We start from the raw sequence: 922,746 nt of genomic DNA, 5'->3' as shown, positions 1-922,746 counted from the left end.
GAGCGGTTCGACCTGAGTGCGGTCATAGAAGCGCAGGACTTCACCGCGCTGGAAGCGATCCGCGCAACCTCGCGCGATGCCGCAATCGAGGGCGTCATGCTCAAGCGCCGCGACTCGCCCTATGTCGGCGGCCGCCGTGCGGGTCTCTGGTACAAATGGAAGCGCGATCCGCTGACCGCCGACTGCGTCATGATGTACGCGCAGCGAGGCTCGGGGCGCCGCTCGTCCTATTATTCGGACTATACGTTCGGCTGCTGGACCGAGGACGGCGAGCTGCTGCCCGTCGGCAAAGCGTATTCCGGGATTACGGATGAAGAGCTGAAAATGCTCGACAGCTTCGTCCGCAATCATACGCAGAACCGTTTCGGCCCGGTCCGCGAGGTCGAGAAGACGCTGGTGCTGGAGATCGCGTTCGATTCGCTCCACGATCTCGAAACGTCACAAATCGGGCGTGGCGATGCGTTTCCCGCGGATCGCGCGGATCAGGACGGACAAGCCCGCGGCGGAGGCCGATCGGATCGAGACGCTCAAACGGATGATCACGTAATCCGCGCGTCATGAAAGCGCATGGGAGGGCGGCCTATCGCCGCCCGATCGTAATACGCATAAGAATGGTCCGGTGAACATGACGAAGCATTCCCGCACCGTCGTGGCACGGCGCGTCCGCCGTGGCGCCTGGGTCACCGGGATCATCTCGGGGATCGTCGTGCTGTTCGTCTACCTCGCCGGCTATTTCGACCGCGATCCGGTGCATGTGTATCCGGCGCTCGGCGTGCACGCGTCCGGACCGCCGCCAATCGCGGTGGTCAATTTTTCGGGCGACATGGGGCTGCGCTTCCTGCTCGGCGCATCGACGTCGCGGGGGCTGACCGAGCACGGCATCCCGGTCGTCGGGATCACCACGCCCGCGCTGTTCGCACATCATGTCACGCGCGCCGAGCTCGATGCGATCATCGCGGAGGGCATCCGGACCGCGCTGGCGCGGACCGGCGCGAAGCGGATCGTGGTAATGGGGCAGTCCTACGGCGCGGATATCGTCCAGACCGGTCTCGCCAACCTGCCGGCGGCCTTGCGCCCCCGCGTTGCCGCGATCGTGCTGATCCTGCCGGGGGACACAGTGTTCTACCGCGCCGATCCGTCCAGCCTGCTCTACGATCATGGCACCCCCGACAGCATGGGGGTGACGACGGGGAACCAGCTGACCTGGGCGCCGGTCACGTGCATCTATGGGGTGGAGGAAACCGACAGCCTGTGTCCGCTGCTGACGACGCCGAACGCGCGGAAGATCGGGATGCCGGGGGGCATAATATCCGTCACGACGCCGATGGCCTGCTCGCGCATGTGCTGACCGCGATCCGGTCGGTTTCACCCTAGGCCGGCGAAGCGTTCGACTGATGGTCAGGCCGTGATGCGCGCGATCAACGCCATTGCGGCCTGGGGAGCACGCACCTTCGCACCGTTGATGAAGAACATAAACGTCTCACGGGGCTGGTTCGGCGGCGTGGCATCCTCGACATAGGGTAGCCCCTGCGGTCTGCCACCAGCAGCCCAGATCTTCGCTTTGCCGGCCCAGTCGTCGAGCGCGGTCGGGGCGTAGCCGGCGACGAAGCGCTCCTCCGCATCCTCCAGTCGCGCATAGACGAAGTCACCGGTGATGTCAGCGATCGCCGGGTATTCGGCGGATTGCGCGAACACGATCGCGACCCCCGCATCGCGGCACATCGCGACGAATTCGGGCACCGCGAAACTCTCATGCCGGACCTGGACCGCATGACGCAGCGCGACGCCGTCCTGCCGATCGGGCAACAGTTTCAGGAACGCGGCGAAATCGTCCGCATCGAAAGTCTTGGTCGCCATGAACTGCCACAGGATCGGCCCGAGCCGGTCGCCGAGTTCGACGATCCCCTGCCCGGTGAACCTGGCGATCGACTCCCCCGCCTCCGCGAGCACCTTGCGATTGGTGCAATAGCGCGAGGCCTTGAGCGAGAAGACGAACCCGTCGGGCACCGCCTTGGCCCAGGCGGCGAACGTCGCGGGCTTCTGGCGGCCATAATAGGTGCCGTTGATCTCGATCGCGGTGACGTGACCGGCCGCATAGTCGAGTTCGCGCTTCTGCGGCCATTTCTCGGGATAGAAGGTCCCGCGCCACGGCTCGTAGGTCCAGCCGCCAATACCGATTCTGATGGTCATGCCGTATGTCTAGCGCGTCGGCGGCCGCGCTGGCGACATCGCTTCGGCGTTTTGGCGCAAAACCCCAAAAACCCCGACGGCCTGCGCCATCGGGGTTTCGTACCGCCTGAACGACGGGGCGGCGGATCCGATCGGCATCGTCATCCTTTGGGGGCGATGCCGATGCCGGGGCTCGGATTACTGAAGCAGCTTCAGGACGCTCTGCTGGCTCTGGTTCGCCTGGCTGAGCATCGCCGTCGATGCCTGGCTCAGGATCTGTGCCTTGGCGAGCGCAGTCGTTTCCGACGAGAAATCGGTGTCTTCGATGCGGCTCTTGGCGTCCGACAGGTTGGTGGAGTTGGACGTCAGGTTGTTGACCGCCGACTGGAGCTGGTTCTGCGCCGCACCGAGGTTCGCACGGCGGTTCGAGACGTTCGAGATCGCGGTGTCGTAGTCGGCCAACGTGCCTGCCGAACCGCCGGTGGTCACGACCGTGCCCACGCCGGTGGCAGCAACGGAAAGATCGCCGCCGAGGTCCAGCACAATCGCATCGGTCGAGTTCGCGCCGGCCTGGATCGAAACCTTGCCGTCGGTGCCCGCACCCGCCTTGCCATCAAACAATTTGACGCCGTTGAAAGCGGTGTTCGACAGGACGTTGGTGATCTGCGTCGACAATGCGTCCTGCTCTGCCTTGATGTTCTTCTGATCGTCCACCGAATACGTGCCGTTGCCCTTCTGGACTTCGAGTTCACGCATGCGCTGGAGGTTGTTGGTGACCTCGTCGAGCGCGCCCTCTGCGGTCTGCGCCATCGAGATGCCGTCGTTGGCGTTGCGGATGCCCTGGTTCATGCCCTTGATCTGCGACGTCATCGACGACGAGATGGCGAGGCCGGCGGCGTCGTCCTTGGCCGAGTTGATGCGCTTGCCGGTCGACAGACGCTCCATCGACGTTGCGAGCATGTTCGAAGCCGAGGTCGAAGCGTTCTGGGCGCGCAGTGCCGAGACGTTGGTACCGATGACAGTCATTGCGAAATCTCCGTGAATGTTCAGACGATCCGCGCCGCCCCCATGGCGAAGTCCCGTGCCGTCAGAGTGAGTAACGGCCGGGTCGAAGCGGGCTTTAGAAAAAAATTGCAGGCCCCGACCGCGTTCGGATCGCCTCGCACGTAGGCGGGACGCGTGCTCGCAGGCAGGACGCGCGTGTGGGTGAGCCCGTGTGTCCGCGCGAACGCGCCCGGATAAAATTTGCCGGCAGACGGCAGCGTTTAACCACAAGTTTACCACCAATGCCCCAATCGACGAATCGTCCAGGGGGAACACCATGCGTTCGATTTTTCCATCAGCCGCAGTCACTTCGCGGAAATACGCGCTCGTCTCGTCGCTGCGCGCGCAGGGTTTCGGCGTGGGCTCGTTCGCCACCGCCCAACCCGGCCCGAACGATCTGTTCCTCGTCGCGGATGGCGAGGGTATCACCGCCCCTGCCCGCACCGTCGTGATCGGCTGCGAAGGCCGCGAAGTCACCCCGTCGCGCGCTGGCGCACCGGCGCGGATCAGCTTTGCCGCCGAGGATACCGCGGTCGGCAACGGCTTCGCGCGTGCCCTGATCGGTGGCCCGGAAATGCCGACCGCCGCAGACCCCGAGTCGCTCGCGCTGCTCGCCCTCGCGGAGCGCGTCGCCACCGCCGACATCACCGTGCTGATCAACGGGCCGACCGGCACCGGCAAGGAAGTGCTTGCTCGCGCCATCCACAATGGCTCCGCGCGGAAGGACAAGCCGTTCATCGCGATCAACTGTGCTGCGCTCCCCGAATCGATGCTCGAGGCGCTGCTATTCGGCCACCAGAAGGGTGCGTTCACCGGTGCGTCGTCGGGCGGCGACGGATTCTTCCGGGCAGCCAATGGCGGCACGATTTTGCTCGACGAAATCGCCGAGATGCCGCTCCAGTTGCAGGCGAAGCTCCTCCGCGTGTTGCAGGAGCGCGAGGTCGTGCCGCTCGGCGCGTCGGTGCCGCAGCCGATCGACGTCCGCGTGATCGCCTGCGCCAACCGCGACCTCCACGCCGAAGTCGCTGCCGGTCGGTTCCGCGCCGATCTCTATTACCGCCTCGCCGTGTTCCCGCTCGCGACCAAGTCGCTGGCCGAGCGCCCGCAGGACATCCCCGCGCTCGCCGCGACGCTGATCCTGCGTCACGCCGGCAGCCGCAACGTCATTCCCTGGCCGAGCCATGCGGCGATCGAGCTGCTGATGCTGCACGACTGGCCAGGCAACGTCCGCGAACTGGAGAACGTGATTCAGCGCGCGCTGCTGTTCTGCGGCGGCGACACGATCGAGGCGAACCACATCGTGTTCGATCGCCCGGTGACGATGACGTTCCAGCGCACCGTGGCCGTGACTCAGCTCGCGCCTGTCACGGCACCGTCGGAACCCGAGACGCCCCCGGGACTCTGGGTAACATCGTCCAGATGAGCGAATTCGCCGCGATCCGCGAGACGCTGAGGGCGTGCAACGGCAGCCGGATCGAGACCGCCAAGCGTCTCGGCATCTCCGAACGCACGCTGCGCTATCGCCTCGCCAAGGCGCGCGAGCAGGGTGACGATATCGGCAGTGTCCATAACTGGGCCGCCTCGGCATGAGCGGCGTCTCGGGCATCGGTGGCGGCGCAATGAGCGTCGACCGCGTGATGGCGCTGCGCTCGCAGATCCTCGAACGCAACCAGGCGCTGTCGCGCGCCGGGGCGGCCGGGAACGTCGCACCGACCGAAACGGTCAAGCCGACCAGCTTTGCCGATTCGATGGAAACCGCGCTGAAGAGCGTCAACGACGGCCAGACCCAGGCCGCCAAGCTCAGCGAAAGCTATGAGCGCGGCGAGACGGTCGACATCGCGAAAGTGATGCTCGCCCGCCAGCAGGCGTCGGTTGGGTTCGAGGCGACGTTGCAGGTCCGCAACAAGCTGCTGTCCGCCTACAAGGATATCATGAGCATGCCGGTCTGACATGAGCACCGCACTCATCCCCACTTCGCCCGGCGGCACCGAACGGTTCGCCAACCCCCTCCAGCAGATCAAGGGCGCGTTCGCGCAGCCCGCGGTTCGTCGTTCGTTGCCGATGGCGCTGATGGTCGGGCTGATCGCAGCCGCCGCGCTCGCGTGGATGAGCCTGTCGACGCCGACGCAGAAGACGCTGTTCAGCGGCCTGCCCGACTCGGACAAGGCTGCGGTCACCTCCGCGCTGACCACGGCCAACATCAAGAGCCATATCGACGAAGGCACCGGCGCACTGACCGTCGGCGAGGAAGACTATAGCCGTGCGAAGATGCTGCTCGCGGGCCAGGGCCTGCCGAAAGCAGCACCGGGCGGCTACGCGATCCTCGACCAGTTGCCGATGGGCGTTTCCCGCGCGGTCGAAGGCGAACGCCTCCGCCAAGCGCGCAGATCCGAGATGGCGAAGTCGATCGAGGAGATCGACGCCGTCGCCGAGGCACGCGTGCATCTGGCGATGCCCGAAGCGTCGGTGTTCGTCCGGGACAATGCCTCGCCGTCCGCGTCGGTGATCCTGAAATTGCAGGGCGGGCGTTCGCTGAGCGATGCGCAGGTCAGCTCGATCATCAACCTCGTCGCCTCGTCGGTGCCGGGGATGAAGCCCGAGGCCGTGACGATCGTCGACCAGATGGGCGCTTTGCTCACCAAGGCCGGCGGCAACGACGGCGCCGGTGCAGCCAGTGACGCGCGGATCGATATCCAGCGCCGCGTCGAGGACAAGTATCGCACGCAGCTGATCGCGCTGCTGACGCCGCTGGTCGGCGCAGGCAACTTTACCGCGGAAGTGCAGGCCGACGTCAATCTCGACGAGAGCCAGGCAACGCGCGAGAGCTATGAAAAACAGGGCGTCCTCCGCGCCGAGACGGGCAACTGGACCGGCAACCAGAAGGACGGCGCGGGCGCTGCTCCAGGCGGCATTCCCGGCGCGCTGAGCAACACGCCACCCGCCGCCAGCACCTTGTCGACGCCGCAGGCTGCGACCGGCAATCCCGGTACGGCCGCACAGCCGGTCGCCGGTGGCCCCGCCCCCGACGCGATGAAGCAGTCCGACCAGTATCAGCGCGCCTATGACCTCGGTCGCGAAGTATCGGTCACGCGTGCCACGCCGGGCGGGGTCAAGCGCCTGTCGGTCGCCGTCCTGCTGCGCGATCCCGACAAGGGCCGCCGCACCGCGATGGAGATCAACCAGATCAGCGATCTCGTGAAGAGCGCGGTCGGCTTCGATCAGGCACGCAACGACAACGTCACGGTCATCAGCCGCAAGTTCGCGGGTGCCGCCGATACCGCTGCCGGCCCCGCCTGGTACGACAATGCGTGGCTGCCGGTGCTCGCGCGCAACGGCACCGCGATCCTGATCGCGCTGCTGGTGCTGCTGCTCGGCGTCCGTCCGATCGCCAAGGCGCTGATGAAGAAGCGCGACGAAGCGACGTCGCGGCCGGCGCTGGGCCAGCCGATCGGCGGGGTCGACGGCGAAGGTGGCGTGACCGGGATCGGTGTCGCCGCCCCAGTCAGCCTCGACCAGCTCGAAAACACGCGCGGCTATGACGACCGGATCGGTGCGGTCCGCGGCTTCACCCGTGACAATCCCACGCGCGCAGCCCTCGCCGTGCGCGACATGATCAAGGCCGACGCGAAGTGAGCGACGTTGCGATCCGCACCTACACCGGCGTCGAGCGCGCCGCGGTACTGATGATGCTGGTCGGCGAGGAGGAGGCCGCCGCCATCCTCCAGAAGCTCGACCCCGAGGAAGTGCGTCAGCTTGGCGCGGCGATGTTCAAGGTCGCCGACGTGTCCGAGCAGGAAGTCGAGGACGTGCTCGACGATTTCGTCGGCCACGCACGCGAGCGCACCGCGATCGGCTTCGACCCGCGCCCGCAGATCGAGGCGGTGATGAACCGCGCGCTTGGTCGCGAAAAGGCCGAGAGCGTGCTCGCGCGGATCACCCCGGCCGAAGCCGCCTGCGAACTCGAGCTGCTCGACTGGCTCGACGCGCCCGAGATCGCCGCGATGATCGAGAAGGAACATCCGCAGATCGCCGCCGTCCTGATCGCCAATCTCGACGCGTCGATCGGCGGCCAGGTGCTCGAGCTGCTGCCGGATGCGGTCCAGCCCGACATTCTCCATCGCATCGCGCGGCTCGGGCCGATCACGCCCGAGGCGGTCGATACGCTGCGCACCTTGCTCGCCAACCGCACCGCTTCCGCGCCCGGCGGCGCCGGCGTTACGTTGGGTGGCACGCGCGAGGCCGCCAAGATCCTGTCGGGCGCACGAAAAGCGACCGAGCAGCGCGTCATGCCGAAGCTGTTCAAGATCGACCGCGAAGTAGCGAAGGCGATCGAGGAAGCGATGTTCATCTTCGACAATCTGCTCGACCTCGACGACAAGAATCTGGGCACGTTGATCCGCAACGTCGACAGCGAGATCCTGACCAAGTCCTTGAAGGGCGTCGACGAGACGATCCGCAACCGCTTCCTCGGCTGCATGTCGGCGCGCGCCGCCGACGGTATCCGCGACGAGATGGAAGCGCGCGGGCCGATGAAGCTCGCCGAAGTGCTCGAAGCGCAGAAGGCGATGATCGCGATCGCGCGCGGCTCGCAAAGGACGGCACGATCCAGATGGGCGGGGGCGAGGACGATTATGTCTAACGGGTTCACGGCGGGCTTCGCGTCGCGCCACACGACGACCGCGAACATCCTGGCCAGCGCGTTCGCACCGCCGTCCGGCTTTGCCGCCGCGGATATCCGCGAGCGCGCGACGGTGCGTCCGGCTACCTTCGCGTCCCCGAACTTCACGACGGAGCCGAGCGCCCCGAAGCATTTCAGCCCGGCGGACAAGGACGTGAACCCGACCGCCGGCTGGGATCCGCTCGATCCGGTCAGCGAGTCGTCGTTCATCGATCCGCTCGCCGACGCACATGCCGCCGGCTATGCAGAGGGTCTCGCCGCTGCTGCTGCCGCCGCGCGTGATGCGGGCGCACGCGACGCGGCCTTGCTCGGCGACCTTGCGACCGCGCTCGGCGCCGACCGGATCGACCGCGAACGGATCGCAGGGCAGCTCCGTCAGACCGTGCTGTTCCTCGTCTCGAAGCTTGTCGGTGAAGTCGGTATCGCCCCCGACGTCCTCGCCGGCCGGATCGAAACCGCCGCCGAACTCCTGTCCGACTCCGCCGAATTCGCGCTGCTCCGCGTCCACCCGGACGACGTAGCGCTACTCGAAGGCCGCCTGCCGAAGACAATCTTCGCGGCCGGTGATCCCGGCGTCGCGCGCGGCAGCTTCGTGCTCGAAAGCGCATCGACCATCGTCGAGGACGGCCCCGAGCTCTGGCTCGACCAGTTGGCGCACGCGATCGACCGCGTGCCGGTGCCCAAATGTTGAACCGCTTTACCGCCGATTATCTCGAAACCCTCTCCAACGCCGATTTCGTCGCCAAGCCCAAGGTTTCCGGCCGCCTCGCGTCGTTCGATGGGCTCCTGATGGAAGCGGTCGGACTGACATTGCCGGTCGGCACCGTCTGCCAGGTCGGCGAGGGCGATGCGAGCGTCGAGGCCGAGGTCATCGGCTTCCGCAACGGCCGCACCTTGATGATGAACCTTGGCGGTGCCGCCGCGCTCCTCCCGCGGGCGCCGGTCAAGCCGATCGGCGCGCCGGGCGAAGCCGAAGTCGGCGCGGCATTGCTCGGTCGCGTCGTCGACGGCGCCGGCAAGCCGATCGACGGGCTCGGCCCGATCCGCGGCGCCGGTCGCTGGCCGCTTGCCGGCAAACTCCAGTCGCCACTCGACCGTGGCCGCGTACTCGAACCGCTCGACGTCGGCGTTCGCGCGATCAACGGCCTGCTGACGATCGGCCAGGGCCAGCGTGTCGGCATCATGGCGGGCTCGGGCGTCGGCAAGTCGGTGCTGCTCGGCATGATCGTCCGCGCCGCGCAGGCCGACGTGATCGTCATCGGCCTGATCGGCGAGCGCTCACGCGAAGTCGCCGACTTCCTGGAAACCAAAGTCGCAGGCGCAGCGCGGAAACGTTCGGTCGTCGTCGCAGTCCCCGCCAACCACTCGCCGGTCCTCCGCATCCGCGGCGCGCTCCGCGCGCATGCGATCGCCGAATCCTTCCGCGACGAGGGCAAGAAGGTCCTGCTGATCATGGATTCGCTGACCCGCGTCGCGCATGCCGGCCGCGAGATCGGCCTCGCGCTCGGCGAACCCGCGTCCGCGCGGTTATCCCCCGAGTGCCATCGCGATGCTGCCGAACCTGATCGAGCGCGCCGGCGTCGACGTCCACACCGGCGGATCGATCACCGCGATCTACACCGTGCTGGCGGACGGCGATGACGGCAACGACCCGGTGGTCGACTCGGCCCGCTCGATCCTCGACGGCCATATCGTCCTCAACCGCCAGCTCGCCGAGCGCGGCGTGTATCCGGCGATCGACATCGGCCCGTCGGTCAGCCGTGTCATGACCGATATCGTCGACGCACCGCATGCCAAGGCTGCACGGACCTTGCGTCGCCACCTCGCGACCTATGAGGAAAACCGCGATCTCGTGCTGATGGGTGCCTACCGTCACGGCGCCGATCCGGCGATCGACGCGGCGATCGCCTGCCACCCGGCGGTCATGGAATATATCCGCCAGGATGCCGACGAGACCGTTTCGCTGAACGACGCCGTCGCCGAGCTGACCGGCGTGTTCGGCGGCTGAGATGGACAAGCGCGGCAAGACCCTCGCGCGCATCCACCGCGTCCGCACGCTCCAGCTCGGGCTGACCCGCGCCGACGAAGCGCGCGCGCACGACAAGTTCGCCAGCGAACAACTCTTGTCCGGGCGTATCGCGCTGCTCGTCGAGGCGGTCGCGCCGGTCCACGAGACGCAGGTCGCGGTATCGCTGGGCGCCGCCGCGCATTACCGCGAACGCCTGCAGAAATCCGCCGACGCCGCAGTCGAGCGCATGCAGGCGGCCGAACACCAGGTCGACCGCGCCGCGGAAGCGACGCGCGCCGCCAAGCGTGATCAGACCGCGGTCGAGAAGCTGCTCGCACGCGCCGACGCCGATGCTGTGCTGAAGGCGATCCGCGCAATGGAGGAATCGCCCGCCTTCCGAAGGGTTCGGCACGATCCTTGCTGAGCGGGAGCCGACGGCGCCATACCGCCACCCGAACGAGTATCCTGCATGATCCAGACCGCGACTCTTTCTCCCATGCTGCCGGCCCAGGCGCGGTCGACGACCGTGCCAAATGGTCCGACACCGGGCGATTTCGCGGGTTCCTTCGCGCAGGCGAACGACGACGCTGCCGCGGAGGGTGCGCCGACGACGCCGGCTCCGATCGACGCGATCCCGGCGCTGTCGGCCGGCACGATCGTCCGGCAGGACGCCGCCGCGACCGGCAACACCTTGCCGACCCCGATCGTGACGGAGGCCGCACAGCCGATCGTCCCGGCGATCGTCACCCTCCTCGCCGAACCGCTTGCGGCAGGTCTGCGCCCGACATCGCCAACGCTCGTACAGCCAATAATCCCGGCAACTCCGGAGCCCGCGACGCCTGACATCGTCAAACGCACCATCGCCCCGCGTCCGAGCCCCAGTGCGGCGCGTCCCGCGGCGTTCGCGATCGCGCCCCGCGGCGGCAAGGCCAAGAACGACACCCCGACGACCCCGTCGGACGACACCGCCGACGCGACACTCGCCGATCAACCGGCCCTCCCCGATCAGCCCATGATCGCGCAGCCCACGCTCGCTCCTCCCCTTGCGCAGGCAAACCCGGACATCCCGCTAGTCGCGTCCCCCGCACCTTCGCAGCCCCCGAAGCCGCCAAGATGATCGTGGCCGAGAACGCCGTCGTCCCCGCCGGATCGGCGATTGTTGGCGCGAAACCCAGCGCTACCGGTGCGGCGGACGCAAAGCCTCTCGTGGCGGCGGAACCGGACCTCACGACCTCGATCACCCCGGCCCCCGGCAATCCCGCAGCGCGACGAAGCTCGCACAGGCCGAACGGGCTGTGTCAACAGCGATCCCCGTCGCGCCACCCGCACTTCTGCAAAATCCGATCGCGCTACGCCCAGTCGCACAGCCCAGCGCCCTACCCGTCGCCACAGCCTCGCCGCAACCTGCGGTGGGAGCCGTCGACCGTAGCCAGATCTCTCCGCGAAAGGTCACGCCGGTCGCCCTGACGCCCGCCACCCCGGTCATCACTACGCCCGTCGCGCCACCCGCACTTCTGCAAATCCCGATCGCGCTACGCCCAGTCGCACAGCCCAGCGCCCTACCCGTCGCCACAGCCTCGCCGCAACCTGCGGTGGGAGTCGTCGACCGTAGCCAGATCTCTCCGCGAGAGGTCACGCCGGTCGCCCTGACGCCCGCCACCCCGGTCATCACCACGCCCGTCGCGGCTCCGCCGTTGCAGATCATGGCGCTAGCGGGGACCGTGCCCGTCGCACCACAAATCTCGAGCGTGAGTCCCCCACTTGGTCTTGCGTGCGAACCCGGTTCGACCGCGCAATCGTCGCTGCCAGCACCAGACGCCGACACCGCGCCGGCCACGCCGCGCTGGGTCGCGACCGACGCGACGACCCCGGTGGCGCTAACGCTCGCGCAGCCTGCCGCGATCCAGCCGCAACCGGGCACCGTCGCGTCCGCCAGCCAGGTATTCGGCGCCGCGATCCAGGCCGCCACCAAGGCGCGCGACGAGCGCGACACGCCCGATCCGACCGCGCCATCGGTCGCTGCCGGAGCACCTATATCGGCGCCTGCGATCAAGACCGCCGAGGCGCAACAAGCCCCGCTCGACATGCGGCAGGAGCGCTGGCCGCACGCGATGATCGAGCGCATCGAGATCTTGCGCGACGCCGCCGATGCGACCGATACGCGGATCCGTCTGATCCCCGACGCGCTCGGCGCGATCAACGTCTCGATGCGCAAGGATGGCGAAACCGTCCACGTCCATTTCAACGCCGAGCAGGCCGCGACCCGGACGCTGCTGGCCGACGCACAACCGCGCCTCGCCGAGCTGGCCGAAGCGCGCGGACTTAAGCTTGGCCAAGGCGCGCTCGGTGACGGCAATGCCGGCTCCGGCCAGCAGCGCGCGCCCACCCCATCACAGATTCCGAATCGCACGACGACGACGGCCGCGATGATCGCGGACGCCGCCGACGACACCCGAATCGCTTGACCCGAAGGACCCTGACATGAGCGACAAAAGAAACTTCAGACGCCGCCCCGAAGAAGAAGGGCAAGATGAAGACGATCCTGATCGGCGGCGTTGCGCTGCTGGTACTGGTCGGCGGCGGCGTCGGCGCGGGCGTCTATGCGTCGAACGCCGGGCTGCTTGGCGGCGGCCATGCCGAAGTCGACGACGGCAAGCCCAAGCTGGTTCCCAAGAGCGAGCAGAAGCATGCCGGTGAGGGTGGCGAAGAGAGCGGTGGTCATGGCGGGGGCGAGGAGGCCGCGCCTGAAAACCACGGGATGAAGCCGCCCGCGGGCGAGGGCGGCGATAAATACGCGTCGACCTATTACCCGATGGAGAAGGAATTCACCTCGAATCTCCAGGACTCGGCGCACTTTGTCCAGGTCGGCATCGCGGTCGCCACGCCGTACGACGACACGGTCATCACCAACCTCAAGACCAACGACATCGCGGTCCGTTCGGCCATCCTGATGGCGCTCGGCGACACTACCGAAGAGCAGGTGATGAGCAGCGACGGCAAGCGTCAGTTGCAGGTCCGGCTGGCCAAAGCGATCAACGATACGCTCAAGCAGAAGGAAGGCTTCGGCGGCATCGGTAACGTTTACTTTACCAGTTTCGTTGTTCAGTGAGGCATGGTTAACGAGGCCTCAGCAAAGACACGCGAGCGACGCGACCGGGATCGCTCCGGCGCGCCCCAGGGCGGCGTGCTGCATCAGGGCGTGCTCGGCGGGGCCAAGCTCAATCCGTTCGGCGACCTGCATTCGTTGCAGCATCTCTCGGCGCGCTTTGCCCGCGGCCTGCGCGCCGTGTTCGAGCCTTTGCTGCGCCAGGAAGTGCGCTGCTGGGCCGAGCCTCTCGTGGTCCAGCGCTTCACCGACTACCGCGCCGAACGCAGCGATGCGCTGACCGCGTGGCTGCCGCTGATCATGACGCCGGGCATGGCGCAGGCGCTGTGCATCATGGACGGCAAATTCGTGCTCGAGATGCTCGACATGTTCTTCGGTGGCACCGGCGCTGCGCCGCACACGTTGCCGACCGAGTTCTCGCCCGCCGCCGAAGCGATGGTTGCGCGGATCGGCCAGATGATCGCCGCGCCGCTGAAGACCGCGTGGGAGCCGATGGCGCGGTTCGACTTTCAGCCGACGCGTGTCGAGGTGAACCCGGCGATGATCGCCGATCTCGACGGCGAGGACGCGATGATCGTCACGCGCTTCGGGATCGCCACGGGCGTCGCGAAGCCGGTGTTCCTCGACCTCGTCTACCCCGTCTCCGCGTTGAAGCCGCATGCGCCGTCGCTGACCGCCAAGGTCGTCGGCAAGTCGGCCGAGCCCGATCCGGCGTGGCGCACCGAGCTGACGCGCGCGGCGATGAACGTGCGCTTTCCGATCCGCTCGGTGCTCGCCGAGCCGGTCGTCAAGCTGACGATGCTGATGGACCTGAAGCCCGGCGACGTGATCCCGATCACCATCTCGGGCGACGTGCCGGTGATGGTCGGCAACAACCGGCTCGGCTGCGGCACGGTCGGCACATCGAACGGCTTCGCCGCCATCCAGCTCACCTCGATTACACGTTTCGACGAAGGATTTGCAGCATGAACGACATGACCGGAGGCTTCCCAGTCGACGCCGCCGTGGCCGCCAATTTCCGGCTGCTCCAGGATGTCGACGTCAAGCTGACCGTCGAGATCGGCTCGACCAGCCTGACGCTGCGCGAGTTGCTAGCGCTGGGCGAATCCAGCGTGATCGAGCTCGATCGCCAGGCCAACGAGTTGTTGGACGTGTTCGTCAACGGCACGCTGATCGGCCGCGGCGAAGTCGTCACGGTCGGCGAGCGCTTCGGCGTGCGGATGACCGAGCTCGTCAGCCCCGACAAGCGCGGCTGAACCCGATGCTCTGGACCTATATCCTCAAGCTCGTGATCCTGCTGCCACTGGTGTGCGGGCTGATGTTCGGCTGCCTGTACCTCTGGCGCAAGTTCGAGAGCCGGATCCCGGGCAAGCCCTCGACGCGGCTGATCGGCGTCAAGGAAACGATGATGATCTCGCCGGGCCTGCGCCTTGCGGTGATCGATTTCGAGGGCCGCCGGCTGCTCGTCTCGGTCGGACGCGGCGGCGTGCACCTGATCGACAAGGTCGACACATGAGCGCGGCTGTTCGTCCGACGGTGACGCGCAAGGGCTCGGGTCCTGCCCTGTTCGTAGCGCCGAAGCGCTCTTCGTTTTCCCGCGAACGCGGGAATCCAGGAGCCACGAACGGTGCGCTGCTTGGTCCTGGGTCCCCGCGTTCGCGGGGAAACGGGTGGGTTTGGGTCCTGCTGGCGATAGTCCTCGCGCTATTCCTAGCAATGCCCGCCTTCGCACAAGCCGTCCCTGCCCCGACCAACCCCGCCGTCGGCGACGCCGTTGATCGCGCGCTTGGCCAGCTTGGTGGTCAGGCCGCAGGCAATACCGGCCAGAGCGGCTCGCTGTCGCTGTCGCTGCAAGTCCTCATCATCATGGGGCTGCTCACGATCCTGCCGGGGATCCTGCTGATGATGACCAGCTTCACGCGGATCATCATCGTGCTCGCGATCCTGCGCCAGGCGCTGGGGCTGCAACAGACGCCGCCGAACCAGGTGCTGCTCGGGCTGTCGCTATTCCTGAGCTTCTTCATCATGGCGCCGACGATCAGCCAGATCAACACGACCGCGATCCAGCCGTATGCCGCCGGGCAGCTCGCCGGCACGCAGATGATCACGACGGCGGGCGTCCCGCTGCACGCGTTCATGGTCAAGCAGACGCGGATCAAGGACGTCACGATGTTCGCGCAGATCGCGAAATCCGGCCCCTATGCGACGCCGACCGACATCCCGTTCTCGGTACTGCTCCCCGCGTTCGTCACGTCGGAACTGAAGACCGCGTTCCAGATCGGCTTCCTGATCTTCCTGCCGTTCATCGTGATTGATCTCGTCGTCGCCACCGTCTTGATGTCCCTCGGCATGGCGATGCTCAGCCCGACGATCATCTCGATGCCATTCAAGCTGCTGCTGTTCGTGCTGGTCGACGGCTGGGCGCTGACGATGGGCAGCCTCGCCAACTCGTTCGCGACCTGAGACCATGGACGCGCAATATTTCCTGACGGTCGCCAATCAGACGATGTGGGTGCTGGCGCTCGCCAGTGCGCCGATCCTGATCCCGGCGCTGCTGGCTGGGCTGATCCTCGGGATGATCCAGGCGGCGACCTCGATCAACGAGCAGACGCTGTCGTTCGTGCCGAAACTGGTGGTGGTGGCGGTGTCGATCCTGATCTTCGGGAGCCTGATCCTCGGGCTGCTGAGCGATTTCACGATCGGGATCTTCGAGCGCATTCCGGATCTCGTGAAATGAGCGCACTTGCTGCTCCCCTTCCGCTGGCGGGAGGGGTTGGGGGAGGGTGTGCCTCACCGACCGGACGCCAGTACGTACGTCGCGCCCTCCCTAACCCCTCCCGCGAGCGGGAGGGGATTTTACAGTGCTAGGCTTCGGCCTCTCGATCGAGCCGCAGCTGTGGGCGCTCGTGTTCGTGATGATCCGCATTGGTGCGACGTTCATCGCCGCGCCGGTGTTCGGGTCCGTGTCGGTGCCGCTGACCGTGCGCGTCACCTTGTCGGGCGCGATAGGGTTCCTCGTCCTCGCGGCGCACCCGATCGTCCCGCCGCAGAACATCTTCGCGGTCACCACGATCCTCTCCGCCGCCGCCGAAGCGCTGGTCGGGCTCGCACTCGGCTTCGTCCTCCAGATCGCGTTCGCCGCGCCGATGATCGCGGCCGAAGTCATCGGAGGCGCGATGGGGCTCGGCTTCGCCTCCTCGATCGACCCTCAGAACGGCAAGTCCTCCCCTGCCCTTGGCCAGTTCTTCTCGATCATGCTGACGCTGCTGTTCCTGTCGGTCGACGGGCACCTGATCCTGATCGACCTGCTCGTGAAGAGCTATGACGTCCTCCCCGGTGCCGCCTGGATCGGCGTCGAGCGGCTAAAGGCGATCGCGTTCTTCGGTGGCTATGCGTTCCTCGCGGGGCTGCTGCTCGCGTTGCCAGTGGGTTTCCTGCTGCTCTGCCTCAACATCGTCGTCGGCATGCTGAGCCGCGCCGCGCCTTCGCTCAATCTGTTCGCAGTCGGCCTCCCCGCCAGCCTCGCGGTCGGCGTCGTCACGCTGGCGATCGCGTTCCCGACGATGGGCGATTACATGCTCGTGATCGTCCGCGAAGGCCTCGCCGCCACCGAAAACCTGGTGCTCGGCTGATGTCTGAAGACTCGGGCGAAAAAACTGAAGCACCAACCGCAAAGCGCAAGAAGGATGCGGTCGAGAAAGGCGACATCCTCAAGTCGCGCGACTTCGCCACAGCGCTCAGCATGCTCGCCGGTGTCGCCTGGCTGATCTATGCCGGCCCGACTCTGATCACCGCATGCAAGGCGATCATGAGCTCCAGCTTCCAGTTCACGCATGCGGACGTCGAGGATTTCTCGCCGTGGCGGCCGCTGATGGAAGCCGGCGGCAAGCTCGCGCCCTCGCTCATCACGCTGTTCATCGTCAGCATCGGCGCCGCGATCCTGAGCCAGGCGGGGCTCGGGTCGCTTGGGTTCAACGGCGGCCTGCTCGCACCCAAATACAGCCGTGTCGATCCAGCGGCTGGAATCAAGCGCATCTTCGGCGCGAACGGCTGGATCGAGCTCGGCAAGTCGCTGCTGAAGGTCATCCTGCTCGGCACGATCGGCGGCTGGATGCTGTGGAACGCGGCACATTCGACGATGGGCCTCGCCTCGTCCGCCGATCTCAACCAGGCGCTGTCGACGCTCGGCGGGATCTTCAAGGGGATCCTGATCGCGATGGCGTTCGGGCTGTGCGCGATCGCCGGTATCGACCTGCCGATCCAGATCATCCGCCGCCTGGGCAAGATGCGGATGTCGAAGCAGGAGGTGAAGGACGAGCACAAGTCGACCGAGGGCAATGGCGAGGCGAAGGGCCAGATGCGCGCGAAGATGCGCGCGATGGCAAGCGGTGGCCTGCGCAAATCGGTCGCCGAGGCGCATGTCGTGCTGACCAACCCGACGCATTTCGCCGTGGCGCTGCGCTATGATCGCGGCAAGGACCAGGTGCCGGTGGTGGTCGCCAAGGGGCGCGGCGCCACCGCGCTCGCGATCCGCGAACTTGCCGCAGAAGGCCGGGTACCCGTCCTCGAATATCCGATGCTGGCGCGTGCGATCTATTACACCAGCAAGGAGAATCAGGAGGTCCGCGACGACCTGTACATGGCGATCGCGACGGTGCTCGCTTTCGTATTCGGGCTGAACGCGGCGGCGGGCAGTACGGCCGGCGGGGTCCAGCCGTTCGTCACTGTACCGAAGGACGCCCGCTTCGACGAAAACGGCATGAAACAGGCCTAAACATCGCCGCCAAACGGTCGTTCTTACAGACGAGCGCGCACGTGCAGGAATTTCGCCATGGTAACATCGACCACCAGCACGACGGGGACACCGACCCCAACGTCCACCGCGTCCGCGGCACAGACCGCGATCAACACCGCGACACAGGCACTGCTGACAGGGCTCAGCGCGGGGTCGGGCGTCGACACCGGGACGCTGGTCACATCGCTGGTCGAGGCGCAGTTTGCCGCCCGCTCGGCAACGCTGAAATCCAAATCCGACACGCTTACCGCGCAGATCTCGGGCGTCGCGTCGCTCAAGAGCACGATGACCGGCTTCTCCACCGCGCTCGCCAATCTGGTGAAGGGCGGCAGCTTGCAGACCCAACCAACCAGCTCGAACGCCGCAATCCTGTCCGCCACCGCACAGTCGGGCGCGAAACTGTCGGGGCTGTCGGCCAGCGTCACCGTCACGCGCCTCGCCACCGGCCAGGTCGCGCGGACGACGAACCCCGTCGCCGCCGCCAATCGCACCGCATCGCTCGGCACCGGCGCGCTGACGCTCAACGTCGGCGGGGGCGCAAACGTCGCGATCAATATCGGCGACGGCAGCATCGACGCGATCGCGGCGGGGATCAACGCGTCGAAGAGCGGCGTCACCGCCTCGGTCGTCACCGATGCGCAGGGCGGCGCGTATCTGTCGGTCAAGGGCGCAACCGGCAGCGCCAACGCGTTCACGCTGAAGGGCGCCACCGGCAATGCGCTCGACATCGGTGGCAGTACTGCGACCAAGACCAGTCTGGTATCGACCGCACAGAACGCCAAGCTCACCGTCGACGGGATCGACGTCGAACGGCCGAGCAACACCGTCAGCGATCTGGTTTCCGGCGTAACATTGCAGTTGAGCGGCGTGTCGACCGTCCCCGTCTCGCTGACCAGCACGGCGCCGACCGATGCGCTGACGCAGGCGGTCAACGACGTCGTCACGACCTATAACGAGGTCCTGAAGACGATCACCGAGCAGACCGATCCGATCACCGGCAATCTCCGTGCCGACCCTGCCGCCAAGTCGTTGTTGAGCTCGCTGAAGGCGTTGACCTCGAAGCCACTGGTTGGCGGCGCGACCGCCGGTCTCCCGCGGACGTTGGCGGAACTCGGCGTCGCGACCAATACGGACGGCACCCTGCGCGTCGATTCCACGCTGCTCGCGAAGCAGCTCGCGGCCTATCCCGACACCATCGAATCTATGTTCGCACCGTCGGGCACCAATGCGCTCGGCCTTTCGGCGACGCTGACCGCGCTGACGACCAGCGCGACCAGCACGCTGACCGGGCTCGGCGCCTCGACCGTGCGCTATACGGCGGCGCAGTCCGATGTGACCAAACAGCAGGACAAGGTGACCGACCAGTCGGCGCAGCTGACAACACGGCTGACGCAGCAATATGCCAGCATGAACTCGCGCGTGTCGGCGTATAAATCGACGCAGACGTTTCTTACCGGCCAGATCGCCCAGTGGAACAAGAGCTCGTGACCTACGCCTCCACCCTCACGCGCGACCCGTTCGCGACCTATCGCCAGATCGACGCGGTCGGCCACACCGCAACGGCGGACGGCCCGGCGCTGGTACAGCTGCTGTACAAGGAACTGGTCGCAGCGTTGCGGGCAGCCGCCTGGGCGTGTGAAAAGCGCAAGTTCGCGGTCAAGAGCGAGCGCATCACGCGTGCCACCGCGATCCTGTTCGCGCTGGAGGCCGGCCTCGATTTTGAAAAAGGCGGCCAGATTTCTGAGACGCTGGCGCGGCTGTATGGCGGCGCGCGGAAGACGGTCATCAACGCCTCGCTCGGCCATGACCCCAAGCCGTTCCGCGATTCCGCGGACATGCTCGACGAGATCGCCCAAGCCTGGCGGACTGCCAGCGCCGCCTGAGCTTCCAATCCTCCCCCGCCAGGGGAGGATCGAGGTTAGAAGTCCTACCTCTTGAACCAGTGGCGGGCGGAGAAATACCCGATGACGCCCACCGCGATCACGAGGCAGGCCGCGGCGATCGCATCGAACGCCCACGGCTCCTCGGCATAGGGCAGCCCTTTTACGTTCATGCCGTAGAGGCCGGTGAGAAATGTCAGCGGCAGGAACACCATCGCCGCGATCGAGATGATCAGCGAGCGGTTGTCGATCTGCTCCGCGCGCAGATCGGTCAGCGTCTCGTGGACCAGCGCCGCGCGTTCGCGGATCGACTCCAGCTCCTCCGTCATCCGCGCGGCGCGATCCGCCGCCGCCGCCAGATGCAGCCGGTCGTCGTCGGCGAGCCAGTCGCCGGGCAACGCCGCCAGTTTCTCCAGCGCCGCGCGTTGCGGGCTGAGGAAGCGCTTATAGCCGATCGCCGCCACGCGGACCTTGCTGACGGTGCGGCGCAGTTCGAACACGCGGTTGGCGTCGAGCTGTTCCTCGCAATCGTCGAGCTCGTCGCCGAGCGTCGCGACGTCGGGATCGAGGTCGGCGGTGATCGCGGTCGCAAACGCGGCGATCAGATCGCCCGGATCACGGATTTCGCCGCGCTCGACCATCTTTTCGACCTCGCCGACCGCGATCAGCGGTTTGCGCGTGACCGAGAAGACTCGGCCCTTCACCGCCCAGATCCGCACCGAGGCGAGCATGTCGGAGGTATCGAGTTCCTCGTGCGACCGCCCGCGCAAATTGAGGAACGCGCCCTCGCCGACCGCTTCGCACCGCGGGCGCGTCTCGGTCGCAGTCAGTGCGTCGACGACGTAATCGAGCAGCTTGGCCTCGTCGCGCAGCCATGTCTGGGCATGCTCGGCGGTGGTCGACAGATGGACCCAGACGAGGTCGGCGGTACAGTCGAGCGCCTCCTTCACGCCAACGCGCGTCGCTTCGCCGTTGGTGATGCGGAAGCCGAAACCGCTCATCGCGCCATCTCGACCGCGACGGTGAGGCCCGTGCCCGGATCCGCCGGCATCGCAGCGCAATACCGCGCGGCGTCGGCACGCGCACGGTCGAGGATCGCCGCGGGCACGTCGGGGCCGTGGTAGACGCGGTCGGCGCTGGCGAGCGCACGCGCCTGGCGCAACGTCAAATCCTCGGGATCGTCAGACAGCAGGACGAGGGTAATCGCCACGTCACGCACCGCAGCGGGCGCGTCCGTCGGCGCCAGCCACGCATCGACGTCATGCGTCGGCGACAGTGGATCGAGCATCCCGCCCGCCCCCATCGCGGTCGCCAGCGCCCGGCGGCGCTCGCCCATGTCAGGCCAGCGCGTCCGCAACGCACCGCGTGCCGCCTGCAACGCGAGCGCAAGTTTGCCGAGATCGGCGGGCACGATCGCCTCCAGCCGCTGACGCAACGCCGCCGCCAGCCCGGCCGATACGCCGCTAGTGCCGATCGCGATCAGCACCGGTGCGCGGTCGACGATCGCCGGCAGCGTGAAGTCGCACAGCGCCGAGCGGTCGACCGCATTGACCAGGATCCCGCGCGCCTTCAGCCGCGCGACTGCCGCCAGCGCCTCGTCCTCGTCGTCGATCGCGACGATCGCTAGAGACGCCGCCGCATCCTCGCCGACCACATCGGCCCCAGCCCTATCGAGCAACCGCCGCTTCGCATCCGCCGCCTCGCCCTCGCCCAGCAGGATCACCGGGCGCCCCGCTAGCCTTACGAACAGCGGCAGGCTTTGTAGCGGGGGCAGCGGAGCGGGCGATGTCACCGCTTGAGCCATTCCGGCACGCGCTCGGCGGCCAGGATCGTCTCCGGATGAATGCGATCCGCAACCACTGCGAACCGGTCGCCGTCGACCAGCACCTCAGGCACCAGCGCGCGGCTGTTATAGGTCGACGCCATCGTCGCCCCGTATGCGCCCGCGGTCCGGAAAATCCCGAGATCGCCCGACTTCACCGCGTCGATATCGCGCCCCATTGCGAAGGTGTCGCCGGTCTCGCACACCGGCCCGGCGATGTTCGCCATCATCCGCTCGCCGCTCGGCTCGACCGCGACGAAATCGTGATACGCATCGTACATTGCGACGCGCGCGAGGTCGTTCATCGCCGCGTCGACGATGACGTACGGGTTCACGACGCCCGGCTTCACCCAGATGACCTCGGTCAGCAGCACGCCGGCATTGCCCGCAATCACGCGCCCCGGCTCGAACATCAGTTCGACATCCCAATCGGCGGTCGCGCGCGCAACCATCGCGCCATAGTCCGCCGGCGACGGCAGTACGTCGTCGGGCTTGTAAGGCACGCCGAGCCCGCCACCGAGATCGACGCGGCTGATCGTGTGACCCGCAGCGCGCAGTTCCGCGACCAGCTCGCCGATGCGCGCATAGGCGGCCTCCAACGGTGCGAGATCGGCGAGTTGGCTGCCGATGTGGATCGCCACGCCGCGCAGATCGAGCCCGTCATGCTTCGACAGCCGATCGAACATCGCCACCGCCTGATCGATCGCGACGCCGAACTTGTTCTCCTTGCGCCCGGTCGAGATTTTCGCGTGCGTGCCGGCATCGACGTCGGGGTTCACGCGCAACACCGCCGGCGCGCGTTCGCCGCGAGCATGCGCCAGCGCGGCGAGGACTTCGCCCTCCTCTTCCAGCTCGAGATTGAACTGGCCAATGCCCGCATCCAGCGCCTGCGCCAGTTCGCGGCGCGTCTTGCCAACACCCGAGAACACGATGTCCGACGCCGGGATCCCCGCCGCCAGCGCGCGCTGCATCTCGCCCGCGGAAACGACATCGGCACCATAACCCTCGTCGGCCAGCACCCGGAGCACCGCGACGTTGGGGTTCGCCTTGATCGCATAGGCCAGATGCACGCGCCCCGCAGGCTTCAGCGCATCGCGAAATACCTGCGCATGGCGGCGAAAGGTGGCGGTCGAATAGACGTAGACGGGCGTGCCGACGGCCTCGGCGATCGCCGGCAGGGCGACGTCTTCGGCGTGCATCACACCGTCACGGTAAGCGAAATGGTCCATGGATCAGGTCTTCAATTTGGCGGCGGCAGGTCGAACTCGTCGCTGCGGCGCTCGTCGGATTGGGTGAGCAGCTCGTCGCTGCGCTGCGGACGTTGCTGCGTGGTCGGCGCGAGCAGCTGCGCGGCGGTCGGCGGGGTCTTCGCACCGTAAGGCGCGACCGGGAGCGTCTTGCCCTCCGCCGGCACCAGGCCGTCCGCCGCGCCGCAGCCCGAAAGAGCCAATGCCAGTCCCGCCAATCCCAGAAGCCGTTTCATGCTATCTCTCCCCGCGCAGCGCGGATCGCCGCGCGCACATTGTCCGGCGCGGTGCCCCCGAAGCTGGTCCGGCTGGCGACCGACGCATCGACCGAGAGCACGCCGTACACGCGTTCGTCGATCCGCGCATCGATTGCCTTCAGGTCCTCGATCGGCAGCGCATCGAGCGCGACCTTGCGCTCCTCCGCCAGCTTCACCGCGCGCCCAGTCACATGATGCGCCTCGCGGAACGGCAGCCCCGCCTCACGCACCAGCCAGTCGGCGAGATCGGTCGCGGTCGCGAAGCCGCTCTCCGCCAGCCCGCGCATCCGGTCAGTGCGGAACGTCGCGCTCTCGACCATGCCGGTCATCGCCGCGATCGACAGCGCGAGCAGGTCGTGCGCCTCGAACACCGGTGGCTTGTCGTCCTGCATGTCCTTCGAATAGGCGAGCGGCAGGCCCTTCATCGTCACCATCAGCGCGGTCATGCAGCCGAGGATCCGCCCGGCATGCCCGCGCACCAGTTCGGCCGCGTCGGGGTTGCGCTTCTGCGGCATGATCGAACTGCCCGTCGACCATTGATCGCTGAGCGCGACGAACCCGAACGGCTGCGACGCCCACAGCACGAACTCCTCGGCGAGCCGCGACAAATGCAGCGAGGTCTGCGTCGCGGCGGTCAGATACTCGATCGCGAAATCGCGGTCGCTGACGCCGTCGAGCGAATTGGTCATCGGCCCGTCGAAACCGAGGGCGGCGGCGGTCATCTCGCGGTCGATCGGAAAACCCGTCCCGGCCAGCGCGGCCGAGCCGAGCGGCGACCGGTTCATTCTTGCGCGGGCATCGGCAAACCGCCCGACGTCGCGCGCGATCATTGCGTGATACGCCATCAGGTGATGCCCGAGCGTCACCGGCTGCGCGGACTGCAGGTGCGTGAAGCCCGGCATAACGCTCGCCGCATGCTCTTCCGCGCGGGTCAGCAACGCAGCCTGGAATCCGGCCAGCGCCGCCAGCGCCTGGTCGATCGCGTCACGCACCCAGAGGCGGAAGTCGGTCGCGACCTGATCGTTGCGCGAGCGCGCGGTATGGAGGCGACCCGCCACCGGCCCGATCGCATCGGCCAGCCGCGCCTCGGTCTGCATGTGGATGTCCTCGAGGACCAGATCCTCCTCGACGCCGTGCTCGGCATAATGCGCCGCGACCGCGTCGAGCCCCGCCGAGATCGTCGCCGCGTCCTCGGCTGAAACGATGCCCTGTTTGCCGAGCATCGCGACATGCGCCTTCGAGCCGGCAATATCCTGCTGCCAGAGCCGCTTGTCGAAGGGAATGGAGGCGTTTATCTCGCGCATGACCGCGGCTGGCCCCTCGGCGAACCGCCCACCCCACATCGAATTGGAACCGTCCATGGTCTTGCGTCCTGTGTTCACTTCGCGCCCAATCGTCTGTCTGGTGGGAATGGGCCTGCTGGTCGCCGGCTGCGATAGGAAATCGCCCGCGCCGGAGCAAGCGAACGTCGTCGCAGCGAACACCGTCTCCGCTGACGAGGTTACGTCCGCCCCCGCGCCCGACGAAGCCACCGGTCCTGCCACCAGCACCGAAAAGCTCGACCGCAGCCACAAGGGCGAGACCGGACCGACGGTTGCCTTCACCGCGCCCGACGGCAAATCGGTCACGCTCGCCGCGTTCAAGGGCAAGCCGCTGCTGCTCAACATGTGGGCGACCTGGTGCGCGCCGTGCGTCGCGGAGATGCCGACGCTCGACGCCGCGGCGAAGTCGCTCGCGGGCAAGGTCCAGGTGATCGCGGTCAGCCAGGACTTGCAGGGCGCGGAGAAGGTGACGCCGTTCTTCGCCGCGAAGAAGTTTTCGACGCTGAAGCCCTATCTCGACCCGAAGCTCGGTCTCAGCCTCGCCTATCAGGCGAACCTGCCGACCACGATCCTCTACGATTCGGCAGGCAAGGAAGTCTGGCGGATGACCGGCGGCTATGAATGGAACACGCCCGAGGCAGCCAAGCTGATCGCCGAGGCGTCGTAGCATTTGAAAGAGTTGGGATTTGTGCCGACCCGCCTTGGTGACGAGCCAAAGGTTGATGGCGAGCCGGCACGTGCATCCTAACGCATGATTGAGCGAAAAACGTGCAAGTCGGATAGAGAATGGTTCAAATGCGATGAGCCGAGCCTTGTCGCGGGTGTCCTTTCGAAGTGCCGCCATCGGCCACGAATGCGCAGGTGGTTGCTTGCCCGACCGTTAACCCTTTAGGGGCATGCTCGGTCTGTTATGCCGCCAGCCCGGTGAAGGGGGATGAGATGGAAGAACCCCGCATCGATCGTCTGTCGAACCGGCACCGCGACGTGCTGCGCGGCGTGGCCGCGTTGCGCAAGACCAAGCAGATCGCCGTAGAGCTCGGTATCGCGCCAGGCACCGTCGACGGCTACATCGCCGACGCGGTCCGGATTCTCGGCGCGACCGATCGCGGCGATGCGGCCCGCATGCTGGCTCGGCACGAACGTATTGATCCGCTGTCGGACCCAAGGGCGCCGGGCCCCGGACAATCCGGGGGCAATCTTCATGGGTGGCAGCTCCCGCGGCATCGATGCCACAGATCGCTCAGCCGGTTGTCGAACCGGAAGCTTTCCAAGATGCCGGTGCGGACCGGGTGGGCCAAGATGCCGGTGCACCCCAAAGGCCATCGTTCGCGGGACTGCTTCCGATCAGGCGTACAGGACAACGCAGCAACGACCTATCGGTCGCGGCCCGCTTGCTCTGGATACCGGCTATCGCAGTGATCCTCGCGGTGGGCTTCGGCATGCTCGCAAGCGGTCTCAACGTGCTCGCCGAGCTGATCGAACGGCTAGGGCACGTGTCCGGCTAATCGATCGAGAAGGCCGCCATCGGCGGATACTTGCATGGACACTCAGCTGACGCAGACCGCCACCGATATCGGCACCCTGCTGAACCGGCTCGAAGCCCAATTGACCGAGGCCTTTGCGATCTGCTCGCACCTCGCGGTTGCCACGACGACGTTCGGCGGCAGCGCCGGCGTCACGCCGCGGATCGCCCAACCCGTCGTCCAGGAACTTGGCGGCGCCATGGCGGCGATCGCTCAGGCACAGGGTCATGTGATCGCCGCGCATCGCAGCGCCGAACGGATCGGCAAGTTCGTCGGTTTCGGCGATGGCCTGCCCAAACCGGATCAGGCATTCTTCACCGGTGCGGACATCAGCCATCTCTCGATCGTCGCCGCGGCGGCCTGACCTCGAACTCGGTCGCGCCCCGTGATCCACGTCCTGGTCTATTACGCGGTTGCGCTGGCGACATGCTGGTTCGCGTTTCGCCATGGTGGGCTCCCCGAACGGATCGTTGCGGCGGCGTTCCTGCTCGCTGCGATCCTGTCGAGTCTGCTGGCGTTCACCGCGCGGCCCGCATTCCGGTCGGTCGATACCGCATTGCTATCGATCGACCTGGCGCTGCTGGCCGGATTGGTCACGGTGGCGCTGTTCGCGAACCGGTTCTGGCCGATCTGGATCAGCGCGCTGCACCTGCTCGCGATCGCGGTGCACGGCGTCCGCGCATACGACCCGGACCTTGTGCCCTGGATGTACGCCGCGGCGATCAGCAAGATCGCCTATCCGATGTTGGCTCTGTTGGTGGTCGGCACCGAGCGCCACCGCCGCCGACGATGGTCGCATGGCTGCGATCCGGACTGGTCCAGCGCGTCAAGATCGCCCTGACCGCCGAATCTACACCGACCCCGACACCGACTTCTAAATATGGATCGACGCCGATGAGCGACCCCCTTCGTTTGCGTTACCCAGCGCACCACCCCTTGCCCGACACCTTACCGCAGGAAGGTACGCCACCACAGATGCCGCTTGGTGACGCTCCCCCGGCGACACCCCCGGGTAACGGGGCTGGATCGGGTATCGAGCCGCCATCGCCGACCGAACTCGACCGCGCCCGCGCCCTGCTTCATCAGCAACGCGCCCGATCGGCCGCATTCGCGTCGGCTCGGGCGCTGTTCCAGGATCCCGCATGGGATATATTGCTCGGGCTGTTCGTCGCCTACGAAGAGGGGTCACCGCTGACGATCGACGCGGTGCAGGCCGCCACCGGGCTGTCCGAAGTGACGATCCGACGCTGGCTGCTGACACTCGAGCATCGCGGGTTGATCACGTGCTGGCCGCACACCGCCGCATGGCCGCAACGTTCGCTCGGCCTGACCGACGAAGCCCTGACGATGATGCTGCAATTCCTGCAGGAAATTTAGGAAGCGTGTCCTTTGACACGAAAACTTGCCCTCTCAGGTCAGAACATATCGTGATCTGTCAAAACCAAGTGACAAAGCTTTTGACCGATCAGCGAGAATTTTGACACCGATTTGTCCGGCGCGGTTGAGTTAGGATTACAGGCCGGTTGTGGGAAGGTCGGCATTATGCCGCCACCGTCAAAGCCGTCAGGGCCCGGTAGAGCGGGGCATGGTGGCCCTCGAAAAGCTTGGCTATTCGTGCACCGACTTGCCGGCGCTCGCCCAACGCGGTCCGATCAGATTTGAGCTTGGGCGGGCGTCCGAATCGGACTCCCTCGCCTCAGCCGTCAACATACCGAATGACGCAGATTCCATCGTTGCTTTGACCACTGGCCTCGCCACGCGGTTCGATGTCCGCCTTCGAGCGAGCACCACCTACAATTTGCTGCAACCGATCCATACCTGACAAGCCCGCAATTGAGTCCATGCTATTGGCAAGGACTGTGCGTCGATGCTCGTTGCGGGATCCGCGTCATTCCGGACCGAGATACTCCAGCAGCATCGTGATTAGTGAACGCAGCTCCCCCGGAGCTTCTCGCTCTTCGCTGCGTGTTGAATCTCATACCGGTCCGCGAGTTCGAGAACGGCTAGCATGACCGCATCCGAATGGCGCATCAGCACCACTAGCCCCGCTCCGCTCGGACCGTTCCTCCCATAGAGCCAGTTTTGCACCGTCCGCGCGTTCGCTCCCGTAAGACGGGCGATATGCTTCACTTTCGCCGGGGATGTGCCGAAATCCCGACGCAGCGCGTCGGCGATGACACTGGCGAATGACGCCACCGTGTCTGCGGCCGGATCAATGGGAAACTTGTTTCCGTCTCCCGCGCGAAGTTTTCGGTCCTTATCCGACAACGACATTCCATCCTCCCGCGAATAGAGAGACGTCAGTCGGACACGGGAGCGACACGCCCGTGACAAGCGTCAGGAAAAGCGGTGCGGGAAGAACCTCCGGACATGAAGCTGGTGCGGGCCGCTCAGTACGTGCGCATGTCGACCGACCTTCAAAAGTACTCGACCGAGAACCAGGCCGAAGCGATCGCGGCATATGCCGCCAGGCGGGGCATCGAAATTGTCCGCACCTATGCGGACGAAGGTCGTAGCGGACTGAACATCGCCGGACGCGATGCGCTCAGACGTCTCATCGACGACGTGCAGAGCGGCAAGGCCGACTACGACGCGATCCTCGTCTACGACATCAGTCGCTGGGGGCGCTTCCAGGACGCGGATGAGAGCGCCTACTACGAATTCATTTGCCGGGAACGCGGCATACACGTCCACTACTGCGCGGAGCAGTTCGACAACGACGGCAGCTTCCAGGCGAACGTAATCAAGACCGTCAAACGGATGATGGCCGGCGAATATAGCCGTGAACTGTCCACGAAGGTCTTCGCGGGGCAGTGCCGCCTAATCACTATGGGCTATCGGCAGGGCGGCCCCGCAGGATACGGCCTGCGTCGACATCTTGTGAACGAGCGCAACGAACCAAAGACGCTCCTCGCAGCCGGCGAACAGAAGAGCCTCCAGACGGACCGCGTCATCCTTGTGCCGGGACCGGACATCGAGATCGAAACGGTGCGTCGGATATACCGATGGTTCGTACTCGAGCATAGGTCGGAGCGCGAGATCGCGACCGCCCTCAACGGCGAAGGCTTCGTCACCGATCTGGGCAAGTCATGGACCCGCTCCGTCGTCAGGCAGATTCTGAGCAACGAGAAGTACATCGGGAACAACGTCTACAACCGCGTCTCCTTTAAACTGAAGAAGCAGCGCGTGGTGAACCCACCGGACATGTGGATCCGGCGGATCGGTGCGTTCGAGTCGATCGTCGATCCGGGGCTGTTCGAAGCCGCACAAAAGATCCTCGCTGAGCGCGCCCGGCGCTTCTCGGATTCCGATCTCCTGACCATGCTGTCGGACCTGCTCTCCGCCAAAGGCGTCCTGTCGGGCATGATCATCGACGAGGTCGAGTCGATGCCATCAACGGCTGCCTATAGACATCGGTTCGGCAGCCTGCTGCGGGCATACCAGCTGATAGGCTACACCCCCGACCGCGACTTCCGCTACGTCGAGACCAATCGCCAGCTTCGCCTGATGCACCCCGAGGTGGTCGCCAGCACCGTCTTGGGCATCGAAGCGGTCGGCGCCCATGTCTCGGTCGACGGAACGACCGATCTGCTCGTCGTCAACCACGAGGTGACGATCGCGCTCGTTATCGCTCGATGCCGGACGACCGCCGCTGGATCGCTACGCTGGCGGGTCCGCCTCGACGCTGGTCTGCGGCCCGACATCACAGTGATCGTTCGCCTTGCGCCGGACAACAGGACGGTGCGCGACCACTATCTCCTTCCGTGGATTGATCTCGGTGCCGAGCCGCGTTTCGGCATGGGAGAGGACAACGGCATCATGCTCGATGCTTATCGCGCCGAAGACCTCTCGCCGCTGTACCACCTGCTGCGCCGTCACGCCGTGGAGTACGCTCTGTGACGCCCGACATAATCGACATCTCCATCGCGTCGATCGAAGTGCTGAACCCCCGGGTACGCAACCGGAAGGTCTTCGAAGAGCTCGTCGAAAGCATACGCGCGGTCGGACTCAAGCGCCCCATCATGGTCAGGCGTTCACCAATCGGCCAGGGCTTCGAACTAATCTGCGGGCAAGGTCGCATGGAGGCATTCGTCAAGTTGGGCGCAACCGCGATCCCAGCCATCGTCATCGAAGCCACGCGCGACGAATGCTACGTAATGAGTCTCGTCGAGAACATGGCGCGCCGCAACCTGTCCCCGCTCGAGCTAATCCGCGAAGTGGGCGTGCTACGGCAGCGCGGCTACAGCCATACGGAGATCGCGCGGAAGGTGGGCTTCAGCCCCGAGTACGTCTGGACGATCAACTTCTTGCTTGAGAAAGGCGAGGAACGGCTGCTGGACTCCGTTGAACGTGGTGTCATTCCACACACCATCGCCGCCGAGATCGCCCGTGCCGACGACGCGCAGGTGCAGCGGGCCCTTACGGAGGCGTACGAAGCGGGGTCGTTACCGGGCGCTCAGGTTCTCGCGATCCGGAGGATCGTCGATCAGCGGAACCTGATCGGCAAAGGCATCAAGTCCGTTCGAAGCGGACCGAAACGCAGCCAGCCCACAACCGCCGCTGCGCTCGTCCGCGCCTACCAAAAGGAGGTCGAGCGCCAGCGGCTTCTGGTGAAGAAGGCAACGCTAACGGAAGGACGTCTCACGTTCATCGTCGGCGCGATGGGCAAGCTGCTGGCGGACGAGCATTTTGTCACGCTTCTTCGAGCCGAAGGGCTGGCCAGCCTCCCTCATCCTGTTGCTCAGCGCCTTGGCATCGCCGGGGACCCGACGTGACAGATCCGATCCGGATATCGTTCGCTCGCGAGGTGTTGGACCTTCGTCTTGACGCGATCCTGCCGGTCCGCCCCATGACGGTCCGCATAGTCGAGTCGAAGCGCTATGTCCGCATCGCAACATCGGTGCGTAAGATCGGCATCGTCGAGCCACTGGCCGTCACGGTCGCCGATAAGAACGGACGGCACATGCTGCTCGATGGCCATCTTCGTCTGCATGCGCTCCGCGAAGCGTCCGTGGAGTCGGCTCCGTGCATCGTCGCTGACGACGACGAAGCCTTCACCTACAACAAGCGGGTGAATCGTCTGGCTACGGTGCAGGAGCACTACATGATCACGCGTGCCCTTGATCGCGGGGTACCGGCCGCCATGATCGCAGCGGCGCTGGGCATGGACGAAACGCTGGTCGCCCGCCGACGGACCATGCTCGACAGAATATCCTCCGATACCGTCGAGATACTCAAGGACAAGCACGTCAACGCGGTCGTCTTCGACATCCTCCGCAAGCTGAAGCCGGAGAAGCAGTTTGCCGCGGCCGAGATGATGGCGGCGATGAACAACTTCACCGCCAGCTACGCTCGAGCGATCTTGGCCGCGACCCGCCAGTGCGATCTCGCCAAACCCGATCAGCCGAAGAAGATACTTGGCGTCACGCCGGAACAGATGGCGCGGATGGAACGTGAACTCGAAACGCTCAATGCCGATTTCCGTGCTCGGGACTCCAATTTCGGCGACGACGTTCTCGAACTCGTGCTGTCGTCGCGCTACTTGAAACGGTTGATCGGCAACGACAAAGTCGCAAGCTATATCACTTCAAGGCATCCTGAAATTATGAGCCAGTTCCAAGCCATAGTTGACGCGACCTCTCTGGACGCCAGCTGAGGCATTGCTCGGAAGTCGCCTGAGCCGTATTCAACATCTGTACTGATCGACGATCGCCGTTGGGCCGGAGCTCGAAGATTTAAGGCGAAGTTGCCCCGGTTCTGGCAGCTGTAACGGTAGGGTCGCTACGTTCAGTTAAATCTTGACCGGCGCGGTCCAGCCGATCCGCGCAAGCGTGCCGAGCAAGGTCGAGCGCGGCACCTTGAAGCTTCGGCAGACTGACGCCTTGCTGGCCCCTCCCTCCAACGCGGCAGTAATCCGTTCGAGCGTTTCGGCCTCGATCATCGGCGGTCGGCCACCTCGGCGTCCTCGGCGTTTGGCTGCGGCCAGTCCTGCCATTACCCGCTCGCGTGTCAACGCCCGCTCATATTGCGCCAATGCGCCAAACAGCGAGAACAGCAATTCGCCGTGCGGCGTGGTCGTATCCATCTGCTCAGTCAGCGACCGGAACGCGATGCCCCGCAATTTGAGGTCTGTGACGATCGTCAGCAGGTGAGGCAGCGAGCGCCCAAGCCGGTCGAGTTTCCAAACGATCAGCGTGTCGCCCGCGTTTAGATAGTCGAGACAGGTTTTCAGCCCTGGCCGATCGTCGCGCGCGCCGGATGCCTTGTCGGTATACAGATGACGATGATCGACGCCGGCCGTGACCAGCGCGTCGCGCTGGAGATCGACCGTCTGGCGATCGTCGGCCGACGAAACCCGCATATATCCGACCAGCATGTACGACAAACCCTCGAAAGCATGTTCTCGTACACCCTACCAAAGCGACAGGGTTTGTCGATCATTAAGGGCTAAGGCGCGGGTGGTTCGGCAAAAGCGTAGCACGGGGGTGTCGGCTATCATGTGTTTTCCGACAGTCTCAAAACGCTGCGGCAGCCTATACCAGCGTCATGACCAAGATACCGGATACGGACAAGAGATCGCAGGTTTCACCGGAATCCTCATTTTTGCACCTGAACAACAGCGCCCGGCATCATCGGGTCGCCCGGAGCAATGACGAGGTAACGGCGCATGTCGCCTTTCGCGTCGCTGACGATCTGGCGGAGCGGTCCGAGCGTGTTTACTATCGCGCCGCCCGCCGGATTGGTCATGAACTTCGCCAGAGGCTGGATCACGCCGCTGCCGTCAGCGTGGGAGGATAGTCCAAGGACATAGGGCATCTTTGGGCTGAGGCCCGCAACCGCCGCCTGCAAAATCTGGACCTGGCCTTGATCGAACAGCGTGACCTGGCTGCGCCCAGTCCCGGATAGAGTCAGCTGGATCTTCATGCCGGCCTGCGCGAGCGGCACCAGGTTTGCACGGCCATCGCCTACCGGCACCGCGCCGGGAACATATGCCACGCCTTGCGGCCCCTGACCGATTGGAATCGTCGCGATGACGGTGTTGCTTGCTGTGTCGATCGCCGCGACCGCATCGGCGTTCTCCAGCCCGACATACATCCGCGTGCCGTCGCCCGACGGCCATAGGCCGTGCGGGAGCGCGCCGACCGGGATGCTCGCCACCTGCACAAAGTCAGTGGTGCGGAACACCTTCACGACATTCTCGGTGCCGACCGTCACAAAGGCGAACTGGCCGTTCTTATTGCGGGCGATATTGACGTGGTTGGTGATCGCGCCGGTATCGAACGTCTTGAGCACTGCGAAGGGTGGCTTGGCGTCAAACACCATGACCTTGCCGACGTCCTTGAGCGTCAACCAGACCTGCTTACCGTCGGGCGTCGCGGCGATGTCAGGGCAGAACGGGCTCGCCTGCTTGACGCGACCGACGATCTTCTTCGAGGCGGTGTCGATCACAACTGTCTCGGGCGAGAAGCTCGAACAGACGTAACCGTATTTCCCGTTTGGCGAAAAGATCGTCATGCCGGGGCCATTAGGAACGGGGATGCGCGTGGTCGGCGCGAAGGTCTTACCGTCGAGCACCTGGATATAATCCTCGCCGCGCACCGCGACCCAGACTTCGCGACCGTCGGGACGGAAGAACGCCTCGTGCGGCGAGCGACCGACATAGGTGGTGTGCTTCACGGCATTGGTCGCAGTGTCCATGAACGTCACCGAGTTCGACCCGATCGAGATCACCGCTAGCGTCTTGCGATCGGGCGAGAAGCCCATGCCGTGGACGAGCAGCTGTCCCTTGTAGAGCGGGCTGAGATTGGCGGGGGTCTGGTCGCCCAACCTGATGACGCCGAGCAGCGTGTTGGTCGACGGATCGATCACCGACACGGTGTTGGAGAACTGGTCCGAAGTGTAGAACCGGTCGTGCGCGCTGACGGGGACGTCGGGGGTCGCGTTCGGCACTTGCTGTGCAAACGCAGGGCCCGAGAAACACAAGGCGGCGCAGGCGGTTAGGGTGAAACGCTTCATGGACGGTCTCCGTGATGGGGGTGACCGGTCGCGGTCGGTTCGGTGTGAGGCGGCAACGCGCCGCCTTCGGATAAGATGCCCTGCATCACCGCGATTTCCTGACGCTGTTCGACGATGATTCCCTGGGCGAGCCGGCGCAGGCGTTCATCCTTGCCGAACCGCAGTTCGACTTCGGCCATGTCGATCGCGCCCTGATGATGCGGGATCATCATTTTGGCGAAGTCGCGATCGGGATCGCTCGAATAACCGGTCATCATCGCGCCGTGCATCCGCGCCATCGCCGCATTCATTGCGGACGCGAAACCGTCCGTTTGCGCTAAAGCACCCGTCGATACGGACACGGCTATCGCCGTTAGCAAAGCCGTGCGAAATTTCATCGTCATGCCTTTAGTGTTCCCATTTATGACACGCGAGCGATCAACGCCGAGCGTGACAGCGTAATGATCGCGGCGCAGCCGTCGATCCAACGCATAAGCATGGTTGTTCTGATCATCTAACAAGAACGGTAGGCGATCTATGATCGCGTTTTCGTATTGAAACCATCGCGACCATGCGTTGGACGCAGGGGACATATCGGTCGATCTAACGGCATCGGACTGGCACGATCACCCGCCGGATCCGCGATAAGGATCAAACGATGAAAGCTGCGATCGTTTTGGTTGCCGCGATGTTGGCCTCCGTAGCGCCAGTCCCGGTGATCGCTCAGGCCTATTGGGCTGCACCTGCGGCGGACGACTTTCCCTACGATATCAAGGCGGTTCAGGCACCGTGGTCGAAGGCTGATATCGACCTCAGCCATCATGACCGGATCTATGTGTCTGACCCTACATCGACGAAGATCGTTGTCATCGATCCTGCAGCGGGCAACGAACTGGGACGCATCGACCTCGCCAAGAGCGCGATAGCTGAGCCCAGCTTTTCCAGCCCGAACGTCCAGCACCTGGCTGCAACGCGTGACGGGCGGACCCTGGCGGTATCGGTATCAGCGCAGCACAGTGTGACGCTCGTAGATCTGGCCACGAACACGGAACGAGGCCGGACCGTGTTCCAGACGTCGCCTACCGCCGTCGCGTTTACGCCCAATGGGCACGAACTCTGGGTTTCGCTCGGCGATGAACATGCCATCGCGGTCGTGGATCCTAAGACCGCGCGGGAGATCACCCGCGTACCAGCAAGTGGCGGAGCGGGCGCGACCATCCTGTCACCAAACGGACGCTATGCCTTTGTATCGCTTACTGAAAGGCCGTCCATCCTGGTTGTCGACGTCGAGCATCGGCGCGTCGTCGGACACGTTGCCAGCACCGGTGCAGGTGCGGGAGCAATCGCGGTCTCGCCAGATGGCAAACAGATCTGGGCGACACGCCGCGAGAGCGGCACGACCACGGTCTTTGCTGCCAAACCGCCGTTTGCGCTACGCGAAGTGATAAACACTGGTCCAGCAACGGGCGCGGTCAACTTCGCCCAGCGCGCAGACGATTCCTTTGCCTATGTCAGCGTTGGCGGCGATCAACCTGCAATCAAGGTCTATAGAACCGACAGCCTGGAGGCTGTGGCAACCGTCCCGCTACAAGCGGCTCCGAGTGCGGTTTGGCCGTCGGGCGATGGTACGAGGATCTATGCCAGCCTGGCCGGAACCAACAAGGTCGCTGGGATCGACACGCTGACGTACACCACCGTGTCGACAATCCCGATCAGTACGGATGCGCAAAGCCTGATCTACGTTCCTGGTGCCGTGCGATCAGGAAAAGGTCTCGCCAATCTGGTGCCATCCGGGCGCGATGCGGCGCTTGCCCTGGCGACGCGTTGATCGGTCTTACACCGTCTGTAATTTCCCAAGGAAAGCCCTTTCCAAAATGACCAAGCCCCCCGTCAGGATCGCGATCAGCGGTGCCGCAGGACAAATTTGCTATTCGCTGCTCTTCCGGGTCGCGCAGGGTGACGTGTTCGGACCGGACCAGCCCGTTATCCTTCAACTGCTCGACGTGCCGCAGGCGATGGACGCCGTAGGCGGCGTGGTCATGGAACTGGAGGATTGCGCGTTCCCGCTACTGGCAGGTGTGATCATTACTGATGATCCGATGGTGGCTTTCAAGGACATCGATGCGGCCATGCTGGTTGGGTCTCGTCCCCGCTCAAAGGGCATGGAGCGCCGTGATTTGCTCGCTGCCAACGCAGCGATCTTCAAGACGCAGGGTGCAGCATTGGACGCAGTGGCCAAACGTGACGCCAAGATCCTGGTCGTCGGCAATCCCGCCAACACAAATGCCTGGATCCTTGCGCAAAGCGCACCGGGTTTCCCTGCCGAAAACATCACGTCGATGATCCGCCTCGATCACAACCGCGCGCAGGGACAGCTTGCGGCCAAGGCGGGTGTCGGTGTCGATGCGATTACAAAGCTCGTCGTCTGGGGAAACCATTCGCCGACGATGTTTGCCGACTGGGGGAATGCCGAACTCGACGGCCAAAAGCTTGCCGACCGTATCGGAAACGAGGCCTGGTACCGCGAAACCCTGATCCCCACCGTTGCGCAGCGCGGAACCGCGATCATCGAAGCACGGGGTGCGTCCTCGGCCGCGTCGGCCGCAAATGCAGCGATCGACCATCTGCGCGACTGGGTGCACGGCGCAGGCGATAATTGGGTGTCGATGGGCGTGGTGTCAGATGGCTCCTACGGTATCCCGCAAGGACTGGTGTGCGGCGTGCCGGTGCACTGCATGAGCGGTGGGTATGCGCTTATCGAAGGCCTTACCTTCGATCCGTTCCAGCGATCGATGCTCGATCGCACGATTGCCGAACTGGTCGATGAACGTGAGGCGGTTATCGACATTCTGAAATGACCAATCGGTATATCTGATTGGAATGACGGTAATCTTCGGTTGGTTCGATTGATCTCCTTTCCCTATCATTGGGGCAAGGAGATCGGGCATGACCCTCGAACAACTCAGGATTTTCGTCGGTGTCGCAGAGCGCGAGCACATGACGCGCGCTGCCGAAGCGCTCAATGTGACGCAGTCGGCCGCAAGCGCTGCCATCGCCGCGCTAGAAGCTCGGCACGGCGTGCCGCTGTTCCACCGGGTCGGCCGCGGGATCGAACTGTCCGAAGCGGGCCGCATGTTTCTGATCGACGCGCGCGCCGTCCTTGGCCGTGCGGCGAGCGCGGAACTTGCACTGGCCGAATATGCCGGGCTGGAGCGCGGCACACTGCGGCTGGTCGCAAGCCAGACGATCGCGGGCTATTGGCTACCCCGCCAGCTAGCGGGGTTCCATGCGCGCTACCCCGCGATCACGATCGAACTGGCGATCGACAACACGGAAGGGGCCGCGGCGCGCGTGCTCGACGGCGCAGTCGAGCTCGGCTTCGTCGAAGGTGTGATCGACGAGCCCGCGCTCGCGCATTGGACGGTCGCGAACGACCGCATGGTGCTGGTTAGCAACCGCGCTGCCGACACGATCGACGAGGACTGGATCCGCGCCGCGCGCTGGATTGTCCGCGAGCAGGGATCGGGCACGCGCTCGTCGTTCGAGGAGGTGTTGCGCCAGCGCGGCGTCGATCCGTCGGACCTCACCACCGCGCTGACCCTGCCGTCGAACGAGGCGGTCCGCAGCGCGGTCGAGGCTGGCGCAGGCGTCGCGGTCCTGTCGCAGCATGTCGTCGCACCTGCAATCGCGGCCGGAACGTTGCACGATCTGCCGCTCGGTCTGCCGCGGCGTCCGTTCTACGCGCTGAGGCACAAAGAGCGCTATCGTACCCGGGCGGCCGATGCGCTGACCGATCTCATCAAGGAGACTGGCAAGTGACCGCCGATTTGAAACCCGTTCTCGATGGCCTGAAGCCGCTCAGCCGGCTCGACTCTCCACGCGAGATGATCCGGCAGTTCACCCCCAACTGGTTCGCCGCGACGATGGGCACCGGCATCCTCGCGCTGGCCTTGCCGCAGGTTCCGGGGGTCGGCGCATCGCTGCATCGGGTCGGCGAGGCACTGTGGTATTTCAACATCGCGCTCTTCACGCTGTTCGTTGGGCTCTACACCGCGCGCTGGACGATGTTCGGGCACGAGGCGCGGCGCATCTTCGGGCACAACACCGTATCAATGTTCATCGGTACGATCCCGATGGGCCTCGCGACGATCATCAACGGGTTCCTGGCGTTCGGCCTGCCGCGGTTCGGCGCCGGCGTGATCCCGATCGCCGAGACATTGTGGTGGATCGACGTCGCGATGTCGCTCGCCTGCGGTGTAGCGATCCCCTACCTCATGTTTACCCGGCACGAACATTCGCTCGACGGCATGACCGCGGTGTGGCTCCTGCCAGTGGTCGCGGCCGAGGTCGCAGGCGCGAGCGGAGGCCTGCTCGCACCGCATCTGGCGGACGCCCATCATCAGTTCGTTGTGCTGGCGACCTCCTATGTCCTGTGGGCCTATTCGGTGCCGGTCGCGTTCGGCATTCTTGCGATCCTGATCCTGCGGATGGCTCTCCACAAGCTGCCGCACGAGAGCATGGCCGCCTCGAGCTGGCTCGCGCTCGGTCCGATCGGCACCGGTGCGCTCGGGATGCTGGTGCTCGGTAGCGACGCGCCCGCGATCCTCGCCGCCAACGGCTTCGGCCAGATCGGCGCAGTGGCGCAAGGAATCGGCACGATCGCCGGGCTGTTGCTCTGGGGCTTCGGCCTGTGGTGGCTGGCGCTCGCGACGCTGATCACGATCCGCTACTGGCGCGCGGGTATCCCGTTCAACCTTGGGTGGTGGGGCTATACCTTCCCGCTCGGCGTCTACACGGTCGCGACCTTCAAGCTCAGCACGACGCTCCAGCTCGGCTTTTTCGGGATCGTCGGCACCGTCCTCACGATCGCACTCGCCGCGATGTGGCTGCTGGTCGGCGCCAAGACGGTCGCAGGCGGCTGGCGCGGAAACCTGTTCGTGTCGCCCTGCATCGCCCAAGCCAATTAAAGGGCCGAACTGATCGTCCTGCCGGATCGAACCGGCGCATCCGATCGACCCGTACCGGGCAGACCGGCGGACAGGTCGCGCATACAGATCATGACAGAAACGGGAGAATGTTGGTGGACAGCCTGGATATGAAACTGGCGCAGGAGACGAACCGCCGTCGCTTTCTCGCAGAGGCTGCGATCGGCAGCGGCGCGCTGATCGCCGCACCCGCGCTGGCGCAGAGCATGGTCGACCTGCATCTGCCGGGTGGCCCATCGGAACGGCCGATGACCAGTGCGTTCCCCGGCAAGGGCAGCATGATCCTCCAGCGGATCCACCCGCCGCTGCTGGAAACGCCGATGAGCGTGTTCAATGGCGACGTCTTTACGCCGAACGACCAGTTCTTCGTCCGCTGGCACTGGGCCGACATTCCGACCGCGATCGATGTCGAGGCATTCCGGATCAAGGTGCACGGCGCGGTCACGCGGCCGCTGTCGATCTCGCTCGCGCAACTGCTGAAGCTGCCGCGCGTCGAGCTGGCGGCGATCAACCAATGCTCGGGCAATTCGCGTGCGCTGTTCCAGCCGCCCGTCGCGGGCGCGCAGTGGCGCCACGGGGCGATGGGCAACGCCAAATGGCTAGGCGTGCGGCTGCGCGATGTGCTCGACATCGCCGGCGTGAAGCCGGGCGCGGTCGCGGTACGGTTCGGTGCGCTCGACCAGCCGGTGGTTGCGGGCGCACCGGATTTCGCCAAGTCGCTGTCGATCGACCACGCACGCGACGGCGAAGTGATGCTCGCCTTCGGGATGAACGGCGAACAGGTGCCGCTCCTCAACGGCTTCCCGGTCCGGCTAATCGTACCCGGCTGGTATTCGACCTATTGGGTCAAGATGCTGAACGACATCGAGGTGCTTGCCGCGCCCGACGACGGTTACTGGATGGCTAAGGCGTACAAGATCCCTGACACTCCAGGCGCGAACGTGCGGCCTGGCCAGAAGGATTTCCCGGCCGTCCCGATCAACAAGATGATCCCGCGCAGTTGGGTCACGAGCCTCGACGAAGGGCAGGCGATCGCGTTCGACCGGTCGATCCCGCTGGGCGGCATTGCGATGGGCGGCGATTGCGGCGTCGCCAAGGTCGATGTGTCGACCGACAACGGCAAGACCTGGTACAAGACGACGCTCGGCCCCGATCACGGCAAATACAGTTTCCGCCGCTGGGACGCGCAGGTGCCGCTCACGCATGCGGGTCCGACCAGACTGATGTCGCGCTGCTGGAACACCGCCGGCATCGCGCAGCCGATGACGCCGATCTGGAACCCGGGCGGGTTCATGCGCGGCAACATCGAAACCACCAACATCGTCGTCGGCTGAGGAGCGCTCCCCCATGAAAACGCCTTCCATCGGCACGCTGTCGTTCGGGTTCGTCGGCGCGACCGTCGTTCTTCTGCTCGCGATCGGTGCCCCGAACAGCCGCGTCGCCCCGCCGCCTGCCGCCCCGACCGCACCACCGCCGCCAAGCGTCTCGGCGCGCGGCTTCTCGCTGGCGTCCACTACGGTCGATCTCCCGACCGACGAAGGCCAATATCCCGCCGGCCCGCATGCCGACGTCATCAACGCCAACTGCACCTCGTGTCATTCGGCGAGCATGGCGCTGAACCAGCCGCCACTCTCTTCCGATCAGTGGACCGCGGAGGTCACCAAGATGCGCGAGGTCTACAAGGCTCCCGTTGCACAGGCTGACGTGCCGGCGATCGTTGCTTATCTGACCGCCATGAGCGCAAAGCAGCCGGGCGCCGCGAAGGGCAAGGCGCAAGACCCCGATCCGAAGGCTGCGCCCGACGTATCGGGGGATCAGGCTAGGCCCATCAACTCACGGCACGCGGTTCTGCGCGCGAAGTGCTGTGCAGCGTGTACGTGTCTCGCGCAGTGTTGCATTGGGGGCAAGGCCGTTCGCGGGCACCTTGGGTATCGCAACGCGCTGCGACAGGTAGATGCCGTTGTGGCCCGAGCAGAGATAGGCCACGAAACAGGCGACGGCGATCGGCACCGCATAGCCGGCGCCGAACAGTTCGATTCCCATGAAGGTGCAGGCGAGCGGGGTATTGGCGGCCCCGGCAAAGACCGCGACAAAGCCGATCGCGGCGAACAGGCCCGTCGGCACGCCCAAGAAAGGCGCCAGCGCGTTACCGAGCGCTGCGCCGATGAAGAACAACGGCGTGACTTCACCGCCTTTGAAACCCGCGCCGAGCGTAACGACGGTAAACAGGAGCTTGATCGCCCAACTCCACGGATGCGCGTCCGGTCCGAAGAAGCTGGCGATGGTAAGGCTGTCGGGCCTCGCTGCCAGGACACCCAGGCCCAGATAGTCGCGCGTGCCGAACAAGAAGACGAGCGCGATAACGAAGACCCCGCCGATCACTGGACGTAGCGGACCATAGGGAACAATCCGCTTGAGCCATCCCCCGACCAGGTGGTTGGCTTCGGCGAAGGCCAGACCAACCAGTCCGAATATGATCCCCGCAACACCTGCCTTCGTCACGAGCAGCGCATCGACCGGTATCGACGCGCCGATCGGGTAGACACCGTGATGGATACCCCAGGCGAGGCACGTCCAATCTCCGACCAGCGCCGCAACGAGGCAAGGCACTAGCGCGGAGTATTCGACGCGGCCGATCGCCAGCACTTCGAGCGCGAAGACCGCGCCTGCGATCGGCGTGCCGAAGACCGCGCCGAACCCGGCTGCGATACCCGTCATCAACAGGATGCGCGTGCCGCCCGCATCGAGGCGGAGCGCGCGGCCGAAACCGCTGGCAAGGCTTCCGCCCAATTGGACGGCGGTGCCCTCACGTCCGGCCGAGCCACCGAAAAGATGCGTCACCACTGTGCCGAAGAAGATGAGCGGCGCCATCCGCAGAGGCACCCCGCCACCAGGCTCGTGGATCTGCTCCACGATCAGGTTGTTGCCGCCCTCCACCGAGCGCCCGGTGAGATGGTACAGTAATCCGACAACGAACCCGCCCACCGGCAGCAGATAGAGCAGCCAAGGCGACGCAAACCGCAGTCGCGTAACGGTATCGAGACTCAGCAGGAACGCCGCACATAGCGTCCCGACGAGTGCCGCCATGGGCAGCAAGATCAGCGCCCAGCGCAGGACAGAGATCGCATGGTCGTGACGATCGCGCATGAATGCCGCGACGTTCAGCGTGCCGACGAGATTGCGAAAGGCAGCGCGCACAATTCCTCCTTGCTGCCTGAAGGCGCCAAGTAGGAATCATCAGCTCTTATCAGAGCGGTTCGGCCAAATTGCCCGGCAGAAATCCATTGCCAAAGTCGATCTATGAGACGTTTGCCCCAACCGTCAATGGGCATGTTGGTCGGGCAAATGCTCGGACCGGGCAGTCGGCAGCGTCTATCTAAGCCCGTTATTATGTACCGACCCCGGGTACGCTGCATGCGGGACCGATCGGCTTTGGCCCACGTCGTTTTTGGGCTTCGTCACAAGGGGGTGATACCGCACGAAAGCCGCGGATGCGCTGCGGGGTCTGATCGGCTCGCAGCAAACCTAGGGATGGCTGCTACGAGCGTGCCGTCCAGATGCCGACGAGCGCGGCCAGTGACACGAGCATGAGAAACCCGTTCATCACTAGGAGCAACGTCGCTGGCAGGCGCTTGATGTCCGGTCGTGGCGGCGGGGCGCCTGCGCCCATCTCTCGCCACACCGCAGCGGCGAAGCAAAAGGCGCTGAACAAGATCAGCATGGTCCCGGTCGCCGTCGCCAGCCACGGGAACACGACGTCCTTGAGCAGCGCGCGCGCCGATACCGGAAGCGAGCGCCGCCAGTCCGGTACGTACCCAGGCAGCATAGGTGCGTTCGCCGGCGAGGATGGTGCGGTCCGCGGCAAGCTCTGTGCGACGGTCGGCGCTGTCCACCTGCTGGACTGCGCTGTCCTTCAGCTTGCTCGCGCTCTCCGCCAGCTTCGCATGGGCCCGATCGGCGTCGTGCGGCGCGTCCATCAGCCAGCGGTAACGGCGATGCGATGCCAGGCAGTCGAGAGATAGCCGGCGAAGTTCCAGATCGCCTCGGGCCGTTCGGGCTGCATCTGCCCGGCACCGTCAACGGCGCGCACGATCAGGACGTGGAGTCCGGGAGACAGATCGACCGTGACGTGCCACTGCGTCCAGCTCCAAGGCGCATCGGGTTTTGCAGTCAGTTCCGCCTGCAGCCAGTCGGTGCCGCCATTGACGGAGACCTCGACGCGCGAGACCGCTCGGCCGAAGGCGACCGCATAACCCGCGATTTCGCACGCGCCGGCGCTGACATGCGCGCCGTCCACCGGCGCGCAGATCGCAGCATTGAGCGGCATCTCCTCGATAGTCAGACCCCGATCCCAGTCCGCGTCCTCCTTCGCTACCGATGCCGGAAAGAGCTTGTAGTCCTTGGCCTGGATCGGCGCATCGGACGGGCGATCGCGCACCTCGATGCGCGTCAGCCACTTGGCGCTACGAACGCCCGCATAACCCGGCACGACGAGCCGCAGCGGTGCGCCATGTTCGGGGGCCAGCGCCTCGCCATTCATGGCCCAGACGATCAGCACGTCGGGCTCTAGCGCCTTGGCGATCGAGATCGAGGCACCGAACAGTGCTGTCTCACCATCGACATCCACGTTGTCGGCCCCCGTAGTGCCGACGAACGACGCGCCGTCCTGGATGCCGGCTGCGGCGAGCACGTCGCACAGTGCGACGCCGGTCCACGCCGCATTGCCGATCGCGCCCACGTCCCAGGGATCGCCCGAAGTCTTCTCCACGTCTTGAAGATGTGCCCGACGATTGCCGGCGCACTGCATGGTCGCGGTCACTGTCCGGGTCGCAAATGCCGTTTGAAGTTCGGCAACCGTGTAGGAGCGCGGGCGGTCGACTAAGCCGTCCAGCGCTATACGATGATCGTCGGCCAGCTCCGGCGTAGGTCCGTGGCTGCGGATGTAGAAGTTCGCCTGCGGCGTCAGGAAGGACGTGATCAGTTTATCCGGGGGCGTTTCCGCATTGAGCGGCTCCGGACAGCGGAGGATCAGATTCTGTTCGGCGCGATCGGATGCGGTCATGCAAGCGGCCTACCATGATGAAATCAGTAGCGAAATCGATCGTTTTGCTGGGCGATGTCACCCAGACTCTTTCGATAGCCTATCCCTTTCTAGACGGCGGGGGAGCGATCACCATGCCGTCGCGCGAAAGGCGCCGAGCGCCAGACAGCCTTTCCCGTAGATCGTCGCGATGTGGCTGGACTTGCTACGACGGCTTTGTCCCAAAAGTCGTCGCTAGGTACTAGGGATGACGGAAAACCCTGTCGCCATCGCAGATGCGCGACAAACGGGTTAAGCGGCGAAGGGCTGCAACGATCATGCCGCTGTGGTTCCTACCACGGTGTCAGCTAACGAGCAGACCCGGTAAGAGCTGTTCGGCCTCAGTACGGCTGAACAAGCCCGAAGCCTGAGGTTTAACCCCATGAGTTCTAGCGAAATTGCCAACTGCGCGCCGGTACAAACCTAATTTTCGGCTCATCTCACTCGTGCTGATATACCTTCGGGCTAATTCATGGGCCGTATCCATAGTTATCTCCCGAAAAGCGGGACCGGGCCCAAGCAGGAACTCCGAATGGCGACTAAAATGCGGGGGGCTGATGTTCATCATTTCAGCAAGGTCGGATTTTGTTACCATGCAGCCGCTCCAATCCATGCCTTCGGTCTGCTGAAAACATTCGAGTAAGAGAATGCTCTCAGATCTAACCGTTATACGTTGCGCCAATGGCTCGTCCCCATCAACCGAGCTTGCCGCCAAGTCGCCCTCCGCAATCGCTTCAAGCACTCTCGCCCAGGGCTTTGAATAACCGCCAATCCCCCGCATTGCCTCTGTAAGCCTAATTGGATACTCCCCTTTTGACGGGCTTAAACGGCGAGACAACTTGCCGTGGAAGGCCTCCAAACTGTCTCGGCACACTGCGAGCTGCTGAGAGTCTCCACGGCCCGGCGGTACGGATGCAACTGCTACCAAGCCGAGATGAGCCAATTCGCGGATAGCGTACGTCGGCGTACCGAGCATCTCGGCGGCATGAACTAAACGCCGGCGAGTCTTTTTGCGGGTGAGCATTGGCGCCACCGCTTCTCGATCGACGAGAACCTGCAACCTGATCCCGTCGAGCGCCAGGAACGAAGGCAGCTTGCCCGCTTTGCGCATTTCGAAAAGGGTTGGCCGGTCCGCACCGGTCAATTTCGTCATTTCCGCGATGGTAACGCCACTTGAGCGTGCGGCCCGGCATCGCTCAACGAGTTGGGAAAGAACCTTCTGGACGACAGGCGACAGTCGCGGATCGTCGCGATCGCACAGCACTCGATAAAATGCTTTGCGGGTACTCCCACCTTTCTCGCGACCACCGACGTTAAGCTTTTCGGCGACATGCTGCTCGATCGCGCCAGGCCAGCCAGCTAGAAAGGGCCATGTCGCTGCAAGGGCCGGAACGACATGGTTCCGGGCGCTGTCGAGACAAAGCGATCTGTCGCCGAACAAGGAAGTCACCCGCCGGTCGACGACTGGAGCGAGCGTGCAAGCGAGTTCGAGCAGATGTCCACCGTTCAACTCGGCCAAATCAGGTGGCAGATGACACCGGGCGATTCGTCGCCTGTCCGGGTCATGGTGTATCAAGCCGACGAGCATCCCGAGACATTCACGCAGGTTTTCGGGCACTGGTATTGCCTGGGCCCGCGTAAGTGGTTCTGCGCAATAATCACATAGGTCGATGCCTGCGGTGCGTCGCCAGATCTGACGGCGACGGCAGGACGGGTTCGGACAGTGCTCTTCAAGATACTCCCATGTTTCAGTGCATATCGGGAGTTGGCGGACCTGCCATAGGCCACGATGATGCGCGGACATCGACAATGCCTTGGGTGAAAAGCGCCTGTAGGAAAATTGTAGAAATTCCCGAGGTACGACCGTCCCGAAGAGATTGAGCATTCTTGCATCGGGTGACCATAGCGGGGAATGCAACCGGGTGATTTCAGGACTGACCCCCAGACAGTCGGCAAGGATTTCCAGACCCGTATCGTCGCAGAAGGAGGCATGAGGGCGGTCCGATTGAATGTCACCCGTGACCTCGGTGATCTTCGCCATTCGCGGCATGTGATGAGCCGCCGCAACGCGCGCGACATAGCCATCCAACGATTCCCCCGGGATTATCGGAAGGACGCGCGTTACGCGCCAAGGCGAAAGAGCGGTGCTCATTGCCCAGCCTGCCTGAGAAACGGGTTGCTCAGGCAGAAATCACGGGGGATGCAGTAGCTATCGACTGCCTCTGCCAAATCGTTCCGATCGATGGAGCCCCGGCCATCGTGCAGGGCAACCGCCATGGCGGCACGCACGATCTTGCAGATGCGCCGCACCCTGCCCGCCGATGCTTCCCAAAGCGGTCGCGCAATACCCTCGTGCGTAAGACCCGACAGGCAAGCCAGAATGCCTGCATCCACCATCGCATCGTCCAGATCGGCCAGGAAGCTTACGAAGAGGGCGCGGTCTCCTTTCGTGTCCCAGCGTAGCGGCGACAGATCGATGTCATCGTCAAGCCGCTCCATCAATTCAGGTACTTGGGCCAGGACCGAACCGGCATCTTCCGAGCCGACAAAGGCTACCGGCGCGATACCAGCGTCCATGATCTTTTCGCGGATTGCCGTGGCGATCGAACGGCTCATTCGAGGTCTACGTGCGGCGCGGTTGAACTCATCGAAGACGACGATCTGCACACCGCAGCGTCGCATCTCAGCGATCGCTCTTGGCCAGCGCGCCTTTTCGGTGCCAACGTCCGGCCTAGCTGCTCCGAGAGCCTGCAGGATTGAGGTTGGCAGGGAGTCGGTCGTCCCTGCCCCAGCTGTCTCGACATGGAGCAACGGTTTGCAGCCCTCGTCGGCCGATATTTCCAGGAGACGGCGAAGTGCAACGATGGACTCGGTTTTGCCGCAACCATGGGGCGCGACAATCATGGCTCCCCCGCAAGAAGCGTGTGCCGGACGGCCTATCGCTGCAATGCGCATTTCATCAAGCGCTGCAACAACCGCCGTCTGAGGTGGGTAATCTACGCGAATGGCATCAAACCGCGCCTTGGCCTTGCCGACGCGGGTGGCTGCGCTGGCGGTCGTCTCCTGCTCGGGGGCAGAGCTGAACCGTTCGGTCATTGGTACCCCCTTGGTCATAGGCAGCCGGCGCTTGCGAGCCGGGGCGTCGAGTTCGATTTGCCCCGTCGCAGCATGCTCACGGCGACGTTCGAGCGCCGATTTGGCCGGTTTGGTACGCGGATCAGGTCGTGATGAGAGGATGTCCTGGTCGAGCGAGGTCAACCGTGCGCGGTCATTGGCGATGAAATCGCCAAGCGTTACCGAAGAGGGCGTCGCTTGAACCAGATCAACGATGTTTCCTGTAGTTTGCCTTATGCGTGGCACTTCGATGAGGGTGGCCAGGCGCTTTCGTGAAGCTGCAAGGTCGCCAGGGCTGATGTTACGGATAGCGTCAATGAGATGCCCGCGGGCGTTCATCCGCTCCTCCTGCGTGTTGAACGCCAACCCCTGCTTTTGCGCCTCGCGTTCGATCTGCTCGTGCAGCCACAAGGGCATGCCGCTGCTGTATCTCTCATCTGCGCACGTTAGTTCGACATATTTGCGGGTCTTGCGATTCCAGACATGGATGCGACTGATATCCATACTGTCGTAGCGGAACTCGACGGTCGCGGTGGCATCGCTGCGCCGCTGGCGGCGCGGCTCGATGGGCACGAGGTCGCGCAACAGTTCCGGCACCGCCTGAATCTCATGATAGCGCAGGTTAAAGGCGCGGATGCCGGAGGGAGAAAGCTGTGCGCCGGAGCGTACCTCCATCACGTCGCGTGAAAATGATGCAAAGTCCGCGAAGTCGTTGATGCCGAAGCGATTGATGTCTCGTTCGAATACCAGCGCGGGCTGCTGGCTACCCAGGCCGTCATGCGGCTCGACATTGTACGATGCTATGATCTGGTTCGCGATCGCCTCCAGCTCATCGAGCATGACGATGGCTTGAGCCTCGGCGTCGTAACCCCAACGTCTGGCATCGTTCAGCGTTAATGCTCGCCCTGGCAGCAGACGGGTTGTCTGATCATTCAGGGTTTTGATCGCACGCTCGCCGATCGCTCGGTAGGTTGGCTGCTTGATCGGGCAGAACCGAACGGAAAATCCCGCATCCCGCGCTGCCGCTTCGAGCGTGTGGCTACGAAATTCGACGGCGTTATCGAGGATCAGGCAGCCCGGCTTGCCGCAAAGCATTGCAAGAACCGGATATCGGCTTGTCATGGCCGGCGGGGGACGTTTGGGCAGCACGATGCGCCGCAATATCTCGCTGACCGACCATCGGCACGGATCTTGGAAGGTGATAAGATGGCCAACGATGGCGCGACTTTTGACGTCGATAGCGAGTGTCAACCACGGTCGTCCAAGAACCATCTGAAGGGCCGGACATACGACATGTACGTCGAGCCAAGTGTGATCCACTATCACATACTGCATGACGAAATCAGCCGCGAGCGGCTTGCCCGCTCCTAACCAATCCTGTTTGACCGCCTCTACCTCTATGGAGGTGGCCAAGGTCTTGTCCGACTCTAGTTCGTTGAAACGGCGTCGCACGGTGCGCTCTGAACAGACCTCAAAAGGCTCGTGCGGCTTGTCAATGGATGGGTGACGCCCGTCATTCACCAGATTGAGCTGATAGGCATAATCGGCATGGATGTCCGCGACGTTGCGCCCCGCCTTCCTGCCCTCGAGCACGCATGTCCAGAGGAGCTGCTGATCGATGCTGCCGTTGGGCGAACGAAGGATGCGCCTGCCGGACAGCGGAACCATGTGACGAGGATGGCGATTTCCGATGGTGCCGCGGTTCTTTCGCCAATTCTTCACCGACGATGCAGAAGGTTTTTGTCCGAATTGATGGGCCAACTCGGGCGTCCAGCAATCGTCGAGGGCGGCCTCAATAGCGCCGATGCCTTGCGGAACGCCCCGTTCGTCCAGCATCTGGCAGGCAGTCGCCATGCGCAAAGCGCGGGAAGAGATCGCACCCGCCTGATCGCGTGTCCATTCTGCGCTATCGTTGTAATTGCGGATTGTGTCGGATGAACGCGGTGTCCGGGTCACAGCATCTCCACCGTGCTGCATCAGCTGGAATTGCTCGACGGTCGGCAATTCGAGCGATCCGTCCTTCTGCTCGTACTTGAGGATCTCGCCCGTGATCAGGTGGGTAAGCTGGACCCGGCCGTGAGCATAGGCCGGATGATATTCGGCTCCGCGAACATCGACGATCGCGCCGGGAGAAAAGCGGATGTGCGCCATGGAATTTTAACCTTTCGGGACGCGCCAGGAGGTGGCCGGCATCGGAACGATGCCGGCGACAGGCGCTTCGGATCGAGATTGGATCGTGGCCCAGACCATTGAGGAGATTGGATCCCGGGCAGACACCGCCGCCTCAGTGAATGGTCACCGGCGTAGTATCCAAGAGCGAACGGGTAAGGTCGATTTCAATGCGCCGAGCAACCGTCAGCGCCTGAATCACGGCTTCGCCGGTGCGGGGGCAGTTAGGCGCGATCGCTTTGGCGGCGCTTCCGAAGGTAGCATTCGTGCCCACCAGCCGTTCGTGAGCTTCCAGACGCTCCAAATGCTCCGGTAGGATCGTCACGAACCTGCGTGAACAAAACATCATTACATTGCGACGATGAACGAGGCTGTCCCAGATCTGGTGGCGGAGGATGACCTTGAACCGGATGCCGCGCTCATCACAAATTTCATGAACCGCCGTCAGCTTCGCGCGATACTCCGGATCGGCAAGATCACGCTCATCTCGCTTGATCTCTATAAGCGTGACGGTGCCATCAGGTGCAACCAGCTCGACGTCGATGGTGTAAACCTGCTTTTTGCCTCGCCGCGTGAATTCAAAGCGCACAGATTCTGACGCGACCCGAACCACCGTGAACTCCACCTCGGCGCGTGTCAGGAAATCGTACTGCGCCGCACCCTGCCAGTGGAGAACACGTCCGGCCTTACGGCTTGTGTACCAGCCATTTTCATGCGTGAGTCCGCCGTTGAAGGTGCGCAGCGCGCCGCCATCGTCAGCCCGGATCATCCGCACATGATGCGCATCGCTATGTTTGTCGCGGGTGAAACTGGCAATCGGGGCGCTATTAGCACTGGATGCTGGGTCTGCCACGTAAGCATGGCCTGTGGTTTTGAATGTCATCGATCGTTCCTTCCATCTCGCAATCGGATGCGATGGACGTGAGGGGGCATGATCCGGGGGGGCCGAACCTTGACAGGTTTCACGGAATGAAGGAGATCAGGGGCAGTAAGGTCCTTGATCTTCTATGGGCCTCGCTGGTTGCACCCGGCGGGGCCTTTTCATTTCCGTAGCTTGTAATAGTTCCGCGCGTTCGCGCGGCTATCTGCTACGACATCATCGATCACCTCCGGCTGGTTGCGGATAATTCGCAGGCCAGAGCTGGGCAGGCGTAAAGGCTGCCGCTGCGGCGATGGCCTCTTCCACCCGGCGCGAGCGCACGAGGCCTTTGGAAACTCTGGTGACAGTGCTGGGACTGACGCTCAAATCACGGGCGATCTGCGACAGCGAAGTGCCACGGCGCTCCAGCGCCCATTTGATGTGCCCGTGCCAATCTTCGCCGCCCATTGTCTGCCTCACTGGGAAGTCGTTTGCGCCAAGTCGCAGCGGCGCTTTGCCCTCACGACCCACAAGCGATTTGAATCATGAAACCATGCGTCCGTCAATTAGTTATGGTGTCAATATAAATGGCCAAACTGTTTACAAGTGTTGACGAAAATATATTTCGTAACCCTTCTCTGATATATTCGCTTTGCGATATCTTCAAATTAAATCATCATGTTTTATATTTTTCATCAGTGGTAATAACTTTGTAATGTGATTAAGTACTACGCCAGTAATCACATGTGCTTATAATTGTATTCTGTAATATTGCCTCGGCGCCGAGCATCAAATTGTCCGCTTGCAACGCATATTAAACATGACAACCTGGTTCTTGGAAGCATCTGAAAAATTGATTTTCGAGACGCTCTCGACCTGCCTAAAGTCGATGCAGACACGGCCTACTGGTCACAAGTCAGTATCATGGGAAGCGGCTGCACACGTCGCACTTAGCCACCAATCCTGGTGGAAAACGGAAGGGCCGCTTTCGGCGCTGAGGTGGTGTAAGCGGCCGTTCGTTCACCCGCGGTGGTACAGCAGCAGCTTGTCCTAGAAGTGGACGTTCGACGCGGGCTGCCTTGATGCTGAAAGCCGTCGTTAGCCTGCTCAGCTCACCGGCGTTCGCTGCTGGGTAGCCTGCCGGATCCTCGAGTCTATAGAGACGGAGAGCTCGACTATGCCGGTCTCGAAACGATTTGTTCGCAGAATGGCTGGATAGAGAGGGCGCGCCGACGCGGCTAAAAATTTCGCACGTCCCTAAAGATCTTGAAGATGCGTAAGATGCCATACATTATGTATGACATGATTGACGAAGCAAGCACCATTTCAGCGGCCCAATGTCGGGCGGCACGCGCACTTTTGGAATGGAGCCAAGAGCAATTGGCGGTCAATGCCCGCGTCGCACGGCCAACCATCGCCGACTTCGAGCGCAGCACCCGCTTTCCCATGCGCAACAATCTTCTTTCGATGATCAGCGCTTTCGAGGCAGCCGGCATCGGTTTCATCGCGGAGACGGACAGCGATGGGGCGGGAGTCCGGTTTCGTCACGTCGAACTCGAGTATAGCAAGTCGCTCAAGGTGCGGGGCGACGATTTGGTCGTCGCGGCCAAATATCGCGGCGTCCGGATCGATATTGTCGTACCCGCAGAACTGCTCGACGACATCGATCGCACGCCAGTCGGGACGGTCGAAACCCGGCGCCATTCGGCACAGGAGCATCTGCATCAATTGCTCGTCGCAGCCGAACGTCACTTGCAGCGGACCGGGGCGGGGGGCGCAGAGATTGTTCTGACGGTCGGCGATTTTCCGGACGGTACATTCTGATGGCGAGCGTCGCGGGTACCCCGGTGGTCCGGGCTCCGATGCGCGCCGGCGGTCGGGCGACCGAGGCGGGCATGGCGTTCCAAGCCGAGGTCGCCACCTGGATAGCTGCACATATCCTTGCCCGATTGCCGATCGGTGGACGTTTCGGGATTAACAATGTTGCGCTCCCGACCGCGATCCGGCTCGAAACCGGCGAGGGCCTCGATGATATCGAAGTGACCCAGTCCGATGGAGGCGCCATCCAGCTTCAGTGCAAAACGACTGCGACGCTTGCGACCGGCGAGAAAGCGCCGCTGACAAAGACCGTAGGCCAACTTGCGCGGAGCGTCGCGGACGCCAAACAGGGCGCTGGGTTGCCCAACCTTACGAGCAATGTCGCGGTCCTCGCGGTCCATGCGCGGGCTGCTGCGACGCTCGACAAGCTTGAGAGCGGCCTGCGCGCCTTCGATCTCGGCGGCGCCTGGGACATTACGCTCGCCCAGCGTAATCTTGCGGAACTGACCGCTCTTGACGCATTCGCGACGATCGCTCGGCCGGCATGGCAGACGCACCGCGGTATTGCGGCGTCCAGTGACGACCTTGTCGACATGGCACGCATCTTCGGCGTGCGTCGCTTCAACATGGACGAGGGCGAGGCCGATTGGCGCGAAGCGTCGCGCATTCTCGGGCGTAACGTGTTTGGCGACGAGGCCGCTGGCGACGCCCCGCTCCGCGACCTCAAGGGTATCGTCCGCGCGTTGATCGGAAATGGCGCCCCGGCCGATCGGTCCGGCTTGCTGCGCGCCTTGCGGACATTGGGATATGCCGACATCGCACCGGCGGATTTCGCAGCTGATATCGCGCGTCTTGGGGCGGCGACGGATCAGGAACTGGAACGTCTCGCACTCCATACGCGCCTGCCGATCGCAGGCGGTCTCGCGCTGGCACGCGGAAGCGACGGTCCTCTGGACGCGGCCATTCAGGCCGGGTCGATGCTAGTGATCGGTGAGCCCGGTGCCGGCAAGACCGGAGCGCTCGTCGGCAGCGCAAGACGCCAGCGTGATGCGGGCGACGCACTCGTTTTCCTGTCGGTTGATCGCTTTCCCGGCGTCGCCATTGCCGCGGACCTGCAATCCGAACTCGGTCTAGGGCACCCGCTTCTCGACATTCTCGCCGCCTTTCCGGGCGCGGGGCGCAAAATCCTGATGATCGATGCGCTCGACGCCGCGCGGCGGCCCGGCCGAAGCAGTGTTCGCGACCCTCATCGAAGCGGTGAGCAGCCGGCTCGACGATTGGATCGTCATCGCGTCGATCCGGACCTTCGACCTTCGCAACGGCCGCCGCTATCGGTCGGCGATGGCGGGCGCCCCGCCGGACCCTCATCATGCCGATCCGATGCTCGCGAGTGTTCGGCACTTTCTCGTGCCGCGCCTCGCGGAAACCGATCTGAGAAACCTTAGCGGCGCGTCGTCCACGCTCGCCGACCTGTTCGCGGCTGCCCCGCCTCCACTGCTGGTTTTGCTCCACAATATCTTCAACCTGTCGCTTGCCGCACAGTTGCTGTCCGATGGCGCGAGTCCGGCGAGCTTTGGGGCGATACGCAGTCAATCGGGGCTCATTGACGCTTATGAGGACGAGCGGCTCAGTTCGACACTGATGCAGCAAGCGGCGGCGAGAACTGTCGGGGAGATGGCAGCGCGAGGCGCGCTTGCGATCCGCAAAGTGCTCGTGGCACATGCATCGCTGGATGCCGTCATCCAGTCGGGCGTGCTGGCCGAGGCCGGCGACCTCGTCAGCTTTACGCACCATGTTCTCTTCGACCATGTCGCCGGCCGCTTCTTCCTCGAATGGGATATTCCCACCCGGCTGATCGTGCAGGTCAGCGGCGACAGTTCGCGCGCCCTGATGCTCGCGCCGGCACTACGCTTTTCGGTCGAGCGGCTGTGGCGCGGCGATGCGCCGGGCCGGCCCGCGAGCTGGGCTCTTATCTGTACCATCTTCGCTGCCCCGAACATCGATCCGGTCGTCGCCAATGTCGCGTTGCGGACCGCCGTCGAAAATGTCGAGACTTCGGCCGATATCGATGGCCTCGTCGCCCGCATCGCATCCGATCCCGCCGCCGCGGGGCTGGCGACCATGCTGGCGCGCCTCTCGCGCTTCGTCGGTATCGAGATCGATACGGCCGGGTCGGTAGGGCCGGATCATGCGCTCGCCTGGGCGACCTTGGCAGCGGCCTCCATAGCCCAAGCCGATAGGGCGCTGAGCGATCCAGCGCGTTTCCTACTCCATGCCCTGTTCGACAAGGCGGACTTCTCGGATCCTGCTTTGCTTGCGGTGTTCGGAACGGCGGCGCGCGCCTTGCTGACCTTCGCTTGGGCGAGCGATCCGCCAATGCCCTCGACGGTCACCAACGCGATCCGGTTTACCGGGCTTAGCTTCGCATCGGACCCTGCGGCGTCGCAAACCCTGCTTGACCGCATCCTGCGTGAGCCGCACTTTTCGGCGCATGCCGATCAGGAGGCGACTTGGCTCGCAGAGCAGATTTTGCCGATCGCGCGATCGAAGCCGGACTTTGCCGGCGAGATATACCGCACCTTGTTCACTCAGCAGATTACCGACGACGGCACATCCTGGCTTGGCGGCGCGCCGAGCCGGATCATGCCGCTTTCGTCGAACCGCCGACAGGATTACCAGCATTGCCGCTGGCATCTCGGCGGCGCGCTGCGCGACTTTCTATCGATCTCGGTCACACATGCCACCCGCGCACTAATTGACGCGACACTGGGAAAGAGGTTGAGCGATGGCTTCGCCGAGGGTGACAGTATCGTCGTGGCGTTCCCCAACGGGACGAGCTTCGCACTCGCCGACCGCGATTACGGGATGGAAGCTTGGGACGAGCCCGACGAGGATCGGCCGGTCCAGGACGACGATATGGTCGCGCATTTCGTGAGCTTTCTGCGCGCCGCAGATCTGGATGACTATCGCGCGGCTGTGCTCGCGGCAGCCTCGGAACGAAGTTCGGGGACCGTGTGGTCCCGCATCCTCGGGGTGGGTGCCGAGCGCGAGACCGATATCCGCGTCATGCTTTGGCCCTATGCGACCCACCCCGAGTTGCTGCGCCATTCCGACACGCTTCGCGATGCTGTCCGCCTGATCGCCGCCGCTTATCCCGATCGCGATCTGTCGTCGCGGCAGGCATTCGAAGAGCAGGCACTGGCGTTCGACACATTCGAAGACGAATATGAGCGCGCGCACTGGCGGCGGACACTCAGTCGTGTGCTCGGTCTCGTGCCCGACGTGCTGATCGCGACCGACGGAATGCGCAACCTGCGCACCGAGCTCGAGGCCGGCGAGGGGCTCGAGGACAATACGCCGCTTAGCAGCTTCAAAGTCAGTTGGGGCGAACATACGGGCTATTATCGCGAGATGCTGACGCGCGAGGGCGCTGATCTCGAGAACGGTCCCGAGGGCGCCGTCCTCGCTGCGTCGGACGCATTGCATGCGCTGGTCGGCGGCACCCCATCGGCGAGCGATGTGCCGGCGCTGGCCCAACTGTGGGCCGATACGATCGCGCTGGTCGGTCAGCTTGATACGCATGGCGATGACCTGCATGACCGCATCATTCGCTCTGCCTGGGGGCATGTCTCGAACGCGGTCGAGCGGCTTGCGGAGAGCCCGGCTTATCAGCCAGGCGATGACGGCCTGCCATCGCTCGACGTCCTGATGGCATTGCTCGACCGATTGTCGGCCAGCGTGTTTCCGGAAGTGAAGGAAACACAGGCGTGAATCTCAGCTGGGGGAATTGGGACGTGCGTGTCTATGCCGCCGAAGCCTGGTTATCGCTCGCACCACGCTTTGCCGCGGAACACCCGCATATCGTCGACATGCTTGAGTCGATGGTGGCCGACCCGGTGCCCCAGGTGCGGCTGCAGGTCGCCCGCAGTCTGCAGGTGATCAGCGATGCGGCTCCGGAGCGAATGTGGGCGATCGCCTACCGTGTCGCCGCCGAGGAGCAGCATGACGGCGTGCTCGCGTCGTTCCTCGTCAGCTTCCTGCGAAAATTTACTTGGCAGGATCCGGACCATTGCGAAGCGATCGTCGAGATCGTGCGCGCGCGGCTACCGATCGTGCCGGTCGATCCCTCCAGCAGCCGCGACGGCGTGCAAAGCGCCCTCGGCGGCTTCGTCGCGCAGCTCTGGGCCGGGCAGGGGCGTCCCGCCGCCCGCGTCTGGCTAGAGGCCTGGTCCGCCGATCCGATCACCTATGGCAATCTCCTCGACAGTTACTCCTCGCAGCTGCGCGGGGCCTTCTTCCACCGCTACGACGGATCGAAGGAGGATGACGCCAGTGCCATGACCGACCGGGCGCAGGAAGGGCTCGACATGATCCTGAGCGCCGCGACGCGCGTGTCTGCCGAGCATTATGCGATAGCGATGGACGAATCCGCCGGAGCGGACGACCGGAAGGCAGCCGGCCAGGCGTATCAGATGGCAGAACGGGTCACCCACCATGCGATGAACCAACTCTATTTCGGGTCCGGCGCGCATGCCAATGAGCAGAACCCCGCCCTAGGGTTGCCGACCCACGCAGCGATGGCGCGGTTCCTTACGGACTATGCCGCGATCCTCGAACTGCTCGCGGTGTCGGGCTATCCCGCCACGGTTCATCATCTGATCGAGCTTTACGAATATCTAATCCCGGGCGCCCCGTCCGCCGTGTTCGACGCGATCCACAGTGTGTTACTTGGCTCTGCTGCGCGAGAAGGCTATCATCATGAAAGCCTTGGCAATAGCGCGGTTGTCCGGCTGATCCGCCGCTACATCGCCGACTATCGTTCGATCTTCGAGGACCAGGCCCGCCGCACACATCTCGTCGAGATCCTTCAGCTCTTCTCCGATGTGGGTTGGGCAGAAGCACTCAAGCTCCTCTACGATCTGCCTGATCTGCTGCGTTAGTTTTGGCTCGCCGCCACTCTCCCATCTCAAGACACCCCTCGCGGGCCGCAAGTATTGATGACCGATCGATCTTCCAAGGAATACTAACGATGAGTTGCCGATATTGAGAGCGAATTAGCTAGGCAGATAATTCACATCTGGATTCTGTGGCGCCTCAATTGACGAACCACCGTCTGCTTTGCACATCAGCCGGCCAAACCCTGCCTGTCGATAGTCGACCAGTTTCGGCCGTCGAGTAGCCCCTGAACCAATGACCGGATTTGGAGAAGGCTTAAGCCGCCGTGAACGTCGGCTTCTGGGTCTTAGGCGCACAGCTCCCTAATCCGCCGCATATGATCTTGTAGGAATCTCTCTCGGGGCGAAGCGCGCATTTCATCCCAGCGACTTTACCTCTTACCAGCCATCTCAGCCCCACATCCCAGAGAAACGCGGCGATCTCGAGCCAACAAGGGGAAGCACGCCCAAGGCGTACTCTTGTCACAGAGGTCCGGTTTCGGTGTCAAAGGATAAAGCGCTGGATGCCCCGTGAGGATTCGAACCTCAATAGGCGGTATCAGAAACCGCAGTCTTACCATTAGACGACGGGGCATCAGCGAGGGCGCGATCTAGGCGGGCAGTTTCGCGCTGTCAACGCCAAGATGATGCCGATCCGCCAGTTCGCTTGCGTAATCGCGCCGCCGCGCTACATTCGTTGCCAAGCACCGGGCGGGTATTTTCCCGCAGCGGCAGATATAGATAGCGAGTTTTGCGGCGATGGGGGATGTTTCCACCCGAATGCCGTTCCGGCAGGGCTCTCCTGCCCGTCCGGCGGCGACCCGGCCCGGTCGAGGGCGGTGGGCCGATGCGCAGGCGTTTGCCGCGCTGGATCTCGGCACCAACAATTGCAGACTATTGATCGCGCGACCGCAGGCTGGCGGCTTCGCGGTAATCGATGCGTTCTCGCGAGATCGTCCGGCTCGGCGAGGGCCTGGCGTCGACCGGCAAGCTGAGCGATGCGGCGATCGAGCGGACTATCGCCGCCTTGCGCGTGTGTTCGGAGAAGCTTCAGCGCCGCAACGTCACGCTCGCGCGGTCGGTGGCGACGGAGGCGTGTCGGCAGGCGTCGAACGGCCCCGCATTTATCGCACGCGCACTGGCCGAGACGGGGATCCATCTCGACATCATTTCCGCCGAGGAAGAGGCGCGACTGGCGGTGCTCGGTTGCCATGCGTTGATCGAGCCGGGGGAAGACCCCGCGCTCGTGTTCGACATCGGCGGCGGGTCGACCGAGCTCGTGCTGGTGGACACTTCGACGCCGATCCCGACCGTGCTCGACTGGCACTCGGCGCCGTGGGGCGTGGTGTCGCTGACCGAGCATGCCGGTGGTGGCGAGGGCGAGGACGGTCGCCGCGCTGCCTATGCGCGGATGCGTCAGGTGGTCGCGGACAGCTTCGCGGGGTTTGCCAGCCGCCTGCCCCGGCATATCGAACGGCCGCGGCTGCTCGGCACCAGCGGCACGGTGACGACGCTCGGCAGCGTGCATCTCGGGCTCAGCCATTACGACCGCTCGGTGGTCGATGGGCTGATCGTGCCGGCCTCCGCGATGCGGAAAATCAGCGCCGACCTTTCCCATATGTCGATCACGGAGCGCGCCAAGCTGCCGTGCATCGGCAACGAGCGCGCCGACCTGGTGGTCGCGGGCTGTGCCATTCTGGAGACGATCATGGATTTGTGGCCCGCCGAACGGCTCGGCATCGCCGACCGCGGTATTCGCGAGGGCATCCTGCGCGGATTGATGGGTTCGCCCAAGCCCGGCAAAGCCACCGGAGTCGCGGCATGAGCCGGGGCGGTTCCGGCGGGCACGTCCGCGTCCTCACCGCACGGAAGCGGACCGCACAGTCGACGCGCTGGCTCGAGCGGCAGCTGAACGATCCGTATGTGAAGCGCGCCAAGGCCGACGGCTATCGCAGCCGCGCCGCGTACAAGCTGATCGAGCTCGACGAGCGGTTCGAGTTGATACGCGGCTCGAAGCGCGTGGTCGATCTCGGCCTCGCGCCGGGCGGCTGGGCGCAGGTGATCCGGCGGCGGATCCCCAAGGCGACGGTCGTGGGCATCGACCTGTTGCCGGTCGATCCGATCGAAGGCGTGACGATCTTCGAGATGGATTTCCTCGACGACGCAGCCCCCGGCAAGCTGATCGAGGCGCTGGGCGGCGCACCGGACCTGGTGCTGTCGGATATGGCGGCGAACACGGTCGGGCATCCGCAGACCGATGCGTTGCGGACGATGGCATTGGTGGAAACCGCGCTGCACTTTGCCTGCGAGGTGCTCGAGCCGGGTGGCACGTTCGTGTCGAAGGTGTTCGCGGGCGGCGCCGATTCTGGAGCTGGTCGCGGAGATGAAGCGCAACTTCAAGACGGTGAAGCATGCCAAGCCGCCGGCGAGCCGCAAGGGGTCGGTCGAGTGGTTCGTGGTGGCGCAGGGGTTTAAGGGTCGAGACCCGAAATAGCGCAGCTATTTTCGGACAAGTCGAAAGCCCGGCCAGCGTTGCGCAGCAACGACTGACGACGCGGCTTTGCCGTGGCGCTCTACCTTGGGGTGATACCGAACGCGACGTGAGTAAGCATGTTTCCCCGCGAAGGCGGGGATCCAGACTGGGCTCCCGCCTTCGCAGGAGAACATGGGGTGGGCAGTTAGCCCGTCTGAAACTTGGCTCGTAACTCGCGTCATCGTCATCCTCGCGCAGGCGGGGATCCATATACTCAGGCGTCTGCGATCCTTTGTGAGGTTAGCCAGTATGGGTTCCCGCCTCCGCGGGAATGACGGCTTTGGGCCGGACCATCCCACGCGTGCCCTCACCCTTCCCACGGCGAAGTCGCCGCGGGCCCCTTCCCTCTCCCCTTCAGGGAGAGGGTATAGAAAAAGCCCGCGGACTTGGGTCCACGGGCTCTCTTTATTTCGCGCGCCGCGGCAAAGCCGCGTCGTCGGTCGGGCGATGCCCGCCGGCCGAGGGTGCGGCCGAGACGTGGATTAGCGAGCTAATCCACTGCCTTACCCTTCGTAATCCGCTCCAAGATTCTGGTTCCGCGGCGGCGCAGCGGCGGTAAGCCGCAGAGCCTCGGCCGAAGCGGCCAGGCTGCCGACGGCATCGACCTCGTCGTCATCGTCGACGCGAACCTTCTGCAGGCCCTGGATGACCTGTTCCTTGAGATGCGCCGGCTTGACGTTCTCGTCGGCGATCTCGCGCAGCGCGACGACCGGGTTCTTGTCGCGGTCGCGGTCGAGCGTCAGTTCGGCGCCGCCCGAGATCTGGCGCGCACGCTGGGCCGCGAACAACACCAGGTCGAACCGGTTGGGGATCTTGTCGACACAATCCTCGACGGTAACGCGCGCCATGCGGCTTCCTTCGTAACAACGATAGAATGAGAATGCGTCGCCTACGGGGGGTAGCCCGCAAAGTCAAGAATTGCGCGGATCAGCGTCCCTGGGTTGCCACCCGAGCCCCCCATGTCCATCACGCACGCCATGGACGATCCCACCGAACAGCCGACATTCGCCGTCGACGGCAACCAGATGACGCTGCTCGATACGGGTCCTCGCCGTCTCGACGCGGTGCTTGCGCTGATCGACGGCGCCGAGCGGACCTTGCGCGTGCTCTATTACATCTACGCCGACGACGAGTCCGGCAAACGCGTCAACGCTGCGCTCATCGCCGCCGCCAAGCGCGGTGTGGACGTCGCGCTGATCGTCGACGGCTTCGGCAGCGACGATGCGCCGCATGCCTTCTTCGAACCGCTCGAAGCCGCCAACATTTCCGTGTGCCGGTTCTCCGCGAGGTTCGGTCGCCGCTATCTCCTGCGCAACCATCAGAAGCTCGCACTCGCCGACGAAGCGCGGATCATCATCGGCGGCTTCAATATCGAGGACGATTATTTCGGCACCGCCGCCGAGCAGGCTTGGCGCGATCTCGGTCTGCTGGTCGAGGGACCGGCAGCAGGGCGGCTCGCCGGCTATTTCGACGCGCTGAAGGACTGGATCCACGAGCCCAAGAACAAGCTGCGCCGGCTGAACGCGGCACTGTCGCACTGGAGCGAGACCAAGGGCGCAACCCGGTGGCTGATCGGCGGCCCGACGCGCAAGCTGTCGCCTTGGGCACGTGCGGTCCGCGACGACATGCGCGCCGGGCGCCGTATCGACATCATCGCAGGGTATTTCACGCCTAGCCCCGCCCTGCTGCGGCGGCTCGACAAGGCCGGACGGCGGCAGGCCGACGTGCGGATCGTCACCGCGAGTAAATCGGACAACAACGCGACGATCGCCGCCGCGCGGTTCACCTATGCGGGGTTGTTGCGCAAGGGCGTGCGGTTGTTCGAGTATCAGCCGACCAAGCTGCACACGAAGCTCTACGTGATCGACGACGCGGTCCATATCGGCTCGGCGAACTTCGACATGCGCAGCCTGTTCATCAATCTCGAGCTGATGCTGCGGATCGAGGATGCGGCGTTCGCAGGCCATGTTCGCGGCTATATCGAGGGCGAGGTCGCGAAGTCGACCGAGGTGACCAAGGCGCTGTACCAGGCGAACACCGGCTGGCTGCAGCGGATCAAGCAGCTCGGCGCGTATTTCGTGGTCGCGGTGGTCGACCCGAGTTTGTCGCGCGGGCTGAACTTCGGAATCGACGAGTAGCGGCGCGCTCGTGCCAGCCTGCCGACCCAGTACTCCAGCCTGTCAATCCGCTCCCCGGTTACATCCCGTCACACCAGCAACCCGCCCATACTCCGTCACCCCAGCGAAAGCTGGGGTATCCCCGTTGGCGCATGCCGGGACTCGAACCGGGATACCCCAGCTTGCGCTGGGGTGACGGGGCGCCGTTGGGAGCCGGGGGTGAAGTTCGCGTTTGGGGGAATGGCGCTGGTCAGCCTATTCGGCGCCGACGGCAAAGCCGCCGTCGGACGGGTTCGGCTAATTCTAGCCGACCCGCCGGCCGGGCCTGACGCTGCGCTCCGCTATCGCTTTGCGCATCGGTGCGGACTTGGCCGCGCTTGCGTCAGTCCTTCCACGCCCAATACAGCTGTGCCGGGGCACGTTCCACCACTCCATATCGTGGTCGATCGATGTGAAATGCGGGGTCAGGAAGTCCTTCACCTTGGGCGAGAACTGATAGACCAGGAATGCGCCACCGGTGCGCAGAACCGAGTGAGTCGCGGTCGCGATCGCCGGGCCGACACCGGGGGGCAGCGTCGAGAACGGCAGCCCGGACAGCACGTAATCCGCCTTCTCGAAGCCATGATCCGCGACGATCGTCTCGACCTCGTCCGCCGACCCCAGCACTGCGAAGAAGCGCGGGTCGGTGATCGTGTGGCGCAGATACTGGATGAACTCGGGGTTCGTATCGATCACCACCAGCTTGGCATCCGCCGCCATCCGGTCGAGGATCGGGCGGCAGAAGGTACCGACGCCGGGGCCATATTCGACGAACAGCTTGCAGTTCGCCCAATCGACCGGACCGAGCATTTTCCGAATCAGCTTGTCCGACGACGGCACGATCGATCCGACCATGACCGGATGTTTCAGGAAACCGGAAAAGAACATCTGCCACGGGGACGGCACGCCGGCAGGGCGGCTGCGTGCACGCCGGGTGGCGGTGGTCGAACTGGGCATCGTGTTCCTTACGATCAGGGGTCCCGCACGGTGGCGGAGCTTTGCCCCTCCCGTCGCACGAATTCCGAACGCGTTTCAAGGGCCGCGGGTTGCATGCGGCGACGAACCGAAGTGGAAGTCGTGCGGCGACAAGTGGTTCCGGCGATCGGCCAACGCCGTTGCCAAGCCCGCGCCATCGCTTAAGCACGGGCCATGCACGATGATCGAACAGGAGAGGTGGCGGTCATTTTCGTGTCGTTTCGTAACGGCGCGGACATGAACGGTTATGCCACGGCCGCCGCGGCGATGGATGCGCTTGCCGCCGCACAACCCGGCTATCGTGGGGTCGACAGTGCGCGCGAGACGGACGGCATGGGAATCACCGTCAGCTACTGGGCGGACGACGCCGCCGCGATCGCGTGGCGCGATCACCCCGAACATGCGGCGATTCGCGATCGGGGCCGAGCGCTCTGGTACGACCGCTATTCGGTGACGGTCGCGCGGGTAGAGCGCGCGTATCAGTGGGCGCGACCAGGATCGGCCCGATGATTAGCCCAGTGACCAGCGGGGCGCCCGAAGGCCCGAAGATCGACCGCCGCTTCGCGCTGATGTTTCTCGTGATGCTGACGATCGCGGCGGGCAACACCGCGCTGCAATCGGTACTGCCAGCGCTGGGGCGATCGCTCGGGGTCGCCGACAGCGCGGTGGCGGCGGCGTTCTCGGTCTCGGCGCTGCTGTGGGTGATCGCCGCGCCGTTCTGGGCGAATCGGTCGGACAAGCACGGTCGACGTGCGATGATCCTGCTCGGCGTCGGCGGGTTCAGCGTCTCGCTGACCTTGTGCGGCGTGTTCCTGCTCGCCGGGATCAACGCCTGGATCGGCGGCACGACCGCGTTCCTGTGCTTCATCGGTGGCCGGCTGATCTACGGGACGTTCGGCGCTGCTGCCCCGCCGGCGGTACAGGCGCTCGTCGCCGGCGAGACAACGCGGGAAGAGCGGACGAAGGCGCTGACATTGCTCGCCTCGGCATTCGGGCTCGGCACCATATTAGGGCCGGCGATCGCGCCGTACCTGATCCTCGGCTCGATCGCCGGGGTCGAGATCGGCCTCGCGGGCCCCGCGTTCCTGTTCGCGGTGTTCGGCGTCGCGGTGTGGATCACCGTGCGGCGGATGCTGCCCGATGACAAGATCGTCGCCCCGCACGAGACGCACGGCGCGAGCTCGGCCTATCCCTCGATCGGCGGCGCCCCGACCGGCGCGTCGGTCGCCGCCGCCACCGGATCGCATGTCGAGCATGTCGGCTACACCGATCCCCGCATCCGCGCCTGGATGATCGCCGGACTGGTGATGGGCCACGCGCAGGCGATGACCGGGCAGGCGATCGGCTTCCTCGTGATCGACCGACTCCACCTCGCCCCTGCCCTCGCGCTCGAGCCGACCGGCATCGTCCTGATGATGGGTGCCGGCGCCGCACTGCTCGCGCAATGGGGCATCATCCCGCGTCTCAACATGACACCGCGGCAACTCGTGCTGACCGGGCTGGTGCTGGCGGCGGCGGGCACCGCGCTGACCGGTATCGCGACATCGCTCTACACGATCGCCACCGCCTATGCGCTGGCCAGCCTCGGCTTCGGCTTCACGCGACCGGGGTTCACGGCGGGCTCTTCGCTCGCGGTGGGCGCCAACGCGCAAGGCTCGGTCGCGGGCAAGGTGACGTCGATTAACGGCGCCAGCTTCGTGCTGGGCCCGTCGATCGGCGTCGGACTATACGAGGCGCAACACTCGCTGCCCTATCTGGTCGCGGGCGCGGCATGCGTCGTGATGATCGCCTATGCCTGGGTGTCGCTGAAGGATGCCAGGGACAGTTAGAACGGGTCGACCCGAAACGCATTTCGGGCGCACGCATTATCGTTACGCGTGCGCCCTCCACTCGGTCCGGCGGCGCTCGTGTTCCGGTCTACCGCCTCGCAACCGGCCGCTATTTTGCGGAAACCATGATGCAGTACAAAAGCACCGGCACGCCGATCAGCAGGATCATCAACAACAAGTTCATCTGGATAAGTCGGTTCAGCCATTTCGGCCGCTGCACGGAATGCTCGTCCGCATCCGCTTCCGAATAGTCTTCGACGATATCCATGTCGAACTTGTTGGAAAAGAAATGCCTTGGCCGCATCCGCAAGAAGGGCCGAGGTGAACGAGCGCGATCGTCTATATCCTGGCGCACCGACGGATGATCGCCGGATTTCGAGGCCGAGTCTGACATTATGTGGTTTCCGTTTACTCGAGATCATGGGCGTGCAGAGCACGGCCCAAAGGTCAGATCGAATAAAGCCCGAACTCGAACGGCCTATAGCCGCGAGCTCGGGCTAACCACGTGCGGCGAGTTGCCCGGAATGGTCGCGGAAACGCTTATGTGTCGCGGGGGCGTACATGGAAGTTACATCGGAGCCGGATGAGGTAATGTCAACGTATAGCGGCGCAGACACGGATCGCCGATGGGTAGCCCCCTCCGCCGGGAGGGGGCGCTAGTCATTCCGCACTTTTCGCGGGAAAGGCGAAACCGATGGGCTGGATCGCCGTCGCGTCCTGCTTGAGACGGGCGGCCATCTGTTCGTATTCGCGTTCGGTCTCCGGCGTGACGCTGGCGCGCGACTCCTTCAACGCGCCCTCGAAGTCGGCCATCGTCACGTCGGTCGAATCGATCGAACGGCGCAACGCCACCAGGCCGGCGCGGCGGACGACGTCCTCCAGATCCGCACCCGAGAAACGGTCGGTACGGTCCGCCAGACGATCGAGATCGACGTCGGACGCCAGTGGCATCTTCTGCGTCTGGATTCCGAGGATGCGACGGCGCCCGGCCTTGTCAGGAACACCGACATAGACGAGCTCGTCGAACCGGCCCGGCCGGAGCAACGCCGGGTCGATCAGGTTCGGCCGGTTGGTCGCGCCGATCACCACGACCGACTGCAGTTCCTCCAGCCCGTCCATCTCGGCGAGGATCGTATTGACGACGCGCTCGGTGACCTGCGGCTCGCCTGCGCCAGAGCCACGTGCGGGCACCAGCGAGTCGAGTTCGTCGATGAAGATCACGCACGGTGCAACCTGGCGTGCGCGCTGGAACAGGCGGGCGATCTGCTGCTCGCTTTCGCCGTACCATTTGCTGAGCAGGTCGGACGATTTGGTGGCGATGAAATTCGCCTCCGCCTCGCGCGCAACCGCCTTCGCCAGCAACGTCTTGCCGGTGCCGGGTGGGCCGTAGAGCAGGAAGCCCTTGGCCGGGCGGATGCCGAGCCGGCGGAACGCGTCAGGGTTCTTGAGCGGGAGTTCGACGCCCTCCTTCAGCCGCATCTGCGCGTCGTCGAGACCGCCCACATCCGCCCAGCGCACGGTCGGCGCCTGCACCATGACTTCGCGCATTGCCGATGGCTGGACGCGCTTCAGGGCGCCGAGGAAGTCCTCGCGCGTGACCGACAATTCGTCGAGCACTTCGGGCGGGATCGTCCGCTCCTCCAGATTGAGCTTGGGCATGATCCGACGCACCGCCTCGATCGCCGCCTCGCGGGTCAGCGCGGCGAGATCGGCGCCGACGAAGCCGTAGGTGGTGCGTGACAATTCATCGAGATCGACACGATCGCCGAGCGGCATGCCACGCGTGTGGATGCCGAGGATCTCGCGACGGCCACGTTCGTCCGGCACGCCGACGACGATCTCGCGATCGAACCGGCCGGGACGACGCAGCGCCTCGTCGATCGCCTCGGGACGGTTGGTGGCCGCGATCACGACGAGGTTCGCGCGCGATTCGAGGCCGTCCATCAGCGTCAGCAACTGCGCGACGAGACGCTTTTCCGCCTCGCCCGACACCTGGCCACGCTTCGGTGCAATCGAATCGATCTCGTCGATGAACACAATCGAAGGGGCTGCCTTCGCCGCTTCCTCGAACACTTCGCGGAGACGTGACTCGGATTCGCCATAGGCGGAGCCCATGATCTCCGGACCGTTGATCAGGAAGAACTGCGCGTCGGATTCGTTAGCGACGGCGCGCGCGAGGCGGGTCTTGCCGGTGCCGGGAGGGCCATGCAGCAACACGCCCTTCGGTGGATCGACGCCCAGCCGCTGGAACAGTTCGGGGTAACGGAGCGGCAGTTCGACCATCTCGCGCAACTGGTCGATCGTCTGCGCCATGCCACCGATGTCGTCATAGGTGACGTCGGCGCGGCGTGCGGCCTGCGGCTCCTCATATTCGGAGCGCAGTTCGATCTCGGTATTCTCGTCGATATGCACGACGCCCTTGGGGCTCGCGGCGATCACCGCGAGGCGGATCTCCTGGAGCGCGTACGCCGGCGCGTTCATGAACTGTTGGACGTTGGGCGGCATGTTGCCGACCCGCTGATGCCCTGCGGTCGCGACGATATCGCCCTGGCAGATCGGCCGGCCGAGGAAGGTGCGCTTGAGTGCGTTGGTCGAACCCTGAAGGCGAAGGTTCTGCTGCGCGGGGGCAAAGACGACGCGCGTCGCAGGCTTCGATTCGGCTTTCCGCACTTCGACGAAATCGCCCGAGCCGACGCCGGCGTTGGCACGCTGGAGGCCGTCGATGCGGAGGATGTCGAGCCCTTCGTCCTCCGGATACGGGCCAACTGCCCGCGCGGGCGTGTTCTGCTTGCCGAGGATCTCGATGACGTCGCCTTCGCCGATGCCGAGCGTCGCCATCAGCGCGCGGAAGGTGCGCGAGGCCGCGGCCACTATCCTCGGGACGCGCATTGGCGACCTGGATTTTCCGCGTTGGGATTTCGCTGTCGGGCATGTCGACTCCATTCGAACTCGTAGCGCCTGAGATAGGGCGCCGGTTCCGATGGTTCGAGGCCTTGAAATCGCCTTCCCGGATGGAAAACGCACAAAAAAAGGGCCGGCCAATAAAGGCCAGCCCATGAAAGTTTTTAGGAGAGGATGCCTGAAAGGCGAGGTCTTTTTGCGGCGAGACGGTTCATGTTGCAAGTGCGAAGGGATCAGCTACGATTGCGCTAACTGCAATCGTATGGCTGAATGCGTCCTGCGGTCTTTGTCACACGCGTCGAGTCGAAAGAGGAATCATGCGCAGGCTGCCGCCACTGGGGGCTATCGAGGCGTTCGTGCAGGTCGCGCGGCTGGGGTCGATCAAGGCCGCGGCCGAGGATCTGGCGCTGTCGGCGCCTGCGCTCAGCCGGCGCGTGCAGAGCCTGGAGCGCTTCATCGCCAAGCCTTTGTTCGCGCGCAGGCATCAGGCGATGGTGCTGAATGCGGATGGCGAGCGGCTGCTGGCTCAGATCGCCCCGGTGCTCGATTCGCTATCCGATGCGGTCGAATCGTTGACCAGCACGACCGAGGTGCTGCGGCTGCGGCTCGGCATCCTGCCGCTCTACGCGTCGCAGAAGCTGTTTCCGCGGCTGGGTGAGTTGCGCAACGCGCATCCCGAACTGCATCTCGACATCGATACCGCGGCGCATCTGGTGTCGCGGCTCGGCGACGGGCTCGACGCTGTGATCGCCCTGTCGCGCGAGATCGATCCAGCGTTTTACGCACGGCGGCTCGATCGCAATTCGGTGTATGTGATCGGTGCACGCAGCCTGCTCGACCGCGCCGATCCGGTTACGCGCCCCGAACAGCTCGCGACACTGACCGCTCTGGTCCACCGCGACATGCCGGATACGTTCACCGCATGGCGGCATTCGGCGGGGCTCGACGATATCGAGCCGTTGGCGATCGATCATTTCGATTCGGGCGCGCTGATGCTGGAGGCGGCCGCCCAGGGGCTTGGCGTCGCGTTCATGCACGCCAGCCATTTCCAGGACGCGAACGATCCGCGGCTGGTGCGGCTGTTCGATATCGAGGTGGAGAGCCCGTACAGCTACTGGTTCGTCTGCCGCCCACGGGCATTGCAGAGCAAGCCGGTGAAGCTGTTCCACGACTGGCTGATCAGGACCGTAGCGGAGGTCTAACCGCTACTCCCCTCCCGCTTGCGGGAGGGGTCGGGGAGGGGCGTGGCTCACTGAACGGAAGCCGGTACGTACGTCACGCCCTCCCCTAGCCCCTCCCGCCAGCGGGAGGGGAATTCAGCTCACGTAGCGCGGCTTGTTCGCTGCTATCCCTGCCCCCTGCGGTCCCCTGCCCCCTGTCCGTCACCCCAGCGAACGCTGGGGTATCCCAGTTGGGAAGCGGCGAGGCTCGAATCGGGAGATCCCAGCTTTCGCTGGGATGACGGGTGAGGTTTGGAATAGGGATTGGGAGGAAAAGGCAACGCCCGCGACTTCCTCCAAACCCGAAGCGCGACACGCTCCAACCCCGAAGCGCGTCGCGGCAAAGCCGCGCCGTCGGACGGAGCTTTGCCCCGCCGGTGGGCTTCGGCTGTCTCCGGCGCAGCTATGCTGCGCCGGAGACAGCCTTCAGCTCAGGCCGCGCGTGCCTTCACGATCTTGCCAGGCGTCTTCGGCGGCTCGCCCTTCGGCAGCGCGTCGATCAGGTCCATGCCGTCGGTGACTTCACCCCAGACGGTGTACTGCTTGTCGAGGAAGCGTGCGTCGTCGAACACGATGAAGAATTGCGAGTTCGCCGTGTCGGGCTGGTTGGTGCGCGCCATCGAGCACACGCCGCGGACGTGCGGCTCGGCCGAGAATTCCGCCTTGAGGTTGGGCTTGCTCGACCCGCCGGTGCCGTCGCCGCGACCACCGTCACCGCCCTGCGCCATGAAGCCCGGGATCACGCGGTGGAACGGCACGCCGTCGTAAAAGCCTTCGTTCGCCAGCTCGGCGATCCGCTCGACATGCTTGGGTGCGAGATCGGGGCGGAACTTGATCGTGACGTCGCCGCCCTCGAGGGTCAGCGTGAGCGTTTCTGGGGTGTCGGCCATTCATGTTCTCCTGAATTGATGCGCGGCAGATAGGGAGCCGCACTCCGACTGGCAAATGCGCACGCGTCGCGTTAGGCCCCAACCGACCATCTTTTAAGGGAGGCAGCCATGAGCGAACTCGAGCTTCCCGAGCCCGAAACCGATACCGCGCCCGAGACTCAACTCGATCGCGACGACCATTTGCGCCCCGAATTCGTCCGGGCGGTGCTCGATGCGGTAGAGAACGGCAACGACGAGGCGGCGCGTGCGCTGGTCGAGCCGCTGCACCCGGCCGACATCGCCGATCTGTTCGAACTGACCCCGCAGGAGGATCGCGCCGCGCTGGCACGCGCGGTCACCGATCTGCTCGGCGGCGACGTGTTCGCCGAGATGAACGATTACGTCCGCGAGGATCTGATCGATGCGCTCGAGCCGCACCAGGTCGCCGATCTCGCGTCCGAACTCGATACCGACGATGCCGTCGCGATCATCGAGGACATGGACGAGGACGAGCAGCGCGCGGTGCTGCGCGCGCTCGATCCCGACGATCGCGCCGCGATCGAGGAGGCACTGAGCTACGCCGAGGAGTCCGCCGGTCGCCTGATGCAGCGCGAGCTGATCGCGGTGCCCGAGCATTGGACGGTCGGCGACGCGATCGATTACCTGCGCGGCCACGAGGAACTGACGACCGATTTCTGGGAGATCTTCGTCGTCGATCCCGCGCACAAGCCGATCGGCACCTGCCAGCTGTCGTGGATGCTGCGCACGCCGCGCGGGATCGCGATCGCCGACGTGATGAAGCGCGAGCAGACGCTGATCCCGGTCGACATGGACCAGGAGGAAGTCGCGCTCCGCTTCCAGAAATACGCGCTGATCTCCGCCGCGGTGGTCGATCACGGCGGCCGGCTGGTCGGGATGATCACGGTCGACGACATCGTCCACATCATCTCCGAAGAGGCGGGCGAGGATACGCTCCGGCTCGCCGGTGCAGGCGATGGCGACATCAACGAGCCGATCCGGCTGACCGTGCGAACTCGGTTCACGTGGCTGGTGGTCAATCTCGGCACCGCGATGGTCGCGTCGTCGGTCGTCGGGCTGTTCCAGGGGACGATCGCAAGCTTCGCACTGCTGGCGGTGCTGATGCCGATCGTCTCGGGGATGGGCGGCAACGCCGGCACGCAGACCCTGGCGGTGGTGGTACGCGCCCTCGCAACCAATCAGCTGACGAGCTCGAACACCGCGCGGATGATCGGCCGCGAGTTCCGCATCGCCGCCGCCAATGGCGTGATGCTGGGCGCGCTGATCGGCTGTGGGACCTATCTGATCTTCCACAACGTCAATCTGTCGATTGTGATCGCCGCGGCGATGCTCACCAACAATCTGACCGCGGGCTTAAGCGGCGTGCTCGTACCGGTGACGCTCGACAAGTTCCGGATCGATCCCGCGGTGTCGTCGGCGGTGTTCGTGACGACGATGACCGACACGATGGGGTTCTTCTCGTTCCTCGGGCTCGCGTCATTATGGGGCCTGCACGGTTGATCGGCCGGTTTTAAGGCCCATTTCCAACGCCATGCCGCTCCACCTCACCAAAGTCGCGTTCGGCGCGGAAAGCGTCGACCATCTCGCCGAGCGGCTCCGCCTGCGCGGTGAGGAAGGGCCGGTGTTCCTCACGACCCGGTATCTACCCAAGCGGCATGAGGAGGTCGCCGGCCAGGGATCTATGTTCTGGATCCTCAAGCACCAGCTGATCGCCCGCTCGCCAATCCTCGGCTTTGGTGAGGCGGAAGGCGGCCGCGTCGCGATCCACATCGATCCCAAACTGGTGCTGGTCCAGGCCCGTCCCAAGCGCGCGCACCAGGGGTGGCGGTATCTGGAGGACGCGGATGCGCCGCTCGATCTCGGCGGCGACGCGACCGGACTCGACGTGATGCCGCCTGCGTTGATGACGAAGCTGGCGGAGTTGGCGCTGATCTGAGGGGGCGGGTTACTTTTCCCGCCGATGACCTACCGTTTAGCCGTCATGCCGACCCTTAGATGGTTTCGGGAAAGGCGGTCCCGGCATTCATCCAAATTCCGTCATCCCAGCGAAAGCTGGGATATCATCGTGCGGCAGGCGTCATCTGCCTCGTGGGATACCCCAGCTTTCGCTGGGGTGACGGATTTGAGGGGAATGCGGATACATACGGGTTGGCTCGGCCACGCAGAAGCCGATCTGTAAAAGCGGGCGAGAATAGGTTGGCAAACTTGCCCATGTTTCCCTCAGGGAGCGGATCCTGCCGACCCTGCGGCCCTCGCCACGCCACACACGACCGGCCCGCCAGCCGCGGCATCCACCCGGCATTTCGCGTTCCCGGTGACCGTAACCGACCCCAGCCCGCTGTTCGTCACCTGCGCCGTATAGCGCGCCGCCGCCTTCGTCTCGCCGACGCCGTCGAGGTGGACGGTCAGGTCGTTGACCACCAGCGCCGACGCGTCGATCGCGCCCGGCCCGCTCGTCACCAGTCTCGCCCGGGCGGCCCTGCCCGCGAGCGTCATTTGGCCGGTGCCGATCACCGTCGCGTTCAATTGATCGGTATCCGCCGCCGCCAGCGCCAGGCTCCCGTTCCCGCTGACCGTCACGTCGACGCGCATCCCGCGCATCTTCGCGATCGTCAGCCGCCCGCCGGCCTCGACGCTGGCCGAGGTCAGCCCGGGCGTCGACAAAGTGATCACGATCGGGCCCGAGCCCCCTTGCGCGGCTGTTCGCCCCAGCCGCCGGTGCCTTTGCGTACCGACAGCGTGGTGCCATCGACGCGGACCGCCACGCTTTCGGTCGTGCGGGAATCGCCGGTGATCGTCGCGCGGGGCGAGCCGATCGTGACCCGCACCTCGAACGGCCCCTCGACACGGACCCGATCGAAGCTGCCGACCGAGACCGTCCGGCTCGCCGCGGATCCTTGCGCGAACGCCGGCGAGGACAGGAGCAGCAGCGGTGCGAGCAGGTATCTCATGGGCCTATCGTCGCCGCTTCACCGCCCCCGCGCAAGTCGAACAACGCGACTCAGCGCCCGCAGCTGACGCTCCCCGAGCCCATCTTCGAAATCGTGCAGCGCGATTTCGGCCCGAGATCGACGTCGCCCGAGCCCATCATGTCGACCTTGGCCGGACCGTCGACGACCGCGCGGACGCTGCCCGATCCGGCGATCTCGACCTTGGCCGACTTCGCCTGGAGCCTCGATGCCTCGACATTGCCCGAACCCGCGATCTCCACGCTCAGATCGCGTGCGGATCCGCTGGCGCGCGCGGTGCCCGAGCCCGCGATCGAGAATTTCGCCGATTCCACCTGCACCGCGGCGATCGTCAGATTGCCCGACCCTGCGATGCCGCCCTCGAAGCCGCTACCCTCGACGCGGTCCACCGCCATGTTGCCGGAGCCGGAGACGTTCGCCTCGGTCAGCCGCGGCAGCGTGACGTACACCTTGACGTTCGCCCCCTTGCTCCAGCCGAAGCCCGTCCCGTTCTTGCGGCCGATGTCGAGCGTCGCGCCGTCGCGTTCGATCCGGAGCCGGTCGAGCTGCTCGCTCGGCCCCTCGGCGCGGACCGAGAAGCCGGTACCGACGCGGACGTCGACATCGTCCGAACCGCGCAGGTCGATCTGGTCGAAACCGGTGACCTGGAAGGTGCGGGTCGTGCCCGCTCCCGACGCGGCGACCCCGGATCCCTCGCTGTCGCCGTTCCAGCTGAACGAGCAGGCGGCGAGAGGTATGATCAGCCCGAGCGCAAGAAAGTTCATCGCATCCTCCTGTGTATTGTTCAAGCAATACACCTGATCGCAGAGGCTGCAAAGCGAAATTACACGGGCGGCAGATGTGAGCTCCCTAGTATCCTCCCCCGCCAGGGGGAGGTGTCGCCGAAGATGACGGAGGGGGAGGGCACGGAACAGGGGTTACCCTTTCCGCCCCCTCCGTCTGGCAAGTGCCAGCCACCTCCCCCTGGCGGGGGAGGAATCCCAGCCCTCAGCGCCTCTTGCAGGGGTAGGCGTCGCGCAGCGCATCGCGGACGACGAAGGACGGCGCGCCGGTGCCCGTCTTCTTGGCTCGTGCGCGCAGATACTTCCGCACCGTCGCCGCGACCTCGATGTTCGAGGCGCGGGCCGGCAGCGGGCAGATGTCGCCCGACGCCGACAGCGCGTCGAATTCGCCGAGGATATAGCCGGTACAGAAATTGGCGGTCGGATCGCCGTCCTTGCCCTGGCAATATTCCAGTAGCTGCTGGGTCGTGAGCGAACTCACCACCACCGGCCGACTGGCAGGTCGCTCGGCAGGGCGATCCGCGGCGGCGAGTGCAAGCATCAGCAAAATCATGACGGTCCCTTCGCGCCGGGCATTCTAGCTGGCGGCGGCAGCGCTGACATAGGGCAGCAGGCGCACCCGGGGGAAGACGTCGTCGAGCGATTTGGTGTCGGGCAGGATATAGACGACCCCGCCCTTCTTCTGGAACAGCGGCGTGAGCTTGCCGGTATAGAATTTGGTGCCGACGTTGATGCAGCCGAAACTGATCCGGTTGTCGTCGGGAGTCGGCGATTGCAGCCGCTCGACGCGGTGCTCGCTCTTATGCGTGGTGATCACCGCATGCAGCGCGACCGAATTGGCATAATCGACCCAGATCACGCGCTGGTGACCGAAGGCACGCCCGAATTTGCTGACAAAGCGTCCTGCCGGTGTGGTCCGCTCGGCAGGCCCGATGTCGGCAAGGTTCTTCGCACCGACCCCGGGAGACGAGATCGTCCCCGATCCCGACGCCGAGCAATACCGGCGTCTGGCCGAGAAACTCACCCTTCGCGCTGAACAGGAGCAGCAACGCAGCCGGCTTGTCGATCACGACATAGGGCAGGCCCTTATTGTCATGCTCGGCCGCGATCCACGCGAGCATGCGACTCGCCGGTTCGGACTGCGGGGGAGCAGCAATGGCGGCGCCACCACGGCCACGGCCTTGGCCTTGCTCTTGCTCTTGCTCTTGGTCCGCGAACTCGCCGGGTCCTTGGCCTTGCGCGCCTTGGCCGCAACCGGCGCAGCCTTCGTCGGAGCGGCCGACACTGGTGCAACCAGCGCCAGCGTCAGCCAAGCGACCGCGGCCGTACGGCAAACGCGACGGAACAGCCCCGTGGACCAGATGCCCGGGATCAAAATGGGCGTGTCCAACCGGGCCGTCCGTCGATGCAAGCGCGTGCGAAGATAGACTTAGCCGCGCGGCTTGCGCTGGCGCTGCTTGGCCTGCATCTGGACCTGCTGGTCGATACCGTCGACACGACCGGTCAGCTGATCGACGCGCTGGCCGTTCTGCTGCGACTGGCCGGCAGCCGCCTGAGCTTGAGCAAGTGCCTGGCCGGAGGTGCCCTCGACCGTGCGCAACTGCCCATCCAGGCCGTCGATGCGCGTGTTGACCACGGCGATCTGCTCGCGGACGAAGCCCTTCGTGGCGCAACCGCTAAGGCCGATACCGGCGATGAGGATCAGAGCGACCGTCGGGTATTTTGGGAGATTCGTACGCATAGACTTAACCTTTCCAAACATGGATGGCGTCAGTCAGCGGAGAGTCGATGGAATAACAATCGATATCCGGCGAGACGTTCGCTCCGTGCGGCGAGAGTTAGCCAGCGATGGAGCCTGCGACTGAATTTGAGGCGTAACGAGACTGCCAGTCGCTTTCTTGATCTGTAGCAAGGTTACGTTCAGATTAGCGGAACGAACGATCTATATAACAACGGATACTTGCAATACTTGCCCCACCCCCACTTGCACCACCCCGGCGAAGGCCGCGGCCCAATTGCGAGACGTCGCCAACTTAAGGCCGCGCTCCGTCACTCCAACCTTTCCAATTGGGCCCCGGCCTTCGCCGGGGTGGTGGGAGAGGTGCGCTGAGATCCTCCCCCGCCAGGGGGAGGTGGCTGGCTCTTGCCAGACGGAGGGGGAGGTAAGGGCAACGTAGGTTCCGTGTCCTCCCCCTCCGTCACCTGCGGTGCCACCTCCCCCTTGCGGGGGAGGATCGTTGAGTTCCCTGCAAACGAAAAAGGGCGGCCCCGCGGGACCGCCCTTTCGTCTCGGCAAAGTACCCAGCAGTTAAGCCGGCACCTTGTCCTTGTTATAGATCGCCGCGGCCGCGCGCAGGATGTCGAGGATCTTCTCCTGCGCCTTGGGCTCGTCGAGCTCTTCCATCGCGGCCAGTTCGCGCGCGAGGCGGCTGGTCGCGCCTTCGAAGATCTGGCGCTCGGAATAGCTCTGCTCGGGCTGGTCGTCGGCACGGAACAGATCGCGGACCACTTCGGCGATCGACACGAGGTCGCCCGAGTTGATCTTCGCTTCATACTCCTGCGCGCGGCGCGACCACATGGTGCGCTTGACCTTGGGCTTGCCCTTGAGCGTATCCATCGCCTCGCGCATCGTCTTGTCCGACGACAGCTTGCGCATGCCGACGCTTTCGGCCTTGTTGGTCGGCACGCGGAGCGTCATGCGCTCCTTCTCGAACCGGAGGACGTAGAGTTCCAGTGTCATGCCGGCGATTTCCGAGCGCTGGAGCTCGATCACACGGCCGACCCCGTGCTTGGGATAAACGACGAAATCACCGACATCGAAGGACAGTGCCTTGGCAGCCATTTGGGGCCTTTCCGGATCAGGCCTCGCCGCGACGCCTCGACGAAGGACTCGTCGCTGCTGCATCGGGGGAGGGATAGGTCTGTACGTCAAGCGGATGACGTGAATCATCGCGCCCGTCGCGGACCCATCTAGCAGCTTGGCAACAAAATTACCAGCCGAACGTGGCAGACGGCTTGCCCTTTTCGGGATTCGCCGCCTCTTATCAGTCGCCTGCGCCGGGCTCGGGCGAGAAATACTTGTCGAACTTGCCCTCGACACCCTTCATCGCGTCGGCGTCCGGCGGCGTCTGGTTGTCGTTGCGCGTGACGTTGGGCCATTGCGCCGAGAACGTCGTGTTGAGTTCGAGCCACTGCTCCAGCCCGCTCTCGGTGTCGGGCAGGATCGCCTCGGCGGGGCATTCGGGCTCGCACACGCCGCAGTCGATGCACTCGCTGGGATTGATCACCAGCATGTTCTCGCCTTCGTAGAAGCAATCGACGGGGCACACTTCCACGCAGTCCATGTACTTGCAGCGGATGCAGGCATCGGTGACGACGTAGGTCATTGCAGAACTCCTGGGCCGGATTCCTTTCCGGCGACGAACGCGCCAGCGACTATGCGTGCCTGCCCCTCGCGTCAATCATAGCAAGCCTTCTGCGAGACGTTATCACGCTTTGTCGTTCCGATCACACCCTGCCCAACACCCCTCCGTCATCCTGACGAAAGTCAGGACCCAGGATACCAAGGGCAGCGTCTGTGGCTCTGGGTCCTGACTTTCGTCAGGATGACGGCGGTCGCTTATGTCGAGCCTAGTCGGTCACTCGGAAGCCGGACCACGGATGGTACCGGCAGGCGTCCTCCCGGCAATCAAATCCTGATAGCATCCCTGAGCCTCGGGCGCCGGCCCGCGCCGCGCCGGCAACGCCTCGACCCGGATCACCCGCACCTGATCGGCCACCGCAAACGTCAGCACATTACCCACCCGCACCGGGCAATGCGCGCGATCGATCGGCCGGCCGTCGATCCGCAGATGCCCCTTCTCGGCGATCGCCTGCGCGGCGCTGCGCGTTTTCGCGAGCCGCACGAACCACAGAAACCGATCGATCCGCATCGCGCCTTCAACCATGGCGAACCAGTGCAGCCAGCCCGGCAAACGCATTCTGCCGCGACGGATCGATCGGGGCAGGGACGACGGCGCGTGCGGGCGGACGACCGCGCCAGACCCAGCGCGGCGTGTCCCCCGCCAGCGCCTTGAACCCGAGTTCGGCCATCAACCGCTCCAGCGACGCCGCATCGACGCCGATCGAGGTCGCCAGCGCCGGATCAGGCGCAAACGGCGTACGACCCTGCCGCGAGATCGTGCGCGGCCCGGGCGATCCGCTCGATCAGGTCGACGCGCACCGCCTGAAGCCCGAGCGGACGGAACCCCGCCTCAAGAACCGCACCCTCGCTGCCACGGGCCAGCACCGTAGCGCCATCACGCGGAGCGATGATCGTCACCCCGCGGGCCGCGGCGAGGATACGCCGCCACCGCGCCGACTCGGGCTTGAGCAACCGCGCATCGAACAGATCGAGCGCCCCGACCGTGATCCCGATCTTGCGCAACCGCTTGCGCTCCTCGGGATCGATCGCGTCGAGCGCGAGCCGCATCGGCAACCGCGGCAGGATACCGCCAGCCTCTTCGATAGCACTGGCGATCGCGCGCAACGCCGGCGTCGCGTTCGGATCCCGGCTCAATTCGGCAAGGTGGACCAGCACCGCGATCCGCCGCTTGAGCATCCCCGCGAGCCACAGTGCCAGCCGCGCCTCGATCCGCTCCCGCGCAGGCTTGTCCAGACAGTCGAGCGAGCGATCGAGGATCAGCTTCGGCCGCGCGAACGACGGCCCCGCGCCCAGCTTGGCGACCGGATGCCCCGCCCAGACGATCTGCGCCGCATCGTCGAGCGTGATATCGGCGTCCGGCGCATCGACCAGCGACTGCCCGCGCCGCGATCGCTCGCCGGTCAGCCGCTTTTCCGCCGCCGCCAGCAGCAACCTCTTGTCGCTCGCCCGCGCATCCGCCGCGACGGTAAAGCGGAACCCGTCGAGGCGACCGATCGGATGATCCTCGACCATCACCTCGCCCTCGGGCCCGATCACCACCGGCAGCGCGCCCGCATCCGCGCCGATCTGACGCATCAGCGCGGTCGTGCGCTTGTCGACGAACCGCTGCGTCAGGCTGGCATGCAGCGCATCCGACAGCCGCTCCTCCAACGCCGCCGTGCGGGCCGCCCATAAGGTCGGCTCGGCCAGCCAGTCGGCGCGCTGCGCGATATATGCCCAGATCCGCGTCGCCGCGATCCGCCCCGCGATCACCGGCACGTCGCCCGCCACCGTATCCAGCCGTGCGATCTCGTCGGCGAACCACTGGTGCGGGATATGCCCGCGCCCCTCGCTCAGATGCCCGAACACCCGCGACACGAACCGCGCATGCGGATCGAGCCCGACTTTCCGAAAATCGGGCAAGCCACACGCCGCCCACAACCGCGCAACCATCGCCGGATGCCGCGCCCGCTCGCGCACCCAACCCTCCTCCGCCAACCGCTTCAACACACCTAGGTCGAGCGCCTGAGGCGCGGCGCGCAGGACGCCCGCAGGCGGCCGCGCCTCCAGGCTCGCCACCAGCGCATCGATGCTGGAAAAGTCAGGCTCGCCCTGCCGCCAATACAGGTTCTCGAGCCGCGGAAACCGGTGCTCCTCGATCGCCAGCACTTCCTCGGGCAGGAACGCGCCGGGGCCGTCATCCGACAGCGCGCCGAACGTGCCGTCGCGCTGATGCCGCCCCGCACGCCCCGCGATCTGCGCCATCTCCGCCACCGTGAGGCGACGCTGGCGCTTGCCGTCGAACTTGTTGAGGCTGGCGAACGCGACATGCGCGACGTCCATGTTGAGCCCCATCCCGATCGCGTCGGTCGCGACCAGGTAATCGACCTCGCCCGCCTGGAACATCGCCACCTGCGCGTTGCGGGTGCGAGGGAGAGAGCCCCCATCACCACCGCCGCACCACCGCGAAGACGCCGCAGCATTTCGGCGACCGCGTAAACCTCCTCCGCCGAGAACGCGACGATCGCCGAGCGCTTGGGCAGCCGGCTGATCTTCTTCGCGCCGGCATAGGTCAGCGTCGAAAAGCGCGGCCGGTTGACGATCTCCGCGCCGGGAACGAGTTTCTTGATCATCGGTCGCAGCGCCTCGGAGCCGAGGATCATCGTCTCCTCGCGCCCCCGCGCGCATCAGGCGATCGGTAAAGACGTGACCGCGCTCGGGATCGGCGCCCAGTTGCGCCTCGTCCAGCCCGACGAATGCGACGTCGCGATCGGGCATCGACTCGGCGGTACACAGGAACCAGCGCGCATCGGGCGGCACGATCTTCTCTTCGCCGGTGACCAGCGCCACGCGGTTCGCGCCCTTGATCGCGACCACCCGGTCATAGACCTCGCGCGCCAGCAGTCGCAGCGGAAAGCCGATCATGCCGCTGGAATGCGCACACATCCGCTCGATCGCGAGGTGCGTCTTGCCCGTGTTGGTCGGGCCGAGGACCGCGGTCACGCCAGCGGAGACATCGTCGCTCATGGCCGACAACATCGGGGGTAAAGCGGGCGTGCGCAATGACCTGCGCGCAATTGCGTCGCCGGACGCCCCGCAGAGTCGGTCGGGTCGAGGCTGGCGCGCGTTGACCATCCCAGCCAACACGCTAGGCCGGGACCATGGCAAAACCCGACCGCCTCGCCCGCCTCGACGCCCAGCGCGAGGATCTCGAAACCGACTATCGCGCGACCTTGATCGCCGCGCTGGAAAAGACCGCCGCCGGTTCGCTCGGGTTGTTCAATCGCACGACCGACCGCCGCGTCCGCGCTGCGATCGCCCCGACGATCGACGCGCTCACCGAGATGGGCGGCGACATCGCCGCGATGCGCGATCGCCTGATGATGGAGCCGTTCGCACTCCACCGCGACTTCTTCGCCGCCCGCGGCCCGGTCAGCGCCAGCGCGGTCGGCGAGCAGAAGGAAGCGCGGTTGTGGCTCGACCGGCTTAAGGCATAGTCAGGACAACGGCACCGCGCCCTACCCCTCGAACCGCCACCCGACATTGGTCCCCGCGAGGAATGGCACCACCGCCGTCTCCCCCGTACCGATCGACGCCGGCACCTCGGCATCGCCGCGCACCAAAGTCACAGTCCCCTCGTTCAATGGCAACCCATAGAACCGCGCGCCATGCTCGGACGCGAACCCCTCGAACTTGTCGAGCGCCCCCTCCTCGTCGAACACGCGCAGATACGCTTCCAGCGCGAACGGCGCGTTGAAGATCCCCGCGCAGCCACAGCCCGATTCCTTCGCGCCGACGACATGCGGCGCGCTGTCCGTCCCCAGGAAGAACCGCGGCGATCCCGACACCGCCGCCGCACGCACCGCGAGCCGATGCGTCTCGCGCTTCAGCACCGGCAGGCAATAGGCGTGCGGCCTGAGCCCCCCATCGAACAGCGCGTTGCGGTTGATCATCAGGTGCTGCGGTGTGATCGTCGCGCCGATCGGATGATCCGCCTCGGCCACGAACGCCGCCGCCTCCGCGGTCGTGATATGCTCAAGCACGATCTTCAGCCCCGGATACTCACGCACCAGCGGCGCCAGCGTGCGCTCGACGAACACCGCCTCGCGGTCGAAGATGTCGATCGACTTGTCGGTCACCTCGCCGTGGATCAGCAGCGGCATGCCGATCCGCTGCAGCGTCTCGAGCACCTCCGTCAGCGCGCGGATATCGGTCACGCCGTGCGCCGAATTGGTGGTCGCATGCGCAGGGTACAGCTTGCACGCGGTGAACACGCCCTCGGCATAGCCACGTTCGAGCTCGGCGGGATCGGTGCTGTCGGTGAGATAGCACGTCATCAGCGGGGTGAAATTCGCCCCCTCCTTCGCTACCATCCAGCGCCGCCATGATCCGCCCGCGATACGCCTTTGCGGCGTCGATCGAGGTCACCGGCGGCGTCAGGTTGGGCATGATGATCGCGCGCGAACTGCCGCGCGGTATGCCCCGCCACCGCCTCCAGCATCGCGCCATCGCGCAGGTGGACATGCCAGTCGTCGGGGCGGCGGATCGTGAGGCGCTCGGTCATGTCGCCCTCCTATCGGCCTGCGCAGCGAGATGCCAGACGCCGCCCGCTTGGAAATCGCGCCCCGCACACTAGGTGGTAGGCATGGACCAACCCGCACCCGTAACGATGCCCGCAACGATGTTGCCAGATCGCAGCGTGATCCGCGTCGCCGGCGAAGACGTGCGGGGCTTCCTCCAGGGGCTGGTCACCGCGGACACCGCGTTGCTGACCCCCGACACACCCGCCTGGGCCGCACTCCTGTCGCCGCAGGGCAAGGTGCTGTTCGACTTCATTCTCTGGGCCGACGGCGACGACGTGCTGATCGACGCGGAGGCCGCGCAAGCCGAGGCGCTGACCAAGCGCCTGACGCTCTACCGGCTGCGTCGCAAGATCACGCTCCAGCCCGACGACGCCAGGGTCCACTGGTCCCCGACCGGCATTCAGGGCGTCCCCGACCCACGCCTCGCGGAACTCGGCCGCCGCTGGCTCGCCCCCGCCGGCGACCCGGCAACCGGCTGGCACGAGCATCGTCTGTCACTCGGCGTCACCGAGGGCATCGCCGAACTCGGCAGCGGCGAGACGCTCTGGCTAGAATGCAACGCACGCGAGCTGAACGGCGTCAGCTTCACCAAGGGGTGTTACGTAGGCCAGGAGAACACCGCGCGGATGCACCACCGATCGAAGGTCAACCGCCGCCTCGTCGTCGCCCCCTTCACCGAACCGAGCGCCCGCACGCGGGTCGCCTACCCCGACCTCGCCCTGATGGTCGAACACCGCCGCGTCGAGTCGCTCGGCGACGCGCTGACGCCACCCTGGCTAGCCGCAGCACTGGTAGAAACGCCCTAACGAGCCCCCCACGATCCTCCCCCGCCAGGGGGAGGTGGCACCGAAGGTGACGGAGGGGGAGGACACGAAACATGCGTGGCGCCAGCCTCCCCCTCCGTCTGGCAAGGACCAGCCACCTCCCCCTTGCGGGGAGGATTACTGGCTCCGGCACTCAAGAGTTGGCGCGCGCCCAGGCGCCCGCATCCGCCACCTGCCCCGCATCGGGCGTCACCCTGGTATACAGCACGAACTGCTGCACCGCCTGCAACGTCGCGACATCCGCGCCGGTAATGCACCGCTTCCCCGCCGCCGCCGCCGCGCGCAGAAACGGCGTCTCGATCGGATACTGCACCACGTCGAACGCCACCTCGCAGGCCGCAATCATTGCCGCCGGAAACGCCAGCGCCTCGGCATCCGCCCCGGTCATCCCCAGCGGCGTGACGTTGATCAGCAACGCCGCCTGCTCCTCGGCCACCGACGCCCAGCGATACCCATAGAGATCCGCCAGCGCGCGCCCCGCCCGCTCGTTCCGCGCGACGATCGCCCCGTCGCGGAACCCGCTGTCGCTGAGCGCCGCCGCGACCGCCTTCGCCATCCCGCCCGAACCCTGGACGACGAACGGCATCGCCCGATCCAGGTCCGCGACCAGGTCGACCACCGCGCCGTAATCGGTATTGTGCCCGGTCAGCACCCCGTCGTCGTTGACGATCGTATTGACGCTGTCGATCGCGCTCGCGGTCTGCGCCAGCCCGTCGAGCAGCGGGATCACCGCCTCCTTGAACGGCATCGAGATCGCACACCCACAGATCCCCAGCGCCCGGATCCCGCCGATCGCCGCGTCCAGATCGGTGGTCGAGAACGACTTGTAGACGAAATCCAGCCCGGTCAGCTCGTACAGCCGGTTATGAAACCGCGTCCCGAAGTTCCCCGGTCGCGCCGACAGCGACATGCACAGCCGCGTATCCCGGCCAATCAGCGGCTTCATCTGCATCTCCTCGGTAGGCTGGCTCCACTACAGCTACGAACCGCCACGGTGAAGCGTCGATAGAGGTGTTCACGCGAAGGCGCGAAGGCGCGAAGATGTCGGCCCCAGCCAAGCGCTCCGCCTCCCGCACCTGCGGCAGCCCTGAAAATCCCGTGAGAGAGCCCCGCTACACGCGTATCCTCTTCGCGCCTTTGCGCCTTCGCGTGAATACATCGACGTTCCGCCAAACACCGCCGTCGCGAACGGTCCAAGCGTTGATTTTGTTCGCGCGGAGACGCGGAGGCGCGGAGAGTAAGAAGCAGGTTTTGGGCAGCGTTTCCCGTCATCGCCCCGCCTCGGCGAAGCCGATCATCGAAAGCCGCATTCGCGGGTGCGCTCACCCGGAAAGAGCCATCTCCACTCTTACTCTCCGCGCTTCCGCGCCTCCGCGTGAACAAAATCGACGCCGGCCCAAACCGCCGTCCCCGCAACCAACAAGCTGATGCGCGACGCACAAAAGAAAAGGGAGGCCAGCTTGCGCTGACCTCCCCGATCTTCATTCCGTAACCGACCCGAGAGCCGGTTGGCGAAAGTCTTACTGGCCCGAACCCGGACCGTAGGTGACTTCCACGCGACGGTTCTGCACTTCGCGAACGCCATCGGCGGTCTCGACGCGCGGACGGCTCTCGCCGAATGCTTCCGTCGAGATGACGCTGTCCGGGATGGCATGCGAAGACAGATATGCCTTCACGCCATCTGCGCGACGCTGCGACAGACCGACGTTGTACGAAGCCGAACCCGACTTGTCCGCGTGACCTGCGAGCATGACCTGTGCGTTGCCGCACGACTGGTACTGCGTGATCGCGTTGTCGAGGATCGACGCTGCCTCTGGCGTGATGTCCGACTTGTCCCATTCGAAGAACACGATGAACGGACCAGGCGAGCAGACCACTTCGACCGGCGCCGGCGGCGGCGGAGGAGGCGGGGGAGGCGGCGGCGGCGGCGGCGGCGGCGGCGGCGGAGCAGCAGGCTCGCCGAAGTTGTACGTCACACCACCAAGGATGCTGTGCGAACGATAGCGACCGTCGAACACGCGGTTCGAAACGTCGACCAGCTTGACGTTCTCGGCGTTGAAGAAACGATACTTCAGCGTCGCGTCGATGTGGTCGGTCAGCGGTGCACGGATACCGGCCAGGCCCTGATACGCGAACACGGTGTCCGAGTCGTTCAGGAAGTCGCCGTTGTTGTTGAGTGCATACTGCGCCTTGACGCGAGCAACACCAACACCACCGCCGACAAAGCCCTGGATGCCATCGTCCGGACCGAAGTCCAGAAGGCCGTTCAGCATGAAGCTGAGAGCCGACGACGAACCGCCAGCGTAGTCATAGCTACCTGCACCCGCGTTACCGCGAACACCGGTTGCACCGAACGTAGGCGTGGTCGTGGTCGACGAGTAGCCGTCCACGGTTGCCTTACGGTAGCCGACTTCGGTTTCAAGGCGGAAACCGCCAAAGTCGTAGCCCATTACGGCGTCGACATCGTAACCATAGTCATGATCGACCGAACCGGCATTGTTCAATGCGCCGATATCATAGTCGATGTCTTCAACGATCATCGCACCGCCTTCGACGCCTACGTACCACGACTTATCGCGGGCGAGGGCGGGAGTGGCGAGTGCGGTGGAGGCGAGTGCCAGAACGACGGCAAGCTTCCGCATACTAATCCCCTTTCATGAGTGTCACACGGACATCGCAAACTCCCTATCCTCGGGCTTGTTTCCACGCAAGTTCACAAAAGTTAGAGGTGTTGCCGGAACGACACAGTTTTTGGGGTGTTTCAGGCCCCAATCAACCCGTGGCCGCGTAAACAGCCCAATATGGCGATAATTGCCGCCCGCGCCTGACTGTCGACGACGGTACCCCCAGTCGGATCGGGAATCGCCGCCCGCCGCGGGCCGACCACGTCGACTCCACCGATCGAGACGCGCGACCCTGCCAGTACCCCGATCGTCCAGGCCCCGCCGCCGAACCGCGCATATTGGCCATCGGCGATGCTCCACACCGTCATCCCCTCGCGCGGTACGACGAACCGCCACCCGCCGCTCGTCCAGCCCGCGATCGCCCGCGCCTGCCCGGCCCAGCCACCGGTCGGCGCGGCACCGACGATCCACGCGCTGCCCGCCACCGGCGCGACCGGCGGCGCATTGGTTCCCACCGCCAGCACGCTCGCCTGCACCGCCAGGTCGAGCAGCGCGAGCGCCTCGTTATGCGTCGTTTCCTTCTGCGCCTGTCCCGGCTGCAGCAAAGGCAACCCGCACCAGCACCCGATCGAGCACACCCCAATCGCCACACCGCAGCGAATACCCGGTCGGAACCTCGCCAGCATACCCGCCGGCCCGCAGCGCCAAAGCCACCAGCCCAACACAATCGAGCCCGTCCAGCCCTCGCCCATGCAATCGAAACCGCGTCCCCACCGCCGCAACGGCAGCCTCCGCGCCGAAACGACCGCCAGCCCTTGCGCGGACGACGCGGAATCCCCCGCCGTCACCCAGTCGTAATCCTCGAGCTGCAGCACATCGAACGCCGGACTCGCCCACCCCACCGGCATGTTCGCGCGCTTGGCCTCAGGCGCGGCAGCATCCAGCACGGTCGGCAGATAGGTCAGCAGATGCGACACGCACCCCGGCGCCTGAGCCTTCGCCGCCGCCACCAGCGCAGCGGTCGACGCCGCCAGACACGCCCCCGCGGCCTCCAGCGTCACCACCTGCGCCGCCGTCTTCGCCCCCGAATGCTCGCCATCGCCACCGGCGCGAACGCCGCCATCGCACTCGTGTCATAAAGACACGGCCGCCCATCGGGCATCACCCACCACCACGGCTCGCCCACCTGGAACTTCGCCGCCCCCCCCGCCACGGCGATCCCCATGAACGCCCGCGCCACCGCCTGCAGATACCCCATCGCGCCACCATGCGCCGGCGACAACAGCGTGGACGGCGGCGCCCACCCGGTCAGCGCCGGCGACCCATCGGCGGCGCGCTGCTTCCAGTCGTTCCAGCAATGCGCATCGAACAGCTCGTAACTCAGCGACCAGATCACATCGAAGCCCAGCGCCGTCGCCCGCGCCGCAAAATCCCGATGCCACGCCGCACACGCCGCGTTCAGCACGCCCCCGGCCAGCGACACGTAAAACCCGCCTCCTGCCGCCGCGAGCCGGAAATAATGGCTCATCCCCACATACTGCACGATGCTCCCGCGGTATCCGCCGCCACCAACCGCACCATCCCCGCTCTCCCAGCAATAGGACCCGTCAGAACGCGAAAAGGCCGGCGACACCCGAGGCTCCCACCCCGACCGTCCCGGCCTCTCTCCCCCCGAGCCATCAGCCCGGCCCGCAATTCTTCAGCGTTCCCGTTATGTACCAAACGAGCGTGACGATGTCAAGCTATTTAACCGATTTGGTTATAGGCCTGCTTCGCTAATCTTTGGGCCATGTCCCAGCCGGCCAGTCCCGTGCGGTATGGATCACATGCAGGATCGATATTTCTTCCCGGTCGCCACGTACGGTGATCGCATAGGCAATCACGTACGCCAGCCCCGTCACCGATTTTTCGAAAGTACCGCCAACCCGCCCCGGACGCCCGGTCGGGATAGCCCCAAGCGCAGCGCCCGCATCACCGATCCTAGCCGCAACCCGGTGTGCGGCGTCAAGGTTATCCGCTGCAATATAGGCGAGTTGCGCCACCAGATCGTCCAGTGCATCGCGAGACCAGACGACGGTCCGGGTCAACCACCCGCCTTGTCGCCAACGTTGTCGCCAACCTTGTCGATCGCCGCATGAAGCGCACGCATGGCATCGTCATGCCCGATCACCCGACCAGCCTCGACGTCATCGAGCCCACGCCGAATACCAGCAACGACGGCAAGCTCACGATCGACATACCCCGACACAGCCATTGCCGCGAGATCCGAAGGACTCTGCTGCGTATCCTGCGCCAACCGCCCCAGCCGCGCCTTGAGCGCCGACGTCACCCTGATCGTCATCGTCGTGCTGCCGCTCATCACCGAACCTTCGCTCCAGACTTCACGGCACATACCACAGCGCCGGAACTGTACCAACGCGCGGATGCACGACGATGCCAAACTACCCTGCTGAATCGACCCAATCCTGCAACTCGCTTTGAGCAAAAGCAGCATGTTTCCCCGCGAAGGCGGGGACCCAGTCCGGGCTCCCGCCTTCGCGGGAGAACAAGAGGATGCCAGCGATTATCTCACGGGCATTGACCAATCCCTCGTTAGGTTATTCTGGACAGAGCGGGAAGCGGATCGTTTGGCGATAGTGACACGTCATGCAGGGATGGAGAACCACGCGCGATAATGCAGGTCGCGCTACGCGTGTCATAATCGTGAGAGGGGCGGACCGGGCATACGGGGTAAACCGCGCTCACTCTTGTTGGAATTACCTTCTCGCAAATCTCTATCAATTTTAGGCCGTCGGGAGGTACCTACTTCGAACCAATTCCCATCGACGAAGAGATAACAGGATCAGTTCTTATTGATTTAGGAATACTAGCGCTTCGCCCTTTCTGAATAAGGCGCTCTAGGAAGGCGGAGCCAATCGCAAGCAGGATCATCACAACGAACATAGTTGTTGCAATTGCTTTATATTGCCAGTCGTCTGGCTTTAGTGAATAGGCGGTGCTCAGTGCGCGAGCGAGTAGGCCGGATAATCCAGTGCCAAAGCCCATTATCAGGATTGGCAGGACTGAGCTTCGCGCTATGGCAACCCAAAGCCGTCCTGAAATTGGAAACTCCGTGAGCCCATGCGGCAATCCTTTAATAGTACCCGTTACCGCTAGCGTATTTCGGGGCGAAGACTGTGCAATGTGAAGGACAAAACCGTCGCCGGGATCAAGGAAGTCAAACAAAATCTTCGCCTGATTGTTTTCGCATTGTTCGACCTTTACGTTTAGCACAGTTCTTGAAACCACAGTTGCATGGCAGACTAGTAGCCTACTATCGTCAGGGACCTTAACCATTAAAGGCTGAGAGCCTACCACCTGATCGTAGTTTATGGTGGTATTACCAGAGTTCCAGATTCCAACCCGTCCTGCTGTTAGGCGAGTTATCTCAATCCCTTGATATTTGATATCAAGATCGGACTGCCAAGTTGGATTGTTCACTGTAAGTATTTCGACTTCGACTTTGACGAATGAGAGGCTGTTTCGAATTAGACTGCGCCGGTAAAGGATAACGGACAGAATGATGCTAAACAGCCCGATAGCGGTTCCAATAACGAGAGATACCCACGGCCTTTCGGCAATCTCTATCAGTCCCTGCATCATTTCCCCGTCTCCCGCTTCTCAAAGAGGGCAGCACGGAGGCGCACCCGAAGCAAGGGCCTTATCAAAATCCGGGGCCGTCTTGCCTCAGCTAGTACAAAGGGCTAACATAATGGTCCCGACGCCGAAATAATTATCCTTTGTTTTCGAGTGCTTACGGGGATTTTAACCGATCCCCCTCGGCTCCACCGGCGTGCACCACTTTGCGGGACTTTGCTAAACAGTCGGCGCTCTGATTGGAGTGTTCCAGCCCAGCAATCACGACCTATCACGCAAGGCTGCAGCCGCTTCAACGAAACGGCTGCTCCCCCTCACCGAGTAGGCACAGGCTCCGCGCCTGAATAATCATAAAACCCGCGGCCAGTCTTCCGCCCGAACCACCCAGCCTCGACATACTTCACCAGCACCGGCGCCGGCCGGAACTTCGGATCGCCCGTCCCCTCGAACAATACCCGCGTAATCTCCAGGCACGTATCCAGCCCGATGAAGTCCGCCAGCGTCAGCGGCCCCATCGGATGGTTCAGCCCGAGCTGGCAGGCGAGGTCGATATCGCGCACGCTCGCCACGCCCTCGCCGAGCGCGAAGCACGCCTCGTTGATCATTGGCATCAGCACGCGGTTGACGATGAAGCCCGGCGCGTCGTTGGCATGCACCACCTGCTTGCCGAGTTTCTCCGCAAACGCCTCGACCGCCGCCACCGTCGCGTCCGACGTCGCGAGGCCGCGGATCAGTTCGATCGGCCGCATCACCGGCACCGGATTGAAGAAATGCACCCCCATGAAGCGCGCCGGATCGGGTGCCGCCTGGGCGAGGCGCGTGATCGGGATCGACGACGTGTTCGACGCCAGGATCGCGTCCGGTCCCAGCACCTTGCCGACCTCGGCGAAGATCTGACGCTTCACCGCCTCACGCTCGGTCGCCGCCTCGACGACGATCGCACAATCGCCCATGTCCGCGACACTCGCGACCGGCTCGATCAGCGCCAGCGCCGCATCGCGCGCGTCCCCGCCGATCTTTTCCTTCTCGACCAGCCGGCCAAGCGCCTTGGCGATCCCCGCCTTGCCTTTCTCGGCCGCCTCCAGCGACACGTCCGCCAGCAGCACGCGGTACCCCGCCTGTGCCGAAACCTGCGCGATCCCCGCGCCCATCTGCCCTGCACCAATCACACCGATCGTCTGCACATCACTCTCCTGATTTGTTGCCCCCTCCCTAGCCGCTTTTCCCCGCGCTGCCAGCGCGCTAGGCTGCAAGTATGCTGTGCAAACCGATCTTTTCCGCCCTCACGCCCCTCCTGGCCCCCCTCGTCATGCTGCCGCTGATGACGGCCTGTTCGCCGAGCCAGCCCACGCCGCAGCCCAAGGCCGACTCCGCGCCCGAGGCCAAGACCAAGCCCGCTCCCGCAGCCCCGACGGCACCACAGCCGACCGACACGCACGCGCCGCCCAAGCCCGGCGCCACGAAGACCTTCACCGACTGGACCGTAGGCTGCGACAACGCCCTGCGTTGCACGCTCGGCTCGCTCCTCCCCGACGCGAGCATCGGCCAGGACAATCTCACGCTCAACCTCGTGCGAGAGCCCGGCCCGGTCGCGAACGGCGGCGGCAAGATCTCGCTGGCGATCGAAACCCGCAACGATCAGGCCGCCACCAAGCGCCCGCCCGCCAGCTTCGCGGTCGACGGCAAGCCCATAGCCCTGCGCGACGCAACCGCCCTTGCCGCCGCAATCGCCAACGCCCAATCGCTGAAAATCCTCGACGCCAACGGCGCCACGCTCGCCACGCTCTCGCTGAAAGGCGCCGCCGCCGCACTCCGCTACATCGACGCGCAACAGGGTCGGGCGGGCACCGTCGACGCCATCGTCGCCAGAGGCCCCGCCGCCTCGCGCGCCGACGCCAGCCCTCCCCGTCATCGCCGCGATCGCGCCCTCGGGCGCCGCCGCCAAGCTCACCGCCGCGCAGATCGCGACGATGCGCAAACGCGGGTCGTGCGATATCGGCAACTTCCCCGATGGCGCCGACCCGACCCAGTTCGCAACCGAAGTTCACGCGCTAGGCGGCGGCAAGTCGCTCGCGATCCTCCCCTGCTCGACCGGCGCATACAATCTGATCGGCGCGCTTTTCATCATCGACGGCGCCACGATCACGCCGGCCCAGACCGACGCCCCCTCCGGCTTCGAGGAAACCGGCGCCAACTCCGCCACGCCGGTCAAGAGCGTCGTCAACGGCAGTTTCGAGAACGGCGTCCTCACCAGCTACGCCAAGGGCCGCGGGCTGGGCGACTGCGGCGTGCACCAGAGCTTCGTCTGGGACGGCACCCGCCTGCGCCTGTCCGAGCAATCCGAAATGGGCGAATGCCGCGGCAACATCGACTACATCACGACCTGGCGCGCGAAGGTGGTGCGCTAACCCTCTCCCCTTCAGGGTCGGGTCGGGATGGGGCATTGCCAAATAAGGCACCACTCGTTCGAACGACAAGCTCGGCAACGGCACTGCCCAGCTAGAGACCCCACCGCACGCACAACCGCTTGCTTCTCGCACGACGGCAATGGTTCGAATGGAAAGGAAGCGGAATGGCCACCTTTCAAATCCCGGGAGTAATCTTCGGCCAATGGCATTTCGCGAGCGCCACAACGGCAATGAACGGAAACATAGCCTTGATGACCGTTCCAGCGCTCGCCTTCGTCAAAAGCATGACCACGGGGATTTGCAGCCCGAAACTGATATAGAGATCGCCCGGCAAGCTGAGACTGGTAGTAAAGCCCCCAAATCCGACCAGGGAACCAGCAATCCAAAACGGCTTTCCCTTAAGGCCGGATATCTTGCTGATGTGCCATATCGCAACCAAACTCACGCCAATCGACACGGCAGCAAAGACGACGACAAAAATTTGAGATCCATTCATCGGCGGCGCACCCAAAGCGCTAATATGCACAACACCGCAAATGTCCGCAATTGAGCGATGCTGACGTCCCGCTGATCACCGCCGACTGCGCGCCACTTAGGGCGCCGGCCGCTCCACCTGAGCCTCGGCCAGATACACCCCGAACAGCCCCTCAGGATCGGTCCAAGCCGCCACCGGCGTCCACCCCCGACCGCAACAGGATCCGTGCATCCCGCTCGCCATATTTATGCGAGTTTTCCGTGTGGATAGAGTCACTTGCAGACATTTCGAATGTCCGCCCATCGACGGTAAACGTGACGTCGCGCACCGCCTCCAGATGCATCTCGATCCGCGCGCGATCGTCGTTCCACACCGCCTTGTGGCGGAACGCGTCGACCGGAATGTCGCCGTCCAGCTCACGGTTGATCCGCTCGAGCAGATTGAGGTTGAACGCCGCCGTCACGCCCTGCGCATCGTCATACGCCGGGACGAGCACGTCCTCCGCCTTGATCCGGTCCATCCCGATCAACAGCATCGCGCCGACGCCAAGCGACGTCCGCATCGCGCGCAACAGGTCGACCGCCATCAACGGGATCATGTTGCCGATCGTCGACCCCGGAAAGAATCCGAGCTTCGGCGTGTCGGCGATCGTCTTGGGCAAGCTCAGCGGCCGCATGAAATCGGCCTCGAACGGCAGCACGAGAAGGTCCGGGAACTGCTCGCCCAGCACCTTCGACGATTCACGCAGGAAATCGCCCGAAATATCGATCGGCACGTAGACTGACGGCGCGACGGCATCGAGCAGAATCGGCGTCTTGGTCGAAGATCCCGACCCGAACTCAACGACCGCACGACCTTCGCCGGCCAGCGTCGCCACCTCCGGACACGCGGTCTCCAGGATCGCCCGCTCGGTCCGCGTCGGATAATATTCGGGCAGGTCGGTGATCTTCTCGAACAGCTCCGAGCCGCGCCGATCGTAGAACCACCGCGCCGGAATTGCCCGCGGCCGCCGAGCGAGCCCGTCCAGCACGTCCGCACGGAACTGCGGATCGGCCAACGTCTGCTGGCCGTCCTCGATCTCAGGCTTCAACATCAGATATCTTTCGCGAGGCGCACGCCGGTGAACTGCCACCGTTGATGCGGATAGAAGAAATTGCGGTAGCTCGCCCGCGCATGGCCGCGCGGCGTCGCACAGCTCCCGCCGCGCAGGATGAACTGCGAACTCATGAACTTTCCATTGTATTCGCCGACCGCGCCCGCCGCCGTCACGAACCCGGGATAAGGCCGATACGCGCTGCCGGTCCATTCCCAGACGTCGCCGAAGAACGCCGGTCCGCCCGCGGAGGGCCGAGGCTCAACCGGTCCGGCGACATCCATCTGGTTGCCCCCGTTCGCGTCGTGCGAGGCCGCCGCCGCCTCCCATTCGAACTCAGTCGGCAACCGCGCGCCGGCCCAGCTCGCATAGGCATCCGCCTCGAAAAAGCTGACATGCGTCACCGGCGCCGCCGGATCGATCGCGCGCCGACCATCGAGCCCGAACCGCGTCCAGCCCGCCTCACCCTGCTCCCAATAGAGCGGCGCGACGATGCCCTCGGCCTTCACCCACGCCCAGCCATCCGCCAGCCAGTGCCGCGCCTCGGTATAGCCGCCATCGGCAATGAACGCCGCCCATTCGCCGTTCGTCACGGTCCGGTCCGCGATCGCATGCGGCACCAGCAAGGCGGCGTGACGCGGGCCCTCGCAATCGAACGCGAAGCCCTCGCCGTCATGCCCGACCTCGACGATCCCGCCCTCATGCGCGATCCAGCCGATCGGCCCTGGCATTGCGACCGGGACTTTCCGCGCCGCCGGCCACATCGCCGGCTCAAACGGGTTCTCCGAAAACATGTGAAGGATGTCGGTTACCAACAATTCCTGGTGCTGCTCTTCATGATGGCACCCGAGCGCCACCAAGTCTCGCGCCTCCTCCGGCAAATCCGGCAGTGCCTCCAGCAACGCAGCATCGACATGCGCGCGATACGCCCGCACCTCGTCGATCGACGGCCGCGTCACCATCCCGCGACGATCGCGCGCGTGACGCCGCCCCTCGGCCTCGTAATAGCTATTGAACAAAAACGGGAAGCGCTCGTCGTGCAGCACATAGCCGGCGACATGATCGCGCAACACGAACGTCTCGAAGAACCACGTCGTATGCGCCATGTGCCACTTGGTCGGCGACGCATCGGGCATCGACTGCACCGTCGCATCCGCATCCGACAGCGGCGCCGCGAGCGCGAGCGTCAGGTCGCGGACGGCGGCAAACCGCTCGGCCAACGGGGACGTTTCCGGCAGGCCTTCGCGGTCGGGACGAACGGGATTGGGCATCGATCTCTCCTCAGTTCTACGTCGAGCGAAGCGACGTTGGAACGCGAGCGACGATACGCGCCTAGTCGCGCGTGGCCCCCGGTCGCCAAAGAACGTCTCCGGCGCCGTTTTGGTTCACCGCCCGCGATGCCACGAACAGGAAATCCGAAAGCCGGTTAACATACGCTAATGCGGCCGGATTGAGCGGCTGCGTCTCGCTCGCACCGACGGCGGATCGCTCCGCGCGACGGCTGATCGCGCGCCAGGTGCAGTGCGGCGGCTTCGGCCGATCCTCCCGGCAGGATGAAGCTGCGCAACGGGGCAAGATGCGCGTTCAGCGCATCGATCTCGCGCTCGAGCCGGTCGACCTGCGACGGCACGATCCGCAACACCATCTCGGACGGCGCGAACGGATCACCGCCAGCCTCGTCCGTGCCGGCCGGAGTCGCCAGATCCGCGCCGAGATCGAACAAATCGTTCTGGATCCGGGTCAGCGCCGCCGCCATCGGCTGGTCGCCCAGCGCGATCACCGCCAAGCCGATCGCCGAATTCGCCTCGTCGACATCGCCGATCGCCTGCATCAGCGCGCTCGATTTCGATACGCGCGATCCATCGACGAGCCCCGTCGTGCCGTCGTCCCCCGTCCGCGTGTAGATCTTGTTCAGCTTGACCATGAATCTTCCAGATTGAAACGCGGTGAGGCCCCATCACCCAACGCTAACGCCACCCAACGACGAAGTCGGGACCCAACGAAGAAATTCCGTACCCCACAGCACTCGAACCCAGCGCGCCACAGCACCCCAATCCTGCGCCCCGCAGCCCCCGAACCCCGTGCCCCACAGCCCCCGTCACCCCAGCGAAAGCTGGGGTATCCCTCGTGGTTCGCGACGCCCACCCAACAACGAGATTCCAGCTTCCGCTGGAATGACGGCAGAGTGCGAGCGACGTAGCCCCAATTGCAGTCGCCTTAGTTCCGCCCCGCCGCGAACAGGATCACCACCACGATCAGGATCGCGAGCGCTTGGAAGAAGATCCGCTGCTGCATCATCCGATTCGATTTCAGCGACGCGGCACTCGGCCCGCTGCCGTCGCGGACCTGCGCCGTGCCCTCCTGCAGGAACGACACGACGCCCCGCACCAGAGCCACGACGGTCGCGATCATCGCCGCGATCAGGAGGATGACGAGGAATGTGTTCATGGCCCGAGTGTAAGCGCGCACCGGCGGGGTAGCAATGGCGTACCCGATGCCGGGAAATGACCCATGTTGCCCGGAAGCCTCATGGTGCCAACACCGTTGCGGAATGCTGTGCGGACGGCGCACATGGCGCATGCTCTATCTCGCGCTCAAAGCCCTGATTTCCGGTATCCTGATCGCCGCCGCATCGGAACTTGCCAAGCGCTATCCCGGCTTCGGTGCGCTCGTCGCATCGCTGCCGCTCGTGTCGGTGCTCGGCATGATCTGGCTCTGGCACGACAAACCCGATCCCCGAACAATGGCCGCGCACGCCGGCGCAACCTTCTGGTACGTGCTGCCCTCGCTACCGATGTTCCTGCTGATCCCCGCGCTGTTGCGACATGGTGTACCCTTCTGGATGTCGCTGGCGGCGGGCTGCGTACTGACGATCGCGCTGTACGCGGCAATGACGTGGGCAGCGCCGAGACTGGGGATCGAGCTGTAAAAGCACCACCCCGGCGGAGGCCGGGGCCCAATTGGGAAAGCAGAGGTAACGGAGCGATGCGTTACGCCAGCACTGTCCCCCAATTGGGCCCCGGCCTCCGCCGGGGTGGTACAACATTGGAGCCGCCGCGCTGCCACCATGTTTCCCCGCGAAGGCGGAGACCCAGACTGGGCTCCCGCCTTCGCGGGAGAACAAGGAAGTGCAGGTGCGCGGCGTTGCGGCCGCACCGTGTTCGGGGGTATCGGCACCACTCAGTTCAGGCGCTCACTTGGCTTTCGCTTAGCAGGCCGCGATCACCCCCCACTCCGCACCCGAGCCGCCAACACCGCCCCATCCTCCCCCGCCGCCCGCATTTCCGCCAACGACAACGCCCCATCGCGCTTAGCCAACCGCCGCCCCGCCGCATCCACCACCAGCGGATGATGATGATAGCGCGGCACCGACAACCCCAGCAGCGCCTGCAACACCCGGTGCACGTGCGTCGCCGCAAACAAATCCACCCCGCGCACCACGTCCGTCACCCCCTGCGCGGCATCGTCGAGCGTCACCGCCAGGTGATAGCTCGCCGGCGCATCCTTCCGCGCCAGCACGACGTCGCCCTGCACCATCGGAGCCGCAACCACCGCCCCGACCGTCGCGTCATGCCACGACACTGCGCCGACCTCCGCCACCGCCTTCGCCATATCCAACCGCCAGCAACACGCCCCCGTCCGCGCCGCAACCTCCGCCGCCGAAAGCCCCCGACAAATCCCCGGATAGACCGGACCGACCTCCCCCTGCGGCGCAGAGGCACTCGCCGCGATTTCCGCCCGCGTACAGAAACACGGATACACGAGCGCGCGCCTTCAACCCTTCCATCGCCGCGTCGTACGTCGCCAGCCGCTCCGACTGAAACACGAGCTCGTCCCATCGCAACCCAAGCCACGCCAGATCCTCGAGAATCCCATCGACGAACTCCGGCCGACTCCGCGTCCCATCGATATCCTCGATCCGCAGCACGAACCGCCCGCCCCGCTCGCGCGCAAAGTCGTGCGCGCGGATCGCCGACGCCGCGTGGCCCAGATGCAGCCGCCCGGTCGGGCTCGGCGCGAACCGCGTCACGACACTCACCGCGCTTGACCGACCGCTACGCGCCGTGCTGTCATGCTGCCGTCATCGCTACCGTCCATAGGGCGCTCTGCGAAGCCTGAGTGGGAGGAGCCGTGTTTCACCCCGATCTGATGCGTCATCCGGATGGTTGTCCGGCGCTCGTGCTGAATGCCGACTACACGCCGCTTTCCTACTATCCGCTCAGTGTCTGGCCGTGGCAAACCGCGGTCAAGGCTGTCTTCCTCGACCGTGTCGACATCGTCGCCACCTATGAACGCGAAGTCCGCAGCGCCAATTTCGCGCTGAAACTGCCCTCGGTGATCGCGCTCAAGCAGTTCGTCCGACCGTCGCAATTTCCCGCCTTCACCCGCTTCAACCTGTTCCTGCGCGACAAGTTCACCTGCCAATATTGCGGCAAGCTGCGCGATCTCACCTTCGACCATGTCGTCCCCCGCGCGCAAGGCGGGCGTACCACGTGGGAGAACGTCGTCACCGCCTGCTCGCCCTGCAACCTCAAGAAAGGCGGGCGCACGCCGAAACAGGCGGCGATGCCGCTGCATATCGAGGCGATCCGCCCGACCAACTGGCACCTCCAGGAACACGGCCGCAGCTTCCCGCCCAACTACCTGCACGACACGTGGCACGACTGGCTCTATTGGGACATCGAACTCGAGGCCTGACGGCATCGATACGACGGGAGATTCTATGCAGGTGAAACTGGTAGCGGCGCTCGCCGCGACGGGAATTCTGGTGTCCGCGTGCGGCAACAAGGACGAGCAGCGCGCGCAGGCCGACGCCAACGCGGTCGGCTTCGTGCCGCCCTCGGTGACCTCGCGGCTCGACTTCGGCGCCAGCATGGAACGGCGTTTCCGCACGCTCGACCGCAACGGCGACGATCGGGTCACCAAGGACGAACTCCCCTCGCCGAATGCCCGCATCAAGGCGTTCGACCGCAACAAGGACGGTGTCATCACCGCGATCGAATGGAGCGAAGGCACGCTCGCCTGGTTCGACAAGATGGACCTGAACCACGACGGCACGGTCACGTCGGAAGAGCGTGCGGAGTCACGGAAGCGCTGATCGACGCAATTAAGTGTCGACGACGACCGGTTCGACACGACAAATATACCGCATGAGGTTGACCTGATCCCTGCCGCAGCGCAGCAGGGAATCATGGCAAGCCTCCCCGCAATCGCGAACAATTCCGACATCCGCTTCCTCGGCAAACTGCTCGGCGACGTCATCCGCGCCTATGGTGGCGAGCGCCTGTTCGCGGCCACCGAGACGATCCGAAAAGCCTCGGTCGAGCGCCACCGCGACGCCTCCGAAGGCAAGCCCGGCGACGATCGCGCGGTCGATCTCAGCCTCGAAAAGCTCAGCCTCGACGAGACGCTCGATTTCGTCCGCGGCTTCATGCTCTTCTCGATGCTCGCCAATCTCGCCGAAGACCGCCAGGGCATCGCCGCGGAGGACGGCGCCGACCTCGCCTCCGCAATCGCGCAGCTTGAATCCGAGGGCATCGACCGCGCCCAGATCCGCACGCTGCTCGACCACGCACTGATCGCCCCCGTGCTCACCGCGCACCCGACCGAAGTGCGGCGCAAAAGCATGATCGACCACCGCAACCGCATCGCCGAGCTGATGGCGCTGCGCGATCTCGGCCGCGACACCACGCCGGATGGCGACAGCGTCGACGACGCGATCCTCCGCCAGATCGCTTTGCTCTGGCAAACCCGCGTCCTGCGCCGCGACCGCCTCTACGTCACCGACGAGGTCGACACCGCGCTCAGCTATCTGCGCGACGTGTTCCTCCCCGCGCTTCCCGCGCTCTACCAGCGCTGGGACCGCGCGCTCGGCGAACGCACGCCCAGTTTCCTGCGCCCCGGCAGCTGGATCGGCGGTGACCGCGACGGTAACCCCTATGTCACCGCGGACTCGCTCAAGACCGCGCTGTCGAAGGCGAGCGAGGCTGTGCTCGGTTATTATTGCGACGCGGTGCACGCACTCGGCGCCGAGCTCTCGATCTCGACCGAACACGCCCCCGCCGACGCCGCGGTGCAGGCGCTCGCCGACGCCAGCGGTGACGATGCCGCCAGCCGCAGCGACGAGCCCTATCGCCGCGCGCTCTCCGGCATCTACGCCCGCCTGTCCGCGACGCACGATGCGCTCACCGGCAAGCACGCCCCCGCCCCGGCCGCCTCGTCGGCGAGCCCTATGCCAACCCCGCCGACTTCCGCGCCGACCTCGTCACGCTCGCGCACGGCCTCGGCATCGCGCTCAAGACCGGCGGCGCACTCGGCCGGCTGATCCGCGCGGTCGAGACGTTCGGCTTCCACCTCGCCACCTTGGATCTCCGCCAGAACAGCGCCGTCCACGAACGCGTCGTCGCCGAACTGCTGAAAGTCGCCGGCGTCGAGGACGAGTACCTCGCGCTCGACGAAGACGCGCGCGTCGCGCTGCTCCGCCGCGAGCTTGCCAACGCCCGCCCCCTCACCTCGCGCTTCGCCGAATATTCCGAAGAAACCGCCAGCGAACTCGCGATCGTCCAAGCCGCCGCCGATGCGCACGCCGCCTACGGCCCCGCGTGCATCACCAACTACATCGTCTCGATGGCGCAGTCGGTCAGCGACCTGCTCGAAGTGAACCTCCTGCTCAAGGAAGTCGGCCTCTACCGCCCCGGCGAAACCCCGACCGCCGCGATCATGGCGGTCCCGCTGTTCGAGACGATCGGCGATCTCGAAGCCGCCCCCGCCGTCATGACCGCATGGTTCGCGCTCCCCGAGATCGCGACCATCTCGAAGACGCGTGGCCATCAGGAAGTGATGATCGGCTATTCGGACAGCAACAAGGACGGCGGCTATCTCACCTCCACCTGGCAGCTCTCGAAAGCCTCGACCGCGCTAAAACCCGTCTTCGCAAAGGCCGGCGTCGGCATGCAGCTGTTCCACGGACGCGGCGGCGCGGTCGGCCGCGGCGGCGGCTCGGCGTTCCGCGCGATCCGCGCGCAGCCCTCGGGCACCGTCCAGGGCCGCATCCGCATCACCGAGCAGGGCGAAGTCATCGCCGCCAAATACGGCACGCGCGACGCCGCGATGACCAATCTCGAAGCGATCGCTTCCGCCACTCTGCTCGCAAGCCTCGAGCCCGAACGCCTCTCCAACGCCGACAATGCCAGCTTCTCCGCGGCAATGGACAAGCTCAGCGACACCGCGTTCCACAGCTACCGCGACCTCGTCTACGGTACGGAGGGCTTCCGCACCTTCTTCCGCCAGATGACCCCGATCGCCGAGATCGCCGGCCTCAAGATCGGCAGCCGCCCCGCCAGCCGCACCAAGTCCGACCGCATCGAGGACCTCCGCGCGATCCCGTGGGTGTTCAGCTGGGCGCAGGCTCGCGTCATGCTCCCCGGCTGGTACGGGGTCGGCCGCGCGATCGCCGATTTCGAGGACAAGGCGCTGCTGAAGGACATGGCGCAAGGCTGGCCGCTCTTCGCCTCCGCGCTGGCGAACCTGGAGATGGTGCTGGCCAAGTCCGACATCGGCATCGCCGAACGCTATGCCGGGCTCGTCGAGGACGACAAGCTCCGCGAGATCTTCACCACGATCCGCGACGGCTGGCACCAGACCCACGACGGCCTGCTCACGGTAACGGGCCAGTCCCGCCTCCTCGAAAAGCACCCCGCCCTAGACGCCTCGATCCGCCTCCGCCTGCCGTATATCGAGCCGCTCAACCTCCTCCAGATCGAACTGATCAAGCGCCGCCGTGCCGGCGAGGACGACCCTCGCATCGGCGAAGGCATCCTGCTCTCCATCAACGCCATCGCCACGGCCTTGAGAAACAGCGGCTAATCCTCCCCGGAACGGGGAGGGGGACCAGCGAAGCTGGTGGAGGGGGCGTGCGGCAAAAGTACCAGCCGTGAGACTCGCCTTACCCGATCGCAGCGCCCGGTATCGCTCCGACACAGCCGTAACGCTTGCGGCGCTCCCCTCCACCACGCCGCTACGCGTCGCGGTCCCCCTCCCCGTGCCGGGGAGGATAAAACGGCGCAGCGACATCCTCACGCACCCGCATCAACCGCCCGGTCCCCCGGTCCAGCAAAGCCCAGGTCGTAACCGCCTCCAGCTTCACCCGCCCATCATCCCCGACAAACCGCACATGCCGATCGAACCGAGCCCCTTAGGCGCCCCCTCGACCCAAGTCTCACCAACGACCGTCTCCCCCGCGACAACACTCCCACGGTAATCGATCTCATGCCGCGTCACGACCCACACATACGCCAGCTTATGCTCGGCCGGCGCCACCGCCTCCCAATGTGCAGTCGCGATGGCCTGAATCCACTGCACCCAGACCGCATTGTTCACATGCCCAAGCTCGTCGATATCCGCGTCCTGCGCCGTTATCGAGAGCGTGAACCGGCTCACCCCGCGACGCCCAGCTGCCACAGCACGAACGCGTGCTCCTCCGCACCCTCACGCAGCGATTCGAACCGCCCCGACTTGCCGCCATGCCCCGCGCCCATGTTGGTCTTGAGCAGCAACACATTGTCGTCGGTCTTCATCAACCGCAGCTTCGCCGCCCACTTCGCCGGCTCCCAGTACGTGACGCGTGGATCGTTGAGCCCGCCGGAAATGAACATCGGCGGATAAGCCTGTGCCTTGACGTTGTCGTACGGCGAATACGACCGGATCAGCGCGAACGCCGCCTCATCTTCGATCGGATTGCCCCACTCCGGCCACTCGCCCGGCGTCAGCGGCAGGGTCTCGTCCAGCATCGTATTCAGCACATCGACGAACGGCACGTCCGCGATCACCGCACCCCACAGTTCGGGATCGGAATTGACCACCGCCCCCATCAGCTCGCCGCCAGCAGACCGCCCCGCGATCGCGATCTTCCCTGCCGACGTCCACTGCGCATCGACCAGCGCCTTCGCCACATCGACGAAATCGTTGAACGTGTTCGCGCGCTTCTCCAGCTTGCCATCGAGATACCATTGCTGGCCCAGATCATCGCCGCCGCGGATATGCGCGATCGCATAGGCGAACCCGCGATCGAGCAAGCTCATCCGCCCCGTCGAGAAGCCCGGCGGGATCGCATAGCCGTACGCGCCATACGCATAGAGGAACAAAGGCGCCGACCCATCGCGAACGAACCCGGCCGGATACACGATCGAGACCGGGATCTCCGTCCCGTCCCGCGCGACGATCTTGAGCCGCTCGGTCGCGTATTTCGCCGCGTCATACCCGCTCGGGATTTCCTGAACCTTGAGCATCGTCCGCTCGCCGGTATCGACGTCATAATCATACACCGTCCCTGGCGTGACCATCGACTCATACCCAAGCCGCAGCACCGTCATGTCGTATTCGGGATTATCCCCCAGCCCTGCGACATAGCTCGCCTCGGGAAAGTCGATCCGCTTGCCCTCGGTCGGCGTCTCGTACCGATGAATCGCGATCTGATCGAGCCCGTCCTCGCGCCCGTCGACCACGAAGAAGTCCTGATAGCACTCCACCCCGGTCATGTAGAACGTCGGGCTCGCCGGGATCAGTTCGGTCCAGGCATCCGGCTCCTCGACCAGCGCAGTGCACAGCCGGAAATTCGGATCGACGTCGTTGGTATGGATGAACAGCGTCCCGTCATGCTCGTCCACATCATATTCGCGGCCCACCTTCCGCGCCGACACGAGGATCGGCACCGCCAAAGGCTCGTGCGCAGGCAGCAGATACAGTTCGCTCGTCACATGGTCGCTGGTCGCGATCACGATCCACTTGCGCGAACTCGTCTCGCCGACGCCGACGCGGAAGCCCTCGTCTTCCTCGTGGAACAGCACGACGTCCTCGGAGATCGGCGTCCCCAGCCGGTGGAACCGCGCATTGTCCGTCCGCCACTGCTCGTTTGCCAGCCCGTACAGGAACCCCGCGTCGTCCGCGGTCCAGACGATCTCGCTGAGCATCCCCGGGATCACATCGGGCAGGTGCTTGCCGGTATCCAGATCCTTGACCCGAACCTCGAACCGCTCGCTCCCGTTATCGTCGATCGCATAGGCCAGATAGCGCCCGTCGTTGCTGACCGAGAACGCGCCGAGCCGGAAATACTCATGCCCCTCCGCCAGCGCCGGCTCGTCGAGCAGCAGCTCGTCCTCACCCCTGCAACGGGTTTCCGCCACCATTTCTTGTACTGCCCGCCGGTCTCGTACGCAGTCCAGTAGAGCCAATCGCCATCCTTCTGCGGCACCGAGGATTCATCCTCCTTGATGCACGCCTTCATCTCTTCGTAGATCGTATCGGTAAGCGCTTTGTGCGGCGCCATCTGCGCCTCGAAATACGCGTTCTCTGCTTCGAGATACGCCAGCACGTCGGCGTCATCGACCTCCGGATAGTTCGGATCCTTCAGCCACGCATACGGATCCTCGATCGTCACGCCATGCGTGGTGAAGCTGTGCGGGCGCTGTTCGGCGATGGGGGCGTGGTCATGCAGCGGTGTTAGCCGGGCGGAGGGTGGAAGCCAAACGCTGCGGCGTTGCAAGCGTGACGGCCGACCCAGCCAACACCACCCCGGCGAAGGCCGGGGCCCAATTGGAAAGGTTGCACTAACTGCGCGCAATCCTCCGTTATTGCCGTCCCCCAATTGGGCCCCGGCCTTCGCCGGGGTGGTACAAAACTTCGGTGGCGCCCCTAACTCTGTTTCCCCGCGAAGGCGGGGACCCAGTCTGGGCTCCCGCCTTCGCGGGAGAACAAGGGGGCCGTAAATGTGGTTCGTCAGCCCTGCGAGAAAGCCACCCGACGAAGCTCCCCGCCCGCACCCGCTGTCCTACACATCTGCCTTCTGTCACAACGCCCGGCATGACCGTGACCGCCCGATCCGCACCCCTATCCATGCCGTCGCACCCGTCCGCAACGCCCACCAGGGGCAAGTATTGAAACGTCGCCAGCGTCTGCACTTTCTATACTTCACTTTTGACGAGAGACCGAACCGATGAACCCGACCGCCCGCTTAGCCGACCGCCTCGCGGCCCTCCGCGCCCAGCTAACCACCGATAATCTCGACGGTTTCGTCATCCCGCTCACCGATGAACACATGAGCGAATATGTCGGCGGCTACGCGCAGCGCCTCGCCTGGCTCACCGGCTTCGGCGGCTCGGCCGGCACTGCCGTCGTCCTCGCCGATCGCGCCGCGATCTTCACCGACGGTCGCTACACGATCCAGGTCCGCGAACAGGTCGACGGCGCGCAGTGGGACTACGCCGACGTCCCCCAGACCAGCCCCGCCGCCTGGCTCGCTAAGCACGCCCCAGAAGGCGGCCGCATCGGCTACGACCCGTGGCTCCACACCGGAATTTGGGTCGCCGAAGCCACCACAGCCCTCGCCGACCGCGGCGCCACGCTGGTAGCGGTCGACGCCAACCCCATCGACGCGATCTGGGCCGACCGCCCCGCCCCCTCCCCCGCCAAGCTGACCGTCCAGCCCGACCAGTTCACCGGCGCCTCGTCCGCCGAAAAGCGCGCGAAGATCGCCGACTGGCTCTCCGAGCAGAACGCCGACGCGGTCGTCCTCACGGCACTCGATCTCGATCGCCTGGGCACTCAACGTCCGTGGCGGCGACGTCGATCACACCCCCGTCGCGCTGTCCTACGCGATCGTGAGCGCGGACGGCACCACCGACCTGTTCGTCGCCCCCGACAAGCTCGACGACGCGGTACGCCAGCATCTCGGCAACGCGGTCCGCCTCCACGACCGCACCGCCTTCGCCGCAACCCTTGCGACCTACGCCGGCAAACGCGTCGCCGCCGACCCCGAACGCGCGGTCGCCGCGATCACGCAAGCGCTGCAGACCGGCGGCGCGAAGATCCTGCCGCTGCGCGACCCAGTCGTCCTCGCCAAGGCCATCAAGAACCCGGTCGAGATCGCCGGCCACCGCGCCGCCTCCGCCCGCGACGGCGCCGCGCTCGCGCGCTTCCTCCGCTGGGTCGAAACCGAATGCGTGAAGGGGGCAAACCGAACTCAGCGCCGCCGCCAAGCTGCTCGCCTTCCGCGAACAGACCGGCGTCCTCAAGGACACCTCGTTCGACACGATCTCCGCCACCGGCCCGCACGGCGCGATCCCGCACTACCACGTCACCGAGGAATCGAGCGCGCCGATCGAACCGGGCCAGCTCTACCTGATCGACTCCGGCGGCCAATATGCCGACGGCACCACCGACGTGACCCGCGTCATGCCGATCGGCGAACCGACCGCAGAGATGCGCGACCGCTTCACCCGCGTCCTCAAGGGCCATATCGGCATCGCCACCGCGGTTTTCCCCGACGGCACGATGGGCGGCCAGATCGACGCCTTCGCCCGCCGTCCGCTCTGGGAAGCCGGCCTCGATTTCGGCCACGGCACCGGCCACGGCGTCGGTGCGTATCTCGCGGTCCACGAAGGCCCGCAGCGGATCGCCTCGCCAAATTACCTCGGCGGCGCGGCGATGGAGCCCTTACGCGCCGGCATGATGCTCTCCAACGAGCCCGGCTACTACAAGGCCGGCGAATACGGCATCCGCATCGAGAACCTGATCCTGATCGAACCCCGCGCAATCCCCGGCGCCGACCGCGCAATGCTCGGCTTCGAGACGCTCACCTTTTGCCCGATCGAACGCTCGCTGATCGAGCCGACGCTGCTGACCGCCGAAGAGCGCCAATGGGTCGACGACTATCACGCGCAGGTGCTGGCCGTGCTGACCCCGGAAATGACCGATACGGAGGATCGCGCCTGGCTCGCCGGAAAATGCGCAGCCCTTACTTGACCGGCTCGTCACCAGTCGCGGGCGCGGCGCTTACCGCACGCGCCTGCGCCTTCCGCCGTCGCAGGTTTTCCCGCAAGGCGGCGGCCATGCGCTCCGCCTTTTCGGCCGCCTTTCTATCCCGATCATCCATAAATCCGCCCTACATCGCCGCACGATAGCTTGACAACCGCGCCGCCCTCGTCTCTTAGCCCCACTCCGCCGGCAGCGATGCCGACGAGTGCTGCCGTAGCTCAGTGGTAGAGCGCATCCTTGGTAAGGCTGAGGTCGTGAGTTCAATCCTCACCGGCAGCACCAGTTTTTTGACTTCTCTCCCGCAGCGGGCGCCCAACGAGCACCCTGCGGAGAGAATCGTCACCCTAGAACTCCATGCTTGCAAGTTCGGCATTTGGAGCCCGCCACCGGCAGAAATGCCGCTCGCGCGAGCGTTTTTAGGGTCCCTGGCTAACCCCGAGCTTGTCACCACGTAAGCACCGCACCCCTTCGAGGTAGGCCACTCCGGTTTTATGTCTCGGTTCGATGGCACGTGCTAGCATCTCCCGGAAGCTCTTGTGTTGCTCAAATGCAACACCATCTTTTGGCCAGATACCGAACCATCCCACAGGAATTCGTCATGAACATCGACAAATTCACCGACCGCGCGAAGGGCTTCCTGCAATCCGCGCAGACCGTCGCGATCCGCATGAACCATCAGCGGATCGCGCCCGAACATCTGTTGAAGGCACTGCTGGAGGACGAGCAGGGCATGGCCGCAGGGCTGATCGCGGCCGCGGGCGGCGACGCCAAGCGCGCGACCTCGGAAACCGATCTCGCGCTGGCCAAAATCCCCGTCGTGTCCGGCTCGGGCGCGCAGACCACGCCGGGGATCGACAACGACGCGGTGCGCGTCCTCGACCAGGCCGAGCAGATCGCAAGCAAGGCGGGCGACAGTTTCGTTACCGTCGAGCGCCTGCTGGTCGCGCTCACGCTCTCGCTCAACACCGCCGCGGGCAAGGCGTTGAAGGCCGGCGGCGTGACGCCCGAGGGGCTCAACACCGCGATCAACGCCGTCCGCCAGGGCCGTACCGCCGACACCGCGGGCGCCGAGGACCGCTATGATGCGCTCAAGAAATTCGCGCGCGACCTGACGCAGGCGGCGCGCGACGGCAAGCTCGACCCCGTCATCGGTCGCGACGAGGAGATCCGCCGCACCATCCAGATCCTCGCCCGCCGGACTAAGAACAACCCTGCGCTGATCGGCGAACCCGGCGTCGGCAAGACCGCGATCGCGGAAGGGCTAGCCCTGCGCATCGCCAATGGCGACGTGCCCGATACGCTGAAGGATCGCCGGCTGATGTCACTCGACATGGGCTCGCTGATCGCGGGTGCGAAATATCGCGGCGAGTTCGAGGAGCGGCTGAAAGGCGTGCTCGACGAGGTGAAGGCCGCCGAGGGCGACGTCATCCTGTTCATCGACGAGATGCACCAGCTGATCGGCGCGGGTAAATCCGAGGGCGCGATGGACGCGGGCAACCTGCTTAAGCCGGCGCTTGCACGCGGCGAATTGCACTGCGTCGGCGCGACCACGCTCGACGAATACCGCAAGTACGTCGAGAAGGACCCCGCGTTGCAGCGGCGGTTCCAGCCCGTCATGGTCGGCGAACCGACCGTCGAGGACACGATCTCGATCCTGCGCGGGCTGAAGGAGAAGTACGAGCTCCACCACGGCGTGCGGATCACCGACGGCGCGATCGTCGCCGCCTCGACGCTGTCGAACCGCTACATCACCGATCGCTTCCTGCCCGACAAGGCGATCGACCTGATGGACGAGGCCGCGTCGCGGATCCGGATGGAAGTCGAGTCGAAGCCCGAGGCGATCGAGAATCTCGACCGGCGGATCATCCAGCTCAAGATCGAACGCGAGGCGTTGAAGCGCGAGACCGATGACGCGTCGGTCGACCGGCTCGACACGCTGGAGGGCGAACTCGTCAATCTGGAGGAGCAATCCGCCGAGCTGACGACGCGCTGGAAGGGCGAGAAGGACAAGATCAACGCCGAGGCGCGGGTCAAAGAACAGCTCGATGCCGCACGGCTCGAGCTGGAGCAGGCGCAACGATCGGGCGATCTCGCCAAGGCAGGCGAGCTTTCCTACGGCACGATCCCGGGGTTGCAGCGCCAGCTCGACGAGGCGGCGGGGGCGACCAAGGGCGCGATGCTGCGCGAGGAAGTGACCGCGGACGATATCGCCGGCGTGGTCAGCCGCTGGACCGGCATTCCGGTCGAGCGGATGCTGCAGGGCGAGCGCGACAAGCTGCTCGCGATGGAAGCGACGATCGGCAAGCGCGTGATCGGCCAGGCGCATGCGGTGAAGGCGGTCTCGACCGCGGTGCGGCGCGCGCGCAGGGTTGCAGGATCCGAACCGGCCGCTCGGGTCGTTCCTGTTTCTCGGGCCGACCGGCGTCGGCAAGACCGAGCTGACCAAGGCGCTGGCGGAATTCCTGTTCGACGATCCGTCGGCGATGGTCCGCATCGACATGAGCGAGTTCATGGAGAAGCACGCGGTCGCGCGGCTGATCGGCGCCCCTCCGGGCTATGTCGGGTACGAGGAAGGCGGCGTGCTGACCGAGGCGGTGCGCAGGCGGCCGTATCAGGTGATCCTGTTCGACGAGGTCGAGAAGGCCCACGGCGACGTGTTCAACGTGCTGTTGCAGGTGCTCGACGACGGGCGACTGACCGATGGCCAGGGGCGCACGGTGGATTTCAGCAACACGCTGATCATCCTGACGTCGAACCTCGGCAGCCAGTACCTCGCGAACATGGCGGAGGGCGACGACGTCTCGTCGGTCGAGCCGCAGGTGATGGAGATCGTCCGATCGCATTTCCGGCCGGAATTCCTCAACCGGCTCGACGAGGTGATCCTGTTCCACCGCCTCGGCCAGTCGCACATGGCACCGATCGTCGACATCCAGGTATCCCGCGTCGACAAACTGCTCGCCGACCGCAAGATCGTCCTCGACCTGACGGATGCCGCGAGAGCATGGCTCGGACGCGTCGGCTATGATCCGGTGTACGGCGCGCGGCCGTTGAAGCGTGCGGTGCAGCGCTATCTGCAAGACCCGCTCGCCGACATGATCCTGCGCGGCGAGGTCAAGGACGGCTCGACCGTCAAGGTCGACGAAGGCGACGGCAAGCTGGTGCTCCAGGTCGCCTAAGCGGAGCGAGAGCGGCGTTACCAACGCCGCTCTCGCTCAGTCGCCGATCTGCGCGCGAAGATCATAGCCGTTCGCGTCTGCTACAGGGAAGAACGCGCGCAGGACGTCGCGCTCCACCTCGGTGAGATACGGGTTCCAGACATCGAAGATTAGGATCGCACGCAGTTGATCGGAACGGTTCCACGCCTCGTGTTCGATCGTGTCGTCAAACGCCCACGCCTCGCCGACCCGCCATTCGCGCGTCTCACCGCCGACCCGGAACCCGCATTTGTCGGGTACGATCAGCGGCAGATGGATGATCGCGCGAACGTTGCTGACGCCGGTATGCGCGGGAAGGCGCGTGCCGGGTCGCAGCAGTGAAAAGAAAACGGAGGGTGCGCGGGCGGGCAAGTTGGCGAGCGGCAGTGCCTCGATCGCAGCGGCGGTCTGCGGACAGCGCGCGCAGGCGGCATCGTCACGAACGCCGTTTTTCCACAGGTGGAACGCACCCCAGTCGAGCCGGTTGTCGAGCGCCGACCATTTGTTCTCGGGCGTGCCTGGCTGCATCACTACATAAGGCTGGATGCCGGGCGAGTCCGCCGCCAGTAGCGCCTCCAGTTCGGTACGGATGATGTCGGTCTGCGCTTCGATCTGCGCGAGCCACGGAAAATGCGCGCGATCAAAGAACTCATCGGCGGGTAGGAACGGGACGTGCAGGCCGGAACAGATGTTCGTGTATATCCGCCGCCGCCCGATCAACGCGTCGATGCACCCGTCGACACGCCGCCGGTCGCCGGCCGCAATGCCGTCGCGCAACCGGGCAAGGCCAGTGTCGACCGCCTCGGCAAACGCCGCCTGCTGTCGCGCGACGAAGGCATGCGCGTGTGCCAGCATCGTATCGATCGCGGGCGTGCGCTCTTCGAGCAGCACCGACATCGCCAGGACCCCGCTCCAGCGTTCGGCGGCGCGATCGTCTTCACCGCGTCGCTCGAACAATTCGGCAAGCCGTACCAACGCCATGAAATGCCGCTGGTCGATCGCCAGCGCGCCTTCCAACGCGGCTTGCTCGCCGTCGTCGTTGCCACTCTCGCGCATCGCCGTGGCCAGATTGATGTGCAGTTCGGGCGCAACCGGATCGGCGGCGATCGCCCGCCGGAACAGGGCGGCAGCTTCGATCGGTGCAGCACGCGCCAAAGCCTGTCGTCCCAGGATATTGAGCGCAAGCGGATGATCGCCGGTCGTCGCCAATACGAGGCGACATAACCGCGCCGCCTCATCGGCATTTCCCGCTCGTTGCGCCTGCCTCGCCGCACCCAGAAGAGTCTCGATCTCCCTATGGCCCACAATTTGATTCATGCCCGCCCGTGCCCCCAAAATCGCGACCAAGCTTACCGCGATTGCACGGGTGGACAAGCGACCGTTTCGTTGCGCAGTTGGGCTATATGGTCAGTCCAACATCCCCACAGTTTCCAACGCTTGCAGCAGCGGTAGCCGCGACGGCATACGATGCCGAATGGCTGGCGCACCGCTATGACCCCGTCCAGGATGCCGTCCACCTTCTGCCGGTCTCCCGCGCCGTGCATCGCACATCGATTTTCCTGACTGAGGAACATCTGCCCGACGACCTGGAGCCGCTGGTTTTACCACGCCGTGCGATCATCGCTGCGGCGCCGCCGACCGCCCCGCTCCATTTCGTGTTCCACTCGGCCTTTTGTTGTTCGACGCTGGTCGCGCGCGCGTTTGACCGTCCCGGTTGGGCGATGGGACTGAAGGAGCCGACGATCCTCAACGATCTGATCGGCTGGCGGCGTCGCGGCGATAAGGGCCCCGACATGGCGAGCGTACTCGACGACGTACTCACCCTGCTGGCGCGGCCGTTCGCACCGGGCGAGGCGGTGATCGTAAAGCCGTCGAATGCGATCAACGCGCTCGCCGCGCCAATCCTGACGCTGCGTCCGGAGTCGCGTGCGCTACTGCTCTACGCGCCGCTGCGGACGTATCTCGGATCGGTCGCCAAGAAGGGTATCGACGGGCGGCTCTGGGTGCGCGTGCTGTTGCTCGGGCTGCTCGACGACAAGCTGGTCGATCTCGGTTTTGCGCCACGCGACTATCTCGGCCTGACCGATCTCCAGGTCGCCGCGGTTGGCTGGCTCGCGCAACAGATGCTGTTTGCGCGGCTGGTCGAACGGTTCGGGGCGGAGCGGATAAGAACGCTCGACAGTGAGAGCCTAACGGGCGATCCAGCTGGGACGATGCGCCGATTGGCGACGCTGTTCGGCCTCGATCTGGATGATGCGGGTCTGCACGAGATCGTGACGGGTCCGGCGTTCACGCGCCATTCCAAGCTCCAAGCGGATTTCGGGATCGCGGATCGTGCCGAGGAGCACCGCGACGCTGCCGACACGCATGCAGACGAGATCGAAAAGGTCCTGGTCTGGGCGCAGGCGGTCGGTGCCGCCGCCGGGGTTGCGCTCACGCCCCTGCCCCCCTCGTCGAGATGCCGCGCCGCTGACCGCATCCGGTCGAGACGCCTTGCGGCGGAGGCGCGTGCGATCAGCCGCAGGGCTGTCCCATCGACACATCCTTGCAGGACGAGCTCCCGGTCGACTGGCGCAGCAGATCGCGATCGCGCTCCCATTCGGCCTTGGTCTTGCAGATGCGGTAACCATCGACCAGCGACCCCGTCCGGATGAATTTCTTGCAGATCATCTTGGCGCCCGGATCGGCGGATTTTTCACCGACGTCCTTCTGCGGCGGTGAAGCTACGGCACTGGCGGCGATCGGCATCAGCAACGCCGCGGCGACGAAGAAACGCATCATGGTCGAGTCCCTTGCATACCTGGGTGCAGTACCCCCAAGACTTGTGGCAGATCAGACGACAGTTCGAAAAGGCTAAATATGCGACAGACGGGAAGCCGCAGACCAACCACCGCGCGCGATCCGATATTGCGCGCGAAGATCGACCGCGCACTGGCGGGCAATGCGATCGCGCAGGCTGCGAAATTGGCTGAAACCGCGCTCGCGCGGGGCGATGTCGACCCGATGCTGCTCAATCTCGCCGCGTGGCAGCGCGAAGAGTCGGGCGATTACGCGGGCGCGCATCGCCTGCTCCGGCAGGCGCTCATACTAGCGCCGGGGGATCCGCTGATCCTCGGCGCGATCGGCGCGGTACTGCGCAAGGAAGGGTTGCTCGACGAGGCTGCAGCGGTGCTCGACCAGGCGCTTGCAGTTGCGCCGTTTCACGCAGCGACGTGGCTCGAGCGCGGCTATGTCTACGATGCGTTGCGATCCTGGGCGGACGCGAAGGTCAGTTACGCGCAGGCGCTGGCGCTCGATCCGATGCTGGCACCGGCGTTGGCCAAGCTCGCGGACGGGGCCGCGAAGGACGGGGATGCCGCAACCGGGCGCCAGCTCGCGGATCGCGCGCTGGCGATCGACCCGCGCGAGCCGACCGCTTTGTGCGCACTGGCGACGATCGACATCGAAGCGCGCGACGGGACGGCAGCGGAAGCGCGGATGACCGCCTTGCTCAAGACCGCGGTGAAGGGCGATGATCGCACCCGCGCCTTCACGCTGCTCGGCGACGCGCTCGACCGGCAGGATCGGACGCGGGACGCGTTTGCCGCCTATGGTCGCGCGCAGACGAATTTCCGGTCGATCTACACTGCACAATTGTCACCGACCGCGGACCGCCCCTCGCATCGCAGCTTTATCGAGACGATCGCGGCACAGGTTCGCGATACGCCCCCCGCCCCCCGCGCGATCGTCGACGGTGCGGTTGCCGGTGCGGCGGCGCGACACGTGTTCCTGCTCGGTTATCCGCGGTCCGGCACGACACTGGTCGAGAACGTGCTGGCGAGCGCACCCGACGTCGTCGCGCTCGAGGAACGCGATACGCTGGTCGATACCGACGAGGTGCTGGTCGCGAACGACGGGACGATGCCGTCGCTCGATACGCTCGACCTCGCGACGATCGACGCGTTGCGCGCGGCTTATTGGCGGCGGGTGACGACGATGGCGGGCAGCGTCGTCGGCAAAACGTTCGTCGACATGAACCCGTTCAACGGGATCAAGCTGCCGATCATCGCGCGACTATTTCCCGACGCCAAGATCCTGATCATGCGCCGCGATCCACGCGACATCGTGCTCAGCTGCTACCGGATCAACTTCACCCCGAGCACCGCCGCATGGGCGTTCAGCGATCTGGTGGAAACCGCGCGCCATTACGATGCGCTGATGCAGTTGACCGAATTGTGCCGCGGCCGCCTGCCGCTGGCGTTTCACGAGGTCCGGTACGACCGGCTGGTGACCGACTTCGAGGCGACCGTGCGCCATCTCGCCGCGTTCCTCGACCTGCCCTGGACCGAGGACTTCCGCAAATTCGATCGCACCGCGCAGACGCGTGGCGTGCGCACCGCCAGCGCGACGCAGGTGCGCCGCGGTCTGTTCGACGGACGGGGGCAATGGCGGCGTTATGCCGACAACCTCGCACCGGTGCTGCCGATCCTCGCGCCCTGGGTCGAACGCTTCGGGTTCGACGCCTGAACGGAGAGCAGGGCGAAGACCCGGGAAACACACAAAAAAGGGGCTGGCCGAAGCCCGCCCCTTCTTCAGACGATCGGTGCGATCCGATCAGAACTTCATGCGTGCGCCGAACTGGAAGCGGCGACCGATCGCGTCATAGGTCGACGGGAAGGTGTTGCCGCTGTTGAACGACGTCGAACCGATCGTGCCACCGACGATCGGAGGCGCCTTGTCGAGCAGGTTGGTGACGGTGACCGTAAAGTCGAGGTTGTCGCCAACGCCGATGCGGGTCGCCAGATCGAGGTAGTTATACGCCTTGATCTTGCCAAAATCGACGACTTCGCCAGCGAGAGCGCCCGAGCCGATCGTACCGGCGAAGGCGGTGACGCCGTCTTCGACCTTCATGCTGCCAACGTGACGCCACAGGAGCGAGATGTCCGCAGGACCGAAGGTCAGCGTGGTACGCTGGTTCCACGTGAACGCGGGCTGGAGCGAACCTGCCGCCGAGCTTGGACCTGCCGAGCCCGGCGAACCGCAGTTGCTGCTGTAGAGCCCGACGCACTCGCGATACTGCGAGATCGGCGTTGCCTTGAACTTCGAGCGGTTCGTCCAGTTGCCCTGGAAGCTGAGGTTCAGCTTCGTGAAGCCGAGATCGCGGCGATAGTTCGCACCGAGATCGATACCGTCGGTCAGGATACGACCCTGGTTCGATGGCGTGAAGTTCAGACCGCCCGTCGTTGCAGGATCGCCATCGAGAGCACCCGTGACGGGGTTGCGACGGATCGCCGTGCAGAGCGGGTTCGAAGCGCTGGCTGCGTTGACGTTGACGGCGCCACCGGCTGCGACGCCCTGACCGAAGCATGCATCGATCGCGTCACCAGGCAATGGCTGTGAAATCGCATTGCGGATACTGATGTTATAGTAATCGACCGTGATCGACAGACCCGGAATGAAGTGCTTCGGCTGGATGACGACGCCGAACGTGTAGGAGTCCGATGTTTCCGGACGCAGTGCCAGGCTGCCGGAGAACGTTGCCGCCGGCTGTCCTGCAGTCGGGTTCCGGATCAGGCCGATCGAGGCTGCCGGAGCACCCTGCCCAAGGCAGACTGCTGCCAGATTGGCGTTCGTTGCAGGCCCAGCATACGTTGCCGTCGTGCGGCACGGATCCTGCGCCAGGTTGGTCAACCCGACGCTCGATGGCGAGAATAGCTCGGCGATGTTCGGCGCACGAACCGCACGCTGATAGTTGCCGCGCATCTTCAGGCCATCAAACGGCTCCCAGCTACCGCCGCCCTTGTAGGTGGTCGTGTTGTAGCTCGGGTTGTTGTCCGCGAACACCTTGTAGTCCGAATAGCGCACGCCAGCTTCGACCGTCAGGCTGCGGAAGAACGGACGATCCGCGATCAGCGGCGCGATCAACTCGCCATAGCCTTCGACGACTTCATAACCGCCGTTGAAGTTCAGGACTGCACCACCGGCGCCGCCGAGCTCACCCGCGGTCTGTGACAGCGTATCGGCGCTCTGCGAGCCCTTGTACTTGCGATACTCGGTCCCGGCAGCGAAGCCGACCGGCTCACTCGCCAATGGCGACGAGAAACCGAAATCACCGGTCAGCAGCGCGCGGGCCTGGGCCAGCGACGCGAACTGACGGGTCGTGCTGTCTGCCGTCAGATACCCGATCTGATTGGGCGTGATCGAACCGTCTGCACCGAAGATGTTGAGCGGAACGCAACCGCTGCCTGCGTTGGTGCCCGCACCGCCGGCGGCGAGGACAACCGTTTGGCCGCTCGCATTGACGGTCGTGACCGCAGGCGAAGCCGCGAGGCAGCTCGTCGTGTTGGTCGCGAACAATGCCGTGCGCGCACGCGACGCCAGCACATAACCCGACTGCGTCTGGCGGTTCTCCGACTCACCATAGCCACCCGACACGTCGAGGTTGATCGAGTTCGTGATCCCGATCTTGGCGCCAGCGTGGTAATCGAAGATCTGCGTGACGAACTGCGAGAGACGCGGACCGACTTCGGTGCTGCGACGACCGATCGTCGTCGTGATCGCGCGGAAGTTCGGGTCAGAGAGGCTCGTCGCCGATGCCGCTGCGGTGCACTCGGCCGCCGTCAGCTGACGGTTGATCAAAACAGGCGTACCACCGCCCGGGAACGAATATGCCGGGTTGGCAGCGCAGAATTGCGCGCGCCGTTGCCGGCAGATACGGATTGCTGAGCGGGATGAGTGCGGACGTGCCGAACAGACCCGACGGTGCAATCACCGTGTTGACGGTGTTCTTCGAGAACATACCGCGCGTGTAGACTTGGACGTTGTCGGCGACATCGTAATGCGCGGCAGCGTACAGGTTGTAGCGCTTGAACGGCGTCTGGAACACGTTGTACGGATTGAAGTTGAAGCCGTCGCGCGAGGCCACATACGGACGCAACGTACCGGTCTCCGGCACGAGCGCATTCTGTGCGCTGCCAACCGTGAAGCGGCCTGGAACCGTCGTGCCCGAACCACCACGACCACCCGAGGTCGATGTGTAGTTGTTGAACGAGATGCGACGCGAACCCTGATAAATCGGGTCCGACTTCTGGTAGCCGATCGAGAGCACTGCGTTGCCCTTGTCATCAGCGAAGTTGCCGCCGATGGTCAGGTCCGCACGGGTCGACGCGCCATCGCCCTTTTCGGTGATGCCCTTGGAGAGGTTAAGCTCCATGCCCGAGAAATCGGAGCGGGTGATGAAGTTGACGACACCCGACACCGCGTCGGCGCCATAGGTCGTTGCCGCGCCGCCGGTCAGCGTGTCGACACGCTCGATCAGGGCCAGCGGGATGTTGTTCAGATCGACGCGACCGACCGTGCTCGATGGGACGATACGCGTGCCGTCGAGTAGGACGACGTTGCGGAAGTTGCCGAGACCGCGAAGATCGACGAACGACGCACCGCCGTTGCCGTTGTTGACGTTCTGGCCGATCGACGCGACGACGCCCGGAAGATCGCGGATCAGCGACTCGGCGTTGCCCGACTGACGCAGCGCGATCTCTTCCTGGCCGATCACTGCAACCGGGCTAGACGAAATCAGGTTCGGGTTACGGATCAACGTACCGGTGACGACGACTTCGCCCGTGCTGCTCGCGTCTGCGGGAGGCGCCGATTCCTGGCTCGAAATGCCAGCGGCGGGGGCCGCGGCGTCGGTGCTCTGGATGCCCGTCTTGGGCTGGCTGGCGGGATTGGCGTCCTGCGCGAAGGCGGGATTGGCAGCGATCACGGCGCCGACCAGCAAGGTCGAAGCCAACAAGCGCGAACGATATGGAGCAAGCATGAAAAGTCCCCTTTCATGATCCGTTGTCCGGACCATCTTCCGACGTTTGCCGGTTAGATGTTGCGTTGCGTAATCGAATTGCGACGGTTCGCCAACGGCGCCGTAACACTAGCGACATATTATTGCGGATTGTAGCAAGCGCGCCACACTCCCCTTCGCTCGACTTGTCGACCCAGCAGGATCGGCATAGCGTGATGGCGAGGAAAATTGCGGGGAAAGCGGGATGACCGGACGGATTCTAATGGCTTCGATCGCCTTGATATGCTGCAGCGGCGAAGGCACGGCACAGGAGATGTCGAGCGGTAAAGTCATGGAATCGCTGTCGCATTGCCGCGCGATTTCCAGTGCCGAATCAAGGCTTGCCTGTTTCGACGCGGCGGCGGCTGCGATCGAAACCGCGGTCAAGGCGAAGGACGTCACGATCGTAGACCGCCAGGATATCCGAAAGGCGCGGAAATCGCTGTTCGGTTTTTCGGTGCCCCATATTCCGCTGTTCGGTGGCGGCGACCGCGACGACGGTCCCAAGACCGACGACTTCACCGAGCTGAACACTACGATCGCAAGCGCACGACCGATGGAGAATGGCCGGATCGAGCTCCGGCTGGCGGACAGCGAGGCGGTCTGGATGACAACCGATCCGATGTCGTTCCCGCCAAAGGCCGGCGCCAAGGTCCGTATCCGTCAGGGTGCGATGGGCAACTACTTCATCGCGATCAACGGCGAGCGCAGCGTGCGTGGCATTCGGGTGCGCTGAACACCGCCGCGATCACGTACCCGACGGTCAAACGGCGAGCGGAATAGCTCGCAGCGTCGCCAGTGCGGACGAGGCTTCTGTCTCGCGCGCGGCGATCCAGCGTTCGGCTTCGTCGAGATCGACGGAGAGCTCGGCCTCGATATCGTTACGGCGCGCCAAGCGATCGGCGTTTCCGAACGATTGTGCCGGGTTCTTCGAATAGGTCGCGAACAGCGCCCCCGACACGGGCTTCGATCTCGCGCGGTGACAGCGGTACGCCGAAATGCGCCGCCGCCGCGGTCAGGGCGGTGGTCGGATCCGCGAAGAACGTCTCTGCATCCAGGCTGCGCGCGTTCACCATGCCCCCCGCCGCGTCGGCGTATAGTTGCATCTGGGCGAGCCACAGCGCAGCCGCGCGCTGGGCATCGGAAGCATTGTGCAGCGCGCCGATTGCCCCGCCGACATGCTTGCCGAGCTGCGTCGTGACATTGCGGAGCCACGTCCGATGATTGTCGCTGCGCAGGATGGCAAACAGATACTCGCGCAACGGCAGATACAGAAAGATCATCGGCGCGCCGGGCGTTGCCGCGCTGATCCGGGGAGCAGGAAGTTGGTCGGGACGTTGCCCTTGACGATCGTTGGCAAGTCCGGGCGGTAGCGTTTCGACAGCATCGCGGTCGTCAGCGCCAGTCGTCCATCGGGTGGGCCGAAGGCGAGTTGGCGCAACGCCTGAGGCTCGCGCAACACGAGGTTCGCGTCGGCGTCATCTAGCGCACGTGCGAGCAGCGTCGATCCGCAATGCGCGACATGCATGATCCAGCCGGTCGGCAAAGACGCCGGAATGCTTTCGATCAATGCCGCAACGGGCACCCGCAGCGCACCGTCCTCAGCCGGCGAAATCCGCGCATCGAGGAAGATCGACCGGTGATAGGCGGCCCGGTCCATCGGCACGAACACCGCGGTGTCGCCGTCGAACGAATGCAGATAATGATCGGGCGAAGCGTAGAGATCGGCCAGCGTCAGGGTCATCGTCGCGGGTATAGCTCCGCTGCCGGATTGCCGCTATCCCTGCCCGGCCATGCCAAAGATCCACGCTCCCGAGCCCGGCCGCCCCTATGTGCTGGTCGAACCCGCAGACGAAGCCGGGATCCTCGATATCGACCCGGCGCAGATCGTCGCGCTCTACAAGACGCACGGCGCGCTGCTGGTGCGCGGGTTCGGCGCCGATGCTGCGCAATTCCGGCGGTTCGCGGGCAAATTCTGCTCGACCTCGGTGATGAACGAGAGCCCGGGGCGGCGACCAATCGAGCCGGAGTTCAACATCCATACCGTCGATGGCGGGACCGGGGCGTTTTCGCTTCACCCCGAATTGTCGCGCGAACCGTGGAAGCCCGACGCGGCGTTCTTCGCCTGCCTGTCGCCGCCGTCGCGTGGTGGTGAAACGCTGGTCTGCGATGGTGTCGCGCTGGTGAACGCGCTGCCCGACGCGCTGCGCCGCCTGCTCGAGGATCGACGGCTGCTGTATATCAAGCCGACCTGGCCCGCGTTGCTCGACTTCTGGCTCGGCGATCCCGATCCGAGCGACGCGGTGCTGGCTGCGCCGCCGCCGTCCTGCCCGTATTCCTTTCGGCGGATCGAGGGACAGGTGTTGCGGATCTTCACGCGGCCCGCATTGCATCGGCCGATGTTCATCGATGCGCAGGCGTTCGGCAATTTCCTGCTGTTTGCACGGTTCAACAACAACCGCCCCGATTTTCCGCTGCTCGACGACGGCTATCCGGTACCCGAGCCGTGGCTGCAGGCGATCAAGGCGGCGGGGGACAGCGTCAGCGCCGCGGTCGCCTGGCAGGCCGGCGACGTGCTGATGCTCGACAACACGCGCTTCATGCATGGGCGCAGGCCGATCCTCGACGCGAGCGAACGGCTGATCGCGACGTTCTTCGGCTATGTGAACTTTGCCGAACGCGATCCGGAGGAACCGGTCGATCCGCCGTGGCGGCGCGGCGATTTCTATCCGCCGATCCCCCCGGCCTGCAACGCTAGCCGCCGGGCATCGGCCCGGCGAGCAGCAGCGGATCGAGCTTGGCGTCGTTCCAGCGCAGGCTCCAGTGGAGATGCGGGCCGGTCGCGCGGCCGGACATGCCGACCGCGCCGATCGGCTGGCCCCTGGTCACGCGATCGCCGACCTTCACGTCGATCCGCGACAGATGCAGGAACGCGCTGTTGAGGCCCATGCCGTGGTCGAGCATCAGCAGGTTGCCCTCCAGCGTGAAGGGATGGTCGGCCGCGAAGATCACGACGCCGGCCGCCGGCGCGCGCACCACGGTCCCCGTCTCGCGCGCGATATCGATCCCCGAATGATAGGATCCCGCCTCGCCGTTGCGGTAGATGCGCTGCGATCCGAACAACGTCGAGATCCGCCCTGTCACCGGCCACGCAAATGCCCCTCGCCAGCCATCGGAGGAGGCGGAAATCTTCCGTGCATCGACGATCTGCGCGAGCTCGCCAGGACGGATGCGCGCGAATTCTGCCTCGGGGACGGGATATTTGGGCAGGGTGGACAGCCGCGAGATGTCCCAGCTTCGGGGTGCGATCGTCAGCGATTGCTGGATCGTGCGACCGTCGGCAAGTGTCGCGCTCAGCATCGCTTGCGGGCCGGCGTCGCGGTCGAAGCCGGCGAGGAAGCGGCCGTCGGGGGCCAGCGCGATCGGCGTGCCGTTCAGCATGACGGTGCGCGTTCCGGCGGGGGCGGTCCCGAGGATCAGTCCGCCCTGGCTGAGCGTGCCGGTCCAGCGAAAGGGGCTCGCAGTTGCGGTAGTTGGCGGCGGCGCTTGCTGGGCGGTGGCGCTGGTCGCGGCCAGCAGGACGAGCACCGCCGCCCGGATCATCGCGGCGCCATCGCTTCGCTGGCGGCGGCGGCGGTGGCGTAGGCTTCCTGGCGCGCGACGCTCCAATAGCGCAGGTCTTCGAGCGCGATGCGGTGGCCGGTGGCGGCGCAGGCGACGTGGTCACCGGGGCTGAGGACGCGGAATCCGTTCGCCATATAATGCAGGCGCGCGGCGCGGTCGGAGTTGGACATCAGCATTGCGAGAACTCTTCTTTACAGCAGGGTCGGCTGGCGTGGCGCCGGATCGGGCGCGGCCTTCGCCTTGGGAGCAGGATAGGTTTTGGCGGCGGGGCGCTCAAGGCCGGTGTCCGTGACCGCATCCACCACGCCGTCGCGGAAGTGAAGCGTCAGCGTCCCCGCGTCGCGCGCCGATTTGGCGGAGGCAAGCGTCTCGCCGCCGGGGCGAGCGGTAACGCGGGCATAGCCCCGGTCGAGGATCGCATCGGGGTTGAGCGACTGGACGAGACGCCACGTCGCGTCGAGCTGCGCGCGTTTGGCTTCGAGCTTGCGCTCCAGCGTGGCGGGACGGAGTGCGGCACCCGAACGATCGAGACTGCCCCGCGCGAGCGTCAGCCGCCGCTCAAGCCCGCGATCGAGACGCTGGCCAAAGTCGTCGGCGCGCTGGCGCTGAGGCCCGAGCAACTGGTCGCGCTTTGGCAGCAACCGGGCCAACGCATCGAGCCGCTCGCGACCACGCTCGACGTGGCGGCGCGCGCAGCGCTCGGTGCGGTTGCGGTGGCTGTCGATCGTCAGGCGGAGGTCGGCGAGCACCGGCACCGCGATCTCGGCGGCGGCGGTCGGCGTCGGCGCGCGGAGGTCGGCGGCGAAATCGCACAAGGTCGTGTCTGTCTCATGCCCGACGGCGGAAATGATCGGGATCGTGCACGCCGCCACAGCGCGGACGACGATTTCCTCGTTGAACGACCACAGATCCTCGACCGAGCCGCCGCCGCGCGCAACAATGACAAGGTCGGGGCGCGGCACCGGACCGCCGGGGACGATCGCGTCGAACCCGCGAACGGCGGCGGCGATCTCGGCGGCGGAGCCCTCACCCTGCACCTTGACCGGCCAGACGATCACGTGCGTCGGGCAGCGATCCTCAAGCCGGTGGAGGATGTCGCGGATCACCGCGCCGGTGCCCGAGGTGACGACGCCGATCACCTTCGGCATGAACGGCAGCCGCTTTTTCCGCGTGCCGTCGAACAGTCCCTCGCCCGCGAGCTTCGCCTTCAGTTTCTCGAGCAGCGCCATCAGCGCGCCGGCGCCGGCCAGCTCCATCCGCTCGATGACGATCTGGTATTTCGAGCGGCCGGGATAGGTGGTGAGCTTGCCGGTCGCGATCACCTCGATGCCGTCCTGCGGCACGAACGCGAGGCTCGACGCATTGCCCTTCCAGATGACGCCGTCGATCACCGCCTGGTCGTCTTTCAACGACATGTAGCAATGCCCGGAGGCGACGCGCTTCCACCCGGAGATCTCGCCACGCAGGCGGACATGGCCGAACTCGCCCTCGACCATCCGCTTCAGCTTGAACGCGAGTTCGCCGACCGACATGGCGAGTGCGTTGTCGCCGGCGACCGGCTCGGCTACCAGCCGCCCCATGTTTGCCACCATGTCGCTGGACAATTCATCGGAAAAGGGATCGGGCATGAACGTCCTGCTGCTGGGCTCGGGGGTCGCGAACATGCGCTCGCGTGGAAGCTGGTGCAATCTCGCGGCCTCGATACGCTGTATGCCGCGCCGGGCAACCCCGGGATCGCGCGCGTTGCGACGCTCGTGCCGCTCGATGCGACGGATCACGCCGCGGTCGTCGCGTTCGTCCGCGAGCATGAGGTCGGTCTGGTCGTGATTGGACCCGAAGCGCCGCTGGTCGACGGGCTGGCGGACTCGCTGCGCGCTGCGGACGTCCCCGTGTTCGGGCCGTCGAAGGCGGCGGCGCAGCTGGAGGGGTCGAAGGGCTTCACCAAGGATATGTGCCTGCGGGCCGGCATCCCGACCGCGGGCTATGTCCGCGTGAAGACCCGCGAGGAGGCGGATATCGCGCTTGCCCGCACCTTCTCGCTGCCGGTCGTCATCAAGGCGGACGGGCTCGCCGCGGGCAAGGGCGTGGTGATCGCGTTCAGTGCGGCCGAAGCCGATGCCGCGCTAGACGCGCTGTTCGCCGACGGGGAAGCCGAGGCAGTGATCGAGGAATTCCTCGAAGGCGAGGAGGCGAGCCTCTTCGTGCTGACCGACGGCGTGTCGATGATGCCGTTCGGCTCCGCGCAGGACCACAAGCGCGTCGGCGAAGGCGATACCGGGCCGAACACCGGCGGGATGGGCGCGTACAGCCCCGCGCTCGTGCTGACGCCAGCGCTGGAGAAGCGCGCGATCGACGAGATCGTCGCGCCGACCGTCGCTACGATGGCGGCGGAGGGCATGCCGTTCTCGGGCGTGCTGTATGCCGGGCTGATGCTGACGCCGCAGGGGCCGAAGCTGATCGAGTATAACGCGCGGTTTGGGGATCCCGAGACGCAGGTGCTGATGATGCGCTTCCAGGGCGATTTGCTCGCGACGATGCTGGCAACCGCAGAAGGGCGTCTCGGCGATATGCCCGCGGCGCAGTTCAGCGACGAGACTGCGTTGACGGTGGTTATGGCGGCAGAGGGGTATCCGTGGACTCCCAAGGCCGGCGGATCGATCGTCGGATTGGATTCTGCGCGGGCTGCGGGCGGCACGGTGTTCCACGCAGGCACGCGGCTTGAGGACGGTGGGCTGGTCGCATCGGGCGGGCGCGTGCTCGCGGTGACCGCGACCGGCGACGATGTCGCAACGGCACAGGCGAACGCCTACCGCGCGGTCGAGGCGATCGACTTCGCGGAGGGATTCTACCGCCGCGACATCGGCTGGCGAGAGATCGCGCGCGGCGCGTAATCCAGTCCTGATCCTCCCCCGCCAGGGGGAGGTGGCTGGCGCTTGCCAGACGGAGGGGGAGGAAACCCCTGTTTCGTTTCCTCCCCCTCCGTCACCTTCAGCGACACCTCCCCCTTGCGGGGGAGGATCGTCAGGTACGAGCCAGCCGATTTGATCTCGCCGCCCGCAGCGCGCGGCGCTACGGTATAGGAATGAACGAAACTTCCGCGACCTCCGCCTCGGGTCTCAGCCTGCTGCCCGACGGCATCGCCACGCTGACCGCGATCCACTTCACGATCATCGCCGTGGTGGCGATCCTTGTGGTGATCGGCCTGATCTGGGGCATCCGGGCCAAGCGCAGCCGCACGAAGGCCACGCACGACGTGATCGCCAACGCCAAGGAGGCCGGCGTTCCCCCCACGCCGATCGACGCTGAACCCGAAACGCGCACGGCCTCGCAGGCTCAGGTACAGGCGCAGAAGGTCGCCCCGGTTACGCCGCCCCAGGTCCAGCCCCCGGTCCAGCCCCCGGTCCAGCCCCAACCCGAGCGCCCGCCCACGGTTCGTACTGCCCCTGCGCCGATCGCCGACACGCCCGCCTCTGACGTCGCACCAACGCCGGACCGGATGGCCGACGAGCCGATCGCCGCGGCTGCGCTGCTGGAGGCCAGCCCGGCAACCGAAATAGCGCCGCCGACACCTCTCGAACCCGCTCCAATTGCGCCGGCGCCGGCACCGGTGGCACCCATCGAGTCGACACAGCCGGCACCATCCTATGCAGACGACCCCGTCACGCAGTTGAAGGGACTCGGCCCGAAGGTCGCCGCACAGCTCGGCGCGCTCGGCGTTGCGACGATTGGCCAGATGGCGGCGCTGTCGGAGAGCGAAGCGCAGCGCATCGACGCGCAACTCGGCAACTTCACCGGACGGATGGGCCGCGATCGCTGGATCGAGCAGGCGCGGCTACTCGCGGCGGGCGACAAGGCCGGGTTCGAGGCGGTGTTCGGCAAGCTGTGAGCCACGCGCTCGGACGCATGACAACGCATCGAAGGGGTGCCGCGGGCCTGATCAGTTAACCGCGACCCTCGGCGGAAATGACGATTGGCTCTATGCTCCACGCGCGCCGACGGGCATGTCGGGCGCGCCACATCTCGATGTAGGAGAGCGGCGGATAACAGGGCGATGAGTGCACATGCTGGTAACGATAAGCGCAATGCTGTTGACGGCTGCCCCCGTTCACGCGACGGCCGCGCCGATATCGTTGCCCGGCGATGCTGCGAGTGCAGCGCTACCCGGCGCGGTGCTGTCGCCCTTCGCGGGTGACTTCCCGGCGGTCGCGTCGATAGCGGTTTCGCCGCTTGCCCTGGCCGCGTCGCTTCCTGCGATCGAGATCCTCCCGCAGGGGCTGCCGACGCAGGACATTCCGCCGGTCGGCCCTGCGCCATTGGGGACCCCGCCTGCCCAGCGGACCCCTAACGACATCCCCAAGGACATCGTCGTCACAGGCCGCAAGGAGACCGCGGGAGATCCGTTGCGCGCGGTCAACGCCGAGTCGTTCGCGGTGACGCAGAAGGTCGACGACGCCGTGATCGGGCCGGTCGCGCGGACCTACAAGAACAACGTGCCGAGCCCGATCCGCCGCGGAATCCACAATTTCCTCTATAACCTGCGCGAGCCGATCGTCTTCCTGAACTTCCTGCTCCAGTTCAAGCCGGGCAAGGCGGCGGAGACGGTCGGGCGGTTCGCGATCAACACGACCATCGGCGTCGCCGGCGTGCTCGACATGGCCAAGCGCAAACCGTTCCACCTGCCGCGACGCTCGAACGGGTTCGCCAACACGCTGGGCTATTACGGCGTCAAGAACGGCCCGTTCCTGTTCCTCCCGATCGTCGGGCCGACGACGATCCGCGACCTGTTGGGCGGCGCGGTCGATCGCCTGATCCTGCCGGTCGGCGTCGGTCATCCGTTCACCAGCACGTCGTACACGGTGCCGGCGGGTATCCTCGGCGCGCTCGATCACCGGTCCGAGTTCGACCAGACGTTGAAGGACCTGCACGACAATTCGCCCGATCCGTACGCGGCGACGCGGTCGTTCTACCTGAACCGGCGACAGGCGGAGATCGACCACCTCCACGGCCGCGTCGAGGGTGATCCTGCGGGCATGTCCGGGCCACCGCCGAGTGTCGTGCCGTTCGTGCCGAGTGACCTGGAGCCGGGGGCTAAGCCAGTTTCGGAAGTACCGGCGGAGAGTTCCAGCGCGCCTGCCGTTGGTGAACCCGGAGTTGACCCCGCGGTTGCGGCTCCAGCCGTCGACGCAAAGACCGAGGCCGAGATCTCGCCCGTAAACGAGAGCGGAGGCTTACCATCCCCTTTCCGTTCGTGCTGAGCAGAGATCTGCGCGCGGACCAAGACCACGATATCGGCCGCCCTTCTCCGTTCGTGCTGAGTAGAGACCGAGTAGCTCCGTCAGGAGCGTATCGAGGGCTCGTATCGAAGCACAGGTTCCGAGCGCCCACCCATCCTTCGATACGCCGCTTCGACAAGCTCAGCAGCTACTCAGGACGAACGGAAGGGAATCAGGACGGTCTGCGAACCGAGCAGGCGGCGAGAAAACCATCAGTCCGCCCCTCAGGTACCGTACTCCGTCACCACAAAAGCCCGTCACCCCAGCGTACGCTGGGGTCTCCCAATTGGGATCCGTCGCGCGCAAAACGGGGAGATCCCAGCTTTCGCTGGGATGATGGTTGTTAGGAAGTCTCGCCAGCCGGAGCGGAGCGGATCAGAAGTATCTGTACGCCGGTTTTGCATCTGAACTTCGCCCAAGCACCCACGCCCGGCGGAGTCCTCAGACTTCGCTCACCAGCAACTTGTCGATGCGCCGCCCATCCAGATCGACGATCTCGAACTTCCAGCCCTGCTCGACAAAGCTCTCGCCCTCGCCCGGCAGATGGCGGAACACCGACAGCGCCAACCCCGCAACGGTGGCGTAATCACGATCCTCAGGTAGGTCGATGCCGAGGCGATCGGCGAGGGAGTCCGCCGCCATCGTCCCCGCCACGAGCAACGAGCCATCGTCGCGCACCACGACCGAAGGCGCATCGTCCGGATCCGAGTCCGACTTGAACTCGCCGGCGATCGCCGCGAGCAGGTCGGCGGGCGTGACGATGCCTTCGAAATGGCCGTATTCGTCGTGGATCAGCGCCATCGGCACTTCGGCCTCACGGAGCGCCAGCAGCGCATCCATCGCGTCGATCTGGTCGATCACGACGGGCGCCTTGCGCATCAGCGCGCGCAGGTCGATCGGCTCGCCGCGGAACAGCGCCGCGGCGATGTCGCGCGCCTGGACGACGCCCTTGACCGCATCGATCGAGCCTTCGCCGACCGGCAGGCGGGTATGCTGCGACGCGAGCAGCGTCTCGCGGATTTCGTCGGGCCCCCAGTCGCAGTCGAGCCAGTCGATCTCGGTCCGCGGCGTCATCACTTCGCGCACCGGGCGATCCGCGAGGCGGACGACGCCCGAGATGATCGAGCGCTCATGCTCCTCGATGATCCCCGACTTCGACGCCTCAGCGACGATCATGTGAAGCTCTTCGGCGGTGACGTGCTCCTCCGATTCGCGGTTCAGGCGCAGCGCGCGAAAGATGAGCGCGCTGGTCGAATCGAGCACCAGCACGATCGGCGCGGTGCCGATCGCGAGCCAGCGCATGACGGGCGCCATGAACGACGCGATCGCCTCGGGCGCGCGCAGTGCGAACTGTTTGGGGACGAGTTCGCCGATGATGAGCGAGGCGTAGGTGGTCAGGCCGATGACGATCGCGAAGCCGGCGGTCTCCGCGGTCGAGGCGGACAGCCCCCACGCCTGCAGTCGCGCGGCGGTCGGCATGCCGAGGCTGGAGCCCGAATAGGCGCCCGCCAGGATGCCGATCAGCGTGATGCCGATCTGGACGGTCGAGAGGAACTTGCCCGGGTCGGCGGCGAGCACCAGCGCGGCGCGCGCCCTTCTTGCCCGAACGCGCCATCGCCTCGAGCCGCGCTTTCCGCGCGGAGACGATCGCGAGTTCGCTCATCGCGAACACGCCGTTCAACGCGACGAGCGCGAGGATGATCGCGACGTCGATCCAGGGGAAGGGGGAAGCGGTGCCATTGGCTCGCCGCCTCTTTGCAGGACAACGGCCCGTCGCACAACCGTCCTTGCGCATGCTCGACATTACGCCGCCAAGATGGTCAGGCTCGGTTCAGTGCGCAGGCGGAACAATCGTCGCGACACCGGGTTATCGGCCGTAACGGGCATAACGCCGTCCTCATCATGTCTCAGGGAGATTATCTATGAAAACCAAGATGTTCGCAGGCGCCGCACTGGCCGCACTGATCGCCACCAGCGGCTGCACCACCGATCCAGAGACCGGTCGCCAGACCATCTCGAAGACAGCCCTAGGCGGTATCGGCGGCGCATTGGGCGGCTATCTGCTCGGCGACGTCGTCGGTGGACGGCATGACCGGACTGAGAAGCTGCTCGGCGCCGGCATTGGCGGTCTCGCGGGTGCGGGCATCGGTGCGTACATGGACAAGCAGGAGCGCGACCTGCGCGCGCGCACTGCCGGCACCGATGTACAGGTGATCCGCCAGGGCGACGATCTGGTGCTCAACATCCCGTCGGGCATCACCTTCGCGTATGACAGCGCCAACGTGCAGCCGCAGTTCCAGCGGACGCTCGATCAGGTTGCGGACACGCTGTCGCAGTACAACCAGACGTACATCGACGTGTACGGGCATACCGATTCAACGGGCAGCGACGCGTATAATCAGACGCTGTCCGAACGCCGTGCGCGGTCGGTCGCGGATTATCTGGCGGGGCACGGCGTGCAGACGGCGCGTATCGGCACGCGCGGCTACGGCGAAACGCAGCCGATCGCGTCGAACGATACCGATGCGGGGCGCGCTGCGAACCGTCGCGTCGAGGTGAAGATCGTGCCGATCACGCAGAACGACCTGCGCCAGTAAGGGAGCGGCTGCGGCTGATCCTCCCCGCCAGGGGGAGGTGTCGCCGAAGGTGACGGAGGGGAGAACACGGAACAGCCGTTTCGCTTTCCTCCCCCTCCGACTGGCAAGCGCCAGCCACCTCCCCCTGGCGGGGGAGGATTATTGTTTAGAACAGCCTGCCCCCATTCGGGACTTGGCCGGTCGGCGAAATCAGCACCACTTTCCCATCCGCGTCGGGGAAGCCGAGCGTCAGGACTTCGGACATCATCGGGCCGATCTGGCGCGGCGGGAAGTTGACCACCGCAGCGACCTGCCGGCCGACCAGAGTCTCAGGCGTATAATACTCGGTGATCTGCGCGGACGAACGTTTCACGCCGATCTCCGCACCAAAATCGATCCGCAGCTTGATCGCGGGTTTGCGCGCTTCGGGGAAGGGTTCGGCCTCGACGATCGTGCCGACGCGGATGTCGACCTTCTCGAAGTCCGGATACGCGATCACCTCAGAAATCGACATTGTCGTAGTGCGCCGGGGTGAGATCAGCTCCATCCGTTCGGACAGCAGCGGACGGAAGCTCGGGCGGCTCTTGAAGCCGCGATACCAACGTGCGGTCTGGTCGTGGCCCTTCCAGTCGATCCCGCCGAGATAATCGGTGACCGAGATCTGCGCGGCGGCCGCCAGATCGGCGAGGCTCATCGTCGCGCCGCCAAGCCAGTTCCGGTGATCGAGCAAGTAATCCATGTAGTCGAGGTGCCCGACCGCGGCCTTCATCGCCTCGCGCAGGCCCTTCGCATCGGGCGCGGTGCGGTGCGCGAGGCGCTTGACCATGCGTTCGTGGAGCAAGGGCCCGGTGACATCGCGGTAGAAATGGGTGTCGAACCACGTGACCAGCCGGCGGATTTCGGCGCGGTTGGTCGCGGTGCCGTTGATCATCGCCGCCTTCTCGACGGTTTCCTCGAAGAATTCGCAGATCGCCATCGAATCGATCAGCGGGGCGACGCCGCGCGACGCGTCGACCATCACCGGGGTCTGGCCGGCGGGGTTCATGTCCATGAACTCGTCGCGGCGATCCCAGGGCGATTCGCGCACCAGTTCGTAGCCGACCCCCTTCTCGCCCAGCAGCAGGCGCACCTTTCGCGAGAAGGGACACAGGGGGAATTGATAAAGCTGCCACATGCCATCCGTTTAGGCGGTGGGGGGCGGCTGTGTCACTAGCGCGGGCTGGGTGGCGTGGCGTTTGTGGCGATTAGATTTGTTCGCGCAGAGGCGCAGAAAGCGCGGAGGTGTTGCGCTTGTTGCGAAGCTCGCATTTCTGCAACGCGCGTTGAAGTGCAGAGAGCCCGTACCGGACGATACAGCTCCGCGTCCTCTGCGCCTCTGCGCCTCTGCGCGAAACCAACTTACTACACCACCCCGGCGAAGGCCGGGGCCCAGTTGGAAAGGTCGCGGTAACGAAGCGCCGTCCTTCGTTAGCGACGTCCCCCAACTGGGCCCCGGCCTTCGCCGGGGTGGTGTGAGGTTTGGCGTTACTCCGCCGCCACCAATTCCGCGCTGTCGTCGACCGGATGGCTCAGGCGGGTCAGCATTTCCTTCGGGACGATCTGCCAGAAATGGCCTGCCACCCGGTCCCAGTCCTCAAGCAGGCCCTTCGACCATTTGCTGTCGGTATGGTCCGCATGATCGCGCACCAGGTCGAGCAGCACGTCAGCCCAGTGGAGCGACTTCACGCGGTCCCAGGTGATGTTCTCGGGGTTGGCGCGCTTCGCGAACACGCCGTCGGGATCGTAGACGAACGCCATGCCGCCGGTCATGCCCGCGCCGAAGTTCGCGCCGACCGCGCCGAGCACCACGGCGATGCCGTTGGTCATGTACTCGCACCCGTTCGCACCACAGCCTTCGACGACCACGATCGCGCCCGAGTTACGAACCGCGAAACGCTCGCCCGCCTGCCCTGCTGCGAACAGCCGGCCCGAGGTTGCGCCGTAGAGCACGGTGTTGCCGATGATCGTGTTGTCCTGCGACGCCAGCGGCGAACTCACCGCCGGCCGCACGATGATCGTGCCGCCCGAAAGCCCCTTGCCGACGTAATCGTTCGAGTCGCCGAACACCTCCAGCGTGATCCCCTTGCACAGGAACGCACCGAGCGACTGCCCCGCCGACCCGCGCAAACGGATCGTCACGTGGTTGTCCGCCAACGTCGACATCCCGAACTTCCGCGTGATCTCGCTCGACAGTCGCGTGCCGACCGCGCGGTGCGTGTTGCGCACCGAATAGGTCAGCTGCATCTTCTCGCCGCGCGAGAACACCGCCGCCGCATCCTTGATGATCTGCGCGTCGAGGCTGTCGGGCACCTCGTTGCGGAACGTCGACAGCGAGAACCGACGCTGCGAATCGTCGGCATCGACCTTCGCCAGGATCGGGTTGAGATCCAGATCGTCGAGATGCTCCGCCCCGCGGCTGACCTGCCGCAACAGCTCGGTGCGGCCGATCACGTCGTCGAGGCTCTTCACGCCGAGCCGCGCGAGGATGTCGCGCACCTCTTCGGCGATGAAGGTCATCAGGTTGATGACCTTCTCGGGCGTCCCGACGAACTTCTGGCGGAGCGCGTCGTTCTGCGTGCAGATGCCGACCGGGCACGTGTTCGAATGGCATTGCCGCACCATGATGCAGCCCATCGCCACCAGCGACAGCGTGCCGATCCCGAACTCTTCCGCGCCCAGGATCGCGGCGATGACGATGTCGCGCCCGGTCTTCAGCCCGCCATCGGTGCGCAACCGCACGCGACCGCGCAGGCCGTTGAGCGTCAGCACCTGGTTGACCTCCGACAGCCCCATTTCCCACGGCGTGCCCGCGTACTTGATCGACGTCTGCGGCGACGCGCCAGTGCCGCCGACATGGCCGGCGATCAGAATCACGTCGGCATGCGCCTTCGCCACGCCCGCCGCGACCGTACCGATGCCCGCCGACGAGACGAGCTTCACGCACACCCGGGCGCGCGGGTTGATCTGCTTCAGGTCGTAGATGAGCTGCGCGAGATCCTCGATTGAGTAGATGTCGTGGTGCGGCGGCGGCGAGATCAGCGTCACGCCGGGCGTCGCATGGCGCAGCTTGGCGATGAACTCGGTGACCTTGAAGCCGGGCAACTGACCGCCCTCGCCGGGCTTGGCGCCCTGTGCGACCTTGACCTCGATCTCCTCACACGCGTTCAGATATTCCGCTGTCACGCCGAAGCGCCCGCTCGCGACCTGCTTGATCGACGAGTTCGCGTTGTCGCCGTTCGCGTAGGGCACGAAGCGCGACTTGTCCTCGCCGCCCTCGCCCGACACGGCCTTCGCGCCGATCCGGTTCATCGCGATCGCCAGCGTCTCGTGCGCCTCGGGGCTCAGCGCGCCGAGCGACATGCCCGGCGTCACGAAGCGCTTGCGGATCTCGGTGATCGCCTCGACCTGGTCGACCGGCACGCCCTCCGCGGGAAAGTTGAACTGGAGCAGATCGCGCAAGTACACCGGCGGGAGGTCGGACACGCCGCGCGAGAATTGCAGGTAGCTCGTATAGCTGTCGGTCGCGACCGCGGTCTGGAGCAGGTGCATCAGCTGCGCGGAATAGGCGTGCGTCTCGCCGGTATGGCGCTGGCGATAGAAGCCGCCGATCGGCAGCGTCGCGACCGCCGGATCGAACGCCGCTTCGTGGCGATCGGTCGCGTTGACGTGGAGCGAGGCATAGCCCTCGCCGCTGATCTTCGCGGGCATGCCGGGGAACAGGTCGTTGACCAGGCTGCGCGACAGGCCGACCGCCTCGAAATTATAGCCGCCGCGGTAGGACGAGATGACCGCGATGCCCATCTTCGACATGATCTTGAGCAGCCCCTCCTCGACCGCGACGCGGTGGCGGCGGAGGCATTCGGCGAGGTCCAAATCGCCGAACAGCCCGCGCGACTGGCGATCGACGATCGCGGCTTCGGCGAGATAGGCGTTCACGGTGGTCGCGCCGACGCCGATCAGCACGGCGTAATAATGCGTGTCGAGGCACTCGGCCGAGCGGACGTTGATCGACGCGTAGGACCGAAGCCCGCGGCGGACGAGGTGCGTGTGCACCGCGGCGACCGCGAGCACGCCGGCGATGCCGACGCGGTCTTCGCTGATCGCTTCGTCGGTGAGGAAGATCTCGCTCTTGCCCTGGCGGACGGCCTGTTCCGCCTCGTTGCGGATCCGCTGGATCGCCGCGCGCAGCTTCTCTGGGCCGCCGCCGACGTCGAACGTACAGTCGATCTCGGCGACCGCGTTACCGAAATGCGCCTTCAGCCGCGACCAATGCTCGCCCGTCAGCACCGGCGAGTCGAGCACCAGCACGCGCTCGCGCTGGTCGCGCACGTCGAGGATGTTGGCGAGGTTGCCGAACCGCGTCTTCAGCGACATCACGTGGCGCTCACGCAACGGATCGATCGGCGGGTTGGTCACCTGCGAGAAATTCTGGCGGAAGAACTGGCTGATCAGCCGCGGCTTGTCCGAGATGACCGCGAGCGGCGTGTCGTCGCCCATCGACCCGATCGCTTCCTTCGCGGATTCGACCATCGGCGACAGGATCAGTTCCATGTCCTCCATCGTCTGCCCCGCCGCGACTTGGCGACGTGCGAGTTCGGCGCGGTCGTAGCGGACGATCGCGTCCTCGACCGAGGGGAGATCAGCGAGCGTGTGGAATTCGCCGATCATCGCGGCATAATCCGCCTCGCCCGAGATACGATCCTTCACTTCGCGATCCTGGAGCAGGCGACCTTCGTCGAGGTCGACCGCGATCATCTCGCCCGGCCCGAGCCGACCCTTGGCGACGATCGTCGATTCGGGAACGACGACCATGCCGCTCTCGGAACCGACGATCAGCAAGCCGTCCGACGTTAGCGTGTAGCGGAGTGGACGTAGCGCGTTGCGGTCCATGCCCGCGACCGCCCAGCGACCATCGGTCATCGCCAGCGCGGCGGGGCCGTCCCACGGCTCCATCACGCTCGCGAGATACTGGTACATCGCGGTATGTTCAGGCGGCATGTCCGGGCTGGCGGCTTCGGGCACGAGCATCAGCTTGGCGGTCGGCGCATCGCGGCCCGAGCGGCAGATCGCCTCGAACACGGCGTCCAATGCGGCGGTGTCGGACGCGCCGGCGGGGATCACCGGCTTGATGTCCTCCGAATTGTCGCCGAACGCGAGGCTCGCCATCCGGATTTCGTGGCTGAGCATCCAGTTCTTGTTGCCGCGGATCGTGTTGATCTCGCCGTTGTGCGCGAGGCAGCGGAACGGTTGCGCCAGCCACCATTGCGGAAAGGTGTTGGTCGAATAACGCTGATGGAAGATCGCGACGCGGCTCTCGAAGCGCTGGTCGCACAGGTCCGGGTAGAAGACCGACAGCGATTCGGCGAGGAACAGCCCCTTGTAGATGATCGAGCGGCACGACAGCGAGCAGATGTAGAAACCCTGGATCTGCGCCGCGATCACGCGCTTCTCGATCCGGCGGCGGACGAGGTACAGCGTCTTCTCGAACTCGGCGGCGTCCTGCTCCTCGGGCAAGGGCCCGGCGATCATGATCTGCTCGATCTCGGGGCGCGTCGCCTGCGCCTTCTGGCCGATTACCGACACATCGACGGGCACCTGCCGCCAGCCATAGATGGTGTAGCCCGCCTCGATGATCGCGCTCTCGACGATCGTCCGGCAATCCTCCTGCGCGCCAAGATCGGTGCGCGGGAGGAAGATCATGCCGACCGCGAGACGGTTCGGCCGGACCTTGTGCCCCGACGCGGCAACCGCGTCGTCGAAGAAGCGCAGCGGCAGGTCGATGTGCAGACCCGCGCCATCGCCGGTCTTGCCGTCGGCGTCGACCGCACCACGGTGCCAAACGGCCTTAAGCGCATCGACCGCGGACTGCACGACACGGCGCGACGCACGGCCGTCGGTGGCGGCGACGAGGCCCACGCCACACGCATCGCCCTCGAATTCGGGGCGGTACATGCCTTCAGCGGCGAGGCGGGCGCGTTCGGTTTCGTTGGTCATGCCAACCATTCCTTCTTGTCGACGTAGGTGAGCGCGCGCTGGGTAGCGGCGCGGAGAATGTCGGTGGCCTGGACCGCCTCGACCAGCTTGGCGAACCGCGCCTCGCTGGTCAGCGGATAGTCGTGGACCAGACGATTGCGCAGTTTGACGACTGCCATCCAGCCGTCGGCGCTATCGATGATCCGCAACGACTCCATCCGGTTGGCAACGTCGCGGGCGTACATGTCCTTCGTATCCACGGCGCGTACCTGGAGGATGGTGCGGAACAGCCGCATCAACTGGTCTTCCAATTGCTCGACCGTTTTCAGCAGCGCGCGCGATCCGACGCGTCCGTGTTCCGTCATCGCCTCGAACGCCGTCAGATCGGTCGGCACGGTACCGAGCAACCGCATGTCCTCGTCGAGAGCGACGTTAAGCGACCGCACCCGCTCGCAGATGATTTCGAGGATGTCCTCTTCGGGTTCCGTCACAGCACGATCCCATCGCGATAGGCGATGCGCTCGAACCCACGCGGCGTACCGCCACGGATGGTGAGCACCACATCGACCTTTTGCGGATCGATCTGTTGAAACAGCCTGTCCTCGAATTTCCCGCGGGCACGCCCTTCGTCTGCAACGTCATCGACCTCGATGTGGAGATCGATGTCGCCGCCGCGCTCGCTGTCGTCGATCCGGCTGCCGAACAGGCGCACGACCGCAGTTTCGCCGAACGTCTCCGCAGCGGCCTCCTTGATCGCCGCGACCTCTTCGGGTTTCAGCCTCATGCCGCGACCTTCGCGTTGGCCGCCTTGGTCTTCAGCCATTTGTGCATCGTCGCGGCGACGTCGCGGCCGTCGCGGATCGCCCAGACGACGAGGCTCGCGCCGCGGACGATGTCGCCCGCCGCGAACACGCCGTCGAGCGAAGTCATCAGCGTCTTGCCGTCGACCAGTACGGTGCCCCAGCGGCTCACGCCCAGTTCGGGCGTCGCGAACAACGTCGGCAGGTCCTCGGCGTCGAAGCCGAGCGCCTTGATCACGAGATCGGCGTTCACCGAATAGTCGCCCGCGGGATCCGGTTCGGGCGCGCGGCGGCCGCTCGCGTCGGGGGCGCCGAGACGCATCTTCCGGACCTTCACGCTCGACACCACGTCACCGCCATCAAAGCTCTGGGGGCCGGACAGCCAGACGAACTCGACACCCTCCTCCTCGGCGTTGGCGACTTCGCGCTGCGAGCCGGGCATGTTGGCGCGGTCGCGGCGGTAGAGGCACTTCACCGACTTGGCGCCCTGGCGGATCGCGGTGCGGACGCAGTCCATCGCGGTGTCGCCGCCGCCGATCACGACGACGTCCTTGCCCTCGGCATTCAGGCTGCCGTCGTCGAACGCGGGGACGGCATCGCCGAAGCCCTTGCGGTTCGAGGCGACGAGGAAGTCGAGCGCCGCAACCACGCCGTTCGATCCGCCACCGGGCAAGTCCATCGCGCGCGCCTTATAGACGCCGGTCGCGATTAAGATCGCGTCATGGCGCTGGCGTAGGTCGTCGAGGCGCGCATCGTGACCGACCGCGAAGCCCTCGTGGAAGACGATGCCCGCCGCCTTCAGCCGCTCGACGCGGCGCATGACGATCGGCTTTTCAAGCTTGAAGCCTGGGATGCCGTAGGTCAGCAATCCGCCGGCGCGATCGTAGCGGTCGTAGACATGAACGTCATAGCCGTGCCCACGCAAATATTCCGCTGCGGTCAGGCCAGCCGGCCCCGCACCGATCACGCCGACTGACTGGCCGCGTGACTTGCCGGGCACCAGTGGCTCGACCCAGCCATTCTCCCAGGCGGTGTCGGTGATGAACTTCTCGACCGAGCCGATCGTGACGGCGCCGTGCCCGGTGAATTCGATGACGCAATTGCCTTCGCACAGCCGGTCCTGCGGGCAAATCCGGCCGCAGATCTCGGGCATCGTCGAAGTCGCGTTGCTGAGTTCGTACGCCTCGCGGAGGCGCCCTTCCGCGGTCAACCGGAGCCAATCGGGGATGTGGTTGTGCAGCGGGCAGTGGACCGAGCAATAGGGCACGCCGCACTGCGAACAGCGCCCGGCCTGCTCCTCGGCAGGTTCGACCGCGTAGCGCTGCGCGATTTCGCGGAAATCGTCGGCCCGCTCGTCCGCAGTGCGCTTGTCGGGATAGGATTGCTCCCGGCCGACAAATTTGAGCATCGAATCGTTCGCCATGATAGCCTCCGACAGCCGCGTTATTGCGCGATCGGAGGCTTGTCACGACTAAATCAACATATACGACAGCTGTAATGCCCTATATAGCTATTTTTTACGTCCCCTTCTTTGGCGGACATTCTGAACTGTAATTATTTGTACCGATCCGGACTTACTTGCTCAACAGCCAGATCAACGCCGCTGAACCGGCTACGACACGGTATAGCGCGAACGGGACAAAGCCGTGCTTGGTGACGATGCCAACAAACCACTTCACCACCAGCAGCGCCACGACGAACGAGACCGCCGCGCCAATCGCGATCGCGCCCAGCCCGACGCCACCGCCGCTCGCGATCGCATCGCGGTTCTTCAGCAGCTCGAGCGCACTCGCGCCCAGCATCGTCGGGATCGCAAGGAAGAAGCTGAACTCCGCTGCGGTCCGCCGCTCGACGCCAAGCGCCAGTGCGCCGAGAATGGTCGCGCCCGACCGGCTGACGCCCGGGACCATCGCCAAACACTGCAAGAAACCGATGCCGATCACCGTCTTCAGCGGAATGTCCGCGACGCCGCTGATATCGCTACGCGGCGCGAACCGCTCGACCGCTAGGATCGCGAAACCGCCGACGACCAGCGCGATCGCGACGACCTCGGCATTGCCGAGCAACGACTCGATATATTTGTGGAGCGCGAGGCCGATCACCGCCGCCGGAATGAACGCGACCACCAGATTGCGCAGGAACAGCCACGATTTCGGCTCGCGCTTGATCAGCCCCATGCCGACCGCCCAGAACGTCCGCCAGTACAATACGACGATCGCGAGGATCGCGCCGAGCTGGATGACGACGTTGAATACCTCCCAGCGGCCTGCATCATAGCCAAGCAGACGTGTGGCCAGGATCAGGTGGCCGGTCGACGAGACGGGCAGGAATTCGGTGATCCCCTCGACGATGCCAAGGAGGATGACGGTAAGAAGGTCGGTCAAGCAAGCGCTCCAGCGTCTTGGGTATCAGGCAGGCAGGGACAGCCTAAACGTCAGACTGCGCCGCGGCCGTCGAGCAATTCGGTCGGCGTCGCAGCGCGGGTCGCCGCACGACGGCCGAACCGCCCGGCCTTGCGAAAGCGCACCAGCCAGCCCGGCGCGACCGTCGACAGCGGCGTCGCCTCGATCCCGAAGGCCGCGAGACCATCGGTACCGGTAACGACATTGTCGCTCTGCAGCATCGTCCACTGATCCTTGGTGATCGGCATGCCGGGCAGGAAGCCGGCCTTGGCGATCATCGCGCCGGCAAAGTCCGGCAGCTCGACGATCGAGGGATTGCGGCCGATCGTCGTGGCGATCCAGCGGATGAGGTTACCCATCGTGATGATGTCGGGCCCGCCGAGTTCCAGCGTCTGGCCGCCGTACGTCTCGGGATCGGACGCGGCTGCAACCACCGCATCCGCGACGTTGCCGACAAACACCGGCTGGAACTTGGCGCCCGCGCGCAGCACCGGCACCACCGGCGCCTTGGCGATCATCCCGGCAAAGCGGTTCACAAACTGGTCTTCCTGGCCGAACACGATCGACGGCCGCAGGATCGTCGCGTTGGGGAATGCCTCAAGCACCGCCGCCTCGCCCTGCCCCTTCGACTTGCCGTACGCCGACGCAGACTCCGGATCCGCGCCGATCGCCGACACATGCACCAGCGCGCCAACGCCAGCCTTCGCCGCAGCCTGCGCGACCGCCTGCGCACCAAGCGCCTGGATCCGCTGAAAATCGCCCGCCAGCACGCCGACCAGGTTCACCACCACGTCCGAGCCGTGCACCGCATGCGCGATCGTCTCGGGCTTGGTGACATCGGCACCGACGAACTGCGTCTGGCCGAGCCCACCGAGCGGTTTCAGGAAGAACGCTTGCCGCGGATCGCGCTGCGCGATGCGGACGCGTGCGCCCGTCGCTAGCAGCGCCTGTGCGACATAGCGGCCGACGAAACCGCCACCTCCGATCAGCGTCACCAGTTTGTCGTTCATCGCCCGTCCGTCCACTTTGTTTTGCCTGCTCATTCGCGAATAACCCCTTGCCCCAGCAAGAGGCGTGTTGACAAGCATCGCGACCCTCCCCTAGAGGCGCCCTCCTACCCCGTGCCCGGATGGCGGAATTGGTAGACGCACCAGCTTCAGGTGCTGGCGATCGCAAGGTCGTGGAGGTTCGAGTCCTCTTCCGGGCACCATTTTCCAAATGCGTTTGGAAATCCAGATGTCGCGCTTAGCGTACCGTTTTTGATTGGCCTAAGTCTGCGACCAGATGGAATCCGAGCGGTTCACGTGACACTGACTGAACTCTTGGCGCTATCAGGTCGACGCGGCCGCATGAGATCGCCGCCACCAGCCCTGATCTGTCCGATCTGCACCTCGCGAACTACTGATACGGCGCGCCGGGACCTGTTCAATACGGATATGCCTATTCGGTAACTCCCGAAAAAGGCGCCACCGTTAATCTGCAGATGCTCGATTCCGCCGGCGTCAACCACACTCTTTACGTTGCGGGTTTACGTTGCCGGCGATACCGACCACATCAGAACGGCAGCCATCGGCTCTTGTGCGTAAGATTCATATACCCGACGTTCACGCCTGCGCGCCAGCCAACGCCTAGCCGGATCGGAATCAAGACGACGTTGCCGCGGCGAAGGTAGGTCGCAGCGAGATCCCCCACGAGATAGAGGCGCCCTTCGACCGCGGGAAACCGCTTGTAGAGCTCTTCCGTGTCATAAAGATTGTAGACGAGCACGAAGACTTTGTTGGCGTCGCCACCGACATCGAAGCCCACCGAAGGCCCGGTCCAATAGACCGGCTGCTGGCCCTCGACCTTGTGGCTCATGATACCCGAGCCGTACCGCACGCCGAGAATGAACGCTCCAGAGGCCTCGCGCCCGGCGATATAAGCGTTGGGCTGACCTTGGTCCTTCAGTATCTTTTCAAGCAGCCCACCAAGTCCGGCCGCCCCTTTGCCGAACACGCCTTCACCGGCCGCCAGCAGATCATCGCGCTCGTAGGTGTCGGCGGCCTGCATCGTCGCTTCGGCGCGCGTTTCCGGGGCCTGCTGGCTAGCAGGCGGGGGAGGCGTAGGAGTAGGACCTGCCTGAACAGGGGCTCCACATAGGTCGGGCGCGACGGCTGCGTCGCCGCCTGGCCGCGTGATGGCGTGGAATATGCCTGCGCGGAAAGGTCGCCATCGATCGCCTGGTTTGGATCGATCGTGCGGACCTGCGCCGACACGGTGCCCCCACAGAGGGCCGCCGCTAAGGCGCCAAGGCCAAGCCAGAAGCTACGCATGTCGATCGATCCCCACACTATCAAGGCACCCTGCCAACGGTAGGTTAACCGACGCGTGCCTTGCCGTGCAATGAACGAGCGCCAAGTACGTGTCGAAATCGGGCGAAGTCGGGCCAATTCGGGATGAGCGACGCGTTTGTCGGCCACACCCACCAAACCAGCGGAATTCGCGCAAACCGCCATTACAGCCGTTGCTCAGTACGCCGACCCTCGCTATAGCCCCGCATCTGCTGCAGCCGGAGACGTGGGTGAGTGGCTGAAACCAGCGGTTTGCTAAACCGCCGTACCGGGTTTACTGGTACCGAGGGTTCGAATCCCTCCGTCTCCGCCATTTCTGTATCAAAATTCGCTTTTTCTCGATGGGTCGCAAGGCGAACCGGAGTGCCTATCCCTGCAATTTTCGCGTCGATAGAGTACGGATTGAGGGATAAATTCGGCGGCACGTCCCCCTCCTTACGCGGACTTAGGTCGGCTACCGGAAACGAGCCGTGGAACAGCCGATTATCGGACGGCATCCGCCGTTAGCGAGTGATCCGCGTGACGTGACCCATTTTCCGACCTGGCCGCGCGGTGCCCTTGCCATATAGATGCAGGTGGGCGCCGGACTCCGCGAGAAGGTTTTCCCAGCGATCGGCGTCGTTCCCAATCAGATTTTCCATCGTCGCTTCACGCCCGGTCAGTGTCGTCGCACCCAGCGGCAAGCCACAGATCGCGCGGATGTGGTTTTCGAATTGCGAGCACTCAGCGCCTTCGATCGTCCAGTGGCCGGAATTGTGTACGCGGGGCGCCATCTCGTTGAACACCGGGCAGTCCGCACCGACGAAGAACTCGCACGCCAATATGCCGACATAGTCGAGTTCGGCTGCGATCCGCTGTGCCAGCGCTGCAGCTTCGTCGGCTTGGGCCAGCACGGCGGCGGGCGCGGGGACGGACGAGTGGCGGAGTATCGCGTCGCGGTGGACGTTGAGTGGCGAGATCGTAGCGCGCGATGCTGCCGTCGAGGCCGCGGGCGATCAGGATCGAGAACTCGTGTTCGAACGGCACGAAAGCTTCCAGCACTGCCAGCCCGCCGATCGCGTCCCACGCGGCTTGCGCCGCGGCGGGCGTGTCGATCTTGACCTGACCCTTGCCGTCATAGCCGAATCGCGCGGTCTTGAGGATGGCGGGGGTACCGATCGCCTTCAGGCCTGCCTGCAGGCTTTCGAGGCTGTCGACCGCAGCCCAAGGTGCCGGGCGGCCGCCGACGCTCTCCACGAAGCGTTTTTCGCCGATCCGCTCCTGAGCGACGCGGAGCGCGCGGGGGCTCGGGTGAACGGGGACGCGGTCTGCGAGCCATTCCACGGGCTCGACTGCGATATTCTCGAACTCGTAGGTGATGACGTCGCAGGCGTCGGCGAAATCAGCCAGCACGATGCGATTGTGATAATCGGCGCGCGTCATGGTCGAGGCGGACTGTGCGGCGACGCTCTCCTGGTCGGGCGCGAGGACGTGCGTGTGATAGCCGAGTTGCGCCGCGGCGGTGGCGAGCATGCGGCCGAGCTGGCCTCCGCCGAGGATGCCGATGGTCGATCCGGGGGAAGCGGCGTCATGTCAGCGTCTTTCAGGCTATCGTGCTCAGATGGGGTCGGTCGCGACGGCGTCGGTCTGTGCGGCGCGCCAGACTTTGAGGCGCTCGGCCAGCGCATCGTCGGACGTCGCGAGGATCGCGGCGGCGAGCAGGCCTGCGTTGATGGCGCCGGGCTTGCCGATCGCGAGCGTGCCGACCGGGATGCCGCCGGGCATCTGGACGATCGAGAGCAGGCTATCCATGCCCTTCAGCGCCTTCGATTCGACGGGGACGCCGAGTACCGGGAGGTGCGTCATCGAGGCGGCCATGCCGGGAAGGTGCGCCGCGCCGCCTGCGCCGGCGATCACCACCTTAAGGCCGCGATCGGCGGCGGTGGTCGCGTAGTCGTAGAGGCGTTGGGGCGTCCGGTGCGCGGAGACGACCTTGGTCTCGTAGGCGACGTCGAGCGCGTCGAGCGTCTCGGCGGCGTGGCGCATCGTCTCCCAATCGGAGGTGCTGCCCATGATGATGCCGACTAGAGCCATTTCCGTCCCCGGATCAAAGGAGCGCCGTGCCTAGCGATGGGCGGGGGTTAGGGCAATGTTTTGGTGGGTGGATGGTATGTGCCACGCAAAACTGCACCACCCCGGCGGAGGCCGGGGCCCAATTGGGAAACGGAGCTAACCGGTGGCAGCGCTCCGTTACTGCCACCTTTCCAATTGGGCCCCGGCCTTCGCCGGGGTGGTGCTACTCAAGGGCGGCGTCAGCGCTCGCTGAGGTAGTAGCGGTCCGTCGCGTTCAGGTCGGCGTCGAGTTCGTAGACGATCGGCTGACCGGTCGGGATCTCGAGGCTGGTGATCTCGTCGTCGGGGATGTTCGACAGGTGCTTCACCAGCGCGCGGAGCGAATTGCCGTGCGCGGAGATCAGGATGCGCTGGCCGTCCTTGAGCGCGGGGGCGATCCGCTCGTCCCAATAGGGGAGGACGCGGGCGATGGTGTCCTTGAGGCTTTCCGTCTTGGGGATGGCGATGCCGGCGTAGCGGCGGTCCCTGGACAGGTCGAACTTGCTGTCGTCCTCCAAGACCGGGGGCGGGACGTCGAAGCTGCGGCGCCAGATGTGGACCTGCGCGTCGCCGTGCTTGGCCGCGGTCTCCGCCTTGTCGAGGCCGGTGAGTCCGCCGTAGTGCCGCTCGTTCAGGCGCCAGTCCTTCTCGACCGGGAGCCAGAGCCGGCCCATCGCCTCCAGCGCGATGTTGAGCGTCTTGATCGCGCGGGTCTGAAGGCTGACGAAGGTCTGGTCGAAGTCGAGGCCCTTGGCGGCCATCAGCTCGCCTGCGGCCTTGGCCTCGGCCTCACCCTTGGCGGTCATGTCGACGTCCCACCAGCCGGTGAAGCGGTTCTCGAGGTTCCAGGTGGACTGGCCGTGGCGGATCAAGACTAGGGTCGGCATTCGGGCTCCTGGGATGGCGCGGGTTGGTATCAACAACTATCCGTCATCCTGACGAAAGTCAGGACCCAGGGTAACGGGACGTCGCCCATCTTGGCTCTGGGTCCTGACTTTCGTCAGGATGACGGCAGATACGGTATGCCGTGGGCGATCAGATTTCGTCGATCATGCCGGCGAGCGTCTCGAGCATCGCATGGGCGAGCTGTTTCGAGCGCTCGGGCGACCAGCCGAATTCGGGATCGGCGTTGGCGTCGTGATCCTTGAACGGCATCTCCAGCGTCATCGACACCGCGCCGAAGCGCTCGGCGAGCTGGTTGGTCGACATCGACAGGTTCGCCGAGCCCGGTGCGGACTTGGGATAGCCCTTCTCGGTCTGGAAATCGGGCGTGTGCGCCGCGAGCCGCCGGCCGTATTCGTAGAACTTGTCGCCGTGCGCGTCGGTCCAGAGGGGATGCCTTCGAAACCGGCGATGAAGTTCGCGGGGATCGCCTCGTCGCCGTGGATGTCCATCGCGACGTCGACGCCAGTCAGGTCCATCGCGTTGCGGACGCACAGGACCTCGGGGCTCTTCTCAGGCGTCGGCGTGTGCCATTCGCGGTTGAGGTTCACGCCCACGGCATTGGTGCGCAGATGGCCCCGGCGCGTGCCGTCCGGGTTCATGTTGGGGACGACGTTGAAGGTCGCTTTCGCCAGCAGGTCCGCGGTGATCGGATCGGCCGAATCGGTCAGCCGCTCCAGCGCGCCTTCCATCCACCATTCGGTCATCGATTCGCCGGGGTGCTGGCGACCGTAGATCCAGACCTGCTTCGGCCCCGACCCGATCGTGAAGCAATCGATCCCCTGCCCGTCGAGCGACTGGCCGAGTTCGCGGTGCGCGACGCCCGGCAGCAGCGCGGTGCGCGCCACCAACGCCTCGTGCATTTCCATCGTGTACGGCGCGAAATACGCGAACCAGGCGAGATCGGTATCGGCGGTGAAGTCGAATTCGAGCACGCCATTCTCATAGCGCGTCTCGATCATCCGCCACGCCTGGCGATCGGTGCTGGCGCGCGTCTTGTAATCCGGCCAACCGAACGGATAGGCCGACTTGCCCGCATTCAGGATGCGGTAGGTCAGGGTGCGGCCAGCCGCCCCGCCACGCGGAAATAGAACCACTGGAAGAAATCGGACTGGAAATCGGTGACGATCTCGAGGTCGATTCGGTCTCCCTCGATGGCGACAACACGAATGTTGCCGCCATCGAAGGCTGCATTGATGGTGACGGGGCTCATGGTCTGTAGGGTCATTTCACCTGAATAGTGCGACCGGACTCGCCGGGGAACCCCATGAACAAGGCGCGAGCGAGCTTCCCGGCCTGGATATCGGTCGTCGCGTCGGCCTTGCGGGCATCGGCGAAGGTCTGCGCGCGGCCTTCCCAGACCGGCGACTGGTCGGCGCTGCGCTTGATCGTCACCGACAGCTCGGAGACGAGGATTGCGGTACGACCGCCGCCACCGATCGGGAAGCCGACCCCGCCGCCGAGCCCGACACCGCCGCCGCCACGACCGCCGCTGAAGCCCCCGCCGCCGAGACCGATGCTGAACGGCGCAGGCTTGGGCGGCCCGGCCTGCGTGGTACGGGTGAAGCCCACGGTCGCTACCAGCAGCGGCTTCGCGCCCGGTGCGGGGACGCTATAGCCGGCCTTCAGCAGTTCGCCCTGTACGGCGGCGGCGTAGGTCTTGAACTCGAGGCTGGCGGGGCCGCCGCCGGTGAGCGGCTGCACGGCGATCGTCCCGCGGTCGATCGGCTCGCCGAGATGATAGCGCAGCACCTCGGTCGGGGGCAGCGACGGGCCAGTCGCGCACGCGGTGAGGGATGCGCTTGCCAGCGCCAGGACCAGGATCGAACGAACCGCCATCGGGACTTCCTTAGAATGTTGCGCTATAGTAACGCTCCGACCAGCCGAGTGGGTTCCCGGATGGTAGGAGCGTGTCCGTTGCTTGACTTGGACACACCCCGCCATTAGGCGATCCCGTCTTTCCGCACACCTAGATTTGAAAAGAAGCGAATCGATCATGAAGATCCGCAATTCCCTGAAGTCGCTCAAGGATCGTCACCGCGATAACCGCGTGATCCGTCGTCGTGGCCGTACCTACGTCATCAACAAGACCAACCGTCGCTTCAAGGCACGCCAGGGCTAAATTCCTGGTTACCGCCGTCATTTTTGACGTCGGTCGTGTTCTTTACGACTGGGATCCGCGGATCCTGTACCAGCGCCTGATCGATGACGATCGGGCGCTCGACGCGTTCCTGCGTGATGTCGTGACGGTCGACTGGCATTTCCAGCACGATGCTGGCCGCGACTTCGCCGATACCTCGGCGGAGCTGGCTGCGTTGTATCCGCAGCATGCCGCGCTGATTGCCGCCTGGGGGCCGCGATTCAACGAGAGCATCGGTGCGCGAATCGCTGGGATGCACGAGATCGTCGAGGAGCTGGACGCGGCCGGCGTACCGCTGTTCGCGATCACGAACTTCAGCCACGAGTTCTGGCCACCCTTCCGCGCGTGAAGCCCATCTGTTCGACAGGTTCCGCGACGTGGTCGTGTCGGGCGAAGAGAAGATGGTGAAGCCGGATGCGGCGATCTATCGGCTGGCGTTGGCGCGGTTCGGGTTGGCGGCGGCAGACGCGGTGTTTGTCGATGACAATGCGGCGAATGTAGCGGCGGCGCAGGCATTGGGAATCGAATCGGTGCTGTTTACGAACGCCGCGGATTTCCGTGTGCGATTGGTCGAGCTCGGGCTCCCGATCGCCCAGCATCCGTCATCCTGACGAAAGTCAGGATCCAGAGCCACTAGCGTCGAGGCCTATTACTCTGGATCCTGACTTTCGTCAGGATGACGGCGTGGGGTCGTTTACTGACTCAGCGAAACCGACTGGCGCAAATTGGCGATCGCGGTCTCCTGATCCGCGACCGGCGGCTCCGGGGCCACGCCACCCTCGAAATCATCCGTTACCGTCACTGTCGTCCCTAGCGTCGTGACCCCGAACAATTGCTTCGCAAAGCCGAGTGGTACGCGGATGCACCCGTGCGATGCGGGAAGCCCGGATTCCGGCCCGCGTGGATTGCAATCCCGTCCCAGGTCAGGCGCTGCATGAACGGCATCGATGCGTCATCGTACAGGCTCGACTTATGAACCGCGTTCTTCTGCAGGATCGGATACGTGCCGAGCGGGGTATCCTTGCCATCCTTGCCGCTGGAGATCGTAGTCGCCGCAATCATCGTCGCGCCTCGATAGACGAACGCACGCTGCTCCAGCAGACTAATGACGATGCTGACCGGCTCGCTAGAGCCGTTGTCCTTCCAGACGAATTGGTTCGGCGAGAGCTCGGTCGCGGCCTGCTCAATCGGCATCGCCGCGATCGCGGCGGCCGATGCGGCCCACACGGGTTGACCCGCGAACAGCGCGAACATCAACCCCATTGCCGTAGCAGACTGCACGATCCTGCTCATCTCTTCGTAGCTCTCCGAGTCTCGATATTGCGTCCAACGCACGATTCTCCAGAACGTGCCGTCGCGCCGCTGAGTCGACGAAGCGACCCCAAGCCGGGGTAGTTCGAGGGAACGGACCCACAACCAGTGGAAATGGTTGCAGAATATTCACCGAAAATCGGCTATACGTTCGGTCACGGGAACTGGGGCAATTACGGGAAAATCGATGCACGACGAAGGTCTTGTGCGCGAACGACGCGCGCTTCTGAAGAACGGTTTGGTTTTGGCGGGGGCACTTGCGGTACCGGGGGCGGTATCCGCTACGCCACATCTTTCGCGGGCGCTGACTGCGCGCGATCTGAAGCCTATGACGCAGCCACCGCTGCCGCGGACCACGGTCGCGGTCACCTCGCCGCGGGTGGTCCGGCCCGATCTGCTGCGCCAGGCGATGGCATCGCTGAGCCGTCACGGTAGCCGCATCCAGCATCACGACCGGATCGCGATCGCCGATTTCGCGGCACCGTCGGGCAAGCCGCGGTTCCACTTCATCGATCTCGCCAGCGGACGCAGTACCTCGTTGCTGGTCGCGCACGGCAGCGGCTCGGATCCGGCGCATACCGGATATCTGGAGCGCTTCTCGAACCGCTTCGGCTCGAACGCCTCGTCCGAGGGCGCGTTCGTCACCGACGATTATTATGTCGGCAAGCATGGCCGCTCGCAGCGTCTGATCGGCCTCGATCCGACCAACGACAACGCGCTCGATCGCGCCATCGTCGTGCATTCGGCATGGTACGCGAACAAGGACATGATCGAGAGCCACGGCATGCTCGGTCGCAGCCAGGGCTGCTTCGCGGTCGGCGAGCGCGATCTCGACCAGGTGTTCGCGCGGCTTGGTGCCGGCCGGATGATCTACGCGGCGAAGGTCTGAGCCGTTATCCCAGCGAAAGCTGGGATATTCCGATTTGACGGGCGTCATCCGCCTCGTGAAATACTCCCGCCTTCGCTGGGGTGACGGTGATGGGTGAAGTGGCAATTTCTCCGGCGGATATGTTCGTCGTTACCCCATCGCGCGGCGCGGCGCGGCCCTGCCCCGCCCCGCCACCTACCCGGCGGTCTGTGCCATCCGGCTCTGCTCCATTCGCCGACGCGCGCGGCGTACGCCGCCGATAAATCCCGACCACAGCAGCGCCTCGAACCCGGCATAGCCAAGCCCGAGATGATCGGGTCGTACCGCCAGCACGTCGCCCAGCCGCACCGTCCCCGCGCGCAACCCCGCGCGGCCAATGTCGCCCCAGCGTCGCGCCGTCTCCCAGCGGATCAGGCGGATATCGTGGGCCGAGCAGTCGTGCGTCGCGAGAAAATCCGCCTGGATCACGCTCAGCGCGCTCCCCAACGTCGCCAGCGCGGCGCGGTCAGGAACGGGGCGCTTGGCCATGCTGTGTTGGACGATCAGACCTGCGACCCGCGCGGCGCGTTCGTCGAACAACCGCGCATAGCGTTCGGTCAGCACGCGCACGGACGCCGCCTCCATGATATCGACGAACCGCTTCGACACGCCGCCGGGATGGACGCGGTACAGCACCAGAGCCTCGTCCAGCCGCGCGATTGCGCCGAAATGCTGGATCCGCTGATACAGGTCGAAATCCTCGGCATAGAGGAGTTCCGGTCGGGTCACAGGATCGAGCCGCCGGGCCACCTCGGTCCGCATCATCGTCGATGACCAGACCAGCGGGTTCTCGATACAGGTCAGCCACGCGACCAGCGCGGGCGTGGTGGTCGGCGCATAGCTGGACGGACCGACCACGCCTTCGGTCAACAACTCGGCGGCAGTGCCCAGCAATACCGTGTCCGGATGCGAGTCGAGATACGCCACCTGACGCGCGAAGCGATCGGGGCGGCAGATATCGTCATGGTCGAGCGCGGCGATGTAGCGCCCACGTGCCTCCGCAAACCCACGATTGCGCGCCTTCACCGGGCCGCCGTTCTTCGCCATCACGACCAGTCGCACGCGCGGATCGGGCCAGGCGCGTATCACCTCGCGCGTGTCGTCGGTCGAGCAGTCGTCGACCACGATCACTTCGAAATCCCCGAACGTTTGCGCCGTGAGACTGGCGAGCGTCTCCTCGATCAACCCTGCACCGTTGTACGCCGCCATGACGACGCTGATCACCGGTACGCCCGCGCGCGCATCGACGGTCGGATCCTGCCGAATGTCGCTCTGCATTCCCGTCGAACTCACGCTGCTGCCATTACCTTCGATGTCATCACCTGATCGACGATCATGAGGCCCACATCGTTCTGCCATAACCACAAGCCATTCGCCTGCCCCGAAAAACTACGTTCCCCACCGAGCGGCCCCCACGGCACGAACCCGGCGGCGAGCCCAAGCCCGTACAGTCCCGAAATCGGCGCTTCGTCGGCATCGACGATCCGGCAATGGCGATCGACCATTGGTTTGCCGTCATGCGCCGCCAACGATATCGGCAGGCCGTCGCGGTCGACGATCGGCAGTGCGATCGGTCGATAACCGAGCGCCGCGATCACCAGATCCGCCTGTTCGACGACTGCGCGCGCGTCTTCGTCGCCATCGCCTTCGCCATCGCCGGCTATGCGGTGCAACGTCATGCGGGGATCGGGCGCGCGACCGTCGATGCCGAGCATCCTCAACACCAGATCGCGCGCCTCAAGGCGAAATCCTGCAAGACGATAGACGAACCCCGACACCGGGCAGACGTCGTCGGGGCCGAAATCGGTGAACCCTTCGGCGTGCGCCGCTTCGATCGAATGATAGAAGGGGCGCAGCGGACGGCGGTGCAGCAGCGTGATGGCCCCCGCCCCCAGCGGCAGCGCCGGCTGACTCTTAAGCAGCAGCGCGATCGTCGTCAGCGCGCTGGTCGACCCGCCGATCACAGCGATCTTCGGGTTGCGCTTGCCGGTCAGGATATCGGCGACCTTCTCGAACCCGCCGACGGTCAGAACGTCGTCCGACTGGAGCAGCCGTCCGCTCGCGAGATCGACCAGGCTGCCGCCCGCAACGCGCTGCGTTGCGAGCCGGTCGAGCGGCTGGTGACCGCCAGTCGCGATGACGACGTTGCGTGCGAGCTGGTCGAAGACATGCCCGTCGGCCAGCCGGAGGACCTGTACGCTCCACAAGCCGTCGCCGACCCGTTTCGCGCCCAGTGCCTCGTGCCCGGTCAGCACGGTGCCGCCATTCTCGCGGACGATATCCGTCAAGCGATCGCCGGTCGCACGCAACAGCGGCCCGACCTCGGTCAGCGGTACGCCGAGTGCACCCTCATGCGCGGCGACCGCACGCCCGGCGGGGTGATCGACGAGCCGCGCGAGTTCGGGATGCACATTGTCGCGCACTGCCGTTAGGAAAGTCTGCGCGGTCGAATCGGAGGTGATCGCGTAGCGCCCGAGCCGGCCACCACCGATCGCGTTGCTGCGCTCGATCACCATCAGCCCCGACGCGGCCAGATCGGGTAGCAGACCGCGCTTCGTCGCCGAGGTCAGCATCGCCGTTCCTGCAGGGCCACCGCCGACTACGATGACCGACGCGATCGCACCACCGGGGCCGCGTACCGACGCCCGTCGGTCGAGCGGCTGGACGATCGCCGCGCACGCCGATGCCAGCGCGGTTGCCGCCCGCCGCGCATCGTCGATGGTCATCGCATCGGTAATCGGCAACGACAGCATCCGCCCCGCGATCCTGTCCGCAACCGGCGTCGGCTCGATCATCGCGGTCGCCTGGAACCACGGCTGTTCGCCGAGATGCGGGCTAAAATACCGACCGCAGCCAACGCCGTCCGCCTCGATGCTCTCGACGATCGCGTCGCGGTGGTGCGCGATATGCTCGGAGAGCAGCACCGGCATGAACTGCATCGCGCGGCGGCGACCTGACACCGCCTGGAACTGGAAATCGGGCAGCGTCGCGCGGTAGGTATCGTCCAGTTCCGCACGATGCCCGGCAATCGCATCGATCTCGGCGAGCTTGGCCTGCGCGATGATCGCGGTGATCTCGGGCAGCTTGGCGTTGATCCCGGGCAGCGTCGCATTGCGGCTGCCCTCGAAGCCGAAATTGCCCATCGACCGCAATGTCGCGATCAGGTCGACGTCGCCGCTGTGGATCAGCCCCCTCGCCGACCGCGAACGTCTTGGTCGCGTGCATCGAATGGACCACCGCGAACGGAGCGCGCGCGCCAAAGCCAACTCCCGCATCGTCGAGCGTCCCCAGCGACGAGGCCGCATCGACCACCACACCGACGCCGTAGCACCGCTGGAAATGCACGTAGCGGTCGAGGTCGATCGCGTTGCCGAAGGTCGCATAGGGCACGACCACGCCGATCCGCTCACCGTGTCGCTGGAGCAGCCGCTCCTCTTCCAGCGCGCAGGCACCCCAATCGTCAGGATCGATATCGCAGACCAGCGGCGTCAGCCCGGCCCACGCCGCCGCCTGCGCGGTCGCGGCGAAGGTGAGCGCGGGCATCAGTGCCAGCGTGCCCTGTTTCGGGTTCAGACCGCCCGTCCGCATCCCCGACGCGTGGCGGATTGCGAGCATCAGCCCGAGCGTGGCGTTGCCGACCGCGAGGCATGCACCGTGGCCGCCGAACAGCTTTTCGGTCACCCCGGCCTCGAACGCGCGAACCTCCGGGCCGTTGTTGCTGAACACCCCCGATGCCTCGACCCGACGCAGCGCATCGAGGTGCTCGCTCAGCCGCGGCGGGTTCGGCGCGATCAGGGGAGGCGTTTCATCGGCGATCCGGTCTGTTGTGCGACAGATCTATGACCCACCGCCTCCTAAGAACCAGTTACGCGAGCAAACGCCAATATATGCAAGATAGTCATTTCCTTACATCACCCCGGATCGCGTCCGGGGTGATGCAGGACTTTCAGCGTACCAGTGGCAAGCTGATATAGCTTTCGTCGGGACCTGCGACGGTGATCTTCTGCGTTGCCTTCACGTAATCCTTGGGTTGCGCGAAGAAGATGTTCGGGACGAAGGTCTGCGGGTTACGGTCGTAGAGTGGGAACCAGCTCGACTGCACCTGCACCATGATCTTATGCCCCGGCAGGAACACATGGTTGGTGGTCGGCAACGCGAACTTGTACTTGAGCGGTACGTTAGCCGCGATCGGCTTGGCGACGGCGAGATCCTCGCGGTAGCGCCCGCGGAAGATGTCCATCGCGATGGACAATTGATACCCCGCCATCGCCTTTTCGCCGGGATAGACGTCCGGATACACGTCGATCAGCTTCACCACCCAGTCGCTGTCGGTGCCGCTGGTCGCCGCGGTCAGGTTCACTTCCGGAACACCGGCGATCGTCGTCGGTGTGGTCAGCGCGTCGGTGGTGAAGGTCAGCACGTCGGGACGGCCGGAGACCGCGCGCTGATCGTCGACGAGCCACTGTTTCCAGGTCGATCCGCTCGCATAGGTCGGCAGCGTCGGGCGCACGCGGTAGCTGACGGGCGCGGCCGGGTCGGAGATATAGTCCGCCGTCGTCGCCGCGCCGCCGGTGGCCTGGAAGCCGAGCGCGCCGCCCGGCTTGAGGTAGAGCGGCGTGCCCGCCGTGGAAGCGGTCGGCCAGCTCTGGAGCTTCTGCCACTCGTTGCGGCCCGACTGGAACATCGTCACGGGCGCGACGTCCATCGCCGGCTGGTCGCTCTTCAGATAGTGAGCAAGGAATGGCGCGAGGACGTGCCAGCGCCACCATTTGGCCGTGTCGGCGTCCCATTTGATCGCACCCAGCGCGCTGCCGTCGCGCACCTCCTGGCCGTGATACCAAGGCCCCATCGACAGATAGACCATGTCGTTGGCGGTGTCCTTGGGCTCCAGCGCGCGGTAGACCGCGGGCGCGCCGTAGATGTCCTCCTGATCCCACAGGCCGCCGACGATCAGCGTCGGCACCTTCAGCGGCTGGCCGGCAAGCACGGTGTCCATCGCCTGCGTCGACCAGAACGAATCATAGGCGGGATGCTGCGTGATCTTGCGCCAGAAGCCGAGCTGTTCGAGCCCCTGCGCCTTGCCGATCGCGCCCGCCGAGCCGCCCTTGAGGTAATAGTCGTAATCGTCGGCGGTGTCGGTGATCCACGGCGTGCCGGCGTCCTTGGTCGCCTCCTGGCCGAGCACGTACGGCATCATGCCCTCGCGGAAGGCGCCGTTGTGGAACCAGTCGTCGCCGCGCCAGCCGTCGACCATCGGGTTCATCGGCACCGAGACCTTCAGCGCCGGATGCGGGTTGATCAGCGCCATCAGCGGCAGGAAGCCGTCATAGCTTATCCCGCTGATACCGACGCGGCCGTTCGATTCGGGGACGTGCTTCACCAGCCAGTCGATCGTGTCGTAGGTGTCAGTCGAGATCGTCGGTCTTGGCCGGGTTCTGTGCAGTCCCGGCGCGCGCGGGTTCATCATGTAGATGCCCTGCGATCCGTGCATCCCGCGGACGTCCTGGATCACGCGGATATAGCCCGCCGCGGCGATCACGTCGGCCGCGCCGTCGCCGTTTTGAAGTATCCCCGCATAGGTGCCGCTGTCGACCTTGGTCTGGCCGTCGGCGTCATAGGGCGTGCGCGTCATCAGGATGCCCGCGTCCTTCGCGCCCTTGGGCACGACGATGACGGTGTGCAGCTTCACCCCGTCCCGCATCGGGATCTCGACGACTTTGCGCACATAGTCGTAGCCGACGTCGCGCGGCGCCATCTTGGCGGGGCGCTCGTCGTAATTCTGTGCGGTCGCGGGGGCGGTTGTAGCGACGGCAAGCGTAGCAAGCGCGCAGGCTGTGAGCAGACGAGTCATCGATTTCATGTTCTTCTTCCTTCCCTCCCGGACCGAAAAAGAAAAAGGCTCGCCTTTCCGTGCGGAAATACGAGCCCCTCCCATAGTAGCTAGCGAATCGATCGCGTGATCACCCTCCGCCGAATATCGTTACCCCAGCGAACGCTGGGGTCTTCCGCTTGGCGGGTGCCGGTGGCCGTTCGATGAGATCCCAGCTTTCGCTGGGATGACGATGTCGCGGTGGATAACGATACTCGCCCAAAACCGTCACCCCAGCGGACGCTGGGGTCTCCCGCTTGGCGGGTGCCGGTGGCCGCTCGATGAGATCCCAGCTCTCGCTGGGATGACGGGGCCTCGGGAGGGTCTGGTGCCACGCTCTTTCGACTACTCCGTTACGCGGTCCGCGTACCGGTCAGCGGGAAGCTGCCGAACGCGCCGGCTGCGACGCTGCCCTTGAGGACGTCATCCTCGACGGTCGCCTTGCAGTCGAGCGTCATTGGCATCGGCACGGTCATGCTCTGCTTCCAGGTGATCGTGTCGCCATCGACGTCGCCGGTAACGTCCATGCCGCCCATCGCGCCCGACACCGCACCGGTGAAGGTGCTGCCGGCGCTGTTGACGGTCAGCGTCATCTTCTGGTCGCCCAGCGGCGATTTGACCACGCAATCCCAGCTGCCATCGACGTTTGCCATTATTCTCTCTCCTGAAGCACCGCCCGGAACGCCCGGGCTCTGCAATTATTTGGCGCCGGCAACCGACGCCGCGGGGATGACCTCGACCGGCAAACCGATGCTGTCAAGCTGCGGCCGCACCGTCTTCGCATCGCCGACCACGACCCAGATCGTCTTCTTCGGATCGAGCGCCTGCTGGATCGCAGTGTTGAGTTGCGGCAGGTTAAGTCCCTGGTATCGCTGCGTGATCGTCGCGTAGTAATCGTCGGGCCGCTTCAGCAGGTCGTTCTGCTGCATTGCGCTGAGCACCGCGTCGGACGTCTCGAAATTGCCCGACAGCGAACGGATCGCGCCGTTGATCGCACGGTCGAACTCGACCTGCGTCATCGGCTCCTTGCCGAGGAACGCGCCGATGTCGCCGCGCAGTGCCGCGATCGACGGGCCGGTCTGGTCCGCCTGCACCGGCGCCGACAGGACATAGGGTGCGGCCTGCTCGTTCTGCTGGAAGCGCCCCGACACGCCGTACGACCAATGCCTCGTCTCGCGCAGGTCCATGTTGACGCGACCGAGGAAGCTGCCGCCGAGCGCATCGTTTGCGGTCGCGATCGGCAGCAGGTCCTGCGTGCCCTTGAGTCCGGTCGGCACGCCGGCGACGATCAGCGACTGCGGGCTGTCCGGCCGGTCGATCAACACGATCTTCGGCGCGGACGGCGTCACGCTCGCCGGGAACTGCTTCACGCCCGCCGCACCTGTCGGCCGCCACGACCCGAACCGCGCATCGAGCGCCGCCTTCACCTCGGCGAGCGGACGATCGCTAACGACGAAGATCTTCGCCTTGTCGGGCCGCAGCCACGCCTGCTGGAACGCGACCAGATCGGCACGCGTCAGCGCCGCCACCGCCTTCGGATCGCCACTGCCCTGCGCCTTGGCATAGGGCGATGTCGGCCCGAGCAGCTTCGGCAACACGCGCGTCGCCACCCCCTGCGGGCTGGTTAGCTCCTGTGCGATCTGCGCGAGTTGCTGGTTCTTGACGCGCGCGACCTCGGCGTCGGCGAACGCCGGGTTCTGCGCAATGTCCGCGAACAGGTCGACCGCCGGCGCCAGGTTCGCACTCGGCACCTGGAGCGACAGGAAGGTCCGGTCGTTCGATGCGCCCGAACCGATATCCGCACCCAGACGCTCCTTGGCTTCCGCCAGCGCGAGCGAATCGCGTGTCGCGGTGCCCTCGTCCATCATCGACAGCGTCAGCTTCTGCGTGCCGAGCTTGGTGGGCACGTCGGCCGCGACGCCAGCATCGAAGCTCAGCACCGCCTGCGTCACCGGCACCGCGTCGCGCTGCGCGTAGACCAGCTCGATACCGTTGGTCAGACGGGTGCGCTCGACCTTCGGGAAGCTGAGCCCCGCTACTGTGCCGACCGCCGGCAAGGCGCCACGCGTGCCCTTCGGCGGCGCTTCGGGCGCGGGCACCACATCGGCCTTGGGCGGCACGACCGCATTGGCATAGGCATCGCGCGCGCCGGGCACGACGGTCAGCGAATAGGCCGGACGCGACAGCCACTTCGCCGCCGCCGCACGGACGCTAGCGGGTGTTTCCGCTGCAAGCTGGAGCAGCTGTTTCTTGTAGAAGCCCGGATCGTTCGAATACAGCGCACCCTCGGCGAGCGTCACCGCCTTGCCGCCGAACCCGCCGACCGATTCAAGCCCCTCCATCTTGCGCGCTGCCGTCGTTGTCGCGACGCGGCTGACCTCGTCGGCGGTCGGGCCGTTCTTGAGGAAGTCCGCGAGGATCTCGTCGATCCTCTTGGTCACCAGCGCAGGGTCGACGCCCTCGCGGACGATCGCCTGGATCTCGAACATGCCGAGCTGGCTGAAGCTGCTGTTCTCGGCGGAAATCCGCGTGACCAGCTTCTCCTTCTTGACCAGCGCGGTATCGAACCGGCTGCTGGCGAGACCGCCGAGGACGCCCGCCGCGACGTCCAGCGCGGTGCCGTCCTTGTCGTTCAGGCCGGGCACCACCCAGTTGCGGCTGATCATCACCGCGGCGACGCGGTCCTTGATCGTCTCGCTGACCGGCGCGGGCAGGGTCGGGATCGGCGCGGGCGGGACGATGCTCTCGGGGCCCTTGGGGATGCCGCCGAAATACTTCTCCGCGAGCGTTTTGGCGGTTGCCGCATCGACGTCGCCGGCGAGCACCAGCACCGCGTTGTTCGGGCCGTAATGATCCTTGAACCAGTCCTTCACGGTCTGCAGCGAGGCCGCGTCGAGATCCGCCATCGAGCCGATCGTGGTGTGGCCGTAAGGGTGATCCGCCGAGAACAGCCCTTCGGTGATCTTGTACTGTGTCAGGCCATAGGGCTGGTTGTCGCCCTGGCGCTTTTCGTTCTGGACGACGCCGCGCTGCTCGTCGAGCACGCCCTGCGTGATCGCGCCGGTCAGATAACCCATCCGGTCGGATTCGAGGAACAGCGCGCGGTCGAGCGCCGCGGTCGGCACCGTCTCGAAATAATTGGTGCGATCGAAATAGGTGGTGCCGTTGAAGTCGGTGGCGCCGACCTGTTTCAGCGGCTCGAAGAAATCGCCGGGTGCGTTCTCGGAGCCGTTGAACATCAGATGCTCGAACAGATGCGCGAAGCCGGTCTTGCCCTTCGGCTCGAACTTCGACCCGACGTTATACCAGACGCTGACCGCCACGACGGGCGCCTTGCGATCGGTATGGACGACAACGCGCAGGCCGTTCTTCAGCGTGAACTGCTGGTACGGAATATCGACCGACTTGACCAAATCGGCGACCGGAGCAGGGCGCGCTGCGGCCGTCTGCTGCTGCGCCTGTGCGGCGGGAACCAGGAAGGCCGCGAGCGATACGCCGGCCAGAACGGTAAATTTCGACATCATGTGCAATCATCACCCCGGTTTGTCTGTTGCAGGCAACATACGCACGCCGATCCCGACGGCAACAAGGATCGCGAAATCAATCGGTAACGGGCCGATCGGGTAGCTCCGCAGCAACCGGTCCGCTATCCGGCGGCATGAGCCGAGCGCCATCGAGCAGAACACTGCGCCTGAAACGCGTCCTCACCCGGCGTAGCGGCCTCGCGGTGGGAACAGCCACCACCCTCGTTTCGCACGACTTGGTTTCGACTGTCGCGATCGCACCACACAGGCGCGACAGATGATCCGTCCCGAGATTTCGGCGCGTCAGATCGGCATGCAGGGTCAGCCGCTCGCGATCGTCGATGGTTTTCATCCCGACCCCGATGCGCTGCGTACCCATGCCGCCACGCATGCGTTCGAGCAGGGTCGCAACCATTATCCAGGGCTACGCGCGCCGCTGCCGGCGGGCTATCTTGCGGCGATCCGACCCGCGCTGACGGCGGTGTTGTCAGGAGTATTCTATCACAATGCCGGGTTCGCGACGATCGACGCGAGCTATGCGATGGTGACCATACCGGCCGATCGACTCACGCTGGCGCAGCGGCTGCCGCATGTCGATGCGGTCGATCCCGGTCGCATCGCGCTGGTGCACTATCTCAGCCCCGAACGGCGCGACGGAACCGCATTCTATCGACACCGTGCGACGGGTACCGAAACGGTCGATGCCGTACACGCACCGGACTATTACGCGCGCCTCAACGCCGAGCTGGCGCGCGACGGCCTGCCCGAGCCATCCTATATCGCCGGCTCGACCCCCTTGTTCGAGCAGATCGCGCAGGTCGAGGCCCGCTATAACCGGGCCGTGATCTATCGCAGCGCATCGCTGCACAGTGGCCTGATCGCACCGGACACCGTGCTGAGCGAGGATCCGCTGCAAGGACGCCTGACGATCACTGCGTTCCTGTTGCTCGACTAAAGCGGGGTCGCCGGACGCCACTCGGCGCCGGGCGGATCACCTGCGTGTTCGACGCGACGCGCCACCGCTTCATCGCGACGTGCCACCGGAATAGCGCCGTTTAAGTCGACTTTAGCATATTTTACGGCAGAGGACTGTCATCCGTGCACTGTGCGGCGATCCTGGTCGGCGATTCCTTGTCGACGCCCCGGTTCGACGACCTCCTCGACTACCCCTTCAACCATCAAGGCAGCGCGCGTGTTTCTACGGGACGATCAGCGGTATGAACTGGCCGGCGTCGCGGTGACGCGGGGCCCTGTCTTGCGCATGCCGTCATCGGCAACACTGACGCCGCGCGAGTCGCCCGTCGACATTTTGCGCGGTGCGGCAACACGGATCGACTGGGTTCCGGACCTGGGCGCGCGGATCGGCAGCCTCGACTGGTGGCGCGGGTTGGCGACGTGCACGGCATTGTGCGCAGCAAGCTGGGCGTTGTCGCCGGGGATCAAACCACTGGTCGGTGCGGTGCCGCCACCGCTTGCCGGCGCGGAATGGGACGAGGCCCGCGCACAGGGCATTACCGCGATCGGTCAGGGGGCAGCGACCGGCCGGCGAATGGCCGCCAACGACCTTGTCGCACCGCTTGCCGAGGTCCCCGAACGGCCGACGGTCGAGCTCTCCGCGACACTCGGCCAGGGCGACCGGCTCGATCGCGTCCTGATGCGCGCGGGGGTCGGTCGTCCCGATGCCGATGCCGCCGCCGCCTTGGTCGCGCAAGCGGTACCGCTCGACGACATCGCCGCGGGAACACGCATCGCGCTGACGCTTGGTCGACGCCCTGATCGCACCGTTACCCGACCGCTCGAAGCGCTCGACTTCCGCGCCCGGTTCGATCTGGGGCTGGCTCTGGCGCGCACCGCGACCGGGTTGGCGATGCACCGCAAGCCGATTGCGATCGACGCGACGCCACTGCGGATCCAGGGGCTCGTTGGATCGAGCCTGTACCGATCGATGCGCGCCGCCGGGGTGCCGGCCAAGGCGGTCGAATCGTACATCAAGGCTATTGCTACGCGCGTGTCGATCGGTCGCGACGTCGACCCGGCGGACAGTTTCGACCTGATAATCCAGCGCCAGCGCGCAGCGACCGGGGAGACGCGGATCGGCGACCTGCTGTTTGCCGGGATCGATCAGGGGCGACACAAGGTGCAACTCGTCCGCTTCGGGCCGGGCGGCGCGGATGCCGATGGTGGTGGCGACGGCGATGCCGGCGCCCCGCCGCGGACCGATGGCTGGTTCGACGCGAACGGCCAGACCGAGCGGCGCGCCGTGTCCGGCTTGCCCGTATCGGGGCGCATCACCTCGAACTTCGGCTTGCGGATGCATCCGCTGCTGGGCTTCACCCGCATGCACAAAGGCCTCGACATCGGCGCGCCCTATGGTGCGCCGATCCATGCCATGACCGACGGCATCGTCGCGTTCGCGGGACGGACCGGCGGCTATGGTAACTTCGTAAAGCTGATGCATGGCGGCGGCATGGCGAGCGGCTATGGTCATATGAGCCGGATCGCAGTGTCGTCGGGCACGCGCGTGCGGCAGGGACAAGTCATCGGCTATGTCGGATCGACGGGCATGTCGACTGGCCCGCATCTCCATTGGGAGGTGTGGAAAAACGGCGCCGCGATCAATCCGCGCAGCGTGTCGTTCGCCAGCGTCGCGCAACTGTCGGGCGCGAGCCTGCGCGCGTTCCGGGCGAAGGTGGCGGCGCTGCTAGCGGTGCGGACGGGGACCTGACGGCAGCCCGTCAATCCTACCACGCCAGAGGAGATGCCGCCGACAGTGGCGGAGGGGCGGATACGAAACACGGGGTCGTGCTTGCCACCCCCTCCGTCTGCCACGCGCCAGCCATCTCCCCCTGGCGGGGAGTCTCCGCAAATCGCGCCTAAGCTTTGCCCGCCATCTTCGCCTTGAGATCCGCGAACGCGTTGGCGGGGCGAAACTCGTCCTCGCTGATCACCCCCGCCGCCGCCAGCGCCGCCGCCGCATTGGGCCCGCGCGGGAACGGATCGATCGCCAGCGCCAGCGTATCGGCCGCCGCTTCGCCCAGATCGATCGCGCCCCCTCGATCGCCACCGTGTCGAGCGCATCGTCGGACAGTTCGACCTCGTCGCCTTCCGCCACCAGCTGTTCCACGAACAGCAGCGCGACCGGTTCGTCGATCCTGGTATCAAGCGGCTCGTCGGTAACCGAGCACGCCTGCACCGCAGCCCCGGTGACGCGCCCCTTCACGACGATGCCGCTGTCGGTCCGCTTGATCCCGAACCGTGCCTCGAGTCGCGCGATCGATACCATCGCGAAGCGCTTCGCCAGCGCGGCACGCTCGTCCTCGTTGGCGACGATCTCGACGATCCGCTCACGCTCGCCGATCGTGTCGAGGCGTTCGGGGCGGCTGAATTCAGCCTTGTTCATACCAGGCCTCACGGTAGCTCTCCTGCGAGCAGTTTCATCATTGGCGTATTTTCTAGCGCGGCATGAAACGCCATCAGCGACGTCCGCACATGCACCAGCGCGGCATCGGCCGGCGTTACCCCTCGATACAGGTTTCGCAGCAGCGCTGGCGTGATATCTCCAGCCGCCAGTCCATCCCGGTATGCGCCGAGTCGGCCGCCGAGCATGCTCATCATCTTGCCGATATGCTTGCCGACGATGATGTCGCCGATCCCGATTTCACGCAATTGGCCGTCCATGTCGTCGACAAAGCGTTCGGCAAGGCGCGCCGCGGGCTCGCCACCGGCGGGTTCCGCCTCGAGCCGTAGCATGACGACCGCAAGCAGAGTCGCGATCATGTCGAACCGGCCGTCGACGGTGTCCGGCACCGCGCCGTCCCGATACCAATGCTCGGCACGCGCCCGCGTCACGACCGCGGTATACAGCGGCAGCGCTTCGTCCGGCTTCTCGCCGAGCAGTCTTCCCAACCAGCTCAATCCGTCGTCCTTCGACCATCGACCGCGCACCGACTTGTTTGCCCGCGCATCCTCGCATATCGAGGCGATCGGCGGCCGATGCAATCGCATCGCAACCGTCACGTGTTTTCGCGTGCCCCGGTTGGGAGTTTATATGAGCGTGTTTTCCGCCCGTACGGGTCTCGCCGCCGCGCTTGCGGTCGTTACGCTTGCCAGCGCGGGCTGCACCCAGTTGCGCTCGCATCAGGGGTATGTCGTCGACACTGACCTGGTCAACTCGGTCCAGCCCGGCGTGGATAACCGTCAGTCGGTGCTCCAGACGCTCGGCAAGCCGACGCTCGCGGGTCAGTTCGACCAGGGAGATTGGTATTATCTCGCACGCGACAGCCGCAACCTGGCGTTCCGCAATCCGCGGCCCAACGCGCAGATCACGCTGCAGATCAGCTTCGACCAGAAGGGGACCGTCACCGCGATCCGTCGCGGCGGGCTCGATCAGGTTGCCTCGGTCAAGCCGTACGGCAAGACCACGCCGACGCTGGGTCGCGAACGCGGCTTCTTCCAGGATCTGTTCGGAAACATCGGTACGGTCGGCGCTGCGGGTGCCGGCGGCGGCGGTGGCAATGGCGGCAACACCGGCGGTGGTGGGCGCGATCGTCCGTAATCAAGGCTGAGTCCCACCGGTTTGGCCGTACCGCCTGCTACGCATCGGTACGGCCGGGCCGGAGTGGATCGGCGCCGATCCCGAAAGGGGTGGGATCGCGGACGTAACGCCTCGCGATGACGATGGTTCGCAGGCCCCGCCCAAACCTGCATATTTTGAGTGACTCAGCGCCATCACTTGCGCCGCGGAGACCGCCAAACATCCGTTTCGGATCGGACTGAATCCGAAACGGACATATGCTGCTGTACCTCGTCGTCGGGGGTACGCCATGCTCGAGTCGTTCTGGATCATCGACGGCTTGGCGCGGGAAAGTTTGCTGTTTGCCGGAGTCGGGCTTTTTCTTGGCGGCATCGACGACCTGCTGGTCGATCTCGTTTTCATCGTCCGTCGGATTCGGCATGGCGCGCGTCCCCGGCTGACGCTCGCGACTCTGCCGCCGCCACGATGCATCGGCGCGATCGCAGTGTTCGTAGCGGCATGGGACGAGGTGTCGGTAATCGGCGGCATGTTGTCGACCGCGCTGGATCGCTATCGCCATGACGATTACCGGATCTATGTCGGTGTCTATCCGAATGATCGGGGCACGATCGATGCCGTTGCCGCGATCGCCGAGCATGATGCCCGCGTCAGGATCGTGATCGGGCCGCGCGACGGTCCCACGACCAAGGCGGATTGCCTCAATACGGTGTGGCATGCGCTCGGCCGCGACGATGCCCGTGAGCACCGGCATACCAAGGCGATCGTGCTGCACGACGCCGAGGATGTCGTGCATCCGCAGGAACTGCGTGTCTTCGATTGCCTGATCGATCGGTACGATGTCGTGCAATTGCCGGTCCTCCCGCTCGTCCATCACGGTGCTCGGCTGGTGTCGGGACACTATGCCGACGAGTTTGCCGAGTCGCACGCGAAGCAGATCGTCGTCAGGACCGCTTTGGGGGCGGGAATGCCGCTAGCCGGCACCGGCTGCGCGATCGCACCCGACATGCTTGCCAGGATCGCGTTCGCGCGCGGCGGCAATCCGTTCGACGCGACCAGTCTAACCGAGGATTATGAACTTGGCTTGCGGCTGGCGGAGCTTGGCGCGCGCTGTATCTTTGCGCGGGTAGCAGCGGACGATGTCGGTGCAGTCGTCGCCGTGCGCGCCTATTTCCCCGGTACGATCCGCGAGTCGGTCCGCCAGAAAACACGGTGGATGAACGGCATCGCGCTAGCCGGTTGGGATCGGACCGGCTGGGCGAGGCCCCGCGCCTTTGCCGACCACTGGATGCGGATGCGTGATCGGCGGGCACCGCTCGCCGTCGTCATTCTCGCGGTCGCCTATGTCGGGATGCTGGCTTGGGCATTGTCGATGGCGGCGCATCACTTTGCGGGCCAGGCAATGCCAGCGCTCGACCGGTCCCATCCGATCGCGCTCTGGCTGTTCATCGCCAACGCCGTCCTGCTGGCGTGGCGGCTGGGATCACGGATGGTGTTTACGGGTCGCAGCTACGGCGTTGGCGAAGCCTTTGGGCGCTTCCCCGCTTCATCGTCGGCAACTGCGTCTCGTTGCTCGTCGCGCCCTGCGCGGTGGCGCGCTACATCGCCATGCTGCGGGGCGCAGCGCCGGTATGGGACAAGACCCGTCATGAATTTCCCGACGCCCCCGCAGCGTCGATCAGCGCATGCCACGGGTTCGGACCGAGCGTTCCAGCACCGGGATGACCGGCGGGCGGCCGTTGCGATTCCTTGCGCTGACGCTGGGTGGCTGGGTGTTGGTCAGGATTGCGGTACTGTTGTCTGAGATCGAGCCCCGTCAACCCTTGCCCATCCGCCCAACCTTAACGAAGATACTGGTACCGCCCGCCGCCGCGACGGTATTTCCCGCCGCCGCGACGGTATTTCCCGCCGCCGCCGTATTCCCCGGTCCGCGCCAGATCGCATTCGTCATCCCGCCGTTGAGCGATACCGTCGTGACGCCCGCCCCGCCCGCCATCGTTTTCCGGGCGAAACCGCGTACGGATGTCGCGCTGCCCCTAGGGTATCCGGCTTGCCGGAAACCTGGTCGCTGGACCACATCGCCGCCCAGTCTTTCGGGCAGCAACCTCCCGGCCGAACCGACGCACCGCCTTTCCTGTTAGCGCCGTTCGTGGTTCGCGGCGCGAGTCGGCTGAACGGTAGTGCATGGCTGCTGGTACGCGGGGGCCCGGCCGGTACCGTCTCCGGCGGCCAGCTCGGCGCTTCGCAGGCGGGGCTGCGGATAACCTACGCGATCGACGCTGCCCGCCGGTTCGCACTGTCGGCCCGGGTCGCCGCCCCGCTCGAGGGCCGCGGACGCGAAGCCGCGGTTGGAATCGAGTGGCAACCGACGAGGATGCCGATCCGCCTGATCGTCGAGCACCGTTTCGTTCTCGATGGTGGCCGCAACGGACCGACGATCGGCGTGCTCGGCGGCTATGGTCCTGCCGATATCGTCCCCGGTGTCCGTCTTGAAACATACGGGCAGGCCGGTGCGATCGCCCGCGACGGGCTCCAGACGTTCGTCGATGCCTCGGCTCGGCTGACCCATCCGCTCGGCACCGTCGCGACGGCCCGTCTCGATATCGGCATCGGCACATGGGCGAGCGCGCAACGGGCTGCCGAACGTTTCGACATCGGACCATCGGTCGTCGCCACGCTGCCGATCGCGCATAAATCGCTCCGCCTGACGCTCGACTGGCGCGAGCGGATCGCGGGCGGCGCGCGTCCCGGCTCGGGACCGGCGCTGTCGATCGGCAGCGACTTCTGATCCCGTGTCCAAACACCGGGATCGGTGCCCAGTCCAGCCTAGCCCCGCGCGCAATCCGGTGTAACGCTGCTAACGTGGATCTGTATCTCCCCGTCGCCAACCTGTCGGTCAACGCGCTCGTCATCATCCTGCTCGGCGGGGGCGTCGGGCTGTTGTCGGGCATGTTCGGGGTGGGTGGCGGGTTCCTGACGACGCCGCTGCTGATCGTCTACGGCATCCCGCCGACCGTCGCCGCCGCCTCGTCCGCAAGCCAGGTGACCGGCGCGAGCGTGTCCGGCGTATTCGCGCATTTCCGCCGCAAGGGCGTCGATACCAAGATGGGCGGGGTGCTGGTCGCAGGCGGTATCCTCGGTTCATTCTTCGGTGCGTGGCTGTTCCGGCTGCTCCAGCAAAGCGGGCAGATCGATACGGTGATCGCGATCGTCTACGTTCTCATGCTCGGCTCGATCGGCGGCCTGATGGCGAAGGAGTCGATCGGCACGATCGGTCGCGCGCGCACCGGGCGTCCGCCGAAGGCGCGCAAACGCCGCCATCACCCGCTCGTCGCCGCGCTTCCGCTCCGCACGCGGTTCTACGCCTCGGGGCTGTACATCTCGCCGCTCGCGCCGCTCCTGCTCGGCTTCTTTACCGGCATCCTGACCATCCTGCTTGGCATCGGCGGCGGCTTTATCCTGGTCCCCGCGATGATCTACCTGCTCGGCATGGCGACCTCCGTCGTGGTCGGCACCTCCTTGTTTCAGACGCTGTTCGTGACCGCGGTCGCGACGATGGTCCATGCAACGACCACCAAGGCGGTCGATATCGTCCTCGCCGGGCTGTTGCTGCTCGGCTCGGTCGTCGGCGCGCAGATCGGTGCGCGGTTCGCGACCAAGTTCCGCCCCGAATATCTCCGCCTCGCGCTTGCGGTGATGGTGTTGCTGGTCGGCGCGCGCATCCTGCTCGGGCTGGTCTGGCGGCCCGAGGAGATCTTCTCGGTCACGCTGTCTTGAGAAAGTGGCCAATTCTGGCATTCGCGCCGCTGCTGATGGCGCAGGCGAAGCCCGTGCTCGTCCCGGACGTATCGCAGCGCAATATCGAGATCGCCTACAGCTTCACCGGTGCAGAACTCCTCCTGTTCGGGGCGATTCTCTATCCCGGTGGCCGCCTGCCAACCGGCGAGCAACCGACCGACGTCGTCGTCGTCGTGAAGGGGCCGACCCAGTCGATCCTGATGCGCGAGAAGGAGAAGGTCGCCGGAATCTGGGTCAACGCGTCAAGGCTGCGCTACCGGTCCGCACCGAGCTTCTACGCGATCGCCTCATCCAAGCCGATCGACCGCCTCGTCGACGATCGGACGCGCGCGATCTACGAACTTGGGCTCGACAGCCTACAATTGTCGCCCGCCTCCAGCGCCCCCGCCGACACGCAGGACCGCTTCCAGAAGGGCCTCGTCGACCTGAAACGACGTGCCGGCCTCTATTACGAGGCGCCACGGGCGGTCGAGATCACCGACGGCGTGCTATACCGGGCGCGCGTCTCGATCCCGGCGCGCGTACCGGTCGGCCGCTTCACCGCGGAGACGTTCCTGATCCGCGACGGACGCGTGCTGGCAGCCGCCGTGCGCGACATCGACATCCGCAAATCCGGCTTCGAACGCTTCGTCGCTCGCGCCGCGGATCGCTCGTCGGTCGTCTATGGTCTGGTCGCGGTTGCCCTCTCGGTCTTTCTTGGTTGGGCGGCGGGCTGGATCGCGCGAAGGGTTTAGCGTTCCTTCACCATCCTCACCGGATGTTTACGGTCTTGCGTGCAAGACATTGGGTAAATGACTGGGGATCTTGCCAGAATGAGTGAAATGCCGGGACCCGATGCCTTCCTGCGCGCGCCATCGCCGACCAGTGGTTCCGTCGGCATGGTACCGCCTGCCCCGATCGGCGTCATCTTCGCGATCGCTGGATCGAGCAGCCGTGTGTTGCTCGACCGCGCGTCGATCGGTGCGCTGTGCGACGATCGCGACCCCGTTGTCGCGGCCGCAGGTCAGGTCGGCGGTCAGGTGAAGATGCGCGTTGGCACGACGTGGCTGGTCGCCAACATCCGGTCGCTCAAGCTCGAAGACAATGCCGGCACCTGCATCGCCGCCGACATCGACTTTCTCGGTGAGGGCGACGAGGAACGCCTGACCGGCAAGCTCTATCGGTTCCGTCGCGGTGTGACGCGGTATCCGATGCCCGGCGCCGAGGTGTACCCGATCACCACGTCGGACCTGCAACAGGTCTATGCCGCCGAGGATCGCGCCAACATCACCGTCGGCACGGTGTATCCGACCAGCGACATCCCCGCCGCGCTCTATGTCGACGCGATGCTCGGCAAGCATTTCGCGCTTGTCGGATCGACCGGTACCGGCAAGTCGACCAGTGCCGCCTTGATCCTCCACCGAATCTGCGAACTCGCGCCGCAGGGCCATATCGTGATGATCGATCCGCATGGCGAATATGCGGCTGCGTTCAAATCGAACGGTGCGCTGTACGACGTCTCGAATTTGCAAATGCCCTATTGGCTGATGAACTTCGAGGAGCATTGCGAGGTTTTCCTCACCAGCAGCGGGTCCGCGCGGCAGTTCGATGCGGACATCCTCGCCAAATGCCTGCTCGCCGCCAAAGCCAAGAGCCGTCTCGGTCAGGAGATCGCCAAGCTGACGGTCGATGCGCCCATTCCCTATCTGCTCAGCGACCTGACGACGATCATCAGCGCCGAAATGGGCAAGATGGACCGCGCCGGCGACACCGCGCCGTATCTACGCCTGAAAACCAAGATCGACGAGATCAAGGCGGACCCGCGCTATGGCTTCATGTTCTCGGGGATGCTCGTCGCGGACACGATGGCGAGTTTCCTAAGCCGGATCTTCCGTCTGCCCGGCGACGGCAAGCCGATCTCGATCATCGACGTCTCGGGCGTGCCGTCGGACATTACGTCCGTGGTGGTCGCGGTCCTTGCGCGGATGACGTTCGACTTTGCGATCTGGTCGCGCAACGAACCGCAGCGCCCGATCCTGCTGGTCTGCGAAGAGGCGCATCGCTACATCCCCGCCGGCCAAGAGACGAGCAGTGCGGTCGGTCGCATCCTCGGCCGGATCGCGAAGGAAGGCCGTAAGTACGGCGTGTCGCTCGGCCTCATCACGCAGCGCCCGTCGGATCTGGCGGAAGGCGTGCTGTCGCAGTGCGGCACGATCATCGCGATGCGCCTCAACAACGACCGCGATCAGGCGTTCGTCCGCGCGGCGATGCCCGAGGGTGCACGGGGCTTCCTCGATTCGATTCCCGCATTGCGCAATCGCGAATGCATCATCTGTGGCGAAGGCGTGACTATCCCGATCCGCGTTAGTTTCGACGGGCTCGAGGAATCGAAACGTCCGGCGTCGGGCGACCCACTCTTTTCCGAACTCTGGCGCGACGTCGGCGGCGAAGACCAGATCATCGGCAGGACGATTCAGCGCTGGCGGGCACAAGGCAAATAGACCGCCGGTTTTAGCCCCGCGTGGTCAATCCGCGTCGGGGCCTAAGGTCGGATCGAGATCGCGGGGGCGGATGAATCGGGTCAGGCGGGCGGTGGCCGACGTGATATCCGCCCAATCCCCTTCAAACTGGAGCTCGGCGATGCTGGCGGTCGGATATTTGTCCTCGACCGCATCGCGCAGCGGGTCGGCCCCGTCCTCCACCAGCATCAGGACGAGATCTTCCAACCCCGGATTATGCCCGATCAGTAGCGCGCTCTCGGCTTCGGCCGGGAAGCCGTGCACCACGTCGAGCAACGTCGCTGCCGACGCGAGATACACGCGACGGTCCAGCGTCGGCGCGATCGTCCGACCATAGCCCGATTCGATCTGCTCCAGCGTCTCCGATACGCGCACCGCGGGCGACGCGATCGCATGATCGAACGCCAATCCCAGTGATCGCATATGCCGACCGACCATCGCCGCGGCGCGCTTGCCCTTGGCGTTGAGCGGGCGGTCAAAATCGCGCGCGACCGGATCGTCCCAGCCGGACTTGGCGTGGCGCAACAGCGTCAACGTCTTCATGGCAATCCTCAAGCCGGTTCGCGGCTTTCATGCCCTACCGGGGCCCGTGAGGAAAGCCGGCTCGCGACTCGGGCCACCGCTTCTTCGAGCGTGACGCGGGCGATCGGCACCCCCGGCGGGAACGCGCTGAGCAGCCGCGACGGCATCGCGGCGGACAGCATCACGAACACACCGGAGTCGTCGGCGCGCCGGATCAAACGTCCGAACGCCTGTGCGAGCCGCGCGCGAACGAGGCGGTCGTCATACGCCGAACCACCACCGGCCAGACGCCGCGCCGCGTGCAGCACCGAAGGTTTCGCCCAGGGCACCCCCTCCATCACCACAAGTCGCAGCGACTCGCCGGGGACGTCGACGCCGTCGCGCAGCGCATCGGTGCCGAGCAGCGATGCGCCCGGATCATCACGGAAAATATCGACCAAGGTGCCGGTGTCGATCGGATCGACGTGCTGCGCGTGGAGCGGCAGGCCTTCGCGCGCGAGGCGATCCGCAATGCGCCCGTGCACGCCGCGCAGGCGCCGGATCGCGGTGAACAGCCCGAGCGTGCCGCCACGGCTGGCCACGATCAGCTGCGCATAGGCGTTGGCAAGCGCACCGATATCGCCACGCTTCACGTCCGTGACGATCAAGACTTCGGCCTGCCGCGTATAGTCGAACGGGCTCTTCGCCTCGAACCGCGCCGCCGGGCGCAGCAGATGCGGCGCACCGGTACGGGCTTCGGCCACCTCCCAATCGCCGCCGCCGGTCAGCGTCGCCGAGGTGACGAGTGCACCGTGCGCAGGCTTCAGGACGATCTCCGCGAACGGGCGGGTCGGGTCGAGCCAGTGGCGGTGCAGCCCGATATCGAACTCGCGGCCTTCGATCCGGTCGACCGCGAGCCAGTCGACGAAATCGCCATCGACCGGTCCGCCGACGCGCGCGAGCAGCGACAGCCACGACGCCACCGTCTCCGCGCGCCAGCCGATCGACGCGATCGCGCCTTCGACTCGGGCTCGGGCGGGTGCGTCCATCCAGTCGGGGGCTTCGGCGAGCACGGCTTCGAGCCGGCGGCCAAGCGTGACGAGCGGGCGGACGAGCGCGTCGAGCGCGGCGGCGGCGGGCGCGGCGGCCTCGATCAGCGTCGCATCGGGCTCGGCGAGTTCGGTCTCCAGGCCATAGCCCGCATCGCCCGGCTGCTCGGCTCTTGCGTAGGTGAGCCCACGGACGGCGGCGAGCAGCGTCTCGATCGGCCCGAACGGCGCGCCTTCGCCAAGACGTTGCAACCAGCCGTCGGACGCCAGAGCCCCCGCCGCCGTCACCGCGTCGGAGATCGCCCTTGCCCCCTGTTCGTCGTAGCTGGCAAGATCGGACAGCCGTGCGGCGAGCCCCCGCCTACGCCCACGACCGCTCGATTCGGGGCCGAGAATCCAGCGGCGCAGTTCGATCGTCTCGGCGCCGGTCAGCGCGGTCGCGAACATCGAATCGGCCGCATCGAAGATGTGATGGCCCTCGTCGAACACGTACCGCGTCGGTCGGGTGGCGAGTTCGCGCCCTCTCGCGGCATTGACCATCACCAGTGCGTGGTTGGCGATGACGATGTCGGCGTCGGACGAGGCGCGCGCGGCGCGCTCGATGAAGCATTTCCGGTAGTGCGGGCAGCCGGCATACACGCACTCGCCGCGCCGGTCGGTCAGCGCGGTCGAGCCATTGCGGCGGAACAGGGTGGGCAGCCAGCCCGGCAGGTCGCCGCCGACCATGTCGCCATCCGCGCTGTAGGCGGCCCAGCGTGCGACGAGATGCGCGAGGATCGCCGCGCGCCCCGCGAACCCGCCTTGCAGCGCGTCCTCAAGGTTGAGCAGGCAGAGGTAATTCTCGCGGCCCTTCCGCGTGACGACCTTGGCTTTCCGGATCGCCGCGTCGGGATACAAGCGCGCGGTTTCCTGCCCCAACTGCCGTTGCAGCGTCTTGGTGTAGGTCGAGATCCACACCGCGCCGCCGGCCTTCTCCGCCCAGAGCGACGCGGGCGCGAGATAGCCCAACGTCTTGCCAATCCCGGTGCCGGCTTCGGCCAGGACGAGGTTCGGCGTGTCGCGCATCGCTCGCGGGGCGAAGGCGGCAGTGGCGGCACCGGCATAAGCGCGCTGGCCGGGGCGTTCCTCGGCACCGTGGCCGGTGAGGTCGACCAGCCGGGCCTCGGCATCACCCGGCTCGATCGTCACGGTACGTGGGGCTGGCCGCGGCGCATGCTCCTCCCATTCGGGCAGCGACGAGAACAGCCAGCGTTCGTTGACCGCAGGCTTTTTCAGCCGCTCGGCAACGACCGGCGCCCACGGCCAGCGCAACCGGAACAGCGATTGCGCAGCGGTCCACGCGCCCTCCCGCTCGGGCCAGTCGTCATCGGTGAGCGCCAGCATCGCCTCGGCCGCGCGCAGCAGGAACGGCGCGACCTCCGCATCCTCGGTCGGCACGTCGAGGCCGGTAACCCGCGCGATCCCCTTCGGCGTCGGCACCGCGAACTGCGCGGGACGAAGGAAGGCGTAGAGTTCGAGCAGGTCGAGCCCCGACAGGTCGGGATACCCTAGCCGCTGCCCGACCAGCGGCGCATTGAGCATGATGACCGGCGTATCGGCGGCGATCCGGATCGCCTCGCCTCGCCCGATCGGACGCGCACCCTCGGCGTTCGCGATCCAGATGCCGGCGTGGCTGGCGTGGAGGGCGGGATAGGGGAGCGGCATCCTGGCGACCTTGCTGCAACGAGAACGAAAGGGCAACCTTTTGTGGAAGGGGATATGGTCAGCGGTGCGCAGGACCCCGATCGGGGATGCCCCGCCCCCGCCCGTCATCCCAGCGAAAGCTGGGATATTCATGGGGCAGGTGCTGCGATCCCCACGGGGATATCCCAGCTTTCGCTGGGATGACGGGGGGCATCGATACGCGAACTTATCCAAATTCGCCGTTACGCAACCGGTACGGTTCACATGCGTTGCGCACTTATCGATACTGGCCTTTACCTACATCAACAGGGACGATCATCATGCGGAAGTTTCTCATGGCGCTGAGCGCGCTCTCGCTCGCAATCCCGGCCGCCGCCGTGATTCCTACGGGCAAGGCCGAAGCACGCTCGAAGCGTGAGTATCGCGGCCATGACCGTCGTTACCGCGCAAAGCGTTGCCGCCATTCGAGCGGCACGACCGGTCTTGTCGCAGGCGGCGTCGGCGGTGCGGTGCTCGGCAATGCGGTCGGCGGCGGCTTGCTCGGCACGCTCGCCGGCGGCGCAGCGGGTGCGCTCGGTGGCCGTGCGGTCGACCGGACGATCACCGCGAAGGATCGTTGCCGCTAAGACGCATGCGGCGGTGGGGTGACGGACACGGGCGCAGGCGCTAATCGCCGAACGCTATGACCGATGACATCCGCACCGCCGCCCTCGAGTCCAAAGCCTGGCCATACGAGGAGGCGCGCAAACTCCTCAAGCGGTATCCGAACGGCAAGTCGGGCAATCCGATGCTGTTCGAGACAGGCTACGGACCGTCGGGCCTGCCGCATATCGGTACGTTCAACGAGGTGCTGCGCACGACGATGGTGCGCAACGCGTTCCACGCGCTGAGCAATACGCCGACTCGGCTGATCGCGTTCTCGGACGATATGGACGGTCTCCGGAAAGTCCCGGACAACGTACCCAACGGCGACATGCTGCGCGAGCATCTCGGCAAGCCGCTGACGCAAATCCCCGATCCGTTCGGCACGCATTCCAGCTTTGCCGCACACAACAACGCGATCCTGCGCGACTTTCTCGACCGCTATGGCTTCGACTACGAGTTCGCGTCGTCGACCGAATATTACACCGGCGGGCGTTTCGACGAGGCGCTGAAGGGTGTGCTTCGCCATTTCCAGGGCATCCAAGACGTGATGCTCCCGACGCTGCGGGCCGAGCGTCGCGCGACCTATTCGCCGGTGCTGCCGATCTCGCCGACCAGCGGCATCGTGCTGCAAGTGCCGATCGAGGTGATCGATGCGGAGACGGGCCTGATCGCGTTCGAGGATGAGGGCCAGCGGATCGAGCAGAGCGTGCTCGGCGGCAAGGCCAAGCTGCAGTGGAAGGTCGACTGGGCGATGCGCTGGGTTGCGCTCGGCGTCGATTACGAGATGGCGGGCAAGGACCTGATCGATTCGGTCACTCAGTCGTCGAAGATCGCGCGCGTGCTCGGCGGCCGTCCGCCCGAGGGCTTCAATTACGAGATGTTCCTCGACGAGAATGGCGAGAAGATCTCGAAGTCGAAGGGCAACGGGCTGAGCTTGGAGCAGTGGCTGACCTACGGCCCCGAGGAATCGCTGGCGTTCTATGCCTACCGCGAGCCGAAGAAGGCGAAGTCGCTGCACATGGGCGTGATCCCGCGCGCGGTGGACGACTATTGGCAGTTCCGCGGCAATTATGCCGCCCAGGACCTGAAGCAGAAGCTCGGCAATCCTGTCCATCACATCCACGACGGCAAACTGCCGACGGGCGAAATGCCGGTGACGTTCGGATTGCTGCTCAACCTCGTCGGCGTGATGGGCGATGCGAGCAAGGAGCAGGTCTGGGGGTATCTGGCGAATTACGTGCCCGATGCTTCGGCGGCGAAATATCCCGAGCTCGACCGGCTGATTGGCTATGCGCTGGCGTATAGTCGCGATTTCGTCGCGCCGACGTTGAAGCGGCGTGCGCCCGAAGGCGTCGAGGTCGCGGCGCTGGAGCGGCTCGATGCGGAGCTCGCCGCGTTGCCGGCGGAGGCGAGCGCGGAAGACATCCAGAACATCGTCTACGAGATCGGCAAGACCGGCGGTTTCGACAATCTGCGCGACTGGTTCAAGGCGTTGTACGAGACGCTGCTCGGGTCCGAGCAGGGCCCGCGGATGGGGAGCTTCATTGCGCTGTATGGGGTAGCGAACTCGCGCAAACTGATCGCCGAGGCGTTGGCTCGGTAAGGCTGCTCTGGCAGACAGATCCACCCCGGCGGAGGCCGGGGCCCAATTGGGATACGCGCTTAACGGAGCGCAACGTGTCGTTACTCTGACCTTTCCAATTGGGCCCCGGCCTTCGCCGGGGTGGTGCTCTCATCCTGCAAGTTCGCACCGGACCTCGACAAGAAATAGAGAACATATTAGCAACAGGCCCGCCTCCCCCGATTCGGAAACCGGCATGTTTCATCGACCGATCGCCCGTCATCGCCTGTTCTTCGCGATCCGCCCACCATTTCCGCTAGCGCGCCAGATCACCGAGGCGGCGGCGTGGTTCGACGGTCCCGCGCAGAAGCTGCGCCCCGAGCATCTCCATGTCACGATCGACATCCTCGACGACCACGACCGCGTCTCGACCGCGCTGGAACGCGACCTGAAAGCGATCGGCGATGCGGTCGAAGCGGCGCCGTTCGCGCTCCAGTTCGACACGGCGGTTGGCAGCGATCGATCCATCGCGCTGCGTCCGCGCCACAAGAACGCCTCGCTCGCGGCACTGCATCAGCGGATCGCAGTAGCACGCGAGTCGGCGGGGCTGTCCCAGCGCGAAGGCTATCGGTTCAGCCCCCACATGACGCTCGGCTACCGCGACAGCGCGCCGTTCACGCAAGCCATCGCGCCGATCGGCTGGACCGCGGACGCATTCGTACTGGTCCACAGCCATGTCGGCCGGACGCGCCACGATGTGATCGGCCGCTGGCTGCTGAACGGCGACGACGATCGGCAACTGGCGCTGTTCTAAGCGCTCGAATTTGCCGAACGCGCGCGACCCGGTAGGACCCATAGGGCGATCGGTCGGTTCTTCCCCCGTGACCGCTCACCAAGGAGCAACGATGCGACTGTTCTTCGACGAGTCCCAGCGGACCCACGCACCAGTCTGGGAACTGCACAACGGCGCATTCACGGCCTATGCGGAGGCTCCCGCGCGCGTCGATGCGATCCTGCGCGCGCTCGGTCCGGTCGAGGCGCCGGAAGATCGTGGCGAGGCGCCGATCCTCGCGGTCCACCCCGCGCCATACGTCGCGTTCCTGAAGGATGCGGCCAGACTTTGGCGCGAAGCGGGACGCGAGGGCAACGCGATCCCCTACACCTTCCCGATCCGTGGCCGCCGTCCGCTAGACCTCACCCGTATCGACGCGCTCATCGGCGCGCACAGCTTCGACGCGACCACGCCGATCACGCCGCAGACCTGGGCCGCCTCCTACGGCAGCGCGCAGTCCGCGCTCGCCGCGACCCACGCGGTGCTCGACGGCGATCGCGCGGCATTCGCGCTCTGCCGCCCGCCCGGCCATCATGCCGGCGCGGATTATTGCGGCGGATACTGCCACCTCAACACCGCCGCGATCGCCGCGCAGGCTGCGCGCGACGCTGGCGTCGCGCGCGTCGCGATCCTCGATATCGACTATCACCACGGAAACGGCACGCAGGATATCTTCTATACGAGAGGCGACGTGTTCTACGCGTCCATCCACGCCGATCCGAAGACCGACTATCCCTTTTACTGGGGCCACGCAGAGGAAACCGGCGAAGCCAACGGACATGGTACGACACTGAACCTGCCCCTCCCGCAAGGCACGCAAATCGACGCGTTCCGGGCCGTGCAGACCACAGCGCTCGACGCGATCGCCGCGTTCGATCCCGGCCTGCTCGTCGTCAGCTTCGGCGCGGACACGTGGGAGGGCGATCCGATCTCGCATTTCAAGCTGACCACGCCCGACTACGCAGTGCTGGCCGCTGACATCGCGGCTCGCGAGTGGCCGACCGTCATCGTCATGGAGGGCGGATACGCAGTCGACGCGCTTGGCCACAACGTCGCGAGTTTCCTGCGTGGCTTCTGAAGCGCCGATTGCGCTCAGGACGCCCGCCTACCGCCGGCTCACGCTGGCCATGCTGTTCGCGGGGTTCTCGACCTTCTCGCTGCTGTATTCGGTGCAGCCATTGCTGCCGCTTTTCGCCGCGCAGTTTGGGCTGACCGCGGAGGGCGCGTCGCTCGCGGTGTCATTAGCGACCGGGCCCTTGGCGATCGGCATCCTGTTTGCCGGGTTCGTGTCCGACCGCGTCGGCCGGCGTCCGCTGATGATCGCGGCGATGTTCGCGGCGGGGGCGCTGACGCTGGCGGCGGCGGTCGTGCCGGGGTGGAGCGGGTTGCTCGTGTTGCGCTTCCTGACTGGTGTTGCGCTCGCAGGCGTGCCGGCGGTGGCGATGGCCTATGTCGCAGAGGAGGTTGATGCGGGCTCGGTCGGTGCGGCGATGGGGCTGTATATCGCGGGCAGCGCGCTCGGCGGGATGGCCGGGCGGCTGGTCGTGAGCATCGTCGCCGATCTCGAAGGCTGGCGCTGGGCGCTGGCCGCGGTCGGCATCGCCGGCCTCGCGATGGCTGAGGCGTTTCGCCGGCTCGCGCCAGCCTCGCGCAATTTCACGCCGAGCGTGGGACGGCCGGGGGCGCTGCTGCGGAGTGCCGGATCGCTGTTCACCGATCGCGCAATGCCGCTGCTCTATCTCGAGGCGTTCCTGCTGATGGGCGTGTTCGTCACAATCTATAATTACGCAGGCTTCCGGTTGATGAGCCCGCCCTACGGCCTCAGCCAGGCGGCGGTCGGCGGCGTGTTCCTGCTCTACGTGCTGGGCTCGGTGAGTTCGGCGAAGTTCGGGACGCTCGCCGGACGACTCGGGCGACGGAAGGTCTTCTGGATCCCCGTCGTTCTGCTGATCGTCGGCGTCGCGCTGACCGCGATGACGCCGCTCGTGCTGGTGATCGCGGGGATCGCGGTCGTGACGGTCGGCTTCTTCGGCGCGCATTCGATCGCAAGCGCCTGGGTCGGCAGGCGCGCGCAGGGTTCGCGCGGGCAGGCGGCGGCGTTCTATCTTTTCTTCTATTATATGGGGTCGAGCGTACTGGGATCGGCCGGCGGCTTCGCCTGGACGCATGCCGGATGGCCGGGGGTGACGGCGTTCTGTTTGCTGCTCGGCGTGGCGGCGTTGGTGATCGGGCTGGTGCTGCGGACGGTGCCGCCGCTGGTGGTGGAGCCTCCTGTGCCGCAGCGGATGCCGGATCCGTGACATCCCTCCATCCGTCATCCCGACCATTCCGTCATCCCAGCGAAAGCTGGGATATCATCGTTTGACCCACGTCATCTGATACGGAGGAATACCCCGGCTTTCGCTGGGGTGACGGGATCTGGCGGGTTTGGTCGAAACTCGAGCAACGAGCACTCGCCCCTTCTACCGCGACGCCACGTCCGTCGCGTCGACCGGCGGCATACCCACCATTCCCTTCGCGACCGCTTCGACCCGCTCCATGACGCGGAGGACGTTGCCGCCGGACAGTTTCGCCAGATCGCCGTCGCTCCAGCCCCGCCGCGCCAGTTCCGCGAACAGCAGCGGGTAGCCGTCGACGCCCTTCATCGCGATCGGCCCGGTCCCTTGATCCCGTCGAAGTCGCCGCCGATCCCGACATGATCGTGACCCGCGATCTTCGCGATATGCTCGACATGATCGGCGACCGTCGCGGCGGTGACCTGAGGCTCGGGATGCGCGGCGTCCCACGCCACCAGCGGCGCTGGCGATTTGGCGCCATAGACCCCCGCCGGCACGCCGACCGACTTCGCATAGGCCGAGCGCGCGACGTCCCAGGCGCGCCATTCGGCCGACAGGAACGACGGGTAGAAGTTCACCATGACCACGCCGCCGTTCGCGCCGATCGCCCGCAATAGAACGTCGGGAATGTTGCGCGGCGCGTCGGCGATCGCGCGCGCTGGAGTGCGAGGCGATCACCGGCGCCTTGGTCGCGGCCAAGGCCGCGGCCATCGTCGCGTCCGAGACGTGGCTGACGTCGACGATCATCCCGATCCGGTTCATCTCCGCGACCACCTGCCGCCCGAAATCGCTGAGCCCGTTGGCGCGCGGTGCGTCGGTCGAGCTGTCCGCCCAGTTCAGGCTCTTGCCGTGCGTCAGCGTCATGTACGCGACGCCAAGCGCGCGATACTGACGCAGCACCGACAGCCGCCCGTCGATCTGGTGCCCGCCCTCGACGCCGATCAGCGACGCGATCCGTCCCGCCTTTTCGATCCGTCGGATGTCGGCGGCGGTGGTCGCGAGTTCGAACGTCGTCGGGTTCGCTGCGACGAAGCGGCGGACGATATCGATTTCCTCCAGCGTCATCTCGACCGCGCGCGGCGCGTCGGCGGGAATGTAGACCGACCAGAACTGACCGCCGACATGACCTTTGCGCAGACGGGGAATGTCGGTCTGCAACGGGTTCGGCAGCCGTGCGGTGTCGACCGAAAGATCGACCGCCTCGACCTTCGCGTCGTGCAGATCGCGGATCTCCCAGGCGAGGTCGTTATGCCCGTCGATCACCGGACTCCGCTCCAGCAGGCGTTCGACTCGCCGTGATACGGCAGCGTCCGGGCTAGCCTGCACGGCCAGCAACAGGAATGCGGCGATCATGTCTTGGTCCCCAATAGCGTCCGCTTCATCCTGAAGGAGCTGTTCGCGTGCGACAAGCCGGGTAAGGCGCTCGCCGGACGCAGACGGAGGGGCGTAATTGGACACGGGAACGGCCGGAACGGCGCGCGGGGCGGACAGCCGCCTCTCCACCGCGATCGCGATCGCGCGGCTGACCGGGATCATGGGGATCGTCTATGTCCACGCCTGGACCGGGCGGACCGCGGAAGAGCTGGCGGCGGTCGCGTTCAGTTGGCAGGCGGTTCTCCGTACCGTGCTGAGCGAGATGTTCGGGCGCAGCGCGGTGCCGCTGCTCGGCATGATCTCGGGCTGGCTGGTGGTCTCGACCGCGACGCGCCGAAGTTACGGCCCGTTCCTGCTCGGCAAGGCGCGGACGATCCTGCTCCCGATGGTCCTGTGGAATGCGATCGCGATTGTGCTGGTCGGGGCGGCAGCAACGTTCGGCGAGCTGAAGGCACCGACGCCGTCAAGCATCGGCTGGACGCTGAACGAACTCGTGCCGCTCGTCCACGCCAACGACATCAACGTGCAGATGCCGTTCTTACGCGATCTGTTCGTCTGCATGATGCTCGGGCCGCTACTGGTGCGCGCGTCGAGTATCTGGCTGGCGCTGGTCGCGCTGATCGTGGTCGTGTGGGGCGTGTCCGGGGTGCATGTCCCGCTGCTGTTGCGACCGCAGATCCTGCTGTTCTTTACCGCCGGGATCGCCGCGCGGCGGTTTGGCGTGGCGGAACGGGTGGCGGGGTGGCCGGTCGCCGTGTGTGCGTTGCCGTTCATAGCGCTGATGGCGCCGCGACTCTGGACCGCGTTGCTGGGGAACGTCTTCTTCGACGCGCATCCGCATGCGATCGCGGCGTTCGACATATTGTTTCGTTTTGCCTCGGCGGTGCTGTTCTGGCGGGTGGCCTGGGCGCTCGCGGGGAGCGGTGTCGCGGATCGACTGCGGGCGGCTGAACGCTACGGGTTTCTAGCCTTTTGCGATCATCTGGTGCTGTTGTGGTTGTTCGGGCCGATGATCGGGCTGGCTACCGGCGCGCTGGGAGCAGGGCTGTATCCGGCGTATCTGCTGGTGCAGCCATTGCTGGTGCTTGGAGTCACGATCGTTCTGGGGCGGGGATTGATGACGGTTTCGCCGGCGTTGGCGCGTGTGCTTAGTGGCGGGCGGCTGGTGCGGTAGGCTTCAATTACCGCGTGACGACGGATCGAGCTGGTTCACCCATTCCTGGTTGTGGACGACGGTCGAGCGGACCGGGCGGCCGGCGGCGTCGAGCCAGGGGCGGTAGCGGAAGCGGAGCTCGATCAGGCGACAGGTGGTCGCGTCGAGCACCGCGTTGCCGCTGGAACGCGTGACCAGGCAGTGCGTGACTTGGCCGTCGGTCTCGACCGTATAGCGCACGCCGACGATCCCGCCCGCGCCGATCACCGCCTCCGCATTGGGGAAATCCTTGTTCTTGAAGCGGCCTTTCAGGAGACGGGGCGGGGTTTCGTCGCCACCGTCGCCGTCGCCATTTCCGGAGCGACCGCTGCCGGTGCCGTTCCCCTCACCACCAGCGCCTGTACCCGGTCCGGGGACTGGCGCGGCGCCGGTCGTGGCGTCGCTGCCGGGGCCGGGTTTGAATGCGGCAATGACCGGCGGTGGCGGGACGATCGGGGGGACGATCGGCTTGGGGACGACGAGTTCGGTCGCCTTCGAGCGCAGGTTCGCAGGGGACGCTGTACCTTCGGGACGGTGGCTTTTCGCGGGGCGGGGGATGATCTTTTCAGGCGGCGGCGGTGGAGGCGTGGGACCGACGGCGAAGGTTTTCAGTGCGTCGGGGATTGTGCCGGGGATGCTCACGCCGAGACCCAGGACCAGTGCATAGCCGATGACGGCGCAGAGTAGCGCCGCGCTGGCCGCGGACATCAGGCGGTCGCGCGGGTTCGAGTGGGCGCCGTACATGCTGGGTAATTGGGGAGGCGTGCGGTGGGCGGCAACTGGCTGGCGGCGGGAACCATCGCGATCAGAAGGTCAGCCCTTCCGGGGTTCGTTGGTAGGCGGCAGGGTATAGACTTCGGCTGACGCGCTTGGTTTTCGACGCAGAGCCCTCCGATATTACAAGCACCTCCCCGGCGAAGGCCGGGGTCCAGGTGGAAAGGTTGCTGTAACGAAGCGCTACGCTCCATGAGCAACGTCGCCAACTGGGCCCCGGCCTCCGCCGGGGTAGTGCTTGCATGGGTGCGAATAGACCTCATTTTGTCGCGTATCGGTTCGGCGTCGGCAGACCTGTACGTTCGGCAGACACTAGAACGGGCGGCGCGACCAAGTCACACCGCCCGTTCTTGGCACGCGCCGCGGGAGTAAATCCCGCGTCGTCGGTCGGCGCTGGAGCGCCGCCGGCCGGGCTTGCTGTTGCGCTTGGCTTCGCCTTGCGAAGCGGCGTTGCCTACAGCTTCGCCGTCAACTCCGGCACGATCTTGAACAGATCGCCGACCAAGCCGATGTCCGCGACCTGGAAGATCGGAGCGTCCTCGTCCTTGTTGATCGCGATGATGACCTTCGAGTCCTTCATCCCCGCGAGATGCTGGATCGCGCCGGAGATACCGACCGCGACATACACTTCCGGGGCGACGATCTTGCCGGTCTGGCCGACCTGATAGTCGTTCGGCGCATAGCCCGCATCGACCGCGGCGCGCGAGGCACCCACACCGGCGCCGAGCTTGTCCGCCAGCGGATCGATCATCGCGTGGAACTGGTCGCCCGAACCGAGCGCACGGCCACCCGAGACGATGATCTTCGCGCTGGTCAGCTCGGGACGCTCGTTCTTGGCGATCTCTGAGCCGGCGAAGGTCGACAGACCCTTGTCGCCGGTCGACGCGACCGCTTCGATCTCGCCCGAGCCACCCTCGGTCGCAGCCTTGGCGAATGCCGTACCGCGGACCGTGATGACCTTCTTCGCGTCGGTCGACTGCACCGTCGCGATCGCATTGCCGGCATAGATCGGCCGCGTGAACGTGTCTTCGCTCTCGACCGACAGGATGTCGCTGATCTGCATGACGTCGAGCAGCGCGGCCACGCGCGGCGCGATGTTCTTGCCGTGCGTGGTCGACGGCGCGACGAAAGCATCGTGGGTGCCCATCAGCTCGACGATCAGCGGCGCGACGTTCTCGGCAAGCGCATGCGCGAACGCCGCACCGTCGGCGACGTGCACCTTGCCGACGCCGGCGATCTTGGCGGCTTCGGCAGCGACGCCGTCGACGCCTTGGCCGACAACCAGCAGATGGACTTCGCCGAGCTGCGATGCGGCAGTCACCGCCGACAGCGTGGCATCCTTGACGGCCTGACCGTCATGTTCGACCCAGACGAGCGTCTTCACTTGGCGACTCCCATTTCCTTGAGCTTGCCGACCAGCGCGTCGACATCGGCGACCTTGATCCCGGCCGAGCGCTTGGCGGGCTCGACCACCTTCAGCGTGGTCAGGCGCGGCGTCACGTCGACGCCGAAATCGGCCGGCGTCTTCTGCGCCATCGGCTTCGACTTCGCCTTCATGATGTTCGGCAGCGACGCATAGCGCGGCTCGTTGAGGCGAAGATCGGTGGTGATGATCGCGGGCAGCTTGAGCGTGTCCGTCTCCGCGCCGCCATCGACTTCGCGAGTCACGTTGACCGAACCGTCGGCGATCTCGACCTTCGACGCGAACGTGCCCTGGCCCCAGTTCAGGAGGCCGGCGAGCATCTGTCCGGTCTGGTTGTTGTCGTCGTCGATCGCCTGCTTGCCGAGGATGACGAGGTCGGGCTTCTCTTCCTCGACGATCTTGGCGAGGATCTTCGCGACGCCGAGCGGCTCGACCTTGGTCTCGCTGACGACGAGGATCGCACGATCGGCACCCATTGCGAGCGCGGTCCGCAACGTTTCCTGGCTCTTCTGCTCGCCGATCGAGACGACGACGATCTCGGTCACGCCCTTGTCCTTGAGGCGGATGGCCTCTTCGACCGCGATCTCGTCGAACGGGTTCATGCTCATCTTGACGTTCGCCAGATCGACGCCCGTTCCGTCCGCCTTCACGCGGGGCTTCACGTTGTAGTCAAGCACGCGCTTGACCGGCACCAGCACCTTCATCGGGATTCCTTCCAAGGTGGATATAGTTCGTTCGCTGACGGCGTTACCCGGCGGCGTTGGCGCGACAGATGGCTGTTTTACGTCGTTTTCGCAAGTGCGGTATGGAAACATCACCATGCCGTAGCGTCACGCCGATCCACCTGTCCGACCAGTCGTGATACCAACGAAAAAGGGCCCGGACGTTTCCGTCCAGGCCCCAATTTCGCACAATCAGTATGCAGTTGGTAGCGGTTAGGCCGCGACCTTCTGCACCTCTGCGACGATCTTCTTGGCTGCATCGCCAAGGTCGTTCGCCGGGACGATCGCGAGGCCGGAGTTCGCGAGGATCTCCTTGCCCTTCTCGACATTCGTGCCCTCGAGGCGGACGACCAGGGGCACCGAGAGGTTCACTTCCTTCGCTGCGGCGACGATGCCATCGGCGATGATGTCGCACTTCATGATGCCGCCGAAGATGTTGACCAGGATGCCCTTCACGTTCGGATCCGCGAGGATGATCTTGAACGCCGCCGTCACCTTCTCCTTGTTGGCGCCGCCGCCGACGTCGAGGAAGTTGGCCGGGAACATGCCGTTGAGCTTGATGATGTCCATCGTCGCCATCGCCAGACCGGCGCCGTTGACCATGCAGCCGATGTCGCCATCGAGCTTGATATAGGCGAGGTCGTACTTCGACGCCTCGAGCTCGGCGGGATCTTCCTCGGTCTCGTCGCGCAGTTCGAGCAGGTCCTTGTGGCGGAACAGCGCGTTGCCGTCGAACGCAACCTTCGCGTCGAGCACCATCAGCTTGCCGTCGTTGGTGACCGCGAGCGGGTTGATCTCGATCTGCTCGGCATCGGTGCCCATGAACGCGTCATACAGCTTCGACGCGGTGTTCGCGGCCTGCTTGGCGAGATCGCCGGTGAGCTTCAGCGCAGCAGCGACGGCGCGGCCGTGATGCGGCATGAAGCCGGTCGCCTGGTCGATGTCGATCGACTGGATCTTCTCGGGCGTGTCGTGTGCGACGGCTTCGATGTCCATGCCGCCTTCGGTCGAGACGACCATCATCACCCGGCCGGTGGTGCGGTTGAGCGTCAGCGCGAGGTAGAATTCCTTGTCGATGTCGACGCCGTCGGTGACGTACAGGCGATTGACCTGCTTGCCCGCGTCGCCCGTCTGGATCGTGACGAGCGTGTTGCCGAGCATGTCGGTCGCGGCCGCGCGAACCTCGTCCTCGGTCTTGGCGAGGCGGACACCGCCCTTGGCGTCGGGGCCGAGCTCAACGAACTTGCCCTTGCCGCGGCCACCGGCGTGGATCTGCGCCTTGACGACATAGAGCGGTCCGGGAAGCTTCTTCGAGGCCTCGACGGCCTCCTCGACGGTCAGTGCCGCGAAACCGGCAGGCACGGGGACGCCGAACTTGGCCAGCAGTTCCTTGGCCTGGTATTCATGGATGTTCATCGGGAAGGCTCCACGCAATTTTTAGGAAACTCGGGAATTGGTTGGGCGTAAAGCACAGGGCGGCCAGCAAATCCACCCTTAAGGCATATGCACTTGCGTCTCGTTCTCAATAGACGCTTATCGGGCTGAGTTGATCTGGTTTTCTTGGGACAATTCGCCTTTCGCCGTCGCGCCTTACCGCCCCTATATGCAGGGCATGGCGATCTGGCTCGGCATCCTGCTGTTCCTCGGACCGTGATCGGCATGGAGGCGTTCGCCTATGCCGCGCACCGCTGGGTGATGCATGGCTTCGGCTGGTTCCTGCATGAAAGCCACCACCGTGCGCGCCATGGCAATTGGGAATTGAACGACCTCTACGCGGCGATCTTCGCGGTGCCGTCGTTCGTGCTGCTGCTCGGCGGCGTGCAGCTCGGCTGGTGGCCGGGGTTCGCGTGGATCGGCGCGGGAATCGCGGCCTATGGCGCGATCTATTTCGGGTTCCATGACGTGATCGTGCACCAGCGCATTCCGACCCGGTATCTGCCCAAGTCGAAATACATGAAGCGGATCGTCCAGGCGCACCGGCTCCACCACGTCGTCGAGACGAAGGAGGGCAATGTCAGCTTCGGCTTCTTGGTTGCACCCAAGCCAGAAGATTTGAAGGCCGAACTCAAGCGTCGGTCACGTGCGGGCATCCGCGCCCCGGTAAAGTCGCGTGCTGCTACATCTCAAGCTGCCGAATCGTAAGGCGTTTGGAGATTGGTAACCACTTGGGGAGCAGTGTCCCGGACATGACACAGCCCGTCCCCATCCCCCCGCCGAACCGAAGGGCGAGGAACTCCGTCAGGCGCTACGCAAGGCCGTAAAGATGCGTGCGCATCTGCGTGATCGGGGCCAGACGCGATTCGAGATCGAGGTGACCGACCTGTCGCTTTCGGGATTTCGCGCGGAGACTAGCTTTACGTTGTGGCCGGGGACCGTGGTGTGGCTGACGCTGCCGGGTCTGGCGGCGCTGGAGGCGGTGGTCGCGTGGCGTGACAAGTTCAAATATGGCTGCGCATTCGCCAAGCCGCTGCACCCTGCGGTGTTCGAACACATCGTTGCGCTGAGCCAGCGATAGGACGCTAGCTTGTTCTCCTGCGAACGCAGGGGCCCAGAATTGCTCTGCCCCGCCTTTGGTTACCCTGGATTCCTGCGTTCGCAGGAAAATAGCTAGGGACGTCGGCAAAGCCGCCGTCGGTCGGTTCGGTGTTCCCGAACCGACGGCCGATCCGGACGCTGCTCACTATCGAGCACCGGCGCGGACCTTGCCGCGCCTGCGTCCGTCTTCAGTCGAACAAACTCGACACGCTCGTCTCGTCCGCGATCCGCTTGATCGCCTCGCCGAGCAGCGGCGCGATCTGGAGATGGCGGATTTTGCCATGCGCGCCCTTGATGACGTCGTGGTTGCCGATCGAGTCGGTGATTACCAATTCGCGCAGCTCCGAGCCTTCGACTCGCGCCACCGCACCGCCCGACAGCACGCCGTGCGTGACATAAGCGACCACGTCCTCGGCACCCGCTTCCTTCAGCGCCGCCGCCGCGTTGCACAGCGTCCCCGCCGAATCGACGATATCGTCGATCAGGATGCAGAAGCGCCCCTCGACCTCGCCGATGATGTTCATCACCTCCGACTCACCCGCACGCTCGCGGCGCTTGTCGACGATCGCAAGCGGCGCGTTGTCGAGTCGTTTGGCGAGCACGCGCGCACGGACCACGCCGCCGACGTCGGGCGAAACCACCATCAGGTTCTTGCCCTTGAACCGCGCGAGGATGTCCGCCGACATCACCGGGGCCGCATAAAGATTGTCAGTCGGGATATCGAAGAATCCCTGGATCTGGCCGGCATGCAAATCGACCGATAACACGCGGTTCGCGCCAGCGACGGTGATCAGGTTGGCGACTAGCTTGGCCGAGATCGGCGTACGCGGGCCCGGCTTCCGGTCCTGCCGCGCATAGCCCATGTACGGGATCACCGCGGTGATGCGGCGCGCCGACGCACGCTTCAGCGCGTCGATCATGATCAGCAATTCCATGAGATTGTCGTTGGCGGGATAGCCGGTGGACTGGATCACGAACACGTCCTCGCCGCGGACATTCTCGTTGATCTCGACGAAGACCTCCTCGTCCGCGAACCGCCGCACGCTGACGTCGGTCAGCGGAATCTCGAGATAGGCGGAGATTTCCTGCGCCAGCGGCAGGTTCGAATTGCCGGTCATCAGTTTCATGAAGCTATTTCCCGCTCGATATTCCGCACCCCTTAGGCGCAGCTTTCCGTTGGTGGAAGGGTTTGCCCGTCGCCGCGCCGCTCCGTACAGCGGCGGGATGACCGTGATCACTCGTTTCGCCCCCTCGCCCACCGGCCGCCTGCATGTCGGCAACATCCGCACCGCGCTCCACAACTGGATGTTCGCGCGAGCAAAAGGCGGGAAGTTCGTGCTCAGGATCGACGATACCGATCCAGAGCGCAGCGAAGAGCGCTTCGTCGACGCGATCCGCGCCGATCTCGACTGGCTCGGGATGACGCCGGATGCGGAGGAACGGCAGTCCGCGCGGTTCGCTCTGTACGAGGCGCGGTTCGCGGCGCTGGTCGCCAGCGGGCACGTGTATCCGGCGTATGAGACGACGCAGGAACTGGATTTGAAGCGCAAGATCCAGGCTGGGCGCGGGTTGCCGCCGATCTATGATCGCGCTGCGCTGGCGTTGGATGACGAGGCGCGCGCGAAGCTGGAGGCGGACGGCGTGAAGCCGCACTGGCGGTTCAGGCTCGATCACGACTCGGCGATCGCGTGGGACGACCTGATCCGCGGCGTGGCACATTTCGAGGCGAAGACGATGAGCGATCCGGTGATCCGGCGCGCGGACGGATCGTGGCTGTACATGCTGCCGTCGGCGATCGACGATGCCGAGATGGGCGTGACGCATGTGGTGCGCGGCGAGGATCACGTGTCGAACACCGCGCTCCAGTTGCAGATGTTCGCCGCGCTTGGCGTCGCGCCGCCGCGGTTCGCGCATGAGGCTTTGCTGACCGGCGCGGAGGGCAAGCTGTCGAAGCGGCTCGGGTCGCTCGGCGTCGACCATTTCCGCGAGGTCGGGATCGAGCCGCAGGCGGTCCGCGCGCTGCTGGCGCGGATCGGGACGAGCGACCCGGTCGAGCCGATCGCCGACGCCGCGCCGCTGATCGCGGGGTTCGACTTCGCGCGGTTCGGAAGAGCGCCGGCGCGGTTCGACGAGGCGGAACTGGCGGCGCTGAACGCGCGGATTTTACACGCGCTGCCGTTCGAAGCGGTGGTTGAGCGGTTGCCCGAGGGGATGGATGTGGCGGCCTGGGAGGCGGTGCGGCCGAACCTCGTGACGCTGGCCGACGCAGCGGATTGGTGGGGCGTGATTGAGGGACCGATCGTGGTCGAGGGCGACGTGGAGGCCGAGTATCTCGATCAGGCGCTGACAGCGGCGGGGGAGATCGATTGGTCGAGCGACCCTTGGCACGCGCTGACTGCGCGGCTGAAGGCGGAGACCGAGCGGAAGGGCAAGGCGCTGTTCCTGCCGTTGCGGCGCGCGCTGACCGGCCGCGATCATGGGCCGGACATGGCGGCGCTGCTGCCGCTGATCGGACGGGAGCGGGCTTTGGAGCGACTCGCAGCGCGGTGATCTCGCGGTCACCGACAAAGTTCGACCCGTAAAGCATGTTCTCCCGCGAAGGCGGGAGTCCAGTCTGGGCTCCCGCCTTCGCGGGAGAACAAGAAGGGCGGGCCGGCGGTCGATCCGAGCGAATCGGATCATCCCTCGTCGCGATAGGGAAGCCCAACCCTTCCCAAGCACCACCCCGGCGAAGGCCGGGGCCAGTTGGAAGGGTCGCAGTAACGAAGCGCCGGGTTCAGTTAGCAACGTCCCCCAACTGGGCCCCGGCCTCCGCCGGGGTGGTGGATGTATCGACGATAGGTGCTGCCCAACTGGCCGAACCGGCACGTCAGACCAGTCCGCCGTGTCCGCCGTGTCCGCCGTGTCCGCCGTGTCCGCCGTGTCCGCCGTGTCCGCCGTGTCCGCCGTGTCGCAAACGTCACTGGCGCCGATCAGACGCCAATCGGTCAGCGTACGCCCCGTCCCTACCTCCCCAACCCCTTGCCTCTGAAATGTAATGATGTACCATCCCACCCGGCGGTACCTATCTCGCCGCCATCCTCGAAGAGAAACAGGGGAGACGAACCATGTACGCGGATCGACCAAACCGGACGGGCGGATTCAATCCCGGGAGCCTCGGCGTCGCGCTGGCTATCAACTGCGCGGTGATCGGAGCCTTGTTCTTCGCGGCGCCCAACGTGCTGCCATTCGTGCCCAACAAGCCGCTCGTCACCTACGTGCCATACACACTGCCACCGCCGCCCGAGCCAACCCCGCCCGCCGAGCCGCTGATCCGCCAGCAACCGCGCCCCGCGCCGCGTCCCGATGCGCCGATCACAATAGTGCAGATACCGCAAACCGACGGCTTTACGGTCGCCCCGGATCCGATCCCCTACACGCCGCCAATCGGGATCGAACGCACCGGAACAGGCACTGTCGCGGTCGATCCTCCCAAGCCTGCCCCCGTGTTCGTCCAGCCGGGCATCGACCCACGCTACGCCGCCGATTTCCAGCCGAGCTATCCATCCGAGGAACGCCGCGCCGAACGCGAGGGTCGCGTCGTCGTCCGCGTGCTCGTCGGCACCGACGGCCGGGTGAAACAGGTCGAGCGGGTCAGCGCGACCACCGACGCGTTCTACCGCGCGACGCTGGACCGGGCGCTGGCCAAGTGGCGGTTCAAGCCCGCGACGCGCGACGGCGTTCCGGTCGAGGCATGGCGATCGATGGCGCTGACGTTTGTCCTCCAGAACTAAAGCTTAAGGGGCGCGGGGCTGGCCTAGCCGGCTCCGTCCCCCTATCTTGGCGCGCATGGGCTTTTTCAGTCGCTTCACGCCGATCGTCGCCTATCGCGACCTGCGGCTTTTCCTCAGCCAGCGCCGGCCGTACGAACTCATCTTTCTCGTGGCCGCGCTCGGCGTCACCAGCTTCCTGATCTACGCGTTCATGAAGGATTCGTACGTCGAGAAGGAATATCGCCCGAAGATCATCTATGTCGAGCAATGGCCCGCGGATCGCACCGACGCGCAGATCGTCGCGCAGCAAAAGATCGACGCGCCGATCAAGGCCAAGGCGCTCGCCGAGCAGAAGGCCCGCGAGGATGCGCAGCGCGCCTCGTTCAAGCGACTCGACGACAAGCTCAAGGCGATGGGAATCTGACCGACTCGCGCTGGATGGGGGCTGCACTGACGCTCGCCGAGCGCGGTCGCGGCAGAACGGCGCCCAACCCCAATGTCGGCTGCGTGATCGCGCGCGACGGGCGCGTCGTTGGACGCGGCTGGACGCAGCCGGGTGGTCGTCCGCATGCCGAGGCAATGGCGCTGGCCGAGGCCGGTGCGAAAGCACAGGGGGCCACGGCTTACGTCACGCTCGAGCCCTGCGCACATCAATCGTCACGCGGGCCGGCCTGCAGCGAGCTTCTGATCGAGGCTGGCGTTGCGCGCGTTGTCGCAGCGCTTGAGGATCTCGACGCTCGAACGTCCGGCCAGGGGTTCGCGCGGCTTCAAGCGGCAGGCATCATCGCCACGCGCGGCATTCGCTCGGACGAGGCCCGTCGTTCGATGGCGGGGTTCCTGACGCGGCAGGCACTCGGCCGCCCCCATGTCACCTTGAAGCTGGCCACCTCGCTCGACGGCTGTATCGCGATGGCGGACGGATCGAGTCGCTGGATCACCGGCCCGGAGGCGCGGGCGCACGCCCATCTCGAACGGAGTCGGCACGAAGCGATTCTCGTCGGGCGCGGCACGTACGAGGCCGACGCACCGCGACTCGACGTGCGATTGCCGGGCTTGGAAGAGCGCGCGCCGAAGCGCGTACTCCTGTCGACCAAGCTTACCGTTTCCCCCTCCCCTTCCCCCGTCATTCCAGCGAAAGCTGGAATATCCCCGTTGCCGGCCACGACGGAGCCTCACGGGGAGACCCCAGCTTTCGCTGGGGTGACGGAATTGGGGCGGGTGACAAAATAACGATTGCAGACGGAATGATCGTGGAGCGAGGAGTTGGAGCAGATGGCCACGCAAATTGGACCGTCATCCCCTCCCATTCTGACATCGCCACCCTCCCCAATACCGACCACATCCTCGTCGAAGGCGGCGCGGCCGTAGCGTCGGCGTTCCTGTCCACGGACTTGGTCGACCGTATCCTCCTCTACCGTGCACCGATCCTGATCGGCGGCGGCAAACACGCACTCCGCGACATCGGCCTCACCGACCTGACCGAAGCGCATGGTCGCTGGGCGGTCGTCGATGCGCGGCAACTTGGCATGGACAGGCTCGAGGTCTACGAGCGCGAACGAAACGAGGCATAATGTTCACCGGAATCGTCACCGATATAGGCACCGTTACGCGCGTGGAGTCACCAGGCGATACGCGCGTCGTCGTCGCGACCGCCTATGATACCGCCACCGTCGATCTCGGCGCGTCGATCTCCTGCTCGGGCGTCTGCCTGACTGTCGTCGATAAAGGCCCCAGCTGGTTCGCGGTCGACGTCTCCGGCGAGACGATCAGCCGCACCGCCGAGGACCAGTGGACCGAAGGCCGGAAGTTCAACCTCGAACGCGCGATGAAGCTCGGCGACGAACTCGGCGGTCACATCGTCACGGGGCATGTCGACGGCCTCGGCACCGTCGTCGCGGTCAGTGAGGAAGGCGGCTCGCACCGCGTCACGATCCGTGCCGGCGCCGACATCGCGCCGTTCATCGCGCCCAAGGGTTCGGTCACCGTCGACGGCGTCTCGCTCACCGTGAACACCGTTCAGGACATCGATGGAGAGGTCGAGTTCGGCCTCAACATCATCCCGCATACCTGGAGCGTCACCACGCTCGGGACGATCCACGTGGAACAGTCGGTCAACATCGAGATCGACGTCCTCGCCCGCTACCTCCAAAGAATGGAGCATTACCGTGCCTCTGCCCGCTGAGCTTGCCCGTCTGAAGCACGGCTATCTGTCGAGCCCCGAAGAGATCATCGACGAGGCGCGCAATGGCAGGATGTTCATCCTGGTCGACGACGAGGATCGCGAGAACGAGGGCGACCTCGTCATCCCCGCGCAGATGGCGACGCCGGAGAAGATCAACTTCATGGCCAAATACGGCCGTGGCCTGATCTGCCTCGCGCTGACCCGCGACCGCACCGAGGAACTCGGGCTCGAACTGATGAGCCGCAACAACGGCACCCGGCACGAGACCGCGTTCACCGTTTCGATCGAGGCGCTCGAAGGCGTTACCACCGGCATCTCGGCCGCCGATCGTGCGCGCACTATCGCGGTGGCGGTCGATGCGACCAAGGGCAAGCCGGACATCGTCACCCCCGGCCACGTCTTCCCGCTGGTGGCGCGCGACGGCGGCGTGCTTATCCGCGCCGGCCATACCGAGGCGGCGGTCGACGTCGCGCGGCTCGCCGGGCTCAACCCCTCGGGGTGATCTGCGAGATCATGAACGAGGACGGCACGATGGCGCGGATGGACGACCTCGTCACCTTCGCGCAGTTCCACAACGTCAAGATCGGCACGATCCGCGACCTGATCGCCTATCGCCGCCGCCACGATCACCTCGTCGAGAAGCGTGCCGAGGCCAAGTTCACCTCCGAATGGGGTGGCGACTGGACCGCGCTGACGTTCTGGAACAAGGCGACCGGCACCGAGCAGGTCGCGCTCGTGAAGGGCAAGATCGACCCGGCCAAGCCGACGCTCGTCCGCATGCACGCGCTGTCGCCGTTCGCGGACATCTTCGGCGAATCGGGTGACCGGGGCCGCATCCTCGCGCGCTCGATGCAGATGATTGCCGACGAAGGCGCCGGCGTGATCGTCGTCATCAACCGTCCGCGCAGCAATACCTTCACCTCCGCGGTGATGAAGAAGGCGGGCGCGGAGATCACCCCGGACATGGAGGAACTGCGCGACTACGGCGTCGGCGCGATGATCCTGACCGAACTCGGCGTCCACGACATGGTGCTGATCACCAACACGCACCACACGCTGGTCGGGCTCGACGGCTACGGCCTGTCGATCGTCGGTGAGCGGCGGATCGCTTCCCTGGATACCGAAGAAAGCTCCAACTAATGGCCCATCTCCTCATCGTCGAAGCACGGTTCTACGATCATCTCAACGACCTCCTCGTCGAAGGTGCGAAGGCCGCGATCGAAGCCGCCGGTCACACGCACGAGACGATCACCGTGCCCGGCGCGCTCGAAGTCCCCGGTGCGATCGCGCTGGCGGCCGAGAGCGAGACGTTCGACGCGTATGTCGCGCTGGGCGTCGTGATCCGCGGCGAGACCTATCATTTCGAGATCGTCGCGGGCGAGAGCGCACGCGGGATCATGCAGCTGACGATGGACGGCTTGGCCGTCGGCAACGGCATCCTGACGACCGAGAACGAGGCGCAGGCGCTTACGCGCGCGTCCGACCGAGGGCGACAAGGGTGGTGGTGCGGCGAACGCGGCGCTGGCAATGCTGGCGTTGAAGGACCGATTCATCGCGTGAGATGGGCGCGTGGGTGAGGTAATCAACCTGCGGCTTGCACGGAAGCAGCGGGCTCGGGCCGATGCCGCGGTGCGCGCGGATCGGAACCGGCGGGTGTTTGGACGGACGGCCGCGGAGAAGGCAGCGGAAGCGGCTGTGAAGGCTCGGATGGACAGGACGCTGGATGATGCAAAGCTAGAAAGCCCCGCACCCGACAAACCTCCGGAATAACCTCAACGTCACCCTTCCCCTGACTAAGGATGAGCGTGGTACTCAGCGTTGTCCCTCGAAATTCTCTTCGCGAACGCCGCGCCTGCGATCCTCCCCGCCAGGGGGAGGATCGTTTGAGTGGCGTCGTGCGGCACGATGCCCTTCCTTGTTCTCCCGCGAAGGCGGGAGCCCAGTCTGGATCCCCGCCCTCGCGGGGAGACAAATCCTAAAATAGCGGCGGACGCCGCACTCTCCGCCGCCCCACCGCAGGAACGTCGCGACCGCCGCGCCGTTATGCCCCCGTAACAAAGGGGCCATCATGATTTCGGATGCGAATGCGACGCTGCTCGCCAAGCTCGGCTTTGCCGCGCGCGGGGTGGTCTATATCCTCGTCGGATGGTTCGCGGTCGATGCGGCGCTGCACGGTGGCGAGATCGCCGACAACCAAGGTGCGATCGGATCGATGGCAGGCGGACCGCTCGGGCCGGTGCTGCTCGGAATCGTCGCCGCCGGGCTGCTCGGCTATGCGATCTGGCGACTGACCGAGGCTGCGGCGAACCCCGAGCAGATCGGTCGCGATGCCAAGGGCAGCCTCAGGCGGATCGGCCATGTCGTCAGCGGGATCGCGCATCTGATCCTCGCCTGGACCGCCGCCAAGCTCGCCATGAAGACCGGATCACGCGATGCTGCCGTTTCGCCCGGCGATGAAAGCGCACGCGACTGGACGGCATTGCTGCTCGACCAGCCGGCGGGACGCGTTCTGGTCGGCGCCGTCGCGATCGGGATCCTCGTCGCAGGTTTCCAGCAGGCGCAGAAGGCCTGGCGCGGCGACTTCATCCACGATTTGCGCGGCGATGCCCCCGCCCCCGGCTATGTCTGCACGATGGGCCGGATCGGCTACGGCGCACGCGCGCTCGTGTTCCTGATCGTCGCAGGGCTGTTTGGCCTCGCCGCCTGGACCGCGCATGCCAGCGACGCAGGCGGCGTGGCGGAGGCTTTGGAACGACTACAATCGCAACCGGGCGGCAAGTGGCTGCTCATGCTGACCGGGATCGGTCTGGCGCTGTTCGGCGCATACAGCCTGATCGAGGCACGCTTTCGCCGGCTCCACGTCGACCTGCCGGGCACCGATTGAACCGAACGACAGCATATCGTTAAGATGCGGCGCTTAACGAAGATCAGTATGTACACGATTACCTTCGACGTTCCGACCAAGACGCTCACCATTGTTACCGAAGGGTTCTGGTCGCTAGCGACGACTGCGGCATTCTCCGCCGAGCTGCTCGCGCGGGGCACCGCTGCTCGCCTGTATCACGGCCGGTTCGTCGTGCTCGCCGACCTGCGCAAGGCGGCGATCCAGCCGTTGAAGGTGGTCGATGCGCTGGAGGCGATGATGCCCAAGGCGCTCAAGGTGACGTCCGCGCCGATCGCAGCAGTGGTCGCCTCGCATCTCGCCAAGTTCCAGACCGAACGCTATCTGAAGGCCGAGAACTGCCGGACCTTCCTCGATATCGACGAGGCGAAGGCATGGCTTGCGGGCGACGGCCACGCCGCCTGACGGGCTTTCAGTCCTGCGGTGCGGTCTCGAGCAACGCCGCCTCGACCTCTTCGATCGTGATGCCGAACGCGCCAGCGAGCCCCGACAAGGACGCGCCTCGATCGGCAAGCGTGCGGATTCTGGCAGTATCTACGATCGTCTTGTAGCTGCGCGTGTCGCGGTCGGTCTTTGACTCCGCGCCACTACGCGCGAGCGCGCCCGAACGGCGGCGTTTGGAGATCTTCAGCGCCTCGACGTCGTTGGTCGGCGGCGCATCGAGCCGCGCTTTGATCCGCTGATCCTCCTCGATCCGCCGGCTTTCGCGGGCGCGTTCGCGCTCCTGGGATTGGAGGTCACGTTGTGCGGCACGCGATTCGGATCGCTGTTCGGACGCGGCAAGCCGCTCCTTCGCGCGCTGCTCGCGGCCGTTGGCACGCTCCTCCGCGCACTTTGCGGCACGGTCGGCGGTGCCGGGCATGAGCGGCCCCGTTCCCCTGCCGCCGCTCGGCCAGCCGTCGCTCATTACACATCCTGTCGTCACCGGTGCGCCGTACGACGCGGAGGCGCGCTGCTAGGCGATGGTGGCGCGGGTGACTAGGGGGTCGTCCCTCACGATCCTCCCCGCCAGGGGGATGTGTCGCCGAAGGTGACGGAGGGGGAGGACACGGAACGACGGTTTGCGCGGGCCTCCCCCTCCGTCAGGCTGGCGCCTGCCACCTCCCCCTTGCGGGGGAGGATCGAGCGTCGCCCGTCGTCAGGCGTTCGCAGTCTCGAGCGCGGGGTAGTCGATATAGCCCTCGGGACCCTGGCTGTACCACGTCTTCGCATCGTCCTTTGCGAGCGGCGCGCCGGTGCGCAAACGCTCGGGCAAGTCGGGGTTCGCGATGAACGGACGACCGAAGCTGATCGCATCGGCATCACCCGTGTCGAGCTCAGCCTGCGCCTTTTCCAGCGTATCGTAATCCGAGTTCACGATCAGCACGCCCTTGAACACTTTCCGGATCGCCGGGCTGAGCTTTGGCACATCGGTCTTGCCGAACGTGCCGTCGGGGCCGGGCTCGCGCAGTTCGAGGAACGCGATGCCGAGGTCGGATAGCGCCTTGGCGGCGGCGGTGAACAGCGGCTCGGGGTTGCTGTCGTCGACACCCTGCGAATCACCGTTCGGCGACAGGCGGACGCTGGTGCGGTCAGCTCCTGCGACCGAGATCACGCGCTCGGCGACTTCGCGGAGCAGGCGAACGCGGTTCTCGATCGAGCCGCCATATTCGTCGGTGCGGAAATTGGCGTTGTCGCGCAGGAACTGGTCGATCAGATAGCCATTCGCCGCGTGGATCTGCACGCCGTCAAAGCCGGCCGCGAGTGCGTTCCTGGTCGCCAGCTCGTAGTCGGCCAGCAGGCGCGGGATCTCGTTGGTCTCGAGCGGACGCGCGACCTCGAAATCCTTCTTGCCCTCGAACGTGTGCGCCTGGCCTTCGGTCGCGGTTGCCGACGACGACACGGGCTGCGTCTCGTACACCGACGAATGGCCCTGGCGACCCATGTGCCATAGCTGCGCGACGATCCGGCCGCCAGCGGCGTGGACCGAGTCGGTGACGGGCTTCCACGCGGCGACCTGCGCGTCGGTCCACAGACCCGGCGCGAACGGCCAGCCGAGGCCTTCGCGGCTGATGCCGGTGGCTTCCGAGATGATCAGGCCGGCGCTCGCCCGCTGCGTATAATACTCGACCATCATGTCGGTCGGAACGGCATCCTTGTCGGCACGCCCACGCGTGAGCGGCGCCATGATGATGCGGTTCGGCGCGTCGACGGCGCCAAGGGTAATCGGATCGAATAGGCTAGGCATGGAAGCTCCTTATTGGCCTGACGGGGGGAAGATAGGAGGCTACAGCGCGGCATGCATCGCCCCGACCCGCAAAGATTATCTAGCGCGCCCGATACGCCGCGCGGTTTGACGACGGAGGCGAACAGTGTCGCTGCGCCGGGACTTATCGCCTTTGTGGCGCTGGTGGTGGCGAACGTCGCGCTGGCGTTCGGGCCGTGGTTCGTGCGCGCGACCGAGGTCGGGCCGGTGGCCGCGGGGTTCTGGCGGCTGACGCTGGCGGTGCCGTTCCTGGTCGTGCTGGCGGTCCAGCAGGGCGCGCGACCGGTCCGGCTCGGGTGGAAATTGTGGGTGGGGCTGCTCGCGGGCGGGGTGTGCTTCGCGGCCGATCTCGGCACCTGGCATCTCGGGATCCTGCGCACCACGCTCGCCAACGCCACGCTGTTCGGCAACGTCGCGACGCTGATCTTCCCGATCTACGGGTTCCTGATCGCGCGCAGCTGGCCGACGCGGACGCAAGGTTTCGCGCTGGCCCTGGCGGCGGCGGGCGGTGCGTTGCTGCTCGGGCGGTCGTATCAGCTCGATGCGAAGAACCTGGCGGGCGATCTGTTCTGCCTGCTCGCGGGGCTGCTCTACACCGTCTATTTCGTCCTGATGGCGCGCGCACGGGCGACGCTTGCACCGCTGTCGGCGCTGACGCTGGCGACCACGGCAGGGATCGTGCCGCTGCTCGTGTTCGCGCTGGCGATGGGCGAGCGCGTGCTGCCCGCGCATTGGGGGCCGCTGATCGGGCTTGCCTTGTGCAGCCAGGTACTCGGGCAAGGGCTGATGATATATGCGCTCGGGCGGTTCACGCCGCTGGTGATCGGCATCGCCCTGCTGATCCAGCCGGTGGTCGCCGGCGTGGTCGGCTGGCTGGTGTACGGCGAACGGCTCGGCGCGGCCGATCTGGTCGGCGTCGTGATGGTGGCGGTCGCGCTAGTGCTCGTCCGCCGGGGACCGCCCCCGATCGCGCTCCCTCTTGAAGACGCGCTTGATACGCCTGATTTTGAACGGCAGGAGACGGTATGACCCAGGACCTTACGCTCGACGAAATCCGCGCAAAGCTCGCCCCCGGCATCGCCGCCAACGCGGCGTTCGACGGTTGGACCGATGCCGCGCGCGACATGGCCGCGCAGGCCCAGGGAATCGACACCGACATCGCCGCGCTCGCGTTCAAGGACGGGCCGGTCGACATGATCGACGCGTGGTTCGCGCATATCGATAGCGTCATGCTCGCCGCGGTGCCGCCAGAGAGGCTGGCGCTGATGAAGGTCCGCGAGAAGATCACGGCGCTGGTCGAGGCACGGCTCAAAGCGACGTCGATCGACCGCGAGTCGCTGCGCCGCGCGCTGGCGATCCTCGCGCTCCCACAGAATCTGGCGAAGGCGACGCGGCTTGGGTGGCGGACGGTCGACACGATCTGGCGCGCGGCCGGCGACGTCGCGACCGACTATAACTACTACACCAAGCGGACGATCCTGCTCGGCGTGTATGCGTCGACGATCACGGTGTTTCTCGATGACGAGAGCGAGGGGCTTGCCGAGACGCGCGCGTTCCTTGGTCGCCGGATCAACGGGATCATGCAGTTCGAAAAGGCCAAGGCCGGGTTCCTCAAGCGTACCGAACACGGTTTCAGCCTGTCGCGATTCGTCGGCCGCCTGCGCTATCCGACGGCTTAAGGGATTTAGCGCGCAGGACTGCCAAAGATCCGTCATCCTGGGCTCGACCCAGGATCCAGAGCCAGGAACGACGCGCTTTGTAACTCTGGATCCTGACTTTCGTCAGGATGACGGGACGTCGAGACGGTCGTGACCCGCGGCGGTTAGGGCTTTCCTTCTCGGGGCGTTACTGATAATCAGTCGCATCATGGACACTCGCCCCGATCGTTCCGTCAGCCTCGAAACGCTGCCTCGCAAGCAGCATGCGATTGTCGCCGCGATCGAATGGGCGCGGCTCGCTGGGCCGGAAGCACGCCGGCTTCGCGAACTGGGTTTCGACGAGGGTGTCGATGTCGAGGTCCTGCACCGCGCGACGCTGGGCCAGGGCCCGATCGCCTGCCGGATCGGCCGGATGACCGTCGCGCTCCGTCGTGCGGTCGCCGGCGCGATCCACGTCTCGCCAATGCCTGCAGCGGCAGAATAACCTCATAAAATGAACGCAGCACCGCTGGTTGCGCTGGTCGGCAATCCCAATGCCGGCAAGAGCGCGCTGTTCAATGCGCTGACGGGTGCGCGCCAGAAGGTCGGCAATTATCCGGGCGTCACTGTCGAGCGGAAGGTCGGGCGTCTGATGCTCGACGACGGCCGACTGGTCGAACTGGTCGACCTCCCCGGCGCATACAGCCTCGAACCCTCCTCCCCCGACGAGCGAGTCACCCGCGACGTCGTCACCGGCACGCAGGACGGCGAGCGCCTTCCCGATGCGCTGGTCGTCGTTGTCGACGCCGCCAATCTCGACAACCATCTCCGCTTCACGCTCCAGCTGATCGCGCTCGGCCTGCCGGTCGTCGTCGCGCTCAACATGGTCGATCTTGCCGAGCGCGACGGGCTGAAGCTCGATCCCAAGGTGCTCGAACGCGAACTCGGCGTGCCGGTCATCCCGACCGTCGCGGTGCGCAAGCGTGGCCTCGACGAACTCAAGGCCGCGCTCTCAAGCATCGTCGTCAACGGACCGATGCGCCTCCGCAAATCCGACGGCAGCGTGCAGGACGACATCGTCACGCTCCAGCGCCGCGCGCCAGATCGCAACATCCGCGACCGTGTCCGAGACGCAGGTCCGTCGCTGGACGCACATGCTCGACGCGGTCGCGCTGCACCCCGTCGCCGGGCCGATCCTGCTGCTGGCGATCATGTTCCTGATGTTCCAGGCGGTGTTCAGTTGGGCACAGCCGTTCATGGACGCGATCGATGCGGGCTTCACCGCGTTGCAGGGGTTCCTGACCGCCGAACTGCCCGATCTCGCTGCTCCGCTCGCTGCTGGTCGACGGCGTCATCGCGGGCGTCGGCGCGGTCATCGTGTTCCTGCCGCAGATCCTGATCCTGTTCCTCTTCATCCTCGTGCTCGAAGCTAGCGGCTACATGGTCCGCGCGGCGTTTCTGATGGACCGCGTGATGGCGAGCGTCGGGCTGTCCGGCCGCGCGTTCATCCCTTTGCTGTCGAGCTTCGCCTGCGCGATCCCCGGGATCATGGCGACGCGGACGATCGACGACGAGAAGGACCGCCTGACCACGATCCTGATCGCGCCGCTGATGACGTGCTCCGCGCGCCTGCCGGTCTACACGCTGATCATCGGCGCATTCATTCCCAACACGCAGGTGCTGCCGTTCGTCGGGTTGCAGGGGCTGGTGATGCTCGGGCTGTACGTGATGGGCATCGTCGGCGCGTTCGTCGCCGCGCTGGTGCTGCGCCGGACGGTGACCAAGGGCGTGTCGTCGGGCTTCATGATGGAGATGCCCAAATACCAGTGGCCGCAGTGGCGCGACGTCGGCATCGGCCTGTGGAGCCGCGCGCAGATCTTCCTGAAGCGCGCCGGTGGCATCATCCTGACCTCGACGATCATCCTGTGGGTGTTGCTGAGCTTCCCCAAGCCGCCCGAACAGCCCGCCGGCGCGCCAAAGATCTCGGCGGTCGATTATTCGGTCGCCGGGCGGATCGCCAACGGCATCGCGCCGGTATTCGCGCCGATCGGCTTCAACCGCGACATCGTCCTCGCGCTGATCCCGGCGATGGCCGCACGCGAAGTCGCCGTCGCGGCGATCGGCACGGTTTACGCGATCGACGATCCCGCGAGCAACCAGGGCGGCAAGGCGATGATCGAGAACCTCCGCGGCCGCTGGAGCCTGCCGACCGCGCTCGCCTTCCTGATGTGGTTCGTGTTCGCGCCGCAGTGCATTTCGACCATCGCCGTCACCCGTCGCGAGACAAATGGCTGGAAATGGCCGGCGTTCATGGTTGGCTATTTGTTCGCCGCCGCCTACATCATGGCTGGCATTACATACTGGCTGGCGGTGTTCGCCGGCCTCTGAGGGGCATCATGGCAGGCAGCGTCAACAAGGTCATCATCGTCGGCAATCTGGGTCGCGACCCGGAGAGCAAGGCGTTCCAGAACGGCGGCAAGGTCGTCAATCTGCGCATCGCGACATCCGAGTCCTGGAAGGACAAGATGTCGGGCGAGCGCAAGGAAAAGACCGAATGGCATTCGGTTGCGATCTTCAACGAAGGTCTCGCGAACGTCGCCGAAAAGTATCTCCGCAAGGGCTCGAAGGTCTATATCGAGGGCGCACTCCAGACCCGGAAGTGGCAGGACGCGCAGGGCCAGGACAAGTATTCGACCGAGATCGTGCTGCAGGGCTTCAACAGCGTCCTGACGATGCTCGACGGTCCGAACGGCGGCGCAGGCGGTGGTGCAGGCGGGGGTGCAGGCGGCGGCGGTGGTAGCCGCGGCGGTGGCGACGACTGGGCCGGCGGCGGTGGCGGCAACGACTTCGGCGGTGGTTCGTCGGGTGGCGGCGGCGGTTACGGCGGCGGTGGTCGTGGCGGCAGCGCACCTTCCGGTGGCGGTAGCGGTGGCGGCGCCCGCGGCGGCAGCTTCGGCCAGACCGGTGGCTTCTCGGACGATCTCGACGACGACGTGCCGTTCTAAGCTCAATGACGACGCTGTATTCCGTTCCTACGACCGCCACGTTCGACGAGGCCGAGCGCTCCCGCGTGATCTCGGCCTACGACGTTGCCGGTGCGCGCGCGAAAGGCCAGCTGGACGATATCGTGTCGTTCGCGGCCGAATTGTGCGACGCGCCGGTCGCGTTGCTGAGCCTGGTCGAGGAGGAATATCAGCGGTTCCTCTCGCGCACCGGCACCGATCTCGAACAGACGCCGCGCAGCATGTCGTTCTGTGCGCACGCGATGCACCATCACGAAGTCATGGAGGTGGCCGACGCGCGCACGGACCCGCGCTTTACCGACAATGCGCTGGTGACGGGCGAACCCTATGTGCGTTTCTATGCCGGTGCGCCGCTGGTCTCGAGCGAAGGCGTACCACTCGGTGCGCTGTGCGTGCTGGCGCCCGATCCGCGCGAGGGGCTAACCCGGTTCCAGCGCGACGGCCTGACTCTGCTCGCCAAGGCGGCGATGGGGCGGCTCGACGACCGCCGTACCGCGCGCGAACAGGCGTTTGCCGAAGCCGAGGCGCGGCGGACGCTCGAGGCGAGCGACCTGCGGTTCCGGACACTCGCCGACACCATGCCGCAGATGGTGTGGTCGACGCTCCCCGACGGCTTCCACGATTATTTCAACGCGCGCTGGTACGAATTTACCGGCACGCCCGTCGGGACAACCGACGGCGAAGGCTGGAACGACATGTTCCACCCAGACGATCAGGACCGCGCCTGGGCCGTCTGGCGCCAGTCGCTCGACACCGGCGAGCCGTACAACATCGAATACCGACTCCGGCATTTCGACGGCACCTACCGCTGGGTGCTTGGTCGAGCGCTACCGGTGCGCGACGAAAACGGCGCGATCCAGCGCTGGTTCGGGACCTGCACCGACATCCACGAACAGAAGCTGGCCTACGAAGAGCGCGAGATCATCAGCCAGGAGCTGAGTCACCGCATCAAGAACATCTTCGCGGTGATCGCAGGGCTGATCGCCTTCGCCGCACGCGGCAAACCGGAGTTCGCCGGGATCGCGACCGACCTGCGCCACCGCATTACCGCGCTGGGTCGCGCGCACGACTTCGTCCGGCCCCACAGCGCGAACTCGCGACCATCGGCGGCGCAGAACAGCCTTCATGGGTTGTTGCAGGAGCTGTTTGAGCCGTATCAACGCGTCGACGGCATGCGCGTGATCGTATCGGGCGACGACGTGACGATCGACGATCGATCGGCTACGCCACTCGCGCTGCTGTTCCACGAGCTGGCGACCAACGCGACCAAATATGGCGGGCTCGCGACCGAAATGGGCACCGTGCAGATCATCGTGGCGGCGATCGGAGACACGGTGACGCTGACATGGAGCGAAAAAGGTGGCCCGGCCGTGACCGAACCGACCACGCCTTCGGGTTTTGGTACGCAGCTCATCGAAATGAGCGCAGTGCGTCAGCTCGGCGGCAAGATCGAGCGCACATGGAATAGCGCGGGCCTGACCGTGGCCGTGGATATCCCGAAAGCCGCCTTCAGCCGTTAACGAATGCGGATGATATCGTCGTGGATGACCGGTTGCTCGTCACAGGCGAGCGCGGCGGCCGCCAAGATTGCTGCGTCGCTGAACGGTTTGCGGATGTAGCCAAGGCATTCCGCATCGCCGATCTGAGCGGGATTGGCGGTGACGAACACGACTTTGACGCCGTACTCGGCTGCCATCCGCTTGGCGATTTCGGGTCCGGTCGGTCCGTCACGCAGGTTGATGTCGACAAAGGCAAAACTGCAACCCGGCGCGGCCGCGATCGCGCTCTCGCGATCGGCCGCGATCCCCGCCACGCCGTATCCGGCATCAGTGAGGATTCTCTCGAGGTCGAGTGCGACGAAAATCTCGTCTTCGACAATGAGGGCGGTCTTGGTCATCGGCGTGTTAACCGGTCGCCGACCGATCGGTTCCGCGCCGATACTGATCGCCATCAATATCGGGCGACATAGTGTTACATTTATCGCGGCGCCGTTACCGCCGCCCTTAACGCCGCAGCAGGAAGACTGCGTGCTCGGCGAGCAGATTGGCAGCGCCCGCGCCGGTCCGCTTGTCACCCGACAGGAACCAAGCGTCCTCGACGATGATCCCACGCGCTTTCACGAAGGCGCGGAAATCGTCGATCGTGACGTGGTGGATGTTGGGCGTGTCGTACCAGCTTTCGGGCAATTGCCGCGTCACCGGCATGCGGCCACCCCACAGCAACGACAGCCGCACCCGCCAATGCGCGAAATTGGGAAAGCTGACGAACGCGCGCCGGCCGATCTCGCAACAGGTGATCGAGCACGAGATCGGGCGCGCGCGGTCTGCAGCGTCTGGCTGAGGATCGCATAGTCGAAGCTCGCGTCGGGATAGCCCGCAAGGTCGATGTCCGCATCGCCCTGGATCACCGACAGGCCGCGTGCGACCGCCGAGGCGACGTTGTGCGCGTCGATCTCCAGTCCGCGCGCGTCGACCTCGCGCGTGTCGCGCAGCGCCGCCATCAGCGCGCCGTCGCCACAGCCGATATCGAGCACGCGACTGCCCTGCGCGACGTTCTCGGCGATGACGGCAAGGTCGGTTCTGAGAGTCATGGTGCGGTCCGTAGCTGCTCGGCGAGGCCGGGGGCGAGCCGTTCCATGTAGCGATCGGCGCGGACCAGCGGGTGGAAGCCGAGCCCCGCATAGACGCCGTGCGCGTCGGCAGTGACGAGGCCAATCCTCCGCAGTCCTGCGAACGAGGGGTGATCAAGGAACCAGCTGACCATCCGCCGCCCCAACCCCTGCCCGCGCACGGACTCCTCGACCCAAACGTCGGCGAGCCACGCGAATGTCGCGTGATCGGTGATCATCCGAGCGAACCCGACTTGCGTTTCGCCCTGATACGCACCGAGGCAATGCGACCCCGCGATCGCGCGTTCGACCAGCGACCGCTCGATCCCCGGCGACCAATAGCTGCTCGCCAGCCAGCCATGGATGCGGTCGATCTGCAGCTTGTCCACGTCGTCCGAAAGGAGGATCGTCATCGCCCCGCCCTCAAGAAGCCGTCGACGACCCGGTTGAGATCGGGGGCCTCCAGCAGGAACGCATCATGGCCGTAGGGACTCGACAGCTCGACGAAGCTCACCGGCGCGCCCGCAGCGTTCAAGGCTTGGACGATCGCGCGGGATTCGGCAGTCGGGTAGAGCCAGTCGGTGTCAAAACTGACGAGGCAGAACCGCGCCTTGGTCGCGCGGAACGCGTTGGCGAGCATCCCGCCATGCTCCTCAGCGAGATCGAAATAATCCATCGCCCGCGTGATGTAGAGATACGAGTTCGCGTCGAACCGGTCAGTGAAAGCGAGGCCCTGGTGCCGCAGATAGCTCTCGACCTGAAAATCCGCGTCGAACCCGAATGATTTCGCATCGCGTGCTTGCAGCCGACGCCCGAATTTCTCGGTCAGCCCGGCTTCGGACAGATAGGTGATGTGCGCTGCCATCCGCGCCACCGCGAGCCCGGCGGTCGGCGCGTCGTCGTCGTGATACTCGCCCCCGCGCCAGTTCGGATCGGCCATCACCGCCTGCCGGCCGACCTCGTGAAACGCGATGTTCTGCGCGGTATGCCGTGCGGTCGAGGCGATTACGACGCACGCCTTCACGCGGTCGGGGAAGGTCGCGGGCCAGCTCAGCGCCTGCATCCCACCCATCGATCCGCCGACCACCGCGTGGAGCACGCCGATGCCGAGATGGTCGAGCAGCATCGCCTGCGCGCGTACCATGTCGCGAGATCGTGATGACCGGGAACCCCATCGCCCAGGGCCGCCCGGTCGCCGGATTGATCGTCGCGGGGCCCGACGAGCCCATGCAGCTGCCCAGCACGTTCGCGCAGACGACGAAATGTCGCGCGGGATCGATCGGCTTGCCCTCGCCGACCATGCGGGTCCACCAGCCGGGCTTGCCGGTGCGGGGGTGATGCGAGGCGACGTGCTGGTCGCCGGTCAATGCGTGGCAGATCAGAATGGCGTTCGAGGCATCGGCGTTGAGCGTACCGTACGTTTCATACGCGATATCGACCGGCGACAGCAGCACGCCGCCGTCGAGCCTGAGCGGCCCTGGCAGCATGACGCGCCGCGCGAGGCCGAAGCGCTGGTCGGTGTCGTGGTCGGTGCTGGGGCCGATGGCAGGCGTGTCGAGCATGCCGCGCGCTACCATAAGCGCCCGCGAACATGCCAGCGCTGCGTCCTCGATCCTCCCCCGCAAGGGGAGGTGGCTGGCCCTCGCCAGACGGAGGGGGAGGACAGGAACACAGCTGTTGCGTCGCCCTCCCCCTCCGTCGCTGCGCGCCACCTCCTCCTTGCGGGGGAGGATAAGTCAGTCCGACGATCCGTTCGCCTACACCACGCACAAACATTGCCACCGCGGCACCGTGCCCGCTATGTCCCGCGACCATGACAAACATCATGCCCGCACCCGCGCCGAAGCCCTGGATCATGGGGATCGCGCCGTACACGCCCGGTCGCTCGACGACCGACGATGGCCGCACGGTGATCAAGCTGTCGTCGAACGAAAACCCGCTCGGCACCAGCCCCGCCGCGAAGGCCGCGTTCGACGCCGCCGACCGGACGCTGGAACGCTATCCCGACGCCGGCGCGACCGCACTGCGCGAGGCGCTGGCGGCGCATTACGACCTCGATCCAGCACGCGTGATCTACGGCACCGGCTCGGACGAGATCCTGCATCTGGTCGCGGGCGCCTATGCGGGCCCCGGCGACGAGATCATCCACGTCCGCTACGGCTTCGCGGTGTACGAGATCGCGACGCGCCGGGTAGGCGCCGAGCCCGTCATCGTCGACGACCGCGACTATGCGACCGATGTCGACGCGATCCTCGCTGCGGTGACGGAGCGTACGCGCGTCGTGTTCGTCGCCAACCCGAACAACCCGACCGGCACGTTCACGCCGCGCGGAAATCGCGCGGCTGCATGCCGGGCTGCCGAAGTCGGTGCTGCTGGTACTCGATCAGGCCTATGCCGAATATCTGTCGCCCGAGGAGGACGATGCCGGCCTTGCGCTGGCGATGACCGAGGCGAACGTGCTCGTCACGCGGACCTTCTCGAAGATCCACGGGCTTGCTGCCGAGCGGATCGGCTGGGGCTATGCCTGTGCGCCGATCATCGATGCAATGCACCGCATCCGCGCACCGTTCAACGTGACCACCGCGGGCCAGGCCGCCGCCGTCGCCGCGATCGCCGACACCGCCTTCGTCGAGGCAACGCGCGCGCACAACGACACGTGGCGCGGCTGGTTCGTCGAGCAGATCGGGCAGATGGGCAATGCCGGGCTTCGCTGCGTGCCGTCCAAGGCGAACTTCGTCCTCGTGCTGTTCGAGGGCAAGCTGACCGCCGACGCCGCGTATCACGGGCTGATGGAGGCGGGCTACATCGTCCGCTGGCTGCCGGGCCAGGGCCTGCCTAACGCGCTGCGCATCACGATCGGCACCGAAGAGGAAACGCGCGGCGTCACCGCGGCATTGCGCGCGCTGGTCGAAGCCGCCTGATGCTGCCGTTCGCGCGCGTCACGATCATCGGGCTGGGACTGATCGGCTCGTCGGTGGCGCGCGCGATCCAGGCGGCGATGCCGACCGTCCGCGTCACCGGCTACGACGCCGATGACAGCGTGCGCGAAACCGCGGACCGGTTGCAGTTCTGCGACGACGTCGCGGACTCGGCGGGGGCGGCGGTGATCGACGCCGACCTCGTGATCCTGTGCGTGCCCGTGGGCATAATGGGCGACGTCGCGCGCGAGTTCGCGGCCGAGCTCCCCGCCGACGCGGTCGTCAGCGACGTCGGCAGCTGCAAGGCCGAGATCGTCCGCGCACTGACAGAGGCGCTGCCCGACGCGACCGTCATCCCCGCGCACCCGGTGGCGGGCACCGAGCGCTCAGGCCCCGAAGCCGGCTTCGCGACGCTATTCCGCCACCGTTGGTGCATCGTCACGCCCCCGAGGGCGCCGACCCGGTCGCGGTCGAGCGTGTCTCCGAATTCTGGCGTCGCCTCGGCGCGCAGGTCGAGACGATGGCGCCCGAGCATCACGACCGCGTTCTCGCCGTCACCAGCCATCTGCCGCACCTGATCGCCTACACGATCGTCGGCACCGCCGGCGACTTGGAGGAAGTGACCCAGTCCGAGGTCATCAAATATTCCGCCGGCGGCTTCCGCGACTTCACGCGGATCGCGGCGTCCGACCCGACGATGTGGCGCGACATCTTCCTAAACAACCGCGAGGCGGTGCTGGAAATGCTCCAGCGCTTCTCCGAGGATCTGAGCCACCTCCAGCGCGCGATCCGCTGGGGCGACGGCGACGCGCTGTTCGACCTGTTCACGCGGACCCGGGCGATCCGGCGGAGCATCGTCGAACAGGGTCAGGACGACGACGTGCAGGATTTCGGGCGGACTCACGGGTAAATCTTCTACCACCCGGGCGCAGGCCGAGGCCCAATTGGGTAGGCCAGCGTAACAACGCGCAGCGCATATTAGCGACGTCCCCCAATTGGGCCCCGGCCTCCGCCGGGGTGGTCGGCTGTTGGGAATAGCCTTCCGAACTTAATCCAGCGCGTTCATCGCCGCATGAACTCGCTCCTCAGCCTCCTCACGCGGCAGGCCCGGCGGCACCACCTCGCCGAACCGGAAGGTAATCACCCCCGGCAGCTTCGGGCCCTTCCGCGGCCACACCAGCCCGCTGTCGCACGCGATCGGCACGGTCGGCATTTTCAACGCACGGTACAGCCCGGCAAACCCTGGCTTGAGCGGCGGATGCTCGCCCGGCGACACCCGCGTCCCTTCCGGAAAAATCAGAATCGAGCGCCCCGTCGCCTTCGCCGCGGTCGCCTCGCGCATCATGCTGCGCATCGCCGTCGCCGACGCCTCGCGGTCGACCACGATCGCGCCGTAGCGCCGCGCCGCCCAACCCCAGGCCGGGATATCCGCCAGTTCGCGCTTCAGCACGATCGCAGGGCCGTCGAGCAGCGCCTGCAACTCGAGCGTCTCGAACATCGCCTGATGCTTGCACGCATAGAAAGCGGGCTCGGTCGGCCGAGTCCCTTCGATCCGGATATGCACGCCGAGAATCACCCGTGCGCACCAGCGATGGAAGCGCGTCCAGATCGTCGAATGCACGATCACGGCCCGCGATCCGAACAGAGCGGAAATCGGCACGGTCACCACGATCGGTACCGAGATCATGTAGAAAATGAGCATGAACGCCCAGTTGCGCAACCAAATCATCCGCCAAATCCAATCCACAACGCGATCCGGCGAAGGATCAACTTGTTGTATTCGTTGACCAAGGTCCCGAGCCGCGGCGTACCCGGCACGCCATCGCCGAGGATCACGACATTCTTGTCGAGCGCCGCCGAAAGCTCCATCCGCGCCCGCGCCACATGCCAGTCCGACGTCACCAACCGCACCGACCGGTATTTGTGCACGCGCACCCACTGCGCGGTCTCCTCGGCATTCGACCGCGTATCGACCGCGTCCGCGCCTAGATCGATGCAGCACGCGAACAGCGCGGGCGACGTCCGGTATTCGAGAGCGAGATCGATCGGCCGCACCCCCGGCGCGACGCCCGTCACCAGCATCCGCTTCGCTTGGTGATCGCGCAGCAACGCGATCCCGCGATCGATCCGGCCCGCTCCGCCGGTCGGCACGACGATTGCATCCGAGGTGAAGCCGTTCAGGGGCTTGGGCAGCATCAGCATGAACAGCGCAAAGCCGAACGCCCAGGCGAGCGCCATGATGCCGAACAACCGGACGATCACAGGATGTGCCTCAGCGCACGGACGATCGTGACGCGCGGCGAGCGTGGCGAGGACGACGAACGCGACGGGCAACAGCGCGAGCACCACCCAGTCGACCCCGCCAAGCGTCACCCCGCCGAGCAGGTCCGAGCCGAGCCCATGCAGCCGGATGCCGATGAACGCGACCACCAGCAACGCCACGACACCCCCACCGACGCCACCGATCGTCGCGTCGAGTGCGATCCGCCGCTGGAACAGCCGCGCGACCTGAAGATCGGTCGAGCCGAGCATGTGCATCACCGCGATCGTGGCGCGATGCGTCTGGAGCCCCGCACGGGCGGCGAGTACCACCACCGCGGCGGTCGCGCTCGCCATCAGCAGGACCAGCGCCAGCGCGAGGAACGTCAGCGTGCGCATCACGTCGTTGACCGGCGACATCCAGCTTTCGTGCCGGTCGACGCGGACACTTGAATTCAGACGCCGGACCGTGGCCGCAACGCGCGACGCGGCGGCCTCGTCATGGTCGGCAAGGTCGACGTCGATCATCGCCGGCACGGGCAATTGCGGATCGGCGCCGTCGGAGCCAAGCCAGGGTTGCAGCAACCGTGTCAGCTCCGCGCGATCGACCGGCGTCGCCGTCGCCACCGCCGGCATCGTCCGCAAGGCAGCAAGGACACGGGCGGCGGCGACGTCACGGCGGACCGGATCGCCATCGACGACCTGCACCGTCAACCGCCCCGCCAACTGCCGATCGAGCAGCCGCGCAGCCCCCGCGGTCGCAAGTCCCAGTGCCGCCGCGAGCATCGTCAGGAACAGCATGATCGCCATCACCCACGTCATCGCGCGTAGCCCGCCCGCTTCGTCGAGCACGCGGCGTTCGGCCGACGACCGGGCTTTGGTGGCGCGGCTCATCATTCGGGCCGTGTCGGCGGATAGCGGAGCGCGCCCGTCGGATCGAGCAGCCGCCCGCGATCGAGTCGCATCATCTGCGCGCCCGGAATCCGCCCCAGCAGATGGAAGTCGTGCGTCGCGACCACCACCGTGGTGCCGAGCTTGTTGAGCGATTCGAACAGATGCAGCAGCCGCTCCGCCATGTCGGGGTCGACATTGCCGGTCGGCTCGTCCGCCACCAGGATCTCGGGGCGAGCGATCACCGCGCGCGGATCGCGACCCGCTGTTGCTCGCCACCCGACAAGGTCGCCGGTCGTGCATCCGCCCGGTCGCCGAGTCCTACCCAGGTGAGCATCTCGCGCACCGGTTGCTCGATATCGGCCTCGGGCATCCCCGCCACGCGCAAAGGCAGCGCGATATTGTCCCAGGTCGACAGGTGCGGGACCAGCCGAAAATCCTGGAACACCACGCCGATCCGCCGCCGGAACCCTGGCAGCCGGTCGCGCGACAACACCACCGCATCCTCGCCGAACAGCCGGATCACGCCGCGCGTTGGGCGTTGTGCGAGGTACAGCAGCTTCAGCAACGAGGTCTTGCCGGCACCGCTCGCGCCGGTGAGGAAATAGAATGCACCACTGCGCAGCGTGAAGCTGAGGTCCGACAACGTCTCGGGGCCTGCGTCCGGACCCAAGCCGTATCGCAGCCCGACATTTTCGAATTGGACGATATTCGCCATGACGTGGTTGCGCCCGCTCTCGCCCGCTTGATGCCCGTGCCAATGCCCGTATTGGCGCTTTCGCATGAAAGCGCGCGCCGCTTCAAGCTTGCCACATAGACGGGCAGCGTGCTTATTCGGAACATGAACGGTCGCGCTCCGGCGGCCGCTGGTGAAGCGTCTCCATGATCCTCCAATGTCCCGAGTGCAGCACGCGCTATCTGGTCCCCGACAGCGCGATCGGCGGCGAGGGACGCACCGTGCGCTGCGCCAATTGTCGACATAGCTGGTTCCAGGCGCCCGCACCGGTGATCGAGGATGCGCTAGAAATCCCGGCCGCGACGCCGCTCGCGCCCGTGCCGCCGCCGCTCGCGCCGCTGATGCGGACGCCGGACCCGGTCGAGAGGTTCACACCGTTTTCCGCTGCGCCCCGGCCCCAACCCAGATCGCGCCGGAACCAGCCTTTGCGCCTCCCGAATTCATCGTCCCGGATTATACGTCGGTCGTCGAGCAGCCCCCGTATACGCCACCGCTGAAGCCTCGGCGCAATACGGCCCGGTGGTGGACCGTCGCCGCGGTCCTGGCCGGGCTGTTGATGCTGATCGCGGTCGGATCGATCGTTTATCTCGGCGCGCCGGGCGTGGTGGCCAAACTGGGATTCGGGCTTGGCAGCGCAGAGACGCCGTTGCGGCTGCGTGACAATCCGATCGAGCGACGCGAGCTGGAGAACGGCTCGGAGCTGTTCGCGGTCAGCGGCCAGGTGACCAATCCGTCGGACCAGCGCCAGCGCGTCCCCGATATCCGCGCCGAACTCCGCGATGCGCAGGGACGGCTGGTGTATAGCTGGACGATCACGCCGCAGCAGCGGACGCTGGCACCGGGCGGTGCCGTTGATTTCAACTCGGCGACGCTGAACGTGCCGCCCAACTCGAAGCGGCTCGAACTGAGCTTCGCGGGTGAGGCGACGCGCTAGCTCTACGATCCTCCCTGACGGGGAGGATCAAGTCAGCCCTCCCCGTCAGGGGAGGATCGAGTCAGCGCCGCAATCGTCGGCTTACGATCCAGAAGCGGCCGCCGTGCAGGATCGCGGCGGTCAGCATGCCAAGGCCAGAGGCGTAGACCAGCGCCATCGGGCCGACACCCGCGTGCACCATCCACCAGCCAGCACCGCCGGTGACGACGAAATACGCGACGATGCTGTTCACCCCTGCCACGACCTGATCGCCGAGCGAGCGGAGCGCGTAGACCAGCACCACTTGCGCGCCGTCGAACAGAATGAACGGCGCCCAGACCGGTAGCATCGCCAGCGCGACAGTATGCGTGGCGAGGTCGGCCGGAAACGCCGCGACGATCGGCCCGCGCGCAACGATCAGGACGATGCCGCACAGGCCGAGCGCGAGCATCGACAGCCCGGTCGCGATCAGCGCGCGGGAGATGCCCGCTCTGGGATCGCCTTCACCGACTGCATTGCCGACGCGGACACCGCAGGCGGAGCCGAGGCCGAGCGCCAAACCGAACGTGACGTTGTGAACCGAGAACACGATCTGGAACGCATGCGCGACATCGTCGCCGAACTGCGTCGACAGCGCGATCAGGATCGAGAAGCCGGCAAGTTCGAGGCCGGACGCGACGGCGGGGACGATTCCGAACACCGCGAGTGCGGCGATTCCGGCCGGCACTCCGCGCCATGCCGCGAGGTCGATTCGCCGGACTCCGCGCTCCTTCGCGCGGCAGGGTCAACGCCGCCGCGATCATCCCGACCGCCCCCAGCCCCGACGCGATCGCGGTCGCCGTCGCTGCGCCAACCGCTCCCATTGGCGGCAGCCCGAGATGGCCGCCCGACATCGCCCAGGCCAGCACCGCATTGAGCGGCAGTATCGACAAGTTCACCACCGCGACACGCCGCGGTCGGCTGACGCCCTCCAGGAAGAAGCTGGCGGCGACGATCATCAGCTGCGGCGGATAGGTGAACGCCATCACCCGCACGACCCGCCCGGCCGGCTCGACCAGCGCAGGCGCGACACCGATCCCGGCGAGCATCGCGTCCGCGAAGACGAACATGACGACTCCTACGACGAGCCCGAGCAGTAACCCCAACACCAGCCCTTCGCGGAGCACCTGCCCGGTACGCGGCAGATCCCCCGCCCCATCGGCACGTGCGGTATGGACGAGGACGCCCGACAGCCACGCAAGCCCGGTGACGATCGCGATGAACGTCATCGAGCGGCTCGCGCCGAGCGCCGCCACCTCGTGCGCGCCGACCAGCCCGACGACGATCACGTCTGTGACGTGCAGGATCGTCCAGTTGAGGCTGGTCAGCATCACCGGCCACGCGAGCGCGAGCACGCGCCGCGTTTCGGCTCTGGTATCGGTCGAAAAAGGAAGCGGGGCATCGTTTGCGGTACCGGACGAACGGTTTTTCGCAAAGGCCGTTGCGTAGCGTTCAAACCCTTGCTAGTGGCGCTCGCCTACCAGATGCCGGGTCCGCCCGGTGATGTTTCATGGGCGGCCATGGCGGAACTGGTAGACGCGCAACGTTGAGGTCGTTGTGGGCGAAAGCCCGTGGAAGTTCGAGTCTTCTTGGCCGCACCATTTTTTCTGATGAGCGTAAATACCCCCTTCGAGGGCCCCCTTGCTGCGCGTGTGCGTTGGCTTGCTTGGAGGAATTTGCATGAGTTCGATCGACGACACGATCATCGATACGCCCGAGGGCCCGATGACGTTTGCGCAGTGGAAAAAGAAGAACCCGGTCCAGCTGCCCTCGCGCCGGACCAAGGGGAAGAAGCTCCCGAACAAGGTGAAGCTGACCACCGACGGGAAATAGGCGGACAACATACCCCTCCCGCTTGCAGAAGGGGAGCAAGTCAGTGCCGCTCGTGCGAACTCCACGACCCCTGCTTCGCCCGGATCATCCGCGCCTGAAATTTCACCCGTTGCCAGAACGTTGCATCGTCGAGCCGCCATTGGCGAATCGCCTGCGTCGCCAGCGTCTCGATCAACGCCTCGCTCGTCGCTGCGTCCTGCATCGCGAATGCTCGTGCGAGATCCTCGACGCACGGACCATGATCGGTAAAGTCGCGCGGCAGCGGCATTGGGACGGGTTGGTTCGGCGTCGGCATAGGTCTCTCTCCCTGTATTATCCCCGCCCGCCGAACAGCGCGCGCGTTGCGCCACCGATCGTCGCTTGGTCGAATTTCAACCGCATCGTCACGTACGGCCCCTGCCGCGTGTAGCGGTCGTCCTCAAAATCGCGGTCGCGGTAGCCCGATACGTTATAGCCTGCGGTGATCCACGTGTTCTGCGCAGGCGAGACGCCGACCGACGGCCCGCCGCTCCACGACCAGGCGCCGCGCGACCAGGCATGCTGCGCCGATCCGCTCACGCCGATATCGAACCGCGTACCGATATCCTGGCGCAGCTCGAACCCGGTGACGTCGATATACCCGTCATAGGTGTCGTCGGCGAACCGCCCCGCGACGTATTTCGCGCCGTAATACAGCGTCGCCTCGGTCCCGTGGCCGAGCCCTTCCGGACCGGTGCGATAGTTCACCGCGAGGTTGTTGATGATCCGCGACGTGACCTGATCGCCGCCGCCATGGGCGGGTACGCCGAGGGCATTGGAGTCGGTGAACCCCGCATCCGCGCTCTCATGCCGCAGCTCGAGCCGTTCGAGCACCGACCAGCGGCTGTCGAGCGGGCGGAACGCAAGCGCCAGATCGGCGGTGGCATAGGTCGCGACCGCGCCGCTCTTGTCGGTGATCGTGTACGCCTTGATGCTCGACGCGAGCGTCTTGCCCTGCCCCAGCGTGCGCAGGAAGTTGGTGGTGATCCCCCAGCGATCGCCGCTGTCGGCATTGCGGTATTCGAGCCGCCCGTTCACCGACCAGCGTGCCTGGCGATAGGTCGCGCCCAGCGTCATCGCAGCGTAATCGCCGTTGGTCTGGTCCTGCCCGACATAACCGCCCGAGGTGACCGGCTGGAACGCATTGACCACCGCACCGTCGGGAATCTTGCCGTTCAGCGTGTTGCTGGCATCGAGCGTGCCGTCGACCGTCCAGTGCTTGCCGAGCGGCACCGACTGGCTGAGGCCGTATTGCGCATAGGTCCGCGCGCCGTTCTCGCCGATCGCCTGCTGGTTGAGCGTGCTCATCAGCTTGGCACCGGTCCAAGGCGCGACGTCGACGCCGAACTGCTTGGTATGCGCGACATAGCCGTCGCCATTGGCGATCTCATACCCGCCGATCAGGCGGATGCCGGGCTTGATCCGGTAGGCGAGCTGGATCTGGTGGCGCACCGGGAAGTCGACACTGTCGCTGTCGCCGCCGGGCGCAAACTGCGTCTGACCGGTCACCGTCAGCGTGTCGCCGAACAGCGCCTGGCTGCCGCCGAGCGTGAGCAGCCGGCTGTCGCGGTCCTTGCCGTCGATGCCGCGATCCGCCGCATACTGGCCGCCGACGAAGATCGTGCCCGTGTTGCGCCGATATTCGAGGCGGACGTCCGCGGCGGTCCGCGTCCCCGCGCTGTCGAGTTGCTGCTGGTGCCAGGCGACCCCCGTCAGGCTGATCCGGTCGGTCAGCCGCAGGCGACCATCGAGCCCGAATTTGCGCGTACCCGCTTCGACAAGGTTCTGCTGGCCAACGCCGAACGCGGTATCCTGCTGACGTGCATACGCGAGCAGGTCGAGCTTCGTCCCATGATGATCGACCTCGGCGAGATAGGCGAGCCCCTGCCCCAGCCCCTGCCGCCCACCCTTGGCGATCTCGCCGCGCAGTTCGGTGGTGGCGGTCACGCGCGCCTTGATATCGGCGCCGAGCACGGTGGCCTTGCCGACGGTCTCGTCGCGGATGACCGCGACGCCGACCTCGACCCGGCCATCGGCCAGCTTGGTCGCAACGCGCCCAGCGGCGGCGAGCTTCGACGACTTGCCGCCCTCGACCTCGTAATCCGCGACGATGAAGATCGGGTTCAAATTGCCGTCGCGGCTGAGGATCGGCTGGCGGAAGCGGACCGTGCCCATCGACGTATCGATGTCGTAGTCGATGTGGCGGGTCAGTTCGGTGCTCGAGACGATCAGCTCGGAGCGGAAGCGGTCGCGCTTCTCGAGCCGCAATTTGTCGCTGTTCGGGACGATGTTGCGCCCCGACAGCCGGTATGGCCCGCTCAGGCCGTTGCCCTGGATCTCGTCGCGCGAATACAGCGTGTCGGTGTTCGCCGCGAACCCGGTCGCGCGCACCCGCTTGCCCTCGTACGCCGCCTTCACGCCGTTGAGCGTACGGCTGTAGCGGGTCAGCTGCGCGTCGGTGAAACCGGTCTCGAAATCGCCAAACAGCGCATAGAATTCGCGACGCTCGAGCCGCAGGTACAGCTTGCGGCGGGTTGCCGCATCATAGCCCTGGCGCGAACCGTCGCCATAGACGGTGTAATAGCGGTCGGGGTCGATCGTGCCGAGCAGCCCGCGGTCGGGATCGTATTTGCGATCGCTGTCATAGGCGATCGTCGCCAGCCATGAGCCCTTGACGCGACCCTTGGCGTAGAAAGCGAGCTGGCCGTCGGTGACGACGCTGTTACGCTGCGACCGCGGCAGGCCCGATTGGCGCTTGCTGAGCATGTCGTAGCCAAGCGAGCCCGCGCCGAACCCGACCACGACCCAGTCCTTGGCGGACGCTGCGAGCCAGGCGCGAACCTCGTTGGCGTGGACGACCTTATCCTCGGTCAGCGAGACGACGACGTGAACCGCGCCGGCCTGCGTGGTCGGCTGGAGGGCGATGAAGGCTAACCCGTCGTCACCGACCACCTGCGCAGTGGTGGACGAGCGTTCGCGGCCGGCAAGCTGACGCCCCTGTTCGAGCTCGGCCTCGACTGCGGCGGTATAGGGCTGGTCGACGGTGAACGGGACGAGCGTGCCGGCGCGAACCGGGCGACCGGTCTTGTCGGTGACGCGGATCGCGATCAGCGGGCGGGTCAGGCCATCGGCGACGAGCCGGCTGCTGGCCGCGTCGAATACCGCGCGGACGCCGGGGCCGGAATAATACACGACGCGCTGGAGGGTCTTCACGACGCTGCCGTCGGCGGCAAGAATGCGGGCATCGAGGCGATTGTCGCCGTCGATCAACGGGATACCCGTCCAGCGCGACACCGCGATATCGGTGCCATCGCGTGTGTCGGTACCGTCGAACGCGAGGGGCTCGACCTGCTTGCCGTTGATCGTGAGCGCGACGCGCTGGCCGGGCATGTGCTTGATGACCGCACGGATGATCGGCGCGCGTGGGTTGTGGTCGGCGGTCGGGAACAGCCAGTCGATGCCGGCCGCCTGTTCACCCGTCAGCCAATCGCGGCTCCCCGCGGCGATGGCGGCATCCGGGACCGCGACGGGAAGCCCGGCATCCGCCGCCTTGGCCTTGCCGGTCGGCTTCAGCTGGAAGTCGACGCGCTTCAGCAACCCGCCCCCACCATCATTGGCGCCCTCGACGAAGCGCGAGATCGGGCTGTTCGCTTGGCGTGTGTCGATATCGCAGGCGACCGGCACGTGCGTCGCGGGGATGCTCGACGTGTCGATCTGGACGACGTGACGCCCAGCGCGGACGCCCTCGAAATGGTACAGCCCGTCGCGGTCGGTGGCGACGAACGTGCCGTCCTCCATCAGCAGGCGGATTCCGGGCACGCCCTTGCGCTTGTCGACGGGATCGCCGCAATTCCCCTCGGTGACGCGGCCGATGATCGTCATCGCGTCGGTGAACAGCAGCGGGCGTAGACGCACGGACGCCGCGGCTTCGTTGCTGGTAATGGTACCCTGCCCGGCGACGCGCGCACGATTGAGCGCTTCGCCGGTCGGGGCGCCCGGTGCGATGCTGACGACGTATTTCAGCTCGGTCGAGGCACCGGCGGCGAGCACCGGGATGACGAAATCGAGGTTGCGGCCATCGCTCGACACGGTCGGCTCGTCCCCGCCGCGCGGAATTACGTTCGTAGCGCAGACCGCGGGGCAGCGTGTCGGCGACATGGAGCCCGCGGGCCGGGACAGAGTCGCGGTTGGTGATCCGCAGCAGATACTGGACAAAATCGCCCGGCGACGCCTCACGCACCGAGGCGACTTTGGTCAGCAGCAGCGTGCCCGCGCCGGGGCTGTCGAGCGGAATGTCAGCGGAGAACGGCTCGGGTGTCGACAGCGTCAGCGAGCCGCCGAAACTCGTGTCGTTGAGAATGAACGGCCTGCCCTGCGGGTCCTTGAGCGCGGCCAGCGTGGCGCGGTCGACGGTGGAGGGCGCGGTATAGGTACCGGGTGGCGCGACCTTGATGAAATAGCGCCCCGGCGCCGTCAGCGGGAAACGATAGCGCCCGGTCTCGCCAGGATAGACGCGGCCGCCGGCGTCGGTGACCGCTTCGCCGGTGACGACGGTGGAAGGATAGCGGCTGACGCCGTCGTCCCCGAACACGGTCGCGGGCTGGCCTGTCTCGTCGACCAGCGACACGGTCGTGCCGTCGATCAGCGCGCCGGTCCGCGAATCGAAGGTGTAGCCGGCCGGGTCGATCAGCAGCGACGCCATTGAAGCGAGGCTGTAGCCGTCTTCGGAAAAGCTGAGCTTGATCGTCGCGCCGCGCTGGTTGCGAATGTCGCATGCGGCGAGTTCGGGATGCTTGCCGGTCGCGCTGGCGGGGATGCCGCCGGCGAAGATCCCGCTGTCGACGGCGGTTTCGGTCAAGGTCAGCGTCGTGTGGATCGTGCCGACGTCGACATCGATGACCGACGTCTCGCGCAGATCGGGATCGTGGTTGCCGGCCTGGTTGTCGAGCACGAGGATCATGTCCGCGTAGATGTCGACCGCGGCGACCCAGGGTGATGCGGCGTAGGTCGCAGCGTCGATCGGCGACGGCGTGAACAGGAGCGATGGCGCGGTCTGGCACTTGGCGCCGGTCAGCTCGTAATTCGGCGGCGGCAGGTGAAAGGTAAGCGTCGTCGGACGCTTGGCGCGGTTCACGTCGAGCGCGACCGTATTGGACGGGATCGCACGCACGCCGGAGTCGCTGGCCGCATCGTCGAACGACAGCGTCGCGGTATTCTGGATACGCGTCTGGGCGCTCGCCGGCAGGATACCGATGACAAGCCCGATCAGCGTCAGGAATAGGGCGCACAGGCGCAAGAGGCGGCGGAAGCTGGGCATCAAGGGTCCGCTCCCGGCACGCGTCCTTCACGCGCGCCGGGATCGGTCGGTCCTTTCGGGTGCGAGGGTATGGGTTTAGTTGATCGTCACGCGGAACGTCGCTGCGACCGATGTCCCGCCGAGCAGGACCGGGATCGTCGCATTCACCGTCTTCGTGTTCGTGTTGAACGAGCCGGTATAGTTGAGCACCGGCACGGTCACCGATCCGTCGTCCGCCAACGGGACGCCGCCGACGATCCCCGTCAGCAGGCATGTATTCCCGAGCGCGATCGCGCCGATCGCGAGCGAGTTGGTGACATAGGTGGTGTTGGCCGGGATGACGTCGGTGAGCACGACGTTGGACGCCGGCGTGCCGACCGTGCCGTTGTTGACGATCAGGCAATATTGCACGACCGCGCCCGGGATAGCTTTTGGCGAAAGGGCAAGGTTGACCGGATCGTTCAGCACCAGTTGCGACTTGGCGACGCTCAAAGCGACATTGCGCGTGGTGATCTCGTAGCCGAGCGACGCGCGGCCCTGCCCGTTCAGCGCAACGTCGCCGCCGAGGCCATCGGAGTCGTTGTCGGCAAAGACCACATCGACGACAGCATCGTCGTTCGGGGCGACGCTGGCCGCCAGCGGCAAGCCCTGCGCGGCTGCATCACCACCCGCCGCGACCTGTGCGATCAGCGTGATGCCGGCAAGCGCGTTAGCCTGGTTGTTGGGAATGTCGGCGACGATGAAGACGACCGCCGACTGATCGGCACCGAGCTCGTTGATGTAGGTCACGGTATCGGTCCCGGCGTCATAGGTGCCGTTGCCGTTCGAATCGACGTAGATGTGGATATTGGTCACGTCGAAATTGTCGCCGGTGAACAGGTTCGTGATCGGCGTCTGGCTCGACGACAACAGGAAATCCTGCGTGCCGTTGGTGTTGTTGGTGACCTTGAACGTCGTAACCGCCGCGGTCTGGCCGATCGCCACCTGTGTGTTGTTCGGCTGGTTCGCGATCACGGTCAGGTTGACCTTGCGATCGACCACGAAGCTCGTCGTGTTCGACGTCGCCGACTGCTGGACGCCGTTGACCGAGTAGCTGGCCTGCGCAGTGTTGGTGACCGACGTGCCGGCGGCAGTGCCGGCGGGCCCCGGTGCCTGCGCACTGGCTGTATTGGTCGCGATACCAAGCGACACGACCGCAGCCGTTCCGGCCATCAGCGTGCGAATTACCCCTTTTGCGTACATTCCGAATTATTCCTTCTGTGTAGATTGCGAGAGCTGGGTCGACGGAGGCGCACTCATTTCAGGACGGCCTGGAACGCGAACTGACCTTGCGAACCGGCCGCTAACGGGCTTGCGAGGCGCCACCGGACGCTGGTGACATCGTTGGGGCTCGCCGGGCGCGTGCTGCCGTCGAGGCTGCGGACGCGCAGCGTGGCGAGCGAACCGAAAGTCTTGCCGTCGACCGACACGTCGGGTGCCGGCGAGCCGGGATTGGCCGAGCGATAGGCGATCTGCCGCGGCAACGGATTGTCGAGCACCACGTTGCTCAGTGGCTGCGTACCGGTGTTGCGATAGGCGAGTACGAAGATGACCTTGTCGCCCGGCGTCACCTTCGACGGTTTCACCAGCGCGATCCGCGTGGTGCCGTCGGCGGCTGCGGCGCGGCTTTCGACCAGGATACTGCTGGTGACCTGCAACGGCCCTGCGGCCGCGGAGGCGACGGCAGCAGTGGCCGCCAGGACGGCGGCAATCATCGGACGCGTGATCATGACTATGCTCCTCATTGAATCTTGGCTTTGAACTGGACGGTGTGGACGGACGCCGCGGCGACCTGCCCGAGCGCGACGGCGATGCCCGGACCTTGTGCGCCACCAGCCGGTGCGCCGCCGGTCGCATCGAAGCGGCCTGCGTCGCCGTCCGCGGCGTCGCTCAGCAGCGCGCCATCGAGCGTCAGGCTGCCGGGGACGAAAACCGTGCCCGCCGGGATTGGATCGGCGATCCGCGCGCCGGTGACGGCATCGGTGAAGCGCGCCTCGAGCGTATAGGTGATGACCGAATCGCGAACCGCGTTCTGCGATCCATCGGCGGCGCGCACCGACTGGCTCTTGATCAACGCAGGACCGGCACGTGCGCTGGCCAGTGGGACGACCACGCTGGCAGTGGCACCGGTCGGCCCGACGACCGCGTCGCCGCCACCGTCGCCGCGACCGGCATAGCCACTTCCTGGCACACCCGACCCGGTCAGCGCCCGCGCGGTCATGGTCAGTGTGGCATCGGCGACGGACTGTTCCGCGGTCCCGACCAGGACCGCGAACACCGTGATCGACTGGCCCGGCGCAAGCGCCGGTACCGTCGCGTCGACCGGTGGGAGGTCGATGGCAGGATCATAGCGTCCGTTGCCATCGGCATCGATCGCCAGCGTGCGCAACGTCATCGCTGGGGACGAGATGCTGGTCGCCAGCACGAACGATTCGGTCCCATTGTCGGCATTGGTCAGGACGAACGGGATGATCGTGGGCAGTGCGGGCGGCGGCGCAACCGTGATCACGCCCTGCCCTTCGCGCACCAGGCGGGTGTCGAGCCGTTCGGCGACGATCAGCGTGACCGTGTTCGAGGTGACGGACCGGGTGCCACCGTCCATATCGTACCGAAGATTAGCGGTGTTGAAGATCACGGTGCCCGCCAGGCTTTCCGCGCGTGCGGCGGACGGGGCGGCAGCCATAGCGAAGCCGGTCGCGATCATGACGATCGCGAAGAGCGCAGCGACGCTCGCACGGGTCCGATTTGTATCAGCCCGTATCTTCAAGATGACGCCTGCGCGCAATGTGTTCCCCACCCTTTGATGGGGAACAGATCAAGCACCTGGCCTTAATCAAATGCTACGAAATCGTAACGGTATGTTTTATGAGCAAACTTGACATATTTGCGACTAAATCGGTTATGATAAATCAGTCAGGATCAATCGACCCGATCTGCTACGTTTTTGTCTCTATTCCGATATAAAGTCGAAATAGGCCTATCAAAATGCCCGGATCAGCGGCGACGCAGCGCGCGAAGATAACCGCGCATCGCCTGGTCGCCACTATGGCTCAGCGAAATTTCGACACGTCGCCGATCTGTAGGGTCGATTACCCGATCGATCAGCTTCAGCTTGTGCAGATGTTCGATCCAGCGCTGGGACGTGGTAACCGGCGCATCGGACATGCTGACCAGCGCCTTGATGTTCATCGGCTGGCGTTCATCCCGCGATACGAACAGGGCGAGCAACATATCCCAGGCTGGCTCGTGAAATAGCTCGGGGGTAGGAAACGACGTCGCAGCCGTCGATCGGCAAGCACCGCCTCGGCGTGCGCTACGAGTTCCGTCTCACTGGGCTCGGCACCGACTGGTTCCGGATCCGCAGCATGGGCAACGCGGCCGTTGAATTCTTCAGCGACCGCCGAAAGCTTGGCGGTCAGATCCTTGATCAAATCAACTACCGACTCGTTCTTCACCAAACACTCCCTTGTCCGTCTTCAACGAGGTAATCGACCCATTGATCCGGTACATCGGACGGGTCGCACCGCCTTTGCCGTCCTTTTCAGCGGGTAGCACCGCGGGACCATTGTCAGCGCAAACTCCACGTCAACATGACAGGATTATCGGCAGTTTCCATGCAAAAATGGACTGTTTCCGGTATAACCCTACACATTGAAGCGATATTTTCACATTTGACCGGGGTATGCGCGCCATTGTGGGTGCAATAGATTGAATCTAACTAACCATTGTGGTTTTATCTGTATTGATTTGGCGCAATTCACACACCTATCCGCCATCAATACTATGGTATACTTTCGATCCACCGCGATAGGATGCCTGAAACCACCTGTGTTTGAGGACATCAGCTTGCAAGGGGATCCATTGATGGCCGCGACTCGAATATATGCGCTACTGCAAGAGGCGTGCGCTGCGCTGGAAGCGTCTGAGGACCATGCAATCGCGGCCTATGTTGGTTTCGCGATGGCGCTGGTCGAGGAAAAATACGGGGTCGGACACGACCATCTCGAAAGCGTCGGCTGCGACTGACCATGCGATCTGGCGTGACGGTGGTGGCTGCGGCAATTCGCCGTTTACGACTTTTCAGATGAACATGACGGATTGCGACGCGAGTTGTTTTCGGGGAAGCATGCGGATTGTCGGCCGCCGCGACGTCTATGTTCGTCGACCGTGCGTTGAGTGTTCGACCCACGTGTCCTCGCACGTGGATGAAAGGACGTCGTACCCGTTTCCATGCCCGCTCCACCAACCGACACCTCTCAGCAACTGCCTGCGTATTTAAACGCTGTCGGGACCGCTGTTCCCGATCATGACATCCACGCAGCGTTCATCGCCTGGGCGCGCGAGCGGACCGGTGCGCGATCGACCAAGGTGTTCGACCGGATGGCCTCACGGTCGGGTATCGCGCATCGCTGGTCGGTCTTGCCGCCGACCGCGGATGGCGGCTCGCCAGTCGACGATGCTGGTTTTTACGCAACCGAACCACATCCCGGCACGGCTGCAAGAATGACGCTGTACGCCGAGCATGCGCCCGCTCTGGCGATCCGCGCGATCGAGGCGTTGCGCAAGCAGATCGCCGTCGAGGGCATTACGCATCTGGTGGTGGCGAGCTGCACCGGCTTCGTCGCGCCCGGCATCGACCAGATCATCGCGCGCCGGCTTGGGCTGTCGCCCAGCGTCGAACGGCTGCTGATCGGCTTCATGGGATGCTACGCGGCGGTCGTTGCGCTGCGTAACGCGCGTCACATCGTCCGCTCCGAGCCCAAGGCGCGCGTACTCGTCGTGACGGTCGAACTCTCGACGCTGCATCTCCAACCTGCCAACGACATCGAGCCGTTGCTGGCGATGCTCCAGTTCGGCGACGGCGCCGCGGCCGCGCTGGTCACTGCGGACGCGACCGGGATCGAACTCGGCACGCCGTTCGCCGCCGCGCTGCCCGATACCGAAACGCTGATCCGCTGGGACGTCACCGATGCGGGGTTCGCAATGCATCTGTCGGGCGAGGTGCCCGCGCGGATCGCGACCGCGCTCGCGGATGCCGCATTCCGAACGATCGTCAGCGACGGCCAGCCGCCCGAGACGATCGACGGCTGGGCGGTCCATGCCGGCGGGCGATCGATCCTAGACGCGGTCGAGCATGCGATGCATCTGAACCCTGAGGCGCTGGCGGCGTCGCGTCAGGTGTTGGCGGACAATGGCAATATGTCGTCGGCGACGTTGATGTTCGTGTTCGAACGCCTCCTGGCCGGGCCGCCGATCGGGCGCGGCGTCGCGCTGGCGTTCGGGCCGGGCCTGGCGGCGGAGGGCTTCGGGTTCCGGAGCGCGGTATGAGCCTCGCATCATCCAGCCTAGCCGTTCGCAGCCAGGCCGAAGAGCTGATGGACGCCGACGATCTCGACGCAGCGACTTATGCCGATGTGGTCGGCGATTTAGCGACCGTGAACACCGTGACGATGGCGCGCCGACCGACGCTCGATTTCCTCGATCGGGCGATCAAAGGGCGGACACGATTCCGGTTGCTCGATGTGGGTTTCGGTGACGGCGATATGCTGCGGCGGATCGCGCGCTGGGCAAAGGCGAAAGGCATCGAGGCTGATCTCGTCGGCGTTGATCTCAACCCGCGCAGCGAGCAGGCGGCGCGCGTGCACGGCGGCGATATCCGTTATGTCACGGGCGACTATGCCGATCTCGCCGACGAACCTTGGGACGTGATCGTCAGCAGTCTCGTCGCGCATCACATGACGCACGACCAGCTCGTCGCGTTTTTACGGTTCATGGAGCGCCACGCGACCGCGGGGTGGTTCGTCAACGATCTCCACCGCCACGGGTTCGCACACTGGGGGTTCCCGATCCTGGCCACGCTCGCGCGCTGGCACCCGATCGTCCGGCATGACGGCACACTATCGATCGCGCGCAGCTATCGTCCCGACGAATGGCCACCGTTGCTCGCGGAAGCCGGCGTCACCCAGGCGAAGGTCCGCCGCATCTTTCCGTTCCGGTTATGCGTCGAACGCCTGCGCTGATAGTCGGCGGCGGGCTCGCCGGGGCCGCGACTGCGATTGGCCTCGCGCGCGCTGGGCGACCGCACCTGCTTATCGAGCGATCGCGTGAGACGGGCGATGCGATCTGCGGCGGGTTCCTGAGCTGGCGGACGCTCGAGACGCTGGCCGGGCTCGAGATCGATCCCGATACGCTCAATCCGCAGCGCGTGACGCGCGCACGTATCTTTGCAGGCAACCGCCGCGCGGAAGCTGCCCTGCCCCACCCGGCAGTCTCGGTATCACGCCACCGCCTCGATACCGTCCTACTGGCCGAAGCCAAGCGGCTTGGAACGCCGATCGAGCGCGGTGTCACCGTCCGCGAGATCGATGGCACGACCGTGCGCCTCGCCGATGGTGCGACGATCGCGACCGACGCGCTGTTCCTCGCGAGCGGCAAACACGACGTTCGCGGCATGGCCCGCCCCGAGGAGGCGCGCGGCGATGATCCGACCCTGGGAATACGGGTACGCGTCACCCCCTCACCGGCTCTGGCCCAATCGCTCGCGGGCAGCATCGAGTTGCATCTGTTCGACCGCGGCTATGCAGGACTGGCAATGCAGGAGGACGGCACCGCGAACCTGTGCATGGCGGTACACCGCTCGCGGCTTCAGGCCGCCGGATCCCCCACACAACTGCTCGAAGCGCTCGGCCGCGAGATGCCCGCACTTGGTGAATGGGTCGCGCTGATCCCCCCAATGCCTCGATCGATGCGATCGCCAATGTCCCCTATGGCTGGCGCCAACGTACCGGCGTCGACGCGGTGTTCCGGCTCGGTGATCAGGCCGGCGTCATCCCCTCGCTCGCCGGCGAAGGCATGGGGATCGCGCTCGCCAGCGGAGTCGCGGCATCCGCCGCCTACGCAAAAGGCGGCTCCGAAGCAGGGGTCATCTGGCAGGCCGACTTCGCCCGCCGCCTGGCTCGCCCTATCGGTATCGCCAGCATCGTCCGCCATATCGCCGAGAGCGAACGCGCGACGTGGCTGCTACCGTTGCTGCGCCCCTCACTGATCCAGGTCATCGCCAACGCAACCAGAATGAGCCAGTCTTGAAATCCGTCCCGCCAGCACGAGATGCATAGTCATGGACCAGCTAAATCTTTCCGAGGCCGAGTGGCGCAAGCGGCTCACGCCAGAACAATATCACGTGCTGCGCGAGGCGGGCACCGAGCGTGCGTTCGCAGGGGCGCTCAACGACAACAAGGCCGACGGCATCTACCGGTGCGCGGCGTGCAGCAACGAGCTGTTCGACAGTGCAGACAAATATGATTCCGGTTCGGGCTGGCCGAGCTTTACGCAGCCGATCGGCCCCGACGCCGTCACCGATCACGCCGATCGCAGCCACGGCATGACGCGCATCGAAACGCGGTGTGCACGTTGCGACAGCCATATGGGGCATGTTTTCCCCGATGGCCCGCCACCGACCGGCCAGCGCTATTGCATGAATTCGCTGTCGCTCGAATTCCGACCGCGCAAAGCGAACGCTGCGGCCTGATCGCGCTTGTAGGGCAGCAACGGAACGCGTAATTCTGCGGCCACATGGCCCGTACGCGTTCTGCTTCACCGTCCCGTCGGCCCCCGTCTCCCCCGGCGTCACGCTGGCGTCGGCGGTTGGTCGTCTTTATTCAGGTTTGCATAGGGGTAGGCCTGCTCGCGCTCGGCGCGCTGGCGATCGCGGTGTATGTCGCGATGTCGCAGCTGCCGAGCTTCGACAGCCTGAAATCGTCGCCCAACGGCCAGATGATCCGCGTCCATGCCGCCGACGGCACCGTGATCGTCTCGATGGGGCCGAGTTTCGGCGAATGGCTGCCCTATTCGCAGATTCCGCAGGTGATGCGCGACGCGACCGTGTCGGTCGAGGATCGCCGCTTTCGCTCGCATATCGGCATCGATCCGGTCGGCGTCGCGCGGTCGGTGAAGGTGCGGTACGATCGCGGCCACTGGACGCAAGGCGGGTCGACGATCACGCAGCAGCTTGCGCGCACCGTTTTCCTCAACAATCAGAAGAAATTCGGACGAAAATTCCGCGAGGCGATCCTGGCATTCGCGCTCGAATGGAAGTTTAGCAAGGACCAGATCCTCGAACTGTATCTGAACAAGGTCTATTATGGCGGTGGTGCCTACGGGATCGACGCGGCATCGCGGAAGTTCTTCGGCCACGGTGCGGATCATCTGAGCCTTGCCGAGGCCGCGGTGATAGCAGGCCTCGTGAAGGCGCCGTCGAATTACTCGCCGACCGCCGATGCCGAAGCCGCGGTGGGCCGCGCGGGCGTGGTGCTGGAGACGATGCGCGAGACGGGCGCGATCACCGCCGAGCAGGCCGCCGATGCCGATGTCAGCGGGCTTAAGCTTGCGCCGGAGCCCAAGCAGAACAGCGTCCGCTACTTTACCGACTGGGCGCTGCCACAGCTCGATACGCTGATCGACGAGACGACCGAACCGCTCGAAGTCTGGACCACGCTCGACCTGACGATGCAGCGCCAGGCCGACGATGCGATCCGCGCGAATGCACCACCCGGAGCTCAAGGCGCTCTGGTCGCGCTCGATCGTGGCGGCGAAGTGCGCGCGATGGTCGGCGGCAAGGATTACGTTTCGTCGATCTACAACCGCGCGACGCAGGCGGTCCGCCAGCCGGGCTCGTCGTTCAAGCTGTTCGTCTACCTCGCCGCACTCGAGGCGGGCCACAAGCCGGAGGACTCGATCGTCGACGAACCCGTCATGATACAGGGCTGGAGCCCGCGCAACGATTCCCGCCGCAATTCCGGCGCGGTCAGCTTGCGCACCGCGTTCGCCTATTCGCTCAACACCGTGGCGGCGAAACTCGGCCAGGAGGTCGGCTTCAACACGGTCGCCGACATGGCACGGCGCTTCGGGATCACCACGCCGGTCAACGTGCATCCGTCGATGGTGCTCGGCACCTCCGAAGTCCGCGTGATCGACATGACGCGCGCATTCGCGAGCGTCGCCAACAAGGGCGTCGCGGTGACGCCGTACGGGATCACGCGCGTCACTGCGAACGGCCAGACGATCTACACCCACGAGGTCGACCGCAGCCATGTGCTGGTCGCGCCCTATGTCGCGGCCGAGATGACCGACCTGTTGCAGACCGCGGTCAACACCGGCACCGGCCGCGCCGCGCAGATCGGCCGTCCGGTCGCGGGCAAGACTGGCACCACCACTGCGTCGAAGGATGGCTGGTTCCTGGGCTTTTCGAGCGGCATCACGACGGGCGTCTGGATGGGGCGTGACGATGCCAAGCCGATTGCCGGCCTGCACGGCGGCACCGCGCCAGCCAAGGCCTGGGCGGCGTTTATGAAGCCTGCGACCGCAAGCCGTCCGATCGAACAGTTCGATACGCAGGTGACGTTGCCCGAATGGCAGCTCGAACCCGACGAGCAGAGCTATTTCGGCCAGCCCGACAACGGCCAGATGGCGGTCGACGCGGATGGCAATCCGATCGAACAGGATGCGGCACCGGTCCCAACCGATGCGCAGACTGGCGACACGATCCCGCGGCCGGATGCGGATCAACCGGAAGCGCCGGTGACACCGCCGCAGCAGTTGAACCAGGACTGGATCGATCGCGTCACCGGGCGTGAGCGGCGCGATCCCTCGTCACCGGCGGGGCGCCAGCCGCTCCAGCGCGAAATGCCCCGAGACGGGCCACGCGATCAGGTCCAGACGCAGCGTTTCCAGAGCGATCGCCCTCAGGAAGACCGTCCAAACCAGTGAAGCTCCGCGCCATGCGAGCGTAGCCAGACGCGCGGGCGTCGGGTCTTCGCCGTAGAGCTGCTCGACCAGCGCGTGGAAGACCGGGGCGTGGTTCATGTGGACACGGTGCGCGACTTCGTGCGCGACGGTGGCCCGGCGGACCCAGCTTGGCGCAAGGATTAGGCGCCAGCTGTAGCGGATGACGCCGCTCGATGCGCAGCTACCCCAGCGGCCCTTGGCATCGCCAACCGCGACCTGCGCGACGCTGACCTTCGCCTTGGCGGCATATTCGGCGGTTTCGGTTTCCAGCACGGCGAGCGCGGTGCGTTTCAGCCAGGCTTCGACGCGCCGCGGGATTGTTTCAGGCGGGCCTGACAGCGACAGCACCGAGCCTTCGCGAACGACGGTGCGGCGGCTTCCGAGGGTCCATTCGATCGTCAGCGGTTCGTCAGCGACGGTGAGGACCGCACCGGGCACGAACGGACGCGGTGAGGGGAGCAAGGCGCGCTGTTCGGCGATCCAGCCCGCCTTGTCCTCCGCCCAGGCCAGTGCCTGCTTCAGCGCCGCGCGTTTGGGCAGGACGAGCTTTGCCCGGCCGCTCGCGGGATCGATCGACAGTCGCGCGCGGCGGGCTCGCGGGTGGCGGACGATCTCCAGGCCTTCGATCACCGTCTTAAAGCTCGCGATCGATCACGTGATATTCGAGCTCACCGGCCTCGTCCTCGCTGATCGTCCAGCCGCGGACCGATTGCTTGGCGCGGTGGACCGCCTCGCGGTCGCCGCAGACGAGGTAGTGCCATTCGGGCAATTGCTCGCCCGCCGCGCGTAGGCGGTACGCGCAGGTCGATGGCAGCCAGTCGATCCCGCGGACGTTGCCGGTCGTCAGCCGCACGCACTCGGGAACATAGGCGTGGCGGTGGCGATAATCGGAGCATTGCCCGCTGCGGCGATCGAGCAGGCGGCACGAGACGTTGGTCGCGACGAGCTCGCCGGTATCCTCGTCCTCGAGCTTGTGGATGCAGCATTTGCCGCAACCGTCGCACAATGCTTCCCACTGGCCGCGATCGAGCTGGTCGATCGGCGTGTCTTCCCAGAAGCGCGCGCTCATCGGGCCCAGCGCTTGATTTCCGTCACCACTGCGTCGGGCCCTTGTTCCTGCGGCAGCAAAGCGAGGGGCTTGCCGTCCGGGTCCATCAGATAGGCCTGGCGCGAGTGGTTTACGAGGTAGCCGCCACCCGGCGATGGGTCGCCCTTGCTCGAATACACCGCATATTCGGTCTTGATCTTCGCGATCTGGTCATCGGTACCGGTCAAACCGACCATCCGCGGGTGGAACGCCGAGACGAACTGCTTGAGCACCGCGGGCGTATCGCGCACCGGATCGACCGTCACGAACACCGGCACGATCTTGGCGGCGAGTGCAGGGTCGCTCGTCTCGAGCTTTTTCACCGCGGCGCCGATCGCCTGGACATCTGTCGGACACACATCGGGACAGAAGGTGTAGCCGAAATACATGATCCGGTATTTGCCGGCAAAGCTGCGCTCGGTGACGAGCTGCCCGTTCTGGTCGGTCAAGGTAAAGGCGCCGCCAATCCGCGCGCCTTCGAGTGGCGGTTTAGCAGGGGGCGCGGACGTGTTGCACGCAGATAACGCCAATACCGGCAGGGCGAGCGCGGAGAGGATGAAACGGATGTTCATGATGCCTCCAGCCTTGATCTGTTCGCTACTGCGGCGCAAGCGTTGCCCCATATCCAGGACGAACCAAGGAAGTTTCTCGATGCGTATTCGCCTGATCCTCGCTGCTACCCTTCTGACGCCTGCGCTCACCTGCGTCGCGGCGCCCGCGTTCGCGCAGGGTCAGTCGGAGGGGTACAAGTTCCTGTCCGCCGTGCGCGATGCGAAGAACAACGAGGTGCTGGAGATGCTCGGCAAGCCCGGTAGCAATATCATCAACACGCGCGACGTGACGAGCGGCGAGGGTGCGCTCCACATCGTCATCAAGCGCGGCGACGAGGTGTATCTGCGCTTCCTGCTGCAAAAGGGCGCAGATGCGAATTTGCGCGACGGCAAGGGCAATACGCCGCTGCTGCTTGCGGTGACGCTGGGGCAGACGGGCATGATCCCGATCCTGACTGCGGCAGGGGCGAACCCGAACCTGGCGAACTCGGCCGGCGAAACGCCGCTGATCCGCGCGGTGCAGCGCCGCGATGTCGGGATGATCCGGACGTTGCTGACCGAGGGAGCGGATCCCGATCAGGCGGATATCATGGCTGGCATGTCGGCGCGGGACTATGCCAAGCAGGATGGGCGTAACCCGATCGTTACTAAGATCCTCGCGGATGCGCCGAAGAAGGTGAAGAAGGCGGTGTCGGGGCCGAAGTTCTAACTTCTGATCCTCCCCGGGCAGGGGAGGTGGCTGGCTCTTGCCAGACGGAGGGGTGTTACGCTCTCGATAGCGCGCTAGCCCTCCGTCAGCCCTGCGGGCTGCCACCTCCCCTCATAGGGGAGGATTATGGGCCTAGAACGCCAACCCGTCCGCGTCCGGGTCCATCTGCGCGATCAGCCGCCGCGCCGCGCGCCGCGCGAACGCCAGCGTCCCGCGCTTGCGAATATGCGCGGGGAGGGGGTGGTATGCGCCTCGCGGACGATCGCCGCGTCATAGCGATCCGCAACGATGATCCCGGTCCGCTCCGGCAGAAAGGCGGATCCATGCAGCGGCCCGACATCGAACCCCGCCGGGACAGCCCAGAAATACCGGTCACAATGGCCGAGATAATCGGGCCACTTGCCGTCGCCGAGCAGGTCGGCGCGCGACACCTTGATCTCGACGATGACGATCTGCCCGCGTGCATCGACTGCCATCAGGTCGGCACGACGGCCGCCGTCGAGCGGGACTTCGGTCATCGCGGTCAGGTCGTGACGCAGTAACATCCGGATCACGCCGCGCGCCACGTCGGCAGCGCAAAGCGGCGATCCCGGTTCGTCGATGCAGGAGTCCGGCGGCATATCGAGCATGCCCCGGAAATAGAACAATCCGCGAACGAGGCAAGCTCATTCACGGACTGTTGTCTGGATCTCAGGGAAAACGCCTAGCCAAATCGCCTTCCCTATCCCGTTCGTGCTGAGCGAAGTCGAAGCACCTGCGTTCGGTGCACACCTTTCGACTTCGCTCAGGGCGAACGGGGGAAGGGCAAGGGGTAGAAGGTTGCTTGAGACGGATGGTCTCAGCGATAGAAGACGTGGTTGCCGATCGAGGCGACTTTGATAGCGCGGACTGAAGGACGTCGATCGGCGGTGTTGAAGTACAGCGCCTTGTCGGCCGGACTGTTCCACGCGCTGGCGAGCGCGACCTTGGCGACTGCGATCGCAGTGCGATAGGCGGCGCCGGCGTTGATATTGGGGATCTGGCCGCCGCGAACGAAGCTGAACTGGCCACGCTGCTTGACGACGCCGCAGACGTTGGTCGGGAAACGACCCGACTTGGCGCGGTTGATGATAACTTCGGCGACCGCGAGCTGGCCGGTCAGCGGCTCGCCCTTCGATTCGAAATAGATTGCGCCGGCAAGGCACTGGAGCGCTTCGTCGGCGGCGGCGCTATCCTGCGCGGCAACGGCCTGGGCGAGCGTGTCGAATTCTTCTTCCTCGGCAGCAGCGACCGGCTCGACTGCTGCAACGGTGGCTGCGGCGGGAGCGATCTGCGGAACATTCTGCGGGGAGAGGGCGTTTAGATTTGCGAGAGCGGTAAGATTGACCGTGGAACGATCGAGACCGGTCGCCTGACCGGGTGCGCTGTTGCCGAGCAGGCCGGCGAGAGAGAATGTCATGGCTGCGATGGTCGCGGCCCGCTGCAAAATCGTCATTCAAACTTATTCAGGTGCGGTTGGACCGTGGAAGCAATCGTACGAGCCGATCGTCCAGGCATCCCCCGACTGCGTAACCGATCCGGATCGCACCCGTCCGGCACAACGCCAATCAATGTTGCAATTCCCCTCTATTGGGGGGCTTTGGAGTCAATCGTCGAGGATCGTTTCAGCGGCGAACCGTTCCGCCGCTGCGATGTCCACCTCCACAACCCACAAATCGGGGTCGCGAGCACGCCTGCGCCGCCAATAGCCGTCGAGGTCTTCGGGCGGGGTCGAATCGATCAACGCAGTCCGTCCATCGGGCCCGATTCCGCGCTCCAGCAGGCGGGGAGGAGCCCCTTGTCGACCGCAATGACGAGGATCGCGCCGCCCTGCGCGTCGCCTTTCGCCATCACCGCGCCGAAGCCGCCGGCGCCGTTGACGCGGCGAAGGAGGGCGCTGACGAGCACACCGCTGGGCACCCTGCCGCTCATGCCGGCGCCCGGTATCCAGGCAGCCCGGCGAGAGGGATCCGCGAGCGCATGAACGTGCCGGTACCCCGCGCCGCCTCTTCGCCTTCCGCATCGATCAGCCGCGCGTCGGCGACGAACACACGTCGCTTGCCGCTGATCCAGCGTCCCTCGGCAATCACCGGCCCGACCTTCAGTGGGCGGGTGAGCAGCAGGTTGAACGCGGTCGTCAGCAGGAAACGATCGGTGACGAGGCTGTTCGAGGCGTAGAATGCGGCGTCGTCGAGCATTTTGAAATAGCTCGTCCCATGCGCCGCCCCGCCAGCGTGATAATGGCGTTCGTCGATCGTGAAGTGGATCCGCGCGACACCGGCTTCGGGGATCTCCAGCGAAGACTCGAAGAACCGATTGATCGGCGCCTGGGCGTAGAGCGATTCCAGCGCGCGGAAATGCGCGTCCGCGCCTGCAGTGTTGGGAGTGTCAGACATCTGCGTCGCTCGCGAACAGCAAACTACCGTTATCCTGACGAAAGTCAGGACCCAGAGCCACGAAGCGCATCGATCGGTTACTCTGGATCCTGACTTTCGTCAGGATGACGGGGGAGAGCTTAGGCGGCATCGCGGACCTCGTCGGCAGTGAACAGCGCGTAGAGCGCGTCGGGCGAGCCTGCACCGCGCAGCTTCTCGAGGAACGCCTTGTCGCGCAGCCGCCGCGAAACACGCGCGAGCGCCTTCAGGTGCACCGCCCCCGAATCGGTGGGGGACAGCAGCATGAAAACGAGGTCAACCGGCAGATCGTCCACCGCCTGGAAATCGACCGCCTGCGCCAACCGCACGAACACGCCGGTAACCTGCGCCAGCCCGTCGAGCTTGGCATGCGGGATCGCAACGCCACCACCGAACCCGGTCGAGCCGAGCTTCTCGCGCGCGCCTAGTCGTTCAGAGATCATCTTCGCATCCGCATCCACGATCTCGCCGGCGATGGCTGCGATATGTTGGAATACCGCTTTCTTGTTGGTGGCGATCACGCCCGTCTGCACCGCGTCGGGACGCAGCATATCGCTGAAATCGGTCATGGTCTTCATGTGTCTCGATACGCCCCCGCGCGCGTCCGCCTTAGCGGGTTGCGCGGGGGCGTAAAGGCGCAGGCGTGAGACCGGCGCCTTTATGGACCCTTCTTTACTGGGGAGGGAGGCCGCGCCGGTCGACGCGGCCCGCTGTGGCTCGACCCAACCGATTGTGCCGTCGCCGCGCTTGTAGACCATGTTGTGCGCGCCGGTACCCGCATTCTTGAACAGCAATGCCGCGGTGTTGCGCAGATCGAGCATCATCACCGCGTCGGACACGCTGGCCTCGGGAATGTCGACGCGCGTTTCGGCGATGATCAGCGGTGCATCTGCAACATCGTCCTCCTCGACGCTTTCCTGGAACAGCGTGTAGCCGGCGTTATCATAGCCGTTGCTCTCGGCCATTGCGACCGCTTCGCCGGCGTGGCGATCCTTCAGGCGGCGCATGTAGCGGCGGAGCTGGGTTTCGATCTTGGCCGCTGCACCATCGAAGGCGGCGCGCGCATCATATGCGTCGCCGTGTCCCTTGAGCACGAGGCCCTTCATCACATGCGCGACGATATCGCATTTGAAGCCGGCATCGTGCGGTCCCTTGCCGAACGTGACCTCGGCCGAAATGGCGCGTGAGAAATACTTGTCGGCGATACCCTGGAGTCGGTCTTCCACGTGGCTGTTGAGTGCTTCGCCCGTGTCAACCTGGTGACCAGAAATCCGGATATCCATTATCGTCTCCTTGTCGGCGTTACAGTCTCGAGCGGTCCTGTTGGCTCCACTCTGCCAGCGTCATCCGGACGCCACGGCCCCCAAATCGGATCCTTGATCCCCTTCATAAACGCTGCATGGGCCGCAAGGTCTCCCTCGCTCACCGCGAAAACACGCGGCGGACGAACGACCCGAGGCGCCTGTGCGACGATCGGAGTCGACGCGTTGCTGCCGATGTCACTGAGCAGCCCGAGGCCGATCTGCCGGCCGCCCATCAGCTCGACATAGACCTGCGCGAGCAACTGCGCGTCGAGTAGCGCGCCGTGGAGCACGCGGTGGCTGCGATCGATCCCGAACCGCGAGCAGAGCGCGTCGAGCGAATGCTTGGCGCCGGGGTGGCGGCTGCGCGCGATCTGCAGCGTGTCGACCATCCGTTTCATGTGGATGATCTGGCGGCCGCATTTGGTGAGCTCGCCGTTGAGGAACGAGAAGTCGAAGCCGGCATTGTGCGCGATCATCGGCGCATCGCCGACAAACTCGAGCAGGTCGTCGACCGCGTGCGCGAATTTCGGCTTGTCGGACAGGAACTGCGCGCTCAGCCCGTGAACGTTGAATGCCTCGACCGGCATGTCGCGCTCGGGGTGGTAATAGGCGTGGAAGGTGCGCCCGGTCTCGACCCGGTTGACCATCTCGACGCAGCCGATCTCGACCATGCGGTCGCCCCCGGAAAAGCTGAGGCCAGTGGTTTCGGTATCGAAGACGATCTCACGCATCCCGATGGTATCGGCTCAGATTTCCAAGGATGCAAGCACCGCCCGGACTTGCGCGCGTGTTGCGTCGAAGCTCGTATCGGTGTGGACGACATGGGCCGCGCGCGCGTTTTTCCGCATCGGGGGTCTGGCGGGCGAGGATAGCGGCAAGCTTCTCCGCGGTCATGCCGGGGCGGGCGAGGACACGCGCACGCTGGACGTCGGGGGCGGCGGAGACGACGACGATCAGGTCGACGTTGCGGTCGCCGCCGGTCTCGAAGAGGAGAGGGACGTCGAAGACGACGTGTTTGCCCGCGTGCTTAGCGAGGAAAGCGCCGCGCTCCTCGCCGACGGCGGGGTGGACGATCGCCTCAAGTCGCTTGATCGCGGCGTCGTCGCCGAACACCGCTGCGCCGAGTTTCGCGCGATTGATCGCGCCGTTCACGGTCGAGCCGGGGAAGGCGGCCTCGATTGCGGGGACCAGCCGGCCACCGACGCCCTGCAACCGATGCACGGTTGCATCCGCGTCGAACACGGGCACGCCTTCGTCCGCGAACATCGCGGCGACGGCGGACTTGCCCATGCCGATCGAGCCGGTCAGTCCGATGATCATTTGATCAACAGAGTCCGAAGATCCTCGTCTCGATCCCGCGGTGGTTCCACGTGGAACAATATCTCGAACGCGACCGCCGCTTGGCCGATCAGCATCTCCAACCCGTCGACCGTTTCCAGATCGCGCGCACGCGCCGCCTTGAGCAGACCTGTTTCGAGCGGGGAGTAGACGATGTCGTAGACCAGCGAGTCCGGATCGAGTGCGCCGAGATCGATGTCGAGCGGCGGCTGACCCGCCATGCCGAGCACGCTGGCATTGACCAGCAACCGCGAGGGCGGGGCGGCAGGACCGATCGGCAGTGCCTGCCCCTTGAGCCCGAACGCCGACAGCAACGCCGCACCCTTTAGCGGATTGCGGTTGAGGATCGTCACCGGGCCAACACCCATCCGCGACAGCGCGAACAGGATCGCGCGGGCGGCACCACCTGCGCCGATCACCGTGACGGGCTGGCCGGCGATGTCGAGGTCGTCGATCGGTGCCCAGAATCCGGCGGCGTCGGTATTGGTGCCGATGCAGTCGCCAGCCTGGTTGCGGAACACGGTGTTGATCGCGCCGATCGTCCCTCGGACGTTGCCGGGGTCGGAGACGTGGTCGAGCGCGGCGAGCTTGTGCGGCATCGTGATGTTGCACCCGCGCCAGGCGGGGTCGGCCTTCCGCTCGGCGAAATAGGCAGGGAGGTCTTCAGTGGTCACGAGCTTGTGGCGGTATTCCGCGTCGATCCCGAGCGCGTCGAGCCAAAAGCCGTGGATCAGCGGCGATTTCGACTGTGCGATCGGATCGCCGATCACTTCGGCATAGGGACGGGTCATGCAAGGCTCCGGTGAACTCGGTTTAGTCGTTGTATTCACATAAATAGGCACGCCACGCTCCCCGTCATCCCAGCGAAAGCTGGGATCTCCCCGTTTGGCGGGCGTCGTCCGCCTCGGGAGAAAGCCCAGCTTTCGCTGGGGTGACGGACGGGGGCGGGTGCAGCGTAGAGAGCGTGTTTCTAAGCCGGCAGTTCGCCACGCACGCGCAGGAAACCGAGCACGTTCAACAGCGGCATACCAAGCACGGTGAACTGGCTGCCCTCGATCTTGGCGAATAGTTGCGCCCCCGGGCCCTCGATCCGGTAACAGCCGACGCAGCCGGAAATCGCCGGCCACTCCGCATCGAGGTAAGTCTCGATAAACGCCTCCGATAGCGGCCGCACATGCATCTTGGCGCGCTCGACATGCCGCCAGATCGCCTGCCCGTTCTCGACGATCACCGCGGCACTCCAGAGATCATGCCGCCTGCCCGACATCAGACGAAGGTGTTCCGCCGCGTCGGCCCGGTCGATCGGCTTGTCGAGGATCGTGCCATCCTCCAACGCGACTAGCGAGTCGCTGCCAAGCACCAGATACCCCGGCATCCGCGCCGACACCTTCAACGCCTTCAGCTCCGCCAACGCATCGGCGAGGTCGCGCGGGGAAAGGTCGCGCAACGCCGCCTTCGCCGCATCCTCGTCCACACCCGCGAAGGTCGCTTCGAACGGCACCCCCGCAGCCGTAAGCATCGCCCGACGCGACGCACTCTGCGAAGCGAGGATCAGGCTCATGCCTCCACCTTTGCGACGTCGTCGCTGCGCCGCTGGTTGCACAGGGCAATGATCGCCGCCGCGGTTTCCTCAATCGAACGCCTGGTGACGTCGATCACCGGCCAGCCATTGTCGGCGAACATCCGCCGAGCAAAGGCGAGTTCGCGCATCACCGCTTCCTCCTCGACGTAGGACGTGTCGGGCTGTTGGTTAAGCGACAGCAGGCGGTTACGGCGGACCTGGATCAGCCGGTCGGCGCTAGTCGTGAGGCCGACGATCAGCGGGTTCTTCAGGCCATAAAGGATCTTCGGCGGCGGGCTCTCGACCACGATCGGAATATTCGCCGTCTTGTACCCGCGGTTGGCGAGATAGATCGAGGTGGGCGTCTTCGAGGATCGCGACACGCCCGCGAGGACGATATCGGCCTCTTCCCATTCCTCCCACGCGATCCCGTCGTCATGCGCGATCGTCCATTGGATCGCATCGACGCGCGCAAAGTAGGCGGCGTCGAGCACATGCTGGCGCCCCGGCCGGGCCTTCGCCTGCTGGCCGAGCAACCCGGACAGCGCATCGTTCACCGGGTCGAGCGGTGCCACCGCGGGCAACCCCAACGCCAGGCACCGTTGCTCCAGGATCCGCCGCGTCGCGGGGTTCACCAGCGTGAAGATCACCAGCCCCGGATTCTGCGCGATCTCCTGCAGAATGCGCTCGAGATGCGCCTCGGTCCGGACCATCGGCCAGAAATGGCGCACGGTCTCGACGTCGTCATATTGCGCCAGCGCCGCTTTCGCGATGTTCTCCAGCGTCTCGCCGGTCGAATCCGACAGCAGATGAAGGTGGAGCCGCATCATCGGCGTTCTATCCCCAGCGGGCGGGTCCGTGGGTGTGGATCTGTGGGTAACATGGGGAGAACGGCTAGCGTAACTCGTCCCCCTCGCCAAGCGACCCTCGCGCCGTGGATAACAGCGATACTATCCACACGCTCGCGCACAGCCGCTGATTTTGTCCACAGGCTGTGGGTAACGGGGAGCCTTGAATCGAATCAGCGCGTTTGTGGCGGTGCGAGCGGGTCAAGCTGTTGGCAATTCGGGGATCACCGCATAAGTCCCGGGTTCAACCGCCCAACCACTGCAACAACCTATTTCTAGAATCTTCTTATAGTAGAAGAAGGGTGCTCCGCTGACCGATCCGACCCCCATTACGCCTGCCTTCAAGCCGCTCCTGGCGACTCTTCGCGGAGAGCGTCAGGCCGTGCCGCCGCTGTGGCTCATGCGGCAGGCGGGGCGGTATCTCCCCGAATATCGCGAGCTGCGCGCGGAGAAGGGCGGGTTCCTCGCGCTCGCGACGGATCCCGACGCCGCAGCCGAAGTCACGCTGCAGCCGATCCGCCGATTTGGGTTCGACGGATCTATCCTGTTCTCGGACATCCTGATGATCCCGTGGGCGCTCGGGCAGGATTTGAGTTTTGGGGTCGGCGAGGGGCCGCGGCTCGAGCCGGCGCTGGTCGACCATGCGCTCGATCGATTGCAGCCGGTGATGGGGCGGCTGGAGCCGGTCTACGGCACCGTCGCGAAGGTCGCCGCTGCCTTGCCTCCCGAGACGACGTTCCTGGGCTTTGCGGGGTCTCCCTGGACGGTCGCGACCTATATGGTGGCGGGGAAGGGCTCTAAGGATCAGTCCGAGACGCGGCGTTTCGCGTATCGCGACCCCGAGGCGTTCGGTGCGATCATCGATGCGATCGAAGACAATACGGTCGAGTATCTCGCGCGACAGGTCGAGGCGGGCGTCGACGTGGTGCAGCTGTTCGATAGCTGGTCGGGTTCGCTCTCGCCTGCGCAGTTCGAGCGCTGGGTGATCGCGCCGACCGCGTCGATCGTCGAGCGCCTGCACGAACGTTGCCCCGGCGTGCCGATCATCGGCTTTCCGAAGGGGCTGGGGGCAAGCTTCCGGCTTACGCGCGCGAGACGGGTGTCGATGCGATCGGGCTGGACGAGACGGTCGATCCGGTCTGGGCGCATGCGTCGCTGCCTGCGGACATGCCGGTGCAGGGCAACCTCGATCCGCTGGCGTTGATCGCGGGTGGGGCGGATCTCGATGCGGCGATCGACCGGATCCTGGCGGCGTTCGTCGAGCGCCCGCACGTCTTCAACCTCGGCCACGGCATCCTCCCCGACACGCCCATCGCGCATGTCGAGCAGCTGATCGCCCGCGTAAGGAGCACGACATGAGCGGTTTTCTCGGCGCTGCCTATGACTGGGTGAAGGCGGCGCATCTGATCTTCGTGATCTTCTGGATGGCGGGGCTGTTCATGCTGCCGCGCTATCTCGTGTATCATCAGGAGGCGTTGGCGGCGGGCAACACGACCGAGGCGGCGAACTGGGTCGAGCGCGAGAGCAAGATCCGGCACATCATCCTGACGCCGGCGATGATCGTCGTCTGGGTGCTGGGGATCGCGCTGGCGTTGAACCTCGGGCTGGCGGACGGCGCGCCGGGGCTGGGGTGGCTGCACCTGAAGCTGGTGCTGGTGCTGATCTTGTCGGGGTATCATGGCTGGGCGGTCGGCTATGCGAAGAAGCTCGCCGCGGGGAAGCCGACGCTCACCGGCAAGCAACTGCGGATGCTAAACGAGGTCCCCGCGCTGGGGGTGACGCTGATCGTCGTGCTCGCGATCGTGAAGCCGTTCTAACCTCCTGATCCTCCCCCGCCAGGGGGAGGTGGCACCGGAGGTGACGGAGGGGGAGGCACACGCGACAGCCGTTGCCGTTTGCTCCCTTCCGTCTGGCGAGGGCCAGCCACCTCCCCTGGCGGGGGAGGATTGAAGGGCCTCTCGTCCCCGCTTGACTAACCCGCCCCCCAATTCTAACCCCTGCTCCCAACACGGCCTCCTGGCGTCCTGCCCGGTCGTGGGTTCCAGTAGACTCGTCTCGCCCAGTTCCGCTTCCCAAGCGCACCGCCGACCGAGCGTTCTCCCGTTGATTGCTATCCGGAAATCCCCATGCATCTCAAAGACCTGAAGAAGAAGAAACCCGCCGAGCTGGTCCAGCTGGCCGAGGAACTGGGGGTCGAGAGCGCCTCGACGCTGCGCAAGCAGGACCTGCTGTTCGCGATCCTGAAGGTGCAGGCGGATAATGGCGACCAGATCATGGGGCTCGGCACGATCGAAGTGTTGCCCGACGGCTTCGGCTTCCTGCGCTCGCCGGAATCGAACTATCTCGCCGGTCCCGACGACATCTACATCTCGCCGAACCAGGTGCGGAAGTTCGGCCTGCGCACCGGTGACACGGTCGAGGGCGAGATTCGCGGGCCGAAGGATGGCGAACGCTATTTCTCGCTGGTGAAGCTGACTGCGGTCAATTTCGATGATCCCGACGTCGTCCGCCACCGCGTCAATTTCGACAACCTCACGCCGCTCTATCCCGAGAGCAAGCTGACGCTCGATCCCGCCGACCCGACCGTCAAGGACAAGTCGGCACGCGTGATCGACATCGTCTCGCCGCAGGGCAAGGGCCAGCGTACGCTGATCGTCGCACCGCCGCGCGTCGGCAAGACGGTCATGTTGCAGAACATGGCCAAGGCGATCACCGACAACCACCCCGAGGTGTTCCTGATCGTCCTGCTGATCGACGAGCGCCCCGAGGAAGTCACCGACATGCAGCGCAGCGTGAAGGGCGAGGTGGTCAGCTCGACCTTCGACGAACCCGCGCAGCGCCACGTGCAAGTCGCTGAAATGGTGATCGAAAAGGCCAAGCGTCTGGTCGAGCACAAGAAGGATGTGGTGATCCTGCTCGACTCGATCACGCGTCTCGGGCGTGCCTACAACACCGTCGTGCCGTCGTCAGGCAAGGTCCTGACCGGTGGTGTCGATGCGAACGCGCTGCAGCGTCCGAAGCGCTTCTTCGGTGCCGCGCGCAACATCGAGGAGGGTGGTTCGCTCTCGATCATCGCGACCGCGCTGATCGATACGGGCAGCCGCATGGATGAGGTGATCTTCGAGGAGTTCAAGGGGACCGGTAACTCGGAAATCGTGCTCGATCGCAAGGTTGCGGACAAGCGCATCTTCCCGGCGCTGGACGTCGGCAAGTCGGGCACGCGCAAGGAAGAGCTGCTGGTCGACAAGGCCAAGCTCTCCAAGATGTGGGTCCTGCGCCGCATCCTGATGCAGATGGGCACGATCGACGCGATGGAGTTCCTGCTCGACAAGATGAAGGATCTCGAAGACCAACGAGAATTTCTTCGACAGCATGAATCAGTGATCGAATGCGGCCCGCTGCACGCTGCAACGGGACTCGCATCGATCCGGCCGGCGGGGCAGGGCCCCGACCGACGACATGGGCTTTGCCCATGTCCGGCCAAGCAAAAGCGGCACGCGAGAGCAATGGCTTTCGCGTGCCGTTTCGCTATTAAACGCCCTATAATCCGTCACCATCGCTCGCCGCTGGTGACCCACGTCACCGGGAGCTGACATCTTGAGTATCATCGCCATGCTGGCCGCCGCCGCATCGAGCACCGCGGGCCCCGGCTCGCCGCTGGAAATCTGGCAGCATATCGTCGCCGACTTCTCCAACCTCGGCGACCCGAAGGCGCTTGCCGCGTTCGGATCGGTCCTGATGATCGACCTCGTCCTCGCGGGCGACAACGCGATCGTCGTCGGTGCACTCGCCGCTGGTCTCCCCGCCGACCAGCGCAAGAAGGTCATCCTGATCGGCATCGGCGCGGCGCTCGTCCTGCGCATCTTCTTCGCGTTGATCGTCACGTGGCTGATGGGCATCGTCGGGTTGATCTTCGCGGGCGGGCTGCTGCTGCTCTGGGTGAGCTGGAAGTTCTGGCGCGAAATCCGCGAGGGCGCGGAGAACGCCGGCTCCGATGAGATCGAGGGCGACGAGCGATCGGGTATCCGCTCGTCGAAGGGCTTTGCGAGCGCTGCCTGGGCCGTCGCCGTCGCCGATGTCTCGATGAGCCTCGACAACGTCCTGGCGGTCGCCGGTGCGGCGCGAGAGCATCCTGGCATCTTGGTCATCGGCCTGCTGCTGTCGGTCGCGATGATGGGCCTCGCCGCGAACTACATCGCGCGCGTGATCAACAAGTATCGCTGGATCGCGTATATCGGCCTCGCAGTGATCCTCGTGGTCGCGCTGAAGATGATCTACGAGGGCTGGGTCGGCACCGGCGAGACGCTCGGGATCATTTCGCTGCTGCGCTGATCGCGGGGGCAGTTGGGATAAGAGGGAGGCCTCGCCGGAACCGTCCGGCGAGGCCTTTTTCATGTCTGTCGTCGGCGCCCGTCACCCCGGAACACGGGTGACGGGGAGGGCGTGGTTAGCCCAGATTCTCCGCGAAGAACTTCGCCGTCCGCTCGTCTGCCAGCTTGGCCGACGCATCCGACCGCCGCTCGCCGAACTCGGTCGCGAAGCCGTGGTCCTCTCCCGCGTAATCGTAGATCGTCACCTTCGGGTGATCGTCGAGCCCGGCGTGCATCGCTGCCTGCGCAGCCTTGTCGACGAAGTGATCCTCCTCCGGCACGTGCAGCAGCACCGGGTGTGCGATCGCGTGCTTTTCGCCGAGCAAGCCGTCGATCCCGACGCCGTAATAGCCGACGCTTGCATCGACGTCGGTCCGTGCCGCGGTCATGAACGCCAGGCGCCCGCCGAGGCAGTAGCCGACCACGCCGACCTTGGCGTCGTCACCGAGCTCCGACCGTACCGCGCGGAAGCTCGCCTCGATATCGGCGATACCCTTGTCCTGGTCGAACTGTCCCATCAGTCCGAGCGCACGATCCATCTCGGGCTTGATGTCCGGGTCGAGCTCGATGCCCGGCTCCAGTCGCCAGAACAGGTCGGGCGCGATCGCGAGATAACCGGCCTCGGCGAGCGTATCGCACTTGCGGCGGATCCCGGCGTTCACGCCGAAAATCTCCTGGATCACGACGATCGCCGCCTTTGGCGTGCCCGCCGGCGTCGCGCGATACGCGGTGAATTCGCCATCGCCCGCGAGCGTGGCGATCTTGGTAGTGTTCGTCATAACAGTCCTCCTGGCGGCCGCTCGTGGTCGAGCAGCCGGGATTTGGTGATCGGGCCTTCCCCCGCGGAGTACGCACCAAGCGCTCCGCCGGCTCCAAGGATTCGGTGGCAGGGGACGATGATCGGAAAAGGATTGCGTTCGCACGCCTGGCCGATCGCGCGTGGACTGGAGCCGATCGCCTTGGCGAGCGTGCCGTAGCTGGCGGTCTGCCCGTAGGCGATGTCGACGATTGCCTGGCGGAGGTCGGCACCGCGCGGGGTAGGGGACAGCGCAAGTGGCAGGTCGAACACGGTCAGCCGTCCGGCGAAATACGCTTCCAGTTGGCGGAGTGCTTCGAGGATCGCGGGGGCATCGCTTGTCGAAGCATCCTCCACGCCGATATCGATCGCGTCGATCCGGTCCCCGGTGCCGGTCACCCGGACCAGACCGATAGGCGTTGCGATCGAGGCGGCATCGCGCGCATACATTCCCCCGCTATGCAGCGCCGCGATGGACCGCTCAAGCGTCATCGAGGGTGCGTCACATGAAGATGAATATCGAGATCGAATGCACCCCCGAAGAGGCGCGGCGAGCGGTCGGGCTGCCCGACCTGACGCCGATCCACGACCGCTATATCGCGATGATGATGGAGGCGATCCCGGACGGTCAGATCAAACCCGAGATGCTCGAATCGATGATGCGCGGTTGGCAGCCGATGGGCGAGGCGGGGATGGCGATGTGGAAGCGCCTGTTCGACAGCGCGACGAAAAGCGGCTGAGTTTCCCGTGAAGACGATTTTCGCGGTATCGAGCGGACGGCCGCCAGCGGCTATCGCCGTCGTTCGCGTGAGCGGGGCCCAGGCGTTTGCCGCGGCCGAGGCGCTGGCGGGACCATTGCCGGTGCCGCGCCATGCCAGCCTCCGGGGACTGCGGGACGCAGATGGCGCGCTTCTCGATCGTGCACTGGTGATCGTGTTTCCGGGACCGGGGACCGCGACCGGCGAAGACCTGGTCGAGTTTCACTGCCACGGCGGTCGTGCGGTGATCGCTGCGGTCGAGCGTGCGTTGTCGGAGATGCCAGAGTTGCGGCACGCCGAGCCTGGGGAGTTCACACGCCGTGCTTTGATCAACGGGCGGATCGACCTGACCGAGGCGGAGGGGCTCGCCGATCTTCTCGAAGCCGAGACCGAGAGCCAGCGCGTCGCGGCTATGACGGCGGCGGAGGGTCGGGTGAGCCAGGCCGTTCGCGGTTGGATGGACTCGGTCGCCATGCTGTCCGCGCGGATCGAGGCGATGCTCGACTTCGCCGACGAGGACGACGTTGCGAGCGATACTGCCGCGTTCGATGCGATCGTCTCGGAGATCGCCGCGCTCGCTGCGCAGATCGAGGCGGTGGTCGATGTCCCGCCGGTCGAGCGGCTGAAGGACGGCCTGCGCGTGGTCATTGGCGGTCCGCCCAACAGCGGCAAGTCGACGTTGCTCAACCTGCTCGGCGAGCGCGATGCGGCGATCGTGTCGCCGATCTCGGGAACGACACGCGACCGGATCGATGTGCCGGTGATGCGGAACGGTGTCGCCTATGTGCTGACCGACACCGCGGGTTTGATTGACACGCTCGACCCGATCGAGGCGATCGGCGTCACGCGTGCGGAAGGTGCGATCGCCGCGGCGGACATCGTGATGTGGCTGGCCGATACCGCGCCGCCCCGCGCCGATGCGATCTGGATTCATGCGCGCGCCGATTTGCCGGGGCGGGGAGAGTTGCCTTCCGGCCGGACATTGGCGGTCTCGCAAAACGACCTGGGATCGCTCGATGCTCTTTGGGGGAACTGCATCGGCGAGCGATTGCGATGCTGCCGCGTGGCGATGAGATCGCATTGAAGCAGCACCAGCGCCGGCAGTGTGGTTCGGCGGTCGAGGCTCTTCGGTATCGAAGCTCGGATGCGCTTATCGTCGCGGAACACCTTCGACAGGCTCGCGCGATCCTTGCTGGCGTGCTTGGGCTCGACGCAACCGGGGAGATGCTCAACGCGTTGTTCGGACGTTTCTGCATCGGTAAGTGATGTTCCACGTGGAACATCTTTGACGCGTCGGTCGTGGCGTTCTACGGCCGTGACATGTTCGATGTAGTGGTGGTTGGCGGTGGCCATGCCGGAACCGAAGCCGCAGCCGCAGCGGCGCGGAGGGCGCGCGTACTGCGCTCGTGTCGTTCGACGCTGCGCATATTGGCGCGATGTCGTGCAATCCAGCGATCGGTGGGCTCGGTAAGGGGCATATGGTTCGAGAGGTGGATGCGTTCGACGGGATGATCGGGCGCGCGGCCGATGCTGCCGCAATCCATTATCGTATGCTCAATCGGAGCAAGGGATCGGCGGTCCAGGGGCCTCGGGTTCAGGCGGATCGCCGTCTTTATTCGAGAGCGATCCAGGCGATGCTGGCAGCCACGGAAGGGCTGTCGATCGTGGAGGGCGAGGCGACGGCGTTGCACTTCGACGGTAATCGCGTGGCTGGCGTAGTGTTGGCGGATGGCGCGATCGTGGCGGCACGAGCGGTCGTGCTAGCGACCGGCACGTTCCTGGGCGGACGTATCTTCCGAGGTGACGATCGCGAGGAAGGGGGACGGATCGGCGAGCGTGCCGCCAAGCCACTCGCGGACCAGTTGCGCGCTCGGAACCTGCCGATGGCGCGGCTGAAGACGGGGACGCCACCGCGGCTCGACGGTCGCACGATAGACTGGGCCGCGCTTGCCGAGCAGCCGTCGGACCTCGATCCCTGGACGATGTCGCCGATGACTCGCACGCGGCCGCTCCCGCAGATCGCGTGTGCCATCACGCGTACGACGGACGAGACTCACGCGATCATCCGCGATGCGTTTCACCGGTCGCCACTGTTCACCGGCGCGATCGAGGCGGCGGGGCCGCGTTACTGTCCGTCGATCGAGGATAAGGTACATCGGTTCGGTGACCGGGACGGGCACCAGGTTTTCCTCGAACCCGAAGGGCTCGACGATGCGACGGTCTATCCGAACGGGTTGTCGACGTCGCTGCCGGCCGAGGTTCAGGCGGCGATGCTGGCTAGCATTCCCGGGCTCGAGCGTGTGACGATGACGATGCCCGGTTATGCGGTCGAGTATGATTATATCGATCCGCGGGCGCTCGATACGCGGTTGGCGCTGGGTGCGATCGAGGGGGTGTTCTGCGCGGGGCAGATCAACGGCACGACGGGGTATGAGGAAGCGGCGGGGCAGGGGCTCGTTGCCGGGCTGAATGCCGCGGCGTACGCATGCGACCTAGCGCCGGTGATCCTCGATCGCGCGTCGAGCTATCTTGGGGTGATGATCGACGACCTCACGCTGCAAGGCGTGACCGAGCCGTATCGGATGCTGACCGCACGCGCGGAGTTCCGGTTGTCGTTGCGCGCGGATAACGCCGAGACGCGGCTGGGTGGGATTGCGGAGGCGGCGGGGTGTCTTGGACCCGAGCGGTTGGCGCATCAGCATGCGCTGGCCGAAGACCGTGCTCGCTTCCGGTCGGCTCTCGATTGCGAGCGGACCGCGACCCACGTGGCCGATCAAGGTGTTGCGATTGGTCGCGATGGCGCGCGGCGGACTGCGTTCGACTGGCTCCGGTTCGAGGGCGTGACGCTCTCGCATGTCGCGCCGGACGCGGCGGCGGGCATCCCGACGGCGGTCGTTGACGAAGTGTTAGAGGACGCGCGCTACGCTCCGTATATCGAGCGGCAGGCGCAGGAGGTCGCGCGGTTGCGGGCCGACGAGGCGATCCGTTTGCCCGACGACCTTGCCTATGACCGCGTGCCGGGTCTGTCGAACGAGATGATCGATCGCCTGAGCGCTGCGCGACCGACCTCGCTGGCGGCAGCGGCGCGGGTGCGGGGGATCACCCCGGCGGCGTTGTCCGCGGTATTATTGCATACGAAACGAGTGCCAGCATGACCGAAGACGACGCACAGAGCTGGACCATCGAGCGGTTCGGGGCGGCAGCGACCGAGCGCTTGAACGCGTTCGTGGCGATGGTCGTCGAGGAAGCGCCGCATCAGAATCTGATCGCGCCGTCGACGATACCGACGATCTGGGATCGGCATGTGGTGGACTCGCTGCAGCTTGTTGCGCTTGCGGGGGCAGATACCTCCGCGAAACGCTGGCTCGATATCGGCACTGGCGGGGGTTTCCCGGTATGGTCGTTGCGCTGGTTCGGGAGGGGCCGGTCGATCTCATCGAACCTCGTCGTCGTCGCGCGGACTTCCTCCAGTTGTGTGTCGCTCGGCTTGGGCTCGGCGAACAGGTCCGCGTTCATGCCTCGAAGGTGGAGAATGCCACGGCCGACGCTTCGATCATTTCCGCCCGTGCGGTCGCGTCGTTGCAAAACCTTTTGCGTGGCGCGGCGCACTGCGCCACAACGGAGACGCGGTGGTTGCTTCCTCGGGGGCGTTTCGACGAGGAGGAGCTGGCCGCGCTCAAGCAGCATTGGCGGTTTATGTTCCACGTGGAACAAAGCGTCACGAACCCGGAGTCGTCAATCGTGGTTCTGGATCGGGTAAGCGCGCGATGATCACCATCGCGGTCGCCAATCAAAAGGGTGGGGTGGGCAAGACCACCAGCGCCATCAACCTCGCGACCGCGCTGGCCGCCACGGGGATGCGCGTGTTGCTGGTCGATCTCGATCCGCAGGGCAACGCGTCGACGGGGCTCGGCATCGGCCATTCGCAACGCGAACGGTCGAGCTATGACGTGTTAATCGGTGAGACGTCGATCGAGGAAGCGGTCGTGCACACGCGCGTGCCGCGGCTTGATATCGTCCCGGCGACGGTCGACCTGTCGGGCGCGGAGATCGAGTTGGTCGATTTCGACGCGCGTACGCACCGTCTGGATCGTGCGGTGAAGGCGGCGCAGGGGCCGTGGGATATCGCGCTGATCGATTGCCCGCCGTCGCTGGGGCTGCTGACGATCAACGCGATGGTCGCGGCGGACTCGCTGCTGGTGCCGCTGCAATGCGAGTTTTTTGCGCTTGAAGGGTTGTCGCAGTTGCTGAGTACGGTCGAGCGAATTCGCCAGCGGTTCAATCCGGGTTTGTCGATTCTGGGGGTGGCACTGACGATGTTCGATCGGCGGAATCGCCTGACCGACCAGGTCTCGGCGGATGTTCGCGCTGTGCTGGGCAAGGTCGTGTTCGAGACGGTGATCCCGCGCAACGTGCGGCTGTCGGAGGCGCCTAGTCACGGATTACCGGCCCTGATCTACGACCATCGGTGTTCGGGGTCGCAGGCGTATATAGCGCTAGCCCGTGAGCTTATCGGGCGGCTTCCGGCAACTGCGCAGGTTGCGGCATGAGCGACGGTAACAAACGCGGCCGTCCGGGGCTGGGCAGGGGGCTCAACGCACTTCTCGGCGAGATGGCGCGCGAGACGCCGGTGTCGGCCGATGGTGCGGCGCAGCAATCGTCGGGTGTGCGGATGCTGCCGGTCAGTTCGCTGTCGCCGCATCCCGATCAGCCGCGGCGGCATTTCGATGAGGCGATGCTCGACGAGCTGGCCGCCTCGATCGCGTCGCGGGGGCTGATCCAGCCGATCGTCGTGCGGCCGCATGGGCATGACTACCAGATCGTCGCGGGTGAGCGGCGCTGGCGGGCGGCGCAGCGCGCGCGGCTGCATGAGGTGCCGGTCGTCGTTCGCGACTTCGACGATGCCGAGACGCTCGAGATCGCGCTGATCGAGAACATTCAGCGCGAGGATCTCAACGCGATCGAAGAGGCGCAAGCGTATCAGCGGCTGGCGGGCGAATATGGCCACACGCAGGAGGTGCTCGCCAAGATCGTCCACAAGTCGCGCAGCCATGTCGCGAACCTGCTGCGGCTGCTGGAGTTGCCGGCGCAGGTCCAGTCGCAGGTGGTCGATGGATCGCTGTCGATGGGGCATGCCCGGGCGTTGCTGGGGTCGCCCGATGTGGAGTCGCTCGCGGATCAGGTCGTGTCGCGGGGGTTGTCGGTGCGCGAGACCGAGAAGCTGGCGCGGGATGCGAAGCCTGGGCGGAGTCGTGGCGGTGGTGGTGGTTCGTCCGAGCCTCGGGTGCCGGATGCGGATATCGCGGCGTTGGAGCGGCAGTTGGCGGATCTGCTCGGGTTGCAGGTGAAGGTGGCGCATTCCGAGACTGGGGGGACGCTGACGTTGAGTTACTCGACGTTGGACCAGCTCGATATGGTGTGCCAGCGGCTTACGGGTGGGGCGATCTGAGATGCGGCGGATCTCAACCCCGTTCGTCCTGAGTAGCCGTCGAGTAGCGGCATCGCCGCGTATCGAGATGGCGTATCGAAGGACAGGTTGGCGCGCGGAACCCATGCTTCGATACGAGTCCTCGATACGCTCCTGACGGAGCTACTCGGTCTCTACTCAGCACGAACGGGGAGGGGGCAGATGCGTTAGTTTCGCCGGGCGATCGCTTGGGAAAGCGCTACCACCGCCGCCTCTGCCACCACACCGCCAGCATTTCCCGATGCCATGATCGCGCGCTCGGCGGTTCGGACGCGCTGGATCGCGGTGGCGAGCATTACCGGCGACCAGCGCCGCAAGGACCGCGCGGTGCTGGCCTCTTCCTTGAAGAACACGCGGTGGCGTTTCATCACGGCGTCGACCGCTTCGCCGCGGTCGATTTCGCCGCGCATGTCGGCCAGCGCGATCAGGCGACGGACGAGCTGGCGGAGCCATGGGATCGGCGGCGTCCCGGCTTCTTCGAGGACGGCGAGTTCGGCACCGAGATCGTCGACCCGGCCTTCGATCACCGCATCGATCGCGCGGCCCATTTCCGCATCGCCGAGGTCTGCACCGACCGCATCGAGTGCATGGTGATCGAGGTCCGCAGGCCGATCGGGCGCGGCGTCGAGGTACAGCGCAAGCTTCTCGATCTCGCGCGACATGACGGCGCGGTCGCCGCCGGTCGTATCGACCAGGCGGCGGGCGACGCCGGGGGCGGGGCGGAGGCCGTTCTCGTTGGCGATCGTCGTCGCGAGGCGCTCGGCGTCTTGGGCGGTCGGGGCGTAGCAGGCGAACGCCATCGCGCGGGGAGTCGATCGCGAGCTTGACGATCTTGGCGGTCGATTTGACGGTCGGGGCGATCGCGACGACGGGGTTGCCGACGCGTTCGGCCGTCAGGAGGTTGGTAAAGGCTTCGAGGCTTTCCTCGCCTGCCGAGGCGACGCGGACGAACCTTGCACCGGCAAACAGTGAGAGCGACGCGGCTTCGTCGGTCAGCCGGCCGGGGTCGCTCTTGAGCGTCGAGCCGTCGAGATCGACGCGTTCGGCGTCCGCGCCCATCGCCTTTGCCAGCACGCGCGCCAGGTCGCTAGCGCCGGCCTCGTCGGGGCCGTGGAGCAGGTACAGGCGGATGTCACCGCCCGGTTTGGCCAGCGCACCGCGGATCTGGCCGGCGCTGGCCTTCACTTTGCGGGCGTGGTGGCCTGCGCCGCGGCGACCGCAGGCGTGTTGCGTGCATATAGCGCAACGCGCGCGACGATCTGGTCGGCGACGATTTGCGACAGGCGTTCGAGCGCAGTGTTCTCGGCCGCGATCGTCGCATATTCGGAGCGGACGACGTCGATGCCGGCGTCGGAGCCGGCGGTCGCGTCGAGCAGCACCGAATTGTCGCCGATCCGCACGAGTTGATAGCGCGCGCGCAACGTGCGGCGTTCGCGCGAGACGCTGTCGTCGGTGCGGACGCCGAGGCCGCTTATCGCGTCGTCGAGGCGGATGTCGATCCGGTAGAGCGCCGGTGCACCGTTCGACGGCAGGCGGTCGCGCAACGCGGTGGCCATCAGCCAGCCGTTCTTGCCCGCGATCGGTGCGATCTCGACCTGGCCGAGTGCGCCCGCGACCGGCCCGCTGCTGCCACCCGCGTAGAGCGGATGCAGGCCGCAGCCCGACAGCACCGGCGTCAACGCAAGTACGCTGAGGATCGCTAGGCGCTTCATGCGACGATGTTCACGAGACGGTCGGGCACGACGATCACTTTCCGGGGCGGCTTGCCCTCGAGCAGGCGGACGATCTTCTCGGAGGCGAGCGCGGCGGCTTCGACCTCGTCCTTGGCTGCGCCCTTGGGGAAGACGAGCGTGTCGCGCAGCTTGCCGTTGACCTGCACCGCGATCGTGACCTCGTCGTCGACCAGCATCGCCGGATCGACGATCGGCCAGGCGGCGTCGGCGATCAGGCCGTCGTTTCCAGCGGTCGCCCAGGCTTCCTCGGCGACATGCGGGACCATCGGGCTGACGAGCAGCAGCAACGTGCGGACCGCCTGTTCGCGGTCTGCAGAGGGCGCTGCCTTCTCGATCGCGCTGCACAGCGAGTAGAGCCGCGCGACCGCCTTGTTGAACTGCAAGGCATTGATATCGCTCTCGATACCTACCGTCGTGCGATGGCAAAGTTTGCGCAAGGCGATGTCGTCGCCCTCGGCCTTGGCGTCGTCGTCGGACTCGATCAGACGCCAGAGACGCTGGACGAACCGCCACGCGCCTTCGATGCCGGATTCGCTCCACGGCAGATCGCGCTCGGGCGGCGAGTCGGAGAGCACGAACCAGCGCACCGCGTCGGCGCCATACTGGTCGACGATCGGCTCGGGATCGACGGTGTTCTTCTTCGACTTCGACATCTTCGTCACGCGACCGACCGTCACGGGGCCGCCGGTCGCGATCTCGATATATCCCGCATCGGTCTTGCGGACCTCGTCGGGAGACAGCCACTTCGTCTTCACAGGCGCGTCGCTCGAATCGTCGTCGTCCATGTCGGCTTCCGGCTGCGCGTCGTCGGCGTAACCTCGGCTGTACGTCTCGTGCGTGACCATGCCCTGCGTGAACAGCCCGGCGAATGGCTCGGCGATGTCGAGCATGCCGATATGCTTCAGCGCGCGCGTCCAGAAGCGGGCGTAGAGCAGGTGCAGGATCGCGTGCTCGACGCCGCCGATATACTGGTTGACCGGCAGCCACTTCTCCGCGCCCGTCCGGTCGAACGGCTTGGCGTCCGGCTGGCTGGCGAAGCGGATGAAATACCACGACGAGATCGACGAACGTGTCGAGCGTATCGGTCTCGCGCCGCGCGTTGCCGCCGCAAGACGGGCAGGCGACGTGCTTCCAGGTCGGATGGCGATCGAGCGGGTTGCCGGGGACGTCGAAGCTGACGTCCTCGGGCAGCACGATCGGCAGCTGGTCCTTGGGCACGGGCACCGCACCGCACGCGTCGCAGTGGATGATCGGGATCGGCGTGCCCCAATAGCGCTGGCGGCTGACGCCCCAGTCGCGCAGGCGGAACACGGTCGTGCCCTTGCCCCAGCCTTCGCCCTCGGCGCGCTCGATCACGACGCGCTTGGCGTCCTCGATGTCCATGCCGTCGAGGAAATGCGAGTTCACAAGGCTGCCGGCGCCGGTCCAGGCGGTGTCGCCGACGAACACGGGGGCCTCGTCATCGCCTTCGCTGACGACGCGCTTGACGGGCAGGTCGTATTTGCGCGCGAAATCCAGATCGCGCTGGTCGTGCGCGGGGACGCCGAACACCGCGCCGGTGCCGTATTCCATCAGCACGAAGTTCGCGATGTAGACCGGGAGTTCCCAAGCCTTATTAAGCGGATGCACCGCGCGGAGGCCGGTGTCGAAGCCTAGCTTCTCCTGCGTATCGAGCTCGGCCGCAGTGGTGCCGCCACGCTTACACAGCGCGATGAACGCAGCTGCATCGGGGTTCGTCTCGGCGATGGCGCGCGCGATCGGGTGATCGGCTGCGACCGCGACGAAGCTGGAACCGAACATCGTGTCCGGACGGGTCGTAAAGACCTCGACGAATTCCTCCCCGGAACGGGGAGGGGGACCATCCGCAGGATGGGGGAGGGGCTGTCGGCGGGCGCTGCCGTATGTGGCGCGCCCCCTCCACCTCCGGCTTCGCCGGCGGTCCCCCTCCCCGTGCCGGGGAGGAGTTGGAACTTGAACTGTAGACCCTGGCTGCGGCCGATCCAGTTCTCCTGCATCAGCTTGACCTTGTCGGGCCAATGTTCGAGCGCACCCAGCCCGTCGACCAGCTCGTCGGCGAAGTCGGTGATCTTCAGGAACCACTGCGACAGCTTCCGCCGCTCGACCAGCGCGCCCGAACGCCAGCCGCGACCGTCGATCACCTGCTCGTTGGCGAGCACGGTCATGTCGACCGGATCCCAGTTTACCGCCGATTCCTTGCGATAGACCAAGCCAGCCGCGAACAGGTCGAGGAACAGCGCCTGCTCATGCCCATAATATTCGGGCTCGCAGGTCGCCAGCTCGCGCGTCCAGTCGAGCGCAAAACCGAGGCGCTTCAGCTGCGCCTTCATCGTCGCGATGTTGGCGCGCGTCCAGGTGCCCGGATGCACGCCCTTTTCCATCGCCGCGTTTTCGGCGGGCATGCCGAACGCGTCCCAGCCCATCGGATGGAGCACTTCCATGCCCTTCATCCGACGGAACCGCGCGAGCACGTCGCCCATCGTGTAGTTCCGGACATGCCCCATGTGGATGCGCCCCGACGGATAGGGGAACATCTCGAGCACATACGAGCGCGGCTTGGTCGACAGGTCGTCCGCGGCGAACGTCTTGCGCTCGTCCCAGACCTTCTGCCACGCCGCGTCCGCCTTCAACGCATTGAAACGCGACGCCATTATATCAGTCCTCAGCCCGCGATCGAGGCGCGGCGCAGGTCGCGGGCCTTGGTCAGGATGATGTCCTCGAGCTTCTGCGTGGTCGCGGCCTGGACCGGCGACGACACCCACTGGCCGTTGCGGTTGACTTCGCGGAGGGCGGCGACGCGCAGTGCATCGGCGCGCAGATCCTGGTCGAGGATCGACACGGTCACCTTCATGCGCTCGGTTGGCGTCTGCGGATTGATGTACCAGTCGGTGACGATCACGCCGCCATTCGAGTCGGTCTGCAGCAGCGGCATGAAGCCCAGCGTGTCGAGGCTCGCGCGCCACAGGTAGCTGTTGACGCCGATCGTCGTGATCTTCGACGCGGCGAGATCCGCCTTGGGACGCGCCGATCCGCCGCCGCAAGCGACGAGAGGCAGGGCAAACAGCACGACTGCGATACGCGAGCGGCGGAACATGGGCATCATCCTGGCAAGAAAATCAGCCCTTGCTCTACAGGCGTGCCCGCGCGCCCGCAAGCAGACGCCCGCATGCGTGAGAGGCGGGGCGTCGAACGGCCGATCCCGTTTCGATATGCCCGTTGCGGTAGCGCTAACGCGGCGACATGTGTGCTGATTGCAACACTGTCCGACAATTCGGCGACGAAGGGTGGGAATGCGCGGTTCTGCGGCCTTTGCTGTGGATCAATTCATGTTAGATGCTGTTTAACAGGATCCGATTACGGGATTCGAAGGACAGATTCGTTGTGATGACGCGTGGGGGAATTTTCGGGGTGGTTGCCGGGGCGCTTGTCGCCACCGCCGCAATCGTCGCGCCCGCCTTCGGCGCCAGCGAACAGCCCGCCCGGATCGCCAAGCATAACGTCGCTGCGGTTCGCGGTATCGGATCGTTTACGCCAGCCGCCGCCGACCCCCGCCTTGCCGCGATGTTCGCGCGCGGTGGCTTCGACGCCGGCAGCTTCCGCTTCACGCCTGCCGAAACGCGCCAGGATAACCGCGCGGTGACCGTCGCGGTCCGTGCGCAGACCAACCGCGGTATTGCCAACACGGCCAGCCTCGCTTCGACCACGCCGACGGTCGGTATCGCGCCGATCGCGTATAACCTCGGCATGTCGGTTGGCTGGAAGCGGTTCGCGATCTCGGGCGACGTGAACAAGCTCGATCTCGGCGGTCTGCCGGGTAGCCGGGAGGCTGCCGACCTTGCGGTGAGCTATAGCGCCAAGCGGTTCAGCGGCACGGTGAAGGCGGCGGCGGATCGTCCGCTGGCAAATGCACCGCGACTCGTCGAGGAAGCGCCGAGCTACTCGGTCGATCTAGGCGGGTCGTACGCGCTGACCCGGAGCCTCGCGGTCACCGCCGGCGTGCGTTACCGTTCGGACCGCGAGCGCTTCGTAAAGGTCGACGACGATCGCCGCGATAGCCAAGCCGTGTATCTGGGCACTGCCTTCCGCTTCTAAGGTTTGGCAGGATTTGCCGTGGTTGCGGCGTAAACCTGCTTACTCGTTCTCAACCATCGTCGCCTCTGGCATCTCTGCCTCTCCCGTTGGGAGAGGGAACGGGGCCGCGGCCGCTTGGTCGTAGGAATGATGAGGCTGATCTGAACCCAGACGATTCGAAGCACCTTCCACAATTCGTCACTCTAGCAAACGCTAGGGTCTCTCTCGAAACAGATGACGCTAGCCTCAGGGACGAGATCCCAGCTTTCGCTGGGATGACGGGGTGGGGGGTGTCTTGCCCCAATAGCGGGAGCGCGCAGGACTAGCGGAGCCACGCATCGATTGCAGCCCAGCCGTGAAACCCGAATCGCTGTATCCGCCGCCACCGCAGCGCGTCCATTCCACCCAACGCGATCACCGGTACTCCAACCCCGCGGGCGATCCGCATCGCCCGCGCCGGACCCAGCCCAGCCGCCTCTGCATGCGACCGCGTGGCATAGACCGGCGACACGAACAGCGCGTCCGCCTTGGCGCGCTGCCCGGCGAGCGCTTCGGCACGCGTATGCGCCGGCCAGGTCCTGATGCCGCGCGTCCTCGCCCGACCATGCACGCCGTCCGCCCGCATCGAAGACACCCCCGCGACGACGACGATCAATCGCCGCGCCTGCGCCAGTCGTAGAACCCGCCGTAGCAATTCCCGTCGCTCGCCCGCTGGCGTTGCATAATGCCGAAACACCACGCCCGATCCGGGCGGCAACCGTCTCAGCGCCGGCCATAAAGCGTCACTCATCCGCTCGTCGGTCATCAGCCAGCGTGTGGGAATGGGGTTACGGCGGGGCACACCGCTGCCTATAGCGCGCGGCATGATAGCTGACGACACCACGCCGCTCGCATCCATCCGCACCCGGATCGCCAAGGCCGCCGAGATTGCCGATCGCCGGATCACAGACGTGACATTGATCGCGGTCTCCAAGACGCATCCGGTCGAGGCAATCGAACCGCTGCTCGTCGAAGGCCAGCGCGTGTTCGGCGAGAACCGTGTGCAGGAAGCCTCCGAGAAATGGCCAGCGTTGCGCGAGAAGTATCCCGATGTCGAACTGCACCTGATCGGCCAGCTTCAGTCGAACAAGGCCGCCGAAGCCGTGGCGCTGTTCGATTGCATCCATGCGGTCGATCGCCCGTCGCTGGTCACTGCGCTGGGGAAGGCGATGGAGACGAGCGACCGTCGTCCGGACTGTTTCCTCCAGGTCAACATCGGCGACGAACCGCAAAAGGGTGGCTGCGCGATTGCCGACCTGCCTGCGCTGGTCGAGCAGGCGCGTGCCGCCGGCTTGCCGATCGCGGGACTGATGTGCTTGCCGCCCGCGGATATCGAGCCGGCACCGTATTTCGCGCTGCTGGCAAAGCTCGCGCGCGATCACAGGCTGACCGGCCTCAGCATGGGCATGTCCGACGATTTCGAGACCGCGGTGACGATCGGCGCGACTCACGTCCGGATCGGCAGCGCGCTGTTCGGCGCTCGGGGGACGGGCGCATGAGCATTGCGGTCCGGTTCGACGCACTGCTGTTCGACTTCGACGGCGTGCTGATCGACAGCGAAGCGGTCGGAAACCGCCACATTGCGGAGTGGCTGACCGCCGCTGGGCACCCAACGACTCCCGACGAGTCGATGGCGAACTTTATGGGGCTTGCCGGCCCGCACTTCATCGATGCGATCGAGCGCTGGATCGACCGGCCGCTCCCCGACGATTTCTACGCCGCGCGCAAAGCCGAAGATGCGCGCGTGATGGCGACAGGTGTCGACGCGATCGAGGGCGCGGTGTCGTTCGTCCGGTCGCTCCCCGCCGATCTACCCAAGGCGATCGTCTCGTCGAGCCCAGTTAGCTGGATCGCGAGGCACCTTGAGCATATCGGCCTGCGCGATGCGTTCGGAGACCACCTCTACAGCGGCCGCGAGCACGTGACGAACGGCAAGCCTGCGCCCGACCTCTACCTGTTCGGCGCACGGCAACTCGACGTGGATATCACGCGGACGGCGATCCTCGAAGACTCGCCGGTGGGTGCGACCGGCGCGGTGGCGTCGGGGGCTATGTCATCGGTCTGTCGGCGGGATCGCACTGTAATGCGGAGCACGGCGCGCGGCTGAAGGCTATCGGCGTCGATGCCCTGGCGGAGAGCTTCGACGACGTTGCGCGGTTGCTAGGATAAACTAGATCCCGGTTCTTAAAGTCAAGGACAAGCCAGCCGGTATCCCGTTCCGATGATTACACCTCCCCGGCGAAGGCCGGGGTCCAGTGGCGGAACGGGAATAACGGCGAACGGACCTTCGTTACATCGGCCTTCCCAACTGGACCCCGGCCTTCGCCGGGGAGGTGCTCGCTCGAGGGATACGCAAACTCAACGCGTCCGCAGCGACCGCTAGCCCCGCCCCCGACGCCAGATCGCGCCGATCCCCGCGACCAAGTCATACGGGATCGCCGCCGCCTCTCGCGTCCGCATCTTGAGCTGGTACCGCCGGCTCCCGCCATGCGGCACGTGGATCACGCTCGCGGACATGCCGAGCATCGCGAACAGCATGCGGATGCGCGGCTGGTGATAGCCGTCGGTGCAGATCATGCACTGCGCATACGCGCCGGCGCGGGCGAAAGCCGTCGCCGCGACCACGCTCTGCAGCGTATCCACGCTCGCCTCGTCGAGATAGATCCGCGACCGGTCGACCGTCTCCGCCAGCATTTCCGCCATTACCGAAGCCTCGGACGGCCCATGCGTGCCCTTCGCGCCCGAGCAGAACAGGTCTGCATCTACATACCGCGCCGCCGCCGCTGCCGCGAACGCGATCCGCCGCGCAAGCGTCGGGCTCGGACTGCCATCGGGACGAACGGCTGCACCGAACACCACGATCAAACGGCGCGAGGGAGGAATCTCGGTCAGAACTGATGCCCCGTGCGGTCGCGCTTGGTCGCGAGATACTGTGCGTTGTGCGGGTTTGCCGGCAGGAAATGTGGCACCCGCTCGATCACCGTCACGCCCGCCGCTTCAAGCCCAGCCACCTTCGCCGGGTTGTTCGTCAGCAACCGAATGTCGCGCTGCCCGAGCAGAGTCAGCATCCTCGCGGCTACCCCGAAGTCCCGCGCATCGACCGCAAAGCCGAGCCGCGTGTTCGCGTCGACCGTGTCGTACCCCTGGTCCTGCAACGCATAAGCGCGAAGCTTGTTGACCAGCCCGATCCCGCGCCCTTCCTGCCGCAGATAGAGCAGGATACCCCAGCCACTATCCCGGATCGCGTGGATCGCGGCGTGCAGTTGTGGCCCGCAATCGCATTTGAGGCTGCCCAGCACATCGCCCGTCAGGCATTCGCTATGCAGCCGGACCAGCGGCGGCTGGCCGTTGGGCTGGCCGATCAGCAGCGCGATATGCTCGTCCGCACTCTCCGGCGAGCGGAACGCGACGATCTCCGCATCCTCCGCGCCCTCGACCGGGAGGCGCGCGCGGCCGCGAGCGTCAGTCGTGTGGCGTCCTCGTGCGCTTCTATGTCCGCGCGCGTGATCCGAACCTCGGGCTCGCCAGTGCCGAGGAAGAAAGCGGGTAACAACCCGGCAATCCGCGCCAGCCGCAACGCCGCCGCCGCCGCGTCTGGATCGGTCAGCGCGACCGTCTGGAACGGCCCCTTCATGGGAGTCGCCAGATCGAATTGCGGATCCGCCAACGCGGTCGCGGCGGCGAAATCGATCCACGGCGCCCGATCGACCAGCACCGGCTCGGTCGGATCGGCGGCGGCCAGTTGGTTTGCGAGCTTCAGCGTCGCAGCTCGCCCCGACGAGATCAGCACGCCGCCATTTCCTTTCGGATCGAACGCGGCCAACCGGTCCGCATCCGCCGTTTCAACCGCCAGCAGCACCAGCCCGTCGATCGCGATCGGCCAACCGCGCCGGAGCGCATCGACCGCGCGGGCGGCGGCGCGCGGATCACTCAAAACGCGAACTCGGTCATGATCGGCACGTGGTCGGACGGTTTCAGCCAGCTCCGGCAGCGTTCGTAGACGTGGTGCGACACCGCCGCCTCGGCAGCGGTACCCGTCGCCCACATGTGATCGAGTCGCCGACCGCGATCCGATGCTTCCCACTCCTTCGCGCGGTAGCTCCACCATGTGAACAACCGCGCGGGGGCGGGATGAAAGCGGCGGCCGAGATCGACCCAGTCGCCCGCCGCCTGCAACTTGCCGAGCGCTTCGACCTCCACGGGTGTGTGGCTGACGACGTCGAGCAACTGCTTGTGGCTCCAGACGTCCGATTCGAGCGGGGCGATGTTGAAGTCGCCGACCAGGATGGTCGGGCCTGGCAGCGTTTCGGACCAGGTCGTCATGCGCTCGATGAAATCGAGCTTCTGGCCGAACTTCGGGTTCATCTCGCGGTTCGGGACATCGCCGCCAGCTGGGACGTAGACGTTCTCGAGCCGCACGCCGTTTTCCAGCCGGACGCCGATATGGCGCGCCTCGCTGTTCGCCTGCCAGTCGAAGCGGTCGTCCTCGACGATCGGGACCCGGCTCAGGATCGCGACACCGTGGTGCATGCGCTGGCCGTGCAGGACGATATGCTCGTAGCCGAGGGCGCGGAACGCCGCCAACGGGAAGTCGCCGTCGATGACCTTGGTCTCCTGCAGGCACAGGATGTCGGGTTGCTCATCACGCAGGAACTGCTCGACGATGGCGATTCGGAAACGGACCGAGTTGATGTTCCAGGAGACGATCTTCACGGCCGCGATGTAGCGTTGCGAGGAGGTGGGGACAAGGAAGCGTCTGGAGGCTTCGGAAGAAGGGAGAAGGCGCCATCGGCGAAGCCGCTGTCGTCGACCGGGCCCTGAGAAGAGTGGGGCCCGCCGGTCGCGCTTGAACGAGTCAGGCAAATCTTTTGCCTGCCGCTCTACGCGAAAGACCCTCGCTCCGGGGGCATGGAGCGAGGGCCAACTCAGCGTTCGTCACGCAGGCAGACTGTGGGGAAACCATCCGGGCAACAGGGGAAAAATCCCGAATGCCTCACATCCGCGAGCCACTCATTAGGGTGCGAAACCTGTCGCTGGCATGAATGACCAGAAAGTTTTGTTACTTTCTTCCACCGACGGTGCGTGGGTCGTTCCAGCGGAAGGTGTTGTCGCTGACGGCCACGCCGAATTTCTGGTTGGTCAGCCGGATCGTCGTCCGGTTGTTCTGGCTGTCGAGCGCGACCCAGCCCTGCAGCATCAGTCCGCCCGGCGCGCCCGGGTTGCGCACGAACACTAGCGTGATCCGACCATATTCGGGGTGCTTCGGATCGTTCGCCTCGACCGACACAATCCGCTGGTCATAGCCGGGGACGAGCTTGGCATAGCGGGTGATGTCACGGGTCGGATCGAGCAGCACGCCCAACGGCGAATTCTTGATCGGCCAACGCTGCACCTGCTTCACCGAATAATCGATGAAGGTCAGCGCGCCGCCCTCCGCAACGATCAGGATCGGCACGCCCTTCTCATACTGGAAGCGCAGCTTGCCGGGCTTCTTCAGCGTCAGCACGCCGGTCAGCACCTTGCCATTGCGATCCGCCTGCGAGAAACTGGCGGTCATCGTCTCGACGGACTGCAGATGCTTCTGCACCGCGGCCAGATCGCCGGTAGCCTGCGCGGCGATTGGCGCGGGTATGGCGGCAACCGAGAGAGCGGCGATCGTCGCGATCACCGCGGGGCGGGAATTGAACATCATAATCTCCTTGGAACGCGGACGATTGCCCGCCCGCGCTTGAACCGCCACTGAATTCGATCTGCGGCCACCACACAACCGCATCCGTCATCCTGACGAAAGTCAGGACCCAGGATCAAGCAGGGCAGCGGGTGTTACTCGGGATCCTAACTTTCGTCAGGATGACGGGGGCGGAGGGCCGGCGGCATGTAAAGTTGATCGTCCGTTACAGCGTGATCGCAGCCTTCATCCCGAGCACGCCGACGTCGTTCGCGTCATGCACCCCGCCAGGATTGTGGATGAACTGCACGTTCGGCCGCAATTCGAGCCACCGCGTCGGGTGGACGCTGTAGTAGATTTCCGACGCATACTCCGCATCCTGTACCGCTGGTCGCGTCGGATCGAGTTCCTGCCCCTTCGCAACGCGCCCGTTCACGTTGGTCCGCGCCACGCCGAAGCCGAGAATGTCGCCCGGCCGCCACGGCACCAGCCCTTTGTAGAACAGCCCGGCGGCGATCTGGTTGTCGGTGGTCGAGGTCGCGCGGTCGGCCTGCGTCGCGTTGAGGAACACGCTGAGCCCGGTCACCGACTTGCCGTCCTTCGACGTACCGGTGATCTGCTGCTGGAGATTGAAATACACGCCGTAGCGCGCGTCGTGGCGGAGCGGCGCCATTCCGGTGATCGCGATCGGCTGGCGGTTCACGTCGTAGAATACGTCATCCCCGTTCGATGTGTTGACCCAGCCGCCAACCTTGTACGCGCCCACGCGGCCGTCGTTATCGCCGCGATGCCATTCGGCCTCGACCGGAATCAGCGCGCCGGTTGCACCGTGGAACCGGCCGATCACGAAGTCCTTTTCGAGGTTGCGCGGGTTCACCTCATAGGCGGCGGTCTTCAAAGTGAGGTGGTCGTTGACGTCGTAGCGCAGCCGCGCGCCCCATTGCCCGACCGGCCAGTTCTGCCAGTAATCGCCGACCAGATTGCCCGGCTGCGCGCCGCAGAAACTGAGGTTCTGGAAATAGCAGGAGAAGACCGCGAAATCCTCGCCTGGGTTGGTGCGACCGATCTTCAGTTCGAGCTTTTCGCCGAGCGTCTGCTCGTACCAGAATTGCGTCAGGCGCAGCGTCTGGCCGCGGCCATACACTTCCTGCACCTGTTGCAGTACGCCCAGATTGGCGTCCGCGCCGAGATCGCGACCGCGGCGATAGGTGAGCGTGGCCTGGAACGCGCCGCCCTTGAGTCCGACGACCTTGTCGAGATCGAGCAGCACGCCGACGTCGAACTGGCCGGTCTCGCGCAACAGTTTCCGGTCGCCGCCTGCGAAATTATACCCGCTTTCCGACGCATAGCGCGCGCTGACGCCGATCCCGCGGTCCGCCAGGCGTTTGCGGATGTCGAACCAGTCCGCGAACAGGCCGGGCGGCGGGGTGCGCTGCGTATCCGCGGTCAGCGCGGACGGCGACAGATCGCTGTCACGGCGGACACCCGAACGGGGGCGGTGCTGGGTATCTGTGCTGGTACTGCCCGGAGTCTGCTTCGGGATATCCTGCGCCGAAACCTGCCCGGACACGGCAAGCGCCAATGCCCCTGCACACAACCGCCGATACCCCATCACGCTCACCTGCTTTTCGTAACTTATATCAGCTCCGTATACCGGCCGTCGGTGGTTCGAAACCCTTGTCCGCGCGGGAAAGTTGGTGGCGGGCGGCCCCTCCTAGTTCTCCCGCGAAGGCGGGAGCCCAGAGTTCCAAACGACATCGTTCGTGGCTCCTGGACCCCCGCGTTCGCGAGGGAACAGAAGGTTTCTCGAAGGACGGCTGGTATCGGTTTCCCAACGCTAGATCGCATGCCCTTCGGTATCGCGGAGCACTTCGCGCCGCCCGACATGATCCGGGCGGCCGACGATGCCGTCCTTTTCCATGCGCTCGATCAACCGCGCCGCGGAATTATATCCGATCCGCAACTGGCGCTGCAGCCAAGAGGTCGACGCCTTCTGCGATCTCGCACACCAGCTGGATCGCCTGGCGATATTGCTGGTCCTCCGCCGAATCCTCTCCGGTCGGCGAACCCTCCAGCGCGAAGCTCTCCTCGGGCTCCTCGGTGACGGAGGAGATGTAATCGGGCAGCCCCTGCGAGCGCCAATGATCTGCCACCAGCCGCACTTCGTCATCGGTCACGAACGGCCCATGCACACGCACGATACCCTTGCCGCCCGGCATATACAGCATGTCGCCCTTGCCCAGCAGCTGCTCCGCGCCCTGTTCACCGAGAATGGTCCGCGAATCGATCTTCGACGTGACGTGGAAGCTGATCCGCGTCGGTAGATTGGCCTTGATGACGCCGGTGATGACGTCGACCGATGGCCGCTGCGTCGCCATGATCAGGTGGATGCCGGCCGCGCGTGCCTTCTGCGCGAGCCGCTGGATGAGGAATTCGACTTCCTTGCCCGCGGTCATCATCAGGTCGGCGAGCTCGTCGACGATCACCACGATTTGCGGCAAAACGTCGTATTCGAGCTTTTCCTCCTCGTACATCGGCGCGCCGGTATCCGGGTGATACCCCGTCTGCACCTTCCGTCCGAGCGGCTGCCCCTTGGCCTTCGCGCCGCGCACCTTGTCGTTGAAGCCGGCGAGGCTGCGCACGCCGACGGAGGACATCTGGCGATAGCGATCCTCCATCGTCTCGACCGCCCATTTCAGCGCGCGCACCGCTTTCGCGGGATCGGTCACGACCGGCGACAACAGGTGCGGAATGTCGTCATACATGCTCAGTTCGAGCATCTTCGGATCGATCATGATCATCCGGCACTGGTTCGGCGTCAGCTTGTACAGCAGCGACAGGATCATGCTGTTCAGGCCGACCGACTTGCCCGAGCCGGTCGTGCCCGCGACCAGCAGATGCGGCATCGGTGCGAGATCGGCGATCACCGAATCGCCCGCGATGTTCTTGCCGAGGATGATCGGCAGCTGCGCCGACTGGTCCTCGAACGTCTGGCTGCCGACGAGTTCGTGCAAGCTCACCGCCTCGCGCCGCGCATTCGGCAGCTCGATGCCGATGACGTTGCGCCCTGGAATCACCGCAACGCGCGCGGAAATCGCGGACATGTTGCGGGCGATATCGTCGGCCAGCGCGATCACCCGGCTCGCCTTGACGCCCGGGGCGGGCTCGAGCTCGTACATCGTCACGACCGGCCCCGGTCGCACCTCTATGATCGACCCCGTCACCTTGAAATCGTCGAGCACGTTCTCAAGCAGCCGCGCGTTGCGCTCGAGGCCCGCCTTGTCGATCACATTGCCCTGGCTCGGCGGCGACGGCGTCAGCAGGTCGAGGCTCGGCAGCGTGAAATTGTCGCGCAAGTCGAGCGACGACTGGCGCTCCTTGGGTTTCGCCTGCGACGGTGCGTTCTGGCGGTCGGCGATGACAGGCGCAGGGCGCGGATCGGGCTCGGCGATTGCGCGCGGCTCGACCGGCTTGCGCGTCAGCGTCAGCGGCTCGTCGTTATCCTCGTCGATTTCCGCAAAGCCGTCATAGCCCAGCGCCTCGGTGCGATTGCGGCGGGAAAGCGCCATTTGCGCTCGCCAAGATCGATCTCGATGCTCTTGCCCCAGACGATCGCGCCCGCGACCGCCGCGACCAGACCGACCGCGCGGGCGGACCAGAGTTCGGCGACCGGCTGGCCGATGAAGCTCAGCCCCCAATGCACGACGCTCGCGACGGACAAGCCGATCACGCCACCCCAGCCGGCGGGCAGCGCCAGCACCGACGATCCGGATACGAACGCGAGCGCGCTCGCCATCAGCGCGACGCCGATCGCCGCGCCGCGCACCATCCGCAGCCAATGCCCCAGCGGCAGGTCGCGCCACAATCGCATGCCCAGAATCGGACCGATCGGCAGCAGTAGCGCAACCGCCGGCCCAAACAGCGTCAGCGCAATATCGGCGAACCATGCGCCCGGCGGTCCCACCAGATTGTCGGGATAGGCGCCCGACGCGGTGTTGAGCGCAGCATCGCTCGGGTGATAGCTCGCCAGCGCCAGCGCCATCAGCAGCGTGCCGACGAACAACGCGATCGCCGCGATCAACGCGCCGCTGCGGACGGCACCCGCCTTCACCGTCTCACGCCACAAGGCTGGCTGCGCGCGGCTGGCCATGACCCGTATTCTCCAGTTGCAGTATAACTCAGAAATGCATCGCCCTCGGCAGGCTCAACGTCAAGGTAACCACGCGACAACACGGGTTAAGCTGCGCCCGGATCGTCGTTGGCAGCGACCGGCTGGCGGGATAAAGCGACGCCATGGACACAGATGTACTTATCCTCGGTGGCGGGCTGGTCGGCGCGACGCTCGCCGTGGCGCTCGGCGTGCACGGCATTTCGACGATCGTGATCGACCCGGCCGACCCCGCGGTGACGCTGGCGCCGGGCTTCGACGGCCGCGCCTCCGCGGTGGCGAGCGCAAGCCACCGGATGCTCGACGCGATCGGCATCGGCGCGACGCTGGCGGGGCAGGGCTGTGCGATCCGCCAGATCCGCGTCAGCGACGGGCTGGAGCCGGGCGCGCTCGATTTCGTGCCCGACGCCGACGATGGCGCGCTCGGGACGATGTACGAGAACAAGCTGCTCCGCCGCACGCTGTTCGACGCCGCGACCGCCGCGCCGCATGTCGATCTGCGCATGCAAACCCGCTCGACGTCGGTCGATCGCGCCGAATCGGGCGTCACCGTCATGCTGGACTCGGGTGACACGATCCGCGCACCTCTGATGATCGCCGCGGAGGGCCGCAATTCGCCAACGCGTGAGGCCGCCGGGATCACCATCGCGCGCTGGTCCTACGAGCACACCGCGATCATCGGCGCGTTCCACCACGAACTGCCGCACGGCGACGTGGCGTACGAAATCTTCTATTCGAGCGGCCCATTCGCGCTGCTCCCACTCCCCGACGATGCCGACGGCCACCGCTCCGCGATCGTCTGGACGGTCGATGCGAAGAACGCCCCTGGCATGCTGAAGCTTGGCAACCGCGCATTCCTCGCCGAAGCGGAAAAGAGCATGGGCGGCTTCCTCGGCGCGCTGTCGATGGCGACGCCGCGGTCGAGCTATCCGCTCGGCTTCCACCACGCCGCGCGCATCACCGACACGCGGCTTGCGCTGGTCGGCGACGCCGGCCACGGTATCCACCCGATCGCCGGGCAGGGCCTCAACCTAGGCTTCCGCGACGTGGCAACGCTCGTCGAAGTCCTCGTGGAGGGCAAGCGCCTCGGCCTCGACCTCGGCGACGCCGCGCTACTCGCACGCTACCAGCGCTGGCGCGGGCTCGACACGTTCATGACCGCGGCCGCCACCGACACGCTCACCCGCCTGTTCGGCCTCCCCGGCAAGACCGCCAGCGCCGTCCGCCGTTTCGGCATCAGCGCGGTCAACGCCATCCCGCCGCTCAAGGATCGCTTCATGGCCGAGGCACGCGGCGAAAGCGGCGATCTGCCGAAACTGCTGCAAGGGCTTACCGTGTGAGGCGCGCGATCTGCCGATCGTGAACGCGGGACAGTAGGGTCAACGCGAGACCTGCGCCGATCAGGCACATCAGCATGTCCCATTGCGTATCCCAGGGATCGCCCTGCGTCCCGAGGAACGCATCGGCGCCCTGACCGAGCGCAACGGCCGCCCCGAACTCGATCAGTTCGTATAGCGCGCTGACGGATAGGCAGTAGGCGAGCACTTTGATGGTGAGCAGGCGGCGCGACGCGATGCTGCCGGTTCGCACGAGCACTTCGCGTAAGGCGATGGCGGGGACGAATCCCTGCATCAGATGCCCGAAACGATCATAGGGATTGCGCGTGAGATGCAGCATGTCCTGCACCGTGAAACCGATCGGTACGCGGGCGTAGGTATAGGCACCGCCCAGCATCAGGACGAGGCCGTGCAGCGCGATCAGCAGCAGTGCCAGATCGGTGAAGATAAAACGGCGGCGCAGTGCGATCAGTATCGGAAACGTGATCAGGACTGGTGCGATCTCCATCCACCACGTCGCGCGGTCGAACGGCGCCCAGCCCGACCCGACAAGCCCAAGTCCCCAAACCGCGCCGAGACTCCAGAGGCGGCGGTCGGTCGATGGCATTAATCCGCTACGTGTCCGCCAAGTTGCCGCGCTTCCTCGACAAGCATCACAGGGACGCCGTCTTTGATCGGATAGGCCAAGCCCGCGGTGTCCGAAATCAACTCCTGCGCCGCTTCGTCATAGCGCAGCGGCGTCCGCGTCATCGGGCAGACCAGGCGTTCGAGCAGCCAAGGATCGAGCGTGCTCACTGCAACGTCACCGATTCGTCGCCGTCGTGCCGGCCGAAAAACTGCATCAGCTGGATGATCAATTCCGCGCGTTGCTCGATATTCGGCGCTTCCAGCAACGCCTGTTTCGCGGCCGCGTCGAACGGCGCGATCTGGGCGATGCCGTTGACCAAGCTCTCGTCGTCTAGCCGTCCGACTGCATCCCAATCGACCGCATAGCCCTGCATGTCGGCGAACCGGCGCGACTCCATTTCCAGCGATGAGCGCCGTCCAAGCGACAGCGCGTCGTCCTCGATCAACGGCAGCAATTCCGCTTCGACCTGTCGGAACGCGGTCGTCACGTCCAACTCGCGGACGATCCGGAACAGCGCGATGCCCTCGAGCACGACGTTGTACCGCCCGTCGTCGAGCGCCTCGACCTCGGCGATCTTGCCCACGCAGCCGATGTCGTACAGCGCATTCGCGTCATCGTTCGGCCCGCCGCGCGGCTGGATCATGCCGATCCGCCGATCACGTGCCATCGCGTCACTGATCATCGCCCGATAGCGCGGCTCGAACATGTGCAGCGGCAGATGCATGCCGGGAAACAGCAGCGACCCCGGCAGCGGGAAGATCGATAGCCGCGTGGTGGCGCGAGGGGGCGACTCGGTGGTCATCCGAACAGGATCGCAGACAGACGCCGCCGCTGTCCAGACACCCACGGGTCTTCGAGCCCGACGACTTCGAACAGCTTCAACAATTGTGTCCGCGCCGCGCCCTCGTTCCAATCGCGCTCGGTGGCAATGATGCCGAGGAACGTGTCCGCGGCGGCATCACGGTCGTTCGCCGCCATCTGGCCATTGGCGAGCGCGAACCGGGCCTGCAGATCGTCGGGGTTCGCCTCGACTGCGGCCAGCAGCGGCGACAGGTCCGCGACCGGCGGGGCCGACTGCGCGAGCGCGAGTGCGGCTTGTGCGCGGGTAATCGCGGGATCCTTAGCGATCGCCGGATCGAGGTTCGCCAGCCAGTCGCTCGCCTCGTCGAGCTGCCCGGTCGCGACCAGCGCGCGGACGAAGCCGGCATGGACCTGCGGATGCTCGGGCGCGATCTCGGCGATCTCGCGGAAAATCCCGAGCGCACGCTCACCGTCACCTGCGGCGAGCGCCTCTTCGCCCATCGCGATCAAGGGCTCGACATCGGGTGTGGCATCCGCCGGCTCGGCCTCGATCGGCAGCTGCTTGAGCAACTGGTCGAGGATCACGCGCAACTGCGATTCGGTGCGCGCGCTGGTCATGTCGGCGACCAACTGGCCCTGGAACATCGCATAGACGGTTGGGATCGACTTGATCTGGAATTGCGCGGCGATGAACTGGTTCTTGTCGGTATCGACCTTCGCCAGCACGACGCCCTTGTCGGCATAATCCGCCGCGACCTTCTCCAGCGTCGGCGTCAGCGCCTTGCACGGCCCGCACCATTCCGCCCAGAAATCGATGATCACGAGCTTCGTCATCGACGGTTCGACGACATCGCGACGGAACGCCTCGACGGCGTCCTTCTCCGCGGGGGACATTCCAAGCGTGGCCAAGTTCAACTCCCGTGTGGTTCTAGCGCGCTATTTGGGGGGCGGCGGCGGCGAATGCCACCTCTGGAGCCAACCTGTAGAGCATCGCGGTCGAAATTCCACGCGCCGCCGCCGCCGTTGAAACGGTCCGTCGATCCTTGGTCGGTTACCGTCGGTACATCCCCATCGGTCCGTCCCCCTCAAACCCGTCGCCCTCAAACTCGTCACCTCAAACTCGTCACCTCAAACTCGTCACCCAAACCCGTCACCCCAAACCCGTCACCCCAAACCCGTCACCCCAAACCCGTCACCCCAAACCCGTCACCCCAGCGAAAGCTGGGGTATCCCCGTGAGGCGCTGGTCGCGTGCCACGTGAAATACCCCAGCTTTCGCTGGGGTGACGGGCGTAGGATTCGAGACGGGCGTAAGGTTCGAGACGGGCGTAAGATTCTAAAGGAGATCGGCATCCGTGACTTGACCGGCAGCCGTGACCGGATTGGAATCAATGAAAGTCGCGCGACTTCGGCAGGACTCGTACGTCGCGGGGATGCGTCGCGCGGGTGGTGTGCGCGGGCATCCGGGCTGCGCGTGAGGACCGGGCGGATCACCTCGTCGACACGTGCGAGCGGCGGTTCCAGCGCGTGATCCTCCGACAGCAGCCGCAGCATCTCGGTGCGATCCTGCACCCGTGCGGTCATAAGGTGCGTGACGCCTTCCTCGCTGCGCTGGATCACGCCCTCCAGCACCATCAGCCGCGACGCCATCACCGCGCGGCGGTTCGCCTCGAAATCGCGTGCCCACATCAGTCCGTTGGTGACGCCGGTCTCGTCCTCGATCGTCACGAAGATCGCATTGCCTTTGCCCGGCCGCTGACGGACCAGCACCACCCCGCGACCTTCGCACGCCGCCCGTCCTTGGTAGCGTTGGCCTGCGCACTCGACAGGATACCTTCGGCCGCGAACCGTTCGCGGAGAAAGCTCATCGGATGCGCTTTCAGCGACAACCGCGTCGTCTGGTAATCCGCTGCCACCTGTTCGGAGAGCGGCATCGCCGGCAGATGCGCATCGGGTTCCTGGCCGAGTTCAGGCACGTCCGCGGCAGCGAACAGCGCAAGCTGCTTTGGCGGTGTCCTGCGGACGTCCCACAACGCCTCGCGGCGCTCCTTGGCGATCGATCGGAACGCGTCGGCGTCGGCGAGCAGGTTCATCGCGCGCTGTGGCAGGTTCGCCCGCCGCGCGAGGTCCTCGATGCTGGCGAACGGCGTGGTCCGGACGCGGACGATCTCGTCGGCCCAGTCCTGTCGAAACCCATCCACCTGCCGAAAGCCGAGACGCAAATCCTCCCCGGCACGGGGAGGGGGACCATCCGCAGGATGGTGGAGGGCGCGCGCCGCAAACGTACCGCCTGGAAGGGGGAAGCTAAAACCGGGCCGTCCGTAACGAGCCCAGCCGCAAACGGTCCGTCCGCTGAAGCCCCCCTCCACCCCGCTTCGCGCGGTTCCCCTCCCCGTGCCGGGGAGGATTCAAGCGAATTATCCCAACCACTCGCATTCACATCGACCGGCAGCACGGTCACCCCATGCTCGACCGCATCGCGCACCAACTGCGCCGGCGCATAAAACCCCATCGGCTGCGAATTGAGCAACGCGCAGCAGAACACCGCCGGGTGAAAGCATTTGATCCACGACGACACGTACACCAGTCGCGCGAACGACAGCGCATGGCTCTCGGGAAAGCCGTACGACCCAAACCCCTCGATCTGCTTGAAACACCGCTCAGCGAACTCGCGCTCATACCCCCGGCCGACCATCCCGCCGATCAGCTTGGCCTGGAAATTATCCATGCCGCCTACCTTGCGGAACGTCGCCATCGCTTTCCGCAACTGGTTCGCCTCGTTCGGCGTGAACCCGGCCGCGACGATCGCCAGTTTCATCGCCTGTTCCTGAAACAGCGGCACGCCGTAGGTGAAGCGGAGCAGTTGCTTGAGTTCGTCGGGCGGCCCGAACTTCGGATCGGGCGAAGGATATTCGGCCACCTCCTTGCCGCTGCGCCGCCGGAGATATGGGTGCACCATGTCGCCTTCGATCGGCCCCGGCCGGACGATCGCGACCTGCACGACCAGATCGTACAGCACGCGCGGGCGCAACCGCGGCAGCATGTTGATCTGCGCGCGGCTCTCGACCTGAAACACGCCGATGCTGTCGCCCTTGCACAGCATGTTATAGACCCGGTCGTCCTCAGCGACTGCGATCGTATCGAGCTTGTGATCGCCGTGGTCATGCTCGCGCATCAGGTCGAACGCCTTTCGGATGCACGTCAGCATCCCGAGCGCGAGGATATCGACCTTCATCAGCCCGAGCGCGTCAATATCGTCCTTGTCCCATTCGATGAAGGTGCGGTCCTCCATCGCGCCGTTATGGATCGGCACCATCTCATCGAGCCGCCCTTGGGTGAGAACGAACCCGCCGACATGTTGCGACAGGTGGCGCGGGAATTCGAGCAGCCGGTCGACCATTTCGCGCAGCCGCGCGATCTCCGGATTGTCGATGTCGAAGCCGGTTTCGGCAAACCGCTGTTCCTGGAAGCGGTTCGAGAAACTGCCCCACACCGTGCTCGTCAGCCGCTGCGTCACGTCCTCGGTCAGTCCCAGCGCCTTGCCGACCTCGCGTACTGTGCTCTTCGGCCGATAATGGATGACGGTCGCGGCGATCGCGGCGCGGTCGCGACCATAGCGGCGATAGATATACTGCATCACCTCCTCGCGCCGCTCATGTTCGAAATCGACGTCAATATCCGGCGGCTCGTCGCGCTCGCTCGACACGAACCGCGAGAACAGCAGGTCGTATTTCATCGGATCGACCGAGGTGACGCCGAGCAGGAAGCAGACGACCGAGTTGGCGGCCGAGCCGCGTCCCTGGCACAGGATCGGGGGATCCTGCGCGCGCGCAAACCGGACGATGTCGTGCACGGTCAGGAAGAAATAGGCGTATTTTCGCTCGCGAATCAGAGCGAATTCTTCGTGGAGCAGCGCCCGCATCTTCTCCGGCACGCGGTAATCGTAGCGTTCCAGCGCGAGCTGCCAGACATGATGTTCGAGCCAATCCTGTGCCTCCCAGCCGGCCGGAATCGGTTCGTGCGGATATTCGTATTTGAGATCGTCGAGCGTGAAGGCGATCCGCGACAACAGGCGTGCGCTCTGCGCCACCGCATCGGGGCGATCGCGGAACAGCCGGGCGATCTCGGTCTCGGGTTTCAAATGCCGTTCGCCGTTCGCGGCGAGCAACCGCCCGGCCTTGTGAATCGTCGTGCGCTCGCGGATGCAGGTGACGACGTCGTGCAGATCGCGGTCGTCGGGATAGGCATAGAGCGCGTCGGTCGTCGCGAGCACGGGAACGCCTGCCGCATCGGCAATCCGACTAAGCCGCGCCAGTCGCCGCCGATCGCGACCGCCGCGCGGCATCGTCACGCCGAGCCAGACCGCATCCGCGCCCAGTCGCCTGACCGCGCTAAGGACCGTCGCCAGATCGCGCTCTCTCCGTTCGGGCAGGGCATCGCCGTCCGGCAGCGGCGACACGGGGGTCGCGCCCCGCGCGCTGCTCTTAGGCATCACCACCAGCATCATGTCGGCATGATGCGCGATCAGGTCGCCGAGCCCGAGGATGCAGCCACCCTTTTCGGCACGCCGGTTACCGACCGTCAGCAGCCGCGTCAGCCGCCCCCAGCCGCGTCGGGTCGAAGGGTAGGCGACGATGTCCGGCGTACCGTCTTCGAAGACCAGCCGCGCACCCACCACCAGGCGGAAATCGATCGGCGGCATTGCCATGCCGAGCAGGCCGTCGCGTGCCTTCTTCAACGCCTGATGCGCGCGAACCACGCCGGCAACCGTGTTGGAATCGGCGATCCCGATCCCGCTTAGTCCCAATTCCACCGCGCGCCCGACCATCACGCCGGCATCGCTCGCCCCATCGAGAAACGAGAAATTGGTCGCGGCGACGAGTTCGGCGAACCCGGTCATGGCGCCGCGCCGCTCACGCGAAGACGCCGTGGAGGTACCAGCGCGGCGTCTCCATCTCGGAATACAGGCCGTGGCGGAAGATCCAGAAGCGGCGGCCGCGGCGGTCCTCGATACGGTAGTAATCGCGCGTCGGGATGTCCTGGCGGCGCCACCATTCGCCGGCGATCCGCTCCGGCCCTTCGCTATGTGCCACGTCGTGGACGGTGCGCCGCCAGCGAAAGCGGTGCGGCGGGCCGTCGGGGACCTCGGCCATCATCGACTCGATCGGCTGCGGCGGGTCGAACAGATAGATCGGGCGGAGCGGCGGTTCGCCGGTTTCGGGCGCGATCCACGGTGTCGGGGCAGGGGCCTCGGCGGCAGGCAGCATCAGCTCGGCCTGTTCGGGAATATGACTGTCGCGCGCCGAGAACCGGCGGACGCGCGCCCGGCCCAGCCGCGTGCCGAGCTGGTCGACGAGTTGCGCGACCTCTCCCTTTTGCGCCTCGCCGCCTTCGAGCTTCAACTGCGAGGCGTCGAGTTTCTCGGCCAGCGCGACATCGAGCCGGACCAAATCATAGCCGAATCCGGGATCGAGCGGATCGGCGAGGCTGTCGATCCGCTCGCGGAACAGCCGCATCAGCAGCGCGACGTCGCGTGTCGGCTGGCCAGTCTCGATCCGCAACCGTTGGACCAGACCGTCGGCGCGAAACAGGCGCGCCTCCCAGCGGCGACCGCCTTCGTGGCGCTCGGCGAGTTGACCCGCCGCTTCGCCCGCCAGGTCTGCCAGCATCTCCAGCGCATATTCGGTCCGCGCGATCGGTTCGGCGAAACGCCGTTCGACACCGATTTTCGGCACGGTGCGGCGCGCGACGATCGGCCCCTTCACCGACCCGTCGAGCCGGCGAATCATCATCGCCGCCTCCTCGCCGAACCGCGCCGCGATCGTCGCCAGCGGCCGCGCCATCACATCGCCGACCGTCTTCAGCCCAGCGCGCGACAAGGCGGTGGTCGCATCCTCGTCGAGCCCCAGTGCAGCCACTGGCAACCGCTTCACCGCGCGCTTTTCATCGGGGGCAGGTGCCCCCGCATACCGGGCCAGCGCGCGCGGTGTCGGGCGTGTCGCCGAACGCATGGCGCACCAGCAGCCCCCGCCGCGCGAGGCGCTCCTCGAGATCGGCGGCGAGGCGACGCTCGCCCTCGAACTCGTGCACGCACCCGGCGATGTCGAGGATCAGCCCATCGGGTTCGTCGAGCGCGACCGACGGCGTATAGCGCTGGCACCCGTCGGCGAGTCGCTCGAGCCATTCGTGATCAGCATGCGCGTCATGATCGTACACCTCCAGCTCAGGGACGCGCGCGGGCATCTGCTAACGTCAGCCCCGGAACGAGTCCTGCCCTCATAGCTTCTCGGTCGAGCGCCTTCAGCCTGACGCTGCCCGACACCGTCTCGACGAACGCGATCGGCGTCTCAGCCCGTCCGACGAACAGATGCGGCCGCATCGTCCGCAGCCGCTCGATCGGCAGCCACGGGAATACCAGCGCCAGGTATCGTCTTGGAATCACCAAAGGCGAAGGCGGTATTGTCGAAGATATACGCGTCACGGTCCCACTCCACACGCCAGCGAAGCCCGGCTTGGCCTCCGCGTCGACGCAGCAATTCGATGTCGAAGGTAGGTTTGCCCGGTGCGTCGGCCTCCAGCGGTCGCGATCGACACGCCGCAACCTGCCAGCGTGACGCCGCCGCGCTCGGCACCGGGTCTGCACCGATGCGCAGGCTGAGGATCGTCACGCCCGAGGCTTCGGCGGCCAGCATCAGCCGCCGCGTCGCGGTCAGGTCGATCTTCGGTGCACGTCCCCAGGACTCGATCAGCAGCGTACCAAGCCCGTGGCACCGCGCGGCGTCGGCGGCGGCGCGCAGTAAATCCGTTTCGTTCTCGACCAGCCCAAGCACCAGCGACGACACGTCGAGACCCATCTCGACCAGCCCGGTCGCATGTAGCCGCCCGCCCTGGCGTTCGCTCGCCTCGGTCCGCAACCACATCACCGGCGCCGCCCGAGCCGCCAGAACTGACGCAATCGCGAACCCCGCGCCGCTGGCCGAGTCGTCCACGGTGGCGAAAATCTCATGCAACTGCGCCTTCGCCAAACCGCCCGTCAGCCACGCATCGTCTGCACGATCATCCCCCTGAGCCGGTATACCGGTCGTGGCGATCCGCTTCAGGCGGGCAATCAAGGCGGACGACTCGTTCACAATTGTTCTTGTAATGTTCTACAGGGGAGTCGCCAAGCGGAATCTCGCATCGACTGATCGGTTGGTGCGGCGCACAATAAATTTGGCGAATTTCGCTATAATATCGAAAAGGCGCTTGCCGATCTCGAAACCTCGGGCTAACAGCGCGCCTCACCCAGTCACCGTGTCGCTTCAGACCGGAGACATAGGCGCCAGAGCGGGCGTAGCTCAGGGGTAGAGCACAACCTTGCCAAGGTTGGGGTCGAGGGTTCGAATCCCTTCGCCCGCTCCAGTTTTCTACAGTGAATACACACTTAGAGGCTGGCCGCCGGGGCCGAGGGTATCCTCATATAGCTTTTGGTAATCGAGGGTTATTGGCTTGCAAGCCCGAACCTAGCGCATTGCCGCTTGGGTAACGACATCGTGAGCGTTGCACAGCCTCGCCAGTCTCGAGTTCGGTAACGCATGCCAGGGGAGGCATGACTCTGGGCTGCTGAACGTCGAAAACTATCAGCTTCTCCCGCCGATAGTGTCAGGGCCTCTTGATCGAGCCGCTGAAAAAGCTCGTCGGACGTCATGATTACAGAGCGTTGCGAGACCACCCGTTTCAATGAACCCCACGCCGGACTCATTTCTCGCTGCCGCGCATCAGCCTTGAGTTCAGGCTTTGCCCGGCAAGGATGTTGGACGTCTCGACCGATAAGGGAAAATGGTGCCCGGAGACGGGGTCGAACCGCCGACACTGCGATTTTCAGTAGCTTAGTCGTGCCTTTATCTTATTGTAAAATAATGATTATTTCTAGTCCGTGCTAGGAAAGTGCTAGCTTTAGGCGGTGGGGCAGGGGGCGATACCGGTCAAAAGTCAGGGAGAATGGAGCATCTCGTCCCAGATCCTTCCCTCACATTTGCGTCCATAATGAACGCAGTCACGTGTGCACGGCAAACACAGGGTTGATTACAAAGCGATCGTGCCCGCATATCCGGACAATTACCGGATAATTTGGGCGTTAGCAGTGGCCCATACGGTTCGTTGGGGTGGATGAGAAACGATGGCCGTTGAAATGGACGCTGAGAATGCAAGCGAGTTCTGGCCGCTTCTCGATGGCAGCTTGCCCCCTAGCTTGTTCGCCGACGAACATCTTCGCAGCGTATTATTTGAGTACCTGCCACTATATTATCAGTGTAGCGCAGCGACGATCCGCCAAGGCGTTAAGGCGCATCTTAAGAGGACCGCTCCCGGTAGTCCCAAGCCGTTGGGTGCCGACCAGTTGGTGCGGGACCGTAATATGGCGTCACTGTTCGGCAATTTGCCCGCAGCGAGAGACCGCGCAGGCGAAATCGGGTTCGTAGCCGAGGAGGGTTATAATAAGCGCGGGCGGAACGGTACGAGGGGGCGTCTGCTACCTCCGGTTTTTTCGTTCGCAGAATTGATTTGGACGGGCTACCGCAAGGCTCCAGACATGTCCCTATTGTATGACTGGTTAGTAGAGGCCGGTGAGGAGCGGCCGAATTTAGCGGGTAGAACTTTTTTAACAGCTAAATCGCTTACGTCTGCGATCGCCGCGGAAAAATGTCCCGTCACGCTCGATAACATTTGGCTCTCACGTAGCATTGTACTGTTCGCGTCACTGTTGCCGGCCGACGAATGCCTCCAGTTGCTATATACCGCCGCCAATCTCGGGTGCCGCCCGGTAAGCGAAGCTTATTTCAATGAGGATCTTGCAACGGCAGTTCCGACTTCAGTCTCAACTCAAGGCGCGAGCGAGGCAAGGTCTGTCGTCGCCTCCCTACCTCGTCGGCCCAAGCTGGCCGCGCCTGAGCTGGTTTCGCCGGGAAAGTACGACATTTCGCCGGAGACGCTACAATGGCTTGAAGCGCTGGACGCTGTCACTCATGACATGCGCAATGCGCGCCTCGCCGCCGAGCAGGCCTTATGCCAGGATGCAACGGTCGCCCTTGATGGCCCCGCCGAATCTTGGCAGGCGATCGTCGAAGCAGTCGATCTGTCACGACGCAGCACCGCTGCTTTAATTGATACTGTGAAGCTCGGTAGTGCCCGTCAAGCTTCCATGTACGATGAACTAGACGAATTGCTTGGAACATCTTTCAAGGATGCATTCGTAGCAGCGTCCATCGATCATGAACGACTTGTTGCGGAACTGACTTCGCTCGACACGATCACAAACGCACTTCACCAAGTTCGGCCAAGTATCGACCTTCTCTCCAGCTGGCGTATGACTATTGGTAGTGAAACCTTAGCCGTAGCCGGTAAGCGTTTGGTGCGTGCCGCCGAAAAGGAGGTGGCTCGTCGTAACACGGAAAATGAATTCCGCGAGGACGTGTTGGCTTACGTTACTCAACAGCCAACCGAGGAAGTTACAGCTTTCCTCGGTGAACTCAATTCTATGGCATTGGCCGCGGTTCTTCCGGTGTTTCTTGATGCGCCGTGGATTGTCGGTGGGGCAATTATATTTCGATTGCTGATTGATCAAGGCAGTGACGAGCTGGATAGCCCTTTATCGTATGTGTCGACAGCACCGAAACTAGTTCGTCGGGCAATGTTGCAATTCGTAGATCCAGCTTCGTCGTCTTGCGACGCATATCCCAGTTTCCGCCGAATTGTCGCACTTGAGCGGTTCCGAGACATCCTAATGTTTGGTCCGCTAGCCCAAATTGGCGATCCTTCGTCGGGGTTAAGTGATGCCAATCTGGTAGGGCGATCGATCCACGAACTGATCGAATGTATTAGCAGCAATCTCGACATACTTGACACCGGCGTTGATATTATTCGGATGCTGCGTAGACCTGCTGAGCAGGCAGAAGCAGCAAAGTCACTAATTAGCTACATTTTGGCTCCAGCTACAATGAGCGGAACATTTCGGCGTCTGCGTGAACAGGCGCGCGAGCTTCTCCTTCTTCCTCTATTGGATGCGACAGAAATCAACACCGTTCGTGCGGCGGCACTAGCAGGAGAATTGAACTCAGGCCGTGCCATCGACTCGGTATTAGGAGCGTTTCAAAGCGAACGACCCGACGATCGAATCGAGAGCCGGCATCGTGAGCAGCTAACACGCTACCTCGATCAGGCGGGGCAACTTTTGAAAGATTACCTAGCTGAAGCTAGCGATCAACCGGATGCCAGGCAGCGATCTTATCGCCAAGAACTGTCTATCATACAAAAGAGACTACGTGACGATGGAGACGCAGCCACGATTGAATGGCTGGAGTCAGAGGTTCGTTTGATACTAGAAGGTGCGGATCAAGGCTTAGACCATCGAACACTTGTAGGCGACACCACTCCCATAGCTGAGCGGGAGTGGTCCGCGACTGATCGGGACTGGGCGACCTCCTTCATAGATCTACCTGAGTTCCACGGTCCCGTGGCGCCGAAGCCTCTGGAAATAGCGGCAAGCGTCATGCGTTGGAAAGGTAGAGGTGTGGTCCCCTCAACGCGCGACATTGCGGACTATCTCGTCGATCGGCGCGCGTTCAGCGAGGCACTCCGTCTAGCGCGCGAACGTGGGGATACCATTGCTCAGTCTGCCATATCCACCTCAGCTCAACCTGCAGTCGAAGCGATAGAAGCCAGAGCTCGAACAATATTACGCGAAGCCGGCGAGGACGTCTCCGCAATAGATTTCGATCAAGATGCGTTCGAATCCGCGCTGAGCAGGCTCGACGTTGACGCGGCGTCGGATCTGCTCGACTTTTGGCAGCTTGCTATTCTAGAACGTGAGGAGCAGCGCGCCAACAACCTGCGGGATCCTGAAGCGGGCGTGAGACTGCAAAAGACAATTGCTCGCTTGAACGCTGCAGGCGTCGACACCCTCGACGAAACGATGTCCCTTACCGAACTGGAGGCAGCTTGGCAGGATATTCTGTTGGACCGCCGTGCCGAGCGCGCGCATTTGGTAGAGGTTGCTAGCAAGCTTGATCCAGTGTCCTCCATTCTGTCGAGTTTGACCACCCCTCTATCCGTCTTCGTTGGGCGCTGCGATGATCCGCAACTGTGGCTTGAAGCCTCGGTATCGTCCGATTTTACGCTCTTGGTTACTGAGGCTGTTCAAAAGCTTGCAACCTGGATAGAAAACTCTCCAAACTTTCGTGACGAAGAGCAGTCCGCTCTTACCAAACTGTCAATATGGTACCTTGATTTTGTTATTGAGAGATCTCTATCTTTGCATGAACAGTATGTTGCCGAGGTGCTGCAGTCGGCCTTCGATCGGCTGCTAGAAGTTGCGGACACGATTATTCAAGCGCAGAGACCGTCCGACTGTGTATCACTGTTGTTGGAGAGCGGGGAGCTGAGTGCGCCTCCTGTCGAACACCTGCCAGTCACAACTGAATCATCTGAAGCGGCGCAGTTTGACGCGAGCGATATCCCAGACGCGCTCGCCCTTCCAGACCTTGTGTCGGCAGATGTCACAGCTTTGCCTGAGCAGCTTATCGCGGCAATCCAAGCGCAGGATTGGTCTCTGGCGCACGAGGTCTGCCATAGCGTTGCGAAGACAGCAGGAACTACGCAAGCTGCGCGGTTGACGGCCATCGGCCAGGCGATAGATTCACTTAGTGACCATGCCACGATCCCGACTGCTGAAGTGGCGGACATCTTCCCTTCGGCTGCGGCTTGGCTTTCTAATCCGCGCGACGGTGCCGCTGATATAGGGGAGTCGAAGCGGACGGACATTGCCTTCCAACTTCTGTCGGGCGCCGTTGCGGCTGACAGCGAGCAGGAAATGCTGCGGAAGTCCGGCGCGGGCGGCTCTTGGGCGGAGATCCTCGGCCGGGCTTCACCATTTCGCCGGATGCTCACGACAGGGCTGCCATCGCGAACCGGTCGGGTTCTAGAGGCGCTCGTATCAGGGCCTTTGGCGCTTCCCGTGGCCGAACGCCTCTGGGACGCGGCAACGAACCTTAGCGAACCGCAGACGTATCGTATCCCGTTACTGAATCTGCTCAATGACCATGGCGCGCATGAGGTGATTATCAAGCTCGCGCAACGTCACGAAGCCGCCATAGTGCCCCGCCTTTCCCAGCTTTTCGAAATCCGCGCTGTCGCTCTCAACCGACCGGACCTGCTGCCTGTTTCACAATCACTAGCAGAGCACCTTGCAGGGCAAGCGAAGGGCGCGCCGTTCAGAATGTTCATCAAGAACCTTCCGAGTGCATCTCAAACCAGCCAACCTACTCTCAGAGTTAGCTTCGACGGGTCGATCCAGCTTCGTCCGCCGGCCGACAAGACGGGTGGCCTCGACCTACCGATAGTCGTGACTCCCGAAGGCTTGGTTCCTGCTAAACTCTTTGCGAGGCTTTTCGCGGAAGATGATGTCATTTTTGCTGATGAGAGTCGTTACAAAGAGCTGTCGAGTAATCCTATCTACTTCGCGACGGACTATGCTGTTAATTTGCGTTTTGGACCGAGCTGGTTTGGACCGGAAGCTGAGCGTCGTGACAGCATTCGTATAAGGATTGAGGCGAAGACGGTAACCGACGATCTGATCGTAGAAGATGCTGTCTGCACCGTGCGACCGGTAGATCGAGGACGTGCGTCGAGCCGGGTCCTGAACATCGACACGTTGATGGACCTCTATCCGGGGGTGGCAAACACACCGGTAGTGGACGACGCTTTCATCGGTCGGTTCGACGAAATAGAAAATCTTCATCAGTTTCTTGTGTCCGCAAAGAATCCTAGCCCAGTCCTCCTCAGTGGAATGAGGCGCGTTGGCAAAACTTCACTTCTTTATGCTTTCCATAAGCGTTGCAGCCAAGTCACTGGATCTGGCGCAATCAGCATTTATCAGACGCTTGCTGAACGTAAGGTTGAATTGTCTTCGTCGGAGCACACGGTTGCCGGCGTCTTCTTCAAGACGATCCAGCACGGCCTGGTTCGCCCCAATCTTCCCGCTGATGATCGGAACCACGCACTTTGCGCGCGCATCCGGCAACATTTCAACAACGATTGGAAGGAAGTGCGCCGTGCGATCCAGGACTGCTACGATGAGGACAGTCTTTCGAGCTCGCTGATTATGCTAGTCGAGCGGCTGCGCGAATGGACCGGGTCGCAGGCGCGCTTTGTCTTTCTTCTTGACGAGGCGGAAGCTCTGGTCGCCCCCTACCAGATGGGCGGCCGCAAAAGGATAGAGCTCGAACAGCTGCTCCAGAGCCTTCGTGAAGTTTCGCAGACAAGCACATCTATCGGCATCCTACTTTCTGGTAGCAATCACATGAACGTGTTTGCTCGTGAATACAAAAATGCGTTCTTTGGAAGCAGCCAGTCCATAGAGCTCGAAGGTTTCGCCGAAGTCGAGACAGCTTCGCAAATAGTCGCTCCAAAAGGAATTGAAAGCTTCGTGCAGTTCGACTCGGCAGCGATCGAATATGCTTGGAGCTTGTGCGCTGGCATGCCTCAGTTCCTCTGGCAGATCGGGGCAACCACTGCCCTGCAGGTTAAATCTGGTCCCGCTAGCCGAAGCGACATTCGCGCCGCTGTCGCGACCTTAGTGGGCGCAGACAAGTCGAAGCTGCCTTTCAAAGCTTATGAGATGCTTGAGCCGATCGACAGCATGCTGTCACTCGAGACCGCGCGGGAACGTGATCTGCTCTGGATGCTGCTCTATCGTGTTGCTCAGGCGAGTTCGTTGGCGCTTCAAGATGCAGCCATTCCTTTTGTAATTGATCAGGCACTGGTGGCGGTGGACGATCGTCTCGCATGGCGAAAACGCTTGGGAACATTGGTCGACTTGAAGGTCTTGCGTATGGATACATCGTCAAGCGTCCGTTTCCGGGTGCCCTTCTTCGCCGAGGGCTTTCGGGCACCTAAAAACTGGCAGGAGTTCAATATCCGCCAGCAGCAGGTCGCAATATGAGACGGGATTGTGACTGGTTCGCAATGCGAGCCGAGACAATTTGGAGAGCAAAACCGGGCCGCTCGATGCTCGTGATGGTTCCGCAGGGCTGCGACGAAGCAGGATCTGCCAGGCTCGTGCAGCAATGGGTTGATGGGCATTTCTGTATGCCCGCAAGCTATTCGAACCATACCCCTATCTGCATCAACTTGGTCTCGGATGGTCTTGAATCCAGCGCGCATTTTGCCAGTGCAATTTGTCAGGCGATTGAAAAAAGATTGGCGATCAAGGTCGATACCTGTGCCCAAGACTTCCCGACTGACATTCTGCAAAATAGTATTGAGGCGGCGATCGAGGCGGGCGCCTATCCAATTTTAATGATTGAGCGCTTCCACGCTTTTGCCAGTATTCGGGACGGGGGTATGGCGTCCATGCTGTCGCGGCTCAGGAGTATGGAAAGCGACGGTCAGCTGACGACCCTCGCGTTTTCACCAATTGGCTATGACGCCATCCGACGTTTGATGGACAGCGAGCAGCCCTTTTTGAACTCGGTCTATGGCGATATGCATGACGAGGCGATAATGACGCCGCTCGGCAACGCCGATTTCCTTGCTGAAGCCGCGTCGCGCAACGTTGACCAAGCCACTGCCCATCGCCTTTTCAGCCTAGGCGGCGGTCCAGACACCGTGTTCGTGGCGCTGTTGGATCTCGCGCCATGCGATCGCATGACATTGATCAGTCAGTGCGCCGCGCGCTCGGGTCCCGCGATTGACCGGTTCCTGGCGCGAGTTCTTCCAGCAGGTGCGGAATCCGAGCATCTCCTTGCCAACCTCGCAGTGGGACGGGTCAACGCTGCGCAGGAAGCTGCTTTGCTGAACCATCCCCTGTCTAACTTCTTGTGCAAGCGGAACAGTGCGGGTGAGCTTGTCTGCGCGAGCCCGGTAATCGCTCGGCGCATTCTGACAAAGGATCTTTCGATCTGGGCTCAATATGGACAATGCCTGCAGTCGATGGAGGCATCAGATTTCGTAGCTGCCGCCGAGATGACGCTGACGATGAGCGACCAACACCCAAGGCTCGCGACATTTCGGAACCTGGTCGTGATCCGTGGCGCATTGACAGCCGTTCCTGGCCGGGGCTTGCTTGGATTCGATTGGCAGGCTGCAGCAGACGCTTCAAAGCGCATCCGGCAGATCGGCGCACCTGGGCTGGAAGCCTTTCGAGGCTGGTTGGACGTCGTCGATCAGGCAACTGCCCTAATAGTAGATCGCAAATCCGTGCGCCTACAGGCTGATCTGTTCACGCGACGTGCCGCTGAGAAGGCTGTCCGTCATCTGCTTTTGTTCATGATGAGTGCATTGGTAGAAGCCGCCGGTAAACTGGTCGATCCAGCCAGCAGAGTTCATACACTTGTGAACCTGCCGGAAGCGATCCTGCAGTCGCTTGCTTCGGGCTATTGCGAAATCGATTATGCGAACCCGCCGGAAGTTCCTCCCGAAGCGGACTATGACCGATATTTCAATGCAAAAGAGGCTTTCGCCTTCCCGCCGGCTAGCATGAAATTAACGCTGGGCGCCCTACTCGTCATCGTCCCAGCGCTGCTCTCACAACGTATGGAGCGGTCAGATAATCAGCTGACGGACCCGGAAAAGATCCGGCCGTTGCAGCAGAAGCTTGTCGATGCAGTAAGGAACCCTGCGTCGCACACGATCGCAAATTTTTCATCGAAGGATGCCGTTTTACTCGAAGAACTTAGCCGCGCTTGGCTTGGCGAGTGGTGCGGCTTCGAAGGTCTTTCTTCCGCGGCCGAGCTTCCGATTGCGTGCTTGGCACCTGACGCAGAACAATTAAGGTGCATCTTGACCGAGTGATCAGGTCTCTCGGTTGCACAATAAATTCGCGATGAGCAACAGAGCGGATAGCTGGAAGAAAGCACGGTGACGCAATCCGAAGGTGCGCCCGATCTTAGCTAAGACCCGCGTCTTAGGCTAAGACAACGATCCTGTTGATCGCATGGGTTAAAACCGGCATAGAGGCTGCGCGTTGGTGAAGCGGCATACGCCGTTTTTGCTCTGATCCGACCGCCGCCTTTCGTGGGCGGCCGGCGCAAGCCGAAGGATCGCCCCTAGGTAAACGGGCCTAGGCGAACCGCCAGGAACGCAGGGCGGGCTTCTCGACACCGATGAGGTGCCGGGGACGCCCGTGTCTTGCCTGCGCACCACGACTGTCTCCGACATCTCCTCCGTATCGAGATACGCTCGCTGCGACCGGAGACAACCAATGCTACTTTCCAACGGGCCGACGCCGTTCGACCTCATCCTCGATTTCAACGAGCGGTTCGGCCGAGCGGTAACTGCGAGCAAGCAGAGCGAACGTGATAAGCTGCTCGTGCAGGCGGGCGGATTCCTGCATCTCCAGCAGTTGGGAGGCTTAGCTAAGACAGGGGAAATAGACGGCGAACCGATCTATCAAGCTGCCGATGCCATCATGTCTTTGTTTGCTGAGCGGAACATCAAGAACAAGGTCGACGTATTCAACCATTGCTCGCAGCTGGTCCTGGGTTATGTCGTGGACACCATCACGGACAAGGTCGCCAAGAAAGAGGCACGCAACCTCGTCGACCGAGGCGCAAAGCTGTTCAAGGCGCTCCACTATTTTGCCTTTGCCGATCCCGCAACCTTTCCTTCTGACGAGGTTGCGCTTGCGGACTGGATCGCGGCTAATGGTGGCATCGACGGCGTAGTGGGAGCCCATAAGGAGGCTCTGGGCGGCGGCGAAGGTGATATTAGCGAAGAAGTCGTCGATTTCGATCTCGATCAGTTCGGCCGGGCGCTTGATATCAACGGAATTACCGCTACGCCCGCCTTACCATTCGCCCCCGACATTACTCTGAGCATCACGCGAATGGGTAGCGACGGCAATATGCGGATCGTACCGCTTTCTGCTGTCCCGGCCAGCGTCATCGGTCAGCTCGCTCCCTATCTGCCGGCGCTAGATGCAGGACTGCCGGATCAGGTTCGGTATTGGGCGAACGTATCGACCGTCTGCATGATGTTTGATCGGCAGGTTAGCGATGAGGTCGCGCGACCGGATGAAGAGACGTACGCGGGTAGCAGCATGATGCCCAGCTTGCCGATCGTGATGCTCACCGGACGGTCTGCTCTGACAGTCGCCGCATCGCGCGTTGCGGCCGGCGTGGTTGTACGTGTGACCGGCAAGGTCGACACCGTGTTGCCGGCCGGCGAGATGAGCTGGCCTTACCATTTCAACGGCAGCGCGACGAAGAAGCTGATGGGGCAACTCGCGGGCGGAGTGTCGAGGGCGTCGTTTAATGGCGCGCGGTACAGCAAGGACACCCGCCTATTGACCTTTGAGAGCCGGAATGAGCGCATCAAGCCATTCTCTGTGCGTGCGTTGCCACTGTTGTCGTTCGGTTCCTCGAAGCATTCTCGTCAGTGGACCATCGATATACGATCGTTTTCGGCGACTGGCACCTCACAGGTCGAGTTGGAGAACGGGAAGCTCCCGGACCTGCTGACTAAATTTGCTGTGAAAGCCGCGACAGGGCGGCACGCGACGGTAGTGAAAATAACCAAGGGCAACCTGACGTTCGCGCAAGGCGACAAGGCCGCCCCAGTGTCGATACCGGCGGTGGGCGACCGTTCAGGTATTGCAACGATTTCCAGCGTCGATCTATTCCGGGTCGTCAATGTGATCAATGAAGTCGGTCCGATCTCGGTGAAGATCAGCATCGACACTGGCGGACTGGTCGAATTCGACTGCGAGACGCGAGTAGCGCGATATCAACTGTTTGTGCCCACGCTACTCGAAGGCGGGGTACGAAATCCGGCTATGTTCGAGCGTGTAGAGCGACCTCGCTCTTGCCCGGCCGCTGATGAAGCTGCGTCTGCTTCTCAAGACGCCTCAGCCGCCAACCAGCAAGCTGCCTGATACTCCAACTCCGGTGCCTGCGGGCACCGGCATAGGGATGCCGACATGACAAAACTCTACACGGGCGCGCCGTACAATGAGCGTGCGACCTTCACGAACGCGGGTCAGCCTCGCACGCATGGCTTTATAAATCGGCCGGATGCCAGCGTCAGGCCGATGGGGTTGCCGTCTTGGTTGTCCAAGGTTGCCGATCTCGATTACCTCGACCCGACGAACCCATTTTTCCACGTTGATCGAGCCCTGTTTTCACTAGGACATTATCTTGGCGCGTCAGTGCCAATGGGTATGTTTAGCCGGCGTCCCGGATGCGGCGTCACGATCCTCGGCGATAGTGGCGGGTACCAGCTGCTGAAAAATCCGGCTCTCTGGCGTGGCGATGCGACACGTCAGTGGGTCGTAACCGCTCTAGAGCACCACACAGACGAGGCTATGACCCTCGATATTCCAAGTCGCGGCGTCGCGGCCGGAACACCATGGCCAACGTTTAGGGCGGCGCTCGATATCACCGTTGAGAATCTCAAATATTTCGATCGCCACCGAGTTGGGAAGACGCGCTACTTAAACGTCCTTCAGGGCGAAAACCGTAGTGACGCCCTCGCCTGGTATCGTGAGGTAAAATGGTTTCCGGCAGGCGGATGGGCTTTTGGTGGCAAGATGCGCGAGGACTTCTCACATCTTTCCGACATGCTCGTGCGAATTGCTGACGACGGCTTACTTACGCCGGATCAGAACCGTATCCATGTCCTTGGTATGGCTGATATTGGATCGGCGGTTGCGCTGTCTGCAATTCAGCGGGGTCTTAGGAAGCGCCTAGGCGACGATGACCTGCTGATTACCTTCGACGTTTCGTCGCCAACCTTGCTCGCATCTCAGAGGCAAGCTACCGGGTTTCCACGCGTATCTAGCAGCTTGTTTAGCTCGACAAACTTCTTTCCCCAGGTTGTTGATCGGCCAGGCTACGCCACTGTACCGTTCCCCATTCGGCATACCGCTGTGGGTTCTCGCATGTTGATGGGTGAACTGTGCGTGCCAAGACCTAAATCGATCGCTCGCACCGATTGGGACGGACTTAGTGAAGAGTTGCTGATCCATCACAACGTCGAAGCTTTGCTGTTCGCAATCGACGCCGCGAACAGCATTATGGAACTGCATCCAGTCGACGCTTCCGCGCTCGCCCCTAGCTGGGTGGTAAACAGCTACCAGGCGCTCATGAACGCGTGTCAGGCGAAAGACCCACTAGCTTATTTGAGACCGGCGATGGCAGACCTTCGGCGGATGTAGGGGCCTCCGCGATTCAGTCACGGCGCCGGCGTCATATCGTGACGGCAATCGACGGATAGCTTGTTCAGGTGCCGATAGACGCTCGCGCGGCCGACGCCCATTTCACGGGCGATAGTCGCCGGTGGTATCCCTGCCGCCATCAGTGTTCCAATGCGAGCCGTATCGATACTAGGCTGGCGACCGCGATAGACCCCATTCGCCTTGGCACGTTCGATGCCGTCCCGCTGCCGGTCGCGGCGGATGTCGGCCTCGAACTCAGCTACTGCACCGAGGATCGACAAGGTAAGCTTGCCAGTGCTGGTCGTCGTGTCGATGCCAGACTGCTGGATCACGCGAAATCCGCATCCCTTGGTAGTCAGCCTTTCGATTAGGCGGTGTAGGTCCACCACCGATCGCGCCAAGCGATCGAGACGGGTTACCGCCAGAACGTCGCCGTCGCGCACGAAGTCGATCGCATCCCCCAGGGCCTCACGCCCTTCGACTGATCGACCACTACGCTTCTCCGCAAAAATCTTTACGCAGCCGGACGCAGTGAGGTGCTCGTGCTGTACTTCGAGGCTCTGGCTGCTGGAACTGACGCGCGCGTACCCGATAATCATCGCATCTCCTGTCTCGGAAGGGTGTAGACCTATGGCACGATGCGTCTCGGAAGCGCTGCGTCAACCTAAAGGAGACGCTGAACGCGTCTCGGCTACATGTCTCGGTCGAGTAAACCTGAAAGCGACTAACGCTGTACTCCCGATAATCCCCGTAGTGACGCGTCGTTAGATAGTCCCTAGTGCGGAATACGCGTGCCGACGTCAGTTCATCTATTCTGTCTTACTCCCTGCGGAAGATGTGGCCGGCGGCGCTGCGGGTAAAGCCGCTATTTGTTGCACTACGGAAGCGGCCTTGCCACTCATGATGGCCAACCTGTAGGCAGCTAGCGCCGCGCCAACTAGCAAGACAACTGCATAGACCGTTAAGAAGTATCCGACCGCTCCCGCGAGGCTGGAGAGTATGAGTCGGACCGTTGCGGTACTAGCTTCCGTCAGAGGCAAAAGCCCAACACCGTCGATGAATAGAGTGGATCTGTTCGCGAGTGCGAAGATGATCGCGGAAGTCTGAACCAAGATGAAATGCAAAAAGGTGGCATTAACTATTCTGAGGTTGGTTGAGCGGCCATCAGCGGTAGGAACGTTAAGCGCTGCCAACAAGCGTTCATTTGCCAAACTAAAAATCAGCGCATATGCGCCAAGGCTAAAACCAAGAAGGTTTGGCAAAAGCGATAGTGGCAGATCGGTCCAGTCGGGTTTGAGCCAAGCCGAATAAGATGCTCCGGCTACGGCAACTGAGAAGTGAAGGAGCGGCGAACGGAAAAAGTCACGCCAGCCTCCATAGTCGCGCCAATAACGCGACAAAGCTCCCCACAAACCCCTGTAGCTGGCCGGCAGCCTCATCCTTGGTTCGCTTCCATGCCACGCCGTAAACGGTCAAAAGCGGTCGCTTCACTTTCTACCTCAGGATCATATCGCGTCTGATCGACGCGCGGGCTATCTCGCGTCGATATCCGGACATGACCATCGCCGTTGTAACCACGCGCTTCGATTTCGCCGTTAGTGAGGGCTGCCGTGCCAAGCCTTCGAAGGCTTGGCGTCTCCTGCAATGATCCCCCGGGCGGCGCTGTGTAAGCAACTTCAATCCGTTGCGCGTGAGCCGCAGCAAGCTGATTATCGATTTGCCCCTCGAGATCATCGCCCCATATGTCGGGATTGGGGCGGTCGATTATGAAGCGAACGCTCTTCAAACGCCGCAGGGTAAAGATGCGATCAAGAGACGCACGATCTTGCAGGATGCTGATTTTCACCGATCCGAAGCGATCCACGATTGCGCGTTCGTCCGAGAGCGCACGGAAAATCACCTCCGCGCTTCGTGGGGTTAGTTGTCGCCCTCCGCTGTACTGCTCGAAGGTAAGCAGATGCTTCTGAATGTTTATGCCAAATCGAAACGCCGACGAATTCGGATGGGCGTTTGCCGGAATACTGATCTGTCGGAGTAGATCAGGATCAGCGTCGTCTAAGCTGTTTTCATCGAACCAGCGGCTTTTTGGATCAATCTTCGTAAAGGTGCGAAGGTAGCCGGTGATCAGGCCCTTCTCGGCACCGCGTCGATCGAGAAGTGTTATCATCCCGAACCGGTCACCTCGAATACGAACCGGCATCCGCAGACCATAAATTGCCTGTAGGTATTCGTCGTAAAGCTCGGGTGAATGCGGGTGTAGCCGAATGTTTAACGCGCCGACCGCCAGCTTCAATTCTTTCGCCACGTCCCCCCCAATCGCATTTGCGGGTAGAACTATGCCAGCGTCGGGTCAGCGGCAAGCCGCCTGTATGGTGATAATCAAATGCCGTTGCGTCAGCGGCATTGCGTTAGTGCCCGTGACATAACGCGGTGGGCGAGGTCGCCCGCGAGGGCTTCGACGGGGCTTCCGGTTCCCGCACGAGCCATATCACGCAGGCAGATGGCGAGTTTAAGCAGCGAGTGCAGGCTCGGCTTCGCCCCGGAGCAGCGCAAGTAATCGTAGTACCGTGGGGAGTGGCCGAGAAAGACGGTCGAAAAGACAGCGTGGCTCTGGGCCGCGCCCGTGCCTTTCAGGAACAAGAATACGTCATCGAGGATCATAGCAGCGTGCCTCCATTTGTGGGAACGCTCGTATTTATCGGTAGGCCCTTCAGATCGTTCGTGATGATAAATAGAATAATACGAGCCGACTAACGGAACTTGGTCAAATGGAGAGCAAGATGGCACAAGCCACATTGCCCGCAACGACGGGCGAAAAATATCGGGTCGAATGTGTTCGCTGGATGACCGATTTCAATCCTGACCTGTTCGTTACATTCGTCTTCAACCGGGGGATCGGCATGGATGAAGCGCAGGTGGCGCTGGAGAAGTTTCACGGGCACCTTGATCGCAAACTAATCGGTCGCGCGTTTCTGCGCCGCCCTGAAAAGCGAACGAATTATATCGCGACCATCGAAAAGCCGGACACCAACATCCACATCCATGCGCTTTTCAAGATGACCGGTATCCAGAAGCTGCGTTTTTGTCTGATTGCCGATGGCATATGGGAAAGCATGGTCAAGGGCGGTAATCTCGACATCCAAGCCGTCCACAATGCGGAAGGCGTCGCAGATTATATCACGAAAGAACTTCGACCCCAAACGAGTGATCGTCTTCTGCTGCCACGGCACAGGGAAGTTTCGTCCTCTCGGTAAATGTCGGGGGCTGCCGCCGCGCGAGGCCCTACGGTTTATCGACATATCATGCAGAACGCGGGCCGCTGATCGTGGGCCGCAGTGATAACTATCACCAGATGATATTGAAGATCAAGAAAGTAAGTCGAGAAATGATAAAGCCAAGGTAAACATGATAGCAGTAGAATTAAAAGTAAGATAGCGACGGATAAATCATAAAATGACGGCTAAAACGTGTTCATGGCGGAATAATTATTTTTGGGTATTTAATGACATCTTCCGCCAATCTCCGGTCGCTCTCAGGAGCGAAGGCATTAAGACTTGCTAGTCACAAATTGCAAGGAGATGCCCATGTCGATCCTTAAATCACTCAAGCTGGTTGCAGCTGCCCCGGCTAATCCAGGCACTGCCGAGCATGGTTTTCGTGCCAAGCTCCTCCAGTATCTCGCCGAACAGAAGGCACTAGCCGAGGCGGAAATCGCCGGAACGGCGTTTCGGGCAACCAAGAAGGTTACGCGCACCGACGAGGCGGGGCAAAAAGTCCGCGTCGAAGCGGCGCGTCATGTTCGCAAGGGTTGGTTCGCTGATGCCGGTGGCAAGATGTTCTTCCAGCTTCGCTACGGCAGCAAGCCGCTCGAATTCGCCAAGGGCATGAACGCTGTTTCAGTCCAAGACGTTAACGAGGTGCCGGACATCATCAGCTCGATCATCGAAGCGATCAACGCTGGCGAACTCGACCCGCAGCTGACCGCTGCCATTGCGGAGCGTAAGGCGAACTTCAAGCCGAAGGCGAAGAAGGCGACAAACTGATATGGCCGACGAGATGAGGCGGGCCGCGATCGCGGCCCGCCTCAACGATCGTCTGCGAAGGACCGGTGGCGGCGGCGAAATATGCCTGAGCTGTGGGGTCACGGCCTTGCCCATTGAGGCTCAGTTGGAGGTCTTCCTAGCCGTCCAGATGTTTACCGATTTCTCGTCAGAAAACGATCCGCACGGCGAACATGATTGCGCGTTCCTGAGTGCGGCAGGTCAGCAGATTATCTGGAAGATCCATTACTACGATAGGGGGCTCAGCTTCCGATCACGCGATCCGGCCAGTTCCGCCCTGACGCGCAGGGTTCTTACGATCATGTTGGTAGAGGAATGCTGACGATCTACGCCATCACGTTAGTAGACGAGGCAAAGTAAAAAATAAGACGCTTTACTAATAAAGTATTCGGAGATGAGAATGTAAAAGTGCACTAATATTAGGCAATAGTAAAAAAGCCACCAATTACATCGCCGATAGAGTCATTTCATATCAACGAGTATTTTGGCTGTGAGAGTGTCACGGAAAAGCCATCGCTTCATTACTGCCGAAATACGCGGGACAAATCGAATATACTATGCAAGCCCGGGTTATTAATATCGTTTCGTGTAAATCCAATGATTGCGTCGAATAGCCATACAGGATGAGTATCCTGCCCATCGCGCATTATTTTCAGAGTAACTACCGGATCGACATACTCTGCGGCGTGGGTCTCTGCATGAGTATTTCCAATGAGAACGCAGCTGATAGCTCTCTGCGGACAATCGTGTTTGTAGCGAGCGAACCTCAGCAGCTGAGCCATTCCCTTTTTCACATCGTCGGTCCGGTCTAAGCCCGGCAGCTCTTTCGTGTTCGCAACTCGCTTCTCCACGGAAACGCCGTCTTCCCTAACAGAGAAGTTGCCACACCCAAATCGGTGCCACCGCGTGTCACGAGGTTCATTTACCCACGCTCGGTAGCGATCAAGGTGCAACTTCCAATTCTGGACGATGGTCTCAAGGTGGTTTGGATCCCCTAAAAGCGTGGCTAGTTGTGGCAGAGGCCACACGTCACTATCCAGAACAGTAGGTGGAGTTATGGGCAAGTGATAGTCAGATGCCGCAAGATATATCGTCATGTCCTTTGCGTCTCTTGCGCTAATCCGATGCCAGCGATGCCCTCCCAAGCTGGGCGCTGCTGAAAGTCCAATTCTCAGCGGGTAAACGATCAGCGGCTTAGCCTTAACTTCTCCGAATATCAGGTGCTGTTCGCTGGCAAACGTGAGGTCAAACTCTCCCCTGATCCCGCCGCCGTCACGCATCACTATTTCAGGAGCTGTTTTCAAGAATACGCCCCGCAAGATCGCTTTAAGGATCTTGATGCCAAAATCGCCAATAGCCCTACCACCTGGTTTGGCGAGGCGTTCGACACGAGGATAATCCTTAAACGGAAAAGAGCCGCGTGGCTCGGCCTTCCGTACGGCGTCCGGGAGGTAGCATTCGTCCAGCGGCTTCCCCTTCGCGACGCAGTGGGGGCACATCCACGTGAGTGGGAAAAATGCTTGAGTTTCGTCGCAAACTACTGCGTCTGAGACGAACTCCGCCGATTTTTGAAGGCCATTGGTATAAAGCCCGGTGGCGCAAAGGTCGAAAAGTGCGGCGAGGTAAATGCCACTTTCTACCTCATTAAACCAAGCGGATGCCCTTGCACGGATCACCCCGTCAATGAAGATCTTTACGATATCGTCAAGCGCTCGATCGATCGCGTCCAACGGCGCCTGCTTCTGAAAGCCAGCTTTCGCAAAAAGTGCGGGTTCTAAAAGGGCGTAAGACTGGCATCCCAAGCGGTAGACGCATTGCTGACACGGCCCTTCCTTCGCAGTGCGCCCTTTACGCACGATAGGGGGCGAACCGCCAAGCGGAGAAGTGATCGATGGTAGCATTTTCAACCGATTTTGCGCGTTGAGCAATCACCTATCAGACGGTCGAGAATCCGTCCATCCGGGGGCGGGTTGGTTGACCCTCCTTCTGGCAGATTATAAGGACGCGACGACTGCAGAGAGGGTGCTCGTGGAATTTTGGGTTACGCTAAAAGTTGATTTTGAATGTGCTAATGAGCGACGCCTTGCCGAGTTGGAGCTTACGGCAATCTTGGGGCAAGATGTTTCCATCAATCGAGGCGATACGATAGTCTATCCGGTGGAGCAGCCAAAGGTCCTCTGCGACGCCGAATATCTTTATGTAATTGCTGGCGACGTTAACTTAGGGAAGGCCCTAAGGCGTTTGTCTTATTGGCATTCTATTATATTAAAACGGCACGATCTCGGTCATGTCGATGCAAAACTGCGAAATCTGTTGGTCCGAGAAACGCAGGATTACGTAGAAATACTGACGGCCTCGACCTTGCTTGAGAGATCACCGTACCTTAACTTTGACATTACGAAGATTACGGCGAAGGAAGGGTATCTGCTAACCGGCGACACGAATAGCCTGGCGGAAACGAGGATTAAGGTCAAAGGCGCGCATGATCGCAAGAGGAACGTGTATCTATCTCACGACTTCCACAAATATAAGGCGAAGTTCTTTCCGAGAATGGCAAGGGCGCTTATCAATATAACGTGCCCGGACGATAAAGATATATTGCTTGACCCTTTTTGCGGTAGCGGGACGGCAAACGTAGAAGCCACGATTATGGGCCTATCTTCTGTAGGTACCGATATCGATCCGTTGTCTGTGTTCATATCCCAGCAAAAGTCGAATCTTGAATTGAATTCCAATGAGGACGTTATATCTGCTTTGTGCAATATACCTTCCGTAGTTGGAGACGTGAAAGCTATATTCAAGCTTCCTAAGTTTTTACTTCGTGACCGCGCTGTTCATCTAACGGGGGCAGTCGCAGAGGCAATTGAAGCTGAGGTAGGGGAGGTTCTAAGCCGTGCACAACAAATAAAGAATGCGCATGCGAAATCTTTGGCGCAACTATGCATTAGTCACGCTTTGGCCACAAAGATCTCGTTGAGGTGGATGGGGACGGGTGACAATAGGTTCTCCGTAGAAGTTAGCAAAAGAAGCTTTACCGCTAATTTTCATAGCCAGATTAAATTAATATTTACCCGTCTTAAGCAGTATATCTCGATGCGAGATGCGGGTGTTATTAGTAACTCAGTCACTCCAGTCTTCAAAGTCGCGGATATTGCGGATCTGCCATTACCTAGCGGATCGATCTCCGGTATTGTGACATCCCCGCCATACCTGCCCGCATCCTCCGGGCGTGAAACATATTTGAGAAGCAGGGCAGCTTCGCTGATCGCACTTGGGCTGATGTCAGAAGAAGAGGTCATTGCTCGTGAAAGCGGCCTTATAGGCAGTATTATGGCAAAGCCAGACTTCAAAGCAAAGCTGCCGAAGGATGTAATTAGACTGGTCGAATGGATGCAGCCTCAACGCGCTAGAGGTCCGAAGGCTTTACCGACGTTGGCGTATTTTGAAAAGATGATCCTGGCTCTTGAACAGATGGCCCGTGTCTTAGAGCCAGGTGGAAAAGTGGCTTTTGTAGTAAGTAGATATCACTCGTTTTACGAGTTAGCTACAAAGGTAGTGGTCGAAAAATTCGATATGGTAAAAAATATTGTTGAATTGATTGAAGAAAGCGACGGCGCAATCCCGTTCAAATTCATTGAGTCGATCAACATAGAACTTGGAAAGGCGGATTTTAAAGCTAGGCCGGCCGGGCAGAATGCTTATTTCGAGGCAGTCATACTGCTGCAGAGGCTGTGACCGCGATAGGCAGTTAAGCCGAACATCGTTGGTGCTACGGCCGAGCTACATGGCGCGTTGAAACAGCTTACCCGCGGGCCGGGCCGATCGCGCGTTTCGTTGCAGTGTCCGTCTTACCATCCGACCAGCGTTCCAGTGGGTCACGGCCCCCGACTGGCCGGCCGCGCTGCTCGCTCCATCCAATCAGTTGCCCAGCGCGATCCCGATACTCCTGCTTCATCATTTGCCTCCTGCTGTAAGGCATCGACTCAAGTGCCTCAACGGGGAGGCGTAAACACCGGGATGAACCAACGTATCAGCGCGAGCGCCCCTGTGAGCGCCTCTGGCGGCCATGGCTTGTACGACAGTCCGACGATCGGTGGTGGCCCTGTACGACCCGCGCAAGGGGAGTTTACACCCATGCAGGGCGAAGAGCGTCCTTGAACTGTTCAACGCTGACCTGCCCGTAAAATTTATCGATCATGTCTGGGCTGGTGCCAGCGTTCCGCGCGAGGACAAAGACGTCGACGCCGGACCGTATCTGCTGCGAGATATAGAAATGTCGGAAACTGTAGCTATCTCGCTTCTTCCCACGATGGTCCGTCCTAAGGTTCGCAGCTTCGAGAAGGGCGGTCAGGCTGTTGTTCAGCGACGTAAGCCGGTTGCCGCTGACTGATGCGAATACGGGGTCACTATCGGTCGGCAAATTGTTATGATCCCGCTTCCAGAGCATCCATAACAGGTCGAGCGCTGCAAGCGCGCCGTGGTGCGGGATGAACTCTCGAAACTTAGCTTTGCCGCGCGCCATCAGGCGAATATCGCGTTTGCCGATCGGCGCGCCGATGCCCGCGCGGTACCCCAAGACGTCGCCCCAATTTAAATTACGTAGTTCGGTCGGCCGCATTCCGGAGTTCGCGGCAAGGGTAACGTATGCGTAGAGAACCGTTCGGTCGCGCCGAACTTCTTGATTGATTGCCGGGTCAATCATGCGTTGCTCGGCCAAGGTCCGCAATCGCTCAATCTCGGCGGCAGAGAAGCTAGGTCTTGGCGATGGCGGAACTCGGGGCGTATCGACATCGGGAATCTGGCTCTGATTAATGTATCCCCACTTCGCCGCCTGTCGAAAAAGCTGACGCAGCACCACCGCTTCGCCGCGCTGCGTGCTTAGGCTCGGTACGCGGCGCATGTCGGTCGCCGGCCGTTTGACGCGCCGGCCTTTCCGTTCATATTCGATATGAGTTTGATCTTTGCCGGGGCCCGTAATCCAGAAGCTTTTCCGCCAATCAACGTAGCGCGTGATATCCGCGTCAGTGATTGCATCGATCGCTTTGCCATCAAAATAGGGAATGAAATAGCGCCGCACCAACGGTTCGATGCGGTCGGCTCTATCGAAGCGCTTCTCGCCGAGACGAACAAGCTCGTGCATATTTTCGATAAATTCTTCGGCAATCGTCCGGAAAGTGCGCTGGACGGCCTTCAGACCGTTTTCGCTACGATACTGCGCCTCGTGCCACATTTTCGATGCAACGCGCCGCGCCTCAGCTTCATCGGTCGTCGCAAGCGACTTCCTGATCTGCCCTTCTCCTCGGATACTAAACCGTGTCCACCAGACGGTGCTGCCGGTTCGCCGAAATATTGCGAACGGCTCCTTTGCCGAAACTCGGCTTACTTCCATGCCTGATATGCTCCCAAAGCGTCGCGCTCGCTGGTTTGCGGAGTGCGCTTACCGTGCTTGCAACGTGCTAAATCGACGGCGGCTGACGTAGCGCACCTAGCGTTAACGCATTGAAACCGCTGAAGCCCCGAAAAAGCACGTGCTAGCACTGTGCTACCATAAGTCCGCTCACCAAGGAGAGCGAGAGCATCTCTAAGTCGCTGTAAAAATTGAGGAAAAATGGTGCCCGGAGACGGGGTCGAACCGCCGACACTGCGATTTTCAGTCGCATGCTCTACCAACTGAGCTATCCGGGCACGTCCGGTCTGGGACCGGAGAAGTGTCCGACCTTGCGATCGGAAGGGCGCGTTTAGTCGGGGTCTTCGGCGCTGTCCAGCCCCGTTTGCGAGATTGCGCGACCGGGAATGCGATACCCTTCGCCGAGCCACTGCAACAGGTCGCGGTCGCGGTGGCGGCTCGAACAGAACGGCTTGTATTCCGGGACTGCGGGCTGGTCGCAGATCGGGCATTTGACGATTGTCATCGTGCGCTCTCCAGTTCGTGAACGACGCCGGTGCGGCGCGCGAGTTCCGCGAGCCAGTCGGGGCGCATCATCAGACACGTGTGGACTGCTGCGGGCAAGGTGTGGCGGCGCGAGGCGGTCGGCGGGGTGCGTTCGAGCGTGCGGATCGCCGCTCGGGCCGCGGCGCCTATCGGATCGGCGCGGAGGATCTCGGGGATCGACGCGCGGGCGTGCGCGGACGATCTGGAGAAAGCCGAAGCCGTTCATCGCGGTGCGCTCGAACGGTTGCGGCAGTGATTCGTCGATCGCGGCGGCAACGGCGCTGCGTTGCGCCTTGCCGGCGAGGGTCGGGAAATCGATGCCGATCGAGCCGCCGATACCGTGTCGGCGAGATCGCGCGCCACGGCATGCGCGGCGGCGATCGCGAGCGTATCCAGCGGCGGTGCACCGTCGACATCGAACAACGTCATCGCTGGCGTCGGCGAAAGCCGCAGCGCGCCAAGCGGGAAGACGATCTCGCCACTCACGGCCTCGTCGAGCAGTTCGGACCAGCCTGCCGCCTCTAGCGCATCAGGTTCGTGCGCGCGGGGGCTGTGAACGGGCAGCCCGGTCGCCATGAGGCGCTCGTACAGCGTCGGGGCGGGGCAGGGGGGCAGGTCGCTCGGAACCGCCTTAGCGAGCTTCGCGCGGCCGGCCTCGGGCAGCGCCTCGCGGACGATCTCGACAGTCAGGCTCGCGCCTTGTGTAATGCCGGGGGAGATAGTTGATCAGCGCCTCGCCGCCATCAAGCGTGACGCGACCACGACGACCCGGAAGCAGTTCGACCAGACGCGCGCGGGCGACGAGGCCGACCTTCAGCGCGGTGCTGTCGTCCAACTCGATCGCGGCTTCGAGAATCTGATCATCGTCCACCAGCGCAGCGCGCGCTTCGCCGATGCCGGCTTCGTAGAGCCATTCAGGCCCGGTTTCAGGCAAGCGCGACGCCAGCCGTTTTCAGCAACGCACGCGTTTCGAACAGCGGCAGACCGACGACACCCGAATGGCTACCCGACAGGAAGCGCACGAATGCCTCGGCACGGCCCTGGATCGCGTAGCCGCCGGCCTTGCCCAGCCCTTCGCCGCACGCGAGATAGTCGTCGATTTCGGCAGGCGACAGCGGCTTGAACGCGACGATCGTGTCGGCGATGCGCGTGCGCACCTTGCCGGTCGCGTCGATCACGCAGACCGCGGACAGGCAGTGATGACGCCGGCCCGACAGCTTGCCGAGCAGGTCGCGCTGGATCTCCAGCGTGTCGGCAGGCGGCAGGATGCGGCTGCCGAGCGCGATCGTCGTGTCGCCGGCGAGCACGATCTCGCCCTCGGCGCGCGCGACCGCACTGGCCTTTTCCACCGCAAGGCGGAGCGCATAGGCGCGGGGCAGCTCGGCCTTGCGCGGCATTTCGTCGATATCGGGAGAGGCCACGCGCGACGGTACGACGCCGAGCCGCGCGAGCAGATCGCGGCGGCGGGGCGAGGAGGAGGCTAGAACCAGCACAGGTGCCTCGATGCTTGGGCTACGCAACCGCACGAACGGCGCGCGGCGCTTATTTGAAGCGGTAGGTGATGCGACCCTTGGTCAGATCGTACGGCGTGAGTTCGCACAGCACCTCGTCGCCGACCAGCACGCGGATGCGGTTCTTGCGCATCTTGCCGGCGGTGTGACCGAGAATCTCGTGGTCGTTTTCGAGCTGAACCCGGAACATCGCGTTGGGGAGGAGTTCCACCACGCGGCCGCGCATCTCGAGCAGTTCTTCCTTGGCCAAATATAATCTCTGAATTGGGGGAATTTCGGGACGAGCGCCCTTACCGCAGGTTCGCGAAAAAGGAAAGCTGGACGCGCAACGCACGACGCTCGCGATATTACTCGCGGACGCCGCCTCAAGCCTGCCACGTCAATATGGGGGAAAATGACGATTCGGCAATGGGCAGGACGATAACCCCGAGTTCTCAAGCGGCGCGGCGAAGCGTGTGGCGATCGCCATCGACAGCGACATGGCCAAGCCGGGCCAGCGCGGCGAGCGTCGCGGCGATCCGCGGGCGAACCTTCTGGCCTTGCGCATACCGGCGTGCGATCTCGTCGCTGGTCAGCCCGACGCCACCGCGCAGATCGGCGAGGACAGCCGCAGTCTGGCCGATCGCATCGCGCGGGAACTGCGGTTTGCGAAGTGGCGCGGCGGGTAGGTCCGCCTCGATCTGCTCCGCTCGCGCGGGCAGCGGCAGCGCGGTAAGCCCGGCGCGCGCGATCTGGTAGTCGGGGCGTAGCCAGCGGACGCGGCCCGCCTTTTCTTCGGCGTGACGCGCGGCGTTGAGCGCGACCAGGCGCGCGACGATGTCGGTGTCGCTGAGATCTGCAGGCCAGCCGTACGCGGTGGCGACGGCCGTATCGATGCGGTCGTGGAGTTGCGCGAGGATATCGACGCGACCGCGTTGGCGCTGGTCGTGTGCAACGGGATCGAACGCAGATCCCGAGCGAAGTCGTGCGAGCAGATTGTAGAGTCCGGTCATCGTCAGGTCGGTCTGCGTGTCGAGCACGTCCTTGCGCGCGACATCGAGTTCCTCCGCGAGGTCGCCGATCACAGTGCGCTGATCGGGCGTGGCATCGGGAAACGGAAACGGATCGGCAATCCGCGACTTGGTGTAGCGATGCCCCTGCTCGAACCGCGCGACGCCGATCAGCCCGCAATTGGCATAGGTCCATTGCAGATGCGCGCGCGACGAGAGCACGCCCAGCGAGAACCCGTCGTCCAGCGCAAAGCAGACGACCATGTGGTCGGGCGTCGTCGTCGCAGGCAGAAATTGCAGGATGCGGTGCTTGGCCGTCTCGGTCGTGCCGATGTAGCGCGACAGGTCGTGCAGCGCGGGACGGAACGTGCGGCGCGGTTCGCCGAAGATCCACCACCGATCCTTGAAGGCTGTGCGCCGATTGGTATCGCGCACCGGTTTCACGGTCATCAGCAGATGCTGGTAAATGGCCGGGAATATCGTGCGCAGAGCGGTCTCGTCATGACCATAGGCATCGATGATCCATCGGTTACTGAGATGACGAACAAGATCCGCGCCGCCGACATAGGGCTTGATTATGCCGGTCGCCGCAGGGGGCGAGATCGCGAGCAGATGGTGCGCTTCTGCCGCCGTCAGGACGAACCCGCGGGCTGCCAGCATCATGCCGTTGCACGACAGCCCGTCATTGGCGACGAGCGCGAACGCCGCTGCCGCGTTTGCACCGATCGAAAGGTCTGCGTTGATCCTGCCGCTCGTGGCCGCGAAGCCGAGCATCGGGGCGTCGGTATCGAGCCCGTGTTCCGCGACGATCTGGAGACGCTGACCGACCGGCACGCCGCGTTCGACCACGGTCATCGCGATCCGCACTGCCGCGGCGTCGGTGGTCGCCTTGGTCCAAGGGTGGTCGGGGATCGCAAGCACGATACCGATCGGTACTGGGGCTGCGAGCCGTTTCGTGATGACGCGTTGGCTGAATTCCTGCGTGATCGAGTTTGTCGTGACGAAGCCGAACCGCTTGAGCCGCGTATCTGCTTCGGTCAGGCGTTCGGCGGCGCGATCCCACCAATACATCACGAAATCGGCCGATCGGTTGATCTGCGGATGCGCCGTCCACAGCGCCGTCAGATAGCGTTCGCCAAACGCGCTGCGCATCGCCGCACCCTTGCCGATAAAGGGCGGATTGCCGACGATATACTCCGCATCCGGCCAATCGGGGCGGCGCGGATTGGTCAGCGTGCCGTCTTCGGCGACACGGTCATGCGCGAGGACGGCGTCCATCGTCGCGATATTGTCGAGCTTCTCCAGCACCGGGTCGGCGATCGTCCGGCGATTGCGCAATTGCCACTGGAGATAGCCTAGCCACAGCACGAGCTCGGCGATCGCCGCCGCGCGCGGTTCAGCTCGATCCCGAGGAAATGGCGCGGATGAACGGTGGCGGTCTCCAGCGCGAGCGCTTCCTGGCCACCGAGATCGGCGAGCACTTCGAGCACGTCGCCCTCCAGCCGCTTCATCAGTTCGAGCGCGACGTAGAGGAAGTTGCCGGTACCACAGGCGGGGTCGAGCACCGTCGTCGCGGCGAGACGTTCGTGGAAATCATGCACTGCCCGGATCGCCACCGCGGGACGCGACAACCGCTCGCGCTCGACCGTGCCGAGCACCTGCGTCTCCCATTCGCGCTGAAGCGGCTCGATGATCGTCGCGATCACCAGCCGTTCGACATACCGCGCGGCGTGTAGTGCGCACCGAGCCGCCGCCGCTCGACCGGATCGAGCGCCTGTTCGAGCAGCGTGCCGAAGATCGCGGGCTCGACCTCGGTCCAGTCGTGACGCGACGCTTCGAGCAGTTCGCCGATCTCCTCGCGTTGCAGCGGGATCGCGGTACGTTCGGCGAACAGGCCGCCGTTGAAGCGCCGCACCGTGCACCGCATTGCCAGCGAATACCCGCCGGTGTTCATCGCGCTCCACAGATCCTCCAGCATCGGCGCGAAGCTCGACGGATCGTCGCGCGCGTCGATCAGCATCTGCGTGAAACTGCCGCGATCGAGCAGGTTGGCACGCTGCGCGAACATCGTGAACAGGCAGCGCATCAGGAAATGCGCGACCGGCTCGGGCGCATGGCCACGATCCTCCAGCCGCTTGCTCACTTCGGCCAGGCGCCGGGCGATGTCGCGGGTTACGATCGCCGCGTGGCGGGCAGGATCGAGCGCGTGCGGATCGAGCCAGATTTTCCGCAGGCGATCGCGGATCGCCGGATCACGCAAATCGTCGAGATACAGGCGGAAGCCGGCACGGTCGGGGAATTGCCGGTACGCCTTGCCCTGGCCCGAGAAGTCCGCGAACAATTCGATCGCGTGGCCGACGTCGCAGACCAGGATGAATGGCGGCCAGCCGTGATCGGTCGGGAGGGCGCGAGCATATTGTTCGGCCTGCTCGCGGGCGTTGCGCATCAGCACGTCCCAACTTCGATGCGCGCTGCGCCGGCCGCGACGGTCGGCATCGTCGGGAGGCGGCAGGCCAGGCAGCGAAGCCTGTTCGGGGCTGGCAACCTCCTTGGTCCCACCGCGTTCGCGGCTTTGCTTGGCCTCGAGAACGAAGCAGCCGCGCCGATACAGGTCGATTCGGCCGTTGCGCTGGATGCCTCCGATATCTTGGAGTCGGACGGCACGTTCGAAGACATAGTCGTTGCGGTTGTGCGTCGCGTCGGCGGGATCGGGCACCGGCACGCCGATCAGCCGGCAGAGTTCGGTGAGGAAGAGGGGGAAGTTGGCGCGCTCGGCCCCGCCTTCGTTGGCTCTCCAGCGCGTGATGAACGCGTCTATGTCCGTCGAAGAAAGGACGTTGGAAGAGGCTGCGACCGGGGTGTTCATCCGGTCGCAGACTAAGTGCAATCAGTCGGTCGTCATCCGGAGGTGGGTGCGATCCTGCGCCAATCCGCGAATGTTCCGTAGGCGACTGCTCCGAAACGGATCAGCTGGCTTCGCCACCGATTAGCGCGGTCGGCGGTAATAGTACGAAGGGCGACGCGGCAAAGCCGCGCCGCCGGTCGAGGGCGTCGGGCCCCCGCCGGCCGGTCGCGCTTGCTGCGGCTTCCGCCTCAGCCTCCGCCGCCAGCCAGCGCCGCGAGCAGCAGCAGCGCGACGATATTCGTGATCTTGATCATCGGGTTCACCGCGGGGCCGGCAGTGTCCTTGTAGGGGTCGCCGACCGTATCACCGGTGATCGCCGCCTTGTGCGCCTCGGAGCCCTTGCCGCCGTGATGGCCGTCTTCGATGTATTTCTTGGCGTTGTCCCAGGCGCCGCCACCGCTCGTCATCGAGATCGCGACGAACAGCCCCGAGACGATCACGCCCAGCAGCATCGCGCCAAGCGAGGCAAAACCGGCGGCCTGGCCCGCGACCGCGGTGATGATGAAATACACGGCGAGTGGCGACAGCACCGGCAGCAGCGAGGGCACGATCATCTCGCGGATCGCCGCCTTGGTGACGAGATCAACTGTCCGTGCGTAGTCAGGGCGGCTGGTGCCGAGCATGATTCCGGGGTTGTTGCGGAACTGCTCGCGGACTTCCTCGACGACCGCGCCCGCCGCGCGCCCCACCGCGGTCATTCCGAACGCGCCGAACAGATACGGGAGCAGTGCGCCAAGCAACAGGCCCACGATGACGTACGGGTTGCTGAGGCTGAAATCGACCGTGACGTCGGGGAAGTACGTAGCAAGATCGGTCGTGTAGGCGCCGAACAGCACCAGCGCGGCGAGTCCGGCCGAGCCGATCGCATAGCCCTTGGTGACCGCCTTGGTAGTGTTACCGACCGCGTCGAGCGCATCGGTCCTCTGCCGGACGTCGTCGGGCAGCCCGGCCATCTCGGCGATCCCGCCTGCGTTGTCGGTGACGGGTCCGTAGGCATCGAGCGCGACGACCATGCCGGCCTGCGCGAGCATCGCCGTTGCCGCAAACGCAATGCCGATGATCCCGGCCAGCTGGTACGCGACGATCACGGCGACGACGATCACCAGCGTCGGCAGCGCGGTGGATTCGAGGCTGATCGCGAGGCCCTGGATGACGTTGGTGCCGTGGCCGGTCTCGGATGCCTTGGCGATCGACTGGACCGGGCGGTGATTGGTGCCGGTATAATATTCGGTGATCCACACGATCAGCCCGGTGACGACGAGCCCGATCATCATCGACCAGAACAGGTCCATGCCGGTGAAGCTCTGCGTCAGCGAGGGGGCGGCTTGCGTGGTGAGATCGTCGGTTGCGGGATCGAGGAAGCCTGCGCCGCCGATCACGCGGTGAAGGTCGCCGAGCACGTACTGCGTTGCGAGGTAGATCGCCGGGATCGACAGGATCGTCGAGGTGAAGAAGCCCTTGTAGAGCGCGCCCATGATGCTGCCGCCACCGAGCCGCACCATGTAGGTGCCGATGATTGAGGTGACGATGCACACGCCGCCGACGAGCAGCGGGAGAGTCATCAGCCGCATCAGCTCGGCGCCGCTCGCCTGGATCAGCAGCGCGATCGAGATCATCGTGACGCCGAGCGTGACGACGTACGTCTCGAACAGATCGGCCGCCATGCCCGCGCAGTCGCCGACGTTGTCGCCGACGTTGTCCGCGATCACGGCCGGGTTGCGGGGGTCGTCCTCGGGAATACCCGCCTCGACCTTGCCGACCAGATCCGCGCCGACGTCCGCCGCCTTGGTGAAGATACCGCCGCCGAGCCGCGCGAAGATCGAAATCAGCGAGGCGCCGAACGCGAGCGCGGTGAGCGCCTCGACGATGATCCGGTCGTTGGGCGCATGGCCTGCGGGTCCGGTGAGGTACCAGAAGAACGCGCTGATCGCGAGCAGGCCGAGGCCCGCCACGAGCATGCCGGTTACCGCGCCCGATCGGAACGCCAGCGTCAGCCCGGCCTGCAGCGACGTGCGCGCGGCCTCCGCAGTGCGGACGTTGGCGCGGACCGAGATGTTCATGCCGACATAGCCGGCGACACCCGACAGCACCGCGCCGATGACGAAACCGATCGTCGAGATCATGCCGAGCGTGAACAACAGGATCGCCGCGACGATGACTCCGACGATCGCGATGGTGGTGTATTGGCGCCCGAGATAGGCCTTCGCGCCTTCCTGGATGGCGGCGGCGATGTCCTGCATCTTTGCGTTGCCGGGGGAGGCTGCGAGCACCTGTCGACTGGTGACGAAACCATATAGGACGGCGATGACGCCGCAGATCATGGCCAAATAGACGGTCGTCATACGGCGCTATCCCTATTGTCAGGTCCTCTCCGGTCCCGACTTTGCCGAGTCCCGAGGGGAGAGCCTATCAGTGCAGGGGTATTGCGCAAGTTATCCGCGTGGGCTGTGCTCGTAGCCTAGACTTGGCGGTAGCGGGACGGGGCGGCCCGAGTCGTGGAGGGTAAGCCCCGCGCCGGTCGAGAACGTGCCGATCCGAGCGGCGTCGGTAACGAAATCTTGCGGTGCAGCAAAAGGAGTTGGTAGTCGTCTCCCGCTGTGACTGCGGCGAGGCGGTCGCCGGAGAACGCGCGATAGGCGTCGGAAAGCGGGATGCGCGCGAGGTCGATACTGACGGCGAGGTTGCTGGCGAGCGCCATGCGGGATGCGTCGATGAGCAGACCGTCGGACACGTCCATCATCGCGTGGACCTGGGGGCCGAGGATGCGGCCGTCGACGAGCCGTGGCTGCGGGCGCCGGTACGCGGCGAGCAGTTCGGCGGCGCCTCGCTTTCCGAGGGCAATGGCTAGCCCGGCACCGGCGTCGCCGATCGTGCCCGTGACGTAGAGCGCATCGCCTCCCTGCGCGCCGTTCCGGGCAGGGGCGGCGGCATCGCTGCCGAACGCGGTGATGGTAAGGATGCGGGGGGCGTTAGGGGAGCGTCACGGTGTCGCCGCCGATGATCCGCGTGTCGAACGCGTCCAGGACCTCGGTCAGTCCTTCGAGGAACGCGCGGTCCCAAACGTTGTCACCGAGCGGGTAGTTGAGGAGGATGCCTTCGGGCTTGGCCCCCTTCGCGGCAAGGTCGGAGAGGTTAGTCGCGACTAGCTTCCACGCGATGTCCTGCGCGGGGTCGGTCGGGAGGAAATGCACGCCTTCGACCAGCGTGTCGGTAGTAACGACGAGCGGGCCCGCGTCGAGCAGCGCAGTGTCGTCGTTAAGCCCGCGTGCCGCCGGATGCAGCGGGAGCGCGCGTAAGGCAGCGATGAACTCGTCCTCGGTCACGCAAATCCTCCCCGGAACGGGGAGGGGGACCGTCCGCAAAGCGGAGGGTGGAGGGGGCGTGCCGCGAGCGTTACGCCAGCGGGGTGTCTTCCGGCCGCGAAAGAAGGTCCGTAACGCTCAACCACCGGTACGCTTGCGGAAGCCCCCTCCACCATGCCGCGCATGGTCCCCCTCCCCGTGCCAGGGAGGATTTAGGCACGCACCTCTTTCGCGATCCCGTCGAGCAACCCGTTCACGAACCCCGACTCCCGCTTGTCGTAGAACGCATGCGCGACGTCGACATATTCGCTGATCACCGCGGCCACCGGCACGTCCTTGCGCGCGAGCAGCTCGTACGTCCCGACGCGGATGATCGCCTTCATCGGCTTGTCGAGCCGCGCGAGCGTCCAGCCCTTGGCGAGCTTGCCCTCGATCAGCACGTCGATCTCGCCGGCGCGCGCGTTGGCGCCGGTCACCAGGTCGTCGAAGAAGTCGACATCGGCCTCGGCATATTCGACGTCTTCGATCGTCGCGCCGAGCCGGTGCTGGTGGAATTCGTTGAGCAGGACGGGCATCGCGGTGCCCTCCATCTCGTGCTGGTAGGTCGCCTGGACGGCGGCGAGGCGAGCGGCGGCACGCGCCTTGGTGCGGGGGGCGGTTCGAGTCATAAGAGGTTGCCTGTAGGCGCGGGGGCTGTGTGTCAGCCCTTTGCGTTTCGGTGCGGGGAGTCGAAGAAGATTGGTTCACGCGGAGCCGCGGAGGTGTGGACCTTGCCGCGCAGCGGCTTCCCAATCATCCGCCGATGAGGAGATCGAAGCGGCTGCGCCGCGCGCAACATCTCCGCGTCTCCGCGTGAACCAATCTAACTGTTCAGCCGCAGCCGCAACGCCACCGATTTTGCGTGCGCAGGTAGACCCTCGGCGTTTGCCAAAGCGACCGTGGCAGGGCCGAGCTCGCGCAACGCGGCTTCGTCCAACGCTAGAAAACTGGTGCGCTTCATGAAGTCGAGCACCGACAGCCCGCTGGCAAACCGCGCCCGGCGGCCGGTAGGAAGGACATGGTTGGGGCCAGCGACGTAATCGCCGATCGCCTCTGGCGTGTAGCGGCCGAGAAAGACCGAGCCGGCGTGGCGGATGCGGTCGAAGAAGCCTTGCGGGTCGGGAATCGCCAGCTGGAGATGCTCGGCGGCGAGACGGTCGACCAGCGGAACCGCGTCCGCCAGCGTCTCGACGACGATGATCGCGCCATTGGTATCCCACGCAACCCGCGCGACAGCTTCAGTAGCAAGGTCGCGCAGTTGGCGGTCGATCGCGGCCACGACCTTGTCGGCGAATGCCGCGTCGTCGGTGAACAGGATCGACTGCGTGCTAAGATCGTGCTCGGCCTGGCTGAGCAGGTCGGCGGCGGTCCATTCCGGGTCGTTCAGCGCGTCCGCGACGACGACGATTTCGCTCGGGCCAGCGACCATGTCGATGCCGACGACGCCGTAGACCTGGCGCTTGGCTTCGGCGACCCAGGCGTTGCCGGGGCCGGTGATCACGTCGACCGGCTCGATCCGGCCCGCGCCGTATGCAAGCGCCGCAACCGCCTGAGCGCCACCGACGCGCCACACTTCATCGACGCCGGCGAGATGCGCGGCAGCGAGAACGAGTGGGTTGATCTGGCCATCTGGGGTCGGCGTGACCATCGTCAGGCGCCCTACCCCCGCGACCTTAGCGGGGATCGCGTTCATCAGCAGCGACGAGGGATAGGCGGCACGGCCGCCGGGGACGTAGATGCCGGCGGCATCTACCGGTAACCAGCGCGCGCCGAGCCGGACGCCTGCGGAGTCAACCGAGTCGCTGTCGAGCGGGCGCTGTTTCTCGTGATACGCGCGGATGCGAGTTGCGGCGAGTTCGAGCGCGGCGCGGAGGTCCGGATCGAGTGCGTCGAACGCGGCCTTGCAGTGGGCGGGGTCGATCTGCCAGCCAGTGGCTTCCAGATCGTGGCGGTCGTGCTTCTGCGTAAGATCGCGGACCGCGGTTTCGCCATCGCGGCGGACCGACGCGATGATCGCGGCGACGTCCTGCGTGACGCCAGCGTCGGATTCACGGCGGTCCTCGACCAGCGCGGTGAAGCGCGTCGCGAAGTCCGAGTCGGATGTGGAGAGGCGGATCACATTCCCCTCCCGCTTGCGGGAGGGGTCAGGGAAGGAATGACATAGCCTCGCACGGTGCGATCGGGGCGGGCGTGCCCTCCCCGACCCCTCCCGCAAGCGGGAGGGGAGCAGAAGGTTAGCGCTCATGCCGCGATCTCCTGCGCTTCGACCGCACGGCGGAATGCCTCGACCAGCGGCACCACCCGGCTGCGCGTCTTCATCGCGGCACGGTTAACCACCAGGCGGCTCGTTACCTCCATGATCGTCTCGACCTCCACCAGTCCGTTCTCCAGCAACGTCCGCCCCGAAGACACGAGATCGACGATCCGCGGCGCCAATCCCAAGGTCGGCGCCAGTTCCATCGCGCCGTTGAGCTTCACGCACTCCGCCTGCACGCCACGGCTGGCGAAATGCGCGGCCGTCACATGCGGATATTTGGTCGCGACACGGACATGGCTCCAGCCGCGCGGGTCGTCCTGTGCGGCCATCTCGGCAGGTTCGGCGACCGACAGCCGGCAATGCCCGATACCCAGATCGACCGGCGCGTAGAGCTCGGAATAGCCGAACTCCGCGATCACGTCCGACCCGACGATCCCCAGTTGCGCCGCCCCGTGCGCGACGAAGGTGGCGACGTCGAACGCGCGCACCCGGATCAGCGAGATCGCCGGATCGTTGGTCGCGAACCGCAACGCGCGTGAGTTCTCGTCGGAGAACGACGCCTCAGGATGCACCCCGGCGCGCGAGCAACGGCAGGGCCTCGGCGAGGATGCGTCCCTTGGGGACCGCGATGATGATCTGGGAGGGTGGGTAAGAATCTGGCACGTGCCGGGCTTTACGGGGGGCATGGCGGGTGCAACAACGTGCGTATGGCAAATGTAATGGCAAGTTGCTCCGCGTTCGGAATTCAGGCGGGCTATTGCGCCGCGATGGATGCGCCGATCACGGCGCGGGTTTGCAGCGCGCTGGCGGAGTCGCTCGATCGGGACAGCGAGACGGGGCGGCGGGTGCTCGACTGGGCGGGCGAGCCGGTCGCGGATGCCTTGGCGTTACGGCTGGTGGGTGGACTGCACGCACTGCATCGCGCGGGCGTCGATCCGGAGCTTTCTGCCGTATTCGCCGGCGTAGAAACCGACTCGGCGCGAACCGTCGCGATACTAAAGGCAACGCTCGTGACACAGGATGCGGCGTTGCTGCCGTGGCTCGACGGACCGCCGCAGACCAACGAGGCGGCACGGTCCGCCGGAATGTTGACCGGAATATTGCATCTGGCCGAGCGGTACGGGCCGCGGTTCGAGGTGCTGGAGATCGGATCAAGCGCGGGGCTCAATCTGCTGATCGATCGCTATCGGTTCGATCTTGGCGGTGTGAATGTCGGGCCATCGGCATCGCCTGTGACTATCAACCCCGAATGGCGGGGCGCGCCGCCGCCAAGCGCTCCGGTCGAGATCGGGTCGACACGCGGCGTCGATATCCACCCGGTGGACGTCGCCGATCCGGCCGCAGCGGCGCGGCTCGAGGCGTATGTCTGGGTCGATGCGGTCGAACGACAGACGCGGCTGGCCGCGGCGATCGCGATGGTGCGCGAGGGCGGCGTCGATCTGGCCGAAGGCGATGCGGCGGACTGGGTCGAGGCTCGGTTGGCCGAACCGCAGCCCAAAGGCGTTACGCGCGTGCTGATGCATTCGGTGGTGTGGCAGTATCTGCCAGCGACCTCCCGCGAGCGGATCCGGGTCGCGATGGACGCAGCGGGCGCGCGCGACGGTGGAGCGACCGCTCGGCTGGGTGATGATGGAGCCGAATCGCGATCTGCACCGCCACGAGGTCCGCGTACGCGGCTGGCCGGGGGAACGGGGGATGGAACTGGTTGCGCTGACGCATGCGCATGGCGCCTGGGTCGAGGGGCTCTCGGCGCCGTACGAGACACGAGACTACGTCATGCGACGTGGCGCCTACGAGAAGGACTGAGGCACCAGATACGAGGGCGGCCCGGGATCGCTCCCGGGCCGCCCAAACTTGGTAGAAGGTCTTAGTAGAAGAAGCCGTTATTGACCTGGGCGACGCGGCCGTTGCGCGTATCGACCAGGACGACGTCACGACCGTAGCGGACCCAGCGCTGATACCCATAGGCCGGGCGCGACAGGCGGTACGTCTGATAGTCGTTGATCCAGTATTGGCGACCGTAATAGTTCGGTGCGAACCGGTAGCCGACGCTCACCGGACGATAGCGATAGCCGCGCGGCCCGACATAGGCGGGGCGGCGGTAGACGTTACCGTGCGTGCGGCGATAGTCGCGCCAGTCCTCACGCGCTTCGCGACGGTCTTCGCGCAGTTCCTGACGGGCTTCGCGGACGTCGCCGCGGTCGCCGTAGCGGCGTGCGCGCTGCAGGTCGCGCTGGCTCTCGCGGATTTCGCGCTGGTCGCGGCGGACTTCGCCGTAGCTCTGTGCGGTGGCGAAGCTGGGGACGAGGGTGGCGGCGGCGACGGCCGCGAGGATCATCTTACGCATGGCTGCTCTCCTGTGTTCGGTGCCGAATCAACGGCATGAACGGGGTTTTGCTCCCCTGCCGCTGAACGATCGCCGAATGTGGTGGTCAGGATTTAGACAGGTGCGCGCTCGGGTCGTGCGCTGATCGCTTCACGACATAGCTCACGCCGTTCGACGCCCGCGTAAATGCTCTGCCAGTCCCGTCCCCGCCCCATCCGTCATCCCAGCGAAAGCTGGGATCTCCCAATTCGGGTCGCAGCACCTGCCACCATGAGATCCCAGCTTTCGCTGGGATGACGGATTTGGGGGAGGCGATCACCTCCGTGGCGTGTCCTCCCCCTCCGTCGCTTTCGGCGCCACCTACCCCTTGCGGGGGAGGATCGAGAGGGTTCTCAGATTCCCCAGCGGCGCATTGCGGCGATCACTGCGTCGGGTTTCTGCCACGGTACGAAATGGCCTGCATCGATCTTCTCGATCGTGAGGTCGGGGACATAGGCGGCGAGGTCGAGTTGGCTTGGGAGCAGCGCGCTGTCCTGCATACCCCAGATCACCAGCACCGGCATCCTAGTCGGCGGAAACGGCGCATCCAGAAACGCGGGGCGGGGCGGCGTTTCGTCCATTGCGGGGACGACGATCGCGCTGGCGCGGTACCAGTTGAGCATCGCGGTGATCGCGCCGGGCTGGCCCCATTCGTCGAGATAGGCGGCCTTGTCCTCGGCCATCGCGGCGAGATCGGCGTGCTTCGAGAAACTGGTGTCGAAGAAGGGTTCGAGACCTATCGACTCGATGTGCTTTTCGAGGTCGGGGTTGCGGAACGCGCGGATATACTGGCTGGCGGCGCGCTGTTCGAGGTCGTCGAACATGGTGCGCTGGAAGACGAGCGGGTGGGGGGCGTTGATGATGACGAGCCTGGCAATGCGCTCGGGGTGGCGCAGCGCCGCCATCCACGCGACCGCGCCGCCCCAGTCGTGGCCGACCAGCGTGAAACGGTCGATGTTCAGGTGATCCGCGAGCGCGATGAGGTCGGCGACGATCTTGTCGGGGGTGTAGCTGTCGACGCCCTCGGGCTTTGAGGAGCGCGCGAAGCCGCGTTGGTCGGGGGCGATGACGTAGTGGTCGCGAGCGAGGTCGGGGGCGATGGCGCGCCAGGTGCGGTGTGATTCGGGGAAGCCGTGGAGGAGGATGACAGGCGGACTCGCCGGGTCGCCGCTGATCGCGACGTCCAGGGTTACGCCAGTGGATAGCGCGATGCGTTGCAGGTTCGACATCATTCCCCTCCCGCTTGCGGGAGGGGTTAGGGAGGCCTACCCGTCGCGCTGCGCCTGGATCATGCCCTCCCCGACCCCTCCCGCAAGCGGGAGGGGAGATACGCCTTCTACTCCCCTCCCGCTCGCGGGAGGGGTTGGGGGTGGGCTCGCGGCTAGTTTCAAACGGAGTGCTCCGCGATGGCGCGTGCCCACCCCTACCCCCTCCCGCTTGCGGGAGGGGAGAGATCAGGGATAGCTGACCGTCTTCGGGATCGCGGGAATTTCGATCCATTCCTTTTCGTCGCCGGGTACCTTCGGGAAGTTGCCCGCATTCCAGTCGCGTTTCGCCTGTTCGATGCGGTCGCGGTTCGAGCTGACGAAGTTCCACCAGACATGGCGCGGGGTCGTGAAGGCGTCGCCGCCGCAGAGCATCGCGCGGCCGCCATGCGCAGACCGTAGCGTTGCAGATATGCCGGGGCGGAGAACGTAAAGGACTTGTGGCTCGAGCTTCACGCCTTCCAGCGTCGCCTCGCCCATTGCGAGGTAGATCGCGCGCTCCTCGGCAGCTGCGTCGATCGGCACGCTCGCGCCCGGGTCGAGCGCGATGTCGGCGTAGATCGTGCCCGAATAGGTCGTCGTCGGCGCGGTCTGGCCCCAGAGGCTCCCCATGATGATCCGCGAGCGCGCGCCGTGCGCCTCGATCGTCGGCAGCTGCGCCTTGGTGACGTGCTCGAACGCGGGGTCGATCTCCTCGACCGCCTCGGGCATCGCCAGCCAGGTCTGGATGCCCGACAGGTTCGGCCCTTCGGCACGCTCGTCGCCGGGCGAGCGTTCGGAATGGACGATGCCGTGGCCCGCGGTCATCAAATTGACCGCGCCCGGCTCGATCCGTGCCTGCGTGCCGAGCGAGATCGCGGTGGTCGATCGCGCCGTCGAACAAGTATGTGACGGTCGACAGGTTGATATGCGGGTGCGGCCGCACGTCGATGCCTTGGCCCACGTCGAGATGCGCCGGGCCCATCTGGTCGAAGAACAGGAACGGCCCGACCATCGTCCTTTCCTTGTTCGGCAGCGTGCGATGGACCTTGAACCCGCCGAGATCGTGCGTCGACGGCAGGATGGTCTGGAGGACGAAATCATCGAGCATGGCGCTATCCCTTGGCAGGTTCCGTGGCGTCGAGAAGTTCGACCAGGTCTGCGGGATAGAGCGTTTCGTGAAAGCCCGCGATGTCATTTCGAGAAAACCAGCGGTGACCGACGAGCAGTTGCTTCTCCTGTTCGGTGAGATTGCCCGCCTTCACCTCGCAGGTGTCGACGTCGATCCGGAAATAGCGTTCGTCGGCGGTGACCTCGACGCCTTCGAAGGTGAGGAAATCGATGGTGCGTTGCGCGACTTCGGGGCCGCAGTCGATGTCGAGGCCGACTTCCTCCCACAGTTCGCGGCGGGCGGCAGCGGCATAGCTCTCGCCGGGATCTACCGCGCCGCCGGGCGTGCACCAGAGTGGCGGGCGATCGGAGGGGGTGAAGCGGAACATCAGGACGCGGTTTTCGCCGTCGACGAGGAGGATGCGCGCGGCTGGGCGTGGGGTTCTCATAGCCCGACGCACCTCCCCGGCGAAGGCCGGGGGCCAGTTGGGAGACAGGGGTAACGATGGACAGCCCGTCGCCATATCGACCTTTCCAACTGGACCCCGGCCTTCGCCGGGGAGGTGCTGACCAGGAAGGTGCTGATTGTGGGGAGGCTGCCAAGCCTCATACCGCGTCGAGTTCCGGATAGGCGCGGAAGATGCCGTCGGTGTTGAACGCCAAGCGCCGGTCGCTTTTCAGATACGCCTTGATGCCCGGCAGTCCCGCGACCTGATCGTGGATGCGGACGAGGTTCGGGTAGTCGGGTTCGAGCGTCTTCATCCGCTTCGGGAACATGTACCGCAGCCCTTCGATCACCTGGAACAGCGAGGTGTCGGCATAGCTCCACTTGTGATCGATCAGCCAGTCGCCCGGATTGGCCTGCGCCGCATCCTCCAAATGACCGAGATACTTCGGCATCCGTTCCTCGCGGAACTGTTTCGCCGCCCGCGCGGCTTCGGGTTTCTGGTCGTCGTAATAGTCCATCATCGCGACCGGATGGTGGACGTTGTGGACCTCCGCCACGAGGTCGGCGATCGTCAGCTGGAGCTGGTTGAGCCACAGCCGGTCCGCCATGGTCGACGGCGCGAGACCGTGACGCTCGCCGAGATACATCAGGATGTTGGCGACCTGCGCGATGACCAGGCCGTCGAGTTCCAGATAGGGCGGCGCGAACGGCGTTCGACCCGTGCGGTCGTTGAGATCGGCCATCAGGCCTTCCTCGCCAACGCCGCGCGCGCAATCCTCGTAGGCGATCTCGGCGCCTTCAAGTGCGAGCCGGACGAACTCGCCGCGCCCCTGGATGGAGGGCCAGTACCAGAGCTTGTACGCCATCAGATTTCCCCGGGTACGCGGGCCTTGATAGCAAGCGCGTGGATCTTCGTGCTCAACAGTTCGGCGAGCGCCTGGTTCACGAGGCGTTGGCGCGCGACGCGATTAAGGCCTTCGAACTTCGGGGTTTCCACCTCGACGCGAAAATGCGTCTCGCCGGTGCCGTCGTCGCCCATGTGGCCGGCATGGAGCCCGCTCTCGTTGACGACGACCAGGTGCGTCGGGGCGAGGGTCGCGGTGAGGCGGGCGGTGATCTGGTCCTGTACGGAGCCGGTGGCGAGGTCTGTCATGCTCCCTATATAGCCCGTTTTGGAAGCGCGGGGAGCCGGTGGCGGACGACGATCGAAAAGAGCGCAAGGAACGCCCCAGCCCACGGTTTCACGGCCGCGTTGAAGGGACCGGGCGCGTCTGCATGTGGCGCGACTGCGAGGAGCCCGGCGAATTTCGCGCGCCGCCACTGGAGGGACCGAGCGATGGCGGCCCGCCGCAGTTCCGCTGGTTCTGCCTGGAGCATGTCCGCGCGTTCAACTCCGGGTATAATTTCTTCGACGGGATGACCGCGGACGAAATCCATCATGCGCAGCGACCGATGGCGGGCTGGGAGCGCGAGACGCGGGCGTTCGCGCATGGCGGCGGCGATACGCCGCCAAAATGGGCGGACTTCGCCGATCCGATCGATGCGATCGGTGCACGGTTCGGCGAGCGGATGGCGGCGGCGCGGAAAGACGGCCGCGTGCTGTCCGACGGCGAACGGCGCTCGTTGCGCGTGCTCGGATTGGGGACCGATACCGACCGCACGCAACTGCGCAAACGCTACAGCGAACTCGTGCGGCGCTTCCATCCCGACCGCAACGGCGGCGACCGCGCGCACGAGGCCGACCTGCAAAAGGTGATCGCGGCCTACCAGCACCTGAAGGGCGCAGCGGCGTTCGCCTGACGCGTCGGCGTTCGGGTCGCGCCGCTGCTCCGCCGGGTCAGTTCGGCTGGGCCCCGCCCATCGTCGCCGCCGCGGCGGCCATGTCCATGAAGAACGGTCCCCAGCCATGCCCGTCGAGGTCCTCGAAGGCGCGGCTGTACATGAAGCCCATGTCCTCGGGGTCGTGCAATTCGCGTCCGCCCGCCGCCAGGGCCGCTTCCGTAATCGCATCGACCTCGGCTTGGCTGTCGAACGACAGGGCCAGCAGCACGCCGCTGGTCGTCTTCGCGTCGATGATCTGCTTGGACGTGAAGGTCGCATAAAAGGCGCGATCGAGCAGCATCACGGAAATCGTGTCGGACCATGCCATCGCCGAGCCCTGCTCGTTCGAGAACATCGCGTTCCGCTCGAACCCGATCGCTGCGTAGAATGCGGTCGCGGCCGCCACGTCGGCGACCGGCAGGTTCAAGAATATGGCCTTGCCCATGGCGGCTCTCCTGTTTCGACTCGGTTTCGCACCGGTGTTTGCATTGCATGCTCGCAATGGTTACTTAAAACAACTATGAAGTTAGAAAATATAACTGATGCCTCGTCGAATCGATGGTACGACGATGCGTGCGGCACCGCGATGGCGCTCGAACTGGTGGGAGAGCGCTGGTCGCTGCTGGTCGTGCGCGAACTGATGTTCGGTCCGCGCCGGTTCGGCGAACTGAAGGCCGACCTCGGCGGCATAAGTGCGAATGTCCTGACACAGCGGCTGGCGGGACTGGCGCGCGCCGGCATCCTGATCCGACGCATGCTCCCGTCGCCGGCCAGCGTGCAGGTCTATGAACTGACGCCCTGGGGGTATGAGAGCGAGACCGCGATCCGCGAACTCGGTCGATGGGCGGCGCGGTCGCCTGCGCATGATCCCACCCTACCGCTCAGCGCGGCCTCGCTGATGCTGTCGTTCCGGACGATGTTCTCGCGGCAGCGTGCCGATGGCTGGACCGCAGTCGTCGGTTTTCGGCTGGGCGGCGAGGGGTTCGTCGGGCGGGTCGATGGCGACTGGATCCATGTCGTGCGCGCCGACCCGTCGGCAGCGGACGTCACGTTCGACGGCGATCCGATGACGATTGCATCGCTCGTCTATGGCGCAAGGCCCTTTCGCGATGCGGAAGCCGCGGGCACATTGCAGATCACCGGGAACCGTGCGCTCGCCGAGCGGTTCGTCACACTCTTTCCGCTACCGGATAAGGTCGCGGTTGAGTAACGCCCCTCGCTTGTCCTAGAGCGGTCGGGAACACGAGGCCAACATGACCGATATCCCGAATACCCAGCCCGATAGCCGCGAGACCACGATCCTCGACGCACCCGACCGCATGGTGAAGGTGCGCGAGATGTTCGGGATCGATTCCGACATGGAAGTGCCGGCGTTTTCCGAAGCCGATGAGCGCGTGCCCGATCTCGATCCGGCGTACGTCTTCGATGCCGACACGACGCTCGCGGTCCTTGCCGGCTTCGCGCATAATCGTCGCGTGATGGTCCAGGGCTATCACGGCACCGGCAAGTCGACGCATATCGAGCAGGTCGCGGCGCGCCTGAAATGGCCGTGCATCCGCATCAACCTCGACGCGCACATTAGCCGTATCGACCTGATCGGCCGCGACGCGATCGTGCTGAAGGACGGCCAGCAGATCACCGAGTTCCGCGAGGGCCTGCTGCCCTGGGCGTTGCAGACCCCGACCGCGCTGGTGTTCGACGAGTACGACGCCGGCCGTCCGGACGTGATGTTCGTGATTCAGCGCGTGCTGGAGACCGAGGGCAAGCTGACGCTGCTCGATCAGAACCGCGTGATCCGCCCGAACCCTTGGTTCCGCCTGTTCGCGACCGCCAACACGGTCGGCCTCGGTGACACGAGCGGGCTGTATCACGGCACGCAGCAGATCAACCAGGGCCAGATGGACCGCTGGAACATCGTCGTCACGCTCAACTACCTCCCCGCCAAGGTCGAGGCGCAGATCGTGCTCGCCAAGTCGGGTGAATACGACAAGCCGGACGGCAAGAAGGTCGTCGAGAACATGGTCCGCGTGGCGGACATGACCCGCAAGGGGTTCGTCAACGGCGACATCTCGACCGTGATGAGCCCGCGTACGGTGATCACCTGGGCGCAGAACGCGCTGATCTTCGGCGACGTCGGCTTTGCGTTCCGCCTGTCGTTCCTCAACAAGTGCGACGAGGCAGAGCGGCCGCTGGTCGCCGAATATTACCAGCGCGTGTTCGGCAAGGACCTCCCCGAGAGCGTGGTGGGTAAGGCCTGAGCCTTTGGCCAACGAAACCCCTCTCGATCGTTTCAAGGCGGTTCTTGCCGGCACCGCGCGTGCGATTTCGGAGGAGCCGGAGGTCGAACTCGCCTTCACCGCGGACGCGCCGACCCAGAGCGGCAAGCACATCAAGGTGCCGATGCCCGCGCGTGCCCTGCCGCTCGAGCAGGTCGCCGAGGCGCGTGGGTTCGCGGACGGTTTCGCGCTGCGATTGAAGCATCACGACATCGCGCTGCACAACCGTGCGGCGCCGGTCGAGGCGGTTGCGCGCGCCGTGTTTGATTCGGTCGAAACCGCACGGGTCGAGGCGCTTGGGTCGCGCGGTTATGCGGGGATTACGGAGAACCTTGAACGGGCGCTCGACGTTCGTTTGCGTGCAGACCCCATCACGCGCGCGCAACCGTGACGAGGTGCCGCTGTCGACCGCGCTCGGCCTGATGGTCCGCGAGCGGCTGACCGGGCAGGAATCGCCTGCGATCGCCGCACCCGGTCTCGCGCTGGTGCGCGAGTGGATCGAGAGCAAGACCGATCTTGATGCACTGGCCTATGCGCTCGACGACCAGAAGGCGTTCCAGGGCCTTGCGCGAAAAATGTTGCAGGAACTGGAGCTGGTCGAAGGCGATCAGGTCCCCGAGGAAAGCGACGAGGGCGGCTCCGAGGACGAAGGCACCGACGAGCAGCAGCAGGACGAGGGCGACGAAGGCGACGACCAGGGCGAGGATGGCCAGGGCGAAGTCGAGGCGCGCGGCGAGCAGGCCGAGCAGCAGAACGAGGAAAGCGACGGCCAGGAGCAGAGCGACGAGTCGATGGACGACATCGACGGCGAGCCCGGCGACGACGGCGAGGAAGGCATGCAGCCGGTCCGCCCGAACCGCCCCTTCGCGGACATGGGCGGCGCGTTCGACTACAAGCCGTGGACGACTCAGTTCGACGAGGTGATCGCCGCCACCGAACTGTGCGACGCCGACGAACTGGCGCGGCTGCGCGGCTATCTCGACCAGCAGCTCGTGCACCTGCAGTCGACCGTGTCGAAGCTCGCAAACCGGCTCCAGCGGCGGTTGATGGCACAGCAGTCGCGGTCATGGGATTTCGATCAGGAGGAGGGCATCCTCGACGCGGCGCGCCTCGCGCGTGATCGTCAACCCGACTTTGTCGCTCAGCTACAAGGCCGAGCGGGAGACCGACTTCCGCGACACCGTCGTGACGTTGTTGATCGACAATTCGGGATCGATGCGCGGTCGTCCGATCTCGATCGCGGCGATCAGCGCGGACATCCTCGCGCGCACGCTGGAGCGCTGCGGTGTGAAGACCGAGATTCTCGGGTTCACGACTCGCGCGTGGAAGGGAGGGCAGAGCCGCGAGACGTGGCTCGCCGCCGGGCGGCCGCCGCAGCCGGGGCGCCTCAACGACATCCGCCATATCGTCTACAAGCGTGCGGACGAGCCGTGGCGGCGCGCGCGCAACTCGCTGGGCCTCATGATGCGCGAGGGGTTGCTGAAGGAGAATATCGACGGCGAGGCGCTGATGTGGGCGCACGCGCGGCTGGTCGCGCGGCCCGAGGAACGTCGTATCCTGATGGTGATCAGCGACGGCGCGCCGGTCGACGATTCGACGCTCAGCGTGAACTCGGGATCGTATCTCGAGCGGCATCTGCGCCAGGTGATAGGCTGGATCGAGAGCAAGTCGCCGGTCGAACTGGTCGCGATCGGCATCGGTCACGACGTCACCCGCTATTACGCGCGGGCCGTGACGATCATGGATGTCGAACAGCTTGGCGGCACGATCATCGAACAGCTGGCTTCGCTGTTCGACACCGAGTGACCGACCAGTGATCGAAGCGCCCGCGGGCGGGTTCCACGGGCCCGTCAAGCGCTCGATCACGATCGCCGGCCACCAGACCTCGATCAGCCTCGAACCCGTCTTCTGGCGGGCGCTCGAAGCCGCTGCGACGCGTCTTGCCTTGCCCCTGTCAGCGCTCGTCGCCGAAATCGACGCAATTCGCATCGTTGCGGATAATCCGCCGAACCTCGCTAGCGCGTTGAGAACATGGCTGTTCGATAATCCAGGTTGAGAACTACTCGCATTAGCGTTGACAGTGCGAACGACTCTCAATAGCGAGCCCCTCAGAACAAAGGGGTTTGTCTATGTCGCTACCTTCGCCGCGTGCATCGTTGCCGCGCTCGTCCTCTGTGCCGGCCTTTCTCGCTTTGTCGTGCGTCGGCGCCTTCGCGACTGCGCCGGCCTATGCCGCAGATGCCGACAAGTCGGCCGCGCCGGTGACCGATGCGCAGCAGCGCGAGGAAATCCTCGTCAACGGCCAGCGCCTGCACGACGAAGGTCCCAAGCAGGTCGCGCCGCTGGTGAACACGCCGCGCTCGGTTATCGTCCTGCCGCAGGAAGTTATCGAGCAGACCGGGTCGAACAGCCTCGCCGATGCGCTGCGCACCGTGCCCGGCATCACCTTCGGCGCAGCGGAGGGCGGCAATCCGATCGGCGACCGCCCGTTCATCCGCGGTTTCGACAGCCAGGGCAGCATCTATGTCGACGGCGTCCGCGATCTCGCCGCGCAGACGCGTGAAGTGTTCGCGGTCGATTCGGTCCAGATCGTCCGCGGCTCGGATTCGACGCTCGGCGGGCGCGGCTCGGCTGGCGGCACGATCAACATCCTGTCGCGGCTGCCGCAGCTCGACAATTTCGGATCGCTCAGTGCCAGCTACGGCGAGGCGGATTACAAGCGCATCACCGGCGACGTGAACCTCAAGGTCTCCGATACCGCCGCGTTCCGGATCGAGGGGATGTGGCACGACCAGGACGTCGCCGGCCGCGATGCGATCTGGCAGAAGCGCTGGGGCATCGCGCCATCGTTCGCGGTCGGGCTCGGCACGCCGACCCGGCTGACCGCCAGCTTCTATCACATGGAGAGCAGCGAACTGCCCGACAGCGGCATTCCGTATCTCTATACGATCGCCAACCATCCTGGCACCGGCAACGTCACGACGCAGCCTGCGCTCGGCACTGTGACGACCGCCAGCGGCCAGACCGGCTACGTCTCGCGGAAGAACTTCTACGGGCTGGCCGCGCGCGATTTCCGCGATGCGACCACCAACCAGGCAACGCTCCGCGTCGAGCATGATTTCGGCGGCATCACGCTGCGCAACACCGCGCGCTACACGCACAGCGACCAGAGCTATATCTTCACGCTGCCCGACGACAGCCAGGGCAATGTCTATGGTACGACCGCCACGACGACCAGCGGGGTCAATGCGGTCACCGGCGGTACCAAGGTAACGGGCGGCGGCTATGTCTGGACGCGCGGCAACACGCGCTACGGCTATAGCGAGAGCATCGTCGACCAGACCGATCTGTACGGCAAGTTCAACACCGGCGGCATCGAACACAGCTTCTCGCTCGGCACCGAAATCTCGTGGGAGAAGACGCGGCGCGGTACGTTCGTGTCGGCCAACGGCTCGACGATCAGCCCGCGCTGCGACACGGTCACGATCGCGCGCTCCTATTGCGTGAGCCTGTTCGACCCGAACCCGTATGCGCCGTGGGTCAATTACACGAGCGACACGTCGACCACCGCGACACCGATCGTGAAAGGCGCGACCTCGACCGAGACGCAGAACGACGCGAATACCAAGGCGGTCTACGCATTCGATTCGATCACGCTCATGCCGTCGCTGATCCTGAATCTGGGCGCGCGTTACGACCGGTTCGAATCCACCATCACGCTGCCGGGCGCGACCCAGACCAAGGTCAAGCGCGTCGACAATCTGTTCAACTGGCAGGCCGGCCTGGTGTTCAAGCCGACGTCGGAAACGAGCCTGTATGCCAGCTATGCGACCGCCGCGACGCCGCCCAACAGCCTGCTCGGCGAAGGCCGCGAGGATAATTCGATCACCGTCGCGACGCTCAGCCTGCTGAAGCCGCAAAAAACCAAGTCGTACGAGGTCGGCGCCAAGGCCAGTCTGTTCGGCGAGAAGCTCCAACTCGGTGCGGCGGTATTCCAGACCGAAATCTCGAACGCGCGCGTGCTTGATGACACCAACACCGCGTCGTTCATCGGCGAGACGCGGATTCGCGGCTTCGAATTCAACGTCAGCGGGACGATCCTGCCCGGCTGGACGGTGTTCGGCGGCTTCACGCATCTCGATCCTAAGATCATCGATGGCGGTTTCACGACGCTGACCGCCGCGGCGATTACGACGACTGCAAACGGCGTTACCACGGTGATCCAGCCAGCCCGGACGATCGGCGTCGTGTCGGTCAACACCGGCAAGCAGGTTCCGCAGACTGCGAAGAACAGCTTCACCGCGACGACCAACGTCAACGTGACCAAGCGGCTTCAGATCGGTGGCACCGCGCTGTACATGGACGAGCAGATTGGCGGCTATGCGGACAACCGCACTGCGACGCAGAATGCTGCGGGGGTGGTCACGGTCAACGCTGCGACCAAGGTGCTGACGCGCAGCATTCCCGATTACTGGCGCTTCGATGCGCGCGCGAGCTACAAGCTGACCGACAATGTCGACCTCAGCGTCAACGCGCAGAACGTGACCAACAAGACCTATTTCTCGCAGACCTTCACCAGCCACTATGCCGCGATCGCCGCGGGCCGGACGATCTTCGGTACGGTAAACCTGCGGTTCTGAGGCCATGACGGCGATCGATACCCTCACGCCCGCCGCCATCGCCGCGCGCCTCTCCGGAAGTCCGGAGGAGCGCGCGGCGTTCGTGCGCGAGGCGGCGGATGCGGGCGTGGCGGAGGCGCAGGCGGTGTACGGGCAGATGCTTCTCGACGGCACCGCCGTCGCTGCCGACCGACAAGCGGCGCTCGGGTGGTTCACGAAGGCCGCGGCGCAGCATCACGTGATGGCGCTCAACATGGTCGGGCGTTGCTACGATCTCGGCTGGGGCACGCGCGTCGACAAGGCGCGCGCGGCCGAATGCTACCGGATCGCGGTGGAGCGCGGGCTCGACTGGGCGATGTATAATTATGCGACGTTGCTTGCGCTGGGCGAGGGCGTTGCCGAGGACAAGCCGGCTGCGCTGGCGTTGCTGGAGAAGGTCGCTGCGATGGACTCGGGGCTCGCCAGTGCGAAGGCGATCAACTTCGTCGGCAGTTTCGCGGAAGACGGTTGGGCTTGCGAGCGCGGCATGACGCGTGCCGCGGCATGCTATGCGACTGCGGCGGAAGGCGGCGATTTCCGCGGCTGCTTCAATCACGCGCGCATGCTTGGCGCGGCGGGGGAGATCGAAATGGCACTTGGTTGGCTGAGACAGGCGGGCGCACGGGGCAACGCGGCATTCCTCGCCAAGGCCGAGGCGTGGCTGGCGGCGAGCGATATCCCGGCGTTCCGGACGTCCGGCGTGGCGGCATTGCGCGAGGGGGCAGTATGCTGATCGCCATTCCAGACGTGCTCGATCCGACCGAGGTCACGCGCGTCCGAGCGCTGATCGATGCGGCCGAGTGGATCGACGGTAACGCGACCTCGGGTCCGCAATCGGCATTGGCCAAGCGCAACGAGCAACTGCCCGAGGACTCGGCCGCAGCGCGCGAGGCCGGCGGGATTATCCTCGACGCGCTCGGCCGCTCCGCGCTGTTCGTCGCCGCCGCGCTGCCGCTGAAAGTCTTCCCGCCGCTGTTCAACCGCTACGCCGGCGGCCAGGATTTCGGCCTGCACGTCGACAACGCGATCCGGATCAAGCGCGGCTCCGACTTCCGGATCCGCAGCGACTTGTCGGCAACACTGTTCCTGGCCGAACCGGAAACCTATGACGGGGGCGAACTCGTGATCGAGGATCAGTTCGGCCCGCAATCGGTCAAGCTGCCCGCCGGCCATATGGTGGTGTATCCGGCCTCCAGCCTGCACCGCGTCGCGCCGGTCACGCGCGGCGTGCGCGTCGCGTCGTTCTTCTGGCTGCAGTCGATGGTCCGCGACGACGGCGCGCGGCGGATCCTGTTAGATCTCGATCAGGGCGTGCAGGCGGTCGCGGCCGCGCAGGGGCAGGGCGATCCGGCAACGGTGCGGCTGACGGGGGTGTACCATAATCTGCTGCGCCGCTGGGCGGATGTTTGAGCGCACATGACGGAAAGGGGATGGATGGACTTGGCTACGCCCGCCATGCCACGCTCCACGAACGGGGGAATATTCGATGAGTAAACTGGCGATGCGACGGGCCTGGTTTCAGGTCCATAAGTGGATCGGGCTGATCCTCGCGATCCTGATCATCCCGCTGTCGCTGAGCGGCGCGGCGCTGGTGTGGCATGATGCGCTCGACCGGATCGTCGATCCGAGCCGCTATGCGGTATCAGGGACGACAGTGCTCAGCCCGGACGCCTATGTCGCCGCGGCGGCGGCCCGGCTCACACACGGCGAGCGGATCGCGATGCTGACGATGCCCGAGGACGGCGGCCCGGTAGTGATTGCGGCAGCGGCGGCGGGGAGTGCGCCCAAGCGGCCGGGGCCACCGCAGCGGACGATGGTGTATCTCGATCCGCCGACCGCGCGTGCTGGAGGTTTCGCCCTCGAATGGTGGGCTCGTACGGTTCCTCCACGTGCTGCACGGGAGCCTGCAACTCCCCGGCGTCGGACGTTCGATCGTCGGCTGGATCGGCGTGGCGATGATGGTGTCCTGCTTTACCGGGCTGTGGCTGTGGTGGCCGACGATCGGCAAGTGGACGCGCGGGCTGCGGTATCGGCGCCATCGCAACGTCGATACCAACCTGCATCACCTGTTCGGCTTCTGGATCGCGCTGCCGTTGTTCGTGCTGTCGCTGACCGGCGCATGGATCTCGTTTCCGCAGTTCTTCGGGAAGCTCACCGGCGAGGCTTCGCGGCCGAGGGGCGGGCCAGATCGCGGCGCGATGATGCGTGCGAAGCCGCTCGCGAAGCCGGCTCAGCCGCTCGACGTGGCGATCGGCAAGGCGCGGGCGCTGGCAGGTGGCGCACCCTTGCGCAGCGTGGCGTGGCCGACCGATCTCAGCGCGGACTGGACCGTGACGTTCTCGCGCGGGGGGACGCCGGTCGGGGTGAAGATCGCCGACGATACCGGTGGCGCGACCGCGGCGCCGGCGCGGCCTCAGGGCGGTGTGGGGCGGTGGATGCGGCGGATCCACGATGGCACCGACATGGGCGCGTTGTGGCAGGTGATCATCTTTATCGGCGGAATATTGCCGGCGGTGCTGGCGGTGACCGGCGTGATCATGTGGTGGCGCGCCCGGGGCTGGAAGGCGGAACTGGCAGCGCGGCGGGCTGCGTAAACTTTCCCTCGCCCCTCCGGGGAGAGGGAAGGAGGAGCTCTTGCGACGGGAGGGTGAGGGGCTGTTGGGATCAGCATCCCGAGCCTCATGCCCCTCACCCTCCCACACGCAAGCGCGTGCGGGCCCCTCCCTCTCCCCGGTGGGGAGAGGGGGTTTAGTTACCGTCCCAGCAGCACCCGCGCTTGCCCGGCAATCTGTGCCAGCATCGCCGCATTCGGCACCGCCGCATGGCGCGCGCGGTCGATGACCGCTTTGAACTGCGCCACGCGCGTGGCGTTTGCCGTCAGCCACGCCTCGACCGCACCCTGCGGATCCTGCGCCCCACGCCGCGCGAGGAACTCGAGCCGCAACTGCTGGAAATCGCGCGCGAGACCGGCGATCAGCAACCGCTCCCACGGATCGGTAGGGCTGATCCGCGCAGCATTTGCCTGTGCCCAATCGAGCCCGAGCGCCTGCCCAAGATGCGTGAACGCGCGCGTGAGCACGGCCTCGTCGAGCGCCATCCGCTCGCCGAGATCGGCCAGCCCGACCGCGCCGTCCATCTCGAACAGGCGGACGACCTTCCGCACTAGGTCACCCGGCGCGCCGACCGTTTCGAGCTGCCCCGCGATACGGCTGCTCTGCGCGCTCGCCTCTTCGAGGAGCAGCGCCGCGGTCTGGCTGTCGAGCTGCGTGATGCCCTTCGCCAGCCGTGCGAGCACGTCGCCCGGTGCCGTCCCCGGCGCCGATACGCGCAACAGGTCGGCGATCTGCGAGCGCGTTGCGACCGCTACCTCGTCGAACAGCGCGATCCTCGCCGCCTCGGGCATCACCGCGGTCTCGATCTCCGCCCATAGCGCCGGCAGGTCGAACAGGCGCTCGGCGACGACGAACATCGCTGCGATATCGCCCATCGCTGCGCCTTCCTCTTCCGCCAGCTCGAACGGATAGAGAATGCCCAATCGGTTGACGATCCGGTTGGCGAGCTTGGTCGCGACGATCTCGGGCCGCAGCCGGTGCTCGTCGATCGCGGTCGCAAAGCGCTCGCGCATCGCTGCGGGGAAGGCGGCGTGGAGGTCGGGCTTCAGCGCATCGTCCTTGGCGATGTCGCCATGCTCGATCGCATCCTGCAACCCGAGCTTGGCGGTCGCGAGCAGCACGGCGAGCTCGGGACGCGTGAGCCCCAGCCCATCCTGACCACGACGGAGCAGGATATCGTTCGACGCGAGCCCCTCGACCGCACGATCGAGCCGCCCGGCGCCCTCGAAGATCTCGATCACGCGGACATAGCTCGGCATCGCCACCGCGCCGTCCGCCTCGGCAATCGACAGCGCCAGCGTCTGGAGGCGGTTGTCCTCCAGCACTAGATGCGCGACGTCGTCGGTCATGCTAGCGAGCAGCGTGTTGCGGTCCTCGTACTCCAGCCGCCCCTCGATCATCTCGCGGTTGAGCGCGATCTTGATGTTGACCTCGTTATCCGAGCAGTCGACGCCCGCCGAATTGTCGATGAAGTCGGTGTTGATCCGCCCGCCCCGCGCCGAGAAGGCGATACGCGCCGCCTGCGTGACACCCAGGTTCGCGCCTTCTCCGATTGCGATCACGCGCAGATCCTCCGCGTTGACGCGCAGCCGGTCGTTGGCCGGATCGCCGACCGCGACGTTCGCCTCGGACGCGGCCTTCACATAGGTGCCGATGCCGCCGAACCAGAGCAAGTCCGCCGGCGCCTTGAGAATCGCCGAGATCAACGCGCCTGGCTCCATCTCGCTCACCGTCACGCCGAGCGCAGCCTGCACCTGCGGCGACAGCTTCACCACCTTGTCGGTCCGCGCGAACACGCCGCCGCCCTTCGAGATCAAGCTGGCGTCGTAGTCCGCCCAGCTCGACCGCGGCAGCGCGAACATCCGGTTGCGCTCTTCCCAGCTGGTCGCCGGATCGGGATCGGGATCGAGGAAGATGTGGCGGTGATCGAATGCCGCGATGACCTTCAGCGTCTTCGACAACAGCATGCCGTTGCCGAACACGTCACCCGACATGTCGCCGCAGCCGACCACGGTGATGCTCTCGCTCTGCACGTCGAGCCCGCGTTCGGCGAAATGCCGCTGAACGCTGAGCCACGCGCCCTTGGCGGTGATCCCCATCGCCTTGTGGTCGTAGCCGACCGAGCCCCCGGAGGCGAACGCGTCGCCGAGCCAGTATCCCCGTTCGAGCGCCAGCGCGTTCGCCACGTCGCTGAACGTCGCGGTGCCCTTGTCGGCCGCCACGACGAAATACGGGTCCTCGCCGTCGAGGATCGTCACGCCCTCGGGATGGACGACCTTGCCCTCGACGATGTTGTCGGTGATCGACAACAAGGTGCGGATGAAGATCCGATAGCTCTCGGTACCCTCTGCCAGCCACGCGTCGCGGTTAGACGGCGCAGGGAGCTGCTTGGGATAAAGCCACCCTTCGCGCCGGTCGGCACGATGACCGCGTTCTTGACGCGCTGCGCCTTCATAAGCCCCAGGATCTCGGTGCGGAAATCGTCGCGACGATCGGACCAGCGCAGACCGCCACGCGCAACCGGGCCGGCGCGCAGGTGGATGCCCTCGACGCGCGGCGAATAGACCCACACCTCGCGCCAGGGCACAGGGGCGGGGAGGCCGGGGATCAGATGGCTGTCGAGCTTGAACGCGAGCGCCTCCGATGCGGCGGGCGTAAACGCGTTGGTCCGCAACGTCGCCGCGATCAGGTTGCGATAGGCGCGCAGGATACGGTCGTCGTCGATCGCGGTGACCGCGTCGAGCCCGGCTTCGATCGCCTGGTCCGCCTCGATCGCATTGCCGGGATGATCGGGGTGGTGGACCGCGGTGAACCGCGCGATCAGGGCGGCGGCGACCTTCGGCGCACGGCGCAACGCGTCGACCACGGTGGTCAGACCGTACGGAAGCCCCGCTTGGCGCAGGTACCGGAACCACGCGCGGAACAGCACCACGGCCTCGGGGCGCATGCCGAGTTCGACGATCAGCCGGTTGAACGCATCGTTCTCCGCCGCGCCCTCCAGCACCGCCGCGATCGCGCCTTCGAGCACGGGCGCGTCGCTCTGCTGCGCGGCATCGTTCGCCTCCAGCACGAAATCATGCACGAACGGCACGCTGTCGTCGCGCAACCGCGTCGGCAGTTCGCCGATCACGCGGAAGCCGAAATTCTCCAGCACCGGGACTGCGTCGGACAGGGGGAGGGCGCCACCCAGCTTGTAGATCTTGAGCTGCGGATCCGCACCGGCCTCGCCCGGGACGAGGCGCACACCGCGCGCTTCCGGGTCGGCCAGCGCGGCGATCCGCTGGATGTCCTCGGCGGCCTCGGCGGGCGTGCTGAGGTTGCGGTAATTCTGCGGGAACGCCGCCGCCCATTTCAGCGCAAGCCGTGCGGCGCGCGGCGGCGGCAACGTCTCGACAAGAGCCGCCTCGACGTCCGACACCCAGCCGCGCACCATCCGCTGCAACCGGAGCGCGAGCGGCGCGACGTCGGGCATCCGGCCATCGCCGCGCAGGTCGAGCGTATAGCGGATCATCGCGACCTCGCCGTCCTCCAGCGCGATCGACCAGTTGAGCACGCTCGCATTCGCCGCCTCCGCCAGCATGTCGCCGATCGCGACGCGGCGGCTGGTGGTGACGTCGTCGCGCGGCAGCCAGACGAACCCGAACAGGTGTCGGCCAAGTGCCGATTCCACGAGCACAAGCGCCGGCCGCGGCCGATCCGCCAGACTCATCGCGGTCAGCGCCAGATCCTCCAGCGCATCGGGCGCGAACGCGATCACGAGGTCGTGCGGCAGCGCGGTGAACGCGTGCGTCAGCGCCTTGCCGGCATGACCGCGCGGATCGAAGCCGAACTTCGCCTTCATCGCCGCGAGGCGCGTGCGCAACACCGGCACGTCGCGCGGCATCGCAGCCAGCGCGGCGCTGGTCCACAAGCCGCTATAGATCGACAGTCCGGCGACCGTCGCGCCTTCCATTACCGGCACGACGACGAGGTCGAGCGGCACGGCGCGGTGGACGGTCGAAATCAAATTCGACTTGAGTAGCAGCGGTGCATCGTTGCCCGCCTCGAACCACTTGATCGCGAGTGCGCGCGATGCCTCGGCGAGGATCGGTACGCGATGTTCGTTGCGCGCGATCCCCAGCGCGGCATGACCGCTGCCGTCACGGTGCCAGATCTGGTGCCCGAGCAGCGTCAGGTGCCCGCCCAGGAACCACTGCAACAGCGCCGCGCCCTCGCCCTCGGGCAGCTTGGCGATATCGTCGTCGAGCGCCGCCTGCATCGCGCGCCAGTCGGTCACCGCCGCGCGGACGTCGGCCAATACGGCGGTCAGGTCCTCGATCAGCCCGCGACGGTCGCGTGCGTCGGCGCGCTCCATCTCGAGGTAGATCATCGATTCGGGGCGACCCGCGCTCTGGCCGTCCGCGTCGATCGCGTGGAGCGTACCGTCGGGCGTCCGCGTCGTGCGAACCACCGGGTGGATGATCCGATCAACCGCGATGTCCTGCGCGCCGATCGCCGCGGCGATCGAATCGACCAGGAACGGCATGTCGTCGTTGACGATCGCGAGCCGCATCCGCCGCCGCGTGTCGTCCGCGCTGATCGGCTCGATCGCGATCGCCGGCGCGCCGTCGTCGCGGTGCGCGGCAGTCGCCGCGACGAACGCCGCGGCCTGCGCCACCTCGCTCGCCCCGAAGTCCTTGAGTTCGCCCGGAAGGGCCCGTTCGGTCAACCGGCCCGCGAGGGTCTCGGTGAGCGTCTTCAACGATTGGTTCGCCATAGGTCAGGGCCTATGCGCCCCCCGTTCGCCTATCTCAACCCTTGTGGCAGGTGCGAAGAATAATGCTGCATCGCACCTAAGATACGGACCGTTCGGCGGCCGCGATCGACGCGAGATCGCCGTCGAACCCGCCCAGAAAGCTTGCGAACCCGCCCGCCGGCACCTGATGCCGCTGGGCATGCCGCAACACTGCCGCGAACGTTTTCAGCCGCGCCGCCTCGAAAGTCGCGCCGAAGACCAGCGTAACGATCTGCATCATCACGTCGGCCTGGCCTGGCAGGCAGGCGGCCTTGAACAATGTGGCGAAATCGCCGTCGTCGTGCTCGGCCGACACCGCAAGATCATGCGCCCGACCCAGCGTCCGGTGGAGCGCCGCCCGACTACGCGCTTCGGCAGCCCGGACCTGCGCCGCACTCTCGCGCGCCATCGCCAGTTGCTCGCCAAGTGGACCAGCCACCACATACTCGTCCGGCAACGGATCATCGAGTACCAGCGTCTCCACGGGCGCCGGCTCGGCAGGCATGACATCGAACCCACCACTCGGACCATCGGCCCAGACCTGCGCGGCGGCCCCCGCGACGCGGGAATTGCCCTGAACCGCCGCATCGAGCTCCGCCGAAAGCGCCGCCTGCAGATCGGCGTCGGCGAGTTCCTTCCAGTTGATCACGCCGTAGATGAAATCGATCGTCACCCCACCCGACGCGAACGGCATGAGAATCCCGCGATACAGCGTCGTCCGCCCCCGGCTGCTGACGAATTCCGCTTCGAAACCGATCGGCGCGCGATTGGCGATGATCTGCAGATAATGATCCGTCAGCCGCGACAGCAGCGAGCGGCTCGGCACGTCGGCGATCGTCGCGATCGGCCCTTCCAGCCCGCATTCCTCGCGCAGCGCGCGGCCGAGATACGCGATCTTGGGGTCGCCCATGCCATGGCTGAAATCGAGCAGCACGCTGTGCGGGCCGAAATCGGTGATCGTCTCGGGCTCGAGGTTCGCGATCGACGGATAGGGGCGTCCGTCGAGCAGCGACACCCAGTGATTATACGCGCGGACATGCATGCGCCGCTCGTCGCCACCGAGATCGAACATGATGTCGTTGACGCCCGCATCGGTCGAACCCCCAGCATCCGCCATCGTCCGATCCGACGGTCCTGCGAACGCCAGTATATCTGCGCCCGCTGCGCGTCCGTGCTCTACGCTGCGTGCCGTCGTCATGCCCAAAGATCCCCGTATCGTCGCCATGCTTGTGCACCGCGCTTGGTAAACACCGGGTAAACTCGCAAACCGCTTGTCAGCCCGCAAAACCGCTGGTAGTTGCCGCCACCTCGACCGGATACGTCCGTCGTCGGGCCGCTTTAGCTCAGCTGGTAGAGCATCGCATTCGTAATGCGGGGGTCACAGGTTCGAGTCCTGTAAGCGGCACCATCTACTTTATGGCACTTCCACAAGGGAACAGCGGCGGCTTAGGCTGAACGGTCTTTCCGATGGGTAGCCGTTTGGGTCCTGCTTGGGGCGCTTTGGGTAGGGACTGGGCTCGATCCCGAATACTGGTTACTGGGCACCCCCGCCGCCAAGGGCGTTCGCTATCGTTCCCAAGGGCACCGCGAGAGCCTGATAACAAGAGATTGCCGCGAAGTACGCGATTCCCAGTGCAGCCATGACAACGCATACGAATTGAATCGTGGACGAGCGCTGTCGATTTCGTTCGGCGCGTTGGGTCACACTTTGAACTGGCTTTTCCCGCGTCAGACTACGCCGGGACGCCGACGGACGGCTCTTCAGCACGGGTTCGTTCACGAGGGCGGCTATGTTAACGGGATCCTGCGTCTGCACGCCGAAGCGGCTTCCACCCTTCCAAACTACTCTGCCGATGATCACCAGTGTCCCACGTCGAATGTCGACGTAAGTGCCGATGGCCGGCGGGTTCGTGCAAGAAATGAGCAAGCCCTTGTTAGACACGTCATGAATGCACCCGTCTGACCACTTACCGCTTATATTCAAGCGACATAGCACGGAGAGCTCTTTTAAATGCAGCAACAGTTATCTAGCCCACCGTCTGGTTGATCATGATCGGTATCTTAACGCGAGCGGAGTTCTAATCAGGGTATGCGCTTCTTCAGATCGCTTCCGCCCCCGCCCGACGACTTCCCGATCGCGATCGGCTCACCGTTGAGCATCACGCGATAGAGCCCGGACTTGCCGATGAGGGTTCGGGGCGGATCGGTGAAGCCGCCGGGTATGTGCGCCCATCGGACATCCCATTGCGCGAGGGTGAAGCCGCCGATCAGAACTTCGGCGTCACTGGCTAAGTAAGTCATTTCAAATATCCTCGATGAGCCGTCAAAGGCGGCCAAAAAAATAATGAATGCGAGAATATCCCCTCCGCCCACCGACCGAAGTCAGTGAACGGAGGGGGAGAAAGTTGATCAAGCCGGTTGAGCCTGCTTGGCGGCGCCCGCCTCGACCGCGGCGATGAGCGTGTCCTGACTAAGATGGGCATAGCGGCTAGACGAAGCCACATTGGCGTGTCCAAGCACCTTGCCGACCGCGAACAGATCGACGCCGGAGTTGACCATGAAGCTGGCGGCGCTGTGGCGTAGATCATGAACCCGCAGCCCCGGCAGCGAAGCGGTGTCACGAGCGGTCTGCCATCCGTGCTTGATCGTCGTCAGGTGCTTCCTCGGGTCCTTCTGGCTGGGGAACAGGAACACCGCGCCGGTCGCCTTCGGCAGGTGCTCGATGATGTCCACCGCCGCCCGGGCCAAGGGCACATGTCGAGACCGCCCCGTCTTCGAGGTCGGCACGTGCAGTGTGCGCCGCTCAACGTCCACGTGCTCCCAGCGGGTCGACAGCAGTTCCGACACCCGCATTCCGGTCAGCAGCAGCAGACCGACCACAGCCGCGAGTTGCGGATTGCGGGACTTCTCGGCGGCTGCGAGGAGGCGAGTAGCTTCGGCGGACGTCAGATACCGTTCGCGGGCGTTGTTGAGTGGCTTGCTCTGGACGCCCCGGACCGGGTTCCGTTCGCATCCGGGAACACCCCATCTCGCGCCCAACTCGAACGATCTGCCGAAGATCGCCTTGATCTTGACGACGGTTGCGGGCGCCAACCCTTCCGCCCTCTTGTCCGCCAGCCAGTGAGCGACCGCACGGCCGTCGATTTCGGTCAAACGCATCTTGCCCCACTTCGGCAGAATGTGCAGCCGCATGTAACCCTCGGTCGTGTCGTACGAGCGCTGGTGAAGCTTGGCGTCCGCGAGGTGCTGCGCGGCGAGCTCGGAGTACACCGGAACCGCCTTAGCCTCCGCCTTCCGCGCGCTGGGGTCACCGCCCATCACGACCTCGGATCGAAGCTTCTGCGCGGCTTTCTTCGCGGCGGCAAATGTAATATCCTCGAAACGTCCTATCTTGAACTGCTTTTGTCGGCCGGCTTGGTCAAAGCGAATGTAATAGCTTTTACCTCCACTAGATCTACATTCCAGTACAAAGCCAGTAACTGTATCATCATAGTAGTCCGTCTTGCGTTTTCCTGGCTCGCATTGGGCGAGCAGCGCTGAAGAATTTGTCAGTGTTAACTTGGGCATGAACTGAATCCTTTGTGTTGGTGCGTCGGCGGGGAGCGGCTGAAGGCCTCGGCACGCTGGGTGGGGTTGAGGGCTACGGGCCGGCGGGTCGGCGCCGTGAGCTTAGGCAAATCACGTTCTGATAAAGGCTGGACGTGGACGGGCTGCGTGGTCGGACCGCCCCGAACGTGGTTGCGCACGGGCATCGGATCGAGACGCATGAGACCGGACACAAACCTTCAGCCAGCCGGGAACGAAGCCCGGGGGTGGAACCGGGACAACGCGAAACATTCCAAGTGGTTGGCGAACGCCGGGCCGGTGGTGGGGGGAGGGGCGGCGGCGCGGGGGATTTCTGATACACCCCGACGCCCGGTCGACCTGTCCCAGGGGTTTTCAGAATTGCTACCCCTCCCCCACCTACTCAGTCAAATTTTGACCTATGACCTTCCGATTTCGCCGGGGGCGGCAGGTCCAAAGCTCGATGGTACTCGTGACCGGAACCGGTCGGGTGGCGCGCGAGTCTGCCGCCGCTCTGAAAGAGCCGATGATCGCATTGCATCTGCCGCGGGGGAACGTGCCGGCTGAAATCGTGGCGGCGGCGATGGAGAACTGACGCGGGCGGCTTGTGCACTGACCCCGGTCGTGTGCGAGCCGTGTTCGTTAAACCCGATTGGCTTGTTCCAGGAACGCGACAGAGCAGGTTCTGCGAAGTTGCCCCCGCCGCCTGCGGCTGGCGTTCCCAGCCTATTAAAAAGGGGGGCGTGAGGGTAAGGCCTCGTGAGAGCTCACCTGTTCATGATCGTCCGTGGCCGAGCGGGCGAATGCCGTGATCCGTGGAAGGGCAACCATCAGACGGCCTGTAGCATCAGTGGCTAGTCCGGCTGGCATCGGCCACCGCGTTTAGGCAGCCCGCAAGCACCTCCCATTGTCGATACTCATCAGACTGCCCCGGTGAAGTCTTCTGCATACCCGCTGCCACGATCTCGCAAGCACCCATTTGCCCGTAGTCGGCCATCAACGCGAATGCCTGTTCCCATACGTCCTGCATTACGCGGACAGCCAATCGGACTCGGCATCGTCCACCGCGGCGAACATGTCGCCTTCAGCCTGCATGGCGCTGAGATGCTTACGCACGGCTTCAGGGTTTCCGTTGCGCGGGAAACGGCGGTCGGCGACGTATGGGGTGTCGGTGGTGCGACCGTACGCAAGCTGACCGACTTGGGAATCCATACCGCCGGGGCTCTGCGCGAGATGCCGATGAAACAAGCGCGTGCTGTCGGCACTGTCGTGCTCGAGCGGCTGGTGGCGGAGCTTCGCGGCGTGCCGTCAAACGCGGTTGAGGCGGTCGAACCGCGGCGTAAGGGCATGGCTGTAACCCGGTCGTTTGGAACGCCGATCTGCGACTTCGAGCGGATGATGGGCGCGTTGTCGCAATACGCGCTGCGGGCCGGCGAGAAGTTGCGAGCGCATGGGTTGGTCGCTGCCCGCCGCCTCACGACATTCTTTCACACGAACAAGCACAAGCCGGACCGTCCGCAATACGGCGCCTCGCGGATGGTGACGCTGCATCCGATGACGAACGATAGCCTCGAACTGATCGCGGCGGCAAGACGCGGCGCGGAGAAGGCATGGCGTGACGGTTACGCCTACACGAAGGCCGGCATCATGCTCGACGATCTGCTTCCTGAAAGTGAGCGGCCGCGTACGCTATTCGAAGAGGATACGACGAAGCGGGACCGGCTGATGGGGGCGCTCGACGCGATCAATGGCAGGTTCGGCACGTGGACGGCCGTGACGGCGTCGCAGGGGTTCAAGCGCGAATGGAAGATGCGGTCTGAGATGCGGTCGCCGGCATGGACTACGGACATAGCGCAGGTGCCGACGGTCCGCGCATAAGCAGGTTTGCTGTCTCGAACGAACGGTTAGTTTCCGGATTTATTGGACATCGAAAGGGCGTCAGCGGCTATCGCGACCGCGGAACTCAACGCCAAATGTCTGACACGACAAACGCGTGATCGTTCGTTTCCGCGAGGCTCCAGGCCCGATCAGCAAACCGCTCCGCTTCGATGTAGCGCTCCTCTTTCTCGACTGGACTAGTAGCAGAAACTGATGCTGCGTGCGCCACACTTTCTGCCATAAGTAGTTGATCAATCATTTGTTTTTCGGCTGCGATGGATGGCATGACATTTCCAATACGATGACAAATGGTCAGATCACATCAGTAACGTTTCAAGGTAACATTTGGACTACGGAGAATGCAGTTCCGGCTTACTTATTATAATGTTCATGACGTCGCCGGGCATCGATTATCTGGAGCGAGTAAATGACGCGATTTGACGTATCGACGACACATACAGGGTTTGACCGTAACAACAGCGTCGTCCCACTTCGGGATCGACCCGATTTGTTCTCCTTGCCGCCCCAGCTGCCATCGGCAACACCGTACAGAGAGCTTCGCCAATCCAAGACGGCGAACGCTCGGCATCCCGCCCGCGGCATCTGAGGTGTCACACGGAGCGGGCGGGATGTTTCATGAGATTTTAATCGTGCCGTCGTATCTAGCGATCGAGGCCCTGCTTCCAGTGTCGAGTACCCTCAGCGCCCCGCTCAGTTCAGTCACACGGACATGCGGGGCGCATTCACCTGCTCCGCTCGTCCGTCGCCTTTGGTACGGCCGACGTTGCCGGCCACATGTCTTGGTGAAAGAACAGCTCGGCTTCGTTAAACGGTAGCAAGCCTAAGACATGTCCCGCTGGCGTCCAACCGGCCTGCCGAAGAAACGAGACGCCAGGGGCATTTTGCGCTGCGATCGAGATGAACACTCTGCCGCTCAATACAGTATTTAGCGCACCCATTAGCGCCTGCGCGATACCCCGACGGCGGTGCGCATCGTCAACCACTAGCTTATTTACATAGTCCTTGCCGATGCAGCCGCCCTGCTGCCAAGCGACGTAGCCAACAACGACGTCATTTGTTTCAGCGACGAGCATTCGTCGCTCGACAATCTCCGCGATCCGGTCGCCAGGGAACGAGTCGAAGGCCATTATCGGAGATAAATCATATGGCTCCGCGATTCGAGTAGTAATCATTGTCGCTCCTTGGAATGGATTGACGCCTTACCGCACTATGTCAAAATACATGCAAGACGCAGACGACTCGATTTCGCGGCTTGAAGCCTCTTTAGACTCACTTTCACAAGACAGTGTAGCCGGCCAGTGCAAGGAAGCTCGTAATGACGGTTCGATCCTTCAAATCCGCCAGCCCAGGATGGACGGGCAAGGAGCAGAGAACTGCTGCCCGCATTTTAGTCGATTGGGAGGCATCGGTCGCTACTGACGAAGCTAGTTCGTGTGTGGTAAAGATCACGGATTGCACCAATCGCGGTTGCCGTATCGAGACCAATCTAGCCGCTACCGTCGGCACCTTTATTCGCATAGCGATACCGAAGTTCACAGACGTAGAGGGTTGGGTCGCGTGGAGTAGCCCATCGGCCATTGGCGTCGACTTTGCGCATCCTCTGCCAAGCAAGGTCCTCGAGTATATTATCGAGAGGAACGATCCGTTTTGAACCATATTCGACCTACCGTTCGAGCCAGGACTGATCGGCAAACTGGTTTCCAATAAAGCCACCGTTTCGTTTATTTAAACCAATCCGGGTTATTGTGGCGCAGAGACACAGATCTCGAGTATGCGTATGGGGAGCATGCCGCGCCCCACTCGGATCCGCGCACACCGGGTGGGGCGTACATTTCCTTACGTTACCTGATCAGGACGCCTCTTGGGGGGGGCTTTAACCGGTCTTCATTATCCGATCATTGGCTAGCGATCCCACGATGACTGAACGCGAGGTCTGGTTACGAGCGGCCCAAATCGTTCAAGCCCATGGGCATTCCGCCCCGAAGGCGGTGCTCAATTCTCTCGGTGACGCCCTGTCCAGTCCGAAAGGCTGCGATGATTGGCAACGTGTTGCCCTTGCGGTTGATATGATCTTATTTGCTCGCCCGCAGTAATCAGGCGTTGGTCTCCGAATACGGGGAAGCGGGACAGGCTGATGGACCACCCGCCGCGATCGCTGGCAAGCGCGGGACGTGGACCGCGGTGACGGCGTCGCAGGGGTTAGGCGCGAGTGGAAGATGCATTCAGAGACGCGGTCGCCGGCGTGGACGACCGACATCTCTTAAGTACCGTCGGTGCGTGCTTAGCTCACGCCTTGCTTGCGCGCGCCGATGATCATTGCCCGAGCAATCTGGCGAACCGCATCATCATCATCTTTGGTTTCGTCTGTTGCCGGGTCGCCGAGATGGTCGAGGCTTTGCTCCATGAAGTCGAGCAGGCCGGCGTGGCGTGCCTCAACAAATTCCATGAGCTTGAACAGCAAATGCTCGGTGGCGATCTCGCGCTGTCGCGTCTGTGTGGTGGTGTCGTTAGCCATTATTTTATCGCCTGCTCAGAAGCGTCAAACTCGGCGAACGCCTCTTTCACTTCGCTGGCAGTAGCGTCATCAGCCACCTCAACGGTTACGACCACCTTGCCGTTCAGTTCCGCGTCGTCGCGAGCTTCCGGGCTTGGTTCGCCGGCCTTATTGTCTGAACCGTCTTCGGCAATGCCAGCGGTGTTGTCATCTCCATCTACCGTGACAACGACCTTCGCACGATTGATCTCAAATTGCTGGACCAGCCGCTCAACAGTCATATCCGCTTCACGCCTGGTATCGAATTTTGCAGTCAGTTTCATAATGCCACCTTCAAGCCGGCATGGCTTGAATGGACAACTTCTCAGGCCGAATGTGGTGCCATGCTGCTTGCCGTTCATACCGCAGAACGGCTTTGGCGCGCGAAGGACGTCCGCGACACTGATGGATCAAAGGCGCGAACGACGTTAGCTTTCATCTTAGCCGTCCGAGGGCGGTCGATTAACAGGGTGGGGCCATGAAGAAACTCGCATCGCTAATGGGCCGCTCGTTTCTGCTCGTCGCGGTAATCTACTTCCTCACCGTCACTACATCAGGTCTCATTTTCGAGATTGCAGAGGGTAAGTATGACGCGGTGGACTCCTTCTGGTGGGCATTCACCACGGCGACCACGACGGGCTATGGCGATATCTACCCCGTCACAAAGACCGGTCGGGCCGTAGCGCTCTTCCTCATGCATTTCGGTCCGGGTTTCGCCTTCCCGATGATGACGGCAATCATGTCGGCCAAGCTGATCGTGGATAGTAACGCATTCACTCACGGTGAGCAGGAGCAGTTGAAGGAAGACATCACAGCGATCCGGGGAATGATGACGCCGACCAGAGACGGGAGCTTTGCCGCGGCAGCCCGACTTGAGGCTGACATGCGGCGCTACCTGCACGATAAGGAGCCGACCCGTCGCGCCCAGTGCCTGGATGAGTTCCGGCAGCGGATGGCCCTGACGCCCTGGGCGGAAGCTGGACAACGGTCAAACAGCGATAGAGGAGATGAATTATCCGACGGGAGATGACACGTAACGGGACCTGGACGACAGACACCCGCGTCAAAATATCTACCTGAGAAGCGAGTTCGCATGCCCCACGCTAGCAATATCATTTACTGCGACGGACCTGAGAGCCCGCATGCGTTCGACGTCGTACCTCTCCAGCCGCGCAACGGCAGCCTCGACGCCATGTGCCCGGTCTGCAAGGGGCGCGGGCAGTGGAATACCGAGATCGATCTCGTCAGCTTTCGGTGCAAGCGAACGGCATGCGATCGGTGCCACGGGGCGGGCTGGGTGGAAACGGGAACCGATCCGATCGGCTTACCCGATATTGAAGTTTCGCCGGAAGGGTATCCCCGTTGGACGATCCGCTTCGAACCCAGCGACACGGAGATGGAGATTGATCCGGCTCAGCCCGGTTTGACGAAAACGTGAGACCTCCTGCCTGACCATCTTTAAATCAGCAGAGGGGTCGTCGTGCGTGTCGGAAACACTGGCCCCCGCACCGTCATCCGGTCCGCTGGATAGGGCCGCTGCAGCGCCAGCACGTCGTCATAACTTCCGGTCAGCCACCGCTCGTGATCACTAGCCTGCAGGATCGTGATCATCGCCTTGGGGTGTATCGGCGCCACCAGTTCGTTCGCGTCGCAGGTGACCATTGCGAAGTAGCGCCCATCGCCGACCTGTCGCCAGAAGCCCGCGATCGCGAACACGGGTTGGTCGGTCACCCCGAACCACATCTCCCCCTTGATCGGCTTCTTGCCGTCGCCGAGGTCGGTGGGCTCGCGCGCCCATTCACAAAACTCGGTCAGCGGGATCAGGCAGCGGTTGGCCGGATCAGTGACCAGCGACCGCCATTGCGGGAGATGCAGCGTGCGCACGTTGGTCTGCGCAACTTTGCGGCCGGCCTGTTTCGCCTGCCCCGCCAGGACGTCCCATTCCATAACGTCGAGCCCGCGGCGGTCACCTTCGTTCCGCACGACATACGCCCGACCGAACGGGCGCAGTTCCTTCGGATCGAACCGATTGTCCATCGGCTTATCGGCAAGCCATTCTGCACCGAAACGTTCGGTGATGGTTTCCGGTTCGCCGTCGAACCTTGCTCGATTGCACATTACAGGTTCACCCGACCGACAAGCGCGCCGATCGCGATCACGGAGACAATGATCGCCCAGCCCTCCCAGGTTCGGGGAGACCAGCCGATGCCCACGACCTTGGGCTGAAACCATTCGCGGGGGTGGTTCATGACGGCTCCATATGATGGGCGTTCCTCAATCATGGGAACAGGCGCTCGCTCTCGAAAGTCAGGTAAAATCTCTCTTGCTCACGGCAACGCCCCAGTTCGATGCCGCCCGGTTCGCCGACGTGCTGGTCACACTCCAGATCTTTCCAGCATACTCGCCCGTCGCCTTCCACCGCCCCGGTTCAATTTCCTGGACGTACACTTCTATGCGTAGCCCATGGACCGACACCTGCCGCTTCATGAATCGCTCCCACCTCCGCCGGATTTGATCATTCGGCCACGGGTAGCCTCCAGATTGCCGATTGTCTCCGGTCACGTACTTCGAAACCGCCCCTGACGATGCCGTCGGTAACGACTCGACCTGACAAGGGAGAGAGGGCGAGCCGGCCAGTCACTTTCCGGGCACCTGGCTGAACGGAAACGCAAAAGCATGCGTGAGGTTCGCTGGTAAACGGCTCGCTCCTGGCGGAATCCAAGGACGAGCCGACCAGGGTATGTTGGGGTTACACTGGCCGGATAGATACGCGCCTACGAGCGGGTTCGCTTCACGTAGTAAGGAACGCACAATCATACCGGGCCTGCGTGGAGCACTGGCGCGCCGTCGTTCAGTTAAAAAAACGGCCCGCCCAAAGGTCACAAAGAGCGAGCCGGCCGGAACGTGCATTTGGGAGGATCCATCCCGGCGATCCAGATACGAACTCACAAGAGCTACGGTTTCACCATAATAACGGCCCGCCTCAAGCGCCCGTGTAAACGCGAGGCGGGCCGGCTGGTTCGGCTGGAGTAATCCGCACCAGCCATGAGCAAACCGACGAAGCGCACAAACGCCCCATCCTCGGACAAAAGAAACATGACAAGCCACCGCGGCCAGCGATCGGCGCTAAACGCCCGTCCGACAAACTAGCCCCGCCAAGACCGGACCACAGCATTAGGTTGTCGCAACGGTCTGATCTATGTTCCCACAATGAAGCCCAGCAAAGTTCAGCCGTACCTGGAACGTACCTTAGGTCGACCTCTGACGGTGGATGAGTTGGCCGCGATGACCGCCGCACGCGCAGCGAGCTTGGACGGGGGCAACGCGGTGCAGGCGATGCGCGCCGCAGTCCACGCCGCAGTCAGCGATCGGTTACGAGCACTAAATCCTTGAACCAGGCAGTATGCATCGTTGCGCCCCGACCGTTTAGGATTTGAATAGAGGTGGCGAAGCAAAGCTTACCGGATAAAATTTCAGCTGCCATAATTTCTCGGGCACCTGCAGTGGCCACCCGAATGGCGTCGTTTAGGTCCACTGCCAAGAACCCTTCATCGTCGGCTATCCGGGAACCCGGCTCGTTCAGATATAGGAAATATCGTTGCATCTCGTCCGTATGAGGAATCGAGCCGCCGACGTCCTGAACCGGTGATAGGATAAGCAGGAATAACACCGGTCAACCCAAGCGTCTGAATAGCCCTCCATCGATCCGAAATGCACTCCCATCGGGCGTCGGAACGCAGCCGTTGACGAGCGGACTAGGACGACGCAGTTTCGCGAGGCCCGGTCCTCGGGCAGGAGAATACCAGATGCGTAAACTGCTGTTCGCTGCCGCTTCGCTATCCCTGCTCGTCGGGGCGCCCTCGATGGCTGCGCCGTGCAAGGACGCTAAGGGGCGCTTCACCAAATGCCCGAAGGCGCCGGTCAAGACGGTTCGGTGCAAGAGCGCGAACGGTAAGTTCGCGAAGTGCGGCACGGCTGGCGCCAAGCCAGTCTGAACAAACCGGCGCGGGCATTTCGACCCGCGCCGTTCGATTACTTCTTGATGGTGACCGGCGCCGCTACCGGGACAACGGCGGCGGGAGCTACGACCATCGGCGCGGCTGTCCCAGAGAATGCAACCGACACATCCTCGTCGATGAAAGCGGTGACAGGCGTACCCAGCGGTATGTTCGCGCTGGTTCCAGTCATGAAGAACCCTGCGATTGGGATGATAACAAGCGACCCGACAACGGCCGCGGTTCCCGTAGTGCCCTTGTCGTCCAGTTGCCCGGACATCCGGATCTGTCGACCGTTTGCACGAACGTAGAGCACACGACCGTTGATACGGCCCGACTTGCCCCACATGCCCTTGTTACGGACCTCAGTGACTTCGCCGGTCGCGGGACTGCCAGCCGGTATCACCACGTTGCCGTCGATCATCACGTTCTCAGCCGTCTCAAGCTGGAAACGCTGCCCGACCTTCAGTTTCTTGCCCAGCGTGGTCAGCGGTTCGCTCATTTTAAGCGGAACCGAGGTGCCCGCGCGTAACGTACCAGAGGCCGTCGCTGCGGTCGTCACCGGCGCTGTCTGCGCCTGAACCGCAGGCGTGGCCATGGTAAGGGCGCCCGCGAACGCGCTAACTGTAAATTTCATTAAATAACCCCTCCTGATTCGGCCTCCCCAGGCCGATAATCTAACCGAAGTCTTTCTAATCTAAGGGGTCAATCAAAACTCGAACCGATTTGATACTTTGTATTTAAACGACACATTCGCCACGAATATAGATCAAGTATGCCCGCACCGCGGAGCGCGACGGAACAAATCACCCCGCACAGAATTTTAGTCTGCCTAGTTCAGAACGAACGACAGGGGATCGAAAATGAAGAAGGCATTCGTTATCGCAATGGCAGCCGGGCTTGTCTCGCTGTCGGCATGCAACTCCAGCCCACGCGAGCAGGCAGCCGATAACATCGAGTCCAACACTGAGGCTGTCGCAGATAACCTGGAAGACGCTGCGGACAACGTGAGCAACGACGCGGCCGAAGCGCGCCTCGAGAACAAGGCGGATGCCGTCCGTGCAACCGGTCAGAACCAAGCTGACGATATGCGGACGAACGATCCCGACACTAACCTGTCGAACGGTATCTAGTTTCACGAGACAGAACGAGCCGCTCCCAAGCACAGCTCGAACTGGAAGGGCGCCTAGGGAAACTTAGGTGCCCTTTTCGTTTGGCCGCCTGTCATGAAAACGTGCCGGCGCCGATCGAGGCGGAATTCGCGAAACGCGGCCTGTCGCCCTACGCGACCTTCAACTGATGGCGGGCGTCATCACCGCCGAACGGATCGCTGACCTGATCGAGCAGGCCCCCGGCTGGGCGCTGGTGGCGCTGACGGTGCCGCAGGAGCGGTTGCGGGCGGACGCACGAAGGGAGGTTGCTGAACACGTCTACAGCGCGCTCTACCGGCCGATGGATGTTGAGGCGGGGCAGCTTCGTTTGCCGCTGTAGGCAGGCGAATTGCGGCGGACTTCCGGGTCGATCTGTAGGGGCGCCTCGTCCGCAGTCGCCCAATTGTCGCCGTTCAGCGCCGTATCGCGGCGCCTGGAAGCCGTCGTTCATTCAGGATGTAGGACAATGTTGGCCGCAGTATCGGTTGCCCCCGATCTGACGCAGGCATAGAGTAACGCGGCTTTATAGGTGGGGAACCAGACCATGAACGCTACTGATGAACTTCGTCGGGCTAGACCAAAGCACCTCTTGATTGCAGCAGTGCTCGTCCTCGTGACGATCACGCAATATGCTGGCTTGAAAGACGCTGTACGCGACTTTGGTCATGGCTTCCGGGATGGTATCGGTGGGCACTAAGCCGAGCCGACTCCGAGCACTGTCGCCTACCGGAAGCCTAAAGTAGCTTGACCGCTTTCCCCTTCCATCCCGGCCGTTCTGTTTACGCTCAATTGCGGACGTTGCCCGCGTATGACATATATTTGGATGAACGGGAGCTATCGATGTCGAGTTGGATCAGGCGGCTGAAAAACCGGATGCCTCCACGACTACGGATGTTCTTCGCAAGGTTGTTTCTGCTGGTTGCCACTTGGCTTGCCGTGACCGGTGCGATCGAGATGATTCGAGGCAACGCTACTTTCAGCCCGCTAGTTTTGACGGGCTTGGTTCTAGGATGCGCTTTAGCTGCCATCTTCAAACCTGTTCCGCTCGATTACCGTCAGCCCGCGGAATAGATCGCTTGCAAGGGGACGCTCGCTAACCTTCCCATCCCGGCATTCCGCTTCCGCCCAGAGTAGGACGTTCCAGTGGGAAACTCGCGGTCTCGAAAGCGGACATCCGTTCATAACTATGACCGCGCACGCAACGTCCCTGATCGTGATGCTATCAGCTGACGCGCATTCCCGGCGGTACTAGGGCGGAACACTTCTCTGCAAATTCTTGGCGGAATGCGGCGGGTGCTACTGGAAAAGTGCGCGAATTGCCGTTGTACGTCGCAACTAGTGGCGCGCCGTTCTTTAGTGCCAACAGTACGGGATCGCTGATCGCAAACTGGATTTCGAAGGCCGTTTGATCTCCGATCATTCGTAGATCGGGATTGGCAGAACGCGTTGCGGTGCCAAAACTCAAGGACATCGCAGGCTGGGGCCATCTTTGCGCTGTCGTGAATCCTCTAACCTGAACGGTGGTTTGCGTACCGCTGCACGTCATAATGAAGCTTGGTTTGCCTTCCTCGTAATAACTGATCGCAGGACGGGTTGTGGTCATTCCTGCAATATCCCACTTCGCCGAGCTTTCGAGAGGCATAATCGGAAGCAGGAGGGTGGCGAGGACGGCAATCATGAACAGGTCCTTTGCAGTGACGCAGTAGCATGGATACTATCATCGAATGCCGCTTAGCCAACAGTAATCGCGATCAAAGCCATGAGCCAATTCACGGGCTTTACAGCGACCAACGAACGGCAGGAAACCTCGGGTTCCGCCGATGCAAAAGCCTGCATCTGGGACGTCCATTAAGTGGCTGATTTCCTGGGGTGCGGCCCCAAAAGCGGTCCTTCCGCTTTCCTTCCCAAACCGGACATTCCGTTTTCGCCCAGACTCAGACGTTCGGGCGACCAATCTTGCTTTCGCATAACGGCCATTCGTTAATCGCGGTAAATGTGTCACGGTTGGTGGTTAACCGAAATCGCGTGGACTAAGCATCAAACAGGTTACGACGCGGCCGTGCAACATGGGTAAATGACCACTAGTCGGCGTTCCGACATACTGAGGGCATGCAGCGATATTTCGTCAATGTGTCCGAATATGGTCGCTGGATCACAGACGATGACGGATTTCTCGCCCCCGGGCTGGAGGTTGCTCGGCAAATGGCTATCGCGGGGGCCCGCGAGATCATGGCGGCTGACATCTTAAACGGCAAACTATGCGTATCGACAACGATCGAGATATTGAATGAGAATAGGATCGTTCTGGATCGCGCGTGGTTCAAGGACTTTGTTCACGTATCTGACGGCTAATCGCAGAGTTTATTGCCAAACGCATGGCTTTTACAGCGTCGCGCTTTCCCTCCGTCAGAGCCCTGGCTTCGTTCATAGCTTGGACTTCAAACGGGGTTAGCGGTCGCCCGAAGATCCGTTCGAAGTGGCCCTGCAGCTTGCTCGGTTTCATTTCGCGAGAATAACAAATTTCGGATTTTTCGATACACTATATGTTAGGCAATTGCCGTGGAAAAATCCGATGCAGTCGGCGCGCGCATTCCGTGATAGCTTTCCTGTAGCGAGCGTCTGAAGCCGCCAGTCCGCTTTCCTTTCCCCTTACAAGCTTGCCTCGGTGATAGCGAAAGGTGACATCAGCGGAACGGGTATGGACATTTTAGTAACATTGCCCGTTAATCAGAATGTGATTGGGGCCGACTCCATTGACAGGCGCATGTCCGGCGTTGTTCGAAAAGACTGTCTTGCGCGTGAGAACGCGTAAACCGCAATGGCTCTAATCCGCATCATAAACTTGCGGAAAGGCAGTAATGGGCTGGGGAGGTTTTCGAGCCTCCCCTCTATCTTTCTGCCAGACGGCTTTGAAAAATTTATGTCCCGTACGCTGTCCGCTAATTTCTGGTGACAACTACGTTGCCTCTGGACCGCTAAGCGGTCAGTCCGCTTTCCTTCCCAGACCGGCCGTTCCGCTGTCGCCCAATCTTTGCCGTTGCCCGGTCCGATTGCATTTCCTGATTGCAGACGATCGATCAGGCTAGGTTGCCAGCGGCAGACCTCGAGCCCGCAACCTCCGGTTGTAAAAGGTGCTCCCGCCGATTGAGCTTCGCTAACGTTCGACGATACCGTATGCGCATCGTTGCCGCAAAACGCTTAGAAGGCAATATTCGTCGGAGTTTTCCTGGATTCCTGACTTTGGCCGCCGGTTCATTGTTCGAACTTGCATTGTCGAGCCGATACTATGAAGTAGAGAGAGAAGCTCTACAATGCCGTAAGGCTCGTCTGTTCCTAGTCATAACTTTTGATGCTAATATATGTGGATAATTCAAATCCGTTGAGGAGGGAACAATGCCTGCTGCTCATTGCGTATCATCGCTCGAAGGGACGATACTGCACGCAGATCAAGGTTTTCTCGACCTGCTGAAACGTCGTGAAGACGAAGTGATCGGAATATCCTATCGTCAAATTACGGATCCTCGGGATCTGGAACGAAGCGCCGACATGCTAGCGCTATTAAAAGAAGGTGCCGCCCCTGTTCGATTGCAGAAACGATACCTGCGACCTGACGGCACCTCCATCGCGGCAAATCTGCTTGTTACCCGCTTCTCGGGACCTGATCGTTTGATAAGTACGCTGTTCTGGCATGATAACGGCCGCGACCCGCCACCGGCTAGGCTATGGGAGGCAGCGCTTCGGATACGTCATGTACACGACGCTCGTATCAGGCTGTTCGGTGCCGATCTAAGCACTGATCCGATCGGATCAGTGCTCATCGGCATCTACTTGGCCGAGGCCGAGGGCAGGAGCATTGGGCTGTCCAAGATCGCAACATATGCAGGCATCGCAAACTCGACCGCTGCTCGGTGGATCGAAGTGTTGCAGCAGCGCGGGATCGTTGAGGGAGAACACGACGCAACGATTGACCTCCGGTTGAGCCAATCAGGATTAGACCGAGTGGAGGCAATGCTGGCGACGGTTTACGAGGCAGGCGATGCGGCCGTCATGTTGGCGTAAAGTTCGTGCATAAACCCACGGGCAATGGGTTGCGCGGGGGGCGCCTAGCCACTGGACCTATCGCTGCTCAAATCGAAAGTGCCAAGCTTAACTCCGATCAATCCCATACAGGTAGCATCAGCCTGCTGTCTTGATCTAGATTATTCCCGCTAGACCTCACGGTGCGCGTTGGAATGCGAGACAGGAGGCCGAGGATGACTCTCGACCAACAGAACAGATTGAAGGCGCTTCTACTGGAAGCGCTGATAATAGCCGATAAAATGGAGGGGCATGATGTTCTCGCCCTCTATATCGTCCAGGCACTAGATGCCCTGACGCCCAACGTCCGACGGTAAAGGTCTAGCCTCAGGTGTTCCGCCTGCCTTACCAGAAGTGGTCAGGCTGCTTTCGTTGCGTATCGGCCATTCCGCTTGCGTTCACACCTGGACGTTTATGCAGGCGATCTACGGTCCGCGATAATCGTCTGCGCCGGACAATGCGCCTCGTGCGGACCAAGCTTCGCGACGAAACAATGCTCGTTATCCTAACTCGCGTCTGGTTCAATCGGCAGATAGTATCGAGGCGATCCTGTCCGCAAACCCCTTCAGCATCGAAACTTTGCCGAGACCAGCTAGCTTCCGTGGTTCGGGATCGATGGCGCAAAGAGTGCCATAGAACGAGCCGTCGGTGAGGACGATGGGAAGTGAAACATAGCTCTTAAACCCGTATAGGGCCGGAGCGGGATGGCTTAGCCACTTCGGATTTCCCGCCACGTCGTCTATCACCACAGTATTACCGTGCTCGCGTATGTCGTTGCAGATAGTCGTTGAAACCCTCAGTTCCTCACCCGGTGACATCCCAAAGTCGATTTGATCGACGACTTGACAGGCAATCCAGCGTGTATCGGTAACACGAGCAAGGGCGACAAACCCCATTCCGGTTGAAGCGGCGACTTCGTCTAAAATCTGGCGGATACCGTCGTCATCACCGTCGCGAGCGACGCCAGCTGCAAATTCATCACGCATACTCGTCGTTACCGGTCCCGCGGGGGACGGCAACTGTTCCCAACCGTCACGCATCAATTCGTTTTGCGTAGATGCCGCTTTACCGAATTGGTGGCGAACTCGGTGTCTCGCACTCCCAGATTGCGTTTCCGTCGTTTGATGCAAAGCAAGGATTGCTACTTTAACCTTCGTACGGCTTTGCCAACGCTGAAACCGGAAAGCCACGCGAAACGCTCTGACATTTTGTCTTGAATTTCAAAGGGGCATTGGTCCGGAACGCCCTCGCGTTGACCGCTTCTCAAGCCCGCTTCATACGCATCGCGTAACAATGGTTCGTCTGGTTCCATTGGATGGTAACGCTCAAAGGCAGAAATCGGATTGAGCGAGATCAATACAAATTTGTGCTCGAAGGCGAATCTCGTTTTACGCCCCAGTTGCAGCGCGATCATGGGATTTAAAAGGCATACGCATTTCCATTTCATCATCGTTTTGACGTCGCAGCGTTGTGTCGGCTATCGCCATCGGCGTTCCCGAATGCGGAAAGTCCGCTTTCCTTCCTTAGGTGTTTAGTCCCGGCATCTGGTGGATCGGATCGATGATGAACCTATCGGGCTCTGACGTCCAGATTTTGGCGATGTATTCGTAAGGCGTGAGGCCACTTAGCGTCTTGAGCCGGCGGGCGAAATTGTAGGCTGCCATGAAGTCGGCGAGGTGCACCCGCAACTGCTCGTGGCTCTCGTAGTGAAAGCGTTTGACGGTCGCTTCCTTAATCGTGCGGTTCATCCGTTCGACCTGACCGTTGGTCCAAGGATGGTTCGGCTTGGTAAGCCGGTGCTCGATGTCATTGGCTTCGCAGATCATGTCGAAGCGCATCTGCCGCGACCAGGCGGTGTTCCGGTTACGCGGCTGCTCGGCGAACTGGATGCCGTTGTCGGTCAGGATCGTGTGGATACGGTAGGGCACAGCCTTCAGCAGGTGTTCCAAGAACTCCCACGCCGTTCGCCTGTCAGCCTTGTCGACGAGATGGGTGACCGCGAACTTACTCGTGCGGTCGATGCCGACGAACAGGTAGAGCTTGCCTTCGGCTGTCTGAACCTCGGCGATATCCATGTGAAAGAAGCCGATCGGGTAGCGCTTGAAGCGCTGTCGATTAGGCTTGTCGCCCTCGATATCTGGCAGACGGGATATGCCGTGCCGCTGCAGGCAGCGGTGCAGCGCTGAGCGTGTCAGATGCGGGATCGATGGCTGCAACGCATAGAGGCAATCGTCGAGCGGCAGGAGTGTGTGGCGCCGGAATGCGACGACCGCGGCCTCCTCGGCTTCGGTCAAGGTCGTGGAGTGAGGGGCCTTCGGCCCGGTCTTTAAATCCTCAACCGTCGCTCGCTTACGCCACTTCGCCACCGTCTTCGGGTTGATCCCGAGCTCCCGGCTCAGCGTCGAGAGCGAAGCTTGCGATCGCTGTATTGCTGCTCTGACGGCGTGCGTGGTCGTGGCGCTCCCGTGACGTACCTGTCCCATGCTGCTTCCTTCCATTCTAACGAAAGGATCGCACCATCAAACCGTGGGATCAAACACCTAGCGGACGTCCAATGCCCTATCAGCACCGGTCCGAAGCACCCGTCAGCTTGGCCAGCGCGTGCGTGGCTCGTCGAGGGCGAGCGCCGTGGTGGTCGCGTCTCGTTCGTCGATGGCGATCACGTGTTTGGCAGAGAATGGAAGCTCCGTGCCAAGCCAAAACTCGTCGTTCTCGGCGACGGTATCGGGTTCGTTATTTAGAACACCAAGATACCCGTCTGATGTCCGCTCTCGGACAAGCACCCACATCCGCTCGAATGAGACATTCCCATCCGCATTGTCGACATTTATGCAAAAAATAAGCTTTGCATGATCGCCAGCTTCAAGGCTTTCTCGCCTGTCTCGCTCAGGTATCCAGAAGGTTTCAGGCGCGTCGGCATGGTAGGCCTCCCCGTCCTCAAGGCACCACCCGTCGATCTCGAAATCTGGCTCGCGCATCGGACGACCTTAGCGCCGTCGCGAGGGTCTGCAACGACTGCTTGGGACGCTTTGGCTAGGGAAATGGCTCACCTTAAACCGTGCTAGCGGCATAGTCTGCATCGGGCATGGCGGATGGTGTCAGTCGAGAAACTCCCGGCTGAGCTGCGCTAAAAGTGTTTCGCGCGTACGAGTTTCACGCTCCCAAATCGTCAAAACTCGCCACCCGGCTTGGGAAAGTGCATGAGCCTTTTCCGCATCGCGCTGGATGTTCCGCTCAAACTTGGCGTTCAGAACTCCACGCGCGCCTTCGAGGTGCGTGCCGAAGTCGGTCTCGGCACCCCATTGCAAGGAACGATGCGGCTTCCAAAGACGGGAGCTCGAGATTCATGACAACCGTTGAAAGTAGAGGTTTCGACCCAAAGGTCCTTTGCTCTCGTACTATCACCCCGATCGAACACTCGACCGGGCCGTTTGGACCATGAGGTTTCCACGCCTCGACCCACGATTCGCTCGCGGGCCGTAACCTACTGTCCGACATCCCGCATGGTATGCAACTCACACACAGTCTTTTTGACGTGGCGATTGCGGATCTCGAGCGATCGACGTCCTAGAAAAATTTGAAAAGGCGTAATCCGGGTGCTGCCTATCGCCGGCGTTAGAATGGCCCTGAAGCCATCCGCAGCTGAACAGGTTGTGGTAGACTTGGTGACCCTTCACGACCTCGAAGCTCGCGGTCGCGATCCGCTGTCGATCCATGTCGGCGAACTCGCGCGCCACCCTGCTCCTCCTCCAGCGTGCGGGCATCGAAGTAGAGCTCGAGCAGGCGCTTTTGCAGGCCCTTGGGCGTCAGGCGGGTCTGGAGACGGGTGTCGACGTGACGCGAGTAGACACCGCGTTCGTCGGCGACGTCATCTTCGGGTTGCGCGAGATCGGCGATCTCGTCCGACTCTTCCGCCGGCACGTCTTCGCCGGTTTGCTCACCGGCGGGTGCCGCCTTGCCCGCGAGGAACGAGAAAGGGCGCGCCTCACCGACGAGCATGCGGAAAATCTCGCTGCTGATCTCGTCGACGACTTCGACCGCTTTCGCGCCTTTCGCCGGGCGCGGCATGTTGAGCAGACGGTTCCTCGCCGAGAGATCGAGCAGCTCGGTCCGCGCGCGATCCAGCTTTTCATCTATGGGAAGGTCGCTCTGGAATACCGAAACGGTCGGCTCGTCCTGCTCGATACTCGGTACTGTAGCCAATCTCCGCCCCCACTTCGCGATACTTGCGACAATAAGGCGCGAAAAGGCGCATCATCAGGCGGTCCCCGCACGGGACGGCGGCGCGGTCGGTCCGCTCGGCGTGCTGCGCGCGGAAATAGCCCGCAAGCGCGGTCACATGCCGATCCGCAAGCTCATGGAGAAGGCCGCGCCCGCGGTGCAGGCGTTGAAGCCGGTCTTCATGATGAGCCCCTTGTCCGTGGCGCAGTTCCTGGCGCCCGGCCTGTTCGACTTCGATCTGCTGGTCATGGACGAAGCGAGCCAGATCCAGCCGGTCGACGCGCTCGGTGCGGTCGCCCGCGCGAAGCAGGTCGTCGTTGTCGGCGATCCCAAGCAGCTGCCGCCCACCGCCTTCTTCTCTAAGATGACCGGCGGCGGCGCAGACGATGACGACGATGCAGGCACCCGCGTCACCGACATCGAAAGCATCCTAGGCCTGTTCACCGCGCGCGGCCTGCCGATGCGGATGCTGCGCTGGCATTACCGTAGCAAGCACCAGTCGCTGATCGCGGTCAGCAACCGCCAGTTCTACGAGAACAAGCTGTTTATCGTCCCCAGCCCCTACACAGCCGAAGCCGGCATGGGCCTGCGCTTCCACCGCATTCCGCAAGGCGTGTTCGATGCCGGCGCGACGCGGACCAACATGGTCGAGGCGACCCGGCCCTTATCTCATCGGCATCGAGTGCGATGGCGCATCATATCACGACGCCCGCTCGGCCCGCGATCGCGATCGGCTTCGTCAGTCGGTCCTCGAGAGCCACGGCTGGACGATCCACCGCATCTGGAGCACCGACTGGTTCCAGCGGCCCAAGGAACAGATCGACCTCGTCATCGCACGGATCGAGGCGGCCAAGGCCGAGCATGATTCCCAGGCCGCCGGCGGAAAGGCCACGCGTGCCGTGAACGTCGAGATCACGACGCTAGAACGCGAAGGCTTTACCGAGGTCGGCTTGGCGGCGCCCGACGTGCAGCCCTCGAACACCCTATACGAAGAAGCCGAACTCACCCGACCCTCGCATCTGTTCGGCGAGCTTCACGAGACGCCGCGTGGCGCGTTGTCAATGCTCGCGGAAGAGGTCGTGCGGATCGAGGGCCCCGTCCACGCTTGCGAAGTCATCAATCGTATTCGCGACGCATGGGGACTGAAGCGAGCCGGCCCCCGTATTCAGGAGGCAGTCGAAGCGGCGATCGCGGTGTCGGTCCGCGAAGGCCGCATCACCGACAAAGACGATTTTCTTGACCTGCCGAGCCGGACGCCAAAGGTGCGAGACCGCAGCACGGTTCGCTCAGCCTCGCTGCGAAAGTCTGACACGCTGCCGCCGGCTGAACTCGAAATCGCGATCCTCGACGTGGTGCGGATCAACTACGGCGCGACCGACGACCAGGTCATGCAAGCCGCCGCCCGTGCCGTCGGTTTCAAGTCGACCAGCAGCCAGCTGCGCGACCTGCTGGCGGACGTGATCGCCGCAGCGATCAAGGGCGAGCGACTTGCCCGGCAAAGCGGCATGCTCGTGCTCGGGTCTGCGGCGTCCGGCGAGTGAGGAAGCGACCCTGCCGTCTGCGCCGCAACGTGTTGCAGAATCCAGTCCGCTCGGCCAGGACCGCGGCGTGAACAGCACGCCGGAAGCACGGGCCCGGGCGGTCATCGACGGGCAACTCGCGGCGGCGGGATGGGTGGTGCAGGACCGCGCCGACATGAACCGTCTCGCCGCGCCGGGAGTCGCGGTGCGCGAGTTCCCCCTGGCGACCGGGCCCTGCGACTATCTCCTGATCGTCGCGGGCAAGGCTTGCGGCGTGATCGAGGCCAAGCCGGCGGGCACGACGTTGTCCGGCGTGACCGAGCAAGCCCGGGGCTATCAGCCGCAGCCGCAGCAGATACTGGCGGCCTGGAGCACACCGTTTCGCTTCGATTATCAGGCGACGGGGACCGAGATCCTATTCTCGGATCGCGTCGACCCCTTCACCGCTCGCGTCGGGTCTTTGCCTTCCACCGGCCGGAAACGCTGCACGAGTGGCTGAAGGCGGGATCGTCGCTGCGTGCGCGCCTCGTCGACATGCCGCCGCTGATCACCACGAACCTGCGCGACTGCCAGGTCGAGGCGATCGAAGGGCTGGAGGCGTCGCTCGGCAGCGACCGGCCGCGCGCATTCGTGCGGATGGCGACGGGCGCGGGCAAGACCTTCACCGCCGCCACGCTCGCCTATCGCCTGCTCGCGCACGCCGATGCCCGGCGCATCCTGTTCCTGGTCGATCGCAACAACCTCGGGCGGCAGGCGGACTTTCAAGGTGATTTTTACCTAGTCAAGGTCGCTTGGCCGTCACTCAAAGCTCGATACTACGGGCGCAAACCGTTTCCCGCCTACGTTCCGGTCGGTCACAGCATGCGTTGCTCCATTACAGAATTAAGGGCTGGCCTCCGTGCGGCCGAGAATAGCAGAAGTTATTAAATTGCGCGCCGGCAAGCCTAATATACGAGCATGGCGTGTTTTAGCCGTCGCCATAATAGGCGATGTTGGTCTGGCCGCCATGCGCCATGAAGCCGGTGTTCGTCTCGGTCTTGCCGGCATGCGGGTTGGGGTAGGATCCGCGGCCGCTCTCGCCGCCTTCGCTGCGGCCATGGACGTTTGCGCCATGGTTGCCGCAGGGAGCGTCCGAGGCGCCGTCCGGTGCGCCCTTGCTTGCCGAATTGCCGGGAACGGGGGTCTGAACCTTGTCACTCATCGGGACGTCCTTCTGAAGGGAGCGGATCGAAAACAGACCGACTCGATCCGCTCGACAGGAGCGGACCGGGTCGGGAGGGGTTACGGTCGCAGCACGACCTTGATGACGCCGTCCTGCTTGTCGCGGAACTTCTGGTACATCTCGGGCGCATCCTCGAGACTGGCTGGGTGCGTCACGACGAAGCTCGGGTCGATATCGCCCGCCTCGATCCGCGCGAGCAGCGGCTTGGTATAGGCCTGGACGTGCGTCTGGCCGGTCTTGATCGTCAGGCCCTTGTTCATCATCGCGCCGATCGGGATCTTGTCACCCATCCCGACATAGACGCCGGGGATCGAGATCGTGCCACCCATCCGGCAGCTCATGATGGCCTCGCGCAGGACGTGCACGCGGTCGGTCGCGAGGAAGGTCGCCGCCTTCACCTTGTCGATCACCGCGTCCATCGCGCCATGACCCGACGCCTCGGCACCGACTGCATCGATGCAGCTGTCCGGACCGCGACCCTTGGTGCGGAACTGGAGTTCGTCATAGACGCTGTCGACTTCGGCGAAGTTAATCGTCTCCGCGCCGCCGGCCTCGGCCATGGCGAGACGCTCGGACACCTCATCGATCGCGATCACGCGGCCCGCGCCGAGCATCAGCGCGGAGCGGATCGCGAACTGTCCGACCGGACCACAGCCCCAGATCGCCACGGTATCACCCGGCTCGATCTGAGCATTCTCGGCGGCCATGTAGCCGGTCGGGAAGATGTCGGAGAGGAACAGCGCCTGCTCGTCGGTGACGCTGTCGGGCACCTTGATCGGGCCGATATCGGCCATCGGCACGCGCAGATACTCGGCCTGGCCGCCGCAATAGCCGCCCAGCATGTGGCTGAACCCGAACAGGCCGGCGGGCGAATGGCCCATCGCCTTGATCGCCATCTCCGAGTTCGGATTGGTCCGCTCGCAGGCCGAGAACAGCCCCTTGCGACAGAAGAAGCAATCACCGCAACTGATCGTGAACGGCACGACGACGCGGTCGCCAATCTTCAGATTGGTAACTTCGGAGCCCAGTGCGACGACGACGCCCATGTTCTCGTGGCCGAGAATATCGCCCGCCTGCATCGTCGGCTGGTATCCGTCGAGCAGATGAAGGTCGGACCCGCAGATCGCGCAGGCCGTAACCTTGATGATCGCATCGCGGGGATGCTTGATCTCGGGATCCGCAACAGTATCGACCCGAACATCGCCTTTTCCATGCCAAACCAGTGCGCGCATCAGAATGTCTCCGTTATAGAATTGCAGTATGATGCTCACGCGCGACAGGGCAGCTCATCAGACATGACTCGGCAATGGCGCAAATGCCGCCCGATCATCATCAACACTATGCACTGTCGCTGCGAAGTTCCGGCTGCCACGCAGATGCGTCGTCGCCGTCGGTGTGAGCGTATTCTGGGGAGTATAGCGATCCGGACAGCATCATCGTTCCTGCTGAAGGCCAATATCTGCCATTTATATTTCATACTGATTGGTATCAACATCGATATGTTTAAATCGAAGTGTTCGGGCAACGCGAAAAACTACGCATAACAATGACTTGCCAAGCCGCATTGTTAGAGAGATGTCGTTGCGTTGGCGATACAGAAGCTATCGATTGCTCCCTTAAACGACGAAGCCTAGCCAAGATCGCCTAAGTTGGGTCAATTCGGAGTGTGGACCGTTAGGACGCTATCGCACTCTGTCGACTCCGTTCTCCCGCTACGCCTTCAAGGGCGCTGCGGTGTTCCGAATGGCGGATGCACGACTTCAGATCCGGGATAGTCTCATGCAGATCAAAGCCATTCTCTTTGATATCGACGGTACGCTGGTCGACACCAACGACATGCACGTCCTTGCCTGGGAGGAGGCGTTCGCGACAGTCGGCGCATCGTTCGACCGCCAGATGATCCACGACCAGATCGGCAAGGGGACCGACATGCTCGTGCCGACGCTGCTGCCCGATGCGGACGAGGATCAGCAGGAAGGCCTCGGCGACACGCACGGCGCGATCTTCAAGGCGAAGTATTTGAAGACCGCCAAGCCGTTCGCGCAGGCGCACGACCTGCTGGCGCACGCGCATGGTCTCGGCCAGCAAGTCGTATTGGCCTCGTCGGCCTCCGAGGCGGAACTCGACCATTACATAGACCTGCTCGACGCACGCGACCTGATCGCCGCGACGACGAGCAGCGACGACGTCGAGAAGACCAAGCCCGCGCCCGACGTCTTCGCGACAGCGCTCGAGAAACTGCCGGGGATCGATCCCGCCGAGGTGATCGTCGTCGGCGATACGCCCTACGACATCGAGGCTGCCGCCAAATGCGGGATCGCCGCGGTCGCCGTCCGATCGGGCAAGTTCAAGGACGAGCAGCTGCGCACGGCAGGCGCGATTACGATTTACGACGACGTGGCGGCCTTGCTCGCCGACTATTTACGCTCGCCGCTAGGACGCTGACTGATTGTGTCGATCGGCGAGCGCAAGCGGCGCGAGAAGCGGTAGTTTGCACGTTCCAGTGAAAAGGACGCGCCGCATGGCAAGCACGAGTTTAGGGATTACTTACCGCGAGACGTCTCGATCACCAGCGGCGGCCTCTGCATAGCGACCCGCCAAGAGTGTCGATTGTTCGCGAACCGCCGAAGTTCGGGCGCGGGCAGCCGACTTCTAAAGTTGCTATCTCACACGGATGAACGAGCGTCTGAAGTTGGGAAGCGGGAAGGGCGCGCAGCTGGGATGGGACGAAAACAGCCCGTCCGCTTTGGGAGGCTGGTGGCGATGCCAAACATTGGGCAGATGACGTTTTTCCCAGAAGGAATCACATTTCGGGAACGTCCATTGCGGTCAGTCTATTTCCCTTCTGGCTGCCCCGTGGGACAGGCGGCGTGGAGCGTATCAGGTTTCACCATGGCAAGGGTTCTGTTGAAAGCTGCGGCGTACTGCGAGGCCGCTGCCTCGCACGATTGCTGAACTCTCATGGTGCGTGGCGGCCCCGCATAGGCGTCCTGCAGGTACTTGAACAGTTGATCTGGGTCTTGGGCAGTAAAGGCTGGGTAACAACTCTTAATCCCGGGCACCGTCCGATAAACAACAGTGCCGTTGGAAATGCCGGTGTAAAATCTCGGTTGTGGCAAACCCGCGGCAGTCATGGCGTCTTTGACCCCATCCCGTTTGGAATAGTCAGCAACACACGCTTTGGCGCTTCGTAGAGCAGCTATAACCGCTTTCTGTATCGCTGGTGACTGCCTATCGAACCATGCCTTTTCATCAGGCGCTATCAACCGCGTGCGCTCTGGTCGCAGTCCTTGAGCCACCAACGACCCGGCAAGCGTAGCCGACACAATCCCTATAAATATCGATGCGCCCCGGTCCATCCAGCCCCCCTGAGCGTCAGTTGCCGAGCTTGCTCCCACTGCGCGTAAACGTCCATCTCCGGGGCACCACCGGCCGTTATCGCAAGCTCACTTTCCGGTACCGAGCGGGTTGCCCTGTCGGTTGGCAGCGTGATGTCGGTCGGGCCGCCCAAAAGGGCGATCTTCCTTTACGAAGCGTCCTGCACGTCCTTCTCGAACACGAGTGCGAGGTAAAGATTGGCGAGCGCATAGTGGCTCGAACACGCGTTCGGGTCCTCCGTCGCGGCAGCCATCTCAAGCTCCATTTCGGCGCGACGCTCGTAATAGCGTCGATCCTCATCCGTCACCACAATCCGCCTCCTGCGCGGTTCGAGCCGCGTCCTTCCTTGTTTGCGCGATCGCTCGCGTTTGGCGGGTTCCTAAACCTTGGACTGGGCTATCACAAGGTTAATTGTTCACTTTCTGTTCTTGCGCTCTGTAGAGCTAACCGGAGAGGGAATCGGCTCATGAGTAGCTTGCGGCTCCACCAAATACCGTTCGAGTGGCGTCTCGCGAAGTTCCGTTCTTCCCGTGTCGCACGTCGGCTAATTTCCCGTCGCCTGCGCATGGCGATATGGAGGAACCGGGTGATGGCGGGTGCCGGGATGAACGACGGCGATCTGGCGGTATCATGGCGATCGCGCCCGGCATTGCCTCGATCGCAATGTGGTCGCCCAATCTGGATCAGCACGGCAATTCGATGCTCAACGCCCGCACCGCTGGTCCGTCTTCGGTCCCCGGATCGTCTGAATGGAGCGTCTCCACACACGCTTGCCGACGAAGCCAAGCTCGCTCATGATCGTGCAAAAGGGGGACGCGCGTGAACAAGTGGGTGCTGATAGTGGCGCTGGTCATGGCAACGCCGGTCACGGCGCGGGATCTGGGCGTGCCGGCCGACAAGGGCTGGAAACACGCCGAAACCGGCCTGATTCTCATGCCGCAACTGGCCGGTCTTTCGCGCACGACGCTGACCGATGCGACCGAGACCGAGCATGACGTGGCGGCGCAATATGACGTAGCGGACAAGAGCGTGTTCGCAACGATCTATCTCTTCCACCCCGCGATTCCCGATGTGGCGCTATGGTTCGATCGGTCGCAGACCGCACTCGAAACGCGCGACATCTTCCGCCATGCCGCCCCGGCAAGCGCCGATCCGATCGCCTTCGCCGCGACGAACAGTGGCACGGCAACGTCCCTGCGCCAGGTCTATGCCTCACCCGGCGGCGCATATCGGAGTACCGCCCTCGCGGTCGTGCCGGTCGGCGAATGGATTGTCAGCATCCGCATGAGTGCGAAGACGCTGACCGCGGACCAGCTCGACGCCAGCATGCAACAGGTGATCAAGGCCGTCCGTTGGCCGCCCTCAACTACCATCGCAACCATCGCGGCAGCTCCGGTCAAGACTTGCGCCACGCCGATGACGTTCACCAAGGCCAAACAGGCCAAACCGAACGGTGGCGACCTGCTGATGTCACTGATGGCCAGCACCATGGCAGCAAAGGCAAAAACGGAGGAGAAGCCGACTGCGCCCGTGCCGCAACCGAACTGGTGTCGTGACGGCACCGCAAGCACCGAGTACGGCGTCTATCGGTCGAGCGCGAGCACGGGTGGTTACATCATGGCACTCTACGATGCCGGTCGGGTCGTCAGCGTCTATCCTTCGCTGATGGGCCAGATTGACAAGAGCGGGACCTATGCGGTGTCGCTGGAGGATGTCGAAAGCACGACGTCCGTCTTTCCATCGTTCACAGCCCTGCCCTCGCCCAAGCAGGTGTGGGATCTGGTCGGAAGCGGCAAACGCAGCGGTACGATGAAGGGCAAGCAGATGACGATCGACCCGAAAGTTTTCTGACCAGGGCGCCTGCCCGAACCGAAGGGTCAACCGCGATTGATACGATCGATCAGCGCGGGCAGTTTGGCGAGGCTTCCCAGCGTCTCGAAACGATCGGAATCCTCAGGGGGCGTCGCATGTTCATGAGCCCACGCGCCGTCCTGTGGAACATAGGCCGCCCATGCCCCAGCCTCCAGCGCCGGACGCACGTCGGAGCGCATCGAGTCCCCTGCCATCACCACCTCGGCAGGCTGCACCGCATAACGCTTGAACAGCCGCGTGAAGGTATCGGCGGTCTTGTCGCTGACGATCTCGACACCGGCAAACCGATCGCCGAGGCCAGATGCGGCAAGCTTCGCCTCCTGATGCAATAGGTCGCCCTTCGTGACGAGGACAAGCCGCCCGCGATCCGCCAAATCCTCCAGCGTCTGCGCGATCCCGTCGAACAGTTCGACCGGGTGCGCAAGCAGTGACCGGCCTGCCGCGAGGATGTCCGCGACCATCGTCGGTTTCAGATCGACACCGCAAAGCTCGACCGCGGTCTCGATCATCGACAGCGTGAAACCCTTCGCGCCGTAACCGTAAAGCGGCAGGTTGCGCGCCTCGCACGCTTCCAGCGTCGGGCGGGCGACCTGCGCGTCGGCGAACGGCCGCAGCATCTCCAGCAGCGCATCCTCGGCCGCATTAAAGTGCCGCATGTTGTGCCAGAGCGTGTCGTCGGCATCGAGGCAGATTAGGCGTATCGTCATGGCCATATTTTACACCCGGCATTTTGCCGCACCATGACTATTCGCCGACAGTGCGCGCCGTAAACCGTCAAACCAGGCTGTTCGTGGCAGGCCAACCATACTCACGCAGCAGGATCGATATGATCGCCACTATGCTCTGCGGAATCTTGCTCCGCGGCCAGTCGCGAGCAAAGTGGAACAGTCAACAGAATTTATCGTATAACAAAGTTTGCCTCCGTTTTAGTGCATACTGACATTCATAATATCATGCAGACGAGTATTTTCCTCCCAGGGCGAATCACCCAAAAAGGAGAGTATGATGCCAACGCAAAAACAGATCGCGGAACTTGCCCACTCGCTCCACGATCGGAAGATCATCAATCTCGATACATCGATGCGCGACGCCCTCAGTGTATCTTCGACGGTTCTGAATGATCCGAACGTCGTCGCCGACTGGAATGTCGTCGGTGGGTCCCACTATTTCCTGGTTACGGGAATTCAGGGCGGCCTGGAAAAGGTCGCAAACCCGTCGACCATCGGAAAGACGATCGCTCAGCATTGAGAATCACTGACATAATGGCGTTTCGTCTTCGCATCATGGCCATGACGAGGCGCCATTATACATATGAGCAATGTCATGGCCGATAAGACCGTCGAAGACGAATGCATCACGATCGAACTGGTAAAGTACTTCTTGTCGGTCAGGCCGCTTATCGCCAAGTTGGACGCGATAGACGCCGACACGTTTCAATCCCAAGGGTTGCGCGCATCGAAGGTCATTTCCGAAATCCTGCTGTTCTTCGAACTGGCGGAACCGGTCGTCACGCGCGCCGGTCAGCTTCGCGACCGCGTCGTGGCATTCGTTTCATGGGCGGTGCATGAGGTGTGTACTGAGGCATTTATTGCCAACGCGGAACGGCGGCCAGCCGAGGCAAGCCGGTTCGGTATCATTCTATTGTGCGCGCGACGCTATGGTGTGTGCTTGCCTATGCTGGCGCGGATCGAGGCACTGATCCGGTCGCCCGGATATTTCGGCGTCGAGCGGCTCCCGTTTCGGCATCACGAAGCGACATGGCTGTATGAGCGGGTGACGAACGTTGCCGTCGCCGAACATCTTGTATGCCGGTCATCGCTCTTGTCGCGATTTACGCACCCCTCGATGATGGCGAGGACGGATCTTTATGCAAAGACGCATTCGGCGATGTTCGAGACCGATTTTGGCCGTCGCCGATCGGAGCACTGTACGATATTCCCCGACGTGGCGATCGCGCTGGATCACGATCTGGCCTATACGTTCTGCGATGCGGACTGGGATCTCGTCGGGGAAATCTGCCTGACGCAGGTGTTTCTGGAATGTCGCGGCGCGACCTTCCATCAGGCAGACGCTGCCCTGAGATCAATATACAAGAAATTTGGCTTTGTACCGTCGATTACATTCGACAGTAGGACGGCGAACTCTTTGCCACAGCACGACGCCGATCTCTATCGCTTCATTCATTCCTATCACACCACGTTGGTATTCGGGTTGCTGATAGTGTGTGCCGCCAATGCCATTCCCGCTCGCATCGAGACGTCCGATATCGAACCGGCGAGCGGAAATGTCTTGGCTGCGATCGTCGAGAAATTCGGTGTTTCGGAATTGGACTATGGGCCGATGAACGAAGACTGGTTTTCGGATGATTTCGGGATGGGGTTGGACATGCTGATCGATGGCTATGCGACGCGATGCTACGTTAGTCACGGCCTTGGCGATGCTCGCGCATTGCTCGAGCAATGCGCGGAACACGCGGGACCATTAGCGCGCGACTCACACGCCTTTTACGCGCGCTTCTGATCACCCACCGGTCGAACCTACGCCGATGCGTCGAACTCGTTAAACGCGGAGCGCACTTCGTCGGCGGTGGCGTCATCAGCGACGTCGACCGTGACCACGACCCTGCCGTTCAACGCGGCATCATCTCGCGTCTCTTGGCTTGATGTGCCAGCAGCGGCGTCGGCGCCGGCATCTTCGGTGCCCGCGGAGTTCGCCTCGCCATCCGGGGCAACCAGGACCTTGGCACGATCTATGTTGAATTGCTGGACCAGCCGCTCGACGGTCATCTCGGCTTCACGGCGCGTATCGAATTTTCCGGTCAGTTTCATGGTCATCTCTCCAGCCGGTATGGCTTTCTGGAACAACCATCCAGATCGCCGACGGTGCCATGCGGCACGGCTTTTCGTTACACCAGCGCGCAGCGATTGACGTGATCTGTCACAGGCTCTTACCGTGGCGACCATGCCAGGCTTTGAAAGCCGAACCCTGCTCGACTGGAATAGTGCATGCCGCAACGCGCGCTCAAGCCCGACCAACGCCTTCGCGAACATCTCGAAGATGCGCTGGTCGAGGCGGAGCAGCTCGGCTGGACGGTCGTCGCGGCGCTTATATCCGAAGCGCTCGATGCGATGGATTCGCCGTTGGCAAATACAGCGTAGAATTGGGCTGGGTTTTTGGCGGGATTGAACCCGAGAAGCCGTAGCAAATTGCATCGAAATGGAGGTTTCTGTTCGGTCGGTTTGCATTTGTACGAAAAAGAGAGGGTTCACGCGTGATCGAGGCAAATGGCCGACCTCGATAGTATTGCCATATGAAAATGGTTTGCTAACCCGCCGCCGGGGGAGAGAAATATGCAGGCGGGGGCGGCGTTTGTCGTACATGGACGATCGGGACAGCGTGACGGTTCGGATCTAGGATCGGACCGGGCGACGACTGCGCCGGTGCATGCCACGCCATATCGTGGCGACATCGATGGTCTGCGCGCGATCTCGGTTATTGCGGTCATCATCTATCATCTGTTCCCGACCCGCTTCCCGGCGGGCGGGTTGGGTGTCGATATCTTCTTCGTCATATCGGGATATCTGATCGGCGGGATCGTCCTTGCCAGCGTTGCGGCGCGGCGGTTCACCTTTGGCGATTTCTACCTGCGACGCCTGCGCCGGATCGCACCGGCGTTCGTTGTGATGATCATCGCCACCACGTTGGTTTCGACGATCCCGCTCTATCCCCAGGAGCTGGCGAGTTTCGCCACCAGTGCGCTGGCGGCGCTGGCGTGTGTCGGCAACATATTCTTCTATTTCACATCGGACTATTTCGCGGCCGACAGCGCGACCTTGCCGTTGCTGCATACCTGGTCGCTGGGTGTCGAAGAACAATTCTACCTGGTATTTCCGTTCCTGCCGTTGCTGATCGCGCATTCCCGGTGGAAACGATGGCTGGTGCCGATCATGACGGCGACGGCACTGCTCTCGCTGGCGGTGAGCATCGCCTATGTCCGGACGAACGCCGCAGCGGCATTCTATCTTCTGCCTAGCCGGTGGTGGGAATTGATGGTCGGCGTCCTCGCATCGCAGATGCGGGGGGACTGGCTGACATCCCGGCCGCTGACGCGCTTGGCCTCCGCCGCGGCAGGGCTGGGTCTGATCGCCGCCTCCCTCCTGCTGGTACGGCCCGAGCACGGGTTTCCGGGGCTGGTCGTCGTGCCGGCCTGCCTGGGAGCGGCGCTGGTTCTGATCACCGGTCAGGGCACATCGACGATCGTGCATCGCGTGTTGAGCGTTTCCCCGGCGCGCTATATCGGCCTGGCGTCCTATTCGCTGTATCTCTGGCACTGGCCGGTCATCGTTCTCTACCGCCAGCACCGACTGATCGGCAAACTGCTGATACGGGACGCGGTCATCGTTCTGATCGTGACGGCGATCCTCGGATTTGCGTCCTGGAAATTCATCGAAGGCCCCTTTCGCGGAAAGATGGCACCACGCCGACTGGGCGCATGGTGCGGCGGGCTGATCGCCATCGCAGCGCTGTTGCAGGTCGGTATCCTGGCGACCGGCGGCCTGCCGGAACGATTTTCCCCGACGGTTCTGGCGATAGCAAGCGCCGGGGGCCAGTCCGGATCGATGCCAAAGCCCAAGGCGAACTGCTTTCTCACCAATCAAAGCAGCGTTGGCGACTTCGACAAGATCCCATGTCTCGCGCGGGAACAGGGCAAGCCCAATTGGCTGCTGGTGGGAGACAGCCATGCATCGATGATGTGGCGTGGGTTATCGGTGGTACTGCCACAGGTGCATTTCCAGACTGCGGTCGTGTTCGGCTGTGAGATGCCGCTCGATCCGCGGCCGACCGGTCGCGTGTGCGACGACCTGATGCACCAGGTGCTGGTCCGCGACCTGGATACCGCGCGGCCCGATGCGGTGCTCGTGATCTGGCGCTGGATCCGGTTGGATATTCCCGCGCTGAAACGGCTGCATGATCGGCTTGCGGGCAAGGGCATCGCGCTGATCGTCATGGGGCCGACCCCGGAATATTCCATGCCGGTGCCCCGGATCATGGCAGAGAGCGTCAGGCGAAGCGATCCGGGACTGCTGGCACGAACCATCGAACCGCGCCTGTGGAAAAACGATCGGGAACTCGCGGCACAGGCGAAGGCGATCGGGTTTACCTATCTTTCGCCGCTCAAGGCGATGTGCCCCAAACGGCGCTGTATCGTCGAGAGCGCCGACGGCGGGCTGCTATATTTCGATGCCGGTCACTATAATCAGGTCGGTTCGCAGACCGCCGTGCGTCGCTTGATCGCGAACGATGCGTCGCAGGGATGGCCCCTGCGACAGGCATTGGCGGACGCGAGCGCGCCGACCTACTGAGCCCAGGGAGGGGGCGGAGTCGGGTGGTTCTCGTCGACCCGAAGCCCCCTCGGTTGGCGACTCCCATCGATAGCGCGGGGGCTGGAGGGAAGGCCCGGGTCATTCCCCCAGCAGGCGCCGATATTCGGCCTCCGCATGGCCATAGGTGTCTGCGGCGAGCAGCATCAACTTGGCGCGATCGCGAACGATCACGCGGCCACGAACCGCCCGGATCGCCTGCTCCTCCTCGAGCCGGTGGAGCGCATCGGTGATGCTGCTCCGACGGACGCCAAGCATCAGTCGAAACTCCTCATGGGTCATGCAGATGTCGTCGTCGCGGACGCGATCGTGATACAGCAGGATCCAGCGTGCCATGCGCCGCTCGATCGAATGCGCGAGCGACGAGACGATCGTCCGTCCCATCTGGATCATGAAGACGTTGACGAACCGCAACAGCGACAGGCGCAGCGTGGTGCTCTGCTCGGCGAGCGTAACGAAGCGCTCGGCCGAAATCCGCAAGGCCTCGCCGCGTTCCGCCCGCATCACCACGTCATAGGGCGATCGTGTCGTGCCGAGCAGCAATGGCCAGCCGATGCACCCTTCGGCACCGATCAGCCCGACGGCATAGCGATGCTCGCCTTCGAGCGCGTCGAGCACCCCGGCGATACCCTCTTCCGGGAAGCACAGGCTGTCGATCACATCCCCTGCATGCGACAGGGTATCGCCGATCGAAAACGGCACGCGGGTCAAATGCGGTGCAAGCAGCGCGAAGTCGTCGGTGCTCAGGCTGCGCAGCAACAGGTTCTTGGTATCGCCCTGTTGGATGTGCTCGATCAACACATCGGGTTCGGCGGTTCCCAATACATTCCACGTCATCGTTGCTTCCCGGAAAAAGGCCCGCTCCTCAAAGGGATCGGGGCTGTGTCCGGTTCCGTACCGCAACCATTGTGTCAAGACCGGGGTTGCTGCCTCTAGATAACAGGAGGCTCCATGACACTTTCCCTCAAGCAGGCGCTCGCCCGTAGCGTCTTCGCATCGTCGCTGGTGTTGACCGCTGGTGGCGCCATCGCGCAGTCGCCGCGGTCGATTTCCGCACCGCCACCACCACCGCCCGCCGCAACCGCGACGCAGCCCGCAAAGGCCGCGCCCGACATGCAACAGGTGCTCGATGCACTCGCGGCACTCGGCGGCAAGCCGATCGAGACGCTCACGCCGGCAGAGGCACGCCAACAGCCGTCGGCAGCGGACGGAGCCAAGGCCCTGATGGCGAGCAAGGGCATGCCGACCACGCCCGACCAGAGCGTGACGACGCAGGACATCCCCTATGGTGCCGATCCCAAGCAGTTCGCCCGGATCTACAAGCCCGCGACCGCCGGTTCCGCAAATGGCGCGCGTGCAGCCCGCTTGCCGGTCCTGGTCTATTATCATGGCGGTGGCTGGGTGATCGCCGACGTCGATACCTATGACGCAGCCCCGCGGGCGATGGCCAAGGCGCTCAACGCGATCGTGGTATCGGTCGAATACCGGCACGCGCCGGAGTTCAAATTCCCGGCGCAGCATGACGATGCCGCCGCCGCGTATCGCTGGACGCTGGCGAATGCCGCGTCATGGGGTGGCAACCCCGCGAAAATCGCGATCGCGGGTGAAAGCGCGGGCGGCAATCTGGCGGTCGCGACCGCGATCTACGCGCGCAACAACCGCCTGACGATGCCGCTACACATCGTTTCGGTCTATCCGATCGCGAACAACGATGCGTCGTTGCCGTCGCGCCGTGATTCCGCGAATGCCAAGCCGCTCAATGCCGCGATGCTGCAATGGTTTGGCTATTACTATCAGTCGAGCAAGGCCGACGCGCAGGATCCCCGGCTGAACCTCGTTGCCGCCGATCTGCGTGGCCTGCCGCCGACCACGATCATCAACGCGCAGATCGATCCCCTGCGCTCCGACGGCGAGACGCTGGCGCAGGCGATGCGTTCGGCGGGGGACCGGGTCGAACAGCGCACCTTCCCCGGCGTGACGCACGAATTCTTCGGGATGGCGAAGGTGGTGCGCGGCGCGAAGGACGCCAACGACCTGGCGGTTGCACGGCTGAAGGCGGCGTTTGCCGGCGCCCCGCGCAAGCGCTGAGGCCAACCGATAAGACCGGCCGATAGGACGCGTCGATGCCGGCGCGTCCCATCTCTTTACGATCACTGAAAGGCAAAGACATGGTCAACGGACCGATCCGCTATAGCGCCGACGTCGAGCAGAAGCAGGACGACGAGCAGGCGACCGTCGCCAAGCTCAACGACGCGTTCGATATCATCCTCGAGCGCACCGCGGAGGATTACGGCCATGCGGTTCGGTCGGTCCACGCAAAGTCGCACGGACTGCTCGAAGGCGAGCTGACGGTCGATGCGAACCTGCCCGCGGAGCTGGCGCAGGGACTGTTCGCCACGCCGGGTGTGCACAAGGTGCTGATCCGTCTCTCGACCAATGCGGGCGATATCCTGCCCGACGTCATCAGCCTGCCTCGCGGCCTGGCGATGAAGGTCTTCGATGTCGAGGGTGAGCGACTGCCGGGCGCCGAGGGCAGCGCGCAGGATTTCGTCATGGTCAACGGCCCGGTGTTCCAGGCCAAGACCGCAGAAAAGTTTCTCGGCAATTTGAAGCTTCTCGCCAGAACGACGGACCGTATGGAGGGCACCAAGACGGTTGCCTCCGCGGTGTTGCGCGGGGTCCGGCATGCTCTCGAAGCGGTCGGCGGCGAATTGCCGAGCGGACTGAACTCGCTTGGCGGTGCGCCCAATTCGGAGCCGCTTGGCGATACCTATTATAGCGCCACCGCGTTCCGATATGGTGACTATATCGCCAAGTTCAGCCTGGCGCCGGTCGCACCGGACATGACCGCGCTCACCGGCAAGGAGATCGACGTCGACGGGCGCGAGAACGCGATCCGCGAGGAGGTCCGTGCCGAGGTGCGTGGCATGGATCTCGAATGGGAATTCCGGGTCCAGCTATGCCGCGATCTCGACGCGCAGCCGGTCGAGGACGCGACCGTGCAATGGGACGAGCAGGATGCGCCGTTCCTCCGCGTCGGCACGGTGCGCGCGGCGGCACAGGATAGCTGGAGCGACGATCATGTCCGTCGCATCAACGAGGAAAGCCGCTTCAGCGTGTGGACCGGCATCGCCGCGCATCGCCCGCTGGGCAACATCAACCGCGTCCGCAAGGACACGTATCGCCATTCGGCGGACTTCCGTGCGCGCACCAACGGATGCCCCTATCACGAGCCGGTCGCGCGCGACGCCGGGGCGGGGCAGGGCTGATGCGCGCCGCGCCGTTTCCGCCCGCGGACATGCCCGCCGAGCTGCGTCCGTTGCATGACGAGATGGGCGCTTACATCGCCGAGCATCTCAAGGGGTTCGTGTCGCGTCGGGACGACGGCGCCCTGATCGGGCCGTTCGCCCCGATGCTGCGCTTCCCCGCCTTTGGTCGCGCGGCGTGGACCTATACCAAGGCGCTGATCGATAACGCGACGCTACCCAAGGCCGCGCATGAGGTTGCGATCCTCGTCACAGGCGCGGCGTTCAATTCGCGGTACGAACTGTACGCGCATGAGCGGGTGGGGGCGGCCGTCGGCTTGAGCGATGCAAAGGTCGCGACGATCGCGGCGGGCCAGCGTCCTGCCGACCTGACCGAGGAAGAAGCCGCCGCCTACGACGTTGCGGCCACACTGGCCGGCGGCCGCCAGCTCCCGGCAACCACCTACCGGCGCGCGGTTGCCGCATTCGGCGAGGAGCGCACCGCCGAACTGATCTATCTGGTCGGCGGCTATTGCCTCGTCTCGCTGCTGCTCAATGCCTACGACATGTCGGTGCCCGGCCGCGAGGAAAGCCTGCCCGACGACCGGGGGAACGACGCATGAGCACCAGACGGACCATGGGCGCGGTAGCAGGTGGGCTCGTTGCCGGGCTGGCGATCACGGCCTTGCTGATGCGCGGCGAGAAGGCGACCGGGACACCGTCGGAACTCGTCGATCTCGAACGGACGACCGCGCATAAGCTCGGGCTGGCGACTCCCCGGCGGATCGGTTGGCGGCGCCGGGTGAGCAGGCGATCGTGCAGGGCGGGCATCTGCTGCTCTCGGCGGGCGCGGCGATCGTCTATGCTGCGGCGACCGACGAGGACAGCGACGTGCTGGTGTCCGGGATCGGTTTCGGCCTGGCGTTCTACGGGGCGATGCACTGGCTCGTGGGGCCGTTGCTCGGCGTCAAACCTCCCGAATGGGACGCGGATTCGAGCACGATCGGCCTGCACACGCTGAACCATGTCGGTTTTGGCCTGGCGACCGCGGCCGGGGCCAAGCTGGCGGCGCGCGCATGACGCCGCGATGGCGCACGCACGGAACATGGCGCGTGATGCCGAAACCCGAGTCTTGCACGCACATCGAGGCGCACTGACATGCCGATCATCACTACCGACACGCTGGCGATCGCCTATACCGATACGGGCCCGCGCGGGACAGCCGGTGCTGCTGATCCATGGCTGGCCGGACGATGGCTCGACCTGGGACGCGGTCCTGCCGATGCTCCACGCCGCCGGCTTGCGCACCATCGTGCCGACGCTGCGCGGTTTCGGCGAGACCCGGTTCCTGGCCGCGGAGACGCCGCGGACCGGCAACAGCGCAGTGCTGGCGATGGACATGATCGCGCTGATGGATGCGCTCGGCATCGAACGGTTCATGATCGCGGGACATGACTGGGGCTCGAATACCGCCGAAGCGCTCGCGGTCGGCTGGCCCGACCGGGTCGCGCGACTGGCGATGCTCGCCACGCCACCGCGTCTCGGCGGCATGCCGACGCCGCCGTTCGCGCAGGCGCAACGGCAATGGTATCACTGGTTCATGGCGACCGGGCGCGGTGCGCAGGCGGTCCGCGACGACCGCAAGGGGTTCGCGCATATTCACTGGGAGAACTGGTCGCCGCGGGGCTGGTTCGACGAGGCGACGTTTCAGCGGGTCGCGCGATCCTTCGACACGCCCGATTGGGTCGACGTCACGCTGCACAGCTACCGTGCGCGGTGGGACGAAGCCGAGCCCGATTCCCGCAGCCAGTGGCTCGAGGACAAGGTGAAGGCGACCGAGACGCTGTCGTTGCCGGCGATCTATATCCAGGGCGCGGTCGACGGCGTGAATCCACCCGCCGCCAGCAAGGCGGTGCCGAGCAAATTCGTCGGTCCGTTCGCCTTTGTCGAACTGTCCGGCGTCGGCCATTTTCCCCAGCGTGAGAATCCGCGCGCGGTCGCCCGCCACCTGATCCAGCTTTTTACCGGCACCCCTGCCGATCTTTCCGATACCGTTGACCGGAGCCTTTTGATGTCCAAGACCAAGCCCTTCCTCGCCGGCGCTGCTGCAATCGCGGTGATCGCCGCCGCCGCGATCGGCGTCGCGCAGGCCCGGCCGCGCGGTGCCAGCGCGTTGACGCAAGTCGCGCAGTTCGATCACCAGGCGACCGGCGTCGCAGTCACCGCCGATGGCCGCCGCTTCGTCAATTTCCCGCGCTGGACCGACGACGCGCCGATCTCGGTCGCCGAAGTGATGAAGGACGGGTCGCTGAGGGCCTATCCGGATGGCAAGTGGAACAGCTGGCGCAACGCCAAGTCGAACGAGATGCCGGTCGGCGATTATTTCGTCTGCGTGCAGTCGATCGTGCCCGATGGCCACGGCAATCTTTGGGTGCTCGATCCCGGCGCGCCCGGCAACGAGAAGATCCTCGAAGGCGCGCCCAAGCTGGTCAAGATCGATCTGGCGACGAACCGCGTGACGAAGGTCATCAAGGTGCCGCTCGACGTCGCGTTGCAGGGTACCTACCTCAACGACATCCGCTTTTCTCCCGACGGCCGGACCGGGTACATCACGGACTCGGGCACACGCGGTGCGATCATCGTCATCGATCTCGAAACCGGCAAGGGTTTCCGCGCGCTCGATGGGCACGGGTCGACGCAGATCGACAAGAGCGTGACGGTGATGACCGACGGCAAGCCGCTCGTCCGCCCCGACAATCGCCAGCCGGCCTTTGCCGCCGACGGCATCGCGATCTCCAACGATGGCAAGACGCTCTACTACCAGGCGCTCACCGGCAAGACGTTGTATGCGATCGACACCGCGCTGCTGCGCGACGGCGTCAGCGAGACGGACCGCGCGGCGGGCGTGAAGACGGTGGCACAGACGCACGTCGCCGACGGTCTGTGGATGAGCAAGGCGGGGGTCCTCTATATCTCGTCACCCACCGACAATGGCATCACCCGGCTGGTCGGCGATCATGTCGAGCCGGTGCTGACCGATCCGCGCCTGCGCTGGCCCGACACCTTCTCCGAAGGCGCGGATGGCCGCATCTATGTGACCGCGAGCCATATCCAGGACACGAGCTGGTTCAAGCCGGGGGCACCAGCATCGCTTCGTACCGAGCTGTTCTCGTTCGTCCCCGGCGCCGCCAAGGGCAAATGAGGGTTACATGACCTGTCTGCCCTACAGCGACGCCATCGAGACGATCCAGCCGAACGAGCAGGAGTCGATCGACGGTATCATCAAGGGCATGGCGCACCGTCGAAAAGCGCGAGCATCATGCAGTGCGGCCCAGCCATGCCAAGAGTTCCGCGTGCGTCGTCGGCGACCTGACGATCCACGCGGGTCTTCCCGCCGAACTCGCTCAGGGTCTGTTCGCAAAACCGGGCACGCATCCCGTGGCGGTTCGCATCGCCCAAGGGCTTGGCGAGACGCTGCCGGGGCACGTCGCCGACATCCCCGCCTGATCACCGTTCCGTCGATGTCTTTTATCGGCGGAGCGGCCGGGCCATCATCGCTATGTTCAGGTTCGCGTGCTATATATTACGCGTGACGACAGCGATTCCCCATACCTACGCCATCGGCATAGAGCCGGACGACATCGACTTCATGGGTCACGTCAACAACGCGAACTATCTGAAGTGGGTTCAGGCCGCAGTGATCGACCATTGGCAACGCCTCGCGCCCGCCGAAGCGGTGGCCGGGCATCTCTGGGTCGCGCTCAAGCACGAGATCACCTACCGCAAGCCGGCGTTCCTCAACGACGACGTCATCGCAACGGTGTTGCTCGAGAAGGTCCAGGGCGCGCGCGCATTCTACGAGACGATCATCAAGCGCGGCGAGGATGTGCTCGCCGAAGTGAAGTCGAGCTGGTGCTGCCTCGATGCGGAGACGCTGCGGCCATCGCGGCTGGCGAACAGCGTGGTCGAGCATTTCTTTCCGAAGGACCCGGCGGCAGCCTGATTGCGACCACCACCCCGGCGGACTTACCACCCCGGCGGAGGCCGGGGCCCAGTTGGAACGTCGGAAGTAACGGCTCACAGTCCTTCGTCATCGCTGTCCCCCAATTGGGCCCCGACCTTCGCCGGGGTGGTACAGTAGGCGGTAGTCTCCGCTAAATTACCTCGTACGGCACCGCCCCACGCTTATCCGGATCGACCCGGATGTCACTCGCCGCCGGTGGAAACGCCCGCTGGTCGCAGTCCGTCCGCAAGCAAACCCGACACGAAGATCCGATCGGCGTCGCGATCCCGCCCGTCCCCAGCGCATCCGCATAGATGAACTCCGATGCGTTCGCCTCCTCGCACCCGAGCGCTACCGCATAGCGTCGCGCCGGCCGCGTATACGTCTCGGACGGTTTCACCAGCCCCTTCGCCATCGAGACGTAGCGGATGCCGTCGGTCGTCTCGATCAGCTGCGTCAGGATTCGGTCCGGAATCGCGACCGCTTCATGAACTATCCACAACGGACACGCTCCCCCGAACCGCGCGAACTGCAACCGCGTGGCGGAGTGCCGCTTCGTAATGTTCCCCGCCATGTCAACCCGGCAGAAGAAGAACGGAATGCCGAGCGCGCCCGGCCGCTGCAAGGTCGACAGCCGATGACACGTCTGCTCGAAACTCGTCCCGAAGATCCGCCGCAACCGGTCGATATCGTGGCGGACACTCCGCGCCTCCGTCCGGAAGCGGGTATAGGGCATGACGATCGCCCCCGCCGCGTAGTTGGTCAGCCCCGCGGTCAGCAGCGCGCGCGCCGTCCCCGATGCCATTTCCGATGCCGCGACGATCCCGCCGATGACGTCGCCAAACTCGTGCCGCGCGACCTGATGCGCGAGCGAGAACAGCGTCGTCTCGCCCGGTTGCGACCCGTCGAGCCGCAATGTCGCGCCGTCATAGTCGCGCAATGGTGCGGCGAGCGCGCCCGAGATCGCGACGGACACGCCGCGCGCCGCAAGCCGAGCCTCCAGCGCGGCAATTCGGTCCGCGCCCAAAGTCTCGCCAATCTCCTCCGCACGCCGGTCGAGCGTATCCACATAATTACCTGCCGCGTGAAACCAGTCGCGCACGTCCTCCCACGGCAACAACCCCGGCGCGCCCGATCCGGCCACCAACCGGTCGTCGAGCGCCCGCAACTGCTCCTGCGCGCGGCGATACGCGTCGTGCATTGCGACGAGCCGTTGCGCCAACAACGGCTGGTGCTTCACCGCCCGCCGCACCGCGGTCTCGTCGAGCGCAGGCGCCTCGACGCTCGTATCCGACACCGCCTCCAGCGTCGCGATCAGCAACGCCGTATCGTCCGCCGCGTCGATGCTCCCCCAATCCGCCGGAAACTCGCGCGCGAGCGTGATCAGCACGCCCTCGGTCACCGGCCGGTCGCCATTCTCGATCTGCGAAAGATAGCTCACCGACAGGCCGATCCGCGCCGCCATCGCCGCTTGGCTAATCCCGAGGACGCGGCGCAGGTCGCGCAGGCGGTGTCCGACGAAGAGGCGACGTGCAGGAAGGGTCATCCCTCCGCCTAGTTTGCAAACATTACGTCGGCAAGTTTGCAACATTGCATTTGCGCATAGCATCCCGCTCTGTGAAGGCAGTCAGCAGGACGGAGAGACGATGTCATCGACGATCGAAGAGCTTGAACGCCGCCGCGAAGCCGCCAGAGTCGGCGGAGGCCTCAAGCGGATCGCAGCGCAGCACGCCAAGGGAAAGCTCACCGCGAGGGAGCGCCTTGACGTGCTGCTGGACGAGGGGTCGTTCGAGGAGCTCGACATGTATGTCGAGCACAACTGCGTCGATTTCGGCATGCAGGACCAGGTGATCCCCGGCGACGGCGTGGTCACGGGTTCGGGCACGATCAACGGCCGCCTCGTCTTCGTCTTCAGCCAGGATTTCACCGTGTTCGGCGGTTCACTCAGCGAACGTCACGCGCAAAAAATCTGCAAGGTGATGGACAGCGCGATGAAGGTCGGCGCGCCGATCATCGGCCTCAACGACAGCGGCGGCGCGCGCATCCAGGAGGGCGTTGCCTCGCTCGGCGGCTATGCCGAGGTGTTCCAGCGCAACGCGCTTGCATCCGGTGTCGTGCCGCAGCTCTCGCTCATCATGGGCCCGTGTGCCGGCGGCGCGGTCTACAGCCCCGCGATGACCGACTTCATCTTCATGGTGAAGGATTCGAGCTACATGTTCGTCACCGGTCCCGACGTCGTCAAGACGGTGACCAACGAGGTCGTCACGCAGGAGGCGCTCGGCGGCGCGGTGACTCACACCACCAAGACGTCGGTTGCCGACAACGCGTTCGAGAACGACATCGAAGCGCTGCTTGCGGCGCGCGACTTCTTCGATTTCCTGCCCGCGTCGAACCGTGACGGCGTCCCCGAGCGCCCGACCGCGGACGAATGGGACCGCATCGAGGAGAGCCTCGACACGCTGATCCCGGCGTCGGCGAACCAGCCCTACGACATGCACGAGCTGATCCGGAAGACCGTCGACGAAGGCGATTTCTTCGAGACGCAGCCGGCGCATGCGGCCAACATCATCACCGGCTTCGGCCGGATCGAAGGCCGCACGGTCGGCTTCGTCGCGAACCAGCCGATGGTGCTCGCTGGCGTGCTCGACATCAACAGCTCGAAGAAGGCAGCGCGGTTCGTGCGCTTCTGCGACGCGTTCGAGATTCCGATCGTGACCTTCGTCGACGTCCCCGGCTTTCTGCCCGGCACCGCCCAAGAGCATAACGGCATCATCAAGCACGGCGCGAAACTCCTGTTCGCCTATGCCGAGGCGACCGTGCCGAAAATCACCGTCATCACGCGGAAAGCGTATGGCGGCGCATACGACGTGATGGCGTCGAAGCACCTGCGCGGCGACTTGAACTACGCATGGCCGACCGCCGAGATCGCGGTGATGGGTGCGAAGGGCGCAGTCGAGATCATCTTCCGCGGGAAAACGCCGGAAGAGATCGCGGAGCGCACCGCGGAATACGAGGCGCGGTTCGCCAACCCGTTCGTTGCCGCGTCGAAGGGCTTCATCGACGAAGTGATCCAGCCGCACTCGACGCGCCGCCGCATCGCGCTGGGCCTACGGAAGCTCCGCGGCAAGGCGCTGGAGAATCCGTGGAAGAAGCATGATAACATCCCGCTGTGACCCGGTACGTCACGTGGACCAGTCCTTGACGCGTCGACTCGGCGAAAGCCAGGGACTCGGGTCGCAAGGGACGGGCTTGCGGATTGAGGTCCCAGCCTCTGCTGGGGTAATGACGTCTACGGGGACGGAGGTTTGATGCTCGCGTTTCTCCTGCTCCTGCAAGCCACTTCGCCCACGCCCACGCCAATCTGGAAGCTTGCCGACCGCACAAATTCGGCGGGCGTGCGCAGCATCTCGGCTTCGGTCACCGGTAACGACGGCCTCTCGCGCTTCGTCGTGAAGTGCGACGTCGCCTCCGAGCCGATCGTGTCGATCCAGTTCATCCAGCCGCAACCGCTCGGGTCGGGCGCCGACAAGCTGGTTGCGGTGCGCTTCGATGGTGGGCCGGCATTCACCTATAACTGGCAGTTTCCGGGGACCGGTACTTACATCGCCGATCCCGCGGCGATCACCAAGCTGACCAGTTTCCTGGTGAAATCGAAGACGGTGCGGGTCGAGACGACCAACGGCGCCAGCTTCGCGGTACAGGCAAACTTCGTCGCGCCGACCGGTGATGCGATGATCCGGCAGGTGCTCGGCGTCTGTGGCTATACACTCGGCGTCGTCCCGCCGGTGCCGGCCAAGCCCGCCGCGGAGCCAGCGGAATGACGCGTTGTATCGCGATCGTCCGCACATTATCATGTCATGATAAGGAGTCATGACATGCAGACCGAACGCGTGACGTTTTTGACCTCGCCCGATCACAAGGCAGCGCTCGATGCCTTTGCTGCCAGCAATGGTAAATCCGTCGGCCATGTCCTCCGGGAAGCTTCGACGCGATATCTCGCGACGGAGGATCGCGCCGACGGGGAGGATGAGAAGGCGTTCGCGCTGATCCTGCCGGAGATCGAGGCGATGCTGCCGCAATGGCATGCGAAGATCGATTCGATGGAACAGTCGATCGACCGCGCGCTGGAAGCGATCGATCGTGCGCTGGCGGGCGACCCGGTGCCGATGAGCCACGCCGCATGAGCGCGACCGAAAAGGCGTTCGGCGTCATCAAGGCGTTGCTGACCTATCAGGAGCGGCTCGATGGGCTCGACGCGAAACTCACGGGGCTGAGTGCCGGCTTGGCGCGTCTTGCCGACAGCCACGTCGCCTTGCGCGAGCGTGTCAGCCGTATCGAAGGGTTGATCGAGGGCGCCGCGATGGCGCGCCGGACGCCCGACAGCCCGAGGATCGAAGGATGACCGCCATGCTGGGCCGGCTCAACCATGTCGGGGTCGCGACTCCGTCGATCGCGAAGTCGGTCGAGACGTATCGCCTGCTGCTCGGCGCGACTGCGATCGGCGAGCCGTTCGACCTGCCCGCGCAGGGCGTGAAAGTGTGCTTCATCGATGCGCCGAACACCCAGATCGAGCTGATCGAGCCGTATGACGAGAGTTCGCCGATCGCCGGCTTCCTGCGCAAAAACCCGGCGGGCGGGCAGCATCATGTGTGTTTCGAGGTGGCGGATATCCATGCCGCAGTCGCCGACCTGAAGGCGAAGGGCGCGACCGTGCTCGGTGAACCGCGGATCGGCGCGCATGGGACGCCGATCGTGTTCGTGCACCCGAAGGATTTTGGCGGCATGCTGGTCGAATTGATGGAGACGCCGGGCGATACCGGCGCGCACTAGGAGGGATCTGATGGCCGCGTACGAGCATATCCTGAGCGAGCGGCGCGGCGACGTGCTGGTGCTGACGCTCAACCGGCCCGACCGGCTGAACGCCGCACCGCCGGCGATGTTCGAGGAATTGCGCGCGGCGCTGAGCGATCTGGGCGGCGCGCGGGCGGTGCTGATCGCTGGTGCGGGACGGGCGTTCTGTTCGGGGGCGGATGTCGGCGGCGGAGCGCTAGGTTCGGACAATCCGGGCGAGGCGACGTTCGCCGCGCTGACCAACAGTTACAATCCGACGATGGCGGCGATCGCCGATCTGTCGGTGCCGGTGGTGAGCGCGGTGCGCGGCCCGGCGGCGGGGATCGGCTGCAGCCTCGCGCTGGCCGCCGATTTCTGTGTCGCCAGCGAGACCGCGTATTTCCTCCAGGCGTTCGTGAATATCGGTCTGGTGCCCGACGGTGGCGCCTCGTGGATGCTGCCCCGCCTGATCGGCAAGGCGCGAGCAACGGAGATGATGATGCTTGGCGAGCGGGTGCCGGCGGCCAAGGCGCTCGACTGGGGGATGGTGCACAAGGTCGTCGCGGACGACGCACTCGATGCGGAGGCGTTCGCGCTGGCTGAGCGGTTGGCGGCGATGCCGACGGTCGCGCTCGGGCTGATGCGTCGGGCGATAACCACGGCGTACGAGACGGATTACCCCACCGCGATGCAGGCCGAGGCGGCGAACCAGCGTGACGCGCGGGTCTGCGGACTCGATGGAGGGCGGTCGTGCCTTCCTCGAGAAGCGCAAGCCGGTGTTCACGGGCAAGTGACCTCCGCAGCCAACACCACCCCGGCGAAGGCCGGGGCCCAATTGGGCAACGGCGCCTTGGCTGGTGCGGCGCTCGATTACTTCGACCTCTCCAATTGGGCCCCGGCCTCCGCCGGGGTGGTGTTCTTCGCATGACTGACAAACCGAACCCCACGCTCGCAGACTGGCAGGCGCTCGCCGCCAAGGAAGTAAAGGGCGCCGATCTCACCTGGCCGACCCCCGAAGGCATCGACGTCAAGCCGCTCTACACCGCCGCGGACGTAACCACCGACCCCGGCCTCCCCGGTTTCGCCCCCTTCACCCGAGGCGTCCGCGCATCGATGTACGCCGGCCGCCCCTGGACGATCCGCCAGTACGCCGGCTTCTCCACCGCCGAAGCCTCGAACGCGTTCTACCGCCGCAACCTCGCCGCCGGGCAGAAGGGCCTGTCGGTAGCGTTCGATCTCGCCACGCACCGCGGCTACGACTCCGACCACCCCCGCGTCACCGGCGACGTCGGCAAGGCTGGCGTCGCGATCGACTCGGTCGAGGACATGAAGATCCTCTTCGACGGCATCCCGCTCGACAAGATGTCGGTCAGCATGACGATGAACGGCGCGGTGATCCCGATCCTCGCCTTCTTCATCGTCGCCGGCGAGGAGCAGGGCGTCGACCGAAAACTGCTCGACGGGACCATCCAGAACGACATCCTCAAGGAGTTCATGGTCCGCAACACCTACATCTACCCGCCAGAGCCGAGCATGCGGATCATCTCGGACATCTTCGGCTACACCAGCCGCGAGATGCCCAAGTTCAACAGCATCTCGATCAGCGGCTATCACATGCAGGAGGCCGGGGCGACGCAGCTCCACGAGCTCGCCTTCACGATCGCCGACGGCATGGAATATGTAAAATACGGCGTCGCGTCCGGCCTCGACATCGACAAGTTCGCCGGGCGGCTGTCGTTCTTCTTCGCGATCGGCATGAACTTCTTCATGGAGATCGCCAAGCTCCGCGCCGCCCGCGTCCTCTGGCACCGCGCGATGACGCAGCTCGGCGCGCAGGACGAGCGCTCGAAGATGCTCCGCACGCATTGCCAGACGTCGGGCGTCTCGCTCACCGAGCAGGACCCGTACAACAACGTCATGCGCACGACGATCGAGGCGATGGCGGCGATGCTGGGCGGCACGCAGTCGCTCCACACCAACGCGCTCGACGAGGCGATCGCGCTGCCGACCGACTTTTCCGCACGGATCGCGCGCAACACGCAGATCGTGATCCAGGAAGAGACGGGGATGACCAAGGTCGTCGATCCGCTCGGCGGCAGCTATTATATCGAGAGCCTGACGCAGTCGCTGGTCGATGGCGCGTGGGCGTTGATCGAGCGGATCCAGTCCGAGGGCGGCATGGCGAAGGCGGTCGCGGCGGGCTGGCCCAAGGCGATGATCGAGGAAGCCGCCGCCGGCCGCCAAGCGCGCGTCGATCGCGGCGAGGACGTCATCGTCGGTGTCAACAAGTACAAGCTCGCCGAACAGGACGCGATCGAGATCCTTGACGTCGACAACGTCGCGGTGAGGGCGGGCCAAATCGAACGCATCAACCGGGTCAAGGCGACGCGCGACGAGGCGGCGTGCCGGGCTGCGCTCGATGCGTTGCGGGAGGGCGCGCGATGCGGAAATCCTCCCCCGGCGGGAGAGGTGGCATCGCGCAGCGATGACGGAGGGGTTGCGCCCCATCGAGAGGGCGATACCCCTCCGTCAGTCGCCAGCGCGACTGCCACCTCCCCTTCCAGGGGAGGATCGGAAACCAACCTTCTCGCCCTCGCCGTCGAGTGCGCCCGCGCCCGCGCCACGCTCGGCGAAATCTCCTCCGCGATGGAAGACGTGTTCGGCCGCTATGGCACGCAGCCCACCCCCGTTTCCGGTATCTACGGCGGCGCCTACGAAGACGACGCACGCTGGACCCGCCTCACCGACGGCGTCGAAGCCACCGAGCGCCGGATGGGCCGCAAACCGCGCATGCTCGTCGCCAAGATGGGCCAGGACGGCCATGATCGCGGCGCCAATCTCGTCTCGTCGATGTTCGGCGACCTGGGCTTCGAGATCGTCCCCGGCCCACTCTTCCAGACCCCCGCCGAAGCCGCCGCGCTCGCGCTCGAAAAGGACGTCGACATCGTCGGCGCCTCGAGCCTCGCGGCGGGGCACAAGACGCTGATCCCCGAACTGATCGGCTATCTCCGCGAGGCGGGGCGCGCGGATATCAAGGTGATCGCGGGTGGCGTTATCCCCGCACAGGACTATCAGGCGCTGCGCGACGCCGGGGTGCAGGCGATCTTCGGCCCCGGCACCAACCTGATCCAGGCCGCCGAGGACGTGTTGAAACTGCTCGGCCACAACATGGCACCGGAAGAGGAACGGGTATGACCATGCGCACCGCGGTGTTGGCGATCGCGCTGACCGCTTTCAGTATCGCGCCAGCTGTGGCGCAGGAAACCGCGCCGACCACCGGTCGCTCGATCTCTACGATCGCGCAGGTCATGGTGAAGACGCGCGACGGCAAGGCGATCCCGCTCGGATCGCGCATCAAGCCGGGCAAGCCCACCCTCGTCTCGATCTGGGCGAGCTGGTGTCCGCCGTGCATCGCCGAAGCCCCGTATCTGAACAAGATGCGCCAGGAATTCGGCAGCGGGTACAACTTCCTCTACATCAACCGCAGCGAGGGTAACCCCGATCGCACCCAGCCGCCCGCCGCGATCGCGCAATTCCTGCAACGCGCAGGCATGAGCGACATCGATTACGTCGTCGCTGACGTCGATGCGTATCGCCAGATCATCGGCAAGGACATCAAGGACATCCCCGACGGCAAGGTCGGCATTCCGCGCGTCTATCTGTTCGATGCCAAGGGGCGGCAGGTCCACACCGCCTACGGCTTCGGAGACGGCGGCGGATCCGAACTCGAAGCGCGCGTGAAGCGTGCGATGGCGGCCAAGTGACATCGCCCACCAGTTACGTCGCCGCGCGCAGGCGCTATGCGACGACGCGAAACGACCAGAGACCAAAGGCCGCATGATGATCGAAACCCTCCTCCGCCCCTCCGTTGCGACTGGCGTCGAGCCCGCTGTTGTTGCTGCTACGCCGAGCGTCCGTATCGACTGGACCCGTCCCGAGATCGCCGCGCTGTTCGACCTTCCGTTCGACGAACTCATGTTCCGCGCGCAGACCGTCCACCGCGCGCATCACGCGATCGGCGAGGTGCAGCTCTGCACTTTGTTGTCGATCAAGACCGGCGGCTGCCCCGAAGATTGCGGCTATTGCTCGCAGTCCGCATCGTCCGACTCCGGTCTCAAGGCGGAAAAGCTGATGGACGTCGACGCCGTCCTCGCCGACGCCGCGCAGGCCAAGGCCGCCGGATCGCAGCGTTTCTGCATGGGTGCCGCCTGGCGCAACCCCAAGCCGCGCGACATGCCGAAGGTCGTCGCGATGGTCGAGGGCGTCCGCGCGATGGGGCTCGAGACGTGTATGACGCTCGGCATGCTCGACGCGGACCAGGCGAAGCAGCTCGCCGATGCCGGCCTCGATTACTACAACCACAATATCGATACCTCGCCGGAGAATTACGGCAACGTTATCACCACGCGGACCTTCGGCGACCGGCTGGAGACGTTGGCGAACGTCCGTGACGCGGGGATCTCGGTCTGCTGCGGCGGGATCGTCGGGATGGGCGAGACGCGCAGCGATCGCGTCGGCTTCGTCCACGCGCTCGCCACGCTGCCGCGTCACCCGGAAAGCGTACCCGTCAACGCGCTGGTCCCGGTCAAGGGCACGCCGCTCGGCGACATGCTCGCGGGAACGCCGATGGCGCAGATCGACGATATCGAGTTCGTCCGGACGGTTGCCGTCGCACGCATCACGATGCCGCTCAGCATGGTGCGGCTGTCGGCCGGGCGCGAGAGCATGTCCGAGGCGACCCAGGCGCTCTGCTTCATGGCGGGCGCGAACTCGATCTTCACCGGCGATAAGCTGCTGACCACCGGCAACGCCGGCGACAGCGCCGACGCGACGCTGCTGGCCAAGCTGGGGATGAAGCCGATGGTCGGCCCCGAGCCGATGCGGGAGGCCAAGACATGCTGCTGATCGCACTTTTGATGGCCGCCGCGCCGATGCAGTCGCAGGCGACGATGAACGCCTCCGCCGGTACGAGTTACGCGCGGGCGGATGCGGCGATGGCGGCGCAGTGGAAGCGGACCTACGCCTACATGAAGGGTCGCGACGCGCAGGACGGGTCGCGTGGCGGCGGGTTCGGCTATGCTGCCGCGCTGCTGGAGAGCCAGCGCGCGTGGCTCAAGTTCCGCGATACGCAGTGCGTGATCGAAGGTGGGCAATACGCGGGCGGTTCGGCGCAGGGCATGACGATTGCCGGGTGTCGGACCGACCTGACGCAGGCCCGCACGAAGCAGCTCAAGACGATGATCTGGTACCAATAACCAGTCCGCACCCGGACCGCGTCCGGCAAGACGGCACAGAGTAGGGCGAGTGATGTTCAAGAAAATCCTGGTCGCCAATCGCGGCGAGATCGCGTGTCGCGTCATGCGGACCGCCAAGGCGATGGGCATCAAGACCGTCGCGGTCTATTCCGACGCCGACGCGCGCGCCGCATGTGCTGATGGCCGACGAGTCCGTGCGACTCGGGCCGGCACCCGCCGCGGAGAGCTATCTCAAGGCCGAACTGATCCTGCTCGCCGCCAAGGAAACCGGCGCGGACTGCATCCATCCGGGCTACGGCTTCCTCTCCGAACGCGAGAGTTTTGCACTGACCTGTGCCGAGGCCGGGATCGCGTTCGTAGGGCCACCCGCGAACGCGATCGCCGCGATGGGCGACAAGATCGAATCGAAGAAGCTCGCCAAGGCGGCCGGCGTCAACGTCGTCCCGGGCTATCTCGGCGAGATCGACAACACCGATCACGCGGTCGAGATCGCCGGCGGCATCGGCTACCCGGTGATGATGAAGGCGTCGGCCGGCGGCGGCGGCAAGGGCATGCGGCTCGCCTACAGCGAACAGGACGTCCGCGAGGGCTTCGAGGCGACCAAGCGCGAGGGGCTCGCCAGCTTCGGCGACGACCGCGTGTTCATCGAGAAGTTCATCGAAAGCCCGCGCCACATCGAGATCCAGCTGATCGGCGACCAGCACGGCAACATCGTCTATCTCAACGAGCGCGAATGCTCGATCCAGCGCCGCCACCAGAAGGTCGTCGAGGAGGCCCCGTCGCCGTTCGTGACGCCCAAGATGCGCAAAGCCATGGGCGAGCAGGCGGTCGCGTTGGCGCAAGCGGTGGGGTATTTTTCGGCGGGGACGGTCGAGCTGATCGTGTCGGGTGCGGACACGACGGGGGAGGGGTTCTACTTCCTCGAGATGAACACCCGGCTCCAGGTCGAGCATCCGGTGACGGAAGAGATCACCGGGCTTGATCTGGTCGAGCTGATGATCCGGGTTGCTGCCGGCGAGCCGCTCGGGTTCGGGCAGGACGAGGTGAAGCTGAACGGCTGGTCGATCGAGAACCGGGTGTATGCCGAGGACCCGTATCGCGGGTTCCTGCCGAGCATCGGGCGGCTGGTTCGGTACAACCCGCCCGAGACTTCGCCCCTCCAAACCCCGTCACCCCAGCGAAAGCTGGGGTATCCCGGTAATGGAGCAGGCGGCTCGAACGGGGAGACCCCAGCTTCCGCTGGGGTGACGGACATTATGGGGGCGGATGGGATCGGTTCCGGGGGACACGGCACCGCCGCGGAACCCCGCGTCCGCGTCGATGACGGCGTCCGCGAGGGCGGCGAGGTCAGCATGTTCTACGACCCGATGATCGCCAAGCTCATCACCTGGGCCCCAACGCGAGACGGCGCGATCGCCGCGCAGATCGCCGCACTCGACGCGTTCGAACTCGACGGCCCCGGCAACAATATCGATTTCCTCTCGGCGATCATGCAGCACCCGCGCTTCCAGTCGGGCGCACTCACCACCGGCTTCATAGCCGAGGAATATCCCGACGGCTTCCACGGCGCCCCTGCCGACGTGTCGCTCTTGAAGACACTCGCTGCCGTCGCCGCCTTCGCCGCCACCGCGGAAGCCGATCGTGCGCGCCGTATCGACGGCCAGCTCGGCAAGCGCCTGCGTCCGCCGGCGGATTGGGTGGTCACGATCGACAAGACCGACCACGCAGTGACGGTCTCGACCGACGGCATCATGGTCGATGGCGAAGACCTCGATCTTGCGCTCGAATACACCCCAGGCGACCGTATGGTCGTCGCGGACGGTCACGGGGTCGATGGCGACGAGCACATCACGATCCGCATCGCCAAGGCCCGCGCCGGCTTCAAGCTCACGACCCGCGGCGCAAGCCACGTCGCGCGCGTGCTCCCGGCCCGCGTCGCGCCCTACACCGCGCACCTGATCGAGAAGGTCGCGCCCGATCTGTCGAAGTTCCTGATCTGCCCGATGCCGGGGCTGCTGGTGCGGCTCGACGTCGCGGCGGGCGACAAGGTCGAGGCGGGGCAGCCGCTGGCCGTGGTCGAGGCGATGAAGATGGAGAACATCCTCCGCGCCGAGAAGACCGGCACGGTGAAGTCGGTTGCCGCGAAGACGGGTGATAGTCTCGCGGTGGATCAGGTGATCCTCGAACTGGACTAGCGACGCGCCGCCCAGTTCTGCTCCAACCAACGCCCATCCCGCCCCGTCATGCCGGACTCGTTCCGGCATCCACCGCTCCGCACATCCGAGAGACTTCAGTGTGCGGGTCCGTAGGCCCCGGCCTCCGCCGGGGTGACGGAACGGGGTGGAGGGATGTTCGTGACAGCGACTGCTGGATAAGCGATCCGTACTACTGTTTCCCCGCGAATGTTTCCCCGGGAAGGCGGGGACCCAGACTCGGCTCCCCCTTCGCGGGAGAAAAAGGAGGCGAGGGTGATCGCCATGTGTCCGGGATCGCCCTCCACTAGCTCCACCCCGGCGGAGGCCGGGGCCCAGTTGGGGGCCGGTGATGATGAAGGCCGGCGCTTCGTTACAGCGACCTCTCCAACTGGGCCCCGGCCTCCGCCGGGGTGGTGCGGGTGGTAGGCAAACGCACCACCCCAAAGCGGCGCAGATAGCCGCGGCGATAGTGCCCCGACCCGAGCTTAGCGCCGCCCCCTCCCGTTTCGCCTCCCGCCACTGTACAGCACCCCGGATGACCCTCCTCCGTTACCTCGCCGCGCTCCTCCTCGCGGTCACCGCCGTCACCGCGCTCCCCGCGATCGCGCAGGACGAGGCGAAGGTCGCGACCGTCGCCGCCAGCCTGACCCAAGCCTCGGCCGAACTCCAGGCGATCGACGACGCCACCCCCACCGCGCGGGACGACAAGGCGCGGCAGGCGTTGCGGGATCGCGCGCAGGTCGTGCAGACCACCGCTGCCGACGCGGTCCGCACGCTCACGCCTGAGATGGCGCTCGTTCAGGCGCGCGTGACCGAACTTGGCGCCGCCACCCCAGGCGTTGTCGAAGCGCCCGAGATTCGCCAGCAACGCAAACTCCTCGCGCAGAGCCAGTCGGCGATCGACTCGGCGATCAAGCGCGCGCGCCTGATCGGGATCGAGGCCAAGCAGCAGATTGACGACATCGGCGCGGCCGAGGCGGAGGAACTCGGCCAGCAATTGTCCGAGAACACCGGTTCCCCGCTGTCACCCACGCTTTGGGCCGCGATCGTCGATCACTTGCCCCGCGACACCGCGCGACTGACGCGGTTCGCCAATGTCGAGGTGCGTCAGTTCGGCACGCGGTTCGATACCCGCGCGGGTACCGGCCTGCTCGTCGGGATGCTCGCCGCGCTGGTGCTGCTCGTGCCGCTGCGGCGCTGGCTGCACGGCGTCGGTCGACGCTATGCCGCCAACCATACGCCCGGCGGCCGTCTGCGGCGTTCGGCCTATGCGTTGTGGCTGGTCGTCATCGGAACCGCGCTGCCGGGGTTTGCGGCGTGGGCGATCGTCGCGTCGTTGCGCTGGGGTGGGCTCGTCTCGCCCGCCTGGAGTCGGTTCGGCGCGATCTTCGTCGGGATCTCATGGTTCTGCGCATTCGTGTCGTCGCTCGGCGGCGCGCTGTTGCTGCGGACCCAGCCGACCTGGCGGTTGTTGCCGATCGGCGACGCTGCCGCGCAGGCGCTCAGGCCGTATAGCTGGATGGCGGCGGCGCTGATCTTTTTCGGGCAGCTGCTGATCGCGACCAATCTGCTGATCGGCGTCAGCGCGCCCGCGTCGAGTGCGGCCAACGCGGTCGTCGCGCTTCTCCATATCGTGTTGCTCGGCGCGATCCTGGTGACGCTCGGCCGGTTGCGCGCCGCCGCGCTGCCCGATCCGTCGAAGCCTGCGCGCAACACGCTGCTCGCGATCGTCGCCACGCTCGTCTGGCTGGTGCTGATCGTCGCGCTCGGCGCCGGGCTGATCGGCTATGTGAATTTGGCGCTGAAGGTTGCGACGTGGCTGGTCTGGGGCGCGATCGTCGGCGCGAGCCTGTACCTGATGATGACCTTCACCGACGATGCGTGCCGGACATTGCTGTCGAGCGGGAACCGCCTGGGTCGCTCGGCGAACAGCGGGTTCGGCGTCGACAACAAGACCGTCGACCAGATCGGCGTGCTGCTGTCGGCGGTGCTGCGGCTGTTGCTGATCATGCTCGCGGTCGGCGCGGTGATGGCGCCGTTCGGGGCAGGGGTGGGCTCGGTGTTCGAGCTGTTCGGCACGGTCGCAAGCGGCATCACGATCGGCCAGGTTACGATCTCGCCGGGGGCGGTGCTGCGCTCGATCGCGGTGCTGTTCGTCGCGCTGGCGATCATGCGCGGGCTGCAGCACTGGCTGGTGAACAGCTATCTGCCGACCACCGCGATGGACGCCGGCGCGCAGAATTCGGTGACGATGGTCGCGCGCTATGCCGGCATCATCGCCGCGGTGCTGTGGTCGCTCGGCGCGCTCGGGATCGGCATGGAGAAGCTGGCCGTGGTGCTCGGCGCGCTGTCGGTCGGGATCGGTTTCGGTCTGCAGGCGATCACGCAGAACTTCGTCTCGGGGCTGATCCTGCTCGCCGAGCGCCCGGTAAAGATCGGCGACCTCGTCCGGATCGGCAACATGGAGGGCGACGTGAAGCGCATCAACGTGCGCTCGACCGAGATCCAGGTCGCGGATCGCTCGACGCTGATCGTGCCCAATTCGGAACTGATCACCAAGACGATCCAGAACATGACGCTGGCCGCCCCGATCGGCCGGATCCAGCTGCAATTCTCGGTGCCGCTCGAGGAGGATCTGGACGCGGTGCGGACGATGCTGTTCGCGGCGTTCGCGGAGAAGCACGAGGTGCTCGACGATCCCGAATCCAAGGTGTTCATCGATTCGATCGACGCCGGCCGCGCAAAGTTCAACTGCTTCGCGTACGTGGCGAGCCCGCGGGACGCCTATCCGATCCGCAGCGAACTGCTGTTTACGCTCCTCCGCCAATTCCGCGAGGCGGGCATCGAAGTCGGCTCGACCGCGACCAAGATGGAGCTGATCGGCGCGCTGCCGGGCTCGCCCGTTGCCGATCAGAATATCGGTCAGAACTCCGATCAGAACGCCGATCAGAATAGGGCGTAGGGCAGCGACACGCTGAAGCTCGACCCTGCCGCCATCGTCCCGCGCGGGCGGATGCGGATGGTGGTGACCGCCTTGGGCGTGGTGGTCGGATCATAGGTCCAGCTCGTCCCGCCGTTCGCCGAGAAATCAACGTCGTCGGTCGCGCTCGCGGGGGTGGCATAGGTCACTGCCAGCGACGATGCGGGCGATCCCTCCGCAGTGGTCACGAACGCGGTCGAGGCGGTCCCGTCGCCGTCCAGCGCGACCGCGGCGCGGGTGGGAGTCGGGAGCACCACGGCCACCGAGTTGGCGTCGACCGCGACGATGTCGGGGTTGGTCAGCGTGATCGTCGTGCGCTGTTTGCTGCCGGGGATCGCGCGCGGATTGTTGGTGGTCGAGATCGGATCATAGGTCGTGCGCGTGGTGATGACGACCGCCACCGGCCTGGCCGAAACGACCATCGTAACGTCGACCTTGGCCGAGGTGACGGCGCTGCTCTGGTCGAGCGTACCCGCACACAACGAACCGACGCCGAGCAGCGAACAGAAGCGCCATTCCCAGCCGATCGTGAAACTGCCCTTGTACGTGCCCGGCGCGACGGCGGTCAGCGACGAGGGGCGGACATGGACTTGGACGTTGCGCGCCGATCCACCGAGCAGTCCGAGCAGGTTGATGATGCCGCCATTCATGTAGACGAACGGCGTGCCCGGCGTGAACGGATAGGTCCCGGCGCTGTCTGCGGCAACGACATAGCGTGCGGTGACGGTATCGGCGACGTTGGTCGAGGTCAGCTTGAACCCGTCCGCGCTGGTCACCGTCGCGCGCAGGAAATTGCCGGTCAGCAACGATATGACCGTGGAGGGGCAATCGAAGCCGCCCGGCACGGCGCTGTACGGCGGCGCACCGGCGACCAGCGCCGGGGGGAATAGGTGCCGAGCGCGGTCGGACCGGTATTGGTGACCGCGCACGCCGCCCAGGCCGAGGACGGCGTGCAGGCCACGAGGGCGAAGAACAGTTTCGTCAATCCGGTCGTCAACGCGTCGGCCCCCAGGCACAAGATAGGCGGAGATCCTTGGCCGGCATTCGTTAATGCGTTTTGAAGAACCTGTTTCGGGTCTTTCCGTAGGTCGAAATGGCCTGCGATGGCCTTGCCGGGGCCGCCGAAACATTCGAAACAGCCGGCATGACGATCGCCCCCTCCAAAACCCGCCCCAGCACCGTCCTCATAGCAAGCGTCGCGACCGCGGCGCTGGCGGGGCTGTTGTTCGGCTTCGACACCGCGGTGATCGCGGGCGTCACCGGCGCGCTGAAGGCGAAGTTCGCGCTGAGCGAGGCGTGGCTCGGCTTCACCGTCTCGTCGGCGCTCTGGGGAACGCTGATCGGTGCGCTGTTCGTCGGTATGCCCGGCGATCGCTACGGCAGCCGCAACGTGCTGCGGATGCTCGCCTTCCTCTATGTCGTCACCGCACTCGGCTGTGCATTGGCGTGGAACTGGCACAGTTTCATCGGCTTCCGCTTCATCAACGGCATCGCGATCGGCGGCTCGTCGGTGCTCGCACCAGCCTATATCGCCGAGCTCGCACCACCAGCACAGCGCGGGAAGATGGTCGGCGGATTCCAGTTCGCGGTCATCCTCGGGATCCTGCTCGCCTATGTCTCGAACGCGATCATCGGGTCGCTCGATCTCGGCGATGTTGAATGGCGGTGGAAGCTCGGGATCGTCGCCGCCCCGTCGCTGGTGTTCTTCGCGCTGCTGTTCCGCATCCCCAATTCGCCGCGCTGGCTGCTCGCCAAGCGGCGCGATGCGGAGGCGAAGGACGTGCTGGCGATGGTCGGGATGAGCCCGGACATCGCGCGGCGCGAACTCGATGCGCCGAAGGGCGACGCTGCGCTCTCCTGGACGCGCCACCGCAAGCCGATCACGCTCGCCTTCCTGGTCGCGATGTTCAACCAGTTCAGCGGCATCAACGCGTTCCTCTATTACCTTAACGATATCTTCAAGGCGTCGGGCGGCAGCCTCTCGCCCGATCTGCAGGCGGTGATGATCGGCGTCGCCAACATGGTCTTCACGCTGCTCGGGATGCTGCTGATCGACCGGATCGGGCGGCGTACGCTGCTGCTCTGGGGCTCGGCGGGGATGACCGGCGCGCTCACCGTCGGCGGGCTCGCACTACTGGGAGTCGTGCCGCACGAGCTGCTGCTGCCGTCGCTGATCGTCTTCATCATGTTCTTCGCGCCGGGCTCGGGCGCGGTGATCTGGGTGTATATCTCGGAGGTCTTCCCACAGAACGTCCGTGCGCGCGGATCGAGCATCGGCTCGTCGAGCCATTGGGGCTGGAACGCGGTGATCGCGCAGGTCTTCCCGATCGCCGCGGCGTGGTCGGCCGGACTGCCGTTCCTGTTCTTCGCCGCGATGATGGCGGTGCAATTCGTGACGGTGTTCCTCTACTTCCCCGAGACCAAGGGCGTGCCGCTGGAGGAGATGGACGGGCTCATGGCGCGCTGATCGGTCGTCGAACCGGCATAATCCTGCGACAATTCGCGGCTAGGCGGGCACCGGATCGACGGTCGATCATCGGGGTAACGGGTATGCGTAAACTGGGTCTGGTTCTGGCGGTGAGCATGCCCGCGATGGCGGCGGCGCAACAGGCGCCGTCGACACCCGCCGCCGATGCCGCGTCCGCCCCGCAGACGCAGACGCAGACGCAGACGCAGACGCAGGCGCAGGAGCAGGACGAGGGCGCCGAATCCGAGGAGATCGTCGTCACCGGTTCGCGCAAACTGCCCGGCGCGGTGATTGGCGACATTCCCCCCGACCAGACGCTGGGCCAGGCCGAGATCCGTTCCTACGGCGTCAGTTCGATCTCCGACTTGCTGAGCGAACTGAGCCCGCAGACCACTAGCGGACGCGGCAGCGGTGGCGCGCCGGTGGTGCTGCTCAACGGCCGCCGCATCTCCAGCTTCAGCGAAATCCGCGACATCCCGACCGAGGCGATCCAGCGCGTCGAGATCTTGCCCGAGGAGGTCGCGCTCAAATACGGCTATCGCGCCGACCAGAAGGTCGTGAACTTCGTGCTACGCCGCCGTTTCCGCGCGGTGACCGCCGAGGCGGTCGACAAGATGCCCACCGAAGGCGGCAGCAATTCGCCCGATGCCAAGCTCGACCTGCTCAGCATCGCGCGCGATCGCCGGGTCAATCTGCATGCCGAATACACCTCGACCTCGGCGCTGACCGAATCCGAGCGTGACATCGCAGCGCCCACGCCGACCGCGACCAGTGCGGTCGGCGCGGACAGCGTGATCGTCGACCAGCGACCGTTCCGCACGCTTCAGTCGGCCAGCAGCACCTTCACCGTGAACAGCGTGTATGCGCGCAACATCGGCAAGGTCGGTGCGACCATCAACGGTCGCCTCGAATCGACCGACAGCCGCAGCCTGAACGGCCTGCCGGTCGCGACGCTCGATGTCGGCGGCACCACCCCGGTGTACCGGGCGCTCAACGACGATGGCTTCCTGCCGCTCACCCAGCGCACCGCGTCGATCGCGGCGCATCTCGGCACCACGCTCAACGGCGATATCGGCACGTGGCGCTGGAACGTCACGGGCAATTACGACCGTAGCGACACGCAGACCTTCACCGAGAATGGAGTGGACGCCAGCGCGTTCCAGGCACGGCTCAGGGCAGGCGATCCGACCGCCAATCCGTTCGCGCGGCTCACCGCCGGCGATATCGGTGCCGCCGCCGGCAACCGCGCCTATGCGACGCAGAACACCGGCGAGATCGACGCGGTCGCGAACGGCAACCTGTTCAGCCTGCCCGCGGGCGCGGTCTCGACGACGATCAAGTTCGGCGGACAGACCGCGGATTTCGACAGCCGTTCCTACCGCGCCGGCCTGACGCAGCGTGGCCAGGTGTCGCGTGATACCGTCAACGGTCAGGTCAATGTCGATCTGCCGCTGACCAGCCGGTCGAAGGACGTGCTGCCATCCCTCGGCACGCTGTCGGCGAACTTCAACCTCGCTGAGGATCATCTGTCGGACTTCGGCACGCTGACGACGCTCGGCTATGGTGCGAACTGGTCGCCGATCGAGGGCGTGCGCGTGATCGCCTCGGTCACCGACACCGACGAGGCACCGACCGCGCAACAGCTCGGTAATCCGTCGATCACCACGCCCAACGTCCGCATCTTCGATTACGTCCGCGGCACCACCGCGACCGTGACGACGATCAGCGGCGGCAACCCCGGGCTCGTGTCGGACAACAACCATGTCAAGAAGGTCGGGGTGACGTTGAAGCCGTGGTCCGCCAAGGATTTGTCGATCACCGCGAACTATGTCGAGAGCCGGGTCGACAATCCGATCGCCGCCTTCCCGTCGGCGACTGCGGCGATCGAGGCGGCATTCCCCGATCGATTCACGCGCGATGCCGCGGGCAACCTGCTGCAGGTTGACAGCCGTCCGATCAATTTCGCGCGCAGCGACCGCTCCGAACTGCGGTGGGGGATCAATTTCTCCGCGCCGCTCAAGTCGAAGATCCAGAAGGAGCTGGAGGCGTATCGCGCCGGCACCGGCCCCAATCCGTTCGAGGGGATGCAGCCGCCCGGCGGTTTTCGTCGTCCGGAAGGGGCGGGCGGCGATGGCCGGCGTGATGGTCCAGGCGGGGGCGGTCCGGGCGGGGGCGGTCCGGGCGGTGGCGGTCCAGGCGGCGGGCGCGGCTTCGGCGGTCGTGGCGGGCAGGCCGGCGGCCGCCTGCAGTTCGCGGTCTACCATACCTGGCATTTCACCGATCGCGTACTCGTGGCGAACGGCGGCCCTAGCCTCGACCTGTTGAACGGCGACGCGATCGGCAACAGCGGCGGCCAATCGCGCCACGAACTCGAGGCGCAGGCGGGCTATACCAACAACGGCCTCGGCGCACGGATCTCCGCCAACTACGCGACCGGCACGCGCGTCAATGGCGGCACCGCGGCGGCACCCGAGACGCTCAACTTTGGTGGCTTGGCGACCGCCAACGCGCGGCTGTTCGCCGATCTCGGCCAGCGGCTCGAATGGGTGAAGGCGCATCCGTGGTTGCGCGGCATGCGGATCAGCCTGTCGGTCGACAACGTGCTCAACACGCGCCAGCGCGTGACCGACGCGACGGGGGCGACCCCGAACAACTACCAGCCGGATTACCTCGACCCGCTAGGCCGCACCGTCCGCCTCAGCATCCGCAAGCTCTTCTTCTAAAACGAGGCCCTCTCCCCTGCGGGGAGAGGGAGGGGCCCGCCGCTCTTGCGGTGGGAGGGTGAGGGGAGTGAGGCACGGGACGTCGACCCAAACCACCCCTCACCCTTCCGTCGCCAAGCGGCTCCTCCCTCCCTCTCCCCAAAGGGGCGAGGGCAGTTAAAGCCCCACCTCTCCGGCCAGCCACCGCGCCGCCGCCTCGGGCGTCTGCTTGTCCGCATCACGATCGACCCGGTAGTTCGCCGCGCGCATCGCCTCCACCGGGATCCGCCCGACCACCGGCTTCAGCGCATCCACGAACTTCGCATCCCCAGCCCGCTTCGGCGCGACCATCAGGATGGCGTCATATCCCGGAATCGCCCGCCGTGGATCGCTCAGCACCGCCAGACCATCCGCCGCGATCCGCCCATCCGACGAGAAGGCCGAGATCACATCGACATTCCCGCTCTCCAGCGCGCGGTACATGAAGGTCGGGCTGTACGGTGTCGTCTTGGCGAACCGCAGCGGATAGGCGCGCTTCACTGCCGCCCATTCGGGCCGCTCGAGAAACTCCAGATCGCTGCCGAGCGTCATAGCCGGCGCGGCCTTCACCAGATCGTCGAGGCTGGCGATGCCCTTCGCCTTGGCCACATCGCCCTTCATCGCGAACGCATACGCATTCTCGAACCCGAGCGATCCGATCAGTCCGACATCGTGCTCGCGCTTCGCCCATGCACCGATCGCCGCGACCATCGCGCCGTGCTCGGGTACATCGTTGCGCTTCATCTCGTTCGCCCAGATCGTCCCGGCGTAATCGACATACACGTCGATATCACCGCCCGAGAGCGCGCCGAACACCACCGCCGAGCCCAGCCCATCGCGATACTCGACGGTATAGCCGGCGCGCTCGAGCCGATCGCCGATCAGCCGCGCAAGGATATATTGCTCGGAAAAGTTCTTGGCGCCGACCACCACCGTTCGGTCGCCACCACTTTTCGGCCAGAGTGGCAGCGTCGCCACCGCGGTTCCCGCCACCAATACCGCGGTGCACGCGATCCACAACCACCGCCGCCGCGCGAAAACCATATTCGATCCCGCCGATCAGCGCGTCGACCGCCAGCGCCAGCGCCGCCGCGGACACGCAGCCGGCAAGGACCAGCGCCCAGTTCTGCGTCTGGAGCCCGGCAAAGATCATGTCGCCGAGACTCGGCTGGCCGACCGTCGTCGACAGCGTCGCCGCGCCGATCGTCCACACCGCCGCGGTGCGGATGCCGGCGATCAGCACCGGCGCGACCAGCGGTGCCTCGACCAGCCGCAGCTTCTGCGCGGGCGTCATGCCCACCGCATCCGCCGCCTGGATCACGGCGGGATCGATCCCGTGCAGTCCCGCCACCGCGTTGCGGATGATCGGCAGCAACGCGTACAACGTCAGCGCAATCAGCGACGGCAGGAAGCCGAGCGCGGGGATCCCGCCGCCGACCAGCGCCGACAGGCTGAGCAGCAGCGGATAGAACAGGGCCAGCAGCGCGAGGCTCGGGATCGTCTGCACCAGGCTCGCAAACCCGAGCGAGACGCGCGCGACAGTGGCGTTGCGCGCCGACCAGATCCCGAGCGGCAGGCTGATCGCGATCCCCAGCAGCAGCGCCGATGCCGACAACAGGACATGAGCGGCGAGCAATGGCGGCACGCGACCAAGCGCATCGAGAAACGCGCTCATGCGACCAACGCCTGAAGGCGTTCGGCCTGCGCGCGCGGCACCTGCACCAGCGCCTGCGCGTCGTCGCCACCCTTGCCCGCGACCAGTTCGGCGGGGGTCGCATCGGCGACGATCCGCCCCGCCTTCATCACCAGCACGCGGTCGGCGAGCAGCAGCGCCTCCGCCATGTCGTGCGTCACCAGGATCGTGGTCAGCCCGAGCCGGTCGTGCAACTCGCGGATCCGCGTCCCCAGCGCGTCGCGCGTCACCGGATCGAGCGCGCCGAACGCCTCGTCGAGCAGCAGAAGCTTCGCCCCGGGTGCTAGCGCCCGCGCGATTCCGACGCGCTGGCGCTGGCCGCCCGAGAGCGCCTCGGGCATCCGCTCCGCGATATCGCGTGGCAGGTCGACGAGATCGAGCAGTTCGCCGACCTTCGCCCCATCTCGAACGGCATCCTTGCGCCCCGCAATCCGCAATCCGATCGCGATATTCTCGGCGATCGTCATATGCGGGAACAGGCCGATATTCTGGAAGACATAACCGATCCGTCGGCGCAGGTCTGGTGCAGGCTCGGCGGCGACGTCGGCGCCATCGATCGTCACGCGGCCGTCGCTTGGTTCGACCAGCCGGTTGATCGTCTTGAGCAGCGTCGACTTGCCCGATCCCGACGTCCCGACCAGCGCGACGAAGCTGCCGCCGGCGATCGTCAGCGAGACCGCATCGACCGCGATCGTCGACCCGTAGGTCTTGGTGACGCGTTCGAAAGCGAGCGCGGGGGAATTGTCTGGCATCTGCCTGCAGGATGCGGGAAACATACCGGAAAATCAAATCATAGAGAGAGGCGTCATGACCGAGCAGAGCATTTTCATCACCGGCGGCGGATCGGGGATCGGTCGGGCGACGGCGCAGCTGTTCGCGCGGAAGGGTTGGCGTGTCGGCCTGGCGGACGTCAACGTCGCCGGCCTCGCCGAAACCGCCGCGCTGCTCCCCGCGGGCATGGCGACCACCTACCCGATGGATGTGCGCGACCGCGATGCGTGGGTGGCGTGCCTCGACGCGTTCGTCGCGACCACCGGCGGGCGCCTCGACGTGCTGTTCAACAATGCCGGGATCGGCTCGGGCGGCCCGCTCGCGGAGACCGACTTCGCCGAGATCGACCGGGTGATCGCGATCAACCTGGTCGGCGTGCTGAACGGTGCGCGGATCGGCTATGCGTATCTCAAGCGCACGCCGGGATCGTGCCTACTCAACACCGCCTCCGCGTCGGCGATCTACGGCTCTTCGGGGTTAGCCCCCTATTCGGCGACCAAGTTCGGCGTCCGCGCGATCACCGAGGCGCTCGACGGCGAATGGGCGGCGGCCGGCATCAAGGTGCGCTCGATCGTGCCGAGCTTCATCGACACGCCGCTGCTCGATTCGGGGGCGGGGGAAGCAACCACTCGATCCGCGAGACGGTGACCGGCGCGGGGCTCGAACTGACCGGCGTCGACAAGGTCGCGGACGCCGCCTGGGCCGCGGTCCACGGCGACAAGGTCCACACCTATGTCGGCAAGACCGCGCACCGCATGGCGTTTGCGGCGCGGTGGATGCCGGGGCGCTGCGCAAGCGGATGCGGCGGGATCTTCGCGAGACGTGACTCTCATCCTCCCCCGTGAGGGGAGGTGGCAGCCACTTGGCTGACGGAGCGCGCGCTATCGACAGCGGATCACCCCTCCGTCTGGCTGCGCCAGCCACCTCCCCTGCAAGGGGAGGGTAGGAAGGTCAGGCGTCGCCGACGATCGCGTCGATCGCTTCGGCCATCTCGATATCGCGTGGGGAAAGACCGCCCGCATCATGCGTCGTCAGCAGAATCTCCACCCGGTTCCAGACGTTCTTCCACTCCGGATGGTGGTTCGCGCGCTCGGCGATCAGCGCGACCTGCGCCATGAAGCCGAACGCCTCGACGAAATCGGCGAACACGATCGTCCGCGTGATCGCATCGCGCGCATCGTCGTAATCCCACTCGTCGAGCCCATCGAGCGCCTCGGCCCGCTCGGTCTCGTTCAGTGCTTCGATCATTCGCGTGTCCCTTGCCGCTATCCTCGGGCAACGACTATGGCTGACGACATGAGCGGGCAAGCAGCAATACGGGCAGAGGCGCGCGGCGAAGCACCGGACGCCGACGCGATCGAGGCAATCGCGCGTGCGACGATCGCCCGGTTGCCGGCGCAGTTCGCGATCGATCTCGGCGACATCGTCTTCGCGGTCGAGGAATACGCCGACGACGAGACGCTCGCCGCGCTTGGCCTGGAGCACCCGCTCGATCTGTCGGGGCTGTATCATGGTCGCCCGCTCGGCGAGAAATCGTCGATGGATACCGGCGCGATGCCCGACCGCATCGTGCTGTACCGCCGCGCGATCCTGGAGGAGTGGATCGACACCGGCGTCCGCCTCGACGATCTCGTCGCGCACGTCACGATCCACGAGATCGGCCATCATTTCGGCCTCAGTGACGACGACATGCACGCACTTGAAGACGCGGCGGAAGATTCGGCGGAAGATCCGGCCACGTGACCCTCGGCTTTCGCGACGTCGCGTGCATGCGGGGCGGAAGAATGCTCTTTTCAAACGTCTCGTTCGATCTCGGTCCCGGCGAGGCCGCGATCGTCACCGGCCCCAACGGGATCGGCAAGTCGAGCCTGATCCGGATCGCCGCTGGCCTGCTCGCACCGTTCGAAGGTGCCGTGACCTGTAAGGCGGACAAGGCGTTGCTCACCGAAGCGAGCGCGCTCGACACCGATCGTTCGCTCGTGGCGGCGCTTCGGTTCTGGGCGACCCTCGACAGCGCCCCGATCCAGACGCACGCGTTGCCCGCGCGATGCAGGCGCTCGATCTGGACGCACTGGCCGACATTCCCGTCCGACTCCTGTCCACGGGACAACGCCGTCGCGCCTCGATCGCCCGTGTCGCCGCGACCGGCGCGCCGGTCTGGCTGCTCGACGAACCCGCCAACGGGCTCGACCTGACCTCGATCACGCGGCTCGAAGCGCTGATCGCCCGACATCGGTCAAGCGGCGGCATCGTGCTGGTCGCCACACATCTGCCGCTGTCGCTACCTGGCGCGCGGGAGATCGCGTTGTGATCGCGCTGATCCGCCGCGATCTTCGCCGCAGCGTGTCGAGCGGCGGCGCGACCTTGGTCGTCGCGTTCTTCCTGCTGGTGGCGACGCTGTTCCCGTTCGCGATCGGCCCCGACGCCGCGCTGCTCGCCAGGATTGGCGGCGGCGTGATCTGGACCGCGGCATTGCTGGCTGCCTTGCTCCCGGTCGAGCGGCTGATCGGTCCCGATCTGGAGTCCGGCGTGTTCGACCAGTTCGCGGTGCGCGGTCTGTCGATGACATTGGTCGCGGTGGCCAAGACGATCGCGCACTGGCTGAGCTTCGGTCCGCCGCTAATGCTCGCCGCGGTGATTGCCGCGGGGCTGCTCAACCTCTCGGGCGAAACGCTGCTCCGCGTCGAGATCGGCCTGCTCATCGGCACGCCGGGTCTGGCGGCCCTCGCGGTCGTCACCAGCGCGCTGGTCGCGGGCGTGCGCGGCGGTGGTGCGGTCACCGGGCTGGTGATGCTCCCGCTCGCGGTGCCACTGCTGATCTTCGGCGCCGGTTCGCTCGACCCGGCGGGCGGCGCAGGCGCGATGAAACTGCTCGCCGCGGTCAGCCTCGTGCTGGTCGCGGGCGCACCGTTCATCGCCGCCGCCGCGATCCGCGCCGCGCTCGATTAAGCGGCGACCGGCGCGCTCGGGTCGTCCTCACCCTCGCCGCCTCCAGCGTCTCGCCCTCTCCCGGGGAGAGGGAAGGCACGCGCGCTTAGTTGAGCGTCGTCATCTCGACGGGCTTGCCCTTGGTGGTCGGGTTGGACGCATTGGCCTTAGGCGCTTTTTCGGCCTTGGGTTTGCGGACTTCCTTGCTCGACTTCTTCTGGCTCTTGGCCATGACGACACCTCATGGGGCGGAAGGCCCCGCATCATCCTACACCGTTGCGACAGCGCGCGCGCCTCTTATCGAAAGACGCTTATTGGAGCAGGCGCAATGTCGCTTCGTCCGCCGACCCGTCGAAGAACCGGTCGAGTGCCGCGCGGAACGGCGTCGGGTCATCGGCGACCGACGCGAACAGCGTCATCGACGATCGCAGCTTCACCGCATCGATATCGCCAAGGATCGTCGCGGCCGAACCGTGCGCGGCGGTCACGGCCTCGGTCGCTTCGAGCAGGCGCGGCCCGAGGACCGGATGCGCGAGATACGCCCGCGCCTCGCTCGCATCGGCGATCGCATAGGTCCGCGCCATCATGCTCTGCCCTAGACCCGCGATCTGCGGGAAGATGAACCACATCCAGTGGCTGCGTTTCGCACCGGCGTGCAGTTCGGCAAGCGCCTGCGGGTATACGCCGTGCTGCGCGGTAACGAAGCGGGTCAGATCGTGCGGCATGTCCTCGAAATGCATGTCTGCGAAATGGTCGCGATCCTCCTCGACGCAACCCCCGACAAGGCCGATGCGTTGGTCGACCAGAAGAGGAATGCGCATGAAGACGATGGTGCTGATCGCGATGCTCGCACTTCCGCTGCTGAGCGGCTGCGGCAAGAAGGACGATCCGACCGATACGCTCGCCGCGAGCAACTTCACGCCGCCGCAGACGCGCGCCGACACCGATCCCTGGCCAGGCACAGACCACGCCGATCACCGCCTATGTCGGGAAATACCCGCATGACGCGGTCGGCGGCGTCGATTTCTTCGACCGTACCGATGTCGCGTCGGGGCTGGTCATGGCGGTTGGCGATGCGAAACTGCGCGAGACGATCCGCGGTCGCTCGGGGCCCGAAACGCCGGTGTTCAAGATCGGCGAGCGCGTCGCGGCCTGGGGCTGCGAGGAGCATAATTGCGGCGATCACAACTGGACCGTGATCGTCGACAGCAAGGCCGCCAAGACCCAGGTCTGCTACCATGATGCCGCGACGATGGGCACACGGAGCGACTGGTATGACGGCGCGGCTCCCGTACGCCGTGCCGAAACCTGTCCCTCGGAAGGATAAGCGATGCTCGAACACATCCCGGCGTGGCTCGGCCACGCGATGAGCGGTCTGCGTGCGGGCGCCGAAAAGCTCGCCATCGTGCAGCTTGGCAACCGGTTCGAGACGCTCGACCTGACCAGCCCGGCATTCGCGCATGAGAGCCGGATGCCGCCGCGTTTCACGGCCGATGGCGAAGGCGTGTCGCCGCCGCTCGTCTGGAGCGAACCGCCGGCCGGCACCACGCATATGGTCCTGATCGTCGAGGATGCCGATGCACCGACGCCACAGCCGCTCGTTCATGCGATCGTCTGGGGCCTCGAGGCCGATGCGGGGCGTCTTGCCGAAGGTGCGATCGCCGCCGATGGCGAGGGCGATGCGGCAGGACGCGACGTTGGCCGTAATTCCTATCTTCGCGAGGGATGGCTGCCACCCGATCCACCGAGTGGGCATGGCGATCATCGATATGCGTTTCAGATGTTCGCGGTTGGTGCGGGCGCTGAAGACGTCGGCGCGACACCCGGACGCTCTGCGGTGATCGACGCCATAACCGGCCATGTGCTGGCAGCGGGATTGTTGATCGGTACCTATTCGCGCGAGGCGGAGGCACCGGTCGGGCCGGTGGGCTTGGGTGCGCCTGCATGACGCAGGGCGGCGGTGGCGGTTTGGCCCTGGGGCTGAACCGACGCTGCCAAGGTCGGCTCAGACCAGCGTCGTCCCGCTATGCGTGACGATCAGCAAGAGGGTAGTCGAGAAGGCGGCAAGGCCTATGAGAATGCTGCGACCCATGATGGTTCTCCGTGACGTGAGGATCAGGCGATCGGGATGATCGGCGTGGCGGTGCTGACGGCGATCGCGGCGAAGACGATCGCACCGACGAACGAGCAAGCAATACGCTGGACGGTTTCGAAACGGATCGACATGAGATTTTCCTTCGAGTGTCAGGCGCCGGACCATCCGGCTGCCGATATCGAATGAATTGCACGGTGCGTGCCAGTTTCGTAACGTGTTGAACCGCCGTGGATTTCTGATTTGCCGACGCTTCGAGTGGTAAAACGCACCACGAAACCATCGTAAATTCCGCCAACTTACGGGATCAACCGGCGCAGACTCGATCGCGTCCCTGTTTCTTGGCGGCGTACAACAGGCGGTCGGCCCGCAAGAACGCGATTTCGGCGACCTCGTCGGCATGGATCGCCGTCACGCCTGCGGAAAACGTGATGGTCCCGAGCGCGGTGTCGGTCTCCCGGTTGCGGAAGCGCTTCGCGGCCACGACCGCGCGGACCGAATCGAGCAACTCGGCCGCCTCCGCCAGGCCCAGCCCCCCGAGCAGCACGGCGAATTCCTCGCCGCCGTGGCGCACGACCAGGTGCGGCGCGCATTCTGCGGCCATGGCTTGGCCGATCGCGACCAGCACCCGGTCGCCGACGCCGTGGCCATGGAGGTCGTTGACGCGCTTGAACCGATCGATGTCGCAGACTGCCAGGCAGTACGGACCTGCGTCCAGATCGCGCGCGGCATAGGCTTCTTCGAAGGCGCGTCGGTTGGGCAGGCCGGTCAAGACATCGCGTCGTGCCGTATCCCGGGCTTCGGCCAGTTTGGCGCGTAGCGCATCGGTTTCCGCCGTGGCCAGCGCCAGCCGCACCTCGCTGTCGTGGATCCGCGCGATCATCGAGCTCGTGATGCGGGTGATCTCGTCGAGTTCGGCCAGATGCGTGATCGCCGCCGCGCTTTGCGCGAGTTCATGGCCGAAACCTTCGGTCTCGGCCTGCATCGTTCGGACGATCTGCGCGAACCCGTCGACCTGCTGCTGCGTCTCGATCACCAGCGCGATCGCCGTGTCGGTCCGCATCTCGAGACTGGGCTCGGCGGGCGCCGCTGCATCGGCGTCGGTGCGTGACAGGACGAGGGGAGGGCCCTGTACCACCTGCCCGCCGAGTCGCTCGATATCGTGTCGGGTCAATCTGATGCCGAGGTCGGTCTGCTGCCGGACGGCTTCCGCCAACTCACTGTCAGGCGACGATAATACGGCAAAGGCGAAGGCGTAATGGGCGGGATCGGCGCTGAGTTTCTGCGCGTCGAGGAACCTGCCGATCCGTTCGAATATCGTCTCGTTCGGAAATGACCCGGCCATAGTTCTGGCCGCCTGTACGTCGCGCATCTCGTCCCCCGAGTTCTCGCAGTCTCCGATAAACCCGAAAGCGTTAGGATTAAGTCACCAAACCGGCAGGTAATTGCCGGTTCGATGACTATAGGCCGGTGACGACCGAGCCTCATCCATCAAGCGAGAACAACGCTCCGTGTTCGATGGCTTACTTGCCGGTGAGTTTCTCGACTGCGGCAAGTGTCGTCGAGACGTGCGCCGCGGGGTTCATATCGTCATGGACGAACGCGATGCGACCGTCCTTGGCAATGACGTAGCTGGTCCGCTTGGTGATATCGCGACCCGCCATCTGCTTGCCGAGCGCGACGTCGTAGCCCTTGACGACGCCCGGCCCTGCGCTCGCGACCGCGAACTTGCCGGCGCACTTCTCGGCCGAGAACTTGCTCAGCGTCTCGACATTGTCCGCCGACATGCCGATCACCGTCGCGCCCGCCTTGGTAAACGCCGGAATCGCCTCCGCAAAGGCATGCGCCTCGGCGTTGCAGCCGCCGGTGTACGCGGCGGGGAAGAAGTACAACACGACCGGGCCCTTTTTGAGCTGCTCGGCGAGATGGACCGTGAACACCTTGCCGGCGATCGCGCCACGCGTCGTAAAGTCCGGAGCCCGGGCGCCGGGTGCGAGCGCGGCGAAGGCGGGCGTTGCGGCGAGAAGAGCGGCGGCGGTGAGAGTCGAGACGAGGCGCATGGACGATACTCCGGTTGGATTGCAACGACCTACGCCGACGTGAGCGTTCCGTCCATTGCTCCCTGCGCCAGGGGCCGATAGGCAGGGGCCATGCCAGTCACCCAAGCCGATATCGACCTCGCGCACCGCCTCGCGGATGCTGCGGGCCACGTCATTCGACCCTATTTCCGCCACGAGCACGGGGTCGAGATCAAGGACGACCAGTCACCCGTGACGCGCGCCGACCGCGAGGCCGAGGCCGCGATGCGCCGGCTGCTCGACGCCGAGCGCTCGGGCGACGGCATCATCGGGGAGGAGTTCGGCGAAAAGCCCGGCGTCACCAACCGCAAATGGGTGCTCGACCCGATCGACGGCACGCGCAGCTTCACCGTCGGCCGGGCGATCTTCGGCACGTTGATCGCGCTGGTCGAGGATGGCTGGCCGGTGCTCGGGATCATCGACCAGCCGGTTCAGCGCGAACGCTGGGTCGGTGTCGCGGGCCGCCCGACGACGCTCAACGGCGTGCCGGTTCGCACCCGCGCCTGCCGCGAACTCGCCGGCTCGACGATCGCCACGACCAGCCCGCATCTGTTCGAGGACGGCGATGTGCAGCCCTATCTCGCGCTGGTCGCGGCGATCTCGGGCGGCAATCCGCGCCAGGGCCCGGTCTATGGCGGCGACTGCTACAATTACGGCCTGCTCGCGAGCGGCCATCTCGATGTTGTGTGTGAATCCGGTCTCAACCTCTACGACTTCGCCGCCCTGGTGCCGGTGGTCGAAGGCGCTGGCGGCATGATGTGCGACTGGAACGGCGACCCGCTGACCGCCGCCAGCGAAGGCCATGTGTTGGCGATCGGCGACCCCGCGCGCATGGACGACGTGCTCGAGGCGATGCACCGGTTGCAGGGTGAGGAGCACGATCACGACGGGCACGACCACTAAAAGTCCCCCTTCCGTCATCCCGGCGGACGCCGGGACCCACGGACACGGAGCGCTAGCCGTCTAAGCGGACCCCGGCGTCCGCCAGGTTGACGGGTGGGAGTGCTGGAGACGCAGCCTCGGTTCGGAACCAAGTCGCAGGTACGCCGGACTAACCCAAGCGGCGCGCACGGTTCAGACGAACGGGGTTCCAACCAGCCCGCCGCATACCGCGAAGCCCCGCTCACACCCCCATCCGTCATCCCGGCGGACGCCGGGACCCATGGACGCGGAACGCTAGCCATCTACGCGTGCCCACCATCGGCAACGGTGCCCGCTTAACGCCAGGATGAGCGATCTAGGGAAGGGAGGACCGTACAGTTGGTCCCCACGCCCTCAGAAGATCCCCAGAAACTTCTTCCGCTGTGCCTTGCCCTCGGAGCGGGTTGACTTCCCGTCCTCGGCCTTGGCCGTCGTCCCATGCCCCACATCATCGCGCGGCTGACCCTTGGTAGTTCGCTGCGCGGCGGCCGTCGCCCCGGCCAGTACCGGGCCGCAGGCGGTCGACTTCGCATCGCCGACATCGACGAACGCCAGAATCCCCGCGACCGGCGTCGCGACCAGCGCCAGCCCGAGCCCGCTGCCGACGCGCGCGAGCAGGTCCTTCGAGATCACGTTGAGCTTCGGCGCAGCGAACATCCCGCCAACACTCACGGGCGACTGCCCAGCAAACAGGCTGAACTTCTTCGAATCCGCGCGAAACGCGAGGTCGACCGCCTCGTTGCGAAAACTGAACCCGCCACGCCCGACGATCACGTTCTTGCGGGTATCGATCAGGATCGGGTCCGCCGCCGCGACACCGCCGCGCACCGTGAAACCGATGAGCCCGCAATTCATCTGCACCGGCTCGTCGAGCTTCCCCTGGAACATCCGTTGCGCAAACGTGCCGATGTCGAGTTCGGCGAGCTGCACATTGCGCACCGAAAGCGCCCCCGACGGCAGCACGAACGCAATCCGCCCGCGCGACGACGCCAGCGAATCGTGGATCGAGTCGCCGCGGCCATCAAGCTTGATGCGACCCTTGACGGTCCCGGTCGTCCCGGCCTCGGTCAGGCCATACCCCTTGAGCAGCCGACCCAGCGGCGTCGGCGCGAGGCGGATGTCGTAGGACACTGCGCTTGGCCGTGCGCGCGTATCGAAGATGACGTCCGAGGCAACGTTGCCGCGCGCCATCGAGAAGGTCAGCGGCGACAGCGCCAGCCGCCCGCGTTCCAGGTCGAGCGTCAGGTCGATGTTGGAAATCGGCAGGTTGCGCGACTTCACCACACCGATCGTCCATTTCAGGTCGGCATCGAAAATCTGCATCGTCGCAACCGGCAGGTTCCCGTCGGGCAGCAGGCGCTGCGGTGCAGCCCCCGTCGCCGCGGCGGCTGCCACCGCACCCTTCGACTCGACGATGTCGGGATTGAACCCAATGAACGGCGCCGCATCGATGATGTCGAGACTCTTGGTCGTGAGCACCGAATCGAGATGGATGCGCTCGCCGTTGGTGATCGTCAGCTTGCCCGCAAGATCGGTCCGGCCTGCAAAGCCGCGCAGGTGCGTGAAGGCGTATTCGTCGCCCTGCTTGATGAGTTGCGCGCGCAGTTTGTAGGTCCGCGTGTTCGGGATCGCGACGTCGATCACGCCCAGCAGCGTCGACAGATTGGTGCCGCGTGCGGTGACGGCGAGCGGCACGTTCTCGACATCGGCGATGCTCGGCAGCGTCCCCGCGACGTCGATGATATTCCCCGCCGCCCGCGCTCGCGCGACCAGCTTGTTCTGCCCGCGATTGGCGGTCGCGTCGGGCGACAGCAACTGCGCGGTCACGGTGAACGGCGTCTCGCGCAACCGCCCCTTGCCCGTCAGCCCAACCGCACGACCGATCGTCGCGTCGACCGAGCGGATGTCGGCGACCTCGAGGTCCGCCAGCACGCGCATCCGCGGATCGAGATAGCGCACCGTCGTGCCCGTGACCGTGGCGACATCGATCCTCGGGAATTCGAGCGGCTTGCCACCCTTCTTGTTCGAGAACGTCCAGGTGTTGGCAGTGTGCGCTGCGTTCCACTCGAGATCGACAGCACCGTTGACCAGGTCGAGCCAATACAGCCGCCGCTTGCCGAAGATGAGCGACAGCGGCGCGATCCGCGTGTCGAGCTTGTCCGCCTGGAACAGGTTCGGCTTGCTCGCCCAGTCGGGGTTCGAGAGCGTGAAGTTCTCCGCGTACAGCTTGATGCGGAACGGCGCGAAATAGAGCTGGAAGTCGCCGCGCACGGTCAGCGTCCGGTGCGTGAGCGAGCCGACAACGCGCTCGAACGGATGCTTCAGGAAACGCCCCTTGGTGATGTACAGCACCAGCCAGATCGCGACGATGACCGCGACGATCCCGAGCAGGATGTTGCGCAGTATCCGCCGCTTGCGACGTTTTTGCGCGGCGGCTGCTTCCGGGGCTGCGGAAGGGGTCTCGATCGGCTGCGTCGGGCTGTCGTCCATGTTTCGCCTATCGCACGACAGCCGCGTCAGTTCCACAACGGTTGATATGGCGGATCATTGCGTCTATGCGCCCCGCTTCCTCGAAGGGAACGCGTTCGACGAATCGCCCGGCCAGTGTGGGCTGCCGCGGCGATTTCAGCGTCCTCCTTCGTAACCGAAAGGATAAAAATGCCCAAGCTGAAGACCAAGAGCGGCGTCAAGAAACGCTTCAAGCTCACCGCCACCGGCCTGCTCAAGCACGGCGTCGCCGGCAAGCGTCACCGTCTGGCGCATCACAACGGAAAGTACATCCGTCAGAACCGCGGCACCAAGCTGCTGTCGAAGGCCGATACCGCAGCAGTGAAGGCCTGGGCGCCTTACGGCCTGCGTTGAGCTGAGAAGGAATTAGACAATGGCACGCGTAAAACGGGGTGTTACCACCCGCGCCAAGCACAAGCGTATTTTGGTTCAGGCGAAGGGCTATTATGGCCGTCGCAAGAACACCATCCGCATCGCCCGTCAGGCCGTCGAGAAGGCCGGACAGTACGCTTACCGCGACCGCAAGGTTAAGAAGCGCACGTTCCGTGGCCTCTGGATCCAGCGCATCAACGCGGGCGTCCGCGCCGAGGGTCTGACGTATTCGCAGTTCATGCACGGCGTGAAGCTTGCAGGGATCGAACTCGACCGGAAGGTCCTGGCCGACATCGCCATGCACGAGGGCGCTGCATTCAGCGCTATCGTCGCCCAGGTGAAGGCGGCGCTTCCCCAGGCCGCGTAATTCGCGACTGAGGTGAGTTTTGGGAGGGCGTCGGTGGGAGGCCACCGGCGCCTTTTCTGCGTTTGAGGCGGAGCACTGCCCGCCCTCAAACCGTCATTCCCGCCTACGCGGGAATGACGTAGTTGTAGCGAGGGGATAGCGGATGGACTGGCAGCCATGTGTCTACATCCTCGCCAGCGGTCGGCATGGTACGCTCTATATCGGCGTCACCTCCAACCTGCTCGGTCGCATCCACCAGCACCGCGAAGGCTTGATCAAGGGCTTCACCTCCCGCTACGGCATCCATCGGCTGGTGCACTACGAAATGGCCGACACGATGGAAGCGGCGATCACGCGCGAAAAGCAGCTGAAGAAGTGGAACCGCGACTGGAAGCTGCGGCTGATCGAAGAGGGCAATCTCGATTGGGACGATCTGGCGATAGGGTTGGGCTTCCCGCCTTTCCGTCATTCCCGCGAAGGCGGGAAACCATAACCGCTACGGTTATGACGATCGAACCGGTAGCGCATATGGATCCCCGCCTGCGCGAGGATGACAAATTCTTCGCGGGAATGACAAGTAGAGCGATAGAGACGCGCGAAATTAGGATGGCGAAACAGTGACCGAAGACCTGAACCAGATGCGCGACCACATGCTGACGGCGATCGCCGCCGCATCCGGGCTCGACGCGCTCGATGCGTGCCGGGTCGAGGCGCTCGGCAAGCAGGGCACGATCACCGCGCTGCTCAAGACGCTCGGCAAGATGACGCCGGACGAGCGCCTCGTCCAGGGCCCGCTGATCCAGGGCCTCCGCGAAGCCGTCGCCAACGGCATCGCCGAGCGCAAGGCCACGCTCGAACGCGCCGCGCTCGACGCGCGCCTCGCCAGCGAAACGCTCGACATGACGCTGCCCGCCGACGCCACGCCCGCCGGTACGATCCACCCGGTCAGCCAGGTCATGGACGAACTTGCCGAGATCTTCGCCGACCTTGGTTTCGCGGTCGCGACTGGTCCCGAGATCGAGGACGACTGGCACAACTTCACTGCGCTCAATATTCCTGAGTCCCACCCGGCGCGTGCGATGCACGATACGTTCTATATGGCGTCGTCAGATGGTAAGTTAGACGACGCTGATGCGGGCGACGGTGAGCCCGCGAAGCGGATGCTGCTCCGCACGCACACGTCGCCGGTCCAGATCCGCACGATGCTGAGCCAGAAACCCCCGATCCGCATCATCGCGCCGGGCCGCACCTACCGGTCGGACTCGGACGCGACGCACACGCCGATGTTCCACCAGGTCGAGGGCCTCGTGATCGACAAGGGCATCACGCTCGGCCATCTGAAGTGGACGCTCGAAACCTTCGTGAAGGCGTTCTTCGAGCGCGACGACATCGTCCTCCGCCTGCGCCCCAGCTACTTCCCGTTCACCGAACCCTCGGTCGAGATCGACGTCGGCTACACGCTGGTCAAGGGCAAGCGCGTCGTCGGCGGCGCCGAGCCCGATGGCTGGCTCGAGATCCTCGGCTCGGGCATGGTCCACCGCAAGGTGATCGAAGCGTGCGGGCTCGACCCCGACGAATGGCAGGGCTTCGCGTTCGGCTGCGGCATCGACCGCCTCGCGATGCTCAAATACGGCATGGACGATCTCCGCCCGTTCTTCGACGGCGATATCCGCTGGCTCAAGCATTACGGCTTTTCGAGCCTCGACGTCCCCACCTTGTCCGGCGGAGTCGGCGCATGAAGTTCACCCTCAGCTGGCTCAAGCAGCACCTCGAAACCAACGCCACGCTCGACCAGATCGTCGAGGCGCTGACCCGCATCGGCCTCGAAGTCGAAGGCGTCGAGAACCCCGGCGAGAAGCTGGCCGCGTTCAAGATCGCCAAGGTGCTCAGCGCCGAACGCCATCCGCAAGCCGACAAGCTCCAGATCCTGTCGGTCGATGCCGGTAACGGGCCACTCCAGGTCGTCTGCGGCGCCCCCAACGCTCGCGCCGGTCTGGTCGGCGTGTTCGGCGCACCCGGTGCGTACGTCCCCGGCCTCGACGTGACGCTGAAGCTCGCGAGCATTCGCGGCGTCGAATCCAACGGCATGATGTGCTCGACGCGCGAACTGGAACTCGGCGAAGACCATGACGGCATCATCGAACTGCCCGAAGACGCCCCGATCGGCACAGCGTACCCCGACTATGCCGGCCTGACCGACCCGGTCATCGACGTCGCGATCACGCCCAACCGCCAGGACTGCATGGGCGTCCGCGGCATCGCGCGAGACCTCGCCGCCGCCGGCCTCGGCACGCTCACCCCACTGACGTTCGACGCGTTCACGAGCGAGGGCGCAGGTCCGGACGTCCGCACCGACGACACCGCCGGCTGCCCGGCCTTCTTCGCCCAGACCGTCACCGGCGTAACCAACGGCGAGTCCCCAGAGTGGATGCGCCGCAGCCTCATCGCGATCGGCCAGAAGCCCATCTCAGCACTCGTCGACATCACCAATTACCTGATGATCGACCTCGGCCGCCCCTTGCACGTCTACGACCGCGCAAAGCTCTCCGGCGGCCTCGTCGCGCGGAAAGCAAACGACGGCGAGCAGGTCGTCGCGCTCAACGGCAAGACCTACACGCTCGACGCGACCATGACCGTCATCGCCGACGACACCGCCGTGCACGACATCGGCGGGATCATGGGCGGCGAGCATTCGGGCGTCTCCGCGGACACCACCGACGTGCTGATCGAATGCGCCTATTTCGATCCCGACCACATCGCGCGGACCGGCCAGAAGCTCACGCTCACCTCCGACGCGCGCAGCCGCTTCGAACGCGGCGTCGACCCGGCGTTCCTCGAAGACGGCCTCGCGATCGCCACTGCGCTCGTGCTCCACATCTGCGGCGGCACGGCGAGCGACGTCACCCGCTCGGGCGAACCCCCGCTAGACCCCCGCGTGATCCACTACGATCCGCGCCTGAGCGCAGAACTCGGCGGCCTCCACGTCGCCCCCGAACGTCAGGCGCGGACATTGTTGTCGCTCGGCTTCACGATCGGCGCGATCAAATCGGCGGACGCGTTCAGCGATGCGCTGTTCTCGACGATCGAGGGCAAATGGCCGGTCACGATCCCGACCTGGCGCCGCGACGTCGACGGCCCCGCCGACCTCGTCGAGGAAGTCGTCCGCATCGAGGGCATCGACAATATCCCCTCGACGCCGCTCCCCCGCATGCCCGGCGTCGCCAAGCCGACCGCCACGCCCGAGCAGAAGCTCGAACGTCGCGCACGCAGGGCGGCCGCTGCCCGAGGGCTCGACGAAGCGGTAACGTGGAGCTTCCTTTCCGAAGCCGAAGCCGCGCCTTTCGGTGGCGGCGCGTGGACGCTCGCCAACCCGATCAGCGAAGACCTCAAGGTCATGCGCCCCTCGCTACTTCCCGGCCTGCTCGCAGCGACCGGCCGGAACCTCAAGCGCGGCCAGCAGAGCGTCCGCCTGTTCGAGATCGGCCGCCGCTATCTGGCCGACGCCGAGCGCGTGACGCTAGGCGTCGTCCTCGCCGGCGACCGCCGCCCCCGCGGCTGGCGCGATGGGAAAGCGGCGAGCTTCGACGCGTATGACGCGAAGGCCGAGGCCTTGGCCCTTCTCGCGGCCTCGGGTGCGCCGGTCGATAATTTGCAGGTGATGGGCGAGGCCGGCGACGCATGGCACCCTGGGCAGTCGGGCACGCTTCGCCTCGGGCCGAAGACGGTTCTGGCGAGCTTCGGCATGCTCCACCCGTCGGTGCTGAAGGCGTTCGACCTCGACGGCGCGGTCGCCGCGGTAGAAGTGTACCTCGACGCGATTCCGCCCAAGCGCGCGTCTGGCTTCGCCCGCCCGGCCTACACGCCGCCGGCGCTGCAAGCCGTCCGCCGCGACTTCGCATTCCTCGTGCCGGCGGCGCTCGCCACCGACACGCTGGTCCGCGCGGTCAAGGGCGCCGACAAGGTCGCGATCGTCTCGGCCCGCGTGTTCGACGTGTTCACCGGGGCAGGGGTCGAGGACGGCCACAAGTCGGTCGCGGTCGAGATCGTCCTGCAACCGACCGCCAAGAGCTTCACCGACGAAGAGATCAAGGCGATCGCCGACAGGGTGGTCGCGGCGGCGGCCAAGCAGGGCGCGAGCCTGAGAGGATAACGCTCCCCGAAACACCACCCCGGCGAAGGCCGGGGCCCAAGTGGAAAGGCCGGTGTAACGGAGCGATGCCCTACGTTATCACCGTCCCCCAATTGGGCCCCGGCCTTCGCCGGGGTGGAGTGAGGTGGGGTGAGGTGGAGTGAGGTGAGCGTTTTGAAGCCTCGCGCGTTTGAGGCTCACGGAAGGAACCGCATGACCGACCTGATCACGATCGCCAACGACCACCTCACCGCGCAGATCAATCCGCACGGCGCCGAGCTCACCCACCTCCACGACGCAGCCGGCCGCGAGCTGATGACCAACGCCGACCCGGCCTATTGGACCGGTCACGCCCCAATCCTCTTCCCCGTCGTCGGCGTCGTCAACGAAGGCGTCATCCGCCTCGACGGCCAGGCCTACCCGATGCAGAAGCACGGCTTCGCGCGCCATTCGACGTTCGACGTCGTCGCGCAGTCGGAAACCTCCGCCACCTTCCGCCTCACCGACAGCGAGGAAACCCGGAAGGCCTACCCGTTCGCGTTCGCACTCGACATCGTCTTCACGGTAGACGGCGCGACGCTGACGCTCGAGGCGCACATCCACAACCGCACCGACGCCGCAATGCCGGCCAGTTTCGGCTTCCACCCCGCCTTCGCGTGGCCGCTGCCGTACGGCGAGCCCCGCGCAGACCACCGCATCACGTTCGACGCCGACGAGCCCGGCAAGCTGAAGGCGATCAGCCCCGACGGCCAGATCGCGGTCGACGAACGCCCCTCACCGGTCGAGGACCGCGTGATTGCCCTGCGTGACGAGCTGTTCGCCAAGGATGCGCTGGTCTGGGACCCGATTCATTCGGACTCGGTGACCTATGGCGCCGAGACCGGGCCGCAGTTGCGGATCGCTTTCCCCGATACGCCCAAGCTCGGCATCTGGACCAAGCCCGGTGCGGCCTATGTCTGCGTCGAACCGTGGCACGGCATCGCCGACCCCGAAGGCTATACCGGCGACTATCGCGACAAACCCGGTGTGTTCGAGGTGGCCGCGGGGGGCACGAAGCGCATCGAGATGAGCGTGACGCTCTTAGCCGATCACTGACGACCCCCCTCCCTGCAAGGGAGGGGCAGGGGGTGGGTCGGTTTCCGCATCACGGCACGGTTGCGACCAAAGCTGACCTACCCACCCCCAACCCCTCCCTTCCAGGGAGGGGGGAGCGTTGCGTTTGGGGAGCAGAGGCGCTCCTGCCACCGGTCCTCATCCAAGCCCCCTCTGTCCTACACGCCTCGCATCTGCCAATAGCACGCGATGATCGCCGCATGCCGCCTCCTCCCGATCCCGCCGCGTCCCGCGCGGGAAGGGGATTGCGAGCGGCACGTAGCCTGAACTTTCTTACCTTCCGAGCCCAGACTCGGCGCACCGGACCTTATCATGACCCAATTTCCCCGCCGCACCTTCGCGATCATCTCGCATCCCGACGCCGGCAAGACCACGCTGACCGAGAAGCTCCTGTATTTCGGCGGCGCGATCCATCTCGCCGGCGAGGTGAAGGCGCGCGGCCAGACCCGCCGCGCGCGCTCCGACTGGATGAAGATCGAGCAGCAGCGCGGCATCTCGGTCACCTCGTCGGTGATGACGTTCGAGCGCCAGGGGATCACCTTCAACCTGCTCGATACGCCAGGCCACGAGGATTTCTCCGAGGACACGTATCGCACGCTTACGGCGGTCGACTCGGCCGTGATGGTGATCGACGCGGCCAAGGGCATCGAGCCGCAGACCCGCAAATTGTTCGAGGTTTGCCGCCTGCGCAACGTGCCGATCATCACCTTCGTCAACAAGGTCGACCGCGAGGGCCGCGATCCGTTCTCGCTGCTCGACGAGGTGGCCGAGATGCTCCAGCTCGACGTCTGCCCGATGAGCTGGCCGGTCGGCATGGGCGGCGAGTTCGAGGGCGTCTACGATCTCTACGCCAACACGCTGAGCCGCCCCGAAGGCGACAGCCGCGAGTTCATGGGCAGGGCGATCCCGTTCACCGGCATCGACGATCCCGAACTCGCCAAGATCCTCAGCCCCGAAGCGATGATCCGCCTGAACGACGAAGCCGAACTCGCGCAGGGCGGCTATTCGAGCTTCGCCCCCGAGGCGTATCGCGCGGGCAATTTGACCCCGGTCTATTTCGGCTCGGCGCTGAAGGACTTCGGTGTCGCCGAACTGATCGCCGCGCTCGCCGACTATGCCCCGCCACCGCGCGCAGCCCGCCGAGCCTGCGCCCGTCTCGCCGGACGAGCCCGAAGTCACCGGCTTCGTGTTCAAGGTGCAGGCGAACATGGACCCCAACCACCGCGACCGCATCGCATTCATGCGGCTGTGCTCGGGCGTGTTCAAGCGCGGCATGAAGCTCACCCCGACCGGCCACGGCAAGCCGATCGCGGTCCATTCCCCCATCCTGTTCTTCGCGCAGAACCGCGAGCTCGCGGACGAGGCGTTCCCCGGCGACATCATCGGTATCCCCAACCACGGCACGCTGCGGGTCGGCGACACGCTCAGCGAAAAGGCCACGATCCGCTTCACCGGCCTGCCGAACTTCGCGCCCGAAATCCTGCGCCGCGTCGTGCTGAAGGACTTCACCAAGACCAAGCAGTTGCGCAAAGCCCTGGACGACATGGCCGAGGAGGGGGTCACGCAGGTGTTCTACCCCGACATCGGCTCGAACTGGATCATCGGCGTCGTCGGGCAGCTCCAGCTCGAAGTGCTGCTGTCGCGGCTGGACGCGGAGTACAAGGTCGCGGCGGGGCTTGAGCCCGCGCCGTACGAGACCGCGCGGTGGATCTCGGCGGAAGACCCGCTGGAACTCAAGACCTTCGCCGAGATCAACCGCGGCGCGATGGCCAAGGACCGCGACGGCAACCCCGTCTTCCTCGCCAAAAGCGCGTGGGAAGTGAATTACATCGCCGAGCGCTATGCGAAGATCCGCTTCGCCGCGACGCGCGAGCGATAGGTTACCCGCTGATCCTCCCCTGTGAGGGGAGGTGGCAGTCCGCGGGACTGACTGAGGGGTTGTGCGCTATCGAGGGGGTGTCACCCCTCCGTCTGGCAAGTGCCAGCCACCCCCCGTGCAGGGGAGGATCACCCGTAAAATTCAGTCCGCCGCCAGCGCCTCGGCGAGCATATCGCGGATCGCGCGCAACGCGGTCATCGGCGACTCGGCCTGCGCGACGATCTCGCCCGGTCCCGGTATCGCACCCGCACCCTTCTCCCCCGCCAGCAACTGCTGGACGCCGCGCACGGTATAGCCCTCACGGTTGAGATACTGGTCGATCCGCCGCACCAGTGCGACGTCCTCGGCGCGGTAATAGCGCCGGTTGCCCGCGCGTTGCAGCGGCTTCAGCTGGGGAAAGCGCGTTTCCCAATAGCGGAGGATGTGCTGCGGAAGGCCAGTGTCGCGCGAAAGTTCGCCGATCGTCCGAAACGCCGCACTGGCCTTTTGCCCCCCGGCATCGGGCAGTGCGTCGTCGGTATCAGGCATATCGGGTGTCAGTCGGCACCGACGATGCGTTCCCGCATCATCTGGCTTGCGCGGAACGTCAGCACGCGGCGCGGCGCGATCGGCACTTCGATGCCGGTCTTGGGGTTACGGCCGACGCGCTCGCCCTTGTCGCGCAGCACGAACGTGCCGAATCCCGAAATCTTGACGTTCTCGCCCTGCGACAGCGCGCCGCACATCTCGGTCAGGATCTGTTCGACAATCTTGGAGGAATCCGAACGTGACAGCCCGACCTCCTTGTGGAGCGATTCAGCCAAGTCGGCCCGCGTCAAAGTACCCGTCGTCATGATCATCAAGCTCCCACACTCGGCGAACCTCCTACACAAGCACGTCGGCGACCGGAAGAACTTTTGTTCTACAAGCGAATCGATACGTTTCGAACGGCTTAGAAGCGGATAACTGCAGCGCCCCAGGTGAAGCCGCCGCCCATCGCTTCGAGCACTATGATCTGCCCCTGCTTGATCCGTCCGTCGCGTACGGCGACGTCCAATGCGAGCGGTACGGAAGCAGCCGACGTATTGGCGTGCTGGTCGACTGTGACCACAACTTTCGCCGGGGCAAGACCCAGCTTCCGCGCGGTCGCGTCCAGGATACGCGCGTTCGCCTGATGCGGCACGACCCAGTCGACCTGGTCCGATGCCAGCCCCGCCATCGCCAGCGACTCCGTCATGACCGAGGCCAGATTGGTCACCGCGTGGCGGAAGACCTCGCGGCCCTTCATGCGGAGCTTGCCGACCGTCCCGGTCGTCGAGACGCCGCCGTCGACGTAGAGAAGCTCGTTGTGGCGGCCATCGGCGTGCAGCTTCGTCGTCAGGATGCCGCGGCCGCCTTCGTCCACGGTGTCCTGCGCTTCGAGCACGATCGCACCGGCGCCGTCGCCGAACAGCACGCAGGTCGTCCGGTCTTCCCAGTCGAGGATGCGGCTGAACGTTTCCGCACCGATCACCAGCGCGCGCTTGGCGACGCCGCTGCGGATCATGCTGTCGACCACCTGGACCGCGTACAAGAAGCCCGAGCAGACCGCGGCGACGTCGAACGCGACGCAGTCGTCGATGCCGAGCATCGCCTGCACCTTGGTAGCGCTCGATGGGAAGGTCTGGTCAGGGGTCGCGGTGGCGAGCACGATCAGGTCGATACTCTGCGCCTCGATACCGGCCGCGGTCAAAGCCGCGCGGCACGCGTCAGCGGCTAGCGTCGCTGTCGTTTCGCCTTCGCCGGCGATGTGGCGGAAGCGAATGCCGGTGCGTTCGACGATCCACTCGTCGCTGGTGTCGACCTGTTCTGCGAGTTCTGCGTTGGAGACGCGACGCGCAGGCAGGGCGGAGCCGGTGCCGATGACGACCGAACGGATCATGCCGCCTTCCCCACGCTGCCAAGATCATCGGCAATTCGCCGAACCAGGTCGTTGCGGACCATCTTCGTGGCATTGCCGATCGCGGTCGCGACGCCGCGCTCGGTGGCGCCGCCGTGGCTCTTCACGACGATGCCGTTGAGGCCGAGAAACACCGCGCCGTTATGATTGTTCGGATCGAGATGATCGCGCAGCAATTCGGTCGCCGGGCGAGAGATCAGGAAGCCGAGCTTCGACCGCACCGAACTACGGAACGCGCGCTTGAGCAGGTCGGCGACGAATCGCGCGGTGCCCTCGGCGGTCTTCAGCGCGATGTTGCCGGAGAATCCGTCGCACACGACCACGTCGACCTCACCGCGCGACAGCCGGTCGCCCTCGATGAAGCCGTTGAACTGCATGTCCACGGCCGGCGTCGCGCGCAGCTGGGCCGCTGCGTCGCGGATCTCGTCCGTGCCCTTCATGTCCTCGCTGCCGATATTCAGCAGCGCGACGCGGGGGTGCGGGATGTCGAGCGCGGTGCGGGCATAGGCGGCACCCATGATCGCGAACTGGACGAGATTGCGCGCATCGCACTCGGTGTTCGCGCCGAGATCGAGCATAACCATATCTGTATCGCCCAAGGTCGGCAGACGCGCGGCGAGCGCCGGCCGGTCGATCCCGGGCAGCATCCGCAACGACAGCTTCGCCATCGCCATAAGCGCGCCGGTATTGCCCGACGACACCGCGGCAGCGGCGCGGCCCTGTTTCACCAGGTCGATCGCGATGCCCATCGAGGTCTTCTTGGCACGCCGGATCGCCTGGGTCGGCTTTTCGCTCGACCCGACGACTTCCGGCGCGTGGACGATCTCCGAATTCTGCGACAGGTTCGGATGAGCCTTCAGCCCCTCGCGAATCGCAGTTTCGTCGCCGACCAGCAGAAAGCGCATGCCCTCGAATTGATGACGCGCGAGCGCGACACCGGCGAGCATCACTGCCAGCCCGTCATCGCCACCCATCGCATCGACCGCGATCCAGCCGCTGTCGGGCATCATCAATCCTTCGTTCAAGTTAGAGGTTCCGGATGGAAGCCTCAGCCCTCGATCGAGAGGATTTCACGACCGTTATAGTGACCGCACGAACCGCACAGGTTGTGCGGACGCTTCAGTTCGCCACAATTCGGGCATTCCTGGAACGACGCGATCGTGAGCGAGTCGTGGCCACGGCGCATGCCGCGCTTGGAGGGCGAGGTTTTTCTTTTGGGGACGGCCATTTCGGCACCTTGTTCAATCTAAAGGTCGGGGCTCCGAGTACGCCCGGACACGGAACTCGGCAACCGACATGAATGCCGGCCGCCTGAAGCAACCCATGCGGCCTGACGCTCGCGAAGCGTGGCGCTATAGCGATTTCGTCCCGCGTTGCAACCATTGGTCACCAGTGGCAGGACCCCGGCAGACATCCAACGAGGGGCAACGCCGTGATATTACCCGTAACGCTGACGATCGCCGCGGCTGCTGCCGTCGTCAATCTGTGGCTCGCCTTCCGAGATCGTGCCGATGCGCGTGAAGGGCAACGTCCTGATCGGCGACAATGGCGATGCGCGGTTGCAGGGGCGGATGCGCGCGCATGCGAACTTCACCGAATATGCGCCGTTCATTCTGATCCTGATCGGGTTGATCGAACTCGCAGGCGGATCGACCCTCTGGCTGTGGATCGCGGGCGCGGTGTTCGTGATTGCGCGTGTAGCGCATGCGTTCGGGATGGATCGGACGACGTCGAGCGTACCGCGGGCAGGCGGTGCACTGGCGACGTGGGCGCTGATGGCGTTGCTCGCCGGCTGGGCGCTGACGATCGCGTATCAAGCGAACGCAGTGCCGGCCGCCAAGACCTTCCAGGTCTTGCCGTCGGGGTCGCAGGCATGAGCGCGCGCTATCTTCTTGCCGCCGCCACGCTGCTCGCCGCGTCGCCCGCGGTTGCCCAAGTTTCTCCCGAACGCCTGTCGGCCGACGTAAAGACGCTCGCCTCCGATGCGTTCGAGGGGCGCGCGCCCGGCACCCCCGGCGAGACCAAGACGATCGACTGGCTGATCGCGCAGTTCAAGGCGATGAAGGCGCAACCCGGCGGGCCGAACGGCAGCTGGACGCAGCCGGTGCCGCTCGTCCACACCCGGATGGCCTCGGGCACCGTCCGCGCCGGCGATACCGCGCTGGTGCAGGGCAGCGACGTCTATCTGAGCACGGTGCGCGGGGTCGACCGCGTCGCGATCGCGGGCGCGCCGATGGTGTTCGTCGGCTACGGGGTCAGCGCGCCGGAACGCGGCTGGGATGACTTCAAGGGGCTCGACCTCAAGGGCAAGGTCGCCGTCTTCCTCGTCAACGATCCCGATTTCGAAGCGGTCGCCAGCGATGATGCGAAGGGCAAGTTCGGCGATCGTCGGATGACCTATTACGGCCGCTGGACGTACAAATACGAGGAAGCGGCGCGGCGCGGTGCGGTGGCGGCGCTGATCGTCCACGACACACCGGGGGCGGGCTATGGCTGGAGCACGGTGACGGCGCCGGCGGGCGAGAATTACGACATCGTCCGGAAGGACCCCGAATCGCGGGTGATGCTTCAGGGCTGGCTCGAAGGTGGCGCGGCGACTCGTCTGTTCGCAGCCTCCGGCCTCGACCTCGCGGCACTTCGTAAAGCCGCGCGGCGGAGCGACTTCCGCCCGGTCGCGCTGAAGCAGGCGTTCACCACCGACCTGCCGGTCAAGCACGACACCGCCGTAAGCCAGAACGTGCTCGCCAAGCTCCCCGGCACGAAGCACGCGGACGAGGTCGTGATGTTCGGGGCGCACTGGGACGCCTACGGCATCGGTGCCCCCGACGCGCAGGGCCGCACGATCCGTCCCGGCGCAAACGACGACGGCTTGGGTGTGGCCGGCGTGCTCGAACTCGCCCGCGACTTCGCCAAGGCCCCCCGCACCGACCGCAGCCTCGTCTTCGCACTGTGGAGCGGCGAGGAACGCGGCCTGCTCGGCTCGGAAACCTATGCGGTGAACCCGGTCTATCCGGCGGCGAAGACGGTCGCCAATCTGACGCTCGACATCCTCCAGACGGCAGGCCCCGCAAAGGACGTCATGCTGGTCGGCGCCGGCCAGAACTCACTGGAGGACATGCTGGGTGACGCTGCAAAGGCCCAAGGCCGCGTCGTGACACCCGAAGCGCTCCCCGAGCGCGGGCTGTTCTACCGCGCCGATCATTTCTCGGTCGCGCGCCGCGGTGTGCCGACGTTGCTGCTGATGGCGATCAGCGGCGCCCCCGATCTGGTCACGGGTGGTCGGACTGCGGGGCAGGCTTGGCTCGACGGGTATATGAAATGCTATCACCAGACGTGTGACGCGTGGGGCGCGGACTGGGATCTGCGCGGCGCGGCGCAGGACGTGGATCTGTTCCAGACGATCGGGACTAAGCTGGCGAGCAGCCGGTTGTGGCCGGAATGGCGCGACGGGTCGGAGTTCAAGTCGGTGCGGGGTGAGACGGCGGGGGAGCGGAAGTAAGCCCGTACCCTGCTCTGGCAACCACCCCGGCGAAGGCCGGGGCCCAATTGGAAAGGTTGCAGTGACGGAGCGCTACCTACCCAATCTACGTCCCCCAATTGGGCCCCGGCCTCCGCCGGGGTGGAGTGATTGGGAGGGTGGCGCTTCTTCTTCTCGTTCCCCCGCGAAGGCGCGAGCCCAAGGTTACGGGCGCTATCGCGTGGTATCCTGGACCCCCGCCTTCGCGGGGGAACAGCTTAGGGGAGGGTAGCAGCTACCCCGCCAAAGCCCGATCGCTCACGAACATATTCGTCGCCCGCTCATGCGCGAACGTGCTCGCCGGGCCATGTCCCGGAATGAAGCTCGTATCGCTCCCCAGCGGCCAAAGCTTCTCGACGATGGACTTCACCAGCGTCTGGTGATTGCCCCCAGGCATGTCCGACCGCCCGACCGAGCCCTGGAACAGCACATCCCCCACCTGCGCGAACTTCGATGGCGCGTGGTGGAAGATCACGTGCCCCTCGGTATGCCCTGGCGTCTCGTACACATCGAGCACGAGATCCCCGACCGACACCGTGTCGCCCTCCACCAGCCACCGGTCCGGCTCGAAATTCACCCCCGAAATCCCGTATTTCGGCCCGTCCTGATCGAGCCGCTGCAACCAGAACCGGTCCGCCTCGTGCGGCCCCTCGATCGGCACGCCGAGATCGTTCGACAGTCGCTTGGCACCGCCGGCATGATCGATATGCCCGTGCGTCAGCAGGATCTTCTCGACCGTGACCCCCGCCTGTTCGACCGCGGCCATGATCCGCGGCAGGTCGCCGCCCGGATCGATCACCGCCGCCTTCATCGTCGCGGTGCACCAGAGGATCGTGCAATTCTGCTGGATCGGCGTGACCGGCACGATGGCAGCACGGAGCGGGGGCGCAGCGCGGAGGGGAGGATTTGTCATGCCGCTGAAATAGGATAGCGCACCGGTTGGAGCAATCGCCGCTTGCGGTTTGCCCCGTGCCCCGTGCAACAGTCGCGGCGATGTGGACCGCGCCCTTCGTTTTGTTCGATGACGCCCGCGAGGGGGCGCTCCGGCACGATTGTACCGCGATCCCGTCCGGATCGTCCGCGCCGATACGCTCGCCGAGGTTGGCCCCGCGCTCGACGCGCTCCGTGACGCCCGCGGGGAAGGGCTCCACGCCGCCGGGTATCTCACCTACGAAGCCGGCGCCGCGCTCGCATCGAAGCCGGTCGACGTCCGCACCGAAGGACCGCTGCTGTGGTTCGGTCTGTTTGCCGGCTATGAAACGATCGCCGCGCAAGACGTCGCCGCACTGCTCCCCGATCCCGCGGGCGCATGGACCGGCACACCCCGACCGCTGATCGACCGCGACACCTACGACGCGAGCCTGTCGCGCGTTCTCGACCTGATCGCCGCAGGTGATATCTACCAGGCGAACCTCACCTTTGCCGCCAGCGTGCCGTTCGTCGGCAACCCGCTCGCGCTCTATGCCCGGCTGCGGCGCCAGGCGGGGGCGGGGTACGGCGCGCTGATCGACACCGGCGAGACGCGCTTCCTGTCGCTCTCCCCGAACTTTTCTTCGCACTCGACGGCGACACGCTCACCTGTCGTCCGATGAAGGGAACGGCACCGCGAGGCGATACGCCCGACGCCGACCGCGCGCTCGCCGAAGCGCTCGCGGCGGACCCGAAACAGCGCGCCGAAAACCTCATGATCGTCGACCTGATGCGCAACGACCTGTCGCGGGTCGCGCGCCACGTCGCGGTCCCGGACCTGTTCACCGTCGAGACCTATCCGACCGTCCACCAGATGACCTCGACCGTCACCGCGACCCTGAAACCCGATTGCGACGCGGTCGACGTCCTGACCGCATTGTTCCCGTGCGGATCGATCACCGGCGCCCCCAAACAGCGCGCGATGGAGGTCATCGCCGAAGTCGAGCACGCGCGCGTCCGCAGCATCTACACTGGCGCGATCGGCCGCCTCGATCCGAACGGCGACGCGATCTTCAACGTCGCGATCCGGACGTTGGCAATTCAAGACGGCAAGGCGATGATGAGTCTCGGCTCGGGCATCGTAGCCGACAGCGACGCCGACGCGGAATGGGCGGAATGCCATGCCAAGGGCGCGTTCGTCACCGCCGGCCAGCGCCCCTTCGACCTGATCGAGACGATGGCGTTCGACCCTGACGAAGGTTTGACCCGCCTCGAAGCCCATCTCGCGCGGATGAAGGCCAGTGCCGAGGCGCTCGGCTTCACCTTCGACCGCCACACCGCGCGCAACGAACTGCAAGCCGCAACCTTCCGGTTGCGCGGGCCCCGCCGCGTCCGCCTGCTACTGAGCCCATCGGGCGCGATCGCGATCGAATCCGCGCCACTGCCGCAGTCCCCTGCGCAGGCAACCGTCGCGATCGTGCCCTTGCCGGTCGCCGCCGCCGACTTCCGCCTGCGTCACAAGACGTCCGCGCGAGACTTCTACGACGATGCTCGCAAGGAAGCGGGGACGTTCGAAGTCGTGTTCGAGGATGCCGACGGCTTTCTTACCGAAGGCAGCTTCACTTCGCTGTTCGTGCCGCGCGGATCGGGGCTCGCAACCCCGCCGCTACGGCATGGCCTGCTCCCGGGCATCCTCCGCGCCGATCTGCTCGAATCGGGCCGCGCGATCGAGGCGCCGATCACCCGCGCCGACCTCGCCCACGGCTTCTTCATTGGAAATGCGGTTCGCGGGCTGATTCCGGCTATCGTTACGGTTGCGAATTCGGCCAAGCGGAGCGTATAGCGCCCGCGAATTCCGCGGCGACGCTCGCGGACAACCGCAAAGGTTACACCATGCACGCATCCGCCGCGCTCGGCCGCATCAGCCCCTCGCCGACGCTCGCGATCACCAGCCGCGTCCTCGAACTGAAGCGCGCAGGCGTCGACGTGATCGGCCTCGGTGCGGGCGAACCCGATTTCGACACGCCGGACTTCGTAAAAGAGGCCGCGATCCAGGCGATCCGCGACGGCAAGACCAAATACACCAATGTCGACGGCACGATCGAGCTGAAGCAGGCGATCGTCGCCAAGTTCGCGCGCGACAACAACCTCACCTACACCACCGACCAAATCAGCGTGAACGTCGGCGGCAAGCACACCCTGTTCAACGCGATGGTCGCGACGATCGATCCGGGCGACGAGGTCGTCATCCCCGCGCCGTACTGGGTCAGCTATCCCGACGTCGTGCAGTTCGCGGGTGGCGTACCCGTCATCGTCAAGGCGGGCCCCGAGGTCGGCTACAAGCTCGATCCCGCCGCGCTCGATGCCGCGATCACGCCGAAGACCAAATGGGTGATCCTCAACTCGCCGTCGAACCCGACCGGTGCCGGCTACACGATCGACGAACTGAAGGCGCTCGGCGCGGTGCTGGCGAAGCACCCGCACGTGTGGATCTTCGCCGACGATATGTACGAACACATCGTCTATGACGGCTTCAAGTTCGCGACGATTGCGGAAGCCTGCCCCGAACTGTTCGAGCGCACGCTGACCGTCAATGGCTGCTCGAAGGCCTATGCGATGACCGGCTGGCGGATCGGCTATGCGGGCGGCGCGGCGTGGCTGATCAAGGCGATGGCCAAGCTCCAGTCGCAGTCGACCTCGAACCCGTGCTCGATCGCCCAGGCGGCGGCGGTGGCGGCGCTCAACGGTGACCAGTCGTTCCTCGCCGAGCGCAACACCGCGTTCCAGGGCCGTCGCGATCTGGTCGTGGCGATGCTCAACGAGATCGACGGCATGCATTGCCCGACGCCCGAGGGTGCGTTCTACGTCTACCCGTCGTTCGCCGCGCTGATCGGCAAGACCACGCCGAACGGCCGCCTGATCGACACCGACGAGGCGATGGTCGGCTATCTGCTCGACGACGCCAAGGTGGCGGTGGTGCAAGGTGCGGCGTTCGGCCTCAGCCCCGCGTTCCGGATCAGCTACGCGACGTCCGACGCGCTGCTCCGCGAGGCCTGCACGCGCATCCAGACGGCGTGCGCTGCACTGAAGTAACTGCTCGATCCTCCCCTTGCGGGGGAGGATTCTAGGTTCGAGCAACATTCGAGACACGCGGCGACATCTCTCGGCAATCCTGCCGGGCGATACCTGCTGCACGATGAACGCATCGGCCACGGCGCGTTAATCGAGAGTTTCTAAAAACGACATTGTGGTTGGCCGGCATCTCTACGACATGCCGGTCCGTAGCTGACGCTGACCTATCCGGCCGGCGCCATCACTGGGTTTCATTGGGATCGCATCATGCGCAGCATCGTAAAGTCGAGTTTCTTCTGGCAGTTCAGCGGTGGTTTCGTCCTCGGCGCCATCGGCTTGCTCGCCCTCCAGCCCGCCGAAGCCCGCCAGACCTTCGCCAGCCATTTCGAGCACAGCGCCTCCGCCACCGCGCGATAACCCCCACCTGATAACTGCGGCGGCGGCCTAGCGAAGCGCAAGCGCAACCCCATGTATCAAAACATGAAAAAGCCGCTTCTCGCCACGCTCGCCGCCGTCGGTATCGCCGGTGCGTTTATTGCCACCGGCACCGCGCAAGGCGCCCGCGCCGTCGTCATCCCCGCCGTCAAGACCGACCTGCCCGCTGCGCCCGGTATCCAGACCGCGGTGCTCGCCGGCGGCTGCTTCTGGACGATGGAAGCAGTGTTCGAGCATGTGAAGGGCGTGAAGGCCGTCACGACCGGCTATGCCGGCGGCACCAAGGCGACGGCGACTTACGACCAGGTTTCCGCCGAGACGACCCGGCATGCCGAAGCGATCAAGATCGCCTACGACCCCCGCGTGGTCAGCTACGGCACGCTGCTCCGCGTCTATTTCTCGATCGCGCACGATCCGACGACGTTGAACCGCCAAGGGCCGGACAGCGGCACTAGCTATCGCTCGGCTATCTTCCCGCAGTCACCGGCCCAAGCACAGGTTGCCCGCGCGTACATCGCGCAACTCGGTGCCACGCATGCGTTCTCCGGGCCGATCGTGACGAAGCTGGAGACGGGCGCGTTTTATCCGGCCGAGGCGTATCACCAGAATTTCTACGACCGGAATCCGACGCATCCGTATGTCGTGATGTGGGACAAGCCGAAGGTAGCCGCCTTCCGCGCAGCGTTTCCGACCATTTCTAGCTGAGCGGACACCTGCTGTCAGAGCCACCACCCCGGCGGAGGCCGGGCCCAATTGGAAAGGTCGAAGTAACGGCGGCCTAACCTCCGTTATAAAACGCTCGCAATTGGACCCCGGCCTTCGCCGGGGTGGTGGCCTTTTATCTGATCAGCGACAAGCGTCAGGCAGCAACCGGGAACCGCAGCATCCGGTCCGCCACCGGCACCATAGCCTCGGCGCCTACCCCAACCGCGCGCACGATCTCAGGATGGTCCACATCCAGCCCGCCAGTCAGCGACCCGAACGCCGGCAATATCAGCTTAATCGCCGTCGCCACGAAACACCGCCGCGCAACAGACTTCCCCCGCACCCGCAGCCGGAGCTTCGGATGGAAATGCCCCGACAGTTCCGGTCGCGTCTCCGCCCGGTCCGCTTCATGCCGCAGCACCAGCCCGTCGACGACCACCTCGTCCACCACCTCCCCGCCACACCGATCGAGGATAGCCGGATCGTGATTGCCCGTGATCCACGTCCACCGCGTCCCATCGGTCATCGCCCGCAGCATGTCCTGCGCGCGCTGCGGCAATCGCTCGCACCCGTCGCTGTCGTGAAAGCTGTCGCCCAGGCACCAGACTTCGCGCGCGCCAGTCGCGGCGACCAGCGCGGTAAGATCGGCCAACGTCGCGATCGAATCATACGGCGGCAGCATCTGGCCACGCTTGGCGAACCAGCTCGCCTTCTCGAAATGCAGGTCGGCGACCAGCAGCGCACGCCGCTCCGGCCAGAACAGCGCGCCTTGCGCCAACGCCAGAAGCGCATGCCCGCCGAACGAAAAGGGAACCATCCGCCCGCCATGCCGCCCCCGCCTTGCCGAATCAACCCGTCATCGGCGCGAACCGGGTGGGGCTTGCGCATGCCCCCAATCGGCGTAAAGCGCGCCGTCCCCTCAGGAGGAGCGCTCTTCGCGCCATGACGTCCGTCGCCGGAACACCCCAAACTGCCGCTGTACCGGAAACGCCTGGCGATCTGTCGGCGGCGCATCTGCATCCGCACCCCGCCCTCGCCGCCTTAACCGTCGGCGCGATCGGCGTGGTGTTCGGCGATATCGGCACCAGCCCGCTCTATGCGTTCCGCGAGGCGCTCGGCCAGACGTCCGCAGGCGGCATCGATCCGACCGAGATCCTCGGCGTGCTCAGTCTCGCATTGTGGTCGCTGTTCCTCGTCGTCACCGTCAAATACGTCATCTTCCTGATGCGCGCCGACAACCAGGGCGAAGGCGGGGTACTCGCGCTCGCCGCGCTTGCCCGGCGTGCGCTCGGCATGCGGTCACGGATCGCGATCGTGCTCGGCGCGGCGGGCGCGTCGCTGTTCTACGGCGATGCGATCATCACCCCGGCGCTGTCGGTGCTGTCCGCCATGGAGGGCCTGCGGACCATCCCCAGCGCCGCACACATCTTCAACGAAGGCGTCGTCCGCGCGCTGACGATCGGTATCCTGATCGGGCTGTTCCTGATCCAGTCGCGCGGCACGGCGCAGGTATCTAAGCTGTTCGGCCCGGTCTGCATCCTCTGGTTCGTGGCGATCGGCGCGCTCGGCATCTGGCACATCGCCGACGAGCCCTCGATCGTCCGCGTGTTCCTGCCGACCTACGGCATCTCGTTCCTCGCCACGCACGGCGTTACCGGCCTGTTCGTGCTCGGCGCCGTGTTCCTGACCGTTACCGGCGCCGAGGCGCTGACCGCGGACATGGGCCATTTCGGCAAGCTGCCGATCCGCATCGGCTGGTTCTTCCTCGTCTTCCCGGCGCTCGCGCTCAATTACCTGGGGCAGGGCGCATTCGCCTTGTCGCGGCTCGAGGATGCGGCGGCGCGCGGCGTGCCGTTCGTCAATCAGGACTGGTTCTTCCTGATGGCGCCCGAATCGCTGCGCCCCGCGCTGATCATCCTCGCCGGCTTCGCGACCGTCATCGCCAGCCAGGCGGTCATCACCGGCGCGTTCTCGCTGACGCAACAGGCGATCCAGCTCGGGCTGCTCCCACGCCTGCGCATCCGCCAGACGTCGGCGGTGTTCGCCGGTCAGATCTACCTCCCGGCGATCAACTGGCTGTTGCTGATCGGCGTGCTGGTGCTGGTGATCCAGTTCAAGACGTCGTCGGCGATGGCGGCCGCGTACGGCATCGCGGTGACCGGCACGATGGTCGTCACCACCTTGCTCGCCTACATCGTCGTCCGTCATCGCTGGAACTGGTCGCGCCCGCTTGCCCTGGCGGCGATCCTGCCGTTCCTGACGCTCGACCTGATCTTCTTCGGCGCCAACATCCTCCGCGTGATCGAGGGTGGCTGGGTGCCGCTGGTCATCGCCGCCGCGATCGGGCTGATCATCTTCACCTGGGTGCGTGGCAAGAAAATCGTCAGCGCGTTCGAGAAGCGCCAGAGCATCCCGCTCAGCGATCTTGCTTCCGCGCTGGAAAAGCGCCCGCCCGAACGCGTCTCGGGCACCGCGGTGTTCCTGACCGGCAACCCGCATGCGACGCCGGGCGCGCTGCTGCATAACCTCAAGCACAACAAGGTGCTCCACGAGCGCAACCTGATCGTCAGCATCCGCACCGCGGATCGGCCGTTCGTCGAGGAGTCCCAGCGTGCAAAGGTGGAACGCGTCGACGACAATTTCTCGATCGTCGTGCTGACCTACGGCTTCATGGAATCCCCCGACGTGCCGCGCGATCTCGGCGTCGGCAACAAGACCGAGCAACTCGGGCTCGACCCGATGCGCACCTCGTTCTTCATCGGCCGCAACACGCTGAAGCCCGACGCGGAAAAGGGCATGCCGCCTTGGCAGGACCGGATCTTCCTGTTCCTCCAGCGCAACGCCAGCGACCCCACCGACTTCCTGAAGATCCCCCCGGCAAGGTGCTGGAACTAGGCGAACAGGTCACGGTGTAAGCCGAAAGCGGGGCGGACGGTTAGCGCGTACTCCCTCGCCCCTACGGGGAGAGGGAAGGGGCCCGCGGCGCTTGCCGTGGGAAGGGAGAGGGGCGTTGGGACGCACGGTCTCGAGCCCCAAGCCCCTCACCCTTCCGTCGCCTGCGGCTCCTCCCTCCCTCTCCCCGAAGGGGCGAGGGAAGGCCTCGTTACCCAGCGAACGCCTTCACCAACCCGAACAGATAATCCCGGCTAACAAAACTCCCTCGCCCCTCCGGGGAGAGGGAAGGGGCCCGCGGCGCTTGCCGTGGGAAGGGAGAGGGGCGTTGGGAGTCACCGTCCCGAGCCTCACGCCCCTCTCCCTTCCGTCGCCTAAAGGCTCCTCCCTCCCTCTCCCCGAAGGGGAGAGGGAAAGGACGTTCACCCAGCAAACGCCTTTACCAAGTCGAAGAGGTAGTCGCGGCCGTCGTACAGCGAAGCCACCCGAATTCGCTCGTTGAGGCCATGAATACCCCCCATGTCCTTGTCGATGAAGACGCCGGGTGCCCCGTAGACCGGGATTCCGATCGCCTCGAAGAAAATGCCGTCGGTCGCCCCGGTCGACATCAGTGGGAGAATCGGCAGGCCGGGGAAGTGCTTCGCCGCGACCTTGGTCACCGGGCCCATGATCTTCGGATCGAGCGTCGGCGGGATCGCGGTCGGGCGGACCGGCTGGTTCGCGGTCACCGTCACCTTCGCCCCCGCCAGTTCCTTCAGCTTGGCGAGCGTGCCCTCCACCGTCTCCCCTGGAAAGATCCGGCAGTTGATGTTCGCCGTCGCGCGCTGCGGAAGCGCGTTCTCGGCGTGCCCCGCGCTCAGCAACGTCGCCACGCACGTTGTCCTGAGCGTCGAATGCATCGCCTTGTCGCGACTGACGATCGCATCCGCCGTCTTGTCCTCGGGGTTCGCGAGCAGCTTCGTGATCGCATCCCCCATCTCGCCCGGCATCGCCTTCGCGCTGGCCGCGAAGAACGCCTTGGTCGTGTCGGTGAACTTCACGGGGAACTCGTAGCCCTGGACTGCCTTCACCGCATCTGCGAGCTCGTAGATCGCGTTCTCGGGGATCGGCTGCGAGCTGTGCCCGCCCGGGTTGGTGGCGAGGAACGTGTAGTTCTGCGCCGCCTTCTCGCCGACCTGGATCGCGAGCAACTGGCGCTTGCCGTTATCGTCGAGCCGCCCGCCGCCGCCCTCGTTCAGCGCGAACTCGGCCGCGATCAGGTCGCGCTTCGACTTCGCCAGATACTGCGCGCCGTTCCACGCGAAGGTCGTCTCCTCGCCGCAGGTCAGCGCGAGCTTGATCGTCCGCTTGGGCTTGTAGCCGGACGTCTTGAAGCGGATCATCGCGTCGGACCAGATCGCCGCCTGCGCCTTGTCGTCGACGGTGCCGCGCGTAATAATAGCCGCCTTCCTCGATCAGCTTGAACGGATCGCGCACCCAATCCTCGCGCTTGGCCTCGACCACGTCGAGATGCGCTAGCAGCAGCATCGGCTTGATCGACGCGTCCGATCCCTTCAGTACCGCGACCAGCCCACCGTCCTTGGGGTGCTCCGGCACCGAGAAATAGGTGACGTCGGCGTCTGCATAGCCCGCCGTCTTCAGCCGCGCGCCGATCTGTGCCGCGGCCTGCGTGCAGCTGCCGGAGGATATGGTCGTGTTGGTCTCGACCAGCTCCTTGTAGAGCCCGAGAAACGCCTTCTGGTCGGGCCGCGATTGCGCCTGTGCAGTAACAGGCGTGGTCAAGATCGCCGCCGTGAGTAGCCAGCCAGTCGCGCGCATCGTCGTCCCCTTGTTCGTTCCGGTACAGAGAGTTGCAGCGAACAGGCGCCGACGCAACCTCGACGCCGCGGCGCTCACCGTCGGCGTGTTCCGCGCGGCAAAGTGAGCCGCACCTCGCGGTTGGCAAAGTCGATGTCGACGCGGCGGAACAGTTGCAGCACGTCCATCCCGAGCAGCATCGCCGGGCGCTCGGACAAGCCGAACTGGCGGAACGGCGGCGCATCGATCGCGGTGAACGCGACGGGCAGGTCGCCGAGCGTCAGGCTGCCGATCGAGACGCGGTCGATCGTGGTGTAATCCGCGACCACGGTTTCGCCGGTGACGCCGGTCAGCGACACGGGCTGCGACGCCCCCGCGCTGCCGAGGCCCTTGCGCGTCACCTTCCGGCGGAGCGCGGCATTGGCCATGCTGACCGAGGTGCCGGTGTCGAGGATCACGCGGATACGGATGCCGTTGCAATAGGCGTCGGTGACGACGAGCTGCCCGAACAGGCTGCGCGCGCGGATGACGATTTCGTCGGGGGCGGCGCGTTCGCGAGTCTGACGTTTGTGGGAGGGGGTGACGGTCATCGTCTTCGTGTCGAAGTCGATCCCCACCGCATGATCCTGCAACATGTCGATCCCGAGCAACCCGCGCGCCGAGGTTGATCGCGCTGATCGCAGGGGCCTCGATCGCGGCGCTGCCGATGACGCTGACCTTGAGCGAGGGGATGATGACGGTACCGATGCTGTCCGATCCGGTCATGCCGGTGACGCGGACGGTCCGGCCGGGGGCAAGGCCGAGCGTCGCGGCGAGTTCGCGGGCGATGACGGTACGCTGCGCACCGGTATCGACGACGAAGGGGAAGGGGCCGGCGCCGGCGATCGTTACCGGTACCGTCATGCGGGTTTCGTCGTCGCCAAACAGGAGCGTGGCGGGGTCGGGCTCTGCTGCGGATGCTGCACTTGGCGGGGGTGCAGCATTTGTGCGCGGGAGCGCTGCGTCCTGGGCGCTGGCCTGGGCGGCGATGGCTAGCAGTAGTGGGGCTAGACACCTGTGCATGCTGTAAATGCTGCGCCTGAATTCACGCGCGTGCAACTACCGTTGTTAAGGACGAACGTCCCTCTCAAACGCTACCACCCCAGCGGAGGCCGGGGCCCAATTGGGGGAGGTCGCTAATGGAGGGCAGCGCTCCGTTACGGCCACCTTTCCAATTGGGCCCCGGCCTTCGCCGGGGTGGTGTTTCAACGTGGGCAGCCGCCGCCCCTCAATCCGGCCGCATCGCGTCGGCGATCATCGCCTCCGCCTCGATCAGCAGCGCATCGTCCGAGCTGTTCGTGGCCACCTTCTCGCGCCCGATCAGCGTCAGCACCGGCACCGCGAGCGGCGTCACGCGCTCCAGATCGACATGCACCATCGTCGCCGCCGCGCGATCGAGCAGCGACGCCAGCCGCCCGACATCGGTCATCCGTGCCCGCGCATCCGCCCACGCCGCTTCCAGCAACAGATGCGTCGGCTCGTACTTGCGCAGCACGTCGTAGATCAGGTCGGTCGAGAACGTCACTTGTTTGCCGGTCTTGCGCTTGCCCGGATGCTGGCGCTCGACCAGCCCGCCGATAACCGCCACCTCACGGAACGCGCGTTTGAGCAGATGCGATTGCTGCACCCATTCGACGAACTCGTGTTCGAGGATATCTGCCGAGAACAACGCCGCCGGATCGATGATCTTCTCCAGCCCATACACCGCCAGCGCATAGTCATTCGCGACGAAGCCAAGCGGTTTGAGCCCCTGCGTCTCCATCCGCCGCGTGATCAGCATGCCGAGCGACTGGTGCGCGTTCCACCCCTCGAAGCTGTACGCGACCATGTAATGCCGCCCCTCGCGCGGGAACGTCTCGACCAGCAACTGGCCGGGCTCGGGCATGACCGACCGATACGCCTGCATCTCCAGCCATTCACGCACGTCGTCGGGGAAGCGCGCCCAGTCGCCGGGATGCGCGAGGAAGCCACGGACGCGGTCAGCGAGGTTGGTCGACAGCGGCATCCGGCTGCCGCCATAGGTCGGGATCCGCGCGGGCTTCGACGTCGCACGCACGACCAGATCCTCGAGGTCGATCTTCATCACCTCGAGGCTCAGCCCGGCGAAGAAGAACGTGTCGCCGTGGCTCAACTGCGCCGCGAACGCCTCCTCGACGCGACCGAGCACGCGGCCATTGCCGAACCGCACGTTGAGCATCGTCGCCTCGACGATGATGCCTGCATTCAGCCGGTGCTGGCCGATGAATTTGGGGTGGCTGACGCGCCACGTCCCGTCCGCGTCCTTGGTCAGCCGCTTGAATCGGTCATACGCCTTCAGCGAATAGCCGCCGTCGCTGATGAAGTGCAGCACGCGCTCGAACGTCTCGGTCGGCAGCGCCGAATAGGGGAGCGCAGAGCGGATCTCTTCGAGCAGGTCGCCCTCGCGAAACGGTGCCGCGCACGCACACGCCATCACGTGCTGCGCCAGCACGTCGAGCGCGCCGACGCGAAAAATGTCCGCATCGAGTTCGCCCGCCTCGACCGCGTCGAGCGCCGCGCGCGCCTCGAGATATTCGAACCGGTTGCCCGGCACGACGATCGCCTGCGACGATTCGTCGAGCCGGTGGTTGGCGCGACCGATCCGCTGCAACAGCCGCGACGACCCCTTCGGCGCGCCCATCTGGATCACGCAATCGACATTGCCCCAGTCGACGCCCAGATCGAGGCTCGACGTAGCTACCAGCGCACGCAGCTTCCCCTCCGCCATTGCGTTCTCGACCTTCCGCCGCGCCTCCTTGGCCAGGCTGCCGTGGTGGACGCCGATCGGGAGGTTTCCCGCATTCACCTTCCACAGATCCTGGAAGATGAGCTCCGCCAAACTCCGCGTGTTGCAGAACACGATCGAGGTCTCGTGCGCCTCGATCTCGGCCATCACCTGCGCGGCGGCATAGCGGCCCGAATGTCCCGACCACGGCACGCGGCCCTCGGGCAGCAGGATCGCGATGTTGGGATCCGCGCCGGGCTCGCCGCGGACCATCGCGACCTGGTCGATATCGCCGTCGGGGGCGAGCCACGCGCGATAGCCATCCGCATCTGCGACCGTGGCCGACAGCGCGACGCGGCGCATCCCCGGCGAGATCGTCTGCAACCGTGCCATGCAGAGCGACAACAGGTCGCCGCGCTTGCCGGTCGCGAACGCGTGCACCTCGTCGACGACGATCGTGCGGAGATTATCGAACATCGTGATGCTGTCGGGATAGCTCAGCAGCAGCGACAGAGACTCCGGGGTCGTCAGGAGAATCTGCGGCGGCTTGATCCGCTGCCGTGCCTTGCGGTCCGACGGCGTGTCGCCGGTGCGCGTCTCGACGCGGATATCGACGCCCATCTCGTCGATCGGCGTCAGCAGGTTGCGCTGCACGTCGACCGCGAGCGCCTTCAACGGTGAGACGTAGAGCGTGTGCAGGCCCGTGGTAGGCGCCTCGATCAGTTCGGCAAGCGTCGGCAGGAACCCGGCGAGCGTCTTCCCCGCGCCGGTCGCCGCCACCAGCAGGGCATGATGCCCCGCGCGGCCCTCGGCGAGCATCTCGAGCTGATGCCGCCGCGGCCGCCAACCGCGTGTGGCAAACCAGTTTTCCAAGGGGGAGGGAGGTCGCTCACGGCCTGTTCACGCATCGTCGTCATATGGGGGCGTCGCGCCGCACCGCTATGGACCGCGTGCGGAACGACCGCCACTTTGGCTAAAGCTCTGTTGTGAAAGACGATCGGTGTCGCTTTTTCGTTATCTCCTGCCCCTACCGTTGCTCGCACTCCTGCCGTTCGCCAATGCCACTGCCGCCAACAAGTCGTTCGTCGGCGGGGGCGGGATGGTCCGCTTGTCCTACGCCTCCAGCCTGACGCCGACGCGCAATTTTGCAGGCCGGCCGCTGATGAACAGCGGCTGGCGACAGATGTGGGATGGCGCCCCGGTCGGGCGCGGCGTCGGCATCGTCCGCTTCTGGCAGGTCGCCAAACCGACCGATGGCCAGGGCCAGGTGACCGAAATGATCCAGGTCGGCTTCAGCCGCAGCGCAGCCGTGGTGGCGACCTGCGGCACCGAAGGACTGGTCTCGGGGCATGCGAAGCGGCTTCCCAACCGGATGCTCGGCGGCCACCGCTGGACGGTCTATACGAACGGCGATGCGGGCATGAGCCAGCAGGTCAACGCGACCAACTTCCGCAGCGTCATCAACGGCGCCTGCTATGCGATCGACCGCGTCACCTATGCGGTACGGGCGGCGAACCCCGCGAGCCGCAACGCACCGACCCAGGCGGTGGCCGCAGCGCGGATGGACGCAATCCTCGCGACGATCAAGGTCGGCGGTCGGCGCTGATCGATCCTCCCTTTGGCGGGGGATGACGACGTAGGGCGGTGCATACGCCGCCGACGGGACCGCACCCCTACGTCACGCGTTACTGCCGCATGGCAAAACTTGGCGACTGGCTCGAACCGCATCCGCACGGCATCCTCGTCAAGCCGATCGACGCGTGGATCGACCCGTCGATCCCGACCGCGAAGGCGCTCGTCACGCACGGCCACGCCGATCACGCACGTGGTGGCCACGAGGCGGTTTGGGCCACGCCGGAAACGCTGGCCATCATGGACGCGCGTTATGGCCCACAAGCCGGCAACCCGGTCGCGTATGGCGAGACGATCCGGATGGGAGAGGTCGATATCGGCTTCGTCCCCGCCGGCCACGTCCTCGGCTCCGCGCAGATCGTGCTCGATTACCGCGGCGAGCGGATCGTCGTCTCGGGTGATTACAAGCGCCGCGCGGATCCGACCTGCACGCCGTTCGAGCCTGTCAAATGTGATGTCTTCATCACCGAGGCGACGTTCGGCCTTCCTGTGTTCCGCCACCCCGACACCGGCGACGAGATCGACAAGCTGATCGCCGCGCTGCACGCCAACCCCGATCGCTGCGTCGTCGTTGGCGCCTATGCGCTCGGCAAGGCGCAGCGCGTGATCGCCGAACTGCGCGAGCGCGGGCATGAGGCGCCGATCTATATCCACGGCGCGCTGCAAAAGCTTTGCGACCTGTATGCCGAGCATGGCGTGCGGCTTGGCGAACTGCTCCCGGTGGCGGACGCGAAGAAGGCGGATATGGCCGGGCACGTCGTGATGTGCCCGCCCGGCGCGCTCAACGATCGCTGGTCGCGGCGGCTGCCCGATCCGATCACCGCGATGGCGAGCGGCTGGATGCGGGTGAGGGTCGCGCGCGGCAGAAGAACGTCGAACTGCCGCTGATCCTGAGCGATCACGCCGACTGGGACGAACTGACCGCGACGCTGACCGAGATCGCACCGAAGGAGGTGTGGGTGACGCACGGCCGCGAGGATGCGCTGGTCCACTGGTGCATGACTCGTCAGATCAAGGCGCGCGCGCTGGCGCTGGTCGGGTTCGAGGACGAGGACGACTGAGGCCTTGCGCTTTGCGGAGGCTGCGGCAGGATAGGGCATTGCTTCTGTCGCAAGGATATTCCGTGGCCCGTTCGACCAAGTTCGCCGCTCTGTTGGTATTAGCGCTCTCGACCACTGCCATCGCGCAGGACGCGCCGAAGAAGGACAAGTCCGAGAGCAACGCCGATCGGATGAAGGCCGAGGCGGAGGCGGACTACGCCAACGCGCCGGTCGCCGAGCAGGAGGTCAAGTCGAAGGGCCGCGTCACGGTCGGTGGCAAGTCGCTCGGCTATACCGCGACCGTCGGCACGCTGACGCTGCGCGATACCGAGGGCAAGCCGACCGCCAGCCTGTTCTACACCGGCTACACGCTCGACGGCGTGAAGCCCGGGACCAAGCGGCCGGTGACGTTCTTCTACAATGGCGGGCCGGGGTCGCCTAGTTTCTGGCTGCACATGGGCTCGTTCGCGCCGGTCCGGTTGCGCACCGCCAACCCCGAATATATCAAGCCCGCGCCGTACGACTTCGGCCCCAACCCCGACACGCTGCTCGACAAGACCGACATGGTGTTCATCGACGCGGTCGGCACCGGCTATTCGCGGCCGCTCGGCGACACGAAACCGTCCGCGTTCTACGGCGTCGACGAGGATGCCGACGCGTTCGCCAAGGGCATATTGCGCTACGCCACCAAATACGGCCGCTGGAACAGTCCGAAGTTCCTGTTCGGCGAGAGCTACGGCACCACCCGGTCGGGCGCGCTCGCGTATCAGTTGCAGGATCGCGGGATGGCGCTGAACGGCGTCGTCCTGCTGTCGTCGATCATGAACTATGGCTACCGCCAGCCGGGGCTCGACGAGATCTATCTCAACTATCTGCCGAGCTATGCGGCGAGCGCCTGGTATCACAACCGCCTGCAGAACCGCCCCGCCGACGTCGCCACGATCGTCGCCGAAGCGCGGGCGTTCGCGACCGGGCCGTACGCGGCGGCGTTGTCGAAGGGGCAGACGATCTCGGACGCGGAACGCGATGCGGTCGCCACCCGGATGAGCCAGTTGATCGGGATCTCGCCCGACTTCATCAAGCGCGCCAACCTCCGCATCGATCTCGCCCGCTTCCAGAAGGAATTGTTGCGCGATCAGCGCCTGACGCTCGGGCGGTTCGATTCGCGCTACACCGGCGTCGACAGCGATGCGGCGGGCGAGCGGCCCGAGACCGACGCGTCGGACACCGCGATCGCCGGCGCGTTCATCGCGACGTTCAACGACTATGTGACGCACACGCTCGGCTACAAGACCGAGATGCCGTACCGCCTCAGCGCGCGCGATGCGCCCGGCTGGACGTGGAACTGGAAGCACGACGCGCCGGGTCGCGGTGGCCAGTCGCAGAATAATCCCAACACCGCGGTCGATCTCGCCGCGGCGATGCGCGAGAATCCGTATCTCAACGTGCTGTCGATGAACGGCTATTACGACATGGCGACGCCGTTCTTCGGGACGGAGAACGACCTGGGGCACATGATGCTCGATCCGTCACGGCAGCGGAATTTGGCGTTTCGCTATTATCCCGCGGGGCACATGACGTATCTGAACCCCGAGGCGCTGCACCAGATGAAGGCGGACTTGGCGCGCTGGTACGATCAGGCGGTCGGCGAGGCGCGGAGTGCGACGCCGCCGGGTGGGGCGAGTGTTTCGGGTGCGGAGGATTCGGGGCAGGTGCCCAACTGAGCCATTCCGTCATCCTGGGCTCGACCCAGGATCCAGAGCCAATGGCGCCGTCCTTTGGGGCTCTGGATCCTGGATCAAGTCCAGGATGACGGAGCCTACCGAACCCCTCCAGCGCCTTCGCCCGGCGGCGTTGCACCGAACTGCCGATTCCCAGCGCCTCGCGGTATTTCGCGACCGTCCGCCGCGCGATGTCGAAGCCTTTGGCGTTGAGCAACTCGACCAGCGTATCGTCCGACAGGATCTTCGCGCCCTCGGTATCGATCAGCGCCTTGATTGCGGATTTCACCGCTTGAGCCGACACCGCCTCGCCGCCGTCCGCCGACTGGATCGCGCTCGTGAAGAAGTATTTCAGCTCGTACAGCCCGCGCGCGCACGAGACGTATTTGTTGCTCGTCACGCGGCTGACGGTCGATTCGTGCATCTCGATCGCGTCCGCCACCTGGCGCAGCGTCAGCGGGCGGAGATGTGCGACGCCCTTCAGGAAGAACGCCTCCTGCTGCTTCACGATCTCGGTCGCGACCTTGATGATCGTCCGCTGGCGCTGGTCGAGCGCCTTCACCAGCCAGTTCGCGCTCGCGAGGCAGTCCGACAGCCACGCCTTCGACGCCTTGTCCTGCTGCCCGCCCGACAACTCGGTGTAATAACTCCGGTTGACCAGCACGCGCGGCAAAGTCGACGCGTTGATCTCGATAGCCCAGCCTGCTTTCGTCCGCGCCACGAACAGGTCGGGGGTCACCGACTGCGACGGCTCGCCGCCATAGCGACAGCCGGGCTTCGGATCATAGCCGCGCAGCTCGCGGATCATGTCGGCCATGTCCTCGTCGTCGACGTCGCACATCCGCTTGAGCCGAGTCAGTTCGCCACGCGCGAGCAGGTCGAGATTGTCGATCAACCGCGCCATGCAGGGGTCGTAACGATCCGCCTCGCGCGCCTGCAATGCAAGGCACTCGGCAAGATCGCGCGCGCCGACGCCGGTCGGGTCGAACGTCTGGATCGTCGCCAGCACGCCCTCGACACGGACCAGCGGCACGCCAAGCTGGTTGGCGATGTCGAGCAGCGACACGGTCAGGTAGCCCGCCTCGTCGATCTGGTCGATCAGGTGCGCAGCGATGAACGCGTCCTCGTGCGGAATTGCGGGCCCGGCTTGCGCGAGCAGGTGATCCGCGAGGCTCAGGCTGGTATCCGCGAACGCGTCGAGATCAGGGCCGTCCTCGCCGCCGGCACCGCCCGCGCTCGCGCCGGTCATCGAGAGCGCGCCGTCCATCCCGCTGCCGCCGTCGGCGACGCTGTCCTGCTGGTGGCTTTCGGTGGCGTAGTCGACGTCGAGCGTCGGTTCGTCGCCACTACCCGTGCCCGCGACGAGTTCGTCGGCGGCGACGCGTTCGTCGCGGGCTTCGGGGGCGGGTTCGCGGTCGGGGGCGTCACTGTCTTCGGCGGCGCTGGCCTCAAGCAACGGGTTGCGCTCGACTTCCTCGGCGATGAAACCCTCGATCTCGAGGTTCGACAGCGCCAGCAGCTTGATCGCCTGCTGGAGCTGCGGGGTCATCACCAGCGATTGCGACTGGCGGATGTCCAGGCGGGGGGCGAGGCTCATGCCGGGGAGTCCCGCAGAGAGCCGAACAACTCAATTCCGTCACCCCAGCGAAAGCTGGGGTCTTCCACGATCAGAGCGCGCGCCCTCACCGGGAGATCCCAGCTTTCGCTGGGATGACGGGTGGGGGTGGGGGCTGGGAGGAGGGCGGCATAAGCTTAAAGCGAGAAGCCTTCGCCGAGATACAGGCGGCGGACATTGGCGTCGGCGACCAGTTCTTCCGGCGAGCCCGAGAACAGCACCCGGCCGTCATAGATGATGTACGCGCGGTCGACGATTTCGAGCGTCTCGCGGACATTGTGGTCGGTGATCAGCACGCCGATATCGCGCCGCTTCAGGTCCTTCACCAGGTCGCGAATGTCGGCGATCGAGATCGGATCGATGCCCGCGAACGGCTCGTCGAGCAGCATGATCGACGGATCCGCCGCCAGTGCGCGCGCGATTTCCGCACGTCGCCGCTCGCCGCCCGACAGCGCCATCGCCGGTGCCGCACGCAGCCGGGTCAGGCCGAACTCCTCCAGCAGCGTATCGAGTTTCCGCTGGCGCGCCGCCTTGTCGGGCTCGGACAGCTCCAGCACGGTCAGGATGTTCTTTTCGATCGTCAGCCCGCGGAAGATCGACGTTTCCTGCGGGAGATAGCCCAGGCCGAGGATCGCGCGCCGGTACATCGGCAGCTTCGTGATGTCCTCGCCGTCGAGCATGATCCTCCCTGAATCAGGCTTCACCAGACCCATCACCGAATAGAAGCACGTTGTCTTACCCGCGCCGTTGGGCCCGAGCAGGCCGACCACTTCGCCGCGCCCGACCGACACCGACACGTCGGTCAGCACGACGCGCTTGTCGTAGGACTTGGCGATCGAGACGACCTGAAGTCCGTTGCTGACGGGCGGCTCCGAGATCGGTTCTACGGCTTCGATCGGGGGCAGCGTGGTGGCGTCCATGGGATCAGGCCCTCGCAAAAGTCAGTCGCCGGCGCTCCGGCTGGAGGTTGGCGGCAAGAGGTTGGCAGGAAACATGCATGAGCGCGCCGCCGGAGGGAAGCCCCCGCGGACACGCTCAAGCGATCAGTTGCGCTTGGGGACCGAGAAGGTGCCGGTCACGCGTCCGCCCGATTGCGTCACCGTGCCGCCACCGGTGGTCGCGCCGGTGCTGCCGCCGACCGACGAGCCGTCGATCACCGCGCGACCGGTGTCGAGATTCATCGTCAGGCGCCCGCCATTGACGACGTTGCCGCCCTGGTTGAGCGTCACCGCGCCGAGCATCGTGATCACGCGCTTGTTGAGGTCGTAGATCGCGTACTGGCTCTTGGCGGTCTGGTCGGGCCGCCTGACCGTGACGCCGCCCGACGCGTCGAGCCGCGAGACCTGCGGGTTCCCGCCGATCACCTGGCCGGTATACGCGACCGTCATCCGCGCCGAGTTCAGCGTCATCTCGGCCTGCTTGACCGCGACGTTACCGGTCAACAGCGCACGGTTCGCCTTGTCCTGCAGCTCGATGTGATCCGCGCCGAAATCGATCGGAGCGTTGGAATTGTGCGCCTGCTGCGCGACCGCGGTCGTGGACAGCAGCAGGGCGGACAGGCCGGCAAGGATGTGGGTAGCGCGCATGGCGGCTATTTCGGCCCTCTGGGGATGATCCGCAAGCGCGCATTGCCATCGAGCGTCACGGTGCGCTCCTCCAGGTTCGCACGCAGCTTGTTCGCGCTGAACGTGCCCTGCTGAACGGTGCCGGTCGCAGCCCCCGCTTTCGAGCGTGCGCGCCTTCATGTCGATCGTCGCGTTGGTGGTCTTCAGGTCGTAGCCGCCCGCCGCGGTGGCGTTGAGCGGGCCGAACAGCTGCACCTTCTCGGTGTCCATGTCGTAGCGACCGGTGTTCGCCTTGATGTTGGCGGGGCCGTCGGTCAGCTGGATCTGCGCGGCGAGCTGATTGAGCTGGACGATCGGTTCGGCCGAGCTCTTCTGAATCGCGGACTTCGCATCGAGCGTGAACGACTGGCCCTTCGAATCCTCGCCGCGATAGCGCGCGGACTGGATCTTCATCCGCTCCTGCGCGACGTCGACCTTGTTCTTGTCGAGCAGGAACGACACGTCGCCGCCCGCGGTCAGCGGCGCCATCACCAGGAACGCCGCCAGCACGCCGATCGCGGTCGGCAGCGCGACGCGCGCGATCGCCACGAATCGATCGTGGCTGCCACCGGGCGCAGCCCAGTCCTGCCGCGCGGTGCGTGCGCGGCGGGCGACGGGTGAGGGCGGCGGAACGTCCATCAAGCGTGCGCGAAAATGTCGATTTCGGGCCAGCCGGCGAGATCGAGTGCGGCGCGGGTCGGCAGGAAGTCGAAGCACGCCTGCGCGAGCTCCATCCGGCCTTCGCGAATCAGTCGCTTGTCGAGCTCGGTCCGCAAGCGGTGAAGGAAGCGCACGTCGGACGCCGCGTAGTCCTTCTGCGCGTCGGACAGTTCGGGGCTGCCCCAGTCGGACGATTGCTGCTGCTTCGAGATATCCTGGCTGAGCAGTTCGCGGACCAGTTCCTTCAGGCCGTGGCGATCGGTATAGGTGCGCACCAGCCGCGAGGCGATCTTGGTGCAATACACCGGCGCCGCGACGACACCGAGATAATGCTGGACGGCGGCGATATCGAACCTTCCGAAATGGTAGAGCTTCACGCGCGCCGGGTCGGCCAGCAGCGCCTTCAGATTGGGCGCGTCATAACCGGCACCCGCGGCGAAGCGGACAAGATGCTCGTCGGGGCCACCGTCCGAAAGCTGGACGAGGCAGAGCCGATCGCGCGGAGTGATCAGACCCATCGTCTCGGTATCGACGGCGATCGCGGCGCCGGCCGCGAACAGATCGGCGGGGATGTCGCCTTCGTGGAGATAAACTGTCATGACGGTGGCCGTAGCGGTCCGCGGCTGAACGCTCAATGGCCCAGTCATAGGCAGTGGTGTCGAATCGGGCGATAAGATGGCCCGCCTAGCGCACCTGCGACGAGCCGTGGCTTACAAGCGACACTTGCGCCAGTATCGATCCAAATCGCGCGGCGTAGGACAAGAATCTATTCGCGACGGCTTGTAATTTGCGCTAAGGGTCTCCTCAAGGCGCAAAAGGTTTCGCGCTGGAAAACCCGCGTTCGTCGTCCGGCACAAGGGTTTTGAGAAATTTGCGGGCGAACCGGGAAGACGAACAGAGCTTATGGGTTTCGATAAAGGTGGCCGCGGGAACCGTGGCGGGCGTGGCCGCGACAAGCGCGACAGCTTCGGCGGCGGCGACAACGAGTTCGGCGGCGGCAGCAGCTTTGGCGGTGGCGGCGATCGGTTCGGCGGCGGCGGTAGCAGCTATGGCGGCGGCGGTGGCTCGAGCTACGGCGGCGGCGGTGGCAGCAGCTACGGCGGCGGCAGCAGCTTCGGTGGCGGCAGCGGCGGTGGCGGCGGTGGTTACCGCGGCGGCGGCGGTGGCGGCGGCTTCTCGGGCGGTGGCGGCGGCGGCGGTGGTCGCGGCATGCCTCCCCAGGTGGTCGGCGAAGGCACCGGCGTCGTAAAGTTCTTCAACGCACAGAAGGGCTTCGGCTTCGTAGTTCGCGATGACGGCGGCGAGGACGTGTTCGTCCACATCAGCGCAGTCGAGCAGGCCGGCATGGTCGCGCTCGCCGAGGGTCAGCCGCTCGGCTTCACGCTCGTCGACCGCGGTGGCCGTATCTCGGCAACCGACCTGAAGATCGACGGCGAGCCGATGGCCGTCACCGATCGCGGCCCGCCGCGTGACCGTGATGCCGGCCCGGGCGCGCCCCGTGGTGGCGATCGCGACCGTGACGGTGGTGCAGGTGGCGCACAGCGTCAGCTCACCGGCGAGAAGGCGACCGGTACGGTCAAGTTCTTCAACGCGATGAAGGGCTTTGGCTTCATCCAGCGCGACGACGGACAGCCTGACGCATTCGTCCACATCTCGGCCGTTGAGCGCGCCGGCATGGCGACGCTGAACGAGGGCGACAAGCTCGAGTTCGAGCTCGAGGTCGATCGTCGCGGCAAGTACGCAGCGGTGAACCTGAGCGCAGGCGGCTGATAGCTGGCTGCCCCAGAACGCTGATCGTACCGTGTTCGGTAGGATAATGATTGCGGCCGGTCTCGCTATGGCGGGGCCGGCCGTTCTCGTTTCATCGTCTTTTTCGTCCGCCGCGCCTGCGCAGACGCGCGTGCCGGTGCTGTCGGCGACGATCGTCGCGCGCTATCCGCACGACCGCACCGCATTCACCGAAGGGCTGCTCTGGCACGACGGCGCGCTCTACGAGAGCACCGGGCAGGAGCGCCAATCCGACGTCCGCCGCGTGTCGCTCAAGGACGGCAAGATCTTGGCGAAGGCGCAAATCGACCCCGCGCAGTTCGGCGAAGGCCTAGCGCTGTGGAAGGACGAACTGGTCAGCCTCACCTGGCACGACGGCATCGCCCACCGCTGGGACATCCGCACGTTGAAGCCTAAAAGCCAGAACCGCTACACCGGCGAGGGTTGGGGCCTGACGAGCGATGGCGTGTCGCTGCTCCAGTCCGACGGCAGCCCCGACATCATCTTCCGCGATCCGCTGACACTTGCCGAACGCAAGCGCGTCGCGGTAACGATCGACGGTCGCCCGTTGCGCGACATCAACGAGCTCGAATACGTCGACGGCGCGCTGCTCGCCAACGTCTGGCATACCGGCTTCCTGGTCCGTATCGACCCCAAGACCGGTAAGGTCACGGCAGTGGTCGACCTGCGCCCGTTGGTCGCCGAAGTGGCTGCTACCGACCCCGAGGCGGTGCTCAATGGCATTGCGTGGGATGCAAAGGCAAACCGGCTATTCGTGACGGGCAAATATTGGCCAACGCTGTTCGAGATCAAGGTCGCCGCTACGCCGTAAGCGACGCTTGTTGCGGCGCTATCGCCCAAGGGCATGGCTGGCCGATCAAGCGATCAGTTGCCGGCACCTGCGCCTGGCGTTCGAAGATCTCAGACTCCGTCCGCCGCGGATGTCTCCGGCGCGACGATCTCGGGAACCGGCGTCGGGATCACTACCGGGGCGGGTTGTGGCTGACCCGCCTGGCCGATAAGCGCGGTGTTCTCGATCACGTCGAGCGCCTGGCGTGCGGTGACGTAGCGGCGGGCGGCATCCATCCAGTTGCCGGCCTGCGCCGCCCCGGGCAAGCGCGCCACTTCCGCCCTTGCCGCCTCGACCTGCCCCGCTTCGAGCAACCGGCGAACGCGCGCGAGGCGGTCGGCGGGCATCGGCGAGGGCGTGCCGGCCTTGCGCAGTACCACCAGCGAATCGATCTGGTGCTGGATCGTGTCGAGCCAGCCCTCGCCGGTCGAGGTCGTGATGTCGGGCGCGATCGTGTCGAGGCCCTGGCGGAGGTCCTCCAGCGTCACCGGTTGGCGCGCGGCCTGGATCAGCAGCATCGTCGCGCGCGGCTGCGCCTGGCCGAAGCGCAGGCGAAGCTGCTCCTCGAGATAGCCGAGCCCGACCCCGCGATCGAGCGCGCGTCTTGCCGCGAACGCGACCATCAGCCCTTCGGCGCGCGTCGCCTGCCCGCCGGCGGCACTGGCATCGGTGGTGATCGCCGCGGTGCGCGCCTCGAGCGCGGTCAATTGCGCCGCCAGCGTCGCCTCGCGCGTCGCCAGCACCGCGGTATCGACCGGCGCAGCGGCCTGCGGCTGGCCATCGGGGCCGAGTGGCTGCGACGGGATATACCCGGTCGCGGACGACGAAGCCTTTTGCTGCGCGGTCGTCGAAGCGGCGGTCGAATGGGTGAAGCCGAACCAGGGCACCGTCTTGGCCGCATACGCCATCAGGCCAAGGCCCGCGACGAACGCAAGCCCGACCAGGACGAGGATGACGCCCATTTTGGGTCCGCGTGCCCGTGGGCGATCGGTAGGCACGTAGTCGCTCATGGCGTGCTTATCCCCGCCGCGCGCCGGATGGTCAATCGTGCGTGTGTTCGCAGACGCAGCAGCGGTTGCGACAACCGCGGAATCGCTCGGTTCGGGCGCGATCGACACGGCGCCCCAGCCTGTCCCGGCGGCGTCGCCGACCGCTCGGCTGATCGCGACCAGCGCCATGCGAGACCGGTCCGCGCCGGCGCCATCGACGAGTTCGGCCAGCCGCGTTGCGGCGCGGGCGGAATGCACCAGGACCACCGTATCCTCGAACGACCGCGCGACGTCCGCCGGGACCGGTGCGGCGTCGCTCGCGTAGACGGTGACCGCCTCGACGCCGTCCTCGGTCGGCGCCCGCTCGCGCCCGGCGAGATGCAGCAACCGCGCGAAACCCCGATCACGCGCCTCGGCCACTACCGCGCGCGCATCCTCGCCGCCCGTCACCGCGACCGCGAACCCGGCCTCGCTCGCTGCCGCCGCGGTCGAGACACCAACCGCGACGACCGGCAACCGCTTGAACAGGTCCAGCCCGGTGCCGCCATGCCGCACCGCGTTCGCGCTCGTCAGCAAGAGCCCGTCGAACCCGGTCGGGTTGGGCGGCGTCCAATAGACCGGCACGACCGCGAACAGCGGGACCTGCCGCACCTCCAGCCCGAGCGTACGCAGCGCCGTCGCGGTGCGCGTATTGCCGGGCTCCGGCCGCAGCACCACCACCATGCGGGTCATCGGGGCATCATGCGGCGAACAGACGCCGGACGCTGGCGGGCGCGCGGGTCAGCAGATCCTCCGCCAGCGCCGTCCCGAGATCGTCGTCGACCGTGCCCTCGATCGATCCCGCGACGTCGCACGCGCCGTCCTCGGCGATCAGTTCGGCGCGCAACGTCAGCGTCTCGCCCGCGAGCGACGCCAGCGCCGCGACCGGCGAATGGCAGTCCGCCCCGAGCCGCGCGAGCAACGCACGCTCGGTCAGCACGCACGCACTCGTATCGCGGTGGTCGATCGCCGCGACGATCTCGCCCGCGGCGCTCCCGGCGAGCACCTCGACCCCGACCGCGCCCTGGGCAGGCGCGGGCAGCATCACGTCGGTCGGGATCGCATGACCGTCGTCGCGCCCGAGCCGGTCGAGCCCCGCCGCCGCCAGCAGCGTCGCATCCATCTCGCCGCTCGCCACCCGGCCGAGCCGCGTGTCGACGTTGCCGCGGATCAGTACGATCTCCAGGTCCGGCCGCAGTCGCAGCATCTGCGCGCGGCGCCGCGGCGAACTCGTGCCGACAACCGCATGCGGGCGCAGATCGGCGAGCGTCTCCGCGCCGATCAGCCGGTCTCTGACGTCGGCCCTCGGGAGCATCGCCGCGATCTTCAGCGTCGCCGGTCGGATCGTCTCGACATCCTTCATCGAATGCACCGCGCAATCGATATCGCCGTCGTGCAGCGCGCGATCGAGTTCCTTGGTCCACAGCGCCTTGCCCCCGATCTCGGCGAGCGCGCGATCCTGCACGCGGTCCCCAGTCGTGCGGATCACGACGATCTCGACCATCTCGGGCGACCAGCCATGCGCCGCGCACAGTGCATCGCGCACCATGCCCGCCTGGGTGAGCGCCAGCGGCGAACCGCGCGTACCGAGCCGAAAACGAGTCATCCGGTGGGCCATGCAGAAAGGAGCCCCCTTCGACAAGCTTCTCGCACCCCTATACAGACACGCGATGATCATTCTCGGCATCGAATCCTCCTGCGACGAAACCGCCGCCGCGCTCGTCACCGGCGACCGTCAGGTCCTCGCGCACCGCCTGCTGGGGCAGGAAGCCGCGCACGCCCCGTTCGGCGGCGTCGTCCCCGAAATCGCCGCGCGCGCATGTCGAGGCACTCGAGCCGCTGATCGTTGCCGCTCTGGCCGACGCGAAGCTGAGGCTCGCCGATGTCGACGCGATCGCCGCGACCGCCGGGCCGGGGCTGATCGGCGGCGTCATGGTCGGGCTGGTCACCGGAAAGGCGCTCGCGCACGCTGCAGGTAAACCCTTGATCGCGGTGAACCATCTCGAAGGGCACGCGCTCTCGCCGCGGCTGTCCGATCCCGATCTCGAATTTCCGTATCTGCTGTTGCTAGTGTCCGGCGGGCATTGCCAGTTGCTGCTGGTCGAGGGCGTCGGCGCGTACCGGCGGTTGGCGACGACGATCGACGATGCGGCAGGCGAAGCCTTCGACAAGACCGCCAAGCTGCTCGGTCTCGGCTTCCCCGGCGGCCCCGCGGTCGAACGCGCTGCGGCACTCGGTAACCCCAAGGCGGTCCCGCTGCCCCGTCCGCTCAAAGGCTCGGCCGAACCGCATTTTTCGTTCGCGGGCCTGAAGAGCGCGGTCGCGCGCGTCGTCGGCCAATATTCGCCTGAGGACCTCGCCGCCTCGTTTCAGGCCGCGGTCGTCGACTGCCTGATCGACCGCACGACCAAGGCACTCCGCACCTCGCACGGCGCCACCGCGCTCGTCGTCGCAGGCGGAGTCGCCGCGAACACCGCGGTCCGTGGCGCGTTGCAGACGCTCGCCAGCGCCCACGGCCTCCGCTTCGTCGCGCCGCCGCTCTGGCTCTGCACCGACAACGCCGCGATGATCGGCTGGGCAGGCGCCGAGCGCTTCGCCGCCGGCCTCACCGACCCGCTCGACGTCGCCGCGCGCCCACGCTGGCCGCTCGATCCGAACGCCGAAGCGGTGCGTGGCGCAGGAGTGAAGGCATGAAAATCGGCGTCATCGGCGGGGGTGCCTGGGGCACTGCACTCGCACAGGTCGCCGCGCACGAAGGCCGCGACGTCGTCCTCTGGGCGCGCGAAACCGCGGTCGTCGAGTCGATCAACGCGCATCACGAAAACAGCCTCTTCCTCGCCGGCGTCGCGCTCTCCCCGACGATCCGCGCCACGGATGATCTCGCCGCACTCGCCGACATGGACGCGATCCTCGTCGTCGCGCCCGCACAGCACGTCGGCAGCGTCCTCGCCGCCGCTCCGGTCGGTCGCATCCCGCTCGTCCTGTGCGCTAAAGGGATCGAGGCCGGGAGCAAAAGACTTGTCGGCGAAGTTGCGCGCGCGGTGCATCCGGACGCGCCGATCGCGGTCCTTTCCGGGCCCACCTTCGCGCATGAGGTCGCCGCTGGCCTCCCCACCGCCGTGACGCTCGCCTGCGAAGATGCCGACCTCGGCGAACGTCTCGCGACGCGGTTGGCAGCGCGCCATTTCCGCACCTACGCCTCGACCGACGTCGCCGGTGCGGAGATCGGCGGCGCGGTAAAGAACGTCCTCGCGATCGGCTGCGGCGTGGTCGAGGGGCAGGGCTCGGCCAGAACGCGCGCGCTGCCCTGATCGCAAGAGGGTTCGCCGAAATGACGCGCTTCGGCCTAGCCCGCGGCGCCCGCGCGGAAACGCTCGCCGGGCTGTCGGGGCTGGGCGACCTCGTCCTGACCTGCTCCTCGACCAGCTCGCGCAACTTCTCGCTTGGCGTCGGGCTGGGGAGAGGCGACTCCGCGGCGACGTTGCTCGCCGACCGCCGCACCGTAGCCGAAGGCGCCTTCACCGCCCCCGTCCTCCGCGAAGCCGCGCGCGATGCGGACGTCGACATGCCGATCACCGAAGCCGTCTGCCGCCTGCTGGAAGGCGCGCCCGTCAGCGACGTCATCGGCGACCTGCTCGCCAGGCCACTCAAGGGCGAGGCGGGTTAAATTCGATCCTCCCCTTTGAGGGGAGGTGGCTGGCGCTTGCCAGACGGAGGGGTGACACCTCTTGATGGCGCGGATACCCCTCCATCAGCCCAAGCGGGCTGCCACCTCCCCTCAAAGGGGAGGATTAGAAGTCTACCGCAACACGCGCGCCGCCAGCCCCGAACAGTCTGCATCGCTCGCCGTCGGCCCCTGCTTCCCGGTAATCGCCCGCCCGATCGCCTTGAAGATATTCCCCACCGACTTCACTTCCGGCGGGATCGTCACGGTCGGCCGCTCGATCGTCCCCGTCATGTACGCCGACCCCGGCAACCGCAGCAGCGCATGCTGTTTCGGGGTGCCCGTCAGCCGAATGTTCAGCGTCTCCCCAGGAAACACCACGCTCCCCTGGCCGCGCAACTGGCTGGCGGTGGTATCGACGATCATCGGATCGACCCGCCCGTGCCCGCCCGTCACATCGAGCTTCAGCACCACGCACCGCAGCCCCGCCCGCTCGCCATCCTTCGCCAGCAATGCCCGCGCCGCATCGAAGCCCAACGCCGCGGCGATCCCCTGCGGCAGTTGCCCGTCCCGCGCGACGAACCCGATCGTCCCGTTCGACCGCCCGACAGCGGCACGGATGGTCTCGCCCGGCCCCTTAAGCCGCACCCGCGCGCTCACATTCCCGCTGAAATCGCCGCCGCCGCCCGCCAGCGCCTGCACGCTGCTGCCTCGTAGCCGCAGGTCGATATCGACCGTCGGCACCTTCCGGTCGCCGCGCTGGTCGACCGTCACCTTGCCGGTGACATTGCCATGCGACAGCCGCGCGACCAGATCGCTCAGCGTCAAAAGCTGGTGATCGATCGCCAGCACGCCCTTGGCGGACAGGATCGGCGACGCGCCGTTGCCGCTTACGATCCGGCCGATCCGAAACCCCATCCGCGCATCGGTTCTGTCGATCTTGCCGATATCGATCCGCGTGTTCGGCACCAGCCGCGGCCCGATCGCGCGTTCCAGCGCAGCGCCCTCGGCCTTGCCCTCGTCCGATGCCAGATCGCCGAAATCGAACTGCCGCGACACGATGTCGCCATCGACCTTGCTACGCCCCGCCTGCTTGTCGACGGTCACGTGCCCCGCGAAATCGGAGCGCCCGACCACGCCCTTCAACTGCGTGACGGTCCATTTCGGCTGGTCGTGGCGGACATGCGCGCTGAACGACACCGGCTGCGTGCGGAACAGTCCCGCCTCGATCACTGCGTCGATCAGCTTGAGATCGGACGCGCGCGCCGTCACGTCGAGGCTCATCGCGTCGGTATCGAGCGGCCGGTCCATCAGCCCCTTGGCGGCAATCGATAGAGCATCGCCATCGATCGACGCGGTGAACGGCCAAGGCTTGCCCTGGAACGTCTCCACCGAAGGCCCCGCCACCGCGATCCGCACCGCCGCCCCGCGGATCGTGCCCGACCCGTTCGCGCGGATACCGTGCACCGGATCCGACACGAACCGCGCCGTGACGAAGCGGTCCTGCTTGTCGTCGCGATACTCGATCACGCTGTCGCTGATCGTCAGCCCGTCGAGGTCGGTCGAACTGCCGCCGCCCTTGGGCTTGCCCGGCCGCTCCCAGTTGGTCCGACCGTCCTTGTCGCGCACCAGCACCAGATGCAGCCCGCGCGCCTTCACGTCGCGCGGCCCGAACGCGCCCTTCAGCAAGCCCATGCCAGAGAACGTCGCCTCCGCCTCGCGCAGGTCAACGAAATCGCCTTTGCCCGCCCAATCGGCCTGCGGGATGCGCACGTTCGTGATCCGGATCGTGGGGTTAAAGCCGAACGCGTCGACCCGCTCGATCCCGCCGATCGTCACCGGCCGTCCGAACCGCGCAGTCAACTGCCGCTCGATCACGCCCTTCAGCGATCCCCACGGAAACGCGGCAAGCCCCACCAGCCCCAGCACGAGCACGCTCGCGACGACGATGCCGGTGACTTTAACCCAGCGTTTCTCGAAGAATCCCCTCATCATAGCGGCGACGCGCCGCCAGGGAAATCGTTCCGCCTGCGTCAGGACCGCTGCCGCAGATTTCGCGCGTCATCCTGACGAAAGTCAGGATCCAGAGCCGAATACGGTGCCGTTCGCGATCCTGGGTCCTGACTTTCGTCAGGATGACGGGAGATCAGAAATCGATCGCCATGCCCTTCAGCTCCCAATCGCCATAGCGCGTAGGATCGCGCGGCTCGGGGTCCTTGTCGGGCACGATCGCCTCGGGCTTCGGCACCGGCGTATTCTTCGCCAGATATTCGGGTGGCTTCAGATGATCGGGGCGCTGGCCCATCGCGGCTCTCCGGATTTGCGTGTTGGCGTCGTAACCGCCACATGGGCCCTGTCGCGCCGCTTTGCCATAACAGCCGCGCTGCAAACCGAACGCGAAGGACCTTCATATGCCCGACTACACCCACGCCCCCGAGCCGCTCGGCGTCCCGACCCGACGCGCCGCGCTCCGCCTGCTCGACGCCGTCCTGCGCCGCGGCGAGTCGCTCGAATCCGCCTTGCCGGCCGCGACCCGCGCGATCCACGGCCCCGATCGTGGCCTCGCGCATGCGATCGCCGCCGAGACGCTGCGCCGCCTGCCCGATCTCGACGCGATGATCGATTCGGTCACGAAGACCAATTTGCCCGACGACGCGAAGGCGCGGATGGCGTTGCGGATCGCGCTCGTCCAGGTGCTGATCCTCGGCACCCCCTCGCACGCCGCGATCTCGACCGTGTTGCCGCTGGTCGACGGCGGCCCGCGCAAACTCGTCCACGGCGTGTTCGGCACGCTGTTCCGCGCCAACATGCTGCTCCCCGAGGTGCCGACGCTGCCGGCCCCCGTCGAGCTGCGCTGGGAAGCCGCGTGGGGCGAGGAGATGGTCGACGCCGCCGGCCGCGCGATCGCGCAGGTGCCGCCGCTCGACCTGACGATCGCCGACCCGTCCGAAACCGAAGGCTGGCGCGAGAAACTCGGCGGCGAAAGCTTCATGCCCGGGCATCTGCGTCTGGGCGACCACGACTCCGTCCCCGACATGGCCGGCTTCGGTGACGGCGCCTGGTGGGTACAGGACATCGCCGCCTCGCTCCCCGCGCGCCTGCTGGGAAAAGGGGAGGGCCACGTCCTCGATCTCTGCGCAGCCCCCGGCGGCAAGACGCTCCAACTCGCCTCCGCAGGCTGGACCGTCACCTCGGTCGACAATTCGCAGAGCCGGATCAAGCGCCTGCGCGAGAATCTCTACCGCACGCATTTGAAGGCCGAGGTCGTCAACGCCGACATCCTCGAATGGGCCCCCGCCGAGCCCGCCGACGCGATCCTGATCGACGCGCCGTGCAGCGCCACGGGCATCTTCCGCCGCCACCCCGACGTCCTCCACCGCGTCCGCCCCTCGATCATCGCCGAGACCGCGGCGTTGCAGGCGCGGATCTTCGCGAGGGCCGCGGACTGGGTAAAGCCGGGCGGCACCTTGGTCTACGCGACCTGCTCGCTCGAACCGTCGGAAGGCGAAGCGCAACTCGACGCGTTCCTCGCGGCGCGCAGCGACTATTCGATCGCCCCGGTCGACCAGTCCGAACTCCCTGCCGGCATCACGCCGACGGAAGCGGGCACAATCCGCACACTCCCCGGCATGCTCGCCGACCAAGGCGGCTGCGACGGCTTCTTCATCGCAAGATTGAAGCGCATCTAAGCAATTCTCCCCTGGAAGGGGAGGTGGCGCGAAGCGACGGAGGGGTATCGCCCTGTCGAGAGCGCGTCACCCCTCCGTCACCTGCGGTGCCACCTCCCCTTGCAGGGGAGAATCGACGGGGACTTCGCACCGCGTGAATCCCACGCTAGGACAATCCCATGCAACCCGTCCGCATCGCCCCCTCGATCCTCTCCGCCGACTTCGCCAAACTCGGCGAGGAAGTGCGCGCCATCGACGCGGCCGGCGCCGACTGGATCCACATCGACGTGATGGACGGGCATTTCGTCCCCAACATCTCGTTCGGCCCCGCGGTCATGAAGTCGGTCCGCGGCGTCACCACCAAGCCGTTCGACGTCCATTTGATGATCTCGCCCGTCGACGCCTATCTCGACGCGTTCGCGGAGGCCGGCGCCGACTGCATCACCGTGCACTACGAGGCCGGCCCGCACATCCACCGCTCGCTCCAGCACATCAAGGGCCTCGGCAAGCGCGCCGGCGTCGTCATCTGCCCCGGCACGCCGGCCAAGATGCTCGACTACCTTATGGACATGGCCGACCTCGTCCTCGTGATGAGCGTCAACCCGGGCTTCGGCGGCCAGAGCTTCATCCCGAGCCAGCTCAAGAAGATCACCGCGATCCGCACGATGATCGAAAAGAGCGGCCGCGCGATCGATCTCGAAGTCGATGGCGGCGTCGATGCCGAATGGGCCAAGCGCTGCATCGACGCCGGCGCAGACGCGCTGGTCGCTGGCACCTCGGTGTTCCGCGGTGGGCCGTCGCAATACGCCGCCAACATCGCCGCGTTGCGGGGGTGAACCAACCGCGTGATCTTGTAACCGATCCCGCCCCCGACGGGATCGACGAAGGCCGCCGCCTGATCCGTCTCGGCGGCGACAAGGGGTTGTCGCTCGCCGACCGGCTGGCCGAGCGCTTCCACCGCCTGACGTGGCGCACCCCGCTCCACACGCTCCGCCTCAAGGGCCGCTACCCGCTGAAGCTGATCGCGGTTCCCGACGACCCCATCCTCGGCGACATCCCCCGCGGTACGATGCTGCTGGAAGGCGTCCTCTCGTTCCGCGGCGAAGCGCGCGATATTGAGACGCTCGACCTCGCCAAGCCGCTGCCCAAACCGTTCGCCGAGTACCTGCACAGTTTCGCGTGGCTGCGCGACCTGTCGACCGTCGCGACCCGTGCGCGGGGCGCCCCGATCGCCGAATACCTCATGGGGCTCTGGCTGACCGCCCATGCCGACACGCAAGGCGGGATCGCGTGGCGCCCCGATATGTGGGGCCGTCGCATTCTCGGCTGGACCGCGCACGCGCCGCTGATCCTGTCGTCCTCCGACCAGATCTACCGTTCGAAGGTGCTCAACGCGCTCGCAAAGGGCGCCCTCCACCTCGATCGCAATGCCGACAAGGCGCCGGCGGGTGCCCCGCGCATCGCCGCCTGGTGCGGAGTCGTCGCCGCTGGCCTCCTAATCCCCGGCGGAGAACCAAGGCAGGCGTTCGGTGAAGCCGGCCTGCTCCGCGCCCTCGGCACCGGCCTGTTCGACGATGGCGGCTCGGTCTCGCGTAGTCCGGCGATGCTGCTCGACTCGATCCAACTGCTCACCCTGCTCCAGGAAAGCTACGCCGCGCGCAGCGCCGAACTCCCGGAGACGGTCGCGGTCACGCTCACCCGGATGGTTGCGGCGCTGCTCGGCGTCGCGCACGCCGATCGCGGCCTGTCGAGCTGGCAGGGCGGTGGCCCGGCAAGCGAAACGCAGGTCGCCGCGGTCATCGAAGCCAGCGGCGTCCGCACCCGCCCCCTCCGCCAGGCGCGCGACTGGGGCTATCAACGGCTCGCCGCCGGCACCGCGGTGCTGATCGTCGACGCTGCCCCGCCGCCGATCGCCCGCCTCGTCGAAGGCGGCTGCGCCTCGACGCTGGCGTTCGAATTCTCCGACGGCCCGGCGCGGATCGTCGTCAATTGCGGCGGCGCAAGAGCCGGCATCGCGCAACTCCCGCCCGCGATGGTCGAGGGCCTGCGCTCGACGGCCGCCCACTCCACGCTGACGATCGCCGACAGCAACTCGACCGCGATCCTCACCGACGGCACGCTCGGCCGCGGCGTCGGCGAAGTCGAACTGAGCCGCCAGGAATCGGACGCCGCCAGCCGGATCGAGGCGAGCCACGACGGTTACGTCCGCCGCTGGGGATTCCTACACCGCCGCCAGCTGATGCTCACCGGCGACGGCCGCGAACTCCGCGGCGAGGACGCGCTGTTGCCGCAAGGCCGCAAGCGCCGCGCCGGCCTGTCGCTGTTCGCGATCCGCTTCCACCTGGGGGAGGGCGTGCAGGTCTCCCCCACGGCGGACGGCCTCGGCGCGATCCTCCGACTCCCCGGTGGCCCGCTCTGGCAATTCCGCTGCCGCGGCGGTGCGCTGGTGGTCGAGGACAGCGTATGGATCGACGCCGACGGCCGCCCGGTCGCGACGCAGCAGCTGATGATCATGGGTGAAGCTGCGGCGGGTGGCGCGAGTGTGAGCTGGGCGCTGAAGAAGGCCTGACCTAACGTCTGCCGGCGTGCACTTCGAAGACCCACGCCAGCCAACCCACCTCCGTCATCCTGACGAAAGTCAGGACCCAGGATACCAAACGACCATCTTCGTGGCTCTGGATCCTGACTTTCGTCAGGATGACGGGAAATGGTGGACGGGGAGTCACTCGCACGGCCCCCTGTTCCCCGACGGCAACCAACGCTAAGGCACCGCCGCACGGCGACCCCCCGACGAAAGACCCTCATGACCAGCATCCCGATCAAGCGCGCGCTCCTGTCCGTCTCCGACAAGACCGGGATCGTCGATCTCGGCAAGGCGCTCGCGAGCCACGGCGTAGAACTCGTCTCCACCGGCGGTACCGCCACCGCGCTCCGCGCCGCCGGCCTGGAAGTCCGCGACGTCAGCGAACTCACAGGCTTCCCCGAAATGATGGACGGCCGCGTGAAAACGCTCCACCCGATGGTCCACGGCGGCCTGCTCGCTGTCCGCGACGACGCCAGCCACGCCGCCTCGATGGCCGAGCACAAGATCGGCGCGATCGACCTCGTGATCGTCAATCTCTACCCGTTCGAGGCCACCGTCGCGAAGGGCGCCGACCGCGACACCGTGATCGAGAACATCGACATCGGCGGCCCCAGCATGGTGCGCTCGGCCGCCAAGAACCACGCCTATGTCGCGATCGTCACCGACCCCGCCGACTATGCGCTCGTCTCCGGCGGCACGACCACGCTCGACGACCGCAAGAAACTCGCAGCAAAGGCCTTCGCCACCACCGCCGCCTATGACTCGGCGATCGCAACGTGGTTCGGCACGGTAGATCAGGCCGAGGAATTCCCCGCCACCCTGCCGATCACGCTCAAGCGCGGCGACACGCTTCGCTACGGCGAGAACCCGCACCAGTCCGCCGCCTTCTACACCGCAACCGGCAGCGTCCGCGGCATCGGCCAGGCGCGCCAGCTCCAGGGCAAGGCGCTCAGCTACAACAACCTCAACGACGCCGACGCCGCGCTCGAACTCATCGCCGAGTTCCGCGACGCCGAGCCCTCGGTCGTGATCGTCAAGCACGCCAACCCCTGCGGCGTCGCCACCGGCACCACGCTCGCCGAAGCCTATGCCGCGGCGTTCGCCTGCGACACGGTGTCGGCATTCGGCGGCATCATCGCCGTCAACCGCACGCTCGACGCCGAGACCGCGCGCCAGATAACCGGCATCTTCACCGAAGTCGTCGTCGCCCCCGACGCCGACGAAGAGGCGATCGCGCTGTTCGCCGCCAAGAAAAACCTCCGCCTGCTCCTCACCGGCGACCTCCCCGATCCTGCCCGCCTCGGCTTGACGGCGAAGTCGATCGCCGGCGGCTGGCTCGTCCAGGGCCGTGACAACGGCACGCCGGGTGAGTTGAAGGTCGTCACCAAGCGCCAGCCGACCGAGCAGGAGCTTATCGACTGCCGCTTCGCCTGGACGGTGGCCAAGCACACCAAGTCTAACGCGATCGTCTACGCCAAGGACGGCAGCACCGCAGGCATCGGCGCCGGCCAGATGAACCGCCTCGAATCCGCGCGCATCGCCGCGTGGAAGGCGAAGGACGCCGCGGAGAAGGCCGGCTGGTCCACACCGCGCACGATCGGCTCGGCGGTCGCCTCGGATGCGTTCTTCCCGTTCGCCGACGGCCTGCTCGCCGCGGTAGAGGCCGGTGCGACGGCGGTGATCCAGCCCGGCGGCTCGATCCGCGACGCCGACGTCATCGCGGCGGCGGACGAAGCCGGCTTGGCAATGGTCTTCACCGGCATGCGCCACTTCCGCCACTGAGTTCGACCCTCACCACTCCGTCATCCCCGCGAAGGCGGGGACCCATATTGGCGAACCTCTGCGATTATCTCCAAAGAGAGCCAGTATGGGTTCCCGCCTCCGCGGGAATGACGAAGGTGTAGCGGCTGCCCATAAAACAGGCACCCGCACCGCGCTGCACAAGTTTTAACCCCAAAACCTCCGCTGCCCGCCCGCAAGCACACCTCACCCCTCCACACCCCAACTGGCACGCACATTGCGAGGCACCTCCCGTAACAAGGGGAAGGGGCGCGATGAAACTCGTCATTGCCATCATCAAGCCGTTCAAGCTCGACGAGGTGCGCGAAGCGCTCACCACGATCGGCGTGGCGGGCATGACGGTCACCGAGGTCAAGGGGTTCGGCCGTCAGAAGGGCCAGACCGAGATCTATCGGGGGGCCGAATACAGCACCAACATGGTGCCGAAGATCAAGATCGAGGTGGTCTGCGCCGCCAGCCTCTCCGACCGTGTGGTCGAGGCGATCCAGGCATCGGCGAACACGGGCGCGATCGGCGACGGCAAGATCTTCGTGCTCGACGTCGGCCAGGCGGTACGCATCCGCACCGGCGAGACCGATGATTCTGCCCTGTGAAGATGAACGACGTGAGGGGGGACATGATGAAGCATGACATGAAGACAGCCGCCTCGGCGGTTCTGGGGTTCGGCGCGGCGATGATCGCCGCCGCACCCGCCTGGGCCCAGGACGTCGCGACACCCGTAGCCCCGGTCGTCGCGCCCGTGGTCGCGACCGTGAACAAGGGCGACACCGCCTGGATGATGACGTCGACGCTGCTGGTGTTGATGATGATCGTCCCCGGCCTCGCGCTGTTCTACGGCGGTCTGACCCGGTCGAAGAACATGCTGTCGACGATGACTCAGATCGGCGCGGTCGCGTGTCTCGCGATGCTGTTGTGGGTCATGTACGGCTACACGATGGCGTTCGGCGACGGCGGCGGCGAGTATATCTCGGGCTTCGGCAAGGCGCTGCTCCGCGGCATCACGCCCGACTCCACCGCAGCCACCTTCACGGCCGGCGTCGCGATCCCCGAATATGTCTTCATCTGCTTCCAGATGACGTTCGCCGCGATCACCGTCGCGCTCGTGCTCGGCTCGGTCGTCGAGCGGATGAAATTCTCGGCGGTGATGGTGTTCGCCATCGTGTGGCTGACGATCGTGTATTTCCCGGTCGCGCACATGGTGTGGGCATCGGGGGCAAGTTCTTCAAGATGGGTGCGCTCGATTTCGCCGGCGGCACCGTCGTCCATATCAACGCCGGTGTCTCGGCGCTGGTCGCGGCGCTGATCCTCGGCAAGCGGATCGGCTATCCCACCGATCGCATGGCGCCGCACTCGCTGACGATGACCGGGATCGGCACCGGGCTGCTCTGGGTCGGCTGGTTCGGCTTCAACGCCGGCTCGGCGCTCGAGGCCAACGGCTCGGCCGGGCTTGCGATGCTCAACACCTTCGTCGCCACCGCCTCGGCGGGGCTCGCCTGGATGCTGATCGAGCGCGTCAACGGCCACAAGGGTTCTGCACTCGGCTTCTGCTCGGGCATCATCGCCGGTCTCGTCGCGGTCACCCCGGCGGCCGGCAACTCGGGCCCGTTCGGTGCGATCATCCTCGGCGCGGTCGCCTCGGTGGTCTGCTATTACGCGGTGACGGTCCTCAAGCCGAAGCTCGGCTATGACGATGCGCTCGACGCGTTCGGCATCCACGGCATCGGCGGCATGATCGGCGCGATCGGCACCGGCATTGTCTACTCGCCCGCGTTCGGCGGCCCCGGCAAGCCCGATTTCAACATGGGCCACCAGTTGTTCGTCCAGATCGCGGCGGTCGCCACGACCATCGTCTGGGCGGCGATCGGCACCGTGATCGCGATCTACATCGCCAAGGCGCTGACCGGCTTGCGGGTTTCCGAGGAAGTCGAGCGCGAAGGCCTCGATCTCGGCGAGCACGGCGAACGCGCCTACGACTAGTTCGGTAGCGGGCCGACCGAGCTCGCACCCACGACGTTCCTCCTGCGGACAACCTTGGCTCGGTGTGGCAACACACCGGGCCATTTTTGGTTTCGATCGAAGTGGTACTTCGATCGAGTGTGAGGAGGGGTGAGCGCACCTCCCCTGTTCTCCCGCGAAGGCGGGAGCGCAGGACCAAGCAAAGCTGCGAGGGGTGAAAATCCCCCTCCCGCTTGCGGGAGGGGTTAGGGGAGGGGCCGACGTACGTACTGGCGTCCGGTCCATGAGGCTAACCCCTCCCCGACCCCTCCCGCAGGCGGAAGGGGAGCAGAAGAGTGCCACTTCGGTCGGCGCTCAAGTCCTATGCGCCAGCTCCTCCCCGGCGAAGGCCGGGGCCCAATTGGGGGACGTCGATGACGACGGGCGGTCTTTCGTTATTGCCGTCCCCCAATTGGGCCCCGGCCTCCGCCGGGGAGGTGAGGAGCCCCAATACGCCCAGCGCAAACATCCCAACCTGTCCTTCGATACGCCGCTTCGACAAGCTCAGCGGCTACTCAGGACGAACGGAAGGGGGAGCAGGGCGAGAGAGAGAGGACGGGGAAGCGTAAGCCGCGGCCCAGCGAACCGCGCGCCTAAACCCGCACGCTCTTCGGCGCCAACCGGCGAATATCAAGCACGTCCACCTTCGCCAGCATCACCGCACCCAGCGCCCGGTCGCCGGTCTCGACGAGGATACCATCCTGCGTAGCTCGCACCGTCCGCCACGCGACCTCGCGCACCGCCAGCCGCTTGCCGATCCGCTTGACCGCAGCCACGCGCCCGTCATCCGCGATCGCCAGCGCACCCTGGCCATCCGCGCCGACCACCGCGCCCGCCACGGCAAATCCGGCGAGTTGCGCCTGCGCCGCGTCCGCCGCTTCTTCGGGCGTCTCGATCTTCACCACGCGTCGCGCCCGCATGATCGCCCAGCCGGCGAGGACGATCAGCAAGACGATAGCGACGCCGCCACCGATGACAGCAGGCCCGACCAGAATGGGCCCGATCGCGACAGGCGTCATCGCGGCCCTGCGAGCGCGTCCAGCATCGGTCGGATTCCGCGCAGGTCGTACCCGGCGTCCTCGGCCTGCGCGAGCAACAGGTTCGGGTTCCGACCCGCCTTCGCCGCCGCCAGCGCCCACAAATTACAGCTCCGCGTCCCCGAGCGGCAATACGCCAGCACAGGCCCGTCCGAATCGGTCAGCGCCTGCGTCATCGCGTCGATCTGCGGATGCGAGAAGCCCGCATGCGTCACCGGAATCGAGACATATTTCAGCCCGGCCGCTTCCGCCGCCGCGCGGATCGCGTCACCTGAAGGTTGCCCCGCATCTTCGTCGTCCGGCCGGTTGTTGACGATCGTCTTGAACCCCGCCGCGGCAATCTCCGCGACCTGCTCGACCGCGATCTGTGGCGCGACCGAAATACTTTCGTTTATTTGCCGTATCATGCGGACTCGCGGATGACCTGGAGGAAGGCATCCCCATAGGCGTCGAGTTTCCGCGCGCCAATGCCTGATAACAGGCTGAGCTCGGCACGCGACGATGGCCGCTGCCGCGCAATGTCACGCAACACCGAATCGTGGAAGATCACATACGGTGGAACGCCCGCTTCCTTCGCCAGATCGCGCCGCCGCACGCGCAAAGCCTCGAACAGCGGATCATCGACCGGGTTCGGCGTCGCGCCCGGCGCGGCCTTGCGCCGCCGCTCGCGCTTGGGCGGAACGACGATCGACACCGCCGCCTCGCCCTTGAGGATCGCCTTCGCCGCCGGCCCGAACTCGAGGCCCCCATGCGGATTGGTGCGCAGCGCATCCTTCAGCATCAGCGCGCGCGACACCGGTTTCAGCAACGCCACTTCGTCGCCCTCGACGATCCCGTACACCGACAACGCCTCGTGCCCGTTCATCAGGCTCCGCTCCGACGAAACGCCGGTCAAAATGCCCTCGATATAGCCGACCCCGAACATCTGCCCGGTCCGGAACACCGCCGACAGGAATTTCCGCGCGGTCTCGGTCGCGTCCACCGCATCGACGTTACCGAGGCAATTGTCGCAATTCCCGCAATCCTCAAGCCGCTCCTCGCCGAAATGCTTGAGCAGGATCCGCCGCCGGCACCCGGCGGTCTCGACCAGCCCGCCCATCGCCGTCAGCCGCTGGCGTTCACCCGCCTGCCGCTCAGGCTCGACCTCGCCGATCCGCTGCCGAGCGCGCGCGAAATCCTCGGCGCCCCAGAACAGGTGCGCGATCGCCGGGTCGCCGTCACGCCCCGCGCGCCCGGTCTCCTGATAGTAAGCCTCGATCGACTTCGGCAGCCCGGCATGCGCCACGAACCGCACGTCGGGCTTGTCGATCCCCATCCCGAACGCGACCGTCGCGCAGATCACCATGTCCTCGCTCGCGACGAAATCCGCCTGGTTCTTCGCCCGCACCTGCGGATCGAGGCCAGCATGATAGGCCCGCGTCGGCCGCCCGCTCCGCCCCAGCGCCTCCGCCAGCTTCTCGGTCGCCGCGCGCGTCTGCGCGTACACAATGCCCGGCCCCGGGATCTTCTCGAGGATGTCCGCGATCTGCCGATTGACGTTGTCGCGCCCCGAAATCGCATAGCGGATGTTCGGCCGGTCGAACCCCGACACGATCAGCCCTTCCTGCGAGATCCCCAACTGCTCGAGGATATCGGCGCGCGTATGTGCGTCAGCCGTCGCGGTCAGCGCGAGCCGCGGCACATCCGGAAAGCTGTCGAGCAAAGGCCGCAGCAACCGGTAATCCGGCCGGAAATCATGCCCCCACTCGCTAACGCAATGCGCCTCGTCGATCGCGAACAGGCTGATCCGCGCTTGGCTCAGGAGGTTCCGAAAACTCTCGTTAGAAGCGCGTTCGGGCGCGACATACAGCAGGTCCAGATCGCCCGCCCGAAACCGCGCGATCGTCTCCTCGCGATTGGTATCTGCGCTCGTCAAAGTCGCCGCCTTGATCCCGACCGCGGTGGCGGCCCGCAACTGGTCATGCATCAACGCGATCAGCGGCGACACGACCACGCACGTCCCCTCCAGCATCGTCGCCGGCAACTGGTAGCACAGCGACTTGCCCGCCCCGGTCGGCATGACGGCGAGCGTCCGCTGCCCCGCGAGCACCCGGTCGACCACATCGCGCTGCACGCCGCGGAAATCGGGAAAACCAAAGATGCGCTGGAGATCGGGAAGGGGGTCGAGTGCCATTGCCGTCTAGGTAGCGATCCTCGGGACGATGTCGAGGCGGAGGGGGCTATTCGTGAAGCAGCACCCAGGGGTTAATATCCTGACCCTCTTAGGGATCACCTCCCCGGCGGAGGCCGGGGCCCAGTTGGAAAGTCGGTTGTAACGATACGATGTCCCCAGTCACCACCGATGCCCAACTGGACCCCGGCCGCCGCCGGGGAGGTGCTTCTCCAATTATGCAACGCCAAGATTAGCCATATTGCTAATTAGCCTAACTCCTAATATGCATCCTCCATGGACTCGGTCTTCGACGCCCTCGCGCACCCTACGCGCCGCCGGATTCTCGAACTGCTGAAGGGCGGCGCGATGACCGCCGGCGCGCTTGCCGATGCGTTCGCGGTGTCGAAGCCGACCATGTCGAACCACTTTGCCAAGCTGAAGGCCGCCGGCCTGATCCAGGCCGAAAACCGCGGCACGTCGATCGTCTACACGCTCGACCTGTCGGTGATGGAGGAGGTGGTGATGGGCTTCATGGGCCGGCTCCGCGTCGGCGACGCACACGCAAGGGGGACACATGCGCTACCGAAACCTGATCATAGCCTCGGCACTGACCACCGTCGGTCTCGCGATCGTCGCGGCCGTCGCGCTGGGTAGATTGCCCGCCGGTACGCAACTCCCGACGCACTGGGGGCCCGACGGTCTCCCCGATCGCTTCGCCAACGCCGGCACCGCGTTGTTCATGCCGGCCGCGCTCACGATCGCAATATCGCTGATGATGGCAGCGCTGCCCTCGATCGAACCGATGCAGGACGAGCTCGAGCAATCCGCGCCGCTCTATCGCACCGGCTGGGTCGGGCTGCTCGGCATCATGATCCTCGTCGAGGCGATGGTCGCCGCGCCCGCCTTCGGTCTCGCGCTACCGCCCACGACGATGCTCGTCGGGATCGGCGCGCTGTTCGTGATGCTCGGCAACGTCCTGCCCAAGTCGCGCCCGGGCTTCTTCGTCGGCATCCGCACGCCGTGGGCGATCATAGACCCCGACAACTGGATCGCCACGCACCGCTATGGCGGCCGGATCATGATGGCGGCGGGTTTCGCGCTGATCCTGGTCGCGGTGCTGCCGATGCACAGCGAAAACCGCACCTCGTTCGTCATCGCGCTGATGCTGGTGACGGTCGCGACGCCGATCCTCTATTCCTTCCTCTACTGGCGCCGCACTCGCCGCGCGCAATAGATCGAGATCGGGTCGGGTTCTCGCGGTCCGCTCATGGACCGCCGCAACTTCCTGCGCATCCTCCCCGTTCAATCCGGGGGGACGCGCATGGAACTGAACATCAGGCTGGCCGAACTGCAGAAGCGCACGATCGAACACCGCGAAGTCCTGCTGACCGAGGAGGCGGCGAAGACCGCGCTCGTCATGCCGTTTCTCCAGTCGCTCGGCTACGACGTCTTCAACCCGTCCGAAGTCGTCCCCGAATTCACCGCGGACGTCGGCACCAAGAAGGGCGAAAAGGTCGACTACGCGATCTGCGCAGGCGGTAAGGTGTCGATCCTGATCGAGTGCAAGCCGTCCTCGGTCCAGCTCAACGTCAACCACGCCGGGCAATTGTTCCGCTATTTCAGCGTCACCGACGCGCGGCTCGCGGTGCTCACCAACGGCGTCGTCTACCAATTCTATTCGGACATCGAACGCCCGAACAAGATGGACGACAAGCCCTTCTTCACCTTCACGATGGACGCGATCAAGCCCGGCGACATCCGCACGCTCGAGAAATTCACCAAGGCCGCGTTCGACATCGACAAGATCGTCCAGGAGGCGGGCAACCTCAAGACGCAGTCGCTGATCCGCCTCGAACTGGAGAAGGAGTTCGCCGAACCCTCCGACGAGTTCGTCCGGATGATGGCGCAGCGCGTCCACGGCGGGCGCCTGACGCCGGCGATCAAAGACGGGTTCGCCAAGCTGCTCGCGCCAGCGATCGCCGCGCTGATCCGCGATTTCGTCAACGAACGCCTGTCGTCCGCACTGAAGGCGTCGAGCCCGGTCGAGGACCTGCCGCCGGGTGCGTCCGACGACCCCTCCGATGGCGATGGCATCGTCACCACCCAAGAGGAGATATCCGGCTTCCACATCATCCAGGCGATCGCCTCGCGACTCGTCGACCCGAAACGCGTGATCGTCCGCGACGCGAAGTCGTACTGCGCGATTTTGCTCGACGACAATAACCGGAAAACAGTCGCGCGGATGCACTTCAACGGCATCACCACCAAGTATCTCGGCATGTTCGCCGGCAAGGACGAGACGCGGCATCTGCTGTCCGACCTGACGCACATCTACCAATATTCGAGTGCGATCGAGGCAAGGTTGCGCGAGTTGGATCCCTCGATCCCGGCGTAGTCCGGCATGGAATGAAGCAACGCCTCACTTCCGTTCCCCGCGAAAGCGGGGGCCCAGGACCAAGCCGTGCCATCGCCCCTGATTCCTGGGCCCCCGCGTTCGCGAGGGAACAGAAGCGTTAGTGCACTCCGCGCTACTCGCCGTTAGCGCTCCACCCAGCACCCAACCACCACCCACCCCGACGAAGGCCGGGGCCCAATTGGAAAGGTGGCAATAACGACGCGCTGCCATCAGTTAGCAACGTCCCCCAATCGGGCCCCGGCCTTCGCCGGGGGTGGCGGGGGTGAGTCTACTCTCCGTCATGCCGGGCTCGTTCCGGCATCCACCCGTCCCAGAGCTCGAAACGTGAGAGTGCGCGGAACAGTGGACCCCGGAACAGGTCCGGGGTGACTGAGAATAGTGTGGCGAGTGTTCGCCGTTACAACAACCGCGGTGGGCCGCCCCTACTCCGCCGCCAACGCCCCATCGTCATCCCCCGCGCGCTCCTGCGCCTGCCGGTTCCACATCTCCGCATACACGCCGCCCTGCCGCAGCAAGTCCGCGTGCGTCCCCTTCTCGACGATCCGCCCCGCCTCCAGCACGACGATCTGGTCCGCATGCACCACCGTCGACAGCCGGTGCGCGATCACGATCGTCGTCCGCCCCCGCTCGATCGCCTCCAGCGTGTCGAGGATCTCCGCCTCGGTCCGGCTATCCAGCGCCGAGGTAGCCTCGTCCAGGATCAAGATCGGCGGGTTCTTCAACAACGTCCGCGCGATCGCCACGCGCTGTTTCTCGCCACCCGACAGCTTCAACCCACGCTCGCCCACCCGCGTCTCATACCCCAGCGGCTGGCGCTCGATGAACCCCGAGATCGCCGCCCCCTTCGCGGCAACCTCGACCTCGGGCATCTCCGCGCCCTCACGCCCGTACGCGATATTGTACCCGATCGTGTCGTTGAACAGCACCGTATCCTGCGGCACAATCCCGATCGCGGCGCGCAAGGACGCCTGCCGAACCTCCGAGATATCCTGCCCGTCGACGGTAATCCGCCCGCCCGTCAGGTCGTAGAACCGGTACAACAACCGCGCGAGCGTCGACTTGCCCGCACCCGACGGCCCAACGACAGCCAGCGTCGATCCCGCCGGCACATCCAGCTCCAGATCGCGCAGGATCGGCCGCCCCGCATCATACCCGAACGACACCCCCTCGAACCGGACATGCCCCGCGCTCACCGCCAGCGCAGGCGCGCCCGGCGCATCCACCACGGTCGCGGGCGTATCGATCAGGTCGAACATCGCCGCCATGTCGAGCGCACCCTGCCGGATCGTGCGATACACCATTCCCAGCAGGTCGAGCGGCCGGAACAGCTGCGCCAGCAACGTCGACACGAACACCACGTCGCCCGCCGACGCCTCGCCGCGGCTCCACCGCCACACGACGAAGCCCATGCCGCCCGCCAGCATCACATTGGTGATCAGCGCCTGGCCGAGGTTGAGCCACGCGAGCGAATTCTCGCTCTTCACCGCCGCCTCGGAATAGGCCGTGATCGCGCTGTCGTAACGCCGCGCCTCCCGCTCCTCCGCGCCGAAATACTTCACCGTCTCGAAGTTCAGCAGCGAATCCACCGCATGCGCGACCGCGCCGGTATCGAGGTCGTTCATCCGCGCCCGCAGCGCATTGCGCCAGTCGGTCACCATCCGCGTGAAAAGGATGTAGCCGACCACCATCACCACAGTCGCGACGACCAGCGGCCAGCCGAACTTGGTCCAGAACAGCCCGAGCACCAGCACCAGTTCGAACACCGTGGGCGCGATGTTGAACAGCAGAAAATACAACATCGTATCGATGCTCTTGGTGCCGCGCTCGACCACCTTGGTGACCGCACCCGTCCGCCTGGACAGGTGAAAATCGAGGCTCAGCGCATGGAGATGGCGAAACACCTGCGCCGCCAGCCGCCGCGACGCGTCCTGCCCGACGCGCTCGAACACCGCGTTGCGCAGATTGTCGAACAACGTCGTCCCGAACCGCGACGCCGCATACCCGACCACCAGCAACACGACGAGCGTCAGCGCCCCGCGATTGTTCCCCGCCATCCGGTCAACCGCGTATTTCAGCGTAAACGCTGCGCCAAAGACCTGGATGAGCTTCGACGCGATCACGAGCAGCATCGCGACGACGATCCGCGCCTTCAGCTTGGGCTGCCCCGCCGGCCACAGAAACGGCAGGAAGCGGCGGAGAGTCGGCAGCAACGGCTGGTCCGCGCGGGTGGAGGTGTAGGTATCAGGGGGCATGGATCGACGCGATGTAGGCGCAGTCAAGCCCCGGTGAAAGCAGTTGGGGGAACAATCCTGCCACTTCGTCGCTTTTATCGATACGTCCTGCCGCAACGGCACGCTCGTAATTGGGCCCGCAACCGGAGAGTGAAATGGAACCGCTGTTCTACGTCATGGCGATCATGGGTTGCGGCGACGGCAATGTGAACTGCACCGAGGCCCGCGTGATCCCGTCGCGCTACGAAACGATGGCGCAGTGCCGCGCGGCGCTGCCCGACCAGCTGGCGCGAAACACCGATGTTCCCTACCCGATGATCGGCGCGAATTGCCGTGCGCAGGGCCAGTTGATGGCAAAGACCGGCAAGGCGAAGTCGTAGGGCTAGACTGTTTCCCCGCGAAGGCGGGGGACCCAGACTGGACTCCCGCATTCGCGGGAGAACAAACTAGCCGGCAGTGATCACCTAGGTCGCGTCCACAACCGAGCATCCCTCGGAGCCCGCGGATACAGGGTCTCCCGCCGCGCGGCCTCTCGCGCCGCCTTGGCGATAAACCCCAGTTTTTGCATCCCTGACGTGGTCACCCGGTGATCCCACGCATGCTCGCGCCGAGCCGCCACGGTCCGCCCGATCGCGCCGTAAATTCCCGCCGCCGACAGCACCGCCCACGCCGAGCGGAACGACAGCGCCGGCGTCCCCTCGCGCGCACTCGTCTCGAACGCCGCAGCCCGATCCGCCATCCGCTTTGTCAACACCGCGAGCCGCGAGCGGAACGGCGGCTTCATGTGCTGCCCCGGCGGAAAGTCCATCTCGACCAGCCAGTCCTCGGGCAGGTAGCACCGCCCGACCCGGTCATCCTCCTCGACGTCGCGCGCGATATTGGCCAGCTGGAATGCCATCCCCAGGTCGCATGCGCGGTCGAGCGTGTCCTCGTCGTCGGGATCGACGCCCATCGCGATCGCCATCATGCACCCGACGACGCCCGCGACATGGTAGCAATATTTGTAGAGGTCGTTCTCCGACCGCGGCCGCCACTCGCGCGCATCGAGCGCGAAGCCCTCGACGAGATCGCGCGCGAACCGCTTCGGCAGCCGGGTTTCGGCGGCGAATATCCGCAGCGCATCGAACGCCGGCTCACCGACGACTTCGCCTGCCAAGGCCCGCTCGGTCATCGCCGACAGCGCAACGAGCCGGGCAGGGGCATCCTCGACCACGGTCATGCCATGGCCATGATCCTGCCCATCGGCGATATCGTCGCACCGCCGGCACCACGCATATAACAGCCAAGCCCGCTCGCGCGTCGGCTTGTCGAACAACAGGCTGGCGGCAGCAAAACTCTTCGATCCACGCGAGATCGATTCGTGCGCGGTAGCGACGATCGCCTCGCGCGAGGGGAGGGGGTGAATCACGAGATCACCCGGACAACTACCACCCCGGCGAAGGCCGGGGCCCAATTGGAAAAGTTGGAGTAACGACGCGCAACGCGAACCAATTCATGTTCCCCAATTGGGCCCCGGCCTCCGCCGGGGTGGAGCAGGGTGTCAGGATGTGGTTCGAACCTCACAAATCCGACGCGTTCATCCGCACGATCGGCTGCGTCGGAACATGGTCCGCCATCCGGTCGAGCAGCACGTCCAGCGTATCCGCCACGATCAGCAGATCACGGTGTTGCGGCCGCAAGAATCCAACCTCGCCCATCTTCTCCCAGAACGCGATCAGGTGGTCGTAATACCCAGCGGTATTCAGCAACCCCACCGGATCCGCATGATAGCCAAGCTGCGCCCAGCTCAGCGCCTCCCACAACTCGTCCATCGTCCCCGTCCCACCCGGGATCGTCACGAACCCGTCGGAAAGATCGGTAAACATCTGCTTCCGCTGATGCATGCCGGAGACAACGTGCAACTCGGTTAGCCCGCGATGCGCGACCTCGGCGTCGACCAGCGCCTGCGGGATAACCCCAATAACCTCGCCGCCGCCCTCAAGCGCCCCATCCGCGATCGCGCCCATCAGTCCGGTCCGCCCACCGCCATAAACGAGGCCGATCCCCCGCTCGGCAAACGCGCGTCCGAGCGCCCGAGCGCCCTCGATATAGGTGGGATCGGCCGGCGTAGCCGACCCGCAATACACAGCAAGTCTCTTCATCCCGCCTCGCTAGGGGAAGCGCGCAGGGTGCGGCAAGGGAAGATTTTGTTCGCGCAGAGGCGCAGAGGCGCGGAGATGTACCGCTGGTCGCGCAGCGACTGCCCGATCACCTTCGACGAACAGATAGTTGTGTCTGCCGACCGAAAAACCGGATGCAACAATCGCCGCGCCTCCGCGCCTCTGCGCGAACAAATTTCTTACTTCTCGCCCTCAAGCATCAACCGAGCAGTCGCCTTCGCACTCCCGACAACCCCCGGAATCCCAGCCCCCGGATGCGTCCCGGCGCCCACGAAGTACAAATTCGGAATATGCTCGTCGCGATTATGCACCCGGAAATACGCGCTCTGCGTCAGCACCGGCTCCAGCGAGAACGCGCTACCCAGATGCGCGTTCAGATCCTGCGCGAAATCCTTCGGCGCGTACGAGAACTTCGTCACGATCCGCTCATGGATGTCCGGGATCAACCGCCGCCCGATCTCGTCGAGGATGCGCTTCTCCAGGATCGGCGCGATCTCGTCCCAGTCGACCGGGAACTTGCCCAGATGCGGCACCGGCGCCAACGCATAGAAGGTCGAATGCCCCTCGGGTGCCAGAGACGGATCGGTCACCGTCGGATGATGCAGGTACAGCGAGAAATCTTCGCTCAGCACGCCGTGGTCGTAAATGTCCTCGAGCAGCCCCTTATAGCGCGGCCCGAACAGGATCATGTGGTGCGGGATACCCGGCCACGTGCCCTTGATCCCGAAATGCACCACGAACAGCGACGGCGAATATTTCTTCCGTTCGAGCGAGCCCGTCTTGCGCTTCGCACTACGCGACGTCGCCAGCAGGTCGCGGTACGTGTGCATGATGTCGCTGTTCGCCGCGATCGCGTCCGCCTGCGCAGACCAGCCGCTAGCGCAGGTCACGCCCGTCGCGCGGTCGCCCAGAGTCTCGATCGACGTCACCGGATCGTCGAGCCGCAGCACGCCGCCCAGCCGTTCGAACTGGGTCACCAGCGCCGCCACCAGCCGGTTGGTCCCGCCGCGTGCGAACCACACCCCGCCATCACGCTCCAGCTTGTGGATCAGCGCATAGATCGCGCTCGTCGTCATCGGGTTGCCGCCGACCAGCAGCGTATGGAACGACAAAGCCTCGCGCAATTTCTCCGACTTCACGAAGCTCGACACGATCGAATAGACCGACCGCCACGCCTGATATTTCGCCAGCGCCGGCGCCGCCTTGATCATCGACCCGAAGTCGAGAAACGCGACATGGCCGAGCTTTTCATAGCCCTCGTGAAACACCCCGGCGGAGTAATCGAGGAACTTCAGATAGCCTTCCCAGTCGCCCGGATGCAGCCGCTCGATCTCCGACCGCATCAGCGTGTCGTCGTTGGTGTAGTCGAAGTTCGTCCCGTCGGGCCAGTTCAACCGGTAGAACGGCAGCACCGGATCGAGCGTCACGTCCTCGCTCATGTCGCGCCCGGTCAGCGCCCACAATTCGCGCAGGCAATCCGGATCGGTGATCACCGTCGGCCCCGCATCGAACGTAAAGCCGTCGCGCTCCCAATAATAGCCGCGTCCGCCCGGTTTATCGCGCGATTCGACGATCGTCGTCTGCACGCCCGCGGATTGCAGCCGGATCGCGAGCGCCAGCCCGCCGAAACCTGCGCCGATGACTATTGCGGTCTTCATGATGACATACTGCCTGCGATGGCGCGGACGGCGCGCACGATGGGGACGGGGGGCTTGCCGGTCAGAACGCGCGCCTTGTCGGCAAGGGTCGAACGTCCGGCATAGAAACGGCCGATGAGCGATGGGGATAGGCGGTAGAAGCGCTCGAGGATGCGGTAGCGTTCCTCTGGTTCCGCCGCGCGGAACAACATCGTGTCGAGCATCCGGTAGAAGCCGCGCGACTTCCACGTCGCGCGCCACCGCATGCGTCGCGTCGTGGAGTTTCGCTCCTGAGAAATCATTGCGCCCCGCCAGCATAGCCGCAGTCCGAACCGCGTCGGGCAGCGAGTACCCCGTGGTCGGGTGGAACATCCCTGCGCGCATGCCAGCTTTGGCGACATGCGCGCCGCCCGAGCGCCAATAGGCCTCGAAATCGCCGCCCATCGCGACCGGCAGCACGCCGGACTCTTCGCGCACGACGTTGTCGACCGACCAGCCGCGCGCGGTGACATACGCGTCAATCCGATCGCCCAGCACCGGGATATCGAGATCGGGCGTGTCGCTATAATAGGTGTCCTCGACGAACATCCGGTCCGCGCTGAACGGCAGGCAATAGACGAAGCGATACCCGTCGATCTGCGGAATGGTCGCGTCCATCACCATTGGCTTTGGCGCCTCGTGCGGCGCGCTCAACGCGAGTTCGCGCCCAAGGAACTTCTGCCACGCCAGGTCGAGCAGCGACAGGTCGCCCGGCCCGCGCGCGTCGATCACGCCGGTGGCTTCGATCCGGTCGCCATCCGCCAGCACCACCGCGGTCGCGCTCGCGCCCGATACCTTCCGCCCGAGCATCAGCGCATGCGCAGGGAGCACCCGGCGGACCTCGCGGTCGAGCCGCTCGCTCTCGATCGAATAATAGGTTTCATCGATCGTCCGCGCATGCGCTGGAAAGCGCACGTCGTAGCCCTGCCACGCATGCACCACGAGCGGGGCGACGATCCAGCGATCTCCTTGCGCCACGTCGCTGCCGAAGAACGACCAGAGGTGATTGCCGCCAACGACCTGCGCGGAGTCGATCAGTCGTACGTCGAGCGCAGGATGCTTGGCCTTGAGCGCCAGCGCGATCATCCCGCCGGCCAAACCCGCGCCAACGATCGCGACGTCGCAGGAGATCGTCGATGCCATGCCTCCGACTAGCGCAAAGCGAGAGGCTCGAAAACAACCTTTGCAAACCAATCACCGCCGAAGACAACCTGCATCGTCGGATGATCCTCCCCCGGCGGGGGAAGATCGAAGGATTGCGGCGCCTTTGCCGTGAGAAAGGCGAGGGCAGGGGGTGTTCCCCTCAACCCACCAATGCCGCTAGCCTGCCTCCATGCGCACACTCATATCCGCCCCGACACTCACCACCGCCCGCCTGACCCTGACCGGCCACGCCGCCACCGACCTCGAAGACTGCGCGGCGATGTGGGCCGATCCGCGCGTCTACGCGATGATCGGCGGCCAGCCGCGATCGCGCGAAGACGTCTGGATTCGTCTCCTGCGCGCGATCGGCCAATGGACGCTGTTCGGGTACGGCAGCTGGGTCGCGCGCGACGCCGCCGGCCGCCTGATCGGCGAACTCGGCCTGATGGAAGCGCGGCGGGCGATTGAGCCCCAAATCGACGCGGCTCCGGAGGTGGGCTGGACCCTTACCGGCGACGCGCAAGGCCAGGGCTACGCTTCCGAAGCGCTCGCCGCGATCCTCGCCTGGACCGACGCGCGTATCCCCGCGACGACCTGCATCATCGACCCCGCCAACGCTCCCTCGATCCGACTCGCCGAACGGCTAGGCTATCGCCTGCGCACGCAAGGCACGTACCGGGACGCGCCGATCCTGATCTTCGACCGCACCGCGCGCCGAGAGGATCCCGCGATCAGCGCTGCGCAGTGACGACCGGTTTCTGCACCGAGGCGATCGGCATCGGATCGCCCGCGCGGTCGTAGAACGCCATCAACACCAGCCCCAGGGCCAGGATGCCGCCCGAGATCACGTAGATCAGCCCCTTCTTGTTATTGCCCGTATCCAGGTCGGTATCCCCGCGCGGCGCTGTGGTTTGCCATGCATCACTCTCCGAATAGGCAGGTCATCCTGCTCTGACACGAAGGCTATCACGATTCCGCGCACTGCATAGAGCCTATTGCAACGGTAGGAGGGTCGCCCGGATAACGTACCAAGCCTCGGCACCCGCGGAAGGCAGGGTATGTCGAGATGCAGGCGGCCCCAAAGGAACTTGCCCGGACGAACCAGGCCAGCATGTCCTCTACGTATCCCGGTTGCGGATCTCGGTCCCAGACGCGCCTCGCCGTCACCACCCCTTTTATGGATTGACGGCATACCTGCCCCAAACCGCCGAATGCGTCCGAAGGGTCGATGTGCGCCTCGAGACTATGTAAACTGACCGAAATCGACGTTTATAAGTATGGATGGCGGGCAGCAATGTCTCTGGCCGTTACCGCCCATGACACCCGCTCGGAATTTGCCGCATACAGATCGGTCATAACCGACGTATGTCACAACGCATTTCGAACGGGTGCCACGACATCGCGGGCTTAGTTGGCCGTAACCGTAAAGAACGGATCATAGGAATATGTCTTGCCCGACATCGAAATGTTCAGGCTGTACTGGTATTTTGCAGATCCCGTCCCCTCATTGATGACGCATGTCCAGTAATCGACGCCCGCAGGTGTTTTCTGCTGTTCGAGATTCTGGAAGATTCCGTCGTTGACGCACTGTCCGGTGAACCCGGTAATCGCGATATTGTCGCTCGGATTGATCGGGTAAATCGTCCAGACGGGTACGTCGCCCGCGTCGCACGGCGTGTTCAATTCGTTCCCTGCTTCGGCCGTACCTTCATACCCGGTCGTATCGATCATATATAACCCCTGGGTTATAGTCGTTCCGCTCGCAGTGGACTGTGCAGTTTCGACGTCGACGGCAATCATGATGTTGATCGTGGACATGCTTCATCTCCTAAGCTTCTTGTTAGAAGATAATAGATCAGCATCAATTACGACTCTAATCAAATGTGCGGTCAATGTTCAATTCGGATTATGTTGTTAGATATCTACGTAATTTGAGAAAATAACTACTGGATAAATGTAAATCTATTTAAAAAGTTCATAATTAATGAACGAGTCAATTTTATTAACATGTACTTCGGCGCCAGAATAAGTCTTTTGATCACCAGGCTTTAACCGGCGCTACGCTGGCTGGTGCTAGCAGGGTATGCGGATGGCGCGCTTCGGAACACTATTGTTCCATCGCCGATACGCTATGACGGCGCCCTGAAAACCGATCGGTATCGGTTCGATTCGGTGGCTCGGTCCGTTCCGGCAATATCGACTCCGATCGATGGGCCCGAGCCGGTTATGCCATTACCCAAAACCCCGAATTCCCGTATAAGCCCCTCATGAGGCTCGCCATCGTCCTCTCCGCGATCGCGATGACCGCGATCGTCGGCATCCGGTATCTCATCGTCTCCGGCGCGTTCGCAGCCGCGACGCGCGCGTCATCTCGGGCTCTATCGCGGGCTCGACGCGCAGATGCGGCGCGAGATCTGGTGGAGCATCGCCTCGGCGGCGATCTACGGCGTGCCCGCAGGGATCGTCGCCTGGGGCTGGCAGAATCGCGGCTGGACGCAGATCTACACCGACGTCCACGCCTACCCGCTCTGGTATCTGCCGGTCTCCGTGCTTGCCTTCCTGTTCGCGCACGACACCTGGTTCTACTGGACGCATCGCTGGATGCATCGGCCGAAGCCGTTCAAGCTCGCGCACGCGGTGCATCACGCCAGCCGCCCGCCGACCGCGTGGGCGGCGATGGCGTTTCACCCGATCGAGGCGATCACCGGTGCTGTGATAATTCCGCTACTGGTGTTCCTAATTCCGATCAATGTCGGCGCACTGGGTCTGGTACTGACGATCATGACCGCTATGGGGGTAACCAATCACATGGGGTAGGAGGTTTTCCCCCGGTTCATGTGGCGGGGCGCACTGGGCGGCTGGCTGATCACGGCGAGCCATCATCAGCGCCATCACGAACAATACGGGTGCAACTATGGCCTCTATTTCCGCTTTTGGGATCGGCTCTGCGGCACCGACAAGGGACTCGGCGACTTCACCAAGGCGCACGCGAAGGCTGCCGCTCGCAGTAGCGGGCACGCTGGCATGGCTGACGCTGGCAGCGGCGGCTCCCGTCACGCGGCTTGACGTCGAGATCGACAATCTCCGTTCGGCAAAGGGCATGATCCGGATCTGCCTCACCGCCGACCCGGACAATTTTCCGGCCTGCGTCGACGACGCCAATGCGCTGACCCGGTCGATCCCGGCGAGCGTCCATACCACCAGCTTTCCCGGCTTGCCGCAGCGCGGCTATGCGCTTGCGGTGATCCATGACGAGAACAGCAACGCGAAGCTCGATACGATCGCGGGGATCCCGCGCGAAGGCTATGGATTCTCGCGCAATGCCGCGGTCCGGTTCGGGCCGCCGCGCTTTTCGGCGGCCCGGTTCATGCTCGCCGGTGATGCCGAAATGCAACAGGTGAAAATGCGTTACATCTTCTGACCGATCGTAACGGACCGAAAACGAAGGCGCTGCGTTTTGCGCTGGAACCTTTTTGTCCGGAGCATTTCCTTGCGCGCATTCTCTATCTTCACGTCTGCCGCAATCGCGGTGCTCGCGATCGCCACGCCGGCACTCGCCCAGACCGATCCCAACCCGTCGCCGACGATCACCGATCCCAAGGACAACAACCGCGTCACGGTCGCGCTCGGCGTGGTGTCGATGCCCGATTACGAAGGTGCGGACAGCAATTCCTTCACCCCCGCCGGCGCCTTCGTCGGCACAGTGCGTGGGCATGACTTCTTCCTCCGCGGCACGCAGCTCTATTTCAACCTGATCCCGAACACGGGTGAGGTCGGCACCAATTTCGAACTGGGCGTGATCGGTGGCGTCCGCCGCGACCGCACCGGCGATATCGACAACCGTCAGGTCCGCGCGCTTGGCAAGATCGATACCGCCTATGAACTGGGTGGCTATGTCGGCGTCGCCCGGACCGGCGTCATCACCAGCGACTATGATACGCTCACCGCGCGCGTCGCCTATGTTCATGACGTCTCGGGCACTTATGACAGCTACGTCATCACGCCGCAGGTGAACTACACCACGCCATTGTCGGTCCGTACGCTCGTCTCGCTCGGCGTCGCCGCGGATTACGCCGGTAAGGGCTTCGGCCGGACCTATGCGGCGGTGACGCCGATCGGTACGCTCGCCAGCGGCCTCCGGACTTATGACGTCAACGACAGTGGCTTCCGCCGCGTCAACGCATCGCTGTTCGTGGTGCAGAGCCTGTCGGGCGATCTCCGCCACGGTTTCGGCGTCGGTGCCGGCGTGCTCTACGGCCGCATGGTCGGCAAGTACAAGGATACCCCGATCGTCGCCGACGTGGGCAGCGCGGACCAGTGGCTCTACGCGCTGGGGCTGACCTACACCTTCTGATCTGAGGCCGGCTGATCCGAGGCTGGCCGATCCGAGGCCGGCCCAAATGATACTGGGCAAACTTCGAGACCCATCGATCCTCCCCTGGCGGGGAGGATCGATGGGTCTCGAACGTCCACATTCCAGTACATCGTGTCCGAGCGGCTTCCGGAAGCGCCAACCCCAAGCGTCACTCCGCCACGCTGACCAACCAAGCGTGCGAACTGCCCAGCCGGAGCTTCCGAAGCTCCCGCAACCCACCCCCCCCGAGCGACTCGCAAGATCACCCCGCCGCCGCTCCACCACGTCTGAAATTTATTTCACAACATTGCCGTTAAGGCTGCGTCCATTTCCCGCTTGCGTCCGTTCCTCAAGCTGGACGGCATCATTATGCCCGCAATAGAGCGCGTTACGAGTTGGGCCTTGGCGACAGGGTGTTACTCTCATCGGTCCGGATTGTTCGATTGTTTCAATAACTCCGACGTCTGCAACTACAAGGGGAGGACCCTGATATGACCGAGAGCGTGCACCTGATCGAAGCCCTCGATGCGCGAGTTGAACGGCGCAGCGAGCGGCGTGAATTCTTTAAGACTGCGCTCGGCGCCGCTGCGGTCACCGCGGCCGGTGCGACCGCATTGTCCTTTTCCAGCTCGGCGGCGGCGCAGACCATCACCGACGCGGACGTCCTGAATTTCGCGCTCAACCTCGAATATCTCGAGGCGCAATTCTATTCCTACGCCGCCTACGGCACCGGGCTCGACAATAGCCTGCTCTTGGGCACCGGCACGCAGGGCGCAGTCCGTGGCGGTCGCCAGGTCACCTTCACCGATCCGATCGTGCAGCAATATGCGCGTGAAATCGCACAGGACGAGATCGCCCACGTCAAATTCCTGCGCACCGCGCTCGGTTCGTCGGCGGTCGCGCAGCCGGTGATCGACGTCAGCGTCTCGCCGACCAGCGCCTTCTCGGTCGCGGCCCAGGCCGCTGGTCTCGTCCCCGCCGGCACCGCGTTCGATCCCTATGCGTCGGACGAGGCATTCCTGCTCGGCGCGTTCATCTTCGAAGACGTCGGCGTGACCGCATACAAGGGCGCCGCCCCGCTGCTCACCAGCAAGGCGTACCTCGAGGCGGCTGCCGGCCTGCTCGCGGTCGAGGCGTATCATGCCGCGATCGTCCGTACGACGCTGTACGGCAAGGGCATCGCGACGCCGTCGCTGCGCACGTCCGCAGATGCCATTTCGAAGGCGCGCGACAGCCTCGACGGCGGTGGTGCGAACACGACGATCTTCGGCACCAACGATATCGACCAGGGCATCTCGTCGTACAGCGCGACGCCGATCAACCTCGCCACCACGCAGGCGGCGGTGACCGTGTCGAACATCGTCCCGCTCGACAGCAACGGCGTCGCCTACAGCCGCTCGGCCAGCCAGGTGCTCAACATCGTCTATCTCAACAGCGGTGCAGCGTCGGCAGGCGGGTTCTACCCGAACGGCATGAACGGCAACATCAAGACGAGCACCGCGGCAGCCTGATCTTCTCAGCCTCGCCCAACGCTCTTCTTCGCTATTCAGGGGATTAACCCAATGACCGATCTCAATACCAAGCTCGAAATATTCGACGCGATTGCCAGCCGTCGCAACGAACGCCGCAACTTCCTCCGTTTCGCCGGTGGCTCGGCGCTCGCCATCGGTGGCGCCACGCTCCTGTCGGCATGCGGCAGCGACGATTCCGATCTCGCACCGACCCCGACTCCGGGACCGGCGCCGGTTGCCGCGCTCAACGATGCCGACGTGCTCAACGTCGCGCTGAACCTCGAATATCTCGAAGCGCAGTTCTACGCGTTCGCGGCATTCGGTGTCGGCCTGAACGCCAGCCTGTTGACCGGCATCGGTACGCAGGGTGCGGTCACCGGCGGCGCACAGGTGCCGTTCCAGGATGCCGTGGTGCGTGAATATGCGCGCGAAATCGCGATCGACGAAGTCGCGCACGTCGCGTTCCTGCGCACTGCACTCGGCAGCGCAGCCGTTGCGCAGCCGGCGATCGACATCTCGGTCGGCACGGCAGCCGCACCGGGCGCGTTCACGGCGGCCGCCCGCGCGGCCGGCGTCATTGGCGCAACGGGCGTGTTCAACCCCTATGCCGACGACAACAGCTTCCTGCTCGGCGCGTACATCTTCGAGGACGTCGGCGTGTCGGCCTACAAGGGCGCAGCACCGCTGATCGCCAACAAGACCTATCTCGAGGCGGCCGCCGGCATCCTCGCGGCAGAGGCGTATCACGCAGGGCTGATCCGCACGATCCTGTACCGCAAGGGTCTGCAGACGCCGAACCCGATTCCGTCGCTCATCACTGCCGCCAACCAGATCAGCGACGCGCGCGACAGCCTCGACGGCACCGTCACCAACACGACGACGGGCGTGATCGGCGACGACGATCAGGGCATCACCGGGTCGGATCCGACGATCTCGAACATCGTGCCGACCGACGCCAACGGCCTCGCCTACAGCCGCTCGGTCGCTCAGGTGCACAACATCGTCTACCTGACGCCCACTGCGAAGATCGGTGGCGGCTTCTTCCCCAACGGGACCAACAACCGCCTCGATTCGCTGCGCACGAGCGGCGCCAACGCGTGATCGTCGTCACGAACTGAAACAGGAAAATCCGGGTCGCGGCGCTCATCGGGAGCGTCGCGGCCCCTCGTTTGGGGAACGACCATGACCAACTTCACGAAGCTCACCATGCTCGCCGGCCTCGCCGCCGCGGGCATTTTTGCCGTTCCGGCCGCCGCGCAGGACATGACCACCGACCGCGACAGCAAGCCGTTCTCGGGCGTCTATATCGGCGCCGCCGGCGGCTATGACGTCCAGGGCAACGACATCGGCTCGTCGATCCTGTTCGATCGCAACAACGACGGCAATTTCAGCGACAGCGTCAACACCATCACCGGCGCCAATGCCTTCTCGCCGGGCTTCTGCAACGGCTCGGCCCGCACCGCGGTGCCCGCCTATGGTTGCCGCAACGACGACGACGGCTGGTCGTATTACGGCCGTGCAGGCTTCGACGTACAGCGCGGCGCGTTCGTGGTCGGCATCGTCGGCGAATTCGGCAAGTCCGAGATCACCGACAGCGTCGCCGCCTTTTCGACCACGCCCGCCAGCTACACGATGGCGCGCAAGCTGAAGTGGGAAGGTTCGGCGCGCCTCCGCGCCGGTCTCGCCGCGCGCAACACGCTGTTCTACGCCACCGGCGGCGCCGGCTATGCCAAGATCGACAACCTGTTTTTCACCACCAACACCGCCAACGCGTTCGCAGCCACCGGCTCGGACAAGCGCTGGGGCTATGTCGGCGGCGGCGGCATCGAGCAGAAGCTGACCAAGAACATCTCGATCGGCATGGAATACACCTACCACCAGTACAAGGACGACGACGCCCGCGTCCTCGTCACCGCTGGCAGCGCGATCACCGGCAGCCCGGTTCTGCTCGCGAACAACCCGTTCGTGCTCGCCCCCAACACCGCGGGCACGGCCTTCCGCCGCAGCGACGACCAGTTCCGCTGGCACTCGCTGCGCGGCACCGTGTCGTTCCGCTTTTAAGTAGAAGCACCCTCCACCTCCCGTTCGCCCTGAGCGAAGTCGAAGGGTAAGCCCCAAACGCAGGTGCTTCGACTACGCTCAGCACGAACGGGGAGGGGGACGCGATCGCGTATGCACGTGGAAAAGGCCGCTGCCCCAAACCGGGCAGCGGCCTTTTCTCGTTTCAGCGAACGTGCGCTGGCTATTAAAACTCACCACCCACCCCGCTACCACCCCGGCGGAGGCCGGGGCCCAGTTGGAAAGGTGGAAATAATGGAGGATCGCCGATCGTTACCGCCGTCCCCCAACTGGGCCCCGGCCTCCGCCGGGGCGGTGAACTTCGATCGGCAGGATGCCCAACCGAGACCCACGCGCACTTCCCTCGCGCACCTCGCACCCCCAAATTCCCCATTGCACCCCACCCCAACCCCCCTATGCTCACCCCACCCCGGGGAGCGCTTTATCCGCGCTTGAGAGGAAGGCAGGAGCCTTCGACCCGCTGAACCTGATCCGGTTGATACCGGCGGAGGGAGGGAGCGGTCGCCACAGAACCGCAGTCCTTGCTCCGAGACCCGTAGGAGCAAGCGCATGGCCGATTTCGAAGCACGCACCCCGACAGCAGATATCGGCGTAACCACCGGCCCGATCCGAGGCTCCCGGAAAATCCACGTCGCGGTCCCCACCAGCCCCGACGTCCGCGTCGCCATGCGCGAAATCGTCCTCGACCCAAGCTGCTCCGAGCCCCCCTTACGCGTCTACGACACCAGCGGCCCCTACACGGACCCACGCGCGACAATCGACATCAACGCCGGCCTCCCCCAACTCCGCCGCAGGTGGATCGAGGCTCGCGGCGACGTCGAGAGCTACGACGCGCGTGAAATCCGCCCCGAGGACAACGGGCAGTTGGGCCCAGACCGCTCAGGCGGCGTCCCCCAATTCCCCGGCAGCATCAAGCGGCCCTTGCGTGCGAAGGCAGGCCAGAACGTCAGCCAGATGCACTACGCCCGCCGAGGCATCATCACCCCCGAAATGGAATATGTCGCCACGCGAGAGAACCTCGGCCGCGCGATGCTGAAGGAGTACAAGCGCGACGGCGAGTCCTTCGGCGCAAGCATCCCCGACTTCGTAACCCCCGAGTTCGTCCGCGATGAAATCGCCCGCGGCCGCGCGATCATCCCCAACAACATCAACCACCCCGAATCCGAACCGATGGCGATCGGCCGCAACTTCCTCGTCAAGATCAACGCCAACATCGGCAACTCCGCGGTCGCCAGCAACGTCGCCGCCGAAGTCGACAAGCTCGTCTGGTCGATCCGCTGGGGCGCGGACACCGTGATGGACCTCAGCACCGGCCGCAACATCCACGACACCCGCGAATGGATCCTCCGCAACTCGCCGGTACCGATCGGCACCGTCCCCATCTACCAGGCGCTCGAAAAGGTCGGCGGCGTCGCCGAGGACCTCACCTGGGAGATCTTCCGCGACACGCTCATCGAGCAGGCCGAACAGGGCGTCGACTACTTCACGATCCACGCCGGCGTTCGCCTCGCCTACATCCCGATGACCGCCAAACGCGTCACCGGCATCGTCTCTCGCGGCGGCTCGATCATGGCGAAATGGTGCCTCAGCCACCACAAGGAGAGCTTCCTCTACGAGCGCTTCGACGAGATCACCGAGATCATGAAGGCGTACGACATCGCCTATTCGCTCGGCGACGGCCTCCGGCCCGGCAGCATCGCCGACGCCAACGACGAAGCGCAGTTCAGCGAACTTTTCACGCTCGGCGAACTCACCCACCGCGCGTGGAAGAGCGACGTCCAGGTCATGATCGAAGGCCCCGGCCACGTGCCGATGCACAAGATCAAGGAGAACATGGACAAGCAGCTTGAGGTGTGTGGCGAGGCACCGTTCTACACTCTAGGACCACTCACCACCGACATAGCCCCCGGCTACGACCACATCACCAGCGGCATCGGCGCCGCGATGATCGGCTGGTACGGCACTGCGATGCTTTGCTACGTCACGGCGAAGGAGCACCTCGGCTTGCCGGATCGCGACGACGTGAAGGTCGGCGTGGTCACGTACAAGCTGGCCGCCCACGCGGCGGATCTGGCGAAGGGGCATCCGGCGGCGCAGATGCGCGACGATGCGCTGTCACGTGCGCGCTTCGAGTTTCGCTGGCGCGATCAGTTCAACCTGTCGCTCGATCCCGACACGGCGGAATCCTATCACGACCAGACGTTGCCGGCAGAGGGTGCCAAGACCGCGCATTTCTGCTCGATGTGCGGCCCTAAATTCTGCTCGATGAAGATCACGCAGGAGGTCCGCGACTTTGCCGCCAAGCAGAACGCGCCGGCGGATACGTTCCTAGCGGCGGATGTCAATGCGGGGGACGCAGAGCGGGCGATCTTCGCGACCGGCAGCGACGCGGAGAAGGGCATGGCCGACATGAGCGAGAAATTCCGCGCGAAAGGCAGCGAGATCTATCTGCCGGCGGAGTGATCGCAGACACGGTGCGATCCTCTCCCGCCAGGGGGAGGTGGCTGGCGTTTGCCAGACGGAGGGGGAGGACACGGAGCGGATGTTTCGCATGCCTCCCCCTGCGTCGCTGCGCGCCACCTCCCCCTGGCGGGGGAGGATCATTGAGCTAGGCTGGCGCGGCCGCCGGCGTGGCGGTCGAGGCGGCAGGCGAGTTCGAGTTCTAATAGCACCGTGTGGACGACTGCGGGGCTTAGGCGCGACTGGCGGATGAGTTCGTCGATCGCGACGGGGACGGGGCCGAGCAGGTCCATGATCCGGCGGCGGTCTGTGTCGCTCGCGTCTTCGGCGGGGGAGCTTGCATAGGCGTCGATCGGTGAGCGGACCGAGCGCGGGTCGAACGGGCGGATCTGCTCGAGGATATCGGCGGCCGATTGCACCAGCGTGGCGCCTTCGCGAATCAAACATGCGGTAGTTTACACGCGTCGTAACCTGCTGTTTTACGGGCGTTTCTACCCTCGTAGGCCACGTTGCAGCCGCTTGAAATAATCGTCCGTTCCCCACTTGGGAATCGTAGGCGGCAAGGGCGTCGGGGCTATGCGACTCGGCCTTGCTCCGCACTTGGTGCAGCGCAGGTAGCCGGGCAGATTCTCCAGCGAGACGTTGACGCGCTTAGGGAATGCCCAACGGGCAAACAGGTCCCGATGAACGACTCCTTTGTGACCGCAGGAGCCGCAAACGCATCCCACGTTGGCATTGGCTCGGCTGAAATCGTTCAGGGAGCGAAAACAGACATTGCCCACGTCAAAGCGGTAGCCGAAGCTGCTGGGTATCGGTGTTGATGGGCTGGTAAAGAGCGCTGTAAACGTGTTGCGCCAATTCCCTCTGGGCGTCTTCACGCAGACGTTCGTTAGGCATCGTCAGACCGATCTTAGCCCAGGCAGGAGCCTCGGCAATCAATTCGCTGATTCGTTCTGCTGTGATGGTGCTTGCCATACCCGACTCCAATCCATGCCCACTATGGAACAGAACGGGAACGTATGGCAAGCGTTCCACTATTGGTTGAAGGTCTGGTTCGTGCTGAGCGACGATCGAAGCGATCTACGCAAACGACGCAATCGAGGCGATCCAGAAGATCATCAAGCGACGAAGGAAGGAATCGACGCTTTTTCACTCCTTTCGGCAGGTGTCGCGAGACGAACGGATGGAAATGGCCGGCATTCATGGTTGGCGATCGGTTCGACTCGCCGTAGAACAATGACTGTCATGCCCTCCGACCTCAAAGTCCGGTGGCAATGACCTTCACCAAACCGGTCCAAGGGGAGGTGTTGAGTGGGTAGGAAGACGGTCTCCGTCCAAGGTGGCGCTCCCTTCCAGAAGGATCGCACGCGCAGTCTTCCTACCCGCTTTCATCTTTGCGCGATCCTGCGCGTCAGACAAGCTAATTGCTGTGTTCTGAGACGGCTTTGCCGTGAATCGATGACACGTCAGGATTGAAAGCCGTAGCGGGCCATGACCTCAAGGGCTTCCCTTTGGGTCTTTTCCTGTGGTGTCTCAAAGAAAACGAACAGGCCGTCTTCGATTGCCTGAGGGGCATCCCCGGCCTGAGTGAGCAGCTTGCCGCTGGGTCGAGTGCCTTCGTATTTGCGGGCGTTCAGGCGCTGATACATTTTGGCCGTGCGCTTGATCTCCTTCACTGGGTCCATTGCCGTGCCCGTGAACACGACCGGTGAGGTAGTGCGATGGACCTGAACGATGTGCGTGGCCGCCAAACAGCCATGCTCCATGCGGTATTCGTCCAACTGCTCCGCGAGGATCGAGGCCAGCCGCGCATACTGGGCTTGGTCAATCGTGCTGGTCAGCGGGAAAACGATCGTGATGGTGTTGCCGCTCTTCGCCTCGGTATCGATGAGGAAGTGACCCCAACCCAGATCCTCAGCCCTGTCGTGTAGCCGCTGAACAATCTCGGTGTCGTCGCGGCTCAAAGCGTATTCAAGCATGATGGCGTTCGCACCGATGAGGTTGCTCGCGACGTTCGTTCCCTTGCGCCATGAGGCGAACGACCAGCCCGTTGGCTCGTCGGCGTGGTTGTGTAGCTGTCGGATCAAGCCGTCCATGTAGCCCTGAATGGGAGCGCAGTTCTCGTCTGCGTTGCTGAGGCAAGCCTTATAGGTATCCACGCCGGTAAAGCATCGTGCGGACTTTTCGAAGCGGCTCAGTGTAACTGTCGTCATGTAGATTCTCCATTGTAAGCATTGCGGGTCTGTCTTCCCGTCAAGTATTTATGGAGAAACCCCGAAAAGTGCCCTGAAACGGGGTCAAACGGGCTGATTTGATAGATACGGGATGACAAACTCATCCCGTGCCGGTCTTGGCCTCGTAAAGACTTTCGAGGGCTGCAAACTAACAGCCTATCTTTGCCCCGCTGGTGTGCCGACGATCGGCTATGGGCGAACAACCGGCGTCAAGCTGGGCCAGAAGATCACGCAGGCACAGGCCGATGCGTGGGTGGTTGAGGAGTATGACGAGTTCGAGGCTCGGGTTCGTCGGATCGTCCAAGTGCCCCTGACGGCCAATCAACTAGGTGCGCTGACCTCGTTCGCATACAATCTGGGATCGGGCGCGCTTGCGTCCTCTACGCTCCTCAGACTGCTCAACGGGGGTGATTACGCGGGTGCCGCAGCGCAGTTCGGGCGCTGGAACAAGGCAGGCGGTAAGGTGCTTGCAGGGCTTACAAAGCGACGTGCCGCAGAGGCCGCGCTGTTCCTCAAGGCGTAAGTAATACGTCCCCTGAGGACATTCCCGGACTGCTCAACCGTCCAATAAAAAACCCCGGAAAGCCGTTAAGCCTTCCGGGGGTTTCTTTTACGCCGCCACCTTTTCGCCAAGAGCCAACTTGAGCGCGATATCCTTGCCCAAATCGTTGACCTTCGAAAGCAAGCTGGCACCGCGCTTGCGGGCCTTTGCCTCGAAGGCATCCTTAGTGAGTTCTTCTGACGTGATGATTACGATGTCGTCGCCGTCGCGCTCGAAAACCAGAACGCCATACTCTGTGGAGGAATCCACAAGAGCAGGCTTTGCGATCTTGAACACGTCAGGCGCATTGCGGTTAAGTCCCGCCTTCAGCTTTGCCTCAGGCGTGAACCCCTTCGTAGCGACTCCGTTGTCCTCACGGTCCATCTTTTCAATGGCCTTGAGGTAGCGAAGATCACCATGCACGGCACCACGAATGGTGTCGACAACCTCGTCAGCAGGAACGCCGTTGAGCTCGAAATAACGGAAGTAATTTGCATACTTCTCCGCGCTGCGATCGGGCGTGAAGATGCTGTTCAAGACATTCCACTTCCCAAAAAGCAACTTCGTAACTGGAAGCCACTGGTTTGCAGTTCCGCTGGGCAGCTTCAAACCGGCCTTTTCCAAAGCCGCTTTGTAGAACGCCTTGTTCTCGTCATCGAGGATGATGAGACGCGAGACGCGATATGCCTCCTGAACCTGATTCCAGACGACTTCCCATCCCTTAATCTGGAAGTCCTGCATCGTCGTTTCGTCCGAGGCCATGCGGCCCTGAAAGTCCTGAACGAGCAGTTCAACCGGGTTGAGTGCCAGAGTCTCGGTGGTGGTGTTGTTCTCGATCGACATAATATGGTTCCTTTGCCAGCTTGGTGATCGAGCAGCCGTGCACGTCATTACTGACGCAACTCCCGATCTTCAGCGTATGGTAAGGACAAGCCTTGTCGGCCTGAGGCACGGCCCCAGGTCTCTGACCAACCGCTGCGCTGATCTGCAAAGGACTTTCATCCCAGACATTGCCGCCACTAAGAGTGACGACTGATTACCCAGCCAGCTTGCGAACCTATGTCTGTCAAAGAGCGTCTGAGGTTGCCCTCAGACATTCGGCTTATCGGGCAGCAGGTAAACGCCGGGTAAACGGATGCGGGGTTCGTGCGGCGCGGGCTCCCTCGGCGCAGCCAGCCTTCTCTCAACACCTCCTGGGGATAAGCGGAGCGTTAGCCGTCCGCAGGACTACTGGGTCTGGCGAAAGCCAGAGCGATTACCTGAGAAGCCATGTGACAAGCGGGTTTCCCGTGCGAGCACCTGAGCAACGCGAAGGCGCGGAGCACGCGGGAACCGCGTGGCACTACTCATTCCATGTGATTTTGGGGGTTAGTCAATGGGATGGGTGTAATTACTCTACAGAGTAATATACCTATTCTATTGGTTAATCACCAATGTCACGTGGGATGACCTACTTAATACTATATAAACCTACTCTATTGGATAGAGGGATATAGACGCCAGAGCCCCGCAGGCAGCATAGTATGAATATGGACCGTATGAGCCCATTCTAAGAGATTCCAGATAAATAGATCGGACACAGAGCATCACCCAAGTGTTCCAGATAGTTTAGGTTTCCGGCCCAACCGGATTACGTGAACCCCAGCGGTTGGTGATGCTCCCGCTGGGGTTTCCTGTTGAAAGAGCATCACATGACAGACATTCAGAATCTATCGCAGAGGCTAACAGCCTACCTGCAATCGTGGCACACCACGGCTACTAACAAACAGATTGCCGCTGGTATCGAAGTTGATCTTCCGTTTCAGGACTTCGTTGACCTCTTTGCTCCTGAGCAGCTTGACAGCCTACAGCGCGCAATCGACGCGAACCGTATCCGCTACCAGATGCGTGACACAAATCCTTTTGCATTCGTGCTTACATGGAAAAGCTATGCAGCCTGCTCTACGGGGAAGCTGAGCAAGGAAACCGCAACGGTCTGCTCGCGCCAGAAAAGTGCCCAGATCAATTTGCCCCAAGCCGGTGATAAGCTGCGCGACGGCCACAAGCAGGCAATCTCAGAAGCCCTTACCGGCCTCACCAAGAGTGACGAGCATAAGAAGGCCATTGGTGAAGCCAATAAGGGCAAGGCCAAAGAGCCGTGGACCGAAGAGCGTAAACAGGCGCGTCGCGCTCAGCTCGCGGCAAAGAAGGCCACCCAGACTCTGCAGCGCAGGGCCGCTGAAACTGCCGCATGGGAGCGCCTACAGGCATCGCGAGGTGACGCATGAGGCTGTCACACGACGTGGCGCAGAGCACCGAAGGGTATCAGGTTTTCAATCTCGAATTGCCTGTGGACGATGCCGATGCAGACTCCTACGCAAAACATCATGCGGCGCTAGAAGTCGGCGCAGACCTATCAGTCGATTACAGTGCTTTGAATGGCTACCAGCGTGCAAAGTGGAATGCTGCGTATAATCAGGCGCTGAAAACCGAAGCTCTCAGGCGAGCATTCAAATCCCCCGAAATTGTCTGGCTAGTTAAGCAGGATGCTGGGTTTGACGTTTACCCGTTCAGTTGGACACCAACCATCAACTATCCAAAACTCGCAATATGCGTCGGCGACAAGAAGATCGCGATGCTTTTCAAGCTGACGTTCGGCTAATACCCTTCCTTAAGGTGAAGTCAAACTGTGCGGCGTCGTATGATATCGAAACCGCCCTTTAGTCCTTCGAGCTTTTCGTTGAGTTCGGCTGCTGTAGCTGCGACGTCAGCAGGGTGGAGGTTGTTCACGCGCTCTGGTAGATCACTAAATGCTACGAGAGAATCGAACGCAGCGAATAGAAGCGGATCCGCATGAGGAAAATCTAACATCCTTCTTGCCCGCTGGTTTTGTTGATTTACGAAATTAATCCATTGAGACTTTTCGGTATTACGATCATCCGGACCCATAACGGCTCTAAGAAATCGCTGATTGGCGTCCTCGAGAATCTCGATGATACGAAGACCGGAAGAGACAAGCGAATTATGGCGGTCGTCCTCGTAGCGAGCGGCTCGGACCTCGGCGTCAGAAGCCCTCGCCTCGGCTCGAACGGCACGCCGTCTTTCCATAAATGCGACGTAGAGAGCTCCGCCACCGACAATCACGCTTCCTGCACCTGAAACCCAGTCTGCTACATTTCCCCAGTCGGCGGCATTTGGACAAAACATGCAGAGATCTTCCAGTCGTTCGCGCTTGACCATCTTCTTAGCACTGGCGGGTTGGAAGGCTATCTTCGTCAGGCGTCGGGCGTCTTGGGATCGCTGGCCGCAAGATAGCTCTTGGCGAGATTCTGCAACATGGTTTTTGCCCACGTGCGCGCCATACCGATGACGCCCACGCCGAGCGCGCCAATGCCCATGCCGGTGAACGTCGAATACATGATGGTATATTGGCGGTCGTAGATGATGGTCCCGGTGAGCAGCACGGATAGCAGGGTAACTAGGATCTCAAACACCATGACGCGCTTCTTGCGGCTAGGCGTCGTAATAGCGATGCCACGGACGATGAGAGCCGCGAGACAGCCGCACATAAGCGGTGCCCAGACCTCATAGGGTGTGGCTGTTTGAGCCGTCGCCAGACCCGCCGTTCCAGCCGACGTGAGGACGAGGCCGGTCAGGCTGATACGGTCGAACACTCCCGTATTTAAGAGAAAGCCCGTCCTAGAGCGACCGACGCCGCGAAGGCCGCACATAGGAACGAGACGCCAGCGAAGCGGCTTAGACGTGGCCAACGATTATCGGCCCAGACCAACGCGACGGGTGTGTTGCCCTTTGCCGCTCATCAGTTCCTCACATGGCAAGGACGCAAAGACGCGATCCGTTGGGAGGCTTGGCGCAGCGGCATGACGACGCCAGTGTTGATGTTGACGGCGTATCTCGATCGCCGTGACGTGACCCCCGTTTTTTCCTCCAGTTGGAGCTAGAGTCCGACCCCGGAAAGGGACGGACAGATGAAGCGGAAGCAGTTTTCGGAAGAGCAGATCATCGGCATCCTGAAGGAGGCCGAGGCGGGCGCGGTAGTGACGGACCTGTGCCGGCGGCACGGGATGTCGAGCGCGACGTATTACGCGTGGAAGGCCAAGTTCGGAGGGCTGGAGGTGTCCGACGCGAAGCGGCTGCGAGCGCTCGAGGAGGAGAACGCCCGGCTCAAGCGGCTGCTGGCGGATACGATGCTCGACAACGCGGGTCTGAAGGACCTGCTGTCAAAAAATGGTGACGCCTGCCGCGAAGCGGAAGCGGTCGCGCATCTCCAGACGGCGCTGGGGATGAGCGAGCGGCGGGCGTGTGCTGTCGTCGGAGCGGATCGCAAGAGCATGCGGTACCGCTCGTGCCGGGGAGATGATGGCGACCTGCGGTCGCGATTGCGTGAGCTGGCGCAGCAGCGCCGGCGGTTCGGCTATCGGCGGCTGCACATCCTGCTGCGCCGGGACGGCATCACGATCAACCGCAAGAAGACCCAGCGGCTCTACCGCGAAGAGGGTTTGACGGTGCGTCGTCGCAAGGGACGCAAGCGTGCTGTCGGCGCGCGGGCGCCGGCCCCCGTGCTGGCGCTGCCCAACCAGCGCTGGAGCCTGGACTTCGTGCATGACCAGATGGCCACGGGGCGGCGGTTCCGCATCCTCAACATCGTCGACGACGTGACACGCGAGTGCTTGCGGGCGGTGCTCGACACCTCGATCTCGGGCAAGCGCGTGGTACGCGAACTCGCTAATCTGATCGCCGAGCGCGGTGCGCCCAAGATGATCGTCAGCGACAACGGGACCGAACTGACCTCGAACGCGGTGCTCGCGTGGTCGGGCGATGCCGGCGTCGAGTGGCACTATATCGCCCCGGGCAAGCCGACGCAGAACGGGTTCGTCGAGAGCTTCAACGGTCGCATGCGCGACGAGTTGCTGAACGAGACGCTGTTCTTCACCATCCGCCAGGCGCGCGCGATCCTCGCGCGCTGGGTCGACGACTACAACACTGAGCGGCCGCACTCCTCGCTCGGCTACGCCACACCAGCGGCCTTCGCCGCCGAACTCGAAAAGCAACGGGCGGGTTTAAACCCGCCCGTTGCTTCACCCGCGCTCCTGCGCGACAACAACGGTCGGTCTCTGGTTGCCGCTGGATGAAAAACGGGGGTCACGTCAGCCGGAGCATGATGGAAGCCCGCTATTGCAGGACCGGACAGCGGGACACGCATGAGCATCGCCGGCACTTCCAAGGCCAGGTCGATCGCATCGAAAATGAATGCGGTTTCCAACTGGACGAACTAGCGGGGGATGGGATGGTCGTCGGCCAGAAGAGCTTACTCACTTAGAATGACAAATTCGGTGGCCGCCGTTGGGCACAGTCAAATCACTCGGGGGCAGGTAATTTGTTTAGAAGCGACGGTAACGTATTCACGTTCTCGGGCAACGTCGGTGGCGACCCGCTACCAGTGCTCGCAGCATTACATACAGTGCTTACCAAGCAGGGATACTCTGACGTAGTTCTAGATTTTGAGCAGGCCACATTTGTGTCCGCCCCTTACATATTACCGATTGTTGTTATGTGCCGAAAATACCGGCTAAGTGACTTCGACTTTGATTTGATTCTACCCTCGCTTTCGACCGGCGCACGCCTTCTTCAAAATACGGACTGGGCTCACTTGATCGATCCCAAAACATACGGATCGATGGCTGGTGCAAGTAAACGAAATCTCTCTGCAACTGCCTTCGCAACAGCTACGCAGGCTCACGACGCGGTGGATACGAGTATTAGAATGGTGCTCGGATTAGTAAGCGGGTTGGATCGGAGCCGGATTGTTGCTCTCCAATGGGCAATTGACGAGGTAGTTGATAACGTCCTCAACCATGCCGCATCGCCAGTGGGAGGCATCATACAGGTTATGACCTATCCAAAGCGCAAGCAAATCGAGTTCTACGTTTGCGATGCGGGCATGACCATACCTCGTTCCCTACGGCAGTCCGAGTATGGATATGATAACGACGCGATTGCACTACGTCAGGCAATCAACGAAGGGGTTACAAAAAACAAACAGACGAACCGCGGGAATGGATTGTTTGGCACATTTAGGTGTTGCGAGGTCAGCGGCGGCGAGTTTGATATTTTGTCGGGCAACGTGTCTCTGAAAAATCGACCTGCTAGTCGATATCACTCGGCAACAACCATCGTTAAGACTGCTCCAATACCATTCAACGGCACTTTTGTTAGGGCTTGCATCAACTGGGACTACAACCGACTGTTAGAGGAGGCTCTAGTCTTCAAGGGCAAAGCTCATGTGCCATCGTTTGATATAATAGAGAAATACTACGAGGCTGACGATGACAGCATTCTTTTCAAAGTAAAGGAGGAAAGCTATTCGTTCGGCACGCGGGAGGCGGGCCGCGAGTCTAGAAATAAGGCCGTCAACCTCATGGACAACTTCACGGTCCCCGTGACGTTCGATTTTGAGGAGGTCTTTGTCATATCGAGCAGCTACGCAGACGAGGTTTTTGGAAAGCTGCTTGTTGAGCTTGGCGAAGACAGGTTTAACGCCCTCTGCCGCTTTACCAATATGGACCGAACAATTAAGTTGCTGATCGACCGAGCGATCCGCCAGCGGCTTCCCGAAGCTAATCAAGCCATTAACTGAGGTTCAGGATGGCCTTAATGAAATCCGAGCCTGGCAGGAATGCGCGAACAAGGACGCGCATTCCTGTAGGTTCAAGCGTCAGTTTCCCCGCAGACTGGCAATGTCTTCCACCGACATCAGCTTACCCCAGCGATGGGCCATGCGGTGGCAGTTTGAGCAGAGCAAGGCCAAGTCCGACAGCTTTGGCACCGTGCCGGCCTTGACCGTATGGATGGGCTTCTTGTGATGCACTTCGATATAGTCAGCCCCGCGCTCGCCGTAGGCTTTCTCGAAATCGAAGTCACATGCCTCGCACGCGAGGGGTAGGCCGGCGTTTCGAATGCTCGCCTTCTTTCGGCGCACATTGATTGGGCTGCGTTCGTAGCGGCGATGCTTGCGATATTCGTAGCCACCCTCAGCCGCAAGGTCGGCATCCATGTCATCTGAGAATGCTTCTCCAACCTCAATCCCATTCTGGATACTCAAACGGATCGCGGATGCAGCCTCACGCAAACGATCGGGCTTCCCCGACCACTCCTGCCAGACGATCGCTTCTAGCTTGGCTCCTCGCTCCATTCCTTTGTTGCCCTTGGCCAGTTGGCTAGGGTCATACCGACGGAAATTCATCATCTTGAGGTAAACGCCATCGCCGTTTCGAAAGCGCGGAGGCACTGCCCGGCCTAGTTGCCCGGCTCTTTTGCGAAGAAGGTCGGATACTTCCGCAATCGACTTGCTCGTCTTTCCCGGTTGAGGGCTACGAAAGTAAAGATCAAGCGCGAGAATCATCTCCTCGCGATCCCAATTCACTTTCCCTTCGGTATAATCAAATCCGTGCTTTTCCAGCACAGGGATCATTGTTGCCAATCCGCCGCTATAGCCGCGATGCTCCATGGCTAGGTCGCCTATCGATCGATAGTGTGCCGCGTTGACAATTGCCTTTGACGGATAGAAGCCACCTTCCCACACGACATGGTAGTCCACGTTTTTGTCGGATCCGCCCCATTTTTGATGGAACTTGCCTGCTCCTAGTGTCCGATACTCTTCTAGGGTTTCCAAAATCGAACCCTTCGTTACGTCTGACAACGACACGCAAACCCCCTCCTAGTTTCCCGCGGTTGTAGCGTGAAGCCACCGCGCGGCGAAAGCCCGGTATCAAATCTCAGGTTACCTTATAGAAATCCTAAGACTCGCAGGGCACCGTGAGAAAGGGGCGTATGCCCTCCGCCAAACCGTTTGATCCAAAGAGCAACCGATCTTTGGACTTGACGCATTCTTTTCTGAATATCAGTTCAATCTACCAAGTCGCACCTCTACCAGTCACACTATAGACCAGACTCTGCAAATCAACCGATCAGGCAGTCACCTAGATATCTTTTTATCTTTGCGACGAACCGTTGCTGTTTGGGGTGCCATGCGGCTTTACGTAGGAGGTTGCTCTACTACCCATTCACTATGTTGTCATACCTGTCAAAGAGCAAGCCAGGCCAATATATCTTTGGCTCTTGACATCATTCTTTTCTGACTGACCAACCACTGATTAGGTCTGGTTTAGATAGATTGTCCATACCGCCAATGAGTGGTTGATTTGCTCTATTGCGAGTATAGTGTGACTGAGCAGGAGTGAGACTATTTGCAGACCCAGACAACAAAAGAGTTCAACGACTCGTCGCATTCTGGCTGACGGTTTTTCACTTGATGTTATTTTGCTAGGGTGGAGGTATGACTTCCTATCTAGGCCCACATAGTCTCGAATGAGACTACCGCCACAGTGACCATACTACCTAGGCAACACACCGACTGATTGACTGATCGGGGGTCAGGAACATGGGCGTCGCACAGGGTCTATTAGGCGCTCTGCTACCCAACTACCCTAAGGCCAGCCCTTGACCCTCACAGACCCTTACAGGGGATCACTTATGTATTAGAGGCCCAGAGCCATTGCACGGCACAGATGCTGCTCTACCTCGTCTGCATCAATGGATAGAATGAGGTCTTTTAAGTCCTGAGGCATTGGCTCACTGGGAGTGTGGTAGATGGCCCGCATGAGGTTGCCCAGCCAGTTGTGGTAGCCTGTGTTATCAACGATCAAATACAACTTCATGATAATCCCCTTTGGTTATCCTGCTTGTAAAGTCGTCCACTGGTGCAATCTACTGAAGACTTTAGAAGTCCGTTAATCGTCTTGCTCTGGGTCTTCGATTACATTGCCATCAATGACTGGTCCACCAAGGCCCCACTGGGGCATGGACACCGAGACCGCGACGTTCTGGTCCACCTGTAGGCTGTCGCCCCATGCCTTGCGATTGGATCGAGCCGCGATCCATTTGATGTTGTCGCTGAGCAGCTTCTTGGCCGCGTCACTCAGAGTGGTGTCGTAGGGGATCTCATACAGCTTCTCGACCTGAGCCGATTGCCCATGCGAACTGGCGATGGCTAGGCGCTTGTCGAATTCCTCATCGATCGCCGCGAGGTTGCGGATGGTTGCGGCGTCGACACCGATCTCACGGCAGACGGTGGAGAGGATATGGCCGCCACGAATGCGGTAGAGAATGATCTCTTTGTGCTCCTCGCTGACCCGACGCCACGCATTGGTGTCGCTCTCGGCTAGGTTGCGATCTGCCAGCTCACTCAGGGTCTTCGCGCTCTCGGCGGTCCGGGCCGCGTATTGGATCGCTCGCTTCGATTGTTCGTCCAGCTTGGGTAGTTTCTTTTGTGCCATACAGCTATTTAGAGGAACGGTTAGAGAACGGGGGTCTGGGTGTCGGCAGTCGAGGAGCTATTTGAGGCAGTAAAGGAATTCGAGCGGATCGCATCTATCGGTGTTGAGCCATCAGTCGAAGGACCGATCCAAAAACGGATTGATGCATGTAATCAGGTCGCTGAAGCATTCTCTAAATCATGGCTTGGCTACCATTCGAGAGTTTACCAAGAAGGCTTGAAGGCGCGTCCGGGGGCGCGGTTCGATAGCCAATGGGGCCTCTCAAACATGCGATTTGGGGAGTCTCGCGGCCAGTGGGGTGAGTATGATCCCGAAGGCGTAAAGGCTGAGATTAAGAAATTATCAGGCAACCATGACTTTACGGCGATAAACCGGCGTGTAAGCGAAGCTGACAAAAAACTCGAACGGATCAAAGGCGATGTGGTTTCGATCCTCTCGACCGCGATCGCCGAGAAATCGGATGATTTTTTAGCGAAACTGAAAACGGACATTGAGGGGATCGAGTCAGCATCTTACCGAGATGCCATACTATTTTACAGGCCATCTGGACAATTCATCTCGTCAGATACGATTGCGCTTACCGCTGGGCTCGTTACGCCGCCTCATATCGAGATGCTAGCTGAGGTGGTTTCAATGACTACGGTGTTCGGCGCAGCAAATAACGCCGCTGACATCACTCGAAAGGCTGCGTCTCATCTGGAGCGTCGTGCGAAATCGGCCAAGAAGACGTCTCGGGTTGGAACGAATGTCTTCCTTGGGCATGGGCGGTCGTTGCTCTGGCGTGAACTCAAGGATTTTGTTGAAGATCGTCTGCATTTGCCAGTTGATGAATTCAACCGTGTTCCCGTCGCAGGCCTAACTAACATCGCACGCCTTTCCGAGATGCTCGATGCTGCTGCCGTGGCGTTCGTCATCATGACTGCTGAGGATGAAACTGCCGAAGGTAAGCTACAGGCCCGCATGAACGTCATCCACGAGGTGGGTCTGTTCCAGGGGCGTTTAGGGTTCACCCGAGGGATCGTCATGCTCGAAGAGGGCACTGAGGAGTTCTCAAACGTCCAAGGCCTCGGCCAAATTCGTTTTCCCAAAGGGCAAATTAGTGCAGCGTTCGAACAGGTGCGCCTCGTTCTCGAGCGCGAGGGGCTTCTCGAGACAAATTGAATCGCATCAGGGAGTAGACGTGAATGGCTGACGAGCGAACGCTCGCGACGGAAGTTCGCGAGTTTTTTACGAACATAATTACCGGACAGAACCGGTATATAAACACAGCGATAGCCCAGACGGTTAACACAAACGTAGGCAGCGTGCAGTTTTACAGCGTGTTAGCGACTGTAAAAGCGAATTGCGACCAGCTTATTGATGATATTAACGCCAGTCGATTGAAGGGCGGAAGTAAGGCGCTGTATTCAGGAGCCGTAACGTCGCTGGCAAATTACCTATCACTAGAGTCCTTGCAAACCCTCACAACGGATAGCTTAAAAGGCGAGAGTCAGGCATTTCAATACCTTACATTGGTCGACGATGTTCTTGATCCTTTGGACAATCGCGACATACCGGTCGACTTTTTAACAAACGTCGCCGCTCAGGCTCAGGGAATGCTAGATGAGCTTGATGCCAGCGGAGTCGATGACCGCCTGAAGGCTTTCTTGTCGAAGCAGATTAAGCAGTTCATGTGGAGCATCCAGACCTTTCAGATTGTCGGAATCGAAGGGCTGACGAGGGCCTGGGGGGCGATGGCAGCAGAGATCGCCCGTTCTCAGGGTATGCAAGGCTCGCGAAAGACCGAGGCGCAAAGCTGGTATAGAAAGGCTCTACCTGTGCTTGGCGCGATTGGCCTTGCTGTTACCTCCGCAAGTGCGACGGTCGAACAGGCGGACAACCTCCTCACTCATGGCAGTCACATCGTTGCGGTAGTTACCGGGGCTGAGCACGGTGACGCCCCTGCGGACAAGAAGGATAGCCCTGCTGAGGAATCACCGACCGAGAAGAAATAGCTGGTCGGGGCGGCGGCTCATCGCCGCTCCGCTTCAGCGACCGAGTCGGTAAGCCAAGGGCAGTAGTCGATCATCGCTGCCGCAACGCTCTCAACATATATCTCAGCTTTATCTGCGCCACGATCGATCCGTCCGCGCCATTCCTTGGATGCTTTCCTCCAAAGCCATTGGTGCTCTTCTTTCCATCCCTTCAATTGGCCAGTTTCCGTCTGGCCAATCAGGTTGACCAAGCCTAGCTGATCCAGTGAGACGTCGTCAAAATGCTCATCGTGGTGCGTAGAGTTGCGCTGCGCGATCTCCTGCTTGAAGACCCGCTTGAAGTCCTTGATGATAGTTCCCGTATTGAACTCGGCCGGTGCGATTGTATCGCTCAGCGCGTTCATCATCTTCTTCAAACGCTCGCTGAACTCATACACGCGACTGAAATATAGCTCGACCATGTAGCGCAAATGGTCCTCGGTCGTAATACCAAGTCGAGGATTTGGAGCGTGCCGGAGATATGAGGAGCAGGCGCGCATACCTCGAACAGTGGCGTTGAGGTGTAGCCAAGCCATCATCGCAGCGTGCTGTTTATCAATCTCGGGTGGAAGAGGGAAAATGGATGGCAGGTCTATTGGCTTTCGCTGCCCGTCGTCATGGGACAGCGTGAACGAGATTTTAGCCCGGTTCCATTCCTTCCATCCCGGCAAGGCTTGCAGCCGGTCAGACCATTTGACGAGCGCATCATAGACTTCGTGGCTTCGGTTCAATCCTCGTCATCCACAAATAGCCAGATATTCGGATCGCTGAGTATGTCCTCTGCATCCCGGTCATCAATGGTTTTTGCTGCCCATCCCACGGGATCATGGGTCGTGCCAAAGAACCAGATATAGCGGCGGTTCATGTCGCCACTCGCTCCGGGTTCAGCCGTCCAGTAATAGGAGTCGCGGATCTCTTCGTTCATGTCCTCCAGGTCGGCCATGACATCGCGGAAGCTCTGGTCATCCGGTGGATTAGCCACGAGGTGCTTTATGAGGATCGCACCGCTGGGTAGGTCGCGCTTCTGGATGCGAGGGCCATTGTTCTTTGCATACAGTGCGGCGCTGATGTGGAACCGCAGCTTGCGACATTCTTCCTCGCTCATGCCCAGATAGCCCAACACCTGCTCCATTTTATGGGCGAGGTGTTTGTCGGGCTGCTGGCGAGTGCGTAACTGGCAATTGAAGCAGTCATAGCCCGTGCTGCCGTCGGCATTCACAAAGATAGCGCCGCGCTGCCTCGTATCCGGCGCATGGCCTAGATGAGTGCAAGCCGGACAGTTAAAGGTGTATTTGGTCCCCGTGGCTATCTGGTAGCGGCGAGATCGGGGCGGCAAGTGGGCCAGCAAGGCATCACGAACATAGTTGGGGCTCATCGGGCTGATCTAACGGCGAATCGTCGCCCAACAGTTAAGGGGCCGGCTCTCCGTGGAAAGCCAGCCCAGTAGGTTATTCCGCCGTAGCTTCTTCGGTCTTGCGCTTACGCGGTGCGGGCTTGGCCGCTGGTGCGTCGGCCTTGGGGGCGTTCGTCTGACCCGGCTTGCGACCAAGACCGATGCTCTTGGCCATCGTGCGACGTGCCTCAGAGTAGGCAGGAGCGACCATGGGATAATCGGCCTTGAGGTTATACCGATCGCGGTATTCCTGAGGCGTCATGCCATTGGTCGCGAGGTGACGACGGAGGGTCTTGTAGGGCTTGCCGTCGATCATGCTGATGATGTGGTCAGGGCTGCTCAGCGACTTGCGCGCCGTTACGGCACCTACGTATTCTTTGGGCTCGTCCGATGGTGCCGCGGCTACCTCGTTCCCGCCCACTAGGGACTGAACACTGGCGTGCATCTGGGCGAGAAAAGCCGGCACGTCATCGGCGGTCGTGCGCGTGTTGGGATTGCTCAACCAAGCGATCGTCAACTCCGTGGCGAGTTCAACAGGATTGGGGGCGTAGGTATCATCAGTCATGTATTGCTCCAGTTCGGCGTTCATCTAAGTATCTGATAGGCGGATGACAACTGCGGCCATTTCGCGGTAGCCGTTCAAGGTGATTACACAACCTCAGGGCATTTTGTGGTAGCTTCGTATCATGGCGACAGCAGGGGCAGGGATACGATGCGGTGGAGTGCAGTGGTTGCGTGTTCGGCATTATTTTTAAGCAGTGCCGTTAACGGTCAGGACTCGGCCAAATCCCCTGACGGTGGTTACTCGGTTTCTGTAGTTCCGAACGGTGAAGGTGACGAGAACGGTTCCGGCGCTCAGGCAATTGTCCTTTACGGCGCAAGGGGCGGCGTCCAACGCCGCCTGCTAGTGTCTAGGTGGAACGGCGATTATTCGCGCAACCTGGCCGGCCTATCGCGTCCGCTGTTCTCACTCGATGGCGGCTACGTCTACTTCAGCAGCACCGATGCCTCCCCAAACTCCGCATACGTTCACCGGTTCGACCTAAAGCGGAACGCGATCAAGGCGGTATGCCCCGGCTTAGCGCTGCGGGTGATGCGAACTGGGCCTTACCGCGGATACCTGATCGTCCAGACGCACCGCTATTGGGACCGGCCTGAGGGAGGCTCCTACAATCCAGTTTTCCTCACCCATCCGTCGGGTCGAAAGATCATGATGGTGCCGGGAAGTGACAACGACGAAGGCGAACTTGCCGTTGATCCATGGCTAGCAAAGATGAATTGGCGTGCTTGGTAGGCGGCCATTGAGTGATGGCCGCGCAAGAGAGGAGAAGCGGTATGCGTCATATATTGATGGCAGTAGGACTGATCGTTTGTTCTGGGATGGCAAGCGGGGAGCCGATCGGACGATGGTTCTCTGGATACGGCCAGGGCACGATGGAATACGGCCTCAAGAACGACAGCGCAGGAAGCGACTACTTCTATATCGCGTGTCCTTACGACGGCGCGACAATCAGCTTTACGGTCGGCGGCAAGAACCCCCGTCCCCTGTCCACGGTGATCGTGGTTGTCGGCGCAGAGGAGTATGAGCTGACTACCGACAAGTGGGGCCAGTTTCGCACAACCTCGCACGTAAGCTACGACATATTTCGGTCACTTTGGGCCTCAATGCGCTCAGGTTCCGCCATGAGAGTTCGACTATCGTCGGGACAATCAACCGCGTTCACGCTAAAAGGTGCTGCGAAGGTATTGCCACGAGACCAGTGTGAGACAGGCTTTGAGAAAAGCTAAGACATGAAAAGTCGGCAGCATTTTCAGCTTGTCGGTCTGGTTTTGGTAGGAATGGCCGTCAGACGATTGCAGATATGCTGGGCAACACAGGAGTTCAGCAGATGCGCGCGCCGATTAAGAAGCAGTCCGAGTTTGAAACTGTTCTGGATTACGCCAGCAGGACCAGCCGCCCCCATATGTATCGGTTGATGATGTTGCTGAGCATTAAGCTGGGCCTGCGTCCCATGGAGATCGCGGGGCTAGATACTAGCTGGTTCCGCGGTGACGAACTCCGCATCCCGCTCGGCCACAGCAAGCGCAAGCAGGGCCGCAGCCTCCCCTGTGCAGCGAGATTCTGGAAGCGTTGGCCGCCCACATGCAGGGCAGCGCGGGGCGCGTATTCCGCAACAAGGCAGGGGACGTGTTCACGGCCAACGGGATCAGCGAAGCTATGCGGCGGCTCTACAAACTCGCAGGGGTTGAGGGCTCCTGCTACAGTGGTCGTCGGACCCTTGCGACCAGCCTCGTAGATCGGGACGTGAATATCGCCATCGTTAGCAAGGTGCTCGGCCATAGCAGCATCGCGACCACGCAATCCTACGTCGGCGTAACCGACAATATGATGCGTCGGGCACTTTATGCCTGAAAGCGGTTGCTCTGAAAGTCAGGCGATGTCTTTTAGTCCTAACAGCAGCAGCGTTGCTGCACTAGCTGGAGACTTAGAATGGACTGGAAAAAGACCGTAAAGCCCGCTCACACGGTCGAGGGCTTCGCAAAGGCCAAGGCCGCTGGATCAGCGCGCACGGCATCGGCGGTCGTCATGGCCAGCATCGATAAGCAGATCGAGTTGTTCAACAAGCCCAAGGTCGAGGGACGCAGGACGTTCCGCGTTGAGGGCGACAACGTGGCCTTCATGATCCGCTACGCCAACAGCCCACTCAAGTTGGTCGGTGAGGAAAAGGAACTAGCTGTTCCTCAGGCGCAGTTCGTGGAAGTGTTGAAGGCCATAAAGGCCGACATCGAGAAGGGCGCATTCAAGGACCAGCTTGAGGCGATCGAGAAGCAGGTCAAAAGCCGCAGCGAGCGGATGGGCGAGACACGCCGGAACAAGAAGACTGAATGAAAAACCCTCACTAGGAGTGAGACGATGCCCCGGCCGGTGCCGGGGCTTCCTGTCTGGGCAGCGAGGGTGCCGTTGTGAACGTAGACTCCTTGGAAGCGCTATTCGTTGGGAACGCTGACTTCGAAGAAGTCGAGGCATCACAGGACGTATTCTGCCCGTTTGAAGCGGTGGGGATGGTTCGGCAGGAAATACGGCACGGCCATTTTCTAGCCTACGCTCTCGATCCACAACGTCCGCATGGCTTCGGCACAGAATGCCTCAGGGCTTTGATGCGAACAGCCGCCCACGCTCAGCGGCAAGCCGACACCAACGGCCAAGAGGGGTTTCTCACCCCTCTCGACGTGCATCTGATGGACTTTGAAAAAGCGCAGGTGCGGCGAGAGTGGCGAAGCATTGATCTCGTCGTGGTTGTCGGGGATGAGAAGCTGATCGTAGCGATCGAACTCAAAATCGACGCTTCTGAACACAGCGGTCAGCTACGTCGCTACCGTAAATTGGTAAGTGAGGAATGGCCGGTCAGCGCGGGCTGGCGGCACCTCTTCCTGTTTGTAACCAAGCATGGCGATGACGCCAGCGACGCGGACGGCGAGGGTTGGCTAACAGTTCCGCTTGAGGCGGTTGCCCGCGAACTTGACGGGGTGGCAGGGAAGCAAATCGGATCGGCCGAGGCCCGAACGCTGCTCGCCTCATATCTAGCCATGTTACGGAGACATCACTTGCCGAATGAACATCTGGAGCGGCTGGCGGCGAAGCTGTGGGGCCAGCATCGTGAAGCGCTGGAGTTTCTGATGGAGCATCGTCCCGACGCCGACGAAGGGCTCTATGGTATGCTGTATGCGGCACGCGATGACTTGGCCGCCGTCATGTCGAAGGCGTCCGGTATGACCGTCATCACCGACGATAGCCCACCAAGCAACATGCGCTTCGCAATTCAGGATTGGGACCAGTTGCCTGATTTCCTCACGGCGCAGAGGTGGACGAGCAGTAATCGACTGATGCTAATCGAGATCCAGCGCAGTGGAGATAAACGCCACATTCGAATTCGCTTAGTCATTGGACCGGGTGAGCAGGAGGCGCGGCTTCGATACTATCAGGCACTCGCAGATGCAGGGGTGCAGGTTAGCAAGCGTGCCAAATTATCACCGCAATGGACACGCGTAGCGTCTAGAAACCTCGTCAGTTCACTTTCTGAAGAGACGGAGGACGTTGCTGGGTTGTTTGAAAAGGTAGTTGCCAAGATCGGTGCATACGCGGGCGAGATCCTGCCGTCATATGATAAAGCACTTGACGCTCTAAATGGGGAAGGCCGAGCCACTTAAAGTGGCCCGGCTCCCATGCTTACAAAGCCCATCCGGGAAATTGACAGAAACCCCGGCTGGCTATCTACTTAGCTAGGCTACGATTCTCCCCTTTGCCCTCGCTTCTCTGGCGTAGGCGCTGAGCGACTTATCGGCCTTGAAGTGGATATCGCGTTCTACGCGCAGCCCTCCCGGTCCCACGACCTCCCAAATCTCATCGAGGGATATGTAGCCAAGTTCAGGGCTACCCATGTCGGCCAGTCCAAACGCCAGTCCGTCATCGTCCAGTTCTGACAACAACCATGTCGCCCCAGCCCAAGGCAGGAATATCTTGCATACGGGTTCGAAGTCTCGCTCACGCCGAGTGCCCTTGAGGGGTAGCTGCTGGTGATGATTGGCGTTGAGTTTTTGGACAATCTCTGGCGTGAGTATCGCGATTAGTTCTGAGTTCATGTGGCTTACTCCTTGTTGCCACCAGAACATCAAGCGCCACATGGAGGGCAAATAAACCAAAGAATGGCATCACGGCAAAGACATCAGAAATCTGACTGGTAGAACAAATCTGGTGTAGGAAAGGATGCCAAAAGGATATTGATAGAGTGGGCAAACAGGAGTTGCCCACATGCTTACACAGATCGACCTCAACGCATTCGCAGACTACGCACTCAACACGTTCGACTACAGCGCAGACTTCGAGGATGATGCTTTCGCGGTTACGTTTGAGGGCGCTCGCATCTACGTGGAGCGTAAGCGCAACCACTTCGCAATCCACATCGGCTCCGACACCCACAAGCTGCCGCGCTGCTAATGCCGCCGATTAGCCAAGCTAACCCGCGCTTAATGCGCTTTCTGAAGCAGCGGCGAACAACTCACATTCGACCGGCCAACGACAAGCTGACTACGTGGGTCCAAAGACAGCGCCAGAGACGCCCGTAGAGCCCCGCACAAGCCCAGACAGGTAAGCGCAGCTATCCAACGCTGCGCTTACCTGTCTCGGTTATCCTGAGGGTTCTTAGGACCCGTATTTCCACTTCTGCTCCGATGGGTCCACGACCAGTCGCGCTGGCTGCTCCATCCGGTTGCGAACATCATCAACCATCTTTGCTGGACCGGGCAGGCCCCTGTGGAGGTCGAGCCGGTTACGCAGGTCCACTGGCTCCCCAATGGGTTGGCCGCGCTGGTCGAAGCGCCATGCCATCATACCGTTTTGCAACATCACGGTCACAACGCCATCGGCGGCAAAGGTGCTGCGAGTGAGGAACGCGAGTGCCTGTTTCACCCTGACCCTCGCACTGTATCGGGCTTCCTTGTCCTCGCTGTTGATGCTGTCCTTGACCTCGCGGACTCTGGCCAGATGTTCGATCGGGTTAGCGCCGCCGCGCTGGCGCGATAGCTCATCCTGCATTTCGCGCAGTTTGGCCTCCTCTACGTCGATCTCCGCTTCGATCTCTGCCGCTTTGACCGCTAGGGCTCGAATGAAATGCTCACCCAACGTGTCCACGATGGATTGCAGGTTCTGGCGCTTGCTTTGAAGCAGCCGTTCGGCTTCCGCTACGTTAGCGGCCATGGCCGCGACATGATCGGGGACAGTGAACTTCTTATCGTCAATTGCGACCGCCAGCACGGCATCAAGAATGGCTGGCTCCAAAGACTCATACCTAAACGTCTTGTTGTTCTCGCATTCGTGCTTTCGACGGTTGTTGTTGCACCTCAGATAGCTGCGGTTGACCCCACTGACATAGCTGAGTTTGCGACCGTCCAGCTTGCTTTTGTGATTAGTTGGTCGACCGGCCTTCTGCTGGCTCTGGAAATACATGGGAGCGCCACAGGTGCAGAAGGCTGAACCGGAGAAGAGGTTGCTGACATTGGCCTCCGCTGGCCCTCCTGAGAACCGGCGCAGCTTGCGAACAGACTCTACGCGCGCAAACAATTCGGCTGGAATGGCCTGAGGATAGTGGTCGGGCTTCACGATGCCTTTGCTGGTTTCGTTGATGCCGCCATGGGTTCGCGACATGGGGATGTATTCGCCAAGCACGGCACGATTGGTCAGCAGCTTGTGGAGATAGGCCGTGTTCCAGCCATTGCCTTTGTCCTTTTTGCCGACTGACCAGCTTGGCTCCTTACGCGCATTCAGCATGGCCACGATGCTGGGCAGACCATGCCCCTCAACATACAGGTCGAATATCTCGCGCAGCACTGCGCTGCGATGTGGATGCAGGACCACATCGTCGGTCTTGCAATCGCGCATCATCCAACCGGGTGGCAAACCGATCTTTGCCTTGCGATCACCGGCCTCAATGGCCTTGATCTTCTCGGACCAGTTGAACAGCCCTCGCTCACTCTTTTTGTTGCTCTCCTCGCGAGCGCCCTCACTCTTAAACACCAACTCCATGATGGTGCCGCCGTCGATGCGCTGACCGGCTGGATAAAAGCGGTCGCCGTCGATGGTCGCGACACTGACGCCGTTTTCCACGCAGACTTTCAGGAAGGCGTGAACCTCTTCCCAACCCTGGCGGCTTATGCGGTCGAAATGCTCGCAAATGAAAACAGCGCCGTTTCGGTAAAAGCCCTTCTCGGCTTGCCGTTCGAACGCATACAGCTCGCCACCCTCAGACCGATTCGCGCCATGGAACGCTGAACGGCCTTTGTCGGAAATCTCGCGGTCAGGATCGTGCAGCCATCCCTTTTTTCTGCGTAATCTCGGCCATTTTGAAACTGCCGAACAAGCGAGGTGCCTCGCCCTTGTTCGAGCGAGGAATAGCGGGCGTAGATAAAAGCGGGGAGCGTCATAACCAGAGTTAAAGCGTCTGCGGACCCGTAGGGCAACTCCATTATGCTTGATGAGCAGGTTGCAGCCCTGCGCGCGGGGATCGAGCGGGCTGCCGGGGACGGCCATGACCTCGCGGCCGGACTCGTTGGCGAGCCGCGCGGTGATCAGCGAGCCGGATTTGGGGACCGCCTCGACCACTACGGTGCCGATCGCGAGACCGGCGATGATGCGGTTGCGCGAGGGGAAGTTGCGCGCCTTGGGTTCGGTGCCGGGGGGCTGTTCGGCGAGGAGGACGCCTTCGGTGGCGATGCGTTCCTGCAACGCGGTGTTGTCGGGCGGGTAGGCGATGTCGATGCCGCTGGCGATGACGCCGATCGTGGCACCGCTGGAGCCCGCGCCGAGCGCGCCGATGTGCGCGGCGGTGTCGATGCCGCGGGCTAGGCCGGAGACGATCGTCGTGCCTTCTTCGGCGAGTTGCAGCGCCAATTGTCTCGCGAAGCGGCAGGCGGCGGCGGACGCGTTGCGCGCGCCGACCATCGCGATGCAGGGGCGGGTGGCGTGGGTGAGGTCGCCGCGGAAAATCAGCGCGGGGGTGCGGTCTCGATCTCGGCGAGCAGGCGGGGATAGTCGGGATCGTCGAGGAACAGATAGCGCGCGCCGAGCTTGGCGGTGGCGGCGATTTCGCGTTCGGCCAGCGCCGCGTCGGCGATCCGGGGACTGCGTCCGCCGCCGCGTTGGGCGAGCATGGGGAGCGCTTCGATTGCGGCGTCGGCGCTGCCAAAGCGGGCGATGAGCTGGCGATAGGCGACCGGTCCGATCCCGGTCGTGCGGATGAGCCGAAGTCTTGAGACCGTCGGGTCAGTCACTCGTTTTCCGGCTGGAGCCGATGCGCGGCTCGGTCCCCGAGAACAGGCGCTCGACGTTTTCGCGGTGCTTCCACAGCACGATCAGGGCGAGTGCGAGGAGCAGCAGGACGAGGTCGAACCGGCCGAACAGCGCGGCAGCAAACGGCGCGCTGAGCGCGGCGGCCATGCCGGCGACCGAGGAGATGCGAAGGCCTGCTAGAAGGCCCAGCCACACGACCGCGTAAACGAGCCCGAGCGGCCAGTAGAGCGCGACGACGATGCCCATGAGCGTCGCGACGCCCTTGCCGCCCTTGAACCTGAGCCAGACCGGGTAGCAATGGCCGATGAACGCGCCGGCTGCCGCGAGTAGGGCATTGCCGGGGAACAGGTGCGCGACCAGCAGCACGGCGACCGCGCCCTTGGCCATGTCGAGCAGCAGCGTGGCGGCGGCGAGGCCCTTCCGCCCGGTGCGCAATACGTTGGTGGCGCCGATGTTGCCCGAGCCGATCGTCCGCAGATCGCCTGCACCGCCGGCGCGCGTGAGGATGACGCCGAACGGGATCGAGCCGAGCAGGTAGCTGAGCACGAGCGATAGCGTGGGCGCGACCCAGAGAATTTCCGTCTGCAAGTATGTCCCCCGTTCCGAGGGCGCTTATAAACGACGCGGGGCTGACGGCAAATGGCGTCGAGCGGGTGCCGACCTCACAGCACCCTCCGTCATCCTGACGAAAGTCAGGACCCAGAGCCACGGAGGACAACCCTTGTAACCCTGGGTCCTGACTTTCGTCAGGATGGCGGGGGGAAGGCTCTGGTTTGCTTAAGGCGTTCCGTCCTAAGGCGCATGGATGGACACGCGCCCCATCCTGTTCTTCGATTCCGGTGTCGGCGGGTTGTCGATCGTCGGGCCGCGCGCGGGGCGCTCCCCGATGCGCCGTTCGTCTACGCCGCCGACTCGGCCGGGTTTCCCTACGGCACGAAGAGCGAGGCGGAGATCGCCGCCCGCGTGCCGGTGTTGCTGGGGCGGTTGGCGGAGCGGTATCGGCCGCGGCTGATCGTGATCGCGTGCAACACCGCCTCGACGATCGCGCTGCCGGTAGTGCGCGCGGCGCTCGACCTGCCGGTGGTCGGAACGGTGCCCGCGATCAAGCCGGCCGCGCTGCTGTCGAAGACGCGGACGATCGGCGTGCTGGGGACCGAGGCGACCGTGCGGCAGGCGTATGTCGACGATCTGGCGGCAAGGTTCGCGGGCGATTGCACGGTGCTGCGCTACGGGTCGGCGGCCTTGGTCGAGATGGCGGAGGCCAAGTTGCACGGGCGAGCGGTGGCGCCTGAGCGCTATGTGGCGGTGCTCGACGGGCTGTTCTCGCAACCCGGCGGGGAGCGAATCGACGTGATCGTCAACGCCTGCACGCATTTCCCGCTGGTCGAGGCGGAGCTGGCCATGGCGGCACCCGGTGTGCGGTTCGTCGACGGTGGTCCCGGGATCGCGCGGCGGATCGTTCACCTGATGCAGGGCGAATCATGGTCGGGCGCGGGCGAGGGCATCGCCGTCTTTACCCGGTTGGGCGACGACGAAAATGCGCTCGGACCGGCTTTGGCGGCACGTGGATTCGGCAGGATCGAGCAGCTTTAAGCGTTAACCTGGGACAATGTGGCACCTTGCTTCGCGGGCGCATCGTGGCAATGTGCACCCAGGATGAGGAAAGCGATCACCGTAAGAGCGGTATTGCGCTGGAAACGAGTGAAAGCGAGGCGTAGTGCCCAAGCGTATGATTACCAACGGCATCACGGCAACGGATTCCATCTCGGGTCCGCGAGTCGATTATTCGCGCGTGTTTACGCAGGCGATCGACCGGTTGCATGCCGAAGGGCGCTACCGCGTGTTCATCGACATCCTCCGCAACAAGGGCGCTTTCCCGAACGCGCGCTGTTTCGCCGGGCATAACGGGCCCAAGCCGATCACGGTGTGGTGCTCGAACGATTACCTCGCGATGGGCCAGCACCCCAAGGTGATCGCGGCGATGGAAGAGGCGCTGCACGACGTCGGCGCGGGCTCGGGCGGCACGCGCAACATCGGCGGCAACACGCATTACCATGTCGACCTGGAGGGCGAACTCGCCGACCTGCACGGCAAGGAAGCGGCTTTGCTGTTCACGAGCGGGTACGTTTCGAACGAGGCTACGCTGGCGACGCTCGCCAAGGTGCTGCCGGGCTGCATCATCTTTTCGGACGAGCTGAATCACGCGTCGATGATCGCGGGGATTCGCAACTCGGGCTGCGAAAAGCGGGTGTTCCGCCACAACGATCTCGCGCATCTCGAAGAGCTTCTCGCGGCCGAAGATCCGGCGGCACCGAAGCTGATTGCGTTCGAGAGCGTGTATTCGATGGAGGGCGACATCGCGCCGATCTCGGCGGTGTGCGACCTTGCCGACCGGTACAACGCGCTGACCTATTGCGACGAAGTCCATGCGGTTGGGATGTACGGCGCACGCGGCGGCGGCATCTCGGAGCGGGACGAGGTCGCGCACCGGATCACGATCCTCGAGGGGACGCTGGGCAAGGCGTTCGGTGTGATGGGGGGCTATATCGCCGCCGATCGTACGATCGTCGATGTGATCCGCTCGTACGCACCGGGGTTCATCTTCACGACGTCGCTGTCGCCGGTGCTGGTTGCTGGCGTGCTCGCGAGCGTGCGGCATCTGAAAAGCTCGAGCGTCGAGCGCGAGGGGCAGCAGGCGTCGGCCACGATGCTGAAGGCGATGCTGAAGGACGCCGGGCTGCCGGTGATGCTCGGCGATACGCATATCGTGCCGCTGATGGTCGGCGATCCGGTCAAGGCGAAGAAGATCAGCGACGTGCTGCTCGCCGAATACGGCGTGTACGTGCAGCCGATCAACTACCCGACCGTGCCGCGCGGCACCGAGCGGCTGCGGTTCACGCCGGGCCCTGCGCATACCGAGGCAATGATGCGCGAACTGACCGACGCGCTGGTGGAGATCTGGAGCAGGCTGGACTTGCGCAAGGCCGCCTGAGGCTGGTCTCGTCTAGGCGGAGCAGCGATAGCTAGTCGATCGTGATGGTGCCGTCGGTGCCGGGGACGTCGAGGGCTTCGCCAAAGCCGACCGAATGGAAGCGCGTATAATCGCCTTCCACAGGTTTGGCGTAAACGTGGACCACGGATCTGCTGCCATCGACGACCCAGTAATGCGGAATGCCACCGCGCGCATAAGCGAAGCGCTTCATCGTGGTGTCGCGCGCAACCGACGTTTCCGCGACTTCGACGACGAGCAGGAAGTCGGCGGCGAGCAACAGGCGGTTTTCTTCAACCGATGTACGTAGAACTGCGACGTCGCAACCAAGCACCGTATCGTTACCCAGATCGACGCCGGCCTCGCCAACGATTCTCGACTCAGCAAATAGACGCGACAGGCGAATGGCAATCTTGGCCTGGCGCGACGCGTGCGCAAACTGGGGCGGGTTCATCCGGACGAGTTCCCCTTCGACCAGTTCGACCTTCATGTCGTCGAACGCGCCGGACTCACCCATGCTCAGGAACTCGACGGTGGTGAAACGCGCCATTTCCTGCCGATCGGTGCGGAGACTCGCGGCGGATGTGTTCATGACCGATGCGTACCATGAATCGAGCCAACCAGCGAATCGTGCGGCGTGGCCTTAAAGCGAGGCGGCGAGCATCGTCAGGACGCCGAGGCCGAGCGACAACGGCACGCGCAGTGCCATCCAGCCGGGCGGGGCTATGCCGACGCGGACCAGGGCTCGGTCGACGAGCAATGCACCGATCAGGCTGATGCCGAGCACGATGAGCGAGGGGCCGGGCCAGCGCAGGCCGACCATCCAGGGCCAGGCGGTCGCGAGCGCGACCAGCGAGGGCGCTACGCTGGCGAACCAGAGCCAGCGCGGCGGCGAGTCGGTGCGTGCGGCGAGGCCCCACCAGAGACCGCCAAGGAAGCTCAGGATGATCGCGGCATAGGCATAGGCGATCGCCAGCGCTGAGAACCGGCTTTGCGGATCGCCGCCCAGCAGCAGCGCGACTGCTCCAAGTTGTGGGAGAAGTCCGCTCAGCCCGAGCAGGCGCGCGATCGGCGGGATGCCGCCGGTCGCGGCGGGTCGCGCTGTCATCAGACGGGCATCAGACGCGCGCGACCACGCCGGTAGCGACGACCGGGCCGGTCGGCAGGCCGGTCGGCGAACCGCCGAGCGGCTCGACCGAGATCGCCAGCGTCGCGCCGGGCGCAATGCGACCGCGGTCGACGCCCTTCGGTGCCAGCGACGTCGGACGTCCCGAGAGCAGGCCGAGCGAGTGCGGCACGCCGTCGCCGCCGATCACCCAGAGTTCCGCGACCCGCGCATTCGGAACGCCGGGACCTGCCGCGACGCGGAGCGCGCCGTTCGCAGGATCGAAGACCGCGGCGACGGGCGACTTCGCATCGCCGAGCATCGCAACGAGCACGCTCGACGCGCGGGCGACGGGGACCGGCTGTGCGACGGGCACGGTCGGTTCGGGGCGAACCATGACGAACAGCAACAGCGACGCGGCGATCGCGCTGGTGACGGCCGCGAGTGCGGGCCAGGCGAAGCGGCTGGTCTTGGCGGGAGTTGGACCGTCGAGGCTGGCTTCGATCCGCGCGGCGAGATGCGGCGGGGCAGCGTATTCCGGCCATAGGTCGAACAACGCGGCCAGACGCGACCGCCACCATTCGACCTGCGCGGCGAAACCGGGTTCGGCGAGCACGCGGCGCAGCGCTGCTCCGCGCTCCTCGCCTTCGAGCAAGCCGAGCGCAAGTTCGGCGGCCGCCACATCTTGGGGCACGCCGGTGTCGGGGATCGGATCAACCATCGAGGCAATCCTTCAGGCGGGCGAGACCACGGCGGACCCAGCTCTTCATCGTACCGAGCGGGACCGCACGTTTCACTGCAAGTTCGGCATAGGTGACGCCGTCGAAGAACGCGGTGCGGATCGCGTCGCGCTGCTGCGGTTCGAGGCCATCGAGGCACTCGATCAATTCGCGCGACGATTCGCTCGCCAGCATCCCGGCCTCAGCGCCTTCGCCGGGATCGGCAATGTCGGGCGCATCGTCCAGCGGGCTGGTGCGGCGGACGCCCTGCGCGCGCTGCCAGTCGATGGCGCGGTTGCGCGCGATCGTCGCCAACCAGGTTATCGGGCTCGCGCGGCCGGGTTCCCAGGCACCGGCGCGTTTCCAGATCGTAAGATAGACCTCGTGCAGCACATCCTCCGCGGCTTGGGCGTTGCCGCAGATACGATGGGTGATGCCGAAAAGCTTCGCACTGGTCAGCGAATAGAGCTCGCGAAACGCGTCGCGGTCCTCTTGCCCGGTGCGCAGGAGCACCTCGGAGAGATGCGCGCGCCGCGTCCGCATTTGAAAAGGCCATGGTCACGATCCGGAACCTAGCGGCTAAGTCGCTCGCGGCAATAGCCTTCGCCGGGCTTGACGGTGAGGCAGTCGGTTTTGCCGAACAGATATTTCAGGCCGGTCGCGTCGCCGTTGGTCGGGCGAAGCGTTTCGCGTATCCCGCCGCGATCGAAGGATATCGTGTCGCCGGTCGCGGTGCCGTCGAACTTGCCCTTGTTGTCGAGGTCCCACTGCATCGTCAGCGCGTAGTGGCCGGGGGTGTCGGTCGGCGCGACGTCGAGAACCATGCCTTCGACGCCGATCCAGCGGCCGGTGTAGTCGGGCGCGGGTTTGGGCTTGGGCGCGGAGAGCTTGCGGTCGACCGATCCTGCGGACGTCATGTTGCCGTCGCTGCTGGTGTCGGGGGCGGGGCCGGAGCAGGCTGTCAGCGCGGCGGCGGCGAGCAGGGTGAGGGCTTTCATGGATGTCTCCTTGAGGACGGGGGCGACAGTCAATCTTTCGATCCTCCCCCGCAAGGGGGAGGTGGCGCCGAAGGCGACGGAGGGGGAGGGCACGGAACAGATGTTGCGCTTACCTCCCCCTCCGTCTGGCAAGCGCCAGCCACCTCCCCTGGCGGGGGAGGATCGCTTAGACCTGCGAACAGGTGTGGCAAATTCCGGCTCGGGTGGGTAAGGGGCTGGGCACCCGATCTCCCGTCACAGGATTACGCCAGGTGCGCATCGCCATCGCGTCCGATCACGCCGCCGTTTCGTTGAAAGCGGTGCTCGCAACGTGGTTGCGGGAGATGGGGCATGATGTGCTCGACCTTGGCCCTGAAGGCACCGCCAGCGTCGATTATCCTGACTATGGTTTCAAGCTTGCGGCCGCGATCGCCGATGGTCGCGTCGAGCGCGGTATCGCGCTGTGCGGCTCGGGGATCGGCATCTCGATCGCCGCCAACCGCAATCCAGCCTGCCGCTGCGCGCTCGTCTCCGAACCGCTGTCGGCGAGCCTTGCGCGCGTGCATAACGACGCCAACGCCATCGCGATGGGCGCCCGCCTGATCGGCGAGGAAATGGCCAAGGCGTGCGTCGAAGCTTTCCTGTCCGCCGATTTCGCCGGCGGCCGTCATCAACTCCGTGTCGACAAGTTAAAGGTCCCCGCATGAGCACCCAGCCCCGCGAACTCCATGACGTCCAGCCGGACGGCTTTTTCACGCGTACTCTCACCGATGCGGACGCTGCCGTTTTCGCCGGCGTTGCTGCCGAACTCGAGCGCGAGCAGACGCAGATCGAGCTGATCGCGTCGGAGAACATCGTCTCGAAGGCGGTGCTCGAGGCGCAGGGTTCGGTGTTCACGAACAAGTACGCCGAGGGCTATCCGGGCAAGCGCTATTACCAGGGCTGCGCGCCGTCGGACACGGTCGAGACGCTGGCGATCGAGCGCGCCAAGCAGATCTTCGGCTGCGGGTTCGTCAACGTGCAGCCGCATTCCGGCGCGCAGGCGAACGGCGCGGTGATGCTGGCGCTGGTCAAGCCGGGTGATACGATCCTCGGCATGAGCCTCGATGCGGGCGGTCACCTGACGCATGGCGCCAAGCCGGCGATGTCGGGCAAGTGGTTCAACGCCATTCAGTACGGCGTCGACGCGACCACGCATTTGATCGACTACGATCAGGTCGAGGCGCTGGCGGTCGAGCATCAGCCGAAACTGATCATTGCGGGCGGCTCGGCCTATCCGCGCACGATCGACTTCGCGCGCTTCCGGGCGATCGCGGACAAGGTCGGCGCGTATTTCATGGTCGACATGGCGCATTTCGCCGGGATCGTCGCAGCCGGCCTGCACCCGACGCCGTTCGGCCACGCGCACGTCGTGACGACCACCACGCACAAGACTCTGCGCGGTCCGCGCGGCGGCATGATCATGACCAACGACGAGGCGCTGGCGAAGAAGTTCAACTCGGCGGTGTTCCCGGGGCTCCAGGGCGGGCCGCTGATGCACGTGATCGCGGCGAAGGCGGTCGCGTTCGGCGAGGCGCTCCAGCCCGATTTCAAGAGCTACATCGCGGCCGTCGTCGAGAACGCGAAGGTGCTGGCGGCAACGCTCAAGGAGCGTGGCTCGGACGTCGTCTCGGGCGGCACCGACACGCATCTCGCGCTGATCGACCTCACGCCGCTGGGCATCACCGGCCGCGATGCGGATGAGGCGCTGGAGCGCGCAGGCATCACCTGCAACAAGAACGGCATCCCCAATGATCCGCTGCCGCCGGTCAAGACCAGCGGCATCCGCGTCGGCTCGCCCGCGGGCACGACGCGTGGGTTCGGGCCGGCGGAGTTCCGCGAGATCGGCAACATGGTCGCCGACGTGCTGGACGGCCTCGCGAAAAAGGGCGAGCATGGGGACCCGGAAGTCGAGGCGGACGTTCGGACGCGTGTTCGTGCACTCTGCGCGCGCTTCCCGATCTATCAAGGATAAGACATGTCGAAGATCGATGACATCCAGAACGACATCAAGGCGACCCCCGGCCTCGGCAAGAGCATGGCCAAGTGGAGCGCACTCGGCGCAGTCGTGGCGATCCCGGTGCCGGTGATCGGCCCGATCTTCGGCGCACTCGCGGGCGCGGGCTACGCCTATTACAAGGGCAAGAAGAAGGTCTGAATGCGCTGCCCCTTCTGCGGACATGAAGACAGCCAGGTAAAGGACAGCCGCCCCACCGAAGACGGGGCGGCGATCCGACGTCGGCGCCAGTGCGAAGGGTGCGCCGCGCGTTTCACGACGTTCGAGCGCATCCAGTTGCGCGAGCTGTTCGTGTTGAAGAGCGAGGGGCGGAGAGAGCCGTTCGACCGGGAGAAGCTGCTCCGGTCGCTGTCGATCGCGACTCGGAAGCGGGCAATCGAGGCTGGGCGGATCGAGAAGCTGGTGAGCGGGATCCAGCGGCGGCTGGAGACGCTGGGCGAGAACGACGTCACGTCGAAGCGGATCGGCGAGATGGTGATGGACGGGCTCAAGGGGCTCGATTCGGTGGCGTATATCCGGTTTGCGAGTGTGTACCGGGATTTCAGCGAGGCGAAGGACTTCGAGGCTTTTGCCGGGAGTGTGGAGGAGGTCGGGCGAGCGGAGTGAGTTTGGCTTGTCCCAGCTTGTCCTCGTTCATCTCGTCGTCGTGCAGTCTCGTCGTCGTTCAGCCTTGCCCAGGCTAGTGTCCGCACCGCTGGCAGCATCGCAAACTTTACCTTATCGGCGGTTCCTCCACCCCTCCCGTTCGTCCTGAGTAGGGACTGAGCGCGGCGAAGGCCCGTATCGAAGGACAGGTTGCATGAGCTTTTACGCCTACATGCTCCGCTGTTTCGACGGCAGCTATTACATCGGCCACACCGACGCGCTCGAACGCCGGATCGCGCAACATCAGCACGGTGAGCTTCCCGGATATACGCACAACCGGCGCCTGGTCACGCTGATGTGGTCGCAGGATTTCCCGAGCCGGATCGAGGCGCTCGAGGCCGAGCGGCAGTTGAAAGGCTGGACGCGGGCGAAGAAGGAAGCGTTGGCGGCGGGCGATTGGGCCGCAGTGCGCTTACTCTCGCGCAAATCCTTCGATACGGGTCTTCGGCTTCGCTCAACCCCTACTCAGGACGAACGGGGTGGGGTGGGTGAGCGGGATGGTTTGTCCAAGCACGATGAATTGGCTGAGCCGGACGACTTTGGTGAGCATGGCAAGATTGGTGGATTTGGCGACGTGATTGACGAAAACATGACGAGTACGGGCGCGGTTAGCGACAGCTATGTGGTCTCGGATGGGGTGGGGGTGGTCGATGCTGCCACCCCACCCCCGTCATAATCCTCGTCCGCCCCCAACTCGGCGAAAACATCGGCAAGGCCGCGCGCGCCATGCTGAACTTCGGCCTCACCGAAATGCGCCTCGTCTCCCCGCGAGACGGCTGGCCCAACCCCTCCGCCGGCCCCGCCGCCAGCGGTGCCGACATCGTGCTCCAGAACGCGAAGGTCTACGACAGCGTCGCCGCCGCCACCGCCGATTGCGCGCAGGTGTTCGCCACCACGGTTCGCAAACGCGGCGTCACCAAGCCGGTCGTCACCCCCGAACAGGCGTCGGCAGATATCCACGCCGCCCCCGGCCGCTCCGCGATCCTGTTCGGACCCGAGCGCTCCGGCCTCGAAACCGACGACGTCGCGGTGGCGCGGACGATTATCACGGTGCCGATCAATCCGGAGTTCGGCTCGCTGAACCTCGCCCAGGCGGTGATCCTCGTGGCCTATGAATGGTCGAAAGGCCTCACCGCCGACCGCGAGCTGTCGCAGCCGTCGATCAACCCGATCATGCCGCCTCGCCCCGCAGGAGGAGCTCGACGGGATGATCGGGCAGCTCGATGCGATGCTGATGGGGGCGGGGTTCTTCCACCTGCCCGACAAGATGCAGTCGACGCGGCGGACTCTGCGGACGTTGCTGACGAAGCCGGGCTGGTCGAGCCAGGAGATCCGAACTCTCCGCGGCGTGCTGTCGTCGCTGGCGGGGAAGCGGCCGCGAGCCTAGCGCCGGTCGAAGGCGGCGAGTTCGTAGGCGATCGAGGCTTCAACCAGGCGTTCCCACAAATCCGCGACCACGGCCTCCGGCACGCCCAGTCTCACCGCCTCGGCCCGCGCATTGTCGATCACCTGTGTCTTCCGATCCTCGTCGCGGACGTGCCCACGCTCCGGCTTGATGCGTGCGGCGGCGTCCATGTACGCGAACCGCCTGGCGAGCAGCGCGACCAAGTCGCGGTCGAGCGCGTCGACGCCTGCGCGGACGTCGGTCATGGTGGTGCAATCTGGGCCGGGGAGAATGGTCATGCGCCGTCTCTTGCCGAGCCCCATCCGGCCTGTCCAGCTTGACTCTGGACCGCCCCCGTCTAGGCGCCCGCCTTCGCAATGGCCCTGCACCCCGGTGAAGCGGTGGCCCTGCCCTGTCTGGACATCCGTCTCGTACAGCCAGCAGAGCGATACCGGGAACAACGTTGTTAGCATTTGCCAAGGACTTACTATGTCGAAGCGTCAAAGCGCGAAGTACAAACTCGATCGCCGTATGGGCGAGAACATCTGGGGTCGTCCCAAGTCGCCGGTCAACAAGCGCGAATACGGTCCAGGCCAGCACGGCCAGCGCCGCAAGGGCAAGGTCAGCGATTTCGGTATCCAGCTGCGCGCCAAGCAGAAGCTCAAGGGCTATTACGGCGACGTGACCGAGAAGCAGTTCCGTGCGTGCTACCACGAGGCTGCGCGTCTGAAGGGCGATACCTCGCAGAACCTGATCGGCTTGCTCGAGCAGCGCCTCGACATGATCGTCTACCGCGCCAAGTTCGCACCGACGATCTTCGCGGCACGCCAGATCGTCTCGCACGGCCACATCCGCGTCAACGGCGTGAAGTGCAACATCGCCTCGCGTCGCTGCTTCGTCGGCGACGAGATCACGCTGGGTTCGAAGGCGCAGGAAATGGCGCTGGTTATGGAAGCGCAGAGCCTCGCCGAGCGCGAGATCCCCGATTACGTCGCCACCGACGGCGCCGCCAAGGTCACCTTCACGCGCGTCCCGACGCTCGACGAAGTGCCTTACCCGGTGAAGATGGAACCAAATCTGGTCGTCGAGTTCTACTCGCGCTGATCTGTCGGTACGATCGATACGAGGAAAAGGGCGGTCCTGCGGGGCCGCCCTTTTTCGTTGCCCCTTGTCGCTTCGTGGACATGCGCGCCGGGCTTTGCCAGAACGCGCGCAACCAAATGGGGAAATGACCATGCGCGCTGCCATCCTGCCTCTCCTGCTGCTCGGGACCGCCGCGTCCGCGCAGACCACGCCTGCGATCTCGGTCGAGACGTTGAAGACCGTCACGCAGGTGCTGTCGTCGGACGCGTATGAAGGCCGCGCGCCGACTACGCCTGCGGAGGCTAAGACGGTCGCGTACATCGTCGAGCGGATGAAGGCGGCGGGGTTGAAGCCCGGCAATAAGGGATCATGGACGCAGGACGTGCCGATGGTGGAGATCACCGCGGGCAACGTCGCACCGTTCAGCTTCACCGGCGGCAAGACACCCATCAGCCTCGCCTATCGCACCGACATGGTCGCAGGCACCTACCGCGTGGCGCCAAAGTCTGCGGTGGCGAACAGTGACGTGGTATTCGTCGGCTACGGCATCACCGCGCCCGAAAAGGGCTGGGACGATTATGCGGGCACCGACGTGAAGGGGAAGACCGTGGTCATCCTCATCAACGATGCCGACTGGCAGACGATGTCGCGCGAGGGGCCTTTCGAGGGGCGCGCGATGACGTGGTACGGGCGCTGGCCGTACAAGTTCGAGAATGCTGCCAAGCACGGCGCGGCGGCGGCGATCATCGTCCACGATACCGAGCCGGCCGCGTATCCGTGGGCGGTGGTGCAGTCGTCCTGGACCGGGCCGCAGCTCGAGCTGGACGAGAAGGGCGATCATCTCGACCAGTCGCAGATCGTCGGCTGGATACAGCGCGCGGCGGCCGAGCGCGTGTTCGCGAGTGCGGGGAAGGACTACGCTACGCTGGCGGCGGCGGCGAAGGTTAAGGGGTTCAAGGCGGTACCGCTCGGGCTGAAATTCGGCGGCGGGTTCGACAACACGATTAAGCGGCAGGCGTCTAAGAACGTCATCGGCGTGCTGCCGGGGACGGCGGCGCCGAACGATTATGTGATGTATTCGGCGCACTGGGATCATCTCGGGCGTTGCGACGCGGTCGATGGCGACGACATCTGCAACGGCGCGGCGGACAATGCGAGCGGTGTCGCAGGGCTGGTGGCGCTGGCCGAGGCTCAGGTGAAGGCGGGGCCGGCCAAGCGCTCGATCGCATTCCTAGCTGTGACGGCGGAAGAGTCCGGGCTGCTCGGGTCGCGCTATTATGCCGAGCATCCGATCTATCCGCTCGCGCATACCGTCGGCGGCGTGAACATGGACGTGCTCAACGTCGACGGGCGGGCGAAGGACTTCGTGCTGACCGGCGCGGGGAAATCGGAGATCGAGGATCTGGTGAAGCCGTTCGTTGCTGCCGAGGGCCGTGTGATCGGTGTCGAGGCTAACCCGGAGCGCGGCGGCTATTACCGGTCGGATCACTTTAGTTTCGCCAAGCTGGGCGTGCCGATGCTTGATGGCGGCAGCGGCGAGGACCTTGTCGTTGGCGGTACGGCGGCGGGGCATGCGGCGCGCGAGGATTATGTCGCGCACCGGTATCACAAGCCCGCGGACGAATATGATGCGAAGTGGGACTGGTCGGGTGCGGTCGAGGATTTGACGATCTATTACGGGCTCGGGCGCAAGCTCGCAGACGATACCAGTCTGTGGCCGAACTGGTATAAGACCGCCGAATTCCGCGGCATCCGTGACCGCGATCGCGCAGGAGCCAAGTAAGTGACCCCGACGACTACCGCAGTCTCTACCCCCGCCGAATGGGCGCACCACAAGGCCGTCTGGATCGGCTTTCCGAGCCATGCGGACCTGTGGTTGGAGGATCTGGAGCCCGCGCGGGACGAGGTCGTCGCGTTTGCCAAGGCGGTGCACGCCGGCGGCAAGGGCGAGACGGTGATCCTGGTCGCCGCCGATGTCGGGTCGGCGACCACCGCCAAGAAGCTGGCGCCGTTCGCGGACGTGGTGGTCGAGCCGTTCGGCGATATCTGGCTGCGCGATACCGCGCCGATCATCGTCGGCGACGGCAGCGCGCGGGACTTCCGGTTCAACGGCTGGGGCGGGAAGTACGACCTGCCGGGCGACGACACGATCGGGCAGCGGCTGGCGGAAAATCGGAACACGCGGGTCGAGGCGTGCGACTGGGTCCTCGAGGGCGGTGCGATCGATGGCGACGGCACCGGGACGGTCGTCACGACGCAGCAGTGCCTGCTCAACCGCAACCGCAATCCGTCGCTGACCAAGGCGGAGATCGAGGCGCGGCTGGCGTCCGATCTCGGCTATACCCGCGTGGTGTGGCTGGGCGACGGACTGGTCAACGATCATACCGATGGCCATGTCGACAACCTCGCGCGGTTCGTCGGCGAGGGACGCGTGGCGATCCCCAAGGCGACCGACAACGATCCGAACTGGCAGGTGTACCAGAACGCGGCGCGCGACGCCGAGGCTGCCGGGCTGGAGGTCGTGACGATCCCGTCGCCGGGCCGCGTGCTGCGCGACGAGGAGGTCGTGCCGGCGAGCTACATGAACTTCTACATCGGCAATGCCGCGGTGGTGGTGCCATTGTACGGCGCTGAGAACGACCAGGCGGCGGTGGTGGCGATCCAGGCGCTGTTCCCGGATCGCGAAGTGGTCGGGCAACGTGCGGATCATATCCTGACGGGTGGCGGGAGCTTTCACTGCATCTCGCAGCAGATTCCGGGGTAATTCCGCCGATTGTGACGGGCGATAACCTCTGAACTAACCACCACCCCGGCGGAGGCCGGGGTCCAATTGGGGGACGTAGCCAACGAAGGATTGCCCTTCGTTACTCCAACCTTTCCGATTGGGCCCCGGCCTTCGCCGGGGTGGTAGCCAAGAGGCCTAGTTCAGCAGCTCCAGCGGGCCCAAATTGCTGTGGGGAGTGTCAGGCCGCGCGCTTCTTCGCGGACGCCGAGTTCGCCGACTTCGACTTTGCCCGGCAGGTCCGCGAAGACCTGGTTCAGCAACTCGCCGATCGCCAGCGCCGACATCCGGACCGCGTAGACCGTCAGGAACAGGAACCGCGAATTCTCGTCGAGCAGCTTCCGGCAATCGGCGATCAGCTTCGGAAGGTCCTCTTCAAGCCGCCAGACTTCGCCCTCCGGCCCACGCCCATATTTCGGCGGGTCGAGCAGGATTCCATCATACCGCCGCCCCCGCCGCACCTCACGCGCGACGAACTTCGCCGCGTCGTCGGTCATCCAGCGGATCGGCGCGTCGGCCATGCCCGACAGTTTCGCGTTGGCCTTGGCCGCCTCGACCGACTTCTTCGACGCATCGACGTGCACCATGCGGACGCCCTTGGTCGCCATCGCCAGCGTGCCGACGCCGGTATAGCCGAACAGGTTCATGCATTCAGGCGAGTCGAGCCCCGCGACGCGCTCGCGCATCCAACTCCACACCGGCGCCATGTCGGGGAAGAAACCGAGGTGGCGGAACGGGGTGGTCTGCGCGGTGTACGAGACCTCGTTCCACTTTAGCGTCCAGCCTTCGCGTGGGACGGGCTCCGAAAACTCCCAGCGACCGCCGCCGTCCTCGTCCGAGCCGGGGACGAATTCGCCCTGCGCCTGCCAGTCGGTCGAGGCGGGGGCCCACATCGCCTGCGGCTCGGGCCGGATGAAGCGGAATCGGCCATAGCGTTCGAGCTTCTTGCCGTGACCGGAGTCGATCAGGCCGTAATCCGCCCAGGGTTCGCCGATGAGGGTATGCAGCTTCATGCCGACGGCTTCGCGCGCTCGGTGATGTAGGCGGTGATCGCGTCGAACGTCGCGGGCAGCGTGGCGTAGCGTTCCTCGCGGTCGAACAGGTCGCCGACGCGGGTTGGCAGCGAAGGGCGGACGCCGGTGGCACGCTCGACCGCGTCGCCGAACTTGGCGGGGTGCGCGGTGGCGAGTGTGACGATCGGTACGCCGGCGGGGACTTCGGTGCGCAGCGCGGCGGCGAGGCCGATCGCGGTGTGCGGGTCGATCACTTGCCCCGCATGCTCGTGTGCCCAGCGCATCGCCAGCGTCATGTCGTCGAGGTCGATGCGCTCGCTCTGGAAGAGGGCCGATGCGCCCTGCGACTGTGCGTTGGTCAGGCGCATGGCTCCTGACGATTCGAAGCCTGCCATCTGCGCGGCCAGCGCGGCACCGTCACGATCGCCGAGATCGAACAACAGGCGTTCGAAGTTCGAGCTGACCTGGATGTCCATCGAAGGCGTCGGGGTCTGCTGGACGCCGCCTTTCGAGTAATCGCCGGTGCTGAGCGCGCGGTGGAGGATGTCGTTGACGTTGGTCGCGACCACCAGCTTGGCCACCGGCAGCCCCATCTTCGCCGCGACGTACCCTGCGAACACGTCGCCGAAATTGCCGGTCGGGACCGCGAACGCGACCTCGCAATCAGGCGCGCCGAGGCGGACGGCGGCATAGAAGAAATACACCACCTGCGCCATCAGCCGGGCCCAGTTGATCGAATTGACCGCGGACAGCGCGAACTTGGTCGAGAAGGCGCGATCGTTGAACATCGCCTTCACGAGCGCCTGCGCATCGTCGAAGCTGCCTTCGATGGCGATGTTGTAGACGTTGGGGCTGAGCACCGTGGTCATCTGGCGGCGCTGGACATCGGAGATGCGGCCGACCGGGTGGAGCATGAAGATGTCGATCCCCTCGCGTCCCGCGACCGCGTCGATCGCCGCCGAGCCGGTGTCGCCGCTGGTCGCGCCGACGATCGTCAGGCGCTTGTCCGTGCCGGCGAGGAAGCGTTCGAAGAACAGCCCGAGCAGCTGGAGCGCGACGTCCTTGAACGCGAGCGTCGGGCCGTGGAAGAGTTCGAGCAGCCACTGGTCGTGGTCGAGCTGGACCAGCGGGACGACCGCGGCGTGCGAGAACCGGCCATAGGCCTGTTCGCAGAGTGCCTTCAGTTCCTCGCGTGTCATCGCGTCGCCGACGAACGGGGCCATCACCGCGACCGCCGTGTCGACATAGGACAGCCCGGCGAGCGCGGCGATCTCGTCGCGGATCATCGTCGGCCACGCGTCGGGGAGGTAGAGGCCGCCATCGGAGGCGAGACCGGCGAGCGTCGCCGCTTCGAAATCGAGGATCGGCGCCGAGCCGCGGGTGCTGATGTAACGCATGGCCAAGCCGGTTAGCGAATGGGGGGAGGCGACAAGCTTTCGGGCGAGTACGGTGGGCGATCCCGTCGGTTCCCAGTCCCGAGTCCCTTACCTCAGCGGCAGTCCGTTGCCCCTAGCCCCATTCCGTCACCCCAGCAAAAGCTGGGGTATCTCACGAGGCAGATGACGCGTGCCACACGGGGATATCCCAGCTTTCGCTGGGATGACGGTGGTTGGTTTGCCGCGTTATCGTACGTCTAGTCCCGTTCGTGACCTGCGGCGCAGCGCGATGGTGTAGATGATCGCGGCGATGGCGGCGAAGAAGAACCACTGGCCTGCATAGGCGAGGTGGTTGTTCGGGACCGACGCGATGTCGGGCTTGCCGTTGGGGCTGAGGCCGGCCTGCGGGGTGTCGGCGACCAGCATCAGGCGTTGCGGGGTGTGATCGAACAGTGATCCGATCAGCGAACGGCCGTCGGGTGCGTGGCTGATAAAGCCGGAGACTTCGCCGCCAGCCCAGGCGATCTTCGCCATCGGGTCGCGAGTGGTGCCGAGCTGGACGATCATGCCAGGGCCTTCCGCGCCGGTCCGGCACTCGGCGATCGCGCGGAAGCCGGATTTGCCGGCGCCGGCAAGTTTGATCTCGGGCGGCTGGAGGCAGAGGCCGGAGGCGCGGCGGAAGAGGAGCGTCTCGTCGGGGAAGCGCGGGAAGGCCATGGGCGGCTTGGCAGGGTTGGCGGCGAGCTGGGCGAGGAACGCTTCCTTTTTCGGGAGGCGGTCGAGGAGTTGCCACAGGCCGAGGCCGATCATCGCCGCAATTGCGAGCGTGACGAGGATGGTGGGGATGATCGGGATGCGTCTCGTCACGGGTCGATTCGGCCTTCGCGGGCTGCGTTGCGGTATTCGGCGGACATGAGGGCGCCCTTTGCCGCTCTTAGGGACAACACGACTCCGCCGGCGGTAAAGGGGATCCAGATCAGCATGTGCAGCCAGAGCGGAGGGTGGACCTTGAGTTCGAGCATGATTGCGAGGGCCACGACGACGGCGCCGAGAATCAGCGTCAGGAACGCGGCGGGGCCGTCGCCGACGTTGAACTTGCTGAAGTCGAGCCCGCAATTCGGGCAGCGGTCGGCGAAGTTGGACCATTTCGCGAAGAGCGTGGGCTTGCCGCAGCGAGGGCACAAGCCTTTGAGCGCGACCTGGGCGATCGTGGGGGCGTTGGCGAGCGGGTATGGGTCTTCGGTCATGCGGTCAGCGCTCCACCTCTTTGTTTCCCCGCGAAGGCGGGAACCCAGACTGGGCTCCCGCCTTCGCGGGAGAACAAGGGGCGGCGGGATCGTTGGCTTGCGGCAGTGCGATACCGGCAAAACCCACCACCCCGGCGGAGGCCGGGGCCCAATTGGGGGACGTTGCCAACGGAGGACCGCGCTTCGTTACCGCAACCTCACCAATTGGGCCCCGGCCTTCGCCGGGGTGGTAAGTAGTAACCCTCAACCGCCGTGGACGGGGGCGCCCCAGCCGCCCCAGACGTAGACGGTGACGAACAGGAACAGCCACACAACGTCGACGAAATGCCAATACCAGGCCGCCGCTTCGAAGCCGAAATGCTGCTTCGGCGTAAAGTCGCCGCGGTACGCGCGGACCAGGCAGACGATCAGGAAGATCGTGCCGATCAGCACGTGGAAGCCGTGGAAGCCGGTCGCCATGAAGAACGACGCGCCGTAGTTGATGCCCTTGAACGGGAACGGCGCGTGGACGTATTCATACGCCTGGATCGAGCTGAACAGCGCGCCGAGGATCACTGTCAGCCACAGGCCCTTCAGCACACCGTCGCGGTTGCCGACGCCGATCAGGCCCCATAGCCCGGTCTTCTCGCCGCCGCGCTGGTTGTGGATCAACGCATGATGCGCCCACGTCACCGTGGTGCCCGACGTCAGCAGGATCAGCGTGTTGAGCAGCGGCAGTTCGAACGGGTTGATGACCGTCAGGCCCTTGGGCGGCCACTGCGCGACGATCGCCGCGCCGCCTTCGACCGCGCGCGTGACGGTGCCGTCGGCAAACGTCATCGCGGTCGGGAACAGCGAGAAGTCGAAGAACGCCCAGAACCAGCCGACGAAGAACATCACTTCGGAGGCGATGAACAGGATCATGCCGTAGCGGAAATGGAGCTGGACGACCGGCGTGTGATCGCCCGCATGCGCTTCCTTGATGACCTGCGCCCACCAGCTGTAGAAGGTGAAGAGCAGCCCGGTCAGGCCGATGAAGAAGATCCAGCCGCCGCCGTTCGGCTTGTCGATATGGCCGCCGTGCATCCACATGATGCCGCCGACCGCCATGATCAGCGCCGAGAACGATCCGACCAGCGGCCAGATGCTCGGCGGCAGGATGTGGTAATCATGGTTCTTGGCGCCGGCCATCGGTACTCCCCTATTTTCTTTGAAACCGTTCTAGCTGGCTGTTTTCGCAGAATCCACCGGGTAAAACGTATAGCTGAGCGTGATCGTCTGGATATCGGCGGCGTCGGGATCGGTGAGGATCTTCGGATCGACGAAGAAGATCACCGGCATCCGAGCGGTCTCGCCGGGTTTCAGCGTCTGCTGGGTGAAGCAGAAACACTGGATCTTGGTGAAATACTTGCCGGCCTGCGCGGGCTGGACATTGAACGTCGCGGTGCCGGTAAGCGGCTTGTTCGACGTGTTCGTGGCGGTGAAGAACGCCATGTCGCGCGCGCCGACGTCGATCGTGTCCGAACGATTCTCGGGCATGAACTTCCACGGCAGCTTGGGGCTGACGTTGGTATCGAAATCGACGGTGATCTTGTGGTCTACCGCACCAGGCGCTGCGAGCCCGCGGTTGGTGGTGCCATTGAGCCCGGTCGCGGCGCAGAACAGGCGGTAGAGCGGCACGCTGGCCCAGGCGAGGCCGGTCATGAAGCAGATGAAGAGCACCGCGAGCGCCGCAGTACGATTGGTGCGCGACATGGCCTTCCAGCCAGCCATCAGTGCGGCATCCCCGCGCGGATCTTGGCGATCGAGATCGCGAAGACGAGGATTACGAATGCGCCCAGGAGGATGGCCATCACGCGCGCTCGACCGCGCTGGCGGCTGCGGATGAGATCTTCCTCGCGGATGGGATCCGGCATGCTCATGCGAACCACCGGTCGACGACCAGCGCGCCGAACATCACGAACAGATACAGGATCGAGTATTTGAACAAGGCCTTCTCCGGCTTCATCAGGTCGTCGGCATGCGTGGTGCGCTTGGCGACGCGGACGGCGAGCAGCGCGAACCAGCCGGTCAGCAGGACCGCGGCGATGCCGTAGATCGGCCCCGTCAGCCCGAGCGGCCAGGGCAGGATCGCGACCGCCGCCATCGGGATCGTGTAAAGCCCGATCTGCGTCCGCGTGGTGCGTTCGCCCGACACGACGGGGAGCATCGGCACGCCAGCGGCGGCGTAATCGCTCTTCATGAACAGCGCGAGCGCCCAGAAATGCGGCGGCGTCCAGAGGAATACGAACAGGAACAGCAGGACGGGGAGCAACGCGACATCACCGGTCGCCGCGGCCCAGCCGATCAGCGGCGGGAACGCGCCCGCGGCACCACCTATGACGATGTTCTGCGGCGTACGGCGCTTGAGCCAGACGGTGTAGATCAGCACGTAGAACAGGATCGAGACGGTCAGGATCGCAGCGGCGACCGCGTTGACCGCGAACCCCATGAACAGGACCGAGAATGCGCCTAAGCCGACGCCGAAATGGAGCGCTGCCTGGCGTTCCATGCGGCCATCGGGGAGCGGGCGCTTCTGCGTGCGGCGCATGACCGCGTCGATGTCCGACTCGTACCATTGGTTGAGCGCTCCCGCCGCGCCCGCGCCTAGCGCGATGCAGAGGATCGCGGTGAAGCCGATCACTGGATGCACGCCAACGGGCGCGGCCAGCATACCGCAGAGCCCGGTGAAGACGACGAGCGTCATCACGCGCGGCTTGGTCAGCGCCAGGAAATCGCGCCAATGCGCCGGTGGCAGGAGGGGAGTTGCGGGAGTCATGGTTCGGGTACGCTATACGCGTTGAAAGGCTTGGGGGAAAGCGGCGTGGCTTGGTGGCGCACGCCTGATCTTCGTCACATGGTTGTCAGGCTCTGCGCTCTACCACCGTCACCCGAGCGAAAGCTGGGGTCTCCCGCGTCTGTCGTGACAGGAGTCTCAGGATGATACCCCAGCTTTCGCTGGGTGACGGGGTCGAGGGGTGCTGTTTCGCTGGTTCGTTAGCGGGACTCAGCCGGATGGGCGCCCCGCGATCCGACGTGGCGCGGCGGGGGAGCGTTCTCGTGTCGACGCCAGCGGTGCTGCCTTATCCAAAAAACGCCCCGGGTTTCCCCGAGGAGTTCTTTTGCTTGGCTGGCCCCGACACGGGAGCGAGTCCCGTGTCGTCGGACGCGGCGTTGCCGCGCCGGCCGGGCGGGGGCCTGATGGCCCTGTTCCGCCTTAATCGATCCGCGGCAGCGTCTCGAACTGGTGGTACGGTGGTGGCGAGGAGATCGTCCACTCCAGCGTCGTCGCACCATCGCCCCAGGGGTTGTCGCCCGCTGGCTTGCCCGCGACCAGCGACCAGATCAGGTTGACGAAGAACACCACCATGCCCGCGGCCATGATCATGTAGCCGACCGAGGCGACCGTGTTCCAATGCTCGTACTGCGGCGTGTAGTCCGGGATGCGGCGCGGCATGCCCTGAAGGCCCAGGAAGTGCATCGGAAAGAACATCACGTTCACGCCGACGAAGAACACCCAGAAGTGCAGCTGGCCGAGGAACTCGTTGTACATCTTGCCGGTCATCTTCGGGAACCAGTAGTAGAACCCGGCGAACAGCGAGAAGACCGCACCCAGCGACAGCACGTAGTGGAAATGCGCCACCACATAGTAGGTGTCCTGCATGTAGTCGTCGATGCCGCCATTCGCGAGCACGACGCCGGTCACGCCGCCGACGGTGAACATGAAGATGAACCCGATCGACCACACCATCGGTGTCTTGAAGGTGAGCGAGCCGCCCCACATCGTCGCGATCCACGAGAAGATCTTGATGCCGGTCGGCACCGCGATGACCATCGTCGCCGCGGTAAAGTACATCTTGGTGTTCACGCTGAGGCCGGTGGTGAACATGTGATGCGCCCACACGACGAACCCGACCACGCCGATCGCGACCATCGCATACGCCATGCCGAGATAGCCGAAGACCGGCTTGCGGCTGAACGTCGAGATGATCTGGCTGACGATGCCGAAGCCCGGCAGGATCATGATGTAGACTTCGGGATGACCGAAGAACCAGAACAGATGCTGATACAGGACGGGATCGCCGCCGCCGGCCGGATCGAAGAAGGTCGTGCCGAAGTTACGATCGGTCAGCAGCATCGTGATCGCAGCGGCGAGTACCGGCAGCGCGAGCAGCAGCAGGAACGCGGTGACGAGCATCGACCACACGAAGAGCGGCATCTTGTGCAGCGTCATGCCCGGCGCGCGCATGTTGAAGATCGTCGTGATGAAGTTGATCGCGCCGAGGATCGACGATGCACCCGCGAGATGGAGCGCGAGGATCGCCATGTCGGTCGACGGTCCGGGCTCGCCGTAGGTCGAGAGCGGCGCGTAGAGCGTCCAGCCGTTACCCGCGCCACCGAAGAACGGCGAGGCCAGCAGCAGCGTGAAGGCGGGGATCAGCAGCCAGAACGACACGTTGTTCATCCGCGGGAACGCCATGTCCGGCGCACCGATCATGATCGGCACGAACCAGTTGCCGAAGCCACCGACCATCGCCGGCATGACCATGAAGAACACCATGATCAGGCCATGCGCGGTGATCAGCACGTTCCAGAGATGGAGCGATTCGTCGAGGCTGGCGGGGCCGCCGTGGAGCATGCTCGCCCAGCCCTGCAGATACTGGATGCCGGGATGCGCGAGCTCGGCGCGCATGAGCCCCGAGACCGAGCCGCCGATGATCCCCGCGACGATTGCGAAGATCAGGTACAGCGTGCCGATGTCCTTGTGGTTGGTCGACATGAACCAACGCGCGAAGAAACCCGGCTTGTGATCGGTATCATGATGGTCGTGCGCTTCGTGGGACACGAAGGCCGACGGGGTGAGAGCGGTGTCGGTCATCTTACTGTCCCGCGTTGCCGGCGCCGGCCGGATTTGAGGTGGCGCCCTGCGTCGTCGCAGGGGCTGCGGTGGTCACATTTTCCACGGGGCCGGTGGCGTTGGCGGTTTCCGCGGCCTCCTCGACCTTCGCCGCGGAGCCGTCGGCGCCGGGCTGCGGAATGACCTTGTCGGACGCCTTGCCGGGGGTCGGCATCGTGCCGCCCTTGGCCTTGACCCATGCCGCGTATTCGGCGGGCGGAACCGCCTCGACCGCGATCGGCATATAGCCGTGGCGCGCGCCGCAAAGCTCCGAGCACTGGCCGAAGTACAGGCCGGGCTTTTCGATCGTGAAGCTGGTCTCGTTCAGGCGACCGGGGATGGCGTCGAGCTTGATCCAGAACGCCGGGACGGCCCAGCTGTGGATCACGTCGTTCGAGGTCGTGATCAGGCGGATCGGCACGCCGACCGGGAGGACGATGCGGTTGTCGGTGGCGAGCAGCTTGGGGCCGTCGGCATCGGTCCGCGGACGCTCGCCGGCGGCGACGTCAGCCTTTTCCTTCAGCATGTTGGCGGTGATCTCGAAGCCGCCATTGTCCGGATACTGGTAGGTCCAATACCATTGGTTGCCGATCGCCTTCAGCGTTACGGCACCGGATGGCGCCGGCTTGAACTGGGCTTGCAGCAGGCCAATCGAGGGAACTGCGATCAGGACGAGGATCACGACCGGCGCGAGCGTCCAGATGATCTCGATGAAGGTGTTGTGGCTGGTCTTCGATGCGACCGGGTTGCGCGCCTTGCGGTAACGGAACGAGACCCAGAACAGCAGCGCGAGGACGAACAGCGAGATGATCGTGATCGTCGGCACCAGGATCGAATTGTGCATCCAGTGCGCGAACTGGCCGTTCTTGGTGACCTGCGGCTGGAGCCCGAACAGGCCGTCGGTAGGCTGGCCGATCATCGGCTTGACCGTCATCGCGGGGGCGCCGTCCATCGCCAGCTCGGGGCTGGATGGGTTGGCGGTCGGGGTCGCGGCTGCCGTGGTCGGCGCGGTGTTCGACACGCCACCCGGCGCCGCAGCGGCCTGCGGTGTTGGCGTTGCCGTAGCTGCTGGCTGGGCCGCATGCCCGGCGACACCACCGAGACTCGCCAGTGCGAGCCCCGCTGCTATCGCAAATCCTCTCATCCCCATCTTGCGCATCGTTATTCTTGACCCCGGTTTATAGCGAACCCGAATTCACGGACGCGCGGATGTCTGCTTATCATTTGGGAAGAGCTATACCCAGCGGGGGGCTCGCCTCAAGCATTGTCTGGTATGGGCCCTTCAGGCGCCCGTACTAACCGCCCGTCATCCTGACGAAAGTCAGGATCCAGAGTAACAACTGTCGACCCGCGTGGCTCTGGATCCTGACTTTCGTCAGGATGACGGGGTAGGTGACGTGTGATGCCTGAAGCGCCGGTTCTCGTTGCACGCGGTTTCGCGCGCTCGTATCAGCGCGGCAGACTATTTGGAGCAATGACCCGCGATGACCGAAGACGACGTGCTCGCCGAATTCCGCGCTGCCGAAGCGTTGCTCGAAGGGCATTTCATCCTGTCCTCCGGCCTGCGCAGTTCGCGCTACCTGCAATGCGCGCGGGTGTTGATGGACCCTGCGCGGGGCGCCCGGTTGTCGGAGGCGCTGTTGGCGTCGATCCCGGCGGAGTTGCGCGCGCAGATCGATATCGTGGTCTCGCCGGCGATGGGCGGCGTCATCGCCGGCCACGAAATGGGCCGCGCGCTTGGTGTCGAGGCGATGTTCCTCGAACGCCCCGACGGCGTGTTCGAACTGCGTCGCGGGTTCCGCCTCGCACCCGGCCAGCGCGTGCTGATGATGGAGGACGTCGTCACCACCGGGCTTTCGTCGCGCGAGGCGATCGCGGCGATCGGGCGGGCTGGCGGCGTGACGGTCGCGGCGGCGGCTCTGGTCGATCGCTCGAACGGAACGGTAGATCTGGGCGTGCCGTTCTTCCCGCTGATCCGGCTCGACGTGCCGACTTATCCGGCGGATGCCTTGCCGCGCGAACTGGCCGCGATCCCTGCGATCAAGCCCGGCAGCAGGGCTGCGGCATGAGCCGGGACCTGCGCCTTGGCGTCAACATCGATCACGTCGCGACCGTCCGGAATGCGCGGGGGCGGGGTATCCTGATCCGGTGCGTGCGGCTCTGGTCGCGGCGGCGGCGGGGGCGGACGGGATCACCGCGCATCTGCGCGAGGATCGTCGGCACATCACGGATGACGACATCGCGCGTCTGTCGGCCGAACTGACGATCCCGCTCAACCTGGAGATGGCGGCGACCGACGAGATGCTCGGCATCGCGCTGCGTCACAAGCCGCACGCGGCGTGCATCGTGCCGGAGAAGCGCGAGGAACTGACCACCGAGGGCGGGCTCGACGTCGCCGGGCATTACGACCGGATGGCGCGGCTGGTCGATGCGCTGGCGGGGGCGGGCATCCGGGTGTCGCTGTTCATCGAACCGGATGTGCGGCAGATCGAAGCGGCGGTGCGGCTCAAGGTGCCGGTGATCGAACTGCATACGGGCTTGTATGCGGAATTGTCAGGCCAGGTGCGGACGGTGGAGTTGCGGCGGCTGACGGATGCAGCGGCGCTGGCGGCGAAGAACGGCATCGAGGTGCATGCGGGGCATGGCCTGAACTACGACAACGTCGCACCGATCGCGGCTATCCGGCAGGTTCGGGAGCTGAATATCGGGCACTTCCTGGTTGGCGAGGCGCTGTTCGTCGGGCTTGGCGAGGCGGTTCGGCTGATGCGCGAGGCTATGGATGCGGCGCGGTAGTAAGGCAGTTTTGTTCGCGCAGAGGCGCAGAGGCGCGGAGCAGAAGAGGAGGCTGGTCCGTGGCTGGATTCTCTCGCGTGCTAACTCGATCTTGCCGCTCTTGCGGCCCTCATACTCTCCGCGCCTCTGCGCCTCTGCGCGCAAATCTAATTTTGTCTTCCGACTCCAGGCGTCGCGATGATTATCGGGCTCGGGTCCGACCTGTGTAACATCGAGCGGATCGCCGCGTCGATCGAGCGGTTCGGCGAGCGGTTCGAGCGGCGGGTGTTTACCGATGTCGAGCGGGCTAAGGCGGCGCGGCGGCCTTTTACCAAGGCGGGGACGCTGGCGAAGCGGTTCGCGGCCAAGGAGGCGTTTTCCAAGGCTGTCGGCACCGGGTTTCGCGCGGGTGTGTTCATGCGCGATATCGGCGTGGTCAACGCCCCCAGCGGCGCACCGACGCTGGCGCTGACCGGGGGCGCCAAAGCGAGGCTTGACGCGTTGACCCCCGAAGGCCACGCCGCACGCGTACATTTGACGATGACGGATGATCATCCGTGGGCGCAGGCCTTTGTGATCATCGAAGCTATACCTCTGATATCCCCGGACATGCGCCAGGATACGAATCGATGAAGGACGCGGCGTTGGACGGCAACGAGTTCCCCGAAAAGCCCCTCGCGCAGACCGCGGCCGATACAGCGCCACCGGTTGGCATCACGCCTGAAACGGCCCGCCGCCGCGGCACCGACTGGTGGGGCGAGGTGAAGGGCATATTCTGGCTGATCCTGGTCGTACTCGGCTTCCACAGCTTCATCGCCAAGCCCTTCTATATCCCCAGCGAATCGATGCTGCCGGGCCTCCGGATCGGCGACCGCCTGGTGGTGACCAAGTTCGCCTATGGCTGGTCGTTCGTGTCGCCGACGATCCCGAACCCGGTCGCGATCTTCAAGGGCGTGGTGCTGCGCCAGCAGGAAGACAGCTGGAGCGTGTCGCTGCCGTTCATCCACGGCCGGTTGTTCGGCTCGCTGCCGACGCGCGGCGACGTGGTGATCGTGACGCCGCCGGGGACGCATAACGACTATATCAAGCGCGTCATCGGCTTGCCGGGCGACAAGCTGGCCGTACGCCGCGGGATCGTGTTCCTCAACGGCGTCGCGGTGAAGCGGGGCCCCTTGCACGACACGCTGATCCCGGTCGACACCAACAGCCCGTGCAGCGAGATCGACTATCCCGGCGCGCGAGACGTTGCCCGACGGTCGCGAGATGTGCCGCCTGCCGACCTATACCGAAACGCTGCCCAACGGGCGCCGTTACGAGACGATCGATCTGGAATCGGACAGCCAGGGCGACAATTTCGCGGAAGTTACGATCCCCGCGAACCACGTCTTCCTGATGGGCGACAACCGCGATCGCTCGGCCGACAGCCGGTTCGCGCTGAGCCAGCTCGGACTTGGCGGACCCGTGCCGTACGAGAATCTCGGCGGCCGTGCGGAGTTCATCACCTTCAGCCTCGACGGCGATGCGACGTTCAATCCGCTGAGCTGGTGGAGCTCGCTGCGCTCGGATCGCGCGGGCACCTCGCTGCACCCCGCCAAGGCGAACTGAGATGGCCGAGACCAAAACCGTGGACGAACTGAGCCCGGTAGAGATGCGCGATCCGTTCCTGCGCAAGGAACTGAAGCGCGCGGCGATCTGGCTCGGGCTTGCCTGCGTGATCGCGCTGCTGATCGTGCTGGTCCAGCCGCTGCTGATCATCTTCGCCGGCGTCGTATTCGCGGCGTTGCTCGATGGTGGCGTGCGGCTGCTCGGACGCGTGCTGCCGATCGGGCGTGGCTGGCGGTTGATGATCGTCGTGCTGCTGACCTTCGCGTTCCTCGTCGGCACGTTCGTGCTGACCGGGGTGCAGGTGACCGAGCAGGTGACGCAGCTGCGCTCGACCCTGGAATCGCAGGCCAATCGCTTCACGGGCTATCTGACCTCGCAGGGGCTGATGCCGGGCGCGTCGGACGTCAACGGGATCGTCAAGCAGGCGCTCGGCTCGGTCGGGCGCGTGACGTCGTGGGTAGGCAGCGCGATCGGCGCGATCACCAGCATGTTCATGATCCTGATCCTCGGGCTGTTCATCGCGATGGACCCGGGGACGTACTCGCGCGGGCTTCAGTGGATGGTGCCACTCGATCTCCGCCCCGAGTTCGCCAGGACGCTGGTGAAGATGGGCGCGACGTTGCGGCGGCTGCTCGCCGGACGCCTGCTCGGGATGGCGGTCGAGGGTGTGGCGAGCGGCATCGCGCTGGCGGTTGGCGGCGTGCCGATGGCGATGCTGCTCGGCATCATCGCGGGGATCCTGGCGTTCATTCCGAACGTCGGCGCGATCGTGACCGGCGTGCTGATGGTCGCGGTCGGGTTCAGCGCGGGCGTCGACACGGGGTATTGGGCGATCGGCACGTATTTGATCGTCCAGACGATCGACGGCTATGTGATCGTGCCGATGGTCGCCAAGCGCACGGTCGACCTGCCGCCGGCGCTGACGCTCGGGGCGCAGATCATGGCGAGCGCGCTGTTCGGGATTTTGGGGCTGGCGCTGGCCGATCCGATGACCGCGATGATCAAGACCGCGCTCGAGCGGCGGTCGGAGCGGGAAGAAGAAAAGGCCGAGGCGGGTGAGGCTACGGCCTGATCTGATTTAGCGCCGCCTCCCACGCAATGCGGGTCCAAGCCCACCACCCGTCATCCCCGCGGACGCGGGGACCCATACTGGCAAACCTCGGAGGATATGGTTCCTCGCTTCCGCGGGGATGACGGAAGGTGGGGGCCGGACCGCCAATGAGGCGGGGGAAGACGTAAGGCGCTAGCGCCTCACCAATCGATCGAAGAGCGCGAGATAGCGGTCGGCCGAGTCCGTACCGGGCTGCGGGACCGGCTCCGGCCTTTGCGCAGAGGGCGCTAGCCATGCATCCAACGCTGCGATCAGCCCGGCCGCATCGTCCCGCGCGACGATCGTACCGCGATCCGCGCGGTCGATGATCTCCGCTACCGCAGCACTCGAATCCGTCGAAATCACCGGCCTGCCGACCGACAGCGCCTCGCGCAACACGCCGGGCACACCTTCATAATCCGAGGTCAGCACGACCACCTGCGCGCGCGCCATCACCGGCAGCGGATCGGTGCTGTGCCCGAGCAAGCGAACACGGTCCCCCAAACCAAGCGCGCGAATCTGCATTTCGATCGCCCCCCGCTCGTCGCCTTCGCCGAGGATCACCAACGGGATGGTGCGGTCCGCTAGCAGCGGCAGCGCGGCGATCAGGCGGTCCCAGCGTTTCTGCGGTTCGAGCCGCCCCACGCCGAGGATGTAGCGCGCGGGCAAATCCGGCGTCTCCCCGGGATCGGCACCGCCGGCGGGTTCGGGATGATGCTCGTGCGGCCGACCATGCGCGTCGCCCGCGCCGCCTCGTCCGCCGTCGCCGGTGTCATCGCGACAAGGTGATCGAGGAAGTTTCCGTGCCGCGCGAGCCAGAGCTGGTGCGCCGCGTGCATCAGCCGGCCGTGATCGGCGCGCGGGGGCGTTGGACATCTTGGCGACGATCGGTGGGCACGCCTTGCCAAGCCGAAGCCGGGTCCAAGCCGCGATGCCGGTATAGAAATTGCCCGGGCAGAAGATCACGTCCGGGGCGAGCCGCTGCACGACCTTCGGCAGCGTAAGCAGCCGCGAGGGCGAAACGATCTCAAGCCCCTCCGGCAGTTCCGCCGCCAGCGGCCCGGCAATATCCTCGATCGCGAGCGTCACGCGTCGCCCCGCCGCCAGCCAGCCGCGCGCGAGCCGCAGCTGCGCACGCTCGACCCCGCCGCCGCGCAGGTCCTCGGCATAGGTCAGGATGTGTCGGGCGAGCGGTGGTGGGGACATCACTGAAATATGGCGGTCATCATAATGCGCGATTGGTAGAGCGGAGATCGCGACCGAATGAAACCGACTTTGCGTGCACGCGTGCCGACGGGCGGCTATTGGGCCGATCGAGGGGCGACGGAATGGCTTGAGGACCGGCGATTGAACACGCGTGCGAACACTGCCGATACCGAGGGCTATGCCGATATCGCCCGTGCCGGCCTGGAGCCGCTGAAGACGATCGGCAGCCGCTGGCCGGCGATTATCGGCGCGGTATTGACGCTGGCGATGATCGCCGGGCTGGGGCGCGAACTGCTGGGGCATGGGCTGGCCGGACTCACGCGCTCGGTGCCGCACGATCCGCGTTTCTACCTGTGTTTCGGCCTGCTCTATATGTCGCCGCCGACCGGGGATTACGTCATTTTCCGCCGGCTGTGGGGCATCCCGCTCGGCGGCCTCGTCGCGCTGATCAAGAAGCGGATCGCGAACGAGGTCGTGTTCGGATACTCGGGCGACGCGTATTTCTATGCCTGGGCGCGAGCCAAGGCGCGGATGGTGGCGTCGCCGTTCGGTGCGGTGAAGGACGTCACGATCCTGTCGGCGATCGCGGGCAATGCGATCACGCTGCTGCTGGTGGCGATCGCGTTGCCGCTCGGCCGGCATCTGCTGACGCACGATCAGTTCCGCACCGTGCTGGCATCGGCAGGGGTGACGCTGGCGATCTCGCTACCGTTCCTGATCTTCTCGCGCCGCGTATTCTCGTTGCCGAGGGCGAAGCTGTGGTGGGTGTTCGGGATCCACTGTATCCGGCTGCTGTGCGGATCGGTGCTGATCGCGTTCGCGTGGCATTTCGCATTGCCGGGCGTGCCGATGGGGATGTGGCTGTTCCTCGCCGCCGGGCGCCTGCTCGTATCGCGCCTGCCGCTGGTGCCGAACAAGGACCTGTTGTTCGCCAATATCGCGATCCTGCTGATCGGGCAGGATCAGGCGCTGTCGGAATTGATCGCGTTTACGGCGGCGGCGACCTTGCTGGTGCATGTCGGTCTGATCGTGCTGTTCGCCATCCACGCGGCACTCGATCGGATTCGTGCATGATTCGTTATGGGTTGGCTCTGGTTGCTTCGGTCGTTTCGGGGGGATCGGCGGGCGCGCAGGTTCTGGGCAGCGATGCGGCGGCGTGCCGGCCGGGGAAGGCCCGGCGATCGCGGTCGAGATTACCGGGCTGAAGGATCGCACGGGCGAGTTGAAGCTCGAACTCTACCCGGGCGAGGAAGCGGATTTTCTCAAGGACGACCGCGTGCTGATCGCGGCGGGCAAGACGTTTCGGAGGGTCGTGGTGCCGACGCCGCCAACCGGGTCGCCGATCCTGTGCATTCGGGCGCCGCGGCCGGGCCGCTATGCGCTGTTGCTGACGCATAATCGCGACGGGAAGAACAAGTTCAGCTTCTGGACCGACGGCGCCGGGTTCGCGAGTAACGTGAAGCTCGGTCGGTCGCGCCCCAAGGTCGAGCAGGCGCTGGTCGAGGTCGGCGCGGGGGTGACGAGCGTGCGGATCACCGCGCAATATCTGCGCGGGCTCGGCGGGTTCGGGCCTGTCACGCCATGAGGGCCGAGGGTTGAGAATCGTCCCATGAGAATCGTCGACGTCAACGAGTTCTACTCGCCGACCGGCGGCGGCGTGCGGACCTATGTCGATCGGAAAACGGGGATCATGGCGGACATGGGCCATGAATTGATCGTCGTCGCGCCGGGCAAGGAAGACCGCGTCGAGGAGCGGCCGGGTGGCGGGCGGATCATCTACCTCAAGTCGCCGGGCATGCCGTTCGATCGTAACTACGGGCTGTTCTGGGATGAAGGCGCGATCCACCGCGTGCTCGACGATCTCGATCCGGACGTGGTCGAATGCTGCTCGCCGTGGCGACCGGCGTGGTTCGTCGGCGACTGGGAGGGACGCGCGGTGAAGTCCTTCTTCATGCACAACGACAATATCGCGGCGTATGCGCAGCGCTGGTTCGCGGGCGTCGCGAGCCATGACCAGATCGAGCGCGGGTTCGCCTGGTACAGCCGGTACATGAACCGCTTCCTCGAGAAATACGACGTCGTCGTCACCAACGGCCCGGCGCTGGAAAAGCGATTGCGCGCGAGGGGTGCGGATCGATGCGGCGATGCCGCTGGGGATCGAGCGCGGGCATTTCTCGCCGGAGCTGCGCGATACGCGGTTGCGCGGGGCGTTGCTGCAGCAGTGCGGGTTGCCGGAGGACGGCATGCTGTTGCTCGGGCTTGGTCGGCATCACGGCGAGAAACGCTGGCCTTTGGTGGTCGATGCTGTGGCGCGGGCGGGAGCGACTTTGCCGGTCGGACTGATCCTGATTGGCGCGGGTGCGCAGACCAAGGCGATCCAGCGGCGGATCGGCGGGTCGCCGCATATCCGGATGTTCGCGCCGGTCTATGATCGCGAGCGGCTCGCGCGGATCATGGCGAGCTGCGATGCGCTGATCCACGGGTCGGAGGCGGAGCCGTTCGGCCTGGTCGCGTCGGAGGCGATGGCATCGGGCCTGCCGCTGATCGTGCCGGATACGGGTGGCTGCGCGGAAGTCGCCGACCGCCACGCCAGCGAGCTCTACGCGGCGCGTGATGCGGAGAGCGCGGCGGCGGCGATCGGGCGGTTGTTCGCGCGCGACCCCGCGTTGCTGCGGCGCGCGGCGGCGGTGGCGGCGCGGCATGTCCGCAGCGACCGCGAGCATGCGGTCGAGCTCATGGACTATTATGCGGGGCTGGTCGCGGCGAAGCAGGGGTGTGGGCTGGCGGCGTGAACGCGGTGAAGCGCGTGCCGGGGATCGGGATCGGCTCGTAACCGGCGTCGCGTGCGGCGGTGGCGAGGGCTTGGTCGAGGCTGGCATCGCCGCTTGTCGCGGGGCCTTCGCCTCCGGTTAGGATCGTCGATCCGTCGAGTCTCATGCGCGCTCGCGAGATCAGGTGGAGCGCGTGTTCTTGAGTTGCGTCGAGCAGCTTGGTGCTGCGGAAATAGAAGGGGCCGGTCGCGAAGGCGGGATCGGGCTGGCGGTTCGCTGCAGGGAGGATTTGTGGGGATAGCGTCGCGATCGGTCCTGCGAGTCCGTGTTGGTCGAGGACGCGGCCGACCGCTCGGCCTTCGCGGAGTACCTGTGTGAGCGACAGGCCATCCGAATCTGCCAGCGCTGCGATGGAGGGGGCGATGCCGGCGGCGGCGAATACGGCGAACGCGATTCGCCACGCGCGGCTTGGGGGCGGGATCAGCGATAGGCGGACGAACAGGGCTGGCAAGGCTGGGAGGAGATATTGCCGCCAGGTTGGAAACGGCAGGAGTGCGGCGATCAGGCCGGCGAGGATCAGCCAGTCGAGCAATCCGATTGTGCGGCGTTGCCATGCGTCGCGCGCGACCAGGGCTAGCGCGGGCAGGGCTGCGCCGAGTGCGAGGAACTTGAGCGTGTCGATCGCCTTGGCGGGGAGCGACATCTTCCACGGGCGGAGCGCGTAATATTCAGCGGGGCCGCGGGCCGGGAAGGTGAAGGTGCCGAACACGAATCCGGCCGGGCTGGTCACATAGGTCCAGGCGACGAAGGCGACGGCCGGGAGCGTGCCGAGCAGGATCGCGGCTGGGCGATGGCGGCGGTCGACCAGCGCGTAGAGGCCGTATGCCAGCGCGGGGAACGCATAGGAGATCTTCGCGGCGGCGGCGCTGGCGAGGAGGAAGCCGGCTAGTGCGGCGGTTTTGCGCGTGGTGGCGGGGCGGACGATCAGGGGGAGGGCTGCGGCGAGCAGGGCTGCGGGGAGCGCGTCGTTACGGGCTGTGCCGATGCTGAAGAGGAGGATGTCGCAGGTTGCGAACAGCGCGGCGCAGGTCAGGGCGGCTTTGGGTTTGGCGCCGAGGGTGCGGGCGGCGGTGTGGACACAGGCTATCGTTGCGATGCCGAGCAGGGCGTTGAGGATGCGTAGGGCTGGCCAGGTCCAGCTGCCGGCTAGAAGTGCGACGGGCGCGAAGAGATAGGGTTGGAGAGGGGTCTGTAGGTACGCGAAGTCCCGGTAGGGGAGGAGGCCGTGGGCGGTCAGCGCGGCGGCGGCGACGTATTGGCTTTCGTCGTGGTCTACCGGGCGGAGGAGGGCGAGGGTGATGAAGAGGATCGCCAGCGCTGCGAGCATCAAAAGTTTGTTCACCCGCGAAGGCGGGTGCCCAGACTGGGCACCCGCCTTCGCGGGTGAACAAGGCTGGTTCGGGAAGCGCTCCATTACTCAGCCCCACCCCGGCGGAGGCCGGGGCCCAATTGCGGGACGTTTATGGTTGAGGGCGGCGCTCCGTTACATTGGCCTTCCCAATTGGGCCCCGGCCTTCGCCGGGGTGGTGGCGTGTGGGGCACAGCTCAGGCTTTTACCGCGGTCAGGAAGTAATCGAGGCTTGTCGAATCGCTCAGCGTGAACCCAGTAGCCGGCGAGAAGCTCAGCCCCCGCGTGTCGGTCACGCGAAGCCCTGCATCCTTCAGCAACGCGGTCAGTTCCTCGGGCGTCAGGAACTTGTTCCAGTCGTGCGTGCCCTTGGGAATGACGCCGGCACCTTCCGCCACGGTGATCATCGCCAGCCGCGACAACGGCGTGCGGTTGGGGGTCGACAGGATTAACAACCCGCCCTCCGCCAACGTCCGCGCGAGACCGCGCACGAAGCCGGCAGGGTCACTGACATGCTCGATCACCTCAAGGCTGGTGACGAGGTCGAATTGTCCGACCAGCCCCTCGACTCCCCCGCGTGGTAATCGATCGCCAGACCGCTCTGCGCCGCATGGATCTCCGCCACCACGATGTTCTCCGGCGCCGCATCGATCCCCGTAACCTCTGCACCGAGACGGGCGAGCGGTTCGCACAGCAACCCCGCACCGCAGCCAACATCGAGCGCGGTCTTCCCCTCCAGCGGGGTGAAGGTCGAACCATCGCCACCCCAATGCGCATCCACCTGCTCGCGGATATAGCGCAGCCGCGGCGGGTTGAGCTTGTGGAGCGGGGCCGAAGAGCCCTTTGGATCCCACCAGTCCTTTGCCATCGTGCCGAAATGCGCGGCCTCGCGCGGATCGATTGTTGCGTTATTGTGCGTGTCGCTTGCCAGTATCATGCGCGCTACCTATCAGGGCCGCCGCTTCGACCCAAAGGGATTTGCGCTGCCAATGGCCCGTATCGTGATGAAATTCGGCGGGACGTCGATGGCTGGGATCGAGCGTATCCGCAACGTCGCCGCGCGTGAAGCGCGAAGTCGACGCCGGCAACCAGGTCGCCGTCGTCGTTTCCGCGATGGCGGGCGAGACCGATCGGCTGGTCGGTTTCTGCCGCGAGGCGTCGTCGCTGTACGACGCGAAGGAATATGACGTCGTCGTATCGGCCGGCGAGCAGATCACGAGCGGCTTGCTCGCGATCGCTCTGCAGGCGGCCGGGTGCAAGGCGCGGTCCTGGCTTGGTTGGCAGTTGCCGATCAACACCTCGGACGCGCACGGATCGGCGCGCATCGGCGAGATCGACACGGCCGCGCTCGACGCGAGCCTCGCGGACGGCGTCGTCGCCGTGATCCCCGGCTTCCAGGGCGTCGCGGACGGGCAGCGCGTCACGACGTTAGGTCGCGGCGGGTCGGATACGTCGGCGGTGGCGATGGCGGCGGCGATGAAGGCCGATCGCTGCGACATCTATACCGACGTCGACGGCGTCTACACGACCGACCCCAGGATCGTGCCCGCGCGCGGAAACTGAGCAAGGTCACGTATGAAGAGATGCTGGAACTCGCCAGCGTCGGTGCCAAGGTGTTGCAGACGCGGTCTGTCGGCCTGGCGATGAAGGAAAACGTGCGCGTGCGCGTGCTGTCCTCGTTCGAGGACGGCGATACCAATGATGGTCACCGCGGCACGTTGATCGTGGGCGAAGAGGAAATCGACGATATGGAACGCCAGCTCATCACCGGCATCGCGCACGACAAGAACGAGGCGAAGATCACCCTGACTCAGGTCAGCGATCGGCCCGGCTCGGTCGCGGCGATCTTCGCGCCGCTCGCCGATGCGGGGATCAACGTCGACATGATCGTGCAGAACGTCGCGCATTCGACCGGCTCGACCGACGTGACGTTCACGGTACCCGCAGCCGATCTCGCGCGCTCGCTCGACGTGCTCGACAAGGCGAAGGACGCGATCGGCTATGCGACGATCGTCCACGACACGCGCGTCGCCAAGGTGTCCGTCGTTGGCGTCGGGATGCGCAGCCATGCGGGCGTCGCCTCGACGATGTTCACGACGCTCGGCGAGCGCGGGATCAATATCCAGGCGATCGCGACGTCGGAGATCAAGGTCAGCGTGCTGATCGAAGAGGATTATACCGAGCTTGCAGTGCGCGTGCTGCACACGGCGTACGGGCTCGATGCCGAGGATGCGGCTTGAGTCGCAACGCCGTCACCCCAACGTGCGTCGTCACCCCAGCGAAAGCTGGGGTCTCCCGCGGCAAGGGCGCGCACTATCACCGGGAGATCCCAGCTTTCGCTGGGATGACGTATAGAGTTGGGATAGCGGACGTGATTGCAACGACAAACAGGGTTGCGACGACGGGGATGGATGCATGACGATCGGTACTGAGCGGCTGCAACGCCGGATGGCGCGCGGCGCCGCGTTCCTCGGGTCGGAGGTCGCTATTCTGGGCGGCGCGATGTCCTGGGTGAGCGAGCGTCACCTCGTGTCGGCGATCTCGAACGCGGGCGGGTTCGGGGTGATCGCGTGCGGCGCGATGACGCCCGCTTTGCTCGATACCGAGATCGCCGCGACCAAGGCGATGACCGACAAGCCGTTCGGCGTGAACCTGATCACGATGCACCCCGACCTGTTCGAGCTGATCGCGGTCTGCACCAAGCACAACGTCGGCCACATCGTGCTCGCCGGTGGCCTGCCGCCCAAGGGCAGCATCGAGGCGATCAAGGAGACGGGCGCCAAGCTGATCGCGTTCTCGCCGGCGCTGGCGCTCGCGAAGAAGCTGATCCGCAGTGGCGTCGATGCGCTGGTGATCGAGGGGATGGAGGCTGGCGGCCATATCGGCCCGGTCTCGACCAGCGTCCTCGCGCAGGAGATGCTGCCCGAGATCGCCGAGCAGGTCCCCGTGTTCGTCGCCGGCGGGATCGGTCGCGGCGAGGCGATCGCGGGCTATCTCGACATGGGTGCGGCGGGCGTCCAGCTCGGTACGCTGTTCGTCTGCGCGACCGAATCGATCGCGCATGCCAATTTCAAGAAGGCGTTCATCCGCGCCTCGGCGCGCGATGCGATCGCCAGCGTGCAGATCGATGCGCGGCTTCCGGTTATCCCGGTGCGTGCGCTGAAGAACGCATCTAGCGAGTTGTTTACGGCGAAGCAGCGTGAGGTTGCCGGGCATCTTGACGGTGGCCGCGTGGAAATGGCCGAGGCGCAGTTGCAGATCGAGCATTACTGGGCGGGTGCGCTGCGTCGTGCGGTGATCGACGGCGACGTTGAGCATGGCTCGGTGATGGCGGGCCAGTCGGTCGGCATGGTCAAGCGCGAGGAGCCGGTGGCGGACATCATCGGCGGGCTGATGGCGCAGGCGGCGGCCGCGCTGGAAGCACGCGCGGTTTGACGCACCTCTGATCCTCCCCGGCGGGGAGGTGGCAGCCCGCTTGGGCTGACGGAGGGGTGATCCGCTATCGAGAGGGCATCACCCCTCCGTCTGGCAAGCGCCAGCCACCTCCCCTGGCAGGGGAGGACTTTGAGGGTCGCGTCTCCTAGCTGCGGTCATCCCCGCCCTTCGATATGCACACAAACCACCCCGGCGAAGGCCGGGGCCCAGTTGGGGGACACCCGTGACTGAGGTGGCGCTCCGTTACCGCAACTTTTCCAACTGGGCCCCTGCCTTCGCCGGGGTGATGAAGTGGCGGGTGAGGTTCGCGCCGGATCACGTTCCTCGCGCCAAGCCACCCCCCCAACCCCGCCCCTCTCCACTCGCCGCAAACCGCGTACGGCTTACGTCTCGTTAACCTAATCCCCGCCATAGAGTGTCCCGTCGGGGGACGTCATGAGGTGGTTGCGATGAGTCGTCGGTTTGCTTTGCTGTCCGTTACCGCGCTGGTCCTGCTGGCCGGCTGCGCCCAGAAACCACGGACTGTGGCTGCCGTTGCGCCGCCCGTGATCATGCTGCCGGTGCCTGCCCCGGTGATGCCGAAGGGCGCGTCGCCTACGATCGTCATTCCGGTCGCCCTCGCCGACGGCACCTATCCGACGCCCAATCGCAACCTGACGACGTCCGCCAAGGTCTGGCATCTCCGCGCTGCGCTCAACGTCGCCGCGCTCGCCTGCCGTGGGCCGCAGGAATTGACGATCGTCGCGGGCTACAACGCTCTGCTGTCGGCGCAGAAGCCGATGCTCGCTAAGGCCGAGGCGACCTATGCCAGCGAATACAAGTCGGGCGGCGGCGACTGGCAGGATCGCTACGACGATTCGATGACGCGGCTGTACAACTTCTTCTCGCAGTCGCCCGCACGCGACGAATTCTGCGCCGCGGCAGGCACGGTGCTCGCCCAGAGCGCCGGTCTGACCGCCGAGGCCTTGCCCACGTTCGCCGCGCAGAACCTGCCCGTGCTCGAGCGGCCGTTCACCGATTTCTACCGCGCGGTCGATGCATGGCGCGGTCGCACCGTGCGTCCGGTTCAGCCACAACTGGCCGTCTCGCGCCAATATGCGTCGAACATGACCGTGCAGCCGATCACGCAGGCCCGGCTCCAGCCGATCTCGCAGCCGGTGCCGCCGGCGCAGCCCCGCTTGAAACTGGACCCGAGCGTCTTCCAGTAATCAGGTCTTGATAGGCGATCCGATCGACCAGCTATGGCCGAACGGATCGCGCACCTGACCGTAGCGATCGCCCCAGAACTGGTCGGCGACGGGCATCGTCACGATCGCCCCCGCTGCCACCGTGCGGTCCATCCAGGCATCGGTATCGTCGACCTGCAAGTGCAGCGTGATACCGGTGGGTTCGGGCTCTGCGTGCCCGCGCCATTCGGGAAACTCGTCGCACAGCATCAGCCAGCCATCGTTGATCCGCAGGCTCGCCTGCATCAGCCGGACGCCGTCCTCCGCGACGTTCGTCTCGACCAGCGTGGCGGCGAACGCGGCTTCGTAGAACGCCAGCGCTTCGCGGCCGCGCTTTTCGCGGATGATGAGGAACGGTGTGATTCCGCTGGTGGGACGATCGGCCATGCGAGTCTCCTGCGTTTGAAGCCGGCACGCTAGGCGCGTCGCGCGGCACCGGCCAGCGCGAACCACGAAGGCAAAGCTTGGCTTCATGGCAAAGACTGGGTTAACAGCCGCGGGAATGGCTGAGGTTTCAGATCGTCCGGCGGAAGGCCGCTTCGAAGGGCGCGAGCACCGGTTTCCGGTGCGCGTCTATTTCGAGGACACCGATCTGTCGGGCGCGGTCTATCACGCGAATTACCTGCGCTACATGGAACGCGCGCGGTCGGACATGTTGCGGGTCGGCGGGATCGACCAGCGCGCGACGTTCGAGGCGGGCGAGGGCTCCTACGCGATCGCCAGCGTCGCCATCCGCTACGCCGCGCCGGCGAAGCTCGACGACGCCTTGCTGGTCGTCTCGCGGATACGCCGTGTCCGCTCGGCCGGGGTCACCATTCATCAAAGGGTCATGCGCGACGGGCTTGTCTTGGCCGAGGCGGACGTGGTGGCGGCATTGGTCGCGCCCAATGGCCGCCCACGCCGCCAGCCGCGCGCCTGGATCGATATCTACGAACGCCTTGTCTGGCAGGGGGAAGCATGAATCCGGTGTTAACTATGGATAGCGCGACGCTGTCGCCGATCCACTTGTTCCTCCAGGCCGACTGGGTGGTGAAGGGCGTGATGATCGGGCTGCTGCTCGCCAGCATCTGGACCTGGGCGCTGATCGTCGCGTTCTGGCGGCGGATCGGCAAGACGCGCAAGGGCATGACCCGGTTCGAGCGCGATTTCTGGAAAGCCGAGGATATCGACGTCTTCTACAAGGCGGAGGGCGAGAACGACCTGCCGTCGGCACGCGTGTTCGCCGCCGGGGTTACCGAGTGGCGGCGCTCGACCGCGGGCGGCACTATCGACAAGAGCGGCACGCGCGAGCGGCTGGCGACCACCATGGGCGCGGCAGTCGCGGGCGAGATCGACAAGCTGTCGGACCGGCTGAACGTGCTGGCGACGGTCGGCTCGGTCGCGCCGTTCGTCGGGCTGTTCGGCACGGTCTGGGGCATCATGCGAAGCTTCACCAGCATCGCCGCGGCGCAGAACACGTCGCTCGCGGTGGTCGCGCCGGGAATCGCGGAGGCACTGTTCGCGACGGCGATCGGCCTGTTCGCGGCGATCCCAGCGGTGATCGCGTACAACCGGTTCTCGCACGGCATCAACCGGATCGAGGCGAGCCTGAACCGGTTCGCGGACGGCTTCCACACCACCCTCTCGCGCCAACTGGACGGCTCGCGATGAGTGCGACGCAAATCCTCCCCGGCACGGGGAGGGGGACCGCGACGCGCAGCGGCGTGGTGGAGGGGTTCTCCACGTCGTACAGCGTCCGTGGGGCGAGGCGCTCTTCGCGCCACAGCATATGACGCACGCCCCCACCACCAGCTTCGCTGGTCCCCCTCCCCGCGTGCGGGGAGGATTTTAGGTGGCGATGAACCTTCCTTCGTCCCGGGGACGCGGCCGTCGCGCACCCATGGCGGACATCAACGTCACGCCGCTGGTCGACGTGATGCTGGTGCTGCTGATCATCTTCATGGTGACTGCGCCGTTGATGACCGCGGGCGTGCCGGTGAACCTCCCCGACGCACGCGCGAAAGCGCTCGACCAGGAGCAGAAGCCCGTCGAGATCTCGATGGACGGCACCGGCGCGCTGTTCATCGACAAGGATCAGGTGACCGACGATGCGCTGCCGGTTCGGCTTGCCGCGATCGCCGCCAGCCGAGCGGTCGGAGACGAGCCCCAGGTGCTGCTGCGCGCGGACCGGAAACTCGATTACGGCCGCGTGATGCGCGTGATGGGCGAACTCAACCGCGCCGGGCTGAACCGCGTCGCGCTGGTGACCGTCGAGGGTAACCAGAACTGATGGCTGGCTGATGGACCGTTCGGAGAAGATCGGCCTTGGCGTCGCGGTCGTCGGGCACGTCCTGCTGTTCGGCGCGCTGTCGCTCGGCTTTCTCGGCGCGCCCGAACTGCCGAAGAAGATCGAGCAGCAGCCGATCGACGTGAGCCTCGTTCCCGACGTCGCGCTCGAGGCGACCGCGCCGCAATCGGTGGAGACGCCGGCCGAGTCGGTCGCGCCGGACGAAGGTGCGCCCGAGGATGCCGCGCCGCCTGCTCCGGAAGAAGCCGAGCCCGAGCCGAAGCCCGATCCCGTGCCGCCTGCGCCGCAGCCCAAGCCCGCACCACCGAAACCTGCGCCCAAGCCGCAGCCGACACCCGAGCCGAAGCCTCAACCCAAACCCAAGCCCGCGCCGCCGAAACCCGTCGCAAAGCCCGCGCCGGTCCCGAAGCCCGTCGTGAAGCCACAGCCCAAGGCCGAGAAGGCGCCACCCGCCAAGGCCGCGCCCGCGAAGTCCGCGCCGACCAAGGCTGCAGCGAAACCGAGCGCCACGCCCGCGAAGACGTCGTCCTCCGCGTCGTCGGCCAAGCCCGCCAAGCCATCCTCGACCAAGGGCAGCGGCTCGACCGCCGAGGCGAAGGCGTCGCGGCCGCGCGGCTCGCGGCTCGGCGACAATTTCCTGAAAGGTCTGTCGGCCGATCCGTCGCCGAGCAAGTCGGAAGCGCCCAAGGCGGCCAAGCTTGGCGCGCAGGCGGCGGCGAACATCGGCTCGGCGATCCTGCGGCAGGTACAGCCTTGCGCCAATCGCCAGGTCACGCCGGGGCCCGGCGCCGAGCGGATCCGCGTGACGATCAACCTGAAGCTTAATCGCGACGGCACGCTGAAGTCGCGGCCGACGATCAGCGGTCATGCCGGCGTCGACGACGACAACCGGCGCTATGTCGACCGCGTCGACGATCTGGCGATCGCGACCTTCGTCGGGTGTTCGCCATTACGCGGTTTGCCCGACGACCTGTATGACGTGCAGAACGGCTGGAGCAATTTCAGCCTGCGCTACAAACTTCCCGGCTGAGGATGTCCGTTATGACTCGATCGATCCTGGGGTTTTTCCCTTTGCGCCAGCTGCTTCCAGTTGAGAAACACCACCCCGGCGAAGGCCGGGGCCCAATTGGGAAGGTCGATGTAATGATGCGCAACGTTTCCTCAGCGGCGTTCCCCAATTGGGCCCCGGCCTCCGCCGGGGTGGTGTTAGGTCGGCGTATGACTCGATCGGTACTGGCTTCGGTTGGGCTGCTCGCGTTCGTCTCCGGTACCGCCAGCGCGCAGGACGCACCCGCTCCAGCGCCGCAGCAAGCCCCCGCCGATCCAGCCGCCCCAGCCCCGGCAGGCGATCAGTCCGGCGGCCTCGTGGTCGACGTCACCGGCGGTATCTCCGCGCCGATGCCGATCGCAATTCCCGTCATGCCGACGTCCGCCGTCGTCTCCACCCCGGCAGGCTCGACCGACGTGCTCGGTCGCCAGCTCGCCGACATCGTCACCAATGATCTGCGTAACTCCGGCCTATTTACGCCGCTTTCCCCGGCCAGCTCCGCCCGATCACCTTCCCCGAAGTCACCGCACCGGGGTTCGACTATTGGGGCAGCACCGGCGCGCAGGCACTCGTGCAGGGCTTCATCCGTGCGAATGGCGACGGCAACCTGACGGTCGGCTGCTACCTCTACGACGTGTCGTCGAAGGCCGAGCTGACCCGCACCGGGTTCGTCGTCCCCCCTCAGACTGGCGCCGCGCGGGGCATAAATGCGCGGACATGGTCTACACGCGCCTTACCGGCGAAGGCGCGTACTTCGACAGTCGCGTCGTCTATGTTTCCGAGACCGGCCCCAAGGGACGCCGGATCAAGCGGCTCGCGATCATGGATCAGGACGGCGCCAATCACCGCTTCCTGACCAACGGCCAGTCGATCGTGCTGACCCCGCGGTTCGCGCCGAACCAGCAGTCGATCGTCTATATGAGCTATCTCAACAATCGCCCGGCGATCTATGTCTACGACATTGGTTCGGGCAAACAACGCCTGGTGGTGGCGAACGCGAACCTGACGTTCGCACCACGCTTCTCGCCGGATGGGCGCAACATTCTGTTCTCGATGGCGCAGGGCGGCAATACCGACGTCTATCGCGTGTCGTCGCAGGGTGGCACGCCGCAGCGTCTGACCAACTCCCCGGGGATCGATACAGGCGGGAGCTACTCGCCGGACGGCTCGAAGATCGTGTTCGAGAGCGATCGCTCGGGCGGGCAGCAGATCTACGTGATGAACGCGGACGGCTCGAACCAGCAGCGGATCAGCTTTGGCGGCGGTCGCTATGCGACGCCGGTGTGGAGCCCGCGCGGCGACCTGATCGCGTTCACCAAGCTCGGCGGCGGCTTCCGCATCGGCATCATGAGCCCGAGCGGCGGCGGCGAGAAATTGCTCACCAACGACTGGCAGGACGAGGGGCCAAGCTGGTCACCGAATGGTCGCGTGATCAATTTCTATCGCTCGGGACGCGGCAGCGGCGGCAAGGCGGACCTCTGGTCGGTCGACCTGACCGGCGTCAACGAGCGGAAGATTCCGACGCCGCTCGACGGCTCGGATCCCGCCTGGGGCCCGCTTCGTCCGTAAACCTGCTATGGGGGCATAACGGGGAAACGTGATTTTCTACGGGAGACTATCTATGTCGAAGCTTTCCAACATCTTGCTGGCGTGTACCGCGCTGATCGCGGTTTCGGGTTGCGCGAAGAAGCGTCCTGCCGTGTTGCCGCCGGCGCCGGTCGACAACAACGCGCCGGTCGATCCCAATGCCGGGATGAACAACGGCAATGTCGGCGGCGCGATCGTGCCGGGGTCGGATGCCGACTTCCAGCGCTCGGTCAGCTCGAACACGGTGAATTTCGGGCTCGACATGTACGACATCGATCCGACCGCGCGCGCGATCCTCGACAGCCAGGCGCAGTGGCTCGCCAAGTTCCCGAACCAGCGCATCACGATCGAAGGCCATGCCGACGAGCGTGGTACGCGTGAGTATAATCTCGCGCTCGGCGATCGTCGGGCGAACGCGACCAAGAACTATCTGGCCGCCAAGGGCGTGTCGTCGTCGCGGATGACGACGATCAGCTATGGCAAGGAGCGGCCGGTAGCGATGGGCTCGGACGACCAGAGCTGGGCGGCGAACCGCCGTGCGGTCACGGTGGTACTGAACTGATCTGACTTGTCCCTCTCCCCTGCGGGGAGAGGGAGGGAGGAGCCGCTTGGCGACGGAAGGGTGAGGGGCTTTGGGACCGACGGTCCGAGCCTCAAGCCCCTCACCCTCCCACGTGCAAGAGCCCGCGGGCCCCTCCCTCTCCCCGGCGGGGAGAGGGTAAGTGGCTCAGCCCAGCGCCTTGTCGAGCAGTTTCGCCAACCGAATACCCCCACGGCGAACCTCTTCGCGCGACACCGGCACCATCCTGGCGATCGTGGCATCGTCCATCTTCACCCGCGCCGGCACCGCACCACACGCGTCCCCGCCAAGCGCCGCCGCATACGCCTCATGCGAGGCTTCCCAGCTCTCCCGGCTCCAGTCGACGACCGTCCCCGCGCCGATCTTCGCGCGTTCAGCCGCGGGATAGCGCCTTACCAGCGACGGTGGCGTCGAGATCGCGCGCTCGGCCAGCGGCCCGTCCCAGATCGAATGCAGGTTGAATCGCGACGGGCCGTAGATCCCGTAATCCGCCTTCACGTCGTTGCCGCCCTTGTCGTGGCGGTCGCCAGCGTGCAGCGGCTGGTGGAGATCGCCGACGAAGTGGATCAGGAATGCGAGTGCGACGACGCGGTCGCGGGGCAGCGTCGACTTGTCGCGGAGCATCTTCACGTCGCGGTCGATCTGGTACGAGACGCAGTCGCCTTCCTTGCACGCCGGCGTCAGGTCGAACGGCGCGCAGATATCGACGTTCTGGTAATGCCAGCTGTACGCAAAGCCGAAGCGCGTCGATCCGTCGTTCAACTTCAGCGGCTTGATGCAGTCCGCCCAGACGCTGGCCTCCTCGATCGTACCCGCGGGGCAGGTCGGCGTGTCGAGCAGCGCCTGTTGTGCAAGCAGTTTGCGGATCGCGGCCTTGGTCTTCGGCGTGACGTTGGCATAGGCGATCTGCGCAACGGTCTGGTGGCCGTACTCCCAGAACGCGGTGGCAGGGGAGGCGAGACCGGTAACGGCCAGGGCGGCGAGGAGATAGCGCTTCATGGCGGCTCGTTAGCGTAGATCGCGACGGTCCGGCTACCCTCGGACGACGCGCGTCCACGGTACATGCCAACGGTGTTGAAACCCCATGCCATGTCGCCGTCCGGCCCCGCGACGATCACCCCGCCGGTGCCGCCGAGCGCCTTCACTTCGGCGAGCACTGCGTCGGCGGCGACTTGCAGCGATTCACCTGAGAGGCGGACACGCGCGGCAATCTCATGCCCAACGCCGACGCGGAGGAAGAACTCGCCCGAGCCGGTGCACGATACCGCACACGCGCGGTCGTCGGCGAAGGTACCCGCGCCGATCACGGGCGTATCGCCGATCCGCCCCCAGCGCTTGCCGGTGACGCCGCCGGTCGAGGTCGCGGCGGCGACATGGCCGTGCGTATCGCAGGCGACCGCGCCGACCGTGCCGTATTTCATGTCGACGTCGAACCCGCCGCCATCGGCCTGGAACTCGGCGAATTGCCGGCGGCGTTCGTCGGTCGCGAACCAGTCGGCATCGGCTTGCGGCAATCCGCGACAGCGCGAGAACGCGTCCGCGCCCTTGCCGGCGAGGAAGACATGGCGCCCGTCGTCGAGGATTGCGCGGGCGAGGCCGACCGGGTTGCGCGTCGCGGTGGCCGCGGCGACGGCACCGGCTGCGCGGGTGCGGCCGTTCATGATCGCGGCGTCGAGTTCCAGCGTGCCGTCGTGCGTGAAGACCGCGCCGCGCCCCGAGTTGAAGTGCGGGTCGTCCTCCAGCACGCGGACCGCCGCCTCGACTGCATCGAGCGCACTGCCGCCGTCCGCGAGCACTCTCGACCCTGCGTCGAGCGCACGCGACAGGCCCGCTCTCGCACCCGCATCCTGCTCGGGCGAGACCATCTCGCTGTCGAGTTTGCCGGCGCCGCCGTGGATGACGAGGGTCCAGGTCATGCTGAGTCTTTCGAGGGTAGGGCGCGGAGGCCGATGAGGGGACGGAGCGGCGCGATGCTGCGGCCGATGACGTAGAACGCAATGCAACCGATCGTCGTCGCCACGAGCAGGCACGCGAACTCCGCCCAGCCCGGCAGGCCGGCGGGGAGCAGCGCGTACATCACGAGGACGATGATCGTCTGGTGGATCAGGTAGAACGGGAACACCGCCTCGGTCAGCGTGCGGCGCCAGCGATGGTCGCGGTTCCAGTGGCGCTCGGCGATCCCGATCAACGCGACGATCGCACCCCATTGCTCAAGTGCGTGCGCGACGCCGTAGCCGGGGTAGATCCAGCGCGGCGCGACGATGTCGCCGGGCCATTCGAGCTCGACGCCGATGATCGCGATATAACCGAGCACTGCGGCGATCGCGCCGATCTTCCACCAGCGCGCGATCGCCGCCATTGCGGGCTCGGAGCGGGCAAGGCCGAAGCCGAACAGGAAGGCGGGGAAATAGGTGACGTGCGCGACCCAGTCGCCGAACAGGGCTTGCGATTCCGCGGCCATCTGGAACCACCAGGCGTGGACGAACACGAGCCACGCGACCGGCAGGACGAGCACGGCCCAGCTGCCGAAGACCCAGTCGAACGCGCGTTGCAGCCAGTCGCCGCGGACGACGACCAGCCCGAGCGTCAAGAAAGTCGTGTAGACCCAGAGATAGACGACGAACCAGAGGTGGTTCCAGGTCGGCAACGACAGCCCGGCGAGCTTGCCGAAGCGGAAATAGTCGTGGCTCCAGAACGTCAGATAGCTGCCGGCATAAGCGTGCTTGGTAACCAGCTCGACCCAGGGTTGCGGCGGGACGATCACCGCCATGCCGAACAGCAGCGGCACGAGCAGGCGGTAGCAGCGGTTGGCGAAGAATCCGCCTGTGCCGCTCGACCGGTTGAGCAGCGCGCGGCTGGCATAGCCCGAGACGACGAACAGCAGCGTCAGACGCCACGCGTTGCTCGCCAGCATCGGCAGCCGCACCCAGTCCTCGACGTGGAGCGACTTCACATGGAAGTTCCACGGCACGAAGACCATGCCGATATGGTAGAGGATCAGCAGCGCGAACGCACCGATCCGCAGCCAGTCCATGCCGTAATGCCGGGTCATCGCGCGGCCCTACGGGGCGGGGGCCGGTGCCGCAAGCGTCGGGCGGCTAAGGCGTTCCCCGCGCCGGTTCACGCCTTCATGCGCGGCGTGCCCATGAAGTCGCGCTTGCCGATCGGCACGCCCTGCGCGCGCAGGATCGCGTAGGCGGTGCTGGCGTGGAAGTAGAAGTTGGGTTGCGAGAACGACAGCAGGAAGTTCGCGCCGGTGAACGGCATGACGAACGTGCCGAACTCGAACGTGGTGTCGTTGTCCGCGAGCGCGTCGAACGTCTCCCGGTCGATCCCCTCCAGCGTGGCGATCGCATCGCGTATCACGCTGTGGAGACCCGCGAAGTCGGTCGGCCAAGCCGATCGATCGGGCGAGAAGGTGCCGCAGCGGACGCCTTCGATCCCGCCGACCGAATGCGCGGCGCACGACTTCACCTGATAGCCGAACGGCAGCATGTCGTCGGCGAGCTTCGCATCGATCAGCGTCGCGGGTTCGATACCCTTCTCGACGGCGAACGCTTCCGCCTTGTCGAGCAGCGCGTCGACCGCGCGGAGAATCTGGAGATTGGAGGGAATCGTCGCATCGTACAGGGACAGGGTCATCGCGTTCGCTCCTAAAGCCGTGCGCCGCTATGGCCGACGATCGCTACTCGGGCCAGCGATGTTCCGTTCCAGCGCGCAAGTCGCTATATAGGCCTCGAACTCCCGAGGAATCCCCATGTCCCTTCGTCCCTGGCGCGATATCACCCGCCGCAAGAGCCGCCAGATCATGGTCGGCAACGTCCCCGTCGGTGGCGACGCGCCCGTCACCGTGCAGACGATGACCAACACGCCGACCGACGACGTCCGCGCGACGGTCGACCAGATCCGGCGCTGCGAAGACGCGGGCGTCGACATCATCCGCGTCAGCTGCCCCGACGTCGAATCGACCGCCGCGCTGAAGCAGATCGTCCGCGCGAGCCGCGTGCCGATCGTCGCGGACATCCACTTCCACTACAAGCGCGCGCTCGAAGCAGCCGATGCGGGCGCGGCGTGCCTGCGGATCAATCCGGGCAATATCGGCTCAGCATCGCGCGTGAAGGAGGTCGTCGATGCGGCCAAGTCGAATGGCTGCGCGATCCGGATCGGCGTCAATGGCGGTTCGCTCGAGCGGCATCTGCTCGAGAAATACGGCGAGCCTTGCCCCGATGCGCTGGTCGAGTCGGCGATGGATCACATCAAGCTGTTGCAGGACCACGACTTTCACGAGTTCAAGGTCGCGGTGAAGGCGTCCGACCTGTTCCTCGCGGTGGCGGCGTATCAGCAGCTCGCCGAACAGGTCGATTGTCCGCTCCATCTCGGCATCACCGAGGCGGGCGGGTTCGTCGGCGGCACGGTGAAGTCGGCGATCGGGATGGGCAGCCTGCTCTGGTACGGGATCGGTGACACGATCCGCGTCTCGCTCTCGGCCGAACCGGAGGAGGAAGTCCGCGTCGGCTTCGAGATCCTCAAGGCGCTCGGCATCCGCAACCGCGGCGTCCGCGTCGTGTCGTGCCCGTCGTGCGCACGGCAGGGCTTCGACGTGATCCGCACCGTGCAGGCGCTGGAGGAGCGGTTGCAGCACATCCGCACGCCGATGTCGTTGTCGGTGCTTGGCTGCGTCGTGAACGGGCCTGGCGAGGCGCGCGAAACCGACATCGGCATCACCGGCGGCGGCAACGGCAAGCACATGGTGTACCTCTCGGGCGTCACCGACCACCACGTCCAGGACGCCGACATGGTCGACCACATCGTCCAGTTGGTCGAAGCGAAAGCCGCCGAGATCGAAGCGGCCGACGAGGCGATGGCTGCACTGGTGCCGGTGGCGGCGGAATAAGCGGCGTGGTAGGGTCACACCTCGCTGGAGGTGATCATGACCTATCACGCTAAAGTCATCAGTGGGCAGATCGCCCTGCCTCTCGAACTGCGTCGCGATGCGGGTATCGAAGATGGCGATTCGCTGGTCATCGAACTCAACCCGGACGGCACCCTGACGATGAAGACCTACGCGCAGGTCGTGCGCGAGGTGCAGTCCGAATTCCGATCGATGGCAAAGCCTGCCGATCGTAATCTGGTGGACGAATTGTTGGCGGAACGTCGCGCCGATGCGGTCCGCGAAAACGCCGAGATCGAGGACTGGCGGACGCGGCACACCGCGTGACCGTCGTTTTCGACGCGTCGACCATATTGGCTATCCTGAAGAACGAGCCCGGCGCCGACGTCGCGATCGAGCATGCGCGCGGCGCGATGCTGTCGAGCGTCAATCTGGTCGAGGTGCGCAGCAAGCTGTTCGAGATCGTGTCCGACGTCGATGCGGTGATCGCGAATCTCGATCGGCTTGAGATCGTGATCATGCCCTTCACTGTAACCCAGGCTAAGATTGCCGCGGATCTGTGGCCTATCGTCAAAGGCAAGAACGTGTCGATTGCCGACCGGGTCTGCCTGGCCTTGGCGATCGATCAGGCTGCGACCTTGTGGACTGCGGACAAGGATTGGGTCACGCTCGGCCTCGATCTGGATATTCGCCTGTTCCGATGACCTCGCGCACCGTTTCGCCCGCCCTGGCCTTTGCGGTCGCCGCGCTTGGCATCGGCCTGTTCTCGATGATGGACGCGGTGATGAAGTCGCTCGTCCTGGCGATCGGCGTCTATAACGCGCTGCTGTGGCGGCAGATGATCAGCGTCGGCCTTGGCGCGGTCGCGTGGAAGCTCGGGAACAGCGGGCGGCCGTCCGCGCGCGCTCAAGCTGCATCTGGCGCGCGGACTGGTGACGACGGCGATGGCGGTGCTCTTCTTCTGGGGGCTCGCACGCGTACCGATGGCGCAGGCGATTTCGCTGACCTACATCGCGCCGATTCTCGCGCTGCTGCTCGCGGCCGTCACGCTGGGCGAGCGGGTCGGGTGGAAGACGTTGGTCGCATCGATCGCTGCGCTTGGCGGCGTGCTGGTGGTGATGATCGGGCAGGGGCGCGAGGTGCCCGGACCCGAGACGTTTCATGGCACGCTCGCGATCCTCGGCTCGGCGGTGCTGTATGCGGTCAACCTGGTGATCGCGCGGCTGCAGAGCCAGGCGGCGCGGCCGGGCGAGATCGCGTTCTTCCAGGCGCTCGTGATCACCGCGACATTGGCGCTCGCGGCGCCCTGGCTCGCGGTGGTGCCCGAGGCTGTGCAATGGCCCAAGCTCGTGCTGGCCGCGGGGCTTGCGACCGCCTCGCTGTGGCTGCTCGGCTGGGCGTATGCGCACGGCGACACCGGGTTCCTCGCGACCACCGAATACACCTCGTTCGTCTATGCCGCAGTGCTGGGTTTTCTCGTGTTCGGCGAGCGGGTATCGGCGTTCACGCTGGCGGGCGCGGCGATCATCGTCGTCGCGTGCCTGTACGCGGCGCGGCGGCGTGACATCGCGCAGACATCGATCGAGGCTAGTGCATGACCCATATCCGTTCCGCGACCCCGGCCGATGTCGGCACGATCCTGCGCTTCGTCCGCGAACTCGCCGCGTTCGAGCGCGAGCCGGATGCGGTCGAGGCTACCGAGCCGATGCTGGCGGAGGCGCTGTTCGGGGAAAAGCCGGCGGCGGAGGCTTTGATCGCGGAGAATGCCGAGGGCCCGCTTGGATTTGCGCTGTTCTTCCACAATTTCTCGACGTGGACGGGCAAGCGCGGGCTGTATCTGGAGGATTTGTACGTGACGCCGGAAGCGCGCGGGCAGGGTGTCGGCGGTGCGTTGTTATCGCATCTGGCTGGCGTGGCGCTCGATCGCGGCTGCGCGCGGTTCGAATGGTCGGTGCTCGACTGGAATGCCGATGCGATCGCGTTCTACCGGAAGGTTGGCGCGGTCGGGATGGAGGACTGGACGATCCAGCGGATGACCGGGGATGCCCTGGTGAAGCTGGCCGGGCGGTAGGACTAGGGCGGATCGCGGGTTAATCTGCCTGCTATCTCACCCCTTCACGTCGATGTTCATCGCGATCGAGATGCGGTCTCGGGTGCCGAGATGCGGGCGGACGCCGTGGCGGAGCCAGGCGGGGAACAGGACCAGATCACCCGCCTCGGTCGGCAGGCGGCGCTCGACCGGTTGCGGCTGGCCGTCGATCCCGACGAGTCGGAAGCCGGGCAGGCGCATGAACGGCACCGGAAAGCGTGGGTCCTCGAAGAACAGCTCGCCGCCCGCTTCGCCTTCCGAGGGCGGGACTCCCATGTCGATATAATAGACCGCCGCCCACAGCACGCCGGGATGCGCGTGGCTCATGTTGAGCGCGCCGGGCGGGGAGACGTTCGCCCACATCTTGACGGTCCATTCGACCGTCGCCGCATCGCGCCCGTCGAAATGCGAGGCGCGCTTCGCCATTTTCACCGCGGTGTCGGCGAGCGCAGTCGCCGCCGCGCCGCCCCAGTCGAGCATGTCGGTCGCCGAATGCCAGCCCCCGACATTTGATCTCGCCAAACTCGGCGCGGCGGCGTGACGATCGAGGATCGCCGACCGGAGCGCGGCGTTCAGCGCATCCGCATCGGCCAGCCGCCCGTGCAGTATCGGCGTCTCGTATAGTCCGATCTGCGCCGCGCGGACGCGGATGCCATCGAACGCACGAGACGCCGTTGTCATGCGATCAGCGCCCTGCGGTGTCGTCCGCGTTCATCGGCTCTTCGCCCTTGGCCTTCTCGGCGTTGTAGCGCTCGATCGCCTCGATCGTCACGCGCTTGGCTTCGTCGGCGTCGCCCCACTTGCCGACCCGGACCCACTTCGTCTTTTCCAGGTCCTTATAGTGCGTGAAGAAGTGCTCGATCTGCTCGAACACGATTTCCGGCATGTCGCCGCGCTCGCCGATGTTCGCATAATACGGGAACACCGCGTCGACCGGGACGCAGACGAGCTTCTCGTCGCCGCCGGCTTCGTCCTCGAGGTTCAGCACCGCGATCGGACGCGCACGGACGACGCAGCCTGGGATGAACGGCGAGCGTGCGATCACCAGCGCGTCGAGCGGATCGCCATCGGGGCTCAGCGTGTGCGGCACGAAACCGTAGTTCGCCGGATAGCGCATTGGCGTGTGCAGGATGCGATCGACGAACAGCGCGCCGCTGGCCTTGTCGAACTCGTACTTCACGGGCTCGCCGCCGGTCGGGACTTCGATGATGACGTTGAGGTCTTCGGGCGGGTTCTTGCCGGTCGGGATGAGATCGATACGCATGGCGGTCCTTTCAGAATATGACGGTGCCGGCGCTCCTCGTCTGGGGAGCGACCGGCACCGGTAAGTCAGTGGCTGGTCAGCGCGGCGTCAGCAGCTTGTCGAGCCCACCGTCACCTGTACCGACCTTCTGAAGCCGCGGATAGCGCGGGCCGTCGTGGTAATCGAGCGAGATGTCACGGAATCGGTCATTGTTCTTTACAGTGAGACGAATCGGTAGCTTCGTTCCCTGCGCGGCGACGATCGCCGCCTTGATCCGGTCCGCCGAATAGGCCTCGCTGTTGACCGCTTCGATCTCGGTGCCGACGTCGAGGCCCGCCTTGAACGCGGGGCTGTCCCAGATCGACGAGGTGACCACGCCTTCCTTGTTGATCACCATGCCGAGCGAATAGCTGACATCGGTGCCGCGCGTCTTCTCCGCCTGCTTCAGATACGGGCTCTGCTCGGGGCCGTAGACCAGCTTGTAGCCGTTCATCGCAAAGCCGTTGATCGGCGCGGGCTTGCCCGTCTCGGTCAGCCGCGTGTTCAGGAACGTCGCCCAGTCATAGGGGACGATGCCGTTCAGCGTCTTCGCGACATCGGCGAAGGTATAGGTCAGCTCGCCATAGTCGCCGTCACGAACGCCGAAGAAGGCACGCGCGAAATCGTCGATCGACTTGGTGCCGTTCGACTTCTGGCGGAGCATCGCGTCGACCTCCATCCAGACCATCAGGCCCTCGTTGTAATAATCCTCCGACCGCTGCCAGCTGGTCCAGCCCTTGGGCTTGCGCGCCGAGATGACGGGATCATTCGTCGTGTCGATCAGCGGACGCCACTGGCGACCGGGTGCGGTGTCATAATTGCCGAGGATCGAGGCATAGCCGTCGAGCGTGTCCTGCTTGCTGACCAGCCCCGAGCGCGCCTGGAGCACATAGCCCCAGAACTGCGTCTGACCTTCATAGACCCACAGCAGCGAATCGCGCATCGGTGTGCGGAAATCGGGCGTCCACAGGTCGGCACCGCGGCGGAACTTGCCGTCCCAGCTATGCGTGTATTCATGCGGCAACAGGTTGCGCGCGGCGGCCCCCGTCTCCCATTCGGTGAAATAGCCCGGGCGAACGCCGTTCTCGGAACTACGATGATGCTCGAGGCCGATCCCGCCGAGCTGATCGGTGATCGACAGCAGGAATTCGTAATGATCGTAATGCTGCGCGCCGAACGTCTTCACCGCCTGGTCGACGAGGCGCTTGTGCGCGTCGATCTGCTCGGGTTTGGCGGCGAGCTGGTCGGGACTGTCCGCGAACACGTTGAGGTCGACGCGGGGGAGAGCGGCCAGACCTTGCCGTACTTACCCGCCAGCGTCGGCGAATCGACCAGGATCTCGTAGTTGGTCGTGTCGTAGCTGTAGGTCGACCCCGATACCTTCGCCGGCACCGCGCCCGCCGCGGTCCAGCCGGTCGGGTAGGTGACGGTCATCTTGATCGGGATCTGGCGGGTGAAATATCCGGCCGGATAGAGGCTGACGAGATTCGGCTCGAGGCTGATCATCGTCGGGGTCATCACCACGCGGCCCTGGTCGCCCTTGGTCGCGGAGATGAACTGGAACTCGGCAACGACGCTCTTCGCGCCAGTCGGGACGTCGATATGGAACGCGAAAACGTCGACGGGATCGCGCGTCCAGGGGAGGATCTTGCCGTTCGCGCGGATCACGAGGCCGGCGAGCTTCTCGATCTCGCCGCGCGGGGAATGCGCGCCGGGGAGCCACTTAGGGTAGAGCAGCGCCATCGGCCCGGACTTGGCGACCGGGATCGTCTGCTTGACGCGGAAGATGCCGCGCTCGGTGTCGGTCGCATCGACGTCGAGGAGGAGCGTGCCCGGATAGGGCGTGTCGACCGCGTCGGGGATCGTGTCGACGAACGGTACCGGCTGTGGCGCAGTATTGCCGGCGGGAACCTGCGCCACCGCAGGAACAGCGGACGCGAGCAGGGATGCGACGAGAAGCTTGCGGATCAAAGGAAGGGCCTTCCGGCTGAGAGACGATGACACGAGGTGTAATCGCGATAAAGGGCAGCCGTCCAGTCCTTTACCGAGATGGGAAGGTGCGCCCCATCACGACACGGTCCGCAGCGATCGGCACTCCGTCCTTCAGTGTGCCTTGGGCTTTTTCACCGCATGCAGACCCAGCGCGATCGCACCACCCAGGATCAGTCCGACGATCCCCGAGAAGAACGCGTTCATCGCCCAGTTCACGGCGCCCTTGGCGAACGGCACCGCATGCGAAGCAGCCTCCGCGGTGTCGTGGATCCAGTGCGGGAGCGTCGTGAACCCGAACTCCTCGATCCCGTGGACGATGATCTGGCCGCCGACCCATACCATTGCTGCCGTGCCGATCACCGACAGCGCCGACATCACCAGCGGCATGCCCTTCACCAGCCCGCGGCCGATCGCCTGCACCGCCGCGCTGCTGCGCTGCGCCAGATGCAGGCCGATGTCGTCCATCTTCACGATCAGCGCGACGACGCCGTAGACGCCGATGGTGATGACGATCCCGACCAGCGCCAGGACGATCGCCTGCTCCCAGATCGGCTTGGTCGCGACGTCGGACAGCGCGATCACCATGATCTCGGCCGACAGGATGAAGTCGGTGCGGATCGCGCCCGAGACCTTCTGCGCTTCGAGCGTCGCCGCATCGACCGGCGCCTCGACGACCTCCTCGGCATGCCCGCCACCGAACGCTTCGAGGATCTTCTCCGCGCCCTCGAAGCACAGATACGTACCGCCGAGCATCAGCAACGGCGTCAGCAGCCACGGCGCGAATGCGCTCAGCGCGAGCGCCGCGGGCAGGATGAAGACCAGCTTGTTGCGGAACGAGCCGAGCGCGATCTTCCAGATCATCGGCAGTTCGCGCTTGGGCTCGAACCCGACCATGTAGCGCGGCGTCACCGCGGCATCGTCGACCACCACGCCGATCGCCTTGCTGCCCGCCTTGCCGGTGGTCGCGGCGATATCGTCGAGGCTGGCGGCGGCGAGCTTGGTGATCCCGGCAATGTCGTCGAGCAGTGCGACCAATCCTGTCGGCATCGATGGTGTCCTTCGCGTAAGTATCGGCGCTCGGTAACGTGACAGGATTGTCATGCAACGGCTTTCGCACTTGCGGTAGTGCGCGGCGGGCGGAATGGTTGCAGCCGACGCGACCCAAGCGACAGGACGGATCATGACCCCCTTCCCGAACGACGACTTCATCACGAACCTGCCAAAGGCCGAACTCCACCTCCATATCGAGGGCAGCCTGGAACCCGAACTCATGTTCGCACTGGCCGAGCGCAACAAGGTCGCGATCCCGTTCAAGAGCGTCGAGGACGTCCGCGCCGCGTACAGCTTCACCAATCTCCAGACCTTCCTCGACATCTATTACGCGGGCGCAGCAGTGCTCCAGACCGAGGAGGATTTCCGCGATCTGGCAGTCGCCTATTTCGACCGCGTCGCGCAGGACGGCGTCGTCCACGCCGAGATATTCTTCGATCCGCAGACGCACACGCACCGCGGGATTCCGTTCGACGTCGTCGCGCGCGGCCTGTTCGCGGGGATCGACGAGGCGCAGGCGAAGCACGGCATGTCGATCGGCCTCATCATGAGCTTCCTCCGCCATCTCGACGAAGACGACGCGTTCAAGACGTTCGCGCAGGCGGAGCCGTGGCTCGACCAGTTTATCGGCGTCGGGCTCGATCTCGTCCGAGGTCGGCCATCCGCCGTCGAAGTTCGCGCGCGTGTTCGCGGCGTCCGCGGATGCCGGGCTGATGCTGTGCGCGCATGCCGGCGAGGAGGGCCCGCCCGCCTATATCCACGAGGCGCTCGACATCCTCCAGGTCGATCGGATCGACCACGGCAACCGCGCGCTGGAGGATCCGGCGCTGGTCGCACGGCTGGCGCGTGACGCGATGACGCTGACCGTGTGTCCGCTGTCGAACGTCGCGCTGCGCAATGTCGACCGGCTGGAGAACCATCCGATCGACCGGATGCTCGATCTCGGCCTGCGCGCGACAATCCATTCGGACGATCCGGCCTATTTCGGTGGCTATATCGGCGAGAATTTCCGCCAGACGGCGCGCGCGAAGGCCCTGTCGCGCGAGCAGGTCGTGACGCTCGCGCGCAACAGCTTTCTCGGCAGTTTCCTGGATGACGACGCGCTCAGCGGCTATCTCGCGACGCTCGACGCCTATGTGAAGGCGCATCCGTGATCGGGCGGTTCCTCTCCGTCTTCGAGCCGTTCATCCTGATGCTGCTCGGCACGGTGGTGCTGGCCAGCCTGTTGCCGGCGCGCGGCGAGATGGCGACGATCGTCGGCTACGCCGCCGATATCGGCATCGTCCTGCTGTTCTTCCTCCACGGCGCCAAGCTGTCGCGCGATGCGATCTGGGCGGGCCTGCGCAACTGGAAGCTGCATCTGGCGGTGCTCGCCATCACCTTCGTCGCGTTCCCGTTGTTCGGGCTGGGGCTGACTGCGTTGCCGTTCGTGACCGGGCCGCTCGCCGCCGGCCTCCTGTTCCTGACGCTGCTCCCCTCGACCGTGCAGTCGTCGATCGCCTTCACCGCGATCGCGCGCGGCAATGTTGCGGCAGCGGTGTGCAGCGCCTCGTTCTCCAACCTGCTCGGTATTCTTGTCACGCCCGCGCTGGTCGCGCTGCTGATGAACACTTCGGGCAGCGGCGGGATCTCGATCGAGAGTATCGAGGCGATCGTGCTGCAACTGCTGGTGCCGTTCGTCGCCGGGCATCTGTTGCGGCCGTGGATCGGTGCGTGGGTGACGCGCAACAAGGGCCTGCTGACGGTGGTCGATCGCGGCTCGATCCTGCTGGTCGTCTACAGCGCGTTCGGGGCGGCGGTGGTCGAGGGATTGTGGACCAAATTGTCGCTCGGCGACCTGATCTTGATCGGATTGTTGTGCGCGGCGTTGCTCGCCTTCGTCCTCGCGCTCACCTTCGCGGTCGCACGCCTGATGAAACTCCCCCGCGAGGATGCGATCGTTCTGCAATTCTGCGGTTCCAAGAAGAGCCTCGCATCGGGCGTGCCGATGGCGGGCGTGCTGTTCCCGCCCGCGCAGGTCGGCGTGATCCTGCTGCCGGTCATGCTGTTCCACCAGTTGCAGCTGATCGCCTGCGCCATAATCGCGCGGCGCTATGCCGAGCCGCGCCGCCGTCCTGATCCTGATCAATAGGCTCACTGCGAGGGTATTTGCTTTGTTCCGCAATGACCGCCACAGCAGTCTTGCTGATTGGGGGCCTTGGCCGATGACTGCGCAGAACGATGTAGACGCTACTGCGCTCGATCAGGCGCAGACCCAGGACAGCGGGCTGGACCTGACCGCGTGCGACCGCGAGCCGATCCACATTCCGGGGTCGATCCAGCCGCACGGCCTGTTGCTGGTCGCCGATCCGGCGTCGCTGAAGATCGTCGCGGGGGCGGGTAATATCGAGGGTCGGCTGGCGGCAGAGTGGCTCGGCGCAGACCTTTCCCAACTCCTCGCGCAGGCCGTGCCGATGGACGACGTGGGGCCAGGGGGGATGGTCGGCGATCCGGTGATGGGATCGACCGAACGCTTCGAAGTCACGATCCACCGCAGCGGCGACTATGTGCTGGCTGAACTCGAACCCGTCGATGCCGCACCGATGACCGCCACGCAGATGCTCGGCCGGCTCAACCCGATGATCACGATGTTCGAACGCGCGACCGATCTGAGCACGCTGTGCGACCGCGCCGCGATCGCGTTTCGCCAGCTTACCGGGTTCGACCGCGTCATGATCTATCGCTTCCTCGACGACGACGCCGGCCGCGTCGTGGCGGAGGACAAGGCGGTCGGTCTCGGCACGTTCCTCAATCATCATTTCCCGGCATCGGATATTCCGCAGCAGGCGCGCGCGCTGTACGTTCGCAACCGCACGCGGACGATCCCGACGATCACCTATGCGCCGGCCGTGCTGCGTCCCGCCGGGTTCGAAACGCTCGATCTGAGCGACGTGACGGTGCGGAGCGTGTCGCCGATCCACCTCCGCTATCTCGCCAACATGGAAGTTGCAGCCTCCGCGTCGATCTCGATCGTTAAGGACGGGCTGCTCTGGGGCCTGATCGCCTGCCACAACGCCACGCCGCGCGGATTGAGCCCCGACATCCGCGCCGCGTCGGCAACGCTGGCCAGCGGTCTCGCGCGTCAGATCCGTGCGAAGGAAGAGGCCGAGGTCTACCGCGAACGCCTGCGTTTACGCGGTGCCGAGGATGCGGTGATCGCCAAGCTCGCCACCGAACCGGCGCCGCGCAGCATCGTCGTGGCGCTGCGCGACGACCTGCGGCGGATGCTCGACGCCGACGGATTCGCGTTCGTGCAGGGGACGATCGTCGACACCGACGGGGTCTGCCCGGCGCATGACGAGATTCGCGACCTCGCCGCCTGGGTCTGCGCGCGCAGCGGGATCGAGCCGCTGGCGACGCACGAACTTCCCGCGTTGCTGCCGCGTGCGGAGGCCTATCGCGCCTGCGCCAGCGGCGTGCTGGCGATGCCGTTGATCGACGATGGTGCGATGCTGTTCTGGTTCCGTGCCGAACAGGCCGAGGAGGTCGAATGGGCGGGCAATCCGCACAAGGCGGTCTCGCTCGATCCGACCGCGGTGCTGACCCCGCGCACCTCGTTCGAGTCCTGGACCCAGGTCGTGTCCGGACGGTCGCGGCGCTGGACGCTCGAGGAGATCGAGGCAGCGCATCGCCTGCGCCGTGCGTTTCACGACGCGCATATCAACCAGCGGCTCCGCCTGCTCAATGCCGATATGCAGCGCACGCTGGCCGACAAGGACGTGTTGATCGCGCAGAAGGACGTCCTGATGAAGGAGGTCAATCACCGCGTCCAGAACAGCCTCCAGCTGGTCGCCGCGTTCCTGTCGCTCCAGGCCAAGGCATCCGATGATGCCATGGTGAAGGAGCATCTCGCCGAAGCGCAGGCGCGGCTTTCCGCGGTCGCGCTGGTCCACCGCAGGCTGTACCGCGACGACCAGGTCGAGTCGGTCGATCTGTCGCGCTATCTCGAGGAGCTGGCCGGCGACATGAAGACCTCGCTCGGCGCAGACTGGGCGGCGCACATGCGGCTCGATCTCGCGCCGATCCTGGTGCCGACCGATCGCGCCGTGAACATCGGGCTGGTACTGACCGAGCTCGTCATCAACGCCAGCAAATATGCCTATGGCGGGCGTCCGGGCCCGATCCTGATCGCGCTCGAACAGCATCGCAACCGTCTTCGCCTGATCGTCGCGGACGAGGGTTCGGGCAAGGTCGGCACGCGGGAGGGCTTCGGCAGCCGGATGATGAACGCGATCGTCGCCGGTCTCTCGGGCACGATCGAGCATGACGACAACATGCCCGGGCTGCGGGTGATCATGACCGCGCCGATCGAGGGCGCGGTCTGATCAGGCGGCGTGTCGGCGAACATGGGCTTGGGTACGGCTGACATTTGATCGGGCGTCCGCGGGTTGAAGCTTTATGCTGCAACTGCGAAATAAACCGCATGATCGATACCGACCAAACCACCTCGTTTGCCCCGCTCGTTACCCCGCCGGTCAACGCGCGGTTGGCGCTGCTCGCGCTTGCCGTGGGTGGCTTCGCGATCGGGACCACCGAGTTCGCCGCGATGAGCCTGTTGCCGCAGTTCGCGCGCGGACTCGGGATCGACGAACCGACCGCGGGGCATGTCATCAGCGCCTATGCGCTCGGCGTAGTCGTCGGTGCGCCGACGATCGCGGTGCTGGCCGCGAAGATCGAGCGGCGGGTGCTGCTGATCGGGTTGATGACGTTTCTCGGGATCGCCAACGGGCTGTCCGCGCTCGCGCCGACCTATCATCTGATGCTGTTCGCCCGGTTCCTGAGCGGTCTGCCGCACGGCGCCTATTTCGGCGTCGGGTCGCTCGTCGCGGCGTCGATGGTGCCGCGCGAGAAGCGGTCGCGCGCGGTCTCGCGGATGATGCTCGGGCTGACGATCGCGACGATCGCAGGCGTGCCTCTCGCCAACGGGATCGGCCAGTGGTTCGGCTGGCGCTGGGGTTTCGGGATCGTCGCGATCATCGCCGCGGTGACGGTGGCGATGCTGCTGAAGTTCGCGCCGGTCCTGCGGCCCGCGAACGATGCGAGTCCGCTCGGCGAACTGGCAGCGCTGCGTAACGGACAGGTGTGGCTGACGCTGGCGATCGGCGCGGTCGGGTTCGGTGGGATCTTCTGCGTCTACACCTATCTCGCCTCGACCTTGACCGAGGTTACCGGCGTATCGTCCGCGTTCACGCCGGTCGCGTTCGCGCTGTTCGGGGTGGGGATGACGATCGGGACGCTGGTCTGCGCAAAGGCGGCGGACGTGGCGCTGATGCCGGCGGCGGGGATCACGTTGCTGTTCGGGGCAGGCGCGCTCGCGCTCTACGCGCCGGCGACGCCGCATCTCTGGGCGATGTTGCCGGTGGTGGTGCTGATCGGGTGCGGCGGCGGGTTGTCGACGATCCTCCAGACCCGGCTGATGGATGTTGCTGAGGAGGCGCAGACCCTGGCCGCGGCGCTCAACCATTCCGCGTTCAATACCGCCAATGCGCTGGGGCCTTGGCTTGGCGGGCTGGCGATTGCGGGTGGGTATGGGTTGCCGTCGACCGGCTGGGTCGGGACGGCGCTAGCGCTTGGCGGGTTTGCGATCTGGGCGGTGTCCTGGGGCCTGGATCGTCGGCGGGTCTGACTGCCCTCACTGTCATCTCAGCGTTCGCCGGCTGACCGTCATCCCAGCGAAAGCTGGGATCTCCCCGTTCCGGGTCGCAGCGTCCGCCAACAGGAATACCCCAGCGTTCGCTGGGGCGACGGTTGTGAATGGGCAACGGTTTCGGAGGGGCTTAAAGATATCCCAATCGCAACCACCCCGGCGGAGGCCGGGGCCCAATTGGGGGACGGTGCTAACTGAGGGCAGCGCGCCGTTACTGCAGCCTTGCCAATTGGGCCCCGGCCTTCGCCGGGGTGGTGTCGGTAACGGGGGCTAGTCGCCCCCCCAAACCTCACCGCGCGATGTTGCGCTTCGCCAGTTCCTTGTTCAGCCCCAGTGCGATCAGCGTGAACACCGCGCCCGAGAACAGATATGCGCCACTAGCCGCGAGCCCCAGCTTGCTCGTCAGCAGCAACGCCGCCAGCGGGGCAAAGCCCGCACCGAACAGCCATGCCAGATCGGTCGTCAGCGCCGAGCCCGTATACCGATGCTGTGGCGACAGGCTCGAGGCGATCGCGCCCGAGGACTGGCCGAACGACAGCCCGAACAGCAGGAAGCCGATCCCCATGAACAGCCGCTCGCCGACGTCGCCGCCATCGAGCAGCGACGGTGCGGCGATCGCGAACAGCGCGATCAACACCGCGATCGTGCCGAGCATCGTGCGACGCCCGAACCGATCCGCCAGCAGACCCGACACCAGCATCGCGCCGATCCCGATGATCGCGCCGATCACCTCCACCACCAGGAAGCGCGCCGGGGCCTCGCGCGTGAACAGCACGACCCACGACAGCGGAAACACCGTCACCATGTGGAACAGCGCGAAGCTGGCGAGCGGCACGAACGACCCGAGCCAGATCGCCTTCCACTGCGACTGCACGGTCTCGACGACCGGTGCCGGCTCGAGCTCGCGCTTGGCGTACATCTCTTCGAACTCGGGCGTCACCACTAGGCGAAGGCGCGCGAACAGCGCGACGACGTTGATCGCGAACGCCACGAAGAACGGATAGCGCCAGCCCCAAGCGAAGAAATCCTCGGTCGGCAGCGCAGCGACGAAGAATGCGAACAACCCGCTCGCGACCAGCAGGCCGATCGGCGCACCAAGCTGCGGCAGCATCGCGTACCAGCCGCGGTGCTTCTCGGGGGAATTGAGCGAGAGAAGCGACGCCAGACCGTCCCAGGCACCGCCGAGCGCGATGCCCTGGCCGATGCGGAGCAGCGCGAGGATCGCGACCGACCAGTTGCCGACCGAATCATAGCCGGGGATAAACCCCATCGCGACAGTCGAGGTACCAAGCAGGAACAGCGAGATCGTCAGCTTGACGCTGCGACCGTAGGCGCGATCGACCGCGATGAAGATGATCGAGCCGATCGGGCGAGCGATGAACGCCAGCGCGAATACCGCGAAGGAATAGAGCGTGCCCTGCAACCGGTCGACATACGGGAAGACGAGGGTCGGGAACACGAGCACCGAGGCGATCGCGTAGACGAAGAAGTCGAAGAATTCCGAGGTGCGGCCGATCACCACGCCGATCGCGATCACGCCGGGCGTGACGTGCTCGCCGTCGCTGTGGATACTGCGAGCATCGGCTTCGAAGCTCGTCTCGGGGATCGTGTTAGCACTCATTCTTCAACTCGCTCTGCAGGGCGCTGGCCCATCATACGCTGTTCGGGCGGATGCGGGCAGGGGCAATCTATGCTACCCTTCGTGATGATAAAGCCATGCCGATGTTGCAGTGCAGCGCCCATTGGACAAATTGTCCACTGTAGTGCGGCGCAACCGAGGCGTAGGGGACCAGCATGATCGTTGAGAAAACCGTTTCCCGCGCAAAAAAATGGCTGGCCGTGCTGCCGCTTGCGCTGCTCACCAGCGGCTGCGACTGGGTCGTGATGTCGCCGTCCGGCGATATCGCAGTGCAGCAGCGCGACCTCGTGCTGATCTCGACCGGGCTGATGCTGCTGATCATCGTTCCGGTGATCTGCCTGACGCTGTTCTTCGCGTTCCGCTATCGCCAGTCGAACAAGGCCGCCAAGTATGAGCCCAACTGGGATCACTCGGTTGGCCTCGAGTTGTTGATCTGGGGCATCCCGCTGCTGATCATCATCGCGCTCGGCGCGTTGACGTGGACCAGCACGCATCTGCTCGATCCGTACCGTCCCCTCGGCCGGATCAAGCCTGACGCGCCGACGCTCGCGAACAACGTGCCGGTCGGCAATCTGGTCGACAAGCAGCAGCTGGCGAACGGCGTCGGCAAGCCGCTCGAGGTGCAGGTCGTCGCGCTCGATTGGAAGTGGCTGTTCATCTATCCGGAATACGGCATCGCCACGGTCAACGAACTGGCCGCACCGGTCGATCGCCCGATCCGCTTCCAGATGACCTCGTCGTCGGTGATGAACGCGTTCTACATCCCTGCGCTGGCCGGCATGATCTATACGATGCCCGGCATGCAGACGACGCTGAACGCGGTCATCAACAAGCCCGGCAACTACGAGGGCTTCTCGTCGCACTATAGCGGCGCGGGTTTCTCGGGGATGCGCTTCCGCTTCCACGGCGTGTCCGACGCGGGCTTCGATGCCTGGGTCAACCGGGTCCGGCAGAGCGGTGGCGCGATCGGGGCGGGCGGCCTGAACCGCACCAGCTATCTCCAGCTGGAGAAGCCGAGCGAGAAGGTCCCGGTCCGCTATTACAATGCGGTCGAGCCGAAGATCTTCACGGCGATCGTCGAGCAGTGCGTCCAGCCGGGCAAAATCTGCATGTCGCAGATGATGCATGGCGGCAAAGGCGGGGGGACTCGCATGCCGGCATGGCGATGCCGGGCGTCAACGGCGGCAAGGGCCCGCAAGAGGCCTCCGAGCGCGTCAAGGGCGCGTTGCTGAAGGACGCCGATGAAAAGGGCAGCGGCGAACATTGGACCGCACCCGCCGATATAAAACGGGACGGCGCCAACAGCGCGCCCGGATCGGTATCGAACCGTAATCACACCATGCTGACCCCCTCCACACAGCCGGGCACGCGCCCCGTCGCGAACGGCTAGAGAAACCATCATGAACGACACTCTGTTGAAGACAATCTTCGGCCGCCTGACCCTGGAGTCGCTGCCGCTGCACGAACCGATCGTCGTCGCCACCTTTGGTATGGTGGCGATCGGCGGGCTCGGGCTCGTCGCCGCGCTGACCTATTTCAAGGTCTGGGGCTATCTGTGGAACCAGTGGTTCACCAGCGTCGATCACAAGAAGATCGGCATCATGTACATCATCCTGGCGATCGTCATGCTGCTGCGCGGGTTCTCCGACGCGATCATGATGCGCGCGCAGCAGGCGATGGCGTTCAACGGCTCTGAAGGCTATTTGACCGCGCATCACTACGACCAGGTCTTCACCGCGCACGGCGTGATCATGATCTTCTTCGTGGCGATGCCGCTGGTCACGGGCCTGATGAACTATGTCGTCCCGCTCCAGATCGGTGCGCGCGACGTGTCGTTCCCGTTCCTCAACAATTTCAGCTTCTGGATGACTGCGGCGGGTGCCGTGATCGTCATGATGTCGCTGTTCATCGGTGAGTTCGCGCGGACCGGCTGGCTCGCGATGCCGCCCCTCTCAGGGTTGGCCTATTCGCCAGACGTCGGTGTCGATTACTATATCTGGGCCTTGCAGATCGCGGGCATCGGAACCCTGCTGTCCGGCGTCAATCTGATCGCGACCATCGTCAAAATGCGCGCGCCCGGCATGACCATGATGAAGATGCCGATCTTCACCTGGACCGCCCTGTGCACCAACGTCCTCGTCGTCGCCGCCTTCCCGGTCCTGACCGCGGTCCTCGCGATGCTCTCGCTCGACCGCTACATCGGTACCGCGTTCTTCACGAACGACTCGGGCGGCAACCCGATGATGTACGTCAACCTGATCTGGATCTGGGGTCACCCCGAGGTCTACATCCTGATCCTGCCGGCATTCGGCGTGTTTTCGGAAGTCACCTCGACCTTCTCGGGCAAGCGCCTCTTCGGCTACAGCTCGATGGTCTATGCGACGCTCGTCATCACGATCCTCGCCTATCTCGTCTGGCTGCACCACTTCTTCACGATGGGGTCGGGCGCGAGCGTGAACTCGTTCTTCGGCATCACCACGATGATCATCTCGATCCCGACAGGGGCCAAGATCTTCAACTGGCTGTTTACGATGTACAAGGGCCGGATCCGGTTCGAACTGCCGATGATGTGGACGATCGCCTTCATGGTGACCTTCACGATCGGCGGCATGACCGGCGTGCTTCTTGCCGTGCCGCCAGCCGACTTCGTGCTGCACAACTCGCTGTTCCTGGTCGCGCATTTCCATAACGTGATCATCGGCGGCACGCTGTTCGGCATGTTCGCGGGCATCAACTACTGGTTCCCGAAGGCGTTCGGCTTCAAGTTGGACGAGACCTGGGGCAAGATCTCGTTCTGGTGCTGGGTCCCCGGCTTCTATTTCGCCTTCATGCCGCTCTACGTGCTCGGCCTGATGGGCGTGACCCGCCGGATGCGCTATTTCGACGATCCGAACCTGCAGATCTGGTTCATCATCGCCGCCTTCGGTGCCGCCATGATTGCCGCCGGTATCGGTGCCTTCCTGATGCAGATCTTCGTCAGCATCCGGAACCGCGAGAAGCTTGCCGACCTCACGGGCGATCCGTGGAACGGCCGTACGCTCGAATGGTCGACCTCGTCGCCGCCGCCGGAGTACAACTTCGCGTTCACGCCGATCGTCTACGATCTGGACGCCTGGTACGACATGAAGGAGCGCAAGGCGGTCCGTCCGGTCTCCGGCTTCAAGTCGATCCACATGCCGAGCGGCACCGGCACGGGCGTCGTGCTCGCCGGGCTCAGCGTGGCGTTCGGGTTCGCGATGATCTGGTACATCTGGTGGCTCGCAGGGCTCACGCTGGTCGGCATCTTCGCGACGACGATCTTCCACACCTTCAACTACAAGCGCGACTTCCACATCCCGGTCGAGGACGTGATCGCCAGCGAGGACGCGCGCACCCGCCAGCTCGCGACCCAGGGAGCCTGACGCGATGTCCGCAATACCCATGAAGGATGGCCTGAACGAGACCGAGAAGGTCTCGTTCTACGACATCGACGAGCACGAGCATCCCGACGGCGGCAGCACGATGCTGGGCTTCTGGATGTACCTGATGAGCGATTGCCTCATCTTCGCGGTGCTGTTCGCGGCCTATGCCGTGCTCGGCAACAGCTATGCCGGCGGCCCCAGCCCGAAGGAGATCTTCGAGCTGCCGCTGGTGGCGGTGAACACCGCGATGCTGCTGTTCTCGTCGATCACCTACGGCTTCGCGATGCTGTCGATGGAGGAAGGTCGCCAGCGCGTCATGCAGATGTGGCTGGTCTTCACCGGCCTGTTCGGCCTCGCGTTCCTGTCGATCGAAATGTACGAGTTCGCCACCCTCATCCATGAGGGGGCTGGCCCGACCCGCAGCGCGTTCCTGTCGTCGTTCTTCACGCTCGTCGGCACGCACGGCCTTCACGTCACGATGGGCCTGATCTGGCTCGTCACGCTGATGGTGCAGGTCCAGAAGCACGGCCTGATCGCCGCGAACAAGCGTCGCCTGATGTGCCTCAGCATGTTCTGGCATTTCCTCGACGTCATCTGGATCGGCGTCTTCACCTTCGTCTATCTGATGGGCACCCTACGATGAGCGACCCCCACGCCAACACGCACGACGCACATGCGGATCACGGCAGCCACGATGACCATGCCGCACACGGCACGCGTGGAAGCTACCTCAAGGGGTTCTTCCTCTCGGTCATCCTGACCGCGATCCCGTTCTGGGCGGTCATGACCGGCGCGTTCAAGGATCCGTCGACCGCAGCCCTCGTCGTGATGGTGTTCGCGGTCGCGCAGATCGTCGTCCACATGATCTACTTCCTGCACATGAGCGGCAAGTCGGAGGGCGGCTGGACGATGATGGCACTGATCTTCACGATCATCCTCGTCGTCATCACGCTCAGCGGATCGATCTGGGTGATGTACCACATGAACACGAACATGATGCCGATGCAGGCCGCGGCGGACATGTGAGCACGCGGGGCGCGCAACCGGGTCCTGCCGTCTACGTCGCAGGCCTGGTCGCGCTCCTGCTGTTCGCCGGGTTCATGGCGCTCGGCATCTGGCAGGTCGAGCGCCGCACCTGGAAGCTCAACCTGATCGAACAGGTCGCGGCGCGGGCGCATGCCGCGCCGGTCGCCCCGCCCGGGCCAACGTCATGGGGTGCGATCACCGCCACCACCGACGCCTATCGCCGCATCCGGCTAGACGGCACCCTCGATAATTCGCGCGAGACTCTGGTCCGCGCAGCCACCGCACTCGGCAGCGGTTATTGGGTCGTCACGCCCTTGCGGACGGATCGCGGGTTCACCGTCCTCGTCAACCGTGGCTACGTCTCGCCCGAACAGCGCGTCGCGCATACCAAGCCGACCGGCCCGGTCACGATCACCGGTTATCTCCGCATCACCGAGCCCGGCGGCGGCTTTCTGCGTCACAACGACCCCGCCACCGGCAAATGGTATTCGCGCGATGTCGCCGCGATCGCCAGAGCGCACGGCCTGTCGAACGTCGCCCCCTATTTCGTCGACGCGGACAAGTCCGGCACCGCCGCCCCGGTCGGCGGCCTGACGATCATCGCGTTCCCGAACAACCACCTCGTCTACATGCTGACCTGGTTCGCGCTCGCCGCCATGACGATCGGCGCGTTCGTCGTGTTCGTCCGCCAGGATGCGCGCAAGCGGCAAGAGGCTGCATGACAACGGCGGGCGCACGCCAGGGCTGGCAACGCTGGCTCGCGCTCGCGACCGCGCGCACCGATGCGACCGGCAACGCCAACATGCGCCAGCTCGTCACGCTGCGCTGGATCGCCGTCGCCGGCCAGTTCGTCACGATATTGTTCGCCCGGTTCGCGCTCGGCTTCGACCTGCCGATGGTGCCGATGCTCGCGGCGCTGGCGGCGGGTGTCGGCCTCAACCTGGTCAGCATGCCGCTCTACGGGTGGCGTAAGGGGGCCAATATCCAGCTCCTCCTCGCCCTCCTGTTCGACGTCGGCCTGCTCACCACGCAGCTCTATCTCGCCGGCGGCGCGACCAACCCGTTCATCTCGCTCTACCTGCTTCACGTCGTGCTAGGCGCCGTGTTGCTCGATCGCTGGTCGAGCTGGGCGATCGTCGCCGTCACCGCCGCCTGTTTCGGCGTGCTCACGCTCTATTACCGCCCGTTGATCCTGCCCCCCGATTACAGCGGCGAGTATTTCCTGCTCTACACAATCGGCTCGCTGCTCTGCTTCATGCTGATCGCGACGCTGCTCATGCTCTTCATGACCCGCATCACCGGCAACCTGCGCGCCCGCGACACGCGCCTCGCCGACCTGCGCCAGCAGGCGGCGGAGGAGGACCACATCGTCCGCATGGGCCTGCTTGCGTCAGGCGCGGCGCATGAACTCGGCACGCCGCTCGCATCTATCGCGGTCATCCTAGCCGACTGGCGCCGCATGCCGACGCTCGCGCAGGATGCCGACCTGCAAGCGGAGATCGTCGAGATGCAGTCCGAGGTCCAGCGCTGCAAGGCGATCGTCACCGGCATCCTCCTGTCCGCCGGCGAAGCCCGCGGCGAGGCGCCCGAGATCATGCCGCTCCACCAGTTCCTCGACGCGATCGTCGACGAATGGCGCGCAGTCCACGCGGGTGTAGAGTTCGACTACACCACCCGAGTCGGCGACGATCCGCAGGTCGTCTCCGACCCCGCGCTCAAACAGGTCATCGCCAACGTGCTCGACAACGCCGCCGAAGCCTCGCCACACTGGGTCGCGTTCCGCGGCGAGCGCACCGACGGCGACCTCGCGCTGATCGTCCGCGACCGCGGCCCCGGCTTCAGCGACGAACGGCTCGCCAGCTTTGGCAAACCCTACCAGTCGAGCAAGCGCGAACCCGGCCACGGCCTCGGCCTGTTCCTCGCGGTCAACGTCATGCGCAAGCTTGGCGGCGGCGTGTCGGTCGTAAACTGCGAAGGCGGCGGCGCGGAAGTCACGATCCGCATGCCCCTCTCCGCGATCGCGCTGTCATGACAAACACCGTGACGGACGCCATGACCGAACCCAAGCTTCTCGCCATCGTCGAGGACGACGAGACCTTCGCCCGCACGCTCCGCCGCTCGTTCGAACGCCGCGGCTACGAGGTGATGCAGGCCGCCAGCCACGAGGAACTCGTCGAGCAACTCGCCGAGCGCACGCCCCGCTACGCGGTCGTCGACCTTAAGCTGGGCGGCGCCTCGGGCCTCGTCTGCGTCCAGACGCTCCACGCGCACGACCCCGAGATTCTCGTCGTCGTCCTCACCGGTTTTGCGAGCATCGCCACCGCGGTGGAGGCGATCAAGCTCGGCGCGTCGCACTATCTCGTCAAACCCTCGAACACCGACGACATCGAAGCCGCGTTCGACCGCACCGAGGGGAGCGTCGACACCGAACTCTCCGAGCGCCCGACCTCGATCAAGACGCTCGAATGGGAGCGTATCCACACGACGTTGGCCGAAACCGACTTCAACATCTCCGAGACCGCCCGTCGCCTCGGCATGCACCGCCGCACGCTAGCGCGTAAGCTTGAGAAACGCCCCGTCAAATAGCGGCAACGCATCGGTGATGGCCGGCGTTGTCTCCCAATGCGTTCCCAAAAACTCTGGCAACCCCGCCGCCTGCTGGCGACCCCATCCGCGCTGACCTGGGAGCACGGTGCCGAGATCGCAGCGCGCGCAACCGCGCTGGGTGTGCCGGTCACGACGCTACCGAGCGACCGCCTCAAGCTCGACTTCCCCAACGACTCCCGCCGCGCCTATGCCGAAGCCAAGGCGACGCTCGCAATGGTCGTCGCGCCACCCTCGAAGCGCAAGCTCCAGCCGATCGCCCCTAGCGCCGACTGGCGGATCGACCTCGCCGAGGGCTGCCCCGCGCATTGCGGCTATTGCTACCTCGCCGGCTCGCTGAAGGGGCCGCCCATAACGCGCGTCTACGCGAACCTCCCCGAGATCCTCGCCGAACTCCCCGCGCATCTCGGCCAGGGCACCGTCACCTCGCGCTCGACCGCTCGCGCGCACGAGGGCACGACGTTCGAGGCATCCTGCTACACCGACCCGCTCGGCATCGAGCACGTCACCGGATCGCTCTCGGCGCTGATCACGCATTTCGGCGCGTGGGAGGCGGACGTGCAGTTGCGCTTCACCACCAAGTTCGACGCGGTCGACCCATTGCTGGGTCTCGACCACCGCGGCCGCACCCGGATGCGCGCCTCGATCAACCCCGCCGGCTATGCACGCTTCGAAGGCGGCACGAGTCCCGTCGCCGCCCGGCTGGTTGCGCTACGAAGAATGGCGGACGCGGGCTACAGGATCGGCCTGACGGTCGCGCCGATCATCGCCGCCGAAGGCTGGCGCGAGGCGTATGGCGAACTGCTAGCGGAGGCGGGCAGGGTGCTCGCCGACGTGCCGGACGTGACGATCGAACTGATAACCCATCGTTACACCCCCGGCTCGAAGGCGGTGCTAGAAACCTGGTACCCCGGCTCGTCGCTCGACCTCAGCATGGCCAATCGCACCGAGAAACGCACCAAGTTCGGCTCGGTCAAATACGTCTACGACGCCGACACGATGCGCGCGCTCCGCACCTTCTTCCAGGACGAGATCGCCGCCAAGCTCCCCAAGCCCGAATCCTCTACTGGACCTGATCGCCGCGCCAACCGGCAACGCAGCGTTGCCATTCGCGGCCTTCCGATCGCCGCCACCGCCGCCTACCTCGGAATCATGACACACGCCCGCCAGCCAACCCTTTTCATCCCGCACGGTGGCGGGCCCTGTTTCTTCATGGACGACCCCGCCGGGAACTGGACCGGCATGGCCGCGTACCTCCGGTCGATCGCCGCCTCGCTGCCCAAAAAGCCCAAGGTCATCCTCGTCGTCTCCGGCCACTGGGAAACGCGCGGCTTCGCCTTCACCGGTGCCGCCACCCCGCCGTTGATCTACGACTATGGTGGCTTCCCCCAGCACACCTACGAGCTGCGCTACGACGCCCCCGGCGATCCCGCGCTGGCAGCCCGCGCCGCCGACCTGCTCCGTGGCGCCGGAATGACCGCGACCATCGACCCCACGCGCGGCCTCGATCACGGCGTCTTTATCCCGATGAAGGTCGCATTCCCCGAGGCCGACATCCCGGTCGTCGAGATGTCGGTCGACCGCGATCTCGACCCTACGCTACACGCCGCCGCCGGCCGTGCACTCGCCCCCTTACGCGACGAAGGCGTGCTGATCGTCGGCTCGGGCATGAGCTTCCATAATATGCGCGGCTACGGCGACCCGCGTTTCACCGCGCCGTCCGAAGCCTTCGATCAATGGCTGACCGCCGCAGTCGAGTCCGAACCGACCGCCCGGGCGGAAGCGCTAGCTGGCTGGGCCGAAGCCCCCGCCGGCCGCCTCTCGCACCCCCGCGAAGAGCATCTCCTCCCACTGATGGTCGCCGCCGGTGCGTCCGACCAGCCCGGCGCACACGTCTACGGAGAGCGCGTCCTGCAAACCGCGGTCTCCGGCTACCGCTTTCCCTGAGTGTGGCGACGCCCTCTCGATCCTCCCCCGCAAGGGGGAGGTGTCGCCGAAGGTGACGGAGGGGGAGGACACGGAACGACTGTTTCCCTTTCCTCCCCCTCCGTCTGGCAAGCGCCAGCCACCTCCCCCTGGCGGGGGAGGATCCATTCATCGTTCAATACGCTAAAGGAAATCCCATGGTTCTTCCCGTCCTGCTCGCTATCTCCGGCAGCCTGCGCCGCGGCTCGTACAATACGGCGATCCTGACCGCGCTAGGCGCAGCGATCACTGACAAGGCAGCGCTGAAAATCTTCGCGCTGCACGACGTCCCGCTCTACGATCAGGACGCCGACACCGACACGCCCCCCGAAGCCGTCGTCGCCCTGCGCGCAGCGATCGCCAAAGCCGATGGGATCGTCATCGCCTCTCCCGAATATAATCACGGCATGTCCGGCGTCCTGAAGAACGCGCTCGACTGGGCCTCGCGCCCGCACGGCAAGGCGACACTCACGGGCAAGCCGGTCTTCACGCTAACCTCGTCGCCCGGCGCAGTCGGCGGTGCTCGCGCCCACGCGCAACTCAACGAGACATTGGCGTCGATCGGCGCCCGCACCGTCCTGCGCCCCCAAGCCGTCGTCGGTGCCGTGCACGAGAAGATCGCCGACGGTCGCTTCACCGACCAGCGCACGCTCGACTTCCTTGTGGCCGGCATCGACGATCTGCTCACCGACATCGCCCGGCCCACCGCTGCCGACCGCGAAGCGTCCTGACATGCGCCCCGTCCTCAACCAGTATCCCGCCCAGCGCGACGACATCGCCGACTTGGTGACGCGACGCCCGCTACCGGGGCCCGGCCTGCCGCAGGTCGATCCGTTCCTGTTCCTCAACCATCACGGTCCGCAGACCTATCGCCCCGGCAACAGCGGCCTCCCGTTCGGTCCGCATCCGCACCGCGGCTTCGAGACGGTCAGCTTCATCCTGAAGGGTGAGATGGCGCATCTCGACAGCGGTGGCCACGAAAGCGTCATCCGCGCGGGCGGCGTCCAGTGGATGACCGCAGGCTCGGGCCTGATCCACGCCGAAATCTCACCCGCCTCGTTCAAGCGCGACGGCGGTCCGCTGGAGATCCTGCAACTCTGGGTCAACCTCCCCGGCCGGCTCAAAATGGCCAAGCCCGCTTATACCGGCCTCCAGCGCGAGGACATTCCCGCGATCCCGGTCGAAGGTGGCACCGTGAACCTGATCTCGGGCAGCTTCGGCGATGATCGCGGCCCGATCGAATCGCTGACCGATGTTGCGATGATGACCGTCGAACTCGAAGCCGGCGCCAAGATCGACCTGCTAGCGCCAAGCGGCCGCGCGGTCTTCTTCTACGTCGTTGCCGGCTCGCCCTCGGCGAACGGCACACCGATCAAGCCGCATCATCTCGCCACGTTCGGCAGCGATGGCGACACGATCACCGTCGAAACCGAAACTCCCGCGACGATCCTCTACGGCCACGCCGACCCGATCGGCGAGCCCGTTGTCTCACACGGCCCGTTCGTCATGAACACGCGCGAAGAGATCGTGCAGGCGATCGAAGACTATAACGCAGGCCTGTTCGGCAAGCCGCCCGTCATCCGCTAGGGTGCTTTACGCACCGGTGGCAGCGCGGCGCAGATGTCCGCGCCGCCCGCCGGTACCGTGAAGAACGGCCCCGCCCGATTCTCCCGCGACGCGATCCACGCCACGAACCGCGCATTGTCCGCCGCGCGATATTCGAAATGCGGTCGCTCGGCGGCAGGCAGGTCGCTTGCAAGGCGAGCGGACACGATCGGGCTACGCTCCCCCTCGGTCTTGTAGAACCCCAGGTCTCCCGTACCGCGCGGCAGCGACGACAGCCACTCGACCCCGTCGATCACGCGTCCGACCACCGCGATGTTCCGGTCGAGCGCGCGCGGCGAATGCCCGATCACGGTATACAGCTCCGCGCCACTCCCCGTGCTCGGCGCCAGATCGCGTGCGACGCCCACCATCCCATAGCAATGCGGCACCCACTCGGTCGCACCATTGCCCGCCAGCGGCCACCCGTCGCGGCTATACCCCGCCCATTCGGCATAGGGATCGTGCTGCGCCAACCGCGCCACGGTGGTCGGTCCGGCATGCGAGTATTCCGCCGACGGATTGGCGACCACGCCAGCGACAAGCGGCTTCTTCTCGGTCGCATCGCCCCATTGCGCGACGTAATTGTCCTGCACCCGGTACACGCTAGTTCCCGTATCCCACCAATGCGCCGCGGCGAGCTTGCGGATGTTGGCGACGTGCACGGGCGCGTATCGCGGCGCCAACCGCACCGTGAAGCGATGCCCGTCGGCCAGCGTAAACACGAGCAGTTCGTCGTCCGGTACCGCCTTCCAGTCAGCCGGCAACGGATCCGAGGGAAGTGTCGCGGCGACCGGGGCTGGTGCAGCAACGGCCTGCGCGAGCGCGGCGGCGAGAAGGAGATTCAACATCCCCGAAGACTGCCCGAGTGCATCACCGCACGCAATCGCTTGCGCACACGCGAAACCCGCACTAGCAGACCCCCTTCCAGAGCAATGCGGAGCGGTGGCCGAGTGGTCGAAGGCGCTCGCCTGGAAAGTGAGTATACGTCAAAAGCGTATCGTGGGTTCGAATCCCACCCGCTCCGCCACTCCTTCGCATAAAATCCTGTTTTTGCAGGTTTTTTTTGCGCGACGCTTTATTAAGCCAACATCCCGCCCCACAAAATATAATGCCGCCATTGACGGTGGAGGCGAATGCAGAAAGTGTGCGGCTCTTGAAGGCGGCGCAAATTGATTCGGGGGCAGCTAACGATGACAACTGTTTTTGAGGACTCCACCCTTCAAGAGCGTGCCGCTGCGCGAGGGGAGTCGCCCTCTCTAATTGAAGCATTCGGCATTCGTCGGCTCTATGGCTATCGAACCGTGTCTCTTTCATCCGAATATGCGGCTACGATCCTGATAGCCAAAAATGGTACAGGTAAGACTACACTTATAGGTGCTTTAGATGCCTTTCTTAGGCTTCAGCTTTCTCGGCTTCGAAATATTGAGTTTAGCGAGATATTCTGCAAGCTACGTGGCTTACAAGATGAAATAATCCTTACTCACGACGAGTTGATGACCTTTCTCACAATTCCAAAAGGAGGGGGAGTCTTTCGGCTCGCGACTCAGATTGGTGTTTCGGGAGATTCACTTTTCGATTTTATTTTGTCAGATTTTTCCACGAAATTACGCGAGTATCATTATGGTGGTTCGGGAGACATCCCCAATAAACTGGTTACTCACTATGGGTACGAACCCTCAAGAGCCATAAAAGCGTGTACGGAACTCTATGAAGCATTGTTTGATCAGTCAGAAAGTCTACGTTTTATTCGTGAGACGCTGACAACTTACCTTGAAGGGTTTGAGGTCGTCTATCTTCCGACATATCGGCGGGTTGAGTTGGCGTTGACCGATGAACCAGATAGTCGTCGCGGCGGTCGTCGGCGGAGGCCGAAATTTAGTGTAGCTAGCGGAAGTCTGCATGTCGGAGAAATACAATTTGGCCTCTCTGATATTTCAGATCGGCTTATTGATATAAATCGCAGCATTATTCTGCAGTCAAATAACGGCTACAGAAAGCTTAGCGAAAATATCATATCCGATCTAATTAAAGGGTTTGATGTCCCTGATGGGATTGTCATTCCTAAACAAGAAGACTTAAAACTATTTTTTGCTAGAATGGAATCAAGCGGACGAGATTATGGTCCGTACTATCCTATAAGTACTCCGGATTTTGACAGAGTATATAGTGAGCATGGAGTTCCGCCAGAATCCAGGGATTTTCTAACTTACTTTCTTGGCAAGCTAAATGAAATTGTCGAAACTACCAAAGCCATCGAAGGGCCTGTTAACGACTTTGTTCTTAGCTGCAATAAATACCTAAGTTCTACCGAGCCTACCACGGATTTGGACTATGTTGTTGATCAACAACGACTAGAACCAATAGATAACAAAATAATGAGATTAGACAGAACTAATCTTTCTGTCCATGTAGAGAGTTTGCCAAAGGGAAGGCCTGTTAGTCTAGATGCTCTCTCCTCCGGTGAGAAGCAAATGATATCGCTTCTTGCAAAGCTATATCTATATCCAAAGCGTAAGATAGTTTTGATTGATGAGCCGGAACTGTCGTTGTCAATAGATTGGCAGCGCGGAATTCTCGTAGATGTGATTCTTGCAGAATCATGCGAGCAGGTCGTTGCTATAACTCATTCGCCATTTGTTTTTGACAACTCGTTAGAGCCATTTGCAAAGTCGCTTAGTTTGAAAATCGAAAATGACGATCAGCCGTTCTTTGATTTGGACGATGATATTGATTTTCATGAAGAAATGAATGGTGAGATTTACTCTGATGATTGATCCTTATGTGTCATCAAGGATTGCCGCGAAGCGACGGCCATCCGTAATAAAAACCAAGCTATTAAACTTGCGGTCGAAATTTCCTAATGGACTTATTATAGCGGTTGAAGGTGTTGACGATAAGGTTGTCTATTCTAAATGGATTGAGCGAGTATCTCCTCAAATCAGATATGAGTTTTTGGTTTGTGGTGGTAAAAGGCAAGTTAGAGATTTGAGGAATGTTCTTGTTCGCGATAGGAACAATTTAGAATATCTGGTTAAGATGATTGTAGACCGAGACTTCAATGACCTGAATGGCTTCCTATCCTTCGATAGAGTATTCATGCTACGCCGTTACTCCGTGGAAAACTATCTTGTTGATTCGGTTGTGTTAGATCGACTGCTAGCTGTCGCTTTTCCCTGCGATGGAGAAATAGAGATTAGGCGATCCGTGGTTGCGATGTTCGAGGCGGATTATGCAGCATATCTCGCTGCTTCGAAGGCGATCAATGAGCGCATTTATGTTGGACGCCAGATCGGCATAGATATTGATGACGCCATGCCTTCCGGGATTAATGACTTCGCAAGCGTAGAACTAGGAGCGACGTGCCAAAAGGATCATAGCCCTAATGAGGTACTGCCGTATCCTATTGAGGTTACTGACCAAACTTGGAACGAGAGTATCATAGGTTTTGCAGATTTAATTCCGTCGGAACGATATCGTGGAAAGTTTGCGCTCAAATTCTTTACAAAATGGCTAGATAAGCTAGCAATAGAATTTCGCAATCCGAGTATAAATATATTTGGTCTATTGAATGCTAATGGTACGATAAACCATACAGAAATATCTCTCGGTGGGCACGCCTCTAGGGCGCTTATACCGGATGACTTTCGTGAGTTTATCGAGGATTATCGCTGATGGGCTGCCGATACATCGAAGAATAATATTCTTTATTGAAGCAGGTTAGTATCGCGTCTGAACCTTGTTAGTATGCCTCATCGAGGCGTCGCACCGCACCGCTTGGCCCTTATGTATGCGGACGCGGCGTACCAACATCCAAACGCTGCCTAGACTCTAATGGCCCAGCCGGCTCTAATACGGTCGGTTCCGATACAGTGATAGAGACTGTATCGAAAATTAGACTCGACTCTATTTCGACAAGGGTTCATTATCGATACTCGTAATCGATACAAGGACGAACTGGATGGCCCGTACATTCGCTTATTGCCGAGTCAGCACGGCAGATCAGACCACCGATAACCAGGTCCGTGAAATTGAAGGCGCGGGCTTCAATGTTGAGCCTAAGCGCGTCGTCGCAGAGACGGTGTCAGGTTCGGTTGCGGCATTACAGCGCAAGGGCTTTGCAAAGCTGGTTGATCGGCTTGAAGCTGGCGACGTGCTCATCGTCACGAAGCTGGATCGCTTAGGGCGCAACGCAATGGACCTGCGTGCGACCGTCGATATGCTCGCAGCGCAAGGTGTAAGGGTTCATTGCCTTGCTCTTGGTGGTGTCGATCTAACCAGCGCCGCCGGTCGCATGACTATGGGTGTTATCGCAGCAGTCGCAGAATTTGAGCGCGACCTTTTGATCGAGCGGACGCAGGCAGGCCTAAGCAGGGCAAAAGCCGCTGGTAAGGCTTTAGGACGCCCGCAGGCGCTTACAAAGGACCAGCAAACCGCGATCGTATCAGCGCGCGCCAACGGGGTCTCGTTGGGTGTCCTGGCGAAGGAATACGGAGTATCCCGCGCCGCCGTTCAACGGGCCGAGAAAAGAGCGGAGTAAGTAGCGTGGCTACCGCTGTGGCGCGCGCATTACGTGATAATGCGTCACTTCCAGTCTTTTAATGACAAGCTGCTAGTGCGATCAACGAGCGAGATATGGGTTATTTTAGCCCCTACGTAGCATCCGTCGATCGTCGATGACTCTGGGTCATTTATCGTTGCCGTGCTAGAGCTACGTTCGCAAACAACCGGCTTACCCGATGGCGGTCGACTGATAATAGCATCGATATAAACGTCGACGTTGGCAACGAGCGCCTTAGCCGCTTCGCCAGACATAACTATTTTATGCTCATAGAATACAACCGGTAAGTAGCGCGGTTGCTCTAAACCCTGCGAGGGCGCAGCCAAGATAAGTAGCCCGTCATCCTCCCTCCGCCAGTTCGTTACTTCTACAGATGCACCGTAAGCATTTGACGCGCTATATTCGTCCCCATACCGTTTGTCTGATGTGAGTGTAAGTGTTGGCATTCCTCCGAACTTATCGGATAGCGTTAACAGTGCCGCAGCGTATAGCGTCAGAACCCCATCTTTGTATGAATAATTCTTTGACCCTTTATCAACTAAGGGTCTTTTGTGATGTATCTCAATGTTATCCCGATAGATTGCGGGTAACTTTGCAGTGGCGAACTCGTCACGATTGCGCGCGTCCGCCCTAGCTGCCGCGATCATGCTACGCCACAACGGTAAGGGTGCTACATCAATAGGGCTTGCAGGTTCTGCGTATAACGGAGACGCCAGCAGCGCCACGGCTGACAAGATCGCGATTCCAGTTGGTCTCATAGGTCAACCTCCGACCCCGGTTGACACGGTTTCTGTGTAGGAGTCCAGAGTGGGCACGGAGGCTGCATGGCAGCGCCTCCACCATCAAATACCAAGGGGTTCGGCGACGACCGCTACCGGGGCATGATCGCGCTACTGGTAGATGCTCGGAGGGCCGCGAGCCTAAGTCAGAACGCGCTCGCTACTAAGCTGCGACGACACCAGCAATTCGTTAGCCGATATGAGACTGGCGAACGGCGGCTGGACGTTGTCGAGTACGTAGACATCGCACGGGCGCTGGGGATCGATCCGGCGGCGGTAGTAGGCGGTGTACCACCTACGTCTACAGGATAACGAAGTCGTAGATTGAGCGCTAGCGGGGGATGGGAATGGATTCAGTCAGAAGTTGATTTTTAAGACCAACCTCACAAGTTAATGCCGAGTGAGGAACAGTGGTGCGGTTACGTGGGCTGCAAACCCGCCCTCAAACGTCCCCTATTTTCCGTTTTAAGCCCCGTACAGCGTTATTTGCACCAATCAGCCAGTACTTATGCGTTCTAGTGGCAAGCCCCCTTAATGGGCTTGTATTAGCCTTGCATGATCTAAAGGATACAAGCAAATCTAGTTGTAAAATATTTTTATGTTTAAAGATGTTAAGGTTAGTTTACTTTTACGATAAGTAATTTAAACTTAGTGTCTAATTAGTAAGGTTGACTTAACTGGCGCAAATCGGCATAATAATCGTGAGACTTATCCTGTCTTGTCCCTACAGGGATTTGGATTGAGTAGCCACTCTGGTTAGCGAAGGTGATGTATCACTGATGTGCTCGGAGCCTACCATCGAAATTCACTAGATCAAGCCGCAGGGTCAAGCTGCTTTGGAGGAACTTATAACCTTCCGCCTCCCCCGACCGCTTACAACCTGCGTAGGGGATAATCCGGCCTAATCGAAAGATAGGGTGATACACTCCTTGTGGTTTCACAAGGTATCAAACGCGGGCTGGCCCCCGTTCATTCCTTTCAAGGGAATGGCAAATAGGTAGCCGGGATAAACAAAGCACGTTGGTTTAGGGCAAGCATTCCGCTTGATACGGCTTTAGCTTTAACGCTGGGCAGCTAAGATGTTTAATATATCTCTGACATAGATGATGTATCTCTTAGTGTATCACCCTAGCGGAAGGTAAAGCCGTATCTTATGTAAGTGATATTGCCAATACTAATTATAAACTAAGCTCTATATGGCGGCTTTGAAGTGTTATTTAAGAGTTAATCAGGTCCCTGATCCAGAATATCAAACTTCTGGTCGGTGTCTGGGTAACCGTTAAGGCCAGCAACAAGCTTGCTACGAACTTTTTGCAAGCCGCTCCTTGTCTGCACTAAGGCCTTCCTCTCAAGGCCGCTCGCGTTTGCAATGGCCCGATCTAATAGTGCAATATCGTCACGCCACCTTTGAGCAGCGTCAAACATTTCGCCCATCGTTACGCCTGTCATCAGACTTCTCCAATCTCGCGCGTCAATACCCATTTATTGATATGGCTTTCATACCAACCGACTGCGCGTCGCCCAATCTTCCGGGGTTTCGGAAATTCGTTGCGACTCATCGCGGCATAAATGCCGCTACGGCTAAGGCCAACAATGCGTTCAACTTCGGGCCGCCGAATAATGCGTTCTGTGTTCATCTGCTACCTCCTTTCAAAAGAGGCGCATCCAAATACACACCAAAATTGATCCGTCAAACGCCGAATTCTAGAGCTTTATAACGTTTGGTCTCGCCAATTTGTTTAGATACTTTAAATATTCGAAGTTTATAGTTCGAGTAGTTTCTATGGCTAACTACAAGATGTGGCGTCCAAGTATGCGGACCAATCGTCCATAACCTTCGAGCGCTTTGAAAGTAAACTAGACCTGGCATAAGCAGCTTCGGTTTTGTCCTTAGTAACGTGAGCCAAACAGAACTCTATCACTTCTCGCGCGTGCGTTGTCTCGTCTCCGGCCCAGTCGCGGAAGCTTGATCGAAAACCGTGAGGAACGGCCGCGATATTCAGTTCTCTCATCAGCTTCGAGAGCGTATTTTCCGATAGGGGGCGGTCTTTTTTTGTGCCTGGAAAGACCAGATCGGACTCTGCCTGGCGAAGAATGCGTGCTTCTCCCATGATGGCGAGGCAGCGTTTCGAGAGTGGAACACAGTGATCCTTTTTGGCCTTCATCCTGGCCGCCGGGACAGTCCATAGGCCCGCATCTATGTTGAATTCGCTCCAACGAGCCTTCAAGCTCTCCGAGGGACGGGTCGCAGTCAGAACCATGAATTCGAAAGCCAGTTTCGTTGCTTGGGTCGCGTTGCTTGCCTTCACCGTTGCGATTGCGTGACTGACGGCCCCGCACGGCAACGCACGCCGGTGGACTACCTTGGAGCGGTCGTGACGCGGCAGGGCTTTCGTAATCGCCTCCGCAGGATTGTCCGTGCGCCAGCCCTCCGCCATCGCGTGTTTCATCACCGTTCCGATGCGCTGCTTTACGCGACGCGCAGTTTCCTCATTTACTGTCCAGATTGGCATCAGCACGGCAAGCACGTCGGCGTTTGTCACCGTGTCAATCCGCTTCGAACCAATCGTTGGGAAAGCGTAGGCCGTGAGCGTGTTAATCCATTGCTGCCCATGCTTTGCGTTGCGCCACGTTGGCTCGAACAACTTGTGGACGCGCTTAGCTGCTTCTTCGAACGTCAGGATGCCTGTAGAGCGTCGTTTTGCTGCTATAGGGTCTTCACCCGACCGTGCTGCCTTTCGGTGCTGTAAGGCCTGTTCGCGGGCGTCTGCTAGGCTGACCAGTGCCGCCGACCCTAGTCCTATATCTCGACGTTTACCTTGTATGACGATGCGTTGAAACCAGCGCTTGGCACCCGACTTATCGACTTTCAGGTAGAGGCCATTGCCGTCGCCATACGAGCCAGCCTCCTTGAGGTTTCGGATAGTCGCGTAGGAAAGGCGCTTTTCCTTGTGCGAGCCGACTGGTTTGATGCCTGACATGAGCCCACATACCACCCCACATAATATATGGGAACATGCCTGACCTTGCTGGAACCCACGGGAACGTACTTTTAAAAAGTCATTATAAAACAGTCTTCTATGGATGACGTTGGAACAGGTAGGAACACCGATCGGATGACACCCGCTCCGCCAACTTCCTGTATCAACTGGTCTCATACTGTCCTGCAAGGGGCAGATTTGTCTCCGCTTTCCTCGTACGATCGTGTCGCCTCGTCCGATCGTGTCGCAGCCAAGCGCTCGCTTGTTGATCAGCTATCCAAAGTCAGCCTCGCTCTAGCGCGCGAACATCGGAACTCGGCTTCAAGGCTTTCGAAGGCCGGGACCGATCCGAGCGTGGATCGCAAGCAAACCGCCGCGGTCCGTCATATCGCGCCTACAACAACGACGGCCTTATGTGCCCCAGTAATTGCTTCGGCATAGAGGCTGGCAAAGTGCACAATAGTACGGTCCTCGCCAAATCGGAAATATGCGCTGCTCTGGCTGACGATCCAACCACTGATCGTGGCCAGCAAATAGCGTATTCGGACAATCCGCCTTACTTCAGCCAAGCGGGGCAAAATTGGTATCAAAGGTAATTGTGGAGCGGATTTCGACTGTGTCCGGACCGATGGACATCGGACAGACTATGCCGGGCATTGCCACCACATCGAACAGTTCGGTGATGAAGCCCTCCAGCTTTACCCATTCGACGATGTCGCCGGTCGCGAGATTGACGACGAGCACGCCGCACCACGGCTCGGCGTCGCGATCCTTCAAGGCTGCATCGAGCGCGAGGCCGGCGAACGTCCCGTTGCGAGGCTTCGACACCGTCACCAGCGCATGTCCGTTGTGGATCGACATGCCGCGCAGGAACCCTGGGCAAAACGCGATGTCGGTGCGCGCGCCGCTCTGCGGATCGATCCGGATGATCTGGCCGCGGCCGGAATCGAGCGCGAGCACCACGTCGCCATATACCCGCGGGCTATGCGGCATCGACAGCTGGTCGGTCACGACGCGGTCGGTCGCGACCTCGATCAGGACGCCACCCTGGTCGCGCCGTTCGCGCCAGCCGGTCACGATGTCGCTTCGACTGACCGCGGTAACGTAGCGGGGCTTGCCGTCCGCCATCGCCATGCCGTTCAGGTGGCATCGATCCTCGGGCGCCAGTTTCGAGATGAACTTCGGCTTCCACACCGGCCGGAAACTATGGTTCAGGTCGAGGGTCGCCAGGCAACTATACTTGGTGTTGACGAAAATCACGCGGCCATCGCTGGTCGTGCCGACCTCGTGGACGTCGACATCGCCGGTCGTCTGCGCGTTGCGCGGCACGAGCACCATGTCGAACTGGCCGTTGCCGATCTCGCCGGGACGTAGCATGTTTTCCAGCCGCCAGATCTGATGCAAGGCACCCAGATACAGCCGGCCCGGTTGGTAACATAGGCCCATCGCGCGCGTGAAATACTGCTGGTTGAACGAAACCGTCCCCGCGGGCGTGACACCGACGAGGAACAACTGACCAGTCTGATACGAGGTGAAGGCGAAACCGAGCTTGTTGGTGCGCAACCAATCGGCGAAGCCACGCGACACGGTAAGGTTGGTATTGGGCTGCTTGGCTGGGCCCCCGGAACAGGTTGCGCTGTATCCGCGCCGCCCGCAGCGGGTCCGATCGCATTGCTCATCCGCTATTCCACTCTAACATCATGGACGAAAACAAGACGGCCCGCGACTGACGCGTCGCGGGCCGATGGTCAGAACCTAACCCGTGGCAATTCCGGATACTAGAACTTGATCCGGATTCCGGCGCGGCCACCACCACCGTTATAGTCCTTGTTATACTCGCCATGCCCTTCGATGAAGCCGGTTACGCCGCCGGTGGTGACGATATTCAGACCCAAAATACCCTGCGCATAGGTGCCGAGACGATCGTTGACGATGCCAACCGTCTGACCGCCACTGGTGAAGCGCAATCCGTCCTTGCCCTCGAACTCGTGTACCGCTGCACCGCCGGCGTAGAAGACCAATGTCGAGGTTTCGCCGATCTTGCTCGAACCACCAATCCGCGCCCCGGCCTTGCCACGCAGGCCCTTATAGTCCTCGAAATCGAACTGCCCGCCGAGGACGCCGTAGCCGTCGATATCGGTCTTCGTATACGCGGCACTGACCGCGGGCTCGAAGAAGAACGCATCCGATCCGACCCGGAAGCCCGCCTCGAGCTTTCCGCCATAGGTCTTCGCCTTGGTGTCGAGGGTGAAGCCCGCGCCGGTGCCCCGACTGTTGACCCAGGCATAATCATATTTGGCGATGCCGTTCGCGAAGAACCCACCCGCCTGGAACCCGCCATATACCGTGCCGTTGACCGCATCGATATCGAACCGGTCACCATATCCGCGGAAGTTCATCGTCGAACTCAGATACCCGCCGGCAACACCCAAGGTGAAGCCGCTCTTCTGGGTCGCGTCGCCGACGAGATCGATACCGACCTGCCCGCCGAACGCATCCTGACGATAGCCGAGATCGACGTTGTTCTGGGTCAGGCCGCTATAGGTCACCGTGCGGGTGTCATCGCGGGTGTTGCCCTCTCCGAACATCTGCAGCCAGACCCGGCCGCTCGTATCGTTGGCGGGGCTGCCCCAGCGCCCGTCGCGACCCGCCGCGAGATGGGCCGTGATCGCATCACCCGACCGGTTCCAGACCGATGCCAGCCCTTCGCCCAGCTTGGCCTGGCGATAGACCGTGGCGCTGGGCGCGCCGACAAGCTGATAGGCGAACGAGGTTGGATTATAGGCGAGACCGAACGAGATCAGGCCGCGATTGCGCGATCCTTCGCTGAGCATGAAGGCCGTCCCCGATGACGTCGCCGATGCTTGCACGACGGTAGTGCCGGGCAGGAGGATAGCCGGTGTGTTCGACGTTTGCAGGACGATCGCGGTCGAACCCGACGCAGTCCCGACATTGAGCCGATCGACCGTCGCTCCAGTCGCGTTGAACGTCACGTCGAGACCCAGGGTCGCCGTACCGCTGCCGGTATAGGCGGTGCCGGGCAACGTCAGCGTGTCGCCGGCTACGCCGTTGCGTAGCTCGATCAGGCCGCTGTTGGCGAACGTCTCAAGATTGTTGATCGCGGCCGTGCGCACCGCGCCCGATGCGCCGAGCGTCACGGTTCCGGTGTTGGTCAGGCCGTCCGTCCCGGCACCGAAATCGCTGTTGCCAACCAACGTGAAGGTGCCGCTATTGGTCAGGCGATCGGCATTACCGGTGAGCAACAGGCGTCCCGTGAGGCTGCCGGTGTTGGCGATCGTCGTCGCGCCCCCGATGCCTCGATCGCGTACCCGGTACCGCCGATGATGGCGCCGCCGTTGGTGATCGACGTGCCGTTGGTCGAGGACACCGTCACGGCGTTCGTCGCGCCGCGGACGACACCGGCGCTGCCCACGTTCAGCCTGGCGAGACCGTCGAGCGCAGGCGAACCGAGCGCGATGTTGCCACCGCCGCCAGCTCCGCCGGCGATGATCGAGATTGCCGTATCCGTGGCGGATGTCACCGTTCCGGTCACCCCGACATCGGCACCGCCCCCGAAACCGAAGGCGCGGATCGCGATAGCGCCGGGGCCGGCAACCCTGACGTCACCGGCACGCACGGTCACGTCGCCGCCAAAGCTTGCCGCGCTGATCCCGTGTGCGCCCTCGCCGGTCGTGGCGACAGATCCGGCCGTCACGGCGACGCTATAGGATGCGCCGGCGGAGATGCCGATACCCGTGCTACGTACCGTACCCGCATTCACCGTGACACCGCCCGTGGCGTAGGCGTCGATACCGCTGCTGCCTTCCCCGGTGGTCGTCACCGCGCCGGTCGCGATGGCGATCGCGCCGTAATAGCTGCGCGCCCGGATACCGGTCGAGAATGCACCGTTGGTGGTGACCGATCCGGCACCGCTGACCGCAACGTCGCCAAATACGCTCTGCACATCGATGCCGTTGGCTTCGACGCCGTTGGTGACGATCGCGCCGGTGTTTCGGATGGTCGCGTTGCCACCGGCATACACGTCGATACCGGTCGCCCCATAGCCGCTGGTCCGGACGGTGCCCGTGACGGCGACGGCCGCATCGCCGTACGCCTGCGCCGCGACGCCGATCGAGGCGTCTCCCGCCGTTGTTACGTTGCCGACGGCGATGTCGACGTTACCGGCGTTCAATGCTGCCCCGAGCACGCCGTTGGAGGCATAGCCGGCGGTCGCAACGTTACCGGCGGTAATCGACACGTTGCCGAAATAGGATGCGCCGACAATGCCGGGCGAATAGCTGCCGAGCGTGCTGACCGTGCCCGCGTTGACCGCGACGTCACCGTAGATGCTGACGGCATAGACGCCTGGCGCTTCGTAGCCGGACGTGGCGATCGAGGTGCCCGTGATGTTGATATTGTCGAGCGCGATCGCGGAGACACCGAACGCTCCGTCCCCGCTCGTCTTGATCGCACCATGCGTGACGGCAATGTTGCCCCCGTTCAACGCAACGGTATCGATACCGTCGGCGCTGGCGCCGGTCGTCGTGATCGAGCCGGCGTTGATCGCAATATTGCCGCCCGTGCCGAACAGATTGGCGGTCTCGGCGTGGATGCCGTCGGCGGCATCCTGCGATGTCGTGATGCTGCCCTGCGTAACGGCGATGTTGCCGGTCAGGCTATAGGCGTCGATGCCGGTCGCGGTACTCGATACCGATCCCGTGCCGGAGATGGCGACATCGCCATAGGCCGTTGCGTAGATTCCGGCGCTATCGGCGCCGGTCGTGGCTATCGTGCCGTTATTGGCAACCGCTGCAGTGCCGTTCTGGCCGATCGCTACGATGCCGAGCGCATTGGTGCCAGCGGTCGATACGTCGCCATTGACCGTCACGGATGCGTTGTAGCCATAAGCGACGATGGCGGTCGAACCATCGCCCGTCGTCGTGACGTCGTTGGCCGCGACGGTCGCATCGCCCAGCGCCTGGCTCGAGCCGGCGTAGATCCCGGTCGAATAGGTTCCGCTCGTCGAGACAAGCCCCGTGCTGGTGACCGAAGCATTGCCGTAGATGCTGTTGGCGGAGATCGCCGTGGCGCTGTCGCCGGTGGTCGTGACGTTGCCCGCGGCGATATCGACATTGCCGTAAAGGGCGAGTCCGGTGATGCCTCGTGCGCTGTCGCCACTGGTCGCGACCGTTCCTGCGCCGTTGACCACGACGTCTCCGTATATGGCCGTTGCCGCGATCCCGGAGCTTCCCACACCGGCGGTGGTGATCGTGCCGTTATTGGTGATCGTCGCATTACCGGGCGTGAAGACGCTGATCGCGCGCGACGCATCGCCCGCGGTCGACACGTTGCCGGTGGCGGTCACGGTGACATTGTCGCCATAGGCGTAGATGCCACGCGATTGATCGCCCAACGTCGCAACGTTATTCACGGTAACGGCAGCATCCCCGCCATAGGCTTTGACGAACACCGCATCCGACGCTGCGCCGGCGGTCGACACCGTGCCGGTCGACACGAAAGTCGCACCGCCTGGGCCCGTGCCGAACATGACTGCGCCGGTTGCGCCGTCGCCATTCGTCGTAATGTCACCAACGGTCAGGTTGGCCGTGCTGCCCTGAACGATCGCACCATTTGCCCCGATGCCGTTCGTCGTGATGCTGCCCGCGGTGATGTCGACCGCGGCGTCCGGGCCGAACGAGACCGCCTGGATACCGTCGGAGTAATCCGCCTGCGTCGACACGGTACCCGCGTTGATCGTCACGCTACCCGCCCCCGCGGTCACGTTGATCGCGTCAGATCCATAGGTGTAGAAACTGCCCCCGGTCGTGGCCACGGTACCGGCGTCAATGGTCACGTCGCCGTTGCCGGCATAGGCGTTGATCCCACCGACATAATATCCTGCCGCCGTCACGGAGCCGGCGGTGATCCCGATGTTGCCCGTATAGGAACTCGCGCTGATGCCGACCGAGCTGTTGCCGGTCGTTGCGATCGAGGTCGCGTTGATCGTGACGTCGCCGCTATTGCTGACCGCGTTGATCCCGCTCGACGCCCGACCAGCTGCGGTGATGCTGTCGGTGTTGATCGTCAGGTCGCCGTAGTTCGTGTTGCCCAGAACACCGATGGCGCCCGTGCCGCTTACCGCGATCGTGGTATTGCCGAACGCGTTGAGCGTTGCCGCGCCGTCGTTAAAGCCGATGATCGCGACGCCGGGTCGTATCCCGCTGGCAATCGCGACGCCGTCGCCCAGATTGACGGTCAGATCCTGGACCGCGACGGTCGGATCGAGACCAGGATCCTGCGTCGGATCGACAGCCGGCGTCGTGTACGTGATCCCGTTGGGATAGGGATTGCCGCTTGCGTTGCAGGTCACGGTGCCGTTGGTCGTTGTACCGCATTCGTTTTGCGCAAATGCCGGCGTGGCAATAAGCGCGCCTGCAGCCACACCCGCTAACGCGGTGCCAGCCAGTAGACGACGTGGAATGCGGCGCCCGACGTGCGAAAGCTTACTCATGACCACCCCTGTTATAATCTTTATTAGTGCTGGGCTTATCGGCGGCAGGGCGCGCGTCAATACGAACTCCACCGAATTTGATATCTATTTTTGATCCGAATTCACGCTATCAAACCATTACGATAGCGACACAATCGGCGGGCAGGCTTGCCGGCGTATTTTACGGTGCGGCATTGGAGAAGCCTTGGTGGTCGAAACGATATGAAATAATAGCTGACGCTTCTGCTCGACGGAGAGGAAGAAAATGGCCGTTGTCGTAAGTGCCGCACCCGTGACGGGGCAGAGGATTGAGATCGTCACGTTTGTGCCGGGCCAGATAATGTGCGCTGAGACCCCCATGCCCGGGACCGGCGTGGTCATGTCACTGCCGGTCGTCGTCAACCGCTACGGGCCAGCGATTCAAAGCGCACCCGCATTGGTGCTTCGCTACGACTTCGTAATCGACGCGGACGGCCGTACGCGCACGATCCGGCGTACCGCCACGGCATCTACCCCGGGCTATTATGTCAACACGAGCGATATCGCTCCGTCGCTGGCGGTCTCTCGTTTCCCGGCGGGGGACCCGCGATCCAAATGTTCGATCACCTACACTGGCTCGACGGTGCCTATCGACGCCGCACCGCTGCAGGTGCTGTATGAACTCGCGAGCCGACCGGAGACGGAAGGTACCGTTGGGACCGTGTACGATCGGCTACGTCCGGTTGGCTCGGATTGTATGCGCGGGCCTGGCCAGTATCGTCGCCTCAACCTACCGGCGTTCGAGAAGATTGCGCGGCCTCCGGGTGCCGCATCGTGGGTGTTTCTCGCCTACGATGTTGATCGAGCCGGGAAGCCGAACACCGTTCGCGTGCTCGGTAGCTCTGGCAACCAAGCGCTGGACCGCGCTGGCGCGAGTGCGCTGTCGAACAACCGCTACGAACCAGGAATTGGCTTCACCGGCTGTACGTATCATTTCAACGGCGCTGAACCGTCGGAGCGTACTGCCCCGGAACTTCCTGCCAATGCGCCTCGTGACAACGGGGAGCAGCCAGGGTGCGTGGTCGATCCGACCTCGATCTCTGCACTTCTCGACGGCAGCGCTTATCCGTCAGCGTTCGCGCGTCGGCGTATCAAGGGCGTGGCGGTAGTCGGCTACGATACCGCCCCCTGGGGAGCGATCGGCAACGTCCGCATCCTGGCATCCGAGCCGGACGAGGCGTTTGGTGAGGCGGCGCGTTCTGTTCTCTCAAGCGCGCGGGTCAGCGAAAGTGCAACTGGTCGTCGTGGCTGCATTCGACGCATCCGGTTCGAGCTGTCGCCGGTCGGCGTAGCTCGACAACTGCCCTACAGGCCAGTGATGCACCGATAACATCAGACGATAGTAGACCCCATAATACCCGTTGGTCGGACCGACCGTTCCAAATCAACGGTTCCAGCCGGGAGGCCGTGCCTTGCTATGGTCGATTCCAAAGGCCGCAGTTGCCCAATGCCGGCGATCGCCACCGCCTTTCCGAGAGTTACAGTCCGCTTTCCTCTCCATCACGGCGTTCATGCCGGAAAATCGTACCTGCATAGCGATCAGCGCGGAGATGAATGAGTGTCCGAAGTCGGGAAGCGGGGCAGGTGATGGCGCATCGTCTGCGATTGTCTCAGTCACTATACCCCCGCAAGCGGCTACCGAGGAGAGAGCAATGGATGAGTTTGCGCGCATGATGCGCATGGATGGTGTTCGTCGTCTCGATCAACCAAAGCAAAAAACCAGTCGTGATGCTAAACTGCCGCGTGAGACGCCCAGTCAAAGCGTCGTTGCACCACCGGCGATGGAACCCGTTGGTTACGCGTGGGCCACTGGTCCTCGTGCGCGCAGTGCGCTCGAGACGGCGCTTGAGCGCTTGGCCAACGAGATCCGTACTGGACGGCGTGGTTGGGCAACCGGCATTTGTCAGGATGGCAGGACGGTCACCTTGCCCGCTTCGTCAGGAGCGGCGGCGCTGCTCGGCACCGCAGATCGCCAGTTGCTGCGTCTCATGATTGTCGGCGGCGACGGCTGGACCTTCGTCATGCATCCGCTGATGGGGGTCGCGACGCTCGATGAGGACCCGGCCGGGTCGGCTTGAACGCGCATCTGAAGTGGGATGCGCGAGAGGGTGCGCCAACGTCCGCAACTGGGTCAGCAGGCGGAGGCGTCGGTCGCGCAACCATGTCCCCTGTAGTGGGCCATTCCAGCTACCGTGAAGTGCAGTCTTTGCGGGTTCTGCATCCCTGAGTGGCAACTTCTGAAACGGACAATCCGAAAAATTTTATCGGGAAAGCGGAACCCCGGACGGCCGCTAGCGGGACCAGCTCGACCTGCTACCGGCACACTTGCCACCCGGATGTTCGCCGATTGCTTGGGAACATGTGGCCCAGCATAACCGCAAACACCGCCGGCCCGCTATGCCAGATCCACCCAACAACAACGGAAATGGATCAAAAGTCGCTTGCCGATTATCGATACGCCAAATATCGTTTACCGATAGAGTGCGAGGGCAATGCGGTGGGTGAGGGGCGTCGATCAATACTGCAGAAGGATCGCGTTCTGACGGGCGCAACGATCCTGCTGAGGCTGATGTTGGTCATGAACATCGTCCTGCTGGTGATGTTCACGGTAGCACTCGCGCTGTCCTGGCCGCTCGGACACGCCCTCGCGCTCCGGCTCGGGGCGAAATACGGGCCGTCGCTCGATGTCGCGGACGCGGTGATGGCGATGCGGCTGATGGTGGTGCTCGGGATCGCTTCCGCGCTCGCGATCCATCCGATCTTCGCCAGCTTGCTCCGGATCGTCGCGACCGTGCAGGCAGGCGATCCGTTCGTCGATGCGAACGCCACGTTGCTCGGCCGAATTGGCTGGGCGCTGCTGGTCCTCCAATGCCTCGATCTTGTGCTGGGCGCGCTGATGCGCTGGATCTCCGCGCTCAAGCTCGACGCGATTGGCTGGAGCCCATCGCTCGGCGGGTGGATCGCGGTCGTCATGATCTTCGTGCTCGCGCGTGTTTTCCGGATCGGCGCACGGATGCGCGACGACCTGGCGACGACGGTCTGATGCCGGTCGCGGTCAGCCTGGACGAGATGCTTTACAAGCGCCGCATGACGCTGACCGAATTGTCGGAGGCGGTCGATATCACGCTCGCCAACTTGTCGATCCTGAAGACGGGCAAGGCCAAGGCAATCCGCTTCACGACGCTGGAAGCGATCTGCCGCGTGCTCGAATGTCAGCCCGGCGACCTGCTGAGGGTGACCGACGAACCGTCGGACGAAACGTTCGCGACGATAGAAACGGGGAAATAGCGAATGGACGCACTGGTTCTCGACGACGTAACGAAGCGGTTCGGGGAGCGAACGGCCGTCGACGCACTGAGCTTCACAGTGAAGCCGGGCGAGATCTTCGGATTTCTGGGCGGCAACGGTGCGGGCAAGACCACGTCGCTGCGGATGGTGCTCGACATCCTGCGGCCGACATCGGGGCGGATCGCGGTGCTGGGTTGTCCGCCGGGGCGCGAGAATGCGGCCGATCTCGGCTTCATGCCCGAGGAGCGCGGGCTTTACCGCGGAATGTCGGCGATCGACACCGTCACCTATTTCGGCCGTTTGAAGGGCATGACGACCGCCGCGGCGCGCGCCAAGGGGCACGACCTGCTCGAGCGGTTCGGACTGGCACGCTCGGCCAAGATGCAGATCGACAAATTGTCGAAGGGCATGGCGCAGAAGGTCCAGCTCGCCGCCACCCTGGTCAACAGCCCGAAACTGCTGCTGCTCGACGAGCCGTTTTCGGGGCTGGACCCGGTCAACCAGGGGTTGCTCGAGGACGAGATACTGGGGGCCGCGCGGGGTGGCGCGACGGTGATCTTCTCGACGCACGTCATGCAGCATGCCGAGCGGCTGTGCGATCGGCTGCTGCTGCTGTCGCAGGGGCGCAAGGTGTTCGAGGGGACGCAGCCCGAAGCGCGTGGGAGGTTGCCGGCACGGCTCGAGATCGTCTCGCGCGATACGCCGATGCGGTGCCCCGGCGTGGATCGCGCGGAGGAGGTTGCAACGGATCCGGACGGTTGGCGGACGTACGACGTGACGCTCGGCGACGGCATCGATCCGGCTGACGTCCTGCAATGCCTGACCGAACAGGGCATCACGCTGCGCCGGTTCGACCAGCACCGGGTTAGCCTGCACGAGGTTTTCCTCCACCTCGTCGGTACCCATTCAGCCGATACGCAGGGGCAGCCGTCATGATCCACAACATCTTGCTCGTCGCGATGCGCGAGTTCCGGCAGATCACCGGCATGCGCAGCTTCTGGCTGACACTGCTTATCCTGCCCATCGCGCTCGCAATCGGACCGATAGCCACCAAGCTGATGGGTTCCGACAAGGTTCAACGCGTGATGCTGATCGATCCCGAAGGCCGCGAGGCGATCGCGATCCGCGCGCGGCTCGACAGCGATCGGCAGCGGCGCATCCTCACCGCGCTCTCACGCTATGCGCAACGCTACGATCTCGACCGGGCAGATCCCGCGGCGCTCTGGGCGCAGCACGACCGGCTTTACGACGATGCGGAGGTCACGGCGTTCGTGAAGGCGGGTGGCATGCGGGTCGCGCTGGCGACGATGAAGCGTGCGACGACACCTGAAACGCCTGCCTTCGATCCGCCGGAGCCCGACTTCACGATCGTCCCGACCCCGCCGGCGATCGCCAAGGCCGATCCCGCCGCGCTTGACCAGTTGCTCAAGCCGCTGGTTCAACCCGGCGAGTTCGGCGACAAGAAGGCCAAGCCGCTCGACTACGCCGTGTACATTCCGCGCGGGTTCGGGACGAGCACGACCGCCGCGCGCCTCTGGTCGAGTGAACAGCCGGCTGCGAACTTCGTCCAGCCGTTGCAGTCGGTGCTGACGGTGCGGGTGCGCGCCGCCTATCTCCAATCGACCGGGCTCTCCGCCGACCAAGCCGGCGCTGCGACCACGCTGGTACCGGCGATCGCCATCTCGACGCCGGCACCGGGCGGCGGCCGCGAACGGATGCTGGTGCGTTCGATCGTGCCGTTGCTCAGTGCCTACATTCTGCTGATGTCGCTGCTGCTGTCCGGCAACTGGATCCTCCAGGGGCTGGTCGAGGAGCGGTCGAACAAGTTGATCGAGACGGTGCTGGCCTGCATCAGCCCTGACGAACTCCTGTACGGCAAGCTTGCGGGGACGGTCGCGGTGGGGTTGACGATGGTCCTGGTCTGGGCGCTGTGCGCGGCAGGGGCTGCATTCGCCATGCAGGGCGCGGTCGGCACCTTCCTGCGAATGGCGCTCGCTCCCCTAGCCTCGCCGTGGATCATCCTGGTGATGCTCTACTTCTTCCTGGCAGGCTATCTCATGGTCTCGATGATCCTGCTCGCGATCGGCGCGATGAGCGATTCGATGCGGGATGCACAGAGCTATCTGACGCCGGTGCTTATGATCATCGCGATGCCGTTCACGATCGTCGCGCAGGGGATCCTGTCGAACACGGGCGCTACCGCACTCAAGGTGCTGACCTGGATCCCGCTCTACACGCCGTTCACGATGCTGGCGCGGCTCGGCGGCGGCGTGTCGGTGTGGGAGATCGTCGGCAGCGCGCTGACGCTCGCGCTTTTCATCGCGATAGAGTTCGTCCTGCTCGCGCGCGTGTTTCGCGCCAGCCTGTTGAATGCGGGACAGAAGCCAAATCTCGCTGCGCTTGCTCGGCTGATGCGACGGGACCCCGCCTAAATGACTTCCACATCCTATAAAATCTTCCATACCGAAGGAGTTGCGATGCCGTTCAACCATTTCTCCCGCCTGTCGCTAGGCGTTGCCACGCTAGCGCTGTCCGCGTCGGCACTGGCCCAGACCGCGCCACCGACGGCGACCAGGTCCACGGCGCCGACCGGCACCCGCTACGGCACGTTCGGGATCGACTTGACCGCCGCTGACAAGGCCGTGAAGCCGGGCGACGATTTCTGGACCTATGCGAACGGCAGCTGGAACAAGCGTACCGAGATCGCCGCGGATCGCACGTCCGCCGGCGGTAGCGTGATCCTGGCCGACCAGGCCGAGCAGCAGGTTCGTACAATTCTCGACGATGCCGCGCGCGATCCGGCCGCGGTCGGCCCCGGTGCGAAGCAGTTCGGCGATCTCTACGCCAGCTTCATGGACGAGGCCGCGATCGAGCGCGCCGGCGCCACGCCGCTTAAACCGTATTTCGCCAAGATCGACGCCGCGAACGACAAGCACAAGCTCCAGACCTTGTTCTCGACGGTCGGCTATGCGGCGCCGGTTGAGGTCGGCCAGCTTCCAGATCCGGCGGATCCCAAGCGTTACGCGGTTGCCGCGGGGCAGGGCTCGCTAGGCATGGGCGGGCGTGATTATTACCTCGAACAGGGTCCTAAGTACGACACCTTCCGCACCGCGTACCGCGCCTATGTCGAGAAGATGCTGACGCTGTCGGGTATCGCCGACGCGTCGGCCAAGGCGGACCGGATCGTCGCGCTGGAAACCGCGATGGCCAAGGTCCAGTGGTCGCCGGTCCAGTCGCGTGACCTCAAGGCGATGCTGAAGCCGATGGATGCTGCTGGCCGCAAGGCGCTGGCGCCCGAGTTCGATTGGCCGTTGCTGCTGTCGACCGCGGGATACGGCAATTTTCCGACCGTCTACATGACCAATTCGACCGCGTTGACCGAGCTGGGCAAGATCTTCGCGGCCACGCCGGTCGCGATGTGGCAGGACTGGATGAAATTCCGTCTCGCATCCGCCAGCGCGAGCATGTTGCCCAAGGCGTTCGACCAGGCGACGTTTGATTTCTACGGCAAGACGCTCGCGGATCAACCGCAGCAGCGAGCCCGCTGGAAACGCGGCATCGCGCTGGTCAATGGCACGATGGGCGAGGCCGTCGGCGAGGTCTATGTGAAGCGCCATTACCCACCCGAGAGCGAGGCGAAGATGGGCGAGCTGATCGCCAACCTGCGCGCCGCATACAAGGAGCGGATCGGCGCGAACGGCTGGATGGACCAGGCGACCAAGACGCAGGCGCTCGCCAAGCTCGCCGCGTTCGATCCGCGGATCGGCCACCCGGTCAAGTATATCGACTATGCCTCGCTCCAGGTCGTGCGCGGCGATCCGCTCGGCAACGGAATGCGGTCGGGCGAGTTCCAGCATCAGCTAGACCTCTCCCGGCTTGGCAAACCGGTCGATCGTACCTTGTGGGGGATGACGCCCCAGACCGTGAACGCCTATTACGATCCGCTCAACAACCAGATCACCTTCCCCGCCGCGATCCTGCAGCCGCCCTATTTCGATCCGAAGGCGGACGCGGCGGTCAACTACGGCGCGATCGGCGCGATCATCGGTCACGAAATGGGCCACGGCTTCGACGATCAAGGGAGCCAGTTCAGCGCGTCGGGCAAGTTCGAGAATTGGTGGACGCCCGAAGCGCGTGCTGCTTTCACGCAGCGCACGGCTGCGCTGTCGAAACAGTATGACGCCTACGAACCGATCCCCGGCGTGCACGTGAAGGGCGCGCTCACGCTCGGCGAGAATATCGGCGATCTCGGCGGCGTCGAGACGGCGTATTCCGCCTATCAGAAATACCAGGCGGTGCACGGCAAGGCACCGGTGATCGGCGGGCTAACCGGTGACCAGCGGTTTTTCCTCGCTTATGCACAGGCGTGGCAGGCGAAGTTGCGCGAGGGTGCGGCCCGCGCGCGCCTGCTCACCGATCCACACTCGCCGCCGTTCTACCGGGTCAACGGCATCGTCCGGAACGTCGACGCCTGGTATACGGCGTTCGGCGTGAAGCCCGGCGATGCGCTGTATCTTGCCCCCGCCGACCGGGTGCATATTTGGTGAACCTGAAGGGCGCGCAGCAACCCTGCGCGCCCTATTAAGCGAACAGGCAGTCAATCCTGACGTCCGAAAGCCATCGTCCAACGAAATACGCGAATGGCGGGAGTTGGGAGGCTGAAATAGGGCTGCGAATGGCCGATTGTGTGTCGAGCAGGACTGTTATGGCTTTGTCAGGTGGCATCATGGCGGTTTGGTTCATCCGGATGGATCGGACCGGCTAATACCCGGCAATCCGCTCGACGATGATCTTGACCGCATCGCGGTCGAGGGGCGCGCGATCGATCGAATTGTGGATGCCGATACCCTCGATCAGCGCGTCAAGCGCGCGCTGTGAGTGGGTCGAAGAAGCGACCCAAGGCCTCTCGGCTGCTGTCCATCCAATTTTGCATGACCGCGCCGACCGGTGGGTGCCGGGCCGCAAAGGCGTAGAGTTCGTAGCTTGACAACAGCGTGCGCGGTTCCGCCCAAATCTGGTTCGCGATGATGTCGACGACTGCCGAACACGCCGCTGCCCTGTCGGTCGCAGCGTCCAGGCGGGCGCGGAAGGCAGCCGAGGATTCCGCGGCCAGTTGCAGGAAGGCTGCCGTCAGCAGGTCCTCCAGCGTCGCGAAATAATAGGTGACCGACCCGAGCGGCACCTGCGCAGCCTCGGCGATGCGGCGATGGGTCGTTGCCGCGGTTCCGTGATCAGCAACGACCACCAGAGTCGCATCGATAATGCGCTGCCGCCGTGCCGGATCGTTGCGCCGGGACTGTTGGGTCATCGCCTCTTTACCTCGATCTCGGTATGTGTACATATGTACATAACATCGCGGATGATGGAAAGGTAGCGGGCATGACGGAGGATCGGGTGAGCAGGCGGACGGTGATCGGCGGTGCTGCGGCGCTGGCGATCGCGGGCAATGCCGGCGTCGCGACCGCGCAGGGCTCGGGAATTTCGGCGCTTGGACGCCGTGACGGTCGTTGGCTGAATGCGCCGAAGTCGTGGAAGGTCGCACCCAGCGGTGACCTGACTCTCGTCACCGACAAGGGCAGCGATTTCTGGCGCGAGACGCATTACGGCTTCACCCGTGACAGTGGTCATTTTCTCGGCTTCACCGCGCCTGCCGCGTTTACCGCGCAATTGCGCATTCGCGGCCAGTATCAGAAACTCTACGATCAGGCCGGCATCATGGTGCGGGTCGACGAACGACACTGGGTCAAGGCGGGGATCGAATTGTCCGACGGGCGCGCCATGCTGAGCAGCGTGCTGACCGACGGAAAGTCCGATTGGGCGACGGGCCCTTACGAGCATGATGCGCAGGATTTCTGGATGCGCGCGACCGTCGCCAAGGGCGTCCTGCGGTTGCAGGTCTCGGCGGATGGCAAGACCTGGCCGCTGGTCAGGCTCGCGCCCTTTCCGATCGCCTCCGCATATCAGGTCGGACCGATGGCCTGCACGCCCGAACGTGCCGGACTGGACGTGCATTTCTCCGACCTGAGCATCACCGCGCCGTTGGGCAAGGACCTCCACGACCTGAGTTGATAGCAATGACGCAGAAGGAACGGATGCTGGCGGGCCAGCTCTACGTCGCCGATGACCCGGAGCTCGTCGCCGACGCGGCGCGCGCCGCCGAGTGGCTCGAACGCTACAACCGCGCATCGACGGCGACCGCGGAAGCGCGCCATGCGCTGTTGGTTGAAGGGCTTGGTCACGCGGGGCGCAGTGCGACGATCCGAGCGCCGTTCCACTGCGACTATGGCTACAACATTCATCTCGGTGAGGGCGTGTTTCTCAATTTCGGATGCACGGTGCTCGATGTGGTGCCGGTACAGATCGGTGCGGGCACGCAGATCGGTCCGGGGGTGCAGATTCTCACTGCCGATCATCCGCGCGATCCGGTTCAGCGGGGCCAAAGGCTCGAGTTCGGGCGGTCGGTCACCATCGGTCGAAACGTCTGGATAGGCGGTGCGGCGCTGATTCTGCCGGGCATCACCGTCGGCGACAACGCGATCGTCGGCGCAGGCAGTGTCGTGACGCGCGATGTTCCCGCTGGCGTGACCGTGGCAGGCAATCCGGCTCGCCTGCTGAAATAGCGTCCGGTCACTCACGCACGCCAGCTTTTGCACGGATCGGAATGAGCGTCCGAAGTAGGGAAACGCAAAAGGGCCTACGAACGTCCGCAAACGGGTTACTCCTGACACCCGATCGCCGGCTTCGGTCGCCTTGCGCTTGGCAACCGCGCCCAGCAGCACGATAAAGGTAGATCGTCAGGATTTTGGGTCGCAATGAATTATCGCCATTCCTTCCATGCCGGCAACAGCGCCGATGTCGTAAAACACAGCCTATTGATCGCCCTCGTGCGGGCCTTGCAGCAAAAACCGGGCGCACTGACGCTGATCGACACGCATGCCGGCTGCGGGTTGTACGACCTTGAGGGCGAGGACGCCCAACGCACCGGCGAGTCCACGCAGGGCGTACTGCGGGCCTTTGCCGACCCGAACCCGTTGCTGGACGACTACCGTGCCGTCGTACAGGCGGTGAACGTCGGGCCCGAGCCGCACTTGTACCCCGGCTCGCCGCGGGTTCTTGCGCAGCTTCTGCGCCCGCAGGATTTCCTGATCCTGAACGAAAAACATCCCGCAGATGCCTATACCCTGCGCGGCGTGATGCGCGACACATCCGCTGCCGTGCATGAGCGCGACGCCTATGAGCTTTGGCTGGCGATGGTGCCGCCCCGAACTGCGCGCGGCGTGGTGGTCGTCGACCCGCCGTACGAGCAGCTCGATGAGCGCGAACGTATCACGGCCACGCTTGCCGCCGCTCACCGCAAATGGGCGCATGGCGTGACGGTGATCTGGTATCCGCTGAAGGACCGCGCCACGCATTGGCAGTGGAAGGCGCAGTTGCGCCGGCTCGGCATCCCGAAGTTGCTGGGGGTGGAGCATTGGTTGTACGATGACGATCAGCCCGGCATCTATAATGGCGCGGGCCTTTTTATCGTCAACCCGCCCTACGCCTTCATGCAGGCGCTGCCACCTCTTCTGGAAGCCCTCCGCGCTGTGCTGGCGCCGGAGGGGCATAAGGGCGAGATTACAGCCGATTGGTTGGATGGCTGACGTAAAACTTGCGTCGTCGCCTTCTCCCGAAGGAGAAATGGCCGCGCTGCAGGTTTCAAGCAGAGCATCTTGCCAGACTTGCTCGCTTTCGGCGGTTGTCCGGTGATCGTCGCCACCTGTGCTTCGCATTCACCGGGTCCGCTACGATCCTAAGGCGACCCACATATGCGTCTCCCCACGGCCACGACGCCACACAAATTCGTCGCTCGACATAGTGCGATCAATTGCGGATGTTCGAAGACAGGGCGAATCAAATCGCTTTAACGGGCGTGTCGTGAAAGAATACAAGGTCATGTCCCAAAAGGACAAATGGTTCAGTTCGAAGTTTGACCCTGAAAACTCATCGCCCATCCATTCGCGGACGAGATTATCGCTGATGAAGTGAAGCCGTTCCGTTTCGCCGAACGGGACGGCAAGATGACGGAGCTTGTGAAGGCCATGGTCGGAGATAACTGACGATCGCGCCTGATGACCCCAACTAGAGCAATTATCGCCCGTTTTGGTTCAGTTACCATTCGTTAGGCGTGACCGTCGATCAGTGGGGCACGTGCGACGATGCGCGGCATCGGAGGGGCGAGGGTTGGATCAGCTCGGACATCAAGAATTTCGGTCCCATGACGACCGGGATGCACCTGGAGATCCTTTCGCCGAAGCGGTCCTTGCCGCGGAGGAAGCGGCGATGGGCGTTGCCGGTCAGCCGTCGACCGGTAGCCTCGATGAGGATGACGAAGACGCGCGTTACGCCGTGGCGCTTAGTCCCCAGATCAACTGGACCGCGGCACCGGACGGGAGCATCGAACGCGTCAGCCCCCGGTGGGCCGAGATGACGGGCGCAGAACCATCGGCCGCTTTGGGGGATCAGTGGCTCAAAAGGCTTCACCCCGACGATGCGACGGATACGGCGAAGGCCTGGAGGACGTCGGTCAGAACCAAGCTACCGATCGACATCGAGTATCGGTTGAAGACGTGCAACGCCGAATATCGATGGGTCCGTTCGCGTGCGGTGGCCCGGCTCGATAATGCAGGTCGGGTCGTGCGCTGGTACGGGACGCTGGAGGACGTTCATGACCGCAAGTTGGCGGAGCAGGCCCTGCGCGACAGCGAAGAGCGCTTCCGCCTCGCGGCGCAGGCGGCTGGCCTTGGCATCTGGGACTATAATGCATCGCACGACCGGCGTGAGTGGTCCGACGAGTTCAAGGCCATGCTGGGCCTGCCGATCGATGCCACGCCGTCGATTGATACCGCATTGTCCTGCGTCGTGCCAGACGACCGACCCAAGCTGCTGACGTTGATCGGCGCGGTTCGTGCCGGCCATAGCGGACACCGGTTCGAGACGATGGTCCGGATCCGGCGCGCCGACACGGGTGCCGAGCGGTGGATGAAGACGGCCGGGTGGCGGATCGAAGCCCCATTGGGCAGGCTGCACCGCGTTCTCGTGACGGTGCGCGACGTGACCGAGGAACGAAACGTCGAAGACCGGATCAGATGGACGGCGGAGCACGACGGGATGACGCGCCTGCCCAATCGTACGGCGTTCGTGGGGCGGTTGGAGAGCGCCATCGCCACCGCCGCGAGGGATCATACGCATGTTGCTCTGGTGTTGTTCGACGTCGATCATCTGAAGGAAACCAACGACACGATCGGGCACGACGCGGGCGACCTGCTTCTGCAGACCCTGGCCGACCGGCTGACGACTTTTTTGGCAAGCGCGGTGCCATCGGCAGGCTTGGCGGCGACGAATTCGCCGTCATTCTCGAACGAGCCGACCAGGATACCCTCGTCGTCGAGGTCCAGACCGCGCTCGATGCGCTCCGTGAGCCCCTTACCTATGAAGGGCGCATAGTCGATTGCCAGGCTACGGCGGGCGGATCGGTGTACCCCCAAGATGGCGCCAGCGCCGCAGATTTGCTCAAGGCCGCCGACATCGCGCTATACGCGGGGAAGGAGCGCAACCGTGGTGGGTTTCTGCCCTTCCGAGCGGCGATGCGCGCCGACCTCCAGAGACGGTCCTCAATGATCAGCGTTGCCCGCGATGCCGCCCGGGATAACCGGATCATGCCCTATTATCAGCCGAAGGTCTCGCTGAAGGACGACGCAGTTTGTGGTTTCGAGGCGCTCCTGCGCTGGCATCACCCGACGCTGGGTGTGCAAGCGCCCGGAACCATCGCCGCCGCATTCGAGGATCTCGATTTGGCCACCGGTATCAGCGAACGGATGTTCGCCCAAATCATCCAGGACATGCGTCGCTGGCTCGACGACGGCGTTGAGTTCGGGCGCATCGCGGTCAACCTTTCGCCCGCCGAGTTCCGCCACGAATCCCTCGTTTCACGAATTCTGGAGCGCCTGCACCGCTCGGGCATAGCGACCGCGCGTCTCGAGCTCGAGGTCACCGAAACGGTATTCCTCGGTCGCGGCGCGGACTCCGTCGCGGAGGCGCTGAACGTCTTCAGTCATGAAGGCGTGAAGATCGCACTCGACGATTTCGGCACGGGGTACGCATCGCTTACGCATCTCAAAGCTTTTCCCGTCGACATCATCAAGATCGACCGCAGCTTTGTCAGCAATCTGGATACGGATCCCGACGATGCCGCGATCATCGACGCTGTCGTCGGGCTCGGTCACAAATTGGGCATGGAGGTCGTGGCGGAGGGTATCGAGACCAATGTTCAGGCGCGCTACCTGCTCGACCGCGGATGTGACTACGGACAAGGCTATCTGTTCGGAAAGGCCGGTCCCGCTGCAACGGTACCATTCATCTTGGCGGGCCAACGCGTCCATGGCGGACAAGAGCCAACGGGCAACGCCGCAGTTCGCGGCTAGGCATCGGTGGAGCGCATGCGCGCCCACCCGTGCCTGTCCCCCTGCGCGTGTGTCACCTCGGGTCCACCCAGCGACGACGTTCGGCGCGCTGGCGGAACGCAACCAGAGTGACGATCATGAACTTCGCATAACAATTATGTTCAGACGGTGTGCCGAACGATTTGGATAGTCTCCTCGTTTAGGAGACTGGGAATGCTGAAAATCGCACTCATCATCGTGTTGGTCATCTGGGGTGGGTCGTTCGCCATAGCCGGTATGATGTTCATCACGAGTAGCCTGTCGAACCGTTTGCGCAATCGCGTCGGCCCTTAACGGCGGCAAGGTCGCGATTAGCCCGCCGTTCATATTGCCGCGGCAATACGCCGCCGACCGACACATCGATACCGAGGGTGAAACAATGGAGCACGAAACCCGGGAATCGGTATTCGCGACGCGACGGAGCGGCGTGGCGCGCGATCTCGACGCAATTTTCACCGACCGACGCGACACGCCGCGATCGACCAGCATCGTCAAGATCGTGAAGACGCGTCGGCGGCGGGGGTTGATGCCGGCGGTCATCGGCATTGGCGTACTCGTGTTGGCGGGCGCATCGGCGGGGCTGGCGCTATTCGTAGGCGACGTGTCTCCCACCCGGCCTACGACAGTGGCGCAAAAACCTCAACCGTGCGTAAAACCGCTTTCGTCCCGCGTCCGCCAGTAACCCTTCCTGATCCGATACCGGCGTCTGCAGATACGACGTCGGCGTCATCGGTCTCTCCGCCGACGGTGGTCGCATCGACCTCTGAGACATTGCCCTCCCCTCGCAAGACCGAGGTTCAAGTCGAGCGATCCGGGTTAGGCGCTCGATCCGACAATGTCCGGCGCCCGCCTCCGTCGGCTGACAATTGTGATGATCTGCCAGACGATGAGCGTGCATGGTGCATGCGCCCAAGCCTGTTGGCGGCGCATCGTCAGCTCCTCACGACCTATGAAGCGGCGCGTCGTGCCGGCGTCGATAGCGAGGCTTTGGCGCGCGTCCAGAGGCGCTGGACCAATTTGCAGCGACGCGCATCTGACCGCCCGGACGCTACTCTGGACCGCTACCGCGACTTGCAGCTGCAGCTTCTCGATCTCATTGAAGAGCGGCGATCGACGGGGAATGACTGGTGACATCGGCAGCTATTCCGTCTCCGGGCACGCCTCCCATCATCGGCAGTGTCGACGGCCAAATCATATATGCGATTGGTGACATCCACGGCTGCTACGAACTGCTTCGTTCGTTGCTGACAAAGATCGCTCAAGACGTTGCAACGCGAAGCGATACGGCCGCCCCAACCCTGATTTTTTGTGGCGACTATGTCGATCGCGGCCCCGACTCCGCGCGTCCTCGACGCGCTTTGCTGGCTGAAGCGTTACGCTCCGTATGATGTGCGCTTTCTCAAGGGCAATCACGAGGCTGTGATGCTCGACTATGTTCGAGATCCGGAGCAAGCGCGCGACTGGATGCGGTTCGGGGGCGTGGAAACGTTACAGTCCTATGGGGTCGAACCACCGTGCGCCACGGCCGACGTCTTAGAGCATTTGCGCGCGCGACGATCTGCTCGAACGCTTGCCGGTCGCCCATCTGCACTTCTTGGAACAGCTCGACCTGATGTTGACGGTCGGCGACTACGCCTTCGTGCATGCCGGTATCGTGCCGGGTATGCCGCTTGCGGAGCAATCCGAAGCCGACCTGTTGTGGATCAGGGACGAGTTTCTCGGTTCGCCGAACCGCCATGAGAAGATCGTGGTCCATGGGCATACCTGGACGAACAGCAGCCCCGAACACCGCGCCAACCGGATCGGCATCGATACCGGAGCCTATGAAACCGGCGTCCTTACCTGCGTAAAGCTTGAGAACGGGACCGTGACGTTCTTGTCGGTGAGCGATGCGGATTGAGGACCTGCTCGGCAGTATGAGGCCCGAACTGTCGGCACCGCATCTCAAACCGCATCTTCCACGTCGTGCACCTTATGAGGGGCCGACGCCGCGTTCATGTGCCCAGACGATCGCGGCGCTGCGCCGGTTGACGCCGATTTTCGCATACAGCCGCGCGACATGGTTGCGGACCGTGTTACGCGACAGGCCCAGCCGTTCCGAGATCGCCGCGTCGTCGAGGTCCTGGCAGATCAGCTCCAGCACCTCGCGCTCGCGCTTGCTGAGATCGGCCGTGGGGGCCGCGGATCCGGTCGCGCCGCGCGGATTCCGCAAGGTCGCCAGCTTGTCCATGATCGACCGGCTGAGCCAGTTGGCGTCCTTCATCACCGTGTCGATCGCCTCGACGAGTTCCAACTCGTCGCGTCGTCGAGCCGAGATGTCCTGATATAGCCACAGCACGCACGGCGTTCCGTCGACGCTGATCCGTTCGGCGGACACAAGGCAGTCGAGCGCCTCGCCAGCCTTGTGCAGCAGTTGCACGTCGCGACTACGGAAGCCGCCATGCTCGCCGATCTCGGTTTCGAGTTGCTGGCGCTGCGCGGCATCGTTCCAGAGTTGCAGGTCGTCGGCGATGCGGCCGATCACCGCGTGGTCGGTGTAGCCGGTCAGCGCCTTGAACGCCGCGTTCACCTGGACGATGCGGTTGTCGCCGCCTTCGGTCACGACCATCGCGACCGGCGCCATTTCGAACACCGAGGCGAAGTGGCGCTCGCTTGCCTTCAGCGCATGTTCCGCGCGCCGTCGTGGTTCGAGATCGGCGAAGGTGAACAACAGGCAGTCCTGGTTGGCGACCTCGATCGGTTGCCCTGCAAGGATGACCAGCGTCGTCTCGCCGCCGGCGAGCGGCAGTTCCGCTTCGAGCTGTGGGATCGGCGTGCCCGCCGCGATGCAGTCCTTGACGAACGCCTTGCGCTCGACCTCCGCTAGAAAATCGAAATCGAACAGCGTCTTGCCGACGATCTGGTCACGCTCATAGCCCGACAGGTCGAGGAAACCCTGGTTGACCAGTACATAGCGCTGGTCGGCGACGCGGATGATCAGTGCGGGGGCGGGGTTGGCGTGGAACATCGCCTCGAACCGGTCCTCCGCGTCGAACCGTTCGGAGACGTCGTTGATGACGAGGCCCAGGCAATCGGGTTCGCCGCCATCCTCGTCCATGACGATGTCGCGGACCTGATGGACCCAGCGCGGCTCGTCGGCGTCGACCGGCGCGACCTCGACGATCAGATCGGGAAAGCTGTCCCCTGCGAGCAGCCGCATCAGCGGATAGTCCCGCCGTGGCAGCTTGCGGTGATCCCGGTAGCGTAGCCGGAACCGCGTGGCATACTCATCCGCGGTCTGCCCGAGATCCTCGACCGCGCGCACCCCGTGCATCTTCAGCGCGGCCGGGTTGGCGCTCAGGATGATCCCGGTGGGATCCATCAGGATCACACCCTCGAGCAGCCCGGTCATCAGCTGTTCGAGATGGTGCAGGGTGGGGGCGTGCAGCGATTTCGCGGGCATCTTGGTCATCCCGGTTTAGCGCCGTGGAGGGCTCCTGGTTCCAGTCACACCGGCATTAATCTACCAATGGTCCCGGTACTTGAGCACCAATTTCGAATTTGCCGAAAACCGCGTGAACTGAACGGATCGGGCGCCGCGACCGTTGAGCATTTGTACCAATATCGAACAGGAGCCTCATCATGAACCTCATTATCCTTCTCGTCGTCGGCGGACTCATCGGCTGGGTCGCCAGCATGATCATGCGGACCGACGCGCAGCAGGGCGTCTTCCTCAACGTCGTCGTCGGCATCGTCGGCGCGTTGCTTGCCGGCTTCCTGATCACGCCGCTCATCGGTGGCGCTTCGATCATGGACGGCGCGCTCAACATCCAGTCGATCCTGATCTCGCTGGTCGGCGCGGTGATCCTGCTCGCGATCGTCAACATGTTTCGTCGCGGTACGGTTCGCTGAGCGAACGGGAGGGCGTCGCGCCGGCGTCGCCCTCCCACATCCAGATCGGTACACAAGAACATTGCAAGAACATCGATCTGATGCGATTGGTGGGCCAATGATCTCGAAGGACGCCAAATGACCGATCACGATGACGACCAGCAGGAGCCGAAGCCGGCGTTCGGCGAGTGGCTTGTGACGCAAAAGGACCGAAGCGATCTTGTCGGTCAACTCTCTGTGGCCGCACTCGCCGACCGCCGCTTCCCCGAAATGGGGATCCCGAAGCGGTGCGGAAGCATCTCAGCGCCATGCAGGCCGAGGGCGACATGTTCGCCGCGGTCGACGATGCTGAGTCCGACTGGTTGTCCGTTTGATGCAGAACGCGTGGGAACAGGCCTTCGCCTTGATGGCCGATCACGGACAGATGGGCGCGTGCGAGATCGTAGCGTCGGGTATGCAGAAGACGCCTCCCGGGCGGCCGGAGCAATACCGGCAATGGGAAGTGCTGGCAGACTGCCTGAACGCTGTGGCTGATGCCAGTCGGACGCGGCACTGATGCGCCGGATGGCGTGATGATCGGCGCGTCCATGATCAGTGCGGTTGTGGCGACGACGCGGCCGCTGATGGAACGGATGGTCTAGCGCCGCGCGTTCAAGCGCGACCGCGGGCAGTTCGACTTGCGTCGGTGTAAGGAGCAAGCGTTTTGGCGACAGAGCCGAAATGGCTCAAGGCGGCTAGGGCGAAGTTGGGCACGAAAGAGGCTGCCGGTTCAGCGAACAGCGCAACTATTCTAGGCTGGGCAGAGAGGCTCGGCACGAAAATGCTGGGCATGGTCTACAACGCCGATAGCGTTCCGTGGTGCGGCGTATTCGTCGCCTATTGCCTTCAGGAAGACGGTATCGAGCCGGTAGCAATCGCGGTTCGCGCGACGTCGTGGTCGGCATGGGGGCAGGCGCTTCGTCCGGAACGGCTGGCACCGGGCGCGGTGCTGGTGTTCGCGCGTCCGGGCGGTGGTCACGTCGGCTTCTATGTCGGCGAGGACGCCGATGCGTATCATATCCTTGGCGGTAATCAGGGCGATGCAGTCACTGTCGCGAGGGTCGCAAAGGATCGGTGTATCGCGCGGCGGTGGCCGCCCGGCCGCCCGGTCATCGGCAAGCCCGTACAGATGGCCGCGCGCAAGCCGATCTCGACCGACGAAGCCTGATCGCGAGAGTCTATTCTCGGTTACCGCGGCGGTAACCTTCAATCTCTGGAACGATCGTCTGTCGACACCGCTTCTATGAGCATCTGCACTCAGAGCCATCGATAGGAATCATAATGAGCACGACCCTCATATCCGCCGTTTTCGATACTCACGCCGACGCAGAGCGCGCGGTATTGGAGCTTCGCAATGCCGGCGTCGACGATCGCGCGATTTCCATCGTCGCTCAGCACGATGGCAAGACCGCGACTACCGACGGCAACGGCGATACGCAGGAGTTCGCTGGTAAGGTTGCGGCCGGCGCTGGCATCGGGACGCTGCTCGGCATTGCGGCGCTTGCCATCCCGGGTGTCGGTCCCCTGGTTGCCGCTGGCGCGATCGCATCGGCGGCGATCCCTGGTGCTGCGATAACCGGAGCAGCCCTCGGTGGTGCCATCGGGGGGCTTGAGAAAGTGATGACCGATCACGGTGTCAGCCGCGTTGATGCCAGCTATTACGAGGGGCGGATTAACGAGGGTGGCGTGTTCGTGTCCGTCGATACTAGCGCTGCCGCGGTGACCCCCGAGGATGCAGCCGAGATCCTGCATCGCTCCGGCGGTCATACCTCCACGCGTACCAAGGTGGCCGCGGCGTAATCGCCAACGGTCTGGGGCGCATGCGCCCCCAATCACAAAATTAACGCCCGATCAAAAGGCCTAAGTTCCAAAGCCCGCTGACGGACGCGAACGTCGGTCATGGCCGCCGCTACGCGTTGCGTCGCCGTGTAGGTGCGCGGAAGTCAGGCGGCTTGCCAGCGATCCATCGAAGATATTGCCGTATATCATTGCGCTCACGCAACTTATCCATCGTCGCATAGGCTGAGGCCAGTTCGCGATTCGCCACAAAGGCATGGATGGTACGGTGGCAGATGGGATGTACCGGCACGGTCTGTGTGCCGCCCTCGCTCTTGGGAACAACGTGATGCCGCTCCACGCGTTGCCCTAGCGGCCGCCCGCATAACGCACAGTCCTCATCTTCTTGCTCTGTTGCGGCTCTCGCGGCAGCCTCCGCGAGCCCGGCTATCCTTTTCACGCGACCACCCATGCTCGCCATATGAGGATTTCCCGTTCATATTCGAGTGCGCGCCGGCTTGGGGCTTTCGAGAATATGCTTGATGAGACGCTCACTTAACGGACATCGACCGTTACCTCCGCCGGCCGATACTCGAGGGTTCAAGATGTCCGATCGCTTTACTGTCCTGCTGCAATACGCCCTGCCAAAGCAGCGCCTGACCCTTCTGGCCGGTAGGATCGCCCGCGCGGGGCGGTGCTATGACGACCCGGCTGATCCGCTGGTTCGTCGCCAGATACGGGGTCGATATGAGCGAGGCCGAAAACCCCGACATTGCCAGCTACGCAAGCTTCAACGACTTCTTCTCGCGGCCTTTGAGGAAGGGCATTCGGCCGCTGGCCCATGCTGACTTCGTCTGCCCGGTAGACGGCGCGATCAGCCAAGTCGGCGCGATCGACGATCATCACATCGTGCAGGCCAAGGGACATCGGTTCACCACGACCGAACTGATCGGCGGCGACGCCGTGTTAGCAGCGGCGTTCCGTCATGGCAGCTTCGCGAACCTTTATCTGTCGCCGCGTGACTATCACCGTCTCCACATGCCGTGCGCCGGCCGATTGACCCGTATGCGCTACATTCCAGGCAGTCTGTTTTCGGTGAACCCCGTCACGGCGCAAGGTGTGCCCAACCTGTTCGCGCGAAATGAGCGCCTCGTGTGCGTATTCGAGAGTCCGGAGCATGGCACATTCGTCATGGTGCTGGTCGGCGCCACCATCGTCGGCAGCATGGCGACCGTATGGCACGGCATCGTCAATGCCAGGCGTACCGGCACGCCGACGGAATGGCGCTATGCCGATCAGGAGATTGCCCTCGAACAGGGCGAGGAAATGGGGCGCTTCCTGCTTGGCTCGACCATCGTAATGCTATTCCAGCAGGGAACGATCGCCTTTGATGAAAGCTGGGTGCCGGCGCGGCCTGTGCGGCTCGGCGAGCGCATGGGTGACGGCCCGGTTTGATCCTCGAGACCGAGAAAAGTCAGTCTCAATCTTCGGCCCAACGCCTGAGCAGGTTGGACTGGGTTTTCGCCAACAGATCCAGCTCGGGCGTTTTACCGAGGCGATCAAACAACGCGTGCCGCGCCGTTTCCAGATCGAACAACAGTTCGCGCGCATCCGCATCGCGGATCAGGCTGCGTACCCAGGTGACGGCGGCCAGTCTTTCGCCGGATATCACCGGCGCGACGCGGTGAAGCGCGGTCGTTGGATAGACAACCGCATCGCCCGCCGCCAATTTTACATCCTGTTCGCCCGCCGCAGACTCGATCACCAGTTCGCCGCCTTCGTACGTATCGGGGTCGGACAGGAAGATCGTGACTGAAACGTCGGTCCGCATGCCACCCATGATCGCGTCATCGACATGGCTGCCATACGCCATGCCGGGTTCGTAGCGGCTGAATAAGGGAGGGCGAACCACGTGCGGTCGTGTCGCCATCCGGAACAACGGGTTCGCGAGCAACCGATCAACCACCAAGTCCTGCATGTCGGCCAGCAACGGGTCGGCACGGTCGACTTGCTCGTTGCGCTTGACCGGGCGGGCTTCGCGACCGGCAGTCCGGCGCCCATCGACATAGCGCGTCTTGCCGAGATTATCTCGCAACGACCGGAGATTGTCGGCGTCCAGAACGTTGGCAATCATGATTAACATTAGGGTTCTCGTGGCATCGGCATGACGTTGGGCGGGTCCCCTATCAGTCCACGCCCATGCGGCCAACGCGTTGGCGAGTAAGGAATTAGGTATGCGTACGAAATTGTGGATGGGCGTCGGTGCCTTTGTCGTCGCGCAGTCGGGCCAGGCGATCCTGTCCGAAGCAGCAGCCAAACCCCTGGCGCCGTCGGTCGATCAGGTCGGTGAAGGCGGCGAGAACGAGCGCGGCGAGGGAGAGGGCGAAGGCGAGGGTCGCCACGTCGTGCGCTCGACCAAATCGCGCCATGTCGTCCGCAATCCCCGTCGCGCGCGTGCCGCACAACACCATGCCGGTCAGCGCGGCGAAGGCGAATATGAGGGCGGCGAAAACGAGGGCGGCGAAGGCGAGGGCGAACGCTGATCGCCGGACATACACCAGGATGACCCGGTCCGGGATCACGCGCAGAGTCATTTGGGCCGTGGCGGCGTTGTGCGTTTGCATCGTCGTCTTCGCGATCATAGCGTACCGGCCAGCGATCGCGACCGTGACGCCACCCGATCCTCGTCTGTTTGATCCGGCGCTCGTTGCGCAGGGCGCCAATGTCGCGCGGTTGGGCAATTGCGTCAGTTGCCATCAGTCTGCAGGCGGGCGTCCCTATGCCGGCGGGTATCCGGTCAAGACGCCGTTCGGAACGATCTACGGCAGCAACCTCACACCCGATCCCGCGACCGGTATCGGCGCCTGGTCACCGGCAGCGTTCCGACGCGCGATGCGTGAGGGCGTCGGGCGTGACGGCAGTCATCTATACCCGGCCTTTCCCTACACCCATTATGCGAACGTGACGGACGGCGACCTGAGCGCGCTGTACGCGTTCCTGATGACCCGACCGGCCGTGCGGTCGGTTCCACCCGCCAACACGATGATCCTGCCGCTGGGATTTCGACCACTGCTTGCCGGGTGGAAGCTGCTGTTCTTCCGAGGAGAGCCGATCACAACCGATCCCCACCAGTCGGTTGCCTGGAACCGGGGACGCTACATCGGTGAGACGCTCGCGCATTGCACCGCTTGCCACAGTCCGCGTGGCCTGTTGCAGCAGGAGAAGCGCGGCGCGCAGGCGTATGAGGGCGGGTGGTCGGGTGGCTGGTATGCGCCCCCGATCAACGCGCACTCGCCTGCGGTACGGGCATGGACGGTCGAGCGGCTCGACGCCTATTTCCGTACCGGACTGAGCACGGCGCATGCCGCTGCGGCGGGGCCGATGGGATCGGTAACTTATAATCTGGCTCGGGCAGCGTCCGCGGACGTTCGCGCGCTCGCGACCTATTATGCGTGGCAGATGCGCGATGCGCCTGCCGCACGGTTCGAGCGGCCGCTGCCCGATCGTCGCGCCTTCGCGTCGCAGCGTCATCCGGACGGCGCGCGGCTCTACGAAGGCGCCTGCGCGGTATGCCACGAGCCGGGCGCGGCGATGATGGTTGCGGGGCGTCCAGCCTTGGCGCTCGGCACACCGCTGCACGAGGACAACCCGCGCGACACGATCCAGATAATCCTGAAGGGTCTCCATCCGCCGGTCTCGCCGCGGGGGCCATACATGCCGGCATTCGCCGATGCTCTCGACGACCGGCAAGTGTCGGAGATCGTTGCGTATCTGCAAATGCGCCATGGCACCGGACCGGCGTGGAAAGATTTGGAAAAAGACGTCGCCACGGCGCGCAAGGAGGGCGAATGATCGACCTGACCGTCAATGGCGCGACGACGCGCGTCGATATCGATCCCGCGACCCCGCTGCTCTACGTGCTGCGCGACGATCTGGGACTGCATGCCGCCAAGTTCGGGTGCGGGCTGGGGCAATGTGGGGCGTGCACCGTGCTGGTCGATGACAGGCCGGTGTTCTCCTGCCTGCTTCCCGTCGGCGCGATCGGGACGCGGGAGGTTACGACGGTCGAGGGACTGGGCACGGCCGCAAAACCAGGTGACGTTCAGCGCGCCTTTCTTCACGAACAAGCGGCGCAGTGCGGCTATTGCATCCCCGGCATGATGGCGCGTGCAGAAGCGCTGCTGCGCAAGACGGTGACGCCGACCGAGGATGAGCTGCGGACGGCGATGGCACCCTCGCTGTGTCGGTGTGGGACGCACAGGCGGATCCTGCGCGCGGTCCGACGAGCAGCGGTGATGCGCGGCGGCGGCGTGGTCGATGCCGCGGAACCCGTGACGTGAGCGGGGTGGCGTCACGTCGCGACGTGCTGGGTGGTTTGCTGGTTGCATTCTCGCTCGCGCCGGCTGCCGCGCTGGCGCAGACCGGCGGTGGCGAGGGTAGCGGCGGACCGCCGACAATCGCGCCCGACCTGCCGGGGACATTGGCGAAGTTCCCCGATCTCGACGCCTGGATCCGGATCGCGCCGGACGGTCGCGTGACGGTGTTCACGGGCAAGGTCGAACTTGGCACCGGCGTAAAGACAGCGATGGCGCAGCTTGCCGCCGACGAACTCGACGTCGCGATCGAACGGATCGACCTCATTACCGCGGACACCGGCCTGACCCCGAACGAGGGCGTGACCGCGGGCAGCCAGACGCTCGAACAGAGCGGCACCGCGATCGCCAACGCCGCCGCCAATGTCCGTCTGCTGCTGGCGGAGACCGCGGCAACGCAATGGGGCGTGCCGGCGACCACGGTATTCACCCGCGACGGCACCGTGCTCGACGGGCAGGGAAGGCGCGTGACTTATGCGGCGCTGGCCGCATCGATCTCGCTGGCGGTGCGCGCGAGAGCAGATGTGCCGCGCAAGCGTCAGGAGGCGCGGCGGCTGATCGGGCAGCCGGTACCGCGCGTCGACCTTCCCGCCAAGTTGACCGGCTTGCCAAGCTATGTGCACGACATGCGGCTGCCCGGCATGGTGCATGCGCGGGTCCTGCGCGGACCATCGTCCGGCACGCAACTGACGCCCGACCTGGCCGCGCTACGTCGGCAACCGGGCGTCGTCAGGGTCGTGCGGCTCGGGCGTTTCGCGGCGATTGTCGGGCCGCGCGAATGGCCGCTCGAGCAGGCCCTTCGCGTTGCCAATCGCGGCCGCTGGGTGCGTGACGCCGCGGTGCCGGCGCTACCGCCGATGCCGGCCGGGTTGCTGACCATGCGGCGGGAAAGTCAGGTAATAGACAACCGCCGCGACGATCCCGGCGCGCGCGGCGTCCAGCGACTGTCTGCGCGCTATGACCGACCCTATCTGATGCATGGCGCGATCGGGCCGTCCTGTGCGGTAGCGCTGTTTGCCGAGGATCGACTGACGGTGTGGACGCACAGCCAAGGCGTCGAGCCGCTGCGGCAGGCGATCGCCGAACTGCTCGCGATCCCCGCCGATCGCGTCCGGTGCGTCCACCGCGAAGGGGCAGGGTGCTACGGGCATAACGGTGCGGACGATGTCGCCGGGGACGCAGCACTGATCGCTCGTGCTATGCCTGGCCTGCCCGTTCGGCTGCAGTGGAGCCGCGAGCAGGAGCATGGTTGGGAACCGCTTGGGCCGGCGATGCTGGCGCAGGTCGACGCAACGCTTGATGCGTCGGGACGGATCGTCGATTGGCGACATCAGGTGTGGAGCAATACGCACAGCACCCGCCCGGTCGCAGCGGGCGATCTTCTCGCCGGCGCCGAAATCGTACCGTCGTTCAAGCCGACGCCGCCGAAACCCATCCCGCAGCCCAATGGCGGCGGCGACCGCAACGCCATTCCACTCTATCGCTTTCCCAACCAGACGATCGTCAGTCATTTCCTGCCCGACATGCCGGTGCGCGTCTCGGCGCTGCGGGGTCTTGGCGCACACCTGAACATTTTCGCACTCGAAAGCTTCATGGACGAGCTCGCGGCGGCAGCGGGACGCGATCCGGTTGCGTTCCGGCGGGCTCATCTGGACGATCCGCGGGCGACCGCCGTGATCCGACGGGCAGCAGCGCGGTTCGGCTGGGCGCGATACCGCGCTACACCCAATCGCGGACGGGGCTTTGCCTTTGCGCGCTACAAGAACCACGGTGCCTATTGCGCAGTCGCGCTAGACGTCGAGCATATCCCCGACGAGGGTCGGCTTATCGTCCACCGCGCCGTCGCTGCGGTGGACAGCGGCGAGGCCGTCAACCCGGACGGTATCCGCAATCAGGTCGAGGGCGGGATCGTCCAGTCGCTGAGTTGGACCGCGTTCGAAGCGGCGGGGCATGACGGTACGCGCCGGACCGACTATGACTGGAGCACCTATCCGATACTCCGGTTTGCCGATGTACCACGCAGCGTGACCGTCGAGGTTGTCGATCGGCCGGGCACGCCGTTCCTCGGTACCGGTGAGTGCGCCCAGGGGCCGACCGCGGCCGCACTGGCGAACGCTCTCGCTTCAGCGACCGGGAAACGTCTGAGAAGTATGCCGTTGACAGGCCGGCTGCCAACGCAGGCTTAAGCCCCTTGGGTGCGTTGGACAGCCATGCATGAACGGCTAAAGTGAAAGGCGGAGAAGCGAGGGTGAATGTCGGAAAGCGGCGCCTCGTGTCGCCAGCCGCGGCCGCGCCGATACTATTCCCTCATTGACGACGGCCAGCATCTCAGACCATCGCCTCGTCCATGACTAAGAGCAAGGGGCGCACCGGCGCGCATGCGCGGGCTAATATCCAGCCTGCACCAACAGCCACCGAACTTGATGCAGCCAAGCGAGAGGTCGCTCAGATTGAAGGGCGGCTTGCCGGCCTGGCGTCCGGGCATCCGTCGGTTAAGACATGGAAGGCCCGTCTTCGTGTAGCTCAGGGCGTGATCGCCCGTGCTCCGCGCGACTGAGAGAGTGTTTGCTGATCTATCGCGACGGGTCACCTTCAGGAAAATAGCCCGCGTGGACACTGCACGCATTAGCCTCTTGTCCTTGCTCGCGGTGCTAGCGAAGATCGCCCACTAGTACTGGGAGCGTCCATCATGCGTCGTCGATCTTTCGTTGCAGCCTCACCAGGGGGCGCATTGCTACCAGCTAGGGGCATGGGCTTAGGGCCTGCGCGGATTGCTGCGGCTGGAATTGCGTCGAGCATCGCGTCGGCGGTGCAGCCCGCGTCAATGACGTTGGCGGGCGAGATGCGCACCCGCAACTGCGCTCTGGCTTATTGAAAGGATGACGATGCGCCACCTGATCCATACTGCCTTGGTTGCTTTAGTCGCTACGGCGGCGCCCGCGGGCGCTGCGACCTACGAACTGAAGGCGACTCCGCAGACGGTCGCCTGGGGGCATTACGATGCGACCGACAAGCCTGTGCTGACGATCCGGTCGGGCGACACGGTGGTGATCCATACGTTGCTGACCAACAGTCCGGCAGGTCTGGAAAAGGCCGGCGTCGCGCCCGCACAGGTCGAACCGGCGCTGCGTTCCGTCTATGACGGCGTCCCGGCCAGCGCACGTGGCCCCGGCGGCCATATCCTGACCGGACCGATCGCGATCGCGGGCGCGGAACCCGGCGACATGCTGGAAGTGCGCATCCGGAAAGTCGATCTGGCGATACCCTATGCCTATAACGCGTTCCGGTACGGGGCGGGGTTCCTGACCGATGATTTTCCCTATGCGCGCATGAAGATCGTCCCGCTCGACACCAAGCGCATGGTCGGCCTATTCGCGCCCGGCGTCGAAGTACCGCTGGCGCCGTTCTTCGGCAGCATGGGGGTCGCGCCGCCGCCGGCGTTCGGTCGTTACGACAGCGCGCCGCCGACGATCAACGGCGGCAACATGGACGACAAGGTACTCGTCGCTGGAACGACCTTGTTCCTCCCCGTCTTTGCCCCCGGCGCGCTGTTCCAGGTCGGCGACGGCCATGCCGCACAGGGCAATGGCGAGGTCGATATCACCGCCCTGGAAACCTCGTTGACCGGTACGTTCGAGTTCGTGCTGCACAAGAAGGCGACGATCACCTATCCGCGCGCCGAGACGCCCAAGGCCTATATCGCGATGGGCTTCGACGACGATCTCAGCCATGCGACCCGCAAGGCGCTGCGCAACATGATCGATTTCCTCGTCGCGGAAAAAGGCATGACGCGCGACGATGCGTACATGCTGATCAGCGTCGCGGGCGATGTCGAGATCACCGAACTCGTCGACCGCAACAAGGGCGTCCACGTCGTCCTGCCCAAAGCACTGTTCACGAAACGCTAGATGCCGTGGGTTTTCCGTCGTCGATCCGCTCGCGCGCGACCTTTTCTAGCACCGTCAGCGGCATCGCGCCCATCGTCAGCAGGCGGTGGAACTGCTTGGGATCCCAATCGGCGCCGGCCTTCAGCTTGGCTTCGTCGCGCAGGCGGACCCAAACGGTGTGGCCGATCTTGTAGCTGCACGCCTGTCCCGGCCAGACCGTGTAGCGATCGATCTCGCCCTGGCTCCGCCCACGCGCGATGCCGGTGGTGGCGATGAGGTAATCGGTCGCTTTCTCCCGGCTCCAGCGCTTGGCGTGCATGCCTGAGTCGACCACCAGGCGGGTCGCGCGGAACAGTAGCGACTGGAGATAGCCGACCTGGCCCAACGGGTTTCCGTCGTACACGCCCATCTCGTCGGCAAGCTGTTCGGCGTAGAGTGCCCAACCCTCGGAATACCCGGAATAGAAGCCGCGGCGGCGGATCAGCGGGATGTCCTCGCTCTCCAGTGCCGACATGACCTGGAGATGGTGGCCCGGGATCGCCTCGTGATAGCTCAGCGTCGCCAGACCGAACTTCGGGCGGTCGAACGTGTCGCGCAGGTTGATGAAATAAATCGCCGACCGCGACCCGTCGAGCGACGCGGATTGGTAATAGCCGCCCGGCGCACCGGCCTGAATATCTTCGGGAACGCGGCGGACCTCGACCGGCGCTCTGGGGAGAACTCCGAATTGCTCGGGCAGCCGCTTCGCCATCGCAGCGATCTGCGCACGGAGTTGCTCCAGCAGGGCTTCACGACCCGGATCGGTATTGGGGAAGAGCTGATCGGGTCGCGTGTTGAGTGCGACCAGACGCTCGCCGACGCTCCCTTGCGTCATGCCCTGCATCTTGAGGATGCCATCGATGCGCGCGCTGATTTCAGCGACCTGCGACAGGCCCAGTCTGTGGATCTCGTCGCCCGTCAGTTGCACCGTGGTCGCGGCGCTCGCGGCTGCTGCATAATACGCGTCACCGTCCGGCAAGCGCCAGACGCCCGCATCGTGCGTCGCCGTGCTCCGCAGTTCGGTCACCAGCGCGCGTTGCCGGTCGAGCGCGGGGAACACCTGGTCGCGCATCAGTGCCGCTACCGCCTGGCCGCGCTCGGGTGGCAAATTGGCCGCTTTCAGCTTGGCGGCCAGATCAGTCGCCGGGCCCGACAGGTCGGGCGCCTTGTCCCGCGCCGACGCCAGCTGCTTCAGCGTGGTGTCGAGGATATAGTCCGGGGCGAACACCCCCTTGGCGGCATCCTCGCGCTGACGCTCCGTTTCGGCATCGATCGTGCCTGCAAACGCCTGCACGCGGGCGACATAGGCGTCCGCGTCGGCGGCGCTGCGGACCGCGTGCTGGTTGGCCAGGAAGTCCGGCACGTCGCGATAGGCGCCCGTCAACTGGGTCAGCACATAGGGCGCATACCGGCCGGCGCTGGCGCCATATGCATAGCGCTGCCCCGCGATCTCGCGGTCCAGGCTGTATTCGACCACGTCGTAATCGAGCTTCGCCGCGTCGCCCAGCGCGTCGCGCGACACTGTCCTCAGCGCCGCCAGTTCTCTCTTCGCCCGCGCGAACTGGCGCTGCTCGCCGGCGCGCGAGGTGTCGTCGAGCTTCGATTTTAGCCGGGTCCGCGCACCCGTATCGAGACCGAGCGAGGTCGCCTGTTCGGGGCTCTCGTCCAATCGCGCGTAAAAGAACCGGTCGAGCATCGTCCTTAACTTGGCGTCGTCGCGACCTATTGCGGCCCGCGCAATCGCCGGCAGGGCCATCAACGCGGAGGCAAAACCGGCAGACGCGATAAAGTGGCGACGATGCATGAAGGCTCCTGACCGAACATTACGCGCACCTGAGTGATGCATGCATGGTCTGGAGGCCATGACCGGATTTGTCGAGCGTGACCGGCACTCGCCGCGTGACGACCGTTGTCGTCCGATCCTGAGACGTCGGCGTGAGGGGCGACCACCGCCGCGTCTAAAATCCGAGACCGCGTTTTCAGGCGCTGCGTCTCGTACCGATCAGGGTTGATCAAGGTTCCCTGTCATCAGGGCCATTGCCCTACAAGTATTCCGACTGGGGCGGGTAACGCTTCACCGCCAAACATAGCGTCGCCCGTAGCATTGATGACCGGCTAGTTCGGGCGCGGGTGTTGGTGACGATATTGGCTGTAAGCCTGCCGTTTAGGACGGGGGCTACATGCATTCGAGCGATCAAGCTCATGTCTTAGTTGCGACAACTATAACATCGGGGAGTGGCGGATAAGCCATGCTTTCTGGAACCTTGTCCAGGCCGGCGTGACTTATCCGCACTCCATAAAACCTTACGTCGCCTGGTTGGACGATACAGGCTTGGCTGTGACGTCGAAGCGATCAGCGTTCATGACCTTGACCCACGCCTTGATGAAGTCGCGAACGAACTTCTGCTCGTGACCGTTCTCGGCATAAACTTCGGCCGTCGCACGCAGCTGCGAGTTCGAGCCGAAGACCAAGTCGGTGCGGGTCGCCTGCCACTTCTTCTCGCGACCACCGCGATCGTAGCCGATGAACTTCTCGTCGCTCGACGTGTCGACCAGATCCCAGAACGTGTCGTTGTCGAGCAGGTTGACGAAGAAGTCGTTGGTCAACTGGCCCTTGCGCTCGGTGAGGACGCCCTCGGGCGCATCGCCGAAGTTAGCACCAAGCACGCGCAGGCCACCGACCAGCACGGTCATCTCCGGCGCGGACAGCCCGAGCAGCGAAGCCTTGTCGAGCAGCAGCTCCTCGGTCTTCACCGGGTGACGCGTCTTCAGGTAGTTGCGGAAGCCATCGGCCTGCGGCTCCATCCACACGAAGCTCTCGACGTCGGTCCACTCCTGCGTCGCATCGCCACGTCCACCGAGGAACGGCACCGACACGTCATGACCGGCATCGCGTGCCGCCTTCTCGACCGCTACCGAACCGCCCAGCACGATGGCGTCGGCCAGCGACATGTCGCCGCGCAGCTCGTTGAGCTTGGCCAGGACCTTGCTTAGCTGCTCTGGCTCGTTGACCGGCCAGTCCTTCTGCGGGGCAAGCGCGATGCGCGCACCGTTCGCACCACCGCGGTGGTCCGACCGGCGATAGCTCGATGCCGACGCCCAGGCGGTCTTGACCAGCTGGCCGATCGTCAGGCCGCTCGACAGCACCGCATCCTTGAACGCTGCAACGTCGGCGTCCGACGGTGCGGTGCCCTCTGGAACCGGATCCTGCCAGATCAGCGTCTCTTCCGGAACCTCAGGCCCGAGGTAGCGAACGCGGGGACCCATGTCGCGGTGCGTCAGCTTGAACCAGGCGCGCGCGAACGCGTCGTCGAGCGCCGACTGATCGTCACGGAAGCGCAGCGCGATCTCGCGGAACTCGGGGTCCATCTTCAGCGCCATGTCGGCAGTGGTCATCATCGTCGGCACGCGCTTGTTGGGGTCGCGCGCGTCGGGTGCCATGTCCTCGTGCTCGGGGTTTACCGGCTGCCACTGCTTCGCGCCGGCCGGGCTCTCGGTCAGCTCATAATCGTACTTGAACAGCAGGCGCAGATAATCGCCGGTCCACTTGGTCGGATTGTTCGACCACGCGCCCTCGACACCCGAGGTCGTGATGTGGCCCTGGCCGATCTCCTCGCTGTCGGTCAGCCAGCCGAGGCCCTGCATGTGCACGGCTTCCGAAGACGGGGCCTTAAAATGCGGGGCTGGCTTGGCGCCGTGCGCCTTGCCGAACGCGTGGCCGCCCGCGGTCAGCGCAACGGTCTCCTCGGAGTTCATCGCCATCCGCAGGAACGTCGCCTTCATGTCGCGTGCCGACAGGAGGGGGTTCGGATCACCACCCGGACCTTCGGGATTGACGTAGATGAGGCCCATCTGGATCGCGGCGAGCGGCCCTTCGAGTTCGGGCATGTCTTCGCTAATCCGCGTCTGCGCGCCCTCGTTGACCCAGAGTTCCTCTGCACCCCAGAACGTGTCGCCCTCGGACGCGAAGACGTCCTTGCGGCCACCGGCGAAGCCGAAGATCGGTCCGCCCATGCTCTCGATAGCGACGTTGCCGGCGAGGATGAACAGGTCGGCCCAACTGATGTTCTTGCCGTACTTCTGCTTGAGCGGCCATAACAGACGACGCGCCTTGTCGAGGTTGCCATTGTCCGGCCACGAGTTGAGCGGCTCGAAACGTTGCTGACCCGACGACGACCCACCGCGGCCGTCGGTCACCCGGTAGGTGCCGGCAGCGTGCCACGCCATGCGGATCATGAACGGGCCGTAGTGACCGTAATCGGCAGGCCACCAAGCCTTGCTGTCGGTCATCAGCGCAGTCAGGTCCACCTTGAGCGCGGCATAGTCGAGCTGCTGGAACGACTCGGCATAGTCGAAATCTTCGCCCATCGGGTCGGGGGAGACGCCGTGCTGGTGCAGCATGTCGATCGGCAGCGCATCCGGCCACCAATCCTTGTTGGTACGACCGAGCAGCGAGCGGGCCTTGACCTCGCCGCCGCCGTTGGGCCCCATTGGGCAACCGCTGCTCTTGGGCTGTTCGTAATCGGCCATCTTGGCGTCCTCTCTCGATGAGTCTTACCGTCTTGCTTTCAAGATGCAGGATCTGAAGAACATTTGTCCAATCGATTATTCGGGCAAGATCGATCACAGCAGTCGATCACAGGGGCTGGGGAGCGCGCTCTCGCATGGCGCGTACGTCCGCTACGCGCGTACCGGTGGCGAGCTTATCTGTCGTTGTCCCAGAGTAGAAAATTCTGGGCTGTCTGCGCCAGCGCGCATCACCGACGGGCGGGCCTTTGGAAGGCCGTAGCGCATGAGCTGTCCGCCAACATCCGCTTATTGATGCGTTGTGAGAGCGTGCGGATCCAGACGGGAAGGCGCTCTTGGGTTGACGCTTACCGGATACGATGCGGTGGAAACCATCTGCCTTAGGTCCCGAAGGCGTTCTACTAAGGCACCTTCCCTGATCCTTATTATTACAAGCGCCGCTCATTCGACAACTACCCGACAGCCTGTGAGGCACATGAGACAGGCATAGTGCCATATTAGTCACAAGATGACAGAAACGTCATGTCTCAATGCGTAACCCTTTACAGCCCCAAAGCACGGCTTCACCAATGCGGACATCTTCCGAGCAACCTTGGTTGCAGTTCGGAAACCTTTCGCAATCGACCGTATAAGGGCCGTTGCGGTTATATTGGGGGATTTTCACTTGGTTGCTACCACTCGCTTTACGTCGAAGTCGTTGCTGCTCGCCGCGGCCGCACCTTTTGTCCTCGTATTGTCAGCCATGCCGAGCGTCGCGCAGACCGCGACCGCTGTACCGGAACCGCAGAAGACCGTCTCCCCAGAGACCGCGCCGGCCGAAGAGGATGCTGGCCAGGATATCGTGGTTACCGGGTCCCTGTTCCGCGGCGCCGATACAGGTCCTTCACCCGTCACAACGTTGACGGCCGCGACGCTTCAGCAGCGCGGAATCAATACGGCCGCTGAGGCCGTGCAGCGACTGACCGCGAACGGCGCTGGCACGATCAGCCAGGGCTGGAATACCGGTAGCAACTTCGCAACGGGCGCAACGGCGGCATCGCTGCGTGGTCTGTCCGTGCAATCGACGCTGACGCTGTTCGATGGACTGCGCATGGCGCCGTATCCGCTCGCCGATGACGGTCAGCGCAACTTTGTCGACATGAACACGATCCCGAGTTCGCTTGTCGACCGCATCGAAGTGCTGAAGGACGGCGCGTCGTCGACCTATGGCGCAGATGCCGTTGCAGGCGTCATCAACGTCATCATGAAGAAGCAGATCGAAGGCCTTCACCTGAATGGTTCGGCAGGTATCTCGGATCGTGGCGATGGTGGCGAACAGCGTCTTGATGCGACGTGGGGCTATGGCGACCTCGCCACGCAAGGCTTCAACTTCTACGTCAACGGCGAGTATCAGAACACTGCGGCGGTCAATGCAAGCGATCGGGGTTACCCGTTCAACTCGTCGGATCTGAGCCGCATCTGTAACGACGCGGGCAGCTGCATTGCGCAGCCCGCAGGGGCTCGCAACTTCTTCAACGCGGACGGTACCTATTCCGGTCTCGCATCGACGACGGTGGCGATGGTACGTCCCGTCGATGCCACGGGCGGGGCTCTGGGCCGGTACAATATTCTCAACGCCGCCGATGGATGCCGTGACCTGAATCCGGTGACGGTCCTGCCGGGCCAGAGCCCGACTGCAGGTTCGGTCGTTTGCCAGCAGGATTTCCGTAAGCAGTATCTGCAGGTCTTGCCGCAGCAGGAGCGCTACGGATTCTCGGGTCGGTTTACGGCCAATGTCGGCGACAATGCTCAGGCCTATGTGTCGGGCAATTACTACCGGACCAACACCTTCACGCAGATCAGCCCGCTCGGCTTCAACAATCAGACGACGCCGCCAGGCTCGGTTCTACTCAACCCACTGTATCTGCCGACCTATGTCTGCGCCGGTGGGGTCGGCTCGCTGACCATGCTCGACACGGGGTGCAACGCGGGTAACGGCGTCCTCAATCCCAACAATCCTTTCGCAGCCAGCGGCAGCCGTGCGCAGTTGCTGAGCCTCTATGACCGTCCGCGTACGATCGAGACGAATTCGCGGGCATTGCGCCTCGCGGCCGGGATCACCGGTACATTCGGTGACGACTGGAAATATAGTGGTGATTTCACGGCATCGAATACGCAGCTCGATGTGATCCAGAAGAACTATCTTATCCCGCAGCGGATCTTGGACGTGGTCGCGCGCGGAACATATGATTTCGTCAATCCGAGTGCCAATTCGGAAGAGATCCGCAACTATATCGCCCCCGAGAACCGGACGCGCTCGACGGCCGATCTCTGGCAGATTCAGGGCACCCTCTCGAAGTCGTTGTTCACTCTGCCGGGTGGTCCGTTGCAGGTCGCCATCGGCGGGGCGTATCGCAAGGAGTCGATCGATAACCCCAGCGCGAACCCGCAGAACGACGCGCATCCTTATGACCGCTATTATGGTGTCAACTCGGTCGGCGCGGTCGGCAGCCGCAACGTGAAGTCCGCTTTCTTCGAAATCAACGCGCCGGTCCTGGATCAGCTCGTGATCAACGGGTCGGGTCGGTACGACGATTATTCGTCGGGCCAGAGCAACTTCTCGCCGAAGATCGGTGCAAAATTCTCGCCGATCCAGCAGTTCTCGGTTCGTGGTACCTTCTCGAAGGGCTTCCGCATTCCGAGCTTCAACGAAGCCAATGGTCTGCCGACCACTGGCTATGTGACGCGCTCGCTTGATCCGAGCATTCCCGCGCAGGCCGCGTTCATCGCGGCGCACGGCGGCAACGCCTACGCGACGGGCCAGTTCTCGCTCGGCAACACGTCGACGGGTAACCCGGATCTGGATCCGGAGAAGTCGACCAGCTGGACGCTGGGCGCGATCTTCGAGCCCACGTCGCGGATCAACTTCACGGTCGATTACTTCAACATCAAGGTGCAGGGCATCATCAACCCGGCGAGTTCCGCGGGTGCGTTCGAGCAATATTACGCGAACAATGGCGTCGTGAACCTTCCGGGTGTCGTCGTCCGGCCGGGTCTGGCCGACAACGATAATCCCGCTGCGTTGCCGCAGATCGGCTTCATCGAAGTGTCGTATCAGAACGCCGATGAACAGCGCGTATCGGGCATCGATTTCGGCGCCAATGCCCGCTTCCCGATCGGTAACAACGTGACGTTGATCACCTCGGCCGATGCGTCGTACCTGCTCAAGTTCGAGAAGCAGACAGCAGACGGCAACGTCGAGCGGTATGACGGCACGCTCAGCCCCTGCAACAACACTTCGTGCTCGGGCTCGCCGAAGTGGCGTGCGACGTGGCAGAACACGCTCGAAGTCGGTGCCGCATCGCTCTCGGCGACCGCCTATTATACCGCCGGCTATGACCTCGCTTCGACTGATGTGTCCAACGGCTACAGCGGCGTCAAAGGCGATTGCGAAGCGAGCATCGGCTCGTCGGTCGTGACGTATCAGGACGGAACGCCAGTATTATGCAACGCAAAGGCAACCTGGAACGTCGACATGACCGCAACCGTCAAGGTTAACGATCGTTTCACGCTGTACACCAACGTGCTCAACATCTTCGACATCAAGCCCCCGTTCGATCCGAGCGGCGGGTACAGCATCAACCAGTATAACCCAGCCTGGACCACCGGCAACATCATGGGCCGCTTCATCCGGGTCGGCGCGCGCGTCGGCTTCTAAGGAGGCAATTGAGGCAGCTTCTTCGGAAGCTGCCTCTTTTACGTAGCACGTTCACGTCCCGTGTCAGGGCCGGGAGGCAGTGGGCGATGGCTTTCAGCTAGCGCCCCAGCCACTTCAATCAAGATTACACAATCGGATGCGCGATCATCGCGTCCACGAATGGCGCGATTCAGTAGTAGATCGCGTGTAATGTCGGGAAGAGACTCGACCGTGAGGCGGTCATGCGTGATCCGGGGCGACGGTAATTTTGCCAGGGTCGGTATCGGTCCTTGCGTTTTCGGATGTGGTCGGACGGTCGTGGCGCAATCGTTGACATGATTGGCTGAGCGCCGTCTGCCCGAAAGGCTACCCGGCCATAGGCGCAACTAATCGGTGTCGCGATCAGCCGCCCGTCCGAACTTTACCGGTATGCATAACGACATGTTCAGGTTCGTCGGTTTAGTGTGACCACGTCGATGCAGGACAATATTCGAGGACGATTGATGCGCGCACTCCGGGTTTCCCGCCTGTTTCTATCCAGTATCGCCGCCAGCATCCTCGTCCCGGCACCGGTCGCCGCAAGCTCGCCCGAACTCGTCGGGCTCGAGCACGCGTTGACCCAGTTGGTCGCGCAACGCTCCGGTGACTATGGCATCGCCGCGCTCGACCTGCGCGATGGCTCGACCGTTTCAATCAACGGTAATACCCCCTTTCCGATGGCGAGCACGGTCAAGATCGCTATCGCCGCCGCCTATCTCGCCGAGGTCGATCAAGGTCGACGCTCTCTCGGTGACATGATCATGGGCCGTCCTGCCGCCAAGGTCATGGAGCTGATGATCATCCGCAGCGACAACCAGGCAACCGATCAGCTGCTTGCCGCTCTCGGCGGCCCCGCCGCGATCCAGCAGTGGCTGTTGTCGCTGCAGATACCGGGCATCCGGATGGACCGGACCATAGCCCAGCTGCTTCGCGAGCGCGGCCACCTTGCCGACAGCAAGGATGTCGCCACGCCGGTCGCCATGGTCACGCTGTTGAACAAGCTCGACAACGGCTCGGTACTGACGGCGCAAAGCCGCAATTTTCTCTTCGAGCTGATGAGCCGATGCGCGACGGGCACGCGGCGTATCCGCGCTCTCCTTCCCGCTGGTACGCGGGTCGAGGACAAGACCGGCACGCTTGACGGTATCACCAACGATGTCGGGTTCATTACCATGCCCGATGGTCGTCGCGTGGCGGTCGCGGTGTTCGCTCGCGGTGGACGTGATCGCCAGCCTGTCATCGCCGAGGTCGCACGCGTAATCTATGACCGCTTTGCAGATAGCGTCCGCAACGCGCTCTCGCTGTTCATGCGGATGCAGTGACCCTTGGTTAGCGGATTTCACCGAGCGTATCGTATTGCGCGTGCAGTATGCGTACTGTTCCTCGAACGGTTCGATCCGCCCCATACGGCGAGCGCCTGACGCTCCTGCTTCCTAGGCTGTCAGGCCCGCAGCCTTGGTACGTAGCGCGCGCCGGATCAGCGCGAAACCAGGGACCAGCGGCAGCCACAGCGTAAAGACGCGCAGCAGCAACGTCGCCGCCAGCGCCGCCTCGACCGGCACCCCCATCAACGCCAGCATCCCCGTCGCACCCGCCTCGAACGTGCCGAGTCCGAGCGGGATCGGGCCGAGCGTCGCGATCATCGACGCGGTCATCACCGCGACGAACGCGACCGGGAACCCGACCGGCTGCCCGAGCGCGAGGAAGCACACCATCAGGCTGGCGGCATCGGCGAGGAAGACGAGGCCGTTCACGCCCGCGACGCGGACGATCAGTTGGCGGTCGACCAGCAACCGCTTCGGCGCTTCGCCGACGATACCGACCAGTGCGCGGATGCTCGCGAACCGGGCGAGCGTCGACGAGACGGGGCGCCGCCCGCGCCGGCGGATCCACAGCGCCAGTCCGGGAATCGCGGTCGCGACGGCGAGGAACACGAGCACGAAACCCACGATCCAGATCGACGCCAGCCCCTTGATCCACAGCGTGACGAGCATCGCAACCGCGCAAACCCCGTACGCCGCGTAGAAGCCGATCATCGCCACCAGCAGCGTGGCGACCGCGTTGCCGCGTTTGACGCCGAGTGCGGTGAGGCGGTCGACCAGGAACATGTTGCCGCCCATGCCCGCGACCGGAAGGACCTGATCCGCGAACAACTTGCCAACCGCGATCGGATAGAGCCTCCGCAGTGGTTGCGGCGTGTTGGTCTGGCGCAGCACGATCTTCCAACCCGCCGCAACGCTCGCATAGGTGGTCGCCTGCAATCCCAACGCGACCAGCAGCCAGCCGGGACGCGCGTTCTCGAGCATCGTCGCGAACGCGTGAAGATCGCCGATCCGCAGCACCGCGCCGACGACGATCGCGATCACCGCGAGGCCCAGCACCCAGCCGATATGGCGCAACGCCCCGCGCCAAAGTGTGGCGACGCTCATTCAGCGCCGCGCGTTTGGTGGGGGTGATCGAACAGAAACGTCTTGAGCAGTTCGGCCAGTACCAGATAGGCGAGCGTGATGCCGCCGATGCTCGCCACTACGACGAGCGGCGGCGCGACGAAGCCGAACCAGCCGCCGACCGGGGTGAACGGCAGCAGCATCGCCACCAGCAGTGCGCCCAGCGATGACAGCGCGAGCGCCGGTCGCGGCAGGTCCGCCCATGGCCGCCCGTTGGTGCGGATCACGAAGATCACCAGGATCTGCGTCGCCATCGATTCGAGGAACCAGGCGGTGCGGAACTCAGGCGCGGCGACGTGAAAGACGAGCGAGAGCCCCGCGAAGGTCAACAGGTCGAACGCTGACGACAGCGGACCCATCACCGCGGCGAAGCGGATCAGCGCGGGCATGCTCCACACCTGTGGCCGCGCCACCGCCTCGGCGCGGACGCCGTCGAACGGAATGCCGATCTCCGACACGTCGTAGAGCAGGTTGTTGAGCAGGATCTGCGTCGGCAGCATTGGCAGGAAGGGCAGGAACAGCGATGCGGCGGCCATCGACAGCATGTTGCCGAAGTTCGAGCTCGCCCCCATCCGGACGTACTTCAGGATATTGGCGAACGTCCGCCGCCCTTCCTCGACGCCGTCCGCGACCACGCCGAGATCGCTGTCGAGCATGATCATGTCCGCCGACGCCTGCGCGACGCTGGCCGCGCCCGCGACCGACAGGCCGATATCGGCGAGTTTTAGTGCGGGCGCGTCGTTGATCCCGTCGCCGAGATAGCCGACGATCGCGCCGCTTGCCTGGAGCGCGCGGACCAGCCGTGCCTTCTGGTCCGGGGCGAGGCGGCCATAGGCGTCGATGTCGCGGACCTGCACGGCGAGTGCGTCGTCGCTGAGCTTGGCGATGTCGGCGCCGGACAGCACGCGCGAGGTGGCGAGGCCGACCAGCCCGGCGAGGCGGCCGACCACCACGGGGTCGTCGCCCGACAGGATCTTGAGCCGGATGCCCGCCGCTCGCAGGCGCGCGACGGCGGCGGGGGCGGTCTCCTTGGGCGGATCGGCGAACGCGCAGAGGCCGACATAGACGAGGTTGGTTTCGTCGTCCGGAGCCGGCGCATGCGTCGGGCCGGTCCATGGTCGCGAGGCGATCCCGATGGCACGCAAGCCCTGCTCGGCAAGCCTGCGCACTTGGGCGAGGACCGCGGTGCGATCCGCGTCGGTCAAAATGCATCCGGCAAGCACCGTCTCGGGCGCGCCCTTGGTAATCAGGATCGTGCCGCCTGCACCCGTCGCCAGCACCGTTCCGAGCCGGCGGTCGAAGTCGAACACGCTCTGCGCGGCGAGCTTCCAGCCTTTCGCCGCATCCGGCGATGCGGTCACCAATGCCGTATCGAGCGCGCCTCGGTCACCACCGAGCGCCGCGCCGATCGCCCCCAGCCGCGCGGCTTCGGGATCTTCCGTACCCGTGGCGCCGATGCTCCGCGCGAGGCTGATCTGGGCGGACGTCAGCGTGCCAGTCTTGTCGGTGCACAATATCGTCATCGTGCCGAGATTGTGGATCGACGCGAGCCGCTTCACGATCACCTTGCGCTTCGCCATTCGCAGCGCGCCGCGCGACAGCGTGACGGTGGTGACCATCGGCAGCAGCTCGGGCGTGAGCCCCACCGCGAGTGCGACCGCGAACAGCAGCGACTGGAGCAGCGGCCGACCGAGAAAGATGCTGGCCGTCAACACGACGACCACCAGCGCGAGCGTCAGCCGCGTCGTCAGCAGGCCGTAAGCATGGAGATCGCGCTCGAACGGGGAGGGGGCCGCGGCGGTCGCCAGCGCGGCGGCGGCCGAGCCGAACAGCGTTGCGCGGCCCGTGCCGACGACCAACGCGGTCGCCGTCCCGGTCTGCGCGATCGCCCCGCGGAACAGCGCGTTCGACGCTTCGGCGGCGGTCGTCGCGGTGACGAGGCCGGCGCGTTTGTCGACCGGATAGGGCTCGCCCGTCAGCGCCGCTTCGTTGGCGATAAACGCGGTGCTGTCGAGGATCAGCGCGTCGGCGGGGATGATGTCGCCGGCGCGGACCTCGACGATGTCGCCGGGCACCACCGCCTCGATCGCGACCGCGACGAACGCGCCGTCGCGGCGGACGCGTGCGGAGACGGCGACCGACTGGCGCAAGATTGCTGCGGCGTGGACAGCCTGGCCCTCCTGATAGGTGTCGAGCAGCACCGAAAAGCCGAGGATCACGACAATGATCGACCCGCCGACCGCATCGCCCGTCGCCGCTGACACCAGCCCGGCGGCGAGCAGGATCAGCGACAGCGGCTCGAGCAGTCGCCGCGCGATCGCCCGTGCGGGGCCGGTATGTGTCTCCGCGCTATCGCTGTTCGGTCCGTAGCGTGCGAGGCGCTGCGTCGCCTCCGCCGCGCTCAGCCCATCACGCGACGTTCCGAGATCGGCGAGCAACGCATCGGCCGAGCGAATCCAGAACGGCGGTGCGTCCTGCGTCAGGCGACCGGCTCGGCGATCGGGAGCTCACCGGTCAATTGCGCATGCGGCGACGCGTTACTGTGGTCGTGGTGGACGGTGATCCGACGGGGGCTAAGCGGTTCGAGCACCAGCTTGGCGCGCTCCATTTCCGCCTCGCTGCCGTGTGCCATGACGAGGAACCCGTCGGCGGCGATGTCGGTCTCGTAGGTGACGATCGAGTCCTCGGGGATGCCGAGGCTGGCGAGGGCTGCGACCAGCGCGCCGGTGCCGCCGAGCATGACCGCGCCCTCGATCGCCGTGATCACCGTGGCAGCGAGATGCCCGAGCAGCACCACCCCACCGACGACGGGGACGGTCGCGTAGAGCCCGCCCATGAACAGCCCCCACAGGCCACCCCATAGCGCGCCGCGCGAGCCCCAGAAGCGAATCCGGTCGCCGCTGTTGTAGAAGCCCGTCGCGACCTGATCGCTGTGAAAGCCCTTGCCGACGATACTCAACCGCCGCAGCCCGAACCCCGATGCGGCCAGCGCCTTCACCGCGGCATCGGCTTGCGCGTGGTCGTCGAACACGGCGACGATCGAGTGGCTGAACTTCATGGCGTGGTCCTCGATTGGGGAGCGTAGCCAAACCGTACGATCGGGGTGGACCGGCACCAGAATCGGGAACTACCTAACGCGGGTCTCGCGATCGGCGCAGGAGTGCAGCTATCAACCGCGGTCGATCGAGGTGGCGATTGCGGTCGACAGCGGGGCATCGTCGCTGGCGACCGTCGTCATCGATGGCCTAATATCCGCTCCGAGACGGACGGGTGATGCGTGGATAGGGGCGGTTTCCCGCCCCTACCACCGCTTCAGTCGTGGTGCATGCCGCCCTTGGCAGGATCGCAGCAATCCGCAGCCTGGGCTTTTACGCCATCTTTGCAGCAGTCTGCGCCGTCCTTGCAGCAGGCCATGTCGGCGCAGCAATTTGCGACCGCGGCAAATGCGCCGGTTGACAGCGTAAGGGCGAGAGCGGTGCTGATGAGCTTGAACTTGGTCATAATAGTCTCCGAAAATATGCGCGTTTGAGATTGGTTTCACACGGTTTGCGGAGGGGGCGTCGCGGGTGCGCTGGTAAGGCCGAACAGGCCGGTATGCGCGACTGCCCATGGTGAGAGCGGCGCGAACGCGATCGGCTCGACATGAGCAACCATCTCGCCGGGGACAGCCGCGCATGGCGTGGCGCAGGCCGACAGCGCGGTCTTTTTTGCCGGACCGTTGATCGGGGTGCTGGCACAATCCATCGTCGTCGACGCGGCGGGCGTTGCAGCCATCGCCATTGTTTCGCACCATGGTCCTAGCCGCACTAGCAGCATCATCGCGAGCATGACGAACGCCGCAGCGCGAAAACCGTCGAAGATTGGCCGAGCCCGAAGCGACATGCGTGCGGTTTATAGCGGCCGTCCGTCGCGTACAATGCTTCTATCAGAACGGCTTACCATGAGCGGCTGTGCGCGCTTGCCGCGTAGCAACCCGCCCGCCCGCGCCATTGCGGAAGCGGCCGGATCAAGCACTGTCATGGGTATGTTACCGCGTCGAAACGATCGTCAGCGCTGTTTCTTCGTCGTGGTCGCGGTGAAGTCCGGATCCTTGTTCGCTACCCAATCGACGAACTTGCGCACCGCGCCGTTCGCGAGGAGGCTTTCGACATCCATCGCGTGGCGCTGCAGTTCGGAATTGGTGAAATTGGCAGTCAGCGTCTGTTGGCAGATCGGATGCATCGGAACGACATCGCGACCGCCCCGGCTCTTGGGAACGGGATGATGCCAGACGATGATCTTGCCGGTAGGCCTGCCACACAGCCAGCAGGGTATCGGGGCGGCCGGAGCCTCCTCGCCGCGCTCCCCATCGTCATAGGGGCCGTGTCTTGAATGCTTGCGCGCCATGTGTTCACCAAATGCCTGATCCCGCTATCGCCTTTAGCGGTCGAGCGGGGATTTTACAGCGCCGTCGACCAAGCCTCGCGGTGTGCCCGGTCAGGACTTTGCCCTAGAACTGGTCCGGTCGACCGCGTCCTGCCACCCCTGCATGAGCGTTGTCCGCGCCTCGCCGGTCATTGTCGGGTTGAACACGCGGTCTTCCTGCCAGGCGGCGGCGATATCGTCGGGGCCGTTCCAGATTCCCACCGCCATGCCGGCGAGAAACGCTGCACCGGCCGCCGTCGTCTCGATGTTTGCGGGCCGGACCACATCGGTGGCGAGCATGTCGGCGAGGAACTGGCAGAACCAGTCGTTAGCCGCCATCCCGCCATCGACGCGGATCTGGCGGGCATCGCGCGCGCCATCCGCGACCATCGCGTTCATCAGGTCGGCGGTCTGGTAGGCGACCGATTCCAGCGCGGCGCGGGCGATGTGCGACCCGGTCGCGGCAAAGGTGAGACCGGTGATGCTCGCGCGCGCGTCGGGGTCCCAGTGCGGTGCGCCCAGACCGACGAATGCGGGCACCATGTAGACGCCACCATTGCCGTCGAGCTTGGTCGCCATGTCGTTGGTATCGGCTGCCTGATTGATCAGGCCCAGTCCGTCGCGCAACCACTTCACCGCCGCCCCCGCGACGAAGATCGAGCCCTCCAGCGCATAGGTGATCTCGCCGTCGAGCTGATAGGCGATGGTGGTGAGCATGCCGTTTTTGCTCGTGACAGCCTCCTTGCCGGTATTGAGCAGCACGAAGCAGCCGGTGCCGTAGGTCGACTTTGCATCGCCACGCTGGAAGCAGGCTTGGCCGACGACGGCTGCTTGCTGGTCGCCCGCCATCCCGCCGATCGGGACCGACGTCCCAAGCAGGTCCGGCGTGGTTTCGCCGAAGATCGTGCTGTTGTTCTTGACCTCGGGCAGCAGGCTTTCGGGAATGTCGAGCATCCGCAGCATGTCCGGGTCCCAAGCGCCCTTATGGATGTCGAACAGCAAGGTGCGCGAGGCGTTGGACGCATCGGTCGCGTGGACCTTACCGCTGGTCAGCCGCCACAACAGGAAGCTGTCGATCGTCCCGAAGGCGAGTTCGCCGCGGTTGGCACGGTCGCGAACGCCGTCGACAGTGTCGAGGATCCATTTGAGCTTCGTGCCCGAAAAATACGGGTCGAGGATCAGCCCGGTCCGCGCGCGCACGAGCGGTTCGTTGCCGTCGGCCTTGAGTTGCGCGCAGAGCTTGGCGGTGCGGCGGTCCTGCCAGACGATCGCGTTGTGGACGGGCTCGCCGGTCTTGCGATCCCAGACGACCACCGTCTCGCGCTGGTTGGTGATACCGATCGCGGCGACCTTGCCGCCGTCTGCCTCGGCAGCCTGCTTGAGCGTCGCGACGGTATCGCGCCAGATGTCCTCGGGGTCGTGCTCGACCCAGCCGGACTGCGGATAATGCTGGGCGAATTCCCGGCGTACCGTCTGGCGCGGCACGCCGTCGCTGCCGAACGTCATGCTGCGGGTCGAAGTCGTACCCTGATCGATGGCCAGGATGATGGTGTCAGTCACGCTTCACTCTCCTTCGGTCGTGTCGGCTGGCGTCGAAACGGCGCGCTCGTCATTGGGGCCCTGCGATGGGCGTGTCGCGTGGCAGGAACGGCCGGATCAACAGATGTTGCGCGCCGCCGCCGATTGCTGCGCCAATCAACGGCCCGGCGATCGGGGCCCACCAATAGTTGCCCACGCCTGGAAACGCGGATGCGTCCCAGCCCATCAACCAGGCAAAGGTACGCGGTCCGAGATCGCGCGGGGTTGATCGCCCAGGCTTCCAGATACCCCATCGATGCGCCGATTACCGCGACGAGCAGGCCGATTACGATGGCGCCGAAGTTCGCTTGTGGTGCCATCGTGTTGAACTCGTCGGTGATCGCGAAGATGCCGAAGACCAGGATCGCCGTGAGGATGATTTCGTCGATAAAGCCCTTCATTGTCGTCACCGCGACACCCGGCGCGGTGAAGAATACGCCAGCTGCACCGCCACCGGCGCGGGTCATGTGCTGCGTCGCGTTGAAGTGATCGATGACGTTGTAATAGAGCGCATAGACCAGCGCCGCGCCGAGGAACGCGCCGACGAGCTGCGCGCACCAATAGGGCAGCACCTTCCTCCAGGGAAAACCGCGGTACAGCGCGAGCGCCAGCGTCACGCCCGGATTGGCATGCGTCCCCGAGACCGCGCCGGTGACGTAAATCGAGATCGACACCGCCATCCCCCAGGTCATGCAGACTCCCCAATAGGCGGTCTTGTACGGACTGGGATCGTAGAGCGTGTACATCGCAGCGACCGACAGACCGAACGTCATCACGATGAAGATCGCGATCGCCTCCGAGATCAGTTCGCCGAGATACGCCTTGCCAGGGGTCATCGACTTGGGCCGATCGGTCGTTGCCGGCGCGATACGCTTCGTCCTGCCTGCTCGATGGGCATCCTGTGCTCCTTCTTGAACGCCGACCCTTTGGGTGCTGGTCTTTGGACCCTCTTTACCGGTACCGATACCGTTGTCGACCAGCGGTACCGGTGGCTCCCACTTGATGCACCGTTTCCGCAGGCACCGGCCGTACCAACGGTCCTGCTAGACATGCCGGCAGCATCATGGTTTCCGCCGGTAATGATCGACCTTCTCTCCCCCACGTCAGACGCGATCGCTCAGCTGGACACGCTGTTCCGCGGCGGAGCGATCGGGCTGTTGCTGCTGGCGGCGGTGGTATTTGCGCGCGCCCCGGCATCGTTGCCGAGCCGGTTCGGGCTGGCGCTGACGCTGTGCACGGTGGTCGGCACGCTGGCAGGGTTGCCGCGCGCGCCGACCGCGTTCGATCCGCTGCTCGATCTGAGTTCGAGCGCGGCGATCCCGTTATTCTGGCTGTTCGCGCGCGCGTGGTTCGACGATGCGTTTCAGCCGAAGCCGATCGATCTGGCGCTGGCCGCGGCGTTCCTATGTTGCACGACGTACGCCAGCCTGCAGGGCCGTGGACTGGCCGCGCCAATCGAGGGGCTGGACGTCATGATTTACGCGGCGGGCATGGCGTTTGCGATCCATGCGCAGTGGCTGGCGTGGCGCAACCGGCAGGGCGATCTGGTCGAGGCACGGCGGCAGGCCCGGTCGATCTTCGTCGTGTCGATCGGGCTGATCATCCTGTGGCTGCTTGGGAGCGAGATCGTTGGCCGTGCGACGGGCGAGCTCGCGGTGTCGGGAATGGCTTCCGCTGCCGGGCTCTTCATGGGGGCGTTCGTGATCACCGCGCTGCTGTTCGGGTTGCGCCACCCGGAGGTTTTTCCGAGCGCGGTTGCAGCTCCCGACGTGCCGGTGGCTGCCACTGTCCCGGAGCCGCTCGACGCGACCCTCGAGCGCTCGCTCGCCCGAATGATGACCGAAGACCGTGCCTATCGCGACCCCGATCTGACGATCGGCGGAATCGCCGCGCGCGTCGACACGCCGGAATATCGCGTACGGCGGCATATCAATGGCGGACTCGGCTATCGCAACGTCAGCGACTATCTCAACGAACACCGCATTGCCGAAGTCCGCAGCGCGCTCGCCGACCCGACACAGGCGGACGTGCCGATCCTGACGATCGCGATGGATGCGGGGTTCGGCAGCCTCGTGATGTTCAACCGCGTGTTCAAGGACCGCCTCGGCGAAACGCCTAGCGCATTCCGACGGCGGCATCTGGAGGGCTGACCGCACCGGTTTCCAGGCATGATGACCGGTCGTTTTCGAAAATGACCGGTCGATTTCGAGGATTGGCAGGCCAGGATCTGCCCGGACCTTCAGGGCGACTGCGTTCACCAACGGGACGCGACGATGCCGAAGATCTCCACTGCCCCGACCGGGCTGCCGACCACGTTAATTGCCGCCGGTCTGACCCTGCTTGCCTGCGCCGGCTGTTCCTCCGAGCCGGTCGCCTCACCCCGATCGGACCCCACGCTGGTCGATGTCGTCACGATCCACCACGCCGGCGGTCAGACCGCAGCGTTCGACGGCGTGCTGCGCCCGCGCCGTGACATAGCGCTCGGTTTCAAGACCGGCGGCCGCGTGCTCGCGCTGAGCGTACAGGTCGGCGATCACGTTCGCGCCGGGCAGGTCATCGCCCGCCTGTCGCGTGCCGAGGCGATCGCCGATAGTGGACAGGCGCGGGCCGACCTCGCCGCCGCGACGGTGGAGGCGATCCGAGCCGGCGACGCCGCACGACGCGCGGCCGGGCTGGACGGAATCGGCGCGCTGTCGGCCGCCGAGGTCCGCGACCGCACGCTGACCGCCAGTGCCGCGGCGGCCAAGCGCGACGCAGCGCGTGCGGCGTTCGATCACAGCCGCGCGACGCTCGCCGACGCGGTGCTGGTCGCGCCCGAAAACGGCGTCGTGACCGAACGCGCGGTCGAGTCCGGTGCGGTGGTCGATGCCGGCAGCGTCGTCGTCCGGCTGGCCGCGGGCGCGCCCGAAATCGAGGTCCGCCTGCCCGAGCGCGTGCGGTTGAGCAGCGGGACGATGGCGGATGCGAGCTTCTGGTCCGCCTCCGAGACGATAGCCGAAGCACGGCTGAGGCTGATCGGGCCGGCAGCGGACGGCACGCTCCGGCTGCGGACCGCGCGGTTCAGCGTGCTCGGCGACGTTTCGCAGGTCCCGTTCAACAGTTCGGCGACGGTCACGTTGCGGCTGCCCGATCCCAAGGCGACGATCCGCGTGCCGCTGACCGCGCTCGGCGCGCAGGGCAGCCAGCCGCATGTCTGGTCTTTGTCGACGGTTGGCGACCGCGTCCACCGCCAGCCGGTGCACCTCGTCGAACTACGCGGCGACGACGCGATCGTCTCCGGCCTGCCCGATGGCCAGCGGATCGTCGCGAGCGGCGGCGACACGCTGTCGGAAGGGCAGCGCGTCGTCTTGGCCGGCGTCGTCCCAGGCGGCAACTGAGCGATGGACCGCTTCAACCTGTCGCGCTGGGCGATCCGCCACCCCGCACTCGTCGGCTTCCTGATCGCGTTGCTGTTCGCCGCGGGCACCGCGCAATTCTTCGCGCTCGGTCGCGACGAGGATCCCACTTTCACGCTGAAGGAGATGATCGTCGCCGCGGCCTGGCCCGGTGCGGCGCCGGCGCAGATGCGCGAGCAGGTCGCCGACCCGATCGAACGCCGACTGCGCGCGACAGAGGATCTCGATTTCCTCCAGACCTATTGCGTCGACGGGCGCTGCGCGATCCGCGTGTCGCTGAAGGATGGCGCGCCAAAGGACCGCGTGCCGGTGATCTGGCAACAGGTCCGCAAGCAGCTGAAGGATCTCGAGCCGGGTCTGCCGGCGGGGGCAACGGTCGCCGCCGATGACGATTATGCCGACGTCTATGGCTATGTGTTCACGCTGACCGGCGCGGACAATGCGCGGCTCGTCACGCTGGCCGAGCAGGCGCGCGACGCGGTGCTGCGCGTGCCCGGCGCGGGCAAGGTGCAGATCACCGGCGAGGTGCCGCGCCGGCTGTACGTCGATGTAGACTCGCGCCGGCTTGCCGCGATGGGCCTGTCGCCCGACGCAGTCGTGCAGGCGCTGGCGAAGCGCAGCAGCGTCGCGCCGGCGGGCGTGGTCGAGCGGTCGATGCGCGTCCCAATGCGGATCGGTGGTGCGGTCGACGGCGTCGATACGGTCGAGAATACCGCCGTCCCCGGCGCAGACGGGACGATCAGGGTCGGCGACATCGGCACGGTCAGCAACGGCTATGCCGATCCCCCGGACGGTCTGGTCCGCCACGCGGCCAAGCCCGCGGTGGTGCTGGCGATCGCGATGGCGCCGGGGGCCGACGGGCTCGGCTTCGGCAAGCAATTGTCGGAAGCCGCCGCGGCGTTCGGCCGGACGCTGCCCGCGGGCGTGACGATGACGCAGGTTCAGGACCAGAGCCAAAACATCCGCGAGGCGGTCGACGCGTTCCTGATCAAATTCTTTTGCGCGCTGACGGTGGTGTTGCTCGTCGCGTTCTTGACGCTCGGCTGGCGAACCGGCGTAGTGGTCGCGCTGTCGGTACCGCTGACGCTCGCGATCGTCGCGCTGTTCATGGGGGCGAGCGGGATCGGGCTCGAGCGGATCTCACTCGGCGCGCTGATCCTGTCGCTCGGGCTGCTGGTCGACGATGCGATCATCAGCGTCGAGGCGATGGTGGTCCAGCTCGAAAAGGGCGCGAGCCGGGCCGATGCCGCCGCCTATGCCTGGACGCACACCGCGTTTCCGATGCTGACGGGGACGCTGCTGACGATCGTCGGCTTCCTGCCCGTCGGGTTCGCGCAATCGACGACCAGCGAATATGCCGGCGGCATCTTCTGGGTGACCGGGTCGGCGCTGTTGGTCAGCTGGGTCGTCGCGGTCGTGTTCACACCGTATCTGGGCGTGCGATTGCTGCCCGAAGCGCGCGCGCCATGATGCGGATGCGATGTACGATACGCCGGTGTACCGGCGGCTGCGCAAGCTGGTCGATGCGTGCATGGCGCGGCGCAAGACCGTGGTCGCGCTCACGGCGGCGCTGCTGGCGGCAAGCCTGGCGGGCGCAATGCTGGTCCGCCAGCAATTCTTCCCGATCTCCGACCGCCCCGAAATCATCGTCGACGTCAGCCTGCGGCCCGGCGCGTCGCTGTCCGCCACCTCGGCGGCGGTGAAGCGGATCGAGGCGAGCATCGCGAAGGACCGCGATATTGCACAGGTAGACAGCTATATCGGCCAGGGCGCGCCGCGTTTCTATCTCCCCTACGGCCCCTCGCTGCCCGACCCGGCGACCGCGACGATGGTACTGGTCGCGCCCGACCTGCGCGCACGTGAACGTGTCATCGCGCGGCTGCTCGCAAACCACGCGTCGCCCGAGGCGAAGCTCCACGTCCGTCGCCTGTCGCTCGGGCCGAGCGCCGGTTTCCCCGTGCAATACCGCGTGATCGGACCCGATCCGGAGATTTTGCGGACCATCGCCGCGCGGTTGGAAGCGGTGCTACGCACGACGCCCGGCACGACCGCGGTCCAGGCGGATTGGGGGACGCCGTCGGTCGCGGTGCGGCTCGACCTCGACCCCGATCGGGTCGCGCGGCTCGGGCTCGATCGGGCGCGGCTGGCGGGCGAGGTCGCGACGATGCTGTCGGGCCAGCCGGCCGGTGACGTGCTCCGCGGGACCAAACGGATCGGCATCGTCGTGCGTGGCACGGCGCCGGATCGCAGCGATCCGGGGCGGCTCGCCGACATGGCGGTGAGCACGCCCGGCGGTCCGGTCCCGCTCGATCAGGTCGCGCGGATCGGCGCGACTACGGAGCAGCCGATCGTCTGGACGCGCAACGGCGCGCTCTGCATGACCGTGCAGGCGGACATTACCGGCGACGTCCAGGCCGGCGAAGTCGTCGACGCCGCCGCCGCGCGTCGCCGCGATCGCGACATCGCTGCCCGCCGGCTACCGGATCGAAGACGGCGGCGACGGCGAGCTGTCCGCCAAGGCGAACGATGCGATCTATGCGCTGCTGCCGATCACCTTCGCGCTGATGCTCCTGCTGCTGATGATTCAGCTGCAGAGCATCGGCCGGACGCTGTTGGTGCTGGCGACCGCACCGCTCGGGGTGATCGGCGCGGTGGTGGCGCTGGTGCTGACCGGCGCGCCGTTCGGGTTCGTCGCGCTGCTCGGGCTGATCGCGCTCGCCGGAATGATCATGCGCAACTCAATCATCCTGGTCGATCAGGTGACGCATAACCAGGCCGAGGGCATGGACCTGCCCGCAGCGATTGTCGCCGCGACGATCGGTCGATCGCGCCCGGTCGTGCTGACCGCGCTGGCGGCGGTGCTCGCGTTCATTCCGCTCTGCTTCAACATCTTCTGGGGGCCGATGGCGATCGTGATGATCGGCGGGCTCATAGGCGCGACGATCCTCACGCTGGTCGCCCTCCCCGCGCTCTACGCGCTCGCCTTCGATCGCACATCCGGCCTTCCGAAGGAGGACCACGACAATGCATGATCCGAAACTCTCATGGGTGCCGCTGCTGCTCGCCGTCGCGCTGGCGAGCTGTACGGTCGGCCCGAATTTCGCGCCGCCCGCGGCGATCCTGCCGCCGGTCTGGCAGAGTGTGGCCCCGGTCTCGGCTAGCACCGATGCGCGCTGGTGGCGGAGTTTCGACGACCCGGTGCTCGACGCGTTGGAGGCTCGAGCCGGTTCGGCGAACCTCGACATTGCCGCGGCGATCGAACGGATCACCGCCGCGCGGATCGAACGCGGCCAGGCTCGCGCCGCCGGGTCGCCGCAGATCGAAGGCCAAGCCGGCTATAGCCGCGAGCGCATCGGCACCGCGGGGATCGCCTCGGTGACGCAGACGCTGCTCGGCGTCACCCCGACGACGACCCCGCCCAAGGGCGTCGACTTCGATCTCTACAGCGCGGGCGTCGGCGCGAGCTGGGAACTCGATCTCTGGGGCGGCCATCGTCGCCAGGCCGAGGCCGCGCAGGCTTCGGTCGAGGCCACCGAAGCCGCCGCGCGCGGCGTGCACCTGTCGGTCGAGGCCGAGGTCGCGCGCACCTATTTTCAACTGCGCGGCCTGTGGGACGAGCGCCGCATCGCACAGGACGGGGTCGCACTCGCCGAGCGCAACGCATCGATCGCGCGCGCTGCTGGCTCGCGGTCTCGCCACACCGATCGATCTTGCCGCGATCGAGGAGAAACTGCGGGCTCTGCATGGCGACATCGTCGAGCTCGACCACCAGGCGGCCACGACGCAGTGCGCGCTGGCGATCCTGGTCGGTGGCACGCCCGATACCGCCCCGTTCGACCGCACGACGCTGCAACCGCAAAGCCCGCTCCCGGCGGCGGCGGTGCGCGTGCCCTCCGAGGTTGCCCGCACACGTCCCGACATCGTCGAAGCCGAAGCACGGCTTCACGCAGCGACCGCGCAGATCGGCGTCGCGCAGGCCGATTTCTATCCCAAGATCGACCTGACGGGCCTGTTCGATATCGACGTGCTGAACCTCGCCGATTTCGGCTGGAACGCGCGCAGCACGAGCATCGGCCCCAGTCTGTCGCTGCCGATCTTCTCCGGCGGCCGATTGCAGCGGCAACTCGACCTGCGCCGCTCGGAAGAGCGCACCGCCGCGCTCGCCTACCGCCAGACCGTCCTCAACGCCTGGCGCGAAGTCGACGACGCGCTGTCGGCGAACCGCGCCGCCGCCGAGCGCACCAGCCTATCCGACCGCGACCTCGCATCGCGTCGCCTGACGGTGGCGATGGTCGAGGCCCGCTACGCCCGCGGCGACATCGCGGCCTCGCCGCTGCTCGACGCCCGCCAAGCGGCCTTGTCCGCGGAGTTGGCCGTCGTTCGCCAGCGCGTCGCCACCGCGCTCGCGCACATCCAGCTTCACCGCGCGCTCGGCGGCTGACCGCTCGCCGCGCCGATCACATTTCAACCAAGGACCTTCTCATGCCCTATATCCAAACTCTGTCGCTCATCCTCGGCAGCACATTGGCGGCGTTCACCACGCTACCCGCCCATGCGCAAGACGCACCCGCCGATCCGTACCGCGATACCGTGACCGTCGGTGTCGGGGTCGCGGCACTCCCCGATTACGAAGGCTCGAACGACTATCGGATCACCCCGGCACCCGCCGCGATCGGGACGATCAAGGGCTATGGCTTCGTCCTGGCCGGCAACCAGCTGAGCGTCGACCTGATCAAGAACGCGCCGGGCCCGGTCTGGGACGTGCAGGCAGGCCCCGTCGCGCAACTCAATTTCAACCGTAGCGCCCTCGGCAGCATCGACGACCGCCGCGTCCGCGCGCTCGGCAAGCTTGGCGTCGCGGTCGAGCTCGGCGGCTATGTCGGCCTCGGCAAGACCGGCGTCCTGACCAGCCCCTACGATACGCTGTCGGTGACGCTCGGCTATCGCCACGACGTCAGCGGGGTTCACGATAGCGGCATCTGGAGCCCCGGCATCACCTATGTCACGCCGCTGTCGCTCAAGGCCGCGATCGGCCTGTTCGCCTCCGCCGACATCGTCGAACGCGGCTATGCGCAGACCTATTACAGCGTGTCCGCAGCGCAGAGCGCGACGAGTGGACTCCCCGTCTACACGGCCCGCGGTGGCCTCAAGAACTGGACGCTCGGCGCAATCGGCAGCTATTCGCTCACCGGCGATTTGCTGCACGGCGTCAAGCTGGTCGCAGGCGGCACCTATGGCCGCATGGCAGGCTCGATCGCGCACAGCCCGCTCGTCGCCATCGCCGGATCGCGCGACCAATGGCTAGGGACGCTAGGGCTCGCCTATACGTTTTGAGGATATCAACCCGGTAGCGTTGGTGAGCCCGTGACATGCGCCAACTGCGACGCGGACATCGCCATCCCTGGCAATCATACCGTTGACCGGCATGCCGTCGCGAGGTGGACTGACGTAACTTACGCCGCTTCGGCGCGGCGCGGCAGCTTCCAGTTCGGGCGGACGAAATGGCAGGTATAGCCATTCGGCTTGCGTTCTAGATAGTCCTGATGCTCGGGCTCGGCCTCCCAGAAATCGCCCACCGGCGAGAGTTCGGTCACGACCTTGCCGGGCCATAGCCCCGACGCCTCGACATCTGCGATCGTATCCTGCGCCACCGCCTTCTGGGCGTCGTCGGTATAGAAGATCGCGGACCGGTAGCTGGCACCGCGATCATTGCCCTGCCGGTTGACCGTGGTCGGATCGTGGATCTGGAAGAAGAATTCGAGCAGCATCCGAAAGTCGGTACGCGCCGGATCGAAGAAGATCTCGATCGCCTCGGCATGGTTGCCGTGATGGCGATACGTCGCGTTGGCGACCTCCCCGCCGGAATAGCCGACACGCGTCGAGACGACACCGGGCTGCGCACGGATCAGATCCTGCATGCCCCAGAAGCATCCGCCGGCAAGAACCGCGCGCTCGGTTTTGGCCGGCACATCCTCGACCTGATCGAGATACGCGGCATAGCCTTTGGTGGCCATCTCGCCCCGCGGGACGAAACGCAGTGCCGCCGAATTGATGCAGTAGCGCAAGCCACCGCGACTGCGCGGGCCGTCCTTGAAGACATGGCCGAGATGGCTGTCGCCATGCGCCGAGCGCACCTCGGTACGGGGGATCAGCATCGACCAGTCGCGTTTGGCCGTGACGTTGGCAGTCTCGATCGGTCGGGTGAAGCTGGGCCAGACGCAGCCGGAATCATATTTGTCGGTGCTGGCGAACAACGGCTCGCCCGACACGATGTCGACATAGATCCCCGCGTCCTTCACATGCAGGAGCGCGCCGGAACCGGGGCGCTCGGTCGCATTCTCCTGCGTGACGCGATATTGTTCCGGTGTCAGCGCGGCAACGGCGTCTTCTGTCTTGCGATAGCTGGTCATGGCGGCACTCCGTTGACCACAATGTGGTGCGCCGTGGCGGCGCTGTCGAGGTGCGGACGGCGACCGGGAGCCGCGGCGTTCGTCGAACCGGGGTCATCGCCCAGACGACCGGTTCGCGGTCTGGCCTCACGACAGCACCAAATCGACCCGTGTCGCGTCGAACCCTTGGACGGCGGCGAAGCGGACTGGCGCGGTGCAATTGGCGAACACCACGGTCTGGGAAACGATCGAGCCACTGACGCTTCAGCCCTGGCCTGGCCAGGCCTGGCCTAGCCCGGCCCGGCACCGCGATCGTCGTCGGACCGTTGAGGTTCGGCGGCTTCAGCCCGTCCGAGTCTCGCGCGGTGACAGGCGTTCCATGGCTTCCCCGTTGGCCTGAACTCTCTTCCCCGGTACAGGGACGGGATGACGAAGCGACGCGCGCAATCCTCGCACTTGCGGGCTCGGGGATCGCGGCAAGGCGCGTCGTCGGAACAATGGCTGCTGTTGCTCGGGGTCGCGGTGGTGGCCGCGGCGATCTTCGGCACGTTGACCGACCTGCCCTGGCCCGCGGCGACGATCGATCTACGGCGTCCCCAACGCCTGACGATGGCGCAGGCCCGCGCGTCCAACGCGCTGGTCCCGATTGCGGTGGCAAAGCGTCGTTCTGCGACGCGGTTTCGTTTCAAAGGTGGCCCTGCGGCACGCGAACAGGCAACCGAATGTCTCGCGACCGTGGCGCTGTACGAAGCCGGTGACGATCGTGACGGACAGCGCGCCGTGATCCAGGTCGTGCTCAACCGCGTCGGGGCGGCGGGCTTCCCCAAGACCGTCTGCGGCGTCGTGTACCAGGGCGCGAACCGCAAGACCGGGTGCCAGTTCTCGTTCTCCTGCGATGGTTCGCAAGTGCGCAGGCCCGAACATGATGGTTGGGACCAGGCCAGACGCGCCGCCCGTCGCGCCCTGAATGGGTATGTCTACGCACCGGTCGGTCGGGCAACGCACTATCATACCGACTGGATGGTGCCCTATTGGCGCGCGTCGCTCGTCAAGGTCGCGACGGTCGATTCACATATCTTCTATCAGCGGCGTTGATGGCCGGGGCACCGCATCGCCGCCGCGGTACTGTTCACACGCCCCGTTCCACATGCGCCGACCCAATGGGATCCGACATGCCGAAGTTTTCAAGATCCACGCTGTTCGTTGCAGGCTTGTCGTTCGCGATGACGGGATGCGCTGGCGGTACGTTCCGACCGGTCAACGACAGCCCCGTCAGGCTGGGCGCGGCTTACCGCGTCAAGGGCACCACCTATGTGCCGGTCGTCGACCCGGACTACGACGTGCTCGGTTATGCCAGTTGGTACGGAACGGAATCGGGCAACCGGACCGCAAGCGGTGAACGTTTTCGCGCGGATTGGATAACGGCGGCGCATACGACGCTGCCGCTGCCGACTTATGTCGAGGTGACCGCGCTTGATACCGGGCGACGCATCATCGTGCGGATCAACGATCGCGGTCCGTTTGTCGGCCGTGCCCGGATCATCGACCTTTCGCGCGGTGCTGCGGTCGGTCTCGGCGTGCGGTCCGCCGGTCCCGCCGCCGTGCGCGTGCGTCGCGTCGAACCGAGCGAGGCCGACCGCGAACGCCTGCGCAAGGGAAAATCCGCGCGTGCACTCCCGCCGATTTCCGAACGTGAGCGGCTCAACCTGCGATCGCAACTTACCGCCGCAGGCTTCTAAACCGGTTGGTCGCGCAGCGCGGCGCTTTACATCGGGAAAGCCTTTTCCGCGGCAGCACCGCGAGGTCAGGGCGGCACATGCAAGCAGTGGGGGCGGGGATATCGCGAAGGGTCAAGCGGTAGTATCGAAACGATAGCGTATCTAATCTTTCGCACCTGCCGCATAGAGGGGATCTACCGCGCTGAAGTCATGGTGATCCTCCATCGTTGATGATCTCATGAAAGGTGGGGAAGTGCCGGATTTATCCAAAATCTTACCGGCAAGTGCCTGATCCGCGTGTTTTAATTGTTACTCGCGTTGCACTGTGCGAACCGCACACAATAAGGCACCACAATCTATGTTAAGGCCTGATGAATGAAGGCAGAACAATTTGGCGGCGGAACGCAGGCGCGGGGCCTGTCCGCATCGGCGTTGGATATGCCGCCCGGGCTTCACGTCCGCTATGCCGCGCCCGACCGGACGCTTGCCGAATGTATTACCGGCTACGCGATCTATGCGGCCGAAAGTTGCGACGCGATGGTCAACTGGTATCTGCCGTCGCCGCCGATGCTGTCGATCGTGCTCGATGCCGGCCCGATCACCGTATCGCTCGGCAATCATCGGTTCGGTCCGCTCGATCCCGTCAGTCTCTATGGACCGATCAGTCGTGCGTTCCGCACCGTGACGCATGGCGGGATCGCGGTGGGGATTGGTATCAGTGCGCTCGGCTGGGCGCGCATGACGCAGCGGCATGCCAGCGATTTTCACAATCGGATCGTCCCGGCGAGCACGCTACTCGGGGCGGACTTCGTCGAGCGGCTGCGCGAGGGGCTCGACCTGCTCGACGACGAAGCGTCGATCAAGCCGCTGCTCGACGACATGCTCGCGCCGCTGTTCGCGGTCCAGAATCCGCGTGAGCCGTTGATCCGCGCGTTCACCGCCCTGACGATCACCGATGGCGTGATAGAGATGAAGGATGTCGCCGATCGGCTGGGCGTGCCGACGCACGAACTGCGACGCGTGGCGACACGGTATTTTGGCATGCCACCCAAGATGTTGCTGCGCCGTGCGCGGTTCCTGCGATCGTTTATCGGCTTGATCCGCGACGAAGGGCTCGGCGATTATTCGAAGATCGACAGCAGCTATTTCGATGCATCGCACTTTCTGCGCGATTCCGGGACATTCCTCGGGACGACGCCGCGGCGCTTTCTTGCGGCGGAGACGATCTTCCTGCGTGCGAGCCTGCGCGCGCGATTGACAATTCTGGGTGCGCCCACCGCGACGCTCCACGACGGCATCCCGCGCACGCGCGTTTCCCATCCCCACCGCGACGATGACATGCGCGCCCAGCCCGAAATCTAACGCACCGGTCTTCAAACCGCGCGAGCTAGCGCCTTCTTCAATTTTGCGTGCGCCAATGCCTTGATCTGGCAGACGCGCGCCGAGCCGACGCCGAACACTTCACCGATCTCCTCGAGGTTGAGTTCCTCGACGTAATAGAGCTGGATCACTTGCGCTTCGCGTTCGGGGAGCGCGGTGATCGCTTTGATCAGGGCTTCGCGCAGGTCGCTGTCGGCAAGTTGCTCGAATGCATCCGGGGTATCGTCGGCGAACCAGGGGAGGTCGTCGGCGTACATCTCGTCGATCGAGTCGAAGCGGATCGAGTCGGCGGTGACGTAGTCGGTGCGGAGTTTCTCGATCGTCACGCCGATATGCTCTGCGATCATGTCTTCTCCGGGAGCCTTGCCCGTGCGGGCGGTGAGCGTCGAGATCGCCTCGGCATATTGGCGGCGGCGACGCATCGCGCCGCGCGTCGACGTGGCCTGGCGGCGGAGTTCGTCGATCATGCTGCCGCGCAGGCGGGTGATCAGGTAGGTCTTGAACGGCATGCCGCGTTCGTCGAAATTCGCGGCGGCCTCGACCAGCGCGACCAGGCCGACCTGGATCAGGTCCTCTACCTCGACGCTGCTGCTCATGCTGCCGTGGACGTGCCAGGCGATCCGGCGGACGAGCGGCAGGTGCTGTTTGACGAGCTGGTCCGCGTCGCCGCCGGGGCGTTGATGCGGGCGGTACGTCAAAGGCTGGGCGTCTGCGAAGGCGCCGCGCATCGGGAGGGCGCTCATGCTGCAAGCGCCTGTTGGGAAGCGCCGATGACCGCGACGACCTCGACCGCCTTTTCCTCCGGCACCTCGAAGAACGACATCACCGGCGTATCCGGCAGGCACGTTCGCACCAGCTTGCGGATCGCGATCCGGATAGTCGGCTGGACGACCAGCGCGAACGGTTTCGCCTCGGCGATCAGCGGTTCGGCGGCGCGTTGCAGCGCCTCGACGATGCGGCGGCCGAGATCGGGTTCGATGACGTGGCGGCGCGATTGATCGGCGCGCATCGCCTGGCCGAGCAGACCTTCCAATTGACCCTCCAAAGTCATGACGCGCAGCGGTTCGCGCACGCCGCACAGTTTCTGGATGATGAGCGCGCCGAGTTCGGGACGGATCGTCTCGATGATCTCTTCGGCGTCCTGCGTGCGCTGCGCCGCGACCGCGATCGCGCCGGCGATGCGGCGGAATTCCTTGAGCGGCACGTTCTCCGCGAGCAGGCCTTTCAGGACCTGCGTCAGCGTCGTGATCGGCAGCGGCGCGAGTGCGGCGACCAGCTGCGCGGCGCGCTCCTTGAGGCCGTCGAGCAGCGCCTGCACTTCGTCTTGGCCGAGCAGGTCGGCCGCGTTCTGGCCAAGCAAATGGTTCAGATGCGTCGCCATCACGGTGCCGGGATCGACCACGAGATAGCCCGCACCGGTCGCGGCATCGGCGTCGCCCGCGTCGACCCAGGTCGCGTCGAGCCCGAAGGTCGGGTCCTTGACCTTCTTGCCGAACAGGTCGCCGAACGCCTGGCCCGTGTCGAGCGCGAGCATCTCGTCGGGCGAGACGGTATCCTCGCCGACGACGACGCCGTTGACGAGGATGCGGTAGACGTAGGGGGCGAGGTTGATGTCGTCGCGGACGCGGACCTGCGGCACGACGAACCCGAGTTCTTTCGACAACTGGCGGCGGACGCCGGTGATCCGCCCCATCAGTGGTGACCCGCGACGCTCGTCGGCGAGCGGCACCAGGCCGTAACCGATGTCGAGATTGACCTGCATGCCGTCGGTGACTTCCTCCCAGCCGATCTTCGACTGGTCGATCGTCTCGACGGGCACGACGACGACGGGGGCGGGGCGCCGCTCAATCTGGCGCAGCTTCCACGCGGCGAATCCGGCGATCGTCGCGGCGGGCAGGATGACCATGTGCGGCATGCCGGGCAGGATGCCGAGCAGCGCAAGGATGACCGCGACCGGGGTCCAGGTGCGTGGGCTACCGAACTGGCCACCGATCTGGCCGGCGAGATCCTTGTCGGAGGTGACGCGCGTGACGATCGAGGCGGCGGCGATCGACAGCATCAGCGACGGCAGCTGCGCGACGAGCGCGTCGCCGATCGCGAGCAGGATGTAATTGTGCGCGGCATCGGCGATCGTCATGCCGTGGCTGACGGGCCCCAGGATCAGACCGCCGATAATGTTGGCGGCGAGGATCAGCATCGCCGCGACCGCGTCGCCCTTCACGAACTTCGACGAGCCGTCCATCGAGCCGTAGAAATCGGCTTCGGTGGAGACTTCGACGCGGCGCGCCTTGGCTTCGTCGGGGGTGATGAGGCCCGCGTTGAGGTCGGCGTCGATCGCCATCTGCTTGCCGGGCAACGCGTCGAGCGTGAAGCGTGCGCTGACTTCGGACACGCGGCCGGCGCCCTTGGTGACGACGATCATATTGATGATCATCAGGATCGCGAAGACGAAGATGCCGACGACGTAATCGCCGCCGATCAGGAACGTGCCGAACGCCTCGATGACGTGACCCGCCGCGCTCTCGCCCTCGTGGCCATGGACCAGCACGATGCGGGTCGAGGCGACGTTGAGGCCGAGGCGGAAGAGGGTGGCGAACAGCAACACGGTCGGGAAGGCGGAGAAGTCGAGCGGCTTCTGCGCGTTGAGCGCGACCATCAGCACGGCGAGGCTGATCGCGATGTTCGCCACGAAGAAGATGTCGAGCATGAACGCCGGGATCGGCACGACCATGACGAGCACGAGCAGCAGGATCGCGAGCGGCAGGACCGACGCGCGGGCGTTGGAGAGGATGCGGTTCATCGCTTAGCCGCCCAGCCTTGCGAGCATCATGTAGGCGAGGCGCGCGGTGTCGGGCGTCGGGCGCAGGACGTTCACCGCGGTCTGGGCCGTCTTGCCGGTGAACCTGCCCATCGCGGTAGTCGCCCAGGCGAGTGCGTCGTCGGCGCTTTCGTTGTTGCCGGTGATGACCGTGCTGCCGTTCATGTCGAGCGCCTGCGCGGCATAGTTGGCGGGTGTCGCGGTCGCGCTTGCCCCTGCGGCGGCGCCACCGAGCTTGTCGGCGAACCGGTCGTAGATCGCCGACAGCGTGCGCGGCTGGTTGTTCGAATCGTAGAAGACGTTGTGGTTCGCACGCGCCGCGGCGGGGAACAGCGCGGCGCCGCTCGCCTGCGGGTTGGCCTGCATCGTCTTTAGGAACTTGGTCGCGCCGCCGAGCCCCATGAAGTGCGCCATATACAGGTCGGTGCCGGAAGCCGGCCGGTTCAGCGTGCCCTCGAGCGAGGTCTTGTTGTCCGACGCATATTCGGCGGCCATCAGCGAGGCGGCATTGGGATCGTTGCGCAGCGCGAGGATCGCCGCCTTGGTGCCGGCATCGCCGACCGAGAGGCGGCCGCTCGACGACTGGCCGATGCTGTTGGCGGCCCACGCCATGCCGTGCTCCGCGCCGTGCTTCTTGACGACGGAGAGCCAGCTCTGTTCTATGAACTGATAGAGCCCCGATGCGCTCGACGTGCCGGCCTTGGCATTGGCGTTGAGCCCGCTCTCGAGCTTCGCTTGGCCCAGCAGATAGTCGAAATCCACGCCCGTCTTGCTGCTTGCAAGCGCGATCGCGGACTGGATCCGGCCGGTAGTGATAGGATTGACGGTCATGCCCGTGTGCGGTGCCCCTGATTCAGGGGATACTCAGCAAGGGGCGTGCCAGTTTCCGCGCTTGTCGCCCGCCAGCACTGTGGCGCTCATTCAAAAGACCGTCACCCCAGTGAAAGCTGGGGTCTTTCGCGGCGAGGATGCGCCCTATCACGGGGATACCCCAGCTTTCGCTGGGGTGACGGACATTTGGGGGAAGGGGGCAGTGTCAGACGGTCGCGATGTTACGCGTACGCTGCCCTAAGTCCCGGCCGGTACCCGGCAACGGCACCGTCGCCGGTCAGGGTTTGCAGGCGGCGGCGAACATTTGCCGCCATCAGATTGGTATAGATCCGGCAGGTTTCGTTCAGCCGGTTCGCTTCGTCCGCCAGCTCGCGGATCTCGGTGCCGGCGGGGCCGGTTCCCAGGAGTGCGACCTGTTCGATCCCGGCGAGCTTGTCCGCGGTCGCGCGCTCGAGGCTGGCGACGTCGTTCGACTTCAACGCGGAAATCTCGGCGTGCAGCGCGTCGATCACGCGGATCAGGGCTTCACGCCGCTTCATTGGAATTCCAGGCGAGGCTGAGCGCCATCAGCCGATCGGCGATGGTCGCGGGAAGGATGGGGAAGGTGCCGCTGGCGATCGCCTTCTTGATCTCGGCGACGCGCGTCGCATTGACCGGTGGCGACGAGGCCATCGTCTTTGCCAGTGCCAATGAGTCCGAGAGGACCGGGTTCTGCGCCTGTGCCGCGGCTTGCGGCGAGGGCCGTACCGAAGTCTGAACGGGCGTCGTCGGCGTCGTGGCGGCGACGCGCGCGACGGAGCGATCTCCTGCTACTGACGGCTTCGCACCGATCGAGTCCACCATGTCCGCATCCTCTGGTTTGCGCTGACATGAGAAGAAACGACCGCACCGCGAAAAGCTTTAGCAAAATTAATCTGTTCGAAAATTTAGTTCGACCAGCCGGGCAAAGTCGCGCGCCCCGCCTCTACGGCGATCGCCTGGACCGGCGTCCGCGTCGCTTCCACCTTGACCATGAAGCGGCCGCCTGGCGCGGCATCGCCCATCGCGACACCTTCGCGGCTGATCGAAAAGCCCTCGGTGCCAGCCTCGATCACGATCGGATCGCCGCGCTTGATGACCGGCGCGGCCTTGGCCACGGGTACGAACGACGCGGCAATCGCGGCGGGAGCGTTCGCCGGCCGGATCACGGGCACGAAGATCCGCCATGATGGCCCTTCGCACGAGACGACGACCGCATCATGCTGTTCGGTACGCCACGACAGCGACACCGTCGGGCAGGTCGCAAGCCGCAGCCGGACATCGACGGGCGTGCGTGCGCCACCCTCGGCGCCGATCGGGCGCCCGGTAAACGCGGTGACCGAGCGATCGAGCGCGGCGGTATCCTGGAAGCTCGCGGCCATGAGCAGGAACGGGATGATCATTGCGGTGTCCTTCGAACTGGGCCCGTTTGGAGTTCGCCGACAAAGGCGACGGAGACGATCGCGGCGCGGCGGCCGGGTTTGGTGGCGGTGACGATCGCCACGCGCGACGGCGCGACCGCGGCGAGCGCGGCGGCGACGGTGCGCGCGCGGTCGGCGGCGAGGATCGCGGCGCTACCGGTGACGCGATCGATATCGGCGGGCGTACCGTCGGTGGATCCGGTAACCGTGAGCATCACGCGGGGATCGCGTGCCGCTTCCCGCGCCCAGGCGACGAGCGCGCCGGGCGTGGTCGGCAGGATCGCCGAGCCGGGCGCGAAATCGAGGATCCCGGCGGCGGCGACAGGCATCGGCGCGGGCTCGGCATCGTTGGCGCCAAAGCCTTCGCGGATACCCTTTGCCAAATCCTTGCCGCCGATGTGCTGGGTCGCCTGCAGGAGCACGAGGAAGCCGACCAGCAACAAGGCGAGGTCGGCGAGCGTGATCAGCCAGAGCGGCTTGCCGGTCGGCGCATCGGGATAGTCGCTGGCGTTCATGCCACGGTAGCCAGGGTCGGTGCCAAGCTTGGCGCGACATAGCCCCGCGGCGTCTCGCGGTCGGCGAGCGCCACGAGCGGCGCTTCGATGCGGGCGCGCTCGAAGGCTTCGTTGCGTCCTTGCGCGCGCAGGCGGTTGGCGATCGGCATGAAGAGCAAATTGGCGAACAGCGCGCCGTACAACGTGGCGAGCAGCGCAACCGCCATCGCGCCACCGATCGCGCCGGGATCGCTCATCGTCGCGAACATCTCGGCCAGACCGATCAGCGTGCCGATCATGCCCATCGCGGGGGCGACCTCGGCAGCGCCGGCCCAGACGTCGGCGGCGGCGACGTGGCGCTCTATGCGGGCACGGCGGCGGTGCTGGACGAGCGTCGAAACGTCTGTCGCCGAGGCTCCATCGACGATCGCGGCTATCGCGGCGGCGACGTCGGCATCGGCAATGACCGAGCGATCGAGCGCCATCACGCCGTGGCGCTTGGCGATCCGGGAGAGCGCGGTGATCTGCTGGAGCAGCGGGTCCGCATCGAACCGACCGCGGGCGAGCGTCGTGACCGCAACGAGCGCGCGGCCGAGATCGCGGAACGGGGTACGGAGGATGACCGCCAGCGCGGTGCCGCCACCGACGATGGCGAGCGCTGCTGGGTCGAGAAGTTGGGCGAGCGTGATCATGTGCGAGGGGCGATGCAAGGGGTGTGCCGGATTTGGTTTCCTCCGTCATGCCGGGCTAGTTCCGGCATTCACCGTGCCGCGTAGTCGATGGCTTCGGATGCGTGGAACGGTGGACCCCGGAACAGGGCCGGGGTGACGGAGTGGGTTGCGCGGGCGTTTGGCGCGGGAGCAATCCGCACAAGCACCACCCCGGCGAAGGCCGGGGCCCAATTGGGGGACGTCGCTAACTGAGGGTGCGCTTCGTTACTGCGACCTCTCCAATTGAGCCCCGGCCTTTGCCGGGGTGGTGGCAGGGGTGAGCGGCGGCGCCCGCTTCTGTTCCCCCGCGAAGGCGGGAGCCCAGACTGGGTCCCCGCCTTCGCCGGGAAACATCGTGATGGCGCGGGCCGGCAGTTCGGTTTGCTGCTTTAAATAGGCCACCGCATCAACCGGCAACCCGATTGCCGCTTACCCCTGCAGCACCGGCAACCGCTTGCCGCTCGCCTTGCCGCCCGCTTGCCGTCACCCGGCAAACCGCCATCCGCCACCCTCGCGCCAAAAACTGGCACGGCCATTGCTTATGTCCGGTTGCGCAATGGTTGCGCCGGGAGACGGGCTTGTGTCAGGCGACACGCTTTTCGGGGTTCATGGGGCGGCACTCGAGGTGCGCTCGCAGCGCATGGGTGTGCTGGCGTCGAACATCGCCAACGCGTCGACGCCCGGCTTCAAGGCGCGCGACATCGATTTCCAGTCGGCGCTCGCGTCGGTCGAGAATGATGGCAGCACCAGCGCCGCGACCAAATACCGCGTGCCGACGCAGACCTCGATGGATGGCAACACCGTCGAGCTGAGCCAGGAGCAGACCGCGTTCGCCGAGAACGCCGTCCAGTATCAGACGACCCTGTCGTTTCTGAACGGGCGGATCGGCCAGATCACGCGCGCGCTGAAGGGGGAATAAGATGTCCAATCAGCCCATGACGATTTTCCAGGTCGCCGGCCGCGCGATGTCCGCGCAGCTCGTCCGGATGAACACTACCGCGTCGAACCTCGCCAATGCTGGCGGCACCACCGGCTCGGCGGAGACCGCGTACAAGACGATGAAGCCGGTGTTCCGCACCAGCTTCGATGCGGCCAGCGGCATGTCCACGGTCGACGTCGAGCGCGTCGTCACCGCCGGCGAAGCGCCGACCAAGCGCTACGATCCCGACAATCCGATGGCCGACAAGGATGGCAACATCTTCGAGGCGGCAGTCGATGAAACCCGCGAGATGGTCGACATGATGGAGACCGCCCGCAGCTACCAGAACAACATCGAAGTGATGAACACCGCGAAGTCGCTCATCATCGATACCCTCAAGCTAGGCCGCTGATCATGGCAACTTCCTTCGATTCCACGCTGAACGGTCTGGGCATCACGCGCACCTCGACGACCGCCACTACAAGCACCGCGGCCAGTGCATCGACGCTGAATCAGAACGACTTTCTGAAGCTGATGACCGCACAGATGCAGAATCAGGACCCGTTCAACCCGGTCGACAACACGCAGATGGTCGCACAGATGGCGCAATTCTCTTCGCTCGCCGGCATCTCCGAGATGAACACGACGATGAAGGCGATCTCCGACAAGCTCGGCGCGACCAGCACCAGCGATGCGCTCGCCTATGTCGGCAAGACGGTGCTGACCGAAGGATCGACGGCCTATGGTCGCAGTTCTGGCGGGATTGCGGGATCGGTCGAACTCGGCGGTGCCGCAACCGGCGTCAACGTCACGATCAGCGATGCCAACGGCGTCGCGATCAAGACGATGCAGCTTGGCGCACAAGCCAAGGGCACGGTCGGCTATGACTGGGACGGCAAGGACAGCGCCGGGGCCGACGCCGGCAGCGGCCCGTTCAAGGTCAGCATCAACGCGCAGAACGACGGCACCGCGGTCGCCGCGACCAGCCTGGTCTGGGCACCCGTCCAGTCGGTCTCGACCACCACCGGGTCCGCCATCCTCACCCTTCCCGGGATCGGCGAAGTGCCGGTCAGCGCCGTCCGCCAGATCGGCTGACCGCACCCTAATTCAACGGAGTCAAACGCATGTCCTTCTACACTTCGCTTTCCGGTCTCCAGGCATCGCAGACCGAGATGTCGACGATCTCGCACAATCTGGCGAACGTCTCGACCAACGGCTTTAAGAAGAGCCGCACCGATTTCGCCGACGTGATCGCGTCGAGCGTCTCGGTCGCGCCGTCGCAGCAGATCGGCTCGGGCGTCATGGTCAAGGGCAACCGCCAGCAATTCGCGCAGGGCAATCTGATCCAGTCGTCGAACGCGCTCGATCTTGCCGTGTCGGGTGACGGGTTCTTCGTGGTGAAGCCCGACAGCGCATCGTCGCAGGTCAACTTCACCCGCAACGGCGGCTTTCTGGTCGACGCCAACCGCTTCGTCGTCGATCTCGAGCGGTAGCCATCTTCAGGTGTATCCGGTGGATGGGTCGGGTTCGGTCGTCGCGACCGGCCTCAACTCGTCGGTCAGCCTGCAGCTGCCGGAAACGAGCGGTACCGCTGCGCCGACCAAGGCCGTCGCGCTGAGCGTCAATCTCAATTCGAGCGCGACCGTGCCGACGACCGCGACCTTCGATCGCTTCGATCCGTCGAGCTACAACCAGTCGGCGCAGACCACGGTCTATGACGCGTCGGGCAACGCGATGACGCTTACCAATTATTTCAAGCGCACGTCGTCGCCGACCGCGGACAATCCGAACAGCAGCTGGGAAGTCCATAGCTTCGTCGGCGACAAGGAGCTGACGTCGGGCGGCAATGCCGGCACGACGATGACGTTCGACTCCGCGGGCAAGATGACCGCACCGACCGGCCCGATCACGTATGACGAGTTCACCACCGCCGGTTCGGCCACGCCGCAGAACATCGCGTTCACGTTCGGCGCGGATACGACGCAGAAAGCCAGCGCGTTCAACGTTACGTCGCGGACGCAGGACGGCAAGGCGGTCGGTCAGATCCAGGGCGTGACGATCGACGAGAAGGGGATCGTCAAGGCGAGCTTCTCGAACGGCGACACGCAGGCGCTGGGTCAGGTGATGCTCGCCAATTTCTCGAACCCGGAAGGGTTGCGGCAGATCGGCAACAGCAACTGGTCGTCGACCGGCGTGTCGGGCGAGGCGAAGCTGGGGTCGGCGGGCGCCAATGGGTTCGGCAATCTGATGTCGGGAACGATCGAGCGATCGAACGTCGATATCACCGAGGAACTGGTCGACCTGATCGCGGCGCAGCGCAATTTCCAGGCGAACTCGAAGGCCTTGGATACCGCCAGCCAGATCTCGCAGACCATCTTCAACATCCGCAGCTAAGCAAGCGCGCGCAGGGGACCCTGAATGGACAAGCTGGTCTACACCGCGGCGACGGGCCTGCGCGCGCACATGGCGGCGCAGGCAGCGATCGCTAACAACATGGCGAACGCGTCGACCACCGGATTCCGCGCCGACCGCGTGGTGTTCGACCGGTTGAACCTGAAGGGCGATGGCAGCACGATCGAGGCGCGCGCGCCGACCTCGGAAGAGGTGACGGACGCGGACCGCGCACCCGGCGCGATCCAGCTGACCGGGCGTCCGCTGGACGTTGCGATCACCGGCACCACGGCTTGGCTGGCGGTGCAGGCGTCGGACGGCTCGGAGGCGTACACCCGCCGCGGCGATCTGGAGGTGGCGCCATCGGGCGTGCTCCAGACCGGCGACGGGCACCCGGTGATCGGCTCGGGGGCCGATCACGCTGCCACCTTATCAGTCGCTGACGATCGCCGGCGACGGGACGATCTCGATCGTGCCGCAGGGGGCGACGCGAAGAACCCGCAGGTGATCGACAAGCTCAAGCTCGCCGACACCAAGGGGTCGGACACGGTCAAGGGCCTCGACAACCTGCTGCGCGTGAAGGGCGGGGGGACACTGCCCGAGGATCTCGACGCGAAGGTCCAGGGCGGCGCGATCGAGGGATCAAACGTCAACATGACCCAGGCGCTGGTCGACATGATCGAGAACCAGCGCAGCTACGAAGTCCAGGCGAACATGATGAAGAACGCCAAGGACATGGATGAGAGCGGTGCATCGCTGATGCGCCTGCCGAGCTAGAAGGAACCGACGAATGTCATCCGCAGCCATGCATATCGCGCGCACCGGGCTCGACGCCCAGGACATGCGCATGCGCGTCATCTCGAACAACCTCGCCAACGTGAACACCACCGGCTTCAAGAAGGACCGCGCGGCGTTCGAGACGCTCGCGTACCAGACCGTCACGACGCCGGGTGCGCAGAGCACGTCCGAGACCAAATATGCGACCGGGCTCAATCTCGGCACCGGCGTCAAGATCCAGGGCACCGCGCGCGTCGATACGCAGGGCGCGATGCAGACGACCGGAAACAGCCTCGATCTCGCGCTCGACGGCGATGGCTATTTTCAGGTGCAGATGCCCGGCGGTACGCTCGGCTATACGCGTTCGGGTAATTTCTCGCGTTCGGCCGAGGGCTTGCTGGTCACCAGCGAAGGCTATCAGGTGCAGCCCGGAATCACCGTGCCCGAGGGTACGACCGCGATCACGATCGGCTCCGACGGGACCGTGTCGGCGACCATCCCCGGCCAGACCGAAGCATCGCAGCTCGGCCAGATCCAGGTCGCGAACTTCCCCAACGGCGCAGGCCTGCAAGCGACCGGCGATAATTATCTCGTCGAGACCGCCGCCAGCGGCGCGGCCAATGTCGGCGTCGCGGGCCAGGATGGTCGCGGCAATATCAAGCAGGGGATGCTTGAGGCGTCGAACGTCAACGTCGTCGAGGAGCTCGTCGACATGATCGAGACGCAGCGCGCGTACGAGGTCAATTCGAAGATGATCTCGGCGACCGACGACATGCTCAAATACATCAACCAGAACATCTGATCGTGATGCGCAACGCTCAAATCGTCGTGCTGGTCGGCACGCTCGTCATCGCCGGACTTGGTGCCTCCCCGGTGGACGCCAGCCTGTTTGGCAAAAAGGCTCCGCCCGAGGATTTTTCGGTGGCACGGCCCTTGCCGGTCCAGCCGGTGCCGGTCGTCGCGACCGGATCGATCTTCCAGGCGCAGGACGGCTATGCCGCGCTGTACGAAGGCTGGCGCGCGCGCAAAGTCGGCGATCCGCTGACGATCGTGCTGGTCGAGCGGACCGCCGCATCGAAGTCGTCGGGTTCGAAGCTCGACAGCAATGGCTCGGGCAGCATCACACCGCCCACTACCGGCGCGCTCAATCTGTTCAGCAAGACCGATGCGACGATCAGCGGCGGGCGCAGCTTCAATGGCACCGGCGCCGCCGACCAGGCGAACTCGCTGTCGGGCGAAGTCAGCGTGACGGTCGCCGAGGTCTATCCGAACGGCACGATGCTGGTGCAGGGCCAGAAGCGCGTCACGCTCAACCGCGGCGACGAGTTCCTGAAGATCAAGGGCCTCGTCCGCACCGCCGACGTCGACGCGAACAACCGCGTGCTGTCGACCCGCGTCGCCGACGCGCAGATCTCGTACACCGGCAAGGGCGACGTCGCCCGCGCCGGCCGCCAGGGGTGGCTCGGCCGCTTCTTCTCCGTCGTCAGCCCATTCTAAGGCCGTGACCATGCGCTTCCTGCTCGCCCTTTTCGCCGCGCTCCTGATCGCCGCGCCGGCCTCGGCCGACCGGATCAAGGACCTTGGCGGGTTCCAGGGTATTCGTTCGAACCAGCTGACCGGCTACGGCATCGTCGTCGGCCTGCCAGGCACGGGCGACGACAATCTCGAATACACCGTGCAGTCGCTCAAGGCCGTCGCGTCGCGCTTCGGCCTGCAGCTACCGCCGTCCGCGAACCCGGGCATGAAGAACGCGGCGGTCGTCATGATCACCGCCGAACTGCCGCCGTTCGCCAAGCCCGGCCAGCGTCTCGACATCACCGTCGCGTCGATGGGCAAGGCCAAGAGCCTCCGCGGCGGCAGCCTGATCATGACCCCGCTGCTCGGTGCGGATAACCAGATCTACGCGATGGCACAGGGCAACCTCGCGGTTGGCGGGCTCGGTGCGGAAGGCGCGGACGGGTCGAAGATCGTCGTCAACGTGCCCTCGACCGGCCGCATCCCCGAGGGCGCCACGGTCGAACGTGCGGTCGCCACCGGGTTCGACAGCGCGCCGACACTCACCTTCAACCTCGCGCGTGCTGATTTCACGACCGCGCAGAACGTTGCCGGCGCGATCAATTCCAAACTGGGCTTCGGCAGCGCGCAGGCGATCGACGCGGTCTCCGTCGCGGTCCGTGCACCGATCGGTGCCGACATCCGGGCCACGCTGATGTCGACTATCGAGAATCTTGACGTCGTCTCCGCCGAACCGTCGGCCAAGGTGATCGTCAATGCGCGCACCGGCACCGTCGTCATCAACTCGGCGGTCCGGGTCGGTCCGGCGGCGATCACGCACGGCAAGATGACGGTGCGGATCGACGAGAAGCCGCAGGTTAGCCAGCCCGCACCGTTCAGCGGCGGCCAGACCGTCGTCACCCCGAACAGCGCGGTCGCAGTGGAGGAGGAGCGTCGCCCGATGTTCCTGCTCGCACCCGGCCCCAAGCTTGCCGACATCGTCAAGGCGGTCAACGCGATCGGCGCCTCGCCGGCCGATCTGGTCGCGATCCTCGAGGCGCTGAAGGAAGCTGGCGCGCTCAAGGCCGAGTTGATCGTCCTGTGAGCGTGATCTCCACCCCTACGACGCCGACTGCGGGCGCCACCACCGGGATTTCGACCGATACAAGCCGGCTCAAGTCGAAGGACAATCTCGACAAGGCCGGCCAGAAGTTCGAGGCGGTTTTCACGGGCATGATGCTGAAGAGCATGCGCCAGGCGAAACTCAGCGACCCGCTGTTCGATCTCGAAGGCGATCGATACCTTCACCGACATGCAGGATGGGCTGACCGCAAAGGCGATGGCCGAGCACACGCCGCTCGGCATCGGCAAGGCGATGACGGACTTTCTCGCCAAATCTCAATCCGATATTAACCCGACCGCGACAGACTCACCCCCATGAGCGATCTCCTTTCGATCGGCGCTTCGGGCGTGCGCGCGTATCAGACCGCGCTGTCGACGGTGTCGGAGAACATCGCCAACACGGGCACGGCGGGCTATACCCGGCGTACGACCACGCTTGGCGAAGTCGGATCGATCAGCGGCGGGATCAACGCGCGCACATCCTCGATCGGCAGCGGCGTAACGGTCACGGGCATTGCGCGAAGCGCCGACGCCTATCGGTCGCAGGCAGTGCGCAGCGCCGGTACCGATCTCGCCAAGACCGAAACCAGCGTCACCTGGATGAGCCGGATCGAAACGTCGCTCGGCGACAACAAGCTGGGCGACCGGCTCACCAGTTTCTTTGGCGCGGCGCAGGCGCTGTCCGCCGACCCTACATCGGTTCCGGCGCGCGGTCATGCTCGAATCCGCCGGCACGGCCGCGGCCGCCTTCGCCACCACCGGCAAGGCGCTCGATACTGCGGCGACCGAACTCGATGCATCGGCATCGCAGGCAGTCCAGTCGCTCAATTCGCTTGGAACCGCGCTGGCCAAGATCAACGACGGCCTCGCCAGGACTCAGCCTGGTTCGTCGAGTGCGGCGCAGCTCGCCGATCAGCGCGATCAAGTGCTCGAACAGATGAGCACGCTCACCGACGTCAACACCGCGTTCGACGATCTTGGACGCGCGACCGTGCGTCTCGGCGGCGCGGCGGGGTCAGTGTTCGTCATTGGCACCGATAGCGGTCAGGTATCGTTCGCCCGCAACGACGAGGGCGCGGTGCAGTTCGCGGTGACTCGTGCCGGCGCCACCTCGGCCTTGTCGCCATCGGGCGGGACGCTGGCTGGGTTCGCCGACGGGGCGCAACGGATCGCGTCGGCGCGCGAGGGTTTGAACGCGATCGCCAGTGATTTCACCGCGCAGGTCAACGCCGTGCAGATGCAGGGGCGGGACCTCGACGGCAAGGCCGGGGCCGCGCTGTTCACGACCGGTGCCACGCCGACCGATATATCCGTCACGATGACCGATCCGCGCGGTATTGCCGCGGCGAGCGCGAACGGCAGCATCCGCGATGCGTCGAACCTGTCGGCGCTGCAGGCAGTGCGCGGCAGCGGTGGGTTCGAGATGCGGACGACCAACCTTATTGCCGGTAACTCCGCCGCATTGGAGCAGCGCAAGACGGTTGCCGATGCGCAGAGCGCGATCCGCGATGGTGCGGTCAGTTCGCTGGCGGCGGCGTCGGGGGTCGATCTCGATAGCGAAGCGGTTGACCTGCTCCGCTTCCAGCAGGCCTATCAGGCATCGAGCCGGGTCATCCAGACCGCACGCGACACGTTCCAGACCATCCTCGAGATCCGGTAACGCCCATGCAGATCGCCACCAGCCTTTTCTATGATCGTTCCGCGAGCGCGATGACGTCGCTCTCGGCGAAGGCCGATTCGCTCCAGACGCAGATCTCGACGACCAAGCGATTCTCCGCGCCGTCGCAGGATAGTGTTGCCTATCAACGGTTACAGGGGCTCGCGCGCGATACCGCGAACGACAAGGTCTATACGGCCAATCTCGGCACCGCCGAATCGGTGCTCAAACAAGGCGATACCAGCCTCAGCGCGATGACCGATCAGCTGCAGAGTGCGGTGACGCTCGTGACCCAGGCGAAGAACGGCACGCTCAATGCCGTCGACCGCAAGGCGATCGGCGAACAGATTGCCGGAATCGTCGCCTCGCTCACGGCGATCGCCAATACCAAGGACGCCCGCGGCCAAGCCCTGTTCGGTGGTGGAGACGGCGCCGCCGCGGTCGCCACCGACGGCAGCTTCGCGTTGGCGGCGAAGCCGGTATCGGGCATCCCGATCGGCGATGGCCAAAGCGTCCAAGCCAACGAGACCGCAGCACGGATCTTTACGGTCGGTGGCGCGACCAAAGCCGATGGCAGCATCGAGGGCGGCACGAACACGCTGGCGATGCTGTCGGCGATCGCCACCGCGTTGCAGTCGGATGATTTCAAGCCGGGATCGCTCGACGGTTCGCTGGCCGACATCAGCGCGGCATCGGATCAGGTGACCAGCGTCCAGGCGTCGCTCGGCGCGCGTGCGGCACGAGTCGATCTCGAGACGTCGCGGCTGAAGGACGTCGGCACCGACCGCGAGGCGACCCGGTCTGGTCTCGAGGATACCGACATCACCAGTGCGGTCGTCGAGCTGCAAAAGACCATGACGGTCCTGTCCGCGACACAGGCGAGTTTCTCGAAGCTGTCTGCGCTATCGCTGTTCGACTATTTGCGCTGAGCCGCGGCGACCGGAAGTTTTTTGCCGTGCGCCGCGCCGCGGTAACGGGTTGGCTACGAAATCCGGTTAATTCTCTGGCTACGCATTAACCGTCGTCGACCCAGAGGGATTTTCCAGCAGCATGTTTCCGGTCATCGGCATCGTCGTCCTTCTCGTCATGGTGTTCGGCGGGTTCGCGTTCACCGGCGGCGCGCTCGGTCCCGTCCTGGAGGCGATCCCGCACGAGATGTTGATCATCGGCGGTGCCGCCGCGGGCGCGCTGATCATCGGCAATTCGGGCAAGGAACTGAAGGCGCTTGGCGGCGGCCTCGGCAAGGTCTTCAAGGGCCCGAAATACAAGAAGCAGGATTATCTCGACGTCATCTTCCTCGTCAGCAAGCTGATGAAGATGCTGCGGATGGACGGGCCGATCGCGCTCGAGCCGCATGTCGAGGACCCGCAGTCTTCCGCGGTGTTCGCCGAATATCCCAAGCTGTTGAAGGATCATGCGCTCATCAACCTGATCGCTGACACGCTCCGCCTGGTCGTGGTGTCGTCGGGTACGCTCGACGTGCACGCGGTCGAGGAGGTGATGGACCAGTCGATCAAGACGCATCATCACGAGGAAGAAAGTGCCCACGGCACGCTCACCAGCCTCGCCGACGCGCTGCCCGCACTCGGCATCGTCGCCGCGGTGCTGGGCGTGGTGAAGACGATGGGGTCGATCGACAAGCCGCCGTCGATCCTCGGCTCGATGATCGGCTCGGCGCTGGTCGGCACGTTCATGGGCGTGTTGCTCGCCTATGGCATGGTCGCGCCGCTCGCCAACCGGCTGCGCCAGGTGCTCGATGCCGACGCGGCGATCTACGGCGTGGTCAAGCAGATCATCATCGCCTCGCTCCACGGCCATCCGCAGCCGCTGGTGATCGAGGCTGCGCGCTCGGGCATCGCGCACAAGAACCAGCCGGGCTTCGCTGAAGTCTTTGACGGGCTTCGCGGCAAGTAAGGCGCGATCGATATGGCCCGCGCACCCCATGGCAACATTCAGCCGCCCAAGATCATCGTTAAGAAGATCTATATCGAGGGGCATGGCGGCCATCACGGCGGCGCCTGGAAGGTCGCCTATGCCGATTTCGTGACCGCGATGATGGCGTTCTTTTTGCTGTTGTGGATCCTTGGCGCGACCACCGAGAAACAGCGCAAGGGCATCGCCGATTACTTCGCGCCGACGCTGCTCGATACACGCTCGCTCGGGATCGGTGGCGGTGGGCTGTTCGGCGGGGAGTCGATTCTCGACAAGAACAAGATCGGTCCGAAGGCCGGGCAGACGAGCATGCCGCAGATCGCGGTGCCAGATGCGGGCAAGGGCGGCGCATCCACCGGTACCGGCGAGCAGGGTACGATCAAGAACCGCCAGGCGCTCGCCAGCGAAGATCGCAAGAACTTCGAATCGATGCGCAAGCGCGTGCTGAGCCAGATCGCCGCGTCGCCCAAGCTGTCGCGGCTCGCGAGCCACGTCCGCTTCGTCCCGACGCAGGACGGCATGCGGATCGACCTGGTCGACGATGCGAATTATTCGATGTTCGCGCTCGGTACGACCGCGCTCGATCCGCAGGCGGGCGACCTGATCGGGATGATCGCCACGTCGATCAAGGGCATGCAGAACCCGATCATGATCCGGGGCCATACCGACAGCGTGCCGTACGGCGATCCGCGCGATGAACAACTGGATGCTATCGTCGGGGCGTGCCGAGGCGACCCGCCGCCGATTGCTGTCGGGCGGAACCCCGGAAGCACGCTTCGAACGCATCGAAGGCGTCGCCGACCGGGAGCCCCTGATCGTCAAGGATGCGGCCGATCCGCGTAACCGCCGCGTCGCGATCACGTTGCTCTACCGGCGGGGCCGCTTCGGCAAATAGGCCGGTATCCCCCGACAAATCGACGCAGACAAAAAAGGGGACCGGTGCTTGGCGCACCGGTCCCCTTTTCGTTTTACGCCCTGTGCAGCCGCTTATTCGGCGGCGACGGTATCCGTCTTGCGCTTGCGCGTGGTCGCGGCGGGGGCAGGCGCCGCTTCGGCCTTGCGCGCACCTGGCTTGCGACCCAGGCCGATCTTCTTCGCCATCGCACGACGGCTTTCCGAATAATTCTCGGCGACCATCGGATAGTCGGGCTTCAGGCCATAGCGTTCGCGGTACTCGGCCGGCGTCATGCCGTGCGTCGCCAGATGACGGCGTAAGGTCTTGTAGGACTTGCCGTCGATCATCGAGATGATGTGATCCTTCGATGCCAGCGACTTTCGTGCCGACACGGCCGGCGTATATTCAGCCGCTGCTTCGACGGGAGGCGCTTCGGTGGTAGCACCCAACAGCGCGGCGACCGTATCGTGCATTCTGCCCAGAAAGGCAGGAACGTCATCGGCCGAGCTTCGCGTATTCGGATTACCAAGCCAAGCAATGGTCAGCTCTGTCGCAAGTTCGACGGCACTCAGGTCGGTGGTATCTTCGGACATGTTCAACTCCATTGACTGACGTCGCCGTAACAACGTGTGAGACTGGGTTCAACCGCCAGATTAGCAATTATGGGGTAATTTTTGTAAAAACGTACATGGAGAGACACGACTACATCGCGAAGCCGCCGACAATTTGCTTTAGATTAAAGTATGTCGCGGGCCGATCAATTTAACGATCGGCCAGCTCGGGAATGCCCGCACCCACTAGGCGACAGCCTCGGCAGACCGTATCCGACGTGCACATCAGTCAAAAAAGAGGGTTCCATGACCGCATCTCGCACCAAGACCATTTTCGCACGTCTCCTTGCGGGTTCGGTCGTGATCGGCGTCGTGGCGGCATCGCCCGCCATCGCACAGACGACCAACAACGCGCCCGGCGCCGCGGCGGCGCGAACCGAAGCGCCGAAAGCGCGGCCATGGATGAACACTGCGCTGAGCGCCGATGCACGCGTCGATCTACTCCTCAAGGAGATGACGCTCGACGAGAAGCTGCAACTCACGTTCGGTTATTTCGCGACCAATGCAGACTGGCTGAAGACGCCGGTCAAGAACTGGGTCTATCCCAAGGACGGACTGCCCGCGTCTGCCGGCATCGTCCCCGGCATTCCGCGGCTCGGCATCCCGAACCAGTGGCAGACCGATGCCGGCGTCGGCGTCGCCAGCCAGCGCGGGCCGACGCCGCGGCTGCGCACCTCACTGCCGTCGGGGATCGCGACCGCGGCGACCTGGAACCCCGAACTCGCACAGGCGGGCGGCGCGATGATCGGCCGCGAGGCGTTCCTGTCGGGCTTCAACGTGCAGCTCGCGGGCGGCATGAACCTGACGCGCGAGCCGCGCAACGGTCGCAACTTCGAATATGGCGGCGAGGATCCGTTGCTGGCGGGTGTGATCACCGGCCACGAGATCAAGGGGATCCAGTCGCAGCACGTCGTCTCGACGATGAAGCATTACGCGTTCAACGGGCAGGAGACGAACCGCAACAACATCGATCACAAGATCGGCGAACAGGCCGCACGCCAGTCCGATCTGCTCGCGTTCGAGATAGCCAACGAGGTCGGTCAGCCCGGCTCGGTGATGTGTTCGTACAACCGCGTGAACGGCCATTACGCGTGCGAGAACGACTGGCTCTTGAACAAAGTCCTTAAGCGCGACTGGGGCTTCAAGGGCTATGTCATGTCCGATTGGGGCGCGACGCATTCGACCAGCGAGGCGGCCAATGCCGGGCTCGACCAGCAGTCGGGCTGGGCGTTCGATCGCTCGGCGTATTTCGCGGATGCGCTGCGCGAGGCTGTCAACAACGGCCATGTCAGCGAAGCGCGCGCAACCGACATGGCACGCCGCGTGCTCTGGGGAATGTTTTCCGTGGGGGCGTTCGACACCGTCGTGAACGGCGATCAGGCGACCAAGATCGACTATTCCGCGCATGCCGCGGTGACGCGCGGATGCCGAGGAGGGCATCGTCCTTCTCAAGAACACCGCCGGGCTACTGCCGATCGCGAAGACGGCGAAGTCGATCCTGCTGATCGGTGCGCATGCCGATGTCGGGGTGCTGTCGGGCGGTGGATCGAGCCAGGTCTATTCGCATAATGCGCCGACCAACGGCCTGGTCGTGCCGGATGAATTCCCGAGCGGTTTCCCCGGTCCCAAGACCTATCACGCGTCGTCGCCGATGAAGGCGTTGCAGGCACGTAGCGGCGCGACGATCACCTATCTTGACGGCAAGGACGTCAAGGCAGCGGCTGCGGCGGCGCGGAAGGCGGACATGGTCGTCGTGTTCGGCGAGCAGTGGACGGGTGAGTCGATCGACGTGCCCGACCTGAACCTGCCCGATGGCCAAAACGCGCTGATCGATGCGGTCGCGCGCGAATGCGAAGACGGTGGTCGTGCTCGAAACCGGCGGTCCGGTGGTGATGCCGTGGCTCGGCAAGGTCGGCGCGGTGCTGGAGGCGTGGTATCCCGGCACGGCGGGCGGCGAGGCGATCGCGCGCGTGCTGACCGGCGAGATCAATCCGTCTGGGCATCTGCCCGCGACCTTCCCTGCGTCGCTCTCGCAGATCCCGCGGCCCAAGTTGGAGGGTGATCCCAAGCTCGATCGCGATTCGCATCCGATGGGCAATTACGACATCGAGGGCGCGGCGGTTGGCTATAAGTGGTTCGACAAGACCGGTGCCAAGCCCCTGTTCCCGTTCGGTTATGGGCTTTCCTATACCAACTTCGCGATGACCGGCCTGACCGCGTCCCCCGCGGGCAAGGGCATCAAGGCGGACTTCACGGTCCAGAACACCGGCGCGGTGCAAGGCAAGACGGTCGCGCAGGTCTATGTTTCGGGCGCAGGCTGGGAAGCGCCCAAGCGGCTCGGCGCTTTCCGCAAGGTCGATCTCGCACCCGGCAAGGGTCAGACGGTCTCGGTGACGATCGACCCGCGCCTGCTTGCGACGTTCGATGTCGCCAGCGGCGGGTGGAAGATCGCCGGCGGCGACTACAAGGTAATGCTGGCGACCTCCGCTGCGGACATCGTCCAGACCGCAACGGTTCGTGTGGCCGCGCAGACGCTCGACGCGAGCGGCAAGTAAGCGTTATCTGAATGTTGGGGGTGCGGTGTTAAACGCCGCCCCCATCAGCGGAGCCGGCGCGGGTCTACGACGACGTATTTGATGTGCTTGCGATCATAGGTGTAGGTGATCCGGACCAGCCCGTCGCGAGTCTGGATCACCGCGGGATAGGCAAAGCCGTCGGGAAGCGGCTTGTTTTCCAGCGTCAGCACCTGATGCCAGCGCACGCCATCGTCCGACAGTGCGAGATTGAGCGGCCAACGCGGTCCGTCGCCGGGGCGGTCGGGCCAATGACCGCTGTGATTATAAACGATCAACTGTCGCCCATCGCGCAACGTCACCGCATCGGTGCCGGCGTTCGGGTTGGGAAGGTCGATCGCGGCGAGGGGCGACCAGGTCCGGCCGGTATCCTTCGACCAACTCATGGCGAGCGCACCCTGGCGCGTGCGGGCGATCAGTTCGAGCCGGCCATCGGGATAGGATAGCACGCTCGGCTGGATCGCCTCGATATGCATCGGCGAGGGGATCGGTGGCTCGACCGTCCAATGCGCGCCGCGATCGGTGCTGCGTTCCATGCGGAGCGACCAGCGATTGGCCTCCGCGGTGCCTTCTTCGCGGCTCGATGGTGCAAGCCAGCTCCCGTCGCGCAGCACGACGGGCTTGTTCTTGATCGGTCCCAGGACGCCGTCGGGCAGGCGTTCCGGCTTGCTCCAGCTACGGCCGTTGTCGGTCGAGCGGATCATCATCCCCCACCAATCACGCGGGTTCGGCCCGACCTTGTAGAACAGGCGGAGGTCGCCCGGGGCAGGCTGGAACAGGACGGGGTTCCAAGTCGGAAGATGGCGACCATCGGCGCCGATACCCGCCGCCACCGGTTCGGGCGCACTCCATCCGCCGTCCCCGCGGCTGCTGCTACGCGCTGTCCAGATGCGGACGTCGGTATTGCCTTCGCCCGATCCGGCGAACCAGGCCGCCATCAAGGTGCCGTCGGCGAGCTGCACAATCGTCGACGCGTGCGCCTGTGGATAGGGGGCGTGCGCGTCGATCAGTTCGGCCGTCAGGATGGCATCCGACGCTGACGGCCGCGGGGCATTGCCGGGAGCGCCAGCCCCCGACAGCATCGCGGCCAGCCCGATGATCGCCACCTTCATGTCGACTTACGCCCGCCCGCGTATCGCCGCGATCCGCTCGTCGACGCGGCGTTCCAGGATCGTCAGCGGCATGGCGCCTTCCTTCAGGATGTCGTGAAACTGCTTCAGGTCAAACCGGTCGCCCAGTGCCGCCTTCGCCTTCACCCGAGCCCGCGTCCACGCCATGTGCCCGACCTTGTAGCTGCACGCCTGCCCCGCCTGCGTGCAGTACCGCTCCACCTCGCGCAGCGTCCTTGGCCGCGCAAAGCCGGTCGTCGCGACCATGTAATCGGTAGCCTTCTCGCGGCTCCACTGCTTCGCGTGAATGCCGGTATCGACCACCAGTCGCGTCGCGCGGAACAGGAACGATTGGAGATACCCTGCGCGCTCCAGTGGCGATGCATACGCCCCCAGTTCATCGGCCAGCTGCTCGGCATACAGCGCCCAGCCTTCCGAATAGGCCGAGAAGAAGCCGATTTTCCGCAGCGTCGGAATGTCCTTCGACTCCTGCGCGAGGCTGATCTGGAGGTGATGTCCCGGCACGCCCTCGTGATAGGTGAGCGACGGCAGCGTGTATTTCGGCCAGTCGCGGACGTCCTTCAGATTGACGAAGTAGATCGCCGGACGGCTGCCATCGAGCGAGGCGCGATTGTAATAGCCGTTCGCCGCGCCGTCCTGGATCTCGACCGGTACGCTGCGGATTTCGAGCGGCTGCGTTGGCACCTCCGAAAAGGCCTGGGGCAGCTTGGCGTACATCGCCTTGATACCGTCGTTCAGCCCGGCGATCAGCTCGGTCCGCCCCTCCGCCGTGTTCGCATAGAGCTGGTCCGGCATCACGTTCAGCTTGGCGAGCCGCTCGCCGACCGTCCCCGTCGCATAGCCCTGCGACTTGAGGATGGTGTCGAGCTGGGCGGTGATCTCGGCGACCTGTGCCAGGCCGATCCGGTGGACCTCGTCGGGGCTCATCGTCGTGGTTGTCGCCTGGTTCAGCGCCATCGCGTAGATCGCGTCGCCGTTCGGCACGCGCCAGATTCCGTCGCCGGGCTTGGTCGTCGGCTTTAGTTGCTCGATCAGCGCGATCTGGCGATCGAGTGCGGGATAGACTTTCTCGTCGACGATCTTAGCGGCGCGTGCTTGCCAGTCGCCGGTAAGACCCTTGGCGGCGGCGCGCTTGACGAGCGACTGGACGATGCTCGACGTCGGCGCCGGCTGGCCGCGCAACTTCCGCATCTGGCCGAGCGTCAGGTCGAGCGACCAACCGGGTGCGAGCAACCCGCGCGCTGCCTCCGCCTGCTGCATCGCGCTTTCCTGGTCGAGCACCGTGCCGAACTGGTCGAGCCGCGCCAGATACGCTTCGGCATCGGGCGTCGCGGCGATCGTGTGCGCGGTGTTGAGGAAGTCGGGCACCTGGAAATAAGCGCCGCCCTGCTGGAAGATCCGGTAGGGGCGGATCGGGCTGTCCATGCCGAATTTCTCGGGCGCGGCGATCTGCGTGTTCAGCGAATACCGCACCACTTCGAGGTTCAGCTTGGCCGCTGGCGACAGGCCCGCGCCGTCATAGCGCGCGAGGCTGGCGAGCGCAGCCTTCGTCTCGGCGACATCACGCGCGCTTGTCGGGTGTCCGCGGCGAAAGCTGGCTCTTGAGCCCGGCGAACGGTCCCTTGTCGAGACCCAGCGAGGTCGCGAGTTCAGGCGACCGCGCCACGCTACGCTGGAAAATCCGTTCGAAGTCCGCGTTGAGCGCAGTATCGCTGCCCGACTGCGCAAAAGCCGAAGACGGCAGGAGGGTGGTGGCAAGCGCGGCGACGCCTCCCGATGCGAGGAACTGGCGACGATCCATGACGAATTCTCCCGTGAACTTTCGCGCATCTAAGCCGATCGGCGCACGGACCGCCAGAGCCGGAGGGGCGGAAAATCGGACGCGCGTTTCGCGGGACGGCGCATGCCCCGGAACCAGACCAACGATCGTCGGTTAGACCTGCGAGCCTGGCGGTGTCCTTACCCCCCGAAGGACCCGTCGGGTTTAGTATGCGTGATAGAGGTTGAAGTGCAAAACGAGACAGCCAAACGTCCAGCCGGCGCCCGATTGCAGGATGTCGGCGAAACGCTGCGCTCGTCTTGGCAGACCCCGACCGACACGATGATTACCGATGACATCCCCACGCTGCTGACCCGCTTGTCGCGCGTGCCCAAGGTTCGCCGAAAAGCCGAGTAGAGGCGGGCAGGTGGCCAGACCCGGATCCTGTCGAGGATCCGGGAAAGCTTGGCTCAGTGCGCCGCGTCTGTCTTTGCCGCGTCTGTCTTCGCCGCGTCCGTTTTCATCGCCTCGATCAGCTTCTTGACCTCCTGGCTGCGGCCGCGCGGCATGATCAGGACGTCGTTGCCGCTTGCTACGACGATCAGATCTTCGACCCCGACGAGCGACACGCGGATCCCGTCGCTTCGCACGAAGCACTGCTTGGTATCGATCGCCAGTACGTTGCCGCCGCCTTCGCTGCGATGCGCGTTGCCGGCATCGTCGAGGTCGCTGATCGCGTGCAGGGCGTCCCAGCTGCCGACGTCGTTCCAGCCCATCGCAACCGGTACGACGGCAACGCGCTCGGCCTTCTCCATGACGGCATAATCGATCGAGATCGTCAGGCGACGCCGCGAACGCCGTCGCATCGGGATAGATCCGCGTGCCTTCGGTGCGTGCCTTGTCCATCGCTTCCCGGGTCGCAATCAGGATACCCGGATCGAATTGGGCGAGCGCTTCGAGATAGGCATCTGCCTGGAACAGGAACATGCCGCCGTTCCAGGCATGATCGCCGCTGGCAAGCATCGACTGTGCCTTGTCGAGCGGCGGCTTTTCGACGAACCGCGCGACGCGGTGAACGCCTGGCTGGAGTTCGTCGCCGATCTGAATCCAGCCATAGCCGATCTCGGGCGAGTCCGGCGCGATACCGAACGTGACGAGCCAGCCCTGCGACACCAGCGGCATCGCCGCCTCGATCGCTGCGTGGAATGCGGCGACGTCGTTGATGACGTGGTCGGATGGCATCACGAGCAGCGCGTTACCGCCGCCGCCGGCTGCAATTGCTGCCAGGGCGATCGCTGGCGCGGTGTTGCGACCGGCGGGTTCGAGAATCAGGGCCTGTGGCATAGCGCCAGCATCGGCAAGCTGCTGCTCGACCAGATCGGCGTGACGCGCGTTGGCCACCACGATCGGCGCCGCATAGCGTTCGCCCTGGGTGCGGCCCGCGGTGAGTTGCAGCATCGTTTCGTTTGCCGTCAGTGCCAGCATCTGCTTGGGCATCTCTGGGCGCGACATCGGCCACAGGCGTGTGCCGGAACCGCCTGAAAGTATCACGGGAACGATCGTACGTACGGTCATGGAGCCTCCTGCCGGTCGCGCTATAGTGCCGGCGTTAGCTTCGCAATCGTCAAGTGGCCCAAGCGGTTGCAGGGTCTTCAGCCTTTTTTGGGAATTGCTGCCAAGCTCTGTCCAGCGCCGGCAGATTTTACAGATAGGCGTCGGGAACAACGGACCATGATACGGCTCTTCAAGCACTATGTACCCCATGTGGTCCTGATGCTCGGTCTGGTCGATCTGGTGCTGCTCATCACGTCCGCGGAGATCGGCTGGGTCGTCCGCGCGCACCAGATCGGTATGCAGGTCGAGCCGATCCAGACCCGTATCGGGCAGTTGCTTACTTTTGCGTTCGCCTTGCAGGTGTCGCTGGTGGCAGTCGGCGCGTACGGCGTGGCGTCGTTCCTGTCGCTGCGCTTTGCCGCCGCGCGGCTCGCGGTGGCGCTGTCGATCGGCGTGATGTTCTTGTCGTTGATCTTCTTCCTGGTACCGCCGCTTGCGCTGTGGCGCTCCAATCTTCTCTATTCGACCGTCATCGCGACGGTGTTGCTCGTCACGGTTCGCGCGCTGCTCGGCAAGACGCTGGGTGGCGAAACGTTCAAGCGGCGCATCGTCGTGTTGGGCGCGGGGGTGCGTGCCGCCCAGATCCTGAGCCTGTCGGGACAGCCCGGGGTAAACTTCATCGTCGCCAAGTTCGTCTTGATGGGAGAGACCGAGCCGGTCGTCCAGGGAGCGCTGCCGCGTGGCGATATTCCCAATCTGGCGGCTTATATCGTCGATCAGAATGCGAGTGAGGTCGTGCTCGCACTCGACGAACGCCGCAATGCGCTGCCGATGAAGGATCTGCTCCGCGTCCGTACCACGGGCGTCCAGGTCAGCGAGATATCGAGCTTCCTCGAACGCGAGACGGGGCGGATCGACCTCAAGAGCGTGAACCCGTCCTGGTTGATCTTCTCCGACGGGTTTGCCTCGAGCCGGATGCTGTCGAGCGTATTCAAGCGGGCGTTCGACATCATCGCCGGCGGGCTGCTGCTGGCGATCACCTTGCCGATCATCCTGGTCACTGCGGTCGCGATCAAGCTCGAGTCGAAAGGGCCGGCCTTCTACCGTCAGCGTCGCGTCGGCCTCTACAGCGAGGGGTTCGATATCCTGAAGCTGCGATCGATGCGGCAGGATGCCGAAGTGTCGGGCAAGGCAGTGTGGGCGGCGGAGGACGATCCCCGGATCACGCGGATCGGTCGCTTCATCCGAAAGGTCCGGATCGACGAACTGCCGCAGACCTGGACCGTGCTGAAGGGCGAGATGAGCTTTGTCGGCCCGCGCCCCGAACGGCCCCAGTTCGTCGAGCAGCTCGAGGAGCAACTCCCCTATTACGCCGAGCGGCACATGGTGAAGCCCGGCATTACCGGCTGGGCACAGATCAACTATCCCTATGGCGCATCGATCGAGGACGCCCGGCACAAGCTCGAATACGACCTTTATTACGCCAAGAATTATTCGCCGTTTCTCGACCTGCTGATCCTGTTGCAGACGCTGCGCGTCGTGCTGTGGCCGGCGGGGGCACGATGAGCGTCGTGATGTCCCAGGCATGATCACAACGTTAACCCTGTGGAGTTACGCGCTGGCCGCTCTGCTGTTCGGTGCGCTGGCGCTGACCCAGGTCCGGCAGCCGAGCGGTCAATGGCCGCATGCCGCGTTCGTCGTTGCGCTCGCGACGACAAGCCTTTGGGCGCTTGCGGTCGCCGGGATCGACACACGCGATGTCGCGACACGGATCGTCGCAAGCGCGCGCGACATCGCGTGGCTCGGCTTCATGCTCGCGCTCGTCCGGCGCGATCGCGCCGGCAATTATGCGCTCGGCGCGGTGTATTTCGTGGTGATGGCGCTTGCCGGAACCGCGGCGATGCTCGCGGTTGCCGTGCGGATGGGGCTGGACGCCGACGCGCTGACGGCGGTCGAGTCGGCCCGTGTCGTATTTCGAATGATGAGCGCGGTCAGCGGTCTGGTGCTGGTCCACCATCTGTACCAGGCGGCACCTCCGTCGCGGGGCGGCATCCGTCTTGTCGTGCTCGCGCTCGCAGCGATGTGGGGCGTCGACCTGCTCGTGTCTGCGGGCGTGTATTTTGACATGCGGTGGATGCCCGCGGCGATCGTCGTGCGCGGCATCGTCATGACCGGCGTCGCGGCGTTGCTGGTGGTCGGCGTACACCGCAGCGGTGACTGGACGCTCGCCTTGTCGCGGCCGATCACGGTGCGTGCGCTGTCGACGGTGGCGTTGATCCTGTACGCCGGCCTGACCGCGCTCGCGACCAGCATCGCCGCCAGCTATGCTGGTCCCTATGTCCGCGTCGCCCAGACCGCGATCGTCTTTGGTGCGACCGCCGGCGCGCTGGCGATGCTCTCGACCCCGTGGCTGCGGGCCTGGACCAAGGTGAAGGTCGCCAAGCATCTCTTTCGTCATCGCTATGACTACCGTGCGGAATGGCAACGCTTTACCGACACGCTGGGCAAGCCGGCGGCCGGTGCCGATACGCTGCACGCGCGTGTCGTAAAGTCGATCGCCGACCTGACCGACTCGCCGGGTGGCCTGTTGCTGGTGGCCGACGGCATATCGCTAGGGCCGGAAGCCATGTGGAACTGGGACTGTGCCGCCACCGGTCCGCAGGATGACACGCTGGCCCGGTTCCTCGCCAGGGACGCCCGGATCATCGAACTGGATCGTGTCCGCGCAGGCACCGCGCCGGCTGAGGACATGGCCAGCGTTCCCCGCTGGCTTCAGGAATGCCCGGATGCATGGGCGATCGTCCCGCTGATCCATGGCGGCGCGCTGGTAGGGGCGATCGTGCTCGCGCGACCACCCGTCGACCGGGCGCTAGACTGGGAGGATTTCGACCTGCTCCGGGTCGCCGGGCGGCAGGCGGCAAGCTATCTGGCCGAGGGCCGGGCGCATGCCGCACTTGCCGATGCGGCGCGGTTCGACGAGTTCAACCGGCGCTTCGCGTTTATCCTGCACGACATCAAGAACCTCGTTAGCCAATTGACGCTGGTCGCGCGCAATGCCGAGCGCCATGCCGACAATCCCGAGTTTCGCGTCGATATGGTGGCCACCCTCAAGGATTCTTCAGACCGCATGAACGTGTTGCTCGCTCGTCTCTCGCAGCATGGCCCGGTCCGCGGAGAGCCGCTTCAGCCACTCGACGTCGCGGCGATCGTCGAGCGCGTCGCAGCCAGCCGACGTGGCCAGCACCCGATCGCCGCGCGCGCCGCGTCGGTTTTCGCGCTCGGTCACGCCGCGCGTCTCGAACAGGTACTGGGTCATCTCGTCCAGAATGCGATCGAGGCGAGCGATGCCGATGCGCCCATCCTGCTGTCGGTCGAGACGGTCGGCGACCGGGTCGCGGTCGACGTGATCGATCATGGCAGCGGAATGGCGCCAGGCTTTGTGCGCGACCAGCTGTTCCGCCCGTTCGTCTCCTCGAAACCGACAGGATTCGGTATCGGTGCGTTCGAGGCACGCCAGCTGGTGCATGCGATGGGCGGCGCGCTCGATGTCACTAGTCGCGAAGGTGAGGGGACCCGGTTCCGCGTCCTGCTTCCTGCGGTCGCGTCGCTGGAGGCGGCGGCATGAGCGGCGGCACGAGCGAGGGACCGCGGCGGGTCCTGCTGATCGTTGAGGACGATGTTGGGCTTCAGCGTCAGCTTCGCTGGGCGTATGAGGGGTATGAGATCGTCGTTGCCAGCGATCGGACACAGGCGCTGGATGCGATCCGCGCGCATGAGCCCGCCGTCGTCACACTCGACCTGGGGTTACCGCCCGACCCGGACGGCGTCACCGAAGGGTTCGCCACGCTGCGCGACATCCTCGCCATCAAGCCCGATACCAAGGTGATCGTCGCCTCTGGCCACGGCGCGCGTGAAAGCGCGTTGCAGGCGATTGCCGACGGAGCCTGGGATTTCTACGCCAAGCCGATCGATATCGATGCGCTGGGCATGATCGTCAGTCGCGCGTTTCACGTCCACGCGCTGGAGGCCGAAAACCGACGCCTCGCGGCACGGATCGACGCAGGCGGGTTCGGTGGCCTTATCAGCGCGTCGCCCGAGATGGCGGCGGTCACGCGTACGCTGGAGCGAGTCGCCCCCGCCAACGTCTCGGTGATGCTGCTCGGTGCGAGTGGTACCGGCAAGGAACTGCTCGCGCGCGGACTCCACGACGCCTCGCCGCGATCGCGCGGCAATTTCGTCGCGATCAACTGCGCGGCGATTCCCGAGACGTTGCTCGAAAGCGAGTTGTTCGGTCACGAAAAAGGCGCGTTCACGGGCGCCGTGAAGACGACCGAAGGCAAGATCGAACAGGCAGCCGGTGGCACGCTCTTCCTCGACGAGATCGGCGACGTGCCGCTCGCGCTTCAGGTCAAGCTGTTGCGGTTTCTTCAGGAGCGCGTGATCGAACGCGTCGGCGGGCGCAAAGCGATCCCGGTCGACACCCGGATCGTCTGCGCGACGCACCAGAATGTCGACGCGATGGTCGCCGACGGGCGGTTCCGCGAAGACTTGTATTACCGCCTCGCGGAGATCGTCGTACGGATCCCCGCGCTGGCCGATCGGACCGGCGACGCGGTATTGCTCGCGCGTCACTTCGTCACGCGCTACGCCACGTCGATGAACCCCGTCGTCACCGGCCTTGCTCCCGACGCGCGTGCTGCGATCGATGGCTGGGGGTGGCCGGGCAACGTCCGCGAACTGGAGAACCGGATCAAGCGTGCGGTCATCATGGCGGACGGCAAGCTGATCACCGCAACCGACCTCGATCTCGACGGCAAGGCGGAGGACGCATCCATGCTCAATCTGCGCGCCGCGCGCGAGCTCGCCGATCGCAAGGCGATCCGTCAGGCGCTCGCGCGCTCGGATGGCAATATCGCGGGGGCATCGCGGTTGCTCGGGATCAGCCGACCGACGCTGTACGATCTGCTGAAAAGCTACGATCTCCATGCCTGAGGCGACCTATCCGATGCTGCGGCGGCGCCGGCGGCGGCGGTTCAGGATGCCGATCGCGCTGTCCGCCGTGCTGTCCGGCAATCGTCCGCGGCTGCTCGCGATCTGCGTGTTGTGTCTGCTGGTGGTGGCGATCGGTGTCGGATTGGCGATGCGCTCGCCGCGGCCCGATGCGCGCCGGTCGCTTGCCGACAGCCTGACGACGTTGGAGGCAGGGAATTACAGCGCGGCGCGGACCAATGCGCAAGCGGCCGTCGCCGCGATGCCGACGCTGGGAATCGCCCATGCCGTGCTGGCGCGCGCCTATCTCGAACTCGGCGACGGGCTTGCAGCCGAAGCCGAGCTCGCACGAGCGGTCGATGCCGGGCTGTCCGCGGATCGGCTGCACCAGCTTCTGGCGCATGCACGCTTGTTGCAGGGCGACGCGGAAGGCGCGATCGACGAAGCCGCAGCGGCGCAGCCTCGCTACGCTGCCTATGCTCAGCGTATCCAGGCGCGCGCTTGCGTCGCAGGGCAAGCTGGCCGACGCACGCACAATCCTGCAGACGCTGCTCGACGGCGCGCCGGATGACTCAGCGGCATGGACCGATCTCGGCCGTATCCGACTGACTGCCGGCGATGTCGGCGATGCATCGGTCGCCGCAGCGCGCGGTGGCGCTGGCACCGCGCGAGCCCTCCGCACTGACGCTGCAGGGCGAGGTGATCCGTGACCGCTACGGGTTGGTGGCGGCGCTCCCGTGGTTCGAAGCAGCGCTCAAGCGCGATGCCTATTACCATCCGGCGCTGATCGAATATGCCGCGACGTTGGGCGACGTCGGACGCAACGCCGACATGCTGGTCGCGACGCGGCGCGCATTGCAGGCCCGACCGGGTAGCCCCCAGGCGCTGTATCTCCAGGCGGTGCTCGCCGCGCGGGCAGGGCGAATCGACCTGGCCCGTGCGCTGCTTCGGCGCACGGGGGAGCGATTGGTGGCCTGCCGGGCGCGTTGCTGCTTTCGGCGAACCTCGATCATGCGCAGGGTAAGTTCGAACAGGCCGCGACCACCTGGCGCCAGCTGATGACCGAACAGCCGCTCAACATCGTCGCCCGACGCTTGCTGGGCGCGGCTCTGCTGCGTTCCGGCGATCCGCGTGGCGCGCTCGACGTGCTGCGACCGATCGGATTGCGCCGCGACGCCGACAGCTACACGCTCATGTTGATCGCGCGCGCCTGCGAAGCCACCGGCGACCGGGCTATGGCCGCACAATTTCTCGACCGCGCTGCGACCGGCCCCGCCGCACCTGCCGCTGCGTTTGCGACTGACGATCTCGCTTGGCGCATTGATGGCCGGGGCCGATACCGCGATCGACGACCCGACCTATGTTCTTGGCGTGATCCGCGGCCAACTTGCTAGTGGCGATACCGCAGGCGCGATCACGCGTGCGCGTACGCTGGTAGCGGCGGGGCCGGGGGCACCGGCCGCGCAGCTGGCACTCGGCGACTCGCTGGTCGCCGCGGGGCGTTTTGGCGAGGCCGCCGGCACCTATGCGCGTGCGGCGGACCTCGCGTTCGACGAGCCGACCATGCTCAGGCTGGTCGACGCCCTGGGCCGCGCTGGTCGCGGTGAGGATGCCGCGGCGTCGCTCGCTTTGTATCTGTCGCAGAACCCTCAGAGCGTGGCCGGACAGCGGCTGCTAGGCCATTGGCAGGTTGCGTCGGGCGATTGGGGGCGGGCGATCGAGACGTTGGAAGGCCTCCGCCGCCGTGTTGGCAACCGCGATGGCGGCGTGCTCGTCGATCTTGCGCTGGCCTATGCGGGAAGCGACGATGGCGCGATCGCGGTCCGCTACGGCCGCGCGGCCTATGCCTTGATGCCGATGAACGCCGCTGCCGCCGATGCCTATGGTATCGCGCTGGCGGCGAGCGGCGATACCGCGGGCGCTCGGCAGGTGCTGGTCAAGGCGACCCGGCTTGCACCGGACGATGGCGCGATCGCAGGACATCTCCGCCAACTCGGTTGAAGGCCCGTCCAGTCGGTGCATTTCCAGCTGAACGCTGTCTCGTTGGATGCTTGTTCAACCGGCTGCAAGCCGCCAAGAGCGAGCCATGACCGACCCATTGGACCGCATCGCCGCCGCGCTGGAGCGGCTTTCGCCGCCGCCGCCGCCGCCGGCCGATCCCCTTATTCACCCCGCCTATGTCTGGCGTAGCGGATCATTGATTCCGGTCCGCCGCTTCGCGCCGCTTGCGCTCGACATGCTGATCGGCGTCGATCGTCAGAAGGCTGCGCTGATCGCGAACCTGCGTCATCTGGCGACCGGCTATGCTGCGCAGGACGTATTGCTGTGGGGCGCGCGCGGCACGGGCAAGTCGGCGCTGGTGAAGAGCGCGGTCGCAGCGGTGCAGGGGGAAGCGCGGGATGTAACATCGCCTGGTGATCTCGCGCTGGTCGAGGTGTCGGACCTGAGCGGGCTACCGGCATTGTTCGATGCGTTGGCGCGGGTCGATCGCGCCTTCGTGGTGTTCATCGACGATCTGGGGTTCGATGTGCCGGCCGATGCGCGCGCGCTGCGATCGATCCTGGAGGGCGGGGCAGAGCCGAGGCCCGCCAATGTTCGCTTGGTCGTCACCGCAAACCGTCGGCATCTCGCGCCACGTGATATCGCCGAACAGGAAAGCGCGATCAATCCGCGCGACTCGGCGGACGACCATATGGCCTTGGCAGACCGTTTCGGTCTCAGCCTGGGCTTTCACGCGCTGGATCAGGATGGGTATCTTGCGATCGTTGCGGCCTATGCCAGAGCAAACGATCTGGAGTTCGAAACCACCGATGCGGTTTCGTGGGCGACGCGTCGCGGGAGCCGTTCGGGCCGCGTAGCGTGGCAGTTCATCGTGGATCTCGCGGGTCGGGCCGGTAAGCCGCTCTAGCCGCGAAACGAGTGGGCCGACGCGTTTGGCGTCGGCCCGAAACGCTTAGTTGCTGTCCGAATCGTCGTTGTTATCGTCCTTGACGATAGCAATCACGCCGATGGCTGCAACGCCAGCTGCGATCAGGATCGCGAAGATGCCGCCGCCGCCAGCGAGCTCGCTCTTGTTGGCAGTTGCCGAACCCGTGCGTGCGTTCGCAACCGACAGGCTGGCAGGAGCAGCCGACGCTGCAACCGAGGTGGTCATCATTGCAACAGCAAGTGCGCTGCCGGTAAGGGCCTTGAGCTTCATAAACATCTCCACAATAAACGAACCGAACTGCCGCAACGCAGCAATTGCAAGCTGGTTCCCCTAGTTATCAAAGGCATAAAAGTCCAGCTAAATCTAGTTTAAGACGTGCCTTCAACCATTTCTGCAAGCTCGAGCCAGCGTAGCTCGGCCGACTCCTTCTCCGCCCGCGCGGTTTCGATCGCCTTGGTCAGTCTCGCGAACGTCGCAGTATCGCGCATGTACAGGTCGGGCTTGGCGAGTTTAGCCGCATCGGCCGCCATCTGCGCGTCGAGTTCCTCGATTCGTTTGGGCAGCAATTCATAGTCTCGCTGATCCTTGTACGTCAGTTTCGCGCGGGGGCGGCAGCCGGCGGTGCAGTGGCGGCGACCTTCTTCGAGGCGCGCTTGCCGGTCGTCGTCGAGGCGCGACGCTTTTCCCAATCCTCATACCCGCCCGCGACGACGTCGACCGTCCCCGACCCGTCCAGCCCGAGCGTGATCGTCACGGTGCGGTCGAGAAAGTCGCGGTCATGGCTGACGATCAGCACGGTGCCGTCGTAATCGCCGATCACCTCCTGCAACAGGTCGAGCGTCTCGAGATCGAGATCGTTGGTCGGCTCGTCGAGCACCAGCAGGTTCGATGGCTTGGCGAACTCGCGTGCCAGCAACAGCCGCGAACGCTCGCCACCCGACAGCGAGCCGATCTTCGCGTCGACCATGTTCGGGTCGAACAGGAAGTCCTTCAGATAGCCGTGGATGTGCTTGCGCACGCCGAGCACGTCGATCCATTCGCCGCCGTCGACGACGACTTCGCGGACCGTCTTCTCCGGCGCCATCAGGCTGCGCTGCTGATCGATCACGACTGCGTCCAGCGTCTGTGCCAGCTTGATCGAGCCGCTGTCGGGCTGGATCTCGCCGGTGAGCAGCTTCAACAGCGTCGATTTGCCCGCGCCGTTGCGGCCGACGATGCCGATGCGGTCGCCGCGCGTCACCCGGAGCGTCAGGTCGCCGATGATCGTGCGGTCGCCATACGCCTTGGTGACGTTCTTGGCGTCGATCACGACCTTCGTCTTGGAGTCGTCGCTGCTGGTCGTCAGGTTCGCCGACCCCTGCGGCCCGATCATCGACGCACGTTCGGCGCGCATCTCGTGCAGCTTGGTCAGGCGACCCTGGTTGCGCTTGCGACGGCCGGTGACGCCGCGCAGCAGCCAATGCTCCTCCAGCTTCAGGCGTGCATCGAGTTTCTCGGCCTGGCGCTGTTCCTCGGCATAGACCTGCTCGGTCCACGCCTCGAACCCGCCGAAGCCGACCTCCGCGCGGCGGATCGCGCCGCGATCGAGCCACAAGGTCTGCTTGGTCAGGCGGGTCAGGAAGGTGCGATCATGGCTGATGACGACGAACGCGCCGCGGAAGCGCTTGAGCCACTCCTCGATCCACTCGATCGCGCCGATGTCGAGATGGTTGGTCGGCTCGTCGAGCAGCAGCACGTCGGGGTCCTGCGACAACGCGCGGACGATCGCCGCGCGGCGCCGCTCGCCACCCGACGCCGACGCCGCCTCGCGCGAGAGGTCGATGCCGAGCTGATCCGCGATCGAATCCGCTTCGTAATTCACCGGCGCGTCGTCGCCCGCCATCACGTAATCGCGCAACGTCGCGAAGCCGCGCAGGTCGGGCTCCTGCTCGAGGATCACGACGCGGGTGCCGGGGACGATCACTCGGCGGCCTTCGTCGGCGATGACGCTGCCGCCGAGCAGTTTGAGCAAGGTCGTCTTGCCGGCGCCGTTGCGGCCGATCAGTGCGAGCCGGTCGCGCGGGCCGATGTGGATGTCGAGGTTGCGAAAGAGCCATCCCGAGCCCTGGACGAGTCCGAGGCCTTCGAATGCTAAGATTGGTGCTGCCATGTTCGCGCCACGTAGGGGCGCCAAGTGATGCAGGCAAGTTACACCGTCGTGGTAACCGGCGTCAGGACCATGCGCCGCCTCATTCACAGGCTGTTCAATGCGCAGGCCCTATGCCACGGCGATGAAGATGTTGCTTTTCCTTGCGACCTTGGCCGCGGCGCCTTTGCTGATGGGTGCGGCACCCCTGTTGGTGGGCGAGCCCCCGCAACGTCGCAGCGACCAGATGTCGGCGTTGGAGGCGCGCAGGACCGGAGCGCCGTCTTTGCGCGAGATCGAGTCGCGCGTGATCCCGACGATGAAGGGGGCGCAGTATCTCGGCTCGGACTATGATTCGGGCAGCGCCATTTACACGCTGAAATTCCTGCGCGATGGAACCGTCATCTGGGTCGACGTCGATGGCCGCACCGGCCAGATCGTCGGCCGCACGGGTCGCTGAAAACCCCAATCGAGAGGATAATCATGCGCGTTCTGATCGTCGAGGACGAGCCGAATCTCGGCCAGCAATTGAAGAATACCCTTGAGGGCGCCGGCTATGCGATCGATCTCGCGGTCGATGGCGAGGAGGGGCATTTCCTCGGTTCGACCGAGAATTACGACGCGGTCGTGCTCGATCTCGGCCTGCCCGAGATTGACGGGCTGACCGTGCTCGACCGCTGGCGGAAAGAGGGCAAGACGATGCCCGTGCTAGTCCTGACTGCACGCGACAGCTGGTCCGACAAGGTCGCCGGGCTCGATGCGGGCGCCGACGACTATGTGGCGAAACCGTTCCAGAGCGAGGAGCTGATTGCGCGTCTGCGGGCGCTGATCCGTCGCGCGAGCGGCAACGCCTCGTCGGAGCTGACCGCGGGCGATATCCGCCTCGACACGCGCAGCGGCAAGGTCACGCGCGCTGGCGAGCCGGTGAAGCTGACCGCGCAGGAGTACAAGCTGCTGAGTTATTTGCTCCATCACAAGGGCAAGGTCGTCAGCCGTACCGAGCTGATCGAGCATATCTACGACCAGGATTTCGATCGCGATTCGAACACGATCGAGGTGTTCGTCACGCGGATTCGCAAGAAGCTCGGCCAGGACGTGATCACGACGATCCGCGGCCTTGGCTACAGCCTCGAAGATCCGGACGCCTGATCGGTCCGGTTATGGACAGCGCGTCGATACCTGCCCCCCAACCGCCGACACGCCGCTCCGCGTGCCGGCGGCGGTGAAGGGATCGCTGTCGCGGCGGATGATCCTGATTGCGGCGGTGTGGATCGGCGTGCTGCTCAGCGGCGGCGGGTTCGCGCTCGACCGCGTGCTGTCGGCGGCGGTGACGCGCAATTTCGACGACCAGCTCGAATACGTCCTCCGCTCGCTACTGAACTCGTCCGAAATCGGTCCTGAGGGCGAGGTGATTTTCACCCGCGAGGCCGTCGCCGACCAGCGATTCCTCGAGCCGTATTCCGGGCTGTATTATCAGGTGTCGGCCAAGGGGCAGGACGACCTGCTGTCACGCTCGCTGTGGGATCGGAAATTGGCGTTCGGCAGCACGCATGACGACCGCACCGCGCATTTTTACGATAGCGCGCAGTTTCCCGACGAGAAGCTGCGGATCGTCGAGCGCGATGCGGTGATCCCCGGCTCCAAGGTGCATTGGCGGTTCCAGGTCGCGCAGAGCCGCGACGGGCTCGATGCGCAGATCACGACGTTGCGTCGAACGCTCGTCCGCAGCTTCGCGCTGCTCGCGCTCGGGCTGATCGTGATGGCGGCGCTGCAGACCTTCTATGGGCTGTGGCCGCTGCGACGGGTGCGCGAGGAGATCGCGCGGATGCGCGCCGGCCAGTCGAACCGGGTGTCGAGCGCGATGCCGGTCGAGGTTGCGCCGATGGTCGAGGAACTCAACGCGCTGATCGAGCATAACGAGCGCCAGGCGGAGGAAGCGCGCCGTCACGCCGGCAACCTCGCGCATGCGCTGAAGACGCCGCTGACGGTGATCATGAACGCTGCCACCGCGCAGTCGGACGATCTCGCCGACACGGTGATCCGCGAGGCGCGGACGATGCGGCGGCAGGTCGATCACCACCTCGCGCGCGCGGGCTGTCGGGCGGCGCGGGTCGGCACATAGCCGCGCGGACGTGTGGCCGAGCCTCGAATCGGTCGAGCGCGCGGTTGGGCGGCTGTATCGGCATGTTCGGATCGACGTGACGGGGCCGCGCGGGCTTCAGGTCCATGTCGAGCGGCAGGATCTCGACGAGATGCTCGGCAATCTGATCGAGAACGCGGCGAAATACGGCGGCGGCAGCGTGTTCGTGACGGTCGGCGCGCAGTCGGGCTTCGTCGAGTTCGTGGTCGAGGACGACGGCGTCGGGATTCCCGAAGAGGAGCGCGTGCGTATCTTCGATCGCGGGGTGCGACTGGATACGGGCAAGCCTGGGACCGGGCTAGGGCTCGCGATCGTGCGCGATGTGGCGGAGATCTACGAGGGGACCGTCGCGCTCGAAGAGAGCGAAGACCTTGGCGGGTTGCTCGTACGGCTCAGGCTGCCCGCGGCGAACTGACGCCGCTTCGATCCTCCCCTGCAAGGGGAGGTGGCAGGCCGAAGGACTGACGGAGGGGTATCGCGCTATCGAGAGGGTTTCACCCCTCCGTCTGGCTGCGCCAGCCACCTCCCCTTGCAGGGCAGGATCACGTCACCCCCGCGAGCGGGCCTGGCGGTACGTCCCCAACACGCGCAGCCACTTCGAATGGAACCCGAGTTCCTCCAATGCATGATCGAGGTTCGTGTCCCCCGGCTTGCCGACCACATCCGCGTAGAACTCGGTCGCGGAAAAGCTGCCATTGCGCTGGTAACTCTCCAGCTTGGTGATGTTGACGCCGTTGGTCGCGAACCCGCCGACCGCCTTGTAAAGCGCGGCGGGAACGTTCTTCACCTCAAAGATCAGCGTCGTCATCCACTCAGCCCCGACCGGCTCCTGCGCCGCCGGCGGCTTGCCGCCGCGTGCAAGAACCACGAACCGGGTCGTGTTGTGATCCGCATCGGCGATGTCGGTCGCGAGCAGCTCCAGCCCGTACAGCCCGGCTGCGGCAGGTGGCGCGAGTGCCGCGATCGCAGGATCGGCGAGTTCTGCGACCTTCGCCGCGGCGCCCGCGGTGTCGGGATAGCTCACCGGCTCGATCCCGTGCGCCTTCAGCCAATGCCGGCACTGGCCGAGCGCCTGCGGATGGCTCATCGCCTGGCGGATGCCGTCTCGCGGGCCGGCGCCCATCAACGCATGGCGGATCGGCAGGAAATGCTCGCCGGTGATCACCAGCCCCGATTCGGGGAGCAGAAAATGGATGTCGGCGACGCGGCCGTGGAGCGAATTTTCGATCGGGATGATCGCGCAGTCGGCGCGGCCGTCCTTCACCGCGTCGATCGCGTCGGAGAAATCGAAGCAGGGCAGGGGCAGGCCGTCTGGGAACGCCTCGACCGCCGCGACATGGCTGTTGGCGCCCGGCGCACCCTGGAACGCGACCGCGCGTGGGGTCTGCCGCAGCGGCCTCGGTCATCCGCGCGACGATCGGGCGGGCGGGTACGGCGAAGTTTTCCATGAGCCGGGCGCCTAGAGAGCCGAGGAGCCATGTTCAAGCGCGGCTTGCGGTGCGCGCCCGCGTTTTCTATGGCTGTCCCAAATAGAACAGGGGCGGACGCGCAATATGGACAATCGGACCAATACGATCGCCGGCTGGGTGCTCGCAGGGTGTGGCGCGGCGCTGGGTCTGTCGATCGTCGGGGGCATGATGTTCCACGGCGAGCGCCCCGAGAAGATGGGCTATGCGATCGAGGGCGTCGTCGCCGAGGGCGGCGAAGGTGCCGCCGCCGAAGTGCCGATCGCGTCGCTGCTGCCGACCGCCGATGCCGCCAAGGGTGCGGAAGTGTTCAAGAAGTGCGCCGCCTGCCACACGATCAACCAGGGTGGCGCGAACGGCGTCGGCCCGAACCTGTACGGCACGGTCGGCGAGGAAATCGCCAAGGGCAAGGGCGGGTACGCCTTCTCCGCGGCGCTGGCGGGCGTCGGCGGCAAGTGGGACTTCGACAAGCTCAACGCGTGGCTGACCTCACCGCGCAAGTTCGCGAACGGCACGAAGATGACGTTCGCCGGCCTCGGCAATGCGCAGGACCGCGCGAACGTGATCCTGTATCTCAACCAGCAGGGGTCGAACCTGCCGCTCCCCGCGGCGCCTGCGGCTGGCGCTGCGCCGGCGGCCAAGGATGCGGCGGCGATGGATCAGCCGGCGACTGCGAATGCGGCCGAGGCTGCGGCGACGGAAGGTGCGCCGACCGCCGACATCGCCAACACCGGTACGCCAGCGTCGGGTGCGCCCTCGGTCGATCCCGAAGCAGCGCGCAAGGGCGCCCGCTCGGAGAAGTAATCGCTACTAGCAGGGATGATTGGCAAGGCTTGATCCTCCCCCTTGATGGGGAAGTTCCACGTTCAGGGTCGCCGTCGACGTTCCGATCCCGCTTCATTCCGTCATCCCGGCGGGCGCCGGGACCCACGGTTGCGGTCAGCGTCATAAGCGGACGCTCCGTGTCCATGGGTCCCGGCGTGCGCCGGGATGACGGAGAGGGTGGTAGTGGGGAACGGAGGAAAAGGTCAGGCCTCAGCCGCTTCCTTCTCGGCCCGCTCGCGATAGAACGACTGCACAGCGTCCCAGGCCTCGTCCGCGGTCTCGACATAGCGGAAGATCCCCAGGTCCTTCTCGCTGACGACGCCTTCCTCGACCAGCGCGTCGAAGTTCACGACCCGCTCCCAGAATTCGCGTCCGAACAGCAGTACCGGGATCGGCTGGATCTTCCCCGTCTGGATCAGCGTCAGCAGCTCGAACAGCTCGTCGAACGTCCCGAACCCACCCGGAAACGCCGCCAGAGCCCGCGCATGCAGCAGGAAGTGCATCTTCCTGAGCGCGAAATAGTGGAACTGCACCGACAACGATGGCGTCACATACGGGTTCGGTGCCTGCTCGTGCGGCAGGACGATGTTGAGCCCGATCGACTCGGCGCCGACGTCGTCAGCGCCGCGGTTGGCGGCCTCCATGATCGATGGACCACCGCCCGAACACACCACGAACTGCCGCCAGCCACGCTCGTCGCGCGGCAGCACGCTGACCTTGGCGGCCAGCTCTCGCGCGACGTCGTAATATTTCGACTTCTCGACCAGCCGCTCGGCGATCTTCTTCGACTTCTCGTCGGTCGCGAGCTTCAGCAGCGCCTGCGCCTTCGAGGGCTCGGGGATGCGCGCGGAGCCGTAGAACACGAACGTCGAGCCGATCTTCGCCTCGTCGAGGACGAGTTCGGTCTTCAGCAGTTCGAGCTGGAACCGCACCGGCCGCAGGTCTTCGCGCAACAGGAAATCCATGTCCTGGAAGGCGAGCCGGTAATGCGGGTGCTGTGTCTGCGGGGTGGAAACGGAGTCGCGGGCGGACTCGGCATCCTGGCTGGCGTTCGGAAAAACGCGCGTCGGTACTCGTGTATCTGTCATTCAGGCGCGATTAGAGGAAAGGGGCAGGGAGGGCTAGACCGAGTTACCCCAAGCTCCGTCCTCTAAGCAGCCGTCATCCCAGCGAAAGCTGGGATCCAGGGTTACGGACCGCGACGCTCTTGGCTCTTGGCTCTTGGCTCTGGGTCCCGGGTCGAGCTTAGGATGACGGCTGGGTGCGGGTCAGCGGCAGAAACCCGCGCGATCGTCTTCGAGATGGAGGTGGTTGCGGTGCGCGGCGTTGTAGTCGGGGCTGAGCACCGTCCCGAACCGCTTGCACGCCGACGCGCGGATCGTCTGGAGGAATTGCCGGACCTGCGGATCGGGCGAGTTCCAGTCGCTGAGCACGGTGATTCGCCGCCCGTCCTTCAGCACGAACCCGCCGATATCGATCGCGTTGGCGATTGCGTGGCCGGAGCGACGGTTTGCGTTGCGCGCCGACCCGACGATGTTGCGGCACGAATAGCTCCCCATGCTGTCGATCCGCGCGAGTTCGCTGCCGAGCATCTGGTACGCGGCGGGCGCGACCGCGTTGCGCGTCCAGCCAATAAACGCGCGTGCCGCGCCGCAGCGAACCGCGGTGAGATTGGCGACGGGCACGCCGATGTCGACGAGCTTCACGGTGCCATTGAGACCGCAGCCGGGGCCGGTCTCGCGGTCGGGCAGGACCTGGAACGAGACGTGCAACTGGCGCAGATCGGCGAGGCACTGCGCGGTCTCGCGGTTGCTCGGGACGGAGAGGTTGGGGCGGGCTTGAGTAGGGGCAGTGGGACGATCGGCCCGTCCGCAGGCGACTAAGGTGAGCGTGAGCGCAACCAGTACCACCCACTCCGCCATGCCGGGCCTGTTCCGGCATCCACCCATCATCTTGTCCCCCATGCCGATGGTCGTGCGGCACCGTGGACCCCGGAACAAGCCCGGGGTGACGGAGTGAGTTTGGCGCACGGTAGGGCGAGTCCCATCGCCACGTGCGCTTGGTCGAACGCGGTTGACACCCCCGCGAACGCCGCTAGGGCCGGCGACGGGCCACGCGGTCCCAACGCCGCGCGTGCTCTCTGTGAGGAGAGATACATGACTGATACGACCTACGCACCCGCTACAGAAGCGCCTGCGCTGCCCGCTACGAAGCCGGCACGTCCCTTTTTCAGCTCCGGTCCCTGCGCGAAACCTCCGGGTTGGTCCGCGGACAAGCTCGCCACCGATTCGCTCGGTCGTTCGCATCGCTCGAAGATCGGCAAGACCCGCCTCCAGTACAGCATCGACCTGATGCGCGAACTGCTGAAGCTCCCCGACACGCACCGCATCGGCATCGTCCCCGGCTCCGACACCGGCGCGTACGAGATGGCGATGTGGACGATGCTGGGCGCGAAGCCGGTGACGGCGCTTGCTTGGGAAAGCTTCGGCGAAGGCTGGGTCACGGATGCCGTGAAGCAGCTCAAGATCGACCCCACCGTCGTGCGTGCCGATTACGGTCAGCTGCCCGATCTGGATGCGGTCGATTGGTCGAACGACGTGCTGTTCACCTGGAACGGCACCACCAGCGGTGTGCGTGTGCCGAACGCGGACTGGATCCCGGATGACCGCGAGGGGCTCTCGTTCGCCGATGCGACGTCGGGCGTGTTCGCGTACGACATCGACTGGACGAAGATCGATGTCGCCACCTTCTCGTGGCAGAAGGTGCTCGGCGGGGAGGGTGCACACGGCGTGCTGATCCTTGGGCCGCGTGCGGTCGAGCGGTTGGAGACGTACACGCCGGCGTGGCCGCTGCCGAAGGTGTTCCGCCTCGTCTCGAAGGGCAAGCTCACAGAGGGCGTGTTCAAGGGCGAGACGATCAACACGCCGTCGATGCTGGCCGTCGAGGACGCTATCTTCAGCCTCGAATGGGCGAAGTCGCTCGGCGAGGACGGGCTGATCAAGCGGTCGGATGCGAATGCGGCTGCTTTGGACAAGATCGTCGCCGATCGCGACTGGCTCGGCCATCTCGCGATCGATCCGGCAACGCGGTCGAAGACCAGCGTGTGCCTCACGGTCGAGGGTGCGGACGAGGCGCTGATCAAGGCAATGGCCTCGGCGCTCGAAAAGGCCGGCGCCGCGTATGACGTGGCGGGTTACCGCGACGCGCCTCCGGGCCTGCGGATCTGGTGCGGCGCGACCGTCGACACTACCGATATCGAGGCGCTCGGCCCCTGGCTCGACTGGGCCTACGCGACCGCCAAGGCGGCTTAACTAGCTACCGCGTCTTTTACGTCCTTCTTCCAACAATCACCCCCATTCCGTCATCCCGGCGCACGCCGGGACCCATGGACACGGAGCATTCGCTTATGAAGCGAACCGCTACCGTGGGTCCCGGCTTCCGCTGGGATGACGGAGAGGGTGAGGATCGGATCGGAAGGCGGCACCCAATTCACCGAATTCCCAGGAGCAATCCCATGCCAAAAGTCCTCATCTCCGACAAAATGGATCCCCGCGCGGCGCAGATCTTCCGCGAGCGCGGCGTCGAGGTCGACGAGATCACTGGTAAGACGCCCGCCGAACTGATGGCGATGATCGGCGAGTATGACGGCCTCGCGATCCGCAGCTCGACCAAGGTCACCAAGGAAATCCTCGAGCACGCCACCAACCTGAAGGTCGTCGGCCGCGCCGGGATCGGCGTCGACAATGTCGACATCCCCGCCGCGTCGGCAAAGGGCGTGGTCGTGATGAACACGCCGTTCGGCAACTCGATCACCACCGCCGAGCACGCGATCGCGCTGATGTTCGCGCTCGCCCGCCAGCTCCCGGAAGCTGACGCTTCCACGCAGGCCGGCAAGTGGGAGAAGAACCGCTTCATGGGCGTCGAGCTGACGTCGAAGACGCTCGGCCTGATCGGTGCGGGCAATATCGGCTCGATCGTTGCCGACCGTGCGCGCGGCCTCAAGATGAAGGTCGTCGCGTTCGATCCGTTCCTGACGCCCGAGCGCGCGATCGAGATCGGCGTCGAGAAGGTCACGCTCGACGAACTGCTCGCGCGCGCCGACTTCATCACGCTGCACACCCCGCTGACCGACCAGACGCGCAACATCCTATCGGCTGAGGCGCTCGCCAAGACCAAGAAGGGTGTCCGCATCATCAACTGCGCGCGCGGCGGCCTGATCGACGAGGTCGCGCTGAAGGCGGCGCTTGATTCGGGGCAGGTCGGCGGCGCCGCGCTCGACGTGTTCGTCGAGGAGCCCGCCAAGGCATCGCCGCTGTTCAACACGCCGAACTTCGTCAGCACGCCGCATCTCGGCGCGTCGACGACCGAGGCGCAGGTCAACGTCGCGATCCAGGTCGCCGAGCAGATGGCCGATTTCCTGATGTCGGGCGGCGTTACGAATGCGCTCAACATGCCGTCGCTGTCGGCTGAGGAAGCGCCGAAATTGAAGCCGTACATGGCGCTGGCGGAGAAGCTTGGGTCGCTGGTGGGCCAGCTGACGACGGGCGCGGTGTCGCGGATTTCGGTGCATACTGAGGGAGCGGCGGCAGACCTGAACGCGAAGCCGATCGTGAGCGCGGTGCTTGCCGGCTATCTCCAGACGCAGACGGCGACCGTCAACATGGTCAACGCGCCGGTACTAGCGCGCGAGCGTGGTCTTGAGGTTCGCGAAGTGCGTACCGAGCGCGAGGCGGATTACCACACGCTGCTGCGCGTCGCGGTGAAGACCGAGGATGGCGAGCGGTCTGTTGCGGGGACGCTGTTCGGCGATTCGGCACCGCGGTTGGTCGAGCTGCTCGGGATCAAGATCGAGGCCGATCTGGCGGGGCCGATGCTGTATGTCGTCAACGAGGATGCGCCGGGGTTCATTGGTCGTCTTGGGACGGCGCTTGGCGAGGCTGGGGTGAATATCGGGACGTTCCATCTCGGGCGTAGGTCAGCCGGTGGCGAGGCGGTGCTTCTCCTCTCGGTCGACGAAGCCGTGACCCCCGACCTCCTGACCAAGGTCCGCGCGCTTCCCGGCGTGAAGACCGCGATGGGCCTTAACTTCTAAGGCTCGCGAACGGGGGGCGAAGTGGTTAGAGGCACGCGTATGACTGCTTTGCTCCCTGAAGGTTTCCGAGATCGCCTCCCTCCGTTCGCCGATTCGGCGGCGGCGCTCGAGGCGCGTGTGCTCGAAGCGGCGCGTCTCCACGGCTATGAACGCGTCGACCCACCACTCGCCGAATTCGCCGACGGTCTCGAAATGCGCCTCAAAGCCGGTGGCCTTCACGACGCGGTACGCTTCGTCGATCCGGTGTCGCAACGCACACTCGCAATCCGGCCGGACATTACCGCGCAGGTCGCGCGGATCGCTGCCACGCGGATGGGGCATCACCCGCGGCCGGTTCGGCTGAGCTATGCGGGGTCGGTGCTGAAGCTGCGGGCGTCACAACTCGCGCCCGCGCGTGAGACCCGGCAGATTGGCTGCGAGCTGATCGGCTTGGACTCGGTTGCCGCCGCGCAGGAACTCGTCGCAGTGGCAGTCGATATGATCGCCGCCGCGGACGTTACCGGTGCGTCGATCGACTTCACGCTGCCTGATCTGGTGCCGACGCTCGCCGCCGGACCTCTTCCCGTCGCGGATGATCTGGTCGCCACCTTGCGCGATCGCCTCGACGCGAAGGACGCCGGTGCTGTCGCCGCACTCGCGCCCGCCTATCTGCCGCTGATCGAAGCCGCCGGGCAGTTCGCGCAGGCGATGGATCGTCTTCGCGCGTTCGACACCACTGGTGCGCTCGCGTCGCGTCTCGACGGTCTCGCGCGGATTGCAGACGCACTCGACGGCCGCGTCGCGCTGACGCTCGATCCGACCGAGCGGCACGGGTTTGAATACCAGACCTGGCTTGGCTTCTCGCTCTTCGCCGATGGCAGCGCACGCGAAGTGGGACGGGGCGGCACCTACACTGTGGTCCACGAGAACGGCGCCGAGGAAGCCGCCACCGGCTTCTCGCTGTTCACCGACGCGCTGGTGGAACGTACCGCCACCGTCGACCGCCGCCGCCTGTTCCTCCCGTTCGGAACCCCAGCCGAGGAAGGCGCCGCAATGCGCGCGCAAGGTTGGGTCACCGTCGCCGCTCTGGAAGCCGGCGACACTCCCGAAGCACAAGTCTGCACGCATCTATGGGTAGCAGGCGAGCCTCGCGCGCTGTAGGCGCTGCGCGTAATCCTCAGGAGATAGAGTTTGGCCAACGTAGCAGTCATCGGCGCGCAATGGGGCGACGAAGGCAAGGGCAAGATCGTCGACTGGCTCGCCGAGCGTGCCGACATGGTCGTGCGGTTCCAGGGCGGGCATAACGCCGGCCACACGCTGGTCGTCGGCGAGAACGTCTACAAATTGTCGCTGCTGCCGTCGGGTATCGTGCGCGGGACGCCGTCGTTCATCGGCAACGGCGTTGTGCTCGATCCCTGGGCGCTGAAGGACGAGATCGCGCGGTTGGGTTCCCAGGGCGTTGTCGCGACCCCGGAGACGCTGCGGATCGCCGACACCTGCGCGCTGATCCTGCCGTTCCACCGCGATCTCGATGGTCTGCGCGAGGATGCCAGCGGCGCCGGCAAGATCGGCACCACGCGTCGCGGCATCGGGCCTGCGTATGAGGACAAGGTCGGCCGCCGTGCGATCCGCGTGTGCGATCTCGCGCATCTCGACGATCTCGGGCCACAGCTCGATCGCCTCACCGCGCATCACGACGCGCTGCGCGCCGGCTTTGGCGAGCCGCCGATCGATCGTGCGCGCCTGATCGCCGAGCTGCGCGAGATCGCCGGCTTCGTGCTGCCGTTCGCCAAGCCCGTCTGGCGCGATCTCAACGCCGCCCGCTCGGCCGGCAAGCGGATCCTGTTCGAGGGCGCGCAGGGCGTGCTGCTCGACGTCGACCACGGCACGTATCCGTTCGTCACCTCCTCGAACACCATCGCAGGCGCCGCAGCCGGCGGGTCTGGCCTCGGGCCATCCGCGGTCGGCTTCGTGCTCGGGATCGCCAAGGCGTACACGACGCGCGTCGGCTCGGGGCCTTTTCCGACCGAGCTCGAGAATGAGACTGGCGAGCGCCTGGGCGTACGCGGGCATGAGTTCGGCACGGTCACCGGGCGTAAGCGCCGCTGCGGTTGGTTCGACGCGGTGCTGGTGCGCCAGGCGGCGGCGGTTGGTGGCATCACCGGGATCGCGCTGACCAAGATCGACGTGCTCGACGGGTTCGAGACCGTGTCGATCTGCACCGGCTACCGCTTGCGCGGCGAGACGCTCGATTACTTCCCCGCGCATGCGGCCGACCAGGCGCTGGTCGAGCCGATCTACGAGACGATGGAAGGCTGGCAGGAAACGACCGCTGGTGCACGCAGCTGGGCCGACCTGCCCGCGCAGGCGATCAAGTATATCCGCCGTATCGAGGAGCTGATCCGCTGCCCGGTGACGCTGGTGTCGACCAGCCCGCAGCGTGCCGACACGATCCTCGTCCGCGATCCGTTCTCGGACTGATACGAAAAAGCCGGGCGATCGCTCGCCCGGCTTTTCATTTACGTGAGAACGGTTGGATCAGCGCGGCGTGGTCGTGCCGGTCGTTCCGCCCGTGGTTGAACCCATCGTACCGGTGGTCGTGCCACCCATGGTGCCGCCCATCGCACCAGTCGTGGTGCCCGTGGTGCCGCCCATGGTATCGGCGCCCATCGTGCTGCCGGTGGTCCCGGACATCGTGTTGCCCGTCGTGCCGGTGCCCATGGTGCCGCTCGTCGTGCCCGACGTGGTACCGCGCGTACGGCTACGGGCCTTGGTGCCACGCTGCGTGCGCCCCGTGGTCGACTGCGTGGTCGTCGAGGGATTCGCCTGATCCATTGTGCCGGTCGACATGCCGCCGGTCGTCCCGCCCATGGTCGAACCACCCATGGTGCCGCCGCTCATCGTTCCACCGGTGGTGCCGCCCATCGAGCCGGTGGTGCCCGTCTGAGCCATCGCCACACCTGGAATGATCAGGGCTGCGGCTGCGATCGAAGTTAGAATACGCATTATCACTCTCCTAAGTTATTGAAGAGCAAGCGCTTCAGCGCTGCGTATGTTCCGTCGTCAGCCGCACTGGCCCCGATGCAGCAACGCCTGGTCGGCTAGAACGAGCGCCACCATCGCCTCGACGACGGGGACTCCGCGGATGCCGACGCAGGGGTCGTGACGTCCCTTGGTGGCGATCGTCGCGGCTTCGCCGTTGGGGCTGATCGTCTCGACCGGGGTGAGGATCGAACTGGTCGGCTTGAACGCCACACGTAGGCGGATCGGCTGGCCGGTCGCGATCCCACCCGCGATCCCGCCTGCATGGTTGGCGAGGAACTCGGGACCGTCGGCACCGGGACGCATCGGATCCGCGTTCGCCTCGCCCGACAGTGCGGCGGCGGCGAACCCGTCGCCGATCTCGATGCCCTTGACCGCATTGATACTCATGCAGGCGGAGGCGAGTTCGGAATCGAGCTTGGCGTAGAGTGGCGCGCCCCAGCCGGCTGGCACGCCGGTTGCCTCGCACGCGATCACAGCGCCGAGCGACGATCCGGATTTCCGGGCGGCATCGACGAGTATCTCCCAGCGGGCGGCAGCGGCGGCGTCCGGGCAGAAGAACGGGTTCTGGTCGATCTGTGCATCGTCGAAGTTCGCGGGGTCGATCGCGTCGCCGCCGATCGCCTCGACCCACGCACGGATACGGACCTGCGGGACGACGAGGCGCGCGACGGCCCCGGCGGCGACGCGCGCGGCGGTCTCGCGCGCGGAGGAGCGGCCACCACCGCGGAAATCGCGAAACCCGTATTTCGCGTCATAGGCATAATCGGCGTGACCGGGGCGATAGGCCTTGGCGACGTCGGAATAGTCCTTCGAGCGCTGGTCGACATTCTCGATCATCAGGCTGATCGGCGTGCCGGTGGTGCGCCCCTCGAACACGCCCGAGAGGATGCGGACCATATCCGGCTCGCGCCGCTGCGTCGTGAAGCGCGACGTGCCGGGGCGGCGCTTGTCGAGCCAGGGCTGAATGTCGGCCTCGGTCAGCGGAATACCAGGCGGGCACCCGTCGACGATCGCCCCCAGCGCAGGCCCATGAGACTCGCCCCAGGTGGTGAAGCGGAACAACCGTCCAAACGTATTGAAGCTCATGCGGCGTTGCGGTTCATGCGTGTGATGTCGCCGCGACCGGCGATCAGGCCCTGGACCGAGATGTCCTCGTCGAGCTCGTCCCAGTGCAAACCGCTCGGACTGATCCAGACCTTGCTGCGATCGGCGGGCGAGCCGTGCAGCAATCGTGGATACCAGGCGAGCGGAACACCCAGCGTGCGGCCATCGTCGAGCCGGACCCACATCTGGTCCTCGTCGAATTCAACGCTCGTCGGGCGTACCGAAATGCTCATGCCATGCGCTCACGATTTCTGGCCTGCGAAGACCTATCTGCTCGGTGAGCCATCGCAGGGTGCGTGCATCCAGTCCACGGTTATCGGCCATCGCCACTTCGGGATAAAGCCAAAACTTCGCATCACCCTCACCGCGCTTTGCGACGTGGACGTGCATCGGCTCGCGCGGATCGCCTTCGCTGGAGTAGAAATGGAAGCGAAACCCGCGATCGGAAAAGATCACGGGCATCGCTGAACTCTATGCCAGCGCGATATCGGGGGCGTCTTCTGCCTTCATGCCGATCACGTTGTAGCCGGCGTCGACGTGGTGCGTCTCGCCGGTCACGCCGCTCGCCAGGTCGCTCAGCAGGTACAGACCCGCGCCGCCGACGTCGTCGATCGTCACGTTGCGCTTCAGCGGCGAGTTCAGCTCGTTCCACTTCAGGATCAGGCGGAAATCGCCGATGCCGCTCGCTGCCAGCGTCTTGATCGGACCCGCCGAGATCGCATTTACGCGGATGTTGTCACGGCCGAGATCAACCGCCAAATACTGTACGCTCGTCTCTAGCGCAGCCTTCGCCACGCCCATCACGTTGTAATGCGGGATGACCTTCTCGGCGCCGTAATAGCTGAGCGTCAGCATCGCGCCGCCCTCGGTCATCATCTTGGCGGCGCGCTGCGCAACCGCGACGAACGAATAGACCGAGATGTTCATCGTCATCAGGAAATTGTCGAGGCTGGTATCGACGAACCGCCCGCGCAGCTCGTTCTTGTCCGAAAAGCCGATCGCGTGGACGACGAAGTCGATCGTCGGCCATTCTTCCGCCAGCTTGTCGAAGGTCGCGTCGAGCGCGCCCATGTCCGACACGTCGCAATCGAACAGCCGCGCCACGCCAAGCTGCTCGGCGAGCGGGCGGACGCGCTTCTCCATCGTCTCGCCCTGATAGCTGAACGCCAATTCGGCGCCTGCCTCGGACAGCTTCTTGGCGATCCCCCAGGCCAGCGACTTATCGTTCGCCAGGCCCATGATCAGCCCACGCTTGCCCGCCATCAAACCGTTCACGCCATCCCCGCCTATACCTGCATATCCGTAGCGGGTTGCTCTAGCGTTGTTTCGGGTGGTTCCGCCAGTGCCGCGTTGAGATGCGCGCCGAATACCAGCCCGAGCCCGATGACGTAGAAAAACAACAGCATGATGACAACGCCAGCCAGACTGCCATAGGTCAGGTCGTAACCACCGAGCCGCGACAGGATCACCGGCAGCAGCGCGGTCGCGCTGACCCACCAGGCGGTCGTGAACAGCGCGCCCGGCCATTTGCGGCATTTCGAATAGCGATAGCGCGACGGCGTCACCGAATAGAACAGCAGGTACAGCGCGCCGAACATCAGCAGGCCGGGGATAAGACGAGATAGCCCAACCCACCCGGCGGCGTCCTGCGCGAACGGCAGTAGGCGGTAGATGAACTGCTCGGCCGCGGTGAGGATACCCTGCACCAGGAACGACAGCAGCGCGATCACCACCGACAGGATGATCACCGCGGACGAGCCAAGCCGCGATTTCCAGAACGGCGCGGTTGCCTTGATCCCGTAGGCGCGGTGGAAGATGTCGCGGATCGTCTCGACGAAGCTGCCGACCGTCCACAGCCCGACGAGCGCACCAAGCCACAATAGCGATCCGGTCCGCGCGGCGAGCACGTCGGCGATCGGCTTGCGCAACAGATCGCCGACATTGGGCGGCAGGACGTTGAGGAACGACTCGACCGCGCGCACAGTCTCGACGCTCTGCCCAAAGATCGACAGGATCGCGGCGGCGACGATGAAGAACGGGAACACCGTCATCAATGCGAGATAGGCCAGATTCCCGGCGTGGATGAACCCGTCATTGAACACGCCGATCGCCGCGCGCTTGAAAACCTCGAACGCGTAGCTGCCGGGCCTGACCTTCGCCATGCCGCGATTGAGACGGGATCGCGCGGCGCCATGTTCGTGCGCGCGCTTCGGGCGTAAGGGGACTATCGTTCACAAGGCGTTCAGACGCCCATGGCCCCCGCGGGTTCCCCGCATCGCGACCATCCCAGCTTTCGACGAACGCGGTCAGCGCCGCATCGCTCGCGGGAATGTCGATCATCAGCGTGACCAGCTGGTCGCCGCGCGTGCCGCCCTTCTTGTGGAAACCCTTGCCCTTGAGGCGGAGCGTCTTGCCCGAAGTGGTGCCCTTGGGGATCGTCAGCATCACCGGTTTGTCGACCGTCGGCGCCTTGACCGAACCGCCCAGCACCGCCTCGGCCAACGTGATCGGCAGTTCGAGGCGGACGTCGTCGCCATCGCGCGTGAAGAACTTGTGCGGCTGGACCTCGATCGTCAGGATCGCATCGCCAGCGCCGCCTGGACCCTGCTCGCCCTTGCCTGCAAGCTTCATCTGGGTACCGGTCTCGACGCCCGCCGGCAGCTTGAGGTCGAGCGTCTTGCCGTCGGACAGCGTCACGCGCTGCGGCTCCAGCGTTGCGGCTTCGACGAACGGCACCTGCAGGCGATACGCGACGTTCTCGCCCTTGGCCTGCGGACGCCGACCGAAGCCGCCGGAGAACCCGCCGCCACCGCCGCGCTGCGCGCCACCGAACAGGCCCTCGAAGATGTCGCTCATGTCAGGGGCCCCGGGGCCGCTCTCATAGCCTTCGCTGCGGAAGCCGCCGCCGGGCTGCGGTCGCCCGCCGCCACCGCCGCCAAAGCCGAACGGCGACGCCGGGTTGCCATCGCCGTCGATCTCGCCGCGATCAAACCGTGCGCGCTTGTCCTTGTCGTTCAGCAGGTCATACGCGTTGGTGACCGTGCTGAACCGCTCCGACGCCTTAGGGTTGTCCTTGTTGCGATCGGGATGAAGCTCCTTTGCGAGCTTGCGGTACGCCTTCTTGATGTCGGCTTCGGTCGCGTCGCGCGCTACACCCAGAGTCTTGTACGGATCGGCCACTTACGTCCCCATTATACCTTGCGCGTCTATGTGGGGGGATCGCCCGCGCAACGCAATTGCGCGCGGGGTGTTTGGTTGAACGAGAGGAACGATCATGACCGACAAGCAACCGATGCAGGGCGTGCCGAAGAACGACGATGGCGCGAAGGAGAAGGACGGAGTCAACAACGCGCCGGCCAAGGACAAGAGCGGCGAAAGCGGCGGCGGCTCGTATCCGAACCCGCACGACGAGAAGTAACGCCTTCATCCTCCCCTATGAGGGGAGGTGGCAGCCCGCTTGGGCTGACGGAGGGGTGACCCGCCATCGAGACGGTGTCACCCCTCCGTCTGGCAAGCGCCAGCCACCTCCCCTTGCAGGGGAGGATCGCATCGCTCTTATGCGGACTCCAACGGCGCAACATCGACGCTGACGTCCATGTTCTGCGCGCCCGACCCGAGCACCACGCCGTCGACCGGCGCGATCTCCGCATAATCCCGCCCGACCGCCATCACGATGTGATCGCTCGCCATCCAGATTCCGTTGGTCGGATCGACCCCGACCCAGCCACGCACCGGCCCGCACCACAGCAGCACCCACGCATGCGTCGCATCCGCGCCGACCAGCCGCGGCTGGCCCTCGGGCGGGATCGTGCGGATGTAGCCCGAGGCATACGCCGCGGGAGGCCCGCCGCCCGCAAACCCGTGATCATGATCTGTGCGAAATCTTGGCACACGCCCTTGCGTTGCAGGAACGCTTCGTGCGGCGGGGTATCGACCAGCGTCGCGTCGGCGTCGAACTCGAACTCCTGCTGGATTCGCCGCGCTAGCGCGATGCCGGCCTCCAGTGCGCCGCGCGAAGGATCGAGATCGGGTGCGCAATAGTCCGCGATCGCCTGGTCGAGAGGGATCAGCGGCGAGGGGTAGATATAATTCGCCGGGCTCGCCGCAGACAGATCGGTGCTGGTCCGCGCCATCGCCGCGATCTCTGCGAGAGTCGGATCGCTGGCGTCGGGCACCGGCACGAGCCGATCTACCGTCATCCGCGACCGGCTCTCGATCGTCAGGTGCCGCACCGGGCTGTCGACCACCAGCCGCGTGACGTTGGCGAGCCCCGCCTCGGCTCTCGCGGCGCTGGTGCGGCCCGCCGGATGCACCGACAGCGTGTAGGAGTCCAGATGCTGCCCCGGCCAGTCGATCGGCTTCAACCGCAGATTGCACCGCGCGAACTTGACGCTCGCGCCGTAATCGAACGTCGTGACGTGGCGAATGTCGTAGATCATGAAAATCCTCCCTGGCACGGGGAGGGGGACCGCCAGCCGCTTGCTGGTGGTGGAGGGGGCGCCACGAGGGATACGCTGGTGGAGAGCCCCTCCACCATGCGCTGCATGGTCCCCCTCCCCGTACCGGGGAGGATTTGCAGATCTACCCTCACGCCAACGTCAGCCCACTAGTCCGCAACGGCTCGGCACCCTGCAGGAAATACCGCCGCGCCAGCGCATCCGACACCGCGCCGAGACGCCGCTCGATATCCCCTAGCGTCTCCGCATTCAGCTCAGCCGCCGTCGCGGTCATGACGATCGCCAGCAACCCGGTCGCTTGCGCCTGTTGCGGCTCCGCCATCTCGTCGTCGCTCAGCACCGGCAGTTCCGCCAACCGCGCCGCAATCCGCTCCGCCGAAAACGCCAACGACCGTGGATTGCCCGGATCGAGCGCCACCAGATCCATCACCGGCACGCGCGCGATCCCGGTCGGATAGCGCTGGCGATAACTGATCTGGCTGTCGGCAAGGTCGAGCAGCACAGACAGATCGTCCGGCGACGCCCCCGGCATCCCGAACAGCCGGATCGCGCGCGCCATCGCCATCGCCCGCTCGATCCGCCGCCCGAGATCGTGAAACCGCCATGCCGCCGTCCGCCCCATATGCTCTGCTGACAACCCCGCGATCGCCGCATAGCGCCGTTGCAGCGAGCCTGCCCGCTCCAGCATCCCGCGATGCGTCGGGAAGGGGGCCTCGAGCAGCCGCACCATGTCCGCTGACAACCGATCACGCGAGCCTTCGCCGATCTCGCGCGCATGCCGGTTGAGCGTCAGGATCGACTGCCAGCGTTCGTCCTCCATCGCGGTACGGGCGAGCGCGGTCAGGTCTGCACGGCGCAGCGACGGCGGGAGCGGCGCGCTGCCCGCGCCGACGATCAGCCCCACCAGCTTGCCGACCGTGGTGGGGGACAACACCGCCCCCGTCGACGTCGATCGAATTGCCCAGCATCACCCGGATCGCGCCGAGCAGAGCCTCGCCCCGCTCCAGATAGCGCCCGAGCCAGTAGAAATTGTCCGCCACCCGGCTCGGCAACGTCCCGGGATTGCGCCGCACCTGAAGCGAGTCCGCGGCGGTCAGCAGCGATACGGGCGCGACCGGCTCGGCACCATAGATGCAGACATCGGCGGACCAGATCCCTTCGCCCATCACCGCCGCCCGCGCGTCGGGATGCTCGCCGATCCGCGCGAATCCGCCGGGGAGGACGGTCCATTCGCCGTCGCCGTTACGCGCCGCGAACACGCGCAGGGTGAAGGGGCGGGGGACGAGCGCATCGCCGACCACGACCGGCATCGTCGAGAGCTGGACCAGTTCCTGCCCGACATAATCCTGCGGCCTGCGCGCCATGTCCGCGAGCAGACGCGTCCGGTCCGCGCCGGTGATGTCGGCGCCCGTGAGCGGGCCGCCGGTCATGCCGAGAGGCCGCGAGTGGAACGCCGGACCGATCAGCAGGCGATCGAAATTCGCCTCGACCTGCGCGCGCGCCGTCCTGCCCGCACCACCACGTCGCGATGTTGGGGAGCAGCAGGTCTTCCCCGAGCAACGACTTCGCGAGCTGCGGCAGGAAGGCCGAGAACGCCGGCGCCTCCAGCACCGCCGAGCCCGGCGCGTTCGACAGCACGACGTTGCCGGCCGCGTACGCGTCGATCAGCCCGGGCACCCCGATCTGCGAGTGCGTGTCGAACGCCAGCGGATCGAGCAGCCGCGGGTCGAGCCGCCGCCACAGCGCATCGATCCGCTTGAGGCCACCGATCGTGCGGACATAGACCTTGTCCTCGAGCGCGGCGAGATCGGCGCCCTCGACCAGCAACAGCCCGAGATAGCGCGCGAGATGCGCTTGCTCCGGATAGCTCGGGTTGAACCGGCCCGGCGTGAGCAGGCCGATCCGCGGGTCGGTCCGCTTGCACATCGCCGCGATCCCGGCGCGGAAGGCGGCGAAGAACGGCGCGTGGCGCTGAACGTTGAGCCTATCCTGCAACCCGCCGAGCGTACGGCTGACCGCAATGCGGTTCTCCAGCGCATAGCCGGCGCCGGCGGGTGCGCGCAGGTGATCGGCGAGAACGCGCCATTCGCCGGTCGGTCCGCGGCCGAGGTCGATCGCGATGAAATCGAGGTGGCGGCCGCCGGGTGGGTCGAGCCCGACCATCGGCCGCAGGAAGAACGGGCTGCCGGTGACGAGCGCGGCAGGGATGTGGCCGTCGTCGACCAGCTTTCCCTCGCCGTAGAGGTCGGCGATCACCGTCTCCATCAGCGTCGCACGCTGGATCACGCCGCGCTCGATCCCCGCCCATTCACCGGCTTCGATCAAGAGCGGGACGGGCGAGACGGGCCAGGGGCGCTCGTCGGGTTCGTCGGCGATGCGGAAGCCGGTGCCGATATCGACCGCATGCCGCTGGACGCGTTCGCGGATGTGGCCGAGGTCGTCGGAGGCGACTGTCGCGAGCTCGGCGAACATCACGGCCCAGGCGGGGTCGGCGTCTTCGCAGAGCACGTCGGCACTGGTGCTGCGCGCGCAATAGTCGGCGATCCAGCGCCCGGCGTGGATCATTGCGTCGAAAAGGGGCGCGGTTTGCGTCGCCGTGTCCGCCGTGTCCAATGCCTCAAGCCCCCGAATACAGGCGGCGGTGTTTCACCTTTCGACGCGGCGGTGCAACATAAAAGCGTGGAATCGGGTGCGCGTACCTGTCTCACCGGCTGTCTCGGTCAGACGGTCGCAGCCATCCCACCCGTTGCTCTTCATTCACTCCCACCCATCCGTCATCCCAGCGAAAGCTGGGATATTTCGCTTGGCGGACGCGACGCTCGCCCCATGAATATCCCAGCTTTCGCTGGGATGACGGGTGGGGAGGGGGCGCGGCAGGGCAGGGCAGGGCAGGGCAGGGCCGGGCAGGGCAGGGCCGGGTAGAGTAGAAGTGAAAGACACCCGACGCGACCGGCACCCCGGCGAAGGCCGGGGCCTAGTTGGAAAGGTGGTCGCAATGGAGCGCTGCCCTCCGAAGGCAGCGTTCGCCAATTAGGCCCGGCCTGCGCCGGGGTGCTGCTGGTGGAGGGAGCCGCTCACAAATCCGGCAGCACCTGATCCGCCACACCCCAGCCCTCAAGCGCCCGCGACCCGGCCCGCTCGATCAACTCCGCCCCATCCTTCACGCCCCAGCGCGCGGCCGTTTCGATATCGCGCAGCTCGCTCCAAGATACCGGTGCCGCCACCGGCGCGCCCGCTCTCGCCCGCGCCGAATACGGCATCACTGCCGTAGCGCCGCGCTGGTTCCGCAGCCAATCGATGAAGATCCGCCCCTTGCGTTTCGCCTTGGCCATCGTCGCGACGAAGCGGTCGGGATCGGCGCCCGCCATCGCTCGCGCAAACCGATCTGCAAAGTCCTTCACCGCCGGCCATTCCGCCTCCGGGGTCAGCGGCACGACGACATGCACGCCCTTGCCCCCCGACAGCATCGGGAAGCTGACCAGCCCCAGTTCCGCCAGCTGGTTCTTGAGATGCTCGGCAGCCTTCTTCGTGTCGCCGAAGTCGAGCCCCTCGTCGGGATCGAGATCGAACACCAGGCGGTCGGGCTTCTCCAAGGTCGCGTTCGACGACCCCCAGCCGTGGAACTCGATCGTCCCCATCTGCACGCACGCAACCAGGCCGTCCGCATCGTCGACATACAGATAGTCCTCGGTCGAGCCGTCCTTCTCGCGGATCGGCACCTTGTGCACCGCGTCGCCGAAGCTCCCCGCGTCGTGTTTCTGAAAGAAGCACGCGCGCGACCGGCCCTGGGGGCAGCGGACGAGGCTGATCGGGCGGTTGCCCGCGACCGGCAGCATGATCCCCGACACCGCGACGTAATAGTCGGCGAGATCGCCCTTGGTGACGTCCGACTTGTCGAAAATCACGCGGTCGCGGCTGCTGACCTTTATGCTGGTTTCCGGTGCGGCACTCTCGGCCACGTCCGGCAGCGGGGCGGGGGTTTCGGCCACCACGTCCTTGGCCGCCTTGTCCTCGCGCAGGCCGATGAAGCTCGAATGGCGGAGCACGCCGTCGGGGGTGACCTCCGCGAAGGCGACCTCTGCGACCAGTTTCGGCGTCACCCATTTCGCGCCGCGGACCGCGGCCTTGGGCGCCTCGACCGTCGGCGTCTTGCGATCGAGTGCGTCGAGTTTTTCGCGGATTTCGTCCATCAGCGCTTGGTCGAACCCGGTGCCGACCTTTCCGGCATACCTGAAGCCCTTGCCCTCGCGGACGCCGAGCAGCAGCGACTTGAACCCGCGCTTCTTGTTGGATGGGAGCCAGCCGACGATCACGAATTCTTGGCGGTGCGTGCATTTGACCTTGAGCCACGCCTTGGTCCGCTTGCCGGCATAGGGCGCGTCGGCGCGTTTCGAGACGATGCCTTCGAGGCCTTCGCGGCACATCGTCTCGAACAATTGCTCGCCCGCGCCGATGACGTGATCGGAATAGCGGAGGCGGTCTTCGTCTTCCGGGATCAGCGGTTGCAGCCGTGCCTTACGGTCGAGGTTGGAGAGGCCGGTCAGGTCTTTGCCGTCGAGTTCGAGCAGGTCGAACGCGAACAATGTCATGTCGCCGCTAGTGGAGATCGCGTCCTTCAGCGTCGAGAAATCGGGGTGGCCGTCCTTGAACGCGACGATCTCGCCGTCGATCAGCGCGGATTTTACCGGGAGCTTGGCGGCGGCGGCGGCGATTGCGGCGAACTTTTCGGTCCAGTCGAGGCCGGTGCGGGTGAAGACCTTGGCCTTGCCGTTGGCGACGGAAATTAGCGCCCGGTAGCCGTCGTATTTTACCTCGTGGAGCCAGGCCGAGCCGGTGGGTACGGCGTCGACGAGGGTGCAGAGCTGGAGGTCTTGAAACTCGGGAAGCTTGGCGCTTGCGCCCCGCCCGCGCTTCGTCATCCCAGCGGAAGCTGGGGTCTCCCGTGGCTCCTGTCCCGTGTTTGCCGCTTGAGATCCCAGCTTTCGCTGGGATGACGGGCTGGGGGCGTGCCGGCTTTTATCCTCTTCGATCTCGATCATCGTGCGGCCGGTCGAGACGCTGGTCAGCGCTTCTTCTACCAGCGTGTCCGTGCCGCCGGCTGCCGCATCGTCGATCTTCCGGAGCAACCAGTTCTCGCGCTTCTCCTTCGCGCGGGGCTTCAGGCGGATGAGCAGCCATTCGCCCTTCATCCGTTCGCCATCGAGGACGAAGTGGAGGTGGCCCTTGTCGAGGTCCTTGGCCGACTTGCCCTTGATCGGCGACCATGTGCCGCGATCCCACAGCATCACCGTGCCGCCGCCATATTCGGCCGCGGGGATGGTGCCTTCGAACGTGGCGTAGCTGAGCGGGTGATCCTCGGTGCGGACGGCGAGGCGCTTTTCGTTGGGGTCGAGGCTGGGGCCGCGGGTGACTGCCCAGCTTTTGAGGACGCCGTCGATTTCGAGGCGGAAATCCCAGTGGAGGCGGGTGGCGTCGTGCTTCTGGACCATGAAGCTGTTGCCGTTGCCGGGGGCCAGCGTACCCGCGGGTTCGGCGGTCTTGGTGAAGTTCCGCTTTGAATTGTAGAGGGCGAGGGGATCTGGGGGCGTGGCCATCAGCAGCGTCCCATCTTCGTCATCCCGGCGAAAGCCGGGACCTCGTGCAGCAGGGGGAAGGTCTGCAACGGGGAGATCCCAGCTTTTGCTGGGATGACGGGGAGGGGGCCCAAATATACGTCATCCCAGCGAAAGCTGGGATCTGGTGCGGCAAGGGCGACCTCGCCAACCGGGATATTCCAGCTTTCGCTGGAATGACGGTGAGGGGAGCAAGGGCGCTATGCACGTTTTTTGCAGGAGCTTTGGCAGCCGTTTTCGCCGGCGCGCGCTTGGCGGGGGCTTTCTTCGCTGGTGCCTTCTCCGCCGCCGCACTCCCCCGCTCTTCTCCATCGACTTCTTCAACGCCGCCATCAAATCGACCACGTTCGAGCCGGTCTTCCCGCCGGTGTCCTTGTCCTCGATGATCTTCTTCCCGTTCGCCTTGCGCTTGCGTTCGATCAGATCCTTCAGCGCATCGACATAGCGATCGTGGAACTCCTGCGGGTGGAAGTCGGCGCTGCGCTTCTCGATCAGCGCCTCGGCGAGCTCCAACAGTTCCTCGGACGGCTTGTCGTCGGGGATCTCGCGGAAATAGCCCTGCGCCTTGTGCACTTCGTCGGCGTAGCGGAGCGTCTCCAGCACCATGCCGCGCCCGCACGGCTTCAGGCTGACGACATATTCGCGGCCTCGCATTGCCAACTGCCCAAGCCCGACCTTCTTCGTCCGCTTCAACGCCTCGCGCAGTACGATGAACGCCTCCTCCGCGAGGTCATCCGCGGGCACGACGAAATACGGCTTCTCGTAATAGAGCACGTCGATCTCGCTCGCGTCGACGAACTGAGTCAGCTCCAGCGTCTTCTTCGACTCGAGCTTCACCGCATCGATCTCGTCCTGCTCCAACAGGACGTATTCGCCCTTCGAGACCTCGTACCCCTTCATGATCTCGTCGGCATCGACCGGGCCGACGCCGGTGACGACCTTGTCGTAATGGATCGGCTGGCCCGACGGCTCGTGGATCTGCTTGAACGACACCGCCGCGCCGGATTTCGTCGCGGAGTAGATCTCGACCGGGATCGAGACGAGGGCCAGCCGGATCTGCCCCTGCCAATATGCGCGTGCTGCCACTTGGCGTCCCTTCGTTGCGGAAACGATTCGATTACCTGGGTCAATCATCGGCACGGTAGAGTCGTTCCCAAGTTTCGTTCCGCGCCAAATCCCGCTAAGGCGCGCGGCATGTCAGACGATCCCTTTACGCTGTTCGATAGCTGGTACGCCGAGGCCAAGCAGTCCGAGCCGAACGACCCGAACGCGGTCGCGCTCGCGACTGCCGACGCGGAGGGGCGACCGTCGGTGCGCATGGTGCTGCTAAAGGGTCATGGGCCCGACGGTTTCGTGATCTACACCAACCGCGAAAGCCGCAAGGCGGGCGAGATGGCCGCCAATCCGCAGGGTGCGCTGCTGTTCCACTGGAAGTCGCTGCGCCGGCAGATCCGGATCGAGGGGCCGGTATCATGGGCGACGGACGAAGAGTCGGACGCCTATTTCGCCTCACGCGGCCGTGATTCGCAGCTTGGCGCCTGGGCGTCGGCGCAGTCCCGGCCGCTCGACAGTCGCGACACCTTCGAGCAGCGCGTCGCAGAGATGACCGCGAAGTTCGAGGGCCAGGACGTACCGCGACCACCGCATTGGGGCGGCTACCGCGTGACGCCGACGCGCATCGAGTTCTGGCAGGACCGCGCGCACCGGCTCCACGAACGTCGGTTGTTCGTTCGCGAAGACGGCAATTGGAGCGAAGGACTGCTGTTCCCATGACGCAGGACGAACGGCGCAGGGTCATACCCCTCGCAACCCGCGCGGCGCTCGCCAGCGTCGCGATGGCGTGTTTCCTGCTGTTGCTGAAGGGCTTTGCGGCGTGGTCGACGGGCTCGGTGGCGATGCTCGGGTCGCTCGCCGATACCGCGCTCGACCTGCTCGCGTCGCTGGTGACTCTGTACGGCGTGCGGCTCGCGGCGACGCCGGCGGATCACGACCACCGCTTTGGCCACGGCAAGGCTGAGGCGCTCGCCGCGCTGTTCCAGGTCATGCTGATCACCGCCTCGGCGGTCGGCATCGCGTGGCGCGCGATTCTGGCGTTCGGCGATCCGCAGCCGACCACCGGCGCCGATTTCGGTATCGGCGTGTCGGTGATCGCGATCGTGGCCACGGTGTTCCTGCTCTCCTATCAGCGTCGCATCATCCGCCAGACGGGCTCGGTCGCGATCCTGGCGGACAACGTCCACTACCAGTCGGACGTGCTGCTCAACGGCTCGGTGATCGTCGCGCTGGTGCTCGATCAATATGTCGGGTGGAGCGGGGCGGATCCGATCTTCGGCATCGTCATCGCGCTGTGGCTCGCCTGGGGCGCGTTCCAGGCGTCGTCGAACGCGATCGACCAGCTGATGGACAAGGAATGGCCCGAGGATTTCCGCGCGCAGTTCCTCGACGTCGCCGCGCGCCAGCCTGGCATCCGGGGAATCCACGATTTCCGCACGCGGCGCTCGGGGAGCCACGACTTCGCGCAGTTTCACATGGAGGTCGCGCGCGACCTGACCGTGGAACACGCGCACGACATCGTCGAGGCGGTCGAGCGCAATTTACGCACCGCGTTCCCCAAGGTCGAGGTGTTGATCCATCTCGATCCCGAGGGGCATGTCGACACCGACAATCCGCTGGTCGAGGCGGACGTGACGCCGCATTGGTTTGGTAAGCGGGTATAGTCCGCTCGAGATTCGGCAACCGCGTTTGAGGATTCAGGCATGAGAATACCGTTCGCGCAGATCGATGCGTTTTCCGACACGCCGTTCGGCGGCAACCAGGCGGCGGTGATGCCGCTGTCGGCATGGCTCGACGACGCCGTGCTGCTGAACATCGCGCAGGAGAACAACCTGAGCGAGACGGCGTTCATCGTTGCGTCGGACGACGAGGGCGTGGATTTCGATCTGCGCTGGTTCACGCCGGGCGCCGAGGTCGCGCTGTGCGGCCATGCGACGCTGGCGAGCGGGCATTTCGTGCTGTCGTCGGATACCGCGCTCGACCGGGTGCGGTTCCGGACGCGGCAGGCGGGGATGTTGGAGGTCGCGCGGGCGGATAGCGGGTATACGCTGGAGTTGCCGGCATGGGGACCGAGTCCGAAGGCCATCCCTGAGATCGTCGCGGCGCTGAACATCGAGTCGCCCGTCGAGACCTTGTTTCACGAGAAGGGTTATGCGCTCGTGATCGTCGAGAACGAGGCCGTGGTGCGCGATCTGAAGCCAGACTTTGCTGCGCTGGCCAAGTTCCCGATCGTCGCGATCGTCGCTGCGCGGGGGAGGCGACCGGCATCGTGAGCCGCGTGTTTACGCCGTACTATGCCATCAACGAAGATCCGGTGACGGGTTCGGCGCACGCGGTGATGGTGCCGTATTGGGCGCCGATGCTGGGGGACAGCTTTACGGCGTATCAGGCGAGTGCTCGGGGCGGGAAGCTGACGTGCCGGTTGGCGGGCGACCGGGTTGTGCTCGGTGGGGCGTGCGTGACGACTATCGAGGGTACCTTTTTGCTGCCTTGAGGTTTGGCGCATCCGTCACCCGCCCTTATTCGTCACCCCAGCGAAAGCTGGGGTCTCATGCGTGGCAGATGACGGGAGATCCATGCTGATATCCCAGCTTTCGCTGGGATGACGGTCGGAGAGGGGCTCGGCAAGCGGCTGGCGGCACGGGCACCGTCTACCGCTTCCGCCCCTTGGTCATCGGATCGGGCTTTTCGGTTTCACCCAGCCCGGCGGCGGTGTCATGCGTTGCTGGCTTGTGCCGAGCCCCATCGCGCCGGGCTGCTGGCGGGTAAGGCCGGATGTGTCGGTACTTTCGCCACCGCCGCGCAACACGCTGATCTGATCGCGCAACTTACCCGCGGTTTCGAAGTCCATTGCGGCGGCGGCGGCTTCCATCTGGCGGCGCAAGGTTTCGATATCCATGCCGCCCTCAACGCGTCAGGCGGCCACGAGTGCCGCCTCGGTGTCCGCGATCCAGCCCCCGCCGAGCACGCGCTCGCCCGCATACAGCACCGCCGCCTGCCCGGGCGCGACGCCGTATTCGGAGGCGTCGAACACCACGCGGTCGCCGACCAGGCGGGCAGGGACGGGCTTGGCCATCGACCGGACCTTGGCGGTCAGCGGTCCGGTGAAGTCGCCACCGATCCAGTTGATGTCGGTCATCCGCGCCGCCTCGACCGCGAGAGCGCGACGGGGGCCGACGACGACTCGCTTCGTGGCGGGCTCCACGCGGACGACATAGAGCGGCTCGGGACTGCCGCCGATCTCCAGCCCGCGACGCTGTCCCACCGTGAAGTGGATCAGCCCGCGATGCTCGCCGAGCTTGGCCCCGCCGAGATCGACGATATCTCCCGCCGTCTCCGCCGCCTCGGGCCGCAGCTTCTTCACCAGGCCCGCATAATCGCCATCGGGCACGAAGCAGATGTCCTGGCTGTCCGGCTTGGCGGCAACCCCGAGCCCGAGTTCCGCCGCGATCTCGCGCACCCGCGCCTTGGGCAGCCCGCCGAGCGGAAAGCGCAGATAGTCGAGCTGGCTCTGCGTGGTCGCGAACAGGAAATAGCTCTGGTCGCGCGCCGGATCCGCCCCGCGGTGCAGTTCGGCGCCGTGCGTGCCCTCGACTCGGCGGACATAATGCCCGGTCGCCAGGCAATCCGCACCGAGATCGCGCGCGAGCTTGAGCAGGTCGGTGAATTTCGGCCCCATGTTGCACTGGACGCAGGGAATCGGCGTCCGGCCCGCGAGATATTCGTCGGCGAACTTGTCGACCACCTGCTCGCGGAAACTGGTCTCGTGATCGAACACGTAATGCGCGATGCCGAGTCGGTCGCACACCGCGCGCGCGTCGCGGATGTCGCGACCGGCGCAACACGAGCCCGCACGGCCGACCGCTTCACCATGGTCGTAGAGCTGCAACGTCACGCCGATCGTCTCGGCGCCGGTGGCATGCGCGAGCGCGGCGACGACCGAGCTGTCGACGCCGCCGGACATCGCCACGACGATGCGCTTTCCGGCCGCGCCTGCACCGGCAGGGGGCCCGAGCTGAAAATCGGTCTGATCCATGGTCACCACATAAGCGCGACGGCGTGCGGTTGCAAAAAGATGCGGCGGTTAACGTATATCAGGACGAGTTGACGGAAAAACGCGACCGACGATTGCAAAAAGGCAACAAGTCCACGAACTTTTTTGTCGAGTTTTACGGTCCCTTCACCCCTCGCGCTAAACCGGGCATCCCAAGAGTAAGCGCGAGTATCCCGTTGGACCTGAGTTTTCCCCGTTTCGATCGCGACGCAGAGGTCACCGTACTTCCGGGTGACCTTGCGGTCCTGATCGTCGGGATCGCCGCCCGCCAGGCAGCGAGCCCGACTGCGGTGGTGCAGGCCAGCTTCGCGCGAACGACGGTCGACCCAAAACTGTTCGCGCCGCTTCACGGTGCGTTCAACGGGCCGATGGCAGCGGCCTTAACCCGGTGGAAGGACGAGTGAAGATGCTGTTTACCGCGGCGTTTCAGCCGATCTTCAAATCCTGCGACTATGTGTCGTGCGTGCGTATCGATAGGGGCCCCCGCCCCGATCAGAGGTTTCAAATGATCGAGAACCAGAAAATCCGTCCCGGCAAGGTCATTGGCCCATTGGGCGAGCAACTGACGCTGGATACCCTGCCGCCGCCCAGCACCACGCGGTGGGTAGTGCGTCGCAAGGCCGAAGTGGTCGCGGCGGTGAATGGCGGGTTGCTCAGCGTCGACGATGTCTGCGCCCGTTATGGTCTCACGGTCGAGGAGTTCGCCAGTTGGCAGCGCGCGATCGACCGGTCGGGCATGCCGGGTCTCCGGGTTACGCGGATCCAGCACTATAAGTCGTTGTACGAGCGCCAACAAAAGTATTGAGGGCTAAAACTCAAAACGCGGGCGGAACAAAAAACGCCGCTCGCTCGTCTTTCCGCCATCGCCCGGATACGGGTTCAACGGAGGGAAAATATCATGGGTCTCATTCTTTGGCTGATCATCGGCGGCGTCATCGGCTGGATCGCTAGCATGATCATGCGCACCGACGCGCAGCAGGGCATTTTCCTGAACATCGTCGTCGGCATCGTCGGCGCCTTCATCGGCGGCCTGGTCCTGTCGGGTGGTTCGATCAACAACGCACCGCTGACGCTGACCTCGTTCTTGGTCTCGCTGCTGGGTGCGGTTGTCCTACTCGCGATCGTGAACCTCGTGCGTCGCGGTAGCGTCCGCTAAGAGTTCGCATCGTCACGCGAAGTAAAAGGGCCGTCCGGGCAACCGGGCGGCCCTTTTTCGTGCGTGAGTTGTTTGCTGGATCTGAATGGCCCTCTCGATCCTCCCCCGCCAGCGGGAAGTGGCTGGCACTTGCCAGTCGGAGGGGGCGGTAAGGGAACCCTACGTTCCGTGTCCTCCCCCTCCGTCACCTTCGGCGCCACCTCCCCCTTGCGGGGGAGGATCGAAGATGCGGGGGAGGATCGTAGAAGGGTCAGTTCAGCAGGAACCGCACCGACAGCGTCACCGTCACGTCCTTTTCGCCGGGCGCGATCTGCGTGCTGTCCTTGGCCATAGCGCCACGCATCATCGCCATCATCGGTTGCGGCGAGCCACCGGTGTCCTGCCCCGATTCGGCGATCGATACGATCCGCGCCACCCGCAACCCGGCTGCCTTCGCGTAGAGATCCGCACGGCGCTTGGCCTGCGCGATCGCGTCGGCCCGCGCTTCGTCGAGCGCCGCTTCGGGCTTGTCGATCGACAGGTTCGGCCCGTCGATCTGGTTCGCGCCCTGCGCCACCAGCGCATCGAGGATCGTGCCGGACTTGGCGACGTCGCGAAAGCGGATCGAGACGGTGTTGGTCGCCTGGTAGCCAGTGATGACCGGCGGCTGGTTGTCGGCATAGCGATATTGCGGCGAGAGCTGCACCGACGAGGTCGCGATATCGCGCGGCGCCACGCCGGCGCGCTTGAGCGCGTCCAGCACCTTCGTCATCCGCTGCGCATTGTCGGTGAGTGCGGCGGCGGCGGTCGGCGACTGCGAGACGACGCCCGCGCGAATCGTCGCGAGATCGGGAACGCGCGTCGTCCGCCCCTCGGCAGACACGTCCAGCACGGTGCCGGCGGCGGGCACCATCGGCTCGACCGTGGTCGGCGCCGTCTGGGCGATTGCGCCGGCGGCAGGCAGGATCGCGGCGACGCCAGCCAGGGCGGTCAGGAACGATGCGGTCTTCATGATGGTCTCTCCCGTGGAACTCGGTCTGCGTGTCGCCCGGAACGGTTCAACGCAAGCTGAACGTCTTTCCAATCTGCCAAAGCGCATTGCGGATAGATCGAAATCGAAGCATGTCTGTGACCGGCGCTCGTCGAAAGACTTGAGCAAGGTGACTTATTCAGATAACACAGCGTATGAGCGATGGTGCGGGTCGAGGCAAGACCGGTCGAAAGTGGGATTGTGGCGCGCATGAATTACGAGACGAAGATGGTCGGTAACGAGAGCGAAGAGCATCTGGCGTTGCCGGATTATAGCGCTCCCTCGCACCGCCGTCGCAACATCATCATCGCTGTTCTCGTGGTGCTGGCGATCGTCGCCGGGATCTATGCATTCAAGTCCGGCAAGAAGGACGCCGCGGCCGCAGCGCCCGGATCGCAGCTGCCGACCGTGTCGGTGGTGGTGCCGGGGCGCCAGTCGGTCGATCGGACGATCTCCGCGACGGGCACGCTGGCGGCGCGACGCGAGATGCCGGTCGGCGTCGCGGGCGAGGGCGGGATGATCACGCGCGTGCTGGTCGAACCCGGCACCTGGGTTGCCGCAGGGCAGGTGCTGGCGACGGTCGATCGCTCGGTCCAGACCGAGACCGCCGCGTCGCTCGCCGCCTCGGTCAGCGTCGCGCGCTCGGACGAGACGATCGCGCAGGCCGAACTCGATCGCGCCAAGCAGCTCGTCGACCGCGGCTTCATCTCGAAGGCCGATCTGCAGCGCAAGGCGGCGACCCGCGATGCCGCGGCGGCGCGCGTGAAGGTGGCGCAGGCGACGCTCGGCGAGGCGCGTGCGCGCAACGGCCGGCTCGATATCCGCGCCCCCGCGGCCGGGCTCGTGCTGACCCGCGGCGTCGAGGCCGGCCAGATCGTCGGACCATCGGCGGGTGTCCTGTTCCGCATGGCGATGGGCGGCCAAATGGAGATGCGCGCGCAGTTGAGCGAAGCCGATCTGGCCGGGCTGCATGTCGGCGCGCGCGACGGTCGTGCCGGTCGGCACCACGCAGGGCTATCCCGGCGAAGTGTGGCAGGTCTCGCCGGTGATCGATCCGCAGACCCGTCAGGGGATCGCGCGGATCGCGGTCAAATATGATCCTGGCCTGCGCCCCGGCGGATTCGCCGCCGCGACCATCGTCGGCGGCGTGACGCAGGCGCCGCTGCTCCCCGACTCCGCGCTGCAAAGCGACGAGAAGGGCAATTACGTCTATATCGTCGGATCGGACAACAAGGTCGCCCGGCGCAACGTCAAGATCGGTCAGGTCTCCGATGCCGGCGTGACGATCGTCGGCGGGCTCGACGGCTCGGAGCGCGTCGTCCAGTCCGCGGGCGGCTTCCTCGCCCCCGGGCAGGCGGTCAAGCCGATCACCAAGAAGGCGAGCTGAGAGCCATGAACTTCCGCAACATCTCGGCCTGGTCGATCCGCAATCCGGTTCCGCCGATCGTGCTCTTCCTGGCCCTGATGCTTGCGGGCGTCGTCAGCTTCATGCGGATGGACGTCAACCGCGATCCCGACATCGATTTCCCGATCGCGGTCGTCGTCGTCAACCAACCGGGCGCCGCGCCGACCGAGATGGAGACGCAGGTCACGCAACGCGTCGAGGCGGCCGTGCGCTCGCTTCAGGGCATCGACGAAATCAACTCGACCGTTACCGAAGGCAATTCGGAAACGGTGATCCAGCTCACCATCGGCACGCCGATCGACCGCGCGGTCAACGACGTGCGCGACGCGATCGCGCAGATCCGCAGCGACCTGCCCGACGGGATCCTCGAGCCGCAGGTGTACCGCGCGAACACCAGCGGCAACGACGTCGCGAGCTTCGCGGCGATCACCAGCGACATGACCGTCGAGCAGCTCTCCTGGTACATCGACGACACCGTCACCAAGGATCTGCTGTCGATTCCCGGCATGGCGACGATCAGCCGCAACGGCGGCGTCAGTCGCGAGATCTCGCGTCATCCTCGATCCGCTCAAGCTCCAGAGCCAGGGGCTGACCGCCAGCCAGGTCAATTTGCAGTTGCGCCAGGTGAACCTGAATGCTGCGGGTGGTCGTGCCGAGATCGCCGGCTCCGAACAGTCGATCCGCGTGCTTGGCAATGCGCGCGACGCGGCCGATCTCGGCCAGACCCAGATCAACGTCGGCAATGGCCGTACCGTGCGCCTGGCGGACATCGCGCAGGTCCGCGATCTCTATGCCGAGCAGCGCAGCCGCGCGACCGTCGATGGACGCCAGGCGATCACCTTCGATTTCCAGCGGGCCAAGGGCGCGTCCGACGTCACCGTCTATCACGCCGCGGTCGAGAAGCTGCGCGCGCTCGAAAAGCGCAATCCTTCGGTCAAGTTCGTCCAGCGCTACACCAGCACCGACTATACCGAAGCGCAGTATGAAAGCGCCATCCATGCGATGATCGAGGGCGCGATCCTCGCCGTCATCGTCGTCTTCATCTTCCTGCGCGACTGGCGCGCGACCGCGATCTCGGCGTTGGCGATCCCGCTATCGGCGATCCCGGCCTTCTGGTTCATGGACCTGCTCGGGTTCGACCTGAACGGCATGACGTTGCTCGCGCTCAGCCTGGTCGCGGGTGTGCTGGTCGATGACGCGATCGTCGAGATCGAGAACATCGTCCGGCACATGCGGATGGGCAAGTCCGCCTATCAGGCGTCGATCGACGCCGCCGACGAGATCGGTCTCGCCGTGCTCGCGACGACGATGGCGATCGTCGCGGTGTTCCTGCCGGTCGCGCTGATGCCGGGTATCGCCGGGCAGTTCTTCAAGAATTTCGGCCTGACCGTGGTCGCAGCCGTGCTGATGAGCCTCGCGGTCGCGCGGCTCGTGACGCCGATGATCGCCGCGTATTTCCTGAAATCGTTCGGCCATGCCAGCCACGGCGAGGGCCGGATCATGGACTGGTATGTCCGCACGCTCCACTGGACGCTCAACAGCGACAAGGCGGCGGCGTGGCGCGCCCGCGGTGGCATGCGAAAAATGTTCAACCGCGTGATGGATCACCGGATGTGGGCGATCGGTGCCGGCGTGCTCGCCTTCGCGCTGACGCTGTTCATGTTCACCGTCATCCCCTCGCAGTTTCAGCCGACCCGCGACGAGGATGATTCGTCCGCGCAGATCGAGATGGTGCCGGGCACCACGCTCGCGCAGACCGATGCGGTGGTTGCGCGTGTGAGCGAGATTCTCCGCCGACAGCCCGAGGTGACGACGGTCTATGCGCGGACCAGGGTCGGTAGCGGTTCGGTGACCGCCAATCTTCGCGCCGATCGCAAGGAGACCTCGGTCGAGTTCGAACGCCGGATGGCGCCGCAGCTCACCGCGATTCCCGATGCGCGCGTGTCGTTCCGCTCGCAGTCGGGCTGGGGCAGCAGCGGTCGCGACGTGACCGTCGTGCTCGGCGGCAGCGACCCCGCCAAGCTGCAACAGGCGGCGGACAAGATCGTCGCCGAGATGGGCTCGCTGAAATCGCTGACCGCGCCGCGCGTGTCGGGCGGGATGCAGCGCCCGGAAATCGTCATCCGCCCGCGCTTCGATCTCGCCGCCAATCTCGGCGTCACGACTCAGGCGCTGTCGTCGGCGATCCGGATCGCGACGCTCGGCGATATCGACCAGAACTCGGCGCGCTTTTCGCTCTCCGATCGCCAGATCCCGATCCGCGTCGCGCTCGACCAGTCGGCGCGGACCAGTCTGTCGACGATCCAGAACCTGCCCGTGTCGACCGCGTCGGGCGGCTCGGTGCCGCTCAACCTGGTCGCGGATATCGGCCTAGGCTCGGGCCCGACCAAGATCGACCGTGTCAACCAGCAGCGCCAGATCACGCTCGGCGCTGATCTCGCGCCCGGCGTGGTGATCTCGGACGCGATGAAGCAGGTCCATGCGCTGTCGTCGATGAAGAATCTGCCGGTCGGCGTCAGCGAACTCACGCTCGGCCAGAGCAAGTGGCAGGCCGAGATGATCACCAACTTCATCACCGCGGTGATCGCGGGCACCTTCCTCGTGTTCGCGGTGCTGGTGCTGCTGTACCGCCGCGTGCTGCCGCCGTTCGTCAACATGGGCTCGTTGCTGCTCGCGCCGCTCGGCGGGCTGCTGGCGCTGTGGGCGACCGGCCAGCCGCTGTCGCTGCCGGTGTATATCGGTCTGCTGATGCTGCTCGGCATCGTCGCCAAGAACTCGATCCTGCTGATCGACTTCGCGCTCGACGAGATGAGCAAGGGTGTCGACGCGTTCACCGCGATCATCGATGCCGGGCACAAGCGCGCGCAGCCGATCGTGATGACGACGGTCGCCATGGTCGCGGGCATGGTGCCGACCGCGCTGTCGCTCAGCGGCGATTCGTCGTCGCGCGCGCCGATGGGGACGGTCGTGATCGGCGGCCTCGCGCTGTCGACCTTGCTGACGCTGCTGATCATCCCCGCGGCGTTCAGCCTCGCGGTCGGGATCGAGCGCTATGTCGGGCCGCGGCTCGGTCGCCGCCTGCTCACCTATCGCCCGGGTGACAATGGCGACGAGGTGATCGGGATCGCCGGGCCCAATCCGGGGCCGCTGCTCGGACCCGCGACCGGCAAGCTGGGGCATGGCCGCGATCACGGTGACGGCACGCAACCCGCCGAGTGAGTCATCTCCGGCACGCCCCTCTGCACCCGGGCACCCGAACCGCCGCAGCGGCGTGAACATTCGGGGCGCCCGGGGATTGTTACGGGCATGACGCTTTTACCCCGTATGCGCCCGGCCGGCGAAGCCCCCGCCGGCGCTCGTCCGCATGCGGATCGTCGCCACCGGTCTGCTAGTGTTCATGGCCGCGACGTTCTTCGTCAGCCGTGCGCTCGTCCCCGTCCACCCGGCGTTCGGGTTCGTCCGCGCGTTTGCCGAGGCGGCGATGGTCGGCGGTCTAGCGGACTGGTTCGCGGTCACCGCGTTGTTCCGGCACCCGCTCGGCCTGCCGATACCCCACACCGCGATCGTGCCGCGCAACAAGGACCGGATCGGCGACACGCTCGCGCAGTTCCTCCGCGCCAACTTCCTGATCCCCGTCGTCATCGCGCGCCGCACCCGCCGGCTCGACGTGGCGGGGGCGATCGCGCGCTGGCTGACCGATCCGCCCGAGGGGCAGGGGGCCGCTTTCGGCAGGGCGCGTCGAAGCTGGTCGCGCAGGTCTTGGAAGGGCTCGACCCGGCGCGGCTCGGCGGGATGGTCAAGGCGGGGATCGGCGCACGCCTGCGCGCCACCGAAGTCTCGCCGATCCTCGGCCAGTTGCTGAAGGCCGCGATCGCCGAGCGCCGCCACGCGCCTTTGCTCGAAAGCGCGATCCGCTGGGCGGCGAAGACGCTGGCCGCGAACGACCACCTCGTCCGCGCGATGGTCCACGACAAGGCCGGCTCGATCCTGCGCTGGACCGGGCTCGACACGACCGTCGCGGACAAGCTGATCAGCGGCTTCGACAAGCTGCTCGCCGAGATGGCCGAGGACCCCGAGCACCCCCTGCGCCTGAAGGCGGAAGAGGGACTCGATCGCCTCGCCTGGGATCTCCAATACGACCGCCGCATGCGTGAGCGGGTCGAGACGATGAAGAACGACCTGCTCGACAACCCGGCGATGCAGCGCTGGCTCGACGGGCTGTGGGAACAGGCGCGCGGTGCCCTTCTCGCGATCGCCCGCGACCCCGAGCGCGCGATGGCCGGCAAGCTCGGCGACATCCTCCGCCAGCTCGGCGAGACGTTGCAGCACGACCCCCGCATGTCGCGCACGATCAACCGCTTCGTCCGCCGCGCAGCCGTCGGCGCGGCGGCAGACTATGGCGACGGCATCGTCAAGCTCGTGTCCGAAACGGTGCGCAGCTGGGATGCCGACACGATCACCAGCCGCCTGGAGAACGCGGTTGGCCGAGACCTGCAATATATCCGGGTGAACGGCACGATCGTCGGTGGGCTGGTCGGACTGGTGATCCACAGCGTCGACGTGCTGTTGTGACGGGGGCGGCGTAGGATTGTTTGGATTGCACGCGGAATGGCAGTTCTACAGGTATGGTCCGGTCGTCGGTACCTGTTTGGGTTAAGTAAGACCTGGAAGGGGTGACGCTGAAAACGGATCGAGACGGGATGGCGCTTGCCGACATCGAATGCCTGGATTGGGAAGAAAAGCAGTCGTTCCCGATCTGTCAGTAGACGATCGATGTCCCCCGCTTGAGCGGCTTAGGCGGCGTCGGCGGACGTAGGCCGGCGGCACGATAGTCGGCAGCTACCGGCTTGAGATCGAGGGCAGCTTGGTAGCAGCCTCCCAGCGGCCGATCGGTGAGCCCTGCCGCCTCCCAGAATTTCTGCCCGGCTGCGGTCGACTGAGATTTCCGGACGTCCGCGATCTCAGCAGTCGACAGCCGGCGCGCGATCCCATCCATCGCACATGCCGCAACCGCAGTGTCCAACTGGCTCGAGTTCGCGGGCACACGGCGGGCGATTATCGGCCTTAATCGGTCGTATGCACCCAGATAGATCTTGGTCACCGACAGCCTTGGACTCGGCCGCATGCCGATCGTGTAGAGCGCCTCCCTCGTTGCTTCCGCCACGGCGCTTTCGATCGCCTGCTGCTTAGTAAATTCTGCCGGTGGATGATCCGCCCACAACTGGATGGCTGCCGCAAGGCTGTCGGCTGGCGGTGATGGCACGGGTGGGGCCGACGAAGCTTGCAAAAGAAAGGCGAGCAACTGAAGCATTCGCCGTTCGTGCCATACCCGAGCCGATGTCCGCAACTGGACGATTGCAGAACGGCCGGGATGGGCAGGAAAGCGGACTAGCTGCTTTCGGGACGGCGGGTGGCGATAGCCGACATTGGGCAGATGCCGGCTTTGCCGAAAAGGATCGGAAAACGAGAATATTAGGCCCTGCAGGCAACCGGACTTGTCAACGCACGCGCATGCCGTTGAGGAGCAGGTCCACCAGGTGAGCAATGCGCGGCATCGGAACGCTGTCCTTTTCAACCGCGATGGCTATCGCGCTCACCACACAGATTATGTCATCGAAGCTGGCGTCCGCACGAACGATGCTAGCCTCCTGAGCGCGCCGAAGCAGTCGCCGACCTTCCGCGGTGATCGCGTTACAGCCAGGCGTGCCGTGTTGGATGACCGTCCCTAGCGAAGCAGCAAGGCTTTGATAGACGCTCGTGTTCATCGCGAGATCCTCAAGAAACTGGCGCATCGCGTCTCCGGGATCATCATCCCCATCTCGCGCGGCTCGTCTCCGCAACCGACGCAAACCGCTCGTTGCTCGTGGCCGCCAAAAGCGCTTCTCGCGTCGGGAAGCGGCGATAGAGCGTGCCGATCCCGACCTTGGCTCGCTTGGCCACCTCTTCCAGCGGGACGCTTGCACCTCGCTCTAGGAACGCTTCCTCTGCCGCGATGAGGATGCGTTGGCGGTTTCGTTCCGCGTCGGCACGTAGGCCAGCCTCAACCAAGATTATTCCTTCCATGCCTTGCGAAGTGGAGGATGCCTCCATATTACAAGTGGAGCAATCCTCCATTTGCGCGAAGGACTCATGTGATGACGAAGCGGTTCGAAGACAAGGTCGTGGTGATCACCGGCGGTAGTGACGGCATCGGGTTGGCATCCGCGCAGCGCTTCGCGCAAGAGGGTGCCCATGTGTACATCACCGCGCGGCGACAGACGTTGCTCGATCAGGCGGTCAGCCAGATCGGTCACGGTGCGATCGGCGTACAAGGCGACGTCACGAACCTCGCCGACCTCACGACACTTTACGAGCGCGTCGAGCGTGACCACGGCAAGGTCGATGTCGTGTTCGCCAATGCCGGCATGCACAAGCCCGTTCCGCTAGAGTCAATTGAAGAAGCCGATTTTGATTCGACGTTCGGCCTCAACGTGAAAGGTCTGCTTTTCACCGTGCAGAAGGCACTGCCGCTGATGACACAAGGGGGCGTGATCGTCCTCAATGGCTCGATCGCTGGATCCAAGGCGTATCCGGGCCAGTCGCTCTACAATGCCAGCAAGGCGGCGGTTCGCTCCTTTGCACGAAGCTGGACCATTGATCTGAAGGAACGCGGCATCCGCGTGAACGTCGTCTCGCCCGGTGGCACCGAGACGCGTCTTATTCGGGACTATTTCGACGCAACACCGGGAGCTGAAGAAGAGGTAATCAAGGGGTTCCACTTGGGCGCCTAGGACGCCTCGAAGATGTCGCGAGTGCCGTGCTGTTCCTCGCGTCGAGCGAAAGCAGCTTTGTCGCGGGCCATGAGCTCTTCGTGGATGGCGGGGTCGCGGCGGTCTGACCGTGTGCGGGATTCGTACAGCCCTACTGGCGTCTGGCGGTTCTAGGCAAATGATCGGATTAAGATCACATCGTGCGCCTTGTTCGCATGCTCGCCTCCGCTTCGGGCCGGCAGTTCATCTGCCTTCCCTTAAAGGAACCCATAGCGGGACAGTCGCCCTGGCGAGTACGGCGAGAGCCGCCCGGGGCGCCGCCTTTCCCAAAATCTGTTCCCGATTGCTCTTTCTCGAAATAGCCTGTCGGAGACGGAGAAACGGGAAAGATTGCGCTGAACGAATGGCCGTTATCGGGAGCGCGGATCGCCGGCCTGAACGTCCGGGTGTGGGCGTAAGCTGCCACTGAGCCAAAATCGGTTCTCGGAATGATGATCGCGTCAAACAGGCCGTGCGTTTGGTGGCTATCTAGGTGTGAGCTTTCCGGAGCGAACGTGGCGCTTGCAATCCCAGGCGAGCATGCCGTTCCAAGTTGACCACTGCGAGTTGACGACTTTTTCATTTGCCACCAGTGCCGACACCCAGATCTCTTCCTGGGGAACCTTGCCGTGATTTGTCGCGACCATGCCGCAGGTGTAATCGCCGGCAGCGCTGGCAACGAGCCGGTAAGGCCATTTGAAAGTCACGTCTTTCGCGTTGGGCGCCTGGCTCAGAAGTGCAGGCTCAGCGAGCGCGATGAATTGCTCCATCGCCGGCTCGGCTCCGCTATCTGACTTAACCGGTGCCGCTTGTGACGCGGCCAGCATGGTTGCGAGAATGTAGGCTATCATATCTCTTCCCTGCATGCCCGTTGAGCAGCATCATTTTAGCGAACAGGCATTACGACTAATAGGCCTTGAACTATCGTTTACTACCAAATTGCTGAATAGGCGCAGCCTGGACGAACGGCAGCTTTCGTGATTGGCCGCGAGCCTTCCGAACGACCAGAAGTGGGCGGAAGCGGAATGCCGGGATGGGAAGGTTAGCGAGCGTCCCCTTGCAAGCGGCCTATTCCGCGGGCTGACGGTATTCGAGCGGAACAGGTTTGAAGATGGCAGCTAACGCGCATCCTAGAACCAAGCCCGTCAAGACTAGCGGGCTGAAAGTAGCGTTGCCTCGAATCATCTCGATCGCACCGGTCACGGCAAGCCAAGTGACAACCAGCAGAAACAGCCTTGCGAAGAACATCCGTAGTCGTGGGGGCATCCGGTTTTTCAGCCGCCTGATCCAACTCGACATCGATAGCTCCCGTTGATCCAAAGATATGTCATACGCAGGCAACGTCCGGAATTGTAAGCAGAACGGCCGGGATGGAAGGGGAAAGCGGTCAGGCTACTTTAGGCTTCCGGTAGGCGACAGTGCTCGGAGTCGGCTCGGCTTAGTGCCCGCCGATACCGTCCCGGAAGCCATGACCAAAGTCGCGTACAGCGTCTTTCAAGCCAGCATATTGCGTGATCGCCACGAGGACGAGCACTGCTGCAATCAAGAGGCGCTTTGGTCCAGCCCGACGAGGTTCATCAGTAGCGTTCATGGTCTGGTTCCCCACCTATAAAGCCGCGTTACTCTATGCCTGCGTCAGATCGGGGGCAACCGATACTGCGGCCAACATTGTCCTACATCCTGAATGAACGACGGCTTCCAGGCGCCGCGATACGGCGTTGAACGGCGACAATCGGGCGGAAGCGGAATGGCCGGGATGGGAAGGTTGGCGGAGTGTCCGCTTTGGAGCGGCGGTCAGTCAGAGTAGCCGTTGGTTCAAGGTCCGCCCAATCTGCCGTCGGACGTTCGCACCGCCTTCGTTTGCGCCAGCCGAGCTGCCGCGCGTTGTCGTCCTCACATGGCCGAAGCTTCTCCAGTGCCTACGCGATCTGCATAGCGACCAGTGGTAGATCCAAACATCTGCCTGTGCCATCGTTCAAGTCTCTTCGCAGGCGATGAACGGGCGAATGGAATAATTGAGGCATGGCTAATATATAATCTGGATCAATACCTACGCTATCTTACTCTTCAATTTTCTTGAAGCATTTCCTATCGGCATTGTCGACATCCCGCGATCAGTATAAATGGACGTATAAATATTAGGGGAGGGCGAAGAAATGCGCGGATTTTTCCTTATTTTTATTGCGTCTGTTTTCGCATTTTCAACCGGCGCACTGGCTCGGCAAGCGGGGCAGGGAACTGGGCCGAACAATAGCGGTCCCGGGGAATTCAACCGTCAGCAGAATTTCCGAGATTTCCAAGTAGGTGTTGTCGACTCCAATCGATTGACCATGCGGCCGGTCCCGGTATCGCCGGGGGACATCGTGCAGGGGCTGGAGGTCCATGACGCAAAAGGTCTTGTCATCGGCAAAATCGGAACCGTCAGTAAAGGCTTTGCGACCGTGACGAGCGCGGTCGGTAGCGTCGAAGTAGACTTTCCGTCCTTTGCAAAGAACAAGAACGGGCTTTTGATCAATATACCCAAGAGCAAGATCGACGCTTTGATGGTACGCGGGCATCCGGCACCGTGAGGTGCCGATAGCGACAGGCGCGATCAGCGGAACATTCTATAGCCGTCAGTCTCGGTGCGCGCCGAATCATGCGCCCGCCGCCCGCATTACGCCGCCTGCCCCAATGTCGCATCAGCCCGTTCGACCATTGCGTCGGCAATTCCATACTCAACCCCGTCGATCTTAGCGGGTTATCAATACGACCAAGAACACCCGCTAGTGGCAAATGGGATCGTTGCGGCGAACGTCCGACTCCGGGCGTTAGCGATCACGTAGGTTCTGGCAGCGGTCCCTGATCGCGCAACGGAGCTACCGCTCCCAATCCGGCGTCGGCCAGCCCTTAGCCTTTGCCAGCAACCGCAAAGGCCCATGTGCATTCACCGCGAAGGGTTCGTCCGCCCATTCGAAGGTCGGGGCGTCCGATACATGGTCGGAATAGAAGCGGATGTGCGCCGTCTCTCGCGCGATGCCTTCGCGGTTCATCCAGGCCTGGATCATCCGCAGTTTTGCCGGGCCGTAGCAGTTCTCGCCTTCGATGCCGGCGAGCAGCACGCCGTCGCGGTCGCGCAGGCTCTCGGTGCCGATCACCGCGTCGAAGCCCAGTCGCCGCGCGATCGCCTCGACGTAGAATCGGTACGACGCGGTCGCCATCACCAGCCGGTATCCGGCGGCGCGGTCTGCCTCGATCTGCGCGCGGGCGCTCGCGAACACGCCGTCGCGCATCACGCGGTCGGCGAACGCTTCGGCCGCCCGGCGTTCTTCGGCGGGGGTCATGCGCTTGCCGAGCATCATCCGCTGCATCAGGTATTTGAGGCGGCCGCGGCTGATCAGCTTGCCGACATAGCCGAGCGCGGCGACTCCGGCGAACGGGACGAGCGCCAGCCGCCACGGCGCGCCGCCTTTCTTCGCGGTGTGGAGCAGGAACGGCGTCCAGGTCGGCGCGTGCGTGATCGTCTTGTCCATGTCGTAGATCGCGAGGCGGACGGACGGGGCGGCGGAAGGCAATTCGGTCATCGTCGCGACTTACGCCGCATTCATCTTGCCGATCCAGTCACTTTGCCGCAAAGGTGCCCCCGATGAGCGCGATGGCCGATTTTCAGCAGGACGGTGCCGATACCGGCACGCTTCGCTTTACCGGCGATCTGTCGCTCGCAAAGATCGGCAATCTGCCCGATCGGCTCGAGGCGATCGACGCGGCTTCGGTGAAGCATGTCGACCTGAGCGGGGTCGACCGGATCGACACGATCGGCGCCTGGGTCGTCCACCGCTTCGCTGCGCGCAACGATGCGACGATCGACGGGCTCGATGCCAACGACCAGGCGCTGTTCGATCAGGTCGTCGCTTCCGATCAGCCGCTCGCCGCCAGGCCCGCCAAGGTCAACGCGGCCAGTCGCGTGCTCGGCGAGATCGGCGATGCGATCGTCCTGTCGGGCAAGACCATGCTCGGCCTGCTCGGGTTTCTCGGCGCGACCACGATCGCGTTCGGCAGCGTTATCCGCCACCCGCGCCGCTTCCGCTTCAACGCGGTGGTCCAGCGGTTCGAGGTGGTCGGCATCGCCGCGCTCGGCATCGTCGGGCTGATGAGCTTCCTCATCGGCATGGTCATCGCCCAGCAGGGCGCGGTCCAGTTGCGGCAGTTTGGCGCAGAGGTGTTCACGATCAATCTCGTCGGCCGCCTGACGATCCGCGAACTCGGCCTGTTGATGACTGCGATCATGGTCGCCGGCCGCTCGGGCTCGGCGTTCGCGGCACAGCTCGGCACGATGAAACTGACCGAAGAGATCGACGCGATGCGCACCATCGGCGTGTCGCCGATGGAGGCGCTGGTGCTGCCCCGCGTGCTCGCCGCGATCGTGATGATGCCGCTGCTCGGCTTCTATGCATCGGTGATCGCGATCATCGGCGGTGGCCTGCTCTGCTGGGTCCAGCTCGGCATTCCGCCGGTCACCTTCATCGCGCGTATCCGCGAGGTCGTGCCGATCACCGATCTCTACATCTCGCTGATCAAGGCGCCCGTCTTCGGCGCGATCATCGCGATCGCCGGCTGCTTCCAGGGCATGCAGGTCGAATCGGACGCTGAACAGGTCGGCCTGCGCACCACGTCGGCGGTCGTCCAGGGCATCTTCCTGGTGATCGTCCTCGACGCGTTCTTCGCGGTGTTCTTCACCTGGTTGGGTTGGGACTGATGCCCCGCAAGACGGACAACAAGACAGACGACTTCATCATCTCCGTGAAGGGGCTGAAGAACGCGTTCGGCGATTCGGTGGTGCACGAGGGGCTCGACCTCGACGTGCGGCGCGGAGAGATCCTCGGCGTCGTCGGCGGATCGGGTACCGGCAAATCGGTGCTGATGCGCTCGATCATCGGCCTGCAGACTCCGGTCGCGGGTGAGATCACGGTGTTCGGCGAGCCCAATATCGGCCGCGAAGAGACCGAGGCGACCGAAATCCGCAAGCGTTGGGGCGTGCTGTTCCAGGGCGGGGCGCTGTTCTCGACGCTGACGGTGGCCGAGAACGTCGAAGTGCCGTTGCGCGAATTCTATCCGGACCTGTCGCCGGCGCTGCTCGCGGAAATCGCGTCGTACAAGGTGGTGATGACCGGTCTGCCCGCCGACGCCGCGAACAAGTTTCCCGCTGAGCTTTCGGGCGGCATGAAGAAGCGTGCTGGCCTTGCCCGTGCGCTGGCGCTCGATCCCGAATTGCTATTCCTCGACGAGCCGACCGCGGGGCTCGATCCGATCGGTGCGGCAGCGTTCGATGGGCTGACCCAGTCGTTGCAGAAGACGCTGGGGCTGACCGTGTTCCTGATCACGCACGATCTCGATACGCTGTATGCGATCTGCGACCGGGTCGCGGTGCTTGCCGACAAGAAGGTCATCGCGGTCGGCACGATCGACGAGCTGATCGCGCTCGATCACCCGTGGATCGAAGAATATTTCAAGGGCCCCGCGGCCGTGCCGCGGTCGCGACGCAGGAGGCGCACGAGCGCGCCGACGAGCAAGCAGCCCAACACCCTACTGAAGTCCAGTCCAAGCAGTCCGCGCCGGACGACGCCGACGCGACATACGCCGAGAAAGAAGCAAGGACGCGCTGATGGAAACCCGTTCGAACCACGTCCTAGTCGGCGCCGTCGTGCTGATCCTGCTGGCCCTGCTAGCGCTGTTCACGGTGTGGATCGCGCGGCTGGGCGGCAAGGAAGAGAAGGAATACGACATCTTCTTCCGCCAGTCGGTCGACGGGCTCGCGCGCGGCTCTGCCGTCGTGTTCTCGGGCGTGCCGTCGGGCCAGGTGAAGACGATTTCGTTGTGGAAGAACGATCCTCAGTTCGTCCGCGTCCGGATCAGCGTCAACGATGAGACGCCGGTGCTGCAGGGCACGACCGCGTCGATCTCGGGCGTCGGCTTCACCGGCGTCAGCCAGGTCTCGCTAGATGGCGCGCGGAAAGGTGCACCGCCGGTCGCGTGCCCCGACGTCAATGGCCAGCCTTGCCCGTACGGCGTCCCGGTCATCCCGACCAAGCAGGGCGGACTCGGCGCGATCCTGAACTCGGCACCGCAGTTGCTCGAGCGTCTTTCGACGCTGACCGAGCGGCTGACCGGGTTGCTGACCGACCGTAACCAGGCGTCGATCGCGGGTATTCTCGAGAACACCAACCGTCTGACCGATGCGCTCGCCGATCGTGGCCCCGAGATCGCCGCGACGCTCGCGCAGACCCGCGTCGCGATCCAGCAGGCGGGCGATGCCGCGCAGCAGTTCGGCGTGCTCGCCAAGACGACCAACGGCGTCCTGTCCGAGGACGTGAAGCCGGCGATGGCGAACCTGAACAAGGCGATCACGTCTGCGCAGCAGAGCGCCGAGACGCTCAACGCCGCGATCGGCGACGCGCGGCCGGGCTTGCAGGCGTTCTCGAAGACGACGATTCCCGAGGCCAACCGTCTGGTCCACGACCTGCGGACGACTGCCGCGGCACTGTCGTCGGTCGCCGAGAAGGTCGACCAGCAGGGTGCGAGTTCGCTGATCGGGCAGCAGAAGCTCCCGGATTACAAGGGTAAGTGAGGCACGCCATGAAGACACCGCTCATCCTGATCGCGATGCTGCCACTCGCCGGGTGCATCAGCTTCGGCGCGAAACCGCCCCCCACGCTGCTGACGCTGACGAGTTCTTCGTCGGTGCCGGTCGGCCAGAACCAGGACTCGGCGACCGCCAAGTCGATCACGATTCAGGTGCCGGTCGTGCCGCAGTCGCTCGCGACCGCGCGCGTGCCGGTGCAGGCCACGCCGACGTCGATCGCGTACGTGACCGATGCGCAGTGGGCGGAGCCGCCGGCTCGCCTGTTCGCACGGCTCGTGTCGGATACGGTTGCGTCGCGGACTGGGCTGGTCGTGCTGTCGACTGCGCAGTCGATTGGCGATCCAGGTGGATTGCTTGGTGGCGAGTTGCGGTCGTTCGGGCTGGATGCGACGACGCGACAGGCGGTCGTAACGTTCGACGCATCGCTGACCCGCGCGGGCAAGACGTCGGTCGAGAAGCGCCGCTTCGAGGCGCGCGTGCCGGTGTCGGCGATCGATGCGCCGTCGGCGGCGGCCGGGATCAACCAGGCGGCGAACCAGGTCGCGACCGAAGTGGCGGACTGGATCGGCCGGTGAACGCCACGTTGGCCTGAGCGTTGATGCTCTCTGATGAGGAGAGCTGCAATGCCACAGGGCGACAAGGATGCGTATACGGATAAGCAGAAGCGCAAGGCTGCGCATATTGCGGATGGCTATGAGGCGAAGGGTGTCCCCGAGTCCGAGGCTGAGGCGCGTGCCTGGGCGACGGTGAACAAGGATTCGGGCGGGGGCAACAAGTCCGGCTCAGGGCGCGGCAAGCCCGATACGCAGGCGTCTGCGCGCAGTGGCGGGAAGCAAGCGGCGGGGCGTAGCGATGCGGCGAAGTCTGCTGCGGCGAAGAAGGGTTGGGACACCCAACGGAAGAAGGCAAACGGCTAACCAAGTCTTCGATCCTCCCCTGCAAGGGGAGGTGGCTGGCGCTTGCCAGACGGAGGAGTGACACCCTTTCGATAGCGCGATACCCCGTCAGTCCTGCGGACTGCCACCTCCCCTTGCAGGGGATGATCGAAGTCTGCCTCAATCCGCCAGCATCGCTTCCGCCTCGGCCAGATGCAGCCGCTCGACCATCTGGCCATCCAGCCGGATCGCGCCCTTGTCGGCATTTTCCGGCTTGGCGAACGTGGCGACGATCAGGCGTGCCCTTGCCAACTCCTCCTCGCTAGGAGCGAAACCCGCGTTCGCCGCCTCGATCTGCGACGGATGGATCAGCGTCTTACCATCGAAGCCCAGCATCGCGCCCTGCGCGCACTCGACCGCGAAGCGCGGCGCGTCGTCGAGCGCGTTACAAACGCCGTCCAGCGCGACGATCCCAGCCGCCCGCGCGGCCATGACGGTTGCTGTGAGCGCGGGGATCAGCGGCGTGCGATCCGGCCCGAGACGACACCGCATCTCCTTGGCAAGATCGTTGGTGCCGGCGACCAGCGCCGTCAGTCGCGTAGCTGATGCGGCTTGGGACAAGGTCGGTAGCGACAGGATCGCGGCACAGGTCTCGATCATCGCCCAGATCGGCGGGCCATCTTCGCCCAGCGATGCACGAACGGTTTCGAGATCGGCGGGGTACGACACCTTGGGAACGAGCACCGCGCCGACGCCCATCTCGCGCACCGCCGCGACGTCGTGTGCGTACCAGGGGGTGTCGAGGCCGTTGACGCGCACTACGAGTTCGCGCGTACCGAAACCGCCTTCGCGCACGGCTTCGACGACGCGGTCGCGCGCAGCGGTTTTCTCGTCCGGTGCGACGGCATCCTCGAGGTCGAGAATGACGACGTCGCAGTCCAATGTGCGCGCCTTGGCAATCGCGCGGGGGTTGGAGGCGGGCATGTAAAGCGCGCTCCGGCGCCGACTGCTGGTCATGCTGTCAGGTCGTCGCGCATCAGGTGACGACGTCCGGTGCGGTCCGACCGGTGTGCTGCGCGATGCCCGCGATCGACTCCGCCGCGGCGACGATGCTGGCGAGCATCTCGCTGGTGTCGCGGTCGAGGTTGCCGCCGACGGGCTCGTAGCGTTCTAGGTACACGCGGAGCGTCGCGCCGGTGGTCCCGGTACCCGACAGGCGGAACACGACGCGGCTGCCGCCTGCGAACAGGATACGGACGCCTTGGTTGCGGCTGATCGAGCCGTCGGTGGGGTCGGTATAGGCGAACTCGTCCGCGGTTTCGACGGTTAGGTCGCCGAACTGCTGGCCGGGCAGGGTGGCGAGACTGGCGCGCAAGGCTGCCATCAACGCCTCGGCGCGCGGTGTCTCGATGCCTTCATAGTCGTGGCGGGCGTAGTAGTTGCGGCCGAACTTCGCCCAGTGATCGCGGGCGATCGCGTCGACGCTTTCGCCGCGGACCGCGAGGATGTTGAGCCAGAGGAGCACCGCCCACAGGCCGTCCTTCTCGCGGACATGGTCGGAGCCGGTGCCGGCGCTCTCCTCGCCGCAGATCGTCGCCATGCCGGCGTCGAGGAGGTTGCCGAAGAATTTCCAGCCGGTTGGGGTCTCGTAAGCCGGGATGCCGAGCGCTTCGGCCACGCGGTCGGCGGCGGCGCTGGTCGGCATCGAGCGGGCGATGCCCTTGAGCCCGCCTGCGTAGCCCGGCGCAAGGTGCGCGTTCGCGGCCAGCATCGCGAGGCTGTCCGACGGAGTGACGAAGCGGTGCTTGCCGATGATCAGGTTGCGGTCGCCGTCGCCGTCCGACGCCGCGCCGAAATCGGGCGCGTCGGGGGCCATCATCGTCTCGTAAAGTTCGTGCGCGTGGACGAGGTTGGGGTCGGGGTGATGGCCGCCGAAATCGGGAAGAGGTTCACCGTTGCGGACCGTGCCCGCCGCGAAGCCGAGGCGGCGTTCGAGGATCTCGGTCGCGTAGGGCCCGGTGACCGCGCTCATCGCGTCGAATGCCATCGTCAGTTTTGCCGCCCGGATCGCGTCGAAGTCGAACAGCGTCTCCATGAGCGCGGCGTAGTCCTCGACCGGGTCGACGACCTCGACGGGCATCGCGCCGACGGTGACTTCGCCGTCGCTGTCGAGGTCGATGTCATCCGCATCGACGGTCAGCCAGCGGTCGATCTTGAGCGTGCGCGCGTTGATCGCGTCCGTCACGGACTCAGGGGCGGGGCCGCCGTTGGCGATGTTGTACTTGATCCCGAAATCCTCGTCGGGACCGCCGGGGTTGTGGCTGGCCGAGAGGACGAGGCCACCGATGGCGCCACGCTTGCGGATCATGTGGCTGGCCGCCGGGGTCGAGAGAATGCCGCCGCGGCCGACGATCACGCGGCCGAAGCCGTTCGCCGCCGCCATCCGGATCGCGACCTGGATGACTTCGCGGTTGAGGAAGCGGCCGTCACCGCCGATCACCAGCGTCGCGCCGGCCTTGTCCGCGACGACGTCGAACACGCTCTGGACGAAATTCTCGGCATAGTTCGGCTGCTGGAAGACCTTCACCTTCTTCCGCAGGCCCGAGGTGCCGGGCTTCTGGTCGGTATAAGGCGTGGTCGATACGGTGCGGATCATGCGGTCCCCGTCAGGCTTGCGTAAAGGTCTGCGTAGCGGCGGCCGCTCTCGTCCCACGAGAAGTCCGCGCGCATCGCGTTGCGCTGCAACATGGACCAGCGATCGGGGCGTGCATAGAGGGCCATCGTTCGGCGCAGCGCGTGGCTGAGCGCTTCGGGCGTGACGCCGTCGTGCTGGATGCCGGTGGCGACCCCCGCAGCGATCGCGGCTTCGTTGGCGTCGATCACGGTGTCGGCGAGGCCGCCGGTGCGCGCGACGACGGGAATGCAGCCGTAAGCGAGGCCGTAGAGTTGCGTCAGGCCGCACGGCTCGAACCGCGACGGGATCAGGATCGCATCGGCGCCGCCTTGGAGCAGGTGCGAGACGGGCTCGTCATAGCCGATGCGGACGCCGATCCGGCCGGGGTGGCGTTCGGCGGCGGCGAGGAAGGCAAGTTCAAGCTCTGTGTCGCCCGAGCCGAGCAGTGCGAGACGGCCGCCGAGCGCAACGAGTTCATCGAGCGCGCCGGCGAGGACGTCCATGCCCTTCTGCCAGGTGAGGCGGCTGATGACGGTGAAGATCGGACCGTCTTCGGTATCGAGGCCGAACAGGGTTTCGATCGCGCGCTTGTTGGTCCGGCGGCGAGTTAGCGTGCGTGCGGTGTAGCGGGCGGGGAGGAAGCATCGGTTTCCGGGTTCCAGACGGCGGGATCGATGCCGTTAACGATCCCGGTAACGCGGCCGGCGCGGTCGTTGATCAGGCCTTCGAGGCCCATGCCGAATTCGGCGCGGCGGATTTCGGCGGCGTAGGTCGGGCTGACGGTGGTGATGGCATCGGCGGCCTCGAGTCCCGCCTTGAGATAGCCGACGCCGCCATAATATTCGACGCCGTCGAGCGCGAAGGCGATGTCGGGCAGCGCGAGGTCGGCGAAGATGTCGTAGCCGTAGCGGCCCTGGAACGCGATGTTGTGGATCGTCACGACGGTCCTGGCGGGCTTGGCCGGGCCGGGGGCGTAGCGCAGATAGGCGGGGGCCATCGCCGCCTGCCAGTCGTGCGCGTGGAGGATGTCGAACGCGTAGCCGGGGACTGCGCCTGAGGCGAGGTCGGCGGCGGCGCGGCTGAACGCGGCGAAGCGGCGCCAGTTGTCGGGCCAGTCCGCGCCGGTCGCATCGCCGTAGGGGCCGCCGCCTCGGGCGAAGAGGGCCGGGGCGTCGAGGACGAGGAGCGGGTGGTCGCCTATCTTGGTTTTCAGGATGCGGGCTTCGGTACCGAGCAGGTCGGGGTAGCGATGGACGACTTTCGCGCGCTTGGTGACGGCGGCGAGGGCGGGGTAGCCGGGGAGGAAGGTCGTTAGCGCCACCCCGTGCGGCGCGAGCGCGGCCGGGAGCGCGCCGACGACGTCTGCGAGACCGCCGGTTTTTATTAGGGGATAGGCTTCCGAGGCTACGGAGAGGACGCGCATCAAATCCTCCCCGGCACGGGGAGGGGGACCGTTCGCCACTGGCGAATGGTGGAGGGGCTCGCCGCCACCGTACCGCTTGTGGAAGCCCCCTCCACCATGCGATGCATGGTCCCCCTCCCCGTGCCGGGGAGAATTTGCAGTAGGCGCCTTCACGCGGTGAGCCGGTCGATCATGGATTTGGTTACGAGCACTACGCCGTTGTCGGTGCGGCGGAAGCGTTGGGCGTCGGATTCTGCGTCTTCGCCTACGACCAGGCCGTCGGGGATCTCCACGCCGCGATCGACGACCACTTTCGACAACCGCGCACCGCGGCCGATGACGCAGTGTGGAAGGATCACCGCTTGATCGAGCATCGAGTAGCTGTGCGCGCGCGTGCCGGTGAAGATCAGGCTGCGGTGGATCGAGGAGCCGGAGATGATGCAGTCGCCCGATACGAGGCTCGACACCGCTTCGCCGCGACGACCATCGTCCGCGTGGACGAACTTGGCGGGCGGCGTGACCTCGGAATAGGTCCAGAGCGGCCAGCTGCGGTCGTACAGGTCGAGCTTTGGCACGACGTCGGTGAGGTCGATATTCGCTTCCCAATACGCATCGACCGTGCCGACGTCGCGCCAATAGGCCTCGACCTCGAGCCCCGAGCGGACGCAGCTGTCGGAGAAGCGATGCGCGACCGCCTTGCCGTGCTTGACGAGGTACGGGATGATGTCCTTGCCGAAATCGCGCGACGATCCGGGAGTCTCGGCATCGCGACGGAGTTCGTCGAACAGCAATTTGGTCGTGAAGACGTAAATCCCCATCGACGCCAACGCGATGTCCGGGTTGCCGGGGATCGCGGGCGGATCGGCGGGCTTCTCGACGAACGCGGTGACGTTGTCGTGCTCGTCCACGGCCATTACGCCGAAGCCGACCGCTTCCATCCGCGGCACTTCGAGGCAGGCTATGGTGACGTCCGCGCCGGTCTCGCAATGCTGTTGCAGGATCAGCTCGTAATCCATCTTGTAGATGTGATCGCCCGCCAGAATGACCATGTATTCGGGCGCGTGGCTCTCGATGATGTCGATGTTCTGGTAGACCGCGTCGGCGGTGCCCTCGTACCACTGGAACTCGCTGATCCGCTGCGAGGCGGGCAGAATATCGAAACTCTCGTTGCGTTCCGAGCGCAGGAAGTTCCAGCCACTCTGGAGGTGGCGGATCAGCGAATGCGCCTTGTACTGCGTCGCGACGCCGATCCGTCGGATGCCGGAATTGATCGCGTTGGACAGCGCGAAATCGATGATGCGCGCCTTGCCGCCGAAATACACCGCGGGTTTCGCGCGCGTATCGGTCAGCTCCATCAGGCGACTGCCGCGGCCGCCGGCCAGCACATACGCCATCGCGTCGCGCGCCAATGGCTGTCCCCGCCGTTCCACCATGTCGTCTCTCCCGCCTTCGTTTCCAGTTCGTTCGTACAACGTCTCGTCACCCCGAACCGGTTCCGGTCTTCGGGGTCCGAGCTTACTCCTCGAACTCGAGCATGATCGTCGCGAGCGGCGGCAGGGTCACCCAGGCCGCGCCGTCCTTCGCGACGACACCGCCGAGATTGCCGAGCCCGCTGCCCCAATATTCATGCGCGTCGCTGTTGATGATCTCGCACCAGCGGCCGTCGTGCGGCAACGGGATGCGATAAGGCGCGCGGGCGATCGGCGTCATGTTGGCGATGATCGCGACCGGCTTGGCCCCGGGGGCCTTGCGCAGCCACGCGAAGACCGAATTTGCGGCATCGTCGGCGATCAGCCATTCGAAGCCTTCCGCCTCGCAGTCGCGCGCGTGGAGGGCGGGTTTCTCGCGGTAGACGGTGTTGAGATCGCGGACGAGGCTGCGGATGCCTTCGTGGCTGCGCGCGTTGCGCAGGTCCCAGTCAAGCGCGCGGTCTTCGGACCATTCGCGGCGCTGCGCGAATTCCTGGCCCATGAACAGCAGCTTCTTGCCCGGATAGCCCCACATGAACGTGTAATAGGCGCGCAGATTGGCGAATTGTTGCCAGTCGTCGCCGGGCATCTTGGTCAGCAGCGAACCCTTGCCGTGGACGACCTCGTCATGGCTGAGCGGCAGGACGAAATTCTCGCTGAACGCGTAGACGAGCCCGAAATTGATCTCGCCGTGATGGTGCTTCCGGTGCAGCGGATCGCGCGCCATGTATTGGAGCGTGTCGTGCATGAAGCCCATGTTCCACTTGAACCCGAAGCCCAAGCCGCCGCTCTTGCCGTCGTCGCCCACGGGCGCGGAGACGCCCGGCCATGAGGTCGATTCCTCGGCGATCGTGAAGACGCCGGGGTGCTGGCCGTAGATCTCGCGGTTCATGTCGCGGAGGAACGCGACGGCCTCCCAATTCTCGCGGCCGCCCTGCTCGTTGGGGATCCATTCGCCGGCCTTGCGCGAATAATCGCGGTACAGCATCGACGCGACCGCATCCACGCGCAGCCCGTCGATGTGATAGCGCTCGGCCCAGAACAGCGCGTTGTTGACGAGGAACGACGCGACCTCGCGCCGCCCGAAATTGTAGATCGCAGTGTTCCAGTCGGGGTGGAAGCCGAGCCGCGGATCCTCGTGTTCGTACAGCGCGGTGCCGTCGAAATGCGCGAGGCCGAACGCGTCGGTCGGGAAATGCGCGGGGACCCAGTCGAGCAGTACGCCGATCCCGGCGAGATGCGCGCCGTCGACGAACCGCGCGAAGCCCTCCACATCGCCGAAGCGGGCTGACGGCGCGTAGAGCCCGGTGGTCTGGTAGCCCCAGCTCGGGTCGTACGGGTGTTCGCTGATCGGCAGGAATTCGATGTGCGTGAAGCCCATCTCGACGACGTAGGGGATCAGGCGGTCGGCGAGCGCGTCCCAGGTGAGGAACCAGCCGTCGGCGTCGCGGTCCCACGATCCGGCGTGGACTTCGTAGATGCTGATCGGCACGCGGCGCGGATCGACCGAGGACCAATGTTTCCAATGATTGGTGTCGGCCCAGTCGTGCGCGAGTTTCCGCGTGATCGAGGCGTTGGCGGGGCGGAGTTCGGACGCGAACGCGAATGGGTCGGCCTTGAGCGGTTGTAGCTGGCCGTCGGGGCCGACGATCTCGAACTTGTACGCGCGGTATTCGGCGATGTCGGGGATGAAGATCTCCCACACGCCGACGTCGCCGCGCTTGCGCATCGCGTGGCGGCGGCCGTCCCAGTCGTTGAAGTCGCCGACCACCGAGACGCGCTGCGCATTGGGCGCCCAGAGCGCGAAGTGGACGCCGTGTGCGCCTTCGTGCTCGATGAGGTGTGCGCCCATCTTGTCGTGGAGGCGGCGGTGCGTGCCTTCCGCCATCAGCAGGTCGTCGATCGGGCCGAGCACCGGGCCGAAGCTGTAGGGGTCGGTGACCCACCAAGACGTGTCGCCCGCCTCGGCGTGGTATTTGACCGGTTGTTGCGTACCGTCGATCGGACCCTCGAACAGGCCGCGATCATCGATGCGGGGGAGCGTGCCGAGCGCGGTGCCGTCGAGCGCATGCGCCTCGGCCTTGTCTGCGCCGGGCAGCCAGACGCGTGCGAACACGCCGGTCGGGCCGCTGTGGACGCCGAGCAGCGAGAACGGATCGTCGTGACGCCCTTCCAGCAGGGCAACGATGGCACCTTCGGGTGGCTTCACATTACCGTCCAGATCTCGCGCGCATATTCGCGGATCGTGCGGTCGGACGAGAACCAGCCGACGCGCGCGACGTTGCGCACGGTCGAGGCGACCCACGCGTCGCGGTCGTTCCAGCGCGTGTCGACCGCGCGCTGCGCAGTGGCATAGCTGTCGAAATCGGCGGCGAGCATGAACCAGTCGCCCTCGTACAACCCGCCCATCAGCCCGGCGTAGCGCGTCTTGTCGTCAGGCGAGAACACGCCGGACGCGATCGCGGAGACCGCCTGGCGGAGTTCGTTCGAGCCGTCGATCACGCTGCGCGGATCATAGCCGTTGGCGCGCTTCGCCTCGACCTCGTCCGCGGTCATGCCGAAGATGAAGATGTTGTCGTCGCCGACGCGGTCCTTGATCTCGATATTCGCGCCATCGAGCGTACCGATCGTCAGCGCGCCGTTCATCGCGAACTTCATGTTGCCGGTGCCCGACGCCTCGAGGCCGGCGGTCGAGATCTGTTCGCTGAGATCGGCGGCGGGGATGATCTTCTCCGCCAGCGACACGTTGTAGTTAGGCAGGAACGCGACCTTGAGCAGGCCACCAACCGACGGGTCGGCATTGATCCGGCGCGCGACGTCGTTCGCCAGCTTGATGACGAGTTTCGCGTTGTGATAGCTCGACGCCGCCTTGCCCGCGAACAGCTTCACGCGGGGCGTCCAGTCTCGCTCGGGATGGCTGCGGATCTGGTCGTAGAGCGCAACCGTCTCGATGATGTTGAGCAGCTGGCGCTTATACTCGTGGATGCGCTTGATCTGGACGTCGAACATCGCGTCCGGGTCGACGCGGAGCCCCATCGTCTCCTTGATATGATTAGCCAGTGCCACCTTGTTCGAACGCTTCACGCTCGCAAAGCGCTCCCTGAAACCGGAATCGTCGGCGAAAACATCCAGATCGACGAGCTTTTCCGCATCGTCGAGGAAGCCGTCGCCGATCGCATCGCGGATCAGCGCGGTCAGGCCGGGGTTGCATTGCTGGAGCCAGCGACGCGGCGTGATGCCGTTGGTCTTGTTGTTGATCCGCAACGGGTAGAGTTTGTGGAGATCGGCGAAGACCGTCTTCTTCATCAGCTGCGTATGCAGCGCGGCGACACCGTTGACGCTGTGCGAGCCGGCAAAGGCGAGGTTCGCCATCCGCACGCGCCGCTCTCCGCCTTCGTCGATCAGGCTGATCGCGGCGATCGCACGGTCGTCGATGCCGTCCGCGCCGCGCGCTTCCCGCAGAAGCTTGGCGTTGATCGCGTAGACGATCTGCATGTGCCGCGGGAGCAGGCGCTCGAACAGCGGCAGCGGCCAGCTTTCCAACGCCTCGGGCAACAGCGTGTGGTTGGTATAGCCGAAGGTGGCGCGCGTGATTTTCCACGCCTCGTCGAAGGCGAACTCGTGATGGTCGATCAGCAGCCGCATGAGTTCGGCGACCGACACCGCGGGGTGCGTGTCGTTGAGCTGGATCGCGGCCTTGTCGGGCAGCGTGCGGATGTCGCCGAAATACTGGATGTGACGGCGGACGATGTCCTGGATCGACGCGGACGAGAAGAAATACTCCTGGCGAAGGCGGAGTTCCTGGCCGGCGGCGGTGGAGTCGTTGGGGTAGAGGACGCGGGTGAGCGTTTCCGCGCGCAACTGGTCGGCGAGCGCACCGGTGAAATCGCCGGCGTTGAAGCGGTCGAGCTTGATCGGATCGAACGCGCGGGCGGTCCACAGGCGGAGCGTGTTGACGTGCTTGCCGCGCCAGCCGACGACGGGGGTGTCGACGGCGGTCGCCTCGACCGCCTCGGATGGGCTCCAGTGAACCTGGCCGTTGTCGGCGGCGGTCACTTCACCGCCGAAGCCTACGAAATACGCGCTCTCGCGGCGTTCGAACTCCCACGGATTGCCGTGCGCGAGCCAGTTCTCGGGCATCTCGACCTGCCAGCCATCGTCGATCCGCTGGCGGAACATGCCGTTCACGTAGCGGATGCCGTAGCCGTAGGCGGGCAGCGCGAGGCTCGCCATGCTCTCCATGAAGCACGCCGCCAGCCGTCCGAGGCCGCCATTTCCCAGCGCAGCGTCAGGCTCGATCTCTTCGAGTTCGGCGAGGTCGACGCCGTGGAGCTTCAGCGCCTGCGTGACTTCGTCGTTGCGCTGCAGGTTGGTCACCGCGTCGCGCAACAGTCGGCCGATCAGGAATTCGAGGCTGAGATAATAGACGCGCTTGGCGCCGGCCGCGTGCGCCGCCTTGGTCGACGCCATCCAGCGTTCGACGATGTCGTTGCGGACGGTCAGGATCGTCGCGGCGAGCCAGTCGTGGGGGCGAGCGGCCTGCGCATCCTTGCCGATGCGGTGGACGAGCGTGTCGAGGATCGAGTCGGCCAGATCCTGGATGACGGGTGCTTGAACGGGCGGCTGTACGGCAGGATCTGAGGTCACGCGGTTTCCGAAATCGTTACGGTCGCGGCGATCCTAGCCTCCCGCGGGCCGATGTCACGCGGACTTCCTTCCCGTGACGGAAAAGAATGTTGCCGATCAATGCTTTGAATTTGGGATGATCCATCACCGCCCTGGGGCGGTGGTGGACAGGGTAGGGTTCGAACCTACGTAGGAGAAACTCCGGCAGATTTACAGTCTGCTGCCTTTAACCACTCGGCCACCTGTCCAGGCCGCTTTTGCAAGCGCCGCTCTTTCGAGCGAGGCGGCTCAATGGCGAAGCGCGCCCGGTGTGTCAACGCAGGTTTTGCGAAGTTTCGTGGTTCATAGTTGCCGCGGGAGCGGAATGCCGACAAGGACGCGGCATACACAGACACGATAGAGAGCGAATATGGCACGCAAGGGACACAGGCCGAGCAAGGCACCGGCAGGCCGCCCCCGCTTCTGGGGCAAGCACGCGGTGGGGGCGGCGCTCGCCAATCCGGAGCGCACGGTGCGCAAAATCCTCGGCACGCGCGAGGCGCTGGCCGGGTTCGACCTGCCGGCCGACGTGCCGGTGACCTATGCCGAGGCGATGGATCTGGCGCGGCTGGTGCCGGGCGATGCGCCGCACCAGGGCGTGGTGATCGAAGTCGAGCCGCTCGAGGACATGTGGCTCGCCGACCTGCTCGAGCACGGCAAGGACGACAATCGCCCGCTGGTGATCCTCGACGGCGTGACCGATCCGCACAATGTCGGCGCGATCCTGCGCTCGGCGGCGGCATTCGATGCGCTGGGGATCATCACGCCGGATCGCAACGCGCCGCCGGAATCGGGGACGATCGCGCGGGCGGCTTCGGGCGCGCTTGAGTCGGTGCCTTGGATCCGGGTGGTGAACCTTGCGCGCGCTCTGGAAGAGATCGCGGCAGCGGGGTTCTGGCGGATCGGGCTGACGGGCCACGCGACGCAGACGCTGTCGGAAGCGATGGGCACGCAGCGGATCGCGATCGTGCTCGGCGCCGAGGGCGAGGGCATGCGCCAGAACACCGAGCAGCATTGCGACGAGCTGGCGAAACTGCCGATCTCGGAGAAGGTGGAGAGCCTCAACGTCTCGAACGCCGCGGCGATCGCGTTGTACGCGATCACGACGCGGTAAAACTACTCCCTCGCCCCTACGGAGAGAGGGAAGGGGCCCGGCGCCCTTGCGGTGGGAAGGGAGAGGGGAGTGAGGCTCGGGACTTGGATCCCAACAGCCCCTCTCCCTTCCGTCGCCTACGGCTCCTCCCTCCCTCTCCCCGAAGGGGCGAGGGAGGGGGGAATTAGTCCTCTGCTGCGATCTTCACCTTCAGCCCATCGAGTCCTTCGGTCAGTTCGATCTGGCACGACAGTCGCGAAAACTCATCCCGATCACTCGTCGAATCGAGCAGATCGTCCTCGTCCGGCCCCATCGGCTTCAGTTTGCCCGCAAAGTCCGGGTCGACATGGACGTGGCAGGTGGCGCACGAGCAACAGCCGCCGCACAGCGCCAGGATCTCGTCGATCCCGGCGTCGCGGATGACTTCCATCACCGAAAGCCCCGCCTCGCCGATGATCTCGCGTTCTTCCCCTTCGCGCGTCACGACGATAAGCTTGGGCATGTCATTCTCCGAAAAATCTTCGTGCGTTCATGCCGTTGCGCGAGCCAGGGATCAAGCATCATGGGCCTGAGCGCAGAGCAACTTGAAACCGCGATGGCGGCATTGTGCGAAATCGAGCCGGCGTTCGCGGTCGCGATCGGCAATGCTGGCCACCCCGCACCCCGGATCAGCGAGCGCGGCTTCGCGACGTTGTTGCGGACGATCGTTGGGCAGCAGGTGAGCGTCGCCTCGGCGGCGGCCGTGTGGAACAAGCTCGACGCGGTGGTCGGCGGCGCAGGCGATCCGGCGAAGATCGCCGCCGCCAGCGACGAGTTGCTGAAGAGCGCCGGACTGTCGCGCCAGAAGCTCGGCTATGCCCGCAGCCTCGCCGACGAGGTGACGAGCGGCCAGCTCGACCTGACCAACCTGCCCGAGGACGACGAGGAGGCGATCGCCGCACTGGTCCGCGTGAAGGGGATCGGTCGCTGGTCGGCGGAGATCTACTTGCTGTTCGCGGAAGGGCGGTTGGACATCTGGCCGGCGGGCGACCTCGCGATCCAGATCGAGGTCGGACGCATTCTAGGCCATGAAACCCGACCGAGCGAGAAACTGACGCGCGAAGTGGCGGAAGCCTGGCGCCCGCACCGCGGCGCGGCGGCGATCTTCGCGTGGCATCATTACCAGGCGGACATGAAGGTCATCTGACCTCCTACTCCCTCCCTGGAAGGAAGGGGGACGCTTCCCATATATTCCTTGCGTTCCACCCCGCCCACCCCACCACACCCCGCCCGTCATCCCAGCGAAAGCTGGGATCTCCCCGTTCAAGTCGTGACACCCGCCAACCGAAATACCCCAGCTTTCGCTGGGGTGACGGATTTGGCGGGGGGACGGGAGGCGGGGGTAGGCCAGCTCTGGCAGCTTCAGACGCAGACGCTTGTCCCCTCCTCCTCGTTCCGGCAAAGCACCCCCGATGTCAGCCCCCAATCTCCCCGCGTCCGACTTTGCCAACTCGCTCGCCGAGAGCCACCGTACCGTCGTCGTCCCCGAAGGCGCGTCGTTCTGGCGGCGGCTGTTCGCGTTCGTCGGGCCGGGGTATCTCGTCGCGGTCGGCTATATGGACCCCGGCAACTGGGCGACCGACATCGCCGGCGGCTCCGCATTCGGCTACACGTTGCTGTCGGTCGTGCTGCTGTCGAACCTGATGGCGATGGTGCTGCAAGCCCTCTCCGCGCGCCTCGGCATCGTCGCCGGGCTCGACCTCGCGCAGGCCTGTCGCGCGCATTATTCGAAGCCGGTCTCGGTCGCGCTCTGGTTCCTGTGCGAGATCGCGATCATCGCCTGCGACCTTGCCGAAGTGCTTGGCACCGCGATCGCGCTGAAGCTGCTGTTCGGCCTGCCTTTAGTCTACGGCGTCATCCTCACCGCGCTCGACGTGTTCCTGATCCTCGCGCTGCAACGCTTCGGGTTCCGCAAGCTCGAGGCGTTCGTCGTCGCCTTGCTGGTGATCATCGCCGGCTGTTTCGTCTTCGAGCTGTTCCTCGCGCGGCCCGAATGGGCGGGCGTGCTCGGCGGGCTCGTTCCGACGACGCAGATCGTGACCAACCCGGCGATGCTCTACATCGCGATCGGCATCCTCGGCGCGACCGTGATGCCGCATAACCTGTACCTCCACTCGTCGATCGTCCAGACGCGAGCGTTCGCCAAGGACACCGCGGGCAAGCGCGACGCAATCACGATGGCGACGATCGACGGCACCGTGGCGCTGGGACTCGCCTTCTTCATCAACGCGGCGATCCTGATTTTGGCGGCAGCGACCTTCCACGTTGCAGGGCGCACCGACGTCGCCGAGATCGACCAGGCGTACCAACTGCTCGCACCGATGCTGGGGATGGGCGCGGCGAGCGTGTTGTTCGCGGTCGCGCTGCTCGCGTCGGGACAGAACTCGACAGTGACGGGCACGCTCGCCGGTCAGATCGTGATGGAGGGCTTTCTCAACCTGCGCATGCCGGTCTGGGCGCGGCGGCTGGTAACACGGGCGCTCGCGATCGTCCCCGCGGTGTTCGTGGTCGGTGCGTCGGGCAATGCGGGCGCAACAAAGCTGCTGGTGCTCAGCCAGGTCGTGCTCAGCCTGCAGCTGCCGTTCGCGGTCGTACCGCTCGTCAAGTTCACGGGCGACCGCACGATCATGGGCGACCTGGTCAGCCCGGCGTGGCTGAAGATCCTCGCCTGGGTGATCGCCGCGGTGATCATCGGGCTGAACGGCACGCTGCTCTACGGGATGCTCTAGGCGACCGGCGCACCAGCATTGGGCAGGGCGGCGTCATCGGCCTTGGGTTTCTTGGCGAACAGCGCGCGGTCCGCGGGGCCGAATGCGTATTTCCACAGGATGTAGAGATAGGTGGCCGCGATCGCGGGTTCGCCGATCGCGAGCTCGACCCATTCGTAACGCTTGGGTAGCGCGGTGAACGCGCCACCGACCACGATCGCGGCGAGCGCGGCCCAGATCAGCGGCCAGCGCCACGGCGATACGTTGGCGCCGAGCAGGTGCCCGAGCAGCTTCGACTTGATGATCGACGTCACCCCGACCGACAGCATCAGCGCGATCGCCGGGCCGGCCGCCTGGTAATTGACCGGGTAGCCGAGCTTGCGGATCGCGAAGATCAACGCGAAACTCAGGCCGATCTGGAACGCGAGCATTGCCGCCGAGATCATCAGGTTCCGGTGGCGGGCGATGTAGACGAGGGCGGATTCGCTGACCGCGCCGGTCGAGGCGAGCACTTCGGCGGTCAGCAGGAATGCGAGCGCGGCGGTGCCGGCGACGAACTGCGGACCGACCACGCCCATCACCGCTTCGCCGGGAATCGAGCCCATGAGCGCGAGTCCGCCTTGCGCGGCCATGATCCAGAACGCGACCTGGCGGACCTGGTTGGCGATCGCCGCACGATCGTTGATCGCGAGGCTGTGGGTGATGACGGGGCCGAGGATCGGGTCGAAGCTGGTCTTCAGTTTCTGCGGCAGGCTCGCGACCTGCTGCGCCATGTAATAGATGCCGACGATCTTCGGCTCGAACATCACGCCGAGGATGAAGCGGTCGACGTTGCGGCTGCCCCATTCGAGGATGTCCGCGCCGGCCAGCGGTACGTTGGCGCGTGCGAGCGCGTACAATGGACGGAGCTGGGGTTTCCAACCCCGCGGCACGCCGTAGCTGCGCAGGAACGGCACGAGGCTGGCGATCAGCGCCGCGGTCATCGACGCGACGTAGCTGAGGACTAGGCCGTCGCGGATCGTGAAATAGGAGAATGCCCAGGCGGCGATCGAGATCGTCCAGGGCTCGACCACCGCGCGGGCGGTGACGGCGGCCTTGACGTTCAGCCTGTACGCAAGCGCGGCGAGGCTGACGTCGGACCAGGCGATCGCGACGATGATCAGCGGCAGGAACCGGTCTAGCCCGGTGATCGCGCTGTTCGGATACATGATCTGCGGGAACGTACAGAGGACTGCGCTGGCGATGAGGGAGGCGACGAACGCCACGGCCATGGCGTCCCACACAACGTTGGCATGCGGACGGTCGGCGCTGCTGAGCGCTTGGGCGAGGCCGCGCTTCAGCCCGAGCGTCGCGAGAAGTGCGGCGAGTTCGACCACCACGACGGCGATGGCGAAGCGGCCGACGAGGTCAGGGCCGTAGATGCGGCCGGCGATGAACAGGAACGGGATGCGCGCGGCGAGGCGGAGGACGAAGCCGGCAATGTTGGTCCGACCACCTCTGGCGAGCGTGTCGATATCCTGCGTGGCCTCGGTCACGCTGCTGCGCCATTCGTGGATCGCGCCGCGACAAAGCCGCGTCCTCGGTCGGAGCAAACGCTCCGCCGGCCGCGCTGGTGCGAGTCAGCCGGACATGGCCGGCTGCCGCCCCGCGCGTTCAATGTGCCGCTCCCCAGCTAAGGCCGGTGCCGATCTCGATGCCCAGCGGCACGTCGAGGGTGACCGCGGGGAGTGCCGCATTGGCCATGACATGCTCGATCACGGGCTTGGCTGCCTCCACGTCACCTTCCGGCAATTCGAACACGAGTTCGTCGTGGACCTGAAGCAGCATGCGGACATTGGGCAGACCCGCTTCGAGCAACGCCGGCCCCATCCGCACCATCGCGCGCTTTATGATGTCGGCGCTCGTCCCCTGGATGGGGGCGTTGATCGCGGCGCGTTCGGCGCCTTGGCGTTCGTGCTGAATCTTCGAGCGAATCCTTGGGAAGTGGGTTTTTCTCCCGAACAGCGTGGTGGTGTAGCCGCTCGCGCGCACGCTCTCCGTCGTCTCGACGATGTAGTTCGAGATGCCGGGGAAGCGGTCGAAATAGCGGTCGATCATCGCTTGAGCCTCTTCCGCCGAAACGTCGAGGCGACCGGCGAGACCCCAGCGCGAGATGCCGTAGAGGATCGCGAAGTTGATCGTCTTCGCGCGGCCACGGGTGTCGCGGTTGACCTCGCCGAACAGTTCCTGCGCGGTGAGGCTGTGGATGTCGTCGCCGTTCGCGAACGCGGCCTTCAACGCGGGGACGTTCGCCATGTGCGCGGCCAGACGTAGTTCGATCTGCGAGTAATCGGCGGCGAGGATGACGTTGCCGGGCTCGGCCACGAACGCGTCGCGGATCTGGCGACCGATCTCGGTGCGGATCGGGATGTTCTGCAGGTTGGGATCGGTTGACGACAGCCGGCCGGTCTGCGCGCCGGTCAGCGAGTAGGACGTGTGGACGCGGCCGGTCGCCGGGTTGATCTGCGCCTGCAGCGCGTCGGTATAGGTCGATTTCAGCTTCGACAGCTGGCGCCAGTCGAGCACTTTCCGCGCGATCACGGCGCCGGGCGAATCCTTGTCCGCCGCGATCCGCTCGAGTTCGTTGACGTCGGTCGAATAGACGCCGGACTTGCCTTTGCGGCCGCCCTTGATGCCCATCTTTTCGAACAGCACGTCGCCCAGTTGCTTGGGGCTGCCGATCGTGAACGGCGCGCCGGCGAGCGCGTGGATCTCGGTTTCCAGGCTCGCCATCTGGCCGGCGAACTCGGTCGAGAGCTTCGACAGTTTCGCGGCGTCGACCTTGATCCCGTGCATCTCCATCTGCGCGATGACGGGGACGAGCGGGCGGTCGACCATCTCGTACACGCGGGTCGAGCCTTCCGCGGGCAGGCGGCGCTTGAACCGGCGCCAGAGCCGGAGCGTCACGTCGGCATCCTCGGCGGCGTAGCGCGTGGCGGCCTTCAGGTCGATTTCCTTGAAGGTCCGTTGCGTCTTGCCGGTGCCGACGACGTCCTTGAACGCGATGCAGCTGTGCGAAAGGTGCGTGGCCGCGAGTTCATCCATGCCGTGGCCGTGCAGCCCGGCGTCGAGATCGAAGCTCATCACGATCGTGTCGTCGAATGGCGCGATGGTCACGCCGCCGGTGGACGCGTAGGCGCGGCCGAGGACGATCATGTCGTATTTGAGGTTGTGGCCGATCTTCAGGACGCTCGGATCCTCCAGCAACGGCTTCAGTTTCTCTAGCACGAGCGCGCGATCGAGCTGGACCGGGTTTTCCGCGAGCAAATCCGTCCCGCCATGCGCGATAGGTACGTAGCAGGCGAGGTTCGGATGCAGCGCCATGCTCACCCCGACGAGATCGGCGCGCGTCGCGTCGATGCCGGTGGTCTCGGTGTCGATTGCGATCCAGCCCTGGTGTTTCGCCACGGTGATCCAGCGATCGAGTGCGGCTTCGTCGACGACGGTCTCGTAGTCGTCGTGCTTGCAGGGCTCGTCCTCGTCGAACTCGGCTGTGCTCGCCGGTTCGGCGACGGGGGCTTCGGCGACCGCGGAAAGCTTCGCGATCAGCGACTTGAAGCCGTGATGTTCGAGGAACGCACGAAGGGGGCGTCGGGGATGCCCTTGAGTTCGAGATCCTCGAGCGGTTCGGGCAACGCGACGTCGCATTTGAGCGTGACGAGCACCTTCGACAGCCGCGCCATCTCGGCATGCTCGATCAGGTTGTCGCGCAGCTTGCTCTTCTTCATGCCGTCGGCGGCGGCGAGCACGGCTTCGAGATCGCCGTGTTCTAGGATCAGCTTCGCCGCGGTCTTCGGGCCGACGCCGGGGACGCCGGGGACGTTGTCGACGCTGTCGCCCATCAGCGCGAGCACGTCGCCGAGCTGCGCAGGCGAGACGCCGTGGAATTTCTCCGCGACATGCTCCGCGCCGAGCCGGCGGTTGTTCATCGTGTCGTACATGTCGAGACCGGGCTCGATCAGCTGCATCAGATCCTTGTCGGACGACACGATCGTGACTTCCCAGCCTTGGGCTAGTGCAGCCTTCGAATAGCAGGCGATGATGTCGTCGGCTTCGAGTCCCTCGGTCTCGATGCACGGCAGCGAGAACGCGCGCGTGGCGTCGCGGATCATCGGGAACTGGGGGACGAGATCCTTGGGCGGCGGCGGACGCTGCGCCTTGTACTTGTCGTAGAGATCGTTGCGGAAAGTCTTCGACGACTTGTCGAGGATGACCGCCATGTGCGTGGGGCCATCGGCCGCGTGGACCTCGTCGGCGAGCTTCCACAGCATCGTCGTATAGCCGTACACCGCGCCGACCGGCTCGCCATGCTTGTTGGTGAGCGGCGGCAGCCGGTGATAGGCGCGGAAGATATAGCCGGAGCCGTCGACGAGATAGAGATGGGGCATCGCGCGGTCTAGCGGATGCTGGGGCGCGGACCAATGGGCGAAGCGTGGTTGTTGGGTATCAGGTGGGGAGAAAAGCGGTGGGGGGATGGGGGCGCTTTAGCGGTCCCGAGAGATGCGCCACCCCGGCGGAGGCCGGGGCCCAGTTGGGAAACGGCGATAACAGAGCGGTGCGTGTCGTTACGACCACCTTTCCAACTGGGCCCCGGCCTTCGCCGGGGTGGTGCAGTGGTCAGTGCCAGCGCTTCCTTGTTCTCCCGCGAAGGCGGGAGCCCAGTCTGGATCCCCGCCTTCGCGGGGAAACATGCTGCCTACTTCTTGATCAGCCCGATCTCGACCAGCCGCTCGTACAGGTAATCATGCGCGGTGATCGGGTTCGGATAGCGGTTCGCGTTATCCGGCGTGATCGTTCCAGGCAGCGTCTCGATCAGGAAGTCGGGCGCGGGGTGGAGGAAGAACGGCATCGAATAGCGTGAGTGGCCGCGGCGCTCGGGGGGCGGGTTGACGACGCGGTGCGTGGTCGAGGGCAGCACGTTGTTGGTCAGCCGCTGGAGCATGTCGCCGACGTTGACGACCATCGCGCCCTCGGGCGGCTTGATCGACAGCCAGCGACCGTTCGCGCGATCGAACAGTTCGAGGCCGGCTTCCTCGGCGCCGAGCAGCAGCGTGATGAGGTTGATATCCTCATGCGCGCCGGCGCGGACGCCTTCGGCATCGGCTGGGATCGGCGGGTAATGCAGCAAACGAAGGATGCTGTTGCCGTCCTTCACCGCCGGATCGAACCAGTCGGGCTTGAGCTTCAGGTGGCGCGCGATCGCGGACAGGAGTTTGTCGCCGGCGCGGTCGAATGCGGCGAACAGTTCCAGGAAGACCGGCTTGAAGCCCTCGGGGCGCGTCGGCCAGACGTTCGGCGCCATCGTGTCCGCGTAGCGATGACCCTCGGGGAGTTCGCGACCGACGTGCCAGAATTCCTTGAGGTCGACGACCTTGGCGTCCTTGGCGATCTCGGTCTTGAACGGCGTATAGCCGCGCGCGCCGCCGCCGCCGGGGATGTGATAGCCGCGCTTCTCGTCCTCGGGGAGGTCGAACAGGAGCTTGGTCTCGGCCCAGGCGCGCTCGATCAGGTCGGCGGGAATGCCGTGATCGGCGACGATCGCAAAGCCGTAGCGCTCGAAGGATTCGCCGAACGCGGCGGCGAAACCATCGGGGTCGGTGTCCTGCGTGGCGAGGCTGAGCGTCGGGACCTGGGCGGCGGGCGTATCGAGCATGGGGTGCGTGTCCGGTTTGGGGGACGCCTGATATAGGGGATTGAGCAGGCGGTGCCAAATGCCTGGGTTAGGCTGCGTTTACATTTTGAACGATCCTCCCCCTGGCGGGGAGGATTGGAGCCTCAGCCGCTAATGACGATCGTGCCGGTCGCCTTGTCCTTGCCGTCGGGGGCGAGTTCGAGGCGGAAGGGTTTGTTTTCGTCCGTCGTGCCGATCAGGTTCGCGCCCTCGGGATGCACCTGGTAGCCGACCTTGCCGAGCCGCTCGGCGAACCAGTCGCGGACGATTGTCGGGGTGGCGGGGCTAGCGAACGCCACCCGCAACCCACCGGCCTTGTCGTCGCCGACGATGTTGAGCGTCTTGATCGACGACCCCGGATACAGGCGCACGCCGTTGAGATCGAAATTGCCGGTGTCGATCTTGATCTTCGGCAGCTTCACCGAGCCCTGGAAGCCGGGGACGTCGATCTTCATCTCGCCGGTCTCGCCATTGATCGCGCCGAGGACGTTGCCGCCGTCGGCGTTGATCGAGACCGACGCGCCTTCGTTCGAGCGATCGCAGGCGGACAGTGCGAGCGCGCCGGCAAGGCTGACGGTGGCGAGCAGGAGCGGGCGGATCATGGCTTTCTCCGATGTGTATTGGTATGATAATACAGATAGGAGGCATCAACGTATCGCGCAATCATCGCCGAACCGCGCCGGTTAGCGGGTTTCGCAAGACAGGCCGAGCGGGTAAAGGCGCAGGCATCATGCAGACCCAGGATCCCCAATCCGACGCGCCAGCGATGCGCGGCGCGCCGATCGGTTTCGTCGAGTTCGTCGCGCTCGTCGCCTCGCTGATGTCGCTCACCGCGCTCGGCATCGACTCGATGCTGCCCGCGCTGCCGGCGATCGGCGACTCGCTCGGAGTCGCGACGGAGAACGGGCGGCAGTTCGTGGTGACCGCGTTCGTGATCGGCTTCGGCGTCGCGCAGCTCGTCCACGGGCCGCTCGCGGATCGGTTCGGGCGGCGAACCGTGCTGCTCTGGTCGCTCGTCCTGTACATCATTGCCAACGTCGCCTGCGCGACCGCGGGGAGTTTCACGCTGTTGCTGGCCGCACGCGCATTCGGCGGTGCGGTGATTGCCGCCGCGCGGGTCGCGACGATCGCGCTGGTCCGTGACTGCTATCACGGGCGGGCGATGGCGCGGGTGATGTCGATTGCGTTCATGGTGTTCATGATCGTGCCGATCCTGGCGCCGACGTTCGGCTGGACGGTGCTCCAGTTCGGCGATTGGCGCGCGATCTTCTGGACCGTGGCGGTGCTGACGCTGGGCGTGCTGGTGTGGTTCTATCTGCGGATGCCCGAGACGCTGGCGCCCGAGAATGTGCTGCCTATTACTCCCCGCCGCATCCTGAGCGACTGGCGGCAGACGCTCGCCGATCGCAATTCGCTCGGCTACACGCTCGCCTCGACCGCCTTGATGGGGGCGCTGTACGGGTATCTCAATTCGATCCAGCAGATCATGGCGGATGTGTTTCACAAGCCGACGCTGCTCGCGCTGATCTTCGCGACGACGTCGGTGACGATGGCGGCGTGCAACCTCCTCAACTCGCGGATCGTGATGCGGCTGGGGACGCGGCTGATCAGCCACGGCGCGTTGTCGGTGTTGATCCTGGTGTCACTGGTGCATCTGTTCGCGATTGAGATCGGGTTCGAGACGTTGGTCAGTTTCGCGATCTTCCAGGCGCTGACGCTCGGGTGTTTCGGCCTCGCCACGTCGAACTTCTCGGCGATGGCGATGGAGAATATGGGGCGGATCGCGGGCACCGCATCGAGCGTGCAGGGATTCCTGAGCGTGACGATCGGCGCGGTGATCGGCGCGCTGATCGGGCAAGCGTTCAATGGCACGACGGTGCCGCTGGTCGCCGGGTTCCTGGTTGCCGGTCTCGCCGCGCTTCTCGCCATCCTGATCACCGAGCGGGGGCGCCTGTTCCGCCCTGCGTCGACGGCGCCGTTGCGCGCTTGAAGGAACCACCGCGCACGTCCACCGTTCGCATCCGGTAGGCCCGCAGCGTGCGGGCGTCCTGAACGAGGGAGTGTGACGATGGGCGGACATCAGGTGCCGAGTGCCGGTTCGGGCGACGACGGCTATGACGAAGAGGGCTATGACGAGAGCCAGCGCGCCGAGATCCTCGAGGCGACGCGTAGCGGCCCGACCGATGGCGTCATCCTGACCGATCTCGATCCGGACCTGGGCGAGGACGACATCGACGACGAGTCGATCGACGAGACCAAGATGGACTCCGAAGAGGTCGGCGAGAGCGATGCCTCGGTCACGATGGACGAAGACGACATGGACGAGGATGACGTCCAGGACGAACTCGACGATGGCAGCATCGACGACGACGAGGACCTCAAGGACGCCGACGACGTCGCGCTGAAGCCCTGAACCACGAAACCCTGAACGACCCGCGACGCGCCAACGAACGGCGCGTCGCTGCTAACCGGTGGCGTTTAACCGGTGGCGTTGGCGAGGATCGCCAGGTCCCGCGCATCGAACGCAGCGCCCGTCGCATCGGTCTGCCCCTCCACGACATTGCTCGAAACCGCATTTCCGGCGGGTGGTTCCGGTGCGTCGCTGGCCACGTCATAGGCCGTCCACACGATACCGGCGGACCAGAACAGCGCGGCCCAGCGGCTGCGGAACAGACGTGAGAACCCCATCGATGCTGCATTGCACATCGATCGTCACCCACTGATAAACAGATAGCGTTAATGCCGGCATCCGCTGATTTTTGCCGCTTTTCCGCTGTATTCCGGGCTAGTTCGCCGCGGCGAAGCCATCGTTCGTTCATGTAACTGACAGGAACCGTTGCTGTAACGCAACACAGCCGAACAGTTCCCCGGCAGTTCCCCGAATGTGACGTTTTTTGTGCAACCATGTGCCCGCCGGCCTGTTTCGACTTGCCTGGACCGAACCGACGCACCGTGCAGTCGGGGATCCACGCAACACTCGAGATAAGGTCACACGCATGCGTAAGCTTTCCCTGGCAATCGCCCTCGCCGCCGCAACGGTCGCAGTTCCCGCCTTCGCGCAGGACATGTCGGCACCGGCTCCCACCGACAACAGCGCACAGCCCGGCGAAGCAGCAGCTCCGGACGGCTCGAAGGCATTCGGCATCGAGCCGTACTTCGGCGTCATGGGTGGTTGGGAGCAGTTCGACAACGAGCGCGGCCACGGCATCCCGCAGGCGCTGAACGCCGACAACTCGCTCCGTCGCGGCTACAAGCCATCGGGCTCGCTGGTCCAGGGCGTGCTCGGCGTGAACGTGCCGCTCGGCCCGGTCTTCGTCGGCGCAGAAGGCAACGTGATCAAGGGCATCGATGGCAACATCGATTGGGAATACGGCGCAGCAGGCCGCTTCGGCTTCCGCGCTGGCGACAGCGGCCTGATCTACGGCAAGGTCGGCTACCAGTGGGTCAACTTCGACCATTTCTCGGCACGCTCGACCAACGGTGGCGACACCGGTCGTGACTACAGCGCGATCACCTACGGCATCGGCGCAGAAGTCGGTCCGCAGAGCATTGGCCTGAAGGGCATCACCGGCAACGCAGGCTTCCGCATCCGCGCCGAGGTCAACACCTTCGGCGACGCGCAGAGCTTCCGTCCGATGCTCGGTATCATCACGCACTTCTAAGCCTTTGCCTCGCAAGAGGTTCAAGCTGGACGCGTAACGGGGGCGGGGAGTGGCTAGGGCCATTTCCCGCCCTTCGTGTGTCCGGCGTTTCCAGTGGGTTGGCGAGTGAAGTATAGGAAGTGCAGACGCTCGCGCGATAATTGCGGGAGGGTGCGCAGGGCGCGCGGGGGCGGGGAGTGGCGGCACTTTCCGCCCTTCGCATGTCTGGCGTTTCCGGTGTGTCGGGCGAGTGAAGTATAGGAAGTGTAGACGCTCGCACGATCTTTGCGGGAGGGCGCAAGCTGGACGCATCGCGGGGTGCGTGCACGTCGCGCTGGACTGGAGTGAGGGCTGGCATGCGTCGAACTGGGCATGTCGGCCCCGTGTAGGACAGCAAAATCTGGCGCGTCTGCGAGCGGGTGCATTGCTGGTCCGATTCATCTAGGACGTGACCTGCGCGATGTTCACGATGCGTTCGCCTCGTTTCCGACTCCGCTCGCCGCAAGACCGGGTCGCGCCAAGGTGACTTCCGCGCGCGCGCGTAGGCGCGAGCGATGATGGAGTATGTGTTTGATTTCATGCGGTTGCTCGGCGGCGACCGCGCTGGCGCCACGCGTGGCCGTGGGGGCTCGGCGCGCGGTACCAGGCCGGGAGTCCTGCTGCAGCTCCGCCTGGTGTTCTACGGCGTGCTGCTCGGGCTGATGATGCCGGTGATCCGCCAGATCGACTGGGCGGCGCTGGTGCCGTCGGGATTGAAGATCGAATGGCCGACCGGGTTCGGCATCGCCTGGCCTGCCGGGCATTTGCGCGTGCCGGGGGGCTGGGGTTGGGGCGCGGACGCGGCGAAGGCGGAGGCGTCGGCCGCGGCCGCCGGAGCGGCAACCACGGCCGGTGCCGCCACCACTGCTACCGGCGCGCTGGCGACCGCGGCGGGGGTCGCCAGTGCGGCGACGACCGTGGCGGCGGCGGCGTCCGCGCTGTCGGGGGGCAAGGCGGTTTCCGCGCGCTTCACGATCTGCGGGCACGCCAAGCGGATCGACTGCATGGTCGACGGCGACACGTTCTGGATGGCGGGCACGAAGATCCGCATCGCCGACATCGACACGCCGGAGACCCATCCGCCGCGTTGCGCCCGTGAAGCACGGCTGGGGCAGGCGGCGACGCTGAAGATGCAGGCGCTGCTCAACGCCGGCCCCTTCACGCTGACCCCGATCAAGCGCGACGTCGACCGCTACGGGCGCAAGCTGCGCATCGTCGAGCGGGGCGGGGAGTCGCTGGGAGCGGTACTCGTCCGCTACGGACTGGCGCGGAATTATGGTGGGGGAAGCGATCGCCTTGGTGTGGGTGGGCCTGAGTTGTCGCTGGTCGTGGTTGCCTTTGAGGTGTATCTCCGACCGGTGACGCGCGAAAACGCCTTGTTCGATACGAGCGATCCAGCCGCGGAGGCTGAGGCCGATGTGCGGGCCGACGCGGACGTGAGCAACGGGCGATTGATCAGCCACGACGCGGTCAAGCACTGGCTATCGTCATGGGGTTCGACCGAGCCTCTACCCCGACCTCGCGTCGGCGATTAGTTGCGCATTGCCTGGACGGACGATGCCGTCGCCAATCTAGAGGCGATCGTTACCTATGTCTCCGCGTTCAATCCCGTCGCTGCCAAGGCATTGGGTGTGCGGCTTATCGCGGTCGCAGACAGCCTAGCGATCTTTCCGGATCGAGGTCGCGACGTGGGCGGCGGACGGCGTGAGCGGACGACGGTATGGCCGTATATTCTTCGCTATCGCGTGGTCGACGACTGCGTGATCATTTTGCGCGTCAGGCATGGAGCGCGAGATGAGGAGGGGGTAAATGATCGGCCCGACTGAGTCGGCGCAGAAGGCTCAGCGCGATTATGATGCATGGAAGCGGGCGAAGATCGAGCGCGGGATGGTACAAGCACGCGACCGATCAATGATGATCCCGATCGAACGGTGTTGCGCGAACTGACCGTTTGAACATGGCGAAACGCTGCGATTTGCGACGCAGTTTTCACGCTGCCTTCGCGGTGTGTTCAAGGCCGAGGGCCTTGAGCGTTCGGATGACCGAGTCGAGCGGAATATCGGGCCGGGGCTTGGGCTGTTCGGCGATACCGCGGACCTTGGCTACGTCGGCGAGTGCAGCGGCGATCAACGCGGGGTCGCCGTCTTCGAAGACTGCTTCGAGATAGGCGAGAATCGCGGCGTCGCTGTCGAGGTGGTCGGTGACGTTCCAGTCGGTCGTTTCGACGGCCATCAGTTGGACTCCCAGGCCTTGGCGATGTCGCGGGCTTGCTGAATATCCGCGCTTTGCCGGGATTTGTCATCCCTCATCAGCTAGAAGGCGAGCGCTGCGCCTTTTGCTCGTGAAATTTCTGTACGGACAAAGCTTGCGGCATGTTCTCGCGCGCAAACTTCGTCAGTTCCAGAAATGTGGATTCGGACGATCCGCATCTGTCCAGCAGCGACTTCCCCCGTCCGATGATTGGATGAGTGTGAACACTTCTACAATATGATCGCGTAGTATCGAGTTCGCGTCCGTCGACAATATTCGACGGTTAAACAGCGAGGCTGCTATCTCAAAATGAGCTAATATCTGGCCCATATTATAATCATTCGACTGATTATCGGTTATGCGGTCCCAATACCGGTTGATCTCGGTAAATATTTTGAAGGCGAAGTCGATATCTGAAGTTGTGCGCTGTCTTTTGAATGTGGCAAGCCCTACCCACGCAGCGTACCCCGCCACCGAAGCTGCCAAAAGCGACGAGCTCGCTGAAATCCAGTCGGTAGCGGAGGGCATTTTTACTTCTTATCGCCAGATCCAGTAGTTGGAATTGTTGTCGATGGGGACGGAACTGTCGACGGGAGGTGCCCTGTCGGCACCGACGCCCCCGGTTCGCTAATACCTGACGAGATGGGTAGATGGGCAGTAGGAATGGACTTTTCCAAAATAGATGCCACTATAATATCTAAGTCGGTTATTTTGCCACCTCGTCAGTTAAGTTGTTAAGGTTGTAGGCTGATATTGGTTCGCCGATACCTACAACTACATCATTTCATTCAGCAGCAACAGAATCGCTGAACATGTCGCGAACCTCACTCAGGTCCACATTCGCAATCGGCCCCTTCTTCGCAGTCTGGCGCTTGTCGAACGAGTCCCAGACGTCGTTCCACTGACCCTTCGTCGCGGCCTTCGAATATTCGGTGGCGCGCTGTTCGAAGAAGTTGGCGTGCTCGACACCGTTGAGCATCGGCGCGAGCCACGGCAGCGGGTGCTCGTCGATCATGTAGATCGGCTTCAGGCCGAGCTGAGTCATGCGCCAGTCGGCGATGAAGCGGATGTACTTCTTGATCTCCTTGGGGGTCATGCCGTTGACCGGGCCCATCTCGAAGGCGAGGTCGATGAAATTGTCCTCGAGGCGGATCGTCGTCTGGCAGACGTCGGCGATGTCGTCCTTGACCGCCTTGGTCAGGCACTGGCGCTCCTGACAGAAGGTGTGGAACATCTTGATGATGCCCTCGCAGTGCAGGGACTCGTCGCGGATCGACCAGGTGACGATCTGGCCCATGCCCTTCATCTTGTTGAAGCGCGGGAAGTTCATCAGCATCGCGAACGACGCGAACAGCTGGACGCCCTCGGTGAAGCCGCCGAACATGGCGAGCGTGCGGGCGATGTCCTCGTCGTTGTCGACGGTGAACTGCTGCATGTAGTCATGCTTTTCCTTCATCTCGGCATATTCGAGGAAGGCGCCGTACTCGCTCTCGGGCATGCCGATGGTGTCGAGCAGATGGCTGTAGGCGGCGATGTGGACCGTCTCCATGTTGCTGAACGAGGTCAGCATCATCTTGATCTCGGTCGGCTTGAACACGCGGCCGTATTTCTCGTGGTAGCAATCCTGCACCTCGACGTCGGCCTGCGTGAAGAAGCGGAAGATCTGCGTGAGCAGGTTGCGCTCATGATCGCTGAGCTTCTGCGCCCAATCGCGGCAATCTTCACCCAGGGGCACTTCCTCGGGGAGCCAGTGGAGCTGCTGCTGGCGCTTCCAGAACTCGAACGCCCAGGGGTATTCGAACGGCTTGTACTGCTTGGAGGCGTGAAGGAGGGACATGGGGTAAGCCTTTCGGAAGATGGGTTTTATATCGGGAAACTGGTGGGATCAGGTCGCGTGTTTCATGTCTCGGTGCTCCACTGCCACATCGCGGCGGCGGACATCGCGAGGACGATCGCGCCCGAGGTGAGCATGATGCCGATCATGCGGAACGCGTAGGTCTGTTGCTCGGTGATGCTCGGGCTACGCAACCGGAGCAGCATCGCGGTGCCGACGATTCCGAGCACGCCCGCGACCACGAACATGATAGCTGAACCATACGTCATGCGACCAACTCGCCCGGCGCGCGTTCAGCACCCGAACCCCAAACAGGAGAACGACCATGGTCGATGCAACCAAGATCCAGGAACATGCCGAAATCATCGGCGCGGACGGCGTCCATGTCGGTACCGTCGACAAGGTCGAAGGCAACCGCATCAAGCTGACCAAGAAGGACTCGGGCGCGCAGGTCGTCGAGGGCACGGGCAGCCATGAAGGGCATCATCACTTCATCTCGCTCGGGCTGGTCGCGGATATCGAGGACGGCAAGGTCCGGCTTTCCGCCAACGCCGACGTGGCGGTGACGTTCGAAGAAGAGGCCTGACGCGAACGCGGTGCGTATCGAACGCACCGCATAGCCAGTCCGAACCCCGGTCCGCTTAGCGCGGGCCGGGGTTTTTGCGCCAGGCGCGCCCCGGTCCGTGTGTCACGGGCCGGGGTCACGCTTGAACGCCGAGAGGCCTTACTGGCAGGCAAGGCACTCATCGTAATCCTTCGACTCGACGTCGATCTGGCGCAGGTCGATCGTGTTGTCCGCCTCGACGCCGCCGGCGAAGCCCGCGCGCTGGACCGACTTCGAGCGGAGGTAATAAAGCGACTTGATGCCGAGCTCCCACGCGCGGAAGTGGAGCATCAGGAGGTCCCACTTCTCGACGTCCGCCGGGATGAACAGGTTCAGCGACTGCGCCTGGTCGATGTACGGCGTGCGATCGGCCGCGAGTTCGAGCAGCCAGCGCTGGTCGATCTCGAACGACGTCTTGTAGCAGTCCTTTTCCTCGACCGAGAGGAAGTCGAGATGCTGGACCGAACCGCCCTGCTCGAGGATCGAGTTCCACACCGCGTCCGAGTTCTTCGACTTCTCGCTCAGCATCTTTTCGAGATACGGGTTCTTGATCGAGAAGCTGCCCGACAGCGTCTTGTGCGTGTAGATGTTCGCCGGGATCGGCTCGATGCACGCCGACGTGCCGCCGCAGATGATCGAGATCGACGCGGTCGGCGCGATCGCCATCTTGCAGCTGAACCGCTCCATCGCGCCGACGTCGGCGGCATCGGGGCAGGGGCCACGCTCGATCGCGAGCTGCATCGAGGCTTCGTTGGCCTGGCTGCTGATGTGCTTGAACATGCGCAGGTTCCACGACTTCGCCATCGCGCCCTCGAACGGGATGCCGCGTGCCTGGAGGAAGCTGTGGAAGCCCATCACGCCGAGCCCGACCGAGCGCTCGCGGCCCGCGGAGTAGGCGGCGCGTTCCATGCCGGGTTCGTGGCGGTCGATGTAATCCTGCAGCACGTTGTCGAGGAAGCGCATCACGTCCTCGATCAGGCCCTTCTCGTCCTTCCACTGATCCCATGTCTCGAGGTTCAGCGACGACAGGCAGCACACGGCCGTCCGCTCGTTGCCGAGGTGATCCTTGCCGGTCGGCAGCGTGATCTCCGAACACAGGTTCGAGGTCGAGACCTTGAGGCCGAGCTCGCGGTGATGCTTCGGCATCGCCTTGTTCACGTGATCGGCGAAGACGATGTACGGCTCGCCGGTCTGGAGGCGGGTCTCGACGAGCTTCTGGAACAGCGAGCGCGCGTCGACGGTGGCGCGAATCGCCTGGTCCTTCGGCGAGCGGAGATGCCATTCGTCACCGTTGCGGACGGCTTCCATGAAGGCGTCGGTGATCAGCACGCCGTGGTGCAGGTTCAAAGCCTTGCGGTTGAAATCGCCCGAGGGTTTGCGGATTTCGAGGAATTCCTCGATCTCGGGGTGCGAGACGTCGAGGTACACGGCGGCCGACCCGCGGCGCAGCGAGCCCTGGCTGATCGCGAGCGTGAGCGAATCCATGACGCGGACGAACGGAATGATGCCGCTGGTCTTGCCGTTAAGGCCGACCGGCTCACCGATGCCGCGGACGTTGCCCCAATAGGTGCCGATGCCGCCGCCGCGCGAGGCGAGCCAGACATTCTCGTTCCAGGTGTCGACGATTCCGCCGAGGCTGTCGGGGACCGAGTTGAGGTAGCACGAGATCGGCAGGCCGCGGCCGGTGCCGCCGTTCGAGAGAACGGGGTGGCGGGCATGAACCAGAGCTTCGAGATCGCGTCGTACAGACGCTGCGCGTGGCCGGCGTCATCGGCGTACGCGGAGGCGACGCGGACGAACAGGTCCTGGTAGCTCTCGCCCGGGAGCAGGTAGCGATCCTTCAGCGTGTCCTTGCCGAATTCGGTCAGCAGCGCGTCGCGGCTGTGATCGACCTCGACCGGGTAGATCTGTGCGCGCACGGAATGACTGTCCTGCGCCTGGCGGGGGCCTTCGGAGCCTCGGCTTCGATGGTGGGGGCTGCTTGGTCGATCGTGTCTGTGGTCATGTCGCTATCCCGGCTGCTGTCTCTGAAATCCATCGAAACCGCTCCTAGTGTTCTGTATTCGTTCGAATCGGTCGCCTGTCGCCATGCTACCATCGGACGGACCCGAACGGGAGAACAAAAAGTGACCATCGCGGCGGTGGAAGGCGCGCTTACGGTCATATCGCATAGGACTATGCGAAGGTTGTTCTACCAGCGATTGGGTCCGCCCCCGAACGCAACCCCAAGAGATTGTGCCAAAGCGCGGAGAGACGCAAGGGGGTGCGGGGGTGGTCGGGGGCTCGGTTCGTCGCGTTCGCGTGCGGGTTGGCCGGGCGGGATATTCGCGACGCGTGGAGTTCTGCGGGGTTCGCGATGTGCAAGGGAACGGGGCGGGAACGAAAAATTATTTCGAGGGTCGAAGTGGCAAATGTTGCTTTGGTTGTGAGGGAGGGCGGGGCGCTAGATATGGGGTGTGTCGCTAACGATCCTCCCCCTGGCGGGGGAGGATCGAAATGCGGTTGGCGATTCATCGATGCCTCGTCCGACGGCACCACCCCGGCGGAGGCCGGGGTCCAATAGGGGGCGTCGCCAACGGAGCGGTGCGCGTCGTTACTGCAACCTTTCCATTTGGGCCCCGGCCTTCGCCGGGGTGGAGGTGATTGAAGGGGTTCTGGCTCAGCCCTCGATGATCGTCCGGATCTGCGTGGCCAAGGCCTCCATCGCGAAGGGCTTGGTGATCATCGACATGCCCGGCTCCAGGAAGCCCGCCGCGAGCGCGGCGTTTTCGGCATAGCCGGTCATGAACAGCACGCGCAGCCCCGGGCGCATCGCTCGACCGGCGTCGGCGACCTGGCGGCCGTTCAACCCCGGCAGGCCGATGTCGGTGACGAGCAGGTCGATCCGGTCCATCGTCCGCAACCGTTCGAGACCGGTCGGGCCGTCATGCGCCTCGACCGCCTGATAACCGAGCTCGCCGAGCACCTCGACGATCAGCGACCGGACGACCGTATCGTCCTCGACCACCAGCACGACCTCACCCGCGTCGGTGGCGTGATCCTGCGTCAGGCTGGGGAGCGCCTCGTCCTGCTCCGCTTCGCCGTAATGGCGCGGCAAATACAGCTTGATCGTCGTGCCCTGGCCGACCTCGCTGTAGATCCTCGCATAGCCTTCCGACTGGCGCGCAAAGCCGTAGATCATCGACAGGCCGAGCCCGGTGCCCTGGCCGATCGGCTTGGTAGTGAAGAACGGCTCGAACGCCTTGGCGATCGTGTCCGCAGACATGCCAGTGCCGGTGTCCGAGACGCAGATGCAGACATAGCTACCCGGGCGGACGTCGCGCTGACTGGCGATGAAATGGTCATCGAGCAGCGCGTTGCCTGTTTCGATCGTCAGCTTGCCACCATGCGGCATCGCATCGCGCGCGTTGATGACCAGGTTGAGCAGCGAATTCTCGAGCTGGTTGGGATCGCACAGCGTCGTCCAGAGGCCGGCGGCGAGCACCATCTTGAGCTCGACCTGCTCGCCGATGGTCCGGCGGAGCAGGTCCTCCAGCGAGGCGATCAGCGGATTGACCTTGACCGGGCGCGGATCGAGCGGCTGGCGGCGCGAGAAGGCGAGCAGGCGGTGGGTGAGCGAGGCCGCGCGGTTGGCGGCGGCGGTGGCGCCGGTGATGAAGCGGTCCAGTTCGCTCACGCGGCCTTGCGCGACGCGGCGCTGGACGATCTCCAGGCTGCCGGTGATGCCTTGCAGCAAATTGTTGAAGTCGTGCGCGATACCGCCGGTGAGTTGGCCGACCGCCTCCATCTTCTGCGCCTGGCGGAGCGCTTCCTGTGCCTCGACCAGTTCCTGCGTGCGATCGCGGACGCGCTGTTCGAGGTCGGCATTGAGCGATTGCAGATCGCGTTCGAGCATCTTGCGATCGGTGACGTCCGCGCCCTCGACGAACACGCCGACGACCGCGCCGGTCGCGTCGCGGATCGGTTGGTAGACGAAATCTACATAGCGATCGTCGATCGGGCCGCCGGGTTCGGCCTGGACCGCATACAGCATGCCGCGCGCGGTAAAGGCGTCGCCGCTCGTGAACACGCCGTCGAGCAGGTCCAGAAACCCCTGTTCGACCGCGTCGGGCAATGCCTCGGCGACCGTGCGTCCCAGCACTTCACGGTGGCCGATCAGCTTGTCGTAGCCGGGGTTGGTCAGCTCGAACCGGTGCTCGGGCCCGCGCAGCATCGCCATGAAGGTCGGCGCCTGCGCGAACATCTGGCTCATTCGCTCGCGCTCGTCGCGTAGTGCGCGTTCGGTCTGGACTCGCTCGGTGCTTTCGTAGGTCGAGCAGAACATGCCGGCGACCGCGCCGCTTTCGTCGCGCACCGGCGAATAGGAGAAAGTGAACCAGGTCTGCTCGTCATAGCCCTTGCGATTGGTAACCAGCGGCAGGTTTTCGAAGAACGATGCCTTGCCGCCGAGAGCGCGGTCGACGAGCGGGCCGATGTCCGACCAGAGTTCCGACCATATGACATCGAGCCGACCGCCGAGCGCGGCGGGGTGCTTGTCGTAGAGGATCCGCGCGTAATGATCGTTGTAGAGGAAGCCGAGTTCGGGTCCCCAGGCGACGCACATCGCGAATTCCGAGGCAAGCATCAGCGATACGATCGACCGTAGCGACTGCGGCCAGTGCTCGATCGGCCCCAGCGGAGACGTCGACCAGTCGTGTGCGCGGATCATCGCGGCCATCTCGCCGCCGCCGGTCAGGAAATCGGCCTCGGCCGTCTGTAGGGTCATCTCAAATTCCTGCCGGGTCGCACGCCAGGCCGAATTTTACTCCGGGGTGCGTTCGATACGGCGACGCGTCGCACGTTTCTACCGGTTCGCAGGCAGGTCGGCGGGTCATCGGCACAGTTCGTCGGCCAATCGCGTCAGGCTGTCGACGCTATAGTCCCAATCCTGCGCGGCATCCGCATCAGGTGCGGAGCGGCCGCCATATTCCTGAGGGCGGTCGACATAGGCGGTCTGCAGGCCGGCGGCGCGCGCCGCAGCGAGGTCGCTGTGGTGCGCGGCGACGAGGCAAAGTTCGCCGGGAGCAATGCCGAGAAACCGCGCGGTGGCGAGGTAGGATTCGGGGAGCGGCTTGTAGACGCGGCTCACCTCCGCGCCGAGGATCGCATCCCAGGGAAGACCGGCACGGCGAGCCATGTCCAGCATGAGCGCGATGTTGCCGTTACTCAGCGTGACGATCGGGACATCGGCCTTGAGTCGGGTCAGCGCTGCGACGGAATCGGGCCATGGATCGAGCCGGTGCCACGCATGCGTGAGGTCGACGAGCGCGGCTTCGTCGAGCGTGGCGGGATCGATGGCGTGATGCCGGAGCAGATCCTCCAGTGCCTCGCGGTGGAGCGTGTCGAGGATCACGAACGGACGGCGACCGCTGCGCACTTCCTCCAGCGCCGGCTGATAGCGTTTGCGCCAGCCATCGGCGAAGCGGTGCGGGTCGATATCGCCGCGGTTCAAGCGCGCGAGGAAGGGTGCCGCCTCGCGGGCGATGCCCGAACGCCAATCGACGACGGTGCCGAAAACGTCGAAGGCCAGGGCTTTGATGGACGCGCGATGTACCATGGAGGAGAGACGGTGGGGGCGGGGGTTGGTTCCCCGGAATGGGCGAGTTCGAGGCCTTTGCGCATGCTGGCGGTGAGCGCGTCGTCGACGCTTTGGCCCCCATCCCGGTGAAGGTCGGGACCCGATTTGGGCACTGGGGGTGGCGAACGCCGTCCTCTGTCACGACGACCTTTCCAGTTGGGCCCCCGCCTTCGCGCGCTTGCCCTACTTCACCCTGCGCGCCGAATGCGCGAGGCCTGTCCCTGGTTCAGCCGTTCCAGGTTGAACGCCTCGTGGAATTCGATCCCGGCCTTGCCGTCGCGCGCCCAGCGGACGCGGGCGGGGGTGAGTTGGTCCTCGATCAGTTCGATCTGCATCTCGACACCGTCGGGATTGCCGTCGATCCTTACCCCGTCGAGCATCGCGCCCGACGTCGATATGTCGCGGATGCGGACGTCGCCGCGTACCCCGCCGATCAGAATGCGCGCCGAGCGCAGCATCTTGGTTCGTGGCGCGCGGCTGACCTTGAAGCCGCTTGCGGTCGCTGCACCATTCTCGCCGCCGAGTTGCAGCAACGCCTCTTCGGCACGGACCGGACGGCCATAGACATAGCCCTGGATGTGGCTGCACCCGAGATCGCGCAACAGGTCGATCTCGTCCTGCACCTCGACGCCCTCGGCGGTGGTCTCCATGCCGAGCGTGTCGGCGAGCGTGACGATTGCCTTGATGATCGCGGCGTTGCGGTTGCCGGGTTCGGCGGCGCCTTTCACGAACGACTGGTCGATCTTGATCTTGTCGAACGGGGCGTTGCGCAAATAGCCGAGCGACGAATAGCCGGTGCCGAAATCGTCGAGCGCGAGCCGGACGCCGACGCCTTTGAGCGCCTTGAACATCTGTTCGGACGAACGCGTCTCGTCGAGGAACACGCCCTCGGTGATCTCGAGCTCGAGCCGGCCCGGCGCGATCCCCGACTGCGCGAGTGCGCTGGTCACGAGTGCGGGGAGGACCGGGTTGGCGAACTGGATCGGTGAGACGTTGACCGCGACGCGAATGCTATCGGGCCAGCGCGCCGCCTCCAAACACGCGGTGCGCAGGACCCATTCGCCGATCGCCTCGATCAGCCCGCATTCCTCCGCCACGGGGATGAAGTCGGCGGGCGAGACAAGCCCCCGGGTCGGGTGGTTCCAGCGGATCAGCGCTTCATAGCCAACGATCCGCACCGATTTGGTGCTGACGACGGGTTGGTAGCACAGATGGAACGCGCCTTCCCCGAGGGCGACCCGCAGATCGTCCTCGAGCAGTTTGCGCGTCCGTGCGCCTGCGAGCATCTCGTCCGAGAAGAACCGGTGGACGCCGCGCCCGTCGCCCTTGGCGGCGTAGAGCGCAAGATCGGCGTTGCGAACCAGCGTTTCGGAGTCATCGCCATCGTTGGGCGCAATCGCGATGCCGATCGAGCAGCCGATCGTGACCGCGGTACCGCTGATGAAATAAGGCTGCGACAACGACGCGATCAGGTCGCGCGCGAGCACCGCGAGCGTATCGCGGTTGTCGATCCCCGGCAGCACGACCTTGAACTCGTCGCCGCCAAGTCGCCCGACCAGCCCAGCGTGGCCGACCCCGCGTTGCAGCCGTTGCGCGACCTGCTGCAGCAACGTGTCGCCCGCCTGGTGGCCAAGCGTGTCGTTGACCGCCTTGAACCGATCGAGATCCATCAGGAACAGCGACGTCGCGCGGTAGGGGCCGGTATTCTGCGCAAGCGTCTTGTCGAGCGAGACGCGCATCCGCTGGCGGTTGGCGAGCCCGGTCAGCCCGTCGAACAACGCCAGCCGCGTGATCTCCGCCTCCGACTTGCGCTTTTCTGTGAGATCGCTGCCCGAGCCGATGAAACCCTGGAATCGACCGAGATCGTCGACCATCGGCCGACCCGAGATCGACCACCATCGCTCGCAATCCTGCGCCGCGGCGCACACCGAATAGTCGGCGAACGAGGTTCTCGACGAGATGTGGAAGGCGAGCGTGCGTTCGGTGCCGGGCGCGTCGCTGTCCATCCGGAACAGATCGGTCAGCATCTGGCCGACCGCGTCGCCCGACTGGACCAGGTCGCGCGCGACCTTGGCGGATAGATAGGTCACGCGGCCCTGACGATCCGCCTCCCAGAACCAGCCGGCGCCATGGCCCTCGAACTCGGCGATCATCTTGACCGCGACGCGGCCTTCGTTGGAAGCGGTCGCACGCTCGAGTTCGAGCGCGTGATCGATCCGCGCGAGGCTGACCGTCGCGGCGATCAGGCACCCGAAGAACAGGAGCGCGATCGCGACGGCAATGGTGAAGCCGGCGAGGATCGCGAGCGCGAACACGAGGCCGGTGCCGACGCCGAGGATCGCTGCGCGAATCGGGTGAAGGCTGACCGCGGTGATGCCGATCGTCCCGGCGACCGCGATCGCGCTGCCAAACTGGATCGCGCCGTCCGGCGTCGATGTGACCGACCAGAGCAACGATGTGAGTGCGGCCCCCATGATCGCCGCACATATGGTGACGATCCAGTTGCGTCGGTGCGGCGCCAGTGCCTCCGTATCGGGAGCGCGGACCGTCACGAAGATGAGCAGCGACGCCAGCGTCAGAATGCCGCCATGCACGATGATCGCGCCAACCGACGCGTGGTCGGCGGCATCGCCGACGGCGGCGAGGCAGATCAGCAGACCGCAGGTGACGATCTGGACCGCCAGGGCAAATGGCCAGACTGCGGCGACTTGCGCGAGCTTCAGCACGAACAGGTCGGTCACCTGATCGCCGATATCCGCGGCCAGCCCGAACAGCCCGCGCATGGCGAGATGGGGTGGCCGGTCTTGCGCACGGCGATCGGCGGAGGGAAGCGGGGCGTACATCGCGGTCTTCGTCACCTTGGCGGGGCAAAATGCCAGATATGGCGCGCGATGCCCGAACACTCGCGTGACGCGGTACTCTACCCGAAGTGGTTTCTTTCACGTAAATCGGCGAAGGGTTTTTCGCACGGAAACAAGGCGTTCGATATGCTGCGGCGGGACCAGCTCGGCAGGGACGTAATGTCGTCCGTCCAAAAATTCGGGGATAGCTATGCCCGCTGTCGCGTTGAGCGTGTGACCCCCTTACCTACCGAGGCATTCCCCATGAGCGCAGTTTCCACAATCACGTCCGCCCTCGGGCTGGGCAAGAAGAAGGTCCGTTATGCGATCGTCGGGCTCGGCGACATCTCGCAGGCGTCGATGATGCCCGGCGTCGCGCATACCGGCAATTCGGAGATCGCCGCGCTGGTCACCGACGATCCGGTCAAGGCACGTGAACTCGGCAAGACATACGGCGTCGAGGCGACTTATCGCTATGACCAGTTCGACGAATTGCTCGCGTCGGGGCTGATCGATGCGGTCTATCTCGGGACGCCGAACTGGCGCCATGCCGAGTTCGCGATCCCCGCGCTGAAGGCCGGCATCCATGTTCTGTCCGAAAAGCCGCTGGAGATTTCGGTCGAGAAGGCCGAGGCGATCCGCGATGCCGAGCGCGCGTCGTCGGCCAAGCTGATGATCGCGTACCGGCTGCATTTCGAGCCGTCGACGCTCGACGCGATCCGGCGCATCCGGGCCGGCGAACTGGGCGAGCTGATCGCGTTTACTTCGTGCTTCACGCAGAAGGTCGATCCCGCCAATCACCGCGTGAAGAACGGCGTCATTGCCGGGCCGCTGTTCGACATGGCGCCGTATCCGATCAACGCGACGCGCTATCTGTTTGGCGCCGAGCCGACCGAAGTGGTCTCGGCGGTCGCCACGCGGCATCCCGAACTGGGGCTGGGCGATCTCGACGACACGTTCGCGGTGACGTTGCGCTTTCCCGGCGATCGGCTCGCGCAGTTCACGGTCTCTTATGCCGCGAACAACGTCGACAGCCTGACGATCTCGGGCACCGAGGGCAGCATCCACATGGACCCGGCGTACGGCTTCGGCGACGCGATGGAACAGCGCGTGACGATCGGCGAGAAGAAGAGTCATGAGAGCTTCAAGCCGACCGACCAGTTCGGCGGCGAGATGCGCTATTTCTCCGACTGCATCCTCGAAGACCGCGATCCCGAGCCCGATGCGGAGGAGGGGCTTGCCGATCTGCGCGTGATCGAGGGCGTGCTGGAGGCACTTAAGACGCGGGCGCCGGTGACGTTGCCACCGTTCGTGCGCTCGCGCCGGATTTCGGCGGACCAGGAGCAGACCTTGTCGCCGATCAAGGAGCCAAAGCTCGTCAACGCCGCCAGCCCGACCGGCTGAGCGGCATGCTCGCCTTCCTTGATTTCGAAGCGTCGTCGCTGGGGAAGAAGAGTTATCCGATCGAGGTGGCGTGGGTGTTCGAGGATGGGACGTCTGAGAGCCATCTGATCAAGCCTGCGCCCGAATGGACCGACTGGGACCCGGCGGCGCAGGCGATCCATGGGATCGAGCGGCGGGTTTTGGAGGAGGAGGGCGAGGACCACCGGGCGGTTGCGACGCGGATGGTGGAGGTGCTGGCCGGCCACGATCTACTCGCGAGCGCGCCGTCCTGGGATGGGAAATGGCTGAGCACGCTGTTGCGGGCTGGTGGCCAGCCGCGTCGCGTGCTGCGGTTGCGCGATAGCGATGAGGCGCAACTGGAGGCGGCGCGGGCGTGCCTCGCGGATGTCGAGCCGGCGGCGGCGCGCGAGGCTCTCGCGCGGGAGGTGGTCGGCGAGGTGTCGCAGCGGCGGAATGGGCGGGTGCCGGATCACCGGGCACTGGCCGATGCGAAGGCGGAATTGGCGCAGTGGCTGGAGGTGCGGGTCGAGGCGCAGAAGCGGGCGAGGGGGTATGGGTTGCCGGCTGACAATACCGAGCGAGAACCCGGCTGAGGCACCACCCCGGCTGAGACACCACCTCAGCGAAAGCTGGGGTATCCCGCTTGGGTCGCGACACCCGCCTGAGAGGGAGATCCCAGCTTTCGCTGGGATGACGGATTGTGGACGGGTAGCCGATGTCGTGGACGGGTAGCGGCGTGTTTGAAGTTGCGGCGCCGACCTACTCTTGTCCGTCACCCCAGCGAAAGCTGGGGTATCCCGCTTGGGTTGCGGCGCCCGCCTGACCGGGAAATCCCAGCTTTCGCTGGGATGACGGGTTGGGCGGCCTCAGTTCGTCTCCGCCCTCGGCGCGCCGCTCATCGTCACCGGTTGTGGTCCGCCTGCCGTCGCTTCCAGCGTCGAGATCTCCGCCGAGCACGCGGTAGAGCGTCACGCGGTTGCTGGCGCCTACGAGTTGGGTCGCGACGAGGTTGCGCTGCGCGGTGTAGAGAGAGCGTTGCGCGTCGAGCGAGTTGAGGAAGGTGTCGATCCCGCCGCGATAGCGGGCATCCGAAAGGCGATACGTGTCCAGCGCCGCCTCCGAGAAGTTCTGGTTTGCCTTCAGCTGGTCGGCGATCGTGCCTTGGCGCGCCAGCGCGTCCGCGGTCTCCTGGAACGCGGTCTGGATCGTCTTTTCGTAGGTGGCGAGCGCGGCGTCGCGTTGTGCCTTCGAATAGGCGACCCCGGCGATCCCGGCACCCGCACGGAAGATCGGGTAGCTGACCGAGGGCGCGACCGAATAGTTGAACGCGCCGCCGCTGAACAGCGAGGTGAGCGACGTGCTGGCGAACCCGAGGATGCCGGTCAGCGAGATCTTCGGGAACAGTTCCGCGCGCGCCGCACCGATCTCTGCGTTGGTGGCGCGGAGTTCGTATTCGGATTCGACGACGTCGGGGCGGCGCAGGAGAATGCTGCTGTCGAGGCCCGCGGGCAGCGCGGCGACGGTCGGCAGCGCCTGTTCGATCGAGGCGGGCAACAGGCTGGCATCGACGGGGGCACCGACGAGCAGTTGCAGCGCGTTGACGTCCTGCGCGAGCGCGGTGCGTTGCTGCGCGAGGTCGGACTGCGCGGTGAACAAAATCTGCTGCGCCTGGCGCAGATCGGTGCGCGGCGCGACGCCGCCGCGCAGCCGCGCGTTGGTCAGCGTGACGCTACGCTGCGAACTCGTGACGGTGTCCTGCGCGATCTTGAGCAGGCTCTGGTCGGACGCGTAGGTGAGCCACGCGTCGGCGATGTCGCCGACCAGCGTCAGGCGGGTGGCGCGGGCGGCGGCTTCGGTCGCGAAATAACGATCGAGCGCGGCGCTGGTGAGCGAACGGATGCGGCCGAACAGGTCGAGCTCGAACGCGGTCGTGCCGAGGTCGACCGAGAAGGAACTGTTCGAGCTGGAGGAACTGACCACCGATCCAGTCGAACCGGTACCCGTTCCGGTTCCGCCAGTGCCCGTGCCCGTGCCGGTGCCGCCGGTCCCAGTACCCGTTCCGCCGGTACCGGTGCCTGTCCCACTACCCGTGCCGCTCGTGACGGTGTTGCGCGTGCCGTTGCCACCGCCCGAATAGGTGTAGCGGCCGCTGGCATCGACCTGCGGCAACAGGTCGGCGCGCTGGATGCGGTACTGCGCGCGGGTCGACGCGATGTTGGCGGCGGCGACGCGGAGATCGCGGTTGTTGGCGAGCGCCTGGACGATGATCTGCTGGAGCCGCGGGTCCTTGAAGACGTCGCGGTAGGTGATCGCGGGCAACGCCGCCTCCGACTGGCGCAGGTACGCGTCGCCGACCGGGAGCGAGGGCGGCACGGGGAGTTCGGTCCGCGCATATTTCGGCGCGAGCGAGCAGCCGGCGAGTACGGTCGAAGCGGCGAGGATCAGAACTAGCGAGCGCATCATGCGGGCTCCGGCCGGTGAGGGCCCTGTGGTTCGGGTGGGCCCAATGGTTCGTTGTGATCCCCATCAGATCCATGGCCGTCATGGCCGTGGTCGTCGTCATGACCCTGGAAGCCGGTCGGCTTGCCGCGCAGCTTAGCGATACCGTCACGTGCGCCGCGGCGGACGAGGACGAAGAACAGCGGAATGTAGAAGATCGCGAGGATCGTCGCGGTCAGCATGCCACCGACCACTGCCGTCCCGATCGCGATGCGGCTGTTCGCACCGGCACCGGTCGAGAGCGCGAGCGGCAACACGCCGAGGATGAACGCGAACGAGGTCATCAGGATCGGGCGCAACCGGATCTTTGCCGCGGACAGTGCCGCCTCGATGACTCGCTTGCCCTTCTTCTCCTCCTGCTCGGCGAACTCGATCATCAGGATCGCGTTCTTCGCCGCCAGGCCCATCGTCGTCAGCAGGCCGATCTGGAGATACACGTCGTTGATCAGGCCACGCAGGGTCACCGCGAGGATCGCGCCGACCAGGCCGAGCGGGATCACGAGCAGCACCGCGATCGGGATCGTCCAGCTCTCGTACAGCGCGGCGAGGCACAGGAACACGACCAGCAACGACAGGCCGTAGAGGAACGGCGCCTGGCCCGAGGACAGGCGTTCCTGATACGACAGGCCGGACCATGCGACCGAGGTGCCGGGAATCTGGCCGGCAAGCTCGGCGATCCGGTTCATCGCATCGCCCGAGCTGACGCCGGGCGCGCCCGACCCCTGGATCTCGTACGAGGCGATGCCGTTGAAGCGCGACAGCGTCGTCGGTGCCTGGCCCCAGCTCGTCTTCGCGAACGACGAGAACGGCGCCATCTGGCCATTCGATCCGCGTACGAACCACTGGCTCAGGTCGGATGGCTGCGCGCGAAACTGTGCGTCGCCCTGGACATAGACGCGCTTCACGCGACCGCGGTCGATGAAGTCGTTGACGTACTGGCCACCCCAGGCGGTCGACAGCGTCGAGTTGACGTTCGCCTGGGTGAGGCCGAGCGTGGAGAGCTTCTGCTGGTCGGCATCGACGCGGAGCGTGGCGACGTCGGGCAGTTCGGTCAGGCGGATCGCGGTCAGCGACGAGTCGGCGCGGGCAAGCGCGAGCAGCTTGTCGCGCGCGGCGTTGAACTCGACCTGGCTTAGCCCGCCGGCGTTCTGCAACTCCATCGTGAAGCCGTTCGACGAGCCAAGGCCGCGCACTGCCGGCGGGACGAGCGAATAGACCTGTGCATCGCGGAAGCCGGCGAATGCCTTCGAGGCGCGACCGGTGATCGCGTCGGCGGTGTTTTCCTTACCCTTGCGATCGTCCCACGGCGCGAACGCGATGAAGCCTTGCCCCGTGTTCTGGCCGCTCGCGCCGCCACCGCCGCCACCGCTGACGGTGAACATCGTGCGGACGTTCGCCTTCTCGTTGGTGTAGTAATATTGCTCGATCTGCTTCTGCAACGCGAAGGTACGGCCCTGCGTGGCGCCCGCGGGAAGCTGGAACTGGACGATGCCCGAGCCCTGGTCCTCGGTCGGCAGGAAGCCCGTCGGCAGGCGCAGGAACAGCACCGCGAGCACCGCGACGACGACCGCGTAGATGATCAGGAACAGCCACTTGCGGTCGATCACCGACTGGACCGCGCTGGTGTATTTCTGCGTGCCCTTCTCGAAGCCGCTGTTGAACTTGTCGCCTGCGCGCGTGAAGAAATGCGCGACCTTGGGGAATTTGCGTTCGCCCCAGCTCTTCTCGTGGTTGCCCTCGGCGTCCTTCTGCTTCTGCTTGAGCAGGGTCGCGGTCAGCGCGGGGCTGAGGATCAGCGCGACGAGCACCGACAGGACCATCGCCGACACCATCGTCAGCGAGAACTGGCGGTAGATTACACCGGTCGAGCCGCCGAAGAACGCCATCGGCAGGAACACCGCGGACAGCACGAGCGCGATCGCGACCAGCGCGACGGTGATCTCGTTCATCGACTCGATCGTCGCCTCCCGAGGCGTCATCTCGGGATTTTCCTCCATCAGGCGCTCGACGTTCTCGACCACGACGATCGCGTCGTCGACCAGCAGGCCGATCGCGAGCACGAGCCCGAACAGCGTCAACGTGTTGATCGAGAAGCCGGCGAGATAGAACACGCCGAACGTGCCGAGCAGCACGACCGGGACCGCGATCGTCGGGATCAGCGTCGCGCGCCAGCTTTGCAGGAACACGAACATGACGATGACGACGAGGATGACCGCCTCGATCAGCGTCTTGACGACCTCGTCGATCGACAGCTTGATGAAGTCCGTCGTGTCGTTGGCGTAGGCGAATTTCAGGCCGGGCGGGAAGCTCTTGGCGGACTTGGCGACGAACGCCTTGACCAGCTCGGCGGTCTTGAGCGCGTCGGCGCCCGGCGCGAGCAGCACCGCGATACCGGCGCCGGGATGCGCGTTGACGCGGCTGCGGGCGTTGTAGTTCTCCGCGCCCAGTTCGATCCGGGCGACGTCGCGCAGCTTGACCACGGCGCTGTCGTTGGTGGTCTTCAGGATGATGTTGGCGAACTGCTCGGGCGTCTGGAGGCGCGATTGCGCGGTGACGGTCGCGTTGAGCATCTGCGTGTCGGGCTGGGGTTGCCCACCGAGTTCGCCGGCGGCGACTTCGGTGTTCTGCGCCTGGATCGCGGTGGTCACGTCGCTCGGAATCAGCTGGTAGCTGGCGAGCTTGTTCGGGTTCAGCCAGATCCGCATCGCGTATTGCGCGCCGAACACGTTGCTGTCGCCGATGCCCGGAATACGGCCGAGCGGGTCCTGCAGATTCGAGACGAGATAGTCCGAGACGTCCTGGTTGGTCAGCTTGTCGGTCTCGTCATAGACGCCGACGATCAGGAGGTTGTCCGGGTTCGATTTGCGGACGACGAGGCCCTGCTGCTGGACCTGCGACGGGAGGCGGGACAGCGTCTGCTGGACCTGGTTCTGGACCTGGACCTGCGCGATGTCGGGATCTGTGCCCTTCTCGAACGTCACGGTGATCGTCACCGAGCCGCGCGACGACGAGGACGAGCTGAAATAGATCAGCCCGTCGATGCCGGTCAGCGACTGCTCGACGACCTGTGTCACGCTGTTCTGGATGGTCTGCGCGTTGGCACCCGGGAAGGTCGCGCGGACGGTCACCTGCGGCGGCGCGACGTCGGGATACTGCGCGATCGGCAGGCTCATGATCGCGCCGATGCCGCCGAGCATCACGATGATCGCGAGCACCCAGGCGAAGATCGGGCGATCGATGAAGACACGGGATAACATAAGGGCTTAGCCGGCCTTTTTCTGGCTGGAATCGCCACCGGAGGAGTCATCCTTGGGCGCTTCGATCTTTTGCGCGGTGTTTTCCGGCACCGGCTTCACGCCCTGGTTCGGGGCGATCTTCGACAGGCCCTGCGTGATGATCCTGTCGCCGGGGTTGAGCCCGCTGGTGACGACCCAGAACGCGCCCTGCGTGCGGTCCGCCTTGATCTTCTTCTGTACCGCTTTGTTGTTCGCATCGACGACATAGACCGTCGCATTGCCCTTCGCGTCGCGCGACACGCCTGCCTGCGGCACGAGGAACGCGCGCTGGTTGATCGCCTGCGCGAACTTCGCCTGGACGAACATGCCGGGGAGCAGCAGTCCTTGCGGATTGGGGAAGCGCGCACGCAGCGTCACGGTGCCGGTCTCGGTATTGACCAGCGCTTCGGCGAACTCGACGGTGCCGGTCGCGCCATATTCGCTGCCATCCTCGAGCGTCAGGCGGACTTCGGCGCGGGTCGCGACGATGCCGTTCTGGCCGAGCGAGCGGCGCAATGCGAGCAGGTCCCCAGACGACTGCTGGATGTCGACGAACATCGGATCGAGCCGCTGGATCTGCGCGAGCGGATCGGTCTGTGTCGCCGAAACCAGCGCGCCGACGGTGAACAGCGACCGCCCGATGCGCCCGGTGATCGGCGCGGGGACGGTCGTGAACTTGAGGTTGATCTGCGCCGTTTCCAACGCCGCGCGCGTCTGCGCGACCGAGGCGGTGGCCTGGCGCGAGGTGGCGACCGCGTTGGTGTAATCCTGCTTGCTGATCGCCTCCATCTCGGCGAGCGGCTTGTAGCGTTGCGCTAGGATGGTCTGCGCCTGCTGGTTGGCGCGCGCTTTGCAGGTTGGCCTGCGCTTCGTTGGCGGCGGCGCGATAAAGACGCGGGTCGATCTCGTAGAGCGGCTGGCCCTTCTTGACGAGCGTACCCTCCGTGAAGAAGCGGCGGCGGATGATCCCGGTGACCTGCGGGCGGACATCCGAGCTTTCGAACGCGGTGGTGCGGCCGCTGAGTTCGGTGGTCATCGCGACGCTGGTCGGCTGGACGACGACATAGCCGACGGTTGGCGTGCCCTGGCCCGGCTGGCCGCCTCGGCCTGCCTTGCCCTGGGCCTTGTCATCGCCGCCGGAGCAGGCCGCGAGCGCCAGTGCCGGCACCAGCAGAATGGCGCACCGCCGCGCAGAAATTCGTGTGGCTATCAAGTTTGGTAATCCGCGATCATGTGTTGGTCGGGCTAAACCACGAGGATGTACCAGAAGTATGTCAGTTGAAAAGCAGGGGTGAGAAATAGGGTAGAAAGAGTAACCTGTTTCATTGGTTGGGGGTAAGGCGCGCGTCAAAAAAGGAAGATTGTTTCCCCGCAAAGGCGGGGATCCAGACTGGGATCCCGCCTTCGCGGGAGAACAAGGAGGGGCGTAATCCCGCAATCCCGCGCGCTACCCTGATACCCACCGTACCCCCAAAGCCACCGACCACCCCGGCGAAGGCCGGGGCCCAATTGGAAAGGTCGTGGTAACGAGGGACCGCGCTTCGTTAGCAACGTTCCCCAATTGGGCCCCGGCCTTCGCCGGGGTGGTGGGTGGGTGGGGGCTCGCCCTCTGCGCGCATCCCGTCATCCTGACGAAAGTCAGGATCCAGAGTTGCGAGGGGATCGTTTGTGGCTCTGGGTCCTGACTTTCGTCAGGATGACGGTTGGTTCGTTATTGCGATGGATGTTTTCGGGGCGGCTGAGATGATCGATGACGACAAGAAGGCCGCGGCTGTTGCTGCGGTGGCGGAAGTTCGGGACGGGATGCTGGTCGGACTCGGCACCGGATCCACTGCGGCGTTCGCAATCCAGGCGCTCGGCGATCGCGTGGCCCAAGGTCTGCAAATCCGCGCCGTCGTCACCTCGGAAGCCTCCGGCAAACTCGCCCGCGAACTCGGCATCGAGATCCTCGATTTCGCCACTATCGCCCATGTCGACCTCACGATCGACGGCGCGGACGAAGTCGACCCGCGTTGTTTCGCGATCAAGGGCGCAGGGGGCGCGATGTTGCGGGAGAAGATCGTCGCCGCAAGCTCGGCACGGATGGTCGTGATCGCCGACGGCTCCAAGCGCGTCGACCGGATCGGCGCCGCCAAGCTGCCGGTCGAGGTGCTCCCCTTCGCCGGCGCGTACGTCATGCGCGTGCTGACCGAGATGGGGGCCGCCCCCATCACCCGCGACAACTACCGGACGGACCAAGGCAATCTCGTCATCGACTGCCACTTCGCCACCCTCGACGCCCCCCGCGCAACCGCCGCCACGCTTGCCGCGATCCCCGGCATTCTCGGCCACGGGCTGTTCCTCGACGAGGTCGATGCCGCGTATATTGCCACCGATGGCGTCGTTACGCGACTGGAACGGACGGGTGCATCCGACTAAAGGCATCCTATGTTGGCAACCAGATCGGATGCGCGGCGTTCGGTCACCGTCTAGAGCGAGGCTTCTTCCATGACCGATACCGCAACCGCCCCCACCAAGGCGGACCCTATGCTGCACGAGGACGGCTCCCCCGAGCGTCTGGCGATCGATACCATCCGCACGTTGTCGATGGACGCGGTGCAGAAGGCCAATTCGGGCCATCCCGGCACGCCGATGGCGCTCGCGCCGGTCGGCTACACGCTCTGGTCGAAGTTCCTGCGCTACGATCCCAAGCACGCCGACTGGCCCAACCGAGACCGCTTCGTGCTGTCGGTTGGCCACGCGTCGATGCTGCTCTATTCGCTGATCCACCTCGCCAAGATCGAAGAGATCGACGCGGACGGTAACAAGACCGGCAAGGAGGCCGTCAGCCTCGCCGATATCGAGCAGTTCCGCCAGCTGTCGTCGAAGACGCCCGGCCACCCAGAATATCGCCACACGACGGGCGTCGAGACCACCACGGGTCCGCTCGGCCAGGGCTGCGGCAACTCGGTCGGCATGGCGATCGCCGAGCGCTGGCTCGCGGCGCGCTACAACAAGGACGGCTTCACGCTGTTCGACCATGACGTCTACACGATCTGTGGCGACGGCGACATGATGGAGGGCGTCTCGGCCGAGGCCGCGAGCCTCGCCGGCCACCTCAAGCTCAGCAACCTCTGCTGGATCTACGACAGCAACCACATCTCGATCGAGGGCGCGACCGATCTCGCGTTCGACGAGGATGTCGGCCTGCGCTTCGACGCCTATGGCTGGAACGTCATCCACATCGACGACGCCAACGACACCGCCGCGCTGAGCCGCGCGATCGAGACGTTCAAGGCGACCAACGACAAGCCGACCTTCATCGTCGTGCATTCGGTGATCGGCTACGGCAGCCCCAAGGCGGGCAGCGAGAAGGCGCACGGCGAGCCGCTGGGCGAAGAGAATATCCGCCTCACCAAGCAGGCCTATGGCTGGCCCGAGGACAAGTCGTTCTACGTGCCGGACGGCGTGATCGAGCATTTCAACGGTGCGATCGCCGAGCGTGGCGCCAAGCTGCGTGACGAATGGGTCGCGCTGACCGACAGGTATCGCGATGCCTATCCAGAGCTTTCCGCGGAACTCGACCTGCTGCTGAAGGACGAGCTGCCCGAGGGCTGGGATGCCGACATCCCGACCTTCGAGGCGGATGCCAAGGGCGTTGCCAGCCGCGATTCCGGTGGCAAGGTGCTCAACGCGATCGCGGCAAAGGTGCCGTGGCTGATCGGCGGTTCGGCCGATCTCGCGCCGTCGACCAAGACCGATATCAAGGGCCAGCCATCGTTCGAGGCGGAGAATTACGCCGGCCGGAACTTCCATTTCGGCATCCGCGAACACGGCATGGGCGCGATCGTCAACGGCATGGCGCTGTCGCATCTGCGCTCCTACGGCTCCACCTTCCTGGTGTTCGCCGACTACATGCGCGCGCCGGTGCGCCTGTCCGCGATCATGGAAGTCGGCGCGATCTGGGTGTTCACGCACGACTCGATCGGTGTCGGTGAGGACGGCCCGACGCACCAGCCGATCGAGCATCTCGCCACGTTGCGCGCGATCCCCGGCCTCGACACGATCCGTCCGAGCGATGCGAACGAAGTCGTCGCGGCATGGAAGGCGGTCCTCAAGGACGCCAGCACGCCAGCCGCGCTCATCATGTCGCGCCAGGCTCTGCCGACGCTCGACCGGACCAAGTACGCAAGCGCCGATGGGCTCGAGAAGGGCGGCTATGTGCTCGCTGACAGCGATGGCACGCCCGACGTGATCCTGATCGCGACCGGCAGCGAAGTCTCGCTGGTCGTCGAGGCGCACGAGAAGCTGACCGCGGACGGCGTGAAGAGCCGGGTCGTGTCGATGCCGAGCTGGTATCGCTACGAGCTGCAGGACGCCGCGTACAAGGAAAGCGTGTTGCCGCGCGAAGTGCGCGCGCGTTGCGGTCGAGATGGCCGGGTCGATCGGTTGGGACCGCTATGTCGGGCTCGACGGCGCGACCGTGACAATGTCGACCTTCGGAGCTTCGGCACCGCTCGCCAAGCTGCAGGACAAGTTCGGGTTCACCGTCGACAATGTCGTCAAGGTCGCCCGCCAAGTGATGGAGACCAAGTGATGGGTGCGCTCAACGATCTCGAAGGCTTCGGCCAGGCGGTATGGCTCGATTTCGTCGACCGGAAGTTCCTGGAGGCCGGTGGTCTCCAGAAGCTGGTCGATGAGGACGGCCTGACCGGCGTCACGTCGAACCCGTCGATCTTCGAAAAGGCGATGGGTCACGGCGATGCCTATGACTCGACGCTCGCCGAGTATGACAAGCAGCATGCCGGCGCGGCGACGATCGACCGCTACGAGCATCTCGCGATCCAGGACATCAAGGCGGCGGCGGAGACGTTGAAGCCGGTCTATGACAAGCTCGACGCGAAGGATGGCTATGTCAGCCTTGAGGTGTCGCCGTACATTTCGGACGATACCGACGCGACGATCGCCGAGGCGAAGAAGCTGTGGGGGATGGTCGATCGGCCGAACCTGATGATCAAGATCCCGGGGACGCTCGCGGGCGGTCCGGCGATCTCGTCGACCATCGCGAGCGGGATCAACGTCAACGTCACGCTGCTGTTCGCGCTCGACGCCTACATCCGCGTTGCCGAGGCGTATGCGGCCGGGCTGGAAGAGCGCGTCAAGCAGGGACAGCCGATCGACAAGATCGCCAGCGTGGCGAGCTTCTTCGTCAGTCGTATCGATTCGTCGATCGACAAGGAGATCGATGCACGCCTGGAGAAGGGCGACGCCGATGCCGAGGCGCTGAAGGCGGTCCGCGGCAAGGTCGCGATCGCCAACGCGAAGATGGCGTATCAATGGTATCTCGACTTCCTGAAGTCGGATCGCTGGCAGGCGCTCGCGGCCAAGGGTGCGCAGCCGCAGCGTTTGCTGTGGGCATCGACCGGCGTAAAGGACCCGAGCTATCCCGATACGCTCTACATCGACACGCTGATCGGCAAGGATACGGTCAACACGATGCCGCCAAAGACGATGGACGCGTTCCGCGACCACGGCACCGCGGCGGAGACCATCACGCAGGACGTCGAGGGTGCGAAGCACACGCTGGCCGAAGCCGAACGGCTGGGTCTCGACCTCAACGGCGTGACCGGCAAGCTGGTCGAAGAGGGCGTCGCGTCGTTCGTGAAGGCGTTCGACGACCTGCTCGGCTCGATCGCCAAGAAGCAGCCCGCGACGGCGTAAACTTCTGCTCCCTCTCCCTTTCGTGGAGAGGGCCGGGGTGAGGGGCGCCACGAGCGCTGCCCTCCCCAACTGCCCCTCACCCCAACCCTCTCCCCGGCGGGGAGAGGGGGTAAGCAAGGAATTCCCCATGAAGATCGGACTGATCGGCCTCGGCCGGATGGGCGGCAACATCGCGCGCCGGTTGATGAAGGACGGCCACGAAGTCGTCGCATTCGACCGCGATGCCGAAGCCGTGAAGAAGCTCGCCGCCGACGGCGCGATCGGGGCGGACTCGCTCGACGACATGCATGCCAAGCTCGACACCCCGGCGATCTGGTGGGTGATGGTCCCCGCGGGCGAGCCGACCGAGAGCACCGTTCAGGCGATCGCCGCGAAGTCGAATTCGGGCGACATCATCATCGACGGCGGCAACAGCTTCTACAAGGACGACGTCCGCCGCGCGAAGGAACTGGCCGAGAAGGGCATACACTATGTCGACGTCGGCACGTCCGGCGGCGTGTGGGGCCTCGAGCGTGGATATTGCATGATGATCGGCGGCGACAAGGAAACGGTCGACCTGCTCGATCCGATCTTCGAGACGCTGGCGCCGGGCATGGGAACGATCGTCCGCACGCCGGGTCGCGTCGAAGGGCAAGCCGATCCGCGCGGAGAAGGGCTATATCCACGCAGGCCCCTCGGGCGCGGGGCACTTCGTCAAGATGGTCCATAACGGTATCGAATACGGCCTGATGCAGGCCTATGCCGAGGGCTTCGACATCCTCAAGGGCAAGTCGGGCGAGCATGTCGTCGAGGAGGAGCGCTTCGACATCAACCTGACCGACGTTGCCGAAGTCTGGCGTCGCGGCAGCGTGATCTCGTCGTGGCTGCTCGACCTGTCGGCGATCGCGCTGGCGAAGGACGGCACGCTCGAAGGCTTCAGCGGCAGCGTCGCGGACTCGGGCGAGGGCCAGTGGACGATCGACGCGGCGATGGAGGAGAAGGTGCCCGCCAACGTGCTGAGCGCCGCGCTGTATGCGCGCTATCGTAGCCGGGTGGACCATACGTTCGGCGACAAGCTGTTGTCGGCGATGCGCTATGGCTTTGGCGGCCATGTCGAGATGCCGCAGTGAGCGCGATCAAACTCCTCGTTTCCGATGTCGACGGTACGCTCGTCGACAAGGAGAAGAAGGTCACGCCCGCGACTGTCGACGCGGTCAAGCGACTGAAGGCGGCGGGCCTCGGCTTCACGATCATCAGCGCGCGGCCGCGTTCGGGGATGATGCCGATCGCCGAGTTGCTCGGCATCGACGAGCCGATGGGCGCGTTCAACGGCGGGATTGTGTTCAAGCGAGACGGCACCGTGATCGAGCACCACATGATCGACATCGACGTCGTCCGCGGCGCGATGGAGATCATCGGTGACGCGCCGGTCGACACGTGGTTCTTCGCGGACGATGTCTGGTACGCCAGCACCGACCAGGGCGGCCATGTCGGCAGCGAGAAGAAGGCCTCCGCGCAGGACCCGGTGATCGTCTCCGACTTCACCGACCTGCTCGCCAAGGCTGACAAGGTTACGTTCGTCAGCGATGACGAGGATCTGTTGCGCGACCTGCACGCGAAGGTCGCGGCGCAGTTCGATACCAAGGCGACGATCGTCCAGTCGCAGACCTATTATCTCGACATCACGCCCGTCGCCGGCAACAAGGGTAGCGGGATCGAGGAACTGGCGGACGCGTTCGGGATCAGCTTGACGCAGACCGCGGCGATCGGCGATCAGGCCAACGACATCGCGATGCTCAAGCGCGCCAAGCTGGCGATCGCGATGGGCAACGCGCCACAGACTGTCCGCGACGTCGCGCACGAGATTACCAGCGCGAACGATGCCGACGGCGTCGCACACGCGATCGATACGTTTATCCTTACTGGAGTTTCCGCATGAAAGACCTCGTTGCCTTCGACCTCGACGGAACGCTGGCCGAGAGCAAGCAGCCCTTGCAGGAGCCGATGGGCGAGGCGCTGGCGAACCTGCTCGACGTCGCGCATGTCGCAGTGATCTCGGGTGGCGACTGGCCGCAGTTCGAAAAGCAGGTCGCGTCGCGCCTGCCCGAACGGGCGGATCGTACCAAGCTGTGGCTGATGCCGACGACGGGCACCAAGCTGTACCGGTTCGATGGCGAATGGCGCGCGGTGTATGCCGAGCTGTTCGAGGACGACGAGAAGCAGAAGATCCTCAAGGCGTTCGATGAATCCCTGGAAGCCACCGGCTTCGTGCCGGAGAAGACCTGGGGCGAGAGGATCGAGGATCGTGGCAGCCAGATCACGTTCTCGGCACTCGGCCAGGAAGCACCGATCGATGCGAAGCACAGCTGGGATCCGGATTTCGCCAAGCGCAAGGTGATCCAGGCGGACTTGCAGAAGCGCCTGCCGGGGCTTTCGATCAACATGGGCGGCGCGACTTCGATCGACATTACGCGCGAGGGTGTCGACAAGGCGTACGGGTTGAAGAAGCTCAACGAGGCGAGCGGCATCGCACTCGACAAGATGATGTTCATCGGCGACGCGATCTTCCCGGGCGGGAATGATTATCCGGCGGAGCAGCTTGGGCTGGACGTCGTGAAGGTCAAGAACGTCGACGGTACGCTGGCGGCGATCGCCGGGATCGTCGCGTGCCTGAAGTAAGGGCATGAGCGTCGCCTTCCGTCGCGAGAGTGACGAGGAACATCTCGAACCGAAGTTCGAACAGCCGATCGCGCCGGGGCCTAATCTGGTCACGGCGCGGGGGTTGCGGTTGATCGGTGAGCGGGTGGTCGCGATCGAGGCGGCGGTTGCGGCGGTTGCGGCGGAGACGGACGAGGAGGCGAGGAAGTTGCTTCTGCGAGACCTGCGTTACTGGCACACACGTCAGACGACCGCCGAACTCGCGCCTTCGCCCGAAGAGGACGAGGTCGGGATCGGTTCGCGCGTTCGTGTTCGGATGAACGGCGCTGAGCGCGTGATCGCGATCGTCGGTGGTGACGAGGCCGAGCCCGGCGAGGACCGGCTGGCGTTCTCAGCACCGCTGGCGCGCGCTGATGGGTGCTGCGGTTGGCGAGACGGTCGCGTTCGCGGACAAGCCGGACGCGATCGAGGTTCTGGCGATCGACAAGGATGACGGCTGATGGCTGACGCGAAATTCGAACGGCACCGTCAGGCGTGGACGCAGGACGAGATCCAGAAGCTTCATACGCTGGCCAAGAAGGGCATGGCGTTGAAGGCGATCGCGAAGGCGCTGACTCGGAGCGAGGAGTCGGTGAAGGTTCGGGCGAAGGAGGACTCGCTGAATATCGCCAAGCTGCGGTGAGGTGACGAAGAGCCCTCTCCCCTCCGGGGAGAGGGTTGGGTGAGGGGCTGTTCCGGGCGTGCGCTGCTTGGCTACCCCTCACCCCGACCCTCTCCCCGAAGGGGAGAGGGAGCAGAAGGGGGCGTTAGCGTGCTCCACCAGACCATCGGACGCTGTGGCTTCTCGATTGGCGCCGCTCCGAATGGCACCACCGCGAGAGACACCACCCCCGCCCGAATGGCTCCACCCCGGCGAAGGCCGGGGCCCAATTGGAAAGGTCGGAGTAACGGGGCGCAACTTGCGTCATTACCGTCCCCCAATTGGGCCCCGGCCTTCGCCGGGGTGGTTCTGGCATTGCACGCGAGTTTAGCCGACAGATAGGCGGGGCACTCCCTTTGTGGCGCACCCCGAACACGCTACAGCGGCCACCCCTTCTTGTTCTCCCGCGAAGGCGGGAGCCCAGTCTGGGTCCCCGCTTTCGCGGGGAAACACTCTTAATAGCGGCTGGTGACCGAAGCCGCACGGAGCGACACTTGTCCGACTACGACGCGATCATCCTCGGCGCAGGCGCCGCCGGCCTCATGTGCGCCGCCGTCGCCGGCCAGCGCGGGCGGAAGATCCTGCTCGTCGATCACGCCGACCAGGCGGGCAAGAAGATCCTGATCTCCGGCGGAGGACGGTGCAATTTCACCAACGTCCACACCGCGGCTGATCGCTACATCTCCGCCAACCCGCATTTCGCCAAATCCGCGCTAGGCCGCTACACCGCGCAGGACTTCCTCGCGCTCGTCGAATCCTACGACATCGCGTGGCACGAGAAGACGCTCGGCCAACTCTTCTGCGACGGCTCGGCGCGACAGATCGTCGAGATGCTCCTCGACGAATGCGACAAGGGCCGCGTCGACCTGTCGCTCGGCCGGGCGGTCACGGGAGTCGACCACGCAGACGGCCGCTACCGCGTGTCGCTGGACGGACGAACCGTCACCGCGCCAGCGCTCGTCATCGCCACCGGAGGCCCGTCGATCCCCAAGATGGGCGCGACCGGGTTTGCCTATGATCTCGCGCGGCAGTTCGGGCTGAAGGTGGTCGAGCCACGCCCGGCCCTCGTGCCGCTGACGCTCGGTGGCGACGAGATCCTGTTTCGCGAATTGTCGGGAGTCGCCGCCGACGTCGTCGCCACCGCCGGCAAGACCGCGTTCCGCGAGGCCGCGCTGTTCACGCACCGGGGGCTGTCGGGCCCGGCGATCCTCCAGGCGTCGTCCTATTGGCGCAACGGCCAGCCCGTCGGGATCGATTTCCTCCCCGATCGCGAGTCCGGCTGGCTCCCCGCCGCCAAGCGTACCACACCGCGCACGACTCTCCGAAAACTGCTCGGCAGCACGCTCCCGGACCGACTCGCGGAGACTTTAAGCGAGCGATTGGGCATGGGCGGAGAGATTTCCACACTCACCGACCGCAAGCTCCAGGACGCCGAACGCGTGCTAAGTCATTGGCAATTCATGCCAAATGGCTCCGAAGGCTATGCCAAGGCCGAGGTCACCGCGGGCGGAATCAGTACCGCGGAACTCTCCTCGCAAACAATGCAAGCCAAACGCGTACCAATGCTGTATGCAGTCGGCGAAGCGGTCGATGTCACAGGGTGGCTCGGCGGCTACAACTTCCAATGGGCATGGGCGAGCGGGTGGGCCGCGGGTCAAGTCCTGTAGGGACCACCACGCCAGTGCCTTGCCGTTGCGTAAGCCGGCCACCAATTAGGACGTACATGCCTTTTACAAATATTCCGTCGCTTCTTTCCGAGGCGCTCGAAGCGCGTGGTTATACCGCGCTCACCCCCGTCCAGGCTCATGTGATCGAGGACAATGCGATCGGTCGCGATCTCGTCGTGTCGGCGCAGACCGGCTCGGGCAAGACCGTCGCGTTCGGCCTAGCGATGGCCGGCGAACTGCTTGGTGAAGCCGGCGAGGACGGCGTTCAGCGCCTGCCCGCACCGCACAAGCCGCTCGTCCTCTGCATCGCACCGACTCGCGAGCTCGCGCTCCAGGTCAGCCGCGAGCTGATGTGGCTCTATGCCAAGGCCGGTGCGCGGATTTCGACCTGCGTCGGCGGGATGGACGCCTCGAAGGAGCGTCGTTCGCTTGCACACGGCGCGCATATCGTCGTTGGTACGCCGGGCCGTCTGCGCGATCACCTTGAGCGTGGCGCGCTCGACCTGTCGGCGCTGAAGGTCGCGGTGCTCGACGAAGCCGACGAGATGCTCGACATGGGCTTCCGCGAAGACCTCGAGCAGATCCTCGACGCGTCGCCCGAAGCGCGTCGCACTTTGCTGTTCTCCGCGACGATGCCGCGGCCGATCGTCGCACTCGCCAAGCGTTACCAGAAGGACGCGCTGCGCATCTCGACCGTCGGCGAGGATCGCGGTCATGGCGATATCTCGTACCAGGCCGTCACGGTCTCGCCGTCCGAGATCGAGCATGCGGTGATCAACCTGCTGCGCTTCCACGAAGCAGAGACGGCGATGCTGTTCTGCGCCACGCGAGACAATGTGCGTCATCTGCATGCGAGCCTCGTCGAGCGTGGCTTCGCTGCCGTCGCTCTCTCCGGCGAGCATTCGCAGAACGAGCGTAACGCGGCGCTTCAGGCCCTGCGCGACCGTCGTGCGCGCGTCTGCGTCGCGACCGACGTTGCCGCTCGCGGTATCGATCTGCCGACGCTGTCGCTGGTCGTTCACGTCGAGCTGCCGCGCGATGCCGAGACGCTCCAGCATCGCTCGGGTCGTACCGGTCGCGCGGGCAAGAAGGGCACCGCCGTCCTGATCGTGCCGTTCCCGCGTCGCCGTCGCGTCGAGATGATGCTCCGTGGTGCGAAGATCAACGCGGAGTGGGTCAACGCCCCGACCGCCGAGGACATCCGCAAGAACGATCACGAGCGGCTGATCGGCATGCTGTTGCAGCCGGTCGAGGTCGAGGAGGAGGATCGCGCACTCGCCGTCCGCCTGATGGCCGAGAAGACGCCGGAGGATATCGCCGCCGCGCTGGTGCACATGCACCGCGCGACGATGCCGCAGGCCGAGGATCTGATCGACCAGAGCAAGCAGCCGACTCAGGACGAGCGTTCGCAGGGTCCGCGCGGGTTTCGAGGACACGGTCTGGTTCCGGATGGATATCGGTCGTCGCCAGAACGCCGATCCGCGCTGGATCCTGCCGCTGATCTGCCGTCGTGGGCATATCACCAAGTCGGAGATCGGCGCGATTCGGATTGGGCCGAACGAGACCGCGTTCGAGATTCCCCGCGCGGTGGCGTCGCGGTTCTCGGCGGCGATCCAGCGTACGGCACAGGCTGGTGAAGAAGAGAGCGGCGTGGCGATCGAGGCGATGCAGGGTGCACCCGAGAGCGGTGCGCGGCATGACGGCGGTGGCGGTGGTCGCAGCAATGCGAGTGGTCCACGCTCGACGCTGCACCGTGCGGCACCGCGTGGCGGTCCGGCTCCGACGCGGAAGCCTCCGTACCGTGGTAACCGCGACCGGACCTGAGGGATCGGGTTGGCGAACCGAGCTTACTAAGTCTCGAATTCCCCTCCCGCCGTCCAACCCCAAACCCAAACCCGTCACCCCAGCGAAAGCTGGGGTATCCCACGTGGCTCGCGACACGCGCCAAACAGGGAGATTCCAGCTTCCGCTGGGATGACGGAATTGGGGTGGCGGTACTCTTTGGATGTGCGGCGGCGGGCAACGGGCCTGGGACGACGGATTTAGCGCACTGAATAAGGATACGGGGATGGCCGGCATTCGATCGCGATGGTTCACATGACTGCCGACATGCCAACCACGCTCCGCATCCTCGTCGACGCCGACGCGTGCCCCGTCAAAGACGAAATCTACAAGGTCGCGTGGCGCCACGAAGTCCCCGTGACGATCGTCGCCAACAGCCATTTCCGCATCCCCGTCCACCCGCTGATCTCCCGCGTGGTGGTCAGCGACGGGTTCGACGCGGCCGACGACTGGATCGCCGAACAGGCCGACGCGAAGTCGGTCGTGATCACTGCCGACATCCTGCTCGCCGATCGCTGCGTGAAGGCTGGCGCGACCGTGCTGGCCAACACCGGCAAGCCCTTCACCACCAGCTCGATCGGTGGCGCCATCGCCACCCGCGCGATCATGGCCGACCTGCGCGCGGGTGGCGACATCATCGGCGGCCCGGCGCCGTTCTCGAAGACCGACCGGTCGAGCTTTCTGTCCGCGCTCGATGCGGCGCTGGTGCGGTTGAAGCGCGGCTGAGATTGCGCGCCGATCCTCCCCTATGAGGGGAGGTGGCAGGCCGCAGGCCTGACGGAGGGGTAGCCCGCCATCGAGAACGCGATACCCCTCCGTCTGGCAAGCGCCAGCCACCTCCCCTTGCAGGGGAGGATCTAGATACGGTTTACCGCCCGCCGAAGCACGCACGGGGTTGCCATCCTGCACTCCGCATCGCCATAGGCGCGCGTTCATACAAGGACGACGCATGCAGATGGACGCTGGCGGCCCCGCGCTGGGGCTGGATTTCGGCACGACCAACAGCGTCGTGGCGCTGGGAACGCGCGGTGGGACGCCCGAGCTGGTGACCTTCGCGGCCCCCGCCGAGACGAGCCCGGTGTTCCGTTCGGCGTTGTGTTTCTGGCAGGACGATAGCGGCAAGGGGCTCGCGTCCGATGCGGGGCCGTGGGCGATCGCGGAATATATGGAGTATCCGCTCGACAGCCGGTTCATCCAATCGTTCAAGTCGGTCGCGGCGATGAAGACGTTCGAACAGGCGTCGGTGTTCGACAAGCGCTATCGGTTCGAGGAAATGGGGCAGCTGTTCCTCGAAAAGCTAATTTCGCATGCTGGCGGCAAGCTTGACACGCGGCCGCACCGGATCGTGGTCGGACGGCCGGTCGAATATGCCGGCGCGCGGCCCGATGAGGCGCTCGCCCGGACGCGCTACGATGCGATGTTCAAGGGGTTCGGCGCGGAGATCCATTATGTCTACGAACCGCTGGGCGCGGCGTACAGCTATGCGACGCGGCTGACCGAGCCGGCAACGATCCTGGTGGCGGATTTCGGCGGTGGTACGAGCGACTTTTCGGTGGTGCGCGTTGCCGAGCCGGGGGCGGCGCGGCGGTGTACGCCGCTCGGGCATGCGGGTGTCGGGATCGCCGGCGACCGGTTCGATTACCGAATCCTCGACCGGCTGGTGCTGCCGATGCTGGGCAAGGGCGGCGCGTACAAGTCGTTCGGCAAGGAACTGGAGATTCCGCGCGCGTATTTCGCCGACTTCGCGGACTGGTCGCGCCTCGCGCTGATGCGCAATCGCAAGACGATGACCGAGCTGGAGCGGTTGCAGAAGACCGCGCTGGATCCCGACGCGATCGGGCGGATGATCGCGGTGATCGAGAACGAGCTCGGCTATCCGCTGTACGATGCGGTCGGGTCGCTGAAGCGTGCGCTGTCGAGCGGCGAGGACGCGCATTTCCATTTTGCGGGCGCGGGGCTGGAGATCGAGGCAGACGTGACGCGCGCGCAGTTCGAGGGCTGGATCGCCGACGACGTCGTGCGGATCGAAGCGGCGGTCGACCGGGCTTTGGAAGTGGCGAACGTTAGCGGCGGCGAGATCGACCGGGTCTTCCTGACCGGTGGGTCGTCGCTGATCCCGCGCATCCGCCGGATCTTCGTCGAGCGGTTCGGCGAGGCGGCGATCATGAGCGGCGGCGAGCTGACCTCGATCGCGCACGGGCTCGCGCTGATCGGCGAGCAGGACGATATCGCGGCGTGGTCGGCATGATTCCGCGCGTGCTTCTCGGGACGGCGCAGGTACCGGGCGGGGTGAGCTTCGCTTGCTCCAGCGGGGCACCGAGTTCTCGATCATGCTCGGCGCTAACGAGTTGATGAACAGTCGGCTGAGCGGATCGGAAGAGGCGCTGGCGGAGCAGGCGTGTGATCGGATCGGCGACCGGCCCGGCGCGCGGATGCTGATCGGCGGGCTCGGGATGGGGTTCACATTGCGGGCAGCACTGGCGCGGCTTGGCGCTGATGCGCAGGTGGCGGTCGCGGAGATCGTACCGGCGGTGATCGAGTGGGCGCAGGGGCCGATGGCGGCGCTGCATGGTGACAGCCTGACCGATCCGCGGACCCGGATTATCGAGGGCGACGTCGCCGCGGCGATTGCCGAGGGGGAGTGGGACGCGATCCTGCTCGACGTCGATAACGGGCCCGACGGGATTTCACGGCCGGGTAACGATCGGCTTTATGGCGCACGCGGATTGTCGTTGGCGCGGGCGGCGTTGCGACCCGGTGGCATATTTGCCGTGTGGTCGTCGGCGCCGAGCAAGCCTTTCGCTACCCGACTTGCCGAAGCGGGGTTCGCGGTCGACGAGGTGATCGCTCGGGCGACGCGGAAGGGCGGCGCGCGGCATACGATCTGGTTCGCTACCAAGGCATGATCGGGCGCTGGGCCGTATTGATCGCGCTGTCGGCGGTGATCGCGGGGGTGCTGGAGGTCGTTGGGCTGCCTGCGGGGTTGTTGCTCGGGCCGATGGTCGCGGCGGTGGTGCTTGCGGTGAGGGGTTGGTCGTTGACCGTGCCGACTTCGGCTTTTCGCGGCGCGCAGGCGGCGGTGGGGACGCTGATCGCGGGCTCGATCACGACCGGGATCGTCGCGACGGTGGCGGACCACTGGCCGGTGTTCCTGATGGTCAATTTCGTCACGCTCGCGGCGAGCAGCGTGCTCGGGTATCTGCTCAGCCGGTGGCAGGTGTTGCCGGGAACCGTCGCGGTATGGGGATCGACGCCCGGCGCGGCGAGCGCGATGGTGCTGATGGCGCAGGCCTACGGCGCAGATTCGCGGCTGGTCGCGGTGATGACCTACACGCGGGTGGTGAGCGTGGCGGTGGTCGCTTCAGTGCTGGCCGCGGTGATGGTCGGCGGTGGGACTGGACATCATGTCGCGGGGGCATGGCTCGCATCCGTCGATCCTCTCGCCGTGCTGCGGACGATCGGGATTGCCGGGGTCGGTGCTGGGGTAGGGGTCGTGCTGAAGCTTCCGGCCGGCGCCCTGCTCGGGTCGCTGGTGGCGGGGGCGGCGCTCAATGTTACCGGCGTTGCGCAGCCGGTGTTGCCGCAGTGGCTGCTCGCGATCAGCTATGCGGTGGTCGGGTGGCGGATCGGACTGTCGTTCACACGCGATACGCTGCGGGTGGCGGGCAAGGCGATGCCGCGGATACTGCTGTCGGTGGCGCTGCTGATCGCGTTCTGCGGCGGGATTGCGGCGGTTTTGACACGGTGGTGGGGGATCGATCCGGTGACCGCGTATCTGGCGACGAGCCCGGGCGGGATGGATTCGGTTGCGATCATCGCTGCGTCTAGCCCGGTGGATGTGCCGTTCATGATGGCGTTGCAGGTGTTGCGGTTCCTGGGGGTGCTGTTGATCGGGCCGCCGCTCGCGAAGTTCGTGGCGACGCGGCAGGGCGGTGTGCCGCCGCCGGTCATCCCGACTTAGATTGATCCTCCCCTGCAAGGGGAGGTGGCGCGAAGCGACGGAGGGGTATCGCGCTATCGGGAGCGGATCACCCCTCCGTCAGCGCTTCGCGCTGCCACCTCCCCTTGCAGGGGAGTATCTGCGGTCAGCCCTTGGTCGGACGATACGCCTCCACGTCGATGTCGTGGCGCTTGAGCTTGTCGTAGAATGTCTTTCGCGGGATGCCGAGCGCGGCTAGCGCAGAGCGGACGTCGCCACTTACCTGTTGTAGCACGGCGCGGATCGTGGCTTCCTCGAACTTGTCGACGCGGGCGGGGAGGGGATGTCGCTGTCTTCGTCGACCGCCTCTTCCGCCTCAACTCGGAGCACGAGACGTTTCGCTAGGTTGTCGAGTTCGCGGACGTTGCCGGGCCAGTCGTGCTGACCGAGATACGCGAGCGTCGCGGTGTCGATCGTCGGGACCTCGCGGCCGAACCGCTCTGCCGCCTGATGGAGCAGGTGGCCGAACAGCAGCGGGATGTCGTCGCGGCGCTCTCGCAGCGGCGGGATGCGCAGGCGTACCGCGTCGAGGCGGAAGAGGAGGTCGGCGCGGAACCTCCCTTCCTCGACAGCCTGTTCAAGGCCGGGTTTGGCGGCGGCGATTACGCGGAGGTCGAGTGCGCGCGGCAGGTCGCCGCCGACTGGCATCACCTCACGTTCTTCGAGTACGCGGAGCAGTTTCGCCTGAAACGCCGGCAGCGTGCTTTCGATTTCGTCGAGGAACAGCGTGCCGCGGTTCGAGGCCTCGATCCGGCCGGTGCGCGGCAGGCGGGAGTCGCCGTCGTGGCCGAACAGCTCGATTTCCGCGACGGCCTCGGGCAGCGCGGCGCAGTTGACTGCCACGAAGGGCCGTGACCGTCGGTTGCTCCAGCGGTGGAGCAGGACGGCGACGAGTTCCTTGCCGGTGCCGGTCTCCCCCTCGATCAGAACGTCGATGTCGGCCTGAGCAATTTGGCGCATTGTTTCGCGGAGGCGGACCATCACCGGCGTCTCGCCGATCAGGGGTTCGGCGCCGATCGTTTCCTCGGCCGCTGCTCTGAGCCGGCGGTTGTCGAGGACGAGGCGGCGCATTTCGAGCGCCCGGCGTGCCCCCGCAATCAAATGGTCCGTCGCGAAGGGTTTCGGGATGAAGTCGAACGCGCCGTTCTTGAGCGCGGCGACCGCCATCGCGACGTCGCCGTGGCCGGTCATCAGCAGCACCGGGATCTCGTGGTCGATCGCGGCGATCCGGCGGAAGAGTTCGAGGCCGTCCATCTTCGGCATGCGGATGTCGGATACGACCGCGCCGTCGAACCCGGCGGTCACCCGGGCGAGCGCGACGGTCGGGTCGCGCTCGGCGATCACCGCGATGCCGGCGAGTTCGAACGATTGCTCGAGCGCGCCGCGCAACACGTCGTCGTCGTCGACAAGCAGAACCGCTTGCTCGCTCATGCCTTCACCAGGATCATACGGAAGATGGCGCCTTCTGGAGCGGGGACGAGGTCGAGCGTGCCGCCGAACTCGGTCATGATGTCGCGCGCGATGCCGAGGCCGAGCCCGAGGCCGTCCTTCTTGCTGGTCGCGAACGGGGTGAAGAGGTGGTCGGCGATGTCGGCCTCGATACCGGGACCGTTATCGGCGACGGTCAGCACGACGTCGCGACCTTTCCGCCCGACCGTCACGCTGACGCGGGCGTCGCGGCGGTCGGCGACCGCATCGAGCGCGTTCTGGAGGAGGTTGACCAGGACCTGCTCGAGGCGGACGCGACCGGCGATGACCGTCAGTCGCGCCTCGGGGCCGGTCGGCAGGTCAAGCGTCACGTCCTTAGCGCGGAAGCGGTCGCCGATCAGCAGGCGGACGCCGTCGATTGCCTCGTCGAGCGCCACGGGGCCGATCGAGCCTGCGCCGCGCCGGGCATAGCGCCTCAGCCCAGCGGTAATCGTGCCGATCCGGCTGGTGAGATCGACGATCGACTGGAGATTGGTCGCGGCGCGCGCGGGTTCGCCGCGGTCGAGGAAGGCCGCGGCGTTGTCGGCGAAGGTGCGGATCGCGGCGACCGGCTGGTTGATCTCGTGCGCGACGCTGGCGGTGATCGTGCCGATCGAGCCGACGCGGTTGGCATGCGCCAGTTCCTCGCGCGCCTGGCGGAAACGCTGGTCGGACGCCTCGCGCTGCTCCACCTCGATCTGGAGACGGTCGGCGGTGGCGCGTAGCTCCGCGGTGCGGCGCGCGACCTCGGCTTCGAGTTCGGCACGCGCACCCGCGTTGCGCTTGCGACGTTCGTAGAGCCACCACGCCGCCAGCATCGCCGCGATCGTCGCCAGCGCCGCGATCGCGGTCGCCCAGCGGGTACGCGCGGCGGCGGTGCGCAGCGCGGCGTCGAGCGGCTCCATGTGCACCAGTCGCCAGCCCGCGATCGGTACCGGCAGCGACACCGTCACCGCCGGCGTCCCGTCCGCAAGCCGCGCGCGATCCTCGTCGAGCAGGAGTGGTGCGGGCGCAAGCGGGGAGTATCCGAACTGGCGGGTGGCGATCAGCGCGGCGCGGCGCGCCGGAGCAAGCGCGCGGGTCGTGCGGAACTGCAGTGCCGGGTCGCTGGAGATCAGGATGATGCCGTCCGCATCGGTGACGAAGGTCGCCATGTGATCCTGGATCCAGGCGCGGGCGATCTTCTCGAACTCGACCTTGACCACGACGACGCCGAGCGGCCGTTCGTCACGGTCGATGCGGCGCGAGAGATAGAGGCCGGGGCGCCCGCTGACGCTGCCGAGTGCGAAGAACTCGGTCGCGCCCGATGCCATCGCCTTGGTGAAATATTCGCGGAACCGATAGTCGTGGCCGAGGAAGCTGTCGGGCCGGGCGGCGTTCGACGCGGCGATCGTCATACCCTGCGTGTCGAGTGCGTAGATCACGGGGGCGCCGGTGCGCTCCGCTAGCATCGCCAACTTTTCGTTGAGCGCACGGTCGACTCGTCCCGATGCGAGCGCGGCGCGCACCGCGGGATATTCGCCGAGCATGACTGGGAGCAGGCGATAGGTCTGCAACTCAGCTTCGAGCAGGCGGAGGTTGCTCCGCGTCTGCTGCACCGCGCGCATTCGTACCGTCTGGGTCACGTCCGCCACCGCGCGCGGACCATAGATCGACGCGACTCCGGCGACGATCACACCGAGTGCTGCGAACGCCAGCAGCACCGCCAGCGCGGTCATGAAAAGAGGGGATCGAAGCCGCGCCATTTGTGCGGATTATCACACACGAACGGGGTCCGCTATCACTCAAACACGGCATTTTCCGCACATCTGAAAAGTCGGTATGCCGACAAAGCACGCAAAACCAACGTTTTATGTCGAATGCTACCTAGTCTTGTAGTCCCCGGTCCGGCCCGGCATTACCGTCGCCATAACGTCCCGTGGCAGTGGACGAGAGTTTCAGGAGGCGATGTTGACCCTACCATCCCAGACATATGGCGTTGCGGAAACGCCCGCGCGCAAGCGCTGGAGCGGCCAGCTGTATATCCAGGTGCTGATCGCGATCGCGCTCGGCGCGGCGCTCGGGCATTTCTATCCGACGTACGGCGCGGCGCTGAAGCCGCTTGGCGATGCGTTCATCAAGCTGGTGAAGATGATCATCGCCCCGGTGATCTTCCTGACGCTTGTCACGGGTATCGCGGGCATGAAGGAGCTCGGTTCGGTCGGCCGCGTCGCGGGCAAGGCGTTCGCCTACTTCCTGTTCTTCTCGACGCTGGCGCTGATCGTCGGGCTTATCGTGGCCAACGTCGTCCAGCCGGGCGCGGGGATGAACATCGACGCCGCCACGCTCGATACCAAGGGCATCGCCGACTACACCGTGAAGGCGCACGAGACGACGATCACCGGGTTCCTGATGAGCATCATCCCGGACACGATGGTCAGCGCGTTCACCGAGGGCAACATCCTTCAGATCCTGCTCGTCGCGATCCTGTTCGGCATCTCGCTGAGCCTAGTCGGCGAGCCTGCCAAGCCGGTGCTGAACTTCCTCGAGCGCCTCAGCCTGATCGTCTTCAAGCTGGTCGGCATCCTAATGCGCGCAGCGCCGCTCGGTGCGTTCGGTGCGATCGCGTTTACGATCGGGAAGTACGGGATCGGCAGCCTTGCCAATCTCGGTGCGCTGGTCGCTACCTTCTATCTCACCGCGGCGCTGTTTGTGGTCGTCATCCTCGGCACCGTCGCCCGGCTCACCGGCTTCTCGATCTTCAAGCTGATCAAGTATCTGAAGGCCGAATTGCTGCTGGTGCTCGGGACGTCGTCGTCGGAAGCCGCGCTGCCGAACCTGATCCAGAAGATGGAAGCGGCAGGCTGCGAGAAGTCGGTGGTCGGGCTGGTCGTGCCGACCGGCTATTCGTTCAATCTCGACGGCACCAACATTTACATGACGCTGGCGGCGCTGTTCATCGCGCAGGCGACCAACACGCACCTGACGCTCGGCCAGGAACTGTTGCTGCTGGTCGTCGCGATGATCTCTTCGAAGGGTGCGGCGGGCGTGACCGGCGCGGGCTTCATCACCCTGGCCGCGACGCTGTCGATCGTGCCGACCGTGCCGATTGCCGGCATGGCGCTGATCCTCGGTGTCGATCGCTTCATGAGCGAGTGCCGCAGCCTCACCAACTTCATCGGCAATGCCGTCGCGACGATCGTCGTGGCCCGCTGGGAAGGTGCCCTCGACCGCGACAAGCTCGACGCGGCGCTGTCGGGCAAGCTCCCCGAGTTCGTGCCGGCGGCAATCCCCGCCGCTGCCACCGCCCATTGATGCCGGCGGGGACGGCTAGTCCGTCCCCGCCCGCCCGTTCCCGCCAGCCAGTACCGGAACTTGCTTATGACCTCGATGACGATGCGCCGCTTGCGGCACGCGGCTGGTCTTGCCACGTCCGCACTCTCGATCTTCGCGTTCGCGAACGTTGCCACCGCCCAGGCCGAAGCGCCGCCGTCACGCCAAGCCAATGTCGGCGCCAAGGACGTGTCGAGCACTGCCGAAGCCTCGCCGATCGCGGAGAGCTATCCCAATGCCGCGATCGGCGACGGGACGACGTCGGGCGGCTATAACCAGTCGCGCTGGGCGGAGGATTGGTCGAAGCTGCGCGACCCGAAGAAGCGCAAGGATATCGTCGACCAGCTGAAGTTCATTTCCCTCGCCGGTGATGGCGACGTCTATCTGACGCTGTCGGGCGAGGCGCGGTTGCGCGTCAACGAGACCACTAACCCCAATCTGCGCGATGCCGAAGCACAGCGGCAGGATATCCTCCGCCTGTTCGGGGGTGCCGATCTGCATGTCGGTCAGCATCTCCGCTTCTATGGCGAGCTCGCGCACGGGACGCTGGAGGGGCAGAATCTTGGCACTGCATTGCCGAACCTGCGCAACAAGCTCGCGGTGCAGCAGGCGTTCGTCGACCTGACCGGGACGGTCGCCGATGTCGATGTCGGCGTGCGCTATGGTCGCCAGACGTTTGCGGACGGTCCGAATCTGCTGGTCGTGCCGCGCGACAACAACACCTTGTTCTTCGGATTCAACGGCTTCCGCGCCTGGGCGCGCACTGCCGGTGTCCGTGCCGACGTGTTCGACTTCAAGCCGACCGCGTATGGCAATGGTGGTACTCAGGACGACAACGCGGAGAGCGCGCGGCGCTTCTCGGGCATCTCGACGGGCATCGTCGTGCCGGAGACGCTGTTCGGCGGTTCGAAGCTGTACGTCGATCCGTTCCTGTGGCGCCTGCGCAACCGCGCGGCGGTATGGGGCACGGACAATGCGCGCGAAGTCCGCAATTTCTACGGGCTCCACGTCTGGGGTGACGCGGGGCCGGTCAATCTCGACTGGACGATCAACTATCAGGGCGGTTCGTACGATAACCGCTCGATCAAGGCGTGGCTGATCCTGTTGGCGCAGACTTACAAGATCGGCGACGGCAAGTCCGCGCCGCGGGTCGGTTTCCATGCGGACTATGCCAGCGGTGGTGGCGCGTATGGCAAGGGCACGCTGCGCAACTCGCTCGCGCCGTTCGGCAACAACATCTATTACAGCTACCAGTTGTTCGCGACGCCGACCAACCTGATTGCGCTGGCACCGAACGTGACCTTCACGCCGTTCGGCAAGCTGCGCATGACCGCGGAATATCAGCTGTCGTGGCGCGATACGACGAGCGATGCGGTGTACCGCGCGAATGGGTCGGCGTTTGCGGGAACGCAGAATTTCGGGGGCAAGAAGATCGCCGACACGATCCGTTTCCAGGCGGTGTACCCGTTCACCTCGCGGCTGTCGTTCACCGGGCGATACGAGCATCTGATCGCCGGGCCTGCGTTGACCAATGCGGGGTATAAGAACTCCGACTTCCTGGCCGGCTGGATCAGCTACCGGTTCTGACGCCCTATCGATCCTCCCCTCTGAGGGGAGGTGGCAGCCCGCAGGGCTGACGGAGGGGTAGCGCGCCATTGAGAGCGCGACACCCCTCCGTCTGGCAAGCGCCAGCCATCTCCCCTGCCAGGGGAGGATTGAGGTGTGGCGATACCGTTCGGATTAACCTGCGTCGCACCACGCAACAAATTCGTTTACCCAGACCATACCGGTCCTTCAATTCCTTGATCGACTGTGGCACATGGGCTCCAACATCAGGAGCACATGGCCATGGATCTCAGCTTCACGCCCGAGGAAGAATCGTTCCGCGACGAAGTCCGCGCGTTCTTCCGCGACAAACTCCCCGCGCGGCTCTCGACACTGGTCCGCGAAGGCAAGCGCCTCCGCAAATCGGACATGGAGGAATGGCACGCGATCCTCAACGAGCGCGGCTGGCTGGCGAACCATTGGCCCGAGGAGTGGGGCGGTCCGGGCTGGAGCGTGATCCAGCGCTTCATCTTCGACAATGAATCCGCGCTCGCCCACGCGCCTCGCGTCGTACCGTTCGGGGTGAACATGCTCGGGCCGGTGCTGATCAAATACGGCTCCGAAGAGCAGAAGAAGCAGTGGCTGCCACGGATTCTCGACGGCTCCGACTGGTGGTGCCAGGGGTATTCGGAGCCGGGCGCGGGCTCCGATCTTGCGGGCCTGAAGACGACGGCCGTTCGCAAGGGCGACGTCTATGTCGTCAACGGCCAGAAGACGTGGACGACGCTCGGCCAGCATGCCGACATGATCTTCTGCCTCGTCCGCACCGACCCCGCCGCGAAGAAGCAGGAGGGCATCTCGTTCCTGCTGATCGACATGAAGTCACCCGGCATTGAGGTCCGCCCGATCACGCTGATCGACGGCGAGCAGGAGGTGAACGAGGTGTTCTTCACCGATGTCGAGGTGCCCGTCGCCAACCTCGTCGGCGAAGAGAACATGGGCTGGACCTACGCCAAGTACCTGCTGACCTACGAGCGCACCAACATCGCCGGCGTTGGCTTCTCGATCGCGTCGTTCGAGCGGCTGAAGGAAGTCGCGCAGACGCAGAAGAAGGGTGGCCGTGCCTTGGCGGACGATCCATTGTTCGCGGCGCGGATGGCACGGGTCGAGATCGATCTGGCCAACATGCAGACGACCAATCTTCGCGTGCTGGCGGCGGTCGCGGGCGGCGGCGCGCCGGGTGCGGAAAGCTCGATGCTCAAGATCAAGGGCACCGAGATCCGCCAGGAGATCACCTCGCTGACGCGTCGTGCGTATGGATCGTACGCGGCGCCGTACATACCCGAGGCTCTGGAGGCCGGGTGGAACGGCGAGGATGTCGGGCCGGAAGATGCGGCGATGGCGGCGCCGAGCTATTTCAACAACCGCAAACTGTCGATCTTCGGCGGGTCGAACGAGATCCAGAAGAACATCATCTCCAAAGCCATCCTGGGTCTCTGATCACATGAACTTCGAACACACCGACGACCGCCGCATGCTCGCCGACACGCTCGTCCGCGCGCTGCGCGACGGGTATCCGATCGATACGCGCAATGCCGGTGCCTACAGTGACGCGGGATATAATCCGGCAGTCTGGCAGCAGTTGAACGAGTTGGGCATCGTATCCGCGCTGTTCGACGAGGCGGCGGGCGGCTTCGGCGGCAGCGGGTTCGACATCATGGTGGTGTTCGAGGCGCTCGGTCGCTCGCTGGTGGTCGAGCCGTTCCTGGGCGCGCTGATGGCGGGGCGTGCGCTGGCGAAGGCTGGCGGGCATGACGAGACGCTCGCTGCTATCGTGTCCGGGGAGACGATCGCCGCGTTCGCGAATGACGAAGGCGCAACGCCGGTGACTGCGACGCAGGGCGGCGATGGCTGGACGCTGAGCGGGACGAAGGCGGTCGTGTCGCAGGCGGGTGCGGCATCGGTGTTCGTCGTGACCGTCGAGCAGGATGGTGAGCCGCTCGTGTTGCTCGTACCGGCGGATACGTCCGGGGTGTCGGTCCGTAGCTTCAACGTCGTCGAGGGTGGTGCGGCCGGGGACGTGACGTTCGAGAATGTCACGCTCGGCGCCGATGCGCGCGTGGGGGGCGAAGGGCAGGGGCAGGCGATCGTCGATGCGGCGATCGGGGCGGGGTTGCTCGCGCTGTCGGCCGAAGCGGTCGGGGCGATGGAGTTTGTCAAGGAGGCGACGCTCGGCTACCTACGCGACCGGAAGCAGTTCGGCGTGCCGATCGGCAAGTTCCAGGCGCTCCAGCACCGCATGGCGACGGTGTTGCTCGAAATCGAGCAGGCCCAGTCGGCGGTGATCAACGCAGCGTCGGCATTCGACGGCGACGATGTGAAGGCGCGTGAGCGGGCCTTGTCGGCGGCAAAATACACGATCGGGCGGACTGGAGCGCTGGTCGCGGAGGAGTCGATCCAGCTGCACGGCGGCATCGGCATGACGTGGGAATACGCGGTGTCGCATTATGCCAAGCGCTTGGTGATGATCGACCACCAGCTCGGTGACGAGGACTATCACCTGCAACGGTATATCGCGCTAGGCTGACTATTTTTCGTCATCCTGACTTTCGTCAGGATGGCGGGCGGCTAGTGGGCTCTACCGCCCGCGCTTCCCGATCATCGGCCGCAGCCGCACGCCGAGGCAGATCACCGTCGGCCACAGCAGCGTGTTGAGGATATCCAGCGAGGTATCCTCCCACCGCCACGACCCGAAGGTCATGCGGTCCATGATCTCGTTGAACGCCTCGCCCGCGACCACCACCCACCACGGAATGAACGTACCGAACGACCGCCGCGTGATCAGCCGCGCGATCATCAGCAGCGCCATCCCGGCATGGATGTGCAGGATCGTATCGGGCAGCCCGGTGCCATCGCCGATCCAGTCGATCATCTTGTGGTAGAGGGTCGGGATCACGCTGTTACTCCGGGCGAACTGCCGCGGGGGCTATACGGCGCTCAATACCGAGCGGCAATCACAGGCATCGTGCCCAACATCAACGGCTTCAACTCGCCGATGGTCGCGTCCAGCCAGGCGATGAACCGGTCGATCCGCGCGATCCGGCGGACGTCGCGGTGGACGACGAGCCAGAACGAGCGCGCGATGTCCACCGCGTCGGGCAGCACGCGGACCAGCCCCGGCATCCGGTCGCCGATGAAGCAGGGCAGAATCCCGCATCCCGCTCCCGCGGCGATCAGCTCGGCCTGCGCGACGATGCTCGAACTGCGGATCGAGGCGTCGAGGCGGCCGTCGATCTCGGCAAGATAACGAAGTTCGGGGGCGTAGATCATGTCGGGGACATAGCCGATCAGTCGGTGCCGCATCAGATCCGCGGTTGTCGCGATCGGCCCCGTCCGCGCAAGATGATCCGGGTGCGCATACAGTCCGAGGTGATAGTCCGTCAGTTTGCGCGCGACCAGCGGTCCGCTTTTGGCCGCGCGAGCATGACCGCGATATCCGCCTCGCGCCGCGACGGATTAAGGAAGCCGGTCGATGCGATCAGGTCGACGGCGATCCGCGGATGCTGGTTGGTGAACGACGCGAGCCGCGGCGCGAGGATGCGGCTGCCGAACCCTTCCGAGACGCTCAACCGGATCGGGCCGGCGAGTACGCCGGCATCGGTGCCGACGACTTCCTGGATGCCGAGGGCGGACGCTTCCATCGTCTCGGCATGCTCGAGCAGCGCCGAGCCGCGTTCCGTCAGCGCGTAACCCGCGACGGTCTGTTCGAACAACGTCGTCTGGAGTCGCCGCTCTAGCCGTTGCAGCCGTCGCGAAACCGTCGTCGCGTCCTGCCCCAGCATTTTTGCCGCGGGTCCAAGTCGGTGCATGCGCGCCAAAGCGAGGAAATACCGAACGTCGTCCCAGTCCATGAACGCTTCGTCCCATGCTGCATATCTGCAGAGCGAATCTGCAAACAGCCCCACTTGGCTGCGAAAGCCTTATGGCCGACGGTGCGGATAACTAGAAGAGGATGCCATGCGGACGATCGAGAATTTCGTGAGCGGTGCGGCCAGCACGGCCGAGCGCTTCGGCGACGTGTTCGACCCGAATTCGGGCGAGGTGCAGGCGCGGGTACGGCTGTCGGGCGCGACCGATCTGGACCGCGCCGTCGCCGCCGCGCAGAAGGCACAGCCGGGCTGGGCCGCGACCAACCCGCAGCGTCGCGCCCGCGTCATGTTCGAGTTCAAGCGGCTCGTCGAAGCGAACATGGACGAACTCGCGCGCCTGCTGTCGTCCGAGCACGGCAAGGTGATTGCGGATTCGAAGGGCGATATCCAGCGCGGGCTCGAGGTGATCGAGTTCTGCTGCGGCATTCCGCACATCCTCAAGGGTGAATACACGCAGGGCGCGGGGCCGGGGATCGACGTCTATTCTATGCGCCAGCCGCTCGGCATCGGCGCGGGGATCACGCCGTTCAACTTCCCGGCGATGATCCCGCTGTGGATGTCGGGAGTCGCGATCGCGACGGGTAACGCGTTCATCCTCAAGCCGTCCGAGCGCGATCCTTCGGTGCCGGTGCGACTGGGCGAGTTGTTCGTCGAGGCGGGGTTGCCCGAGGGCATCTTCCAGGTCGTCCACGGCGACAAGGAAATGGTCGACGCGATCCTCGATCATCCGGCGATCTCGGCGGTGAGCTTCGTCGGCTCGTCCGACATCGCGCATTACGTGTACCGCCGCGGCGTCGAGGCGGGCAAGCGCGTCCAGGCGATGGGCGGCGCGAAGAACCACGGCATCGTCATGCCCGACGCCGACCTCGACCAAGTCGTCGCGGATTTGTCGGGCGCGGCGTTCGGGAGCGCCGGTGAGCGCTGCATGGCGCTGCCGGTGGTGGTGCCGGTCGGCGAGAAGACCGCCGTGGCTTTGCGCGAGAAGCTGATCCCGGCGATTGCGGCGTTGCGCGTGGGCGTGTCGACCGACAACGACGCGCATTACGGCCCGGTCGTGAACGCGGCGCATCGCACCCGGATCGAGAACTGGATCCAGACCGGCGTCGACGAGGGCGCGGAACTGGTCGTCGACGGGCGTGGGTTCGCGTTGCAGGGGCATGAGAAGGGCTTCTTCATCGGGCCTTCGCTGTTCGACCACGTGACCACCGAGATGTCGGCGTACAAGGAAGAGATCTTCGGGCCGGTGCTCCAGATCGTCCGCGCCGCCGACTTCGAGGAGGCGGTGCGCCTGCCGAGCGAGCATCAATACGGCAACGGCGTCGCGATCTTCACGCGCAACGGCCACGCGGCGCGCGAGTTCGCGGCGCGGGTGAACGTCGGGATGGTCGGCATCAACGTGCCGATCCCGGTGCCGGTCGCGTATCATACGTTCGGCGGGTGGAAGCGCTCGGCGTTCGGCGACACCAACCAGCACGGGATGGAGGGCGTGAAGTTCTGGACCAAGGTCAAGACGATCACGCAGCGTTGGCCGGATGGGTCTGCGCTGCCGGCGATGGCCGAGGATGGCGGGCCTGCGCGGAATAACGATGCGTTCGTCATCCCGACGATGGGGTGAGTGGTTTGCCATCCCCGGATCCCGTCATCCTGGACTTGATCCAGGATCCAGAGTTACGGAGCGCGACGCTTTTGACTCTGGATCCTGACTTTCGTCAGGATGACGGGAGGGGATCGAAACCCCAGTCTTCGGCCAGATCGCGCCACGTAGGATTGTCGGTCTCGATAAGCTCGATCTTCCACGAGCGCTTCCAGACCTTGAGCTGCTTCTCGCGCGTGATCGCCCCCTCCATCGTGTCGGCCATTGCGAACCACACCAGCCGGTTAACCGCGTATCGCTTAGTAAACCCAGCGAACGCGCTCTCACGATGCTGAACGATTCGTGCCATCAGGTCGGAGGTTACGCCGATGTACAGCGTTCCGTTACGCCAGCTCGCCATGATATAGACCGCGGGTTGTCTAGCCATATCATTCCCCCCACCCCGTCATCCTGACGAAAGTCAGGATCCAGAGCCACGAGCATCAGCATTCGCCGCTCTGGATACTGGGTCAAGCCCAGTATGACGGACGCAGTATGACGATTCAGGAAAGTCCGATGACCAACCAGTTCGACCTCACCGACGACCAGCGCGAGATCCAGGAGCTGGCACGCCGGTTCACCGCCGACCGGATCACCCCGCATGCAGCCGAGTGGGATGAGAAACACATCTTTCCGCGCGACACGATCAAGGCGGCGGCCGAGCTCGGCTTCGCGGCGATCTATGTCAGCGAGGAGAGCGGCGGGATCGCGCTCGGGCGATTGGAAGCCGCGTTGATCATGGAGGCGATGTCCTACGGGTGCCCGTCGACGTCCGCGTTCATCAGCATCCACAATATGGCGGCGTGGATGATCGACCGGTTTGGCTCGCAGGGCGTGAAGGACAAGTATCTCCCCGATCTGGTGACGATGGACCGGCTGGCGAGCTATTGCCTGACCGAGCCGGGCTCCGGCTCCGACGCCGCCGCTTTGAAGGCCCGCGCGGTGCGCGATGGCGACGACTGGATCGTGACCGGCTCGAAGCAGTTCATCTCGGGTGCGGGCGAGAACGAGGTGTACGTGACGATGGTCCGCACCGGTGAGGACGGTCCGAAGGGCATCTCGTGCCTCGTGATCGAGAAGGACATGCCGGGCGTATCGTTCGGCGCGAACGAGAAGAAGCTTGGCTGGCATTCGCAGCCGACGCGGCAGGTGATCTTCGACGGCGTCCGCGTACCGGCCGCGAACATGGTCGGCGGCGAGGGCGAGGGCTTTCGGATCGCGATGATGGGACTCGACGGCGGGCGGTTGAACATCGGCGCGTGCTCGCTCGGGGGGCACAGCGGTGTCTCGACGAGGCGATCGCGTATACCAGGGACCGGAAGCAGTTCGGCAAGCCGATCGCCGATTTCCAGAACACGCAGTTCATGCTGGCGGACATGGCGACCGAACTCGAAGCGGCGCGCGCGCTGCTCTACATGGCGGCGGCCAAGGTGACGGCGAATGCGCCCGACAAGACCAAGTTCGCGGCGATGGCGAAGCGGCTGGCGACGGATACGGGCTCGTCGGTGGTCGACCGCGCGCTACAGCTGCATGGCGGCTACGGGTATCTGCAGGACTATCCGATCGAACGTTTCTGGCGTGATCTGCGCGTGCATTCGATCCTTGAGGGGACGAACCAGGTCATGCGGATGATCGTCGGTCGTGAACTGACGCGGCGGTGAGTCCGCGCAGCTCCAAGTCTTTCTTCTGCTCCGCGCCTTTGCGCCTCTGCGCGAAAAAGTCTCTTGTTCGCGCAGAGGCGCAGAGGCGCAGAGATGATGTTCGGGAGGTGAACGCGTGACCGATGATCTAATCGTCGAGAGTAAAGGGCCTGTCGGCCGGATTCGGTTGAACCGCCCGAAGGCGCTGCACGCGTTGAACCTAGCGATGTGCGAAGGCGTGCTGGAGGCGCTGGAAGCGTGGCGTGGCGACGCGGCGGTCGAGGCGATCGTGGTCGATCATGCCGAGGGGCGCGGGTTCTGTGCTGGCGGGGATATCCGCATGCTTGCCGCGTCCGGCGCGACCGATGGCGTCGAGGCGCGGGCGTTTTTTCACGCCGAGTATCGGATGAACCACCGGCTGTTCACCTATGCCAAGCCAATCGTCGCGTTCATGGACGGGATCACCATGGGCGGCGGCGTCGGGCTAGCGCTGCCGTGCCGGTTCCGGGTTGCGACCGATAACACCAAGTTTGCGATGCCGGAAACGGGGATCGGGCTGTTCCCGGACGTTGGCGGCGGCTGGTATCTGTCGCGGCTGCCGGGGCGGATCGGGCAGTATCTCGCGCTGACCGGGCACCGGCTCGATGGTGCAGAGTGTCTCGCGCTCGGGTTGGCGACGCATTTTCTCGCGAGCGATACGCTCGATACCGCTAAGGCACGGATCGCGGAGACGCCGCAGGATATCGCGGGCGTGTTGGACGCATTGGCCACGTCGGCACCCGACGCGAAGATCTTGGCGCGCAAGGATGACATCGACCGGCTGTTCGCGTCAGACGTGCTGGAGGAGATCTATGCCGCGCTCGACGCCGATGGTGGGGAGTGGGCGACTCAGACTCTCGCGACGCTGAAGACCAAGTCGCCGCAGACGATGAAGGTGTCGCTCCGGCTGCTCCACGAGGGCGCGGGGATGGCGAGTTTCGCGGACGAGATGCGGCAGGAATATGCGGTTGGCGCGCATGTCGTGCAGCGGCATGACTTCATTGAGGGCGTGCGCGCGGTAATCGTCGACAAGGATAACGCGCCGCGCTGGGATCCGGCGACGCCCGAGGCTGTGACCGATCACGTGATCGACCAGATCTTCGCGCCGTTGCCGGAGCATGAGGCGTGGACGCCGGGCTGAGTAGAAAGAACACACGTCACCCCAGCGAAAGCTGGGGTCTCATCATTATCGAGAGACCCAGCTTCCGCTGGGGTGACGGGATAGGAGAGATTGAATGGCCGACTACGAAACGATCCTGGTCGAGCAGCGCGGTGGCGTCACGCTTGTCACGTTGAACCGGCCCCAGGCGCTCAACGCGCTCAATTCGCAGGTGCTCGCCGACCTGATCGCCGCGTTTGCCGCGTTCGATGCGGACGCGTCGCAGGGGTGTGCTGTGCTGACCGGTTCCGCCAAGGCGTTCGCGGCCGGGGCGGACATCAAGGAGATGCAGTCGCAGGGCTTCGCCGAGATGTACGCGAGCAACTTCTTCGCCGGCTGGGAGAATTTCACGCGGACGCGCAAACCCGTGATCGCGGCGGTGGCGGGCTATGCGCTCGGTGGCGGGTGCGAGCTGGCGATGATGTGCGACTTCATCCTCGCGGCCGATACCGCCAAGTTCGGCCAGCCCGAGATCAAGCTCGCCGTGTCGCCGGGGATGGGCGGATCGCAGCGCCTCACACGTGCGGTCGGCAAGGCGAAAGCGATGGAGATGTGCCTCACCGGGCGGATGATGGACGCCGCCGAAGCCGAGCGCGCTGGCCTCGTGTCGCGGATCGTGCTGGCGGACGATCTGGTCGAGGAGGCGGTGAAGACGGCGACCACGATCGCGGCGATGGCGCCGCTGGCGGTGCTGGCGAACAAGGAAATGGTCAACGCGGCGTTCGAGACGGGGCTCGCGATGGGCGTCCAGTTCGAGCGGCGGCTGTTCCACGGGCTGTTCGGGACGGCGGACCAGAGCGAAGGCATGGCCGCGTTCGTCGAGAAGCGCGCCGGGACCTGGACGGGGAAGTGACCCGACAAACGTCCGTATCAACCCCGTCACCCCAGCGAAGGCTGGGGTCTCCCCGTTGGCGGTCGAAACGCTAGCCCCATAAAGATCCCAGCTTTCGCTGGGATGTCGATCGTTAAAGAGGATAAGCAATGGCACGGATCGGTTTCATCGGGCTCGGCAACATGGGCGGCGGGATGGCGGCGAACCTCGCGAAGAAGGGCCACGACGTTCGCGCGTTCGACCTCAGCGCCGACGCGCTGGACAAGGCGAAGATCGCAGGATGCCTGCCGGTCGCGTCTGCTGCCGAGGCCGCAGACGGTGCCGAGGCGATCGTGACGATGCTCCCCGCCGGCAAGCACGTCGCCGAGGTCTACGACACGCTGTTCGGCGTCGCCCCCGTCCGCGATCCTGATCGACTGCTCGACGATCGACGTCGCCACCGCCAAGCAGGTTGCCGAAGCTGCGCAGGCCAAGGGGCTCGCCGCGGTCGACGCGCCGGTGTCGGGCGGGATCGGCGCGGCCAATGCGGGCACGCTCACCTTCATGGTCGGCGGCTCGGCCGAGGCGTTCGAGCGGGCGCAGGCTATCCTCGCGGACATGGGCAAGGCCGTCATCCATGCCGGCACAAACGGCGCAGGGCAGGCGGCGAAGATCTGCAACAACATGATTCTCGGCGCGACGATGATCGCGACCTGCGAGGCGTTCGTGCTGGCGGAGAAGCTTGGGCTCGACGCACAGGCCTTCTACGATATCGCCAGCGTGTCCTCGGGCCAGAGCTGGTCGATGACCACCTATGCGCCGCTGCCGGGGATCGGCCCCGATACCCCCGCCGATCACGACTATCAGGGCGGTTTCGCGACCGCGCTGATGCTCAAGGACCTGCGGCTCGCGATGGCCGCGGCAAAGGACGTCGGCGCGGATACGCCAATGGGCGCGAAGGCCGCCGAGCGCTACGAGGCGTTCGCCGAGGCGGGGCAGGGTGGCCTCGATTTCTCGGCGATCATTCGCACGCTTTGAGCCCTAAAGGAAGCGGATCAGCATCAGCAGCAGGCCAAGGATCGATACCATCCAGCACAGGCTGCGGACATATTTGATGCCGAACAGATACAGCGGGATATAGGCGATCCGCGCGCCGAACCAGAGCCATGCGCCGATCGCACCGAGCCCGCCGGTGCGATCGGTCACCGCCAGCCCCAGCGCGAGCGCGACGAACACGGGGTAGGTTTCCTGGAAGTTCTTGAGCGCACGTTCGGCGCGACCTGCCATCTCGCCGAGCGGTTTCTGCTCGCCGTCGCGTGGACCCGCATTCCAGTCGAGCCCGCGATCGCGCGTGGCGGTCTGGCCCTGGATCATGACGTACGCGAACAACAGGACCGTCGACCAGCCGAGCAGCAGTAATTCTGTGGGCAAATGCGTCATGATCGATCTCCGCTAAGGTAGCGGGTGTCGAACGCCGCTATCGCGCCGATGTTGCGACCGTGATCGGCGGATTGGCAAGCGATTGGCGGGCGTCGTGCGCGCGGTGGAACGCGCGGTCGGCATCGTCGATCGCCCCGAGCAGCGCGCCGAAGCACGGCACTTCGTCGATCGGATAGACGCGTGACAGATCGTGGCCTAGCGCGAAGACGTCGCGCTGCGTGAGGAGCCCGATCGCGACGATACGGTCTTGGTCGGACATGTTAGGCTCCCGTGATGCAATGTATGTTAACGCACTCAACGAGTTAACGGTACCGTCATAAGTGCGAAACGGGGCCAGTGGAGCCTCAACCGAGGCCGAGCCGCTCGCGGGCGTGCCATCGCGCCATCATCAGCACCGAAACCACGGCCAGACCGGTCGCAAGTCCGGTCCATATCCCCACCCCGCCCCAGCCGCGCCCGAACGCGAGCCATGCGCCGACACCGATGCCGATCCCCCAATAGCCAATCGCCGCGAAGATCATCGGCACCGTCGTATCGCCGAGCCCGCGCAACATCCCCGCGCCGATCACCTGCGCGCCGTCGACCACCTGGAACACCGCGGCCACCGCGAGCAGCGAAATCGCCAGCGCGACGACCGGCGCGTTCGCAGGCGCATCGACGTCGAGGATGATGCCGATCAAGAGTTGCGGCGCGAGGATCAGCAACGCGGCGGTGAGCACCATGAAGCCTTCGCCGATCGCGAACGCCGCCCAGCCTGCACGGCCGATCCCCGCGCGGTCGCCGCGTCCGGTCGCGAGACCGACGCGGATCGTGGCGGCTTGCGCGATGCCGAGCGGGACCATGAAGGTGACGCTGGCGATCTGGATCGCGATCGCGTGCGCGGCGAGCGGCACGGTCCCGAGCAGGCCCATCAGGAAGACTGCGGCGATGAACACGGTCGATTCGAACCCGAGCGTGATCGCGATCGGCAGGCCGAGTGTCCACACCGCGCGGTATCGCGGCCAGTCGGCGCGCCAGAACCGGCCAAGGAGGCGATAGCGGCGGAACGGCTTTGCGTAGACGATCACGGCCGCCATCGCGACGAAGCTGAGGCCGTTGGCGATGCTGCTCGCCATGCCCGAGCCGAGCAGGCCGAGCGCGGGCAGGCCGGCATGACCGAAGATCAGCAGCCAGTTGAGCCCGGCATTGGCGACCAGCAGCCCGACCATCACCACCAGCGACCATGCCGGTTTTTCCAGCGCGGCGACGAACGCGCGCAGCACGAGGAAGGCGAGGCTCGGCAGCATCCCCCACATCACTGCGCGGACGAACCTCGCCGCCTCGTGTGCAAGCTTCGGATCCTGGTCGAGCAGGTGGACGAGGATCGTTTCGGCATTCCACAGCACGATCCACGACGGGATACAGAGCGTGGCGGCGACCCATATGGTCTGGCGCACGGTCCGCCGGATATCGCGCACCGCATGCGGCCGCGCACCCCGCTCGCGCGCGATCATCGGAACGGCGGCGGTGGTGAGTCCCATGCCGAAGACGAGGAAGACGAGATACAAGTTGAGCCCGAGCGTCGCCGCCGCCAGCGTGTCGGGGCCTAGCCGCCCCAGCATCGCGACGTCGGTCGCGCCGACTAGCGCCTGCGCGAGATTGGTCGCGACCAGCGGCCAGGAGAGCTTCAGCGTGGCGGCGCATTCTGTGCGCCAGGGGCGGGGCGAGGTCGAGGTCATGTAGCGGCTTTACCCGGGTTGGGTGGCAAGTCGATTACTCGCGTCGATCCTCCCCTAGCGGGGAGGATTGATGCGGAGCGATTTTGCGCCTTGATGTAAGGACGGTGGGATCGGCGGATGTGCTATGCCCATGGCATCATCCTCCTACGTCCGTCATCCCAGCGAAAGCTGGGATATCATCGGGGGCGTGCGTCGCCTGCCTCGTGAGATACCCCCGCTTTCGCTGGGGTGACGGTTGTGCCGGGGTGACGGCTATGTTGAGGTCGCCCATATATCGCCGTGAGAGCCGCGGGGGTGATGGCTGGCGGATGCCGTCCTCGTAGAAATGTCGCTGTCGACCGTGGCGGCGGTTGACGGAACTCTACCGCATCAGCCCGGCAGCGCGGAGGGCGTTCTCGATCGTTGCCTGGATACCGGCGGGGGCCTCAGGCCGAGGCTTCGGCGCGGGCTTCGACGAGACCGGTATCGCGATCTTCGCGACGCGTTCGATCGGCACTGACTTTGCCGCAGTCTCCGCCTTCACCGCCGCAACCAGCCCCCAGGACTTGGCGATCACCGCCGTGCTCGAAATCCCGACATCCAGCATGAACGGCCCCGCGGTGCCCAGACGCTCGCCGCGCGACGGATCGATCGGCGTGCCGTGACCCATGCCCGGCACGGTCCAGTCCTCGACTACGTCGCGCCCCTGTGCGTCCGACCAGATCCGGTGGACGGCAGTGCCGACGCGCTCTGTGCGCACCGCGTTCGCATCGATGCCGTGGACACCGCGCCATTGCCGCGCGATCGTGTCCGCATTCGCCACGCTGACCGTCGCGTCGGCGCCGCCGTGCCAGATCGCCAGCGTCGGCCACGCTCCGTCATGGCCGCGCGCGCCGCTGCGAACCTTGTCGATCAAAGCCGTATCGCTCGTATCGCCATGCCCGCGCATCCGGTCGAGCGCCTGCGACACGCCGGTCGCGGTGCCGTACGCCAGCCCGCCGATCGCCGCGCCGCCCGCGAACAGGTCGGGTCGCGTGGCGAGCATCGCAACCGTCATAGCTCCGCCCGCCGACAGCCCGGTAACGTACACGCGGCTGCGATCGAGGCCGTGGCGTGCGATCATCGTCTCGGTCATCTGCGCGATCGATTCGGCTTCACCGCCGGCTTGTGCGGTATCTTCGGACGCGAACCAGTTGAAGCAGAGATTGGGATTGTTCGCGCGCGTCTGCTCGGGAAACAGCAGCGCGAAGCCGGCGCGATCGGCAAGCTGCGACCAGCCCGACCCGTGATCATAGCCCGCCGCGGTCTGCGTGCAGCCGTGCAGGACGACGACCAACGGCGCGTTCGCAGGAAGGCCGGCGGGCACATAGGCGTACCCGAGCAAGGCCCCCGGATTGGTCCCGAACTCGACCAACGGCGTCAGGCGGCTGGGCGCCGTGGTGCGCGGCGCGGGAGCCCCGGCGCGGGCCATGCGGGCGATGGTGTCGGCGATGTTTCTCACGTCAATCGAGCCTTTCGTCGCAAGGCGTACTCGGCCGCGATCTTATCTCAACGTGGGACGTACATCATTTGTTGCTGCACCGCAGCAAAAACGTCAGGAGTCTTGCCCCAGCACGTCGCACGCCTCGCCGATCGCCGCGTAGATCCGGTCGAGATCGGCATCGTCGATGCAATAGGGCGGCATGACGTAGACGGTGTTGCCGAGCGGCCGGAGCAGCAGGTCACGCTCTCCGAAGAACGCAAGCAGGCGGGGGCCGATCTGCGACAGATAGCCGTCTTCGCCGCGCAGCTCGACCGCGGTGATGGTGCCGATCTGGCGCGCGTTGGCGATCCGCGGATGCTCGGCGAGTGTGCCCAGTCGCGTGGCCTGACGTGCGGCGAGATCGGCGATCCGCTCGCGCACGGGTTCTTCGCGCCAGATCGCCAGATTCGCGTTGGCGGCGGCGCAGGCGATCGGGTTGGCGGTGTAACTCGACGAGTGGAAGAACATCCGCGCGCGGTCGGTCCCGTAATGCGCCTGGTAGATCGCCTCGGTCGCCATTGTCACCGCGAGCGGGATCGCGCCGCCGGTCAACCCTTTCGACAGGCACAGGATATCGGGCACCACGCCCGCCTGTTCGCAGGCGAGCAACGTGCCGGTGCGGCCCCAGCCGGTCATCACCTCGTCGGCGATGAACAGCACGTCGTGCGCAGCGCAGATCCGCCGCATCTCGGCGAGGATGTGCGCGGAATAGATGTGCATGCCGCCCGCGCCGAGCAGCAGCGGCTCGACGATGAACGCGGCCGGGTGCGCGGCGCAGGCTTTCTCAAGCGCGTCGAGCGTCACTTGTTCGAGCCCGGCGGCAGGGAAGGGGATCGTGCCGACATCGAACAGCAGAGGCTCGTACGCCCGGTTGAACACGCCGCGTGCGCCGACCGACATCGCGCCGATCGTGTCGCCGTGATAGCCGTGTTCGAGCACAAGGATGCGGTGGCGGTCCTCGCCGCGATCGAGCCAGTAGCCGAGGGCCATCTTCAGCGCGCACTCGACGCTGGTCGACCCGGAGTCCGAGAAGAACACGCGCGTCAGCTCCGGCGGCATGATCGCGGTCAGTCCGCGCGCGAGGTCCTCGGCAGGCTGGTGCGTCCAGCCGGCGAAGATGATCTGGTCGAGCTTGCCCGCCTGCTCCGCGATCGCCGCCATGATCTTCGGGTTGGCATGGCCATGCGTGGTCACCCACCAGGACGAGATCGCATCGACGATCCGCCGGCCATCCGAGGTGTAGAGCGCGGCGCCCTCGGCATGCGTGACGAGCGGGATCGGCTCGCGCAGGCCGTGCTGCGTGAACGGATGCCAGACGGGGGAGGCGCTCACCGGAACGCCTCCAGGTGGAAGTTCGCGGCGAACGCCGCGGCCAGCGTCGCGGCGTTGAGCGGATCGAGGCGGGGCAGGCGGCCGAGCCTCCGGACCTTGCCGAGTGCGGCGATCGTCGCCTCGCTGTCCTCGACCGCGTCGCCGACGAAGGCGATGCCGAGGATCGGTACGCCGCGGCTGCGCAACGCCTCGATCGACAACAGGCTGTGGTTGATCGTGCCGAGCCCCGTGCGCGCGACGAGCACCACCGGCTTGCCCCAGCGCGCGAACAGGTCGGCGAAGATCAGGTCGCGCGTGACCGGCACCATCACGCCGCCCGCACCCTCGACCACCAGCGGGCCATCGACTCCGGGAAGCGTTAGCCGCTCGGGATCGATCGTCACATCATCGATCTCTGCGGCGAGATGCGGCGAGCACGGCGTGGTCAGCCGGTAGGCTTCGGGGAGGACGTGGTCTGCGGGAACGCCCAGGGTCACGACCGAAGCCGTATCGCTGCCGTCCGCGAGCCCGGCCTGCACGGGCTTCCAATAGCGCGCACCGAGTGCCGCGGTCAGGCCCGCAGCGAACACCGTCTTGCCGATATCCGTGTCCGTTCCGGTGACCACGATCGTCATTGCAGCGCCTCTCCCAATACAGTTCCCAAAGCCGCGATATCTGCCGCCGTCGCGTTCAGCGTCAACGAAATCCGCAACCGCGACGTACCCTCGGGCACGGTCGGCGGCCGTATGCCGCGGACGTCGAACCCCGCCGCCTGGATCGCGCTCGCGACACGCATCGTCCGCGCTGCGTCGCCCAGCAGCAGTGGCAGGATCTGCGACCCGGTCGCCACGACACCGTGCGGCGCCAGCACGCGCTCCGCCGTCGCGATCAGGCCCCACAACTGGTCCCGCCGCGCGGGTTCGTCGGCCATGATCCGCAACGCCTCACCGACCGCCAGCGCCATCAGCGGCGACGGTGCGGTCGAGAAGATGAACCCGCGGCCGCGATTGACGATGAATTCGCGCATCACCGCCGGCCCGCACAACAGCGCGCCCTCGCAGCCGAGCGCCTTGCCGCTGGTCCGCAGGGTGATGACGTTCGCGCGCCCGTCGAGTCCTTCGGCGAGACCACGGCCATCGGTGCCGAACACGCCGGTCGCATGCGCTTCGTCGATCAGCAGGATCGCGTCATGGCGGTCCGCGACGTGCGCGAGATCGGCGAGCGGCGCGCGGTCGCCGTCCATGCTGTAGAGGCTCTCGACCGCGATCCATACGCGGCCCGTGCCACCCGTCGCACGCCATGCGGTAATCGCATCTTCGAACGCATCGGCATCATTATGCGCCGCGCTAACGCAGGTTGCCCGTGCGAGACGCATGCCTTCATGCGCACTGGCATGGATCAGTGCGTCGTGGACGATCAGGTCGCCGCGCTGGGGCAATGTCGCGAACAGGATCGTGTTGGCGATGTAGCCGCTGGCAAAGAACAATGCCGCCTCGGTCCCGAAGAACCGCGCGGCGTCCGCTTCCAGCGTTTCATGCTCGGGCGCGTTGCCGCGCAAAGCCGCGAGCCGCCCGAGCCGACCGGTACGCCCCTCGACAAGGCTTCGATCATCGCGGCGCGCAGGCGGTCCGACCCGGCGAGCCCAAGATAGTCGTTCGAGGCGAAGTCGATGCCGGTGCGCGGGCGGAGCGATCGATAGCGGTCGGCGGCGGCCAGCGTGGCGAGGTCTCGGTCCTGGTCGGCGAACATCATCGCGCCGCCCTAAACCCAACGCGCTGCGAAGACGATAGCGGGTCGATCGTGAGCTCCAATCGGTTGCCCCTCCGTCACCCCAGCGAAAGCTGGGGTATCCCTGTTGTCGCGCGGGAGACCCGAACCGGGAGACCCCAGCTTTCGCTGGGGCGACGAACGGGGGTGCGCGGCCTAGCGTACGCTGTGCCCAGCTCGACCGGTGCGGCGCTGCACCGCCCTAAATCCAACGCGCTGCGAAGACGATAGCGGGTCGATCGTGAGCTCCAATCGGTCGCCCCCTCCGTCACCCCAGCGAAAGCTGGGGTATCCCTGTTGTCGCGCGGGAGACCCGAACCGGGAGACCCCAGCCTTCGCTGGGGTGACGGACGGGTGTGCGCGGCCTAGCGTATGCTACGCCCAGTTTCAGCGACGCCAACCGGTACGGCGCTACTCCGCCTTCAACGCCGCCATAAACCCACGCGCCCGCGCGCCGACGTCCGCCGCGGTCATCCCCGGCGCGTACAGCGCCGAGCCCAGACCGAAGCCAGCGGCCCCCGCCTTGCGCCACTCGGCCATGATCTCCGGCACGACGCCACCGACCGGCAGAACGCGCGTATCCTTGGGGAGGACGGCGCGCATCGCCTTCAGAACGGCGGGGCTGGCGGCTTCGGCGGGGAACAGTTTCAGCGCCGCGGCGCCCGCTTCCAGCGCCGCGAACGCCTCGGTCGGCGTGGCGATGCCGGGGAGCGCGACATAGCCGCGCTCCGCCGCCGCCGCGATCACGCGCACATTCGCGTTGGGCGCGATGATCAGCGTGCCGCCGGCCGCGCCGACTGCCTCCACATCCTCGACACACAACACCGTGCCCGCCCCGACGACCGCGCGGCCCTTCAGCGTGCGCGCGAGGCGAGCGATGCTGTCAAGCGGCTCAGGCGAGTTCATCGGCACTTCGAGGATCGTGAAGCCGGCCTCGACCAGCGCCTCGCCGATCGCCTCGACCTCCTCCGGTTTGACCCCGCGCAAAATCGCGATCAGCGGGCACTTCGCGAAGGCGTCGTCGAAAGCTTGGCGGTGCGTGGTCATGCTGCAAGATCCTGGATGCGGGTGATGCCGGCGACGAACGCGGCCTGACTGTCGATATGGTGCGACGTGCCGCCGAGCGCATCGATCGCATCGGCATAGAGTGCGCCGAGGGCCGGGTCGGCGAGGATGTGCACCGTCGTGCCGCGCTCGATCCGCGCGGCGGTATCCGCCCCGATCAGCAGACCGCTCGCGAACGACGCGGCATGCGCGTCGTCGGCGATCCCGAGCACGCCGCGCGCGCGGATCGCGAACAGGCTGGCGGCCAGATCGCGTTTCGCGCCCTCCGTGACGCCGTCGCGGAACGCTGCACCGGGTTCGACCGGATGGCCGAGCTGGCTGGCGAGGATGCCGTGTGTCCGCAACAGCGCGAAGAGTTCGCCGGTCATCGCGGTGGTGAAGCGGGTGATCGCGCCCGCTTCGATCGTCGCCCATTTGCAGTGCGTGCCGGGCTGGCACAGCAGTGCGTCGGCGGGCACCAGCCCGGCAGCGACCGCGCCGAGCAACTGCACCTCTTCGCCGCGCATCACGTCGGCATGCAGCCCGTCGCGGTACGACAGCCCCGGTACGATCGCGGTCCGCTCGTCGATCCAGTGGAGCGCGGCGGCAATCTCGGCGAGCCCGGCGGGTGCGGCGACATACGGTACGCTACGCCAGCCAATGGTCGATCCGACCATCCCCGCGAGGAGGATCGGCAGGTCGCCAAGCCGGTCACGGATGCCCATGACCTCGGCCGCATAGTCCGCAGGCGCGACCGTCGCTGCGCCGCGATCGTCGCGTTCCGAGGCAATGACGAGCCCTGCCTCGATCCGGAACGCGCGGCGGTTCGAGGTGCCCCAGTCGACCGCGATGAAAGACGTCATGTTCGCCACCTCACTCCCGTCGCGATGCAACGGTATTGATCGTCGGAATTATACGACAAATCTTTGATGTCCAGCACCGACCGCGTTGAGCACCCCGACAGCGACACGCATCGGTGACACCCATCGGCAAACGCACTGATCGAGGATAGCGTCGCAGGAACACGCGTCGATGCGTCTCGTTCAGTTCGGACCAGCGAGAGGAATGCGTGTGCTTCAAACCAGCCGTCAGGCCGAGACCGAAACCGGCATCATACCGGCCGCGCCCCTTGCAGCGCCCCCTGCGGCGATCGCGGCGGCAATCGCCGATCGGCTCGCACAGGGTGATCTTGTCTACGTCGCGCTGGATGATCAGCGCGCGACCGATATTGCGGCGATCGCCACGGCGCTGGTGCCCGACGCGGTGGTCGTCCAGTTGCCGTCGAGCGATGCCTTGCCCGGTGACGACGCGCCCGCGTCGCCGGCCAATGTCGGATTGCGCGTGGCGGCCTTGCGTCGCGTGCGCGCGGCGACCTTGGGCGATACCGGGCCGGTCCTGCTGGTGACCACCGCGGAGGCGACCGCCGTACGCTACCCTGAGCCGGCGATGTTCGACGCCGCCCCGCCCCGGCTCACGGTAGGCGATGCGATCGACGTCGAGGCGTTCGCGGCGACCGCAGCTGAGATCGGTTACATCGTCGACGATCGGATCGACGAGCCGGGCGAGATCGCGGTGCGCGGCAACGTCATCGACATTTTTCCCGCCGATCGTGCGACCCCCGTCCGTATCGAATTTGCCGAGGGCCGGATCACCGCGTTGCGCGAATATGATCCCGTCTCGCAATTGGGATCGGCCGATATCGCCTGTATCGAGGTTGGCCGCGCGACCGAGCCCGTGGTCGAGAAGGGGGTCGCCCTCCTCGCGCATCTCCCCGACGCGGCGATCGCGTGCGACCCCGGCGTCGATCGCCGGCGCGCGGTTTATGGATCTTGCCGCCGATGGCCTGCCGCGTCGCAAAGCCAGTGCCGATCTGGTTGCGACCCGGTCATGGGACGCGGCGGTCGCCAAGCGTGACATGGTCGCGATCGATCCGGGCGACGCGCCGTCGCCCCGTTTCGTCGAGCACCGCGATCCCGCCCGCGCGTTTGCCAAGCTTGCGCGCGACGTGCTTGCCGATCTCGCGCCTCGTGCTGGTCGGCTCGCCGCGCGACCTGCGGTTCCTCCAGCCGCGGCTCGAGCATCGTACCAAGATCGCGTTCACGGCGATCGAGCGATGGTCGGACGTCGCCGCGGCCAAGCCGGGCAGCGCGATGCTGCTGGTCGCGCCGATCGACCGCGGCTTCGTGGCGCCCGGCGTCACCGTCATCGCGGGCGCCGACCTGCTCGGCGGCCGCGCCCGCGGCGACGAGATCGGCGCAAGCGGCCTTGGCGCGCTGGCCGGCCTGTCGAGCGAATTGCGGTGCGGCGACGTCGTGGTCCACGAGGAGTTCGGTATCGGCATCGTCCGCGGGCTTGAGGCGCTGCCCGACGCGGGCGGCGACGCGATCGTGCTGGGCTATGCCAAGGACGGTCGCCGCCTCGTGCCAGTGGCGGAAGCCGACCGGATCTGGCGCTATGGCGCGGATGCCGACGCCGTGACTCTCGACGCGCTGGACGGTTCGTCGTGGCAGAAGCGACGTGGCGCGATCGATGCGGCGATCGCCGAAAGCGCGCGTGATCTTGCGGCGATCGCGGCGGAGCGCGCGGCGCGCACCACCGACCCGATCGTCCCCGACCCCGCGGCCTATGAACGCTTCGCCGCCGGCTTCGCGTTCACCGAAACGCCCGATCAGGCGCGCGCGATCACGACCACGCTGGCGGACCTGGCCAGCGGCAAGCCGATGGACCGTCTGGTGATCGGCGATGTCGGCTACGGCAAGACCGAGATCGCCTTGCGGGCAGCCGCCGCGGTTGCCTTGTCGGGCCGACAGGTCGCGATCGCCGCGCCGACGACCGTGCTCGTGCGGCAGCATATCGAGACCTTCGCGCGGCGCTTCGAAGGGACCGGCATCACCGTTGCCGGGCTGTCCCGCCTGTCGAGCACGGCGGAGAAGGCCCGCGTGAAGGCGGGGCTCGCGGATGGTTCGATCGGCGTCGTCATCGGCACCGGGGCGATCGCCGGCAAGGGAGTCGCCTATAAGGATCTCGCGCTGGTCGTGATCGACGAGGAGCAGCGGTTCGGGGCGGCCGACAAGGCCAAGCTGCATGCGCTCGGGGCCGGTCACGTGCTGACGCTCAGCGCGACGCCGATCCCGCGGACGCTGCAATCGGCGATGATCGGGCTTCAGGGCATGTCGGTGATCGCCACCCCGCCCGCGCGCCGCCAGCCGATCCGCACCGCGGTCGCCAGCTTCGACGATGCCACCGTCCGCGCTGCGCTTCGGCGCGAACGCGCGCGGCGGGCAGAGCTTCGTCGTGGTGCCGCGGATCGACGACATGGCGCCGCTCGCCGCAAAGCTCGCCAAGCTGGTGCCCGAACTCGGGCTCGTCCAGGCGCATGGCAAGATGCCCGCAGCCGAGATCGACGAGGCGATGGTCGGCTTTGCGGCCGGCGACGGCGATGTGCTGCTCGCCACCAACATCATCGAGGCGGGGCTCGACGTGCCGCGCGCCAACACGATGATCGTCCATCACGCCGACCGGTTCGGCCTGTCGCAACTCCACCAGTTGCGTGGCCGGGTCGGGCGCGGCGGGCGACGCGGGCAGGTGATGCTGTTGACCGACGGCGATGCTACGATCGCCGAGGCGACGCTCAAGCGGCTGCGGACGTTGCAGGCGTTCGACCGGCTCGGCGCAGGCTTCGCGATCAGCGCACGCGATCTCGACCTGCGCGGTGCGGGCGACCTCGTCGGCGAGGCACAGGCGGGGCATATGAAGCTGATCGGGATCGACCTGTACCAGCATCTGTTTGGCCGTGCGTTGCGGCTGGCGCGGGGGGAGGCGGTCGACGACTGGGTACCCGACCTGCACCTCGGGGTTGGCGGCAGCCTGCCCGACACCTGGATACCCGAGGAGGAGGTGCGCCTGTCGCTCTACGGGCGGTTGGCACGGCTGGAGGACGTCGCGGCGCTCGACCAGTTCGAAGCGGAGCTGGAGGATCGCTTCGGTGTGGTACCCGATTCGGCGCGTCGGCTGCTGTTGCTGGCGCGGATACGGTTGCGCGCCTGTGTTGCGGGTATCCGGCGGATCGACGCCGGTCCTGCCGCGATCGCGTTCACCCCGAACGACCGACGCGCCGACGCGCCGCTTGAGGATCTGGTCGAGAAGAACGGTCGCTGGATCGCGCAACGGGCGGTGGCGGATCCGGTCGAGCGCGCCGCGCAGGTCGAGGCGTTGCTCGATGCGTTGACCGACTGATCGGCCTACCAGTTGGGATCAGGCGAGGCTTATTCGGCCGCCGCGGCAAGCGGTGTCGAAAGGGCCTCGTCGGCAAGCCCGGCAAGCATCGCGCCCACCATATCCACCACCCGCGCGAAACCGGCACCCGGTGCATGCAGCTTGCGATCGAGATAGATGGTGCGGTCGAGCTCGAGCTGGATCGCGTGGATGCCCAGATCGGGGCGGGCATGGCGTTCGAGGATATGTCCACCCGCATAGGGCGTGTTGCGCGCGACCGAAAAGCCATGCGCTGTGCAGACCGTTTCGGCGCGGTCGACGAAGCGTGGCGCGGCGGCATGGCCGAACCGGTCGCCGAGCACGATCCGCGTTCCACCAGGGCCGAGCGGGGGCATCGAATGCACGTCGAGCAGCACCGCCACGCCGAACCGCGCATACGCCGCCTGCAACGCGGCTGCGACCGCTGCGTGATAGGGCCGGTGGTCGTCGACGATCCGCGCGGTCACTTCGGCATCGGTGAAGCGGCGCGCCCACAGGTCGCCGGCGCCCGAGACGCGGCGCGGCACCAAGCCAAGGCCGCTGCGCAATTTGGCGGACTGCTGCGCGGGCGGGATCGATCGCGCGCCTTCGTCGAGTTGGGCGTCGCGTTCGTCCTCACCGCGGTTGAGATCGATCCAGGCACGTGCGCGACGCTGGATGATCATCGCCTGATCCGTCCGCGCGCTCCGTGCCACCGCATCGACCAGCCGGTCCTCGAGCGGCAGCAGCGCCGCCAACGGCACGCGCAACGCGGTCTTGAGCGAGAGCGGATAGTCGCGTCCGGCATGGGGTACGGAGATCACGACCGGGCTGGTCGGCGGCGCGGTATCTTGGTGTTCGAAAGGGGGCAAGCGCTCGAAGGGGGCGATGACATGGCAAGCACGCTAGGGCGACGCGTCGGAACGGGCAATCGATCTGGAAATGTTAACCACTTTGCGCGTAGGGAAAGCGCGTCAATGTACGCGTGAAAACAGGACTTTAGATCGATGTTGCGAATTCTGCTGGCCGAGGACGATCAGGTCATGCGCGAATATCTGACGCGGGCGCTCGAGCGCTCTGGGTATGCCGTCACCGCCGTAGACCGCGGGACCGCGGCGATTCCGCTGCTCGAGACCGAGACGTTCGACCTGCTGCTCACCGATATCGTGATGCCCGAGATGGACGGGATCGAACTGGCGCAGAAAGCCGGCGAGATGTGCAAGGACCTGCGCGTGATGTTCATTACCGGCTTTGCGGCGGTCACCCTGAAGGCCGGGCGCGCGATGCCGCAGGCCCGCGTCCTGTCGAAGCCGTTTCACCTGCGCGACCTGGTCGCCGAGGTCGATCGGCTGTTCGAGATGGATAATGTCACCGGCATGCATTGAGCGCTTGCACCCCGCGATAAGCGCGGCTAGTGGAGCGCTCCGGCGGGCGTGTAGCTCAGTGGTAGAGCACTGTGTTGACATCGCAGGGGTCGCAAGTTCAATCCTTGCCACGCCCACCATAGAAAGCCCCGCTAACCTCCGGGTTAGCGGGGCTTTTTGCTGTCTGGGCGTTTCCGACCTTCCGGTATCGTGAAAAGCTGTCATGCGGCACGGATGATCCGCTTCTCGATTTTCGCCGCCGCTATCCTGTCATCCAGCGCCCTGCTGTCGCCTGGCGCCGTGCTTGCGCAGTCCGACGTGCCGCCGCCCGCCGCCGACAGTCCGGTCGAGATCGTCGTGACCGGGCGCGGATTGGCGGATGCGCCCGGCGACCGCGCCTATTCGATCGTCACGATCGAGCGCCACCGGATCCAGGCGAATGCGAGCAATCGGCTGGAGAGCGTGCTGGCCGACGTCGCCGGGTTGCAGCAGTTTCGCCGCTCGGATTCGCGCAGTGCCAACCCGACCAGCCAGGGGATTTCGCTACGCGGGATCGGCGGCAACGCCTCCAGTCGCGCGCTGCTGATCTTCGACGGCGTGCCGCAGGCGGATCCGTTCGGCGGCTGGGTCGCATTCCCGGCCTATGCGACGGGGCGGCTCGGGCGCATCCGCGTGACGCGCGGCGGTGGCAGCGGCTATCAGGGACCGGGCGCGCTGGCCGGGACGGTCGAACTGGAGAGCGCGACGCCTGACGACCTGACGCCGTTCCAGGGCAGCGTCGCCTATGGCAGCCGCGATTCGGTCGATGCGCAGGGCTCGGCGGCGCTGGTGCGCGGGTCGGGGTTCGCGACCGTGTCGGGGGCGTACGCGCGCGGGGACGGGTTTACGCCGACCGTCGCGGAGAGCCGCGGGATCGTCGATCGCGCCGCGCCGTACGAGCAGGCGTCGGGCGCATTGCGGACCGTCGTCGGGATCGGCGCGAAGACCGAATTGCAGATGAATGCGAGCGCGTTCACCGATCGGCGCGACCGGGGGAGCGACTTCACCGGTAACAAGAGCGAGGGGGCGGATGCGAGCATCCGGCTGATCGGGCGCGGGCGTTGGGGCTATTCTGCGCTGGCGTATCTGCAGACGCGCGCGTTCGCGAGCAGCTTCAACAGCATCAATGCCGCACGGACGACCGCGATCCAGTCGCTGAACCAGTATAATACGCCCGCCACCGGGCTTGGCGGGCGGATCGAGATCGCGCCGCCGCTGGGCGAGAGCATCACGCTCAGGCTGGGGGCGGATATCCGCGACGTGAGCGGCAAGACGCAGGAGCTCTATACGTTCGTCAACGCGGCGCCGACGCGGCGGCGGGAAGCTGGCGGGAGTACGACGACGACCGGCGTGTTCGCCGATGGAAGCCTCGCCGCGGGCGACTTTACGTTCAGCCTTGGCGGGCGGGTCGATTGGTGGTCGATCGATGGCGGCTATCTGACGGAACGGCCGCTCGCGACCGGCGCGGCGCTGACCAACCTGCGCTATGCAGACCGCGACGGCAGCGAGACGACTGGGCGGGCGGGCGTGGCGTACCAGCCGGTCGAGGCGATCACGCTGCGGGCCGCCGGCTATCGCGGATGGCGATTGCCGACGCTCAACGAACTGTACCGGCCGTTCCGTGTAGGCAATGATGCGACCGCGGCGAACGCCTTGCTATCGCCGGAGCGGCTGACCGGGGTCGAGGGAGGCGTCACGCTGACGCCGGCACCGGGCGTGAGCATCGCCGCGACCTATTTCTACAACCGGTTGAAGGACGCGATTGCCAACGTCACGACGACCAACCCGCCGCAGGTGCTGCCGGGGGTCGCCACCTACCGCGTCCGCCAGAACCTCGATGCGATCCGCGCGCATGGCTTCGAACTGGATGCGTCGTATCGACCGGGTCCGCTGGGCGTGCAAGCATCGTGGTCGCACACGAACTCGAAGGTCGAGGGTTCGGGGATCACCGCCGCTCTGGACGGATTGCGACCGGCGCAGACCCCGCGCGACCAGATGTCGGGGACGGTCGACTGGCGGCACGACTCGGCGGCGCTGTCGCTGACCGTGCGTCATGTCGGCCGGCAGTATGACGACGACCAGAATACGCGGGTGCTTGGGGCCGCGACGACGCTGGATGCCTATGCCGCGCTGCCGATCCTGCGCTCGCTTGTCGCCGAACTACGCGGGGAAAATCTATTCAACGAGCGCGTCGAGGCAGGGATCAGCGGCGCGAACATCGTCGAACGCGCAACGCCGCGGACGATCTGGGTAGGGCTGCGTTACGGCGGGCGGTGATATCCTCCCTACCAAGGAAAACGGAGACAGCGTGTTTCCCCGCGAAGGCGGGGACCCAGTCTGGGCTCCCGCCTTCGCGGGAGAACAAGGAAGGGTAAGCGACGTTCTGACCAATACGCCACCACCCCGGCGGAGGCCGGGGCCCAGTTGGCAAGGTCGTAGTAACGAAGGACCGCGCTCCGTTAGCGACGTTACCCAACTGGGCCCCGGCCTCCGCCGGGGTGGTGCGATAGACGGTGAGCCAGCTTTACCGCCAGCGCGTGCTATCGCGGGTCGATGCTCCTTATCCCCCGCGTTGACCCGTGTCTGGCGTGCGACTAATGCCACTCCCGTGAAGGGTTCCCGGCGACGGGATCAAAAGGGAAGTCGGTGCGCGGGAATCCGCAAGACCGGCGCTGTACCCGCAACTGTGACCGGATAGCGGCCACCCCGATATGCCACTGGGTTTCGACCTGGGAAGGCGGGGTGGGCGCGGCGACCCGGAAGCCAGGAGACCTGCCTCTCACGGTCGATCCACTGCGCGGGCGGGTGTCCGGCGCGGACGAGTGCTCCGGTCCAGCCGGGTTTCCTCGAGCGAGAGACGTCTGGCCGCCCCGCGAATGGTCGCAGGCGGTTTTGCTTAGGACGTACCCATGACGAAATTCTTCCTTCTGCTCGGCGCCGCGGCGATCGCAGCGCCCGCTTTCGCCCAGACCATCCCCGATCCCGACGCGCCCGAAGTCGTCGTCACCGCAACCCGCGCCGCGCAACCGCTGAGCGAGATCGGCCAGGCCGTCACCGTCATCGACCGCGCCGAGATCGAGCGCCGCCAGACCGTTGTCGTCTCCGATCTGCTCGCGACCACGCCGGGCGTGACGGTAACGCGCAACGGCACGGTCGGCGCGCTGACCAGCGTCCGTATCCGCGGTGCCGAGGCGGACCAGACGCTCGTCGTGATCGACGGCGTCCGCGTCAATGATCCGTCGTCGACCGGCGGCGGCTTCAACTTCGGCAATCTCCTGTCGAGCTCGGTCGAGCGGATCGAGGTGCTCCGCGGCCCGAACTCGGTGCCATGGGGCAGCCAGGCGATCGGCGGCGTCGTCAACATCATTACCGCGGCACCGACCGAAGGCGTGCAGGCGCGCGCCAACGCCGAGTACGGCTATGCCGACAGCCTGTTCGCGAGCGCGGGCGTCTCGGGCAAGACCGGGCCGGTGTCGGGATCGCTGACCGGCGGCTATCTCCGCACCGACGGCATTTCGTCCGCGGCCAGCGGCACCGAGCGCGACGGCTATCGCCAATATGGCGCGACCGGGCGCGTGGGCGTCGAGTTCGCACCGGGCATCGGCCTCGACCTGCGCGGCTATTTCGCCGACAGCCGCGTCGAGATCGATGGGTTTCCGGCTCCCGATTACGTGCTCGCCGACACGCCCGAAAATTCGAAGACGCGCGAGGCTTACGGTTACGCAGGGCTGCACGCGAACTTCGCCGACGGCCGGTTCAACAACCGCGTCGCGTTCACGATCGCCGACATCAACCGCGACAATTACGACCCGAGCTTTGGCAGCGATCCGACCTTCATCGGTCGCGGCCGCAGCGAACGCTACGAATACCAGGGCGACTTCCGCCCGCTCGACCAGGTCCGCGTGGTCGCGGGAGTCGAGCGCGAGAACAGCCGCTTCAATGACGGCTTCACCTTCGCGGATACCGGCATCACCAGCGTCTACGGCCAGCTGATCGTCAAGCCGCTCGATATCCTCACCATCACCGGCGGCGTCCGCAACGACGATCACGACGATTTTGGCAGCCACACCACATTCGGCGCGAACGCGGCGCTGGCGTTGCGCACCGGCACGACGATCCGCGCAAGCTATGGCGAAGGCTTCAAGGCACCGACCCTGTACCAGCTCTTCTCCGACTACGGGAATCGCGGCCTCGATCCGGAGACCGCGCGCAACTTCGACGTCGGGGTCGAGCAGGCGTTCCTCGCCAACCGGGTCCGCGCAGGCGTGACCTATTTCAACCGCCGTACGCGCAACCAGATCGACTTCCGCGATTGCAGCCCGGCGGAGCAGACGACCGCCGGTTCAATCTGCATCGACCGCCCGTTCGGCGTCTACGACAATATCGCCCGCGCCGAGGCGGACGGCGTCGAGTTCACCTTGGCGCTGCGCCCGGTCGACGCGCTGACGCTGACCGCGAACTACAGCTATATCGACACCGAGAACCGCTCGATCGGCAGCGATTTCGGCAACGATCTCGCGCGCCGTCCCAAGCAGACCGCGAGCGTCGACGCCGATTACCGGTTCGCGTTCGGGCTGTCGGTCGGCGGCACCGTGACGATGGTCGGCGACAGCTTCGACGACGCCGCCAACACCGTGCGGCTCGACGGCTATGCGCTGGCGGGCGTCCGCGCGGAAATGCCGATTACCGACCGGATCGCGCTGTACGGCCGCGTCGATAACCTCACCGACTCGCGGTACGAGACGATCGCGGGCTACGGCAATTACGGTCGCGCGGCGTATGGCGGCGTGCGGTTGCGGCTGAAGTGAGGCGCGGGGCGATCCTCCTCGCGCTCCTGCTCGGGGGCTGCGCGCAATCCCCCGGCGCGGGCGGCGGCGGCGGGATCGTCTCGACCAATCCGTGCGTGGATTCGGTGCTGGTCCGGATCCTGCCCGCATCGCGGATCGCCGGGATCAGCCACTATTCGCAGGACCCGGCGGCGACCTCGATCCCGCTTTCGGTAGCGCGCCGGTTTCGCGGCATCGCCGGGACCGCCGAGGAGGTGATCGCGCTCCACCCCGATCTCGTCATCGCCAGCACCTATACCCCGCCGGCGACCCAGGCGGCCTACGCGCGGGCCGGACTGAAGACGATGCTGCTCGGCATCCCGGACTCGATCGCGGAGAGCCAGGCACAGGTGAAGCAGATCGCCGACGCGGTCGGTGCACCCGCGGGTGGCGCACGGATCAACGCCGATATCGATCGCGCAGTCACCCGGTGGAGCCGCAAGGATGGTCCGTCGCCGAGCGCCTTGCTTTATATCAGCGGCGATCTCGCGACCGGGGGGAGCACGTTGCTGAACGAGATGATGACCCGCGTCGGCTTCCGCAACGCCGCGGCGAGCTACGGCCTGACGCATACCGGCACGCTGTCCGCGGAGACGATCGTGACGCAACCCCCGGCTATCGTGATCGCCCCCGAACGCGCCAGCCGCGGCACCGCGCTACGCCACCGGTTGTTGCCGCGTACACCGCAAGCCGTCTTCCCGCGCGTCCTGATCAACTGCGGCGGTCCGACCATTCCCCCGCACTCGAGCGCCTCGCCGCGATACGGGCGGCGCTGTGATGCGGCACGCATACCAGAACCACCCCGGCGAAGGCCGGGGCCCAATTGGAATGGCGGAAATAATGGAGCGCTGCACGCCGTCACGATCGTCCCCCAATTGGGCCCCGGCCTTCGCCGGGGTGGCGGCAGTCGCCGGTATGCTTGCGGTGAACCTGTGATGACCCGCACGCCCAAACTCATCACCCTCGGCGTCCTTGTCATCCTCCTGTTCGGCCTGTCGCTCGGCTGCGGGAAAGTCTGGGTGCCGTTCGACGCCTGGTTCTCGAGCGACCCGCGCTGGTGGATCATCCTCGAACTCCGCCTGCCACGCGCGGTACTCGGCCTCGTGCTCGGTGCCACGCTCGGGCTGTCGGGCGCGGTCCTGCAAGGCTATCTCCGCAACCCGCTCGCCGACCCCGCCGTCGTCGGCATATCGTCGGTCGCAGCACTCGGCGCGGTCGCCGCGATCATCTTCGGGGCCGGTTCGGGACCTGCCATCTTCGCCGCTGCAATGCTCGGCGCGGGCGGTGCGGTCGCGCTGCTCGCCGCGCTGACATGGCGATCGCCGAGCGCGATCACCTTCATCCTCGCCGGCACCGTGCTCGCCAGCCTCGCCGGCGCGCTGACCGCGTTCCTGATCTCGATCGCGCCCAACCCCTATGCGGTCGCCGAGGTGATCGACTGGATCATGGGCGCGCTGACCGATCGAGGCTGGGACGATATAAAGCTCGCGCTGCCGCCGATGCTGCTCGGCGGCGTCCTGCTGATGCTCACCGGCCGTTCGCTCGATGCATTGTCGCTAGGCGAGGCGGCGGCGCGATCGCTCGGGATACGGATGGGCCGCATCCGGTGGCTGGTCGTGCTCGGCACCGGGCTCGTCGTCGGTGCAGGCGTCGCGGTGACCGGCGTGATCGGCTTCGTCGGCCTCGTCGTGCCGCATCTGCTGCGCCCGATCTTCGGCCACCGCCCGAGCGCCCTACTGCTCCCCTCAGCGCTCGGTGGAGCCGCGCTCGTGCTCGCCGCCGACAGCCTCGTCCGCCTCGCCCCCGGCGCAGGCGAAGTCCGGCTCGGCGTCGCAATGGCGATGATCGGCGCGCCGTTCTTCCTCGGGTTGCTGGTCAAGGAACGAGGCCGGGCATGGATCTGATCGTCGACGCACTGCGCGTGAAGCTCGGCAAGCGCACCGTCCTCCACGACGTCTCCGCGCATCTCCGCCCCGGCCGAGTCACCGCGATCCTCGGCCCCAACGGCGCCGGAAAGAGCACGCTCGTCAAGGCCGCCGCCGCGCTCGTCGGTGGCAGCGCGGGCAGCGTCCGACTCGACACGCAGGACGTCGCGACGATGGACCCGCGCGCCCGCGCCCGCGCGATCGGCTACCTCCCGCAGGATGCGACGGTGCACTGGAACATCGTCGCACGCGATGTCGTCTCGCTCGGCCGCCTGCCGCACCTCGGCGCGCATGCCGCCCCATCGCCCGACGACCACGCCGCCGTCGATCGTGCGATGCACGATACCGAGACCGCGCACCTCGCCGATCGCCCGGTCGGCGAACTCTCCGGCGGTGAGCGCGCCCGCGTCCTGCTCGCGCGCGTCCTAGCAGGCGAACCGCGCTGGTTGCTCGCCGACGAACCGCTCGCCAGCCTCGACCCCTCGCACCAGATCGACCTGCTCGCCCGCCTGCGCGCCTACGCGGGCGGCGGGGCAGGGGTCGCGATCGTTCTCCACGACCTCGTCCAGGCGCAGCGCGCTGCGGACGACGCGCTGCTGATCGCCGACGGTCGCATCGTCGCGTTCGGTCCGGTCGCCGAGGTGATGACCGCGGACACGCTCGCCCAGGTGTTCGGCGTCCGCGTCGCGCCGCTCGACGATGGAGATCGCCGCCTGCTGGTCCCGGTCGGGCGTGTCGAGATCGGCTAGCCAAGCGACACGCCCGGTGGATCGGGGCCAAGTCGGGGCCGGCGGGGTGAAAGATCATCGACGCGCGGAGCCCGGTTCACTATCCCGCGCCGGGTGATCGACATTCCCGCCCCCTCCGCCTGCGCCTCGACGGCGACGCACTCGTCCAGAACTGGCGTACGCTCGACCGCATGAGCGGCACCGCGGCATGCGGCGCGGCGGTGAAGGCAAACGGCTACGGCCTGGGCGCGATCGAGGTCGCTCGCCGCCTCGCAGGCGCCGGCTGCCGCGACTTCTTCGTCTCCAACTGGCAGGAAGCCGCCGAACTCGCGCCGCTGGGCCTGACGATATCTGTCCTCCACGGCGTCCGCGACGAGGACATGCCCGCCGCCGCAGCCGGCTTCGCCCGCCCGGTCCTCAACACCCCCACCCAGGTCGCCCGCTGGAAAGCCGCGGGGGCAGGCCCGTGCGACGTCATGGTCGACACCGGCATGAACCGCCTCGGCATCTCGACAGACGACATCACCGGCGGCCTGCTCGACGATGTCGAAATCGAAACGCTGATGAGCCACCTCGCCTGCGCCGACGAAGACTCACCGATGAACGCGGTCCAGCGCGACCGGTTTGCAGCGCTGGCGGGCACGAAATCGGCGAAGCGCACGAGCCTCGCCAACTCGGCCGGCATCGCACTCGACGGCTATGCGTTCGATCTCACGCGACCGGGGCTAGCCCTTTACGGCGGTGTTCCCCGGCCCGAACTGAGCACGATCCGGCAGGTCGTCCGCCCCGAAGCGCAGATCCTGCAACGCCGCCGCGTGCGCGCTGGCGACAGCGTCGGCTACAACGCGCGCTGGACGGCCGAGAACGACACCGAGGTCGCGGTCCTCAACCTCGGCTATGCGGACGGCTATCGACGGCATTTCACCAATGTCGGTGCGGCGTTGGCGTTGGGCCGGGTGTTGCCCGTCCTCGGCAGGGTGTCGATGGACCTGGTCGCGATCGACGTCGACGCGGCCAGTGAGTTGGAGGAGGGCGACTGGGTCACGCTGGACTACGCCCTGCCGACGAGTGCCGCGGCCTCGGGTCTCTCGCAATATGAGTTGCTGACCGGCCTCGGCCAGCGGTTCGACCGGGTGTGGTCGGTTAGCTGATCGTAAAAGGTTACCCGACCATCGGGGCCAACGCGTCCCGATGTGTCGCAGAGTAGGCGATCGGCCGTCCTGTAGCTGCCAGCCCACCGCATCCATCGCCGCGACCTGAAACGAAAAAGGACCGGGAATGCCCCGGTCCTTTCTCGTTTTCATCGCTGGTCCGGAGGGATCAGAACTTGGCCTGGAACCCTGCGTAGAACTTGCGACCCAGCGGTTCGAAGATCGCGGTACCGGCACCGATACCCGTCGAGCCGAGCGGCGGCAGGCGATCCGTCAAATTGTCGATACCGAAGTAGAAGTTGGTATCGCGCGTGACGTTCAGGCCCAGCTTGATGTCCATGTAGAAGACATCGGGATAGTAGGGGATGTCGAAATCATCGAGGTTCTGCGCCACGCGGCCCTGGAAGGACTGGCGGTTCTCAATCGCGCCAACCGACTGCTTGGTGATGTAGCGCATCTGCAGGTTGCCGAAGAGCGTCCCGAAGTCTGCCCCCAGGTTCCAGTTGACCTGATCCTTCGGCGAACCGATCTCACCAACCGTCGTGTCAGCAAAGCCGGGCTGCGTCGGATCGGTGAACGAGCTGTTCGTGAACACGTGCGTGTAGACGATGTGGCTGTTGAAGCGGACATCACCAAAGGTGTGCGAGTAGTTCAGATCGACGTCGATGCCGCGGACCTGCAGCTTGGCATAGTTCAGCAGCGTCTGCTGAAGGCTGCCCTCGACGATACGATACTGCTCCTCGCCAACCGCGCCGGTCTGGCCAGCGCCCACGCGGGTGAAAAGCGAGCAGAACTGGTTTGCCGTCGTCGGCGAGTCATAGCAGCTGTTGATGATCCCCTGTGCCGATGGCGCGGTGATCACGTTGTTGACCTTGATGTTGTAGTAATCGACCGACAGCGTCAGCCCGGGGGTCACCTTCGGCTGGAACACCACGCCGTACGTATAGGAGTCCGACTTTTCGACGTTGAGGTCGGGATTGCCGCCGCTCAGGATTTCGAGCGTCTGCGCGTAGACGTAATCATAGGTGGTCGGGATGCCAGCCGCCGCGCAATTCGCCGCGCGGAACTGGGTGCCGCCAGCCAGATTGCGGGCCGAGCAGGGATCGCTGACGCTGGCGAAGTTCTGCGACTGCGGCGAGTACAGCTCCGACAGGTTCGGCGCACGCACCGACCGCGAATAATTGGCCCGCAGACGGATCCCGTCGATCGGCGCGTAGGTGACGTTGCCGCTATAGGCGTACACCGTGCCGGCCGATCCCTTATAGTCGGAGACGCGGCCCGATCCACTGAGCGTCAGCTCGCGGATCAGCGGAAGATCCTTCAGCAACGGGATCTGGATCTCGCCAAACGCTTCCTTCACTTCGAACGAGGTCGGATCGAGCTTACCGATCGCGTTGTAGAAGGTGTAGCCGGCCGAAACCAACGGATCCTGCTCGTAGAACACCGTCTCACGACGATATTCACCACCCAGTGAGAAGCCGATGTCGCCACCCGGCAGCGTGAACAGCTGGCTCAGGTCACCCGACACGAAGCCGTTGATGTCGAGCTGCGTGATCTTGCCGCTCGAAGTGGTATCTTGCAGCACGTAGTTCTTCGCGGCCTGCGAGATGTTGCCGGTACCGAACGGGTTCAACGGCTGGCATGCGGCAATATCCGCGGCCTGAACCGCGGCGTTACCCGCGAGATCGCCACCGAACGATGCATCGGCGCGAGCCTGTCCAACGCCCGCCAGTTGCGAACCGCAGACGATCTGGCCGGTGGCCGGATTGGTGACCGCATCCAGCGCCAGCACCATGCGCTGGACGTTCAGATTGCCGAGAACCTTGGTGCGCTCGCGGAACTCGCCGTAGTTCCCCGACAGCTCGTAATGCCAATCGCTGTTGAAGTTGCCGCGGATGCCGCCGACCAGACGGTAGGTTTCACGACGTGCCTGCTCGGTGCGGACGCCAAGATCGGTCAGGTTCTTGCGCAGGATGAAACGGTAGGAACCATTGTTGATCGCCGCGATGTTGGCTGCGGTCAGCGGTGCATTGGTCGTAGGATTGATGCCACTGGCCAGGATCTGTGCGGCGATCGTGTTGCGCGCGTCCGTCGACAGATAGGGGTTGTCCAGGCGCGGACGCTCATACAGCAGATCGAGCGTACCACCGGTGAAGAATGCGGGGCCGGAGCTTCCCTGACCAACCGAGTCGGTGCGCGAATACTTTGCTTCGATGAACGGAACGAAGGCGTCCGAAACCTCGAAATGACCGATCAGGTTTGCCGAATAGCGATCAAGCTGCGGCAGGATCTGAACGAGCTGACCTTCACGACGCGTGTCGCCGTTGCCGCCGAGATAGTTGCCGGCTGGAACCGCGCTGGCGCGGAACGGGTTGGTGGCCGACCCGGTACCTGCCGTGGCGGCGAGCCCGACGCGCGTACCTGTCTCCTGGGCCAATGCCCCTGACGACTGGAACAGATAGTTGCAGGAGAACGGCCGCCCGGCGTTGTTGAAGACCGCGCTTGGTGCGTTGTCACGTCCGCAGGCACCCGTTGGGCTTGCAAAAGCGACCAGGCCACCGGCCGATAGAGTGGCCGACCGGATATCGTTGAAAAATACCGAGTCGGGGATGCCGTCATAGTTCAGTTTCGTCTGACCGGCCGCAACACCTGCGGTGTCCGAATCGGTCGCGATGAAACCGTTTACTTGGCGAAGATAGTCGCGCTGCGAGGCGTACAGCGAATTCTGACGCGAATATTCGAGATCGACGGCGAGGTTGCCGCGGCCGTCGGCGAAGTTCTTGCCGGCAAGGACGCTGCCGAAATACGAGCCGGCGTCGCCGCGCTCGCTGATCGCGCCCTGGCTGCGGATCTGCAGACCTTCGTAATTGTCCTTCAGGATGAAGTTGACGACGCCGGCCAGCGCGTCCGAACCATAAACGCCGGAGTTGCCGCCGGTCGTGATATCGACACGCTGGATCAGGTCGGTCGGAATGGTGTTGGTATCGACCGACACCGCGTTGTTCAGGACGTCCGAGCCGACATGGCGGCGGCCGTTGACCAGAACGAGCGTGCGCTGCGTGCCCAGCCCGCGCAGATCGAGCAGGTTAAGACCTGCGGTGCCGAGAAAGCGGGTCGAGTTCGCTTGGCTGAAGGTGCTCTGAAGCTGTGGCAGATCGTTCAACACGTCGCCGATCGACGTCTTGGCGGTCGAGGTGAGTTCGGCCACGCTGACGCTGGTCACGGGGACCGCGGACTGACCGTTGGGGCTTGCGATACGCGAGCCGGTGACCAGGATTTCCTCGCCGGCCTGCGGCGAAGCCTCCGTCGGGGCCTGCGTCGGGCTGGCCTGCTGCGTATCTGCAGGCAGGGTCTGATCGGTGGCGGACTGTGCGTGCGCTACGTTCGGCAGACCCGCAAAGGCACCGACAAGCGCCGTCGCGCTTAGAAAGCGTGAGAACTTCATAAAAACCCCCGTTTATCGGCGTTTACGCCTTATTTGATAACCAAGGGTGATCGCATCACTGGAGTGAATCAACCGGTTTGTTGCGCCAAGATGAACGAGACGTAATTTCAGGTCCAAATTGTATCTTATTTGCAACAAACCGACAGCATGGCTGGATTATCCTATCGTTCCAAACACATTGCGATCCCCATGCCGCCGCCGATGCACAGCGTGGCCAGGCCCTTCTTCGCGTCGCGCTTCTGCATCTCGTAGATCAGCGTCGTCAGGACGCGCGCGCCGCTCGCGCCGATCGGGTGGCCGATCGCGATCGCGCCGCCGTTGACGTTGACCTTGCTCGCGTCCCAGCCGAGTTCCTTGCCGACCGACAGCGCCTGCGCGGCGAACGCCTCGTTGGCTTCGATCAGGTCGAGATCGGCGAGCGTCCAGCCGGCCTTTTCCAGCGCGCGCCGGGTGGCGGGGACGGGGCCGATGCCCATCACCGACGGGTCGACGCCGGCCGAGGCCCAGCTCTTGATCGTCGCGAGGATGGTCGAGCCGCGGCGTTCGGCTTCGTCGCGGCGCATCATCACCAGGGCTGCGGCGCCGTCGTTGAGGCCGCTCGCGTTCGCTGCGGTCACGGTGCCGTCCTTCTTGAACGCGGGTTTTACGCCCGAGACGCTCTCGATCGTCGCGCCGGCGCGGATGTATTCGTCGTCGGCAACGACCGTGTCGCCCTTGCGGCCCTTGATCGTGACGGGGGCGATCTCGTCCTTGAAGCGGCCCGATCCGCGCGCCGCCTCGGCCTTGTTCTGCGAGGCGACCGAGAAGGCGTCCTGCTCGCCGCGCGTGACCTGGTATTGCTCGGCGAGGTTTTCGGCAGTGATGCCCATGTGATAGCCGTTGAAGACGTCGGTCAGGCCATCGCTGACCATCGTGTCGACAAGGGCAAGGTTGCCCATCTTCTGGCCGCCACGGATCGACTGTGCGTGCGCGGAGAGCGACATCGATTCCTGGCCGCCCGCGACGACGATGGTCGCGTCGCCGGTCTGGATCGCCTGTGCCGCGAGCGCGACCGCGCGCAGGCCCGAGCCGCACACCTGATTGACCCCCAGGCGGGAATTTCCTTCGGCACGCCCGCCGCCATCGACGCCTGGCGCGCGGGGTTCTGGCCTTGGGCCGCGGTGAGGACCTGGCCGAGGATCACTTCGGAAACGTCCTCGCCGGCAACGCCTGCCTGTTCGAGCGCGGCCTCGATCGCGATGCGGCCGAGTTCGTGCGCCGGCGTGGTGGCGAAGGCCCCCAGGAAGCTGCCGACGGGCGTGCGCTTGGCAGCGGTGATGACGACGTCGGTGGGGAGATCGGTCATGTCAGGATCCTCTATGGTTGGACCCCATGTAGGTCACCCGAGCGCGGCGATCCAGTTGGCGAGCGGTTCCCAGAGGCGCGCGGGCGCTGCGGCCGACGATCATGCCGACATGCCCTGCGCCGAGATCGCGGCGGTCGGCGAGGCCGATCGCGGTGGCGGCGGGGACGATACGGTCGCTCAGCGACACGAACTCGACGGTCGGGCAGGCGAGCGCGAGCGGATCGACCGGGGTGCCGGCGACGACCCAGCCGCCCTTGCCGGGGAGGTTGTCGGCGATGCAGTCCTCGAACAGCGACGCGGCGGCGGCGTAGGGGAGGGGGCACCTGCATTCGCCCAATCCTCGAGTCGGACGAACGCGCGCGCCGCGTCGCTGTCGGGGGCGAGGTCGGCGAACGCTTCGTATTTGGTGATCGTGCGGGTCGGGTCGAGTTGCCAGAAGCCGGCTTGCAGGACCTCCATCGGGAGCAGGCCGAGCATCGCAGCGGCGGGTTTTACCGTGGCCCAGGTTGCGGCGAGTGTAGGGCGGCCTTCGCCATAACCTGCGAAATGCCACGGTGCGGCGATCGTCGCGATCCCGGCCACAGAGGTAATCGCCGCGGCCCCCAGCGCCAGCGTACCGCCGAGGCAATAGCCGACCAGTACCGGCGGTTCGGGCAATGCCTGGAGCAACGGGACCAGCAAGCGCTCGACATGCGCCGCCAGATCGAGGTCGCGATCGTCGCTGCCGGGTGATCCCCAGTCGACCAGCCAGACACGAAATCCCTGCGCGGCAGTCCATCGCACCAGCGAAGTCGCGGGCGAATGGTCGAGGATGTCGGGCGGATTTATCAGCGACGGGACGAACACGACGGGGCGCCCGCTGCCACCGTAATCGCGCAGCGAAACTCGACCTGCGCGGTGAATTGCGGGCATCGGATCGGGCCGCCGTTCTCGTGGCGCGGCCTGATAGGCGCGCAATCCGGCTAGCGCGCGGGCCATCCTTTCGGGCGATGCTGCGGTCTCGCTGCGCAGCACACTGAGGAACAAGGGTAAGGGCCTCGGACCTTGTTGCGGTGCGTCATCAAAGACTGTAGCCTCCGTTTCAAACATAAGACGGGGGATCCATGAAGAAGCAACCGGCTGCCGACGGAATCGTCATCATCAAGAAATACGCCAACAGGCGGCTCTATAACACCGAGTCCTCATCCTACATCACGCTCGATCATCTCGCGACGATGACCCGCGAGGGTCGCGACTTCAAGGTGGTCGATGCCAAGACCGACGAGGACATCACGCACAACGTCCTCACCCAGATCATCATGGAGGAGGAAAGCCGCGGCGAGACGATGATGCCAGTTAACTTCCTGCGCCAGCTGATCTCGATGTACGGAGACTCGATGCAGACGATGGTGCCGGGGTATCTGGAGGCGTCGATGGACAGCTTCCGCCGCAACCACGATCAGTTCAAGTCCGCGGTCGAGGGTGCATTCGCCAACTCGCCGTTCGCCGATATCGCCAAGCGTAACCTTGCGATGTTCGACGTCGCCGCGCAGGCGATGACGCCGGCCGCGACGACGCCGGCCCCAGCCGCCAGCAAGGACGACGAGATTGCAGCATTGCGCAGCGAACTCGCTAAGTTACAGGAAAAGGTCGAGAAGCTCGGCTGAACGATGAGCGCGGTGTTGTGGAGCGCGAGTGGCGGGCTCGCCGCATTAGCCATCGCTGCCGGGTTTGGTGAGCGGCGCAGGCGACGGCGCCACGATCCGGACTCGGTCGGCTGGGTCGACTGGCCGACCGTCCAGATGCTCGCGCTGATTGCCCTCGCGGTCACGATCGGGCTCGCGTTCAAGTCCTGACGGCTCAGCGGTTCAGGCGATACACCGTGTGCGGCAACGCGCCGACCTTCACGACGCCCACCAACCGATAGCGGTCGGCGATTGCCGCTGCCACGCGTGCCCGGGTTGCGGGGTTGGTATCGGCTTTATCCGCACGGACGACGATCACGCCGGGATTGGCGGCGAGCAGACGCGCGGTCTCGGTGGCCGGATCGATGCCCAGGCCATGCGCCTCGGTCATCCGGCTGAGATGGCTGCGGAAGATGTACGGCGTCGGCAGGCACGACTGCGTCAGATAATAAAGGATCGGTTCGCTGCCGAACGTGAACAGGCAGCCCGGGGGATGCTGTCCGACCATGTCGACGAGTGCGGCGACCTGTTGGGCCGTGCCGCGACGGGCGACGCGTATCCCGCCGAGGACCGCCGCCGCGGCCACGCCGAACAGCAGCACCGCGATCAGCGATCTGCGGCGGGCAAGTGTCGAAACGCGAGCCAGGCCGGTGCCAGCAGCGACGGCAAGCGGAAGCGCGACGGGTAGCAGGTACAGCAATTCGAAATTGCGCATGATGACGACGGCGAGACCCGCCGCAACGAGCCAGCCCATCGCGAACGGCGCCGATCGCCGACTGCACCACGCCAGCACAACGAGCGGACAGCTCAACGCAAGCGCGCCTGCCAGTTTCAGCAGGCTGGAGCCGAAACCGTCATCGTTCTGCTGGCCGAAGATCGACAGGAAGTTCGCGAACACGAACGCGTCATTGTGGCCCGCCAACGCATAGACCGCCCAGGCGATCGCGGTTGGTAACAGCGCCGCGGCGACCCAGAACGCGGCGTTGCGGATCAGGCGTGCGATCGAGCGGTCGGTTTCATGGGATTGTTTGAGCAGGACCAGACCGAAGAATATCCCCTCGAACATCGCGGTATATTTGATCTGCATCGCCAGGCCGATGAGCAGCATCGCGCCGACCCCGCGCGAACCGACGCGACGATCGTCGGCATCGCGGCCGAGCACCAGCAACGCGGCGCCGGCCATGAGCGCGTTGCCCCAGATCGCGGATTGCCCCCGCGCCGTCGAAGATCATCACCCAAACGAGGTAGATCAGGCCGGCGCCGAGCTCTGCCGTGGATGCCGTCGCAGAGGATCGCGCGGGCGAACCGGAGCGCGCGGGCGATCCGGGGCGTGCGGGCGATCCGGGGCGGTAAGCCGGTGCACGATGCGACCGACGAGGAACGCCGTCCCCGCCGCAACGAGCGTCGCGGCAAGCTGATACATCACGATGCCGTTACCGCCGACGCTGCGGATGCCGGCGAAGATCAGGAACAGGCCGACCGGCTTTCGATCGAAGATGTCGACGAACGGCCACGCCCCGTGGAGCAGTCGATCGCCGACCAGCAGGTAGAATTGCTCGTCGCTATGGATCACCGGATTGCCGAATAACGGGCTGCGGAGGGCGAAGGCGATAAGCAGCAACAGGAGAGCCTGCCCCGTTCGATGACGCAGGATTTTCATGATGGTCCTAATAAAAACGCGTCAGTTCGAGCCGTCGCACAGTGCCGTCGCACAGGCCGAGCGTGACGATCCGACCCGGCGCGCCCGCCGACCATGAAGCGATCGGGCTGGTCGCATAGTCCGCGGCGATCGGCACGCCGTCGATGCTGCAGATCAGGTCGCCGTCCTTCCAGCCCGCCGCGGCCGCGGGGCCGCCGCGCATGACATGGAGAACTTTCAGCCGGTCCTTTTCGATGCCGATGAGCAAGCCGCTGGTCGATCGCGGCGGTGGCAGGTCGGCTTTGGGACCGCGGCTGAGCACCATCCGCCGCGCGCCGGGGTCGAGCAGCACGCGGTAGTTCTGGAGAAATCCCGAGCCGATCCGGCCTGCAGTGCCGATCGCCTGCGAGAAGCCGCCCGCGGGCTCGATCCGGACTTCGGCCTCGCGCGCAACCATCTCGCCGACGCTAATCTCGGGGACGATCGCGAGGCCGCTGACCGCCGGGCCGGCAAGCCCGAACGAGATCGCGCTGGTCGTGCGCAACGCCGTCAGGTTCGCCGCCTGCCATCCCGCGGCCGTAACGGTGACCGACGAGCCGTCGCCGGTGTCGACCACGATCGGCGCGAGGCGTCTGCCCCCCAGCGTGATCGTGCTTTCGTAGACGCTCCGCTCGGTCGAAACGCGGAGCGGCGCGGTTTCGCCCTTGAACGGCAGGCGCCCTGAGCGGAGCAGGCGAAAGCGCTTGGCGGTATAATCGATGTCGAGCGCGTGGCCGGCGAGCATGTCGGCCCCGACCAGCAGGTCGACGGCTGACATGCTGCCGGTGGCGATCGCGGGCAGGTCGGCGACCGTCACGCCGCCGCCGATACGCGCAAGACCGCCGAGCGCGATCGTACGCGTCGGCATCCATCCGAGCGCAACCGATCCGCCGATCGCGGTCGCGCTGCCGCCGGCCACCAGCTTGGCGGTGTCGAGCGCGGGGGAGGCCTTGGCGAGCAAGCTGTAGCTGACGCCGGTGTCGAGGATCGCGGTGACGTCGCGTCCATCGAGCTGCATCGTGAAGCGGATCTGGTTACCCGGGGTAAGGTCGAACGGGATCCAGCGCGCCTCGGCGTCGGACGCGAGCCGATAGACGCCGCGATCTCGCGCGGCCGGGGAGATGGCAGGCGCCGGCGCCGATTTCGAGGGCTCGCGCGCCGAGACGAAGAGGACCGCGATCAGCGGGACGAGGGCTAGCAGGGCGCGACGCATGTAGGGGTGTCCCTAGCGGGTCAGGGCGCGGGTACAAGCGTGGGCGGAGCGGCCCCCTAGAAGAAGGTGCCTATCCCCTCGCTGCAAGGACGTGACTCGTGGCTAGTGACTAGCGACGGTCCACGCGTCCATGTTCTCCCGCGAAGGCGGGAGTCCAGTCTGGGTCCCTGCCTTCGCGGTAAAACAATCTTCTCTCGTTTTGAGCGCAAAAGCCGATCCATGATCCTCCCCCTGGCGGGGGGAGGATCGTTGAGGGCGCACCGTGATGTGAGGACGGCAGAAGGTGGGTCGAGGCTGTCGAAACCAGCCGGCAAACTCAGACAACTATCCAGCCCGCGAAGATGCGCAGCGCATAGAAAACTCACCACCCCGGCGGAGGCCGGGGCCCAGTTGGGAGACGTTGCCAACTGCGGACTGCGCTTCGTTATTACCACCTTGCCGACTGGGCCCCGGCCTTCGCCGGGGTGGTATTGGGAGGCGAAGGGCGCCAAAAAACGCCTTACAGGCACGCCTCGAGATACGCCTGGTCGAACCCGAACTGCTTGGCCTTCTCCAGCGTATACGGCCGCAATCCCATCGAGCGGTATTCGCCCAGGATCTTCCCGTCGGCCGACTCGTCCATATACTCGAACTTGAACAGCTCCTGCGTGACGATCACCGGGCCCTCCATGCCGATCACCTCGGTGATGTTGGTCACCCGTCGCGAACCGTCGCGCAGGCGCTTCACCTGGATGATCAGCTCGACCGAGTCGGCGATCTGCCGCGAGATGGCTTCCTTCGGCACCTTGATGTCCGACATCATCACCATGTTCTCCATACGCGCGAGCGCCTCGCGCGGGGAGTTGGCGTGGAGCGTGCACATCGAGCCGTCGTGACCGGTGTTCATCGCCGCGAGCATGTCGAAACACTCGGAGCCACGAATTTCGCCCAGGATGATGCGGTCCGGCCGCATACGCAGCGCGTTCTTGACGAGATCGCGGATCGAGATCTCGCCCTGGCCCTCCAGATTGGCCGGCCGCGTCTCGAGCGGCAGCCAGTGCGGCTGTTGCAGGCGAAGCTCGGCGGCGTCCTCGATCGTCAGCACGCGCTCGCCGGGGTCGATCATCTTCGACAAGGCATTGAGCATTGTCGTCTTGCCCGAACCCGTACCGCCCGAAATCACCACGTTGAACCGCGAGGCCCCTGCGATCTTCAGCGCGGTCGCCATCTTCGGCGACATCGATCCGAACCCCGCCATCATGTCGAGCGTGATCGGCTTAGCCGAGAATTTACGAATCGAGATCGCCGTCCCACGCAAAGACAGCGGCGGGACAATCACGTTGACGCGCGAGCCATCCTTGAGGCGGGCATCGGCGAGCGGCGAAGTCTGGTCGACGCGACGCCCGACTGAGTTCACGATCCGCTGCGCGATCTGGAACAGATGCTCCTCGTCGCGGAACTGGATCGGCGCGAGTTCGAGCTTGCCCTTGCGCTCGACATAGGTCTGCTCCGGCCCGTTCACCATGATGTCGGTGATGTTCGGATCCGCCAGCAACTCCTCGAGCGGCCCGAGCCCGAGCAGTTCGTCGACCAGCACTTTTTCCAGCGCGAACTGTTCGCGGCGGTTGAGCGTCAGCTTCAGCTCGGCGAGCACTTCGCCGATGATCGGGCGGAATTCCTCGGCGAGTTCGTCCTTGCCGAGCGTCGCCGCCGCTTCCGGATCGACGCGTTCGAGCAGGCGCGGGAGGACCTGTTCCTTAATCTTGTGGATCGACTGTTCGAAACCCTCGACGCGGCTGTTGCCCGCCTCGCCGCTCGCGTTCTGGCGGTCGGACAGGCGCTGCATCGCGTCCATCTGCGTGCCGGGCATCGTGCCGGGACCGAAGCCGTCGGATTCGCCGGGCATCGGCAGCGATTCGATCGGCGGGAATTGCGACCCGCCCTCGGGCTCGGATCGCGGCGCGGGGCCGCCGCCTTGCATAGACCCGCCCTGCATGGGACGGGCGACGCCGAATGCGGGCCGGGCCGCTTGCCCCCGCTCATGCCATTACGACGCCCGAATGCACTCATGCCCAAATCCCCGGATAAGTGCAGACAGGGTTAAGCGCGAAGGCTTGATAATTCGCTAACCAAACCGGAATGGTGCCGAAGTGGTGGGTGTCGTCGGATCGGCTGCAGGGTTGATCGCGGTCGAGAACTCCCCGAAGGCTGGGGAATGATCCGCCTGCTCCTCCTTCTCGCGCTGACTTTCGGGTTGGCGAGTTCCGCGTCTGCCGACGACATCGCCGCCACCGGGCGCGGCGTGGTGCGCGTCGTGACGATCGCGGTGGTCGACGATCAGGTGGTCGGGTTCGGTCACGGCAGCGGTTTCGCGATCGCGCCCAACCGCATCGTCACCAACGCGCACGTCGTCGATCTCGCCGAGCGCTATCCCGACAATGTCGTCGTCGGGATCGTGCCGACCGAGGGCACCAAGTCGTATCAGGGCAAGGTGATCGCGTATGATTCGCAGCGCGACCTGGCGCTGATCGAGTTCACCGGCGCGCGCCTGCCGCCGAGTGCGCTCTATACCGGGCCGATGAGCGAGGGCGATGCGGTGGTGTCGCTCGGCTTCCCCGGCAATGTCGACCTGGCGACCGCGCGGTCGGCGGCGGATTACATCCGGCCGATGACGCCGGTGCGGTCGGAGGGCGTGCTTTCGGGCCGCCGGGTGCTGAGCAGCGTCGAAGTCTTGCTCCACACGGCCAGCATCGCACGGGGCAATTCGGGCGGGCCTTTGCTCGATCGCTGCGGCCGAATAATCGGCGTGAACTCGGCGATCACGCGCGGCGAAGAGGGTGATTCGACATTCGGCTTCGCGATTGCGGATACCGAGCTGGCGGGGTTCCTGCACGACGCGAAACAGCCCTACGCGTCGATTGGCACGGGCTGCACCTCGATCGAGGATCGCTTGCGGCAGGATAGCGACGCAGACGCGCGCGCCACCGCCGATGCGGCGTCGGCAAAGCGCGACGCGGCGACGCAGGATGCGATGGCACGCGAGGTTGCACTCGAGAAGGCGCGGACCGAGGCGTCGCGCAGCCGCGAGAACGTGATGGCGATCGCCGGGCTGTTGCTGGTGGCGGGGGCGCTGGTGATCGGAAGCGCGGGGCTGCTCGAATCGCGTGGCCAGCGGCGGCAGGCGGTGTGGGCGCTCGGCGTCGGCGGTCTGAGCGTGCTGGTCGCGATCATCGTGTTCGTGTTGCGGCCATCGGGCGAGGTCGACGTGCCGCTGTCGGCGCTGCCGAAGACGCGGATCTCGACGCCCGATGCGGCGCTCGGCAAGCTGATGTGCACGCTCATCCCCGAGCGCAGCCGGATCACGATATCGTCCAGCGACGACGTGCCGATCGACTGGGGCGCCAAGGGCTGCGTCAACGGCAAGACGCAGTATGTCGAGGCGAACGGTCGATGGGACCGCGTGCTGGTGCCCGACGCCGAGCAGACCGTGTCCGTCCTGTCGTTCGATCCGGCGACGCGCGTCTATTCCAACACGCGCTATCTGCTGTCGGCGGCGGGGATGACCGCGGCGCGGACCGCGCGCGGTGTCGTGCCCAACGTCTGCAACATGGACGATGCGGCGCTTGGTCGACTCGCCGGGCAGCAGGCGGCGGTGCGTGCGGTCTTGCCGCCGTTGCCGAACGAGAAGCTCGTCTATTCCTGCAAATCGGCGCGCTGAGCTTCGGAGGCTAGGAGAGCGCGCTTGCGGTCCAACCCATAGGCATAGCCGCCAAGCGCGCCGCCGATCCGCTGCGCACGGTGGCAGGGGATGACGATAGACACCGGGTTCTGGCCGCAGGCGGTGCCGGCGGCACGGACCGCGGCAGGGCGGCCGGCGAGCGCGGCGAGTTGGCTGTAGGTCCGGGTTTCGCCGATCGGAATGGTCCGCAAGGCTTGCCAGATCGCTTCCTGGAAGGCGGTGCCGCGCACGTCCAGCGGGAGGTCTTGATCGCGCTCAGGGATTCGACCGCCGCGACGACTTGCGCAGCTAGGTCCGCAAGCGCCGCGTCGCCCGGTTCGATCGTGGCGTTGGGGAAGCGGCGGTGAAGTTCATCGGCATCTTCATCGAACGACACGCGGCACAGGCCCTTGTCGGTGGCGGCGACGAACAGTGCGCCGAGGCTCGTGTCGGCGGTGGTCCAGCGGATCGTGACGCCTTCACCACCGCGGGCCCAGGCGCTGGGGGCCATGCCTAGCCGTTTCGCATCCGCTTCGTAGAACCGGCTGGGGGCGGAATAGCCGGCGTCGTAGATCGCTTCGGTCACGGTCGAGTCCTCCGATAAGGCGTTGGCTGCGCGGCCGGTGCGGAGCGCCCGTGCATAGGCGGCCGGGGTGACGCCGGTGGCGCGCTTGAACAGGCGGTGGAAATGATGCGGCGCGTAGCCGACCTTTGTCGCGACCTCGTCGAGCGAGAGCCGGTCTTCGGCGGCTTCGAGCAGCGCGACGGCTGCGGCGACGGCGATGCGGTCTCTGCCAACTTCGTCGGGGGTGCAGCGTAGGCACGCGCGGAAGCCGGCGGCGCGGGCGCTGGCTGCGTCGGGGTGGAAGGTGACGTTCTCGCGCTTGGGATGGCGCGCGGCGCAGCTCGGCTTGCAGTAGATTCCGGTGGTTTTAACCCCGACGATGAACCTTCCGTCAAACGCGCGGTCGCGGGCTTCGAACGCGGTCCAGGCGATGTCGTCGTCGGGGGCAGGGGCGATGGTCATCGCGCGGTTATAGGCGCTCGCGACGCGCGCATCCCGTGGCTTGCGGTCAAAGCGGAGCCAATCGCCCGGCCAGCCGTTCCTCCACGCACACCCCATAACGAAAGATGTCTCATGGCCTCCGACACGCCTGTCTGGTTCATTTCCGGCTGCTCGACCGGTTTCGGTCGCGAACTCGCCAAGCTCGTGCTCGCGCGCGGTTGGCGTGCCGTGGTTACCGCGCGGGATGCGGACCGCGTCGCCGATCTGGCGGAGGGTGCCGAGGATCGTGCGCTCGCGCTGTCGCTCGACGTGAGGGAGCAGGCGCAGATCGACCACGCCGTGGCGCAGGCCAAGGCGAAGTTCGGGCGGATCGACGTGCTCGTGAACAATGCGGGCTACGGCTATCAGGCGTCGGTCGAGGAAGGCGAGGAGTCGGAAATCCGCGCGCAGTTCGATGCGAACGTGTTCGGGTTGTTTGCGCTAACGCGGGCGGTGCTGCCGGTGATGCGGGCGCAAAAGAGCGGCAATATCATTAACATCACGTCGGTCGCGGGTCAGGTCGGGTTTCCGGGATCGGGCTATTACGCCGCGTCGAAGCATGCGGTCGAGGGCTGGTCGGATGCGTTGCTGGCCGAGGTCAAGCCGCTTGGGATCGACGTGACGTGCGTGGAGCCGGGGCCGTTCCGGACGGACTGGGCGGGTCGGTCGCTGAAGCAGACGCCGGTGAAGATCGCCGACTATGCGGACACGGCGGGCAAGCGGCTTGACGGTACGCGCGAGGTTAGCGGGACGCAGGCGGGTGACCCGGTGCGGGCCGGCGAGGCGATGATCGCGCTCACCGAGAATGCGAACCCGCCGCGACACCTGGTGCTGGGGGCTTGGGGGTATGATGCGGTGACGAAGAAATTGGCGGAGCGGTTGAAGGAGATTGAAGCGCATAAGGCGGATAGCCTTGGGGCCGATTTCCCGGGGAGTAATTTCGACCGAGCGAAATAGAATTGTTTCCCCGCGAAGGCGGGGACCCAGACTGGGCTCCCGCCTTCGCGGGAGAACAAGGGAGTAGGGACTGCCGTCACGTCCTTAGCGCCAGTCTGCGCCGAGGACCCCTACCAGAACCACCACTACGCTAGGACCACCCCGGCGAAGGCCGGGGCCCAGTTGGAAAGGTGGCAATAACGAAGAGGTGTCCTCCGTTAGCTATGTCCCCCAACTGGGCCCCGGCCTTCGCCGGGGTGGCGTTAGTGTTGGGGGAGGGCGGTTCAGCCCCCATTCGCGCGGAAAAGCTCCAGCGTCCGCGCCTTCGCCAGATCCGCACTAGGCTCGTGATAATCCTTCCGCCGGTCCGAATTGAACCCGTGCCCCGCCTCGTAGACGTACACCGTCGCGTTCGGCCACTCCTTGGCGATGACCTGCTCGACGCCCTCCATCGGGATGCCGTGATCGTGGCGACCGAAGTGGAGGATCACCGGCACCTTCGGCTCCTCGTCCGCAGCGGCCGGAATCATGCTGCCGTAATAGCCGCTGGCCGCTGCCACGCCGGTGAGCTTGGTCGAGGCGAACCACGCGACCGAGCCGCCATAGCAATAGCCGACCACGAACACCGGCCCGGCGGGGGCGAGCGTGTCGATGCAGGTCTGGACGTCCTTCAGCGACAGCTCGAACGGGTGAAGTTGCCGCGCCAGTTCGACACCGCGGGCGAGGCCGTCGCCCGAATAGTCCGCCTCGAAGCCGGGATGCTCGCGATCGAACAGCGCCGGCGCGAGAACCTCATAGCCGTCGGCGGCGTATTCGTCGCAGAGATCGCGGATGTGGTCCGTCACGCCGAAGATCTCCTGCACCAGCACGAGGCCACCGCGGCGTTCGTCGGTCGGCTGCGCGTGATAGACCGCGACGCTCGCGCCGTCGGACATCGTCATCGTTTCCATCGTGCCGGTCATTCTCTCGTCCTCGTCGATTGGTCGTAACGCCCGCCCAATACTGTCATTCCCGTAGAGGCGGGAACCCATAGTGGCAGGCCGTGCGGCGAAAGCGCTGGGTCCGTAGGATATCGATCCCCGCCTTCGCGAGGATGACATAGGAAGGGTGGCCGCCTCGACACGAATGACAAAACAGTCACAAACCCATCGCCCCGACCCTCCCGCCGGGTTGCCAATCCGACAACCCGATGCTAACCGCGCCGCGTCCCAGGAGAGGTGCTTTCGCGCCCTCTCTTCCTTTGGGTCGGTTATTCGTTGCAGGCGAGGATAGAGGTTCCGTGGAGACATCCGGCGGTATTCAAGCGAGCTTAGGCGGGCGTTATGCGCTGGCCCTGTTCGAACTCGCGCGGGACGCGAAGACGATCGACGCGGTCGAGTCGAGCCTGGCGAACGTGCGTGACGCACTCGCGCAGTCGGAGGACTTCCGCAATCTGACGGTGAGCCCGATGGTCTCGCGTGGCGCGGCGGTGAAGGCGGTCTCCGCTGTCGCCGACGAACTCGGCGTCGATGCGACCACCAAGAGCTTCCTCGGCGTCCTCGCCGAGAACCACCGGCTGGGCGCGCTGCCGAAGATCATCAAGGCATTCCGGACACTTGCCGCGCAGCATCGCGGCGAGATCGCCGCCGAGGTGACGTCTGCGCATCCGCTGACCGACGAGCAGGTGATCGAGCTGAAGCATCAGCTCCGCCAGCGGGTCGGCCGTGAAGTTTCCGTCGACCTCAGCGTCGACCCATCGTTGCTGGGTGGACTCGTCGTCCGCGTCGGCAGCCAGATGATCGATTCGTCGATCAAGACGCGTCTCAACACTCTCGCGCACGCGATGAAGGGCTAAGCTAATGGATATCCGCGCCGCAGAAATCTCGAAGATCATCAAGGATCAGATCGCCAATTTCGGCACCGAGGCCCAGGTCAGCGAGACCGGCCAGGTGCTGAGCGTCGGCGACGGCATCGCGCGCATCTTCGGCCTCGACAACGTCCAGGCCGGCGAGATGGTCGAATTCTCGAACGGCGTGCAGGGCATGGCGCTCAACCTCGAGGCCGATAACGTCGGCGTCGTGATCTTCGGGAGCGATTCCGAGATCAAGGAAGGCGACATCGTCAAGCGCACCGGCACGATCGTCGATGTGCCGATCGGCAAGGAGTTGCTCGGCCGCGTGGTCGATGGCCTCGGCAATCCGATCGACGGCAAGGGCCCGATCCACACCACCGAGCGCAGCCGCGTCGAAGTCAAGGCACCGGGCATCATCCCGCGCCAGTCGGTCAGCGAGCCGGTCCAGACGGGCCTGAAGGCGATCGACGCACTCGTCCCAGTCGGCCGCGGCCAGCGCGAGCTGATCATCGGCGATCGCCAGACCGGCAAGTCCGCCGTCGCGATCGACGCGTTCATCAACCAGAAGATCGCCAACGCCGGCGACGACGAGTCGAAGAAGCTGTATTGCGTCTATGTCGCGATCGGCCAGAAGCGCTCGACCGTCGCACAACTGGTCAAGACGCTCGAAGAGAACGGCGCGATGGAATACACCATCGTCATCGCCGCGACCGCGTCGGACCCTGCACCGCTGCAGTATCTCGCACCGTACACCGGCGTCGCGATGGGCGAGTATTTCCGCGATCGCGGCATGCACGCGCTGATCTGCTACGACGATCTGTCGAAGCAGGCGGTCGCGTATCGCCAGATGTCGCTGCTGCTGCGTCGTCCCCCCGGCCGTGAGGCGTATCCGGGCGACGTGTTCTATCTGCACAGCCGCCTGCTCGAGCGTGCCGCGAAGATGTCGGACGCGAACGGCGGCGGCTCGCTGACCGCGCTGCCGATCATCGAGACGCAGGCGGGTGACGTTTCGGCGTACATTCCGACCAACGTGATCTCGATCACCGACGGCCAGATCTTTCTCGAGACCGACCTGTTCTTCTCGGGCGTCCGTCCGGCGATCAACGTCGGCCTGTCGGTGAGCCGCGTCGGTTCGGCCGCCCAGACCAAGGCGATGAAGAAGGTGTCGGGCTCGATCAAGCTCGAGCTGGCGCAGTACCGCGAGATGGCGGCGTTCGCGCAGTTCGGGTCGGATCTCGATGCGTCGACGCAGAAGCTGCTCAACCGTGGTGCGCGCCTGACCGAGCTGCTGAAGCAGGCGCAGTTCTCGCCGCTGCCGTTCGAGGAGCAGACCGTGTCAATCTTCGCTGGCACCAGCGGCTATCTCGACAAGGTGCCGGTCGCCGACGTGACCCGCTACGAGCAGGCGCTGCTGGCCGACATGCGCGCGAACCACGCCGACGTGCTGAAGCTGATCCGCGATACCCGCGACCTGGGTAACGAGGCGAAGGACAAGCTGAAGGCAGCGCTCGAAGCGTTCGCGAAGACGTTTGCATAATTGACCGTCACCCCAGCGAAAGCTGGGGTCTCAGGCCGCTAGCGAGCGGTCTGCGGCACGAGGTCCCAGCGTTCGCTGGGATGACGAGGTAGGAAACTAAATGGCGTCGTTGAAAGCCCTCAAGATCCGCATCGGCTCGGTGAAGTCGACGCAGAAGATCACCAAGGCGATGAAGATGGTCGCCGCCGCGAAACTGCGCCGTGCGCAGGACGCGGCGGTCGCCGGGCGTCCGTATGCCGAGCGCCTCGAAGCGGTGATGGCGAGCCTCGCGGGGCGCGTTGGCATCGCACCGGGCGCCTCGCCGCTGCTCGCGGGCACGGGCAAGGATCAGGTCCACCTGATCGTCATCGCGACGTCCGAGCGTGGCCTGGCGGGTGCGTTCAACACCAACATCGTCCGTGCGGCGCGCCGCAAGGCCGAGGAGCTGATCGCTGCCGGCAAGACCGTGAAATTCTATGTCGCCGGCAAGAAGGGGCGCGTGATCAAGCGCTTCTTCCCGAACGACATTCTCGCCGATCACGAGATGAGCCAGATCAAGAAGCTCGCCTTCAGCGACGCGCAGGAGATCTCCGAGGACCTGATCAAGCGCTTCGGCGAAGGCCAGTTCGACGTCGCGCATCTGTTCTACGCGAAGTTCGTCTCGGCACTGGTGCAGGTCCCGACCGGTATCCAGATCATTCCGATCCCGCTGTCGACGATCCCCGGTGCAGAAGCCAAGCCGAACGCTCCGGCCGAGGCTGTCGTCGAGTACGAGCCCGACGAGGAAGCGATCCTCGCCGATCTCCTGCCGCGCAACGTCGCGATCCAGATTTTCCGCGCGCTGCTTGAAAACGCCGCCTCGGAGCAGGGCTCGCGCATGAACGCGATGGACAACGCCACGCGCAATGCCGGCGACATGATCACGCGCCTCTCGATCCAATATAACCGTACCCGCCAAGCCGCGATCACGACCGAGCTGGTCGAAATCATCTCGGGCGCCGAAGCGCTCAAGTAAGTCCAAGGAAGCAGACAATGGCAACCGCCCCAGAGACCCTCGGAACCACGCTCGCCCCCAAGGCCACCAACAACACCGGCCGCATCTCGCAGGTCATCGGTGCGGTCGTCGACGTGCATTTCCCCGACAATTTGCCCGCCATTCTGTCGGCACTCGAAACCGATAACAACGGCAACCGGCTCGTGCTCGAAGTCGCGCAGCATCTCGGCGAGAACACCGTTCGCACGATCGCGATGGACGCTACCGAGGGTCTGACCCGCGGCCAGACCGTCACCGATACCGGCTCGCAGATCCGCGTCCCGGTCGGTCCGAAGACGCTCGGCCGCATCCTCAATGTCATCGGCGAGCCGATCGACGAGCGTGGCCCGGTCGGCGCAGAGACGACCGCCCCAATCCATGCTTCGGCACCGCTGTTCGTCGACCAGTCGACCGAGAGCGCGATCCTGGTGACCGGTATCAAGGTTATCGACCTGCTCGCACCGTATGCAAAGGGCGGCAAGATCGGTCTGTTCGGCGGCGCCGGCGTCGGCAAGACCGTGCTGATCCAGGAACTGATCAACAACATCGCCAAGGGCCATGGCGGCACTTCGGTGTTCGCCGGCGTCGGCGAGCGTACCCGCGAGGGTAACGATCTGTACCACGAGTTCCTCGACGCGGGCGTCATCGCCAAGGACGCCGATGGCAATCCGCAGTCGGAGGGCTCGAAAGTCGCGCTGGTGTTCGGCCAGATGAACGAGCCGCCAGGCGCACGTGCCCGCGTCGCACTGTCGGGCCTGACGATCGCCGAGTATTTCCGCGACGTCGAAGGGCAGGACGTGCTGTTCTTCGTCGACAACATCTTCCGCTTCACGCAGGCGGGCGCAGAGGTGTCTGCGCTGCTCGGCCGTATTCCGTCGGCAGTGGGCTATCAGCCGACGCTGTCGACCGACATGGGCGCGCTGCAGGAGCGCATCACGTCGACCAACAAGGGCTCGATCACCTCGGTGCAGGCCGTGTACGTTCCCGCAGACGATCTTACCGATCCGGCACCGGCAACGTCGTTCGCGCATCTCGATGCGACGACCAACCTCAACCGTGCGATCTCGGAGCTGGGCATCTACCCGGCGGTCGATCCGCTCGATTCGACTTCGCGTCTGCTCGAGCCGCGCGTCGTCGGGCAGGAGCATTACGATACGGCGCGTGCGGTGCAGTCGACGCTGCAGAAGTACAAGTCGCTGCAGGACATCATCGCGATCCTCGGCATGGACGAGCTGTCGGAAGAGGATAAGCTCACCGTCCAGCGTGCGCGGAAGATCCAGAAGTTCCTGAGCCAGCCGTTCCACGTCGCCGAGGTCTTCACCGGCATCAGCGGCAAGTTCGTCCAGCTCGAGGATACGGTCCGGTCGTTCAAGGCGGTGGTCGAGGGCGAGTATGATCACCTCCCCGAGGCCGCGTTCTACATGGTTGGCGGCATCGACGAAGCCGTCGCCAAGGCCGAGAAGATGGCCGCGGAAGCGTAAGCTTAGCTCCCTCCCCTTTAAGGGGAGGGTTGGGGTGGGGCCTGACCGCGAGCGTCGCGCTTGGCCGCACTCCCCCACCCCGACCCTCCCCTGAAGGGGAGGGAGTGAGAAGATAGACATGCTGCATTTCGAACTCGTCACGCCAGAAAAGCTCGTCCGCTCGGAGGAGGTCTACATGGTCGTCGTCCCCGGCACCGAAGGCGATTTCGGCGTCCTCGAAGGCCACGCGCCCTTCATGTCGACGGTCCGCGACGGCGGCGTGCAGGTATACCGCACGCAGAACGGCACGCCGGAGGTCATCGCGATCAAGGGCGGTTTCGCCGAGGTCAACGCCAAGGGCCTGACCGTCCTCGCCGAACACGCCGGCGAGTAAGCGCATCTCATAAGACTGTTTCCCCGCGAAGGCGGGGACCCAGACTGGGCACCCGCCTTCGCGGGTGAACAAACTGCCTCGATTTGAGCCGGCCAGCCGCGCCCCTCAAACCGTCATCCCAGCGAAAGCTGGGATCTCCCCGTTCCGGGTCGCAGCACCCGCCCCGATGGTATCCCAGCTTCCGCTGGGATGACGGTCGTGAGCGGGGACGCGCTTCAAAGAAATATGCGGGCAGACGTCTGTCGGCTTGCGAGCTTGCGCCGGCCAGCCGCGCCCCGCCAGTCCGTCATCCCAGCGAAAGCTGGGATCTCCCCGTCCCGGGGCGCAGCACTCGTCCCGATGATATCCCAGCTTCCGCTGGGATGACGGTCGTGAGAGGGGACGCGCTTCAAAGAAATATGCGGGCAGACGTCTACCGGCGTGCGAGCTTGCGTCGGCCAGCCGCGCCCCGCCAGTCCGTCATCCCAGCGAAAGCTAAGATCTCCCCGTTCCGGGTCGCAGCACCCGCTCCGATGATATCCCAGCTTCCGCTGGGATGACGGGTGGGGCGCCGCTACAGGAAATTATACGGGTCGACGTCTACCGTCACCCGAACCTTCGACGGCCAGTCCAGCTTCCCCAGCCATTCCCGGATGACATCCTGCACATCCAGCGCCCGCCGCGCATGGACCAGCAGCCGGTACCGGTGCCGCCCCCGCAACATCGCCAGCGGCGCCGGCGCAGGGCCATAGACGTGCATCCCCTCGACCTCGGGCGCACTCCGCCCCACCAGCTTGGCCGTATCGTGCGCGCACCCCTGGTCCTCCGACGACACCACGATCGCGGCGTAACGCCCGAACGGCGGCGCCCCCGCATCCTTCCGCGCGTCGGTCTCCGCGGCATAGAACGCATCTGCATCGCCCGTAATCAGCGCCTGCATCACCTGCGCCCCCGGACTATGCGTCTGAATGAACACGTGCCCGGGCTTCTCGCCGCGCCCCGCACGCCCCGACACCTGCCGGATCTGCTGGAACGTGCGTTCCGCCGCGCGGAGATCGCCGCCGTCGAGCCCAAGATCCGCATCAACCACGCCGACCAAGGTGAGGTTTGGAAAATGATACCCCTTCGTCACCAGCTGCGTGCCGACGACGATGTCGATATCGCCCGCCTCCATCCGCCCGACGAACTCCGCCGCCTTGGCCGGCGACCAGATCGTGTCCGACGTGACCACCGCGGTTTTCGCCTCCGGAAACAGCGCCGTCACCTCGTCCGCGATCCGCTCGACCCCCGGCCCGCAGGCGACCAGCGTATCCTCGCCCTTGCACTCCGGACACACGCGCGGCGTCGGCTCCGCGTGGCCACAATGGTGGCACGCCAACCGTCGCGTCAGCCGATGCTCGACCATCCACGCGGTACAGTTCGGACACTGGAACCGGTGCCCACATGTCCGGCACAATGTCAGTGGCGCATATCCTCGCCGGTTCAAGAACAGTAACGACTGCTCGCCCCGCTCCAGCGTCGCCTGCATAGCCTTCACAAGCCGCGGTGCCAGCCAGCGGCCGCGTTCGGGCGGTTCCTTGATCAGGTCGATAGGCTCGATCGTCGGCATCTCCGCCGCCCCGAACCGCCCCGGCAGTTTCAGCTCCGCATATCGCCCGGTCACGACCTGTTGCCGCGTCTCGATCGCCGGCGTGGCGGAGGCAAGTATCACCGGGCACCCCTCGAACTTGCCGCGCATCACGGCGACGTCGCGCGCATGATAATGCACGCCCTCTTCCTGCTTGAAGCTGGTCTCGTGCGCCTCGTCGACGACGATCAGGCCGAGATCGCGATAGGGCAAGAACAACGCCGACCTCGCGCCCACCGTCACCAATGCCTCGCCACTCGCGATCGCCCGCCAAGCCCTGCGCCGCTGGGTCGAGCGAAGCCCCGAATGCCATGCGATCGGCTCGCACCCGAACCGGTCGTAGAAGCGCTTCAAGAACGGCTCGGTCAGCGCGATCTCGGGCAGCAGCACCAAGGTCTGCCGCCCGTCGCGGATCGCCTGCGCCACCGCCTCGAAATACACCTCGGTCTTGCCCGACCCGGTGACGCCGTCGAGCAGCGTCGGGTGAAACGCGTGCTCCGCCACCCCCGCAACCAAGGCATCCGCCGCCGCGCGCTGGTCGTCGGACAGCACCGGCTCGTGATGCGACGGATCGGGCGCGGGGTAGGGGACGTCGATACTCACCTCGACCGCCTCGATCGCGCCGACCTTCACCAACCCGCGTATGACGGCGTCACTGACCTCCGCCAGCGTCGCCAGTTCGCGGATCAGCCCCTGGCGATCGCCGATCCGCTCCAATGCCTGTTCCCGCTGCGGCGTCAGACGAGGCGGCACGATTCCCGTCGAACGATACTCGATAGCCGTCCGCGCCCCCTCCAGCGCAGACGTTGAGGCCAGCGTCATCCGCAACACCGACGCCGCCGGCGCGAGGTAATAATCCGCCGTCCACTCGACCAGCCGCCGCAGCGGCGCGCCCAAAGGCGGCACGTCGGCGACCGCGAGCAGGTTGCGCAACCGGTTGTCGCCGACCTCCGCATCGGACGGCATCCGCTCCGCCTCCCACACCACGCCGAGCAGTTGCCGGGGCCCGAGCGGCGCGACAACGATCGAGCCCGGCCCTACGTCCATGCCGGCAGGCACGCGGTAGTCGAGCGGCCCGAGGGCGGCGTTGAGGATCAGGACACGAGCGCGGGACGACATCGTCTCGGTATATGGGGGCAGATCGACTCCGCGTGAACCGCCTACGCGACCTGTGCGTCAGACCCGGCGTGGACGGTGGCGCCGAGAGCTAGGCCGCCGTCTTTCGATCGGAGCGTCGGCGCTCGCCGACCCGCTCGCGTTTCGCCTGATACAGGATCGTATCGGCGCGGTGGACGAAATCGCGGATCGTGTGACAGTCGTGATCGAGCATCGCGATCCCGACCGTGCCGGCACTGACCATCGCCAGCCCGCCCATCGCGATCGGAAAGCGCAGCGCCTCCTCGAGTCGCCGACGGACATGGCTCATCGAGGTGGCCAGCACCGGATCGTCGACGATCACCGCAAACTCGTCGCCGCCGAGCCGTGCGGCAAAGCTGCCCTTGAGCCACGGCGCTTCGAGCACGCGTCCGACTCCGCGCAACACGTCGTCGCCCGCGGTATGGCCGAGCGTATCGTTGATCGCCTTGAACCCATCGAGATCGACCAGCGCCAGCAACAGCGGCGTGCCCTGTTCGTGCGCGCGGAGCATCGCGCTATCCAGCGCACGATCGAACGCAGCCCGGTTGGCGATTCCCGTCAGCGAATCGGTGTCCGCGGTGCGGCGCAGCGTCACTTCGAGCGCGTGGCGTTCGGTCACGTCCTGGAACACGCCGACCAGCGCGGCGGGCGTGTCACCGCCGCCCTCGCATTCGCCCATCACGCGGACCCGGCGCAGTTCGCCCTGCGCGGTGGTGAAATCGACCTCGATATCGAGCGGTGCCCCGGTCTCGACCGCGCGCGCCAGCCCGGCGCTGATCTCCGCGCGCATGCGGGGATAGAAATCCATCGCCGTCGCCATCGTCGGCCGCTCGGACATCGGCAGGCCATAGATGTGATAGACCCCGTCCGACCATTCGATATCGTCGTTGGCGAAATTGACGCGCCACGATCCGAACGCCGCCATCCGCTCCGCTTGGCGAAAGATCCGGTCCTGCCGGGCTAGCGCGGCGGCCTGCCGGTCGGCGATGGTCGCGATCGTTATCGCCTGATGCGCGGCGGCGCGCGCCGCGATCGTCGTCTCGGCCAGCGTCGCCAGATGCTGCAACGCGCGCCGTCCGGCGTCGCTGAGGCTGCGCGGGGCGGTATCGATGATGCACAGCGCGCCGATCGCGTGACGCTCGCCGGTGTCGTCGATCGCGTGGATCGGCGCCCCCGCATAAAAGCGCAGGCCGTTGTCGGGAACGACCATCGGGTTCGATTCGAATCGCGGGTCTAGCGTCATGTCATCGATGACCAGCGGACCGCTGCCCCGGATCGTGTGCGCGCACATGCCGACGTCGCGCGCGATCTCGCCCCGCGCGCCGGTGTTCGATGCCTTAATCCAGAGCCGGTCGGAGTCGACCAGCGTCAACATCGCGGTCGGGCAATTGAGCATCTCCGCGGCCAGCGCCACCAGCGCATCGAAATCGCGCTCGGGTTCGCTATCCAGCAGAGCGAGCGCGTGCAGCGCGGCTAACCGCCGTGTCTCGTCCGCGAACATGTCGGCCGGGGGCAGTGCTGAAGACATGATGTTTCTAATAAAGCGAGGGCGTTAATTTTCTTTGCCGGTTCCAGCGGATACTGTCCACCGCATGACCATCGCCATCCCCCGTCTACAGTCTTGCTGCCGCGCGATGGGTCGACATCCGATGATGTTGATTCTTACAATAAGCCTCCATCAATGCTCTGGAGCGACCATCTGGCCCGTGATCGGCGTCGATCGGTCCATACGGTGCGCGCCTACCAGGCGACCGCGGAGCGCTTGACCGCGTTCCTGCAGACGCATTGGGGCGAGCGGATCGACCGCGCCGACCTTGCTCGGGTCACCGCGTCCGATCTCCGCGCCTATCTCGCCGATCGCCGCGAACACGGGCTCGGCAACGCGTCCGCCGCGCGAATTGTCGGCGGTGCGCGGGTTCCTTGCCTGGGCCAACGACCGCGCCGAGCAACCGCGGATGCGGGGCCCGCGCGTTAAAACCGGCGTGCCGCGGCCGATCTCGCCGACCGAAGCCGTCGCGCTGGCCGAGGAGGTGGCGGACGATGCGACCGAGCCGTGGATCGGCGCGCGGGACTGGGCGGTGCTGATGCTGCTGTACGGCGCGGGGCTGCGGATCGGCGAGGCGCTGACGTTGCGCGGCGATATCCTCCCGCTCGGCGAGACGATCCGGGTAACGGGCAAGCGCGCCAAGACCCGCATCGTACCGCTGTTGCCGCAGGTCTGTGCGGCGATCGAAGCCTATATCGCGCAGACGCCGTGGCCGGTCTCGCGCGACGAACCGCTGTTCCGCGGCGCGAAAGGGGGCCGCTGTCTCCGGTCATGATCCGTCGCGCGGTACAGGCGGCACGGACCCGACTAGGGCTGGGCGATCGGACGACGCCGCACGCGCTACGCCACAGTTTCGCGACGCACCTATTGGGTCGGGGGCAGACCTGCGCGCGCTCCAGGAGTTGCTGGGGCATGCTAGCCTCAGTTCGACGCAGGTCTATACGCAGGTCGACGCGGCGCATCTGATGGACGTCTACCGCAACGCGCACCCCAGGGCCTGATTACCCCTTGGGTTTCCACGTCACGACGCGCCAGCCATAGCCGAGGATGATCACGACGAACGTCGCCACCGCGACAGGCCCGACATAGCGGTCGAGTTCCTCGAAATGCGAGCCGAGCAGGATCCCGGCATAGGCGAGCACGGTGTTCCAGATCGCGCTGCCCGCCGCAGTCCAGATCACGAACTGCCAGATCGGCATCCGCGTCATTCCCGCGGGCAGTGAGATGACGGTGCGAAAGGTCGGCATGAACCGGAACACGAAGATCACCCACCCGCCGCGCTTCATGAAGAAGCGGTGGATTGTCTCGACGTCGGACCATTCCATCGTCAGCCAGCGCCCGTTGCGCTCGATAAACGGGCGAAAGCGTTCGTAGCCGATGTTGCGGCCGATATAATACCAGAAGTAATTGCCGACGACCGACCCCGCGGTGCCCCAGGCGATCAGCGGAACGACGGTCATGTCGCCACGCGCGACCGCCATGCCGCCGAGCCCCATGATGACTTCGGACGGTACCGGCGGCACGATATTCTCGAGCGCCATCAACAGGAAGATACCGAAATATCCGCCCCAGGCGATCAGATCGAGGATGAATGCGGTCATGGGTATGAGATACTGCCGGGACGCTGGATGGGTTCCGCGAGGCGTTCCACCATTGCACCACCCCGGCGAAGGCCGGGGCCCAATTGGGGGACGGTTGTGATGGAAAACGGCGCTTCGTTACTGCGACCTTTCCAATTGGGCCCCGGCCTCCGCCGGGGTGGTATTCTGTCCGCTTACCGCGACGCGACCTTCGCCTCGATCGCATCCCAGATCATGCCGGCGACATCGGTCCCATCGAACTTCTCGATCGCGACGATCCCGGTCGGCGACGTCACGTTGATCTCGGTCAGCCAAGTCCCCCCGATCACATCGATTCCGACGAACAACAGCCCGCGCTTCTTCAACTCCGGCCCGAGCACCGCGCAGATCTCGCGCTCCTTGTCGGTCAGCTCCGACTTCTCCGCCGACCCGCCGACCGCGAGGTTCGAGCGGATCTCGCCTTCGCCCGGCAGCCGGTTGATCGCGCCCGCGACTTCGCCGTCGATCAGCACGATCCGCTTGTCGCCCTTCGCGACGTCGGGGAGGAACGCCTGCACCATGTGCGGCTCGCGCCACGTCATGTTGAAGACCTCCATCAGCGCCGACAAATTGGCGCCATCCGACTCGACCTTGAAGATCGCCTTGCCGCCATTGCCGTGGAGCGGCTTGATGACGATCGCGCCGTGCTCGGCGAGGAATTTCCGCGCCTCGTCGAGCGAGCGCGTGACGAGCGTCGGCGGCATGAACTGCGGATAGTCGAGCACGAACACCTTCTCGGGCGCGTTCCGGACCTGCGCCGGATCGTTCACGACGAGCGTCTTGTCGGCGATTCGCTCGAGCAGGTGAGTCGCGGTGATGTAGCCGAGATCGAACGGAGGATCCTGGCGCATCAGCACGACGTCCGCCTCGTCGCCGAGGTCTAGGTTCACTGGCTCGCCGACCGAGAAGTGATCGCCGACGACACGCTGCACGGTGACCGGATGCGCCTTCGCCCAGACCCGGCCGTCGCGGTAATTCAAATCCTCGGCCGAATAATGGAAGAGCGTATGGCCACGATCCTGCGCGGACAACATCAGCGCGAAGGTCGAATCGCCGGCGATGTTGATGCTGTCGAGCGGGTCCATCTGGACGGCGACGGTGAGAGTCATTCTCGCATTCCTTCCATGCATCCCAATTCCGTCACCCCAGCGGAAGCTGGGGTCTCCCCGTAACTGGAAGACCCCAGCGTCCGCTGGGGTGACGGGTTGGGATGGTTCGGATCGGGACTTAGGAAGGCGGGCGGGATTTGTCACCCACGCTCGCCTGATCCCCGCCCGATCCCGTCACCCGATCCACGCGTTCTCGATGTGCCGCGGCCGCGTACCCGGTGCGAGCAGGATCACGTCGACGCGGATGTCGTCGCCCGGCCGGGCATAGCGCGGCATCAGATACTCCGCCGCCGCCGCCACCCGAGCTAGCCGGCGTTCGTCGATCGCGAAGTCGAGTTCGGCAGCGGTCGCGCGGGTCTTGACCTCGACGAACGCGATCAGGTTGCCTTTGCGCGCGACGAGATCGACCTCGCCAGCCGGAGTCCGCACGCGGCGATCGAGAATGCTCCAGCCTTTCAGCCGCAACCACCACCCCGCCAGCCGCTCGCCACGACGCCCGACGGCTTCCGCAACCTGTCGGTCCTGCGTGTTCCCCTTCCGCTTGCGGGAGGGGCTAGGGGAGGGCGGGAGCGGCACGTCCGTGGCATGCCCTCCCCGACCCCTCCCGCAAGCGGGAGGGGAGATCAGCCCTCTGCCTTCAATTCCAGCGCCCGCGCATAGAGCGCCTTCCGGTCGAGCCCGAGCTTCTTCGCCACCTCGCTCGCCGCCTGCCCGGTCGACAGTCGCGTCAAAGCCTCGACCAGCGCCGTATCCCCATCCTCCGCGCTCGCCGGCGGCGCATCGCCCGGCGGGGCCACGACGATCACGATCTCCCCCCGCGGCGGCGCGTCCGCATAGCGCTCGGCCAGCGTCGACAGCTTCCCCGTCACGGCCTCCTCGAACTTCTTGCTGATCTCCCGCGTCACCGCCGCCTCGCGGTCGCCGAGCCCTTCGAGCAACGCCGCCAGACACGCCCCCAACCGAGGCCCCGACTCGTACATTACCAAAGTCGCGCGGATCGTCGCCACCTCCGCGATAGCCTCCGCCCGCGCGTGCAGCTTCGACGGCAGGAACCCCACGAACAGGAACCGGTCGGTCGGCAGCCCCGCCAGCGTCAGCGCCGCCACCGCCGCGCACGGCCCCGGAATCGTCACCACCAGATGCCCCGCGGCCCGCGCGTCGCGCACCAGCTTGAAGCCGGGGTCAGAGATCAGCGGCGTCCCCGCATCCGACACCAGCGCCACCGCCTGCGTCGCCATCCGCGCGATCAGCGCCGGGCGCACGCCTTCCGCGCTGTGATCGTGATACGGCACCATCGGCGTCTTCGTACCGATATGGCGGAGTAACCCGGCGGTGACGCGGCTGTCCTCGACCGCGATCACGTCGGCGCGGCGGAGGATGTCGGCGGCGCGCGGCGACAGATCGCCAAGATTGCCGATCGGGGTCGCGACGATGTAGAGGCCGGGATCGAGAAGAGATTCAGGGTTCATGGGGATGGTCATGGCAGACGCGACGACGATAGGGCAACCGGGACGGCAACGCGCATTCGGCCGGTGGGTGGCACTCGGTGCGGCGTGCTTGCTTGGTGCATGTCAGACGATCGTCCCGCGCGGACCGGTCGAGCCGTCGCAGCAGCGCCCGACCACGCGTCCCGTCGATCGTCCCGACATCGGCGTCGAGACCGGTATCCCGCGCGATGCCGAGCGTAACCGCGTCGCGCTGCTCGTGCCGCTGTCGGGCAGCAACGCCGGCGTCGGCACCTCGATCGCCAACGCGACGATGCTCGCGCTGCTCGACACGCAGAACCAGCGCGTCCGGATCACCAACTACGACACCGCGACCGGTGCCGCCGCCGCCGCCCAGCGCGCGATCGCGGAAGGCGCTCAACTGATCCTCGGCCCGTTGCTCGCCGACGACGTCCGCGCGGTCGCACCGATCGCGCGCGCCGCGAACATCCCGGTGCTCAGCTTCTCCAACGATCTCGGCGTGGCGGGCAACGGCGCGTACCTGATGGGCTATGTTCCGACCCAATCGATCGCACGCGTGGTCGATTTCGCCAAGGAGCGTGGCGTCAGCAACTTCGCCGGCCTCGTCCCCAACGGCCTGTACGGTGAGCGCGCGTCGACCGCGTTCCTCCGCGCGGTCGAAGGCGCCGGTGGCCAGGTCGTCTCGCTCCAGACCTACGCGCGGTCCCGGTGGCATTTCGGGCGCGGTCACGCGGTTGGCCGCAAAGGCCCCTATGACGCAGTCCTGATCGCCGACGGTGGCACCACCGCAGCCTCGGCGGCAGCGATGGTAAAGCGCGGCGGCGGTGCGTCGACGCGCATCCTCGGCACCGAACTCTGGAATTCCGACACCAGCATCGCCGCCAAGCCCGCACTGTCCGGCGCCTGGTATGCCAGCGTCTCCGACACGCTGTATCGCCAATACGCCGCCAAATACCGCGCACGCTTCGGCGCCGGGCCATACCGCCTGTCGAGCCTCGGCTATGATTCGGTGCTGCTGACGGTCCGCATCGCGCGCGATTGGAAGCCCGGCACGCCGTTCCCGGTCAACCGCCTGCGCGACGGCGACGGCTTTGCCGGCATCGACGGCGCGTTCCGCTTCGGCCGCGACAACGTCGCCGAGCGCGCGCTGGAAGTGAAGGAAATCCGCGGCGGCACGACCACGGTGGTCTCGCCCGCTCCGACCGGCTTCGGGAAATAAGCTGCGGGTTTTGAGGCAGCAGCAATCCCAGGATCGGCGCCGTCAGCCCGGACTGGGGCGGCAGTTCTTCCGACCGGCCAGGCAAAGCGTGTTTCCCCGCGAAGGCGGGGACCCAGTCTGGGCTCCCGCCTTCGCGGGAGAACATGGTGGCGGGCGTAGCCAATTCGGTGGCGCGGCTCTGACCGTCGGTCCGCCGACCTGATCAGCTCCCTTGCGGCCGATCTTCTCGACCCGCGCGACGACTTCTTCACGCACCGATTCCGGCACGAACTTGGCGATATTCCCGCCGTACAACGCGATTTCCTTGACCAGCCGGCTAGCGATCGGCTGCAACGCGACGTCGGCCATCAGGAACACCGTCTCGACGCGCGGATTGATCTGCTGATTCATCCCCGCCATCTGATACTCGTATTCGAAATCGGCGACCGCGCGCAGGCCCCGGACGATCACCTTCGCCCCCTGCCGCTCGGCAAAGTCCATCAGCAGCGAATCGAACTCAACGACTTCGATATCGCCGCCGATCCCCGCGACCTCGCGCCGCACCGTCGCCATCCGCTCCTCGATCGTGAACATCGGCGACTTCGAGGGGTTGGTCGTCACCCCAATCACCAGCCGGTCGACCAGCTTCGCGCCGCGCCGGATGATGTCCATATGGCCCAACGTGACCGGATCGAACGTGCCTGGATAGACACCAATGCGTGCGGTCATATTGAACTCCCGGTTGTACGCTTAGCGGTCGCGTTCGAGCACGAAACGGGCGATGTCGCGCAACAGATCGGCTTCCTTGCCATAGCTATGCAGGTGCGCGATCGCCTGGTCGACCAGCATCCGCGCCTGTTCGCGCGCGCTCGGGCCCGAGCAGCGACAGGAACGTCTCCTTGCCCGCGACCTCATCCTTGCGCAGCGACTTGCCGACGACCGCCTCGTCGCCCTCGGCATCGAGCAGATCGTCGGCGATCTGGAACGCAAGTCCCAGGTCATGCGCATAGCCGCGAAGACCGACCCGGCCCTCCGGCGGCAAGCGCCCGAGGATCGCGCCGGCCTCGACCGACGCCGAGATCAGCGCCCCCGTCTTCATCTGCTGCAACCGCGTGACGGTGTTCAGGTCGAAGCGCGTGCTCTCCGCCTCGATATCCATCTTCTGCCCACCCGCCATGCCGTTCGGCCCAGCCGCGCGCGAGGTCCGTCACCAGTTCGATCCGTACGAACGGATCGGGGTGCGTCGCCGGATCGGCGAGGATCTCGAACGCCAGCGCATGCAGGCAGTCACCCGCAAGGATCGCGGTCGCCTCGTCGAACACCTTGTGGACGGTCGGCTTGCCGCGCCGCATGTCGTCATTGTCCATCGACGGCAGGTCGTCATGGATCAGCGAATAGACGTGGATCGCCTCCAGCGCGGTCGCTGCCCGCGCCGAACATTCGTGCGCGACGTCGAACAGATTGGCGGTCGCGAACACGAGCAGCGGGCGCAACCGCTTGCCGCCACCGATCGCGGCATGCCGCATCGCGCGGTACAGGTCGCCGCGCGGATCGTCGGGGATCGTCAGCAACTGGTCGAACTGCCGGTCGATCTCGGCCGCGACGTCGGCGAGGGCGGCATCCAGCGTGACGGGCATCTGGCTCACCGCGTCAGCCCGCCGCGAACGGGCGGACGCCCGCGGGCTTGCCGTCGCCATCGAGCCGGATCGCCTCGATCCGCGCCTGCGCCGCATCGAGCCGGTCGGCGCAACGCTGACGCAGCTTGTTGCCGCGCTCGTACAGCTCGATCGCCTGCTGGAGTGGCGTGTCGCCACTCTCCAGCTTTCCGACGATAAGCTCGAGTTCCTTCAGTGCATCCTCGAACGCGAGGTCTTCGATCGGCGTGTCCATGTCCGTCGCTATGGCGCAGGCACGCGATGGGGGTCAAGGACGTGGCGCCCGGGTTCAGACGGGTTCGGACGCGTTCAGCGCAGTCGGCTGACGGTCCAGGTATAAAGTACCGAGACGCCGACCAGCCCGAAATCGACCGCCGCCTGCATCCGGTGTGGTGCGGGGTCGCGCGCATCATGCGTGACCAGCTGCACATCGACGGTCGGATGCCGCACGGCGATCGCGGTGAGCGCGATCAACCCCACCATGACCAGCGTCGCCTTACGATTTCGCATCCTGTGTTCCCCGGCCATGGTTGCGATCATGTCGCACTTCGTCATCCCCGACAAGTCGGCCGCGATCAGGCGGCGACAAGTCGAGCCGCAATCAGGCGGCAATGCACAATGACGGCGCCTCACGCGCGGTCGCGGCCCGCTGCCTTCGCCGCGAACAGCGCGCGGTCGGCGCAATTGTAGAGCAGCTTCCAGTCGGTCTCGTCGAGCAACGGTCCGGTGCACGCGCCGATGCTCGCGGTCACGGCGATGTCGAACGGCATGCGCTGGCTGCGCAACCGGTCGAGCACGGAATCCGGCGCGACGGCATTCGCCGCATCGACCAGGATCGCGAACTCCTCGCCGCCGATCCGCGCGACCAGCGCGTCGGCCGGCACCGCGTTACGCAGCGCGCGCGACCACGCGCAGCACCTCGTCGCCGCCGTCATGCCCGATCATCTCGTTGACGCGCTTGAAATGATCGACATCGGCGATCAGCAGCATCTGGTCGCCTGGCCGACCGATCGCACGGGTCAGGAACGCGCGGCGGTTGAGCAGCCCGGTCAACGGCTCGGTATCCGCCAGCAGCCGCGCGGCGATCTCCTGTTCGCGCGCGGTATCGCGTTCGACGCTGAGCAGGCGGATCCGGTAGGCGATCGCGAGGCTCGACAGCATCGATTCGAGCGCCATCGACAGGATCGTCGAATTGTCGAGCCACAGGCTCCAGTCGAGCAGCGCGAAGGCGTTGGCGATGCGCAGTCCGGCGACCGCGATCGGCACGCTCCACGCCAGCGCGAACAGCCACAGGAAATTGCTCCGCACGCGCCATGCCCGGTAGAGGACGACGGGGACCAGTATGAGCAGCGCGAGATACGCACTCGCGAGCAGCGTATCGAGCGTATGGAAATGCCACGGCGCGAAGGCCCCCCATGTCAGCCCGGCCGCCAGCAGCGCGGCCATCACGATCGTGCTCGCGGGGCGCAGCCATCCGGTGAAAACCGCGCGCTCGAAGAAGGTCCGCGCGAACAGCAGCGCGGCGGCGGCGGACCCCGCGAGGAACAGCGCGTTCAGTCGCTGGCGGTCGTTGTTGTCGAGGTCGGGGATCATCTGCCCGAGCGCCCCCGACGAGGTCAGCGCATAAGCGAGCAGGCACAGCACCAGCAGGCAATATGCGGGCTGGAACGCCTGGCGCAGCGCCCCCCACAAAGCGAGGTTGTAGACGATCAGCGCGATCGCCATCCCGCCGAACGCGCCGTACAGTGCGGCGAGCAGGATCTCGGTGGTATCGCGCTGCGCGTGATCGGCCATCGCGGGGCCGAGGATCAGCCCGCGCAGGTTCGCCGCCCCCTCGACATGCCACAGCAGCCGGACCGGCGCGGCATCGTGATGCGGGATCGGCTGGACGATCACCGCGCCAAGTCCGAGCAACCGCCCCGCGGTGCGCGAGGTGAAGCCGGTCTGGCGGATCGACCCATCGGCGTACTGGACGAACAGCGTGACGCGGTTCACCCAGGTGCTGCCGATCCGCACGGTATGATCGTCGCCGCTGATCGCGGGCAGGCGCTGCGACAGGATCCAGAAGTCGCCGCCGCCGAACCGAGTCTGCGATGTCGTGCAGTCGAAACCGGCCGGCTTGGCGAACAGCGCGGCGGGAGTCTGGCCGGCGAGGGCAGGGCGGACGCAGACCGAAAGCGGCGTGCCCGTGACCGCGACGGCGGGCGCGGCAAGGGCAAGACCGAAGCCCAGCGCGAGCGCGCCGATCATCCATCGCAACCATGCCAAGCGTTCCATCCCACGACGCTAGCGCCGCTTCCCCAATTATCGGTAAACGCACGCAGATTCCTCGCGACGCATCGATCCTCCCCCGCCAGGGGGAGGTGGCTGGCGCCCGCCAGACGGAGGGGGAGGGAAAGACGACGTCCGTCGCGAAGTCCTCCCCACCCTTGTCCTTCCCGCCACCTCGTAACGTGGATGCGTATCCCATCTGCCCATCAGCCCCACCCCGGCGAAGGCCGGGGCCCAGTTGCAAAGGTCGCAGTAACGATGCGCCGTCCGCAGTTATCACCGCCTCCCAACTGGACCCCGGCCTCCGCCGGGGAGGGGCCTGTGGCGGTGAGGGGGGCTGGTGTTTGCTGGGGGAAGCTTGTGGTTCGGATAAACGGATCGAAGCATTCAGGCGCAGCACCTGCCCCTTGTTCTCCCGCGAAGGCGGGAGCCCAGTCTGGATCCCCGCCTTCGCGGGGAAACACGCTTTCTCATTGTAAGCGTTCCGAACCAAAAAAAGCCCGCCGCCGGATCGCTCCGACGGCAGGCCCTTCACACCACATCGAAACCCGAGATCACTCGGTCTCGACGGTCTCCACCTTGCCCTTCTTCTTCGGCTTCTTCGGCGCCGCAGGCTCGATCGCGAACGACAGCGCGCCGTCCTTCATCTTCACCGTCACCTCGCCGCCGTGCACCAGCTTGCCAAACAACAGTTCCTCGGCGAGCGGCTGCTTGATCTTCTCCTGGATCAGGCGACCCATCGGCCGTGCGCCGTACAGCTTGTCATAGCCCTTGGTCGTGAGCCACGCCTTCGACTCGTCGTCGAGGACGATGTGCACGCCGCGATCCGCCAGCTGGAGTTCGAGCTGGAGGATGAACTTGTCCACTACGCGTGCCACCACTTCGGTCGGCAGATACCCGAACGGCACCACCGCATCGAGACGGTTGCGGAATTCCGGCGTGAACATCTTCGTCACGGCCACCTCGTCCTCGCCCTCGCGCGACAAATTGCCAAAGCCGACCGTCTCGCGCGCCATGTCGCTGGCACCCGCATTGGTCGTCATGATCAGGATGACGTTACGGAAATCGACCGACTTGCCATGCTGGTCGGTCAGCCGCCCATTATCCATCACCTGCAACAGGATGTTGAACAGGTCCGGATGCGCCTTCTCGATCTCGTCGAGCAACAGGACGCAGTGCGGGTTCTGGTCGATCGCATCGGTCAGCAGACCGCCCTGGTCGAACCCGACATAGCCTGGGGGCGCACCGATAAGACGGCTGACCGAATGCCGCTCCATATATTCGGACATGTCGAACCGCTGGAGCGGAATCCCGAGGATCGTCGACAGCTGCTTGGCGACTTCGGTCTTGCCGACGCCCGTAGGCCCGGTGAACAGATAGTTGCCGATCGGCTTCTCCGGCTCGCGCAGGCCCGCCCGCGCCAGCTTGATCGCCGACGACAGCTTCTCGATCGCCGCATTCTGCCCGAACACCACGCGCTTCAGATCCGTCTCAAGCGTGGCCAAAGCCAGCTTGTCGTCGGTCGAAACCGACTTTGGCGGGATGCGAGCCATCGTCGCGATGACCTGCTCGATCTCCTTGGGGGTAATCGTCTTCTTGCGCTTGTTCGGCGGCACCAGCATCTGCATCGCGCCGACCTCGTCGATCACGTCGATCGCCTTGTCCGGCAGCTTGCGGTCGTTGATGTACCGCGCCGACAGCTCCACCGCCGACTTGATCGCATCGGGGGTGTACTTGACGTTGTGGTGATCCTCGAACGCCGAGCGCAAGCCCGCGAGGATCTTGATGGTATCCTCGATCGTCGGCTCGTTCACGTCGATCTTCTGGAAGCGCCGCAGCAACGCGCGGTCCTTCTCGAAGTGATTGCGGAACTCCTTGTACGTCGTCGAGCCGATGCAACGAATGGTGCCGCCGCTAAGCGCAGGCTTGAGCAGATTCGAGGCATCCATAGCGCCGCCACTCGTCGCACCCGCACCGATCACGGTGTGGATCTCGTCGATGAACAGCACCGCGTCGGGCAGCTTCTCGAGCTCGTTGACGACCGCCTTCAGCCGCTCCTCGAAGTCGCCACGATACCGCGTCCCCGCCAGCAACGCGCCCATGTCGAGCGAGTAGATGACGGCAGGCAACAGTACGTCGGGCACGTCACCCTCGACGATTTTCCGCGCCAGTCCTTCCGCGATCGCGGTCTTGCCGACGCCGGGATCACCGACATAAAGCGGGTTGTTCTTCGACCGGCGGCACAGGATCTGGATCGTGCGATCCACCTCCGGCCCGCGCCCGATCAGGGGATCGACCTTGCCGTTCTTGGCCTTCTCGTTGAGGTCGACCGTGAATTGCTTGAGCGCGCTTTCCGTCTTGCCCTTCTCCTGTCCCTTGGCCGGCTTCTCGTCGTCCGCACCCTTTGGCGTGGATGCTTCGGTCGCCTGCTGCCCGCCCTTGCCGACACCGTGGCTGATGAAGCTGACCGCATCGAGGCGGCTCATGTCCTGCTGTTGCAGGAAATAGACGGCATAGCTCTCGCGCTCGCTGAACAAAGCGACGAGCACGTTGGCACCCGTCACTTCGTCGCGGCCCGACGACTGGACGTGCAGGATTGCGCGCTGGACGACGCGCTGGAACCCGCTGGTCGGCGACGGATCGGTCGCCGCATCGACCTTCAGCGCATCGAGCTCGCTATCGAGGTAATGCGCGACGGTGTTCTTCAGTTCGCCGATCTCGACGTTGCACGCGGTCATGACCTTCGACGCATGTTCGTCGTCGATCAGCGCGAGCAGCAGATGCTCCAGCGTCGCATATTCGTGGCGCCGGGACGATGCCGCCTCGAGCGCCTTGTGCAGCGTGGTCTCGAGGGCGGGTGCAAATGATGGCATTTACAATACTCCTGTCGGGCCGCGAGACCGCGAGCCCTTTGCCACTATGTCGGAATTGATATCGGTCGCATCAAGCACTTGAACCCGGCCCCGTCCGTTCCTGCACTGTCCGAAAACACCCAGTGGAGAGGCGGGGAGGGCGATCACCGCCTGAAAAGGTCGTCGGCACTGGCCCGGTGGCTGACCGCGCGGTCCTTCTTGACCTGGCATCTGGCGATCTCGCCCTGCAGCACGGTGATCCGCGCATCCAGTTCGGCGACCGACAACGGATCGAGGTCCTGCCGCACCAGTGCGTCAAGTAGATCGTCGGGACGGGAGGGGGCGTCTTCCAGGTCCATCGTGGATGCAACGTTGACCCGCACCAGAGTGATGTCAATAAGGCCGGCACATCAAAAGGGACGTGACGAGCAGATGACCGCGACACCCGACACCATTTCGAGTAACTTAGGCTTACCTGACGTCATGAAGGCGATCGATCCCGAGCAGCCGGGCGGTCCCGAGGTGCTGGTGCTCGTCGATCGTCCCGTGCCGCAGCCGGGGCCGGGCGAAGTCCTGGTCAAGGTCGCCGCGGCGGGGGTCAATCGCCCCGAAGTCATGCAGCGCCAGGGCAAATACCCGCCCCCACCCGGCGCACCGTCGATCCTCGGCATGGAAATTTCCGGCACGATCGTCGCGGTCGGCGAAGACGTCGGCGACGAACAGATCGGCCAGTCGGTCTGCGCGCTGATCTCCGGCGGTGCCTATGCGGAATACGCGGTCGCGCCGTTCGGCCAGTGCCTGCCCGTCCCCGAAGCGCTCACGATGATCGAGGCCGCGGCGATGCCGGAGACGCTCTTCACCGTCTGGACCAATTTGTTCGAGCGCGCCTATGCCACCGAAGGCGACACCGTCCTCGTCCACGGCGGCACCAGCGGCATCGGCACGATGGCGATCGGGCTGTGCAACGTGTTCGGGATCGACATCATCGTCACCGCGGGTTCCAAGGCCAAGTGCGAAGCCGCGCTCAGCCTCGGCGCGACCCACGCGATCGACTACAAGTCCGAGGATTTCGTCGAGCGCGTGAAGCAGATCACCGGCGGCAAGGGCGTCGCCGCGGTGCTCGATATGGTCGGCGGCGATTACGTCCCCCGCAACCTGCAATGTCTCGCCGAAGACGGCCGCCACGTCTCGATCGCGGTCATGGGCGGCGCGACGGCCACCGTACCCCTGTTCGAGATCATGCGCCGCCGCCTCACGCTGACCGGCTCGACGCTCCGCCCGCGGGACACGGCGTTCAAGTCGCTGGTCGCGGACGAACTCGCGCGCACGGTGTGGCCGCACGTCGAGGCGGGCAAACTGAAACCAGTCATCGACCGCACCTTCGCCTTCGCCGACGCGCCGGCCGCGCATACCCGGATGGAAGCGGGCGACCATGTCGGGAAGATCGTCCTGACGATGGGGTAAGGGGGCACTAGCCCCCGCCACCGGTTGGAGCACGATAGCCAGTCGCATCAGTCAGCCGCATCGGCGAGGGGTGTAGTCACCAGCCGCGTCGGTGATCGAGCAGGACACCCGCCCCACTCCCGTCGCGTCGGTGATCGAGCAGGACACCCGCCCCACTCCCGTCGCGGCGGTGATGGAGGAGGACACCCGCCCCAAACCCGTCACCCCAGCGAAAGCTGGGGTATCCCAGTTTGACGGCTAACGGTCACCCCAAGCACACCACCACCCCGGCGAAGGCCGGGGCCCAATTGGGAGCGCCGAGTAACGACCCACAGTCCTCCGTTACCGCGACCTTTCCAATTGGGCCCCGGCCTTCGCCGGGGTGGGATGGGGGTAGGAACGCTCCGCCCCGGCCAATTTTGTTCTCCCGCGAAGGCGGGAGCGCAGTCTGGATCCCCGCCTTCGCGGGGAAACATGCTGCTTTAGGGCAACGCTAGACATCGATCCTCTCCCGGCGGGGGAGGATCAAAAGAACCGACGCCAGCCACGGTGCTCAGCGTCGATCAATTCTCAGTTGCTATCCGAACTGTCATCCCCACCGCTCGTTGCCAGCAGAACACCGACCACCAGCGCCGCCAGGATACCGATGCTCACATACGTCGCAGTCGGCCCCTCGGCGAGTTTGCCCTTGCCCGACGTCGCCGTCCCCGTACGCGCGACCGACAGCGACCTCGCCGGATTGGCCGCCGACGCCATCGTCGGCGCAACCATCATCGCCGCGCCCGCAGCCGTCACCGCGACATTCTTGAAACGAAACTTCATGATATTTTCTCCCTGTAAGACCTTGCCATAGGTTCAGCTTCGCCCCGATTCGTCAACGCGTTTGCGCGCAGTTGCAGCAACGTTTTCACGCTGACTTCTAACAGTCACCAGAGTGCGACTGCCCTGTCACAATACTCGGCTAGATCATCGCCAAGGGATAGACTTGCGGGGGTAAGGCCATGAACGCCGTGACGACGTTTTCGCCATCTAGCATCATCGGCGCCGACATCACCGATATCGCCGATTTCATCCACTCACGCCCTGCCGTCCCCGAGCCGATCGTCGAGCGTCGCCAATACCGCACGATCTGGATCTCCGACGTCCACCTCGGCACGCGCGGCTGCAATGCCGGGATGCTCAACGACTTCCTCGACCACGTCGACAGCGAGACGATGTACCTTGTCGGCGACATGATCGACGGCTGGCGGCTCAAGAAGAAATTCTACTGGCCCGCCGCGCACAACGACGTCCTCTGGCGCCTGCTCAAGCGCGCCAAGCGCGGTACGCGGGTGGTCTACATCCCCGGCAACCATGACGAGGTGTTCCGCCAATATTCGGGGCTCGACCTGGGGGCATCTCGATCCGTCGCAACGCGATCCACGAGACCGCCGATGGTCGCCGCCTGCTCGTGCTCCACGGCGACGAGTTCGACGCGATCACGCTCGCGCACCGCTGGGTCGCGCATATCGGCGACGCCGCCTACACGATGCTGATGGGCCTCAACCGCTGGGTCAACGCCGCGCGCCGCCGGATGGGCATGCCCTATTGGTCGCTGTCGAAGCACGCCAAGGCCAAGGTCAAGAACGCGGTGGCCTTCATCTCGCACTTCGAGGAAGTCGTCGCGCACGCGGCCGGCGTTCGCGGCGTCGAGGGCGTCGTCTGCGGCCACATCCACACCGCCGAAATGCGCGAGATCGCCGGTATCGCCTATTACAACGATGGCGACTGGGTCGAAGGCTGCACGGCCTTGGTCGAGCATTTCGACGGTCGCATGGAACTCCTCCACTGGGGTGACGAAATCGCCGCCCGCGAGAAGGACAAGGTCGTCACGTTGGCCGCCTAACCTAAACCCTCTCCCCCTCGGGGAGAGGGAAAGACGCGAAGCGGCGAGGGTGAGGGCAAGTCCACCACGCCAGTGAACAGCGTGCCCTCATCCTCCCACTTGGCTGCGCCAAGCGGGCCCCTCCCTCTCCCCGACGGGAGAGGGCAAAACGGAGAAAACACGATGCGTATCGCGATCGTCACCGACGCCTGGAGCCCGCAAGTCAACGGCGTCGTCCGCACCCTCCAGGCGGTCCGCAAGGAACTCGAATCGATCGGCCATCAGGTCCTGATCGTCTCCCCCGAACAGTTCGCCTCGATGCCATGCCCGACCTATCCCGAGATCCGCTTGGCCTTTGCGCGGTCCGGCGCAGTCGGTCGCCTGCTGGCAAGCTTCGGCGCCGACGCGATCCATCTCGCCACCGAAGGCCCGGTCTGCCTCGCCGCGCGCACCTGGTGCCTTGCCCGCGCGCTCCCCTTCACCAGCGCGTATCACACCCAGTTTCCCGACTATATCGCCGCGCGCACCGGCGCGAACCCCGACTGGATCTGGCGCTACATCCGCTGGTTCCACCGCCCCGCCCAGTCGATCCTCGTCTCGACGCCCTCGGTCGCCAGGACGCTGTCGGACCAGGGCCTGCACCAGGTCCGCGAATGGGGCAGGGGCGTAGACTTCGCGCAGTTCGGCCTCGACGGCGCCCGCGATCCCGAGCTGACAGCGCTGCCCGGGCCGATCCAGCTCTATGTCGGCAGGGTCGCGGTCGAGAAGAACATCGAAGCGTTCCTGTCCTCCGCGCATCCCGGTACGAAGGTCGTGGTCGGCGACGGCCCCGCCCGCGCCACGCTTGCACGCCGCTTCCCGGACGCGGTCTTTCTCGGCCAACGCTCAGGCCTAGATCTCGCCGCCGCCTACCGCACCGCCGACGTCCTCGTCTTCCCGAGCCGCACCGACACCTTCGGTCTCGTCATGATCGAGGCGCTGGCTTGCGGAACCCCCGTCGCGGCGTACCCGGTCACCGGGCCGATCGACGTCCTCGACGACCGCGTCGGCGCGATGCACGAAGACCTCGACACCGCGATCGCTACCGCGCTCACCCGCGACCGCGTCACCTGCGCCGCCTATGCCGCACGCTACAGCTGGCCGGCCAGCGCACGCCAGTTCCTCCACGCGCTCGTCCCCCTCGAAGGAAAGCTCATGGCGGCCTGAGCTTGTTCGCTTGCCTGTTAGCCCCACGCGCACTAAGTCTCTCTCATGTCAGGCCGCTCCGAAAGGGGCGGCCCTTTCTATTTTTACGGAGTTTCCGCCGTGGCCCAGCCGCTCATGCCCCACGCGACCGCCGCCTGGATGGTCGACAATACCGCGCTCAGCTTCGAGCAGATCGCGGACTTCTGCGGCCTGCACATCCTCGAGATCCAGGCGATCGCCGACGACACCACCTCGACCAAGCTCACCGGTCGCGATCCGGTCCGCGCGCACGAGGTCACGCAGGAAGAGATCGACAAGGGTGCCGCCGATCCAGACTACCAGCTCAAGATGATCAAGGGCCCCGAGCAGGTCCGCCGCACCAAGGGGCCCCGCTACACGCCGGTCTCGAAGCGCCAGGACAAGCCCGACGGCATCTCGTGGATCATCCGCAACCATCCCGAGATCACCGACGGCGCGATCTCGCTGCTGATCGGCACCACGCGCACGACGATCGCCGCAATCCGCGACCGCAGCCACTGGAACATCGCCAACATCACCCCGAAGGACCCGGTCACGCTCGGCCTCACCTCCCAGCGCGAACTCGACGCGGCGGTGGCGAAGGCAGCGAAGGCAGCCGGCATGGAAGCCCCCACCGACACCCGCCTCGAAGGCGACCGCGAGGTGCTCCTCCAGCAGCTCCGCGCCGAGCGTACCCAGGCTGCCGCGGATGCGCAGTTCGTGGCAGACGGCGGCGTGTTGCCCGTCAAGCCCCTTTTCGACGACCCCTTCAAGCGCTGACCGCACGTCCCCTCCCGCAAGCGGGAGGGGGCAGGGGTGGGCTCGCGCTTCCCCAATCGTCATCCTGACGAAAGTCAGGACCCAGAGCCAAAGATGTCGCCCTACATTATCCTGGATCCTGAACTTCGTCAGGATGACGGGGTGCAGTTCATCACGCCCGCCAGCACTATCTCCCGCCACATCCAGTTGCTAACCGCAACGGATGGCAACCGCACCCGACACCGATTTCGCGCCGACCAGCCACAAGGGCCTGACCTACCCCTTCGGTAGCGCCGAGCCCGAAGCAGGTGACGTCTTCGAGGTCGCCCCCGGCATAGACTGGGTCCGCCTCAAGATCCCCGGCCCGTTGAAACACGTAAATTGCTGGCTCCTCGCCGACACCGACGGCGACGCGCTGATCGACACCGGCATGAACACCGCCGAGGCCCGCGACGCCTGGAAAGCCATCTTCAACGGCCCCAAAGCCGGCACCCGCATCACGCGAATGATCGGCACCCACTTCCACCCGGACCATATCGGTCTGGCGGGCTGGATGTGCGACCACCACGCCGCCCCCTCATCATGACCCGCGCCGAATGGCTGACCGCGCGCATGCTAGCCGCCGACGCCCGCGACTCCGTCCCCCAAGAAATGCTCGCCTTCTGGCGCGGCGCAGGCTGGGACGCCGCACAGATCGATCACGCCACCGCCAAGGGCTGGGCCGGCTTCCGAAAGATCATCACGCCGCTCCCGCTCAGCTACACGCGCATCGAAGACGGCGACACGCTCACCATCGGCGAGCGCGACTGGCGCGTGGTAACCGGCTCCGGCCACTCCCCGAGCACGCGTGCCTGTACGACGAAGCCGGCGGCATCCTCATCGCCGGCGACCAGGTCCTCCCGCGCATCAGCCCCAACGTCTCGCTCGGCGTCACCGAACCGAACGCTGACCCGCTGGGCGAATGGTTCGCCTCGATCGCCAAGCTCAAGACGCTGCCCGCCGACCTGCTCGTCCTCCCAGGCCACGGCGACCCGTTCGCCGGCCTCCACACCCGCCTCGACGCGATGGACCGCGAACATCGCGAGCGGCTCAACGAACTCGCCGTCTTCCTCGCCGAACCCCGCCGCGCGGTCGACTGTTTCGGACGCCTGTTCCGCCGCGCGATCGGTCCCGACGTCCTCGGCATGGCGACCGGCGAAGCACTCGCGCATCTCCGCCGCCTCGAAGTCGAAGGCCGAGCGACCCGCGAGACGCACGATGGCGTATGGTGGTGGCGCGCGGCCTGAGTTAGCATGCGGCCAAATTCAAGAGGATAGCCCCATGTGCGACGAGCATACCGCAGACGATAACGAAGCGTATCTGGCCGGCGTCTCGCGCCGCCAGTTCGGCGTCATGACCGGCGCGATGGGCCTGACGATGCTGCTGCCCGCCCCCGCGAACGCCGCCGTCATCAAGGGCCGCGACGTCGCGATCACCACGCCCGACGGCAAGGCCGACGCCTATTTCGTCGCGCCCGCCACCGGCAAGCACCCCGGCGTGCTGGTCTGGCCCGACATCATGGGCCTGCGCCCCGCCTTCCGCCAGATGGCCGACCGGCTCGCGCAATCGGGCTATGCGGTGCTCGTCGTCAACCAGTTCTACCGCTCGACCAAGGCGCCGTTCCTTGCCCCCGGCGAGTCGTACGACCAGCCCGCCGTCCGCGCCCGCATCGCCCCCTTCCGCGAAGCGCTAACGTCCGAAGGCACGGTGCGTGATGCGAAGGCCTTCACCGCCTTCATCGACGCGCAACCGCAGACCGACCGCAAGCGTGGGCTGGCCACCACCGGCTATTGCATGGGCGGCCCGATGGTGATGCGCACCGCCGCAGCCGTCCCCAACCGCATCCGCGCCGGCGCGACCTTCCACGGCGGCGGCTTCGTCACCGACACGCCCGACAGCCCGCATCTCCTGATCCCGCAGATGAAGGGCCGATACCTGATCGCGATCGCCGCCAACGACGACGCCCGCTCGCCGACCGAAAAGGACACGCTCCGCACCGCCTTCGCCGCGGCCAAACTCCCCGCCGAGATCGAGGTCTACGCCGGCACGATGCACGGTTGGTGCCCGCCCGACTCGAAGGTCTACAATGCGGCCCAGGCGGACAAGGCTTGGTCACGGATGCTCGCGTTGTTCGACAAGGCGCTGGTGTAAAGTGGCGCGGGGCTAGTACCCGAACCTAGCGACCCGCTTCCTTGTTCTCCCGCGAAGGCGGGAGCCCAGTCTGGGCTCCCGCCTTCGCGGGAGAACAAGCTTACTACGCCAGCCAGCCCTTGACCGCAGCCACTCTCCATGAGACCATCGTTCACGATCCGTTCTCAAGGAGAGTCGCATGACGTTGACCCTGTACACCAACCCGATGTCGCGAGGCCGGATCGCGCGGTGGATGCTCGAAGAGGTCGACGCCGAGTATGAGACCGTCGTGCTCGACTACGACACGACGATGAAGGCCGAGCCATATCTGTCGATCAACCCGATGGCCAAGGTCCCGGCGATCGTCCACAACCACAAGACCGTCACCGAATGCGCCGCGATCTGCGCGTATCTCGCCGACGCGTTCCCCGACGCCGACCTCGCCCCCCGCGAGGAAGAACGCGCCGATTACTATCGCTGGCTCTTCTACGCCGCCGGCCCGGTCGAAGCCGCGACCGGCAACCGCGCGCTCGGCGTCGTGCCCGATACCGCGCAGCAACGGATGATCGGCTATGGCAGCTTCGATCGGGTGATCGACGTGCTCGAACAGGGCGTTGCTGCGCACTCGTACATCGCCGGCGACCGCTTCACCGCCGCCGACGTCTATGTCGGATCGCAGGTCATCTGGGGCATGCAGTTCGGCTGGCTGCCGAAGCGCGAAGCGTTCGCGGACTATGCCGCGCGCCTGATCGAACGCCCGGCATACCTGCGCGCCGCAGCACTGGACGACGCCCTGATCGCGGTCGCCGCTTAGGAGCGAGGGCGTGACCAGCCAACCCAACCCGTCATCCTGACGAAAGTCAGGACCCAGGATACCAGGAGTTAACGCCCGTGGCTCTGGGTCCTGACGTTCGTCAGGATGACGGTGGGGGATGGGCCCGCACAGAGCGTGACGAGATCGGCTTGCTGGCAGGACTGCTTACGGCCGCAGCTCAATGGTGCGCACCGGATCGACATTACACGGGCAGGGGGCGTTGGACTCGCACTGGCTGTAAAGAGGGGCGTATCACGAACACGCTAGCACAATGGCCCAACGAACCTTGCCCTCACCCTTCCCACGGCGAAGACGCCGCGGGCCGCTTCCCTCTCCCATAGGGAGAGGGAGAGACGCGAATGCGGCGATAGGTGAGGGCAAGCCAAACAGGGCGAGTAGCGGAGCGGACGAGCCCCATCGCCCGCCTCAGACGAGCGACATGCCTAATACCGAAACGCCCTCAAAAACTCCCAATCAGGCCGCCCACTTCGCCAGCCAGTCGGCCAGCGCCTGAGGCCCCATCGACCGCGCGTCGGCCAGTTCGGTCTCATGCCCCGCGTTCAGCAACCGGTTGCTCCGCGGATCGACCACCAGCACCGCGGGCACCCCCTTGAGTCGCCCCTTGATGCCATACCCCGCCGCGATCTGACCGTTCTTGTCGAACCGGCCGATGTCGACCGTCACCACCACGAACTTGCTGTCGACGAAGCGCTTCATTTCCGGCAGGTCGATCGTCCCCGCGAGCAGACGGCAGTCGAGGCACCAGTTACCGCCGAGATCGATCAGCAACCGCTTATGCGTCTTCAGTGCCCGCGCCCGCGCTGCCGCAACCTGCGCATTGGCGTTCGCCGACTCGTTATACGGCAGCGGCAAAGGCTGTGGCAGCTTGTCGAAGCTCGTCGTATTGACGTGCGGCGCCACGACTTTCGCGCGGGGCGCAGCGGGGGCGGCCACGGCAGTCGCCAGCAAGGCAAGCGCGGCGATACGGCGCATCGACATCATTCATATCCTCCGATCACGGCATTCAGGAAGCTCGGAAATGGTCCGTTCCAGCCATCCGCCGGCGTATCGGCGAGCGGTTGGCGGCGACCACCGGTTGGATCTCGCAGGAATGCGCTCCGTCCGTGGCGGCTCGACCTTTGCCGCTTCCGAACGAACAGGTTGCGAGCGAACTGGTTCCGACCGTACCGGCTCCGATAGCGCAGGTTCCGACCGCGCAGGTTCCGACCGCGCAGGTTCCGACCGCGCAGGCTCCGACCGAACGGGCGCCGCGCGAACCGGTTCGACATACGCCGGTTCGACCTGCACCGGCTCGACCCGTGCCGGCTCCGCAACGCGCGGCTTCACCGCGGGCACAGGCTCGTCGATCGGCGTACGTTCCCAGCGAGGACGCTTGGCCGCCGCAACCGGCTCCACCGCAGCCAGCACTTCGGCGACGATCGCCGGGGCCACCGTATCCGCCCGTGGCACCCGCCGGGTACGTGGCCGATCCGACTCCTCGGCAGCCGCCGCCGCAACCGGCACTGGCGTAAACGTCTCGGACCGCGCGCCGCGACGCGGCCGTGCGCGCCGCGTCGTGCCATCGTCTTCGGTCGCAGCAGTAACTGCCGCCGTCTTAGGCTCGGCAACTTTGAGCCGTTCGATCGTCTGCCCGGTAAGCTTTTCGATATTGACGATATTCTCGGCATCGTCCGGCGCGACGAACGTGTACGCCGTCCCCGTCGCCCCAGCGCGACCCGTGCGACCGATCCGGTGGACATAGTCGTCCGGATGCCACGGCGCGTCATAGTTGAACACCGTCGATACGCCCTTGATGTCGAGCCCGCGCGCCGCGACGTCGGAGGCGACCAGGATCGTCACCGCGCCGGTCTTGAACAGCTCGAGCTCGGCCAGCCGCTGCGGCTGTTCCATGTCGCCGTGGATCTCGCCCGACTTGTAGCCCGCCTGCTTCAGCACCTTGTTCAGGTCGCGCACCGTCGTCTTGCGGTTGCAGAAGATGATCGCGTTGGTCACTTCTTCCTGCGCAAGGATCCGGCGCAGCGTATCGCGCTTGGCGGTCTGGCTCGCCACCGGCACTAGATACTGCTTGATGTTGAGATTGGTCGACGCCGGGCGCGACACCTCTATCGTCTTGGGATTGGTCAGGAACTTGTCCGCCAGCTTCTTGATTGGCGGCGGCATCGTCGCCGAGAACAGCAAAGTCTGGCGCTGTTTCGGCAGCTTGGTGCAGATTTCCTCGATGTCGGGGATGAAGCCCATGTCGAGCATCCGGTCCGCCTCGTCGATCACCAGCATCGAACAGCCGTTGAGCATGATCTTGCCGCGCCCGAACAGGTCCATCAGCCGGCCTGGCGTCGCGATCAGCACGTCCACGCCCTTCTCGAGCGCGGCGAGCTGGTCGCCCATCGAGACGCCACCGATCAGCAGCGCCATCGAGAGGTTCGAATTGACGCCGTATTTCTCGAAATTCTCCGCCACCTGCGCGGCGAGTTCGCGCGTCGGTTCGAGGATCAGCGAGCGCGGCATCCGCGCGCGGCTGCGGCCATGCGCGAGAATGTCGATCATCGGCAGCACGAACGACGCGGTCTTGCCGGTGCCCGTCTGGGCGATACCGATGATGTCGCGCATCATCAGCACCGACGGGATCGCGCCGGCCTGGATCGGGGTCGGCTCGGTATAGCCGGAGTCGGTGACTGCCTTCAGCAGTTCGTCGGAGAGGCCGAGATCGGCAAAACTCATGCAAATGTCCGGTAAATAGAGGGTGAAATGCACTGCCCTCAAGCGTTCCGGCGCTCGCCGATTTGGCGACAAATGTCAAGGAAACGCGGTGAATGGAGGGTGGGAAGGGGCGGCGGGCGGGTAAACGTCAATTACCTGCTGCATTCGCATAGCTTGAACGCGGTGCGTATGCGTGAATTCACCAGACGCACCTCCCCGGCGAAGGCTGGGGTCCAGTTGGAAAGGTCGCAGTAACGAACGGTAGCGCAGAGTTGGCAACGTCACCCAACTGGACCCCGGCCTTCGCCGGGGAGGTGGTTGTAGGGTGCGGGCGCTCGTCGAACCGAAACAGGATTTTCGAACAGGCAGTGTACGCGTTCCGAAGCGACCGACCTACTTCTTCTTCGCCCGCAAGCTCTTGAACCCTTCGATCTCGCAGCGTGAACCCGATCGCATGCGGATCGCGTCACGGCCCTTGCAGATCATCCCGTCCGCGCCCGGCCGCAGATAGAACCCCGAATAATAATCGAGCGGCTTGCAGTCGCCATCGAGCCGCGCGCAGCCGCGTCGTATCGTCCATCACGAGGTCGACCGCGCCGTCCTTGTTGAGCATCGCACCAGCAATTTCATCGACCGCGATGCATTTGGGACCCTTATGCTCCTTCCATTCGCGCGGCGGCGCGTAGGTTCGCGCGGGCATCCGGCTCATCCGGGGCACGCGGATGATGATGCGTTCGTGGATCGAGACCTGCGCGACCTGCGTGCCGTCCAGTTCGAATCCCGAAGACAGGCCGGACGACGGTACATCGCGCAATGCCACAACAAAGGGGCCCGCGAGCGCGAGCAGGGTGGCGGGTATCGCGGGGTGAATCATGGTGTCTGGATCATGCTGACGTAATCGTTAGCGCCCATCGTTGAACGCGCGATGAATTTTGTCTAGCGCTTCGTCCGTGCCCCAAATTCAGACAGCAACCCTGACGCCTTCGCAAGCCGCGATGTTGCAAGCGCTAGCACCACAGCTCGATGCGAAAGCGGTCGTCACCGACCCCGCCGATATCGATCCCTGGCTGCACGACTGGCGCGGCCGGTTCCATGGCGCTGCGCCTGCGATGCTCGCGCCGACCTCGACCGCGGAGGTCGCGCTGATCGTCAAGGCCGCCGCCGAACACCGCGTCCCGCTCGTCGCCCAAGGCGGCAACACCTCGATGGTCGGCGGCGCGACCGCCCCCGCCGACGGCAGTGCGCTGATCCTGTCGCTCCGCCGCCTTAACCGCATCCGCAACGTCGACACCGACGCCGGGCTCGCCATCGCCGAGGCCGGCGTGATCCTCGCCGACCTCGACGGCGCCGCGCAAGGGCAGGGGTGGCGCTTCCCGCTGACGCTCGGCGCGCGGGACGGCGACGATCGGCGGACTCGTCTCGACGAACGCGGGCGGCACGCAGGTGCTCAAGTTCGGCACGATGCGCGGTCTCGTCGCAGGAGTCGAAGCCGTGCTCGCCGACGGGACGATCTATGACGGCCTGTCCGCGCTGAAGAAAGACAATCGCGGCTACGACCTCGACCAGCTCTTCATCGGCGCGGAGGGCACGCTGGCGATCGTCACCGCCGCCACGCTCCGCCTGGCTCCCGCAATCGCAGCGCGCGGCACCGCCTGGGTCGGTATCGCCTCACCCCAGGCGGCGCTCAAACTCCTGCGCACGATGCAGGCGAAGACCGACGCGATCGAGAGCTTCGAGATCCTCCCCGCCGAGTCGCTCGACGCCGCCATCGCGCACCTCCCGAACGCCCGCGCGCCACTCACCGGCCGCCACCCCTGGCACCTCCTCATCGAGGCAACCTCCGCCACCACCGATGGCGAGTCCCCCAGCGCACTCCTCGAACGCCTGCTCGGCAAAGCCCTCGAAGACGGCGCCATCGAAGACGCGACGATCGCCACCAGCGAAGCCCAGTCGGACGCCTTCTGGCTCCTCCGCGACTCGCTCTCCGCCGCCGAACGCGCGCTCGGCCCCGCGACGCAGCACGACATCTCCATCCCCGTCGAGACGATGCCGCGCTTCATGATCGAGGCGGCGGCGGCGTGCGACGCGCGCTTCCCCGGCACGCACGCGAGCGGGTTCGGCCATCTCGGCGACGGCAACGTCCACTTCCACGTCCGCGCCGCGCCCGGCACCGACCCCGCGCACTGGTATGCCGAGGATGCGCCGGTCGTCACCCGCTTCGTCGGCGATCTCGTGACCGCGGCCGGCGGCTCGATCTCGGCGGAGCACGGCATCGGCCAGATGAAGCGCGACGAACTCGAACGCCTCTCCTCGCCCGCGCGCATGACCGCGCTCAGGGCGATCAAGTCCGCGCTCGATCCGCTCGGCATCCTCAACCCCGGCAAGCTCGTCACACTTGCACGCCCGCCCGGCGCACCATAGAGCCTCGCCCCAATCGGTGGCATGAGCCACCGGCATTTCGACCGACCGATCCGGAGAGTAACATGGCCAGCACCGCCCAGCTTCCGCTTTTCTACAACGGCCTCGAGCCGCTCTCGAGCGACACGCACGCGAACTACAAGGTCCGCCCGCAAGACAGCGCGCCGTTCCTGGTCGGCCAGCACGCCATCCCGATCACCGTCGACGAGTTCCCGCTGGTCCAGCGCCACATGCCGATCGTCTTCTCGACCGGTGACGACGCCATCCCCCTCGCGCTGATGGGCCTGAACGAGGGCGTCAACGTGTTCGTCGGCGACGACGGCAAGCTGACCGAGACCACGTTCTACGTGCCCGCCTATGTCCGCCGCTACCCGTACATGCTCGCGCGCCTCCACCCCGATGCGCAGGAGTTGTCGCTCTGCTTCGATCCGACCTCGCCGACGCTTGGTGAGTTCGAGGACGGCGATGCGCTGTTCGAGAACGGCCAGCCGACCGAGCTGACCAAGAACATCCTTGGCTTCAACGAGTCGTTCGAACAGGCCGGCGCGCGCACGCAGAACTTCATGAACGAGCTGCGCGAGCTCGAGCTGCTGATGGACGGCGAAGTCACGATCCAGCCCGACGGCGCCGAGCAGCCGTTCGTCTATCGCGGCTTCCAGATGATCAACGAGGAAAAGCTGATCGACCTGCGCGGCGATGCGCTGCGCAAGATGAGCAAGTCGGGCATGCTCCCGCTGCTCTACGCGCACCTGTTCTCGCTGTCGCTGATGCGTGATATCTTCGCGCGCCAGGCACAGCTCGGCCAGACCCCGCAGCCGCAGATGGCCGCGCCGCAGTTCAACGTCTGAAGGACACGTACATGGCGGCAGCGCGGGATAGTTCGGAACGCTACTCGCCGGAGCGGCATTCCTCGGAACGCTATTCGAGGGTGGCGATCTGGCTTCACTGGACGATCGCGCTGCTCGTCATTCTCAACCTCGCGGTCGGGCTGTTGCACGATTCGGTGCCGGCCCTCCGCGCGTGGATGGGGGCGCACAAGGCGCTCGGGATGGCCGTCCTCGTCCTGAGCGTCGCGCGGCTCGCATGGCGTCTCGCCAACCGCCCGCCGCCGCTGCCCGCGCTGATGCCGGCCTGGGAAAAGGGGCTCGCGCACGCCGCGCATGCGCTGCTCTACGGCATGATGATCGGCATGCCGCTGACCGGGTGGCTGATGGTGTCGGGCTCGGCGAAACGCGGTCCGTTCAACTGGTTCGGCCTGTTCGACATTCCGTATCTGCCGGTATCGACGGCAACCGGGCATTTCGGCCACGAGGCGCATGAGATCCTCGGCTGGATGATGCTCGCGCTGGTCGTCGCGCACAGCGCGGCTGCACTGCGCCATCACCTGCTGCTGCGTGACGAGATCCTGGCGCGAATGGCACCGGCGTTCGCCCGCAAGAAAAACGCGCTCTGAAAAAATTCGGTGTGCGCCGCAACAAGGGTTGAACCAAATCGGGGCTCACCCATTTAGATCCTGTACGGCATCGTGTCCCCCCTTTCGCGGCGCCGTACGGTACGCTTCTAGCGTACCTCCTCCCTGAACCTAGGCCACTCCGTGCACAGCACGGGGTGGTTTTTTTGGTCTGCAGACGCGGACTAAGGTTTACGGCTGCGTGTCAGCGGACACCCCGGAATCAACTAGCATAGCCGCGCTCAAAACCGATCCTCCCCCGCCAGGGGGAGGTGGCACCGAAGGTGACGGAGGGGGAGGATGGGCAGCAGAGGTGGTCGCTTACCGCCCCCTCCGTCAGGCTGCGCCTGCCACCTCCCCCTGGCGAGGGAGGATTTGAAAATTGCGGGACGCTTTGTGGCGCGCGGCAAAAGCAACGTCTTGGTAGCGTTGGCAGTGGCTCAGGCGTCCGGCTCCGGCTGCCCAAGCCGCTGCTCGGTCATAATCTGCCATCCCGCCAGGAACAGCGCCGCGACCACGGGGCCGACGACGATCCCGCTCAATCCGCAGATCTCGATTCCGCCCAGCGTCGTGACCAGCACGACATAATCCGGAATTCCGGTGTCGCGACCGACCAGGATCGGCCGCAGGATATTGTCCGCAAGCCCGATCACCACGACCCCCGACACGATCACCGCGATGCCCTGCCAGATCGCACCCGTCGCCAGCAGATACACCGCGACCGGCACCCACACGATCGCCGGCCCCAAGGCGGGCAGCAACGAGGTGAGCGCCATCAGCAGGCCCCACAGCAACGCCGCCGGCACACCGACCAGCCAGAAGGTCAAGGCGCCCAGGCCGCCCTGGACGAGCCCGACGATGACCGATCCCTTGATCGTGGCGCGCACGACCGCGACGAACTTGCCGACCAGCCGTTCGGTCACCGACCGCTCGAGTGGCAGCGCGCGACAGATCGCCGGCCCGACGCGGTCGCCGTCGCGCAGCAGGAAGAACGTCACGTACAGCGCGATGCCGAACGCCAGCAGGAATGCGAAGGCATTGCGGCCGATCGACAGTGCCTGTCCGGCGATCGTCCGGACGCTGTTGCCCAGCGCGCCGGAAATACGCGATTGCAGCCGTTCGAAGCTGTCGATCCCGGACTTGTCGACCAGCTGCTGGAGCCGCCGCGGCAAGGCATCGTGGATCTGCTGGAAATAGGCGGCAAAGTTGATCTGGCCGCTCTGCATGCTCGTATAGACCGAGGATGCCTGGTCGATCATCAGGCTCGCGATGATCAGCGTCGGGACGACCACCGCGACGAAGATGATCAGCATCGCCAGCGAGGCGGCGAGGTTGCGCCGCTCGGGCCAGCGCTTGAGCAGCTTTTGATACAGCGGCTGGAACAGGATCGCCGCCAGCCCGCTCCATAGCAGGGCGGCCGCGAAGGCGGATACCACCACGCCCAAGGCTATGGTGATGATCGTCAAGAAGAGGAGGAATCCCCCGTTCTCGATCCGGCCCCTGTTCGTCATGTCGCCCACCCTGTTTCGCCAGTCCGGTCGACATGTCCCGGCCGCCGTCTCGCATTACTTATATAAAAAATCCCCCCGGGCGTGCCGGGGGATCAGTATCAGCGGAGCTTCTCGCTGCCGTTGACGAGGGCCGCCTTCTCGCTGGCCGGCATCGCCTGCGCGTTCACGTCGGCGTCGTCGATCGCGTCGGCCTGCTGGTCGCCGCTCTCGCGCACGGCCTTGGCCTGGTCCTCGAGGTTGTCCGCCTTGGCTTCCAGCGCGTCGGCACGGTTGTCCGCTGCGCCTTCGACCTGGCTGCCCAGCTTGTCGTCGCCCTTGCCGCCGCAGGCTGCGAGCGGAACGGTGAGAGCAGCCATCATAAGCGCTACGGTCAGTTTCTTCATGATCGGATATCCTGTTGGTGTTGTGTCGACGCAAACCGTCACGGTGACGTAACGGTTCCCAACGCAGCGATCCTTCTGAAACAGTGTGATCTTTTTGCACTACGCCTCAGCGCAGCGCGGTCTCCCGCTGGAACCAGAAGCGTCCCTCGACCAGATACACGATCACCAGCGCACCGAGGCCGATCCCGAGATAGCCGATCGCGAGCGGGAAAGTGGATCCGTCATAGGCTTGGCCGATCAACGATCCGACCACTACCGCGCCGAGACTGGTGATGAATCCCTGCACCGACGATGCAGTCCCGGCGATATGCCCGACCGGCTCCATCGCCATCGCGCCGAAGTTCGATCCGCACAGGCCGATGCACGTCATGCTCAGCGCCTGGATCGCGATGAAACTCCACAGCGTCTCTAGGCCACTGGCGATCACCGCAAGATGGACCAGCGACAACGCGATCAGCGCGAACACCCCGGCCTGCGAGATCAGCCGCGTGCCCAGTCGCTCGACCAGCCGACTGTTGGCGAACGACGCACAACCCATCGCGAAGGCGCAGACCGCGAACAGCATCGTGAACCGATCGCCCGCACCGAACTGCTCACCGAAGATCTGCTGTGCCAGCGACACGAAGGCGATGATCCCGCCGAACGTCAGCGACGCGGCGGTCGCATAGCCGATCGAATAGCGGTTGGTGAGCGTCAGGCGATAGGCGTTGCGCAACGACGTCAGCGAGATTGCCGTCCGTCGCTCGATCGCCAGCGTCTCGGACAACCGCATCGCCGCCCATGCCAGGACGAATGCGGCGAACGCCGCCAGGGCGTAAAAGATGAACCGCCACGGTCCGAACGCGAGCAGGATTTGTCCCAGGCTGGGTGCGAGGATCGGCACCAGGAAGAAGATCATCTGCGCGATCGACAGTGTCTTGGCCATCTGCCGCCCGGAAAAGCGATCGCGGACGATTGCGACGGCGAGCACGCGAGTCGAGGCCGACATCAGTCCTTGCAGGATCCGCGCACAGATCAGCGCGGTGAAGGTCGCCGAACTCGCTGCGAAGATGCTCGCGCCGACGAAACCGATCAGAGTCGCGAGCAGGATCGGGCGGCGGCCATAGCGATCGGCGAGCGGCCCGTAGACCAGCTGGCCGATCCCGAAACCGAACATGTATGCGGTGATGATCCACTGCCGCGAATTGGCAGTCGCGGCATGAAGCTCGGCCCCGATCGCCGGTAGCGCGGGCAGCATCAGGTCGACCCCGAGCGCGTTCACCGCCATCATCGCGGCGATGAACGCGACGAATTCGCGACGACCAAAGGTAAAATGGGTAAGCGGCTGCGTCATATCCCCGCGCCTACTGGTTAATGTTGCACCGCGCCATAATCGATCGCACCACTTCACAATCCTCCCCGCCAGGGGGAGGTGGCAGGCAAAGCCTGACGGAGGGGGAGGACACGGAACACAGGTTGGCGCCGACCCCTCCTCATCTGGGAAGCGCCAGCCCCTTAGCGGGGAAGGACCCTACCGACTCGTTCCCCCCACCCGCGTCATCCCGCGACCGGCGTGTCGCTCCGCTCCACCGCAACGATATCGACGTGATAGCTCTTCCACCCTCGCGTCGCCGCGGCCTCGACTGCGAGATTCTTGGTCTTTTTCGCCTCGCCAAGCGACTTGCTGTGTCCCCAGAACACCTCGGTCTTGCCGTTGGCGAGCACCGCGACGATCCGCCAGTAATGCGTCAGGTCGAGCGCGGTGGGCCCGATCGTCTTGACATAGCCGTCGGGCAGGACTGCCGTGAGGTAGAATTTACGCTTGGCCATCGCGACCTGCTACAAGCGCGACGGCCCGAACGCATCCGTGAAAAATGCCGTTCCCGTATCGGCCATGACGTGCGGCGACCGGATTTGGCAAACGGCGCAGGGATCGAATTGGCGCGTGCAGCGCTCCTCCTGAGACTCCTTCCGAAGGGCCGATGATGACGACACCCGACGCTGCTCCCACCAGTCTTCCTGCGACGAAAAGTCCCAATACGGCGGCTTCGGCAACGACCCCGGCAACGACTGGCGCCGACTCGCATGGGATCGACTTCAAGGCAGCGGCCGATGTGTTCACCAAGCTTGATGTCGAACTCATGCCCGATCCGTCGCGGACCGTGATCCGCCCGTTCAGCTTCGCCTATCCCGCCGCGTTCGACGATGGGCGGCCGTCGCGCGTCCATGCCGTCATCGATCGTGTCCGTGCGCTCGATCCGGCGATGCGGACGCGGATGCGCGCGCTGCTCGCGGCACCGATGCGCGAGCGGCACCGCAATGCTGATCGCGTCTTCCTGCGCCGCTTTGCGGAGATCCGCGACGAGATCGGCGCGGGTGATTTCGACGATGACGAGCAGTGGCTGATCGGCGCCTATTTCAGCCAGGAATACGCATTCGAATCGGCGGCGTTGTTCAATCCGAGCATGGTCCGGTTGCCCGACGACGCGCTCGACGGGCGTCCGACCGAACCGGGCGCGGTGCGGTTTCTGCTGTCGCTGCGCGGGATCGGCGAGGGGCATATCTCGTCGGTGACGTTCCGGACTGGCGAATGGGGGCCGGGCGATCGTCTCGTGCTCGATCCGCCGAGCGCGAACGGGGTGCCGCCGCAGATCGAGCGGACCGAGGCGGACTGGGTGCGGCTGCTGTGCGAGGATAGCCAGGACGTCTCCGAGACGGTGATCTTCCCGATCCTGCCCAGCCAACATCAGGGGATCGAGGATCTCCGCATGGTCACCTTCACCGATCATGACGATGTGCAGAGCATCATCGGCACCTATACCGCGTTCGACGGCAAGACCGCGCGGCAGGAGATGTTGCGCGGAATCGATATCCGGACGTTCGAGATGCGGCCGCTGGCGGGGTCGATGACCGGCTATAAGGGGATGGCGTTGTTCCCGCGGCGGATCGACGGGCAGTTCGTGATGCTCGGGCGGCAGGACAGCGAGAATATCTGGCTGCTCCGCTCGGACGATCTTTACACCTGGGACAGCGGCACGCCGATCATGGCGCCGAAATATCCGTGGGAATTCGTCCAGCTCGGCAATTGCGGGTCGCCGATCGAGATCGACGAGGGCTGGCTGGTCTTCACGCACGGCGTTGGCATGGTCCGCGGCTATTGCATCGGCGCGTGCCTGCTCGACAAGGCGGACCCGTCCAAGGTGCTCGCGCGGACACCGTCGCCGTTGCTGTTCCCGTCGGCCGAACAGCGCGGCGGCTATGTCCCCAACGTCACCTACAGCTGCGGTGGACTGCTCCAGGATCGCCGGGTGCTGCTGCCCTATGCGATCGGCGACGAATACAGCGCCTTCGCGGTCGCCGAGGTCGACGACATCCTAGCCGCGATGGTCCCCGCCTGACGTTTCCCTCGGGGCTCAGCCAAGCGCCCCGAACAATTTGCGTATGATTCCTGTATCAACCGAAAAATCCCGCCGATCCACCGGGCGGGCGTCGGTGGAGACGGTCGGGCCGACGGCAGCGAGATAATCCAGTTGGCGGTGGTGTGCGAGATTGGCGAACAAGGTCGCATCGCCCTCCCGCCCTTCTGGAGCAAGTTCGATCAAAACGCTGCCGGGACGCATGAAGACCGCATTGGCGAGCCCGGCGCCCAGTGGCCCGGCAATGGCGTCCGCACCGGAAAACAGCTTAACTTGATCGTGAAAGGCAAGATGTTGCGGCTCGACGGTTTCGAACCCGTGCTCGGCGGCGATCTCCATGATCTCGGCTTCATTGATCAGTTTGCGCGACCCGGCACCGGCGCGGGTAATAAAGAACCGGCGTCCCGATTGTGCCGCTGGCGCATGCCGCTCGCGTATTTCATCCGCCATGGCGAATGCGTGGGCGCAAAACGTATGGATGTTGCTCAGCCCGCGCGCCGGCATCAGCAACCGGGCGCATCGTGTGATGCCGTCCTCCTGCGTCGCGCACCTGTCGATCGGTTGCAGCGCCGTCAGCATGTCGGCCATCCACGGGCGTAGCGGTGGCAGCCAGACTGTCGTGTCCGCCGCCAACCCCTCACGCTGTGCCAGCCACAGCCGCGGCATCGCCTCGAGCAACCAGTGGAAGTAGTTCAGGTTGGTTTGGATGCCCACGACCAGATGTGTTCCCGGTAGCTCGGGCCCGCCGACAAGGTCGATCGAGAAAAGACGATCCGGGTGCTCGTGAAATCCGTAGCGGGCAAGCGATCCGAAGGCGCGGAAGCTGTCGCTGAGGATGCGATGATCCTGATCCGCAACCAGAAACCCTTCGGTGAGGATAGCACCATGCGGTAGCGCAACGACGAACGAAGGCGCCAATCGCGTAGTCGCGCCCGGCCCCGAACGGACGTCGTGTTCGCGCGCTACGTCGGCGACGCGCGGATCGATCGCGAAGAATACGGGGGCTGGCGTATCACTGGTGCGCTACCAGGCAGCGTGACGCGCGTGGCTTGACCTACGGCAGTCGACAGATCATCCGTTGTGGGAATGCCATCGCGGTGGAACAGGTGATACATCGTATCAGGTACAAACTGAGAGTCGGTGATCGTCGGTTCCTTGCAGGAAACGTTGTGACGTACCTGTGTCTATGATCGCCGTCCAATCCCAGCCGGCGAACTGTTTCGTCATCCTGCGCTTCCCTCGATCTGGAGGTCGGTGAATACGCATCGGTTCTTCGCTACTTGTGCGTACAATGCCCCATAGCGGTCTGCCATCGCCGAGGTGTCATAGTGACGGCCGACCGTGTCCTGCCAGTGGACGGTAGCCATCCGGGCGGCATGGATGGCATCGGGAAGCGCCGCCAGATGAGCGAGCCATTGTGCCAGATCGGCAGCTGGAATGCCGACGTGGTGCAGCCACCCGGCGCCGGACTCCTTGATCCTGTCGCCCACTGCGCCAATGTCGAAGCCGACCACAGGCAGTCCTGCTGCCCAGAGCTCGGTCAGTGTGTGACAATAGGTCTCTGCCCATATCGAGAAAATAGCCCCGAGGTGTGGTGCAATCTCGGCCACCCGGGCGGCGAACGCATCGCGCTGGTACCGCCCATGCAGGACCAGTCCAGGGCGCGCCGTCATGTGACCCGAGTCGCCTAGCACGTGAAATTCAAACGTGCGCCCGCCGTCGATCTCCGCCACGGCTTCTATGAGAATGGACCCTTTCGCGGCGGAAAGGTTGCCGGGTACGAGAATCTTGAGCGGCATACCTGGTTGCCACGGCGCCGCGATGCCGAAATCCGTAAAGGTCCGCCCATGAGGAATGACCTCAAACGGTCGATCAGCGAGATCGGGCAAGGCATCGAGAATAATCTCCCGCGCGGTCGGGCTTGTCGTGACGTACGCATCACAGTGGCGAAGCGCCTCGTTCATCATCGCGCGCCAGCGATGAATGAACTGATGCTTCAGGTTCGGAAACGCATCGGCCGGCCATAATTCGGGACGACACCGACCTGGCCCGGGCGTGCAGCGGCCACCGCAAAACACCATGTCCTGATCGAGCAGTTTCACCGTCGGGCACAGCGTATAGAAATCGTGAAACGAGAAGACTGTCGCGATCCCCAGTCGCCGGCACGTTTGGGGAGGGTGGTGCTGTGCCACGCCATGTGTCGAATATGCACAAGATCGATCGCGTGCCGGGTGAGCATGTCGGCGACGATCAGGTCGTATTCGCTCGAGCGGTGGACCAGCGGATCGATGCCGCGGTGCAGGTCTGCGGTCTCGACCGGCACGAGCGCGCCCTCGTGCAGCCGCGACAGTTCGAGCTGGACCGTATCGCAGCGTAGCAGCCACGGTTCGAACCGGTCCTCGATCGCGGCCATCAGGTCCTGGTTGGTCTGCGGCGTGCCCCCCGACTGCGTGGCGATCACATACAGGATGCGTGGTCGCGGCGCGGCCACGACGTCTGCCACCGCGCGCCGGATTCGCCAGCGCATCGCCAGCATGTCCCGACCGCGCGAGAACACGCCGATCCGTGCCTTGTATTCGGGATAGCGTTCGTCGACCACCAGCCGCCCCGCCGCATACAGCGCCGTCTTGGCCGTGCCGAAGCTTGCCGACCCCTCATGATGGACGAAGGTGCGGTCATCGACGACGTTGCGCAGCCCGGCATGATCGGCGCGCATCGAAAAATCGTTCTCCTCGCCATAGCCGCGGGGAAACGCAGTGGCATCAAGCGCCCCGATCCGGTCGAGCGCGTCGCGGCGGATGAACAGGCAGAACCCGTGCCCGGTCGGCACCTCGGGTCGCAGCGTCATCGCCGATTGCCGGACCAGCCGCGCCATGTCGTCGAAGGAGAAGCCGGCGGGAACCGGATTGGCGGTGCCGGGCTCCGGCACCGAGAAGGCGCCTGCATTGTCCGACACCGCCGTCGCGGTCGCGACCGACCGGCCGCTATAGGCCGCAAGGCGCAGACCCTGGAGCCACCCGACGGTCACCTGCGTATCCGAATTGAGCAGGACCACATCGTCGGTGCCGGCAAGCCCGATCGCGCGGTTGACGGTACGCGTGAACCCCAGATTCTCGGTATTGCGGTGCACCTCGACGTTACGCAGCGTGGCCGCGGTTTCCAGGATTTCGGCAATCGCCGGATCGGTGCTGCAATCGTCGATCAGGATCAGCCGGCAGGGTATGTCGGTGCTGCGGCAAAGCGCGGCGATGCATGCGGCGGTATCGTTGGCGGCATTAAAGATCGGGGCGATGATCGTCACGCCGCGCTCGTCGAAATCGGGCAGGATGTCGAGGATCACCGACGGCAGGAGCGTACGCCGCTCCGGAACGGGCATATCGATCGCGCCGCGGATCGCCACGACGTCATCCAGCGCATGGACGGCAACATGCGCGCTGGTCGCGCCGGTCATGCTGATCGACGGCATCTCGAAGCGAAACCCGCCTCCCGCCGCGACGATGCCCTTGGCGACGAGATCGGCGCGGTACCGGTCGGCGACTCCGGTCGCATAGCGGATGCCATCGATCCGCATTTCCACGCGAAGCGTCCCGTCCGAGCGGTTGGCATCGGCTGCCCAGCCCCGTGCCTCGCTCAGCGTGACGCGTTCGAGTTTGCCGTGGACCAGTTGCGTACGGACGAGGGTCGCCGCGCCGACGATGTGCGTGCCGGCCCGCAACAGGATCATGTCCGGGCCCAAGGCCGTGGCGGACGAAGGTGTCGCGCGCGCGCAACGCCTGCAGCGACACGCGGAACCCGTAGTTCGGAGCGCTGCCCGGCACGATCTGCATCAGATCGGGGCGGTCGATTGCCGGGTCGATAGACGCGGTCAGGTTGCCATCGAACTGGAGCGTCACTGGCAGGCCTACTGCGACGATCCAGCCTCCCACATCGTCGCTGCCCGCCACCTCGATGTGACCGAGCGGCGCCATGAGACGCACCGCGTCCGCCGCAATTTTGAGCGGCTTGCCAGTGATCGTCGCCGTCACATGCGTCCCGTCGGCGATCGGAACCGGCAGGCAAACGCGAAATGCACGCGCACCGATCGCGGCCAGATCCTCGCGATACGCTGTTTCCGTGATCTGGACGACGCGCTGTCCGATGCCGTCGAACGAGAGAGTCAACGGGCCGGATCGCAGCGCCTCGTCGTTGGCCCAACCCTGCACGACCACGCGATCCGCCAGGCATTCCAACGCTTCGATATAGCCTGCGGTCATTGGTCTTCGCTGCTCCGTTCGCTCGCTTGGTATCCGGAGCCGACAGGACACGGTCGTTCCTGTCGTTGTTCGCTCCGGCCTCGTTCTCGTCCGTGCGTCAGCGGTTACTGGGTCAGGCTGCGAGCTAGCGCGAGCGGCGTGAAGAGCTGACCGATGATCTGCGTCATCTTGCCCGGTGCATTGGCTGCGGCGCTGGAGACGTAGATCACGTCCTTGTCCTGCATCTCGACCCGCTGCGACAGAAAATAGCTGTCGGCGCGGATCATGTTGAGGCGGTAGACGATCGGCTTGGGCTCGGCACCGAGCGAGGTGTCGTACCGGAACAGATAGACCGCGGCCGGGTCTGCGGTCCGCTCGCTCGGGCCTCCGATCCGTGCCATCGCTTCGGCCAGCGAGAGCGAACTTGCGCCGAACGCGACCTGCGAGACCTTCTCGGTTGCACCGAACACCAGGAATGTCCGTGGCCGGTTAAACAATTCGATCCGGTCGCCTGGCAACAACGCGATATTCTGATCGCCCGACGCGTTGATTTCGCTCAGTCGTGTTTCTGCAGAGCGCGCGCTGCGGGTAACGCGCACGATCATGTCGTTGGGCTGGTTGGTCGTGCCGCCGGCGCGCGCGATCGCATCGAGCAGCCGTTCGCGCGGCAAGCCCAGTTCGAACCGGCCGGGCGTGCGTATGTCCCCCGAAACATAGAATACGTTGAAGGCGTTGGTTTTGACCGCCACGACGACCTGAGGGCGTTGCGACAAGCCGATCATGCCCTGTTCGATCGTCCGCTCGACCTGACCAGGCGTCTTGCCGACAACCGACACGCGACCGACATACGGTAACTGCACGTTGCCGGACGAGTCCACGCGAACGGTAAGATCGGTGCCCGATGCCGATGGTGTGAAACTGCTTTGGGCGGCGGCGCCGTTGCCACGCGTGAACAGAGTCACGCCAACTTCGAAAATGCCGATCGACAGCGTGTCGCCGGGGCCCAGCGTGTCGGTACGGCCGACTTCGTCCAGCGTCGCGAGCGGCGTGGTGGTGGCGCCGTGGATGGCAAGACGCGCGGTGGTCGCCGCGTCGATATCGACGATCTGGAATCCCGTTTGGTTGTCCTTGGTTTCCGCGCGGCGGATTTGTGCGGAGGTCGGCCCAGCGGCAGGTAGGGTCGAGCACCCCCAATTGCGCCAAGTCCCACAGATATAAGGATGATCCTGGTCGACTGGCTGATGTATCGTCGACGCCGTTTGTAAATTTCAAATGTCGTCATCGATAAGTCTTTCAATAGACTGGCCGAAGATATCTAACTATCGGCCTATGTTTACCGATGTACCGTTAAATGAGACCAATGATGAAAACAATCAAATCAACGTGGCGATGGGGGAAAGCTTTGTAGTCTATGGTGCACGTCGGCAGCTTCCTGAATCGTGTCATAGAGCGTGACGACGCCGCCAAATACCACCGCGCCACGGTCGCAATATCGAAATAATGCGTGGGTATCGTGTGAGACCATGACTAGGGTTCCACGGTCACGACGTGCGGTAAGTGCCTCTTCCGACTTGATTCTGAAACGTTCGTCTCCAGCGCCCGTAATTTCATCGACGATGTAGCAATCAAAGTCTATGGCGAGGGAGACGCCGAACGCAAGGCGTGCGGACATTCCTGCCGAATAGGTATTGACAGGTTCATGAATATAGGAACCGAGTTGCGCAAAATCCTGAACATAGTCGAGCAGTTCTTGCGGATCCCGGCCATAGATCCGGGCAATGAAGCGGGCATTGTCAGCGCCGGTAAGCCCGGGTTGGAACGCACTGGCATAGCCGATCGGCCAGGATGTAGTCATGGTACGTTTGATGATGCCAGACGTTGGCGGCTCGACCCCCGAAATCATCCGCATCAGAGTCGACTTTCCGACGCCATTTGCGCCACATACACCAATACTATCGCCGCGTTTTATGATCATGTTGACGTCGTTCAGAACCGGGTTCTGAAAGCCGCGACCATGATATTTCTTGTAGACGTTCTCGAAGGCGATCATCGCGTCGAATGCTCCGCATGGAAGGGATGACATCTGGGGCTGTACTCGACCAAGCCCTCCATAAGAAGGTGAAGATCGCCGTCGACGCGCGATTGGCAGGAACTGGCGGTACGGGGGTTGCGAGTTATCGTCGGGCGGTGCTCGCCGCGCTCGCCGCTGCGGGCCGTACCACGCTGGCCTTGCGCGATGACTCCATCGGCCGCTTCGGTGCGCCGAGCACGCGGCGGGCGGCGGCATCGCGGTGGCTCTCGGCATGGTCTTCGCGACCCCGCAGCGTTTCTGCACGACCCATTGTGGCCGGGCGGGCACCGGTACGCGCAGCGTCCGGCGGCGAGGCCGCGGGCTTGTGGCGGCGCGACATCTTCAGGCTCGCGCAGGTCCATTTCGCGCGGCACGGTACGCTGTTGCGGCTCACCCCGCCGGAGCCGGTCGGCATCATGCATTGGACCTATCCGATCCCTGCCGTCGTCGAGGGCTGGATCAACGTCCACACCGTGCACGACGTGATCCCGTTGCGCCGGCCCGATCTGTCCCCCGTCGCTGCGGAGCGATTGCGCGCGTGCCTGATGGCGATCGCCGCGCAGACCGACCGGATCGTCACGGTATCCGCCTGGGCGCGCCAGACCTTCCTCGAGATGCTGCCGATTCCGTCGGAATTGATCAGCGATTGCGGCGGCGGGTTGGTCGGGCTCGCCGGAACGCAGGAGGCGGGCACGCCGTGTTCCAGCGACACGCCTAGCGCTCGTCTCGGGCGTAGAGGCGGCGTCTTGCCGTATGATCTGCGCCCAGACGGCTATCTGTTCTTTTGCGGAACGATCGAGCCGCGCAAGAACCTCGCCCGGCTTGCGGTCGCGTGGCGGGCCAGCGGCTGCGGCGTGCCGCTGGTGATGGCGGGGCCCATTGGTAGCGATGGCGCTGATGGCGAAGGTGCTGGCGCCGATGCGTTGCGTTGCGAACTCGAACGCGCCGGCGTGCTGGTCCTGCCGTACCAGGACAGGTCGGTGTTGATCGACCTGATCCGCAACGCGCGGGCGCTCGTCTGCGTGTCGCTGGAGGAGGGGTTCGGCTTGCCGGTTGCGGAAGCGATGGCGCTCGGAACGCCGGTCCTCACCTCCAACGGTGGCGCGCTGGCGGAGATTGCAGGCGGCGCCTGCCTGCTGGTCGATCCGCTCGATGCGCAGGCGATCGCCGAAGGGCTCCGGCGGATCGTCGCTGACGATGTCCTGTGCGCCGCGTTGACGAGGCGCGGGTTGGCGCGAGCGGAGGTCTTCAAGCCGCTGGCGTTCGGCCGGCGACTGACGCCGCTGTACGACCGGCTGATCGACGCGCGGATCGCCGATGGCGTGTGGTCCGAATTGGAGACCGCGGGTGAACGCTGACGTGCGGATCGCGATCGACGGGTTCAACCTCGCCTTGCCGCATGGCACCGGGGTCGCGACCTATGGCCAGGCTCTTGGCGACGCGATCACGTCGTTGGGCGTGCGCCTGGACGGCGTATTCGGGATACCCGTCGGGATTCACCCGGAGCTGCGCGAGATCCTGTTCTACGAGGCGCTCGGGCGGGGAATTCCGCAAGGCCCCGGGCTCGCGGCGGTGCGGGCGGTGCGGGAGTGGTTCGGCCAGTATCGGCGGACGCAGATGTTCGACGTTCCGATGCGGGGATTGATCGTCCAGGGCGCGATCGCGCGGCGATTGCCGCGCTTCGAGCGGATCATGAGTTCCGCCCGGCTGTTCGAGCGTGCCGACCGATATTTCGCGCGGACCGGACGGTTCCTGCCGATCCGGGTCTCCGATCCACCGCACATCATGCACTGGACCTACCCCGTGCCGATCCGGATGCTGGGCACGAGCAACGTCTATACGCTGCACGATCTGGTGCCGCTCAAGCTGCCCTATGCGACGCTCGACCGAAAGCGGCTCTATTACCGGATGACCGAGACGATCGTGCGCGAGGCGGACCATGTCTGCACCGTGTCGGAGTCGAGTCGTGACGATGTAATCGCGCAGTTCGGTATCGCCGGGGACCGCATCACCAACACCTATCAATGCGTCTCGACCGCGCAGACACGGCAGGACCATGTCGGCGACGTCACCGCGTTGTTCGGGCTGAAGCCGCGTGGCTATTTCCTGTATTATGGCGCGATCGAACCCAAGAAGAATGTCGGTCGGCTGATCGAGGCCTATCTCGGCAGCCAGGTAAAGACGCCGCTCGTCCTGGTCGGCGCGGGTGCGTGGCAGGCCGACGAGGACCTTCGCCTGCTCGCGACCGGAGCGGCCGGATCGCACAATGCCTTTGGCAGGCGCGTCGCGAGCCAGGTCATCCGGTTGCAATATCTGCCGCGCGCGCTGCTGCTGCAGCTGATCGAGAACGCCAAGGGGGTGATCTTCCCGTCATTGTACGAGGGGTTCGGGCTTCCCGTCCTCGAAGCGATGCAGCTTGGCACCCCGGTCATAACGTCGGATCGGAGTTCGTTGCCGGAGGTCGCGGGGCAGGCGGCGCTGATGGTGGATCCGTACGACGTCGGCGCGCTGACCGCCGCCATCCTCGCGCTCGATACCGACGACGCGCTGGCGGGCCGGCTCGTGGCGGCCGGCACCGAGCAGGCGCAAGTGTTCACGCAGGATCGCTACCGCGCGCGACTCGGGGCGATGTACGACACGATCTTGGCGAAGGCCCCACGGGCCGGTCGCCACATGCCGAAGGGGTGGGAGTAGATGGCGACCCGTATCCAGCCGCGCGGCACGCTGCGTCGGGGCCTCAAGGTCCAGGGAAACGTGATCGGTGCGCTGATCATGCGCGAATTGCATACGCGCTATGGCCGCGACAATATCGGCTATGTCTGGCTCATTCTCGAGCCGATGATGCTGGCGACGATGATCGCCTTGCTGCACCAGCAGACCGGCGGGCATTTCGGCAGCGACATCAAGCCAGTGCCGTTCGCGCTGATCGGCTATTGCATCTTCATCATGTTCCGCAGCATCTTCGGGCGTGCCGAGGGCGCGCTGGAGGCCAATCTCCCGCTTCTGTATCACAAGACGGTGACGATCTTCGACGTCCTGCTCGCACGCGCGCTGCTCGAAGCCGCGGGCTGTATCCTGTCGTTCATGATCTTGATGGGGCTGGCGGTGGCGACCGGCCTGTCAGATCTTCCCGCGCGCCCTCTTTACGTATGCCTTGGCGTGGCGTGCATGTTCTTTCTGGCCTTTGGTCTTTCGCTCATCGTCTGCGCTTTTACGTTCGAAAACAGAGCGATGGGACGATTGGTCCATCCGATTGCGTACATCATGCTGCCATTGTCCGGTGTCTTCATCATGATGCAATGGGTGCCGGCAAAGTTCAGGCCGTTCTTTTCGTTCATTCCGATGTCGCATATTTTTGAAATGTTGCGATACGGATGGTTTATCAGCGCGGTGCCGTACTTTATCGACGCATGGTATCTCGCGGGCTGGATATTTGGATCGACCTTGATCGGCCTGCTGGCGATTGCTGCCGTCAAGCGCAAGATACATATGCCGTGACGATCCGTGACGGCGCTATACTCGGCCTTTACTGGCGGTCCACCCTCGGAGAATATCATGGTGCACGGTTTCATGTCCCCGGCGACCGCCGCACCGGCGGCGCTGCCGAGCCTCGGGGAGCGATGGCGTCAGGCCCGCACGCAATATGGCTGGTTCTTCGTCGTGGTGCTGCTGCCGTGTCTGGCCGCCGCGCTCTATCTCTACGGCTTTGCCGCGGACCAGTATGAGTCCGAAGCGCATTATCTGGTACGCGCGCAGGGTGCGCCGGCATCGAGCGGATCCAGCATCGAAAAGCTGCTCGGGGCGAGCGGCAGTGCTGGCGGCGGCGGTGGCCAGGGCGAGGCCAACAGCGTCGCGGACTTCCTGCTGTCGCACGACGCGGTCGATGCCCTGAGCAAGCAGAGCGCGCTGATCGCCCGGTTCCGCCGCCCCGAGGCCGACGGCCTGAGCCGATTGCCCACCGCCGATCCGACCCCCGAAGCGCTGCTTAAATATTACCGCAAACAGGTCGACGTCCATTACGACACCGACACCGGCATCACGACGCTGAAGGTCCGCGCGTTCCGGCCGGTCGATGCCTATGTCATCGCCCGCAAGCTGCTCGGACTGGGCGAAGGCCAGGTCAACACGATGAACGTCCGGTCCTATGCCGATGCGGTCAAACTGTCGCACCAGCAACTTGCCGAATCCGAAGCGGCGCTGTCCCAGGTACAAGCGCGGATGACCGATTTTCGGCAGGACAGCAGGGACGTGAACCCGCAAGGGACCGCCGAAGCGCAGATCGGCCTGGTATCGAAACTCCAAGCCGAACTGTCCGCCGCCCGGTCGCAGCTGGCGACGACGGTCAGCCTGATCGGCACGCGCAACCCGCAATACGCGGCCCTGTCGCAGCAAGTGCGGTCGTTGCAGTCCCAAGTCGCGGCACAATCCGCCAAGCTCGCGGGTGGCGGCAATGCGATCGCTGCCGGGCTGGGCGATTACGAGCGCCTCCGCATGCAGCAGGGGTTCCTGTCGAAACGCTACGACGCGGCCTCCGCGGCTTTCGAAGCGGCACGCCAGCAGGCGGTGCGCCAGCAACTCTACATCGTCCGGATCGTCGACGCGAACATGCCGGTCCGCTCCGAATATCCCAAGCGCGCGCTGTCGCTGCTCACGCTCTTCATCGCGTTGATGGTGGTGTATGGCCTTGGCTGGTTGGTCGCCGCCGGTGTTCGGGAACATGCGAGCTAGGCGCGGCGGCATGTCGTCACGCAGCATGACGAGCGAGCGCAGGACCAGCGTCCTGCCGCTGTTGCGCGCACCACCTTTTCCTTGGGTGGCGCCGGTGGCGATCACCGTGGCGGGCGGCACTCCACCCAGTCTTGCAGAGGCGCGTCATGCGCTGGACGCATTGCGTGTGGCGCGCGTCGGCGGCGCGTTCTGGGACGGCGAGAACGATCCCTGGACGCAGGTTGCGGGTGGTCGCTTGGTGCAAGCGGATCCCGCCGACGACCTGGCGATCGTCGCTTGGCTGTCGGATGTGACCGTGCATGACGCGGGCGGGGCGATCGTCGATCCCGCGCGGATCGAACATGCCTGTCTGGAGCGGCTGACCGCGTTTGCCTGCCACGATCCGTTCGAGGATCGCCCCGCGACGCTGGCCGAGACGATCGCACGGCTGGCGGGGTGGCGCAGGACGCTCGACGCCAACCGCAAAATCGGCGTGATGACCGGGATGGCGCGATGGAAGCGCACCACGATCGGCAGGTTCCTGTGGGACGGGCGACGGAGCCCGGATGCCGCCTCCGCGAAAAAGGCGCTAGCCTCGGCGCGTCGATCTGGGCGGGCAATCGCCGGCTGGGCGTCGCGGATGCCGCCCGATTTCGCGCGACGTGCAAGCGGCGGGACTCGCGCTACAGATCGTCGAGGACGGTTTCGTGCGATCGAGCGGCCTTGGCGCCGATGGCCGCGTGCCGAGTTCGGTGACGATCGACATGTGTGGCGTTTATTACGACCCTGCACAGCCAAGCGACCTGGAGACCCTGTTGCAAACGCACGCGTTTTCCGACGCGCTGATCGATCGGGCACGACGCCTGCGCGGCATGATCTGCGACTCTCATATCGGCAAATACGGAATCGATGCGGGGGCGTTCGCACCGCTGCCCGATCGACGGTGCGTACTCGCGATTGGGCAGGTCGAGGACGATCGCTCGGTGCTGTGCGGCGGCGGCGGGGTGACCTCGAACGTCGAATTCCTGGCCCGCGTACGGCGTTGCGAGCCCGACGCGTTCATTGTCTATCGACCGCATCCCGATGTCGTCGCCGGCCACCGAAAAGGTCATGTGTCGCCGTCGGCCGCCGCCGAATGGGTCGATCGGATCGATCAGGACAGTGCATTGCTGTCGCTCGTCGAACGGGTCGATGCCGTCCATGTGCTGACATCCTTGACCGGGTTCGAGGCGCTGATGCGTGGACGCCCCGTGACGGTACACGGCCGCCCCTTTTTCGCCGGCTGGGGGCTTACCGAAGACCTTGTCGAGCAACCCGACCGGCGTCGTCGGATGCTGACGATCGATCAGCTCGTTGCCGGCACGCTGATCCTGTACCCGCGGTATATCGATCCGGTCACCGGACTATTCTGTGACGTCGAAACGCTCGTTGCCCGCATCGCGGCGGGGCAGGGGCGCTCCGATACCGCGTTCACCCTGATGCGCCAGATACTCGGACGAGTCCGGCGGCGGGGCATCGTACTCGCGACAGGTCTTCGATGACGCCAGCAACCGACGCCAAGCAGACGTTTCTCTTCCTGCAGGGACCCCATGGTGGCTTTTTCGACCAGCTGGCGTCCGCGCTGGCCATGCAGGGGCATGCGGTACGCCGGATCAACTTGAATGGCGGCGATCGCGCCGACTGGAGCGGATTCTCGACCGATTATCGAAGCTCGCTAAAGGGCTGGCCGCTGTTCTTCGACGATTTTGTCGTCGATCATCTCGTCACCGACGTCATTCTCTTTGGCGATTGCAGGCCGCATCACGCCTCTGCGCACGGCATGGCCAAGCTGCGTGGCATTCGCGTCCACGTTTTCGAGGAAGGCTATATCCGCCCCGATTTCATGACGTTGCAGGAAGACGGGGTGAACGGGAACTCGAAATTGCCGCGTGATGGCGACTGGTATCGCGAACAGGCGGGCCGGCTGTCGGGGATTCCTCCGGTGGAACCCGTCCCATCGAGCTTCGCACGACGGTTGCGCGAGACCAGCCGCTATACGATCTTCAGCGCGCTGACCCGGCCATTATATCCATTCTATCGGTCGCACCGCTCCGCCGCGATGTTGAGCGAGGCGCTTGGCTGGGCAGTGCATTTCGTTACCAAGCGCCGCGAGCGCAGGCGGTCCGCCGCGTTGATGACGGCGATCCGCGACACCCCGTATTTCGCGCTGCCGCTGCAATTGAATTCGGATTATCAGATCCGCGTCCATTCGCCGTTTCGCGACATGCGTGCGGCACTGCGGTTCATCATCAAGAGCTTTGCACGGTCGGCCCCGGCGGGGGTCAACCTGATCGTCAAGCGACACCCGCTCGACGGCGGATTGTCGAGCTGGCGGCGGTTCGTCCGCCGCGAGGCGCAGCGGTACAAGGTCGCCGATCGGGTCTTTTATATCGGCGACGGCGATATCTCCGATCTGGTTGCCAAGGCCCGCGCGGTCGTCACCGTCAACAGCACGGTCGGCACGCTGGCGCTGAACTCGGGCGTGCCGGTGGCGGTGCTCGGCGAGGCGATCTACGATATCGAAGGGATCGTCCGGCGCGAACCGCTGGACAATTTCTGGGCCGATCCGCCGCCGGTCGACACGGCGCTGTATGATGCGTTCAAGCGCGTGCTGATCGATCGCTGCCTGATCCCCGGCGGCTATCTGAGCGACGCAGGGATCGCGATGCTCGTACGGCACGCCGAACGCCGCCTGACCCGCGAGCCGGTAGACGCGGTGCAAGCCGATCGGGGCGCGGACGGTGGACCCGATATGCCCGACATGCATGACGGGGACGGTGTTTGAAGCCGTTTCGCGCGTTTGCGCCGATGCTGCTTACCCGGACTCTGGTGCCGCGTTGGCTTGGTGGGCGCGCCAGCGTGGACGCGGAAGTCGTGCTCGATCTGTCGCGGCTGCTGAGCCGATCCTATCATGTGACGCCGACCGGGATCGATCGCGTCGAGTTCGTCTATGCGCGCGAATTGCTCAACCGTATTCCGGACCGACTGGCGTTTGCGGCGGTGCATCCCGCGGGCGGCTATTATGGGCGATTGCCGGTCGGGGCGGTGCGGCAGTTCCTCAGCTTCACCGATGCGCGATGGCGGAACCCGGACGTGCTCGATCCACATGCGGTGCGGGCGGCCGCCAACCGGCACCTGCTGGCCCTACGGCCACGGCCGGTGCCGACCGATGACCGGCACCGCATCTATCTCCAGGCATCGCATCATCATCTCGAGGATATCGATTTGGTCGCGGCCATCCTGAAACGCGAACGCGCACGGCTGATCTCGCTGATCCACGACGTGATCCCGCTGACTCACCCGGAGTTCGCGCGGATCGATGGTCATGCGCGGCACCGCGACGTCATGCGGACGATCGACCGTCATGCCAGCGGGATCATCGGCAATTCGGCAGCGACGATCGATGCGGTCGGCCGGCATCTGACCGACGCACGCAGCGAGCGTGTCGTCCGCGTCGCGCATCTCGGGACAGACCCGGTCGAGCTGCTCCCGTCCGCTCGCCCGGCAATCCTGTCATCGGTTCCGGCCGGTCCGTATTTCGTGTGCGTCGCGACGATCGAGCCCCGCAAGAACCATCTGTTGCTGCTCAACGTCTGGCGCAGGCTGGCCGAGAAGCTCGGCACCGCGGCGCCGAAGCTTGTGCTGATCGGCCGGCGCGGGTGGGAAAACGAAAATGCGATCGACATGATCGAGCGCTGTGCCGCGGTGTCGGGCCATGTGATCGAGGCGTCGAACATGTCCGATCGCGAGATGCAGGCGGTGCTCGGCGGCGCGCAGGCCTTGCTGTTGCCCTCGTTCGCCGAGGGCTTCGGCATGCCGGTCAGCGAAGCGCTCGCCGCCGGGCTGCCGGTGATCTGCAGCGACATCGCCGCATTGCGTGAGGTTGGCGGCGAGGCGCCCGACTATCTCGATCCGCTCGATGGTCTTGGGTGGCTGGAGGCGGTCATCGCCTATTCGCGACCGGAATCGCCGCGTCGTGCCGCGCAACTCGACCGGATGGCGCGGTGGCAGCCGGTGAGTTGGGGCCAGCACATCGACGTGGTCGAAGCGACGATCGACGCGGTCGTCGCGATGGCATGATGGCGCAGGCCTGATCGGCCGGCGTCATCGCGCATCAACGATCGCCGCGGCGGACGATGATCCCGAACGAGGTCGTGACATACTGACCGAGCGCGAGCTTCAGATGGTTGTCTGCCGAATAGGGGGGCACGTCGACATAGGCGTCCTGCTGCGTGTCGCCGAGATCATATTTGATCTGCGCGACGAAATGCCCGCGCGAGACGAGATCGACGGCGAGCCGTTCGAAATCGCGACGGCGGAACAGGACAGTACCGCCGCTATCGATCGTCGCATCATTTGAGGTGAGGTTGAGTTCGGTGGTGTGTACCGCGAGCCCGCCGGGATTGAGGCACTGGACCGCGTTGCGGACGAAATCGAGACCGGCTTCGATCGACCCGAGATGCTCGTACGCGCACGACGACCAGGTGAAGTCGAACCCGCGCAGGTCGGCGGGAATCGCGTTCATGTCGGCCACGCGGAACGCGACGTTGCGATCGAAGACGTCGTTTGGACAGATCTCGGGATAGCGAAGCTGGTCGAGGCCTTCGCTATGCTGGTTGGTCAGGGTCCAGTCGCGGCTGCGGACGTCGTCGGCGGCAAGATCGGTCGCCACGATCGAGCACCCGATCGCCGCCATCGCTGCGGGCAGGGGTTCGATGCCCACGCCGAAGCCCAAACCGCGCGCCCCCGCCTTGAGCATCCCGTAACGCTCGAGCGTCTGCAGGATATAGACGAATTCCCATTGCTTGCGATGGCGGTGCTTCGCCAGCTTGAGACGTTCGAGCCACTGGTCATAGGCGGGCTCGTTGAACTGCGATGCGGTGCAGGTCTGCGATACCGGATCGGCCAGCGTCGCCTTGCCGTGTGCCAGCAACCGCGAGGCGCGACGGAACACGCGTTGGCCGAAGATCGACTTGCGCGCCGCCTCGACCTGTTGCTCGAAATGCGGTTGGCGGACGGCGGCGTCGAGCAGGATCGTGAACGACTGCGCGATGGCGTCGGTCTCGGTATAGAGATGCCCGAGCACCGCATATTGCATGCCGTCGACCGCATCGAAGGTGAGCCGCATGGTCCCGCCGGCCGCGACGATCTCCTTCACCGCGATCGGCCAGGTCTTGATCGTCTCGGCCGGGCGCGATCCATCGAGCGGCAATGCGTTGACCCGAACGATCATCGAGCCAAGCGTTGCAGTCAGCCCGGTAAAGACGAGCGAGCAGCGGACCGTGCTGCTCTCCAGCGACACATAGCGGGTATGAAAGACATAGGCCGGGTCTTCGGAGGGTTCGGAACCGCCAAGTCCTTGAATTCGGCTCGATCTGGGTGGCCAAAAGTCGAATGGACCCATGTCTATTTCAAGTGCTGTGGCACTAGCCGGCGAGGATGACGCACTTTGCATTATGGGGTCGTAGCGATGAAGAATGTATGCGTCACCCGTTATAAGGAGATCTGGCCCAAAATTGTACGACTATACTTTGATCGGTTATAGCCTTCGCGCGGCTTGATCTTATAGTAGGGCGGTGAAGGCCCCGAAATAAGAGAGACCGATGAACAACTTATTTCGGACGGGTTTCGGCCGGTTGATGGGCACTGCGTCCAGAGCCGGGGCCGGATCCGCGGCGCGATCGCCGGCGCGGATCGCAGGCGATGCGTCGCGCGACATCCGCGACTGGGCGGGAGCGATCGATGCCTATCGTCGTCACCTCGAGACCTTTCCCGGCGATTTCGCCATCCAGGTTCAACTCGGGCACGCGCTCAAGGAAGTGCGCGATTTCGGCGCGTCGATGGAGGCGTATCACGCCGCCTACAGGCTTGATTCTGCGCGATCTCGGACCTGCTCGTCAACATCGGTCATCTGCACAAGATGCGCGGCCAGCAGGCGGCCGCGTGTTTCGCCTATGTCGCGGGCTATACGCTCGACGCCAATGCCGATGCGGCGACCGAGCTTGGCGATCCGCAACTCGCCGCGGACATCGAGGCTGCACGCGACGCGTTTTCTACCGATCCGACACGCGACCCGGTCGTCCTCGCGGTTGATGTCCCGGTGCCGGATGCCGCATTGATGCCGGACCACATCGTCGGGCACGGTCATGCGATCGAGACCTCGCCGCTGTTCGACGCGCACTGGTACCGACAGCGCTATGGGGTGGGCGCGGACCTGGATGCGGCACGGCATTATACGACCGTCGGCGCCGCCGAAGGCCATGAACCGCACCGGCTGTTCGACAGTCGCTTCTATCGCTCGCAGGTGACGGACGAACTACCGCCGGGCGCGAACCCGCTCGATCATTTTCTCAAGGTCGGCGGTCCGAACGGGCTCGATCCGCATCCGCTGTTCGCCGGCGACTGGTACCGCGAACACCATCCCGCCGCGGCCCGGACGGGCGTCATACCGATCATCCACTATCTGACTCATGCCCCACACGAGAGCGCTGGCCCGACGCCGTTGTTCGATGCGCTGCGCTACCGCGAGGCGACGCCCGACATGGCCGCGGGCGACGCGACGTTCGTGCATTATCTGGACTATGGCGACGCCGCGGGCGTGGCGCCGATCGCCGGGCTGCAAACCGGTCGGATCCTCGAAACCTTTGGCGGATCGCCGGTCGGCGGCGAAAGCGCGCTCGAACTCTACGTGCATTTCCTCGGCCGGAAGCAGGCCCTCGCCGGCGCGACCTTCGACCTGCTCGCGCCGTCGGACGTCGGCGTTCGCCCACCGCCGTTGCCCCTCGAGTCGATACGCCCTGCAGACGAACGGATCGCCGCCGCGAGCGAGGTGGTGCAACGGCTGCTCGGCGATACCGCCACCGGCGAAGGCAGGCCGTCCCCCGACCGGTACGCGCTGGCCAAGCTCGATCTGTTGCGTCGCGATCCCAACCAGCTCGATGCGGTGGTCCGCGACCTGCACGCCGCGACCGCCGCGACCGCAAGCGAGGTGGTGACGATGTTCGGCGTGGTGCCGCTGCACGATGTCGCGCGCGGCGTTGGTGATGCCAGCGGCGATGACGGTAGCGATGGCTTTCCGGCCGGCGGGGTGCTCGACCGCTACCGGACCGGTCAGCGCGATCTCGCACGGCGGTTCCGGCTCGATCACGACCGCGTCGGAACCGTGACCGACGGGGCCACGATTTCGATCCTGCTCCCGATCTACCGCTCGCCGGTCGTGTATCTGGAGCGGGCGATCCTGTCCGTTCTCGCGCAGACCTATGCCAATTGGGAATTGTGCATCGTCGACGACTGTTCGCGCGAACCTGCGTTGACCGACATCGTCACGCGGTTCTGCGCGGCCGATGCGCGGATAAAATTTGCCACAGCGCGGCGCAATGGCGGGATCGCGGAGGCGACCAATCGCGCGCTCGATCTCGCCACCGGTGCATATGTCGCGTTGTTCGATCATGACGACATGCTGACCGTCGATGCGCTCGAAATCGTCGCGGCGCGGATCGATGCGTCACCCGACACCGACTGGCTCTACAGCGACGAGTGCAAGATCGGGATCGACGATCAGCCCGACGAACTGCTGACCAAGCCCGACTGGAGTCCGGCGCTGCTGCTGTCGGTGATGTATACCGGGCATCTGTCGGTCTATCGATCGACGCTCGTCCGATCGGTCGGCGGTTTTCGCAGCGCATATGATTTCTCGCAGGACTATGATCTTGCGCTCCGCATTTCGGAGACCGCGCCGACCGTTCAGCACATCCGCGACGTCCTGTATGGCTGGCGGATGATCGAGGGTCTGCTGCAAGCGGTGGCAAGCCCGAGGCGCGGCTGACCAACATCGCTGCGGTCCAGGCGGCAATGGATCGCCGCGGCTGGACCGGTCGTGCGGTCGCGTTGCCAGCATCGAATCGCCCGCGTGCGGACTATGCGACGTTCGATCAGCTCGTCTCGATCATCATCCCGTCGGACGACGCCGCGCATATCGTCCGGACGGTCATGTCGATCGTCGCATGGACCGCCTATCCCCGATACGAGATCGTGATCGTCACCAATTCGCGGACGGCGGCGCAGTGTCGCGAGTGGATGGACGGACCGCGCATCCGTTTCGCGATCTTCGATGCGCCGTATAATTTCTCCGCAAAATGCAACGCCGGTGCCGCGCTCGCGCAGGGCGATTATGTCGTATTCCACAATGACGACGTGCTGGTCATCACGCCGGACTGGATCGAGGCGCTGCTGGAGCAGCTCGTCCGCCCTGGCGTCGGCGGCGTCAGCCCCAAGCTGCTCTACGAGAATGGCCGCATTCAATATGCCGGCATGGCGGTCGGATTGCGGCAACTGACGGGAACGACGTTCCACGCCTTTCCGCGCGATACGGCAACGCATTTCAACCTGGCGCAATCGACGCGCGACGTCGGCCTGTTGTGCGGCGCGTGCTTGGCGATGCCGACCGAGCTGTTCCGTGACCTTGGCGGGTGGGATGCGCTGAACGTCGGCATCGCCCATTCCGACGTCGATCTCAGCCTGCGGCTTCGCGAGGCGGGATACCGGCTGGTCTATACGCCGCATGCCGAACTGATCCATATCGGCCATGCCTCGATCGGCGCCTCGATCGGCGCCGCGATCGGCGGCGATGCCGATCTGCCGACGGGGTCGCGCTGGAAAAAGAGCAAAGCCGATATCTTCCTGCTCAAGCGCTTTCCGTCGTTGATCACCGACGATCCGTATTTCCCGCCGACGATGAGCGGGATCAGCTACATCGACTCGCAGGAACCCTATCGGATCCACCCCGCCACACTGCGCTACGCTGGCGACGGGCCCGACATCCTCATCGTATCGCACGACCTGACGAACAGCGGCGCCCCGCGCGTCGCGGCGGACATGGCGATCGCGCTGAAACATTCGGGCGCATTCGTCGTCGTCACGTGCCCGACCGACGGACCGATGCGCGCCCGTCTTGCCGAGGCCGATATTCCCGTCATCATCGATGCACTTGCGCTGACCGACCATGCGAGCTTCCGTGATTTCGCGCGCAATTTCGATACCGTGATCGTCAATACCGTCATCGGCTGGCGCGCCGTGAAACAGCTCGATCTCGGAGACCGAAGTGCGCTGGTACATTCACGAATCCGGGCTGATCGACGAGATGGTGCGCGACACCGACGGGTTCCGCGCCGTGCTGGGATCGGCGCGTAACATCCTCGCGGTCAGTACGCGGACCGCGGCGGCGCTGCGCCGGCATGGCGTGTCCTCGCGCTTGCTCGAGACTGGGATAGCGGATCCAAAGGATTTGTATCCCGTACCGGCGCGGTCGGACGTCGTCCGGATCGGCGTGTTCGGATCGTTCGAACCACGCAAAGGCCAGGATATCGCCGCGCAGGCCTTTGCGATGCTCCCGCCCGGCACGCGCGCAAACGCCACGCTCGATTTCTTTGGCCGCGATCACGATCCCGATTTCCAGGAGAAGGTCCGGCGCACGTGGCAGCGACAGGACGGTATCCATTTTCACGGTGAAAAGGGGCATCCGGACTATTGGTATTGCCTGGCCGACATCGACATCGTGCTGGTCCCGTCGCGGGACGATCCGCTACCGCTGGTGGCGTCCGACGCACTGGCGCTGGGCAAGACGATCGTGTGCAGCGACAGTACCGGGACGTCGGATTATATCGAGCACGAGGTGTCGGGCTTCGTCTATCCGACCGCGCGCGGCCGACCTGTCCGCGCTGCTGACCCGGCTGATCGAGGATCGCACATTGCGCGAATCGGTGCGGGGGCCGGCGCGCGGTCTATGAGGCGATGTTCACGATGGAGGCGTTCACCGAACGGCTATCGGACCGACTCGCGCCTGTTGCCGTCGGGGTTTCGTGATCGCATCCGATGACGCGGTCGCTGCGCTGGTCGCACGCGCGGATGCCGCGCGCGATCGCCGCGACTGGCTGGCTGCGGCGGATGCGTATCGCGCCGTGGTGCGCGTCCAGCCGCGCAACGCCGGACTATGGGTCCAATTGGGTCATGCACTGAAGGAATCGGGTGGCATCCAGGCCGCGGGCGACGCGTATCGCCGTGCGTTGTCGATCGACCGGTTCAGCGCCGACACGCATCTGCAGCTCGGTCATCTGCTCAAGATGCAGGATGACCGTGCCGGGGCGGTCGCGGCATATGCGCAGGCACTGCGCCTCGATCCGACGCTGGACTCCGCGCTGGGCGAACTCGTCCATCTCGGCGCTCGCGATCGGATCCCCGCGGCGACCATCGATCGTCAGGCGATGTGGCGCCGGCTCGATGCGGTGGCGGAGGCGCTGGCGGACGCGAACGAAGCGTTGCGGGCCTGGATCGGAACATCGGCCTATCCGATGGCCGCGTATGACCGGTTCCGATCCGACGTCGCGATGCGGCCACCGCCGCCGATCTCGGCGGTTGCCGACGACGGGGGCGTGCCGATCACGCTCGCGATCGATTGTCGGGCGGCGACGGCGTCGTCGGTGCGCGTGACGTTGACCGCGTTGCTCGACCAGTCGGATCCGTCCTGGGTGGCGCGGTTGGTCGATGCGTCCGGAATCGCCGACCATCCGGTCGCCAGCATGACGATCACCGATCCACGGATCGGGTTCGACGACGATGGTGGTTATGCGTCGCGACCTGGGCTGTTGGTCAGCATCGATGCGGGCGTCATTCTGCATCCCCATGCGCTGGCTTGGTTGCGCTATGCTGCGGCACGATCGAGCGCGGCCGCGGTCACATGCGATCACGACCATGTCAGACGCCATTGGGCGCCCGGCCAGCGTCATGCCGATCCGATACTCTACGGTGTCGACGATTCGTCGTTGCGCGCAGCGGTGCCGCCCCGTCTCGTCGCGGCGCGGAATGATCTCCTCCGAATGTCCCGCGACGGCGACACGCTATCGGGCGCTGACTTGCGGGCCGCGATGATCGATGCCGCGCGAGCGGCTGCATCGCCGGTCGCGCATGTTCCGCGGATCCTCGCATCGCTGTACGACGACGGAGTGGAGAGATCGGCCGCGACGGAGCTACGCGGGGCGGCGTCACCGATCGATGCCACGATGCCTCCGCTGGCAGCGCGGCGATCGCGCATCGCCATCGTCATACCTACCCGCGATGAAGCGGCGATGCTGACCGAGGCGATCGATAGTCTCCTCGCGGTGGCCGACATGCCGGACCGGATCAGCGTGATCATCGTCGACAACCGGAGCCGGGAGCCCGCGACGCACGCTTTGCTCGACGACTACGCCACGCGATCCGGTCATGCGGTCGTGACGATGGACGAGCCGTTCAACTGGTCGCGCGCCAACATACTCGGGATCGCCACCGCGCGGGCGGCGGACTGCGACCTTTTGCTGTTCGCGAACAACGACGTCGTGATGCTGACGCAAGGGTGGGACAGCGAGCTCGACCGGCTGTTGTCCGATCCGGCGACGGGCATCGTCGGCGCGCGTCTTCTGTATCCCGACATGACCGTCCAGCACGCCGGCATCGTGCTCGGTGCCGGCGAAGGCCTGCCGCTGCACGAGGGGCGTCATGCCGCGTTCGACGATCCAGGACCCGGCGGGCGGTATGTGACGCAGCACGACGCGGCGGCAGTGACCGGCGCTTTTCTCGCGATGCGACGCGACGTCCTGACGGAGATCGGTGGGTTCGACTGCGCGCGGTTGCCGATCGCCTATAACGATATCGACGTCTGCCTGCGCGCGCGCGGCGGGGTATCGGGTGCGCTATTGCCCGCAGATCGAGCTGATCCACCACGAATCGAAGACCCGCGGCCGGACCCGGACCGAGGACGAGGTGGCGTGGGACGATGCCGAACTCGGCGATCTCTATGCCGTCTGGGGCGAGGCGCTGACGCTCGATCCGGGGATCAACCCGCAATGGGCGCTTGGTGGCGCGCCGTTCGACGGCCTGCGCGAGCCGGGATTGAGCGAGATCCTCGCATTCATCGATCGGTCCGCACGCGCCGATCCTTGGCGCGTGACGAAGGCGGGCGTGTGATGCCGCGCGACCGGTGGGACCGAAACGCGCGGCGGGCCGTTACACTGGCGTAATGGCCAAACCGGATTCCTCCCCACCGCCGGACGACGTCGACGACCTCAAGGCCGCCGATGCGCAGGATCTGCATCGCGCGGTCCGTGAGGAGGGGCAGGACGAGCTCGACCGGCCAGTCTCGTCGCTGTTCTTTTCGGGCCTTGCGGCGGGCATGGCGATCGCGAGCTCGCTGATCGCCGAGGGTGCGCTCCACGCAGCGCTGCCCGATACGCCGTCGCGGTCGATCGTCGTGTCGCTCGGCTATCCGATCGGGTTCCTCATGGTCATCCTCGGTCGGATGCAGCTGTTCACCGAGAGCACGATCACCGCGATGTTGCCGCTGGTGACGCGGCCGTCGGGCTGGGCGGTGCGACGCACGCTGCGGCTGTGGACGATCGTGCTCGGTGCCAATCTGCTCGGTACGGCGCTGGCGGGCGGAATGATCGCGGCGGGGCTGCTCGGCGGCGGCGAACTGCGGACCGCGATGATCGAGGTGTCGGTCGCGATCACCGAGCTGTCGGCCGGGGCGACGTTCGTCAACGCGATCCCCGCCGGGTTCATGATCGCGATCCTCGCCTGGTCGCTGCCTAATGCGCGCGAACAGTCGTTCCTGGTGATCCTCGCGGTTACCTATGTCGTCGCGATCGGCGGGTTCAGCCATTCGATCGTCGGCTCGGTGGAGGCGTGGCTGCTGCTGTTCGCGGGCAAAACCGGCGTCGTGCAGACGCTCTTCGAACTGATGCTGCCGGCGATCCTCGGCAACCTGTTGGGCGGTGCGGGGTTGTTCGCGCTGTTGGCGCATGCGCAGGTGCGCGGTGAGATGAACGGGCGGGACGAGAGCTGATGGGTGAGATCGAACGTGCCGCGAAGACTGTCGAGGCGGCGGATCGCGGCGTCACGCTGAAGGCCGCCGAACAGCGCGACCGGCCGGCGGTCAAGGCGGTCGGATTCCTGGCCGAGATCGGCGACCAGCCACAGCTTGTCGCAACCTCGATCGGCACCGCGGTGATCGGCCTGATCGCCCGCCGCCCCGACATGATCCGTGGCGGCGTCCGGATGCTCGCGGCGCATGCGGCGGCGACCTTCGTCAAATCCGCGATCAAGAGTTCGGTCGATCGCACTCGCCCCGAAAAGGCGATCGAGGACGGCAAGGCGAAGTTCGAAGCCGGCGACAGCGACGATCACGACCAGACCTCGTTCCCGTCGGGCCACACCGCGGGCGCGGTAGCTGTCGCGCGTGCGGTATCGCGCGACATCGATGGGGCAGGGGCGCCCGCCGCAATCATCACCGGCATGGTCGCCGCGGCGCAACCGATCAACGGCAAGCATTATCTGTCCGACCTCGTCGTCGGTGCGGCGGTCGGCTGGATCGCGGAGGCGCTCGTCAGCGCGGTGTTCGACCGCGTCGCGCCCGTCGTCGAGGGTCAGGTGGCCGGCATCGCCGAGCCCGCCTGAGCATTTCAGCCGACCCGCATGCGTGCGCGCATCATCGCGGCAATCTCGTCGTCGGTGGCAACGTGATCCTCGATCACGCAGCGTAGATCGAGTCCGGAAAACCCGTGATCCGATGGCACCGCGGCTTGCGCGACCACCAATCCGTCGCGTGCCTCGATCTGCGGCGCGGCACCGGCTTTCACATAGGGGTGCGGCGCGTGATAGGCGTATGCGCCGGTGCTGGCGACGACGCGGCCCTGCGGATCGACGATGCTGACCACCGCGCCCGAGCTCGATTTGCGGATCACGTCCATGATCGTCGCGGTCTGCCCCTCGAAATCATATTCCAGATAGCACACGCCGATCGTCGCGCCGTCGAAGCGGACCGGCGCGACATAGACCAGCACCTTGCGGCGATCCGACCAGGGGTTTTCCCAGACATCGTCGGTCGACCATTCCTGCGATAGATCGGCCACTAGCGCGCGTTCGAACTGCGAATAGCCCCTGAAATTGACGCCGCGGACCGAGGCATTGTCGTGCGCGCAGACCGCCACCGCGCCGGTCGCATCGACCACGAACGCGTTGAGGAAATAGGGCGAGCAGCGCAGCAGCGCACGCAGCCGTTCGAGCGCCTTGGCCTCGACCTTGGGGGAATCGGAGCGGAACAGGATCGCCTCGCCGATCGAATGATCCGAGGCGAGCATGCGGATGTCGATCGAGCGATCGTACAGCGTGCGGCACAGCGTGTCGGCGATCGACTGCGCGAGTTCGACCAGCCGCCCGCCCTCGACGTCGCGGACCAGTTGCTCGGCGATTGCCGCACCCTGTTGCAGCCGCCCGAGAATCTGCTCGCGGAATGAGGCGGATGAGGTGCGCGCCTGATCCGCCAGCGCCTTCACTTCCTGCGCGACGACCGCAAAGCCGCGCCCGACATCCCCCGACCGTGCGGCCTCGATCGTCGCGTTGAGAGCCAGCAGGTTGGTCCGCCCCGCGATCGCCTCCGACTGCCGCGCATGCGCCGACACCTCCTCGCCCAGCGAAGCAACTAATGATCGTATGCGGCGGGGCATAAGCAGTATCCGAAGAAGCGGGGCGCCTCCGTTAGCCGAAAATGGTTAATCCAAGATAGTCGCGAAACGGCTATAAATTGACAAAAGGCATTGATTACGTAAGGGAATATCGTCCGTCGCGCGGTGAAGAGGACAGCGCCGCGCCGGCGGTCGATGACGCTGAACAGCAAAAAACCCCGCCCGATCGCTCGGGCGAGGCTTTATGGATCCTGTAATCCTTCCCTATGCGGGGAAGGTCCGTGATGGTCAGGCGACGGCAGCCTTCAGCGCGTCGACCAGATCGGTCTTTTCCCAGGTGAACATGTCACCCTCGGGCTCGCGACCGAAGTGACCATACGCCGCGGTCTTCTTGTAGATCGGCGCGTTGAGCTTGAGGTGCTCGCGGATGCCCTTCGGCGTCAGGCGCACGAGCTTCGGCAGGACCGCCTCGAGCTTGGCCTCTTCCACGGTACCCGTGCCATGCGTGTCCACATACACCGAAAGCGGCTCGGCAATGCCGATCGCGTAGCTCAACTGGATCGTGCAGCGACGCGCAAGCCCCGCAGCAACGACGTTCTTAGCCAGATACCGCGCGACATACGCCGCCGAACGATCGACCTTCGTCGGATCCTTGCCCGAGAACGCACCGCCGCCATGCGGCGCCGCGCCGCCGTACGTGTCGACGATGATCTTGCGCCCGGTCACGCCGGCGTCGCCGTCAGGGCCACCGATCTCGAACTGGCCGGTCGGGTTGATGTAGATCGCGGTCTCGTCGGTGATGAAGCCGTCGGGCAGCACGTCCTTGAACACGCCCATGACGTAATCGCGCAGAACCGCGTACTTGGCGGGATCGGCGTTGTCGCCCTTCTCGCAATAGCCCGGCGCATGCTGCGTCGAGACGACAAGGGCGGTGGCGCCGACCGGCACTTCGTTCTCGTACGACAGCGTCACCTGGCTCTTGGCATCGGGCTCGAGGAACGGCGCAGCGCCCGAATGGCGGTCTTCGGCCATCCTGGCGAGGATCTTGTGGCTGTAATACAGCGTCGCGGGCATCAGGCCTGGGGTCTCGTCGGTCGCGTAGCCGAACATGATGCCCTGGTCGCCGGCGCCCTCGTCCTTGTTACCGCTCTCGTCGACGCCCATCGCGATGTGCGCGGACTGGCCGTGGAGGTTGTTCTCGAAGCGGAACGTCTCCCAGTGGAAGCCCGACTGCGCGTAGCCGATTTCCTTGACGGTGTTGCGCACCGCAGCCTCGATCTCTTCGAGCACGCCGTCGGCCCACTGGTCGTTCTCGTAAATGCCCTTGCCGCGGATTTCACCGGCGAGGACGACAAGCTGCGTGGTCGTCAGCGTCTCGCAGGCGATGCGGGCCTGCGGGTCCTTGGCGAGGAACAGGTCGACGATCGTGTCGCTGATCTGGTCGGCGACCTTGTCGGGATGGCCTTCGGAGACCGATTCGGAGGTGAAGAGAAAGGACTTGCGCATGAAACCTCTTCGCAAAGGCTCGCCCAGGACAGTCCGGGGAGCGACATATAAGGAAAGCTTTATATGTCCTTCTAGCGTTGGCGACGGCGCAGGGCAACCGCGCTTGCTCGCGAGCGGCTAATCGCCGCAGCAACGAGCATCAATGCTGCCACGATCGCCGCCATCGCATTGCCGATGCGTGAGAATAGCGTCGGGGGAGTGCGGATGGCATCGGCTGCTCGATCGCGCCGGCGGTCTCATGCGGTATCGTCGCGACCAGCCGGCCATCGGCGGCGATGATCGCTGAGATGCCGGTCGGGGTGGCGCGAAGGATCGGCAACCCTTCCTCAATCGCGCGCATCCGGGCCTGGGCGAGGTGCTGCGGTGGGCCCCATTTGCCGAACCACGCATCGTTTGAAGGATTGAACAGGATACGGGGGCGGTGCGCGCGATCGACGACCTCGCCCGAGAAGATGATCTCGTAACAGATCTGCATCCCGATCGAGCCGAAGCCGGGCAGCGTCAGGTTCTCGGGGCCCTTGCCGGAGGTGAAGTCGATATCGCCGGGCACGAGCCGCGCGAGGCCTAGCGGCTTCAGCAGCCACGGCATTGGGAGATACTCGCCATAGGGCACGAGGTGCGCCTTGTCGTACCGCCCCCGCAGCCGCGCCTGTGCGTCGAGCGCAAACACCGAATTCGCCGCGCCGGAAATCTGGTCCTTGGCGTCGAACTCAAGCGCGGTGCCGCCGATCAGCAGGATGTCCTCGGGCCCCAGGAGCCGCGCCATCCGGCGGCGGAGGTAGAGCGGGCTCGACCAGCCATAGGCGTAGAACGGGTAGCCATCTTCGACGTAATCACGGACGACGCCCTCGGGCCAGACGACGAGACGCGGGGTGGTGCCGCCTTGGCCAGACAGCTTTTCGAGCGCGGTAAGGACGCGCTCGCCATCGGTCTCGCTGCGGTCTTCCTGGCCGATATCCGGCTGGACGACACGGACCAGAGGCGTGCCAGGCGCTGGCGGCGGGGCATTGGTCCACAGCGCGGATAATCCGGCAAGACTCAACGCGGGGATCGCGACCGCCGGCAGGGTCCAACGGCGTGAGGCCAGCATCAGCAGCGCACCCGCTGCGACTATCGTGACTCCTGACAAGGCGTAGGTGCCGATCCAGGCCGATAGCCGCGCGACGCCTATTGCTGGCAACCAGACGACGCTGAGCGGATCCCAGGCATAGCCCGTGAACAGCGTCGCACGCAGCCATTCGGTCGCGATCCAGGCGGCGGCGAAGACCAGTACAAACGTCGGGTCGGGGGAGCCGGGGCGCCGTGCGGCCCGCCAGGCGATCCCGCCTGCCAGCATCGGGAACACCGCCAGATACAGCGCCAGCCCGACCGCCGCGAAATAGCCAAGCACCGGCGGCATCGCGTCCTGGAAGTCGAACGCATGCTGGAACCAGTTGTTGTTCACGGTGAAATGCCCGACCCCGAACACCCATCCGCGCCAGAGCGCGCGACGCAGGGTGGGGGCGTCGTGGACGAGCTTCATCCACAGCGCGAACGCGACGAGCGTCAGCGGCCAGAGATCGAGCGGGGCGAACCCGGTCGCGGCGAGCGCGCCAAGGACGAGGCAGGCGAGGGCGGGGTAGCGGGTCACGCTGGCGCTATGGCGTGGCGGAGGGGGTGGGGCAATGTTTTCGGTTTGGTGGGGTGGGGCATGAAGAGCAGCTCCCCGCCACCTAGCACCACCCCGGCGAAGGCCGGGGCCCAATTGGAAAGGCCGCACTAACGAAGCGCGGTTCCCCGTTAGCTACGTCCCCCAATTGGGCCCCGGCGTTCGCCGGGGTGGAGTAATGAGGGGAAGGACACCCGCACCAAATCTTGTTCTCCCGCGAAGGCGGGAGCCCAGACTGGACTCCCGCCTTCGCGGGAGAACAAGGACGGGCGGGCACACATCCGTGGAAATCCCACGCAATCCCCCGGGTCGACGAACCGGATCCCCCGCCCTATCCTCCCGGCATGACCCTACGCCCGTTCCACCTCGCCTTCCCGGTCCACGACCTCGCCGCCGCCCGCAATTTCTACGGCGCCACCCTCGGCTGCCCCGAAGGCCGCTCCAGCGATCACTGGATCGACTTCGACCTGTTCGGCCACCAGATCGTCGCGCATCTCGATCCCGCCGCCAAACCCGTTGCGGTCGAGAACGCCGTCGATGGCCACGCCGTCCCGGTGCCCCATTTCGGCGTCGTCCTGACGATGGACGACTGGACCGCGCTCTCCGAACGCGTCACCGCCGCCGGCGTCCAGTTCGGGATAGCGCCGTACATCCGCTTCAGGGGCGAGCCCGGCGAGCAGGCGACGATGTTCTTTCTCGATCCCAGCGGCAACGCACTCGAGTTCAAGGCGTTCGCCAACGACGACATGATTTTCGCGACTTAAGGAATAGACATGGGCACTCCCATCACCGTCGACGTCCCCCATCAGCTCGGCAAGGCGGCGGTCCGCGCGGCTCGACGGCGGGATCGGCAAGATCAGCGACAAGATCCCCGGCGGGTCGGTGACTGAGCAGCGTTGGGATGGCGATACGCTGCACTTCACCGTCCAGGCGATGGGCCAGACGATCGCCAGCGCGATCACCGTGTTCGAGACCAACGTCCATGCGGTCGTCGACCTGCCCGGCATCCTCGGGCTGTTCGCGGCCAAGGTGCAGGAGATGATCCGCAAGGAAGCGCCGAAGCTCCTGCGCTGAGATCAGGCCGGGAGATCAGGCCGGCGCGCGCCGATACAGATCGAACGCCGCCTTGGCGCCGACGATGGCCCGCTCGACCCAGGCGTCGTCGGCGGGCTCGTCGTCAATCGCGGCAAGCAAGGCGCGCCATTCGCCGGACAGATGCTTCGAACCGAGATACGCCGACGGCATCCCCTCGGGCACCGACCGCGACAACATTATGCCGCCGAGCCGTGAGCCCTCGACCACGTACATCGCACCCCAGCCGGCCGCCTCGCTCGGCATCACATCGAACGCCATTGGTGCGGGCATATCTTCGCCCAGCGCGGCGAGATCCTCGGCCAGCGCCGTCTCCCTCGACCGGACCGCACCCAGTCCCGGGATCGCGGCAAGCCAAGCCTCGACCGCCGGCAATGCTTTGGCGTGCGCGATCAGGAACGCGCGGTAATCGTCCGCATCGCTCAGGTCATAGCGTCCAAACCCGGCATCAACCGCGTCGTGATCGCTCGCCGTCGCTGCCCGGAGTCGAGCGACGGTCGAAAGCGTCTCGGTCAACAGCAGCGCCCTCCGCCCTTGCTGCCGTACCGCGCCTCCTGCCGATCACGGAAGAACGCGCGCTCGTCCATCGGCGCATGATCCGGATGGCGCTCCGCCATGTGCTGGCGATAGGCGGCGTAGGACGGCACGCCGACCATCAGCAGCGCGGTCTCGCGCGCCTTTGCGTAAAGCGCGCGGATCATTCCGCGGCCACCAGTTGCGGCGGAACTTCGGTGACGGTCGGGCGGTCGATCTTCAACGCGGCCAGACACGTCCGCACACCGAAGACCACGATCGACAACACCACCGCCAGGAACAGCGCGCACAGCCCGGCGTCGATCCGATCGTTGAGCACGATCCGCTGCATCTCCGCCATCGTCTTGGCGGGCGCGAGCAGCTCGCCCCGCGCCGCCGCATCCGCGAACTTCGTCGCGTGCGCGAGGAAACCAACCTTGGGATCGCTCGCGAACAGCTTCATCAGCCCGGCGGTGATCGTGCACAGGCACAGCCACGCGGCGGGCAGGATCGTCACCCAGGCGTAACGCTGACGCTTCATCCGGAACAGCACGACGGTGGCCAGCACCAACGCGACCGCTGCCAGCATCTGGTTCGAGATTCCGAACAGCGGCCACAGTGTATTTACGCCGCCCAATGGATCGGTGACGCCCTGATACAGGAAGAACCCCCACGCGATCACGCATAACGCGGTCGCGATCAGCCCCGGCACGATCGCCGAGGCGTTACGGAACGACGGCACCGCGAGCCCGATCAAATCCTGCAGCATGAACCGCCCGGCGCGCGTGCCGGCATCGACCGCGGTGAGGATGAACAGCGCCTCGAACAGGATCGCGAAGTGATACCAGAACGCCTTCATCGCCTGCCCGCCGATCAGGTGGCTGAAGATTTCCGACATCGCCACCGCCAGCGTCGGCGCGCCGCCCGTGCGGCTGACGATCGTGGTTTCGCCGACATCTTTCGCGGTCTGCGCGAGAAGCTCAGGCGTGATCGGGAAGCCCATCGCGGTGACCGCGGTCGCGGCGGAGGCGAAGTCGGTGCCGACCACCGCCGCCGGGCTGTTCATCGCGAAATACACGCCGGGATCGAGGATCGACGCGCCGACCAGCGCCATGATCGCGACGAAGCTCTCCATCAGCATCGCGCCGTACCCGATGAACTGCGCGTCGCCTTCGCTGGCGATCAGCTTCGGCGTGGTGCCGCTCGCGATCAGCGCGTGGAAACCCGACACCGCGCCGCACGCGATCGTGATGAACAGGAACGGGAAGAGCCCGCCCGACCAGACCGGGCCGCTACCGTCGATGAATGGGGTAAGCGCCGGCATCTTAAGCGGCGGCGCAACGACGGCGATACCGATCGCCAGCGCGACGATCGCGCCGATCTTGAGGAAGGTCGACAAATAATCGCGCGGTGCCAGCAGCAGCCATACCGGCAGTACGGAGGCGACCGCGCCGTATCCCACCATCAGCACGCAGAGCTGCACCGGAGTCAGCGTGAACAGCGGCGCGAGCGTCGGCGAAGCGGCAACGGTGCCACCATAGACGATCGCAGCGAGCAGCCCGATGACGCCGAGCACGGAGACTTCGCCGACCTTTCCGGGCCGGATCCAGCGCGTGTAGATCCCCATCAGGAACGCTAGCGGGATCGTCGCGGCAACGGTGAACAGCCCCCACGGGCTGCCCGCGAGCGCGCGGACGACGATCAGCGCGAGCACGGCGAGAATGATGACCATGATCGCGAACGCACCGATCAGCGCGATCACGCCGGGGATCGCGCCCATTTCCATGCGGATCAGCTCGCCGAGCGACCGCCCGTCGCGGCGCATTGAGATGAACAGGATCATGAAATCCTGCACCGCACCCGCGAGCACGACGCCGGCGAGGATCCAGAGCGTGCCGGGAAGATAGCCCATCTGCGCGGCGAGCACCGGGCCGACGAGCGGGCCGGCACCGGCGATGGCGGCGAAATGGTGGCCGAACAGGACGTTGCGGTCGGTCGCGACATAGTCGAGCCCGTCGGCGCGGCGGAGCGCCGGGGTCTGCCGCGACGGATCGAGTTGCATGACGTGCCGCGCGATGTACCGAGCGTAGAACCGGTACGCGATCAGCTGGACCGAGACGGCGGCGGTGACGATCCACAACGCGTTGACATGCTCGCCGCGCTCGAATGCGACGACCGCTAGCGCGCTGGCTCCGAGCAGGGCGAGTGCGCCCCAACCGATCTTCTCGCGTAATGTCATGTGCGCGCCTCCCGTGCGGTCCTTACCGGCGACATCGCGTATTCGGCAGGCGAGCGCTAGCCTAGATTAGGTTCGGCTTCGGCGGCGAGCCCCAGCCCGGCGGCGAGCTCCACCGCGGCGGAGGCGGGGGCCCAATTGGAATGGTCGAGGTAACTTATCGGGGAGCGTCGTTATCACCGTCCCCCTAATTGTGCCCCGGCCTTCGCCGAGGTGGGGCGCTTGGTTGATGCGGTCCAAACTTCATGGTCGCCGGACCTGCTATCTGGGCGGTGTGACGTTCTGCGATTGGCGCTCAGCCAGCCAGTAAGCCAGCACAACCCTCTCCCGTCACCCCGGCGGAGGCCGGGCCCACTGTTCCGCACACCCCAAGGACCGCGAGCATGCGGAACGGTGGATGCCGGAACGAGCCCGGCATGACGGGGAAGGGGTGGCGTTCGTTGGTATTCAACTTGAACTGTGCGAGTGCGAGAAAGACACGACCTACACCAAGGCCGTTCCCCTGCGGACGCGGGGCTCAGCTGAATACCGCAGTGCTCGGTACCCTGGCCCCCGCCTTCGCGGGGGCCAATCGGGGTGGGGTCCAATTTCCCAATCAAAGGGCTGCATCTGCATGGCAGCGACCGGCAAGCCGCGCGCCGCCAATTCAAGCCCCACTCAAACCTGCGAGTGATGTCCCTTCAGCTCGTCCCCGACGATCCGCACCACGTGCAGCACATTCGTCGACCCAGGCGTCCGGAACGGCACGCCCGCAAGCACGATCACCCGGTCACCAGCCTTGGCCATCCCATGCCGCAACGCCATCCGCTTGGACTTCGCCACCATGTCCTCGAACGACTCGACGTCGCGCGTGTGCACCGCATGCGTGCCCCACAGCAGCCCGAGCCGCCGCGCGGTCTCCTGGCTCGGCGTCAGCACCAATAGCGGCACCGAAGGCCGCTCGCGTGCGATACGGCGGGCGGTCGAGCCCGAGGTGGTGAAACAGATGATCGCCACCGCCGACACCGTCGCGGCGATGTTCTTCGCCGCCTCGGCCAGCGCGTCCGCGGTCGTCGGATCGGGCTTCATCACCGTGAAGTGCATGCGGTCGCCGTGCTCGGGGTCCGCCTCGACCGACACGCCGATCGCATCCATCATCGCCACCGATTCGACCGGCCACGCGCCCGCCGCGCTTTCCGCCGACAGCATGATCGCATCCGCACCGTCATACACCGCGGTAGCCACGTCGGACACTTCGGCTCGCGTAGGCGACGGCGAGGTGATCATCGATTCGAGCATCTGCGTCGCCACAACGACCGGGCGGCCCATCCGGCGCGACACCTCGACGATGCGCTTTTGCAACGGCGGGACCTGCTGCGGCGGCAGTTCGACGCCAAGATCGCCACGTGCGACCATCACGCCGTCGCAGGCCTCGACAATCTCCTCCAGCCGCTCGATCGCCGCCGGCTTCTCGATCTTCGCCATCAGCGCCGCTTTGCCGCCGATCAGTTTCCGCGCTTCCCAGAGATCTTCCGGGCGCTGGACGAACGAGAGCGCGATCCAGTCGACGCCCTGATCGACCGCGAAATCGAGATCGCTGCGGTCCTTCTCGGTCAGCGCGGCCATCGGCAGCACGACGTCGGGGACGTTCAGCCCCTTGCTGTTCGACAGCGCACCGCCGACCTCAACCCGCGTCGTGATCTGGCGAGGGCTGTGCGACACGACGCGCAACACGAGCTTGCCGTCGTCGAGCAGCAGGCGCGCGCCCGGCTCGATCGCCGCAAAGATCTCGTCGTGCGGCAGTTCGACGCGCGTCGCATCGCCCGGCGTCGGGTCGCGATCGAGCACGAAGGTCGCGCCGGTTTCGAGTACCGTGCGGCCGCCGTCGAACTTGCCGACGCGCAGCTTTGGCCCCTGGAGATCGGCGAGGATCGTCGAAGGGCGACCATATTCCTTCTCCAGCGTGCGAATCGCTTGGATCACCGCGATCTTCGACTGCTGATCGCCGTGGCTCATGTTGATGCGGAAGGCGTCGGCGCCGGTGCGGAACAGCGTTGCGATCATCTCTGGCGTGCTGCTGGCAGGGCCGAGCGTCGCGAGAATGCGGACTTTCCGCGAACGGGGGGCGATGGCCATGGTCATGCGGTGCGTCTTCCTCGGCGTTTCCTGGGGGAGGTCTTTGCCGCGACGGGCCTTAAACCCTATCTCCGTACGATCAACCACGGAGCATACGAATGAATCCCGATCGCCTCGATACTTTGGACGATGCCGTAGCGGCGAAAGCCTTCCGCCGCCTGATCCGCCACCTTCGCCACCGCGAGGATGCGCAGAATGTCGACCTGATGGGGCTAGCTGGCTTTTGTCGCAATTGCCTGTCCGACTGGGTCGAGGAGGCTGGCGGCATGTCGAAGGACGAAGCACGCGAGACGGTGTACGGAATGCCGTACGCGGAATGGAAGGCGCACCATCAGGGCGACGCGACTCCCGAACAGCTCGAACGGATGAAGGCGAGCGTCGCGAAGAACGCGGTCGCTTGAGCCTCGCCATCGCTTGAGCCGAACACGGTAAACGCCTAGACGCAGCCCCGCACCCGCAGCGGCCTGATTCACCCCACTGATCCAAGCGATCATCTGGCGGCGGTCATCGGCGCGGGGTTTCTTGATTGGCTTTGGGCTGGCGCGTGGCGCTGGCGAGTGGGGAATTTTCGATGTCTGACGAACGGCAACACGGCATGGGCGGCGGCGCGGTCGCAGCGGACGAACTGCGCCTGCTGATCGAGCGCGCCGAGCGTCTCGAAGAAGAGAAGAAGGGTATCTCGGACGACATCAAGGACGTGATGGCCGAAGCCAAGGGCCGCGGCTACGACCCCAAGGCGATCCGCAAGATCCTGTCGATCCGGAAGAAGAAGAAGGAAGAATATCAGGAGGAGGAGGCGATCCTCGAGGTGTATCTCCAGGCGTTGGGGATGATCTGAGGATCGTCTGATTGAGCCGTCATCCCAGCGAAAGCTGGGATATTCCGCGGCGAGGAGCGTTTCCTAGTCACGCAGCGCTGGTTGTTTGACCGGCCGCGTTCCTCCTCGCCGCAGGAGATCCCAGCTTTCGCTGGGATGACGGGCTAAATTGGGATGACGGTTTAGGCTGGGGGTTGGGCTGGCGTGACCGCCTCAGTGCAGCTGGTCGTAAAGATCCAGCCACTCCGGATTGATCATCGCGATCAACTCGTCCTTCCACGACCGCTTCCAAGCCTTCAGCATTTTCTCCCGAGCGATCGCATCCTGGATTGTCTCGTGCTGCTCGGCGAATACGAGCATCTTCAGTCCGTACCGCCGGCAATAGGCCGACCCGGTATCCATTCGATGCTGATGAACCCGGGACGCCAGATACGCGGTGACGCCGATGTAGAGCATGCCGAATGGCTTGTTCGTCATCATATAGACCCAGCCGCCCTGCGCCATGTCCGGTCCCCCGCAAAATCCGTCACCCTGACCCGCCCGTCATCCCAGATTCAACCGTCATCCCAGCGAAAGCTGGGATCTTCTGCGGCGAGGAGGAACGCGCCCCGTCAAATATCCCGTACCTCGTGGAACGGGCGCGCTCCTCGCCGCGGAAGATCCCAGCTTTCGCTGGGATGACGGAGGAGTCAAATCTTATGCCGCTTCCGCCGGCAACGTCGTCCACCCCAGCCCGGGTATCGTGATCGAGCGTTTACCGGCCAGATCAGTCCGGCACACGATCAACTCCCGGCTCTCGATATAGCCGATCAGACGCTTCACTCGGCCTAGCGAACTCGTGCCGTACGTCGCGGCGATCCGCGCGTCCGACGGGCAGGGTTCGCCCTCGCGCGCAGCCCGCGCCACCAGCAGGAACGCCCCCAGCATGTCGTCCGGCAGGCCGCTCGCCACGTCCAGCGCCGCCGTCCAGGCTTCATCGGTCATGTCGAATATCCCCGCACGCGCGCAACTCAGACGCCGCACGAAACCCGGCAAATCGAGCGGCGGCTTGGCAAGTCCACCCATCCGGCAGCGCACCTGGAAATCCTGGAACAGCACCGATGGCGGCCGCAACGTCGACTCCGGATCCTCGACGATCGCGCGGAAGACGTCGGCGTAGACCGCCTCGACCTCGTCGTCGGTCTTCTCAGGGGGCGGCGGTGCGGCGGTGCGCGGCTCGGGCGGGCGGGCGATGCCGTCGAGCAGTTCCTCCGCCGGTACGCGACGTGGCCGCGAGATCGAACATCAGGCCGAGTTCGGGGGCGTCGACCACTGGCTCAGACAGCAAATCCTGCAAGTCCATCGGCGCAGCGCTCGGCAACGGCGTCAGCTTGGGGCTGCCGCTGCGCGCGGAGGTCGCGACGTCGCCGATCTTCACGGTGATCGGTCGGCGCGACACTGCCGGTCCGAGCGCCATGAACGTGCCGCGCTGGAGATCGCGAATCGCTTCGGCCTGGCGTCGCTCCATCCCGAGCAGATCTGCCGCGCGTGCCATGTCGATGTCGAGGAAGGTGCGGCCCATCAGGAAGTTCGACGCTTCCGCCGCGACGTTCTTCGCGAGCTTCGCCAGGCGCTGCGTTGCGATCACGCCGGCGAGACCGCGCTTACGCCCACGGCACATTAGGTTCGTCATCGCCGCCAGCGACGCGCGGCGCACCTCTTCCGACACTTCACCGCCGGTCACCGGAGCAAACATCTGCGCTTCGTCGACCACCACCAGCACCGGATACCAATGCTCGCGCGGCGCATCGAACAGCGCGGACAGGAACGACGCGGCGCACCGCATCTGGCCCTCGACCTCGAGCCCTTCGAGACTCAGCACGGCCGACGTCCGGTGTTCGCGCAACCGCGTGGCGATCCGCGAGATCTCGCGTTCGCTATAGTCGCCCGCCTCGATCACGACATGACCATGCGGCCCGGCGAGCGTCACGAAATCGCCCTCCGGATCGATCACGATCTGCTGGACATGCCCCGCCGATCGCTCGAGCAGGCGGCGCAGCAGATGCGATTTTCCCGAGCCCGAATTGCCCTGCACCAACAGGCGGGTGGCGAGTAGTTCCTCCAGGTCGACGCCGACGGCAGTACCATTGCCGTCGGTGCCCATATTCACGCTAACCGTCATGCCGCGCGTTTGGCAGGTGCGGGCGTATGGGAGCAAGGAGTCTTTGCGGCTTGCTTCGCAAGCGGGGCTTTGCGCGCTGGCATAATCCGCATTCCGGGCTAGGCCTTTGAGGATGGCCACACACTCCCCGCTCGCCGATCTCTCGCAACGTCTTCTCGGCAAGGCGCCGGGCGAGCTCGACGACGAGGAGCGCCGCGTCCTTGCGGGGATCGAGGCGGGCACGGTCGTCAGCCGCGACGCCGGCGACGTCTCCGACGAACGCTCGAGCTATGGCGAGCGGCTGGCGGACAAGGTCGCGGCGGTTGGCGGGTCGTGGGGCTTCATCATCGTCTTCGCGGTCATCCTGTTCGGCTGGATGATCCTCAATTCGGACATCCTCGGCCATTTCGGGATGGCGTTCGATCCGTATCCCTACATCTTCCTCAACCTGATGCTGTCGACCGTGGCCGCGATCCAGGCGCCCGTCATCATGATGAGCCAGAACCGGCAATCGGCGAAGGATCGCTTGGCCGCGAGCCTCGACTACGAGACCAATCTGCGCGCCGAACTCGACATCCTGCGCGTGCATCACAAGATCGACCATCTGGTGCTGGACCGCCTCGACGCGATCGAGCGGAAAATCGACGGTCTGGCGAAATCCGCGCCTGACGCCTAAGAGCGGGGCCATCAGCTAAAGAGGCACCGATGGCAGGCCATTCCAAATACAAGAATATCATGTACCGCAAGGGCGCGCAGGACAAGAAGCGCTCGTCGGCGTTCAGCAAGCTCAGCCGGGAAATCACGGTCGCGGCCAAGATGGGACTGCCCGACGTCGACATGAACCCGCGCCTGCGCGCGGCGGTGAACGCGGC

771 protein-coding genes, 11 tRNA genes, 138 pseudogenes and 3 riboswitches (2 of these 923 only partly in view) are annotated in these 922,746 nt (G+C 65.0%); of the genes and pseudogenes, 493 read left to right on the top strand and 427 right to left on the bottom strand.

Translation table 11 applies throughout. From position 1 onward, the window contains the following. A pseudogene (locus tag QP181_RS15960) lies at positions 1-547 on the top strand (cisplatin damage response ATP-dependent DNA ligase); it begins 1,054 nt to the left of the window's first position. A gap of 78 nt (positions 548-625) precedes the next feature. Next, entirely contained in the window at positions 626-1,348 is a 723-nt protein-coding gene (locus QP181_RS15955; protein WP_333929150.1) for an AcvB/VirJ family lysyl-phosphatidylglycerol hydrolase, read from the top strand. A gap of 50 nt (positions 1,349-1,398) precedes the next feature. Here the strand turns inward: QP181_RS15955 and QP181_RS15950 are convergent, their stop codons facing one another. Together QP181_RS15950 and QP181_RS15945 are read right to left on the bottom strand one after the other, a co-directional pair. Beyond that, positions 1,399-2,190 (bottom strand): DUF72 domain-containing protein, encoded by a 792-nt coding sequence (locus QP181_RS15950; protein ID WP_333929149.1) that lies wholly within the window; start codon positions 2,188-2,190, stop codon positions 1,399-1,401. Between the two features lie 177 nt (positions 2,191-2,367). Beyond that, positions 2,368-3,195 (bottom strand): flagellin N-terminal helical domain-containing protein, encoded by an 828-nt coding sequence (locus tag QP181_RS15945; RefSeq protein WP_333929148.1) that lies wholly within the window; start codon positions 3,193-3,195, stop codon positions 2,368-2,370. 295 nt (positions 3,196-3,490) lie between these two features. Here QP181_RS15945 and QP181_RS15940 point away from each other — a divergent pair. From QP181_RS15940 to QP181_RS15850, 19 genes and pseudogenes are all read left to right on the top strand, one after another. Beyond that, positions 3,491-4,803: pseudogene (locus tag QP181_RS15940) on the top strand (sigma-54 interaction domain-containing protein). After that, positions 4,800-5,162, top strand: a complete 363-nt coding sequence (gene fliE, locus QP181_RS15935) for a flagellar hook-basal body complex protein FliE (protein WP_120299622.1) — start codon at positions 4,800-4,802, stop codon at positions 5,160-5,162. Before QP181_RS15940 ends, fliE begins: the two are co-directional and overlap by 4 nt. A 1-nt stretch (position 5,163) precedes the next feature. Beyond that, positions 5,164-6,846 carry a flagellar basal-body MS-ring/collar protein FliF gene (gene fliF / locus QP181_RS15930; RefSeq protein WP_333929147.1) on the top strand — a complete coding sequence of 561 codons (1,683 nt, stop codon included), beginning with the start codon at positions 5,164-5,166 and terminating at the stop codon, positions 6,844-6,846. 50 nt (positions 6,847-6,896) lie between these two features. Continuing rightward, positions 6,897-7,852, top strand: a pseudogene (gene fliG, locus QP181_RS15925) (flagellar motor switch protein FliG). Continuing rightward, positions 7,845-8,582, top strand: coding sequence for a FliH/SctL family protein (locus tag QP181_RS15920; protein WP_333929146.1), 738 nt, complete (start codon positions 7,845-7,847; stop codon positions 8,580-8,582). The pseudogene fliG and the gene QP181_RS15920 overlap by 8 nt, the downstream one beginning before the upstream one ends. Further along, positions 8,576-9,899 (top strand): annotated as a pseudogene (locus QP181_RS15915) (FliI/YscN family ATPase). The gene QP181_RS15920 and the pseudogene QP181_RS15915 overlap by 7 nt, the downstream one beginning before the upstream one ends. A 1-nt stretch (position 9,900) precedes the next feature. Next, positions 9,901-10,323, top strand: coding sequence for a hypothetical protein (locus tag QP181_RS15910; protein WP_333929145.1), 423 nt, complete (start codon positions 9,901-9,903; stop codon positions 10,321-10,323). Positions 10,324-10,368: 45 nt separating this feature from the next. Further along, entirely contained in the window at positions 10,369-11,016 is a 648-nt protein-coding gene (locus QP181_RS15905) for a hypothetical protein (protein WP_333929144.1), read from the top strand. 178 nt (positions 11,017-11,194) lie between these two features. Further along, the gene (locus tag QP181_RS15900) at positions 11,195-12,364 is read left to right on the top strand and encodes a flagellar hook-length control protein FliK (RefSeq protein WP_333929143.1); all 1,170 of its coding nucleotides are present in this window, start codon (positions 11,195-11,197) and stop codon (positions 12,362-12,364) included. A gap of 65 nt (positions 12,365-12,429) precedes the next feature. Next, positions 12,430-13,008 carry a flagellar basal body-associated FliL family protein gene (locus QP181_RS15895; RefSeq protein ID WP_333923784.1) on the top strand — a complete coding sequence of 193 codons (579 nt, stop codon included), beginning with the start codon at positions 12,430-12,432 and terminating at the stop codon, positions 13,006-13,008. A 3-nt stretch (positions 13,009-13,011) separates the two neighbouring features. Continuing rightward, positions 13,012-13,974, top strand: a complete 963-nt coding sequence (locus QP181_RS15890) for a flagellar motor switch protein FliM (protein WP_333929142.1) — start codon at positions 13,012-13,014, stop codon at positions 13,972-13,974. Continuing rightward, positions 13,971-14,261, top strand: a complete 291-nt coding sequence (gene fliN / locus QP181_RS15885; RefSeq protein ID WP_056054132.1) for a flagellar motor switch protein FliN — start codon at positions 13,971-13,973, stop codon at positions 14,259-14,261. Before QP181_RS15890 ends, fliN begins: the two co-directional genes overlap by 4 nt. A 5-nt stretch (positions 14,262-14,266) precedes the next feature. Further along, entirely contained in the window at positions 14,267-14,521 is a 255-nt protein-coding gene (locus tag QP181_RS15880) for a flagellar biosynthetic protein FliO (RefSeq protein ID WP_333929140.1), read from the top strand. Between the two features lie 200 nt (positions 14,522-14,721). Next, complete coding sequence (fliP, locus tag QP181_RS15875) at positions 14,722-15,468, top strand: flagellar type III secretion system pore protein FliP (RefSeq protein WP_333929138.1); 747 nt, start codon at positions 14,722-14,724, stop codon at positions 15,466-15,468. Positions 15,469-15,472: 4 nt separating this feature from the next. After that, the gene (fliQ, locus tag QP181_RS15870; protein ID WP_055874447.1) at positions 15,473-15,742 is read left to right on the top strand and encodes a flagellar biosynthesis protein FliQ; all 270 of its coding nucleotides are present in this window, start codon (positions 15,473-15,475) and stop codon (positions 15,740-15,742) included. A 124-nt stretch (positions 15,743-15,866) separates the two neighbouring features. Next, positions 15,867-16,637, top strand: coding sequence for a flagellar biosynthetic protein FliR (gene fliR, locus QP181_RS15865; RefSeq protein ID WP_333929137.1), 771 nt, complete (start codon positions 15,867-15,869; stop codon positions 16,635-16,637). Further along, positions 16,637-17,779 carry a flagellar type III secretion system protein FlhB gene (flhB, locus tag QP181_RS15860; protein ID WP_333929136.1) on the top strand — a complete coding sequence of 381 codons (1,143 nt, stop codon included), beginning with the start codon at positions 16,637-16,639 and terminating at the stop codon, positions 17,777-17,779. The genes fliR and flhB overlap by 1 nt, the downstream gene beginning before the upstream one ends. 57 nt (positions 17,780-17,836) lie before the next feature. Next, on the top strand, positions 17,837-19,288 hold the full coding sequence (gene fliD / locus QP181_RS15855) for a flagellar filament capping protein FliD (protein WP_132897482.1): 1,452 nt from the start codon (positions 17,837-17,839) through the stop codon (positions 19,286-19,288). After that, a complete protein-coding gene (locus tag QP181_RS15850) occupies positions 19,285-19,683 on the top strand; it encodes a flagellar export chaperone FliS (RefSeq protein ID WP_132742489.1) in 399 nt (132 codons plus the stop codon). Before fliD ends, QP181_RS15850 begins: the two co-directional genes overlap by 4 nt. 44 nt (positions 19,684-19,727) lie before the next feature. Here QP181_RS15850 and QP181_RS15845 read toward each other — a convergent pair whose 3' ends face one another. The 5 genes from QP181_RS15845 to argH are packed head-to-tail and all read right to left on the bottom strand — an operon-like array spanning position 19,728 to position 24,349. After that, complete coding sequence (locus tag QP181_RS15845; RefSeq protein WP_333929135.1) at positions 19,728-20,681, bottom strand: zinc transporter ZntB; 954 nt, start codon at positions 20,679-20,681, stop codon at positions 19,728-19,730. Continuing rightward, positions 20,678-21,472: a precorrin-2 dehydrogenase/sirohydrochlorin ferrochelatase family protein gene (locus QP181_RS15840; RefSeq protein ID WP_333929134.1), complete on the bottom strand. Its 795-nt coding sequence runs from the start codon at positions 21,470-21,472 to the stop codon at positions 20,678-20,680. The genes QP181_RS15845 and QP181_RS15840 overlap by 4 nt, the downstream gene beginning before the upstream one ends. Beyond that, positions 21,469-22,731 carry a diaminopimelate decarboxylase gene (gene lysA / locus QP181_RS15835; RefSeq protein ID WP_333929133.1) on the bottom strand — a complete coding sequence of 421 codons (1,263 nt, stop codon included), beginning with the start codon at positions 22,729-22,731 and terminating at the stop codon, positions 21,469-21,471. Before lysA ends, QP181_RS15840 begins: the two co-directional genes overlap by 4 nt. 11 nt (positions 22,732-22,742) lie before the next feature. Then, on the bottom strand, positions 22,743-22,985 hold the full coding sequence (locus QP181_RS15830) for a hypothetical protein (RefSeq protein WP_132742493.1): 243 nt from the start codon (positions 22,983-22,985) through the stop codon (positions 22,743-22,745). Further along, a complete protein-coding gene (gene argH, locus QP181_RS15825; protein WP_333929658.1) occupies positions 22,982-24,349 on the bottom strand; it encodes an argininosuccinate lyase in 1,368 nt (455 codons plus the stop codon). The genes QP181_RS15830 and argH overlap by 4 nt, the downstream gene beginning before the upstream one ends. 16 nt (positions 24,350-24,365) lie before the next feature. On the opposite strand from argH, the gene QP181_RS15820 reads away from it, so the two are divergent. The 6 genes and pseudogenes from QP181_RS15820 to QP181_RS15795 all read left to right on the top strand — a co-directional run bounded on the left by QP181_RS15820 (position 24,366) and on the right by QP181_RS15795 (position 27,228). Beyond that, on the top strand, positions 24,366-24,995 hold the full coding sequence (locus QP181_RS15820) for a TlpA family protein disulfide reductase (RefSeq protein WP_333929132.1): 630 nt from the start codon (positions 24,366-24,368) through the stop codon (positions 24,993-24,995). Positions 24,996-25,267: 272 nt separating this feature from the next. Further along, positions 25,268-25,393: pseudogene (locus QP181_RS20105) on the top strand (LuxR C-terminal-related transcriptional regulator); the annotation flags it as partial. Between the two features lie 161 nt (positions 25,394-25,554). Next, entirely contained in the window at positions 25,555-25,833 is a 279-nt protein-coding gene (locus QP181_RS15810; RefSeq protein WP_333929130.1) for a hypothetical protein, read from the top strand. Between the two features lie 34 nt (positions 25,834-25,867). Next, positions 25,868-26,215, top strand: coding sequence for a hypothetical protein (locus QP181_RS15805; RefSeq protein ID WP_132897476.1), 348 nt, complete (start codon positions 25,868-25,870; stop codon positions 26,213-26,215). Between the two features lie 21 nt (positions 26,216-26,236). Further along, positions 26,237-26,692 carry a hypothetical protein gene (locus tag QP181_RS15800; protein WP_333929129.1) on the top strand — a complete coding sequence of 152 codons (456 nt, stop codon included), beginning with the start codon at positions 26,237-26,239 and terminating at the stop codon, positions 26,690-26,692. 53 nt (positions 26,693-26,745) lie between these two features. Beyond that, positions 26,746-27,228 (top strand): hypothetical protein, encoded by a 483-nt coding sequence (locus tag QP181_RS15795; protein WP_333929128.1) that lies wholly within the window; start codon positions 26,746-26,748, stop codon positions 27,226-27,228. A 546-nt stretch (positions 27,229-27,774) separates the two neighbouring features. Here QP181_RS15795 and QP181_RS15790 read toward each other — a convergent pair. Further along, a complete protein-coding gene (locus QP181_RS15790; protein ID WP_333929127.1) occupies positions 27,775-28,125 on the bottom strand; it encodes a helix-turn-helix domain-containing protein in 351 nt (116 codons plus the stop codon). 96 nt (positions 28,126-28,221) lie between these two features. Between QP181_RS15790 and QP181_RS15785 the strand changes: the two genes are divergently transcribed. From QP181_RS15785 to QP181_RS15775, 3 genes are all read left to right on the top strand, one after another. Further along, complete coding sequence (locus QP181_RS15785; protein WP_333929126.1) at positions 28,222-29,751, top strand: recombinase family protein; 1,530 nt, start codon at positions 28,222-28,224, stop codon at positions 29,749-29,751. Further along, positions 29,748-30,626, top strand: coding sequence for a ParB/RepB/Spo0J family partition protein (locus QP181_RS15780; RefSeq protein ID WP_132897472.1), 879 nt, complete (start codon positions 29,748-29,750; stop codon positions 30,624-30,626). Before QP181_RS15785 ends, QP181_RS15780 begins: the two co-directional genes overlap by 4 nt. A 125-nt stretch (positions 30,627-30,751) precedes the next feature. Further along, positions 30,752-31,507 (top strand): plasmid partitioning protein RepB C-terminal domain-containing protein, encoded by a 756-nt coding sequence (locus QP181_RS15775; RefSeq protein WP_443027555.1) that lies wholly within the window; start codon positions 30,752-30,754, stop codon positions 31,505-31,507. A gap of 135 nt (positions 31,508-31,642) precedes the next feature. On the opposite strand, the gene QP181_RS15770 is transcribed toward QP181_RS15775, so the two are convergent. The 3 genes from QP181_RS15770 to copM all read right to left on the bottom strand — a co-directional run bounded on the left by QP181_RS15770 (position 31,643) and on the right by copM (position 34,367). After that, positions 31,643-32,227, bottom strand: a complete 585-nt coding sequence (locus tag QP181_RS15770) for a recombinase family protein (RefSeq protein WP_333929125.1) — start codon at positions 32,225-32,227, stop codon at positions 31,643-31,645. A gap of 221 nt (positions 32,228-32,448) precedes the next feature. Next, positions 32,449-33,867 (bottom strand): YncE family protein, encoded by a 1,419-nt coding sequence (locus QP181_RS15765; RefSeq protein ID WP_333929124.1) that lies wholly within the window; start codon positions 33,865-33,867, stop codon positions 32,449-32,451. After that, positions 33,864-34,367, bottom strand: coding sequence for a CopM family metallochaperone (gene copM, locus QP181_RS15760; protein WP_333929123.1), 504 nt, complete (start codon positions 34,365-34,367; stop codon positions 33,864-33,866). Before copM ends, QP181_RS15765 begins: the two co-directional genes overlap by 4 nt. 137 nt (positions 34,368-34,504) lie before the next feature. Between copM and QP181_RS15755 the strand changes: the two genes are divergently transcribed. The 5 genes from QP181_RS15755 (at position 34,505) to QP181_RS15735 (ending at position 40,165) form a co-directional block, all read left to right on the top strand. Further along, on the top strand, positions 34,505-35,674 hold the full coding sequence (locus QP181_RS15755) for a YncE family protein (RefSeq protein WP_333929122.1): 1,170 nt from the start codon (positions 34,505-34,507) through the stop codon (positions 35,672-35,674). Positions 35,675-35,720: 46 nt separating this feature from the next. After that, positions 35,721-36,704: a malate dehydrogenase gene (locus QP181_RS15750; RefSeq protein WP_333929121.1), complete on the top strand. Its 984-nt coding sequence runs from the start codon at positions 35,721-35,723 to the stop codon at positions 36,702-36,704. An 88-nt stretch (positions 36,705-36,792) separates the two neighbouring features. After that, positions 36,793-37,665 (top strand): LysR family transcriptional regulator, encoded by an 873-nt coding sequence (locus tag QP181_RS15745; protein WP_333929120.1) that lies wholly within the window; start codon positions 36,793-36,795, stop codon positions 37,663-37,665. Next, positions 37,662-38,813, top strand: a complete 1,152-nt coding sequence (locus QP181_RS15740; protein ID WP_333929119.1) for a TDT family transporter — start codon at positions 37,662-37,664, stop codon at positions 38,811-38,813. Before QP181_RS15745 ends, QP181_RS15740 begins: the two co-directional genes overlap by 4 nt. 107 nt (positions 38,814-38,920) lie before the next feature. Further along, the gene (locus QP181_RS15735; protein ID WP_333929118.1) at positions 38,921-40,165 is read left to right on the top strand and encodes a molybdopterin-dependent oxidoreductase; all 1,245 of its coding nucleotides are present in this window, start codon (positions 38,921-38,923) and stop codon (positions 40,163-40,165) included. Between the two features lie 499 nt (positions 40,166-40,664). Here QP181_RS15735 and QP181_RS15730 read toward each other — a convergent pair whose 3' ends face one another. The 7 genes from QP181_RS15730 to QP181_RS15700 all read right to left on the bottom strand — a co-directional run bounded on the left by QP181_RS15730 (position 40,665) and on the right by QP181_RS15700 (position 50,521). Beyond that, positions 40,665-42,029 (bottom strand): chloride channel protein, encoded by a 1,365-nt coding sequence (locus tag QP181_RS15730; RefSeq protein WP_333929117.1) that lies wholly within the window; start codon positions 42,027-42,029, stop codon positions 40,665-40,667. Positions 42,030-42,052: 23 nt separating this feature from the next. Next, positions 42,053-42,129, bottom strand: a riboswitch (Fluoride riboswitch). 160 nt (positions 42,130-42,289) lie between these two features. Then, positions 42,290-42,808 carry a DUF202 domain-containing protein gene (locus QP181_RS20100; RefSeq protein ID WP_443027554.1) on the bottom strand — a complete coding sequence of 173 codons (519 nt, stop codon included), beginning with the start codon at positions 42,806-42,808 and terminating at the stop codon, positions 42,290-42,292. After that, on the bottom strand, positions 42,808-43,893 hold the full coding sequence (locus QP181_RS15720) for a sulfite oxidase (protein WP_333929115.1): 1,086 nt from the start codon (positions 43,891-43,893) through the stop codon (positions 42,808-42,810). The genes QP181_RS20100 and QP181_RS15720 overlap by 1 nt, the downstream gene beginning before the upstream one ends. Positions 43,894-44,215: 322 nt before the next feature. After that, a complete protein-coding gene (locus tag QP181_RS15715; protein WP_333929114.1) occupies positions 44,216-46,063 on the bottom strand; it encodes a TniQ family protein in 1,848 nt (615 codons plus the stop codon). Next, positions 46,060-49,176, bottom strand: a complete 3,117-nt coding sequence (locus QP181_RS15710) for a TnsB C-terminal domain-containing protein (protein ID WP_333929113.1) — start codon at positions 49,174-49,176, stop codon at positions 46,060-46,062. The genes QP181_RS15715 and QP181_RS15710 overlap by 4 nt, the downstream gene beginning before the upstream one ends. A 133-nt stretch (positions 49,177-49,309) precedes the next feature. Continuing rightward, entirely contained in the window at positions 49,310-50,077 is a 768-nt protein-coding gene (locus QP181_RS15705; protein ID WP_333929112.1) for a TnsA endonuclease N-terminal domain-containing protein, read from the bottom strand. A gap of 213 nt (positions 50,078-50,290) precedes the next feature. Next, entirely contained in the window at positions 50,291-50,521 is a 231-nt protein-coding gene (locus QP181_RS15700) for a helix-turn-helix domain-containing protein (protein WP_133029727.1), read from the bottom strand. Positions 50,522-51,325: 804 nt separating this feature from the next. On the opposite strand from QP181_RS15700, the gene QP181_RS15695 reads away from it, so the two are divergent. The 3 genes from QP181_RS15695 to QP181_RS15685 all read left to right on the top strand — a co-directional run bounded on the left by QP181_RS15695 (position 51,326) and on the right by QP181_RS15685 (position 56,811). After that, the gene (locus QP181_RS15695) at positions 51,326-51,877 is read left to right on the top strand and encodes a helix-turn-helix domain-containing protein (RefSeq protein WP_333929111.1); all 552 of its coding nucleotides are present in this window, start codon (positions 51,326-51,328) and stop codon (positions 51,875-51,877) included. A gap of 1,227 nt (positions 51,878-53,104) precedes the next feature. Next, on the top strand, positions 53,105-55,642 hold the full coding sequence (locus tag QP181_RS15690) for a hypothetical protein (protein WP_333929110.1): 2,538 nt from the start codon (positions 53,105-53,107) through the stop codon (positions 55,640-55,642). Then, on the top strand, positions 55,639-56,811 hold the full coding sequence (locus QP181_RS15685; protein ID WP_207897053.1) for a hypothetical protein: 1,173 nt from the start codon (positions 55,639-55,641) through the stop codon (positions 56,809-56,811). The genes QP181_RS15690 and QP181_RS15685 overlap by 4 nt, the downstream gene beginning before the upstream one ends. Before the next feature lie 515 nt (positions 56,812-57,326). Here QP181_RS15685 and QP181_RS15680 read toward each other — a convergent pair. Further along, positions 57,327-57,400, bottom strand: a tRNA-Gln gene (locus QP181_RS15680). Positions 57,401-57,585: 185 nt separating this feature from the next. On the opposite strand from QP181_RS15680, the pseudogene QP181_RS15675 reads away from it, so the two are divergent. Next, positions 57,586-58,630: pseudogene (locus QP181_RS15675) on the top strand (Ppx/GppA phosphatase family protein). Further along, positions 58,627-59,299 (top strand): annotated as a pseudogene (locus QP181_RS15670) (RlmE family RNA methyltransferase). Before QP181_RS15675 ends, QP181_RS15670 begins: the two co-directional pseudogenes overlap by 4 nt. A 542-nt stretch (positions 59,300-59,841) precedes the next feature. Here QP181_RS15670 and rpoZ read toward each other — a convergent pair. After that, positions 59,842-60,186: a DNA-directed RNA polymerase subunit omega gene (gene rpoZ / locus QP181_RS15665; RefSeq protein WP_055882033.1), complete on the bottom strand. Its 345-nt coding sequence runs from the start codon at positions 60,184-60,186 to the stop codon at positions 59,842-59,844. A 129-nt stretch (positions 60,187-60,315) separates the two neighbouring features. On the opposite strand from rpoZ, the gene QP181_RS15660 reads away from it, so the two are divergent. After that, the gene (locus QP181_RS15660) at positions 60,316-61,476 is read left to right on the top strand and encodes a phospholipase D-like domain-containing protein (protein WP_333929656.1); all 1,161 of its coding nucleotides are present in this window, start codon (positions 60,316-60,318) and stop codon (positions 61,474-61,476) included. 361 nt (positions 61,477-61,837) lie between these two features. Here QP181_RS15660 and QP181_RS15655 read toward each other — a convergent pair. Next, positions 61,838-62,451, bottom strand: a pseudogene (locus tag QP181_RS15655) (class I SAM-dependent methyltransferase). 192 nt (positions 62,452-62,643) lie between these two features. On the opposite strand from QP181_RS15655, the gene QP181_RS15650 reads away from it, so the two are divergent. Both QP181_RS15650 and QP181_RS15645 read left to right on the top strand, forming a co-directional pair. Beyond that, positions 62,644-62,979, top strand: a complete 336-nt coding sequence (locus tag QP181_RS15650; protein WP_333929109.1) for an antibiotic biosynthesis monooxygenase — start codon at positions 62,644-62,646, stop codon at positions 62,977-62,979. Next, complete coding sequence (locus QP181_RS15645; protein WP_333929108.1) at positions 62,976-64,298, top strand: MFS transporter; 1,323 nt, start codon at positions 62,976-62,978, stop codon at positions 64,296-64,298. The genes QP181_RS15650 and QP181_RS15645 overlap by 4 nt, the downstream gene beginning before the upstream one ends. 109 nt (positions 64,299-64,407) lie before the next feature. On the opposite strand, the gene QP181_RS15640 is transcribed toward QP181_RS15645, so the two are convergent. Beyond that, positions 64,408-64,692 (bottom strand): hypothetical protein, encoded by a 285-nt coding sequence (locus QP181_RS15640; protein ID WP_277983653.1) that lies wholly within the window; start codon positions 64,690-64,692, stop codon positions 64,408-64,410. A 266-nt stretch (positions 64,693-64,958) separates the two neighbouring features. Then, positions 64,959-67,230, bottom strand: a pseudogene (locus tag QP181_RS15635) (CDC48 family AAA ATPase). Positions 67,231-67,516: 286 nt separating this feature from the next. Between QP181_RS15635 and QP181_RS15630 the strand changes: the two are divergent. Then, a complete protein-coding gene (locus QP181_RS15630) occupies positions 67,517-68,401 on the top strand; it encodes a LysR substrate-binding domain-containing protein (RefSeq protein WP_132897451.1) in 885 nt (294 codons plus the stop codon). A 449-nt stretch (positions 68,402-68,850) separates the two neighbouring features. Here QP181_RS15630 and QP181_RS15625 read toward each other — a convergent pair whose 3' ends face one another. Then, positions 68,851-69,309 (bottom strand): peptidylprolyl isomerase, encoded by a 459-nt coding sequence (locus QP181_RS15625; RefSeq protein ID WP_333929107.1) that lies wholly within the window; start codon positions 69,307-69,309, stop codon positions 68,851-68,853. Between the two features lie 108 nt (positions 69,310-69,417). Here QP181_RS15625 and mgtE point away from each other — a divergent pair, with 108 nt between their 5' ends. Both mgtE and QP181_RS15615 read left to right on the top strand, forming a co-directional pair. Then, positions 69,418-70,827, top strand: a complete 1,410-nt coding sequence (gene mgtE, locus QP181_RS15620) for a magnesium transporter (protein ID WP_333929106.1) — start codon at positions 69,418-69,420, stop codon at positions 70,825-70,827. A gap of 31 nt (positions 70,828-70,858) precedes the next feature. Next, positions 70,859-71,263, top strand: a complete 405-nt coding sequence (locus QP181_RS15615) for a DUF1489 family protein (protein ID WP_132897450.1) — start codon at positions 70,859-70,861, stop codon at positions 71,261-71,263. Positions 71,264-71,547: 284 nt separating this feature from the next. On the opposite strand, the gene QP181_RS15610 is transcribed toward QP181_RS15615, so the two are convergent. From QP181_RS15610 to QP181_RS15560, 11 genes and pseudogenes are all read right to left on the bottom strand, one after another. Continuing rightward, a complete protein-coding gene (locus QP181_RS15610; RefSeq protein ID WP_333929105.1) occupies positions 71,548-72,000 on the bottom strand; it encodes a GIN domain-containing protein in 453 nt (150 codons plus the stop codon). After that, entirely contained in the window at positions 71,997-72,278 is a 282-nt protein-coding gene (locus tag QP181_RS15605) for a head GIN domain-containing protein (RefSeq protein ID WP_333929104.1), read from the bottom strand. Before QP181_RS15605 ends, QP181_RS15610 begins: the two co-directional genes overlap by 4 nt. Positions 72,279-72,328: 50 nt before the next feature. Next, positions 72,329-73,060, bottom strand: a complete 732-nt coding sequence (locus QP181_RS15600) for a head GIN domain-containing protein (RefSeq protein WP_333923770.1) — start codon at positions 73,058-73,060, stop codon at positions 72,329-72,331. A 223-nt stretch (positions 73,061-73,283) separates the two neighbouring features. Further along, positions 73,284-73,631: a Rap1a/Tai family immunity protein gene (locus tag QP181_RS15595; RefSeq protein ID WP_277983649.1), complete on the bottom strand. Its 348-nt coding sequence runs from the start codon at positions 73,629-73,631 to the stop codon at positions 73,284-73,286. Between the two features lie 24 nt (positions 73,632-73,655). Further along, positions 73,656-74,102 (bottom strand): hypothetical protein, encoded by a 447-nt coding sequence (locus tag QP181_RS15590; RefSeq protein WP_333929103.1) that lies wholly within the window; start codon positions 74,100-74,102, stop codon positions 73,656-73,658. Positions 74,103-74,144: 42 nt separating this feature from the next. Further along, positions 74,145-74,468 (bottom strand): hypothetical protein, encoded by a 324-nt coding sequence (locus QP181_RS15585; protein ID WP_333929102.1) that lies wholly within the window; start codon positions 74,466-74,468, stop codon positions 74,145-74,147. 39 nt (positions 74,469-74,507) lie between these two features. After that, complete coding sequence (locus QP181_RS15580; RefSeq protein ID WP_333929101.1) at positions 74,508-74,819, bottom strand: hypothetical protein; 312 nt, start codon at positions 74,817-74,819, stop codon at positions 74,508-74,510. Positions 74,820-75,386: 567 nt separating this feature from the next. Next, positions 75,387-75,920, bottom strand: a complete 534-nt coding sequence (locus QP181_RS15575; RefSeq protein WP_056053923.1) for a CarD family transcriptional regulator — start codon at positions 75,918-75,920, stop codon at positions 75,387-75,389. 202 nt (positions 75,921-76,122) lie between these two features. Beyond that, positions 76,123-76,464: a ferredoxin FdxA gene (gene fdxA / locus QP181_RS15570; RefSeq protein ID WP_031393648.1), complete on the bottom strand. Its 342-nt coding sequence runs from the start codon at positions 76,462-76,464 to the stop codon at positions 76,123-76,125. 252 nt (positions 76,465-76,716) lie between these two features. Next, complete coding sequence (locus tag QP181_RS15565; protein ID WP_333929100.1) at positions 76,717-77,058, bottom strand: RNA-binding S4 domain-containing protein; 342 nt, start codon at positions 77,056-77,058, stop codon at positions 76,717-76,719. Continuing rightward, positions 77,018-79,508, bottom strand: a pseudogene (locus tag QP181_RS15560) (helicase-related protein). Before QP181_RS15560 ends, QP181_RS15565 begins: the two are co-directional and overlap by 41 nt. Positions 79,509-79,642: 134 nt before the next feature. Here QP181_RS15560 and QP181_RS15555 point away from each other — a divergent pair. After that, on the top strand, positions 79,643-79,978 hold the full coding sequence (locus QP181_RS15555) for a hypothetical protein (protein WP_333929099.1): 336 nt from the start codon (positions 79,643-79,645) through the stop codon (positions 79,976-79,978). Positions 79,979-79,999: 21 nt separating this feature from the next. Here QP181_RS15555 and pyrC read toward each other — a convergent pair. After that, positions 80,000-81,045 (bottom strand): annotated as a pseudogene (gene pyrC / locus QP181_RS15550) (dihydroorotase). A gap of 81 nt (positions 81,046-81,126) precedes the next feature. Here pyrC and ygfZ point away from each other — a divergent pair. After that, positions 81,127-81,870 (top strand): CAF17-like 4Fe-4S cluster assembly/insertion protein YgfZ, encoded by a 744-nt coding sequence (gene ygfZ, locus QP181_RS15545; protein ID WP_333929098.1) that lies wholly within the window; start codon positions 81,127-81,129, stop codon positions 81,868-81,870. Between the two features lie 151 nt (positions 81,871-82,021). On the opposite strand, the gene QP181_RS15540 is transcribed toward ygfZ, so the two are convergent. The 8 genes and pseudogenes from QP181_RS15540 to QP181_RS15505 all read right to left on the bottom strand — a co-directional run bounded on the left by QP181_RS15540 (position 82,022) and on the right by QP181_RS15505 (position 89,332). Further along, positions 82,022-82,840 (bottom strand): shikimate 5-dehydrogenase, encoded by an 819-nt coding sequence (locus tag QP181_RS15540; protein WP_333929097.1) that lies wholly within the window; start codon positions 82,838-82,840, stop codon positions 82,022-82,024. 568 nt (positions 82,841-83,408) lie between these two features. After that, entirely contained in the window at positions 83,409-84,530 is a 1,122-nt protein-coding gene (locus tag QP181_RS15535) for an OmpA family protein (RefSeq protein ID WP_333929096.1), read from the bottom strand. Positions 84,531-84,649: 119 nt separating this feature from the next. Then, positions 84,650-85,198 carry a DUF2793 domain-containing protein gene (locus QP181_RS15530; protein WP_333929655.1) on the bottom strand — a complete coding sequence of 183 codons (549 nt, stop codon included), beginning with the start codon at positions 85,196-85,198 and terminating at the stop codon, positions 84,650-84,652. Positions 85,199-85,303: 105 nt separating this feature from the next. Then, positions 85,304-86,073, bottom strand: a pseudogene (locus tag QP181_RS15525) (non-contractile tail sheath protein); the annotation flags it as partial. Between the two features lie 214 nt (positions 86,074-86,287). Beyond that, a complete protein-coding gene (locus QP181_RS15520) occupies positions 86,288-86,599 on the bottom strand; it encodes a type II toxin-antitoxin system RelE/ParE family toxin (protein ID WP_333929095.1) in 312 nt (103 codons plus the stop codon). Continuing rightward, positions 86,596-86,871 carry a CopG family ribbon-helix-helix protein gene (locus QP181_RS15515; protein WP_333929094.1) on the bottom strand — a complete coding sequence of 92 codons (276 nt, stop codon included), beginning with the start codon at positions 86,869-86,871 and terminating at the stop codon, positions 86,596-86,598. Before QP181_RS15515 ends, QP181_RS15520 begins: the two co-directional genes overlap by 4 nt. A gap of 443 nt (positions 86,872-87,314) precedes the next feature. Next, positions 87,315-88,154: a hypothetical protein gene (locus QP181_RS15510; RefSeq protein WP_333929093.1), complete on the bottom strand. Its 840-nt coding sequence runs from the start codon at positions 88,152-88,154 to the stop codon at positions 87,315-87,317. A 308-nt stretch (positions 88,155-88,462) separates the two neighbouring features. Continuing rightward, the gene (locus QP181_RS15505; protein WP_333929092.1) at positions 88,463-89,332 is read right to left on the bottom strand and encodes a 3-hydroxybutyryl-CoA dehydrogenase; all 870 of its coding nucleotides are present in this window, start codon (positions 89,330-89,332) and stop codon (positions 88,463-88,465) included. Positions 89,333-89,403: 71 nt separating this feature from the next. On the opposite strand from QP181_RS15505, the pseudogene QP181_RS20095 reads away from it, so the two are divergent. Continuing rightward, positions 89,404-90,556 (top strand): annotated as a pseudogene (locus QP181_RS20095) (DUF1176 domain-containing protein). Between the two features lie 175 nt (positions 90,557-90,731). Here the strand turns inward: QP181_RS20095 and QP181_RS15490 are convergent. The 5 genes and pseudogenes from QP181_RS15490 to QP181_RS15470 form a co-directional block, all read right to left on the bottom strand. After that, complete coding sequence (locus QP181_RS15490; protein WP_333929090.1) at positions 90,732-91,082, bottom strand: hypothetical protein; 351 nt, start codon at positions 91,080-91,082, stop codon at positions 90,732-90,734. A gap of 66 nt (positions 91,083-91,148) precedes the next feature. Then, positions 91,149-92,124 (bottom strand): annotated as a pseudogene (gene egtD / locus QP181_RS15485) (L-histidine N(alpha)-methyltransferase). Further along, positions 92,124-93,395: an ergothioneine biosynthesis protein EgtB gene (egtB, locus tag QP181_RS15480; protein WP_333929089.1), complete on the bottom strand. Its 1,272-nt coding sequence runs from the start codon at positions 93,393-93,395 to the stop codon at positions 92,124-92,126. Before egtB ends, egtD begins: the two are co-directional and overlap by 1 nt. A gap of 61 nt (positions 93,396-93,456) precedes the next feature. Further along, a pseudogene (locus QP181_RS15475) lies at positions 93,457-94,048 on the bottom strand (cob(I)yrinic acid a,c-diamide adenosyltransferase). A gap of 293 nt (positions 94,049-94,341) precedes the next feature. Further along, positions 94,342-94,572: a twin transmembrane helix small protein gene (locus QP181_RS15470; protein ID WP_132735390.1), complete on the bottom strand. Its 231-nt coding sequence runs from the start codon at positions 94,570-94,572 to the stop codon at positions 94,342-94,344. Positions 94,573-94,702: 130 nt separating this feature from the next. Between QP181_RS15470 and QP181_RS15465 the strand changes: the two genes are divergently transcribed. Next, positions 94,703-95,053 carry a DUF3147 family protein gene (locus QP181_RS15465; RefSeq protein ID WP_332755898.1) on the top strand — a complete coding sequence of 117 codons (351 nt, stop codon included), beginning with the start codon at positions 94,703-94,705 and terminating at the stop codon, positions 95,051-95,053. 293 nt (positions 95,054-95,346) lie between these two features. Here the strand turns inward: QP181_RS15465 and gluQRS are convergent. Then, positions 95,347-96,163, bottom strand: a pseudogene (gluQRS, locus tag QP181_RS15460) (tRNA glutamyl-Q(34) synthetase GluQRS). Positions 96,164-96,255: 92 nt separating this feature from the next. Between gluQRS and QP181_RS15455 the strand changes: the two are divergent. The 3 genes and pseudogenes from QP181_RS15455 (at position 96,256) to ppc (ending at position 99,990) form a co-directional block, all read left to right on the top strand. Next, on the top strand, positions 96,256-96,822 hold the full coding sequence (locus QP181_RS15455; protein ID WP_056052248.1) for an HNH endonuclease: 567 nt from the start codon (positions 96,256-96,258) through the stop codon (positions 96,820-96,822). Positions 96,823-96,847: 25 nt separating this feature from the next. Beyond that, the gene (locus tag QP181_RS15450; RefSeq protein WP_333929088.1) at positions 96,848-97,222 is read left to right on the top strand and encodes an EF-hand domain-containing protein; all 375 of its coding nucleotides are present in this window, start codon (positions 96,848-96,850) and stop codon (positions 97,220-97,222) included. Positions 97,223-97,315: 93 nt separating this feature from the next. Continuing rightward, a pseudogene (gene ppc, locus QP181_RS15445) lies at positions 97,316-99,990 on the top strand (phosphoenolpyruvate carboxylase). A gap of 151 nt (positions 99,991-100,141) precedes the next feature. On the opposite strand, the pseudogene QP181_RS15440 reads toward ppc, so the two are convergent. Both QP181_RS15440 and QP181_RS15435 read right to left on the bottom strand, forming a co-directional pair. Continuing rightward, a pseudogene (locus QP181_RS15440) lies at positions 100,142-100,563 on the bottom strand (acyl-CoA thioesterase). Beyond that, positions 100,560-102,616 (bottom strand): annotated as a pseudogene (locus QP181_RS15435) (S9 family peptidase). Before QP181_RS15435 ends, QP181_RS15440 begins: the two co-directional pseudogenes overlap by 4 nt. A gap of 498 nt (positions 102,617-103,114) precedes the next feature. Here QP181_RS15435 and QP181_RS15430 point away from each other — a divergent pair. From QP181_RS15430 to clpB, 3 genes and pseudogenes are all read left to right on the top strand, one after another. Further along, positions 103,115-104,922: pseudogene (locus QP181_RS15430) on the top strand (aminopeptidase P family protein). Between the two features lie 219 nt (positions 104,923-105,141). After that, positions 105,142-105,216: transfer RNA gene (locus tag QP181_RS15425), tRNA-Thr, on the top strand. 316 nt (positions 105,217-105,532) lie between these two features. After that, positions 105,533-108,110, top strand: a pseudogene (gene clpB, locus QP181_RS15420) (ATP-dependent chaperone ClpB). Between the two features lie 36 nt (positions 108,111-108,146). Here clpB and QP181_RS15415 read toward each other — a convergent pair. Then, positions 108,147-109,445, bottom strand: coding sequence for an aspartyl/asparaginyl beta-hydroxylase domain-containing protein (locus tag QP181_RS15415; RefSeq protein ID WP_333929087.1), 1,299 nt, complete (start codon positions 109,443-109,445; stop codon positions 108,147-108,149). Positions 109,446-109,666: 221 nt separating this feature from the next. Here QP181_RS15415 and QP181_RS15410 point away from each other — a divergent pair, with 221 nt between their 5' ends. The 3 genes from QP181_RS15410 to QP181_RS15400 are packed head-to-tail and all read left to right on the top strand — an operon-like array spanning position 109,667 to position 112,634. Continuing rightward, entirely contained in the window at positions 109,667-110,782 is a 1,116-nt protein-coding gene (locus QP181_RS15410) for a sulfotransferase family protein (RefSeq protein WP_333929086.1), read from the top strand. Between the two features lie 5 nt (positions 110,783-110,787). Further along, positions 110,788-110,985, top strand: coding sequence for a hypothetical protein (locus QP181_RS15405; RefSeq protein ID WP_333929085.1), 198 nt, complete (start codon positions 110,788-110,790; stop codon positions 110,983-110,985). Positions 110,986-111,035: 50 nt separating this feature from the next. Then, the gene (locus QP181_RS15400) at positions 111,036-112,634 is read left to right on the top strand and encodes a tetratricopeptide repeat-containing sulfotransferase family protein (protein ID WP_333929084.1); all 1,599 of its coding nucleotides are present in this window, start codon (positions 111,036-111,038) and stop codon (positions 112,632-112,634) included. Between the two features lie 87 nt (positions 112,635-112,721). Here QP181_RS15400 and QP181_RS15395 read toward each other — a convergent pair whose 3' ends face one another. Further along, positions 112,722-114,746: a TonB-dependent receptor domain-containing protein gene (locus QP181_RS15395; RefSeq protein ID WP_333929083.1), complete on the bottom strand. Its 2,025-nt coding sequence runs from the start codon at positions 114,744-114,746 to the stop codon at positions 112,722-112,724. After that, positions 114,682-115,926 (bottom strand): TonB-dependent receptor plug domain-containing protein, encoded by a 1,245-nt coding sequence (locus QP181_RS15390; RefSeq protein ID WP_333929082.1) that lies wholly within the window; start codon positions 115,924-115,926, stop codon positions 114,682-114,684. The genes QP181_RS15395 and QP181_RS15390 overlap by 65 nt, the downstream gene beginning before the upstream one ends. Positions 115,927-116,218: 292 nt before the next feature. Here QP181_RS15390 and QP181_RS15385 point away from each other — a divergent pair, with 292 nt between their 5' ends. Further along, a complete protein-coding gene (locus QP181_RS15385) occupies positions 116,219-116,680 on the top strand; it encodes a hypothetical protein (RefSeq protein ID WP_333929081.1) in 462 nt (153 codons plus the stop codon). A gap of 27 nt (positions 116,681-116,707) precedes the next feature. On the opposite strand, the gene QP181_RS15380 is transcribed toward QP181_RS15385, so the two are convergent. The 3 genes from QP181_RS15380 to QP181_RS15370 are packed head-to-tail and all read right to left on the bottom strand — an operon-like array spanning position 116,708 to position 117,688. Beyond that, on the bottom strand, positions 116,708-116,839 hold the full coding sequence (locus QP181_RS15380) for a hypothetical protein (RefSeq protein ID WP_333929080.1): 132 nt from the start codon (positions 116,837-116,839) through the stop codon (positions 116,708-116,710). Further along, the gene (locus QP181_RS15375; protein ID WP_333929079.1) at positions 116,826-117,227 is read right to left on the bottom strand and encodes a hypothetical protein; all 402 of its coding nucleotides are present in this window, start codon (positions 117,225-117,227) and stop codon (positions 116,826-116,828) included. The genes QP181_RS15380 and QP181_RS15375 overlap by 14 nt, the downstream gene beginning before the upstream one ends. Beyond that, a complete protein-coding gene (locus tag QP181_RS15370; protein ID WP_333923736.1) occupies positions 117,224-117,688 on the bottom strand; it encodes a hypothetical protein in 465 nt (154 codons plus the stop codon). Before QP181_RS15370 ends, QP181_RS15375 begins: the two co-directional genes overlap by 4 nt. A 49-nt stretch (positions 117,689-117,737) precedes the next feature. Between QP181_RS15370 and QP181_RS15365 the strand changes: the two are divergent. Continuing rightward, positions 117,738-118,571, top strand: a pseudogene (locus QP181_RS15365) (TauD/TfdA family dioxygenase); the annotation flags it as partial. A 127-nt stretch (positions 118,572-118,698) separates the two neighbouring features. Here QP181_RS15365 and QP181_RS15360 read toward each other — a convergent pair. Genes QP181_RS15360 through xseA form a run of 3 tightly spaced genes read right to left on the bottom strand, consistent with a single transcriptional unit; the run spans position 118,699 to position 121,196 of the window. After that, positions 118,699-119,547, bottom strand: coding sequence for a M23 family metallopeptidase (locus tag QP181_RS15360; RefSeq protein WP_277984094.1), 849 nt, complete (start codon positions 119,545-119,547; stop codon positions 118,699-118,701). Next, entirely contained in the window at positions 119,544-119,744 is a 201-nt protein-coding gene (locus tag QP181_RS15355) for a DUF2093 domain-containing protein (RefSeq protein ID WP_055881745.1), read from the bottom strand. Before QP181_RS15355 ends, QP181_RS15360 begins: the two co-directional genes overlap by 4 nt. A gap of 15 nt (positions 119,745-119,759) precedes the next feature. Then, positions 119,760-121,196, bottom strand: a complete 1,437-nt coding sequence (xseA, locus tag QP181_RS15350) for an exodeoxyribonuclease VII large subunit (protein WP_443027553.1) — start codon at positions 121,194-121,196, stop codon at positions 119,760-119,762. Between xseA and purD the strand changes: the two are divergent. The 3 genes and pseudogenes from purD (at position 121,195) to QP181_RS15335 (ending at position 124,823) form a co-directional block, all read left to right on the top strand. Continuing rightward, a pseudogene (gene purD, locus QP181_RS15345) lies at positions 121,195-122,459 on the top strand (phosphoribosylamine--glycine ligase). The gene xseA and the pseudogene purD sit on opposite strands and share 2 nt — an antisense overlap. A gap of 191 nt (positions 122,460-122,650) precedes the next feature. Next, entirely contained in the window at positions 122,651-123,454 is an 804-nt protein-coding gene (locus tag QP181_RS15340; protein ID WP_333929078.1) for a helix-hairpin-helix domain-containing protein, read from the top strand. A 196-nt stretch (positions 123,455-123,650) separates the two neighbouring features. Continuing rightward, complete coding sequence (locus QP181_RS15335; RefSeq protein WP_333929077.1) at positions 123,651-124,823, top strand: MlaA family lipoprotein; 1,173 nt, start codon at positions 123,651-123,653, stop codon at positions 124,821-124,823. 459 nt (positions 124,824-125,282) lie between these two features. On the opposite strand, the pseudogene QP181_RS15330 reads toward QP181_RS15335, so the two are convergent. Further along, positions 125,283-126,636, bottom strand: a pseudogene (locus QP181_RS15330) (hemolysin family protein). 127 nt (positions 126,637-126,763) lie between these two features. On the opposite strand from QP181_RS15330, the gene QP181_RS15325 reads away from it, so the two are divergent. Further along, positions 126,764-127,438 (top strand): YiaD family glycine zipper/OmpA-like lipoprotein, encoded by a 675-nt coding sequence (locus QP181_RS15325; RefSeq protein ID WP_333923732.1) that lies wholly within the window; start codon positions 126,764-126,766, stop codon positions 127,436-127,438. 145 nt (positions 127,439-127,583) lie between these two features. Here the strand turns inward: QP181_RS15325 and QP181_RS15320 are convergent, their stop codons facing one another. The 8 genes and pseudogenes from QP181_RS15320 to QP181_RS15285 form a co-directional block, all read right to left on the bottom strand. Next, positions 127,584-127,931, bottom strand: a complete 348-nt coding sequence (locus QP181_RS15320) for a tRNA-binding protein (RefSeq protein WP_333929076.1) — start codon at positions 127,929-127,931, stop codon at positions 127,584-127,586. Then, positions 127,918-128,591: pseudogene (locus QP181_RS15315) on the bottom strand (glutathione S-transferase family protein). The gene QP181_RS15320 and the pseudogene QP181_RS15315 overlap by 14 nt, the downstream one beginning before the upstream one ends. Before the next feature lie 350 nt (positions 128,592-128,941). Next, positions 128,942-133,450, bottom strand: coding sequence for a glutamate synthase large subunit (gltB, locus tag QP181_RS15310; protein WP_333929074.1), 4,509 nt, complete (start codon positions 133,448-133,450; stop codon positions 128,942-128,944). Beyond that, a complete protein-coding gene (locus tag QP181_RS15305) occupies positions 133,447-133,920 on the bottom strand; it encodes a hypothetical protein (protein WP_333929073.1) in 474 nt (157 codons plus the stop codon). Before QP181_RS15305 ends, gltB begins: the two co-directional genes overlap by 4 nt. Further along, positions 133,917-134,213 carry a hypothetical protein gene (locus QP181_RS15300; RefSeq protein ID WP_333929072.1) on the bottom strand — a complete coding sequence of 99 codons (297 nt, stop codon included), beginning with the start codon at positions 134,211-134,213 and terminating at the stop codon, positions 133,917-133,919. The genes QP181_RS15305 and QP181_RS15300 overlap by 4 nt, the downstream gene beginning before the upstream one ends. Then, a complete protein-coding gene (locus QP181_RS15295) occupies positions 134,210-135,652 on the bottom strand; it encodes an NAD(P)-dependent oxidoreductase (protein WP_333929071.1) in 1,443 nt (480 codons plus the stop codon). Before QP181_RS15295 ends, QP181_RS15300 begins: the two co-directional genes overlap by 4 nt. A 151-nt stretch (positions 135,653-135,803) precedes the next feature. Beyond that, positions 135,804-136,613: an undecaprenyl-diphosphate phosphatase gene (locus QP181_RS15290; protein ID WP_132735088.1), complete on the bottom strand. Its 810-nt coding sequence runs from the start codon at positions 136,611-136,613 to the stop codon at positions 135,804-135,806. 50 nt (positions 136,614-136,663) lie between these two features. Beyond that, the gene (locus QP181_RS15285; protein WP_333929070.1) at positions 136,664-137,641 is read right to left on the bottom strand and encodes a complex I NDUFA9 subunit family protein; all 978 of its coding nucleotides are present in this window, start codon (positions 137,639-137,641) and stop codon (positions 136,664-136,666) included. A 113-nt stretch (positions 137,642-137,754) separates the two neighbouring features. Here QP181_RS15285 and QP181_RS15280 point away from each other — a divergent pair. Continuing rightward, positions 137,755-137,841, top strand: a tRNA-Leu gene (locus QP181_RS15280). Between the two features lie 344 nt (positions 137,842-138,185). On the opposite strand, the pseudogene QP181_RS15275 reads toward QP181_RS15280, so the two are convergent. Then, positions 138,186-138,943 (bottom strand): annotated as a pseudogene (locus QP181_RS15275) (DUF1134 domain-containing protein). 238 nt (positions 138,944-139,181) lie between these two features. On the opposite strand from QP181_RS15275, the gene QP181_RS15270 reads away from it, so the two are divergent. After that, positions 139,182-139,274, top strand: a tRNA-Ser gene (locus tag QP181_RS15270). A gap of 190 nt (positions 139,275-139,464) precedes the next feature. Here the strand turns inward: QP181_RS15270 and QP181_RS15265 are convergent. The 5 genes and pseudogenes from QP181_RS15265 to QP181_RS15245 all read right to left on the bottom strand — a co-directional run bounded on the left by QP181_RS15265 (position 139,465) and on the right by QP181_RS15245 (position 143,833). Next, positions 139,465-140,473 (bottom strand): annotated as a pseudogene (locus QP181_RS15265) (5-(carboxyamino)imidazole ribonucleotide synthase). Positions 140,474-140,557: 84 nt separating this feature from the next. After that, on the bottom strand, positions 140,558-141,034 hold the full coding sequence (gene purE, locus QP181_RS15260) for a 5-(carboxyamino)imidazole ribonucleotide mutase (protein ID WP_132897407.1): 477 nt from the start codon (positions 141,032-141,034) through the stop codon (positions 140,558-140,560). 218 nt (positions 141,035-141,252) lie between these two features. After that, positions 141,253-141,939: a 2,3-diphosphoglycerate-dependent phosphoglycerate mutase gene (gene gpmA / locus QP181_RS15255; protein ID WP_132897406.1), complete on the bottom strand. Its 687-nt coding sequence runs from the start codon at positions 141,937-141,939 to the stop codon at positions 141,253-141,255. A 148-nt stretch (positions 141,940-142,087) separates the two neighbouring features. Next, a pseudogene (locus tag QP181_RS15250) lies at positions 142,088-143,222 on the bottom strand (M14 family metallopeptidase). Continuing rightward, positions 143,219-143,833 carry a DUF4136 domain-containing protein gene (locus QP181_RS15245; RefSeq protein WP_060525863.1) on the bottom strand — a complete coding sequence of 205 codons (615 nt, stop codon included), beginning with the start codon at positions 143,831-143,833 and terminating at the stop codon, positions 143,219-143,221. The pseudogene QP181_RS15250 and the gene QP181_RS15245 overlap by 4 nt, the downstream one beginning before the upstream one ends. A 157-nt stretch (positions 143,834-143,990) precedes the next feature. On the opposite strand from QP181_RS15245, the gene ykgO reads away from it, so the two are divergent. Further along, complete coding sequence (gene ykgO / locus QP181_RS15240) at positions 143,991-144,116, top strand: type B 50S ribosomal protein L36 (protein WP_003046794.1); 126 nt, start codon at positions 143,991-143,993, stop codon at positions 144,114-144,116. A 4-nt stretch (positions 144,117-144,120) separates the two neighbouring features. Continuing rightward, positions 144,121-144,745: pseudogene (locus QP181_RS15235) on the top strand (HAD-IA family hydrolase). Positions 144,746-144,828: 83 nt separating this feature from the next. On the opposite strand, the pseudogene QP181_RS20090 reads toward QP181_RS15235, so the two are convergent. Beyond that, positions 144,829-145,196 (bottom strand): annotated as a pseudogene (locus QP181_RS20090) (L,D-transpeptidase family protein). Between the two features lie 436 nt (positions 145,197-145,632). Here QP181_RS20090 and QP181_RS15225 point away from each other — a divergent pair. Next, positions 145,633-146,334, top strand: coding sequence for a murein L,D-transpeptidase catalytic domain family protein (locus tag QP181_RS15225; RefSeq protein WP_132735072.1), 702 nt, complete (start codon positions 145,633-145,635; stop codon positions 146,332-146,334). 174 nt (positions 146,335-146,508) lie between these two features. Here the strand turns inward: QP181_RS15225 and QP181_RS15220 are convergent, their stop codons facing one another. From QP181_RS15220 to QP181_RS15200, 5 genes and pseudogenes are all read right to left on the bottom strand, one after another. Next, positions 146,509-147,645 carry a glycosyltransferase family 2 protein gene (locus QP181_RS15220; RefSeq protein ID WP_277984078.1) on the bottom strand — a complete coding sequence of 379 codons (1,137 nt, stop codon included), beginning with the start codon at positions 147,643-147,645 and terminating at the stop codon, positions 146,509-146,511. Then, positions 147,642-150,078: pseudogene (locus QP181_RS15215) on the bottom strand (DegT/DnrJ/EryC1/StrS family aminotransferase). The gene QP181_RS15220 and the pseudogene QP181_RS15215 overlap by 4 nt, the downstream one beginning before the upstream one ends. A 220-nt stretch (positions 150,079-150,298) precedes the next feature. Beyond that, positions 150,299-152,203 carry a CocE/NonD family hydrolase gene (locus tag QP181_RS15210; protein ID WP_443027599.1) on the bottom strand — a complete coding sequence of 635 codons (1,905 nt, stop codon included), beginning with the start codon at positions 152,201-152,203 and terminating at the stop codon, positions 150,299-150,301. A gap of 371 nt (positions 152,204-152,574) precedes the next feature. Then, positions 152,575-152,874, bottom strand: a complete 300-nt coding sequence (locus tag QP181_RS15205; RefSeq protein WP_060525867.1) for a hypothetical protein — start codon at positions 152,872-152,874, stop codon at positions 152,575-152,577. A 45-nt stretch (positions 152,875-152,919) separates the two neighbouring features. Next, the gene (locus tag QP181_RS15200) at positions 152,920-155,745 is read right to left on the bottom strand and encodes a M16 family metallopeptidase (protein ID WP_443027552.1); all 2,826 of its coding nucleotides are present in this window, start codon (positions 155,743-155,745) and stop codon (positions 152,920-152,922) included. A gap of 277 nt (positions 155,746-156,022) precedes the next feature. On the opposite strand from QP181_RS15200, the gene QP181_RS15195 reads away from it, so the two are divergent. Continuing rightward, a complete protein-coding gene (locus QP181_RS15195; RefSeq protein WP_333929063.1) occupies positions 156,023-156,700 on the top strand; it encodes a DUF6445 family protein in 678 nt (225 codons plus the stop codon). A 237-nt stretch (positions 156,701-156,937) separates the two neighbouring features. Continuing rightward, positions 156,938-158,470, top strand: a complete 1,533-nt coding sequence (locus QP181_RS15190; RefSeq protein ID WP_132897398.1) for a M23 family metallopeptidase — start codon at positions 156,938-156,940, stop codon at positions 158,468-158,470. A gap of 219 nt (positions 158,471-158,689) precedes the next feature. Here QP181_RS15190 and QP181_RS15185 read toward each other — a convergent pair whose 3' ends face one another. Together QP181_RS15185 and QP181_RS15180 are read right to left on the bottom strand one after the other, a co-directional pair. Continuing rightward, positions 158,690-159,145, bottom strand: coding sequence for a DUF177 domain-containing protein (locus QP181_RS15185; protein WP_333929062.1), 456 nt, complete (start codon positions 159,143-159,145; stop codon positions 158,690-158,692). An 8-nt stretch (positions 159,146-159,153) separates the two neighbouring features. Beyond that, positions 159,154-159,642: a ubiquinol-cytochrome C chaperone family protein gene (locus QP181_RS15180; RefSeq protein WP_333929652.1), complete on the bottom strand. Its 489-nt coding sequence runs from the start codon at positions 159,640-159,642 to the stop codon at positions 159,154-159,156. Positions 159,643-159,793: 151 nt separating this feature from the next. On the opposite strand from QP181_RS15180, the gene QP181_RS15175 reads away from it, so the two are divergent. Continuing rightward, on the top strand, positions 159,794-160,300 hold the full coding sequence (locus QP181_RS15175) for an outer membrane protein assembly factor BamE (protein WP_132735062.1): 507 nt from the start codon (positions 159,794-159,796) through the stop codon (positions 160,298-160,300). 268 nt (positions 160,301-160,568) lie between these two features. Continuing rightward, complete coding sequence (locus QP181_RS15170) at positions 160,569-162,080, top strand: glycosyl transferase family protein (protein WP_333929061.1); 1,512 nt, start codon at positions 160,569-160,571, stop codon at positions 162,078-162,080. A gap of 12 nt (positions 162,081-162,092) precedes the next feature. Here QP181_RS15170 and QP181_RS15165 read toward each other — a convergent pair whose 3' ends face one another. Further along, the gene (locus QP181_RS15165) at positions 162,093-162,272 is read right to left on the bottom strand and encodes a hypothetical protein (protein WP_333929060.1); all 180 of its coding nucleotides are present in this window, start codon (positions 162,270-162,272) and stop codon (positions 162,093-162,095) included. A 153-nt stretch (positions 162,273-162,425) separates the two neighbouring features. Between QP181_RS15165 and QP181_RS15160 the strand changes: the two genes are divergently transcribed. The 4 genes from QP181_RS15160 (at position 162,426) to QP181_RS15145 (ending at position 166,554) form a co-directional block, all read left to right on the top strand. Continuing rightward, positions 162,426-163,064 (top strand): hypothetical protein, encoded by a 639-nt coding sequence (locus QP181_RS15160; RefSeq protein WP_333929059.1) that lies wholly within the window; start codon positions 162,426-162,428, stop codon positions 163,062-163,064. Between the two features lie 74 nt (positions 163,065-163,138). Continuing rightward, positions 163,139-164,053 carry a sulfite exporter TauE/SafE family protein gene (locus tag QP181_RS15155; RefSeq protein ID WP_277984072.1) on the top strand — a complete coding sequence of 305 codons (915 nt, stop codon included), beginning with the start codon at positions 163,139-163,141 and terminating at the stop codon, positions 164,051-164,053. A gap of 35 nt (positions 164,054-164,088) precedes the next feature. Next, the gene (locus QP181_RS15150; protein WP_207894105.1) at positions 164,089-164,808 is read left to right on the top strand and encodes a TIGR02186 family protein; all 720 of its coding nucleotides are present in this window, start codon (positions 164,089-164,091) and stop codon (positions 164,806-164,808) included. A gap of 78 nt (positions 164,809-164,886) precedes the next feature. After that, the gene (locus QP181_RS15145) at positions 164,887-166,554 is read left to right on the top strand and encodes an ATP-binding protein (protein WP_443027551.1); all 1,668 of its coding nucleotides are present in this window, start codon (positions 164,887-164,889) and stop codon (positions 166,552-166,554) included. A 24-nt stretch (positions 166,555-166,578) separates the two neighbouring features. Here the strand turns inward: QP181_RS15145 and QP181_RS15140 are convergent, their stop codons facing one another. After that, positions 166,579-167,115 (bottom strand): SixA phosphatase family protein, encoded by a 537-nt coding sequence (locus QP181_RS15140; protein WP_333929058.1) that lies wholly within the window; start codon positions 167,113-167,115, stop codon positions 166,579-166,581. A gap of 8 nt (positions 167,116-167,123) precedes the next feature. After that, positions 167,124-169,826, bottom strand: coding sequence for an ATP-dependent DNA helicase (locus tag QP181_RS15135; RefSeq protein ID WP_333929057.1), 2,703 nt, complete (start codon positions 169,824-169,826; stop codon positions 167,124-167,126). A 299-nt stretch (positions 169,827-170,125) separates the two neighbouring features. On the opposite strand from QP181_RS15135, the gene QP181_RS15130 reads away from it, so the two are divergent. The 5 genes from QP181_RS15130 (at position 170,126) to QP181_RS15110 (ending at position 175,143) form a co-directional block, all read left to right on the top strand. After that, on the top strand, positions 170,126-170,431 hold the full coding sequence (locus QP181_RS15130) for a hypothetical protein (protein ID WP_056053958.1): 306 nt from the start codon (positions 170,126-170,128) through the stop codon (positions 170,429-170,431). A 56-nt stretch (positions 170,432-170,487) separates the two neighbouring features. Then, on the top strand, positions 170,488-172,053 hold the full coding sequence (locus tag QP181_RS15125) for a lysine--tRNA ligase (protein ID WP_333929056.1): 1,566 nt from the start codon (positions 170,488-170,490) through the stop codon (positions 172,051-172,053). A 214-nt stretch (positions 172,054-172,267) separates the two neighbouring features. Then, the gene (locus QP181_RS15120) at positions 172,268-172,825 is read left to right on the top strand and encodes a 2'-5' RNA ligase family protein (RefSeq protein ID WP_333929055.1); all 558 of its coding nucleotides are present in this window, start codon (positions 172,268-172,270) and stop codon (positions 172,823-172,825) included. Between the two features lie 91 nt (positions 172,826-172,916). After that, positions 172,917-173,921 carry a histone deacetylase family protein gene (locus tag QP181_RS15115; RefSeq protein ID WP_333929054.1) on the top strand — a complete coding sequence of 335 codons (1,005 nt, stop codon included), beginning with the start codon at positions 172,917-172,919 and terminating at the stop codon, positions 173,919-173,921. After that, on the top strand, positions 173,911-175,143 hold the full coding sequence (locus QP181_RS15110; RefSeq protein WP_333929053.1) for an MFS transporter: 1,233 nt from the start codon (positions 173,911-173,913) through the stop codon (positions 175,141-175,143). Before QP181_RS15115 ends, QP181_RS15110 begins: the two co-directional genes overlap by 11 nt. 162 nt (positions 175,144-175,305) lie before the next feature. Here the strand turns inward: QP181_RS15110 and QP181_RS15100 are convergent, their stop codons facing one another. Next, entirely contained in the window at positions 175,306-176,532 is a 1,227-nt protein-coding gene (locus QP181_RS15100) for a dipeptidase (protein ID WP_443027550.1), read from the bottom strand. A gap of 97 nt (positions 176,533-176,629) precedes the next feature. Between QP181_RS15100 and QP181_RS15095 the strand changes: the two genes are divergently transcribed. After that, on the top strand, positions 176,630-177,727 hold the full coding sequence (locus tag QP181_RS15095; protein ID WP_333929051.1) for an acyltransferase family protein: 1,098 nt from the start codon (positions 176,630-176,632) through the stop codon (positions 177,725-177,727). Positions 177,728-177,730: 3 nt separating this feature from the next. Here QP181_RS15095 and QP181_RS15090 read toward each other — a convergent pair whose 3' ends face one another. The 4 genes from QP181_RS15090 to sucC form a co-directional block, all read right to left on the bottom strand. Further along, a complete protein-coding gene (locus QP181_RS15090) occupies positions 177,731-178,453 on the bottom strand; it encodes an energy transducer TonB (RefSeq protein ID WP_333929050.1) in 723 nt (240 codons plus the stop codon). A 520-nt stretch (positions 178,454-178,973) separates the two neighbouring features. Further along, positions 178,974-179,903 (bottom strand): electron transfer flavoprotein subunit alpha/FixB family protein, encoded by a 930-nt coding sequence (locus QP181_RS15085; RefSeq protein ID WP_333929049.1) that lies wholly within the window; start codon positions 179,901-179,903, stop codon positions 178,974-178,976. Continuing rightward, on the bottom strand, positions 179,900-180,646 hold the full coding sequence (locus tag QP181_RS15080) for an electron transfer flavoprotein subunit beta/FixA family protein (RefSeq protein WP_056064107.1): 747 nt from the start codon (positions 180,644-180,646) through the stop codon (positions 179,900-179,902). Before QP181_RS15080 ends, QP181_RS15085 begins: the two co-directional genes overlap by 4 nt. Before the next feature lie 231 nt (positions 180,647-180,877). Then, positions 180,878-182,080, bottom strand: coding sequence for an ADP-forming succinate--CoA ligase subunit beta (sucC, locus tag QP181_RS15075; RefSeq protein WP_056053980.1), 1,203 nt, complete (start codon positions 182,078-182,080; stop codon positions 180,878-180,880). A gap of 196 nt (positions 182,081-182,276) precedes the next feature. Between sucC and QP181_RS15070 the strand changes: the two are divergent. Both QP181_RS15070 and QP181_RS15065 read left to right on the top strand, forming a co-directional pair. Then, positions 182,277-182,806 (top strand): annotated as a pseudogene (locus QP181_RS15070) (sterol desaturase family protein). A 121-nt stretch (positions 182,807-182,927) separates the two neighbouring features. Then, positions 182,928-183,179, top strand: coding sequence for a pilus assembly protein PilZ (locus QP181_RS15065; protein ID WP_333929048.1), 252 nt, complete (start codon positions 182,928-182,930; stop codon positions 183,177-183,179). A 208-nt stretch (positions 183,180-183,387) separates the two neighbouring features. On the opposite strand, the gene QP181_RS15060 is transcribed toward QP181_RS15065, so the two are convergent. Beyond that, positions 183,388-184,326, bottom strand: a complete 939-nt coding sequence (locus QP181_RS15060) for a ribose-phosphate pyrophosphokinase (RefSeq protein WP_132735034.1) — start codon at positions 184,324-184,326, stop codon at positions 183,388-183,390. 97 nt (positions 184,327-184,423) lie between these two features. On the opposite strand from QP181_RS15060, the gene gltX reads away from it, so the two are divergent. From gltX to QP181_RS15005, 11 genes and pseudogenes are all read left to right on the top strand, one after another. Then, positions 184,424-185,749: a glutamate--tRNA ligase gene (gene gltX / locus QP181_RS15055; RefSeq protein ID WP_333929047.1), complete on the top strand. Its 1,326-nt coding sequence runs from the start codon at positions 184,424-184,426 to the stop codon at positions 185,747-185,749. Between the two features lie 557 nt (positions 185,750-186,306). Then, entirely contained in the window at positions 186,307-186,972 is a 666-nt protein-coding gene (locus QP181_RS15050) for a TonB family protein (RefSeq protein ID WP_333929046.1), read from the top strand. A 55-nt stretch (positions 186,973-187,027) separates the two neighbouring features. Continuing rightward, positions 187,028-187,375, top strand: coding sequence for a hypothetical protein (locus QP181_RS15045; protein WP_132735029.1), 348 nt, complete (start codon positions 187,028-187,030; stop codon positions 187,373-187,375). Positions 187,376-187,389: 14 nt separating this feature from the next. Beyond that, complete coding sequence (gene ribD / locus QP181_RS15040; protein ID WP_333929045.1) at positions 187,390-188,181, top strand: bifunctional diaminohydroxyphosphoribosylaminopyrimidine deaminase/5-amino-6-(5-phosphoribosylamino)uracil reductase RibD; 792 nt, start codon at positions 187,390-187,392, stop codon at positions 188,179-188,181. A gap of 74 nt (positions 188,182-188,255) precedes the next feature. Then, positions 188,256-188,522, top strand: a pseudogene (locus QP181_RS15035) (dihydrofolate reductase family protein); the annotation flags it as partial. Next, entirely contained in the window at positions 188,522-189,133 is a 612-nt protein-coding gene (locus QP181_RS15030) for a riboflavin synthase (RefSeq protein WP_277984307.1), read from the top strand. The pseudogene QP181_RS15035 and the gene QP181_RS15030, both read left to right, overlap by 1 nt. Beyond that, a pseudogene (gene ribB / locus QP181_RS15025) lies at positions 189,117-190,273 on the top strand (3,4-dihydroxy-2-butanone-4-phosphate synthase). Before QP181_RS15030 ends, ribB begins: the two are co-directional and overlap by 17 nt. Further along, positions 190,273-190,693: pseudogene (gene ribH / locus QP181_RS15020) on the top strand (6,7-dimethyl-8-ribityllumazine synthase). The pseudogenes ribB and ribH overlap by 1 nt, the downstream one beginning before the upstream one ends. A gap of 9 nt (positions 190,694-190,702) precedes the next feature. After that, positions 190,703-190,903 carry a DUF4169 family protein gene (locus QP181_RS15015; protein WP_333929044.1) on the top strand — a complete coding sequence of 67 codons (201 nt, stop codon included), beginning with the start codon at positions 190,703-190,705 and terminating at the stop codon, positions 190,901-190,903. 298 nt (positions 190,904-191,201) lie between these two features. Further along, a complete protein-coding gene (locus QP181_RS15010; RefSeq protein WP_333929043.1) occupies positions 191,202-192,017 on the top strand; it encodes a DUF1206 domain-containing protein in 816 nt (271 codons plus the stop codon). A gap of 48 nt (positions 192,018-192,065) precedes the next feature. Then, entirely contained in the window at positions 192,066-192,440 is a 375-nt protein-coding gene (locus QP181_RS15005; protein ID WP_333929042.1) for a hypothetical protein, read from the top strand. A 7-nt stretch (positions 192,441-192,447) separates the two neighbouring features. On the opposite strand, the gene QP181_RS15000 is transcribed toward QP181_RS15005, so the two are convergent. Together QP181_RS15000 and QP181_RS14995 are read right to left on the bottom strand one after the other, a co-directional pair. Then, positions 192,448-192,942 (bottom strand): hypothetical protein, encoded by a 495-nt coding sequence (locus tag QP181_RS15000; RefSeq protein ID WP_333929041.1) that lies wholly within the window; start codon positions 192,940-192,942, stop codon positions 192,448-192,450. 231 nt (positions 192,943-193,173) lie between these two features. After that, on the bottom strand, positions 193,174-194,262 hold the full coding sequence (locus QP181_RS14995) for an alkene reductase (RefSeq protein ID WP_332755944.1): 1,089 nt from the start codon (positions 194,260-194,262) through the stop codon (positions 193,174-193,176). A 51-nt stretch (positions 194,263-194,313) separates the two neighbouring features. On the opposite strand from QP181_RS14995, the gene QP181_RS14990 reads away from it, so the two are divergent. The 6 genes and pseudogenes from QP181_RS14990 to QP181_RS14965 all read left to right on the top strand — a co-directional run bounded on the left by QP181_RS14990 (position 194,314) and on the right by QP181_RS14965 (position 200,460). Continuing rightward, the gene (locus QP181_RS14990; RefSeq protein WP_333929040.1) at positions 194,314-195,309 is read left to right on the top strand and encodes a DMT family transporter; all 996 of its coding nucleotides are present in this window, start codon (positions 194,314-194,316) and stop codon (positions 195,307-195,309) included. Next, complete coding sequence (locus QP181_RS14985) at positions 195,306-195,959, top strand: COQ9 family protein (RefSeq protein ID WP_333929039.1); 654 nt, start codon at positions 195,306-195,308, stop codon at positions 195,957-195,959. The genes QP181_RS14990 and QP181_RS14985 overlap by 4 nt, the downstream gene beginning before the upstream one ends. Positions 195,960-196,146: 187 nt before the next feature. Further along, on the top strand, positions 196,147-196,422 hold the full coding sequence (locus QP181_RS14980) for a FeoA family protein (RefSeq protein ID WP_060526089.1): 276 nt from the start codon (positions 196,147-196,149) through the stop codon (positions 196,420-196,422). Between the two features lie 9 nt (positions 196,423-196,431). Further along, a pseudogene (gene feoB, locus QP181_RS14975) lies at positions 196,432-198,305 on the top strand (ferrous iron transporter B). Positions 198,306-198,313: 8 nt separating this feature from the next. After that, complete coding sequence (ssb, locus tag QP181_RS14970) at positions 198,314-198,922, top strand: single-stranded DNA-binding protein (protein ID WP_333929038.1); 609 nt, start codon at positions 198,314-198,316, stop codon at positions 198,920-198,922. Between the two features lie 5 nt (positions 198,923-198,927). Further along, positions 198,928-200,460, top strand: a complete 1,533-nt coding sequence (locus QP181_RS14965) for a sensor histidine kinase (protein ID WP_333929037.1) — start codon at positions 198,928-198,930, stop codon at positions 200,458-200,460. Here the strand turns inward: QP181_RS14965 and QP181_RS14960 are convergent. From QP181_RS14960 to metX, 4 genes and pseudogenes are all read right to left on the bottom strand, one after another. Then, complete coding sequence (locus QP181_RS14960; protein WP_332755951.1) at positions 200,457-200,837, bottom strand: response regulator; 381 nt, start codon at positions 200,835-200,837, stop codon at positions 200,457-200,459. The genes QP181_RS14965 and QP181_RS14960 overlap by 4 nt on opposite strands. 106 nt (positions 200,838-200,943) lie before the next feature. Further along, positions 200,944-201,530: pseudogene (gene metW / locus QP181_RS14955) on the bottom strand (methionine biosynthesis protein MetW). Then, positions 201,527-201,961, bottom strand: a complete 435-nt coding sequence (locus QP181_RS14950; RefSeq protein WP_132734997.1) for a GNAT family N-acetyltransferase — start codon at positions 201,959-201,961, stop codon at positions 201,527-201,529. Before QP181_RS14950 ends, metW begins: the two are co-directional and overlap by 4 nt. Further along, positions 201,958-203,110, bottom strand: a pseudogene (gene metX / locus QP181_RS14945) (homoserine O-acetyltransferase MetX). Before metX ends, QP181_RS14950 begins: the two are co-directional and overlap by 4 nt. A 263-nt stretch (positions 203,111-203,373) precedes the next feature. Here metX and hisC point away from each other — a divergent pair. Both hisC and QP181_RS14935 read left to right on the top strand, forming a co-directional pair. After that, positions 203,374-204,469 (top strand): annotated as a pseudogene (gene hisC / locus QP181_RS14940) (histidinol-phosphate transaminase). Beyond that, a pseudogene (locus tag QP181_RS14935) lies at positions 204,469-205,376 on the top strand (prephenate/arogenate dehydrogenase family protein). Before hisC ends, QP181_RS14935 begins: the two co-directional pseudogenes overlap by 1 nt. Before the next feature lie 138 nt (positions 205,377-205,514). Here the strand turns inward: QP181_RS14935 and QP181_RS14930 are convergent. The 3 genes and pseudogenes from QP181_RS14930 to ftsE all read right to left on the bottom strand — a co-directional run bounded on the left by QP181_RS14930 (position 205,515) and on the right by ftsE (position 208,334). After that, a complete protein-coding gene (locus tag QP181_RS14930; RefSeq protein WP_333929036.1) occupies positions 205,515-206,195 on the bottom strand; it encodes a lysophospholipid acyltransferase family protein in 681 nt (226 codons plus the stop codon). Beyond that, positions 206,192-206,728, bottom strand: a complete 537-nt coding sequence (locus tag QP181_RS14925; RefSeq protein WP_132734987.1) for a YdcF family protein — start codon at positions 206,726-206,728, stop codon at positions 206,192-206,194. Before QP181_RS14925 ends, QP181_RS14930 begins: the two co-directional genes overlap by 4 nt. 890 nt (positions 206,729-207,618) lie before the next feature. Next, positions 207,619-208,334 (bottom strand): annotated as a pseudogene (gene ftsE / locus QP181_RS14920) (cell division ATP-binding protein FtsE). Positions 208,335-208,498: 164 nt separating this feature from the next. On the opposite strand from ftsE, the gene QP181_RS14915 reads away from it, so the two are divergent. Beyond that, the gene (locus tag QP181_RS14915; protein WP_333929035.1) at positions 208,499-208,849 is read left to right on the top strand and encodes a zinc-ribbon domain-containing protein; all 351 of its coding nucleotides are present in this window, start codon (positions 208,499-208,501) and stop codon (positions 208,847-208,849) included. Positions 208,850-208,908: 59 nt separating this feature from the next. Beyond that, positions 208,909-209,286 (top strand): DUF3426 domain-containing protein, encoded by a 378-nt coding sequence (locus QP181_RS14910; RefSeq protein ID WP_333929034.1) that lies wholly within the window; start codon positions 208,909-208,911, stop codon positions 209,284-209,286. A 61-nt stretch (positions 209,287-209,347) separates the two neighbouring features. On the opposite strand, the gene QP181_RS14905 is transcribed toward QP181_RS14910, so the two are convergent. Further along, positions 209,348-209,965, bottom strand: a complete 618-nt coding sequence (locus QP181_RS14905; protein WP_333929033.1) for an MATE family efflux transporter — start codon at positions 209,963-209,965, stop codon at positions 209,348-209,350. Between the two features lie 256 nt (positions 209,966-210,221). After that, positions 210,222-210,635, bottom strand: a pseudogene (locus tag QP181_RS14900) (MATE family efflux transporter); the annotation flags it as partial. 183 nt (positions 210,636-210,818) lie between these two features. Here QP181_RS14900 and QP181_RS14895 point away from each other — a divergent pair. Further along, a tRNA-Leu gene (locus tag QP181_RS14895) sits at positions 210,819-210,905 on the top strand. A gap of 79 nt (positions 210,906-210,984) precedes the next feature. Further along, a complete protein-coding gene (locus QP181_RS14890) occupies positions 210,985-211,137 on the top strand; it encodes a hypothetical protein (protein WP_165911452.1) in 153 nt (50 codons plus the stop codon). Positions 211,138-211,177: 40 nt separating this feature from the next. Here QP181_RS14890 and QP181_RS14885 read toward each other — a convergent pair whose 3' ends face one another. The 6 genes from QP181_RS14885 to QP181_RS14860 all read right to left on the bottom strand — a co-directional run bounded on the left by QP181_RS14885 (position 211,178) and on the right by QP181_RS14860 (position 219,721). After that, positions 211,178-211,432, bottom strand: a complete 255-nt coding sequence (locus QP181_RS14885; RefSeq protein ID WP_132897363.1) for a hypothetical protein — start codon at positions 211,430-211,432, stop codon at positions 211,178-211,180. A 3,333-nt stretch (positions 211,433-214,765) separates the two neighbouring features. Further along, positions 214,766-216,472, bottom strand: a complete 1,707-nt coding sequence (locus QP181_RS14880; protein WP_333929032.1) for a hypothetical protein — start codon at positions 216,470-216,472, stop codon at positions 214,766-214,768. A gap of 75 nt (positions 216,473-216,547) precedes the next feature. Beyond that, a complete protein-coding gene (locus QP181_RS14875; RefSeq protein ID WP_333929031.1) occupies positions 216,548-217,642 on the bottom strand; it encodes a hypothetical protein in 1,095 nt (364 codons plus the stop codon). A 104-nt stretch (positions 217,643-217,746) separates the two neighbouring features. Beyond that, positions 217,747-218,220 carry a DUF11 domain-containing protein gene (locus tag QP181_RS14870; protein ID WP_132734973.1) on the bottom strand — a complete coding sequence of 158 codons (474 nt, stop codon included), beginning with the start codon at positions 218,218-218,220 and terminating at the stop codon, positions 217,747-217,749. An 11-nt stretch (positions 218,221-218,231) separates the two neighbouring features. Continuing rightward, on the bottom strand, positions 218,232-219,257 hold the full coding sequence (locus QP181_RS14865; protein ID WP_333929030.1) for a hypothetical protein: 1,026 nt from the start codon (positions 219,255-219,257) through the stop codon (positions 218,232-218,234). Positions 219,258-219,484: 227 nt separating this feature from the next. Beyond that, positions 219,485-219,721, bottom strand: coding sequence for a winged helix DNA-binding protein (locus QP181_RS14860; protein WP_333929029.1), 237 nt, complete (start codon positions 219,719-219,721; stop codon positions 219,485-219,487). A 633-nt stretch (positions 219,722-220,354) separates the two neighbouring features. Between QP181_RS14860 and QP181_RS14855 the strand changes: the two genes are divergently transcribed. From QP181_RS14855 to QP181_RS14830, 6 genes are all read left to right on the top strand, one after another. Beyond that, positions 220,355-220,516: a hypothetical protein gene (locus tag QP181_RS14855; protein WP_165911451.1), complete on the top strand. Its 162-nt coding sequence runs from the start codon at positions 220,355-220,357 to the stop codon at positions 220,514-220,516. A 204-nt stretch (positions 220,517-220,720) separates the two neighbouring features. Continuing rightward, positions 220,721-221,818 carry a type III polyketide synthase gene (locus tag QP181_RS14850; protein ID WP_333923686.1) on the top strand — a complete coding sequence of 366 codons (1,098 nt, stop codon included), beginning with the start codon at positions 220,721-220,723 and terminating at the stop codon, positions 221,816-221,818. Further along, a complete protein-coding gene (locus QP181_RS14845) occupies positions 221,815-222,510 on the top strand; it encodes a methyltransferase domain-containing protein (protein ID WP_332755967.1) in 696 nt (231 codons plus the stop codon). The genes QP181_RS14850 and QP181_RS14845 overlap by 4 nt, the downstream gene beginning before the upstream one ends. Next, positions 222,489-223,535 (top strand): NAD(P)/FAD-dependent oxidoreductase, encoded by a 1,047-nt coding sequence (locus QP181_RS14840; RefSeq protein ID WP_333923684.1) that lies wholly within the window; start codon positions 222,489-222,491, stop codon positions 223,533-223,535. Before QP181_RS14845 ends, QP181_RS14840 begins: the two co-directional genes overlap by 22 nt. Before the next feature lie 72 nt (positions 223,536-223,607). Next, positions 223,608-224,018, top strand: a complete 411-nt coding sequence (gene msrB, locus QP181_RS14835) for a peptide-methionine (R)-S-oxide reductase MsrB (protein WP_056419196.1) — start codon at positions 223,608-223,610, stop codon at positions 224,016-224,018. Positions 224,019-224,062: 44 nt separating this feature from the next. Continuing rightward, a complete protein-coding gene (locus QP181_RS14830; RefSeq protein WP_443027549.1) occupies positions 224,063-226,255 on the top strand; it encodes a transglycosylase domain-containing protein in 2,193 nt (730 codons plus the stop codon). On the opposite strand, the gene QP181_RS14825 is transcribed toward QP181_RS14830, so the two are convergent. From QP181_RS14825 to QP181_RS14815, 3 genes are read right to left on the bottom strand one after another with little or no spacing between them, the layout of a single operon-like run. After that, positions 226,139-226,903 carry a M48 family metallopeptidase gene (locus QP181_RS14825; RefSeq protein ID WP_333929028.1) on the bottom strand — a complete coding sequence of 255 codons (765 nt, stop codon included), beginning with the start codon at positions 226,901-226,903 and terminating at the stop codon, positions 226,139-226,141. The two genes, QP181_RS14830 and QP181_RS14825, sit on opposite strands and share 117 nt — an antisense overlap. Positions 226,904-226,907: 4 nt before the next feature. Further along, positions 226,908-227,342: a YcgN family cysteine cluster protein gene (locus QP181_RS14820; RefSeq protein WP_133020171.1), complete on the bottom strand. Its 435-nt coding sequence runs from the start codon at positions 227,340-227,342 to the stop codon at positions 226,908-226,910. Next, entirely contained in the window at positions 227,339-227,932 is a 594-nt protein-coding gene (locus QP181_RS14815; protein ID WP_333929027.1) for an SCO family protein, read from the bottom strand. Before QP181_RS14815 ends, QP181_RS14820 begins: the two co-directional genes overlap by 4 nt. A gap of 79 nt (positions 227,933-228,011) precedes the next feature. On the opposite strand from QP181_RS14815, the gene QP181_RS14810 reads away from it, so the two are divergent. After that, positions 228,012-228,620, top strand: a complete 609-nt coding sequence (locus QP181_RS14810; protein ID WP_333929026.1) for an ankyrin repeat domain-containing protein — start codon at positions 228,012-228,014, stop codon at positions 228,618-228,620. Positions 228,621-228,752: 132 nt separating this feature from the next. Here QP181_RS14810 and QP181_RS14805 read toward each other — a convergent pair. From QP181_RS14805 to QP181_RS14750, 12 genes and pseudogenes are all read right to left on the bottom strand, one after another. Next, a pseudogene (locus QP181_RS14805) lies at positions 228,753-229,249 on the bottom strand (MmcB family DNA repair protein). A 209-nt stretch (positions 229,250-229,458) separates the two neighbouring features. Next, positions 229,459-230,094 (bottom strand): cell wall hydrolase, encoded by a 636-nt coding sequence (locus QP181_RS14800; protein WP_333929025.1) that lies wholly within the window; start codon positions 230,092-230,094, stop codon positions 229,459-229,461. 150 nt (positions 230,095-230,244) lie between these two features. After that, positions 230,245-230,382 (bottom strand): DUF1491 family protein, encoded by a 138-nt coding sequence (locus QP181_RS14795; protein WP_333929024.1) that lies wholly within the window; start codon positions 230,380-230,382, stop codon positions 230,245-230,247. Continuing rightward, positions 230,379-230,570: a DUF1491 family protein gene (locus QP181_RS14790; protein WP_333929023.1), complete on the bottom strand. Its 192-nt coding sequence runs from the start codon at positions 230,568-230,570 to the stop codon at positions 230,379-230,381. The genes QP181_RS14795 and QP181_RS14790 overlap by 4 nt, the downstream gene beginning before the upstream one ends. Further along, positions 230,567-231,034 carry a PaaI family thioesterase gene (locus QP181_RS14785; protein WP_332755975.1) on the bottom strand — a complete coding sequence of 156 codons (468 nt, stop codon included), beginning with the start codon at positions 231,032-231,034 and terminating at the stop codon, positions 230,567-230,569. The genes QP181_RS14790 and QP181_RS14785 overlap by 4 nt, the downstream gene beginning before the upstream one ends. 119 nt (positions 231,035-231,153) lie before the next feature. Then, positions 231,154-231,621, bottom strand: coding sequence for a PTS sugar transporter subunit IIA (locus tag QP181_RS14780; protein ID WP_333929649.1), 468 nt, complete (start codon positions 231,619-231,621; stop codon positions 231,154-231,156). Between the two features lie 132 nt (positions 231,622-231,753). Then, positions 231,754-232,335 (bottom strand): annotated as a pseudogene (gene hpf / locus QP181_RS14775) (ribosome hibernation-promoting factor, HPF/YfiA family); the annotation flags it as partial. Then, a complete protein-coding gene (dnaQ, locus tag QP181_RS14770) occupies positions 232,335-233,087 on the bottom strand; it encodes a DNA polymerase III subunit epsilon (protein WP_333929022.1) in 753 nt (250 codons plus the stop codon). The gene dnaQ and the pseudogene hpf, both read right to left, overlap by 1 nt. 15 nt (positions 233,088-233,102) lie before the next feature. Beyond that, positions 233,103-233,676, bottom strand: a pseudogene (gene coaE, locus QP181_RS14765) (dephospho-CoA kinase). Further along, entirely contained in the window at positions 233,673-234,485 is an 813-nt protein-coding gene (locus QP181_RS14760) for a shikimate dehydrogenase family protein (RefSeq protein ID WP_333929021.1), read from the bottom strand. The pseudogene coaE and the gene QP181_RS14760 overlap by 4 nt, the downstream one beginning before the upstream one ends. 179 nt (positions 234,486-234,664) lie before the next feature. Continuing rightward, on the bottom strand, positions 234,665-235,255 hold the full coding sequence (locus tag QP181_RS14755) for a Maf family protein (RefSeq protein ID WP_333929020.1): 591 nt from the start codon (positions 235,253-235,255) through the stop codon (positions 234,665-234,667). Then, the gene (locus tag QP181_RS14750) at positions 235,252-236,085 is read right to left on the bottom strand and encodes a pyruvate, water dikinase regulatory protein (RefSeq protein ID WP_248524226.1); all 834 of its coding nucleotides are present in this window, start codon (positions 236,083-236,085) and stop codon (positions 235,252-235,254) included. Before QP181_RS14750 ends, QP181_RS14755 begins: the two co-directional genes overlap by 4 nt. Positions 236,086-236,503: 418 nt before the next feature. On the opposite strand from QP181_RS14750, the pseudogene hemE reads away from it, so the two are divergent. From hemE to QP181_RS14730, 4 genes and pseudogenes are all read left to right on the top strand, one after another. After that, positions 236,504-237,462, top strand: a pseudogene (gene hemE, locus QP181_RS14745) (uroporphyrinogen decarboxylase). Then, on the top strand, positions 237,459-237,920 hold the full coding sequence (locus QP181_RS14740; protein WP_333929019.1) for a CopD family protein: 462 nt from the start codon (positions 237,459-237,461) through the stop codon (positions 237,918-237,920). Before hemE ends, QP181_RS14740 begins: the two are co-directional and overlap by 4 nt. Positions 237,921-238,229: 309 nt before the next feature. Continuing rightward, positions 238,230-239,487, top strand: a pseudogene (rho, locus tag QP181_RS14735) (transcription termination factor Rho). 228 nt (positions 239,488-239,715) lie between these two features. Next, the gene (locus tag QP181_RS14730; protein ID WP_333929648.1) at positions 239,716-240,435 is read left to right on the top strand and encodes a TerC family protein; all 720 of its coding nucleotides are present in this window, start codon (positions 239,716-239,718) and stop codon (positions 240,433-240,435) included. Positions 240,436-240,550: 115 nt separating this feature from the next. Here the strand turns inward: QP181_RS14730 and QP181_RS14725 are convergent, their stop codons facing one another. Continuing rightward, positions 240,551-241,252 (bottom strand): dienelactone hydrolase family protein, encoded by a 702-nt coding sequence (locus tag QP181_RS14725; protein WP_333929018.1) that lies wholly within the window; start codon positions 241,250-241,252, stop codon positions 240,551-240,553. Next, positions 241,249-241,761, bottom strand: a complete 513-nt coding sequence (locus QP181_RS14720; RefSeq protein ID WP_333929017.1) for a methylated-DNA--[protein]-cysteine S-methyltransferase — start codon at positions 241,759-241,761, stop codon at positions 241,249-241,251. The genes QP181_RS14725 and QP181_RS14720 overlap by 4 nt, the downstream gene beginning before the upstream one ends. A gap of 14 nt (positions 241,762-241,775) precedes the next feature. Between QP181_RS14720 and QP181_RS14715 the strand changes: the two genes are divergently transcribed. The 6 genes and pseudogenes from QP181_RS14715 (at position 241,776) to QP181_RS14685 (ending at position 247,476) form a co-directional block, all read left to right on the top strand. Continuing rightward, positions 241,776-242,009, top strand: coding sequence for a DUF6489 family protein (locus tag QP181_RS14715; protein WP_333929016.1), 234 nt, complete (start codon positions 241,776-241,778; stop codon positions 242,007-242,009). A gap of 7 nt (positions 242,010-242,016) precedes the next feature. Continuing rightward, a pseudogene (gene mnmE / locus QP181_RS14710) lies at positions 242,017-243,293 on the top strand (tRNA uridine-5-carboxymethylaminomethyl(34) synthesis GTPase MnmE). A 54-nt stretch (positions 243,294-243,347) separates the two neighbouring features. After that, positions 243,348-245,182 (top strand): annotated as a pseudogene (gene mnmG / locus QP181_RS14705) (tRNA uridine-5-carboxymethylaminomethyl(34) synthesis enzyme MnmG). Continuing rightward, positions 245,179-245,798: pseudogene (gene rsmG, locus QP181_RS20085) on the top strand (16S rRNA (guanine(527)-N(7))-methyltransferase RsmG). The pseudogenes mnmG and rsmG overlap by 4 nt, the downstream one beginning before the upstream one ends. Further along, complete coding sequence (locus QP181_RS14690; RefSeq protein ID WP_333929014.1) at positions 245,795-246,577, top strand: ParA family protein; 783 nt, start codon at positions 245,795-245,797, stop codon at positions 246,575-246,577. The pseudogene rsmG and the gene QP181_RS14690 overlap by 4 nt, the downstream one beginning before the upstream one ends. Next, positions 246,574-247,476: a ParB/RepB/Spo0J family partition protein gene (locus QP181_RS14685; protein WP_333929013.1), complete on the top strand. Its 903-nt coding sequence runs from the start codon at positions 246,574-246,576 to the stop codon at positions 247,474-247,476. Before QP181_RS14690 ends, QP181_RS14685 begins: the two co-directional genes overlap by 4 nt. Before the next feature lie 185 nt (positions 247,477-247,661). On the opposite strand, the gene QP181_RS14680 is transcribed toward QP181_RS14685, so the two are convergent. The 4 genes and pseudogenes from QP181_RS14680 to QP181_RS14665 form a co-directional block, all read right to left on the bottom strand. Next, a complete protein-coding gene (locus QP181_RS14680; protein WP_333929012.1) occupies positions 247,662-248,294 on the bottom strand; it encodes a DNA polymerase III subunit delta in 633 nt (210 codons plus the stop codon). Positions 248,295-248,675: 381 nt separating this feature from the next. Beyond that, positions 248,676-249,206 carry an LPS assembly lipoprotein LptE gene (gene lptE, locus QP181_RS14675; protein WP_333929011.1) on the bottom strand — a complete coding sequence of 177 codons (531 nt, stop codon included), beginning with the start codon at positions 249,204-249,206 and terminating at the stop codon, positions 248,676-248,678. Beyond that, a pseudogene (leuS, locus tag QP181_RS14670) lies at positions 249,203-251,896 on the bottom strand (leucine--tRNA ligase). The gene lptE and the pseudogene leuS overlap by 4 nt, the downstream one beginning before the upstream one ends. 11 nt (positions 251,897-251,907) lie before the next feature. Continuing rightward, on the bottom strand, positions 251,908-252,339 hold the full coding sequence (locus QP181_RS14665) for a DUF3576 domain-containing protein (protein WP_056053843.1): 432 nt from the start codon (positions 252,337-252,339) through the stop codon (positions 251,908-251,910). A 290-nt stretch (positions 252,340-252,629) separates the two neighbouring features. Between QP181_RS14665 and QP181_RS14660 the strand changes: the two genes are divergently transcribed. Then, positions 252,630-253,337: a hypothetical protein gene (locus QP181_RS14660; protein WP_333929010.1), complete on the top strand. Its 708-nt coding sequence runs from the start codon at positions 252,630-252,632 to the stop codon at positions 253,335-253,337. A gap of 301 nt (positions 253,338-253,638) precedes the next feature. Here QP181_RS14660 and QP181_RS14655 read toward each other — a convergent pair whose 3' ends face one another. Further along, positions 253,639-254,157, bottom strand: coding sequence for a thiamine phosphate synthase (locus QP181_RS14655; RefSeq protein WP_333929009.1), 519 nt, complete (start codon positions 254,155-254,157; stop codon positions 253,639-253,641). A 22-nt stretch (positions 254,158-254,179) separates the two neighbouring features. Between QP181_RS14655 and QP181_RS14650 the strand changes: the two genes are divergently transcribed. Continuing rightward, complete coding sequence (locus QP181_RS14650; RefSeq protein ID WP_333929008.1) at positions 254,180-254,854, top strand: YggS family pyridoxal phosphate-dependent enzyme; 675 nt, start codon at positions 254,180-254,182, stop codon at positions 254,852-254,854. Beyond that, positions 254,851-255,524, top strand: a pseudogene (locus tag QP181_RS14645) (HAD family hydrolase). The gene QP181_RS14650 and the pseudogene QP181_RS14645 overlap by 4 nt, the downstream one beginning before the upstream one ends. Positions 255,525-255,734: 210 nt before the next feature. Here the strand turns inward: QP181_RS14645 and QP181_RS14640 are convergent. From QP181_RS14640 to QP181_RS14615, 6 genes and pseudogenes are all read right to left on the bottom strand, one after another. Continuing rightward, a complete protein-coding gene (locus QP181_RS14640; protein ID WP_165886439.1) occupies positions 255,735-256,211 on the bottom strand; it encodes a YdcF family protein in 477 nt (158 codons plus the stop codon). 32 nt (positions 256,212-256,243) lie between these two features. Then, a pseudogene (ribA, locus tag QP181_RS14635) lies at positions 256,244-257,289 on the bottom strand (GTP cyclohydrolase II). Further along, entirely contained in the window at positions 257,286-258,068 is a 783-nt protein-coding gene (locus QP181_RS14630) for an exodeoxyribonuclease III (protein WP_333929007.1), read from the bottom strand. The pseudogene ribA and the gene QP181_RS14630 overlap by 4 nt, the downstream one beginning before the upstream one ends. A gap of 346 nt (positions 258,069-258,414) precedes the next feature. Beyond that, positions 258,415-259,044, bottom strand: a complete 630-nt coding sequence (locus QP181_RS14625; RefSeq protein ID WP_333929006.1) for a LolA family protein — start codon at positions 259,042-259,044, stop codon at positions 258,415-258,417. A gap of 205 nt (positions 259,045-259,249) precedes the next feature. Next, positions 259,250-260,635, bottom strand: coding sequence for a carbohydrate porin (locus QP181_RS14620; RefSeq protein WP_333929647.1), 1,386 nt, complete (start codon positions 260,633-260,635; stop codon positions 259,250-259,252). A gap of 225 nt (positions 260,636-260,860) precedes the next feature. Beyond that, positions 260,861-263,173 (bottom strand): annotated as a pseudogene (locus QP181_RS14615) (DNA translocase FtsK). Positions 263,174-263,316: 143 nt separating this feature from the next. Here QP181_RS14615 and QP181_RS14610 point away from each other — a divergent pair. Then, positions 263,317-264,531 (top strand): UbiH/UbiF/VisC/COQ6 family ubiquinone biosynthesis hydroxylase, encoded by a 1,215-nt coding sequence (locus QP181_RS14610; protein ID WP_333929005.1) that lies wholly within the window; start codon positions 263,317-263,319, stop codon positions 264,529-264,531. Here the strand turns inward: QP181_RS14610 and QP181_RS14605 are convergent. From QP181_RS14605 to QP181_RS14565, 9 genes and pseudogenes are all read right to left on the bottom strand, one after another. Next, positions 264,521-265,135, bottom strand: coding sequence for a DUF2238 domain-containing protein (locus tag QP181_RS14605; protein WP_333929004.1), 615 nt, complete (start codon positions 265,133-265,135; stop codon positions 264,521-264,523). The genes QP181_RS14610 and QP181_RS14605 overlap by 11 nt on opposite strands. Continuing rightward, positions 265,135-265,323: a Trm112 family protein gene (locus tag QP181_RS14600; RefSeq protein ID WP_333929003.1), complete on the bottom strand. Its 189-nt coding sequence runs from the start codon at positions 265,321-265,323 to the stop codon at positions 265,135-265,137. The genes QP181_RS14605 and QP181_RS14600 overlap by 1 nt, the downstream gene beginning before the upstream one ends. Continuing rightward, positions 265,320-265,958, bottom strand: a complete 639-nt coding sequence (locus QP181_RS14595) for an LON peptidase substrate-binding domain-containing protein (RefSeq protein ID WP_333929002.1) — start codon at positions 265,956-265,958, stop codon at positions 265,320-265,322. Before QP181_RS14595 ends, QP181_RS14600 begins: the two co-directional genes overlap by 4 nt. Continuing rightward, positions 265,955-266,851: a tetratricopeptide repeat protein gene (locus QP181_RS14590; protein ID WP_333929646.1), complete on the bottom strand. Its 897-nt coding sequence runs from the start codon at positions 266,849-266,851 to the stop codon at positions 265,955-265,957. The genes QP181_RS14595 and QP181_RS14590 overlap by 4 nt, the downstream gene beginning before the upstream one ends. Before the next feature lie 284 nt (positions 266,852-267,135). Further along, positions 267,136-267,729 (bottom strand): hypothetical protein, encoded by a 594-nt coding sequence (locus tag QP181_RS14585; RefSeq protein ID WP_333929001.1) that lies wholly within the window; start codon positions 267,727-267,729, stop codon positions 267,136-267,138. Continuing rightward, on the bottom strand, positions 267,681-268,157 hold the full coding sequence (locus QP181_RS14580; protein ID WP_333929000.1) for a helix-hairpin-helix domain-containing protein: 477 nt from the start codon (positions 268,155-268,157) through the stop codon (positions 267,681-267,683). Before QP181_RS14580 ends, QP181_RS14585 begins: the two co-directional genes overlap by 49 nt. Further along, positions 268,046-270,856 (bottom strand): error-prone DNA polymerase, encoded by a 2,811-nt coding sequence (locus tag QP181_RS14575; RefSeq protein WP_333928999.1) that lies wholly within the window; start codon positions 270,854-270,856, stop codon positions 268,046-268,048. Before QP181_RS14575 ends, QP181_RS14580 begins: the two co-directional genes overlap by 112 nt. Before the next feature lie 13 nt (positions 270,857-270,869). Next, positions 270,870-272,335, bottom strand: a pseudogene (locus QP181_RS14570) (Y-family DNA polymerase). Further along, on the bottom strand, positions 272,304-273,086 hold the full coding sequence (locus QP181_RS14565) for an ImuA family protein (protein WP_333928998.1): 783 nt from the start codon (positions 273,084-273,086) through the stop codon (positions 272,304-272,306). Before QP181_RS14565 ends, QP181_RS14570 begins: the two are co-directional and overlap by 32 nt. Positions 273,087-273,282: 196 nt before the next feature. On the opposite strand from QP181_RS14565, the gene QP181_RS14560 reads away from it, so the two are divergent. The 5 genes from QP181_RS14560 to QP181_RS14540 all read left to right on the top strand — a co-directional run bounded on the left by QP181_RS14560 (position 273,283) and on the right by QP181_RS14540 (position 285,142). Then, positions 273,283-273,357: transfer RNA gene (locus tag QP181_RS14560), tRNA-Gly, on the top strand. A gap of 757 nt (positions 273,358-274,114) precedes the next feature. After that, the gene (locus QP181_RS14555) at positions 274,115-279,931 is read left to right on the top strand and encodes an ATP-binding protein (protein ID WP_333928997.1); all 5,817 of its coding nucleotides are present in this window, start codon (positions 274,115-274,117) and stop codon (positions 279,929-279,931) included. Positions 279,932-279,996: 65 nt separating this feature from the next. After that, positions 279,997-281,781: a hypothetical protein gene (locus tag QP181_RS14550; protein ID WP_333928996.1), complete on the top strand. Its 1,785-nt coding sequence runs from the start codon at positions 279,997-279,999 to the stop codon at positions 281,779-281,781. A gap of 409 nt (positions 281,782-282,190) precedes the next feature. Continuing rightward, entirely contained in the window at positions 282,191-283,861 is a 1,671-nt protein-coding gene (locus tag QP181_RS14545; RefSeq protein ID WP_333928995.1) for a hypothetical protein, read from the top strand. Between the two features lie 45 nt (positions 283,862-283,906). After that, a complete protein-coding gene (locus QP181_RS14540; RefSeq protein ID WP_333928994.1) occupies positions 283,907-285,142 on the top strand; it encodes a lysophospholipid acyltransferase family protein in 1,236 nt (411 codons plus the stop codon). Positions 285,143-285,159: 17 nt separating this feature from the next. Here QP181_RS14540 and QP181_RS14535 read toward each other — a convergent pair whose 3' ends face one another. The 4 genes from QP181_RS14535 to QP181_RS20080 all read right to left on the bottom strand — a co-directional run bounded on the left by QP181_RS14535 (position 285,160) and on the right by QP181_RS20080 (position 287,803). Beyond that, positions 285,160-285,741 carry a recombinase family protein gene (locus QP181_RS14535; protein ID WP_333928993.1) on the bottom strand — a complete coding sequence of 194 codons (582 nt, stop codon included), beginning with the start codon at positions 285,739-285,741 and terminating at the stop codon, positions 285,160-285,162. 210 nt (positions 285,742-285,951) lie between these two features. After that, positions 285,952-286,581 (bottom strand): hypothetical protein, encoded by a 630-nt coding sequence (locus tag QP181_RS14530; protein ID WP_333928992.1) that lies wholly within the window; start codon positions 286,579-286,581, stop codon positions 285,952-285,954. Beyond that, the gene (locus tag QP181_RS14525) at positions 286,578-287,435 is read right to left on the bottom strand and encodes a DUF4747 family protein (protein ID WP_333928991.1); all 858 of its coding nucleotides are present in this window, start codon (positions 287,433-287,435) and stop codon (positions 286,578-286,580) included. Before QP181_RS14525 ends, QP181_RS14530 begins: the two co-directional genes overlap by 4 nt. A 101-nt stretch (positions 287,436-287,536) precedes the next feature. Beyond that, a complete protein-coding gene (locus QP181_RS20080; protein WP_443027548.1) occupies positions 287,537-287,803 on the bottom strand; it encodes a DUF6626 family protein in 267 nt (88 codons plus the stop codon). A gap of 119 nt (positions 287,804-287,922) precedes the next feature. Here QP181_RS20080 and QP181_RS14520 point away from each other — a divergent pair, with 119 nt between their 5' ends. The 3 genes from QP181_RS14520 (at position 287,923) to QP181_RS14510 (ending at position 289,525) form a co-directional block, all read left to right on the top strand. After that, the gene (locus tag QP181_RS14520) at positions 287,923-288,396 is read left to right on the top strand and encodes a hypothetical protein (protein ID WP_333928990.1); all 474 of its coding nucleotides are present in this window, start codon (positions 287,923-287,925) and stop codon (positions 288,394-288,396) included. Between the two features lie 324 nt (positions 288,397-288,720). Continuing rightward, positions 288,721-289,185 carry a hypothetical protein gene (locus tag QP181_RS14515; RefSeq protein WP_333928988.1) on the top strand — a complete coding sequence of 155 codons (465 nt, stop codon included), beginning with the start codon at positions 288,721-288,723 and terminating at the stop codon, positions 289,183-289,185. Between the two features lies 1 nt (position 289,186). Beyond that, the gene (locus tag QP181_RS14510; protein ID WP_333928987.1) at positions 289,187-289,525 is read left to right on the top strand and encodes a DUF3768 domain-containing protein; all 339 of its coding nucleotides are present in this window, start codon (positions 289,187-289,189) and stop codon (positions 289,523-289,525) included. A gap of 199 nt (positions 289,526-289,724) precedes the next feature. On the opposite strand, the gene QP181_RS14505 is transcribed toward QP181_RS14510, so the two are convergent. Then, positions 289,725-290,933: a hypothetical protein gene (locus QP181_RS14505; protein WP_333928986.1), complete on the bottom strand. Its 1,209-nt coding sequence runs from the start codon at positions 290,931-290,933 to the stop codon at positions 289,725-289,727. Positions 290,934-291,177: 244 nt separating this feature from the next. On the opposite strand from QP181_RS14505, the gene QP181_RS14500 reads away from it, so the two are divergent. Then, the gene (locus QP181_RS14500) at positions 291,178-292,938 is read left to right on the top strand and encodes a TRM11 family SAM-dependent methyltransferase (protein ID WP_333928985.1); all 1,761 of its coding nucleotides are present in this window, start codon (positions 291,178-291,180) and stop codon (positions 292,936-292,938) included. A 391-nt stretch (positions 292,939-293,329) separates the two neighbouring features. Here the strand turns inward: QP181_RS14500 and QP181_RS14495 are convergent, their stop codons facing one another. The 3 genes from QP181_RS14495 to QP181_RS14485 form a co-directional block, all read right to left on the bottom strand. Next, positions 293,330-294,433 (bottom strand): tyrosine-type recombinase/integrase, encoded by a 1,104-nt coding sequence (locus QP181_RS14495; RefSeq protein ID WP_333928984.1) that lies wholly within the window; start codon positions 294,431-294,433, stop codon positions 293,330-293,332. Positions 294,434-294,812: 379 nt separating this feature from the next. After that, positions 294,813-294,888: transfer RNA gene (locus QP181_RS14490), tRNA-Phe, on the bottom strand. A gap of 53 nt (positions 294,889-294,941) precedes the next feature. Continuing rightward, a complete protein-coding gene (locus QP181_RS14485; RefSeq protein ID WP_333928983.1) occupies positions 294,942-295,115 on the bottom strand; it encodes a DNA gyrase inhibitor YacG in 174 nt (57 codons plus the stop codon). 78 nt (positions 295,116-295,193) lie between these two features. Here QP181_RS14485 and QP181_RS20075 point away from each other — a divergent pair, with 78 nt between their 5' ends. Next, positions 295,194-295,391 (top strand): hypothetical protein, encoded by a 198-nt coding sequence (locus QP181_RS20075; RefSeq protein ID WP_443027547.1) that lies wholly within the window; start codon positions 295,194-295,196, stop codon positions 295,389-295,391. On the opposite strand, the gene QP181_RS20070 is transcribed toward QP181_RS20075, so the two are convergent. The 12 genes and pseudogenes from QP181_RS20070 to hisG form a co-directional block, all read right to left on the bottom strand. Continuing rightward, positions 295,358-295,711: a hypothetical protein gene (locus QP181_RS20070; RefSeq protein ID WP_443027546.1), complete on the bottom strand. Its 354-nt coding sequence runs from the start codon at positions 295,709-295,711 to the stop codon at positions 295,358-295,360. The genes QP181_RS20075 and QP181_RS20070 overlap by 34 nt on opposite strands. A 55-nt stretch (positions 295,712-295,766) precedes the next feature. Next, complete coding sequence (locus QP181_RS20065; RefSeq protein ID WP_443027545.1) at positions 295,767-296,069, bottom strand: hypothetical protein; 303 nt, start codon at positions 296,067-296,069, stop codon at positions 295,767-295,769. Next, complete coding sequence (locus tag QP181_RS14475) at positions 296,062-296,628, bottom strand: Maf family protein (RefSeq protein WP_132734885.1); 567 nt, start codon at positions 296,626-296,628, stop codon at positions 296,062-296,064. Before QP181_RS14475 ends, QP181_RS20065 begins: the two co-directional genes overlap by 8 nt. 49 nt (positions 296,629-296,677) lie before the next feature. After that, positions 296,678-296,896, bottom strand: a complete 219-nt coding sequence (gene infA / locus QP181_RS14470; RefSeq protein WP_031441079.1) for a translation initiation factor IF-1 — start codon at positions 296,894-296,896, stop codon at positions 296,678-296,680. 184 nt (positions 296,897-297,080) lie between these two features. Next, positions 297,081-299,003 carry a DNA methyltransferase gene (locus QP181_RS14465; RefSeq protein WP_333928982.1) on the bottom strand — a complete coding sequence of 641 codons (1,923 nt, stop codon included), beginning with the start codon at positions 299,001-299,003 and terminating at the stop codon, positions 297,081-297,083. Then, on the bottom strand, positions 298,991-299,341 hold the full coding sequence (locus tag QP181_RS14460) for a DNA methyltransferase (protein WP_333928981.1): 351 nt from the start codon (positions 299,339-299,341) through the stop codon (positions 298,991-298,993). Before QP181_RS14460 ends, QP181_RS14465 begins: the two co-directional genes overlap by 13 nt. Further along, the gene (locus QP181_RS14455) at positions 299,338-300,522 is read right to left on the bottom strand and encodes a type IIL restriction-modification enzyme MmeI (protein ID WP_333928980.1); all 1,185 of its coding nucleotides are present in this window, start codon (positions 300,520-300,522) and stop codon (positions 299,338-299,340) included. The genes QP181_RS14460 and QP181_RS14455 overlap by 4 nt, the downstream gene beginning before the upstream one ends. Positions 300,523-300,728: 206 nt before the next feature. Continuing rightward, positions 300,729-302,882 carry a sodium-translocating pyrophosphatase gene (locus QP181_RS14450; RefSeq protein ID WP_333928978.1) on the bottom strand — a complete coding sequence of 718 codons (2,154 nt, stop codon included), beginning with the start codon at positions 302,880-302,882 and terminating at the stop codon, positions 300,729-300,731. Positions 302,883-302,972: 90 nt separating this feature from the next. Continuing rightward, positions 302,973-303,863, bottom strand: a pseudogene (gene thiL, locus QP181_RS14445) (thiamine-phosphate kinase). A 191-nt stretch (positions 303,864-304,054) separates the two neighbouring features. Further along, positions 304,055-304,510, bottom strand: a complete 456-nt coding sequence (gene nusB / locus QP181_RS14440; RefSeq protein WP_056488135.1) for a transcription antitermination factor NusB — start codon at positions 304,508-304,510, stop codon at positions 304,055-304,057. Between the two features lie 194 nt (positions 304,511-304,704). Continuing rightward, positions 304,705-306,000 (bottom strand): histidinol dehydrogenase, encoded by a 1,296-nt coding sequence (gene hisD / locus QP181_RS14435; protein ID WP_333928977.1) that lies wholly within the window; start codon positions 305,998-306,000, stop codon positions 304,705-304,707. 122 nt (positions 306,001-306,122) lie between these two features. Next, a pseudogene (gene hisG / locus QP181_RS14430) lies at positions 306,123-306,801 on the bottom strand (ATP phosphoribosyltransferase). A 56-nt stretch (positions 306,802-306,857) separates the two neighbouring features. Between hisG and QP181_RS14425 the strand changes: the two are divergent. Continuing rightward, a complete protein-coding gene (locus QP181_RS14425; RefSeq protein WP_443027544.1) occupies positions 306,858-308,009 on the top strand; it encodes a DUF2332 domain-containing protein in 1,152 nt (383 codons plus the stop codon). Here the strand turns inward: QP181_RS14425 and QP181_RS14415 are convergent. The 6 genes and pseudogenes from QP181_RS14415 to QP181_RS14390 form a co-directional block, all read right to left on the bottom strand. Continuing rightward, positions 308,006-308,485 carry an RcnB family protein gene (locus QP181_RS14415; RefSeq protein ID WP_333928976.1) on the bottom strand — a complete coding sequence of 160 codons (480 nt, stop codon included), beginning with the start codon at positions 308,483-308,485 and terminating at the stop codon, positions 308,006-308,008. The genes QP181_RS14425 and QP181_RS14415 overlap by 4 nt on opposite strands. A gap of 371 nt (positions 308,486-308,856) precedes the next feature. Further along, on the bottom strand, positions 308,857-309,735 hold the full coding sequence (locus tag QP181_RS14410; protein WP_443027543.1) for an alpha/beta fold hydrolase: 879 nt from the start codon (positions 309,733-309,735) through the stop codon (positions 308,857-308,859). Positions 309,736-309,957: 222 nt separating this feature from the next. After that, positions 309,958-310,858 (bottom strand): annotated as a pseudogene (locus QP181_RS14405) (pirin family protein). 4 nt (positions 310,859-310,862) lie between these two features. Continuing rightward, a complete protein-coding gene (locus QP181_RS14400; protein WP_333928974.1) occupies positions 310,863-311,306 on the bottom strand; it encodes an NUDIX hydrolase in 444 nt (147 codons plus the stop codon). A gap of 157 nt (positions 311,307-311,463) precedes the next feature. Continuing rightward, positions 311,464-312,171: a glutathione S-transferase gene (locus QP181_RS14395; protein ID WP_333928973.1), complete on the bottom strand. Its 708-nt coding sequence runs from the start codon at positions 312,169-312,171 to the stop codon at positions 311,464-311,466. Continuing rightward, positions 312,171-312,458, bottom strand: a complete 288-nt coding sequence (locus tag QP181_RS14390; protein WP_333928971.1) for a BolA family protein — start codon at positions 312,456-312,458, stop codon at positions 312,171-312,173. Before QP181_RS14390 ends, QP181_RS14395 begins: the two co-directional genes overlap by 1 nt. Before the next feature lie 122 nt (positions 312,459-312,580). Here QP181_RS14390 and QP181_RS14385 point away from each other — a divergent pair, with 122 nt between their 5' ends. Then, the gene (locus QP181_RS14385; RefSeq protein ID WP_333923642.1) at positions 312,581-313,105 is read left to right on the top strand and encodes a J domain-containing protein; all 525 of its coding nucleotides are present in this window, start codon (positions 312,581-312,583) and stop codon (positions 313,103-313,105) included. 37 nt (positions 313,106-313,142) lie between these two features. Here QP181_RS14385 and QP181_RS14380 read toward each other — a convergent pair whose 3' ends face one another. Further along, on the bottom strand, positions 313,143-313,571 hold the full coding sequence (locus QP181_RS14380) for a VOC family protein (protein ID WP_333928970.1): 429 nt from the start codon (positions 313,569-313,571) through the stop codon (positions 313,143-313,145). A 141-nt stretch (positions 313,572-313,712) separates the two neighbouring features. Here QP181_RS14380 and QP181_RS14375 point away from each other — a divergent pair, with 141 nt between their 5' ends. The 9 genes and pseudogenes from QP181_RS14375 to QP181_RS14335 all read left to right on the top strand — a co-directional run bounded on the left by QP181_RS14375 (position 313,713) and on the right by QP181_RS14335 (position 322,654). Then, the gene (locus tag QP181_RS14375) at positions 313,713-314,336 is read left to right on the top strand and encodes an HxlR-like winged helix-turn-helix transcriptional regulator (protein WP_333928969.1); all 624 of its coding nucleotides are present in this window, start codon (positions 313,713-313,715) and stop codon (positions 314,334-314,336) included. A 43-nt stretch (positions 314,337-314,379) separates the two neighbouring features. After that, positions 314,380-315,384, top strand: a complete 1,005-nt coding sequence (cobS, locus tag QP181_RS14370; protein WP_055874633.1) for a cobaltochelatase subunit CobS — start codon at positions 314,380-314,382, stop codon at positions 315,382-315,384. 4 nt (positions 315,385-315,388) lie between these two features. Continuing rightward, positions 315,389-317,208 (top strand): annotated as a pseudogene (gene cobT, locus QP181_RS14365) (cobaltochelatase subunit CobT). 7 nt (positions 317,209-317,215) lie between these two features. Next, complete coding sequence (locus tag QP181_RS14360) at positions 317,216-317,458, top strand: ribbon-helix-helix domain-containing protein (RefSeq protein ID WP_333928968.1); 243 nt, start codon at positions 317,216-317,218, stop codon at positions 317,456-317,458. 73 nt (positions 317,459-317,531) lie between these two features. After that, positions 317,532-320,042 carry a TonB-dependent receptor gene (locus QP181_RS14355; RefSeq protein WP_333928967.1) on the top strand — a complete coding sequence of 837 codons (2,511 nt, stop codon included), beginning with the start codon at positions 317,532-317,534 and terminating at the stop codon, positions 320,040-320,042. Positions 320,043-320,046: 4 nt separating this feature from the next. After that, a complete protein-coding gene (locus QP181_RS14350) occupies positions 320,047-320,793 on the top strand; it encodes a tetratricopeptide repeat protein (RefSeq protein ID WP_333928966.1) in 747 nt (248 codons plus the stop codon). Beyond that, on the top strand, positions 320,787-321,470 hold the full coding sequence (locus QP181_RS14345; RefSeq protein WP_333928965.1) for a Fe2+-dependent dioxygenase: 684 nt from the start codon (positions 320,787-320,789) through the stop codon (positions 321,468-321,470). The genes QP181_RS14350 and QP181_RS14345 overlap by 7 nt, the downstream gene beginning before the upstream one ends. Before the next feature lie 76 nt (positions 321,471-321,546). Then, positions 321,547-321,849, top strand: a pseudogene (locus QP181_RS14340) (PepSY domain-containing protein); the annotation flags it as partial. A gap of 52 nt (positions 321,850-321,901) precedes the next feature. Further along, positions 321,902-322,654: a PepSY-associated TM helix domain-containing protein gene (locus QP181_RS14335; protein WP_333928964.1), complete on the top strand. Its 753-nt coding sequence runs from the start codon at positions 321,902-321,904 to the stop codon at positions 322,652-322,654. Between the two features lie 158 nt (positions 322,655-322,812). Here the strand turns inward: QP181_RS14335 and QP181_RS14330 are convergent. Next, positions 322,813-327,428 (bottom strand): annotated as a pseudogene (locus tag QP181_RS14330) (NAD-glutamate dehydrogenase). Between the two features lie 76 nt (positions 327,429-327,504). Beyond that, a complete protein-coding gene (locus QP181_RS14325; RefSeq protein ID WP_333928963.1) occupies positions 327,505-328,644 on the bottom strand; it encodes a PAS domain-containing protein in 1,140 nt (379 codons plus the stop codon). Positions 328,645-328,778: 134 nt separating this feature from the next. Between QP181_RS14325 and QP181_RS14320 the strand changes: the two genes are divergently transcribed. Continuing rightward, positions 328,779-328,854 (top strand) — tRNA-Thr (locus QP181_RS14320). A 126-nt stretch (positions 328,855-328,980) separates the two neighbouring features. Here the strand turns inward: QP181_RS14320 and QP181_RS20060 are convergent. The 3 genes from QP181_RS20060 to QP181_RS14310 form a co-directional block, all read right to left on the bottom strand. After that, a complete protein-coding gene (locus QP181_RS20060) occupies positions 328,981-329,442 on the bottom strand; it encodes a hypothetical protein (protein ID WP_443027598.1) in 462 nt (153 codons plus the stop codon). 86 nt (positions 329,443-329,528) lie between these two features. Next, positions 329,529-329,783: a hypothetical protein gene (locus tag QP181_RS14315; RefSeq protein WP_333928962.1), complete on the bottom strand. Its 255-nt coding sequence runs from the start codon at positions 329,781-329,783 to the stop codon at positions 329,529-329,531. A gap of 72 nt (positions 329,784-329,855) precedes the next feature. After that, entirely contained in the window at positions 329,856-331,013 is a 1,158-nt protein-coding gene (locus QP181_RS14310; RefSeq protein WP_333928961.1) for a site-specific integrase, read from the bottom strand. Positions 331,014-331,473: 460 nt separating this feature from the next. Between QP181_RS14310 and QP181_RS14305 the strand changes: the two genes are divergently transcribed. Beyond that, positions 331,474-331,605 carry a hypothetical protein gene (locus QP181_RS14305; protein ID WP_333928960.1) on the top strand — a complete coding sequence of 44 codons (132 nt, stop codon included), beginning with the start codon at positions 331,474-331,476 and terminating at the stop codon, positions 331,603-331,605. Positions 331,606-332,039: 434 nt separating this feature from the next. On the opposite strand, the gene QP181_RS14300 is transcribed toward QP181_RS14305, so the two are convergent. Beyond that, the gene (locus tag QP181_RS14300; protein WP_333928959.1) at positions 332,040-332,258 is read right to left on the bottom strand and encodes a hypothetical protein; all 219 of its coding nucleotides are present in this window, start codon (positions 332,256-332,258) and stop codon (positions 332,040-332,042) included. On the opposite strand from QP181_RS14300, the gene QP181_RS14295 reads away from it, so the two are divergent. Next, positions 332,250-332,888: a DinB/UmuC family translesion DNA polymerase gene (locus QP181_RS14295; protein WP_333928958.1), complete on the top strand. Its 639-nt coding sequence runs from the start codon at positions 332,250-332,252 to the stop codon at positions 332,886-332,888. The two genes, QP181_RS14300 and QP181_RS14295, sit on opposite strands and share 9 nt — an antisense overlap. A gap of 85 nt (positions 332,889-332,973) precedes the next feature. Here the strand turns inward: QP181_RS14295 and QP181_RS14290 are convergent, their stop codons facing one another. Both QP181_RS14290 and QP181_RS14285 read right to left on the bottom strand, forming a co-directional pair. Continuing rightward, positions 332,974-333,174, bottom strand: a complete 201-nt coding sequence (locus QP181_RS14290) for a hypothetical protein (protein WP_333928956.1) — start codon at positions 333,172-333,174, stop codon at positions 332,974-332,976. Between the two features lie 457 nt (positions 333,175-333,631). Then, positions 333,632-334,036 carry a GNAT family N-acetyltransferase gene (locus QP181_RS14285; RefSeq protein WP_333928955.1) on the bottom strand — a complete coding sequence of 135 codons (405 nt, stop codon included), beginning with the start codon at positions 334,034-334,036 and terminating at the stop codon, positions 333,632-333,634. 1,044 nt (positions 334,037-335,080) lie between these two features. Between QP181_RS14285 and QP181_RS20055 the strand changes: the two genes are divergently transcribed. Continuing rightward, entirely contained in the window at positions 335,081-335,173 is a 93-nt protein-coding gene (locus tag QP181_RS20055; RefSeq protein ID WP_443027542.1) for a DUF4113 domain-containing protein, read from the top strand. A 17-nt stretch (positions 335,174-335,190) separates the two neighbouring features. Here the strand turns inward: QP181_RS20055 and QP181_RS14280 are convergent, their stop codons facing one another. Together QP181_RS14280 and QP181_RS14275 are read right to left on the bottom strand one after the other, a co-directional pair. Then, a complete protein-coding gene (locus QP181_RS14280; protein ID WP_333928954.1) occupies positions 335,191-335,424 on the bottom strand; it encodes a hypothetical protein in 234 nt (77 codons plus the stop codon). After that, positions 335,424-335,726, bottom strand: a complete 303-nt coding sequence (locus tag QP181_RS14275) for a hypothetical protein (RefSeq protein ID WP_333928953.1) — start codon at positions 335,724-335,726, stop codon at positions 335,424-335,426. The genes QP181_RS14280 and QP181_RS14275 overlap by 1 nt, the downstream gene beginning before the upstream one ends. Before the next feature lie 194 nt (positions 335,727-335,920). Here QP181_RS14275 and QP181_RS14270 point away from each other — a divergent pair, with 194 nt between their 5' ends. Together QP181_RS14270 and QP181_RS14265 are read left to right on the top strand one after the other, a co-directional pair. Further along, positions 335,921-336,472: an ion channel gene (locus QP181_RS14270; RefSeq protein WP_333928952.1), complete on the top strand. Its 552-nt coding sequence runs from the start codon at positions 335,921-335,923 to the stop codon at positions 336,470-336,472. Positions 336,473-336,535: 63 nt separating this feature from the next. Further along, positions 336,536-336,880 (top strand): hypothetical protein, encoded by a 345-nt coding sequence (locus QP181_RS14265; protein WP_333928951.1) that lies wholly within the window; start codon positions 336,536-336,538, stop codon positions 336,878-336,880. Positions 336,881-336,900: 20 nt separating this feature from the next. Here the strand turns inward: QP181_RS14265 and QP181_RS14260 are convergent, their stop codons facing one another. From QP181_RS14260 to QP181_RS20050, 3 genes are all read right to left on the bottom strand, one after another. Continuing rightward, a complete protein-coding gene (locus tag QP181_RS14260; RefSeq protein WP_333928950.1) occupies positions 336,901-337,560 on the bottom strand; it encodes an SOS response-associated peptidase family protein in 660 nt (219 codons plus the stop codon). Beyond that, complete coding sequence (locus QP181_RS14255; RefSeq protein WP_333928949.1) at positions 337,560-337,691, bottom strand: hypothetical protein; 132 nt, start codon at positions 337,689-337,691, stop codon at positions 337,560-337,562. The genes QP181_RS14260 and QP181_RS14255 overlap by 1 nt, the downstream gene beginning before the upstream one ends. A 1,112-nt stretch (positions 337,692-338,803) precedes the next feature. After that, positions 338,804-339,046 (bottom strand): DUF6894 family protein, encoded by a 243-nt coding sequence (locus tag QP181_RS20050; RefSeq protein WP_443027597.1) that lies wholly within the window; start codon positions 339,044-339,046, stop codon positions 338,804-338,806. Between the two features lie 202 nt (positions 339,047-339,248). On the opposite strand from QP181_RS20050, the gene QP181_RS14250 reads away from it, so the two are divergent. Next, positions 339,249-339,437: a hypothetical protein gene (locus QP181_RS14250; protein ID WP_333928948.1), complete on the top strand. Its 189-nt coding sequence runs from the start codon at positions 339,249-339,251 to the stop codon at positions 339,435-339,437. Positions 339,438-339,474: 37 nt separating this feature from the next. On the opposite strand, the gene QP181_RS14245 is transcribed toward QP181_RS14250, so the two are convergent. Further along, positions 339,475-340,035 (bottom strand): hypothetical protein, encoded by a 561-nt coding sequence (locus QP181_RS14245; RefSeq protein ID WP_333928947.1) that lies wholly within the window; start codon positions 340,033-340,035, stop codon positions 339,475-339,477. 265 nt (positions 340,036-340,300) lie between these two features. Between QP181_RS14245 and QP181_RS14240 the strand changes: the two genes are divergently transcribed. Together QP181_RS14240 and QP181_RS14235 are read left to right on the top strand one after the other, a co-directional pair. Continuing rightward, entirely contained in the window at positions 340,301-340,570 is a 270-nt protein-coding gene (locus QP181_RS14240) for a putative periplasmic lipoprotein (protein ID WP_056063201.1), read from the top strand. A 166-nt stretch (positions 340,571-340,736) separates the two neighbouring features. Next, positions 340,737-340,928, top strand: coding sequence for a DUF6771 family protein (locus QP181_RS14235; protein ID WP_333928946.1), 192 nt, complete (start codon positions 340,737-340,739; stop codon positions 340,926-340,928). 882 nt (positions 340,929-341,810) lie between these two features. On the opposite strand, the gene QP181_RS14230 is transcribed toward QP181_RS14235, so the two are convergent. Then, the gene (locus QP181_RS14230) at positions 341,811-342,266 is read right to left on the bottom strand and encodes a hypothetical protein (protein ID WP_333928945.1); all 456 of its coding nucleotides are present in this window, start codon (positions 342,264-342,266) and stop codon (positions 341,811-341,813) included. Between the two features lie 431 nt (positions 342,267-342,697). On the opposite strand from QP181_RS14230, the gene QP181_RS14225 reads away from it, so the two are divergent. Together QP181_RS14225 and QP181_RS14220 are read left to right on the top strand one after the other, a co-directional pair. Beyond that, the gene (locus tag QP181_RS14225; protein ID WP_333928944.1) at positions 342,698-342,940 is read left to right on the top strand and encodes a DUF6894 family protein; all 243 of its coding nucleotides are present in this window, start codon (positions 342,698-342,700) and stop codon (positions 342,938-342,940) included. Between the two features lie 1,041 nt (positions 342,941-343,981). After that, on the top strand, positions 343,982-344,647 hold the full coding sequence (locus QP181_RS14220) for a PAS domain-containing protein (RefSeq protein ID WP_333928943.1): 666 nt from the start codon (positions 343,982-343,984) through the stop codon (positions 344,645-344,647). Between the two features lie 539 nt (positions 344,648-345,186). On the opposite strand, the gene QP181_RS14215 is transcribed toward QP181_RS14220, so the two are convergent. The 4 genes from QP181_RS14215 to QP181_RS14200 form a co-directional block, all read right to left on the bottom strand. After that, the gene (locus QP181_RS14215; protein ID WP_132742340.1) at positions 345,187-345,651 is read right to left on the bottom strand and encodes a GAF domain-containing protein; all 465 of its coding nucleotides are present in this window, start codon (positions 345,649-345,651) and stop codon (positions 345,187-345,189) included. Between the two features lie 155 nt (positions 345,652-345,806). Further along, on the bottom strand, positions 345,807-346,079 hold the full coding sequence (locus QP181_RS14210; RefSeq protein WP_333928942.1) for a hypothetical protein: 273 nt from the start codon (positions 346,077-346,079) through the stop codon (positions 345,807-345,809). A gap of 109 nt (positions 346,080-346,188) precedes the next feature. Then, positions 346,189-347,148, bottom strand: coding sequence for an IS481 family transposase (locus tag QP181_RS14205; protein WP_060527537.1), 960 nt, complete (start codon positions 347,146-347,148; stop codon positions 346,189-346,191). A 102-nt stretch (positions 347,149-347,250) separates the two neighbouring features. Beyond that, on the bottom strand, positions 347,251-347,643 hold the full coding sequence (locus tag QP181_RS14200; RefSeq protein ID WP_333928939.1) for a hypothetical protein: 393 nt from the start codon (positions 347,641-347,643) through the stop codon (positions 347,251-347,253). A gap of 222 nt (positions 347,644-347,865) precedes the next feature. Between QP181_RS14200 and QP181_RS14195 the strand changes: the two genes are divergently transcribed. Continuing rightward, on the top strand, positions 347,866-348,015 hold the full coding sequence (locus QP181_RS14195) for a hypothetical protein (RefSeq protein WP_333928938.1): 150 nt from the start codon (positions 347,866-347,868) through the stop codon (positions 348,013-348,015). Positions 348,016-348,280: 265 nt separating this feature from the next. Here QP181_RS14195 and QP181_RS14190 read toward each other — a convergent pair whose 3' ends face one another. Continuing rightward, entirely contained in the window at positions 348,281-348,868 is a 588-nt protein-coding gene (locus QP181_RS14190) for a DUF4011 domain-containing protein (RefSeq protein WP_333928937.1), read from the bottom strand. Here QP181_RS14190 and QP181_RS20045 point away from each other — a divergent pair. The 5 genes and pseudogenes from QP181_RS20045 to QP181_RS14170 all read left to right on the top strand — a co-directional run. Further along, positions 348,801-349,229: pseudogene (locus QP181_RS20045) on the top strand (AAA domain-containing protein); the annotation flags it as partial. The gene QP181_RS14190 and the pseudogene QP181_RS20045 overlap by 68 nt on opposite strands. Positions 349,230-349,506: 277 nt before the next feature. Continuing rightward, positions 349,507-349,668 (top strand): annotated as a pseudogene (locus QP181_RS20040) (PDDEXK-like endonuclease domain-containing protein); the annotation flags it as partial. A gap of 117 nt (positions 349,669-349,785) precedes the next feature. Continuing rightward, a complete protein-coding gene (locus QP181_RS14180) occupies positions 349,786-350,427 on the top strand; it encodes a DUF3320 domain-containing protein (protein WP_333928934.1) in 642 nt (213 codons plus the stop codon). 67 nt (positions 350,428-350,494) lie between these two features. Then, positions 350,495-350,905: a hypothetical protein gene (locus tag QP181_RS14175; protein ID WP_333923578.1), complete on the top strand. Its 411-nt coding sequence runs from the start codon at positions 350,495-350,497 to the stop codon at positions 350,903-350,905. A 35-nt stretch (positions 350,906-350,940) separates the two neighbouring features. After that, positions 350,941-351,333 (top strand): DEAD/DEAH box helicase family protein, encoded by a 393-nt coding sequence (locus QP181_RS14170; RefSeq protein WP_333923577.1) that lies wholly within the window; start codon positions 350,941-350,943, stop codon positions 351,331-351,333. Positions 351,334-351,373: 40 nt separating this feature from the next. Here the strand turns inward: QP181_RS14170 and QP181_RS14165 are convergent, their stop codons facing one another. Both QP181_RS14165 and QP181_RS14160 read right to left on the bottom strand, forming a co-directional pair. Then, the gene (locus QP181_RS14165; protein WP_333923576.1) at positions 351,374-351,607 is read right to left on the bottom strand and encodes a hypothetical protein; all 234 of its coding nucleotides are present in this window, start codon (positions 351,605-351,607) and stop codon (positions 351,374-351,376) included. 80 nt (positions 351,608-351,687) lie between these two features. Next, on the bottom strand, positions 351,688-352,860 hold the full coding sequence (locus tag QP181_RS14160; protein ID WP_332754936.1) for a zinc-dependent alcohol dehydrogenase: 1,173 nt from the start codon (positions 352,858-352,860) through the stop codon (positions 351,688-351,690). 547 nt (positions 352,861-353,407) lie between these two features. On the opposite strand from QP181_RS14160, the gene QP181_RS14155 reads away from it, so the two are divergent. After that, positions 353,408-354,073, top strand: coding sequence for an HAD family hydrolase (locus QP181_RS14155; protein WP_333928933.1), 666 nt, complete (start codon positions 353,408-353,410; stop codon positions 354,071-354,073). A gap of 1,081 nt (positions 354,074-355,154) precedes the next feature. Here QP181_RS14155 and QP181_RS14150 read toward each other — a convergent pair. Next, positions 355,155-355,313: a hypothetical protein gene (locus tag QP181_RS14150; protein WP_333928932.1), complete on the bottom strand. Its 159-nt coding sequence runs from the start codon at positions 355,311-355,313 to the stop codon at positions 355,155-355,157. A 266-nt stretch (positions 355,314-355,579) separates the two neighbouring features. On the opposite strand from QP181_RS14150, the gene QP181_RS14145 reads away from it, so the two are divergent. Together QP181_RS14145 and QP181_RS14140 are read left to right on the top strand one after the other, a co-directional pair. Then, positions 355,580-355,804, top strand: a complete 225-nt coding sequence (locus tag QP181_RS14145) for a glutaminase (protein ID WP_333929644.1) — start codon at positions 355,580-355,582, stop codon at positions 355,802-355,804. A 21-nt stretch (positions 355,805-355,825) separates the two neighbouring features. Continuing rightward, positions 355,826-356,857, top strand: coding sequence for a hypothetical protein (locus tag QP181_RS14140; RefSeq protein WP_333928931.1), 1,032 nt, complete (start codon positions 355,826-355,828; stop codon positions 356,855-356,857). A gap of 26 nt (positions 356,858-356,883) precedes the next feature. On the opposite strand, the gene QP181_RS14135 is transcribed toward QP181_RS14140, so the two are convergent. Further along, the gene (locus QP181_RS14135; RefSeq protein WP_333928930.1) at positions 356,884-357,585 is read right to left on the bottom strand and encodes an HAD family hydrolase; all 702 of its coding nucleotides are present in this window, start codon (positions 357,583-357,585) and stop codon (positions 356,884-356,886) included. A gap of 298 nt (positions 357,586-357,883) precedes the next feature. On the opposite strand from QP181_RS14135, the gene QP181_RS14130 reads away from it, so the two are divergent. Further along, the gene (locus tag QP181_RS14130) at positions 357,884-358,126 is read left to right on the top strand and encodes a hypothetical protein (RefSeq protein ID WP_132734839.1); all 243 of its coding nucleotides are present in this window, start codon (positions 357,884-357,886) and stop codon (positions 358,124-358,126) included. A gap of 75 nt (positions 358,127-358,201) precedes the next feature. Then, positions 358,202-359,398, top strand: a complete 1,197-nt coding sequence (locus QP181_RS14125) for a DUF6895 family protein (RefSeq protein WP_333928929.1) — start codon at positions 358,202-358,204, stop codon at positions 359,396-359,398. Between the two features lie 17 nt (positions 359,399-359,415). On the opposite strand, the gene QP181_RS14120 is transcribed toward QP181_RS14125, so the two are convergent. Then, a complete protein-coding gene (locus QP181_RS14120) occupies positions 359,416-359,742 on the bottom strand; it encodes a hypothetical protein (RefSeq protein ID WP_333928928.1) in 327 nt (108 codons plus the stop codon). Positions 359,743-359,883: 141 nt separating this feature from the next. Here QP181_RS14120 and QP181_RS14115 point away from each other — a divergent pair, with 141 nt between their 5' ends. Next, complete coding sequence (locus tag QP181_RS14115) at positions 359,884-360,036, top strand: hypothetical protein (RefSeq protein ID WP_165886437.1); 153 nt, start codon at positions 359,884-359,886, stop codon at positions 360,034-360,036. 282 nt (positions 360,037-360,318) lie between these two features. Next, positions 360,319-362,241 (top strand): acyltransferase family protein, encoded by a 1,923-nt coding sequence (locus QP181_RS14110; RefSeq protein ID WP_333928927.1) that lies wholly within the window; start codon positions 360,319-360,321, stop codon positions 362,239-362,241. A gap of 99 nt (positions 362,242-362,340) precedes the next feature. Here the strand turns inward: QP181_RS14110 and QP181_RS14105 are convergent, their stop codons facing one another. Beyond that, the gene (locus tag QP181_RS14105) at positions 362,341-363,096 is read right to left on the bottom strand and encodes a Crp/Fnr family transcriptional regulator (RefSeq protein ID WP_333928926.1); all 756 of its coding nucleotides are present in this window, start codon (positions 363,094-363,096) and stop codon (positions 362,341-362,343) included. A gap of 114 nt (positions 363,097-363,210) precedes the next feature. Here QP181_RS14105 and QP181_RS14100 point away from each other — a divergent pair, with 114 nt between their 5' ends. The 7 genes from QP181_RS14100 (at position 363,211) to QP181_RS14070 (ending at position 369,507) form a co-directional block, all read left to right on the top strand. Then, entirely contained in the window at positions 363,211-364,347 is a 1,137-nt protein-coding gene (locus tag QP181_RS14100; protein WP_333928925.1) for an alpha/beta hydrolase, read from the top strand. An 80-nt stretch (positions 364,348-364,427) separates the two neighbouring features. Beyond that, the gene (locus QP181_RS14095; protein WP_333928924.1) at positions 364,428-365,528 is read left to right on the top strand and encodes a catalase family protein; all 1,101 of its coding nucleotides are present in this window, start codon (positions 364,428-364,430) and stop codon (positions 365,526-365,528) included. After that, a complete protein-coding gene (locus tag QP181_RS14090) occupies positions 365,528-366,127 on the top strand; it encodes a carboxymuconolactone decarboxylase family protein (RefSeq protein ID WP_333928923.1) in 600 nt (199 codons plus the stop codon). Before QP181_RS14095 ends, QP181_RS14090 begins: the two co-directional genes overlap by 1 nt. 166 nt (positions 366,128-366,293) lie before the next feature. After that, positions 366,294-366,584, top strand: a complete 291-nt coding sequence (locus tag QP181_RS14085; protein ID WP_333928922.1) for a hypothetical protein — start codon at positions 366,294-366,296, stop codon at positions 366,582-366,584. 145 nt (positions 366,585-366,729) lie between these two features. Next, on the top strand, positions 366,730-368,706 hold the full coding sequence (locus tag QP181_RS14080) for an L-dopachrome tautomerase-related protein (RefSeq protein WP_333928921.1): 1,977 nt from the start codon (positions 366,730-366,732) through the stop codon (positions 368,704-368,706). A 122-nt stretch (positions 368,707-368,828) separates the two neighbouring features. Beyond that, positions 368,829-369,011: a hypothetical protein gene (locus QP181_RS14075; protein ID WP_333928920.1), complete on the top strand. Its 183-nt coding sequence runs from the start codon at positions 368,829-368,831 to the stop codon at positions 369,009-369,011. Positions 369,012-369,093: 82 nt separating this feature from the next. Next, positions 369,094-369,507 (top strand): acyl-CoA thioesterase, encoded by a 414-nt coding sequence (locus QP181_RS14070; RefSeq protein ID WP_332756041.1) that lies wholly within the window; start codon positions 369,094-369,096, stop codon positions 369,505-369,507. Positions 369,508-369,658: 151 nt separating this feature from the next. Here QP181_RS14070 and QP181_RS14065 read toward each other — a convergent pair whose 3' ends face one another. Further along, on the bottom strand, positions 369,659-371,053 hold the full coding sequence (locus QP181_RS14065) for a helix-turn-helix domain-containing protein (protein WP_333928919.1): 1,395 nt from the start codon (positions 371,051-371,053) through the stop codon (positions 369,659-369,661). Positions 371,054-371,153: 100 nt separating this feature from the next. Between QP181_RS14065 and QP181_RS14060 the strand changes: the two genes are divergently transcribed. The 12 genes and pseudogenes from QP181_RS14060 (at position 371,154) to QP181_RS14005 (ending at position 384,749) form a co-directional block, all read left to right on the top strand. Next, a complete protein-coding gene (locus QP181_RS14060) occupies positions 371,154-372,680 on the top strand; it encodes an acyl-CoA carboxylase subunit beta (RefSeq protein ID WP_121905054.1) in 1,527 nt (508 codons plus the stop codon). Between the two features lie 135 nt (positions 372,681-372,815). Next, on the top strand, positions 372,816-373,328 hold the full coding sequence (locus QP181_RS14055) for a hypothetical protein (protein ID WP_333928918.1): 513 nt from the start codon (positions 372,816-372,818) through the stop codon (positions 373,326-373,328). A gap of 54 nt (positions 373,329-373,382) precedes the next feature. Then, on the top strand, positions 373,383-373,691 hold the full coding sequence (locus tag QP181_RS14050; protein ID WP_333928917.1) for a hypothetical protein: 309 nt from the start codon (positions 373,383-373,385) through the stop codon (positions 373,689-373,691). Next, a complete protein-coding gene (locus tag QP181_RS14045; protein ID WP_055882014.1) occupies positions 373,688-373,909 on the top strand; it encodes a hypothetical protein in 222 nt (73 codons plus the stop codon). Before QP181_RS14050 ends, QP181_RS14045 begins: the two co-directional genes overlap by 4 nt. A gap of 5 nt (positions 373,910-373,914) precedes the next feature. After that, positions 373,915-374,337 carry a methylmalonyl-CoA epimerase gene (mce, locus tag QP181_RS14040; protein ID WP_132735338.1) on the top strand — a complete coding sequence of 141 codons (423 nt, stop codon included), beginning with the start codon at positions 373,915-373,917 and terminating at the stop codon, positions 374,335-374,337. Between the two features lie 10 nt (positions 374,338-374,347). Then, positions 374,348-375,131 (top strand): annotated as a pseudogene (locus QP181_RS14035) (enoyl-CoA hydratase-related protein). Between the two features lie 130 nt (positions 375,132-375,261). Continuing rightward, positions 375,262-377,532, top strand: coding sequence for a methylmalonyl-CoA mutase (gene scpA, locus QP181_RS14030; protein ID WP_333928916.1), 2,271 nt, complete (start codon positions 375,262-375,264; stop codon positions 377,530-377,532). Next, on the top strand, positions 377,529-378,101 hold the full coding sequence (locus QP181_RS14025) for a TlpA family protein disulfide reductase (protein WP_333928915.1): 573 nt from the start codon (positions 377,529-377,531) through the stop codon (positions 378,099-378,101). Before scpA ends, QP181_RS14025 begins: the two co-directional genes overlap by 4 nt. A 76-nt stretch (positions 378,102-378,177) precedes the next feature. Next, complete coding sequence (gene bioB / locus QP181_RS14020) at positions 378,178-379,242, top strand: biotin synthase BioB (RefSeq protein WP_333928914.1); 1,065 nt, start codon at positions 378,178-378,180, stop codon at positions 379,240-379,242. Beyond that, positions 379,233-379,592, top strand: coding sequence for a lysozyme inhibitor LprI family protein (locus QP181_RS14015; protein ID WP_333928913.1), 360 nt, complete (start codon positions 379,233-379,235; stop codon positions 379,590-379,592). The genes bioB and QP181_RS14015 overlap by 10 nt, the downstream gene beginning before the upstream one ends. Before the next feature lie 52 nt (positions 379,593-379,644). Beyond that, positions 379,645-381,787: pseudogene (locus tag QP181_RS14010) on the top strand (ATP-binding protein). Between the two features lie 535 nt (positions 381,788-382,322). Beyond that, complete coding sequence (locus tag QP181_RS14005) at positions 382,323-384,749, top strand: DUF3772 domain-containing protein (protein ID WP_333928912.1); 2,427 nt, start codon at positions 382,323-382,325, stop codon at positions 384,747-384,749. Here QP181_RS14005 and QP181_RS14000 read toward each other — a convergent pair. Next, entirely contained in the window at positions 384,734-385,696 is a 963-nt protein-coding gene (locus tag QP181_RS14000; RefSeq protein ID WP_333928911.1) for a protein CsuE, read from the bottom strand. The two genes, QP181_RS14005 and QP181_RS14000, sit on opposite strands and share 16 nt — an antisense overlap. Before the next feature lie 215 nt (positions 385,697-385,911). Here QP181_RS14000 and QP181_RS13995 point away from each other — a divergent pair, with 215 nt between their 5' ends. Further along, on the top strand, positions 385,912-387,234 hold the full coding sequence (locus tag QP181_RS13995; RefSeq protein ID WP_333928910.1) for a sugar porter family MFS transporter: 1,323 nt from the start codon (positions 385,912-385,914) through the stop codon (positions 387,232-387,234). 83 nt (positions 387,235-387,317) lie between these two features. Then, entirely contained in the window at positions 387,318-389,957 is a 2,640-nt protein-coding gene (locus tag QP181_RS13990) for a TonB-dependent receptor (protein ID WP_333928909.1), read from the top strand. A 156-nt stretch (positions 389,958-390,113) separates the two neighbouring features. Here the strand turns inward: QP181_RS13990 and QP181_RS13985 are convergent. Continuing rightward, positions 390,114-391,650 (bottom strand): annotated as a pseudogene (locus QP181_RS13985) (ABC transporter permease/substrate-binding protein). Beyond that, a complete protein-coding gene (locus QP181_RS13980) occupies positions 391,647-392,420 on the bottom strand; it encodes an ATP-binding cassette domain-containing protein (protein WP_333928908.1) in 774 nt (257 codons plus the stop codon). Before QP181_RS13980 ends, QP181_RS13985 begins: the two are co-directional and overlap by 4 nt. Before the next feature lie 55 nt (positions 392,421-392,475). On the opposite strand from QP181_RS13980, the pseudogene QP181_RS13975 reads away from it, so the two are divergent. After that, positions 392,476-393,265, top strand: a pseudogene (locus QP181_RS13975) (SDR family oxidoreductase). 125 nt (positions 393,266-393,390) lie between these two features. On the opposite strand, the gene QP181_RS13970 reads toward QP181_RS13975, so the two are convergent. Beyond that, on the bottom strand, positions 393,391-393,687 hold the full coding sequence (locus QP181_RS13970) for a 4a-hydroxytetrahydrobiopterin dehydratase (protein ID WP_128453864.1): 297 nt from the start codon (positions 393,685-393,687) through the stop codon (positions 393,391-393,393). A gap of 36 nt (positions 393,688-393,723) precedes the next feature. Here QP181_RS13970 and QP181_RS13965 point away from each other — a divergent pair, with 36 nt between their 5' ends. The 4 genes and pseudogenes from QP181_RS13965 to QP181_RS13950 all read left to right on the top strand — a co-directional run bounded on the left by QP181_RS13965 (position 393,724) and on the right by QP181_RS13950 (position 395,388). Continuing rightward, positions 393,724-394,182, top strand: coding sequence for a metallopeptidase family protein (locus tag QP181_RS13965; RefSeq protein ID WP_333928907.1), 459 nt, complete (start codon positions 393,724-393,726; stop codon positions 394,180-394,182). A 26-nt stretch (positions 394,183-394,208) separates the two neighbouring features. Next, a pseudogene (locus QP181_RS13960) lies at positions 394,209-394,319 on the top strand (ATP-binding cassette domain-containing protein); the annotation flags it as partial. Between the two features lie 167 nt (positions 394,320-394,486). Then, positions 394,487-394,750 (top strand): ABC transporter ATP-binding protein, encoded by a 264-nt coding sequence (locus tag QP181_RS13955; RefSeq protein WP_333928906.1) that lies wholly within the window; start codon positions 394,487-394,489, stop codon positions 394,748-394,750. Then, on the top strand, positions 394,747-395,388 hold the full coding sequence (locus tag QP181_RS13950; RefSeq protein ID WP_333928905.1) for a heme exporter protein CcmB: 642 nt from the start codon (positions 394,747-394,749) through the stop codon (positions 395,386-395,388). Before QP181_RS13955 ends, QP181_RS13950 begins: the two co-directional genes overlap by 4 nt. 85 nt (positions 395,389-395,473) lie before the next feature. On the opposite strand, the gene QP181_RS13945 is transcribed toward QP181_RS13950, so the two are convergent. Then, positions 395,474-395,599, bottom strand: a complete 126-nt coding sequence (locus QP181_RS13945) for a hypothetical protein (RefSeq protein WP_259457500.1) — start codon at positions 395,597-395,599, stop codon at positions 395,474-395,476. Positions 395,600-395,678: 79 nt separating this feature from the next. Then, on the bottom strand, positions 395,679-396,107 hold the full coding sequence (locus tag QP181_RS13940; RefSeq protein WP_443027596.1) for a DUF1810 domain-containing protein: 429 nt from the start codon (positions 396,105-396,107) through the stop codon (positions 395,679-395,681). A 79-nt stretch (positions 396,108-396,186) separates the two neighbouring features. Between QP181_RS13940 and QP181_RS13935 the strand changes: the two genes are divergently transcribed. Genes QP181_RS13935 through QP181_RS13925 form a run of 3 tightly spaced genes read left to right on the top strand, consistent with a single transcriptional unit; the run spans position 396,187 to position 397,315 of the window. Continuing rightward, positions 396,187-396,372, top strand: a complete 186-nt coding sequence (locus QP181_RS13935; RefSeq protein ID WP_333928904.1) for a hypothetical protein — start codon at positions 396,187-396,189, stop codon at positions 396,370-396,372. 55 nt (positions 396,373-396,427) lie between these two features. Further along, positions 396,428-396,694, top strand: coding sequence for an Ivy family c-type lysozyme inhibitor (locus QP181_RS13930; RefSeq protein ID WP_333928903.1), 267 nt, complete (start codon positions 396,428-396,430; stop codon positions 396,692-396,694). 3 nt (positions 396,695-396,697) lie between these two features. Next, positions 396,698-397,315, top strand: a complete 618-nt coding sequence (locus QP181_RS13925) for a YbhB/YbcL family Raf kinase inhibitor-like protein (protein WP_132895776.1) — start codon at positions 396,698-396,700, stop codon at positions 397,313-397,315. A 451-nt stretch (positions 397,316-397,766) separates the two neighbouring features. On the opposite strand, the gene QP181_RS13920 is transcribed toward QP181_RS13925, so the two are convergent. Together QP181_RS13920 and QP181_RS13915 are read right to left on the bottom strand one after the other, a co-directional pair. Beyond that, positions 397,767-398,804 (bottom strand): GGDEF domain-containing protein, encoded by a 1,038-nt coding sequence (locus QP181_RS13920; RefSeq protein ID WP_333928902.1) that lies wholly within the window; start codon positions 398,802-398,804, stop codon positions 397,767-397,769. Between the two features lie 178 nt (positions 398,805-398,982). Continuing rightward, complete coding sequence (locus QP181_RS13915) at positions 398,983-399,519, bottom strand: peroxiredoxin (protein WP_333928901.1); 537 nt, start codon at positions 399,517-399,519, stop codon at positions 398,983-398,985. A gap of 90 nt (positions 399,520-399,609) precedes the next feature. Here QP181_RS13915 and QP181_RS13910 point away from each other — a divergent pair, with 90 nt between their 5' ends. Further along, positions 399,610-400,440, top strand: coding sequence for an inositol monophosphatase family protein (locus QP181_RS13910; protein ID WP_333928900.1), 831 nt, complete (start codon positions 399,610-399,612; stop codon positions 400,438-400,440). Between the two features lie 372 nt (positions 400,441-400,812). Here the strand turns inward: QP181_RS13910 and QP181_RS13905 are convergent, their stop codons facing one another. Further along, the gene (locus tag QP181_RS13905; protein ID WP_333928899.1) at positions 400,813-402,948 is read right to left on the bottom strand and encodes an AsmA family protein; all 2,136 of its coding nucleotides are present in this window, start codon (positions 402,946-402,948) and stop codon (positions 400,813-400,815) included. Between the two features lie 168 nt (positions 402,949-403,116). Between QP181_RS13905 and rpmI the strand changes: the two genes are divergently transcribed. The 7 genes and pseudogenes from rpmI to QP181_RS13870 all read left to right on the top strand — a co-directional run bounded on the left by rpmI (position 403,117) and on the right by QP181_RS13870 (position 410,805). Continuing rightward, positions 403,117-403,320 carry a 50S ribosomal protein L35 gene (gene rpmI, locus QP181_RS13900; RefSeq protein WP_031395289.1) on the top strand — a complete coding sequence of 68 codons (204 nt, stop codon included), beginning with the start codon at positions 403,117-403,119 and terminating at the stop codon, positions 403,318-403,320. 19 nt (positions 403,321-403,339) lie between these two features. Further along, on the top strand, positions 403,340-403,705 hold the full coding sequence (gene rplT, locus QP181_RS13895) for a 50S ribosomal protein L20 (RefSeq protein WP_056054375.1): 366 nt from the start codon (positions 403,340-403,342) through the stop codon (positions 403,703-403,705). Between the two features lie 142 nt (positions 403,706-403,847). Beyond that, positions 403,848-404,177: a GIY-YIG nuclease family protein gene (locus tag QP181_RS13890; protein WP_333928896.1), complete on the top strand. Its 330-nt coding sequence runs from the start codon at positions 403,848-403,850 to the stop codon at positions 404,175-404,177. A 145-nt stretch (positions 404,178-404,322) separates the two neighbouring features. Continuing rightward, entirely contained in the window at positions 404,323-405,423 is a 1,101-nt protein-coding gene (pheS, locus tag QP181_RS13885; RefSeq protein ID WP_443027595.1) for a phenylalanine--tRNA ligase subunit alpha, read from the top strand. Further along, complete coding sequence (gene pheT / locus QP181_RS13880) at positions 405,420-407,834, top strand: phenylalanine--tRNA ligase subunit beta (RefSeq protein WP_333928894.1); 2,415 nt, start codon at positions 405,420-405,422, stop codon at positions 407,832-407,834. The genes pheS and pheT overlap by 4 nt, the downstream gene beginning before the upstream one ends. A 192-nt stretch (positions 407,835-408,026) precedes the next feature. Continuing rightward, positions 408,027-408,908, top strand: coding sequence for an aldose 1-epimerase family protein (locus tag QP181_RS13875; protein ID WP_333928893.1), 882 nt, complete (start codon positions 408,027-408,029; stop codon positions 408,906-408,908). A 330-nt stretch (positions 408,909-409,238) separates the two neighbouring features. Then, positions 409,239-410,805: pseudogene (locus tag QP181_RS13870) on the top strand (peptide chain release factor 3). Between the two features lie 141 nt (positions 410,806-410,946). Here QP181_RS13870 and QP181_RS13865 read toward each other — a convergent pair. The 5 genes from QP181_RS13865 to rpmF form a co-directional block, all read right to left on the bottom strand. Then, entirely contained in the window at positions 410,947-411,333 is a 387-nt protein-coding gene (locus QP181_RS13865; RefSeq protein ID WP_132895767.1) for a MerR family transcriptional regulator, read from the bottom strand. Between the two features lie 8 nt (positions 411,334-411,341). Beyond that, positions 411,342-411,644, bottom strand: coding sequence for an integration host factor subunit alpha (locus QP181_RS13860; protein WP_333928892.1), 303 nt, complete (start codon positions 411,642-411,644; stop codon positions 411,342-411,344). A gap of 92 nt (positions 411,645-411,736) precedes the next feature. Continuing rightward, positions 411,737-412,705: a beta-ketoacyl-ACP synthase III gene (locus QP181_RS13855; RefSeq protein ID WP_333928891.1), complete on the bottom strand. Its 969-nt coding sequence runs from the start codon at positions 412,703-412,705 to the stop codon at positions 411,737-411,739. Then, positions 412,702-413,730: a phosphate acyltransferase PlsX gene (gene plsX / locus QP181_RS13850; RefSeq protein ID WP_333928890.1), complete on the bottom strand. Its 1,029-nt coding sequence runs from the start codon at positions 413,728-413,730 to the stop codon at positions 412,702-412,704. The genes QP181_RS13855 and plsX overlap by 4 nt, the downstream gene beginning before the upstream one ends. A gap of 41 nt (positions 413,731-413,771) precedes the next feature. Continuing rightward, complete coding sequence (gene rpmF, locus QP181_RS13845; RefSeq protein WP_056054400.1) at positions 413,772-413,951, bottom strand: 50S ribosomal protein L32; 180 nt, start codon at positions 413,949-413,951, stop codon at positions 413,772-413,774. Positions 413,952-414,234: 283 nt separating this feature from the next. Here rpmF and QP181_RS13840 point away from each other — a divergent pair, with 283 nt between their 5' ends. Both QP181_RS13840 and QP181_RS13835 read left to right on the top strand, forming a co-directional pair. Continuing rightward, a complete protein-coding gene (locus tag QP181_RS13840) occupies positions 414,235-414,600 on the top strand; it encodes an MAPEG family protein (protein WP_333928889.1) in 366 nt (121 codons plus the stop codon). Then, the gene (locus QP181_RS13835; RefSeq protein ID WP_333928888.1) at positions 414,597-416,222 is read left to right on the top strand and encodes a M28 family metallopeptidase; all 1,626 of its coding nucleotides are present in this window, start codon (positions 414,597-414,599) and stop codon (positions 416,220-416,222) included. Before QP181_RS13840 ends, QP181_RS13835 begins: the two co-directional genes overlap by 4 nt. A gap of 253 nt (positions 416,223-416,475) precedes the next feature. Here QP181_RS13835 and QP181_RS13830 read toward each other — a convergent pair whose 3' ends face one another. After that, the gene (locus QP181_RS13830) at positions 416,476-417,153 is read right to left on the bottom strand and encodes an MBL fold metallo-hydrolase (protein WP_333928887.1); all 678 of its coding nucleotides are present in this window, start codon (positions 417,151-417,153) and stop codon (positions 416,476-416,478) included. A gap of 80 nt (positions 417,154-417,233) precedes the next feature. Between QP181_RS13830 and pabB the strand changes: the two are divergent. The 4 genes and pseudogenes from pabB to msrA all read left to right on the top strand — a co-directional run bounded on the left by pabB (position 417,234) and on the right by msrA (position 421,361). Further along, positions 417,234-418,992: pseudogene (gene pabB, locus QP181_RS13825) on the top strand (aminodeoxychorismate synthase component I). Between the two features lie 50 nt (positions 418,993-419,042). Continuing rightward, entirely contained in the window at positions 419,043-420,242 is a 1,200-nt protein-coding gene (locus tag QP181_RS13820; RefSeq protein WP_333928886.1) for a pyridoxal phosphate-dependent aminotransferase, read from the top strand. Positions 420,243-420,488: 246 nt separating this feature from the next. After that, a complete protein-coding gene (locus tag QP181_RS13815) occupies positions 420,489-420,638 on the top strand; it encodes a hypothetical protein (protein WP_167397741.1) in 150 nt (49 codons plus the stop codon). 63 nt (positions 420,639-420,701) lie between these two features. Next, the gene (msrA, locus tag QP181_RS13810) at positions 420,702-421,361 is read left to right on the top strand and encodes a peptide-methionine (S)-S-oxide reductase MsrA (protein ID WP_333928885.1); all 660 of its coding nucleotides are present in this window, start codon (positions 420,702-420,704) and stop codon (positions 421,359-421,361) included. Between the two features lie 154 nt (positions 421,362-421,515). On the opposite strand, the gene pdeM is transcribed toward msrA, so the two are convergent. Then, positions 421,516-422,178, bottom strand: a complete 663-nt coding sequence (gene pdeM, locus QP181_RS13805; protein ID WP_333928884.1) for a ligase-associated DNA damage response endonuclease PdeM — start codon at positions 422,176-422,178, stop codon at positions 421,516-421,518. A gap of 125 nt (positions 422,179-422,303) precedes the next feature. On the opposite strand from pdeM, the pseudogene QP181_RS13800 reads away from it, so the two are divergent. Continuing rightward, positions 422,304-424,276: pseudogene (locus QP181_RS13800) on the top strand (potassium transporter Kup). A 399-nt stretch (positions 424,277-424,675) separates the two neighbouring features. Here the strand turns inward: QP181_RS13800 and QP181_RS13795 are convergent. The 4 genes and pseudogenes from QP181_RS13795 to QP181_RS13780 form a co-directional block, all read right to left on the bottom strand. Beyond that, a pseudogene (locus tag QP181_RS13795) lies at positions 424,676-426,071 on the bottom strand (M20/M25/M40 family metallo-hydrolase). 74 nt (positions 426,072-426,145) lie between these two features. Next, positions 426,146-426,700: an aspartyl protease family protein gene (locus QP181_RS13790; RefSeq protein WP_333929642.1), complete on the bottom strand. Its 555-nt coding sequence runs from the start codon at positions 426,698-426,700 to the stop codon at positions 426,146-426,148. A 106-nt stretch (positions 426,701-426,806) separates the two neighbouring features. Continuing rightward, positions 426,807-426,953 (bottom strand): annotated as a pseudogene (locus QP181_RS13785) (aspartyl protease family protein); the annotation flags it as partial. A 364-nt stretch (positions 426,954-427,317) separates the two neighbouring features. Further along, positions 427,318-429,705: a ligase-associated DNA damage response DEXH box helicase gene (locus QP181_RS13780; protein WP_333928883.1), complete on the bottom strand. Its 2,388-nt coding sequence runs from the start codon at positions 429,703-429,705 to the stop codon at positions 427,318-427,320. A 127-nt stretch (positions 429,706-429,832) separates the two neighbouring features. On the opposite strand from QP181_RS13780, the gene QP181_RS13775 reads away from it, so the two are divergent. The 3 genes and pseudogenes from QP181_RS13775 to QP181_RS13765 all read left to right on the top strand — a co-directional run bounded on the left by QP181_RS13775 (position 429,833) and on the right by QP181_RS13765 (position 433,228). Continuing rightward, complete coding sequence (locus tag QP181_RS13775; protein WP_333928882.1) at positions 429,833-430,438, top strand: hypothetical protein; 606 nt, start codon at positions 429,833-429,835, stop codon at positions 430,436-430,438. Between the two features lie 89 nt (positions 430,439-430,527). Beyond that, positions 430,528-431,525: pseudogene (locus QP181_RS13770) on the top strand (ligase-associated DNA damage response exonuclease). A 62-nt stretch (positions 431,526-431,587) separates the two neighbouring features. Further along, positions 431,588-433,228: a S10 family peptidase gene (locus QP181_RS13765; protein WP_333928881.1), complete on the top strand. Its 1,641-nt coding sequence runs from the start codon at positions 431,588-431,590 to the stop codon at positions 433,226-433,228. 103 nt (positions 433,229-433,331) lie between these two features. Here QP181_RS13765 and rpoN read toward each other — a convergent pair. The 4 genes and pseudogenes from rpoN to QP181_RS13745 all read right to left on the bottom strand — a co-directional run. Next, positions 433,332-434,822 (bottom strand): annotated as a pseudogene (gene rpoN / locus QP181_RS13760) (RNA polymerase factor sigma-54); the annotation flags it as partial. A gap of 155 nt (positions 434,823-434,977) precedes the next feature. Beyond that, on the bottom strand, positions 434,978-435,760 hold the full coding sequence (lptB, locus tag QP181_RS13755) for an LPS export ABC transporter ATP-binding protein (RefSeq protein ID WP_056474335.1): 783 nt from the start codon (positions 435,758-435,760) through the stop codon (positions 434,978-434,980). A gap of 123 nt (positions 435,761-435,883) precedes the next feature. Continuing rightward, positions 435,884-436,426, bottom strand: a complete 543-nt coding sequence (locus tag QP181_RS13750; RefSeq protein ID WP_132734728.1) for an LptA/OstA family protein — start codon at positions 436,424-436,426, stop codon at positions 435,884-435,886. A 656-nt stretch (positions 436,427-437,082) separates the two neighbouring features. After that, positions 437,083-437,703 (bottom strand): ribonuclease D, encoded by a 621-nt coding sequence (locus tag QP181_RS13745; RefSeq protein WP_333928880.1) that lies wholly within the window; start codon positions 437,701-437,703, stop codon positions 437,083-437,085. 304 nt (positions 437,704-438,007) lie between these two features. Here QP181_RS13745 and QP181_RS13740 point away from each other — a divergent pair, with 304 nt between their 5' ends. Both QP181_RS13740 and QP181_RS13735 read left to right on the top strand, forming a co-directional pair. Then, a complete protein-coding gene (locus QP181_RS13740; RefSeq protein ID WP_132734722.1) occupies positions 438,008-438,874 on the top strand; it encodes a cold-shock protein in 867 nt (288 codons plus the stop codon). A 46-nt stretch (positions 438,875-438,920) separates the two neighbouring features. Beyond that, positions 438,921-439,703: a glutaminyl-peptide cyclotransferase gene (locus QP181_RS13735; protein WP_333928879.1), complete on the top strand. Its 783-nt coding sequence runs from the start codon at positions 438,921-438,923 to the stop codon at positions 439,701-439,703. A gap of 89 nt (positions 439,704-439,792) precedes the next feature. On the opposite strand, the gene QP181_RS13730 is transcribed toward QP181_RS13735, so the two are convergent. Beyond that, positions 439,793-441,442, bottom strand: a complete 1,650-nt coding sequence (locus QP181_RS13730) for a uroporphyrinogen-III synthase (RefSeq protein ID WP_333928878.1) — start codon at positions 441,440-441,442, stop codon at positions 439,793-439,795. Between the two features lie 7 nt (positions 441,443-441,449). Continuing rightward, positions 441,450-442,355, bottom strand: coding sequence for a hydroxymethylbilane synthase (hemC, locus tag QP181_RS13725; protein ID WP_333928877.1), 906 nt, complete (start codon positions 442,353-442,355; stop codon positions 441,450-441,452). A 64-nt stretch (positions 442,356-442,419) separates the two neighbouring features. Here hemC and tsaD point away from each other — a divergent pair. Continuing rightward, positions 442,420-443,443 (top strand): annotated as a pseudogene (gene tsaD / locus QP181_RS13720) (tRNA (adenosine(37)-N6)-threonylcarbamoyltransferase complex transferase subunit TsaD). Then, positions 443,440-444,416, top strand: a pseudogene (locus QP181_RS13715) (NAD(P)H-dependent glycerol-3-phosphate dehydrogenase). The pseudogenes tsaD and QP181_RS13715 overlap by 4 nt, the downstream one beginning before the upstream one ends. A 132-nt stretch (positions 444,417-444,548) precedes the next feature. Here QP181_RS13715 and QP181_RS13710 read toward each other — a convergent pair. Both QP181_RS13710 and QP181_RS13705 read right to left on the bottom strand, forming a co-directional pair. Then, complete coding sequence (locus tag QP181_RS13710; protein WP_333928876.1) at positions 444,549-446,405, bottom strand: AsmA family protein; 1,857 nt, start codon at positions 446,403-446,405, stop codon at positions 444,549-444,551. Positions 446,406-446,559: 154 nt separating this feature from the next. Next, positions 446,560-446,718: a DUF1674 domain-containing protein gene (locus QP181_RS13705; protein ID WP_082441494.1), complete on the bottom strand. Its 159-nt coding sequence runs from the start codon at positions 446,716-446,718 to the stop codon at positions 446,560-446,562. A 106-nt stretch (positions 446,719-446,824) separates the two neighbouring features. Here QP181_RS13705 and QP181_RS13700 point away from each other — a divergent pair, with 106 nt between their 5' ends. From QP181_RS13700 to QP181_RS13675, 6 genes and pseudogenes are all read left to right on the top strand, one after another. After that, on the top strand, positions 446,825-448,102 hold the full coding sequence (locus tag QP181_RS13700; protein WP_333928875.1) for an RsmB/NOP family class I SAM-dependent RNA methyltransferase: 1,278 nt from the start codon (positions 446,825-446,827) through the stop codon (positions 448,100-448,102). 158 nt (positions 448,103-448,260) lie between these two features. Next, a complete protein-coding gene (rpe, locus tag QP181_RS13695) occupies positions 448,261-448,917 on the top strand; it encodes a ribulose-phosphate 3-epimerase (RefSeq protein ID WP_333928874.1) in 657 nt (218 codons plus the stop codon). Further along, on the top strand, positions 448,914-450,650 hold the full coding sequence (locus QP181_RS13690; protein WP_333928873.1) for a heparinase II/III family protein: 1,737 nt from the start codon (positions 448,914-448,916) through the stop codon (positions 450,648-450,650). Before rpe ends, QP181_RS13690 begins: the two co-directional genes overlap by 4 nt. Positions 450,651-450,884: 234 nt before the next feature. Then, positions 450,885-452,447 carry a bifunctional phosphoribosylaminoimidazolecarboxamide formyltransferase/IMP cyclohydrolase gene (purH, locus tag QP181_RS13685; RefSeq protein WP_333928872.1) on the top strand — a complete coding sequence of 521 codons (1,563 nt, stop codon included), beginning with the start codon at positions 450,885-450,887 and terminating at the stop codon, positions 452,445-452,447. Positions 452,448-452,719: 272 nt separating this feature from the next. Continuing rightward, complete coding sequence (locus tag QP181_RS13680) at positions 452,720-453,058, top strand: P-II family nitrogen regulator (RefSeq protein WP_056053652.1); 339 nt, start codon at positions 452,720-452,722, stop codon at positions 453,056-453,058. Between the two features lie 38 nt (positions 453,059-453,096). Then, positions 453,097-454,442 (top strand): annotated as a pseudogene (locus QP181_RS13675) (ammonium transporter). A gap of 611 nt (positions 454,443-455,053) precedes the next feature. On the opposite strand, the gene QP181_RS13670 reads toward QP181_RS13675, so the two are convergent. The 3 genes from QP181_RS13670 to recQ are packed head-to-tail and all read right to left on the bottom strand — an operon-like array spanning position 455,054 to position 457,670. Next, the gene (locus QP181_RS13670) at positions 455,054-455,479 is read right to left on the bottom strand and encodes a hypothetical protein (RefSeq protein WP_333928871.1); all 426 of its coding nucleotides are present in this window, start codon (positions 455,477-455,479) and stop codon (positions 455,054-455,056) included. Then, entirely contained in the window at positions 455,476-455,904 is a 429-nt protein-coding gene (locus QP181_RS13665; RefSeq protein ID WP_056064377.1) for a protein tyrosine phosphatase family protein, read from the bottom strand. The genes QP181_RS13670 and QP181_RS13665 overlap by 4 nt, the downstream gene beginning before the upstream one ends. Further along, positions 455,901-457,670: a DNA helicase RecQ gene (gene recQ, locus QP181_RS13660; RefSeq protein WP_333928870.1), complete on the bottom strand. Its 1,770-nt coding sequence runs from the start codon at positions 457,668-457,670 to the stop codon at positions 455,901-455,903. Before recQ ends, QP181_RS13665 begins: the two co-directional genes overlap by 4 nt. 273 nt (positions 457,671-457,943) lie before the next feature. Here recQ and QP181_RS13655 point away from each other — a divergent pair, with 273 nt between their 5' ends. From QP181_RS13655 to QP181_RS13645, 3 genes are all read left to right on the top strand, one after another. Further along, complete coding sequence (locus tag QP181_RS13655; RefSeq protein ID WP_333928869.1) at positions 457,944-458,303, top strand: metalloregulator ArsR/SmtB family transcription factor; 360 nt, start codon at positions 457,944-457,946, stop codon at positions 458,301-458,303. Then, the gene (locus QP181_RS13650) at positions 458,224-458,883 is read left to right on the top strand and encodes an SdpI family protein (protein WP_333928868.1); all 660 of its coding nucleotides are present in this window, start codon (positions 458,224-458,226) and stop codon (positions 458,881-458,883) included. Before QP181_RS13655 ends, QP181_RS13650 begins: the two co-directional genes overlap by 80 nt. 87 nt (positions 458,884-458,970) lie before the next feature. Continuing rightward, the gene (locus QP181_RS13645; protein WP_192238455.1) at positions 458,971-460,044 is read left to right on the top strand and encodes a type I restriction endonuclease; all 1,074 of its coding nucleotides are present in this window, start codon (positions 458,971-458,973) and stop codon (positions 460,042-460,044) included. Between the two features lie 443 nt (positions 460,045-460,487). On the opposite strand, the gene QP181_RS13640 is transcribed toward QP181_RS13645, so the two are convergent. Further along, entirely contained in the window at positions 460,488-462,317 is a 1,830-nt protein-coding gene (locus QP181_RS13640; RefSeq protein WP_333928866.1) for an ABCB family ABC transporter ATP-binding protein/permease, read from the bottom strand. A gap of 134 nt (positions 462,318-462,451) precedes the next feature. Here QP181_RS13640 and QP181_RS13635 point away from each other — a divergent pair, with 134 nt between their 5' ends. Then, a complete protein-coding gene (locus QP181_RS13635; RefSeq protein WP_333928865.1) occupies positions 462,452-462,676 on the top strand; it encodes a hypothetical protein in 225 nt (74 codons plus the stop codon). An 80-nt stretch (positions 462,677-462,756) separates the two neighbouring features. On the opposite strand, the gene QP181_RS13630 is transcribed toward QP181_RS13635, so the two are convergent. From QP181_RS13630 to crtY, 5 genes and pseudogenes are all read right to left on the bottom strand, one after another. Next, positions 462,757-463,701 carry a phytoene/squalene synthase family protein gene (locus QP181_RS13630; protein WP_333929641.1) on the bottom strand — a complete coding sequence of 315 codons (945 nt, stop codon included), beginning with the start codon at positions 463,699-463,701 and terminating at the stop codon, positions 462,757-462,759. Between the two features lie 154 nt (positions 463,702-463,855). Continuing rightward, positions 463,856-464,437 (bottom strand): LOG family protein, encoded by a 582-nt coding sequence (locus tag QP181_RS13625; RefSeq protein WP_332756100.1) that lies wholly within the window; start codon positions 464,435-464,437, stop codon positions 463,856-463,858. A 197-nt stretch (positions 464,438-464,634) separates the two neighbouring features. Beyond that, entirely contained in the window at positions 464,635-466,113 is a 1,479-nt protein-coding gene (locus QP181_RS13620) for a phytoene desaturase (protein ID WP_333929640.1), read from the bottom strand. Next, complete coding sequence (locus QP181_RS13615; protein ID WP_333929639.1) at positions 466,110-466,358, bottom strand: lycopene cyclase family protein; 249 nt, start codon at positions 466,356-466,358, stop codon at positions 466,110-466,112. The genes QP181_RS13620 and QP181_RS13615 overlap by 4 nt, the downstream gene beginning before the upstream one ends. Positions 466,359-466,401: 43 nt before the next feature. Beyond that, positions 466,402-467,217, bottom strand: a pseudogene (gene crtY, locus QP181_RS13610) (lycopene beta-cyclase CrtY); the annotation flags it as partial. A gap of 247 nt (positions 467,218-467,464) precedes the next feature. Between crtY and QP181_RS13605 the strand changes: the two are divergent. Further along, a complete protein-coding gene (locus tag QP181_RS13605) occupies positions 467,465-468,022 on the top strand; it encodes a GNAT family N-acetyltransferase (RefSeq protein WP_333928862.1) in 558 nt (185 codons plus the stop codon). 659 nt (positions 468,023-468,681) lie between these two features. On the opposite strand, the gene QP181_RS13600 is transcribed toward QP181_RS13605, so the two are convergent. Further along, positions 468,682-469,092, bottom strand: a complete 411-nt coding sequence (locus tag QP181_RS13600) for a DUF8788 domain-containing protein (RefSeq protein WP_333928861.1) — start codon at positions 469,090-469,092, stop codon at positions 468,682-468,684. 449 nt (positions 469,093-469,541) lie between these two features. Between QP181_RS13600 and QP181_RS13595 the strand changes: the two are divergent. The 7 genes and pseudogenes from QP181_RS13595 to thiC all read left to right on the top strand — a co-directional run bounded on the left by QP181_RS13595 (position 469,542) and on the right by thiC (position 477,681). Beyond that, positions 469,542-470,340, top strand: a pseudogene (locus QP181_RS13595) (sterol desaturase family protein). After that, entirely contained in the window at positions 470,270-470,695 is a 426-nt protein-coding gene (locus QP181_RS13590) for a DUF2141 domain-containing protein (protein ID WP_333929638.1), read from the top strand. The pseudogene QP181_RS13595 and the gene QP181_RS13590 overlap by 71 nt, the downstream one beginning before the upstream one ends. A gap of 69 nt (positions 470,696-470,764) precedes the next feature. Continuing rightward, entirely contained in the window at positions 470,765-471,628 is an 864-nt protein-coding gene (locus QP181_RS13585) for a MipA/OmpV family protein (RefSeq protein ID WP_277984222.1), read from the top strand. Between the two features lie 491 nt (positions 471,629-472,119). Then, positions 472,120-473,139, top strand: a complete 1,020-nt coding sequence (locus tag QP181_RS13580; RefSeq protein ID WP_333928860.1) for a ferritin-like domain-containing protein — start codon at positions 472,120-472,122, stop codon at positions 473,137-473,139. Between the two features lie 51 nt (positions 473,140-473,190). Continuing rightward, on the top strand, positions 473,191-474,240 hold the full coding sequence (locus QP181_RS13575; protein WP_333928859.1) for a ferritin-like domain-containing protein: 1,050 nt from the start codon (positions 473,191-473,193) through the stop codon (positions 474,238-474,240). A gap of 81 nt (positions 474,241-474,321) precedes the next feature. Then, on the top strand, positions 474,322-475,200 hold the full coding sequence (locus QP181_RS13570) for an outer membrane protein (RefSeq protein WP_333928858.1): 879 nt from the start codon (positions 474,322-474,324) through the stop codon (positions 475,198-475,200). 418 nt (positions 475,201-475,618) lie between these two features. Further along, a riboswitch (TPP riboswitch) is annotated at positions 475,619-475,728 on the top strand. Between the two features lie 39 nt (positions 475,729-475,767). Then, a complete protein-coding gene (thiC, locus tag QP181_RS13565; protein ID WP_333928857.1) occupies positions 475,768-477,681 on the top strand; it encodes a phosphomethylpyrimidine synthase ThiC in 1,914 nt (637 codons plus the stop codon). A 137-nt stretch (positions 477,682-477,818) separates the two neighbouring features. On the opposite strand, the pseudogene QP181_RS13560 reads toward thiC, so the two are convergent. From QP181_RS13560 to QP181_RS13550, 3 genes and pseudogenes are all read right to left on the bottom strand, one after another. Beyond that, positions 477,819-478,121 (bottom strand): annotated as a pseudogene (locus QP181_RS13560) (DprA-like winged helix domain-containing protein); the annotation flags it as partial. Between the two features lie 340 nt (positions 478,122-478,461). After that, positions 478,462-478,653, bottom strand: a complete 192-nt coding sequence (locus tag QP181_RS13555; protein ID WP_333928856.1) for a DUF6771 family protein — start codon at positions 478,651-478,653, stop codon at positions 478,462-478,464. 491 nt (positions 478,654-479,144) lie between these two features. After that, positions 479,145-479,891, bottom strand: a complete 747-nt coding sequence (locus QP181_RS13550) for a hypothetical protein (protein WP_333928854.1) — start codon at positions 479,889-479,891, stop codon at positions 479,145-479,147. 112 nt (positions 479,892-480,003) lie between these two features. Between QP181_RS13550 and QP181_RS13545 the strand changes: the two genes are divergently transcribed. Continuing rightward, entirely contained in the window at positions 480,004-480,435 is a 432-nt protein-coding gene (locus QP181_RS13545; protein WP_333928853.1) for a lysozyme, read from the top strand. Positions 480,436-480,522: 87 nt separating this feature from the next. Here the strand turns inward: QP181_RS13545 and QP181_RS13540 are convergent, their stop codons facing one another. After that, positions 480,523-481,296, bottom strand: coding sequence for a hypothetical protein (locus tag QP181_RS13540; RefSeq protein ID WP_333928852.1), 774 nt, complete (start codon positions 481,294-481,296; stop codon positions 480,523-480,525). 848 nt (positions 481,297-482,144) lie between these two features. Between QP181_RS13540 and QP181_RS13535 the strand changes: the two genes are divergently transcribed. Both QP181_RS13535 and QP181_RS13530 read left to right on the top strand, forming a co-directional pair. Then, positions 482,145-482,720: an NUMOD3 domain-containing DNA-binding protein gene (locus tag QP181_RS13535; protein ID WP_333928851.1), complete on the top strand. Its 576-nt coding sequence runs from the start codon at positions 482,145-482,147 to the stop codon at positions 482,718-482,720. A gap of 14 nt (positions 482,721-482,734) precedes the next feature. Further along, on the top strand, positions 482,735-483,094 hold the full coding sequence (locus QP181_RS13530; RefSeq protein WP_333928850.1) for a hypothetical protein: 360 nt from the start codon (positions 482,735-482,737) through the stop codon (positions 483,092-483,094). A gap of 20 nt (positions 483,095-483,114) precedes the next feature. Here the strand turns inward: QP181_RS13530 and QP181_RS13525 are convergent, their stop codons facing one another. Both QP181_RS13525 and QP181_RS13520 read right to left on the bottom strand, forming a co-directional pair. Next, the gene (locus QP181_RS13525; protein ID WP_333928849.1) at positions 483,115-483,672 is read right to left on the bottom strand and encodes a hypothetical protein; all 558 of its coding nucleotides are present in this window, start codon (positions 483,670-483,672) and stop codon (positions 483,115-483,117) included. A gap of 35 nt (positions 483,673-483,707) precedes the next feature. Further along, a complete protein-coding gene (locus tag QP181_RS13520) occupies positions 483,708-484,106 on the bottom strand; it encodes a hypothetical protein (protein ID WP_333928848.1) in 399 nt (132 codons plus the stop codon). A gap of 315 nt (positions 484,107-484,421) precedes the next feature. Here QP181_RS13520 and QP181_RS13515 point away from each other — a divergent pair, with 315 nt between their 5' ends. Beyond that, positions 484,422-485,585, top strand: a complete 1,164-nt coding sequence (locus tag QP181_RS13515; RefSeq protein ID WP_333922600.1) for an IS3 family transposase — start codon at positions 484,422-484,424, stop codon at positions 485,583-485,585. A gap of 245 nt (positions 485,586-485,830) precedes the next feature. Then, positions 485,831-487,090 (top strand): STAS-like domain-containing protein, encoded by a 1,260-nt coding sequence (locus QP181_RS13510; protein ID WP_333928847.1) that lies wholly within the window; start codon positions 485,831-485,833, stop codon positions 487,088-487,090. A gap of 78 nt (positions 487,091-487,168) precedes the next feature. Here the strand turns inward: QP181_RS13510 and QP181_RS13505 are convergent, their stop codons facing one another. The 3 genes from QP181_RS13505 to QP181_RS13495 form a co-directional block, all read right to left on the bottom strand. Beyond that, positions 487,169-488,158 carry an HNH endonuclease gene (locus QP181_RS13505; protein ID WP_333928846.1) on the bottom strand — a complete coding sequence of 330 codons (990 nt, stop codon included), beginning with the start codon at positions 488,156-488,158 and terminating at the stop codon, positions 487,169-487,171. Positions 488,159-488,990: 832 nt separating this feature from the next. Then, positions 488,991-489,170, bottom strand: a complete 180-nt coding sequence (locus QP181_RS13500) for a hypothetical protein (RefSeq protein ID WP_333928845.1) — start codon at positions 489,168-489,170, stop codon at positions 488,991-488,993. A gap of 72 nt (positions 489,171-489,242) precedes the next feature. After that, the gene (locus tag QP181_RS13495) at positions 489,243-489,788 is read right to left on the bottom strand and encodes a terminase small subunit-like protein (RefSeq protein WP_333928844.1); all 546 of its coding nucleotides are present in this window, start codon (positions 489,786-489,788) and stop codon (positions 489,243-489,245) included. A 39-nt stretch (positions 489,789-489,827) separates the two neighbouring features. Between QP181_RS13495 and QP181_RS13490 the strand changes: the two genes are divergently transcribed. Then, positions 489,828-490,949: a TIR domain-containing protein gene (locus tag QP181_RS13490; protein WP_333928843.1), complete on the top strand. Its 1,122-nt coding sequence runs from the start codon at positions 489,828-489,830 to the stop codon at positions 490,947-490,949. Positions 490,950-490,972: 23 nt separating this feature from the next. Continuing rightward, positions 490,973-491,782: a hypothetical protein gene (locus QP181_RS13485; protein WP_333928842.1), complete on the top strand. Its 810-nt coding sequence runs from the start codon at positions 490,973-490,975 to the stop codon at positions 491,780-491,782. A 17-nt stretch (positions 491,783-491,799) separates the two neighbouring features. Here QP181_RS13485 and QP181_RS13480 read toward each other — a convergent pair whose 3' ends face one another. The 3 genes from QP181_RS13480 to QP181_RS13470 all read right to left on the bottom strand — a co-directional run bounded on the left by QP181_RS13480 (position 491,800) and on the right by QP181_RS13470 (position 493,758). Beyond that, entirely contained in the window at positions 491,800-492,531 is a 732-nt protein-coding gene (locus QP181_RS13480; protein WP_333928841.1) for a hypothetical protein, read from the bottom strand. Continuing rightward, complete coding sequence (locus QP181_RS13475; RefSeq protein ID WP_333928840.1) at positions 492,528-493,175, bottom strand: hypothetical protein; 648 nt, start codon at positions 493,173-493,175, stop codon at positions 492,528-492,530. The genes QP181_RS13480 and QP181_RS13475 overlap by 4 nt, the downstream gene beginning before the upstream one ends. Positions 493,176-493,248: 73 nt before the next feature. Next, positions 493,249-493,758: a Ros/MucR family transcriptional regulator gene (locus QP181_RS13470; protein ID WP_333929637.1), complete on the bottom strand. Its 510-nt coding sequence runs from the start codon at positions 493,756-493,758 to the stop codon at positions 493,249-493,251. Between the two features lie 147 nt (positions 493,759-493,905). Between QP181_RS13470 and QP181_RS13465 the strand changes: the two genes are divergently transcribed. The 5 genes from QP181_RS13465 to QP181_RS13445 all read left to right on the top strand — a co-directional run bounded on the left by QP181_RS13465 (position 493,906) and on the right by QP181_RS13445 (position 497,402). Continuing rightward, on the top strand, positions 493,906-494,487 hold the full coding sequence (locus QP181_RS13465) for a hypothetical protein (protein ID WP_333928839.1): 582 nt from the start codon (positions 493,906-493,908) through the stop codon (positions 494,485-494,487). 41 nt (positions 494,488-494,528) lie between these two features. Next, positions 494,529-494,981 (top strand): YfjT/YkfB family phage-associated protein, encoded by a 453-nt coding sequence (locus tag QP181_RS13460; protein ID WP_333928838.1) that lies wholly within the window; start codon positions 494,529-494,531, stop codon positions 494,979-494,981. 319 nt (positions 494,982-495,300) lie between these two features. Next, entirely contained in the window at positions 495,301-495,606 is a 306-nt protein-coding gene (locus tag QP181_RS13455) for a tyrosine-type recombinase/integrase (RefSeq protein ID WP_333929636.1), read from the top strand. Positions 495,607-495,684: 78 nt separating this feature from the next. After that, positions 495,685-496,083: a hypothetical protein gene (locus tag QP181_RS13450; protein WP_333928837.1), complete on the top strand. Its 399-nt coding sequence runs from the start codon at positions 495,685-495,687 to the stop codon at positions 496,081-496,083. A gap of 89 nt (positions 496,084-496,172) precedes the next feature. After that, positions 496,173-497,402: a PDDEXK-like family protein gene (locus tag QP181_RS13445; RefSeq protein WP_333928836.1), complete on the top strand. Its 1,230-nt coding sequence runs from the start codon at positions 496,173-496,175 to the stop codon at positions 497,400-497,402. A gap of 72 nt (positions 497,403-497,474) precedes the next feature. On the opposite strand, the gene QP181_RS13440 is transcribed toward QP181_RS13445, so the two are convergent. Further along, entirely contained in the window at positions 497,475-497,834 is a 360-nt protein-coding gene (locus QP181_RS13440) for a DUF2958 domain-containing protein (protein ID WP_333928835.1), read from the bottom strand. A 169-nt stretch (positions 497,835-498,003) separates the two neighbouring features. Here QP181_RS13440 and QP181_RS13435 point away from each other — a divergent pair, with 169 nt between their 5' ends. Then, positions 498,004-498,189 (top strand): hypothetical protein, encoded by a 186-nt coding sequence (locus tag QP181_RS13435; RefSeq protein WP_333928834.1) that lies wholly within the window; start codon positions 498,004-498,006, stop codon positions 498,187-498,189. A gap of 204 nt (positions 498,190-498,393) precedes the next feature. Here the strand turns inward: QP181_RS13435 and QP181_RS13430 are convergent, their stop codons facing one another. From QP181_RS13430 to plsY, 3 genes and pseudogenes are all read right to left on the bottom strand, one after another. Then, entirely contained in the window at positions 498,394-499,629 is a 1,236-nt protein-coding gene (locus tag QP181_RS13430) for a recombinase family protein (protein WP_333929635.1), read from the bottom strand. A gap of 567 nt (positions 499,630-500,196) precedes the next feature. Beyond that, positions 500,197-501,017: pseudogene (gene dprA / locus QP181_RS13425) on the bottom strand (DNA-processing protein DprA); the annotation flags it as partial. After that, positions 501,010-501,624 carry a glycerol-3-phosphate 1-O-acyltransferase PlsY gene (gene plsY / locus QP181_RS13420; protein ID WP_333928833.1) on the bottom strand — a complete coding sequence of 205 codons (615 nt, stop codon included), beginning with the start codon at positions 501,622-501,624 and terminating at the stop codon, positions 501,010-501,012. The gene plsY and the pseudogene dprA, both read right to left, overlap by 8 nt. 217 nt (positions 501,625-501,841) lie before the next feature. Between plsY and murI the strand changes: the two are divergent. Beyond that, positions 501,842-502,629 (top strand): annotated as a pseudogene (gene murI / locus QP181_RS13415) (glutamate racemase). Between the two features lie 136 nt (positions 502,630-502,765). Beyond that, complete coding sequence (hemA, locus tag QP181_RS13410) at positions 502,766-504,028, top strand: 5-aminolevulinate synthase (protein WP_333929634.1); 1,263 nt, start codon at positions 502,766-502,768, stop codon at positions 504,026-504,028. A gap of 31 nt (positions 504,029-504,059) precedes the next feature. Here the strand turns inward: hemA and QP181_RS13405 are convergent, their stop codons facing one another. Genes QP181_RS13405 through QP181_RS13385 form a run of 5 tightly spaced genes read right to left on the bottom strand, consistent with a single transcriptional unit; the run spans position 504,060 to position 506,847 of the window. Continuing rightward, positions 504,060-504,617: a Uma2 family endonuclease gene (locus QP181_RS13405; protein ID WP_333928832.1), complete on the bottom strand. Its 558-nt coding sequence runs from the start codon at positions 504,615-504,617 to the stop codon at positions 504,060-504,062. A 51-nt stretch (positions 504,618-504,668) separates the two neighbouring features. Continuing rightward, entirely contained in the window at positions 504,669-505,133 is a 465-nt protein-coding gene (locus tag QP181_RS13400; protein ID WP_333928831.1) for a DUF3429 domain-containing protein, read from the bottom strand. A gap of 10 nt (positions 505,134-505,143) precedes the next feature. Beyond that, positions 505,144-505,851 carry an anti-sigma factor gene (locus QP181_RS13395; RefSeq protein WP_333928830.1) on the bottom strand — a complete coding sequence of 236 codons (708 nt, stop codon included), beginning with the start codon at positions 505,849-505,851 and terminating at the stop codon, positions 505,144-505,146. Further along, on the bottom strand, positions 505,844-506,392 hold the full coding sequence (locus tag QP181_RS13390; RefSeq protein WP_333928829.1) for a sigma-70 family RNA polymerase sigma factor: 549 nt from the start codon (positions 506,390-506,392) through the stop codon (positions 505,844-505,846). The genes QP181_RS13395 and QP181_RS13390 overlap by 8 nt, the downstream gene beginning before the upstream one ends. Before the next feature lie 29 nt (positions 506,393-506,421). Continuing rightward, the gene (locus tag QP181_RS13385; RefSeq protein WP_332756117.1) at positions 506,422-506,847 is read right to left on the bottom strand and encodes a hypothetical protein; all 426 of its coding nucleotides are present in this window, start codon (positions 506,845-506,847) and stop codon (positions 506,422-506,424) included. Between the two features lie 251 nt (positions 506,848-507,098). Here QP181_RS13385 and rpiB point away from each other — a divergent pair, with 251 nt between their 5' ends. The 6 genes and pseudogenes from rpiB to QP181_RS13355 all read left to right on the top strand — a co-directional run bounded on the left by rpiB (position 507,099) and on the right by QP181_RS13355 (position 510,914). Further along, the gene (rpiB, locus tag QP181_RS13380) at positions 507,099-507,533 is read left to right on the top strand and encodes a ribose 5-phosphate isomerase B (protein WP_332756118.1); all 435 of its coding nucleotides are present in this window, start codon (positions 507,099-507,101) and stop codon (positions 507,531-507,533) included. Next, a complete protein-coding gene (gene glyA, locus QP181_RS13375; protein WP_333928828.1) occupies positions 507,530-508,840 on the top strand; it encodes a serine hydroxymethyltransferase in 1,311 nt (436 codons plus the stop codon). The genes rpiB and glyA overlap by 4 nt, the downstream gene beginning before the upstream one ends. A 3-nt stretch (positions 508,841-508,843) precedes the next feature. Continuing rightward, positions 508,844-509,023, top strand: a complete 180-nt coding sequence (locus QP181_RS13370) for a hypothetical protein (RefSeq protein WP_031394946.1) — start codon at positions 508,844-508,846, stop codon at positions 509,021-509,023. After that, positions 509,024-509,488 (top strand): transcriptional regulator NrdR, encoded by a 465-nt coding sequence (gene nrdR / locus QP181_RS13365; protein WP_056487307.1) that lies wholly within the window; start codon positions 509,024-509,026, stop codon positions 509,486-509,488. Between the two features lie 193 nt (positions 509,489-509,681). Next, a complete protein-coding gene (locus QP181_RS13360; RefSeq protein ID WP_333928826.1) occupies positions 509,682-510,203 on the top strand; it encodes a GIY-YIG nuclease family protein in 522 nt (173 codons plus the stop codon). Positions 510,204-510,253: 50 nt separating this feature from the next. Continuing rightward, positions 510,254-510,914 (top strand): annotated as a pseudogene (locus QP181_RS13355) (RNA methyltransferase). Here QP181_RS13355 and QP181_RS13350 read toward each other — a convergent pair. After that, positions 510,911-511,210 carry a chorismate mutase gene (locus QP181_RS13350; RefSeq protein ID WP_333928825.1) on the bottom strand — a complete coding sequence of 100 codons (300 nt, stop codon included), beginning with the start codon at positions 511,208-511,210 and terminating at the stop codon, positions 510,911-510,913. The pseudogene QP181_RS13355 and the gene QP181_RS13350 overlap by 4 nt on opposite strands. A gap of 190 nt (positions 511,211-511,400) precedes the next feature. Here QP181_RS13350 and rpsD point away from each other — a divergent pair, with 190 nt between their 5' ends. The 3 genes from rpsD to QP181_RS13335 all read left to right on the top strand — a co-directional run bounded on the left by rpsD (position 511,401) and on the right by QP181_RS13335 (position 514,758). Next, on the top strand, positions 511,401-512,015 hold the full coding sequence (gene rpsD / locus QP181_RS13345) for a 30S ribosomal protein S4 (protein ID WP_056053294.1): 615 nt from the start codon (positions 511,401-511,403) through the stop codon (positions 512,013-512,015). A gap of 130 nt (positions 512,016-512,145) precedes the next feature. Beyond that, a complete protein-coding gene (locus tag QP181_RS13340) occupies positions 512,146-513,777 on the top strand; it encodes a M28 family peptidase (RefSeq protein ID WP_333928824.1) in 1,632 nt (543 codons plus the stop codon). Then, the gene (locus QP181_RS13335) at positions 513,778-514,758 is read left to right on the top strand and encodes an agmatine deiminase family protein (protein WP_333928823.1); all 981 of its coding nucleotides are present in this window, start codon (positions 513,778-513,780) and stop codon (positions 514,756-514,758) included. 161 nt (positions 514,759-514,919) lie between these two features. Here QP181_RS13335 and QP181_RS13330 read toward each other — a convergent pair whose 3' ends face one another. From QP181_RS13330 to coxB, 10 genes are all read right to left on the bottom strand, one after another. Continuing rightward, the gene (locus tag QP181_RS13330; protein ID WP_333928822.1) at positions 514,920-515,789 is read right to left on the bottom strand and encodes a class I SAM-dependent methyltransferase; all 870 of its coding nucleotides are present in this window, start codon (positions 515,787-515,789) and stop codon (positions 514,920-514,922) included. After that, entirely contained in the window at positions 515,786-517,186 is a 1,401-nt protein-coding gene (thrC, locus tag QP181_RS13325) for a threonine synthase (protein ID WP_333928821.1), read from the bottom strand. The genes QP181_RS13330 and thrC overlap by 4 nt, the downstream gene beginning before the upstream one ends. Before the next feature lie 225 nt (positions 517,187-517,411). After that, positions 517,412-518,032, bottom strand: a complete 621-nt coding sequence (locus tag QP181_RS13320; protein ID WP_333928820.1) for an SURF1 family cytochrome oxidase biogenesis protein — start codon at positions 518,030-518,032, stop codon at positions 517,412-517,414. After that, entirely contained in the window at positions 518,029-518,412 is a 384-nt protein-coding gene (locus QP181_RS13315; protein WP_333928819.1) for a DUF983 domain-containing protein, read from the bottom strand. The genes QP181_RS13320 and QP181_RS13315 overlap by 4 nt, the downstream gene beginning before the upstream one ends. 243 nt (positions 518,413-518,655) lie before the next feature. Beyond that, complete coding sequence (locus tag QP181_RS13310; RefSeq protein ID WP_333928818.1) at positions 518,656-519,582, bottom strand: cytochrome c oxidase subunit 3; 927 nt, start codon at positions 519,580-519,582, stop codon at positions 518,656-518,658. A 30-nt stretch (positions 519,583-519,612) separates the two neighbouring features. After that, positions 519,613-520,164, bottom strand: coding sequence for a cytochrome c oxidase assembly protein (locus tag QP181_RS13305; RefSeq protein ID WP_333928817.1), 552 nt, complete (start codon positions 520,162-520,164; stop codon positions 519,613-519,615). After that, entirely contained in the window at positions 520,164-520,307 is a 144-nt protein-coding gene (locus tag QP181_RS13300) for a cytochrome c oxidase system small membrane protein (protein WP_333929695.1), read from the bottom strand. Before QP181_RS13300 ends, QP181_RS13305 begins: the two co-directional genes overlap by 1 nt. Before the next feature lie 2 nt (positions 520,308-520,309). After that, the gene (locus QP181_RS13295; RefSeq protein WP_333928816.1) at positions 520,310-521,209 is read right to left on the bottom strand and encodes a heme o synthase; all 900 of its coding nucleotides are present in this window, start codon (positions 521,207-521,209) and stop codon (positions 520,310-520,312) included. Between the two features lie 438 nt (positions 521,210-521,647). Then, positions 521,648-523,309 carry a cytochrome c oxidase subunit I gene (gene ctaD, locus QP181_RS13290; RefSeq protein ID WP_333928815.1) on the bottom strand — a complete coding sequence of 554 codons (1,662 nt, stop codon included), beginning with the start codon at positions 523,307-523,309 and terminating at the stop codon, positions 521,648-521,650. Position 523,310: 1 nt separating this feature from the next. Next, positions 523,311-524,486: a cytochrome c oxidase subunit II gene (gene coxB, locus QP181_RS13285; protein ID WP_333928814.1), complete on the bottom strand. Its 1,176-nt coding sequence runs from the start codon at positions 524,484-524,486 to the stop codon at positions 523,311-523,313. Between the two features lie 325 nt (positions 524,487-524,811). Between coxB and pyrE the strand changes: the two genes are divergently transcribed. The 5 genes and pseudogenes from pyrE (at position 524,812) to QP181_RS13260 (ending at position 528,776) form a co-directional block, all read left to right on the top strand. Next, a complete protein-coding gene (gene pyrE, locus QP181_RS13280) occupies positions 524,812-525,396 on the top strand; it encodes an orotate phosphoribosyltransferase (RefSeq protein WP_333928813.1) in 585 nt (194 codons plus the stop codon). Next, a pseudogene (locus tag QP181_RS13275) lies at positions 525,393-526,120 on the top strand (pyridoxine 5'-phosphate synthase). The gene pyrE and the pseudogene QP181_RS13275 overlap by 4 nt, the downstream one beginning before the upstream one ends. Positions 526,121-526,297: 177 nt before the next feature. Beyond that, on the top strand, positions 526,298-526,732 hold the full coding sequence (acpS, locus tag QP181_RS13270; protein WP_333928812.1) for a holo-ACP synthase: 435 nt from the start codon (positions 526,298-526,300) through the stop codon (positions 526,730-526,732). Next, a pseudogene (gene lepB / locus QP181_RS13265) lies at positions 526,729-527,704 on the top strand (signal peptidase I). The gene acpS and the pseudogene lepB overlap by 4 nt, the downstream one beginning before the upstream one ends. Before the next feature lies 1 nt (position 527,705). After that, the gene (locus QP181_RS13260) at positions 527,706-528,776 is read left to right on the top strand and encodes an AI-2E family transporter (protein WP_333928811.1); all 1,071 of its coding nucleotides are present in this window, start codon (positions 527,706-527,708) and stop codon (positions 528,774-528,776) included. A 171-nt stretch (positions 528,777-528,947) separates the two neighbouring features. Here QP181_RS13260 and QP181_RS13255 read toward each other — a convergent pair whose 3' ends face one another. Further along, on the bottom strand, positions 528,948-530,000 hold the full coding sequence (locus QP181_RS13255) for a glycosyltransferase (RefSeq protein ID WP_333928810.1): 1,053 nt from the start codon (positions 529,998-530,000) through the stop codon (positions 528,948-528,950). 57 nt (positions 530,001-530,057) lie between these two features. Here QP181_RS13255 and QP181_RS13250 point away from each other — a divergent pair, with 57 nt between their 5' ends. The 4 genes and pseudogenes from QP181_RS13250 to QP181_RS20245 all read left to right on the top strand — a co-directional run bounded on the left by QP181_RS13250 (position 530,058) and on the right by QP181_RS20245 (position 532,792). Continuing rightward, on the top strand, positions 530,058-531,074 hold the full coding sequence (locus QP181_RS13250; protein WP_333928809.1) for a hypothetical protein: 1,017 nt from the start codon (positions 530,058-530,060) through the stop codon (positions 531,072-531,074). After that, a pseudogene (locus tag QP181_RS13245) lies at positions 531,071-531,585 on the top strand (DUF2141 domain-containing protein). Before QP181_RS13250 ends, QP181_RS13245 begins: the two are co-directional and overlap by 4 nt. A 24-nt stretch (positions 531,586-531,609) precedes the next feature. After that, positions 531,610-532,077, top strand: a pseudogene (locus tag QP181_RS20250) (glycosyltransferase); the annotation flags it as partial. Between the two features lie 67 nt (positions 532,078-532,144). Next, a complete protein-coding gene (locus QP181_RS20245) occupies positions 532,145-532,792 on the top strand; it encodes a glycosyltransferase (RefSeq protein WP_333928808.1) in 648 nt (215 codons plus the stop codon). Here the strand turns inward: QP181_RS20245 and QP181_RS13230 are convergent. Continuing rightward, the gene (locus QP181_RS13230; RefSeq protein WP_333928807.1) at positions 532,734-534,158 is read right to left on the bottom strand and encodes a DUF2029 domain-containing protein; all 1,425 of its coding nucleotides are present in this window, start codon (positions 534,156-534,158) and stop codon (positions 532,734-532,736) included. The genes QP181_RS20245 and QP181_RS13230 overlap by 59 nt on opposite strands. 218 nt (positions 534,159-534,376) lie before the next feature. Next, positions 534,377-535,047, bottom strand: a pseudogene (gene ubiG / locus QP181_RS13225) (bifunctional 2-polyprenyl-6-hydroxyphenol methylase/3-demethylubiquinol 3-O-methyltransferase UbiG). A gap of 121 nt (positions 535,048-535,168) precedes the next feature. On the opposite strand from ubiG, the pseudogene QP181_RS13220 reads away from it, so the two are divergent. The 3 genes and pseudogenes from QP181_RS13220 (at position 535,169) to QP181_RS13210 (ending at position 538,822) form a co-directional block, all read left to right on the top strand. Further along, positions 535,169-536,419, top strand: a pseudogene (locus tag QP181_RS13220) (aspartate kinase). A gap of 175 nt (positions 536,420-536,594) precedes the next feature. Continuing rightward, the gene (locus QP181_RS13215; protein WP_333928806.1) at positions 536,595-537,614 is read left to right on the top strand and encodes an NAD(P)H-dependent flavin oxidoreductase; all 1,020 of its coding nucleotides are present in this window, start codon (positions 536,595-536,597) and stop codon (positions 537,612-537,614) included. Between the two features lie 449 nt (positions 537,615-538,063). Beyond that, positions 538,064-538,822: a hypothetical protein gene (locus QP181_RS13210; RefSeq protein ID WP_333928805.1), complete on the top strand. Its 759-nt coding sequence runs from the start codon at positions 538,064-538,066 to the stop codon at positions 538,820-538,822. Here the strand turns inward: QP181_RS13210 and QP181_RS13205 are convergent, their stop codons facing one another. After that, positions 538,823-539,227, bottom strand: a complete 405-nt coding sequence (locus QP181_RS13205; RefSeq protein WP_333928804.1) for a VOC family protein — start codon at positions 539,225-539,227, stop codon at positions 538,823-538,825. Between the two features lie 115 nt (positions 539,228-539,342). On the opposite strand from QP181_RS13205, the gene QP181_RS13200 reads away from it, so the two are divergent. From QP181_RS13200 to pal, 7 genes are all read left to right on the top strand, one after another. Next, a complete protein-coding gene (locus QP181_RS13200) occupies positions 539,343-539,801 on the top strand; it encodes a YbgC/FadM family acyl-CoA thioesterase (protein ID WP_056487236.1) in 459 nt (152 codons plus the stop codon). Further along, complete coding sequence (gene tolQ / locus QP181_RS13195; RefSeq protein ID WP_056053223.1) at positions 539,798-540,490, top strand: protein TolQ; 693 nt, start codon at positions 539,798-539,800, stop codon at positions 540,488-540,490. Before QP181_RS13200 ends, tolQ begins: the two co-directional genes overlap by 4 nt. A gap of 181 nt (positions 540,491-540,671) precedes the next feature. Continuing rightward, complete coding sequence (gene tolR, locus QP181_RS13190) at positions 540,672-541,109, top strand: protein TolR (RefSeq protein WP_056053220.1); 438 nt, start codon at positions 540,672-540,674, stop codon at positions 541,107-541,109. A gap of 10 nt (positions 541,110-541,119) precedes the next feature. After that, entirely contained in the window at positions 541,120-542,157 is a 1,038-nt protein-coding gene (gene tolA, locus QP181_RS13185; protein WP_333928803.1) for a cell envelope integrity protein TolA, read from the top strand. Between the two features lie 2 nt (positions 542,158-542,159). After that, the gene (locus QP181_RS20240) at positions 542,160-542,786 is read left to right on the top strand and encodes a hypothetical protein (RefSeq protein WP_522731695.1); all 627 of its coding nucleotides are present in this window, start codon (positions 542,160-542,162) and stop codon (positions 542,784-542,786) included. A 106-nt stretch (positions 542,787-542,892) separates the two neighbouring features. Further along, positions 542,893-543,744, top strand: a complete 852-nt coding sequence (locus tag QP181_RS20235; RefSeq protein WP_522731691.1) for a beta-propeller domain-containing protein — start codon at positions 542,893-542,895, stop codon at positions 543,742-543,744. A 52-nt stretch (positions 543,745-543,796) separates the two neighbouring features. Then, positions 543,797-544,324, top strand: coding sequence for a peptidoglycan-associated lipoprotein Pal (pal, locus tag QP181_RS13175; protein ID WP_333928802.1), 528 nt, complete (start codon positions 543,797-543,799; stop codon positions 544,322-544,324). A 165-nt stretch (positions 544,325-544,489) separates the two neighbouring features. Here the strand turns inward: pal and QP181_RS13170 are convergent, their stop codons facing one another. The 4 genes from QP181_RS13170 to QP181_RS13155 all read right to left on the bottom strand — a co-directional run bounded on the left by QP181_RS13170 (position 544,490) and on the right by QP181_RS13155 (position 547,984). Further along, the gene (locus tag QP181_RS13170; protein WP_333928801.1) at positions 544,490-545,341 is read right to left on the bottom strand and encodes a S1/P1 nuclease; all 852 of its coding nucleotides are present in this window, start codon (positions 545,339-545,341) and stop codon (positions 544,490-544,492) included. Next, the gene (locus QP181_RS13165; protein ID WP_333928800.1) at positions 545,338-546,258 is read right to left on the bottom strand and encodes an isoaspartyl peptidase/L-asparaginase family protein; all 921 of its coding nucleotides are present in this window, start codon (positions 546,256-546,258) and stop codon (positions 545,338-545,340) included. Before QP181_RS13165 ends, QP181_RS13170 begins: the two co-directional genes overlap by 4 nt. Next, positions 546,255-547,394 (bottom strand): acyltransferase family protein, encoded by a 1,140-nt coding sequence (locus QP181_RS13160; protein ID WP_333928799.1) that lies wholly within the window; start codon positions 547,392-547,394, stop codon positions 546,255-546,257. The genes QP181_RS13165 and QP181_RS13160 overlap by 4 nt, the downstream gene beginning before the upstream one ends. Positions 547,395-547,462: 68 nt before the next feature. After that, positions 547,463-547,984, bottom strand: a complete 522-nt coding sequence (locus QP181_RS13155; RefSeq protein WP_333928798.1) for a DUF1993 domain-containing protein — start codon at positions 547,982-547,984, stop codon at positions 547,463-547,465. 115 nt (positions 547,985-548,099) lie between these two features. Between QP181_RS13155 and ispG the strand changes: the two genes are divergently transcribed. The 5 genes from ispG (at position 548,100) to QP181_RS13130 (ending at position 551,304) form a co-directional block, all read left to right on the top strand. Then, positions 548,100-549,236 carry a flavodoxin-dependent (E)-4-hydroxy-3-methylbut-2-enyl-diphosphate synthase gene (gene ispG, locus QP181_RS13150; RefSeq protein ID WP_333928797.1) on the top strand — a complete coding sequence of 379 codons (1,137 nt, stop codon included), beginning with the start codon at positions 548,100-548,102 and terminating at the stop codon, positions 549,234-549,236. A gap of 36 nt (positions 549,237-549,272) precedes the next feature. Further along, positions 549,273-549,560 (top strand): AbrB/MazE/SpoVT family DNA-binding domain-containing protein, encoded by a 288-nt coding sequence (locus QP181_RS13145; protein WP_333928796.1) that lies wholly within the window; start codon positions 549,273-549,275, stop codon positions 549,558-549,560. Beyond that, on the top strand, positions 549,557-549,937 hold the full coding sequence (locus QP181_RS13140) for a type II toxin-antitoxin system VapC family toxin (RefSeq protein ID WP_333928795.1): 381 nt from the start codon (positions 549,557-549,559) through the stop codon (positions 549,935-549,937). The genes QP181_RS13145 and QP181_RS13140 overlap by 4 nt, the downstream gene beginning before the upstream one ends. Positions 549,938-550,087: 150 nt before the next feature. Then, a complete protein-coding gene (locus tag QP181_RS13135) occupies positions 550,088-550,831 on the top strand; it encodes a DMT family transporter (RefSeq protein ID WP_333928794.1) in 744 nt (247 codons plus the stop codon). Then, on the top strand, positions 550,828-551,304 hold the full coding sequence (locus QP181_RS13130; RefSeq protein ID WP_333928793.1) for a GNAT family N-acetyltransferase: 477 nt from the start codon (positions 550,828-550,830) through the stop codon (positions 551,302-551,304). Before QP181_RS13135 ends, QP181_RS13130 begins: the two co-directional genes overlap by 4 nt. Positions 551,305-551,340: 36 nt before the next feature. Here the strand turns inward: QP181_RS13130 and QP181_RS13125 are convergent, their stop codons facing one another. The 4 genes and pseudogenes from QP181_RS13125 to QP181_RS13110 all read right to left on the bottom strand — a co-directional run bounded on the left by QP181_RS13125 (position 551,341) and on the right by QP181_RS13110 (position 555,643). Further along, positions 551,341-552,003 carry a TIGR02466 family protein gene (locus QP181_RS13125; RefSeq protein ID WP_333928792.1) on the bottom strand — a complete coding sequence of 221 codons (663 nt, stop codon included), beginning with the start codon at positions 552,001-552,003 and terminating at the stop codon, positions 551,341-551,343. Between the two features lie 4 nt (positions 552,004-552,007). Further along, a complete protein-coding gene (gene ppa / locus QP181_RS13120; protein WP_132895682.1) occupies positions 552,008-552,586 on the bottom strand; it encodes an inorganic diphosphatase in 579 nt (192 codons plus the stop codon). A 76-nt stretch (positions 552,587-552,662) separates the two neighbouring features. Next, positions 552,663-554,575: pseudogene (locus tag QP181_RS13115) on the bottom strand (M61 family metallopeptidase). Positions 554,576-554,707: 132 nt separating this feature from the next. Then, a complete protein-coding gene (locus tag QP181_RS13110) occupies positions 554,708-555,643 on the bottom strand; it encodes a DUF808 domain-containing protein (RefSeq protein ID WP_132895681.1) in 936 nt (311 codons plus the stop codon). Between the two features lie 133 nt (positions 555,644-555,776). On the opposite strand from QP181_RS13110, the pseudogene QP181_RS13105 reads away from it, so the two are divergent. The 4 genes and pseudogenes from QP181_RS13105 (at position 555,777) to QP181_RS13090 (ending at position 561,311) form a co-directional block, all read left to right on the top strand. Next, positions 555,777-556,800: pseudogene (locus QP181_RS13105) on the top strand (adenosine deaminase). Then, complete coding sequence (locus QP181_RS13100) at positions 556,800-557,777, top strand: bile acid:sodium symporter family protein (protein ID WP_443027594.1); 978 nt, start codon at positions 556,800-556,802, stop codon at positions 557,775-557,777. The pseudogene QP181_RS13105 and the gene QP181_RS13100 overlap by 1 nt, the downstream one beginning before the upstream one ends. A gap of 73 nt (positions 557,778-557,850) precedes the next feature. Beyond that, positions 557,851-560,010, top strand: a complete 2,160-nt coding sequence (locus QP181_RS13095; RefSeq protein ID WP_333928790.1) for a histidine kinase dimerization/phosphoacceptor domain -containing protein — start codon at positions 557,851-557,853, stop codon at positions 560,008-560,010. Between the two features lie 98 nt (positions 560,011-560,108). Further along, positions 560,109-561,311 carry an MFS transporter gene (locus QP181_RS13090; protein ID WP_333928789.1) on the top strand — a complete coding sequence of 401 codons (1,203 nt, stop codon included), beginning with the start codon at positions 560,109-560,111 and terminating at the stop codon, positions 561,309-561,311. Positions 561,312-561,621: 310 nt separating this feature from the next. On the opposite strand, the gene QP181_RS13085 is transcribed toward QP181_RS13090, so the two are convergent. Continuing rightward, positions 561,622-562,953, bottom strand: a complete 1,332-nt coding sequence (locus QP181_RS13085) for an MFS transporter (RefSeq protein WP_132895677.1) — start codon at positions 562,951-562,953, stop codon at positions 561,622-561,624. Positions 562,954-563,126: 173 nt separating this feature from the next. Here QP181_RS13085 and QP181_RS13080 point away from each other — a divergent pair, with 173 nt between their 5' ends. The 12 genes and pseudogenes from QP181_RS13080 (at position 563,127) to QP181_RS13025 (ending at position 573,554) form a co-directional block, all read left to right on the top strand. Then, positions 563,127-564,203 carry a ubiquinol oxidase subunit II gene (locus tag QP181_RS13080; protein ID WP_333928788.1) on the top strand — a complete coding sequence of 359 codons (1,077 nt, stop codon included), beginning with the start codon at positions 563,127-563,129 and terminating at the stop codon, positions 564,201-564,203. Next, positions 564,197-564,361 (top strand): hypothetical protein, encoded by a 165-nt coding sequence (locus QP181_RS13075; protein WP_333928787.1) that lies wholly within the window; start codon positions 564,197-564,199, stop codon positions 564,359-564,361. The genes QP181_RS13080 and QP181_RS13075 overlap by 7 nt, the downstream gene beginning before the upstream one ends. A 10-nt stretch (positions 564,362-564,371) precedes the next feature. Next, on the top strand, positions 564,372-566,372 hold the full coding sequence (cyoB, locus tag QP181_RS13070; RefSeq protein WP_333928786.1) for a cytochrome o ubiquinol oxidase subunit I: 2,001 nt from the start codon (positions 564,372-564,374) through the stop codon (positions 566,370-566,372). A gap of 4 nt (positions 566,373-566,376) precedes the next feature. Beyond that, positions 566,377-567,015, top strand: a complete 639-nt coding sequence (gene cyoC / locus QP181_RS13065; protein WP_333928785.1) for a cytochrome o ubiquinol oxidase subunit III — start codon at positions 566,377-566,379, stop codon at positions 567,013-567,015. After that, on the top strand, positions 567,012-567,398 hold the full coding sequence (gene cyoD, locus QP181_RS13060; protein ID WP_132895674.1) for a cytochrome o ubiquinol oxidase subunit IV: 387 nt from the start codon (positions 567,012-567,014) through the stop codon (positions 567,396-567,398). The genes cyoC and cyoD overlap by 4 nt, the downstream gene beginning before the upstream one ends. Beyond that, a complete protein-coding gene (locus tag QP181_RS13055) occupies positions 567,395-568,120 on the top strand; it encodes an SURF1 family protein (RefSeq protein WP_333928784.1) in 726 nt (241 codons plus the stop codon). Before cyoD ends, QP181_RS13055 begins: the two co-directional genes overlap by 4 nt. Then, complete coding sequence (locus tag QP181_RS13050) at positions 568,117-569,430, top strand: ATP-binding protein (protein ID WP_443027541.1); 1,314 nt, start codon at positions 568,117-568,119, stop codon at positions 569,428-569,430. Before QP181_RS13055 ends, QP181_RS13050 begins: the two co-directional genes overlap by 4 nt. A 20-nt stretch (positions 569,431-569,450) precedes the next feature. Beyond that, entirely contained in the window at positions 569,451-569,984 is a 534-nt protein-coding gene (locus tag QP181_RS13045) for a response regulator transcription factor (protein WP_056490014.1), read from the top strand. A gap of 36 nt (positions 569,985-570,020) precedes the next feature. Further along, positions 570,021-570,995, top strand: a pseudogene (locus QP181_RS13040) (spore photoproduct lyase family protein); the annotation flags it as partial. Between the two features lie 159 nt (positions 570,996-571,154). Continuing rightward, on the top strand, positions 571,155-571,949 hold the full coding sequence (locus QP181_RS13035) for a DODA-type extradiol aromatic ring-opening family dioxygenase (protein WP_333929632.1): 795 nt from the start codon (positions 571,155-571,157) through the stop codon (positions 571,947-571,949). Positions 571,950-572,125: 176 nt separating this feature from the next. Then, positions 572,126-572,698: an NADPH-dependent FMN reductase gene (locus QP181_RS13030; RefSeq protein WP_333928783.1), complete on the top strand. Its 573-nt coding sequence runs from the start codon at positions 572,126-572,128 to the stop codon at positions 572,696-572,698. A gap of 1 nt (position 572,699) precedes the next feature. Beyond that, the gene (locus tag QP181_RS13025) at positions 572,700-573,554 is read left to right on the top strand and encodes a pirin family protein (protein ID WP_333928782.1); all 855 of its coding nucleotides are present in this window, start codon (positions 572,700-572,702) and stop codon (positions 573,552-573,554) included. Here QP181_RS13025 and QP181_RS13020 read toward each other — a convergent pair. Next, entirely contained in the window at positions 573,551-574,420 is an 870-nt protein-coding gene (locus QP181_RS13020) for a peptidylprolyl isomerase (RefSeq protein ID WP_333928781.1), read from the bottom strand. The genes QP181_RS13025 and QP181_RS13020 overlap by 4 nt on opposite strands. An 88-nt stretch (positions 574,421-574,508) precedes the next feature. Between QP181_RS13020 and QP181_RS13015 the strand changes: the two genes are divergently transcribed. The 5 genes from QP181_RS13015 (at position 574,509) to QP181_RS12995 (ending at position 579,221) form a co-directional block, all read left to right on the top strand. Then, positions 574,509-574,599 (top strand) — tRNA-Ser (locus QP181_RS13015). Positions 574,600-574,762: 163 nt separating this feature from the next. Continuing rightward, the gene (locus tag QP181_RS13010) at positions 574,763-576,346 is read left to right on the top strand and encodes an AAA family ATPase (RefSeq protein ID WP_333928780.1); all 1,584 of its coding nucleotides are present in this window, start codon (positions 574,763-574,765) and stop codon (positions 576,344-576,346) included. Beyond that, the gene (locus QP181_RS13005; RefSeq protein ID WP_333928779.1) at positions 576,339-577,244 is read left to right on the top strand and encodes a DUF4435 domain-containing protein; all 906 of its coding nucleotides are present in this window, start codon (positions 576,339-576,341) and stop codon (positions 577,242-577,244) included. The genes QP181_RS13010 and QP181_RS13005 overlap by 8 nt, the downstream gene beginning before the upstream one ends. A gap of 286 nt (positions 577,245-577,530) precedes the next feature. Continuing rightward, positions 577,531-578,109: a recombinase family protein gene (locus tag QP181_RS13000; RefSeq protein WP_333928778.1), complete on the top strand. Its 579-nt coding sequence runs from the start codon at positions 577,531-577,533 to the stop codon at positions 578,107-578,109. Positions 578,110-578,954: 845 nt separating this feature from the next. Further along, positions 578,955-579,221: a helix-turn-helix domain-containing protein gene (locus tag QP181_RS12995; protein ID WP_333928777.1), complete on the top strand. Its 267-nt coding sequence runs from the start codon at positions 578,955-578,957 to the stop codon at positions 579,219-579,221. A 912-nt stretch (positions 579,222-580,133) separates the two neighbouring features. On the opposite strand, the gene QP181_RS12990 is transcribed toward QP181_RS12995, so the two are convergent. From QP181_RS12990 to QP181_RS12965, 6 genes are all read right to left on the bottom strand, one after another. After that, the gene (locus QP181_RS12990) at positions 580,134-580,358 is read right to left on the bottom strand and encodes a hypothetical protein (RefSeq protein ID WP_333928776.1); all 225 of its coding nucleotides are present in this window, start codon (positions 580,356-580,358) and stop codon (positions 580,134-580,136) included. Further along, positions 580,358-580,546 (bottom strand): helix-turn-helix transcriptional regulator, encoded by a 189-nt coding sequence (locus QP181_RS12985; protein WP_333928775.1) that lies wholly within the window; start codon positions 580,544-580,546, stop codon positions 580,358-580,360. Before QP181_RS12985 ends, QP181_RS12990 begins: the two co-directional genes overlap by 1 nt. Before the next feature lie 150 nt (positions 580,547-580,696). Further along, a complete protein-coding gene (locus QP181_RS12980; protein ID WP_333928774.1) occupies positions 580,697-581,890 on the bottom strand; it encodes a tyrosine-type recombinase/integrase in 1,194 nt (397 codons plus the stop codon). Between the two features lie 561 nt (positions 581,891-582,451). Further along, positions 582,452-583,477, bottom strand: a complete 1,026-nt coding sequence (locus QP181_RS12975) for a TIGR03032 family protein (RefSeq protein WP_333928773.1) — start codon at positions 583,475-583,477, stop codon at positions 582,452-582,454. A 191-nt stretch (positions 583,478-583,668) separates the two neighbouring features. Beyond that, positions 583,669-585,153, bottom strand: a complete 1,485-nt coding sequence (locus QP181_RS12970) for an autotransporter outer membrane beta-barrel domain-containing protein (protein ID WP_333928772.1) — start codon at positions 585,151-585,153, stop codon at positions 583,669-583,671. After that, positions 585,126-588,401 (bottom strand): beta strand repeat-containing protein, encoded by a 3,276-nt coding sequence (locus tag QP181_RS12965; RefSeq protein WP_333928771.1) that lies wholly within the window; start codon positions 588,399-588,401, stop codon positions 585,126-585,128. Before QP181_RS12965 ends, QP181_RS12970 begins: the two co-directional genes overlap by 28 nt. Positions 588,402-588,645: 244 nt before the next feature. On the opposite strand from QP181_RS12965, the gene QP181_RS12960 reads away from it, so the two are divergent. From QP181_RS12960 to QP181_RS12930, 7 genes are all read left to right on the top strand, one after another. After that, positions 588,646-589,749, top strand: coding sequence for an energy transducer TonB (locus tag QP181_RS12960; protein ID WP_333928770.1), 1,104 nt, complete (start codon positions 588,646-588,648; stop codon positions 589,747-589,749). Between the two features lie 322 nt (positions 589,750-590,071). Then, entirely contained in the window at positions 590,072-590,497 is a 426-nt protein-coding gene (locus QP181_RS12955; protein WP_333928769.1) for a hypothetical protein, read from the top strand. Positions 590,498-590,988: 491 nt separating this feature from the next. Continuing rightward, on the top strand, positions 590,989-591,462 hold the full coding sequence (locus tag QP181_RS12950) for a DUF2975 domain-containing protein (protein WP_333928768.1): 474 nt from the start codon (positions 590,989-590,991) through the stop codon (positions 591,460-591,462). Continuing rightward, positions 591,462-591,707: a helix-turn-helix domain-containing protein gene (locus QP181_RS12945; protein ID WP_132895664.1), complete on the top strand. Its 246-nt coding sequence runs from the start codon at positions 591,462-591,464 to the stop codon at positions 591,705-591,707. The genes QP181_RS12950 and QP181_RS12945 overlap by 1 nt, the downstream gene beginning before the upstream one ends. A 3-nt stretch (positions 591,708-591,710) precedes the next feature. Continuing rightward, on the top strand, positions 591,711-592,643 hold the full coding sequence (locus tag QP181_RS12940) for an ABC transporter ATP-binding protein (RefSeq protein ID WP_333928767.1): 933 nt from the start codon (positions 591,711-591,713) through the stop codon (positions 592,641-592,643). Further along, the gene (locus QP181_RS12935; RefSeq protein WP_333928766.1) at positions 592,640-594,139 is read left to right on the top strand and encodes an ABC transporter permease; all 1,500 of its coding nucleotides are present in this window, start codon (positions 592,640-592,642) and stop codon (positions 594,137-594,139) included. Before QP181_RS12940 ends, QP181_RS12935 begins: the two co-directional genes overlap by 4 nt. 45 nt (positions 594,140-594,184) lie before the next feature. Further along, on the top strand, positions 594,185-596,254 hold the full coding sequence (locus QP181_RS12930; RefSeq protein ID WP_333928764.1) for a M13 family metallopeptidase: 2,070 nt from the start codon (positions 594,185-594,187) through the stop codon (positions 596,252-596,254). A 314-nt stretch (positions 596,255-596,568) separates the two neighbouring features. Here QP181_RS12930 and QP181_RS12925 read toward each other — a convergent pair whose 3' ends face one another. Next, positions 596,569-597,015 carry a TetR/AcrR family transcriptional regulator gene (locus QP181_RS12925; RefSeq protein WP_333928763.1) on the bottom strand — a complete coding sequence of 149 codons (447 nt, stop codon included), beginning with the start codon at positions 597,013-597,015 and terminating at the stop codon, positions 596,569-596,571. A gap of 71 nt (positions 597,016-597,086) precedes the next feature. Here QP181_RS12925 and QP181_RS12920 point away from each other — a divergent pair, with 71 nt between their 5' ends. From QP181_RS12920 to QP181_RS12880, 9 genes and pseudogenes are all read left to right on the top strand, one after another. After that, on the top strand, positions 597,087-597,776 hold the full coding sequence (locus QP181_RS12920; RefSeq protein WP_333928762.1) for a DUF1349 domain-containing protein: 690 nt from the start codon (positions 597,087-597,089) through the stop codon (positions 597,774-597,776). Between the two features lie 5 nt (positions 597,777-597,781). Continuing rightward, positions 597,782-598,327, top strand: coding sequence for a sugar O-acetyltransferase (locus QP181_RS12915; protein ID WP_333928761.1), 546 nt, complete (start codon positions 597,782-597,784; stop codon positions 598,325-598,327). Between the two features lie 192 nt (positions 598,328-598,519). Next, positions 598,520-599,350: a 23S rRNA (adenine(2030)-N(6))-methyltransferase RlmJ gene (locus QP181_RS12910; RefSeq protein ID WP_333928760.1), complete on the top strand. Its 831-nt coding sequence runs from the start codon at positions 598,520-598,522 to the stop codon at positions 599,348-599,350. A 679-nt stretch (positions 599,351-600,029) separates the two neighbouring features. Next, positions 600,030-601,246: pseudogene (locus QP181_RS12905) on the top strand (diguanylate cyclase domain-containing protein); the annotation flags it as partial. A 9-nt stretch (positions 601,247-601,255) separates the two neighbouring features. Beyond that, complete coding sequence (locus QP181_RS12900) at positions 601,256-602,170, top strand: putative bifunctional diguanylate cyclase/phosphodiesterase (RefSeq protein ID WP_333928758.1); 915 nt, start codon at positions 601,256-601,258, stop codon at positions 602,168-602,170. Positions 602,171-602,567: 397 nt separating this feature from the next. Then, positions 602,568-602,870 carry a hypothetical protein gene (locus tag QP181_RS12895; protein ID WP_333928757.1) on the top strand — a complete coding sequence of 101 codons (303 nt, stop codon included), beginning with the start codon at positions 602,568-602,570 and terminating at the stop codon, positions 602,868-602,870. A 221-nt stretch (positions 602,871-603,091) separates the two neighbouring features. Then, positions 603,092-603,319: a hypothetical protein gene (locus QP181_RS12890; protein WP_333928756.1), complete on the top strand. Its 228-nt coding sequence runs from the start codon at positions 603,092-603,094 to the stop codon at positions 603,317-603,319. Beyond that, positions 603,316-603,576: a metallophosphoesterase gene (locus tag QP181_RS12885; RefSeq protein WP_333928755.1), complete on the top strand. Its 261-nt coding sequence runs from the start codon at positions 603,316-603,318 to the stop codon at positions 603,574-603,576. The genes QP181_RS12890 and QP181_RS12885 overlap by 4 nt, the downstream gene beginning before the upstream one ends. A gap of 182 nt (positions 603,577-603,758) precedes the next feature. Continuing rightward, entirely contained in the window at positions 603,759-604,088 is a 330-nt protein-coding gene (locus QP181_RS12880; protein WP_333928754.1) for a metallophosphoesterase family protein, read from the top strand. Between the two features lie 72 nt (positions 604,089-604,160). On the opposite strand, the gene QP181_RS12875 is transcribed toward QP181_RS12880, so the two are convergent. Further along, the gene (locus QP181_RS12875; RefSeq protein ID WP_333928753.1) at positions 604,161-605,639 is read right to left on the bottom strand and encodes a PAS domain-containing protein; all 1,479 of its coding nucleotides are present in this window, start codon (positions 605,637-605,639) and stop codon (positions 604,161-604,163) included. A gap of 170 nt (positions 605,640-605,809) precedes the next feature. Here QP181_RS12875 and QP181_RS12870 point away from each other — a divergent pair, with 170 nt between their 5' ends. From QP181_RS12870 to QP181_RS12860, 3 genes are all read left to right on the top strand, one after another. Then, a complete protein-coding gene (locus QP181_RS12870) occupies positions 605,810-606,079 on the top strand; it encodes a GlsB/YeaQ/YmgE family stress response membrane protein (RefSeq protein ID WP_093400148.1) in 270 nt (89 codons plus the stop codon). 682 nt (positions 606,080-606,761) lie between these two features. Next, complete coding sequence (locus tag QP181_RS12865) at positions 606,762-607,265, top strand: TIGR02594 family protein (RefSeq protein WP_333928752.1); 504 nt, start codon at positions 606,762-606,764, stop codon at positions 607,263-607,265. Positions 607,266-607,378: 113 nt separating this feature from the next. Then, positions 607,379-607,897, top strand: coding sequence for a general stress protein (locus tag QP181_RS12860; RefSeq protein WP_333928751.1), 519 nt, complete (start codon positions 607,379-607,381; stop codon positions 607,895-607,897). A gap of 109 nt (positions 607,898-608,006) precedes the next feature. On the opposite strand, the gene QP181_RS12855 is transcribed toward QP181_RS12860, so the two are convergent. Next, the gene (locus tag QP181_RS12855) at positions 608,007-608,345 is read right to left on the bottom strand and encodes an HNH endonuclease (protein ID WP_333929631.1); all 339 of its coding nucleotides are present in this window, start codon (positions 608,343-608,345) and stop codon (positions 608,007-608,009) included. Positions 608,346-608,415: 70 nt separating this feature from the next. Between QP181_RS12855 and QP181_RS20230 the strand changes: the two are divergent. After that, positions 608,416-608,532 (top strand): annotated as a pseudogene (locus tag QP181_RS20230) (hypothetical protein); the annotation flags it as partial. A gap of 40 nt (positions 608,533-608,572) precedes the next feature. Beyond that, complete coding sequence (gene asd / locus QP181_RS12850; protein WP_333928750.1) at positions 608,573-609,328, top strand: archaetidylserine decarboxylase; 756 nt, start codon at positions 608,573-608,575, stop codon at positions 609,326-609,328. A gap of 25 nt (positions 609,329-609,353) precedes the next feature. Here asd and QP181_RS12845 read toward each other — a convergent pair whose 3' ends face one another. Both QP181_RS12845 and QP181_RS12840 read right to left on the bottom strand, forming a co-directional pair. Continuing rightward, positions 609,354-610,082 carry a Fe2+-dependent dioxygenase gene (locus QP181_RS12845; protein ID WP_333928749.1) on the bottom strand — a complete coding sequence of 243 codons (729 nt, stop codon included), beginning with the start codon at positions 610,080-610,082 and terminating at the stop codon, positions 609,354-609,356. Positions 610,083-610,101: 19 nt separating this feature from the next. Then, positions 610,102-610,515, bottom strand: coding sequence for a hypothetical protein (locus tag QP181_RS12840; protein ID WP_333928748.1), 414 nt, complete (start codon positions 610,513-610,515; stop codon positions 610,102-610,104). A 25-nt stretch (positions 610,516-610,540) separates the two neighbouring features. Here QP181_RS12840 and QP181_RS12835 point away from each other — a divergent pair, with 25 nt between their 5' ends. The 4 genes from QP181_RS12835 to QP181_RS12820 all read left to right on the top strand — a co-directional run bounded on the left by QP181_RS12835 (position 610,541) and on the right by QP181_RS12820 (position 616,154). Beyond that, positions 610,541-611,725 (top strand): cytochrome c, encoded by a 1,185-nt coding sequence (locus QP181_RS12835; protein WP_333928747.1) that lies wholly within the window; start codon positions 610,541-610,543, stop codon positions 611,723-611,725. Then, a complete protein-coding gene (locus tag QP181_RS12830; protein ID WP_333928746.1) occupies positions 611,722-612,213 on the top strand; it encodes a (2Fe-2S)-binding protein in 492 nt (163 codons plus the stop codon). Before QP181_RS12835 ends, QP181_RS12830 begins: the two co-directional genes overlap by 4 nt. After that, positions 612,210-614,432, top strand: coding sequence for a xanthine dehydrogenase family protein molybdopterin-binding subunit (locus QP181_RS12825; RefSeq protein ID WP_333928745.1), 2,223 nt, complete (start codon positions 612,210-612,212; stop codon positions 614,430-614,432). Before QP181_RS12830 ends, QP181_RS12825 begins: the two co-directional genes overlap by 4 nt. A gap of 699 nt (positions 614,433-615,131) precedes the next feature. After that, entirely contained in the window at positions 615,132-616,154 is a 1,023-nt protein-coding gene (locus QP181_RS12820; protein ID WP_333928744.1) for an acetamidase/formamidase family protein, read from the top strand. Here QP181_RS12820 and QP181_RS12815 read toward each other — a convergent pair. Beyond that, positions 616,141-617,976, bottom strand: a complete 1,836-nt coding sequence (locus tag QP181_RS12815; protein WP_333928743.1) for a DUF885 domain-containing protein — start codon at positions 617,974-617,976, stop codon at positions 616,141-616,143. The two genes, QP181_RS12820 and QP181_RS12815, sit on opposite strands and share 14 nt — an antisense overlap. Before the next feature lie 500 nt (positions 617,977-618,476). Next, the gene (gene katG, locus QP181_RS12810; protein WP_443027540.1) at positions 618,477-620,702 is read right to left on the bottom strand and encodes a catalase/peroxidase HPI; all 2,226 of its coding nucleotides are present in this window, start codon (positions 620,700-620,702) and stop codon (positions 618,477-618,479) included. A 661-nt stretch (positions 620,703-621,363) separates the two neighbouring features. Here katG and QP181_RS12805 point away from each other — a divergent pair. Further along, positions 621,364-624,396 (top strand): TonB-dependent receptor domain-containing protein, encoded by a 3,033-nt coding sequence (locus QP181_RS12805; protein ID WP_333928742.1) that lies wholly within the window; start codon positions 621,364-621,366, stop codon positions 624,394-624,396. A gap of 482 nt (positions 624,397-624,878) precedes the next feature. After that, a complete protein-coding gene (locus tag QP181_RS12800; protein WP_132895643.1) occupies positions 624,879-625,736 on the top strand; it encodes a serine hydrolase in 858 nt (285 codons plus the stop codon). A gap of 111 nt (positions 625,737-625,847) precedes the next feature. Here QP181_RS12800 and QP181_RS12795 read toward each other — a convergent pair whose 3' ends face one another. The 8 genes from QP181_RS12795 to QP181_RS12760 all read right to left on the bottom strand — a co-directional run bounded on the left by QP181_RS12795 (position 625,848) and on the right by QP181_RS12760 (position 633,679). After that, positions 625,848-626,843, bottom strand: a complete 996-nt coding sequence (locus tag QP181_RS12795; RefSeq protein ID WP_333928741.1) for a lysylphosphatidylglycerol synthase transmembrane domain-containing protein — start codon at positions 626,841-626,843, stop codon at positions 625,848-625,850. Then, the gene (mgtA, locus tag QP181_RS12790) at positions 626,840-629,317 is read right to left on the bottom strand and encodes a magnesium-translocating P-type ATPase (protein ID WP_333929629.1); all 2,478 of its coding nucleotides are present in this window, start codon (positions 629,315-629,317) and stop codon (positions 626,840-626,842) included. Before mgtA ends, QP181_RS12795 begins: the two co-directional genes overlap by 4 nt. Positions 629,318-629,340: 23 nt before the next feature. Continuing rightward, positions 629,341-629,919: a DUF1269 domain-containing protein gene (locus tag QP181_RS12785; protein WP_333923422.1), complete on the bottom strand. Its 579-nt coding sequence runs from the start codon at positions 629,917-629,919 to the stop codon at positions 629,341-629,343. A gap of 254 nt (positions 629,920-630,173) precedes the next feature. Next, the gene (locus QP181_RS12780) at positions 630,174-630,362 is read right to left on the bottom strand and encodes a hypothetical protein (RefSeq protein WP_333928740.1); all 189 of its coding nucleotides are present in this window, start codon (positions 630,360-630,362) and stop codon (positions 630,174-630,176) included. A 36-nt stretch (positions 630,363-630,398) separates the two neighbouring features. Beyond that, positions 630,399-630,743, bottom strand: coding sequence for a hypothetical protein (locus QP181_RS12775; RefSeq protein WP_333928739.1), 345 nt, complete (start codon positions 630,741-630,743; stop codon positions 630,399-630,401). Positions 630,744-630,908: 165 nt separating this feature from the next. Next, positions 630,909-631,247: a hypothetical protein gene (locus QP181_RS12770; protein WP_132736626.1), complete on the bottom strand. Its 339-nt coding sequence runs from the start codon at positions 631,245-631,247 to the stop codon at positions 630,909-630,911. A gap of 90 nt (positions 631,248-631,337) precedes the next feature. Further along, entirely contained in the window at positions 631,338-632,825 is a 1,488-nt protein-coding gene (gene glpK / locus QP181_RS12765; protein ID WP_333928738.1) for a glycerol kinase GlpK, read from the bottom strand. Next, complete coding sequence (locus QP181_RS12760) at positions 632,822-633,679, bottom strand: MIP/aquaporin family protein (protein WP_333928737.1); 858 nt, start codon at positions 633,677-633,679, stop codon at positions 632,822-632,824. The genes glpK and QP181_RS12760 overlap by 4 nt, the downstream gene beginning before the upstream one ends. Positions 633,680-633,892: 213 nt before the next feature. Between QP181_RS12760 and QP181_RS12755 the strand changes: the two genes are divergently transcribed. From QP181_RS12755 to QP181_RS12720, 8 genes and pseudogenes are all read left to right on the top strand, one after another. After that, a complete protein-coding gene (locus QP181_RS12755; RefSeq protein WP_132895637.1) occupies positions 633,893-634,993 on the top strand; it encodes an AraC family transcriptional regulator in 1,101 nt (366 codons plus the stop codon). Positions 634,994-635,116: 123 nt separating this feature from the next. Beyond that, a complete protein-coding gene (locus tag QP181_RS12750) occupies positions 635,117-636,220 on the top strand; it encodes an efflux RND transporter periplasmic adaptor subunit (RefSeq protein ID WP_333928736.1) in 1,104 nt (367 codons plus the stop codon). Between the two features lie 3 nt (positions 636,221-636,223). Then, positions 636,224-637,708, top strand: coding sequence for an efflux RND transporter permease subunit (locus tag QP181_RS12745; protein WP_333928735.1), 1,485 nt, complete (start codon positions 636,224-636,226; stop codon positions 637,706-637,708). Between the two features lie 10 nt (positions 637,709-637,718). Further along, a pseudogene (locus QP181_RS12740) lies at positions 637,719-638,621 on the top strand (efflux RND transporter permease subunit); the annotation flags it as partial. Positions 638,622-638,691: 70 nt separating this feature from the next. Beyond that, entirely contained in the window at positions 638,692-639,270 is a 579-nt protein-coding gene (locus QP181_RS12735) for an efflux RND transporter permease subunit (RefSeq protein ID WP_333929628.1), read from the top strand. Further along, positions 639,263-639,856, top strand: a pseudogene (locus QP181_RS12730) (TolC family protein); the annotation flags it as partial. The gene QP181_RS12735 and the pseudogene QP181_RS12730, both read left to right, overlap by 8 nt. 268 nt (positions 639,857-640,124) lie before the next feature. Then, complete coding sequence (locus QP181_RS12725; RefSeq protein ID WP_333929627.1) at positions 640,125-640,679, top strand: TolC family protein; 555 nt, start codon at positions 640,125-640,127, stop codon at positions 640,677-640,679. A gap of 41 nt (positions 640,680-640,720) precedes the next feature. Further along, entirely contained in the window at positions 640,721-641,572 is an 852-nt protein-coding gene (locus QP181_RS12720) for a MipA/OmpV family protein (RefSeq protein WP_333929626.1), read from the top strand. Positions 641,573-641,691: 119 nt separating this feature from the next. Here the strand turns inward: QP181_RS12720 and QP181_RS12715 are convergent, their stop codons facing one another. Next, positions 641,692-642,648, bottom strand: a complete 957-nt coding sequence (locus tag QP181_RS12715; protein WP_333928734.1) for a bifunctional methionine sulfoxide reductase B/A protein — start codon at positions 642,646-642,648, stop codon at positions 641,692-641,694. 405 nt (positions 642,649-643,053) lie between these two features. Here QP181_RS12715 and QP181_RS12710 point away from each other — a divergent pair, with 405 nt between their 5' ends. The 3 genes from QP181_RS12710 (at position 643,054) to QP181_RS12700 (ending at position 645,707) form a co-directional block, all read left to right on the top strand. Further along, the gene (locus QP181_RS12710) at positions 643,054-643,722 is read left to right on the top strand and encodes a cell wall hydrolase (RefSeq protein WP_333928732.1); all 669 of its coding nucleotides are present in this window, start codon (positions 643,054-643,056) and stop codon (positions 643,720-643,722) included. Positions 643,723-643,799: 77 nt separating this feature from the next. After that, a complete protein-coding gene (locus QP181_RS12705; RefSeq protein WP_333928730.1) occupies positions 643,800-644,366 on the top strand; it encodes a septal ring lytic transglycosylase RlpA family protein in 567 nt (188 codons plus the stop codon). A 354-nt stretch (positions 644,367-644,720) separates the two neighbouring features. After that, positions 644,721-645,707: an AraC family transcriptional regulator gene (locus QP181_RS12700; protein WP_333928729.1), complete on the top strand. Its 987-nt coding sequence runs from the start codon at positions 644,721-644,723 to the stop codon at positions 645,705-645,707. A gap of 11 nt (positions 645,708-645,718) precedes the next feature. On the opposite strand, the gene QP181_RS12695 is transcribed toward QP181_RS12700, so the two are convergent. The 8 genes from QP181_RS12695 to QP181_RS12660 all read right to left on the bottom strand — a co-directional run bounded on the left by QP181_RS12695 (position 645,719) and on the right by QP181_RS12660 (position 651,999). Continuing rightward, complete coding sequence (locus QP181_RS12695; RefSeq protein ID WP_333928728.1) at positions 645,719-646,468, bottom strand: FliA/WhiG family RNA polymerase sigma factor; 750 nt, start codon at positions 646,466-646,468, stop codon at positions 645,719-645,721. After that, positions 646,465-648,525, bottom strand: a complete 2,061-nt coding sequence (gene flhA, locus QP181_RS12690) for a flagellar biosynthesis protein FlhA (protein ID WP_333928727.1) — start codon at positions 648,523-648,525, stop codon at positions 646,465-646,467. Before flhA ends, QP181_RS12695 begins: the two co-directional genes overlap by 4 nt. 3 nt (positions 648,526-648,528) lie before the next feature. Next, positions 648,529-649,374 carry a lytic transglycosylase domain-containing protein gene (locus tag QP181_RS12685; RefSeq protein WP_333928726.1) on the bottom strand — a complete coding sequence of 282 codons (846 nt, stop codon included), beginning with the start codon at positions 649,372-649,374 and terminating at the stop codon, positions 648,529-648,531. 221 nt (positions 649,375-649,595) lie between these two features. Next, positions 649,596-649,913: a flagellar protein FlgN gene (locus QP181_RS12680; protein ID WP_333928725.1), complete on the bottom strand. Its 318-nt coding sequence runs from the start codon at positions 649,911-649,913 to the stop codon at positions 649,596-649,598. Continuing rightward, on the bottom strand, positions 649,900-650,217 hold the full coding sequence (gene flgM, locus QP181_RS12675; RefSeq protein WP_333928724.1) for a flagellar biosynthesis anti-sigma factor FlgM: 318 nt from the start codon (positions 650,215-650,217) through the stop codon (positions 649,900-649,902). Before flgM ends, QP181_RS12680 begins: the two co-directional genes overlap by 14 nt. An 83-nt stretch (positions 650,218-650,300) precedes the next feature. Beyond that, on the bottom strand, positions 650,301-650,795 hold the full coding sequence (locus QP181_RS12670) for a flagella basal body P-ring formation protein FlgA (RefSeq protein WP_333928723.1): 495 nt from the start codon (positions 650,793-650,795) through the stop codon (positions 650,301-650,303). Further along, complete coding sequence (locus tag QP181_RS12665) at positions 650,792-651,328, bottom strand: hypothetical protein (protein ID WP_333928722.1); 537 nt, start codon at positions 651,326-651,328, stop codon at positions 650,792-650,794. The genes QP181_RS12670 and QP181_RS12665 overlap by 4 nt, the downstream gene beginning before the upstream one ends. Next, entirely contained in the window at positions 651,325-651,999 is a 675-nt protein-coding gene (locus tag QP181_RS12660) for a motility protein A (protein ID WP_333928721.1), read from the bottom strand. Before QP181_RS12660 ends, QP181_RS12665 begins: the two co-directional genes overlap by 4 nt. Positions 652,000-652,597: 598 nt before the next feature. Here QP181_RS12660 and QP181_RS12655 point away from each other — a divergent pair. The 15 genes and pseudogenes from QP181_RS12655 to QP181_RS12585 all read left to right on the top strand — a co-directional run bounded on the left by QP181_RS12655 (position 652,598) and on the right by QP181_RS12585 (position 663,152). Continuing rightward, the gene (locus tag QP181_RS12655; RefSeq protein ID WP_277983067.1) at positions 652,598-652,936 is read left to right on the top strand and encodes a flagellar basal body rod protein FlgB; all 339 of its coding nucleotides are present in this window, start codon (positions 652,598-652,600) and stop codon (positions 652,934-652,936) included. A 1-nt stretch (position 652,937) separates the two neighbouring features. Continuing rightward, positions 652,938-653,348: a flagellar basal body rod protein FlgC gene (gene flgC, locus QP181_RS12650; RefSeq protein WP_056061586.1), complete on the top strand. Its 411-nt coding sequence runs from the start codon at positions 652,938-652,940 to the stop codon at positions 653,346-653,348. A 2-nt stretch (positions 653,349-653,350) separates the two neighbouring features. Then, on the top strand, positions 653,351-654,031 hold the full coding sequence (locus tag QP181_RS12645) for a flagellar hook assembly protein FlgD (RefSeq protein ID WP_132736538.1): 681 nt from the start codon (positions 653,351-653,353) through the stop codon (positions 654,029-654,031). 29 nt (positions 654,032-654,060) lie between these two features. After that, entirely contained in the window at positions 654,061-654,429 is a 369-nt protein-coding gene (locus QP181_RS12640; protein WP_333928720.1) for a flagellar hook-basal body complex protein, read from the top strand. A 19-nt stretch (positions 654,430-654,448) separates the two neighbouring features. Then, on the top strand, positions 654,449-655,330 hold the full coding sequence (locus QP181_RS12635; protein ID WP_333928719.1) for a flagellar hook-basal body complex protein: 882 nt from the start codon (positions 654,449-654,451) through the stop codon (positions 655,328-655,330). 24 nt (positions 655,331-655,354) lie between these two features. Further along, a complete protein-coding gene (locus QP181_RS12630; RefSeq protein WP_333928718.1) occupies positions 655,355-656,104 on the top strand; it encodes a flagellar hook-basal body complex protein in 750 nt (249 codons plus the stop codon). Between the two features lie 13 nt (positions 656,105-656,117). Continuing rightward, positions 656,118-656,906 carry a flagellar basal-body rod protein FlgG gene (flgG, locus tag QP181_RS12625; RefSeq protein ID WP_132736530.1) on the top strand — a complete coding sequence of 263 codons (789 nt, stop codon included), beginning with the start codon at positions 656,118-656,120 and terminating at the stop codon, positions 656,904-656,906. A gap of 5 nt (positions 656,907-656,911) precedes the next feature. After that, on the top strand, positions 656,912-657,601 hold the full coding sequence (locus QP181_RS12620) for a flagellar basal body L-ring protein FlgH (protein WP_132736528.1): 690 nt from the start codon (positions 656,912-656,914) through the stop codon (positions 657,599-657,601). A gap of 10 nt (positions 657,602-657,611) precedes the next feature. Next, positions 657,612-658,703 carry a flagellar basal body P-ring protein FlgI gene (locus tag QP181_RS12615; protein ID WP_207894129.1) on the top strand — a complete coding sequence of 364 codons (1,092 nt, stop codon included), beginning with the start codon at positions 657,612-657,614 and terminating at the stop codon, positions 658,701-658,703. A gap of 2 nt (positions 658,704-658,705) precedes the next feature. Continuing rightward, positions 658,706-659,011 (top strand): hypothetical protein, encoded by a 306-nt coding sequence (locus QP181_RS12610; RefSeq protein WP_333928717.1) that lies wholly within the window; start codon positions 658,706-658,708, stop codon positions 659,009-659,011. A gap of 24 nt (positions 659,012-659,035) precedes the next feature. Next, positions 659,036-659,098, top strand: a pseudogene (locus QP181_RS12605) (hypothetical protein); the annotation flags it as partial. Positions 659,099-659,435: 337 nt separating this feature from the next. Beyond that, positions 659,436-660,380 carry a FlgK family flagellar hook-associated protein gene (locus QP181_RS12600; RefSeq protein WP_333928716.1) on the top strand — a complete coding sequence of 315 codons (945 nt, stop codon included), beginning with the start codon at positions 659,436-659,438 and terminating at the stop codon, positions 660,378-660,380. A gap of 5 nt (positions 660,381-660,385) precedes the next feature. Next, a complete protein-coding gene (locus QP181_RS12595; RefSeq protein ID WP_277983064.1) occupies positions 660,386-661,306 on the top strand; it encodes a flagellin N-terminal helical domain-containing protein in 921 nt (306 codons plus the stop codon). Positions 661,307-661,427: 121 nt separating this feature from the next. Beyond that, complete coding sequence (gene motA / locus QP181_RS12590; protein WP_132736518.1) at positions 661,428-662,291, top strand: flagellar motor stator protein MotA; 864 nt, start codon at positions 661,428-661,430, stop codon at positions 662,289-662,291. A 12-nt stretch (positions 662,292-662,303) separates the two neighbouring features. Continuing rightward, complete coding sequence (locus tag QP181_RS12585) at positions 662,304-663,152, top strand: flagellar motor protein MotB (RefSeq protein ID WP_333928715.1); 849 nt, start codon at positions 662,304-662,306, stop codon at positions 663,150-663,152. Between the two features lie 144 nt (positions 663,153-663,296). On the opposite strand, the gene QP181_RS12580 is transcribed toward QP181_RS12585, so the two are convergent. After that, positions 663,297-663,797 (bottom strand): Ros/MucR family transcriptional regulator, encoded by a 501-nt coding sequence (locus tag QP181_RS12580; RefSeq protein WP_277983063.1) that lies wholly within the window; start codon positions 663,795-663,797, stop codon positions 663,297-663,299. Positions 663,798-664,061: 264 nt separating this feature from the next. Here QP181_RS12580 and QP181_RS12575 point away from each other — a divergent pair, with 264 nt between their 5' ends. The 3 genes and pseudogenes from QP181_RS12575 to QP181_RS20025 all read left to right on the top strand — a co-directional run bounded on the left by QP181_RS12575 (position 664,062) and on the right by QP181_RS20025 (position 666,370). Then, the gene (locus QP181_RS12575) at positions 664,062-665,384 is read left to right on the top strand and encodes a glycoside hydrolase family 3 protein (RefSeq protein WP_333928714.1); all 1,323 of its coding nucleotides are present in this window, start codon (positions 664,062-664,064) and stop codon (positions 665,382-665,384) included. Continuing rightward, positions 665,284-665,944: pseudogene (locus tag QP181_RS20030) on the top strand (glycoside hydrolase family 3 protein); the annotation flags it as partial. The gene QP181_RS12575 and the pseudogene QP181_RS20030, both read left to right, overlap by 101 nt. A gap of 72 nt (positions 665,945-666,016) precedes the next feature. After that, complete coding sequence (locus tag QP181_RS20025) at positions 666,017-666,370, top strand: fibronectin type III-like domain-contianing protein (RefSeq protein WP_443027593.1); 354 nt, start codon at positions 666,017-666,019, stop codon at positions 666,368-666,370. A gap of 44 nt (positions 666,371-666,414) precedes the next feature. On the opposite strand, the gene QP181_RS12560 is transcribed toward QP181_RS20025, so the two are convergent. Then, positions 666,415-667,500, bottom strand: coding sequence for a sialidase family protein (locus QP181_RS12560; RefSeq protein ID WP_333928712.1), 1,086 nt, complete (start codon positions 667,498-667,500; stop codon positions 666,415-666,417). A gap of 6 nt (positions 667,501-667,506) precedes the next feature. Continuing rightward, positions 667,507-669,319 (bottom strand): annotated as a pseudogene (locus QP181_RS12555) (DUF885 domain-containing protein). 207 nt (positions 669,320-669,526) lie between these two features. Here QP181_RS12555 and QP181_RS12550 point away from each other — a divergent pair. Then, a complete protein-coding gene (locus QP181_RS12550; protein ID WP_332754891.1) occupies positions 669,527-669,694 on the top strand; it encodes a hypothetical protein in 168 nt (55 codons plus the stop codon). A 53-nt stretch (positions 669,695-669,747) separates the two neighbouring features. Here the strand turns inward: QP181_RS12550 and QP181_RS12545 are convergent. Then, positions 669,748-670,789: pseudogene (locus QP181_RS12545) on the bottom strand (mannose-1-phosphate guanylyltransferase). A gap of 219 nt (positions 670,790-671,008) precedes the next feature. Between QP181_RS12545 and QP181_RS12540 the strand changes: the two are divergent. The 9 genes from QP181_RS12540 (at position 671,009) to QP181_RS12500 (ending at position 678,728) form a co-directional block, all read left to right on the top strand. Then, positions 671,009-672,397, top strand: coding sequence for a TIGR03013 family XrtA/PEP-CTERM system glycosyltransferase (locus QP181_RS12540; RefSeq protein WP_132736501.1), 1,389 nt, complete (start codon positions 671,009-671,011; stop codon positions 672,395-672,397). A gap of 19 nt (positions 672,398-672,416) precedes the next feature. Then, positions 672,417-674,456 carry an XrtA/PEP-CTERM system histidine kinase PrsK gene (gene prsK / locus QP181_RS12535; RefSeq protein WP_333928711.1) on the top strand — a complete coding sequence of 680 codons (2,040 nt, stop codon included), beginning with the start codon at positions 672,417-672,419 and terminating at the stop codon, positions 674,454-674,456. Beyond that, positions 674,453-675,823: a PEP-CTERM-box response regulator transcription factor gene (gene prsR, locus QP181_RS12530; protein WP_333928710.1), complete on the top strand. Its 1,371-nt coding sequence runs from the start codon at positions 674,453-674,455 to the stop codon at positions 675,821-675,823. Before prsK ends, prsR begins: the two co-directional genes overlap by 4 nt. Continuing rightward, positions 675,816-676,391: a hypothetical protein gene (locus QP181_RS12525; protein WP_333928709.1), complete on the top strand. Its 576-nt coding sequence runs from the start codon at positions 675,816-675,818 to the stop codon at positions 676,389-676,391. The genes prsR and QP181_RS12525 overlap by 8 nt, the downstream gene beginning before the upstream one ends. After that, positions 676,297-676,530 (top strand): tetratricopeptide repeat protein, encoded by a 234-nt coding sequence (locus tag QP181_RS12520; protein WP_333928708.1) that lies wholly within the window; start codon positions 676,297-676,299, stop codon positions 676,528-676,530. The genes QP181_RS12525 and QP181_RS12520 overlap by 95 nt, the downstream gene beginning before the upstream one ends. Continuing rightward, the gene (locus QP181_RS12515) at positions 676,439-676,879 is read left to right on the top strand and encodes a hypothetical protein (protein ID WP_333929694.1); all 441 of its coding nucleotides are present in this window, start codon (positions 676,439-676,441) and stop codon (positions 676,877-676,879) included. The genes QP181_RS12520 and QP181_RS12515 overlap by 92 nt, the downstream gene beginning before the upstream one ends. Continuing rightward, positions 676,879-677,214 (top strand): tetratricopeptide repeat protein, encoded by a 336-nt coding sequence (locus tag QP181_RS12510; protein WP_333928707.1) that lies wholly within the window; start codon positions 676,879-676,881, stop codon positions 677,212-677,214. The genes QP181_RS12515 and QP181_RS12510 overlap by 1 nt, the downstream gene beginning before the upstream one ends. After that, complete coding sequence (locus QP181_RS12505; RefSeq protein WP_333928706.1) at positions 677,144-677,821, top strand: tetratricopeptide repeat protein; 678 nt, start codon at positions 677,144-677,146, stop codon at positions 677,819-677,821. The genes QP181_RS12510 and QP181_RS12505 overlap by 71 nt, the downstream gene beginning before the upstream one ends. 85 nt (positions 677,822-677,906) lie before the next feature. After that, positions 677,907-678,728 (top strand): ATP-binding protein, encoded by an 822-nt coding sequence (locus tag QP181_RS12500; protein ID WP_333928705.1) that lies wholly within the window; start codon positions 677,907-677,909, stop codon positions 678,726-678,728. 45 nt (positions 678,729-678,773) lie between these two features. On the opposite strand, the gene QP181_RS12495 is transcribed toward QP181_RS12500, so the two are convergent. Both QP181_RS12495 and QP181_RS12490 read right to left on the bottom strand, forming a co-directional pair. After that, the gene (locus QP181_RS12495; RefSeq protein WP_243693167.1) at positions 678,774-679,019 is read right to left on the bottom strand and encodes a hypothetical protein; all 246 of its coding nucleotides are present in this window, start codon (positions 679,017-679,019) and stop codon (positions 678,774-678,776) included. A 98-nt stretch (positions 679,020-679,117) separates the two neighbouring features. Continuing rightward, positions 679,118-680,898: pseudogene (locus QP181_RS12490) on the bottom strand (ABC-F family ATP-binding cassette domain-containing protein). 121 nt (positions 680,899-681,019) lie between these two features. Here QP181_RS12490 and QP181_RS12485 point away from each other — a divergent pair. From QP181_RS12485 to QP181_RS12475, 3 genes and pseudogenes are all read left to right on the top strand, one after another. Further along, positions 681,020-681,334 (top strand): hypothetical protein, encoded by a 315-nt coding sequence (locus tag QP181_RS12485; RefSeq protein WP_132736481.1) that lies wholly within the window; start codon positions 681,020-681,022, stop codon positions 681,332-681,334. A gap of 23 nt (positions 681,335-681,357) precedes the next feature. Further along, a complete protein-coding gene (locus QP181_RS12480) occupies positions 681,358-682,023 on the top strand; it encodes a response regulator transcription factor (RefSeq protein WP_056061146.1) in 666 nt (221 codons plus the stop codon). A 97-nt stretch (positions 682,024-682,120) separates the two neighbouring features. Then, positions 682,121-683,429, top strand: a pseudogene (locus QP181_RS12475) (sensor histidine kinase). A gap of 132 nt (positions 683,430-683,561) precedes the next feature. Here the strand turns inward: QP181_RS12475 and QP181_RS12470 are convergent. After that, positions 683,562-684,462, bottom strand: a pseudogene (locus QP181_RS12470) (prephenate dehydratase). 105 nt (positions 684,463-684,567) lie between these two features. Between QP181_RS12470 and QP181_RS12465 the strand changes: the two are divergent. Continuing rightward, positions 684,568-685,284: a c-type cytochrome gene (locus QP181_RS12465; RefSeq protein ID WP_333928704.1), complete on the top strand. Its 717-nt coding sequence runs from the start codon at positions 684,568-684,570 to the stop codon at positions 685,282-685,284. Positions 685,285-685,508: 224 nt separating this feature from the next. On the opposite strand, the gene QP181_RS12460 is transcribed toward QP181_RS12465, so the two are convergent. Both QP181_RS12460 and QP181_RS12455 read right to left on the bottom strand, forming a co-directional pair. Next, positions 685,509-686,393 carry an LOG family protein gene (locus QP181_RS12460; protein ID WP_333928703.1) on the bottom strand — a complete coding sequence of 295 codons (885 nt, stop codon included), beginning with the start codon at positions 686,391-686,393 and terminating at the stop codon, positions 685,509-685,511. A gap of 180 nt (positions 686,394-686,573) precedes the next feature. Next, positions 686,574-687,227 (bottom strand): extensin family protein, encoded by a 654-nt coding sequence (locus QP181_RS12455; protein WP_443027592.1) that lies wholly within the window; start codon positions 687,225-687,227, stop codon positions 686,574-686,576. A 234-nt stretch (positions 687,228-687,461) separates the two neighbouring features. Here QP181_RS12455 and QP181_RS12450 point away from each other — a divergent pair, with 234 nt between their 5' ends. The 4 genes from QP181_RS12450 to QP181_RS12435 all read left to right on the top strand — a co-directional run bounded on the left by QP181_RS12450 (position 687,462) and on the right by QP181_RS12435 (position 692,857). Continuing rightward, on the top strand, positions 687,462-688,616 hold the full coding sequence (locus tag QP181_RS12450) for a phosphoserine transaminase (RefSeq protein WP_333928701.1): 1,155 nt from the start codon (positions 687,462-687,464) through the stop codon (positions 688,614-688,616). A gap of 203 nt (positions 688,617-688,819) precedes the next feature. Further along, positions 688,820-690,397 carry a phosphoglycerate dehydrogenase gene (serA, locus tag QP181_RS12445; protein ID WP_192975134.1) on the top strand — a complete coding sequence of 526 codons (1,578 nt, stop codon included), beginning with the start codon at positions 688,820-688,822 and terminating at the stop codon, positions 690,395-690,397. A 39-nt stretch (positions 690,398-690,436) separates the two neighbouring features. Next, entirely contained in the window at positions 690,437-691,537 is a 1,101-nt protein-coding gene (locus tag QP181_RS12440) for an ATP phosphoribosyltransferase regulatory subunit (RefSeq protein WP_333928700.1), read from the top strand. Positions 691,538-691,567: 30 nt separating this feature from the next. Next, complete coding sequence (locus QP181_RS12435; protein ID WP_333928699.1) at positions 691,568-692,857, top strand: adenylosuccinate synthase; 1,290 nt, start codon at positions 691,568-691,570, stop codon at positions 692,855-692,857. A 57-nt stretch (positions 692,858-692,914) separates the two neighbouring features. Here the strand turns inward: QP181_RS12435 and QP181_RS12430 are convergent, their stop codons facing one another. The 7 genes and pseudogenes from QP181_RS12430 to QP181_RS12400 form a co-directional block, all read right to left on the bottom strand. Further along, the gene (locus tag QP181_RS12430) at positions 692,915-693,382 is read right to left on the bottom strand and encodes a hypothetical protein (RefSeq protein ID WP_333928698.1); all 468 of its coding nucleotides are present in this window, start codon (positions 693,380-693,382) and stop codon (positions 692,915-692,917) included. 57 nt (positions 693,383-693,439) lie between these two features. After that, the gene (gene aroC, locus QP181_RS12425; RefSeq protein WP_333928697.1) at positions 693,440-694,507 is read right to left on the bottom strand and encodes a chorismate synthase; all 1,068 of its coding nucleotides are present in this window, start codon (positions 694,505-694,507) and stop codon (positions 693,440-693,442) included. Continuing rightward, the gene (locus tag QP181_RS12420) at positions 694,504-694,758 is read right to left on the bottom strand and encodes a DUF2442 domain-containing protein (protein WP_333928696.1); all 255 of its coding nucleotides are present in this window, start codon (positions 694,756-694,758) and stop codon (positions 694,504-694,506) included. Before QP181_RS12420 ends, aroC begins: the two co-directional genes overlap by 4 nt. Then, positions 694,727-694,987 (bottom strand): DUF4160 domain-containing protein, encoded by a 261-nt coding sequence (locus tag QP181_RS12415; protein WP_333928695.1) that lies wholly within the window; start codon positions 694,985-694,987, stop codon positions 694,727-694,729. The genes QP181_RS12420 and QP181_RS12415 overlap by 32 nt, the downstream gene beginning before the upstream one ends. 9 nt (positions 694,988-694,996) lie before the next feature. Continuing rightward, entirely contained in the window at positions 694,997-695,800 is an 804-nt protein-coding gene (gene fabI, locus QP181_RS12410; RefSeq protein WP_107964572.1) for an enoyl-ACP reductase FabI, read from the bottom strand. 11 nt (positions 695,801-695,811) lie between these two features. Further along, complete coding sequence (locus QP181_RS12405) at positions 695,812-696,687, bottom strand: YihY/virulence factor BrkB family protein (RefSeq protein WP_333928694.1); 876 nt, start codon at positions 696,685-696,687, stop codon at positions 695,812-695,814. A gap of 97 nt (positions 696,688-696,784) precedes the next feature. After that, positions 696,785-697,705: pseudogene (locus QP181_RS12400) on the bottom strand (DnaJ C-terminal domain-containing protein); the annotation flags it as partial. Positions 697,706-697,799: 94 nt separating this feature from the next. On the opposite strand from QP181_RS12400, the gene QP181_RS12395 reads away from it, so the two are divergent. After that, a complete protein-coding gene (locus QP181_RS12395) occupies positions 697,800-697,943 on the top strand; it encodes a hypothetical protein (RefSeq protein WP_165886470.1) in 144 nt (47 codons plus the stop codon). Between the two features lie 137 nt (positions 697,944-698,080). Here the strand turns inward: QP181_RS12395 and QP181_RS12390 are convergent. The 4 genes and pseudogenes from QP181_RS12390 to ku all read right to left on the bottom strand — a co-directional run. After that, a pseudogene (locus tag QP181_RS12390) lies at positions 698,081-698,964 on the bottom strand (transglutaminase family protein). Between the two features lie 148 nt (positions 698,965-699,112). Next, positions 699,113-701,547, bottom strand: a pseudogene (locus tag QP181_RS12385) (circularly permuted type 2 ATP-grasp protein). 509 nt (positions 701,548-702,056) lie between these two features. Next, a complete protein-coding gene (gene ligD, locus QP181_RS12380; protein WP_333928693.1) occupies positions 702,057-704,576 on the bottom strand; it encodes a DNA ligase D in 2,520 nt (839 codons plus the stop codon). A 238-nt stretch (positions 704,577-704,814) separates the two neighbouring features. Further along, a pseudogene (gene ku / locus QP181_RS12375) lies at positions 704,815-705,680 on the bottom strand (non-homologous end joining protein Ku); the annotation flags it as partial. 108 nt (positions 705,681-705,788) lie between these two features. On the opposite strand from ku, the gene pdxH reads away from it, so the two are divergent. From pdxH to QP181_RS12360, 3 genes and pseudogenes are all read left to right on the top strand, one after another. Then, positions 705,789-706,367 (top strand): pyridoxamine 5'-phosphate oxidase, encoded by a 579-nt coding sequence (gene pdxH, locus QP181_RS12370; protein ID WP_333928692.1) that lies wholly within the window; start codon positions 705,789-705,791, stop codon positions 706,365-706,367. Continuing rightward, positions 706,364-707,311 carry a cation diffusion facilitator family transporter gene (locus QP181_RS12365; RefSeq protein WP_333928691.1) on the top strand — a complete coding sequence of 316 codons (948 nt, stop codon included), beginning with the start codon at positions 706,364-706,366 and terminating at the stop codon, positions 707,309-707,311. The genes pdxH and QP181_RS12365 overlap by 4 nt, the downstream gene beginning before the upstream one ends. A gap of 39 nt (positions 707,312-707,350) precedes the next feature. After that, positions 707,351-708,141 (top strand): annotated as a pseudogene (locus QP181_RS12360) (PhzF family protein). Between the two features lie 157 nt (positions 708,142-708,298). Here QP181_RS12360 and QP181_RS12355 read toward each other — a convergent pair. After that, positions 708,299-708,519 (bottom strand): annotated as a pseudogene (locus tag QP181_RS12355) (UvrB/UvrC motif-containing protein). A gap of 42 nt (positions 708,520-708,561) precedes the next feature. Beyond that, positions 708,562-709,683 (bottom strand): tRNA 2-thiouridine(34) synthase MnmA, encoded by a 1,122-nt coding sequence (mnmA, locus tag QP181_RS12350; protein WP_333928690.1) that lies wholly within the window; start codon positions 709,681-709,683, stop codon positions 708,562-708,564. Positions 709,684-709,706: 23 nt separating this feature from the next. Between mnmA and QP181_RS12345 the strand changes: the two genes are divergently transcribed. The 3 genes from QP181_RS12345 (at position 709,707) to QP181_RS12335 (ending at position 710,857) form a co-directional block, all read left to right on the top strand. Continuing rightward, positions 709,707-710,105, top strand: coding sequence for a hypothetical protein (locus QP181_RS12345; RefSeq protein WP_333928689.1), 399 nt, complete (start codon positions 709,707-709,709; stop codon positions 710,103-710,105). A 101-nt stretch (positions 710,106-710,206) separates the two neighbouring features. Further along, the gene (gene sciP, locus QP181_RS12340) at positions 710,207-710,506 is read left to right on the top strand and encodes a CtrA inhibitor SciP (RefSeq protein WP_056412261.1); all 300 of its coding nucleotides are present in this window, start codon (positions 710,207-710,209) and stop codon (positions 710,504-710,506) included. Positions 710,507-710,599: 93 nt separating this feature from the next. Then, a complete protein-coding gene (locus QP181_RS12335; RefSeq protein WP_055881539.1) occupies positions 710,600-710,857 on the top strand; it encodes a GlsB/YeaQ/YmgE family stress response membrane protein in 258 nt (85 codons plus the stop codon). Between the two features lie 250 nt (positions 710,858-711,107). On the opposite strand, the gene QP181_RS12330 is transcribed toward QP181_RS12335, so the two are convergent. Then, positions 711,108-711,848 carry an SIMPL domain-containing protein gene (locus QP181_RS12330; protein ID WP_132736420.1) on the bottom strand — a complete coding sequence of 247 codons (741 nt, stop codon included), beginning with the start codon at positions 711,846-711,848 and terminating at the stop codon, positions 711,108-711,110. Positions 711,849-712,076: 228 nt separating this feature from the next. Between QP181_RS12330 and QP181_RS12325 the strand changes: the two are divergent. From QP181_RS12325 to QP181_RS12315, 3 pseudogenes are all read left to right on the top strand, one after another. After that, positions 712,077-713,253: pseudogene (locus tag QP181_RS12325) on the top strand (efflux RND transporter periplasmic adaptor subunit). A gap of 5 nt (positions 713,254-713,258) precedes the next feature. Beyond that, positions 713,259-716,490: pseudogene (locus tag QP181_RS12320) on the top strand (efflux RND transporter permease subunit). A gap of 145 nt (positions 716,491-716,635) precedes the next feature. Continuing rightward, positions 716,636-717,843: pseudogene (locus QP181_RS12315) on the top strand (DUF445 domain-containing protein). A 187-nt stretch (positions 717,844-718,030) separates the two neighbouring features. Here the strand turns inward: QP181_RS12315 and QP181_RS12310 are convergent. The 3 genes from QP181_RS12310 to QP181_RS12300 all read right to left on the bottom strand — a co-directional run bounded on the left by QP181_RS12310 (position 718,031) and on the right by QP181_RS12300 (position 719,319). After that, positions 718,031-718,582 carry a hypothetical protein gene (locus QP181_RS12310; RefSeq protein ID WP_333928688.1) on the bottom strand — a complete coding sequence of 184 codons (552 nt, stop codon included), beginning with the start codon at positions 718,580-718,582 and terminating at the stop codon, positions 718,031-718,033. 187 nt (positions 718,583-718,769) lie between these two features. Further along, entirely contained in the window at positions 718,770-719,063 is a 294-nt protein-coding gene (locus tag QP181_RS12305; RefSeq protein WP_333928687.1) for an SbtR family transcriptional regulator, read from the bottom strand. Between the two features lie 16 nt (positions 719,064-719,079). Further along, on the bottom strand, positions 719,080-719,319 hold the full coding sequence (locus QP181_RS12300; RefSeq protein ID WP_333928686.1) for a helix-turn-helix domain-containing protein: 240 nt from the start codon (positions 719,317-719,319) through the stop codon (positions 719,080-719,082). Between the two features lie 86 nt (positions 719,320-719,405). Between QP181_RS12300 and QP181_RS12295 the strand changes: the two genes are divergently transcribed. Further along, complete coding sequence (locus tag QP181_RS12295) at positions 719,406-720,041, top strand: SDR family NAD(P)-dependent oxidoreductase (RefSeq protein WP_333928685.1); 636 nt, start codon at positions 719,406-719,408, stop codon at positions 720,039-720,041. Positions 720,042-720,067: 26 nt separating this feature from the next. Then, on the top strand, positions 720,068-720,148 hold the full coding sequence (locus tag QP181_RS12290; RefSeq protein ID WP_333929625.1) for a hypothetical protein: 81 nt from the start codon (positions 720,068-720,070) through the stop codon (positions 720,146-720,148). Positions 720,149-720,544: 396 nt separating this feature from the next. On the opposite strand, the gene QP181_RS12285 is transcribed toward QP181_RS12290, so the two are convergent. Continuing rightward, positions 720,545-720,910 (bottom strand): hypothetical protein, encoded by a 366-nt coding sequence (locus QP181_RS12285; RefSeq protein ID WP_333928684.1) that lies wholly within the window; start codon positions 720,908-720,910, stop codon positions 720,545-720,547. Positions 720,911-722,215: 1,305 nt separating this feature from the next. Here QP181_RS12285 and QP181_RS12280 point away from each other — a divergent pair. After that, positions 722,216-722,629, top strand: coding sequence for a hypothetical protein (locus tag QP181_RS12280; RefSeq protein ID WP_132895583.1), 414 nt, complete (start codon positions 722,216-722,218; stop codon positions 722,627-722,629). A gap of 288 nt (positions 722,630-722,917) precedes the next feature. Here QP181_RS12280 and QP181_RS12275 read toward each other — a convergent pair whose 3' ends face one another. Next, entirely contained in the window at positions 722,918-723,622 is a 705-nt protein-coding gene (locus QP181_RS12275; RefSeq protein WP_243693165.1) for an HAD family hydrolase, read from the bottom strand. Between the two features lie 62 nt (positions 723,623-723,684). Here QP181_RS12275 and QP181_RS12270 point away from each other — a divergent pair, with 62 nt between their 5' ends. The 5 genes and pseudogenes from QP181_RS12270 to QP181_RS12250 all read left to right on the top strand — a co-directional run bounded on the left by QP181_RS12270 (position 723,685) and on the right by QP181_RS12250 (position 727,595). Next, the gene (locus QP181_RS12270; protein ID WP_333928683.1) at positions 723,685-724,794 is read left to right on the top strand and encodes an ABC transporter permease; all 1,110 of its coding nucleotides are present in this window, start codon (positions 723,685-723,687) and stop codon (positions 724,792-724,794) included. Then, positions 724,794-725,701 (top strand): annotated as a pseudogene (locus QP181_RS12265) (ABC transporter ATP-binding protein). Before QP181_RS12270 ends, QP181_RS12265 begins: the two are co-directional and overlap by 1 nt. After that, positions 725,701-726,663: an MlaD family protein gene (locus tag QP181_RS12260; RefSeq protein ID WP_132736407.1), complete on the top strand. Its 963-nt coding sequence runs from the start codon at positions 725,701-725,703 to the stop codon at positions 726,661-726,663. Before QP181_RS12265 ends, QP181_RS12260 begins: the two are co-directional and overlap by 1 nt. Before the next feature lie 8 nt (positions 726,664-726,671). Continuing rightward, the gene (locus tag QP181_RS12255; RefSeq protein ID WP_333928682.1) at positions 726,672-727,253 is read left to right on the top strand and encodes an ABC-type transport auxiliary lipoprotein family protein; all 582 of its coding nucleotides are present in this window, start codon (positions 726,672-726,674) and stop codon (positions 727,251-727,253) included. A 48-nt stretch (positions 727,254-727,301) separates the two neighbouring features. Beyond that, positions 727,302-727,595 (top strand): plasmid stabilization protein, encoded by a 294-nt coding sequence (locus QP181_RS12250; protein WP_333928681.1) that lies wholly within the window; start codon positions 727,302-727,304, stop codon positions 727,593-727,595. Between the two features lie 138 nt (positions 727,596-727,733). Here the strand turns inward: QP181_RS12250 and QP181_RS12245 are convergent, their stop codons facing one another. The 7 genes and pseudogenes from QP181_RS12245 to QP181_RS12215 form a co-directional block, all read right to left on the bottom strand. Continuing rightward, a complete protein-coding gene (locus QP181_RS12245) occupies positions 727,734-728,570 on the bottom strand; it encodes an HpcH/HpaI aldolase/citrate lyase family protein (protein WP_333928680.1) in 837 nt (278 codons plus the stop codon). 19 nt (positions 728,571-728,589) lie between these two features. Further along, positions 728,590-730,209: an alpha-D-glucose phosphate-specific phosphoglucomutase gene (locus tag QP181_RS12240; RefSeq protein WP_333928679.1), complete on the bottom strand. Its 1,620-nt coding sequence runs from the start codon at positions 730,207-730,209 to the stop codon at positions 728,590-728,592. Further along, positions 730,206-731,650, bottom strand: a pseudogene (gene glgA, locus QP181_RS12235) (glycogen synthase GlgA). The gene QP181_RS12240 and the pseudogene glgA overlap by 4 nt, the downstream one beginning before the upstream one ends. 149 nt (positions 731,651-731,799) lie before the next feature. Then, complete coding sequence (gene glgC / locus QP181_RS12230; RefSeq protein WP_443027591.1) at positions 731,800-733,059, bottom strand: glucose-1-phosphate adenylyltransferase; 1,260 nt, start codon at positions 733,057-733,059, stop codon at positions 731,800-731,802. A gap of 85 nt (positions 733,060-733,144) precedes the next feature. After that, positions 733,145-735,307 carry a 1,4-alpha-glucan branching protein GlgB gene (gene glgB, locus QP181_RS12225; protein WP_333928677.1) on the bottom strand — a complete coding sequence of 721 codons (2,163 nt, stop codon included), beginning with the start codon at positions 735,305-735,307 and terminating at the stop codon, positions 733,145-733,147. After that, positions 735,304-737,700, bottom strand: a complete 2,397-nt coding sequence (locus QP181_RS12220; protein WP_333929624.1) for a glycogen/starch/alpha-glucan phosphorylase — start codon at positions 737,698-737,700, stop codon at positions 735,304-735,306. Before QP181_RS12220 ends, glgB begins: the two co-directional genes overlap by 4 nt. A 185-nt stretch (positions 737,701-737,885) precedes the next feature. Beyond that, a tRNA-Tyr gene (locus QP181_RS12215) sits at positions 737,886-737,972 on the bottom strand. A gap of 161 nt (positions 737,973-738,133) precedes the next feature. On the opposite strand from QP181_RS12215, the gene rlmB reads away from it, so the two are divergent. Beyond that, positions 738,134-738,877, top strand: coding sequence for a 23S rRNA (guanosine(2251)-2'-O)-methyltransferase RlmB (rlmB, locus tag QP181_RS12210; protein WP_056055070.1), 744 nt, complete (start codon positions 738,134-738,136; stop codon positions 738,875-738,877). A gap of 163 nt (positions 738,878-739,040) precedes the next feature. Here the strand turns inward: rlmB and QP181_RS12205 are convergent, their stop codons facing one another. Next, the gene (locus QP181_RS12205) at positions 739,041-739,358 is read right to left on the bottom strand and encodes a 2Fe-2S iron-sulfur cluster-binding protein (protein ID WP_333928676.1); all 318 of its coding nucleotides are present in this window, start codon (positions 739,356-739,358) and stop codon (positions 739,041-739,043) included. A gap of 60 nt (positions 739,359-739,418) precedes the next feature. Here QP181_RS12205 and QP181_RS12200 point away from each other — a divergent pair, with 60 nt between their 5' ends. Next, on the top strand, positions 739,419-740,042 hold the full coding sequence (locus QP181_RS12200; protein ID WP_333928675.1) for a DNA-3-methyladenine glycosylase family protein: 624 nt from the start codon (positions 739,419-739,421) through the stop codon (positions 740,040-740,042). A gap of 265 nt (positions 740,043-740,307) precedes the next feature. Further along, positions 740,308-741,624, top strand: coding sequence for an Nramp family divalent metal transporter (locus tag QP181_RS12195; RefSeq protein ID WP_333928674.1), 1,317 nt, complete (start codon positions 740,308-740,310; stop codon positions 741,622-741,624). Here QP181_RS12195 and QP181_RS12190 read toward each other — a convergent pair. The 4 genes and pseudogenes from QP181_RS12190 to QP181_RS12175 form a co-directional block, all read right to left on the bottom strand. Continuing rightward, positions 741,621-743,138, bottom strand: a complete 1,518-nt coding sequence (locus tag QP181_RS12190; RefSeq protein ID WP_333928673.1) for a lipopolysaccharide biosynthesis protein — start codon at positions 743,136-743,138, stop codon at positions 741,621-741,623. The two genes, QP181_RS12195 and QP181_RS12190, sit on opposite strands and share 4 nt — an antisense overlap. 118 nt (positions 743,139-743,256) lie before the next feature. Next, a pseudogene (polA, locus tag QP181_RS12185) lies at positions 743,257-746,030 on the bottom strand (DNA polymerase I). Between the two features lie 308 nt (positions 746,031-746,338). Continuing rightward, complete coding sequence (locus QP181_RS12180) at positions 746,339-747,295, bottom strand: isopenicillin N synthase family dioxygenase (protein ID WP_333928672.1); 957 nt, start codon at positions 747,293-747,295, stop codon at positions 746,339-746,341. A 122-nt stretch (positions 747,296-747,417) separates the two neighbouring features. Continuing rightward, complete coding sequence (locus tag QP181_RS12175) at positions 747,418-747,915, bottom strand: hypothetical protein (protein WP_332754848.1); 498 nt, start codon at positions 747,913-747,915, stop codon at positions 747,418-747,420. A 128-nt stretch (positions 747,916-748,043) separates the two neighbouring features. On the opposite strand from QP181_RS12175, the gene QP181_RS12170 reads away from it, so the two are divergent. Beyond that, positions 748,044-749,303 carry a multidrug effflux MFS transporter gene (locus QP181_RS12170; protein ID WP_333928671.1) on the top strand — a complete coding sequence of 420 codons (1,260 nt, stop codon included), beginning with the start codon at positions 748,044-748,046 and terminating at the stop codon, positions 749,301-749,303. Between the two features lie 78 nt (positions 749,304-749,381). Continuing rightward, positions 749,382-749,726: a DNA primase gene (locus tag QP181_RS12165; protein WP_132736360.1), complete on the top strand. Its 345-nt coding sequence runs from the start codon at positions 749,382-749,384 to the stop codon at positions 749,724-749,726. A gap of 65 nt (positions 749,727-749,791) precedes the next feature. On the opposite strand, the gene QP181_RS12160 is transcribed toward QP181_RS12165, so the two are convergent. Next, positions 749,792-750,019, bottom strand: coding sequence for a hypothetical protein (locus QP181_RS12160; protein WP_333928670.1), 228 nt, complete (start codon positions 750,017-750,019; stop codon positions 749,792-749,794). A gap of 290 nt (positions 750,020-750,309) precedes the next feature. Between QP181_RS12160 and QP181_RS12155 the strand changes: the two genes are divergently transcribed. The 3 genes from QP181_RS12155 (at position 750,310) to QP181_RS12145 (ending at position 752,819) form a co-directional block, all read left to right on the top strand. Then, complete coding sequence (locus tag QP181_RS12155) at positions 750,310-750,975, top strand: outer membrane protein (RefSeq protein WP_132736355.1); 666 nt, start codon at positions 750,310-750,312, stop codon at positions 750,973-750,975. A gap of 536 nt (positions 750,976-751,511) precedes the next feature. Beyond that, complete coding sequence (locus tag QP181_RS12150; protein ID WP_333928669.1) at positions 751,512-752,528, top strand: thermonuclease family protein; 1,017 nt, start codon at positions 751,512-751,514, stop codon at positions 752,526-752,528. Next, positions 752,529-752,819 (top strand): type II toxin-antitoxin system RelE/ParE family toxin, encoded by a 291-nt coding sequence (locus QP181_RS12145; protein WP_333928668.1) that lies wholly within the window; start codon positions 752,529-752,531, stop codon positions 752,817-752,819. A gap of 163 nt (positions 752,820-752,982) precedes the next feature. Here the strand turns inward: QP181_RS12145 and QP181_RS12140 are convergent, their stop codons facing one another. The 3 genes from QP181_RS12140 to QP181_RS12130 all read right to left on the bottom strand — a co-directional run bounded on the left by QP181_RS12140 (position 752,983) and on the right by QP181_RS12130 (position 755,346). Next, a complete protein-coding gene (locus tag QP181_RS12140) occupies positions 752,983-753,225 on the bottom strand; it encodes a helix-turn-helix domain-containing transcriptional regulator (RefSeq protein WP_333928667.1) in 243 nt (80 codons plus the stop codon). An 802-nt stretch (positions 753,226-754,027) separates the two neighbouring features. After that, positions 754,028-755,080 carry a ribonucleotide-diphosphate reductase subunit beta gene (locus QP181_RS12135; RefSeq protein ID WP_056484648.1) on the bottom strand — a complete coding sequence of 351 codons (1,053 nt, stop codon included), beginning with the start codon at positions 755,078-755,080 and terminating at the stop codon, positions 754,028-754,030. 62 nt (positions 755,081-755,142) lie between these two features. Beyond that, positions 755,143-755,346 (bottom strand): hypothetical protein, encoded by a 204-nt coding sequence (locus QP181_RS12130; protein ID WP_132736349.1) that lies wholly within the window; start codon positions 755,344-755,346, stop codon positions 755,143-755,145. Between the two features lie 56 nt (positions 755,347-755,402). Here QP181_RS12130 and QP181_RS12125 point away from each other — a divergent pair, with 56 nt between their 5' ends. Further along, positions 755,403-755,663, top strand: coding sequence for a DUF2171 domain-containing protein (locus QP181_RS12125; RefSeq protein WP_333928666.1), 261 nt, complete (start codon positions 755,403-755,405; stop codon positions 755,661-755,663). A gap of 138 nt (positions 755,664-755,801) precedes the next feature. Here QP181_RS12125 and QP181_RS12120 read toward each other — a convergent pair. From QP181_RS12120 to QP181_RS12105, 4 genes and pseudogenes are all read right to left on the bottom strand, one after another. Beyond that, a pseudogene (locus tag QP181_RS12120) lies at positions 755,802-757,719 on the bottom strand (ribonucleoside-diphosphate reductase subunit alpha). Positions 757,720-758,340: 621 nt separating this feature from the next. Beyond that, positions 758,341-760,446 carry an ATP-binding protein gene (locus QP181_RS12115; protein ID WP_333928665.1) on the bottom strand — a complete coding sequence of 702 codons (2,106 nt, stop codon included), beginning with the start codon at positions 760,444-760,446 and terminating at the stop codon, positions 758,341-758,343. 105 nt (positions 760,447-760,551) lie between these two features. Then, complete coding sequence (locus QP181_RS12110; protein ID WP_333928664.1) at positions 760,552-761,277, bottom strand: haloacid dehalogenase type II; 726 nt, start codon at positions 761,275-761,277, stop codon at positions 760,552-760,554. A 209-nt stretch (positions 761,278-761,486) separates the two neighbouring features. Continuing rightward, complete coding sequence (locus QP181_RS12105; protein WP_333928663.1) at positions 761,487-764,156, bottom strand: EAL domain-containing protein; 2,670 nt, start codon at positions 764,154-764,156, stop codon at positions 761,487-761,489. Positions 764,157-764,402: 246 nt separating this feature from the next. Here QP181_RS12105 and QP181_RS12100 point away from each other — a divergent pair, with 246 nt between their 5' ends. Both QP181_RS12100 and QP181_RS12095 read left to right on the top strand, forming a co-directional pair. Beyond that, a complete protein-coding gene (locus tag QP181_RS12100) occupies positions 764,403-765,542 on the top strand; it encodes a Gfo/Idh/MocA family protein (RefSeq protein WP_333928662.1) in 1,140 nt (379 codons plus the stop codon). A 5-nt stretch (positions 765,543-765,547) separates the two neighbouring features. Beyond that, entirely contained in the window at positions 765,548-766,135 is a 588-nt protein-coding gene (locus QP181_RS12095; protein WP_333928661.1) for a 3'-5' exonuclease, read from the top strand. 166 nt (positions 766,136-766,301) lie between these two features. Here QP181_RS12095 and QP181_RS12090 read toward each other — a convergent pair whose 3' ends face one another. The 3 genes and pseudogenes from QP181_RS12090 to QP181_RS12080 form a co-directional block, all read right to left on the bottom strand. Continuing rightward, the gene (locus QP181_RS12090) at positions 766,302-768,002 is read right to left on the bottom strand and encodes an efflux transporter outer membrane subunit (RefSeq protein ID WP_333928660.1); all 1,701 of its coding nucleotides are present in this window, start codon (positions 768,000-768,002) and stop codon (positions 766,302-766,304) included. Next, a complete protein-coding gene (locus QP181_RS12085) occupies positions 768,002-771,298 on the bottom strand; it encodes a multidrug efflux RND transporter permease subunit (RefSeq protein WP_333928659.1) in 3,297 nt (1,098 codons plus the stop codon). The genes QP181_RS12090 and QP181_RS12085 overlap by 1 nt, the downstream gene beginning before the upstream one ends. A 6-nt stretch (positions 771,299-771,304) precedes the next feature. After that, a pseudogene (locus tag QP181_RS12080) lies at positions 771,305-772,529 on the bottom strand (efflux RND transporter periplasmic adaptor subunit). 530 nt (positions 772,530-773,059) lie between these two features. On the opposite strand from QP181_RS12080, the gene rpiA reads away from it, so the two are divergent. From rpiA to QP181_RS12010, 14 genes and pseudogenes are all read left to right on the top strand, one after another. After that, on the top strand, positions 773,060-773,734 hold the full coding sequence (gene rpiA, locus QP181_RS12075) for a ribose-5-phosphate isomerase RpiA (protein ID WP_333928658.1): 675 nt from the start codon (positions 773,060-773,062) through the stop codon (positions 773,732-773,734). Positions 773,735-773,803: 69 nt separating this feature from the next. Then, positions 773,804-775,892, top strand: a pseudogene (gene tkt, locus QP181_RS12070) (transketolase). Further along, on the top strand, positions 775,892-777,016 hold the full coding sequence (gene tal, locus QP181_RS12065; protein WP_056484631.1) for a transaldolase: 1,125 nt from the start codon (positions 775,892-775,894) through the stop codon (positions 777,014-777,016). Before tkt ends, tal begins: the two are co-directional and overlap by 1 nt. Positions 777,017-777,143: 127 nt before the next feature. Continuing rightward, positions 777,144-778,125 (top strand): annotated as a pseudogene (gnd, locus tag QP181_RS12060) (phosphogluconate dehydrogenase (NAD(+)-dependent, decarboxylating)). Further along, the gene (locus QP181_RS12055; protein WP_333928657.1) at positions 778,122-778,934 is read left to right on the top strand and encodes a Cof-type HAD-IIB family hydrolase; all 813 of its coding nucleotides are present in this window, start codon (positions 778,122-778,124) and stop codon (positions 778,932-778,934) included. The pseudogene gnd and the gene QP181_RS12055 overlap by 4 nt, the downstream one beginning before the upstream one ends. Next, complete coding sequence (locus QP181_RS12050) at positions 778,931-779,674, top strand: HAD-IIB family hydrolase (RefSeq protein WP_056055166.1); 744 nt, start codon at positions 778,931-778,933, stop codon at positions 779,672-779,674. The genes QP181_RS12055 and QP181_RS12050 overlap by 4 nt, the downstream gene beginning before the upstream one ends. A 4-nt stretch (positions 779,675-779,678) precedes the next feature. Further along, a pseudogene (locus tag QP181_RS12045) lies at positions 779,679-780,153 on the top strand (GreA/GreB family elongation factor). Then, complete coding sequence (locus QP181_RS12040) at positions 780,153-780,335, top strand: hypothetical protein (RefSeq protein ID WP_333928656.1); 183 nt, start codon at positions 780,153-780,155, stop codon at positions 780,333-780,335. Before QP181_RS12045 ends, QP181_RS12040 begins: the two are co-directional and overlap by 1 nt. A gap of 512 nt (positions 780,336-780,847) precedes the next feature. Continuing rightward, entirely contained in the window at positions 780,848-782,020 is a 1,173-nt protein-coding gene (locus QP181_RS12035; RefSeq protein ID WP_333928655.1) for a BaiN/RdsA family NAD(P)/FAD-dependent oxidoreductase, read from the top strand. Positions 782,021-782,076: 56 nt separating this feature from the next. Beyond that, positions 782,077-783,844: pseudogene (locus QP181_RS12030) on the top strand (DEAD/DEAH box helicase). Between the two features lie 273 nt (positions 783,845-784,117). Further along, a complete protein-coding gene (locus QP181_RS12025) occupies positions 784,118-784,588 on the top strand; it encodes a YaiI/YqxD family protein (RefSeq protein WP_333928654.1) in 471 nt (156 codons plus the stop codon). A 229-nt stretch (positions 784,589-784,817) separates the two neighbouring features. Beyond that, positions 784,818-786,110 carry an Hsp70 family protein gene (locus QP181_RS12020; protein WP_333929623.1) on the top strand — a complete coding sequence of 431 codons (1,293 nt, stop codon included), beginning with the start codon at positions 784,818-784,820 and terminating at the stop codon, positions 786,108-786,110. Positions 786,111-786,162: 52 nt separating this feature from the next. Beyond that, positions 786,163-786,768, top strand: coding sequence for a spermidine synthase (locus QP181_RS12015; RefSeq protein WP_443027539.1), 606 nt, complete (start codon positions 786,163-786,165; stop codon positions 786,766-786,768). Beyond that, on the top strand, positions 786,765-787,823 hold the full coding sequence (locus QP181_RS12010) for an AbrB family protein (protein WP_333928653.1): 1,059 nt from the start codon (positions 786,765-786,767) through the stop codon (positions 787,821-787,823). Before QP181_RS12015 ends, QP181_RS12010 begins: the two co-directional genes overlap by 4 nt. 124 nt (positions 787,824-787,947) lie before the next feature. On the opposite strand, the gene QP181_RS12005 is transcribed toward QP181_RS12010, so the two are convergent. Genes QP181_RS12005 through QP181_RS11995 form a run of 3 tightly spaced genes read right to left on the bottom strand, consistent with a single transcriptional unit; the run spans position 787,948 to position 791,026 of the window. Beyond that, complete coding sequence (locus QP181_RS12005; RefSeq protein WP_333928652.1) at positions 787,948-788,076, bottom strand: hypothetical protein; 129 nt, start codon at positions 788,074-788,076, stop codon at positions 787,948-787,950. Then, the gene (locus QP181_RS12000) at positions 788,061-789,272 is read right to left on the bottom strand and encodes a sigma-54-dependent transcriptional regulator (RefSeq protein WP_333928651.1); all 1,212 of its coding nucleotides are present in this window, start codon (positions 789,270-789,272) and stop codon (positions 788,061-788,063) included. The genes QP181_RS12005 and QP181_RS12000 overlap by 16 nt, the downstream gene beginning before the upstream one ends. Beyond that, positions 789,269-791,026: a sensor histidine kinase gene (locus QP181_RS11995; RefSeq protein ID WP_333928650.1), complete on the bottom strand. Its 1,758-nt coding sequence runs from the start codon at positions 791,024-791,026 to the stop codon at positions 789,269-789,271. The genes QP181_RS12000 and QP181_RS11995 overlap by 4 nt, the downstream gene beginning before the upstream one ends. 232 nt (positions 791,027-791,258) lie before the next feature. Between QP181_RS11995 and QP181_RS11990 the strand changes: the two genes are divergently transcribed. The 4 genes from QP181_RS11990 to QP181_RS11975 all read left to right on the top strand — a co-directional run bounded on the left by QP181_RS11990 (position 791,259) and on the right by QP181_RS11975 (position 796,752). Further along, entirely contained in the window at positions 791,259-792,602 is a 1,344-nt protein-coding gene (locus tag QP181_RS11990) for a dicarboxylate/amino acid:cation symporter (RefSeq protein WP_443027538.1), read from the top strand. A gap of 81 nt (positions 792,603-792,683) precedes the next feature. Continuing rightward, the gene (locus QP181_RS11985; protein ID WP_333928649.1) at positions 792,684-794,207 is read left to right on the top strand and encodes an alginate export family protein; all 1,524 of its coding nucleotides are present in this window, start codon (positions 792,684-792,686) and stop codon (positions 794,205-794,207) included. A gap of 261 nt (positions 794,208-794,468) precedes the next feature. Continuing rightward, positions 794,469-795,665, top strand: a complete 1,197-nt coding sequence (locus QP181_RS11980; protein ID WP_333929621.1) for an acyl-CoA dehydrogenase family protein — start codon at positions 794,469-794,471, stop codon at positions 795,663-795,665. A gap of 4 nt (positions 795,666-795,669) precedes the next feature. After that, positions 795,670-796,752, top strand: a complete 1,083-nt coding sequence (locus QP181_RS11975; RefSeq protein ID WP_333928648.1) for an acyl-CoA dehydrogenase family protein — start codon at positions 795,670-795,672, stop codon at positions 796,750-796,752. Positions 796,753-796,803: 51 nt separating this feature from the next. On the opposite strand, the gene QP181_RS11970 is transcribed toward QP181_RS11975, so the two are convergent. After that, entirely contained in the window at positions 796,804-797,121 is a 318-nt protein-coding gene (locus QP181_RS11970) for a hypothetical protein (RefSeq protein ID WP_132736294.1), read from the bottom strand. 41 nt (positions 797,122-797,162) lie between these two features. Continuing rightward, positions 797,163-798,076: pseudogene (locus QP181_RS11965) on the bottom strand (LysR family transcriptional regulator). A gap of 106 nt (positions 798,077-798,182) precedes the next feature. On the opposite strand from QP181_RS11965, the gene QP181_RS11960 reads away from it, so the two are divergent. After that, positions 798,183-799,709, top strand: a complete 1,527-nt coding sequence (locus tag QP181_RS11960; RefSeq protein ID WP_333928647.1) for a CoA-acylating methylmalonate-semialdehyde dehydrogenase — start codon at positions 798,183-798,185, stop codon at positions 799,707-799,709. Positions 799,710-799,803: 94 nt separating this feature from the next. Here QP181_RS11960 and QP181_RS11955 read toward each other — a convergent pair whose 3' ends face one another. Then, entirely contained in the window at positions 799,804-800,115 is a 312-nt protein-coding gene (locus QP181_RS11955) for a GIY-YIG nuclease family protein (protein WP_132895537.1), read from the bottom strand. A gap of 128 nt (positions 800,116-800,243) precedes the next feature. Between QP181_RS11955 and QP181_RS11950 the strand changes: the two are divergent. The 4 genes and pseudogenes from QP181_RS11950 to mmsB form a co-directional block, all read left to right on the top strand. Next, a pseudogene (locus QP181_RS11950) lies at positions 800,244-801,388 on the top strand (acyl-CoA dehydrogenase family protein). A 115-nt stretch (positions 801,389-801,503) separates the two neighbouring features. Next, positions 801,504-802,547 (top strand): enoyl-CoA hydratase/isomerase family protein, encoded by a 1,044-nt coding sequence (locus QP181_RS11945; RefSeq protein ID WP_132736282.1) that lies wholly within the window; start codon positions 801,504-801,506, stop codon positions 802,545-802,547. Between the two features lie 94 nt (positions 802,548-802,641). After that, a complete protein-coding gene (locus QP181_RS11940; protein ID WP_333928646.1) occupies positions 802,642-803,418 on the top strand; it encodes an enoyl-CoA hydratase in 777 nt (258 codons plus the stop codon). Between the two features lie 191 nt (positions 803,419-803,609). Continuing rightward, a pseudogene (mmsB, locus tag QP181_RS11935) lies at positions 803,610-804,414 on the top strand (3-hydroxyisobutyrate dehydrogenase); the annotation flags it as partial. Between the two features lie 3 nt (positions 804,415-804,417). Here the strand turns inward: mmsB and QP181_RS11930 are convergent. The 9 genes and pseudogenes from QP181_RS11930 to QP181_RS11890 all read right to left on the bottom strand — a co-directional run bounded on the left by QP181_RS11930 (position 804,418) and on the right by QP181_RS11890 (position 813,020). Then, on the bottom strand, positions 804,418-804,816 hold the full coding sequence (locus tag QP181_RS11930; RefSeq protein WP_132895533.1) for an MAPEG family protein: 399 nt from the start codon (positions 804,814-804,816) through the stop codon (positions 804,418-804,420). A 37-nt stretch (positions 804,817-804,853) separates the two neighbouring features. Then, a complete protein-coding gene (locus QP181_RS11925) occupies positions 804,854-805,075 on the bottom strand; it encodes a hypothetical protein (protein ID WP_132736270.1) in 222 nt (73 codons plus the stop codon). An 85-nt stretch (positions 805,076-805,160) separates the two neighbouring features. Beyond that, entirely contained in the window at positions 805,161-806,534 is a 1,374-nt protein-coding gene (locus QP181_RS11920; protein WP_333928645.1) for an MATE family efflux transporter, read from the bottom strand. Between the two features lie 361 nt (positions 806,535-806,895). Then, entirely contained in the window at positions 806,896-808,014 is a 1,119-nt protein-coding gene (locus QP181_RS11915; RefSeq protein WP_333928644.1) for an extracellular catalytic domain type 1 short-chain-length polyhydroxyalkanoate depolymerase, read from the bottom strand. A 93-nt stretch (positions 808,015-808,107) separates the two neighbouring features. Then, the gene (locus QP181_RS11910; protein ID WP_333928643.1) at positions 808,108-809,367 is read right to left on the bottom strand and encodes an adenosylmethionine--8-amino-7-oxononanoate transaminase; all 1,260 of its coding nucleotides are present in this window, start codon (positions 809,365-809,367) and stop codon (positions 808,108-808,110) included. Continuing rightward, positions 809,364-809,981 (bottom strand): dethiobiotin synthase, encoded by a 618-nt coding sequence (gene bioD / locus QP181_RS11905; RefSeq protein WP_333928642.1) that lies wholly within the window; start codon positions 809,979-809,981, stop codon positions 809,364-809,366. Before bioD ends, QP181_RS11910 begins: the two co-directional genes overlap by 4 nt. Then, positions 809,978-811,098, bottom strand: a pseudogene (locus tag QP181_RS11900) (8-amino-7-oxononanoate synthase). The gene bioD and the pseudogene QP181_RS11900 overlap by 4 nt, the downstream one beginning before the upstream one ends. Positions 811,099-811,524: 426 nt before the next feature. Next, on the bottom strand, positions 811,525-812,160 hold the full coding sequence (locus tag QP181_RS11895) for a 2-dehydro-3-deoxy-6-phosphogalactonate aldolase (protein ID WP_333928641.1): 636 nt from the start codon (positions 812,158-812,160) through the stop codon (positions 811,525-811,527). Continuing rightward, a complete protein-coding gene (locus QP181_RS11890; protein ID WP_333928640.1) occupies positions 812,157-813,020 on the bottom strand; it encodes a 2-dehydro-3-deoxygalactonokinase in 864 nt (287 codons plus the stop codon). Before QP181_RS11890 ends, QP181_RS11895 begins: the two co-directional genes overlap by 4 nt. 208 nt (positions 813,021-813,228) lie before the next feature. On the opposite strand from QP181_RS11890, the gene QP181_RS11885 reads away from it, so the two are divergent. The 3 genes and pseudogenes from QP181_RS11885 (at position 813,229) to QP181_RS11875 (ending at position 816,393) form a co-directional block, all read left to right on the top strand. Next, positions 813,229-814,071: a hypothetical protein gene (locus QP181_RS11885; RefSeq protein ID WP_333928639.1), complete on the top strand. Its 843-nt coding sequence runs from the start codon at positions 813,229-813,231 to the stop codon at positions 814,069-814,071. Then, positions 813,996-815,243: pseudogene (locus QP181_RS11880) on the top strand (DEAD/DEAH box helicase); the annotation flags it as partial. The gene QP181_RS11885 and the pseudogene QP181_RS11880, both read left to right, overlap by 76 nt. Before the next feature lie 208 nt (positions 815,244-815,451). Further along, positions 815,452-816,393, top strand: a complete 942-nt coding sequence (locus QP181_RS11875) for a TRCF domain-containing protein (protein WP_333928638.1) — start codon at positions 815,452-815,454, stop codon at positions 816,391-816,393. 29 nt (positions 816,394-816,422) lie between these two features. Here the strand turns inward: QP181_RS11875 and QP181_RS11870 are convergent, their stop codons facing one another. Then, the gene (locus QP181_RS11870) at positions 816,423-817,262 is read right to left on the bottom strand and encodes an N-formylglutamate amidohydrolase (RefSeq protein WP_333928637.1); all 840 of its coding nucleotides are present in this window, start codon (positions 817,260-817,262) and stop codon (positions 816,423-816,425) included. A gap of 135 nt (positions 817,263-817,397) precedes the next feature. Here QP181_RS11870 and cpdR point away from each other — a divergent pair, with 135 nt between their 5' ends. From cpdR to alr, 8 genes and pseudogenes are all read left to right on the top strand, one after another. After that, on the top strand, positions 817,398-817,775 hold the full coding sequence (gene cpdR / locus QP181_RS11865; RefSeq protein ID WP_055881295.1) for a cell cycle two-component system response regulator CpdR: 378 nt from the start codon (positions 817,398-817,400) through the stop codon (positions 817,773-817,775). Between the two features lie 44 nt (positions 817,776-817,819). Continuing rightward, positions 817,820-817,894: transfer RNA gene (locus QP181_RS11860), tRNA-Val, on the top strand. 94 nt (positions 817,895-817,988) lie between these two features. Beyond that, on the top strand, positions 817,989-820,070 hold the full coding sequence (locus tag QP181_RS11855; RefSeq protein WP_333929620.1) for a TonB-dependent receptor: 2,082 nt from the start codon (positions 817,989-817,991) through the stop codon (positions 820,068-820,070). A gap of 319 nt (positions 820,071-820,389) precedes the next feature. Continuing rightward, positions 820,390-820,587: riboswitch (cobalamin riboswitch) on the top strand. Positions 820,588-820,702: 115 nt separating this feature from the next. Beyond that, the gene (locus tag QP181_RS11850; RefSeq protein ID WP_333928635.1) at positions 820,703-822,601 is read left to right on the top strand and encodes a TonB-dependent receptor plug domain-containing protein; all 1,899 of its coding nucleotides are present in this window, start codon (positions 820,703-820,705) and stop codon (positions 822,599-822,601) included. Beyond that, a pseudogene (locus tag QP181_RS11845) lies at positions 822,598-823,197 on the top strand (ABC transporter substrate-binding protein); the annotation flags it as partial. The gene QP181_RS11850 and the pseudogene QP181_RS11845, both read left to right, overlap by 4 nt. A gap of 357 nt (positions 823,198-823,554) precedes the next feature. Further along, entirely contained in the window at positions 823,555-824,523 is a 969-nt protein-coding gene (locus tag QP181_RS11840; protein WP_277983411.1) for a FecCD family ABC transporter permease, read from the top strand. Continuing rightward, on the top strand, positions 824,514-825,293 hold the full coding sequence (locus QP181_RS11835; RefSeq protein ID WP_333928634.1) for an ABC transporter ATP-binding protein: 780 nt from the start codon (positions 824,514-824,516) through the stop codon (positions 825,291-825,293). Before QP181_RS11840 ends, QP181_RS11835 begins: the two co-directional genes overlap by 10 nt. A gap of 119 nt (positions 825,294-825,412) precedes the next feature. Further along, entirely contained in the window at positions 825,413-826,423 is a 1,011-nt protein-coding gene (alr, locus tag QP181_RS11830; RefSeq protein ID WP_333929619.1) for an alanine racemase, read from the top strand. A 169-nt stretch (positions 826,424-826,592) separates the two neighbouring features. On the opposite strand, the gene QP181_RS11825 is transcribed toward alr, so the two are convergent. From QP181_RS11825 to QP181_RS11810, 3 genes and pseudogenes are all read right to left on the bottom strand, one after another. After that, positions 826,593-829,868 carry a TonB-dependent receptor domain-containing protein gene (locus QP181_RS11825; RefSeq protein ID WP_132895519.1) on the bottom strand — a complete coding sequence of 1,092 codons (3,276 nt, stop codon included), beginning with the start codon at positions 829,866-829,868 and terminating at the stop codon, positions 826,593-826,595. 161 nt (positions 829,869-830,029) lie between these two features. Continuing rightward, positions 830,030-831,213: pseudogene (locus QP181_RS11820) on the bottom strand (acetyl-CoA C-acetyltransferase). A gap of 33 nt (positions 831,214-831,246) precedes the next feature. Further along, a pseudogene (locus QP181_RS11810) lies at positions 831,247-832,191 on the bottom strand (alpha/beta fold hydrolase). A gap of 125 nt (positions 832,192-832,316) precedes the next feature. On the opposite strand from QP181_RS11810, the gene phaR reads away from it, so the two are divergent. Further along, positions 832,317-832,859 carry a polyhydroxyalkanoate synthesis repressor PhaR gene (gene phaR, locus QP181_RS11805; protein WP_107961437.1) on the top strand — a complete coding sequence of 181 codons (543 nt, stop codon included), beginning with the start codon at positions 832,317-832,319 and terminating at the stop codon, positions 832,857-832,859. 3 nt (positions 832,860-832,862) lie between these two features. Then, positions 832,863-833,048, top strand: a complete 186-nt coding sequence (locus QP181_RS11800) for a hypothetical protein (protein ID WP_132736225.1) — start codon at positions 832,863-832,865, stop codon at positions 833,046-833,048. A gap of 4 nt (positions 833,049-833,052) precedes the next feature. On the opposite strand, the gene QP181_RS11795 is transcribed toward QP181_RS11800, so the two are convergent. The 4 genes from QP181_RS11795 to QP181_RS11780 form a co-directional block, all read right to left on the bottom strand. Beyond that, positions 833,053-834,060, bottom strand: coding sequence for a hypothetical protein (locus QP181_RS11795; protein ID WP_333928631.1), 1,008 nt, complete (start codon positions 834,058-834,060; stop codon positions 833,053-833,055). A 66-nt stretch (positions 834,061-834,126) separates the two neighbouring features. Continuing rightward, on the bottom strand, positions 834,127-834,498 hold the full coding sequence (locus QP181_RS11790) for a hypothetical protein (RefSeq protein WP_333928630.1): 372 nt from the start codon (positions 834,496-834,498) through the stop codon (positions 834,127-834,129). 46 nt (positions 834,499-834,544) lie between these two features. After that, entirely contained in the window at positions 834,545-835,768 is a 1,224-nt protein-coding gene (locus QP181_RS11785; protein ID WP_333928629.1) for a PDZ domain-containing protein, read from the bottom strand. Positions 835,769-836,267: 499 nt separating this feature from the next. Next, positions 836,268-837,743: a TadA family conjugal transfer-associated ATPase gene (locus tag QP181_RS11780; RefSeq protein ID WP_333923304.1), complete on the bottom strand. Its 1,476-nt coding sequence runs from the start codon at positions 837,741-837,743 to the stop codon at positions 836,268-836,270. 219 nt (positions 837,744-837,962) lie between these two features. Between QP181_RS11780 and QP181_RS11775 the strand changes: the two genes are divergently transcribed. Next, complete coding sequence (locus QP181_RS11775) at positions 837,963-839,465, top strand: S1C family serine protease (protein ID WP_333928628.1); 1,503 nt, start codon at positions 837,963-837,965, stop codon at positions 839,463-839,465. On the opposite strand, the pseudogene ada reads toward QP181_RS11775, so the two are convergent. Further along, a pseudogene (gene ada / locus QP181_RS11770) lies at positions 839,441-840,492 on the bottom strand (bifunctional DNA-binding transcriptional regulator/O6-methylguanine-DNA methyltransferase Ada). The gene QP181_RS11775 and the pseudogene ada sit on opposite strands and share 25 nt — an antisense overlap. Positions 840,493-840,603: 111 nt before the next feature. On the opposite strand from ada, the gene QP181_RS11765 reads away from it, so the two are divergent. Further along, a complete protein-coding gene (locus QP181_RS11765) occupies positions 840,604-841,467 on the top strand; it encodes an oxidoreductase (RefSeq protein ID WP_333928627.1) in 864 nt (287 codons plus the stop codon). A 263-nt stretch (positions 841,468-841,730) separates the two neighbouring features. Here the strand turns inward: QP181_RS11765 and QP181_RS11760 are convergent, their stop codons facing one another. Beyond that, entirely contained in the window at positions 841,731-842,408 is a 678-nt protein-coding gene (locus tag QP181_RS11760; protein WP_333928626.1) for a dienelactone hydrolase family protein, read from the bottom strand. Positions 842,409-842,725: 317 nt separating this feature from the next. Between QP181_RS11760 and QP181_RS11755 the strand changes: the two genes are divergently transcribed. From QP181_RS11755 to QP181_RS11735, 5 genes are all read left to right on the top strand, one after another. Next, positions 842,726-843,280 (top strand): F0F1 ATP synthase subunit delta, encoded by a 555-nt coding sequence (locus tag QP181_RS11755; protein WP_060527190.1) that lies wholly within the window; start codon positions 842,726-842,728, stop codon positions 843,278-843,280. A 4-nt stretch (positions 843,281-843,284) separates the two neighbouring features. Next, positions 843,285-844,814: a F0F1 ATP synthase subunit alpha gene (atpA, locus tag QP181_RS11750; RefSeq protein WP_055873607.1), complete on the top strand. Its 1,530-nt coding sequence runs from the start codon at positions 843,285-843,287 to the stop codon at positions 844,812-844,814. 100 nt (positions 844,815-844,914) lie between these two features. After that, positions 844,915-845,808, top strand: a complete 894-nt coding sequence (locus QP181_RS11745; protein ID WP_333928625.1) for a F0F1 ATP synthase subunit gamma — start codon at positions 844,915-844,917, stop codon at positions 845,806-845,808. A 17-nt stretch (positions 845,809-845,825) separates the two neighbouring features. Next, a complete protein-coding gene (gene atpD / locus QP181_RS11740; protein WP_056065176.1) occupies positions 845,826-847,307 on the top strand; it encodes a F0F1 ATP synthase subunit beta in 1,482 nt (493 codons plus the stop codon). Between the two features lie 118 nt (positions 847,308-847,425). Continuing rightward, entirely contained in the window at positions 847,426-847,680 is a 255-nt protein-coding gene (locus QP181_RS11735) for an ATP synthase F1 subunit epsilon (RefSeq protein ID WP_056055328.1), read from the top strand. A gap of 553 nt (positions 847,681-848,233) precedes the next feature. On the opposite strand, the gene QP181_RS11730 is transcribed toward QP181_RS11735, so the two are convergent. Together QP181_RS11730 and QP181_RS11725 are read right to left on the bottom strand one after the other, a co-directional pair. Further along, a complete protein-coding gene (locus QP181_RS11730; RefSeq protein ID WP_333928624.1) occupies positions 848,234-850,405 on the bottom strand; it encodes a primosomal protein N' in 2,172 nt (723 codons plus the stop codon). An 88-nt stretch (positions 850,406-850,493) separates the two neighbouring features. Beyond that, the gene (locus QP181_RS11725; RefSeq protein ID WP_333928623.1) at positions 850,494-851,951 is read right to left on the bottom strand and encodes a sensor domain-containing diguanylate cyclase; all 1,458 of its coding nucleotides are present in this window, start codon (positions 851,949-851,951) and stop codon (positions 850,494-850,496) included. Between the two features lie 153 nt (positions 851,952-852,104). On the opposite strand from QP181_RS11725, the pseudogene QP181_RS11720 reads away from it, so the two are divergent. Further along, positions 852,105-852,970: pseudogene (locus QP181_RS11720) on the top strand (tyrosine recombinase XerC). Here the strand turns inward: QP181_RS11720 and QP181_RS11715 are convergent. From QP181_RS11715 to rsmI, 4 genes are all read right to left on the bottom strand, one after another. Continuing rightward, complete coding sequence (locus tag QP181_RS11715) at positions 852,971-853,570, bottom strand: DedA family protein (protein WP_132895505.1); 600 nt, start codon at positions 853,568-853,570, stop codon at positions 852,971-852,973. It abuts the pseudogene before it with no gap. Positions 853,571-853,743: 173 nt separating this feature from the next. Further along, a complete protein-coding gene (gshB, locus tag QP181_RS11710; protein ID WP_333928622.1) occupies positions 853,744-854,697 on the bottom strand; it encodes a glutathione synthase in 954 nt (317 codons plus the stop codon). Between the two features lie 174 nt (positions 854,698-854,871). Further along, positions 854,872-855,273 carry a YraN family protein gene (locus tag QP181_RS11705; RefSeq protein WP_333928621.1) on the bottom strand — a complete coding sequence of 134 codons (402 nt, stop codon included), beginning with the start codon at positions 855,271-855,273 and terminating at the stop codon, positions 854,872-854,874. Positions 855,274-855,320: 47 nt separating this feature from the next. Next, positions 855,321-856,166, bottom strand: a complete 846-nt coding sequence (rsmI, locus tag QP181_RS11700) for a 16S rRNA (cytidine(1402)-2'-O)-methyltransferase (RefSeq protein ID WP_333928620.1) — start codon at positions 856,164-856,166, stop codon at positions 855,321-855,323. Between the two features lie 10 nt (positions 856,167-856,176). Between rsmI and QP181_RS11695 the strand changes: the two genes are divergently transcribed. Continuing rightward, positions 856,177-857,382 (top strand): penicillin-binding protein activator, encoded by a 1,206-nt coding sequence (locus tag QP181_RS11695; RefSeq protein WP_333928619.1) that lies wholly within the window; start codon positions 856,177-856,179, stop codon positions 857,380-857,382. Between the two features lie 204 nt (positions 857,383-857,586). On the opposite strand, the pseudogene coaD reads toward QP181_RS11695, so the two are convergent. The 7 genes and pseudogenes from coaD to QP181_RS11660 form a co-directional block, all read right to left on the bottom strand. Continuing rightward, positions 857,587-858,090 (bottom strand): annotated as a pseudogene (gene coaD, locus QP181_RS11690) (pantetheine-phosphate adenylyltransferase); the annotation flags it as partial. 21 nt (positions 858,091-858,111) lie between these two features. Then, positions 858,112-858,998, bottom strand: a pseudogene (locus QP181_RS11685) (polyprenyl synthetase family protein). A gap of 13 nt (positions 858,999-859,011) precedes the next feature. After that, positions 859,012-859,251 carry an exodeoxyribonuclease VII small subunit gene (locus tag QP181_RS11680; protein WP_056060585.1) on the bottom strand — a complete coding sequence of 80 codons (240 nt, stop codon included), beginning with the start codon at positions 859,249-859,251 and terminating at the stop codon, positions 859,012-859,014. 74 nt (positions 859,252-859,325) lie between these two features. Beyond that, the gene (locus QP181_RS11675) at positions 859,326-859,526 is read right to left on the bottom strand and encodes a hypothetical protein (protein ID WP_333928618.1); all 201 of its coding nucleotides are present in this window, start codon (positions 859,524-859,526) and stop codon (positions 859,326-859,328) included. Between the two features lie 119 nt (positions 859,527-859,645). Then, positions 859,646-860,741, bottom strand: a pseudogene (locus QP181_RS11670) (GGDEF domain-containing protein). Between the two features lie 1,100 nt (positions 860,742-861,841). Continuing rightward, complete coding sequence (gene clpA, locus QP181_RS11665) at positions 861,842-864,160, bottom strand: ATP-dependent Clp protease ATP-binding subunit ClpA (RefSeq protein WP_333928617.1); 2,319 nt, start codon at positions 864,158-864,160, stop codon at positions 861,842-861,844. A 143-nt stretch (positions 864,161-864,303) separates the two neighbouring features. Then, a complete protein-coding gene (locus tag QP181_RS11660) occupies positions 864,304-864,498 on the bottom strand; it encodes a DUF1192 domain-containing protein (RefSeq protein ID WP_132736170.1) in 195 nt (64 codons plus the stop codon). 73 nt (positions 864,499-864,571) lie between these two features. Between QP181_RS11660 and QP181_RS11655 the strand changes: the two genes are divergently transcribed. Further along, a complete protein-coding gene (locus tag QP181_RS11655) occupies positions 864,572-865,603 on the top strand; it encodes an NAD(P)H-quinone oxidoreductase (protein WP_333928616.1) in 1,032 nt (343 codons plus the stop codon). A gap of 549 nt (positions 865,604-866,152) precedes the next feature. On the opposite strand, the gene QP181_RS11650 is transcribed toward QP181_RS11655, so the two are convergent. Next, on the bottom strand, positions 866,153-866,404 hold the full coding sequence (locus tag QP181_RS11650; protein ID WP_132736168.1) for a hypothetical protein: 252 nt from the start codon (positions 866,402-866,404) through the stop codon (positions 866,153-866,155). Positions 866,405-866,583: 179 nt separating this feature from the next. Here QP181_RS11650 and QP181_RS11645 point away from each other — a divergent pair. From QP181_RS11645 to QP181_RS11615, 7 genes and pseudogenes are all read left to right on the top strand, one after another. After that, positions 866,584-867,467: pseudogene (locus QP181_RS11645) on the top strand (UDP-2,3-diacylglucosamine diphosphatase). A 162-nt stretch (positions 867,468-867,629) separates the two neighbouring features. Further along, complete coding sequence (locus QP181_RS11640; RefSeq protein ID WP_333928615.1) at positions 867,630-868,652, top strand: glycosyltransferase family 4 protein; 1,023 nt, start codon at positions 867,630-867,632, stop codon at positions 868,650-868,652. Between the two features lie 99 nt (positions 868,653-868,751). Next, a complete protein-coding gene (locus QP181_RS11635) occupies positions 868,752-869,429 on the top strand; it encodes a DUF1013 domain-containing protein (protein WP_056484483.1) in 678 nt (225 codons plus the stop codon). 202 nt (positions 869,430-869,631) lie between these two features. Beyond that, entirely contained in the window at positions 869,632-869,994 is a 363-nt protein-coding gene (locus QP181_RS11630; RefSeq protein ID WP_333928614.1) for an MBL fold metallo-hydrolase, read from the top strand. A gap of 10 nt (positions 869,995-870,004) precedes the next feature. Continuing rightward, the gene (locus QP181_RS11625) at positions 870,005-870,694 is read left to right on the top strand and encodes an MBL fold metallo-hydrolase (protein ID WP_333928613.1); all 690 of its coding nucleotides are present in this window, start codon (positions 870,005-870,007) and stop codon (positions 870,692-870,694) included. Positions 870,695-870,728: 34 nt separating this feature from the next. Further along, positions 870,729-871,598, top strand: a complete 870-nt coding sequence (locus tag QP181_RS11620; protein ID WP_333928612.1) for a dienelactone hydrolase family protein — start codon at positions 870,729-870,731, stop codon at positions 871,596-871,598. A gap of 178 nt (positions 871,599-871,776) precedes the next feature. Next, a complete protein-coding gene (locus QP181_RS11615; RefSeq protein WP_333928611.1) occupies positions 871,777-872,391 on the top strand; it encodes a glutathione S-transferase family protein in 615 nt (204 codons plus the stop codon). 474 nt (positions 872,392-872,865) lie between these two features. Here the strand turns inward: QP181_RS11615 and QP181_RS11610 are convergent, their stop codons facing one another. From QP181_RS11610 to QP181_RS11600, 3 genes are all read right to left on the bottom strand, one after another. Beyond that, a complete protein-coding gene (locus QP181_RS11610; protein WP_332754975.1) occupies positions 872,866-873,384 on the bottom strand; it encodes a thioredoxin family protein in 519 nt (172 codons plus the stop codon). A gap of 9 nt (positions 873,385-873,393) precedes the next feature. Continuing rightward, positions 873,394-875,130: a DEAD/DEAH box helicase gene (locus QP181_RS11605; protein WP_333928610.1), complete on the bottom strand. Its 1,737-nt coding sequence runs from the start codon at positions 875,128-875,130 to the stop codon at positions 873,394-873,396. Positions 875,131-875,575: 445 nt separating this feature from the next. Continuing rightward, positions 875,576-875,983 carry a hypothetical protein gene (locus tag QP181_RS11600; RefSeq protein ID WP_333928609.1) on the bottom strand — a complete coding sequence of 136 codons (408 nt, stop codon included), beginning with the start codon at positions 875,981-875,983 and terminating at the stop codon, positions 875,576-875,578. Between the two features lie 121 nt (positions 875,984-876,104). On the opposite strand from QP181_RS11600, the pseudogene QP181_RS11595 reads away from it, so the two are divergent. The 3 genes and pseudogenes from QP181_RS11595 (at position 876,105) to QP181_RS11585 (ending at position 878,980) form a co-directional block, all read left to right on the top strand. Continuing rightward, positions 876,105-877,530 (top strand): annotated as a pseudogene (locus tag QP181_RS11595) (FAD-binding oxidoreductase). Positions 877,531-877,592: 62 nt separating this feature from the next. Beyond that, entirely contained in the window at positions 877,593-878,375 is a 783-nt protein-coding gene (locus QP181_RS11590; RefSeq protein ID WP_132895488.1) for a SapC family protein, read from the top strand. Positions 878,376-878,386: 11 nt separating this feature from the next. Beyond that, a complete protein-coding gene (locus tag QP181_RS11585; RefSeq protein ID WP_132895487.1) occupies positions 878,387-878,980 on the top strand; it encodes a cytochrome b in 594 nt (197 codons plus the stop codon). Between the two features lie 437 nt (positions 878,981-879,417). Here QP181_RS11585 and QP181_RS11580 read toward each other — a convergent pair whose 3' ends face one another. From QP181_RS11580 to QP181_RS11565, 4 genes are all read right to left on the bottom strand, one after another. Continuing rightward, positions 879,418-880,488, bottom strand: coding sequence for an AI-2E family transporter (locus QP181_RS11580; protein WP_333928607.1), 1,071 nt, complete (start codon positions 880,486-880,488; stop codon positions 879,418-879,420). A gap of 98 nt (positions 880,489-880,586) precedes the next feature. Continuing rightward, positions 880,587-880,871, bottom strand: coding sequence for a hypothetical protein (locus QP181_RS11575; protein WP_132736137.1), 285 nt, complete (start codon positions 880,869-880,871; stop codon positions 880,587-880,589). Between the two features lie 106 nt (positions 880,872-880,977). Beyond that, positions 880,978-882,204, bottom strand: a complete 1,227-nt coding sequence (locus QP181_RS11570) for a multidrug effflux MFS transporter (RefSeq protein ID WP_333923276.1) — start codon at positions 882,202-882,204, stop codon at positions 880,978-880,980. 203 nt (positions 882,205-882,407) lie between these two features. After that, on the bottom strand, positions 882,408-882,680 hold the full coding sequence (locus tag QP181_RS11565) for a hypothetical protein (RefSeq protein ID WP_132736131.1): 273 nt from the start codon (positions 882,678-882,680) through the stop codon (positions 882,408-882,410). Positions 882,681-882,991: 311 nt separating this feature from the next. Between QP181_RS11565 and QP181_RS11560 the strand changes: the two genes are divergently transcribed. Next, complete coding sequence (locus QP181_RS11560) at positions 882,992-884,248, top strand: glycoside hydrolase family 130 protein (protein WP_243643263.1); 1,257 nt, start codon at positions 882,992-882,994, stop codon at positions 884,246-884,248. A gap of 15 nt (positions 884,249-884,263) precedes the next feature. On the opposite strand, the gene QP181_RS11555 is transcribed toward QP181_RS11560, so the two are convergent. The 3 genes from QP181_RS11555 to QP181_RS11545 all read right to left on the bottom strand — a co-directional run bounded on the left by QP181_RS11555 (position 884,264) and on the right by QP181_RS11545 (position 887,990). Next, positions 884,264-885,184 (bottom strand): glycosyltransferase family 61 protein, encoded by a 921-nt coding sequence (locus tag QP181_RS11555; protein WP_333928606.1) that lies wholly within the window; start codon positions 885,182-885,184, stop codon positions 884,264-884,266. A 305-nt stretch (positions 885,185-885,489) separates the two neighbouring features. Beyond that, entirely contained in the window at positions 885,490-886,368 is an 879-nt protein-coding gene (locus QP181_RS11550) for a glycosyltransferase family 4 protein (RefSeq protein ID WP_333928605.1), read from the bottom strand. Next, positions 886,365-887,990, bottom strand: a complete 1,626-nt coding sequence (locus QP181_RS11545; protein ID WP_333928604.1) for a glycosyltransferase family 2 protein — start codon at positions 887,988-887,990, stop codon at positions 886,365-886,367. The genes QP181_RS11550 and QP181_RS11545 overlap by 4 nt, the downstream gene beginning before the upstream one ends. On the opposite strand from QP181_RS11545, the gene QP181_RS11540 reads away from it, so the two are divergent. Next, entirely contained in the window at positions 887,989-888,669 is a 681-nt protein-coding gene (locus QP181_RS11540; RefSeq protein ID WP_333928603.1) for a hypothetical protein, read from the top strand. The genes QP181_RS11545 and QP181_RS11540 overlap by 2 nt on opposite strands. On the opposite strand, the gene QP181_RS11535 is transcribed toward QP181_RS11540, so the two are convergent. Continuing rightward, positions 888,624-889,505 (bottom strand): polysaccharide biosynthesis/export family protein, encoded by an 882-nt coding sequence (locus QP181_RS11535; protein ID WP_333924243.1) that lies wholly within the window; start codon positions 889,503-889,505, stop codon positions 888,624-888,626. The genes QP181_RS11540 and QP181_RS11535 overlap by 46 nt on opposite strands. 371 nt (positions 889,506-889,876) lie before the next feature. Next, positions 889,877-890,548 carry an ABC transporter ATP-binding protein gene (locus tag QP181_RS11530; protein ID WP_132736117.1) on the bottom strand — a complete coding sequence of 224 codons (672 nt, stop codon included), beginning with the start codon at positions 890,546-890,548 and terminating at the stop codon, positions 889,877-889,879. A gap of 68 nt (positions 890,549-890,616) precedes the next feature. Between QP181_RS11530 and QP181_RS11525 the strand changes: the two genes are divergently transcribed. The 7 genes from QP181_RS11525 to QP181_RS11495 all read left to right on the top strand — a co-directional run bounded on the left by QP181_RS11525 (position 890,617) and on the right by QP181_RS11495 (position 899,395). Then, positions 890,617-891,927: a glycosyltransferase family 4 protein gene (locus tag QP181_RS11525; RefSeq protein WP_333928602.1), complete on the top strand. Its 1,311-nt coding sequence runs from the start codon at positions 890,617-890,619 to the stop codon at positions 891,925-891,927. Continuing rightward, a complete protein-coding gene (locus QP181_RS11520; RefSeq protein WP_333923269.1) occupies positions 891,917-893,263 on the top strand; it encodes a glycosyltransferase family 4 protein in 1,347 nt (448 codons plus the stop codon). The genes QP181_RS11525 and QP181_RS11520 overlap by 11 nt, the downstream gene beginning before the upstream one ends. Positions 893,264-893,323: 60 nt before the next feature. Beyond that, a complete protein-coding gene (locus QP181_RS11515; RefSeq protein ID WP_333928601.1) occupies positions 893,324-894,067 on the top strand; it encodes an ABC transporter permease in 744 nt (247 codons plus the stop codon). Between the two features lie 57 nt (positions 894,068-894,124). Further along, positions 894,125-895,297, top strand: coding sequence for a KpsE/RkpR family capsule polysaccharide export protein (locus tag QP181_RS11510; protein WP_333928600.1), 1,173 nt, complete (start codon positions 894,125-894,127; stop codon positions 895,295-895,297). 641 nt (positions 895,298-895,938) lie between these two features. Continuing rightward, positions 895,939-896,817: a capsular polysaccharide export protein, LipB/KpsS family gene (locus tag QP181_RS11505; RefSeq protein WP_333928599.1), complete on the top strand. Its 879-nt coding sequence runs from the start codon at positions 895,939-895,941 to the stop codon at positions 896,815-896,817. After that, positions 896,814-898,100, top strand: a complete 1,287-nt coding sequence (locus QP181_RS11500; RefSeq protein WP_333928598.1) for a capsule polysaccharide biogenesis protein — start codon at positions 896,814-896,816, stop codon at positions 898,098-898,100. The genes QP181_RS11505 and QP181_RS11500 overlap by 4 nt, the downstream gene beginning before the upstream one ends. 23 nt (positions 898,101-898,123) lie before the next feature. Continuing rightward, entirely contained in the window at positions 898,124-899,395 is a 1,272-nt protein-coding gene (locus QP181_RS11495) for a glycosyltransferase family 4 protein (protein WP_333928597.1), read from the top strand. Positions 899,396-899,429: 34 nt separating this feature from the next. Here the strand turns inward: QP181_RS11495 and QP181_RS11490 are convergent, their stop codons facing one another. Then, positions 899,430-900,617, bottom strand: a complete 1,188-nt coding sequence (locus tag QP181_RS11490) for a class I SAM-dependent methyltransferase (protein ID WP_165911336.1) — start codon at positions 900,615-900,617, stop codon at positions 899,430-899,432. 618 nt (positions 900,618-901,235) lie between these two features. Between QP181_RS11490 and QP181_RS11485 the strand changes: the two genes are divergently transcribed. From QP181_RS11485 to QP181_RS11460, 6 genes are read left to right on the top strand one after another with little or no spacing between them, the layout of a single operon-like run. Next, on the top strand, positions 901,236-903,140 hold the full coding sequence (locus QP181_RS11485) for a glycosyltransferase family 2 protein (RefSeq protein ID WP_333928596.1): 1,905 nt from the start codon (positions 901,236-901,238) through the stop codon (positions 903,138-903,140). Between the two features lie 26 nt (positions 903,141-903,166). Next, the gene (locus QP181_RS11480) at positions 903,167-904,504 is read left to right on the top strand and encodes a glycosyltransferase (protein ID WP_333928595.1); all 1,338 of its coding nucleotides are present in this window, start codon (positions 903,167-903,169) and stop codon (positions 904,502-904,504) included. Further along, positions 904,416-905,189, top strand: a complete 774-nt coding sequence (locus tag QP181_RS11475) for a glycosyltransferase family 4 protein (protein ID WP_333928594.1) — start codon at positions 904,416-904,418, stop codon at positions 905,187-905,189. The genes QP181_RS11480 and QP181_RS11475 overlap by 89 nt, the downstream gene beginning before the upstream one ends. Next, positions 905,173-907,365, top strand: a complete 2,193-nt coding sequence (locus tag QP181_RS11470; protein WP_333928593.1) for a glycosyltransferase — start codon at positions 905,173-905,175, stop codon at positions 907,363-907,365. The genes QP181_RS11475 and QP181_RS11470 overlap by 17 nt, the downstream gene beginning before the upstream one ends. Continuing rightward, positions 907,365-908,189, top strand: coding sequence for a formate/nitrite transporter family protein (locus tag QP181_RS11465; protein ID WP_132736102.1), 825 nt, complete (start codon positions 907,365-907,367; stop codon positions 908,187-908,189). Before QP181_RS11470 ends, QP181_RS11465 begins: the two co-directional genes overlap by 1 nt. Continuing rightward, the gene (locus tag QP181_RS11460) at positions 908,189-908,800 is read left to right on the top strand and encodes a phosphatase PAP2 family protein (RefSeq protein WP_333928592.1); all 612 of its coding nucleotides are present in this window, start codon (positions 908,189-908,191) and stop codon (positions 908,798-908,800) included. The genes QP181_RS11465 and QP181_RS11460 overlap by 1 nt, the downstream gene beginning before the upstream one ends. Before the next feature lie 5 nt (positions 908,801-908,805). Here the strand turns inward: QP181_RS11460 and QP181_RS11455 are convergent, their stop codons facing one another. The 3 genes from QP181_RS11455 to lnt form a co-directional block, all read right to left on the bottom strand. Further along, positions 908,806-909,849, bottom strand: a complete 1,044-nt coding sequence (locus QP181_RS11455; RefSeq protein WP_333928591.1) for a cache domain-containing protein — start codon at positions 909,847-909,849, stop codon at positions 908,806-908,808. Positions 909,850-910,095: 246 nt separating this feature from the next. Then, the gene (gene metK / locus QP181_RS11450; protein WP_333928590.1) at positions 910,096-911,313 is read right to left on the bottom strand and encodes a methionine adenosyltransferase; all 1,218 of its coding nucleotides are present in this window, start codon (positions 911,311-911,313) and stop codon (positions 910,096-910,098) included. Positions 911,314-911,452: 139 nt separating this feature from the next. Continuing rightward, entirely contained in the window at positions 911,453-912,943 is a 1,491-nt protein-coding gene (gene lnt / locus QP181_RS11445; protein ID WP_333928588.1) for an apolipoprotein N-acyltransferase, read from the bottom strand. 362 nt (positions 912,944-913,305) lie between these two features. On the opposite strand from lnt, the gene QP181_RS11440 reads away from it, so the two are divergent. Then, positions 913,306-913,725: a VOC family protein gene (locus QP181_RS11440; RefSeq protein ID WP_333928587.1), complete on the top strand. Its 420-nt coding sequence runs from the start codon at positions 913,306-913,308 to the stop codon at positions 913,723-913,725. A 118-nt stretch (positions 913,726-913,843) separates the two neighbouring features. After that, the gene (locus QP181_RS11435) at positions 913,844-914,035 is read left to right on the top strand and encodes a polyhydroxyalkanoic acid system family protein (RefSeq protein WP_333928586.1); all 192 of its coding nucleotides are present in this window, start codon (positions 913,844-913,846) and stop codon (positions 914,033-914,035) included. Positions 914,036-914,050: 15 nt separating this feature from the next. On the opposite strand, the gene QP181_RS11430 is transcribed toward QP181_RS11435, so the two are convergent. The 4 genes from QP181_RS11430 to pyk form a co-directional block, all read right to left on the bottom strand. Beyond that, on the bottom strand, positions 914,051-914,569 hold the full coding sequence (locus QP181_RS11430) for a biliverdin-producing heme oxygenase (protein WP_333928585.1): 519 nt from the start codon (positions 914,567-914,569) through the stop codon (positions 914,051-914,053). Beyond that, entirely contained in the window at positions 914,566-914,754 is a 189-nt protein-coding gene (locus QP181_RS11425; RefSeq protein ID WP_056061299.1) for a YbdD/YjiX family protein, read from the bottom strand. The genes QP181_RS11430 and QP181_RS11425 overlap by 4 nt, the downstream gene beginning before the upstream one ends. Then, a complete protein-coding gene (locus QP181_RS11420; protein ID WP_333928584.1) occupies positions 914,751-916,805 on the bottom strand; it encodes a carbon starvation CstA family protein in 2,055 nt (684 codons plus the stop codon). Before QP181_RS11420 ends, QP181_RS11425 begins: the two co-directional genes overlap by 4 nt. A gap of 654 nt (positions 916,806-917,459) precedes the next feature. Beyond that, positions 917,460-918,923 carry a pyruvate kinase gene (gene pyk, locus QP181_RS11415; RefSeq protein WP_132736082.1) on the bottom strand — a complete coding sequence of 488 codons (1,464 nt, stop codon included), beginning with the start codon at positions 918,921-918,923 and terminating at the stop codon, positions 917,460-917,462. Between the two features lie 92 nt (positions 918,924-919,015). Here pyk and QP181_RS11410 point away from each other — a divergent pair, with 92 nt between their 5' ends. Both QP181_RS11410 and QP181_RS11405 read left to right on the top strand, forming a co-directional pair. Beyond that, a complete protein-coding gene (locus QP181_RS11410; RefSeq protein ID WP_333928583.1) occupies positions 919,016-919,318 on the top strand; it encodes a DUF1244 domain-containing protein in 303 nt (100 codons plus the stop codon). A gap of 194 nt (positions 919,319-919,512) precedes the next feature. Next, complete coding sequence (locus QP181_RS11405; protein ID WP_197942503.1) at positions 919,513-919,755, top strand: DUF2312 domain-containing protein; 243 nt, start codon at positions 919,513-919,515, stop codon at positions 919,753-919,755. Positions 919,756-919,947: 192 nt separating this feature from the next. On the opposite strand, the gene QP181_RS11400 is transcribed toward QP181_RS11405, so the two are convergent. Beyond that, positions 919,948-920,238, bottom strand: a complete 291-nt coding sequence (locus tag QP181_RS11400) for a GIY-YIG nuclease family protein (RefSeq protein WP_333928582.1) — start codon at positions 920,236-920,238, stop codon at positions 919,948-919,950. 192 nt (positions 920,239-920,430) lie between these two features. Further along, positions 920,431-921,895, bottom strand: a pseudogene (locus tag QP181_RS11395) (helicase HerA domain-containing protein). 112 nt (positions 921,896-922,007) lie between these two features. Between QP181_RS11395 and QP181_RS11390 the strand changes: the two are divergent. Both QP181_RS11390 and QP181_RS11385 read left to right on the top strand, forming a co-directional pair. Then, the gene (locus QP181_RS11390; protein ID WP_132736074.1) at positions 922,008-922,550 is read left to right on the top strand and encodes a DUF1003 domain-containing protein; all 543 of its coding nucleotides are present in this window, start codon (positions 922,008-922,010) and stop codon (positions 922,548-922,550) included. Between the two features lie 29 nt (positions 922,551-922,579). Continuing rightward, a protein-coding gene (locus tag QP181_RS11385) for a YebC/PmpR family DNA-binding transcriptional regulator (RefSeq protein ID WP_056477859.1) crosses the window boundary here: on the top strand, positions 922,580-922,746 show its beginning. It continues 577 nt past the right edge of the window; 167 of the gene's 744 nt are visible here — the first part of the coding sequence; the start codon lies at positions 922,580-922,582; the stop codon falls past the right edge of the window.

The sequence above is a fragment of the Sphingomonas sp. LR55 genome, assembly GCF_036856015.1.
Lineage (GTDB): Bacteria > Pseudomonadota > Alphaproteobacteria > Sphingomonadales > Sphingomonadaceae > Sphingomonas.
This window is presented reverse-complemented; position numbering and strand designations above follow the sequence as displayed.

Excerpts from the sequence above, each read along its gene's own strand:
- QP181_RS15955 (WP_333929150.1), top strand. The coding sequence starts at position 626 with ATGACGAAGCATTCCCGCACCGTCGTGGCACGGCGCGTCCGCCGTGGC.
- QP181_RS15950 (WP_333929149.1), bottom strand. The coding sequence starts at position 2,190 with ATGACCATCAGAATCGGTATTGGCGGCTGGACCTACGAGCCGTGGCGC.
- QP181_RS15945 (WP_333929148.1), bottom strand. The coding sequence starts at position 3,195 with ATGACTGTCATCGGTACCAACGTCTCGGCACTGCGCGCCCAGAACGCT.
- fliE (WP_120299622.1), top strand. The coding sequence starts at position 4,800 with ATGAGCGGCGTCTCGGGCATCGGTGGCGGCGCAATGAGCGTCGACCGC.
- fliF (WP_333929147.1), top strand. The coding sequence starts at position 5,164 with ATGAGCACCGCACTCATCCCCACTTCGCCCGGCGGCACCGAACGGTTC.
- QP181_RS15920 (WP_333929146.1), top strand. The coding sequence starts at position 7,845 with ATGTCTAACGGGTTCACGGCGGGCTTCGCGTCGCGCCACACGACGACC.
- QP181_RS15910 (WP_333929145.1), top strand. The coding sequence starts at position 9,901 with ATGGACAAGCGCGGCAAGACCCTCGCGCGCATCCACCGCGTCCGCACG.
- QP181_RS15905 (WP_333929144.1), top strand. The coding sequence starts at position 10,369 with ATGATCCAGACCGCGACTCTTTCTCCCATGCTGCCGGCCCAGGCGCGG.
- QP181_RS15895 (WP_333923784.1), top strand. The coding sequence starts at position 12,430 with ATGAAGACGATCCTGATCGGCGGCGTTGCGCTGCTGGTACTGGTCGGC.
- QP181_RS15890 (WP_333929142.1), top strand. The coding sequence starts at position 13,012 with ATGGTTAACGAGGCCTCAGCAAAGACACGCGAGCGACGCGACCGGGAT.
- fliN (WP_056054132.1), top strand. The coding sequence starts at position 13,971 with ATGAACGACATGACCGGAGGCTTCCCAGTCGACGCCGCCGTGGCCGCC.
- QP181_RS15880 (WP_333929140.1), top strand. The coding sequence starts at position 14,267 with ATGCTCTGGACCTATATCCTCAAGCTCGTGATCCTGCTGCCACTGGTG.
- fliP (WP_333929138.1), top strand. The coding sequence starts at position 14,722 with ATGCCCGCCTTCGCACAAGCCGTCCCTGCCCCGACCAACCCCGCCGTC.
- fliQ (WP_055874447.1), top strand. The coding sequence starts at position 15,473 with ATGGACGCGCAATATTTCCTGACGGTCGCCAATCAGACGATGTGGGTG.
- flhB (WP_333929136.1), top strand. The coding sequence starts at position 16,637 with ATGTCTGAAGACTCGGGCGAAAAAACTGAAGCACCAACCGCAAAGCGC.
- fliD (WP_132897482.1), top strand. The coding sequence starts at position 17,837 with ATGGTAACATCGACCACCAGCACGACGGGGACACCGACCCCAACGTCC.
- QP181_RS15845 (WP_333929135.1), bottom strand. The coding sequence starts at position 20,681 with ATGAGCGGTTTCGGCTTCCGCATCACCAACGGCGAAGCGACGCGCGTT.
- lysA (WP_333929133.1), bottom strand. The coding sequence starts at position 22,731 with ATGGACCATTTCGCTTACCGTGACGGTGTGATGCACGCCGAAGACGTC.
- QP181_RS15830 (WP_132742493.1), bottom strand. The coding sequence starts at position 22,985 with ATGAAACGGCTTCTGGGATTGGCGGGACTGGCATTGGCTCTTTCGGGC.
- argH (WP_333929658.1), bottom strand. The coding sequence starts at position 24,349 with ATGTGGGGTGGGCGGTTCGCCGAGGGGCCAGCCGCGGTCATGCGCGAG.
- QP181_RS15820 (WP_333929132.1), top strand. The coding sequence starts at position 24,366 with ATGGTCTTGCGTCCTGTGTTCACTTCGCGCCCAATCGTCTGTCTGGTG.
- QP181_RS15810 (WP_333929130.1), top strand. The coding sequence starts at position 25,555 with ATGCCACAGATCGCTCAGCCGGTTGTCGAACCGGAAGCTTTCCAAGAT.
- QP181_RS15805 (WP_132897476.1), top strand. The coding sequence starts at position 25,868 with ATGGACACTCAGCTGACGCAGACCGCCACCGATATCGGCACCCTGCTG.
- QP181_RS15795 (WP_333929128.1), top strand. The coding sequence starts at position 26,746 with ATGAGCGACCCCCTTCGTTTGCGTTACCCAGCGCACCACCCCTTGCCC.
- QP181_RS15790 (WP_333929127.1), bottom strand. The coding sequence starts at position 28,125 with ATGTCGTTGTCGGATAAGGACCGAAAACTTCGCGCGGGAGACGGAAAC.
- QP181_RS15785 (WP_333929126.1), top strand. The coding sequence starts at position 28,222 with ATGAAGCTGGTGCGGGCCGCTCAGTACGTGCGCATGTCGACCGACCTT.
- QP181_RS15770 (WP_333929125.1), bottom strand. The coding sequence starts at position 32,227 with ATGCTGGTCGGATATATGCGGGTTTCGTCGGCCGACGATCGCCAGACG.
- QP181_RS15765 (WP_333929124.1), bottom strand. The coding sequence starts at position 33,867 with ATGAAGCGTTTCACCCTAACCGCCTGCGCCGCCTTGTGTTTCTCGGGC.
- QP181_RS15755 (WP_333929122.1), top strand. The coding sequence starts at position 34,505 with ATGAAAGCTGCGATCGTTTTGGTTGCCGCGATGTTGGCCTCCGTAGCG.
- QP181_RS15750 (WP_333929121.1), top strand. The coding sequence starts at position 35,721 with ATGACCAAGCCCCCCGTCAGGATCGCGATCAGCGGTGCCGCAGGACAA.
- QP181_RS15745 (WP_333929120.1), top strand. The coding sequence starts at position 36,793 with ATGACCCTCGAACAACTCAGGATTTTCGTCGGTGTCGCAGAGCGCGAG.
- QP181_RS15735 (WP_333929118.1), top strand. The coding sequence starts at position 38,921 with ATGTTGGTGGACAGCCTGGATATGAAACTGGCGCAGGAGACGAACCGC.
- QP181_RS20100 (WP_443027554.1), bottom strand. The coding sequence starts at position 42,808 with ATGGACGCGCCGCACGACGCCGATCGGGCCCATGCGAAGCTGGCGGAG.
- QP181_RS15720 (WP_333929115.1), bottom strand. The coding sequence starts at position 43,893 with ATGACCGCATCCGATCGCGCCGAACAGAATCTGATCCTCCGCTGTCCG.
- QP181_RS15715 (WP_333929114.1), bottom strand. The coding sequence starts at position 46,063 with ATGAGCACCGCTCTTTCGCCTTGGCGCGTAACGCGCGTCCTTCCGATA.
- QP181_RS15710 (WP_333929113.1), bottom strand. The coding sequence starts at position 49,176 with ATGGCGCACATCCGCTTTTCTCCCGGCGCGATCGTCGATGTTCGCGGA.
- QP181_RS15705 (WP_333929112.1), bottom strand. The coding sequence starts at position 50,077 with ATGACATTCAAAACCACAGGCCATGCTTACGTGGCAGACCCAGCATCC.
- QP181_RS15700 (WP_133029727.1), bottom strand. The coding sequence starts at position 50,521 with ATGGGCGGCGAAGATTGGCACGGGCACATCAAATGGGCGCTGGAGCGC.
- QP181_RS15695 (WP_333929111.1), top strand. The coding sequence starts at position 51,326 with ATGCGTAAGATGCCATACATTATGTATGACATGATTGACGAAGCAAGC.
- rpoZ (WP_055882033.1), bottom strand. The coding sequence starts at position 60,186 with ATGGCGCGCGTTACCGTCGAGGATTGTGTCGACAAGATCCCCAACCGG.
- QP181_RS15660 (WP_333929656.1), top strand. The coding sequence starts at position 60,316 with ATGGACGATCCCACCGAACAGCCGACATTCGCCGTCGACGGCAACCAG.
- QP181_RS15650 (WP_333929109.1), top strand. The coding sequence starts at position 62,644 with ATGCACGATGATCGAACAGGAGAGGTGGCGGTCATTTTCGTGTCGTTT.
- QP181_RS15645 (WP_333929108.1), top strand. The coding sequence starts at position 62,976 with ATGATTAGCCCAGTGACCAGCGGGGCGCCCGAAGGCCCGAAGATCGAC.
- QP181_RS15640 (WP_277983653.1), bottom strand. The coding sequence starts at position 64,692 with ATGTCAGACTCGGCCTCGAAATCCGGCGATCATCCGTCGGTGCGCCAG.
- QP181_RS15630 (WP_132897451.1), top strand. The coding sequence starts at position 67,517 with ATGCGCAGGCTGCCGCCACTGGGGGCTATCGAGGCGTTCGTGCAGGTC.
- QP181_RS15625 (WP_333929107.1), bottom strand. The coding sequence starts at position 69,309 with ATGGCCGACACCCCAGAAACGCTCACGCTGACCCTCGAGGGCGGCGAC.
- mgtE (WP_333929106.1), top strand. The coding sequence starts at position 69,418 with ATGAGCGAACTCGAGCTTCCCGAGCCCGAAACCGATACCGCGCCCGAG.
- QP181_RS15615 (WP_132897450.1), top strand. The coding sequence starts at position 70,859 with ATGCCGCTCCACCTCACCAAAGTCGCGTTCGGCGCGGAAAGCGTCGAC.
- QP181_RS15605 (WP_333929104.1), bottom strand. The coding sequence starts at position 72,278 with ATGAGATACCTGCTCGCACCGCTGCTGCTCCTGTCCTCGCCGGCGTTC.
- QP181_RS15600 (WP_333923770.1), bottom strand. The coding sequence starts at position 73,060 with ATGAACTTTCTTGCGCTCGGGCTGATCATACCTCTCGCCGCCTGCTCG.
- QP181_RS15595 (WP_277983649.1), bottom strand. The coding sequence starts at position 73,631 with ATGATTTTGCTGATGCTTGCACTCGCCGCCGCGGATCGCCCTGCCGAG.
- QP181_RS15580 (WP_333929101.1), bottom strand. The coding sequence starts at position 74,819 with ATGCGTACGAATCTCCCAAAATACCCGACGGTCGCTCTGATCCTCATC.
- QP181_RS15575 (WP_056053923.1), bottom strand. The coding sequence starts at position 75,920 with ATGGCTGCCAAGGCACTGTCCTTCGATGTCGGTGATTTCGTCGTTTAT.
- fdxA (WP_031393648.1), bottom strand. The coding sequence starts at position 76,464 with ATGACCTACGTCGTCACCGATGCCTGCATCCGCTGCAAGTACATGGAC.
- QP181_RS15565 (WP_333929100.1), bottom strand. The coding sequence starts at position 77,058 with ATGCGTTTGCCGGGCTGGCTGCACTGGTTCGCCATGGTTGAAGGCGCG.
- QP181_RS15555 (WP_333929099.1), top strand. The coding sequence starts at position 79,643 with ATGGCAAAACCCGACCGCCTCGCCCGCCTCGACGCCCAGCGCGAGGAT.
- ygfZ (WP_333929098.1), top strand. The coding sequence starts at position 81,127 with ATGGACCAACCCGCACCCGTAACGATGCCCGCAACGATGTTGCCAGAT.
- QP181_RS15540 (WP_333929097.1), bottom strand. The coding sequence starts at position 82,840 with ATGCAGATGAAGCCGCTGATTGGCCGGGATACGCGGCTGTGCATGTCG.
- QP181_RS15535 (WP_333929096.1), bottom strand. The coding sequence starts at position 84,530 with ATGCGGAAGCTTGCCGTCGTTCTGGCACTCGCCTCCACCGCACTCGCC.
- QP181_RS15530 (WP_333929655.1), bottom strand. The coding sequence starts at position 85,198 with ATGCTGGCGAGGTTCCGACCGGGTATTCGCTGCGGTGTGGCGATTGGG.
- QP181_RS15515 (WP_333929094.1), bottom strand. The coding sequence starts at position 86,871 with ATGAGCGGCAGCACGACGATGACGATCAGGGTGACGTCGGCGCTCAAG.
- QP181_RS15510 (WP_333929093.1), bottom strand. The coding sequence starts at position 88,154 with ATGATGCAGGGACTGATAGAGATTGCCGAAAGGCCGTGGGTATCTCTC.
- egtB (WP_333929089.1), bottom strand. The coding sequence starts at position 93,395 with ATGCCCAATCCCGTTCGTCCCGACCGCGAAGGCCTGCCGGAAACGTCC.
- QP181_RS15470 (WP_132735390.1), bottom strand. The coding sequence starts at position 94,572 with ATGAACACATTCCTCGTCATCCTCCTGATCGCGGCGATGATCGCGACC.
- QP181_RS15465 (WP_332755898.1), top strand. The coding sequence starts at position 94,703 with ATGCTCTATCTCGCGCTCAAAGCCCTGATTTCCGGTATCCTGATCGCC.
- QP181_RS15450 (WP_333929088.1), top strand. The coding sequence starts at position 96,848 with ATGCAGGTGAAACTGGTAGCGGCGCTCGCCGCGACGGGAATTCTGGTG.
- QP181_RS15415 (WP_333929087.1), bottom strand. The coding sequence starts at position 109,445 with ATGAATCAAATTGTGGGCCATAGGGAGATCGAGACTCTTCTGGGTGCG.
- QP181_RS15390 (WP_333929082.1), bottom strand. The coding sequence starts at position 115,926 with ATGCTTGCTCCATATCGTTCGCGCTTGTTGGCTTCGACCTTGCTGGTC.
- QP181_RS15385 (WP_333929081.1), top strand. The coding sequence starts at position 116,219 with ATGTCGAGCGGTAAAGTCATGGAATCGCTGTCGCATTGCCGCGCGATT.
- QP181_RS15375 (WP_333929079.1), bottom strand. The coding sequence starts at position 117,227 with ATGATCTTTCTGTATCTGCCGTTGCGCGAGTATCTGTTTGCCATCCTG.
- QP181_RS15370 (WP_333923736.1), bottom strand. The coding sequence starts at position 117,688 with ATGACCCTGACGCTGGCCGATCTCTACGCTTCGCCCGATCATTATCTG.
- QP181_RS15360 (WP_277984094.1), bottom strand. The coding sequence starts at position 119,547 with ATGATCCGGGCGGCGGTGCTCGTCCTGCTGGCCGCGACCAGCGCCACC.
- QP181_RS15355 (WP_055881745.1), bottom strand. The coding sequence starts at position 119,744 with ATGCTGATGTCCAACTCCGACCGCGCCGCGCGCCTGCATTATATGGCG.
- xseA (WP_443027553.1), bottom strand. The coding sequence starts at position 121,196 with ATGCCCGATCCCTTTTCCGATGAATTGTCCAGCGACATGGTGGCAAAC.
- QP181_RS15340 (WP_333929078.1), top strand. The coding sequence starts at position 122,651 with ATGAACGAAACTTCCGCGACCTCCGCCTCGGGTCTCAGCCTGCTGCCC.
- QP181_RS15335 (WP_333929077.1), top strand. The coding sequence starts at position 123,651 with ATGCTGTTGACGGCTGCCCCCGTTCACGCGACGGCCGCGCCGATATCG.
- QP181_RS15325 (WP_333923732.1), top strand. The coding sequence starts at position 126,764 with ATGAAAACCAAGATGTTCGCAGGCGCCGCACTGGCCGCACTGATCGCC.
- QP181_RS15320 (WP_333929076.1), bottom strand. The coding sequence starts at position 127,931 with ATGTCGATTTCTGAGGTGATCGCGTATCCGGACTTCGAGAAGGTCGAC.
- gltB (WP_333929074.1), bottom strand. The coding sequence starts at position 133,450 with ATGACCAACGAAACCGAACGCGCCCGCCTCGCCGCTGAAGGCATGTAC.
- QP181_RS15300 (WP_333929072.1), bottom strand. The coding sequence starts at position 134,213 with ATGAGGCTGAAACCCGAAGAGGTCGCGGCGATCAAGGAGGCCGCTGCG.
- QP181_RS15295 (WP_333929071.1), bottom strand. The coding sequence starts at position 135,652 with ATGGCGAACGATTCGATGCTCAAATTTGTCGGCCGGGAGCAATCCTAT.
- QP181_RS15285 (WP_333929070.1), bottom strand. The coding sequence starts at position 137,641 with ATGAACGACAAACTGGTGACGCTGATCGGAGGTGGCGGTTTCGTCGGC.
- purE (WP_132897407.1), bottom strand. The coding sequence starts at position 141,034 with ATGGCTCTAGTCGGCATCATCATGGGCAGCACCTCCGATTGGGAGACG.
- gpmA (WP_132897406.1), bottom strand. The coding sequence starts at position 141,939 with ATGCCGACCCTAGTCTTGATCCGCCACGGCCAGTCCACCTGGAACCTC.
- QP181_RS15245 (WP_060525863.1), bottom strand. The coding sequence starts at position 143,833 with ATGGCGGTTCGTTCGATCCTGGTCCTGGCGCTGGCAAGCGCATCCCTC.
- ykgO (WP_003046794.1), top strand. The coding sequence starts at position 143,991 with ATGAAGATCCGCAATTCCCTGAAGTCGCTCAAGGATCGTCACCGCGAT.
- QP181_RS15225 (WP_132735072.1), top strand. The coding sequence starts at position 145,633 with ATGCACGACGAAGGTCTTGTGCGCGAACGACGCGCGCTTCTGAAGAAC.
- QP181_RS15210 (WP_443027599.1), bottom strand. The coding sequence starts at position 152,203 with ATGACTCGTCTGCTCACAGCCTGCGCGCTTGCTACGCTTGCCGTCGCT.
- QP181_RS15205 (WP_060525867.1), bottom strand. The coding sequence starts at position 152,874 with ATGGCAAACGTCGATGGCAGCTGGGATTGCGTGGTCAAATCGCCGCTG.
- QP181_RS15200 (WP_443027552.1), bottom strand. The coding sequence starts at position 155,745 with ATGATGTCGAAATTTACCGTTCTGGCCGGCGTATCGCTCGCGGCCTTC.
- QP181_RS15195 (WP_333929063.1), top strand. The coding sequence starts at position 156,023 with ATGATCCGTCCCGAGATTTCGGCGCGTCAGATCGGCATGCAGGGTCAG.
- QP181_RS15185 (WP_333929062.1), bottom strand. The coding sequence starts at position 159,145 with ATGAACAAGGCTGAATTCAGCCGCCCCGAACGCCTCGACACGATCGGC.
- QP181_RS15175 (WP_132735062.1), top strand. The coding sequence starts at position 159,794 with ATGAGCGTGTTTTCCGCCCGTACGGGTCTCGCCGCCGCGCTTGCGGTC.
- QP181_RS15170 (WP_333929061.1), top strand. The coding sequence starts at position 160,569 with ATGCTCGAGTCGTTCTGGATCATCGACGGCTTGGCGCGGGAAAGTTTG.
- QP181_RS15165 (WP_333929060.1), bottom strand. The coding sequence starts at position 162,272 with ATGGCGGGCGGGGCGGGCGTCACGACGGTATCGCTCAACGGCGGGATG.
- QP181_RS15150 (WP_207894105.1), top strand. The coding sequence starts at position 164,089 with ATGGCGCAGGCGAAGCCCGTGCTCGTCCCGGACGTATCGCAGCGCAAT.
- QP181_RS15145 (WP_443027551.1), top strand. The coding sequence starts at position 164,887 with ATGAGTGAAATGCCGGGACCCGATGCCTTCCTGCGCGCGCCATCGCCG.
- QP181_RS15140 (WP_333929058.1), bottom strand. The coding sequence starts at position 167,115 with ATGAAGACGTTGACGCTGTTGCGCCACGCCAAGTCCGGCTGGGACGAT.
- QP181_RS15135 (WP_333929057.1), bottom strand. The coding sequence starts at position 169,826 with ATGCCGCTCCCCTATCCCGCCCTCCACGCCAGCCACGCCGGCATCTGG.
- QP181_RS15130 (WP_056053958.1), top strand. The coding sequence starts at position 170,126 with ATGCGGAAGTTTCTCATGGCGCTGAGCGCGCTCTCGCTCGCAATCCCG.
- QP181_RS15125 (WP_333929056.1), top strand. The coding sequence starts at position 170,488 with ATGACCGATGACATCCGCACCGCCGCCCTCGAGTCCAAAGCCTGGCCA.
- QP181_RS15120 (WP_333929055.1), top strand. The coding sequence starts at position 172,268 with ATGTTTCATCGACCGATCGCCCGTCATCGCCTGTTCTTCGCGATCCGC.
- QP181_RS15115 (WP_333929054.1), top strand. The coding sequence starts at position 172,917 with ATGCGACTGTTCTTCGACGAGTCCCAGCGGACCCACGCACCAGTCTGG.
- QP181_RS15100 (WP_443027550.1), bottom strand. The coding sequence starts at position 176,532 with ATGATCGCCGCATTCCTGTTGCTGGCCGTGCAGGCTAGCCCGGACGCT.
- QP181_RS15090 (WP_333929050.1), bottom strand. The coding sequence starts at position 178,453 with ATGTCCGCGGCCAGCGCGGCGCTACTCTGCGCCGTCATCGGCTATGCA.
- QP181_RS15080 (WP_056064107.1), bottom strand. The coding sequence starts at position 180,646 with ATGAAGGTGCTGGTGCCGGTCAAGCGCGTGCTTGACTACAACGTGAAG.
- sucC (WP_056053980.1), bottom strand. The coding sequence starts at position 182,080 with ATGAACATCCATGAATACCAGGCCAAGGAACTGCTGGCCAAGTTCGGC.
- QP181_RS15065 (WP_333929048.1), top strand. The coding sequence starts at position 182,928 with ATGCGTGCGCATCTGCGTGATCGGGGCCAGACGCGATTCGAGATCGAG.
- QP181_RS15060 (WP_132735034.1), bottom strand. The coding sequence starts at position 184,326 with ATGAAACTGATGACCGGCAATTCGAACCTGCCGCTGGCGCAGGAAATC.
- gltX (WP_333929047.1), top strand. The coding sequence starts at position 184,424 with ATGACCGTGATCACTCGTTTCGCCCCCTCGCCCACCGGCCGCCTGCAT.
- QP181_RS15050 (WP_333929046.1), top strand. The coding sequence starts at position 186,307 with ATGTACGCGGATCGACCAAACCGGACGGGCGGATTCAATCCCGGGAGC.
- QP181_RS15045 (WP_132735029.1), top strand. The coding sequence starts at position 187,028 with ATGGGCTTTTTCAGTCGCTTCACGCCGATCGTCGCCTATCGCGACCTG.
- ribD (WP_333929045.1), top strand. The coding sequence starts at position 187,390 with ATGGGGGCTGCACTGACGCTCGCCGAGCGCGGTCGCGGCAGAACGGCG.
- QP181_RS15030 (WP_277984307.1), top strand. The coding sequence starts at position 188,522 with ATGTTCACCGGAATCGTCACCGATATAGGCACCGTTACGCGCGTGGAG.
- QP181_RS15010 (WP_333929043.1), top strand. The coding sequence starts at position 191,202 with ATGATTTCGGATGCGAATGCGACGCTGCTCGCCAAGCTCGGCTTTGCC.
- QP181_RS15005 (WP_333929042.1), top strand. The coding sequence starts at position 192,066 with ATGTACACGATTACCTTCGACGTTCCGACCAAGACGCTCACCATTGTT.
- QP181_RS15000 (WP_333929041.1), bottom strand. The coding sequence starts at position 192,942 with ATGAGCGACGGCTGGCCGAGCGGCGGCAGGGGAACGGGGCCGCTCATG.
- QP181_RS14995 (WP_332755944.1), bottom strand. The coding sequence starts at position 194,262 with ATGCCTAGCCTATTCGATCCGATTACCCTTGGCGCCGTCGACGCGCCG.
- QP181_RS14990 (WP_333929040.1), top strand. The coding sequence starts at position 194,314 with ATGCATCGCCCCGACCCGCAAAGATTATCTAGCGCGCCCGATACGCCG.
- QP181_RS14985 (WP_333929039.1), top strand. The coding sequence starts at position 195,306 with ATGACCCAGGACCTTACGCTCGACGAAATCCGCGCAAAGCTCGCCCCC.
- QP181_RS14980 (WP_060526089.1), top strand. The coding sequence starts at position 196,147 with ATGGACACTCGCCCCGATCGTTCCGTCAGCCTCGAAACGCTGCCTCGC.
- ssb (WP_333929038.1), top strand. The coding sequence starts at position 198,314 with ATGGCAGGCAGCGTCAACAAGGTCATCATCGTCGGCAATCTGGGTCGC.
- QP181_RS14965 (WP_333929037.1), top strand. The coding sequence starts at position 198,928 with ATGACGACGCTGTATTCCGTTCCTACGACCGCCACGTTCGACGAGGCC.
- QP181_RS14960 (WP_332755951.1), bottom strand. The coding sequence starts at position 200,837 with ATGACCAAGACCGCCCTCATTGTCGAAGACGAGATTTTCGTCGCACTC.
- QP181_RS14950 (WP_132734997.1), bottom strand. The coding sequence starts at position 201,961 with ATGACGATCCTCCTTTCGGACGACGTGGACAAGCTGCAGATCGACCGC.
- QP181_RS14930 (WP_333929036.1), bottom strand. The coding sequence starts at position 206,195 with ATGATTTGGTTGCGCAACTGGGCGTTCATGCTCATTTTCTACATGATC.
- QP181_RS14915 (WP_333929035.1), top strand. The coding sequence starts at position 208,499 with ATGATCCTCCAATGTCCCGAGTGCAGCACGCGCTATCTGGTCCCCGAC.
- QP181_RS14910 (WP_333929034.1), top strand. The coding sequence starts at position 208,909 with ATGCTGATCGCGGTCGGATCGATCGTTTATCTCGGCGCGCCGGGCGTG.
- QP181_RS14890 (WP_165911452.1), top strand. The coding sequence starts at position 210,985 with ATGAGTTCGATCGACGACACGATCATCGATACGCCCGAGGGCCCGATG.
- QP181_RS14885 (WP_132897363.1), bottom strand. The coding sequence starts at position 211,432 with ATGCCGACGCCGAACCAACCCGTCCCAATGCCGCTGCCGCGCGACTTT.
- QP181_RS14880 (WP_333929032.1), bottom strand. The coding sequence starts at position 216,472 with ATGCCCAGCTTCCGCCGCCTCTTGCGCCTGTGCGCCCTATTCCTGACG.
- QP181_RS14870 (WP_132734973.1), bottom strand. The coding sequence starts at position 218,220 with ATGATCACGCGTCCGATGATTGCCGCCGTCCTGGCGGCCACTGCTGCC.
- QP181_RS14860 (WP_333929029.1), bottom strand. The coding sequence starts at position 219,721 with ATGTTGCTCGCCCTGTTCGTATCGCGGGATGAACGCCAGCCGATGAAC.
- QP181_RS14855 (WP_165911451.1), top strand. The coding sequence starts at position 220,355 with ATGGCCGCGACTCGAATATATGCGCTACTGCAAGAGGCGTGCGCTGCG.
- QP181_RS14850 (WP_333923686.1), top strand. The coding sequence starts at position 220,721 with ATGCCCGCTCCACCAACCGACACCTCTCAGCAACTGCCTGCGTATTTA.
- QP181_RS14845 (WP_332755967.1), top strand. The coding sequence starts at position 221,815 with ATGAGCCTCGCATCATCCAGCCTAGCCGTTCGCAGCCAGGCCGAAGAG.
- QP181_RS14840 (WP_333923684.1), top strand. The coding sequence starts at position 222,489 with ATGCGTCGAACGCCTGCGCTGATAGTCGGCGGCGGGCTCGCCGGGGCC.
- msrB (WP_056419196.1), top strand. The coding sequence starts at position 223,608 with ATGGACCAGCTAAATCTTTCCGAGGCCGAGTGGCGCAAGCGGCTCACG.
- QP181_RS14830 (WP_443027549.1), top strand. The coding sequence starts at position 224,063 with ATGGCCCGTACGCGTTCTGCTTCACCGTCCCGTCGGCCCCCGTCTCCC.
- QP181_RS14820 (WP_133020171.1), bottom strand. The coding sequence starts at position 227,342 with ATGAGCGCGCGCTTCTGGGAAGACACGCCGATCGACCAGCTCGATCGC.
- QP181_RS14815 (WP_333929027.1), bottom strand. The coding sequence starts at position 227,932 with ATGAACATCCGTTTCATCCTCTCCGCGCTCGCCCTGCCGGTATTGGCG.
- QP181_RS14810 (WP_333929026.1), top strand. The coding sequence starts at position 228,012 with ATGCGTATTCGCCTGATCCTCGCTGCTACCCTTCTGACGCCTGCGCTC.
- QP181_RS14800 (WP_333929025.1), bottom strand. The coding sequence starts at position 230,094 with ATGACGATTTTGCAGCGGGCCGCGACCATCGCAGCCATGACATTCTCT.
- QP181_RS14790 (WP_333929023.1), bottom strand. The coding sequence starts at position 230,570 with ATGAGCGGCAGGGTGCCCAGCGGTGTGCTCGTCAGCGCCCTCCTTCGC.
- QP181_RS14785 (WP_332755975.1), bottom strand. The coding sequence starts at position 231,034 with ATGTCTGACACTCCCAACACTGCAGGCGCGGACGCGCATTTCCGCGCG.
- QP181_RS14780 (WP_333929649.1), bottom strand. The coding sequence starts at position 231,621 with ATGACCGATTTCAGCGATATGCTGCGTCCCGACGCGGTGCAGACGGGC.
- dnaQ (WP_333929022.1), bottom strand. The coding sequence starts at position 233,087 with ATGCGTGAGATCGTCTTCGATACCGAAACCACTGGCCTCAGCTTTTCC.
- QP181_RS14760 (WP_333929021.1), bottom strand. The coding sequence starts at position 234,485 with ATGACCCGTCCCTATGCCGAAGTGATCGGCGATCCGATCGCACAGTCG.
- QP181_RS14755 (WP_333929020.1), bottom strand. The coding sequence starts at position 235,255 with ATGAGCCTGATCCTCGCTTCGCAGAGTGCGTCGCGTCGGGCGATGCTT.
- QP181_RS14750 (WP_248524226.1), bottom strand. The coding sequence starts at position 236,085 with ATGATGCGGCTCCACCTTCATCTGCTGTCGGATTCGACCGGCGAGACG.
- QP181_RS14740 (WP_333929019.1), top strand. The coding sequence starts at position 237,459 with ATGAGCGGTTTTCTCGGCGCTGCCTATGACTGGGTGAAGGCGGCGCAT.
- QP181_RS14730 (WP_333929648.1), top strand. The coding sequence starts at position 239,716 with ATGCTGGCCGCCGCCGCATCGAGCACCGCGGGCCCCGGCTCGCCGCTG.
- QP181_RS14725 (WP_333929018.1), bottom strand. The coding sequence starts at position 241,252 with ATGACGAACACTACCAAGATCGCCACGCTCGCGGGCGATGGCGAATTC.
- QP181_RS14720 (WP_333929017.1), bottom strand. The coding sequence starts at position 241,761 with ATGACGCTTGAGCGGTCCATCGCGGCGCTGCATAGCGGGGGAATGTAT.
- QP181_RS14715 (WP_333929016.1), top strand. The coding sequence starts at position 241,776 with ATGAAGATGAATATCGAGATCGAATGCACCCCCGAAGAGGCGCGGCGA.
- QP181_RS14690 (WP_333929014.1), top strand. The coding sequence starts at position 245,795 with ATGATCACCATCGCGGTCGCCAATCAAAAGGGTGGGGTGGGCAAGACC.
- QP181_RS14685 (WP_333929013.1), top strand. The coding sequence starts at position 246,574 with ATGAGCGACGGTAACAAACGCGGCCGTCCGGGGCTGGGCAGGGGGCTC.
- QP181_RS14680 (WP_333929012.1), bottom strand. The coding sequence starts at position 248,294 with ATGGCGTTCGCCTGCTACGCCCCGACCGCCCAAGACGCCGAGCGCCTC.
- lptE (WP_333929011.1), bottom strand. The coding sequence starts at position 249,206 with ATGAAGCGCCTAGCGATCCTCAGCGTACTTGCGTTGACGCCGGTGCTG.
- QP181_RS14665 (WP_056053843.1), bottom strand. The coding sequence starts at position 252,339 with ATGTTCCGCCGCTCGCGTATCGCAGTCGTGCTGTTTGCCCTGCCTCTC.
- QP181_RS14660 (WP_333929010.1), top strand. The coding sequence starts at position 252,630 with ATGACGCGTGGGGGAATTTTCGGGGTGGTTGCCGGGGCGCTTGTCGCC.
- QP181_RS14650 (WP_333929008.1), top strand. The coding sequence starts at position 254,180 with ATGATAGCTGACGACACCACGCCGCTCGCATCCATCCGCACCCGGATC.
- QP181_RS14625 (WP_333929006.1), bottom strand. The coding sequence starts at position 259,044 with ATGTTCAATTCCCGCCCCGCGGTGATCGCGACGATCGCCGCTCTCTCG.
- QP181_RS14620 (WP_333929647.1), bottom strand. The coding sequence starts at position 260,635 with ATGGGGTATCGGCGGTTGTGTGCAGGGGCATTGGCGCTTGCCGTGTCC.
- QP181_RS14610 (WP_333929005.1), top strand. The coding sequence starts at position 263,317 with ATGGACACAGATGTACTTATCCTCGGTGGCGGGCTGGTCGGCGCGACG.
- QP181_RS14605 (WP_333929004.1), bottom strand. The coding sequence starts at position 265,135 with ATGCCATCGACCGACCGCCGCCTCTGGAGTCTCGGCGCGGTTTGGGGA.
- QP181_RS14595 (WP_333929002.1), bottom strand. The coding sequence starts at position 265,958 with ATGACCACCGAGTCGCCCCCTCGCGCCACCACGCGGCTATCGATCTTC.
- QP181_RS14590 (WP_333929646.1), bottom strand. The coding sequence starts at position 266,851 with ATGTCCCCCGCGGAGAAGGACGCCGTCGAGGCGTTCCGTCGCGATGTC.
- QP181_RS14575 (WP_333928999.1), bottom strand. The coding sequence starts at position 270,856 with ATGACCGGGTTCGCCGAACTCGTCGCCGCGACCAATTTCTCGTTTCTC.
- QP181_RS14555 (WP_333928997.1), top strand. The coding sequence starts at position 274,115 with ATGGCCGTTGAAATGGACGCTGAGAATGCAAGCGAGTTCTGGCCGCTT.
- QP181_RS14550 (WP_333928996.1), top strand. The coding sequence starts at position 279,997 with ATGCTCGTGATGGTTCCGCAGGGCTGCGACGAAGCAGGATCTGCCAGG.
- QP181_RS14545 (WP_333928995.1), top strand. The coding sequence starts at position 282,191 with ATGCTACTTTCCAACGGGCCGACGCCGTTCGACCTCATCCTCGATTTC.
- QP181_RS14540 (WP_333928994.1), top strand. The coding sequence starts at position 283,907 with ATGACAAAACTCTACACGGGCGCGCCGTACAATGAGCGTGCGACCTTC.
- QP181_RS14535 (WP_333928993.1), bottom strand. The coding sequence starts at position 285,741 with ATGATTATCGGGTACGCGCGCGTCAGTTCCAGCAGCCAGAGCCTCGAA.
- QP181_RS14530 (WP_333928992.1), bottom strand. The coding sequence starts at position 286,581 with ATGAGGCTGCCGGCCAGCTACAGGGGTTTGTGGGGAGCTTTGTCGCGT.
- QP181_RS20080 (WP_443027548.1), bottom strand. The coding sequence starts at position 287,803 with ATGATCCTCGATGACGTATTCTTGTTCCTGAAAGGCACGGGCGCGGCC.
- QP181_RS14520 (WP_333928990.1), top strand. The coding sequence starts at position 287,923 with ATGGCACAAGCCACATTGCCCGCAACGACGGGCGAAAAATATCGGGTC.
- QP181_RS14515 (WP_333928988.1), top strand. The coding sequence starts at position 288,721 with ATGCCCATGTCGATCCTTAAATCACTCAAGCTGGTTGCAGCTGCCCCG.
- QP181_RS14510 (WP_333928987.1), top strand. The coding sequence starts at position 289,187 with ATGGCCGACGAGATGAGGCGGGCCGCGATCGCGGCCCGCCTCAACGAT.
- QP181_RS14495 (WP_333928984.1), bottom strand. The coding sequence starts at position 294,433 with ATGTGGCACGAGGCGCAGTATCGTAGCGAAAACGGTCTGAAGGCCGTC.
- QP181_RS14485 (WP_333928983.1), bottom strand. The coding sequence starts at position 295,115 with ATGACAATCGTCAAATGCCCGATCTGCGACCAGCCCGCAGTCCCGGAA.
- QP181_RS20070 (WP_443027546.1), bottom strand. The coding sequence starts at position 295,711 with ATGGCGACCGGGCTGCCCGTTCACAGCCCCCGCGCGCACGAACCTGAT.
- QP181_RS14450 (WP_333928978.1), bottom strand. The coding sequence starts at position 302,882 with ATGACGACCGTCTATTTGGCCATGATCTGCGGCGTCATCGCCGTCCTA.
- nusB (WP_056488135.1), bottom strand. The coding sequence starts at position 304,510 with ATGACTCGAACCGCCCCCCGCACCAAGGCGCGTGCCGCCGCTCGCCTC.
- QP181_RS14425 (WP_443027544.1), top strand. The coding sequence starts at position 306,858 with ATGGCAAGTTGCTCCGCGTTCGGAATTCAGGCGGGCTATTGCGCCGCG.
- QP181_RS14415 (WP_333928976.1), bottom strand. The coding sequence starts at position 308,485 with ATGCGTAAGATGATCCTCGCGGCCGTCGCCGCCGCCACCCTCGTCCCC.
- QP181_RS14410 (WP_443027543.1), bottom strand. The coding sequence starts at position 309,735 with ATGATGTCGAACCTGCAACGCATCGCGCTATCCACTGGCGTAACCCTG.
- QP181_RS14400 (WP_333928974.1), bottom strand. The coding sequence starts at position 311,306 with ATGAGAACCCCACGCCCAGCCGCGCGCATCCTCCTCGTCGACGGCGAA.
- QP181_RS14395 (WP_333928973.1), bottom strand. The coding sequence starts at position 312,171 with ATGGCGTACAAGCTCTGGTACTGGCCCTCCATCCAGGGGCGCGGCGAG.
- QP181_RS14390 (WP_333928971.1), bottom strand. The coding sequence starts at position 312,458 with ATGACAGACCTCGCCACCGGCTCCGTACAGGACCAGATCACCGCCCGC.
- QP181_RS14385 (WP_333923642.1), top strand. The coding sequence starts at position 312,581 with ATGTGGCGCGACTGCGAGGAGCCCGGCGAATTTCGCGCGCCGCCACTG.
- QP181_RS14380 (WP_333928970.1), bottom strand. The coding sequence starts at position 313,571 with ATGGGCAAGGCCATATTCTTGAACCTGCCGGTCGCCGACGTGGCGGCC.
- QP181_RS14375 (WP_333928969.1), top strand. The coding sequence starts at position 313,713 with ATGGCGCTCGAACTGGTGGGAGAGCGCTGGTCGCTGCTGGTCGTGCGC.
- cobS (WP_055874633.1), top strand. The coding sequence starts at position 314,380 with ATGACCGATATCCCGAATACCCAGCCCGATAGCCGCGAGACCACGATC.
- QP181_RS14355 (WP_333928967.1), top strand. The coding sequence starts at position 317,532 with ATGTCGCTACCTTCGCCGCGTGCATCGTTGCCGCGCTCGTCCTCTGTG.
- QP181_RS14350 (WP_333928966.1), top strand. The coding sequence starts at position 320,047 with ATGACGGCGATCGATACCCTCACGCCCGCCGCCATCGCCGCGCGCCTC.
- QP181_RS14345 (WP_333928965.1), top strand. The coding sequence starts at position 320,787 with ATGCTGATCGCCATTCCAGACGTGCTCGATCCGACCGAGGTCACGCGC.
- QP181_RS14325 (WP_333928963.1), bottom strand. The coding sequence starts at position 328,644 with ATGACGACGGCACGCAGCGTAGAGCACGGACGCGCAGCGGGCGCAGAT.
- QP181_RS14310 (WP_333928961.1), bottom strand. The coding sequence starts at position 331,013 with ATGCCCAAGTTAACACTGACAAATTCTTCAGCGCTGCTCGCCCAATGC.
- QP181_RS14305 (WP_333928960.1), top strand. The coding sequence starts at position 331,474 with ATGGTACTCGTGACCGGAACCGGTCGGGTGGCGCGCGAGTCTGCCGCC.
- QP181_RS14295 (WP_333928958.1), top strand. The coding sequence starts at position 332,250 with ATGAAACAAGCGCGTGCTGTCGGCACTGTCGTGCTCGAGCGGCTGGTG.
- QP181_RS14290 (WP_333928956.1), bottom strand. The coding sequence starts at position 333,174 with ATGCCATCCATCGCAGCCGAAAAACAAATGATTGATCAACTACTTATG.
- QP181_RS14285 (WP_333928955.1), bottom strand. The coding sequence starts at position 334,036 with ATGGCCTTCGACTCGTTCCCTGGCGACCGGATCGCGGAGATTGTCGAG.
- QP181_RS14280 (WP_333928954.1), bottom strand. The coding sequence starts at position 335,424 with ATGGCTAACGACACCACCACACAGACGCGACAGCGCGAGATCGCCACC.
- QP181_RS14275 (WP_333928953.1), bottom strand. The coding sequence starts at position 335,726 with ATGAAACTGACTGCAAAATTCGATACCAGGCGTGAAGCGGATATGACT.
- QP181_RS14270 (WP_333928952.1), top strand. The coding sequence starts at position 335,921 with ATGAAGAAACTCGCATCGCTAATGGGCCGCTCGTTTCTGCTCGTCGCG.
- QP181_RS14265 (WP_333928951.1), top strand. The coding sequence starts at position 336,536 with ATGCCCCACGCTAGCAATATCATTTACTGCGACGGACCTGAGAGCCCG.
- QP181_RS14260 (WP_333928950.1), bottom strand. The coding sequence starts at position 337,560 with ATGTGCAATCGAGCAAGGTTCGACGGCGAACCGGAAACCATCACCGAA.
- QP181_RS14255 (WP_333928949.1), bottom strand. The coding sequence starts at position 337,691 with ATGAACCACCCCCGCGAATGGTTTCAGCCCAAGGTCGTGGGCATCGGC.
- QP181_RS20050 (WP_443027597.1), bottom strand. The coding sequence starts at position 339,046 with ATGCAACGATATTTCCTATATCTGAACGAGCCGGGTTCCCGGATAGCC.
- QP181_RS14250 (WP_333928948.1), top strand. The coding sequence starts at position 339,249 with ATGCGTAAACTGCTGTTCGCTGCCGCTTCGCTATCCCTGCTCGTCGGG.
- QP181_RS14245 (WP_333928947.1), bottom strand. The coding sequence starts at position 340,035 with ATGGCCACGCCTGCGGTTCAGGCGCAGACAGCGCCGGTGACGACCGCA.
- QP181_RS14240 (WP_056063201.1), top strand. The coding sequence starts at position 340,301 with ATGAAGAAGGCATTCGTTATCGCAATGGCAGCCGGGCTTGTCTCGCTG.
- QP181_RS14235 (WP_333928946.1), top strand. The coding sequence starts at position 340,737 with ATGGCGGGCGTCATCACCGCCGAACGGATCGCTGACCTGATCGAGCAG.
- QP181_RS14230 (WP_333928945.1), bottom strand. The coding sequence starts at position 342,266 with ATGATTGCCGTCCTCGCCACCCTCCTGCTTCCGATTATGCCTCTCGAA.
- QP181_RS14225 (WP_333928944.1), top strand. The coding sequence starts at position 342,698 with ATGCAGCGATATTTCGTCAATGTGTCCGAATATGGTCGCTGGATCACA.
- QP181_RS14220 (WP_333928943.1), top strand. The coding sequence starts at position 343,982 with ATGCCTGCTGCTCATTGCGTATCATCGCTCGAAGGGACGATACTGCAC.
- QP181_RS14215 (WP_132742340.1), bottom strand. The coding sequence starts at position 345,651 with ATGCGTGATGAATTTGCAGCTGGCGTCGCTCGCGACGGTGATGACGAC.
- QP181_RS14210 (WP_333928942.1), bottom strand. The coding sequence starts at position 346,079 with ATGATCGCGCTGCAACTGGGGCGTAAAACGAGATTCGCCTTCGAGCAC.
- QP181_RS14205 (WP_060527537.1), bottom strand. The coding sequence starts at position 347,148 with ATGGGACAGGTACGTCACGGGAGCGCCACGACCACGCACGCCGTCAGA.
- QP181_RS14200 (WP_333928939.1), bottom strand. The coding sequence starts at position 347,643 with ATGCGCGAGCCAGATTTCGAGATCGACGGGTGGTGCCTTGAGGACGGG.
- QP181_RS14195 (WP_333928938.1), top strand. The coding sequence starts at position 347,866 with ATGAGCCTTTTCCGCATCGCGCTGGATGTTCCGCTCAAACTTGGCGTT.
- QP181_RS14170 (WP_333923577.1), top strand. The coding sequence starts at position 350,941 with ATGCCGCCGCTGATCACCACGAACCTGCGCGACTGCCAGGTCGAGGCG.
- QP181_RS14165 (WP_333923576.1), bottom strand. The coding sequence starts at position 351,607 with ATGAGTGACAAGGTTCAGACCCCCGTTCCCGGCAATTCGGCAAGCAAG.
- QP181_RS14160 (WP_332754936.1), bottom strand. The coding sequence starts at position 352,860 with ATGCGCGCACTGGTTTGGCATGGAAAAGGCGATGTTCGGGTCGATACT.
- QP181_RS14155 (WP_333928933.1), top strand. The coding sequence starts at position 353,408 with ATGCAGATCAAAGCCATTCTCTTTGATATCGACGGTACGCTGGTCGAC.
- QP181_RS14145 (WP_333929644.1), top strand. The coding sequence starts at position 355,580 with ATGGAGGAACCGGGTGATGGCGGGTGCCGGGATGAACGACGGCGATCT.
- QP181_RS14135 (WP_333928930.1), bottom strand. The coding sequence starts at position 357,585 with ATGACGATACGCCTAATCTGCCTCGATGCCGACGACACGCTCTGGCAC.
- QP181_RS14130 (WP_132734839.1), top strand. The coding sequence starts at position 357,884 with ATGCCAACGCAAAAACAGATCGCGGAACTTGCCCACTCGCTCCACGAT.
- QP181_RS14125 (WP_333928929.1), top strand. The coding sequence starts at position 358,202 with ATGGCCGATAAGACCGTCGAAGACGAATGCATCACGATCGAACTGGTA.
- QP181_RS14115 (WP_165886437.1), top strand. The coding sequence starts at position 359,884 with ATGCCGCAACGCGCGCTCAAGCCCGACCAACGCCTTCGCGAACATCTC.
- QP181_RS14105 (WP_333928926.1), bottom strand. The coding sequence starts at position 363,096 with ATGACGTGGAATGTATTGGGAACCGCCGAACCCGATGTGTTGATCGAG.
- QP181_RS14100 (WP_333928925.1), top strand. The coding sequence starts at position 363,211 with ATGACACTTTCCCTCAAGCAGGCGCTCGCCCGTAGCGTCTTCGCATCG.
- QP181_RS14095 (WP_333928924.1), top strand. The coding sequence starts at position 364,428 with ATGGTCAACGGACCGATCCGCTATAGCGCCGACGTCGAGCAGAAGCAG.
- QP181_RS14090 (WP_333928923.1), top strand. The coding sequence starts at position 365,528 with ATGCGCGCCGCGCCGTTTCCGCCCGCGGACATGCCCGCCGAGCTGCGT.
- QP181_RS14065 (WP_333928919.1), bottom strand. The coding sequence starts at position 371,053 with ATGACCCTTCCTGCACGTCGCCTCTTCGTCGGACACCGCCTGCGCGAC.
- QP181_RS14060 (WP_121905054.1), top strand. The coding sequence starts at position 371,154 with ATGTCATCGACGATCGAAGAGCTTGAACGCCGCCGCGAAGCCGCCAGA.
- QP181_RS14055 (WP_333928918.1), top strand. The coding sequence starts at position 372,816 with ATGCTCGCGTTTCTCCTGCTCCTGCAAGCCACTTCGCCCACGCCCACG.
- QP181_RS14050 (WP_333928917.1), top strand. The coding sequence starts at position 373,383 with ATGCAGACCGAACGCGTGACGTTTTTGACCTCGCCCGATCACAAGGCA.
- QP181_RS14045 (WP_055882014.1), top strand. The coding sequence starts at position 373,688 with ATGAGCGCGACCGAAAAGGCGTTCGGCGTCATCAAGGCGTTGCTGACC.
- mce (WP_132735338.1), top strand. The coding sequence starts at position 373,915 with ATGCTGGGCCGGCTCAACCATGTCGGGGTCGCGACTCCGTCGATCGCG.
- scpA (WP_333928916.1), top strand. The coding sequence starts at position 375,262 with ATGACTGACAAACCGAACCCCACGCTCGCAGACTGGCAGGCGCTCGCC.
- QP181_RS14025 (WP_333928915.1), top strand. The coding sequence starts at position 377,529 with ATGACCATGCGCACCGCGGTGTTGGCGATCGCGCTGACCGCTTTCAGT.
- bioB (WP_333928914.1), top strand. The coding sequence starts at position 378,178 with ATGATCGAAACCCTCCTCCGCCCCTCCGTTGCGACTGGCGTCGAGCCC.
- QP181_RS14015 (WP_333928913.1), top strand. The coding sequence starts at position 379,233 with ATGCTGCTGATCGCACTTTTGATGGCCGCCGCGCCGATGCAGTCGCAG.
- QP181_RS14005 (WP_333928912.1), top strand. The coding sequence starts at position 382,323 with ATGACCCTCCTCCGTTACCTCGCCGCGCTCCTCCTCGCGGTCACCGCC.
- QP181_RS13995 (WP_333928910.1), top strand. The coding sequence starts at position 385,912 with ATGACGATCGCCCCCTCCAAAACCCGCCCCAGCACCGTCCTCATAGCA.
- QP181_RS13990 (WP_333928909.1), top strand. The coding sequence starts at position 387,318 with ATGCGTAAACTGGGTCTGGTTCTGGCGGTGAGCATGCCCGCGATGGCG.
- QP181_RS13980 (WP_333928908.1), bottom strand. The coding sequence starts at position 392,420 with ATGCCAGACAATTCCCCCGCGCTCGCTTTCGAACGCGTCACCAAGACC.
- QP181_RS13970 (WP_128453864.1), bottom strand. The coding sequence starts at position 393,687 with ATGATCGAAGCACTGAACGAGACCGAGCGGGCCGAGGCGCTCGATGGG.
- QP181_RS13965 (WP_333928907.1), top strand. The coding sequence starts at position 393,724 with ATGGCTGACGACATGAGCGGGCAAGCAGCAATACGGGCAGAGGCGCGC.
- QP181_RS13955 (WP_333928906.1), top strand. The coding sequence starts at position 394,487 with ATGCAGGCGCTCGATCTGGACGCACTGGCCGACATTCCCGTCCGACTC.
- QP181_RS13945 (WP_259457500.1), bottom strand. The coding sequence starts at position 395,599 with ATGGCCAAGAGCCAGAAGAAGTCGAGCAAGGAAGTCCGCAAACCCAAG.
- QP181_RS13940 (WP_443027596.1), bottom strand. The coding sequence starts at position 396,107 with ATGCATTTCGAGGACATGCCGCACGATCTGACCCGCTTCGTTACCGCG.
- QP181_RS13935 (WP_333928904.1), top strand. The coding sequence starts at position 396,187 with ATGAAGACGATGGTGCTGATCGCGATGCTCGCACTTCCGCTGCTGAGC.
- QP181_RS13930 (WP_333928903.1), top strand. The coding sequence starts at position 396,428 with ATGGCGGTTGGCGATGCGAAACTGCGCGAGACGATCCGCGGTCGCTCG.
- QP181_RS13925 (WP_132895776.1), top strand. The coding sequence starts at position 396,698 with ATGCTCGAACACATCCCGGCGTGGCTCGGCCACGCGATGAGCGGTCTG.
- QP181_RS13920 (WP_333928902.1), bottom strand. The coding sequence starts at position 398,804 with ATGGCCGGGTCATTTCCGAACGAGACGATATTCGAACGGATCGGCAGG.
- QP181_RS13915 (WP_333928901.1), bottom strand. The coding sequence starts at position 399,519 with ATGCGCCTCGTCTCGACTCTCACCGCCGCCGCTCTTCTCGCCGCAACG.
- QP181_RS13910 (WP_333928900.1), top strand. The coding sequence starts at position 399,610 with ATGCCAGTCACCCAAGCCGATATCGACCTCGCGCACCGCCTCGCGGAT.
- QP181_RS13905 (WP_333928899.1), bottom strand. The coding sequence starts at position 402,948 with ATGGACGACAGCCCGACGCAGCCGATCGAGACCCCTTCCGCAGCCCCG.
- rpmI (WP_031395289.1), top strand. The coding sequence starts at position 403,117 with ATGCCCAAGCTGAAGACCAAGAGCGGCGTCAAGAAACGCTTCAAGCTC.
- rplT (WP_056054375.1), top strand. The coding sequence starts at position 403,340 with ATGGCACGCGTAAAACGGGGTGTTACCACCCGCGCCAAGCACAAGCGT.
- QP181_RS13890 (WP_333928896.1), top strand. The coding sequence starts at position 403,848 with ATGGACTGGCAGCCATGTGTCTACATCCTCGCCAGCGGTCGGCATGGT.
- pheS (WP_443027595.1), top strand. The coding sequence starts at position 404,323 with ATGCGCGACCACATGCTGACGGCGATCGCCGCCGCATCCGGGCTCGAC.
- pheT (WP_333928894.1), top strand. The coding sequence starts at position 405,420 with ATGAAGTTCACCCTCAGCTGGCTCAAGCAGCACCTCGAAACCAACGCC.
- QP181_RS13875 (WP_333928893.1), top strand. The coding sequence starts at position 408,027 with ATGACCGACCTGATCACGATCGCCAACGACCACCTCACCGCGCAGATC.
- QP181_RS13865 (WP_132895767.1), bottom strand. The coding sequence starts at position 411,333 with ATGCCTGATACCGACGACGCACTGCCCGATGCCGGGGGGCAAAAGGCC.
- QP181_RS13860 (WP_333928892.1), bottom strand. The coding sequence starts at position 411,644 with ATGATCATGACGACGGGTACTTTGACGCGGGCCGACTTGGCTGAATCG.
- QP181_RS13855 (WP_333928891.1), bottom strand. The coding sequence starts at position 412,705 with ATGATCCGTTCGGTCGTCATCGGCACCGGCTCCGCCCTGCCTGCGCGT.
- plsX (WP_333928890.1), bottom strand. The coding sequence starts at position 413,730 with ATGCCCGACAGCGGCTGGATCGCGGTCGATGCGATGGGTGGCGATGAC.
- rpmF (WP_056054400.1), bottom strand. The coding sequence starts at position 413,951 with ATGGCCGTCCCCAAAAGAAAAACCTCGCCCTCCAAGCGCGGCATGCGC.
- QP181_RS13840 (WP_333928889.1), top strand. The coding sequence starts at position 414,235 with ATGCGCGTGAAGGGCAACGTCCTGATCGGCGACAATGGCGATGCGCGG.
- QP181_RS13835 (WP_333928888.1), top strand. The coding sequence starts at position 414,597 with ATGAGCGCGCGCTATCTTCTTGCCGCCGCCACGCTGCTCGCCGCGTCG.
- QP181_RS13830 (WP_333928887.1), bottom strand. The coding sequence starts at position 417,153 with ATGACAAATCCTCCCCTCCGCGCTGCGCCCCCGCTCCGTGCTGCCATC.
- QP181_RS13820 (WP_333928886.1), top strand. The coding sequence starts at position 419,043 with ATGCACGCATCCGCCGCGCTCGGCCGCATCAGCCCCTCGCCGACGCTC.
- QP181_RS13815 (WP_167397741.1), top strand. The coding sequence starts at position 420,489 with ATGCGCAGCATCGTAAAGTCGAGTTTCTTCTGGCAGTTCAGCGGTGGT.
- msrA (WP_333928885.1), top strand. The coding sequence starts at position 420,702 with ATGAAAAAGCCGCTTCTCGCCACGCTCGCCGCCGTCGGTATCGCCGGT.
- pdeM (WP_333928884.1), bottom strand. The coding sequence starts at position 422,178 with ATGGTTCCCTTTTCGTTCGGCGGGCATGCGCTTCTGGCGTTGGCGCAA.
- lptB (WP_056474335.1), bottom strand. The coding sequence starts at position 435,760 with ATGGACGCCACCACGCTGCCCCCGATCGAAGCCGTAGAACCGATCTCG.
- QP181_RS13750 (WP_132734728.1), bottom strand. The coding sequence starts at position 436,426 with ATGCGCGCTACCCACATCCTTGCCGGCCTGTCCGCCCTGCTGCTGTCC.
- QP181_RS13745 (WP_333928880.1), bottom strand. The coding sequence starts at position 437,703 with ATGACAGTTTATCTCCACGAAGGCGACATCCCCGCCGATCTGTTCGCG.
- QP181_RS13740 (WP_132734722.1), top strand. The coding sequence starts at position 438,008 with ATGGGTTTCGATAAAGGTGGCCGCGGGAACCGTGGCGGGCGTGGCCGC.
- QP181_RS13735 (WP_333928879.1), top strand. The coding sequence starts at position 438,921 with ATGATTGCGGCCGGTCTCGCTATGGCGGGGCCGGCCGTTCTCGTTTCA.
- QP181_RS13730 (WP_333928878.1), bottom strand. The coding sequence starts at position 441,442 with ATGACCCGCATGGTGGTGGTGCTGCGGCCGGAGCCCGGCAATACGCGC.
- hemC (WP_333928877.1), bottom strand. The coding sequence starts at position 442,355 with ATGACTCGTTTTCGGCTCGGTACGCGCGGTTCGCCGCTGGCGCTCACC.
- QP181_RS13710 (WP_333928876.1), bottom strand. The coding sequence starts at position 446,405 with ATGAGGGGATTCTTCGAGAAACGCTGGGTTAAAGTCACCGGCATCGTC.
- QP181_RS13705 (WP_082441494.1), bottom strand. The coding sequence starts at position 446,718 with ATGGGCCAGCGCCCCGATCATCTGAAGCCACCCGAATATCTGGCGAAG.
- QP181_RS13700 (WP_333928875.1), top strand. The coding sequence starts at position 446,825 with ATGCCCGACTACACCCACGCCCCCGAGCCGCTCGGCGTCCCGACCCGA.
- rpe (WP_333928874.1), top strand. The coding sequence starts at position 448,261 with ATGCAACCCGTCCGCATCGCCCCCTCGATCCTCTCCGCCGACTTCGCC.
- purH (WP_333928872.1), top strand. The coding sequence starts at position 450,885 with ATGACCAGCATCCCGATCAAGCGCGCGCTCCTGTCCGTCTCCGACAAG.
- QP181_RS13680 (WP_056053652.1), top strand. The coding sequence starts at position 452,720 with ATGAAACTCGTCATTGCCATCATCAAGCCGTTCAAGCTCGACGAGGTG.
- QP181_RS13670 (WP_333928871.1), bottom strand. The coding sequence starts at position 455,479 with ATGACGCCTGTCGCGATCGGGCCCATTCTGGTCGGGCCTGCTGTCATC.
- QP181_RS13665 (WP_056064377.1), bottom strand. The coding sequence starts at position 455,904 with ATGATACGGCAAATAAACGAAAGTATTTCGGTCGCGCCACAGATCGCG.
- recQ (WP_333928870.1), bottom strand. The coding sequence starts at position 457,670 with ATGGCACTCGACCCCCTTCCCGATCTCCAGCGCATCTTTGGTTTTCCC.
- QP181_RS13655 (WP_333928869.1), top strand. The coding sequence starts at position 457,944 with ATGGACTCGGTCTTCGACGCCCTCGCGCACCCTACGCGCCGCCGGATT.
- QP181_RS13650 (WP_333928868.1), top strand. The coding sequence starts at position 458,224 with ATGCGCTACCGAAACCTGATCATAGCCTCGGCACTGACCACCGTCGGT.
- QP181_RS13645 (WP_192238455.1), top strand. The coding sequence starts at position 458,971 with ATGGAACTGAACATCAGGCTGGCCGAACTGCAGAAGCGCACGATCGAA.
- QP181_RS13640 (WP_333928866.1), bottom strand. The coding sequence starts at position 462,317 with ATGCCCCCTGATACCTACACCTCCACCCGCGCGGACCAGCCGTTGCTG.
- QP181_RS13635 (WP_333928865.1), top strand. The coding sequence starts at position 462,452 with ATGGAACCGCTGTTCTACGTCATGGCGATCATGGGTTGCGGCGACGGC.
- QP181_RS13625 (WP_332756100.1), bottom strand. The coding sequence starts at position 464,437 with ATGAAGAGACTTGCTGTGTATTGCGGGTCGGCTACGCCGGCCGATCCC.
- QP181_RS13620 (WP_333929640.1), bottom strand. The coding sequence starts at position 466,113 with ATGAAGACCGCAATAGTCATCGGCGCAGGTTTCGGCGGGCTGGCGCTC.
- QP181_RS13615 (WP_333929639.1), bottom strand. The coding sequence starts at position 466,358 with ATGCGGTGGCGCGCGACGTGGAAGTCGCGCGGCTTCTACCGGATGCTC.
- QP181_RS13605 (WP_333928862.1), top strand. The coding sequence starts at position 467,465 with ATGCGCACACTCATATCCGCCCCGACACTCACCACCGCCCGCCTGACC.
- QP181_RS13600 (WP_333928861.1), bottom strand. The coding sequence starts at position 469,092 with ATGTCCACGATCAACATCATGATTGCCGTCGACGTCGAAACTGCACAG.
- QP181_RS13580 (WP_333928860.1), top strand. The coding sequence starts at position 472,120 with ATGACCGAGAGCGTGCACCTGATCGAAGCCCTCGATGCGCGAGTTGAA.
- QP181_RS13575 (WP_333928859.1), top strand. The coding sequence starts at position 473,191 with ATGACCGATCTCAATACCAAGCTCGAAATATTCGACGCGATTGCCAGC.
- QP181_RS13570 (WP_333928858.1), top strand. The coding sequence starts at position 474,322 with ATGACCAACTTCACGAAGCTCACCATGCTCGCCGGCCTCGCCGCCGCG.
- thiC (WP_333928857.1), top strand. The coding sequence starts at position 475,768 with ATGGCCGATTTCGAAGCACGCACCCCGACAGCAGATATCGGCGTAACC.
- QP181_RS13555 (WP_333928856.1), bottom strand. The coding sequence starts at position 478,653 with ATGGCAAGCACCATCACAGCAGAACGAATCAGCGAATTGATTGCCGAG.
- QP181_RS13550 (WP_333928854.1), bottom strand. The coding sequence starts at position 479,891 with ATGACGACAGTTACACTGAGCCGCTTCGAAAAGTCCGCACGATGCTTT.
- QP181_RS13545 (WP_333928853.1), top strand. The coding sequence starts at position 480,004 with ATGACAAACTCATCCCGTGCCGGTCTTGGCCTCGTAAAGACTTTCGAG.
- QP181_RS13540 (WP_333928852.1), bottom strand. The coding sequence starts at position 481,296 with ATGTCGATCGAGAACAACACCACCACCGAGACTCTGGCACTCAACCCG.
- QP181_RS13535 (WP_333928851.1), top strand. The coding sequence starts at position 482,145 with ATGACAGACATTCAGAATCTATCGCAGAGGCTAACAGCCTACCTGCAA.
- QP181_RS13525 (WP_333928849.1), bottom strand. The coding sequence starts at position 483,672 with ATGGTCAAGCGCGAACGACTGGAAGATCTCTGCATGTTTTGTCCAAAT.
- QP181_RS13515 (WP_333922600.1), top strand. The coding sequence starts at position 484,422 with ATGAAGCGGAAGCAGTTTTCGGAAGAGCAGATCATCGGCATCCTGAAG.
- QP181_RS13500 (WP_333928845.1), bottom strand. The coding sequence starts at position 489,170 with ATGAAGTTGTATTTGATCGTTGATAACACAGGCTACCACAACTGGCTG.
- QP181_RS13495 (WP_333928844.1), bottom strand. The coding sequence starts at position 489,788 with ATGGCACAAAAGAAACTACCCAAGCTGGACGAACAATCGAAGCGAGCG.
- QP181_RS13485 (WP_333928842.1), top strand. The coding sequence starts at position 490,973 with ATGGCTGACGAGCGAACGCTCGCGACGGAAGTTCGCGAGTTTTTTACG.
- QP181_RS13475 (WP_333928840.1), bottom strand. The coding sequence starts at position 493,175 with ATGAGCCCCAACTATGTTCGTGATGCCTTGCTGGCCCACTTGCCGCCC.
- QP181_RS13470 (WP_333929637.1), bottom strand. The coding sequence starts at position 493,758 with ATGACTGATGATACCTACGCCCCCAATCCTGTTGAACTCGCCACGGAG.
- QP181_RS13465 (WP_333928839.1), top strand. The coding sequence starts at position 493,906 with ATGCGGTGGAGTGCAGTGGTTGCGTGTTCGGCATTATTTTTAAGCAGT.
- QP181_RS13460 (WP_333928838.1), top strand. The coding sequence starts at position 494,529 with ATGCGTCATATATTGATGGCAGTAGGACTGATCGTTTGTTCTGGGATG.
- QP181_RS13450 (WP_333928837.1), top strand. The coding sequence starts at position 495,685 with ATGGACTGGAAAAAGACCGTAAAGCCCGCTCACACGGTCGAGGGCTTC.
- QP181_RS13440 (WP_333928835.1), bottom strand. The coding sequence starts at position 497,834 with ATGAACTCAGAACTAATCGCGATACTCACGCCAGAGATTGTCCAAAAA.
- QP181_RS13435 (WP_333928834.1), top strand. The coding sequence starts at position 498,004 with ATGCTTACACAGATCGACCTCAACGCATTCGCAGACTACGCACTCAAC.
- QP181_RS13430 (WP_333929635.1), bottom strand. The coding sequence starts at position 499,629 with ATGCGCGATTGCAAGACCGACGATGTGGTCCTGCATCCACATCGCAGC.
- hemA (WP_333929634.1), top strand. The coding sequence starts at position 502,766 with ATGATTACCAACGGCATCACGGCAACGGATTCCATCTCGGGTCCGCGA.
- QP181_RS13405 (WP_333928832.1), bottom strand. The coding sequence starts at position 504,617 with ATGAACACATCCGCCGCGAGTCTCCGCACCGATCGGCAGGAAATGGCG.
- QP181_RS13400 (WP_333928831.1), bottom strand. The coding sequence starts at position 505,133 with ATGACAGCGCGACCCGCCGCGACCGGCGGCATCCCGCCGATCGCGCGC.
- QP181_RS13395 (WP_333928830.1), bottom strand. The coding sequence starts at position 505,851 with ATGGTTGATCCGATCCCCGACACCGGCGTGCCCCAAGATGTGGCGGCC.
- QP181_RS13390 (WP_333928829.1), bottom strand. The coding sequence starts at position 506,392 with ATGCGGACGCGGCGCGCGCATCTCTCCGAGGTGCTCCTGCGCACCGGG.
- QP181_RS13385 (WP_332756117.1), bottom strand. The coding sequence starts at position 506,847 with ATGAAAGCCCTCACCCTGCTCGCCGCCGCCGCGCTGACAGCCTGCTCC.
- glyA (WP_333928828.1), top strand. The coding sequence starts at position 507,530 with ATGAGCACCCAGCCCCGCGAACTCCATGACGTCCAGCCGGACGGCTTT.
- QP181_RS13370 (WP_031394946.1), top strand. The coding sequence starts at position 508,844 with ATGTCGAAGATCGATGACATCCAGAACGACATCAAGGCGACCCCCGGC.
- nrdR (WP_056487307.1), top strand. The coding sequence starts at position 509,024 with ATGCGCTGCCCCTTCTGCGGACATGAAGACAGCCAGGTAAAGGACAGC.
- QP181_RS13360 (WP_333928826.1), top strand. The coding sequence starts at position 509,682 with ATGAGCTTTTACGCCTACATGCTCCGCTGTTTCGACGGCAGCTATTAC.
- QP181_RS13350 (WP_333928825.1), bottom strand. The coding sequence starts at position 511,210 with ATGACCATTCTCCCCGGCCCAGATTGCACCACCATGACCGACGTCCGC.
- rpsD (WP_056053294.1), top strand. The coding sequence starts at position 511,401 with ATGTCGAAGCGTCAAAGCGCGAAGTACAAACTCGATCGCCGTATGGGC.
- QP181_RS13340 (WP_333928824.1), top strand. The coding sequence starts at position 512,146 with ATGCGCGCTGCCATCCTGCCTCTCCTGCTGCTCGGGACCGCCGCGTCC.
- QP181_RS13330 (WP_333928822.1), bottom strand. The coding sequence starts at position 515,789 with ATGAAGCTGCATACCCTCATCGGCGAACCCTGGGCGGATTACGGCCTG.
- thrC (WP_333928821.1), bottom strand. The coding sequence starts at position 517,186 with ATGCGTTACATCAGCACCCGCGGCTCGGCGCCGATCCTCGATTTCGAA.
- QP181_RS13315 (WP_333928819.1), bottom strand. The coding sequence starts at position 518,412 with ATGACCGAAGACCCATACCCGCTCGCCAACGCCCCCACGATCGCCCAG.
- QP181_RS13310 (WP_333928818.1), bottom strand. The coding sequence starts at position 519,582 with ATGGCCGGCGCCAAGAACCATGATTACCACATCCTGCCGCCGAGCATC.
- QP181_RS13305 (WP_333928817.1), bottom strand. The coding sequence starts at position 520,164 with ATGGCTGGCTGGAAGGCCATGTCGCGCACCAATCGTACTGCGGCGCTC.
- QP181_RS13300 (WP_333929695.1), bottom strand. The coding sequence starts at position 520,307 with ATGCCGGATCCCATCCGCGAGGAAGATCTCATCCGCAGCCGCCAGCGC.
- QP181_RS13295 (WP_333928816.1), bottom strand. The coding sequence starts at position 521,209 with ATGACTCCCGCAACTCCCCTCCTGCCACCGGCGCATTGGCGCGATTTC.
- ctaD (WP_333928815.1), bottom strand. The coding sequence starts at position 523,309 with ATGACCGACACCGCTCTCACCCCGTCGGCCTTCGTGTCCCACGAAGCG.
- coxB (WP_333928814.1), bottom strand. The coding sequence starts at position 524,486 with ATGCGCAAGATGGGGATGAGAGGATTTGCGATAGCAGCGGGGCTCGCA.
- pyrE (WP_333928813.1), top strand. The coding sequence starts at position 524,812 with ATGACCGAAGACGACGTGCTCGCCGAATTCCGCGCTGCCGAAGCGTTG.
- acpS (WP_333928812.1), top strand. The coding sequence starts at position 526,298 with ATGATTATCGGGCTCGGGTCCGACCTGTGTAACATCGAGCGGATCGCC.
- QP181_RS13260 (WP_333928811.1), top strand. The coding sequence starts at position 527,706 with ATGGCCGAGACCAAAACCGTGGACGAACTGAGCCCGGTAGAGATGCGC.
- QP181_RS13255 (WP_333928810.1), bottom strand. The coding sequence starts at position 530,000 with ATGTCCCCACCACCGCTCGCCCGACACATCCTGACCTATGCCGAGGAC.
- QP181_RS13250 (WP_333928809.1), top strand. The coding sequence starts at position 530,058 with ATGAAACCGACTTTGCGTGCACGCGTGCCGACGGGCGGCTATTGGGCC.
- QP181_RS20245 (WP_333928808.1), top strand. The coding sequence starts at position 532,145 with ATGCCGCTGGGGATCGAGCGCGGGCATTTCTCGCCGGAGCTGCGCGAT.
- QP181_RS13230 (WP_333928807.1), bottom strand. The coding sequence starts at position 534,158 with ATGCTCGCAGCGCTGGCGATCCTCTTCATCACCCTCGCCCTCCTCCGC.
- QP181_RS13215 (WP_333928806.1), top strand. The coding sequence starts at position 536,595 with ATGACGATCGGTACTGAGCGGCTGCAACGCCGGATGGCGCGCGGCGCC.
- QP181_RS13210 (WP_333928805.1), top strand. The coding sequence starts at position 538,064 with ATGAGTCGTCGGTTTGCTTTGCTGTCCGTTACCGCGCTGGTCCTGCTG.
- QP181_RS13205 (WP_333928804.1), bottom strand. The coding sequence starts at position 539,227 with ATGGCCGATCGTCCCACCAGCGGAATCACACCGTTCCTCATCATCCGC.
- QP181_RS13200 (WP_056487236.1), top strand. The coding sequence starts at position 539,343 with ATGGCTGAGGTTTCAGATCGTCCGGCGGAAGGCCGCTTCGAAGGGCGC.
- tolQ (WP_056053223.1), top strand. The coding sequence starts at position 539,798 with ATGAATCCGGTGTTAACTATGGATAGCGCGACGCTGTCGCCGATCCAC.
- tolA (WP_333928803.1), top strand. The coding sequence starts at position 541,120 with ATGGACCGTTCGGAGAAGATCGGCCTTGGCGTCGCGGTCGTCGGGCAC.
- QP181_RS20240 (WP_522731695.1), top strand. The coding sequence starts at position 542,160 with ATGTCCGTTATGACTCGATCGATCCTGGGGTTTTTCCCTTTGCGCCAG.
- QP181_RS20235 (WP_522731691.1), top strand. The coding sequence starts at position 542,893 with ATGGTCTACACGCGCCTTACCGGCGAAGGCGCGTACTTCGACAGTCGC.
- pal (WP_333928802.1), top strand. The coding sequence starts at position 543,797 with ATGTCGAAGCTTTCCAACATCTTGCTGGCGTGTACCGCGCTGATCGCG.
- QP181_RS13170 (WP_333928801.1), bottom strand. The coding sequence starts at position 545,341 with ATGAAGCGCTATCTCCTCGCCGCCCTGGCCGTTACCGGTCTCGCCTCC.
- QP181_RS13165 (WP_333928800.1), bottom strand. The coding sequence starts at position 546,258 with ATGACCTGGACCCTCGTCATCCACGGCGGCGCCGGCAAACTCGACAGC.
- QP181_RS13160 (WP_333928799.1), bottom strand. The coding sequence starts at position 547,394 with ATGACCCGGCATTACGGCATGGACTGGCTGCGGATCGGTGCGTTCGCG.
- QP181_RS13155 (WP_333928798.1), bottom strand. The coding sequence starts at position 547,984 with ATGACCCTGTCCCTGTACGATGCGACGATTCCCTCCAATCTCCAGATT.
- ispG (WP_333928797.1), top strand. The coding sequence starts at position 548,100 with ATGTCCCTTCGTCCCTGGCGCGATATCACCCGCCGCAAGAGCCGCCAG.
- QP181_RS13145 (WP_333928796.1), top strand. The coding sequence starts at position 549,273 with ATGACCTATCACGCTAAAGTCATCAGTGGGCAGATCGCCCTGCCTCTC.
- QP181_RS13130 (WP_333928793.1), top strand. The coding sequence starts at position 550,828 with ATGACCCATATCCGTTCCGCGACCCCGGCCGATGTCGGCACGATCCTG.
- QP181_RS13125 (WP_333928792.1), bottom strand. The coding sequence starts at position 552,003 with ATGACAACGGCGTCTCGTGCGTTCGATGGCATCCGCGTCCGCGCGGCG.
- ppa (WP_132895682.1), bottom strand. The coding sequence starts at position 552,586 with ATGCGTATCGATCTCATCCCGACCGGCAAGAACCCGCCCGAAGACCTC.
- QP181_RS13110 (WP_132895681.1), bottom strand. The coding sequence starts at position 555,643 with ATGCCGACAGGATTGGTCGCACTGCTCGACGACATTGCCGGGATCACC.
- QP181_RS13095 (WP_333928790.1), top strand. The coding sequence starts at position 557,851 with ATGACTGCGCAGAACGATGTAGACGCTACTGCGCTCGATCAGGCGCAG.
- QP181_RS13090 (WP_333928789.1), top strand. The coding sequence starts at position 560,109 with ATGATCGATACCGACCAAACCACCTCGTTTGCCCCGCTCGTTACCCCG.
- QP181_RS13085 (WP_132895677.1), bottom strand. The coding sequence starts at position 562,953 with ATGAGTGCTAACACGATCCCCGAGACGAGCTTCGAAGCCGATGCTCGC.
- QP181_RS13080 (WP_333928788.1), top strand. The coding sequence starts at position 563,127 with ATGATCGTTGAGAAAACCGTTTCCCGCGCAAAAAAATGGCTGGCCGTG.
- cyoB (WP_333928786.1), top strand. The coding sequence starts at position 564,372 with ATGAACGACACTCTGTTGAAGACAATCTTCGGCCGCCTGACCCTGGAG.
- cyoC (WP_333928785.1), top strand. The coding sequence starts at position 566,377 with ATGTCCGCAATACCCATGAAGGATGGCCTGAACGAGACCGAGAAGGTC.
- cyoD (WP_132895674.1), top strand. The coding sequence starts at position 567,012 with ATGAGCGACCCCCACGCCAACACGCACGACGCACATGCGGATCACGGC.
- QP181_RS13050 (WP_443027541.1), top strand. The coding sequence starts at position 568,117 with ATGACAACGGCGGGCGCACGCCAGGGCTGGCAACGCTGGCTCGCGCTC.
- QP181_RS13045 (WP_056490014.1), top strand. The coding sequence starts at position 569,451 with ATGACCGAACCCAAGCTTCTCGCCATCGTCGAGGACGACGAGACCTTC.
- QP181_RS13035 (WP_333929632.1), top strand. The coding sequence starts at position 571,155 with ATGACACACGCCCGCCAGCCAACCCTTTTCATCCCGCACGGTGGCGGG.
- QP181_RS13030 (WP_333928783.1), top strand. The coding sequence starts at position 572,126 with ATGGTTCTTCCCGTCCTGCTCGCTATCTCCGGCAGCCTGCGCCGCGGC.
- QP181_RS13025 (WP_333928782.1), top strand. The coding sequence starts at position 572,700 with ATGCGCCCCGTCCTCAACCAGTATCCCGCCCAGCGCGACGACATCGCC.
- QP181_RS13020 (WP_333928781.1), bottom strand. The coding sequence starts at position 574,420 with ATGTTGAATCTCCTTCTCGCCGCCGCGCTCGCGCAGGCCGTTGCTGCA.
- QP181_RS13010 (WP_333928780.1), top strand. The coding sequence starts at position 574,763 with ATGACAACTGTTTTTGAGGACTCCACCCTTCAAGAGCGTGCCGCTGCG.
- QP181_RS13005 (WP_333928779.1), top strand. The coding sequence starts at position 576,339 with ATGATTGATCCTTATGTGTCATCAAGGATTGCCGCGAAGCGACGGCCA.
- QP181_RS13000 (WP_333928778.1), top strand. The coding sequence starts at position 577,531 with ATGGCCCGTACATTCGCTTATTGCCGAGTCAGCACGGCAGATCAGACC.
- QP181_RS12995 (WP_333928777.1), top strand. The coding sequence starts at position 578,955 with ATGGCAGCGCCTCCACCATCAAATACCAAGGGGTTCGGCGACGACCGC.
- QP181_RS12990 (WP_333928776.1), bottom strand. The coding sequence starts at position 580,358 with ATGACAGGCGTAACGATGGGCGAAATGTTTGACGCTGCTCAAAGGTGG.
- QP181_RS12985 (WP_333928775.1), bottom strand. The coding sequence starts at position 580,546 with ATGAACACAGAACGCATTATTCGGCGGCCCGAAGTTGAACGCATTGTT.
- QP181_RS12980 (WP_333928774.1), bottom strand. The coding sequence starts at position 581,890 with ATGTCAGGCATCAAACCAGTCGGCTCGCACAAGGAAAAGCGCCTTTCC.
- QP181_RS12965 (WP_333928771.1), bottom strand. The coding sequence starts at position 588,401 with ATGAGTAAGCTTTCGCACGTCGGGCGCCGCATTCCACGTCGTCTACTG.
- QP181_RS12960 (WP_333928770.1), top strand. The coding sequence starts at position 588,646 with ATGGCCGTTGTCGTAAGTGCCGCACCCGTGACGGGGCAGAGGATTGAG.
- QP181_RS12955 (WP_333928769.1), top strand. The coding sequence starts at position 590,072 with ATGGATGAGTTTGCGCGCATGATGCGCATGGATGGTGTTCGTCGTCTC.
- QP181_RS12950 (WP_333928768.1), top strand. The coding sequence starts at position 590,989 with ATGTTGGTCATGAACATCGTCCTGCTGGTGATGTTCACGGTAGCACTC.
- QP181_RS12945 (WP_132895664.1), top strand. The coding sequence starts at position 591,462 with ATGCCGGTCGCGGTCAGCCTGGACGAGATGCTTTACAAGCGCCGCATG.
- QP181_RS12940 (WP_333928767.1), top strand. The coding sequence starts at position 591,711 with ATGGACGCACTGGTTCTCGACGACGTAACGAAGCGGTTCGGGGAGCGA.
- QP181_RS12935 (WP_333928766.1), top strand. The coding sequence starts at position 592,640 with ATGATCCACAACATCTTGCTCGTCGCGATGCGCGAGTTCCGGCAGATC.
- QP181_RS12930 (WP_333928764.1), top strand. The coding sequence starts at position 594,185 with ATGCCGTTCAACCATTTCTCCCGCCTGTCGCTAGGCGTTGCCACGCTA.
- QP181_RS12925 (WP_333928763.1), bottom strand. The coding sequence starts at position 597,015 with ATGACCCAACAGTCCCGGCGCAACGATCCGGCACGGCGGCAGCGCATT.
- QP181_RS12920 (WP_333928762.1), top strand. The coding sequence starts at position 597,087 with ATGACGGAGGATCGGGTGAGCAGGCGGACGGTGATCGGCGGTGCTGCG.
- QP181_RS12915 (WP_333928761.1), top strand. The coding sequence starts at position 597,782 with ATGACGCAGAAGGAACGGATGCTGGCGGGCCAGCTCTACGTCGCCGAT.
- QP181_RS12910 (WP_333928760.1), top strand. The coding sequence starts at position 598,520 with ATGAATTATCGCCATTCCTTCCATGCCGGCAACAGCGCCGATGTCGTA.
- QP181_RS12895 (WP_333928757.1), top strand. The coding sequence starts at position 602,568 with ATGGAGCACGAAACCCGGGAATCGGTATTCGCGACGCGACGGAGCGGC.
- QP181_RS12890 (WP_333928756.1), top strand. The coding sequence starts at position 603,092 with ATGCGCCCAAGCCTGTTGGCGGCGCATCGTCAGCTCCTCACGACCTAT.
- QP181_RS12875 (WP_333928753.1), bottom strand. The coding sequence starts at position 605,639 with ATGACCAAGATGCCCGCGAAATCGCTGCACGCCCCCACCCTGCACCAT.
- QP181_RS12870 (WP_093400148.1), top strand. The coding sequence starts at position 605,810 with ATGAACCTCATTATCCTTCTCGTCGTCGGCGGACTCATCGGCTGGGTC.
- QP181_RS12860 (WP_333928751.1), top strand. The coding sequence starts at position 607,379 with ATGAGCACGACCCTCATATCCGCCGTTTTCGATACTCACGCCGACGCA.
- QP181_RS12855 (WP_333929631.1), bottom strand. The coding sequence starts at position 608,345 with ATGGGTGGTCGCGTGAAAAGGATAGCCGGGCTCGCGGAGGCTGCCGCG.
- asd (WP_333928750.1), top strand. The coding sequence starts at position 608,573 with ATGACGACCCGGCTGATCCGCTGGTTCGTCGCCAGATACGGGGTCGAT.
- QP181_RS12840 (WP_333928748.1), bottom strand. The coding sequence starts at position 610,515 with ATGATCGCGAAGACGACGATGCAAACGCACAACGCCGCCACGGCCCAA.
- QP181_RS12830 (WP_333928746.1), top strand. The coding sequence starts at position 611,722 with ATGATCGACCTGACCGTCAATGGCGCGACGACGCGCGTCGATATCGAT.
- QP181_RS12820 (WP_333928744.1), top strand. The coding sequence starts at position 615,132 with ATGCGCCACCTGATCCATACTGCCTTGGTTGCTTTAGTCGCTACGGCG.
- QP181_RS12815 (WP_333928743.1), bottom strand. The coding sequence starts at position 617,976 with ATGCATCGTCGCCACTTTATCGCGTCTGCCGGTTTTGCCTCCGCGTTG.
- katG (WP_443027540.1), bottom strand. The coding sequence starts at position 620,702 with ATGGCCGATTACGAACAGCCCAAGAGCAGCGGTTGCCCAATGGGGCCC.
- QP181_RS12800 (WP_132895643.1), top strand. The coding sequence starts at position 624,879 with ATGCGCGCACTCCGGGTTTCCCGCCTGTTTCTATCCAGTATCGCCGCC.
- QP181_RS12795 (WP_333928741.1), bottom strand. The coding sequence starts at position 626,843 with ATGAGCGTCGCCACACTTTGGCGCGGGGCGTTGCGCCATATCGGCTGG.
- QP181_RS12785 (WP_333923422.1), bottom strand. The coding sequence starts at position 629,919 with ATGAAGTTCAGCCACTCGATCGTCGCCGTGTTCGACGACCACGCGCAA.
- QP181_RS12780 (WP_333928740.1), bottom strand. The coding sequence starts at position 630,362 with ATGACCAAGTTCAAGCTCATCAGCACCGCTCTCGCCCTTACGCTGTCA.
- QP181_RS12775 (WP_333928739.1), bottom strand. The coding sequence starts at position 630,743 with ATGTCGCTTCGGGCTCGGCCAATCTTCGACGGTTTTCGCGCTGCGGCG.
- QP181_RS12770 (WP_132736626.1), bottom strand. The coding sequence starts at position 631,247 with ATGGCGCGCAAGCATTCAAGACACGGCCCCTATGACGATGGGGAGCGC.
- QP181_RS12760 (WP_333928737.1), bottom strand. The coding sequence starts at position 633,679 with ATGACCCCTGGCAAGGCGTATCTCGGCGAACTGATCTCGGAGGCGATC.
- QP181_RS12755 (WP_132895637.1), top strand. The coding sequence starts at position 633,893 with ATGCCGGCAGCATCATGGTTTCCGCCGGTAATGATCGACCTTCTCTCC.
- QP181_RS12750 (WP_333928736.1), top strand. The coding sequence starts at position 635,117 with ATGCCGAAGATCTCCACTGCCCCGACCGGGCTGCCGACCACGTTAATT.
- QP181_RS12745 (WP_333928735.1), top strand. The coding sequence starts at position 636,224 with ATGGACCGCTTCAACCTGTCGCGCTGGGCGATCCGCCACCCCGCACTC.
- QP181_RS12720 (WP_333929626.1), top strand. The coding sequence starts at position 640,721 with ATGCCCTATATCCAAACTCTGTCGCTCATCCTCGGCAGCACATTGGCG.
- QP181_RS12715 (WP_333928734.1), bottom strand. The coding sequence starts at position 642,648 with ATGACCAGCTATCGCAAGACAGAAGACGCCGTTGCCGCGCTGACACCG.
- QP181_RS12710 (WP_333928732.1), top strand. The coding sequence starts at position 643,054 with ATGACGAAGCGACGCGCGCAATCCTCGCACTTGCGGGCTCGGGGATCG.
- QP181_RS12705 (WP_333928730.1), top strand. The coding sequence starts at position 643,800 with ATGCCGAAGTTTTCAAGATCCACGCTGTTCGTTGCAGGCTTGTCGTTC.
- QP181_RS12700 (WP_333928729.1), top strand. The coding sequence starts at position 644,721 with ATGAAGGCAGAACAATTTGGCGGCGGAACGCAGGCGCGGGGCCTGTCC.
- QP181_RS12695 (WP_333928728.1), bottom strand. The coding sequence starts at position 646,468 with ATGAGCGCCCTCCCGATGCGCGGCGCCTTCGCAGACGCCCAGCCTTTG.
- flhA (WP_333928727.1), bottom strand. The coding sequence starts at position 648,525 with ATGAACCGCATCCTCTCCAACGCCCGCGCGTCGGTCCTGCCGCTCGCG.
- QP181_RS12685 (WP_333928726.1), bottom strand. The coding sequence starts at position 649,374 with ATGACCGTCAATCCTATCACTACCGGCCGGATCCAGTCCGCGATCGCG.
- QP181_RS12680 (WP_333928725.1), bottom strand. The coding sequence starts at position 649,913 with ATGAAGCGGCGTGAAGCCCTGATCCGCGTGATCGACGCGCTGCACGCC.
- flgM (WP_333928724.1), bottom strand. The coding sequence starts at position 650,217 with ATGGTGGACTCGATCGGTGCGAAGCCGTCAGTAGCAGGAGATCGCTCC.
- QP181_RS12670 (WP_333928723.1), bottom strand. The coding sequence starts at position 650,795 with ATGATCATCCCGTTCCTGCTCATGGCCGCGAGCTTCCAGGATACCGCC.
- QP181_RS12665 (WP_333928722.1), bottom strand. The coding sequence starts at position 651,328 with ATGAACGCCAGCGACTATCCCGATGCGCCGACCGGCAAGCCGCTCTGG.
- QP181_RS12660 (WP_333928721.1), bottom strand. The coding sequence starts at position 651,999 with ATGATCACGCTCGCCCAACTTCTCGACCCAGCAGCGCTCGCCATCGTC.
- flgC (WP_056061586.1), top strand. The coding sequence starts at position 652,938 with ATGTCCAATCAGCCCATGACGATTTTCCAGGTCGCCGGCCGCGCGATG.
- QP181_RS12645 (WP_132736538.1), top strand. The coding sequence starts at position 653,351 with ATGGCAACTTCCTTCGATTCCACGCTGAACGGTCTGGGCATCACGCGC.
- QP181_RS12640 (WP_333928720.1), top strand. The coding sequence starts at position 654,061 with ATGTCCTTCTACACTTCGCTTTCCGGTCTCCAGGCATCGCAGACCGAG.
- QP181_RS12630 (WP_333928718.1), top strand. The coding sequence starts at position 655,355 with ATGGACAAGCTGGTCTACACCGCGGCGACGGGCCTGCGCGCGCACATG.
- flgG (WP_132736530.1), top strand. The coding sequence starts at position 656,118 with ATGTCATCCGCAGCCATGCATATCGCGCGCACCGGGCTCGACGCCCAG.
- QP181_RS12620 (WP_132736528.1), top strand. The coding sequence starts at position 656,912 with ATGCGCAACGCTCAAATCGTCGTGCTGGTCGGCACGCTCGTCATCGCC.
- QP181_RS12615 (WP_207894129.1), top strand. The coding sequence starts at position 657,612 with ATGCGCTTCCTGCTCGCCCTTTTCGCCGCGCTCCTGATCGCCGCGCCG.
- QP181_RS12600 (WP_333928716.1), top strand. The coding sequence starts at position 659,436 with ATGCTCGAATCCGCCGGCACGGCCGCGGCCGCCTTCGCCACCACCGGC.
- QP181_RS12595 (WP_277983064.1), top strand. The coding sequence starts at position 660,386 with ATGCAGATCGCCACCAGCCTTTTCTATGATCGTTCCGCGAGCGCGATG.
- motA (WP_132736518.1), top strand. The coding sequence starts at position 661,428 with ATGTTTCCGGTCATCGGCATCGTCGTCCTTCTCGTCATGGTGTTCGGC.
- QP181_RS12585 (WP_333928715.1), top strand. The coding sequence starts at position 662,304 with ATGGCCCGCGCACCCCATGGCAACATTCAGCCGCCCAAGATCATCGTT.
- QP181_RS12580 (WP_277983063.1), bottom strand. The coding sequence starts at position 663,797 with ATGTCCGAAGATACCACCGACCTGAGTGCCGTCGAACTTGCGACAGAG.
- QP181_RS12575 (WP_333928714.1), top strand. The coding sequence starts at position 664,062 with ATGACCGCATCTCGCACCAAGACCATTTTCGCACGTCTCCTTGCGGGT.
- QP181_RS20025 (WP_443027593.1), top strand. The coding sequence starts at position 666,017 with ATGACCGGCCTGACCGCGTCCCCCGCGGGCAAGGGCATCAAGGCGGAC.
- QP181_RS12560 (WP_333928712.1), bottom strand. The coding sequence starts at position 667,500 with ATGAAGGTGGCGATCATCGGGCTGGCCGCGATGCTGTCGGGGGCTGGC.
- QP181_RS12540 (WP_132736501.1), top strand. The coding sequence starts at position 671,009 with ATGATACGGCTCTTCAAGCACTATGTACCCCATGTGGTCCTGATGCTC.
- prsK (WP_333928711.1), top strand. The coding sequence starts at position 672,417 with ATGATCACAACGTTAACCCTGTGGAGTTACGCGCTGGCCGCTCTGCTG.
- prsR (WP_333928710.1), top strand. The coding sequence starts at position 674,453 with ATGAGCGGCGGCACGAGCGAGGGACCGCGGCGGGTCCTGCTGATCGTT.
- QP181_RS12525 (WP_333928709.1), top strand. The coding sequence starts at position 675,816 with ATGCCTGAGGCGACCTATCCGATGCTGCGGCGGCGCCGGCGGCGGCGG.
- QP181_RS12520 (WP_333928708.1), top strand. The coding sequence starts at position 676,297 with ATGCTCAGCGTATCCAGGCGCGCGCTTGCGTCGCAGGGCAAGCTGGCC.
- QP181_RS12515 (WP_333929694.1), top strand. The coding sequence starts at position 676,439 with ATGTCGGCGATGCATCGGTCGCCGCAGCGCGCGGTGGCGCTGGCACCG.
- QP181_RS12510 (WP_333928707.1), top strand. The coding sequence starts at position 676,879 with ATGACCGAACAGCCGCTCAACATCGTCGCCCGACGCTTGCTGGGCGCG.
- QP181_RS12505 (WP_333928706.1), top strand. The coding sequence starts at position 677,144 with ATGGCCGGGGCCGATACCGCGATCGACGACCCGACCTATGTTCTTGGC.
- QP181_RS12500 (WP_333928705.1), top strand. The coding sequence starts at position 677,907 with ATGACCGACCCATTGGACCGCATCGCCGCCGCGCTGGAGCGGCTTTCG.
- QP181_RS12495 (WP_243693167.1), bottom strand. The coding sequence starts at position 679,019 with ATGAAGCTCAAGGCCCTTACCGGCAGCGCACTTGCTGTTGCAATGATG.
- QP181_RS12485 (WP_132736481.1), top strand. The coding sequence starts at position 681,020 with ATGAAGATGTTGCTTTTCCTTGCGACCTTGGCCGCGGCGCCTTTGCTG.
- QP181_RS12480 (WP_056061146.1), top strand. The coding sequence starts at position 681,358 with ATGCGCGTTCTGATCGTCGAGGACGAGCCGAATCTCGGCCAGCAATTG.
- QP181_RS12465 (WP_333928704.1), top strand. The coding sequence starts at position 684,568 with ATGGACAATCGGACCAATACGATCGCCGGCTGGGTGCTCGCAGGGTGT.
- QP181_RS12460 (WP_333928703.1), bottom strand. The coding sequence starts at position 686,393 with ATGACAGATACACGAGTACCGACGCGCGTTTTTCCGAACGCCAGCCAG.
- QP181_RS12455 (WP_443027592.1), bottom strand. The coding sequence starts at position 687,227 with ATGGCGGAGTGGGTGGTACTGGTTGCGCTCACGCTCACCTTAGTCGCC.
- QP181_RS12450 (WP_333928701.1), top strand. The coding sequence starts at position 687,462 with ATGACTGATACGACCTACGCACCCGCTACAGAAGCGCCTGCGCTGCCC.
- serA (WP_192975134.1), top strand. The coding sequence starts at position 688,820 with ATGCCAAAAGTCCTCATCTCCGACAAAATGGATCCCCGCGCGGCGCAG.
- QP181_RS12440 (WP_333928700.1), top strand. The coding sequence starts at position 690,437 with ATGACTGCTTTGCTCCCTGAAGGTTTCCGAGATCGCCTCCCTCCGTTC.
- QP181_RS12430 (WP_333928698.1), bottom strand. The coding sequence starts at position 693,382 with ATGCGTATTCTAACTTCGATCGCAGCCGCAGCCCTGATCATTCCAGGT.
- aroC (WP_333928697.1), bottom strand. The coding sequence starts at position 694,507 with ATGAGCTTCAATACGTTTGGACGGTTGTTCCGCTTCACCACCTGGGGC.
- QP181_RS12420 (WP_333928696.1), bottom strand. The coding sequence starts at position 694,758 with ATGAGCATTTCGGTACGCCCGACGAGCGTTGAATTCGACGAGGACCAG.
- QP181_RS12415 (WP_333928695.1), bottom strand. The coding sequence starts at position 694,987 with ATGCCCGTGATCTTTTCCGATCGCGGGTTTCGCTTCCATTTCTACTCC.
- QP181_RS12405 (WP_333928694.1), bottom strand. The coding sequence starts at position 696,687 with ATGGCGAAGGTCAGGCCCGGCAGCTACGCGTTCGAGGTTTTCAAGCGC.
- QP181_RS12395 (WP_165886470.1), top strand. The coding sequence starts at position 697,800 with ATGACCGACAAGCAACCGATGCAGGGCGTGCCGAAGAACGACGATGGC.
- ligD (WP_333928693.1), bottom strand. The coding sequence starts at position 704,576 with ATGGCCACGCCCCCAGATCCCCTCGCCCTCTACAATTCAAAGCGGAAC.
- pdxH (WP_333928692.1), top strand. The coding sequence starts at position 705,789 with ATGTCAGACGATCCCTTTACGCTGTTCGATAGCTGGTACGCCGAGGCC.
- QP181_RS12365 (WP_333928691.1), top strand. The coding sequence starts at position 706,364 with ATGACGCAGGACGAACGGCGCAGGGTCATACCCCTCGCAACCCGCGCG.
- mnmA (WP_333928690.1), bottom strand. The coding sequence starts at position 709,683 with ATGGATCAGACCGATTTTCAGCTCGGGCCCCCTGCCGGTGCAGGCGCG.
- sciP (WP_056412261.1), top strand. The coding sequence starts at position 710,207 with ATGATCGAGAACCAGAAAATCCGTCCCGGCAAGGTCATTGGCCCATTG.
- QP181_RS12335 (WP_055881539.1), top strand. The coding sequence starts at position 710,600 with ATGGGTCTCATTCTTTGGCTGATCATCGGCGGCGTCATCGGCTGGATC.
- QP181_RS12330 (WP_132736420.1), bottom strand. The coding sequence starts at position 711,848 with ATGAAGACCGCATCGTTCCTGACCGCCCTGGCTGGCGTCGCCGCGATC.
- QP181_RS12310 (WP_333928688.1), bottom strand. The coding sequence starts at position 718,582 with ATGCTTCAGTTGCTCGCCTTTCTTTTGCAAGCTTCGTCGGCCCCACCC.
- QP181_RS12305 (WP_333928687.1), bottom strand. The coding sequence starts at position 719,063 with ATGCGCCAGTTTCTTGAGGATCTCGCGATGAACACGAGCGTCTATCAA.
- QP181_RS12295 (WP_333928685.1), top strand. The coding sequence starts at position 719,406 with ATGACGAAGCGGTTCGAAGACAAGGTCGTGGTGATCACCGGCGGTAGT.
- QP181_RS12285 (WP_333928684.1), bottom strand. The coding sequence starts at position 720,910 with ATGATAGCCTACATTCTCGCAACCATGCTGGCCGCGTCACAAGCGGCA.
- QP181_RS12280 (WP_132895583.1), top strand. The coding sequence starts at position 722,216 with ATGCGCGGATTTTTCCTTATTTTTATTGCGTCTGTTTTCGCATTTTCA.
- QP181_RS12275 (WP_243693165.1), bottom strand. The coding sequence starts at position 723,622 with ATGACCGAATTGCCTTCCGCCGCCCCGTCCGTCCGCCTCGCGATCTAC.
- QP181_RS12270 (WP_333928683.1), top strand. The coding sequence starts at position 723,685 with ATGAGCGCGATGGCCGATTTTCAGCAGGACGGTGCCGATACCGGCACG.
- QP181_RS12260 (WP_132736407.1), top strand. The coding sequence starts at position 725,701 with ATGGAAACCCGTTCGAACCACGTCCTAGTCGGCGCCGTCGTGCTGATC.
- QP181_RS12255 (WP_333928682.1), top strand. The coding sequence starts at position 726,672 with ATGAAGACACCGCTCATCCTGATCGCGATGCTGCCACTCGCCGGGTGC.
- QP181_RS12250 (WP_333928681.1), top strand. The coding sequence starts at position 727,302 with ATGCCACAGGGCGACAAGGATGCGTATACGGATAAGCAGAAGCGCAAG.
- QP181_RS12245 (WP_333928680.1), bottom strand. The coding sequence starts at position 728,570 with ATGACCAGCAGTCGGCGCCGGAGCGCGCTTTACATGCCCGCCTCCAAC.
- QP181_RS12240 (WP_333928679.1), bottom strand. The coding sequence starts at position 730,209 with ATGATCCGCACCGTATCGACCACGCCTTATACCGACCAGAAGCCCGGC.
- rlmB (WP_056055070.1), top strand. The coding sequence starts at position 738,134 with ATGGCACGCAAGGGACACAGGCCGAGCAAGGCACCGGCAGGCCGCCCC.
- QP181_RS12205 (WP_333928676.1), bottom strand. The coding sequence starts at position 739,358 with ATGCCCAAGCTTATCGTCGTGACGCGCGAAGGGGAAGAACGCGAGATC.
- QP181_RS12200 (WP_333928675.1), top strand. The coding sequence starts at position 739,419 with ATGGGCCTGAGCGCAGAGCAACTTGAAACCGCGATGGCGGCATTGTGC.
- QP181_RS12195 (WP_333928674.1), top strand. The coding sequence starts at position 740,308 with ATGTCAGCCCCCAATCTCCCCGCGTCCGACTTTGCCAACTCGCTCGCC.
- QP181_RS12180 (WP_333928672.1), bottom strand. The coding sequence starts at position 747,295 with ATGCTCGATACGCCCGCCGCCCAGGTCCCGACGCTCAGCCTCGCCACG.
- QP181_RS12175 (WP_332754848.1), bottom strand. The coding sequence starts at position 747,915 with ATGATCCGCCCGCTCCTGCTCGCCACCGTCAGCCTTGCCGGCGCGCTC.
- QP181_RS12170 (WP_333928671.1), top strand. The coding sequence starts at position 748,044 with ATGCAGACCCAGGATCCCCAATCCGACGCGCCAGCGATGCGCGGCGCG.
- QP181_RS12165 (WP_132736360.1), top strand. The coding sequence starts at position 749,382 with ATGGGCGGACATCAGGTGCCGAGTGCCGGTTCGGGCGACGACGGCTAT.
- QP181_RS12160 (WP_333928670.1), bottom strand. The coding sequence starts at position 750,019 with ATGTGCAATGCAGCATCGATGGGGTTCTCACGTCTGTTCCGCAGCCGC.
- QP181_RS12155 (WP_132736355.1), top strand. The coding sequence starts at position 750,310 with ATGCGTAAGCTTTCCCTGGCAATCGCCCTCGCCGCCGCAACGGTCGCA.
- QP181_RS12150 (WP_333928669.1), top strand. The coding sequence starts at position 751,512 with ATGGAGTATGTGTTTGATTTCATGCGGTTGCTCGGCGGCGACCGCGCT.
- QP181_RS12140 (WP_333928667.1), bottom strand. The coding sequence starts at position 753,225 with ATGGCCGTCGAAACGACCGACTGGAACGTCACCGACCACCTCGACAGC.
- QP181_RS12135 (WP_056484648.1), bottom strand. The coding sequence starts at position 755,080 with ATGTCCCTCCTTCACGCCTCCAAGCAGTACAAGCCGTTCGAATACCCC.
- QP181_RS12130 (WP_132736349.1), bottom strand. The coding sequence starts at position 755,346 with ATGACGTATGGTTCAGCTATCATGTTCGTGGTCGCGGGCGTGCTCGGA.
- QP181_RS12125 (WP_333928666.1), top strand. The coding sequence starts at position 755,403 with ATGGTCGATGCAACCAAGATCCAGGAACATGCCGAAATCATCGGCGCG.
- QP181_RS12115 (WP_333928665.1), bottom strand. The coding sequence starts at position 760,446 with ATGACCCTACAGACGGCCGAGGCCGATTTCCTGACCGGCGGCGGCGAG.
- QP181_RS12110 (WP_333928664.1), bottom strand. The coding sequence starts at position 761,277 with ATGGTACATCGCGCGTCCATCAAAGCCCTGGCCTTCGACGTTTTCGGC.
- QP181_RS12100 (WP_333928662.1), top strand. The coding sequence starts at position 764,403 with ATGAGCGCAGTTTCCACAATCACGTCCGCCCTCGGGCTGGGCAAGAAG.
- QP181_RS12095 (WP_333928661.1), top strand. The coding sequence starts at position 765,548 with ATGCTCGCCTTCCTTGATTTCGAAGCGTCGTCGCTGGGGAAGAAGAGT.
- QP181_RS12090 (WP_333928660.1), bottom strand. The coding sequence starts at position 768,002 with ATGCGCTCGCTAGTTCTGATCCTCGCCGCTTCGACCGTACTCGCCGGC.
- QP181_RS12085 (WP_333928659.1), bottom strand. The coding sequence starts at position 771,298 with ATGTTATCCCGTGTCTTCATCGATCGCCCGATCTTCGCCTGGGTGCTC.
- rpiA (WP_333928658.1), top strand. The coding sequence starts at position 773,060 with ATGATCGATGACGACAAGAAGGCCGCGGCTGTTGCTGCGGTGGCGGAA.
- tal (WP_056484631.1), top strand. The coding sequence starts at position 775,892 with ATGGGTGCGCTCAACGATCTCGAAGGCTTCGGCCAGGCGGTATGGCTC.
- QP181_RS12050 (WP_056055166.1), top strand. The coding sequence starts at position 778,931 with ATGAAAGACCTCGTTGCCTTCGACCTCGACGGAACGCTGGCCGAGAGC.
- QP181_RS12040 (WP_333928656.1), top strand. The coding sequence starts at position 780,153 with ATGGCTGACGCGAAATTCGAACGGCACCGTCAGGCGTGGACGCAGGAC.
- QP181_RS12025 (WP_333928654.1), top strand. The coding sequence starts at position 784,118 with ATGACTGCCGACATGCCAACCACGCTCCGCATCCTCGTCGACGCCGAC.
- QP181_RS12020 (WP_333929623.1), top strand. The coding sequence starts at position 784,818 with ATGGACGCTGGCGGCCCCGCGCTGGGGCTGGATTTCGGCACGACCAAC.
- QP181_RS12010 (WP_333928653.1), top strand. The coding sequence starts at position 786,765 with ATGATCGGGCGCTGGGCCGTATTGATCGCGCTGTCGGCGGTGATCGCG.
- QP181_RS12000 (WP_333928651.1), bottom strand. The coding sequence starts at position 789,272 with ATGAGCGAGCAAGCGGTTCTGCTTGTCGACGACGACGACGTGTTGCGC.
- QP181_RS11995 (WP_333928650.1), bottom strand. The coding sequence starts at position 791,026 with ATGACCGCGCTGGCGGTGCTGCTGGCGTTCGCAGCACTCGGTGTGATC.
- QP181_RS11985 (WP_333928649.1), top strand. The coding sequence starts at position 792,684 with ATGCGCCGCTTGCGGCACGCGGCTGGTCTTGCCACGTCCGCACTCTCG.
- QP181_RS11980 (WP_333929621.1), top strand. The coding sequence starts at position 794,469 with ATGGATCTCAGCTTCACGCCCGAGGAAGAATCGTTCCGCGACGAAGTC.
- QP181_RS11975 (WP_333928648.1), top strand. The coding sequence starts at position 795,670 with ATGAACTTCGAACACACCGACGACCGCCGCATGCTCGCCGACACGCTC.
- QP181_RS11960 (WP_333928647.1), top strand. The coding sequence starts at position 798,183 with ATGCGGACGATCGAGAATTTCGTGAGCGGTGCGGCCAGCACGGCCGAG.
- QP181_RS11955 (WP_132895537.1), bottom strand. The coding sequence starts at position 800,115 with ATGGCTAGACAACCCGCGGTCTATATCATGGCGAGCTGGCGTAACGGA.
- QP181_RS11940 (WP_333928646.1), top strand. The coding sequence starts at position 802,642 with ATGGCCGACTACGAAACGATCCTGGTCGAGCAGCGCGGTGGCGTCACG.
- QP181_RS11930 (WP_132895533.1), bottom strand. The coding sequence starts at position 804,816 with ATGACGCATTTGCCCACAGAATTACTGCTGCTCGGCTGGTCGACGGTC.
- QP181_RS11925 (WP_132736270.1), bottom strand. The coding sequence starts at position 805,075 with ATGTCCGACCAAGACCGTATCGTCGCGATCGGGCTCCTCACGCAGCGC.
- QP181_RS11920 (WP_333928645.1), bottom strand. The coding sequence starts at position 806,534 with ATGACCTCGACCTCGCCCCGCCCCTGGCGCACAGAATGCGCCGCCACG.
- bioD (WP_333928642.1), bottom strand. The coding sequence starts at position 809,981 with ATGACGATCGTGGTCACCGGAACGGACACGGATATCGGCAAGACGGTG.
- QP181_RS11895 (WP_333928641.1), bottom strand. The coding sequence starts at position 812,160 with ATGACCACGCACCGCCAAGCTTTCGACGACGCCTTCGCGAAGTGCCCG.
- QP181_RS11890 (WP_333928640.1), bottom strand. The coding sequence starts at position 813,020 with ATGACGTCTTTCATCGCGGTCGACTGGGGCACCTCGAACCGCCGCGCG.
- cpdR (WP_055881295.1), top strand. The coding sequence starts at position 817,398 with ATGTTGCGAATTCTGCTGGCCGAGGACGATCAGGTCATGCGCGAATAT.
- QP181_RS11855 (WP_333929620.1), top strand. The coding sequence starts at position 817,989 with ATGATCCGCTTCTCGATTTTCGCCGCCGCTATCCTGTCATCCAGCGCC.
- QP181_RS11850 (WP_333928635.1), top strand. The coding sequence starts at position 820,703 with ATGACGAAATTCTTCCTTCTGCTCGGCGCCGCGGCGATCGCAGCGCCC.
- QP181_RS11840 (WP_277983411.1), top strand. The coding sequence starts at position 823,555 with ATGACCCGCACGCCCAAACTCATCACCCTCGGCGTCCTTGTCATCCTC.
- QP181_RS11835 (WP_333928634.1), top strand. The coding sequence starts at position 824,514 with ATGGATCTGATCGTCGACGCACTGCGCGTGAAGCTCGGCAAGCGCACC.
- QP181_RS11825 (WP_132895519.1), bottom strand. The coding sequence starts at position 829,868 with ATGAAGTTCTCACGCTTTCTAAGCGCGACGGCGCTTGTCGGTGCCTTT.
- phaR (WP_107961437.1), top strand. The coding sequence starts at position 832,317 with ATGAAGAAGCAACCGGCTGCCGACGGAATCGTCATCATCAAGAAATAC.
- QP181_RS11800 (WP_132736225.1), top strand. The coding sequence starts at position 832,863 with ATGAGCGCGGTGTTGTGGAGCGCGAGTGGCGGGCTCGCCGCATTAGCC.
- QP181_RS11795 (WP_333928631.1), bottom strand. The coding sequence starts at position 834,060 with ATGGCCGGCGCCGCGTTGCTGGTGCTCGGCCGCGATGCCGACGATCGT.
- QP181_RS11785 (WP_333928629.1), bottom strand. The coding sequence starts at position 835,768 with ATGCGTCGCGCCCTGCTAGCCCTCGTCCCGCTGATCGCGGTCCTCTTC.
- QP181_RS11780 (WP_333923304.1), bottom strand. The coding sequence starts at position 837,743 with ATGCAGGGCGGGTCTATGCAAGGCGGCGGCCCCGCGCCGCGATCCGAG.
- QP181_RS11775 (WP_333928628.1), top strand. The coding sequence starts at position 837,963 with ATGATCCGCCTGCTCCTCCTTCTCGCGCTGACTTTCGGGTTGGCGAGT.
- QP181_RS11765 (WP_333928627.1), top strand. The coding sequence starts at position 840,604 with ATGGCCTCCGACACGCCTGTCTGGTTCATTTCCGGCTGCTCGACCGGT.
- QP181_RS11760 (WP_333928626.1), bottom strand. The coding sequence starts at position 842,408 with ATGACCGGCACGATGGAAACGATGACGATGTCCGACGGCGCGAGCGTC.
- atpA (WP_055873607.1), top strand. The coding sequence starts at position 843,285 with ATGGATATCCGCGCCGCAGAAATCTCGAAGATCATCAAGGATCAGATC.
- QP181_RS11745 (WP_333928625.1), top strand. The coding sequence starts at position 844,915 with ATGGCGTCGTTGAAAGCCCTCAAGATCCGCATCGGCTCGGTGAAGTCG.
- atpD (WP_056065176.1), top strand. The coding sequence starts at position 845,826 with ATGGCAACCGCCCCAGAGACCCTCGGAACCACGCTCGCCCCCAAGGCC.
- QP181_RS11735 (WP_056055328.1), top strand. The coding sequence starts at position 847,426 with ATGCTGCATTTCGAACTCGTCACGCCAGAAAAGCTCGTCCGCTCGGAG.
- QP181_RS11730 (WP_333928624.1), bottom strand. The coding sequence starts at position 850,405 with ATGTCGTCCCGCGCTCGTGTCCTGATCCTCAACGCCGCCCTCGGGCCG.
- QP181_RS11725 (WP_333928623.1), bottom strand. The coding sequence starts at position 851,951 with ATGTCTTCAGCACTGCCCCCGGCCGACATGTTCGCGGACGAGACACGG.
- QP181_RS11715 (WP_132895505.1), bottom strand. The coding sequence starts at position 853,570 with ATGACCGCATTCATCCTCGATCTGATCGCCTGGGGCGGATATTTCGGT.
- gshB (WP_333928622.1), bottom strand. The coding sequence starts at position 854,697 with ATGACTCTCACCGTCGCCGTCCAGATGGACCCGCTCGACAGCATCAAC.
- rsmI (WP_333928620.1), bottom strand. The coding sequence starts at position 856,166 with ATGAACCCTGAATCTCTTCTCGATCCCGGCCTCTACATCGTCGCGACC.
- QP181_RS11695 (WP_333928619.1), top strand. The coding sequence starts at position 856,177 with ATGGCAGACGCGACGACGATAGGGCAACCGGGACGGCAACGCGCATTC.
- QP181_RS11680 (WP_056060585.1), bottom strand. The coding sequence starts at position 859,251 with ATGGACACGCCGATCGAAGACCTCGCGTTCGAGGATGCACTGAAGGAA.
- QP181_RS11675 (WP_333928618.1), bottom strand. The coding sequence starts at position 859,526 with ATGCGAAATCGTAAGGCGACGCTGGTCATGGTGGGGTTGATCGCGCTC.
- clpA (WP_333928617.1), bottom strand. The coding sequence starts at position 864,160 with ATGCCATCATTTGCACCCGCCCTCGAGACCACGCTGCACAAGGCGCTC.
- QP181_RS11660 (WP_132736170.1), bottom strand. The coding sequence starts at position 864,498 with ATGGACCTGGAAGACGCCCCCTCCCGTCCCGACGATCTACTTGACGCA.
- QP181_RS11655 (WP_333928616.1), top strand. The coding sequence starts at position 864,572 with ATGACCGCGACACCCGACACCATTTCGAGTAACTTAGGCTTACCTGAC.
- QP181_RS11650 (WP_132736168.1), bottom strand. The coding sequence starts at position 866,404 with ATGAAGTTTCGTTTCAAGAATGTCGCGGTGACGGCTGCGGGCGCGGCG.
- QP181_RS11640 (WP_333928615.1), top strand. The coding sequence starts at position 867,630 with ATGCGTATCGCGATCGTCACCGACGCCTGGAGCCCGCAAGTCAACGGC.
- QP181_RS11630 (WP_333928614.1), top strand. The coding sequence starts at position 869,632 with ATGGCAACCGCACCCGACACCGATTTCGCGCCGACCAGCCACAAGGGC.
- QP181_RS11625 (WP_333928613.1), top strand. The coding sequence starts at position 870,005 with ATGGCTGACCGCGCGCATGCTAGCCGCCGACGCCCGCGACTCCGTCCC.
- QP181_RS11620 (WP_333928612.1), top strand. The coding sequence starts at position 870,729 with ATGTGCGACGAGCATACCGCAGACGATAACGAAGCGTATCTGGCCGGC.
- QP181_RS11615 (WP_333928611.1), top strand. The coding sequence starts at position 871,777 with ATGACGTTGACCCTGTACACCAACCCGATGTCGCGAGGCCGGATCGCG.
- QP181_RS11610 (WP_332754975.1), bottom strand. The coding sequence starts at position 873,384 with ATGCGCCGTATCGCCGCGCTTGCCTTGCTGGCGACTGCCGTGGCCGCC.
- QP181_RS11605 (WP_333928610.1), bottom strand. The coding sequence starts at position 875,130 with ATGAGTTTTGCCGATCTCGGCCTCTCCGACGAACTGCTGAAGGCAGTC.
- QP181_RS11600 (WP_333928609.1), bottom strand. The coding sequence starts at position 875,983 with ATGATTCACCCCGCGATACCCGCCACCCTGCTCGCGCTCGCGGGCCCC.
- QP181_RS11590 (WP_132895488.1), top strand. The coding sequence starts at position 877,593 with ATGGCCAGCACCGCCCAGCTTCCGCTTTTCTACAACGGCCTCGAGCCG.
- QP181_RS11585 (WP_132895487.1), top strand. The coding sequence starts at position 878,387 with ATGGCGGCAGCGCGGGATAGTTCGGAACGCTACTCGCCGGAGCGGCAT.
- QP181_RS11580 (WP_333928607.1), bottom strand. The coding sequence starts at position 880,488 with ATGACGAACAGGGGCCGGATCGAGAACGGGGGATTCCTCCTCTTCTTG.
- QP181_RS11575 (WP_132736137.1), bottom strand. The coding sequence starts at position 880,871 with ATGAAGAAACTGACCGTAGCGCTTATGATGGCTGCTCTCACCGTTCCG.
- QP181_RS11570 (WP_333923276.1), bottom strand. The coding sequence starts at position 882,204 with ATGACGCAGCCGCTTACCCATTTTACCTTTGGTCGTCGCGAATTCGTC.
- QP181_RS11565 (WP_132736131.1), bottom strand. The coding sequence starts at position 882,680 with ATGGCCAAGCGTAAATTCTACCTCACGGCAGTCCTGCCCGACGGCTAT.
- QP181_RS11560 (WP_243643263.1), top strand. The coding sequence starts at position 882,992 with ATGCCCGATCCGTCGCGGACCGTGATCCGCCCGTTCAGCTTCGCCTAT.
- QP181_RS11540 (WP_333928603.1), top strand. The coding sequence starts at position 887,989 with ATGTCCGGGCCCAAGGCCGTGGCGGACGAAGGTGTCGCGCGCGCGCAA.
- QP181_RS11545 (WP_333928604.1), bottom strand. The coding sequence starts at position 887,990 with ATGATCCTGTTGCGGGCCGGCACGCACATCGTCGGCGCGGCGACCCTC.
- QP181_RS11530 (WP_132736117.1), bottom strand. The coding sequence starts at position 890,548 with ATGATCGCCTTCGAGAACGTCTACAAGAAATATCATGGTCGCGGCTTT.
- QP181_RS11510 (WP_333928600.1), top strand. The coding sequence starts at position 894,125 with ATGGTGCACGGTTTCATGTCCCCGGCGACCGCCGCACCGGCGGCGCTG.
- QP181_RS11500 (WP_333928598.1), top strand. The coding sequence starts at position 896,814 with ATGACGCCAGCAACCGACGCCAAGCAGACGTTTCTCTTCCTGCAGGGA.
- QP181_RS11495 (WP_333928597.1), top strand. The coding sequence starts at position 898,124 with ATGCTGCTTACCCGGACTCTGGTGCCGCGTTGGCTTGGTGGGCGCGCC.
- QP181_RS11485 (WP_333928596.1), top strand. The coding sequence starts at position 901,236 with ATGCGCGGCCAGCAGGCGGCCGCGTGTTTCGCCTATGTCGCGGGCTAT.
- QP181_RS11480 (WP_333928595.1), top strand. The coding sequence starts at position 903,167 with ATGGATCGCCGCGGCTGGACCGGTCGTGCGGTCGCGTTGCCAGCATCG.
- QP181_RS11465 (WP_132736102.1), top strand. The coding sequence starts at position 907,365 with ATGGCCAAACCGGATTCCTCCCCACCGCCGGACGACGTCGACGACCTC.
- QP181_RS11460 (WP_333928592.1), top strand. The coding sequence starts at position 908,189 with ATGGGTGAGATCGAACGTGCCGCGAAGACTGTCGAGGCGGCGGATCGC.
- QP181_RS11455 (WP_333928591.1), bottom strand. The coding sequence starts at position 909,849 with ATGCCCCGCCGCATACGATCATTAGTTGCTTCGCTGGGCGAGGAGGTG.
- metK (WP_333928590.1), bottom strand. The coding sequence starts at position 911,313 with ATGCGCAAGTCCTTTCTCTTCACCTCCGAATCGGTCTCCGAAGGCCAT.
- QP181_RS11440 (WP_333928587.1), top strand. The coding sequence starts at position 913,306 with ATGACCCTACGCCCGTTCCACCTCGCCTTCCCGGTCCACGACCTCGCC.
- QP181_RS11425 (WP_056061299.1), bottom strand. The coding sequence starts at position 914,754 with ATGATCCGCGCGCTTTACGCAAAGGCGCGCGAGACCGCGCTGCTGATG.
- QP181_RS11420 (WP_333928584.1), bottom strand. The coding sequence starts at position 916,805 with ATGACATTACGCGAGAAGATCGGTTGGGGCGCACTCGCCCTGCTCGGA.
- pyk (WP_132736082.1), bottom strand. The coding sequence starts at position 918,923 with ATGACCATGGCCATCGCCCCCCGTTCGCGGAAAGTCCGCATTCTCGCG.
- QP181_RS11410 (WP_333928583.1), top strand. The coding sequence starts at position 919,016 with ATGAATCCCGATCGCCTCGATACTTTGGACGATGCCGTAGCGGCGAAA.
- QP181_RS11405 (WP_197942503.1), top strand. The coding sequence starts at position 919,513 with ATGGGCGGCGGCGCGGTCGCAGCGGACGAACTGCGCCTGCTGATCGAG.
- QP181_RS11400 (WP_333928582.1), bottom strand. The coding sequence starts at position 920,238 with ATGGCGCAGGGCGGCTGGGTCTATATGATGACGAACAAGCCATTCGGC.
- QP181_RS11390 (WP_132736074.1), top strand. The coding sequence starts at position 922,008 with ATGGCCACACACTCCCCGCTCGCCGATCTCTCGCAACGTCTTCTCGGC.